Origin of the sequence: Streptomyces roseofulvus (assembly GCF_039534915.1) — a bacterium.
In the GTDB taxonomy this organism is placed as follows: domain Bacteria; phylum Actinomycetota; class Actinomycetes; order Streptomycetales; family Streptomycetaceae; genus Streptomyces; species Streptomyces roseofulvus.
In genome coordinates this window covers 1,809,603-2,710,068 of record NZ_BAAAWE010000001.1, presented here as the reverse complement: position 1 = coordinate 2,710,068, position 900,466 = coordinate 1,809,603, and the positions used below count along the sequence as shown (strand labels likewise).

830 protein-coding genes, 6 tRNA genes, 3 rRNA genes, 1 other RNA gene, 5 pseudogenes and 3 riboswitches (1 of these 848 running past the window's edge) are annotated in these 900,466 nt (G+C 73.3%); of the genes and pseudogenes, 462 read left to right on the top strand and 383 right to left on the bottom strand.

The window, feature by feature from the left end:
* Window positions 1-81: 81 nt before the first annotated feature.
* From ABFY03_RS12525 to ABFY03_RS12505, 5 genes are all read left to right on the top strand, one after another.
* Window positions 82-864, top strand: a complete 783-nt coding sequence (locus tag ABFY03_RS12525; RefSeq protein ID WP_346169922.1) for a sirohydrochlorin chelatase — start codon at window positions 82-84, stop codon at window positions 862-864.
* A gap of 35 nt (window positions 865-899) precedes the next feature.
* Entirely contained in the window at window positions 900-2,201 is a 1,302-nt protein-coding gene (locus ABFY03_RS12520; protein ID WP_319013959.1) for a deoxyguanosinetriphosphate triphosphohydrolase, read from the top strand.
* A 128-nt stretch (window positions 2,202-2,329) separates the two neighbouring features.
* A complete protein-coding gene (locus ABFY03_RS12515) occupies window positions 2,330-3,589 on the top strand; it encodes an NAD(P)/FAD-dependent oxidoreductase (protein ID WP_319013960.1) in 1,260 nt (419 codons plus the stop codon).
* Between the two features lie 29 nt (window positions 3,590-3,618).
* On the top strand, window positions 3,619-5,520 hold the full coding sequence (gene dnaG, locus ABFY03_RS12510; protein WP_346169921.1) for a DNA primase: 1,902 nt from the start codon (window positions 3,619-3,621) through the stop codon (window positions 5,518-5,520).
* Between the two features lie 60 nt (window positions 5,521-5,580).
* The gene (locus ABFY03_RS12505) at window positions 5,581-6,660 is read left to right on the top strand and encodes an RNA polymerase sigma factor (protein WP_386723572.1); all 1,080 of its coding nucleotides are present in this window, start codon (window positions 5,581-5,583) and stop codon (window positions 6,658-6,660) included.
* A 75-nt stretch (window positions 6,661-6,735) separates the two neighbouring features.
* Here ABFY03_RS12505 and ABFY03_RS12500 read toward each other — a convergent pair whose 3' ends face one another.
* Genes ABFY03_RS12500 through ABFY03_RS12485 form a run of 4 tightly spaced genes read right to left on the bottom strand, consistent with a single transcriptional unit; the run spans window position 6,736 to window position 12,241 of the window.
* Entirely contained in the window at window positions 6,736-8,664 is a 1,929-nt protein-coding gene (locus tag ABFY03_RS12500) for an ABC transporter ATP-binding protein (protein ID WP_346169920.1), read from the bottom strand.
* Entirely contained in the window at window positions 8,664-10,397 is a 1,734-nt protein-coding gene (locus ABFY03_RS12495) for an ABC transporter ATP-binding protein (RefSeq protein WP_319013963.1), read from the bottom strand. Before ABFY03_RS12495 ends, ABFY03_RS12500 begins: the two co-directional genes overlap by 1 nt.
* Before the next feature lie 53 nt (window positions 10,398-10,450).
* A complete protein-coding gene (locus tag ABFY03_RS12490; protein ID WP_346169919.1) occupies window positions 10,451-11,890 on the bottom strand; it encodes an FGGY family carbohydrate kinase in 1,440 nt (479 codons plus the stop codon).
* Window positions 11,891-11,926: 36 nt separating this feature from the next.
* Window positions 11,927-12,241 (bottom strand): YtxH domain-containing protein, encoded by a 315-nt coding sequence (locus ABFY03_RS12485; RefSeq protein WP_319013965.1) that lies wholly within the window; start codon window positions 12,239-12,241, stop codon window positions 11,927-11,929.
* A 146-nt stretch (window positions 12,242-12,387) separates the two neighbouring features.
* On the opposite strand from ABFY03_RS12485, the gene ABFY03_RS12480 reads away from it, so the two are divergent.
* From ABFY03_RS12480 to ABFY03_RS12470, 3 genes are all read left to right on the top strand, one after another.
* Window positions 12,388-12,460, top strand: a tRNA-Asn gene (locus ABFY03_RS12480).
* 5 nt (window positions 12,461-12,465) lie between these two features.
* A tRNA-Asn gene (locus ABFY03_RS12475) sits at window positions 12,466-12,538 on the top strand.
* Between the two features lie 176 nt (window positions 12,539-12,714).
* Window positions 12,715-12,791: transfer RNA gene (locus ABFY03_RS12470), tRNA-Ile, on the top strand.
* A 111-nt stretch (window positions 12,792-12,902) separates the two neighbouring features.
* On the opposite strand, the gene ABFY03_RS12465 is transcribed toward ABFY03_RS12470, so the two are convergent.
* Together ABFY03_RS12465 and ABFY03_RS12460 are read right to left on the bottom strand one after the other, a co-directional pair.
* Window positions 12,903-13,832, bottom strand: a complete 930-nt coding sequence (locus ABFY03_RS12465) for a hypothetical protein (RefSeq protein ID WP_346169918.1) — start codon at window positions 13,830-13,832, stop codon at window positions 12,903-12,905.
* A gap of 23 nt (window positions 13,833-13,855) precedes the next feature.
* Window positions 13,856-14,683 carry a hypothetical protein gene (locus tag ABFY03_RS12460; RefSeq protein ID WP_346169917.1) on the bottom strand — a complete coding sequence of 276 codons (828 nt, stop codon included), beginning with the start codon at window positions 14,681-14,683 and terminating at the stop codon, window positions 13,856-13,858.
* Window positions 14,684-14,871: 188 nt separating this feature from the next.
* On the opposite strand from ABFY03_RS12460, the gene ABFY03_RS12455 reads away from it, so the two are divergent.
* Window positions 14,872-15,462 carry a TetR/AcrR family transcriptional regulator gene (locus tag ABFY03_RS12455; protein ID WP_346172244.1) on the top strand — a complete coding sequence of 197 codons (591 nt, stop codon included), beginning with the start codon at window positions 14,872-14,874 and terminating at the stop codon, window positions 15,460-15,462.
* Window positions 15,462-16,304, top strand: a complete 843-nt coding sequence (locus tag ABFY03_RS12450) for an alpha/beta fold hydrolase (protein WP_346169916.1) — start codon at window positions 15,462-15,464, stop codon at window positions 16,302-16,304. Before ABFY03_RS12455 ends, ABFY03_RS12450 begins: the two co-directional genes overlap by 1 nt.
* Before the next feature lie 25 nt (window positions 16,305-16,329).
* Here the strand turns inward: ABFY03_RS12450 and ABFY03_RS12445 are convergent, their stop codons facing one another.
* The 4 genes from ABFY03_RS12445 to ABFY03_RS12430 form a co-directional block, all read right to left on the bottom strand.
* Window positions 16,330-18,108, bottom strand: coding sequence for an HEXXH motif domain-containing protein (locus tag ABFY03_RS12445; RefSeq protein WP_319013969.1), 1,779 nt, complete (start codon window positions 18,106-18,108; stop codon window positions 16,330-16,332).
* Window positions 18,109-18,129: 21 nt separating this feature from the next.
* Window positions 18,130-18,417, bottom strand: a complete 288-nt coding sequence (locus tag ABFY03_RS12440) for a hypothetical protein (RefSeq protein WP_346169915.1) — start codon at window positions 18,415-18,417, stop codon at window positions 18,130-18,132.
* Window positions 18,418-18,495: 78 nt separating this feature from the next.
* On the bottom strand, window positions 18,496-19,635 hold the full coding sequence (locus ABFY03_RS12435; protein WP_346169914.1) for an effector-associated domain 2-containing protein: 1,140 nt from the start codon (window positions 19,633-19,635) through the stop codon (window positions 18,496-18,498).
* Entirely contained in the window at window positions 19,632-20,813 is a 1,182-nt protein-coding gene (locus ABFY03_RS12430) for an RBBP9/YdeN family alpha/beta hydrolase (RefSeq protein ID WP_346169913.1), read from the bottom strand. Before ABFY03_RS12430 ends, ABFY03_RS12435 begins: the two co-directional genes overlap by 4 nt.
* Window positions 20,814-20,971: 158 nt before the next feature.
* Between ABFY03_RS12430 and ABFY03_RS12425 the strand changes: the two genes are divergently transcribed.
* Entirely contained in the window at window positions 20,972-22,297 is a 1,326-nt protein-coding gene (locus ABFY03_RS12425; RefSeq protein ID WP_346169912.1) for a cation:proton antiporter, read from the top strand.
* A 62-nt stretch (window positions 22,298-22,359) separates the two neighbouring features.
* Here the strand turns inward: ABFY03_RS12425 and fxsT are convergent, their stop codons facing one another.
* From fxsT to ABFY03_RS12405, 4 genes are all read right to left on the bottom strand, one after another.
* Window positions 22,360-26,778, bottom strand: coding sequence for an FxSxx-COOH system tetratricopeptide repeat protein (gene fxsT, locus ABFY03_RS12420; protein ID WP_346169911.1), 4,419 nt, complete (start codon window positions 26,776-26,778; stop codon window positions 22,360-22,362).
* A complete protein-coding gene (locus ABFY03_RS12415; RefSeq protein ID WP_319013975.1) occupies window positions 26,778-27,896 on the bottom strand; it encodes an AAA family ATPase in 1,119 nt (372 codons plus the stop codon). Before ABFY03_RS12415 ends, fxsT begins: the two co-directional genes overlap by 1 nt.
* A complete protein-coding gene (locus ABFY03_RS12410; protein WP_346169910.1) occupies window positions 27,893-29,440 on the bottom strand; it encodes a VMAP-C domain-containing protein in 1,548 nt (515 codons plus the stop codon). Before ABFY03_RS12410 ends, ABFY03_RS12415 begins: the two co-directional genes overlap by 4 nt.
* A 219-nt stretch (window positions 29,441-29,659) precedes the next feature.
* Window positions 29,660-30,076, bottom strand: a complete 417-nt coding sequence (locus ABFY03_RS12405) for an organic hydroperoxide resistance protein (RefSeq protein ID WP_346169909.1) — start codon at window positions 30,074-30,076, stop codon at window positions 29,660-29,662.
* Between the two features lie 124 nt (window positions 30,077-30,200).
* Between ABFY03_RS12405 and ABFY03_RS12400 the strand changes: the two genes are divergently transcribed.
* The 3 genes from ABFY03_RS12400 (at window position 30,201) to ABFY03_RS12390 (ending at window position 32,490) form a co-directional block, all read left to right on the top strand.
* Window positions 30,201-30,686: a MarR family winged helix-turn-helix transcriptional regulator gene (locus ABFY03_RS12400; protein ID WP_319013978.1), complete on the top strand. Its 486-nt coding sequence runs from the start codon at window positions 30,201-30,203 to the stop codon at window positions 30,684-30,686.
* A 74-nt stretch (window positions 30,687-30,760) separates the two neighbouring features.
* Entirely contained in the window at window positions 30,761-31,219 is a 459-nt protein-coding gene (locus ABFY03_RS12395) for a GNAT family N-acetyltransferase (protein ID WP_319013979.1), read from the top strand.
* Window positions 31,216-32,490, top strand: coding sequence for an MFS transporter (locus ABFY03_RS12390; protein WP_346169908.1), 1,275 nt, complete (start codon window positions 31,216-31,218; stop codon window positions 32,488-32,490). Before ABFY03_RS12395 ends, ABFY03_RS12390 begins: the two co-directional genes overlap by 4 nt.
* An 80-nt stretch (window positions 32,491-32,570) precedes the next feature.
* On the opposite strand, the gene ABFY03_RS12385 is transcribed toward ABFY03_RS12390, so the two are convergent.
* The 4 genes from ABFY03_RS12385 to mreB all read right to left on the bottom strand — a co-directional run bounded on the left by ABFY03_RS12385 (window position 32,571) and on the right by mreB (window position 37,972).
* Window positions 32,571-34,040, bottom strand: a complete 1,470-nt coding sequence (locus ABFY03_RS12385; RefSeq protein WP_346169907.1) for an acyl-CoA synthetase — start codon at window positions 34,038-34,040, stop codon at window positions 32,571-32,573.
* A 58-nt stretch (window positions 34,041-34,098) separates the two neighbouring features.
* Entirely contained in the window at window positions 34,099-35,283 is a 1,185-nt protein-coding gene (locus ABFY03_RS12380; RefSeq protein WP_346172243.1) for an MFS transporter, read from the bottom strand.
* 112 nt (window positions 35,284-35,395) lie between these two features.
* Window positions 35,396-36,817, bottom strand: a complete 1,422-nt coding sequence (locus tag ABFY03_RS12375; protein WP_346169906.1) for a sensor histidine kinase — start codon at window positions 36,815-36,817, stop codon at window positions 35,396-35,398.
* A 39-nt stretch (window positions 36,818-36,856) separates the two neighbouring features.
* Window positions 36,857-37,972, bottom strand: coding sequence for a rod shape-determining protein (gene mreB / locus ABFY03_RS12370; RefSeq protein WP_319013983.1), 1,116 nt, complete (start codon window positions 37,970-37,972; stop codon window positions 36,857-36,859).
* 295 nt (window positions 37,973-38,267) lie between these two features.
* Here mreB and ABFY03_RS12365 point away from each other — a divergent pair, with 295 nt between their 5' ends.
* Complete coding sequence (locus ABFY03_RS12365; RefSeq protein ID WP_346169905.1) at window positions 38,268-39,338, top strand: SCO2400 family protein; 1,071 nt, start codon at window positions 38,268-38,270, stop codon at window positions 39,336-39,338.
* Between the two features lie 16 nt (window positions 39,339-39,354).
* Here the strand turns inward: ABFY03_RS12365 and ABFY03_RS12360 are convergent, their stop codons facing one another.
* Window positions 39,355-39,789 carry a MarR family winged helix-turn-helix transcriptional regulator gene (locus ABFY03_RS12360; RefSeq protein ID WP_319013985.1) on the bottom strand — a complete coding sequence of 145 codons (435 nt, stop codon included), beginning with the start codon at window positions 39,787-39,789 and terminating at the stop codon, window positions 39,355-39,357.
* Window positions 39,790-39,880: 91 nt separating this feature from the next.
* On the opposite strand from ABFY03_RS12360, the gene ABFY03_RS12355 reads away from it, so the two are divergent.
* From ABFY03_RS12355 to ABFY03_RS12340, 4 genes are all read left to right on the top strand, one after another.
* Window positions 39,881-40,903, top strand: coding sequence for an NADP-dependent oxidoreductase (locus ABFY03_RS12355; RefSeq protein WP_319013986.1), 1,023 nt, complete (start codon window positions 39,881-39,883; stop codon window positions 40,901-40,903).
* Window positions 40,904-40,966: 63 nt separating this feature from the next.
* On the top strand, window positions 40,967-41,389 hold the full coding sequence (locus tag ABFY03_RS12350; protein WP_030495356.1) for an organic hydroperoxide resistance protein: 423 nt from the start codon (window positions 40,967-40,969) through the stop codon (window positions 41,387-41,389).
* Window positions 41,390-41,490: 101 nt separating this feature from the next.
* Window positions 41,491-42,339, top strand: a complete 849-nt coding sequence (locus tag ABFY03_RS12345) for an EI24 domain-containing protein (protein ID WP_319013987.1) — start codon at window positions 41,491-41,493, stop codon at window positions 42,337-42,339.
* Complete coding sequence (locus ABFY03_RS12340; RefSeq protein ID WP_346169904.1) at window positions 42,336-43,157, top strand: pectate lyase; 822 nt, start codon at window positions 42,336-42,338, stop codon at window positions 43,155-43,157. Before ABFY03_RS12345 ends, ABFY03_RS12340 begins: the two co-directional genes overlap by 4 nt.
* 97 nt (window positions 43,158-43,254) lie before the next feature.
* On the opposite strand, the gene ABFY03_RS12335 is transcribed toward ABFY03_RS12340, so the two are convergent.
* Entirely contained in the window at window positions 43,255-44,220 is a 966-nt protein-coding gene (locus ABFY03_RS12335) for a LysR family transcriptional regulator (RefSeq protein WP_346169903.1), read from the bottom strand.
* Window positions 44,221-44,356: 136 nt separating this feature from the next.
* Between ABFY03_RS12335 and ABFY03_RS12330 the strand changes: the two genes are divergently transcribed.
* Window positions 44,357-46,546 (top strand): M4 family metallopeptidase, encoded by a 2,190-nt coding sequence (locus ABFY03_RS12330; RefSeq protein WP_346169902.1) that lies wholly within the window; start codon window positions 44,357-44,359, stop codon window positions 46,544-46,546.
* A 241-nt stretch (window positions 46,547-46,787) separates the two neighbouring features.
* Here the strand turns inward: ABFY03_RS12330 and ABFY03_RS12325 are convergent, their stop codons facing one another.
* Together ABFY03_RS12325 and ABFY03_RS12320 are read right to left on the bottom strand one after the other, a co-directional pair.
* The gene (locus ABFY03_RS12325) at window positions 46,788-47,513 is read right to left on the bottom strand and encodes a carbon-nitrogen hydrolase family protein (protein ID WP_346169901.1); all 726 of its coding nucleotides are present in this window, start codon (window positions 47,511-47,513) and stop codon (window positions 46,788-46,790) included.
* Window positions 47,501-48,502: a LysR family transcriptional regulator gene (locus tag ABFY03_RS12320; RefSeq protein ID WP_346169900.1), complete on the bottom strand. Its 1,002-nt coding sequence runs from the start codon at window positions 48,500-48,502 to the stop codon at window positions 47,501-47,503. The genes ABFY03_RS12325 and ABFY03_RS12320 overlap by 13 nt, the downstream gene beginning before the upstream one ends.
* 58 nt (window positions 48,503-48,560) lie before the next feature.
* Here ABFY03_RS12320 and ABFY03_RS12315 point away from each other — a divergent pair, with 58 nt between their 5' ends.
* Window positions 48,561-49,370, top strand: coding sequence for an NAD(P)-dependent oxidoreductase (locus ABFY03_RS12315; protein WP_346169899.1), 810 nt, complete (start codon window positions 48,561-48,563; stop codon window positions 49,368-49,370).
* Between the two features lie 217 nt (window positions 49,371-49,587).
* Here the strand turns inward: ABFY03_RS12315 and ABFY03_RS12310 are convergent, their stop codons facing one another.
* Entirely contained in the window at window positions 49,588-50,160 is a 573-nt protein-coding gene (locus ABFY03_RS12310; protein ID WP_319013994.1) for a TetR/AcrR family transcriptional regulator, read from the bottom strand.
* Between the two features lie 114 nt (window positions 50,161-50,274).
* Here ABFY03_RS12310 and ABFY03_RS12305 point away from each other — a divergent pair, with 114 nt between their 5' ends.
* On the top strand, window positions 50,275-52,740 hold the full coding sequence (locus tag ABFY03_RS12305; RefSeq protein WP_346169898.1) for a beta-glucosidase family protein: 2,466 nt from the start codon (window positions 50,275-50,277) through the stop codon (window positions 52,738-52,740).
* Window positions 52,741-52,788: 48 nt separating this feature from the next.
* Here ABFY03_RS12305 and ABFY03_RS12300 read toward each other — a convergent pair whose 3' ends face one another.
* Entirely contained in the window at window positions 52,789-53,679 is an 891-nt protein-coding gene (locus ABFY03_RS12300; RefSeq protein ID WP_346169897.1) for an SGNH/GDSL hydrolase family protein, read from the bottom strand.
* Window positions 53,680-53,945: 266 nt separating this feature from the next.
* On the opposite strand from ABFY03_RS12300, the gene ABFY03_RS12295 reads away from it, so the two are divergent.
* Together ABFY03_RS12295 and ABFY03_RS12290 are read left to right on the top strand one after the other, a co-directional pair.
* On the top strand, window positions 53,946-54,440 hold the full coding sequence (locus tag ABFY03_RS12295) for a DUF3145 domain-containing protein (RefSeq protein WP_319013997.1): 495 nt from the start codon (window positions 53,946-53,948) through the stop codon (window positions 54,438-54,440).
* Between the two features lie 70 nt (window positions 54,441-54,510).
* Window positions 54,511-56,118 (top strand): outer membrane protein assembly factor BamB family protein, encoded by a 1,608-nt coding sequence (locus ABFY03_RS12290; protein ID WP_346169896.1) that lies wholly within the window; start codon window positions 54,511-54,513, stop codon window positions 56,116-56,118.
* Window positions 56,119-56,466: 348 nt separating this feature from the next.
* On the opposite strand, the gene fabF is transcribed toward ABFY03_RS12290, so the two are convergent.
* The 5 genes from fabF to fasR form a co-directional block, all read right to left on the bottom strand.
* Window positions 56,467-57,729, bottom strand: coding sequence for a beta-ketoacyl-ACP synthase II (gene fabF / locus ABFY03_RS12285; protein ID WP_319013999.1), 1,263 nt, complete (start codon window positions 57,727-57,729; stop codon window positions 56,467-56,469).
* 78 nt (window positions 57,730-57,807) lie between these two features.
* Window positions 57,808-58,074: an acyl carrier protein gene (locus ABFY03_RS12280; RefSeq protein WP_319014000.1), complete on the bottom strand. Its 267-nt coding sequence runs from the start codon at window positions 58,072-58,074 to the stop codon at window positions 57,808-57,810.
* A gap of 59 nt (window positions 58,075-58,133) precedes the next feature.
* Window positions 58,134-59,165 (bottom strand): ketoacyl-ACP synthase III, encoded by a 1,032-nt coding sequence (locus ABFY03_RS12275; protein ID WP_319014001.1) that lies wholly within the window; start codon window positions 59,163-59,165, stop codon window positions 58,134-58,136.
* Window positions 59,166-59,183: 18 nt separating this feature from the next.
* A complete protein-coding gene (locus tag ABFY03_RS12270; protein ID WP_319014002.1) occupies window positions 59,184-60,101 on the bottom strand; it encodes an ACP S-malonyltransferase in 918 nt (305 codons plus the stop codon).
* Window positions 60,102-60,190: 89 nt separating this feature from the next.
* A complete protein-coding gene (fasR, locus tag ABFY03_RS12265) occupies window positions 60,191-61,372 on the bottom strand; it encodes a fatty acid biosynthesis transcriptional regulator FasR (protein WP_319014003.1) in 1,182 nt (393 codons plus the stop codon).
* Between the two features lie 81 nt (window positions 61,373-61,453).
* Between fasR and ABFY03_RS12260 the strand changes: the two genes are divergently transcribed.
* On the top strand, window positions 61,454-62,104 hold the full coding sequence (locus ABFY03_RS12260; protein ID WP_346169895.1) for a pirin family protein: 651 nt from the start codon (window positions 61,454-61,456) through the stop codon (window positions 62,102-62,104).
* Between the two features lie 6 nt (window positions 62,105-62,110).
* Here the strand turns inward: ABFY03_RS12260 and ABFY03_RS12255 are convergent, their stop codons facing one another.
* Window positions 62,111-63,292: a L,D-transpeptidase gene (locus tag ABFY03_RS12255; protein WP_319014005.1), complete on the bottom strand. Its 1,182-nt coding sequence runs from the start codon at window positions 63,290-63,292 to the stop codon at window positions 62,111-62,113.
* A 211-nt stretch (window positions 63,293-63,503) separates the two neighbouring features.
* Here ABFY03_RS12255 and ABFY03_RS12250 point away from each other — a divergent pair, with 211 nt between their 5' ends.
* Genes ABFY03_RS12250 through ABFY03_RS12230 form a run of 5 tightly spaced genes read left to right on the top strand, consistent with a single transcriptional unit; the run spans window position 63,504 to window position 69,306 of the window.
* Window positions 63,504-64,706 carry a lipid II:glycine glycyltransferase FemX gene (locus ABFY03_RS12250; protein ID WP_386723570.1) on the top strand — a complete coding sequence of 401 codons (1,203 nt, stop codon included), beginning with the start codon at window positions 63,504-63,506 and terminating at the stop codon, window positions 64,704-64,706.
* On the top strand, window positions 64,703-66,331 hold the full coding sequence (gene murJ / locus ABFY03_RS12245) for a murein biosynthesis integral membrane protein MurJ (protein WP_346169894.1): 1,629 nt from the start codon (window positions 64,703-64,705) through the stop codon (window positions 66,329-66,331). The genes ABFY03_RS12250 and murJ overlap by 4 nt, the downstream gene beginning before the upstream one ends.
* A gap of 49 nt (window positions 66,332-66,380) precedes the next feature.
* On the top strand, window positions 66,381-67,064 hold the full coding sequence (locus ABFY03_RS12240) for a response regulator transcription factor (protein WP_319014007.1): 684 nt from the start codon (window positions 66,381-66,383) through the stop codon (window positions 67,062-67,064).
* A complete protein-coding gene (locus tag ABFY03_RS12235; RefSeq protein ID WP_386723569.1) occupies window positions 67,061-68,695 on the top strand; it encodes an ATP-binding protein in 1,635 nt (544 codons plus the stop codon). The genes ABFY03_RS12240 and ABFY03_RS12235 overlap by 4 nt, the downstream gene beginning before the upstream one ends.
* A complete protein-coding gene (locus ABFY03_RS12230) occupies window positions 68,692-69,306 on the top strand; it encodes a hypothetical protein (protein ID WP_346169893.1) in 615 nt (204 codons plus the stop codon). Before ABFY03_RS12235 ends, ABFY03_RS12230 begins: the two co-directional genes overlap by 4 nt.
* A gap of 28 nt (window positions 69,307-69,334) precedes the next feature.
* Here ABFY03_RS12230 and ABFY03_RS12225 read toward each other — a convergent pair whose 3' ends face one another.
* Complete coding sequence (locus ABFY03_RS12225) at window positions 69,335-70,150, bottom strand: serine hydrolase domain-containing protein (RefSeq protein ID WP_319014048.1); 816 nt, start codon at window positions 70,148-70,150, stop codon at window positions 69,335-69,337.
* A 66-nt stretch (window positions 70,151-70,216) separates the two neighbouring features.
* Here ABFY03_RS12225 and ABFY03_RS12220 point away from each other — a divergent pair, with 66 nt between their 5' ends.
* Together ABFY03_RS12220 and ABFY03_RS12215 are read left to right on the top strand one after the other, a co-directional pair.
* On the top strand, window positions 70,217-70,636 hold the full coding sequence (locus ABFY03_RS12220; RefSeq protein ID WP_319014009.1) for a MerR family transcriptional regulator: 420 nt from the start codon (window positions 70,217-70,219) through the stop codon (window positions 70,634-70,636).
* Entirely contained in the window at window positions 70,633-71,655 is a 1,023-nt protein-coding gene (locus ABFY03_RS12215; protein ID WP_319014010.1) for an aldo/keto reductase, read from the top strand. Before ABFY03_RS12220 ends, ABFY03_RS12215 begins: the two co-directional genes overlap by 4 nt.
* A gap of 29 nt (window positions 71,656-71,684) precedes the next feature.
* Here ABFY03_RS12215 and ABFY03_RS12210 read toward each other — a convergent pair whose 3' ends face one another.
* The 7 genes from ABFY03_RS12210 to ABFY03_RS12180 form a co-directional block, all read right to left on the bottom strand.
* A complete protein-coding gene (locus tag ABFY03_RS12210; RefSeq protein WP_319014011.1) occupies window positions 71,685-72,881 on the bottom strand; it encodes an acyltransferase family protein in 1,197 nt (398 codons plus the stop codon).
* A complete protein-coding gene (locus ABFY03_RS12205; RefSeq protein ID WP_346169892.1) occupies window positions 72,878-73,861 on the bottom strand; it encodes an alpha/beta hydrolase in 984 nt (327 codons plus the stop codon). The genes ABFY03_RS12210 and ABFY03_RS12205 overlap by 4 nt, the downstream gene beginning before the upstream one ends.
* A gap of 138 nt (window positions 73,862-73,999) precedes the next feature.
* Window positions 74,000-74,677: a response regulator transcription factor gene (locus ABFY03_RS12200; RefSeq protein WP_319014013.1), complete on the bottom strand. Its 678-nt coding sequence runs from the start codon at window positions 74,675-74,677 to the stop codon at window positions 74,000-74,002.
* 61 nt (window positions 74,678-74,738) lie between these two features.
* The gene (locus ABFY03_RS12195; RefSeq protein ID WP_319014014.1) at window positions 74,739-76,058 is read right to left on the bottom strand and encodes a sensor histidine kinase; all 1,320 of its coding nucleotides are present in this window, start codon (window positions 76,056-76,058) and stop codon (window positions 74,739-74,741) included.
* A 423-nt stretch (window positions 76,059-76,481) separates the two neighbouring features.
* Window positions 76,482-77,351 (bottom strand): DUF4429 domain-containing protein, encoded by an 870-nt coding sequence (locus ABFY03_RS12190; RefSeq protein ID WP_319014015.1) that lies wholly within the window; start codon window positions 77,349-77,351, stop codon window positions 76,482-76,484.
* 74 nt (window positions 77,352-77,425) lie between these two features.
* The gene (locus ABFY03_RS12185) at window positions 77,426-78,640 is read right to left on the bottom strand and encodes an alpha/beta hydrolase (protein ID WP_319014016.1); all 1,215 of its coding nucleotides are present in this window, start codon (window positions 78,638-78,640) and stop codon (window positions 77,426-77,428) included.
* A 370-nt stretch (window positions 78,641-79,010) separates the two neighbouring features.
* Entirely contained in the window at window positions 79,011-79,655 is a 645-nt protein-coding gene (locus ABFY03_RS12180; RefSeq protein ID WP_319014049.1) for a TetR family transcriptional regulator, read from the bottom strand.
* A gap of 130 nt (window positions 79,656-79,785) precedes the next feature.
* Between ABFY03_RS12180 and ABFY03_RS12175 the strand changes: the two genes are divergently transcribed.
* Both ABFY03_RS12175 and ABFY03_RS12170 read left to right on the top strand, forming a co-directional pair.
* Window positions 79,786-81,408 (top strand): MFS transporter, encoded by a 1,623-nt coding sequence (locus ABFY03_RS12175; protein ID WP_319014017.1) that lies wholly within the window; start codon window positions 79,786-79,788, stop codon window positions 81,406-81,408.
* 157 nt (window positions 81,409-81,565) lie between these two features.
* Window positions 81,566-82,021, top strand: coding sequence for a peptidase inhibitor family I36 protein (locus ABFY03_RS12170; RefSeq protein ID WP_346169891.1), 456 nt, complete (start codon window positions 81,566-81,568; stop codon window positions 82,019-82,021).
* On the opposite strand, the gene ABFY03_RS12165 is transcribed toward ABFY03_RS12170, so the two are convergent.
* Both ABFY03_RS12165 and aceE (ABFY03_RS12160) read right to left on the bottom strand, forming a co-directional pair.
* Entirely contained in the window at window positions 82,002-82,841 is an 840-nt protein-coding gene (locus ABFY03_RS12165; protein ID WP_386723568.1) for a potassium channel family protein, read from the bottom strand. The two genes, ABFY03_RS12170 and ABFY03_RS12165, sit on opposite strands and share 20 nt — an antisense overlap.
* Before the next feature lie 85 nt (window positions 82,842-82,926).
* Window positions 82,927-85,659, bottom strand: a complete 2,733-nt coding sequence (aceE, locus tag ABFY03_RS12160; protein WP_346169890.1) for a pyruvate dehydrogenase (acetyl-transferring), homodimeric type — start codon at window positions 85,657-85,659, stop codon at window positions 82,927-82,929.
* A gap of 444 nt (window positions 85,660-86,103) precedes the next feature.
* Here aceE (ABFY03_RS12160) and ABFY03_RS12155 point away from each other — a divergent pair, with 444 nt between their 5' ends.
* From ABFY03_RS12155 to ABFY03_RS12130, 6 genes are all read left to right on the top strand, one after another.
* Window positions 86,104-86,526 carry a DUF3052 domain-containing protein gene (locus tag ABFY03_RS12155; RefSeq protein WP_031004804.1) on the top strand — a complete coding sequence of 141 codons (423 nt, stop codon included), beginning with the start codon at window positions 86,104-86,106 and terminating at the stop codon, window positions 86,524-86,526.
* Window positions 86,527-86,688: 162 nt separating this feature from the next.
* Complete coding sequence (locus ABFY03_RS12150; RefSeq protein WP_319014020.1) at window positions 86,689-87,147, top strand: peroxiredoxin; 459 nt, start codon at window positions 86,689-86,691, stop codon at window positions 87,145-87,147.
* A gap of 164 nt (window positions 87,148-87,311) precedes the next feature.
* Window positions 87,312-87,887 carry a TerD family protein gene (locus tag ABFY03_RS12145; protein WP_030495317.1) on the top strand — a complete coding sequence of 192 codons (576 nt, stop codon included), beginning with the start codon at window positions 87,312-87,314 and terminating at the stop codon, window positions 87,885-87,887.
* Window positions 87,888-88,029: 142 nt separating this feature from the next.
* Window positions 88,030-88,605, top strand: a complete 576-nt coding sequence (locus ABFY03_RS12140) for a TerD family protein (protein ID WP_030495316.1) — start codon at window positions 88,030-88,032, stop codon at window positions 88,603-88,605.
* 29 nt (window positions 88,606-88,634) lie between these two features.
* Window positions 88,635-89,783, top strand: a complete 1,149-nt coding sequence (locus ABFY03_RS12135) for a DUF475 domain-containing protein (RefSeq protein WP_346169889.1) — start codon at window positions 88,635-88,637, stop codon at window positions 89,781-89,783.
* A 147-nt stretch (window positions 89,784-89,930) separates the two neighbouring features.
* On the top strand, window positions 89,931-90,668 hold the full coding sequence (locus ABFY03_RS12130) for a TerD family protein (RefSeq protein WP_319014022.1): 738 nt from the start codon (window positions 89,931-89,933) through the stop codon (window positions 90,666-90,668).
* A 47-nt stretch (window positions 90,669-90,715) separates the two neighbouring features.
* Here the strand turns inward: ABFY03_RS12130 and ABFY03_RS12125 are convergent, their stop codons facing one another.
* Window positions 90,716-91,612 (bottom strand): TerD family protein, encoded by an 897-nt coding sequence (locus ABFY03_RS12125; RefSeq protein WP_319014023.1) that lies wholly within the window; start codon window positions 91,610-91,612, stop codon window positions 90,716-90,718.
* Between the two features lie 222 nt (window positions 91,613-91,834).
* Between ABFY03_RS12125 and ABFY03_RS12120 the strand changes: the two genes are divergently transcribed.
* Genes ABFY03_RS12120 through ABFY03_RS12110 form a run of 3 tightly spaced genes read left to right on the top strand, consistent with a single transcriptional unit; the run spans window position 91,835 to window position 96,357 of the window.
* Entirely contained in the window at window positions 91,835-93,007 is a 1,173-nt protein-coding gene (locus tag ABFY03_RS12120; RefSeq protein WP_346169888.1) for an HpcH/HpaI aldolase/citrate lyase family protein, read from the top strand.
* 18 nt (window positions 93,008-93,025) lie between these two features.
* Complete coding sequence (locus ABFY03_RS12115) at window positions 93,026-95,539, top strand: phosphoribosyltransferase (RefSeq protein WP_346169887.1); 2,514 nt, start codon at window positions 93,026-93,028, stop codon at window positions 95,537-95,539.
* Window positions 95,536-96,357, top strand: a complete 822-nt coding sequence (locus ABFY03_RS12110) for an HAD family hydrolase (protein WP_319014026.1) — start codon at window positions 95,536-95,538, stop codon at window positions 96,355-96,357. The genes ABFY03_RS12115 and ABFY03_RS12110 overlap by 4 nt, the downstream gene beginning before the upstream one ends.
* A 10-nt stretch (window positions 96,358-96,367) precedes the next feature.
* Here the strand turns inward: ABFY03_RS12110 and ABFY03_RS12105 are convergent, their stop codons facing one another.
* Together ABFY03_RS12105 and ABFY03_RS12100 are read right to left on the bottom strand one after the other, a co-directional pair.
* On the bottom strand, window positions 96,368-96,583 hold the full coding sequence (locus tag ABFY03_RS12105; RefSeq protein ID WP_319014027.1) for an FmdB family zinc ribbon protein: 216 nt from the start codon (window positions 96,581-96,583) through the stop codon (window positions 96,368-96,370).
* 86 nt (window positions 96,584-96,669) lie between these two features.
* Entirely contained in the window at window positions 96,670-97,983 is a 1,314-nt protein-coding gene (locus ABFY03_RS12100) for a coiled-coil domain-containing protein (RefSeq protein ID WP_386723567.1), read from the bottom strand.
* A 206-nt stretch (window positions 97,984-98,189) separates the two neighbouring features.
* Between ABFY03_RS12100 and ABFY03_RS12095 the strand changes: the two genes are divergently transcribed.
* Window positions 98,190-98,264: transfer RNA gene (locus tag ABFY03_RS12095), tRNA-Val, on the top strand.
* Between the two features lie 101 nt (window positions 98,265-98,365).
* Here the strand turns inward: ABFY03_RS12095 and ABFY03_RS12090 are convergent.
* Window positions 98,366-98,641 (bottom strand): annotated as a pseudogene (locus ABFY03_RS12090) (tyrosine-type recombinase/integrase); the annotation flags it as partial.
* A gap of 211 nt (window positions 98,642-98,852) precedes the next feature.
* Here ABFY03_RS12090 and ABFY03_RS12085 point away from each other — a divergent pair.
* Window positions 98,853-99,272 carry a DUF6578 domain-containing protein gene (locus ABFY03_RS12085; RefSeq protein ID WP_346169885.1) on the top strand — a complete coding sequence of 140 codons (420 nt, stop codon included), beginning with the start codon at window positions 98,853-98,855 and terminating at the stop codon, window positions 99,270-99,272.
* 249 nt (window positions 99,273-99,521) lie between these two features.
* Here ABFY03_RS12085 and ABFY03_RS12080 read toward each other — a convergent pair whose 3' ends face one another.
* Window positions 99,522-99,704 (bottom strand): hypothetical protein, encoded by a 183-nt coding sequence (locus tag ABFY03_RS12080; RefSeq protein ID WP_386723566.1) that lies wholly within the window; start codon window positions 99,702-99,704, stop codon window positions 99,522-99,524.
* A gap of 42 nt (window positions 99,705-99,746) precedes the next feature.
* On the opposite strand from ABFY03_RS12080, the gene ABFY03_RS12075 reads away from it, so the two are divergent.
* Window positions 99,747-100,037, top strand: a complete 291-nt coding sequence (locus ABFY03_RS12075; RefSeq protein WP_346169884.1) for an Imm32 family immunity protein — start codon at window positions 99,747-99,749, stop codon at window positions 100,035-100,037.
* Between the two features lie 124 nt (window positions 100,038-100,161).
* Here the strand turns inward: ABFY03_RS12075 and ABFY03_RS12070 are convergent, their stop codons facing one another.
* Complete coding sequence (locus ABFY03_RS12070) at window positions 100,162-100,656, bottom strand: hypothetical protein (RefSeq protein WP_346169883.1); 495 nt, start codon at window positions 100,654-100,656, stop codon at window positions 100,162-100,164.
* Window positions 100,657-100,952: 296 nt separating this feature from the next.
* Between ABFY03_RS12070 and ABFY03_RS12065 the strand changes: the two genes are divergently transcribed.
* Both ABFY03_RS12065 and ABFY03_RS12060 read left to right on the top strand, forming a co-directional pair.
* Window positions 100,953-102,014: an HNH endonuclease gene (locus ABFY03_RS12065; protein ID WP_346169882.1), complete on the top strand. Its 1,062-nt coding sequence runs from the start codon at window positions 100,953-100,955 to the stop codon at window positions 102,012-102,014.
* A 271-nt stretch (window positions 102,015-102,285) separates the two neighbouring features.
* On the top strand, window positions 102,286-102,456 hold the full coding sequence (locus tag ABFY03_RS12060) for a hypothetical protein (protein WP_346169881.1): 171 nt from the start codon (window positions 102,286-102,288) through the stop codon (window positions 102,454-102,456).
* Between the two features lie 31 nt (window positions 102,457-102,487).
* On the opposite strand, the gene ABFY03_RS12055 is transcribed toward ABFY03_RS12060, so the two are convergent.
* Window positions 102,488-102,754 carry a DUF6959 family protein gene (locus ABFY03_RS12055; RefSeq protein WP_319013729.1) on the bottom strand — a complete coding sequence of 89 codons (267 nt, stop codon included), beginning with the start codon at window positions 102,752-102,754 and terminating at the stop codon, window positions 102,488-102,490.
* A gap of 157 nt (window positions 102,755-102,911) precedes the next feature.
* On the opposite strand from ABFY03_RS12055, the gene ABFY03_RS12050 reads away from it, so the two are divergent.
* Window positions 102,912-103,436, top strand: coding sequence for a DUF4231 domain-containing protein (locus ABFY03_RS12050; RefSeq protein WP_346169880.1), 525 nt, complete (start codon window positions 102,912-102,914; stop codon window positions 103,434-103,436).
* Window position 103,437: 1 nt separating this feature from the next.
* On the opposite strand, the gene ABFY03_RS12045 is transcribed toward ABFY03_RS12050, so the two are convergent.
* Complete coding sequence (locus tag ABFY03_RS12045) at window positions 103,438-104,196, bottom strand: GntR family transcriptional regulator (RefSeq protein ID WP_319013727.1); 759 nt, start codon at window positions 104,194-104,196, stop codon at window positions 103,438-103,440.
* A gap of 189 nt (window positions 104,197-104,385) precedes the next feature.
* Between ABFY03_RS12045 and ABFY03_RS12040 the strand changes: the two genes are divergently transcribed.
* Both ABFY03_RS12040 and ABFY03_RS12035 read left to right on the top strand, forming a co-directional pair.
* Window positions 104,386-104,607: a hypothetical protein gene (locus tag ABFY03_RS12040; protein ID WP_319013726.1), complete on the top strand. Its 222-nt coding sequence runs from the start codon at window positions 104,386-104,388 to the stop codon at window positions 104,605-104,607.
* Between the two features lie 93 nt (window positions 104,608-104,700).
* The gene (locus ABFY03_RS12035) at window positions 104,701-104,925 is read left to right on the top strand and encodes a DUF2277 domain-containing protein (RefSeq protein WP_319013725.1); all 225 of its coding nucleotides are present in this window, start codon (window positions 104,701-104,703) and stop codon (window positions 104,923-104,925) included.
* A gap of 28 nt (window positions 104,926-104,953) precedes the next feature.
* Here ABFY03_RS12035 and ABFY03_RS12030 read toward each other — a convergent pair whose 3' ends face one another.
* From ABFY03_RS12030 to ABFY03_RS12010, 5 genes are all read right to left on the bottom strand, one after another.
* Window positions 104,954-105,586 (bottom strand): DedA family protein, encoded by a 633-nt coding sequence (locus tag ABFY03_RS12030; protein WP_346172240.1) that lies wholly within the window; start codon window positions 105,584-105,586, stop codon window positions 104,954-104,956.
* Window positions 105,587-106,171: 585 nt separating this feature from the next.
* Window positions 106,172-106,642, bottom strand: coding sequence for a DoxX family protein (locus ABFY03_RS12025; protein ID WP_386723565.1), 471 nt, complete (start codon window positions 106,640-106,642; stop codon window positions 106,172-106,174).
* Window positions 106,643-106,896: 254 nt separating this feature from the next.
* Window positions 106,897-107,547, bottom strand: a complete 651-nt coding sequence (locus ABFY03_RS12020) for an HNH endonuclease family protein (protein WP_346169879.1) — start codon at window positions 107,545-107,547, stop codon at window positions 106,897-106,899.
* A 629-nt stretch (window positions 107,548-108,176) separates the two neighbouring features.
* Window positions 108,177-108,845 carry an HAD-IA family hydrolase gene (locus tag ABFY03_RS12015; protein ID WP_319013723.1) on the bottom strand — a complete coding sequence of 223 codons (669 nt, stop codon included), beginning with the start codon at window positions 108,843-108,845 and terminating at the stop codon, window positions 108,177-108,179.
* A 171-nt stretch (window positions 108,846-109,016) separates the two neighbouring features.
* Window positions 109,017-110,243 (bottom strand): peptidoglycan-binding domain-containing protein, encoded by a 1,227-nt coding sequence (locus ABFY03_RS12010; RefSeq protein ID WP_346169878.1) that lies wholly within the window; start codon window positions 110,241-110,243, stop codon window positions 109,017-109,019.
* 148 nt (window positions 110,244-110,391) lie between these two features.
* Here ABFY03_RS12010 and ABFY03_RS12005 point away from each other — a divergent pair, with 148 nt between their 5' ends.
* Together ABFY03_RS12005 and ABFY03_RS12000 are read left to right on the top strand one after the other, a co-directional pair.
* Window positions 110,392-112,473, top strand: coding sequence for an MDR family MFS transporter (locus ABFY03_RS12005; RefSeq protein ID WP_319013721.1), 2,082 nt, complete (start codon window positions 110,392-110,394; stop codon window positions 112,471-112,473).
* A gap of 69 nt (window positions 112,474-112,542) precedes the next feature.
* Complete coding sequence (locus ABFY03_RS12000; protein WP_346169877.1) at window positions 112,543-113,340, top strand: hypothetical protein; 798 nt, start codon at window positions 112,543-112,545, stop codon at window positions 113,338-113,340.
* 17 nt (window positions 113,341-113,357) lie between these two features.
* Here ABFY03_RS12000 and ABFY03_RS11995 read toward each other — a convergent pair whose 3' ends face one another.
* Both ABFY03_RS11995 and ABFY03_RS11990 read right to left on the bottom strand, forming a co-directional pair.
* On the bottom strand, window positions 113,358-113,843 hold the full coding sequence (locus ABFY03_RS11995; RefSeq protein ID WP_386723564.1) for a GNAT family N-acetyltransferase: 486 nt from the start codon (window positions 113,841-113,843) through the stop codon (window positions 113,358-113,360).
* A gap of 52 nt (window positions 113,844-113,895) precedes the next feature.
* Window positions 113,896-114,222, bottom strand: coding sequence for an antibiotic biosynthesis monooxygenase family protein (locus tag ABFY03_RS11990; RefSeq protein ID WP_319013742.1), 327 nt, complete (start codon window positions 114,220-114,222; stop codon window positions 113,896-113,898).
* A 12-nt stretch (window positions 114,223-114,234) separates the two neighbouring features.
* Between ABFY03_RS11990 and ABFY03_RS11985 the strand changes: the two genes are divergently transcribed.
* Window positions 114,235-115,440: a serpin family protein gene (locus ABFY03_RS11985; RefSeq protein ID WP_346169875.1), complete on the top strand. Its 1,206-nt coding sequence runs from the start codon at window positions 114,235-114,237 to the stop codon at window positions 115,438-115,440.
* Here ABFY03_RS11985 and ABFY03_RS11980 read toward each other — a convergent pair.
* The 3 genes from ABFY03_RS11980 to ABFY03_RS11970 all read right to left on the bottom strand — a co-directional run bounded on the left by ABFY03_RS11980 (window position 115,409) and on the right by ABFY03_RS11970 (window position 118,516).
* Window positions 115,409-116,137: an O-methyltransferase gene (locus ABFY03_RS11980; RefSeq protein WP_346169874.1), complete on the bottom strand. Its 729-nt coding sequence runs from the start codon at window positions 116,135-116,137 to the stop codon at window positions 115,409-115,411. The two genes, ABFY03_RS11985 and ABFY03_RS11980, sit on opposite strands and share 32 nt — an antisense overlap.
* On the bottom strand, window positions 116,134-117,201 hold the full coding sequence (locus ABFY03_RS11975; RefSeq protein WP_346169873.1) for a DUF2330 domain-containing protein: 1,068 nt from the start codon (window positions 117,199-117,201) through the stop codon (window positions 116,134-116,136). Before ABFY03_RS11975 ends, ABFY03_RS11980 begins: the two co-directional genes overlap by 4 nt.
* Before the next feature lie 61 nt (window positions 117,202-117,262).
* Window positions 117,263-118,516 carry a cytochrome P450 gene (locus ABFY03_RS11970; RefSeq protein WP_319013716.1) on the bottom strand — a complete coding sequence of 418 codons (1,254 nt, stop codon included), beginning with the start codon at window positions 118,514-118,516 and terminating at the stop codon, window positions 117,263-117,265.
* 441 nt (window positions 118,517-118,957) lie between these two features.
* On the opposite strand from ABFY03_RS11970, the gene ABFY03_RS11965 reads away from it, so the two are divergent.
* Together ABFY03_RS11965 and ABFY03_RS11960 are read left to right on the top strand one after the other, a co-directional pair.
* Window positions 118,958-120,136 carry a steroid 3-ketoacyl-CoA thiolase gene (locus ABFY03_RS11965; protein ID WP_319013715.1) on the top strand — a complete coding sequence of 393 codons (1,179 nt, stop codon included), beginning with the start codon at window positions 118,958-118,960 and terminating at the stop codon, window positions 120,134-120,136.
* A gap of 133 nt (window positions 120,137-120,269) precedes the next feature.
* Window positions 120,270-120,704 carry a hypothetical protein gene (locus tag ABFY03_RS11960; protein WP_319013714.1) on the top strand — a complete coding sequence of 145 codons (435 nt, stop codon included), beginning with the start codon at window positions 120,270-120,272 and terminating at the stop codon, window positions 120,702-120,704.
* Window positions 120,705-120,813: 109 nt separating this feature from the next.
* Here ABFY03_RS11960 and ABFY03_RS11955 read toward each other — a convergent pair whose 3' ends face one another.
* The 7 genes from ABFY03_RS11955 to ABFY03_RS11925 all read right to left on the bottom strand — a co-directional run bounded on the left by ABFY03_RS11955 (window position 120,814) and on the right by ABFY03_RS11925 (window position 128,474).
* Window positions 120,814-121,215, bottom strand: a complete 402-nt coding sequence (locus tag ABFY03_RS11955) for an aggregation-promoting factor C-terminal-like domain-containing protein (protein WP_319013713.1) — start codon at window positions 121,213-121,215, stop codon at window positions 120,814-120,816.
* A 304-nt stretch (window positions 121,216-121,519) separates the two neighbouring features.
* Entirely contained in the window at window positions 121,520-122,380 is an 861-nt protein-coding gene (locus ABFY03_RS11950) for an ECF transporter S component (RefSeq protein WP_319013712.1), read from the bottom strand.
* Window positions 122,377-124,137 (bottom strand): ABC transporter ATP-binding protein, encoded by a 1,761-nt coding sequence (locus ABFY03_RS11945; protein WP_346169872.1) that lies wholly within the window; start codon window positions 124,135-124,137, stop codon window positions 122,377-122,379. Before ABFY03_RS11945 ends, ABFY03_RS11950 begins: the two co-directional genes overlap by 4 nt.
* On the bottom strand, window positions 124,134-125,276 hold the full coding sequence (locus ABFY03_RS11940) for an energy-coupling factor transporter transmembrane component T (protein ID WP_319013710.1): 1,143 nt from the start codon (window positions 125,274-125,276) through the stop codon (window positions 124,134-124,136). The genes ABFY03_RS11945 and ABFY03_RS11940 overlap by 4 nt, the downstream gene beginning before the upstream one ends.
* A complete protein-coding gene (locus ABFY03_RS11935; RefSeq protein ID WP_346169871.1) occupies window positions 125,273-125,938 on the bottom strand; it encodes an SCO2322 family protein in 666 nt (221 codons plus the stop codon). The genes ABFY03_RS11940 and ABFY03_RS11935 overlap by 4 nt, the downstream gene beginning before the upstream one ends.
* The gene (locus tag ABFY03_RS11930; protein ID WP_319013708.1) at window positions 125,935-127,194 is read right to left on the bottom strand and encodes an SCO2321 family membrane protein; all 1,260 of its coding nucleotides are present in this window, start codon (window positions 127,192-127,194) and stop codon (window positions 125,935-125,937) included. Before ABFY03_RS11930 ends, ABFY03_RS11935 begins: the two co-directional genes overlap by 4 nt.
* 242 nt (window positions 127,195-127,436) lie before the next feature.
* Window positions 127,437-128,474 (bottom strand): Strvi_7410 family MBL fold metallo-hydrolase, encoded by a 1,038-nt coding sequence (locus ABFY03_RS11925; protein ID WP_319013707.1) that lies wholly within the window; start codon window positions 128,472-128,474, stop codon window positions 127,437-127,439.
* A gap of 101 nt (window positions 128,475-128,575) precedes the next feature.
* Here ABFY03_RS11925 and ABFY03_RS11920 point away from each other — a divergent pair, with 101 nt between their 5' ends.
* The 3 genes from ABFY03_RS11920 (at window position 128,576) to ABFY03_RS11910 (ending at window position 130,908) form a co-directional block, all read left to right on the top strand.
* The gene (locus ABFY03_RS11920; RefSeq protein ID WP_319013706.1) at window positions 128,576-130,036 is read left to right on the top strand and encodes an aldehyde dehydrogenase; all 1,461 of its coding nucleotides are present in this window, start codon (window positions 128,576-128,578) and stop codon (window positions 130,034-130,036) included.
* Window positions 130,036-130,269, top strand: coding sequence for a ferredoxin (locus ABFY03_RS11915; protein WP_319013705.1), 234 nt, complete (start codon window positions 130,036-130,038; stop codon window positions 130,267-130,269). The genes ABFY03_RS11920 and ABFY03_RS11915 overlap by 1 nt, the downstream gene beginning before the upstream one ends.
* A 72-nt stretch (window positions 130,270-130,341) precedes the next feature.
* Complete coding sequence (locus tag ABFY03_RS11910; protein WP_346169870.1) at window positions 130,342-130,908, top strand: hypothetical protein; 567 nt, start codon at window positions 130,342-130,344, stop codon at window positions 130,906-130,908.
* On the opposite strand, the gene ABFY03_RS11905 is transcribed toward ABFY03_RS11910, so the two are convergent.
* Window positions 130,902-131,537 (bottom strand): TetR family transcriptional regulator, encoded by a 636-nt coding sequence (locus ABFY03_RS11905; protein WP_319013703.1) that lies wholly within the window; start codon window positions 131,535-131,537, stop codon window positions 130,902-130,904. The genes ABFY03_RS11910 and ABFY03_RS11905 overlap by 7 nt on opposite strands.
* Before the next feature lie 240 nt (window positions 131,538-131,777).
* Here ABFY03_RS11905 and ABFY03_RS11900 point away from each other — a divergent pair, with 240 nt between their 5' ends.
* The 4 genes from ABFY03_RS11900 to ABFY03_RS11885 all read left to right on the top strand — a co-directional run bounded on the left by ABFY03_RS11900 (window position 131,778) and on the right by ABFY03_RS11885 (window position 135,747).
* A complete protein-coding gene (locus ABFY03_RS11900) occupies window positions 131,778-133,091 on the top strand; it encodes a glycosyltransferase family 4 protein (protein ID WP_346169869.1) in 1,314 nt (437 codons plus the stop codon).
* 172 nt (window positions 133,092-133,263) lie between these two features.
* Window positions 133,264-133,998: a class I SAM-dependent methyltransferase gene (locus tag ABFY03_RS11895; protein WP_319013701.1), complete on the top strand. Its 735-nt coding sequence runs from the start codon at window positions 133,264-133,266 to the stop codon at window positions 133,996-133,998.
* The gene (locus ABFY03_RS11890; protein WP_319013700.1) at window positions 133,995-135,086 is read left to right on the top strand and encodes a prenyltransferase/squalene oxidase repeat-containing protein; all 1,092 of its coding nucleotides are present in this window, start codon (window positions 133,995-133,997) and stop codon (window positions 135,084-135,086) included. Before ABFY03_RS11895 ends, ABFY03_RS11890 begins: the two co-directional genes overlap by 4 nt.
* Before the next feature lie 106 nt (window positions 135,087-135,192).
* Window positions 135,193-135,747, top strand: coding sequence for a hypothetical protein (locus tag ABFY03_RS11885; RefSeq protein WP_319013699.1), 555 nt, complete (start codon window positions 135,193-135,195; stop codon window positions 135,745-135,747).
* A gap of 4 nt (window positions 135,748-135,751) precedes the next feature.
* Here ABFY03_RS11885 and ABFY03_RS11880 read toward each other — a convergent pair whose 3' ends face one another.
* Complete coding sequence (locus tag ABFY03_RS11880; RefSeq protein WP_319013698.1) at window positions 135,752-136,882, bottom strand: oxidoreductase; 1,131 nt, start codon at window positions 136,880-136,882, stop codon at window positions 135,752-135,754.
* Between the two features lie 66 nt (window positions 136,883-136,948).
* Between ABFY03_RS11880 and ABFY03_RS11875 the strand changes: the two genes are divergently transcribed.
* Entirely contained in the window at window positions 136,949-137,314 is a 366-nt protein-coding gene (locus tag ABFY03_RS11875; RefSeq protein ID WP_319013697.1) for a MerR family transcriptional regulator, read from the top strand.
* A gap of 132 nt (window positions 137,315-137,446) precedes the next feature.
* Here ABFY03_RS11875 and ABFY03_RS11870 read toward each other — a convergent pair whose 3' ends face one another.
* From ABFY03_RS11870 to ABFY03_RS11860, 3 genes are all read right to left on the bottom strand, one after another.
* On the bottom strand, window positions 137,447-138,457 hold the full coding sequence (locus ABFY03_RS11870) for an LLM class F420-dependent oxidoreductase (protein ID WP_319013696.1): 1,011 nt from the start codon (window positions 138,455-138,457) through the stop codon (window positions 137,447-137,449).
* A 119-nt stretch (window positions 138,458-138,576) separates the two neighbouring features.
* Window positions 138,577-139,407 carry a hypothetical protein gene (locus ABFY03_RS11865; RefSeq protein WP_346169868.1) on the bottom strand — a complete coding sequence of 277 codons (831 nt, stop codon included), beginning with the start codon at window positions 139,405-139,407 and terminating at the stop codon, window positions 138,577-138,579.
* Window positions 139,408-139,507: 100 nt separating this feature from the next.
* A complete protein-coding gene (locus ABFY03_RS11860; RefSeq protein WP_386723563.1) occupies window positions 139,508-140,395 on the bottom strand; it encodes an N-acetylmuramoyl-L-alanine amidase in 888 nt (295 codons plus the stop codon).
* A 160-nt stretch (window positions 140,396-140,555) separates the two neighbouring features.
* Here ABFY03_RS11860 and ABFY03_RS11855 point away from each other — a divergent pair, with 160 nt between their 5' ends.
* Window positions 140,556-142,856 carry a hypothetical protein gene (locus tag ABFY03_RS11855; protein ID WP_346169866.1) on the top strand — a complete coding sequence of 767 codons (2,301 nt, stop codon included), beginning with the start codon at window positions 140,556-140,558 and terminating at the stop codon, window positions 142,854-142,856.
* Between the two features lie 10 nt (window positions 142,857-142,866).
* Here the strand turns inward: ABFY03_RS11855 and ABFY03_RS11850 are convergent, their stop codons facing one another.
* Entirely contained in the window at window positions 142,867-143,445 is a 579-nt protein-coding gene (locus ABFY03_RS11850) for a TetR/AcrR family transcriptional regulator (RefSeq protein ID WP_319013692.1), read from the bottom strand.
* A 120-nt stretch (window positions 143,446-143,565) separates the two neighbouring features.
* On the opposite strand from ABFY03_RS11850, the gene ABFY03_RS11845 reads away from it, so the two are divergent.
* Entirely contained in the window at window positions 143,566-144,210 is a 645-nt protein-coding gene (locus tag ABFY03_RS11845; protein WP_319013691.1) for a dihydrofolate reductase family protein, read from the top strand.
* Between the two features lie 79 nt (window positions 144,211-144,289).
* Here ABFY03_RS11845 and ABFY03_RS11840 read toward each other — a convergent pair whose 3' ends face one another.
* The gene (locus tag ABFY03_RS11840) at window positions 144,290-144,922 is read right to left on the bottom strand and encodes a class I SAM-dependent methyltransferase (protein WP_346169865.1); all 633 of its coding nucleotides are present in this window, start codon (window positions 144,920-144,922) and stop codon (window positions 144,290-144,292) included.
* 50 nt (window positions 144,923-144,972) lie between these two features.
* The gene (locus tag ABFY03_RS11835) at window positions 144,973-145,380 is read right to left on the bottom strand and encodes an ATP-binding protein (protein WP_346169864.1); all 408 of its coding nucleotides are present in this window, start codon (window positions 145,378-145,380) and stop codon (window positions 144,973-144,975) included.
* 86 nt (window positions 145,381-145,466) lie between these two features.
* Between ABFY03_RS11835 and ABFY03_RS11830 the strand changes: the two genes are divergently transcribed.
* Genes ABFY03_RS11830 through ABFY03_RS11820 form a run of 3 tightly spaced genes read left to right on the top strand, consistent with a single transcriptional unit; the run spans window position 145,467 to window position 146,913 of the window.
* The gene (locus tag ABFY03_RS11830; RefSeq protein WP_346169863.1) at window positions 145,467-146,315 is read left to right on the top strand and encodes a helix-turn-helix domain-containing protein; all 849 of its coding nucleotides are present in this window, start codon (window positions 145,467-145,469) and stop codon (window positions 146,313-146,315) included.
* Window positions 146,275-146,484: a DUF397 domain-containing protein gene (locus ABFY03_RS11825; RefSeq protein WP_346169862.1), complete on the top strand. Its 210-nt coding sequence runs from the start codon at window positions 146,275-146,277 to the stop codon at window positions 146,482-146,484. Before ABFY03_RS11830 ends, ABFY03_RS11825 begins: the two co-directional genes overlap by 41 nt.
* Before the next feature lie 21 nt (window positions 146,485-146,505).
* Window positions 146,506-146,913: a hypothetical protein gene (locus tag ABFY03_RS11820; protein WP_319013685.1), complete on the top strand. Its 408-nt coding sequence runs from the start codon at window positions 146,506-146,508 to the stop codon at window positions 146,911-146,913.
* Here the strand turns inward: ABFY03_RS11820 and ABFY03_RS11815 are convergent.
* Together ABFY03_RS11815 and ABFY03_RS11810 are read right to left on the bottom strand one after the other, a co-directional pair.
* A complete protein-coding gene (locus ABFY03_RS11815; RefSeq protein ID WP_319013684.1) occupies window positions 146,870-147,730 on the bottom strand; it encodes a hypothetical protein in 861 nt (286 codons plus the stop codon). The genes ABFY03_RS11820 and ABFY03_RS11815 overlap by 44 nt on opposite strands.
* Window positions 147,731-147,756: 26 nt before the next feature.
* Complete coding sequence (locus ABFY03_RS11810) at window positions 147,757-148,365, bottom strand: DUF1349 domain-containing protein (RefSeq protein WP_346169861.1); 609 nt, start codon at window positions 148,363-148,365, stop codon at window positions 147,757-147,759.
* A gap of 275 nt (window positions 148,366-148,640) precedes the next feature.
* On the opposite strand from ABFY03_RS11810, the gene ABFY03_RS11805 reads away from it, so the two are divergent.
* Complete coding sequence (locus ABFY03_RS11805; protein WP_319013682.1) at window positions 148,641-149,729, top strand: endonuclease/exonuclease/phosphatase family protein; 1,089 nt, start codon at window positions 148,641-148,643, stop codon at window positions 149,727-149,729.
* A gap of 92 nt (window positions 149,730-149,821) precedes the next feature.
* Here ABFY03_RS11805 and ABFY03_RS11800 read toward each other — a convergent pair whose 3' ends face one another.
* The 3 genes from ABFY03_RS11800 to ABFY03_RS11790 all read right to left on the bottom strand — a co-directional run bounded on the left by ABFY03_RS11800 (window position 149,822) and on the right by ABFY03_RS11790 (window position 151,331).
* Window positions 149,822-150,223, bottom strand: coding sequence for a DUF4259 domain-containing protein (locus ABFY03_RS11800; RefSeq protein ID WP_319013741.1), 402 nt, complete (start codon window positions 150,221-150,223; stop codon window positions 149,822-149,824).
* Window positions 150,224-150,339: 116 nt separating this feature from the next.
* Window positions 150,340-150,924, bottom strand: coding sequence for a GNAT family N-acetyltransferase (locus tag ABFY03_RS11795; RefSeq protein WP_319013681.1), 585 nt, complete (start codon window positions 150,922-150,924; stop codon window positions 150,340-150,342).
* Window positions 150,925-150,935: 11 nt separating this feature from the next.
* A complete protein-coding gene (locus ABFY03_RS11790) occupies window positions 150,936-151,331 on the bottom strand; it encodes a cupin domain-containing protein (protein ID WP_346169860.1) in 396 nt (131 codons plus the stop codon).
* A 52-nt stretch (window positions 151,332-151,383) separates the two neighbouring features.
* Between ABFY03_RS11790 and ABFY03_RS11785 the strand changes: the two genes are divergently transcribed.
* On the top strand, window positions 151,384-152,397 hold the full coding sequence (locus ABFY03_RS11785) for a GlxA family transcriptional regulator (protein ID WP_319013679.1): 1,014 nt from the start codon (window positions 151,384-151,386) through the stop codon (window positions 152,395-152,397).
* A 91-nt stretch (window positions 152,398-152,488) separates the two neighbouring features.
* Here the strand turns inward: ABFY03_RS11785 and ABFY03_RS11780 are convergent, their stop codons facing one another.
* The 3 genes from ABFY03_RS11780 to ABFY03_RS11770 are packed head-to-tail and all read right to left on the bottom strand — an operon-like array spanning window position 152,489 to window position 154,937.
* A complete protein-coding gene (locus ABFY03_RS11780) occupies window positions 152,489-153,274 on the bottom strand; it encodes an ABC transporter permease (protein WP_346169859.1) in 786 nt (261 codons plus the stop codon).
* Window positions 153,271-154,224, bottom strand: coding sequence for an ATP-binding cassette domain-containing protein (locus ABFY03_RS11775; RefSeq protein WP_346169858.1), 954 nt, complete (start codon window positions 154,222-154,224; stop codon window positions 153,271-153,273). Before ABFY03_RS11775 ends, ABFY03_RS11780 begins: the two co-directional genes overlap by 4 nt.
* A gap of 41 nt (window positions 154,225-154,265) precedes the next feature.
* Complete coding sequence (locus ABFY03_RS11770; protein WP_346169857.1) at window positions 154,266-154,937, bottom strand: DUF4097 family beta strand repeat-containing protein; 672 nt, start codon at window positions 154,935-154,937, stop codon at window positions 154,266-154,268.
* A 236-nt stretch (window positions 154,938-155,173) separates the two neighbouring features.
* Between ABFY03_RS11770 and ABFY03_RS11765 the strand changes: the two genes are divergently transcribed.
* The 8 genes from ABFY03_RS11765 to ABFY03_RS11730 all read left to right on the top strand — a co-directional run bounded on the left by ABFY03_RS11765 (window position 155,174) and on the right by ABFY03_RS11730 (window position 164,798).
* Window positions 155,174-155,920: a GbsR/MarR family transcriptional regulator gene (locus ABFY03_RS11765; RefSeq protein WP_319007568.1), complete on the top strand. Its 747-nt coding sequence runs from the start codon at window positions 155,174-155,176 to the stop codon at window positions 155,918-155,920.
* A 209-nt stretch (window positions 155,921-156,129) separates the two neighbouring features.
* A complete protein-coding gene (locus ABFY03_RS11760; protein WP_346169856.1) occupies window positions 156,130-158,310 on the top strand; it encodes an acyl-CoA dehydrogenase family protein in 2,181 nt (726 codons plus the stop codon).
* A gap of 10 nt (window positions 158,311-158,320) precedes the next feature.
* Window positions 158,321-159,511 carry a lipid-transfer protein gene (locus tag ABFY03_RS11755; RefSeq protein WP_346169855.1) on the top strand — a complete coding sequence of 397 codons (1,191 nt, stop codon included), beginning with the start codon at window positions 158,321-158,323 and terminating at the stop codon, window positions 159,509-159,511.
* Window positions 159,512-159,593: 82 nt separating this feature from the next.
* On the top strand, window positions 159,594-161,054 hold the full coding sequence (locus tag ABFY03_RS11750; protein WP_386723647.1) for an MFS transporter: 1,461 nt from the start codon (window positions 159,594-159,596) through the stop codon (window positions 161,052-161,054).
* 115 nt (window positions 161,055-161,169) lie between these two features.
* Window positions 161,170-161,814, top strand: a complete 645-nt coding sequence (locus tag ABFY03_RS11745; protein WP_346169853.1) for a DUF998 domain-containing protein — start codon at window positions 161,170-161,172, stop codon at window positions 161,812-161,814.
* Window positions 161,815-161,821: 7 nt separating this feature from the next.
* On the top strand, window positions 161,822-163,030 hold the full coding sequence (locus tag ABFY03_RS11740; RefSeq protein ID WP_346169852.1) for a sensor histidine kinase: 1,209 nt from the start codon (window positions 161,822-161,824) through the stop codon (window positions 163,028-163,030).
* Window positions 163,027-163,710, top strand: a complete 684-nt coding sequence (locus ABFY03_RS11735) for a response regulator (protein WP_346169851.1) — start codon at window positions 163,027-163,029, stop codon at window positions 163,708-163,710. Before ABFY03_RS11740 ends, ABFY03_RS11735 begins: the two co-directional genes overlap by 4 nt.
* On the top strand, window positions 163,707-164,798 hold the full coding sequence (locus ABFY03_RS11730; protein WP_346169304.1) for an IS630 family transposase: 1,092 nt from the start codon (window positions 163,707-163,709) through the stop codon (window positions 164,796-164,798). Before ABFY03_RS11735 ends, ABFY03_RS11730 begins: the two co-directional genes overlap by 4 nt.
* Here ABFY03_RS11730 and ABFY03_RS11725 read toward each other — a convergent pair.
* Complete coding sequence (locus ABFY03_RS11725; protein WP_346172239.1) at window positions 164,795-165,427, bottom strand: response regulator; 633 nt, start codon at window positions 165,425-165,427, stop codon at window positions 164,795-164,797. The genes ABFY03_RS11730 and ABFY03_RS11725 overlap by 4 nt on opposite strands.
* A 252-nt stretch (window positions 165,428-165,679) precedes the next feature.
* Between ABFY03_RS11725 and ABFY03_RS11720 the strand changes: the two genes are divergently transcribed.
* Genes ABFY03_RS11720 through ABFY03_RS11710 form a run of 3 tightly spaced genes read left to right on the top strand, consistent with a single transcriptional unit; the run spans window position 165,680 to window position 168,591 of the window.
* Complete coding sequence (locus ABFY03_RS11720; RefSeq protein ID WP_319008254.1) at window positions 165,680-166,534, top strand: MaoC/PaaZ C-terminal domain-containing protein; 855 nt, start codon at window positions 165,680-165,682, stop codon at window positions 166,532-166,534.
* A gap of 22 nt (window positions 166,535-166,556) precedes the next feature.
* Window positions 166,557-167,633 carry a Zn-dependent alcohol dehydrogenase gene (locus tag ABFY03_RS11715; RefSeq protein WP_319008253.1) on the top strand — a complete coding sequence of 359 codons (1,077 nt, stop codon included), beginning with the start codon at window positions 166,557-166,559 and terminating at the stop codon, window positions 167,631-167,633.
* A gap of 13 nt (window positions 167,634-167,646) precedes the next feature.
* On the top strand, window positions 167,647-168,591 hold the full coding sequence (locus ABFY03_RS11710) for a 3-oxoacyl-ACP reductase (protein ID WP_319008252.1): 945 nt from the start codon (window positions 167,647-167,649) through the stop codon (window positions 168,589-168,591).
* A gap of 281 nt (window positions 168,592-168,872) precedes the next feature.
* Here the strand turns inward: ABFY03_RS11710 and ABFY03_RS11705 are convergent, their stop codons facing one another.
* On the bottom strand, window positions 168,873-169,010 hold the full coding sequence (locus ABFY03_RS11705; protein WP_319007384.1) for a hypothetical protein: 138 nt from the start codon (window positions 169,008-169,010) through the stop codon (window positions 168,873-168,875).
* Between the two features lie 56 nt (window positions 169,011-169,066).
* Complete coding sequence (locus tag ABFY03_RS11700) at window positions 169,067-170,266, bottom strand: hypothetical protein (protein WP_319007383.1); 1,200 nt, start codon at window positions 170,264-170,266, stop codon at window positions 169,067-169,069.
* Window positions 170,267-170,508: 242 nt separating this feature from the next.
* Between ABFY03_RS11700 and ABFY03_RS11695 the strand changes: the two genes are divergently transcribed.
* The 5 genes from ABFY03_RS11695 to ABFY03_RS11675 all read left to right on the top strand — a co-directional run bounded on the left by ABFY03_RS11695 (window position 170,509) and on the right by ABFY03_RS11675 (window position 175,391).
* Window positions 170,509-171,549: an ABC transporter substrate-binding protein gene (locus ABFY03_RS11695; RefSeq protein WP_319007382.1), complete on the top strand. Its 1,041-nt coding sequence runs from the start codon at window positions 170,509-170,511 to the stop codon at window positions 171,547-171,549.
* 66 nt (window positions 171,550-171,615) lie between these two features.
* Window positions 171,616-172,446: a Nif3-like dinuclear metal center hexameric protein gene (locus ABFY03_RS11690; protein ID WP_346169850.1), complete on the top strand. Its 831-nt coding sequence runs from the start codon at window positions 171,616-171,618 to the stop codon at window positions 172,444-172,446.
* On the top strand, window positions 172,443-173,186 hold the full coding sequence (locus tag ABFY03_RS11685; protein WP_319007388.1) for a zinc ribbon domain-containing protein: 744 nt from the start codon (window positions 172,443-172,445) through the stop codon (window positions 173,184-173,186). The genes ABFY03_RS11690 and ABFY03_RS11685 overlap by 4 nt, the downstream gene beginning before the upstream one ends.
* Complete coding sequence (locus tag ABFY03_RS11680; protein WP_346169849.1) at window positions 173,186-174,586, top strand: bifunctional RNase H/acid phosphatase; 1,401 nt, start codon at window positions 173,186-173,188, stop codon at window positions 174,584-174,586. Before ABFY03_RS11685 ends, ABFY03_RS11680 begins: the two co-directional genes overlap by 1 nt.
* Window position 174,587: 1 nt before the next feature.
* Complete coding sequence (locus ABFY03_RS11675) at window positions 174,588-175,391, top strand: GNAT family N-acetyltransferase (protein ID WP_346169848.1); 804 nt, start codon at window positions 174,588-174,590, stop codon at window positions 175,389-175,391.
* On the opposite strand, the gene eda is transcribed toward ABFY03_RS11675, so the two are convergent.
* The gene (gene eda, locus ABFY03_RS11670) at window positions 175,378-176,016 is read right to left on the bottom strand and encodes a bifunctional 4-hydroxy-2-oxoglutarate aldolase/2-dehydro-3-deoxy-phosphogluconate aldolase (protein WP_319007378.1); all 639 of its coding nucleotides are present in this window, start codon (window positions 176,014-176,016) and stop codon (window positions 175,378-175,380) included. The genes ABFY03_RS11675 and eda overlap by 14 nt on opposite strands.
* 63 nt (window positions 176,017-176,079) lie before the next feature.
* On the bottom strand, window positions 176,080-176,847 hold the full coding sequence (gene yaaA / locus ABFY03_RS11665) for a peroxide stress protein YaaA (protein WP_319007377.1): 768 nt from the start codon (window positions 176,845-176,847) through the stop codon (window positions 176,080-176,082).
* Between the two features lie 120 nt (window positions 176,848-176,967).
* Here yaaA and ABFY03_RS11660 point away from each other — a divergent pair, with 120 nt between their 5' ends.
* The gene (locus ABFY03_RS11660; RefSeq protein WP_319007376.1) at window positions 176,968-178,416 is read left to right on the top strand and encodes an RNB domain-containing ribonuclease; all 1,449 of its coding nucleotides are present in this window, start codon (window positions 176,968-176,970) and stop codon (window positions 178,414-178,416) included.
* Here ABFY03_RS11660 and ABFY03_RS11655 read toward each other — a convergent pair.
* Together ABFY03_RS11655 and ABFY03_RS11650 are read right to left on the bottom strand one after the other, a co-directional pair.
* Window positions 178,361-179,218, bottom strand: coding sequence for a hypothetical protein (locus tag ABFY03_RS11655; RefSeq protein WP_319007375.1), 858 nt, complete (start codon window positions 179,216-179,218; stop codon window positions 178,361-178,363). The genes ABFY03_RS11660 and ABFY03_RS11655 overlap by 56 nt on opposite strands.
* Complete coding sequence (locus tag ABFY03_RS11650) at window positions 179,205-179,972, bottom strand: MerR family transcriptional regulator (protein ID WP_346169847.1); 768 nt, start codon at window positions 179,970-179,972, stop codon at window positions 179,205-179,207. Before ABFY03_RS11650 ends, ABFY03_RS11655 begins: the two co-directional genes overlap by 14 nt.
* Window positions 179,973-180,050: 78 nt before the next feature.
* Between ABFY03_RS11650 and rnpB the strand changes: the two genes are divergently transcribed.
* Window positions 180,051-180,449, top strand: an RNA gene (rnpB, locus tag ABFY03_RS11645) — RNase P RNA component class A.
* 54 nt (window positions 180,450-180,503) lie between these two features.
* Here rnpB and ABFY03_RS11640 read toward each other — a convergent pair.
* Window positions 180,504-180,938 (bottom strand): hypothetical protein, encoded by a 435-nt coding sequence (locus ABFY03_RS11640; protein WP_319007373.1) that lies wholly within the window; start codon window positions 180,936-180,938, stop codon window positions 180,504-180,506.
* Between the two features lie 149 nt (window positions 180,939-181,087).
* On the opposite strand from ABFY03_RS11640, the gene ABFY03_RS11635 reads away from it, so the two are divergent.
* The gene (locus ABFY03_RS11635) at window positions 181,088-181,420 is read left to right on the top strand and encodes a nuclear transport factor 2 family protein (RefSeq protein ID WP_319007372.1); all 333 of its coding nucleotides are present in this window, start codon (window positions 181,088-181,090) and stop codon (window positions 181,418-181,420) included.
* A 4-nt stretch (window positions 181,421-181,424) separates the two neighbouring features.
* On the opposite strand, the gene ABFY03_RS11630 is transcribed toward ABFY03_RS11635, so the two are convergent.
* The gene (locus ABFY03_RS11630) at window positions 181,425-182,168 is read right to left on the bottom strand and encodes an SDR family oxidoreductase (protein ID WP_319007371.1); all 744 of its coding nucleotides are present in this window, start codon (window positions 182,166-182,168) and stop codon (window positions 181,425-181,427) included.
* A 167-nt stretch (window positions 182,169-182,335) separates the two neighbouring features.
* Between ABFY03_RS11630 and ABFY03_RS11625 the strand changes: the two genes are divergently transcribed.
* Entirely contained in the window at window positions 182,336-183,979 is a 1,644-nt protein-coding gene (locus tag ABFY03_RS11625; RefSeq protein WP_319007370.1) for an alkaline phosphatase D family protein, read from the top strand.
* On the opposite strand, the gene ABFY03_RS11620 is transcribed toward ABFY03_RS11625, so the two are convergent.
* Window positions 183,966-184,970 carry a Gfo/Idh/MocA family protein gene (locus ABFY03_RS11620; RefSeq protein ID WP_346172238.1) on the bottom strand — a complete coding sequence of 335 codons (1,005 nt, stop codon included), beginning with the start codon at window positions 184,968-184,970 and terminating at the stop codon, window positions 183,966-183,968. The genes ABFY03_RS11625 and ABFY03_RS11620 overlap by 14 nt on opposite strands.
* 87 nt (window positions 184,971-185,057) lie before the next feature.
* On the opposite strand from ABFY03_RS11620, the gene ABFY03_RS11615 reads away from it, so the two are divergent.
* The gene (locus ABFY03_RS11615) at window positions 185,058-186,323 is read left to right on the top strand and encodes a Bcr/CflA family multidrug efflux MFS transporter (protein WP_319007386.1); all 1,266 of its coding nucleotides are present in this window, start codon (window positions 185,058-185,060) and stop codon (window positions 186,321-186,323) included.
* A gap of 89 nt (window positions 186,324-186,412) precedes the next feature.
* Window positions 186,413-187,399: a small ribosomal subunit Rsm22 family protein gene (locus ABFY03_RS11610; RefSeq protein WP_319007369.1), complete on the top strand. Its 987-nt coding sequence runs from the start codon at window positions 186,413-186,415 to the stop codon at window positions 187,397-187,399.
* Here the strand turns inward: ABFY03_RS11610 and ddaH are convergent.
* Complete coding sequence (gene ddaH, locus ABFY03_RS11605; protein WP_336624877.1) at window positions 187,396-188,226, bottom strand: dimethylargininase; 831 nt, start codon at window positions 188,224-188,226, stop codon at window positions 187,396-187,398. The two genes, ABFY03_RS11610 and ddaH, sit on opposite strands and share 4 nt — an antisense overlap.
* A 740-nt stretch (window positions 188,227-188,966) precedes the next feature.
* On the opposite strand from ddaH, the gene ABFY03_RS11600 reads away from it, so the two are divergent.
* Both ABFY03_RS11600 and ABFY03_RS11595 read left to right on the top strand, forming a co-directional pair.
* On the top strand, window positions 188,967-189,590 hold the full coding sequence (locus ABFY03_RS11600) for a TetR/AcrR family transcriptional regulator (protein WP_319007368.1): 624 nt from the start codon (window positions 188,967-188,969) through the stop codon (window positions 189,588-189,590).
* Between the two features lie 111 nt (window positions 189,591-189,701).
* The gene (locus tag ABFY03_RS11595; protein WP_319007367.1) at window positions 189,702-190,475 is read left to right on the top strand and encodes a bifunctional DNA primase/polymerase; all 774 of its coding nucleotides are present in this window, start codon (window positions 189,702-189,704) and stop codon (window positions 190,473-190,475) included.
* 74 nt (window positions 190,476-190,549) lie between these two features.
* Here ABFY03_RS11595 and ABFY03_RS11590 read toward each other — a convergent pair whose 3' ends face one another.
* Genes ABFY03_RS11590 through efeO form a run of 4 tightly spaced genes read right to left on the bottom strand, consistent with a single transcriptional unit; the run spans window position 190,550 to window position 194,831 of the window.
* Entirely contained in the window at window positions 190,550-191,587 is a 1,038-nt protein-coding gene (locus tag ABFY03_RS11590; RefSeq protein ID WP_487222184.1) for an SCO2278 family lipoprotein, read from the bottom strand.
* Window positions 191,547-192,425, bottom strand: coding sequence for an iron uptake transporter permease EfeU (efeU, locus tag ABFY03_RS11585; protein WP_319007365.1), 879 nt, complete (start codon window positions 192,423-192,425; stop codon window positions 191,547-191,549). The genes ABFY03_RS11590 and efeU overlap by 41 nt, the downstream gene beginning before the upstream one ends.
* A gap of 19 nt (window positions 192,426-192,444) precedes the next feature.
* Window positions 192,445-193,680: an iron uptake transporter deferrochelatase/peroxidase subunit gene (efeB, locus tag ABFY03_RS11580; protein WP_346169846.1), complete on the bottom strand. Its 1,236-nt coding sequence runs from the start codon at window positions 193,678-193,680 to the stop codon at window positions 192,445-192,447.
* Window positions 193,677-194,831, bottom strand: a complete 1,155-nt coding sequence (efeO, locus tag ABFY03_RS11575; protein ID WP_319007363.1) for an iron uptake system protein EfeO — start codon at window positions 194,829-194,831, stop codon at window positions 193,677-193,679. Before efeO ends, efeB begins: the two co-directional genes overlap by 4 nt.
* A gap of 333 nt (window positions 194,832-195,164) precedes the next feature.
* Between efeO and ABFY03_RS11570 the strand changes: the two genes are divergently transcribed.
* Window positions 195,165-195,842 carry a PhzF family phenazine biosynthesis protein gene (locus ABFY03_RS11570; RefSeq protein ID WP_319007362.1) on the top strand — a complete coding sequence of 226 codons (678 nt, stop codon included), beginning with the start codon at window positions 195,165-195,167 and terminating at the stop codon, window positions 195,840-195,842.
* Here the strand turns inward: ABFY03_RS11570 and ABFY03_RS11565 are convergent.
* A complete protein-coding gene (locus ABFY03_RS11565; RefSeq protein WP_346169845.1) occupies window positions 195,832-196,482 on the bottom strand; it encodes a biliverdin-producing heme oxygenase in 651 nt (216 codons plus the stop codon). The genes ABFY03_RS11570 and ABFY03_RS11565 overlap by 11 nt on opposite strands.
* 129 nt (window positions 196,483-196,611) lie before the next feature.
* Entirely contained in the window at window positions 196,612-197,469 is an 858-nt protein-coding gene (gene map / locus ABFY03_RS11560; protein ID WP_319007360.1) for a type I methionyl aminopeptidase, read from the bottom strand.
* 61 nt (window positions 197,470-197,530) lie between these two features.
* On the opposite strand from map, the gene ABFY03_RS11555 reads away from it, so the two are divergent.
* Window positions 197,531-197,761 carry a hypothetical protein gene (locus tag ABFY03_RS11555; RefSeq protein WP_319007359.1) on the top strand — a complete coding sequence of 77 codons (231 nt, stop codon included), beginning with the start codon at window positions 197,531-197,533 and terminating at the stop codon, window positions 197,759-197,761.
* 34 nt (window positions 197,762-197,795) lie between these two features.
* On the opposite strand, the gene ABFY03_RS11550 is transcribed toward ABFY03_RS11555, so the two are convergent.
* Both ABFY03_RS11550 and ABFY03_RS11545 read right to left on the bottom strand, forming a co-directional pair.
* Entirely contained in the window at window positions 197,796-199,082 is a 1,287-nt protein-coding gene (locus tag ABFY03_RS11550; protein ID WP_386723763.1) for an MFS transporter, read from the bottom strand.
* 166 nt (window positions 199,083-199,248) lie between these two features.
* On the bottom strand, window positions 199,249-199,854 hold the full coding sequence (locus tag ABFY03_RS11545) for a hypothetical protein (RefSeq protein ID WP_346169843.1): 606 nt from the start codon (window positions 199,852-199,854) through the stop codon (window positions 199,249-199,251).
* Between the two features lie 92 nt (window positions 199,855-199,946).
* Here ABFY03_RS11545 and npdG point away from each other — a divergent pair, with 92 nt between their 5' ends.
* On the top strand, window positions 199,947-200,672 hold the full coding sequence (gene npdG / locus ABFY03_RS11540) for an NADPH-dependent F420 reductase (protein WP_319007356.1): 726 nt from the start codon (window positions 199,947-199,949) through the stop codon (window positions 200,670-200,672).
* 119 nt (window positions 200,673-200,791) lie between these two features.
* Complete coding sequence (locus tag ABFY03_RS11535; RefSeq protein ID WP_319007355.1) at window positions 200,792-200,977, top strand: hypothetical protein; 186 nt, start codon at window positions 200,792-200,794, stop codon at window positions 200,975-200,977.
* A 19-nt stretch (window positions 200,978-200,996) separates the two neighbouring features.
* On the opposite strand, the gene ABFY03_RS11530 is transcribed toward ABFY03_RS11535, so the two are convergent.
* The gene (locus ABFY03_RS11530) at window positions 200,997-201,791 is read right to left on the bottom strand and encodes a site-2 protease family protein (RefSeq protein WP_346169842.1); all 795 of its coding nucleotides are present in this window, start codon (window positions 201,789-201,791) and stop codon (window positions 200,997-200,999) included.
* Between the two features lie 106 nt (window positions 201,792-201,897).
* Here ABFY03_RS11530 and ABFY03_RS11525 point away from each other — a divergent pair, with 106 nt between their 5' ends.
* Window positions 201,898-205,218, top strand: a complete 3,321-nt coding sequence (locus tag ABFY03_RS11525; protein WP_346169841.1) for an AfsR/SARP family transcriptional regulator — start codon at window positions 201,898-201,900, stop codon at window positions 205,216-205,218.
* A 22-nt stretch (window positions 205,219-205,240) separates the two neighbouring features.
* Here the strand turns inward: ABFY03_RS11525 and ABFY03_RS11520 are convergent, their stop codons facing one another.
* From ABFY03_RS11520 to panB, 3 genes are all read right to left on the bottom strand, one after another.
* Window positions 205,241-206,107, bottom strand: coding sequence for an ABC transporter permease (locus tag ABFY03_RS11520; protein WP_319011846.1), 867 nt, complete (start codon window positions 206,105-206,107; stop codon window positions 205,241-205,243).
* Window positions 206,104-207,105, bottom strand: coding sequence for an ATP-binding cassette domain-containing protein (locus ABFY03_RS11515; protein WP_319011847.1), 1,002 nt, complete (start codon window positions 207,103-207,105; stop codon window positions 206,104-206,106). Before ABFY03_RS11515 ends, ABFY03_RS11520 begins: the two co-directional genes overlap by 4 nt.
* Window positions 207,106-207,215: 110 nt before the next feature.
* Window positions 207,216-208,079 (bottom strand): 3-methyl-2-oxobutanoate hydroxymethyltransferase, encoded by an 864-nt coding sequence (gene panB, locus ABFY03_RS11510; RefSeq protein ID WP_319011848.1) that lies wholly within the window; start codon window positions 208,077-208,079, stop codon window positions 207,216-207,218.
* 228 nt (window positions 208,080-208,307) lie between these two features.
* Here panB and ABFY03_RS11505 point away from each other — a divergent pair, with 228 nt between their 5' ends.
* The 4 genes from ABFY03_RS11505 to ABFY03_RS11490 all read left to right on the top strand — a co-directional run bounded on the left by ABFY03_RS11505 (window position 208,308) and on the right by ABFY03_RS11490 (window position 213,874).
* Entirely contained in the window at window positions 208,308-209,921 is a 1,614-nt protein-coding gene (locus tag ABFY03_RS11505; RefSeq protein ID WP_319011849.1) for an MFS transporter, read from the top strand.
* Window positions 209,922-210,553: 632 nt separating this feature from the next.
* Complete coding sequence (locus ABFY03_RS11500; RefSeq protein WP_346169840.1) at window positions 210,554-211,291, top strand: TetR/AcrR family transcriptional regulator; 738 nt, start codon at window positions 210,554-210,556, stop codon at window positions 211,289-211,291.
* A gap of 202 nt (window positions 211,292-211,493) precedes the next feature.
* Entirely contained in the window at window positions 211,494-212,507 is a 1,014-nt protein-coding gene (locus ABFY03_RS11495; protein WP_386723541.1) for an endonuclease/exonuclease/phosphatase family protein, read from the top strand.
* Window positions 212,508-212,626: 119 nt separating this feature from the next.
* The gene (locus ABFY03_RS11490; RefSeq protein WP_346169839.1) at window positions 212,627-213,874 is read left to right on the top strand and encodes an MFS transporter; all 1,248 of its coding nucleotides are present in this window, start codon (window positions 212,627-212,629) and stop codon (window positions 213,872-213,874) included.
* Here ABFY03_RS11490 and ABFY03_RS11485 read toward each other — a convergent pair.
* Window positions 213,840-215,615: an NAD+ synthase gene (locus ABFY03_RS11485; RefSeq protein WP_346169838.1), complete on the bottom strand. Its 1,776-nt coding sequence runs from the start codon at window positions 215,613-215,615 to the stop codon at window positions 213,840-213,842. The genes ABFY03_RS11490 and ABFY03_RS11485 overlap by 35 nt on opposite strands.
* Before the next feature lie 117 nt (window positions 215,616-215,732).
* Between ABFY03_RS11485 and gadC the strand changes: the two genes are divergently transcribed.
* Genes gadC through ABFY03_RS11470 form a run of 3 tightly spaced genes read left to right on the top strand, consistent with a single transcriptional unit; the run spans window position 215,733 to window position 218,810 of the window.
* On the top strand, window positions 215,733-217,214 hold the full coding sequence (gene gadC / locus ABFY03_RS11480; protein ID WP_319011855.1) for a glutamate/gamma-aminobutyrate antiporter GadC: 1,482 nt from the start codon (window positions 215,733-215,735) through the stop codon (window positions 217,212-217,214).
* Window positions 217,215-217,227: 13 nt separating this feature from the next.
* Window positions 217,228-217,965: a DUF998 domain-containing protein gene (locus ABFY03_RS11475; RefSeq protein WP_346169837.1), complete on the top strand. Its 738-nt coding sequence runs from the start codon at window positions 217,228-217,230 to the stop codon at window positions 217,963-217,965.
* The gene (locus ABFY03_RS11470) at window positions 217,962-218,810 is read left to right on the top strand and encodes an alpha/beta fold hydrolase (protein WP_346169836.1); all 849 of its coding nucleotides are present in this window, start codon (window positions 217,962-217,964) and stop codon (window positions 218,808-218,810) included. The genes ABFY03_RS11475 and ABFY03_RS11470 overlap by 4 nt, the downstream gene beginning before the upstream one ends.
* Here ABFY03_RS11470 and ABFY03_RS11465 read toward each other — a convergent pair.
* From ABFY03_RS11465 to ABFY03_RS11450, 4 genes are all read right to left on the bottom strand, one after another.
* On the bottom strand, window positions 218,795-219,214 hold the full coding sequence (locus tag ABFY03_RS11465) for a CBS domain-containing protein (protein ID WP_319011858.1): 420 nt from the start codon (window positions 219,212-219,214) through the stop codon (window positions 218,795-218,797). The two genes, ABFY03_RS11470 and ABFY03_RS11465, sit on opposite strands and share 16 nt — an antisense overlap.
* A gap of 120 nt (window positions 219,215-219,334) precedes the next feature.
* Window positions 219,335-219,970, bottom strand: coding sequence for a DUF305 domain-containing protein (locus ABFY03_RS11460; RefSeq protein WP_319011859.1), 636 nt, complete (start codon window positions 219,968-219,970; stop codon window positions 219,335-219,337).
* Entirely contained in the window at window positions 219,967-220,644 is a 678-nt protein-coding gene (locus tag ABFY03_RS11455) for a thioredoxin-like domain-containing protein (RefSeq protein WP_319011860.1), read from the bottom strand. The genes ABFY03_RS11460 and ABFY03_RS11455 overlap by 4 nt, the downstream gene beginning before the upstream one ends.
* Before the next feature lie 231 nt (window positions 220,645-220,875).
* Window positions 220,876-221,298, bottom strand: a complete 423-nt coding sequence (locus ABFY03_RS11450) for a hypothetical protein (protein ID WP_346169835.1) — start codon at window positions 221,296-221,298, stop codon at window positions 220,876-220,878.
* 203 nt (window positions 221,299-221,501) lie between these two features.
* Here ABFY03_RS11450 and ABFY03_RS11445 point away from each other — a divergent pair, with 203 nt between their 5' ends.
* Complete coding sequence (locus ABFY03_RS11445) at window positions 221,502-222,863, top strand: glutamine synthetase family protein (protein WP_030755173.1); 1,362 nt, start codon at window positions 221,502-221,504, stop codon at window positions 222,861-222,863.
* A gap of 75 nt (window positions 222,864-222,938) precedes the next feature.
* On the opposite strand, the gene ABFY03_RS11440 is transcribed toward ABFY03_RS11445, so the two are convergent.
* The 4 genes from ABFY03_RS11440 to ABFY03_RS11425 form a co-directional block, all read right to left on the bottom strand.
* On the bottom strand, window positions 222,939-224,204 hold the full coding sequence (locus ABFY03_RS11440; RefSeq protein WP_346169834.1) for a tyrosine-type recombinase/integrase: 1,266 nt from the start codon (window positions 224,202-224,204) through the stop codon (window positions 222,939-222,941).
* 82 nt (window positions 224,205-224,286) lie between these two features.
* Entirely contained in the window at window positions 224,287-224,508 is a 222-nt protein-coding gene (locus ABFY03_RS11435; protein WP_346169833.1) for a helix-turn-helix transcriptional regulator, read from the bottom strand.
* Window positions 224,509-224,686: 178 nt separating this feature from the next.
* Window positions 224,687-225,877 carry a DUF3631 domain-containing protein gene (locus ABFY03_RS11430; protein WP_346169832.1) on the bottom strand — a complete coding sequence of 397 codons (1,191 nt, stop codon included), beginning with the start codon at window positions 225,875-225,877 and terminating at the stop codon, window positions 224,687-224,689.
* 197 nt (window positions 225,878-226,074) lie between these two features.
* A complete protein-coding gene (locus ABFY03_RS11425) occupies window positions 226,075-227,034 on the bottom strand; it encodes a bifunctional DNA primase/polymerase (protein WP_346169831.1) in 960 nt (319 codons plus the stop codon).
* A gap of 136 nt (window positions 227,035-227,170) precedes the next feature.
* Between ABFY03_RS11425 and ABFY03_RS11420 the strand changes: the two genes are divergently transcribed.
* Window positions 227,171-228,181, top strand: coding sequence for an SRA domain-containing endonuclease (locus ABFY03_RS11420; protein WP_346169830.1), 1,011 nt, complete (start codon window positions 227,171-227,173; stop codon window positions 228,179-228,181).
* 19 nt (window positions 228,182-228,200) lie between these two features.
* Here ABFY03_RS11420 and ABFY03_RS11415 read toward each other — a convergent pair whose 3' ends face one another.
* From ABFY03_RS11415 to ABFY03_RS11365, 11 genes are all read right to left on the bottom strand, one after another.
* The gene (locus ABFY03_RS11415; RefSeq protein ID WP_346169829.1) at window positions 228,201-228,479 is read right to left on the bottom strand and encodes a hypothetical protein; all 279 of its coding nucleotides are present in this window, start codon (window positions 228,477-228,479) and stop codon (window positions 228,201-228,203) included.
* Window positions 228,480-228,487: 8 nt separating this feature from the next.
* Window positions 228,488-228,988 (bottom strand): hypothetical protein, encoded by a 501-nt coding sequence (locus ABFY03_RS11410; protein ID WP_346169828.1) that lies wholly within the window; start codon window positions 228,986-228,988, stop codon window positions 228,488-228,490.
* A 181-nt stretch (window positions 228,989-229,169) separates the two neighbouring features.
* Window positions 229,170-231,233, bottom strand: coding sequence for a plasmid transfer protein TraB (gene traB / locus ABFY03_RS11405; protein WP_346169827.1), 2,064 nt, complete (start codon window positions 231,231-231,233; stop codon window positions 229,170-229,172).
* A 25-nt stretch (window positions 231,234-231,258) separates the two neighbouring features.
* Window positions 231,259-231,840 carry a plasmid transfer protein TraA gene (traA, locus tag ABFY03_RS11400; RefSeq protein ID WP_346169826.1) on the bottom strand — a complete coding sequence of 194 codons (582 nt, stop codon included), beginning with the start codon at window positions 231,838-231,840 and terminating at the stop codon, window positions 231,259-231,261.
* 17 nt (window positions 231,841-231,857) lie between these two features.
* Window positions 231,858-232,364 (bottom strand): hypothetical protein, encoded by a 507-nt coding sequence (locus tag ABFY03_RS11395; RefSeq protein ID WP_346169825.1) that lies wholly within the window; start codon window positions 232,362-232,364, stop codon window positions 231,858-231,860.
* A gap of 75 nt (window positions 232,365-232,439) precedes the next feature.
* The gene (locus tag ABFY03_RS11390) at window positions 232,440-232,652 is read right to left on the bottom strand and encodes a hypothetical protein (protein ID WP_346169824.1); all 213 of its coding nucleotides are present in this window, start codon (window positions 232,650-232,652) and stop codon (window positions 232,440-232,442) included.
* A gap of 13 nt (window positions 232,653-232,665) precedes the next feature.
* On the bottom strand, window positions 232,666-233,004 hold the full coding sequence (locus ABFY03_RS11385; protein WP_346169823.1) for an RRQRL motif-containing zinc-binding protein: 339 nt from the start codon (window positions 233,002-233,004) through the stop codon (window positions 232,666-232,668).
* On the bottom strand, window positions 233,004-233,234 hold the full coding sequence (locus ABFY03_RS11380; protein ID WP_346169822.1) for a hypothetical protein: 231 nt from the start codon (window positions 233,232-233,234) through the stop codon (window positions 233,004-233,006). The genes ABFY03_RS11385 and ABFY03_RS11380 overlap by 1 nt, the downstream gene beginning before the upstream one ends.
* A complete protein-coding gene (locus tag ABFY03_RS11375; protein WP_346169821.1) occupies window positions 233,231-234,262 on the bottom strand; it encodes a DUF2637 domain-containing protein in 1,032 nt (343 codons plus the stop codon). Before ABFY03_RS11375 ends, ABFY03_RS11380 begins: the two co-directional genes overlap by 4 nt.
* On the bottom strand, window positions 234,259-234,597 hold the full coding sequence (locus ABFY03_RS11370; protein WP_346169820.1) for a hypothetical protein: 339 nt from the start codon (window positions 234,595-234,597) through the stop codon (window positions 234,259-234,261). Before ABFY03_RS11370 ends, ABFY03_RS11375 begins: the two co-directional genes overlap by 4 nt.
* Window positions 234,594-234,857, bottom strand: a complete 264-nt coding sequence (locus ABFY03_RS11365; RefSeq protein WP_346169819.1) for a DUF6284 family protein — start codon at window positions 234,855-234,857, stop codon at window positions 234,594-234,596. The genes ABFY03_RS11370 and ABFY03_RS11365 overlap by 4 nt, the downstream gene beginning before the upstream one ends.
* 625 nt (window positions 234,858-235,482) lie before the next feature.
* On the opposite strand from ABFY03_RS11365, the gene ABFY03_RS11360 reads away from it, so the two are divergent.
* Window positions 235,483-236,619: an NsdA family TPR-like regulatory protein gene (locus ABFY03_RS11360; protein ID WP_346169818.1), complete on the top strand. Its 1,137-nt coding sequence runs from the start codon at window positions 235,483-235,485 to the stop codon at window positions 236,617-236,619.
* Here ABFY03_RS11360 and ABFY03_RS11355 read toward each other — a convergent pair.
* Window positions 236,603-237,379 carry an NUDIX domain-containing protein gene (locus tag ABFY03_RS11355; protein WP_346169817.1) on the bottom strand — a complete coding sequence of 259 codons (777 nt, stop codon included), beginning with the start codon at window positions 237,377-237,379 and terminating at the stop codon, window positions 236,603-236,605. The genes ABFY03_RS11360 and ABFY03_RS11355 overlap by 17 nt on opposite strands.
* A gap of 386 nt (window positions 237,380-237,765) precedes the next feature.
* Between ABFY03_RS11355 and ABFY03_RS11350 the strand changes: the two genes are divergently transcribed.
* The 3 genes and pseudogenes from ABFY03_RS11350 (at window position 237,766) to ABFY03_RS11345 (ending at window position 240,263) form a co-directional block, all read left to right on the top strand.
* Complete coding sequence (locus ABFY03_RS11350) at window positions 237,766-239,148, top strand: hypothetical protein (RefSeq protein WP_346169816.1); 1,383 nt, start codon at window positions 237,766-237,768, stop codon at window positions 239,146-239,148.
* 465 nt (window positions 239,149-239,613) lie between these two features.
* Window positions 239,614-239,700: pseudogene (locus ABFY03_RS37915) on the top strand (glutamine synthetase); the annotation flags it as partial.
* A gap of 59 nt (window positions 239,701-239,759) precedes the next feature.
* The gene (locus tag ABFY03_RS11345) at window positions 239,760-240,263 is read left to right on the top strand and encodes a GNAT family N-acetyltransferase (RefSeq protein ID WP_319011862.1); all 504 of its coding nucleotides are present in this window, start codon (window positions 239,760-239,762) and stop codon (window positions 240,261-240,263) included.
* A 3-nt stretch (window positions 240,264-240,266) separates the two neighbouring features.
* Here ABFY03_RS11345 and ABFY03_RS11340 read toward each other — a convergent pair whose 3' ends face one another.
* Window positions 240,267-240,698, bottom strand: coding sequence for a VOC family protein (locus tag ABFY03_RS11340; RefSeq protein ID WP_319011863.1), 432 nt, complete (start codon window positions 240,696-240,698; stop codon window positions 240,267-240,269).
* Between the two features lie 220 nt (window positions 240,699-240,918).
* On the opposite strand from ABFY03_RS11340, the gene ABFY03_RS11335 reads away from it, so the two are divergent.
* Window positions 240,919-242,202 carry a cytochrome P450 family protein gene (locus ABFY03_RS11335; protein ID WP_386723540.1) on the top strand — a complete coding sequence of 428 codons (1,284 nt, stop codon included), beginning with the start codon at window positions 240,919-240,921 and terminating at the stop codon, window positions 242,200-242,202.
* Window positions 242,199-243,452: a cytochrome P450 family protein gene (locus ABFY03_RS11330; protein ID WP_319011864.1), complete on the top strand. Its 1,254-nt coding sequence runs from the start codon at window positions 242,199-242,201 to the stop codon at window positions 243,450-243,452. The genes ABFY03_RS11335 and ABFY03_RS11330 overlap by 4 nt, the downstream gene beginning before the upstream one ends.
* Window positions 243,453-243,475: 23 nt before the next feature.
* Here the strand turns inward: ABFY03_RS11330 and ABFY03_RS11325 are convergent, their stop codons facing one another.
* Complete coding sequence (locus tag ABFY03_RS11325) at window positions 243,476-245,527, bottom strand: PIG-L family deacetylase (protein ID WP_346169815.1); 2,052 nt, start codon at window positions 245,525-245,527, stop codon at window positions 243,476-243,478.
* 812 nt (window positions 245,528-246,339) lie between these two features.
* Between ABFY03_RS11325 and ABFY03_RS11320 the strand changes: the two genes are divergently transcribed.
* The 3 genes from ABFY03_RS11320 to ABFY03_RS11310 all read left to right on the top strand — a co-directional run bounded on the left by ABFY03_RS11320 (window position 246,340) and on the right by ABFY03_RS11310 (window position 251,653).
* On the top strand, window positions 246,340-249,327 hold the full coding sequence (locus ABFY03_RS11320; RefSeq protein ID WP_346169814.1) for a bifunctional [glutamine synthetase] adenylyltransferase/[glutamine synthetase]-adenylyl-L-tyrosine phosphorylase: 2,988 nt from the start codon (window positions 246,340-246,342) through the stop codon (window positions 249,325-249,327).
* A 60-nt stretch (window positions 249,328-249,387) separates the two neighbouring features.
* Complete coding sequence (sigJ, locus tag ABFY03_RS11315; protein WP_346169813.1) at window positions 249,388-250,329, top strand: RNA polymerase sigma factor SigJ; 942 nt, start codon at window positions 249,388-249,390, stop codon at window positions 250,327-250,329.
* Between the two features lie 127 nt (window positions 250,330-250,456).
* On the top strand, window positions 250,457-251,653 hold the full coding sequence (locus ABFY03_RS11310) for an NAD(P)/FAD-dependent oxidoreductase (RefSeq protein ID WP_319011868.1): 1,197 nt from the start codon (window positions 250,457-250,459) through the stop codon (window positions 251,651-251,653).
* 117 nt (window positions 251,654-251,770) lie between these two features.
* Here the strand turns inward: ABFY03_RS11310 and ABFY03_RS11305 are convergent, their stop codons facing one another.
* Both ABFY03_RS11305 and ABFY03_RS11300 read right to left on the bottom strand, forming a co-directional pair.
* Window positions 251,771-252,682: a phosphatase PAP2 family protein gene (locus ABFY03_RS11305; RefSeq protein WP_346169812.1), complete on the bottom strand. Its 912-nt coding sequence runs from the start codon at window positions 252,680-252,682 to the stop codon at window positions 251,771-251,773.
* Between the two features lie 97 nt (window positions 252,683-252,779).
* Complete coding sequence (locus tag ABFY03_RS11300; RefSeq protein WP_319011870.1) at window positions 252,780-253,802, bottom strand: LacI family DNA-binding transcriptional regulator; 1,023 nt, start codon at window positions 253,800-253,802, stop codon at window positions 252,780-252,782.
* A 424-nt stretch (window positions 253,803-254,226) separates the two neighbouring features.
* Here ABFY03_RS11300 and ABFY03_RS11295 point away from each other — a divergent pair, with 424 nt between their 5' ends.
* The 8 genes from ABFY03_RS11295 (at window position 254,227) to ABFY03_RS11260 (ending at window position 267,810) form a co-directional block, all read left to right on the top strand.
* A complete protein-coding gene (locus tag ABFY03_RS11295; RefSeq protein WP_319011871.1) occupies window positions 254,227-255,504 on the top strand; it encodes an extracellular solute-binding protein in 1,278 nt (425 codons plus the stop codon).
* Between the two features lie 19 nt (window positions 255,505-255,523).
* The gene (locus ABFY03_RS11290; protein WP_319011872.1) at window positions 255,524-256,537 is read left to right on the top strand and encodes a carbohydrate ABC transporter permease; all 1,014 of its coding nucleotides are present in this window, start codon (window positions 255,524-255,526) and stop codon (window positions 256,535-256,537) included.
* A gap of 26 nt (window positions 256,538-256,563) precedes the next feature.
* The gene (locus ABFY03_RS11285) at window positions 256,564-257,403 is read left to right on the top strand and encodes a sugar ABC transporter permease (protein WP_319011895.1); all 840 of its coding nucleotides are present in this window, start codon (window positions 256,564-256,566) and stop codon (window positions 257,401-257,403) included.
* Window positions 257,404-257,451: 48 nt separating this feature from the next.
* The gene (locus ABFY03_RS11280) at window positions 257,452-259,101 is read left to right on the top strand and encodes a glycoside hydrolase family 13 protein (RefSeq protein ID WP_319011873.1); all 1,650 of its coding nucleotides are present in this window, start codon (window positions 257,452-257,454) and stop codon (window positions 259,099-259,101) included.
* The gene (locus tag ABFY03_RS11275) at window positions 259,089-260,156 is read left to right on the top strand and encodes a LacI family DNA-binding transcriptional regulator (protein WP_319011874.1); all 1,068 of its coding nucleotides are present in this window, start codon (window positions 259,089-259,091) and stop codon (window positions 260,154-260,156) included. Before ABFY03_RS11280 ends, ABFY03_RS11275 begins: the two co-directional genes overlap by 13 nt.
* A gap of 140 nt (window positions 260,157-260,296) precedes the next feature.
* The gene (locus tag ABFY03_RS11270; protein ID WP_319011875.1) at window positions 260,297-262,012 is read left to right on the top strand and encodes a carbohydrate-binding module family 20 domain-containing protein; all 1,716 of its coding nucleotides are present in this window, start codon (window positions 260,297-260,299) and stop codon (window positions 262,010-262,012) included.
* Window positions 262,013-262,082: 70 nt separating this feature from the next.
* The gene (pulA, locus tag ABFY03_RS11265; RefSeq protein WP_346169811.1) at window positions 262,083-267,377 is read left to right on the top strand and encodes a pullulanase-type alpha-1,6-glucosidase; all 5,295 of its coding nucleotides are present in this window, start codon (window positions 262,083-262,085) and stop codon (window positions 267,375-267,377) included.
* A 100-nt stretch (window positions 267,378-267,477) separates the two neighbouring features.
* Window positions 267,478-267,810, top strand: coding sequence for an isomerase (locus ABFY03_RS11260; RefSeq protein WP_319011877.1), 333 nt, complete (start codon window positions 267,478-267,480; stop codon window positions 267,808-267,810).
* Here ABFY03_RS11260 and ABFY03_RS11255 read toward each other — a convergent pair.
* Window positions 267,795-268,514, bottom strand: coding sequence for a TetR/AcrR family transcriptional regulator (locus tag ABFY03_RS11255; protein ID WP_346169810.1), 720 nt, complete (start codon window positions 268,512-268,514; stop codon window positions 267,795-267,797). The genes ABFY03_RS11260 and ABFY03_RS11255 overlap by 16 nt on opposite strands.
* A 37-nt stretch (window positions 268,515-268,551) precedes the next feature.
* Here ABFY03_RS11255 and ABFY03_RS11250 point away from each other — a divergent pair, with 37 nt between their 5' ends.
* Window positions 268,552-269,028: a hypothetical protein gene (locus tag ABFY03_RS11250; RefSeq protein ID WP_346169809.1), complete on the top strand. Its 477-nt coding sequence runs from the start codon at window positions 268,552-268,554 to the stop codon at window positions 269,026-269,028.
* Between the two features lie 3 nt (window positions 269,029-269,031).
* On the opposite strand, the gene ABFY03_RS11245 is transcribed toward ABFY03_RS11250, so the two are convergent.
* The 4 genes from ABFY03_RS11245 to ABFY03_RS11230 form a co-directional block, all read right to left on the bottom strand.
* A complete protein-coding gene (locus ABFY03_RS11245; protein WP_346169808.1) occupies window positions 269,032-270,093 on the bottom strand; it encodes a PDR/VanB family oxidoreductase in 1,062 nt (353 codons plus the stop codon).
* Entirely contained in the window at window positions 270,093-270,977 is an 885-nt protein-coding gene (locus ABFY03_RS11240; protein WP_319011881.1) for a metal-dependent hydrolase, read from the bottom strand. Before ABFY03_RS11240 ends, ABFY03_RS11245 begins: the two co-directional genes overlap by 1 nt.
* 192 nt (window positions 270,978-271,169) lie before the next feature.
* On the bottom strand, window positions 271,170-273,155 hold the full coding sequence (locus ABFY03_RS11235) for a hypothetical protein (protein WP_319011882.1): 1,986 nt from the start codon (window positions 273,153-273,155) through the stop codon (window positions 271,170-271,172).
* Window positions 273,156-273,264: 109 nt separating this feature from the next.
* Window positions 273,265-274,065 carry a tyrosine-protein phosphatase gene (locus ABFY03_RS11230; protein ID WP_346169807.1) on the bottom strand — a complete coding sequence of 267 codons (801 nt, stop codon included), beginning with the start codon at window positions 274,063-274,065 and terminating at the stop codon, window positions 273,265-273,267.
* 276 nt (window positions 274,066-274,341) lie between these two features.
* Between ABFY03_RS11230 and ABFY03_RS11225 the strand changes: the two genes are divergently transcribed.
* The gene (locus ABFY03_RS11225) at window positions 274,342-274,905 is read left to right on the top strand and encodes a hypothetical protein (RefSeq protein WP_346169806.1); all 564 of its coding nucleotides are present in this window, start codon (window positions 274,342-274,344) and stop codon (window positions 274,903-274,905) included.
* Window positions 274,906-274,965: 60 nt separating this feature from the next.
* Window positions 274,966-276,432 (top strand): PepSY-associated TM helix domain-containing protein, encoded by a 1,467-nt coding sequence (locus ABFY03_RS11220; RefSeq protein ID WP_346169805.1) that lies wholly within the window; start codon window positions 274,966-274,968, stop codon window positions 276,430-276,432.
* On the opposite strand, the gene ABFY03_RS11215 is transcribed toward ABFY03_RS11220, so the two are convergent.
* The 5 genes and pseudogenes from ABFY03_RS11215 to ABFY03_RS11195 all read right to left on the bottom strand — a co-directional run bounded on the left by ABFY03_RS11215 (window position 276,429) and on the right by ABFY03_RS11195 (window position 281,461).
* Window positions 276,429-276,950: a winged helix-turn-helix domain-containing protein gene (locus tag ABFY03_RS11215; protein ID WP_319011886.1), complete on the bottom strand. Its 522-nt coding sequence runs from the start codon at window positions 276,948-276,950 to the stop codon at window positions 276,429-276,431. The genes ABFY03_RS11220 and ABFY03_RS11215 overlap by 4 nt on opposite strands.
* Window positions 276,951-277,256: 306 nt before the next feature.
* A pseudogene (locus ABFY03_RS11210) lies at window positions 277,257-277,610 on the bottom strand (DUF6891 domain-containing protein); the annotation flags it as partial.
* A 69-nt stretch (window positions 277,611-277,679) separates the two neighbouring features.
* Window positions 277,680-278,711 (bottom strand): glutamine synthetase, encoded by a 1,032-nt coding sequence (glnII, locus tag ABFY03_RS11205; RefSeq protein ID WP_319011887.1) that lies wholly within the window; start codon window positions 278,709-278,711, stop codon window positions 277,680-277,682.
* A gap of 189 nt (window positions 278,712-278,900) precedes the next feature.
* A complete protein-coding gene (locus tag ABFY03_RS11200; protein ID WP_319011888.1) occupies window positions 278,901-280,049 on the bottom strand; it encodes an ARPP-2 domain-containing protein in 1,149 nt (382 codons plus the stop codon).
* A complete protein-coding gene (locus ABFY03_RS11195) occupies window positions 280,046-281,461 on the bottom strand; it encodes a hypothetical protein (protein ID WP_319011889.1) in 1,416 nt (471 codons plus the stop codon). Before ABFY03_RS11195 ends, ABFY03_RS11200 begins: the two co-directional genes overlap by 4 nt.
* Before the next feature lie 199 nt (window positions 281,462-281,660).
* Here ABFY03_RS11195 and ABFY03_RS11190 point away from each other — a divergent pair, with 199 nt between their 5' ends.
* Window positions 281,661-282,569: a Gfo/Idh/MocA family protein gene (locus ABFY03_RS11190; protein WP_346169804.1), complete on the top strand. Its 909-nt coding sequence runs from the start codon at window positions 281,661-281,663 to the stop codon at window positions 282,567-282,569.
* 32 nt (window positions 282,570-282,601) lie between these two features.
* On the opposite strand, the gene ABFY03_RS11185 is transcribed toward ABFY03_RS11190, so the two are convergent.
* Window positions 282,602-282,964: an arsenate reductase family protein gene (locus ABFY03_RS11185; protein ID WP_346169803.1), complete on the bottom strand. Its 363-nt coding sequence runs from the start codon at window positions 282,962-282,964 to the stop codon at window positions 282,602-282,604.
* Between the two features lie 123 nt (window positions 282,965-283,087).
* Between ABFY03_RS11185 and ABFY03_RS11180 the strand changes: the two genes are divergently transcribed.
* Window positions 283,088-283,363: a hypothetical protein gene (locus ABFY03_RS11180; RefSeq protein WP_346169802.1), complete on the top strand. Its 276-nt coding sequence runs from the start codon at window positions 283,088-283,090 to the stop codon at window positions 283,361-283,363.
* Between the two features lie 88 nt (window positions 283,364-283,451).
* On the opposite strand, the gene glnA is transcribed toward ABFY03_RS11180, so the two are convergent.
* Entirely contained in the window at window positions 283,452-284,873 is a 1,422-nt protein-coding gene (gene glnA, locus ABFY03_RS11175) for a type I glutamate--ammonia ligase (protein WP_319011892.1), read from the bottom strand.
* 221 nt (window positions 284,874-285,094) lie between these two features.
* Between glnA and ABFY03_RS11170 the strand changes: the two genes are divergently transcribed.
* A complete protein-coding gene (locus ABFY03_RS11170; RefSeq protein ID WP_346169801.1) occupies window positions 285,095-285,562 on the top strand; it encodes an RDD family protein in 468 nt (155 codons plus the stop codon).
* Between the two features lie 81 nt (window positions 285,563-285,643).
* On the opposite strand, the gene ABFY03_RS11165 is transcribed toward ABFY03_RS11170, so the two are convergent.
* The 4 genes from ABFY03_RS11165 to lipB form a co-directional block, all read right to left on the bottom strand.
* The gene (locus ABFY03_RS11165) at window positions 285,644-286,354 is read right to left on the bottom strand and encodes a DUF4191 domain-containing protein (RefSeq protein ID WP_030496770.1); all 711 of its coding nucleotides are present in this window, start codon (window positions 286,352-286,354) and stop codon (window positions 285,644-285,646) included.
* 10 nt (window positions 286,355-286,364) lie between these two features.
* Window positions 286,365-286,580 carry an SCO2195 family GlnR-regulated protein gene (locus ABFY03_RS11160; protein ID WP_031014074.1) on the bottom strand — a complete coding sequence of 72 codons (216 nt, stop codon included), beginning with the start codon at window positions 286,578-286,580 and terminating at the stop codon, window positions 286,365-286,367.
* Between the two features lie 240 nt (window positions 286,581-286,820).
* Window positions 286,821-287,789: a lipoyl synthase gene (gene lipA / locus ABFY03_RS11155; protein WP_319008023.1), complete on the bottom strand. Its 969-nt coding sequence runs from the start codon at window positions 287,787-287,789 to the stop codon at window positions 286,821-286,823.
* A gap of 102 nt (window positions 287,790-287,891) precedes the next feature.
* Entirely contained in the window at window positions 287,892-288,701 is an 810-nt protein-coding gene (gene lipB / locus ABFY03_RS11150) for a lipoyl(octanoyl) transferase LipB (protein WP_319008024.1), read from the bottom strand.
* Window positions 288,702-289,019: 318 nt separating this feature from the next.
* On the opposite strand from lipB, the gene ABFY03_RS11145 reads away from it, so the two are divergent.
* Entirely contained in the window at window positions 289,020-290,519 is a 1,500-nt protein-coding gene (locus tag ABFY03_RS11145; protein WP_319008025.1) for an NsdA family TPR-like regulatory protein, read from the top strand.
* Window positions 290,520-290,525: 6 nt separating this feature from the next.
* Here the strand turns inward: ABFY03_RS11145 and ABFY03_RS11140 are convergent, their stop codons facing one another.
* Window positions 290,526-291,848, bottom strand: a complete 1,323-nt coding sequence (locus tag ABFY03_RS11140; RefSeq protein ID WP_346172237.1) for an NAD(P)/FAD-dependent oxidoreductase — start codon at window positions 291,846-291,848, stop codon at window positions 290,526-290,528.
* Between the two features lie 227 nt (window positions 291,849-292,075).
* Window positions 292,076-292,990, bottom strand: coding sequence for a TIGR01777 family oxidoreductase (locus tag ABFY03_RS11135; protein WP_319008026.1), 915 nt, complete (start codon window positions 292,988-292,990; stop codon window positions 292,076-292,078).
* Window positions 292,991-293,036: 46 nt separating this feature from the next.
* On the opposite strand from ABFY03_RS11135, the gene ABFY03_RS11130 reads away from it, so the two are divergent.
* Entirely contained in the window at window positions 293,037-293,537 is a 501-nt protein-coding gene (locus ABFY03_RS11130) for a GNAT family N-acetyltransferase (RefSeq protein WP_346169800.1), read from the top strand.
* Here ABFY03_RS11130 and ABFY03_RS11125 read toward each other — a convergent pair.
* Window positions 293,526-294,185, bottom strand: a complete 660-nt coding sequence (locus ABFY03_RS11125) for a TetR/AcrR family transcriptional regulator (RefSeq protein WP_319008028.1) — start codon at window positions 294,183-294,185, stop codon at window positions 293,526-293,528. The two genes, ABFY03_RS11130 and ABFY03_RS11125, sit on opposite strands and share 12 nt — an antisense overlap.
* Before the next feature lie 117 nt (window positions 294,186-294,302).
* Between ABFY03_RS11125 and ABFY03_RS11120 the strand changes: the two genes are divergently transcribed.
* Entirely contained in the window at window positions 294,303-295,097 is a 795-nt protein-coding gene (locus ABFY03_RS11120; RefSeq protein WP_346169799.1) for an SDR family NAD(P)-dependent oxidoreductase, read from the top strand.
* A gap of 27 nt (window positions 295,098-295,124) precedes the next feature.
* On the opposite strand, the gene ABFY03_RS11115 is transcribed toward ABFY03_RS11120, so the two are convergent.
* Entirely contained in the window at window positions 295,125-295,649 is a 525-nt protein-coding gene (locus ABFY03_RS11115) for a DUF4240 domain-containing protein (protein ID WP_346172236.1), read from the bottom strand.
* A 97-nt stretch (window positions 295,650-295,746) separates the two neighbouring features.
* Here ABFY03_RS11115 and ABFY03_RS11110 point away from each other — a divergent pair, with 97 nt between their 5' ends.
* Window positions 295,747-296,676, top strand: coding sequence for an SDR family oxidoreductase (locus ABFY03_RS11110; protein ID WP_346169798.1), 930 nt, complete (start codon window positions 295,747-295,749; stop codon window positions 296,674-296,676).
* Here ABFY03_RS11110 and ABFY03_RS11105 read toward each other — a convergent pair.
* The 6 genes from ABFY03_RS11105 to ABFY03_RS11080 form a co-directional block, all read right to left on the bottom strand.
* Complete coding sequence (locus ABFY03_RS11105) at window positions 296,667-297,632, bottom strand: helix-turn-helix transcriptional regulator (RefSeq protein ID WP_319008031.1); 966 nt, start codon at window positions 297,630-297,632, stop codon at window positions 296,667-296,669. The two genes, ABFY03_RS11110 and ABFY03_RS11105, sit on opposite strands and share 10 nt — an antisense overlap.
* Before the next feature lie 37 nt (window positions 297,633-297,669).
* Window positions 297,670-300,372: a pyruvate dehydrogenase (acetyl-transferring), homodimeric type gene (gene aceE / locus ABFY03_RS11100; protein ID WP_319008032.1), complete on the bottom strand. Its 2,703-nt coding sequence runs from the start codon at window positions 300,370-300,372 to the stop codon at window positions 297,670-297,672.
* 272 nt (window positions 300,373-300,644) lie between these two features.
* Entirely contained in the window at window positions 300,645-301,268 is a 624-nt protein-coding gene (locus ABFY03_RS11095) for a GntR family transcriptional regulator (protein WP_031014059.1), read from the bottom strand.
* Window positions 301,269-301,402: 134 nt separating this feature from the next.
* Window positions 301,403-303,196 carry a 2-oxoglutarate dehydrogenase, E2 component, dihydrolipoamide succinyltransferase gene (gene sucB, locus ABFY03_RS11090; RefSeq protein ID WP_346169797.1) on the bottom strand — a complete coding sequence of 598 codons (1,794 nt, stop codon included), beginning with the start codon at window positions 303,194-303,196 and terminating at the stop codon, window positions 301,403-301,405.
* A 62-nt stretch (window positions 303,197-303,258) separates the two neighbouring features.
* Window positions 303,259-304,647 carry a dihydrolipoyl dehydrogenase gene (gene lpdA / locus ABFY03_RS11085; RefSeq protein WP_030496788.1) on the bottom strand — a complete coding sequence of 463 codons (1,389 nt, stop codon included), beginning with the start codon at window positions 304,645-304,647 and terminating at the stop codon, window positions 303,259-303,261.
* 294 nt (window positions 304,648-304,941) lie between these two features.
* The gene (locus ABFY03_RS11080; protein WP_319008034.1) at window positions 304,942-306,450 is read right to left on the bottom strand and encodes a leucyl aminopeptidase; all 1,509 of its coding nucleotides are present in this window, start codon (window positions 306,448-306,450) and stop codon (window positions 304,942-304,944) included.
* Between the two features lie 294 nt (window positions 306,451-306,744).
* On the opposite strand from ABFY03_RS11080, the gene ABFY03_RS11075 reads away from it, so the two are divergent.
* The 5 genes from ABFY03_RS11075 to ABFY03_RS11055 are packed head-to-tail and all read left to right on the top strand — an operon-like array spanning window position 306,745 to window position 313,282.
* The gene (locus ABFY03_RS11075) at window positions 306,745-308,838 is read left to right on the top strand and encodes a hypothetical protein (protein ID WP_346169796.1); all 2,094 of its coding nucleotides are present in this window, start codon (window positions 306,745-306,747) and stop codon (window positions 308,836-308,838) included.
* Window positions 308,839-308,866: 28 nt separating this feature from the next.
* Window positions 308,867-310,405 carry a GT4 family glycosyltransferase PelF gene (pelF, locus tag ABFY03_RS11070; protein ID WP_346169795.1) on the top strand — a complete coding sequence of 513 codons (1,539 nt, stop codon included), beginning with the start codon at window positions 308,867-308,869 and terminating at the stop codon, window positions 310,403-310,405.
* Window positions 310,402-311,853: a hypothetical protein gene (locus ABFY03_RS11065; RefSeq protein WP_346169794.1), complete on the top strand. Its 1,452-nt coding sequence runs from the start codon at window positions 310,402-310,404 to the stop codon at window positions 311,851-311,853. The genes pelF and ABFY03_RS11065 overlap by 4 nt, the downstream gene beginning before the upstream one ends.
* Before the next feature lie 20 nt (window positions 311,854-311,873).
* Window positions 311,874-312,494, top strand: a complete 621-nt coding sequence (locus ABFY03_RS11060; protein ID WP_319008038.1) for a spherulation-specific family 4 protein — start codon at window positions 311,874-311,876, stop codon at window positions 312,492-312,494.
* Window positions 312,491-313,282, top strand: coding sequence for an endo alpha-1,4 polygalactosaminidase (locus tag ABFY03_RS11055; protein ID WP_319008039.1), 792 nt, complete (start codon window positions 312,491-312,493; stop codon window positions 313,280-313,282). The genes ABFY03_RS11060 and ABFY03_RS11055 overlap by 4 nt, the downstream gene beginning before the upstream one ends.
* 99 nt (window positions 313,283-313,381) lie before the next feature.
* Here ABFY03_RS11055 and ABFY03_RS11050 read toward each other — a convergent pair whose 3' ends face one another.
* On the bottom strand, window positions 313,382-314,146 hold the full coding sequence (locus ABFY03_RS11050; RefSeq protein ID WP_346169793.1) for an adenosylcobinamide-GDP ribazoletransferase: 765 nt from the start codon (window positions 314,144-314,146) through the stop codon (window positions 313,382-313,384).
* Between the two features lie 77 nt (window positions 314,147-314,223).
* On the opposite strand from ABFY03_RS11050, the gene ABFY03_RS11045 reads away from it, so the two are divergent.
* Window positions 314,224-314,988, top strand: coding sequence for a hypothetical protein (locus ABFY03_RS11045; RefSeq protein ID WP_319008041.1), 765 nt, complete (start codon window positions 314,224-314,226; stop codon window positions 314,986-314,988).
* Here ABFY03_RS11045 and ABFY03_RS11040 read toward each other — a convergent pair.
* The 4 genes from ABFY03_RS11040 to ABFY03_RS11025 form a co-directional block, all read right to left on the bottom strand.
* On the bottom strand, window positions 314,928-315,638 hold the full coding sequence (locus ABFY03_RS11040; RefSeq protein WP_346169792.1) for a hypothetical protein: 711 nt from the start codon (window positions 315,636-315,638) through the stop codon (window positions 314,928-314,930). The two genes, ABFY03_RS11045 and ABFY03_RS11040, sit on opposite strands and share 61 nt — an antisense overlap.
* Window positions 315,635-317,395, bottom strand: a complete 1,761-nt coding sequence (locus tag ABFY03_RS11035) for a phosphatidylglycerol lysyltransferase domain-containing protein (RefSeq protein ID WP_346169791.1) — start codon at window positions 317,393-317,395, stop codon at window positions 315,635-315,637. Before ABFY03_RS11035 ends, ABFY03_RS11040 begins: the two co-directional genes overlap by 4 nt.
* A 111-nt stretch (window positions 317,396-317,506) precedes the next feature.
* Window positions 317,507-318,586: a nicotinate-nucleotide--dimethylbenzimidazole phosphoribosyltransferase gene (gene cobT, locus ABFY03_RS11030; protein WP_319008134.1), complete on the bottom strand. Its 1,080-nt coding sequence runs from the start codon at window positions 318,584-318,586 to the stop codon at window positions 317,507-317,509.
* A gap of 143 nt (window positions 318,587-318,729) precedes the next feature.
* A complete protein-coding gene (locus tag ABFY03_RS11025) occupies window positions 318,730-319,935 on the bottom strand; it encodes a bifunctional adenosylcobinamide kinase/adenosylcobinamide-phosphate guanylyltransferase (RefSeq protein ID WP_319008044.1) in 1,206 nt (401 codons plus the stop codon).
* Between the two features lie 91 nt (window positions 319,936-320,026).
* Here ABFY03_RS11025 and ABFY03_RS11020 point away from each other — a divergent pair, with 91 nt between their 5' ends.
* Window positions 320,027-320,236, top strand: a complete 210-nt coding sequence (locus tag ABFY03_RS11020; protein ID WP_319008045.1) for a hypothetical protein — start codon at window positions 320,027-320,029, stop codon at window positions 320,234-320,236.
* A gap of 127 nt (window positions 320,237-320,363) precedes the next feature.
* Here the strand turns inward: ABFY03_RS11020 and ABFY03_RS11015 are convergent, their stop codons facing one another.
* The 3 genes from ABFY03_RS11015 to ABFY03_RS11005 form a co-directional block, all read right to left on the bottom strand.
* Complete coding sequence (locus ABFY03_RS11015) at window positions 320,364-321,449, bottom strand: S1C family serine protease (RefSeq protein WP_319008046.1); 1,086 nt, start codon at window positions 321,447-321,449, stop codon at window positions 320,364-320,366.
* Between the two features lie 170 nt (window positions 321,450-321,619).
* Window positions 321,620-322,396 carry a class I SAM-dependent methyltransferase gene (locus tag ABFY03_RS11010; protein WP_234338223.1) on the bottom strand — a complete coding sequence of 259 codons (777 nt, stop codon included), beginning with the start codon at window positions 322,394-322,396 and terminating at the stop codon, window positions 321,620-321,622.
* Window positions 322,397-322,461: 65 nt separating this feature from the next.
* Window positions 322,462-323,064, bottom strand: coding sequence for a DUF3043 domain-containing protein (locus ABFY03_RS11005; RefSeq protein WP_319008047.1), 603 nt, complete (start codon window positions 323,062-323,064; stop codon window positions 322,462-322,464).
* A gap of 284 nt (window positions 323,065-323,348) precedes the next feature.
* Here ABFY03_RS11005 and ABFY03_RS11000 point away from each other — a divergent pair, with 284 nt between their 5' ends.
* The 5 genes from ABFY03_RS11000 to ABFY03_RS10980 all read left to right on the top strand — a co-directional run bounded on the left by ABFY03_RS11000 (window position 323,349) and on the right by ABFY03_RS10980 (window position 329,793).
* Entirely contained in the window at window positions 323,349-324,140 is a 792-nt protein-coding gene (locus ABFY03_RS11000) for a PspA/IM30 family protein (protein WP_031006955.1), read from the top strand.
* A 14-nt stretch (window positions 324,141-324,154) separates the two neighbouring features.
* Entirely contained in the window at window positions 324,155-324,433 is a 279-nt protein-coding gene (gene pspAA, locus ABFY03_RS10995) for a PspA-associated protein PspAA (protein WP_319008048.1), read from the top strand.
* 201 nt (window positions 324,434-324,634) lie between these two features.
* The gene (locus tag ABFY03_RS10990; protein WP_346172235.1) at window positions 324,635-325,846 is read left to right on the top strand and encodes a sensor histidine kinase; all 1,212 of its coding nucleotides are present in this window, start codon (window positions 324,635-324,637) and stop codon (window positions 325,844-325,846) included.
* Window positions 325,843-326,523 (top strand): response regulator transcription factor, encoded by a 681-nt coding sequence (locus ABFY03_RS10985; protein WP_319008049.1) that lies wholly within the window; start codon window positions 325,843-325,845, stop codon window positions 326,521-326,523. Before ABFY03_RS10990 ends, ABFY03_RS10985 begins: the two co-directional genes overlap by 4 nt.
* A gap of 156 nt (window positions 326,524-326,679) precedes the next feature.
* Window positions 326,680-329,793 carry an efflux RND transporter permease subunit gene (locus ABFY03_RS10980; RefSeq protein WP_346169790.1) on the top strand — a complete coding sequence of 1,038 codons (3,114 nt, stop codon included), beginning with the start codon at window positions 326,680-326,682 and terminating at the stop codon, window positions 329,791-329,793.
* A 95-nt stretch (window positions 329,794-329,888) separates the two neighbouring features.
* Here ABFY03_RS10980 and nadA read toward each other — a convergent pair whose 3' ends face one another.
* Entirely contained in the window at window positions 329,889-331,070 is a 1,182-nt protein-coding gene (gene nadA / locus ABFY03_RS10975) for a quinolinate synthase NadA (protein ID WP_346169789.1), read from the bottom strand.
* Window positions 331,071-331,305: 235 nt separating this feature from the next.
* Here nadA and ABFY03_RS10970 point away from each other — a divergent pair, with 235 nt between their 5' ends.
* Entirely contained in the window at window positions 331,306-331,662 is a 357-nt protein-coding gene (locus ABFY03_RS10970; protein WP_031006968.1) for a HesB/IscA family protein, read from the top strand.
* An 82-nt stretch (window positions 331,663-331,744) separates the two neighbouring features.
* Here the strand turns inward: ABFY03_RS10970 and ABFY03_RS10965 are convergent, their stop codons facing one another.
* The gene (locus tag ABFY03_RS10965) at window positions 331,745-333,193 is read right to left on the bottom strand and encodes a hypothetical protein (protein ID WP_319008052.1); all 1,449 of its coding nucleotides are present in this window, start codon (window positions 333,191-333,193) and stop codon (window positions 331,745-331,747) included.
* A gap of 66 nt (window positions 333,194-333,259) precedes the next feature.
* Window positions 333,260-333,466 carry a hypothetical protein gene (locus ABFY03_RS10960; protein WP_346169788.1) on the bottom strand — a complete coding sequence of 69 codons (207 nt, stop codon included), beginning with the start codon at window positions 333,464-333,466 and terminating at the stop codon, window positions 333,260-333,262.
* Window positions 333,467-333,596: 130 nt separating this feature from the next.
* Between ABFY03_RS10960 and ABFY03_RS10955 the strand changes: the two genes are divergently transcribed.
* Window positions 333,597-334,571: a carbohydrate kinase family protein gene (locus ABFY03_RS10955; protein WP_346169787.1), complete on the top strand. Its 975-nt coding sequence runs from the start codon at window positions 333,597-333,599 to the stop codon at window positions 334,569-334,571.
* A gap of 251 nt (window positions 334,572-334,822) precedes the next feature.
* On the opposite strand, the gene ABFY03_RS10950 is transcribed toward ABFY03_RS10955, so the two are convergent.
* Entirely contained in the window at window positions 334,823-336,205 is a 1,383-nt protein-coding gene (locus ABFY03_RS10950) for a cysteine desulfurase/sulfurtransferase TusA family protein (RefSeq protein WP_346169786.1), read from the bottom strand.
* Window positions 336,206-336,528: 323 nt separating this feature from the next.
* Here ABFY03_RS10950 and ctaC point away from each other — a divergent pair, with 323 nt between their 5' ends.
* From ctaC to ABFY03_RS10930, 4 genes are all read left to right on the top strand, one after another.
* On the top strand, window positions 336,529-337,494 hold the full coding sequence (gene ctaC / locus ABFY03_RS10945; protein ID WP_319008056.1) for an aa3-type cytochrome oxidase subunit II: 966 nt from the start codon (window positions 336,529-336,531) through the stop codon (window positions 337,492-337,494).
* On the top strand, window positions 337,491-339,224 hold the full coding sequence (gene ctaD / locus ABFY03_RS10940) for an aa3-type cytochrome oxidase subunit I (RefSeq protein ID WP_030497553.1): 1,734 nt from the start codon (window positions 337,491-337,493) through the stop codon (window positions 339,222-339,224). The genes ctaC and ctaD (ABFY03_RS10940) overlap by 4 nt, the downstream gene beginning before the upstream one ends.
* Window positions 339,221-339,619, top strand: coding sequence for a cytochrome c oxidase subunit 4 (locus tag ABFY03_RS10935; RefSeq protein ID WP_319008057.1), 399 nt, complete (start codon window positions 339,221-339,223; stop codon window positions 339,617-339,619). The genes ctaD (ABFY03_RS10940) and ABFY03_RS10935 overlap by 4 nt, the downstream gene beginning before the upstream one ends.
* Before the next feature lie 107 nt (window positions 339,620-339,726).
* Complete coding sequence (locus tag ABFY03_RS10930) at window positions 339,727-340,980, top strand: L,D-transpeptidase (protein ID WP_319008058.1); 1,254 nt, start codon at window positions 339,727-339,729, stop codon at window positions 340,978-340,980.
* A 241-nt stretch (window positions 340,981-341,221) separates the two neighbouring features.
* Here ABFY03_RS10930 and ABFY03_RS10925 read toward each other — a convergent pair whose 3' ends face one another.
* Entirely contained in the window at window positions 341,222-341,623 is a 402-nt protein-coding gene (locus ABFY03_RS10925) for a DNA-binding transcriptional response regulator (RefSeq protein WP_319008059.1), read from the bottom strand.
* A 202-nt stretch (window positions 341,624-341,825) separates the two neighbouring features.
* Here ABFY03_RS10925 and ctaE point away from each other — a divergent pair, with 202 nt between their 5' ends.
* From ctaE to ABFY03_RS10895, 6 genes are all read left to right on the top strand, one after another.
* Window positions 341,826-342,446: an aa3-type cytochrome oxidase subunit III gene (gene ctaE, locus ABFY03_RS10920; protein ID WP_319008060.1), complete on the top strand. Its 621-nt coding sequence runs from the start codon at window positions 341,826-341,828 to the stop codon at window positions 342,444-342,446.
* 74 nt (window positions 342,447-342,520) lie between these two features.
* Window positions 342,521-343,330, top strand: a complete 810-nt coding sequence (qcrC, locus tag ABFY03_RS10915) for a cytochrome bc1 complex diheme cytochrome c subunit (protein WP_319008061.1) — start codon at window positions 342,521-342,523, stop codon at window positions 343,328-343,330.
* Complete coding sequence (qcrA, locus tag ABFY03_RS10910; protein WP_319008062.1) at window positions 343,327-344,379, top strand: cytochrome bc1 complex Rieske iron-sulfur subunit; 1,053 nt, start codon at window positions 343,327-343,329, stop codon at window positions 344,377-344,379. The genes qcrC and qcrA overlap by 4 nt, the downstream gene beginning before the upstream one ends.
* On the top strand, window positions 344,376-346,001 hold the full coding sequence (gene qcrB / locus ABFY03_RS10905; RefSeq protein ID WP_319008063.1) for a cytochrome bc1 complex cytochrome b subunit: 1,626 nt from the start codon (window positions 344,376-344,378) through the stop codon (window positions 345,999-346,001). Before qcrA ends, qcrB begins: the two co-directional genes overlap by 4 nt.
* 130 nt (window positions 346,002-346,131) lie before the next feature.
* The gene (trpD, locus tag ABFY03_RS10900; RefSeq protein ID WP_319008064.1) at window positions 346,132-347,196 is read left to right on the top strand and encodes an anthranilate phosphoribosyltransferase; all 1,065 of its coding nucleotides are present in this window, start codon (window positions 346,132-346,134) and stop codon (window positions 347,194-347,196) included.
* An 85-nt stretch (window positions 347,197-347,281) separates the two neighbouring features.
* Window positions 347,282-347,398: riboswitch (SAM riboswitch) on the top strand.
* A 205-nt stretch (window positions 347,399-347,603) separates the two neighbouring features.
* Window positions 347,604-349,007 (top strand): aminotransferase class V-fold PLP-dependent enzyme, encoded by a 1,404-nt coding sequence (locus tag ABFY03_RS10895; RefSeq protein ID WP_346169785.1) that lies wholly within the window; start codon window positions 347,604-347,606, stop codon window positions 349,005-349,007.
* Between the two features lie 69 nt (window positions 349,008-349,076).
* On the opposite strand, the gene ABFY03_RS10890 is transcribed toward ABFY03_RS10895, so the two are convergent.
* Together ABFY03_RS10890 and ABFY03_RS10885 are read right to left on the bottom strand one after the other, a co-directional pair.
* The gene (locus tag ABFY03_RS10890) at window positions 349,077-349,358 is read right to left on the bottom strand and encodes an Lrp/AsnC family transcriptional regulator (protein WP_031006995.1); all 282 of its coding nucleotides are present in this window, start codon (window positions 349,356-349,358) and stop codon (window positions 349,077-349,079) included.
* Entirely contained in the window at window positions 349,355-350,089 is a 735-nt protein-coding gene (locus ABFY03_RS10885; protein ID WP_319008066.1) for a rhomboid family intramembrane serine protease, read from the bottom strand. The genes ABFY03_RS10890 and ABFY03_RS10885 overlap by 4 nt, the downstream gene beginning before the upstream one ends.
* Window positions 350,090-350,249: 160 nt before the next feature.
* On the opposite strand from ABFY03_RS10885, the gene ABFY03_RS10880 reads away from it, so the two are divergent.
* From ABFY03_RS10880 to ABFY03_RS10860, 5 genes are all read left to right on the top strand, one after another.
* A complete protein-coding gene (locus ABFY03_RS10880; protein WP_031006997.1) occupies window positions 350,250-350,492 on the top strand; it encodes a hypothetical protein in 243 nt (80 codons plus the stop codon).
* A gap of 34 nt (window positions 350,493-350,526) precedes the next feature.
* Window positions 350,527-351,891 carry an NYN domain-containing protein gene (locus ABFY03_RS10875; protein WP_346169784.1) on the top strand — a complete coding sequence of 455 codons (1,365 nt, stop codon included), beginning with the start codon at window positions 350,527-350,529 and terminating at the stop codon, window positions 351,889-351,891.
* Window positions 351,892-352,156: 265 nt separating this feature from the next.
* Window positions 352,157-353,203: a C40 family peptidase gene (locus ABFY03_RS10870; RefSeq protein WP_319008068.1), complete on the top strand. Its 1,047-nt coding sequence runs from the start codon at window positions 352,157-352,159 to the stop codon at window positions 353,201-353,203.
* A 187-nt stretch (window positions 353,204-353,390) separates the two neighbouring features.
* On the top strand, window positions 353,391-354,416 hold the full coding sequence (locus tag ABFY03_RS10865) for a C40 family peptidase (protein WP_346169783.1): 1,026 nt from the start codon (window positions 353,391-353,393) through the stop codon (window positions 354,414-354,416).
* A 60-nt stretch (window positions 354,417-354,476) separates the two neighbouring features.
* A complete protein-coding gene (locus ABFY03_RS10860; RefSeq protein ID WP_346169782.1) occupies window positions 354,477-355,700 on the top strand; it encodes a hypothetical protein in 1,224 nt (407 codons plus the stop codon).
* Here the strand turns inward: ABFY03_RS10860 and ABFY03_RS10855 are convergent.
* Window positions 355,688-356,236 (bottom strand): PadR family transcriptional regulator, encoded by a 549-nt coding sequence (locus ABFY03_RS10855; protein WP_346169781.1) that lies wholly within the window; start codon window positions 356,234-356,236, stop codon window positions 355,688-355,690. The genes ABFY03_RS10860 and ABFY03_RS10855 overlap by 13 nt on opposite strands.
* A gap of 98 nt (window positions 356,237-356,334) precedes the next feature.
* Here ABFY03_RS10855 and ABFY03_RS10850 point away from each other — a divergent pair, with 98 nt between their 5' ends.
* Window positions 356,335-357,672, top strand: a complete 1,338-nt coding sequence (locus ABFY03_RS10850) for an MATE family efflux transporter (protein ID WP_319008072.1) — start codon at window positions 356,335-356,337, stop codon at window positions 357,670-357,672.
* On the opposite strand, the gene ABFY03_RS10845 is transcribed toward ABFY03_RS10850, so the two are convergent.
* Window positions 357,633-358,910 carry a glycosyltransferase 87 family protein gene (locus tag ABFY03_RS10845; RefSeq protein ID WP_346169780.1) on the bottom strand — a complete coding sequence of 426 codons (1,278 nt, stop codon included), beginning with the start codon at window positions 358,908-358,910 and terminating at the stop codon, window positions 357,633-357,635. The genes ABFY03_RS10850 and ABFY03_RS10845 overlap by 40 nt on opposite strands.
* A 96-nt stretch (window positions 358,911-359,006) precedes the next feature.
* Between ABFY03_RS10845 and ABFY03_RS10840 the strand changes: the two genes are divergently transcribed.
* Entirely contained in the window at window positions 359,007-360,149 is a 1,143-nt protein-coding gene (locus ABFY03_RS10840; protein ID WP_319008074.1) for a glycosyltransferase family 4 protein, read from the top strand.
* 64 nt (window positions 360,150-360,213) lie between these two features.
* On the opposite strand, the gene ABFY03_RS10835 is transcribed toward ABFY03_RS10840, so the two are convergent.
* Complete coding sequence (locus tag ABFY03_RS10835; protein WP_319008075.1) at window positions 360,214-362,010, bottom strand: AMP-dependent synthetase/ligase; 1,797 nt, start codon at window positions 362,008-362,010, stop codon at window positions 360,214-360,216.
* A 258-nt stretch (window positions 362,011-362,268) separates the two neighbouring features.
* Between ABFY03_RS10835 and ABFY03_RS10830 the strand changes: the two genes are divergently transcribed.
* The 6 genes from ABFY03_RS10830 to ABFY03_RS10805 all read left to right on the top strand — a co-directional run bounded on the left by ABFY03_RS10830 (window position 362,269) and on the right by ABFY03_RS10805 (window position 367,152).
* Window positions 362,269-363,036, top strand: a complete 768-nt coding sequence (locus ABFY03_RS10830) for a metallophosphoesterase family protein (protein ID WP_319008076.1) — start codon at window positions 362,269-362,271, stop codon at window positions 363,034-363,036.
* 92 nt (window positions 363,037-363,128) lie between these two features.
* Window positions 363,129-363,569 (top strand): SRPBCC family protein, encoded by a 441-nt coding sequence (locus tag ABFY03_RS10825; RefSeq protein ID WP_319008077.1) that lies wholly within the window; start codon window positions 363,129-363,131, stop codon window positions 363,567-363,569.
* A gap of 31 nt (window positions 363,570-363,600) precedes the next feature.
* Window positions 363,601-364,767 carry an ArsA family ATPase gene (locus tag ABFY03_RS10820; protein ID WP_346169779.1) on the top strand — a complete coding sequence of 389 codons (1,167 nt, stop codon included), beginning with the start codon at window positions 363,601-363,603 and terminating at the stop codon, window positions 364,765-364,767.
* Window positions 364,768-364,821: 54 nt separating this feature from the next.
* On the top strand, window positions 364,822-365,316 hold the full coding sequence (locus tag ABFY03_RS10815) for a DUF5304 domain-containing protein (protein ID WP_319008079.1): 495 nt from the start codon (window positions 364,822-364,824) through the stop codon (window positions 365,314-365,316).
* Window positions 365,317-365,383: 67 nt separating this feature from the next.
* Entirely contained in the window at window positions 365,384-366,325 is a 942-nt protein-coding gene (locus tag ABFY03_RS10810) for an ROK family glucokinase (RefSeq protein ID WP_319008080.1), read from the top strand.
* Between the two features lie 71 nt (window positions 366,326-366,396).
* The gene (locus ABFY03_RS10805; RefSeq protein WP_346169778.1) at window positions 366,397-367,152 is read left to right on the top strand and encodes an endonuclease/exonuclease/phosphatase family protein; all 756 of its coding nucleotides are present in this window, start codon (window positions 366,397-366,399) and stop codon (window positions 367,150-367,152) included.
* Between the two features lie 157 nt (window positions 367,153-367,309).
* Here ABFY03_RS10805 and ABFY03_RS10800 read toward each other — a convergent pair whose 3' ends face one another.
* The gene (locus tag ABFY03_RS10800) at window positions 367,310-367,963 is read right to left on the bottom strand and encodes a hypothetical protein (RefSeq protein ID WP_319008082.1); all 654 of its coding nucleotides are present in this window, start codon (window positions 367,961-367,963) and stop codon (window positions 367,310-367,312) included.
* Window positions 367,956-368,738: an alpha/beta hydrolase gene (locus tag ABFY03_RS10795; RefSeq protein ID WP_346169777.1), complete on the bottom strand. Its 783-nt coding sequence runs from the start codon at window positions 368,736-368,738 to the stop codon at window positions 367,956-367,958. Before ABFY03_RS10795 ends, ABFY03_RS10800 begins: the two co-directional genes overlap by 8 nt.
* Between ABFY03_RS10795 and ABFY03_RS10790 the strand changes: the two genes are divergently transcribed.
* The 5 genes from ABFY03_RS10790 to ABFY03_RS10770 all read left to right on the top strand — a co-directional run bounded on the left by ABFY03_RS10790 (window position 368,670) and on the right by ABFY03_RS10770 (window position 372,727).
* Complete coding sequence (locus ABFY03_RS10790) at window positions 368,670-368,879, top strand: hypothetical protein (RefSeq protein ID WP_319008142.1); 210 nt, start codon at window positions 368,670-368,672, stop codon at window positions 368,877-368,879. The two genes, ABFY03_RS10795 and ABFY03_RS10790, sit on opposite strands and share 69 nt — an antisense overlap.
* Before the next feature lie 49 nt (window positions 368,880-368,928).
* Window positions 368,929-369,660, top strand: a complete 732-nt coding sequence (locus tag ABFY03_RS10785) for a lysophospholipid acyltransferase family protein (RefSeq protein ID WP_319008084.1) — start codon at window positions 368,929-368,931, stop codon at window positions 369,658-369,660.
* Between the two features lie 37 nt (window positions 369,661-369,697).
* Window positions 369,698-370,927, top strand: a complete 1,230-nt coding sequence (gene macS, locus ABFY03_RS10780; RefSeq protein ID WP_319008085.1) for a MacS family sensor histidine kinase — start codon at window positions 369,698-369,700, stop codon at window positions 370,925-370,927.
* A 41-nt stretch (window positions 370,928-370,968) separates the two neighbouring features.
* Window positions 370,969-371,616 (top strand): response regulator transcription factor, encoded by a 648-nt coding sequence (locus ABFY03_RS10775; protein ID WP_319008136.1) that lies wholly within the window; start codon window positions 370,969-370,971, stop codon window positions 371,614-371,616.
* Window positions 371,617-371,725: 109 nt separating this feature from the next.
* Window positions 371,726-372,727 carry a 2-hydroxyacid dehydrogenase gene (locus ABFY03_RS10770; protein ID WP_319008086.1) on the top strand — a complete coding sequence of 334 codons (1,002 nt, stop codon included), beginning with the start codon at window positions 371,726-371,728 and terminating at the stop codon, window positions 372,725-372,727.
* Between the two features lie 8 nt (window positions 372,728-372,735).
* On the opposite strand, the gene ABFY03_RS10765 is transcribed toward ABFY03_RS10770, so the two are convergent.
* The 3 genes from ABFY03_RS10765 to ABFY03_RS10760 all read right to left on the bottom strand — a co-directional run bounded on the left by ABFY03_RS10765 (window position 372,736) and on the right by ABFY03_RS10760 (window position 377,626).
* Complete coding sequence (locus ABFY03_RS10765; protein WP_346169776.1) at window positions 372,736-374,610, bottom strand: anthranilate synthase family protein; 1,875 nt, start codon at window positions 374,608-374,610, stop codon at window positions 372,736-372,738.
* 100 nt (window positions 374,611-374,710) lie between these two features.
* A complete protein-coding gene (locus ABFY03_RS37910) occupies window positions 374,711-374,767 on the bottom strand; it encodes a trp operon leader peptide (protein ID WP_369293331.1) in 57 nt (18 codons plus the stop codon).
* A gap of 90 nt (window positions 374,768-374,857) precedes the next feature.
* Window positions 374,858-377,626 carry an N-acetylmuramoyl-L-alanine amidase gene (locus ABFY03_RS10760; RefSeq protein WP_346169775.1) on the bottom strand — a complete coding sequence of 923 codons (2,769 nt, stop codon included), beginning with the start codon at window positions 377,624-377,626 and terminating at the stop codon, window positions 374,858-374,860.
* A 228-nt stretch (window positions 377,627-377,854) separates the two neighbouring features.
* On the opposite strand from ABFY03_RS10760, the gene ABFY03_RS10755 reads away from it, so the two are divergent.
* Both ABFY03_RS10755 and ABFY03_RS10750 read left to right on the top strand, forming a co-directional pair.
* Window positions 377,855-379,207, top strand: a complete 1,353-nt coding sequence (locus ABFY03_RS10755) for a class II 3-deoxy-7-phosphoheptulonate synthase (protein WP_386723539.1) — start codon at window positions 377,855-377,857, stop codon at window positions 379,205-379,207.
* Between the two features lie 122 nt (window positions 379,208-379,329).
* Entirely contained in the window at window positions 379,330-379,575 is a 246-nt protein-coding gene (locus ABFY03_RS10750) for a (2Fe-2S)-binding protein (RefSeq protein ID WP_319008089.1), read from the top strand.
* A 16-nt stretch (window positions 379,576-379,591) separates the two neighbouring features.
* Here the strand turns inward: ABFY03_RS10750 and bfr are convergent, their stop codons facing one another.
* Window positions 379,592-380,068, bottom strand: a complete 477-nt coding sequence (gene bfr, locus ABFY03_RS10745) for a bacterioferritin (protein ID WP_015032978.1) — start codon at window positions 380,066-380,068, stop codon at window positions 379,592-379,594.
* A gap of 181 nt (window positions 380,069-380,249) precedes the next feature.
* Here bfr and ABFY03_RS10740 point away from each other — a divergent pair, with 181 nt between their 5' ends.
* Window positions 380,250-380,894 carry a sulfite oxidase-like oxidoreductase gene (locus tag ABFY03_RS10740; protein WP_319008090.1) on the top strand — a complete coding sequence of 215 codons (645 nt, stop codon included), beginning with the start codon at window positions 380,250-380,252 and terminating at the stop codon, window positions 380,892-380,894.
* Window positions 380,895-380,898: 4 nt separating this feature from the next.
* Here the strand turns inward: ABFY03_RS10740 and ABFY03_RS10735 are convergent, their stop codons facing one another.
* The 6 genes from ABFY03_RS10735 to thiO form a co-directional block, all read right to left on the bottom strand.
* Entirely contained in the window at window positions 380,899-381,444 is a 546-nt protein-coding gene (locus ABFY03_RS10735) for a DUF4396 domain-containing protein (protein WP_346169774.1), read from the bottom strand.
* Window positions 381,445-381,517: 73 nt separating this feature from the next.
* The gene (locus ABFY03_RS10730) at window positions 381,518-382,369 is read right to left on the bottom strand and encodes a deoxyribonuclease IV (RefSeq protein ID WP_319008092.1); all 852 of its coding nucleotides are present in this window, start codon (window positions 382,367-382,369) and stop codon (window positions 381,518-381,520) included.
* A gap of 7 nt (window positions 382,370-382,376) precedes the next feature.
* Window positions 382,377-384,296 carry a Stk1 family PASTA domain-containing Ser/Thr kinase gene (gene pknB, locus ABFY03_RS10725; RefSeq protein WP_346169773.1) on the bottom strand — a complete coding sequence of 640 codons (1,920 nt, stop codon included), beginning with the start codon at window positions 384,294-384,296 and terminating at the stop codon, window positions 382,377-382,379.
* A 99-nt stretch (window positions 384,297-384,395) separates the two neighbouring features.
* Window positions 384,396-385,190: a thiazole synthase gene (locus ABFY03_RS10720; RefSeq protein WP_319008094.1), complete on the bottom strand. Its 795-nt coding sequence runs from the start codon at window positions 385,188-385,190 to the stop codon at window positions 384,396-384,398.
* Between the two features lie 5 nt (window positions 385,191-385,195).
* Window positions 385,196-385,396, bottom strand: coding sequence for a sulfur carrier protein ThiS (gene thiS / locus ABFY03_RS10715; protein ID WP_319008095.1), 201 nt, complete (start codon window positions 385,394-385,396; stop codon window positions 385,196-385,198).
* Window positions 385,393-386,577: a glycine oxidase ThiO gene (gene thiO, locus ABFY03_RS10710; protein WP_346169772.1), complete on the bottom strand. Its 1,185-nt coding sequence runs from the start codon at window positions 386,575-386,577 to the stop codon at window positions 385,393-385,395. Before thiO ends, thiS begins: the two co-directional genes overlap by 4 nt.
* Window positions 386,575-386,688, bottom strand: a riboswitch (TPP riboswitch). Its footprint overlaps the gene before it by 3 nt.
* A gap of 84 nt (window positions 386,689-386,772) precedes the next feature.
* On the opposite strand from thiO, the gene ABFY03_RS10705 reads away from it, so the two are divergent.
* The 5 genes from ABFY03_RS10705 to ABFY03_RS10685 all read left to right on the top strand — a co-directional run bounded on the left by ABFY03_RS10705 (window position 386,773) and on the right by ABFY03_RS10685 (window position 391,297).
* Window positions 386,773-387,996, top strand: coding sequence for an NAD(P)/FAD-dependent oxidoreductase (locus tag ABFY03_RS10705; protein ID WP_319008097.1), 1,224 nt, complete (start codon window positions 386,773-386,775; stop codon window positions 387,994-387,996).
* A 138-nt stretch (window positions 387,997-388,134) separates the two neighbouring features.
* Entirely contained in the window at window positions 388,135-388,500 is a 366-nt protein-coding gene (locus ABFY03_RS10700) for an Rv2175c family DNA-binding protein (RefSeq protein WP_031007073.1), read from the top strand.
* Between the two features lie 72 nt (window positions 388,501-388,572).
* Window positions 388,573-389,226 carry a thiamine phosphate synthase gene (gene thiE, locus ABFY03_RS10695; protein WP_346169771.1) on the top strand — a complete coding sequence of 218 codons (654 nt, stop codon included), beginning with the start codon at window positions 388,573-388,575 and terminating at the stop codon, window positions 389,224-389,226.
* Between the two features lie 210 nt (window positions 389,227-389,436).
* A complete protein-coding gene (gene metF / locus ABFY03_RS10690) occupies window positions 389,437-390,351 on the top strand; it encodes a methylenetetrahydrofolate reductase [NAD(P)H] (protein ID WP_319008098.1) in 915 nt (304 codons plus the stop codon).
* Window positions 390,352-390,406: 55 nt separating this feature from the next.
* A complete protein-coding gene (locus ABFY03_RS10685) occupies window positions 390,407-391,297 on the top strand; it encodes a hypothetical protein (RefSeq protein ID WP_346169770.1) in 891 nt (296 codons plus the stop codon).
* A 19-nt stretch (window positions 391,298-391,316) separates the two neighbouring features.
* On the opposite strand, the gene ABFY03_RS10680 is transcribed toward ABFY03_RS10685, so the two are convergent.
* The 4 genes from ABFY03_RS10680 to ABFY03_RS10665 form a co-directional block, all read right to left on the bottom strand.
* Window positions 391,317-392,726, bottom strand: coding sequence for a phytoene desaturase family protein (locus ABFY03_RS10680; protein ID WP_319008100.1), 1,410 nt, complete (start codon window positions 392,724-392,726; stop codon window positions 391,317-391,319).
* Between the two features lie 10 nt (window positions 392,727-392,736).
* Complete coding sequence (locus tag ABFY03_RS10675; RefSeq protein WP_319008101.1) at window positions 392,737-393,375, bottom strand: DUF4126 domain-containing protein; 639 nt, start codon at window positions 393,373-393,375, stop codon at window positions 392,737-392,739.
* Window positions 393,376-393,444: 69 nt separating this feature from the next.
* Window positions 393,445-394,572 (bottom strand): tyrosine-type recombinase/integrase, encoded by a 1,128-nt coding sequence (locus ABFY03_RS10670; protein WP_346169769.1) that lies wholly within the window; start codon window positions 394,570-394,572, stop codon window positions 393,445-393,447.
* 12 nt (window positions 394,573-394,584) lie between these two features.
* The gene (locus tag ABFY03_RS10665) at window positions 394,585-395,208 is read right to left on the bottom strand and encodes a hypothetical protein (protein ID WP_346169768.1); all 624 of its coding nucleotides are present in this window, start codon (window positions 395,206-395,208) and stop codon (window positions 394,585-394,587) included.
* 1,068 nt (window positions 395,209-396,276) lie between these two features.
* On the opposite strand from ABFY03_RS10665, the gene ABFY03_RS10660 reads away from it, so the two are divergent.
* The 3 genes from ABFY03_RS10660 to ABFY03_RS10650 all read left to right on the top strand — a co-directional run bounded on the left by ABFY03_RS10660 (window position 396,277) and on the right by ABFY03_RS10650 (window position 398,420).
* Complete coding sequence (locus ABFY03_RS10660) at window positions 396,277-396,894, top strand: hypothetical protein (protein WP_346169767.1); 618 nt, start codon at window positions 396,277-396,279, stop codon at window positions 396,892-396,894.
* A 146-nt stretch (window positions 396,895-397,040) separates the two neighbouring features.
* The gene (locus ABFY03_RS10655; RefSeq protein WP_346169766.1) at window positions 397,041-397,403 is read left to right on the top strand and encodes a helix-turn-helix domain-containing protein; all 363 of its coding nucleotides are present in this window, start codon (window positions 397,041-397,043) and stop codon (window positions 397,401-397,403) included.
* A 42-nt stretch (window positions 397,404-397,445) separates the two neighbouring features.
* The gene (locus tag ABFY03_RS10650) at window positions 397,446-398,420 is read left to right on the top strand and encodes a major capsid protein (protein WP_346169765.1); all 975 of its coding nucleotides are present in this window, start codon (window positions 397,446-397,448) and stop codon (window positions 398,418-398,420) included.
* 572 nt (window positions 398,421-398,992) lie between these two features.
* On the opposite strand, the gene ABFY03_RS10645 is transcribed toward ABFY03_RS10650, so the two are convergent.
* The 11 genes from ABFY03_RS10645 to ABFY03_RS10595 form a co-directional block, all read right to left on the bottom strand.
* Window positions 398,993-399,604, bottom strand: a complete 612-nt coding sequence (locus ABFY03_RS10645; protein WP_346169764.1) for a hypothetical protein — start codon at window positions 399,602-399,604, stop codon at window positions 398,993-398,995.
* Window positions 399,605-399,691: 87 nt separating this feature from the next.
* Window positions 399,692-400,381 carry a class I SAM-dependent methyltransferase gene (locus ABFY03_RS10640; RefSeq protein WP_346169763.1) on the bottom strand — a complete coding sequence of 230 codons (690 nt, stop codon included), beginning with the start codon at window positions 400,379-400,381 and terminating at the stop codon, window positions 399,692-399,694.
* A gap of 86 nt (window positions 400,382-400,467) precedes the next feature.
* Window positions 400,468-400,923 carry a glycine-rich domain-containing protein gene (locus tag ABFY03_RS10635; RefSeq protein WP_346169762.1) on the bottom strand — a complete coding sequence of 152 codons (456 nt, stop codon included), beginning with the start codon at window positions 400,921-400,923 and terminating at the stop codon, window positions 400,468-400,470.
* A 65-nt stretch (window positions 400,924-400,988) separates the two neighbouring features.
* Window positions 400,989-401,189, bottom strand: coding sequence for a hypothetical protein (locus ABFY03_RS10630; RefSeq protein ID WP_346169761.1), 201 nt, complete (start codon window positions 401,187-401,189; stop codon window positions 400,989-400,991).
* Window positions 401,189-401,383 carry a hypothetical protein gene (locus ABFY03_RS10625; protein WP_346169760.1) on the bottom strand — a complete coding sequence of 65 codons (195 nt, stop codon included), beginning with the start codon at window positions 401,381-401,383 and terminating at the stop codon, window positions 401,189-401,191. Before ABFY03_RS10625 ends, ABFY03_RS10630 begins: the two co-directional genes overlap by 1 nt.
* Window positions 401,384-401,476: 93 nt before the next feature.
* Window positions 401,477-402,307 carry a helix-turn-helix domain-containing protein gene (locus tag ABFY03_RS10620; RefSeq protein WP_346169759.1) on the bottom strand — a complete coding sequence of 277 codons (831 nt, stop codon included), beginning with the start codon at window positions 402,305-402,307 and terminating at the stop codon, window positions 401,477-401,479.
* Window positions 402,304-402,801 (bottom strand): DUF6879 family protein, encoded by a 498-nt coding sequence (locus tag ABFY03_RS10615; RefSeq protein ID WP_346169758.1) that lies wholly within the window; start codon window positions 402,799-402,801, stop codon window positions 402,304-402,306. The genes ABFY03_RS10620 and ABFY03_RS10615 overlap by 4 nt, the downstream gene beginning before the upstream one ends.
* Window positions 402,785-402,994, bottom strand: coding sequence for a hypothetical protein (locus tag ABFY03_RS10610; RefSeq protein WP_346169757.1), 210 nt, complete (start codon window positions 402,992-402,994; stop codon window positions 402,785-402,787). Before ABFY03_RS10610 ends, ABFY03_RS10615 begins: the two co-directional genes overlap by 17 nt.
* A gap of 735 nt (window positions 402,995-403,729) precedes the next feature.
* Window positions 403,730-404,341, bottom strand: a complete 612-nt coding sequence (locus ABFY03_RS10605) for a TetR/AcrR family transcriptional regulator (RefSeq protein ID WP_319008102.1) — start codon at window positions 404,339-404,341, stop codon at window positions 403,730-403,732.
* Between the two features lie 34 nt (window positions 404,342-404,375).
* Window positions 404,376-406,526, bottom strand: a complete 2,151-nt coding sequence (locus ABFY03_RS10600; RefSeq protein WP_319008103.1) for a YhgE/Pip domain-containing protein — start codon at window positions 406,524-406,526, stop codon at window positions 404,376-404,378.
* The gene (locus ABFY03_RS10595) at window positions 406,498-407,370 is read right to left on the bottom strand and encodes an ATP-binding cassette domain-containing protein (protein WP_346172234.1); all 873 of its coding nucleotides are present in this window, start codon (window positions 407,368-407,370) and stop codon (window positions 406,498-406,500) included. The genes ABFY03_RS10600 and ABFY03_RS10595 overlap by 29 nt, the downstream gene beginning before the upstream one ends.
* Window positions 407,371-407,630: 260 nt before the next feature.
* On the opposite strand from ABFY03_RS10595, the gene ABFY03_RS10590 reads away from it, so the two are divergent.
* The 3 genes from ABFY03_RS10590 to ABFY03_RS10580 all read left to right on the top strand — a co-directional run bounded on the left by ABFY03_RS10590 (window position 407,631) and on the right by ABFY03_RS10580 (window position 409,625).
* On the top strand, window positions 407,631-408,104 hold the full coding sequence (locus ABFY03_RS10590; protein WP_319008104.1) for an SAV_6107 family HEPN domain-containing protein: 474 nt from the start codon (window positions 407,631-407,633) through the stop codon (window positions 408,102-408,104).
* A 66-nt stretch (window positions 408,105-408,170) separates the two neighbouring features.
* Window positions 408,171-408,959, top strand: a complete 789-nt coding sequence (locus ABFY03_RS10585; RefSeq protein ID WP_346169756.1) for a class I SAM-dependent methyltransferase — start codon at window positions 408,171-408,173, stop codon at window positions 408,957-408,959.
* Between the two features lie 273 nt (window positions 408,960-409,232).
* On the top strand, window positions 409,233-409,625 hold the full coding sequence (locus ABFY03_RS10580; RefSeq protein ID WP_031007097.1) for a DUF3040 domain-containing protein: 393 nt from the start codon (window positions 409,233-409,235) through the stop codon (window positions 409,623-409,625).
* Window positions 409,626-409,840: 215 nt separating this feature from the next.
* Here ABFY03_RS10580 and ABFY03_RS10575 read toward each other — a convergent pair whose 3' ends face one another.
* The 4 genes from ABFY03_RS10575 to ABFY03_RS10560 form a co-directional block, all read right to left on the bottom strand.
* Window positions 409,841-412,189, bottom strand: a complete 2,349-nt coding sequence (locus ABFY03_RS10575) for a transglutaminase TgpA family protein (protein WP_346169755.1) — start codon at window positions 412,187-412,189, stop codon at window positions 409,841-409,843.
* The gene (locus ABFY03_RS10570; protein ID WP_346169754.1) at window positions 412,186-413,565 is read right to left on the bottom strand and encodes a DUF58 domain-containing protein; all 1,380 of its coding nucleotides are present in this window, start codon (window positions 413,563-413,565) and stop codon (window positions 412,186-412,188) included. The genes ABFY03_RS10575 and ABFY03_RS10570 overlap by 4 nt, the downstream gene beginning before the upstream one ends.
* Window positions 413,565-414,581, bottom strand: coding sequence for an AAA family ATPase (locus tag ABFY03_RS10565; protein ID WP_346169753.1), 1,017 nt, complete (start codon window positions 414,579-414,581; stop codon window positions 413,565-413,567). The genes ABFY03_RS10570 and ABFY03_RS10565 overlap by 1 nt, the downstream gene beginning before the upstream one ends.
* 146 nt (window positions 414,582-414,727) lie before the next feature.
* Window positions 414,728-415,321 carry a beta-class carbonic anhydrase gene (locus ABFY03_RS10560; protein WP_051716736.1) on the bottom strand — a complete coding sequence of 198 codons (594 nt, stop codon included), beginning with the start codon at window positions 415,319-415,321 and terminating at the stop codon, window positions 414,728-414,730.
* 319 nt (window positions 415,322-415,640) lie between these two features.
* Here ABFY03_RS10560 and rsmH point away from each other — a divergent pair, with 319 nt between their 5' ends.
* The 16 genes from rsmH (at window position 415,641) to ABFY03_RS10480 (ending at window position 433,299) form a co-directional block, all read left to right on the top strand.
* Entirely contained in the window at window positions 415,641-416,597 is a 957-nt protein-coding gene (gene rsmH, locus ABFY03_RS10555) for a 16S rRNA (cytosine(1402)-N(4))-methyltransferase RsmH (protein ID WP_319008109.1), read from the top strand.
* On the top strand, window positions 416,594-417,115 hold the full coding sequence (ftsL, locus tag ABFY03_RS10550) for a cell division protein FtsL (protein WP_386723538.1): 522 nt from the start codon (window positions 416,594-416,596) through the stop codon (window positions 417,113-417,115). Before rsmH ends, ftsL begins: the two co-directional genes overlap by 4 nt.
* A 7-nt stretch (window positions 417,116-417,122) precedes the next feature.
* Window positions 417,123-419,156: a peptidoglycan D,D-transpeptidase FtsI family protein gene (locus ABFY03_RS10545; protein WP_319008110.1), complete on the top strand. Its 2,034-nt coding sequence runs from the start codon at window positions 417,123-417,125 to the stop codon at window positions 419,154-419,156.
* A gap of 18 nt (window positions 419,157-419,174) precedes the next feature.
* On the top strand, window positions 419,175-420,869 hold the full coding sequence (locus ABFY03_RS10540; RefSeq protein WP_386723536.1) for a UDP-N-acetylmuramoyl-L-alanyl-D-glutamate--2,6-diaminopimelate ligase: 1,695 nt from the start codon (window positions 419,175-419,177) through the stop codon (window positions 420,867-420,869).
* A gap of 4 nt (window positions 420,870-420,873) precedes the next feature.
* Window positions 420,874-422,298: a UDP-N-acetylmuramoyl-tripeptide--D-alanyl-D-alanine ligase gene (locus ABFY03_RS10535; protein WP_319008112.1), complete on the top strand. Its 1,425-nt coding sequence runs from the start codon at window positions 420,874-420,876 to the stop codon at window positions 422,296-422,298.
* Window positions 422,295-423,365, top strand: a complete 1,071-nt coding sequence (gene mraY / locus ABFY03_RS10530; RefSeq protein WP_031007111.1) for a phospho-N-acetylmuramoyl-pentapeptide-transferase — start codon at window positions 422,295-422,297, stop codon at window positions 423,363-423,365. The genes ABFY03_RS10535 and mraY overlap by 4 nt, the downstream gene beginning before the upstream one ends.
* Window positions 423,347-424,786: a UDP-N-acetylmuramoyl-L-alanine--D-glutamate ligase gene (gene murD / locus ABFY03_RS10525; RefSeq protein ID WP_319008113.1), complete on the top strand. Its 1,440-nt coding sequence runs from the start codon at window positions 423,347-423,349 to the stop codon at window positions 424,784-424,786. The genes mraY and murD overlap by 19 nt, the downstream gene beginning before the upstream one ends.
* A gap of 55 nt (window positions 424,787-424,841) precedes the next feature.
* Complete coding sequence (gene ftsW, locus ABFY03_RS10520) at window positions 424,842-426,182, top strand: putative lipid II flippase FtsW (protein WP_319008114.1); 1,341 nt, start codon at window positions 424,842-424,844, stop codon at window positions 426,180-426,182.
* A gap of 6 nt (window positions 426,183-426,188) precedes the next feature.
* Window positions 426,189-427,283 carry an undecaprenyldiphospho-muramoylpentapeptide beta-N-acetylglucosaminyltransferase gene (gene murG / locus ABFY03_RS10515; RefSeq protein WP_030492988.1) on the top strand — a complete coding sequence of 365 codons (1,095 nt, stop codon included), beginning with the start codon at window positions 426,189-426,191 and terminating at the stop codon, window positions 427,281-427,283.
* 26 nt (window positions 427,284-427,309) lie between these two features.
* On the top strand, window positions 427,310-428,113 hold the full coding sequence (locus tag ABFY03_RS10510) for a cell division protein FtsQ/DivIB (RefSeq protein ID WP_346169751.1): 804 nt from the start codon (window positions 427,310-427,312) through the stop codon (window positions 428,111-428,113).
* 278 nt (window positions 428,114-428,391) lie between these two features.
* On the top strand, window positions 428,392-429,606 hold the full coding sequence (gene ftsZ, locus ABFY03_RS10505) for a cell division protein FtsZ (RefSeq protein WP_346169750.1): 1,215 nt from the start codon (window positions 428,392-428,394) through the stop codon (window positions 429,604-429,606).
* Window positions 429,603-430,337 (top strand): peptidoglycan editing factor PgeF, encoded by a 735-nt coding sequence (gene pgeF / locus ABFY03_RS10500; RefSeq protein WP_346169749.1) that lies wholly within the window; start codon window positions 429,603-429,605, stop codon window positions 430,335-430,337. Before ftsZ ends, pgeF begins: the two co-directional genes overlap by 4 nt.
* A gap of 5 nt (window positions 430,338-430,342) precedes the next feature.
* Window positions 430,343-431,062, top strand: coding sequence for a YggS family pyridoxal phosphate-dependent enzyme (locus ABFY03_RS10495; RefSeq protein ID WP_319008118.1), 720 nt, complete (start codon window positions 430,343-430,345; stop codon window positions 431,060-431,062).
* A 122-nt stretch (window positions 431,063-431,184) separates the two neighbouring features.
* The gene (locus tag ABFY03_RS10490; protein WP_031007130.1) at window positions 431,185-431,805 is read left to right on the top strand and encodes a cell division protein SepF; all 621 of its coding nucleotides are present in this window, start codon (window positions 431,185-431,187) and stop codon (window positions 431,803-431,805) included.
* Window positions 431,806-431,885: 80 nt separating this feature from the next.
* The gene (locus ABFY03_RS10485; protein ID WP_189945168.1) at window positions 431,886-432,176 is read left to right on the top strand and encodes a YggT family protein; all 291 of its coding nucleotides are present in this window, start codon (window positions 431,886-431,888) and stop codon (window positions 432,174-432,176) included.
* A gap of 55 nt (window positions 432,177-432,231) precedes the next feature.
* Window positions 432,232-433,299: a DivIVA domain-containing protein gene (locus tag ABFY03_RS10480; RefSeq protein WP_031007135.1), complete on the top strand. Its 1,068-nt coding sequence runs from the start codon at window positions 432,232-432,234 to the stop codon at window positions 433,297-433,299.
* Between the two features lie 170 nt (window positions 433,300-433,469).
* Here the strand turns inward: ABFY03_RS10480 and ileS are convergent, their stop codons facing one another.
* Window positions 433,470-436,613, bottom strand: coding sequence for an isoleucine--tRNA ligase (gene ileS, locus ABFY03_RS10475; protein ID WP_319008119.1), 3,144 nt, complete (start codon window positions 436,611-436,613; stop codon window positions 433,470-433,472).
* A gap of 560 nt (window positions 436,614-437,173) precedes the next feature.
* On the opposite strand from ileS, the gene ABFY03_RS10470 reads away from it, so the two are divergent.
* The 4 genes from ABFY03_RS10470 (at window position 437,174) to ABFY03_RS10455 (ending at window position 440,442) form a co-directional block, all read left to right on the top strand.
* Window positions 437,174-438,226: a TraR/DksA family transcriptional regulator gene (locus tag ABFY03_RS10470; RefSeq protein ID WP_346169748.1), complete on the top strand. Its 1,053-nt coding sequence runs from the start codon at window positions 437,174-437,176 to the stop codon at window positions 438,224-438,226.
* Window positions 438,227-438,414: 188 nt separating this feature from the next.
* The gene (gene lspA, locus ABFY03_RS10465; RefSeq protein ID WP_346169747.1) at window positions 438,415-438,993 is read left to right on the top strand and encodes a signal peptidase II; all 579 of its coding nucleotides are present in this window, start codon (window positions 438,415-438,417) and stop codon (window positions 438,991-438,993) included.
* A gap of 43 nt (window positions 438,994-439,036) precedes the next feature.
* Window positions 439,037-439,978, top strand: a complete 942-nt coding sequence (locus ABFY03_RS10460; RefSeq protein WP_031007143.1) for an RluA family pseudouridine synthase — start codon at window positions 439,037-439,039, stop codon at window positions 439,976-439,978.
* Window positions 439,975-440,442 (top strand): GNAT family N-acetyltransferase, encoded by a 468-nt coding sequence (locus ABFY03_RS10455; RefSeq protein ID WP_319008123.1) that lies wholly within the window; start codon window positions 439,975-439,977, stop codon window positions 440,440-440,442. Before ABFY03_RS10460 ends, ABFY03_RS10455 begins: the two co-directional genes overlap by 4 nt.
* A 116-nt stretch (window positions 440,443-440,558) precedes the next feature.
* Here the strand turns inward: ABFY03_RS10455 and ABFY03_RS10450 are convergent, their stop codons facing one another.
* Complete coding sequence (locus tag ABFY03_RS10450; protein WP_319008124.1) at window positions 440,559-440,747, bottom strand: hypothetical protein; 189 nt, start codon at window positions 440,745-440,747, stop codon at window positions 440,559-440,561.
* Window positions 440,748-440,823: 76 nt separating this feature from the next.
* Here ABFY03_RS10450 and ABFY03_RS10445 point away from each other — a divergent pair, with 76 nt between their 5' ends.
* Window positions 440,824-442,410, top strand: a complete 1,587-nt coding sequence (locus ABFY03_RS10445) for a Na+/H+ antiporter (RefSeq protein ID WP_319008125.1) — start codon at window positions 440,824-440,826, stop codon at window positions 442,408-442,410.
* Between the two features lie 47 nt (window positions 442,411-442,457).
* Complete coding sequence (locus ABFY03_RS10440; RefSeq protein WP_319008126.1) at window positions 442,458-443,039, top strand: dienelactone hydrolase family protein; 582 nt, start codon at window positions 442,458-442,460, stop codon at window positions 443,037-443,039.
* A gap of 53 nt (window positions 443,040-443,092) precedes the next feature.
* Here ABFY03_RS10440 and ABFY03_RS10435 read toward each other — a convergent pair whose 3' ends face one another.
* The 5 genes from ABFY03_RS10435 to ABFY03_RS10415 form a co-directional block, all read right to left on the bottom strand.
* Window positions 443,093-444,091: a zinc metalloprotease gene (locus ABFY03_RS10435; protein ID WP_319008127.1), complete on the bottom strand. Its 999-nt coding sequence runs from the start codon at window positions 444,089-444,091 to the stop codon at window positions 443,093-443,095.
* 297 nt (window positions 444,092-444,388) lie between these two features.
* Window positions 444,389-446,038: an alkaline phosphatase D family protein gene (locus ABFY03_RS10430; protein ID WP_319008128.1), complete on the bottom strand. Its 1,650-nt coding sequence runs from the start codon at window positions 446,036-446,038 to the stop codon at window positions 444,389-444,391.
* Between the two features lie 199 nt (window positions 446,039-446,237).
* Window positions 446,238-447,053: a DsbA family protein gene (locus tag ABFY03_RS10425; RefSeq protein ID WP_319008129.1), complete on the bottom strand. Its 816-nt coding sequence runs from the start codon at window positions 447,051-447,053 to the stop codon at window positions 446,238-446,240.
* Between the two features lie 49 nt (window positions 447,054-447,102).
* On the bottom strand, window positions 447,103-447,786 hold the full coding sequence (locus ABFY03_RS10420) for a hypothetical protein (protein WP_346169746.1): 684 nt from the start codon (window positions 447,784-447,786) through the stop codon (window positions 447,103-447,105).
* A 60-nt stretch (window positions 447,787-447,846) separates the two neighbouring features.
* Window positions 447,847-449,172 (bottom strand): DUF2252 domain-containing protein, encoded by a 1,326-nt coding sequence (locus tag ABFY03_RS10415; protein WP_319008141.1) that lies wholly within the window; start codon window positions 449,170-449,172, stop codon window positions 447,847-447,849.
* Between the two features lie 158 nt (window positions 449,173-449,330).
* Between ABFY03_RS10415 and dnaE the strand changes: the two genes are divergently transcribed.
* Window positions 449,331-452,870, top strand: coding sequence for a DNA polymerase III subunit alpha (gene dnaE / locus ABFY03_RS10410; RefSeq protein ID WP_346169745.1), 3,540 nt, complete (start codon window positions 449,331-449,333; stop codon window positions 452,868-452,870).
* A 67-nt stretch (window positions 452,871-452,937) separates the two neighbouring features.
* On the opposite strand, the gene ABFY03_RS10405 is transcribed toward dnaE, so the two are convergent.
* Window positions 452,938-453,111, bottom strand: a complete 174-nt coding sequence (locus ABFY03_RS10405) for a hypothetical protein (protein WP_189945183.1) — start codon at window positions 453,109-453,111, stop codon at window positions 452,938-452,940.
* Window positions 453,112-453,346: 235 nt separating this feature from the next.
* Between ABFY03_RS10405 and ABFY03_RS10400 the strand changes: the two genes are divergently transcribed.
* Genes ABFY03_RS10400 through ABFY03_RS10385 form a run of 4 tightly spaced genes read left to right on the top strand, consistent with a single transcriptional unit; the run spans window position 453,347 to window position 457,152 of the window.
* Window positions 453,347-454,636, top strand: a complete 1,290-nt coding sequence (locus ABFY03_RS10400; protein ID WP_319013749.1) for an NYN domain-containing protein — start codon at window positions 453,347-453,349, stop codon at window positions 454,634-454,636.
* An 11-nt stretch (window positions 454,637-454,647) separates the two neighbouring features.
* Window positions 454,648-455,631 (top strand): ABC transporter ATP-binding protein, encoded by a 984-nt coding sequence (locus ABFY03_RS10395; RefSeq protein ID WP_319013750.1) that lies wholly within the window; start codon window positions 454,648-454,650, stop codon window positions 455,629-455,631.
* A 50-nt stretch (window positions 455,632-455,681) separates the two neighbouring features.
* The gene (locus ABFY03_RS10390; RefSeq protein WP_386723533.1) at window positions 455,682-456,506 is read left to right on the top strand and encodes an ABC transporter permease; all 825 of its coding nucleotides are present in this window, start codon (window positions 455,682-455,684) and stop codon (window positions 456,504-456,506) included.
* A 34-nt stretch (window positions 456,507-456,540) separates the two neighbouring features.
* On the top strand, window positions 456,541-457,152 hold the full coding sequence (locus ABFY03_RS10385; RefSeq protein ID WP_319013751.1) for a DUF2567 domain-containing protein: 612 nt from the start codon (window positions 456,541-456,543) through the stop codon (window positions 457,150-457,152).
* A 9-nt stretch (window positions 457,153-457,161) separates the two neighbouring features.
* Here the strand turns inward: ABFY03_RS10385 and ybaK are convergent, their stop codons facing one another.
* The 4 genes from ybaK to ABFY03_RS10365 all read right to left on the bottom strand — a co-directional run bounded on the left by ybaK (window position 457,162) and on the right by ABFY03_RS10365 (window position 461,201).
* Window positions 457,162-457,659 carry a Cys-tRNA(Pro) deacylase gene (gene ybaK / locus ABFY03_RS10380; protein ID WP_319013752.1) on the bottom strand — a complete coding sequence of 166 codons (498 nt, stop codon included), beginning with the start codon at window positions 457,657-457,659 and terminating at the stop codon, window positions 457,162-457,164.
* A gap of 27 nt (window positions 457,660-457,686) precedes the next feature.
* Window positions 457,687-458,424 carry an LON peptidase substrate-binding domain-containing protein gene (locus ABFY03_RS10375; protein WP_319013753.1) on the bottom strand — a complete coding sequence of 246 codons (738 nt, stop codon included), beginning with the start codon at window positions 458,422-458,424 and terminating at the stop codon, window positions 457,687-457,689.
* Between the two features lie 11 nt (window positions 458,425-458,435).
* Window positions 458,436-459,482: a hypothetical protein gene (locus ABFY03_RS10370; protein WP_346169744.1), complete on the bottom strand. Its 1,047-nt coding sequence runs from the start codon at window positions 459,480-459,482 to the stop codon at window positions 458,436-458,438.
* A 123-nt stretch (window positions 459,483-459,605) separates the two neighbouring features.
* Window positions 459,606-461,201, bottom strand: coding sequence for an oxidoreductase (locus tag ABFY03_RS10365; protein ID WP_319013755.1), 1,596 nt, complete (start codon window positions 461,199-461,201; stop codon window positions 459,606-459,608).
* A 217-nt stretch (window positions 461,202-461,418) separates the two neighbouring features.
* On the opposite strand from ABFY03_RS10365, the gene hisD reads away from it, so the two are divergent.
* The 11 genes from hisD to ABFY03_RS10310 all read left to right on the top strand — a co-directional run bounded on the left by hisD (window position 461,419) and on the right by ABFY03_RS10310 (window position 469,123).
* Window positions 461,419-462,762: a histidinol dehydrogenase gene (gene hisD / locus ABFY03_RS10360; protein WP_346169743.1), complete on the top strand. Its 1,344-nt coding sequence runs from the start codon at window positions 461,419-461,421 to the stop codon at window positions 462,760-462,762.
* The gene (locus ABFY03_RS10355; protein ID WP_346169742.1) at window positions 462,759-463,892 is read left to right on the top strand and encodes a histidinol-phosphate transaminase; all 1,134 of its coding nucleotides are present in this window, start codon (window positions 462,759-462,761) and stop codon (window positions 463,890-463,892) included. The genes hisD and ABFY03_RS10355 overlap by 4 nt, the downstream gene beginning before the upstream one ends.
* Window positions 463,889-464,482, top strand: coding sequence for an imidazoleglycerol-phosphate dehydratase HisB (hisB, locus tag ABFY03_RS10350; RefSeq protein WP_030492957.1), 594 nt, complete (start codon window positions 463,889-463,891; stop codon window positions 464,480-464,482). Before ABFY03_RS10355 ends, hisB begins: the two co-directional genes overlap by 4 nt.
* 2 nt (window positions 464,483-464,484) lie before the next feature.
* Entirely contained in the window at window positions 464,485-464,649 is a 165-nt protein-coding gene (locus ABFY03_RS10345; protein ID WP_030748301.1) for a hypothetical protein, read from the top strand.
* The gene (hisH, locus tag ABFY03_RS10340; RefSeq protein WP_319013758.1) at window positions 464,646-465,293 is read left to right on the top strand and encodes an imidazole glycerol phosphate synthase subunit HisH; all 648 of its coding nucleotides are present in this window, start codon (window positions 464,646-464,648) and stop codon (window positions 465,291-465,293) included. The genes ABFY03_RS10345 and hisH overlap by 4 nt, the downstream gene beginning before the upstream one ends.
* Window positions 465,294-465,295: 2 nt before the next feature.
* Window positions 465,296-466,033: a bifunctional 1-(5-phosphoribosyl)-5-((5-phosphoribosylamino)methylideneamino)imidazole-4-carboxamide isomerase/phosphoribosylanthranilate isomerase PriA gene (priA, locus tag ABFY03_RS10335; RefSeq protein ID WP_319013759.1), complete on the top strand. Its 738-nt coding sequence runs from the start codon at window positions 465,296-465,298 to the stop codon at window positions 466,031-466,033.
* A complete protein-coding gene (locus tag ABFY03_RS10330) occupies window positions 466,030-466,428 on the top strand; it encodes a RidA family protein (protein WP_319013760.1) in 399 nt (132 codons plus the stop codon). Before priA ends, ABFY03_RS10330 begins: the two co-directional genes overlap by 4 nt.
* Complete coding sequence (gene hisF / locus ABFY03_RS10325; protein WP_319013761.1) at window positions 466,425-467,180, top strand: imidazole glycerol phosphate synthase subunit HisF; 756 nt, start codon at window positions 466,425-466,427, stop codon at window positions 467,178-467,180. The genes ABFY03_RS10330 and hisF overlap by 4 nt, the downstream gene beginning before the upstream one ends.
* A gap of 76 nt (window positions 467,181-467,256) precedes the next feature.
* Window positions 467,257-467,475: a type II toxin-antitoxin system VapB family antitoxin gene (locus ABFY03_RS10320; RefSeq protein WP_319013762.1), complete on the top strand. Its 219-nt coding sequence runs from the start codon at window positions 467,257-467,259 to the stop codon at window positions 467,473-467,475.
* The gene (locus ABFY03_RS10315) at window positions 467,472-467,882 is read left to right on the top strand and encodes a PIN domain-containing protein (RefSeq protein ID WP_319013763.1); all 411 of its coding nucleotides are present in this window, start codon (window positions 467,472-467,474) and stop codon (window positions 467,880-467,882) included. Before ABFY03_RS10320 ends, ABFY03_RS10315 begins: the two co-directional genes overlap by 4 nt.
* Window positions 467,879-469,123: an MFS transporter gene (locus ABFY03_RS10310; RefSeq protein WP_346169741.1), complete on the top strand. Its 1,245-nt coding sequence runs from the start codon at window positions 467,879-467,881 to the stop codon at window positions 469,121-469,123. The genes ABFY03_RS10315 and ABFY03_RS10310 overlap by 4 nt, the downstream gene beginning before the upstream one ends.
* On the opposite strand, the gene ABFY03_RS10305 is transcribed toward ABFY03_RS10310, so the two are convergent.
* Window positions 469,124-469,759 (bottom strand): TIGR03085 family metal-binding protein, encoded by a 636-nt coding sequence (locus ABFY03_RS10305; RefSeq protein ID WP_346169740.1) that lies wholly within the window; start codon window positions 469,757-469,759, stop codon window positions 469,124-469,126. It lies immediately after the preceding gene.
* An 84-nt stretch (window positions 469,760-469,843) separates the two neighbouring features.
* On the opposite strand from ABFY03_RS10305, the gene hisI reads away from it, so the two are divergent.
* The 11 genes from hisI to lgt all read left to right on the top strand — a co-directional run bounded on the left by hisI (window position 469,844) and on the right by lgt (window position 478,878).
* The gene (gene hisI / locus ABFY03_RS10300; protein WP_319013766.1) at window positions 469,844-470,215 is read left to right on the top strand and encodes a phosphoribosyl-AMP cyclohydrolase; all 372 of its coding nucleotides are present in this window, start codon (window positions 469,844-469,846) and stop codon (window positions 470,213-470,215) included.
* A gap of 11 nt (window positions 470,216-470,226) precedes the next feature.
* Window positions 470,227-471,726, top strand: a complete 1,500-nt coding sequence (locus ABFY03_RS10295; RefSeq protein ID WP_319013767.1) for an anthranilate synthase component I — start codon at window positions 470,227-470,229, stop codon at window positions 471,724-471,726.
* Between the two features lie 6 nt (window positions 471,727-471,732).
* The gene (locus tag ABFY03_RS10290) at window positions 471,733-472,383 is read left to right on the top strand and encodes a TIGR02234 family membrane protein (RefSeq protein ID WP_319013768.1); all 651 of its coding nucleotides are present in this window, start codon (window positions 471,733-471,735) and stop codon (window positions 472,381-472,383) included.
* Window positions 472,384-472,501: 118 nt separating this feature from the next.
* A complete protein-coding gene (locus ABFY03_RS10285) occupies window positions 472,502-472,756 on the top strand; it encodes an HGxxPAAW family protein (RefSeq protein ID WP_319013769.1) in 255 nt (84 codons plus the stop codon).
* 109 nt (window positions 472,757-472,865) lie between these two features.
* Window positions 472,866-473,342, top strand: a complete 477-nt coding sequence (locus ABFY03_RS10280) for a DUF2752 domain-containing protein (RefSeq protein WP_428838190.1) — start codon at window positions 472,866-472,868, stop codon at window positions 473,340-473,342.
* Between the two features lie 131 nt (window positions 473,343-473,473).
* The gene (gene trpC, locus ABFY03_RS10275) at window positions 473,474-474,283 is read left to right on the top strand and encodes an indole-3-glycerol phosphate synthase TrpC (RefSeq protein ID WP_319013771.1); all 810 of its coding nucleotides are present in this window, start codon (window positions 473,474-473,476) and stop codon (window positions 474,281-474,283) included.
* A gap of 10 nt (window positions 474,284-474,293) precedes the next feature.
* Complete coding sequence (gene trpM / locus ABFY03_RS10270) at window positions 474,294-474,533, top strand: tryptophan biosynthesis modulator TrpM (protein ID WP_319013772.1); 240 nt, start codon at window positions 474,294-474,296, stop codon at window positions 474,531-474,533.
* Window positions 474,534-474,870: 337 nt separating this feature from the next.
* Entirely contained in the window at window positions 474,871-476,109 is a 1,239-nt protein-coding gene (gene trpB / locus ABFY03_RS10265) for a tryptophan synthase subunit beta (RefSeq protein ID WP_319013773.1), read from the top strand.
* Window positions 476,106-476,927: a tryptophan synthase subunit alpha gene (gene trpA / locus ABFY03_RS10260; protein ID WP_319013774.1), complete on the top strand. Its 822-nt coding sequence runs from the start codon at window positions 476,106-476,108 to the stop codon at window positions 476,925-476,927. The genes trpB and trpA overlap by 4 nt, the downstream gene beginning before the upstream one ends.
* Window positions 476,928-477,000: 73 nt before the next feature.
* The gene (locus tag ABFY03_RS10255; protein WP_319013775.1) at window positions 477,001-477,822 is read left to right on the top strand and encodes a DsbA family protein; all 822 of its coding nucleotides are present in this window, start codon (window positions 477,001-477,003) and stop codon (window positions 477,820-477,822) included.
* Between the two features lie 78 nt (window positions 477,823-477,900).
* The gene (lgt, locus tag ABFY03_RS10250) at window positions 477,901-478,878 is read left to right on the top strand and encodes a prolipoprotein diacylglyceryl transferase (protein WP_319013776.1); all 978 of its coding nucleotides are present in this window, start codon (window positions 477,901-477,903) and stop codon (window positions 478,876-478,878) included.
* Window positions 478,879-478,954: 76 nt separating this feature from the next.
* Here lgt and ABFY03_RS10245 read toward each other — a convergent pair whose 3' ends face one another.
* The 7 genes from ABFY03_RS10245 to ABFY03_RS10215 are packed head-to-tail and all read right to left on the bottom strand — an operon-like array spanning window position 478,955 to window position 486,957.
* Window positions 478,955-479,791: an HpcH/HpaI aldolase/citrate lyase family protein gene (locus tag ABFY03_RS10245; protein WP_346169739.1), complete on the bottom strand. Its 837-nt coding sequence runs from the start codon at window positions 479,789-479,791 to the stop codon at window positions 478,955-478,957.
* Window positions 479,788-481,005: a CaiB/BaiF CoA transferase family protein gene (locus ABFY03_RS10240; RefSeq protein WP_346169738.1), complete on the bottom strand. Its 1,218-nt coding sequence runs from the start codon at window positions 481,003-481,005 to the stop codon at window positions 479,788-479,790. Before ABFY03_RS10240 ends, ABFY03_RS10245 begins: the two co-directional genes overlap by 4 nt.
* A complete protein-coding gene (gene rbsK, locus ABFY03_RS10235; RefSeq protein ID WP_346169737.1) occupies window positions 481,002-481,922 on the bottom strand; it encodes a ribokinase in 921 nt (306 codons plus the stop codon). The genes ABFY03_RS10240 and rbsK overlap by 4 nt, the downstream gene beginning before the upstream one ends.
* Entirely contained in the window at window positions 481,919-483,298 is a 1,380-nt protein-coding gene (locus tag ABFY03_RS10230) for an ADP-ribosylglycohydrolase family protein (protein WP_346169736.1), read from the bottom strand. The genes rbsK and ABFY03_RS10230 overlap by 4 nt, the downstream gene beginning before the upstream one ends.
* Complete coding sequence (locus ABFY03_RS10225; RefSeq protein WP_319013781.1) at window positions 483,295-484,446, bottom strand: ADP-ribosylglycohydrolase family protein; 1,152 nt, start codon at window positions 484,444-484,446, stop codon at window positions 483,295-483,297. The genes ABFY03_RS10230 and ABFY03_RS10225 overlap by 4 nt, the downstream gene beginning before the upstream one ends.
* A complete protein-coding gene (locus tag ABFY03_RS10220) occupies window positions 484,427-485,968 on the bottom strand; it encodes an ADP-ribosylglycohydrolase family protein (RefSeq protein ID WP_428838189.1) in 1,542 nt (513 codons plus the stop codon). Before ABFY03_RS10220 ends, ABFY03_RS10225 begins: the two co-directional genes overlap by 20 nt.
* The gene (locus ABFY03_RS10215) at window positions 485,965-486,957 is read right to left on the bottom strand and encodes an ADP-ribosylglycohydrolase family protein (protein WP_319013783.1); all 993 of its coding nucleotides are present in this window, start codon (window positions 486,955-486,957) and stop codon (window positions 485,965-485,967) included. The genes ABFY03_RS10220 and ABFY03_RS10215 overlap by 4 nt, the downstream gene beginning before the upstream one ends.
* Window positions 486,958-487,233: 276 nt before the next feature.
* On the opposite strand from ABFY03_RS10215, the gene ABFY03_RS10210 reads away from it, so the two are divergent.
* The 4 genes from ABFY03_RS10210 (at window position 487,234) to ABFY03_RS10195 (ending at window position 495,606) form a co-directional block, all read left to right on the top strand.
* Complete coding sequence (locus ABFY03_RS10210; protein ID WP_319013784.1) at window positions 487,234-487,962, top strand: VIT1/CCC1 transporter family protein; 729 nt, start codon at window positions 487,234-487,236, stop codon at window positions 487,960-487,962.
* Window positions 487,963-488,497: 535 nt separating this feature from the next.
* Window positions 488,498-493,072 carry a glutamate synthase large subunit gene (gltB, locus tag ABFY03_RS10205; protein ID WP_319013785.1) on the top strand — a complete coding sequence of 1,525 codons (4,575 nt, stop codon included), beginning with the start codon at window positions 488,498-488,500 and terminating at the stop codon, window positions 493,070-493,072.
* Complete coding sequence (locus tag ABFY03_RS10200) at window positions 493,065-494,525, top strand: glutamate synthase subunit beta (protein ID WP_346169734.1); 1,461 nt, start codon at window positions 493,065-493,067, stop codon at window positions 494,523-494,525. Before gltB ends, ABFY03_RS10200 begins: the two co-directional genes overlap by 8 nt.
* Window positions 494,526-494,886: 361 nt before the next feature.
* Complete coding sequence (locus ABFY03_RS10195; protein WP_031002614.1) at window positions 494,887-495,606, top strand: VWA domain-containing protein; 720 nt, start codon at window positions 494,887-494,889, stop codon at window positions 495,604-495,606.
* Here ABFY03_RS10195 and ABFY03_RS10190 read toward each other — a convergent pair.
* Complete coding sequence (locus ABFY03_RS10190) at window positions 495,601-496,545, bottom strand: aldo/keto reductase (RefSeq protein WP_346169733.1); 945 nt, start codon at window positions 496,543-496,545, stop codon at window positions 495,601-495,603. The two genes, ABFY03_RS10195 and ABFY03_RS10190, sit on opposite strands and share 6 nt — an antisense overlap.
* Window positions 496,546-496,614: 69 nt before the next feature.
* Between ABFY03_RS10190 and ABFY03_RS10185 the strand changes: the two genes are divergently transcribed.
* From ABFY03_RS10185 to ABFY03_RS10170, 4 genes are all read left to right on the top strand, one after another.
* Window positions 496,615-496,983 carry a MerR family transcriptional regulator gene (locus tag ABFY03_RS10185; protein ID WP_319013788.1) on the top strand — a complete coding sequence of 123 codons (369 nt, stop codon included), beginning with the start codon at window positions 496,615-496,617 and terminating at the stop codon, window positions 496,981-496,983.
* A gap of 54 nt (window positions 496,984-497,037) precedes the next feature.
* Window positions 497,038-497,415, top strand: a complete 378-nt coding sequence (locus ABFY03_RS10180) for a VOC family protein (RefSeq protein ID WP_319013789.1) — start codon at window positions 497,038-497,040, stop codon at window positions 497,413-497,415.
* An 80-nt stretch (window positions 497,416-497,495) separates the two neighbouring features.
* Complete coding sequence (locus ABFY03_RS10175) at window positions 497,496-498,008, top strand: pyridoxamine 5'-phosphate oxidase family protein (protein ID WP_319013790.1); 513 nt, start codon at window positions 497,496-497,498, stop codon at window positions 498,006-498,008.
* A gap of 39 nt (window positions 498,009-498,047) precedes the next feature.
* Entirely contained in the window at window positions 498,048-498,665 is a 618-nt protein-coding gene (locus ABFY03_RS10170; RefSeq protein ID WP_346169732.1) for a TetR/AcrR family transcriptional regulator, read from the top strand.
* Window positions 498,666-498,786: 121 nt separating this feature from the next.
* On the opposite strand, the gene ABFY03_RS10165 is transcribed toward ABFY03_RS10170, so the two are convergent.
* The gene (locus ABFY03_RS10165) at window positions 498,787-499,683 is read right to left on the bottom strand and encodes a tyrosine-protein phosphatase (protein ID WP_346169731.1); all 897 of its coding nucleotides are present in this window, start codon (window positions 499,681-499,683) and stop codon (window positions 498,787-498,789) included.
* 444 nt (window positions 499,684-500,127) lie between these two features.
* On the bottom strand, window positions 500,128-500,643 hold the full coding sequence (locus ABFY03_RS10160) for a MarR family winged helix-turn-helix transcriptional regulator (protein WP_319013793.1): 516 nt from the start codon (window positions 500,641-500,643) through the stop codon (window positions 500,128-500,130).
* Window positions 500,644-500,688: 45 nt separating this feature from the next.
* Here ABFY03_RS10160 and ABFY03_RS10155 point away from each other — a divergent pair, with 45 nt between their 5' ends.
* Window positions 500,689-501,027, top strand: a complete 339-nt coding sequence (locus tag ABFY03_RS10155) for an MFS transporter (protein WP_346169730.1) — start codon at window positions 500,689-500,691, stop codon at window positions 501,025-501,027.
* Between the two features lie 22 nt (window positions 501,028-501,049).
* Here the strand turns inward: ABFY03_RS10155 and ABFY03_RS10150 are convergent, their stop codons facing one another.
* Genes ABFY03_RS10150 through ABFY03_RS10140 form a run of 3 tightly spaced genes read right to left on the bottom strand, consistent with a single transcriptional unit; the run spans window position 501,050 to window position 504,295 of the window.
* Window positions 501,050-502,519: an ankyrin repeat domain-containing protein gene (locus ABFY03_RS10150; RefSeq protein WP_319013795.1), complete on the bottom strand. Its 1,470-nt coding sequence runs from the start codon at window positions 502,517-502,519 to the stop codon at window positions 501,050-501,052.
* Between the two features lie 53 nt (window positions 502,520-502,572).
* Window positions 502,573-503,331, bottom strand: coding sequence for a class I SAM-dependent methyltransferase (locus tag ABFY03_RS10145; RefSeq protein WP_319013796.1), 759 nt, complete (start codon window positions 503,329-503,331; stop codon window positions 502,573-502,575).
* Between the two features lie 58 nt (window positions 503,332-503,389).
* Complete coding sequence (locus ABFY03_RS10140) at window positions 503,390-504,295, bottom strand: hypothetical protein (protein ID WP_319013797.1); 906 nt, start codon at window positions 504,293-504,295, stop codon at window positions 503,390-503,392.
* A 217-nt stretch (window positions 504,296-504,512) separates the two neighbouring features.
* Here ABFY03_RS10140 and ABFY03_RS10135 point away from each other — a divergent pair, with 217 nt between their 5' ends.
* Window positions 504,513-505,298: a S1 family peptidase gene (locus ABFY03_RS10135; RefSeq protein WP_346169729.1), complete on the top strand. Its 786-nt coding sequence runs from the start codon at window positions 504,513-504,515 to the stop codon at window positions 505,296-505,298.
* Window positions 505,299-505,494: 196 nt separating this feature from the next.
* Here the strand turns inward: ABFY03_RS10135 and ABFY03_RS10130 are convergent, their stop codons facing one another.
* The gene (locus ABFY03_RS10130; RefSeq protein WP_346169728.1) at window positions 505,495-507,249 is read right to left on the bottom strand and encodes a glycoside hydrolase family 35 protein; all 1,755 of its coding nucleotides are present in this window, start codon (window positions 507,247-507,249) and stop codon (window positions 505,495-505,497) included.
* A gap of 92 nt (window positions 507,250-507,341) precedes the next feature.
* Here ABFY03_RS10130 and ABFY03_RS10125 point away from each other — a divergent pair, with 92 nt between their 5' ends.
* From ABFY03_RS10125 to ABFY03_RS10100, 6 genes are all read left to right on the top strand, one after another.
* On the top strand, window positions 507,342-508,229 hold the full coding sequence (locus tag ABFY03_RS10125) for a helix-turn-helix domain-containing protein (RefSeq protein ID WP_319013800.1): 888 nt from the start codon (window positions 507,342-507,344) through the stop codon (window positions 508,227-508,229).
* 11 nt (window positions 508,230-508,240) lie between these two features.
* Window positions 508,241-508,567, top strand: coding sequence for a chorismate mutase (locus tag ABFY03_RS10120; RefSeq protein ID WP_319013801.1), 327 nt, complete (start codon window positions 508,241-508,243; stop codon window positions 508,565-508,567).
* On the top strand, window positions 508,567-509,556 hold the full coding sequence (locus tag ABFY03_RS10115) for an asparaginase domain-containing protein (RefSeq protein ID WP_346169727.1): 990 nt from the start codon (window positions 508,567-508,569) through the stop codon (window positions 509,554-509,556). Before ABFY03_RS10120 ends, ABFY03_RS10115 begins: the two co-directional genes overlap by 1 nt.
* A 64-nt stretch (window positions 509,557-509,620) precedes the next feature.
* Window positions 509,621-512,113: an aminopeptidase N gene (pepN, locus tag ABFY03_RS10110; protein WP_346169726.1), complete on the top strand. Its 2,493-nt coding sequence runs from the start codon at window positions 509,621-509,623 to the stop codon at window positions 512,111-512,113.
* Window positions 512,114-512,287: 174 nt separating this feature from the next.
* A complete protein-coding gene (locus tag ABFY03_RS10105; protein ID WP_346169725.1) occupies window positions 512,288-513,673 on the top strand; it encodes a pyridoxal phosphate-dependent decarboxylase family protein in 1,386 nt (461 codons plus the stop codon).
* Window positions 513,670-515,082, top strand: a complete 1,413-nt coding sequence (locus ABFY03_RS10100; protein WP_346169724.1) for a lysine N(6)-hydroxylase/L-ornithine N(5)-oxygenase family protein — start codon at window positions 513,670-513,672, stop codon at window positions 515,080-515,082. Before ABFY03_RS10105 ends, ABFY03_RS10100 begins: the two co-directional genes overlap by 4 nt.
* A 3-nt stretch (window positions 515,083-515,085) precedes the next feature.
* Here the strand turns inward: ABFY03_RS10100 and ABFY03_RS10095 are convergent, their stop codons facing one another.
* Entirely contained in the window at window positions 515,086-516,885 is a 1,800-nt protein-coding gene (locus ABFY03_RS10095) for a bifunctional metallophosphatase/5'-nucleotidase (protein WP_346169723.1), read from the bottom strand.
* 113 nt (window positions 516,886-516,998) lie between these two features.
* Here ABFY03_RS10095 and ABFY03_RS10090 point away from each other — a divergent pair, with 113 nt between their 5' ends.
* Both ABFY03_RS10090 and pyk read left to right on the top strand, forming a co-directional pair.
* Window positions 516,999-517,715 (top strand): SIMPL domain-containing protein, encoded by a 717-nt coding sequence (locus tag ABFY03_RS10090; protein WP_386723531.1) that lies wholly within the window; start codon window positions 516,999-517,001, stop codon window positions 517,713-517,715.
* Between the two features lie 147 nt (window positions 517,716-517,862).
* Window positions 517,863-519,290, top strand: a complete 1,428-nt coding sequence (pyk, locus tag ABFY03_RS10085; RefSeq protein WP_346169721.1) for a pyruvate kinase — start codon at window positions 517,863-517,865, stop codon at window positions 519,288-519,290.
* Here the strand turns inward: pyk and ABFY03_RS10080 are convergent, their stop codons facing one another.
* Window positions 519,291-520,079, bottom strand: a complete 789-nt coding sequence (locus tag ABFY03_RS10080; RefSeq protein ID WP_346169720.1) for a helix-turn-helix domain-containing protein — start codon at window positions 520,077-520,079, stop codon at window positions 519,291-519,293.
* 82 nt (window positions 520,080-520,161) lie between these two features.
* Window positions 520,162-520,247: transfer RNA gene (locus tag ABFY03_RS10075), tRNA-Leu, on the bottom strand.
* 94 nt (window positions 520,248-520,341) lie between these two features.
* Between ABFY03_RS10075 and ABFY03_RS10070 the strand changes: the two genes are divergently transcribed.
* Window positions 520,342-520,998, top strand: coding sequence for an ANTAR domain-containing response regulator (locus ABFY03_RS10070; RefSeq protein ID WP_346169719.1), 657 nt, complete (start codon window positions 520,342-520,344; stop codon window positions 520,996-520,998).
* Between the two features lie 71 nt (window positions 520,999-521,069).
* On the opposite strand, the gene ABFY03_RS10065 is transcribed toward ABFY03_RS10070, so the two are convergent.
* The 7 genes from ABFY03_RS10065 to ABFY03_RS10035 form a co-directional block, all read right to left on the bottom strand.
* Window positions 521,070-521,786 carry an ABC transporter ATP-binding protein gene (locus ABFY03_RS10065; RefSeq protein WP_030492904.1) on the bottom strand — a complete coding sequence of 239 codons (717 nt, stop codon included), beginning with the start codon at window positions 521,784-521,786 and terminating at the stop codon, window positions 521,070-521,072.
* The gene (locus tag ABFY03_RS10060; RefSeq protein WP_319013811.1) at window positions 521,783-522,838 is read right to left on the bottom strand and encodes an ABC transporter ATP-binding protein; all 1,056 of its coding nucleotides are present in this window, start codon (window positions 522,836-522,838) and stop codon (window positions 521,783-521,785) included. The genes ABFY03_RS10065 and ABFY03_RS10060 overlap by 4 nt, the downstream gene beginning before the upstream one ends.
* Window positions 522,839-522,841: 3 nt before the next feature.
* Window positions 522,842-524,683: a branched-chain amino acid ABC transporter permease gene (locus tag ABFY03_RS10055; RefSeq protein WP_346169718.1), complete on the bottom strand. Its 1,842-nt coding sequence runs from the start codon at window positions 524,681-524,683 to the stop codon at window positions 522,842-522,844.
* 5 nt (window positions 524,684-524,688) lie between these two features.
* Window positions 524,689-525,618 (bottom strand): branched-chain amino acid ABC transporter permease, encoded by a 930-nt coding sequence (locus ABFY03_RS10050; RefSeq protein WP_031002668.1) that lies wholly within the window; start codon window positions 525,616-525,618, stop codon window positions 524,689-524,691.
* A gap of 123 nt (window positions 525,619-525,741) precedes the next feature.
* A complete protein-coding gene (locus ABFY03_RS10045) occupies window positions 525,742-526,986 on the bottom strand; it encodes a branched-chain amino acid ABC transporter substrate-binding protein (RefSeq protein WP_319013813.1) in 1,245 nt (414 codons plus the stop codon).
* A gap of 719 nt (window positions 526,987-527,705) precedes the next feature.
* Window positions 527,706-528,209 (bottom strand): PaaI family thioesterase, encoded by a 504-nt coding sequence (locus ABFY03_RS10040; RefSeq protein ID WP_319013814.1) that lies wholly within the window; start codon window positions 528,207-528,209, stop codon window positions 527,706-527,708.
* 63 nt (window positions 528,210-528,272) lie between these two features.
* Entirely contained in the window at window positions 528,273-530,561 is a 2,289-nt protein-coding gene (locus tag ABFY03_RS10035) for an FdhF/YdeP family oxidoreductase (protein ID WP_346169717.1), read from the bottom strand.
* 134 nt (window positions 530,562-530,695) lie between these two features.
* On the opposite strand from ABFY03_RS10035, the gene polA reads away from it, so the two are divergent.
* Together polA and ABFY03_RS10025 are read left to right on the top strand one after the other, a co-directional pair.
* Complete coding sequence (gene polA, locus ABFY03_RS10030) at window positions 530,696-533,407, top strand: DNA polymerase I (protein ID WP_346169716.1); 2,712 nt, start codon at window positions 530,696-530,698, stop codon at window positions 533,405-533,407.
* Between the two features lie 475 nt (window positions 533,408-533,882).
* A pseudogene (locus ABFY03_RS10025) lies at window positions 533,883-534,212 on the top strand (serine hydrolase); the annotation flags it as partial.
* A 175-nt stretch (window positions 534,213-534,387) separates the two neighbouring features.
* Here the strand turns inward: ABFY03_RS10025 and ABFY03_RS10020 are convergent.
* Window positions 534,388-535,272 (bottom strand): DUF4184 family protein, encoded by an 885-nt coding sequence (locus ABFY03_RS10020; RefSeq protein ID WP_346169715.1) that lies wholly within the window; start codon window positions 535,270-535,272, stop codon window positions 534,388-534,390.
* A gap of 254 nt (window positions 535,273-535,526) precedes the next feature.
* Here ABFY03_RS10020 and ABFY03_RS10015 point away from each other — a divergent pair, with 254 nt between their 5' ends.
* From ABFY03_RS10015 to pgfA, 3 genes are all read left to right on the top strand, one after another.
* Window positions 535,527-537,395: a lytic murein transglycosylase gene (locus ABFY03_RS10015; RefSeq protein ID WP_319011146.1), complete on the top strand. Its 1,869-nt coding sequence runs from the start codon at window positions 535,527-535,529 to the stop codon at window positions 537,393-537,395.
* 165 nt (window positions 537,396-537,560) lie between these two features.
* Window positions 537,561-537,701, top strand: coding sequence for an SPW_0924 family protein (locus ABFY03_RS10010; protein WP_107049178.1), 141 nt, complete (start codon window positions 537,561-537,563; stop codon window positions 537,699-537,701).
* 9 nt (window positions 537,702-537,710) lie between these two features.
* Window positions 537,711-538,706 carry a cell envelope lipid trafficking protein PgfA gene (gene pgfA, locus ABFY03_RS10005; protein WP_346169714.1) on the top strand — a complete coding sequence of 332 codons (996 nt, stop codon included), beginning with the start codon at window positions 537,711-537,713 and terminating at the stop codon, window positions 538,704-538,706.
* On the opposite strand, the gene hrpB is transcribed toward pgfA, so the two are convergent.
* Both hrpB and ABFY03_RS09995 read right to left on the bottom strand, forming a co-directional pair.
* Entirely contained in the window at window positions 538,690-541,257 is a 2,568-nt protein-coding gene (gene hrpB / locus ABFY03_RS10000; protein ID WP_346169713.1) for an ATP-dependent helicase HrpB, read from the bottom strand. The two genes, pgfA and hrpB, sit on opposite strands and share 17 nt — an antisense overlap.
* Window positions 541,258-541,372: 115 nt before the next feature.
* Complete coding sequence (locus ABFY03_RS09995; RefSeq protein WP_319011143.1) at window positions 541,373-542,212, bottom strand: class I SAM-dependent methyltransferase; 840 nt, start codon at window positions 542,210-542,212, stop codon at window positions 541,373-541,375.
* Window positions 542,213-542,566: 354 nt separating this feature from the next.
* Between ABFY03_RS09995 and rpsA the strand changes: the two genes are divergently transcribed.
* The 4 genes from rpsA (at window position 542,567) to ABFY03_RS09975 (ending at window position 546,241) form a co-directional block, all read left to right on the top strand.
* Complete coding sequence (gene rpsA, locus ABFY03_RS09990) at window positions 542,567-544,072, top strand: 30S ribosomal protein S1 (protein ID WP_031002689.1); 1,506 nt, start codon at window positions 542,567-542,569, stop codon at window positions 544,070-544,072.
* A 167-nt stretch (window positions 544,073-544,239) separates the two neighbouring features.
* Window positions 544,240-545,178, top strand: a complete 939-nt coding sequence (locus ABFY03_RS09985; protein ID WP_319011142.1) for a PAC2 family protein — start codon at window positions 544,240-544,242, stop codon at window positions 545,176-545,178.
* A gap of 31 nt (window positions 545,179-545,209) precedes the next feature.
* Window positions 545,210-545,815, top strand: a complete 606-nt coding sequence (coaE, locus tag ABFY03_RS09980) for a dephospho-CoA kinase (RefSeq protein WP_346169712.1) — start codon at window positions 545,210-545,212, stop codon at window positions 545,813-545,815.
* A 57-nt stretch (window positions 545,816-545,872) separates the two neighbouring features.
* On the top strand, window positions 545,873-546,241 hold the full coding sequence (locus tag ABFY03_RS09975) for a tetratricopeptide repeat protein (protein ID WP_031002694.1): 369 nt from the start codon (window positions 545,873-545,875) through the stop codon (window positions 546,239-546,241).
* Between the two features lie 11 nt (window positions 546,242-546,252).
* Here the strand turns inward: ABFY03_RS09975 and ABFY03_RS09970 are convergent, their stop codons facing one another.
* Together ABFY03_RS09970 and ABFY03_RS09965 are read right to left on the bottom strand one after the other, a co-directional pair.
* Window positions 546,253-546,531: a DUF6343 family protein gene (locus ABFY03_RS09970; protein ID WP_346169711.1), complete on the bottom strand. Its 279-nt coding sequence runs from the start codon at window positions 546,529-546,531 to the stop codon at window positions 546,253-546,255.
* Between the two features lie 86 nt (window positions 546,532-546,617).
* Window positions 546,618-546,950, bottom strand: a complete 333-nt coding sequence (locus ABFY03_RS09965) for a hypothetical protein (protein ID WP_319011139.1) — start codon at window positions 546,948-546,950, stop codon at window positions 546,618-546,620.
* 225 nt (window positions 546,951-547,175) lie between these two features.
* On the opposite strand from ABFY03_RS09965, the gene ABFY03_RS09960 reads away from it, so the two are divergent.
* The 3 genes from ABFY03_RS09960 (at window position 547,176) to ABFY03_RS09950 (ending at window position 552,246) form a co-directional block, all read left to right on the top strand.
* Complete coding sequence (locus ABFY03_RS09960) at window positions 547,176-550,019, top strand: SNF2-related protein (protein WP_346169710.1); 2,844 nt, start codon at window positions 547,176-547,178, stop codon at window positions 550,017-550,019.
* On the top strand, window positions 550,016-551,296 hold the full coding sequence (locus ABFY03_RS09955) for an SWIM zinc finger family protein (RefSeq protein WP_346169709.1): 1,281 nt from the start codon (window positions 550,016-550,018) through the stop codon (window positions 551,294-551,296). Before ABFY03_RS09960 ends, ABFY03_RS09955 begins: the two co-directional genes overlap by 4 nt.
* A 137-nt stretch (window positions 551,297-551,433) precedes the next feature.
* Window positions 551,434-552,246: a chaplin gene (locus ABFY03_RS09950; protein WP_346169708.1), complete on the top strand. Its 813-nt coding sequence runs from the start codon at window positions 551,434-551,436 to the stop codon at window positions 552,244-552,246.
* 45 nt (window positions 552,247-552,291) lie between these two features.
* Here the strand turns inward: ABFY03_RS09950 and ABFY03_RS09945 are convergent, their stop codons facing one another.
* The 4 genes from ABFY03_RS09945 to ABFY03_RS09930 are packed head-to-tail and all read right to left on the bottom strand — an operon-like array spanning window position 552,292 to window position 554,718.
* Window positions 552,292-553,035, bottom strand: coding sequence for a DUF2293 domain-containing protein (locus ABFY03_RS09945; RefSeq protein WP_319011135.1), 744 nt, complete (start codon window positions 553,033-553,035; stop codon window positions 552,292-552,294).
* Window positions 553,036-553,046: 11 nt separating this feature from the next.
* A complete protein-coding gene (locus ABFY03_RS09940; RefSeq protein ID WP_346169707.1) occupies window positions 553,047-553,505 on the bottom strand; it encodes a hypothetical protein in 459 nt (152 codons plus the stop codon).
* Window positions 553,506-553,562: 57 nt separating this feature from the next.
* Window positions 553,563-553,940 carry a MerR family transcriptional regulator gene (locus ABFY03_RS09935; protein ID WP_319011134.1) on the bottom strand — a complete coding sequence of 126 codons (378 nt, stop codon included), beginning with the start codon at window positions 553,938-553,940 and terminating at the stop codon, window positions 553,563-553,565.
* Window positions 553,941-553,953: 13 nt separating this feature from the next.
* Window positions 553,954-554,718, bottom strand: a complete 765-nt coding sequence (locus tag ABFY03_RS09930) for an SDR family NAD(P)-dependent oxidoreductase (RefSeq protein ID WP_346169706.1) — start codon at window positions 554,716-554,718, stop codon at window positions 553,954-553,956.
* Between the two features lie 44 nt (window positions 554,719-554,762).
* Here ABFY03_RS09930 and ABFY03_RS09925 point away from each other — a divergent pair, with 44 nt between their 5' ends.
* Together ABFY03_RS09925 and ABFY03_RS09920 are read left to right on the top strand one after the other, a co-directional pair.
* On the top strand, window positions 554,763-555,242 hold the full coding sequence (locus ABFY03_RS09925; RefSeq protein WP_346169705.1) for a hypothetical protein: 480 nt from the start codon (window positions 554,763-554,765) through the stop codon (window positions 555,240-555,242).
* A 28-nt stretch (window positions 555,243-555,270) separates the two neighbouring features.
* Window positions 555,271-555,918 (top strand): nucleoside/nucleotide kinase family protein, encoded by a 648-nt coding sequence (locus ABFY03_RS09920; RefSeq protein ID WP_346169704.1) that lies wholly within the window; start codon window positions 555,271-555,273, stop codon window positions 555,916-555,918.
* On the opposite strand, the gene ABFY03_RS09915 is transcribed toward ABFY03_RS09920, so the two are convergent.
* The gene (locus tag ABFY03_RS09915; RefSeq protein WP_346169703.1) at window positions 555,910-556,836 is read right to left on the bottom strand and encodes a carbohydrate kinase family protein; all 927 of its coding nucleotides are present in this window, start codon (window positions 556,834-556,836) and stop codon (window positions 555,910-555,912) included. The genes ABFY03_RS09920 and ABFY03_RS09915 overlap by 9 nt on opposite strands.
* Window positions 556,833-557,753: a pseudouridine-5'-phosphate glycosidase gene (locus ABFY03_RS09910; RefSeq protein WP_346169702.1), complete on the bottom strand. Its 921-nt coding sequence runs from the start codon at window positions 557,751-557,753 to the stop codon at window positions 556,833-556,835. Before ABFY03_RS09910 ends, ABFY03_RS09915 begins: the two co-directional genes overlap by 4 nt.
* A gap of 287 nt (window positions 557,754-558,040) precedes the next feature.
* Between ABFY03_RS09910 and ABFY03_RS09905 the strand changes: the two genes are divergently transcribed.
* Complete coding sequence (locus ABFY03_RS09905; protein WP_346169701.1) at window positions 558,041-558,400, top strand: cupin domain-containing protein; 360 nt, start codon at window positions 558,041-558,043, stop codon at window positions 558,398-558,400.
* Window positions 558,401-558,415: 15 nt separating this feature from the next.
* Here ABFY03_RS09905 and ABFY03_RS09900 read toward each other — a convergent pair whose 3' ends face one another.
* Window positions 558,416-559,717 carry an MFS transporter gene (locus tag ABFY03_RS09900; RefSeq protein ID WP_386723530.1) on the bottom strand — a complete coding sequence of 434 codons (1,302 nt, stop codon included), beginning with the start codon at window positions 559,715-559,717 and terminating at the stop codon, window positions 558,416-558,418.
* A 45-nt stretch (window positions 559,718-559,762) separates the two neighbouring features.
* Window positions 559,763-560,317: a methylated-DNA--[protein]-cysteine S-methyltransferase gene (locus tag ABFY03_RS09895; protein WP_319011127.1), complete on the bottom strand. Its 555-nt coding sequence runs from the start codon at window positions 560,315-560,317 to the stop codon at window positions 559,763-559,765.
* 293 nt (window positions 560,318-560,610) lie between these two features.
* Here ABFY03_RS09895 and ABFY03_RS09890 point away from each other — a divergent pair, with 293 nt between their 5' ends.
* The 5 genes from ABFY03_RS09890 to ABFY03_RS09870 all read left to right on the top strand — a co-directional run bounded on the left by ABFY03_RS09890 (window position 560,611) and on the right by ABFY03_RS09870 (window position 567,676).
* A complete protein-coding gene (locus ABFY03_RS09890; protein ID WP_319011126.1) occupies window positions 560,611-561,507 on the top strand; it encodes an MHYT domain-containing protein in 897 nt (298 codons plus the stop codon).
* A gap of 61 nt (window positions 561,508-561,568) precedes the next feature.
* Entirely contained in the window at window positions 561,569-563,707 is a 2,139-nt protein-coding gene (gene uvrB, locus ABFY03_RS09885) for an excinuclease ABC subunit UvrB (protein ID WP_319011125.1), read from the top strand.
* Window positions 563,708-563,855: 148 nt separating this feature from the next.
* Window positions 563,856-564,434: a TerD family protein gene (locus ABFY03_RS09880; RefSeq protein WP_030492869.1), complete on the top strand. Its 579-nt coding sequence runs from the start codon at window positions 563,856-563,858 to the stop codon at window positions 564,432-564,434.
* Between the two features lie 119 nt (window positions 564,435-564,553).
* Window positions 564,554-566,428, top strand: a complete 1,875-nt coding sequence (locus ABFY03_RS09875) for a TerD family protein (RefSeq protein WP_346169700.1) — start codon at window positions 564,554-564,556, stop codon at window positions 566,426-566,428.
* 231 nt (window positions 566,429-566,659) lie between these two features.
* Complete coding sequence (locus tag ABFY03_RS09870; protein WP_319011123.1) at window positions 566,660-567,676, top strand: TerC/Alx family metal homeostasis membrane protein; 1,017 nt, start codon at window positions 566,660-566,662, stop codon at window positions 567,674-567,676.
* A gap of 85 nt (window positions 567,677-567,761) precedes the next feature.
* Here the strand turns inward: ABFY03_RS09870 and ABFY03_RS09865 are convergent, their stop codons facing one another.
* From ABFY03_RS09865 to ABFY03_RS09855, 3 genes are all read right to left on the bottom strand, one after another.
* Window positions 567,762-569,060, bottom strand: coding sequence for an MFS transporter (locus ABFY03_RS09865; RefSeq protein ID WP_319011156.1), 1,299 nt, complete (start codon window positions 569,058-569,060; stop codon window positions 567,762-567,764).
* A gap of 162 nt (window positions 569,061-569,222) precedes the next feature.
* On the bottom strand, window positions 569,223-569,879 hold the full coding sequence (locus ABFY03_RS09860; protein ID WP_319011122.1) for an MBL fold metallo-hydrolase: 657 nt from the start codon (window positions 569,877-569,879) through the stop codon (window positions 569,223-569,225).
* Between the two features lie 48 nt (window positions 569,880-569,927).
* Complete coding sequence (locus ABFY03_RS09855; RefSeq protein WP_319011121.1) at window positions 569,928-570,617, bottom strand: maleylpyruvate isomerase family mycothiol-dependent enzyme; 690 nt, start codon at window positions 570,615-570,617, stop codon at window positions 569,928-569,930.
* Between the two features lie 173 nt (window positions 570,618-570,790).
* Here ABFY03_RS09855 and uvrA point away from each other — a divergent pair, with 173 nt between their 5' ends.
* Both uvrA and ABFY03_RS09845 read left to right on the top strand, forming a co-directional pair.
* Window positions 570,791-573,808, top strand: coding sequence for an excinuclease ABC subunit UvrA (uvrA, locus tag ABFY03_RS09850; protein WP_319011120.1), 3,018 nt, complete (start codon window positions 570,791-570,793; stop codon window positions 573,806-573,808).
* 407 nt (window positions 573,809-574,215) lie between these two features.
* Entirely contained in the window at window positions 574,216-574,653 is a 438-nt protein-coding gene (locus tag ABFY03_RS09845) for a Rieske (2Fe-2S) protein (RefSeq protein ID WP_319011119.1), read from the top strand.
* A gap of 4 nt (window positions 574,654-574,657) precedes the next feature.
* On the opposite strand, the gene ABFY03_RS09840 is transcribed toward ABFY03_RS09845, so the two are convergent.
* Complete coding sequence (locus ABFY03_RS09840) at window positions 574,658-575,587, bottom strand: hypothetical protein (protein WP_319011118.1); 930 nt, start codon at window positions 575,585-575,587, stop codon at window positions 574,658-574,660.
* A gap of 232 nt (window positions 575,588-575,819) precedes the next feature.
* Between ABFY03_RS09840 and ABFY03_RS09835 the strand changes: the two genes are divergently transcribed.
* From ABFY03_RS09835 to ABFY03_RS09765, 15 genes are all read left to right on the top strand, one after another.
* On the top strand, window positions 575,820-576,443 hold the full coding sequence (locus ABFY03_RS09835) for a papain-like cysteine protease family protein (RefSeq protein ID WP_319011117.1): 624 nt from the start codon (window positions 575,820-575,822) through the stop codon (window positions 576,441-576,443).
* A 5-nt stretch (window positions 576,444-576,448) separates the two neighbouring features.
* A complete protein-coding gene (locus ABFY03_RS09830; RefSeq protein WP_319011155.1) occupies window positions 576,449-577,297 on the top strand; it encodes a hypothetical protein in 849 nt (282 codons plus the stop codon).
* 200 nt (window positions 577,298-577,497) lie between these two features.
* A complete protein-coding gene (uvrC, locus tag ABFY03_RS09825; RefSeq protein WP_319011116.1) occupies window positions 577,498-579,480 on the top strand; it encodes an excinuclease ABC subunit UvrC in 1,983 nt (660 codons plus the stop codon).
* On the top strand, window positions 579,477-580,457 hold the full coding sequence (rapZ, locus tag ABFY03_RS09820) for an RNase adapter RapZ (RefSeq protein WP_319011115.1): 981 nt from the start codon (window positions 579,477-579,479) through the stop codon (window positions 580,455-580,457). Before uvrC ends, rapZ begins: the two co-directional genes overlap by 4 nt.
* A complete protein-coding gene (locus ABFY03_RS09815; protein WP_319011114.1) occupies window positions 580,454-581,494 on the top strand; it encodes a gluconeogenesis factor YvcK family protein in 1,041 nt (346 codons plus the stop codon). Before rapZ ends, ABFY03_RS09815 begins: the two co-directional genes overlap by 4 nt.
* Window positions 581,485-582,474, top strand: a complete 990-nt coding sequence (gene whiA, locus ABFY03_RS09810) for a DNA-binding protein WhiA (protein ID WP_031002759.1) — start codon at window positions 581,485-581,487, stop codon at window positions 582,472-582,474. Before ABFY03_RS09815 ends, whiA begins: the two co-directional genes overlap by 10 nt.
* 219 nt (window positions 582,475-582,693) lie before the next feature.
* Window positions 582,694-585,645 (top strand): M14 family metallopeptidase, encoded by a 2,952-nt coding sequence (locus ABFY03_RS09805; RefSeq protein WP_346169699.1) that lies wholly within the window; start codon window positions 582,694-582,696, stop codon window positions 585,643-585,645.
* A gap of 222 nt (window positions 585,646-585,867) precedes the next feature.
* Entirely contained in the window at window positions 585,868-586,878 is a 1,011-nt protein-coding gene (gap, locus tag ABFY03_RS09800; protein WP_031002762.1) for a type I glyceraldehyde-3-phosphate dehydrogenase, read from the top strand.
* A 118-nt stretch (window positions 586,879-586,996) separates the two neighbouring features.
* Window positions 586,997-588,208, top strand: coding sequence for a phosphoglycerate kinase (locus ABFY03_RS09795; protein WP_319011112.1), 1,212 nt, complete (start codon window positions 586,997-586,999; stop codon window positions 588,206-588,208).
* Between the two features lie 34 nt (window positions 588,209-588,242).
* Window positions 588,243-588,998 (top strand): triose-phosphate isomerase, encoded by a 756-nt coding sequence (tpiA, locus tag ABFY03_RS09790; protein WP_319011154.1) that lies wholly within the window; start codon window positions 588,243-588,245, stop codon window positions 588,996-588,998.
* A gap of 105 nt (window positions 588,999-589,103) precedes the next feature.
* Window positions 589,104-589,334: a preprotein translocase subunit SecG gene (gene secG / locus ABFY03_RS09785; RefSeq protein WP_030205174.1), complete on the top strand. Its 231-nt coding sequence runs from the start codon at window positions 589,104-589,106 to the stop codon at window positions 589,332-589,334.
* A 77-nt stretch (window positions 589,335-589,411) separates the two neighbouring features.
* The gene (locus ABFY03_RS09780; protein ID WP_003957010.1) at window positions 589,412-589,747 is read left to right on the top strand and encodes an RNA polymerase-binding protein RbpA; all 336 of its coding nucleotides are present in this window, start codon (window positions 589,412-589,414) and stop codon (window positions 589,745-589,747) included.
* 154 nt (window positions 589,748-589,901) lie between these two features.
* Window positions 589,902-591,566, top strand: a complete 1,665-nt coding sequence (gene pgi, locus ABFY03_RS09775; protein ID WP_386723529.1) for a glucose-6-phosphate isomerase — start codon at window positions 589,902-589,904, stop codon at window positions 591,564-591,566.
* Between the two features lie 3 nt (window positions 591,567-591,569).
* Window positions 591,570-592,070 carry a PH domain-containing protein gene (locus tag ABFY03_RS09770; protein ID WP_346169698.1) on the top strand — a complete coding sequence of 167 codons (501 nt, stop codon included), beginning with the start codon at window positions 591,570-591,572 and terminating at the stop codon, window positions 592,068-592,070.
* Window positions 592,067-593,602: a PH domain-containing protein gene (locus tag ABFY03_RS09765; RefSeq protein ID WP_346169697.1), complete on the top strand. Its 1,536-nt coding sequence runs from the start codon at window positions 592,067-592,069 to the stop codon at window positions 593,600-593,602. The genes ABFY03_RS09770 and ABFY03_RS09765 overlap by 4 nt, the downstream gene beginning before the upstream one ends.
* 32 nt (window positions 593,603-593,634) lie before the next feature.
* On the opposite strand, the gene pgl is transcribed toward ABFY03_RS09765, so the two are convergent.
* From pgl to tkt, 5 genes are read right to left on the bottom strand one after another with little or no spacing between them, the layout of a single operon-like run.
* Window positions 593,635-594,417: a 6-phosphogluconolactonase gene (gene pgl, locus ABFY03_RS09760; protein ID WP_319011109.1), complete on the bottom strand. Its 783-nt coding sequence runs from the start codon at window positions 594,415-594,417 to the stop codon at window positions 593,635-593,637.
* On the bottom strand, window positions 594,414-595,481 hold the full coding sequence (gene opcA, locus ABFY03_RS09755; RefSeq protein WP_319011108.1) for a glucose-6-phosphate dehydrogenase assembly protein OpcA: 1,068 nt from the start codon (window positions 595,479-595,481) through the stop codon (window positions 594,414-594,416). The genes pgl and opcA overlap by 4 nt, the downstream gene beginning before the upstream one ends.
* On the bottom strand, window positions 595,478-597,010 hold the full coding sequence (gene zwf, locus ABFY03_RS09750) for a glucose-6-phosphate dehydrogenase (RefSeq protein ID WP_319011107.1): 1,533 nt from the start codon (window positions 597,008-597,010) through the stop codon (window positions 595,478-595,480). The genes opcA and zwf overlap by 4 nt, the downstream gene beginning before the upstream one ends.
* A gap of 5 nt (window positions 597,011-597,015) precedes the next feature.
* Window positions 597,016-598,140, bottom strand: a complete 1,125-nt coding sequence (gene tal / locus ABFY03_RS09745; protein ID WP_346169696.1) for a transaldolase — start codon at window positions 598,138-598,140, stop codon at window positions 597,016-597,018.
* Between the two features lie 36 nt (window positions 598,141-598,176).
* Window positions 598,177-600,264, bottom strand: a complete 2,088-nt coding sequence (tkt, locus tag ABFY03_RS09740) for a transketolase (RefSeq protein WP_346169695.1) — start codon at window positions 600,262-600,264, stop codon at window positions 598,177-598,179.
* A 343-nt stretch (window positions 600,265-600,607) separates the two neighbouring features.
* Between tkt and ABFY03_RS09735 the strand changes: the two genes are divergently transcribed.
* The 3 genes from ABFY03_RS09735 to ABFY03_RS09725 all read left to right on the top strand — a co-directional run bounded on the left by ABFY03_RS09735 (window position 600,608) and on the right by ABFY03_RS09725 (window position 603,521).
* Window positions 600,608-601,561 (top strand): heme o synthase, encoded by a 954-nt coding sequence (locus ABFY03_RS09735; protein ID WP_346172229.1) that lies wholly within the window; start codon window positions 600,608-600,610, stop codon window positions 601,559-601,561.
* A 91-nt stretch (window positions 601,562-601,652) separates the two neighbouring features.
* Window positions 601,653-601,997: a hypothetical protein gene (locus tag ABFY03_RS09730; protein WP_319011104.1), complete on the top strand. Its 345-nt coding sequence runs from the start codon at window positions 601,653-601,655 to the stop codon at window positions 601,995-601,997.
* 444 nt (window positions 601,998-602,441) lie between these two features.
* Complete coding sequence (locus ABFY03_RS09725; protein WP_346169694.1) at window positions 602,442-603,521, top strand: amidohydrolase family protein; 1,080 nt, start codon at window positions 602,442-602,444, stop codon at window positions 603,519-603,521.
* Between the two features lie 10 nt (window positions 603,522-603,531).
* Here ABFY03_RS09725 and ABFY03_RS09720 read toward each other — a convergent pair whose 3' ends face one another.
* From ABFY03_RS09720 to ABFY03_RS09710, 3 genes are all read right to left on the bottom strand, one after another.
* Window positions 603,532-604,491, bottom strand: coding sequence for a COX15/CtaA family protein (locus tag ABFY03_RS09720; protein ID WP_319011102.1), 960 nt, complete (start codon window positions 604,489-604,491; stop codon window positions 603,532-603,534).
* Between the two features lie 82 nt (window positions 604,492-604,573).
* Window positions 604,574-605,338 carry an ABC transporter permease gene (locus ABFY03_RS09715; protein WP_319011101.1) on the bottom strand — a complete coding sequence of 255 codons (765 nt, stop codon included), beginning with the start codon at window positions 605,336-605,338 and terminating at the stop codon, window positions 604,574-604,576.
* 89 nt (window positions 605,339-605,427) lie between these two features.
* Window positions 605,428-606,372, bottom strand: a complete 945-nt coding sequence (locus ABFY03_RS09710) for an ABC transporter ATP-binding protein (protein WP_346169693.1) — start codon at window positions 606,370-606,372, stop codon at window positions 605,428-605,430.
* Between the two features lie 170 nt (window positions 606,373-606,542).
* Between ABFY03_RS09710 and ABFY03_RS09705 the strand changes: the two genes are divergently transcribed.
* The 8 genes from ABFY03_RS09705 (at window position 606,543) to ABFY03_RS09670 (ending at window position 613,115) form a co-directional block, all read left to right on the top strand.
* Window positions 606,543-607,268 carry a helix-turn-helix transcriptional regulator gene (locus ABFY03_RS09705; protein WP_319011099.1) on the top strand — a complete coding sequence of 242 codons (726 nt, stop codon included), beginning with the start codon at window positions 606,543-606,545 and terminating at the stop codon, window positions 607,266-607,268.
* Entirely contained in the window at window positions 607,265-608,680 is a 1,416-nt protein-coding gene (sufB, locus tag ABFY03_RS09700) for a Fe-S cluster assembly protein SufB (protein WP_031002804.1), read from the top strand. Before ABFY03_RS09705 ends, sufB begins: the two co-directional genes overlap by 4 nt.
* Before the next feature lie 61 nt (window positions 608,681-608,741).
* A complete protein-coding gene (sufD, locus tag ABFY03_RS09695; RefSeq protein ID WP_346169692.1) occupies window positions 608,742-609,923 on the top strand; it encodes a Fe-S cluster assembly protein SufD in 1,182 nt (393 codons plus the stop codon).
* Complete coding sequence (locus tag ABFY03_RS09690) at window positions 609,923-610,240, top strand: bifunctional 3-phenylpropionate/cinnamic acid dioxygenase ferredoxin subunit (RefSeq protein ID WP_030692512.1); 318 nt, start codon at window positions 609,923-609,925, stop codon at window positions 610,238-610,240. The genes sufD and ABFY03_RS09690 overlap by 1 nt, the downstream gene beginning before the upstream one ends.
* 7 nt (window positions 610,241-610,247) lie before the next feature.
* A complete protein-coding gene (gene sufC / locus ABFY03_RS09685; RefSeq protein WP_319011097.1) occupies window positions 610,248-611,012 on the top strand; it encodes a Fe-S cluster assembly ATPase SufC in 765 nt (254 codons plus the stop codon).
* Entirely contained in the window at window positions 611,009-612,277 is a 1,269-nt protein-coding gene (locus ABFY03_RS09680; RefSeq protein ID WP_319011096.1) for a cysteine desulfurase, read from the top strand. Before sufC ends, ABFY03_RS09680 begins: the two co-directional genes overlap by 4 nt.
* 14 nt (window positions 612,278-612,291) lie before the next feature.
* Window positions 612,292-612,765, top strand: coding sequence for a Fe-S cluster assembly sulfur transfer protein SufU (gene sufU / locus ABFY03_RS09675; RefSeq protein WP_282691652.1), 474 nt, complete (start codon window positions 612,292-612,294; stop codon window positions 612,763-612,765).
* Window positions 612,762-613,115 (top strand): metal-sulfur cluster assembly factor, encoded by a 354-nt coding sequence (locus tag ABFY03_RS09670; protein WP_319011095.1) that lies wholly within the window; start codon window positions 612,762-612,764, stop codon window positions 613,113-613,115. The genes sufU and ABFY03_RS09670 overlap by 4 nt, the downstream gene beginning before the upstream one ends.
* Before the next feature lie 62 nt (window positions 613,116-613,177).
* On the opposite strand, the gene ABFY03_RS09665 is transcribed toward ABFY03_RS09670, so the two are convergent.
* Window positions 613,178-614,245: a DUF7847 domain-containing protein gene (locus ABFY03_RS09665; RefSeq protein ID WP_319011094.1), complete on the bottom strand. Its 1,068-nt coding sequence runs from the start codon at window positions 614,243-614,245 to the stop codon at window positions 613,178-613,180.
* Between the two features lie 62 nt (window positions 614,246-614,307).
* On the opposite strand from ABFY03_RS09665, the gene ABFY03_RS09660 reads away from it, so the two are divergent.
* The 4 genes from ABFY03_RS09660 (at window position 614,308) to ABFY03_RS09645 (ending at window position 616,711) form a co-directional block, all read left to right on the top strand.
* On the top strand, window positions 614,308-614,628 hold the full coding sequence (locus ABFY03_RS09660; RefSeq protein ID WP_319011093.1) for a DMT family transporter: 321 nt from the start codon (window positions 614,308-614,310) through the stop codon (window positions 614,626-614,628).
* 44 nt (window positions 614,629-614,672) lie between these two features.
* Window positions 614,673-615,224: a TetR/AcrR family transcriptional regulator gene (locus ABFY03_RS09655; RefSeq protein WP_346169691.1), complete on the top strand. Its 552-nt coding sequence runs from the start codon at window positions 614,673-614,675 to the stop codon at window positions 615,222-615,224.
* A gap of 44 nt (window positions 615,225-615,268) precedes the next feature.
* A complete protein-coding gene (dapD, locus tag ABFY03_RS09650) occupies window positions 615,269-616,255 on the top strand; it encodes a 2,3,4,5-tetrahydropyridine-2,6-dicarboxylate N-succinyltransferase (protein ID WP_319011091.1) in 987 nt (328 codons plus the stop codon).
* A gap of 237 nt (window positions 616,256-616,492) precedes the next feature.
* Complete coding sequence (locus ABFY03_RS09645; protein WP_319011090.1) at window positions 616,493-616,711, top strand: hypothetical protein; 219 nt, start codon at window positions 616,493-616,495, stop codon at window positions 616,709-616,711.
* Here ABFY03_RS09645 and dapA read toward each other — a convergent pair.
* A complete protein-coding gene (dapA, locus tag ABFY03_RS09640; protein WP_346169690.1) occupies window positions 616,690-617,574 on the bottom strand; it encodes a 4-hydroxy-tetrahydrodipicolinate synthase in 885 nt (294 codons plus the stop codon). The genes ABFY03_RS09645 and dapA overlap by 22 nt on opposite strands.
* Window positions 617,575-617,659: 85 nt before the next feature.
* Complete coding sequence (locus ABFY03_RS09635; protein ID WP_319011088.1) at window positions 617,660-618,106, bottom strand: GNAT family N-acetyltransferase; 447 nt, start codon at window positions 618,104-618,106, stop codon at window positions 617,660-617,662.
* 93 nt (window positions 618,107-618,199) lie between these two features.
* Here ABFY03_RS09635 and ABFY03_RS09630 point away from each other — a divergent pair, with 93 nt between their 5' ends.
* A complete protein-coding gene (locus ABFY03_RS09630; protein WP_319011087.1) occupies window positions 618,200-618,913 on the top strand; it encodes an antibiotic biosynthesis monooxygenase family protein in 714 nt (237 codons plus the stop codon).
* A gap of 13 nt (window positions 618,914-618,926) precedes the next feature.
* Here ABFY03_RS09630 and ABFY03_RS09625 read toward each other — a convergent pair whose 3' ends face one another.
* The gene (locus ABFY03_RS09625; protein ID WP_319011086.1) at window positions 618,927-620,765 is read right to left on the bottom strand and encodes an endonuclease/exonuclease/phosphatase family protein; all 1,839 of its coding nucleotides are present in this window, start codon (window positions 620,763-620,765) and stop codon (window positions 618,927-618,929) included.
* Window positions 620,766-620,996: 231 nt separating this feature from the next.
* Between ABFY03_RS09625 and ABFY03_RS09620 the strand changes: the two genes are divergently transcribed.
* The 4 genes from ABFY03_RS09620 (at window position 620,997) to ABFY03_RS09605 (ending at window position 625,913) form a co-directional block, all read left to right on the top strand.
* The gene (locus tag ABFY03_RS09620; protein WP_319011085.1) at window positions 620,997-622,445 is read left to right on the top strand and encodes a hypothetical protein; all 1,449 of its coding nucleotides are present in this window, start codon (window positions 620,997-620,999) and stop codon (window positions 622,443-622,445) included.
* 140 nt (window positions 622,446-622,585) lie between these two features.
* The gene (locus tag ABFY03_RS09615; protein WP_346169689.1) at window positions 622,586-624,028 is read left to right on the top strand and encodes an alkaline phosphatase PhoX; all 1,443 of its coding nucleotides are present in this window, start codon (window positions 622,586-622,588) and stop codon (window positions 624,026-624,028) included.
* A gap of 132 nt (window positions 624,029-624,160) precedes the next feature.
* Window positions 624,161-624,862, top strand: a complete 702-nt coding sequence (locus tag ABFY03_RS09610) for a GntR family transcriptional regulator (protein ID WP_346169688.1) — start codon at window positions 624,161-624,163, stop codon at window positions 624,860-624,862.
* 31 nt (window positions 624,863-624,893) lie between these two features.
* Window positions 624,894-625,913, top strand: a complete 1,020-nt coding sequence (locus ABFY03_RS09605; protein WP_346169687.1) for a 1-aminocyclopropane-1-carboxylate deaminase — start codon at window positions 624,894-624,896, stop codon at window positions 625,911-625,913.
* Window positions 625,914-625,931: 18 nt separating this feature from the next.
* Here ABFY03_RS09605 and ABFY03_RS09600 read toward each other — a convergent pair whose 3' ends face one another.
* Together ABFY03_RS09600 and ABFY03_RS09595 are read right to left on the bottom strand one after the other, a co-directional pair.
* Window positions 625,932-627,185, bottom strand: coding sequence for a TerD family protein (locus tag ABFY03_RS09600; RefSeq protein ID WP_346172228.1), 1,254 nt, complete (start codon window positions 627,183-627,185; stop codon window positions 625,932-625,934).
* 45 nt (window positions 627,186-627,230) lie between these two features.
* Window positions 627,231-627,470 carry a hypothetical protein gene (locus tag ABFY03_RS09595; RefSeq protein WP_319011081.1) on the bottom strand — a complete coding sequence of 80 codons (240 nt, stop codon included), beginning with the start codon at window positions 627,468-627,470 and terminating at the stop codon, window positions 627,231-627,233.
* 65 nt (window positions 627,471-627,535) lie between these two features.
* On the opposite strand from ABFY03_RS09595, the gene ABFY03_RS09590 reads away from it, so the two are divergent.
* Window positions 627,536-628,504, top strand: coding sequence for an AraC family transcriptional regulator (locus ABFY03_RS09590; RefSeq protein WP_319011080.1), 969 nt, complete (start codon window positions 627,536-627,538; stop codon window positions 628,502-628,504).
* A 255-nt stretch (window positions 628,505-628,759) separates the two neighbouring features.
* Here the strand turns inward: ABFY03_RS09590 and ABFY03_RS09585 are convergent, their stop codons facing one another.
* Window positions 628,760-629,575, bottom strand: a complete 816-nt coding sequence (locus ABFY03_RS09585) for an NAD-dependent epimerase/dehydratase family protein (RefSeq protein ID WP_319011079.1) — start codon at window positions 629,573-629,575, stop codon at window positions 628,760-628,762.
* 228 nt (window positions 629,576-629,803) lie between these two features.
* On the opposite strand from ABFY03_RS09585, the gene ABFY03_RS09580 reads away from it, so the two are divergent.
* The gene (locus ABFY03_RS09580; RefSeq protein ID WP_346169686.1) at window positions 629,804-630,955 is read left to right on the top strand and encodes a hypothetical protein; all 1,152 of its coding nucleotides are present in this window, start codon (window positions 629,804-629,806) and stop codon (window positions 630,953-630,955) included.
* Here the strand turns inward: ABFY03_RS09580 and ABFY03_RS09575 are convergent.
* From ABFY03_RS09575 to ABFY03_RS09545, 7 genes are all read right to left on the bottom strand, one after another.
* A complete protein-coding gene (locus ABFY03_RS09575) occupies window positions 630,952-632,157 on the bottom strand; it encodes an amidohydrolase (RefSeq protein WP_346169685.1) in 1,206 nt (401 codons plus the stop codon). The genes ABFY03_RS09580 and ABFY03_RS09575 overlap by 4 nt on opposite strands.
* 71 nt (window positions 632,158-632,228) lie before the next feature.
* Window positions 632,229-635,006, bottom strand: a complete 2,778-nt coding sequence (locus tag ABFY03_RS09570; protein ID WP_319011076.1) for a SpoIIE family protein phosphatase — start codon at window positions 635,004-635,006, stop codon at window positions 632,229-632,231.
* Window positions 635,003-637,165: a SpoIIE family protein phosphatase gene (locus tag ABFY03_RS09565; protein WP_386723528.1), complete on the bottom strand. Its 2,163-nt coding sequence runs from the start codon at window positions 637,163-637,165 to the stop codon at window positions 635,003-635,005. The genes ABFY03_RS09570 and ABFY03_RS09565 overlap by 4 nt, the downstream gene beginning before the upstream one ends.
* Window positions 637,166-637,258: 93 nt before the next feature.
* Window positions 637,259-638,446: an MFS transporter gene (locus tag ABFY03_RS09560; RefSeq protein WP_346169684.1), complete on the bottom strand. Its 1,188-nt coding sequence runs from the start codon at window positions 638,444-638,446 to the stop codon at window positions 637,259-637,261.
* A 48-nt stretch (window positions 638,447-638,494) separates the two neighbouring features.
* A complete protein-coding gene (locus tag ABFY03_RS09555) occupies window positions 638,495-638,881 on the bottom strand; it encodes a hypothetical protein (protein ID WP_346172226.1) in 387 nt (128 codons plus the stop codon).
* A gap of 180 nt (window positions 638,882-639,061) precedes the next feature.
* Window positions 639,062-640,510, bottom strand: a complete 1,449-nt coding sequence (locus ABFY03_RS09550) for a peptidoglycan D,D-transpeptidase FtsI family protein (protein ID WP_346169683.1) — start codon at window positions 640,508-640,510, stop codon at window positions 639,062-639,064.
* A gap of 98 nt (window positions 640,511-640,608) precedes the next feature.
* Complete coding sequence (locus ABFY03_RS09545) at window positions 640,609-641,379, bottom strand: IclR family transcriptional regulator (RefSeq protein WP_319011073.1); 771 nt, start codon at window positions 641,377-641,379, stop codon at window positions 640,609-640,611.
* 142 nt (window positions 641,380-641,521) lie between these two features.
* On the opposite strand from ABFY03_RS09545, the gene ABFY03_RS09540 reads away from it, so the two are divergent.
* From ABFY03_RS09540 to ABFY03_RS09530, 3 genes are all read left to right on the top strand, one after another.
* Window positions 641,522-643,015, top strand: a complete 1,494-nt coding sequence (locus tag ABFY03_RS09540; protein WP_346169682.1) for an aldehyde dehydrogenase (NADP(+)) — start codon at window positions 641,522-641,524, stop codon at window positions 643,013-643,015.
* 208 nt (window positions 643,016-643,223) lie between these two features.
* A complete protein-coding gene (locus ABFY03_RS09535; RefSeq protein ID WP_319011071.1) occupies window positions 643,224-643,943 on the top strand; it encodes a DsbA family oxidoreductase in 720 nt (239 codons plus the stop codon).
* A gap of 91 nt (window positions 643,944-644,034) precedes the next feature.
* The gene (locus tag ABFY03_RS09530; protein WP_346169681.1) at window positions 644,035-645,093 is read left to right on the top strand and encodes an aminotransferase class V-fold PLP-dependent enzyme; all 1,059 of its coding nucleotides are present in this window, start codon (window positions 644,035-644,037) and stop codon (window positions 645,091-645,093) included.
* Window positions 645,094-645,124: 31 nt separating this feature from the next.
* Here ABFY03_RS09530 and ABFY03_RS09525 read toward each other — a convergent pair whose 3' ends face one another.
* Complete coding sequence (locus ABFY03_RS09525) at window positions 645,125-645,628, bottom strand: MarR family winged helix-turn-helix transcriptional regulator (protein ID WP_319011069.1); 504 nt, start codon at window positions 645,626-645,628, stop codon at window positions 645,125-645,127.
* Between the two features lie 134 nt (window positions 645,629-645,762).
* Here ABFY03_RS09525 and ABFY03_RS09520 point away from each other — a divergent pair, with 134 nt between their 5' ends.
* Window positions 645,763-646,833 (top strand): alkene reductase, encoded by a 1,071-nt coding sequence (locus ABFY03_RS09520; RefSeq protein ID WP_319011068.1) that lies wholly within the window; start codon window positions 645,763-645,765, stop codon window positions 646,831-646,833.
* Window positions 646,834-646,898: 65 nt separating this feature from the next.
* Here the strand turns inward: ABFY03_RS09520 and ABFY03_RS09515 are convergent, their stop codons facing one another.
* The gene (locus ABFY03_RS09515; protein ID WP_346172225.1) at window positions 646,899-647,999 is read right to left on the bottom strand and encodes a pyridoxal-phosphate-dependent aminotransferase family protein; all 1,101 of its coding nucleotides are present in this window, start codon (window positions 647,997-647,999) and stop codon (window positions 646,899-646,901) included.
* An 86-nt stretch (window positions 648,000-648,085) separates the two neighbouring features.
* Here ABFY03_RS09515 and ABFY03_RS09510 point away from each other — a divergent pair, with 86 nt between their 5' ends.
* On the top strand, window positions 648,086-649,171 hold the full coding sequence (locus tag ABFY03_RS09510; protein WP_346169680.1) for an amidohydrolase family protein: 1,086 nt from the start codon (window positions 648,086-648,088) through the stop codon (window positions 649,169-649,171).
* Between the two features lie 13 nt (window positions 649,172-649,184).
* Here ABFY03_RS09510 and ABFY03_RS09505 read toward each other — a convergent pair whose 3' ends face one another.
* A complete protein-coding gene (locus ABFY03_RS09505; RefSeq protein WP_346169679.1) occupies window positions 649,185-649,751 on the bottom strand; it encodes a GNAT family N-acetyltransferase in 567 nt (188 codons plus the stop codon).
* Window positions 649,748-651,856 (bottom strand): penicillin acylase family protein, encoded by a 2,109-nt coding sequence (locus ABFY03_RS09500; RefSeq protein ID WP_346169678.1) that lies wholly within the window; start codon window positions 651,854-651,856, stop codon window positions 649,748-649,750. Before ABFY03_RS09500 ends, ABFY03_RS09505 begins: the two co-directional genes overlap by 4 nt.
* Window positions 651,857-651,959: 103 nt before the next feature.
* Here ABFY03_RS09500 and ABFY03_RS09495 point away from each other — a divergent pair, with 103 nt between their 5' ends.
* Window positions 651,960-652,679 carry a siderophore-interacting protein gene (locus tag ABFY03_RS09495; RefSeq protein ID WP_346169677.1) on the top strand — a complete coding sequence of 240 codons (720 nt, stop codon included), beginning with the start codon at window positions 651,960-651,962 and terminating at the stop codon, window positions 652,677-652,679.
* Between the two features lie 337 nt (window positions 652,680-653,016).
* Window positions 653,017-654,039: an SCO1860 family LAETG-anchored protein gene (locus tag ABFY03_RS09490; protein WP_319011063.1), complete on the top strand. Its 1,023-nt coding sequence runs from the start codon at window positions 653,017-653,019 to the stop codon at window positions 654,037-654,039.
* A gap of 126 nt (window positions 654,040-654,165) precedes the next feature.
* On the opposite strand, the gene cobC is transcribed toward ABFY03_RS09490, so the two are convergent.
* Entirely contained in the window at window positions 654,166-655,713 is a 1,548-nt protein-coding gene (gene cobC / locus ABFY03_RS09485) for an Rv2231c family histidinol phosphate aminotransferase CobC (RefSeq protein ID WP_386723543.1), read from the bottom strand.
* 324 nt (window positions 655,714-656,037) lie between these two features.
* On the opposite strand from cobC, the gene ABFY03_RS09480 reads away from it, so the two are divergent.
* The gene (locus ABFY03_RS09480) at window positions 656,038-656,796 is read left to right on the top strand and encodes a ZIP family metal transporter (RefSeq protein ID WP_319011061.1); all 759 of its coding nucleotides are present in this window, start codon (window positions 656,038-656,040) and stop codon (window positions 656,794-656,796) included.
* A 2-nt stretch (window positions 656,797-656,798) separates the two neighbouring features.
* Here the strand turns inward: ABFY03_RS09480 and ABFY03_RS09475 are convergent, their stop codons facing one another.
* The 7 genes from ABFY03_RS09475 to ABFY03_RS09445 form a co-directional block, all read right to left on the bottom strand.
* Complete coding sequence (locus ABFY03_RS09475) at window positions 656,799-658,139, bottom strand: cobyrinic acid a,c-diamide synthase CobB (RefSeq protein ID WP_319011060.1); 1,341 nt, start codon at window positions 658,137-658,139, stop codon at window positions 656,799-656,801.
* Window positions 658,133-658,741, bottom strand: a complete 609-nt coding sequence (gene cobO / locus ABFY03_RS09470; RefSeq protein WP_319011059.1) for a cob(I)yrinic acid a,c-diamide adenosyltransferase — start codon at window positions 658,739-658,741, stop codon at window positions 658,133-658,135. The genes ABFY03_RS09475 and cobO overlap by 7 nt, the downstream gene beginning before the upstream one ends.
* Entirely contained in the window at window positions 658,741-660,789 is a 2,049-nt protein-coding gene (locus ABFY03_RS09465) for a putative cobaltochelatase (protein WP_346169676.1), read from the bottom strand. The genes cobO and ABFY03_RS09465 overlap by 1 nt, the downstream gene beginning before the upstream one ends.
* A gap of 211 nt (window positions 660,790-661,000) precedes the next feature.
* Window positions 661,001-662,509 carry a cobyric acid synthase gene (locus ABFY03_RS09460; RefSeq protein WP_346169675.1) on the bottom strand — a complete coding sequence of 503 codons (1,509 nt, stop codon included), beginning with the start codon at window positions 662,507-662,509 and terminating at the stop codon, window positions 661,001-661,003.
* Window positions 662,506-663,495, bottom strand: coding sequence for a cobalamin biosynthesis protein (locus tag ABFY03_RS09455; RefSeq protein WP_346169674.1), 990 nt, complete (start codon window positions 663,493-663,495; stop codon window positions 662,506-662,508). The genes ABFY03_RS09460 and ABFY03_RS09455 overlap by 4 nt, the downstream gene beginning before the upstream one ends.
* Window positions 663,496-663,549: 54 nt before the next feature.
* Window positions 663,550-663,630, bottom strand: a riboswitch (cobalamin riboswitch).
* Window positions 663,631-663,789: 159 nt separating this feature from the next.
* Window positions 663,790-664,011, bottom strand: coding sequence for a hypothetical protein (locus ABFY03_RS09450; protein WP_030492788.1), 222 nt, complete (start codon window positions 664,009-664,011; stop codon window positions 663,790-663,792).
* Window positions 664,012-664,051: 40 nt separating this feature from the next.
* Window positions 664,052-665,320 carry an inorganic phosphate transporter gene (locus tag ABFY03_RS09445; protein WP_319011055.1) on the bottom strand — a complete coding sequence of 423 codons (1,269 nt, stop codon included), beginning with the start codon at window positions 665,318-665,320 and terminating at the stop codon, window positions 664,052-664,054.
* A gap of 352 nt (window positions 665,321-665,672) precedes the next feature.
* On the opposite strand from ABFY03_RS09445, the gene ABFY03_RS09440 reads away from it, so the two are divergent.
* Both ABFY03_RS09440 and ABFY03_RS09435 read left to right on the top strand, forming a co-directional pair.
* Window positions 665,673-666,782 carry an alpha/beta hydrolase gene (locus ABFY03_RS09440; RefSeq protein WP_346169673.1) on the top strand — a complete coding sequence of 370 codons (1,110 nt, stop codon included), beginning with the start codon at window positions 665,673-665,675 and terminating at the stop codon, window positions 666,780-666,782.
* Between the two features lie 200 nt (window positions 666,783-666,982).
* Complete coding sequence (locus tag ABFY03_RS09435; RefSeq protein ID WP_386723527.1) at window positions 666,983-668,416, top strand: hypothetical protein; 1,434 nt, start codon at window positions 666,983-666,985, stop codon at window positions 668,414-668,416.
* 27 nt (window positions 668,417-668,443) lie between these two features.
* Here ABFY03_RS09435 and ABFY03_RS09430 read toward each other — a convergent pair whose 3' ends face one another.
* Together ABFY03_RS09430 and ypfJ are read right to left on the bottom strand one after the other, a co-directional pair.
* Window positions 668,444-668,842 (bottom strand): VOC family protein, encoded by a 399-nt coding sequence (locus tag ABFY03_RS09430; RefSeq protein ID WP_319011052.1) that lies wholly within the window; start codon window positions 668,840-668,842, stop codon window positions 668,444-668,446.
* 82 nt (window positions 668,843-668,924) lie between these two features.
* Complete coding sequence (gene ypfJ, locus ABFY03_RS09425; RefSeq protein ID WP_319011051.1) at window positions 668,925-669,818, bottom strand: KPN_02809 family neutral zinc metallopeptidase; 894 nt, start codon at window positions 669,816-669,818, stop codon at window positions 668,925-668,927.
* Window positions 669,819-670,094: 276 nt separating this feature from the next.
* On the opposite strand from ypfJ, the gene abc-f reads away from it, so the two are divergent.
* The 3 genes from abc-f (at window position 670,095) to ABFY03_RS09410 (ending at window position 673,169) form a co-directional block, all read left to right on the top strand.
* Window positions 670,095-671,693 carry a ribosomal protection-like ABC-F family protein gene (gene abc-f / locus ABFY03_RS09420; RefSeq protein ID WP_031002896.1) on the top strand — a complete coding sequence of 533 codons (1,599 nt, stop codon included), beginning with the start codon at window positions 670,095-670,097 and terminating at the stop codon, window positions 671,691-671,693.
* A gap of 321 nt (window positions 671,694-672,014) precedes the next feature.
* Complete coding sequence (locus tag ABFY03_RS09415) at window positions 672,015-672,236, top strand: helix-turn-helix domain-containing protein (RefSeq protein WP_006123601.1); 222 nt, start codon at window positions 672,015-672,017, stop codon at window positions 672,234-672,236.
* A gap of 132 nt (window positions 672,237-672,368) precedes the next feature.
* Window positions 672,369-673,169 (top strand): enoyl-CoA hydratase/isomerase family protein, encoded by an 801-nt coding sequence (locus tag ABFY03_RS09410; protein ID WP_319011050.1) that lies wholly within the window; start codon window positions 672,369-672,371, stop codon window positions 673,167-673,169.
* Window positions 673,170-673,213: 44 nt separating this feature from the next.
* Here ABFY03_RS09410 and ABFY03_RS09405 read toward each other — a convergent pair whose 3' ends face one another.
* Window positions 673,214-673,885, bottom strand: a complete 672-nt coding sequence (locus ABFY03_RS09405; RefSeq protein WP_346169671.1) for a hypothetical protein — start codon at window positions 673,883-673,885, stop codon at window positions 673,214-673,216.
* A 92-nt stretch (window positions 673,886-673,977) separates the two neighbouring features.
* Between ABFY03_RS09405 and ABFY03_RS09400 the strand changes: the two genes are divergently transcribed.
* From ABFY03_RS09400 to amaP, 5 genes are read left to right on the top strand one after another with little or no spacing between them, the layout of a single operon-like run.
* Window positions 673,978-674,433 carry an Asp23/Gls24 family envelope stress response protein gene (locus ABFY03_RS09400; RefSeq protein ID WP_319011048.1) on the top strand — a complete coding sequence of 152 codons (456 nt, stop codon included), beginning with the start codon at window positions 673,978-673,980 and terminating at the stop codon, window positions 674,431-674,433.
* A gap of 47 nt (window positions 674,434-674,480) precedes the next feature.
* Window positions 674,481-674,672, top strand: coding sequence for a hypothetical protein (locus tag ABFY03_RS09395; protein WP_319011047.1), 192 nt, complete (start codon window positions 674,481-674,483; stop codon window positions 674,670-674,672).
* Between the two features lie 18 nt (window positions 674,673-674,690).
* A complete protein-coding gene (locus tag ABFY03_RS09390; protein ID WP_319011046.1) occupies window positions 674,691-675,038 on the top strand; it encodes an Asp23/Gls24 family envelope stress response protein in 348 nt (115 codons plus the stop codon).
* Entirely contained in the window at window positions 675,035-675,655 is a 621-nt protein-coding gene (locus ABFY03_RS09385; RefSeq protein ID WP_346169670.1) for a DUF6286 domain-containing protein, read from the top strand. The genes ABFY03_RS09390 and ABFY03_RS09385 overlap by 4 nt, the downstream gene beginning before the upstream one ends.
* Before the next feature lie 6 nt (window positions 675,656-675,661).
* Complete coding sequence (gene amaP / locus ABFY03_RS09380) at window positions 675,662-676,261, top strand: alkaline shock response membrane anchor protein AmaP (RefSeq protein ID WP_319011044.1); 600 nt, start codon at window positions 675,662-675,664, stop codon at window positions 676,259-676,261.
* 18 nt (window positions 676,262-676,279) lie between these two features.
* On the opposite strand, the gene ABFY03_RS09375 is transcribed toward amaP, so the two are convergent.
* The 6 genes from ABFY03_RS09375 to ABFY03_RS09350 form a co-directional block, all read right to left on the bottom strand.
* Window positions 676,280-677,035, bottom strand: a complete 756-nt coding sequence (locus tag ABFY03_RS09375) for an SDR family oxidoreductase (protein WP_346169669.1) — start codon at window positions 677,033-677,035, stop codon at window positions 676,280-676,282.
* A 4-nt stretch (window positions 677,036-677,039) separates the two neighbouring features.
* Window positions 677,040-678,824: a glycoside hydrolase family 15 protein gene (locus ABFY03_RS09370; protein WP_346169668.1), complete on the bottom strand. Its 1,785-nt coding sequence runs from the start codon at window positions 678,822-678,824 to the stop codon at window positions 677,040-677,042.
* Window positions 678,825-678,858: 34 nt separating this feature from the next.
* On the bottom strand, window positions 678,859-679,740 hold the full coding sequence (locus ABFY03_RS09365) for an SURF1 family cytochrome oxidase biogenesis protein (RefSeq protein WP_346169667.1): 882 nt from the start codon (window positions 679,738-679,740) through the stop codon (window positions 678,859-678,861).
* Window positions 679,741-679,841: 101 nt separating this feature from the next.
* Window positions 679,842-680,075, bottom strand: a complete 234-nt coding sequence (locus ABFY03_RS09360; protein ID WP_319011040.1) for a hypothetical protein — start codon at window positions 680,073-680,075, stop codon at window positions 679,842-679,844.
* Window positions 680,076-680,138: 63 nt separating this feature from the next.
* Complete coding sequence (locus tag ABFY03_RS09355) at window positions 680,139-681,113, bottom strand: DEDDh family exonuclease (protein ID WP_346169666.1); 975 nt, start codon at window positions 681,111-681,113, stop codon at window positions 680,139-680,141.
* Window positions 681,110-681,808 (bottom strand): TetR/AcrR family transcriptional regulator, encoded by a 699-nt coding sequence (locus ABFY03_RS09350; RefSeq protein ID WP_346169665.1) that lies wholly within the window; start codon window positions 681,806-681,808, stop codon window positions 681,110-681,112. Before ABFY03_RS09350 ends, ABFY03_RS09355 begins: the two co-directional genes overlap by 4 nt.
* 141 nt (window positions 681,809-681,949) lie before the next feature.
* On the opposite strand from ABFY03_RS09350, the gene ABFY03_RS09345 reads away from it, so the two are divergent.
* From ABFY03_RS09345 to ABFY03_RS09310, 8 genes and pseudogenes are all read left to right on the top strand, one after another.
* Window positions 681,950-682,747, top strand: a complete 798-nt coding sequence (locus ABFY03_RS09345; protein ID WP_319011037.1) for an acetoacetate decarboxylase family protein — start codon at window positions 681,950-681,952, stop codon at window positions 682,745-682,747.
* On the top strand, window positions 682,747-683,631 hold the full coding sequence (locus ABFY03_RS09340) for an SDR family NAD(P)-dependent oxidoreductase (protein ID WP_319011036.1): 885 nt from the start codon (window positions 682,747-682,749) through the stop codon (window positions 683,629-683,631). Before ABFY03_RS09345 ends, ABFY03_RS09340 begins: the two co-directional genes overlap by 1 nt.
* A gap of 11 nt (window positions 683,632-683,642) precedes the next feature.
* Window positions 683,643-684,926, top strand: coding sequence for an amidohydrolase family protein (locus ABFY03_RS09335; RefSeq protein ID WP_319011035.1), 1,284 nt, complete (start codon window positions 683,643-683,645; stop codon window positions 684,924-684,926).
* Window positions 684,923-686,149: an amidohydrolase family protein gene (locus tag ABFY03_RS09330; RefSeq protein WP_319011034.1), complete on the top strand. Its 1,227-nt coding sequence runs from the start codon at window positions 684,923-684,925 to the stop codon at window positions 686,147-686,149. Before ABFY03_RS09335 ends, ABFY03_RS09330 begins: the two co-directional genes overlap by 4 nt.
* Window positions 686,150-686,248: 99 nt before the next feature.
* Window positions 686,249-686,962 carry a VIT1/CCC1 transporter family protein gene (locus ABFY03_RS09325; protein ID WP_346169664.1) on the top strand — a complete coding sequence of 238 codons (714 nt, stop codon included), beginning with the start codon at window positions 686,249-686,251 and terminating at the stop codon, window positions 686,960-686,962.
* A 120-nt stretch (window positions 686,963-687,082) separates the two neighbouring features.
* Window positions 687,083-687,190, top strand: a pseudogene (locus ABFY03_RS09320) (sterol desaturase family protein); the annotation flags it as partial.
* Window positions 687,191-687,296: 106 nt separating this feature from the next.
* Complete coding sequence (locus ABFY03_RS09315; protein ID WP_319011032.1) at window positions 687,297-687,971, top strand: lysoplasmalogenase; 675 nt, start codon at window positions 687,297-687,299, stop codon at window positions 687,969-687,971.
* A gap of 12 nt (window positions 687,972-687,983) precedes the next feature.
* Window positions 687,984-689,027 (top strand): zinc-dependent alcohol dehydrogenase family protein, encoded by a 1,044-nt coding sequence (locus tag ABFY03_RS09310; protein ID WP_346169663.1) that lies wholly within the window; start codon window positions 687,984-687,986, stop codon window positions 689,025-689,027.
* Here the strand turns inward: ABFY03_RS09310 and ABFY03_RS09305 are convergent.
* A complete protein-coding gene (locus ABFY03_RS09305) occupies window positions 689,017-690,315 on the bottom strand; it encodes a CoA transferase (RefSeq protein ID WP_346169662.1) in 1,299 nt (432 codons plus the stop codon). The two genes, ABFY03_RS09310 and ABFY03_RS09305, sit on opposite strands and share 11 nt — an antisense overlap.
* 82 nt (window positions 690,316-690,397) lie before the next feature.
* Window positions 690,398-691,942, bottom strand: a complete 1,545-nt coding sequence (locus ABFY03_RS09300) for a S8 family peptidase (protein ID WP_319011029.1) — start codon at window positions 691,940-691,942, stop codon at window positions 690,398-690,400.
* Window positions 691,943-692,219: 277 nt separating this feature from the next.
* Here ABFY03_RS09300 and ABFY03_RS09295 point away from each other — a divergent pair, with 277 nt between their 5' ends.
* The 3 genes from ABFY03_RS09295 to moaA all read left to right on the top strand — a co-directional run bounded on the left by ABFY03_RS09295 (window position 692,220) and on the right by moaA (window position 695,403).
* Window positions 692,220-692,594, top strand: a complete 375-nt coding sequence (locus ABFY03_RS09295; RefSeq protein WP_346169661.1) for a DUF485 domain-containing protein — start codon at window positions 692,220-692,222, stop codon at window positions 692,592-692,594.
* The gene (locus ABFY03_RS09290; RefSeq protein ID WP_319011027.1) at window positions 692,591-694,246 is read left to right on the top strand and encodes a solute symporter family protein; all 1,656 of its coding nucleotides are present in this window, start codon (window positions 692,591-692,593) and stop codon (window positions 694,244-694,246) included. The genes ABFY03_RS09295 and ABFY03_RS09290 overlap by 4 nt, the downstream gene beginning before the upstream one ends.
* 167 nt (window positions 694,247-694,413) lie before the next feature.
* Window positions 694,414-695,403, top strand: coding sequence for a GTP 3',8-cyclase MoaA (gene moaA, locus ABFY03_RS09285; protein ID WP_319011026.1), 990 nt, complete (start codon window positions 694,414-694,416; stop codon window positions 695,401-695,403).
* On the opposite strand, the gene ABFY03_RS09280 is transcribed toward moaA, so the two are convergent.
* Together ABFY03_RS09280 and ABFY03_RS09275 are read right to left on the bottom strand one after the other, a co-directional pair.
* Window positions 695,386-695,619 (bottom strand): hypothetical protein, encoded by a 234-nt coding sequence (locus ABFY03_RS09280; protein WP_319011025.1) that lies wholly within the window; start codon window positions 695,617-695,619, stop codon window positions 695,386-695,388. The two genes, moaA and ABFY03_RS09280, sit on opposite strands and share 18 nt — an antisense overlap.
* Window positions 695,620-695,832: 213 nt before the next feature.
* Window positions 695,833-696,177, bottom strand: coding sequence for a DUF3099 domain-containing protein (locus ABFY03_RS09275; RefSeq protein WP_346169660.1), 345 nt, complete (start codon window positions 696,175-696,177; stop codon window positions 695,833-695,835).
* A 169-nt stretch (window positions 696,178-696,346) separates the two neighbouring features.
* Here ABFY03_RS09275 and ABFY03_RS09270 point away from each other — a divergent pair, with 169 nt between their 5' ends.
* The gene (locus ABFY03_RS09270; RefSeq protein WP_319011023.1) at window positions 696,347-696,622 is read left to right on the top strand and encodes a GlsB/YeaQ/YmgE family stress response membrane protein; all 276 of its coding nucleotides are present in this window, start codon (window positions 696,347-696,349) and stop codon (window positions 696,620-696,622) included.
* Window positions 696,623-696,697: 75 nt separating this feature from the next.
* Here ABFY03_RS09270 and tyrS read toward each other — a convergent pair whose 3' ends face one another.
* The 3 genes from tyrS to ABFY03_RS09255 all read right to left on the bottom strand — a co-directional run bounded on the left by tyrS (window position 696,698) and on the right by ABFY03_RS09255 (window position 701,009).
* Window positions 696,698-697,963, bottom strand: a complete 1,266-nt coding sequence (gene tyrS / locus ABFY03_RS09265; protein WP_319011022.1) for a tyrosine--tRNA ligase — start codon at window positions 697,961-697,963, stop codon at window positions 696,698-696,700.
* Between the two features lie 51 nt (window positions 697,964-698,014).
* On the bottom strand, window positions 698,015-699,406 hold the full coding sequence (locus ABFY03_RS09260; RefSeq protein ID WP_319011021.1) for a metallopeptidase TldD-related protein: 1,392 nt from the start codon (window positions 699,404-699,406) through the stop codon (window positions 698,015-698,017).
* Between the two features lie 91 nt (window positions 699,407-699,497).
* Window positions 699,498-701,009, bottom strand: a complete 1,512-nt coding sequence (locus ABFY03_RS09255) for a TldD/PmbA family protein (RefSeq protein WP_386723542.1) — start codon at window positions 701,007-701,009, stop codon at window positions 699,498-699,500.
* 207 nt (window positions 701,010-701,216) lie between these two features.
* On the opposite strand from ABFY03_RS09255, the gene fabG reads away from it, so the two are divergent.
* The 3 genes from fabG (at window position 701,217) to ABFY03_RS09240 (ending at window position 703,293) form a co-directional block, all read left to right on the top strand.
* Window positions 701,217-701,936 carry a 3-oxoacyl-[acyl-carrier-protein] reductase gene (fabG, locus tag ABFY03_RS09250; protein WP_031002960.1) on the top strand — a complete coding sequence of 240 codons (720 nt, stop codon included), beginning with the start codon at window positions 701,217-701,219 and terminating at the stop codon, window positions 701,934-701,936.
* A 2-nt stretch (window positions 701,937-701,938) separates the two neighbouring features.
* Window positions 701,939-702,715: an enoyl-ACP reductase FabI gene (fabI, locus tag ABFY03_RS09245; protein WP_030492754.1), complete on the top strand. Its 777-nt coding sequence runs from the start codon at window positions 701,939-701,941 to the stop codon at window positions 702,713-702,715.
* Between the two features lie 170 nt (window positions 702,716-702,885).
* On the top strand, window positions 702,886-703,293 hold the full coding sequence (locus tag ABFY03_RS09240) for a hypothetical protein (RefSeq protein ID WP_319011019.1): 408 nt from the start codon (window positions 702,886-702,888) through the stop codon (window positions 703,291-703,293).
* On the opposite strand, the gene ABFY03_RS09235 is transcribed toward ABFY03_RS09240, so the two are convergent.
* The gene (locus ABFY03_RS09235) at window positions 703,241-703,942 is read right to left on the bottom strand and encodes a FadR/GntR family transcriptional regulator (protein WP_319011018.1); all 702 of its coding nucleotides are present in this window, start codon (window positions 703,940-703,942) and stop codon (window positions 703,241-703,243) included. The two genes, ABFY03_RS09240 and ABFY03_RS09235, sit on opposite strands and share 53 nt — an antisense overlap.
* Window positions 703,943-704,135: 193 nt before the next feature.
* Here ABFY03_RS09235 and ABFY03_RS09230 point away from each other — a divergent pair, with 193 nt between their 5' ends.
* The 4 genes from ABFY03_RS09230 to ABFY03_RS09215 all read left to right on the top strand — a co-directional run bounded on the left by ABFY03_RS09230 (window position 704,136) and on the right by ABFY03_RS09215 (window position 706,527).
* Window positions 704,136-705,446: a CynX/NimT family MFS transporter gene (locus ABFY03_RS09230; protein WP_346169659.1), complete on the top strand. Its 1,311-nt coding sequence runs from the start codon at window positions 704,136-704,138 to the stop codon at window positions 705,444-705,446.
* Window positions 705,447-705,463: 17 nt separating this feature from the next.
* A complete protein-coding gene (locus ABFY03_RS09225) occupies window positions 705,464-705,580 on the top strand; it encodes an SGM_5486 family transporter-associated protein (protein ID WP_268983046.1) in 117 nt (38 codons plus the stop codon).
* A gap of 189 nt (window positions 705,581-705,769) precedes the next feature.
* On the top strand, window positions 705,770-705,973 hold the full coding sequence (locus ABFY03_RS09220; protein WP_319011016.1) for a hypothetical protein: 204 nt from the start codon (window positions 705,770-705,772) through the stop codon (window positions 705,971-705,973).
* A gap of 35 nt (window positions 705,974-706,008) precedes the next feature.
* Window positions 706,009-706,527, top strand: a complete 519-nt coding sequence (locus ABFY03_RS09215; RefSeq protein WP_319011015.1) for a SixA phosphatase family protein — start codon at window positions 706,009-706,011, stop codon at window positions 706,525-706,527.
* 276 nt (window positions 706,528-706,803) lie between these two features.
* Here ABFY03_RS09215 and serB read toward each other — a convergent pair whose 3' ends face one another.
* Complete coding sequence (gene serB / locus ABFY03_RS09210; RefSeq protein ID WP_346169658.1) at window positions 706,804-708,045, bottom strand: phosphoserine phosphatase SerB; 1,242 nt, start codon at window positions 708,043-708,045, stop codon at window positions 706,804-706,806.
* Between the two features lie 219 nt (window positions 708,046-708,264).
* On the opposite strand from serB, the gene ABFY03_RS09205 reads away from it, so the two are divergent.
* The gene (locus tag ABFY03_RS09205) at window positions 708,265-710,865 is read left to right on the top strand and encodes an FHA domain-containing protein (protein ID WP_319011013.1); all 2,601 of its coding nucleotides are present in this window, start codon (window positions 708,265-708,267) and stop codon (window positions 710,863-710,865) included.
* A 72-nt stretch (window positions 710,866-710,937) separates the two neighbouring features.
* Here ABFY03_RS09205 and ABFY03_RS09200 read toward each other — a convergent pair whose 3' ends face one another.
* The 3 genes from ABFY03_RS09200 to ABFY03_RS09190 form a co-directional block, all read right to left on the bottom strand.
* Window positions 710,938-711,726: a transglycosylase SLT domain-containing protein gene (locus ABFY03_RS09200; protein ID WP_319011012.1), complete on the bottom strand. Its 789-nt coding sequence runs from the start codon at window positions 711,724-711,726 to the stop codon at window positions 710,938-710,940.
* 519 nt (window positions 711,727-712,245) lie between these two features.
* Complete coding sequence (locus tag ABFY03_RS09195) at window positions 712,246-713,304, bottom strand: IS630 family transposase (RefSeq protein ID WP_346169657.1); 1,059 nt, start codon at window positions 713,302-713,304, stop codon at window positions 712,246-712,248.
* Between the two features lie 2 nt (window positions 713,305-713,306).
* The gene (locus ABFY03_RS09190) at window positions 713,307-714,056 is read right to left on the bottom strand and encodes a transposase family protein (RefSeq protein ID WP_346169656.1); all 750 of its coding nucleotides are present in this window, start codon (window positions 714,054-714,056) and stop codon (window positions 713,307-713,309) included.
* A gap of 277 nt (window positions 714,057-714,333) precedes the next feature.
* On the opposite strand from ABFY03_RS09190, the gene ABFY03_RS09185 reads away from it, so the two are divergent.
* From ABFY03_RS09185 to ABFY03_RS09175, 3 genes are all read left to right on the top strand, one after another.
* On the top strand, window positions 714,334-715,479 hold the full coding sequence (locus ABFY03_RS09185) for a GAF domain-containing sensor histidine kinase (RefSeq protein WP_319011011.1): 1,146 nt from the start codon (window positions 714,334-714,336) through the stop codon (window positions 715,477-715,479).
* Entirely contained in the window at window positions 715,472-716,116 is a 645-nt protein-coding gene (locus ABFY03_RS09180) for a response regulator transcription factor (protein ID WP_319011010.1), read from the top strand. The genes ABFY03_RS09185 and ABFY03_RS09180 overlap by 8 nt, the downstream gene beginning before the upstream one ends.
* Window positions 716,117-716,270: 154 nt before the next feature.
* Complete coding sequence (locus ABFY03_RS09175) at window positions 716,271-716,513, top strand: chaplin (protein ID WP_031015607.1); 243 nt, start codon at window positions 716,271-716,273, stop codon at window positions 716,511-716,513.
* A 105-nt stretch (window positions 716,514-716,618) separates the two neighbouring features.
* Here ABFY03_RS09175 and ABFY03_RS09170 read toward each other — a convergent pair whose 3' ends face one another.
* On the bottom strand, window positions 716,619-717,407 hold the full coding sequence (locus ABFY03_RS09170) for a hypothetical protein (RefSeq protein ID WP_319011009.1): 789 nt from the start codon (window positions 717,405-717,407) through the stop codon (window positions 716,619-716,621).
* Between the two features lie 144 nt (window positions 717,408-717,551).
* On the opposite strand from ABFY03_RS09170, the gene ABFY03_RS09165 reads away from it, so the two are divergent.
* From ABFY03_RS09165 to ABFY03_RS09150, 4 genes are all read left to right on the top strand, one after another.
* Window positions 717,552-718,343, top strand: coding sequence for an ABC transporter ATP-binding protein (locus ABFY03_RS09165; RefSeq protein ID WP_319011008.1), 792 nt, complete (start codon window positions 717,552-717,554; stop codon window positions 718,341-718,343).
* A gap of 97 nt (window positions 718,344-718,440) precedes the next feature.
* On the top strand, window positions 718,441-718,869 hold the full coding sequence (locus tag ABFY03_RS09160; RefSeq protein WP_319011007.1) for an NfeD family protein: 429 nt from the start codon (window positions 718,441-718,443) through the stop codon (window positions 718,867-718,869).
* Window positions 718,870-718,974: 105 nt separating this feature from the next.
* Window positions 718,975-719,910, top strand: a complete 936-nt coding sequence (locus ABFY03_RS09155; RefSeq protein ID WP_031015614.1) for an SPFH domain-containing protein — start codon at window positions 718,975-718,977, stop codon at window positions 719,908-719,910.
* Between the two features lie 109 nt (window positions 719,911-720,019).
* Window positions 720,020-720,787 (top strand): sulfite exporter TauE/SafE family protein, encoded by a 768-nt coding sequence (locus ABFY03_RS09150; RefSeq protein ID WP_319011006.1) that lies wholly within the window; start codon window positions 720,020-720,022, stop codon window positions 720,785-720,787.
* A gap of 49 nt (window positions 720,788-720,836) precedes the next feature.
* Here ABFY03_RS09150 and ABFY03_RS09145 read toward each other — a convergent pair whose 3' ends face one another.
* The 3 genes from ABFY03_RS09145 to ABFY03_RS09135 form a co-directional block, all read right to left on the bottom strand.
* The gene (locus ABFY03_RS09145) at window positions 720,837-721,343 is read right to left on the bottom strand and encodes an HNH endonuclease (protein ID WP_031015619.1); all 507 of its coding nucleotides are present in this window, start codon (window positions 721,341-721,343) and stop codon (window positions 720,837-720,839) included.
* Between the two features lie 167 nt (window positions 721,344-721,510).
* Window positions 721,511-722,050 carry a YbhB/YbcL family Raf kinase inhibitor-like protein gene (locus ABFY03_RS09140; RefSeq protein ID WP_319011005.1) on the bottom strand — a complete coding sequence of 180 codons (540 nt, stop codon included), beginning with the start codon at window positions 722,048-722,050 and terminating at the stop codon, window positions 721,511-721,513.
* Window positions 722,051-722,076: 26 nt separating this feature from the next.
* Window positions 722,077-722,859: a sporulation protein gene (locus ABFY03_RS09135; protein ID WP_346169655.1), complete on the bottom strand. Its 783-nt coding sequence runs from the start codon at window positions 722,857-722,859 to the stop codon at window positions 722,077-722,079.
* A gap of 87 nt (window positions 722,860-722,946) precedes the next feature.
* Between ABFY03_RS09135 and ABFY03_RS09130 the strand changes: the two genes are divergently transcribed.
* The 6 genes from ABFY03_RS09130 (at window position 722,947) to ABFY03_RS09105 (ending at window position 731,329) form a co-directional block, all read left to right on the top strand.
* Window positions 722,947-723,609, top strand: coding sequence for a DNA-3-methyladenine glycosylase (locus tag ABFY03_RS09130; RefSeq protein WP_346169654.1), 663 nt, complete (start codon window positions 722,947-722,949; stop codon window positions 723,607-723,609).
* Between the two features lie 478 nt (window positions 723,610-724,087).
* Window positions 724,088-725,613, top strand: a 16S ribosomal RNA gene (locus ABFY03_RS09125).
* 284 nt (window positions 725,614-725,897) lie between these two features.
* A 23S ribosomal RNA gene (locus tag ABFY03_RS09120) occupies window positions 725,898-729,019 on the top strand.
* Between the two features lie 106 nt (window positions 729,020-729,125).
* A 5S ribosomal RNA gene (gene rrf / locus ABFY03_RS09115) occupies window positions 729,126-729,242 on the top strand.
* Together the 16S, 23S and 5S rRNA genes form the textbook arrangement of a ribosomal RNA operon.
* Before the next feature lie 231 nt (window positions 729,243-729,473).
* Window positions 729,474-730,604, top strand: a complete 1,131-nt coding sequence (locus ABFY03_RS09110; RefSeq protein ID WP_346172376.1) for a hypothetical protein — start codon at window positions 729,474-729,476, stop codon at window positions 730,602-730,604.
* Window positions 730,541-731,329, top strand: a complete 789-nt coding sequence (locus ABFY03_RS09105) for a tetratricopeptide repeat protein (RefSeq protein ID WP_346172223.1) — start codon at window positions 730,541-730,543, stop codon at window positions 731,327-731,329. The genes ABFY03_RS09110 and ABFY03_RS09105 overlap by 64 nt, the downstream gene beginning before the upstream one ends.
* 72 nt (window positions 731,330-731,401) lie before the next feature.
* On the opposite strand, the gene ABFY03_RS09100 is transcribed toward ABFY03_RS09105, so the two are convergent.
* Window positions 731,402-732,694, bottom strand: a complete 1,293-nt coding sequence (locus ABFY03_RS09100; RefSeq protein WP_346169653.1) for a DUF1015 domain-containing protein — start codon at window positions 732,692-732,694, stop codon at window positions 731,402-731,404.
* An 84-nt stretch (window positions 732,695-732,778) separates the two neighbouring features.
* Here ABFY03_RS09100 and ABFY03_RS09095 point away from each other — a divergent pair, with 84 nt between their 5' ends.
* From ABFY03_RS09095 to ABFY03_RS09080, 4 genes are all read left to right on the top strand, one after another.
* Complete coding sequence (locus ABFY03_RS09095) at window positions 732,779-733,843, top strand: HAD hydrolase-like protein (RefSeq protein ID WP_346169652.1); 1,065 nt, start codon at window positions 732,779-732,781, stop codon at window positions 733,841-733,843.
* A 133-nt stretch (window positions 733,844-733,976) separates the two neighbouring features.
* Window positions 733,977-735,032: an iron chelate uptake ABC transporter family permease subunit gene (locus ABFY03_RS09090; protein ID WP_386723699.1), complete on the top strand. Its 1,056-nt coding sequence runs from the start codon at window positions 733,977-733,979 to the stop codon at window positions 735,030-735,032.
* Window positions 735,029-736,063: a FecCD family ABC transporter permease gene (locus ABFY03_RS09085; protein WP_319010892.1), complete on the top strand. Its 1,035-nt coding sequence runs from the start codon at window positions 735,029-735,031 to the stop codon at window positions 736,061-736,063. Before ABFY03_RS09090 ends, ABFY03_RS09085 begins: the two co-directional genes overlap by 4 nt.
* A 44-nt stretch (window positions 736,064-736,107) precedes the next feature.
* The gene (locus tag ABFY03_RS09080) at window positions 736,108-736,965 is read left to right on the top strand and encodes an ABC transporter ATP-binding protein (protein WP_346172222.1); all 858 of its coding nucleotides are present in this window, start codon (window positions 736,108-736,110) and stop codon (window positions 736,963-736,965) included.
* Here ABFY03_RS09080 and ABFY03_RS09075 read toward each other — a convergent pair.
* Window positions 736,954-737,301 (bottom strand): SCP2 sterol-binding domain-containing protein, encoded by a 348-nt coding sequence (locus ABFY03_RS09075; protein WP_346169651.1) that lies wholly within the window; start codon window positions 737,299-737,301, stop codon window positions 736,954-736,956. The genes ABFY03_RS09080 and ABFY03_RS09075 overlap by 12 nt on opposite strands.
* 42 nt (window positions 737,302-737,343) lie before the next feature.
* On the opposite strand from ABFY03_RS09075, the gene ABFY03_RS09070 reads away from it, so the two are divergent.
* The 5 genes from ABFY03_RS09070 to ABFY03_RS09050 all read left to right on the top strand — a co-directional run bounded on the left by ABFY03_RS09070 (window position 737,344) and on the right by ABFY03_RS09050 (window position 742,433).
* Entirely contained in the window at window positions 737,344-737,616 is a 273-nt protein-coding gene (locus tag ABFY03_RS09070; protein ID WP_386723698.1) for a hypothetical protein, read from the top strand.
* A 7-nt stretch (window positions 737,617-737,623) separates the two neighbouring features.
* Window positions 737,624-738,439, top strand: coding sequence for a TlyA family RNA methyltransferase (locus tag ABFY03_RS09065; protein WP_319010894.1), 816 nt, complete (start codon window positions 737,624-737,626; stop codon window positions 738,437-738,439).
* Window positions 738,436-739,353 (top strand): NAD kinase, encoded by a 918-nt coding sequence (locus tag ABFY03_RS09060; RefSeq protein ID WP_319010895.1) that lies wholly within the window; start codon window positions 738,436-738,438, stop codon window positions 739,351-739,353. Before ABFY03_RS09065 ends, ABFY03_RS09060 begins: the two co-directional genes overlap by 4 nt.
* 46 nt (window positions 739,354-739,399) lie before the next feature.
* Complete coding sequence (gene recN, locus ABFY03_RS09055) at window positions 739,400-741,151, top strand: DNA repair protein RecN (protein WP_346169650.1); 1,752 nt, start codon at window positions 739,400-739,402, stop codon at window positions 741,149-741,151.
* 193 nt (window positions 741,152-741,344) lie between these two features.
* Window positions 741,345-742,433 (top strand): glycosyltransferase family 4 protein, encoded by a 1,089-nt coding sequence (locus ABFY03_RS09050; protein ID WP_319010897.1) that lies wholly within the window; start codon window positions 741,345-741,347, stop codon window positions 742,431-742,433.
* Window positions 742,434-742,471: 38 nt separating this feature from the next.
* On the opposite strand, the gene ABFY03_RS09045 is transcribed toward ABFY03_RS09050, so the two are convergent.
* Window positions 742,472-744,094: a PucR family transcriptional regulator gene (locus ABFY03_RS09045; protein ID WP_319010898.1), complete on the bottom strand. Its 1,623-nt coding sequence runs from the start codon at window positions 744,092-744,094 to the stop codon at window positions 742,472-742,474.
* A 159-nt stretch (window positions 744,095-744,253) separates the two neighbouring features.
* Here ABFY03_RS09045 and ABFY03_RS09040 point away from each other — a divergent pair, with 159 nt between their 5' ends.
* Together ABFY03_RS09040 and ABFY03_RS09035 are read left to right on the top strand one after the other, a co-directional pair.
* Window positions 744,254-745,777 (top strand): APC family permease, encoded by a 1,524-nt coding sequence (locus ABFY03_RS09040; protein ID WP_319010899.1) that lies wholly within the window; start codon window positions 744,254-744,256, stop codon window positions 745,775-745,777.
* A 61-nt stretch (window positions 745,778-745,838) separates the two neighbouring features.
* Window positions 745,839-747,470, top strand: a complete 1,632-nt coding sequence (locus tag ABFY03_RS09035; RefSeq protein WP_319010900.1) for a flavin monoamine oxidase family protein — start codon at window positions 745,839-745,841, stop codon at window positions 747,468-747,470.
* Window positions 747,471-747,473: 3 nt separating this feature from the next.
* Here the strand turns inward: ABFY03_RS09035 and ABFY03_RS09030 are convergent, their stop codons facing one another.
* Both ABFY03_RS09030 and ABFY03_RS09025 read right to left on the bottom strand, forming a co-directional pair.
* Window positions 747,474-748,868, bottom strand: coding sequence for an FAD-binding oxidoreductase (locus ABFY03_RS09030; protein WP_319010901.1), 1,395 nt, complete (start codon window positions 748,866-748,868; stop codon window positions 747,474-747,476).
* 68 nt (window positions 748,869-748,936) lie between these two features.
* Entirely contained in the window at window positions 748,937-750,739 is a 1,803-nt protein-coding gene (locus ABFY03_RS09025) for a glycoside hydrolase family 15 protein (RefSeq protein ID WP_319010902.1), read from the bottom strand.
* Between the two features lie 532 nt (window positions 750,740-751,271).
* Here ABFY03_RS09025 and pyrG point away from each other — a divergent pair.
* The 13 genes from pyrG (at window position 751,272) to ABFY03_RS08960 (ending at window position 765,830) form a co-directional block, all read left to right on the top strand.
* The gene (gene pyrG / locus ABFY03_RS09020) at window positions 751,272-752,921 is read left to right on the top strand and encodes a CTP synthase (RefSeq protein ID WP_319010903.1); all 1,650 of its coding nucleotides are present in this window, start codon (window positions 751,272-751,274) and stop codon (window positions 752,919-752,921) included.
* Window positions 752,922-753,001: 80 nt separating this feature from the next.
* On the top strand, window positions 753,002-753,628 hold the full coding sequence (locus tag ABFY03_RS09015; RefSeq protein ID WP_319010904.1) for an NUDIX hydrolase: 627 nt from the start codon (window positions 753,002-753,004) through the stop codon (window positions 753,626-753,628).
* 278 nt (window positions 753,629-753,906) lie between these two features.
* Window positions 753,907-755,892, top strand: coding sequence for an AAA family ATPase (locus ABFY03_RS09010; protein ID WP_346169649.1), 1,986 nt, complete (start codon window positions 753,907-753,909; stop codon window positions 755,890-755,892).
* A 146-nt stretch (window positions 755,893-756,038) separates the two neighbouring features.
* On the top strand, window positions 756,039-757,154 hold the full coding sequence (ald, locus tag ABFY03_RS09005) for an alanine dehydrogenase (RefSeq protein WP_319010906.1): 1,116 nt from the start codon (window positions 756,039-756,041) through the stop codon (window positions 757,152-757,154).
* A gap of 453 nt (window positions 757,155-757,607) precedes the next feature.
* Window positions 757,608-758,651, top strand: coding sequence for a ParA family protein (locus tag ABFY03_RS09000; RefSeq protein ID WP_226651714.1), 1,044 nt, complete (start codon window positions 757,608-757,610; stop codon window positions 758,649-758,651).
* Window positions 758,648-759,154 (top strand): hypothetical protein, encoded by a 507-nt coding sequence (locus tag ABFY03_RS08995; protein ID WP_319010907.1) that lies wholly within the window; start codon window positions 758,648-758,650, stop codon window positions 759,152-759,154. The genes ABFY03_RS09000 and ABFY03_RS08995 overlap by 4 nt, the downstream gene beginning before the upstream one ends.
* Window positions 759,155-759,201: 47 nt before the next feature.
* Window positions 759,202-760,248 (top strand): segregation and condensation protein A, encoded by a 1,047-nt coding sequence (locus ABFY03_RS08990; protein WP_346169648.1) that lies wholly within the window; start codon window positions 759,202-759,204, stop codon window positions 760,246-760,248.
* Window positions 760,245-760,847 carry an SMC-Scp complex subunit ScpB gene (scpB, locus tag ABFY03_RS08985; protein ID WP_031007747.1) on the top strand — a complete coding sequence of 201 codons (603 nt, stop codon included), beginning with the start codon at window positions 760,245-760,247 and terminating at the stop codon, window positions 760,845-760,847. Before ABFY03_RS08990 ends, scpB begins: the two co-directional genes overlap by 4 nt.
* Entirely contained in the window at window positions 760,847-761,974 is a 1,128-nt protein-coding gene (locus tag ABFY03_RS08980) for a pseudouridine synthase (RefSeq protein ID WP_319010909.1), read from the top strand. The genes scpB and ABFY03_RS08980 overlap by 1 nt, the downstream gene beginning before the upstream one ends.
* A gap of 308 nt (window positions 761,975-762,282) precedes the next feature.
* Window positions 762,283-763,314: an AAA family ATPase gene (locus ABFY03_RS08975; protein ID WP_346169647.1), complete on the top strand. Its 1,032-nt coding sequence runs from the start codon at window positions 762,283-762,285 to the stop codon at window positions 763,312-763,314.
* Complete coding sequence (locus ABFY03_RS08970) at window positions 763,311-764,039, top strand: NUDIX hydrolase (RefSeq protein ID WP_319010911.1); 729 nt, start codon at window positions 763,311-763,313, stop codon at window positions 764,037-764,039. The genes ABFY03_RS08975 and ABFY03_RS08970 overlap by 4 nt, the downstream gene beginning before the upstream one ends.
* Complete coding sequence (locus tag ABFY03_RS08965) at window positions 764,036-765,040, top strand: ADP-ribosylglycohydrolase family protein (RefSeq protein WP_319010912.1); 1,005 nt, start codon at window positions 764,036-764,038, stop codon at window positions 765,038-765,040. Before ABFY03_RS08970 ends, ABFY03_RS08965 begins: the two co-directional genes overlap by 4 nt.
* Window positions 765,041-765,065: 25 nt before the next feature.
* Window positions 765,066-765,830, top strand: coding sequence for a nucleotidyltransferase domain-containing protein (locus ABFY03_RS08960; protein ID WP_319010913.1), 765 nt, complete (start codon window positions 765,066-765,068; stop codon window positions 765,828-765,830).
* Here the strand turns inward: ABFY03_RS08960 and ABFY03_RS08955 are convergent.
* From ABFY03_RS08955 to ABFY03_RS08945, 3 genes are read right to left on the bottom strand one after another with little or no spacing between them, the layout of a single operon-like run.
* Window positions 765,827-766,534, bottom strand: coding sequence for a nucleotidyltransferase domain-containing protein (locus tag ABFY03_RS08955; protein ID WP_346172221.1), 708 nt, complete (start codon window positions 766,532-766,534; stop codon window positions 765,827-765,829). The genes ABFY03_RS08960 and ABFY03_RS08955 overlap by 4 nt on opposite strands.
* A gap of 25 nt (window positions 766,535-766,559) precedes the next feature.
* Complete coding sequence (locus ABFY03_RS08950; protein ID WP_319010914.1) at window positions 766,560-767,018, bottom strand: Rieske (2Fe-2S) protein; 459 nt, start codon at window positions 767,016-767,018, stop codon at window positions 766,560-766,562.
* Window positions 767,019-767,073: 55 nt separating this feature from the next.
* Window positions 767,074-767,409 carry a DUF952 domain-containing protein gene (locus ABFY03_RS08945; RefSeq protein ID WP_319010915.1) on the bottom strand — a complete coding sequence of 112 codons (336 nt, stop codon included), beginning with the start codon at window positions 767,407-767,409 and terminating at the stop codon, window positions 767,074-767,076.
* A 123-nt stretch (window positions 767,410-767,532) separates the two neighbouring features.
* On the opposite strand from ABFY03_RS08945, the gene ABFY03_RS08940 reads away from it, so the two are divergent.
* The 5 genes from ABFY03_RS08940 (at window position 767,533) to der (ending at window position 772,212) form a co-directional block, all read left to right on the top strand.
* Window positions 767,533-767,976 carry a YidB family protein gene (locus ABFY03_RS08940; RefSeq protein ID WP_346169646.1) on the top strand — a complete coding sequence of 148 codons (444 nt, stop codon included), beginning with the start codon at window positions 767,533-767,535 and terminating at the stop codon, window positions 767,974-767,976.
* A gap of 155 nt (window positions 767,977-768,131) precedes the next feature.
* A complete protein-coding gene (locus tag ABFY03_RS08935) occupies window positions 768,132-769,220 on the top strand; it encodes a prephenate dehydrogenase (protein ID WP_346169645.1) in 1,089 nt (362 codons plus the stop codon).
* 159 nt (window positions 769,221-769,379) lie between these two features.
* Window positions 769,380-770,045, top strand: coding sequence for a (d)CMP kinase (gene cmk, locus ABFY03_RS08930; RefSeq protein ID WP_428838188.1), 666 nt, complete (start codon window positions 769,380-769,382; stop codon window positions 770,043-770,045).
* A complete protein-coding gene (locus ABFY03_RS08925) occupies window positions 770,042-770,686 on the top strand; it encodes a lysophospholipid acyltransferase family protein (protein ID WP_346169644.1) in 645 nt (214 codons plus the stop codon). Before cmk ends, ABFY03_RS08925 begins: the two co-directional genes overlap by 4 nt.
* 77 nt (window positions 770,687-770,763) lie before the next feature.
* Complete coding sequence (der, locus tag ABFY03_RS08920; protein ID WP_319010920.1) at window positions 770,764-772,212, top strand: ribosome biogenesis GTPase Der; 1,449 nt, start codon at window positions 770,764-770,766, stop codon at window positions 772,210-772,212.
* A 67-nt stretch (window positions 772,213-772,279) separates the two neighbouring features.
* Here der and ABFY03_RS08915 read toward each other — a convergent pair whose 3' ends face one another.
* Both ABFY03_RS08915 and ABFY03_RS08910 read right to left on the bottom strand, forming a co-directional pair.
* A complete protein-coding gene (locus tag ABFY03_RS08915; RefSeq protein WP_319010921.1) occupies window positions 772,280-772,564 on the bottom strand; it encodes a hypothetical protein in 285 nt (94 codons plus the stop codon).
* 179 nt (window positions 772,565-772,743) lie between these two features.
* A complete protein-coding gene (locus tag ABFY03_RS08910) occupies window positions 772,744-773,526 on the bottom strand; it encodes a hypothetical protein (protein WP_319010922.1) in 783 nt (260 codons plus the stop codon).
* A 526-nt stretch (window positions 773,527-774,052) separates the two neighbouring features.
* Here ABFY03_RS08910 and ABFY03_RS37905 point away from each other — a divergent pair.
* The gene (locus tag ABFY03_RS37905; RefSeq protein ID WP_386723701.1) at window positions 774,053-774,520 is read left to right on the top strand and encodes a transglycosylase family protein; all 468 of its coding nucleotides are present in this window, start codon (window positions 774,053-774,055) and stop codon (window positions 774,518-774,520) included.
* 3 nt (window positions 774,521-774,523) lie between these two features.
* Here the strand turns inward: ABFY03_RS37905 and ABFY03_RS08900 are convergent, their stop codons facing one another.
* Genes ABFY03_RS08900 through ABFY03_RS08890 form a run of 3 tightly spaced genes read right to left on the bottom strand, consistent with a single transcriptional unit; the run spans window position 774,524 to window position 778,217 of the window.
* Window positions 774,524-775,186 (bottom strand): ATP-binding cassette domain-containing protein, encoded by a 663-nt coding sequence (locus ABFY03_RS08900; RefSeq protein WP_346169642.1) that lies wholly within the window; start codon window positions 775,184-775,186, stop codon window positions 774,524-774,526.
* Window positions 775,183-777,819: an ABC transporter permease subunit gene (locus tag ABFY03_RS08895; RefSeq protein WP_346169641.1), complete on the bottom strand. Its 2,637-nt coding sequence runs from the start codon at window positions 777,817-777,819 to the stop codon at window positions 775,183-775,185. The genes ABFY03_RS08900 and ABFY03_RS08895 overlap by 4 nt, the downstream gene beginning before the upstream one ends.
* On the bottom strand, window positions 777,807-778,217 hold the full coding sequence (locus ABFY03_RS08890; protein ID WP_346169640.1) for a hypothetical protein: 411 nt from the start codon (window positions 778,215-778,217) through the stop codon (window positions 777,807-777,809). Before ABFY03_RS08890 ends, ABFY03_RS08895 begins: the two co-directional genes overlap by 13 nt.
* A 133-nt stretch (window positions 778,218-778,350) precedes the next feature.
* Here ABFY03_RS08890 and ABFY03_RS08885 point away from each other — a divergent pair, with 133 nt between their 5' ends.
* From ABFY03_RS08885 to ABFY03_RS08875, 3 genes are all read left to right on the top strand, one after another.
* Window positions 778,351-778,866 (top strand): MTB12 C-terminal domain-containing protein, encoded by a 516-nt coding sequence (locus tag ABFY03_RS08885; RefSeq protein WP_319010927.1) that lies wholly within the window; start codon window positions 778,351-778,353, stop codon window positions 778,864-778,866.
* On the top strand, window positions 778,844-780,157 hold the full coding sequence (locus tag ABFY03_RS08880) for an ABC transporter substrate-binding protein (RefSeq protein ID WP_346169639.1): 1,314 nt from the start codon (window positions 778,844-778,846) through the stop codon (window positions 780,155-780,157). Before ABFY03_RS08885 ends, ABFY03_RS08880 begins: the two co-directional genes overlap by 23 nt.
* Before the next feature lie 64 nt (window positions 780,158-780,221).
* On the top strand, window positions 780,222-781,505 hold the full coding sequence (locus tag ABFY03_RS08875; RefSeq protein ID WP_346169638.1) for a glycosyltransferase: 1,284 nt from the start codon (window positions 780,222-780,224) through the stop codon (window positions 781,503-781,505).
* Window positions 781,506-781,514: 9 nt separating this feature from the next.
* Here ABFY03_RS08875 and ctaD (ABFY03_RS08870) read toward each other — a convergent pair whose 3' ends face one another.
* Entirely contained in the window at window positions 781,515-783,203 is a 1,689-nt protein-coding gene (ctaD, locus tag ABFY03_RS08870) for an aa3-type cytochrome oxidase subunit I (RefSeq protein WP_346169637.1), read from the bottom strand.
* A 258-nt stretch (window positions 783,204-783,461) separates the two neighbouring features.
* On the opposite strand from ctaD (ABFY03_RS08870), the gene ABFY03_RS08865 reads away from it, so the two are divergent.
* Window positions 783,462-783,677 (top strand): I78 family peptidase inhibitor, encoded by a 216-nt coding sequence (locus ABFY03_RS08865; RefSeq protein ID WP_346169636.1) that lies wholly within the window; start codon window positions 783,462-783,464, stop codon window positions 783,675-783,677.
* 67 nt (window positions 783,678-783,744) lie between these two features.
* On the opposite strand, the gene ABFY03_RS08860 is transcribed toward ABFY03_RS08865, so the two are convergent.
* Complete coding sequence (locus ABFY03_RS08860) at window positions 783,745-784,644, bottom strand: phosphatase PAP2 family protein (RefSeq protein WP_346169635.1); 900 nt, start codon at window positions 784,642-784,644, stop codon at window positions 783,745-783,747.
* Between the two features lie 410 nt (window positions 784,645-785,054).
* Between ABFY03_RS08860 and ABFY03_RS08855 the strand changes: the two genes are divergently transcribed.
* Window positions 785,055-786,824, top strand: a complete 1,770-nt coding sequence (locus ABFY03_RS08855; RefSeq protein WP_319010932.1) for an MFS transporter — start codon at window positions 785,055-785,057, stop codon at window positions 786,822-786,824.
* 108 nt (window positions 786,825-786,932) lie between these two features.
* Here the strand turns inward: ABFY03_RS08855 and ABFY03_RS08850 are convergent, their stop codons facing one another.
* Window positions 786,933-787,367, bottom strand: a complete 435-nt coding sequence (locus tag ABFY03_RS08850; RefSeq protein WP_031007691.1) for a cell division protein SepF — start codon at window positions 787,365-787,367, stop codon at window positions 786,933-786,935.
* Window positions 787,368-787,772: 405 nt separating this feature from the next.
* Here ABFY03_RS08850 and ABFY03_RS08845 point away from each other — a divergent pair, with 405 nt between their 5' ends.
* Entirely contained in the window at window positions 787,773-789,077 is a 1,305-nt protein-coding gene (locus ABFY03_RS08845) for a DUF5685 family protein (protein WP_346169634.1), read from the top strand.
* Window positions 789,078-789,093: 16 nt separating this feature from the next.
* Here ABFY03_RS08845 and ABFY03_RS08840 read toward each other — a convergent pair whose 3' ends face one another.
* Together ABFY03_RS08840 and ABFY03_RS08835 are read right to left on the bottom strand one after the other, a co-directional pair.
* Window positions 789,094-790,047 (bottom strand): ABC transporter substrate-binding protein, encoded by a 954-nt coding sequence (locus tag ABFY03_RS08840; RefSeq protein ID WP_346169633.1) that lies wholly within the window; start codon window positions 790,045-790,047, stop codon window positions 789,094-789,096.
* Window positions 790,044-790,535: a GNAT family N-acetyltransferase gene (locus ABFY03_RS08835; RefSeq protein ID WP_319010935.1), complete on the bottom strand. Its 492-nt coding sequence runs from the start codon at window positions 790,533-790,535 to the stop codon at window positions 790,044-790,046. Before ABFY03_RS08835 ends, ABFY03_RS08840 begins: the two co-directional genes overlap by 4 nt.
* A 421-nt stretch (window positions 790,536-790,956) precedes the next feature.
* Here ABFY03_RS08835 and ABFY03_RS08830 point away from each other — a divergent pair, with 421 nt between their 5' ends.
* The 10 genes from ABFY03_RS08830 to adhE all read left to right on the top strand — a co-directional run bounded on the left by ABFY03_RS08830 (window position 790,957) and on the right by adhE (window position 803,417).
* Window positions 790,957-791,832 (top strand): amino acid ABC transporter permease, encoded by an 876-nt coding sequence (locus ABFY03_RS08830; RefSeq protein ID WP_319010936.1) that lies wholly within the window; start codon window positions 790,957-790,959, stop codon window positions 791,830-791,832.
* Window positions 791,829-793,634, top strand: coding sequence for an FAD/NAD(P)-binding protein (locus tag ABFY03_RS08825; RefSeq protein ID WP_346169632.1), 1,806 nt, complete (start codon window positions 791,829-791,831; stop codon window positions 793,632-793,634). The genes ABFY03_RS08830 and ABFY03_RS08825 overlap by 4 nt, the downstream gene beginning before the upstream one ends.
* An 82-nt stretch (window positions 793,635-793,716) precedes the next feature.
* Window positions 793,717-794,616, top strand: a complete 900-nt coding sequence (locus ABFY03_RS08820; protein WP_346169631.1) for an amino acid ABC transporter permease — start codon at window positions 793,717-793,719, stop codon at window positions 794,614-794,616.
* On the top strand, window positions 794,613-795,407 hold the full coding sequence (locus tag ABFY03_RS08815) for an amino acid ABC transporter ATP-binding protein (RefSeq protein ID WP_346169630.1): 795 nt from the start codon (window positions 794,613-794,615) through the stop codon (window positions 795,405-795,407). The genes ABFY03_RS08820 and ABFY03_RS08815 overlap by 4 nt, the downstream gene beginning before the upstream one ends.
* Before the next feature lie 29 nt (window positions 795,408-795,436).
* Window positions 795,437-796,405 (top strand): ABC transporter substrate-binding protein, encoded by a 969-nt coding sequence (locus ABFY03_RS08810; RefSeq protein WP_346169629.1) that lies wholly within the window; start codon window positions 795,437-795,439, stop codon window positions 796,403-796,405.
* Window positions 796,406-796,445: 40 nt separating this feature from the next.
* A complete protein-coding gene (locus ABFY03_RS08805; RefSeq protein ID WP_346169628.1) occupies window positions 796,446-797,462 on the top strand; it encodes an LLM class flavin-dependent oxidoreductase in 1,017 nt (338 codons plus the stop codon).
* Window positions 797,459-798,778 carry an NtaA/DmoA family FMN-dependent monooxygenase gene (locus ABFY03_RS08800; RefSeq protein WP_319010942.1) on the top strand — a complete coding sequence of 440 codons (1,320 nt, stop codon included), beginning with the start codon at window positions 797,459-797,461 and terminating at the stop codon, window positions 798,776-798,778. Before ABFY03_RS08805 ends, ABFY03_RS08800 begins: the two co-directional genes overlap by 4 nt.
* Window positions 798,775-799,584 carry a DUF1684 domain-containing protein gene (locus ABFY03_RS08795; RefSeq protein WP_346169627.1) on the top strand — a complete coding sequence of 270 codons (810 nt, stop codon included), beginning with the start codon at window positions 798,775-798,777 and terminating at the stop codon, window positions 799,582-799,584. The genes ABFY03_RS08800 and ABFY03_RS08795 overlap by 4 nt, the downstream gene beginning before the upstream one ends.
* Before the next feature lie 204 nt (window positions 799,585-799,788).
* Window positions 799,789-800,643 (top strand): S1 family peptidase, encoded by an 855-nt coding sequence (locus ABFY03_RS08790; protein WP_319010944.1) that lies wholly within the window; start codon window positions 799,789-799,791, stop codon window positions 800,641-800,643.
* 179 nt (window positions 800,644-800,822) lie between these two features.
* Window positions 800,823-803,417 (top strand): bifunctional acetaldehyde-CoA/alcohol dehydrogenase, encoded by a 2,595-nt coding sequence (gene adhE, locus ABFY03_RS08785; RefSeq protein WP_346169626.1) that lies wholly within the window; start codon window positions 800,823-800,825, stop codon window positions 803,415-803,417.
* Window positions 803,418-803,478: 61 nt separating this feature from the next.
* On the opposite strand, the gene ABFY03_RS08780 is transcribed toward adhE, so the two are convergent.
* Complete coding sequence (locus ABFY03_RS08780; RefSeq protein ID WP_346169625.1) at window positions 803,479-804,516, bottom strand: ABC transporter permease; 1,038 nt, start codon at window positions 804,514-804,516, stop codon at window positions 803,479-803,481.
* Between the two features lie 188 nt (window positions 804,517-804,704).
* On the opposite strand from ABFY03_RS08780, the gene ABFY03_RS08775 reads away from it, so the two are divergent.
* From ABFY03_RS08775 to ABFY03_RS08765, 3 genes are all read left to right on the top strand, one after another.
* Window positions 804,705-808,148: a DNA polymerase III subunit alpha gene (locus ABFY03_RS08775; protein WP_319010947.1), complete on the top strand. Its 3,444-nt coding sequence runs from the start codon at window positions 804,705-804,707 to the stop codon at window positions 808,146-808,148.
* Entirely contained in the window at window positions 808,145-809,101 is a 957-nt protein-coding gene (locus ABFY03_RS08770) for a DNA polymerase Y family protein (protein WP_319010948.1), read from the top strand. The genes ABFY03_RS08775 and ABFY03_RS08770 overlap by 4 nt, the downstream gene beginning before the upstream one ends.
* Before the next feature lie 167 nt (window positions 809,102-809,268).
* Window positions 809,269-810,126, top strand: a complete 858-nt coding sequence (locus tag ABFY03_RS08765) for an esterase/lipase family protein (RefSeq protein ID WP_319010949.1) — start codon at window positions 809,269-809,271, stop codon at window positions 810,124-810,126.
* A gap of 11 nt (window positions 810,127-810,137) precedes the next feature.
* Here the strand turns inward: ABFY03_RS08765 and ABFY03_RS08760 are convergent, their stop codons facing one another.
* Both ABFY03_RS08760 and ABFY03_RS08755 read right to left on the bottom strand, forming a co-directional pair.
* Complete coding sequence (locus tag ABFY03_RS08760; RefSeq protein ID WP_346169624.1) at window positions 810,138-811,154, bottom strand: lytic polysaccharide monooxygenase auxiliary activity family 9 protein; 1,017 nt, start codon at window positions 811,152-811,154, stop codon at window positions 810,138-810,140.
* Window positions 811,155-811,322: 168 nt separating this feature from the next.
* Entirely contained in the window at window positions 811,323-811,991 is a 669-nt protein-coding gene (locus tag ABFY03_RS08755) for a response regulator (protein ID WP_346169623.1), read from the bottom strand.
* Between the two features lie 151 nt (window positions 811,992-812,142).
* On the opposite strand from ABFY03_RS08755, the gene ABFY03_RS08750 reads away from it, so the two are divergent.
* The 4 genes from ABFY03_RS08750 (at window position 812,143) to ABFY03_RS08735 (ending at window position 815,718) form a co-directional block, all read left to right on the top strand.
* Window positions 812,143-813,126: a Bug family tripartite tricarboxylate transporter substrate binding protein gene (locus ABFY03_RS08750; RefSeq protein WP_319010952.1), complete on the top strand. Its 984-nt coding sequence runs from the start codon at window positions 812,143-812,145 to the stop codon at window positions 813,124-813,126.
* Entirely contained in the window at window positions 813,123-813,629 is a 507-nt protein-coding gene (locus ABFY03_RS08745) for a tripartite tricarboxylate transporter TctB family protein (RefSeq protein ID WP_319010953.1), read from the top strand. Before ABFY03_RS08750 ends, ABFY03_RS08745 begins: the two co-directional genes overlap by 4 nt.
* Before the next feature lie 3 nt (window positions 813,630-813,632).
* Window positions 813,633-815,126: a tripartite tricarboxylate transporter permease gene (locus tag ABFY03_RS08740; protein WP_319010954.1), complete on the top strand. Its 1,494-nt coding sequence runs from the start codon at window positions 813,633-813,635 to the stop codon at window positions 815,124-815,126.
* A gap of 142 nt (window positions 815,127-815,268) precedes the next feature.
* On the top strand, window positions 815,269-815,718 hold the full coding sequence (locus ABFY03_RS08735) for a DUF6299 family protein (protein WP_319010955.1): 450 nt from the start codon (window positions 815,269-815,271) through the stop codon (window positions 815,716-815,718).
* 158 nt (window positions 815,719-815,876) lie between these two features.
* On the opposite strand, the gene ABFY03_RS08730 is transcribed toward ABFY03_RS08735, so the two are convergent.
* Together ABFY03_RS08730 and ABFY03_RS08725 are read right to left on the bottom strand one after the other, a co-directional pair.
* Complete coding sequence (locus ABFY03_RS08730) at window positions 815,877-816,359, bottom strand: ribonuclease FAU-1 family protein (RefSeq protein ID WP_319007941.1); 483 nt, start codon at window positions 816,357-816,359, stop codon at window positions 815,877-815,879.
* Window positions 816,340-817,260 carry a GNAT family N-acetyltransferase gene (locus ABFY03_RS08725; protein ID WP_346169622.1) on the bottom strand — a complete coding sequence of 307 codons (921 nt, stop codon included), beginning with the start codon at window positions 817,258-817,260 and terminating at the stop codon, window positions 816,340-816,342. The genes ABFY03_RS08730 and ABFY03_RS08725 overlap by 20 nt, the downstream gene beginning before the upstream one ends.
* Window positions 817,261-817,332: 72 nt before the next feature.
* Between ABFY03_RS08725 and ABFY03_RS08720 the strand changes: the two genes are divergently transcribed.
* A complete protein-coding gene (locus ABFY03_RS08720) occupies window positions 817,333-817,710 on the top strand; it encodes a GntR family transcriptional regulator (RefSeq protein WP_319007943.1) in 378 nt (125 codons plus the stop codon).
* Window positions 817,711-817,758: 48 nt separating this feature from the next.
* On the opposite strand, the gene ABFY03_RS08715 is transcribed toward ABFY03_RS08720, so the two are convergent.
* From ABFY03_RS08715 to ABFY03_RS08700, 4 genes are all read right to left on the bottom strand, one after another.
* Complete coding sequence (locus ABFY03_RS08715) at window positions 817,759-818,868, bottom strand: DUF5925 domain-containing protein (RefSeq protein ID WP_319007944.1); 1,110 nt, start codon at window positions 818,866-818,868, stop codon at window positions 817,759-817,761.
* Window positions 818,869-818,918: 50 nt separating this feature from the next.
* Window positions 818,919-819,683 carry a polysaccharide deacetylase family protein gene (locus ABFY03_RS08710; protein ID WP_346172220.1) on the bottom strand — a complete coding sequence of 255 codons (765 nt, stop codon included), beginning with the start codon at window positions 819,681-819,683 and terminating at the stop codon, window positions 818,919-818,921.
* 89 nt (window positions 819,684-819,772) lie between these two features.
* Entirely contained in the window at window positions 819,773-820,825 is a 1,053-nt protein-coding gene (locus ABFY03_RS08705) for a glycosyltransferase family 2 protein (protein WP_319007945.1), read from the bottom strand.
* Complete coding sequence (locus ABFY03_RS08700; protein WP_346169621.1) at window positions 820,822-821,658, bottom strand: glycosyltransferase family 2 protein; 837 nt, start codon at window positions 821,656-821,658, stop codon at window positions 820,822-820,824. Before ABFY03_RS08700 ends, ABFY03_RS08705 begins: the two co-directional genes overlap by 4 nt.
* Window positions 821,659-822,294: 636 nt before the next feature.
* On the opposite strand from ABFY03_RS08700, the gene ABFY03_RS08695 reads away from it, so the two are divergent.
* The gene (locus ABFY03_RS08695; RefSeq protein WP_319007947.1) at window positions 822,295-823,101 is read left to right on the top strand and encodes an SGNH/GDSL hydrolase family protein; all 807 of its coding nucleotides are present in this window, start codon (window positions 822,295-822,297) and stop codon (window positions 823,099-823,101) included.
* On the opposite strand, the gene ABFY03_RS08690 is transcribed toward ABFY03_RS08695, so the two are convergent.
* Window positions 823,085-824,104 carry a protein kinase domain-containing protein gene (locus ABFY03_RS08690; protein WP_346169620.1) on the bottom strand — a complete coding sequence of 340 codons (1,020 nt, stop codon included), beginning with the start codon at window positions 824,102-824,104 and terminating at the stop codon, window positions 823,085-823,087. The two genes, ABFY03_RS08695 and ABFY03_RS08690, sit on opposite strands and share 17 nt — an antisense overlap.
* A 297-nt stretch (window positions 824,105-824,401) precedes the next feature.
* On the opposite strand from ABFY03_RS08690, the gene ABFY03_RS08685 reads away from it, so the two are divergent.
* Window positions 824,402-824,674, top strand: a complete 273-nt coding sequence (locus tag ABFY03_RS08685) for a hypothetical protein (protein WP_319007949.1) — start codon at window positions 824,402-824,404, stop codon at window positions 824,672-824,674.
* Window positions 824,675-824,985: 311 nt separating this feature from the next.
* Here ABFY03_RS08685 and ABFY03_RS08680 read toward each other — a convergent pair whose 3' ends face one another.
* The 3 genes from ABFY03_RS08680 to ABFY03_RS08670 form a co-directional block, all read right to left on the bottom strand.
* On the bottom strand, window positions 824,986-826,182 hold the full coding sequence (locus ABFY03_RS08680; RefSeq protein WP_319007950.1) for a CaiB/BaiF CoA transferase family protein: 1,197 nt from the start codon (window positions 826,180-826,182) through the stop codon (window positions 824,986-824,988).
* A 61-nt stretch (window positions 826,183-826,243) separates the two neighbouring features.
* Window positions 826,244-827,020, bottom strand: a complete 777-nt coding sequence (locus tag ABFY03_RS08675; protein ID WP_346169619.1) for an ABC transporter permease — start codon at window positions 827,018-827,020, stop codon at window positions 826,244-826,246.
* The gene (locus ABFY03_RS08670; protein WP_319007952.1) at window positions 827,017-827,955 is read right to left on the bottom strand and encodes an ATP-binding cassette domain-containing protein; all 939 of its coding nucleotides are present in this window, start codon (window positions 827,953-827,955) and stop codon (window positions 827,017-827,019) included. Before ABFY03_RS08670 ends, ABFY03_RS08675 begins: the two co-directional genes overlap by 4 nt.
* 61 nt (window positions 827,956-828,016) lie before the next feature.
* Here ABFY03_RS08670 and ABFY03_RS08665 point away from each other — a divergent pair, with 61 nt between their 5' ends.
* Window positions 828,017-828,760, top strand: coding sequence for a TetR/AcrR family transcriptional regulator (locus ABFY03_RS08665; protein ID WP_319007953.1), 744 nt, complete (start codon window positions 828,017-828,019; stop codon window positions 828,758-828,760).
* On the opposite strand, the gene ABFY03_RS08660 is transcribed toward ABFY03_RS08665, so the two are convergent.
* The 3 genes from ABFY03_RS08660 to hmgA are packed head-to-tail and all read right to left on the bottom strand — an operon-like array spanning window position 828,747 to window position 832,106.
* On the bottom strand, window positions 828,747-829,973 hold the full coding sequence (locus ABFY03_RS08660) for a type ISP restriction/modification enzyme (RefSeq protein ID WP_386723697.1): 1,227 nt from the start codon (window positions 829,971-829,973) through the stop codon (window positions 828,747-828,749). The two genes, ABFY03_RS08665 and ABFY03_RS08660, sit on opposite strands and share 14 nt — an antisense overlap.
* Before the next feature lie 24 nt (window positions 829,974-829,997).
* Window positions 829,998-830,747: a GntR family transcriptional regulator gene (locus tag ABFY03_RS08655; protein WP_346169618.1), complete on the bottom strand. Its 750-nt coding sequence runs from the start codon at window positions 830,745-830,747 to the stop codon at window positions 829,998-830,000.
* 45 nt (window positions 830,748-830,792) lie between these two features.
* A complete protein-coding gene (gene hmgA, locus ABFY03_RS08650) occupies window positions 830,793-832,106 on the bottom strand; it encodes a homogentisate 1,2-dioxygenase (protein ID WP_319007955.1) in 1,314 nt (437 codons plus the stop codon).
* Window positions 832,107-832,272: 166 nt separating this feature from the next.
* Between hmgA and ABFY03_RS08645 the strand changes: the two genes are divergently transcribed.
* From ABFY03_RS08645 to ABFY03_RS08600, 10 genes are all read left to right on the top strand, one after another.
* Window positions 832,273-834,372, top strand: coding sequence for a right-handed parallel beta-helix repeat-containing protein (locus tag ABFY03_RS08645; RefSeq protein ID WP_346169617.1), 2,100 nt, complete (start codon window positions 832,273-832,275; stop codon window positions 834,370-834,372).
* Window positions 834,369-835,400 (top strand): cupredoxin domain-containing protein, encoded by a 1,032-nt coding sequence (locus tag ABFY03_RS08640; RefSeq protein WP_346169616.1) that lies wholly within the window; start codon window positions 834,369-834,371, stop codon window positions 835,398-835,400. Before ABFY03_RS08645 ends, ABFY03_RS08640 begins: the two co-directional genes overlap by 4 nt.
* Window positions 835,397-836,680: a hypothetical protein gene (locus tag ABFY03_RS08635; RefSeq protein WP_346169615.1), complete on the top strand. Its 1,284-nt coding sequence runs from the start codon at window positions 835,397-835,399 to the stop codon at window positions 836,678-836,680. Before ABFY03_RS08640 ends, ABFY03_RS08635 begins: the two co-directional genes overlap by 4 nt.
* Window positions 836,681-836,699: 19 nt before the next feature.
* Window positions 836,700-837,347, top strand: a complete 648-nt coding sequence (locus ABFY03_RS08630) for a TetR/AcrR family transcriptional regulator (protein WP_319007959.1) — start codon at window positions 836,700-836,702, stop codon at window positions 837,345-837,347.
* Window positions 837,348-837,454: 107 nt separating this feature from the next.
* Window positions 837,455-839,671 (top strand): molybdopterin oxidoreductase family protein, encoded by a 2,217-nt coding sequence (locus ABFY03_RS08625; protein WP_319007960.1) that lies wholly within the window; start codon window positions 837,455-837,457, stop codon window positions 839,669-839,671.
* A 118-nt stretch (window positions 839,672-839,789) separates the two neighbouring features.
* Window positions 839,790-841,241, top strand: a complete 1,452-nt coding sequence (locus ABFY03_RS08620) for a CitMHS family transporter (RefSeq protein ID WP_346169614.1) — start codon at window positions 839,790-839,792, stop codon at window positions 841,239-841,241.
* Between the two features lie 125 nt (window positions 841,242-841,366).
* Window positions 841,367-841,984, top strand: a complete 618-nt coding sequence (locus ABFY03_RS08615; protein ID WP_346169613.1) for a hypothetical protein — start codon at window positions 841,367-841,369, stop codon at window positions 841,982-841,984.
* The gene (locus ABFY03_RS08610; RefSeq protein WP_346169612.1) at window positions 841,971-842,777 is read left to right on the top strand and encodes a class F sortase; all 807 of its coding nucleotides are present in this window, start codon (window positions 841,971-841,973) and stop codon (window positions 842,775-842,777) included. Before ABFY03_RS08615 ends, ABFY03_RS08610 begins: the two co-directional genes overlap by 14 nt.
* 270 nt (window positions 842,778-843,047) lie before the next feature.
* The gene (locus ABFY03_RS08605; protein WP_346172218.1) at window positions 843,048-844,439 is read left to right on the top strand and encodes an aldehyde dehydrogenase family protein; all 1,392 of its coding nucleotides are present in this window, start codon (window positions 843,048-843,050) and stop codon (window positions 844,437-844,439) included.
* 31 nt (window positions 844,440-844,470) lie between these two features.
* On the top strand, window positions 844,471-845,550 hold the full coding sequence (locus ABFY03_RS08600; RefSeq protein WP_346169611.1) for a Zn-dependent alcohol dehydrogenase: 1,080 nt from the start codon (window positions 844,471-844,473) through the stop codon (window positions 845,548-845,550).
* A gap of 55 nt (window positions 845,551-845,605) precedes the next feature.
* Here the strand turns inward: ABFY03_RS08600 and ABFY03_RS08595 are convergent, their stop codons facing one another.
* Both ABFY03_RS08595 and ABFY03_RS08590 read right to left on the bottom strand, forming a co-directional pair.
* Window positions 845,606-846,343, bottom strand: coding sequence for a DsbA family oxidoreductase (locus tag ABFY03_RS08595; RefSeq protein WP_346169610.1), 738 nt, complete (start codon window positions 846,341-846,343; stop codon window positions 845,606-845,608).
* A gap of 141 nt (window positions 846,344-846,484) precedes the next feature.
* Window positions 846,485-847,423: a DMT family transporter gene (locus tag ABFY03_RS08590; protein WP_346169609.1), complete on the bottom strand. Its 939-nt coding sequence runs from the start codon at window positions 847,421-847,423 to the stop codon at window positions 846,485-846,487.
* Window positions 847,424-847,562: 139 nt separating this feature from the next.
* Between ABFY03_RS08590 and ABFY03_RS08585 the strand changes: the two genes are divergently transcribed.
* Window positions 847,563-848,330, top strand: a complete 768-nt coding sequence (locus tag ABFY03_RS08585) for a TetR/AcrR family transcriptional regulator (protein ID WP_386723694.1) — start codon at window positions 847,563-847,565, stop codon at window positions 848,328-848,330.
* Here ABFY03_RS08585 and ABFY03_RS08580 read toward each other — a convergent pair.
* From ABFY03_RS08580 to ABFY03_RS08570, 3 genes are all read right to left on the bottom strand, one after another.
* Window positions 848,280-849,227, bottom strand: a complete 948-nt coding sequence (locus tag ABFY03_RS08580) for a DMT family transporter (RefSeq protein WP_319007968.1) — start codon at window positions 849,225-849,227, stop codon at window positions 848,280-848,282. The genes ABFY03_RS08585 and ABFY03_RS08580 overlap by 51 nt on opposite strands.
* Window positions 849,228-849,316: 89 nt before the next feature.
* Entirely contained in the window at window positions 849,317-850,012 is a 696-nt protein-coding gene (locus ABFY03_RS08575; protein ID WP_346169608.1) for an ArsR/SmtB family transcription factor, read from the bottom strand.
* An 18-nt stretch (window positions 850,013-850,030) separates the two neighbouring features.
* Window positions 850,031-850,693 (bottom strand): TetR/AcrR family transcriptional regulator, encoded by a 663-nt coding sequence (locus tag ABFY03_RS08570; RefSeq protein ID WP_319007970.1) that lies wholly within the window; start codon window positions 850,691-850,693, stop codon window positions 850,031-850,033.
* Window positions 850,694-850,761: 68 nt separating this feature from the next.
* Between ABFY03_RS08570 and ABFY03_RS08565 the strand changes: the two genes are divergently transcribed.
* The 3 genes from ABFY03_RS08565 to ABFY03_RS08555 all read left to right on the top strand — a co-directional run bounded on the left by ABFY03_RS08565 (window position 850,762) and on the right by ABFY03_RS08555 (window position 853,172).
* Window positions 850,762-851,913, top strand: a complete 1,152-nt coding sequence (locus ABFY03_RS08565) for an acyl-CoA dehydrogenase family protein (protein WP_319007971.1) — start codon at window positions 850,762-850,764, stop codon at window positions 851,911-851,913.
* 87 nt (window positions 851,914-852,000) lie between these two features.
* Complete coding sequence (locus ABFY03_RS08560; protein WP_319007972.1) at window positions 852,001-852,291, top strand: YiaA/YiaB family inner membrane protein; 291 nt, start codon at window positions 852,001-852,003, stop codon at window positions 852,289-852,291.
* A gap of 248 nt (window positions 852,292-852,539) precedes the next feature.
* Window positions 852,540-853,172, top strand: a complete 633-nt coding sequence (locus ABFY03_RS08555; protein WP_319007973.1) for a TetR/AcrR family transcriptional regulator — start codon at window positions 852,540-852,542, stop codon at window positions 853,170-853,172.
* Here the strand turns inward: ABFY03_RS08555 and ABFY03_RS08550 are convergent.
* Window positions 853,163-853,624, bottom strand: coding sequence for a MaoC family dehydratase (locus ABFY03_RS08550; RefSeq protein WP_031011190.1), 462 nt, complete (start codon window positions 853,622-853,624; stop codon window positions 853,163-853,165). The two genes, ABFY03_RS08555 and ABFY03_RS08550, sit on opposite strands and share 10 nt — an antisense overlap.
* 106 nt (window positions 853,625-853,730) lie before the next feature.
* Between ABFY03_RS08550 and soxR the strand changes: the two genes are divergently transcribed.
* Window positions 853,731-854,204: a redox-sensitive transcriptional activator SoxR gene (gene soxR / locus ABFY03_RS08545; RefSeq protein ID WP_319007974.1), complete on the top strand. Its 474-nt coding sequence runs from the start codon at window positions 853,731-853,733 to the stop codon at window positions 854,202-854,204.
* Window positions 854,205-854,385: 181 nt separating this feature from the next.
* Here the strand turns inward: soxR and ABFY03_RS08540 are convergent, their stop codons facing one another.
* From ABFY03_RS08540 to ABFY03_RS08525, 4 genes are all read right to left on the bottom strand, one after another.
* Window positions 854,386-855,261 (bottom strand): 3-keto-5-aminohexanoate cleavage protein, encoded by an 876-nt coding sequence (locus ABFY03_RS08540; protein ID WP_346169607.1) that lies wholly within the window; start codon window positions 855,259-855,261, stop codon window positions 854,386-854,388.
* Window positions 855,258-855,869 (bottom strand): hypothetical protein, encoded by a 612-nt coding sequence (locus ABFY03_RS08535; RefSeq protein ID WP_346169606.1) that lies wholly within the window; start codon window positions 855,867-855,869, stop codon window positions 855,258-855,260. The genes ABFY03_RS08540 and ABFY03_RS08535 overlap by 4 nt, the downstream gene beginning before the upstream one ends.
* A 137-nt stretch (window positions 855,870-856,006) precedes the next feature.
* Window positions 856,007-857,203: a lipase family protein gene (locus ABFY03_RS08530; protein WP_346172217.1), complete on the bottom strand. Its 1,197-nt coding sequence runs from the start codon at window positions 857,201-857,203 to the stop codon at window positions 856,007-856,009.
* 139 nt (window positions 857,204-857,342) lie between these two features.
* Window positions 857,343-858,599, bottom strand: a complete 1,257-nt coding sequence (locus ABFY03_RS08525; RefSeq protein ID WP_319013176.1) for an exo-beta-N-acetylmuramidase NamZ family protein — start codon at window positions 858,597-858,599, stop codon at window positions 857,343-857,345.
* 172 nt (window positions 858,600-858,771) lie between these two features.
* Between ABFY03_RS08525 and ABFY03_RS08520 the strand changes: the two genes are divergently transcribed.
* Together ABFY03_RS08520 and ABFY03_RS08515 are read left to right on the top strand one after the other, a co-directional pair.
* The gene (locus ABFY03_RS08520; protein WP_346169605.1) at window positions 858,772-859,548 is read left to right on the top strand and encodes an SDR family oxidoreductase; all 777 of its coding nucleotides are present in this window, start codon (window positions 858,772-858,774) and stop codon (window positions 859,546-859,548) included.
* An 84-nt stretch (window positions 859,549-859,632) separates the two neighbouring features.
* Complete coding sequence (locus tag ABFY03_RS08515) at window positions 859,633-860,226, top strand: TetR/AcrR family transcriptional regulator (protein ID WP_319013139.1); 594 nt, start codon at window positions 859,633-859,635, stop codon at window positions 860,224-860,226.
* 4 nt (window positions 860,227-860,230) lie between these two features.
* Here the strand turns inward: ABFY03_RS08515 and ABFY03_RS08510 are convergent, their stop codons facing one another.
* The 3 genes from ABFY03_RS08510 to ABFY03_RS08500 form a co-directional block, all read right to left on the bottom strand.
* A complete protein-coding gene (locus ABFY03_RS08510) occupies window positions 860,231-861,445 on the bottom strand; it encodes an acyl-CoA dehydrogenase family protein (protein WP_319013140.1) in 1,215 nt (404 codons plus the stop codon).
* A 6-nt stretch (window positions 861,446-861,451) separates the two neighbouring features.
* A complete protein-coding gene (locus tag ABFY03_RS08505; RefSeq protein WP_346169604.1) occupies window positions 861,452-862,477 on the bottom strand; it encodes a phosphotransferase family protein in 1,026 nt (341 codons plus the stop codon).
* A gap of 144 nt (window positions 862,478-862,621) precedes the next feature.
* Window positions 862,622-863,533, bottom strand: coding sequence for an MBL fold metallo-hydrolase (locus ABFY03_RS08500; RefSeq protein WP_346169603.1), 912 nt, complete (start codon window positions 863,531-863,533; stop codon window positions 862,622-862,624).
* Between the two features lie 150 nt (window positions 863,534-863,683).
* Between ABFY03_RS08500 and ABFY03_RS08495 the strand changes: the two genes are divergently transcribed.
* Window positions 863,684-864,613 (top strand): NADP-dependent oxidoreductase, encoded by a 930-nt coding sequence (locus ABFY03_RS08495; RefSeq protein ID WP_346169602.1) that lies wholly within the window; start codon window positions 863,684-863,686, stop codon window positions 864,611-864,613.
* Window positions 864,614-864,766: 153 nt separating this feature from the next.
* On the opposite strand, the gene ABFY03_RS08490 is transcribed toward ABFY03_RS08495, so the two are convergent.
* From ABFY03_RS08490 to ABFY03_RS08470, 5 genes are read right to left on the bottom strand one after another with little or no spacing between them, the layout of a single operon-like run.
* Window positions 864,767-865,096 carry a DUF202 domain-containing protein gene (locus tag ABFY03_RS08490; protein ID WP_346169601.1) on the bottom strand — a complete coding sequence of 110 codons (330 nt, stop codon included), beginning with the start codon at window positions 865,094-865,096 and terminating at the stop codon, window positions 864,767-864,769.
* Window positions 865,096-865,488, bottom strand: coding sequence for a YidH family protein (locus ABFY03_RS08485; RefSeq protein WP_346169600.1), 393 nt, complete (start codon window positions 865,486-865,488; stop codon window positions 865,096-865,098). The genes ABFY03_RS08490 and ABFY03_RS08485 overlap by 1 nt, the downstream gene beginning before the upstream one ends.
* A 22-nt stretch (window positions 865,489-865,510) precedes the next feature.
* Window positions 865,511-866,038: an NUDIX hydrolase gene (locus tag ABFY03_RS08480; protein ID WP_346169599.1), complete on the bottom strand. Its 528-nt coding sequence runs from the start codon at window positions 866,036-866,038 to the stop codon at window positions 865,511-865,513.
* A gap of 30 nt (window positions 866,039-866,068) precedes the next feature.
* On the bottom strand, window positions 866,069-866,833 hold the full coding sequence (locus ABFY03_RS08475; RefSeq protein ID WP_319013177.1) for a glucose 1-dehydrogenase: 765 nt from the start codon (window positions 866,831-866,833) through the stop codon (window positions 866,069-866,071).
* Window positions 866,834-866,862: 29 nt separating this feature from the next.
* Complete coding sequence (locus ABFY03_RS08470) at window positions 866,863-867,492, bottom strand: TetR/AcrR family transcriptional regulator (protein ID WP_346169598.1); 630 nt, start codon at window positions 867,490-867,492, stop codon at window positions 866,863-866,865.
* A gap of 95 nt (window positions 867,493-867,587) precedes the next feature.
* Between ABFY03_RS08470 and ABFY03_RS08465 the strand changes: the two genes are divergently transcribed.
* Window positions 867,588-869,243 carry an FAD-binding dehydrogenase gene (locus tag ABFY03_RS08465; RefSeq protein WP_346169597.1) on the top strand — a complete coding sequence of 552 codons (1,656 nt, stop codon included), beginning with the start codon at window positions 867,588-867,590 and terminating at the stop codon, window positions 869,241-869,243.
* A 226-nt stretch (window positions 869,244-869,469) separates the two neighbouring features.
* Complete coding sequence (locus tag ABFY03_RS08460; protein WP_346169596.1) at window positions 869,470-870,354, top strand: TIGR03619 family F420-dependent LLM class oxidoreductase; 885 nt, start codon at window positions 869,470-869,472, stop codon at window positions 870,352-870,354.
* A 62-nt stretch (window positions 870,355-870,416) separates the two neighbouring features.
* Here the strand turns inward: ABFY03_RS08460 and ABFY03_RS08455 are convergent, their stop codons facing one another.
* Both ABFY03_RS08455 and ABFY03_RS08450 read right to left on the bottom strand, forming a co-directional pair.
* Window positions 870,417-871,829 (bottom strand): GntP family permease, encoded by a 1,413-nt coding sequence (locus ABFY03_RS08455; RefSeq protein ID WP_319013150.1) that lies wholly within the window; start codon window positions 871,827-871,829, stop codon window positions 870,417-870,419.
* A gap of 38 nt (window positions 871,830-871,867) precedes the next feature.
* Window positions 871,868-872,395: a gluconokinase gene (locus ABFY03_RS08450; RefSeq protein WP_319013151.1), complete on the bottom strand. Its 528-nt coding sequence runs from the start codon at window positions 872,393-872,395 to the stop codon at window positions 871,868-871,870.
* A 171-nt stretch (window positions 872,396-872,566) separates the two neighbouring features.
* Here ABFY03_RS08450 and ABFY03_RS08445 point away from each other — a divergent pair, with 171 nt between their 5' ends.
* The 4 genes from ABFY03_RS08445 (at window position 872,567) to ABFY03_RS08430 (ending at window position 876,745) form a co-directional block, all read left to right on the top strand.
* On the top strand, window positions 872,567-873,268 hold the full coding sequence (locus tag ABFY03_RS08445) for a FadR/GntR family transcriptional regulator (RefSeq protein WP_319013152.1): 702 nt from the start codon (window positions 872,567-872,569) through the stop codon (window positions 873,266-873,268).
* Between the two features lie 181 nt (window positions 873,269-873,449).
* A complete protein-coding gene (locus ABFY03_RS08440) occupies window positions 873,450-874,901 on the top strand; it encodes an amino acid permease (RefSeq protein ID WP_346169595.1) in 1,452 nt (483 codons plus the stop codon).
* 129 nt (window positions 874,902-875,030) lie between these two features.
* Window positions 875,031-876,116: an S-(hydroxymethyl)mycothiol dehydrogenase gene (locus ABFY03_RS08435; protein ID WP_319013154.1), complete on the top strand. Its 1,086-nt coding sequence runs from the start codon at window positions 875,031-875,033 to the stop codon at window positions 876,114-876,116.
* Window positions 876,116-876,745 (top strand): MBL fold metallo-hydrolase, encoded by a 630-nt coding sequence (locus tag ABFY03_RS08430; RefSeq protein ID WP_346169594.1) that lies wholly within the window; start codon window positions 876,116-876,118, stop codon window positions 876,743-876,745. Before ABFY03_RS08435 ends, ABFY03_RS08430 begins: the two co-directional genes overlap by 1 nt.
* Here ABFY03_RS08430 and ABFY03_RS08425 read toward each other — a convergent pair.
* Window positions 876,732-877,655, bottom strand: coding sequence for an RluA family pseudouridine synthase (locus ABFY03_RS08425; protein WP_319013156.1), 924 nt, complete (start codon window positions 877,653-877,655; stop codon window positions 876,732-876,734). The two genes, ABFY03_RS08430 and ABFY03_RS08425, sit on opposite strands and share 14 nt — an antisense overlap.
* 72 nt (window positions 877,656-877,727) lie before the next feature.
* Window positions 877,728-877,815, bottom strand: a tRNA-Leu gene (locus tag ABFY03_RS08420).
* Between the two features lie 241 nt (window positions 877,816-878,056).
* On the opposite strand from ABFY03_RS08420, the gene ABFY03_RS08415 reads away from it, so the two are divergent.
* The 3 genes from ABFY03_RS08415 to ABFY03_RS08405 all read left to right on the top strand — a co-directional run bounded on the left by ABFY03_RS08415 (window position 878,057) and on the right by ABFY03_RS08405 (window position 880,769).
* The gene (locus tag ABFY03_RS08415; RefSeq protein ID WP_319013157.1) at window positions 878,057-879,382 is read left to right on the top strand and encodes a M20/M25/M40 family metallo-hydrolase; all 1,326 of its coding nucleotides are present in this window, start codon (window positions 878,057-878,059) and stop codon (window positions 879,380-879,382) included.
* 150 nt (window positions 879,383-879,532) lie between these two features.
* Complete coding sequence (chpH, locus tag ABFY03_RS08410) at window positions 879,533-879,766, top strand: chaplin ChpH (RefSeq protein ID WP_015032475.1); 234 nt, start codon at window positions 879,533-879,535, stop codon at window positions 879,764-879,766.
* A gap of 154 nt (window positions 879,767-879,920) precedes the next feature.
* Entirely contained in the window at window positions 879,921-880,769 is an 849-nt protein-coding gene (locus ABFY03_RS08405) for a chaplin (RefSeq protein WP_319013158.1), read from the top strand.
* Window positions 880,770-880,827: 58 nt separating this feature from the next.
* Here the strand turns inward: ABFY03_RS08405 and ABFY03_RS08400 are convergent, their stop codons facing one another.
* Window positions 880,828-881,016, bottom strand: a complete 189-nt coding sequence (locus ABFY03_RS08400) for a DUF5703 family protein (protein WP_319013159.1) — start codon at window positions 881,014-881,016, stop codon at window positions 880,828-880,830.
* A gap of 48 nt (window positions 881,017-881,064) precedes the next feature.
* Here ABFY03_RS08400 and ABFY03_RS08395 point away from each other — a divergent pair, with 48 nt between their 5' ends.
* A complete protein-coding gene (locus ABFY03_RS08395) occupies window positions 881,065-881,742 on the top strand; it encodes a hypothetical protein (RefSeq protein WP_346169593.1) in 678 nt (225 codons plus the stop codon).
* Between the two features lie 79 nt (window positions 881,743-881,821).
* Here ABFY03_RS08395 and ABFY03_RS08390 read toward each other — a convergent pair whose 3' ends face one another.
* Together ABFY03_RS08390 and ABFY03_RS08385 are read right to left on the bottom strand one after the other, a co-directional pair.
* The gene (locus ABFY03_RS08390; RefSeq protein WP_346169592.1) at window positions 881,822-883,978 is read right to left on the bottom strand and encodes a helix-hairpin-helix domain-containing protein; all 2,157 of its coding nucleotides are present in this window, start codon (window positions 883,976-883,978) and stop codon (window positions 881,822-881,824) included.
* Entirely contained in the window at window positions 883,975-884,952 is a 978-nt protein-coding gene (locus ABFY03_RS08385) for an aldo/keto reductase (protein WP_319013162.1), read from the bottom strand. The genes ABFY03_RS08390 and ABFY03_RS08385 overlap by 4 nt, the downstream gene beginning before the upstream one ends.
* 153 nt (window positions 884,953-885,105) lie before the next feature.
* Between ABFY03_RS08385 and ABFY03_RS08380 the strand changes: the two genes are divergently transcribed.
* Entirely contained in the window at window positions 885,106-886,155 is a 1,050-nt protein-coding gene (locus ABFY03_RS08380) for an LLM class F420-dependent oxidoreductase (protein ID WP_319013163.1), read from the top strand.
* A 263-nt stretch (window positions 886,156-886,418) separates the two neighbouring features.
* Window positions 886,419-887,204, top strand: coding sequence for a ferritin-like domain-containing protein (locus ABFY03_RS08375; RefSeq protein WP_319013164.1), 786 nt, complete (start codon window positions 886,419-886,421; stop codon window positions 887,202-887,204).
* Window positions 887,205-887,253: 49 nt separating this feature from the next.
* Here ABFY03_RS08375 and corA read toward each other — a convergent pair whose 3' ends face one another.
* Window positions 887,254-888,246, bottom strand: a complete 993-nt coding sequence (corA, locus tag ABFY03_RS08370) for a magnesium/cobalt transporter CorA (RefSeq protein ID WP_346172216.1) — start codon at window positions 888,244-888,246, stop codon at window positions 887,254-887,256.
* 94 nt (window positions 888,247-888,340) lie between these two features.
* Between corA and ABFY03_RS08365 the strand changes: the two genes are divergently transcribed.
* From ABFY03_RS08365 to mshC, 4 genes are all read left to right on the top strand, one after another.
* Window positions 888,341-889,030 (top strand): histidine phosphatase family protein, encoded by a 690-nt coding sequence (locus ABFY03_RS08365; protein WP_319013165.1) that lies wholly within the window; start codon window positions 888,341-888,343, stop codon window positions 889,028-889,030.
* Window positions 889,031-889,097: 67 nt separating this feature from the next.
* On the top strand, window positions 889,098-889,688 hold the full coding sequence (locus ABFY03_RS08360; protein WP_319013166.1) for a DUF3090 domain-containing protein: 591 nt from the start codon (window positions 889,098-889,100) through the stop codon (window positions 889,686-889,688).
* A complete protein-coding gene (locus ABFY03_RS08355; protein WP_386723700.1) occupies window positions 889,652-890,491 on the top strand; it encodes an SCO1664 family protein in 840 nt (279 codons plus the stop codon). Before ABFY03_RS08360 ends, ABFY03_RS08355 begins: the two co-directional genes overlap by 37 nt.
* A 147-nt stretch (window positions 890,492-890,638) precedes the next feature.
* Window positions 890,639-891,868 carry a cysteine--1-D-myo-inosityl 2-amino-2-deoxy-alpha-D-glucopyranoside ligase gene (mshC, locus tag ABFY03_RS08350; protein ID WP_346169591.1) on the top strand — a complete coding sequence of 410 codons (1,230 nt, stop codon included), beginning with the start codon at window positions 890,639-890,641 and terminating at the stop codon, window positions 891,866-891,868.
* A 45-nt stretch (window positions 891,869-891,913) separates the two neighbouring features.
* On the opposite strand, the gene ABFY03_RS08345 is transcribed toward mshC, so the two are convergent.
* From ABFY03_RS08345 to ABFY03_RS08320, 6 genes are all read right to left on the bottom strand, one after another.
* Complete coding sequence (locus ABFY03_RS08345; RefSeq protein WP_319013169.1) at window positions 891,914-892,927, bottom strand: PAC2 family protein; 1,014 nt, start codon at window positions 892,925-892,927, stop codon at window positions 891,914-891,916.
* 142 nt (window positions 892,928-893,069) lie between these two features.
* Window positions 893,070-894,131 carry an LLM class flavin-dependent oxidoreductase gene (locus ABFY03_RS08340; RefSeq protein WP_346169590.1) on the bottom strand — a complete coding sequence of 354 codons (1,062 nt, stop codon included), beginning with the start codon at window positions 894,129-894,131 and terminating at the stop codon, window positions 893,070-893,072.
* A gap of 108 nt (window positions 894,132-894,239) precedes the next feature.
* The gene (locus tag ABFY03_RS08335; protein ID WP_319013171.1) at window positions 894,240-895,847 is read right to left on the bottom strand and encodes a glycerol-3-phosphate dehydrogenase/oxidase; all 1,608 of its coding nucleotides are present in this window, start codon (window positions 895,845-895,847) and stop codon (window positions 894,240-894,242) included.
* A gap of 16 nt (window positions 895,848-895,863) precedes the next feature.
* Window positions 895,864-897,390 carry a glycerol kinase GlpK gene (gene glpK / locus ABFY03_RS08330; protein WP_319013179.1) on the bottom strand — a complete coding sequence of 509 codons (1,527 nt, stop codon included), beginning with the start codon at window positions 897,388-897,390 and terminating at the stop codon, window positions 895,864-895,866.
* 62 nt (window positions 897,391-897,452) lie between these two features.
* Window positions 897,453-898,211, bottom strand: coding sequence for an MIP/aquaporin family protein (locus ABFY03_RS08325; RefSeq protein ID WP_319013172.1), 759 nt, complete (start codon window positions 898,209-898,211; stop codon window positions 897,453-897,455).
* 277 nt (window positions 898,212-898,488) lie between these two features.
* Entirely contained in the window at window positions 898,489-899,253 is a 765-nt protein-coding gene (locus tag ABFY03_RS08320) for an IclR family transcriptional regulator (RefSeq protein WP_319013173.1), read from the bottom strand.
* 251 nt (window positions 899,254-899,504) lie between these two features.
* On the opposite strand from ABFY03_RS08320, the gene metH reads away from it, so the two are divergent.
* A protein-coding gene (metH, locus tag ABFY03_RS08315) for a methionine synthase (protein ID WP_346169589.1) crosses the window boundary here: on the top strand, window positions 899,505-900,466 show its 5' portion. Its footprint extends 2,554 nt past the window's final position; 962 of the gene's 3,516 nt are visible here — the first part of the coding sequence; it begins with the start codon at window positions 899,505-899,507; its stop codon lies off the right edge, out of view.

Genomic DNA, 900,466 nt, shown 5'->3' with positions numbered 1-900,466 from the left:
GGATCAGCTCGGACTCCAGCTCCGCCGGGTGCGTCCGTACGAGGCCCCGGCGGGGAAGACCGAGCAGGAGGTACGCCGCCCATGCAGCCGTTCGCACAGCACCCCGGCCACCGCCCCGCCCTCGTGGCCGTCGGGCACGGCAGCCGCGACCCCCGCGCGCGTGCCACCCTCACCCGGCTCCTCGACCGGGTGCGCGAACTGCGACCCGGCCTCGACGTCCGCCTCGCCCACATCGAGCTGAACACGCCGCTCCTCGACGACACCCTCGCGGCCCTCGCCGCCGAAGGACGCGAGGCCGTACTCGTCCCCCTCCTCCTCGCACCCGGCCACCACGTCACCCACGACCTGCCCGCCGCCCTCGCCGCGGCCCCCCGGCTCCGCGCCCGCGTGGCCGAACCCCTCGGCCCGCACCCCCTGCTCGTCGAGGCCCTCGCCGACCGGCTCGCCGAGGCCGGCTGGACGCCCGCCGACTCCGCCTCCGCCGCCACCGGCGTCGTCCTCGCCTCCGCCGGCTCCCGCGACCCCCGCTCCGCCGCCACCCTCCGCCGGATCGCCGCCGACCTCGGCGAACGCCTCGGCGGCACCCCCGTCGTCGCCGCCTACGCCTCCGCCGCCGCACCCACCGTCCCCGAGGCCGTCGCCGCCCTCACCGCCCGCGGCCGCCACCGGATCGCCGTCGCCTCCTGCTTCACCGCCCCCGGCCTCTTCGCCGCCCGCTCCGCCGCCCATGCCCCCTGGACCGCCGCCGAACCGCTCGGCGCCCACCCGGCCCTCGCCCGGCTCGTCCTGCATCGCTACGACGGTGCCGCCCGGGCCCGCACCGCCCTCCCCGCCACCCCCGCGCGGGAACTCGCGTCCATCTGAACCCTTTTGTCGGCCCCTCCGGTTACCGTCGAGACATGGCAGGCTACGACGGCACCAGCGAGACCCCCGGGTACGACCCGACCGCCACCGAGCGCTGGGCGGCCGAGCCCGACAAGCGCCCCGGCCGCACCGCCTTCCAGCGCGACCGCGCCCGCGTGCTGCACTCCGCGGCGCTGCGCCGGCTCGCCGGGAAGACCCAGGTCGTCACCCCCGGCACCCGGGGACACGCCTGGGACGCCAGCCCCCGCACCCGGCTCACCCACTCCCTCGAATGCGCCCAGGTCGGCCGCGAGCTCGGCGCCGCCCTCGGCTGCGACCCCGACCTCGTCGAAGCCGCCTGCCTCTCCCACGACATGGGCCACCCGCCCTTCGGGCACAACGGCGAACAGGCGCTCAACGACGTCGCCAAGGACTGCGGCGGCTTCGAGGGCAACGCCCAGTCGCTCCGCCTCCTCACCCGCATCGAGCCCAAGCGCTTCGTCACCGGCCCCGACGGCGAACCGGCCAGCGTCGGCCTCAACCTCACCCGCGCCGCGCTCGACGCCGCCACCAAGTACCCCTGGCCGCGCGGCGGCCACCCCACCGACCCCGGCTCCTCCAAGTTCGGCGTGTACGAGGACGACCTGCCCGTCTTCGAGTGGATCCGGCGCGGCGCCCCCGAGCAGCGCAAGTGCTTCGAGGCCGAGGTCATGGACTGGTCCGACGACGTCGCCTACTCCGTCCACGACTTCGAGGACGGCCTGCACGCCGGCCACATCGACCCCAACCTCCTCTACGCCGAACCCGAGCGCGCCGACGTCTTCGCCGTCGCCATCGGCCGCTACGTCCCCGACGACACCGACCCCGCCGAACTCGCCGAAGCCCTCGACCGGCTCATCGACCAGAAGTGGTGGCCGCACGGCTACGACGGCTCCGCCGCCGCCCAGGCCCGCCTCAAGGACGCCACCAGCCAGCTCATCGGCCGCTTCTGCCTCGCCGCCGAGGGCGCCACCCGCCAGGCGTACGGCTCCGGCCGCCTCACCCGCTACGGCGCCGAACTCGTCGTCCCCCGCGCCACCCGCAACGAGTGCGCCGTCCTCAAGGCCGTCGCCGACCGGTACGTGATGCAGCGCGCCGAACAGGAGGCGCTCCGCGCCGACCAGCGGATCGTCGTCGCCGAACTCGCCGAGGCGCTCGTCGCCCGCGCCCCCGACGGCCTCGAACCGCAGTTCCGCGCCCTGTTCGTCGCCGCGCCCGACGACCGTTCCCGCAAGCGGGTGATCGTCGACCAGATCGCCAACCTCACCGACGCCTCCGCCCGAGCCCTCCACCACCGCCTCCGCACCCCACGCGGGTAGGGGCCGTTCGCCCCCTTTCGCCTTCCCGCGCCGTGCGGGACCCTCGCATGCACGTCCTGGGGCGCTGCCGCCCGGGCCCGGCCCGGGGGCGTAGCGTAGAGAACCGGTCGCAACGAGGAGGAATCAACGTGGTCGACGCAGATCAGACCTTTGTCATCGTCGGCGGGGGCCTGGCCGGCGCCAAGGCGGCGGAGACGCTCCGCGCCGAGGGCTTCAACGGCCGGGTGATCCTCATCGGCGACGAACGCGACCACCCCTACGAACGGCCGCCGCTCTCCAAGGACTACCTCCTCGGCAAGAAGGACCGGGACTCCGCCCTCGTCCACGAGCCCGCCTGGTACGCGGCCCACGACGTCGAGCTCCGCCTCGGCCAGACCGTCACCGCGGTCGACCGGGACGCCCACACCGTCCGCCTCGGCGACGGCACCGTCATCCACTACGACAAGCTGCTCCTCGCCACCGGCTCCGAGCCTCGCCGCCTCGACATCCCCGGCACCGGCCTCGCCGGCGTCCACCACCTGCGCCGCCTCTCCCACTCCGAGCGGCTCCGCGACGAGCTCAAGGCCCTCGGCCGGGACAACGGCCACCTCGTCATCGCCGGCGCCGGCTGGATCGGCCTGGAGGTCGCCGCCGCCGCCCGCACCTACGGCGCCGAGGTCACCGTCGTCGAGGCCGACCCCACCCCCCTCCACCGCGTCCTCGGCCCCGAGCTCGGCCAGCTCTTCGCCGACCTCCACACCGAGCACGGCGTCCGCTTCCACTTCGGCGCCCGCATCACCGAGATCACCGGCCAGGACGGCATGGTCCTCGCCGTCCGCACCGACGACGGAGAGGAGCACCCCGCCCACGCCGTCCTCATCGCCATCGGCGCCGCCCCCCGCGCCGCCCTCGCCGAGAACGCCGGCCTCGCCCTCGTCGACCGCGCCGACGGCGGCGGCGTCGCCGTCGACGCCTCCCTGCGCACCTCCGACCCCGACATCTACGCGGCCGGCGACGTCGCCGCCTTCGACCACCCCTTCCTCCACCACCGCATCCGCGTCGAGCACTGGGCCAACGCCCTCAACGGCGGCCCCGCCGCCGCCCGCGCCATGCTCGGCCAGGAGGTCTCCTACGACCGGATCCCGTACTTCTTCACCGACCAGTACGACCTCGGCATGGAGTACTCCGGCTGGGCGCCCCCGGGCTCGTACGACCAGGTCGTGGTCCGCGGCGACACCGGCAAGCGCGAGTTCATCGCCTTCTGGCTGCGCGAGGGCCGGGTGACCGCCGGGATGAACGTGAACGTGTGGGACGTCACAGAGCCGATCCAGAAGCTCATCCGTTCCCGCGCCACCGTGGACCCGGACGCCCTCTGCGACCCCTCCGTCGCCCTGGAGAGCCTGCTCTGATCCGTACGGGTGAGCCGTAGACTCTACGCGTGGCAGGCAGGATCAACGATGACGACGTGAAGGCGGTCCGGGACGCGGTCCCGATCGACTCCGTGGTGTCCGAGTACCTCCAGCTCCGCAACGCCGGCGGCGGGAACCTCAAGGGACTCTGCCCCTTCCACGACGAGAAGTCGCCCTCCTTCCAGGTCAGCCCCAGCAAGGGACTCTTCCACTGCTTCGGCTGCCAGGAGGGCGGCGACACCATCGCCTTCGTGATGAAGATCGACCACCTCTCCTTCTCGGAGACGGTCGAGCGCCTCGCCGCCAAGGCCGGCATCACCCTCCGCTACGAGGAGGGCGGCTACAACCCCGGCCACCAGCGCGGCGAGCGCATCCGCCTGATCGAGGCCCACAAGATCGCCGCCGAGTACTACGCCGGCCAACTCGCCTCCCCCGAGGCCGAGATCGGCCGCCGGTTCCTCGCCGAGCGCGGCTTCGACCAGGCCGCCGCAGAACACTTCGGCGTCGGCTACTCCCCGGCCGGCTGGGACCACCTCACCCGCTTCCTGCGCGGCAAGGGCTTCTCCGACCGGGAACTGATCGTCTCCGGCCTCTCCCAGGAGGGCCGCCGCGGCCCCATCGACCGCTTCCGCGGCCGCCTGATGTGGCCGATCCGGGACGTCGGCGGCGAGATCGTCGGCTTCGGCGCCCGCCGCCTCCGCGACGACGACACCGGCCCCAAGTACCTCAACACCCCCGAGACCCCGGTCTACAAGAAGTCCCAGGTCCTCTACGGCATCGACCTCGCCAAGAAGGAGATCGCCAAGACCAGCCGGGCCGTCGTCGTCGAGGGCTACACCGACGTCATGGCCTGCCACCTGGCCGGCGTCACCACCGCCATCGCCACCTGCGGCACCGCCTTCGGCGGCGAGCACATCAAGATCCTCCGCCGGCTCCTCATGGACAACGGCTCGGCCCGCGTCATCTTCACCTTCGACGGCGACGCCGCCGGCCAGAAGGCCGCCCTGCGCGCCTTCGAGGACGACCAGAAGTTCGCCGCCGAGACGTACATCGCCATCGCCCCCGACGGCATGGACCCCTGCGAGCTGCGCCTCGCCAAGGGCGACGACGCCGTCGCCGACCTCGTCGAGCCCCGCACCCCGCTCTTCGAGTTCGCCCTCCGCCAGATCGTGAACCGCTACGACCTGGACACCCCGGCCGGCCGGGCCGCCGCCCTCGACGAGGCCGCCCCCGTCGTCGCCAAGATCAAGAACGTCGCCTCCCAGCACGAGGTCGCCGTCCAGCTCGCCGGACTCGTCGGCATCCTCGACACCCAGTTCGTCGTCCGCCGGGTCGCCCAGATCGCCCGCTGGCAGCGCGGCGGCGGCAAGGAGCAGGGCGGCCCCCAGCGCGGCGACGGCCGGGCGCAGCGCTCGTACGGCGAGGTCCAGGCCCCCCGCGGCCCCGCCGGGCCCGCGCTCAACCTGCGCAGCCCCGCCCACCGCACCGAGCGCGAACTCCTCAAGCTCGCCCTCCAGTACCCGGCGCTGGTCTCCCCGGCCTTCGACGCCTACGGCATCGACGAGTTCACCGCCCCGCCCTACGCCGCCGTCCGCCAGTGCATCCAGGACGCCGGCGGCGCCGACGGAGCCCCCGCCGACTACCTCGACGCCGTCCGCGAGGCCGCGCCCGACGACACCGTCCGCGCCCTCGTCACCGAACTCGCCGTCGAGACGATCTTCGCCAAGACCATCGACGAGGTGTACGCCGGCGCCCAGCTGGTCCAGGTCCGCCTCCGCGCCGTCGACCGGCGCATCCGCGACGTGCAGGGCAGCCTCGCCCGGCTCGGCGCCCACGGCGACCCGGAGCGGCTGGCCGCCGTCCAGAACGAGCTGTGGGTCCTCACCCAGTACGGCCAGTCCCTCCGCAACCACGGCGCCGCCGCCCTGTAAGGGCACGGTCGGTCACCGCACGGAACCAAAAAGTCACCGCACGCCCCTCGTGGCGGCGATGTGTCGTACCCCACACTGGGCGGGGTGACGGAGCCGTTCCGCCCTTCCTGGAGGTCGCCCACCGTGCAGACCGAGATCCAGACCACCGACCCGGACGAACTCCCCCCGCTCCCCGAACTCCCGGAGGTCCCGGCCCAGCGGCGCCGCGCCGCCGACACCGGCGGCAACGGCCCCTCCGCCGACCTCTTCCGCCAGTACCTCCGCGAGATCGGCCGCATCCCCCTCCTCACCGCCGAGGAGGAGGTCGAACTGGCCCGCCGGGTCGAGGCCGGCCTCTTCGCGGAGGAGAAGCTCGCCCGCACCCCCGACCTCGACTCCCAGCTCGCCTACGACCTCGACCGGCTCGTCGTCCTCGGCCGGATCGCCAAGCGGAAGCTGATCGAGGCCAACCTCCGGCTCGTCGTCTCCGTCGCCAAGCGGTACGTCGGCCGCGGCCTGACCATGCTCGACCTCGTCCAGGAGGGCAACCTGGGCCTCATCCGGGCCGTCGAGAAGTTCGACTACGCCCGCGGCTACAAGTTCTCCACCTACGCCACCTGGTGGATCCGCCAGGCGATGTCCCGGGCCCTCGCCGACCAGGCCCGGACCATCCGCGTCCCCGTCCACGTCGTCGAACTCATCAACCGGGTCATCCGCGTCCAGCGCCACCTCCTCCAGGAGCGCGGCGCCGAGCCCACCGCGGAGGAGGTCGCCGCCCACCTCGACCTCACCCCCGAACGGGTCCTCGACGTCCTCCGCCTCGCCCAGGAGCCCGTCTCCCTGCACACCCCCGTCGGCGAGGAGGAGGACGTCGACCTCGGCGACCTCATCGAGGACGGCGACGCCGCCTCGCCCGTCGAGTCCGCCGCCTTCCTGCTGCTCCGCCGCCACCTGGAGGACGTCCTCTCCACCCTCGGCGAGCGGGAGCGCAAGGTCGTCCAGCTCCGCTACGGCCTCGACGACGGCCGCCCCCGCACCCTGGAGGAGATCGGCCGCCTCTTCGGCGTCACCCGCGAACGCATCCGCCAGATCGAGTCCAAGACCCTCTCCAAACTCCGCGACCACGCCTACGCGGACCAGCTGCGCGGCTATCTGGACTGAGCCGCCGCCCGGGGACGCGGAAGGGGCCCGCGCCGCTCCCGGCACGGGCCCCTCCGCACGACGGACCGACGCCCGTCAGTCGACCTCGGCGACCGCCTCCGCGAACTGCGCCGCGTACAGGCGGGCGTAGGCGCCGCCCGCGACGAGCAGCTCCTCGTGCGTGCCCTGCTCCACGATCGAGCCGTTCTCCATCACCAGGATCACGTCCGCGTCCCGGATGGTGGAGAGCCGGTGCGCGATCACGAAGGAGGTGCGGCCCTGGGCCAGCCGGGCCATCGCCTTCTGGATCAGGACCTCGGTCCGGGTGTCCACCGAGCTCGTCGCCTCGTCGAGGACCAGGATCACCGGGTCCGACAGGAACGCCCGGGCGATGGTGATCAGCTGCTTCTCGCCCGCGCTGACCGCCGCCCCGTCGTCGTCCACCACCGTGTCGTACCCGTCCGGCAGGGTGCGGACGAACCGGTCGGCGTGGGCCGCCCGCGCGGCCTCCTCGACCTCCGCCCGGGTCACCTCGCGGGTGGCGCCGTACGCGATGTTGTCGGCGATCGTCCCGCCGAACAGCCAGGTGTCCTGGAGCACCATGCCGATCCCGGCCCGCAGCTCCTCCCGGGACATCGACGCGATGTCCGTGCCGTCCAGCGTGATCCGGCCGCCGGTCACCTCGTAGAACCGCATGAGGAGGTTGACCAGCGTCGTCTTGCCCGCGCCCGTCGGGCCGACGATCGCGACCGTCTGGCCCGGCTCCACGGTGAGCGACAGGTCCTCGATGAGCGGCTTGTCGGCCTCGTAGCGGAAGGACACGTGCTCCAGGGTCACCTTGCCCTTGAAGTCGCGCGGCTTCTCGGAGACCGGCGCGTCCGGCTCCTGCTCCTCCGCGTCGAGCAGCTCGAAGATCCGCTCCGCCGAGGCGACGCCCGACTGCACCAGGTTCGCCATCGACGCCACCTGCGTCAGCGGCATCGAGAACTGGCGCGAGTACTGGATGAACGCCTGCACGTCACCGATGGAGAGCGTGCCGCTCGCCACCCGCAGACCGCCGACCACCGCCACCAGCACGTAGTTGATGTTCGAGACGAAGAACATCACCGGCTGCATCATGCCGCTGTTGAACTGCGCCCGGAAACCGGCCTCGTACAGCGCCTCGTTCTGCTCCCGGAAGCCCTTCGCCGCCTCGTCCTGCCGGCCGAAGACCTTCACCAGCGTGTGCCCGGTGTACATCTCCTCCACGTGCGCGTTGAGCGCGCCCGTGGACTTCCACTGCTGCACGAAGTGCGGCTGCGAGCGCTTGCCGATCCGCGCCGCGACCACCACCGACACCGGCACCGTCACCAGGGCGACGAGCGCGAGCAGCGGCGAGATCCAGAACATCATCGCCAGCACGCCGACGATCGTCAGCAGCGAGTTGATGAGCTGGCCCATCGACTGCTGGAGCGTCTGCGAGATGTTGTCGATGTCGTTGGTCGCCCGGGACAGCACCTCGCCGCGCTTCGCCCGGTCGAAGTAGGACAGCGGCAGCCGCGCCAGCTTCGTCTGGACGTCCTCGCGCATCCGGTACACGGTCCGGTTGATCACCTTGATCGACATCCGGGTGGAGACGAGCATCAGCAGCCCCGCCGCCACGTACACCGCCAGCGCGAGCAGCAGCACCTCGCCGACCGCGCCGAAGTCGATGCCCTGCCCGGGCGTGAAGTCGACCCCGGACAGCATGTCGGCCATCCCGCCGTCGCCGTCCGCCCGCAGCTTCTCCAGGGCCTGTGCCTTCGTCACGCCCTCGGGCATCTGCCGCCCGACCACGCCGGCGAAGACCAGGTCGGTCGCCCGGCCGAGGATCTTGGGGCCGACCACCGCGCCCGCCACCGACAGCACGCCCGCGAGCAGCATCAGCCACAGCGCGGTCCGCTCCGGCGCCAGCTGCCGCAGCAGCCGCCTCGACGACCCCTTGAAGTCCATCGACCGCTCACCCGGGGCGCCCCCGGCCATCATGCGTCCGCCAGGACCGGCCATCAGGCTGCCTCCGCCTCGGTCAGCTGGGAGAGCACGATCTCCCGGTACGTCTCGTTCCCCGCCATCAGCTCGTGGTGCCGCCCGGTGCCGACGACCCGGCCCTCGTCGAGGACCACGATCCGGTCGGCGTCCCGGATGGTCGACACCCGCTGGGCGACGATCACCACGGTCGCGTCCGAGGTCTCCTCCGCGAGCGCCGCCCGCAGCCGGGCGTCCGTCTCGTAGTCGAGCGCGGAGAACGAGTCGTCGAAGAGGTAGATCTCCGGCCGCTGGACCAGCGTCCGCGCGATCGCGAGCCGCTGCCGCTGACCACCGGACACATTGGTGCCGCCCTGCGCCACCGGCGCCTCCAGGCCGCGCTCCAGCTTCCGTACGAAGTCGGCCGCCTGCGCCACCTCCAGGGCGTGCCACAACTCCTCGTCGGTCGCGTCCGGGTTGCCGTACCGCAGGTTCGACGCCACCGTCCCCGAGAACAGGTACGGCTTCTGCGGGACGAGCCCGACGGTCCGCGCCATCAGCGACGGGTCCAGCTTCCGCACGTCGACCCCGTCGACCAGGACCTCGCCGCCGGTCACGTCGAACAGCCGCGGCACCAGACCCAGCAGGGTCGACTTGCCGGAGCCGGTCGAGCCGATGATCGCGGTGGTCTCGCCGGGGCGGGCCACCAGCTCCACGTCCCGGAGCACGGACTCCTCGGCGCCCGGGTAGCGGAAGTCCGCCGCCCTGACCTCCAGGTGGCCGCGCCGGTCGAGCGCCGTCACCGGCTCGGCCGGCGGCACCACGCTCGTCGAGGTCGCCAGGACCTCCTCGATCCGCTCGGCGCAGACCTCGGCGCGCGGCACCATCATGAACATGAAGGTGGCCATCATGACCGCCATCACGATCTGCATCAGATAGGCGAGGAAGGCGGTCAGCGCGCCGATCTCCATCCCGCCGCTGTCGATGCGGTGCGCGCCGAACCAGACCACGGCCACGCTGGACACGTTCACGACCGTCATCACGGTCGGGAACATCAGCGCCATCAGCCGGCCCGTCGCCATCGAGACGTCGGTCAGTTCGGCGTTGGAGCCCCGGAAGCGCTCCTCCTCGTACCCGTCCTTCACGAAGGCGCGGATCACCCGGTTGCCGGTGATCTGCTCGCGCAGCACCCGGTTCACCGTGTCGAGGCGCTCCTGCATGGTCCGGAAGAGCGGCCGCATCCGCTTCACGATCAGCGAGACGGAGACGCCGAGCACCGGCACCACGGCGAGCAGCACCCCGGAGAGCGGCACGTCCTGGCCGAGGGCCATCACGATGCCGCCGACGCACATGATGGGCGCGGAGACCATCAGGGTGAAGCCCATCAGCACCAGCATCTGGACCTGCTGGACGTCGTTGGTCGTCCGGGTGATCAGCGACGGCGCGCCGAACTGGCCCAGCTCGCGCGCCGAGAAGGACTGGACCCGGTCGTAGACGGCGCCGCGCACGTCGCGGCCGACCGCGGAGGCGGTCCGCGCGCCGTAGTACACGGCACCGATGTTGCACAGCACCTGGATCACGGACACGCCGATCATCAGCGCGCCGAACCGCAGGATGTAGCCGGTGTCCCCGTTGACGACGCCCTCGTCGATGATGTCGGCGTTCAGGGTGGGCAGATAGAGGCTCGCGCAGGTCGCCAGGAACTGGAGCAGGACGAGCAGGGCGATGGGTTTTCGATAGGGCCGCAGGTGGGTTCGGAGAAGTCTTATGAGCACGGTTCCCACTATCGCCCTCGGGCCCGGACCGTTACGACCCGGTTTTGCGCGTGTCAGGCGTCGAACGCCCCCGGGTGGATCTGTTCCCGCGCCGCCACGTACTGCTGGCGCACCGCCTGGCCCACCGCCAGCTCCTCGCCCGGCTCCAGGATCTGCGCGGCGGCGCCCTGCCAGGCCGGCGGGGCGGACGGGGCGAGCGTCCCGCGGGCCACGCCCAGCGCCCAGGCGGCCTGCCGGGCCGCGCCCAGCGCCGCGTAGTCGGCCGGCTGGGGGACGACGACCTGCGCGCCGAACAGCGCGGGCGCCAGGGCCTGGACGGCGGGCAGCGCGGCCGCCGCGCCGAGCAGGAAGATCCGCCGGACCTCGACGCCCCGGCCGCGCACCACGTCCAGGGCGTCGCCGAGGCCGCACAGCATGCCCTCGAAGGCGGACCGCGCCAGGTGCTCGGGCTTCATCGCCTCGCGGCGCAGCCCGGTGAGGGTGCCGGCGGTGTGCGGCAGGTGCGGGGTCCGCTCGCCCTCCAGGTAGGGGAGGAGCACGAGACCGGAGGAGCCGGGGGTGGACTTCAGGGCGAGCGCGGACAGCTCGTCCAGCGACTCCAGGCCCAGCATCTCGGCGGTGCCGCGCAGGGTCCGGACCGCGTTGGTGACGGAGACGACCGGCAGGTGCATGCCGGTGGCGTCGGCGTACGAGGTGACGGCGGCGCCGGGCCGGTCGACGGCCTGGTGGTGGACGGCCATGACGGAGCCGGAGGCGCCGAGCGAGACGACGGCGTCGCCGGCGCCGAGCCCGAGCCCGAAGGCGGCGGCCATGGTCTCACCGGTGCCGGCGGAGATCAGCAGCCCCTCGGGGGTGGTGCCGGCGGGCTCGGCGGGGCCGAGCACCTCGGGCAGCGCGACGGCCTGCCCGAGGGCCAGCTCGACGAGGTCGGGGCGGTAGGCGCCGGTGCGGGCCGACCAGTAGCCGGTGCCGGAGGCGGCGCCGCGGTCGGTGGTGCGGCGGGCGGGGCGGCCGAGGAGCTGCCAGACCAGCCAGTCGTGCGGCTGGAGCACGGCGGCGACCCTGGCCGCGTGCTCGGGTTCGGTACGGGCCAGCCAGCGCAGCTTGGCGATCGGCAGCCCGGACTGGGGGACGGTGCCGACGGCCTCGGCCCACGCGTCGCGCCCGCCGAGCGCGTCGACGAGGTCGGCGGCGGCGACCTGGGCCCGCTTGTCGTTGCCGACCAGCGCCGGCCGCACCAGGCCGCCCTGGGCGTCGAGCGGCACGACGCCGTGCGCCTGCGCGCACACGCCGATGGCCTCCACGCCTTCGAGGAGACCGCCGGTCGCGGCCTCCCCGAGCGAGAGCAGCCATGCCTGCGGGTCGACGTCGGTGGCCTTGGCGTCGACCGGGTGCGGGGCATGCCCCTGCCTCAGTACGGCTCCCGTGTCGGTGTCACAGACGACGATGCGCGTGGCGTCCGAAGAACTGTCCAGTCCGGCGACTATCCCCATGACACCCGATTCTGCCGCACGCGGGGCCGGTACGGGTCAGGTGTTGCTGGTGCCCCAGTCGTCGTCCTCGGCGACCTGCCCGTTGGCGTGGGCGCGTCCGCGCAGGGCGGCCACCCGGTCGGTGACGGAGGACGGCAGGTGGTCGCCCACCTTGTCGCCGACCACGTGCGCCGCCTTCCCCGCGTACTGCCGGCCGGTCTGCGCGGCGGACTCGGCCGCGTTCCGCACGGCCGGGTTCTGCGCGAAGTCCTGGGCGGCCTTCTTCATCCGCTCGTACCGCTCGCGCCCGGCGCGCGTTCCGATCACGTAACCGAGCGCGAGACCCGCGGCGAACGTCAGCTTGTACCGCACGCTGCGATCCTTCCCTGGTGGGCCCTGGGGATGTCCTCGGGATACCGATTGGCGGAGCACCCCCCTGCTTGCGCTAATGTATGTCTCGCAGCGAGCGCCCGCCGCCCGGGACAACCCGGGCAGGACCGTTCGGTGCACCGCAGCAATCCCCTGTAGCTCAATTGGCAGAGCAGCCGGCTGTTAACCGGCAGGTTACTGGTTCGAGTCCAGTCGGGGGAGCGCGATCCCCTGTAGCTCAATTGGCAGAGCATTCGGCTGTTAACCGGAGGGTTACTGGTTCGAGTCCAGTCGGGGGAGCAGATCGGAAAAGGACCCTCAGGGGTCCTTTTTCGCGTTCCCGGGAACCATCCGTTCCCCACCGCGGTCTTCATGGTCGAGCAGACCCGGTCATGCCGATCATCCGGAGCAGGAGATCGTATGAGCGGCTATGCTGCGGCAGGACGGCGCGCACACTTGTACGCGCGTCGACGCGAGGGGCGGTAGCTCAGCCGGTTAGAGCAGCGGACTCATAATCCGTCGGCCGTGGGTTCGAGTCCCACCCGCCCCACCACCGCCCGTGGCCGAAGGAAGGTTTCTCCGCGGCCACGGGCTTCTTGCTTCCACGGTGCACCCGCGGTGACCCGCATCACGGCAGCGAAACGCCCGGAGTCACCCGGACGCCTCAGTCCGCGCGGAAGGCGACGCGGACCGCGTCGCCCGTCGGGACCACGAGCACGCTGCCGCCCGTCTCGGACCAGTGCTCCGGGATCAGGAACATCCGGCCGTTCACCTCCGCGAGGAGGCGCAGGCCCTCGTACCGGTACCGGTACCGCTGCGGGTGGTCGGCGACGGGCAGGACCGTCTCGCGCGCCTGCCGGGGCGGGAAGTGGAGCCGTTCCGCCGTGTCGACGGTCACCGCCGGGCGCAGCCACAGATGGCGCGCCAGATACCGGGCGTCGTCGTCGCCGTGCCGCTTCGCGTACGCGTGGACCGCCCAGAAGGACGACAGGCCGACCAGCGCGGCGACGAGCGCCAGCGCCAGCCGCTCGCGCGCCACGGGGTAGTCGGCGCCCCTCAGCTTGAAGAACAGCGCCCTGCCGTACACGACCAGCACCAGTCCGCCGCCCAGCAGCAGCGGCGTGTCCATCGCCCCGGCGTCCCACACGCCGAGCCCGCCGAGCATGCCGAGAGCGAAGAGAACCAGACCGCAGACCGAGAGCAGGTACGGCGCGAACCGGCCGCCGGGCGGCAGGGGGCCGCTCCTGGCTCCCAGCGCGCGTGCCGCGTAGTAGACCAGGACGGCGGCCAGCGCGACGGTGAGCGCGGCGCCGGCGGGTACGTAGAGGGCGCCCGCGCTGCGCAGCGCGTAGTCCTGGGTGGAGAAGCCGAGGGTCGCCGCGTCGACGCCGAAGTGCCCGTAGAGGGCGTCGGTGTAGGCGAAGCCGAAGTACAGCAGCAGGGCGCCGATGAAGGTGGTCGGGGCGAGCAGCGTGGCGAGCGTGACGGCCCAGTTGCTCCAGGTGTGCCCGCCGCCGTCGGAACCCCCCTCGGTCGTGGGGGGTGCCTCGGCCGTGGGGTTCTCGTCGTTCCGCCCGTTCCCTTCGGCCGCCATACGACCCCCTTCGCTCGGGCGGCTCAGCCGAGCCCGCCGGAGTCGCCGGACTCACCGGACTCGCCGGTGCCCCCGTCGGTGGTCTCACCGGTGGTGGTCTCGCCTGTGGTCGTTTCCCCGGTGGTGGTCTCGCCGGTGGTCGTTTCGCCGGTGGTCGTCTCGCCGGTGGTCGTTTCCCCAGTCGTCGTTTCCCCGGTCGTCGTCTCGCCCGTGGTCGTTTCCCCGGTCGTCGTCTCCCCGGTGGTCGTCTCCCCGGTCTCTTCGCCGGTGGGGCTCAGTTGGACGGAGAGCGGGTCCTTGTCCTCGCCCCTGACCCCGCCCTCGTCCCGGAGGGTCACGCAGATGATGCGCGACGTGTTGGAGGTCACGTCGCCCTGGCCCTGAGGGAAGTCGAAGGACACCCGGAAGACGTTCCCCTCCGTGTTCGGCGGGACGGTGACGGTCTGGCTCGACGGGGCCATGGGCTGGGGGTTCCCGTCCGGCGAGCAGTCCACGGCCGTGACCGTGCCCACATAGGGTTCGGACGAGGGGTTCTCCACGAACTTCTCGTAGATCTCCGGAAAGAAGCCGTCGAAGTCGTCGGAGAGCCGGCCCGCGCGGCTGAAGCTTCCGCTGTCCTTCTCCTGCCTCCGCCGCTCCCGCGCGTCCTCGTCCGTGTCGCCTCCCCCCGTCGTCCCGCCGGTCGTCGAGGCGTCGGTGGGGTCCGGGGAGGTGTCGGTCCCGGAGGTCCGGTCCGCCTCCTCCGACCCGGAGGAGCAGCCGGTCAGCGGGGCGGCCCCGGTGCAGAGGAGGACGAGCGCGAGGAGCGCCCCCCTGGTCCTGCTCCGACGACGCGTCGTCCGGCCGCGCATGGCGCCTCCCGATCCGGGGCTGTCGGAACGGACCGCATCCGTTCCGTGTTCCGGCAGCCTAAAACGCCGTCATATCGGGTGAAACCGCCGTTCGGGTAGCCGCACCCGCGGGGCCCGCGCGGGTGCGGGGTTGACGAAACTAGGAGCCCTAGTTTTAGCCTAGGGGTCCTAGGAATGGGGTGAGGTCGATGGTGCGGGCCGGGTTGACGGCGGATCGGGTGACGGTCGCGGGGGCCGAGGTGGCGGACGAGGTCGGGTTCGACCGGGTGTCCATGTCGCGGGTGGCGCGGCGGCTCGGGGTGAAGGACGCGAGCCTCTACGCGCACGTGCGGAGCCTGGAGGACCTGCGCGGCCGGATCGCGCTGCTGGCGGCGGACGAGAAGACCGTCCGCATCGCCGAGGCGACGGCGGGGCTGTCGGGCCGGGACGCGCTGGTGGCGTTCGCCGACGCATGGCGGGCGTACGCCCACGAGCACCCGGGGCGTTACGCGGCGACGCAGGCCGCGATCGAGATCGACCCACGACTGGCGGCCGACGCGCCCGGACCGCGCCGCGCGGTGGAGCTGACGTACGGGATGCTGCGCGGCTACCGGCTGTCCGAGCCCGATCTGACCGACGCGGTCCGGCTGCTGCGCAGCACCTTCCACGGCTTCGTCGCCCTGGAGGCGGCGGGCGGCTTCGCCCACGCGCGCACGCCGCAGCGGTCCTGGGAGCGCGCCCTCGACGCCCTGCACACCCTCCTGGAGCACTGGCCGACCGCCCGAGAAGGAGACTCCTGATGACCGAGCCCACCGTCGGAAGCCTGCGCGTGCCCGGCGCGGCCCTGCGCTACGAGGTCCGCGGCCGGGGCCCGCTCCTGCTGCTGATCCCCGGCGGCGCGGGCGGCGCGGCCGCCGTCGAGGAGATCGCCGACGCCTTCGCCGCCGACCACACCGTCGTCTCCTACGACCCGCGCGGCATGGGCGGCAGCCCCCTGGACGACCCCGAGGCCGAGCAGCGGGTGTCCGAGCACGCCGACGACGCCCTGCGCCTGCTGGACGAGGTGTCGCCCGGCGAGCCCGCCCGGGTGTTCGGCGCCAGCTCGGGGGCGATCGCCGCCCTCCACCTGCTCGCCACCCGCCCCGACCGGGTCGAGCGCGTCGTCGCGCACGAGCCGCCGGTGGTGGAGGTCCTGCCGGACGCCGCCGTGCACCGCGCGCTCGTCGCACGCGTCCAGGAGACGCTGAGGACCCGGGGGCTCATGCCGGCGATGAGCGTGTTCGCCGAGGGGCTGCGGAAGGAGGGCGGGGGCGACACCGCCGGGCCGCGGGGCGTCACCGAACTGCCGCCGCGGGCGGCCGCGCGGCGGGAGCGCACCATGGCCGACCTGCCGTACTTCGTCGGGCGCATCGTGCCGAGCTTCATGGCCTACACCCCGGATGCAGACCGCCTGGCGGGACTCTCCGGCCGGCTCGTCCTCGCCGGCGGCGAGGACTCGCGCGGCGAACTCCCGTACCGTGCGGCCGCCTTCCTGGCCGACCGCCTCGGCTCGGAGCTCCGGCACTTCCCCGGCGGGCACACCGGCCTCACCACCCACCCCGCCGCGTTCGGCGCGCACCTCCGCGAGGCCCTCGGCGCCTGACGGCGCCCCACCGCGGATTGCTCCCTCACCGGGCGGCCGCGAGCCAGCGGGCGAGGGCGTGGGGGGAGGTCGTGCGGAGCTCGCGGTGGAGGGGGCGGAGGAGTTCCGGGCGGTCGAGGAGGCCGCGGGGCGGCGGGGCGGCCCTGGTGACGGCGAGGACCAGGCCCGTCCACGCCTCCGGGGAGTCCGGGTCCTCGGCCAGCAGGCCGGTGTAGGCCGCGGCGGCCGCGGGGTCGCCGGCGAGCAGGGCGTGGTCGGCGGCCGGGGCGGCGGGGCGGGCGGTGGCCGACGGGGTGAGGAGGTGGCGGATCAGACGGACGCGGGTGTGGGACCAGCGCGGGGTCGGGTCGGGAGTGAGGACGGGCGGCGGGAGGTCGGGGGGCGGGGCCCCGGCGACGAAGGACTCGGCCAGGGCGCGGACGTCGGCGGGCGCCGGGGCCAGATGGCGGATCCGCCACTCGGTGCGGTGGTCGTCGGCGGCCAGCGCCGCCCACGCGTCCACCTCCGGGCCCACCCGGCCGTCGGACTCCCAGGTGTCGAGGCGGGCGCTCATGCCGGCCACGAAACGGCGCCCGTGGGCCGTGAGCGCGGGGTCGGCGGCGAGGGTCCGGACGGCCTCCCGGGTCTGCCGGCGGGCGAACGCGAACTCGAAGGCGGCCGAAGCCCGTTCGGCCGCGGGGGCGCGGTCCAGGTGCCGGGCCCAGAAGTCGGTGATGCCCAGGAAGGCGTACGCCCCCTGGAGCAGGCCGCTCAGCGGGCGGGGGTCGTCCCGCCAGGGGGCGTGGTGCCGTTCCTCGCCGCCGTCCCGCTCCAGCGTCAGCAGGTGCAGCAGCGCGCCCAGTTTGGTGTGCTGGAACTCGTGGACCAGGGTGACCGCGAAGGTCACCGGGTCCGGCGGCAGCGAGGTCAGCAGACCGCCGAAGGCGTCGCCGGACGAGGCGCTGAGCACCACCCCGGTCGGCGACGGGTCCACCGGCGTCAGGCTCCGTAACCCCACCGCCAGCGCCTCCGCCGCCTCCGGGTCGCACGCCTCCAGGACCTCGAACGCCCCCCGGAACCCGTCCTGCCAGCCGGCCGCCGCCGCCGGGGCGAGCCGGGCCGGCGGCAGCGGGTCCCCCAGGTCACGGTAGGGATCGACGTCATCCAGGAGGCAGCCCACCGGCCGCCCCGCCACGCGCGCGTGCAGCCCGCGCAGCGCCAGCCAGCCGGGGGCGTCGCCCCCCGGCGCGGCGGGCGGGCCCACGGCCTCCCGGTGCGGCTCGACCGTCAGCCGGCCCGCCGCCACCGCCACCTCCGCCGTCCCCAGGGCCGGGCGCCCCGGCAGCACCGCGAGCCCGAGGCCCGGGAACATCACGGTGCCGTCCCGCAGCGGCACGGTGGTGGACAGCGGCAGCCCGGCGCGCAGCGCGGCGACGGCGCAGAGCGCGTACACCTGCCCGAGGTCGGTCCAGAGCGGCCCGTCGCCCCAGGCGGTGTGCCGCAGCCGGCGCAGCCCGTGGCCGAGCCAGCTGCCCACCTGCGGATGGAGCAGCAGCTCCCGGAACTCCTCCGGGGCCCGCTCCTGGGCGGCCGCCAGCGCCGCCCACGCGCTGTCCACGGACGGCAGCGGCCCCAGCGCGCCGGGGGTCCGCGCCGCCGTGTCGAGCAGCGCCCGGAGCAGCAGGAGCCGCCTGCTGTACTCGGTCGTCCGCAGGAAGCGGACGGTGTCCGGGCCGCCCCGGCCGGCGGCCAGGGCGTCGAAGTCCGCCGAGGGGACGAGATGGTGCGCGGCACGGGCCGGCGGGTGACCTGCGTCGGTCTGCACGGATCTCCTCCCGGCGGACCGTCAGTCGAACCGCTTGGGCGGCTCGGACCCGCCGGCGAAGTTCACCCGCGGCCGCTCGACCTGGCGGAGCAGCCGCTCCAGCGACCCCGCGTGCAGCCGCGGATGCCGCGACCGGAGGGCGGACAGCGGGACGTCGCTGAGATCGACCAGCTCCGATCCCAGGTACGCCGGTGCCGCGTGCTCCGCTTCCGGGCGTTCGTGTGCCGTGTGGTGGTACGTCGGGCCGTCGTGGCCCGTGTGCTCGTGTGCCGTGCGCTCCGGCCCCGTGTAGGCGTCGGACGTGTGCATCGACATCCCCCTTGCCCTGCCCTGAACCCCGTTGGCCTTTCATGATGGCGCAGCCCGTGGGGTTCCGGAAGGGCGTGATCAGCCGGGTGCGCCCCCTGGTGCGGGCCCCAGCCAGCACTCCGCCCACTCCGCGAGCAGGAGCTGCTCCCGCGAGCCCGGTTCGAGCAGGGTGAGGGCGTCGACCAGGGCGCGGAGGCCGCCGGGATGGCGTCGGCAGGTCCGGACGATGCTGATGATGTCGGGCCGGGCGGCCCCGTGCCGGGGGATGGACCCGGCCAGGTCGCCGGGGAGCATCCCGAGGACGAGCTGCCGCTGGTTCTGGTCGGTGACGCCGGGCCAGTCGGCGAGCAGGCCGATCAGCGCGGCCAGGGCCGCGTCCGGCACCGGCTCCTCCACGGCCCGCCGCGGGGCGGGCACGGTCGGCGCGGGCGCGGGGGAGCCGTCGAAGCGGTGCTCGTCGCCCGCCCAGGAGCGGTGCCAGAGCGAGGTCGGCCGCTGGCCGCCGCCGGTGAACTCCCGCAGCACGGTGTCCGCGAGCGCCGCCATGTCCGGCGGCCAGGCGCCCGTGCCGTCCGCAGCGGCCAGCGCCGCGAGCACGGCGCGGGAGAACGCCCCGGTCTGCCGCACCGGATCGTTGGCCGCCCGCTGCCCCCGCCCGGAGGCCAGCAGCACGAACTGCTCCCGGCCCGGCAACCGGTCGCCGCCCGGCGGGAGTTCCTGGGGCAGCGAGCGCGCGAGCATCAGGTCCTCGACGAAGGTCTGGCAGGAGTCCACCAGCCAGATCTGCCGCCGGAAGCCGGGCACGAGGTCGGTGGAGAAGGCGGTCAGCCACGCGTCCAGGTCGAGGTTGCGCCGGTCGTCCGGGCCGGCGTCGGCGTAGAAGAGCCGCCGGTGCCCCTGCGGGTCGGTGACCCCGTGCCCGCCCCAGAACACCCACAGCAGGTCGCCCTCCAGCCCCGGCAGCCGCCGGGTGAGCACCTCCTGCACGGCCTCCCGCCCGGCGGCCCCCTCCGGTACGTCGACCTCCGGCCCGCCCGCCCCCGGCAGCGGCGCCAGCAGCAGCGCGATGTGCGACGCGGGCACCCCGCGCCCGCGCAGCCAGGCGGTGAAGCGGCGGGCGTCGGCGGCGGGCCCCGGCAGGTCCCAGGACGGGCCGGCCGCGTACCGCTCCGCGCCGACGACGACCGCGTACGTCCGCTCCGGGCGGGCCCCGGTCACGGCAGCTCCGCCGCGAGGAGCCGGTACAGCTCCGGATTGCCCCAGTAGGCGCTGTGCGCGAGCGGGAACGGCTGCCGGCCGTCCACGGCGACGTCCTCGACCCGGCCGGGGAAGACCCCGGCGCCGATGTAGCCGAGCAGGTCCCGGGGGTCGTACACGTTGATCCAGCGCGGTACGTGGGCGGGCAGCGGCCGGCCGTGCTCCAGGCTCGGCAGCGCCCCCAGCTCGTACAGGAACGGTGCCTGCGAGCCGACCGTCACCAGCAGGGCGACCTCCGGCAGCGCCCGTTCGACCAGCAGGTCCAGGCAGGCGATGCCGCCGAGGCTGTGCGCGAGGAGCACCACCGGCGGTTCGGCGGCCCGCACCGCCTCCGCCACGATCTCGCGGATCGCGCCGCCCCGGGCCAGATAGAGCAGGACGTCCCCGGCCGCCGGATGCGCGGCGTCGGTGAGGGCGGACCGCCGCTTCACCGCCTGCGCGGAGGCCAGGCCGAGCGCCAGCCGCCCGGCGAGCCGCTTCACCCCCCGGGTCACCGGCCCCCGGTGGGTCCCGGCCCCGTCCGTGAGGGCGGCGGCGAGCAGGGCGGCGATCCGCTCGACGGCCTCGTCGCGGGCGGTCCCGTCGAAGGCCGCGGCCGATCCGCTCCGCTCGGCCCGGCGGCGTACCGCCTCGGCGGCGAACGCCCGGGCCAGGACGTCCGGTCCGTCGGCGGCGGCGGGGGAGCGCAGGAAGCCCCGGCCGTCCGGCGAGGTGACGACGGAGGCCACCGCGGCGGCGAACTCCCCGCCGATCCCCGCGGAGTCGAGCAGTCCCCGCAGCCGCTCGTCCGCGCCGAGCGCCAGGGCGGCCGCGGAGAGCGCCTCGCCCGGCGGCACGGCGCCCGGGGGCAGCTCCCGGCGGCCGCCGGACTCCGCGGCGAGCAGCCGCAGTTCGAGCAGCGGATCGAGATAGAGCAGCCCCCACAGCTCGACGTCCTCGTCGCCGCCGTCCGTCCCCCGGGCACCCCGGTCCGCCACGTCGCGCCCGGTCCCGTACCCCGGCACCGACAGGCCCCCGGAGCGCAGCGCGGAGCCCGCCCGTCCGCCCCAGTAACAGGGAGTGACGGTGACGTCGGGCCGTGACGGCCGCAGCCCGGCCCGCACCCGCTCCAGCCCCTCGGAGTACCCGGGCTCGCGCACCCCCGTCCCGTGTACGAAGAGCACCGTCGTCACTGCTGACCCCCGTCCGCGGTGGCATACCCCAAATGGCTCTCACGATAAGGCACTTGCCGCTCCGACGGCTACACTGTGTAGGGGGCCGGGCGCAAGGTCGCGCATGCCTCGGAAGGGGTGTGCCGGTGAGCACGGACTCTGTCGTCACGCATGTCGTCGCCGCTCTCGCCGTGGTGATCGCCGCGTCGCACGCCGCCGGCGCGCTGGCCCGGAGACTCGGCCAACCCCCCGTCATCGGACAGCTGTTCGCGGGCATCGCGCTCGGTCCGAGTCTGCTCGGCCTGCTGCCCGGCGGGGTGTACGAGAAGCTGTTCCCGGAGCAGATCCAGCCCGTCCTCACCTCGCTGGCCCAAGTCGCCCTGGTCTTCTTCCTCTTCGCCGTCGGATACGAGCTCGACCTCGGGCTGCTCCGCCACCAGAAGGCCGTCACCGCCGTCTCGGTGACCGGATTCGTCCTCCCCATGCTGCTCGGCGCGGGCATCGTCCTGGCCCTCCCGGACGCCTTCGCCGAGGTCAACGACGGCCGCCCGGTCGACGCCACCTTCGTGCTCTACATGGCGGTCGCGCTCTCCATCACGGCCGTGCCCGTCCTCGCCAGCATCATCAAGGACCAGGGGATCGCCCGGACCGGACCCGGCACGATCGCCATGGCCGCGGCGGGCATCATCGACGCCCTGAGCTGGCCGGTGCTCGCGGTCGTCCTGGTCGGCGGCGCGCACGGCTCGGCGCGCGAGTGGGCGCTCAAGGCCGTCCTGCTCGCCGGCTACGTGCTGGTCATGCTCTTCGCCGTACGGCCCCTGCTGGCCCGGTGGTTCCGGCGGACGGGCGGCACGGCGGCCCGCGTCCCGCTCGCGGTCACCCTCGCCCTCGCCTCCGCGGGGGCGACCAGCGCCCTCGGCCTGCACGTCATCTTCGGCGCGCTGCTCGCCGGGCTGGTGATGCCCCGGCTGCCCGACGGCTCCCCGGACGCCCGGATCCTCGGCCCGCTCCAGGACATCGGCGGGCTGTTGCTGCCGATGTTCTTCGCGATCTCCGGGACGGCCGTCGTGCTCGGCCGACTGCGCGCCTCCGACCTGCTCGTCCTCGCGGTGATATGCGCCGCGGCGGTGGCGGGCAAGGTGGGGGCAGGGACGGTCTCGGCCCGGGGCGCCCGCCGGTCGTGGCGGGACGCGCTGCTGATCGGCGTCCTGCTCAACACCCGCGGCCTGACCGAGCTGATCGTGCTCAACGTCGGCCTCCAGGCCGGCGTGATCGGCCCCCGGCTCTACGCGCTGCTCGTCGTGATGGCGCTCCTCACCACGGCCGCCACCGGGCCGCTGATCCGGGTGCTGCACCGCCCGGACGGGACGCCGCCCCGGCCGCCGGTCGAGCGGAGGGTGCCGGAAGGGCGGTCGGGGGCGGGCGCCGCCTCGCCGGTCGCCGCCGACGCGGAGGCCGCCCCCAGCCCCTGACGGGCGCACGGCGGAGCCGGCCGGTCCCCCGGGACCGGCCGGCTCGCGCGTACCCGCCCCGCCTAGAAGGGGACGGGCGCGATGTCGACGTCGGCCCGCCGACCGGCGGCGGAGGCCGCGGTCGCCGGGTGGTCCTCGCCGAGCCGGCGGCGGAAGCCGGCCAGGGTGTCGGTGTGCAGGGCGGTGGCCTCGGTGGCGCGGTCCAGCGCCCGCAGGTCCAGGACCACGTTGGTCGCGCAGGCCAGCGCGGTCGGGTGGTCCTCGCCGAAGTCGCGGACCAGCGCCTCCAGCGTCCGCCGGTCCAGCTCCAGGGCCTCCTCGTGCCGCCCGTCGGCGGCGTACTGGCTGGCGGCGCCGATCGCGGCCGTCAGGGTGAGCACGTGGTCGTCGCCCAGCGACTCGCGCAGCCCCGGCCACGCCACCTCGATGTGGGTCCGGGCGGCGTCCAGGTCGCCCAGGTGGCGCAGGGTGATCGCCAGGTTGACCCGGGCCGAGAGGGTGTACGGGTGGCCGGCGCCGAGCTGCGCCGCGTACCGCGCCAGCGTCGCCTCGCCCAGCTCCCGGGAGCGGCGCAGCTGCCCGTCCTGGCGCAGGTCCACCACCAGGTTGGCGGCGCAGGCCACCGCGTCCGGGTGGTCGGGGCCGTACCGGCCCTCGAACGTCGACCAGGCCGTCTCGCAGAGCGCCAGCGCCCCCGCGTGGTCGCCGGCGCGGCGCCGGGAGACGGAGAGGACGCGGGCGCAGCCGAGGGTGCGGTGGTTGTCCTCGCCGAAGGTGGTGAGGTAGCGGCCGTAGACGTCCTCCAGGTGGGCGACGGCCTCCAGGTAGTCACCGGTCTCGCGGATGTCGATGGCCAGGCCGACGAGGGTGTTCAGGGTCTCGACGTGGTCGTCGCCGAGGGCGAGCGCGCGCAGCCGGGCGGTCTCCGTGTCGTACTCCCGCGCCTCCCGGTAGAGGCCCATGAGCCGCAGGCCGACGCCGAGGCTGTGGGCGGCGCGGAGGGTGGCCGGGTCGTCCTCGCCGAAGGCCCGCAGCGCGCGGTCGTACACCTGCCGGTTGATCTCCAGGCCCTTGGCCATCTCGGCCCGCAGCCGCAGCCCGCTGGTGTGCTGGATCAGGGCGTCGAGGGTGCCCTCGTCGTCCTCGCCCGCGGTCCGCAGGTAGACCTCGGCGGTGTGCTCCATCATCGCCGCCGCCTCCTCGTACTGGCCGAGCACCCGGAGGATGAAGGCCAGCCACTTCGCCATCTCCAGCGTGAGCTGGTCCTCGGCGCCGAACTTCTCCGTCCAGATCTCCAGCGCCTCGCGGGCCATCCGGGCGGAGCCCGCGTGGTCGCCCCAGGCGTACAGGAACTCGGCCATCTCGCGGATGAGGCGGCGCGCCCACGGGGACTCGCACTCGACGGTCCGGGAGACCACCACGTGCGGCAGCAGCTCCTGGTAGCGCGGCCAGAGCGCGCGGGTGCTGGGGCTGCCGGGGTTGGCGTCGGCGAGCAGCAGGTGGGCGCCGTGCCGCATGTCGGCCTGCTGCTGCGGGGACATGCGGTTGACCAGCACGGCCTGGACCAGGCGGTGGAGCTGGATGGTGTCGTGCCGGTGCTCGATCCGGGCCAGGGCGTAGATGTTGATCTCGCGGATGGCGCGGCCGAGTTTGATCGGGTGCCGCAGGGCCTCGTCGAGTTCGGGGGCGATGGTGGTGGAGCGCGCGTTGTTGAAGAGCGAGCGGGAGATCGGCTCGGGGGCGAAGAACGAGCAGACCTGGAGGAGTTGGAGCGCGGCCGGGTTGCGCTGCTCCAGCTGGCGCAGCGAGACGTCCCAGGCGGCGGCGACCGACATGGGGTAGTCGGGGGAGGGGACGAGTTCGAGCATCAGCTCGGCGATCTTCTCGTTGATCAGCCGCAGGTAGTCGGGGACGGTCATGCCGGTGACGGCCTGCCAGGCCGCCGCCTGCTCGATGGCGAGCGGCAGGTCGCCGAGCGCCTCGGCCAGCCGGTCGGCGTCGGAGTCGCTGAGGTCGCGGGCGCGGCGGCGGAGCAGCGCCTTGCTCTCCTCGCGGGTGAAGACGTCGACGGAGAGGGTGCGGGCGACCCGGTCCCACTCCTGGTTCCGGGAGGTGATGAGGATCTTCCCGGTGCCGCCGGTGGGGAAGTAGGGGCGGACGGCCTCCACGTTCTCCGCGTTGTCGAAGACCAGCAGCCAGCGGTCGTACGGTTCGCCGCGGCGCAGCGCCTCGCGGACGGCGGGGACGGCCCGGTTGGCCTCGTCGCTCACGTTCAGGCCCATCCGCTGGGCGAGTTCGGTGAGGGCGGTGAGGATCATCGTCGGCTGCTCGGCGGGGATCCACCAGACGATGTCGTAGTCGGCGGCGTACCGGTAGACGTACTCGATGGCGATCTGCGACTTCCCGACGCCGCCCATGCCGTGCAGGGTGTGCGGGAGTACGGCCGAGGTGTCGCCGGTCAGCAGCTGGTCCCGGATCTGCGCGAGCAGGTCCTCCCGGCCCACGAAGTTGGGGTTGTTCGGGGGGACGTTGCCCCAGATGGCGGGTACGGAGGGACGCGGCCGGGCGGGGACCGGGACCGACCCGGTGGCGGAGCCGGGAATCGGGGTGCCGGAGGCCGGGGTCGGCGCGGTGGAGGGGTGCGGGACCGGGGTGCGCCGGGCGGTCCCCTCCTCGCGCGCGGGCTGACGGATGGTGGTGTCCTCGGTCATGGAAGAGCCGTCCGTGTCGGGATGTACGGGGGTATCGCGGATATCGTGGACCAAACGCACGGTGCCGGGCATGAGCGACTCTCCCGGCGAACCGCCCGACAGGGCGGTGCTGATCCGGTGCGCGCGGCGCAGGTAGGGCCCGGACAGGGCGCGGAGGATCGCCAGTTCGACGCGGACGAACGGCAGGCTCTCCTCCGTCAGCGGCGGATCGGGTACGTCCTCCGGGGCGAGGAGGGCGCCGTGCAGCCGGCGGGCCGCCTCGGAGCGGTCGCCGAAGAAGTCCGAGACCGAGTGCGCGACGCGTGCGGTGTCCGCCCGCAGGGCGCCGGCCAGCAGGGCCTCGCGGGCTCCGTCGACGAACTCCAGGGGGGTGCCGGGCGCCCCGGCCGAGGGGGCGTCGGCCGGGGGCTGTTCGACCAGTCCGCTGAGGAACAGCTCGGCCACGTGCACCGGTTGGGCCTCCGGGACGAGCCGGTGCCGGACGTCCCTGACCAGCCGGGGGTCGAGGACGGCGGCGGCCAGATGGGTGGCGAGGCGGAAGGCGGTGGGGGTGGCGTGGCTGCGGAAGCGGCGGAGGCGTTCCTGCACGGTCGGGGCCGGGGGGTCGTCGGGCGGTCCGGGATCCTCCGGCGGCTCCGGGGCGGGCGCGCCGAGCAGCAGGGCGGAGGCGTCCGTCCAGTCGCCGGCCTCGCCGGCCACCAGGGCGGCCCAGCGGCCGAGCCAGTCGGCGTCGAGTTCCAGGACGGGGACGGGCGCGGTCCAGGTGGGGGGCGGCGGGTCGAAGGGGTCGTACTCCTCCGGCGGGAAGGAGACGGCGAGTTCGGTGTTGGGGGCGCCGGAGCGGGGACTGCCGAGCCGCACCCGCCGGGGGGTGAGGGCGGTGCGGTGCCAGTCCCGCTGGGAGAGGAGGTGGACCACGGCGGTCGGCCCGGCCGACGCCCACAGCTCCAGCGCCCCGGTGCCGGCGCCGGCGCGCCAGAGCGGTCCGAGGGCGTCGGTGAGGACGAGGACGATGCGGCGGCCGGTCCGGTCGAGGAGTTCGGCGGGCGTGCCGGCCGGGCCGTGTCCGGCGACCGGGCCGTGGAGCACGGCCTCGTCGCCGTGAGGGGTCGCGCGGACTCCCATCCGGCGGAGCCGGACGTCCCGGAAGGCGCCCAGCTGTTCGAGCACGGCGGTGAACTCGGCGATCGTCTGGTCCCAGATCGCCATGGTGGCGTGGTCGTCGACGACGAGGACCAGGTCGAAGCGGCGTTCGTCCGCGGCTCGGGTGTAGGGCAGCCAGAGGCCGTCCTCCGCGGCGTGCTCGGCGGTGGCCTCCTCGTCGAGTTCGACGTCGAACGGGGAGGGGACGACCTGCTTGAGGGGCCGCAGCCGGCGGGCGATGCCGGGGGCGTCGCGCAGGTCCGGCAGCGGTTCGGCCCGCACGGGCGTCCGGTGGAGCTCCCGGGCCAGCGCGAACTCCCGGGCGAACAGGCCCGGTGGTCCGGCCGGGTGGGCCGCGCCGGGCGGCGCGCCGTCGGCAGTGCCGTCGGGCCGGGGACCGCCCGCCGCGGGCTCGCCGGGGGTTCCGGGTGTGCGGGGGAGGTCGAGGGGCGGGGCGGGCGGGTCCTGGCCGAGCACGGGGAGCCCGGGCAGGTTCACCGGTCTGGGGCGCGGCGGATCGGAGGACGGGAGGCGGGCCGCGAGCGTCTGGTACGCGTGCAGCCACAGCGCCTCCGCGACCTCGAACGGCTCGGGGAGCGGGCGGGCGTCGTCGGCGTCGTCGTCCATCAGGGTGCCCCCGACAGCCGCCGCCAGAGCGCGTCGAGCAGCTCGCCCCAGGTCTCGTCGTCGTCCCGGACGCCCGCCGACCGCAGGTAGACGGCGTTCAGCAGCTGGTCGGCGGCGAGCCCGCCGTTCTCCCGGCTGCGCTCCATGAAGGTCTGGATCATGGCGTCGTGCCGGCCGCCCTGGTCCCGGAAGTGGGCGGCGATCATGGCGGCGAGCTGGTCCTCGCGCGGCGGGGAGACGTCGAGGCGGACGCAGCGGCGCAGGAAGGCGGCGGGGAACTGCCGCTCGCCGTTGCTGGTGATGACGACGAACGGGAAGGCGCGGCAGCGCACGAGCCCGTCGGTGACGGGCGCCGTGCCGTCGGGGTCGTCGGTGAACACCCGGGCCGTGCCCTCCTGGTGACGGGCGCGGACCAGCTCGGGGATGTCGTAGGAGCCGTTCTCCAGGACGTGCAGGAGGTCGTTGGGCAGGTCGATGTCGCTCTTGTCGAGCTCGTCGATGAGCAGGACGCGGGGCAGTTCGTACGGCAGCAGCGCGGTGCCCAGCGGGCCGAGCCGGACGAAGTCGCCGATGCGGGGGCCGGCGACGGCGTCGGGGGCCGCCGCCGTCGGGTCGGCCGGCTGGGCGGGGACGGGCACGGCGGCGGCCCGGGCGCGGGCGCCGAGGGACGCCTGGGCGCGGCCGATGGCGTCGTACTCGTACAGGCCGGAGCGCAGGGTGCTGCGGGAGGTGATGCCCCAGTGCAGCACGCGGCCGAGGCCCAGCTCGCGGGCGACGAGGTAGGCGAGGGTGGACTTGCCGATGCCGGGGCGGCCGGTGACGAGCAGCGGCCGGCGGAGCAGCAGGGCGGTGTTGATCAGGTCGATGTCGTGCGCGTCCTGCCGGGGGGTGGCGCGGCCGACGGCGCCGAGGCGGCGGTCGGTCTCGGCGCTCTCGGCCGGGACGGGCGGCAGGACGGGGCCGCCGTCGAAGTTCCGCCAGCCGGGCGGCGGCGGCAGGACGTCGCCGAGGCGGATGTCGGTCAGCGGCCGGCCGGTGCCCCGGTAGATCCACCAGCTGCGGCTGCTGACGTGCCCTCCGTTCCGGCTGTTGTCGACCGGGTGACGGACACCGCTCATGTTTCCCCCTCGTCGTCGTGTCCGCCGCGTGCGCTCTCGGCGGCCGGCCCCGGCGATCCGGGCCAGTCGACGAGCCGGTTCGGGTCGTCGAAGAGGACGGCGAGGTGCCGCCCCACGTGGACGTCCCGCTGGCCGGCGGCGGCGGTGGCGGCCTCGCTCCGCAACTTCTTGACCCGTTGCGGGAGTTCGATCGCCTTTCCCTTCAGGAGGCGCTTGGCGCGCCTGCGGAACTCGGGGGGCGGCTCGGGCCGCCGGTCCCAGACCGCCAGCGGTACCCCGGCGCGCAGCGCGGTCTCCAGGGAGGAGGGCCGGCCGGCCGGGCCCCGCAGCGGGGGCGCGCCGAGCGCGACGGAGACGAGCCGCTCGTCGGCGATGAGCGTGCTGCTCCACCGGACGGCGTCGTGGCCGCGCCGGCCGGCCGTGTCCCAGTGGCAGACGGTGTCCGGGCTGTCGAGCATCTGCTGCCAGCGGTTGTGCCACTTGCGGTGGTGCTCCCTGGCCCGCATCCGCTCCAGACTGCGCAGGACCACCGGGTAGGTGAGGCAGAGGGCGGTGGTGAGGTCCGATCCGGACGTCAGCCACTCCATCGGATGGTTGAGCAGGTGGAAGGGGAGGACGAACTCCAGGACGGGGCGGCCGGGGCGGCCGGCCCACTCCTTCTCCGCCCGGTCGACCAGCTCGCCCACGGCGGCCGGGACCTCGGCCAGGGTCACGAGCCGGTCCTCGCCGCGCTCGGGCCGCCAGGGGCCGGGGCGGATCTGGCGCCAGTGGGAGAGCAGATACCGGTCCGGGTCCATTCCGCTTCTGCACAACTGGACAACGAGACAGGCGGGTGCGGGTTGTGCGGCGGCCTCGCGGGCGAGCTCCGCGCGGAGGGCGGCCAGTCGCGGGGCGAGGTGGAGCGCGGCGGCCCGGTCGTCGTTCCAGGCGCGCAGTTCGTCCGCGGCGCTCCGGTGGGTGTCGGAGCCGCCGAGCGCGGTGATCACGTGCTCGATCAGGACGTTCACCGGGAGGAGTCCGTCGGGCCGGGCGTTGGCCCGGGCGAGGAGGTCGAACGCCTCGCCGAGTCCGGTCACCGGGGCCGGGGGAAGGGGGAGTTCGCCGGCGGCGGCGTGCAGCAGTCCGTGCGCGTCGAGGTGCCGGAGCGAGGCCAGCCGCGCGCGGACGGCGCGTAACTCGGCCTCGGGCAGCACCGGGAGGACGTCCGGGCCGGGGGAGGGGGCGGGGACGGAGTCGGCGAGCTCCCGGATCCTGAGGACGGGGGTGGCGCCGGGGGCGTAGAGGGTGAGGGCGTCGGCGAGTTCGCGCAGGCCGTGCGGTTCGCGCAGACAGCTGCGGACGATCTCCAGGATGTCCAGCCGGGTGCGCCCGTGCCGCGGGACGTCGCCCACCTCGGGCAGCCGTTCCGCGAGCATGCTGATCAGGAGGTCGCGGCTGCCCGGGACGTCGAGCCCCGGCACCGCGCACAGCTGATCGACCAGCTCACGCCGGAACTCGGGTGCGTGAGCGCCATGGCCCTCGTCGAACAAAAGCCCCCCCGTCACGGCTCCTGTGGTCCCGACTCCCGAGCGGGAACCGGCAGTTCGGGCGCCGCCGCCCTGTCGTCCAGGGTATGGCGCGGGCCGGAGCCGTCGCCACCCCGTGGGCCGATCCTTCCCCCCCGGAGACGGGCGGGCGCCCGGGCGTGATCGGCGGACGGGGCGGACCGGGCGGGGTGGAGACGGCGGACGGGGCGGCGATCGGCGGAGGGGCTGCGCGGAGGACTACTCGACGACGAGGTCCACGGTGATGTTGCCGCGGGTGGCCTTGGAGTAGGGGCAGAAGGCGTGGGTCTTCTCCAGCAGGGCCAGACCGGCCTCGCCCTGGAGGTGGTCGGGGAACTCGGCGCGCATGACGACCGCGAGGTCGAAGCCGCCGTCGGCGGCGTCCTTGCCGATGGAGACCTCGGCGGTGACGGACGCCTCGGAGATGTCGATCTTCTCCTGGCGGGCGACGACGCCCATGGCGCTGGCGAAGCAGGCCGCGTAACCGGCGGCGAAGAGCTGCTCGGGGTTGGTGCCCTCGCCGTTGCCGCCGAGGGCCTTGGGGTGGGCGAGGGGGAGGTCGATCCGGCCGTCGGAGCTGACGGCGCGGCCCTCGCGCCCGTTGGCGGTGGCGACGGCGGTGTAGAGGGCGTCCATGGGGGTCTCCAGTCTCGGAAGAGGGGTCCTCGGGAGGCGAGGGGCGGTGGCGTGCCGCCCCTCTATTGATAGCGCACCATTGAGTTGTGCACAACTGAATCGGGGGCTCGCGTACCCTGGAGGCATGGAGACGCCCGACACACTCCCCGACGAAGAGTTCCTCCGGCTCGACCGGCAGATCTGCTTCTCGCTCCACGCCGCCGCCCGCGCCTTCAACGGCGTCTACCGCGAGGCGCTCAAGGAGCTCGGGCTCACCTACCCCCAGTACCTCGTCATGCTCGTCCTCTGGGAGCACGGCGAGCTGCCCGTGAAGGGCATCGGGGAGCGGCTGCGGCTCGACTCCGGCACCCTGTCGCCGCTGCTCAAGCGGCTGGAGGCGGCCGGATACGTGGAGCGCCGCCGCAGCCCGGAGGACGAGCGGTCCGTCACCGTCCGGGTCACCGCGACCGGCACCGCCCTCCGCGAGCAGGCGCTCGGCGTGCCCCGCCGGATCGCCGCCGCCACCGGACTCGACCTCGCGGACATCGGCGAGCTGCGCGAACGGCTCGGCGTCCTCGCCGCCCGCCTCGACGCCGCCGACCCCGCCGCGCTCCGCCCCGCCTGCGGCTGAGCCGGCGGTCAGGCGGCCGCCCACCCGGCCACAATGTAAGGGCCGAGTATGAAAAGCATTCCTATACTCGCCCCATGTCCGAGATCACCGTCCGCCGCGCCACGGCCGCCGACTCCGCACGTCTGACCCAGCTGGTCCGCCGCTCCGCCGCCTACCGGGGCGCGTACGCCGTCATGGTCGACGGCTACCAGGTCGGCGGCGCCTACATCGAGCACCACCCGGTCTACGCCGCCGTCGACGCCGACGACCGCGTCCTCGGCTTCTACGCCCTCCTCCTCGACGAGGCCGAACTCGACCTGGCCTTCGTCGCCGACTCCGCCCAGGGCCTCGGCATCGGACGCCTGCTGATGGCCCACATGACCGCCGAGGCCCGCGCCGCCGGGCTCGACGCCGTCCGGGTCGTCGCCCACCCGCCGGCCGAGGAGTTCTACCTCCGCACCGGCGCCCGCCGCACCGGCACCGTCGCCGCCGCCGGACGCGTCCACTGGGACCGCCCCGAGCTCAGCTACGACCTCGCCGCGGCCGCCGCGTGACCGCCGTCGAGCCGCCGCGGGAGGAGGAGAAGCGGCGCATCTTCGCCGACCTCACCCCGCTGCGCACCTCCGCCGACTACCGCCGCCTCTGGTTCGGCAGCAGCGTCTCCTGGGTCGGCCAGGGCATGACCACCCTCGCGATCTCGCTCCAGGTGTACGAGATCACCGGCTCGGCGTTCTCCGTCGGCCTCGTCGGCCTCTTCTCCCTCGTGCCGCTCGTCGTCTTCGGCCTGTACGGCGGCGCGATCGCCGACACCGTCGACCGGCGCACCCTCGGCCTCGTCGGCGCGGCCGGCGCCGCCGCGCTCTCCGCCGCGCTGGCCGCCGCCGCCTTCGCCGGCTTCCACCGCGTCTGGTTCCTCTACGCGATCGTCGCCCTCCAGGCGGTCTGCGGCGCCCTCAACTCGCCCGCCCGCAGCGCGATGATCCCCCGCCTCCTCCCGCCCGAGCAGCTGCGCGCCGCCAACGCGCTGAACTCGATGGTCATGACCTTCGGCACGCTGGTCGGCCCCAGCCTCGGCGGCGTGATCGTGGGCTTCGCCGGCTACCAGACCGCGTACACCATCGACGCCCTCGCCTTCTTCGCGAGCCTCTACGCGATGTGGCGGCTGCCCTCCATGCCGCCGGAGCGCACGGGGGCGGTGGGGGTCGCTCAGGGGAGGGCCTCCGTCCTCGACGGGCTCCGGTTCCTCGGCACCCGCCCCAATCTGCGCGCCACCTTCGTCTCGGACCTGTTCGCGATGATCCTCGCCCAGCCGAAGGCGCTCTTCCCGGCCGTCGCCGTCCTCTGGTTCGACGGCGACGCCAAGACCACCGGGCTCCTCGTCGCCGCGCCCGCCTTCGGCGCGCTGATGGGCGGGGTGGTCTCGGGCTGGCAGAGCCGGATCCGCCGGCACGGGCAGGCCATCCTGATCTCCGTCGCGGCCTGGGGCCTCGCCATCGCCGCCTTCGGCCTCAGCCGGAACCTCTGGATCGGCCTGCTCTGCCTCGCCGCCGCCGGCTACGCCGACACCTCGTCGATGATCTTCCGGAACACGATGATGCAGGTCGCCGCACCGGACGAGATGCGCGGCCGGCTCCAGGGCGTCTTCATCGTGGTCGTCGCGGGCGGCCCCCGGCTCGGCGACTTCGTGTCCGGCTCGGTCGCCGACCTCACCTCGCCGCTCGTCGCCATCACCGGCGGCGGGCTCCTCTGCGTCCTCGCCGTCGGCGTCTTCGCCGTCTTCGCCCGCGGCTTCCGGCGCTACGACGCCGAGAACCCGACCCCGTGACGCGCCGCCAGGTCCTGTCGTCAAACTCCCGCCGTTGCCCGCACGGCGTCGCGGGGCAGGCGGGAGTTCGACGACAGGGCCTACCCCCGCGGCAGCCGCTTCTTCAGCACCTTGCCCAGGTCGTTGCGGGGGAGGGCGTCGAGCAGCCGGACCGTCCTGGGCCGCTTGTGCGGGGCGAGCAGCCGGGCCACGTGGTCCGCCAGCTCCGCGTCCGCCGGCGGCCGGGCCGGGTCGGCCGGCACCACCCAGGCCACGATCCGCTCGCCCAGATCCGGGTCGGGCTCCCCGGTGACGGCGGCCTCCCGCACCTCCGGGTGGTCGAGCAGCGCGTTCTCGATCTCGCCCGCGCCGATCTTGTAGCCGCCGCTCTTGATCAGGTCGGTGGCCTTGCGGCCCACCAGCCGGATCGTCCCGTCGGACTCCCGGACGGCCATGTCGCCGGTGCGGAACCAGTCGCCGTCGTACGCCGCCGCGGTCGCGTCCGGGCGGTTCAGATAGCCGGAGAAGAGGTTCGGGCCGCGCACCTGCACCTCGCCGACGGTCTCCCCGTCGGACCCGGCGAGCACCGTGCCGTCCTCCTCCACCAGCCGCACCGCCACGCCCGGCAGCGGCAGCCCCACCGTCCCGGGCCGCGGCGGGCCGCCCGGCAGCACGCTGGTGTTCATCAGCGTCTCGCTCATGCCGTACCGCTCCACCACCGTCCGGCCCGTCGCCGCCGCGATCCGCTCGTGGTCGTGGACCGGCAGCGCCGCCGACCCCGACACCAGCAGCCGCGCTCCGGACAGGGCCTCGACCAGCGCCGGGTCGTCGGGCAGGGCGTCGGCGAGCCGGTGGTACATGGTGGGGACGCCGAACAGCATCGTGCCGCCGCCGGCCAGTTCGCGGGCGACGCCCTCGGCCGAGAAGGCGCCCAGGTGCCGGACCTCGCCGCCGCGCCGCAGCGGCCCCAGGATCCCGAGGACGAGACCGTGGACGTGGAACAGCGGCAGCCCGTGCACCAGGACGTCGTCCGCCGTCCAGGACCACGCCTCCGCGAGCGCGTCGAGCGAGGCGGCGACCGCCCGGCGGGAGAGCAGCACGCCCTTCGGGGGGCCGGTGGTGCCGGAGGTGTAGACGACCAGGGCGGTCGCCTCGGGATCGACGTCCCGCGACAGCGGCGGTCCGGCCGGCCCGTCGAGCGGCACGTCGACGCGGGGGAGGCCGCCGAGCGCGGCCGGCAGCTCGTCGTCCGGTCCCGCCAGCACCAGGTCCGGCGCGCTGTCGCCGAGGATGTGCGCCAGCTCCCGCTCCCCGGAGCGCGGGTTCAGCGGGACGGCGGCGACGCCCGCGAGCAGCGCCGTCACCGTGGCCACCGCCGTCCGCGCGGTCGGCACGGCCCACACGGCGACCCGCCGGGCCCCGGCGAGCCGGGCGGCGAGCGCACCGGCGGCCCGGGCCAGCTCCTCGTACGAGAGCGCGTCCGGGCCGCAGCGCAGGGCGGGCCGGGCGGTCGGCGCGGCGAGGGCCGGGAACAGCGGCGGGACGGACGGGCGGGAGAGCGGCGCGTTCACCGGTCGTACTCCTCGGGTCGGGGGCGAGGGGTGCTGCCGGGAGCATTCTGCCGGGGCGTCAGCGGCCGCCGGCGGTCACCTTCGCCGCTCCGGCGTCCGCCGCCTCGCCGTCCGGCCGCAGCCCGCGCATCCGCCCGTACGCGTACACACAGCCGGCGAGCGCCAGGTCGGACAGGAGCATGAAGCCGATCGAGTACGAGTCCTTGGCGCTGTAGATCGCGCCCATGACCAGCGGCGGGACGAAGCCGCCGAGGCCGCCCATCGCGCCGACGATGCCGGTCACCGAGCCCACCTTGGCCTGCGGGGTGACCTGCGAGACCAGCGCGAAGACCGAGCCGCTCGCGGTGCCCAGACCGGCCGCCATCACCAGCAGGGCGATCGTGCCGCCCGGGTTCAGCTTCGGGTCGAACGCCTGGACGATCGCGAAGAGGGCGACGACGCCGAGCGCCCACGCGGTGACGACCGCCGGGTGCACGCGGTCCGAGAGCCAGCCGCCGATCGGCCGGAAGACCACCGTGACCAGCGCGAACCCGGCCGCCTTGGTGCCCGCGTCGGTCGGGTCCAGCTCGTACCAGGTCTTCAGGTACGTCGGCAGGTACACGCCGAAGGCCACGATGCCGCCGAAACCGATCGCGTACAGCGCCGACAGCTCCCACGTCACCCGCAGCCGGCCGGCCGAGCCCAGCCGGCTCGCCAGCGAGGCCGTCGGCACGGGCCGGTCGGGCCGGTCCGTGATGAGGACGGCGGCGAGCACCGCGTAGACGGCGAGCGCGATCGCCACCACGACGAACGGCAGGTTCTCGCCGTGCTTCGCGATCCGCGGCGTGAAGTAGCCGGAGAGCGCCACACCGCCCATGCCCATGCCGAAGACGCCGAGCGCCAGACCCCGCTTCTCCGGCGGGAACCAGGAGTTGACCAGCGGGATGCCGATCGCGAAGGTCGTGCCGCCGAGCCCCAGGAGGAAACCGACCACGATCATCAGGCCGTACGAGTCCTTCACCACGATCAGCAGCAGCACCGGGATGATCGTCAGCGCGGAGACCAGGGGGAACATCAGCTTCGCGCCGTACTTGTCGGTCAGCGCGCCGGCCGGGATGCGGCCCAGCGAGCCGACGAGCACCGGCACGGCGACGAGGAAGGACTGCTGGAACGAGCTGAGGCCCAGGCGCTCGCCGTACCAGCTGCCGAGGGGGGCGATCAGGTCCCACGCCCAGAAGGTGAGCGTGAAGCCGATGGTGGCCATCACCAGGTTGCGGTAGGCCGCAGCGGTCGGGGGCTTGGCGTCGGAGTTCACCCCCTCAGTCAAGATCCGGTGCCGCGGCCCGGCGCGCCGGACTGCTCCGTCCGGGGCACCGCTACGGGAAGGTCACCGTCGTCGGCGGGGTGCCGTCGTCCTCGACGCGCAGCCAGGCGCCCTCCTCGCCGACGCCCACGTCCACCTGGATCCGACCGACCCCCGGCCGCCGGTGCGCCGCCGCGAGCGCCCCGCGCAGCGCGGCCAGCAGCTTGCCCGCCTCCGGCTCGTCCACCAGCGTGTCCACCGCGCCGGTGAACCGCACCGACGGCTGGAAGCCCAGCAGCACCCCCGCCCCGCCGGTCTCGCGCAGCACCCGCCCCCGGAAGGTCGTCGGGGCCTCCGCCGGCGGCTGCTGGAGGGCGAAGATCGTCGTCCGCACCTCCTGGATCGTCGAGTCCAGCTCGTCCACCGCCCTCCCGAGCAGCTCGTCCTCCTCGGACCCCTCGCCGGCGCGGCGGCGGGTCGACTCCAGCATCATCTCGGTGGCGAACAGCCGCTGGACGACGAGGTCGTGCAGGTCACGGGCGATCCGGTCGCGGTCCTCGAAGACCGCGAGCCGCTCCCGGTCGTGCTGCGCGTCCGCCAGGACCAGCGCCAGCGCCGCCTGCGAGGCGAACTGCGAGGCGAGCAGCCGGTCCACCGCCGAGTACGGCTCGTCGCCCCGGCGCCGGGGGAGGGCCAGGGTGCCGATCAGCTTCCCGCCGCTGCGCAGCGGCAGCATCATCGACGGCCCGAACCGCGACCGGACCGGCGTCGTCATGCGCGGGTCGGTCGACGAGTCCTCGACGAACACCGGCTCCCCGCCCAGGAGCTGCACGAGCACCGCGGAGCCGGGCCGGATCGTGGTGCCGACCAGATCGCCGGGGTCCTCCGAGGTGGAGGCCGTGACGATCTCCATCCCGCCCTCGGGGGTGGGCTGGAGGATCACCCCGGCGGCCGCCCCGGCGAGGATCCGGGCCTGCTCGGCGACGGTCATCAGGGCGTCCTCGGCGGACTCGCCGGTGAGCAGCGCCGTCGTAACGGCCGCCGCGCCCTCGATCCACCGCTCGCGCTGCCGGGCCGTCTCGTAGAGCCGGGCGTTGCCGATCGCGATGCCTGCCTGGGCGGCGAGGACCCGCAGCAGGGCCAGGTCCTCCTCGGTGAAGCCGCCCGGCTTCCCGGAGAGGTGGAGATGGCCGAAGACCTGGTCGTACACCCGGATCGGCACGCCGAGCTCCCCGGACGGCCCGCCGGGGAGCCGTCCCGCGCGGGCCCGCTCCTCGTCGGTCATCCCGGTGGTGAACAGCCCGGTGAGCCGGGGGCGCTCGGGGTCCACGACCCGCAGCGCCCCCTGGTGGGCCCCGACCAGCTCCGTCGCCGAGTCCACCAGGTGCTGGAGGGTGGCGCGGAGTTCGAGGTCCGTGCCGACGCCGAGGACGGCTTCGAGCAGCATGGGCAGGCGGGCCTGCTCCCGCTCCACGTCCTCGTCCATGATCACCATGGTCTCATCGGCATACGAATCGGGCGATGTCGGGATTGGTCACTCCGTCAGATCGTCCGCGAAGGCGCGGTCCCGGTCCCGGCCACGGTCCCGGCCGTCGTCGTCGGCCAGGCCGCGGTGGTCGCCCAGCGGGTCGAGGACCATCGGCTGGACCTTGCCCTCCAGCATCGCGCCGAGACCCAGCACGGCGCACACGTCCGGCCGTTCGGCGATGTGCACCGGCATGCCGGTGGCGTCCCGCAGCATCTGGTCCAGACCCGGCAGCAGCGCGCTGCCGCCGACCATCATGATCCCGCGGTCGGCGAGGTCGGCCACCAGGTCCGGCGGGCAGTCCCGCAGCACCTTCCCGATGCCGTCGAGCACCGCCGTCAGCGGGGTGTGGATCGCCTCCCGCACGGCCGCCGTGTCGACGGTCACCGAGCGGGCCAGCCCGGTGGCCACGTCCCGGCCGTGGATCTCGGTGGACGCCGGGCCGTGCGGCGTCAGGCCGTTGCCGCTCAGCGCGAGCTGGAGCGGGCGCACCGACTGGCTCGGCAGCATCAGCTCGTGGTGGTGGCGCAGGTGCTGGATGATCGCGTGGTCGATGGCGTCACCGCCGACCGGGATCCGCTCGGCCGTCACGATCGCGCCGAGCGAGAGCACCGCCACCTGGGTCGTCGCCGCCCCGCACACCATGATCATGGTCGCGGTGGGCTGCTCCACCGGCAGACCGCAGCCGACGGCCGCCGCGATCAGCGTGTCGACCAGCTCGACCCGGCGCGCCCCGAGCCCCACCAGGGTCTCCACGGCCGCCCGCTGGGCGAGCGGGTCGCTGTCGTGCGGGGTGCAGGCGGCGGCGCGCAGCCGGGGCTTGCGGCGGAGCTGGCGGCGCAGCTTCTCGCCGAGGAGGTGACGGAGCATCCGCTGCGCCATCTCGATGTCGACGACCGTGCCGCCGGAGACCGGGCGCACGACCCGGATGTAGTCCGGGGTGCGGCCGGTCATCTTCTCGGCGAGCGCGCCGACCGCGATCAGCGCTCCGGTACGGGTGTTGACGGCGGCGACGCTCGGCTCGTCGACGACGAGCCCGGCCCCCTTGACGAAGACCCGGGTGCGGGCGGCGCCCAGGTCGACGGCGACATGGCAACGGCGCAGCTGATCGAGGCTGACGGTCACGGCGGATCCTCCGGGGTGCGGTGCTGACACGGGCGAGGTGTCGCGGGCGGTGTCCTGTTCGCATCGTGCGACCGCAGGGCCCGCCGCGCGCGCTGGGCTGCGCCGCCCGGGGCCGGGGGCGGGGCGGCGGTACGGCGGCCGGGCCGGCGGGGGGAGGGGTTCCGGAGCGGCGTGGGGGAAGGGGTGGCGAACCGGGAGAATCGCGGCGCCACGGGCTTCACCTGCGGTTTCCTCACAGGATCCTCACACCCTCGACTCCCCGGGGTCGGGCCGCTCGTCCTAGCGTGCGAGCCCCATGGACTACTGCCACGCGTGCCGGCGGTATCTCAACGGGGCCCTCGCCTGTGCCGGGTGCGGGACCTCTGTCGAGCGGCTGCGGTACGACACCCCCCACGCCCTGCCTCACTCCGCGCCTCACGAGGGCGTCGAGGCGCCCGAGCCGTATCCGACCGGTCGGCCGTACGCACCCGAGCCGTACCCGCGGCAGCCTCATGTCGCCCCGGCGTACGAGGCCGAGCCGTACGGGCACGCCGTCGTTCCGGAGTACGCGCCGGAGTACGCGCCGGAGCCCGGGCCGGACACCGGGCCGGAGGTCGGGCCGGAAGCAGGCGCGGAAGCCGGCGCGGGCGTCGGCGCGCCGCTCGCGCCCGAGCACGTCTACGAGCTGGACGTGGTGGTGCCGCCGAGGAGCGAGGGGCGCGCGGCGGGCCGGTCCGGGGCGCGGCGCCGGAAGCGGGGGAGGTTCGGCCGGGGCCGGACGGTCGCGGTGAGCACGCTGGGGCTGGTGCTCGCGGCGGGGTCGCTGGGCCTGGCGAAGGCGGCGCTGGAGGAGCCGGACGACACGGGGCCCGCGCTGTCCGTGGAGGAGCTGGAGGTCACCGAGACCCCGCCGGCGCCCGCGCTGCCGACCCGTGATCCGGGCGAGCGCGCGGACGGGGACGGCGAGGGCGGCGACCGGGCGGCCGAGAGCACCGCGGGCCCGGCCACGCCGACCGGGCGCCCGCGCCGGATCAGCACGGGCTCCGGCGGCGGGTCCGGCACGGGCGTCACGCCCGCGCCGGGCTCCGGCGAGGGATCCGGTACGGGAGTGGGTGCGGGCTCCGGTACGGGTACGGGCGGCGCGACCGCGGGTCCGGCCGCCACCTCCGCCGCGCCCTCCTCCCCGGCGCCGTCCGCGCCGGAGGTCACCCCGGAGCCGCAGGGCGACGGGTCGGGTGCGACGCCGAGCGCCTCGGGCTCGCCCACCGCCCCCGCCTCGGGCGACGCGACCCCCTCCCCGTCCGCGAGCGCCACGACGCCGCCCGCGACGACCCCGGCCCCGGAACCCTCCGAGACCTGCACCCCGTTCCTGTGGTGGTGCGTCTAGGGAGTCGCGGAAGCCGTCAGGCCGGGTCCTCGCCGAGCATCCGGCGCAGCAGGTCCCGCAGCAGGGTGCGCTCCACGACGGTCAGCTCGCCGAGCGGCTCGCGCGCGAAGTGCAGGGACTCGCGCAGCCGGCGGGCGGTGTCCCGGCCCTCGTCCGTGGGGGCGGCCAGCTTGACCCGGCGGTCGGCCGGGTCGGGGCGCCGCTCGACCAGGCCCCGGGACTCCAGGCGGTCGATGATCCCCGTGACGTTGGACGGCTCGCACTTGAGCTTCTCGGCGATCTTCCGCATCGGTGTGGGCTCCAGGGTGAGCAGCCCGAGGACGCGGGCCTGCGCGCCGGTGAGGGAGTGGGCGGCGGCCGCCTCCTCGTACTCCTGGTGGTAGCGCGCCACGACCGTGCCGATCAGCTCGACGACTTCGAGGGTCACGGGGTCGGTGTGTGAGGTGGGCATGGGCCCCATCCTACTCCGATGCTTGACAACATGAAATATCAAGGCGCATGGTTGTTTCATCAGGTGAAGCTTTTTTCTGGAGGTCCCCCCCATGACCGCTCTGCCCGCCACCAGCCGTGAATGGCACCTCGTCGCCCGCCCGCACGGCTGGCCCGTCCCCGCCGACTTCGCCCTGCGCGAGGTCCCGGTCGAGGCCCCCGCCGAGGGCCGGATCCTGGTCCGGAACCTCCACTTCTCGGTCGACCCGTACATGCGCGGCCGGATGAACGACGTGAAGTCCTACATCCCGCCGTTCAAGCTGGACCACCCGATGGACGGCGGCGCGGTGGGCGTGGTCGTGGCGTCGAACGCGGCGGGCTTCGCCGAGGGCGACCACGTCCTGCACGGCCTCGGCTGGCGTGAGTACGCCGGCGTCCCGGCCGAGCACGCCACCAAGGTGGACCCGGAGCTCGCCCCGCTCTCCACGTACCTCGGCGTGCTCGGCATGACCGGCCTGACCGCCTACGCGGGCCTCTTCGAGACCGCCTCCTTCAAGGCGGGCGACGCCGTCTTCGTCTCCGGCGCGGCCGGCGCGGTCGGCAGCCAGGTCGGCCAGCTCGCCAAGCTCAACGGCGCCTCCCGGGTCATCGGCTCGGCCGGCTCCGACGAGAAGGTGAAGTGGCTGGTCGAGGAGCTCGGCTTCGACGCCGCCTTCAACTACAAGAGCGGGCGCTCCGTCCGGGACCAGCTGCGCGAGGCCGCCCCGGACGGCATCGACGTCTACTTCGACAACGTGGGCGGCGAGCACCTGGAGGCCGCGATCTCCTCGCTCAACGTGCACGGCCGCGCCGCCATCTGCGGCATGATCGCGCAGTACAACGACACGGAGCCGGTCCCCGGCCCGCGCAACATGGCGATGATCATCGGCAAGCGGCTCCGCCTCCAGGGCGTCCTGGTCGGCGACCACTACGGCCTCCAGCAGCAGTTCGTCGAGGAGGTCGGCGGCCGGCTGCGCGCCGGCGAGCTGAAGTACCGCGAGACCTTCGCCACCGGGATCGAGAACGGCGTGGACGCCTTCCTCGGCATGCTCCGCGGCGACAACACCGGAAAGATGATCGTCTCGCTGGACCGGTAGTCTGCCCTCAGCCGCCGCGATCGTGGGCGCGAGTCGCGGCGGGGAGAAGAAAGCGGAACCAGCATGTCCATCCAGCACTCCGACGTTCTCTACACCGCCGTCGCCACCGCGGAGAACGGCCGTGACGGCCGTGTCGCCACCGACGACGGCAAGCTCGACGTCGTCGTCAACCCGCCCAAGGCCATGGGCGGCTCCGGCGAGGGCACCAACCCCGAGCAGCTCTTCGCGGCCGGCTACAGCGCCTGCTTCCAGGGCGCCCTCGGCGTCGTCGCGCGGAACGAGAACGCGGACATCTCCGGCTCGACGGTCACCGCCGAGGTCGGCATCGGCAAGAACGACGACGGCTTCGGCCTCATCGTCAAGATCTCGGCCTCCCTTCCGAACGTGGACGCCGAGACCGCCAAGAGCCTGATCGAGAAGGCCCACCAGGTCTGCCCGTACTCCAAGGCGACCCGCGGCAACATCACGGTCGAGCTCGCCGTCTGATCCGGATCCCGATCCGGCCGGACACACCGCACGTAGCGGGCCGCACCCCGACCGACCGGGGTGCGGCCCGCACGCGTGACCGGCGCCGTTAGGCTGCGCGCATGCGCGATTTCGGGGTGGGTTTCGGTTATCTGGTCCAGGGCCAGAAGTGGGTGGCACGGCACGGCCGGCAGTTCGGCTTCGGACTGCTGCCGGGGCTCGTCACCCTCGTCCTCTACGCCGGGGCCCTGGTCGGCCTCGGGTTCGGCGCGGACGACCTGGTGGCCTGGGCGACGCCGTTCGCCGACGACTGGTCCTCCCCGTGGCTCGGCCTCTTCCGCAACGCGCTGACGGCGCTCGTCTTCGTCTTCGGCCTCTTCCTCGCCGTCATCACCTTCACCGCCGTCACCCTCCTCATCGGCCAGCCCTTCTACGAGTCGCTCTCCGAGGACGTCGACCGCAGCGAGGGCGGCGACGTCCCCGAGTCCGGCCACCCGCTCTGGCGCGAGCTGTGGATCTCGGCCCGCGACAGCCTGCGGGTGGTGCTCCGGGTCGCCCTCTACGGCGTGCTGCTCTTCGCCTGCGGCTTCATCCCGGTCGTCGGCCAGACCGTCGTGCCCGCCCTCGGCTTCTGCGTCTCCGGCTTCTTCCTCGCCGAGGAACTGACCGCGGTCGCCCTCCAGCGCCGGGGCGTCGAGCTCAGGGAGCGCCTGACGCTGCTGCGCGGCCGGCGCGGCGTCGCCCTCGGCTTCGGCGTCCCGCTCACCCTCGCCTTCCTCGTCCCCTTCGTGGCGGTCTTCCTGATGCCCGGCGCGGTGGCCGGCGCCACGCTGATGGTCCGCGACCTGCGCGGCGAGCAGGGCGACCGGGCCGAGGACGCCGAGGAGAACGATCAGGAAGGCGGCAACCTTTCCTCCCCGGGCGGCGACCAGGGGGTGTACCGCATCCCCCTCAGGAAAGACCACTCATGACGTCACACAAGCGCAGGACGGGCCGCCGCAGGGCGCTCGCCGGCGGTCTGGCCGCGGTCGGCATCACCGGCGCGGCCCTCGTCACCACCAGCCTGCTCGCCCAGGCGGGCGCGGCCCCCGCCGCCGTCCCCGCCTGGCCGGCCGCCAAGGGCGACAAGCCGGTCGCCGCGACCATCGAGGTCTCCGGCACCTACGACGGCAAGCTGAAGCGCTTCTCCGGCACCGGGGCCCTCGGCTCCGACGGCCAGGACGAGAGCCAGCGGCCGCTGTTCGTCATCGAGGACGGCGCCACCCTCAAGAACGTCGTCCTCGGCACCCCCGCCGCCGACGGCGTCCACTGCCTCGGCAGCTGCACCCTCCAGAACGTCTGGTGGGAGGACGTCGGCGAGGACGCCGCCACCTTCAAGGGCACCTCCGCCAACGCCGTCTACGCGGTGTACGGCGGCGGGGCGCGGGGCGCCTCCGACAAGGTCTTCCAGTTCAACGGCGCCGGCAAGCTCGTGGTGACCAGGTTCCAGGTCTCCGACTTCGGCAAGCTGGTCCGCTCCTGCGGCAACTGCAGGAAGCAGTACAAGCGCACGATCATCGTCAACGACGTCGACGTCACCGCCCCCGGCACGTCGATCGTCGGCGTCAACGCCAACTACGGCGACACCGCGTCGCTCCGGAACGTCCGCGTGCACGGCGACACCAAGAAGAAGATCAAGCCCTGCACCCGCTTCACCGGCAACGACACCGGCAAGGAGCCCACCCGGCTCGGCACCGGCCCCGACGCCACCGCCTGCCGCTACACCGCTTCCGACCTCACCTACGACTGACCCCCGGCCTTCCCGTTCACGGGCCGTCCCGACCCGGTGCGGCACGGTCGGTGCCACGGCCGCCACGCGCGGCACCGGTCCCGGGTCGGGGCGGGGGTCATTCGGGTGTCAGGATCGGGTGGAGTTCCGGGCGGGCGGACCACCACTCCTGGTGGAAGGGGTTGTTGGCGACGTTCGCCAGGTACGCCTCGGCCGCCGCCCGGTACAGGAGTTCCGCGTGCCGGGCGGCGACCGTCGAGCGGTTCCAGGCGAGGCGGATGCGCCCGGTCACCGGGTCGCCCTCCAGGGGGCGGAGCACGGTGCCCTCGGCGGCCGGGGCGGTCGGCTGGCTCAGCGAGATCGCCCGGCCGGAGGCGATCAGGCCGTAGTGGATCTTCCGGTCGGCGACCCGGTGCCGCAGCGACGGGGTGAAGCCGGCCCGCTCGCAGGCCGCGACCAGCGCCTCCGGGCCGCCGTCGTCGTCCTCCACCAGCGTCATCCAGGACTCGCCCGCCAGCTCGGCCAGCGCGATCCGCTCCTTCTCGGCCAGCGGGTGCTCCGCCGAGAGCCGGACGCAGAACGGCTCCCTGGGGATCAGCGTCCGGGCCGTCGTCCCCTCCGGCAGCGGCACCTCGTGGTCGTTGACCTCCCCGTACAGCACCGCGTCGTAGCGGCCCGCGCCGAGCTGCCGGGTCAGGGTGGTCGCCGAGTGCTCCACCGAGACCGCGATCTCCCGCCCGGCCAGCACCTGTTCGAGCCGCCCGAGCAGCGTGTCGACCAGGACCAGCAGGATGCAGCCGAGCCGCAGCGGGGTGTCGGGGGCGACGGCCCGCGCCCCGGCCGCGATCGCGTCCATCTCGCCGAGCACCAGCCGGGCCTTGGAGAGCACGAACTCGCCGAGCGGGGTGGGCTCCACGCCGTGCCGCCCGCGCAGGAACAGCTCCCCGCCCGCGACCCGCTCGATCCGGCGCAACTGGGCCGAGAGCGCCGGCTGCGAGATGCCGAGCCGGAGCGCCGCGCGGCCCAGACTTCCCGCCTCCGCAATCCGGCAGACGGCTTCGAGATGCCTCAACTCCAGCTGCATTTCAGCAGCGTACGCAGCGCCGCGCGGGCGCACCATAACCCGCGTCTTATGCCCGGTGAGATGTACCTGACTCGCCATGCTCACGCCCATACTCGGCGCGACGATCCGTCTCCCCCACCCTGAACGGAGCACGACGTTGCACCCCACCAGACTCACGGCGGCCGTGGCCGCCCTGGCCCTCTCGGCGAGCCTCGCCACCGTCCTCGCCGGGACCGCCTCCGCCGCTCCCCAGGCGCAGCCGGTCCCGCCGGGCCACGGCAGGTCCCTGGCGCTCGCCGCCGCGGACACCGCCGCCGCCAGCGGCCTCGACGAGCTGCGGCACGGCGCCGACGAGGACCTCGTCAGGACCGCCGTCACCCCGTGGGCGAACGGCCTCTACTACACCGCCTACCAGCGGACGTACAAAGGTCTCCCGGTCCACGGCGGCGGCGACGCCGTCGTCCTCTCCGACTCCACCGGCAAGGTCCGCGACGTCACCGGCGCCGCCGCCCCCGCCCTGAAGCTGTCGACCAGCGCCAGGGTGACCGCCGAGGCCGCCCTCGCCACCGCCCGCGGACAGCTGACCGCCGTGGAGAGCGCGAGCGCCCCCGAACTGACCGTGCTCCTCAAGGCCGGCAAGCCCGTCCTCGCCTGGCACACCCTGGTCGTCGGCACCACCGCCAAGGGCCTGCCCAGCTCGCTCGACACCTACGTCGACGCCCGCACCGGCACGGTCGCGCAGGCCACCGACAAGGTCCGGCACGCCGAGGGCCGCGGCTACCACAACGGCAACGTCACCATCGACACCGCCGCGACCTCCATGACCGACACCAGCCGCGGCGCCTTCAAGTGCGGCGGCCAGAACGGCAGCGCGTACACCGGCTCCTCCCCGTGGGGCAACGGCGGCGCCAACGACCTCGTGACCGCCTGCGTCGACATCATGTACGCCGCCCAGCGCGAGTCCGACATGCTCAAGGAGTGGTTCGGCTACAACGGCATCAACGGCCAGGGCGGCATGGTCCCGGCCCGCGCCGGACTCACCCAGGTCAACGCCTACTACGACGGCACGAAGACCACCTACGGGCGCAACCAGAACGGCACCAACCAGCTCACCGGCATCGACGTCGTGGCCCACGAGTACGGCCACGAGATCTTCGACCGCACCCCGGGCTCGGCCGGCTCGTCCAACGAGAACGGCGGCATGAACGAGTCCACCGGCGACATCTTCGGCGCGCTCACCGAGCACTACGCGAACAACCCGAACGACACCCCGGACTACACGGTCGGCGAGGAGCTCAACTTCACCGGCAACAACCAGCCGATCCGTAACATGTACCACCCGTCCCTCATCAACAACGACCCCAACTGCTACACCCAGCTGACCTCCGGCACCGAGGTGCACGCCGCGGCCGGCCCGCAGAACCACTGGTTCTACCTGCTCGCCGAGGGCTCCAACCCGGGCGGCGGCAAGCCGAACAGCCCCATATGTTCCGGCGGTCCGTCCTCCGTCACCGGCATCGGCATCCAGAAGGCCGGCAAGATCTTCATGGGCGCGCTGCTGATGAAGACGTCCTCCTGGAACCACCCCGCGGCCCGCCGCGCCACCCTCACCACTGCCAAGAACACCTACGGCGCCACCGAGTGCAACGCGGTGAAGGCGGCCTGGAACGCGATCGGCGTGCCCGCCCAGTCCGGCGAGACCGACTGCGGCGGCACCTCGACCCCCGACTTCTCGCTCTCCCTGAACCCGTCCTCGGGCTCGGCCCAGCCGGACACCCAGGTCACCTCGACCGTGAACACCACCACCACCGGCGGCTCCGCGCAGACCGTCCAGCTCTCGGCGAGCGGCGCCCCCAGCGGGGTCACGGTCTCCTTCAGCCCCTCCTCGGTGACCTCCGGCGGCTCCAGCACGATGACCGTCAAGGTCGGCGCCGGCACCCCGAACGGCACCTACCCGATCACCGTCACCGGCACGGGCTCCGCCACCCACACCGTCACCTACCAGCTGACGGTCGGCTCCACGACGCCGCCGACCGGCTGCGACGGCGCCGAGCACACCTACCGGGGCACGCTGGCCTCCGGCCAGGCGGCCGCCCAGCCGGACGGCTCGTACTACTACGCGGCGAGCGCCGGCACCCACGTCGGCTGCCTGCGCGGCCCGGCCGGCACCGACTTCGACCTCTACCTGCAGAAGTGGAACGGCTCGGGCTGGGCGGACGTGGCCGTCGGCGGCACCGCCGGCGCCGACGAGGACACCAGCTACTACGGCACCGCGGGCTACTACCGCTACGTCGTGCACGCCTACAGCGGCTCCGGCGCCTACACGCTGGGCCTGAGCGCTCCGTAACGGGCGACGAGCGCCCCGGGGCGGGGACCTGACATCCCGCCCCGGGGACGGAGGACCGTACGGCGGACCGGGGGTTCCGTCGTACCGCCCTCCCGGGCCGGGCCACCGCAGTCCCACGGCGGCCCGGCCCTCCGCGCGTCTCGGCCGATACGGCGCCGGGCTCTCCGCGCGTCTCGGCCGACGGCCGCTGCGACCCGCGGTGCGGCCGCAGCCGGAGGAGCGCCCCGGCCCCTCGTCCGGCTCAGCCCACCTCGGCGAGCACGAACCCCGGCTTCTCCGGCCCCGCGTCGGCGAGCCGGCCGCCGTCCGGCCCCCAGATCCCGGCCATGCCGCCGCCCTCGCCGACCTCGCTCGGCCCCAGCGCGTTGCCGAGCGCCACGTACAGGCCGAACTCCCGGGCCCGCACCGGGTAGACGGTCTCGAAGGAGTCGTTCCCGGTCTCCAGCATCGAACTCGCCAGGTAGACCCGGCAGCCGTCGGCGGCGGCCCGCTCGGCCAGCTCCGCGAACCGGTTGTCGTAGCAGGTGGCGAGCGCGAACCGGAGCCCGTCGAGCTCGAACCGCCCGTCGGCCGTGCCCGCCGTGAAGGTGGCCTGCTCGGGCCCGTGGAAGAGGTGCCGCTTGTCGTAGCGGGTGAGCAGCGAGCCGTCCGGACCGATCACCAGCGTGGTCAGCCCGGGGCGCGAACCTCCGCTCCGCACCGGCCCGTTGACCACCGCGGCCGCCCCCGCCGTCCGGCACGCCTCGCGCACCGGTTCGAGGCGCGGGTCGTCCTCGGTCAGGACCAGGGCGGGGTCCTCGCGGATCAGGGCGGTGTCGTACCCCGTGAGCGACAGCTCCGCGAAGACGACCACCCGGGCGCCGGCGGCCCCGGCCTCCCGGACCAGACCGGCGATCGTACGGACGTTGGCCTCGATGTCCCCGGCGAGCGGGGCGAACTGGGCGGCGGCGAGCATCATGGGGTCCATGCTCGCAGCTCCTCCGCGGTGGCCCGCAGCCGCTCCAGGAAGGCCGTCGCCGCCGCTGTCGGCGCCCCCGGCGAGGCCGCGCAGATCCGCCGGTACGGCACGTCGTCCGGATGGATCGTGACGAGCGCGACGTCCGGGCGCACCGACGACGCCGCGAGCGCCGGGACGAGCGTGACGCCGAGACCGGCGGCCACCGCGCCCAGCTTGGCGATCCAGTCGTGCGCGAGCAGCCCCGTCCGGGGCCGCAGTCCGGCGGCCAGGGCGGGCCGGAGGAGGGTGTCCTCCAGGCGTTCGTTCCCGACGATCCACTCCTCCCCGGACAGCTCCGCCAGCCGCACGTCCCGCCGCCCGGCGTACCGGTGACCCCGCTCCAGCGCCACCAGCAACGGCTCGTCCAGGAGGTGATGGAGCGTCACCCCGGTCGGCGGGGGCGCGTCGACGGCCGGGCTCACCACCGCCAGGTCCTCCTCCCCGGCCGCGACCAGCGCCAGGTGCTTCACCGACGGCCCCTCCACCCGGGTCACCACCACCCCCGGGTGCCGCTCCCGGAAGGCCGCCTGCGCCCGCGGTACGAGGGCGGCGGTGGCGCTGGAGAAGGAGCCGAGCCGCAGCAGCCCGCCCTCCAGGGTGCGCAGCGCGGTCAGTTCGGCACGGGCCGCCGCCAGCCGGTCCCGCACCGCCTCGGCGTGCGGCAGCAGCGCCCGCCCCGCCTCGGTGAGCCGCACCCCGCGCGGCAGCCGCTCGAACAGCTCCGCAGCCCACTCCTCCTCCAGGGACCGGACCTGGCGCGAGACGGCGGACTGGGTGTAGCCGAGGGCGCGGGCGGCGGCGGTGAAGGACCCGGACCGGGCGACGGCGAGGAAGGCGTCGTACAACCCGTGCGGCAATCCGTGCGCCACCGAACCGGCCGCCGAACCGTGCGCCTCCGAACCGTGCGCCTCCGAACCGTGCGCCCCCGAACCGTGGGGCGAGCCATGCGTGTCCTGCATGGCTGCCATGCTAGACATTCGCTTGTCGCATGGCTGCGCCGGTCCTAGCGTCGACGGCATGGACACCACCACCCCGCAGCCGATCGCCTTCCTCGGTCTGGGCTCCATGGGACTGCCCATGGCCCGCCGCCTCCTCGACGCCGGCCACCCGCTCACCGTCTGGAACCGCACCGCCGCCAAGGCCGCGCCGCTGGTCGAGGCCGGCGCCGTCCTCGCCGCGAGCCCCGCCGACGCGGTCCGCGAGGCCGAGGTCGTCCTCACCATGCTGGCCGACCCGGCCGCCGCCGACGCCGTCGCCGCCGAGCTGCTCCCGGCCCTGCGCCCGGGCACCCACTGGATCGACACCTCGACCATCGGCCCCGACGCCACCCGCGCGCTCGCCGCCCGGCTCCCGGCGGGCGTGACCCTGATCGACGCGCCCGTCATGGGCAGCGTCGACCGGGCCGCCTCGGGCGAGCTGCTGATCCTCGCGGGCGGCGACACCGCCCCGGTCGCGGACGTCCTCGCCCGGCTCGGCTCGGTCACCGCCTGCGGCGGTCCCGGCGACGGCGCCGCGCTCAAGCTGGTCCTCATCAACGCGGCCATCGGGGGAGTGGCGCTGGTCGCCGAGAGCCTGCGGCTCGCCGAGGCGCTCGGCCTGCCCCGCGAGCTCGCCCTGCGCACCCTGGGCGCGGGCCCGATCGGCGGGGCCGTCGGCCGGGCCACCGCCACCGGCTCGTACTTCCCGGTGGCGCTCGCCGCCAAGGACGTGGCGCTCGCCGCCGGGGTGACGAAGCTGCCGCTCCTCGAAGCCGTCCACGAGCTGCTGGTCGCCGACCCGGCGCTGCGCGCGGAGGACCTGGCGGCGGTGGCGATCCCGCCCCGCTGAAAAACCCCGAGCGCCGTGCGGACGCCGGGACTTAGGCTGCGGGCAGCGGCCCCGCGCGCGGGGTCGCAGGGTGCGGGGCCGTGGCAGAGTGGGCGATCGCCTACCGGGCCGAGGAGGTCCCCGGAGCCTGGGCAGCAGGGAGTGGCCGCCGGACCTGGCGGTGAGCTCGCGCGGGTTCGAATCCCGTCGGCCCCGCACCCGTCCCGGACGACCCGGCTCAGTGCTCGGCGGGCCCCGCGAGCAGCCGCAGGAAGTCCCGGAAGGCGCTCGGCATGTCGACGGCGGCCGGGTCCAGGAGCCACTGGTACTGGAGGCCGTCCATCACCGCGGTCAGCAGCGGCGCCGCCCGCTCGGGGGTGAGCCCGCCCGGCAGCCGCTCGCCGAACTCCAGCCGCAGCACGTCCGCCATGCTGGCCCGCACGTGCGCGTACCGCTCGGTGAAGAACTCCCGCGCCGGATGCCCGTCGGTGACGCTCTCGCCGAGCAGCGCGGAGAAGGTCTGCACGATCCCCGGCCGCATCGCGTTGTACTCCACCAGCGAGTCCAGCAGATCGAGCCGCCAGCCCTCGCGGTCCCGGCCGCCGCTGGTGTCCCAGCGGTCGCGCTCCTCCAGGACGGCGACGAGCAGGGCCTCCTTGGTGGGGAAGTAGTGCAGCAGGCCCTGCTGGGTCAGGCCGACGCGCTCGGCGACGGAGCCGAGCGTGGCGCCCCGGTAGCCGCGCTCCGCGATCACCTCCAGGGCGGCGCGCAGGATCTCCGCGCGGCGCTCCTCGCTCCTGGTCCGTGCCATCGCCGGGCCCCTTTCCGCAGGTCCTGTCGACAGGGACCGTACGCCATGGCGTCCCCACCGCACGAAGATAACGGAATCATCACATCGCCTACCGATCTACAGGTAGGTGGGTTCATGATGGCCGCACCAGCACTTCAACGCGGAGGTACGGACGTGAACGACGACGCCGTGCGCGAGGCAGCCGTCGAGGCCGCGCTCGCCCAGCTCGACCTGGACGCCAAGACCCGGCTGCTCGCCGGCCGGGACATGTGGTCCCTGCCCGCCCTGCCGGAGATCGGCCTCGGCTCGCTCGTGATGTCCGACGGCCCCATCGGCGTCCGCGGCGTCCGCTGGACCGCCGACGACCCGTCCGTGGCGCTGCCGTCGCCGACCGCGCTCGCCGCCACCTGGGACCCCGCGCTCGCCCGCCGGGCCGGCCGGCTCCTCGCCCAGGAGGCCCGCCGCAAGGGCGTCCACGTCCTCCTCGCCCCCACCGTCAACCTGCACCGCACCCCGCTCGGCGGCCGCCACTTCGAGGCGTACAGCGAGGACCCGTACCTCACCGGCGCGATCGGCACCGGCTACGTCCAGGGCGTCCAGGACGGCGGCGTCGGCACCACCGTCAAGCACTTCGTCGGCAACGACGCCGAGACCGACCGCTTCACCGTCGACAACCGGATCGCCCCGCGCCCGCTCCGCGAGCTCTACCTCGCCCCCTTCGAGGCGATCGTCACCAACGCCCACCCCTGGGGCATCATGACCGCCTACAACCAGGTCAACGGCGTGACGATGACCGAGCACCGCTACCTCGTCAACGAGGTCCTGCGCGGCGAGTGGGGCTTCGACGGCTCCAACGTCTCCGACTGGATGGCCGCCCGCTCCACCGTCGGCGACATCACCGGCGGCCTCGACGTCGCCATGCCCGGCCCCGGCACCGTCTACGGCGAGGCGCTCGCCGCCGCCGTCCGCTCCGGCGAGGCCGCGGAGGCGGACGTCGACACCGCCGTACGCAACGTGCTGCGGCTCGCCGCCCGCGTCGGCGCCCTCGAAGGCGCCCCCGCCGCCGTCACCGAGCCCCCCGCCCCGATCGACGGCGACGCCCTCGCCCGCGAGATCGCCCGCCGCGGCTTCGTCCTCGTCCGCAACGAGAACGGCGCGCTCCCCCTGAAGCCCGGCACCGTCGCCCTCTCCGGCGCCGCCGCGCGCGACGCCCGCGTCCTCGGCGGCGGCTCCGCGCAGGTCTTCCCCGAGCACGTCGTCTCGCCGCTCGACGGCCTCACCGCCGCCCTTCCCGAGGGCAGCGTCTCGTACGTGATCGGCGCCGACCCCAGCGACGAACTCGCCCCCGCCGACCAGGGCTTCACCCTCCACGCGGTCTGCCGCGACGCCGCCGGGAACGTCCTCGGCGAGGGCACCCTCCCGAACGGCCAGGTCCAGTGGATCGGCGACGACCTGCCGGCCGGCGTCACCCACGACGCCCTCGCCTCCATCGAGGTCACCGGCAGCTTCACGCCCCGCGAGACCGGCGCCCACGCCTTCGGCACCCGCGGCCTCGGCGCCTTCACCCTCACCGTCGCCGACCGCGAACTCTTCGACGGCGTCCAGGAGATGGGCCCCGAGACCGACCCCTTCGAAGCCTTCTTCGGCTCCCCCGTCGAGCGCGGCACCGTCGAACTCACCGCGGGCGAGACCGTCGAGGTCTCCCTCCGGCACACCCTCGCCAAGGAGTTCGCCGCCCCGCTCCCGGCCGTCATGTTCTCCTTCGTCCACCTCGGTCCCCGCCGCGACCCCGACGAACTGATCGCCGAAGCCGTCGAGGCCGCCCGCGCCGCCGACACCGCCGTCGTGGTCGTCGCCACCACCGAACGCGTCGAGTCCGAGGGGTTCGACCGCAAGGACCTCGCCCTCCCCGGCCGCCAGGACGACCTGGTCCGCGCCGTCGCCGCCGCCAACCCGAACACGGTCGTCGTCGTCAACGCCGGCTCCCCGGTCGAACTCCCGTGGCGCGACGACGTCGCCGCCGTCCTGCTCAGCTGGTTCCCCGGCCAGGAGGGCGGCGCCGCCCTCGCCGACGTCCTCACCGGCGCCGAGGAGCCCGGCGGCCGCCTCCCCACCACCTGGCCCGTCGCCCTCGCCGACGCGCCCGTCACCGAGGTCACCCCCACCGACGGCGTCCTCGCCTACGCCGAGGGCCTGTTCATCGGCTACCGCGCCTGGGACAAGGCCGGCGCCGTCCCCGCGTACCCCTTCGGCCACGGCCTCGGCTACACCACCTGGTCGTACGACTCCGTCATCGCCGGCCCCGAGAGCGTCACCGTCCGCCTCACCAACACCGGCGACCGCCCCGGCCGCGAGACCGTCCAGCTCTACCTCGCCCCGCTCCACGACACCGTGGAGCGCCCGGCCCGCTGGCTCGCCGCCTTCGCCGGCGTCGAGGCCGCGCCCGGCGAGACCGTCGAGACGACGATCCCGCTCCCGCGCCGCGCCTTCGAGATCTGGGACGAGGAGAAGAACGCCTGGACCCTCGTCCCCGGCCGCTACGCGCTGCACGCCGCCCACTCACTGGCCGACACCCGCCTCACCGCCACGGTCGAGGTGTAGGCCCGGGACCGCCCCGGGGCGGCGGACCTGACGCCCGCCGCCCCGGGGCTACTTCGCCGTGATCCTCCGGTACGCCAGCTCCGCGAGCCGCGCCTGACCGGTGCGGCTCGGATGGAACCAGTCCCAGGTGCTCAGCAGCGACTCGTCGAAGCGGAAACCGAACACCGCCCCGCCGTCGTACCGGCAGAGCTCGTCCGCCGCGCACACCTCGGCGAGGACCCGGTTGTACGCCACCACCCGGTCGCGCACCGCCGTGCGCCGCGCCTCGGCCGCCGCCCCCAGGTCCTCCGGGTCCGCCAGCATCGAGCCGCAGACCCCCAGCTCCCAGACCCGCCGCACCAGCGGGCTCGCCCGGCCGGTGTCCCACAGCCGCCGCAGGTCCGGCACGCTCGCCACGTACACCTGCGCCTCGGGGGCGCCCCTCCGCAGCCGGGCCATCGCCGCCTCGAACGACCGGCGGAAGTCGGCCACCGGCGTCATCCCCGCCGGGGTCGGCCGGCAGGCGTCGTTGGCGCCGATCATCACCGTGACCAGCTCGGGCCGTTCGGCCGCCGCCCGCGCCATCTGCTCCGGCAGGGCCGCCATCCGGGCCCCGCTGCGGGCCAGGTTCCAGCTGTTCCCGGCCACCCGCCCGGCGCCGAGCAGCCGCACCGCGAGGCTGTTCACCGCCGGGTCGGTGCCGGTCGCCCAGGACGCCTCCGGGCAGTCCGCGAGGAGCGAGCAGGCGTCGAAGGCGCGGGTGAGGGAGTCGCCGACGGCGGCGACCGACGCGGGGGAGGCGTCCCACCGCGACGTGGGCGTCGGGGAGGGGGCGGCGGTGCGGGCGGGGACGGAGGCGGCGGGAGCGGGCTCCGGGCCGCCGGTGCACCCCGCGAGCGCGGCCACCGCGAGCGCGGCGCCCACGACGGCGGTACGGAATCGGCGTCGGCCGTGCGGCACCGGCCCCCTCCTTCGTACGACTGGCCTCCTGGCGAGTGAAAGCTTCGTGTCCACCCGCCCCCTGACCGACCGTACGTCACCCTGATGACGGTGCGGCACGGTAGCTTTTCCCCCGTCGAACCAGCGGCGCGCCCGCGCCGACCGGCTCCGGTAAATTACATCACGTCACATGCTGTCCCTTTTCAGAAGGTTTGCGGAGTTCTTCACCTGATGCTGTTTACTGAGGCCGCTGGGAAGGCGAACCTCGTCCCACACTGGAGGTCCCGGTGACGACACGTGGAGTCCTGTACGTACACTCCGCACCGCGCGCGCTCTGCCCGCACGTCGAATGGGCGGTGGCGGGTGTCCTCGGTGCACGGGTCCAGCTGGACTGGATCCGCCAGCCGGCGGCGCCCGGCACCTGGAGAGCCGAGTTCTCCTGGCAGGGCGCGACCGGCACGGCCTCCCAGCTCGCCTCCGCCCTGCGCGGCTGGCAGATGCTCCGCTTCGAGGTGACCGCCGAGCCCTGTCCGACCGCCGAGGGCGAGCGCTACAGCGCCACCCCCGACCTGGGCATCTTCCACGCCGTCACCGGCATGCACGGCGACATCCTCGTCCCCGAGGACCGCCTGCGCGCCGCCCTCGCCCGCGCGGCGCAGGGCGAGACGGTGCTGGAGGCGGAGATCGCCAAGCTCCTCGGCAAGCCCTGGGACGACGAACTGGAGCCCTTCCGGTACGCCGGCGAGGGCGCCCCGGTGCGCTGGCTTCACCAGGTCGTCTGAGCCCGTTCACCCGGGCCCGCTAGCTTCCCGCCCCTAGGCGCGCAGAGGGCGCGAGGGTCGGGGGGACGGCATGAGGGGTCTGCGCAGGACGGCCGGGGCGGTCGCCGCCGCGCTGGGAGCGCTCGCACTGGGCGCGGCCCTGGCGCTGCTGGCGGGGTTCCTCTACGCGTGGGTCCGGGGCGAGCCGACGGGCGCCACGGTGGCGTGGATCCTCGGCCTGTTCTTCCTGGCGGCCCTCCTCCTCGGCGCGTTCGGGGCGACGCTGCCGAACGAGGAGCCGGCGGCGGAGGCGTCCGCCGCCGAACCGGCGCCCGCGCCGACGGACGGCGTGCGCAGCGTGGACGGCGGGGACGAGGGAGACAAGGGGGAGGAGGGGGACTGGTACGACCCGCTCGTCTTCGGGCTCATCCTGGTCGGGCTCGTCGCCGGAGGCCCCTTCGGCATCGCGGGGTACGAGGCGCTGAAGCCGACGACCGGGACGACCGCGCCGGCGGCCCCGGCCCCGGGCACGACGCCCTCCGCCTCCGCGTCCCCCTCGCCCTCCGCCGCGCCCTCCGCCACCCCCGGTGACGCGGCCGTCGCCTGGACGGTGCCGGCCACCGGTGGCCCGTACGACACGGCGCCGGATGCCTGGGGGGTCGGAGAGGCCGTCGTGCAGATCCGGTCGGACGGGCTCTCGGCCTACGCCGTCCGGGACGGGGCCGTCCGGTGGAACGTTGCGGCGCCCCGGCGCGAGGCCGTGTGCGCGACGGGCCGGGAAGCCGTGGGGAACATCGGGATCGTCGCGTTCGGGCGGCACCGGAAGCCCTGCGCGCACCTCCTCGCGGTCCACACCTCGACCGGTCAGGTGCTGTGGCGGCAGCGGGCGGAGGGCGCGGGGATCCCCGCGTACGGCCTCGCGGTCGGCGGGGCGACGGTCGTCGTCGCGGAGGACCGGGTGGTGCGGGGCCGCGCCGCGGAGACGGGCGAGCCGCGCTGGCAGCGGCCGCGGGACCGGGGCTGCGCGGTCCGGGCGCTCGACGCCGACGAGGAGCGCGTGCTTCTCGTGGAGCAGTGCGGGGCCGGCGCGCGGCTGGTCGCGCTGGAGACCCGTACCGGCGAGGAGTCCTGGACCAGGGCGCTGCCGGTCGAGTCGGTGGTGGCGGCGGCGGTGGTGTCGGTGACGCCAGCGGTCGTCGTCCTGAACGAGGACGACCCGCGCGGCACCCACGCGGTGCTCGCCTTCGACGACCGCGGCACGCCCCGGGCGACGATCCCGGGCCACGGGCCGGCCGGGACGCTCGTCCTCCCCGACCAGGTGTCGGAGACCGGCCGCGGCGGCCGCGCCGTCGTGGTCGGCGACCGGCTGATCGCGCTCGCCGGGCAGGGCTCGTCCGCGCCCCACAAGGTGGTCGCCCTCGGCCTCAACGACGGCCGTCCGGCCTGGGAGCACGCGCCCGAGGGCGGATCCGTCGAGGCGCTGGCCCCGGCCCCCGACGGCCGGATCGCCGTCCTCACCGGGGGGCCGGGAGTCGTCCTGCTCGACGCGACGACGGGGGCCCCGCGCGGCGGAACGGCCACGAAGGACCCCCGCGCGGTCGTCTCGCTCGACCCCCTCCTCCTCCCGACCACCGGCGCCCACGTCGTCCTCAACCGCACCCCCGCACCCCCCGCCCCCGCCCTCTTCGCCCTCCGCTGACACGAAGAGACCCGCCCCCGGAACCGGGAACGGGCCTTTCGCGGCCCCTTTCCCGTGCGCCCCTCGCGACGCTTCGCGGGCTTCGGGGCGCTGTGCCGGACTTCGTCCGGCGGACGTGGCGGAGGCCCGTCCCGGGTTCGGGACGGGCCTCGTGCGTGGCGTCGTGCGTCAGACGGTCCGGAAGGCCAGGACCACGTTGTGGCCGCCGAAGCCGAAGGAGTTGGCCCCTTTCTCGTGCGCCCCTCGCGACGCTTCGCGGGCTTCGGGGCGCTGTGCCGGACTCCGTCCGGCGGACGCGGCGGAGGCCCGTCCCGGGTTCGGGACGGGCCTCGTGCGTGGCGTCGTGCGTCAGACGGTCCGGAAGGCCAGGACCACGTTGTGGCCGCCGAAGCCGAAGGAGTTGTTCACCGCGGCGATCGTGCCCTCGGGGAGGGGGCGGGGCTCGCCGCGGACGATGTCGGCCTCGACCTCGGGGTCCAGGTCGTCCACGTTGATGGTCGGCGGGGCCGTGCGGTGGTGGAGCGCCAGGACCGTCGCGACGGTCTCGATGCCGCCGGCGCCGCCGAGCAGGTGACCGGTCATCGACTTGGTCGCGGAGACCGCGACGTGGTCGAGGTCGTCACCGAAGACCTGCCGCAGCGCCTTGATCTCGGCGACGTCGCCCTGCGGGGTCGACGTGGCGTGCGCGTTGAGGTGCACGACCTCGGACGGCTTCAGGTCCGTGGTGTCCAGCAGGTGCCGGAGCGCCGCGGCGATGCCCCGGCCGGACGGCTCGGGCTGCGCGATGTGGTGGCTGTCGGCCGACAGGCCCTGGCCGAGCGCCTCGCAGTAGATCTTCGCGCCGCGGGCCTTGGCGTGCTCCTCGGACTCCAGGATCACGACGCCGGCGCCCTCGCCGAGCACGAAGCCGTCGCGCGCGGTGTCGTAGGGGCGCGAGGCCTTCGTCGGCTCGTCGTTGTTCTTGGACATCGCCATCATGTTGGCGAAGGCGGCGATCGGCAGCGGGTGGATCGCGGCCTCGGTGCCACCGGCGACGACCACGTCGGCACGGCCGCTGCGGATCATCTCGATGGCGTAGCCGATCGCCTCGGCGCCCGACGCGCAGGCGGAGACCGGGGTGTGGACGCCGGCGCGGGCGTTCACCTCCAGACCCACGTTGGCGGAGGGGCTGTTCGGCATCAGCATGGGAACGGTGTGCGGGGAGACGCGGCGGACGCCCTTCTCCTTCAGCACGTCGTACTGGTCGAGCAGCGTGGTGACACCGCCGATGCCGGAGGCGATGACGGCACCGAGCCGCTCGGGCGCGATGGCCTCGTCCTCGCCGGCCGGGGCGGTGTAGCCCGCGTCGGCCCACGCCTCGCGGGCCGCGATCAGCGCGAACTGCGCCGAGCGGTCCAGCTTGCGCGCGAGCGGGCGGGGCAGCACGTCGCCCGGGTCCACCGCGGCGGACGCGGCGATCTGGACGGGCAGGTCGGCGAAGCGCTCGCCCTCCAGGGGCTTGACGCCGGAGCGTCCCGCAAGAAGACCTTCCCAGGTCGATGCGGAGTCGCCACCCAGCGGTGTGGTTGCGCCGATACCGGTGACGACCACGGTGCGATTGGTCGAGCTCACAGGAATTCGTTCTCCATGTGTGTGATGGTCGAAAGACGGCGCCACCGCCGGGTGGCGGACCGGGTCAGCGGGGCCGGGTCAGCCCTTCGAGATCCCGCCGTCCTGGTGGGACTGGATGTAGGAGACGGCGTCGCCCACGGTCTTGAGGTTCTTGACGTCCTCGTCGGGGATCTTGACGTCGAAGCGCTCCTCGGCGGCGACGACGACCTCGACCATGGACAGGGAGTCGACGTCCAGGTCGTCGGTGAAGGACTTCTCCAGCTGGACGTCCTCGACCGGGATGCCGGCGATCTCGTTCACGATCTCCGCGAGACCTTCGACGAGCTCTTCCTGGGTGAAGGCCATGGTGGCGCTCCTTCTGTGGTTGCTTCGGTGATGGGTGGCTTCCGGGAGATCCCGAGCGCCTAGGGGAGAGTAACGACCGTCGCGGCGAACACGAGACCCGCCCCGAAGCCGATGACGAGCGCGGTGTCGCCGCTCTTCGCCTGTCCGGTCGCCAGGAGCCGCTCCATCGCGAGCGGGATCGAGGCGGCCGAGGTGTTGCCGGTGGTCTCGACGTCACGGGCGACCGTGACGTGCTCCGGCAGCTTCAGGGTCTTCACCATCGAGTCGATGATCCGCATGTTGGCCTGGTGCGGGATGAAGACGTCCAGGTCGTCCGCCGAGATGCCGGCGGCGTCGAGCGCCTGCTGGGCGACCTTCGCCATCTCGAAGACGGCCCAGCGGAACACCGCCTGGCCCTCCTGCGTGATGGCGGGGAACTTGATCTCGCCGGCCTCGTTGAGCGGCAGCTTCGAGACGTCGCCCAGCTGGTACTCGTTCCACGGCACGGTCTGCTTGATCGTCTCCGACTTGTCGCCCTCGGAACCCCAGACGGTGGGGCCGATGTGCGGCACGTCGGAGGGGCCGACCACGACCGCGCCGGCGCCGTCGCCGAAGAGGAAGGCCGTCGCGCGGTCCTCCAGGTCGGTCAGGTCGCTGAGCCGCTCCACGCCGATGACGAGGACATACTCCGCCGAGCCCTCGACGATCATGCCCTTGGCGAGCGTCAGGCCGTAGCCGAAGCCCGCGCAGCCGGCGGAGATGTCGAACGCGGCCGGCTTCCCGGCGCCGATCTTGTCGGCGATCTCGGTGGCGACGGCCGGGGTCTGCTTGAAGTGCGAGACGGTGGAGACGACGACGGCGCCGATCTGCTCCGGGGTGATCCCGGCCGCGGCGATCGCCTTGCCCGACGCCTCCACCGACATGGCGGTGACGGTCTCCTCGGGGGACGCCCAGTGACGGGTGGCGATGCCCGAGCGCGAACGGATCCACTCGTCGGACGAGTCGATCTTCTCGAGGATCACCTCGTTGGGCACGACCCGCGCCGGGCGGTAGCCGCCGACGCCCAGGATCCGTGCGTACGGGGCGCCCTTGCTGGGCTTGATCTTCGACATGCTTCTCGACACTCCTCGTCAGACGGCCGTGTGCTCGGCGACGAGCGTACGGGCCGCGTCCAGGTCGTCGGGAGTCTTGAGGGCCACGGTGGCCACGCCCGGCAGCGCGCGCTTGGCGATGCCGGTCAGGGTGCCGCCGGGGCAGACCTCGATCAGCGCGGTCGCGCCGAGCGCCTGGAAGGTCTCCATGCACAGGTCCCAGCGGACCGGGTTGGCGACCTGGCCGACCAGGCGCGCGAGGACCTCGGCGCCGGTGGCGACGGTCCGCCCGTCCTTGTTGGAGACGTACGGCACGGTCGGGTCGGCCGGGGACAGCTCCTGGGCGGCCTGCTCCAGGGTGGCGACCGCGGGGGCCATGTGGTGCGTGTGGAAGGCGCCGGCCACCTTGAGCGGGACGACCCGGCGGACGCCCTCGGGCTTGTCCGCCTCCAGGGCGGCCAGCTGCTCCAGCGTGCCGGCGGCCACGATCTGGCCCGCGCCGTTCACGTTGGCCGGGGTCAGGCCGAGCTTCTCCAGGTGCGGGACGGTCACCTCGGGGTCGCCGCCGAGCAGCGCCGACATGCCGGTCGGGGCGATCGCGGCGGCCTCGGCCATCGCCAGACCCCGGGTCCGCACGAGACGGAGGGCGGCGGTGTCGTCGAGGACGCCCGCGAAGGCGGCCGCGGTGAACTCGCCGACGCTGTGACCGGCGACGGCGCCGGGGGCTGCGTCGCCGAGGGCGGCGGCGGAGAGCAGGCCGGCCGCGACGAGCAGCGGCTGGGCCACGGCGGTGTCACGGATCTCGTCCGCGTCCGCCTTCGTGCCGTAGTGGACGAGGTCGAGCCCGATGGCGTCCGACCAGGCCGCCAGGCGGTCGGCGGTGCCGGGCAGTTCGAGCCAGGGAGTCAGGAAGCCGGGCGTCTGAGCGCCTTGGCCGGGAGCGACGAGTACGAGCACCCTCACACTCTCTCTTGGGGACGGTGTCCGGCGCCCGTGGGGACTAGGACGAAGAACCGTCGGGGTAATTGTTGGTGTCCGACAAAAGTCTAGGACTGGCCGTCCGCGTCGGCCAAGCGCCCGAGGATCAGGGCGATCCGCAGGGTGAACGCGGATCGGACGTCGGAGGGTGACCAGCCGGTGACGTCGGTCACACGTCGAAGCCGGTAGCGCACGGTGTTCGGGTGGACGAAGAGCATCCTCGCCGCGCCTTCGAGACTGCTGGCCTGCTCCAGGTAGACACTCAGAGTTTCCAGCAGCGCCGAGCCCGCTTCCTCCAGCGGTCTGTAGATCTCCTCCACCAGCTGCTCGCGGGCCGACGGGTCCGAGGCGATCGCCCGCTCCGGAAGCAGATCGTCCGCGAGGACCGGCCGGGGCGCGTCCTGCCACGCCGTGCACGCCTTGAGTCCGGCGGCGGCGGCCTGCGCGGACCGGGTCGCCGCGAGCAGGTCCGGCACCACGGGACCGGCCACGACCGGGCCCGCGGCGTACGGCCCGATCAGCGCCTTCGCCACGGCCAGCGGATTGTCGGAGCCGCCCGCGATGACCACCAGCCGGTCGCCGAGCACCCCGGTGAGCACCTGGAGCTTGGCGTGCCGGGCCGCCCGCCGGATCGCCTCCACGGTCAGTTCGCTGTCCCCGTCCGGGGCGGTGCCGAGGATCACGCACACGTGGTCCGGCGAGTTCCAGCCGAGCGCGGCGGCCCGGGACACGGCGCCCTCGTCGGCCTCGCCGGACAGCACCGCGTTCACCACCAGCGACTCCAGGCGCGCGTCCCAGGCGCCGCGCGCCTCCGCCGCCTGCGCGTACACCTGGGCGGTCGCGAAGGCGATCTCCCGGGCGTACACGAGCAGCGCCTCGCGCAGCACCGACTCGTCGCCGGGCGCCGCGACCTCCTCGATCGCGACCTCCATGACCTCGATCGTCGTCCGGACCATCTCCACGGTCTGCCGGAGCGTGATCGCCCGGGTCAGCTCGCGCGGCGCCGTGCCGAAGACGTCGGTGGAGATCGCCTGCGGAGTCTCCGGATGCCGGAACCACTCCGTGAACGCGGCGATGCCGGCCTGCGCGACCAGTCCGATCCACGAGCGGTTCTCGGGCGGCATCGCCCGGTACCACGGCAGCGTCTCGTCCATGCGGGCGATGGCGTTCGCGGCGAGCCGCCCGGAGGACTGTTCGAGGCGCTTCAGGGTCGCGGCGTGCGGATGAGCGGCGTTCGTGGGTTCAGACACGGGGACAAGACTGCCTCATCCGGGCGCCGACGTGCGGGGTCGGGGCGGTTTCGCGCCCGGCCGCCCCGCTACCGTACGGGGGTGATCCGCATCCAGCGCGCCGGCGACCGGTACCCGGGCGGCGACCCCGAGGCCGGCGTCGAGACCCGCCACGCCCTCTCCTTCGGGCCGTACTACGACCCCGACAACCTCCGCTTCGGCCCGCTCCTCGCCGTCAACGAGGAGCGGCTGGCCCCCGGCGCGGGCTTCGACGAGCACCCGCACTCCCACACGGAGATCGTGACGTGGGTGGTCGAGGGCGAGCTCACCCACCGCGACACGGCGGGCCACGAGACGCGGGTCCGCCCCGGCGACCTCCAGCACCTCAGCGCCGCGGCCGGCGTCCGCCACGTCGAGCGCAACGCGGGCGACACCCCGCTGACCTTCGTGCAGATGTGGCTGGCCCCGCGCGAGACCGGCGGGGAGCCCGCGTACACCCTGGTCCCGGCCCTCCCGGACACGTACGCCCTCCCGGCGGCGGACGCGACCCTCCACGTCCACCGCCCGTCACCGGGCGACGAGGTGCCCCTCCCCGACGCGGACACCCTCTACGTCCACGTGGTCAGGGGTGCGGTCCGGCTGGCCGGCGAGACCCTCACGGCGGGCGACGCCGCGCGGATCACGGCGGAGCGGCCCCCGGCCGTGGAGGCCGCGGAGGCCGCGGAGCTGCTGGTGTGGGCGTTCCGCGGCTGAGCGCCTTCAGCCCAGCGCGCTCTTCGCCTTCCAGTCCGCCCAGGACAGGTTCCACGCCCCGTACCCGTTCCCCTCCGCGACCACGCCCTTCGTGTCCCCGCCGCGGATCTCGAACGGGTCCCCGACGTGGACGCTCGCGTAGAAGGACTTCGCGTCTTCGGTGCTCATGCCGATGCAGCCGGAGCTGCGGTTGGCGACCCCGAAGTTCCCCGCGTTCCACGGTGCCGCGTGCGCGTACATCCCCGACCAGGTCAGCCGCATCGAGTAGTCGACCATCTTGTCGTAGGCGTCCCCGAGCCCGACCGTCTCGGAGTTCATCCGGATCGTGCCCTCCTTCGCCATCAGGACGGCCGTGCCCCGCCAGGACCGCTTGTCGCCGCCGGGGGTGCCGCCGGAGACGGGGATCGTACGGACCGTCCGGCCGTCCTTCACCAGGCTCAGCCGCTTCGCGTCCAGGTCCACCTTCACGACCTGCGCCGCGCCGATGGTGAACCCGGTCCGGTAGTCGCGCACGAACCAGCCGTCGCCCGAGTCCGTGCCGTTCAGGTCCGCCTCCAGCGTGACCTTCGTCCCCGGCTTCCAGTACTCCCGGGGCCGCCAGTCCACCCGGTCCCGGCCCGAGTAGTCGGTCACCCAGCCCCACGACCCCTCGGTGCCGTTCGAGGTGGTGACCTTCAACTGCCGCTCCACGTCGGCCTTCCGCGTCACCGGCCGGTCGAAGACGATCGACAGCGGCTGCCCGACGCCGACCGTGGTGTTCTTCCCCGGCGCCAGCGTCAGCTTGTTCACCCGGTCCGCCGCCTCCGTCGTGAAGGTCGACCGGGTCGTGGTCTCCTTCCCGCCGGGGGTACGGGTCACGGCCACGACCGTGTACGAGGCGCCCGGCACCGCCTTGCGCGCCGAGGTCCAGCGCTCCCCGCCCGCGGCGGGCCGGCCGTCGAGCCGCCCGCCGTCCGCGTCCGTGACCGTCACCGACGAGAACGTCCCGCCCGCCGCCGTCACCGTCACCGGCTTCCCGGCGGCCGGGTCGACGACGGTCACCTTCGCGGGCGGCCCGTCCTGCGCGGCGCCCTTCGCCGGATCGGCCGAGGAGCCGGGACCGCTCGCGGCCTGGGCCGTACACGCGGTGAGGGAGACGGCCAGGGCGACGGCGGCGAGAGCGGGCCGGGACGTGCGTATCGGCGGCACGGAGCACCTCCTGGAGAGGGGAGAGAAGGGTGGGATGTCCGGACTCTAGGCCGCCGCCACCGGCCTCCGCCCGGCCCGGGGCCCATGTGACGGGGGCTGGTGAAGAACGGTCATCGTCCCGTCACACACGCCGCGCGGACCGGTCTCATCCGGCTGTGAGCCTGCTGTGCGCCGCGCCACCCGGAGCGGCCGAACCAAGGAGGCTCCCGTTGTGTCAGCGCTGCTCGTGACGCCCGCACCCGCGAAGCGCCGCCCCGCCGCCGCGCCGCCCGCAGGCCCGGTCCGGCTCGGACCCGTGACCCCCGAGGTGTACCGCGCCTTCCTCGCGTCCCGCGCCACGGGACCGGACGGCCCCAGCTTCCTCCAGCTCCCCGCCTGGGCCCAGGTGAAGGACGGCTGGAGCCACCAACTCCTCGGCTGGGGAACCGAGTCGGGGGAACTGACCGGCGTCGCCCTGGTCCTGCTGCGCGCCTTCCCCGGCACCCGCAAGCACTTCGCCTACCTCCCCGAGGGGCCGGTCGCCGACTGGGCCGACCCCGGCCTCGACCGCTGGCTCGACCCGCTCCTCGCCCACCTCAAGGCCTCCGGCGCCTTCGCCGTACGCATCGGGCCCGGGCCCGCCCACCGCCGCTGGACCGCCGCCACCGTCAAGGCCGCCACCGGGCCCGGCCGCCGGCTCGGCGACGTCCTCGCCGACGAGGTCGACCCGCTCGGCACCGCCGTCGCCGAACGGCTCCGCGCCCGCGGCTGGAAGCGCTGCGGCGGCGACTCCGAGGACGGCGCCGACGCCCAGCCCCGCCACGTCTTCCAGGTCCCGCTCACCGGCCGCACCCCCGACGACCTGTGGTCCGGACTCAACCAGGAGTGGCGGCGCAACGTCCGCAAGGCCCGCAAGTCCGGCGTCGAGATCACCGTCGGCTCCGCCGCCGACCTGCCCGAGTTCCACCGCCTCCTGAGGATCACCGAGGAACGCGACGGCTTCCGGCTCGGCCGCTCCCTCGCCTACTACGAGCGCCAGTACGCCGTCCTCAACGCCGAACACCCCGGCCGGATGAAGCTCTACCTCGCCCGCCACGAGGGCGAGATCCTCGCCGCCCACACCATGATCACCGTCGGCCGTCGGGTCTGGTACCAGACCGGTGCCTCCGCCGACCACCGCCGCGAGGTCCGCCCCTCCAACGCCCTCCAGTGGCGGATGCTGCTCGACGCCCACGCCCTCGGGGCCGATGTCTACGACCTGCGCGGGGTACCCTCCACCCTCGATCCGGACGACCGCGGCCACGGGCTGCTGCGCTGGAAGCTCGGCACGGGCGGACAGGTCGTCGAGACGCTGGGGGAGTGGGAGACACCGATGCACGGCACGACCAACCAGGCGCTGTACCGCGCCTTCCAGGCCTACCTGGCCCGCCGATGACGACCACGCTCACCGCAGGCCCGACCGGTCCCGAAGCACCGGAGAAGAAGCCGTCCGCGCTGCGCAGCGGCGCCGTCATGGCGGCCGGCTCGATCGTCTCCCGGGCCACCGGCTTCGTCCGCGCCGCCGTCGTCGCCGCCGCCCTCGGCGCGGGCCTGGCCGCCGACGGCTACGCGGTGGGCAACTCCGTCCCCACCATCGTCTACATGCTCCTCCTCGGCGGCGCCCTCAACGCCGTCTTCGTCCCCGAACTGGTCAAGGCCGCCAAGGAGCACGAGGACGGCGGCGCCGCCTACACCGACCGCCTCCTCACCCTCTGCGCCCTCGCCCTCACCGTCCTCACGGCCGGTGCGGTCCTCGCCGCGCCCGCCCTCGTCGACGCGTACACCGACTACGAGGGCGGCCAGCGGGACCTCACGATCGCGTTCACGCGCGCGTGCCTCCCGCAGATCCTCTTCCTCGGCCTCTTCACCCTCCTCGGGCAGGTCCTCAACGCCCGCGGCCGGTTCGGCGCCATGATGTGGACGCCGGTCCTCAACAACGTCGTGGTCGTCGCCGTCTTCGGCCTCTTCCTCGCCGTGAGCGACGGCGGCGAGCTCACCGCCGGCGAGACCGCGCTCCTCGGCTGGGGCACCACCGCCGGCATCGCCGCCCAGGCCCTCGCCCTGCTGCCCTCGCTGCGCGCCGCCCGCTTCCGCTTCCGGCCCCGCTTCGACTGGCGCGGCAGCGGCCTCACCGCCCCGCTGCGCGCCGCCGGCTGGCTCGTCCTGCTCGTCCTCACCAACCAGGCCGCCTACTGGGTCACCACCTGGGTCGCCACCTCCGCCGGCACGGACGCGGACACCGGCGGCGCCGGCCTCGCCGCGTACAACAACGCCTACCTGCTGTGGGCCGTCCCGCACGGCATCGTCACCGTCTCCCTGGTCACCGCCCTCATGCCGCGCATGAGCGGCGCCGCCGCCGACGGCGACCTCGCCGCCGTCCGCCGCGACGTCGGCTACGCCCAGCGCACCACCGCGGCCGCCGTCGTCCCCGCCGCCTGCGCCCTCCTCGCCCTCGCCGTCCCGCTGATGTCGCTGGTCTTCGGGTACGGCGCGACCGACGCCGCCGACGTCCGCGCCATGGCCTGGACCCTGACGGCCCTCGCCCCCGGCCTCGTCGCCCTCTCCGGCCAGTACGTCTGCACCCGCGCCTTCTACGCGCTCCGCGACACCCGCACCCCCTTCCTGCTCAACCTGGTGATCGCCGGCCTCAACGCGCTGCTCTCCCTCGCCGCGTACCACTGGCTGCCCACCCGCTGGATCGTCACCGGCATGGCCGCCGGCTACTCGCTCGCCCTCTGGGCGGGCTGGGCACTCACCGCCCACGTCCTCCGGCGCCGCCTGCCCGCCGCCGACGGCGAGGACGGCAGGGGCCTCGGCCGGCTGCTGATCGCCGCCGTCCCCGCCGCCGGCTACGGCCTCTTCGTCGCCGACGGAACCGCCCCCGCCGGCGCCGTCGTCTCCGCTCTCGCCGGCGCGGTCACCGTCCTCGGCGCCTTCGCCGCCCTCGCCCGGCCGCTGCGCCTCACCGAGGTCTCCGCCCTCCTCACCGGCGCCGCGGCCCGGCTCACCCGCCGGGCCTGACCACCGGGGGCCCCGCGGGGCCCGCCACCGACCTTGGGATACTCCACGAATGCCTCGCGTGCTCCTCATCGAAGACGACCCCTCGGTCCGCGAAGGCGTCGAGCTCGGGCTCCGGCGCCGCGGGCACGAGGTCCGCACGGCCGCCACCGGGGAGGCCGGGCTCGCCGCCCTCGGCGAGTTCCGCCCCGACCTGCTGCTGCTCGACCTCATGCTGCCCGGCATGAACGGCGTGCAGGTCTGCAACCGGGTCCGCGAGAACAGCCAGCTCCCGATCATCATGCTCACCGCCCGCGGCGACGACTTCGACGTCGTCATCGGCCTGGAGGCGGGCGCCGACGACTACATCGTCAAACCCGCCCGCACCGAGGTCATCGAGGCCCGCATCCGGGCCGTGCTGCGCCGCATCGAGGAGCCCGGCGGCGGCCGCCCCGCCGTCGAGCACCACGGCGCCCTCGCCGTCGACCGGGTCGGCCTCACCGTCGCCAAGAACGGCGAACGGCTCGCCCTCGCCCCCTCCGAGCTCAAGCTGCTGCTCCACCTCACCGCCGCCCCCGAGCAGGTCTTCAGCCGCCAGCAGCTCCTGGAGCACGTCTGGGAGCACAACTACCACGGGGACGCGCGGCTGGTGGACGCCTGTGTGCGACGCCTCCGCGCCAAGATCGAGGACACCCCCGGCGACCCCCGCTACATCCAGACCCTGCGGGGCTTCGGCTACCGCTTCGGCCCGCTGTGAAGACCTGCGTACCCGGTGAGGAGCCGGGCACGGAGCGCGAGCCCGGACCGGCCGCCGCCGCCCCCGGGCCGTCGGCGCGCACATCCGGGCCGTCGGCGTCCGCACCCGCCGCCAGGCCCGCGTACGACACGGCCCCGGAGACCGGCCGCCGGCCGGAGCACGGCCCCTCGCGCGGCCGCCGGGCCCGGATGCGGGGGCGCAGGCCCCGGCCGTTCGGGCTGCGGACGCGGCTGGTGTTCGCGTTCCTGCTCGTCGCTGCCGTCGGCTGCGGCACCACCGCCGCCCTCACCTACCGGGCCGCCCGCAGCGCCATCCTGGAGCAGACGCAGAACACCGCCGTCTCCGCCTTCCGCCAGCAGGTCGACGCCCTCAACATCGAGCTGCCTCCCGACGAGGACATGCTCCGCGACACCCTGCAGAGCATCGCCCGCCAGGGCAAACCCCGCACCTGGCGGGTCTACGCCGAGTACGGCGCCCTCCGCGTCTCCTCCACCGACCGCCCCGAGTCCTCCGTCCTCACCCCGGAGCTGAGGGCCCGCGCCCACAGCCGGGAGGGCACCCCGCACACAGCCTTCCAGCGGGTGGTCAAGGGAGGCACCACCTATCTGACGATGGCCGTCCCCGCCGTCTTCCTCAGCGCGAAGGACGAGACCCCCCAGCCCACCGGCCTCGTCGTCTACGCCGTCATGGAACTGGACGAGGAGGAGGCCAACGTCGAGGCCATGGTCACCGCCGCCCGGGACGGCGCCCTGCCCGCCCTCGCCATCGCCCTGATCCCGGCGCTGCTCGCCGCCCGGGGCGTCCTCCGCCCGGTCCGCGAACTGCGCCACGCCGCCCACAGCATGGGCCGCGGCCGCCTCGACACCCGCATCCACGCCAAGGGCAGCGACGAACTCGCCGACCTGGCCCGCACCTTCAACGAGTCCGCCGCCGAACTGGAGCGCTCTGTCACCGAGCTGCGCCGCGCCGAGGCCCGCGCCCGCCGCTTCGCCTCCGACGTCTCGCACGAACTGCGCACCCCGCTCGCCGGGATGCTCGCCGTCACCGAGGTCCTCGACGAGGACGCCGAGGCCCTGGACAGCGACACGGCCCGCGCCGTCCGGCTGATCAGCGCCGAGACCGTCAAACTCGCCGTGCTCGTCGAGGACCTGATGGAGATCTCCCGCTTCGACGCCCGCGCCGCCGAGCTCCACACCGACGAGGTCGACGTCGCCGACTGCGTCCGCAAGACCCTCGGCAGCCGGCACTGGAGAGACCCCGAGCAGGTCCACGCGCTCCTCGACGAGGGGATCAGGGCCCGGCTCGACCCCCGCCGCTTCGACGTCGTCGTCGCCAACCTGGTCGGGAACGCGCTGCGGCACGGCCGCGCGCCCGTCACCGTCCGGGTGTACGCCGACGGCGGGTCCATGCTCGTCGTCCAGGTCTCCGACCGGGGCCCCGGCATCCACCCGGACGTCCTGCCGCACGTCTTCGAGCGCTTCTACAAGGCCGACCCGGCCCGCGCCCGCTCCGCCGGCAGCGGCCTCGGCCTGGCGATCACCCAGGAGAACGTCCGTCTGCACGGCGGCACCGTCGAGGCCGCCAACCACCCGGCCGGCGGCGCCGTCTTCACGGTCAGGATCCCGCTGTGAGGCGCCGGCCCGCATGGGGCGCGCTGCTCGCCGCGCTGCCGCTGGTCGCCGGCTGCGGCATCCAGGGCAGCGAGGTCGTGGAGGCGGGCGAGGCGCCGACCGTCGTCGTCCGGCCGGACCCCGAGAGCCGGAGACTGCTCTACTTCCTCGGCCCCGACGGGATGCCGATGCCGGTGTCACGGGACCCCGACATCACCTCGTTCCCCCGCCCCCAGCGGACCTGGCCGGAGGTCGGCCATGAGGCGGGCGAGATGTCCTCCGCCACGGGCGGATCCGGCTCGGGGTCCGACGCCGAGCCCCCGTACGGTTCCTCTCCCGCCGTCATGAAGGTGCTCGCCGAGCTGCTCGCCGGACCCGGCGGCGGCGAGGTCCGGGCCGGCCTCACCACCGAGCTGCCCGAGAGCGGCGAGCCGATCCGCGTCGAGTCCGAGCCCGCGGGCGGGATCCGGGTCCGGACCCCCTTCGCGGCGCGGGAGCTGTCGCCGGGCGCGGTCGTCCAGCTGGTGTGCACGGCCGCCCACGCCGTGGACCGCTCCGGCGCGGCCCCGGTGACCGTCGAAGGCCCCGACGGCACCCGTCCGGCCACGACCTGCGAGGACGCGGCCCGCTGAGGCCGGAGACCCGGGGGAAGGCGTCGCGTCAGCGGCGCAGGTCGGCGAGGACGGCGTCCGTGAAGGGGGTCCACGCCTCGACGGCCCACGGCCCGAAGGCCCGGTCCGTGAGCGCCACACAGGCGGCCCGCGCGTCCGGGTCGATCCACAGGAAGGTGCCGGACTGGCCGAAGTGGCCGAAGGTGCGCGGCGAGGACGTGGTGCCGGTCCAGTGCGGGGCCTTGGCGCCCCGGATCTCGAAGCCGAGCCCCCAGTCGTTGGGCCGCTGGTGCCCGTAACCGGGCAGGATGCCGGTCAGGCCGGGGTACGTCACCGTCATCGCGTCCAGCACCGTGCGGGCGTCGAGCAGCCGGGGCGCCTGCACCTCGGCCGCGAACCGCACCAGGTCGTCCACGGTCGACACCGCGTCCTTGGCGGGCGAGCCGTCGAGCGTCGTGCTCGTCATGCCCAGCGGCTCCAGGACCGCCTGGTGGAGGTAGTCCGCGAAGGGGATGTCGGTGGCCTTGGCGACCAGGTCGCCGAGGACCTCGAAGCCGGTGTTGGAGTAGATCCGGCGGGTGCCCGGCGCGGCCTGGACCCGGTTCTCGTCGAAGGCGAGCCCGGAGGTGTGGGCGAGCAGGTGCCGCACGGTCGAGCCCTCGGGCCCGGCCGGCTCGTCGAGGTCGATCGCCCCCTCCTCGTACGCGACGAGCACCGCGTACGCCGCCAGCGGCTTGGTCACCGAGGCGAGCGGGAAGCGGTGCCCGGTCGGCCCGTGGCTCCCGGCCACCGTGCCGTCCGCACGGACCACGGCCGCCGCCGCGGTGGGGACGGGCCAGTTCTCGATCGCCGCCAGACTCGGCACGCTGCTGCTCTGCATGGCTCCGAGCCTACTTGCTTGGAGTGCACTCCAACCTCTTAGCGTGGGGGCATGAGCGTGATCGAGAGCGTCGAGAGCACGACCGGGTCCCGACGGAAGGACCGCTACACGATCAGCGAGGTCGCCGCCCTGACCGGGCTCACCGCGCACACCCTGCGCTGGTACGAGCGGATCGGCCTGATGCCGCACGTCGACCGGTCGCACACCGGGCAGCGCCGCTTCACCGAACGGGACCTGGACTGGCTGGAGTTCGTCGGCAAGCTGAGGCTCACCGGGATGCCGGTCGCGGACATGGTCCGGTACGCGGAGCTGGTCCGCGAGGGCGCCCACACCCACGCGGAGCGCCGGGCCCTCCTGGAGGCCACCCGCCGGGACGTGCGGTCCCGGATCGCCGAGCTCCAGTCCACGCTCGCCGTGCTCGACCTCAAGATCGACCACTACGGCACCATCTGCGGAGGCACTTCCTCATGACCGACAGGATCGACACCGTACGCCTCGGCCCCGGCCAGGACGGCCCCGAGGTCGGCGTCCAGGGCTTCGGCGCCATGGGCATCAGCGAGTTCTACGGCGACACCGACGAGGCCGCCGCCCGGGACACCCTCGACGCGGCCCTGGAGGCCGGCGTCACCCTGATCGACACCGCCGACATCTACGGCAACGGGGCCAACGAGGAGTTCCTCGCCCCCTTCGTCGCCGCCCACCGGGACGAGATCGTCCTCGCCACCAAGTTCGCCATCGAGCGCGACCCCGAGCGGCCCGCCCACCGCGGCGTCCGCAACGACCGCGCCTACATCCGGAAGTCCGTCGAGGGCAGCCTGCGCCGCCTCGGCACCGACACCATCGACCTCTACTACATGCACCGGCGCGACCCGTCCGTGCCGTTCGCCGAGTCCGTCGGCGCGATGGCCGAGCTGGTCGCCGAGGGCAAGGTGCGCCACCTCGGGCTGAGCGAGGTCACCGGACCGGAGCTGCGCGAGGCGCACGCCGTCCACCCGATCACCGCCCTCCAGTCGGAGTGGTCGCTCTTCTCCCGGGACGTGGAGCGCTCCGCCGTGGCCGCCGCCGCCGAGTTGGGCGTCACCTTCGTGCCGTACTCGCCGCTCGGCCGCGGCTTCCTCACCGGCGCCTTCGCCGACGCCGGCAAGGACCTGTCGCCGAGCGACTTCCGCCGCTTCCAGCCCCGCTTCACCGGCGAGAACGCCGAGCGGAACGCGGCCCTCCTCGACCCGGTCCGGAAGATCGCCGCCGCGCACGGGGCGACGCCCGCGCAGATCGCCCTCGCCTGGGTGCAGCAGCGCGCCGCCGTCCACGGGCTGACGGTCGTCCCCATCCCCGGCACCCGCAAGCGGTCCCGGCTGGCGGAGAACGCCGCCGCCACCCGCATCACCCTCACCGACGCCGAGCTCGCCGCCCTCGAACCCCTCGCGGGCCTGGTGGCGGGCGACCGCTACCCCGACATGAGCTCCACGTCGGCCGCCCGCGAGGTCTGACCGCCCGCTCCCGGCCGCCCCGGGCCTCCTCACGCGAGGCCCAGGGCGAAGACCGCGAAGCCGGCCGCGAGCAGGCCCGCGAGGGTGCGGCGGGCCGGGCCGGTGCGCGCCCACGGCGACTCGAAGCCGCGCGCGTACCGCCCGATCAGCACCAGCAGCCCGGCGAAGACCGGCATCCAGGCCAGCCGGGCCAGGATCCAGCCGACCGAGTCGGGCGCCCCGACGAGACCGGGCACCTCGCCCAGGTACGAGGCGGGGACGGCCGCCGCGAGCATCGCGGTCTGGTGCCAGCACAGGATCGTCATCGCCGACAGGTTGATCACCACGACCGGCGCCCACAGCGCGGGCCGCTTCAGCAGTCGGCCGAGCCGGTCCCGCAGCAGGATCGCGGCCCCGCTCTGCGCGGCGGCGAGCGCCGGCACCAGCAGCGACGGCGGGTGCGAGTTGGTGCGGGCCTCCCCGGGGACGCCGACCATCGACGCCGGGTAGCCGAAGACCAGCAGCAGCGCCGCGAAGAGCGCCGCCCCTCCGGCCAGCAGCCCCCACGCGTGCCGGCGGTCCACCCGGCCCTCGCCCCAGCCCACCCCGAGCTGGTACGCGAAGAGCCAGCCCGGCAGGATGTTCAGCAGGCTCAGCCAGGACGGCACGGCGTCCGCGTACGGTCCGTACCGCAGGAAGTCCACGACGGCGACCGAGCCGAGGAGCGGCGCCGCCGCCCACACCCCGAGCCGGCGCGCGGCCCGCACGCACAGCGGGGTCAGCGCCGTCACCACCGTGTACACCCCGACGAACCACAGCGGCTGGATCACCAGCGTCGACGCCGTCCGCAGGGTGTCCACCGGGACGCCGAGGCCGTGGTGGAGCAGCGGCAGCAGCGCCGCCCACACGGCGGTCACCCCGAGCACCGGCCGGCCGAGCCGGGCGAGCCGCCCGCCGAGCCAGGCCCGGGCGGAGCCGGTCCGGCGCCGGTAGGACAGGACGGAGGCGTAGCCGCCGACAAGGAAGAAGATCCCCAGCATCTGGAGGACCCAGCTCGCCGGGGCGAGCGCGCCGAAGGCCGCGAGCGGGGAGGCGTTGTGGAGCGCGCCGTCGGCGGAGAGCGTGAACCCGCCGAGCAGCCAGTGCCCGGTGGGCACGGCGAGCAGCGCCAGGGCCCGCAGGCCGTCCACGGCCCGGTCGCGGTGGGCGGGGGTGCCGGCCTCGATCTTCCGGACGAGGGTCTTCATCGGGCGGCCCCCTCGGCGATCGCGGCGAAGGCGCGCAGCGAGGAGGTGCCGGGCGCGAAGTAGCCGTCGTGGCCGTCCGCGTCCTGGGCCGGCACGGCCCGGGCGCCGAACTCCGGCGCGGTCGGGTCGGTGCCGTGCCCGTAGCCTCCGACGGCCACGTTCGGCACCCGGTCGATCCAGTCCGTCGGGTCCTTCGCGGCCCACACCCGGGCCGGGGTCCGCAGCTCCGCCACGTTCTCCGCCCGCATGCCGGGGGAGCCGAACACCACCAGGTCCTTCGCCTTCAGCCGGTGCGCGGCGAGCCCGCAGACGACGGAGCCGTAGCTGTGGCAGAAGACGGACGGCTCGGGACGCACCCCGGCGGCCCGCAGCCCCTCCGCGAAGCGGGTCAGCCGCTCGGCGCCCGCCTCCGCCAACTCACCCGAGGCGGCGTCGAGTCCGACGCCGAGCGGGGTGGTGTAGCCGGCCCAGGCGACGACGGCGGTGCGCCCGCCGGTCGCCTCCCGCAGGGCGGTGGCCTTCCGGGTGAGGGAGCCCATCCGGCCGGCGTCGACGTCGGAGCCCGGCACCAGCACCGCGACCCGCTCGGCCGTCGCCAGATCCCCGTAGACCAGGACCGTCTGTCCCCGCCCGCGGGAGTCGTGCGCCAGGACCCGCGCCCCCGGGTGACGGTCCCGGACGGACCGGGCGTTGGCCGCGTACCGCAGCTCCAGCGGCGCCCCGTCCAGGTTCCCGACCACCGTCGGGTGGTCCCGTACGAGCCTTTGCCGCTCCTCGGGGCCGAGTCCGGCGAAGAAGCGGGCGACCCCGGCCGGGTCCGTCCGCTCCGGGTCCGGCAGGCCCGCCGCCCGCCACTCGGCGGTGCCGGCCGGCGGACCGGTGACCGGCTCCTGCGCCGTCCCGGACGCCCAGCCCGCCGTCCCCGCCACGACCGCCGTCACCATGACGGCGGTCACCAGGCTCCTCGTGATGCGGCCCATGCCGTCCTCCCTCTCTCGTCGTCGGCGAGAGGAAGGTAGGAAGACGACGGGTGACGGCACGTCACACCAGGGAGCCAACTCCCGTGCCATACCCGGGTAGGGGGTGGACGAGGAGGCCGCCCCCGGCCCGGGGTGGGGCTAACCCCCGGGGGTCACCAGGCCCGACTCGTAGGCGAAGACCACCGCCTGCGCGCGATCCCGCAGGTCCAGCTTGGCGAGCACCCGCCCGATGTGGGTCTTCACCGTCTGCTCGGCGAGCACGAGCCGCTCCGCGATCTCCTGGTTGGACAGACCGCGGGCGATCAGCTCCAGCACCTCGGTCTCACGCGGCGTCAGACCGTTGAGCCGGAGCGCCGTCACGTCCTTGCGGGCGGCGGGGCGGTTCGCGGCGAAGTCGGCGATCAGCCGGCGGGTCACGGACGGCGCGAGCAGCGCGTCGCCCGCCGCCACGACCCGTACGGCGGCGATGAGATCGGCCGGCGGCGCGTCCTTCAGCAGGAAGCCGGACGCCCCGGCCCGCAGCGCCTCGTACACGTAGTCGTCGACGTCGAAGGTGGTCAGCATCAGCACCTTGGGCCGGTGGGTCACCCCGGCCGGCGGGTGCAGGATCTCCCGGGCCGCCGCCAGCCCGTCCAGCTCCGGCATCCGCACGTCCATCAGCACCACGTCCGGGTGGACGGCCCGCGCCACCTCGACGCCCCGCCGCCCGTCCGGCGCCTCGCCGACCACGTCGATGTCGGTCTGCGCGGCCAGCAGCGCGGCGAACCCCGCCCGCACCATGGCCTGGTCGTCCACGATGATCACCCGAATGGTCACACGACATCCTCGCTCGTCGGTCGTCCCCCCGCACCGGCCACCCTAGGCCGTGTCCTCCGGATCACGCCGGGCCCAGCGGCAGCGTGGCCGCGATGCGGAAGCCGCCGTCCGGCAGGGGGCCGGTGTCCAGCGTGCCGCCGGTCAGCCGGACGCGCTCGCGCATCCCGACCAGGCCGTGCCCGGTGCCCGCGCTCTCCAGCGGCGCCACCGGCTCCGCGGCCGGGCCGTTGACCACCAGCACCGTCAGCCGGCCGGACCCGTCCTCCCGCACCGACACCCGGGTCGGGGCGCCCGGCGCGTGCCGCACGACGTTGGCCAGCGCCTCCTGCACGATCCGGTACGCGGAGAGCCCCACCGCCTGCGGCACCTCGGTCCGTCCGTCCGCGAGTTCCGCCGCGAGCGACAGCTCGGCCGGCACCCCCGCCCGTACGGTCGCCTCCACCAGCTGCTGCAGCCGGTCGAGGCCCGGCTGCGGGGCCCGCTCGCCCTCGCCGCCGTCGCTGCGGAGCACCGCGAGCAGCCGCCGCATCTCGGCCAGCGACTCCCGCGCGCTGCCCGCGATCGACGCGAACTCCTCCCGGGCCGCCTCCGGCAGCTCCGGGATCCGGTACGGGGCGGAGTCCGCCTGCACGGTGATCACCGACATGTGGTGGGCGACCACGTCGTGCAGCTCCCGGGCGATCCGGGCCCGCTCCTCCAGGAGCGTGCGGCGGGCCCGCTCGGCCTCGCTGATCGTCTCCTGCTCGGCGAGGCGTCGCTGCGCCTCGCCGCGCGCCCGGATCGCGGAGGTGAGCAGCAGCAGCACCCCGCTGAGCACGAAGAGGAGCGTGGTGAGGCCCGTGCCGCCGTACGGCCGCAGGGTCTCCAGCAGATAGCCGACCGCGCCGGTGGCCAGCCACACGCCGACGAGGGTGCGGCGCGGCTCGCGCAGCCCGAGCGCCAGCATCAGCGCGCAGTACCCGACGACGACCGGCGGGGTCCACGGCCACAGCTGGGCGCGCGGCCCGTCGGAGGCCATCAGGACGAGCGCCCCGGCGATGTCGGCGGGGAACACGATCCACCAGGCCTGCAGCGGCCGGGTGGTGGCGAGCAGCAGCGGCGCGGTCTGCGCGGTGGCGAGCGCCCCGGCCAGCGCGCCGGGCACGTCGTAGTCGTGCGTGAGGAGATGGACGGTGACCGGGAGCAGGGAGGCGACGAGCGCGACCCCGAACGCGTAGGGCAGCAGCCTCGTCCACCGGGACGAGGCACCCGCGAAGGGCGGCGAGCCCGACGCGGCGGGCGTGGCGAAGGTGGCCTCCAGGGCCTGCGCGGCCACCCGCGACCACCCCTGGATCCGCACCGTGACCCGCCGGGCCCCCGATCGCTTCTCGAACGCTTCCATGACGAGCCAGCCTAGATTCGCGCCCGCCGCCCGTCGTCGTACCAGGGAGGTCGATCCGGGATCAGACCCTGGTATGACAGCGCGTCCGTGCGGGGCGCGCGCCCCGTCGGCGCCCGTTCCCGCGGCGTCCGTCGTCTGCCCCGTGCCGTGCCCGGCGTTACGCGCCCGGTCCCGCGGCGTCCGTCGCCTGCCCCGCGCCGCGCACTGCGTCAAGCGCCCGGTCCCGCGGCGTCCGTCGTCTGCCCCGTGCCGTGCCCGGCGTTACGCGCCCGTTCCCGCGGCGTCCGTCGCCTGCCCCGTGCCGCGCGCTGCGTCAAGCGCCCGGCCCCCGCCGTGTCCACCGCGCGCCCCGCGCCGGCGCACGGCGTTACGCGCCCGGCGCTACAGCTCGGCGTCACCGCGCGCCCCGTGCCGCCCACGGCGCTACAGCTCGGCGAGGAGTTCCGTCTTCTTCGCGGCGAATTCCTCGTCCGTCACCAGGCCCGCCTGATGCAGTTCGCCCAAGTGGCGAATCCTTTCAGCGATGACGCCGGGATCGCCGTGGGCCGCGCCGACGACCGCACCCGCGGGAACGGGCGCGCGGTCCTTGGCACGGATCGCCGAGAGGACGGCCGCCGCGAACGGGAGGGAGTCGTGCACCGGTCCGTAGCCGAGGCCGAAGACGACCGACGCCGGGTCGTGGTCGGGCCGGTCCGTCCGGGGCGCGCCGCCCCGGGGGAGCAGCCGCAGGAACCCGCCGGGGGAGTCCGGCGAACGCCATTCGACCCCGCTCAGCTCCCGGACCCGGAAGGACTGGTCGCCCGTCTTCCACTTCTCCGACGTCGCCATCGTCGAGGACCAGCGGAACGAGACCTCCGACGACCCGTCGAACGTGGCCTTCCCGTCGTACGCCTTGAAGGAGCGCGGCCCCTGCGGCGCCTCGACGAGGAACCCGGAGTCGAGCCGGTCCACCGGGTCCGCGGGGATCACCGCCGCCAGCTCGTCGCGCCAGCGCGCGGCGAGGTCCTCCCGGTCGGCGGGCAGCGCCAGCCGGTAGGGGTCGCAGGTCTCCTTGAGCTGCCCCGCCGCCGCTTCCATCAGCGGATCGGCGCCCGGCCGCGGCACGGCGTGCAGGACGACCGTCCCCCGCCGGCCCGGCGCGAGCGTCGCCGACACCAGCGCCTCGTACGGCACACGTCGCTCCCGCAGCGCCTGGAACAGCCTCGGCGTACGGATCCCCCGTTCGAAGCGGATGACAAGTGCGTCGCTCTCCAGCTCCCAGGTGGCATGATTTCCGGCCAGCACATCACCCATACGCCTCATCGTAAGCGGCGCGTGGCCGTGCGTCGCCCCTCGGAACTATCCCGAAATTCCGTGATCTACGCGCGTCAGAGGCCGGTGCCGCCGGAGATTCCTCCGTGGCACGCGCGGTCGGCACGTGCGCAGACGATCCGCCCGAAGGCCCCGGCGCCTATCGCGGCGAAGTTGCCGAGGCTCTCCGTGCCCGGCTCGAAATAGCCGCTGTGCCCGGCCGCACCGGCCGCCGAGACCAGCCGCGCACCGAACTCCGGCGCCACCGGATCGGCCCCGTGCCCGACCCCGCCGAGCTCCAGGTGGGGCACGTCCGCGATCCAGTCGCCGGCGTCCCGCATCGCCCAGATCCGGGCCCGGGTGCCCAGCTCGGCGGCCGTCTCCACCCGCATCCCGGGGCTGCCGGCCACCGCCAGGTCGGTCACCCGCTCCGGCAGCCGGGGCGCGGCGATCCCGCAGAGCACGGAGCCGTAGCTGTGGCAGAAGAGCGCCACCCTCGCCTTCCCCGGCAGGCCCTCGGTCAGCCGGACGAGCCGCGCGGCGCCGGACGCGGCGAGCCGGCCGGTCGCCGCGTCCACCCCCACCCGGGCGGGCGCGGTGTACCCGGCCCAGGCGATGACCGCGACCCGGGCGCCGGGCGCGGTGCGCCGCTCGGCCTCGTACAGCGCCTGCGCCATGCCGACGGGAGCGGTGTACCGCCCGCGGGTCTTCTGGAAGGTGAGGAGGTGGGTGTCGACGCCGGGCACGATCACCGACACCCGCCGGGCCCGCTCCAGATCGCCGAGCACCTCGGCGGCCCGCCCCGTCCCGGTGGGGTCGAAGGCGAGGATGCGGCGGCCGGGCTCCAGCAGGGAGACGAAGCGGTCCACCCGCCGGCGGGCCTCGTGCCGGCCCTCGGCGGAGAGCCGGGTGTCCCGGAGGCGGGGCCGCTCGGCCGCCAGCGCCCGGGTGAGGGCGATCCGGTTGGCGCGGTAGCGCAGGGCCGGCGGGGCCCCGTCGAGATTGCCGACGACCAGCGGGTGCCGCTCGGCGAGGCCCTCGGCGCGGGCCGGACCGAGCGCGGCGAACCAGGCCGCGACCGTACGGGGCGGGGCGGTGCCCGGGTCGGGCGGCGGCACGTCGCCGATCCGCTCCCGTGCCCAGGAGGCCAGCGCCGCCTCCATGGAGAGCCCGGACACCGGCCGCTGCCGGATGGTGGTCCAGCCCGTGGTGGCCAGCAGCACGAGGACGACACCCAGCACGAGCAGGGTGCGCAGGACGGCGAGGGACGGAGGGGCGTCGACGGAGGTCACGGGCGAGAACCCTAGACGGCGAAGATGACAGGCCCACCGCCCGGCCCGGACCGACCCGGACCCGTGACGACGTTCCGGAGGCTACGCGGGACGGAAGCCCGGGGCGCTCGGGGTGCTCGGGCCAGGGACGGCGGGGCGCTCGGGAGGGGAAGGAACGCCCGGCCGCGCGGGGCGGCAAAGCCGGGGCGCTCGGGACGGGAAGGAACGCCCGGCCGCGCGGGGCGGCAAAGCCGGGGCGCTCAGGGCGGGAACGCCCGGCCGCTGAGGGCAGGAACGCCCGGTACTCCGGGACAGAACGCCGAGGCGCACAGAGCGGGACCGCCCAGGCCCGAGCCGCCCCCCGAGGACCCGGCCCCGCCAACGCGTCCGCTCAGCCGCGTCCGCCCGGTTCCCGCCAGTGCTGGGAGAGTGCCGGGCCCAGGTGGTCCAGGTACCACTCGGTGAGCGCCCGGATCGCCTCCAGGCTGAGGTCCGGCCCCTTGCCCCACATCTGCGCCGTGACCCGCATCACCCCGCTGAAGGCGGCGACCGCGATCCGCGGCCGGGGATCGGCGTCCACGTCGAGCCCCTCGCGGCGGGCGACGAGCCGCGCGATGGTCTCCTCCATCTCGCTGGACCGCCGCAGATGCGCGGCGAGCAGCGCCGGCGTCGACTCGATCATGCCGAAGGTCCGCAGGTACAGCTCGACGGGGACGACCTCGTCGATCGCGTCGCCCACCCCGTCCCACGAGGCGAGCACCGCGTTCCGCATCGCGTCGAAGGGGCCCTCCTCCGGCGGGCGCAGCGCCAGCGCCCGGACGAACTCCTCCTCGACCATCCGCTGGACGGCGAAGGCGACCTCCTCCTTGGAGGAGAAGTAGCGGAAGAAGGTGCGCTGGGAGACCTCGACCGCGTCGACGATCTCGTCGACGGTGGTCCGCTCGTACCCCCGCGTGGTGAAGAGCTCCAGGGCGACCCGGATCAGCGCGTCGCGGGTGCGCTGCTTCTTCCGCTCGCGCAGGCCGGGCGCGGGCATGGTCACGGAGGTCTCTTTTCGGTCGATTATGGGGCCTTCTCCCTGCTCAGCGTACCTGTGAGCTACATGACAGTTACCGACGTGTGAATCACTTTGTCAATTGTCAGTGACTGTCACTAGCCTCGTTCCCATGACTAGTCAGACCAGTGTGGAAAAGGCCCCGCAGGGCCAGGGGGGCGTACGGGAGCCGGCTCCGGTCCCGGCGAAGGGCCTGCGCGGCCACCCCTGGCTGACCCTGTTCGCCGTCGCCGCCGGCGTGATGATGGTGGCGCTCGACGGCACGATCGTCGCCATCGCCAACCCCGCCATCCAGGCCGACCTCGGCGCCTCCCTGGACCAGCTCCAGTGGATCACCAACGGCTATCTGCTCGCGCTCGCCGTCGCCCTGATCACCGCCGGCAAGCTCGGCGACCGCTTCGGCCACCGTCAGACCTTCCTCATCGGCATCGCGGGCTTCGCCGCCGCGTCCGGCGCGATCGGCCTCTCCGACTCGATCGCCTTCGTGATCGCCTTCCGGGTGCTCCAGGGCCTGTTCGGCGCCCTGCTGATGCCGGCCGCGCTCGGCCTGCTGCGCGCCACCTTCCCCGCCGAGAAGCTGAACATGGCCATCGGCATCTGGGGCATGGTCATCGGCGCCTCCACCGCGGGCGGCCCGATCCTCGGCGGCTTCCTCGTCGAGCACGTGAGCTGGCAGTCCGTCTTCTTCATCAACGTGCCCGTCGGCGTGGTCGCGCTCGCGCTCGGCCTGATCATCCTGAAGGACCACCGCGCCGAGAACGCGCCGCGCTCGTTCGACGTCCTCGGCATCGTGCTGCTCTCCGGCGCGATGGGCCTGCTCGTCTGGAGCCTCATCAAGGCGGGCGCGGACTGGGGCTGGACCAGCGCCAACACCTGGGGCTGCCTGATCGGCTCGATCGTCCTCTTCGCGGTCTTCGCGGTCTGGGAGACGAAGGTCAGGGAGCCGCTCATCCCGCTCACCATGTTCCGCTCCGTGCCGCTCTCGGCCGGTGTGGTGCTGATGGTCCTGATGGCCTTCGCCTTCATGGGCGGCCTCTTCTTCGTGACCTTCTACCTCCAGGGCGTGAAGGGGCTCGGCCCGATCGACGCGGGCCTGCGGCTGCTTCCGCTGACCGCGATGATGATCGTCTCCTCGCCGCTGGCCGGCGCGCTCATCACCAAGTTCGGTCCGCGGGTGCCGCTCGTCGGTGGCATGGTCTTCACGGCCGTGGCGATGTTCGGCATGATCACGCTCTCGGCCGGGACGAGCACGCTGGCGATGTCCCTCTGGTTCGCCCTCCTCGGCCTGGGCCTCGCCCCGGTCATGGTCGGCGCCACCGAGGTCATCGTCGGCAACGCGCCGCTGGAGCTCTCCGGCGTCGCCGGCGGCCTCCAGCAGGCCGCGATGCAGGTCGGCGGCGCGCTCGGCACGGCGGTGCTCGGCGCCGTCATGTCCTCCAAGGTGTCCGGTGCCTTCGCGGAGAACTGGAAGGAGGCCGGGATCCCGGTCCCGGTGGACCCGCGCTTGGAGGAGGCCGCCGAGTTCGGCATGGCCCCGGAGGCGATGGCGCAGGCGCCGGGCATGACGCCGGAGCTCTTCGCCAAGATCTCCGACGTCATCCACGACACCTTCCTGCAGGGCATGGGCCTGGCCTTCACCGTCGCCGGCGTCGTGGCCGTGGTCGCGGCGCTGGTCGCCACGCTGACCAAGCGCGGCGAGAACGCGCAGGCCGGCATGGGCGGCGGGCACATCTGAGCCACCGGCCCGGCCGCCGGCCCGACGGCCGGCACCCGGAACTCCCCTAGGGGGCCGTCACCCGTTCGATGGAACGGGGGCGGCCCCCCTTCCGTTCGGAGGGTCACCTCGTCCATGCTCGTGATTACAGAGAGTGACGACATGGGGGTTGATCTGTATGAACTGTCCGAAGGGAAAGGCGTCCGCCGCGCTCGCGGCGATGACCGTCCTGCTCCTGACCGCCCTCCCGGCCACGGCCGCGCCGACCGCGCCGACCGCTCCGGCAGGGGCGATGGCGCAGACCGCTCCGACCGCGCAGACCGCGCCGGCCGCCGCGGCGGCCGGGACCACGCAGGGGGCCTGCGGGCCCGGGCGGCTCTGCCTCTGGCCGAAGCCCGACTTCAAGGGCAGGCCGTGGACGTACGAACTGGCGACGACGGACCTCGACAGCTGCGTCGCCCTCCCGGCCGGGGCCTCGGCCCAGTCCCTGGCCGTCCGCACGGGCCGGCCGGTCACCGCGTACCAGTCGGCGGAGTGCGCGGAGACGGGCGAGTTCGAGACCTACCCGGGCCGGGGCACCTGGGTCCCGCAGACCCCGTACGAGGTCAGAGCCTTCAAGCTCTGGGAGCGATAGCCGCTCCCGGCTCCGGCGCGGCCGCGTCCGGCGCGGGCTCCGGTACGGCCTGCGGTACGGCCTCCGGCGCCGTGGTCTGCGGGGGCACCGGGCCCGCGAGGCGGGCGACCTCGGCGCGGAGTTCGCGGACCTCCCGGGTCAGCGCCTCCAGAAGCTCCGTCTGGCGCCGCTCCACCGCGTCGTCCCGCTCGAAGCGGGCGATGAACCAGGCCGCGATGTTGGCGGTGACGACACCCAGCAGGGCGATGCCCGACAGCATCAGCCCGACCGCCAGCACCCGCCCGAGCCCCGTCGTCGGCGCGTGGTCGCCGTACCCGACCGTCGTCATCGTGGTGAACGACCACCAGACGGCGTCGCCCAGCGTCTTGATGTTGCCGTCCGGGGCGTCCCGCTCCACGTGCAGCACCGCCAGCGAGCCGAACATCATCAGTCCGACCACCGCGCCCGCCACATAGGTGGTCAGCGTTATCTGCGGGGCCATCCGGGCCCGCCGGCCCACGAGGAGGAGGGTGGAGACCACCCGCAGCAGCCGCAGCGGCTGCACCAGCGGCAGCAGGACCGCGAGCAGATCGAGGGGGTGGGAGCGGACGAAGGCCCAGCGGGAGGAGGCCAGCAGGAGCCGGACCAGATAGTCCAGCGCGAAGGCGCCCCACACCGCCCACTCCACGTAGTGGCACAGCCGGAGCACCCACGGCTCGGCGCCCGGCGCGACGATCGGCACCGCGTAGGCGATGCCGAAGGCCACCGCCAGCACCAGCAGCGGGGTCTGGGTGCGCTCTTCCCAGCGGACCTTCGGGGGGCGCTCCTTCTTCACGGACATGCGGGGCATCGTAAGGAATGCCGAAGGGCGGCGGGACCGCCGGTCCCACCGCCCCTCACCAGGCACTGCCGCCCCGCGGGCTCCGTCAGGCGTCGCCGCCCGCCGGACCCGGGTCGGCGGCCGCCACGTCGAGCAGCTGGTAGCGGTCCACCGCCTGCTTCAGGACCGCGCGGTCCACCTTGCCGTCACGGGCCAGCTCGGTCAGCACCGCCAGGACCACCGACGGGGCGTCGATGTGGAAGTACCGGCGGGCGGCACCGCGGGTGTCCGCGAAACCGAAACCGTCCGCACCGAGGGAGGTGTACGAGCCGGGCACCCAGCGGGCGATCTGGTCCGGCACCGAACGCATCCAGTCCGACACCGCCACGAAGGGGCCCTCGGCGGCCTGGAGCTTGCGGGTGACGTAGGGGACGCGCTGCTCCTCGTCCGGGTGGAGCAGGTTGTGCTCCTCGACCGCCACCGCCTCGCGGCGCAGCTCGTTCCAGGAGGTCGCGGACCAGACGTCGGCCTTGACGTTCCACTCATCGGCGAGGATCCGCTGCGCCTCGATCGCCCACGGGACGGCGACGCCGGAGGCCATGATCTGCGCCGGGATCGTGCCGGCCTCGGCACGCCTGAAGAGGTGGATGCCCTGGAGGATGCCCTCCACGTCCACGTCCTCCGGCTCGGCCGGGTGCTGGATCGGCTCGTTGTAGACCGTCAGGTAGTAGAAGACGTCCTCCGCCTGGGGGCCGTACATCCGGCGCAGACCGTCCTTGACGATGTGCGCGATCTCGAAACCGAACGCCGGGTCGTAGGAGATGCAGGCCGGGTTCGTCGAAGCGAGGAGGTGCGAGTGACCGTCCGCGTGCTGGAGGCCCTCGCCGGTCAGCGTGGTGCGGCCGGCGGTGGCGCCCAGGACGAAACCGCGCGCGAGCTGGTCGGCCATCTGCCAGAACTGGTCGCCGGTCCGCTGGAAACCGAACATCGAGTAGAAGACGTAGACCGGGATCAGCGGCTCGCCGTGGGTGGCGTAGGCCGAGCCGGCGGCGATCAGCGAGGCCGTGCAGCCGGCCTCGGAGATGCCGTCGTGCAGCATCTGGCCGGTCGGGGACTCCTTGTAGGCGAGCAGGAGTTCGCGGTCCACCGCCTCGTACTGCTGCCCCAGCGGGTTGTAGATCTTGGCGCTCGGGAAGAAGGAGTCCATGCCGAAGGTGCGGTACTCGTCCGGCGCGATCAGCACGAAGCGCTTGCCGATCTCCTTGTCCCGCATCAGGTCCTTCAGCAGCCGGACGAAGGCCATGGTGGTGGCGATCGACTGCTGGCCCGAGCCCTTGCGGACCGCCGCGTAGGTCTTGTCGTCCGGCAGCGCCAGCGGCCGGGAGCGCACCACCCGGGTGGGCACGTAGCCGCCCAGCGCGCTGCGCCGGTCGTGCATGTACTGGATCTCCTCGGAGTCCCGGCCCGGGTGGTAGTACGGCGGCAGGCCGGACTCCAGCTCCTTGTCGGTCACCGGGATGTGCAGCCGGTCGCGGAAGCGCTTGAGGTCGTCGACCGTCAGCTTCTTCATCTGGTGGGTGGCGTTGCGGCCCTCGAAGTTCGGGCCGAGGGTCCAGCCCTTGACGGTCTGGGCCAGGATCACCGTCGGCTGGCCCTTGTGGGCCTTGGCCGCCGCGTAGGCCGCGTAGATCTTCTTGTGGTCGTGGCCGCCGCGGCCCAGGTGCAGGATCTGCTGGTCCGACATCGACTCGACCATCGCCCGCAGCCGGTGGTCGTCGCCGAAGAAGTGCTCGCGGATGTACGCGCCGGTCTCCGTCGCGTACGTCTGGAACTGCCCGTCCGGCGTGGTGTTCAGCTTGTTCACCAGGATGCCGTCCCGGTCCTGCGCGAGCAGCGGGTCCCAGGAGCGGTCCCAGATGAGCTTGATGACGTTCCAGCCGTTGCCCCGGAAGATCGACTCCAGCTCCTGGATGATCTTGCCGTTGCCGCGTACCGGGCCGTCGAGCCGCTGCAGGTTGCAGTTGACGACGAAGGTGAGGTTGTCCAGGCCCTCGCGCGCCGCGATGGAGAGCTGGCCCAGCGACTCGACCTCGTCCATCTCGCCGTCGCCGAGGAACGCCCACACGTGCGACTTCGAGGTGTCGGCGATCCCGCGCGCCTCCATGTACCGGTTCATCCGGGCCTGGTAGATCGCGCCGAGCGGGCCGAGGCCCATCGACACCGTCGGGAACTCCCAGAAGTCCGGCATCAGCCGCGGGTGCGGGTAGGACGACAGGCCGTTCGGGTACTTCGACTTCTCCTGGCGGAAGCCGTCGAGCTGGGTCGCCGTCAGCCGGTCCAGCAGGAAGGCGCGGGCGTAGATGCCGGGGGAGGCGTGGCCCTGGAAGAAGATCTGGTCGCCGCCGTCGCCCTCGTCCTTGCCCCGGAAGAAGTGGTTGAAGCCCACGTCGTAGAGGGAGGCCGAAGAGGCGAAGGTCGCGATGTGGCCGCCGACGCCGATGCCCGGGCGCTGGGCGCGCGAGACCATCACGGCCGCGTTCCACCGGGTGGCGTTGAGGACCTTGCGCTCGATCTCCTCGTTGCCGGGGAAGAAGGGCTCGTCCCTGGTCGCGATGGTGTTGACGTAGTCCGAGCTGCGCATCTCGGGCACGGCCACCCGCTTCTCGCGGGCGCGCTCGATCAGCCGGAGCATCAGATAGCGGGCCCGCTCCCGGCCCCGCTCGTCGACCGCCGCGTCGAGGGAGTCGAGCCACTCCTGGGTCTCTTCGGGGTCGAAATCCGGGACCTGGCTGGGAAGGCCGCCAATGATGATCGGGTTGCGATCGGATCCGGGAGCCACGCTGTTCCTTCGCTGGTCGGGGGGAGCCCCACGAGAAGGGGGAGCCCCTTTGAGGCCGGGATGTCCGAGGCCGGGAACGTCCATCGTGTACCCGGCTCGCGGCACACGTCATCTTTACCGAGAGGTAACCCTCTCCGCGCCCTTCCTGCCCTCCGGGTGCGGTCAAATCGCAACCTTACGCCCAATCCGCGCATGCGTTTCGGCAGAGCGTTCGGCAGACTGAAACCGCAGAACCCCGCGAAGCGGGACGAATCGTGTACGCCCGATCACGGAGCGCTGTCGAAAGCCGTCGGAAGTTGCGGTGAGACGGCCCCAAACGTCACCGTTTCGGCGGTCTCCACGGCCGGGTACTTGCGCGATCCGCCCCGTCACGTGTGGACTACGGCCAGCGCCGCGCACATGCGCGGCCCGAGCATTTTCCGTTACATGATCAGGAGGCAAGCCGTGAGCGCGACCGCGGACCACGCGGAGGAGCGGACCAACCCGGCGGCGAGGCTGGGGTTCGAGCCCGGACAGGTGGTCCAGGAGATCGGCTACGACGACGACGTCGACCAGGATCTCCGTGAAGGCATCGAGTCCATCATCGGCCAGGAGCTCATGGACGAGGAGTACGACGACGTCGCCGACGCCGTCGTCCTCTGGTTCCGTGACGAGGACGGTGATCTCACCGACGCACTGGTGGACAGCATCGGTCTGCTGGAGGACGGCGGCAACATCTGGCTGCTGACTCCGAAGACCGGCCGCGACGGCTACATCGAGCCGAGCGACATCAACGATGCCGCGCAGACCGCTGGGCTCTCCCAGTCCAAGAGCATCAGCGTCGCCAAGGATTGGACGGGCACCCGCCTGGTCGCTCCCAAGCGCTGATCCCCCTGCTGCGCGAAAGCCCCCGCCGGTGCGCCGGCGGGGGCTTTCGCGCTTCCGGACCGTCCGCCCCCGGGCTCGCGCGGGGGCCCGCCGGCCAGGCCGTAGGGTGGGGTTCACCGGTTCGGCCCAGAGGCCGGGCCCCGTCGAAGGGATGCGTACGCGATGGCGATCGAGGTCGGCACCAAGGCCCCCGATTTCGAGCTCAAGGACAACCACGGCCGCACGGTGAAGCTCTCCGACTACCGCGGCGAGAAGAACGTGGTCCTGCTCTTCTACCCGTTCGCCTTCACCGGCGTGTGCACCGGCGAGCTGTGCGAGCTCCGGGACAACCTGCCGAAGTTCGTCAACGACGACACCCAGCTGCTCGCCGTCTCCAACGACTCCATCCACACCCTGCGCGTCTTCGCCGAGCAGGAGGGCCTGGACTACCCGCTGCTCTCCGACTTCTGGAAGCACGGCGAGGCCTCCCGCGCCTACGGCGTCTTCGACGAGGACAAGGGCTGCGCCGTCCGGGGCACCTTCATCATCGACAAGGAGGGCGTCGTCCGCTGGACGGTCGTCAACGCCCTGCCGGACGCCCGTGACCTCGACGCCTACGTCAAGGCGCTCGAAACCCTCTGACGCGGCCGCGCGGGACCCGGAATCGGTGGTCCGCACCGACATCCCCCGATTCCCCGGGCGAATCGCCTGTTTCGACTGGGAACCCGTCACTAGGATCCAGTCGTTGATCCGATGCCAACGCACGACCGGGGGCGCTGCCCCTGAAAACAATGATGGAGGGACTCGTGGGAGTCAGCCTCAGCAAGGGCGGCAACGTCTCGCTGACCAAGGAGGCCCCTGGCCTCACCGCCGTGACCGTCGGTCTGGGCTGGGACGTCCGCACCACGACCGGTACGGACTTCGACCTCGACGCCAGCGCCATCCTGGTGAGCGAGGCCGGCAAGGTGCGCAACGACCAGGACTTCGTCTTCTTCAACAACCTCAAGAGCGCCGACGGTTCCGTCGAGCACACCGGTGACAACCTCACCGGTGAGGGCGAGGGCGACGACGAGCAGGTCAAGGTCAACCTGGCCGGCGTCCCGGCCGACGTGGCCAAGATCGTCTTCCCGGTGTCCATCTACGACGCCGAGAACCGCCAGCAGTCCTTCGGCCAGGTGCGCAACGCGTTCATCCGCGTCGTGAACCAGGCCGGCGGCGCCGAGATCGCGCGGTACGACCTCTCCGAGGACGCCTCGACCGAGACCGCCATGGTCTTCGGCGAGCTGTACCGCCACGGCGCGGAGTGGAAGTTCCGCGCCGTCGGCCAGGGTTACGCCTCGGGCCTGCGCGGCATCGCGCAGGACTTCGGCGTCAACGTCTGAGCCGCACACCTTCAGGGCCGTCCGGGGCCGGGCCGTCGAGGCCCGGGGCCGGACCCGCTCGACGACGTCCGGCGCCGCACCTCTCGTGCGGCGCCGGACGTGCCTCATGGCAGCAGCATCCACCGGGGAGGAACCGAACACCATGGGCGTCACGCTCGCCAAGGGAGGCAACGTCTCCCTCTCCAAGGCCGCACCCAACCTCACCAAGGTCCTCGTGGGCCTCGGCTGGGACGCGCGGTCCACCACCGGAGCCCCCTTCGACCTCGACGCCAGCGCCCTGATGTGCCAGGCCGGCCGGGTCCTCGGCGACGAGTACTTCGTCTTCTACAACCAGCTGCGCAGCCCCGAGGGTTCGGTCGAGCACACCGGTGACAACCTGACCGGCGAGGGCGACGGGGACGACGAGTCGCTCATCGTCGACCTCACCCGGGTGCCGCCCCAGTGCGACAAGATCGTCTTCCCGGTCTCCATCCACGACGCCGACAACCGCGGCCAGACCTTCGGTCAGGTCAGCAACGCCTTCATCCGGGTGGTGAACCAGGCGGACGGGCAGGAACTGGCCCGCTACGACCTCTCGGAGGACGCCTCCACCGAGACGGCGATGATCTTCGGCGAGCTCTACCGCTACAACGGCGAATGGAAGTTCCGCGCGGTCGGCCAGGGGTACGCGTCCGGACTGCGGGGCATCGCTCTAGACTTCGGGGTCAACGTTTCGTAAAGCCGCGTTATCACACAATGGGGTAGGCAGTGCTTCTGAAAACCTTCGGCTGGTCGTTCGCGATCACCGCGCTCGGCCTGGTCGCAGCGGTGCTCTACGGGGGGTGGGAGGCGTTCGGGATCGTCGCGATCCTGTGCATCCTCGAGATCTCGCTCTCCTTCGACAACGCGGTGGTCAACGCCGGCATCCTGAAGAAGATGAATGCCTTCTGGCAGAAGATCTTCCTCACCATCGGCATTCTGATCGCCGTGTTCGGAATGCGACTGGTCTTCCCCGTCGTGATCGTCGCGATCAGCGCCAAGATCGGCCCGATCGACGCGGTCGACCTGGCGTTCAACGAACCGGACCGCTACCAGGAACTGGTCACCGACGCGCACCCGTCGATCGCCGCCTTCGGTGGCATGTTCCTGCTGATGATCTTCCTCGACTTCATCTTCGAGGACCGTGACATCCAGTGGCTGCGCTGGATCGAGCGCCCGCTGGCCAAGCTCGGCAAGGTCGACATGCTGTCGGTCTGCATCGCGCTGATCGTCCTGCTCGTCACCTCGATGACCTTCGCGACCCACGCCCACCAGCACGGCGGCGCCCACGTCGACAAGGCGCAGACGGTCCTCATCTCCGGCATCGCCGGCCTCATCACGTACCTCGTCGTCGGCGGTCTCTCCGGCTTCTTCGAGAACAAGCTGGAGGAGGAAGAGGAGCGCGAGCACGAGGCCGAGGAAGAGGCCAAGCGCAGCGGCAAGAAGGTCTCCGCCGTCCAGCTCGCCGGCAAGGCCGCCTTCTTCATGTTCCTCTACCTGGAGGTCCTCGACGCCTCCTTCTCCTTCGACGGCGTGATCGGCGCCTTCGCCATCACCAACGACATCGTGCTGATGGCGCTCGGCCTCGGCGTCGGCGCCATGTACGTCCGGTCGCTCACGGTCTACCTGGTCAAGCAGGGCACCCTGGACGACTACGTGTACCTGGAGCACGGCGCGCACTACGCCATCGGCGCCCTCGCGGTGCTGCTCCTCATCACCATCCAGTACGAGATCAACGAGGTCATCACCGGCCTCATCGGCGTCGTCCTGATCGCCTGGTCCTTCTGGTCCTCCGTCCGCCGCAACCGCGCGCTGGCGGCGGCAGAGGGCGGCTCCGGCTCCTCGGACGACAAGGCCGAGGTGAGCTCCGGGGTGTGACACCCTGCACCCCGGTGTGCGCCCCGCCACGGGGTGTGACACCGGGGACAATGAGGAACGCTTCCCTGCGGGGCGACCGGCCCGTCCGGTCGCCCCGCAGGCGCGTGACGGCCGGGCAAGGCGACCGATGTGGGGGGTGGGGGCCCGATGGCCTTCTGGGACAACCTGATTCCGGGGCGGACGACGTCCTTCGACACGGGGGTGGGCGCGTCCCACACCATCGACCTGACCAGGCGCCGGCCCACGGTCTCGCTCGCCAAGCAGGGCGGCGCCACCGGCAACCTCCGCGTCAACCTCTCCTGGCGGATGCGGACCTCCGACATCGAGGGCCGCTCCCGGCAGAGCGGCCGGCTGCTGCGCAACCCGGCCCAGTACTTCAAGCCCGAGGTCGTCCAGGCGCACACCCAGGGCATGGTCAACGTCGACCTCGACCTGGGCTGCCTCTACGAGCTCAAGGACGGCAGCAAGGGCGTCGTCCAGCCGCTGGGCGGCTTCTTCGGCGACCTCAACGCCGCCCCGTACGTGAAGCTCAGCGGCGACGACCGGTTCGGCGCCCCCTCAGGGGAGACGATCTTCGTCAACCTCGACCACAAGGACGAGATCAAGCGGCTGCTCTTCTTCGCGTACATCTACGACCAGACGCCGGCCTTCGACCGGACCCACGCCAAGATCACGCTCTACCCCAGCAACGGCCCCCGGATCGAGATCGAGCTCGACGAGCGCGCCCCGCAGGCCCGCTCCTGCGCCGTCTTCTCCGTCGACAACAGCAAGGACGAGCTGCTGGTCCGGCGCGAGGTGCGGTTCGTCTACGGCTTCCAGGCGGAGCTGGACCGGCTCTACGGCTGGGGCCTGCAGTGGGGCCGCGGCTACAAGTCGAAGGCATGACCGCGACGCCCGGCGGCTTATCGGACCGCCCGGCGCCGCCGGCTCCGTCACGGACGCTGGAACTGCGGCCCCATCGGCGGCATCCGGAACTCCTGGACGGGCTCCGCGCCGTGCCCGGCGGTCACCGGCTGCGGATAGCCGTACGCGGGCGCCGGGCCCGGCACCGGGGCCTGCGGGTAGCCGTAGGCCGGCGCCCGGTCGGGCATCGGCGGCACGGGCGGCGACGGGGGCCGGGGGGTGTGGACGACGGTCGCGTCCGGGTCCGGGTGCGGCGCGGAGCCCGTACCCGCCTCTCCGGCGTCGACGAGCGCGGTCTCGGCCTGCGGGTCCACGGACGCCCCCGCGGCCGTCTCGCCGGGCGTCTCGGCGCCCGCGGGCGCCCCGTCGGGCTCCTCGTCCACCGAGATGCCGAAGTCCGTCGCCAGGCCCACCAGGCCGGTCGGATAGCCCTGCCCGACCGCGCGGAACTTCCACCCCTCGCCCCGGCGGTACAGCTCGCCGCAGATGACCGCGGTCTCCTCGCCGGTCTCCGCCGTCACGTCGAAGAGCGCCAGCGGCTCCCGCCCGTCCGCGGCCGTGGCGTCGTACAGGACGATCCGCAGGTCCGTCACCGAGCGGAAGGTGCCGCCGTCCGAGGACGCGGCGAGCACCACCCGGTCGATGGACGGGTCGAGCGCGCCGAGGTCCGCCTCGACCGTGTCCGTCAGCGCCTCCGCGACCCGCTTCTTCGGCAGCCGCCGCACCAGCCCCGAGGGGTGGCGCGGCTGGTTGTAGAAGACGAAGTCCTCGTCCGACCGGACCCGCCCGTCGGGCCCGAGGACCAGGGCCGAGGCGTCCACGTCGGGGACCCCGGGGCCCGGGGTCCAGCGGAGCACGGCCCGTACGGCCGCGGTGTCGAGAGGGACGTTGGAGCCCTTCAGCATCGCGTGCGTCATGACGGCCATCCTGCCCTCCTGCCCGTCCGGGGGACAACGCGGGGGCACCGGGCGAAGCGGAGCGGCGCCGTACACCTGACGGAATCGGGGCGGGCACGGAGGGAGGGGAGGACACCCGACGGGGACGAGTTACCTGGATTTCATGCGGGGTGGGAACTACGGACACCCGCACCTACGTACTATTACCGGCCACATGTCATCAGGGCCCAGGCAAGCAGACGGGGGACTTACATGCGTCATTTCGGGCACATCCCCTCCACGGTGCGGAGCGGGCTGTTCCACCGCGAGCCGGCCGAGTTCACCGCCGACTCGCCCGCCCGCACGCTCGCGGTCGCCCTCGGCGCCACCCTCTACAGCCCCGCCACCCGGCCCCGCCTCGCCGACGACATCCGCAAACAGGCCGCCCGCGGCGTCGTCTCCATGGTCCTCTGCCTGGAGGACTCGATCAGCGACGCCGACGTCGAGGCCGGCGAGGCCAACCTCGTCCACCAGTTCCGCGACCTCGCCGACGGCCGCGCCGACGGCCCTGACGTCCCCCTCCTCTTCATCCGGGTCCGCGAACCGCGCCAGATCACCGACCTCGTCAGCCGCCTCGGCGACACCGTCGGCCTGCTGGCCGGATTCGTACTCCCCAAGTTCACCGAGGCCCGCGGCAGCGCCTTCCTCGACGCCCTCACCCAGGCCGAGCGCACCGCCGGACGCCGCCTCTACGCCATGCCCGTCCTGGAGTCCCCCGAACTCCTCCACCTGGAGACCCGGGCCGAGACCCTCGCCGGCATCGCCGCCGTCACCGAGAAGCACCGCGACCGCGTCCTCGCCCTCCGCCTCGGCGTCACCGACTTCTGCTCCGCCTACGGACTCCGCCGCTCGCCCGACATGACCGCCTACGACGTCAAGGTCGTCGCCCACGTCATCGCCGACGTCGTCAACGTCCTCGGCCGCGCCGACGGCACCGGCTTCACCATCACCGGACCCGTCTGGGAGTACTTCCGCCCCGGCGAGCGCATCTTCAAGCCCCAGCTGCGCCGCAGCCCCTTCCTGGAGGGCCGCGCCGAGGACCTGCGCACCGCCCTCATCGAACACGACATGGACGGCCTGCTCCGCGAGATCGAGCTCGACCGCGCCAACGGCCTCCTCGGCAAGACCTGCATCCACCCCACCCACGTGCTGCCCGTCCACGCCCTGTCCGTGGTCAGCCACGAGGAGTGGAGCGACGCCCAGGACATCCTCCGGCCCGAACAGGACGGCGGCGGAGTGCTCCGCTCCGCCTACACCAACAAGATGAACGAAGTGAAGCCGCACCGCGCCTGGGCCGAGCGCACCCTCGTCCGCGCCGAGGTCTTCGGCGTCGCCCGCGAGGACGTCGGTTTCGTGGAACTGCTCACCGCCGGCCTCGCCGGCTGACGAAAGGACTGCGGCGACGTGGTGTGGACCGGAACCTGGGTCGCGGAGCGACTCGGCGTCGAGCTGACCGGCGACGAGGAGCTGACGGCCCTCCTGGGCCTCGCCCTGCGCCGCAACCCCAAGCGGGCCCACCTGCTCGTCTCCAGCGTGCTCGGCAAGCACGTGCCGCAGCACCCCTCCGTCGTCTACGGCTCCGGCCTCGGCCTCGGCCTGCGCGTCCGCGAGCTCCTCGGCGCCGACGAGGCCGCACGGGCCGTCGTCCTCGGCTACGCCGAGACCGCCACCGCCCTCGGCCACGCCGTCGCCGACGGCCTCGGCACCGCCCCCTACCTCCACTCCACCCGCCGCCCCGTCGCCGGCGTCGCCACCGCCGGCGGCTTCGAGGAGTCCCACTCGCACGCCACCTCCCACCTGCTCCTCCCCGAGGACCCGGAGCTGCTGGCCGGCAACGGACCGCTGGTCCTCGTCGACGACGAGTTCTCCACCGGCAACACCGTCCTCAACACGATCCGCGGCCTCCACGAGCGCTACCCCCGCGACCGGTACGTCGTCGTCGCCCTGGTCGACATGCGCGACCCCGCCGACCGCGACCGCCTCACCCGCTTCGCCGAGGAGATCGGCGCCCGCGTCGACCTCCTCAGCCTCGCCGCCGGCACCGTCGCCCTCCCCGCCGGCGTCCTGGAGAAGGGCCGCGAACTGGTCGCCCGGCACGAGCCCGCGCCCGGCGCCGCCCCCACCCCGCGCTCCCGCGGCGGGTACGCCGCCGTCGCCACCCCCGTACGCGTCGACCTCGACTGGCCCGCGGACCTCCCCGACGGCGGCCGGCACGGCTTCACCCCCGCCCACCGCGCCCGCCTGGAGAAGGTCCTGCCGGCCATGACCGCCGCCCTCACCGAGGCGCTGGACGTGAGCGCGGCCGACACCCCCGGCGGCGAGGCCCCCCGCGTGCTCGTCCTCGGCTTCGAGGAGCTGATGTACGCGCCGCTGCGGCTCGCCGGCGCCCTGGAGGACGCCGGACTCGACGTCCGCTACTCCACCACCACCCGCTCACCCGTCCTCGCCGTCGACGACCCCGGCTACGCCATCCGCACCCGGCTCGTCTTCCCCGCCCACGACGACCCCGCCGACGGCCCCGGCGAGCGCTACGCCTACAACGTGGCCGGCGGCGGCTACGACGCCGTCGTCGCCGTCGTCGACTCCACCGCCGACACCCCCGAGCTGCACGCCCCCGAGGGCCTGCTCGCGCAGCTCGCCGCCCACATCCCGCACGTCGTCCTGGCGGTCGTCCCCTCGTACGCACCGCAACCGCGGGCGGCCGTGGAACCGGTCGCCGCCACCGAATCCGAAGCGATCGGATCCGAAGCTCCCGAAAGGAGCTCCATGCTGCCCGAGCCCCTCCGCGGCCCCGCCTTCTCCTCGTACGCCCCCGAGGAGGTCGGCTGGCTGCTCCAGGACCTCTCGGACGTCGAACTGGAGGCGCCCACCGAGGAACGCGAGGAAGCCATCCAGCGCGGCGGCGCCCACTACGCCGAGTCGCTGCCCGTCGAGTACCAGCCCAGCGCCCGCTACCAGGAGCTCTTCCACGCCGCCCTGGAGACCTCCGCCGCCCGCATCGCCCACGCCGTCGGCACCGTCACCGAGACCGTCCTCGCCGAGCGGACCGGCCGCCCGGTCCTCGTCTCCCTCGCCCGCGCCGGCACCCCCGTCGGCGTCCTCATGCGCCGCTGGGCGCACCACCGCCACGGCCTCGACCTGCCCCACTACGCCGTCTCCATCGTCCGCGGCCGCGGCATCGACGCCAACGCCCTGCGCTGGCTCGCCGCCCACCACGACCCGGCCGACGTCGTCTTCGTCGACGGCTGGACCGGCAAGGGCGCCATCACCCGCGAACTCGCCGCCGCCCTGCGGGAGTCCGAGGAGTTCGCCGCCTTCGACCCGGATATCGCGGTCCTCGCCGACCCCGGCTCCTGCGTCCGCACCTACGGCACCCGCGAGGACTTCCTCATCCCCTCCGCCTGCCTCAACTCCACCGTCTCCGGCCTGATATCGCGCACGGTGCTCCGCTCCGACCTGGTCGGCCCGGCCGACTTCCACGGCGCCAAGTTCTACCGCGACCTGGCCGGCGCCGACGTCTCGAACGCCTTCCTCGACGCCGTCGAGGACCGCTTCGACGAGGTCGCCGACACCGTCGACACCGACGTCAAGGACCTCCTCGCCGCCGACCGCACCCCCACCTGGGAGGGCTGGGCCGCCGTCGAGCGGATCAGCGAGGAGTACGGCATCCACGACGTCAACCTCGTCAAGCCCGGCGTCGGCGAGACCACCCGCGTCCTCCTCCGGCGCGTCCCCTGGAAGATCCTCGCCCAGCGCGGCGCCGGCGCCGACCTCGCCCACGTCCGCCTCCTCGCCGAACAGCGAGGCGTCCCGGTGGAGGAGGTCGACGACCTCCCCTACACCTGCGTCGGCCTGATCCACCCCCAGTACACCAGGGGTGCGACAGGCGCCGACGGCAAGGCGGTGGTGTCCCGATGAGCGCGCCCTCGACCGCCACCCTGGTGGCCAGCGACCTCGACCGCACCCTCATCTACTCGACCGCGGCCCTCGCCCTCGGCATGCCCGACGCCCAGGCGCCCCGGCTGCTGTGCGTCGAGGTCCACGAGTCCAAGCCGCTCTCGTACATGACGGAGGAGGCCGCCGAACTCCTCGCGCGACTCACCGCCGAGACCGTCTTCGTGCCCACCACCACCCGGACGCGCAAGCAGTACCAGCGCATCCAACTCCCGGGCAGCACACCGAAGTACGCGATCTGCGCCAACGGCGGGCACATCCTCGTCGACGGCGTCACCGACGCCGACTGGCACGCCTCCGTCGTCCGCCGGCTCGCCGACGAGTGCGCACCGCTCTCCGAGATCCGCGCCTACCTCACCGCGACCACGGACCTCTCGTGGGTGCGCAAGCACCGCGTCGCCGAGGACCTCTTCGCCTATCTGGTCGTCGAGCGGGAGCGCCTCCCGGAGGACTGGCTGGACCGCTTCGGCGCCTGGGCGGGCGACCGCGGCTGGACCGTCTCGCTCCAGGGCCGCAAGGTGTACGCGGTGCCCAAGCCGCTGACGAAGAGCGCCGCCGTCCGCGAGGTCGCCCGGCGCACCGGCGCCGCGCTCACCCTCGCCGCCGGCGACTCGCTCCTCGACGCCGACCTGCTGCTCGCCGCGGACCGGGCCTGGCGCCCGGGCCACGGCGAACTCGCCGACACCGACTGGACCGCCCCCCACCTCGACGTCCTCGCGGAGCGGGGCGTCGCGGCGGGCGAGGAGATCCTCCGCCGCTTCAGGGCGGCGGCGCTGTCCTGACCCTCCGGCGTCAGCCGCAGCATCCCCCGCCGCAGCAGCCGCCACCGCCGCCGGCGGGGGCCGCGGGCCCACCCGTGGCCGTCCCGCCGACGGCCACGGCCGACAGCAGCTTCACGGTGTCGTCGTGCCCGGCGGGACAGGAGGCGGGCGCCGAGGACTCGGCCATGGGCCGGCTCAGCTCGAAGGTGTCACCACAGGTGCGGCAGCGGTATTCGTAACGAGGCATGGGACCAGGCTAATGGGCCCTGGCACCGTGGTCAGCGGGCCGACGGGCGCGTAGTCCACGACACCGGCCTGATCCGAAAGAAGCGCCTAGTGGGCCCCCGCGCCGCGCTCCTCACGGATGGCGGCGACGACGCGGGCGGCCTCGGCCCGTACGGCCTCCAGCTCCATCAGGAAGTGCCAGTAGTCGGGGTGGCGCCCTTCGAGCCCGTCCACGGCCCGCCCGATCCGCGCGACGGCCTCGTCGAGGGGCCGGGCGTGCCGCGGGTCGGGCCGGGTGCGGCCCTCCATGGCGAGCCGCTGCGCGTCCCGTACGGCGAACCTGGCCCGGTCCGTCTCGGCCTTCGGGTCCTTGGCGACCGCGTCCAGCCGCCGCAGCCGGTCACCGGCCGCGGACACGGCCTCCCCGGTCGTGTCGAGCAGCGCGCGCACGGTCGACAGCAGCGCGGTCGCGTCCGGCCACCGCTGCTCGGCCCGGGCGGCGGCGGCCTCCGCGAGCCGCTCCTCGGCCTGCCGTACGGCCCCGGCGGCCTGCTCCGGCACGTGCTGGAGGTCCTGCCAGCAGGCGGCGGAGTACCGCCGCCGCAGCTCGGACAGGACCGGCTCGACGGCCTCGGCGCGGGTCGTCAGCGCCTCCGCCCGGGTCCGCAGCGACACCAGCCGCTTGTCGATCTCCGCGGCCCGCTCCGGCAGCCGCTCGGCCTCGGCCCGCACCCCCTCGGCGTCCCGCAGCACCCGGTCGGCGCGCTCCAGCGTCTCGGCGACCCCGTGCCGTCCCGCCCCCTCGTTGAGCCGGGTCAGCTCGGGCCCGAGCGCCGCGAGCCGCGCGGCCAGGTCGTCCGCCCGCAGCCCCGTCCCCCGTACCGAATCGAGCGCCTCGCTCGCCGCGCGCAGCGCCTGCCGGGCCCGCTCCACGGCGGGCGCGAGCCGCGCCAGCTGGGTCTCCGCCCGCCCGAGCAGCGGCGCCAGCCCGCTCTCGAACCCGTCGAGCTCCCCCTTGACCCGCTCCAGCTCCTCCCGCGCGCGCACGAGCTCCTGCCGGGCCCGCTGGGCGGTGCCGGCGTCGAGCTCGTCGCGATCGAGGTCATGGGCGTCGACCGCGGAGATGTACGCGTGCGACACCTCGTCGATCCGCCGCCCCAGCGCCTCGAACCGCTCGACGGCCCGCACGGCCTCGGGGGACCCGTCGACGGCGGTGATCGTCTCTATGGTGATCCGCAACCCGCGCTGGGCGGTGTCCAGCTCGTAGAACGCGGCGGCGGCGGCATCCTTCGCGGCCTGCGCCTCCACCCGCTGCCCCTCCTGGCGCCCCCCACCGAACCACCGCCGTCCGCCCCCACCGGCGAACGACTGCGGCAACAGCGCCCCGACGAGCACCGGCAGCACCAGCGCGAGCCCCACCACAGACCCGCCCCTGGACGCCGCCCCACCCCTCACATCGCTCGCCACGTCCCACTCCCGCGCTGTCTCCGAAGTGCCCGGCCGTCCGGACGCCCATTCTCCCACCCCCTGAGGACGAACACACGACCTGATCAGTTCGCACCCCACCCCCTCCGATACGCGTTTGCGATCCGCCCATCCCCTCCGTGTACGCTGTTGCCTTCTCCCAAGGGTGCGTAGCTCAGGGGTAGAGCGCTGCTCTTACAAAGCAGATGTCGGCGGTTCGAAACCGTCCGCGCCCACCAGCAGGTAGCACGACGAAGGCCCAGGTCACCGGTACTGAACCGGGAGCCTGGGCCTTGTTCGTTCCCCGGGACGGGGAGGCGGGGGAGAGGCGTCGTGCCAGTTACGTGCCAGATGCGTCGCCGGGCCCGTCCGGCCGGACCTTCTTGATCTGCTCGTCGACGTGGGCGGCGATGGCGTGGTCGCGTCCGTTCACCAGGTACTGATAGATCAGCGCGGCCCGCACCGACGAGTGCCCCATCCGCTGCATCAGCTCCCGCGTCGTGGCGCCTCCGGTGGCGGCGAGGGTGTTCCCGGTGTGGCGCAGATCGTGGAAGTGGACGTCGCGGAGGCCGGTGTCCTTCAGGGCCCGCAGCCACAGCCGGCGGAAGTGCGACCGACCCATGGAGTGGAAGGGATACGTCCTCTGCCTGCGCGAGGAGGACGAGGAGCGCGTCTGTCGTTCCCTGTGGCGTTGCCCGGACCGAGTTCTCTGGTGGCACTGGGTCGACCGCCAGGGCGAACCGCTGGAACGCTGCCCCATCCCCCAGCTGGTTCGCTGAGGCCCACCGTCGATGACGAAGGGCCGTGGGGCAGCAGACAATGGCGTCATGACGTTGACGATCTGGGTCGATGACTGGCAGATGCAGTGCTGTGGAGAGAACTTCAAGCCGGGGGACGTTGTCTCGTGGACGCTGCTGGAGGTCGATCCGGAGGATTACGTCGACATCGTAGGTGTCGAACACGCGGATGAGATCGACTTCTGCGAAGAGCATCACGGCCAGGACGGGGGACGCGCGCCCACCTCGGTGGAGGTGGTGTCGATCGTCGAGGTGCACTGCCGTTACGGGGTACCGCCGGGTGCCACGGACAAGGTGAACTGCCCCGTTCCGGGCACGACCGTACTGGTACCGGTGGAGAAGGCGGATGGGTGGGCGAAGGCCAGGCCGGACGTGAGCTTTGCGGGCTACCTGGTGACCGCCCGGCGGGTTACCGATCTGCCGGAAGGCGCGGCTGCTCGGGGCCGATGAAGGAGTCGGCGGACGCGTGCCAGATGTGTGCCAGAACGAGCGGTCAACCGCGGTTACTGGAGGATCGCTACGGCGTTCACAGCTGGTGACAGCCGTTGTAGCGCATAGAGGGGGTGAACTGCGATGACGGGTCAGCTGCGGGCGCCAGGCTTACAAAGCAGATGTCGGCGGTTCGAAACCGTCCGCGCCCACCAGCACGAAGGCCCCGGACCGATCATGGTCCGGGGCCTTTGACATCCACATCTGATATCAACGGGGACGGTCGACCACGACCGGGGACGGCTCCTGAGCAGCTGATCCGTGGCTCACAGCCTCTCGCTGCGTGTCCTGGACGACGTGGCTGTCCGCGTTCGTCGCCGCGGCGATCTGGCTGTGGCCGAGGATCTTCACCGCGACGCGGGGCGGGACGTTGGCGGCAGTGAGGAGTGGCACAGCGCCTTCGCAGCCGTGTGAGCCCAGCGTCATGATGCTGGCATGAACTCTGAGCACCGCAGTGCCCCGACGGAGAACACCCACGTCACAGTCGTGGCGGACGGTGCTGGGCTGGTCTTTGCATGGGATGAGGGCGCGCGCATCGAGGTACGTGGCCTCGGGGGTGAGGTTGTGATCGAGGCGAACGCGGCCGGCCTCAGGACGCTGGCGGGCCACCTGCTGGTGCTGGCCGGGGATGGCGTGCCCGATGGGGCCCATCTGCACCTCGAAGACAGCAACGGACTTGAGGAGGGGTCCGTGGGTCTGGTGTTGGAGCGCAGCGACGAGGAGTAAGCAGGAGGGGCTGGGTTGACGCGCGGTTTGCCGGCGGTCATGGCTGGGTCGATCGTGGGCCGTGCGAGGAAGGTTCAGGGAAGGTACTGGTCAGGAGGCAGGGCCTACTGGGTCGCTTGGGGGATCAGGCAAGAGGGGGTGTTGCTCGCCGTGGCGGTAGGTGAAGTGGCTCGTGGTGGTGCCAGACGAGGTAACGGTCCTCGCGACGCAGTTCGGCGGAACCCCATTCGATGCGCATGACGCCTTGAGTCATGGAGCAGGCATAGGCGACGAGTACGAGCTTGACGTCCTCTGGCAACAGCGCGAGGTCGGGATGGGGCTCTGGCGCGTCCGGCTCGTCGAGGCCCAGGTCAAAGGCCTGCTGCATGGGCTCGGGGCCGTGTCGGCGTATCAGGTCGGCTCGGAGGCCCGTAGCGCGTCGCAGTCGTGCCGCCGTGACGGGCACGTCTTTCTTCGCATAGCGGAGCGGATAGATCACGTGATCGCCGAGGATCATGAGCGTTCGTCCTTGTAAGCGGACGGGCGTGGCCGTAGGAAGTGAGGTTAGGCCCACTTCCAGTTCCTCGTACTGCGCGGCGTACAAGCCGTGCCCGTATGCCTCCAGGGTCTGGGTCTGCACGCCCTCGTGTCCGCTACGGGCCCGGGTGTGGGCTCGAACCAAGCTGGCGGGGATTAACTCGGCCAAGCGCCCTGCGGCGCCGCCGAAGGTCTTCTCGGCCCACCCTGTCACGGTTGCCACGGCCTACCGCCCTTCCCCCTTGTGGCACCCAAGTGCCGAGCAGCATTCAACGAAACCGTGCAGGCTGCGTGCGAGCCGCGCAAGTGGGCATACGGCGCATGGCTCGGCGCACGTGTGACGCATCGGGTTGCGTGGGGTTGCAGGTGGCCGTCAGAAGCGGGCCGTACGCTGCGGCCATGCACAGAGGAGCGATCACACGGGAAGCCGTACTCAAGGCCATGGCGGAGTACGACGAGTTGGGGCGGGATGCATTCCTGGCAAAGTACGGCTTTGGCGAGGCTCGCTCGTACGTTGTGCTGCACGACGGGCGGGAGTACGACTCCAAAGCTATAGCGGGCGTGGCGCATCAGTGGGATCAGGGGCGAGCCCTCAGGCCTGATGAGTTCAGCGGAGGCAAGGAGCATGCCGCGGCGTGGCTGAAGCGGGCAGGTTTCGAAGTCAAGGCCATCAAGAATCCTGACTGGGCCCGAGACGAGATCATCCTTGCCTGTCAGCTCGTGATGGAGAACGGCTGGAAGGGGCTGGATGCTCAGGATGCCAGGGTGGTTGAGCTGTCCGGCCTGCTCCAGCTGCTTCCCCTCCACGCCGAGGCGGAGCGCAACGAGAAGTTCCGCAACCCGAACGGAGTGGCGCGCAAGACGTCCGACATCGCCACGCGGCATCCGGAATACCAGGGCAAGCCCACGAACGGCGGTGCCCTCGACGTCGCGGTGCTGCTGGAGTTCCTTGCCCGGCCCGGAGAGATGACCGAGGCTGCGCGACTCATTCGGCAGGGCATCGTGACCGGCGAGCTGCAGAGCCTCGCGCCGACCGAGGAAGAGGAGTTCGGTGACTACAGCGCTCCTGAGGGACGGCTTCTCATGCGTCGGCACCAGGCCCGTGAGCGGAACAAGAGTCTGCGGAAGAAGAAGATCGCTTCTGTGATTCAGCGCGGTGGGCGACTGGCGTGCGAGGCGTGTGGGTTCGACTTCGAGCAGGTCTACGGCGACCGTGGTGCGGGGTACATCGAGTGCCATCACGTCGTGCCGTTGCATGAAGCTGGCGAGGGACGGACCAAGCTCAGCGATCTCGCTCTCATATGCGCCAACTGTCATCGCATGATCCACCGGCGTGCGCCATGGCCGACCCCTGATGAGCTGCGGGCTTCCATCGAGCAAAGGCATGCGGCTGATAGGGGTGCTGCGAGGACCATCGCACAGCCCCGCAGGACGGCTGACACGCAGATGCCGCAGCCGTGATCAGCATGCGCTGTTGCATCAACGGCCCCCCAGACGCAGGTTCGCGGCCGGGGACGACGTTCAACACCAGGGCTGCCGGAGTCTCAGCCGCAGTTGCGCGAGGTGTCCCAAAGACCTCTCGCCGATGACGGCGAGGGGCCTTTGACTGCATCTTCTGCCGCAGGCGGAGCCACGAGCACGGTCGGAACCGGTGATGCCGTGCTGGTGAGCGCGTCGGCAGGCTGCTGGGGTTTCCCAGACTTCTTGTACGGTGCCTGCCAAGGGGGTCGGTATGCGTGATCTGGACTGGGACGACGACAGCGGATACAGGTCGGCTGTGAGGCGCACGCGGATCACCATGGCGCTCGCGTTGATCGTGACCCTGTTGGTGGCCGGGCTCGTAGCCGTCGCCGTTTTCGGCGTATCGCTCTTCATTGACCTCGCCGAGGATCTCGGCGGGTAGCCCCGCTGTTCTCGTGCCCGCAAGTTGCCGGTTAGAAGGGGGTGCGGATTCCGTGCGCCTCTAGGGCTGCCGTGTAGCGCTGGAGTTTCGCGGTCAGGTCTGACTGGAGGAGGCCGGCCACGTAGGTCGCCTCCTCCAGGTCGCCGGCCGCGCACAGGGCGACCAGTTCGGCGACGTCGTCGCGGAGGACGCTGAGTGTGTCCCCCTGGATCAGGATGCCGGGGAAGGCGCGGCCCGGGAGGCGGACCACGGCGTCGTTGCCGGCGTCGGTGAGGAGTTCGGCTTCCACTCGTTCCATCGGGGCCTCCGTCTCGGTGTGGGGCTGCGGTGTTCCGTTCGTCGGGGTCAAGGTAGGTGACGTCGTCGGTGAGTTGACGTGGGGGGTGGGGGGTCGGTGTACTGCGGGGATGGTTGAGGTGGGGGATGCGCCTGAAGTCGGGGTTGCTGCGGGGGACATGACGGCGCAGCGGTATGTCGAGGGGCGGCTGGCGCAGTATCAGGAGTGGTACGACGTCAAGGCGACGCGGATGAAGGCGATGCATCTGCGGATGCGGACCGTTTCCGTCGTCGGCGGGGCGCTCGTGCCGGTGTTCGTGAACCTGGACGCCGGGTTCGCGCGGGTGACCGCGACCGTGCTGAGCGTGGTCGTCGTCGCTGCGGTGTCGCTGGAGAGCGTCTACCGGTACCGGGAGCAGTGGAAGAACTACCGGTCCACCGAGCAGCTGCTCGGGCACGAGCGGATCTACTTCGAGACGCGGGTCGGGCCGTACCGGGAGTTGTCGAAGCGGGAGGCGTTCGGTCTGCTCGTCGCCCGGGTCGAGAAGGCCATCGCCAACGAGAACGCCGCCACCCTGAACGTGATGACCCTCGGTGGGCAGGTCAGTGCCGATCTCCAGGGCGGTGGCGGGCAGGCGAAGCCGGCCGCGGTTCAGGAGGCCGGGGTCCAGGAGGTCGGGGTGCCCGCGCCCCGGCAGGGGTGAGTCACGCGTCGAAGTCGTACTCCAGGATGTAGGACGACGCGTCCAGGGTCATCTCGTTGAGTTCGACCGGTCTGCCCGGCTCCGTGAAGGCCGTGCGGCCGATGAGGACCACCGGGGTCCCCGGCGGGAGGGTCAGGCGGCCGGTCTCGTCGGCCGTCGGCATCCGGCAGCGCAGCTCCTCGCGGAAGCGCACCGGACGGTGCCCCAGCTCGGCGAGGCGGGCGTACGTGCCTCCCGGGCCGGTGTCCGGCCGGGTGATCGCGGTGCCGCGGACCAGGTCGGCGGCGAGGTACGAGACCGAGAGCAGCACCGGCCGGTCGTCCAGGACGAAGCGGCGGCTGCGGACACACACGGTGTCGTGCGGTGCCAGGTTCAGGGCCTGCGCGATCCGGGGACCCGCCTCCTCCTCCGCCACCGTCACCTGGTCCACCACCAGCGCCCGGTCCTCGATCTCCGCCGCCCAGACCGAACGTCCGCCGCCCCAGCCCTCGCCCGCCAGGCGAGGGACGCCGCGGCGGCGCAGCGGACGGAAGGCGCGGACGAAGACGCCGGCGCCCTTCCGGGCCTCCGTGAGGCCCTCCCCGCGGAGCACCGCGAGCGCCTGGCGGGCGGTCATCCGGGCCACCTCGTAGGTGGACATGAGGTCGTTCTCGCCGGGGAGCCGGTCGCCCGGCGCGAAGTCGCCGGACTGGATCGCCGTCCTCAACTCATCGGCGATGCGCTGGTACTTGGGCCGACGGGTGCCCTCCTGGTCAGTCACGGGTGGACCACTCCCTTCGTCTGCGGGACACCCTAAGGGGCTCCCCGCGGCCAGGGTGCACAGGTGTGCGCCGTCCCGCCCTCGTGATCCATCCATCGGGGGACATCTCTAGAGATACGTTGACAGGGCGGGGTCTCCGCGTTTCCCTGGACCTCCCCATGCAGCATGAGGAACGGGACGGAGGGTTGCGTGCAGCCAGTGCCCGAGGTCGGCGACCTCGTCCGCGACACCGCCACGGGGCGGGTCGGATTCTTCGTACGGAGCGCCTCCGGGCGCTTCCTCATCCGCGCCGTTCACGGTGGGGCCGAGTGGGAGGCCGAGCCCGGCGACGTCCAGCTCGCCACCCCCCTGCGCGAGCTCCGCGCCCGCGCCGCCGAGATCAACGCGCGCAGCCGGCGTGGGCTGAACTGAGTAGGAGGCGGAGGAGGGGGAGGGGAGGGGGTGTGAGGGCGGGGGGAGCTGTGCCGTTCCCGCGTTGTCAGTGGTGCGGGTCACACTGGAGGCATGTGCCGCAGCATCAAGACACTCCGCCCGCCCGTTCTGCCCCATGAGGCGACCCAGGACGACATCCGCGCCGCCGCGCTCCAGTACGTCCGCAAGGTCTCCGGCTTCCGCGCGCCCGCCGCGCACAACCGGGAGGTCTTCGACCGGGCCGTCGACGAGATCGCCGACGCCACCGCCCGGCTTCTCGACACCCTGGAGGTGAGAGGGGCGTCGCACCAGCACTAGGCGGTCTGCCGGGCCCCGGCCGGTTCGGTCAGGACGCCGCCGCCGGAGCCGCACCCGGACGCCGTATGAGATAGCCGGCCAGGCCGCCCGCCAGCAGCAGCGCCAGGGTCGAGACCCCCGCGCTGAACCAGGTCGCGCCCAGCCACGCCCCGCCGAGCCAGCCCAGCCCCACGCTGTACGAGGCCCAGGTCACCGCCGCCAGGGCCGACCAGGGCAGGAACTCCTCCGGGCGCCGCCGTGCCGCGCCCGCCCCCAGGGAGACCACCGAGCGGCCCGCCGGGGCGAACCGGGCCAGGACCACGATCAGGCCGCCGCCGCGGGCCAGGGCGGTGCCGAGACGTTCCCGCGCCACGGTGAGGCGGCGGGAGCGGGCTATCGCCCGGTCCAGACGCCGGCCGCCGCGGAGCGCCAGCCGGTACGCGAGGAAGTCGCCGAGCATCGAGGCCGCCGCCGCGGTCAGGAGCAGCGGGAGGAGGGAGGGGACGTCCGCCGGGGCCGTGGCCGCGCCGAGGGATGCGGAGGCGGCCGTGGCGGCGGAGATCACGAGGAAGCCGCTCGGCAGCACGGGCAGAAAGACGTCGAGCAGGATCGACGTCGCCACCACCGGATAGATCCACGGGCCCGCGGTCAGCGACCTCAGCGAGCCCATGCTGTCGAGCAGATTCACAGGGGCAGAGCCTACGCGGCGATGCCGGGGCCCCCACCGGGTGGGTCTCGGTGGGGGCCCGGGGTGGGGACGGGGGCGCGGGGGTGGGGACGGGTGCGGGGGTGGGGCGGCGTGCGGGCGGAGAGCGGAGGGGATCCGGGGCGAGAGAGAGCGGAGAGAGGGGAGCGGGGGAGGGGGCGGCCGAGGAGGGGAAGCGGCCGAGGAGGGGAAGCGGGCGAGGAAGGGAAGCGGGCGAGGAGGGGAAGCGGGCGAGGAAGGGGGGCGGGGGAGGGGGAGAGGGGCCTGGATCCGGATGGGGAGCGGTTCAGGGTCCCCGGCTGAGCGGGACCGGATCCGGGTGGAGAGGGGGTGAGGGGCCGGGCCGGGGAGAGGTTGAGGGGTCGGGCCGGAGCCGGCCCGGACCCGGATGGGAGCGGTGGTGGTCCGGGCTGGAGCCGGCCCGGATCCGGACCTCGACGGTTGTGGGTCCCGGCTACAGCGGGCCAGGGCCAGGTCCACAGGGCCACGGCCCGGGCTCGGTTCCGGATCGGGAGCGGGCCGGGATCCGGGGGTGGAGCGGCCCCGGATCCCTTGGTGGTGTCAGGCGGCGACCGGCGTGCCCTGCTGCTCGGCGTCCTGTGCCTTTCGGTTGCCCTGCGGGTCCCTGCGGCCGAAGAGGGCGTCGAGCGCGAGGCCGCCCGGGCCCGTGAAGATCAGGAGGGCGAAGGCCCAGCAGAAGAGGGCCGCGGTCTCGCCGCCGTTCTGGAGCGGGAAGAGCGCCTCCGGCTGGTGGGCCCAGAAGTACGCGTACGCCATCGAGCCCGAGGCTATGAAGGCCGCGGCGCGGGTGCCGAGGCCGACGAGGACGAGGGCGCCGCAGACGAGCTGGATCACCGCCGCGTACCAGCCGGGCCAGGTGCCGGCGGGGACGGTGCCGCCGCCCATCGCGCCGCCGAGGACGCCGAAGAGCGAGGCGGCGCCGTGGCAGGCGAAGAGCAGGCCGACGACGATCCGGAACAGGCCGAGCGCGTACGGCTGCGCCTGATGCAGGCGCTGGTTCAGGGTGCTCATGGTGGGGGGCTCCTTCGGCCGGCCCGTCCCGGGAGGGACGGGCGTGGGGGACTGGTACCGAACGGCCGCCAGGTTAGGCTTCCCTGAGTAGTACTTGCAAGTTCAACATCTCATAAGGAGAAGGCGCGCCTGTGGGGAGGGCCGCTCTGGTTCGGACCAGGGTGGCTCAGGTCTGGACCACAGGCGCGTCGATTTCACGCCGTTTCCGGGTGGAACGCGGACATCGTTCTCACGGTGTGTCAGGGGGGTTGGTGTCAGCAGCCGTTGAGGACGGACTGGAGCGCGCTCTTCTCCGCCGCGTCGACGCTGAGGTTGTAGTGGTACTTCGTGTGGACCCAGGCGCGGGCGTAGGTGCAGTGGTACGCGGTGCGCGGGGGCAGCCACTCGGCCGGGTCGAGGTCGCTCTTGGCCTGGTTCACGTTGTCGGTGACGGCTATGAGCTGCGGGCGGGTGAGATCGTTGGCGAATGCCTGGCGCTGGCTGGTGGTCCAGGAGTTGGCGCCGGAGCGCCACGCCTCGGCGAGCGCGACGACGTGGTCGATGTCGAGGTCGGAGGCGACGGTCCAGGTGGCGCCGTCGTACGGCGAGTACCAACTGCCGCTGACGGAGGCGCAGCTGGAGTCGGTGACGACGTTCGAGCCGTCCCGCTTGAGGACGGTCTCGCGGGTGTTGCAGGTGCCGGACTGGGTGATCCAGTGCGGGAAGAGGTCCCGGCTGTAGCCGGTGAGGGAACCTTCCGCCTTGACCGTCAGGGCGGCGAGGTAGGTGCGGGCGGTGGCGGCGCTGACCGGGGTCGGCATCGCGGCCTGCGCGGAGGGCGCGGTGGTGACGAGGCCGGTGAGGGCGAGGGCGGCGGTGGAGGCGAGCACGGCGGCTCGACGCGCGTAGACCTTGCCGACGGGCATGGGGGACTCCCTTGATTCGGTGGGACCTTGGCGATTCGGCCGGCCCCGTGCGGTACCGGGCGGCGCCCGGTCATCGTGGCGGCGCCAGGTTTCGCTGGGGGATGCGCCAGGTAACAGAGTGGCGACATGGACACGTCACATCAAGGGGTGTGACGTGTCCTGACGGAGCGTCGGATTCCGCCGGGGGGAGACGCGTTCGCGCGGGGAGCGGTGGGTGGCGCGGGCCGGTGGAGCGGCGCGGCCGGCGCCGTGGCCCGTGCCGAGTGCTTCGGTACGACTCCGAGGGCGGGGGCGGCGTCGTGAGGGGCGCCGCACGGCGGCCGGGCGTTCCGGATCCGCCCGCGCGTCAGGGCGGCGGGGGCGCGGGTGCGCCGCGCGGCCGCGGGGCGGGTGGGGTGTCGTACCGGCTCTGAGTCCGGCCCTGGCGGGGGGTGTGGGGCGTGGGTGGTCGCTGTGCCGACCCAGGCATGGCCGGTATGGGTCTTGGCCGCCCGGTGCGCGTGGGTGGGGGCGCCCGTGGGCCCGCGCGGCGGCGGTGGGTGTTGGGGGGGGGCGGCCGGACCCGGCCCCCCGCACGCGTGGAGTCCGTACCGCCGCCGGCCGTCGTGGCCGCGTGCCCCCCGGGGTCGTCAGCCCCGCGTGGTCGTCAGGGTGATCGTGCCGGCCGGGGTGGTGGAGAGCTGGAGGGCGGTCAGGTCCTGGACGTGGAGGTCGGGGGCGAAGGCCGCCGCGCGGGGGCCCACGCCGACGACGCGCATGCCGGCCGCCTTCGCGGCCTGGATGCCGGCCTCGGAGTCCTCGAAGGCCACGCACTCGGCCGGGTCGACGCCCAGCTCGGCGGCGCCCTTGAGGAAGCCCTCCGGGTCCGGCTTGCTCGCGCCGACCTGCTCGGCGGTCACCCGGGTCGCCGGCATCCGCAGGCCCGCCGCGCCCATCCGGGCCTGGGCGAGGGGCTCGTCCGCCGAGGTCACCAGGGCGTGCGGGAGGCCGGCGATCGCGTCCATGAAGGCGGGGGCGCCGGGCACCGGCACGACGCCGTCGAGGTCCGCGGTCTCCTCGGCCAGCATCACCGCGTTGTCGGCGTGGTTCTCGGCCATCGGGCGGTCCGGGAGGAGGATCGCCATCGTCGCGTAGCCCTGGCGGCCGTGCACCACCTTCAGCACCTCGTCGGAGTCCAGCCCCTGGCGGTCCGCCCAGCGGCGCCAGCAGCGCTCCACGACGGCGTCCGAGTTGACCAGGGTGCCGTCCATGTCGAGCAGGAGAGCGCGGGCGGTGAGCGTTGCCGGGGTGGCGGCCATGGGGGTCTCCAGGGGGGTGGTGCGGAGAACGAAGCGGTCCCGCCCGCCGGTCAGGGAGTACGGGCGGGGCCACTTTGTTTTTTCACGATACAAAACCGGGGGCGGTCTTCGCCACCCGCCCCCGCCCCCCGGGCCGCACCCGCCCCCGGCGCCCCGCTCACGCTCCCGCCGTCAGCGGTAGAGATTCTTGGTCTGCTGCTCCAGCTTGCGCCGCGTGTCCGGGCCGTACACGCCCTCCGGGTCCTCCAGCTGCCAGAACCGGCCCTGGTACTGGATCAGCGCCGCCTGCAGCCCCTCGTCGAACACCCCGTCGGCCTCCTCCAGGTAGACCCACAGCAGCCGCAGGCGCGTCTGGAGCTCCTCCACCTCCGGGCCCGTGTCCCCGAGGCTCAGCGTCGCGCCCTCGGGCGCGTCCGTCGTCGAGGGCGTCGCGGAGGCGGTCGTCGGGGCCACCGGCGGCGCGGGCGCCGACGTCGCCGGGCGGGACGGGGTCGTGCCGCCGGTCGCGGTCGGCGCGGCGGTCGCCGTCGGCCGTGCCGTCGGCTCCGCCGACGCGGACGGGGAGGCCGTCGAGGGCGCCGCGCTCGGGGAGGGCGTGTCCGGGGACGGCGTCCGCGACGGGGTGCGGGTCGGCGTCGGGGTCGCGGAGGACGGGGACGGCTCCTCCGAGACGGCGATGTTCAGGGACGCGCTCGTGGTCACCTCGGGCACCGTCGCACGGTCCTCGGGCTCCTCGCCGCCGAGCACCGCCGCGGCCAGCGCGGCCGTGCCGACCACGGCCGCCGCCGCGATGCCCGCGACCAGCCCGCCGCGCCGTCCGCGCGACCGTCCGCGCCGCGTCCCGGCCGCCGCGTCGCCGGCCCCGACCCCGCCCAGCAGCAGCGGCATCGTCTCGTGGGCCCCGCCCTCGGAGCCGTACGGCGCGAAGCCGTCCGGGGCGTGGGAGTCGTGGCCGTCCCAACCCGGACCGTCGAAGCCCTGACCGTCGAGACTCTGACCGCCGAAGCCCTGGCCTTCGAAACTCTGACCGCCGAAGCCCTGACCACTCAAGGTCTCACCGGTCGGACCCGGGGCGTGGGCGTCGTGGCCGTCGTGGCCGTACGGGACAGGACCACCCGCCCCGGACGCGTCATGAGACGGGGCGGCGCCGTACGGGGGCCGTATCGCCATCAGCTGGGCCGTCGGCGGATCGCCCGCCTCGTCCGCCGCCGCCTCCCCTGCCGCGCTCCCCGGCCGGCCCGGCGTCCCGCCCTCCGCCGCGGCCCCCTCCTGCGCGTCGAGCGTCACGTACGGCCTGATGCGGAGCGGGTCGAAGTCCTCGGCCGCCGCCCTCTCCGCGCGGGCGCAGGCGCAGCCCGGTCTCCGGCCACCGCATTCAGGACATGCCTGTCCGGTCATGATCTGTCCCCTCCCCGATACAACTGGGGGTGATTATGCAGGCCAGCCCCTGCCGCCGGGTGAACACACGTACCCCTCCGCAGGCCATATCCGGACATTCGCCTCAGGATGGAGAACACGCTCGGCAGAGACGCGCAGGGAGACGCCCATGGCCCAGGAGACCAGCCCGCCGCGACCCGGCGGGGAGCCGGAGCCCGTCCCGGCGCCGGGCGAGGGGCAGAGCCGTCGTACCGTGCTCGTCGCGATCGGCGCACTGCTCCTCGGCATGCTGCTCGCCGCCCTCGACCAGACGATCGTCTCCACCGCCCTCCCCACCATCGTCAGCGAGCTCGGCGGCATGGAGCACCTCTCCTGGGTGGTCACCGCCTACATGCTCGCCTCCACGGCCGCGACGCCGCTGTGGGGCAAGCTGGGCGACCAGTACGGGCGGAAGAAGCTCTTCCAGGGAGCCATCGTCCTCTTCCTCATCGGCTCCGCCCTCTGCGGCATCGCCCAGAACATGCCCCAGCTCATCGCCTTCCGGGCGGTCCAGGGCCTCGGCGGCGGCGGGCTCATGGTGCTGTCGATGGCGATCGTCGGGGACCTCGTGCCACCCCGGGAACGCGGCAGGTACCAGGGGCTCTTCGGTGCCGTCTTCGGCGCCACCAGCGTCCTCGGCCCCCTGCTCGGCGGGTTCTTCACCGAACAGCTCTCCTGGCGCTGGGTCTTCTACATCAACCTCCCCATCGGCGTCGTCGCCCTCTTCGTCATCGCCGCCGTCCTGCACATCCCGGTCCGCGCCACCCGCCACACCATCGACTACCTCGGCACCTTCCTCATCGCCTCCGTCGCCACCTGCCTGGTCCTCGTCGCCTCCCTCGGCGGCACCACCTGGGCGTGGGGGTCGCCGCAGATCATCGGGCTCGCGCTGCTCGGCGCCGTCCTGCTCGTCTGCTTCGTGGCCGTCGAGCGGCGGGCCGCCGAACCCGTCCTGCCGCTCAAACTCTTCCGGATCCGCACCTTCACCCTCGTCTCGGTCATCAGCTTCGTCATCGGCTTCGCCATGTTCGGCGCGATGACCTACCTGCCGACCTTCCTCCAGGTCGTCCAAGGCGTCAGCCCCACCATGTCCGGCGTGCACATGCTGCCGATGGTCGTCGGCATGCTGCTCACCTCCACCGCCTCCGGCCAGATCGTGTCGCGGACCGGCCGCTGGAAGGTCTTCCCGATCGCCGGCACCGCCGTCACCGCACTCGGCCTGCTGCTCCTCAACGAGCTGACCGAGACGACGCCCACCTGGCAGATGAGCCTGTACTTCTTCGTCTTCGGCGCCGGACTCGGCCTGGTCATGCAGGTGCTCGTCCTCGTCGTGCAGAACGCCGTCGGATACGAGGACCTGGGCGTCGCCACCTCCGGCGCGACCTTCTTCCGCTCCATCGGCGCCTCCTTCGGCGTCGCCGTCTTCGGCACGATCTTCACCAACCGGCTCACCCACAAGCTGGAGGACGTCTTCGCCCGCGCCGCCGACGCCGGCACGCCGCTCCCGCCGGGCACCGGGGCCGGCCAGGTCGCCGCCGACCCGCGCGCCGTCGACCGGCTCCCGCCCGAGCTGCGCCCCGAGGTGCTGCACGCGTACGCCACCTCCATCACGGACGTCTTCCTGTACGCGGCGCCGGTCGTCCTCGTCGCCTTCGTCGTCGCCTGGTTCCTCCGGGAGGACCCGCTCCGCGCCTCCGTCACCGCGCCGGACACCAGCCAGACCCTCGCCTCCAACCCGGTCGAGCGCACCTCGTACGAGGAGGCCGCCCGCGCCCTGTCCGTGCTCGGCTCCCGCGAGGGCCGCAAGGAGATCTACGAGAGGATCACCGCCCGCGCGGGGCTCGACCTGGCCCCCGCCTCCAGCTGGCTGCTGCTGCGCATCCGCCGCCACGGCGGCGTCGAACCCGCCCGGCTCGCCGAGACCGTCCCCGTACCGCTCCGGGTGATCACCGACGCGGCCCGGGAGGTCGAGGAGCGGCGGCTCGCCCGGCGCGAGGGGCTCCGGCTGGTCCTCACCGACACCGGTGCCGCGACCGCCGCCCGCCTCGCCGAGGCCCGCGAGGAGTCCCTCGCCGCGCTCCTCGGCGACTGGTGGGGCCCCGACCGCCCCACCGACCTCGTACAGCTGGTCACGGAGCTCAACGCGGAACTCTGCGGCTCCGACGCGGAGCACCCCCGCGCCCCGGAACCGCCCCGGGACCACCGGGCCTGACGGGGGCTCAGGGGTGATCGGTACGCTGTCCTGCCGAAGATCGACTCCAGTCACAGGGGGATGGACAGGATGAGCAGCCACGAGCCGGGCCAGGGCTGGCCGCCGCCGCCACAGGGGCCGCCACAGGGACCGCCGCAGGCGGGGCCGGCGTACGGGGCCTACGGTGCTCCGCAACCGCCGACGGCCCCGCCGCCGAGCGTCCCGCCGGGCCGGACACACACGAACCGGGGCGCCTGGATCGGCGCGGCGGCGACCCTGGTGGCCGCCGTGATCGGCGTCGTCGGCACGTTCCTGGTGAACCAGGACGACGACGACCGGCAGGCCGCCCCGGCGCCCGTGACGACCTCGGCGGGGCCCACCCCGGCGGCGGACGACAAGCCGACCACGGACACACCGCCCTCACCGGCCACCCCGGACACGGACGCGACCGGGGACACCGCCGCGCCCGCCGCCGAGGAGACGACGGCGGAGGCCTCCCCGAGCGGGCCCGCGCCCGGCACGGTCCGGTGGCAGGGGCCGCTGGTCATCTCGTACACGGACGACAAGGATTTCGACGCCGCGCCGCCCGTGGAGTCCGAGAGCGGCCGCGACAACGACTTCGCCGTCTACCCGTTCGGCGACCACATGCTGCGGCCCGACAACAACGCCAAGGCCCTCGTCTGGGAGGGGCCGAAGGCTCCGACGCACGCCGACTGCGCGGGCGTCGTCGAGACCCTCGGCACCTCGAACGACATCCGGCTGAAGACCGGTCTGGCCGTCTGCGGCCGCACCGGCGACGGCCGGCTCGTCCGGCTGACCGTCAAGAAGCTCGACGGCCTCGGCAGCGAGACCAACGCCACCTTCGACGTCGTCGTCTGGAACAGCTGACCCGGAGGGCCGGAGCATCAGAGCTCCTTGCCGTACCAGACCTCCATGTACGGCCCCGAGCAGTACGCCGGGATCTCCCGGTACCCGTGCCGCGCGTACAGCGCCCGCGCCTCGACCAGGTCGAGCCGGGTGTTGAGCACGGTCCGGCGGGCGCCGAGCGCGCGGGCGGCCTGCTCCAGGCCGTCCACGAGGAGGTCGGCGCCGCCGCGGCCGCGGAAGGCGTGGCGGACGAACACCCGGGTCAGCTCGGCCCGTTCGGCGTCGAGCAGCACGAGGCCGCCGCACGCGGCGGCCTCCCCGTCGTACCGCCCGACCAGGAACTCCCCGGCGGGCGGTGCGAGCAGCTCAAGACCCTCGGCGATCATCTCGTCGTCGTACTCGTCCTCGCTCAGCACGCGTCCGTAGTAGCGGCCCGCGACATCGCCGAAGTAGTCGCGGCGCAGTGCGGTGGCGTCCGGGGTGTCGACGCGCTCGGGAGAGAAGATCCAGGTCATGCGGGCCATTGTGCGGCCCGCACACCCGGGTGCGCCGCCGGATTTCCGTCGGCCCGGCGGCCTACTTCGGCGCCGCCTGCTGCACGACCTCGAACGACCACAGCGTGGAACCGGACGCCGCGGGCTTCGGCCGCTCGCCGCCCTCACCGGCCGCGGTGCCCTGGTGGGCGGCCTTCATGGAACCGCTCATCCACTTCTGGAAGTCCTCCTCGCTGCGCCACCGGGTGTACACCAGGTACTGGTCGGTGCCCTCCAGCGGCCGCAGCAGCTCGAACCACTCGAACCCGTCGGAGCCCTCCACGGAGCCGGCCCGCGAGGCGAACCGCTGCTCCAGCACCTCCCGCTGCTCGGCCGGCACGGTCAGGACGTTGATCTTCACGATGCTCATGGGAGGCAGGATATGACCCACGACTCCGGAGTCCCCGAAGCGGAGGCGGTGCGGGAGCTGGCCGCCCGGTGGTTGCCCCGGCTCGGGGGCGGGGACTTCGTCGTGTCGCCCGTCGGGCTGTGGCTGGCGCTCGGGGCCGTGGCCTCCGGGGCGCGGGGGCGGACCGGGGAGGAGCTGCGGGGGCTGCTCGGGGTCGGGGGGAAGGCGGCGGCGGAGGCCGTGACCTCGCTCGGGCGGCGGCTCGCGGGCGGGGACGGGCTCGCGGTGGCGACCGGGGTGTGGAGCAGGGTGCGGGTGGGGGACGTCTTCCGCAGCAGGCTGCCGGACGTGCGGTTCGAGGTGTTCCCCCGGGCGGACTGGTACGAGCTGCCGGACGAGGCCTTCGGGGCCACGGACGACGTCTCGCTCGGGGAGGTGCCCGTGGACGCGCGGCCCGTGTTCGACGCCTGGGTGCGGGAGGCCACCGGCGGGCGGATCACGCGGCTGCCGCTCGACCTCGACGGCTCCGAGGACCTGGTCCTGCTCAACGCGCTCGCCCTGAAGGCCTCCTGGCTGTCCGCCTTCCCGGGCCGTCTGACCCGCGACGAGCCGTTCACCGACGCGCGCGGTGCGACCCGGCCCGTACCGACCATGCGGAGCCGGATCCCGGCCCGGTGGGTCTGGTACGTGGACGGGGTCACCGTCGTCGAGCTGCCCTGCCGGGAGGGGCTCCGGGTGCGGTTCGTCCTCGGCCCCGAAGTGCCCGGAGGCCCTGGAGGTTCCGGAGGTCCCGGAGCCGCCCATGGCCCCGGAGCCGCCGGGCCCGCCGGGGTGCTGGCCGCCGGCTGGGCGGGGCCCGGGGAGCGCCGGGCGCTCGGGGCAGGGGCGGCCGACCTGTCCCTGCCGCGGTTCACGCTCCGTACGACGGGGGCCGACGTGACGGGACACCTGGCGGCGCTCGGCGTCAGCCGGGCGCTGGGCCCCGGCGCCGACTTCTCGGGGCTCTCCGCGGACGGCCTGTACCTCTCCAGGGTCGGGCAGTCGGCGCTGGTCGAGGTCGCCGAGGAGGGGGTCGAGGCGGCCGCCGTCACCCAGCTGGCGATGCCCCGGGGCGCCGCCTCGCCCCGCCCCGAGGCGGTGGAGCGGATCGCCTTCGACCGGCCCTTCGGGATCGTCGTCCTCGACGCCTCCGGCGAGCTGCCGCTCTTCACCGGCTGGCGGTCCGGGGTCTCCCCCTGACGGCGGCGGTCCAGTCGACGTCGACGTCGGCATCGACGACGCGGGCCAGGAGCAGTCCGTCGTAGCCCTTGGTGCCGACGGTCTGGAGGGCGGTCGCGTCCAGGCGGGGTTCGTTCGCGACGAGGTCGAACATCGCGCGCGTGCCGGTGATCGCCGGGTCGTCGGGGTGTTCCGTGGCGACCCTGCCGTCGCGGACCACGTTGTCGACGACGATCAGCGTGCCCGGGCGCGAGAGCTTCAGGGCCCACTCGGCGTAATGCCGGTTGTTGGCCTTGTCGGCGTCGACGAAGACCAGGTCGAAGGGGCCGGCGCCCTCCTTCGCGAGCAGCGGGAGGGTGTCCAGGGCCGGGCCGGTGCGGACCTCGACGCGGTCGGCGAGGCCGGCCCGGGCGAGGTTGCCGCGGGCCACCTCGGCGTGCCGGGGCTCGTACTCCAGGGTGATCAGGCGGCCGTCGTCGGGCAGGGCGCGGGCCAGCCAGATGGTGCTGTACCCGCCGAGGGTGCCGATCTCCAGGATGCGCCGGGCCCCCTGGATCCGGGCGAGGAGGTGGAGGAGCTTGCCCTGGTTGGGGGAGACGGCGATGTCGGGGAGGCCCGCGGCCCGGGAGGCGGCGAGGGCGGCGGTGAGCGCCTCGTCGGCGGGGACGAGCAGGTCGGTGACGTAGGCGTCGACGTCGGTCCACTGAGGGTTCGTCATGCCGTCGACGGTACGCGGCGGCGCCTGGCCCGTACGGTGAACAGGGCCGTCGCGGCGAGGGCCGTGGCGCCCAGGACCACGGTCAGCAGCCAGACGGGGACCTCGCCGAGGGTGAGCAGGCGGTCCCGGTAGATCACCTGGCGGTACGGGGTGTCGGCGACGGCGCGCAGGACGTGGTCGTCGTCGATCCGGGACGGGTCGGGGAAGCGCTGTTCCAGGACGGTGAGATGGGCGGGGGCGCCGCCGGTGAGCGCGGCGACGGGGCCGGCGGGGTGGTCGATCCGGCCGGAGAAGGTGACCTCGGGGCGTTCGCCGCCGATCGTGTCGCGGGGTTCCATGCGGTGGTCGGCGAGGATGGACAGGCCGAGGGTCTGCGAGGAGCCGGCGAGCCGGGAGAGCCGCATGGGGTAGACGAGTTCGGTGGAGGCGAAGGTGATGCGCAGCGGGGTCAGTTCGCCGTAGAGGCGTTCGCCCTGCTTCTCGGGGGCGAGGCGGATGGCGACGTACTCCCACTTTCGGTCGACGTACGGCCGGAGTTCGGGGGTCAGGCGGTCGGGCAGCTCGAAGCCGTTGGCGCGCAGCCAGGTGCCGAGGGCGTCGGGGTCGGTGGCGGTCAGCCGGGCGACGTCGAAGGGGCCGAGCCGTTCGCGGCCGACGACGCCGACGGAGCCGCCGGGGGCCGCTCCGGCCACGGCCCCGTCGCCGTAGCCGCCGTCGAAGGGCCAGTCGTCGCCGCGCGGCCAGAAGTAGAAGCGTTCGCGCCGTTCGGGGGCGGCGAGGTCCTCGAGCCGGTCGAAGAGCTCCGGGTCGCCGAGGGTGACGTCCGCGCGGTGGGGCACGGGCATGATCCAGGCGGCCTGCCGGGCGTCGCCGTGGACCCGGAAGCGCATGACGACGGTCTCGGTCCGTCCGTCCCAGCGGACGGCGGACTCCTCCCGGTCGACGCCGATGCGCTCGGACTTGTGCGTGATCATGGCGCCGCAGCCGCAGGCCCAGGCGGGCGCGACGAGCGAGCCGATCTGGAGCGCGAGCAGCGCGACGAGCGTGGTCAGGATCCTGGCCATGGTGGTGTGTGTCCCCCGCATGCCCGATCGGACGTGCGGGGGAGGGCTCCGGTTCCGGTGGTCAGCCGGTGGCGCGGACCCGGAGTTCCTTGACGCCGTTGAGCCAGGCGGCCCGCAGCCGGCGCGGTTCGCCGACGAGGGCGAGGTCGGGCAGGACGTCGGCGAGCGCGTCGAAGATCAGCTCGATCTCCTTCACCGCGAGGGCCTTGCCGAGGCAGAAGTGGGGTCCGCCGCCGCCGAAGCCGAGGTGCGGGTTGGGGTCGCGGGTGATGTCGAAGGCGTCCGGGTTCTCGAAGACCTCGGGGTCGCGGTTGGCGGAGGAGTAGAAGAGGCCGACCCGGTCGCCCCGTTTGATCTTCTGGCCGCCGAGTTCGGTGTCCTGGGTGGCGGTGCGCTGGAAGGAGACGACGGGGGTGGCCCAGCGGACGATCTCCTCGGCCGTGCCGGCCGGGCGCTCCCGCTTGTAGAGCTCCCACTGGTCGGGGTGGGTGAGGAAGGCGTGCATGCCGTGGCTGATCGCGTTGCGGGTGGTCTCGTTGCCGGCGACGGCGAGCAGCAGGACGAAGAAGCCGAACTCGTCGGAGGAGAGGTTGCCCTGGCCCTCGGCGGCGACGAGCTGCGACACGATGTCCTGGGCGGGGCACTCCTTGCGCGCGGCGGCCATGTTCATCGCGTAGCCGATGATCTCCATGGCGGCCTCGACGCCGACCTCCTCGGTGATGGCGTACTCGGGATCGTCGTACGCCACCATCTTGTTGGACCAGTCGAAGATGCGGGCGCGGTCCTCCTGGGGGACGCCGATGAGTTCGGCGATGGCCTGGAGGGGCAGTTCGACGGCGACGCGGGTGACGAAGTCGAAGGTGCTGTCAGGGTCTTCGGCCGCGGCGGCCCGGGCCTCCTCGGCGATCGCGCGGGCGCGGTCGCGCAGGGCGGTCTCCAGGCCGCGGATGGCGCGCGGGGTGAAGCCGCGCTGGATGATCTGGCGGACCCGGGTGTGCTCGGGAGGGTCCATGTTGAGCATGATCAGCTTCTGGACGTCGATCTGTTCGCGTCCGATGTGCTCGTTGAAGCGGATCACGGCGGTGTTCTCGTTCGAGGAGAACAACTCGGGGTGGGTGGAGACGTACTTGACGTCGGCGTGGCGGGTGACGGCCCAGTAGCCCTCGTCGTCGAAGCCGGTGATGCCGCGCGGCTGGGGGCACCACCAGACCGGGGCGGTCCGCCGCAGCTCCGCGAACTCGGGGAGCGGGACCCGGCTGCGCAGCAGATCGGGGTCGGTGGCGTCGAATCCTTCGGGGAGGTGGGGGCAGGTCATCGGCAACACGCTCCAATATCTGATGCTCCATCAGAAGTTGCCGGGAAAGTTAGTAACGAGTTCTACAAGTCGCAAGGGGCGCGGGCGGAATACGCCCCCAGCCGGCTCCGGAACCGCTCCCCGCCGCCTCCAGAGTCGCCCCCGGCCGCTCCCCGCCGCCTCCAGAGTCGCCCCCGGCCGCCCCCAGCCGCCTCCGGAGCCGCCCCCGGCCGCCCCCAGCCGCCTCCGGAGCCGCCCCCAGCCGCCTCCGGTGCCGCCCCGGCGAGCCCTCGACCGCGCCCGCGGGCCCGGGCCTTCACCGAACTCCTGCCTTCCGGGCCCTTGCGTACCGGCGGTAGCAGTCATCAGACTTCATCCGGAACTAGAACGCGTACTAGTTCTCCCATGACGCCGACCGGCGGGTGCCGGGACACCCCGCCCGGTCGAGGAGAGGACCAGCTCATGGCCGCGGAACCCGTCATCGTCGAAGCCGTACGCACCCCCATCGGCAAGCGCGGAGGCGCGCTCGCCAACCTCCACCCCGCCTACCTCCTGGGCGAGACCTACCGCGAACTCCTCGGCCGCACCGGCATCCCCGCCGACTGCGTCGAGCAGATCGTCGGCGGCACCGTCACCCACGCCGGCGAGCAGTCCATGAACCCCGCGCGCACCGCCTGGCTCACCATGGGCCTGCCCTACGAGACCGCCGCCACCACGGTCGACGCCCAGTGCGGCTCCTCCCAGCAGGCGAGCCACATGGTCGCGAACATGATCGCGGCCGGCGTCATCGACGTCGGCATCTCCTGCGGCGTCGAGGCCATGTCCCGGGTCCCGCTCGGCTCCGGCTCCAAGCACGGCCCCGGCAAGCCCTTCCCCGACGAGTGGAACGTCGACCTGCCCAACCAGTTCGAGGCCGCCGAGCGGATCGCCCGCCGCCGCGGCCTGACCCGCGAGCGGGTCGACTCCCTCGGCGTCCTCTCCCAGGAGCGGGCGGCCGTCGCCTGGGCCGAGGAGCGGTTCAAGCGCGAGACCTTCGCCGTCCAGGTCCCGACCACCGAGGAGGAGCAGCACGCCGGGCAGGGCATGTGGCGGCTGGTCGACCGCGACGAGGGGCTGCGCGACACCAGCATGGAGGGGCTCGCCCGGCTCAAGCCGGTCATGCCCACCGCCGTGCACACCGCGGGGAACTCCTCCCAGATCTCCGACGGCGCCTCCGCCGTGATGTGGGCCTCCAAGCGGATGGCCCGCGCGCTGAAGCTGCGCCCCCGGGCCCGGATCGTCGCCCAGGCGCTGGTCGGCGCGGACCCGCACTACCACCTCGACGGACCCGTCGACGCGACCCGCGCGGTGCTCGGCAAGGCCGGCATGTCGCTGCGGGACATCGACGTGGTGGAGATCAACGAGGCGTTCGCCTCGGTGGTGCTGAGCTGGGCGCAGGAGTTCGACAAGGACCTCGACGGCCTGGAGAAGGTCAACGTCAACGGTGGCGCCATCGCCCTCGGTCATCCGGTCGGCGCGACCGGGGCCCGGCTGATCGCCACGGCGCTGCACGAGCTGGAGCGGTCCGACAAGGAGTTCGCGCTGGTCACGATGTGTGCGGGTGGCGCGCTCGCCACCGGGACGATCATCCAGCGCCTCTAGACCTGGCAGGGGTGCCCGGAAAGCGCGGGGCCGCGTCCCTCCGGAGTGGGAGGGGCGGGGCCCCGCGCCCTGCGCTGGAACCCGGGAGGGGGGCCGGCGCGTCCCTCGGGAGGACCGGTCACGAGGGGGGCGCATGACCAGACGGGGCGCGGCGGCACTGGCCGTCGTGGGCTGTGTGCTGCTGGCGGGGTGCACCCAGGGGCCGGATCCCGAGGGGCGTACGGAACGGCAGACCGCCGAGGCGTACGTCCGGGCCCTGAACGACCGGGACGCGGCCGCGCTCGCGGAGCTGGCGCCGCCCGGGTACGAGGGGGTCGAGGCGGACGCGCGGGCGGCGGTCGCCGCGGACGGGGGGAAGGGGATCGCGGTCGCGGACGTCGAGGTGTCGCACGAGTTCGGCGACGACGTGGCGAGCACGCGGATCATCGGTACGGACCGGGACGGCAGCCCCTTCCGTACGTACGTGTCGATGGCCCGGGAGGACGGCACCTGGGTCGTTGTGCTGGGGCACGCGCCCGGGGCGGGGACGAAGGGCGGCGCGAGCCCGGCGAGCACCGAGCGGCCGTGAGGTGGCGGGGGCCCCTTGAAACGCCCGGCGCCCCGGACATGCCGCAGGCCCCGCCCCTCCGAGTGGAGGGCGGGGCCTTGCGGTGGGGCGCTGGGCGGCGTGGTGACTCTTAGTACCAGCCGTTGGCCTGCCAGAACGCCCAGGCGGCGTTCGGGGAGCCGTAGCGCTCGTTCATGTAGTTCAGGCCCCACTTGATCTGGGTGGCCGGGTTGGTCTTCCAGTCGGCGCCGGCCGAGGCCATCTTCGAGCCGGGCAGGGCCTGGACCAGGCCGTAGGCGCCGGAGGAGGAGTTGGTGGCCTTGAAGTTCCAGCCGGACTCGTGCGAGACGATCTTGCTGAAGGCGGCGAACTGCGAAGCGGGGACGATGTCGCGGGCGAGCTCCTGCGGGCTGGCGGCCGAGGCCGTGCCCGTCGTGCCGAGCACCGCACCGGAGGCGCCGACCAGGACGGCGGCGGTGGCGGCGAAGGTCTTCTTGCGGGCGGCGGCACGAGTGGCGATGGAGCGGAACAAAACATCTACCTAACGTCGGGGACTGGGTCCGCGCCGGGCGTCACGGCCGTTTCCGACCGTTTTCGGCATGCCGGAACCAGGGCCCGGGGATTCCGGGAACTGGGGGAACCGGCCTGCCGCGGTGCTTCGCTGAGCACCTGCTGCCTGGCGACGTCCACTACAGAAACAAATCCCCGAGGGCGGCGCAACGGTCCCCTGTACGAGGGAGGTTCGGACTCGGCGGGGTGCGCGGGCCGGTCGACCGGTGGGCGTTTTCGCAGGTCACGCCCAACGATGGGCGTTTTGCGCGACTCGTCCGGTTCTACTATTTCCGGTCGTACGTGACGTGGGTCCTATGAGGCGCCTCACCCGCAGGCCCCTCCGCGGGCCCCTCGAATGTGACCTGGGCCTCGAAGTTCGCCCGCCGCGTGGCCCTCCGCAGCGCCCGCAGCAGCGGCCCGCCGACCGTGAGCGTCAGGACCACCGTGAGCGCGGCCCGGCCCAGGTCCCAGCCGAGCGAGGTGGCCAGCACGTACGCCGCGAACCGCACCAGGTTCTCGCCCGCCGGGGCCCCCGGCACGAAGGACAGCCCCGGCGCGAGCCCGATCGTCACCCAGCCGTACAGGTTGGTGACCGTGCCGTACGCGAACGCCGCCAGGAAGCCGTACGCCGAGAGCATCAGCAGCTCCCGCCGCCCCCGCACCCCCGCCGGCAGCAGCCCCGCACCCATCGCGAACCAGCCCATCGCCAGCATCTGCGTCGGCATCCACGGCCCCACGCCGCCCGTGAGCAGCGCCGACGCGAACATCGTCACCGCCCCCAGCACGAAGCCGAAGCCCGGCCCGAGGACCCGGCCGCTCAGCACCATCAGGAAGAACATCGGCTCCAGGCCGGCCGTGCCCGCGCCCAGCGGGCGCAGCGCCGCGCCCACGGCGGCCAGCACCCCCAGCATCGCCACCGCCTTCGCGTCCATCCCGCAGTCCGCGATCGTCGCCACCACGACGGCGATGAGGAGGGGGAGGATCAGCGCGAAGAGCCAGGGCGCGTCGGCGGCGTGGTCGGTGACGGCGGCGCCGGCGTCCGCGAAGAGGGGCCAGCCGATGCCCGCCAGCCCGACGAGGGAGACGAGGACGAGGGCGGCGACCGAGCGGGGCCCGAGCCGGATGGGGTGGCTTCGCCTGTTCATGGGCGCAGGGCCTCCTCCACCTGCTCGACCGTGAGCCACGGCTCCGGCGCCAGGATCTTCGCGACCTGCGGGGCGAAGGCCGGGGAGGAGACGACGACCTCGGCCGTCGGCCCGTCCGCGACCAGCTCGCCGCCCGCGACGATCACCACCCGGTCCGCCAGCTCCGCCGCGAGCTCCACGTCGTGCGTGGCCAGCACGATCGCGTGCCCGGCGGCGGCGAGGGCCCGCAGCCGGGCGACCAGCCGGGCCTTCGCCGCGTAGTCCAGACCGCGGGTCGGCTCGTCCAGGAGGACCAGTGGCGGCGCGGCCGTCAGCACGACGGCCAGCGCGAGCGCCAGCCGCTGCCCCTCGGACAGGTCGCGGGGGTGCGTCGTGTCCGTCACGCCCGGTACGAGCTCCGTCACCAGCGCCCGGCAGGTCCCGGGCGGCGCGCCCGCGTCCGCGTCGGCGGCGGCGCACTCGTCGGCGACGGTCTCCGCGTACAGGAGGTCCCGCGGCTCCTGCGGGACCAGGCCGACCTGGCGGATGAGGGTGCGGGGGGCGGTGGTGTGCGGGGTCAGCCCCGCGACCCGCACCGAGCCGGTCGTCGGCGCGATCATGCCCACGAGGGTGGAGAGCAGGGTGGACTTCCCGGCGCCGTTGCGTCCCATGAGCGCGACGGTCTCGCCCCGGACGACCCGCAGGTCCACGCGCCGGAGCGCCTCGACGCGGCCGCGGCGGACGGCGAGGCGGTGGATGTGGAGGAGGGGGGCGGTGGGGTCGGGTGCGGGGGCGGGGCCGGTGGCGGGGGTGGCGGTGCGGGTGCGGCGCCACGGGAGCAGGGGCCTTCCCTCACCCCGCCCCTTCCCGTGACCGGGGGCTCCGCCCCCGTACTCCCGCGCCTCACAAGCCGGCGGGGCTGGAGATGCAGCCCGTCCGGGGTCCGGGGCGGAGCCCCGGCCGGGGGAAGGGGCGCCTTCCAGCCGCGCCTTCAGCCCGCCCGACCGCCTCCGCGCGTCCCGCACGGTCAGGGGCAGCGGGTCCCAGCCCGCCACCCGGCCCAGGCCGACCACCGGGGGGTGCACCGGGGAGACGGCCATGATCTCGGCGGGCGGGCCGAGGACCGCTTCCGGCAGCAGCAGGACGCGGTCGGCGTACTGGACGACCCGCTCCAGGCGGTGCTCCGCCAGGAGGACGGTCGTGCCGAGGTCGTGGACGAGCCGCTGGAGCACCGCCAGGACGTCCTCCGCCGCCGACGGGTCGAGCGCGGAGGTCGGTTCGTCGAGGACGAGGACCTTGGGGTGGGTGGTCAGGACGGAGCCGATCGCCACCCGCTGCTGCTGGCCGCCGGAGAGGGTCGCGAGGGGCCGGTCGCGCAGGTCGGCGAGGCCCAGCAGGTCCAGGGTCTCCTCGACGCGCCGCCGCATCACGGCCGGGGCGAGGCCCAGGGACTCCATGCCGTAGGCGAGCTCGTCCTCGACGGTGTCGGTGACGAAGTGGGCGAGCGGGTCCTGCCCGACCGTGCCGACGAGGTCGGCCAGCTCGCGCGGGTGGTGGGTCCGGGTGTCCCGGCCGTCCACGGTGACCCGGCCCCGCAGCGTCCCGCCGGTGAAGTGGGGGACGAGCCCGGAGACCGCGCCGAGCAGGGTGGACTTGCCGACGCCGGACGGGCCGACGAGGAGGACCAGCTCGCCCTCGGGGACGGTGAGGTCGACGTCCCGGAGGGTGGGGGCGGCGGCGTCCTCGTACGTCACGGAGACGTGCTCGAAGCGGATCACGCGGACGACCCTTCGGCAGCGGGCGGTACGGGGGCGATGACGGCCGGCAGCAGGCCGGGCAGGACCGACAGGGCCGGCCACAGCGGCAGCTCCGGCGCGGTGAGCGGTACGACCCCCGGGTGCAGGGCCTCGGGCGCGTACGCGGTGGCCCGGATCATGAGGACGGCCACGGCGACGCCGGACGCGGCGACCAGCCAGGAGCGGGGGCCGAAGCGGTCCGGCCGGTAGCGGGTGCGGACGCTCCGCCGGCCGCCGAGCCGCAGGCCCGCGACGGCCGCGAGGAGCCCTGCGGCGAGCAGCGGCAGCCCGTATCCGGCGCCCTGGGCGGCGAGCAGCCCGTACGAGCCGGCGCAGACGCCGAGCAGCCCGCCGAGGGTGAGGACGTTCGTGGTGCGGCGGACGGCCGGCGGGACCTGGGCGGTGCGCCCGTACCCGCGCGCGTCCATCGACGCGGCGACGGCCACCGACCGTTCCAGGGCGCCCTCCAGGACGGGCAGTCCGATCTGGAGGACCGCCCGCACCCCGCCGGTGGGCCGGCCGCGCAGCCGCCGGGCGGTGCGGAGCCGGACGACGTCGGCGACCAGGTTCGGCGCGAAGGTCATCGCCACGACGACCGCGACGCCGGCCTCGTACAGCGCCCCCGGCAGCGACTTCAGCAGCCGCGCCGGGTTGGCGAGCGCGTTGGCCGCGCCGACGCAGATCAGCAGCGCGGCCAGCTTCAGCCCGTCGTACAGGGCGAAGACCACCTGCTCGGCGGTGACGCGGCCGCCGATCCTGATGCCCTGCGCCCATTCCGGCAGCGGCAGCTCGGGCAGGACGAACAGCTCGTGGGCGCCGGGGATCGGGGAGCCCAGCACCACCGAGAAGGCGATCCGCAGGGCGACGACGAACAGGCCGAGCTTGACGAAGGCCCCGTACGACCGGGCCCAGGGCGCGTCGGTACGGCGCGCGGCGACCACGTAGCCGGCGACGCCGACGATCAGCCCGAGCAGCAGCGGGTTGGTGGTCCGGGAGGCGGCGACGGCGAGCCCGAGGGCCCACAGCCACCAGGCGCCCGGGTGCAGCGCGTTGCCCCGGTCCGCCACGGGCGCGAGGAGGCGCCCCGGCAGGCCGGGGGTGACGGACGGGGCCTGGCTCATGCGCGGCGGCGGGACTTCCAGACGGCCGCGGCGCCGAGGGCGAGGACGGCCCCGCCGCCGACGAGGAGGCCGGCCGACGGGCCGCCGTCGGAGGGTTCGGCGGCCTTCGGGGCGGCGGTGGCCCCGGTGGCGGACGAGGAGTCGGCGACCGCCTCGCCGCAGCCGTGCCGCGGATAGCCCGCGATGCCGCAGAGCATCGCGGAGCTGTCGTAGCGGAGCGGCTTCGCGACGGCCGCGAGGGCGTCCGCGGCGGTGGCGTTCTCGGCGACGCGGGCGCAGCCGGTCGTCGGCGCGTCCTGCGGCGGGGTCTCGCCGGCGGGCGCGTCCTGCGGGGTGCCGAAGTCGACGACGACCGCGATCCGCTTCGTCCCGGCGCTCCGCTCCACCCCGCCGCAGACCGTGGCGAAGTCGGGTGCGGCGGTCGGCCTGGTCGCGTCGGCGGAGTCCTCGCTCAGCGCGAAGCGGAAGCCGACGGCGTCGCCGTCGGCGGGCCGGGCGGTCGCCGGGCCCTGGTTGGCGTAGCTCCACTTCCCGCCGTCGGCCTCCCAGTACGACCAGTAGCGGTACCCCGCCGCCTGGGCGGGGGCCGCCGCGCCGAGGGCGAGCAGCAGCCCGGCGGCGCCGCACGCCAGCGCGCCGGAAGCCTTCGTCCGGAGGGTCACTTCTTGCGGCCGCTCAGGAGGAAGCCGATGCCGACGCCGGCGACCATGCCGATGCCGATGATCCACCAGACGTCGAAGCCGAGGAACGAGTCGTCCTCCTCGTCCTCGGTGGAGGCGGCGGAGGTGTCGGGGGTCTTGGGCGTCGGGCCGGTCGCGTTCAGCGCCTCCACCAGGTCGACCTTGCCGAACTCGCGCGGGTCGGCCTCCATCGCGCGCGCGGCCAGGATCAGCTGCGCGTAGGCGGCGGGGCCGGACTGCTTCGCCCACGGGCCGGCGTTCTGCTCCAGCCACTGGAGGGCGGGCTCGGCGAGCCGGGCGGTGCCGGAGGCGGCGAGGGCGACGACCGCGTCGGCGGTGTTGCCGAAGTCCGGCTTCTCCTCGGCGTCGGTGGCGCCCGGCAGCGGCGGGGTGGTCAGGTGACCGGTCTGTCCGATCGCCTTGGCGAGGTAGGAGGCGCCGTTGAGGGCGGCCCGCTCGACGGTCGGCTCGGAGAGGTCGACGCAGGTCGGGGCCTGCGGCGGGGTGGCCTTCACGGCCGTGATGCCCTTGCCGAGCCCGGCGAGGGTGGCGGCGGCGGTCGCGTCCGCGTTGGCGAGCAGCTTGCCCGCCTTGTCGGGCTGGTACGCGAAGGCGCCCGGGCCCTCCTCGTCGGAGCAGGGCAGCGCCAGCGCGAGCAGCGCGTCGTAGGGGGTGCGGCCCTGGGCCGAGGTGTACGAGCCGGGCTTGACGCCCGAGGCGGCGAGGGCGCTGACGACGATCGAGGTCGAGTTGGCGTCGCTGGGGCCGCCGGGGGTGTAGCTCCAGCCGCCGTCCTTGTTCTGCACGCCGCGCAGCCAGCCGTAGCCGGACTTGACCGCGGTGTCGATCTTCGTCGGGTCGGCGGCCTCGCGGCGGACCGCGCCGAGCGCCTGGAGCGCGACGGCGGTGGCGTTGGAGTCCCGCATCGTCTTGTCGTCGCAGGGCTTGGTGGTGTCGGCGCGGTAGGAGGCGAAGGAGCCGTCGGCGCACTGCTGGCCGAGCAGCCAGTCCACCGCCTGGTCGGCCGGCTGGTAGCCGGTGGCGCGCTGGGCGAGGAAGGCGAGCGACTGGCGCCAGACACCGTCGTAGGTGGGGTCGGCCTTGCCGTACAGACCGGGCGGGAGCGCGGCGGCGGAAGCGCTCGGCGAGGGGGCGGCGGCTGCCGTGCCGGTCGCGGCGGTGCTGAGCACGGCTGCCGCTGCGGTGAGCGCGGCGGCGGCGCGGCGGACGCTGATCATGGTTGCCTCTCGTGCGGGCACGGGACACCGGCACCCCGCGGGGCCCGCGTCCGGCGCCGTATTCCTCGACGGTGCCGGCGCTCACGTCCCGGGGCAGGGCGTTCCGGCTCGCCGCTCCGAGGAGTGGCTCACGGTTGCGGGTCAGCGCCGGAGTCGCACCGGCTTTCCCCTGCTTCGGGCATGAAGACGACCGGGCCACTGTACCGGCCCGCCCAGGCCGCTCCCCGGGCGTGCGAGCCGCGTCACACCGCCACGTACGCCACCGGCTCCGTGCCGGTCACGGCCTCCGCGCGGCCCAGCTTCACCAGACGGCGGATGTGGGCCTCGGCCTCGCTGACGGCGATGTTGCGGGAGCCGTACGGGATGCGGTCCCAGGGCCGGTTCCACTCCATGCGCTCGGCGAGCTGCCACGGCGTGAGCGGGGTGGTGAGGAGGGCGAGGAGGCCGCCGAGCCGCTCCTCGTGGTGGTCGAGGAGGGCACGGACGCGTCCGGCGGCGTCGGGGAAGGCGTGCTGGTGGGCGGGGAGGACCTCGGCGACGCCGAGCCGCCCGATCCGCTCCAGCGAGTCGAGGTAGTCGCCGAGGGGGTCGGTGACGGTGGCATCGTCGGGGTCCTCGTACAGGCCGATGTGCGGGGAGATGCCGGGGAGGAGGTGGTCGCCGGAGAAGAGCCGGCCGTGGCCGGGGAGCCCGGCGGGGTGCTCCTCCTCCAGGTGGAGGCAGACGTGGCCGGGTGTGTGGCCGGGCGTCCAGACGGCGCGGAGCCGGCGTCCGGCGAGGTCGAGGAGTTCGCCGGGGACGATCTCCCGGTCGGGGAGGGCCGCGCCGAGCCCGGGCAGGGTGCGCGTCCGGCCCTCGGAGCGGGCGGCGCGCAGCGGCGCGAGATGGTCCTCGGGCGCGCCGGCGGCGGCCAGTTTGCGGGAGAGGTAGTCGAGCCAGGTGCCGGGGTCGGACGCGCGGGTGCGGCGGACGACGGCGGTGTCGGCGGCGTGCATGGCGATCCAGGCGCCGGACTCCTCCCGGACGCGGCCGGACAGTCCGTGGTGGTCGGGGTGGTGGTGGGTGATGACGACCCCGTGGACCTCGCCGACGCCGATCCCCAACGCTGCGAGTCCGGCGGTGAGTTCGGCCCAGGAGGCGGGGTCGTCCCATCCGGTGTCGACGAGGACCGGGCCGCGGTCGGTGTCGAGGACGTGGACGAGGGTGTGCCCCAGCGGGTTGTCCGGGATGGGAACCCGCAGCGACCAGACGCCGCCGCCGTGCTCGGTCACCTGCGTCATGAGCGTCCTCATCTCTGCGTGCCGCTACGACCATTGCCCACTATAAGTAGAACTGATATCAGTTCTGAGACACCGTCAGATAGTCCCGGGAGGCGACCGGCATGACCGAGCTTGTGGAGCACGGAAAGCTGTTCATCGGCGGGGAGTGGACCGATCCTCTCGGTGACGGCTCCATCGAGGTGATCTCGCCGCACACCGAGGAGGTCATCGGCCGCGTCCCGCACGCCTCGCGCGCCGACGTCGACCGGGCCGTCGCGGCCGCCCGGCGGGCCTTCGACGAGGGGCCCTGGCCGCGGGCGAGCCTGGAGGAGCGGATCGAGGTCGTCTCCCGGATCAAGGACGCCGTCGCCGTCCGGCACGAGGAGCTGGCCCGCTCGATCAGCTCCCAGAACGGCTCCCCGTACTCCTGGTCCGTCCTCGCCCAGGCGCTCGGCGCGATGATGGTGTGGGACTCGGCGATCACCGTCGCCCGCGACTTCGTCTTCGAGGAGCGGCGCGGCGGCGTCCTCGGCCCGCTGCTCGTGCGGCGCGAGCCGGTCGGCGTGGTCGCCGCGGTGGTGCCGTGGAACGTGCCGCAGTTCACCGCCGCCGCCAAGCTGGGCCCGGCGCTGCTCGCCGGCTGCACCGCGATCCTCAAGCCCTCGCCGGAGACGCCGCTCGACGCGTACCTCCTCGGCGAGATCGCCGCCGAGGCCGGGCTGCCGGAGGGCGTCCTCTCGATCCTGCCCGCCGACCGGGAGGTCAGCGAGTACCTGGTCGGGCACCCGGGCGTCGACAAGGTCTCCTTCACCGGCTCGGTCGCGGCCGGCAAGCGGGTGATGGAGGTCGCCTCCCGCAACCTCACCCGCGTCACCCTCGAACTCGGCGGCAAGTCCGCGGCGGTGATCCTCCCGGACGCCGACGTGGCGACCGCCGTCGCCGGCATCGTCCCCGCCGCGTGGATGAACAACGGGCAGGCGTGCGTCGCCCAGACCCGGATCCTCGCCCCGCGCTCCCGGTACGAGGAGATCGCCGAGGCGCTGGCCGCCGCGGCCTCCGCGCTGGTCGTCGGCGACCCGCTCGACCCGGCCACCCAGGTCGGCCCGCTCGTCGCCCGCCGCCAGCGGCAGCGCTCCCTCGACTACATCGGCATCGGGCAGCAGGAGGGGGCCAAGCTCCTCGCGGGCGGCGGCCGCCCGGACGGACTCGACCGGGGCTGGTACGTCGAACCGACCCTCTTCGGCGACGTCGACAACGCGATGCGGATCGCCCGCGAGGAGATCTTCGGCCCGGTCATCTGCCTGCTGCCGTACGGGGACGAGGCCGAGGCCCTGCGGGTCGCCAACGACTCCGAGTACGGCCTCAGCGGCAGCGTCTGGACCGGCGACGTCGAGCACGGCATCGACTTCGCCCGCCAGGTCCGCACCGGCACCTTCAACGTCAACACCTTCAGCCTCGACATGCTCGGCCCCTTCGGCGGCTACAAGAACTCCGGCCTGGGCCGCGAGTTCGGCCCCGAGGGCCTGGGCGAGTACCTGGAGCACAAGATGATCCACCTGCCGGCCGGCCACGGGGGCAACTGATGGGCGACCGCTGGCACCTGGAGGTCGACCGGGGCGTCTGCATCGGCTCCGGCCTGTGCGTCACCCACGCCCCCCACGGCTTCCGCCTCGACGCCGCCCGCCAGTCCCACCCGGTGGCCCCGGAGACCGACGCGGGCGAACGGATCCTCGCGGCGGCGGAGGGCTGCCCGGTGGAGGCCATCCTCATCACCCTCGCGGACGGCGGCGAGCCGGTCTACCCCCCGGAGGAGTAGCCCCGGGCCCGTGCTGCCACACTCCTCCCCTGATCACGGGCGAACGGCCCGTGACCTGGGGAGGGAACGCACGTGCAGGGGAAGGGACGGGCCGCCTCGGCGGCCCTGGCGGTGGTGCTGGCGCTCGGTGCCGCGGGGTGCGGGGCGGGGGACGGGGCCGCCTACGGCCGGGAGGCCGCGCAGGCCGAGATCCGGACCGTCGTCGCCGGTGCCGGGCTGCCGGAGTCGAAGCTGCCCGAGCCGGGGGAGGCGACCGGCACGGCGGTCCCGGCGACGGAGCGGGAGCGGGTGGCGCGGCGCGCCGAGGCCTGCGCCGCCGCCTGGCAGTACGCCGGCCCGGTGCTGGACGGAGGCCGGGAGAAGTACGAGAAGGCCCTGGACGCCTTCGTCGCGGCGGGCTGGACCGAGTCCGGGAAGCGGTGGGAGGACGAGCTGGGCGAGGGCGCCGGTACGGCCGGCGGCGCCCTGCTCAAGAAGGCGGGGTGGAGCCTGTCCGCCCGGCACCACGCGTCCCGGCAGGGCCTGTCGATGGACGTGATGGCCTTCACCGCCACGGAGGACGCGTGCATGGAGCAGTTCACCGAGCAGGAGCTGGACCTCCTGTCCGGCGACCGGCCCGGCGGGGAGCCCGGTCACTGACGGGCGGCGGGCCGCTCCGGGGCCGTGAGGTCGATCAGGCGGCAGACCGTCTCGATGTCGATCTTCACCTGGGCGATCGAGGCGCGCCCCGACAGCCAGGTGATGAGCGCCGAGTGCCAGGTGTGCTCGATGACCCGGACCGCCGACAGCTGCTCCGGCGTCGGCTGCTCCGCGCCCATCGCGTCCAGGATGATCGCCGTGGTGAGCCGCGAGACCGTGTCCACCTCGGGGCTCACGCTGCGGTCGGCGAAGGTCAGCGCCCGGACCATCGCGTCGGCGAGCTGCGGCTCGCGCTGGAGCGCGCGGAAGGTCCGCATCAGGGTCTCCGCGACCCGCTCCGCCGGGGCCGCGCCCGCCGGCGGCCGCTTCCGGAGGGTGGTGTGCAGGTGCTGGAGCTGGTCCTGCATGGTCGCGACGAGCAGGTGGATCTTGGACGGGAAGTAGCGGTACAGCGTGCCGAGGGCGACCCCCGCCGCCTCCGCGACCTCCCGCATCTGCACCGCGTCGAAGCCGCCCCGGGCGGCGAGCTGGGCGCTGGCGTCCAGGATGCGGCGCCGCCGGGCCTCCTGGCGCTCCGTCAGGGGCGGGGTGGCGGAGGGGCGGTGGTCCGCCCTGCTCTCTGCGGTCATCGGGGTCCCGTTCCGTGCGGTGGGGAGCGCCAGTATGACGGAGGACGGGCGTGGCGCGAACCTCCGCGACCGGGTGGTGCGAATCACCTGTTCCGGTGCTCACACGGGAGCTACCTGCCGGTAGATTCGGTGCCTCCCGGAGGTCCGGGACGCGCCGAGAACGATCAAGTCTGTAACTTGTTCTACCTTAGCGCGAGCGGTTACGCTCGCGCGAAAACGCACGCTCGAAGGGGGTCGCGCATGACCGCTGAGGCCATAGAGGCAGGCCCCCGACAGGGCGCCGCCCCGTCCGGTGACCGTCCGTTGCGGATCGCTCTCCTCACGTACAAGGGCAACCCGTTCTGCGGCGGCCAGGGCGTCTACGTCCGCCACCTCTCCCGCGAACTGGCCCGGCTCGGCCACACCGTCGAGGTCTTCGGCTCGCAGCCCTACCCGGTCCTCGACGAGGGCGTCACGCTCAGCGAGATCGCCAGCCTCGACCTCTACCGCCAGCCCGACCCGTTCCGGACGCCCAGGCGCGAGGAGTACCGGGACTGGATCGACGCGCTGGAGGTCGCCACCATGTGGACCGGCGGCTTCCCCGAGCCGCTGACCTTCTCGCTGCGCGCCCGCCGCACCCTCGCCGCCCGCCGCGGCGACTTCGACGTCGTCCACGACAACCAGACCCTCGGGTACGGGCTCCTCGGCGGCCCCCGCGCCCTCGGCGCCCCGCTGGTCACCACGATCCACCACCCCATCACCGTCGACCGGCAGCTCGAACTCGACGCCGCCGCCGACTGGAAGCGCCGCGCCTCCGTCCGCCGCTGGTACGGCTTCACCCGCATGCAGAAGCGGGTCGCCCGCCGGCTGCCGTCCGTCCTCACCGTCTCCGGCACCTCCCGGGACGAGATCGTCGAGCACCTCGGCGTCCGTGAGGACCGCGTCCGGGTCGTGCACATCGGCGCCGACACCGACCTGTGGTCCCCGGACCCGTCGGTCGCCGAGGTCCCCGGCCGGATCGTCACCACCTCCAGCGCCGACGTCCCCCTCAAGGGCCTGGTCTTCCTCGTCGAGGCGCTCGCCAAGCTGCGCACCGAGCGGCCCGACGCGCACCTCGTCGTCGTCGGCAAGCGCGCCGAGGACGGGCCGGTCGCCCAGGCGATCGAGCGGTACGGGCTCGAAGGCGCCGTCCGGTTCGTCAAGGGCATCAGCGACGCGGAGCTCGTCGACCTGTACCGGTCCGCCGAAGTGGCCTGCGTGCCGTCGCTGTACGAGGGGTTCTCGCTGCCGGCCGCGGAGGGGATGGCCACCGGGACGCCGCTGGTCGCCACGACGGGCGGCGCGATCCCGGAGGTCGCCGGGGCTGACGGCGAGACGTGCCTCGCGGTGCCGACCGGCGACGCGGGCGCGCTGGCCGGGGCGCTCGGGCGGGTGCTGGGCGACGCGGAGCTGCGGGCGCGGCTGGGCGCCGCCGGGCGCGAGCGGGTGCTGGCCAACTTCACCTGGGCCAGGGCCGCGCAGGGGACGGCGGAGCTGTACCGCGAGGCGGTGGCCCGAGCCGGGGCCCGCCGGTGACACTCAGCTCCGAGCGCCGGGTGCGGCCCGGCGGGTGGGGTGTGCCCACCCTCCTCCGGGCACTCGGCCTCGCCCGAGCAGGGGGGACCCCCACCGCCCCAGCGGAATACTGCCCACAACGGGGCGGCAAAGCCTGCCCACAACCAACTCCGATCGCGAAAGCAGGCAGCCCGTGCTGACCGTCGACTTCACCCGCTTCCCGCTCGCTCCCGGCGACCGCGTGCTCGATCTGGGCTGTGGTGCGGGGCGGCACGCCTTCGAGTGCTACCGGCGCGGCGCGCAGGTCGTGGCGCTCGACCAGAACGGCGAGGAGATCCGCGAGGTCGCCAAGTGGTTCGCCGCCATGAAGGAGGCCGGCGAGGCCCCCGCCGGGGCGACCGCCACCGCGATGGAGGGCGACGCGCTCAACCTGCCGTTCCCCGACGAGTCCTTCGACGTCGTCATCATCTCCGAGGTCATGGAGCACATCCCGGACGACAAGGGCGTGCTCGCCGAGATGGTCCGCGTCCTCAAGCCCGGCGGGCGGATCGCGATCACCGTGCCCCGGTACGGCCCCGAGAAGATCTGCTGGGCGCTCTCGGACGAGTACCACGAGGTCGAGGGCGGCCACATCCGGATCTACAAGGCGGACGAGCTGCTCGCCAAGATCCGCCAGGCCGGCCTCAAGCCGTACGGCACCCACCACGCGCACGCCCTGCACTCGCCGTACTGGTGGCTGAAGTGCGCCTTCGGCGTCGACAACGACAAGGCGCTGCCGGTCCGCGCGTACCACAAGCTCCTGGTCTGGGACATCATGAAGAAGCCCGCCCTGACCCGGGTCGCCGAGCAGCTGCTCAACCCGGTCGTCGGCAAGAGCTTCGTCGCGTACGCCACCAAGCCCCACCTCCCGAAGGCCGACGCCAAGTGACGTCCCCCGAGCGGATAGCGGAGCACCTGGTCCTGCCCGGCGTCCTGACCGCCGAGCAGGCCGCCGGCACCGTCGCCGGGATCCTCGCCGGGCAGTGCGAGGACGGCGCCATCCCGTGGTTCCGCGGCCACCACCTCGACCCGTGGGACCACACCGAGGCCGCCATGGCCCTGGACGCGGCCGGCGAGCACGAGGCCGCCGCCCGCGCCTACGCCTGGCTCGCCCGGCACCAGAACCCCGACGGCTCCTGGTACGCGGCCTACCGGGACGGCGACCCGGAGGACGTCACCGACCGCGGCAAGGAGTCCAACTTCACCGCGTACGTCGCCGTCGGCGTCTGGCACCACTACCTGTCGACCGGCGACGACGCCTTCCTCGACCGGATGTGGCCGGTCGTCTACGCGGCGGTCGAGTTCGTCCTCCGGCTCCAGCAGCCCGGCGGCCAGATCGGCTGGAAGCGCGAGCCCGACGGCACCCCCGTCACCGACGCCCTCCTCACCGGCTCCGCCTCGATCCACCACGCCCTGCGCTGCGCCCTCGCGCTGGCCGAGGCCCGCGAGGAGCCGCAGCCGGACTGGGAGCTGGCGGCCGGCGCCCTCGCCCACGCGATCCGGCGCCACCCGGAGCGCTTCCTCGACAAGTCCCGCTACTCGATGGACTGGTACTACCCGGTCCTCGGCGGCGCCGTCACCGGCGCCGAGGCGAAGGCCCGTCTCGACGCGCGCTGGGACGACTTCGTGGTACCCGGCCTCGGCGTCCGCTGCGTCGTCCCCAACCCGTGGGTGACCGGCGGCGAGAGCTGCGAACTCGCCCTCGCCCTCTGGGCGACGGGGGAGTCCGACCGGGCCCTCGCGATCCTCCAGGACATCGGCCACCTGCGGGCGCCGAACGGCCTGTACTGGACGGGGTACGTGTACGAGGGCGCGGACGGCGGCGAGCCGGCCGTCTGGCCCGAGGAGCAGACCACCTGGACGGCGGGCTCCCTCCTCCTCGCGGTCGCGGCCCTCGGCGGCGAACAGGCCACCGTCGCCGTCTTCGGCGGCGAGACCCTGCCGACCGGTCTCGCCCCGGACTGCTGCGCGGACTGACCGCGGCCCCCGTCCGGGCGGCGGCGCACCCGGACGGGTCGCCCGGATGGCGGCCCGCCGGGGGCCGGGTGAGGCTGGCGGGACCAGTCCCCAGGGAGGTTCCGCTGTGCCCAGAAGCCTGTCCCGCGGCGTCGCCGCGCTGCTGATGTCCTGCGCGCTGCTGTTCACCACCGCCGCGTGCGGGAGCGACACCACGCAGAGTCTGTCGACGGGGTCGGTCGCGTCCCCGTCCGCGTCGAGCACCTTCGAGCAGCAGAAGCTGGCGAAGACCCGGTTCGTCGCGAACGCCGGGCTCGCCGCCGGCGCCGCGTACCAGTGGATCGTGAAGCCGTACAGGGCGGGCAAGTTCAAGAAGGGCGCCGACGGGCGCACCTTCGCCCTCGTCAAGGCGGGTCTCGCGGGCGCGTTCACCTACAACCGGCTCAAGGCGGCGGTGAACAACGCCAAGGGCGACCCGCTGCTCTCCAAGGCGGTGGCCCCGCTCTCCGCGGGCATCGAGTCCCTGAAGGAGCTGGGCACCAAGCTCCGCAAGGGCGAGGTCGACGCGGCCGACGTCGGCGGCCTGGAGGGCGTCATCAACGGCATCAAGGACGCGGGCAAGTCCGCCGGGGCCGAGGTCGTCGACAAGGTCCCCTCGGCCTCCCAGCTCAGCGGCGGCTGACCGGTCAGACGGCGGCCAGGGCGGCGGTCCCGGCCAGCGTCGGGTAGTCGTTGTAGCCGGCCTCGTCGCCCGAGTACATCCAGTTCGCCTCCCGGAGCGGGTTGAGCGGCGCGCCGACGCGCAGCCGCTCGACCAGGTCCGGGTTGGCCAGGAAGGCGCGGCCCAGCGAGATCAGGTCCGCCCCGGCGTCGAGCAGCCGCTCGCCCGCGGCCTTCCCGCCGTCGGCCGGGAGGGGGCCGCCGAAGCCGAGCACCGGGTTGGCGATCAGCGTGTGCGGCCAGGCCGCGCGGATCCACCGGAACAGCGGCTGCCCGGGGTCCGCGAAGATCACGTGCAGATAGACCGGGTCGAGCGCGGCGAGGGCGGGGACGAGCGCGTGGTACAGCTCGGCGGTGTCCTCCGCGGTGCCCTCGTCGATGCCGTTCACCGTGACCCCGGGCGAGACGCGGACGCCGACCCGGTCGGCGCCGATCGCGTCGGCGACGGCCCGGACGACCTCCACCACGAACCGGACCCGGTGCGCCACGGACCCGCCGTAGGCGTCGGTGCGCCGGTTGGTGTTCTTCGCCAGGAACTGGTGGAGCAGGTGCCCGTTGGCGGCGTGCACCTCGACCCCCTCGAAGCCGGCGTCGACGGCGCGGCGCGCGGCGGCGGCGAAGTCGGCGACGGTCTGCCGGATGTCGTCCGCCGTCATCGCGCGGGGCACCACGGCCTCCTGCCGGCCGCTCGGGGTGTGGATCGTCTCCGGCAGGGCGATCGGCGAGGGCGCGACCGGCAGGTGCCCGCTGGTGTCGGGGTGCCCGACCCGGCCGCCGTGCTGGAGCTGGAGGAACATCCGCCCGCCCCCGGCCCGTACCGCGTCGGTGACCGCGCGCCAGCCGGTCACATGGGCGTCGCTGTGCATGGCCGGGATGTTCGGGTACGTCTGGCCGACCGCGTTCGGGGTGGTCCCCTCGGCGATGATCAGGCCCGCGCCGGCCCGCTGGGCGTAGTGGGTGGCCATGAGGGGCCGGGGGACGCCGTCGGCGCCGGCCCGGTTGCGGGTCAGCGGCGGCATCACCAGCCGGTTGGGCAGGGTGAGGGAGCCGAGGGCGGTGGACTCGAAGAGGCGGGAGGACGCCGGTGCGTTCGTCATGCGGGTACCGTAGGAGTTGACACCAGTGTCAGGTTCAAGTCCCTTCTCCCGGAGGCGAGACGACGGATGCGCATCGGTGAACTGGCCCGGCGCAGTGGCGTCAGCGAGCGGTCGCTGCGCTACTACGAGACGCAGGACCTGCTGCGGTCCGAGCGCACGCCGGGCGGCCAGCGGCAGTACGGCGAGTGGGCGGTGGACCGGGTCATCCGCATCCAGGCGCTGTACGCGGCGGGCCTGAACAGCCGCAAGATCGCCCACCTGCTGCCCTGCATGCGCGACGCGGACGGCGCGCCCAGCGAGATCGCCACCTCCCAGCTGGTCGACGAGCTGTCCGCCGAGCGGACCCGCATCGACGCGCTCATCGCCGACCTGGTCCGCTCCCGCGACATCCTGGACGAGGTCATCGAGACGGCCTCCGCCGTCCGCGACTAGGCCGTCTCTTCCGGATCACGCCGGGCTCGCGACGCCTGGCACGCACCCTCGCCGCGTTGTCTCCCTCCTCCGCCTCGCGGGCGCACGCACCGGACGCCGCTCCCTGATCCGGCCCGATCCGGAAGAAGCGACCTAGCCGTTCAGCTCCGCCAGCGTCCGCAGGGTCTCCGGGTCGGGGGCCGTGACCAGCAGGTCCGTGACCGGGCCGGTGCGCCACTCCCGGAGCCGTTCCGCGATCCGCTCGCGCGGGCCGACCAGGGAGATCTCGTCGGCGAAGGCGTCCGGGACGGCGAGCACGGCCTCCTCCCTGCGGCCCTCGGCGAAGAGGCCCTGGATGTGCCGGGCCTCCTTCTCGTACCCCATGCGGGCCATGAGGTCGGCGTGGAAGTTGCGGGTCGCGTGTCCCATGCCGCCGATGTAGAAGCCCAGCATCGCCTTGACCGGCAGCAGGCCCTTCGGCACGTCGTCGCAGACCTGGGCGCGGACCATCGGCGCGACCCGGAAGCCGTCGGGGAGCCGGTCGGGGAGGGCGTAGGCCGCCCGGAAGCGGGCGGGGGACCAGTAGAGCGGCAGCCAGCCGTCGGCGATCTCCAGCGTCTGCGCGATGTTCCGCGGGCCCTCGGCGCCCAGCAGGATCGGGAGGTCGGGGCGGAGCGGGTGGGTGATCGGCTTCAGGGGCTTGCCGAGGCCGGTGCCGTCCTCGCCGGCGTACGGGAGGGAGTGGTGCCGTCCGTCGAGCCGCACCGGCGCCTCGCGGCGGAGCACCTGCCGGATCACGTCCACGTACTCGCGGGTGGCGGTCAGCGGGGAGCGGGGGAAGGGGCGCCCGTACCAGCCCTCCACCACCTGGGGGCCGGAGAGGCCCAGGCCGAGCCGCATCCGGCCGCCCGACAGGTGGTCCAGGGTGAGCGCGTGCATCGCCGTCGCGGTCGGCGTGCGGGCCGCCATCTGCGCCACCGCGGTGCCGAGGCCGATCCGGCTGGTGTGGGCGGCGATCCAGGTGAGGGCGGTGAAGGCGTCCGAGCCCCACGCCTCCGCCGTCCACACCGAGTCGTAGCCGAGGCGCTCCGCCTCGCGCGCGAGCTCCAGATGGGCGGGGGAGGGGCCGCGGCCCCAGTAGCCGAGCGCGAGTCCCAGGCGCATGACCGGACTCCCTTCTGTTTCTGACTGGCCGTCAGATGGGGTTCCGGGGACTGTACGACAGCGGCCCCCCGGCCGGAAGTCCTTCCGGTCGGGGGGCCGCTGTGACGGGGCTCGGGGAATCAGCCGCGCTGGATGCCCGTGGCGTCCTGGAGGACACCGCGGCGCCCGTCCTGCGTCTGCGCGATCAGCGCCTGGCCGCGCTGCTCCACGGCCAGGTACCAGGTGCCGGGGGCCAGTTCGGCGATCTGCGAACCGGAGCCGTCCTCCGCGTACAGCGGGCGGGCGACCGGCACGGCGAACCAGAACGGCGTGAAGTCCGCACCGCCCTGCGAGGCGGCCTGCGGCTCCGGCTGCTGCGCGGCGGCCGGCTGCGGCTGGCCGAAGGGCGAGCCGCCCTGCGAGGCGTCGTGCGGCGCCGGGTAGGGCTGCTGCTGGCCCTGCGGGGCGCCCGGGTAGCCGTAGCCGCCGGGAACGCCCTGCTGGGGCTGGCCGCCGTAGGTCTGCGGGGCGGCCGGACGCGGGGCGCCGACGAGCGGGGCCTTCAGGGCCGGGACCATCGGGGCGGCGACCGCGGCGGCGGCACCGACGAGGGCGGCGATCACGCCGAGGATCAGGCCGGCGCCCGCGTTCTCGGACTCGAAGACCCACATGAGGATGTTCCACGCGGCGGCGATGGTGAAGGCGGCGCCGACCTGGCCGAGCTCCAGGCCGAGGACCTTGCGCGGCTGCGGCAGGCCGTGGGAGAGGACGACGAGGGCCGCGCCGGCGATGCCGAGGAAGAAGGCGCCCCAGCCGAGCGGCGAGGCCTCCCAGGAGTTCGCGAAGTCGATCTGGTCGCAGATCGCGGCCGGGCCGTCGCAGCCGGCGGTGTCGAGGAACGAGGCGATGAACAGCACCACCGCAGCACCGATCAGCACGCCATCGCCTCGGGTGAGGGAGCGGATATTCACGTAAGAAGTCCTTCGTCGGGTCGTCGTCGCGTCGGGCAGGCGCCGGTTCTTGGCACGGGGGCGGCCCCATCGTACGGAGCGAATCTATCGCTCGCCGGTTCTACCCCTGGAGGTAGGTCACGATGCCGTCGGCGATGCCCTGCGCCGCCTTCTGCCGCCACGCCCCGGACGTCAGCAGTGCGGCGTCCTTCGGATCACGCATATTGCCGCATTCGACGAAGACCTTGGGCACCGTTGACAGATTGAGACCTCCGAGATCCGAACGGACGTCCAAACCGGTGCCGTCGGCGAGGTAGTTGGCGGGCGCGGTGCCGGTCGCACGGCGGAATCCGGCCACGATCCCCTCGCCGAGCGCGCGCGAAGGGGCCACGATCGGGCCGGTGTCGGCGGCCCCCTCCTTCACCTTCGCGGGCACGATCACATGGAAGCCGCGGTGGCCGGCCGCCGAGCCGTCCGCGTGCACGGAGACGACGGCGTCGGCCTCTGCCGCGTTCCCGATCCGGGCCCGCTCGTCGATGCACGGCCCGAACGGCCGGTCCGCGTCGTGCGTCAGGACCACCGTGGCGCCCCGCTCCTCAAGGAGCTTCCGCAGCCGGTGCGAGACGTCGAGGGTGAACGCCGCCTCCGTGTACGCGGCCTTGCCGGCGGAGGCGTTCGTCGAGGTCCCGGTGGTGTCGCACTCCTTGCGGGCGGTCCCGATGTCCACCTTCGCGTTGATCTCCCGGGCGTGCCGGAAGTTCCCGGGGTTGTGCCCGGGGTCGACGACCACGGTCCGGCCGGCCAGCGCACGGGCGGGGGCCGCGGTGGCGGTCTGGGTACGGGTCGCGGCGGCGGACGTCGTGGCCGCCGCGCCCGGCCCCTGGGTGCCCTGCGCGGCCTCGGAGGCGGCCCCGCACCCGGCGAGGGCGGCGGAGCAGACGAGGACCGCGAGGGCGGTGCGGGCGGTGGGAGCGGAGCGGGTCACGGGGTTCCTGTGGTCGTACGGCACCCCGCGACTCTAGGCCCTCCGGTGGCCGGAAATATGGACCGCATGTACCGGCTCGGTCACTGCGGCGGCAATCCGCTGGACGCGTGTGCGGGTCCGGTGAAGGGTAGGTGGAAGAAGCGGCGGTGGCGGGGTCACCGCGCCTGGACCACGAGGGGGAACCGTGGCGGGGGAAGAACCGAACGACGCGCGTCCGCGCCAGGACGCGGAAGCACCGCAGGACGCCCGACCGGACCGGGGCCCGCAGGACGCACCACCGCCGGGCCCGGACCTCGCGAAGCCGCCGTCCGGCGGCACCGGCGAGACGATCATGATGCGCCCGCGCCGGGCCGGCGACGGCGGTACGAACGCCGCGGGCTCCGGCGCCGGCGGAGCCGCGGGCGCCTTCGGCCCGCCCGCTCCCGGCGACGGCGGTACGGGCTCCGCCCCGGCGGGCGCCTCCGGGTCGCCCGCCACGGGCGGGCCCACGCCCGGCCGAGGCGCGGCCGGCGCCTTCGGCCCGCCCGCTCCGGGCGGTGGGGGCACGGGCCAGGTCCCTGCGGGTGGCTTCGGGCCGCCGCCGGGGGCCGGCGACGGCCCCGGCGCCACGGTCGGTGACGCGGGCGGCTTCGGCGCGCCCGCTGGAAGCGGTACGGGCTCCGCGCCCGGCGTCGGCGCGCCCGCTGCCGCTGGTACCGACGCCTCCGCCACCGGCTCCTTCCGGCTGCCCGCGCCGGGGCCCGCGCAGGGGCCCGCGCCCTGGGAGGCGCCGCAGAACGGCGGGTCCCACGGCGCGACGGCCGCCGCCGGCCCCGGAGCCACCTCCGGCGGCGGCTTCGGCCCGCCGACCGAGGGGTACGGCGGAGGCTACGGCGGCTACGGGCCCGCGCCCGGCCAGGCGCCCGCCGTCGCGCCCGGATGGGCCGGTGCCGGGACGCTGCCGCCGCCGCCCACCGCCCCGCCGGGAGGGGGAGGCGGCGAGGCCCGGCCCCTCCAGGCCGCGCTGATCGCCCTGCTGAACCTCTCCTGCCTCGGCCTCGGCTACGTCGTGCTGCGCCAGTGGCTGTTCGCGGCCCTCTGCTGGGCCGCCACCGCCGGACTGCTCGTGACCGCGCTCCCGGCGGACGCCGACGGCGTGCCGCAGGGCGTGCTCGTCGGGTACGTCGCCTTCCTGCTGGCCGCCGCGGCCGACGGCGCCCGGCGCGGCCTGCGCGCCCGGATCGCCTTCGGCGCCACCGTCCGCCGCCTGGCGCTGCCGCTCGCGGTCCTGCTGCTCGCCGCGCCCGTCGGCGGCGCCGTCGCCTGGGCGGGCGCCCACGAGGACGCCCGGGAGGAGGCCCGCCAGCAGGCCCTCCTGGCCCGGCTCGCCGACGCGGACGCGCTGGTGAAGAGCGGGGCGGGGACGGACTTCGCGACCGCCGAGCCCAGCTACCGCAGGGCCCTCACCACGTACCAGGAGCTGGCCCGGGACCACGCCGGCTCGCGCGCCGCGAAGCTCGTACCGGCCAGCCTCGACGCGTACTACCAGGCGGTCTCCGCCCCGTACGACGAGAAGAAGTACTGCGCGGCGATCCTCCCGCTCAAGCACCTGCGGTCGCTGCCCGGCACCGTCGACAAGGCGCTGCTCGGCGACCGCCCCGCCGGGACGGACGAGCCGCTGGCGCACTCGCTGTACGAGTGCGGCGCGGGCGCCCTCAGCGGCACGGCGACCGCGGCCGCCACGGACCACTTCAACGACCTGACCGCCACCTTCCCGCAGTCGCCGTACGTCGGGAAGGCGACGACCGCCGTCCGGGACGCGATCCGGGCCAAGGCCGCCGCCGTCGCCGACACCTCGGTCGACCGGTGCGCCACCACCGAGGAGCTGCGCGCCCTTCGGACGGTCGCGACCGGTGCCACGGGCCTCTCGCTGGCGGGCGCGCGGGCGGACGCGGACCGGGGCGTGCGGAAGGGCGTGTTCGCCTGCGGCACCGACCAGTTCGGGGACGAGGAGTTCACCAAGGCCGTCGAGACCATGAACCAGTACGTCAAGGACTACCCGGACGGCGAGTCGGTGGACCACGCCCGCTCGATCGCGATCGCCGCGCAGATCGCCGCCGAGGAGCCGGAGGCCGGCAAGAAGCTCCCGCCGGCGACGGTGCCGGGCGGCGCCCGGATGACCATGGTGGTCAGCAACGACGCCGACGACGAGGTCGAACTGCTCTACACCGGCCCGGTCACCGGCAAGATCACCCTGAAGGCGTGCGGGGGCTGCCGCAGCTACGAGCGGCTGGACACGCTCCGGCCCGGCTTCAAGCCGTGCTCCGGCCCGTCCTCGAAGTACCCGAAGGTGACGATCCAGCTGCCCGCGGGCAAGTACCACCTGCTCCAGAAGCGGGCCGGGACGGGCTTCTCCACGGCCGGCGACACCAAGAGCAGCAAGGCGACCATCGAGCCCGGCTACTCGTACACCAACTGCCTCTACGTGACGAAGGGGCTGTACTGACGGGCCCGCGCTAGCCGGCGAAGACGATCCGGTCCACGGCGGCCGCCACCAGCGCGTCGCGCTCCTCCTCCGAGAAGACGTCGGGGAGGGTCAGCTGCTCCACGATCAGCCAGTTCAGGGTGAGGATCAGCAGCTTGACGGCGGTGGCGTCGCCGGGCAGCCCGGACGCCTCGTGGAAGGTCACGTTCTGCTCGACGTCGGCCCGTACCCGCTCGGTGAGGATCGAGCGGAGCGCGGGCCGGCGGGTGGCCTCCAGGCGCAGTTCGAGCAGGGCGAGGTAGCCGGTGCGGAAGGCGGAGATCCGCCCGACCAGCTCCCGCATCAGCCGGGTGTACGTCTCCTTGTCGTGGGGCGCGGTCCTGGTGCCCTCCAGGGTCGCCTCGTCCGGCTGGAGCCGTTCGTAGACGCGCGCCCCGGCCTGGGTGAGCAGGTCGTCCCGGTTGGCGAAGTAGTTGGACGCGGTCCCGGTGGGCACCCCCGCCTCGGTGTCCACCGCCCGGAAGGTCAGCCCCCGGGCGCCTTCGCGGGCCAGCACCTCGATCGCGGCGTCCACCAGCGCCGTGCGCCGCTCCGGGTTCCGTCGGGCCATGGGGACCACTCCATTCGTAGTACTACATCTGAACCCCTTCGCCAGGTTACGCGCCCCTGCGATGAGTTCGCGCCGCCCGGGCAGTCATCACTGCGGAACGACCGAACGAGGAGGAGCCCCATGCCCCAGTTGTTGAAGGTCCAGAACTTCTTCGTCTCCGCCGACGGGATCGCCGCCGGCGAGGACCAGTCCCTGGAGCGGCCCTTCGGGAACGTCGACCCCACCGGGCTCTTCTCCTGGGCCGGGGCCACCGCGAGCTGGCCCACCCGCACCGACCCCGGCGGCACCCGCGGCCTCGACGACTACATGGTCCGGGACTTCCACCACAACATCGGCGCCGAGATCATGGGCCGCAACAAGTTCGGCCCCCTGCGCGGCCCCTGGCGGGACGAGGAGTGGAAGGGCTGGTGGGGCGAGGAGCCGCCGTTCCACACCCCGGTCTTCGTCCTCACCCACCACGAGCGCCCGTCCTTCACGCTCTCCGACACCACCTTCCACTTCCTCGACGCCGACCCGGCGACCGCGCTGGAGCGGGCGAAGGAGGCGGCGGACGGGAAGGACGTCCGCCTCGGCGGCGGGGTGACGACGATCCGCGAGTTCCTGGACGCCGACCTCGTCGACACCCTCCACGTCGCCGTCGCGCCCGTGAAGCTCGGCAGCGGCCTCAAGCTCTGGGACACGCCCGAGGAGCTGACCGACCGCTACCACCTGGACGTCGTCCCCAGCCCGAGCGGGGTCACCCACCACCTCTTCTGGCGCAAGTGACCCGCTCGACGGCACTCGGGAGACGCGGTGCTCAGGAGACGCGGCAGTCAGGTGACGCGGCAGTCAGGTGACGCGGCAGTCAGGAGACCCGGCGCAGCACCCGCAGCGAGTCCGTGACCGAGACCTCCTCGAACTCCCCGGACTCCAGCGCCCGCAGATAGATCCGGTACGGCGCCTGACCGCCGTCCGCCGGGTCCGGGAAGACGTCGTGGATCACCAGCAGGCCCCCGGGGGCGACCCGGGGGGCCCAGCCCTCGTAGTCGTTCGTGGCGTGCTCGTCCGTGTGCCCGCCGTCGATGAAGACGAGCCCCAGCTCGCCGCCCCACACCCTCGCCACCTGCGGGCTGCGCCCGACCACCGCGATCACGTGGTCCTCCAGGCCCGCCTTCCGCAGCGTCCGCCGGAAGGTCGGCAGGGTGTCCATGACGCCCACCTCCGGGTCCACCACCGTCGGGTCGTGGTACTCCCACCCCGGCTGCTGCTCCTCGCTGCCCCGGTGGTGGTCCACGGTCACCGCGACCGTCCCCGCCGCCCGCGCCGCGTCCGCGAGCAGGATCGTCGAGCGCCCGCAGTACGTGCCGACCTCCAGGAGCGGCAGCCCCAGCTTCCCGGCCTCGGCCGCCGCCGCGTAGAGGGCCAGGCCCTCCCCGACGGGCATGAACCCCTTCGCGGCCTCGAAGGCGGCGAGGATCTCGGCACTGGGCTCGGACATGGCGGTCTCCTACTGGCGAGTAGTACGTCGTTACGGGCGCCCATCGTGCCCTACCCGTCGCACTCGAACCACACCGTCTTCCCGTCCCTCCGCTCCTCCACCCCCCACCGGTCCGTCACGCCCTCCACGAGCACCAGCCCCCGCCCGCTCTCCGCCGTCGCCTCCGGCGCCTTCGCGTGCAGCGCCCCGGGCACCCGGTCGGCCACCTCCACGCGCAGCCCGTACGGCTCCCGCAGGATCAGCACCGCGCAGTGGCGCCCCGGCACGTGCCGCACGACGTTCGCGACGAGCTCGGTCAGCGCGACCGTCGCCGGATCGCCCAGGTGGTCGAGTCCCCACCGCGTGAGGAACATGCGCAGGATGGTGCGCATGTGGCGCGCCGAGTGCTCACCCACGGTGAAGCCCATCCGGTAGCTGGCCTCAAGTGCCGCAGGATGCAAGTCGGTTGGTTCATTCATGCCTCCAGAGTGAACGCATGTCGTTACGCTCGGCTACGGACTGAACGCAACGCCACGGCGCGTACGCAATGGGGGGTGACCTCGTCTTGGTCAACATCCGCAGCCTCGATCCCAGCGCCTCCCCGCTGGACTACTACGGCTACGAACTCCGCCGGCTGAGAGAAGGCGCGGGCCTCAGCCAGTCGAAGCTCGGCGGAATCCTCTTCTGCACGGGCTCGCTGATCGGCCAGATCGAGACGGCGAGAAAGGTCCCGACGAGGGAGTTCTCGGAGCGCCTGGACGCGGCGCTGATGACGGGCGGGTTCTTCACGCGGCTGGTGGGGCTGGTGCTGAAGAGTCAACTGCCGGCCTGGTTCAGGCCGTACGCGGAGATGGAGGCAAAGGCGACGTATCTGTGCTCGTTCCAGGCGCAGGTGGTCGATGGTCTGCTTCAGACGGAGGAGTACGCCCGGGCGATCTTGAGCGTGAGGTTCGAGAGTGACCTCGACGGACTGGTCGCCGCCCGTATCGAGCGCCAGCGGATCCTGGAGCGCGAGCACCCCCCGCTGCTCTGGGTGGTCATGAGCGAGGCCGTGTTGCGTCAGGAGACCGGTGGGCGGCAGGTAATGCGAAAGCAACTCACCCATCTGTTGGAGATGCAGGAACGTGAGTGGGTGAAGATCCAGATCCTGCCGTTCGAGGTCGGGGCGCACGCGGGTCAGCCGGGCTCCTTCAACCTCCTCCGATTTTCTGACGACCCTGACCTCGTCTACACGGAGGACTTCGTTCAAGGCCATATGACCGTGGATTCAGCCGCGTTCAAGCAAGGGTCCCTCCGTTACGATCACCTGCGAGCGGCCGCTCTCTCGGTGGAAGACTCGTCCGCGCTGATCACCCGCGTTATAGAGGAGCACTATGGAGACCAACTGGAGCCTGGCGGGAGCGAGCTGGCGTAAGTCTTCGTACAGCTCCGACACCGGCGGGCAGTGCATCGAGGTCGCCGACCTCTCCGCCCACATCGCCGTCCGCGACTCCAAGAACCCCGAAGGCCCCGCCTTCCTCGCGTCGCCCGCCGCCTTCGCGGCGTTCGTGAGCGCCGCCGCCGAGGGGCGCATCGGCCGCTGACCGGTGGCGACCCTCATCGGCATGGTGATCCTCGCCGTCGTCCTTCCGACGTGGGCGGGGATCACCTGCGTGGGGCTGGTCCGCGCCCGCCGCGAGAACGCCGGCCTGCCGCCCCCGCCCCGCCCCCGCCGTACACCCGCCAAGAAGGCCGCCTGGATCGCCGCCCTGGCCTACCTCCTCGGCGGGGCGCTGCACGTGTACGGGCTCTCGTACATGCCCTTCCTTCAGCCCGAGGACGCCTGCTGGTTCAACGCGGGCCACATGGCCAGTCCGGACTCCAGCAGCGCGCTGCCGGTGAGCCTGGTGTGCGCGGGGGAGGAGATCGTCCCGGCGTGGGTGAACCCGGGGCTGCTCGTCCTGGCGGTGACCGCCGTCGGATCGACCGTCACGTCCGTGGTGCTGGCGGTCGGGAGTCGCCGTCGCCGGTAGCGGAGAGGCGGAAGGTCCAGGTGTCGACCGTGTACCGGGCCGGGTCGGCCGGGTGCGGTTCCGCGACGGTCGCGGTGAGTGCGGCGCCGTCCCATCGCAGGGACCGAATCGTGCGGGTGTCCGTGAGCGGCTTCAGCTCGGCGAGGACGGTCGTACCGAGGTCCCGGCCGAACGCGCGGATCGCCCCGCCGTCCAGGACGAGGAGGGTCCCGTCCGGCAGGACGACCGGTCGGGGCGGCTGCGGGTCGTTGAGGCGGGGGCCGGGGACGACGGTGCCGCCGGGCCGGAGCCGTACGACGCGGCCCCGGGTGGGGATGCGCCGGTCCGCCTCCACGACGCGGACGCCGCTGCCGACGACGTAGTGGCCGTAGGACGGCCAGCGGTCCGTCTCGGCGCCGTCGCGGTCGTAGGCGCGGGTCTCGAAGATGCCGTAGCCCTCCAGGCCCAGCAGGAAGCGGCCGTCGCCGAGGGCCGCGCCGCGTTCGCCGCGCAGTTCGGCGACGAGGCGGCCGTCGGCCAGGTCGAGGAGGTAGGCGGGGCCGAGGAAGCCCCACGGGGTGTACTCCAGGGAGTCCGTCGTCACGAGGACCCGATCGCCGGAGACATGGGCCGCGTTGGGGCGGCCGGCGAACGTGCGGGTCCAGAGGGTACGGCCTTCGGTGCCGGTCGCCCGGATCTCGCCGTCGGCGCCGTGGACGGCGAACTCCCCGCGGCGAGCGAGCGGTTCACCCCGGCGGCGGACCCACTCGTACGGCGGCGAACCCTCGGCCTGCCGATGCCCGACGGCCTCCGCGCGCCACACCTCGATGCCCGTCATGGCGGGAGCGTACGCCCGCCGGGCTCTCACCGTCCGTCGAACAGGTGGGCCAGGGGCGTCGGGGTGAGCCGGAGGCCGTCGAACTCGGCCCGGCAGCCCTCCCCGACGGGCGACTGCGCGACGACTCCGACCCGCACCGGCCCGTCCGCGCCGAGCGCGAACTGGCGTACCAGCCGCCACTGTTCGCCCTCCTCGGACGAGTGGAAGGCGTAGCGGTCGCCGGTCCGGCTGATCCGCAGCCACAGCGCGTCCACGGTCACCGGTGCGGCGACGGCGTCGTCCGACCGCCCCCGGGTGACGACGGAGAAGACCCCGGCCGTCCCGTCGGGGGCCTGCTCGAAGGTGAGCTTGGCCCAGTGCTCGTCGTCGGCGAGGACGACGAGCGCCCCGGCGTCCCACGCGCCGGCGAACCCGACCCGTACCCGCGCGGCGAGCTGCCATTCGCCGTCCGGCGGCGCGGTCAGCGCGAGCGCGGCGTCGTTCCGCCGGGTGCCGTCCAGCGGATCGGTGAACAGGTCGGTGCGGGCTGCGGCGGTGACGGCCAGGACGTCACCGTCGAGGGACCAGGCAGCGGGCGCGGTCACCCACGCCAGGCCGAGCGGAAGCGGGGAACCGGAAGAGGCTGCGGCGTTCATCCCGCCATGATCGCGCCGGGCCGCGCCCGGAGCCGTACCACCGCCCGAAGATCCAACAACCCGCGCGGAAGTCCATGGGGACGATCGCGAGCCACCGTGGCGTCGGGTCGCCGCCGCCAGGCGGTGTCCGCACGCGAAAACCCACGTCAGGACGTCTCATGACCATTCGTCAAAAAATACATCGAACGAGTGTGCGTTAAGACACAAGTTCGAGAGGATGGTTGATTTCAAGATCATTCCAGCGTGAGGATGCGCCGTTCCCAAGTGAAAGGCGCGTGAACGTGCGCACAATATTTCGGGTATTCCTGGCTCTGATCTTCATGCTGGGGATACCCTCCGCCGTCAACTCGGCCCAGGCCAGTGCCACCGGCCTCCCCACCACCCTCTCCGCCGAGGTGACGCCGAACCCGGCCAATCCTCGCTTTCTCTCCTACAACGTCTGTGGTGGGAAGTGCCCGGTCTACCAGGGCAACGTGACCACGTGGCGTGACACGATGATCAGCGCCATCGACAACTGGGACGCTGACGTCGTCATGCTCCAGGAGGTCTGCTACGGGCAGTGGATCCATCTCCGCAACGCCCTCCAGAGCCGGGTCGGGGGTGACCAGTACGACTCCATCTGGCATGCGACGAGGACGTACGAAGGCTGCGGCAACCAGGACAATCACAAGTGGGGCACGTGGGCGGGCTCCAGTGAGACCGAGAACCTGTTCGGCCTGGTGATCCTCGTCAAGGGCAGCGAGCCGACCATCACCGACCGTCAGGTGCACTGGCTGCCGAACCCCGCCGCTGGTGAAGAGCGGGCCCTGCTGTGCGGCCTCGCACCGGTCAAGGGGCGCATGACCCGCGTGTGCAACACGCACATCGACTTCAAGACCGCCTCCTTCATGGGTGGGAAGTGGTCTTACAGCAATCCCCGCACTCAGGTCGAAGCCGTCGACTACAAGATGGACGAGTACGCGGCCGCCGGCGAGCCGATCATTCTCGGCGGGGACTTCAACCCCCCTGTCAGCCAGGCCGCTGACGAGAGCGCCACGAAGTACACCCCCAACTTGTCTCCGCTCTACCACACCGGCCACCAGGGTGGCACCGGCATCTTCCAGGAGGTGGACGAGACGGACACCAACTACTTCATCAAGAACAACGCCGCGGACCAGCCTGTCTGTGCCGGCATGTCCGTGTGCCGTAGCGGTGAGGCGACCGCAGACACGTGCAGTACCGGGAACAGCGCCTTCGTTCCCATCAAGCTCGACTTCATCTTCGTGAGCCCGAAGTTCACCTCGGTCTACGGCGATTCCGCCGCGTGTACGCCGGGCATGTCGGACCACCGTCTCCTGCGAGGCGAAGCCGCCTGGGCAAGCTGACGCACATGGAGCTGCTCCCGAACCTGATACCGGGAGCAGCTCCCTCCATCACCCGCATCAACCATGCTGCGGTCCGTACACCTGGCGGCGGCTCAGGCCCCCGTCAGCACCCCCCGCAGCTTCAGCACCCCCGCCTTCCACTCCTCACCGTCCGACTCCTCCCACAGCTCCAGGAGTTCGGACGGCTCGGCGAGCACCCGGTCGAGCGCGGCGACGGCCTCCGCCCGCAGCTCCACCGGCAGGTCACCCAGCGGCTTCTTCGGCCCGTAGGAGGTCACCGCCTCTCCGCCCGGGCACTGCGCCGCCACCAGCGCGGCGGCCGCGATCGCCTCCGCGCCGAAGTCCGCGTCCAGATACTCCTCCCCGGCCCCGGTCACCTCCCGGAACGCCGCGAGCAGCACGTCCGCCTTCTTCCCGTCGGCGGCCTCGTCCACCCGGTACGAGAAGTCGGCGGCGGTGTCGTTGTCGAACGGTCCGATGTCCCAGGTCCCCATGGCGCGCACGCCCTTTCACGATCGTTGTCCGGTCTGATCGCCATCGTGACAGGGCCCACTGACAACGCGAGGAGAGCGGCCCGCTGCGGATCCGAGGCGGCGCGGAGGGCTGAGGCTCAGTCGCCCCGCACGCGCGCGTGCAGGTGCATGTCGTGGGGGCCGTCGTCGTGGACGGCGGCCCTGCGCTTGGTGCCCTCCAGGGCGAAGCCGGCCTTCCCGGCGACGCCGCAGGAGGCCGCGTTGTGGACCGAGTGCTCCAGCTCCACGCGGTGGAAGCCCGCCTCGTCCAGCGCCCAGGCGGCGACCGCCGTCAGGGCGCGGGTGGCCACCCCGGCGCCCCGGGCGGCCGGCAGCACCCAGTAGCCGGCCCAGGCGACGCCGTCGTCGAAGTCGAAGCCGCGCAGGGCTATCCGGCCGAGGACCTCCCCGGTCGCGCCGGTGACCGCCCAGTGGGCGCCCTTCTCCCGCGCCCAGTCCTCGCGGTAGCCGTCGAACCAGCCGACGATCTGCTCCTCGGAGGTGGGGCGGCGGGTGTGCCAGCGCCGCAGGGCCTCGTCCGCGTACGCGGAGAGGAAGACGGGGGCGTCGGGCTCCGCCCAGGGGCGCAGCAGCAGCCCTCCGGCGGCGGGGAGGACGGGCTGGGGGCGGACGGACAGCGCGCCGGCCTCGATGACGGGCGGCGTCGACAGGGTGCGGGTCATGCGGCCCATGATCACAGTTGCAGCGCGTGGCCCGTCGTCGCGTCCACGTGGGACGGGACCTCGTCGTGGCGGTCGCCGACCGTGGAGGTGCCGGTGGGCTCGAAGAGGAGGAGGGACGCGCCGGCGGGGGCGTACGGCTTGTGCTCGGTGCCCCGGGGGACGGTGAAGACCGAGCCCGTCGGGAGGCGGACCGTGCGCTCGCCGGCCGGTTCGCGCAGGGAGATGTGCAGCTCGCCGTCGAGGACGAGGAAGAACTCGTCGGTGTCGTCGTGCGCGTGCCACAGGTGCTCGCCGGCGACCTTGGCGACACGCACGTCGTAGTCGTTGACGCGGGTCACGATCCTGGGGCTCCACAGCGCGTCGAACGAGGCGAGGGCGGCGGAGAGGGAGAGGGGTTCGTTGCTCATGGGGCGATCCTCGCCGTGGCGGGCGGCGCGGGGTGAGTGCTAGGAATCGCATATGGCGCAAGAATCCTCGCAGGCCGCCCGGCGGCGGTCGCTCCACCGGGTCGTCGTGATCGTCGACGCCAACTCCAACCCGTTCGAGCTCGGCTGTGCCAGCGAGGTCTTCGGACTGCGGCGGCCCGAGCTGGGGGAGGGGCGCGAGCTGCTCTACGACTTCCGGCTCTGCTCGCCGGAGCCGGAGACGGTCATGCGGGACGGCTTCTTCACGCTGTCCGGGGTCCGGGGGCTCGACGCCGCCGACACGGCCGACACCGTCATCGTGCCCAACCGGCCCGACATCGCCGTGCCGCGCCGGCCCGCCGTCCTCGACGCGATCCGGCGGGCGCACGCGCGCGGGGCGCGGCTGATCGGCTTCTGCAGCGGGGCGTTCACGCTGGCCGAGGCGGGGGTGCTGGACGGGCGGCGGGCCACCGCGCACTGGCAGTGGGCGGACGCCTTCCGCGCGCGCTTCCCGGCCGTACGGTTCGAGGAGGACGTCCTCTTCGTCGACGACGGCGACATCCTCACGGCGGCGGGGAGCGCGGCCGCCCTGGACCTCGGGCTGTACGTGGTCCGGCGCGACCACGGCGCCGAGATCGCCACCGCCGTCAGCCGGCGGCTCGTCTTCGCCGCCCACCGCGACGGCGGACAACGGCAGTTCATCGAGCGGCCGGTCCCGCCGGTCCCCGACGAGTCCCTGGCGCCCCTGCTCGCCTGGGCGCAGGAACGCCTCGACCGCCCGCTGACCGTGACCGACCTGGCGGCCCGCGCCGCCGTGAGCCCGGCGACGCTGCACCGGCGGTTCCGGGCGGAGCTGGGGACGACCCCGCTCGCCTGGCTGACGGGGGAGCGGGTGACGCTGGCCCGGCGGCTCCTGGAGCGCGGCGAGGCACGCCTGGACGTGGTGGCCCGGCGTACCGGACTCGGCACGGCGGCGAACCTGCGGGCGCTGGTGCGCCGGGAGACGGGCCTGTCGCCGTCCGCGTACCGGCGGCGGTTCGGGCCGGACGCCGCCGGAGCGTCCCGCTGAGACGCCGACGGGGCGGCGTGCTCCGGCGTGGTGCCGGAACAGGCCGCCCCGGGAGGGGGGACGCGGGTGCCGGGGGTGGCCGGCACGGCGGTTACTTCGGGTCCTTGGCGAAGGTCCTCGTCGACCAGACGTAGCCGAGGACGGCCAGGCCGGCGCACCAGGCGATCGCGATCCAGCCGTTGTGGCCGATCTCGGTGCCGAGGAGGAGGCCGCGGAGGGTCTCGATGGCGGGGGTGAAGGGCTGGTACTCGGCGATCGGCTGGAACCAGCCCGGCATCTGCGCGACCGGGACGAAGGTGCTGGAGATCAGCGGCAGGAAGATCAGCGGCAGGGCGTTGTTGGACGCGGCCTCCGCGTTGGGGGAGACCAGGCCCATGCCGACCGCGATCCAGGTGAGCGCCGTGGCGAACAGCACCAGCAGGCCGAAGGCGGCCAGCCACTCCAGGGCCGTGGCGTCCGTCGAGCGGAAGCCGATCGCCACGCCCACCGCGCCGACGAGGACCACGCTCGCCACCGACTGGAGGACGCTGCCGACGACGTGTCCGACGAGGACCGACGGGCGGTGGATCGCCATGGTGCGGAAGCGGGCGATGATGCCCTCGCTCATGTCGTTCGAGACGGAGACCGCCGTGCCGATCACGGTGGAGCCGATCGTCATGAGCAGCAGGCCCGGCACCAGGTAGGCGACGTACGCGGCGCGGTCCGCGCCGCCCATGCCGGCGCTCATCACGTCGCCGAAGATGTACACGAAGAGCAGGAGCAGCATCACGGGCGTGAGCAGCAGGTTCAGGGTGAGGGAGGGGTAGCGCCGGGCGTGCAGGAGGTTGCGGCGGAGCATCGTGGACGAGTCGCGGACGGCGAGGGACAGGGTGCTCATCGGGCGGTCTCCTTCGGCTGGGCGGGGACGGTGGTGGCGGTGAGGGCGAAGAAGACGTCGTCGAGGTCCGGGGTGTGGACGGTGAGTTCGTCCGCCTCGATGCCGGCCGTGTCGAGCCGGTCGAGGAGCGCCCGGAGCGCCCGCTGGCTGCCGTCGTTCGCGATCTGGAGGGTCAGGGCCTCGTCGTCCCCCGTCGCCTCGCGCAGCGCGTCGGAGGCGCTGCGATAGGCGTCGGGGTCGGTGAAGCGGAGGCGGACGTGGCCGCCGGGGATCTGGCGTTTGAGCTGGTCGGCGGTGCCTTCGGCGACGATGCGGCCGCCGTTGAGGACGGCGATGCGGTCGGCGAGTTGGTCGGCTTCTTCGAGGTACTGGGTGGTGAGGAAGACGGTGACGCCGTCGGCGACGAGTGCGCGGATGATCTGCCACATGGTGTGGCGGGAGCGGGGGTCGAGGCCGGTGGTGGGTTCGTCGAGGAAGATGATCCTGGGGTCGCCGACGAGGGTCATGGCGATGTCGAGGCGGCGTTTCATGCCGCCGGAGTAGGTGGAGGCGGGCTTCTTCGCGGCGTCCAGGAGGTCGAAGCGGGCGAGGAGTTCGGCGGTGACCCTGCGTCCCTCGGCCTTGGGCAGGTGGTGCAGGTCGGCCATGAGGAGCATGTTCTCCTCGCCGGTGATCAGGCCGTCGACCGCGGAGAACTGGCCGGTGACGCCGATGGCGGCTCGGACGGCCTGCGGGGAGCGGCTCAGGTCGTGGCCGGCGACGGACGCCTGGCCGGAGTCGGCGGAGACGAGTGTGGAGAGGATCTTCACGGCGGTCGTCTTGCCGGCGCCGTTCGGACCGAGCAGGGCGAAGACCGTGCCCTGGGGGACGGTCAGGTCGACTCCGTCGAGGACGACCTTGTCGCCGTACGACTTGCGCAGACCGTTCGCCGCGATCGCGGGGTGCGTCATGACGGGTGTGCTCCTCGTTCTCTGGAAGGCGGTGGGGGCGGTCAGTTGGCGTGGGCGGTGATGTCGCCGTACGACGTGGTGGCGCGGATGGTGAGGTCGGCGCCGGTGCCCTTGGCGTTCTGCAGGGTGTTGTGGATGCGGCCGTAGGAGGTGCCGGCGTCGAGGGTGGCGGCGGTGCCGCGGGCGGCGCCGACGGTGATGGAGCCGGACTGGGTGGCGAGGACGACGGTGCCGGTGGTGGCCTCGGTGATGCGGAGGTCGCCGCGGGCGGTGGTGAGGTCGGCGGGGCCGTTGAGGCGGCCGATGGTGATGTCGCCGTCCTGGAGGGCGAGGCGGACGGTGGCGGCCTCGTCGAGCTTGACCGGGCCCTGGGCGCTTTCGTAGCTGACGTCGCCGAGGCGTCCGACGCCGCGGAGTTCGGCGCCGGCGGCCCTGGCCTGGACGCGGGAGCCGGCGGGGAGCTGGACGGTGACCTCGACGGCGCCGGAGGGGCCGAAGAGCTGGTTCTTCGCCTCGGGGGCGGTGATGGTGAGGACGCCGTCGGCGTAGGTGACGGTGGTGTCCTCGGCGGCCTTGACGTCGCGGCTCTTGCCGGGGCGGGCGGGGCGGATGTCGACGGTGGCGTCGGCCCGGTCGGCGGCGATGAAGCGGAGGTGGCCGGCGGGGATGTCGACGACGGTGGTGATCGGGGCGGTGGTGGCGAAGGTCTGCATGGTGTGGCTTCTCCCGTGGAGTCGTGGTCGGCGTTTCCGACATGGGAAAAGCTACGTTGCTTTCCGGGGTGTGGCAACAAGTGCGTTGCACTGGAATGGCATCAGTGCTGGTCAACGTGGTAATTTCATTGCAATGACGGCTGGATTGATGCAACGGCATATGCCACGGCGTTGCAATGGTGAGACGGTGAACGCTATGCTGGCCCCGATGTCGGCACGGACGAAGGGAGATCGCGATGCCGGGAGGCAGGCTCACCCAGCAGGAACGTCAGCAGATCGCGCTGGGACTGGGCGACGGGCTCGCCTATGCGGAGATCGCCAGGCGCCTCGACCGCCCCACCTCCACCGTCACGCGCGAGGTCATGCGCAACGGCGGCCCCACCGCCTACCGCCCCGACCTGGCCCACCGCGCCACCGAGAGCCGCGCCCGCCGGCGCCGGACCGCCGGCGGCGACGCCCGGCCCGTCGCGCGGGGCGACGGGCGCGACGCCACGGCCGTGCGCGACTACGAGGAGGCGTTCGCCACCGTCTTCATGCAGAGCGGTCTGCCCCGCATGACGGCCCGCGTCCTCGCCGCCCTCTACGCCACCGACGCGGGCAGTCTCACCGCCGGCGAACTCGGCGAGCGGCTCCAGGTCAGCGCCGGGTCCATCTCCAAGGCCGTCGCCTTCCTGGAGAGCCAGAGCCTGATCCGCCGCGAGCGCGACGACCGCCGCCGCGAGCGGTACATCGTCGACGACGAGCTCTGGTACCAGTCGATGATCGCCGCCGCCAAGGCCAACGAGCAGATGGTCGAGATCGCCCGGCAGGGCGTCGCCGTCCTCGGTCCCGGCACCCCGGCCGCCGCCCGCCTGGAGAACGTCGCCCGCTTCATGGACTTCGTGAGCGAAGGGATCGTCCGCGCCGCCGAACAGGCCCGGGAGATCCTGCTGACGAAGCCCGCGGAGCCCGAGCCGGAGTCGCCGGGGTCGGACGCGGACTAGGCCGTCTCTTCCGGATCATGCCGGGCTCGCGACGCCTGGCCCCACCCTCCGCCGCTCCCTGATCCGGCCTGATCCGAAAGAAACGACCTGGCGCCCGTCCCGCCCTGGGGCGCCGGAATCCGCTCCGTGTCCGACTTCCCGGCGAAGTCCTCCACGAGACCGCGTATCTGACCTTCCGTCAGAATGTAACGTGTTCTAGTCTGCGCGCCATGGGTATCGCCATCACGCACGAACAGCGGGACCTCGCCCGGTCCGTCCGCGCCTGGCTCACCCGCGCCGCACCCCCCGAGGAGCTCCGCCGGTGGCTCGACGCGCCCGAGCCGCCGGCCGGCCGGCCCGGACACTGGGACGCCGCCGCCGCGCAGGGCCTCCTGGGGATCCACGTACCCGAGGAGTACGGAGGCGGGGGCGGCGGCCTCGACGACCTCGCCGTCGTGGTGGAGGAGACCGCCCGCGCCCTCCTCCCCGGCCCCTACCTGTCGTCCGTCCTCGCCACCGAACTCCTGCACCGGGCAGGAGAGTTCGGCGGCCTCGTCGCGGACCTCGCCGAGGGCCGCCGGATCGGCGCCGTCGCGCTCGGCGGCACCGGTACGCTCACCGCCGTCCGGACCGGCACCGGGTACGTCCTCGACGGCACCGCGCCCCCCGTCCTCGGCGCCACCCACGCCGACCTGCTCCTCCTCCAGGCCGCCACCGCCGACGGCACCGTCTGGCTCGCCGTCGACACCCACCCCTCCGGCGGACCGGGGCCCACCGTCCGCCCCCACGCCTCCGCCGACCCCACCCGGCCCACCGCCGAGGTCACCGCCGCCGCCCTCCCCGTGCCCGCCGACCGGACGCTCGGCCTCGACACCGGGCTCGCGCACGACCTCGCCGCCGTCCTCTTCGCCGCCGACGCCTGCGGCACCGCCGCCCGCGCCGTCGAGACCGCCGCCGAACACGCCCGCACCCGCGAACAGTTCGGCCGGCCCATCGGGCGCTTTCAGGGCGTCAAACACCTCTGTGCCGACATGCTCGTCCGGCTCGAACAGGCCCGCGCCCTCGCCTGGGACGCCGCCCGCGCCGTCCACGACCCCGCGCGGCCCCTCGTCGCCGCCCTCGCCGCCGCCACCGCCCTCGACGCCGCGTACGGCTGCGCCAAGGACTGCATCCAGATCCTCGGCGGCATCGGCTTCACCTGGGAACACGACGCCCACATCCTGCTCCGCCGCGCCCTCGTCGCCCGCCAGCTCCTCGGCACCGGCGACCGGTTCCGGCTCGACGCCCTCCGGCACGCCGCCACCGGCCTCCGCCGCGGCCTCCGCCTCGACCTGCCGCCCGCCGCCGAGCCGTACCGCGCCGCCGCCCGGGCGGCGCTCGCCCCCGCCGCCGGACTCGACCCGGCCGCCGCCCGCCGCGCCCTCGCACCCACCGGCTACGCCGCCCCGCACCTCCCGGAGCCGTACGGCCTCGGCGCGGGCCCGCTCCAGCAGCTCGCCGTCCAGCGCGAACTCGACGAGGCCGGCATCACCGTCGCCGGACTCGGCATCGCCACCTGGGTCGTCCCCTCCCTCCTCGCCCACGGCACCCCGGAACAGCAGGAACGCCACCTCGGCCCCACCCTCCGCGGCGAACAGCGCTGGTGCCAGCTCTTCTCCGAACCCGAGGCCGGCTCCGACCTGGCCTCCCTCCGCACCCGCGCCGAACGCACCGAGGACGGCCGCTGGCGGATCACCGGCCAGAAGGTGTGGACGAGCGCCGCCCAAGGGGCCGACCACGGCATCCTGCTCGCCCGCACCGACCCCGACGCCCCCAAGCACCGGGGGCTCACCTACTTCCTCGTCGACATGAAGAACACCCCCGGCATCGACATCCGCCCCCTCAAGGAGATCACCGGGGACTCCCTCTTCAACGAGGTCTGGTTCGACGGCGCCGTCCTCCCCGCCGACGCCGTCGTCGGCGAGGTGAACGACGGCTGGCGGGTCGCCCGCACCACCCTCGGCAACGAACGCGTCCACATGGCCGACCAGGTCGTCTTCGACACCGGCCTCGAAGCGCTCATCAAGGCGTCCGCCGAGGCCGACGGCTCCGTCCGGGCCCGCACCGGCGCCCTCCTCGCCGAGGCCCACGCCCTCGCCTGCATCGGCCTGCGCACCACCCTCCTGCAGGTCTCCGGACTCGAACCCGGCGCCGGCGCCAGCGTCCGCAAGCTCGTCCAGACCCTCCATCAGCAGAAGACCGCCGAACTCGCCCTCGAACTCCTCGGCCCCGACGGCGCCGTGTGCGAGGGACCCGGCGCGGCGGCCGTCCACGGGCTCCTCATGTCCCGCTGCCTGACCATCGCCGGGGGCACCACCCAGGTCCAGCTCAACGTCGTCGCCGAGCGCCTGCTCGGCCTCCCCAGGGACTGAGAGGCACGCCATGAAGTCGTACATCGCCGGGGTCGGCATGACGAAGTTCGAGAAGCCCGAGACCCGCGACTGGCAGTACTGGGACATGGCCCGCGAGGCCGGCACCGCCGCCCTCGCCGACGCCGGCATCCCGTACGAGAAGGTCGAACAGGCCGCCGTCGGCTACTGCTTCCAGGCGTCCACCGCCGGCCAGCGGGCCGTCTACGAACTCGGCCTCACCGGCCTCCCCGTCTACAACCTCAACAACAACTGCGCCACCGGCTCCACCGCCCTCATGACCGCCCGCCAGTTCGTCGAGGGCGGCATCGCCGACTGCGTCCTCGCCCTGGGCTTCGAGAAGATGAGCAGGGGGTCCCTGGGGGGTGGTGCCGGCGCCGGGGACTTCTCCACCTCGCCCGTCGCCCGGCACTACGGCATCATGGCCGCCGCCCACGGCTTCGAGGCGTCCCCGCCCACCGCGCAGATCTTCGGCAACGCCGCCCGCGAGCACATGGAGCGGTACGGCACCACCGAGGCGCAGCTCGCGGCCGTCGCCGCCAAGAACCACCTCCACTCCTCCCGGAACCCCCTCGCCCAGTTCCAGGACGTCCACACGGTCGACGAGATCCTCGCCGCCCGGACCGTCCACCGGCCCCTCACCAAGCTCCAGTGCTCGCCCACCTCCGACGGCGCCGCCGCCGCCCTCGTCGTCTCCGAGCGCTTCGTCGCCGCCCACGGCCTGGCGGCGCGGGCCGTGGAGATCGCCGGCCAGGCCATGACCACCGACACCGGCGAGTCCTTCGCCTCCGGTTCGTGCATCGACGCCGTCGGCCGCCCCCTGTCCCGGGAGGCCGCCCGGCAGGCGTACGAACGCTCCGGACTCGGCATCGAGGACGTCGACGTCGTCGAACTCCACGACTGCTTCTCCGTCAACGAACTCCTCACCTACGAAGCCCTCGGCATGTGCGCGGAAGGCGCCTCCGGCAAGCTCGTCGAGTCCGGCGCCACCACCTACGGCGGCCGCTGGGTCGTCAACCCCTCCGGCGGCCTCATCTCCAAGGGCCACCCGCTCGGCGCCACCGGACTCGCCCAGGCCGCCGAACTCGTCGGGCAGCTCCGCGGCGAGGCCGGCGCCCGGCAGGTCCCCGGCGCCCGCGTCGGCCTCGCCCACAACATCGGCCTCGGCGGCGCGGCCGTCGTCACCCTCCTGCGCAAGGCGTGACCCTCCTGCGCAAGACGTAGGACTTTCTTCCCCCGAGGACCGGTTCCTCCGCTCATGTACGGGTCGGAGCCGTTCTGCGACCATGACACGCATGCCGCAGACCGACTCCGCCACCGGAACCGCCACGACCCGATCCCCGATACGCGTCCCCCGCCCCTGGCTCGTCGTCCTCGTCGCCTGCGCCGGGCAGTTCCTCGTCGTCCTCGACGTCTCGGTCATGAACGTGGCCCTGCCCTCCATGAAGGCCGACCTCGGACTCGGCACCCTCGGCCTCCAGTGGGTGCTCAACGCGTACTCCATCGCCTTCGCCGGCTTCATGCTCCTCGGCGGCAGGGCGGCCGACCTGTACGGGCGCAAGACCATGTTCCTGGCGGGCCTCGGGCTCTTCACCGCCGCCTCCGTCGTCGGCGGCCTCGCCCCCGAGGGCGCCCACCTCATCGCGGCCCGGGCCGCCCAGGGCCTCGGCGCGGCCGCGCTCTCCCCGGCCACCCTCACCCTCGTCACCGCCGCCGTCCCCGCCGGCGCCGCCCGCACCCGGGCCATCGGCACCTGGACGGCGGTCGGCGCGGCCGGCGGCGCCGCGGGCGGCTTCGTCGGCGGCGTCCTCGTCGACCTGCTGAACTGGCGCTGGGTCCTGCTCGTCAACGTCCCCCTCGGCGTCCTCATCCTGGCCGCCGCCGCTCTCGGGCTCCGCGAGGGCCGCGCCGACGCCGGCCGCCGCCCGGACCTGCCCGGCGCGGTCCTCGTCACCGCCGGGCTCGCCACCCTCGCGTACGGCATCGTCCGGACCGAGCTGTCCGGCTGGACCTCCGCCGCCACCCTCCTCCCGCTCCTCGGCGGCCTCGCCCTCCTCGCCGTCTTCGTCGCCGTCGAGCGGCGCACCAAGGAACCCCTCGTCCCGCTCGGCATCTTCCGCAACCGGGCCGTGTCCGCCGCCAACGCCGGGATGATGCTCGGCGGGGCCAGTTCCTTCGCCATGTGGTTCTTCATGACGGTCTACGCCCAGAACGTCCTCGGCTACACCCCGCTCCAGGCCGGCCTCGCCCTCGTCCCCAGCTCCCTCGCCGTCCTCGTCGGCTCCAAGACCGCGCCTCGCCTGATGGCCGTCACCGGCGCCAGGAACCTCGCCGTCGCCGGTCTCCTCGTCGCCGCCGCCGGCTTCGTCTGGCAGTCGACGATGACCGCCGACGGCACCTTCCTCACCACCATCCTCGGCCCCGGCCTCCTGATGATGGGCGGCATCGGCCTCGCCACCACCCCCCTCGCGACCCTCGCCACCTCCGGCGCCGCCCCCGGCGACGCGGGCCTCGTCTCCGGCCTGGTCAACACCTCCCGCACGATGGGCGGCGCCCTCGGCCTCGCCGTCCTCACGACGGTCGCGGCCTCCGTCCCCGCCGGCGCCCTCGGGACGCCGGACGGCGACCGGCTCGTCCCCGGCTACGCCATGGCCTTCCGCGTCTCCGCCGCCCTCCTCGTCACCGCGGCCGCCCTGATGGCCGTCTGGCTGCCCCGCCCCGTACACCGAACGGTGCAGAAGCCCTAGCCGCCGTCACCGTCCGGTGTACGCCGGGGTGTCCGCGCCGGGAGGACGCGACCACCCCTGCCCCCTCCGTACCTTCCGGAACACCACCGGAAGCCACGACGACGAGGAGGACGGCATGACGACGATGACGAGAACGACGACCGCGGGGGTGCGGGCCCCGCTCGCCCTGATCGGCGGCGGCGTCCTGGCCCTGACGGCCGTGGAGCTGCTGAACCCCCGCCACGACCCGCTGAGCGAGGCCCTCAGCCGGTACGTGCACGGCACCGCCGGCCTCCTCCTGCCCGCCGGCCTCCTGGCGGTCGCCGCGGCCTCCGCCGTCCTCGCGGCCCGGATCGAGGCCGGGGCCGGCCGGATCGCCGTCGCGGCGTGGACCGTGGGGATCCTGATCGCCGGGATCTTCCCCGCCGACCCGCCCGGCCGGCACCACCGCCCGTCCCTCTCCGAACTCGTCCACGGCAACGCCGCCTTCCTCGCCTTCGCCGCCCTCCCCGCCGCCGCGCTCCTCCTCCGCCGCGGGCTCACCGCGACCCGGCCCCGGATGCGGACCGCGCTCGACGCCCTCACCCTCGTCTCGCTCCTCGGCACGGCCGCGCTCGCCGTCCTCCTCGCCGACGTCATGGACGGCGGCCCGTCCCTCGGCCTGTTCGGCGCCCCCACCCTCCTCGGGCTCGTCGAACGGATCGTGCTCGCCGCCGACTTCGGCTGGGTCGCCGCCGCCCTCCTCGCGACCGCCGCCGGGAAGCGGGGCCGTCGTGCATGATCGGCGCATGGACCGCGCACTCGCCCGCACGACCGCCGCCCTGCGCGCGATACGCCCCGTGGACGGGCTGCTCGCGGCCGTCACCTTCGTCGCGGTGCTCGCCGGCACCGCCCGCTTCGGCGGCCGGCTGGACGCGGCGGGCGCGCTGCCGCTCGCCCTCTGGCTGGGCCTGCTGCTCCTGGTCCGCCGCCGGTGGCCGCTCGCCGTCCTGCTCCTCTCCGTCCAGGCCGTCGTCGTCTTCCGCACCTCCGGCCTCACCGACATCGGCTGGGTGTGGCCGGTCTCCGCCGCGTACGCCTGCCTGGCCGCCGACGACCGCCCCGGCCGGCCCGGCCTGCTCCGGGCCGCCGCCGTCGGCGTCACCGCACTCCTCCTCGCCGCCGGCTGGGAGCTGCCCACGGCCGGCAGCCCCCGCGAGGCCCTCGGCTCCCTGGGCGCCGAGGCCCTGTGGCTGGCCCTGCTCCTGGCCACCGCCACCGCCTACCGCAACCGCCTCCGCTGGCGCGCCGAACTCGACGCCCGCCTCCTCCGGGCCGCCCGCGAGCGCGACCTGGAGGCCGGCCGGCGCATCGCCGAGGCCCGGCTGGAGATCGCCCGCGAACTCCACGACGTCGTCGGCCACACCCTCACCGTCGTCGGCCTCCAGCTCCGCGTCGCCACCGAGTCCCTGGACGACTCCCCGGCCGAGGCCCGGGCCGCCCTCACCACCGCCCAGGAGGTCCGCACCGCCGCCGTCCGCGACCTCCGCGCCCTCGTCCACGTCCTGCGCGCACCGGGGGAGCCCGCGCACCCGTCCCCGTCCCCGTCCCCGGAAGAGCCCGCCGCCGGCGTCCCGGAACTCGCCGCGCTCGTCGCCCGCACGCGCACGCCCTCGCTCGCCGTCCGCCTGGAGACCACCGGCGATCCCGCCGCCGTCCCCGCCCCGGTCTCCCTCGCCGTCCACCGCCTCGTCCAGGAGGCCCTCACCAACACGGCCCGCCACTCCGGCGCCGCCCGCGCCGACGTCACCGTCCACTGCGCCGCCGACCGGGTGGAGGTCACCGTCTCCGACGACGGCCCGACCCCGCAGGGCCCGGCGGCCGCCCCCGGACACGGCATCCGGGGCATGACCGAACGCGTCCACGCCCTCGGCGGCGAACTCACCGCCGGGAGGCCCGGCGACGGCGGCGGATGGCTGGTCCGGGCCGTCATCCCTGTGCCAGGCTTCCGGCCATGACGATCACGGTGCTCCTCGCCGACGACCAGGCCCTGGTGCGGGCCGGCTTCCGCAGCCTCCTCGGCCGGGCCAAGGACATCGAGGTCGTCGGCGAGGCCGGCACCGGCGACGAGGCCGCCCGCGCCGTCCGCCCCGACATCGTCCTCATGGACATCCGCATGCCCGGCACCGACGGCCTCACCGCCACCCGCACCCTCGTCGGGGACCCCGGCCTGACGGGGTGCCGGGTCATCGTCCTCACCACCTTCGAGACCGACGAGTACGTCTTCGCCGCCCTCCGCGCCGGCGCCAGCGGCTTCCTCACCAAGGAGATCGAGCCGGACGACCTGCGGCAGGCCGTCCGCGCGGTCGCCGCCGGCGACGCGCTCCTCTCGCCGAGCGCGACCCGCCGGGTGATCGAGCAGTTCGCCCACCGCCCGGCCGCCCCCACCGAAACCCCGGAACGCCTCGACGTCCTCACCGCCCGCGAACGCGAGGTCACCCGCCTGATCGCCACCGGCCTCTCCAACGACCAGATCGCGGAACGCCTCGTGATCAGCCCCCTCACCGCCAAGACCCACGTCACCCGCGCCCTCGCCAAACTCGGCGCCCGCGACCGTGCCAGACGCCGCGAGCCCGGCATGATCCGGAAGAGACGGCCTAGTGACCTGAGTCGGAGATTCGTCGTTGGTTGGGCATGAGTCGTCCTGGTCCGAAGATTCCGCCGTTGTCGGTCACTGACGCCCAGCGGGCGGTGCTGGAAGGCTGGTTGCGTCGCCGGACGACGGCCCAGGCTCTGGCCCAGAGGTCGCGGATCGTGCTGGAGTGCGCCGAAGGCCACTCGATCATGGAGGTGTCCCGCCGGCTGCGGGTCACTCCGGACACGGTCCGCACCTGGCGGCGCCGGTTCATCGAACGCGGCTTGGACGGTTTGTGCGACGACCCGAGGCCCGGCGTCCCGAGGAAGATCACCGATGCCGACGTCGAGCGGGTGATCGTCAAGACGCTCGAGGAGACCCCGAAGAACGCGACCCACTGGTCGACGAGGTCGATGGCCGCGGCGACAGGCATGTCCCAGTCGACGGTCTCGCGGATCTGGCGGGCGTTCGCGCTGGCGCCGCACCGGTCGCAGACGTTCAAGCTGTCGACCGATCCGTTGTTCATCGACAAGGTCCGCGACGTCGTCGGTCTGTATCTCGATCCGCCGGAGAAGGCTCTGGTGCTCTGCGTGGACGAGAAGTCGCAGATCCAGGCCCTGGACCGGTCCCAGCCGGTGCTGCCGATGGTGCCTGGTGTTCCTGAACGCCGCAGCCACGACTATGTCCGGGCCGGCACCACGACCCTGTTCGCCGCGCTCGAAGTAGCCACCGGCAAGGTCATCGGCTCCCTCCACCGGCGCCACCGGGCAGCGGAGTTCAAGAAGTTCCTGACCAAGCTGGACAAGGAAGTCCCGGCTGATCTGCAGGTTCACCTGATCCTGGACAACTACGCGACGCACAAGACACCCGACATCAAGAAGTGGCTGCTGGCCCATCCGCGGTTCCACCTGCATTTCACGCCGACCAGCGCGTCCTGGCTGAACCTGGTCGAGCGGTGGTTCGCCGAACTCACGCAGAAGAAGCTCAAGCGCGGCGTCCACCGCTCCGTCCAGGCCCTCGAACGCGACATCCGGGCCTGGCTCGCCGACTGGAACGAGCACCCCAGGCCCTTCGTCTGGACGAAAACCGCCGACGAGATTCTCGACAAGGTCGCCGCCTACTGCCGACGAATCTCTGACTCAGATCACTAGAGCCACCCCCGCCGGCGGGCGGCCCGGGCGGCCTCCCTCCGGTCGCGCGCGCCGGTCTTGCCGGCCGCCGACGCCAGGAGGTCCCGTACGGCCGGCTCCGGCAGCCGGAGCCGGGCCGCCAGGTCCGCGACCGTCGCCCCGTCCGCCGTCGCCGAGAGGGCCTCCCGCTCGGGCGCCGTCAGCGGGTTCGGCTCCGCGGCCCGCGCCGCCGCCGCGAGCGCCGGGTCGACGACGGTCTCGCCCCGCAGCACCTTCCGGACCGCCTCCGCCAGCTCCTCCACCGGCCCGTCCTTCACCAGGAAGCCGGCCGCGCCCGCCTCCCTCGCGCGCCGCAGAGCGCCGGGCCGGGCGAAGGGCGTCAGGATCAGCACCCGGCAGTCCGGCACCTCGTCCCGCAGCTCCGCCGCCGCGTCCAGCCCCGACCGCCCCGGCAGCTCGATGTCGAGCAGCGCCACGTCCGGCCGCGCCACCAGCGCCCGGTCCACGATCTCGTCCCCCCGCCCGACCCGGGCGACGACCTCGATGTCCGGCTCCATCCCCAGCTGCAGCGCGAGCGCCCCGCGCGTCATCTCCGGGTCCTCGGCGAGGAGGACCCGGACGGACTTCGACGGCCGGTGTTCCCGCGGCATCTCGTTCACAACCGAAAGCCTAGGACGGACCGCGGGGTGCCGCGCGGCGGGCGGTCTGACGTACCGTCAGGAGAGTGGCGTCCGAGGGTTCCCAAGCCGTCGGCCCTCCGCTATACATGGGGGACACCGAACTGGAACGCGTTCTAGTCAGCCGCGTACGGGGCGGTTCCCGCACGGCCTCGGCGTGACCGACGGTGCGGACGGTCGCGCCGAGGTCTTCCACTCCAGGGACCTCCAAGGAGCAGCAAGTCGATGCCCATTGACCCCGCCAAGGCCCTCGCCGCCGAACCCCGCAGCGCCGAGATCGCCTGGGACCACAAGGACGTCCAGCTCTACCACCTCGGGCTCGGCGCCGGCACCCCCGCCACCGACCCGGCCGAGCTGCGCTACACGCTCGAGTCCCGGCTCCACGTGCTGCCCAGCTTCGCCACCGTCGCCGGCGCCGGCATGGGGGTCGTCGGCGGGCTCTCCGCCCCCGGCATCGACATCGACCTCGCCGCCGTCCTGCACGGCGGCCAGTCGATCACCCTGCACCGTCCGCTGCCCACCGGCGGCCGGGCCGTCTCCACCTCCCGCGTCGCCGCCGTCCACGACAAGGGCAAGGCCGCCGTCCTCGTGCTGCGCTCCGAGGCCGCCGACGACGAGGGCCCGCTGTGGACCTCCGACGCCCAGATCTTCGTCCGCGGCGAGGGCGGCTGGGGCGGCGATCGCGGCCCCTCCGAGCGCCTGGAGGTCCCGGACCGCGAGCCCGACAAGACCGTCGAGCGCCCGATCCGCGAGGAGCAGGCCCTCCTCTACCGGCTCTCAGGCGACTGGAACCCGCTCCACGCGGACCCCGACTTCGCCGCCCTGGCCGGCTTCGACCGCCCGATCCTGCACGGCCTCTGTACGTACGGCATGACCCTCAAGGCCGTCGTCGACACGGTGCTGGGCGGCGACGTCACCCGCGTCCGCGCCTACCGCACCCGCTTCGCCGGGATCGTCTTCCCCGGCGAGACCCTGCGCATCCGGATGTGGACCGGGGACGGCCGCGTCCAGGTGACGGTGACGGCCGTGGAGCGCGACGACGCCCCCGTCCTCGCCGACACCCTCGTCGAACACGCCTGATCTGATGATGGGAGCCCGCACCATGCGCGCAGCCGTACTGCACGAGATCGGCCAGGACAAACTGGAGGTCCTCGACGACGTCGAGGCGGTGGGCTTCGGCCCGGGCAGGGTGCGGATCCGGGTGCGGGCCACCGGCCTGTGCCACTCCGACGTCTCCGCCATGAGCGGCGTCCTGCCGCAGCCCGCGCCGTTCATCCCCGGGCACGAGGGCGCCGGCGAGATCCTCGACGTCGGCGACGGCGTCACCGGGCTCGCCCCCGGCCAGCGGGTCCTGCTCTGCTGGCTGCCCGCCTGCGGCGCCTGCGCCGCCTGCCGGCGCGGCCAGACCCAGCTCTGCCTCGCCGGCTTCATGAACGCCGGCACCCCCAACTTCCGGCGCCCCGGCGGCGACGTCTTCGGCTTCGCCGGCACCGGGACCTTCACCGAGGAGGTCGTCGTCGACGCCGGCTGCGCCGTCCCCATCCCGGACGACGTGCCCTTCGACATCGCCGCCCTGATCGGCTGCGGGGTGACCACCGGCCTCGGCGCCGCCATCAACACCGCCAAGGTGGAGGCCGGTTCCTCGGTCGCCGTGATCGGCTGCGGCGGCGTCGGCATCTCCGCCATCCAGGGCGCCCGGCTCCAGGGCGCCGCCCAGATCGTCGCCGTCGACCCCGTCGAGTCCCGCCGCGAGGCCGCGCTCCGCTTCGGCGCCACCGAGGCCGTCGCCCCCGAGGCCCTCGGCGACGCCAAGCAGCGGATCACCGCCGGCGAGGGCTTCGACTACGTCTTCGAGGTCGTCGGCAAGTCCGCCACCGCGCGGACCGCGTACGAGACCACCCGGCGCGGCGGCACCCTCTGCGTGGTCGGCGCCGGCGCCATGGACGACCACCTCCAGCTCAACATGTTCGAGCTGTTCTTCGACGAGAAGCGGATCCTGCCCTCCATGTACGGCGGCGGCGACGTGCTCCGGTCGTACGAGCGGGCCATCGCGCTCTGGCGGGCCGGCCGCATCGACCTGGAGTCGCTGATCACCCACCGGGTCCCGCTGGCGGGCATCAACGAGGCCCTGGAGCAGATGCGGACCGGCACCTCCCTCCGTACCTGCATCGAGATCTGAGAGGACACGGGACATGTCACTGCCTCTGGAGGGGCTGAGCGCGATCGTCACCGGCGCCGGGCGCGGGCTCGGCCGCGCCGAGGCGCTCGAACTGGCCCGGCTCGGCGCGGCCGTGGTCGTCAACGACTACGGGCAGCCCGGCCGGGACGGCTCCGGGGAGGCGTCGGCCACCCCCGCCGAGGAGGTGGCCGCCGAGATCACCGCGGCCGGCGGCCGGGCCGTCGCCCACCTCGGCGACATCGCCGACTTCGAGACCGCGCGCGGTCTGGTCGACCTCGCCGTGACCGAGTTCGGCAAGCTGGACGTCCTGGTCAACAACGCGGGCATCCTGCGCGACCGGATGGTCTTCTCGATGAGCGAGGACGAGTGGGACTCGGTGATCCGCGTCCACCTCAAGGGCCACTTCAACACCACCCACTTCGCGGCCGTCCACTGGCGCGGGCGCGCGAAGGCGGGGGAGACCGGCGTCTACGGCCGGATCGTCAACACCTCCTCCGAGGCGTTCCTGGCCGGTTCGGCCGGACAGCCCAACTACGCGGCGGCCAAGGGCGGCATCGTCGGCCTCACCACCTCGACCGCGCTCGCCCTGGCCCGGTACGGGGTCACCGCCAACGCGATCTGCCCGCGCGCCCGCACCCGCATGACCGAGGACGTCTTCGCCGGCTTCGCCGAACCGGCCGCCGCGGACGAGCTCGACCCGCTGTCGCCGGAGCACGTGGCCCCCCTCGTCGGCTACCTCGCCTCGCCGGCGGCGGCCAGGGTCAACGGACAGCTGCTCGTCGTCCACGGCGGGATGGTCGCCGTCGTCGAACGGCCCCGGGTGGCGGCCAAGTTCGACACCGCCAAGGAGGTCTTCGGCTTCGAGGAGCTGGACGGGCTGCTCACCCCGTACTTCGCGGAGCGCCCGCCGAACGAGACCTTCGCGGCCTCCGAGGTCCTGGGGCTGAAGAAGGGCTGAACCACCACCGGCGGGTGGGGGGCCGGTGGCGACGGCGAAGGGCCCCGGGGATCCGCTCCCCGGGGCCCTTCGCCACGCGCGCGTGCCGAGCCCTAGGCCGTCTCTTCCGGATCATGCCGGGCTCGCGGCGTCTGGCACGCACGCTCGCGGCGTTGTCGTCGGTCGCCGACTCCCCCAGCTACCGCTGGGAGGTGCCCCCACCGCGTCGACTCCCTCCTCCGCCTTGCGAGCGCACGCACCAGACGCCGCTCCCTGATCCGGCCTGATCCGAAAGAAACGACCTAGCGCTCGTCCGCCTCGCGCCGGTGCCGGCCGTGCGGGGCGGCGGAGGGCTCCTCCGCCGCCGCGGCCGAACCGCGGTGCCGTCCGGCACCGGTGTCCCGCGACTCCTGCGTCGTCTCCGTGCTGTTCTCCGTCATGGTCGTACTCACCCCGTTGGACATGCTGGTGCTGTGCTGTTGTTGCGGCGGTGAGTCTAACCAGCGGGTTTACGGTCCGTCAGAGGCGCCTGCTGGAGCGGGACCGGCCGGCACGCGCGCGGGCGCCCGTCCTCCGCGTCCGGCGCCCGGCCCGCCGCCCCTGCGGACACCGGAACCCCCTCCGCCGGCCCCTCCGGCTCCGGCTCCGGGTCCCGCTCCGGCGGCACCGTGAGACCCGCGAGCGCGCACGGCAGCTCGTCCGTCGAGCACGGCAGCCGCAGGACGCCCGCCGGCGACCACGTCCCGGCCCCCGCCAGCCACCCGGGCGGCGCCGCCACCTGGTGCATCCGCCGCCCCGACGGCCGCCACAGGCCGACCCAGCTGCCGCCCGCCGCGTCGATCCGCAGCGCCACCCCGCAGCTCTCCGGCATCAGCACCTGCCCCGGCTGGACCGCGAACGGCGTCACCGCCGCGTCGTCCAGCCGCAGGCACTCCGGGAACCGCACCGGCAGCAGACTGCCCAGCACCCCCCAGCCCAGCCGCTCGTGCCCCGGCGACGGCGCGTCCGAACGGATCAGGAGCAGCCCGCTGTCCGGATCCGCGAGCAGCAGCCGGTCGTCGCTCTCCTCGGTGATCTGGAGCAGCGGCGACACCTCGCCGCCCCGCTCCAGGTCCACCGCCACCGTCTTCACCGGCCCGTCGCCGAGCCGCCGGTCGAGCGCCAGGATCCGGCCCGTGCGGTCCAGCCAGACCCCGCCCGCGCAGTGGCCGGGCAGCTCCGCGACCCGCTCCGGGCCGAACGCCCCGCCCGCCACCAGCCAGAGCGTGGTCGACTCCGGGCCGGCGTGCATCGCGTACGCGCAGATGCCGTCCGGGGACGGCGGCAGCAGCTCCACCCGCCCCGGGCCCGGGGCCTCCACCGAGCCGAGCCGCAGCTCACCGGTGCCGGGGCCGGTCGGGTACAGCAGCGAGAAGGTGTGGCGCCGCCCGTCGACCCGGCGGCACACCAGGACCCGGCCGTCGGCCAGCGGCAGCAGCCGGGCGTCCGGCTCCTCGGGCTGGTCCGTCGGGAGCGGGACGGCGTACGGCTCCGGGCCGTCGAGCGTCCACCGCTCCGCGTACAGGGCGTCCCCGGAACCGGCGAGCCTGGCCCCGTACGCGCCGTTCGCCGTGATCGCGAACCCCGCCGGGGGGTGGACGGCCGTCCCCTCGTGGTCGCCGTCCTCGGCCGTGGTCTCGATGGCACACGCTGTCATCGACTCGTCACCTCCGGCCACGAAGCTAGTTTTCGCACTTCCAGCCGAACAACACGAGCCCCCGCACTTCACACATAAGGATGGCGGTCGGCCCGTTCGATTGAGCGCGGGGGCCGGTTGTGCTGGCGGAGCACCTGCGCTTGTAAGGTAAGGCGAGCCTAAGCGGAGCCAGTGGGTCCGCCGTGGAACAGCCCTGCGTCGTCCCCACCTCGACGTTCCGCCATCGAAGAGGAGCCCTCCCGATGTCCCTCCGCCGCCGCGGCACCGCCGCCGCCGTCGCCCTCGCCGCCGCGCTCTCCCTCGCGGCCTGCGGAGGGGGCGACGGCTCGTCCGACGCCTCCGCCAAGAAGGAGGACACGGCGAAGAAGAAGGACGTCGCCACCGGCGGCAAGGACTTCGGCGACGCCGCCGCCAAGACCGCCGCCATGGGCACCGACGCCAAGCCGGGCCAGTTCCCCCGCACCCTCACCCACGCCATGGGCACCACCGAGGTCGAGGCCGCCCCGAAGCGCGTCGTCGTCCTCGACGTCGGCGAGCTCGACAACGTCGTCTCCCTCGGCGTCAAGCCCGTCGGCTACGCCCCCTCCGAGGGCGACGACGGCATCCCCGGCTACCTCGCCGAGGACGCCGGCAGCCCCCGGTCCGTCGGCACCATCAACAACCTCAACCTGGAGGCGATCGCCAACCTCCAGCCCGACCTCATCCTCGGCAGCCAGCTCCGCGCCGCCGACAAGTACGACGAGCTGTCGAAGATCGCGCCGACCGTCTTCTCCATCCGCCCGGGCTTCACCTGGAAGGAGAACTACCTCCTCAACGCCGCCGCGCTCGACAAGACCGCCGAGGCGAAGGAGAAGCTCGCCGCGTACGAGACCAAGGCGAAGCAGCTCGGCACGGACATCGGCCCGAACAAGCCGACCGTCTCGATGGTCCGCTACCTCCCCGGCAAGATCCGCCTCTACGCGAAGGCGTCGTTCATCGGCACCATCCTGGAGGACGCCGGCCTGCCCCGCCCGAAGAACCAGCAGGTGAACGACCTCGCCGTCGAGGTCAGCCCGGAGAAGATCGACCAGGCCGACGCCGACTGGATCTTCACCGGCGTCTACGGCGACGCCAAGGCGACCAAGAAGGACGCCGCCCAGGGCAACCCGCTGTGGAAGAACCTCAAGGCCGTCAAGGGCGGCCAGGCCAAGGACGTCGCCGACGAGACCTGGTACCTCGGCCTCGGCGTCACGGCGGCGAACAGCGTCCTGGACGACCTGCGCGCCGACCTCGTGAAGAAGTAGGCCGGGGTTCCGGAGTCGTCCACAGGCCAGGACGGCGGGGCACGGAGGGCAGGTAGCCTTTCCTCCGTGCCCCGTCTGTCTGAAGTCATCGCCGAACTCGACGCCCTCTGGCCTCCCCAGCGGGCCGAGCAGTGGGACGCCGTCGGCACCGTCTGCGGCGACCCCGACGCCGAGGTGCGCCGCGTCCTCTTCGCCGTCGATCCCGTCCAGGAGATCGCGGACGAGGCCGTCGCCCTCGGCGCCGACCTGATCGTCACCCACCACCCGCTCTACCTGCGCGGGACGACGACGGTCGCGGCGGGCCACTTCAAGGGCCGGGTCGTGCACACCCTGATCAAGCACGACATCGCCCTGCACGTCGCGCACACCAACGCCGACACCGCCGACCCCGGCGTCTCCGACGCCCTCGCCGGCGCCCTCGACCTGCGCGTCACCGGCCCGCTCGTCCCCGAGAACAACCTCGGCCGGATCTGCGAGCTCGACCACCCCGAGACCCTCGCCGAGTTCGCCGCCCGCGCCGCGAAGCGGCTGCCCGCCACCGCGCAGGGCATCCGGGTCGCCGGCGACCCCGCCATGACCGTCCGCCGCGTCGCCGTCAGCGGCGGCTCCGGCGACAGCCTCTTCGACGCCGTGCGGGCCGCCGGGGCGGACGCCTTCCTCACCGCGGACCTGCGCCACCACCCCGTCTCCGAGGCCACCCAGGCCGCGTCCTCCTCGGGCCCGCTGGGCCTCGTCGACGCCGCCCACTGGGCCACCGAGTGGCCCTGGTGCGAACAGGCCGCCGCCCAGCTCGACGAGATCTCCGACCGCCACGGCTGGGACCTCCGCGTCCACGTCTCGAAGACGGTCACCGACCCCTGGTCCTCCCACCACACTTCCTCTGGAGCCCCCAACTGAACGCCGCGCCCGCCGACCAGATCCGCCTCCTCGACGTCCAGGCCCTGGACGTCCGCCTCCAGCAGCTCGCCCACAAGCGCAAGGCGCTGCCCGAGCACGCGGAGATCGAGGCGCTGACCAAGGACCTCACCCAGCTGCGCGACCTGCTCGTCGCCGCGCAGACCGAGGAGAGCGACTGCGCCCGCGAGCAGACCAAGGCCGAGCAGGACGTCGACCAGGTCCGCCAGCGCGCCGCCCGCGACCAGCAGCGGCTCGACTCCGGCGCCGTCTCCTCCCCGAAGGACCTGGAGAGCCTCCAGCGCGAGATCACCTCGCTCGCCAAGCGCCAGGGCGACCTGGAGGAGATCGTCCTGGAGGTGATGGAGCGCCGCGAGTCCGCCCAGGAGCGCGTCGCCGAGCTCACCGAGCGCGTCGCCGCCGTCCAGGCCAAGGTGGACGACGCCACCGCCCGCCGCGACACCGCCCAGGCCGGCCTGGACGAGGAGGCCGCCGGCGTCGCCAAGGAGCGCGAGGTCGTCGCCGGCACCGTCCCCGCCGACCTGCTGAAGCTCTACGACAAGCTCCGCGAGCAGCAGGGCGGCGTCGGCGCGGCCCGCCTCTACCAGCGCAAGTGCGAGGGCTGCCACATCGAGCTCAACATCACCGAGCTGAACGAGGTCCGGGCCGCCGCGAAGGACGCGGTCGTCCGCTGCGAGAACTGCCGCCGCATCCTCGTCCGCACGGCGGAGTCCGGCCTGTAATGCGCGAGCTCGTGGTCGAGGCGGACGGCGGCTCCCGGGGCAATCCCGGCCCCGCCGGCTACGGCGCCGTCGTCCTCGACCCGGCCACGGGCGAGACGCTCGCGGAGGCCGCCGAGTACATCGGCGTCGCCACCAACAACGTCGCCGAGTACAAGGGCCTCATCGCGGGCCTCCGCGCCGCCCTGGACCTGGCGCCCGACGCCGTGGTCCGGGTCAGGATGGACTCCAAGCTCGTCGTCGAGCAGATGTCGGGCCGCTGGAAGATCAAGCACCCCGACATGAAGCCGCTGGCGGCGGAGGCGGCCCGCGCCTTCCCCGCCGACCGGGTCCGCTACGAGTGGATCCCGCGCGAGCGCAACAAGCACGCCGACCGCCTGGCCAACGAGGCCATGGACGCGGGCGCCCGCGGCGAACAGTGGTCCCCCCGCGACACCTCGGCGGCCCAGGTCGCGGCGGCCTTGCCGCCGGCGGGCCCGCCCGGCGACGCCGCAGCGGGCGCCGCCAAGGCCCGAGCGGCCCTCGCCGGCACGAACTCGCCTGCGGCGGGCAGCGCCGGCGCGGCCGCGGCCACCGCCGCCCCCGCTGTGGGCGATCGTTCCGCAGGGCGTGGGGGTACCCCCTCCGGGGGAGGGTGGGCACAGCCCCCGGTGCCGGGCACCGCTTCTCAGGACCCGTCTGCCGCCGAGCCCGCGCCCGCACCGGCCGCGCCCGCCGCCGTACCTGCCGACGCGGCAGCGGGTGCCGCTACGGGCCCCACGGCCGGACCGGACCTCTCCACCCCCGCCACCTTCGTCCTGCTCCGCCACGGCGAGACCGCCCTCACCCCCGAGAAGCGTTTCTCGGGAAGCGGCGGCTCCGACCCCGAGCTGTCCGAGGCCGGGCGCCGCCAGGCCGCCGCCGTCGCCGAGGCGCTCGCCGCCCGCGGCACGATCCAGCACATCGTCAGCTCGCCGCTCGTCCGCTGCCGCCAGACCGCCGAGACCGTCGCCGCCCGCCTCGGACTCGACGTCGTCGTCGACCAGGGGCTGCGCGAGACCGACTTCGGCGCCTGGGAGGGGCTCACCTTCGCCGAGGTCCGCGAGCGCCACCCCGAGGACCTCGACGCCTGGCTCGCCTCCCCGAAGGCCGCCCCGACCGGCGGCGGCGAGAGCTTCGCCGCCGTCGCCCGCCGCGTCGCCGCCGCCCGCGACCGGCTGGCCGCCGCCCACGCGGGCCGTACGGTCCTCCTCGTCAGCCACGTCACGCCCATCAAGACCCTGGTGCGACTGGCGCTCGGCGCCCCGCCGGAGTCCCTGTTCAAGATGGAACTGTCCGCCGCCTCGCTCTCCGCCGTCGCCTACTACGCCGACGGCAACGCCTCCGTGCGCCTCCTCAACGACACCTCGCACCTCAGGCGCTGACGTGGGCCGCTGGCACTTCACCGCCGACCCCGCCGTCTTCCGGGCCGCCGCCGGCGCCCACCTCGCCGCCGACCCGGCCCGCAACACCTCCGTGCTGACGCTCACGGAGAAGGCGGACCGGCTCGGCTGGTGGACGGAGCCCGACGGCCGGGTGACCGGCGTCGTCGCGGTCCCGCGCTCCGGGCTCCCGTCCCTCGGTGTGACCACCACCGAGGCGGCCCGGGCGCTCGCGCTGCCGGACGGCGACCAGCCGGTGGAGCTGCGCGGCGAGACGGCGGCGGTGGAGGCGTACCTCGACGCCGCCGGCCGCCCCTGGACCCCGCTCCTGCGGATGCGGCTCTACCGGCTGGGCGCGCTCACGCCGCCCGACCCGGCCCCGGCCGGCCGCGCCCGGCATGCGACCGAGGCGGACCTCCCCCTCCTCGCCGAGTGGACCACGGCCTTCGTCCGTGCCATCGGCGAGGAGCCCGCCGACGACTACACCGGCATGCTCACCGAACGCCTCACCGAGGGCCGCCTCCACGTGTGGGAGGCCCCGGCCGGACGGCCGGCGTCGATGGCCGCCGTCTCCCGCACGGTCGAGGGCCAGGCCCGGGTGCACCTCGTCTACACCCCGCCCGCCGACCGCGGCCGGGGGTACGCCGCGGGCGTCACCGCCGCCGTCAGCGGGGCCGCCCTCGCCGCCGGCGCCGCGCAGGTCCTGCTCTTCACCGACCTCGCCAACCCCACCAGCAACGCCCTCTACCGGCGCCTCGGCTACCGCCCGGTGACCGACCACCTCGGGGTGCGCTTCACCGACGGCTGAGCCCCGCCGCCTCCCGCGCCAGCGCCTCCACCCGCCGCCAGTCGCGGGCGGCGAGCGCGTCCGGCGGCAGCATCCAGCTGCCGCCCACGCAGGCGACGTTCGGCAGCGCGAGATAGCCGGGGGCCGAGGCGGCCGAGACGCCGCCCGTCGGGCAGAACCGGGCCTGCGGCAGCGGACCCGCCAGGGACCGCAGATAAGGGACGCCGCCGGCCGCCTCCGCCGGGAAGAACTTCATCTCCGTGACGCCCTCCTCCAGCAGGGCCAGCACCTCGGAGGCGGTCGAGACGCCCGGCAGGAACGGCACGCCCGACTCCCGCAGCGCCCCGAGCAGCCGCCCCGAACACCCCGGGCTCACCAGGAACCGCGCCCCCGCCCGTACGGCGTCCGCCGCCCCGGCCGCCGAGACCACCGTCCCCGCGCCGACCACCGCCTCCGGCACCTCGGCCGCGACCGCCCGCACCGCGTCGAGCGCGGCCGGGGTGCGCAGCGTGACCTCGATCAGCGGCAGCCCGCCCGCCACCAGCGCCCGGGCCAGCGGCACGGCGTCGGCGGCGTCCTCGATCACCACGACCGGGACGACGGGGGCGTGCGGGGCGAGCGCGAACAGGCCGGGGGTGCTGGACATGGCCTCATCCTGCCCAGCACCCCCGGCTTGTGCAACGCCCGTTGCGCACCGCGCAACGGCGGCTCAGTGGATCTCGTCCACCAGCACGTCGAGCGCCCCCGCCTTCGCGCCCGTCTCCACGACGTACCCGAGGTCCCGCAGCGCCTCCACCAGCTCCTCCGGCGTGCCCGGCGCCGCGTCCGACTCCAGCAGGCTCCGCACGATCCGGCCCTTGGTCGCCTTGTTGAAGTGGCTGACCACCTTCCGGGTCGGCGCGTGCAGCACCCGTACCGTCGCGGTCCGCGCCGCCACCTCGCCCTTCGGCTTCCACGCCGCCGCGTACGCCGACGAGCGCAGGTCCAGCACGAGGCCGTCCCCGGCCGCCTCCGGCAGCACCGAGGCCATCGCCCCCCGCCAGTGCGCGCCCAGCGCGCCGAGCCCCGGCAGCTTGACCCCCATCGAGCAGCGGTACGACGGGATCCGGTCGGTCACCTTCACCGCGCCCCACAGCCCGGAGAAGACCAGCAGCGAGGCCCCCGCGCGCTTCCGGGCCGCCGCGTCCAGCGTCGCCAGGCCCAGCGCGTCGTACAGCACGCCGGTGTAGATCTCGCCGGCCGGACGCGCGCCCGCCGTCCGCAGCCCGGTGTTCTTCGCGACCTCGCCGCGCAGCCCCTCGCTCAGGCCCAGCACCTCGCGCGCCTTCTCCTCGTCGGCGGCGCACAGCTCGACCAGCTCGTCGAGGACCGCCGCCCGCGCCGCCGCGAGCCCCGGCAGCGACAGCGACTCCGGCTTGAGCGGCGCCCCGGACCCGGAGGGCGCCTTGCCTTCGGAGGGCGGCAGCAGCACGAGCACGGTGGTTCTCCTTCATACGTACGGGAACGGGGATGCGGCCCCGGCATGCCAGCGTACAAACCACCGCCACCCCCTCCCCACGACATGCCGCCCCCCGCACCCCGCCCTACGCTCGGTTCCATGCCCCGCCGCCACCTCCACGTGACCGGCGCAGCCGAGGCTCCGCTGCGGGCCGCCCTGCGCGCACTCCGTACCGAGCTCGCCGTCCCCGAGGGCTTCCCGCCGGACGTGCTCGCCGAGGCCGAGGCCGCCGCGAAGAACCCCCGGCTCCCCGCCTACGACGCCACCGACCTGCCGTTCCTCACCATCGACCCGCCCACCTCCACCGACCTCGACCAGGCCATGCACCTGGCCCGGCGGGCCGACGGCGGCTACCGCGTCCACTACGCCATCGCCGACGTCGCCGCCTTCGTCGCCCCCGGCGGGGCGATCGACGCCGAGGCCCACCGGCGGGTCCTCACCCTCTACTTCCCCGACGGCAAGGCCCCCCTCCACCCGCCGGCGCTCTCCGAGGGCGCCGCCAGCCTGCTGCCCGGCGAGCCCCGCCCCGCCCTGCTCTGGCGGATCGACCTCGACGCCGAGGGCCGCCGGGTCGCCACCGACCTGCGCCGCGCCCTCGTCCGCAGCCGCGCCAGGCTCGACTACGCCTCCGTCCAGCGGCAGATCGACTCCGGCACCGCAGAGGAACCCCTCGCCCTCCTCCGCGCCATCGGCCGGCTCCGCGAGGAGCGCGAGATCGAACGCGGCGGGATCTCCCTCGACGTCCCCGAACAGGAGATCGTCGAGGTCCCCGGCGACCACACCTACACGCTCGCCTACCGCGCGCCCCTGCCCGCCGAGAGCTGGAACGCGCAGATCTCCCTGCTCACCGGCATGGCCGCCGCCGACCTCATGACCGCCGCGGGCACCGGCATCCTGCGCACCCTGCCGGTCGCCCCCGACGGGGCCGTCGCCCGGCTGCGCCGCTCCGCCGAGGCGCTCGGCGTCGCCTGGCCGCACCACGTGCCGTACGCGGAGGTGGTCAGGAACGCCGACCCCACCGACCCGCGCCAGGCCGCCTTCCTCCAGGAGTGCACCACCCTGCTGCGCGGCGCCGGCTACACCGTCTTCACCGACGGCCGGCTGCCCGACCCGGCCGTGCACGCGGCCGTCGCCGACGAGTACACCCACTGCACCGCCCCGCTGCGCCGGCTCGTCGACCGGTACGCCGCCGAACTGTGCGTGGCGGCGGTCGCCGGGACCGAGCCGCCGGAGTGGGTGCGGGCCGCGCTGCCCGGCCTGCCCGACACCATGGGCGCCGGCTCGCGGCGCGCCAACGCGGTGGAGCGGGAGAGCGTCGACGTCGTCGAGGCGGCGCTGCTCAGCGGCCGGGTGGGCGAGCTCTTCGACGCGTACGTGATCGACGTGAAGGAGCGGGAGCCGTCCGTCGGCACCGTCCACCTCGACGACCCGGCGGTCGTCGCCCGGGTCGAGGGCGGTACGGCCCCGCTGCCGCTGGGGGAGTGGCTGCGGGTCAGGCTCGCGGCAGCGGATCCCGGCCGGGCGAAGGTGCTGTTCGCGCCCGCGTGACCGCGTCGCGGACGGCCGCGTACAGCGCCCCGGGGTCGTCCGCGTGCAGCCGTACGGTGGTCACCGGCCGCACCGAGCCGAGCAGCCCGACGACCTCCACCGGCCCGTCCAGCTCCAGCGTCACGGAGGTCCGCGAGCCGACGGCCAGGTTCAGCTCGCCGTCCTTCCGCTCGTGGGTGAAACGGTTCTCCCGACGGACGGACGCGATCCGGTCCAGCGGCACCGGCACGTCCACATGAGCGGCCCGGCGGACCCGCAGGCACCCGCCTGCCAGCACGTGCGGCCGGGTGACGGAGGCCGCGTGCAGCCCCAGGACGAAGAGGACCGTGTAGACGTCGAGGACCAGGACGACCTCGTGCACCACGGGCACGTCCGCGAGCAGCCACGTCATGCCGACCGTCTCGACCAGGCAGACGAACGCGAAGCCGTACATGAGGGCGGCCTGGTCCCGCGCGTGCGGGAAGACGCCCTCGGCGCCCGCCGTCCCGTGCGGCCGCCGCGCCACCCACCGCCCCAGGCCCGCCATCAGCCGCAGCTCGTGCCCGATCAGCCGCAGCACCCGCTCCGGTACGAGCTCCGCCAGCGCCTCCCGCCGCGAGAGCCCCCGCCGCCGCAGCCGCAGCCACACCACGGCCTCGGCCCCGAGCAGCGCGACCATCACCAGCTCCGCGCCGGCCAGGACGGACCCGGGCATCCGCACCCCGCCGAGCAGCAGCGCGCACACCACCACCTCCGCCGGGAGCGCCGCGTACGCCACCCCGCGCAACGCCCGCAGCACGGGCCCCCGCTCACGCCCCGCCACGACGCTCCCCTCCCTCGACGCGCTCCGCCACCAGATCGAGGGCTCGCCTGACGGCGGCCGCCTGGGCCGGCGCCAGATCCGCGAAGAACACGTCCGCGAGCCCGCCCGACCCCTCGGCGGGCAGCGCGAAGCCGCCGATCCCGTCCGGCAGCGCCCCGGCGAGCGCCCGCGCGGCCTCCTCGACCCGCGGATCGTCCGCCGGCGCGTCGGCCAGCGCGTCCAGGAGCCCGTACACCGCCCCGGCGCTCCCGGCGACCTCGTGCATCAGGCCCATCAGCCGGGCCCGCTCCTCGGCCGGCACGACGGTGTCGAGCAGCGCGAGGATCTCCCGGTCCTTCACCGCCATCGGCGAGTCCGGCAGCTCGCCGACCCCGGCGAGCAGCGCCGCCAGCTCCGGCGAGACCGGCCCCTCGGCGGTGAGCCGCCCGGCCCGGGCCTCGCCGAGCAGCCCGGCGAGCCGCGCCCGCCGCTCCCGGACGACGGCTTCCTGGCGCGCGAGGTCCGCGTCCAGCTCCTCCAGGACCTCCACCAGCTCCCGCCCCTCGTCGTCCGCGAGCACGTCGCGCACCTCGTCGAGCCCGAGCCCCAGCTCGGTCAGCCGGCGCACCCGGGCGAGCAGCACCGCGTCCCGGATGCCGTACTCCCGGTAGCCGTTGGGCAGCCGCTCGGGCTCGGGCAGCAGCCCCAGGTGGTGGTAGTGCCGCACGGCGCGGGGGGTGACCCCGACGAGCGCGGCGATCTCGCCGATACGCATGACCTCAGTAGAAACCCTGACGCTGCGGCAAGGTCAAGCGTCGTCGCTCCCGGCAGGTAGCATGGTCGGCACGGCAGACGAGCCGGGCGGGCGGCCGCGTGGAGGTCTTCGGATCTCCCCGAGGAACGTCCGGGCTCCACAGAGCAGGGTGGTGGCTAACGGCCACCCGGGGTGACCCGCGGGACAGTGCCACAGAAAACAGACCGCCGGGGGCCTCGGCCCACGGTAAGGGTGAAACGGTGGTGTAAGAGACCACCAGCGCCTGAGGTGACTCAGGCGGCTAGGTAAACCCCACCCGGAGCAAGGTCAAGAGGGGACACCCCGGTGTCCCTGCGCGAATGATCGAGGGCTGCTCGCCCGAGTTCGCGGGTAGACCGCACGAGGCCGGCGGCAACGCCGGCCCTAGATGGATGGCCGTCACCCCGACGACCGCGAGGTCCCGGGGTACAGAACCCGGCGTACAGCCCGACTCGTCTGCCCCTTCCCAGGGCCCCTCGCGGGGCCCTTTCGCATGCGGCGGGACGGTCGTTCTCAGGCCAGCACCTCCACCGTCCAGTGGGGCGTGCGGTCGTCCGTGCGGGTCACCACCGGCTTCGGGGCGAGCGAGCGGTCCTCGAAGAGGTCCCGGCCCAGGGGGAGGCCGTGCTGGGTGATCACGTACGTGCCGGTGCCGAGGGCGTCGAGGCCGCTGATCGTGGCGACGCCCTCCGGGGTGACCCGCTGGAGGCGCCAGACCGAGGCCGCGGTGTCGTCGGGACGGACCAGGACCGGGGCGCGGTCGGTGCCGGAGGCGGTGAGCGTGTCCTCGGTGCCCTTCACGGTCAGGCGGAAGCCGCCGTCCGCCTCGGCGACCGCCCACTCGGCGGTGCGGTGCTCGTCGACCAGGAAGCCGACCAGCCTCCCCTCGTGGACCCCGACCGGGGCCCCCTTCGCGTACAGCCTGACGATCCGGTCCTGCTCCGACATCGCTCCTCCAGCGGCGGACGGGGGCTTGGCCCCTCGATACTGCCCGCGGCGGCCGCCGGGCCCCGGGAGGCTGCCGTGGGGCTCGCCCGACTGGCCCATCCCGGGCGCCGGAGCGGGGCGCGGAGCCGTCCGGCGGGTACGGCTGGAGCATGACGCTTCCCGTGGACCGGCTCCGTGAGCCCGCCGTGCGCGCCTTCGTCGCCGCGCTGAACGCCAACGACCGCGACGCCTTCTCCGCCGCCCTCGCGCCGGGGGCGACCATGTCCGACGACGGGTCGGAGCGGGACCTCGCGGAGTGGACCGAGCGGGAGGTGTTCGCCTCGAACGGGCGGATGGAGGTGGAGAGCGAGGACGAGGACGGGCTCGCCCTCGTCGCCACCTACAGCAACGACACCTGGGGGGCCATGCGGACGGTCTGGCGGTTCACCGTGGAGGGCGGGAGGGTGGCCCGCTTCGAGACCGGTCAGGCCCCCGCGGAGTGAGCCGTCAGCCGCGGCCGATGTAGGGCATCGCCGTGGCCATCACCGTGGCGAACTGCACGTTCGCCTCCAGCGGCAGGGCCGCCATGTGGACGACGGTCGCCGCCACGTCCGCCGCGTCCATCACCGGCTCGGCGGCCAGCTCGCCGTTGGCCTGGAGGATGCCGGTCCCCATGCGGGCCGTCATCTCGGTGGCCGCGTTGCCGATGTCGATCTGGCCGCAGGCGATCCGGTACGGGCGGCCGTCCAGCGACAGCGACCTGGTCAGGCCCGTCATCGCGTGCTTGGTCGCCGTGTACGCGATCGAGTGCGGGCGCGGCACGTGCGCGGAGATCGAGCCGTTGTTGATGATCCGGCCGCCCTGCGGGGACTGCTCCTTCATCGCCCGGAAGGCCGCCTGGGCGCAGAGGAAGGCGCCCGTCAGATTGACGTCGACGACCGCGCGCCAGGTGTCGTAGGCCAGCTCCTCGACCGGGGTGCCGCCGCCCGCGAACGTCCCCGCGTTGTTGAACAGCAGGTCGACGCGGCCGAAGCGGTCCCGTACCGCGTCGAACAGGGCCGCCACCTCCTCCGGTGACGTCACGTCCGTCGGGACGCAGAGGGTGCGGCCGTCCGCCAGGCCCTCCGCCGTCTCCTCCAGGGGCCCGCGCCGGCGGCCCGCGAGCGCCACCGACCAGCCCGCCTCCGCGAGCGCCCGCGCCACCTCCCGGCCGATGCCCGAACCCGCTCCCGTCACCACCGCGACGCCCATGCCGAACCGCCTTTCCAGCCTCGTGTCGCTCCCGGCCGCGCAGCGTACGCCAGACGCGTGCCCCATGAACTCATCCGTCCGACACGTGGATGACCTGTCCCCGACAATGCGTGGTCGCCCCGCGCCCCTCGAATACCGACGGACACCAACCGTCAGGGGAGGGGCACATGACACCCGCACCGAGCAGCACACCGGCCCACAGCGCGGAACTCCGCGCCGCCGCGCGCCACTTCGGCCGCCGCCGGTTCCTCACCACCGCCGGAGCCGCCGCCGCGCTCGCCTTCGCCACCCAGCTGCCCGCCGCCGGCGCGGCCGCCGCCGCCGAGCTGGACGGGCGCCGCATCACCGAGGAGCCGTTCACCCTCGGCGTCGCCTCCGGCGACCCCCGGCCCGGCTCCGTCCTGCTGTGGACCCGGCTCGCCCCGCGTCCCTTCGAGCCCGGCGGCGGCCTGCCCGCCGAGAGGGTCTCCGTCCACTGGGAGCTCGCCCGCGACGAGCGCTTCACCCGGCCCGTCCGGCGCGGTCGCGCCACCGCCCACCCGGAGTTCAGCCACACCGTGCACGTGGAGGTCGAACACCTGGAGCCCGGGAGGGAGTTCTTCTACCGGTTCCGCGCGGGGGCCTGGGTCAGCCCGGTCGGCCGGACCCGCACCGCGCCCGCGCCCTGGGCCCGGCCGGCCGAGCTCCGCCTCGGCGCCGTCTCCTGCCAGGCGTACCACGACGGCTACTTCACCGCCTACCGGCACCTCGCCGACGAGGACCTCGACGTCGTGTTCCACCTCGGCGACTACCTCTACGAGTACGCCGTCAACGCCACCGGCGGCGCCCGCGCCTACACCGACCGCACCCTCCCGGCCGTCTTCAACCGCGAGACGGTCACCCTGGAGGACTACCGGCTCCGGTACGGCCTCTACAAGTCGGACCCCGACCTGCGGGCCGCGCACGCCGCGCACCCCTTCGTCGTCACCTGGGACGACCACGAGACCGAGAACAACTACGCGGGCGGCATCCCCGAGAACTCCGTCCCGCCCGAGGAGTTCCTGCTCCGCCGAGCCGCCGCCTACCGCGCCTACTGGGAGCACCAGCCGCTGCGCGCGCCCCAGCTTCCCGAGGGCCCGGACATGCGGCTGTACCGGCGGCTGACCTTCGGCCGGCTCGCCCAGTTCGACATCCTCGACACCCGTCAGTACCGCTCCGACCAGGCGTACGGCGACGGCTGGCAGGTCCCGGGCCCGCTCTCCGAGGACCCGGCCCGCACCATGACCGGCGCCGCGCAGGAACGGTGGCTGCTCGACGGGTGGCGCGCCTCGGACGCCCGCTGGAACGTCCTGCCCCAGCAGGTGGTCTTCGCCGAGCGCCGGGACCGCCCCACCGCCGACTTCAAGCTCTCCATGGACTCCTGGGACGGCTACCCGGCGTCCCGCGCGCGGATCCTCGCGGGCGCCGAGTCCGCGGGGGTGGCGAACCTGATGGTGCTGACGGGCGATGTCCACGTCTCGTACGGCCTCGACATCAAGGCCGACTTCCGCGACCCGGGCTCCCGGACCGTCGGCACCGAGATCGTCGCCACCTCGATCTCCAGCGGCAAGGACGGCGCCGACCGCCCGTCCAGCTACGACCGGCTGACCCAGGCCAACCCGCACCTGAGGTTCTTCCACGGCCGGCGCGGCTACGTCACCGTGTCCCTCGGGGAGGAGAGCGCCCGGGCCGACTTCCGTACGGTCCCGTACGTGACGACGCCGGGCGCCCCGGTCACCACCGCCGCGTCCTTCGTGACGGAGGCCGGCCGTCCGGGCCTCACACCCGCGTGAGCTCGGCCTCCTGCGGATAGCGGACGCCGACGCGGTCCCGTACCGCGTCGAGCGTCCGCATCACCGCGAGCGAGCCGTCCAGCGGCACCAGCGGCGACTCCGTCTCCCCGGCCCGCAGGCACCGCATCACCTCGGCGGCCTCGTGCCGCAGCGAGTGCGGGTCATCGGAGTCGGTGAACTCCTTCGGCTCGGCCCCGTGCCGCAGCAGCGTGAACCGCTCCGGGAAGAAGAAGCCGCGCGGCACGTCGATCCGGCCCTTCGTGCCCGTCACCGAGGCGGTCAGCGGGGTGTCCGCCTCCAGCGAGCAGGACAGCAGCGCCGAGGCGCCCGAGTCCGACCAGCCGAGCAGCATGCCGGTGTTCAGGTCGACGCCCTCCGGGGAGAGCCGCGCGTACGCCTGCACCGAGTCCGGCTCGCCGAGCAGCAGCTGCGCGAACGACACCGGGTAGACGCCCAGGTCGAGCAGGGCGCCGCCGCCGACGGCGGGGTCCCGCAGCCGGTGCCCGGGATCGGCCGGCCCGACCAGCCCGAAGTCGGCCTGCACGGTCCGCACCTCCCCGATCGCGCCGTCCCGGACCAGCTCGGCGATCCGCCGGATCAGCGGGTTGCAGTACATCCACATGGCCTCCATGAGGAAGAGGCCCCGCTCCCGGGCGAGCGCGACCAGCTCCTCCGCCTCCCGCGCGTTCAGCGTCAGCGCCTTCTCGCAGAGGACCGCCTTGCCCGCCTCCAGGGCGCGGCCGGCCGCCTCCCGGTGGGCGTGGTGCGGGGTCGCCACGTAGACCACGTCCACCTCGGGGTCGGCGAAGAGGCCGTCCCAGCCGCCGTACGCCCGCGCGATCCCGAACCGGTCCGCGAAGGCCCGCGCCGACGCCTCCGTCCGGGACGCCACCGCCACCACCTCGGCGCCGTCCAGTTCCGCCAGATCCGTCACGAACCGCTCGGCTATCCCGCCCGTCGCGAGCACGCCCCACCGCACCGTCTCGGCCATGTCGTTCACGTCCGTCCACCCCAAGGGTCTCGATCCGCCCCGCCGAGCTGAGAGCATAGGCAAGGATTCAACGAAATGGAGCGGTCGATGCCGGAGAGCGGCCAGAAAACAACACAAGGACACATAACCGGAACTCAGGCGGCCGTTCCCGCCGCCCGGCGGGCCGGACTGCTCGTCACCCTCGTGCTCGGCGGGCTCACCGCCCTTCCGCCGCTGTCCATGGACATGTACCTGCCGGCCCTGCCGGAGGTCACCCGCTCGTTGACCGCCCCCGCCGCCACCGTCCAGCTCACCCTCACCGCCTGCCTCGCCGGCATGGCGCTCGGCCAGCTCGTCGTCGGGCCCATGAGCGACAAGTGGGGCCGCCGCCGGCCGCTGCTCGCCGGCATGGTCGTCTACGTCCTCGCCACCGCCGTCTGCGCCTTCGCGCCCAGCGCCGAACTCCTCATCGCCTTCCGGCTCCTCCAGGGCCTCGCCGGAGCCGCCGGCATCGTGATCGCCCGGGCCGTCGTCCGCGACCTCTACGACGGCGTCGAGATGGCCCGCTTCTTCTCCACCCTGATGCTGATCTCCGGCGTCGCGCCGATCGTCGCGCCGCTCATCGGCGGGCAGATCCTGCGGATCACCGACTGGCGGGGCGTCTTCCACGTCCTCGCCGTCATCGGCGTCCTGCTCACCCTGGTCGTCTGGCGCTTCCTGCACGAGACGCTGCCTCCCGAGCGGCGCCAGGAGGGCGGCGTCGGCCAGGCCCTGCGCACCATGCGCGGGCTGCTCGCCGACCGCGTCTTCACCGGCTACATGCTGGCCGGCGGCCTCGCCTTCGCGGCCCTCTTCGCCTACATCTCGGCGTCGCCGTTCGTCGTCCAGGAGATCTACGGCGCCTCGCCGCAGACCTTCAGCCTCCTCTTCGGGCTCAACTCGATCGGCCTCGTGGCCGTCGGCCAGATCAACGGCAAGCTGCTCGTCGGCCGGGTCAGCCTCGACAAGGCGCTCGGCTGGGGCCTCTCCGTCATCCTGCTCGCCTCGGCGGCGCTGCTCCTGATGACCGCCGGCGTCTTCGGCGACGTCGGGCTGGTCCCGATCGCGGCGGGGCTGTTCGTCCTGATGTCGGCGATGGGTCTGGCGATGCCGAACACGAACGCGCAGGCGCTGATGCGGACGCCGCACGCGGCGGGGTCGGCGTCGGCCCTCCTCGGCACGTCCTCCTTCCTGATCGGCGCGGTCGCGTCGCCGCTGGTCGGCATCGCGGGCGAGCGGACGGCGGTCCCGATGGCGGTCGTCCAGCTCACCTGCGCGACCGCCGCCCTGACCAGCTACCTCCTCCTCTGCCGCCCCTGGCACCGCACCCCCTGACCCGGCCCCGCCGCGAGACGGCGGCGCCGGGGCGGGGGCCGGTATCGTCCGCGACGGGGCCGGAGGCGGGGGCACCTAGACTGGGGACGGTGAATGGAATCGTCGCCTCTGCCGATGCGCTGCGCACCGCCCTCGCCCGCGTCCTCGACGGCCTCCCCGCCTCGCAGGCCGCGAAGGCCGTGGACCGCCTGATCACGCACTACCGAGGCGCGACCCCGACCGACGCCCCCGTGCTCCGCGACCGGTCCGACGTCGTCGCTTACGCCGCCTACCGGATGCCCGCCACCTTCGAGGCCGCCCGCGGCGCCCTGGACGCGCTGCGGGCCGCCGCGCCGGAGTGGGTGCCGGGCAGCCACACGGACGTCGGCGGCGGGACCGGTGCCGCGAGCTGGGCCGTCGCCGAGGCGTGGGACGGGGCCCCGCCGCGTACCACCGTCCTCGACTGGGCCGAGCCCGCGCTCGCCCTCGGCCGCGAACTGGCCGCCGGGGCCCTGGACGCCGAGTGGCGGCGCGAGCGGATCGGCACCGCGCTGCGGCTCGCCGACACCGACCTGGTCACCGTCTCGTACGTGCTCAAGGAGCTCACCGAGGCCGACCGGACCGCGCTGGTGACCGAGGCGGCCCGGGCCGCCCGCGGCGCCGTCGTGATCGTCGAGCCCGGCACCCCGGACGGCTACGAGCGGATCATCGCCGCCCGGTCCGTCCTCGTCGACGCCGGCTTCACCGTCGCCGCGCCGTGCCCGCACAGCGGCGCCTGCCCGATCGAGCCGGGCACCGACTGGTGCCACTTCTCGGCCCGGGTCAGCCGTTCCTCGCTGCACCGCCAGGTGAAGGGCGGCTCGCTGCCGTACGAGGACGAGAAGTTCGCGTACGTGGCCGCCACCAGGTTCCCCGTGACGCCGGCGCCCGCCCGCGTCATCCGCAGGCCGCAGATCCGCAAGGGCCTCGTCCTCCTCGACCTCTGCGCCCCGGAAGGGCTCGGCCGCGAGACCGTCACCAAGCGCCACGGGCCCCTGTACAAGCAGGCCCGTGACGCCGAGTGGGGCGACGCCTGGCCGCCCGCCGAGGACGTCTAGGGCCGCAGCTCCTGGGTGCAGCACTTCACGCTGCCGCCGCCCTTGAGGAGTTCGCCGAGGTCCATGCCGATCGGCTCGAAGCCGCGGGCCCGGAGCGGGCCGAACAGGCCGGTGGCCGTCTGGGGGAGCAGCACGTGCCGGCCGTCGCTGACCGCGTTGAGCCCGAGGGCCGCGGCGTCCTCGGCGGTGGCCTTCAGGGCGTCGGGGAAGAGCCGGTCGAGGACGGCCCGGCTGCCGGGGGAGAAGGCGTCGGGGAAGTACATGACCTCGTCGGCGGCCTCGTCGAGGACGCAGAGGGCCGTGTCCAGGTGGTAGTAGCGCGGGTCCACCAGCTCCAGGCCGATCACCGGCCGGCCGAAGAACTCCTGCGCCTCGCCGTGCGAGAGCGGGCTGGAGCGGAAGCCGGTGCCGGCCAGGATCCAGGAGTCGGTGACGGCGAAGTCGCCCTCGCCCTCGTTGACGTGCTGCGGCACCCGCAGGTCCTCCTCGGCCCAGCCGTTGCGGCGGAACCAGTCGAGGTGCGCGTCGGCCTCCGCGGTCCGCTCGGGGTAGGCGAAGCGTGCGCCGAGGACCCGTCCGCCGACGACGGTCGCGCCGTTCGCGGCGAACACCATGTCGGGCAGGGCCGGGTCGGGGGTGAGGAGTTCGACGGTGTGCCCGAGGGACCGGTAGCGGTCGCGCAGGTCCTCCCACTGGGCGACGGCGAGCGGCAGGTCGACGGGCTTGGTCGGGTCCATCCACGGGTTGATGGAGTACGTCACCGTGAAGTGCGCGGGTGGGCACATCAGGTAGCGGCGGGGCGAGGACTCGCGCGGAGTGGAGCGCAATCGGGCCTCCTCACGGACGGGCGGCCCGCGACGCGGGCCGTGGATCGGTGGAGCCATGGTCCGCTCTCAGCGGCCCGCGCGCAGTGGACCGTTCGGGTGGTTCGCCCCCCGTACACACACTCGACCCCACCGCGCCACCGGCCCGCCCCCCACCCGACCCGAGCCGACCCGGGACCCGCCTCGGGCCGAGGCCGACGCACCCGCCCCCGGCCGAGGCCGGGACACCGGCGCCCACCCGCCGCCGGCTCAGGCCGCGTAACCGCTGCCGGGCACCAGCCCCCGGCCGAGGCCAGAGACATGGCCGAGCGGCCAAGGCCGGACACCGGCCCCTGGCCGAGGCCGGACCTCCGGCGCCTGGCCGAGGCCGGACCTCCGGCGCCTGGCCGAGGCCGGACCTCCGGCGCCTGGCCGAGGCCGGACCTCCGGCGCCTGGCCGAGGCCGGACCTCCGGCGCCTGGCCGAGGCCGGACCTCCGGCGCCTGGCCGAGGCCGGACCTCCGGCGCCTGGTCCAGCCGGACCCCCGCCCAGGCCGTCGCCGGCTACGGGCGCATGGCCGAGGTCGGCACCGGCGCCCGCCCGGGTCGAGGTCGGCACCGGCGCCCGCCCGGGCCGAGGTCGGGACACCGGCGCCCGCCCCGGTCCGAGGTCGGGACACGGCGCCCGCCGTCGCCGGCACGGCGTCCGCCCCACCCCCCACCGGGCGAGACGGTGCGTCTCGTCAGGTGGTAGCGTGGGGATCATGTCCGAGCCCAGAATTCCCGATGCCTCGCGGCGCAGTGAGCGGTCTCGTCGTGCCATCTTCGACGCCGCGCTCGGTCTCGTCTCCGAGGTGGGGTACGCGAAGACCACCGTCGAGGGGATCGCCTCGCGCGCGGGTGTCGGCAAGCAGACCATCTACCGGTGGTGGCCTTCCAAGGCGGCCGTGCTGCTCGACGCCTACCTCGACCTCGCCGCCCGCGCCGCCGAGGAGGCCGGGGCCGCGCCCGGGCAGGCCGGGCTGCCCGACAGCGGGGACCTCGCCGCCGACCTGCGGGTCGTGCTGCGGGCCACCGTGGACGAGCTGAACGACCCCCGCTACGACGCCCCCACCCGGGCGCTCGCCGCCGAGGGCTGCACCGATCCCGAGCTCGGGGCCCGCTTCACCGCCGCCCTCCTCACGCCGCAACTGGAGCTGTTCGCCCGGCGCATCGAGGCCGCCCAGGCCGCCGGGCAGGCGGACCCGGACGCCGACGCCCGGCTCGCCACCGAACTCCTGGTCGGACCGCTGCACCACCGGTGGATGCACCGCACCGGACCGCTGACCCACGCCTACGCCGACGCCCTCGTCGACCTCGCCCTGCGCGGCCTCACGCCCCGGCCGTGACGAGCGTGAGCGTCGTCACCGGCCCGGGTTCCCCACTCCGGTCACCCGGGGAGCAGGATGGTGGGACCATGGGCAGAGCCGACCGGGCGAGCATGAGCTGTGAGGGGATAGATGGGCGACGGCATCGGCCGCTACCGCGGCACGGAGAGCAAACTCGCACAGTGGCTGCGCAGGCGCCCGAAACGGGCCGCGGCCGACGACGGGAACACCCGCGAGACGCTGCTCCTGGCCATCGCCGCCGCCGGCCTGCCCCTGGCCCCCGCCGCCTACCCCGTCGGCTACAGCTGTTCCTGTGAGCGGATCGGCTGTCCCACCCCGGCCCGGCACCCGGTCTCCTTCGCCTGGCAGACCCAGTCGACCACCGACCGCGCGCAGATCGAGCGCTGGGCGCGGAACGAGCCCCGCGCGAACTTCGTCACCGCCACCGGCATGGTCCACGACGTCCTCGACGTGCCGCTGCCGGCCGGCCGGGCCGCCCTGGAGCGGCTGCTCGCCGACGGCGTCGAGGTCGGACCGGTCGCCGAGTCCCCGGACAGCACCGGCGACGGCGGCCGGATGCTCTTCTTCACCGCCACCCGCGGCACCCCCGAGGACGAGGACGAGTGGTGGCCCTGCGAGCTGGACTGCCATCCCGAGACCATGGACGAGCATCCCGGCCTGCGCTGGCACTGCCGCGGCAGCTACGTCCTGGTCCCGCCCGCCCGGCTGCCCGGCGACGAGGACGACCACCCGGTCGTCGGCTGGGTCCGCGGCCCCGAGCACGCCCTGCCCGACCCGCTGAACCTGCTGGAGACCCTCACCGACGCCTGCGCCCGGCACGCCGCCGAGCAGGAGACCGGGGACGGGCACGGGGCCCACGAGATCGCCTGGCCCCTCACCCGCTGAGCCTGTCGAGCCCCGTGAGCCTCCTGGCCACCGGAGCCCGCTGGGCCCGCTGCCCCCGGGCCTCCGGCACGCCGCTACGAGCCCTCGACGGCCACCACGCCCTGGAGCCGGCCCGCGAAGGTGACCGCGTCCCGCTCGGTGCCCGCCGGCTTCACCAGGACGGCCTGGCTGGACACCCACTCCTTGGTCACCGTGTTCTTGATCTCGCCCTTCATCAGGGCCCGCAGCTCCGGGCCCAGCTTCGGCCGGTAGCCCGGCGAGGTGGTCTGCCGCTCGAAGTGGCGGCTGGCGAAGAAGACCAGCGCCCCGCCGTCCGCCGTCCCGAGGGCCAGCGGCGCGAAGTCGCCCGTGTCGGCGGCCCGGTCGAGGAACTGGGTGGCCAGGCCGGGCCGCTGGGCGACACGGGCCCGCTTCTCGCGCCACTCGGTGGTGTGCGCGCCGGCGGCGAACGGACTCGTCCCGCCGTCCTTCAGGTACGCGGCGTACCGCTCGCTCAGCTCGCCGGGGGCGACCGCGAGCGCGTCCGAGCCGGCCGCGACCGGCACCAGGCCCCCGTCCGCCTCGGCGAACTCGGGCACCTCGTCCCGGCCGAGGATCACCAGGTGCGCGGCCTTCCAGTCCTGGTCGGGGCCGTTGCGGACGAACGCGACCAGCCAGCGGTTGTCCGCCCCGGGCGTGCCGTCGTCCCGGTTGGCGTCGGTGTCCGCGACGAACCAGCGCGGCCAGCCCGCCTTCCTGGGGACCAGGAAGCGGGCGTCGCGCAGCTCCAGCGGCTTGTGCTCCGGATTGCCCTCCGGCTGGGTCACCGACTTCGACTTCAGTCCGGCCTGGTTGATCGCCCCCAGCGGGCCGGTGACCTGCTGGGCGTCGAGCTTCGGGTCGTTGGCCTTGTCGGCCCGGTTGAACGCGGTGACGAAGCCGGTCAGCGCCGCCGTCGCCTCCTCCGCCGTCGCGCCCGGCACGACCGCGGTCTCGCCGTGGACGGTCACACAGCCGCTCGCCGTCAGCGCCACGACGGTCGCCGCGGCCACGTACGCCAGGGCCCTCGCGGGACGCCGTCCCCGCCGTCCCTCAGACCGCCGGGTCTGCCGCTCCAGCCTCAGCCTTCTCATCGGTCGCCTTCTGCTTCTCCACGCGCACGGACGGACCCGACCCTATCGGGGCGAGGAAGAACGCGAGCGTCGGGATCAGATACAGCGCCCACACCGTGACCTGAAGGACCGTCGGGTCGGGCTGGAAGTTGAACACGCCCTTGAGGAGGGTGCCGTACCAGCTGTCCGGCGGGACCGTCGCCGAGACGTCGAACGCCTTGTCCGCGAGGCCGCCGAGGAAGCGCGCCTCCTGGAGGTCGTGCACGCCGTACGCGAGGACGCCCGCCGCCACCACGACCAGCAGCCCGCCGGTCCAGGTGAAGAACTTCGCCAGGTTGATCCTCAGCGCGCCCCGGTAGAACAGCCAGCCGAGGAGCACCGCCGTCAGCAGGCCGAGCACCACGCCGATCAGCGGCGCGTGGCTGCCGTCGGAGGAGGCCCGCACCGACGCCCACACGAAGAGCGCGGTCTCCAGGCCCTCCCGGCCGACGGCCAGGAAGGCGGTGGCGACCAGCGCGCCGGTGCCCATCGCGAGGGCCGCGTCCAGCTTGCCGTGCAGCTCCGCCCGCAGGTGCCGGGCGGTCTTCTTCATCCAGAAGACCATCCAGGTCACCAGGACCACGGCGAGGACGGACAGCGAGCCGCCGAGCAGCTCCTGCGCCTCGAAGGTCAGCTCCTGTGAGCCGAACTCCAGGCCGGCGCCGAAGGCGAGCGCGATGCCGACCGCCACGCCGATGCCGGTCCAGATCGGCTTCAGCGCGTCCCGGCGGCCGGTCTTCACCAGATAGGCGATGAGGATGCAGACGACGAGGCTGGCCTCCAGGCCCTCGCGGAGGCCGATCAGATAGTTGCCGAACACGGCGGGTACCTCCCAGGGTTTACGAGAAAAGGCCGCGGCCCCACCAGTCGTCCGCGTCGCGGACGCCCGGCGGGACGGCGAAGACCGCCGAACCGACGTGCTGGATGTACTCGTTGAGGGCGTCCGACTTCGCGAGCGCGGTCTGCACGCGGACGAAGCCGGCCCGCACGTCCTTCTGGTACGCGAGGAAGAACAGGCCCGCGTCCAGCCGGCCCAGGCCGTCCGTGCCGTCGGTGAAGGAGTAGCCGCGGCGCAGCAGGGTCGCCCCGCCGTTGGCGTCCGGGTGGGCGAGCCGGACGTGCGCGTCCGGCTTCATCGCCTTCAGGAACGGCTCGTCGTGCTCGCCGGCCTTGCCGACCGGCGCGCCCTCCTTCTTGTCCCGGCCGAAGATGTCCTCCTGCTCGGCGAGCGGGGTGCGGTCCCAGGTCTCGACGTTCATCCGGATCCGGCGGGCGACCAGGTACGAGCCGCCGGCCATCCAGGCGCCGCCGCCGGTGGCGTCCTTCGGGCCGACCCAGACGTGCCGGTCGAGGGCGGCGGCGTCGGTGCCGGCGATGTTCCGGGTGCCGTCCTTGAAGCCGAAGAGGTTGCGCGGGGTCTGCGCGTCCGGGGTCGTCGAGGACGTCTTGCCGAAGCCCAGCTGGGACCAGCGGACCGCGACCGTGCCGAAGCCGATCCGGGCGAGGTTGCGGATGGCGTGCACGGCGACCTGCGGGTCGTCGGCGCACGCCTGCACGCACAGGTCGCCGCCGCTGCGCGCCGGATCGAGGTTGTCGCCCGGGAACCTGGGCAGCTCCACCAGGTCGCCGGGCCGCCTGTCCTTCAGGCCGAAGCGCCCGTCGAAGAGGGAGGGGCCGAAGCCGAGGGTGAGGGTGAGCCGGGACGGCTTGAGGCCGAGCGCCTCGCCGGTGTCGTCCGGCGGCGCCTCCGGCAGCCCGCCGTAGGCGCCCTCGCCGACCTCGCGCCCGGCGGTCATCCGCTCGGCGGCCCGTGTCCACTCCTTGAGGAGCCTCACCAGCTTCTCGCGGTCGTCGGTGGTGACGTCGAAGGCGGCGAAGTGCAGCCGGTCCTGGACGGGGGTGGCGATGCCGGCCTGGTGGGCGCCGTGGAAGGGGACGGCGGCGCCGCTGTCGGCGACGGGCGCCGTGGCGTCCCCGTCACGGGTCAGCGCCACGGTGCCGCCGGCGACGGCGGCACCGAGGGCGAGGCCCCCGCCGGCGGCGAGGACGGTGCGGCGGGCGGGCGCGGGGGTCACTTCACGACCGCCGCGGCGAGCTTGGAGAGCGGCTCGGCCAGCGCGTTGACGCCGTCCGACAGCTCCTTGCGCTGGGCCTTGCCGACCTTGTCGTAGGAGGTGAAGTCGTAACCGGTCTTGTCGGCGCGGTACCTGTCGAGCAGCGTGTTCAGCGCGGCGAACTGCTTGTCCAGTTCGGCGACGAGCGCCGCGTCGTTCTTGGCGGCGACGGGCTTGAGCAGTTCGAAGGACTTCTGGGCACCCTCGACGTTGGCCTTGAAGTCGACCAGGTCGGTGTGGGAGTAGCGCTCCTCCTCGCCGGTGACCTTGCCGGTGGCGACCTCGTCGAGGAGCTCCTTGGCGCCGTTGGCCATGGAGGTGGGGGTGATCTCGGCCTTGCCGACCCGCTTCACCCAGTCCGCGAGGTCCTTGTCGAGCAGGTCGGCGAGCTGCTTCTCGCGGGTGGTGATCTTCTTGTCCTGCCAGAGCGCCTTCTCCAGGCGGTGCCAGCCGGTCCAGTCCTTCGCCGGGTCCTGGCCCTCCTCCAGGCCGTCCTCGCGGACGTCGACCTTCGGGTCGATGTCGCCGAAGGACTCGGCCACGGGCTCGGTGCGCTCCCAGCCGATGCGGGAGGCGGCGTACGCCTTCTTCGCGGCCTCCAGGTCACCGGCGCGGACGGCGTCGGTGAAGACCTTCACCTTGGGCAGCGTCTCGTCGGCCTGGGCCTGGACGTACTGACGGTACGCGGCGACGGCGGCGTCCATCTCGGCGGAGCGCTTCGGGGCGGAGGCGCCGCCGGTGAGGGTGACGGTCTGGCGGATGCCGGCGCCGGTCATGCCGGGCTTGCAGACGATCGCGTACGAGCCGGCCTTGATCTCGGCGGTGAGCGCGGCCTTCGTGCCGGGGCCGATGTTCTCGCGCTCGGTGACGATCCGGTCGTCCGGGTAGAGGACGTAGACCTCGGTGACCTTGGAGCCGCGGTTCTCCACGTTCAGGGTGACGTGGCCGGCCGGGAACTCCTTCTTCGACACCTCGCACGAGTCGTCCTTGGCGGTGACGGTGATGCCGTCGGCGTCGCCCTTGGCGTCGCTCTTCGCCGTGCAGCCGGTGACGGCGGCGAGGACGGCGGCGCCCGCCAGGGCGGTGACGGCGGTGGTGCGGACGGCTCGCATGGGGGCTCCAGGACGGGGCGACGGGACGGGGATTGCCGCTGAGGCGGACCTAACTTAACCGAGGCTTACCTCAGTCAAACCCACACGTCCAGTGATGTGACTCTCACGTCCGGAGGATCGGACACGGGGTGGTCACGGGCCCGCCATGACCGCCCCATCACCCGGTCAAGGCCCGGTCAAGCGGGACGGTTTGTGCGGATTTCACCCATGGGCATCCCGTCGCGGACGACCTGGGGGGCGACCTGGGGGACGACCCGCGGGACACCGGACGGGCCGCGCCCCGGAAACGGCGGTGCGGCCCTGCCGTCCGTCTCTGGATGGTTCAATTCCGCCATGAACACGACTGGCGAGACCGGCACCGAGATCGACGTCCTGCGGGTCTTCTGCGCGGGCGACGGCCGCCACGGCAACGCCCTCGGAGTCGTACGGGACGGGCGCACCCACCCCGACGAGTCCTCCCGGCAGGCGCTCGCGAAGGAACTCGGCTTCAGCGAGACCGTGTTCGTCGACGACCCCGAGCGCGGCGTCGTCGACATCTACACCCCCGGACTCCGGCTCCCCTTCGCCGGGCACCCGCTCGTCGGCACCGCCTGGCTGCTCGACCTGGAGGTGATCTGCCCGCCCGCCGGCGAGGTGTGGGTGCGCGGCGACGGCGAGTTCACCTGGATCGAGGCCCGCGCCGAATGGGCGCCGCCGCGCACCCTGCGCCAGTACGGCACCGCCGCCGAGGTGGAGGCCCTGGAGGTGCCGCCGCCGGGGGAGTGGATCTACGCCTGGGCGTGGGAGGAGGAGGCCGCCGGACGGATCCGGGCGCGCGCCTTCCCCGGCCGGGGCGACGGCATCGACGAGGACGAGGCCACCGGCGCGGCCGCCCTGCTGCTCACCGCCGAACTCGGCCGGGCCCTGAACATCACGCAGGGCCGGGGTTCGCAGCTGCTGACCGCGCCCGGACCCGACGGCATCGTGGAGCTGGGCGGACGGGTCCGCCTGGAGGGAACGCTCACGCGCTGAGCGGGAACTCGCCGCCCAGCTCGCGGAAGACGGCCGTGTTGAAGGCGAAGGCCCGCTTGCACTCGTCGACGATCCGCTGCTTCTCCAGGTCGTCCGCGTTCACCCCGTCGAGGAGTTCGCGGTAGGCCCGCTTGAACGCCGCCGGATTGCCGATCGCGTCGAAGACGTAGAACCGCACCCCGTCGCCCTTGCGGTCGAAGCCCCAGGTCCGCTCGGCCTTGTCGCGGATGATCTGACCGCCCGACAGATCGCCCAGGTAGCGCGTGTAGTGGTGGGCGACGTAGCCGGCGGGCCACTCGCGGGCGCACTCGGCGACCCGCGCCGCGTACGCCTCGGTGGCCGGCAGCGCCGTGGCGCCGGCGCGCCACCCGGGACCGCGCAGATGGGCGAGGTCCGCCTCCAGGGCGGCCGTGCGGAACAGCTCGGGCTGTATGAACGGGCCGGCGACCGGGTCCTCGCGCAGCGCCTCCGCACCCTCCTCCAGCGCCCGGTACACGAACCACAGCTGTTCGGTGTAGCGGGCGTAGGCGTCCACCCCGAGCCGCCCGCCGAGGAGGTCGCCCATGAAGGACGACGTCTCCGCCTCCGTGTGCTGCTCGTGCGAGGCCGTGCGGATGACGGTGGAGAAGGGCGTGTCCAAGGCGTGCCTCCGGGACCGATGGGGCGGGAACCAGTGACGATGGTGCCGACTTAGGCTTACCTAAGTCAACTGGTTCCCGACGACCTGTCGGTAAAGATGTACCCCGTGGACGGTCGGGGGAACGTAAGGTCAGGGAAGCGTCAGGATGTCCGCTCCCGTCTCGGTCACCACCAGGGTGTGCTCGAACTGCGCCGTCCGCTTGCGGTCCTTCGTCACCACGGTCCAGCCGTCGTCCCACATGTCGTACTCGTGGGTGCCGAGGGTCAGCATCGGCTCGATCGTGAAGGTCATGCCGGGCTGGATGACGGTGGTGTGGTGGGGCGAGTCGTAGTGCGGGACGATCAGGCCGGAGTGGAAGGACGAGTTGATGCCGTGCCCGGTGAAGTCGCGGACGACGCCGTAGCCGAAGCGCTTGGCGTACGACTCGATGACCCGGCCGATGATGTTGATCTGCCGGCCCGGCTTCACCGCCTTGATGGCGCGGTTCAGCGACTCCCGGGTGCGCTCCACGAGCAGCCGCGACTCCTCGTCGACGTCGCCGCAGAGGTAGGTGGCGTTGTTGTCGCCGTGCACGCCGCCGATGTACGCGGTGACGTCCAGGTTCACGATGTCGCCGTCCCGCAGGACGGTGGAGTCCGGGATGCCGTGGCAGATGACCTCGTTGACCGAGGCGCACAGCGACTTGGGGAAGCCGCGGTAGCCCAGCGTGGACGGGTAGGCGCCGTGGTCGCACATGAACTCGTGCGCGACCCGGTCGAGCTCGTCGGTGGTGACGCCCGGGGCGATGTGCTTGGCGGCCTCCTCCATCGCCTGAGCGGCGATGCGGCCGGCGATCCGCATCCGTTCGATCGTGTCGGAATCCTGCACCTCGGGCCCCGTGTACGGGGTGGGTGCGGGCTTCCCGACGTACTCGGGGCGGCGGATCGAGCCCGGGACGGAGCGGGTGGGGGAGAGCTCCCCCGGAACGAGAAGCGACTGGCCAGACATGCCAGCGAGTCTAACGACCGCGTCTGGGGCAGCATGGTCCCGAAGGAAGGAGCCGACGACCATGGCCCTGTTCAAGAAGCGCCCGACCGCCAAGCCGGGCGAGTGGTACTACTGCCTGGAACACAAGAAGGTCGAGGAAGGGCCCGAATGCCCCGCGAAGAACCGATTCGGCCCCTACGCCACGCGTGAGGAGGCGTCCCACGCCATGGAGACCGCGCGCGAGCGCAACCTGGAGTGGGAGACCGACCCCCGCTGGCACGACGCGCCCCGCCCGGACGAGAGCCAGGACTGACGGCAGGGCCGGCGGCGCCCGGCCGGGACCCGTGTCACGCGGGCCCGGCCGCCGTCGCCTCCTGCCGGGCCTTCCGGCGCAGGGCGTCCTCGTCCGTGCCGGAGTCGTACCGCAGCAGCTTCGGCAGCGCCAGGCACAGCAGGCCCACCGAGGCCACGCAGGCGACGCCGCCCGCCCACACGGCGGTACGGGTACCGGTCCAGCCGGCCATCACCCCCGCCCGCACCTGGCCGAGCTGCGGGCCCACGCTGTACGAGAGCACCTCGATGCCCGCCAGCCGGCCGCGCAGCTCCTCCGGGATCGTCTGGTTCCAGATCGTCGACCGCCCGAGCCCGCTCAGCATGTCCCCGGCGCCCGCGAACGCCAGGCACAGCAGCACCAGCCACACGTTCCCGAACCAGCCCGCGCCCGCGATCGCCAGTCCCCAGCCCGCCGCGCCGCCCGCCACCAGGAGTCCGTGCCGCCGCACCCGTGACGTCCAGCCGCTGGTCAGCCCGAGCACCAGGGACCCGACCGACCCGGCCGCGTACATCAGCCCCAGCGACCACTCCGCGTCCAGGTCGTCCGCGAGGAACGGGAAGATCGCGTTCGGGAAGGCGAAGACCATCGCCGCCAGGTCGATCGCGTACGTGCCCAGCAGCACCGGCCGCGACCAGGCGTACCGCGCGCCCTCCGCGATCGACCGCAGCGACGGCTTCTCCGCGTCGTGCGCCGGCGGCGCGGGGGAGAGACGGCGGCACATCAGCACCGACACCGCGAAGCCCGCCAGCGTCACCGCGTACGCCGTCGCGTGCCCCGCGTACGCCACGACCAGGCCCGCCACCGCCGGCCCCGCGATCGCCCCCAGCTGCCAGCGCAGCGAGTTCAGCGCGGCCGCCGCGGTCTGCTGCTCGTGCGGCACGATCCGGGCCAGCAGCGAGTCGAGCGCCGGCCGCTGGAGCCCCGCCAGCGCGGACACGCCCGCGGCGACCACGTACAGCGGCCACAGCAGCGGTTTGCCGAGCAGCGAGTTCAGCAGCAACAGCAGCGCGAGCAGCCCGAGCCCGGCCTCCGTCCCGACGATCACCCGCCGCCGGTCCACCGCGTCCGCCAGCGCCCCGCCGTACAGCCCGAAGACCACCAGCGGCACCAGCTCCACCGCGCCCATCGCGCCCACGGCGAGCGGCGAGTCCGTCAGCTCCTTGATCTGCAGCGGCAGCGCCACCATCGCCATGGCGCTGGCGAAGTAGGTGACGAGCCCCTGGCCCCACAGCAGCCGGAAGTCCCGGGAGGAGCGCCAGGGGGAGGTGTCGGGGAGCACGGCGGCGAGCCGCGAACGCAAGGAAGAAGCCACGACCCCCCATGCTCCGCACCCCCCACCCCCACAGCAACCGCATTTCCACCCCGGCTTCCGCGCCGGGGCCGGCTGCGGAACGGCGCCGTCTGCGGGACCTCCGTGGGGGCAGGCGTTCCGCGGGGCGGAACGATCGCCCACAACGGAGCGGCGGCTACCAGCGGGCGGGGGGCGGGGACGTGAGGCGGTCGGCCAGGAGGGTGAGGCGGTCGCGGAGGCGCCGCCCCCGCGGCCCCGGCAGCCGGTTCTCGCCCACCGCCGCGCTGACCAGGTGCTGGACCGTGTCGAAGTCCACCCCCGCCCCCGCCCCCTCCGCGACCGTCAGCGCCTCGTGCGCGAGCCCCCGCACCTCCGCGTCGCCGCCGTCCAGGGAGAGGACCGTCGCGCCCGCGCGCCGCGCGTCGTGGACCCGCTGGAGCAGCCCCGCCTCCGGCCGCTCCGGCGCGACGACCAGCAGCGTCGCGCCGCGGCCGGCCGCCTCCAGCCGCCCCAGGCCCACCGCCAGGTGCGCCGGGTCGTCCGGCCGCGCCCGGTGCCGCACCAGCGTCGGCACCAGCTCCGGCAGCCCGGACCAGGCCGCCTCGTCCACCAGGTGCGCCGCCAGGTGCCAGGGCTCGTACGCCTCCGTGCCGACCAGCAGCAGCCCGCCCCGCTGCGGCACCACCGACGCCCGCAGCGCCCCGGCGAAGCGACGGGCGGCCGCCGGCCACTCCGTCCCGGCGAGCACTTCCCGCAGCAACGCGACCCGTACGGCATCCATGGCGCCGCATCCTGCCCCAGCGGACGCCCGCGCGCGGCCGGTTGCCCCCGATCCACCCGAACGGGGTCCGAACCGGTGGGTAGGGTCGCTCCATGACTGACTCGACTCCGACTCCGACCCCCACTCCTTCCCCCGCGCCCCGCGCCGCCAAGGACCCCTGGGACCTCCCCGACGTCTCCGGACTCGTCGTCGGCGTCCTCGGCGGCACCGGCGACCAGGGCCGCGGCCTCGCCTACCGCCTCGCCGCCGCCGGCCAGCAGGTGATCATCGGCTCCCGCGCCGCCGACCGCGCCCAGGCCGTCGCCGCGGAGATCGGCCACGGCGTCCAGGGCGCCGACAACGCCGAGTGCGCCCGCCGCAGCGACGTCGTCATCGTCGCCGTGCCGTGGGACGGCCACGCCAAGACCCTGGAGTCGCTCCGCGAGGAGCTCGCCGGCAAGCTCGTCGTCGACTGCGTCAACCCGCTCGGCTTCGACAAGAAGGGCGCCTACGCCCTCAAGCCCGAGGAGGGCTCCGCCGCAGAGCAGGCCGCCGCGCTGCTCCCGGACTCCCGGGTCGCCGCCGCCTTCCACCACCTCTCCGCCGTGCTCCTCAAGGACACGTCGATCGCCGAGATCGACACCGACGTGATGGTCCTCGGCGAGGAGCGCGCCGACGTCGAGATCGTCCAGGCGCTGGCCGGCCGCATCCCCGGCATGCGCGGCGTCTTCGCAGGCCGGCTGCGCAACGCCCACCAGGTCGAGTCGCTGGTCGCCAACCTGATCTCGGTGAACCGCCGCTACAAGGCGCACGCCGGCCTGCGCGTCACCGACGTCTGAGCACGACGTCCGAGCCCCACCTCCGAGCCCGACGTCCGAGCCGGAGAACGGACGCTTCGGGGCATGGGGGACACTGGTCGGGCACCGACAGCCGTACCGCCCGACAGGAGCCGACCCCCATGCCCCGTCTCGCCCTCTACGCCCTCGTGGTCTGCGCCCTGGCCGTCGCCGCGGCCGTGATCTCCTTCGTCAACGGCAGCTTCGTCGGCGTCGTCTGGATCCTCCTCGCCGGCCTCTCCTCCAACATGGCCTGGTACTACGTCCGCCGCGCCAAGGCCGAGAAGACCGCCGCCGCCCAGGGCTAGACAGGGCTGGACACGGCGCCTAGACCGGGCAGCCGCCCGGAGCGCCCTCCCAGAAGCGGTACAGGGCCGAGCCGCAGCCGAGGGCCCGGCCGTCGACCCCCAGGGACCGCATCAGGGCGTCGACCGTGTCGAAGAAGGCGGCGTTGACCGCCGGCACGAAGAGCAGGGCGATCACCACGAAGAAGCCGTACGGCGCGTACGGCGCGATCCGCCGCTTCGCCCGGTACGACAGCCAGGGCTCCAGGATCCCGTAGCCGTCCAGGCCCGGCACCGGCAGCAGGTTCAGCAGCGCCGCCGTCACCTGCAGGAACGCCAGGAAGGCCAGCGCGTACCGGAACGCGTCCGGCACCCCGTCGAGCGCGCCCAGCCAGAACGGGGCCGTGCACACCACCGCGAACAGCACGTTCGCCAGCGGCCCCGCCGCCGACACCAGGCTGTGCTTCCAGCGGCCCCGGATCCGGTCCCGCTCGACGAAGACGGCCCCGCCCGGCAGACCGATCCCGCCCATGATCACGAAGAGCACCGGCAGGATCACGCTCAGGACGGCATGGGTGTACGCGAACGGGTTCAGGGTCAGATAGCCCTTGGCGCCCACCGTGACGTCCCCGCTGTGCAGCGCCGTGCGGGCGTGCGCGTACTCGTGCAGACAGAGCGAGACGATCCACGCCGAGGTGACGAAGAGGAAGACCGCCACCCCGGGCAGCGCGGCGAAGTCCGTCCACACCGCCCAGCCGGTGACGCCCATGACGGCGGACACCGCCAGGAAGACGGGACTGATCCGGCGCTCCTGGCGGCGGACGGCGGCCGAACTCATCTGGACTCCCCCGGTGCGGGACTGGGTGTGGAGCGAGAACGTACCGGTTCCGCCGGGGGTTCCCCCGCCGCCCGGCGCGCGCGGGGCCCTCACGGAGAATGGGGGTGTGCGCTACTGCCTCCTGGGACCGACCCGTGTGCTGACCGCCGACGGCGACGAACTGCCCGTCGGCGGCCCCCGCGTCCGCGCCCTGCTCACCACGCTCGCCCTGCGGCCCGGCCGGGCGCTGCCGGTCTCCGTGCTCGTCGACGAGGTCTGGTTCGGCGACGAGCCGCCCGCCGACGCGGGAGGCGCCCTCCAGGCGCTGGTCGGGCGGCTGCGGAAGGCGCTCGGCCGGGACCGGATCCACTCCGCGGACGGCGGGTACCGGCTGGGGGCGGAGCGGGAGGACGTCGACCTGTTCCGGTTCGAGCGGCTGGCGGCGGACGGGTCGGCGGCGCTGGCCGCCGGGGACGCCGGGCGGGCGGCGGCGCTGCTCGACGAGGCCCTGGGGCTGTGGGCCGGGCCGGCCCTCGCCGACCTGCCCGACCGGCACGCCGAGGCCGCCCGCTGGGAGGCCCGCCGGCGGGACGCCCGGCGCGGCCGGCTGGCCGCCGACCTCGCCCTCGGCCGGGCCGCCGACGCCCTGCCCGAACTCACCGCCCTGTGTGCCGGACGGCCGCTGGACGAGCCGTTGCAGGCCCTGCGGATCCGGGCGCTGCGGGACACCGGCCGGGCCGCCGAGGCGCTGGCCGCGTACGAGGAGGTCCGCCGGACCCTCGCCGACCGGCTCGGCGCCGACCCCGGCCCCGAACTGCGCGCCCTGCACGAGCGGCTGCTCACGGCCGAGGCGCCGGCGTCGGCCCCCGCGCGCGCAACGGCCCCCGCCCCCGCTCCCGCCCTCGCACCCGCTCCCGGACCCGGCAATCTGCGGGCCCGGCTCACCTCCTTCGTCGGACGCGAGGAGGAGATCGCCGCCCTGCGCCAGGACCTGGGGGCCGCCCGCCTGGTGACCCTGCTCGGACCCGGCGGCGCCGGCAAGACCCGGCTCTCCCAGGAGGCCGCCGAACGGGCCGCCGACGCCTGGCCCGACGGCGTCTGGGTCGCCGAACTCGCCCCCGTCCGCGACCCGGAGACCGTCCCCGAGGCCGTCCTCGCCGCCCTCGGCGCCCGCGAGACCGTGCTCCGCGGCGCCGGAGCCGAGGAACTGCGCACCGCGGGCGACCCCTTGTCCCGGCTGGTGGAGTTCTGCGCGGGGCGGCGGATGCTGTTGCTTCTGGACAACTGTGAGCATGTGGTGGGGGCGGCGGCGCGGTTGGCGGAGTCGGTGCTGGCGCGGTGTGCGGGGGTGCGGATCCTGGCGACGAGCCGGGAGCCGTTGGGGGTGCCGGGGGAGCGGTTGCGGCCGTTGGGGCCGTTGCCGGAGGGGACGGCGTTGCGGTTGCTGGGGGAGCGGGGTGCGGCGGCGCGGCCGGGGTTCGTGGTGGGGGAGGACCTGGGGGCGGCGCGGGAGGTGGTGCGGCGGCTGGACGGGTTGCCGCTGGCGATCGAGCTGGCGGCGGCGCGGTTGCGGGTGTTGTCGGTGGGGCAGATCGCGGCGCGGCTGGACGACCGGTTCCGGTTGTTGTCGTCGGGGGCGCGGACGGTGTTGCCGCGGCAGCAGACGCTGCGGGCGGTGGTGGACTGGTCGTGGGAGTTGCTGGAGGGGCCGGAGCGGGCGGTGCTGCGGCGGCTGGCGGTGTTCACGGGCGGGTGTGATCTGGAGGCGGCGGAGGCGGTGTGCGCGGGTGCGGAGGGGGTGGATGTCCTGGACGTGCTGGGTGCGCTGGTGGACAAGTCGCTGGTGGTGTCGGCGCCGGAGGAGTCGGGGATGCGGTTCCGGTTGCTGGAGACGGTGGCGGAGTACGCGGGGGAGCGGCTGGACGAGGCGGGGGAGCGGGCGGCCGTCGAACGGGCCCACCTGACGTACTACCGCGAACTCGCCCGCACCACCGACCCCGAACTCCGCGGGGCCGGCCAGCTCGCCGCCATGGTCCGGCTCGACGCCGAGTACGGCAACGTCCGCACCGCGCTCGCCCGGGCCGTCGCCGCCCGCGACGAGGACGAGGCCCTCGTCCTCGTCCACGCCCTGCTCTGGTACTGGCAGCTGCGCGATCTGCGCTCCGACGCCCTCCAGGGGGTCCGGGCCGTCGCCGACCTGGGACCCGACCCGTTCACCCCGCCCGCCGCGCCCCTCGTGCCGCTCCACGAGCCGTGCACGGCGGCCCCGCCGCCGCTCTCCGAGGAGCAGCGCTGGGAGGCCCGGCGCGGCGTGCGGCTCGTCGAGCTGATCAACATGGACCACGAGACCGCCCGCTGGACGAGCCCCGAGGGCCAGGAACGGCTGCGCGAGATCACCGCCGTCTACCGGCCCGGGCTGCCGCAGACCTGCCGGCTCCCCGGCTCCTTCGGCGTCTTCGCCGTCCTCATCATGGGCGAGCCCGAGCGGCTGCACGCGCTCCTGGACGTCACCGTGGAGGCGTGCCGCCGGTACGGGTACGCCTGGGAGCTCGCCCACATCCTGCACATGCGCGCCAACATGCGGGCCAACCGCGGCCAGTGGGCCGACCTCGCGATCGCGGACGCCGACGAGAGCCTGGCGCTCTTCGAACGGCTCGGGGACGCCTGGGGCGCCGCCGAGGCGCTCTCCGCCCGCGCCGAGGCCCACGAGCGGCAGCTCGCCTACGACGCGGCCGCCCGCGACTTCCTCGCCGCGATCGGTTACGCGGAGAAGATCGGCGCCCCCTCCCAGCAGGAACTGCTGCGGGCCCGGTACGCCGACACCCTCATCGAGGCGGGCCGGATCGAGGAGGGCGAGGTGATCCTGCGGCAGATTCTGGACGGCCACGCCACCGGCCACGAGCCGCAGCTCGGCGCGCGTCTCTTCCTCGCGCTCGCCCTGGGCAGGACCGGCAGGACCGGCGAGGCCCGGGCGCATCTGACGGCCCTCCTGGAGGAGTTCAGCAGCGAGACCCTCGCCGTCTTCGAGGGCTTCACGCTCGGCAGCCTGGCCTGGATCGACGTCCTGGAGGAGCGGTACGCCGACGCGCTGGCGCGGGTCGCCCGGGCGTACGAGCGGTCCCTCGGCCCGCTGTCGATGATGGTGGTGCCGCAGATGCCCGGGGTCCACCTGGTCGTCGGGGCCTGGGCGCTCGCCGGGCTCGGCGGCGAGTCGGCGCGGACGGCGGCCCTGCTCCTCGGTGCGCGGGACGCCCTCCTGCCCGAGGGGCACCGGGAGCCGGGGCTGGAGCGGGAGAACCTGGCGCGGGCGACGGAGCTGGCCCGCGCGGCGCTCGGCGAGGACGCCTTCGCGGCGGCGCACGCCGAGGGCGGCGGCCTCTCCGCTGAGGAGGCCGCCGCCCTGCTCGGTCGCGCCGCCGACGCGATCAGTGAGCGCGCCGAGTCCTGATCCCCCGTCACGGGGCACCGGGTCAGGTCTTCTTGCGGAACTTGGCCACCGCGAGCGGTGCCGTGACGACGGTGATGACCAGCGACCAGCCCAGCGTCATCCACACGGAGTGGGCGACCGCGCCGCCGTTGATCAGGTTCCGGGCGGCGTCGGCGAGGTTGGAGAGCGGGTTGTAGTCCGTGAAGGTCTCCAGCCAGCCGGGCATCGTCGTCGTCGGCGCGAAGATCGAGGAGCCGAACTGGAGCGGCATCAGGACCAGCATCGCCATGCCCTGGACCGCCTGGGCGGTCTTCAGGCTGAGGCCGAGCAGGATGAAGATCCACATCAGGGAGGCGCCGAAGACCATCGACAGGCCGATGGCGGCGAGCAGATGGAGCACCGAGGTGTGGATCGTCAGGCCGAGCAGGAAGCTCATGCCGAGCAGGATCGCCGTGGCGATCAGCATCCGGCCGATCTCGACGACGATCTTGGCGATGAGGACCGAGGAGCGGGCGATCGGCATCGTCCGGAACCGGTCCATCACCCCCTTCTTGAAGTCGTCGTTGATGCCCACGCCGACGGCCATGGCGATGTTCATGCCCATCATCGCCATCAGGCCGGGCGCCACGTAATTCACGTAGGCGTCGTTGTTGCCCTTGCCGGCGATGGCGCCGCCGAAGACGTACACGAAGAGCAGGATGAAGATGATCGGCATGAGCACGGCGTCGAACATCGACTCCGGGTCCTGCTTGATCTGGAGCGCGTTGCGCCGGGCCAGCGCGCCGATGTGGCGCAGGTTGGCGCGCAGGCCGATCCGGCCGTCGGCGTCGGTGCGGACCGGCCGGGCCGCACCGGGTGCCGGGGCGCCGGAGGTGCCGGCGGACGTCTTGGTGACCGTGGTCGTGCTCATGCGGCGACCTCCTCGCTGATCGTGTCGGACGGGTCGGACCCGGTGGTCTTCTGGCCGGTGATGGCCAGGAACACCTCGTCCAGGCTGGGCAGATGGGTGCCGATGTGGGCGATGCCGAAGCCGCGCGCGCCGAGCAGCGAGACGACGGCGGTCAGCTGCTGGTCGGTGAGGATCGGCACGTACAGCGCGCCCTCGTCGGGCACCACGGTCGCGCCGGCGACGCCGTCGAGACCGGTCTCGCGGAGCGCGGAGGCCATCGCGGGCAGCTGGGCCGGGTCGACCGGGCGGACCTTGAGCGTCCGGCCGCCGACCTTCGCCTTGAGCTCGTCGACCTCGCCCTGGGCGATGACCTTGCCCCGGTCGATGACGGTCAGCTCACTCGCCAGCTGCTCGGCCTCCTCCATGTACTGGGTGGTGAGGAGGACGGTGACGCCCTCGGAGACCATCCGCTTCACCTCGTCCCACACCTCGTTGCGGGTGCGGGGGTCGAGGCCGGTGGTCGGCTCGTCCAGGTAGAGCACGGCCGGCTGCCCGATCATCGAGGCGGCGAGGTCGAGGCGGCGCCGCATGCCGCCGGAGTAGTTCATCGCCGGGCGCTTGGCGGCCTCGGTGAGGGAGAAGCGCTCCAGCATCTCGTCCGCGCGGCGGCGGGCGTCCGTACGGGACAGGTCGAGCAGCCGGCCGATCATGTACAGGTTCTCGAAGCCGGAGAGCTTCTCGTCGACGGAGGCGTACTGGCCGGTGAGGCCGATGGTGCGGCGCAGCTGGCGGGGCTGGCGCACCACGTCGTAGCCGGCGACGGTGGCGGTCCCGGCGTCCGGGACGAGGAGGGTGGAGAGGCAGCGGACGAGGGTGGTCTTCCCGGCGCCGTTCGGGCCGAGGACGCCGAGGACGGTCCCCTCCCGCACGTCGAGGTCGACCCCGTCGAGGGCCCTGGTCTCGCCGAAGTGCTTCACGAGGCCCCGGACCTCGACGGCGTTGGTCTGTGATCGCGTCATGGCACCCATGGAACAGGGCGTCACTGACAGCCCGCCGACAAACGGCCGACAGCCCGCCGACGGGCTGTCGGCGGGCTGTCGGTGGGGCTGCCGGCGGTGCGGCGCGGTGCCTAGTGGAAGGTGTGCTCCTCGGCGGGGAAGGCCCCGCCGGCCACGTCCTCGGCGAAGGCGCGGGCGGCGTCGCCGAGCGTCTCGCGGAGGTTGGCGTACTGCTTGCTGAAGCGCGGCACCTTGCCGCCGGTCAGGCCGGCCATGTCGGTCCAGACGAGGACCTGGGCGTCGGTGTCGGGGCCGGCGCCGATGCCGATGACCGGGATGTGCAGCGAGCGGGTGACCTCGGCGGCCAGCTCGGCCGGGACCAGCTCCAGGACGAGCGCGAAGGCGCCCGCGTCCTGGGCGGCCTTGGCGTCGCGCAGCAGCCGGTGCGCGCCCTCGTCGGAGCGGCCCTGCACCCGGTAGCCCATGGTGTTCACGGACTGCGGGGTGAGGCCGAGGTGGGACATGACGGGGATGCCGGCCTGGACCAGCATCTCGGTCTGCGGCAGCGAGCGCTCGCCGCCCTCCAGCTTGACCGCCTGCACGCCGGCCTCCTTGACGAGGCGGGTCGCGCTGCGCAGGGCCTGGACGGGCCCTTCCTGGTACGAGCCGAAGGGGAGGTCGCCGACGACGAGGGCGCGCCTGGTGCCCCGGACGACGGCGGCGGAGAGCAGCGTCATCTCGTCCATCGTGACGGGGACGGTGGTGTCGTAGCCGAGGTGGCAGTTGCCCATGGAGTCGCCGACGAGGATCACCGGGATGCCGGCCTCGTCGAAGACGGAGGCGGTCATGGCGTCGTAGGCGGTGAGCATGGGCCACTTCTCGCCGCGGACCTTGGCGGCGGCGATGTCGTGGACGGTGAGACGGCGCGAGCCCTTGCCCCCGTACAGCGTCTTCGTGCTGTCGGCGGACTGTTTCGAGGCAGCCTGAAGCGTCATGGTGAACGGCTCCTTGTGTCATCTCGAGGCGCCCTGACGGCGTCCCCGGACCACGTCCATGGTGGCACTTCGCCGGGCGGGCGGGGAAGTGGGGCGGAGTGGCGCTCTTCACAGGCGAACGTCTGTTCGCATCACGCCCGCGCGTGCTCCTTCACGGTGCGGCAAAGCCCTGGTCACGTTTTTCAATACGAGACGGGCCCGTTTCGAAATAGTCGTACAGTGGTGCGCATGCCAGAGTCGTCCGCCACCCCCGCCCCCGCGCCGCCGCGCGTCCCCGAGGCCGTCCACCGCCGCCGCTGGGCCGTCCTCGGCGTGCTGATGCTCAGCCTGCTGATCGTCGTCCTCGACAACTCGATCCTGAACGTGGCGGTCAGGACGATCTCGTCCCCGGCCCCCACCGGGCTCGGCGCCACCCAGAGCGAGCTGGAGTGGGCCATCAACTCCTACACGCTCGTCTTCGCCGGCCTCCTCTTCGCCTCCGGCCTCCTCGGCGACCGGCTCGGCCGCAAGCGGTCCCTCCTCTTCGGCCTGACCGTCTTCGGGCTGGGCTCCGCCCTGGCCGCCTTCTCCGGCTCCCCGGGCGAGCTCATCGCCTACCGGGCCGTGATGGGCCTCGGCGCCGCCTTCGTCATGCCCGCCACCCTCGCCGTCCTCATGAACGTCTTCGAGCGCGACGAGCAGCCGAAGGCCATCGGCATCTGGGCCGGCAGCGTCGGCCTCGCCATCGCGGTCGGCCCGATCACCGGCGGCGTCCTCCTGGAGCACTTCTGGTGGGGCTCGATCTTCCTGATCAACGTGCCGGTGGTGCTCCTCGCGCTGGGTCTGATGAGCTGGCTCGTCCCCGAGTCGAAGGACCCCGCGCCCGGCCGGATCGACCTGGTCGGCGTCCTCCTCTCGGTCCTCGGCCTGGTCCTCCTCGTGTACGGGATCATCCGCGGCGGCGAGCGGGCGTCCTTCACCGAGGCGGGCGTCCTCGTCCCGGTCCTCGCCGGTCTCGCCGTCCTCACCGCCTTCGTGCTGTACGAGAAGCGCACCGACCACCCGGCCCTGGACGTCTCGTACTTCCGCAAGCCGGTCTTCTCCGCCGCCGTCGCCGCCATCGCCCTGGTCTTCTTCGCCCTGATGGGCGTGACCTTCTTCTCCGCCTTCTACCTGCAGAGCGTGCGCGGCTACAGCGCCCTCGACTCCGGCCTGCTCCTGCTGCCGCTCGCCCTCGCCCAGATGGTCTTCGCGCCGCGGGCCCGGCTCGCCGTCGCACGCTTCGGCGCGCGGGCGGTCTGCGCGACCGGCATGGCCGCCGTCGCCCTCGGCCTCGGCGCCTTCGCCTTCTTCGACGCGGACACCCCGGTGTGGGTGCTGGCCCTGGTCTTCCTGGTGCAGGGCGCGGGCATGGCGCACATCATGCCGCCGGTCACCGTCGCGATCATGCAGACGCTGCCGCGGGAGAAGGCGGGCTCCGGCTCCGCGATCAACAACACCTTCCGCCAGGTCGGCGGCGCGCTCGGCGTGGCCGTCCTCGGCTCCGTCCTCTCCTCGGTCTACCGCGGCGAGATCGAGGGCCACCTCGGCGCCCTGCCGCCGGCCGTGCGCACCACGGCCGGCGAGTCCCTGGAGGCGACGCTCGCGGTGGCCGAGAAGCTGGGCGCGGAGAGCCTCGTCGCCCCCGCCCACCAGGCGTTCCTCGACGCGATGCACGTCACCGCCTACGCCTCCGCGGGGATCGCCGCCGTCGGCGCGGTGGTGGTGGCCGCCTTCCTCCCGGGCCGCACCCCGCCCGCCGCCGTCCCGCCCCAGGCCACCGCCCCGGAGACCCAGCAGCCCGCAGAACCGGCCCGCCCCTGACACCCGGCCCCCCGACCGGGACCGGAGGCCGCCGCCCAGCCAGCCAACGGAGGCCGCCGCCCGACCAGGCCACTGCCCCCCGGCCGGGCCTCCGGGCCACCGGCCCCGGCCTCCGGGCCGGCCTCCGGGCCCCGGCCTCCGGGCCTCCGGGCCACGAGCCTTCGGCCACGGGCCTCCGGCTACCGTCCACGGCCACCGGCCGTGGGCCACCGGCCGCGGGTCCCGGCCTCCGGGTCACGGGCCTCCGGGTCACGGGCCTTCGGCCACGGGCCCCGGCCTCCGGCCTTCGGCCACGGGCCACGGCCTTCGGCCACGGGCCACCGACCACAGGCCACCGACCACAGGCCACCGACCGCCGGCCACAGGCCACGGGCCCCGGCCTCCAGCCACCGACCACAGGCCACGGGCCCCGGCCTCCAGCCACCGGCTGCCGGCCACGGGCCTTCGGCTACCGGCCACGGCCACGGCCTCCGGTCACGGGCCACCGGCCACGGGCCACGGCCTCCGGCTCCGGCATCCGGGCCCCCGCGTCGGCACTGGGCCGGCCGCAGGGCTCGCGCCCGCCGGTTCCGGTGGCAGGCCGGGCGAGAATGGCGGAGGCAGCTTGCCCACCACGACGAGAGGCGACACGCGTGTCCTTGGCGGACGGCCAGAATCCCGGCGAGCCGACCGAGCCCGGCCCGCGCCCCCGCGCCGCCGGGCCGCAGGCCCCCGGGCCCGGCGAGGCCCCGGGGGCGGCCGCCCCCGCCGACGGGCTCCCGGCGTCGGCGTCCTGCCCCGGCGAGGGGCCCCGGCGGGGGCGGCCGCGGAGCGAGGGGGTGGAGCGGGCGGTCTTCGACGCCGTGATCGGGCTGCTGGAGGGCGGGGTCCCGCTCGGGGACATCTCCATCGAGCGGATCGCCCGGACCGCCGGCGTCGGCAAGGCCACGATCTACCGCCGCTGGGCCGGCAAGGAGGACCTCCTGGTCGAGCTGATCCGCTCCGTCGAGCCCCCGGACCCGGAGCTGCCCGGGACCTCGGTCCGCGACGACCTCGTGATGCTCCTGGAGTTCATGCGGCGGCGCGGGCTCGCCAAGCGGACCTCCGCGCTGCTGCGGAACATGTTCGCCCAGATGCAGAGCCACCCCCGGCTCTGGGACCAGTACCACCGCACCGCCATCGAACCCCGCCGCCGCCGCGGCATCGAGGTCCTGGAGCGCGGCGTCGCGACCGGCGAGGTCCGGGCCGACCTCGACCTGGAGCTGGTCAACGACCTCTTCGTCGGCCCGCTGCTGCTCCGTACCGTCCTCCAGCCCGACGCCGACCTGTCGCCGGACTTCCCGGCCCGCGTCGCCGACGCCATCCTCGACGGGGTCCGGCCGAGAAACTGACCCCGCCGCGACCCGCACGAATGTGCGCGTTCTGTCACAGCCCGCCCGTACCGGTCCGCAAGCGGAACCCCGTCACACGCCGTGGCCGTCCTTGGGGGAGTGCGCGGGGCCCCGCATCGCCTAGGGTCGGGACCGGGTCTCGGAGCACGGACGGCACGACGGCACGGCAAGGCGAGCGAGGGCAGCGATGGCGCGGGTGGACATGACGGGGACGGAGCACGGCGGAGCGGGAGGCGGGCGTCCCGGAACCTCCGACCGGTTCCGCTCCGCGCTCGGCCGCCTCCGCCGCGACCCCGGCATCTGGCGGCGCGGCATCCTGCTGGCCGCCGTGGCCGTCGCCCTCACCCTCCTCATGGCCCTGCACGCGCAGATCCCCAACCGGGTCGGCAACCTCGGCAGCCTCACCGAGACCTTCCTGCCCTGGCTCGGCCTCTTCGTCCCGGTCCTGCTCCTCCTCGCGCTGCTGCGCCGCTCCGCCACCGCGCTGATCGCGCTGCTGCTCCCGGCGGTCGTCTGGCTCAACCTCTTCGGCGGGCTCGTGGCCGACAAGTCGGCGTCCGGCGGCGACCTCACCGTCGCCACCCACAACGTCAACGCCGACAACCCCGACCCCGCGGGCACCGCCCGCCAGCTCGCCGCCTCCGGCGCCGACGTGCTCGCCCTGGAGGAGCTGAAGGCCGACATGGTGCCGGTGTACGAGCGCGAGCTCGCGGAGAAGTACCCGTACCACTCCGTCCAGGGCACCGTCGGCCTGTGGAGCCGGCTGCCGCTGCGGGACCCGCGCCCGGTCGACATCCACATGGGCTGGACCCGCGCCATGCAGGCCACCGTCGTCGCCCCCCAGGGCGAACTGCGCGTGTACGTCGCCCACCTGCCCTCCGTGCGGGTCAACCTCGACGCCGGCTTCACCGCCAACCAGCGCGACCTGAGCGCCGACGCCCTCGGCGAGGCCATCGCGAGCGACCGGGCCCAGCGGATCGTCCTCCTCGGCGACCTCAACGGCACCATGAACGACCGTGCCCTCAACGCCGTCACCGCGCAGCTCCGCTCCACCCAGGGCGCGGCCGGCGACGGCTTCGGCTTCTCGTGGCCGGCCTCCTTCCCGATGGCCCGGATCGACCAGATCCTGGTCCGCGGCGTCGAGCCGGTCTCGTCGTGGGCGCTGCCGGAGACGCGGAGCGACCACCTGCCGCTCGCGGCCCGCATCACGCTCTGACCCGGTGAAAGGCAGGCGAAACCTGCTCTTCATCCCCCCGAAGCCGGGAAGGACCGGCCGTCTGCGAGAATTTGTTTCGTAAGAAAACAATCCCTCGCACCCGGAAGGGTCTCCCACCCATGCCCGTGGCCCTGCTCGCCCTGGCCATCTCCGCTTTCGGCATCGGCACCACCGAGTTCGTGATGATGGGCCTGCTGCCCAACGTCGCCGGCGACCTCGGCACCACCGTCCCCACCGCGGGCCACCTCGTCTCCGCCTACGCCCTCGGCGTCGTCGTCGGCGCCCCGCTGCTCACCGCCCTCGGCTCCCGCGTCCCCCGCAAGCGGATGCTGCTCCTGCTGATGGCCCTCTTCACCGTCGGCAACCTCGCCTCCGCCCTCGCCCCCGGCTACGGCTGGCTGCTCGCCGGCCGGGTCCTCGCCGGCCTGCCGCACGGCGCCTTCTTCGGCGTCGGCGCCGTCGTCGCCGCCCGGCTCGTCCGCCCCGACCGGCAGGCCCGCGCCGTCGCCACCATGTTCCTGGGCCTCACCGTCGCCAACATCCTCGGCGTGCCCGCGGCCACCCTCCTCGGCCAGCACCTCGGCTGGCGGGCCACCTTCCTGGTCGTCGCCGTCATCGGCCTGGCCTCGCTCGCCGCCCTCGCCCGCCTGGTCCCCGAACTCCCCGTCGACGAGCGCCAGGGCCTGGGCCGCGAGCTGCGCGCGCTGGGCCGCCCGCAGGTGCTGCTCGGCCTGCTCACCGCCGTCTTCGGCTTCGCCGGCGTCTTCGCCGTCTACTCCTACCTGGCCTCCATGACCACCGAGGTGATGGGCTTCGGCGAGTCCACCGTCACGATCGTGCTCGCCCTCTTCGGCATCGGCATGACCGCCGGCGCGCTCGCCGCCGGACCGCTCACGGACCGGGCCCCGCGCCCCACCCTGTACGGCTCGCTGGCCGCGCTCGCCGTCACCCTGGTCGCCTTCCGCTTCACCGTCCACGTGCCCTGGCTCGCCCTGGTCACCGTGGTGGTGCTCGGCGCGGTCGGCTTCATGACCACCACCCCGCTGCAGATGCTCGTCATGGAGAAGGCGAAGGACGCCCCGACCCTCGCCTCCGCCTCCAACCACTCCGCCTTCAACCTCGCCAACGCGGGCGGCGCCTGGGCCGGCGGCGCCGCCATCGCCGCCGGCTGGGGCTGGACCTCCCCGGCCCTGGTCGGCGCGGCCCTCGCCGCCGCGGGCCTGGCGATCGCCGCCCTCGCCGGCCTCCTCGACCGCCGGGAGGACCGTACGGGCAACGCGAAGGGGGCCTCGCACGTCGTCGCGCGAAGCCCCCTCGCCGGCGAAGCCCCGGTCAGGACGCCGGTGTCTCCCGCCAGCGGTTCGTGATCGGGAGCCGCCGGTCCTTGCCGAAGCCCTTCGCCGAGATCTTGGTGCCCGGCGGGTACTGGCGCCGCTTGTACTCCGCCGCGTCCACCATCCGCAGCGTCCGGGCCACCAGTTCCGCGTCGAAACCGGCCGCCACGATCGCGTCCCGGCCCTCGTCCCCGTCCACGTACAGGGCGAGGATCCGGTCGAGCACCTCGTAGTCCGGCAGCGAGTCGGTGTCCACCTGGCCCGGGCGCAGCTCGGCGCTGGGGGGCTTCACGAGGGAGTTCTCCGGGATCGGCGGGGTCTGCCCGCGCTCCTCGGCGGCCCGGTTGCGCCAGCGGGCCAGCCGGAAGACGTCCGACTTGTAGACGTCCTTGATCGGCCCGTAGGCGCCGACGGAGTCGCCGTAGAGGGTCGAGTAGCCCACCGCCAGCTCGGACTTGTTGCCCGGGGCGAGGACGAGGTGGCCCTCCTGGTTGGAGATCGCCATCAGGGTGGTGCCGCGCAGCCGCGACTGGAGGTTCTCCTCGGCGAGGCCGGTGAGCTGCAGGGAGGCCATGTACGCGTCGAACATCGGCCCGATCGGCACCGTGCGGAAGTGCAGGCCGGTCCTGCGGGCCAGCTCGGCCGCGTCGCCCTTCGAGTGCTCGGACGAGTACTTCGACGGCATCGACACCCCGTGCACCCGGTCCGCGCCGAGCGCGTCGCAGGCGATCGCGGCGACCAGGGCCGAGTCGATGCCGCCGGAGAGGCCGATCACCACCGAGCTGAAACCGTTCTTCGCGACGTACGCCCGGAGGCCGATGACGAGCGCCGAGTAGACCTCCTCGTCGTCGTCGAGCCGCTGCGCGTAACCGCCCGTCAGCTCCGCCTCGTACGGCGCGACCGGCTCGCCGGCCTCCCCGGCGAGCACCGCCCGGTCGATCCGCAGCCCGTCGTCCACCACCGTCCCCGGCGCCGGGGCGTCCGGGTCGGCGGCCGGCAGGTCCAGGTCGAGGATCACGCTGCCCTCGGTGAACTGCGGGGCCCGCGCGATCACCTCGCCCGCCGCGTCCACCACGATCGAGTCCCCGTCGAAGACCAGCTCGTCCTGCCCGCCGGTCGACGCCAGATAGGCGGTCGTGCAGCCGGCCTCCTGGGCCCGTTTGCGGACCAGCTCCAGCCGGGTGTCGTCCTTGTTCCGCTCGTACGGCGAGGCGTTGACCGACAGCAGCAGTCCGGCCCGGGCGGAGCGGGCCGCCGGCACCCGGCCGCCCTCCTGCCACAGGTCCTCGCAGATCGCGAGCGCCACGTCGACGCCGCGCACCCGCAGCACCGGCAGGGTGTCGCCCTGCACGAAGTAGCGGAACTCGTCGAAGACGCCGTAGTTCGGCAGGTGGTGCTTGGCGAAGCGGAGCACGGCCCGGCCCCGGTGCAGCACCGCCGCCGCGTTCTCCGGCGAGCCGGCCGGGCGGCCGAGCCGGGGCACCGCCCGCTCGGTGCGGTCGAGATAGCCGACGACGACCGGCACCTCGCCGAAGCCCTCGTCGGCGAGCCGCTCCGCGAGCGCGGTCAGCGCCGCCCGGGAGGCTTCGACGAAGGACGGCCGCAGGGCCAGGTCCTCGACGGGGTAGCCGGTCAGCGCCATCTCGGGGAACGCGACGAGGTGCGCGCCCTGTCCGACGGCGTGCCGGGTCCAGTGGACGATCGCCTCGGAGTTCCCGGCGACGTCCCCGACGGTCGAGTCGATCTGATTCAGCGCGAGGCGTAGTCGATGCACGCCTCCCACTCTAATCGTCAAACCGACGCTATGTCCTGGGAACCGCGCCCGACCGTGAGTGGAGGAACCGTTTCACCCCGACATGCGAAGTACGTCCGCGCCCATGATCATGGGCCCATGACGACCACTGACGATCCGGCGGAGTCGGGCCGGCCCGCCACGACCGAGGACGCGGCGGTCCTCCAGGACGACGGCACCAAGCGGCAGTTCATCTCCTGGCTGACGCTCGCCTTCATGACCACGGCCTCCGTCGCCTCCCTCCGGCCCGCGCCGACCATGGCCATCTACGGACTCGCCGCGGTCTTCCTCTACCTGCTCCCGGCCCTCGTCTTCCTGCTGCCCACCGCCCTCGTCGGCGCCGAACTCGCCTCCGGCTGGTCCGGCGGCATCTACCGCTGGGTCAGCGAGGCCCTCGGCAAACCGCTCGGCTTCCTCGCCGTCTGGTGCCAGTTCGCCATGACGATCGCCTACTACCCGAGCCTGCTCGCCTACGTCGCCTCCACCTTCGCGTACGTCATCGACCCCTCGCTCGCCGAGAACGGCCTCTACGTCGCGATCGTCATCGTCACCGTCTACTGGTCCGGCGTCTGGATCTCCTCGCGCGGCACCAGGGCCATCGCCGGCCTCTCCTCCTTCGGCCTGATCGTCGGCACCCTCGTCCCCGGCGTGCTCCTCGTCCTCCTCGGCCTGGTCTTCCTCGGCCAGGGCAACCCCTCCGCCCAGCCGATGAGCGCCGACCACTGGCTGCCGCCGTGGACCGGCCTCGCCAGCCTCGTCCTCATCGTCAACAACTTCCTGTCCTACGCGGGCATGGAGATGAACGGCGTCCACGTCTCCTCGCTGCGCGAACCCAAGCGCGAGTACCCCAAGGCGATGTTCCTGGCCACCGGACTCGTCCTGCTGATCTTCATCCTCCCTGCCCTCGCCATCGCCTGGGTCATGCCGTCCGAGCAGCTCAGCCTCACCGCCGGCCTGATGCAGGCGTTCCAGGCGTTCTTCGAGCACTTCTCCATCGGCTGGATGACCCGCGTCGTCGGCGTCATGCTGGTCTGCGCCGCCCTCGGCGGCATGCTCACCTGGCTCTCCGGACCCGCCAAGGGCCTGGTCCTGCTCTCCCGCCAGGAGGGCTACCTCCCGCCCGCCTTCCAGAAGTTCAACAAGGCCGGCTCCCCGACCGGCATCATGGTCGCCCAGGGCGTCATCACCACCCTGATCGGCATCCTGTACGCCTTCAGCGACTCCGTCTCCAGCTCGTACTGGATGTTCTCCGTCATCACCGTGCAGATCTACCTGATCGCCTACCTGCTGATGTTCGTCGCCGTCGTCAGGCTCCGCCGCACCCGGCCGGAGGTGGAGCGCGGCTTCCGCGTCCCTGCCGTCACCTGGGTCGCCTCCGTCGGCTTCGTCGCCTCCGTCCTCGCCCTCGTTATCGGCTTCGTCCCGCCCGACCAGTTCGACGGCGAACCCCTCTGGCGCTACCTGCTGATCGTCGGCGGCGGCCTCTTCGTCCTCGGCATCCTCATCCCGGTCCTGCTCCTCAGGTACCGCAAGCCCTCGTGGGTCCACCCCGACCACCGGGAACCTTCCGGCACTCCCTGACGTCTGACCCCGTATGCCCGGAAAGGTCACGCGCGCGTCCGCCGTCCTGCTGCTCCTGGGGGCGCTCGCGTACACCGCCTGGGCCCTCGAAGCCGTCGTACGGACCGGTCTCGACCCGGTCCGTGCGTACGTCTCCGAACTCGCCGCCGCCGACCAGCCCTTCGGCGTCCTGTTCCGCGCCGCCGACCTCGCCGCCGGACTCCTCGTCCTCGCCGGCGCCGCCCTCGGCCTCCGCGCCGCCCGCGTCCGCGCGGTCCCCGAACCCGGCGTCCCCCGCTGGGCCCGCACCGACCCCGCACCCGCCGGCCGCCGCCCCTGGCTCCTGGCCGGCTGGTCCGCCCTCGCCCTCTTCGGCGCCGCCACCGCCGCCGACTCCCGCCTCCCGCTCAGCTGCGCCGCCACCGCCGACCCCGGCTGCGCCGCCCGCGAGGCCGCCGGACTCGTCCCCGCCACCCACACGGCCCACGCCGTCAGCTCCGGCCTCGCCATGACCGGCGCGCTCGTCGCCATGATCGCCCTCACCGTCGCCGCCCGCCGGTACGGCCTCTGGCCGCCGCTGGCCCGCACCGGACCCGCCCTGCTCGCCCTCGCGCTCACCGCCACCGTCTGGACCCTCGCCGCCGTCGCCGCCTTCGAGTCCGGCCACGGCGGGTGGGCCCTCGGCGCCGCCCAGCGCCTGCAGGTGCTGCTCGTTGCCGTCTGGACCGGCCTCCTTGCCGTCTCGGTCGCCAGGGAAGAGGCACGCACGTGACGTTCGTACGGATCGGAGGCCTCGCCCACCACGTGGCCGTCGACGGACACGGCCCGGTCTGCGTGCTCTCCGCCGGACTCGGCCTCGGCTGGTTCGACTGGGACCCGGTCGTCCCGCTGCTCGCCCCGCACCGCACCGTCGTCCGCTTCGACCGGCCCGGCCACGGCCTCTCCCAGGGCACCACCACGCCCCCCAGCCCGGCCGGCGAGGCCGACCGGATCGCCGCCCTCCTCGACGCCCTGCGGCTGCCCGGGCCCGTCACCGTCGTCGGCCACTCGATCGCCGGCTTCCACGCCGAGGCCTTCGCCCGCCTCCACCCCGACCGCACCGCCGCCCTCGTCCTCGTCGACTCCTCCGTCGAGGAACACCCCCGCCCCGGCCGGCTGGGCTGGACCGTCCCCGCCGGGACCGCCCTCACCGCCCTCGGCCTGCCCGCCGCCCTCGGCCCCGCCCTCCGCCGCCTCGCCGTCCGCCCGTCGCCCGCCACCGCCCTCGACCGGGACGCCTCGCGCCGGCCCTTCCCGCCCACCCCGCCCGCCGAGGTCCGCCGCGTCTACCGCACCTCACGGGTCTGGCGCGGCGCCCTGCGCGAGAACGCCTCCTACGGCTCCGTCGCCACCGCGCTCGCCGCCCTCCGCCACACCCGCCCGCTGCCCCCCGGCCTCCCCGTCACCGTCCTCGCCGCCCCCGACGGCTCCGCCCGCTGGGAAGCGCGCCAGCGCGCACTGGCCCGGCGGCTCGGCGCCCGCTACGAGGCGGCCGAGCCGTCGGGCCATCTGGTCATGCGGGACGACCCGGGCACGCTCGCCCGGGTCGTCCTGGAGACGGGTCAGGAACCGGCGTAGACGCTCGCGCAGAACGCCTTCAGCTGCTCGTCCGAGAGCTGCTGGGCCAGGTCGGCCTCACTGATCATGCCGACCAGCCGCTTGTTCTCGATCACCGGCAGCCGCCGGATCTGGTGGCTCTGCATCTCCTCCAGGACCGCGCCCACGTCGGCGCCCGCGTCGATCCACCGCGGAGTGCCCTGGGCGAGCGAGCCGCAGGTCACCTTCGCCGGGTCGTGGCCCATCGCCACACAGCGGACCACGATGTCGCGGTCGGTCACGATGCCGCACAGGCGTTCGTTCTCGTCGGCGACGGGAAGCGCCCCCACGTTCAGGTCGCGCATCAGCTGCGCCGCGCGGTCGAGCGTCTCGTGTTCCGGGATCCACCGGGCTCCCGGGTGCATGATGTCCTTCGCCGTGGTCATGGGGTGCGTACCTTTCGTCGAGCGTCGTTGCGCGTACGTCCCCGAGCGCCTTCATTCTGCGGGCACGCGTCGGCCCCCGCGACCGCGGCGGGTCACGGGGGCCGGGGGAGCGTGCCGGGCTCAGGCGGTCGCGCCGCGCTTGCGGAGCATGTCCGCCATCAGCGCGATCTCCGACTCCTGGGCGTCGACCATGCCCTGCGCGAGGTCCCGCTCGATGTCCACCGAGCACTTCTGCACACAGCCCTGCGCCATGTGCACCCCGCCCTTGTGGTGGGCGGTCATCAGCCGCAGGTAGAGGATCTCGGCCTCCTTGCCGGAGGCCTTGCGCAGCGCGTCCAGCTGGGTCCGCGTCGCCATGCCGGGCATCAGCGCGCCGTCCCGGGACGCGGCGTCGCCGGTGACCGGCATGCCCATCCAGGTCATCGGCGCGGTGCCCGACTCGACCTTCGGCAGGCCCCACACGTCGAGCCAGCCCAGCATCATCCCGCGCTGGTTGGCCTGGGTGTTGGCGATGTCGTACGCGAGCCGGCGCACCGACTCGTCCTCCGTCCGGTCGCGGACGATGAAGGACATCTCGACGGCCTGCTGGTGGTGGACCGCCATGTCCCGGGCGAAGCCGGCGTCCGCCGAGGCGGAGTCCGGGGTCCGGGGCGCCTCCTCGCGCTCGGCCGAGGCGACCGTGACCGCGCCCGCGGCGAACAGCACCGAGAGGGCGACCGCGGTCACCGCCGCGTACCGGGTGCGGCGGGCGCTCACTGGCCCATCCCCGCGCCGCCCGCGCCGTCGGCGCCGACGCCGCCGGTGCAGGCCGCGCCCGGCTCGGGGGTCTGCGCGCCCTGCACGTACTTGGTGAAGAAGGCGTCGACGCGCGGGTCGCTCGCGCTGTCCACGGTGACCTGCTTGCCCCAGGCGGAGAGCATGATCGCGCCGGACTGGTCGTCGACCGGGCTCATCAGCGTGTAGGGGGTGTCGGAGACCTTGTCCTTCAGCGCCTTCACGTCGGCCTCGGCGGCCTTCTTGGTGTACGTCACCCAGACGGCGCCGTGCTCCAGCGAGTGGACGGCGTTCACCTCGGGGACGGCCTTGTCGTAGACGTCGCCGTCGCAGTTCAGCCAGACCGGGTGGTGGTCGCCGCCGACCGGCGGCTTCATGTCGTACTTCACGGCCGTCTCGACGTGGTTGCGGCCGAGCTTCTTCGCGTCCCAGGTCTTCTCGCCGGCGATCGGGGCCTTGGCGGCGGCCTCCTTGGCCTCCTCCTCGTCGGCCTTCTTCATCAGCACGAAGGTGCCGAAGCCGACGAGGCTCAGCACGACGACGGCGGAGACGCCGATGGTGAGGAAGCGGTTGCGGCGCTCGCGGGCCTGCTCGGCCCGGCGCATCTCCTCTATTCGGGCGCGGCGGTCGGCGTTGGCGGAACGGTTGGCGGCCATGGTGATGTCGTCCTTCTGGGAAAGAGAAAACAGGGGGGTGTCGTCGTTCGGGGGGAGGCCGGGACCGGCCCAGGCCGTTTCTTTCGGATCAGGCCGGATCAGGGAGCGGCGTCTGGTGCGTGCGCTCGCAAGGCGGAGGAGGGAGTCAACGCGGAGCGTTGGCGACCGACGACAACGCCGCGAGGGTGCGTGCCAGGCGTCGCGAGCCCGGCGTGATCCGGAAGAGACGGCCTAGGTCCGGAGAACCTGAAGGACGTGCAGGTCCGGGGCGCGCGGCCGGACCCCCGGGCCGCCCGCCGCACCGTCGCCGGCGCGCGCGTCCACGCGCGGCAGCCGGTCCTCCGCGTGCAGCGGCGGATCGAGGGGCGGGGCGCTCAGCACCGCGGGGGAGAGCGACGGGAAGAGGGAGCAGTCGCCCCGGTCGTACGGGCACACGTACGCGGCCCGGCCGGGCCCGGGGACGGGGGTGGCGGCGGGGCCCGGGGAGGCCGCGGCGGCCGTGCCGGCGGCCCGGTCGTGCCCCGGATGGCCGCCCGGTCCGCCCGGACCGCTCCCCAGACAGACGAAGAGCGCGGCGAGGAGCGTCGCCACGGCACTCACCAGTGCCATGGGACGCGCGTGCCGGTACGGGCGTTCGAGCCGCAGGGCTCCCATGGGCGCAGATCGTAGTGGGCGGGAGGGCTCCGTGGGCCGAACGGGGTACGACTTCCGGAGGTCCTCGGTTACCTGTGTCACACCCGGACAGGCAGTATGGGTGTGCAACGTGCGCGAAACCATGTGGTGGGATGCTCAGGTGCCCCCCGATGTACCCGAGGCGGTGGGAGCAGGCGGCCTGACCAGCGAGGATGGGTGTGGAAATGGACAAGCAGCAGGAATTCGTGCTCCGTACGCTCGAAGAGCGCGACATCCGCTTCGTGCGCCTCTGGTTCACCGATGTGCTCGGCTTCCTGAAGTCGGTCGCCGTCGCCCCCGCCGAGCTTGAGCAGGCGTTCGACGAGGGCATCGGCTTCGACGGCTCCGCGATCGAGGGCTTCGCACGCGTCTACGAGTCCGACATGATCGCCAAGCCGGACCCGGGCACCTTCCAGATCCTGCCCTGGCGGGCCGAGGCGCCGGGCACCGCCCGGATGTTCTGCGACATCCTCATGCCGGACGGCTCCCCGTCCTTCGCCGACCCGCGCTTCGTCCTCAAGCGGGCCCTCGCGAAGGCGTCCGACCTGGGCTTCACCTTCTACACCCACCCCGAGATCGAGTTCTTCCTGCTGAAGGACAAGCCGCTGGACGGCTCCCGGCCCACCCCGGCCGACAACTCGGGCTACTTCGACCACACCCCGCAGAACGTGGGCATGGACTTCCGCCGCCAGGCCATCACCATGCTGGAGTCGATGGGCATCTCGGTCGAGTTCTCCCACCACGAGGGCGCCCCGGGCCAGCAGGAGATCGACCTCCGCTACGCCGACGCGCTCTCCACCGCCGACAACATCATGACCTTCCGCCTGGTCATGAAGCAGGTGGCGCTGGAGCAGGGCGTCCAGGCGACCTTCATGCCGAAGCCGTTCTCGGACTACCCGGGCTCGGGCATGCACACCCACCTCTCCCTCTTCGAGGGCGACCGGAACGCCTTCTACGAGTCCGGCGCCGAGTACCAGCTCTCCAAGGTGGGCCGCTCCTTCATCGCGGGCCTCCTCAAGCACGCGGGCGAGATCTCCGCCGTCACGAACCAGTGGGTCAACTCGTACAAGCGCATCTGGGGCGGCTCCTCCCGCACGGCCGGCTCCGGCGGCGAGGCCCCCTCGTACATCTGCTGGGGCCACAACAACCGCTCCGCGCTCATCCGGGTCCCCATGTACAAGCCGGGCAAGACCGGCTCCTCCCGCGTCGAGGTCCGCTCCATCGACTCGGGCGCCAACCCGTACCTGACCTACGCCGTCCTCCTCGCCGCCGGCCTCAAGGGCATCGAGGAGGGCTACGAGCTCCCCGCCGGCGCCGACGACGACGTCTGGGCGCTCTCCGACTCCGAGCGCCGCGCGATGGGCATCGAGCCGCTGCCGCAGAACCTCGGCGAGGCGATCGCCCTCATGGAGAAGTCCGAGCTGGTCGCCGAGACCCTCGGCGAGCACGTCTTCGACTTCTTCCTCCGCAACAAGAAGCAGGAGTGGGAGGAGTACCGCTCCGAGGTCACCGCCTTCGAGCTGCGCAAGAACCTGCCGGTGCTGTAAGTGCAGTTCAGGGCGGGTAGCCCCTGGAACTGAGGCTGAGGGCCGACGGTCGTGAACCGTCGGCCCTCAGCCGTCCTACTCGGCCGGGGCCGTCCCTGGGCCGTCAGACGTCGAACCGGGGCCCTCGTAGAGGCCGTCCACGGCCCGGCGGGCCCGTCCGTCGCTGCTCGGCATCAGGTGCGTGTAGACCCGGAGCGTGAACCCGGGGTCGCCGTGACCGAGGTACGAGCTGAGCGCCTTGATGTTCTCGCCGGCGTCGAGGAGGACGGACGCGTAGAAGTGCCGCAGCGCGTGCATTCCGTGCTCGCGGGCCGCCTGGTGACGCGCGCCCTCCTCGGGCTCCGGAATCACGCCGGCCTGGACGAGGGCGAGTTTCCACACGCGGGTGTTGAAATCGGTCCGGCGCACGGCGCCGCCGCCGGTGAGCGAGAAGTACAGCCGCTTCGTGACGAGCGGCCCGTCCGGCTTCAACCACGGCAGGGAGACGTCGACGGGCGGGAATTCCTCGGCGTGCTCGCGGAGAACGCGGGCGACCTGGCGGGGGAGCGGGACGTCCCGCTCCTTTCCACGCTTCGGCGGGCCGAAGACGAGATGCCCGTTGACGACCTTCACCTGATTCGCGATGTGGAGCCATCCGGTGTCGAACCTGACATGTTCCTCCGCCAGTCCGAAGATCTCGCCCTGACGGAGACCGCAGCCGCCGCCGATGTCGACCATTGCCTGATAGCGCTTGGGGAGCGCCGAACGGATGGCGAACACCCGCTCCGCCGTCCACGGCCTCACCCGCGGCTCGACCGGGGCCGGCGGCCGGACCGAACGCGACTTGCACGGGTTCTTGGCCAGCAGTTCGTCGTCCACGGCCGCAGCGAGCACGGCGGAGACGCTGGCGAAGATGACCCGGCGATACGAGGACACGGGAAGGGCCTTCTCCAACGCCGCGAGCCACTCGCGGATGTGCTCGGGCCGGAACGAGTCAATCGGCCGCGTCCCGAGGTACGGGAACGCGTGCAGCCGGAGGTGGACGTCCACCGTCGTGCGCGTCGTGGGGTCCGTCGTCTGGGAGGCGAGCCACTTCTCGCCGTACTGCCGGAACGTGATCCGTCCGGCGGAGGGATCGATGTACTGCCCGCGGCTCATGTCGGCCTCGATGTTGGAGAGCCACTTGTCCGCGAGGCGCTTCTGCTTGTCCGGGAAGCTCTTGGACTTCTCGGTGCCGTCGGGACCGATGTAGCGGGCCCGGTAACGGAGTCCGAGGCCATAGCGGTCGGTCCTGACCCGGCGCTCCTTGCCGTCGGCGTCGATCTCGGTTTTGTACCAGCGGTCCTGGACATGGCCGGCCATGGGTGGGTGCGGTTCCTTTCGGCGTACGGGAAAGGCCCGTGCCGCCCCGCGAAGGGAGAGGCACGGGCCGGTGAGGGACGGTTCAAGCGGCGGCGTCGAGCTCGCTCTGCTCAGCGACCCACGCCTGGACGGCGACGGGGTCGTAGCGGACGTGGCGGCCGACGCGGAATCCGGGCGGGCCGGTGCGCTGCTTGCGCCAGTGGTAGACGGTCTCGATGGGCACCGAGAACATCGAGGAGATGTCCTCGGGGGTGAGGTAGCGGTCGGGGAGTCCGGACCGCAGGGTGGATACGGCGGATGCCACGTTGGCTCTCCTCTGGCTTCGGGCTTCGGCCCCATACCTGTCAGGTCCGCTACTTCTGCTACCTCCGCTACCGCCCTGGTCAGGGGCATGATCAGGGGTAGCGGATGGGGTAGCGGTAGCGGATGGATGCGCTACCGGCCCCGGCGCGGGCGGCCGGGGCGGGTAGCGGGGTAGCGGATCAGGTAGCGGACGTGAAGAGGTTTTCCGCTACCGTTTCCGGCTCGCTGACCTGCGGGGTAGCGGTGGTAGCGGAAGTAGCGGCCCTCAGGAGGACAGGGGGGCAGTAGCGCTCCCAGGCGTCGTACAGATCGGCCGAGTAGTACCCCTTCAGCACGGCGCCGGCGGTCTTGATGTTCCGGGCCTTGATGGGGGTGTTGTCGGTGGTCATGTACTCCCCGAGCATCTTGGCCAGTCCCCGGGAGTCGAGGGGGCGGCCGGCCATGTCAGCCCAGGGGGCCTCCTCCAGCGCGCAGAGCCGGTCGAGGATGGCGACGGTGGGGAGGCGGTCGATGCCGACCATGACGTGGTCGCGGAGGTCGGTCAGCAGCCGGATGCCGATGGAGCCCTTGTCGTCGGCGCGGGCGGCGTTGACGAGCTCAACGCATGCCTCACGGGCCCGCTTGGGCCAGTCGCCGCCGGCGGCGTCCGCGACGGCGAGGAGGGGCTCCCACACGTCGGCGGCCCGGTCGGTGACGCCGTCGGGCATCTCGGGCCAACGTCCGGCGATGTCCTTGTGGACCTGATCGGCCCACTGGGCGAGCCGATCGCGCAGCTTGTTGCCCTCGGCCTCGTGGAGGCGGGCGCGGAAGGGCTCGACCTTCTCGTTCCGGGCTCGGCGGCGCATGCGGATGATGACGGAGCGGGTCGTGATCGTGTCCGGGAGACCACCAAGTCCGGCGACGGCGACGGCGCTGTAGGAGGGGAACTCGACCACGGTCTGGTTGCCGCCGTCCCCGACGCAGCGGTAGGTGACGCCGGAGCGGCGGTGTCCAGCGTTGAGGAAGCCGCGTAGCTCCTCGTTGTCGCCGGCCTTGGGGCCGAACACGGTGTCGATCTCGTCGTAGAGGATCGTCGGCCGTCCGGCAGGGTCGGACACGGACCGGAACAGGGCGGCGGCCCGCGCGTTCACCGCGAGCATCGGCCGCGGCACGAGGGTCTCGACGACCTCCAGGGCGCGGGATTTGCCCGAGCCGGGCTCCGGGGAAAGGAACGCGATCCTGGGGGTGGAGTCGAACGCGTCGAGGAGATGGGCGTGGGCGTCCCAGAGCGCGACGGCGACGTAAGCGCCCTCCCGGGGGAAGACGTTGAACCGGCGGTGGAACGCCTCCACCTCGTTGAGCAGGGCGGCGCCGTCGATGGGCTCGGGCATGCGGGTGTCCCTCCGTGTGAGTTCGGGGGCGGGGCTGTGGTCGGGGTGGTCGGCCGGTTGCGGGTCAGGGCTAGAAGGGACGCCTTCGGCGACGACCTTCTCGGCGCCCACCGCGTCGGTCGGCGGCGCCGGTGCGGCGACCGCGGGCCGGTGCGTGGTGGCGGTAGGGCTTTTCAGGGCAGGGGATTCGGGGTGGCTCATGCGGCGGCCGGCCGCGGGCGAGCGGTGCGGATGGACCAGTCGAGCGCGCTGCGGATCGTGGCGCGGCACTCGGACGCGGACAGTCCGGCCGCCTCCCCCACCGCCTGAAAAGCCTCCTCGGCCACGTGCCGGGGGATGTCGCCCCACGCGACGAACCGCCCCACCGCGCGGGCGGACGCCAGCAACTGCGCGTTCCGGCGCCCCTTCTCGGCCGCCCGGACGGCGGCGGTCTCGCGCTCCAGCGCCACCTCGGCGGCACGGGACCCGCCGCCGAGGACGACGACCGGAGCCGGGTTCGCCGTACGGACGGGCCCGCGCGGGGCGGTGAGGGCGCTGTGGAGCCAGTCGGGCAGCGGGACCGGCGGGCGGCCGTCGAGGATCTCGTACGTGCCGTTCGGGGTGCTGCTGCCAGGGGCGACGACGTACCCGCCCCACCCGCGGGTGTCGACGTGCTTGGCGAGCCGCCCGGCGGTGTTGCCGAGCCGGGCTCCGTCGGGCTGGGTGAAGTACAGGTGCATGCCGCCGCGAGCGGTCCGGACGCGGTGGGTGAGAGGGACGGCGTGTCCGGCGCGCTCGCAGAGCGCTTCGAAGTTGGCGACGCCGTCAGGCGTTCCCTCCTCGTCGTCCGCCTTGAGCGTGTCGAGGTCGACGACGAGGAGACCGGACGGGCCGGTGGCGATGCCGACGTTGTAGGGGGCGTGGGTCCACGCCGCGACGAGGAGGTCGGGGTCGGTGGTGGCCCGCTGTTCCGGGGTGCGGTGCCCGGTGGCGCACCGGCCGGTGCGGGGGCAGTCGCGTTCGGGGTGGCCGGCGGGGCGCTTGTCGCGGGGGCGGAGCGGGAAGACGTGCCAGCCGCGTTCGGCGGCGGCGATCGCGTGGGCGAGCAGGCCCAGGCCGGGGATGTCGATGGGCGGCAGATCGCCGCCCGCTGGCCCGCTGCGGTGCGGTTGAGTCATGCTGGATTCCTCCAGTTCGGTGTAAGCGGGCTGGTTCACGAGGGCGGCCCCAGGCTTTGGCGAGACGGGGGCCGCCCTTCGTGCTGCGACTGAAAGCTGTGAGAGGTGTCAGAGGGGGCGCGTAGGGTCTTCGGCTATGAAGACGACCTTTGAGCTTGTGCCGGGGATGTTGACCACGCGCGAGGAGATCGCAGCGGCGTTCGGCTGCGGGACCTTCCAGGGCATCGAGCCGGCCGTGGCAGCGAAGAAGGTGATCGTCTACTCCGATCCGGCCGCGGGCGAGGCGTTTGGCTACACCTTCGACGGGCGAGCCGAGGACGACGAGTACGGGCCGCTGTACCTGTACACCGGCTATGGAAAGTCGGGACACCAGGAGCTGAAGAGCAGGAACAGGTCCCTGCACGACCACGCCGCAGCCGGCCGTGACGTGCACCTCTTCGTGGCTCATGGCAAGGTGCCGGGCTCTGGACAGACGCAGCAGCGGTATATCGGGCAGATGGTCGTCGACCCGATCACCCCGTACGTCACCCGGACCGGCATTGGCGAGGACAAGAAGAAGCGGACCGTCCTGGTCTTCCGCCTGCGTCCGGCCCCTGGTACGACGCCGGTGTGGCAGGAGCAGGACTGGCTGCACGCGGCCGCGGACACGACTCTCGAAGAGATCGACGTGCCTTCGCCGCCGGCCATCCCGAGCCAGACGAGCGTCAAGACGAAGAACTCTGAGCAGTTCACGGTCTCTCAGACGGTCGCCAATGTGGCTGGGGGGCCGAAAACGGTGAACCTCCGCGAAGGGCTGCTGGTCGAGGCGTTCAAGAAGCACCTCGTTGCGGCCGGCCACCAGCACAAGACGTTCCAGATCACGATCGCGGGAGAGCCGGGCGCGTTGACGCCGGATCTCTACGACGTCACCGACCACGTGCTGTATGAGGGCAAGGGGCTCACCACCCGGCACAACATTCGGCTCGCACTCGGCCAGTTGATGGACTACCGGCGCCACGTGGAAAAGTTCGAGGGCGATGGGCTTCGCGTGGCTGTACTTCTGCCGAGCGAACCGAGCTCCGACCTGAAGGACTTGCTGGCCTCGCAGGGAGTCCACCTCGTCTACCAGTCGGAGACCGGCTTCGTCGGCTTCCCCCTGGCGTCCTAGGAACCACGCCTAACTCGGGCTAGAACGGCGGTTCGTCGCTGTAGTCGTTGCTCCACGGATCGACGTGGGGCTGTCGGCGGCGGGGAAGGCGCGGGATCGGGAGGAGGGCCCAGCGGCGGTCCTCGTCCCAGCACGGGCAGGGGTCCCACTCCGTTCCGGCGTACTCGCCGGTCTCATAGTCGCCGTAGTCCCGGTTGTGTCCACCCTCGCCGTCGCAGTTGGGGCAGTTGGGGCGTGGGGTGTCGGTCAGGATGAGGGTGCGGCGAGGCCAGTGGGCGACGCGGATGCGTAGGCGCACGAGACTCCTCAGTGGTGGTTGATGGTGCCGTTGGCGCGGCCGAAGAGGCCGGTGGAGGTGATGTTCTGGGTGATGTGGGTGGTCGTCCGGACCGATCCCCCACCCCCGCTGTTGCCGGTGAGGGTGCGGCGGGCGGTGCGCAGGGCGAGGGGGACGGCGATGACGGCGGCGACGACGAGGGCGGCGGCGGACCACAGGGCTTGGCTCATGGCGATGAGTCCCGGGGCGGCGTAGGAGAGTCCGATGCCGGCGGCGGCGGTGCCGCCGCCGACGGTCGGCGCGAGGAGCGCGGTGGTCTTGGCCCACGCCGGAACCGACCCGACCGGACGGGCGGGGGTGGCCGGGGTGGGGGTGAGGGTGTAGCCGGTGACGATCCGGCCGTCGGGGAGCTGAACGGACGTGACCGCGGGGAGCCCGGCCGGCGCCGTGGGGACGACGGCGTGGGTGGGCGTGGGGATCGGGATGGGGTGGTGGATGAGGGGTGCCGGGGTGTGGGTGTGGTCGGGCATGGCGGGGCCCTTCTCGGGGTGTGGGGCGGGCCCGCGACTCGGGTGTCACGGGCCCGCGTGCCGGGGTGTCACGGCGGTGTCAGGGGGATGTCAGGCTGGGGTGTCAGGGCGCGTGACACCCGCTCCCGCCTAAGGGTTTGGGTGTCACGGGCCCTGACGGTGTCAGGGCGTCACGCGGGTGTCAGGCGGCGGCGAGGGCGGGGACGATCCGCCAGCGGCCGGTCTGGTTGGTGGGTTCCAGGCGGCCGTCGAGGGCGGCGTCCTTGAGGCGGGCGGAGATCCACGGGCGGCTGTAGCCGTGGGTCTCGCACCAGTCGGAGAAGTCCTTCGGGCCGACGATCATCCGGCCCGCCGTCTCGAACTCCTCCAGCGCCTCCTCGAAGAGCACCCGGGCCTCCTCCGGGGTGGGCTTGTAGCCCTTCTCCTGTCCGAAGAGGGGGGCGTCGTCGCCCGCTTCGTCGCCGGGCAGGTCGGCGTCGGGGTCGATGGCGTCGTCCTCCGCGTCGAGCCACGTGCCCTCGGTCATCTCCTCGCCTTCCTCGACGGTGTCCACCGCCGTCAGGTGCGGGGCGGTGGTGGAGGCGACCGCCAGGCCGTTGTGGGTGTGGTGGGTGCGGTGGGTGTAGGCGTTGCCGACGGTCGCCTCAGCAGCCTTCACGGTGACCGGGTCGACGGGGGCGCCGTGGGCGGCGGCCCAGTCCGCCAACTCCTCCATCACGTCCATCGAGCGAGTCGTGAACTGCCGGGTCCGCCCCGGGGCGGGGTAACGGTCCTCCGGGATACCGGCGGAGACCAGGTAGCAGTAACCGGGGCGCCGGTTCCCCCACGCGCCCGGATGGGCGCCGGCGTCCAGGACCGATTCCGGCAGGGCGAACCCTTCGTCGCGGGGGTCGCAGCCGAACGCGAGGACGGAGGGCAGGGAGGCGCGGGTGCTGGTGCTCATCTGGTCGTAGCTCGGGCGCTGGAGGGAGACGACCAGGGAGACGCCGGCCGCTCGGGCCTCCTGGGCGATGCCGGTGAACGCGTCGTCCCCGAGCGCGCGGAGGGTGTTGGCGGCCTCCTCGAACCAGGCGACCAGGAACGCCATGCCCTCGCAGCCGCACGCGCTGCCGTCGGGGCGGCAGGAGTGCGCCGGGTCGGTCTGCCGGCCTGCGGCCTGGACGGTCCACTGCCGGTAGCGGTGGGCGCCCAGCCAGCGGGTCCGGGCGGGGATGACGGCCTGGAGCGCCTCCACCATCGCCTCCGTGCCCGCGCCGCCCTCCTCGGCCCAATCGAACGCGGGCAGGAGCGGCCGGAAGTCCTGGAAGGACTTGGGGTCGGACAGCCACACGTTGACGTCGGTGCGGGAAACGATCTCCGTGAGGACGTTGAGGGCGCCGTCGCCCTTGCCGGACCCGGTGCCGCCGGCGATGAGGAGGTGGGTGGCGTTGCGGCCCTGCTCGGGGTCTCCGGGCAGCCACAGCATGAGCGGGGAGCCGTCGTCGTACCGGCCGATAACCAGCGGATCCGCGATCGACCCGCCCAGGTTGGACGGGCCGTCGTACTCGACGACCTCGCCGAGCATGTCCTCGGGGACGATGACGAGCTCGCCGCGGCGGGCGGAGTCGGCGTTGGGCATGAACCGCAGCGCCGTCGTCGGCAGGTCCAGCGCGGACGCGAGCCGCGGCAGGACCTTGGACACGTCCTCGGTGGTCTGCTCTCCGGGCTCCAGCGCGATCTGCGCGGTGACCCGGTTCGGCTCGATCTTGGTCGCCCCGATCGCCGCGCGGGCCAGACCCACCTTCTCCAGCAGGCCCTTGTCCCCGCCACCGGCGGCCGGGGAGTCGTCGGTGCGGCGCATGGCCAGGCGCACGTTCCACGACAGCGCCAGCACCGGCCCGCCCATCAGGAACAGGTCGTCCAGCGGCCCGGCGGTCGGCCCGGCCAGGCAGGCGGCGGTCAGCCACGCCGACCCCGCCGCCACCGTGATCGCGGAGTGCAGGCGGCGCTGCTGTGAGGTGTTGCGGCCGATCCACCACGTCGCCCCCGTCAGGGCAACGGAGGCGAGCGTGAGCCCGGCGCCGGCAGCGGCGCTGTCGGCCCACCGCAGATTGCCGAGGACTCCGGCCAGGCCGGTTCCGGCGACCCCGAGCCACGGCGGCAGGTGCGGCTTCGCCCGGTGGAGCAGGTAAGCCGTGATCGTCCCGCCGGTGGAGCCGCCGTGGTCGTCGAGTACGTCTATGGTCGTGTGCTTGCGTCCGGCCATGACCGGACCTCCCTTCCGACTCGGATTACTGCTGAACCCAGTTCATGCGCTGCTGAGCGCGGGGGCGGGCGTGGTGGCGGACGCGGTTGATCTCCTCGCGGTACTCCTGCTGGAACGTGGAGTAGGTGGCGGCGGCGAGCTTGGCGGCGTTGCGCAGCTCGTCGGCGGACTTCTGGAGCTTGCGGGCCACCTTCGCGGCCCGGATCCGGGAGCCGCCGATCCGGCCCTCCGGGTCCGGCACCGCCGCCAGCACGCTCTTCAGGATCTCCGCGCCCATGGCGACCTCGATCGACAGCGCGACGGCGGTGGCGCGCAGGTGGTTGCAGTAGGCGCGGACCTGCGCCGGGGAGCTGAAGTCGGGCTCAGGCATGAGGGCCTGCGGGTGCGGCCGGCGCCCACCGCCGCCTCCGTTGCCGTTGACGGTGGTGCGGTTGACGTTGACGTTGACCGGCGGGATGAACGAGCCGCCCATCGCGCCGACGAACCCGCCCACGGCGGCGCCGGCGTTGGCGAACTTGTCGGACTTGTTGCCGCCGCCGTTGCCGTTGGCGCGGTTGGTGTTGGTGCGGGTGGTGCGGCGGGCGTTGGGGTTCGGGATCTGGGCCATGACGGGGTCTCCTCAGGTCATTTCGAGCGGCGGACGACGAGCCAGAACACCTGCACCGCGAGGGTCAGCCCCGCCCACGTCCAGGCGAGCGGGACGGTGAGCGGGCCGTAGTGGACCGTCGCGGCCGCCCAGCCGAGGGCGAGCGCGGTAAGGACGGCGGCGGTCAGGAGACGGCCGGGACGCTCCCCGACCCGCGCCGGGTGCTTGGCCCGCACCCACGCCAGGGCCAGCAGCGGGACCAGGGCGGCCGGGGCGAGGACGTAGACCATCCACGGCGCGACCGCGTGAACCACGGCCGTCAGGACGTAGGCGAGGACGGCATAGCCGGTCGGCGCCCACGCGGCGCGGTGCTTCCACGCCCAGCCGCCGGCCGCTCGGGCGAGGCGGAACGACAGTGACGGGCGGGGCTCGGAGACGAGAACGACGACCGGCGGGGCGTTCTTGGCGCCACGCTGGGTGGGGATGCGGACGGTGGTGGCACCCGGGGGCACCTGCACCGTGCGGGGACGAGAACGACGAGACACGGGATGCACTCCCTTGCACGAGCGGACGAAGGAGGCCGCCCCAGAGAAGGTGGGGCGGCCAGGGAAAGGTGCAGGTCAGAGCGTGTTGGGCTCCAGGGAGAAGAACACGACGGTCGCGTCCTGCAGGTGCGGGTAGATGGTCAGGGCGTGCCGGCGGATCGAGCCGTAGGCGTCGAGGCGGGTCTCCCCGACGGCCGGGTTGTACGTGCCGGTTACCGTGCCCTGACCACGGCTGGTGGACAGGGTCAGCACGTACATCAGCGAGCCCTGCGACTGGGCGTTCTGCACGGGAACCTCCAGGTCAGGCAGCGAGAGCGGCGGGGGCGTCCGCGCACGGGACGCACATGCCGAGGGAGGGCGGGATGCGGTATCCGGCGTCCCGCCCGCAGGCCGGGCAGATGCGGCGGGCGGCGTTCGCCCGGGCCAGTGCGGCCCGTTTGGCCGGGGTCATCGGGCGGACGGGGCGGGCGAGGTCGATGCGGTAGAGGTAGGCGACGAGCGGGCCGCGTCGGCGGCGGGGGCGTTCGAGCTGGGCCACGACCGGCTGACCACCGGGCCGCAGCCCCATCGCCCGGAGCTGCCGGAACGTCGCCAGCCCCTCCGGCGCCAGACGCCACCGGTAGACGGGCAGGCCGGCCATCAGCTGAGCCGGTGGTGCGAGGCTCGGCAGGTGGCGGCGTGGTCGTTCGCCTCGTCGCGGGCGAACGCGAGGCCGTGCTCGCTGGAGTGGTCGCCGCAGCCGTGGCAGTGCCATCGCGAGGAGTGCCCGTGCTTGTTGCCGGTGACGTCGACGGCGGCGCCGGTCTGGTTGTGGAACCGGATGAGGAGGTTGTCGGGCTCGGGCGGGTTGGTGTGCGGGGAGAGCTTCACCGGGACGCTCCTTCCAAGGCCGGGGTGGTGTCGCGGAGTTCCTGGTAGCGGGTGGAGACCCAGCCGACGGACCAGCCGCACAGCTCGGCCGCCTGCCGCACCGGCACCCCGGCGGCGAACGCTGCGGCCACGGTCCGGCGGGCCTGCTCCTCGGGCTGCTTGCCGTTCACGGGCCCGGCGGCGAGGAGCGCGGCGCGTTCACGCTCGGCCCGCTCCTGCCGTTCACGCTGTTCACGGGCGGCCTGCTCGGCGGCCTGCCGGCGGTCCTGTTCGGCGCGCTGGGCGGCCTCGCGTTCACGGCGTTCACGGTCCAAGCGCTGCTGTTCACGCTCGCGTTCAGCGCGTTCACGCGCCTCCCGCTCCGCCCGCTCGACGGCCGCGAGCCGATCCCGCTCCACCTGCGCCGCACGCTCCTCGCGCTCGGCCTGTTCACGGGCCAGCGCCGCCTCATGCTCGCGCTGTTCACGGGCCATCCGGGCGTCGAACTCGCGGCGCTCGCGCTCCCGCCGCTCCTCCTCGTCCGCCCGCCGCCGATCGGCCTGCTCGGCCTCCTCGGCCCGCTCGCGGGCCTCCTGCTCACGGCGCCGGCGCTCGGCCCGCTCGCGCTCTTCCAGGCCGTTCACGGCGGCCGTGATGGCGCGGCGGTAGGCGAGGCCGGTCTCGGAGGTGACGATGAGGAGGAGGGGTGCGACCGCGTGCACGGCCACTCCGACCAGGTCCTTCCTCAACGCCGAGTCCGCCGTGTTCAGGGCGAGGGGCATGATGCCGGTCATCCACCGCAGCACCACCGGCCACCGCCCGCCCTCCCCGCCCAGGCGGGCCAGGACGGAGTCGAGACGCACGACGATGACGACGGCGGCGTCCACGACGATGGGGAGGATGGGGGCCGTCCAGTCCCACTCGTCGACGGTGTGGGCCCGCATCAAAGGGGTGACGGTGAGGACCGAGTACAGCATCGCCCCGCACACGATCAGCCACGTGCCCACGTTCAGCGCCTGCTCGGCTGAACGGATCTGAACAGCGTTCACGACACCGTCCCCAAGCCCAGCTCGGCCGCCTCCAGCTCCGGGACGGGGGTGAAGCCGACCAGCTCGATGTCGGCGCCGGCGAAGTGGCCGTGAACCTTCAGCACCCGTGTCCCGCCGCCGCCCTGAACGCGGTGAACAACCGCTGCCGGGTCGATGTTCAGGGCCTCGCGCCACGCCTCGAACGCGCCGAGACCGTCGTGCAGCGACAGGCGCAGACGGTCCGGGTAGACCGGGCACAGGTCCACGTTCGGCGCCGGCAGGTGCGAGAACCTCGCGTCCATCGCGACCAGCGCCGTCAACGGCGCCGCCAGGTCCGAGAGCGTCCGGGCGTTCACGCCGCACCGCCCGACTCCGCGGCGAACCGGTTGGTCAGGTTCCGGCGCTCGACCAGGACCCGGTGGCGGGCCCGGCGCACGCGCCGCTCGTCCAGCTCGGTCGCCGGACGGTCCAGCGTCATGATCTCCACGTCGAGGAGGTCGACCTCCGCCGCGATCAGCGGCAGCTCCAGCTCGATCGCGTCCAGCTCCGCGGCCGACGGCTCACCGTCGAACGCCAGCGCCTGGGAGGTGGCGGGGAGTGTGATGATGGACTTCATGGGTCGTGCTCCCTTCACAGCAAGGGGTGGAAACGGCCCGTACCGAACCCCCGGTGCTCGAACACCGGGGGTTCACGCCGTTGAAGCTCGGGGGTTCGTCTCCGGCTCCCCTCGACCCCGCCCGTACGGCAACCCCGCGGAGGGGCCCGGACGGGCGGAGGAGGCAACCGGCCGCAGCGAGCGGCTGCGGTGGTCAGGCGACGCGGTGGGCGCGGCCGGCCTGCCGGTCCAGCAGGGGCGGCGCCTGGGTTCTTCGTCGGAACGTCGGGACCTCCTCGGCGTCGGGCAACAGGGATGGAGCACTGCAAGGGGGACCGTGTCCCCACTCTCCGGCCGTTGCTCGCGGTCACCGGGCCACCTCGCCAGTCGGGCCGAAGCCCTGTCCCCTGGCCTTCAGCGGGATTGCAGCGTCCCCGCCTTGAGCACACGCCGTCTGGGCCTTTGCGGCCCATCTGGTGCGCACCAATAGATTGGCATCTGGTGCGCACCAGATGCAACCCCTTGGTTCGGGGTGCGTGTCGGTGTGCTCTTCCAGAGAACGGCTCAAGTGGGGCGCCTCGGTAGCCAACTGCGGTTAACCTCAGGGGTGTTAACCAGCTCTCACCTGCGGCTTTGCGGAGGCGGCGTGGCTAAGGGGTTAAAGGCGATCCGGACCGCGCGAGGGTGGTCGCAGGACCGGCTGATTCACGAGATGCGGCGGTTCGCGGAGCAGCGGTTGCTCGACATCGCCTCGGCGGCGAGCCTCAAGACCTACGTGTCGGAGTGGGAGAACGGGCGACGCACCATCACGGACCGCTACGCCGCGATCCTGCGACCGCTCCTGGGCGCCACGGACGCCGAGCTACGGGGTGAGGATGAGACCCCCGAGCCTCAGGCGGACGGCTACGCGGACCTGCTGAGCCGGATCGATGCGGCCGGCAGCCTGAGTCAGTCCATGGTCCCGGCGTTCCTGGCCCAGACGGAGCTACTGCGCACCATGGACCGACAGATGGGCGCGACCGGCCTCGTCGACCAGATGAACGGTCACTTGGCGGCGATGGAGGAAGCGTTGACCTTCGCCGTGCTGCCGGGGACGCGGCGGCCCATCGCGACTGCCCTCGCGGGAGCATCCACCCTCGCCGCCTGGCAGGCGTTGGACGCGGGCGCAGTGGATCGGGCATGGCGGCGGTACGAGCTCGCCAAGAAGGCGGCCCAGGACGCCGAGTCTCCGCTGTACCTGGCGCACGCCATGGGCGAGCAGGCGTACGTACTCGCGGACGCAGGACGGCCTCAACTGGCGGTCGAGCTGGTCCGAGACGCACAGCGTACCCACCCCGAACGCCAGTCACCCCGCCTGCGGGCGTGGCTGGCGGCGGCCGAGGCGGAGCTGTGCGCCGCCGCCGGCGGTCCGGAGATGGAGTCGGCAGCGAGGGCGGCGCTTGACCGGGCGACCGCGCTCCTACCGGACGACGGCGAGGTCCGCGACGCCGACATGCTGAGCATCTTCCTCAATACCGGCCACCTGTCGAGGTGGCGGGGAAACGTCCTGGCCAAGCTCGGGGATGCCTCAGCGATGGAGGCGCTGTACACGTCGCTCCGAAGCGCCGACGAGACTTTCGTACGCGCGAACTCCGGCATCCACTGTGACCTCACCCAGGCGCACCTCGCCCGCGGCGAGCTGGAGGAAGCGCGGACCCACCTCCAGAAGGCCAGGTTGCTGGCGAACCGCACGGGTTCCGTGCGGTACCGCCGGCGGGTGGAGCTGCTTACCGGTCGCCTCTAGCCCGGGAGGCGAGGATGTGGAGCAGGGCCACGAGCGTGCCCGAGCCCATGAGCTTGCCCTCGGACATGAGGCGCGGGATGTCGCCGAGGGGGATCCAGGCGATTTCGCCGGCCTCCTCGGCGTCGGTCGGCTCGCCGACCTTCTCGGCCCCACGGGCCACGAAGATCTCGTGCGGCGAGTCGACCATGCCGATCATCGGCTGGTAGCTGACGACGTGCTCGACGGGGCCGGGGCGCCAACCTGTCTCTTCCTCGGTCTCGCGGGCCGCCGTGGTGGCGGCGTCCTCGCCGGCGTCCACGATTCCGCCGGGCAGTTCCCAACCCCACTGCTGTGGCACGAAGCGGTAGCGCCACAGCATGAGGACGCGGTCTTGGTCATCGATCACGGCGGTGATCGCTACGCGGAAGAGCCGGACAACGTGGTGCTCGAAGCGGTCTACCCCGGGAGGCTCGACGTCGACCAGCTCCAGGTTCACCCACCGGTTCTCGTAGACGTGGCGAGAGCCGTGGATCTTCCACGGCTCCATCTCCGCCGGCGTCGGGACGCTCTCGCCGCCGAGGACGCGGTAGGAGCTGCGGTCGTGAGCCTTAATGAAGTGCTCATTCGCCAAACGGGCGAGCACCTGACGCAGCGCCGTACGGCCGATCTCAAGCTCAGCGCTCAGCGTCCGCTCGGAGGGCAGCTTGTCGCCAGGGCCGTACCGGCCGGCCTCGATCCAGGATCGGATCGTCTCGTAGACCCTCTGCGTCTTGGGTCCCATCCTCGGCCCACACTCCCAGATCGTCGGCTGCTGATGGCCAGCGTAACGGGGGGCGAGCGCAGATGACTTAGCCATGTGACTCTCTCGCTTCCGTGACTGCTCGCCCAATGTCTGCCGAGAGCGAGCGAGGCGGCGCCCGGAGAAGGGGCGGTTTTGTGCCGCTATGGGCCATGCGTCTACCGGGATCTGACGGCAGTGCCATGGTCCTGAGGAACATGCAGGTCAGAGCAATGATGGCTGCTGCACGCCAATCAGCCTTGAGAATTGACACAAGGGTACGGCCCCTTGCTCATGCTGGACCCTAGACCGGGCAGGACACCGGCCAAACCTGCTTCGCTGCCCGCAGGCTCCGGCTACCCTTCACTTAGTCAACAGATGGGGGATCCATGACCACTCCGGATCACGAAGAAGACTGGGGCGACGTAGAGTCGCCGGAAGACAATGAACTAGAAGAGAGTCCGCAGACGGTGTCGGCGGAAACGGCCTCAGAGCACCGAATGATTCGGGCGCTGGCGGAACACAAGATCGGCCTGGTAAATAAAAGACCCAGCTCCTTTGAGTTCTCTGCGCACCCAAAATGGAATGCACCGGTACGTCGCGAAGTGCATCTCCCCAAAATTCACCATGCTACGCTTCTCAGTCAACTTGAAAAGAAGGTCGAGCATACAAAAAAGTGGGCTGGCATTGCGATCCCGTCCGACGGCTATCTAGAAGTGCTCCTGGGGCCTAATCAAACACAGATGCCCTCTCCTTATGTCGCAAGGAGGCTGTCAACACTGGTCGCCGACAGGGCCGATAGCGACTGCACTCGAAGCCACGACTCCGACAACTCCTCCTCTCTGTATTTCGAGGGATTCCGAGAGGGGCGCCGGCCGTTCAAAATTCATCTGACCGGTAATGACGCTTGCATCGAGATCTCCGGCCCTTCTCCGGCCTGCCACGCCCTAGCCAATTACGGATTCAGTGCGAGGCCCCGGTATACGGCCTCACTGCGCATATTCTTTGACAGGCCTATGAAGGCAGAGGAGATTGAGACCGCAGCGGAGCCGCTCGTCGCATCGCTTTTGTATGAACTCGACGTTCGTAACCACCTGAATATGCGACCGCCCAAGTGGCCCAGTCAAGCAGATCGACGGCGCCCCGCGAACGCCGAACAGCCGGAGCAGATCGTGCGCTTTCCGGAAGTTGCGATCGAACCCGAGATTTCTGTGCTATTCCGCTTCGCCGGAAGCGCCACAGAGAACCCTCCGCTCGCATTTTTGTCGTACTATCAGGTCCTGGAAAGTTTCTTCCCGGCTGCGGGAAGGAGGAGCGCGCTCAAGAAAATTGAACGCGAACTGACCAACCCGCTTTTCAACCGACACAATGACAAGCATTTGATGCGGCTGCTCAATGTCGGTGAGAGCGCCGCAACAGCATCGGAAGCAGCCCACCTTAAGATGCTTCTCGATGAATTTGTGAGGGGTGACATCCTTGCAGATTTCTTCAAGGAGAATCAGTGGGGTAAGCACTTCACGAAGCAAGGGCCAATTAAGGGAATCGAAGAGAATATTAATCTAGATAATCGACAAACGCCACTGACTCACCAGGTTGCAGAGCGCGTATACAGAATCAGGAACCGAATCGTACACGCAAAAGATGATCCGAAATACCAGGAAACTCCGGCTCTTCTGCCTCAAAGTGATGAAGCTGAATCGCTTTGGCCTGACATTGACCTTGTGAGGCTGCTGGTTTGTGAGGTAATTCTTAGTGATCAGGTACGCATGTAAGGGTCTGCAATGCCTCTGCGTGCCCAGATCTGCCAGCAGTTCAGCGTGGGCGGGAATGTAGGTGCCGGAGTCGCTCATCCCCTAGGGTGGCGTGCCGATGGCGTTCGATATTCACGGCTGACATCAACGAAAATGAACAGCGACGCACGATCGTGTCCCCACGTAGTCACCACACCCATCGGCAAATACGGGGTGGCGGGCGCGGATCGAACTCATAAAGCCGTGGCAGTCAACGATCAGCCAACGCAGGCAAAAGAGGCAGTGCGTTCAGCAGAGCGGTGCGTGCCCACTCGGCGAGGAAGAGCGCTGCTGGTGGCGAGACTTGCGTGCAGTGGAGATTTGGGCCGTCTCTGGGCCGTCCGAGGGTGGCCCAGAGGCACCAACGCCCACCAGTAGTCACCAGTCCTTGGCCGCTGCGACCGGGATCAGCAGCAGGAGCCCGAGGTCGGCGGAGAGGCTCGCCACTTCCTCCGCAACAAGAAGCAGGAGTGGGAGGAGTACCGCTCCGAGGTCACCGCCTTCGAGCTGCGCAAGAACCTGCCGGTGCTCTGACGGGCCGTGCCGTCGGGAATCCCCTTGCCCCGGGCGGGGGGATTCCTCAGACTGCCCGGATGAAGATCGAATCCGTCGCCACCGAGCGGCTGTTGCTGTGTCCCCTGACCGTTCCCGAGGGGGAGCGGATCGCCGCGCGGGCGCCGTTGCCGGGGGAGCGGTGGGCGGAGGGGTATCCGGGGGTGGGGGACCTCGCCTCCGTGCGCGCGTTTCTGCGGCGGTGCGCCGAGGACGGGGATCCGGGGGTCTTCCGGACGTACCAGGTGCGGGTGCGGGACGGCGGGCTCGTCGTCGGGGGGATCGGCTTCCACGGGCCGCCGGGCCCCGACGGGGGCGTGACCGTGGGGTACGGGATCGTGCCGGGGGAGCGGGGGAAGGGGTACGCCTCCGAGGCGCTCGCGGCGGTGGTCGGCATCGCCCGGGAGGCCGGGGCGACCGTGCTGCGGGGCGACGCCGATCCCGCCAACGTCCCCTCCCACCGGGTGATGGAGCGGGCCGGGATGCGGCGCGTGGGGGAGGGGGACGGCGGTCCGGTGCGGTTCCTGGTGGAGCTGGGGCCGTAGGGCTCAGCGCTCGGCGAGCTCCGAGGGTGCCTCCTGGACGACCCAGCCGTTGCCGTCCGGGTCCTCGAAGGAGAGGAAGGAGTTCCAGGTCTCGCCCTTGCCCTCCTCCCAGCCGTTCGGGCCGACGTGCATCACCGGGGAGACGTCGACGCCCGTCTCGACGAGCGCGGCCCGGGCCGCCTCGATGTCGGTGACGCACAGCTGGAGGCCGTGCAGGCCGCCCGGGGCCGTGGTCTTCGTGCCGGGCATCGGCGGCATGCCGGAGAGCAGGGCGATCGAGCAGCGGGAGCCCGGCGGGGTCAGCTGGACGATGCGCATTCCGGGCGCGACCTCGTCGTCCAGGTCGACGGCGAAGCCGCACCGCTCGGCGTAGAACTCCTTGGCCCGGTCCAGGTCGGTGACGGGGACGGGGACGACTTCCAGTGTCCAGTTCATGGGACCACCGTCCCGCATTCCCCCGCCGCCGTGCCGCGTCGACACCCGTCGACCTGACGGAAAATCGTCTTCCCTCCGCCCAAATGACCTGATCTTGCCGTTCGGAGAACGAGATAGATCGGCATCGACCGTTCCGGCGTCACACAACCTCCCTATAGTGACCACGCGTTGGCCGCATCGGCCGTGCCACCCCACAGGTACGCCACAGGAGACAGGACTGATGACGCGCACCTCCACCGCCGGATCCGCACCCGATCCGGCCCTTCCGTCCGGGTGCCCCGCCGCCGTCCCGCTCTCCGGACCCGGCTTCCAGACCGACCCGCAGGCCGTCTACCGGGCCATGCGCCGCGACCACGGCTCCGTCGTCCCGGTCGAACTCCCGGGCGGCTTCCCCGCCTGGCTGGTCGTCGGCTACCGCGAGATCCACCAGGTCACCAGCGACCCCGAACTCTTCCCCCGGGACGTCTCGCTGTGGAACCAGTGGCCGCACATCCCCGCCGACTGGCCGCTGCTCCCCATGGTCGGCCAGCCCGTGCCCTCCATCTACTTCACGGCCGGCGAGGAACACCGGCGCCACGTCCGGATGGTGGTGCCGGCCCTGGAGGCCGTCGACCCCTTCGAGATCCGCGGCCACTGCGAGCAGCTGGCCGACCGGCTGATCGACGAGTTCTGCGGCCGCGGCACCGCCGACCTCGTCGCCGCCTTCTGCGAACCCTTCCCGGTCCTCGTCCTCGCCCGGCTCGTCGGCTTCCCCGACGACGAAGGCGCCGCCATCGCCCGGGTGTTGAAGGACCTCGCCGACGGCGGCCCGGAGGCGCAGAGCGCGCACCGGAAGTTCGGCGAGCACATGGCCCGGCTGGTCGCCGCCAAGCGCGCCGAGCCCGGCGACGACGTCACGAGCCGGATGCTCGCCCACCCCGAGGAGTTCACCGACGAGGAGTACATGCTCGACCTGATGGCCATCACGGCCGCCGGTCACCTCACCACCGCCGACTGGATCGGCAGCTCCGTCCGGCTGATGCTCACCGAGGACGAGTTCGCCGACTCCATGGCCCGCGGCCGCCGCAGCGTCCCCGACGCGATGACCGAGGTGCTGTGGGAGGAGGGCCCCACCCAGATCCTGGCCGGCCGCTGGCCCGTCCGGGACACCCGCCTCGGCGACCGCCTGGTCAAGGCCGGCGACCTGCTGCTGCTCGGCCTCGGCGCCGCCAACACCGACCCGCTGATCCGCCAGGGCGCCCCCGGCGGCGACCCCTCCCGGCGCGGCGGCAGCGGCGCCCACCTGGCCTTCAGCCACGGCGAGTACCGCTGCCCCTTCCCCGCCCAGGAGATCGCCGAGATCATCGCCAGGACCGGCATCGAGGTGCTGCTCGACCGGCTGCCCGACCTCGAACTCGCCGTCCCCGAGGAGGAACTGGTCCGCCGCCCGTCCGCCTTCCTGCGCGGCACCACCGCCCTGCCCGTCCGGTTCACCCCCGTCCCCACCACAGGAGACCTCTCGTGACCTGCCCGCACGCCGCCGCCCAGGCCGCAGCCGCCGGTGCCCCCGTCGTCATCGACCCGATGGTCCAGGACCTCGACGGCGAGACCGAGCGGATCCGCGCGGCGGGACCGCTGGCCCGCATCGACCTGCTCGGCGTGCCCGCCTGGGCCGTCACCCGCCACGCCGACGCCCGGCGCCTCCTGGTCGACACCCGGCTGGTCAAGGACCTCGACGCCTGGAGCCTGTGGACGAACGGGACCGTCACCCACGCCTGGCCGCTCATCGGCATGATCGACGCCGGCCGGTCCATGTTCACCGTCGACGGCGAGGAACACCGCCGGCTGCGCACCAAGACCTCCCAGGCGCTCACCCCGCGCCGCCTGGAGGCGATCCGCCCCGACATCGAGAAGTTCACCGCCGAGCTCCTCGACGCCCTGGAGGAGGCCGGCCGGGACGGCGCCGTCGTCGACCTCAAGTCCGTCTTCGCGCAGCCGCTGCCCATGCGGGTCGTCGGCATGCTGATGGGCGTCGACCCGCAGGCGAACGCCATGCTCACCCGGCAGTACAAGAAGTTCTTCTCGATGCTCACCCCGCAGGACGAGCGGCTCGCCCTCCTCGCGGACCTCGACGTCTTCTACACGGACCTCGTCCGCGCCAAGACCGCCCGGCCCACCGACGACCTCACCTCCGCGCTGATCCTCGCCGACGAGGGCGGCGAGCCGCTCACCGAGGAGGAGGTCGTCGGCAACCTCAAGGCGATGGTCGCCGCCGGCCACGAGACCACCATCGGCCTCGTCCTCAACGCCGTGCGCGCCCTCCTCGCCCACCCCGAGCAGCTGCGCATGGTGCTCGCCGGCGAGGTCTCCTGGGAGGCGGTGATCGAGGAGACCCTCCGCTTCGACACCCCCACCACCCACCTGCTGATGCGCTTCGCCACCGAGGACGTCCAGGTCGGCGACGCGGTGATCCCGAAGGGCGACGGCGTGGTGATCTCGTACCGGGCGATCGGCCGCGACCCCGAGCAGCACGGCCCGGACGCCGACACCTTCGACATCACCCGCCCGGCGCCCATCCGGCACATGACCTTCGGCCACGGCCCGCACATCTGCCCGGGCGCGGCGCTCTCCCGCGTGGAGGCGGGCATCGCCCTCCCCGCGCTCTTCGCCCGCTTCCCGCGCCTGCGGCTCGCCGTCCCGGACGAGGAACTGCGCAAGCTCCCGGTGATGACCCAGAACGACCTGGAGTCCTTCCCGGTCCTCCTCGACGCCTGAGCCCCGGGGGCCAGGCGCGGGGCTCAGGCGCGCGGGCTCGGCGCCGGCCCGGTCGTCCAGTGCAGCCGGCCGTCCTGGCCGAGCGCGGCCACCCCGCCCGGGCCCGCCGCCGGCGCGCCCGCCAGCGGGAAGTCGGAGAGGCGCCAGGTGCCGCCGCCCGGGATCGGGGCCACCGCGAGCCGGCCCGTACGGGACCGGACCGCGACGAGCCCGTCCGCCGCGCTCACCGGGCCGAAGCCCGCTATGCCGCCGGACGGCGGGGCGACCGGCGCCAGCCGGGCGGTGCCCGAGAAGTCCGCGGCCCGCGGCTCGCCGGTGGCGGGCACCCGGGACCACAGCCGGATGCCGTCGCCGGTCGGCGCCGGGCCCGCGCTCAGCGCGAGCGTCGTCGCCGCCAGGCCGGTCGGCAGCGGGCCGGCCACCGGGCCGCCGTCCGACGCGCCGGTCCACATCAGGACCGAGTGCGGAGTGCCCGCGAAGACGTACGTGCGTCCCCGGGCGTCGGTCGCCGCCACCGGGTCGCCGTGCAGATCCGCCCCGCCCAGGGCCCGCCACGGACTCCAGGCGCCGCCGGGCGTCCGCTCGCGGCCGACCAGCCGGTGGTCGCCGTCGCGCAGGAAGAGCGAGACCCGCCCGGTGCCGTCCACGGTCACCGCGGGCGCGCTGATGTCCGGCGTCCGGTCGGCCTCGTCCCGCTGCCCGGGCGTGCCCAGCGACCTCCACGGCCCGAACGGGCCGCCCGGCGCCGTCTGCTCGACCGTGACGACCTCGCGCCGGTAGCCGGCCGGGCCCTCGAAGGACGTCCGGGTGGAGAAGACCGCGATCCGCCCGTCCGGCAGCCGCACCGAACCGACCCCGCCGTCCAGGCCGCCGCCCGGCAGCAGCTCCGGCCCCCGCCAGGCGCCGCCGGGCGCCCGGTGCCAGGTCGCGAGCCGCCCGTCCTGGACGCCGAAGGCCACCAGACCGCCGTCCGCGGACGGCTGCAGCCAGCCGGTCGACGAGCCGCGCGCGTACCGCACGGTCCCCGTCCAGCCGCGCCCGCTCGGCCGCCCCGACGCCTTCAGGTCGCCGCACCCCGCCGGGCTGCCGCAGTCCTCCCCGTCGAGCCAGGCGTACGTCTTCAGGCTGCGCAGCTTCTCCTCGGCGGTCCGGCTGTCCAGCGCGCGGGGCAGATCCGTGTTCGGGTAGCCCATGTAGCTCTGCACGCCGACCCGCGGGTGCCCGGGCCGCTCCGCGTACCGGGCCAGCGCCGCCTGCACGAACCGCGCCCCGTAGGCGTGGTCCTGGTGGTCCCGCAGCCGGCCGGTGTGCGCGTCGGTGCCCGGCGTCGGGTCCAGGGTGCGCACGAAGGTCGGCCGGAAGCGTTCGAGGAGCCCCGTCAGCGTCGCGACGACCTGCTCCTTGGAGTACGCGAAGTCCGCGGCGACCGGCGTGCCCGAGGAGAGCTGCGAGCCGAGCGCCGGGATCCGCCCGTGCCACAGGCCCCGCAGGCTCACCGGGCGGTCCGCGGAGGTCGAGCCGGCCTCGCGCAGCTGGAGCCAGACGAGCCGCACCTCGGGCCGGGCCCGCAGGACGTCCAGCTCGGCCGCGCCGCCGCCGGCCGTGGGGATGACGGTCCGGTCCCAGGCGGCGGCGCGGTCGCCGGTGGCCATCTCGGCGTACGCGGCGCGGATGCCGTTCTGCCGGGCCTCGGCGAAGGCCGGCTTGTCCGGCGCGGTCACGGCCGCGGCCCGGCCGGCGCGGGCGTTGACGCCGTTCGACTCGCCCGCCGTCAGGTACACCGTGGTCACCGGCACCCGGTCGGCGAGCGACTGCGCGGTGTCCGGGTTCATGAAGTACAGGTCGTCGTCCGGGTGGGAGACGAACTGCACCACCGACAGCGGTGCGGCGGTACGGGCCTCCCGGGCGGTGCCCCGGACCGGCTCGGCGGAGGGCTTCCGCACCGGCGGGGCGACCGGGGTCCGCGCCTCCGGCGGGGCGGCGGCCGCGTGGGCCGGCGCCTGCTCGCCGGAGGTCGCCGTCAGCACGCCCGCGAGGGTGCCGCCGGTCAGCACGGCGACCGTGGCCGCGGTCACGACGGACCGGCGGTGACGGAAGGGGCGTATGAGGCGGGAGGGGCGGCGGACGGGCATGGCGAGGGGGTGCTTTCTACCTGGGCGACGGGGGCGCGTCGGAGGAGCGACGGCGGGTTCGCGACGGCGGCGGCGACGGGACGAACGACTCACATGGGTACAGGGCCGGAGCAGCCGACGGGTTCCGAAAACGGCCCGATGTGCCCGACGTCACGTGTGATCCGTACCGGATCCGGGCAGGTGAACACCCTTTTCAGCCACCCTCCGCGACGGCCGTCCAAGGCCGCCGTGACGGCCCGCCGATGCCCCCCCGCCGCTCTCCGGATGCCCGCCACCACCCAGGGAGACCTCGCCACACTCCGGGACGGCCAGCCCCGCCCCTCCGGACGGCCCGCTTCCGGCGGTCCGCCGCGGCTCGGCTCCGGCGCCGCTCCGGACGGCTCGCCCCGCCCCTCCGGGCGGCGCACGCCCCTCCGGGCGGCTTGTCCCGCCCCTCCGGCGGTCCGCCGCCCCTCCGGCGGTCCGCCGCCCCTCCGGCGGTCTGCCGCCGCTCCGGGCGGCGCACGCCCCTCCGGCGGTCTGCCGCCGCTCCGGGCGGCGCACGCCCCTCCGGCGGTCTGCCGCCGCTCCGGGCGGCGCACGCCCCTCCGGCGGCCCGCCACCGCTCCGGGCGGTCCGCCGCCCCTCCGGGCGGGCCAGGGGCTCGCGCGCCTCGCCTTCCTCCGGGGGGCTCCGTACCCGTCCCGCACGCTCCGTGGCCGTGCTGCGGATAGGCTCGATGCCGTCGGGCGTGCGGCGGAGAGGGAGCGGCGGAGATGACGGTGCCGGGGCGCAGGAGCAGTACGTTCACACGGCTGCTGCGGCACGGGTTCACCGATCCGTCCGGGGCCGAGCGGCTCCTCGACCTGCCCGAGCTCGCCGCGCTCCGCGGCGACTCCGTCCTCCTCGACGCGCTCGGCGCCACCGCCGACCCCGACCTCGCCCTGCGCGGCCTGGTCCGGCTGGTCGAGGCCCAGCCCGAGAGCGAGCGGCAGACGCTCACCACCACCCTGCTCTCCGCCAAGCCGTTCCGGGACCGGCTGCTCGGCGTCCTCGGCGCCTCCGAGGCGCTCGCCGACCACCTCGCCCGGCACCCGAGGGACTGGGAGACCCTGGTCACCTACGAGGCGGCCGACCTGCACCCGGGGGTCGCCGACTTCGAGCGCGGACTCGCCGGGGCCACCGACCCGGTGGCGCTCCGGATCGCCTACCGCCGCTGCCTCCTCGGGATAGCGGCCCGGGACGTCTGCGGCACCACCGACGTCGCCCAGGCCGCCGCCGAGCTCGCCGACCTGGCCACCGCCACCCTGCGGGCCGCCCTCGCCATCGCCAAGGCGGCCGAACCCACCGACGCCGCCCAGTGCCGACTCGCCGTGATCGCCATGGGCAAGTGCGGCGGCCACGAGCTGAACTACGTCTCCGACGTGGACGTGATCTTCGTCGGCGAGCCGGCGGAGGGCGCCGATGAGGCCAAGGCGCTCCAGGCCGCCACCCGGCTCGCCTCCCACCTCATGCGGATCTGCTCCGAGACCACCGTCGAGGGCACCATCTGGCCGGTCGACGCCAACCTGCGCCCCGAGGGCCGCAACGGCCCGCTCGTCCGCACCCTCTCCTCCCACCTGGCCTACTACCAGCGCTGGGCCAAGACCTGGGAGTTCCAGGCCCTCCTCAAGGCGCGGCCGGTGGCCGGCGACCCCGAGCTGGGCAGCGCCTACGTCGACGCCGTCTCCCCGCTGGTGTGGCAGGCCGCCGAGCGCGAGAACTTCGTCACCGACGTGCAGGCCATGCGCCGCCGGGTCGTCGACAACATCCCCGTCGCCCAGGTCGACCGGGAGCTGAAGCTCGGCCCCGGCGGCCTGCGGGACGTCGAGTTCGCCGTCCAGCTCCTCCAGCTGGTGCACGGCCGCAGCGACGCCACCCTGCACAGCGGCTCCACCCTGGACGCGCTCGCCGCCCTCGCCGCCGGCGGCTACGTCGGCCGCGCCGACGCGGCCCAGCTCGACGAGGCGTACCGCTTCCTGCGGGCCATGGAGCACCGCATCCAGCTGTACCGGCTGCGCCGCACCCACCTCGTCCCCGAGGGCGACGAGGACCTGCGCCGCCTCGGCCGCTCGCTCGGACTGCGCACCGACCCCGTCGCCGAACTGAACAAGGAGTGGCGGCGGCACGCCTCCGTCGTCCGCCGGCTGCACGAGAAGATCTTCTACCGGCCGCTGCTCGACGCCGTCGCCCAGCTCGCCCCCGGCGAGATCCGGCTCAGCCCCAAGGCGGCCGGCCAGCGCCTCGAAGCCCTCGGGTACGCCGATCCCGCCGCCGCCCTGCGCCACCTGGAGGCGCTGGCCTCCGGCGTCAGCCGCAAGGCCGCCATCCAGCGGACCCTGCTGCCGGTGCTGCTCGGCTGGTTCGCCGACTCCGCCGACCCGGACGCCGGCCTCCTCGGCTTCCGGAAGGTATCCGACGCCCTCGGCAAGACCCCCTGGTACCTGCGGCTGCTGCGCGACGAGGGCGCCGCCGCCGAGAACCTCGCCCGGGTCCTCTCGGCCGGCCGGCTCGCCCCCGACCTGCTGCTCCGCGCCCCCGAGGCGGTCGCCATACTCGGCGACCCCGAGGGGCTGAGGCCGCGCGGCCGCGACCACCTGGAGCAGGAGGTCCTCGCCGCCGTGGGCCGGGCGGACGACGCCGAGCAGGCCGTCGCCGCCGCCCGCGGGGTGCGCCGCCGCGAGCTGTTCCGCACCGCCGCCGCCGACCTCATCGACGCGTACGGCACCGAGGACAGCCCCCGCACCTCCGACCCGGGCGTCCTCGTCGACCGGGTCGGCCAGGCGGTCACCGACCTCAACGCCGCCACCCTCGCCGGCGCCCTGCGGGCCGCCGTCCGCGCCGAGTGGGGCGACGAACTCCCCACCCGGTTCGCGGTCATCGGCATGGGCCGCTTCGGCGGCCATGAACTCGGCTACGGCTCCGACGCCGACGTCCTCTTCGTGCACGAGCCGCGCCCCGGCGTCGACGACCAGGAGGCCGCCAGGGCCGCCAACCGGGTCGTCACCGAGATGCGCCGGCTCCTCCAGCTCCCCACCACCGACCCGCCGCTGCTGATCGACGCGGACCTGCGGCCGGAGGGCAGGAGCGGCCCCATGGTCCGCACCCTCGCCTCCTACCAGGCGTACTACCGCCGCTGGTCGCTCGTCTGGGAGTCGCAGGCCCTGCTCCGCGCCGCCCCCATGGCCGGCGACCCCGAGCTGGGGCAGCGGTTCATCGAGCTGATCGACCCGCTCCGCTACCCCGCCGAGGGACTCGGCGAGGACGCGGTCCGCGAGATCCGCCGCCTCAAGGCCCGCATGGAGTCCGAGCGGCTGCCGCGCGGCGCCGACCCCACCCTCCACGCCAAGCTCGGCCGCGGCGGCCTCAGCGACGTCGAATGGACCGTCCAGCTGCTCCAGATGCGGCACGGCTGGGCCGAACCGGGCCTGCGCACCACCCGCACCCGGGCCGCGCTCTCCGCCGCGCACGCCGCCGGGCTGATCCCGACCGAGGAGGCGCAGACCCTCGACGAGGCATGGGTCCTCGCCACCCGGGTGCGGAACGCGGTCATGCTCGTCCGCGGCCGCCCCGGTGACACCTTCCCCTCCGAGCCGCGCGAACTGGCCGCCGTCGGACGCTACTTGGGCTACGGCCCCGGCCATGTCGGCGAGATGGTCGACGACTACCGCCGGATCACCCGGCGCGCCCGCGCGGTCGTCGACGAACTCTTCTACGGGGCCTGACGGTTGGGCCGGCCGGGCACCGGGGCCGCCCGGTCCCGGCCGGCCCGATACGATCGCGGCATGGCCCTGCTGATGAGTGACGTGGACCGGTTCGAGAAGGCGCGGCCCCGCCTGGAGGCCATCGCCTACCGGCTGCTCGGCTCGTCGGCCGAGGCCGAGGACGCCGTGCAGGAGACCTACCTCCGCTGGCAGGCCGCCGACACCGGGCGCATCGAGGTGCCCGAGGCGTGGCTCACCAAGGTCCTCACCAACTACTGCCTCAACCAGCTCACCTCGGCCCGCGCCCGCCGCGAGACCTATGTGGGCCAGTGGCTCCCCGAACCGCTGCTCGCCGGCGACCCGATGCTCGGCCCCGCCGACACCGCCGAACAGCGCGAGTCCGTGTCGTACGCCGTCCTCGTCCTGCTGGAGCGCCTCGCGCCGGCCGAGCGGGCGGTGTACGTGCTCCGCGAGGCCTTCGGCTACCCGCACCGGGAGATCGCCGAGATCCTCGACATCAGCGAGGCCGCCAGCCAGCAGATCCTGCACCGCGCCAAGAAGCACGTCGCCGACGGCAGGGCCCGCACCGAGATCGACGGGGCCGCCGCCCGCAGGATCGTCGAGGAGTTCCTGGCCGCCGCCACCAGCGGCCGTACGGAACCCCTCATCCAGCTGCTCACCCAGGACGCCGTCGCCGCGGGCGACGGCGGCGGCAAGGTCCCCGCGCGGGCCAGCGCCTTCGAGGGCGCGAAGGCGGTCGCGACCTTCCTGCGCGGCCTGTTCAAGCCGGCCCCGGCCAAGCGGGCGCTGGTCGGCGGCGTCCCGGACCTCTACGCCGGCACCGCCAACGGCGAGCCCGCGATCATCGTGGTCGTGGAGGGCCGGGTCGTCGGGATCTCCTGCCTGGAGGTCACCCCGGACGGCATCGTCGCCGTCCGCAGCCAGGTGAACCCGGACAAGCTGCACCGGGCCGCCGAGCGCTGGGCCGCCGAGGAGCACGGCGCCCCGCTCTACAGCCTCTGACCCTCCCCCGGGGGGGGTGTGACGCAGGTCACATCCAATTCCTGTCAGGGAACGCGGGGCCGTCCGGTTCAAGGTGCGAAACCACGCCGGAGAACGGCGCGGACCCCGCGCAGACAGGAGCACGGTCATGCAGCACCGCATCGTCGTCCTCGGAGCCGGCTACACCGGAGCCGTCGCCGCCGGCCGCCTCGCCAAGCGGCTGCACCGCGAGGACGTGCGCATCACCCTCGTCAACCCCGAGCCCGACTTCGTCGAGCGCGTCCGCCTGCACCAGCTCGCGGCCGGCCAGGACCTCACCCCCCGCCCCTTCGGCGAGATCTTCGACGGCACCGGCGTCGAGCTGAAGCTCGCCCGGGTCGCCGCCGTCGACGCCGACCGCAAGGCCGTCACCCTCGACACCGGCGACGGACGCGAGGAGCTGGCGTACGACTCCCTGGTCTACGCCCTCGGCAGCGGCTGGAACCACGGAGGGGTCCCCGGCGTCGCCGCCCACGCCCACGAGCTGGCGAGCCGCCCCGGAGCCCTCCGGCTCCGCGCCCGCCTGGCCGAGCTGCGGGCGGGCGGGACCGTGGTGGTGGTCGGCGGCGGGCTGACCGGCCTGGAGGCCGTGACCGAGATCGCCGAGAGCCGCCCCGACCTCGACGTGGCCCTGGTCGCGCGCGGCGCCCTCGGCGACTGGCTCTCCGCGAAGGGCGGCGCCCACCTGCGGAAGGTCACGGCCGGGCTCGGCATCACCGTCCACGAGCACCAGGCGGTCGCCGAGGTGGCCGCGGACCGGCTGACCACCGCCGACGGGACGGTCGTCCCGGCCGACGTCACCGTCTGGACCACCGGCTTCGCCGTCCACCCGCTCGCCGAGGGCACCGGCCTGGAGCTCGCCGCCGACGGCCGGATCGTCGTCGACGCCACCATGCGCTCGGTCTCCCACCCCGACGTCTACGCCATCGGCGACGCGGCCACGGCCGTCGGCCCGGGCGGCAAGCCGCTCCGGATGTCCTGCGCCTCCGGCGTCCCCATGGCCTGGCAGGCCGCCGACGCCCTCGCCGCCCGGCTCACCGGCGCCAGGGTGCCCGAGATCTCCATCCGCTACGCCCAGCAGTGCGTCTCGCTCGGCCGCGGGGAGGCCCTGATCCAGTTCGTCACCGCGGACGACCGGGCCAAGGAGAAGGCCCTCACCGGTCGCCTCGCCGCCCGCTACAAGGAGCTCATCTGCAAGGGCGCCGCCTGGGGCGTCGCCCACCCGACCCTCGGCCTCCCCACCCGCCGCCGGCGCGTGGTCCGGCAGGCGGCCGCGGCCCCGGTCCGCGAAGAGGCCGCCGCCTGAGACGGATCGTCGACCTCGGCGACCCGACCGGCGCCCGCGCCACCGAGCAGCCGATGCCGCTCTGGCCGCGCCTCTGCGGTGCGCTGGGCACCGGCGACTTCGACGTCGCCGTCTGCGTCACCGGCCGGAGCCGACCGGCTCCTCCTGGTCGGCGGCCTCCGGCGTGGCCGGCCCCTTCGCGGGGGCGGACGCAGCCGGTTCGGCGACCGTCAGGGGCTCGATCTGCTTCGACAGGCGGTGCGGCCAGGTGCCGTACCAGCAGTAGGCGACGAGGAAGCCGAAGCCGAGGCAGATCATCCCGCCCACGGCGTCCAGCCAGAAGTGGTTGGCGGTCGCGACGATCACGACCAGGGTGGCCGCCGGGTAGAGCATGCCGAGGATCCGGGCCCACGGCGCCCTGGCGAGGAAGAAGATGGTCAGCCCGCACCAGAGCGACCAGCCGATGTGCATCGACGGCATCGCCGCGTACTGGTTCGACATGTGCTTGAGGTCGCCGGAGGCCATCGAGCCCCAGGTGTGGTGCACCAGGACGGTGTCGACGAAGTCCTTGCTCTCCATCAGCCGGGGCGGCGCGAGCGGATACAGGTAGTAGCCGACCAGGGCCACGGCGGTGGTGGCGAAGAGGACGGTGCGGAACGCCGCGTAACGGCCCGGCTGCCATCGGTACAGCCACACGAGCACACCGATGGTGACGATGAAGTGCAGCGTCGCGTAGTAGTAGTTCATCGTCACGATGAGCCATGTCACCGAGTTCACGGCGTGGTTGACCGCGTGCTCGAAGGCGAGGCCGAGGGACTCCTCGGTCCGCCAGATCCAGTCCGCGTTCTTCAGCGCCTCGGCCTTCTGCTCCGGCACCGCGTTGCGGATGAGCGAGTACACCCAGTAACTGACGGCGATCAGCAGCAGTTCGAACCAGATGCGGGGGCGCCGGGGGCTGCGCGCACGCAGCCACGCCCACCGGCCGTCGGCCACGATGGGTGACGACGGGGTCGTCCGGTCGTCCAAACTCTTCACGGTCGTTTCACCCATAGGCAGAGAGTTTGCCAGATCCACGCCCCCCGACCGATCATCCCTCGGTCGGGTGTGCGGCGCACCCTGTCCGCCTGAGGGACGACATACCCCGGTACTACGGGGCGGGCGGCGCCGAGGCCGTGGAGCCGCGGACCACCAGCTCCGGCATGAAGACGAACTCCGAGTGCGGGGCCGGGGTGCCGCCGACCTCCTCCAGGAGGGCGCGGACCGCCGCCTGCCCCATCGCCTGCACGGGCTGCCGGATGGTGGTGAGCGGCGGATCGGTGAAGGCTATGAGGGGCGAGTCGTCGAAGCCGACGACGGAGACGTCCCGGGGCACCTCGAGCCCCTGCTGCCGGGCCGCCCGGATCGCGCCGAGCGCCATCATGTCGGAGGCGCAGACCACCGCCGTGCAACCCCGGGAGATCAGGGCCGAGGCCGCCGCCTGGCCGCCCTCCAGGGTGTAGAGGGAGTGCTGGATCAGCTCCTCCGACTCCTCCGGGGTGAGACCGAGGCGGTCCCGCATCCCCTTCTGGAAGCCCTCGATCTTGCGGAGCACCGGCACGAACCGCTTCGGTCCGACGGCCAGTCCGATCCGGGTGTGGCCGAGGGCGGCGAGGTGGGTGACGGCCAGCTGCATCGCGGCCCGGTCGTCGGGGGAGACGAAGGGCGCCTGCACCTTGGGGGAGAAGCCGTTGATGAGGACGTACGGGACGCCCTTGCCGCGCAGCTGGTCGTAGCGGGAGGTGTCCGCCGTGGTGTCCGCGTGCAGACCGGAGACGAAGATGATGCCGGAGACCCCGCGCTCCACCAGCATGTCGGTGAGCTCGTCCTCGGTGGACCCGCCGGGGGTCTGGGTGGCGAGCACCGGGGTGTAGCCCTGGCGGGTCAGGGCCTGCCCGATGACCTGCGCGAGCGCCGGGAAGATGGGGTTGTCCAGTTCGGGGGTGATGAGCCCGACCAGGCCGGCGCTGCGCTGGCGCAGCCGTACCGGTCGCTCGTAGCCGAGCACGTCGAGGGCGGCAAGGACGGATTCACGGGTGGCCGTGGCCACACCGGGCTTGCCGTTGAGCACGCGGCTGACTGTGGCTTCACTGACCCCCGCCTGGGCTGCGATGTCGGCGAGCCGCGCGGTCATGACAGTGGACTGTACCGGTCACAGCGCGTATTGCCCACCAGTCGGGCGGCCGCCCTTCGGGCCGCGGGGGACCGCAAGGCAACCGCAAGGTCTTGCAGGTCTTGCGGTGGGAGGCGTGAGGCGGCCGTTCCGGAAGAAACGATTCCGCTCACCGGAAGGAGTGCCTCCGGGGTCACGTACGGCGGGAGATACCGGACGAAGGGGCGGAAGAAGCCCTTCCGCGCCGCTGTCAAGCGGCCCGACGGCAACCTTCGGGACACGTGGATGTAACGATCCCCGGTCCTTGCAGAAATTTCACGCAAGGTCTTTCGGCTCGTTTTCATCCCTGTTACGTTCCTGGCAACCCGGAGCGCCGCGAGGGAGCGGTCGCAATGAGGAAGGTTCCAGCCCCTCGTCTCCCCGGGATCATGTTGAAGGAGTTCACATGCGGCGTGGCATAGCGGCCACCGCGCTGGTCGCGGCCCTGGGCGTCACCCTGGCGGCGTGCGGCGGGAGCGACAGCGGTTCCACCGGCGGCTCGAAGAGCTCGGGCGAGCTCTCCGGCACCGTGACCTGGTGGGACACCTCCACGGTCGGCTCCGAGGACAAGGTCTTCAAGAAGCTTGCCGAGGGCTTCACCAAGAAGCACCCCAAGGTCACGGTCAAGTACGTGAACGTGCCCTTCGGTGAGGCGCAGAACAAGTTCAAGAACGCCGCGCAGTCCGGCTCCGGCGCCCCCGACGTGATCCGCTCCGAGGTGGCCTGGACCCCCGAGTTCGCCGACCTCGGCTACCTCGCCCCGCTGGACGGCACCCCGGCGCTGAAGAACCAGGACGACTTCCTGGCCCAGGCCGCCGCCTCCACCAAGTACAACGGCAAGACCTACGCCGTCCCGCAGGTCATCGACTCCATGGGGCTCTTCTACAACAAGAAGATCTTCAAGGAGGCGGGCGTCGAGGCTCCGAAGAACATCGCCGAGCTGAAGACCGCCGCCGCCAAGATCAAGGAGAAGACCGGCAAGACCGGCCTGTACCTCCGCGGCGACGACGCCTACTGGTTCCTCTCGTTCCTGTACGGCGAGGGCGGCGACATGGTCGACGCCGAGAACAAGAAGATCACCATCGACAACGAGGCCGGCGTCAAGGCCTTCAAGACGGTCAAGGACCTCGTCGACTCGAAGGCCGCGATCACCGACGCGACCAACGGCTGGGACAACATGCAGGCCGCCTTCAAGGACGGCAAGGTCGCGATGATGATCAACGGCCCGTGGGCGCTGGCCGACACCTACGCCGGCAAGGAGTTCGCCGACAAGGCGAACCTCGGCATCGCCCCGGTCCCGGCCGGTTCCGCCGGCCAGGGTGCCCCGCAGGGCGGCCACAACCTCGCCGTCTACGCCGGCTCCAAGAACCTGGACGCCTCCTACGCCTTCGCCGAGTACATGTCCTCGGCCGAGTCCCAGGCCCAGGTCACCAAGGAGCTGAGCCTCCTCCCGACCCGCCAGTCCGTCTACCTGCAGTCGGAGGTCGCGGGCAACGAGAAGGTCGGCTTCTTCAAGCCGGCCGTCGACAAGGCCGTCGAGCGCCCCTGGATCCCGGAGGGCGGCAGCCTCTTCGCGCCGCTGGTCACCGAGTACACCAAGGTCCTGACCGGCCAGACCACCCCCGAGCAGGGCGCGAAGACGGTCGGCGACGGCTACCGCAAGCTCCTGAAGGACTGGAAGTAAGAGGAAGGCTGACCGGCTGATGGCTGTGGACACCCCCAGCCAGTCGGTGGCGAAGGCCGCGGGCGACCACGTCGCCCGCGGCCGGAGCCGCGGGACTGGACCGAAGCGGCGGGCACCGAAGCGCTCCCTCGCCACCCACTGGTACGCCTGGGCGATGGTCGCCCCGGTGGTGATCGTGATCGCCGTGATCATCGGTTACCCGCTGGGCCGCGGCATCTACCTGTCGCTGACCGACGCCAACGAGCGCAACGTCGCGCGCAGCATCGGCGTCAACGAGATCCCGGCCACCTACGAGTTCGTCGGCCTGGACAACTACGCCGACGCGATCACCGGCAGCCAGTTCCTCGCCACCCTGGGCTGGACGGTCGTCTGGACCGTCTCCTGCGTGGCGATCACGTTCGCCCTCGGTCTGACCCTGGCGAACATCCTCAACCGGAAGATCGCCGGCCGTTCCTTCTACCGGATGATGCTCATCCTGCCCTGGGCGGTCCCGGGCTTCGTCTCGGTCTTCGCCTGGCGCTTCCTCTACGACGAGCGCCGCGGCATGCTCAACCAGATCCTCTCCGGCGTCGGCCTCGACGCCGTCCCGTGGCTGAACGACCCGCTGATCGCCAAGGTCTCCGTCATCGCGGTCAACGTCTGGCTCGGCGTCCCCTTCATGATGGTGGCCCTCCTCGGCGGGCTCCAGTCCATCCCCGGCGAGCTCTACGAGGCCGCCGAGATGGACGGCGCCAACGCCTGGCAGCGCTTCCGGCACATCACCATGCCGGGGCTGCGGTCCGTCTCCACGACGGTGGTCCTCCTCTCCACCATCTGGACCTTCAACATGTTCCCGGTGATCTTCCTGCTCACCCGGGGCGGACCGGGCGAGGCGACGCAGATCCTCGTCACCCAGGCGTACAAGTTCTCCTTCGAGATCAGCCCGCGCGACTTCGCCCAGTCGTCCACGTGGGGCGTCCTGATCCTGGTGATCCTGATGATCTTCGCCGCGTTCTACCGGCGCGTCCTCCGCAAGCAGGGAGAAGTCTGGTGACCGCCACGACCCCCACCGCCCGGCCCATGAACACCCCGGTCCGCGGCCGCCGCTCGCCGCTCTCCTCCGTGGCGCTGCACCTCACCCTGATCGTCGCCTCCGTCATCGCCGTCTTCCCGGTGCTGTGGGTCCTGCTGACCTCGCTCAAGCCGGCGAAGTACGCGAGCACCACGGACTTCTTCAAGGAGACGACGTTCGAGAACTACACGAACCTGCTGAGGGACACCCCGTTCCTCACCTGGTTCGGGAACTCGCTCCTCGTCGCCGCGCTCACCACCGTCGTGGGCGTGTTCATCTCCGCCACCACCGGCTACGCGGTCAGCCGCTTCCGCTTCCCCGGCAAGCGCGGGATCATGTGGACCCTGCTCGTCACGCAGATGTTCCCGGTCGCCGTCCTCATCGTGCCGATCTACAACATCATGTCGTCGATGGGGCTGCTCAACGAGCCGGCCGGCCTGGTCATCACCTACCTGACCATCGCCGTCCCGTTCTGCGCCTGGATGATGAAGGGCTTCTTCGACGGCATCCCGCGCGAGATCGACGAGTCGGGCTACGTCGACGGGCTCACCCCCTTCGGCACCTTCTGGCGGCTGATCCTGCCGCTCGCCAAGCCGGGCATCGCGGTGACCGCCTTCTACTCCTTCATCACCGCCTGGGGCGAGGTCGCCTACGCGTCCGCCTTCATGGTCGGCGACGAGAACCTGACGCTCGCCGGCGGTCTGCAGAAGTTCGTCAACCAGTACGGGGCCCAGTGGGGTCCGATGACGGCGGCCTCCGTCCTCATCGCCATCCCCGCGGCCCTGGTGTTCCTCTTCGCCCAGCGCCACCTCGTCACCGGCATGTCCGCCGGTGCCGTCAAGGGCTGACGGTTGAGCGACCCACTTGTACGCCACTCCTTACCTCCCAGGGAAGACATGACCCAGCATCTCGCCGCCCCCGCCGCCTCCACCACCGGCACCGACACGGGCTGGTGGAGAGAAGCGGTGATCTACCAGGTCTACCCGCGCAGCTTCGCCGACGGCAACGGCGACGGCATGGGCGACCTGGTGGGCATCCGCAGCCGGCTGCCGTACCTCAAGGAGCTCGGCGTCGACGCCGTCTGGCTCTCCCCCTTCTACGCCTCCCCGCAGGCCGACGCCGGGTACGACGTCGCCGACTACCGGGCCATCGACCCGATGTTCGGCTCGCTGCTCGACGCCGACGCCCTGATCCGCGAGGCCCACGACCTGGGCCTGCGCATCATCGTCGACCTGGTCCCCAACCACTCCTCCGACCAGCACGAGTGGTTCCAGCGCGCCCTGCGCGAGGGCCCCGGCTCCCCGCTGCGCGAGCGCTACCACTTCCGCCCCGGCAAGGGCGAGAACGGCGAGCTGCCGCCCAACGACTGGGAGTCCATCTTCGGCGGTCCCGCCTGGACCCGCGTCGAGGACGGGGAGTGGTACCTGCACCTCTTCGCGCCCGAGCAGCCCGACTTCAACTGGGAACACCCGGCCGTCCGCGACGAGTTCCGCTCGATCCTGCGCTTCTGGCTCGACATGGGCGTCGACGGCTTCCGCGTCGACGTCGCCCACGGCCTGGTCAAGGCCGCGGGCCTGCCCGACATCGGTGCCCACGACCAGCTGAAGCTGCTCGGCAACGACGTCATGCCCTTCTTCGACCAGGACGGCGTCCACGAGATCTACCGCTCCTGGCGGCAGATCCTCGCCGAGTACGACGGGGAGCGCATCCTCGTCGCCGAGGCGTGGACCCCGACCGTCGACCGCACCGCCCACTACGTGCGCCCCGACGAGATGCACCAGGCGTTCAACTTCCAGTACCTCGGCACCCACTGGGACGCCGCGGAGCTCCGCACCGTGATCGACGCCTCGCTGGAGGCGATGCGCACCGTCGGCGCCCCCACCACCTGGGTGCTCTCCAACCACGACGTCACCCGGCACGCCACCCGCTTCGCCAACCCGGCGGGCCTCGGCACCCAGCTGCGCACCCCCGGCGACCGCGAACTCGGTCTGCGCCGCGCCCGCGCCGCGACCCTGCTGATGCTGGCGCTGCCCGGCTCCGCCTACCTCTACCAGGGCGAGGAGCTGGGCCTCCCGGACGTCACCGACCTGCCCGACGAGGTCCGCCAGGACCCGTCCTTCTGGCGGGCCAGCGGCCAGGACGGCTACCGCGACGGCTGCCGGGTGCCGATCCCGTGGACCACCGAGGGCTCCTCGTACGGCTTCGGCGACGGCGGCTCCTGGCTGCCGCAGCCGGCCACCTGGGGCGGGCTGAGCGTCGAGGCCCAGACCGGCGACCCCGGTTCCACCCTGGAGCTGTACCGCAGCGCGCTCGCCGTCCGGCGCGAGCGCCCCGAACTCGGTGCGGGCGTGGCCGTGGAGTGGCTGGAGGCACCCGAGGGTGTGCTCTCCTTCCGCCGCGACGGCTTCGTCTGCACCGCCAACACCACCGGCCGGGCCATCACCGTCCCGCTGCCCGGCCGGTATCTGCTCGGCAACGACGAGGTCCGCGTCGTCGACGATCAGGCGGAGATCCCCGCCGACACCACCGTCTGGTGGGCGGTGTGACGATCCCCCCGCCGCGGGGCACCGGCAACGGTGCCCCGCGGCTCGCGGACATCGCGGCCCAGTCCGGGGTGAGCGAGGCCACCGTCAGCCGCGTCCTCAACGGCAAGGCGGGGGTGGCCGGCGCGACCCGGCACAAGGTGCTCGCCGCGCTGGACGTGCTCGGCTACGAACGGCCTGTACGGCTCCGGCGCCGCAGCGCCGGCCTGGTCGGACTCGTGGTGCCCGAGCTGACCAACCCGATCTTCCCGGCCTTCGCGCAGGTCGTCGAACAGGTCCTGGCCGGGCACGGCTACACGCCGGTGCTCTGCACCCAGATGCCCGGCGGCGCCACCGAGGACGAGCTGGTCGACCAGCTGGTCGAGCGCGGCGTGGCCGGCATCGTCTTCCTCTCCGGGCTGCACGCGGACGCCTCCGCCGACCCGGCGCGGTACGCCCGGCTGACCGAGCGGGGGGTGCCGTACGTCCTCATCAACGGCTACCACGAGCGGATCGACGCCACCTTCGTCTCCCCGGACGACCGGGCCGCGGCCCGGATGGCCGTGCGCCACCTGGCCGAGCTCGGGCACGAGCGGATCGGCCTCGCCATCGGCCCCACCCGGTACGTGCCCTCGCGCCGCAAGGCGGAGGGCTTCGCCGCCGAGCTGTACGAGATGCTGGGCGTCGAGCGGGCGGACGCCGAACGCTTCGTGCGGCCCACCCTGTTCGGCGTCGAGGGCGGGCACGCGGCCGCCGAGATCCTGCTCGACGAGGGCTGCACCGGCATCGTCTGCGGCTCCGACCTGATGGCGCTCGGCGTCGTGCGGGCGGCCCGCGCCCGCGGCCTCGACGTGCCCCGGGACGTCTCCGTCGTCGGCTTCGACGACTCCCCGCTGATCGCCTTCACCGACCCGCCGCTGACCACCGTGCGTCAGCCCGTGCAGGCCATGGCGACGGCGGCCGTCGGCGCGCTCCTGGAGGAGATCGAGGGCAGTCCGGTGCAGCGCACCGAGTTCGTCTTCCAGCCGGAGCTGGTCGTGCGCGGGTCCACCGCGCAGCCCCCGCAACGTCTTGCGTAATCCCTTGCGATGGGCGTGCGCGAAGTATTGACCGCACGCCTGTACGCCCCTACGGTCGCGGCTGAAAACAGTTGCTGAGAATTTCGGCAACTTCTTGCGAACAGCTCTCGACACGACAGGGACGTCGTCCAGGAGGAAGCATGGCAAGAAAGACCGTGGCCGCTGCACTCGCCCTCGTGGCGGGAGCCGCTGCGGCCGTCACGGTGAACGCCCCGGCGCAGGCCACCCCGCCGGGGACCAAGGACGTCACCGCGGTGATGTTCGAGTGGAAGTTCGCCTCCGTGGCCCGCGAGTGCACCGACCGCCTCGGCCCCGCCGGCTACGGCTACGTACAGGTCTCCCCGCCCCAGGAGCACCTCCAGGGCGCGCAGTGGTGGACCTCGTACCAGCCCGTCAGCTACAAGATCGCCGGCCGGCTCGGGGACCGCACCGCCTTCAAGAACATGATCGACACCTGCCACGCGGCCGGTGTGAAGGTCGTCGCGGACTCCGTCATCAACCACATGGCGAACGGCTCCGGCACGGGAACGGGCGGGACCCCGTTCTCCAAGTACGACTACCCGGGCCTCTACTCCGGCGCCGACATGGACGACTGCCGGTCCGCGATCTCCAACTACCAGGACCGGGCGAACGTCCAGAACTGCGAACTGGTCCAGCTCCCCGACCTCGACACCGGCGAGGAGTACGTCCGCGGGAAGATCGCCGGCTACCTCAACGACCTCCTCTCGCTGGGCGTCGACGGCTTCCGCGTCGACGCCGCCAAGCACATGCCGGCCGCCGACCTCGCCGCCATCAAGGCCAAGCTGACCAACCCGAACGCCTACTGGAAGCTGGAGGCCATCCACGGCGCCGGCGAGGCCGTCTCCCCGAGCGAGTACCTCGGCAGCGGCGACGTCCAGGAGTTCCGCTACGCCCGCGACCTCAAGCGGGTCCTCCAGAACGAGAAGCTCGCCTACCTCAAGAACTTCGGCGAGGCATGGGGGTACATGCCCTCCGGCCAGTCCGGCGTCTTCGTCGACAACCACGACACCGAGCGCGGCGGCGACACCCTGAACTACAAGGACGGCGCGAACTACACCCTCGCCTCCGTCTTCATGCTCGCCTGGCCCTACGGCTCCCCGGACGTCCACTCCGGCTACGAGTGGACCGACAAGGACGCCGGCCCGCCGAACGGCGGCCAGGTGAACGCCTGCTACACCGACGGCTGGAAGTGCCAGCACGCCTGGCGCGAGATCTCCTCCATGGTCGCCTTCCGCAACACCGCCCGCGGCGAGGCCGTCTCCCACTGGTGGGACAACGGCAACAACGCGATCGCGTTCGGCCGCGGCGGCAAGGCGTACGTGGTCATCAACCACGAGTCGTCCGCCCTCTCCCGCACCTTCCAGACCTCCCTCCCGGCCGGCACCTACTGCGACGTGCAGTCGAACACCCCCGTGACGGTCAACGCCGCCGGCCAGTTCACCGCCACCCTCGGTGCCAACACCGCCCTCGCCCTGCACACCGGGGCCACGGGCTGCGGCGGCGGAACCACCCCCACCACCCCGCCGACCACGGCCCCCGCCACCACCGGCGCCTCCTTCAACGTCACCGCCACCACCGTGGTCGGCCAGAACATCTACGTCGTCGGCAACCGCGCCGAACTCGGCAACTGGGCCCCCGCCTCCGCCCTCAAGCTCGACCCGGCCGCCTACCCCGTGTGGAAGCTGGCCGTGAACCTGCCCGCCGGAACGGCCTTCGAGTACAAGTACCTCCGCAAGGACGCCGCCGGGAACGTCACCTGGGAGTCCGGCGCCAACCGCACCGCGACCGTCCCCGCCTCCGGCCAGGTCGTCCTGAACGACACCTTCCGCAGCTGAGCACCCTCCCTCCGCAGGGCCGCCCCGACCGGGGCGGCCCCCTCTTCCCGTACCTCCAGGGAGCACCCTCGTGATACCCAAGAGAACGGCGGTGGCGCTCGCCGCCGCCCTGTGCGCCGCCCTCGTGCCCGCCCTCCCCGCCACCGCCGCGCCCCGCCCGCCCGCCCCGCCGTCCGACCGGGCGCTCGCCGCCGAACCGGCCCGCCAGGACCTCACCCGCGAGCAGTTCTACTTCGTGCTCCCCGACCGGTTCGCCAACGGCGACACCTCCAACGACCGGGGCGGTCTCACCGGCAGCCGTACCGCCACCGGCTTCGACCCCGCCGACAAGGGCTTCTACCAGGGCGGCGACCTCAAGGGCCTCACCCAGCGCCTGGACTACATCAAGGGCCTCGGCACCACCGCCATCTGGATGGCGCCGATCTTCAAGAACCGGCCCGTGCAGGGCGAGGGCAAGGACGCCTCGGCCGGCTACCACGGCTACTGGATCACCGACTTCACCCAGGTCGACCCGCACTTCGGCACCAACGACGACCTGAAGAAGCTGATCGCCGCCGCCCACGCCAAGGGCATGAAGGTCTTCTTCGACGTCATCACCAACCACACCGCCGACACCGTCGACTACGCCGAGAAGAAGTACGGCTACCGCCCCAAGGGCGCCTACCCGTACCTCGACAAGGACGGCCGGCCCTTCGACGACCGGACCGCGATCGGGAAGGTCGACGCCGACTCCTTCCCGTACACCCCCGTCGAGCGGACCGGCGACAAGGTCCCCGCCTGGCTCAACGACCCCACGATGTACCACAACCGGGGCGACTCGACCTGGCAGGGCGAGTCCGCCGAGTACGGCGACTTCGTCGGCCTCGACGACCTGTGGACCGAGCGTCCCGAGGTCGTCGAGGGCATGAAGAGGATCTACGAGACCTGGGTCCGCGACTTCGACATCGACGGCTTCCGCATCGACACCGTCAAGCACGTGAACCTCGACTTCTGGACCCAGTGGGCCACCGCGCTCGACGCCTACGCGAAGAAGCGGGGCCGCGAGGACTTCTTCATGTTCGGCGAGGTCTACTCCGCCGACACCACCGTCACCGCCCCCTACGTCACCCGCGGCCGGCTCGACGCCACCCTCGACTTCCCCTTCCAGGACGCCGCCCGCGCCTTCGCCTCCCAGAGCGCCGGCGCCGACCGCCTCGCCAGGGTCTTCGCCGAGGACTTCCGCTACACCACCGACAAGGCCAACGCCTACGAGCAGGTCACCTTCCTCGGCAACCACGACATGGGCCGCTTCGGGACCTTCCTCAAGCAGGACAACCCGGACGCGAGCGACGCCGAACTCGTCCAGCGCGCCCGGCTCGCCAACGAGCTGATGTTCCTCTCCCGCGGCAACCCGGTGATCTACTCCGGCGACGAGCAGGGCTTCACCGGCGCCGGCGGCGACAAGGACGCCCGCCAGACCCTCTTCGGCTCCCAGGTCGCCGACTACCTCGACGACGACCAGCTCGGCACCGACCGCACGCACGCCTCCGACGCGTACGACACCGGCCACCCCGTCTACCGGTCGATCGCCGCCCTGTCGAAGCTCACCCGCGAGCACCCCGCCCTGCGCGACGGCATCCAGCGGGAGCGCCACGCCGAGGGCTCCGTCTACGCCGCCACCCGCACCGACGCGAAGCAGCGCGTCGAGTACCTGGTCGCCGCCAACAGCGCCACCGAACCGAGGACCGTCGACATCCCCGTCGACTCCACCGCCTTCCACACCCTGTACGGGGGCCAGGGCGCCGTCACCGCGAAGGACGGCAAGGTCACCGTCACCGTCCCCGCCCTCTCCACCCTGGTCCTCAGGGCCGACGCGCCCCTCCCGGCCGCCGGCGCCCGGCCCGCCGTCACCCTCCGGGCCCCCGCCGCCGGCTCCACCGGCACCGTCGAGCTCAGCGCCGACGTCACCGGCGGCGCCCTCAACCGGGTCGTCTTCGCCGCCCAGGTCGGCAACGGGCGCTGGCAGACCCTCGGCACCGCCGACCACGCCCCCTACAAGGTCACCCAGCACGTCACCGCGCCCGCCGGCACCCCGCTCCGCTACAAGGCCGTCGTCGTCGACGCCGCCGGACGCACCGCGAGCGCCACCGCCGCCACCACCGCCGGCGCGCCCCCGGCCCCCGAGAAGCCGGTCGCCGTCGAGCGCCCGTACGCGATCGTCCACTACCGGCGCGAGGACGGGAACTACGACGGCTGGACCCTGAACGCCGCCGGACAGCGCGCCGCCTTCACCGGCCGCGACGCCTTCGGCGCCTTCGCCTGGGTCAAGCTCCCCGAGGGCGCCTCCTCCGTCGCGTACACCGTCGAGAAGGACGGCACCGCCGACGGCCCCCAGCGGACCGTCGACCTCGGCCGCACCGGCGAGGTCTGGGTCACCCAGGGCCAGGACGGCCAGTCCGACACCAACCCGGCCCCCACCACCCCCGACAAGACCAAGGCCGTCCTCCACTACCAGCGCGAGGACGGGAACTACGACGGCTGGGGCCTCCACCTGTGGACCGGCGCCGCCCAGCCCACCGACTGGTCCAAGCCCCTCCTGCCCACCCGGATCGACGCCTACGGCGCCGTCTACGAGGTCCCGCTGGCCGAGGGCGCCACCTCGCTCTCGTACATCCTCCACAAGGGCGACCAGAAGGACCTCCCCACCGACCAGTCCCTCGACCTCGCCGCCACCGGCCACGAGGTCTGGCTGCTCGCCGGACAGCCCAAGCACCTCCTGCCGACCTCCGGCGGCGCCCCCGCCCTCGACCTCGGCAAGGCCGAGGCGCAGTGGATCGACCGGAACACCGTCGTCTGGAAGGTGAAGGCGAACGACTCCACCAGCCAGCAGCTCGTCTACGCCCCCGAGGGCGGCATCACCGTCGCCGACGGCGCCCTCAGCGGCGAGGGCCGGTGGCTGCGGCTGAACGCGGGCAGCCTCACGGACGCGCAGAAGGCGAGGTTCCCGCACCTCAAGGACTACCCGGCCTTCACCGTCGACCCGCGCGACGCCGACCGGATCCGCGCCTCGCTGCGCGGCCAGCTGATCGCCACCCAGCGCGCCGCCAACGGCGCCCTGCTCGCCGCCACCGGCGTCCAGACCGCCGGAGTCCTCGACGACCTGTACGCCGCCGAGGCCACGTCCCAGGCCCTCGGCCCGGTCTTCCGGGGCGGCCGGCCGACCCTCTCCGTGTGGGCCCCGACCGCCCAGTCCGTCGCCCTCGAACTCGACGGCCGGACCGTCCGCATGCGGCGCGACGACACCACCGGCGTCTGGTCCGTCACCGGCGACCGCTCCTGGAACGGCAAGCCGTACCGGTACGTCGTCAAGGTCTGGGCGCCCACCGTCCAGAAGCTCGTCGAGAACCGGGTCACCGACCCCTACTCCACCGCGCTCACCGCCGACTCCGCCCGCAGCCTCGTCGTCGACCTCGCCGACCCGAAGCTCGCCCCCGCCGGCTGGAAGACCCTGCGGAAGCCGGCCGCCGTGCCGCTCCGCGACGCCCAGATCCAGGAACTCCACGTCCGCGACTTCTCGATCGCCGACCCCACCGCGGAGGCCGGCCACCAGGGCACCTTCCTCGCCTTCACCGACCGGGACAGCAAGGGCTCGCGGCACCTCAAGGCCCTCGCCGACTCCGGCACCTCCTACGTCCACCTGCTCCCGGCCTTCGACATCGGCACCATCCCCGAGAAGAAGTCCGACCAGACCGCCCCCGCCTGCGACCTGAAGGTCTACGCCCCCGACTCCGAGGAGCAGCAGGCCTGCGTCACCGCCGCCGCCGCGAAGGACGCCTACAACTGGGGCTACGACCCGCTGCACTACACCGTCCCGGAGGGCTCCTACTCCACCGACCCGAACGGCACCCGCCGCACGGTCGAGTTCCGGCAGATGGTCCAGGCCCTCAACGGGCAGGGCCTGCGCACCGTCATGGACGTCGTCTACAACCACACCGTCGCCGCCGGACAGTCCGACAAGTCCGTCCTCGACCGGATCGTGCCCGGCTACTACCAGCGCCTCCAGGCCGACGGCACCGTCGCCACCTCCACCTGCTGCGCCAACACCGCGCCCGAGAACGCCATGATGGGCAAGCTCGTCGTCGACTCGGTCGTCACCTGGGCGAAGCAGTACAAGGTCGACGGCTTCCGCTTCGACCTCATGGGCCACCACCCGAAGGAGAACATCCTCGCCGTCCGCAGGGCGCTCGACGCCCTGACCGTCGAGAAGGACGGCGTCGACGGCAAGGCGATCGTCCTCTACGGCGAGGGCTGGAACTTCGGCGAGATCGCCGACGACGCCCGCTTCGTCCAGGCCACCCAGAAGAACATGGCCGGCACCGGCGTCGCCACCTTCTCCGACCGGGCCCGGGACGCCGTCCGCGGCGGCGGCCCCTTCGACGAGGACCCCGGCATCCAGGGCTTCGCCTCCGGCCTCTACACCGACCCCAACACCTCCGCCGCCAACGGCACCCCCGAGCAGCAGAAGGCCCGCCTCCTGCACTACCAGGACCTCATCAAGGTCGGCCTCACCGGCAACCTCGCCGGCTACACCTTCACCGACACCTCGGGCCGCACCGTCAGGGGATCCGAGGTCGACTACAACGGCGCCCCGGCCGGCTACGCCGCCGCCCCCGGCGACGCCCTCGCCTACGCCGACGCCCACGACAACGAGACCCTCTACGACGCCCTGGCGTTCAAGCTGCCGGCCGGCACCTCCGCCGCCGACCGGGCCCGCATGCAGGTCCTCGCCATGGCCACCGCCACCCTCTCCCAGGGCCCGGCGCTCTCCCAGGCCGGCTCCGACCTGCTCCGCTCCAAGTCCCTCGACCGCAACTCCTACGACAGCGGCGACTGGTTCAACGCGATCCACTGGGACTGCCGCGACGGCAACGGCTTCGGCATCGGCCTCCCGCCGGCCGCCGACAACAAGGCCAAGTGGGGCTACGGCAAGCCGCTCCTCGCCCTCCCGAACCTGACGCCCGGCTGCGCCGACATCGACGGCGCCTCCGCCGCCTACCGGGACCTCCAGAAGATCCGCTCCACCGAGCCGGCCTTCTCGCTCGCCACGGCCGGCCAGGTGCAGTCCGCCCTCTCCTTCCCGCTCTCCGGCACCGGCGAGACCCCGGGCGTGATCACCATGCGCCTCGGCGACCTCGTGGTGGTGTTCAACGCGACCCCGGGCGAGCGGAAGCAGACGGTCCCGGGCCTGGCCGGCACGGCCTACGCCCTCCACCCCGTCCAGGCAAACGGCTCCGACGCCGTCACCAGGACCGCCTCCTACGAGACCGGTTCGGGCACCTTCACCGTCCCGGCCCGCACGGTCGCGGTCTTCAAGACCACCGGCTGACGCCCCTCCCCGGAACACGGGCCCCGGCCGCCCCTTGTGCGGCCGGGGCCCGCGCCGTAAAGCTGTGGCCCGACATCCCGCACCACCAGGAGAAACCGTCATGCCGCAGATCACCGTCGACTACTCCGCGCCGCTGGACCGGCGCGGCCTCGCGCTCGCCCTGCACGCGCTCGTGGCGGAGGTCACCGGCGCCCCGCTCGCCGCCTGCGCGACCCGCTTCCGGGAGGTCGAGGAGACCGTCGTCGGCGACGGCGCCGTCGAGCGGGCCGTGGTGCACGCCCACATCGCCCTGCCCTGGGGCCAGTACGACGAGACCAAGCTCCGCCTCTCGAAGGCCGCGCTGCCCCTGCTGTCCCGTCACCTCAAGACCACCGACCGGGTGCGCCTCTCGGTCGAGATCCGCGACCTCGACGCGTCCTACCGCGCGGGCTGAGCCGGCACGCCCGGGGCCGGCGCCAGTGCGAGCAGCCGGCCCACCAGCTCCGCGAACGGTCCGTCCGCCGACTCCTCCGCCAGGATCGCGGTCAGCACCCGCGCCGCCTGCTCGTCGTAGACCGCGCTCACCGCCGTGAGCGCCGCGAAGTCGTGCACCAGCTTCTGCTCCAGCTCCGCGCGCGGCACCCGCCGCCCGTCCAGCCACAGCAGCGCCGTCGACTCCGCCAGCGACACCCAGGACCGCACGACCAGTTCGAGTCGCGGCGACGGCTCCGCCACCCCGAGATGGGCGACGATCTGCTCGTAGGCCGCCTGCCGCACCTCGTCGATCATCGCGTTGGTCGTCGACGAACCCACCGCGGGACCACCCCGCATCAGCGCCGCGAAACCCGGCCCGTGGTCGTCGACGAAGTCGAAGAACCGGCCCATCACCCGCAGCAGCCGCGCCCCCAGCGGGCCCTGCGGCGGCTCCAGGAAACGGGCCGCGAGCTCGTCGGCCGCGCGCCGCAGCGCCGCCTCGTACAGGCTCTGCTTGCCGGGGAAGTAGTGGTAGACCAGCGGCCGGGAGATGCCCGCGGCGGCGGCGATCTCGTCGATGGACACCTCGTCGGGGGAGCGGCTGCTGAAGAGTTCGAGGGCCACCCCGATCAGCTGCTGCTTGCGCTCCTCGACGCCCATCCTGCGCCGCACACCGGTCGTCATACGAACAGCCTATCGGGGTCCGTTACGCTCCTCGTTCATGAGCGCTTCCGACCAGTCCACGCCGGCCGCCGAGAGCCCCGTGACCGACGAGCCCGACGAACTCGACGAGGCGACGGAGGACCCGGCCGAGGACGAGGCCGAGGACGTCGACGAGGGCGACGACCACGCCGCCGACGAGGACATCGACGAGGACATCGACGAGGCCGAGGGCGAGAGCGACGAGGACGACGAGGGCGAGGAGGCCGCGGACCCCGCCGACGGCATGACGCCCACGCAGGCGAGGCGGCTGCGCGTGGCGGCCGCCTCGGTCCTGCTCGTGGTGATGGGCGTGGTCCTGGTGATCCGCCTCGCCAGCCGGACCTCCGTGCTGGTCGTCGGCGTCTACGGACTCGCGATGATCCTCTGCGGCATCGTCATCGAGCTCTCCCGCAACGGCCGCACCCGGCTCGGCACCTGGCTCCTGGTGAGCGGCCTCGCGGCCGCCCTCGCCTTCGACTGGCTGATCCTGCCCTGACGTTCAGAGGTCCAGGACGAGCTTCTTCCCGGCACAGCGCGAGACGCAGATCAGCATCGAGTCCGCCCGCTCCGCGTCGGTGAGGAGCTCGTCCCGGTGGTCGACCTCCCCGTCCAGGACGGTCTGCCGGCAGGTGCCGCAGAAGCCCTGCGTGCAGGAGTACATGAGGCCCGGCACCTCCTCCCGTACCGCCGCGAGCACCGACTGGTCGGCGGCGACTGCCACCGTCCGCCCGGAGCGCCGGAGTTCGACCTCGAAGGGGGTGCCGTCGGCGGGCGCGACCGCCGAGAAGCGCTCCAGGCGCGGCGCCCGGCCCTCCGGCATCGCGGCGGCGACGGCGTCCATCAGCCCGTCGGGTCCGCAGCAGTAGACCTGCGCCTCGGCCGGCACCTGCGCCAGGAAGGACAGGTCCGGATACCCGTCCTCGTCCTCCGCCACCACGGTCACGCGGTCCCCGCCGATCCGGACCAGATGGGCCAGGTACGGCATCGAGGCGCGGGTCCGGCCGCAGTAGACCAGCCGCCAGTCCGCGCCCGCCGCCTCCGCGGCCCGCACCATCGGCAGGACCGGGGTGATCCCGATGCCGCCGGCGACGAAGACGTACGCGGGGGAGGAGACCAGCGGGAAGCGGTTCCGGGGACCCCGGACCTCGATCTCGACGCCCTCGTGGAGCTGTTCGTGCACCTCGCGGGAGCCGCCCCGGCCGCCCTGCTCCTCCGCGATGAGCCGGGCCGCGATCCGGTAGACGTCCGGCTGCGCCGGATCGCCGCAGAGCGAGTACTGCCGGATCTGCCCCGAGGGGAGGACGAGGTCGAGGTGGGCGCCCGGCTCCCAGGACGGCAGCCGCTCGCCCTCCAGGCGCAGTTCGACGACGCCCGCGGCGGGGACGGCCCGGCCGGTGACGAGCACCCGGCGCGGGACGGTCGCCCCGCGCCCGTACCCGGAGACCGGCGTCTCCAGGGAGGGCAGCGGCCAGAGCGGCGCGCTCGTCATGCGGGAGCGGACCGCCCGGCGGACGAGGAGCGCGGCGCCGGCGGCGAGCGCGACGGTGGTGAACCGGGGCATCAGCGGCCTCCGTTGGCGCCGGGGGAGGCGGCGAGGTAGGCCACGGCCTGCGCGGTGTCGCCCTCCTGGGAGGGGTGGTAGGCGCGGCTCAGATAGCGGGGTATCGAGCGCAGCATCGCCGGGGTGGACGGCAGCACGCCCTCGCGGCCCCTGCGGTAGAAGTCCGCCCAGGACGCCTTGGGGTCGAGCAGGGTGGGGTCGTTCTCCAGGAAGAAGCGGACCCCGCGCTGCCAGAGGAAGACCAGCGCGGAGAAGGCGAGCGCCCAGGTGCGGGCGCGCCGCCGGTAGCCCCCGTCGAGATGCATGAACAGCTCGAACGCCACGGCCCGGTGCTCCACCTCCTCGGCGCCGTGCCAGCGCAGCAGATCCATCATCATCGGGTCGGCGCCGCGCCGGTCCAGCTCGTCGGCGTTGAGCACCCAGTCGCCGAGGAAGGCGGTGTAGTGCTCGATCGCGGCGATCAGCGCGACCCGCTCCATGAGCCACCAGCGGCGGGCCCGTCCCGGCGGCAGCGTCCGGTCGCCGAGCAGCTTCTCGAAGAACCAGTCGACCTGCGCCGTGTACGGCGTCGGGTCGAGCCCCTGCTTCCGCAGGTGCGGCAGCACGTCGTCGTGCGCCTGCGAGTGCACGGCCTCCTGGCCGATGAAACCGATGACGTCCTCGCGCAGCCGGTCGTCGGTGATGTACGGCAGCGCCTGCTGGTAGACGTGCACGAACCACCGCTCACCGGCCGGGAGCAGCAGGTGCAGCACGTTGATCGTGTGCGTGGTGAAGGGATCGCCGGGAACCCAGTGGAGCGGGGTCTCCTGCCAGTCGAAGGCGACCTTGCGGGCCTTGAGCTCCACGTGTTCGGACGCCACCGGTGCAGGCTGCGTATTAGACATGCCGTCAATGTACTGAGGAGTAAGCAGCGGGAACAGTGCCGTGCACGGCCTTTTTCGGCCCTCCGCCCCCGTGCGGGCAGGCGCCCCGCAGGGCCGCGTCCAGGCTTCCGCGCCTGAACCCGCACCCGCGGTACGCCGCGCCACCGCCGCACGTCCGGGCGCAGCGACCGAACGCCCCGCAAACGGCACCGGTCACCGCAACGCCGGCATCCGCCGCCCGTCCTCCAGCGTCGCCGACACCTCCGCCCGCACCCCCGCCCCCGCCTTCGCCGCGAGCACCGCCCCCTCCGCACGCGCGGTGACCCCGCCCTTCACCTCGACCGAGGCCACGTCCGGGCCGCCCGCCGCCAGCACGTACCAGCCGCCGCCCGGCGCCTGCCACAGCGCGCCGGCCAGCACCCTGGGCTCCCGCGGCCCGCACGCCGGGGCGTCCTGCGCGCGGGAGGCGAGCGCGGCCGGCGCCTTCCGGTCCGGCGGCAGGAACTGCGCCAGCACCCGGCTGCCGGTGCCCCGCCAGGTCTCCGCCCGGGTGCACACCCACGTCGCCCGCCCCGCGCCCTCCGGCAGCGTCTGCCGGGCGAACCGCCACGCCTGCACCGACCGGACGCCCTGCCCGACGACCGTCGTCAGCTGGCACGCCGTCCGCGCCCAGGCCGCCCGCGCCTCCCGGCCGGTCGCGTCCACGGGCGCGTCGGGGGTGCCCCACAGCAGCCGGGCGGGCAGCAGTTCGCCGAGGTCGCCGAGGAGCCGGCCGCCGGCATCGTCCGTCAGCTCCAGGGTGTTCCACCGGGCACACTCCTCGGCGAGCGCGGGGCTCGGCACGGCGTCGGTCACCCCGTGCGCGTCCCGCCCGAGCCGCCACGGCTCCTTGGCGGGCATCAGCAGGTCCCGCACGGAGGCACCGGTCACCCAGGGCGCGGTCAGGTAGCGCACGTTCCCGGCCGCCCGCGTCACCACGACGGCGGCGGCGCCGGGCCCCTCGGCGGCATCGGCGCGTGCGAAGTCGAGCCCGGCGCCGGCGCTGCCCTCCACCGGCTCGGCGTACCGCACGATCCGCAGGCCGTCGTGGAAGAGCACCACCCGGGCCGCGTCCACCCGCCCCGCGAAGAGGAGTTGCGGCGGCCCCATCGGCGGCCCGACCGGCGTCCCCGGTGTCGCCGACGACTCCACGGCCCCGCCGGGCCGCGCCCACACGGCGAGCGCCCGACGCAACAGCGCGGTGTCCCCGGTGAGTTCGCCGCGCGCGGGCCACACCGAGAAGTCCCGGCGTACGGCCCCGGGCCAGACGGCCGGCGGGACCCGCTTCACCTTCGCCGGATCGAGCGCGGCCTCGGCGGCGGGGTTACGGGCGTAACTGGGCGCAGCAGCACCGTTTCTGCCCCATCCGTCGCCGGGCAGCCCGAGCAGCGCGCCGCACACCAGCAGCGCGACCACCCCCACGAGCGCGGCCCGCCCGTGCTGCCGGCGCCGGAGCAGGTCCCCGGGCCGCGCCTGCAGGGTGCAGGGATCGAACTCCGCCGATTCGAGCAGCGAGGCCCCGCTGAGCCGAGGCCCGGCGCCGCGCTCGTCCGCCGGTTCGCCCTCCAGGCCGCCCTCCGGCCCGCCTTCCGGTTCGTCCTCCAGGGCGGCCAGCTCGGCGAGGGCCGACTCGGGGTCCCCGGCCCCCACGGAGGCCAGGACCCGGAGGACCTCGGCGTCCCCCTGGCGCTCCAGACCGCGCAGCACGTACGCGGCGCGGGCGGGCGCGGAGAGCCGGGAGAGCAGCTGGTCCAGGGCCAGTTCGTCGGCCCCGCCGGCCCGCGGGAACAGCCGCAGCCCCCACACCTGCGGCAGCAGCGGCGGCAACTGCGCCCGGCGCGGCAGCGCCCACCGCCGCAACGGCAGCCCGGCCACCAGCGCCTGCCGCAGCACCTCGCCGCGCACGTACGCGTACCCGGGGTCCACCGCGTCCTCCGGCCGCCGGGCCCCGGGCACGGCCGGCCCCGGCACCCGCCGCCGAGGCAGCGCCCGCTGGACGAGCGCGTGCGCGGTCAGCACCCGCCGGTTCCGCCCCAGCGTCGGCGGCAGGACCAGATAGGCGATGCGTACGAGACGCGGATAGCGCTCGACGAGGGCGGCCTCGGCCTGCTCGACGTCGACGGGCCCCACGGGCGACGGAACGAGATCCTGGGTGCTCACCTTCAGCAGAACGAGCGATTCTTCCGATGGTCACCCCGGCCCCCGCCCCCAACCCCGCCGAACCGCCGTAGCCCTCGCCGAACGCGCCCGCCCGCCGACGGCGGCGCTCCTACGCCGCGTACACCGTCAGGCGTTCCCGGAGCAGGGCGGTCAGGTCGTCGGGGACGCCCAGGCCGTCGCGTACGTAGGCCTCCAGGGAGCCGTGACGGGTCGCCACCTCCTCCAGCGCGGCGTCCAGGTACTCCGGTCGTACGCCGATCAGCGCCAGGACCAGCTCGGGGTCGCCGCCCTGGGTGACGAAGCCCTCGATCAGGGGCGCGAACGCCTGCCGCACCGCCGGGTTGACCGCCAGGTACTCCTCCCGGACGGTCGCCTCGTCCGCGCCGAGCAGGCCGAGCACCACCGTCGCCGCCCAGCCCGTCCGGTCCTTGCCCGCCGTGCAGTGGAAGAGCAGCGGGCCCGCGCCGGGCGTGGCCAGCTCGGTGAGGAGGGCCCGGTAGGAGGCGCGGGCCGAGTCGCTGGTGACGAAGGCCCGGTAGGTGCCCCGCATCGCGTCGACGATCCGCCCGCCGCCGAGGTGCCGCTCCGCGAGCGCCGGATCGCCGAGCAGCGTCTTGAGCCGCGCGGCCGGCGGCAGCCCGCTCGCCGCCAGCTGGTCCGCGAGCACGTCCGCGACGACCGCCCGCGCCCCGTCCGGCAGCCGGTCGGGCCGGTCGACCCGCTCCGCCTCGGTCCGCAGGTCGACGACGGTGCGGATCTTGAGCCCGGCCACGGCCTCCTCGTCCGGCTCCAGCCGGTCGAGCTGCGCCGACCGCAGCACGAGCCCGGACCGTACGGAACGCCCGTCGCCCAGCGGGAGACCGCCGAGGTCCCGCAGATTGGCGACGGAGGTGGCGGGTATCGCGGGCATGGGGTCGGGCTCCTCCCGTCGCGCGGTTCTCCTCCGACCGTAAGCGCCCCGGCCCGACTCGGCACCACAAGCCCGTCCCCTCCCGCCGGGAGCGCCGAGGGCGCCGGGACCGCCCGTGGACAGTCCGGTCCGTACCATCCACAGGCGGTCTGCCCCGTCCTCCGGGCGGGTGACACGATGTCCCCGATGACGCATCCCCGGTCGCCGCTGCGCGCCCTGCGAGCCGCCCTGTTCGCGGTCGTATGCGCTGTACTGGCAGCCGTGGGGCATTCGTCCATGTCTGCGCACTCCCTCGACCCGCTCACCCTCCTCACCGCCCTGGCCGCGACGGGCGCGGTCGCCTGGTGCGCGGCCGGCCGTCGCCGGGGCCCCGTCGCCTGCGCGGGCGCCACCCTCGCCGCCCAGGGCGTCCTCCACCTCGCCTTCTCCCTGACCGGAGCCCACACCCCGGCCGCCACCCCGCCGCACACGGGCCACCTGGCCCACATGCCGCAGCCGGCCGGCGCGGCCCCCGCCCCCGACGGCCTCGCCGCCCTCACCGACGGCGGCGCCGGCATGCTCGCCGCCCACCTCCTCGCCGCGCTGCTCTGCGGGCTGTGGCTGGCCCGCGGCGAGGCCGCCTTCTTCGCGCTCGCGGAGGCCGCGCTCACCCCGCTCCGGCACCTCCTCGCCGTGCCGCTCGGCCCCGCCGGCGCCCCCGCCGACCCGCGCCGCCCGGTCCGGCGGCCCCGCCGCGACGCCCGGCGTCCGCACGTCGTCGTCCTCGCGCACGTCCTCTCCCGGCGCGGCCCGCCCCGGCCGTCCGTCCCCCGCGCCACGGTCCTCGGTCCGCTCGTCTGACGCCGGGGGCCGCTTCCCCCTGCCCGACGGCAGACCCCTCACGAGACACCGAGGACAGTCATGACCATCGACGATCCCGCACGCCCCGACACGACCGAGGCACCCCCGGGAACCCCCGCAACACCCACCCCCGCCCCCACACCCGTCACCCCGCGCCGCCCCGGCGCCTGGCGCGCCCTGCGCCCGCTCCTCCTCCGCCTCCACTTCACCGCCGGCCTGCTCACCGCCCCCTTCCTCCTCGTCGCCGCGCTCAGCGGACTGCTGTACGCGCTCTCCTTCCAGGCCGAGAAGGTGGTGTACGCGCACGAGCTCGAGGTTCCCGTCGGGGACGCCGTCCTCCCGCTGGAGCGCCAGGTCGGCGTCGCCCGCGAGGCGAACCCGGACGGCACCGTCACCGCCGTCTGGCCCGCCGCCGAACCGGGCGCGACCACCCGCGTCCTGATGGCCGACCCCGACGCGCCCGAGGGCACCTCGCTGGCCGTCTTCGTCGACCCGTACACCGGTGAGGTGCGCGGACAGCTGCCCAGCTACGGCAGCAGCGGCGCCCTGCCGCTGCGCACCTGGATCGACGGGCTCCACCGCGACCTGCACCTCGGCGAACCCGGCCGGATCTACAGCGAACTGGCCGCGAGCTGGCTGTGGGTGCTGGTCCTCGGCGGTCTGGTCCTCTGGGTCGCCCGGCGCCGCACACGGCGGCGGGCGCTCCTGCTGCCCGAGGGCGGCCCGAAGTCCCGCCGCCGCACTCTCTCCTGGCACGGCGCGGTCGGCCTCTGGGCGGCGCTCGGGCTGCTGCTGCTCTCCGCGACCGGCCTGACCTGGTCGCGGTACGCCGGCGAGAACATCGGCACCCTTCAGGACGGCCTGGGCGGCGCGACCCCGGCCCTGTCGGCGGGCGCCGCCCCCGGCGCGGGCTCCGAGCACGCCGGCCACGGCACCGGCCATCAGCACGGAACGGACCCCGCCCCGGCGACCGCCGACATCGGCGTCGACCGGGCGGTGGCGGCCGCCCGCGCCGCCGGTCTCGACAGCGCCTCGATAGCGGTGACGCTGCCCGTCGAGGGCAGCGGCTACGTCGTCAAGGAGACCGACAAGCAGTTCCCGGTCGAGCTGGACTCGGTCGCCCTGGACCCGGCCGACGGCACCGTCCTCGACCGGCTCCGGTTCGCGGACTACCCGCTCCTCGCCCAGCTGACCCGGATCGGCATCGACGCCCACACCGGCGTCTTCCTGGGTCTGTTCAACCAGGTGGCGCTCGCCGCCCTCGCCCTCGCGCTGGTCCTGATGATCCTCTGGGGCTACCGCATGTGGTGGCTGCGCCGCCCGCGCCGGCCGGTGGGCCGGGGCGCCTGGCGGAAGGTGCCGGCGACGCTGATGCTGCCCCTCGCGGCGGCGACCGCCCTCGTCGGCTGGTTCGTCCCGCTGCTCGGCCTCAGCCTGCTGGTGCTGCTCGCCGCGGAGGTCGTCCTCACCCTGGTGACCAGGGCGAGGACGAGGAAGGAGACCCTGGCCCCCCAGGTCCGGGGCTAGGGCAGGTACTTGTAGCCGACCCGCCGCACGGTCTGGATCGTGTGGCGGTGCTCGGCGCCCAGCTTCCGCCGCAGCCGCGCCACATGGACGTCGACGGTGCGCCCGTCGCCCACGTGCCCGTACCCCCACACCGTCTGCACCAGCTGGTCGCGGGTGTGCACCCGGTGCGGGTGGGCGACGAGATGGGCGAGCAGCTCGAACTCCAGATAGGTCAGATCGAGCGCCCGCCCGTCGACGGTGGCGATCCGCCGCTCGCCGTCGATGGAGACGGGCCCCTCGGGGAGACCCCCGGGTTCGGGCTCCGGCTGCCGGTCGGCCGGCAGCAGCACCAGGTACCCGACCATCGGCGGTCGGCCCGGCAGCACGGGCAGGGCGTGCGGCGGCGCCGGCAACAGCGTGGCACCCGGCGGCAGGAAGTCCGCGACCCGGGCCATCCCGGCGGCCTCGTCGGGCGCGACGGCACGCAGACGGGGACGGGAGGCGGCGAGCGGGGCGGCGGCGGTCTGGGTGTGGGCCATGGAAGTCTCGGCTTTCTCGCGCGAAGAAACGGACGGACAGACGTCGTACGTCACTGCGCGTCGGCCGAAGGCCGGACCGGACACGTCTCCGGTCGCGGCTTTAGAGGGCCGACGCGTTCCTCACGCGCCGACAGCACCGGTCGAAGTCGTGGTGCTGCCGGGAAGGCCAGAACGGCTCGAGGTCATGCCGACCCCGCGCGCTGTCGTTCTGGATGCTGGCCATATCCCTATTAAACCAGCAGGGAACCTCTTCGGGCAGCCACCCGCCACCCATCGGCCGTTCCGTCCCACCCACCGGACACCGCCTCAGCCCACCAGCCGTCTGCGCCAGTTCAACCCCGTCACCAGGATCGCCGCCTGCGGATCGCCGTCCGCCGCGGTCTCCGTGCACTGGCGGTGGAAGTAGACGAAGCCGCGCGCCTCGTCGGCGCCCTCCTCCGCCCCGATCTCCGCCGTCCCGCACGTGCGGCAGCAGGTGAAGTGCTCACGGGCGACGATTCCGGCCCGCTCCAGCCCCGCGAAGGCCGCCGTCAGCCGCTCCGGGTCCGTGACGCCCTCCCAGCCGGCCGACTCCGCGACCCGCTCCAGCCACAGCCGGTCCACCAGCGCCTCGGCCTGCTCCCGGCCCACCGGCCGGTCGTCCCCCGAGACCAGGTACTGCGCGGGCCCGGGAACGCGACAGTGCCCGCCGGTGGAACCGGCGGGCACTGTCGGGGAGCTGGTGGGGGATCAGACCTGGCCGGCCTTGGCGAGGGCCTCGCAGCAGGTGTCCACCAGGAGGCGGGTCACCACGTACGGGTCGACGTTCGCGTTCGGACGGCGGTCCTCGATGTAGCCCTTCTGGTCCTGCTCGACCTGCCACGGGATGCGGACCGAGGCGCCGCGGTCGGAGACGCCGTAGGAGTACTTGTCCCACGGGGCGGTCTCGTGCAGACCGGTCAGGCGGTCGTCGATGCCGGCGCCGTAGTTCTTGACGTGGTCGAGCGGCTTCGAGCCCTCGCCCAGCGACTCGCACGCGGTGATGATCGCGTCGTAGCCCTCGCGCATCGCCTTCGTGGAGAAGTTGGTGTGCGCGCCGGCGCCGTTCCAGTCGCCCTTCACCGGCTTCGGGTCGAGCGTCGCGGAGACGTTGAAGTCCTCGGCCGTGCGGTAGAGCAGCCAGCGGGCGACCCACAGCTGGTCGGAGACCTCGAGCGGCGCCAGCGGGCCGACCTGGAACTCCCACTGGCCGGGCATGACCTCGGCGTTGATGCCGGAGATGCCCAGACCCGCCTTGAGGCAGTTCTCCAGGTGGGCCTCGACGATCGGACGGCCGTGGATCTCGTCCACGCCGACGCCGCAGTAGTAGCCGCCCTGCGGGGCCGGGAAGCCGTTGACCGGGAAGCCGAGCGGACGGGTGCCCTCGAAGAAGGTGTACTCCTGCTCGATGCCGAAGATCGGCTCCTGGGAGGCGTACTTCGCGGCGACCTCGGCCAGCGCGGCACGGGTGTTGGACTCGTGCGGCGTCATGTCCGTGTTGAGGACCTCGCACAGCACCAGGACGTCGTTGCCGCCGCGGATCGGGTCCGGGCACGAGAAGACCGGCTTGAGCACGCGGTCCGAGGCGTGGCCCTTGGCCTGGTTGGTGCTGGAACCGTCGAAGCCCCAGATCGGCAGCTCCGCCAGCGGCAGCCCCTCGCCCGCGAGGATCTTCGTCTTCGAGCGAAGCTTCGCGGTCGGCTCGGTGCCGTCGATCCAGATGTACTCAGCCTTGAAGGTCACGGGGTCATCCTTAGGGCGTGGCGTGCTGCTGCGGGGATCCGCGGCGGCTCGCGGCGCTGCGAGAAGCTGCGGTGGCGGCGCCGAACGCCCGGCCGGGACCCGGCCTGCCGTCTGGAGCGCCTTTCGTGTGACCGCAGCTTCGCAACACGGGATTTCCCTTCGGTTGCCCGTTTGTGAACCCCGTGTTACTCAGCCTTCCCGCGCATTCCGGGCCGCCTGTGCGAGCCCGTGCGCGTCGAGCAGCGCTCCGAACCCGGCCGCCCGGATCCGCCGGACCAGCTCCTCCCGCGCGATCCCCAGCGCCTCCGCCGTCCGCCCCGGGTGCCAGTCGCAGGACGCCAGCCGGCGGAGCAGGTAACCCCGCCTGACCTGCGCGTCCGAGAGCCGGAAGGTCTTCAGATAGGCCGTCCGCCCCTTGTGGTCGGTGATCAGCTCGCCGATGTGCTGCCCCCGCCCGTCCCGCGCGAACGGCGGCAGGAACCGGTACAGCGCGAAGGACCCCATCCGGTACGCCCGCTCGAAGGCGTACGGGGTGTCGAGGAGGTCCCGCGCCATCAGCCCGTCGTGCGCGACCGCCCAGCGCCGCTCCTGCTCCCGGGCCGCCGCCCGCAGGTCCGCGAGGTCCCGGATACCGCCGGCGCCGTCCCGGATCCGGGCGGTGAACTCGGGCACCGGACCCCCGTAGTACGCGTACTGGTGCACCAGCTCCCCGTACAGGTCCTCCACCAGCGTCGGGTGCAGCAGCCGGTAGTCCTCCGGGTGCGGGACGACGAAGGCCGCGGCCAGGGCGTCCGCCGTGTACACGAGCACCCCGCACTGCCCCGGGTGCAGCTCGAACACCCGCAGCGCCTCCGCGAGCCCCGGCACCTCCCACCCCGCGTAGGCCGCCTCCGCGCGCGGCGACAGGCCCCGCCGCAGCGCGGCCCGCGACCACTCCTCCCACAGCACGCTCGGCCCGCCGAAGTGCAGCGACAGATACCCCTCCAGCGCGAGGTGGAGCGGCAGGAACCGCAGCCGCCGCTCGCCGCGCACCCGCCGGGCGAGCCGGCGGTGCGGGGCGCGGACGGGCACGCCGGCCGGCGGCGCGTCGCCCAGCCGGGTCCCGTACGCCGCCTCCTCGCGTCCCGCCCCCGACCAGTCCGCGACGAAGCCGTGCGGGACGTACGACGTGTACACCGTGCCGTCCCCGACGTCCACGCGGCCGTCCGCCGCCTCGTACACCTCCCGGCTCAGCCGCAGCCCCGGCACCGGCTCGGCCCGCACCAGCGGCACGAGCCGCACCCCGCCCCACACCTGCGCGGGCCGGGTGTCGAGCCCGGTCAGATCGATCCGCGTCACGCCGTCCGTCCCTTCTCGTGCGCAGCGAGCAGGTCCGCCACCCGCCGGTCCAGATAGGCGCGCAGCTCGGTCAGCCCGGTCCGCCCCTCCGCGAACCCGGCGATCTCCACCAGCGCCGGCAGGTCCTCCGCGTCCCGGATCCCGACGGCGGGCACCGAGGGCCCCAGCCGGCGCACGTCGAAGACCCCCGCGTCGTATACGGGGTTCACATGGACCGCGGCCGTCCGCCGCCCCGGATCGAGCCGCGACCGCCAGACCCGCAGCACCTCGCCCGCGAGACCCGGCGGCGCGTTGTCCCAGCCGTCCGAGACGATCACCAGCCGGTCGGGGCCGCCGTCGAGCGCGTCCAGGATCCGCAGGCCGAGCGGGGTCGGCCCGTACGGTCGGACGAGCAGCGGATCCGTACCCCCCGACGTCCACAGACCGGTGTACGCCCCCGGTGCCGCCAGCGCCTCCAGGAGGAAGTGGCAGCCGAGCGCCACGGCCAGCGGCCGGCGCCGCTTCACCGCCGAACCCGACGAGGAGAAGCTGTCGTCGAGCACGGCCGCGACCCGCCCCCAGCCGCCCGCGTGCGGCCCCGCCGCCCGCCGCGCCGCCGCCCGCAGCGCCCCGGTCAGCTCCTCCCGCCGCGCCGCCCGTTCCGCGAACGGCAGCGCCAGCACGGAGAGCGCCAGCCTCGTCAGCGGCATCCCGGCCAGGTCGCCGGCGGTCCTGGCGGTTCCGGCGGCCCGGTCGGTCCGCAGCCGTTCGAGCCGCGTCATCCGGGGCGCGATCCGCTCCAGGAACGCCTCCCGGCCCACCCCGTGCCTCGCAGCGAACCCCTCCGCGACGCTGAACGGCAGCCCGTAGAGCGCGCTCTCCTCGTAGTGCGCCCGCCGGTACGCCTCCAGCGTCGGGTGCGCGTACCGCACCCGGCGCCCCGGCGCGAAGAGGAAGTCGCCGGTCTCGGCGTCGGCGGCCGGCACGTGCGCGTGCCGGAGCGCGGCCTTCACCCCGGGCCGGTACTTCACCGCGTCGAGCGCCGGGTCCGGCCGGGCGGCCAGCCACTCCCGCACGATCGCGCGGGTGCGCCGGTTGTTCACGCCCGCCTGCCGCAGCCGCCGGAACAGCCGGTACACCCGCTGCGGCGCCATCCGCGCCAGCCGGGCCGCGACGAGCCGCCCCTCCCCGTCCCCGGCCTCGCCGGGCGTGCGCAGCAGCTGCTCGACGACGAGGGCGGCGTTGTGGTCGTTGATGTCGAGCGCCAGGCAGGCGGCGTACAGCGGGCGGTAGTTGACCCGTACGTACTCGTGGAGGAAGGCCAGTGACAGCTGCTGCTCGGCGGCGGACGACCGGAACTCCCGCTGGCCGGTCGCGGTCACGGCCGCGTTGACGAACAGCAGCACGTCCTCCGCGGCGACGAGCTCGGACACGGCGTCCCCCTCCTCGCGTGTCGGCGTGCCGGCCGGGGAGAGGAGGCACGATCAGCGAAGACGTTGCTTTACCAGGCAGGTTCCGGAAGTCGTACCGAAGTCCCGCGGCCGGCACGGACGCACGCTAACCGGGCCCGGGGGAGCGGCGCCAGCCGATATCGGGTGGGAGCGGGCCGCCCCGGCCGGGCAGACTGGGCGCATGGCGATCCTCTCCGCACACCAGCGTCCCCGTATCGGACTCGTCGGCACCGGCCCCTGGGCGGCCAGGACCCACGCGCCGGCGCTCGCCGCGCACGAGGGGATCGAGTTCGCCGGGGTGTGGGGGCGGCGCCCGGAGGCGGCCGCCGAACTCGCCGCGGCCTCCGGCACGCGCGCGTACGAGGACCTGGACGTGCTGCTCGCCGAGTGCGACGCCGTGGCGGTGGCGCTCCCGCCGGACGTCCAGGCCACCGTCGCCGCCCGCGCGGCCCGGGCGGGCTGCCACCTCCTCCTCGACAAGCCGCTGGCGACCACGGTCACCGCGGCCCGCGAGGTCGCGGAGGCGGCCGACAAGGCGGACGTGACCTCGGTCGTCTTCTGCACCCTCCGCTTCGCCCCGGAGACCGCCCGCTGGATCGAGGAGCAGCGGGCGGCGGGCGGCTGGTACGTCGCCGAGGCCCGCTGGCTGGGCTCGCTCTACGCCCCCGGCTCCGAGAGCCCGTACGCGGCCTCCCCCTGGCGCCGCGACAAGGGCGGCCTCTGGGACGTCGGCCCGCACGTCCTCTCCGTCCTGCTGCCGGTCCTCGGCGACGTGACGTCCCTGACCGCGGCGAGGGGCCCGGAGGACACCCACCACCTGGTCCTCCGTCACACCTCGGGCGCGAGCAGCACCGCCACCCTCACGCTGAGCGCCCCGCCGGCGGCGGCGGGCGCGTCGATCACACTGCACGGCGCGGCGGGCCGCGCGGACCTCCCCGGCTGGAACGGCGCGGCGGAGGCGTACGGCCACGCCGTCGACGCCCTGCTGGCGGCGGCCCGCACCGGCACCCCCCACCCCTGCGACGCCCGCTTCGGCCTCCGCCTCACCGAACTCCTCACGGAGGCGGAGGTCCGCGCGGCGGCCGGCTGACCCCGCCGGCCGGCTCACCCCCGCCCGGCCGGTCAACCGCGCCCGAGCGCGTCCCGTACGGCCTCCTCCGAGCGGCCGACGACGGCCGTGCCGTCCTCGGCGGTGATGAGGGGCCGCTGGATGAGCTTCGGGTGCGCCGACAGCGCCTCGATCCACCGCTCCCGGTCCGCCGGCTCCCGCCCCCACTCCTTCAGACCGAGCTCCTTGGCGACGGCCTCGCCGGTGCGGGTGATGTCCCACGGTTCGAGCCCGAGCCGGCCGAGCACGTCCCGGATCTCCGCCGCGGAGGGCACGTCCTCCAGGTACTTCCGGACGGTGTACTCGGCGCCCTCCGCGTCGAGCAGGGTGAGGGCGCTGCGGCACTTGGAACAGGCGGGGTTGATCCAGATCTCCATCCCCTCAAACTACCGCCAAACCCCGTCCGACCAGGCCCGATTGTCAGTGGTGGCACCTAAAATAGAAGCAGAAGGCAGGGGCCCCGGGGAGGGTCCCCGCCCCCGTTCGCCAGGAGGTAGCCCGTGGCAACAGCCGTGATCCGCAGGCCGTCCATCGAACCCTTCACGCCGCTCCTGAAGAAGCCCCTCCCGGCCGGCCGCCCGCGCGAGTGGTACGTCACCCACAACCGCCGCCTGAAGGCGATGCGCCTCGCGATCGCCCTCCTCGACGCCGGCGTCTACATCCCGTCCAAGGCCACCAACGCCACCATCCGCACCACGGCCCACCGCATAGGCATCCACCCGCCCTCGGACACCACCTGCCGCCTGGTCCGCACCTTCATCCGCCAGAACCACTGACGCGGACGACGACACACGGCGAGGGCCGCCGTCCCCGGGGATTCCGGGGGCGGCGGCCCTCAGCGGTGCGTCTGGTGCGCCCTGCGGTCTAGAGGTCGTAGTAGAGCTCGAACTCGTGCGGGTGCGGGCGGAGCTGGATCGGGGCGATCTCGCTGGTGCGCTTGTAGTCGATCCAGGTCTCGATCAGGTCGGAGGTGAAGACACCGCCGGCCTGGAGGTACTCGTTGTCCTCCTCCAGGGCCTTGAGCACGGCCTCCAGGTTGGTCGGGACCTGCGGGACGCTCGCGTGCTCCTCGGGGGCGAGCTCGTACAGGTCCTTGTCGATCGGCTCCATGGGCTCGATCTTGTTCTTGACGCCGTCGAGGCCCGCGAGGAGGAGGGCGGAGAAGGCGAGGTACGGGTTCGAGGACGGGTCCGGCGCGCGGAACTCGACGCGCTTGGCCTTCGGGTTCGAGCCCGTGATCGGGATGCGCATGGCGGCGGAGCGGTTGCGCTGCGAGTAGACCAGGTTGACCGGCGCCTCGAAGCCCGGGACCAGGCGGTGGTAGGAGTTCACCGTCGGGTTGGTGAAGGCGAGCAGCGACGGGGCGTGCTTGAGGATGCCGCCGATGTAGTAGCGCGCGGTGTCCGACAGGCCCGCGTAGCCGGCCTCGTCGTAGAACAGCGGGTCGCCGTTGGACCACAGCGACTGGTGGACGTGCATGCCCGAGCCGTTGTCGCCGAAGATCGGCTTCGGCATGAAGGTCGCGGACTTGCCGTTCCGCCAGGCGACGTTCTTGATGATGTACTTGAACAGCATCAGGTCGTCGGCCGCGGCGAGCAGCGTGTTGAACTTGTAGTTGATCTCGGCCTGGCCGGCGGTGCCCACCTCGTGGTGCTGGCGCTCGACCTGGAGGCCGACCTTCTCCAGCTCCAGGGACATCTCGGCGCGCAGGTCGGCGAAGTGGTCGACCGGCGGGGCCGGGAAGTAGCCGCCCTTGTAGCGGACCTTGTAACCGCGGTTGTTCTCCTCAGCACCGGTGTTCCAGGCGCCGGCCTCGGAGTCGATGTGGTAGAAGCCCTGGTTCGCGGAGGTCTCGAAGCGGACCGAGTCGAAGACGTAGAACTCGGCCTCGGGACCGAAGTACGCGGTGTCGGCGATGCCGGTGGAGGCCAGGTACGCCTCCGCCTTCTTCGCGATGTTCCGCGGGTCACGGCTGTACTGCTCGCCCGTGATCGGGTCGTGGATGAAGAAGTTGATGTTGAGCGTCTTGTCGCGGCGGAACGGGTCCAGGCGGGCCGTCGAGAGGTCCGCGCGCAGCGCCATGTCGGACTCGTGGATGGCCTGGAAGCCGCGGATCGACGAGCCGTCGAAGGCCAGCTCCTCGGACGGGTCGAAGGCCGTCGCCGGGATCGAGAAGTGCTGCATCACGCCGGGAAGGTCACAGAAGCGGACGTCGACCATCTTGACGTCCTCGTCCCTGATGAACTTCGCGACCTCTTCGGCGTTCTGGAACCCGTGCTTGGACATCCAACTCCTCCTACTCCCGGCCCGGGGAGGGGCGGGGTTGCAGCTCGGTGATGCACCAGTGCGGTGGCGCACGCTCGGACCCGACCCTAGGCAGCCGGGATTTCTCAAGCATGACCCATTTGTTTCGTCGAAGTTAACCGGTGCGGGTGGCGGCCCTCCGTGTCGCGCCCCATCCGCACCCGGACCGAAGTGATCGAAAACGGGCGCAGTACGGTGGTCGGGTGGACAACAGGCAAGCACTCGGATCGTGGCTCTCCGGCCCCCGCGCCGCGGCGGAGCAAGCAGGCGTGGACTTCGGCTACCGGGGGCAGCAGCTGGGCCTCCCCGAGGAGGGGCCCGGCTCGATCGCCCGTCCCGGGGCGCGGCTCGGCGCGCTCGCGGTGGACTGGGGCCTGTGCAGCGTGATCGCATACGGACTCATCACCCAGAGCTATGGCCAGACCAGCCAGAACTGGGCCCTCCTCATCCTGTTCGTCATGCTCGCCCTGACTGTCGGCACCGTCGGTGCCACCCCTGGGAAGCTCCTCTTCCGCCTGCGGGTCGTCTCCGTCGCGGGCGGTCGCCTCTCGCTGCCCCGCGCCGTGCTCCGCGCCGCCCTGACCTGCCTGGCGATGCCCGCGCTCATCTGGGACCGCGACGGGCGCGGCCTCCACGACCGCCTCTCCGGCGCCGTCCAGATTCGCGCCTGAGCCCGTCCGGGCCATGACGAAGGGCGGCGCCCCGGACCTCACGGGTCCGGGGCGCCGCCCTTCGCGCGCCTTCCGTGCGCGTCAACGCATCTTTCCGCCGCGCGGCATCTTCATGCCCTTGGGCATCGGGCCCTTCGGCAGCGGCATGTTGCTCATGAGGTCGCCCATCGCCCGCAGCCGGTCGTTGGCGGCCGTCACCTGGGGACCGCTGAGCAACCGGGGCAGCTTCAGCATCTTGGTGCGGACCTTCTTGAGCGGGACCTGGCCCTGCTCCTCGTCGTTGCCGACGACGATGTCCGTCACCGGCACGTCGACCAGGATGCGGGCCATCTTCTTCTTCTCGGCCGCGAGGAGGGGCTTCAGCCGGTTCGGGTTGCCCTCGCCGACCAGGACGATGCCCTGGCGGCCGACCGCCCGGTGCACGACGTCCTGGCTGCGGTTCATCGCGACCGCGGGGGTCACGGTCCAGCCGCGCCCGATGTTCTGCAGCACCGCCGCGGCGGCGCCCGGCTGTCCCTCCATCTGCCCGAAGGCCGCCCGCTCGGCGCGCCGCCCGAAGACGATCGCCATCGCCAGGAGCGCCAGGACGAAGCCCAGGATGCCCAGGTAGACCGGGTGTCCGATCAGGAAGCCGATACCGAGGAGGACACCGAGTACGACGATGCCCACGCCGGCCACGACGAGCCCGACCTTGGGGTCGGCCTTCCGGGTCATCTTGTACGTGAGGGCGATCTGCTTCAGTCGCCCGGGGTTCGCGGCGTCAGCGCCGCCCGTGTTTGCCTTCCTCGCCATGCCTTGAAGTCTACGTGGCCCGCGACGTCCGGCCAGACGCGGCCTCCAGGACGTGCTGGGCCTCGATGCGGTCCTTGGCGCGGCGGCGGTCCTCCAGGACGGAGGTCCAGGCGTTGCGCCGGGCGGTGCGCTGTCCCGCGCCCAGGAGCAGGGACTCGACGGCGCGCAGGGCGCCGGTGACGGACGGGAGGGCACTGACGCGGACATGCGTCGACGCGGCCGGCATGAGGGGTCCTCTCTCGGGGGCGGGTGAGACGAGGTGGGGGAGCGAGCTGATGGTGGCGTTGCGTGGAACCATGCTCACAGAACGGTGTTACCAGGGCATGACCCGACGGTCAAACCCTGATGAAACGCTGATGTGGGACCCCCGGACGGCGGAGCGGCCCGTACCGCCCCGCTGAACTGCGGGGTCGTACGGGCCGCTCTCCCCGGCCGGATACCGGCGGGTAACCACGTGTGCGGCGACTCACACCGCCTGCACGGCCTCCACGTTCGCGCCCCGCTTCTCGATCGCCTGCTGGTACAGGCGCCCGGCGCGGTACGAGGAACGGACCAGCGGGCCCGACATCACGCCGGAGAAGCCGATCTGGTCGGCCTCCTCCTTCAGCTCCACGAACTCCTGCGGCTTCACCCAGCGCTCGACGGGGTGGTGACGGACCGAGGGGCGCAGGTACTGGGTGATGGTGATGAGCTCGCAGCCGGCGTCGTGCAGCTGCTTCAGCGCCTCGCTGACCTCCTCGCGGGTCTCGCCCATGCCGAGGATCAGGTTGGACTTCGTGACCAGACCGTAGTCACGGGCCTGGGTGATGACGTCCAGCGAGCGCTCGTAGCGGAAACCGGGGCGGATCCGCTTGAAGATCCGCGGGACCGTCTCGACGTTGTGCGCGAAGACCTCGGGGCGGGAGTCGAAGACCTCCTTGAGGAGCTCCGGCACCGCGTTGAAGTCGGGGGCGAGCAGCTCGACCTTGGTGCGGCCGGCGGCACGCTCCGCGGTCTGCCGGTGGATCTGGCGCACGGTCTCGGCGTAGAGCCAGGCGCCGCCGTCCTCCAGGTCGTCGCGGGCGACGCCGGTGATGGTGGCGTAGTTCAGGTCCATCGTGACGACGGACTCGCCCACGCGGCGCGGCTCGTCGCGGTCGAGGGCCTCCGGCTTGCCGGTGTCGATCTGGCAGAAGTCGCAGCGCCGGGTGCACTGGTCACCGCCGATGAGGAAGGTCGCCTCGCGGTCCTCCCAGCACTCGAAGATGTTGGGACAGCCCGCCTCCTGGCAGACCGTGTGCAGGCCCTCGCTCTTCACGAGGCTCTGCATCTTCGTGTACTCCGGACCCATCTTCGCGCGGGTCTTGATCCACTCGGGCTTGCGCTCGATGGGGGTCTGGGCGTTCCGGACCTCCAGGCGCAGCATCTTGCGTCCGTCGGGGGCGACTGCGGACACATCGGCTCCTGTAGCTTCGATTCTTCGGCGCACACCAGGGTACGCCCGTTGCTTCCATGCCTTGCTACGTCTGGCCAACCCGTGGCCAGAGCCCGGCATTCCTCAGGCGGACGCGGTCTCCACCGGCCGCTCGATCTCCCGCGGCCTGAGCTCCGCGTTCTCCAGGACGTCCCGCAGGTGCCTCTCCACCACCGGGAGGACCTCCTCGATGGTGAGGTCGCGGCCCAGCTCGTTGGCGAGCGAGGTGACCCCCGCGTCGCGGATGCCGCACGGGATGATCCGGTCGAACCAGGCGTTGTCCGGGTTCACGTTGAGCGCGAAGCCGTGCATGGTGACGCCCTTGGCGACCCGGATGCCGATGGCGGCGAGCTTGCGGTCCTCGCGGCGCTGGCCGGCGTTGGACGGGGCGTACTCGGGGCCGTTCAGGCGCGGGTCGAACTCCTCGTCCGTCAGCCGCGGGTCGAAGTCCAGCGAGAGCCCGCCCAGCGAGGGCCGCTGCTCCACCGGGTCGCCCAGCACCCAGACGCCGCTGCGGCCCTCGACCCGGGTGGTCTCCACCCCGAACTCGGCGGCGGTGCGGATCAGGGCCTCCTCCAGGCGGCGCACATGGGCGACGACGTCCACCGGGCGGGGCAGCTTGAGGATCGGGTAGCCGACGAGCTGGCCGGGGCCGTGCCAGGTGATCTTCCCGCCGCGGTCCACGTCGACGACCGGGGTCCCGTCGAGCGGCCGCTCGCTCTCCGCCGTGCGGCGGCCGGCGGTGTAGACCGGCGGGTGCTCCAGGAGCAGACAGGTGTCGCCGGTCTCGTCGGCGAACCGCGCGGCGTGCACCTCGCGCTGCTTGTCCCAGGCCACCTGGTACTCGACGGCGTCCTCGCCGAAGCCCAGGCGGACGAATTGCAGCTCACTCACGGCCATGCCTCCTCCTGGGTGCCCGCGGCCGGGTTCCGGGGATCGTCCCGGGGCGGGAGCCGGCCCGGCACCCTGCGTCTTACGCGCCCCTGCCACTGTACGGCGACCCCGCGCGAACGTTCGGGGCAGGTGGAGGCGTATCCGGAGAGGGACCCGGGTCAGCGGAGGTTGGCAACGGGGGTTCCGGTTCCTCACACGATCGGATGAATGTGGGGCGAAGCTGGCGGTACGGGCCGGGATGACCGCTACATTCACGCCGTTCCAGCAGGGTCGAAACGGGCTGCCACCTGCGCCCGAAGGCAGGAGACCGCACAGCCGATGACGGAACGACCACCGCAGCGCGTCCCGAACCGCCAGCTCGCCGCGCTCATCGCCGAAGCCGGGTTCTCCAACGCGGGGCTCGCCAGAAGGGTGGACCAGCTGGGCCTGGAGCACGGGCTCGACCTGCGGTACGACAAGACGTCCGTGACCCGGTGGCTGCGCGGGCAGCAGCCGCGGGGCACCACGCCCGCGCTCATCGCCGAGGTCTTCACCCGCCGCCTCGGCCGCCGGCTCTCCGCCCAGGACCTCGGCCTCGACGCCTGCGCGCCCGTCTACGCGGGCCTGGAGTTCGCCGCCACCCCCGAGGAGGCCGTGGACATCGTCAGCGGGCTCTGGCGCAAGGACTCCGGCAGCCACGCCGAACTCCGCAAGATCGCCTTCACCCCCGCCGGACTCGTGGTGCCCAGCCGCGACTGGCTGATCGGCCGCGCCGACGACCGGGTCGCCCGCGGCGAGCCCGCCCCGCCCGTGCCGGTGGTCCGCCCCGGCGGGACCGGCGGCGGGCCGGTCCGGGCGATCGGCACCGACCCCCGGGTGCCCGCGCAGGGCCGCTTCTCCGTGCCCCGCCAGCGCGGCACCGAGCGCGGCCCCGGCCAGCGCGTCACCGGCGGCGACGTCGCCGCCCTCCGCTCCGTCGGCGACCTCTTCCGCACCCTCGACCACGCCTACGGCGGCGGCCACGCCCGCCAGGCCCTCGTCCGCTACCTGGAGCACGAGGCCGAGCCCATGCTCCGCGGCACCTACGGCGAGGCCACCGGAAGGCGCCTCTTCGCCGCCGCCGCCGACCTCACCCGGCTCGCCGGCTGGACCTCGTACGACATCGCCGCCCACGGCCTCGCCCAGCGCTACTTCGTGCAGGCGCTGCGCCTCGCCCAGGCCGCCGGCGACCGCGCCTACGGCTCCTACGTGCTCCTCACCATGAGCTGCCAGGCCGTCTACCTCGGCCACGGGCGGGAGGCCGTGCAGCTCGCCCGGGTCGCCCAGCAGGGCGTCGGCTCCGCCGCGCCCCCCGTCGTCCAGGCGATGCTGCACGCCGTCGAGGCCCGCGGCCACGCCGTCCTCTCCGAGGCCCGCGCGTGCAGCGCCTCCCTGGTCCGCGCCGAGCGGGCCCTGGAGGCCGCCCGGCCCGGCGACGACGTGCCCTCCTGGGCCCGCTCCTTCGACGAGGCCCAGCTCGCCGACGAGCTCGGCCACTGCCACCGCGACCTCCAGCAGTACCGCCCCGCCGCCCAGCACGCCGAACGGGCCCTCCAGCTCCGGGCCCCGGGCTACGCCCGCAGCAGGCTCTTCTGCCGGGTCGTCCTCGCCACCGCCCGGCTCGCCCTCGGCGAGCTGGACCAGGCGTGCGCGCTGGGCGCCGAGGCCGCCCAGCAGGCCGCCGAGATGCGCTCGGCCCGTGCGATCGAGTACGTCCGCGACTTCGAGCGCCGCCTGGAGCCGTACCGGGACGCCCCGCCCGTCCGCACCTACCGCGACCGGGTGGCCGCCCTCGGCTAGCCCCGGCTAGGCGGCCTCCTCCTCCGCCTCCTCCAGGACCGGCGGGCGCAGCCCCAGGTCCGCGAGGACGGCGCCGGCGGCGCGCCCCCCGGTGGCCAGCGTGGACCGCAGGGTGCCCGCCCCGCGGTGGTCGCCGCACACGTACAGGCCCGCGAGCAGCCGCACCGAACGGCACGGGTCGTGCGCCGGCGGAGTGGCGAGCACCGCGTCCCGGGTGTGGTGCAGGGCCAGCAGCTCCCACTCGTCCGTGGAGGTGCCGTACAGGGCCGCCAGGTGCTTGCGGACCCGCCGCTCGGCGTCGTCCGGCGGCGTCCCGAGGACCGTCGAGGTGATCAGCGGCCGGCCCGCCGGCGCCCGCGTCGGGTCCACCGCGCTCATCACCGCCGTGTGCGCCACCGGCCCGCCCGGATCCGACTCCACGAGCAGCGCCGGCTCCGTCGTGGGCGCCACCGGCGCCGTGTGGTGCAGCACCGTCACCGGGTGGTACGCGGGCACCCGCAGGCCCGGCAGCAGCGCGGCCGCCGTCCGCGCGCCCGTCGCGAGGACCACCGCCCGGCAGCGGACCGTGCCGTGCTCCGCCGTGCCGACCCGGGCCGCCGACACCTCGGTGACCCGGACCCCGGTCCGTACCGTGCCCGGCGGCAGCAGCGCCGCGAGCCGCTCCGGCACGACCGCGGACCCGCCCTCCGGCACCGACACCCGGCCCCGGGCGAAGGCCCGCAGCGCCAGATCGGCCCGCCGGCTCGACACCGCCAGGTCCGGATCGGCGAGGAGGGCCGCGAGCAGCGGCCGCAGCACCGTCTGCACGGTCCTGGCCGGCAGCCGGCCCGACAGCGCCTCCCGCGCGGTCCGGTCCGGCCGGGCGAGCAGCCGCTGCGTCGGCGTCGCCGCCAGCCGCACCAGCGAGGCGCCGAGCCGCGCCTGGTCCAGCGAGGCGGCCGGATGCCGGGGGGCGCTCGCGAGGGCGCGCGCCACGGTCAGCGCGCCCCTGCGGTTCCGGGGGTGCGGGGCGCCCCAGCGGGCGTACCGCCCGTCGGAGTGGATCAGCACCCCGGGCGCGAAGGGGCGCGGCACCACGCCGTCGAGGCCCGGGAGGGCCCGCAGCTCCTCCGGCGAGAGGGTGAGCAGCCGCCCCACCCGGTCGAGCCGGAAGCCGTCGGTCCGGCCGGTGGCGTGCCGGCCGCCGACGAACGGCTCGGCCTCCAGGACGGCGACCGAGAGCCCGGCCCCGGTCAGCCGCCGGGCCGCCGTCAGCCCGGCGATCCCGGCGCCGACGACGACCACGTCGACCTCGTCGAGTTCGTCCGTGTGCTGTGTCTGTCGTGCCAGCTGTGCGCTGCGTGCGGTACTGAGCACGTGCCCCTCCCCAGGTCTGCGCCGCCTGTTGGGGGCCTATGCCCCCAACCGGCCCCCGGAATGCCCGAGTTCGCGATCCGTGTCGACTGGTGGGCACCGAGGGTAGGCAGCGCTCCCACGGCACGGGGCCCGCGCGCGGCGGGCTTGCCGGAGCACGGGGGAGCGCAGGGAGCGCAGGGCCCCGGCGGGGGAGGGGCGGTTCAGCGGGCGGCGGCGGCCCGGATCGAGTCGTCGATGGTGGGGAAGGCGAAGGTGAAACCGGAGGAGAGCAGCCGCCCCGGCACCACCCGCTGGCTGCCGAGGACGTCCGCGGCGAAGTCGCCGAGGACGAGCTTCAGCGCGGCCGCGGGGACCGGGAAGGGGGTCGGGCGGCGCAGCACCCGGCCCATGGCGGCGGTCACCTCGCGGTTGGTGACCGGCTCGGGCGCGGTGAGGTTCACCGGCCCGGAGAGCTCCGGAGTGTCCATCAGGTGCCGCAGCGCGGCGACCTCGTCGTGGAGCGAGATGAAGGACCAGTACTGGCCGCCGTCGCCCATCCGTCCGCCGAGTCCGGCCCGGAAGAGGGGGAACAGCCGTCCCCAGGCCCCGCCCTGACGGGCCACCACCAGTCCGGTGCGGGCGTACGTCACCCGGATCCCGGCCTCCTCGGCGGGGGCCGCGGCGGCCTCCCACTCCACGCACACCGAGGGCAGGAAGCCGGTGCCGGCCGGGGCGCTCTCGTCCACCGCGCGGCTGCCGGTGTCGCCGTACCAGCCGAGGGCCGTGCCGCAGACCAGCGTCTCCGGCGGCTCGGCGAGCCCGGCGAGCGCCTGTGCGATCGCGGCGGTGCCGAGCACCCGGCTGTCCCGGATCTCCTTCTTGTACGCCTCGTTCCACCGGCGCTCGCCGACGCCGGCGCCCGCCAGGTGCACCACGGCGTCCACGCCGACGAGCCCGGCCGAGTCCACGTACAGCCGCTTCGGGTCCCACTCGACCTCGTCGGCGGTCCTGGCGGGCCGGCGGACGAGCCGGAGGACGTCGTGCCCGTCGGCGCGCAGGGAGCGGACGAGGGCGGCCCCGATGAGACCGGAGGCCCCGGTGACGGCGACGCGCTTGCGGTGGGCGGAAGGCTGCATGCGCCCATCCTGCCCGGTGCGGTCCCGGCGTGGCAGAGTGGCTCGCATGACCGCGCCGGAGACCTTCGTGATCCGAGCCGCCCAGCCGGGCGACGCCGAGCCGCTGGGCGCCCTGGACCGGGCCGTCTGGTCGCCGCTGCACGCGGTGCTGCCGCCACCCTCGGAGCCGCACCCGCCCTTCTTCGACGAGCGCCACCGGCCCGCGGACTACCTGGTCGCCGAACGGTCCGGCGTCCTCCTCGGGTACGTGCGGGTGGCGCGGCCGACGCCGCTCGACTCGAACGCCCACGTCCGCCAGGTCCAGGGCCTGGCCGTCGCCGGCGAGGCGCGCGGCCAGGGGGTGGGGCGCGCCCTGCTGCGGGCCGCCCTGGCGAAGGCCCGGGCCGACGGCGCCACCCGGATCACCCTGCGGGTCCTCGGGCACAACGTCCCCGCCCGCGCGCTCTACGAGGCCGAGGGCTTCGCGGTGGAGGGCGTCCTGCCGGGCGAGTTCATCGTCGGGGGCGCGCCCGTCGACGACGTCCTGATGGGCCGGTCACTCCGCTAGGGCCTGGTTCCACAGCCGTACGCCGCCCATCAGCTCGCGCAGGCAGCGCAGGGCGAGGGCGGCGGGGGAGCCGGGGCCGTCGACGGGCGCGTCGGACTCCGCCCAGCTCTCCAGGGCGAGGCGGATCGCGTCGGTGGCGGCCGCCGCGGCGAGCCGTACCTCCAGCGGGTCGGCCGTCGGTCCGGCCAGCTCCGCCAGGACCTCCCGCAGCCGCTCCTCCGACTCCTGGTTGACCCGGTACCAGACCGCCCGCAGCGCCGGGTCCTCGGCGGAGGCGCGCAGCAGCCCCCGGGTCCAGCGCAGCGCCTCCGCCGCCTCCTCGTCCTCGGGGGTCAGGGAGGCGGCGATCGAGCCCTCCAGGGCGGCCGGCAGGGGCGTCCCGGGGCCGGTGGCGGCGAGCGACTCCCGCCAGCGGTCGGCGCCGCCCGCGAGGAGCGGGGCGACGGCGTCCTGCTTGGAGCGGAAGTAGCGGTAGAAGGTGCGCAGCGCGACCCCGGACCGCAGGGCGATGGACTCGGCGGTGGTGCCGTCCGGCCCGTGCTCGGTGAAGAGCTCGGCCGCCGCGCGGGCGATGTCCAGCTGGGTGGCGGCCTTGCGGCGCTGGGTCAGGGAGGGCGTCGAGGGGGCCGGCCCGGGTCGCTTGGTCACCGTACGAGGGTACGCCTCCACCCAGCGGAACTGCGCGTTGTGCACATGTGGCAAAACGTGCCACGTAGGCGTACGGTGTCAGCGATTCGAGAAGTCCTGCACCGAGAGGTCCCCGCCATGAACCAGCTCACCCGCTACGAAGGACGCCGCGCCCTGGTCACCGGCGGCGGCTCCGGCATCGGCCAGGCCACCGTCCTGCGCATGCTCGCCGAGGGCGGCCGCGTCGTCGCCGCCGACATCAGCGAGGACGGCCTGAAGGACACCGTCGCCAAGGCCGGGGACGCCGCCGACCGGCTGAGCACCCTCCTTGTGAACGTCGCCGACGAGGAGTCCGTACGGGCCGGTGTCGCCGCCGCCGTCACCGCCCTCGGCGGCCTGGACGTGCTGGTCAACGCCGCCGGCGTGCTCCGCTCCTCGCACACCCACGAGACCGGCCTCGACGCCTTCGAGCAGGTGATCCGGATCAACCTGACCGGCACCTTCCTCATGATCCGCGAGGCGATCCCGGCGCTCCTGGAGGGCGACGGCGCCGCCGTCGTGAACTTCTCCTCCACCTCGGCGATGTTCGCCCACCCCTACATGGCGGCCTACGCGGCCAGCAAGGGCGGCATCCAGTCCATGACCCACGCCCTCGCCGCCGAGTACGCCAAGCAGGGCATCCGCTTCACCGCCGTCCAGCCCGGCTCCATCTCCTCCGGCATGACCGACGGCTCCGGCGCCAGCCGGCAGTCCGTGGGCCCCGGCCTCCCCGCCGACGCCGACATGGCGCTCTTCACGAAGCTCGCCCCCGCCCTCGGCCAGGGCTTCGCCGGCCCCGAGACCGTCGCCGGCGTCGTCGCGATGCTCGCCTCCGAGGACGGCCGCTTCATCACCGGCACCGAGGTCCGCGTCGACGGCGGCACCCACTTCTGAGCACCCCGGTTCGGGCCCCGGCGCTCGTCAGGGCCTGAACCGCTCCCACAGCCGCGGCAGCCGGGCCGCCAGGGCCTCCTCGTCGGCCAGGTCCAGCGGCACGCCCTCCGGCTCGCCGTCCGGCATCGCGATCCCCAGGTCCGGCGTCTCCGTCCCGGTCAGCGTCTCGTACGCCTCGTCCGCCGCGAAACCGATCTCCTCGCCGTCCCCGTCCAGCTCCGGATCGAAGGCGTCGAGCAGCTCCGCGAGCTCGTCCGGATCGGCGACCCCGCCCTCGTACACCTCCCGGCCCTGGCCGATCAGCCAGCAGCGGAACGCGTCGAAACCCTCCTCGACCGCCCCGGCGCCGTCCAGCAGCACCGCCGCCGCCCCCCACACGTCCCAGTGGTACGCGCGGTTGAACCGGGCCTCGAAGTGGCGCGCGTAGTCGAGCACCGTGTCCGGATCCAGCCGGGTCAGCCGCTCCACGAGCAGATCCGCCTGCTCCTCGGGGTCGCCCTCGGCCTCCTCGCGGGTGGCGTCGATGATCTCCCAGAACTCGGTCTCGTCCATCACGGCACCAGCATCGGGTCTCGCCGCCCGCGACGCACCCGGAAAGTCCGTTTCCATCCAGACAGAAGATGTCCGGTATTCCTGCCAGCCTGACCGCATGACCAACGAAACGAAGCCGCTGCACGGACGGATCTGCCTGGTCGCCGGGGCCACCCGGGGCGCCGGACGGGCCATCGCCGTCCAGCTCGGCACCGCCGGCGCCACCGTCTACGTCACCGGCCGCACCACCCGGGAGAAGCTCAGCGAGGTCGGCCGCGCCACCGAGACCATCGAGGAGACCGCCGAACTGGTCACCGCCGCCGGCGGCGAGGGCGTCGCCGTCCCCACCGACCACCTCGACCCCGCCCAGGTCCGCGCCCTCGTCGACCGGATCGACCGCGAGCGCGGCCGGCTCGACGTCCTCGTCAACGACGTCTGGGGCGGCGAACACCTCCTCGTCGACACCTTCGGCAAGCACACCTGGGACATCGACCTCGCCGACGGCCTGCGCATGCTCGAACTCGGCGTGCGCACCCACCTCGTCACCTCGCACACCGCGCTGCCGCTGCTCAACCGCCACCCCGGCGGCCTCGTCGTCGAGGTCACCGACGGCACCGACGCCTACAACGGCACCCACTACCGCGAGAACCTCTTCTACGACCTCGCCAAGAACGCGCCCATCCGGATGGCCTTCGGCCTCGCGAAGGAACTCGCCGACACCGGCGGCACCGCCGTCTCCGTCAGCCCCGGCTGGCTCCGCTCCGAGCAGATGCTCGCCCACTTCGGCGTCACCGAGGAGAACTGGCGCGACGCGACGAAGCAGCTCGCCGACTTCGCCGTCTCCGAGTCCCCGGTCTACGTCGGCCGGGGCGTCGCCGCCCTCGCCGCCGACCCCGACCGCGCCCGCTGGAACGGCCAGTCGCTCGACAGCGGCCGGCTCGCCCGGGAGTACGGCTTCACCGACGAGGACGGCTCCCGGCCCGACTCCTGGGGCTTCATCGTGGCCAAGGAGACCGACCCGGACACCCGGGTCGAGGACTACCGGTAACGCTCGGCCGCCGCCCGCGCCGCCTCGGCGAACCGCGCGCGCAGGGAGGCGGGGGCCACCACCTCCGCCTCCGGGCCGAGCCCGAAGAGCTGCCCGAAGGCGACCTCCTCGTTCTCCACCCGGAGCGTCGCCGTCACCCGCCCGTCGCCGTCCGGCACGGCACCCGCCAGGGCCTCCTCCGCCGCCGCCCGGTCCGTCACGTACGGCAGCCGGCGCGCCCCCGCCTCCGTCAGCCGCAGCACCACCTCGCCCCGCAGCAGCGAGCGCGCGAACTCCGCCGCACGCTCCGCCCAGAACGCGTCCAGCGCGAACCCCGGGTCGCGGTCGAACCGCTCCTCGCCCACCGCCACCGCCGTGAACCGGTCCACCCGGTAAGTGCGGTACGAACTCCCCGCGCGGGCGCACACGTACCAGACGCCCGCCTTCAGGACGAGCCCGTACGGCTCCAGCTCCCGCTCGACCTCCTCGCCGCCCCGCCGCCGGTAGCGCGCCGACAGCCGGCGGTCGTCCCAGACCGCCTCCGCCACCGCGGGCAGCAGCTCCGGCGTCTCCGGCTCCTGGTACCAGCCGGGCGCGTCCAGATGGAAACGGCGGGCCGCCGATCCCGGCGCGTCCGCCAGCGACGGCAGCAGCGCCGCCGACACCTTCAGCCGGGCCGCCGAGGCCGCGTCCTGGAGCCCCATGTCCCGCAGCGCGCCCGGCAGTCCGGAGAGGAACAGCGCCTCCGCCTCGTCCTTGGCGAGCCCGGTCAGCCGCGTGCGGTACCCGCCGACCAGCCGGTACCCACCGGCCCTGCCCCGGTCCGCATACACGGGAACCCCCGCCTCCGAGAGGGCGAGGGCATCACGCGTGACGGTCCGCTCCGACACCTCCAGCTCGGCGGCGAGCTCGGCCGCCGTCATGGAGGCGCGGTTCTGGAGCAGCAGGACCATCTTGATGAGTCGGGCGGCGCGCATACGTCACATCATGCGCGCCGCCACTGACACACCGGCCTTACAGGCCGTAGCGCTCGCGCGCCTCCTTCACCGCGGTGGCCGGGACCTCGCCGCGGCGGGCGAGCTGGGCCAGCGAGGCGGCGACGATCGACTGGGCGTCGACGCCGAAGTGGCGGCGGGCCGCGGCGCGGGTGTCCGAGAGGCCGAAGCCGTCGGCGCCCAGCGACGAGTAGTCCTGCTCGACCCACTGCGCGATCTGGTCCGGGACCTGGCGCATGTAGTCGGAGACCGCCAGGACCGGCGACTCGACGCCCGCGAGGGCCTGGCGCAGGTACGGGACGCGCTCCTCGCCGCGCAGCAGGGCGGCGTCCGCCTCCAGGGCGTCGCGGCGCAGCTCGGTCCAGGAGGTGGCGGACCACACGTCGGCGGCCACGCCCCACTCCTCGGCGAGCAGCTTCTGCGCCTCCAGGGCCCAGTGGATCGCGGTGCCCGAGCCGAGCAGCTGGATCCGCGGCGCGTTGGCGGGCACGGTGAGACCGGCCGACTCGGCGGTGTTGAAGCGGTACAGGCCCTTGACGATGCCCTCGTCGACGCCCGCGTGGCCCGGCTTGGCCGGCTGCGGCATCGGCTCGTTGTAGACCGTCAGGTAGTAGAAGACGTCCTGGTCCTCGCCCGGCGCGGCCTCGCCGTACATCCGGCGCAGACCCTCCTTGACGATGGCCGCGACCTCGTAGGCGAAGGCCGGGTCGTAGGTCAGCGCCGCCGGGTTGGTGGCCGCGATGACGGGGGAGTGGCCGTCGGCGTGCTGGAGGCCCTCACCGGTCAGGGTGGTGCGGCCGGCGGTGGCGCCGACGAGGAAGCCGCGGCCGAGCTGGTCGCCGAGCTGCCACATCTGGTCGGCGGTCCGCTGCCAGCCGAACATCGAGTAGAAGATGTAGAACGGGATCATCGTCTCGCCGTGCGTGGAGTACGCGGTCGACGCGGCGATGAAGTCGGCCATCGAGCCGGCCTCGGTGATGCCCTCGTTCAGGATCTGGCCGTTGACGGCCTCCTTGTAGTACATCAGCTGGTCGCGGTCGACCGGCTCGTACGTCTGGCCCTTCGGCGAGTAGATGCCGAGCGAGGGGAAGAGGGACTCCATGCCGAAGGTGCGGGCCTCGTCCGGGACGATCGGGACCCAGCGCTTGCCGGTCTCCTTGTCGCGGACCAGGTCCTTCACCAGGCGCACGAAGGCCATCGTGGTGGCGACCGACTGCGAGCCGGAGCCCTTGTCGAAGGAGGCGAACGCCTTCTCGGCCGGGGCCGGGAGCGGCGCGACCGGGTGGACGCGGCGGGCCGGGGCGGGGCCGCCGAGGGCAGCGCGGCGCTCCTTGAGGTAGCGGACCTCGGGGGAGTCGGCGCCGGGGTGGCCGTAGGGCACCACACCGTCGACGAACTGCGCGTCGGAGATCGGCAGCTCCAGAAGGTCACGCATGTTCTTGAACTCGTCCGTCGTGAGCTTCTTCATCTGGTGGTTCGCGTTCTTCGACGCGAAGCCCTCACCCAGGGTGAAGCCCTTGACGGTCTGCGCCAGGATCACGGTCGGGGCGCCCTTGAACTCCAGGGCGGCCTTGTACGCGGCGTACACCTTGCGCGGCTCGTGGCCACCGCGCGAGAGGTGGAAGCACTCCAGGATCTTGTCGTCGGAGAGCAGCTGCGCCATGGCGGCGAGCTCGGGGTCCTTGCCGAAGAAGTCCTGGCGGATGTAGGCGGCGTCGCGGGTCTGGTACGTCTGGACCTGCGCGTCCGGCACCTCGCGGAGGCGGCGGACCAGGGCGCCGGTGGTGTCGAGCGCGAACAGCTCGTCCCAGGCGTTGCCCCAGAGGGTCTTGACGACGTTCCAGCCGGCGCCGCGGAACTGGGCCTCCAGCTCCTGCACGATCTTGAAGTTGGCGCGGACCGGGCCGTCGAGGCGCTGCAGGTTGCAGTTGATGACGAAGGTCAGGTTGTCCAGGCCCTCGCGGGCGGCGAGCGCGAGGGCCGCCGTCGACTCGGGCTCGTCCATCTCGCCGTCGCCCAGGAAGGCCCAGACGTGCGAGGCGGAGACGTCCTTGATGCCGCGGTTGGTCAGGTAGCGGTTGAAGCGCGCCTGGTAGATCGCGGAGAGCGGGCCGAGGCCCATGGAGACGGTGGGGAACTCCCACAGCCAGGGGAGGCGGCGCGGGTGCGGGTAGGAGGGCAGGCCGTTGCCGCCCGACTCCTGCCGGAAGTTGTCGAGGTGCGACTCGTCCAGGCGGCCGTCGAGGAAGGCGCGGGCGTAGATGCCGGGGGAGGCGTGGCCCTGGATGTAGAGCTGGTCGCCGGAGCCGTCCCCCTCCTTGCCCTTGAAGAAGTGGTTGAAGCCCGTCTCGTAGAGCCAGGCCGCGGAGGCGAAGGTGGCGATGTGGCCGCCGACGCCGTGCTTCGAGCCGCGGGTGACCATCGCGGCCGCGTTCCAGCGGTTCCACGCGGTGATCTTCCGCTCCATCTCCTCGTCGCCGTCGATGACGGGCTCGGCGGAGGTGGGGATGGTGTTGAGGTAGTCCGTCTCCAGCAGCTTGGGCAGGGCCAGGCCCGCGCCCTCGGCGTGCTGGAGCGTGCGGCGCATCAGGTAGGCGGCCCGGTGGGGGCCGGCGGCCTTGGTGACGGCGTCCAGGGAGGCCGCCCACTCGGCGGTCTCCTCGGTGTCACGGTCCGGGAGCTGGTCGAGCTCGCTCGGAATCTTGCCTACGGGATCGGTCATGATCGCCGCCTTCCGGACAGATGGGGGTGGAGATAAAAACGGTGCCTTGTCTGGCAGGACAGGGCGGAGGGCCGGGTGACGGCCCGCCGAAGACTGTAAACCGCCGATCGATGATCGATCAAAGGGTTGAAGGAGGAAACCTCTTCAGATCGAGAAAGTCGGCACAGGGTGCCGCGAAAGCGGGCACCCGGTGCCTCTTTTTCGAACGGCCGGAAAACGCCCGGAGCCCCGCCGAAGCGAGGCTCTGACCTGCGAAAACCCGGGTCCGCCGGTCACGCCCTGGGGGCGCAGCCCAGCACGTGCGCCTTTACCAGGGCCCCGATGTTCGGATCGCCCCGGCGGAACGCCTCCACCAGCTCCTGGTGCTCCTCCGCGTACGACTTCTGCACCGTCCCCAGCCAGCGGATCGACAGCGCGGTGAAGACCTCGATGCCCAGGCCCTCCCAGGTGTGCAGCAGCACGCTGTTCCCGGCCGCCTTCACCAGCTCGCGGTGGAAGGCCACCGTGTGCCGCACCTGCGCCGTGCCGTCGGAGGTGGCGTCCGCCTCGTACAGCGCCGCCACGTGCGGCTCCAGCGTCGAGCAGTCGGCGGAGAGCCGGGGCGCGGCCAGCTCGGCCGCGATCTGCTCCAGGCCGGCCCGGACCGGGTAGCTCTCCTCCAGGTCGGCGGCGGTGAGGTTGCGGACCCGGACGCCCTTGTTCGGCGCCGACTCGATCAGCCGCAGCGACTCCAGCTCCCGCAGCGCCTCGCGGACCGGGGTCTGGGAGACCTCCAGCTCGGTCGCGATCCGGCGCTCCACGATCCGCTCGCCCGGCTTCCAGCGGCCGCTGACGATCCCCTCCACGATGTGCTCGCGGATCTGCTCGCGCAGCGAGTGGACGACGGGGACGGTCATGGAGCGGCTCCTCCGGGAGTTTCGTGACCCTTAGACAATACGGCGGTGTCCCCGCCCGGACACACATCCGGACGGGGACACCGCTGGTGAGGCTCGTTACGTTGCCTCCTGGGCGCGCAGCGCCCTCTGGAGCCTTACAGGCCGAGGTCCACCTCGAACTCGCCGGCCTCCAGGATCGCCTTGACGGCCGTCAGGTAGCGGGCGGCGTCGGCGCCGTCCACCAGACGGTGGTCGTAGGACAGCGACAGGTAGGTCATGTCGCGGATGCCGATGACCGTGCCCTCGGCGGTCTCGATGACGGCCGGACGCTTCACCGTGGCGCCGATGCCCAGGATGGCGACCTGGTTCGGCGGGACGATGACGGTGTCGAACAGCGCACCGCGCGAACCGGTGTTGGAGATGGTGAAGGTCGCGCCGGCCAGGTCGTCCGGGGTGATCTTGGAGGCGCGCACGGCGGCCGCCAGCTCCGCGGTCTTCTTGGAGATGCCGGCGATGTTGAGGTCGCCCGCACCCTTGATGACCGGGGTCATCAGACCCTTCTCGGAGTCCACCGCGATCCCGATGTTCTCGGAGTCGAAGTAGGTGATCGTGCCCTCGTCCTCGTTGATCCGGGCGTTGATGACCGGGTGGGCCTTCAGCGCCTGGGCCGCCGCCTTCACGAAGAACGGCATCGGGGAGAGCTTGACGCCCTCACGGGCGGCGAAGGCGTCCTTGGCGCGGGCGCGCAGCTGCATCAGCTTGGTGATGTCCACCTCGACGACCGAGGTCAGCTGGGCCTGCGAGTGCAGCGCCTTCATCATGTTGTCGCCGATGACCTTGCGCATGCGGGTCATCTTGACGGTCTGGCCGCGGAGCGGGGAGACCTCCAGGGCCGGAGCGGCCTTCGACGCGGCGGCCGGGGCGGCAGCGGCGGCGGGGGCCGGGGCGGCCTTCTTGGCCTCGGCGGCCGCGAGGACGTCCTGCTTGCGGATCCGGCCGCCGACGCCGGAACCCTTGACGGACGCCAGGTCGACACCGTTCTCGGTGGCGAGCTTGCGGACCAGCGGGGTCACGTAGGCGCCGTCCTCCGCCGGGGCGGCGGGGGCGGCCGGGGCCGGAGCGGCCGGGACCGGGGTGACGACCGCCGGGGCGATCGACGGAGCGACCGGGGCCGCCGGAGCCGGGGCGGCGGCGGGCGCGGCCGGGGCGGCCGGAGCGGGAGCCGCAGCCGGGGCGGCCGGAGCAGCCGGGGCCGGGGCAGGGGCCGGAGCGGCGGCGGGGGCGGCCGGAGCCGGGGCCGGGGCGGCGGCCGGAGCGGCACCCGCGGCACCGATGACGGCGAGCTTGGCGCCGACCTCGGCGGTCTCGTCCTCACCGACGACGATCTCCAGGAGAACGCCGGAGGCGGGGGCGGGGATCTCGGTGTCGACCTTGTCGGTCGAGACCTCGAGCAGCGGCTCGTCGGCCTCGACGGTCTCGCCGACCGACTTCAGCCAGCGGGTGACGGTGCCCTCGGTGACGGACTCGCCCAGCGCGGGCAGCACGACGTCCGTACCGGAGGCGCCACCGGCCGGCGCGGCGGCGGGAGCCTCGGCGGCCGGAGCCGGAGCCGGGGCGGCGGGGGCCTCGGCCACGGGGGCCGGAGCCGGCTCGGCGGCCGGAGCCGGGGCGGCCTCGGCGGCGGGGGCCGGGGCGGCCGCGGGGGCGCCGGAGCCGTCGTCGATGATGGCGAGCTCGGCGCCGACCTCGACGGTCTCGTCCTCGGCGACCTTGATGGAGGCGAGGATGCCGGAGGCGGGGGCCGGGATCTCGGTGTCGACCTTGTCGGTCGAGACCTCGAGCAGCGGCTCGTCCGCCTCGACGCGCTCGCCCTCGGCCTTGAGCCAGCGGGTGACGGTGCCCTCGGTGACGCTCTCGCCGAGCGCCGGCAGGGTTACGGAAACCGACATGGTTTCAGTTGCTCCTAACGAATTGCGGAAGTTGGTCGTCGCGCCCTGTGATGACGTGAGCGTCAGTCGTGGGAGTGCAGCGGCTTGCCGGCCAGGGCCAGGTGGGCCTCGCCGAGCGCCTCGTTCTGCGTCGGGTGGGCGTGGATGAGCTGCGCGACCTCGGCCGGCAGCGCCTCCCAGTTGTAGATCAGCTGCGCTTCGCCGACCTGCTCGCCCATGCGGTCACCGACCATGTGGACGCCGACCACGGCACCGTCCTTGACCTGGACGAGCTTGATCTCGCCCGCGGTCTTCAGGATCTTGCTCTTGCCGTTGCCCGCCAGGTTGTACTTGAGGGCGACGACCTTGTCCGCGCCGTAGATCTCCTTGGCCTTGGCCTCGGTGATGCCGACGGAGGCGACCTCGGGGTGGCAGTACGTCACCCGGGGCACGCCGTCGTAGTCGATCGGGACGGTCTTCAGACCGGCCAGCCGCTCCGCGACGAGGATGCCCTCGGCGAAGCCGACGTGCGCGAGCTGGAGCGTCGGGACCAGGTCGCCGACCGCGGAGATCGTGGGCACGTTGGTCCGCATGTACTCGTCCACCAGGACGTAGCCGCGGTCCATCGCGATGCCCTGCTCCTCGTAGCCGAGGCCGGCCGAGACCGGGCCGCGGCCGATGGCGACGAGCAGCACCTCGGCCTCGAAGGTCTTGCCGTCGGCGAGGGTGACCTTCACACCGTTCTCGGTGTACTCGGCGCTCTGGAAGAAGGTGCCGAGGTTGAACTTGATGCCGCGCTTGCGGAAGGCGCGCTCGAGGAGCTTGGAGCTGTTCTCGTCCTCGACCGGGACGAGGTGCTTCATGCCCTCGATCACCGTGACGTCGGTGCCGAAGGACTTCCACGCGGAGGCGAACTCGACGCCGATCACACCGCCGCCGAGGATGATGGCGGACTCCGGCACACGGTCCAGGGTGAGGGCGTGGTCCGAGGTGATGATCCGGTTGCCGTCGATCTCCAGGCCGGGCAGGGACTTCGGCACGGAACCGGTGGCGAGGAGGACGTGGCGGCCCTCGACCCGGCGCCCGTCGACGTCGACGGAGGTCGGGGAGGACAGGCGGCCGGTGCCCTCGATGTAGGTGACCTTGCGGGAGGCGACCAGACCCTGCAGACCCTTGTAGAGGCCCGAGATCACGTCGTCCTTGTACTTGTGCACGGCCTTGATGTCGATGCCCTCGAAGGAGGCCCTGACACCGAACTGCTCCGCCTCGCGCGCCTGGTCGGCGACCTCGCCGGCGTGGAGCAGGGCCTTCGTCGGGATGCAGCCGTTGTGCAGGCAGGTGCCGCCGAGCTTGTTCTTCTCGATCAGTGCGACGTCCAGGCCCAGCTGCGCTCCGCGCAGCGCCGCGGCGTAACCGCCGCTACCGCCGCCGAGGATCACTAGGTCGAAAACGGTGCTGGCGTCGTTCGCCACGTCACGTCCTCCATGCATGTGCGCTCGTCGCCGGTCGTCGATGACCAGGCGGCGGCTCCGGTGTCCGGCCGCATTATTTCGGCCCTGTGGTGGGGGCCCTGTCCTGCCGAGAACCCATCTTCGCACTTGTTGACGGAAGGCGGGACGCGGGGCCGGTGGATGAGACCGGGCGATCGTCCGTACGGGCGTCCACCAGGGCGTACGAAGCTACGGATTTCGTCGGCAGCGAACAGCGGCGGCCGGAGACGGGCGAGGGCCCCGGGCGGGAAGCCCGGGGCCCTCGCCGCCGGCGGATCAGAGCTCGCCGGCCGCCGTCAGCTCGGCGAGGCGCACCAGGGTGCGGACCGAGGAGCCGGTGCCGCCCTTGGGGGTGTAGCCGTACGGGGCGCCCTCGTGGAAGGCCGGGCCCGCGATGTCCAGGTGGGCCCAGGTGATGCCCTCGCCCACGAACTCCTGCAGGAAGAGACCGGCGACCAGGCCGCCGCCCATCCGCTCGCCCATGTTGGCGATGTCGGCGGTGGGGGAGTCCATGCCCTTGCGCAGGTCGGACGGGAGCGGCATCGGCCAGGACTGCTCGCCGACCTCCTCCGCGATCTCGTGCACCAGGGTGCGGAACTCGTCGTCGTTCGCCATCACGCCGAAAGTGCGGTTGCCCAGCGCCAGCATCATCGCGCCGGTCAGGGTCGCCACGTCGACGATCGCGTCGGGGTGCTCCTCGGACGCCTTGGTCAGCGCGTCGGCGAGGACGAGCCGGCCCTCGGCGTCGGTGTTGAGGACCTCGACGGTCTTGCCGCTGTACATGCGCAGCACGTCACCCGGGCGGGTGGCGGAGCCGGACGGCATGTTCTCGGCGAGGGCCAGCCACGCCGTGACGTTGACCTCCAGGCCGAGGCGGGCCGCGGAGACGACGGCGGCGAAGACGGCGGCGGCGCCGGCCATGTCGCACTTCATCGTCTCGTTGTGGCCGGCCGGCTTCAGGGAGATGCCGCCCGAGTCGTAGGTGATGCCCTTGCCGACCAGGGCCAGGGACTTCTCCGCCTTCGGGTGGGTGTAGGCGACCTTGACCAGGCGCGGCGGGTTCTCCGAGCCGGAGCCGACGCCGAGGATGCCGCCGTAGCCGCCCTTGGCGAGCGCCTTCTCGTCGAGCACCTGGACCTTGAGGCCGTGCTCCTTGCCGGCGGCCTGGGCGATCGCGGCGAAGGAGGCCGGGGTGAGGTCGTTCGGCGGGGTGTTGACGAGGTCGCGGGCGCGGTTGATCTCCTCGGCCACGGCCAGGGCGCGGTCCGCGGCGGCCTTGTGGGCCTTGTCGCGCGGCTTGGCGCCGAGCAGCGCCACCTCGGCCAGCGGCTTCTTCGCGTCCTTCGCCTGCTCCTTGAAGGCGTCGAAGGAGTACGCGCCGAGCAGCGCGCCCTCGGCGATCGCGCCGGCGTCCTCGGCCGAGGCGATCGGCAGCGCGAACGCGGCCTTCTTCGAGCCGAACAGGACGCGGGCGGCGGTGCCGGCGGCGCGGCGCAGGGTCTCGGAGTCGTACGCCTCGCCGTCCTCGGGGGCGGAGCCGAGGCCGACGGCGAGCACGACGGGGGCCTTCAGGCCGGCGGGCGCGGGCAGCTTGGTGGCCTCACCCTCTCCACCCGAGGCGCCCAGGGTCTCCAGGACGGCGGCGAGCCGGCCGTCGAACGCCTTGTCGACGGCCTCCGCGCCCGGGGCGACGACCAGCGTCTTCCCGGCCTTCGCGACGCCGACGACGAGGGCGTCGGCACGCAGCGTCGCCGCTCCGGCAGTGCTGAGAGTGAGAGCAGTCACGGTGGTGAATTCTCGCTTCCATTGAGTTCTGTGGCGGTCGAGGGATGGGCCGACCGAGCCCGCCGCATCGTATTTCGGCCCGATGAGCGCCGAGAACGAGCCTACGCTCGCTCACCCGGTTCGCTCACCGCGGCTTCGATTCACTCATCCGAGGTGTCTCTTTCATGTTTGTCCTTCCGGCTCCCGCGCCGGCGCCACACTCGCCTCATTCACGCAAGGGCGGCACTCGCGCCTTCGCTTCATCTCCACAGGTCCTCCCGCGTCCGGGGGCCTGCCGAGGGGGGACACCACACCATGCACGCGAACAGATCCCGCATGCCCGCGGCCGCGCCGAGGAAGTCCGGAAAGCAGGGGGTGCCGCGCCGCGCCGGCCGCACCGCGGGGGCGCTCGCCGCCGCCGCGCTCCTCGCCACCGTGGTGCCGTCCGCGCAGGCCGCGGCCGACCCCGCGCCCCGGATCGACCTCACCGTCCTGGTCGTCGACGACGGCGGCAGCGCGATCGGGGCGATCACCGCCGAGCTGAAGGGCTCCGGCGTCCCGTACCGGGTCCTCGACCTGAACGACCCGAACCGGCCGGTCCTCACCCCCGCCTTCCTCAGCGACACCGTCGACGGCCGGCCCCGCGCCAAGTACCAGGGCGTGGTCCTGCCGCACGAGTCCGCCTTCGGCCCCGACTCCGCCGAGCACACCGCCCTCCAGACGTACGAGCGCACCTTCGGCATCCCGCAGGTCGACGCCTACACCTGGTCCCACCCCGGCGTCGGCCTCGACTACACCACCGACGGCGGCTGGTCCGGCGTCCTCGACGGCGTCACCGCGGCCGTCACCCCCGCCGGGAAGTCCGGCCCCTTCGGCTACCTCGCCGGCGCCCTGACCTTCGAGGACAACGACCCGGCGGTCTCCGAGAGCTACGGCTACGCGGGCCGCCCCCGGGCCGGCTTCACCAGCTACGTCGACATGCCGGTCGGCGGCACCGACGGCGGCCGCGCCAGCCTGGTCGGCGAGTACGCCGCCGACGGGCGCCGCGAACTCGTCGTCACCTTCGCCTACAACCAGCACCAGCGGCAGTTCCGCGCCCTCTCCCGCGGCATCGTCGAATGGCTCACCCAGGGCGTCCACCTCGGCCGCTCCCGGAACTACCTCTCCGTCCACGTCGACGACGTCCTCGCCCCCGACGCCCGCTGGGACACCGTCCGCAACTGCACCCCCGGCGACCTCGACTGCGTCGGCGGTGACCCGGAGGCCGAGAACCCCATCCGGATGACCGCCGCCGACGCCACCTACGCCGCCGCCTGGCAGAAGGCGTCCGGCTTCACCCTCGACATGGTCTACAACGGCGGCCAGGGCGAGCAGTGGAAGACCGAGCACGGCGGCACCGACCCGCTCGCCGCCCGGCTGATCGCCGACCGCGCCCAGTACCGCTGGATCAACCACACCTACACCCACCCCTACCTCGGCTGCGTCCAGGACAACAGCACCGTCCCCTGGCGGTGCGCCACCGACGCCTCCGGCAACACCCTCTGGGTGAGCCGCGCCGAGATCTCCGCGCAGATCCGGAACAACCTCAACTGGGCTGCGGGCAAGGGCATCTCCGTCGACCGCACCGAACTCGTCACCGGCGAGCACTCCGGCCTGAAGACCCTGCCCCAGCAGCCGGCCGACAACCCCCACCTGGCCGGCGCCCTCGCCGACAACGGCGTGAAGTGGACGGCCAGCGACAACTCCCGCGAGCCCCGCCAGCGGGCGGTCGGCGCCGCCAGGACCGTGCCCCGGCACCCGATGAACGTCTACTACAACGTCGGCACCGCCGCCGAGATGACCGACGAGTACAACTGGGTCTACACCTCCCGCGCCGACGGCGGCAGCGGCGTCTGCGAGTCCAACCCGGCCTCGACCTGCCTGCCCGCCCCGCTCGACCCGGCCACCGGCTACGCGGAGCACATCGTCCCGCAGGAAGCCCGGATCGCCCTCGGCCACGTCGTCGCCAACGACCCCCGCCCGCACTACGTCCACCAGTCGAACCTGGCCGAGGAGCGCCTCCTCTACCCGGTCCTCGACCGGATCCTCGCCGACTACAGGGCGCTCTTCGCCGCCGACACGCCCCTGGTGAACCCCCGTCAGAAGGACGTCGGCACCGAGCTGGGCCGCCGGGACGCCTGGGACGCCGCCCTCGCCGCCGGCAAGGTCACCGCGTACCGCATCGGCGGCACGGTCACCGTCAAGGCGCCCGCCGGCGTCCAGATCCCCGTCACCGCGCCCGAGGGCACCCGCAAGCAACTCGTCCTCGGCACCGCCGCCTTCGGCACCGCCTACGCCGGCAGCCGCTCCGCCTGGACCGCGCCCGAACTGCTCCAGACCGCCGTCACGCTCCAGCTCCCGACCGCCTGACCAGCACGCTCTGGGGGGAACACACACCATGCCGAGCAGTGGCCGTCACGTCACCATGCTCACCGAAGGCACCTACCCGCACGTCCACGGCGGCGTCAGCACCTGGTGCGACCAGCTCATCCGGGGCATGCCCGAGGTCACCTTCGAGATCCTCGCCCTCACCGGCAGCGGCCGCGAACCCGTCACCTGGGAGCTGCCGCCCAACGTCACCCGGCACACCGCGTTCCCCCTCTGGGGCCATCCGCGGGGACCGGCCGCGCCCACCCGCGCGCGCCGGCCCCCGCGGGGGCACGCACGCCGCCGCTTCCTCGCCACGTACGAGCACTTCCTGCTCGCCCTCCTCGACCCGGGCGCCGGCCACGACCTCGCCGGCAGCCTCTACGAGCTGGCCGCCCTCGCCCGCGACGGCCGGCTCACCCCCGCCCTCCGCTCCGAACAGGCCCTCCGCACCCTCATGTGGATCTGGACCATGCCGCACCTGCCGACGCGTGCGGCCGGGCCCACCGTCCACGACGCCCTCACCGCCACCGACCTGCTCGAACACGCCCTGCGGCCGCTCGGCGCCCGGATAGCCGACGGCAGCGTGGCGCACGCCGTCTCCAGCGGCCTCGCCACCCTGCCCGCGCTCGCCGCGCAGCACTTCGAAGGGGTGCCCTTCCTGCTCACCGAACACGGCATCTACCTCCGCGAGCGCTACCTCGGCTACCGCACCGAGGCCCAGCGCTGGCCGGTCAAGGCCCTCATGCTCGGCTTCTACCGCGAGCTCAACTCCCTCGGCTACCGCCAGGCCGACCTCATCACCCCCTGCAACCAGTACAACCGGCGCTGGGAGGAGCGCGGCGGCGCCCCCGCCGACCGCATCCGCACCGTCTACAACGGCGTCGACCCCGCCCTCTTCCCCGAGGCCGGACCCGAACCGGAGACCCCGACGCTCAGCTGGTGCGGCCGGGTCGACCCGATCAAGGACCTGGAGACCCTGATCCGGGCGTACGCGATCTCCCGCGCCGAACTCCCCGAGCTGAGGCTCCGCCTCTTCGGCCCGGTCCCCGCCGGCAACGAGGACTACCGCACCCGCCTGGAGAAGCTCGCCGCCGAACTCGGCGTCGCCGACGGCGTCTCCTTCGAGGGCCGCGTCTCCGACGTCCCCTCCGCCTACGCGGCCGGCAGCGTCGTGATGCTCTCCTCCATCAGCGAGGGCTTCCCCTTCTCCCTCATCGAGGCCATGTCCTGCGGCCGGGCCACCGTCTCCACCGACGTCGGAGGGGTACGGGAGGCGGTCGGCGACACCGGGATCGTCGTCCCGCCGCGCGAACCGGCCGTCATGGCCGCCGCCGTCTCCGCCCTGCTCCGGGACGGCGCCCGCCGCGCCGAACTCGGCCGGCGGGCGCGGCAGCGGGTCATCGACGAGTTCACCCTGCACCGCTCGGTCGACGGCTTCCGCCGCATCTACCGCGAACTCGCCGCGCCCCGCACCCCCGGGCCCGCGCCCGCCCCGGCGCCGCTGCGCGTCAGCATCCCGGCCCCGCGCCGTTCCGCGCCCCGCGTCCCGGAAGGCACCCCGGCATGAGCGGCTCCCTCTGGCTGAAGCCCCCGACCACCACCCCGGCCCTGCCGGCCGTGCCCCGCCCCCGGACCCCCGAACCGGGGCCAGGGGCCGGGGCCGGCACCGGCCCCGCGACCGGGATCGCCGACGACCCGCTCGACGAACTCGCCGTCCGCCTGGACGCCTTCGTCGCCGCCGCCGTCCACCCGGACGAGATCGCCGCGCTCCTCGAGTCCGACGGCATGACCGACGACCACATCCGGCTCACCTACGGGCGGAACGATTCCTTCGCGCTCGCCGAGGACCTGTACGCGCGCGTGCGCAGGCGCCACCCGGACCCTCCCCGGAAGGCCCCGGGCGCCCCCGGCTGGGCCGAAGGGCTCGGCGGCTGCCTGCTGCGCGGGCTCGTCTTCGCCCTCCCGGGTCTCGCCTACGTCCTGGCCGGACCCCTGCTCGCCGGAGCCCACGGGCGGTACGGGCTCCCCGCCGGCACCGTCCCGCTGCTCGCCGGCGCCGTCACCGGCTGGGTGTGGAACCAGGCCCTCTCCCACCGCGCCTACACCTGGCTCGGCCTCGGCGACCGGCCCGCCGCCGCCCGCGCCCTCCTCACCGGCGCCCCGGCCGGCGCGCTCGCCGGCACCGCCGTCGCCCTCGCCGCCGCCCGCGACGGCGAACTGCCCGCCGCCGTCTTCGCCGCCGGACAGTCCCTCTATCTCGCCGCCGCCACCGTCCTCCTCGTCCTCGGCCGCGAACGGGCCCTGCTCGTCGCCCTGCTGCCGCTCCTCGGCGCCCTCCCCGCCCTGCGCTGGGACCTGCCCGACCCGCTGCGCGCCGCCCTGCCCGCCGTCTCGCTCGCCGCCGCCTGCCTGATCGCCGCCCGGGCGCTGCGCCCCGGCACCGCGCGCGGCGCCGCCGGGCGGGGCGGACCGCCGCTCGCGGCCTCCGTCCCGTACGGCCTCTTCGGCCTCGGCAGCGGGGTCCTCGTGCTCCACGCGGGGCTCGGCGACTCGCTGGCCACCGGCACCGGCGCCGTCATCGCGCTCACCCTCTCCATGGGGCCCGCCGAATGGCTGCTGCACCGCTTCCGCGGCGGCAGCCTCGCCCGGCTGCGGACCCTCACCACCGCCCGCGCCTTCCGCCGCGCGGTCACCGGCACCCTCGTCCTCTGCCTCGGCGGCTACCTGACCGCGCTGCTCGCGCTCACCCTCGCCGCGACCCTGCTCTGGCCCGGCACCCCCTGGCCGGACCCGGACCGGCTGCTCGCCCTCCTGCTCATCGGCGCCGTCCTCTGGCTGGGCCTGCTCCTCCAGGCGTTCGGCGCCGTGCTCGGCGCGGCGGCCGTCTGCCTGCTCGCCGCCGCCGCGCAGACCCTCGAACCGGCGGCGGGCCCGCTCGCCGCCGGGGGAGCGGCGGCCGTGCTGGCCGTCCTCAGCCATGTTCTGCTGGTACGACCGACCGCCCACCGTCCCTGAAGACCCAGGAAGCACCGCACGTGAAACGTTCCCTCCTGGTGCCGTTCTACGAGCACCCCACCGACCGTCCCGAGGGCTGGGCGGCCCTGGTCGCGGCCGCGCCGGCGCTGTACGGCGTGGTCCTCAACCCGGCGAACGGCGCCGGCGAGGCCCCCGACCCGGCCTTCGCCGAGGCCGCCGAGCGGCTGCGCGCCGCCGGGGTGCGGATCCTCGGCTACGCGGACACCGCCTACGGCCGCCGCCCGCACGCGAAGGTCGTCGCCGACCTGCTCCGCCACCGCGACTGGTACGGCGCCGACGGCGCCTTCCTCGACCAGGTGACGACCGCGCCCGAGGCGCTGCCGCACTACCGGCGGCTCGCCGTCGCCGCCCGCGCCGCCGGGGCCGCCACCCTCGTCCTCAACCACGGCACCCACCCCGACGAGGGGTACGCCGAACTCGCCGACCTGCTGGTCACCTTCGAGGGCCCCTGGGACACCTACCGCACCCTCGACCTGCCGGCCGCCCCGCACCACTGCCACCTGGTCTACGCGGCGCCGCCCGGCTTCCGCCCCGCGACCGAGGTGCACTGCGCGGTCCCCGGGACCGGCGCCCACCCCTGGGGCACCCTGCCGCACGACCTCCCGGAGCCCGCCCGATGAGACGCCTCCTCCCGCTCCTGGCCGCCCTGCTCCTCCTGGCCACGGCCTGCACCACGACCTCCGCCCCCGACCCCAAGCAGGAGGAGGGCGACCGCTGGCGGCCGACGGCCGGCCTCGCCTGGCAGTGGCAGCTCAGCGGGAAGCTGGACCCGACCGTCGACGTGCCCGTGTACGACATCGACGGCTTCGACCACCCGGCCGCGACCGTCGCCGACCTGCACCGCCGCGGCCGGAAGGTGATCTGCTACCTGTCCACCGGCGCCTGGGAGGACTTCCGCCCCGACGCGGACCGCTTCCCGAAGTCCGTCCTCGGACGGAGCAACGGCTGGGCCGGCGAACGCTGGCTGGACATCCGCCGCACCGACGTCCTCGAACCGCTCATGACGGAGCGGATCGACATGTGCCGCGCCAAGGGCTTCGACGCCGTCGAGCCCGACAACATGGACGGCTACCGCAACCGCACCGGCTTCCCCCTCACCGCCGCCGACCAGCTCGCGTACAACCGCCTGATCGCCCGCCTCGCCCACGAACGCGGCCTCGCCGTCGGCCTCAAGAACGACCTCGACCAGATCCCCCAGCTGCTCGCCGACTTCGACTTCGCGGTCAACGAGCAGTGCGCCGAGTACGACGAGTGCCACCGCCTGTCCCCCTTCATCGCGGCGGACAAACCGGTCTTCCACGCCGAGTACGAGCTCCCCCTGGCCGACTTCTGCCCCGAGTCCCGCGAGCTCGGTCTCAGCTCCCTGCGCAAGCGCTACGAGCTCGACGCCTGGCGCCGGGCCTGCTAGGCCGTCTCTTCCGGATCATGCCGGGCTCGCGACGCCTGGCACGCACCAGACGCCGCTCCCTGATCCGGCGTGATCCGAAAGAGACGACCCAGGCGCGCCTCAGCCCAGCGTCAGCGCCGCCAGCGTCACCGTCGCCGCCGTCTCCTCGACCGCGCCGAAGACGTCGCCGGTCACGCCGCCGAAGCGGCGGACGCAGCGGCGCAGCAGCAGGGCGGCGGCGGCCAGGCCGGCGCCCGCGGCGAGGACGCCCCGGACGGCGTCCGAGGGCGAGAGGAGCAGGCCGGTGCCGGCCGCGAGGAGGAGGACGGCGGCGGTGCAGAGGGTCGCCGCGCGGACCGGCACCGTGGCGGCGACGATCGCGCCGAGCCCCTCCGGCCGGGCCGCCGGGACGCCCTGCCGGGAGGCGTGGGTGAGGGCCAGCCGGGCGACCGTGGCGGCCAGGACGACGGCGACCGCGCCGTGCGCCCAGCCCTCCCCGTACAGCTCGTACACGGCCGCGACCTGGGCGAGCAGCGCGAGGACCAGGGTGATGACGCCGAACGGGCCGATGTCGGACTGCTTCATGATGCGCAGCGCGTCCTCGGCCGGCTTGGCGCTGCCGAGCCCGTCGGCGGTGTCGGCGAGGCCGTCGAGGTGGAGGCCCCGGGTGAGCAGCGCGGGGACGGCGACGGTGACGACGGCGGCGAGCAGCGGACCGGAGCCGAGCGGCAGGAGCACCCCGCCGGCCGCGGCGGCGACGAGGCCGACGACGAGTCCCGCGGCCGGGGCGCAGAGCATGCCGGCGCGCGCCGCGTCCCGGTCCCAGCGGGTGATGCGGGCGGGGAACACGGTGAGGGTCCCGAAGGCGAAACGCAGGCCGTCCATCCGGGCAGGGTAATCGCCGGGACCGGACGGTAGATTTCCCGTATCCGTACCTATCGGGCATAGCGGAACGGGGTGGCATGGGTCACTGGTTCTCCCGCAACATCCTGGAGCCGGGCAAGCTCCCGATGCTCCTGGCGTTGACCTCGTTCGTCCTGACCTTCCTGGTCACCCGCACCGTCACCCGGCTCATCCGGGCCGGCCGGGGACCGTTCCGGAACGTCTCCTCCGGCGGGCTGCACATCCATCACGTCGTGCCCGGCGTGGTCCTCACCGTGCTCGGCGGCTTCGGCGCGGTCGCCAGCGGGCGGCACGGCTTCGGCGCGTCCGCCTTCGCCGTCGTCTTCGGGATCGGCGCGGGACTCGTCCTCGACGAGTTCGCGCTCATCCTCCACCTCGACGACGTGTACTGGTCGGAGGAGGGCCGGCAGAGCGTCGAGGTCGTCGTCCTCACCGCCGCCCTCATGCTGCTGCCCCTCAGCGGCTTCTCCCCGCTCGGCGTGAACGACGTCACGGAGGAGGAGCGGCAGAACCGGTGGGGCTTCCTCCTCACCCTGGCGCTCAACTTCCTCCTCATCCTGGTCACCCTGGTCAAGGGCAAGCTGAGGATGGCGCTGATCGGCGTCTTCGTGCCCTTCGTGGCGATCGTCGGCGCCACCCGGCTGGCCCGCCCCGGCTCCTGGTGGTGGCGCCGCTGCTACGGCCGCCGGCCGCGCGCACGCGCGCGGGGCACGGTCCGCGCCTACCGGCACGACAAGCGGTGGACCCGGGTGCGGCGCCGGGTTCAGGACCTGATCGGCGGCTTCCAGGAGCGCGTCCCCGGCCGGGGCTCCACCCCGTCCTGACCGCGCTCCCGCCACATCAGGAGACCGATCAGCACCAGCACGCCGGCGATGGCCGCCAGATGCTCCTTGCCCGCGAGGTTCGGCTTGACGATCACCTCGACCACCATCGCCACGACGACGGCCGCGCCCGTCCAGTACGCCCGCTGCCGCCAGCAGACGTAGACGGCGAGGCCGACCACCGCCGCCGACGGCCCGGTGTCCACCACCTGTGCGTCCGAGGCGGGCAGGCCGAAGGGCGTGCCGGGGCCGATCGCGATGCCGACGCGCGCGTACAGGGTGCCGCAGAGGGTCGCCAGATAGGCGATCCCGAGCGTCCGCCACCGCCCCAGGCAGAGCTCGGCGATCCCGAAGACCAGCAGGACCTGGGCGAGCGCGCCCCAGACCGGCAGGTCGAGCGCGGGCACGAACAGCGACAGCGGGGTACGCAGCAGGGACAGCCACAGCGGGTCCTCGGCGCGCACCGCGCCGATCGCCTGCACCGGCCCGTAGCCCCACTCCTGGTTCTGGACGAACTGGAAGAACGCGGTGAGGCCGACCGCCGTCAGCGTCAGCGGCACCGCCTTCCACCGGCGCGCCGCCGGCTCCCGCCGCAGCGTGCCGGCGAGCGGACCCCACTCGCGCCGGGCGAAGCGGCGGACCGCCCCGCTCAACGCCCGCCCGCCAGATGCCTGCGGTGCAGCCACTTCGGCAGGCCCGGCGCCTCCAGGAAGCCCTCGGCGCGGCCGGCGGCGATGCCGATGCGCGGCAGGTCGGCGCTCTTCTCGAAGAGCATGAAGCGGGGCTCCCAGATCGGTCGGTACTTGGCGTTGGCGCGGTACAGCGACTCGATCTGCCACCAGCGGGAGAAGAAGCTGAGCAGCGAGCGCCACATCCTCAGCACCGGTCCGGCGCCGAGCTTCGAGCCGCGTTCGAAGACGGACCGGAACATCGCGAAGTTCAGCGAGACCTGAGTGATCCCGATCTCCTTCGCCCGCTGCAGGAGCTCGATCACCATGAACTCCATCAGCCCGTTCTCGGAGTCCCGGTCCCGTCGCATCAGGTCGAGCGAGAGCCCCTTCGGCCCCCACGGCACGAAGGAGAGCACCGCCCGCAGCTCGCCCGTGCCGTCGGTGCACTCCAGCATCACGCACTGTCCGTCGCGCGGGTCCCCGAGCCGTCCGAGCGCCATCGAGAAGCCGCGCTCGGTGGCCCCGTCCCGCCAGTCGTCCGCCTTCCGCAGCAGCTCGGCCATCTCCTCCGCGGGGATCGACTCGTGCCGCCGGATCCGCACCTCGTACCCGGCCCGCTTGACCCGGTTGAACGCCTGGCGGACCGTCCGCATGGCCCGCCCGTCGAGCGTGAACTCGTCGGTCTCCACGATCGCCTCGTCGCCCAGCTCCAGGGCGTCCAGGCCGTGTCGGGCGTAGATCACCCCGGCCTCCTCGCTCGCGCCCATGACGGCCGGGATCCAGCCGTGCTCCCGCGCCTCGGCGAGCCACGGCTCGATCGCCCCCGGCCACGCCTCGGGGTCGCCGATCGGGTCGCCGGAGGCGAGCGAGACCCCGCCCACCACCCGGTAGGCGACGGCGGCCTTCTCGCTCGGCGACCAGACGACGCTCTTCTCGCGGCGCAGCGCGAAGTAGCCCAGCGAGTCGCGCTCCCCGTGCTTGTCGAGCAGCGCCCGCAGCCGCTCCTCGTCCTCCTCGGTCAGCGGGTCCACCGCCCGGCGGGAGCGGAAGGCGGCGAAGAGCACCGCGAAGAGCAGCAGCGTGGACATCACGTTGATGACCACGTCGACCCAGCCCGGGGTGGTGATGGTGGGGAAGCGCGAGTCGTCGGTGGCCAGCGTGACCAGCCGCATCACGCCGTACCGCCACCGCTCCAGGAAGGTGGAGTGCCCGGTGGCCGTGTTGGTGACGGTGACCAGGAGCGCGGCGAGCAGCGAGGTGACCAGCAGGCCGCCGACCGCGACCAGCGCGGCCAGCAGCGGGTTGGAGCGGTCGCCCTTCGCGTAGAACTCCTTGCGGCCGAGCAGCAGGGCGGCGAAGAAGGCGGCGGTCAGCACCAGCGAGACCCAGTTCTGGGCGTGCTCACGGATCTCGGGGAAGAGCATCACCAGCGCGAAGAGCAGCAGGAAGAGGCCGCTCAGCACGGTGTTGAGGATCCAGGCGGCCCGCTTGCGGCGGCGCATCGTGATCGCCAGGAAGAGAGTGAAGACCCCGGAGGCGAAGCCCGCCGTGAGCATGTACGGCGTGAAGTAGTCGTCCTCGTTGTGCCGCCGCAGGTCCTGCCCGAAGGAGACCCAGACGGCACCCAGGAAGTTGATGAACGTGACGACGCGGAGGTACCAGACGGCGAACGCGGCGCTCCGCCGCGAGCGGACGGTGCCCCGGGGCGTTCCTTCGGCGGACAAACGGACCTCTCCCATGAAAAGCGATCATATGGGGCACCGCTTCCCGTGCGGCGACGCCGGAGGCGGCCACCCGCGCGTCGCGGGCGGCCGCCTCCGGGTCACTCACCGATGGAGTGCGCCGTCCCCTCAGACCGCCTCGGCCGAGACGGGCTCGTCCGGAGTGGTCGGCTCCGGACGCTCGGGCAGCTCGGCGGCGAGGGCCGCCGCTGCCCGGACGAGGGGAAGCGCGAGCAGTGCCCCGGTTCCCTCACCCACCAGGACGCCCTGGTCGAGCAGGGGGTTGAGCGCCATCCGGTCCAGCGCCTTCGCCTGCCCCGGCTCCCCGGACACCTGACCCGCCAGCCACCAGTCCGGCGCCCGGAACGCCGCCCGCTGCGCCACCAGCGCACAGGCCGCCCCCACCACGCCGTCCAGGATCACCGGCATCCGCCGCACCGCCGCCTGGAGCAGGAAGCCGGTCGTCGCCGCCAGATCCGCCCCGCCGACCGCGCCGAGCAGCGCCAGCTGGTCGCCCAGGACCGGCCGCGCCCGCCGCAGCGCGTCCCGGATCGCCGCGCACTTGCGCATCCACGCCAGGTCGTCGATCCCCGCGCCGCCGCGCCCGGTCACCACCGAGGCGTCCGTCCCGCACAGCGCCGCGATCAGCGTCGCCGCCGGGGTCGTACCGCCCACGCTCAGATCGCCGAGGACCACCAGATCGGTGCCCGAGTCGGCCTCCTCGTCGGCGATCGCCATCCCGAGCCGCACCGCCGCCTCGGTCTCCTCCGGCGTCAGCGCGTCCTCGACGTCGATCCGGCCGCTGCCGCGCCGCACCCGGTGCCGGGTCACCGCCTCCGGCAGCAGCTCCGGGTCGCAGTCCAGGCCCGCGTCCACCACCCGCACCGGCACGTCCATCGACCGGGCCAGCACGGCGAGCGGGCTCGCCCCGTCGAGGAGCTCGCGCACCAGCACGTGGGCGGTGCCGGCCGGGCGGCCCGACACGTCCTGCCCGGCGATGCCGTGGTCACCGGCGAAGACGACCACCTTCGGCTGCTCGATCGCCCGCACCCGCACCGCCGACTGGGCCGCGGACAGCCACTCGCCCAGCTCGTCGAGGCGGCCGAGCGCGCCCGGGCGGACGGCGAGCCGCTCCCGGCGCTCCTCGGCGTCACGCCGGATCCCGCCGTCGGGGCGCTCGATCAGATCGGAGAAGTCGTCGAGGTTCAGGGGCTGCAGAGGGTCCATCGGGGGTTTTCCGCCTTGTGACATCAGCGAGGTTCGGCACGGGCTGGTCGCCTCGGGGCCCGGGGATCTCCGCGGGTGCCCCAAGCACCCTCGGGCACCCCCAGGGACCCTCAAGGATCAGCACCCTACCCGCGCAGTACCAGCGCCTGACCGGCGACCACGAGCACCACCTGCTCGCACTCGTCCGCGAAGGCCGCGTTGAGCCGCCCCAGCTCGTCCCGGAACCGCCGCCCCGCCGCCGTCGCCGGCACCACGCCCGAGCCGGTCTCGTTGGTCACCGCCACCACCGTCCTGCGGGTCGCCCGCACCGCCGCCACCAGCTCCGCCGTCCGCTCCCGCAGCGCCGTCTGCCCGCCGTCCGCCCAGGTGCCGTCGTCCCAGGCGCCCACCCGGTCCATGGCGTCGGTCAGCCACAGCGACAGGCAGTCGACCAGCAGCGCGGGCCCGTCGTCCTCGGCGAGCAGCGGCACCAGGTCGGTCGTCTCGACCGTCCGCCAGGTGCCGGGCCGCCGCTCCCGGTGCAGGGTCACCCGCTCCGCCCACTCCGGGTCGCCCTCGCGGGTCCCGCCGGTCGCCACGTACACCACCTCGGGGAAGGTCTCCAGCCGCCGCTCGGCCTCCACCGACTTCCCCGACCGCGCGCCGCCGGTCACCAGCGTCCGCCGCGGCACCTCCGGCAGTTCGTGGTACTCGCCCAGGTACAGCACCGTGCCGTCCGGCACCGCCCGCGCCCCGGCCGCCGCGAGCCGCCGGTCCAGCTCCGCCCCGGCCGGCGCGTCGTGGTCCAGATGGACGGCGATCACCTCCGTGCCCGGCCCCACCGCCCCGGCCGCCCGCAGCCGCGCCAGCGCGTCGGGCCGCCCCGTCACGTCCGCCGCCACCAGGTCGTACGGCTCCTGGTGGTTCTCCGGCAGCCCCGCGGGCGCCGCCCCCGGCGGCAGGTACAGCAGCCGCTGCCCGTCGGCCGACACCACCTCGTACCCGGTGCCGGGGGAGTCCATCGGCACCGCCCGCACCCGGTGCCCGCTGATCAGCGTCAGCTCCCGCCCGTCGGGCACCCGCCCGGCCGTCGGCAGCCCGGCCGGCACCTCCACCGCCGGACCGTCGTGCGGGTGCGTCAGGAGCACCTGCCGCACCCCCACCAGCGAACGCCCCGCGCGGGCCGCGGCGAGCGCCGCCCCCGGGGTCAGGTCGAGCAGCAGCGCCCCGTCCACGAGCAGCGCGGTCGCGGCACGCGCGCGCGTGCCGCGGGAGCGCGCGCACACCGCGCAGGGGCAGTCGGGGCGGGGCAGGCCGAGCGGGGAGCCGGTGCCGAGCAGAGTCAGTTCCACGCACTGATCCTCCCGCGCCCCCGCGCGCGGTGCGCGCCCGGCTACTCTGCGGGCAGGAAACCGATCATCCGGTGAGCCCCAGGAGGCGGACATGGCATGGACGTGGCGGTTCGAGAAGTCCGACGGCACGGAGGTCGCCCCGGTGGTGACCCCGGAGGAGTTCAGCACCCAGGGCGACGCCGAGAGCTGGCTCGGGGAGCACTGGCGCGACCTCCTCGCGGGCGGCGCCGACCAGGTGACCCTCTCCGAGGACACCACCAAGATCTACGGCCCGATGCCGCTGGACGCCGAAGGCGCCTGACGGCGTAGGCGAAGGGGCGGGATCCACCGGATCCCGCCCCTTCCCGCACCCGTCCCGGGCGTCTTCCCGCACCCGTCCCGGGCGTCTTCCCGCACCTGTCCCGGGCCCCTTCCCGCACCCGTCGCCGTCACATCTCGCCGAGCGTGACCTCCGCCTTGCGGGTCCCGCCGTCCCGCACGTACGTCACCGACACCACGTCGCCCGGCTTGCGCTCCGCCAGGGACTCCGCGAGCGAGGTGATCGTCGTGATGTCGTCGTCCGCGAGCCGGGTGATCACATCGCCCGCCCGCAGCCCCGCGTCCGCCGCCGCGCCGCCCGCCTCGGCCTCGACCACGGCCACGCCGGCCGGCTCGTAGTCGTCGTTCAGGACCGTGCGCCCGGTGATGTCGAGGGCGGCCCGGCCCGAGTCGGTGACCTTCCCGTCCTTGATGATCTGGTCGGCGACGGTCCTGACCATCGAGGCGGGGATCGCGAAGCCGATGCCGGGCGCGGCGCCGCCGCCCATCGCCGGGTCGCTGGCGGCGAGCGTCGGGATGCCGATGACCTGGCTGTCCAGGTCGACCAGCGCGCCCCCGCTGTTGCCGGGGTTGATCGCGGCCGAGGTCTGCACCATGTTGCCGATCGTGGCGCCGGTGCCGCCGCCCGTGCGGCCCTCGCTGACGGTCCGGCCGGTGGCGGAGACGATGCCCTGGGTGACGCTGCCGGAGAGGCCCAGCGGGGAGCCCATGGCCAGCACGATCTGCCCCATCTCGACCGCCGCCGAGTCGCCGAACCGGGCCGGCTTCAGACCGTCGGGCACCGTCTCCAGGCGGATCACCGCGAGGTCCTGCTCCGGATAGGCGGCCACCAGCCGGGCCGCCACCGGCTCCCCGCCGGTGGCGGCGGTGACCCGGAAGCTCCGCTCCTCGCCGACCACGTGCGCGTTGGTGACGATGTGCCCCTTGTCGTCGTAGACCACCCCGGAGCCGAGGCTCTCCGCCGCGTCGATCTGCACCACGGACGGCAGGACGTCCTTGATCACGGCCTGGTAGTCGTCCTGCAGCTCGTTGGCGGCGAGCGGTGCCGCGGCCTGCGCGGTGGACGGCTCGCGCGCGGCGGACGTCCCGGAGTCCGCGGAGCAGCCGGCGGCCAGCGCGGCGGCGCAGACCCCGGCGGCGAGGGAGAGGGCGGTACGGCGGACTCGGGTACGCGTGCGGGCGCGGGAGACATCCATGTCCGGAGTATCCGTTCCGCACCTTTCGCCCGTCCCGGTGGGCGCCGCCGAACAGGCGTACCCCGCGCAGGACGGGGCAGGGGTACGGGCCGGGGACAGGCGACACGCGAAGGGGCCGGCGCGCCGCGTCGGCGCACCGGCCCCTCGGCCGTGTCACATCGGGCGGGGTCTCAGCCCCGCACCCCGCACAGGTGCAGCAGCGCCGCCACCCGGCGGTACGGATCGGTCCGGCCCGCCCGCTCCTCGGCGGCGAGCAGGCGCTCCAGCTCCTCGGCGGCCGGCAGCCCCGCCTCCGCGGGGACGCCGTCGGTGAAGACCCGCACCCCGTACCAGGCGTGCAGCGGCGCCGCGATCCCCGCGAGCGTCGCCGTCAGCGCCTCCAGCCGGTCGGCCCGCACCTTCACGCCGTCGTCGTCCTGGTAGACGTCCGTGTCGAAGCCGGCCAGCGCGCCCGCCCAGTCCCCGGCGAGCCCCGGCCGCATGGCGAGGGCGTCCGCGTTCCGTACCACCAGGGAGAGCAGGCCGCCGGGGGCCAGCATCCGGGCCAGCCCCGCGAGCAGCGCGTCCGGCTCGTCGGCGTACATGAGCACCCCGTGGCACAGGACCACGTCGAAGCTGCCCGGCAGGAAGTGGACGCCGGTCTCGCGGCCGTCGCCCTCGATCAGCCGGACCCGCTCGCGGATCCCGGCCGGCTCGGTCGCCAGCGACTCCCGGGCCGTCTTCAGCAGCTCGGGATCGGCCTCCAGGCCCGTGACGGTGTGCCCGGCCCGGGCCAGCCGCAGCGCCTGCGTACCGGCCCCCATGCCCGCGTCGAGGATCCTCAGCCGCTGCCCCACCGGGTAGCGGCCGGTTATCTGCTCGTCGACCTGGCGGGCGACGATCTCCTGCCGGATGGTGTCCCTGAGCCCGCCATGACCGGCGGGCCAGTGGACCACGGCGGGCAGCACGGGACCGCCCGTCCCGGAGGCGGTCACGCCGAAGACGTGCCCGCCGGAGGCCGAGCCGTCCGCGCTCAGGGCCGCTCTCCGCGCTTGACCTGCGGCTTCGGCAGCCGCAGTCGGCGCATCTGGAGCGTGCGCATCAGGCCGTACGCGATCGCGCCGCGCTTCGGCGTGTCCGGGAAGCGCTCGTTGAGCTGCTTCCGCAGACGGATCCAGATGCCGATGGAGTCGATGATGATCAGGACGATCACGCCGAGCCAGAGCAGCAGCGAGATGTTCTGGAGCGAGCGGTTCGCGTTGCCGAACAGCGACAGCACCAGGATGACCACGGCCATCGGCAGGAAGAACTCGGCGATCGCGAACCGCGAGTCGACGAAGTCGCGCACGAAACGGCGCACCGGACCCTTGTCACGGGCCGGCAGATAACGCTCGTCACCGCTGTTCAGCGCCTCGCGCTGACGCGTCAGGTCGGCCCGCCGCGCCTCACGCTGGCGCTTGGCGGCCTCCTTGCGGTCGAGCGGGACGGACTGCGCACGACGACGCTGCGTCTGGGCCTCACTCCGCTTCGGGGTCGGGCGGCCCTTGGGGGCCTCGGGGTCGCGGGGCTGCTTGGAGAGGTCCGCCGTCACCTTCTCGGTGGGGGCCTTCTCATCCTTCGAACGGCTACGGAACACAAAACCCAAGGGTACGGGGTGGGAGGCATGGAACCCCAGTCCGGGAGGGAACGATCCGCTCACAGCCGGCGTCGTAGCCGGTACGCACACGAGGACGCACGGCGCGTCAGGGGGTTCTCCCGGAGATCCCCCTACTCCTCCCGCCGGAGACGGGAGGAGCCGCAGTCGTCCTTGGGGAGGAGCGCATCCGGCTCCGAACAGTGCGGTAATGGAGGCAGGAACCGTAGTGTGGATCCTGACGAAGAGCCGGTGCCAAGTCCGTCAGAAGGGGGCGCGCGAAGCCCATGAGCGGTGTCATGAAGCGTATGGGGATGATCTTCCGCGCGAAGGCGAACAAGGCCCTTGACCGGGCCGAGGACCCGCGCGAGACCCTCGACTACTCCTACCAGAAGCAGCTGGAGCTGCTGCAGAAGGTGCGCCGGGGCGTCGCCGACGTCGCGACCTCCCGCAAGCGGCTCGAACTCCAGCTGAACCAGCTGCAGGGCCAGTCCGCCAAGCTGGAGGACCAGGGCCGCAAGGCGCTGGCGCTCGGCCGCGAGGACCTCGCCCGCGAGGCGCTGTCCCGCAGGGCCGCGCTCCAGCAGCAGGTCAGCGACCTGGAGGTGCAGCACCAGACCCTCCAGGGCGAGGAGGAGAAGCTGACCCTCGCGGCGCAGCGCCTCCAGGCCAAGGTCGACGCCTTCCGCACCCGGAAGGAGACCATCAAGGCCACGTACACGGCCGCCCAGGCCCAGACCCGGATCGCCGAGTCCTTCTCCGGCATCTCCGAGGAGATGAGCGACGTCGGCCTCGCCATCCAGCGGGCCGAGGACAAGACCGCCCAGCTCCAGGCCCGGGCCGGCGCCATCGACGAGCTCCTCGCCTCCGGGGCGCTCGACGACCAGTCGGGCCTCGCCAAGGACGACATCCAGGCCGAGCTGGACCGCCTGTCCGGCGGCACGGACGTCGAGCTGGAGCTCCAGCGGATGAAGGCCGAGCTGGCCGGCGGCCCCTCCCAGCAGGCGATCGAGGGCGGCGCGGCGGGCACCCCGCAGCAGAACCAGCAGCAGTCCCACCCCCGCTTCGACAAGCAGTAGGCAAGGACGGCGTCATGATCGTACGGATCATGGGGGAGGGCCAGCGCGAGCTGGCCGACAGCCACTTCGCCGAGCTGAACAGGCTCGACGACGAGCTGCTGAGCGAGATGCAGTCCGGCGACGAGGAAGGCTTCCGGCGCACGCTGGCGGCCCTCCTCGACGCCGTGCGGCGCCTGGGCACCCCCCTCCCGGACGACGCCCTGGAACCGTCCGAACTCATCCTCCCGTCCCCCGACGCCTCCCTGGACGAGGTGCGGAAGATGCTCTCCGGCGACGGCCTGATCCCCGGCTAGCCGAGGTGGGGGCAATCGTCCCGCCGGGGCCGGGGGGAGGGTGGGCACACCGCCGGATCGGCGGCTCCTGCGGCGCCCGAGCACCCGCCCCGCCCCGCAGGACGGCGCCGTTCCCAGCACCGTCGAGCACCACGTACCGTCTTGGACGTGACCCGCACAGGAGAAGCGCCCCCCACCCCCAGGCCCGGCCTCGCCACCCGCCTGTGCGAACGCTTCCGCGACCACCCCCTGGCCTTCGACAGCGTCCTCGCCTTCGGCGTCCTCGTCACGATGATCGCCGCCTCCTTCACCGACCCCCACGGCAGCCCCACCGGCCCCACCTTCGGCGACCGCGCCCCCACCCTCCCCGGCGTCGCCATGATGACCGCCGCCGCCGTCGCCCTGGTGTTCCGCCGCCGCCGGCCCTTCGCCGTCCTCGTCTTCACCGCCTCCCTCAGCCTGGTCGACCTGCTCGGCGACACCCGCCCCGCCCCGGTCGCCATCAGCGCCGTCGTCGCCCTCTACACGGTCGCCTCCCGCACCGACCGCCCCACCACCTGGCGGGTGGGCCTCGTCACCATGACCGTGCTCGCCGTCGCCGCCATGGCCTTCGGCCCGACCCCCTGGTACGCCCAGGAGAACCTCGGGGTCTTCGCCTGGACCGGCATGGCCGCCGCCGGGGGCGACGCCGTCCGCAGCCGCCGCGCCTTCGTCGACGCGATGCGGGAGCGCGCCGAGCGCGCCGAGCGGACCCGGGAGGAGGAGGCCCGCCGCCGGGTCGCGGAGGAACGGCTCCGGATCGCCCGCGACCTCCACGACGTCGTCGCCCACCACATCGCCCTGGTCAACGTGCAGGCCGGGGTCGCCGCCCACGTCATGGACAGGCGCCCCGACCAGGCGAAGGAGGCCCTCGCCCACGTCCGCGAGGCCAGCCGCTCCGCCCTCGACGAGCTGCGCGCCACCGTCGGCCTGCTCCGCCAGTCCGGCGACCCCGAGGCCCCCACCGAGCCGGTCTCCGGCCTCGCCGTCCTCGACGGGCTCCTCGACAGCTTCCGCAAGGCCGGCCTGCCCGTCTCGCTGGCCCGTGCCGACGGCGGCCGGCAGCTCCCGGCGCCCGTCGACCTGGCCGCGTACCGGATCGTCCAGGAGGCCCTCACCAACGTCCGCAAGCACGCCGGACCGGACGCCGCCGCCGAGGTGAGCATCGTCGTCGTGGGCCGTACGGTCGAGGTCACCGTCCTCGACGACGGCACCCCGCCCGACGGACCGGCCGCCGAGCCCTCCGGCGGCCACGGGCTGCTCGGCATGCGCGAGCGGGTCACCGCCCTCGGCGGCACCCTCACCGCGGCACCCCGCTACGGCGGCGGCTTCCGCGTCCAGGCGATACTGCCCCTGTGCCCGGGGACGCCCCGGGAGGCGGGGGAGGAAGAATGACGATCCGGGTACTGCTCGCCGACGACCAGGCCCTGCTGCGCAGCGCCTTCCGGGTGCTCGTCGACTCCGAGCCCGACATGGAGGTCGTCGGGGAGGCCGCCGACGGTGCCCAGGCCGCCGCCCTCGCCCGCGCCGAACGGCCCGACGTCGTCCTCATGGACATCCGGATGCCCGGCACCGACGGCCTCGCCGCCACCCGCATGATCACCACCGACCCCGAGCTCGCCGGGGTCCGGATCGTCATGCTGACCACCTTCGAGATCGACGAGTACGTGGTCGAGTCGCTGCGCGCCGGCGCCTCCGGCTTCCTCGGCAAGGGCGCCGAACCGGACGAGCTGCTCGGCGCGATCCGGATCGCGCACGCCGGCGAGGCGCTGCTCTCCCCGGCCGCCACCAAGGGCCTGATCGCCACCTTCCTCGCCCAGAGCGCCGCCGCCCCGGTCGGCACCAGGGTGGAGGCCGAGCGGCTCTCCGCCCTCACCGCCCGGGAGCGCGAGGTCCTCGTCCTGGTCGGCGGCGGCCTCTCCAACGACGAGATCGCCGAACGGCTCGACGTCAGCCCGCTCACCGTGAAGACCCACGTCAACCGCACCATGGCCAAGCTCGGCGCCCGCGACCGCGCCCAGCTGGTGGTCACCGCCTACGAGACCGGACTGGTCCGCCCGCGGTCGGAGTGACCGGGCCCGCCGGCGTACTGCGGACGTGGTACGCGGCGGGCGGGAAGTGCGTCCGGAGGCCGAGGACTTCCGGCCGGACGTGGCGCAAGGTGGGGGGAGGGGGGCGCTCTGGCTGCCCGCCGCCTGCCGACGAGTACGCCACAGAAGAGAGACCCCATGTCCTGGCTGTCCAGATTCAGCCTCGCGCAACGGGCCCTGATCGGGCTGATGTCCATCGTCGCCGTCGTCTTCGGACTGATCGCGATCCCCCAGCTGAAGCAGCAGCTGTTCCCCTCGATCGAGCTCCCGATGGTCTCGATCATCGCCCCCTACCAGGGCGCCTCTCCCGACGTGGTGGAACAGCAGGTCGTCGAGCCCCTGGAGAACAACCTCAAGGCCGTCGACGGCCTCAAGGGCATCACGTCCACCGCCTCCGAGGGCAGCGCCGTCATCATGGCCTCCTTCGACTACGGCGACGAGTCCACCAAGCAGCTGGTCGCCGACGTCCAGCAGGCCGTCAACCGGGCCCGGGCGATGCTGCCCGACACGGTCGACCCGCAGGTCGTGGCCGGCTCCACCGACGACATCCCGACCGTCGTCCTCGCCGCCACCTCCGACAAGGACCAACAGGCCCTCGCCGACCAGCTGGAGCGGACCGTCGTCCCCGCCCTGGAGGACATCGACGGCGTCGGCCAGGTCAGCGTCGACGGCGTCCAGGACCTCCAGGTCTCCGTCACCCCCGACCCGCGCAAGCTCGCCGCGGCCGGCCTGACCTCGATGAACCTCGTTCAGGCCCTCCAGAACGGCGGTGCCGCCCTGCCCGCCGGCTCCTTCTCCGAGGCCGGCAAGAGCCGTACCGTCCAGGTCGGCGGCGGCTTCACCTCGCTCCAGCAGATCCAGGACCTGCGCGTCAAGCCCGCCCAGGGCAAGGCGGTCCGGCTGGGCGACATCGCCACCGTGAAGCAGGAGGAGTCCGCGCGGGTCTCGCTGACCCGCACCAACGGCAAGCCCAGCCTCGCCGTCATGGCCACCATGGACAAGGACGGCAGCGCCGTCGCCATCTCCGAGGCCGTCGAGGAGAAGCTGCCCGAGCTGCGGAAGCAGCTGGGCGCGGGCGCCGAGCTGACCGTCGTCTCCGACCAGGGCCCGGCCGTCGCCAAGTCGATCTCCGGCCTCACCACCGAGGGCGCCCTCGGCCTCGTCATGGCCGTCCTGGTGATCCTGGTCTTCCTCGCCTCGATCCGCTCGACCCTGGTCACCGCGGTCTCCATCCCGCTCTCGGTGGTCCTCGCCCTGATCGTGCTGTGGACCCGCGACCTCTCCCTCAACGTGCTGACGCTCGGCGCGCTCACCATCGCCATCGGCCGGGTCGTCGACGACTCGATCGTGGTCCTGGAGAACATCAAGCGCCACCTCGGCTACGGCGAGGACCGCCAGTCCGCGATCATCACGGCGGTCAAGGAGGTGGCCGGCGCGGTCACCTCCTCCACCCTCACCACCGTCGCCGTCTTCCTGCCGATCGGCCTGGTCGGCGGCATGGTCGGCGAGCTGTTCGGCTCCTTCAGCCTCACCGTGACGGCCGCCCTGCTGGCCTCGCTGCTGGTCTCGCTGACGGTCGTCCCGGTGCTCTCGTACTGGTTCCTCCGCGCCCCCAAGGGCACCTCGGAGGACCCGGACGAGGCCCGCAGGGTCGCCGAGGAGAAGGAGGCGAAGAGCCGCCTCCAGCGCGCCTACGTGCCGGTGCTGCGGTTCGCCACCCGCCGCCGCCTCACCAGCGTCGCCCTCGCCCTCGTCGTCCTGGTCGTCACCTTCGGCATGGCGCCGCTGTTGAAGACCAACTTCTTCGACCAGGGTGACCAGCCGGTCCTGACGGTCAAGCAGAAGCTGGCCGCCGGCACCAGCCTGGACGCCTCCGACGAGGCCGCGAAGAAGATCGAGAAGGTCCTCGCGGAGACCGAGGGCGTCAAGGACTACCAGGTCACCGTCGGCTCCTCCGGCTTCATGGCGGCCTTCGGCGGCGGCACCGGCGCCAACCAGGCGTCCTTCCAGGTCACCCTGGAGGAGTCCGCCTCGTACGAGAAGACCCGCGACGCCATCGAGTCGGGCCTCGGCAAGCTGGACGGCGTCGGCGACACCTCCATCTCCGCCGGTGACGGCTTCGCCGCCCAGGACCTCAGCGTCGTGGTGAAGGCCGGCGACCGCGAGCTGCTCCAGAAGGCATCCGAGCAGGTCCAGAAGGCGGTCGCGGAGCTGAAGGACGTCACCGACGTCCAGAGCGACCTCTCCCAGTCGGTCCCGCGGGTCTCCGTGAAGGCCAACGCGAAGGCGGCCGACGCCGGCTTCGACGCCACCACCCTCGGCATGGTCGTCGCCCAGGCCGTCCGCGGCACCCCGGCCGGCAAGGCCACCCTCGACGACGCCGAGCGCGACATCCTCATCACCTCGGCGGCCCCGGCCACCACGCTCGCCCAGCTGAAGGCGCTGCCGCTCGGCCCGGTGAAGCTCGGTGACATCGCCACCGTGGAGCTCGTCCCCGGCCCGGTCTCGATGACCCGGATCGACGGCGCCCGCGCGGCGACGATCACGGCCAAGCCGACCACGGACAACACCGGCGCCGTCGGCACCGCGCTCCAGTCGAAGATCGACGCGCTCGACCTGCCCGAGGGCGCCTCCGCCTCCATCGGCGGCGTCTCCGAGGACCAGACCGAGGCGTTCGCCAACCTCTTCCTGGCGATGCTCGCGGCCGTCGCGATCGTCTTCATGCTGCTGGTCGCGACCTTCAAGTCGCTGGTCCAGCCGCTGATCCTGCTGGTCTCCATCCCGTTCGCCGCCACCGGCGCCATCGGCCTGCTGGTCGTCACCGGCACCGCGATGGGCGTCCCGGCGATGATCGGCATGCTGATGCTCATCGGCATCGTGGTGACCAACGCGATCGTCCTGATCGACCTGATCAACCAGTACCGGGCCCAGGGGTACGGGGTCGTCGACGCGGTGATCGAGGGCGGCCGGCACCGGCTCCGCCCGATCCTGATGACCGCCCTGGCGACCATCTTCGCCCTGCTGCCGATGGCCCTCGGCATCACCGGCGAGGGCGGCTTCATCGCCCAGCCGCTCGCCGTGGTGGTGATCGGCGGTCTGATCACGTCGACCCTGCTGACCCTCCTTCTCGTCCCGACGCTCTACGCGATGGTGGAGCTCCGCAAGGAGCGCCGTGCGGCGAAGAAGGCGGCGAAGGCGGCGGGCGGCGACGCCCAGGTCCCGCCGCAGCAGAAGGAGCCGGTGAACGCGTAGCACGGACGAAGGGGCGCCCCCACGGTGTGGGGGCGCCCCTTCGGCGTACGTACCGGAGTACGGCGCGGTACCGGGGGAGGTGCCCCGGAGAACCGCTACGGCAGCGCCAGCATCCGCTCCAGCGCCAGCTTCGCGAACGCCTCCGTCTCCTTGTCGACCTCGATCCGGTTGACCAGGTTGCCCTCGGCCAGCGACTCCAGCGCCCACACCAGGTGCGGCAGGTCGATCCGGTTCATGGTCGAGCAGAAGCAGACCGTCTTGTCGAGGAAGACGATCTCCTTGCCCTGGTCGGCGTAACGATTCGCCAGTCGGCGGACCAGGTTCAGCTCCGTGCCGATGGCCCACTTGGAGCCGGCCGGGGCCGCCTCCAGGGTGTTGATGATGTACTCGGTCGAGCCCACGTAGTCCGCGGCGGCCACGACCTCGTGCTTGCACTCCGGGTGGACCAGCACGTTCACGCCGGGGATCCGGGCGCGCACGTCCTCGACCGACTCCAGCGAGAAGCGGCCGTGCACCGAGCAGTGACCCCGCCACAGGATCATCTTCGCGGCGCGCAGCTGCTCGGTGGTGAGCCCGCCGTTCGGCTTGTGCGGGTTGTAGACCACGCAGTCGTCGAGGGACATGCCCATGTCGCGGACGGCGGTGTTGCGGCCCAGGTGCTGGTCGGGCAGGAACAGCACCTTCTCGCCCTGCTCGAAGGCCCAGTTCAGGGCCCGCTCGGCGTTGGACGAGGTGCAGATCGTGCCGCCGTGCTTGCCGGTGAACGCCTTGATGTCGGCCGAGGAGTTCATGTACGAGACGGGCACCACCTGCTCGGCGATCCCGGCCTCGGTCAGCACGTCCCAGCACTCGGCGACCTGCTCGCCGGTGGCCATGTCGGCCATCGAGCAGCCGGCCGCGAGGTCCGGCAGGACGACCTTCTGGTCGTCGCCGGTGAGGATGTCGGCCGACTCGGCCATGAAGTGCACACCGCAGAAGACGATGTACTCGGCCTCCGGCTTGGCGGCGGCGTCACGCGCGAGCTTGAAGGAGTCGCCGGTGACGTCGGCGAACTGGATGACCTCGTCGCGCTGGTAGTGGTGGCCGAGGACGAAGACCTTGTCCCCGAGCTTCTCCTTGGCCGCGCGCGCACGCTCCACCAGGTCGGGGTCGGAGGGCGACGGCAGATCGCCGGGACACTCCACGCCGCGCTCGCTCTTGGGGTCGGCCTCGCGGCCGAGCAGCAGCAGGGCGAGCGGCGTCGGCTGGACGTCCAGGGGGGTCTGGGCGGTGGTCACGTCACGCACCCTTTCTTCGGGGAACCTTTTCGTCTAAATGACGCTATCTATCATAACCCCTTCACGTCATTCTGACGATGGCCATAGTGTCGATGTGACGAATTCGCCCTCCGCGTCTCGGCGCGCGGTGTGCGAGCATGAAGGAGGGAAATCCCACCCGACCCGGAATGAATCCGGGACACCGTCGGTTGCAACCGTCGGCAAGCAGTCTCCGTACAACCCGGGAGAGATGTAGATGTCCGTATCGGACGAGACCGGCACCGTCACCGACGGCATCATCGTCACCGACGCCGCCGCGGCCAAGGTCAGGGCTCTGCTGGAGCAGGAGGGTCGCGACGACCTGGCGCTGCGCGTCGCCGTCCAGCCCGGTGGCTGCTCCGGCCTGCGCTACCAGCTGTTCTTCGACGAGCGCTCGCTCGACGGTGACGTCGTCAAGGACTTCGACGGTGTCAAGGTCGTCACCGACCGCATGAGCGCCCCCTACCTGGGCGGCGCCTCCATCGACTTCGTCGACACCATCGAGAAGCAGGGCTTCACGATCGACAACCCGAACGCGACCGGCTCCTGCGCCTGCGGCGACTCGTTCAGCTAAAGAGCGGCGCCCGCCACAGACCAGGGCGGTGGCCCGGGAGACCGACCTCCCGGACCACCGCCCTGCCGCGTTCCCCCGGCCTCTACCGCCGCGGCACGGCCTCACCGCTCGCCGCGTCGACCACCGGCCGGTCGCCCAGCGGCGCCTGAAGCGTCACCTTCACGGTGATCTCCTTGGCGACGAGGATGCAGGCCTGACCGCCCTTGGACTTCTCCTCGATCCGCACCCGCACCTGCCGCGGGTCCTCCACGGCGTGCGGCGTGTACGTGTGGCACACCCCGCCCCAGAAGGTCAGCGCCAGCGTCCGCCCGTCCGGCTCGACCGTGAACGACTCGATCCGCCGCACCGGCGCCGTACCCTCGGAGGGATCCGGCGTGGGCTCCGGGGACGGCTTCGCCGGCGGCACCAGATACTCCGGCGCCACCGCCGTCGAGGTCACCGTGTACGGCGCCGAGTCCGCCGGATCGGCCGTGAACAGCCAGGTCGGCACGAGCGCCCGCCCGTCCGCCGTCTCCGTGGCGGCGAGGCCGAGCACCCCACTCGTCACCGGCACCTCGCGCGGCGGGGCCATGTCCACGATGGTCTGGCAGGGCGCGTCCTTCCCGGACCCGCCGTCCGGCTCCGTGGCCGGCGGATCCGTGGCGCAGCCGCCGATCCCGATGGGGCCCGTGCCCTTCGACTCCTCGTTCAGCCGCGCCAGCGCCCGCTCCGCCGACACCACCGGGTACGTCTCGCCCCGCGCCGGCTCCTTCAGCGTCCCGCTGCCCGCGACCGGCCGCCCGTCCGGACCGATGTGCAGCCCCGTCGACCAGCCGTACGTCGGCAGCCCGCCGACCACCGGATCGGCGTTCACCACCCGCACCGAGCCGTTCATCACCTGCGTCGCCGACACCTTGGCGTCGTCCTGGCCCAGCACCTTCAGCACCGGGGCCGCCGCCGCCCGCGCCGCCGCCTCGCTCACCGGGCCGCCCCCGGACGGCGGCTTCGGCTCGCCCGGCAGCGGGCACTCCTTGCCCTTCAGGCAGGTGTCGCCCACCGGGCCGCCGTCGTACCAGGAGTACGTCCAGTTCCCCGGCGCCTGCCGCGCGACGTCGAGGCGCGGCCCCCGGCCGTCCTTCTCGGGCCGGATCGTCCACACGTCGCCGACCAGCACCGGACGCCCCTCGACCCCGAGCACCGCGGCCAGCCTGGCCACCTCCTCCGAGGTGACCAGGCCCTCCGGCCGGTGGACCGCGGCCGACGAGGGCCCCTGGGGGAGTGGGCCCTCGGCTCTGTAGACCGTCCCGCTCGGGCCGCCGCCCGGGTCGGGTTCACCCGGCGCGATCCCCGCGTCCGGGCCCGTACCGCCGCTCCCGCCCCCGAGCCGCAGGGGCGGCGGTGCGGGCGCGCCCGCGGCCCGCGAGGCGGCCTCCGCCCCCTCGTCGCCCGAGGCGGTCAGATACAACCCGCCGCCACCGGCCAGCAGCACACCCGCCGCCACCGTGGCGACGAGCGCGGCCCGCCGGCCGTGTCCGCTCTCCGTACCGCTCACCGCAACGCTCCCTCGTGTCGATCGGACACCGGTGGGACGGGGCGGGGGCGCGGTCGGTTCCGTCCGTCAGCCGCCGTACTCGGCGGTGGCGGCGATCAGCCGCGCCGAGGCGTCCGGGACGACCACCCCGAGGATCGAGGACGGGGAGACCGGGGCGGGTGCCGGACCGGCCGGCGTCACCCAGTGCGGGACCATCCGGGCACTGGCGCCGCGCAGCTCGGCGAGGCTCAGTTCGGACTCGTGTCGCTCGCGCGGAGCGGGGTACGTGGTCATGGGCGCACCGTATGCACCACCAGCCTCCGGAGAAAAGCCCTACTCTGGGGTAGTTTCCACTGTTCGGCAGCGGTCCCGCCACCGGATACCGTGGATAGTCATCACCCTTCACCCGCAGGAGCGCCCAGCCGTGCGTATCGCAGTCACCGGCTCCATCGCCACCGACCACCTCATGACCTTCCCCGGCCGGTTCGCCGACCAGCTGGTGGCCGACCAGCTCCACACGGTGTCCCTCTCCTTCCTGGTCGACAACCTCGACGTCCGCCGCGGCGGCGTCGGCCCGAACATCTGCTTCGGCATGGGCCAGCTCGGCGGCAACCCGATCCTCGTCGGCGCGGCCGGCTACGACTTCGACGAGTACCGCGCCTGGCTCGACCGCCACGGCGTCGACACCGGCTCGGTCCGCATCTCCGAGGTCCTGCACACCGCGCGCTTCGTCTGCACCACGGACAAGGACCACAACCAGATCGGGTCCTTCTACACCGGCGCCATGAGCGAGGCCCGCCTCATCGAGCTCAAGGCCGTCGCCGACCGCGTCGGCGGGCTCGACCTCGTCCTCATCGGCGCCGACGACCCCGAGGCGATGCTGCGCCACACCGAGGAGTGCAAGGCCCGGGAGATCCCCTTCGCCGCCGACTTCTCCCAGCAGATCGCCCGCATGGACGGCGAGGAGATCCGTCTCCTCCTCGACGGCGCCACCTACCTCTTCTCCAACGAGTACGAGAAGGGCCTCATCGAGTCGAAGACCGGCTGGACCGACGAGGAGATCCTGTCCCGCGTCGGCCACCGCGTCACCACCCTCGGCTCGCGCGGCGTCCGCATCGAGCGCGCGGGGGAGCCGGCGATCGAGGTCGCCTGCCCCGAGGAGGAGGCCAAGGTCGACCCCACCGGCGTCGGCGACGCCTTCCGCGCGGGCTTCCTCACGGGCCTGTCGTGGGGCGTCGGCCTGGAGCGGGCGGCGCAGGTCGGCTGCATGCTGGCGACGCTGGTCATCGAGACGCTGGGCACGCAGGAGTACACGCTGCGGCGCGCGCACTTCATGGACCGCTTCACCAAGGCGTACGGCGAAGAAGCCGCCACCCAGGTCCACACCCACCTCACCTGACCCCCCCGGCTCCCGCCCGGCCCCAGCCCCTGGGCGGCGCCTTCCGCGGGCCTCCGTGTGGGCACACGGAACGGCGCCCTTCCGCCGGGCCCAGGCTTCTGCGCCTGAACCCGCACCCCGTGCACGGCGCACATGTGGTGCGGGTCCGGGCTCGGGGCGCGGAGGCACCGCGGAACGATCGCCCACAACGGAGCGGCGCCGGCGCCGGGCCCAGGGGAGGGCACCGCCCCAGCGGAACGATGGCCCGGGGGTCAGGAGGTGCGGCGGACGACGTAGGCGTGGCCGCCGTCGGTCGCGGGGGACTCGCCCACGTACTCCTGGCCCCGCATCTCGCACCACGCCGGAATGTCCAGCCGCGCCGCCTCGTCGTCCGAGAGCACCGTCACCGTCCCCCCCACCCGCACCGACCCGAACACCTTCGCCAGCTCGATGACCGGGATCGGGCACCGCTTCCCCCGCGCGTCCACCACCAGGTCGCCGCCCCCCGGCGCGGGCGCCGCCGCGGCGGGCGCGCCCAGCCGGTCCCGTACCGACGCCACGACCCCGGGCAGCACCGCCAGGAAGCGGTCGACGTCCGCCGCCTCCGTGCCGGCCGGCAGCGAGACCCGGACGTTCCCCTCGCTCAGCACCCCCATCGCGCGGAGCACATGGCTGGGCGTCAGCGTCGAGCTGGTGCACGACGAACCGGACGAAACGGAGAATCCCTCCCGGTCCAGTTCCGACAGCAGGGTCTCCCCGTCGACGTACAGGCAGGAGAAGGTGACGACGTGGGGGAGCCGCCGCACCGGATCGCCCACCACCTCCACGTCCGGCACCAGCTCCGGCACCCGCGCCCGGATCCGGTCCACGAGGCCCCGCAGCCGGGCGTCCTCCGCCGCCGCCTCGGCCCGTACCGCCCGCAGCGAGGCCGCCGCCGCGACGATCGCCGGCAGGTTCTCGAAGCCGGGAGCGCGGCCCGACTCCCGCTCGTCGGACGGGCCTTGCGGCGCGAACCGCACGCCCTTCCGGACCGCGAGCAGCCCGACCCCCGCCGGCCCGCCCCACTTGTGCGCGCTCGCCGTCAGCAGCGACCAGCCCTCCGGCACCGGCCCCCAGCCCAGCGACTGCGCCGCGTCCACCAGCAGCGGCACCCCGGCCGCCCGGCAGGCGGCCGCGACCTCGGCCACCGGCTGCTCCGTGCCGACCTCGTGGTTGGCGGACTGGAGGCACGCGAGCGCGACCCCCTCGCCGAGCTCGGCCGCGAAGACCTCCGGGTCCACCGCGCCGGTCCGGCCGACCGGAACCTCCGTCACCGTCCCGCCGGCCGCCGCGTGCGCCTCGCCGGCGTGCAGCACCGAGGAGTGCTCGACGGCCGAGACGACCAGCCGGCCGCCCACCCGCCGGCGCCCGGCGAGCGCCCCCGACACGCCCGAGTGCACCGCGCGCGTCCCCGAAGGGGTGAAGACGAGTTCGTCGGGGCGACAGCCCACCGCCTCCGCCGCCGCCTCCCGCGCCGCGTCGAGCAGCCGCCGGGCCCGCCGTCCCTCCCGGTACAGCCGGGCCGGGTCGGCCCACCCCTCGTCGAGGGCGGCGAGCAGCGCCTGACGGGCGACGGGGTGGAGGGGAGCGGCGGACGCGGCGTCGAAGTACGGCATCCGACCACGGTAGGCCCCTGCCGGGACCGCGCCGCGCCCGGCGCCCCGCGCCGCGGGTGAGCGCGCGTCAGATCGCCGCCGCCCCCGGCCGCCAGACCCCCGAACGGGCGCTTCCGGCGGCTCCCCGGAACCCCTGGGTCCACCCCTTCGGGGACTCGGACGGCGCGTTGGGCACCCTCCCCGCGCGACCCCAAATAGCGTCCAGTAGGGTTTGGTCCGCATAAACATCCAAACCCCTGCCCGCGGCCGGGGCGGCGACCGACCAGCGAGACGGACGGCCGTGGCCGACCAAACGCGGGCCGAGACTCTCGGGAAGGCGCTACGTGAGTCCCAACGGCTCCGACCGCTCGTCGCGGCGCCCGATGCGGCGGAAGCTGCCGCAGGTGCTGACTGCGGGCCTGATCCTGGCGACAGCCACCGGCTGCTCGTACAACTGGGAAGACTTCCCCCGCCTTGGCATGCCCACCCCCGTCACGGAAGAGGCGCCTCGGATCCTCTCCCTGTGGCAGGGCTCCTGGGCCGCCGCGCTCCTCACCGGCATCCTGGTGTGGGGCCTCATCCTGTGGGCGACCATCTTCCACCGGCGCAGCAGGACCAAGGTCGAGGTACCTCCGCAGACCCGCTACAACATGCCCATCGAGGCGCTGTACACGGTCACCCCCCTCATCATCGTCTCGGTGCTCTTCTACTTCACCGCGCGCGACGAGTCGAAGCTCCTGGAGCTCTCCCCGAAGCCGGCCCACACCATCAACGTGGTCGGCTACCAGTGGAGCTGGGGCTTCAACTACATCGAGGACGTCCCCGGCGTCGAGGGTGACGCGAAGAAGGACGAGAACCTCGCGGCGATCCCGGACAAGTACCTGGACGCGTTCCCGGCCAACGCGGGCGGCGTCTACGACGCCGGCATCCCCGGCGACCGGAACCCGCAGACCGGCAACCCGGGCCCGACCCTGTGGCTGCCGAAGGGCGAGAAGGTCCGCTTCGTCCTGACCTCGCGCGACGTCATCCACTCCTTCTGGGTGGTGCCGTTCCTCTTCAAGCAGGACGTCATCCCGGGCCACACCAACGTCTTCGAGGTGACCCCGACCCAGGAGGGCACCTTCCTCGGCAAGTGCGCCGAGCTGTGCGGTGTCGACCACTCCCGGATGCTCTTCAACGTCAAGGTGGTCTCCCCGGAGCGCTACCAGGCGCACCTGAAGGAGCTGGCTGAGAAGGGCCAGACCGGCTACATTCCGTCCGGCATCGAGCAGACGGACCCGGCCAGGAACGCGGAGAAGAACCAACTGTGAGCATCCCCAACGAAACCAAGGGTGCCGCGGCTGAGGACTCGTACGAGAACGAGCTGCCCGTCCGCCGCAAGCAGCCCGGCAATGTGGTGGTGAAGTGGCTGACCACCACCGACCACAAGACCATCGGTACGATGTACCTGGTCACCTCGTTCGTGTTCTTCATCATCGGCGGCCTGATGGCGCTCTTCATGCGCGCCGAGCTGGCCCGTCCGGGCACGCAGATCATGTCGAACGAGCAGTTCAACCAGGCGTTCACGATGCACGGCACGATCATGCTGCTGATGTTCGCGACGCCGCTGTTCGCCGGTTTCGCCAACTGGATCATGCCGCTGCAGATCGGCGCGCCCGACGTGGCGTTCCCGCGGCTGAACATGTTCGCGTACTGGCTGTACCTCTTCGGCTCGATCATCGCGGTGGCCGGCTTCCTCACCCCCCAGGGTGCGGCCGACTTCGGCTGGTTCGCCTACTCCCCGCTGTCGGACGCCGTCCGCTCGCCGGGTGTCGGCGCCGACATGTGGATCATGGGTCTGGCCTTCTCCGGCTTCGGCACGATCCTCGGTTCGGTGAACTTCATCACCACGATCATCTGCATGCGCGCTCCGGGCATGACGATGTTCCGCATGCCGATCTTCACCTGGAACGTGCTGCTGACCGGTGTCCTGGTCCTGCTCGCCTTCCCGGTCCTGGCGGCGGCGCTCTTCGCCCTTGAGGCGGACCGCAAGTTCGGTGCCCACGTCTTCGACGCGGCCAACGGCGGCGCACTGCTCTGGCAGCACCTCTTCTGGTTCTTCGGACACCCAGAGGTGTACATCATCGCCCTGCCGTTCTTCGGCATCATCTCCGAGGTCATCCCGGTCTTCAGCCGCAAGCCGATGTTCGGCTACATCGGTCTGGTGGCCGCGACCATCGCGATCGCCGGTCTGTCCGTGACCGTGTGGGCGCACCACATGTACGTCACCGGTGGCGTGCTCCTCCCGTTCTTCTCCTTCATGACGTTCCTCATCGCCGTACCGACCGGCGTGAAGTTCTTCAACTGGATCGGAACGATGTGGAAGGGCTCGCTGTCCTTCGAGACCCCGATGCTGTGGGCTGTCGGCTTCCTGATCACCTTCACCTTCGGTGGTCTGACCGGCGTCATCCTGGCCTCGCCCCCGATGGACTTCCACGTCTCCGACTCGTACTTCGTCGTGGCGCACTTCCACTACGTCATCTTCGGCACCGTCGTCTTCGCGATGTTCTCCGGCTTCCACTTCTGGTGGCCGAAGTTCACGGGCAAGATGCTCGACGAGCGCCTCGGCAAGATCACGTTCTGGACGCTGTTCGTGGGCTTCCACGGCACCTTCCTGGTGCAGCACTGGCTCGGTGCCGAGGGCATGCCGCGTCGTTACGCGGACTACCTGGACGCCGACGGCTTCACCGCGCTGAACACGATCTCGACGATCTCGTCGTTCCTCCTCGGCCTGTCGATGCTGCCGTTCTTCTACAACGTGTGGAAGACCGCCAAGTACGGCAAGAAGATCGAGGTCGACGACCCGTGGGGCTATGGCCGTTCGCTCGAGTGGGCGACGTCCTGCCCGCCGCCGCGGCACAACTTCCTCACCCTGCCGCGGATCCGTTCCGAATCCCCGGCGTTCGACCTGCACCACCCTGAGATCGCGGCTGTCGACCAGCTGGAGAACAAGCCGCACGAGGCCGCGGCCCTCACGGGCAGCAAGGAGGCCGGCAAGTGAAGATCCAGGGCAAGATGTTCATCTGGCTGAGCGTCTTCATCCTTGCCATGGCGATCCTGTACGGCGTCTGGTCCAAGGAGCCGGTCGGCACGACGGCGCTCTTCCTGGCCTTCGGCCTGGCCATCATGATCGGCTACTACCTGGCCTTCACGGCCAAGCGGGTCGACGCGATGGCGCAGGACGACAAGGAGGCCGACGTCGCGGACGAGGCCGGCGAGGTGGGCTTCTTCGCCCCCCACAGCTGGCAGCCGCTCTCGCTGGCCATCGGCGGTGCCCTCGCGTTCCTCGCGGTCGCGATGGGCTGGTGGATCATGTACTTCTCCGCCCCGCTGATCCTCGTCGGCATCTGGGGCTGGGTCTTCGAGTTCTACCGCGGTGAGAACCAGAACCAGTAGGGCTGCAACACCCCGAGGGGCCCGGTCACTTCGTACGCGAAGCGGCCGGGCCCCTCTTTTGCCGCGCTCGGCGCGCCCGCGCGCGGAACTGTCCTTAGCGTGAGGTCATGAACGACACGCCGCGCATTCGGACTGTTCTGAGCTGCACCCTCCTGGCCCTCACCGTCACCGCGGGCGCGGCGGCGTGCGCGGGCCCGGACGGGCACCCGCTGTCGGCGAGCCCGTACGACGCGGCCGACCAGATCGCCTTCGCGGCCGCCGACGGCACCCGGCTGGACCCGACGAAGCCGCTGGAGATCACCTCCAAGGGCGACGACGGGCGGATCACCGACGTCACCGCCACGGACGCGGCGGGCCGGCACCTGGCGGGCGAACTGACCGCGGACGGGCGCACCTGGCGCTCCACGGGCTCCCTGGCCGCCGGGACCCGTTACACCGTCAGAGTGGCCACGGAGGACGAGGACGGGGCCCCTGGCGGCCGTACGTACACGTTCGAGACGGCCCCGGCCAAAAGGGCCCTGACCGTCACCTTCGGGCCGGAGGCGGGCACGTACGGCGTCGGGCAGCCGATCACCGCCGACCTCAGCCTGCCCGTCAAGGACCGGGCCGCGCGCGCCGTCGTCGAGCGGGCCCTCAAGGTCCGCTCCACGCCCGCCGTCGAGGGCTCCTGGTACTGGGTGGACGACAAGAAGCTGCACTTCCGGCCCAAGGAGTACTGGCCGGCCGGCACGCTCGTCTCCGTCACCGGCAACCTCGACGGCCTCCGCGTCGGCGACAAGCTGTACGGCGGCCCGTCCAAGCCGCTCCGGCTGAAGATCGGCGACCGGATCGAGGCCGTGGCGGACGCGGAGTCGCACTACATGACGGTGCGGCGGAACGGAGAAGTGATCAACACCATTCCGGTGACCACCGGAAAACCGGGCTTCTCCACCCGTAACGGGATCAAGGTGGTGCTCGGCAAGGAGTACTACGTCCGGATGCGCGGCACCAGCATCGGCATCTCCGAGGGCAGTTCGGAGTCGTACGACCTGCCCGTGTACTACGCCACCCGGGTCACCTGGAGCGGCGAGTACGTCCACGCCGCCCCCTGGTCCGTGGGCTCCCAGGGCGTCGCCAACGTCAGCCACGGCTGCGTGGGCATGTCCACCGGCAACGCCGCCTGGTTCTACGAGACCGTCCGCCCCGGCGACATCGTGAAGACCGTCAACAGCTACGGGGACATGATGGACCCCTTCGGCAACGGCTTCGGCGACTGGAACCTGTCCTGGGACAAGTGGCGCCGGGGCAGCGCCCTGGTGGCCGAGAAGGGCGACCCCACGGCCACCGAGGACGCCAAAGCCCGCCTCCGGCCCAGTCTTTAGGGCTCGGTTCGCCTCCGGGCGCTGTGAGCCGGGCTCACACCCCCGACCGTGCTCGGCCCGCTCGTTCCTCACGGGCCTGCGCGCGCTCGGGGGTGTTCCCCCGGCGCGCCCTTCGGCTCACTCGCCAGGCGCTACGACCCCGCTGCCACGCCCCTGACGCCCCGCTCCTGCCGCTACGCCTGTCACGGCCTGGCGCCACGGTCCCGCCGCTACGACCCCGGCGCCCGGCCCCCCGCGGGGGTCACGCGTCGATCGAGAGGCGGGTGCGGAGCAGGGTCGCCAGGGACGCCGCGAACTCGACCGGTTCCACCGGAAGGGTGACCGCCGCGTCCGCGCGGCTCCAGGTGGCCAGCCAGGCGTCCTGCGGGCGGCCGATCAGCAGCAGCACCGGCGGGCAGTGGAAGATCTCGTCCTTGATCTGCCGGCAGACGCCCATGCCGCCCGCCGGGACGGCCTCGCCGTCCAGCACGCAGACGTCGATCCCGCCCTCGTCGAGCCGCTTCAGCACGGCCGGGAGCGTGGCGCACTCCACGAACTCCACCGGGGGCACGTCCGCCGCGGGCCGCCGCCCGGCGGCGAGCCGGACCTGCTCCCGGGTGTTCGCGTCGTCGCTGTAGACCAGGACCGTGGCACTCGACTGCATCGTTCCTCCGTCCGGAAGGCGGGCCGGCCGTCCTCGACCGGTGCGCGGGATGCTACTCCGCTCCACACCCCGTCAACACCCGTTCAACACCTGTTCGAAGGGTGTCGGGAGGGCCTCCGGATGGGCCGTTCGGGCAGGACACACCCCTCTGACACTCCGAACGGCACCCCCCGGAGTGAGGGCGGGATAAGCGACCGACATAATGTCGGTCGTGGCGACAGTAACGACAGTAGAAACCGGGCACGCGCACCCGTCGGTCAATCGACCGAACCTCACCAGCGTCGGAACCATCATCTGGCTGAGTTCCGAGCTGATGTTCTTCGCGGCCCTCTTCGCGATGTACTTCACCCTGCGATCGGTGACCGGTCCCGAGTTCTGGGCGGAAAAGGCCGCGGCCTTGAACTTCCCGTTCTCGGCGACCAACACCACGATCCTGGTGCTCTCCTCCCTGACCTGCCAGCTCGGCGTCTTCGCCGCCGAGCGGGGCGACGTGAAGAAGCTCCGGACGTGGTTCATCATCACGTTCGTGATGGGTGCGATCTTCATCGGCGGCCAGGTCCTGGAGTACACCGAGCTGGTCAAGCACGAGGGCCTCTCGCTCTCGTCGGACCCGTACGGCACGGTGTTCTACCTGACCACCGGCTTCCACGGCCTGCACGTGACGGGCGGTCTCATCGCCTTCCTGCTGGTCCTCGGCCGGACCTACGCCGCCAAGAGGTTCACTCACGAGCAGGCAACCGCCGCCATCGTCGTGTCCTACTACTGGCACTTCGTCGATGTCGTCTGGATCGGCCTCTTCGCCACGATCTACATGATCAAGTAGTCGGTCACCGCCCGACGCGGCGGACCGACATCCAGCAAGCATCGACGCAGAAGATCCTGACACCGGGGTAATCCGTGAAAAAGCTCTCCGCACGACGACGCCATCCGCTGGCGGCGGTCGTCGTCCTACTTCTCGCGCTGGCGGCCACGGGGGGGCTGTACGCCGCGTTCGCGCCCGCGGGCACGGCGAAGGCCGATGAAACCGCCCAGTCCCTCGCCATCGAGGAGGGCAAGAAGCTCTACTCCGTCGGCTGCGCCAGCTGCCACGGAACCGGCGGTCAGGGCACCACTGACGGCCCGTCCCTGGTCGGCGTCGGCTCCGCGGCCGTCGACTTCCAGGTCGGCACCGGCCGTATGCCGGCGCAGCAGCCGGGTGCCCAGGTCCCGAAGAAGAAGGTCATCTACACGCAGGCTGAGATCGATCAGCTCGCGGCGTACGTCGCCTCCCTCGGTGCCGGCCCCATCACGCCCAAGGAGGGCGAGTACAGCCCCGAGGGCGCCGACATCGCCAAGGGTGGCGAGCTGTTCCGCACCAACTGCGCGCAGTGCCACAACTTCACCGGTGAGGGTGGCGCGCTGACCCACGGCAAGTACGCCCCGTCCCTCGAGGGCGTCAGCCCGAAGCACCTCTACGAGGCCATGCAGACCGGCCCGCAGAACATGCCGTCCTTCCCTGACACGACCATGCCGGAGAAGGAGAAGAAGGACATCATCGCGTACGTGCAGGCCGTCAACGGCGACGAGACCCCCAGCCCGGGCGGCCTCTCGCTCGGTGGCCTCGGTCCCGTCTCCGAGGGCCTGTTCGCCTGGATCTTCGGTCTGGGTGCGCTGATCGCAGTTGCCATCTGGGTCGCGGCCCACACCGCTAAGGCCAAGAAGTCATGAGTACCCAAGAGATTCCTGAAGAGAACCTGCCGGCAGGGCAGGACACCGCGCACGGCGCGGTGAAGGTCGCGGACAACCCGTTCGCCGACCCGGGCCTTCCGCCCCACAAGCCGCGTGTCCAGGACATCGACGAGAAGGCCGCCCGGCGCTCCGAGCGCGCCGTCGCCTTCATGTTCGTGCTGTCGATGCTGGCCACCATCGGCTTCATCGCCTCGTACGTGATCTTCCCGGTCGACAAGAACGTGTACATCTGGCCCTTCGGCCACGTGTCCGCGCTCAACTTCGCGCTCGGCTGGACCCTCGGTCTCGCGCTCTTCTTCATCGGCGCGGGCGCGGTCCACTGGGCCCGCACCCTGATGTCCGACGTCGAGATCGCGGACGAGCGCCACCCGATGGAGGCGTCGCCCGAGGTCAAGGCGAAGGTCATGGCGGACTTCGCGGCCGGTGCCGCCGAGTCCGGCTTCGGCCGCCGCAAGCTCATCCGCAACACCCTCTTCGGCGCGCTGGCCCTGGTGCCGCTCTCCGGCGTGGTGCTGCTGCGTGACATGGGCCCGCTGCCCGAGAAGAAGCTCCGCAGCACGCTGTGGGCCAAGGGCAAGCTGCTCATCAACATGAACACGCACGAGCCGCTGCGTCCCGAGGACGTCGCCGTCGGTTCGCTGACCTTCGCGATGCCCGAGGGCCTCTCGGAGCACGACCACAACTTCCAGACCGAGATCGCCAAGGCCGCCCTGATGATCGTCCGGATCCAGCCGGAGGACATCAAGGACAAGCGCGAGCTCGAGTGGTCGCACGAGGGCATCGTCGCCTTCTCGAAGATCTGCACCCACGTCGGCTGCCCGATCTCGCTGTACGAGCAGCAGACGCACCACGTGCTCTGCCCGTGCCACCAGTCCACCTTCGACCTGTCCGACGGCGCCCGAGTCATCTTCGGCCCGGCCGGTCACGCCCTCCCGCAGCTGCGGATCGGCGTGAACGACAAGGGCTTCCTCGAAGCGCACGGCGACTTCGACGAGCCCGTCGGTCCCGCCTTCTGGGAGCGCGGATGAGCACTGTGACCAACACGCAGAAGAAGGCCCCCGCCGGTGAGCGGGTGGCCGACTGGGCCGACGGCCGCCTGGGGATCTACACGCTGGCCAAGGCCAACATGCGGAAGATCTTCCCGGACCACTGGTCCTTCATGCTGGGCGAGATCTGCCTCTACAGCTTCCTCATCATCATCCTGACGGGCGTCTACCTGACGATGTTCTTCCACCCGTCGATGAACGAGGTGGAGTACGCCGGCTCGTACGTCCCGCTCCAGGGACAGCTGATGTCCGAGGCGTTCAACTCGACCATGCACATCTCCTTCGAGGTGCGCGGTGGTCTGCTGATCCGGCAGATCCACCACTGGGCGGCGCTGATCTTCCTCGCCGGCATGTTCGTGCACATGATGCGCGTCTTCTTCACCGGCGCGTTCCGCAAGCCGCGTGAGATCAACTGGCTGTTCGGCTTCCTGCTGTTCTTCCTGGGCATGTTCACCGGCTTCACCGGTTACTCGCTCCCGGACGACCTGCTCTCCGGCACCGGTGTCCGCTTCATGCAGGGCGCGATCCTGTCCGTGCCGATCGTCGGCACCTACCTGTCGATGTTCCTCTTCGGCGGCGAGTTCCCCGGCGGCGACTTCGTGGCCCGGTTCTACTCGGCGCACGTGCTGCTGCTCCCCGGCATCATGCTGGGCCTGGTGGTCGCGCACCTCATCCTGGTGTTCGTCCACAAGCACACGCACTTCGAGGGCCCCGGCCGGACGAACAAGAACGTCGTCGGCATGCCGCTGCTGCCCGTGTACATGGCGAAGGCCGGAGGCTTCTTCTTCCTGGTCTTCGGTGTCATCGCGATCATCGCGGCGATCGCCTCGATCAACCCGATCTGGGCGCTCGGCCCGTACCGGCCGGACCAGGTGTCCACCGGCGCCCAGCCCGACTGGTACATGGGCTTCGCCGAGGGTCTGATCCGTGTCATGCCGGGCTGGGAGATCAACCTGTGGGGCCACACGCTGGTCCTGGGCGTGTTCATCCCGCTGGTGATCTTCCCGGTGGTCCTCGCGGCCATCGCGGTCTACCCGTTCATCGAGTCCTGGATCACCGGCGACAAGCGCGAGCACCACATCGCGCAGCGCCCGCGCAACGCTCCGACGCGCACCGCCTTCGGTGTCGCCTGGATCACCGCGTACATGATCATGCTCGTCGGTGGTGGAAACGACCTCTGGGCGACCCACTTCCACCTGTCGATCAACTCGATCACCTGGTTCGTGCGGATCTTCTTCTTCGTCGGCCCGGTCATCGCGTTCATCGTCACCAAGCGGATCTGCCTCGGCCTCCAGCGCCGGGACAAGGACAAGGTGCTGCACGGGCGCGAGTCCGGCATCATCAAGCGCCTGCCGCACGGTGAGTTCGTCGAGGTCCACGAGCCGCTCAGCCAGGGCGAGCTGTACAAGCTCACCGCGCACGAGCAGTACGCGCCCGCCGAGCTGCCGCCGGCCGTCGACGAGAACGGCGTCCAGCGGAAGATCGGCGCGATGGAGAAGCTCCGGGTCAAGCTCAACAAGGGCTACTACGGCGACGACAACCAGGTCGCCAAGCCCACCCAGGAGGAGTACAAGGAGATCCAGAGCGGCCACGGCCACCACTGATCCCCTCCTGACCTCCTGACGCAGGTCGCCACGGCGAGAGCCCCGTCCATTCGATGGACGGGGCTCTTTGCCGTACCCGGGGATCGCTAGGCTGGACCCGGTATCCGACCCACGATCATCAGGAGCTGCCATGAGCGCTGCGACCCCCGCTGGAGGACCTCCCACGGCGGGCCGCTCCTGGCCCGCCCTCCTGAACGGCCTCCTGGACGGGCGGGACCTGTCCGCCGACGACACGGCCTGGGCGATGGACCTGATCATGAGCGGCGAGGCGACCGACGCCCAGATCGCCGGCTTCATGGTGGCGCTGCGCGCCAAGGGCGAGACCGTGGAGGAGATCAGCGGCCTCGTCCGGACGATGTACGCGCACGCCAACACGATCGAGGTGCCGGGCCCGGCCGTCGACATCGTCGGCACCGGCGGCGACGGCGCCAAGACCGTCAACATCTCCACGATGGCCTCGATCGTCGTCGCCGGCACCGGCACCAAGGTCGTCAAGCACGGCAACCGGGCAGCCTCCTCCGCCTCCGGCTCCTCCGACGTCCTGGAGAAGCTCGGCATCAACCTCGGCCTCACCCCGCAGCGGGTCGCCGAGGTCGCCGAGGAGGCCGGCATCACCATCTGCTTCGCGGTGAGGTTCCACCCGTCGCTGCGGCACGTCGCGCCCGCCCGCGGCCAGCTCGGCATCCGCACCACCTTCAACGTGCTCGGCCCGCTCACCAACCCGGCCCGGGTGAAGGCGCAGGCCGTCGGCGTCGCCGACCCGAGGATGGCGCCGATCGTCGCCGGGGTGTTCGCCGAGCGCGGCAACTCCGCCCTGGTCTTCCGCGGCGACGACGGCCTGGACGAGCTGACGATCACCGGCACCTCCCGGGTCTGGGTGGTCCGCGACGGCTCCGTCCGCGAGGAGGTCTTCGACCCGAAGGACGTCGGGATCGCCTACGCCCCCCTGGAGGCGCTGCGCGGCGACGACGCCTCGTACAACGCCGACGTCGCCCGCCGGCTGCTGGCCGGCGAGACCGGTCCGGTACGGGACGCGGTGCTGCTCAACGCGGCGGCGGCGCTCACCGCCCTGGAGCCCGGCGAGGGCACCCTCGCGGAGCAGCTGCGGGCCGGGATGGCGCGGGCCGCCGCGTCGATCGACTCCGGCGCCGCCCGCGCGGCCCTCGACCGCTGGATCGCCGCCAGCAACGCCTGAGTTCCGCCGCGCGGTCCGCGCGACCCCGTTCCGGAATGCGGACGGGGTTGCGCGGACCGCGAGCGGTGGCATACGTTCGGCGACAGGTCATGAGTGACAGCCCTCAAGCCCCGGCTGGCTGTCCGGCAACCCTCCGTCCGTGGCGGGGTGCCCCGGGTGAAGACCAGGCCGTGGACAGCAAGGTCCTCGGCAAGCGCGGACCCCTGCGCCATCCCTGGGGTCCTGGTCCTCGAGGGAGCGGTCTCGTGAGCAAGCGAATGCGCTAGGGCCTCCGGCCCCTTTCCCACCTCCGTACGCCCCTTCCGTCGCGTACGTCGAGGTCGACACCCGTACGCGGTACGCCGTCTCGCGCTGCCCCCTGCGGGTCCTTCACGCCACTCGCGCCCGTCCCCCTGGGAGAAACCGCCATGCCCGCACGCCCGAACGCCGCCGCCACCGCCGTCGAGACCGCCCCCGCCGCCGAGTCCGACGCCTGCTGCACCGGCCCGCTGCCCGTCCTCGGCCGCGACGTCACCGTCCCGCTCGTCACCGGCGGCGAAGTCACCTACGCGGCCCTCGACTACGCGGCCAGCGCCCCCGCCCTCCAGCGGGTCTGGGACGACGTGGCCGCCTACGCCCCGTACTACGGCAGCGTCCACCGCGGCGCCGGCTACCTCTCCCAGCTCTCCACCGACCTCTTCGAGCAGAGCCGCGCCACCGTCGCCGACTTCCTCGACTGCCGCGACGGCGACCAGGTCGTCTTCACCCGCTCCACCACCGACTCGCTCAACCTGCTCGCCCAGGTGGTCCCCGCCGACTGCCAGGTCTTCGTCTTCGAGACCGAGCACCACGCCTCCCTGCTGCCCTGGCGGGACGCCCAGGTCACCTACCTCAACGCGCCCCGCACCCCCGCCCAGGCCGTCGAGACGCTGGAGCGGGCGCTCGCCGACCGTGACCCTCACGGTCCGGCCCTCGTCTGCGTCACCGGCGCCTCCAACGTGACCGGCGAGCTGTGGCCGGTGCGCGAGCTGGCCGCCGCCGCCCACGCGCACGGCGCCCGGATCGTCCTCGACGCCGCCCAGCTCGCCCCCCACCACCCGGTGTCCGTGAAGGACCTGGACGTCGACTGGGTCGCCTTCTCCGGGCACAAGCTGTACGCGCCCTTCGGCTCCGGCGTGCTCGCCGGCCGCGCCGACTGGCTCCAGGCCGCCGAGCCCTACCTGGCGGGCGGCGGCGCCTCCCGCACGGTGGCCCGCCGGGCCGACGGCGGCGTGGACGTCGAGTGGCACACCACCGCGGCCCGCCACGAGGCCGGCTCCCCGAACGTCATCGGCGTCTACTCCATCGCCTCCGCCTGCCGGGCGCTCACCGAGGCCGGCTTCGACACCCTCGTGGCCCGCGAGCGGTACCTCATCGAGAAGGTCCGCGAGGGGCTCGCCGCCGTGCCGGAGGTGAGGGTGCTCTCCCTGTTCGGGGACGACGCCCCGCGGGTCGGCGTCATCTCCTTCGTCGTCGACGGCTGGAACAGCTCGCACTTCGCCGCCGCCCTCTCCGCCGAGTACGGCATCGGCGTCCGCGACGGCCTCTTCTGCGCCCACCCGCTGGTCCGCACCCTGCTCGGCTCCGACGCCCAGGACCCGGGCGAGTGCGGCGCGCCCGAGCCGGCCGCCCCCGGTGAGCGGTCCCTCAACGCCATCCGGGTCAGCTTCGGCGCGGGTACGCCGGACGAGCACGTCGAGCGGTTCGTCGGCGCCGTGAAGGAGCTCGTCCGCGACGGCGCCCAGTGGAAGTACCGCACCGAGGACGGCCGCTGCGTCCCCGACCGCGGCTGATCGCTCACTCGTACGGGTGAAGGGGCCTCCCGACCGGGAGGCCCCTTCACCCATGTCACGCGTCCGGTGTCAGGACTCCAGACCGATGGCGAAGGCCGCCTCCAGGTCGTGCTGCGAGTAGGTGCGGAAGGCGACGTGCGTGTCGGTGGCCTCGACGCCCGGGATCTTGCTGATCCGGCCGGGGATGACCTCCGCCAGGTCGTCGTGGCGCGGCACCCGGACCATCGCGATGAGGTCGTACGTACCGGTCACCGAGAAGACCTCGCTGACGTTGTCGAGCGCGGCGATCGACTCCGCGATCTCGGGGATGCGGTCCACGCTGGTCTTGATGAGGACGATCGCGGTGATCACGGCTGGCTGTCTCCCTCGGTCGCCGCTGCTGGGGTTTTCACTCTATCCCCACCCCGGAACCGCACCCAGGCGTAGAGGAAGCCGACCGAGAAGCCCACGACGTGGGCCAGATAGGCGACCCCGGGGCCCGAGCCCGCGGTCCGCGCGGCCAGCCACTGGAGGGTGAACCAGAAGACCAGCACCGCCCAGGCCGGGAAGCGCAGCGGCAGGAAGAAGAGGAAGGGGAAGAGGCTGGTCACCCGGGAGCGGGGGAAGAGGAAGAGGAAGGCCCCGAGCACCGCGGAGATCGCGCCCGAGGCGCCGACCAGGGTCTGCTCGCTGTCCGCGTGCGCCATGGCGTACCCGAGCAGGGCCACGTAGCCGGTGCCCAGGTAGAAGAGGGCGAACTCGACGTGCCCCATCCGCTCCTCGGCCATCGCCCCGAAGACCCACAGGAAGAGCATGTTGCCGAGCAGATGGAGCCAGCCGCCGTGCACGAAGAGGGCGGTGAAGGGGGTGAGCAGGGCGTCCGGATCGCCCCGCATGAGCTCGGCCGGCACCACCCCCCACCGCCGGAAGTACGCGCTCTGCGCCGCGAGCACCTCGTCCCCGGTGCCGTGCGCCGGGTTCAGTCCGGAGACCGGGCTGACAATGAAGAGGAGACAGCAGGCGGCGATCAGTCCGTAGGTCACCGCGGGTCCGGTACGGATGCCCCGGAGGACGCCCAGGGCCGTGCCTCGCCAGTCGATCATGGACAGATCATGGCCCAGAAGGGACGAAGTGGACAGAGTGCCTCGCCGGGCCGGGCGCCCTCCGGTGAGGCCGTAGGGTTACGGGATCGAGCACCGCAGTCCGACGGCGCACCGCGGCTCCCGTACCTGGTACACCACGACAGGAAGAAGGACGGCAACCATGACGACGGTTCCCCTGCCGACGGACGAGACCCGCTGGCGCTGCACCCTCTGCGGCAACCTGACCCGCTTCGACGTGACCCGGTCCTCCAAGGTCGTCGAGTACGTCCATCTGGACCTGGCCGGGGAGCCCAAGGTCGAGGAGCGCGAGGTGCTCAGTGAGACCATCGAGTCGGTCCGCTGCCGCTGGTGCAACGCGGTGGACCAGATCGAACTGGTGGACAAGCCGGGCGTCGAGTCCTGACGGACGGCGCCGACGACAGTAGGGGTGACGGATCGTGGAGCAGTCCGCGCACGGTGACGAACCGGCCGGCGCGGCGGGTGACGCTGCCGAGACGCTCGACCATCCCCTGCCGGAGGGGGTACGGCGGCGGGTGATCGCGCTGGTCGCCGACGCCTTCGGCGGCCTGACCGTCGCCGAGCTGCCCGCCCCCCTGCGTCAGTACGCCCGCTTCACCGCCAGCCGGCGCGCCAAGTTCGCGGGCAACGCGATGGCGGCCGCGCTGGAGGGCGATCCGCTCTTCCGGCAGCGGATCGGCGAGCGGTTCCGGCAGACCCGGCCCGAGCTGGCGGGGGCCGTCGAGACCGGCACCCCGCCCGCCGCCGCCGACCCCGTCGACGTGGCCGCGGCGGCGTACGTGCTCCGCCCGCCGGGCTGGGCCAAGCTGGTGGCCGCCGCCGGCGAGGAGGTCCAGCGGGCCGACGCCGAACGCGCCGACGAGGCGGGCCGGCGCGAGCTGGAGCGGCTCCGCGAGGAGCTGGCCGCCGCCCGCGAACGGACCCGCGGCGAGACCGAGCAGCTCCGGCACGACCTGGAGGCCGCCCGCAAGGAAGCCGAATCGCTTCACCGCAAGCTGCGCAGCGCGCAGAGCGACGTGAAGCGGGGCGAGGCCGCGCTGCGCCGCGTGCAGGCCGAGAGCGAGGCCGCCCGTGCGGAGTCGGCGGCCCAGGTGTCCGCCGCGGAGAGCGAGTCGCGGCGGCTGAAGGCCCGGCTCGGCGAGGTCGAGGCGGCGCTGGAGGCGAGCCGCCGGGCGGCCCGCGAGGGGCGTTCGGTGGAGGACATGCGACTGCGGCTGCTGCTCGACACGGTGCTCGACGCGGCCCAGGGGCTGCGGCGCGAACTCGCCCTGCCGCCGGTGTCGGTGCACCCGGCGGACACCGTGGACGCGGTGGAGCCGGGGCGGATGTCGCCGAAGGACATCGCGACCCGCGCGCTGTCGGAGACCGATCCGGCCCTGCTGGACCAGCTGTTGACGCTGCCGCAGACGCATCTCGTCGTCGACGGCTACAACGTCACCAAGACCGGCTACCCGACGATGCCGCTGGAGAAGCAGCGGCTGCGGCTGCTCGGCGGGCTCTCCGCGCTGGCGGCCCGCTCGGGCGCCGAGGTCACCTGCGTCTTCGACGGGGCCGAGCTGGCCGCCCCGGTGCTGCTCGCGCCGCCGCGCGGGGTGCGGGTGCTCTTCTCCAAGCCCGGTGTCACGGCGGACGAGTTGATCCGTCAGCTGGTGCGGGCGGAGCCGCCGGGCCGGCCGGTCGTCGTGGTCTCCACCGACCGCGAGGTCGCGGACGGCGTCGCGAAGGCCGGTGCGCGGCCGGTGGCGTCGGCACTGCTCCTCAAGCGCCTTTCGCGGCTCTCGTAACGACTCGCCCGGGTCGCAACTCTTGGGTTCTATGCCCGATTTATGGACGGCGCACCGTCAAGTGCCCGTCACCGCCCGTGTGATGCGTGTAAATAAAGTGGTGCGTGGGCGAGATTTTTGCCATCGGGATTTGAACTGATCACAACTTGGTCACTAGGGTCGGGCCTCGAACCTTCGCGCGGTTGATCACCCACCCGGGCGATCCGTGGAGGAACCGCCTGCCCCTGACCGGCCGGGCGGCTCGAGGAAGAAGGAGCTCGCCTTCGTGGCGTCCCACCGTCGACCCAAGCAGCCGAGCCGCACCCGTGTGACCGTGCTCACCGCGACCGCGGCCGCCGCCGTCGCGCTCTCCGCCCAGACCGGAGCCCAGGCGGCCCCCAAGCCGAAGATCGACGAGGTCAAGTCGAAGGTCGACAAGCTCTACCACGAGGCCGAGGAGGCCACGGAGCAGCACAGCCTGGCCGAGGAGCGCCGCGGCAAGCTGCAGAAGGAGATCGGCCAGATCCAGGACCGGGTGGCGCGTGGTCAGCAGGAGCTGAACACCCTCCGGGACCAGATCGGTTCGGTCGCCAGCGCCCAGTACCGCTCCGGCGGCATCGACCCGGCGCTCCAGCTCTTCCTCTCCTCGAACCCGGACGACTACCTCGACAAGGCGTCCGCGATCGGCCGGGTCACCGACCAGCAGGCCGACGTTCTCGCCACCATCCAGGACAAGCAGCGCGCCCTCGCCCAGGAGCGTGCCGAGGCGACCGCGAAGCTCGCCGACCTGGAGGACGTGCGCAAGACCCTCGGCGAGAAGAAGAAGAAGATCCAGGGCAAGCTCGCGGAGGCCCGCAAGCTGCTCAACACGCTCACCGCCGAGGAGCGCGCCCGCATCCAGCAGCAGGAGCGGGCCGAGGCCGAGCGCGCCTCCCGCGCCGCCGCCCCCCGCCTCGACCTCGGCAACGAGGCCCCGGCCAGCGGCCTCGGCGCCGCCGCCCTCTCCGCCGCCGCCACCCAGCTCGGCAAGCCGTACGTCTCCGGCGCCGAGGGCCCCAACGCGTACGACTGCTCCGGTCTGACCATGTGGGCCTACCGCCAGGCCGGCGCCACGCTGACCCGCACCACGTACACCCAGCAGAACGACGGCGTGAAGATCGGCCGCAGCCAGCTCCGCCCGGGCGACCTGGTCTTCTTCAACGGCCTGTCGCACGTGGGCCTGTACGCGGGCAACAACACGATCCTGCACGCCCCGAAGCCGGGCGCCGTGGTCCGCTACGAGTCGATGAACTACATGGGAACGTTCCAGTTCGGCGTCCGCATCGGCGGCTGACCCGCCCGGCCGTGCCGCCCGAACGGGTGGTTCGCCGCACCCCGAGCTGACCTGACGCCCCGCCGGTGACCTTGTGATCTCCGGCGGGGCGTCATTTTGTGTGCCCGGCGCCTTCGTTGGACGCGGCCGGGGGAGCGGCTACTGTCTGCGGCGCCAGTCCGCACGAGCCGAACGGAGAGCGCGAGCCGTGGCCTCCCACCGCCGACCCGCCCGGGTCACCGTCCTGACCGCAGCCGCCGCGGCCACCGCGGCGGCCTCCCTCGGCGCGGTCCCCGCGACCGCCGACCCGGGCGCCGGCACCGAGGCCACCCGCGCCAAGGTCGACCGCCTGTACGAGGAGGCCGAGCGCGCCGCCGAGGGCTACAACCGGGCGGACGAGAAGGCCGACGCCCTGCGCCGCAAGGTCCGCCAGGCCCAGGACAGCCTCGCCCGGGGCCAGGAGCGCATCAACCGGATGCGGGGCGCGCTCGGCGCGCTCGCCGGCGCCCAGTACCGCTCCGGCGGCCTCGACCCCACCCTGGTCCTGCTGCTCTCCTCCGACCCGGACAGCTACCTCGCCCGGGCGTCCGCCCTCGACCGGGTCACCGCCCGGCAGAGCGCCGCCCTCACCGAGCTCCAGCGGGAGCGGCGCCGGCTCGACCAGGAGCGCGCCGAGGCCCGTACCGCCCTCGGCGAACTGGAGCGCAGCCGCGCCGAGGTGGCCCGCCACAAGCGGTCGGTGGAGCGGAAGCTCGCCGAGGCCCGCCGGCTCCTCGCCTCCCTCACCGCCGCCGAGCGCGCCGACTACGAGCGGGCCTCCCGCTCCGGCGGACGCGCCGGGGCCCCCGGTGAGGAGCTGCCGCCGCCCGCCGACCTCGGTCCGGCCGACTCGCGCGGCGCCGCCGCCGTGCTGGCCGCGCGCAGCGCCGTCGGCAAGCCGTACGTCTGGGGCGCGACCGGCCCCTCGGCCTTCGACTGCTCGGGGCTGATGGTCTGGTCGTACCGCCAGGCCGGGATCAGCCTGCCGCGCACCTCGGCCGCCCAGCGGTACGCCGGCCGGCAGGTGCCGCTCTCCCAGGCGCAACCCGGCGACCTCGTCACCTACCGGGGCGACGCCAGCCACGTCGGCATCTACGCCGGGAACGGGCAGGTCATCCACGCCCCCTACCCGGGCGCCCGGGTCCGCTACGACCCGGTGAACATGATGTCCCACGTGACGGTGACCCGGCTCTGAGCCGGCCGCCCCGCCGCTCCGGGAGGCGTGACCCCGTCACCCTTCCGTACGATCGGGGGCGTGGTGGAACAGGGGTGCGGCGCGCGACGGCCGGGGGGAGCGCTGCTCGCCCTGCTCCTCGCCCTCGCCGCCCTCGTCGGCTGCTCCACCGCCCCCCGGCCCGCCGACCCCGCCCTCCGCGAGGTCCAGGCCCTTCTCGACCGGCACGCCGAGGCCCTCCTCGACCGCGACGAGACCGCCTGGCTCGCCGCCGCCGACCCCGCCCACCGGGCGGCCGCCCTGACCGAGTTCCGCCGGCTCGCCGAGGTGCCGCTGGCCGGCTGGAGCTACCGGGTCACCGAGGTCGACCGGACCGGCGAGGGCCGGCTCACCGCCCGGGTGGAGCGCGGCCACCGCATCGAGGGGTACGACCGGGGGCCGCTGGACGCCGAGACGGTCATGGAGCTCGCGGAACGGGACGGGCGCTGGTACGTGACCGGGGAGCGGCCCGCGGAGGGCGCCCCGGTGCGGCTGTGGGAGCAGGGCGCGGTGGCCGCGGTGCGCGGAGACCGTTCGCTGGTGCTCGGCGTCGGCCAGGACCGGGAGCGACTGGCCGAGATCGCCCGGCTCGCCGACCGGGCGGTGCCGGCCGTCGACGCGGTGTGGAGCGAGGAGTGGCCGGGCCGGGTGCTCGTCCTCGTCCCCGCCTCGCTGGACGCGATGGGCGGACTGCTCGCGGTGGACGGTTCCCAGTACCGGGGGATAGCGGCCGTCACCACCGGCGAGACGGAGCGCCGGGCCACCTCGCCGGCGGACCGGGTGATCGTCAATCCGGAGGCGTACGGGGTGCTGGGCGCCTTCGGCCGGGAGCTGATCCTCACCCACGAGACCGTCCACGTCGCCACCCGCGCCCACACCACGCCGTCCACCCCGGTCTGGCTCTCCGAGGGCTTCGCCGACTGGGCCGCCTACCGGGGCTCCGGCCGGACGCCCGCCCAGGGCGCCCCGGAGCTGCGGCGGGCCGTGCGGGCCGGGGAGCTGCCCGCCGCCCTCCCCGAGGACGGCGACTTCGGCTTCGCCGGCGACTCCGAGGCGCTGGCCCGGGCCTACGAGACCGGCTGGCTGGTCTGCGCGATGATCGCCGACCGCTGGGGCGAGGAGCGGCTGACCGCCTTCTACCGGGAGGTGGGCGCCCATCCGGGCCGGGACGGCGCGGTGGAGAGCGCCCTGCGGAAGGTGCTGGACACGAGCCCGGAGGAGTTCACCGCCGCCTGGCGGGCCCACCTGCGGGATCAGCTCGGCTGACGCTCCGCCGCGCGGGCGTCGAGCTCGGCGAGGGCCTCGGCGAGCCAGGTCTTCTCCTCGGTGCCGGTCGCGCGGGCGATGCGGAGCATGCCGCGGCGGAAGAGGTCGGGCTCCCGCTCCACGGTGGCCGGGGCGCCGTCCTCGTAGAAGAAGCTGGCCGGGGTCAGCAGGAAGCTCTGCCGGCGGCGCAGGACGGCGGCCTGCTCGGCCGGGTCGGGCAGCAGGCCCAGGAAGGTCAGCACGGTGAAGAAGCGCTGGCCGTCGGTGATCTCGGCGTCCTTGGGGGAGCGGAGGCGGGCGAGCAGCGCGGCGCGGCCGTCGGGGGTGAGCGAGAGGGTGCGGCGGGGCGCGGCGCTGGTGCCGGGCTCGGTGCGGCTCTCCACCAGGCCCTGGTCGACGAGGCGGTTGATGGCCGGGTAGAGGGCGCCGTCGCTGACCGGGCGGACGTGGCCGCTGAGCGCCTGGATGCGCTCCTTCAGCTCGTAGCCGTGCAGCGGCCGCCCGTACAGGAAGCCCAGGATCGACAGTTCCAGCACCGGCCGTCCCCTCCTCGCGCTTGTCCTCGCTCCTCGCCGTATGCTACCTCTTTTCGAGGTGCCTCGAATCGAGGTACATCGTTTCGAGGGGGGTGGGTATGGAGGCTCAGCGGAGCCCTCACCGGGTGCTCGTCCGGCTCGGCGGGCCGGTCTATCTGGAGCTGCTCTCCGGGGTCGCCGCCGGGATCGTCAACATGGTCTGGGTCGCCCGGCTCGGCGGGGACGCGGTCGCCGCCGTCGCCCTCGCCGGCAACGTCGAGAACCTGCTGCTCGGCGTCGTCCTCATGGCCGGCTCCGGCACCACGGTGCTCGTCGCCCGGGCCCGCGGCGCCGCCGACCCCGGCGCCGTCCGCACCGCCGTCCGGGGCGGGGCCGCCCTGTGCGCCCTGCTCGTCCCGCCCGTCGCCCTCGGCGGCTGGCTGCTGCGCGAGCCCCTGGCCGCGCTCCTCCTCGGCGGCGCGGGCGGGGACGCGTACCGCCTCACCGTCGCCTATCTCGCCGTCTCGCTCCCCGGCACCGCCGTCTTCTTCGCCGGGCACGTCGTCGACGGCGTCCTCAAGGGCGCCGGCGACACCCGCACCCCCATGCGGCTCGCCCTCCTCGCCAACGGCCTGATCCTGGTCCTGGACCCGCTCCTCATCCACGCGTACGGGGTGCCGGGCGCCGCCCTCGCCACCCTCCTCGGCCGCTCGGCCGCCCTCGCCGCCGCACTGGCCGCGGTCCGCCGGAACCCGCTGCTCCGCGCCGCCCGGGCCACCGCGCCCGCCGGGAGCACCGCCGCCGCCCTGCGCCGGACCGCCGCCACCGGACTGCCGATGGCGGCCGACTTCACCGTCCGGATGGCCGGAGCGCTCGCGCTCGTCGCCGTCGTCGCCCGGCTCGGCGTGGCCGAGACCGCCGCCTACGGCATCGCCACCAAGGGCATGTACGTCGCCACCATGGCCTTCTACGCGGTCCGGCAGGCCGCCGCCATCCACACCGCGCACCTGCTCGGCGCCGCGGCGGGCGGACCAGGGCCCGTCGCCCGCGCCGCCGCCCTGCTCGGGGCGGCACTCGGCGCGGGCTTCGCCGCGGCGCTCTGGGCCGGCGCGGACGGGGTGATGCGGCTCTTCGGGGCCGGGCCCGAGGTGGCCGCGGCGGGCGCGCTCTTCCTGCGCTGCCTCGCCGGATACCTGCCGCTCCTGGGCGCGTACATCGCCGCCGCGGGGGTCTTCGAAGGCGCGGGGGCGAGCCCGTACCTGGCCAGGATCACCGTCGCAGGCGTCCTCCTCCAGCTGCCGCTCGCCCTCGCCCTCTCAGGGCTCGGGCTGCCCGGCGTCTGCCTGGCCATGACGCTCGCCATGGCCGCGCAGTGCGGGGCGCTGGCGGTGCTGCACCGCCGTACCGCCCGCGCCGCTCAGGCCGAGCCGGTCAGCACCTTCTCGCGCTCCGGCTGACCCTGCGGGACCGGGATGACCGTGCCGGCCTCGGTGACCGTGTGCTTCCACAGGATGCGGCAGGCCATCAGGGTCGCCGCGATCAGCAGGCCGTTGCGCAGGAACAGCACGCCGACGCCCAGCCAGTCGCTCTGCGTCACGTGCGAGAACCAGACCGGGAACTCGAACTGCGTCACCGCGGTCGCCCACAGGATCAGATACGCGGGCGTCCGCATCCGGCTCGACCGGTACACCAGGCAGACCGCCGCGAGACCGACCAGCCAGATCATGTACTGGGGAGAGATCACCCGGCTCGTCGCGGTGAAGAGCAGCACCGCGACGAAGGCCGCGTCCGCCACCGTCGAGGAGGTGAAGCGGCGCGCCCTGAACCGCCACAGCAGCAGCCAGCCGAAGGCGGCCACCGTCAGCGCCATCGCGCCCTTCGACACCCAGGAGACGCCCGGGCCGAGGAACTCGATCGAGCCGTAGTTCATCCGCGCCTCGCCGTCCCAGCCGAAGTGCCGGGCCACGTGGAAGACCATCGCGCCCAGCGACTCCACCTCCGTGCCCCGCTCGCTCTGGAACGAGAGGAAGGCCAGCGAGCCCGGCATCCAGGCCATGCACAGCACCAGCACGCCCACCGCGGTACCGGCCGCCGTCGGCCAGGAGCGCCAGGTCGCCCGGCCCTTCGGGGTGCCCGCGAGGAGCAGCGCCGGCCACACCTTCAGCGCCGCGCCGAAACCGGCGAGCGCGCCGAGCACGCGCGGGCTGCGGATGGCCGCGAGCAGCCCCGCCACGGCGACGGCGGTGACCATGATGTCGTAGCGGGCGTACGCGGTCGGGCCCATCAGCGGCACCGCCGCCAGCCACAGCCAGGCGCCCCGCATCGACCGTCCCGGCCGGCCGCCCGTGTGCACCAGGAGCCCGAAGACCACGGCGTCGCAGAGGAAGGCCAGCACGAAGAAGGCGGCCGAGTAGTTCAGGAACGGCAGCAGGACGGGGGAGAGGATCGCGAGGGCGGCGGCCGGCGGGTACTGCCAGGTGACGTCGTCCTGCGGGTACGTGCCGGTCTTCAGGACCTCGTACCAGCTCTGGTAGATCTGCTCCACGTCGCTGGTGACGTCCGGGCCCGGCACCACCACGATCTTGAAGACGCACACCAGGAGGATGATCCTGGTCAGTGCCCACAGGCCGAGCGGGAGACGCAACTCCCGCAGCCGCCCAGCCGTGCGCGAGCCGATCCCCACTGCGCCCGTCATACCTGTCCTGTTCCTGTCCTGTCGGTCCGCTCGCGCGGAGGGGGGTGGTGCCGGGCGTAGGGTGCGATCGCGTGCCATCACGTACTGTCTGTCACGATGCACAAGACCCTGATCGTAACGAACGACTTCCCGCCGCGTCCCGGCGGAATCCAGGCGTTCCTGCACAACATGGCGTTGCGACTGGACCCCGACCGGCTCGTGGTCTACGCCTCCACGTGGAAGCGAGGCCGCGAAGGGGCGGAGGCCACCGCTCTGTTCGACGCCGAACAGCCTTTCACGGTTGTCCGGGACCGCACCACCATGCTGTTGCCCACACCACGCGTCACCGCCCGGGCGACCGCGCTGCTGCGGGAACACGGCTGTGAGTCGGTCTGGTTCGGCGCCGCGGCGCCGCTCGGGCTGATGGCCCCCGCGCTCCGCCGGGCCGGTGCGAAGCGGCTGGTCGCCACCACCCACGGGCACGAGGCCGGCTGGGCGCAGCTGCCCGCCGCCCGGCAGCTGCTGCGGCGGATCGGCGAGGGCACGGACACGATCACCTACCTCGGCGAGTACACCCGCACCCGGATCGCGTCCGCCCTCACCCCGGCCGCCGCCGCCCGCATGGTGCAGCTGCCGCCGGGCGTCGACGAGAAGACCTTCCACCCCGGCTCCGGCGGCGACGAGGTCCGCGCCCGGCTCGGCCTCACCGACCGCCCGGTCGTGGTCTGCGTCTCCCGGCTCGTCCCCCGCAAGGGCCAGGACACCCTGATCCGGGCGCTGCCCCGGATCCTGCGGGAGGTGCCGGACGCGGTCCTGCTGATCGTCGGCGGCGGCCCGTACGAGAAGGACCTGCGGCGTCTCGCCGCCGAGACCGGCGTCGCCGGCTCGGTCCGCTTCACCGGCGCCGTCCCCTGGTCGGAGCTCCCGGCCCACTACGGCGCCGGCGACGTCTTCGCCATGCCCTGCCGCACCCGCCGCGGCGGCCTCGACGTCGAGGGGCTCGGGATCGTCTACCTGGAGGCGTCCGCGACCGGCCTGCCGGTCGTCGCCGGCGACTCCGGCGGCGCCCCCGACGCCGTCCTCGACGGCGAGACCGGCTGGGTCGTGCGCGGCGAGTCCGCCGAGGACACCGCCGACCGCGTCACCACCCTCCTCCTCGACCCGGACCTGCGCGCCCGCATGGGCGAGCGAGGCCGGTCCTGGGTGGAGGAGAAGTGGCGCTGGGACCTGCTCGCGGAGAAGCTCAGGGAGCTGCTGTAGGGACTCCCCGCGGGGACGGGAAGGGGGCCCGGCGCACCGGCGCCGGGCCCCCTTCCACTGCCCGCTACTTGGCGTAGATCGCCTCGATCTCGTCCGCGAAGTCCTTCGCCACCACGTTCCGCTTCAGCTTCAGCGACGGGGTGATGTGGCCCGCCTCCTCGGTGAACTGGGAGGCGAGGACGCGGAACTTGCGGACCGACTCCGCCTTCGAGACGGCCGCGTTGCCGTCGTCGACCGCCCGCTGCACCTCGGCCAGCAGCTCCGGGTCCTCTCGGAGCGTCGCCGCGGTGGTGCCGGCCGGCTTGCCGTGCTCGGAGGCCCAGCGGCCCAGGAACTCCTCGTCGAGGGTGACCAGCGCGCCGACGAACGGGCGCCCGTCGCCGACCACCATGCACTCCGCCACCAGGGCGTGGGCGCGGATCCGGTCCTCGATGACCGCCGGCGCGACGTTCTTGCCGCCCGCCGTCACCAGGATCTCCTTCTTCCGGCCGGTGATCGCCAGGTAGCCGTCCTCGTCGAGGGTGCCGATGTCGCCGGTGTGGAACCAGCCGTCCGCCAGCGCCTCGGCGGTCGCCGCCTCGTTGTTCCAGTACCCGGTGAAGACGTGCTCGCCGTGCAGCAGCACCTCGCCGTCGTCCGCGATCCGCACCACCGAGCCCGGCAGCGGCTGGCCGACCGTGCCGATCTTCGGGCGGTCCCACGGGTTGAAGGCGGTGGCCGCGCACGACTCCGTCAGGCCGTAGCCCTCCAGGACGGTGAAGCCGATGCCGCGGAAGAAGTGGCCGAGCCGCTCGCCCAGCGGCGCGCCGCCGGAGATCGCGTACTCGCCCCGGCCGCCGAGCACCGCCCGCAGCTTCGAGAAGACCAGCTTGTCGAAGAGCCTGTGCTTGAGCCGCAGGCCGAAGGAGGGGCCCTGGGGGGTGGCGAGCGCGCGGCTGTAGGCGATGGCCGTGTGCGCGGCCTTGTCGAAGATCTTGCCCTTGCCGTCGGCCTGCGCCTTGGCCCGCGCCGAGTTGTAGACCTTCTCGAAGACGCGCGGCACGCCCAGGATCAGCGTCGGCCGGAAGGAGGCCAGCTCGTCCGTGAGGGTCTTGATGTCCGGGAGACAGCCCAGCCGGATCGGGGCCATCACCGAGGCCACCTCGATGAGCCGGCCGAAGACGTGCGCCGCCGGGAGGAAGAGCAGCACCGACGACTCGCCGGTGCGGAAGAGCGGCTTCAAACGCTCCACCACGTTGCCGCACTCGGCGAAGAACGCCCGGTGGGTCAGCACGCAGCCCTTGGGGCGGCCCGTCGTGCCCGAGGTGTAGACGATGGTCGCCGGGTCGTCCGCGTTCGCCGCCGACATCCGGGCGTCCAGGGTCTCGTCGGAGACCTCCGCGCCGGAGGCGGTCAGGGCGGCGATCGCGCCGTCCTCGATCTGGTACAGGCCCCGGAGCGCGGGCAGCTCGCCGCGGACGGACTCCAGGGACGCCTGGTGCGCCGCGGACTCCACGACCGCGAGGGAGGCGCCCGAGTCGCCGAGGATCCACTGGATCTGCTCCGGCGAGCTGGTCTCGTACACCGGCACGGTCACCGCGCCGGCGCTCCAGATCGCGAAGTCCAGGAGCACCCACTCGTAGCGGGTACGGGAGAGCAGCGCGACGCGGTCGCCCACCCCGACCCCGGCCGCGATCAGACCCTTGGCGACCCCGCGCACCTCGGCGAGGAACTCCACGGCGGTGACGTCGGTCCACCCGCCGTCGGTCTTGCGGGCCATCACGGCGACATCTGGGTGCTGGGAGGCGTTGCGGCGGATGAGATCCGTCAGGTTGCCGTCCGAAGGGACCTCGTACAGGGCCGGAAGGCTGAACTCGCGCAAGACTGCTGCTCCTCATCGGGCTCCGGTGCCACGGCTCTGTGTGATGCACCGGTGCGGTCCATGATCGGGCAGGTGCTCGGTGGGGGTGAGCACGACTGTGGACTGCCCGGACGTTACCCACCAGTACGTGGTTCCCGATAGGGGGTCCCGGTCAGATGTTCCGTGCGTCACACCAGCGTGACGCTCGTCTCCGCACAGTAATCCACAGCTTTCCCGACTCCCAAGTAACCGCAGGTCCGACGCCCTAAGGTGGGGCCCATGCGAGTCCACGTGGTCAGCGACGTGCACGGCAACTCCGGCGCCCTCGCCAGGGCGGGGGACGGCGCCGACGCCCTCATATGCCTCGGCGACCTGGTCCTCTTCCTCGACTACGCCGACCACAGCCGGGGCATCTTCCCCGACCTCTTCGGCGTGGCGAACGCCGACCGGATCGTCGAGCTGCGCACCGCCCGCCGCTTCGACGAGGCCCGCGACTTCGGCCGCAGCCTCTGGGCCGGCCTCGCCGTCGACCGCGCGACCGCCATCGAGGCCGCCGTGCGCCGCCAGTACGCCGAACTCTTCGCCGCCTTCCCCACCCCCACCTACGCCACCTACGGCAACGTCGACATCCCCACCCTCTGGCCCGAGTACGCGGCCCCCGGCACCACCGTCCTCGACGGCGAGCGGATCGAGCTCGGCGGCCTCGTCCTCGGCTTCGTCGGCGGCGGCCTGCACTCGCCGATGAGGACCCCGTACGAGATCTCCGAGGAGGAGTACGCCGCCAAGGTCGAGGCCCTCGGCGAGGTCGACATCCTCTGCTCCCACATCCCGCCCGAGGTCCCCGAGCTGACCTACGACACCGTCGCCCGCCGCTTCGAGCGCGGCAGCACCGCCCTCCTCGACGCCATCCGACGCACCCGCCCCCGCTACGCCCTCTTCGGCCACGTCCACCAGCCGCTGGCCCGCCGGATGCGGATCGGCGCCACCGAATGCGTCAACGTCGGGCACTTCGCGTCCACCGGCCGCCCCTTCGCCCTGGAGTGGTGACGGGCCCGGCACGGGGGCGCGATAGCCTTCCACCGGCACGTGTCCGTGCCCTCACGACTTCCGCCGGACCGCACAGTGGAGGAGCCACCGCGATGGCCGAACACACCAGCTCGAGCATCACCATCGAGGCGGCACCGGCCGACGTCATGGGTGTGATCGCCGACTTCGCCCGCTACCCCGACTGGACCGGCGAGGTCACCCAGGCCGAGGTCCTCTCCACCGACGAGGCCGGCCGCGCCGAGAAGGTCCGCCTCGTCCTCGACGCCGGCGCCATCAAGGACGACCACACCCTCGCCTACACCTGGACCGGCGCCCACGAGGTCAGCTGGACCCTGGTCAAGTCCCAGATGCTCCGCTCCCTCGACGGCTCCTACCGGCTCACCCCGCTCGCCGGCGACCGCACCGAGGTCACCTACCAGCTCACCGTCGACGTCAAGATCCCCATGCTGGGCATGATCAAGCGCAAGGCCGAGAAGGTCATCATCGACCGCGCCCTCGCCGGCCTGAAGAAGCGCGTGGAATCCGGCGCCTGAGCCATGGCGGGGCCGCGATAGCGTCACCCGCATGCGGATCATCCTCGTCACCGGAACCGGCGGCGCCGGGCGCACCACGGTCGCCACGGCGACCGCCCTCGCCGAGGCCCACGCGGGCCGCCGCGTGCTGCTCGTGCCCGGCGACACCGACCCGGCGTCCACCGGACCCGCCGCGGACGCGGCCGCCGCCGCGGGCCCCGGGACCCTCACCGTCCTGCGGCCCGACCCCGCCGGGGACTTCCGGCGCGAGTTCCTCGCCCTCCAGGCCCGCTCGCAGACCGCCCTCGACCTCCTCGGCGCCGCGCCGTTCGAGGACGCCGAACTCACCGAACTGCCCGGCAGCCGCCCGTTCGCCCTGCTCCGCGCGGTACGCGAGGCCGCCACCGGCGACCACGACCTCGCCGTCGTCGACCTGCCGCCGCTCCACGAGGCCCTGAGCGTCCTCGCCCTCCCCGGACAGCTCCGCCGCTATCTGCGCAGGCTGCTGCCGCCCGAGCGGCAGGCCGCCCGCGCGCTCCGCCCCATGCTCGCCCAGCTCGCCGGCGTCCCCATGCCCGCCCAGTGGCTGTACGAGACCACCGCCCGCTGGGAGCACGAGCTCGCCGCCGTCCAGGCCGCCGTCGAGGCCCCCGGCACCACCGTCCGGCTCGTCGTCGAACCCGGCCCGGCCGCCGCCACCGCCCTCCGCGACGCCCGCCTCGGCCTCGCCCTGCACGGCCTCGCCCTCGACGCCGTGATCGCCAACCGGCTGCTCCCCGCCGCCTCCGAGGACCCCTGGCTGGCCGCCCTCACCACCCAGCAGCACCGGCACCTGGAGACCCTCCGCGCCGACGCCGGCGACCTGCTGCACGAGCTGCCGCACCTCGGCCGCGACCCGCGCGGCCCCGAGGACCTCGCCCTGCTCGCCGCCGTACGCCCCGGCCTCCCGCCCGTCCCCGCGCCCGCGCCGACCGTCGAGGACCGGCGCGCGGAGGACGGCGTGCTCGTCTGGCACCTGCCGCTGCCCGGCGCGGTCAAGGCGGAGCTCTCCCTCGTCCGCAGGGGTGACGAACTGCTGCTCGGCGTGGGCCCCTTCCGCCGCGCCCTGCCCCTCCCGCCCGCCCTGCGCCGCTGCACCGTCACCGGCGCGGGCCTCGTCGACGGCGATCTCGCGATCCGCTTCGCCCCCGACCCCGCACTCTGGCCCAAGCCCTCCTGACCGGCGCCCCCGGCGTGTACCGTCGAAGGGAGGGAAGCGACGGAGGAGTACGCCATGAGCAGCGATTCGGACGCCTGGGCCAAGGCGTGCGCCGAGGACCTGGAGGCGGAGAAGGCCCGCCGCCGTGCGGAGCACGGTGCGGAGCCCGGCTCGCCCGCCGAGGAGTTCCGCAAGCTCTTCGAGGCCGTCGCCGAGAAGCTGACCGGCGGACTCGGCGCCGCGGCCCCGCTGTTCGGCGGGCAGGCCGCCGGTGCCGCCGCCCAGGCCGCCGAGACCGTCAAGGGCCTCGTCAACCAGGCGAAGGCGGCCGTCGAGCCGGTCATCGAGCGCAACCCGGAGGTCTTCGACCACCTCGCCGCCGCGGGCAGCGAACTCCTCGCCGCCTACCGCTCGGCCGTCGAGGGACACGAGACCCGCTGGACCCGCGGCCCGGACCTCGACGAGGACGACCCCCGCCGGGCCGCCGAGACCCCCCGCGAGCCCGACGCGGAGGACCGCGAGGACGGCGGCGACGGCCCCGTCACCGGCCGCCCCATCGACCTGGACTGATCGGTACGGCCCCTCCCCTCGGGTACGGTGGGCCCTAGCGGGGCTCGACCGAAAACTGAGGGACTTCATGGGACTCACCATCGGCGTCGACATCGGCGGCACGAAGATCGCGGCCGGTGTGGTCGACGAGGAGGGCAGCATCCTCGACACCCACACGGTGCCCACGCCGCCGACCCCCGAAGGCATCGTCGACGCCATCTGCGCGGCCGTCTCCGAGGCCGGCAAGGGCCACCAGATCGAGGCCGTCGGCATCGGCGCGGCCGGATACGTCGACGACAAGCGCGCCACCGTCCTCTTCGCGCCGAACATCGACTGGCGGCACGAGCCGCTCAAGGACAAGGTCGAGCAGCGCGTCGGCCTGCCCGTCGTCGTCGAGAACGACGCCAACGCCGCGGCCTGGGGCGAGTACCGCTTCGGCGCCGGCCAGGGCCACGAGGACGTCATCTGCATCACCCTCGGCACCGGCCTCGGCGGCGGCATCATCATCGGCAACAAGCTGCGCCGCGGACGCTTCGGCGTCGCCGCCGAGTTCGGGCACATCCGGGTCGTCCCCGACGGCCTGCTGTGCGGCTGCGGCAGCCAGGGCTGCTGGGAGCAGTACGCCTCCGGCCGCGCCCTCGTCCGGTACGCCCGGCAGCGCGCCGCCGCCACCCCCGAGAACGCCGAGGTCCTCCTGTCGCTCGGCGACGGCACCCCCGAGGGCGTCCAGGGCAAGCACGTCAGCGAGGCCGCCCGCGCGGGCGACCCGGTCGCCATCGACTCCTTCCGCGAACTGGCCCGCTGGGCCGGCGCCGGCCTGGCCGACCTCGCCTCGCTCTTCGACCCGTCCGCCTTCATCGTCGGCGGCGGCGTCTCGGACGAGGGCGAGCTCGTCCTCGACCCCATCCGGAAGTCCTTCCGGCGCTGGCTGATCGGCGGCAGCTACCGCCCGCACGCCCAGGTCCTCGCCGCCCAGCTGGGCAACAAGGCCGGCCTGGTCGGCGCCGCGGACCTGGCCCGCCAGGGCTGACCCCCGCGCCATCCGGTCGATGCCCGCCGCGCCCTCTGGGGCGGGGCGGGCATCCGGCCTATGTTGGGCCCATGGCCCTCGACGCGACCGGCGCGCTGCCCGCCTCCCGTACCGAGCCGGACGGCTCGGCCGTGGTCCGGATCCTCAGCTACAACATCCGCTCGATGCGCGACGACGAGGACGCCCTCGCCCGGGTCATCAGGGCCTGCGCGCCCGACGTCGTCCTCGTCCAGGAGGCGCCGCGCTTCTTCCGCTGGCGCAAGCACGCGGCCCGGCTCGCCGCCAAGAGCGAACTGGTCATGCTCTCCGGCGGCGCCACCGCGGCCGGGCCGCTGCTGCTCTGCTCCCTGCGGGCCACCGTCGAGCGGACCGAGGACGTGCTCCTGCCGCTCACCCCCGGCCTGCACCGGCGCGGCCTCGCCACCGCCGTCGTCCGCTTCGGCGCGGTCCGGCTGGGCCTGGTCAGCTGCCATCTGAGCCTGCGCGAGGACGAGCGGTACGCCCAGGCCGGCCTGGTCCTCGACCGGGTCGCCGCGCTGGACACCCCGTACACGGTCGTCGCCGGCGACCTCAACGAGCGCCCCGGCGGCCCGGCCTTCACCCGGCTCACCCGGACGCTCCGCGACGGCTGGGAGACCCGCCCCTGGGGCACGGAGCACACCTTCCCGGCCACCGCCCCGGGCGCCCGCGTCGACGCGATCCTGGCGACGGACGCCGTCGAGTTCCTCGGCTGCGGCGTCCCCCCGGCCCTCACCCCCACCGACCTGACCGCCGCCACCGATCACCTCCCGGTGCTGGCGGCGGTCCGCCTCCCGGCCCCGGCCTGACGGCCGGCCGGACCACGGTCCCGGCGGACGGGGTCCGCCGCAGCCGCCCGAAGCCCGGGAGGCGCCCCGGCGCCGAGCGGCGCGAGAGCGGCGTCGGGAGGATCAGCTCACCTCCCGGTGCCGGCGGCGATCCGCCTCCCGGCCCCGGCCCGAGCGGTCACACCACCGCGCCGCGGCCCGGGTCGTCGTAGCCGTCGTCGTCCTCGTCGTCGCCCTTCATGCGGGCCACCAGGGTCACGAAACCGCCCAGGAAGCCGCCGATGCACAGGGTGGTGAGCCACCAGGTCATGTCCCACTGGAGGAGGACGGCGACCAGCATCAGGACCGGGCCGCCGACCACGGCGAGCCAGGCGAACTTGGTCGTGGTGTCCGCCTCCGGCAGCGGCGGCGGCTCCGGCGGCACGAAGTGACCCTCGTCCGAGGCGCCCCCGGACTCCGGCTCCGCCAGGCTGTAGTCGCGCGGGCCGCCCGGGCGCACCCCGGGCGCGAAGACGACCGAGCTGCCGAGGGCCGGCTTCTCGTCGCCCTCGTCGCCCGAGTCGGGGCCCGGCTCCGGCTCCGGAGCGAGCGGCGACGGCGTCTCCCGCTTCGTCTTGTCCGGCTTCGGCACGTCGCCGCCCGAGGCCGCCCGGGCCTCACGGGCCTCCAGCTCCTCCGGGTCCGGCAGCCTCAGGTTCTCGATCGGCCGGAACGGCCGCGTCCCCGGCGGGTCCGCGGGCTCCTCGCCGTACCCGGCGACGATCGCGGCCCACGCCGCCTCCTCGTCGATGGGCTGCGGCTCCCGCTCGCCGCCGTCCTGCTGGTCAGCCACCGCTCCTGCTCCCCTTCCCGCCCACGAGTCCCGGGGCGAGACGCTCGACGAACGCCAGACTCTCCTCGAAGATCCTCTCCGCGTCATGGTCCAACGTCGCCACGTGGTAGCTCTGTTCCAGCAGGACCTCCTTCACGTCGGTGGAGGAGACCCGGCTGAGGATCCGGGCCGAGTCGGCCGGCGGCACCACGTGGTCCTGCGGGCTGTGCAGCAGCAGCAGCGGCTGCGTGACCTGCGGCAGCTCGCCGTCGACCAGCCGGAAGAAGCGCCGCAGCGAGTGCGCGGCGTGCAGCGGCACCCGGGTGTAGCCGACCTCGGTCATGCCCTCCTTCGCGATGTCGCTGGAGATGCCCTTCGTCGTCGGGACGAGGTGCCGCACGACCGGCAGCGCCTGCGCGGCGAGACCGTGCACCTTGTTCCCCGGGTTGACGAGGACGATGCCCCGGACCGCGTCCCCGTGCCGCGCGGCGAGCCGCAGGGTCAGCGCCCCGCCCATGGAGAGACCGAAGACGAAGACGGTCGAGCAGCGGGCGGTCAGCTCGCGCAGCGCCCGGTCCACCTCCGCGTACCAGTCGTGCCAGGTGGTGAGCTGCATGTCCTGCCAGCGGGTGCCGTGGCCGGGCAGCAGGGGCACCGACACCGTCAGGCCGCGGTCCGCGAGGTACTCGGCCCACGGACGCATCGACTGCGGGGAACCGGTGAATCCGTGACAGAGAAGGACGCCGACCTCTCCGCCCTCATGGCGGTACGGCTCGGCTCCGGGAAGGACCGGCACCGGGGTCTCCTGTTCGGTTGCGGCTCCGGCCCGTCGGGGGCGCCGGAGGCGTACGGCGGTGGGGGAAGGACCTTCACGGTACGCGACCGGACCGACACCCGACCAGGGCCGCAGCGGGGGCGGCACGCCGGTACGGGATAAAGTCGTCACGACGGCACACGGAAGGCATGGCGAGTTGATCTACGGCGCGATGAAGTTCTCCATCGGAGGCTCCCTGAAGCTGGCCTTCCGGCCCTGGGTGGAGGGCTTGGAGAACATTCCCGCCGAGGGTCCCGCGATCCTCGCCAGCAACCACCTGTCCTTCTCGGACTCCTTCTTCCTGCCCGCGGTGCTCGACCGCAAGGTCACCTTCATCGCCAAGGCCGAGTACTTCACCACGCCCGGCGTGAAGGGCCGGCTGACCGCCGCCTTCTTCAAGGGCGTCGGCCAGCTCCCGGTGGACCGCTCCGGCGCCCGCGGCGCAGGCGAGGCGGCCATCAAGGCCGGCATCGAGGTCATCGAGGGCGGCGGCCTCTTCGGCATCTACCCCGAGGGCACCCGCTCGCCCGACGGCCGCCTCTACCGCGGCAAGCCCGGCGGCCTCGCCCGGGTCGCGCTGGCCACCGGCGCCCCGGTGATCCCCGTCGCCATGATCGACACCGAGAAGATCCAGCCGCCCGGCAAGATCGTCCCGAAGCTGATGCGCCCCGGGATCCGGATCGGCAAGCCGCTGGACTTCTCCCGCTACCACGGCATGGACGGCGACCGCTTCATCCTGCGCTCGGTGACCGACGAGGTCATGTACGAGATCATGAAGCTCTCCGGGCAGGAGTACGTGGACATCTACGCGACGGCCGCGAAGCGGCAGATCGCGGAGGCCGAGAAGGCCGCCAAGGAGGCCGTGAAGGCGGAGATCGCCGCACGGGAAGAGTCCGGCGCCTGACGCTCCCGTCCGGGGGCGCCTGCGGGGGGTGGGGGAGATGGCCAAGCGCGAGCGTGTCGTGCGCATGTCGGTCGAGCAGCCGTTGTGGCGGGCGCTGACCGGATACCGCGTCCTGACGATGGTCTACGCGGTACTGATCTTCGTCACCGGCCGGGACGCCTACGAGCGGCCCTGGATCGCCGTCGGCTATCTGGCGGTGCTCTGCGTCTGGACCCTCGCCACCCTCCCCAGGGTGGCGAACGCGGCCAGCTGCACCAAGCGGTTCCTCACCGCCGACCTGACCGTCGCCCTCACCGGCATCCTCCTCACCCCGCTCGCCGACGCCCACGCCCAGTCCGTCGACGGGCCCACGCTGCCGACGATATGGACCGCCGGCTCCGTCCTCGCCTACGCCATCAAGGGCGGCTGGCGCTGGGCCGGCCTCGCCTCCTCCCTCGTCGCCGTCGCCAACATCATCGAGCGCGGCCACCCCACCCGGGACACCGTCCACAACGTGATCCTGGTCTGGGTGGCCTCCATCGCCATCGGCTACGTCGTCGAGGTCGCCCGCGCCTCCGAGCGCACCCTCGCCCGCGCCCTGGAGATCGAGGCCGCCACCCGGGAGCGCGAGCGGCTCGCCCGCGACATCCACGACAGCGTCCTCCAGGTCCTCGCCATGGTGCAGCGGCGCGGCACCGCGCTCGGCGGGGAGGCCGCCGAGCTGGGCCGGATGGCCGGCGAGCAGGAGGTCGCCCTGCGCACCCTGGTCGCCGGCGGCCTCACCCGCACCAGCCACGTCTCCGAGGACGAGTCCGAGGGGGCGGTGGTCCGGGTCGTCGAGGTCGACGACGAGCCCGACGACGGCACCCCCGTCGACCTGCGCACCCTGCTCGCCCCGCGGGCCGGTGCCCGGGTCACCCTCTCCGACCCCGGCGTGCCCGTCCCGCTGCCCTCCTCCGCCGCACGGGAGCTGGCCGCCGCCGTCGGCGCCGCCCTGGACAATGTGCGGGTGCACGCGGGCGCGGACGCGCGCGCGTGGATCCTGGTCGAGGACTGGGACGACGAGGTCATCGTCACCGTCCGGGACGACGGGCCCGGCATCCCGGAGGGGCGGCTCTCCGAGGCGGAGGGCGAGGGCCGGATGGGCGTCGCCCTCTCGATCCGGGGGCGGCTGCGCGATCTGGGCGGCACGGCCGAGCTGATCTCGGTCCCCGGCCAGGGCACCGAAGTCGAACTGAAGGTCCCGCGACCGGCGCGGGGCGCACGGGGGAAGGCAGGAGAGCAGTGAACGAGGTCCAGAACCAGGCGGAGCAGCGGCCGATCAGGGTGATGGTCGTCGACGACCACCCCATGTGGCGGGACGCCGTCGCCCGCGACCTGGCCGAGGCCGGCTTCGACGTGACCGCCACCGCCGGCGACGGCGAGCAGGCCGTCCGCCGCGCCCCGGCCGCCGCCCCCGACGTCCTCGTCCTGGACCTGAACCTGCCGGCCAAGCCGGGCGTCCAGGTCTGCAAGGAACTCGTCGGCACGCTGCCCGGGCTGCGGGTCCTGGTCCTCTCCGCGAGCGGCGAGCACGCCGACGTCCTGGAGGCCGTGAAGTCCGGCGCCACCGGCTACCTGCTGAAGTCGGCCAGCACCGAGGAGCTGATCGACGCGGTCCGCCGCACCGCCGCCGGCGACCCGGTCTTCACCCCGGGCCTGGCCGGCCTGGTCCTCGGCGAGTACCGCCGCCTCGCCTCCGAGCCCGCCCCCGCCGCGGGCGCCGGCGAGCCCGAGGCGCCGCGCCTCACCGACCGCGAGACCGAGGTGCTGCGGCTCGTCGCCAAGGGCCTCAGCTACAAGCAGATCGCCGAGCGGCTGGTCATCTCGCACCGGACCGTGCAGAACCACGTCCAGAACACCCTGGGCAAGCTCCAGCTGCACAACCGCGTCGAGCTGGTCCGGTACGCGATCGAGCGCGGGCTCGACGAGGGCTGACCGGCCGCGCGCCGGGCGGACGGAGAGCGGACGCCGGGACGGAGCCGTATATTCGGGCGCGTATGCGGCTCTTTGGCGCTCTCTGGCGCTCTCTGGCGGGAGGACTGGCGTGGAGATCCTGGCGTTCGGCGTGCAGGCGGACGAGAAGCCGATGATCGAGCGGGCCTTCGCCGGCCACCACGACGTCCGCTGCCTCGACGTCTTCCTCACCGAGGACACCGCCCCCATCGCGGCCGGCTACGAGATCATCTCCACCAGCGTCAACGCCATCCTCGACCACCGGGTCCTGCAGACCCTCGCTGCCGGCGGCACCCAGATGATCGCCCAGCGCTCCACCGGCTTCAACAACATCGACCTGGAGGTCGCCGAGCGTCTCGGCCTCACCGTGGCCCGGGTCTCGTCCTACTCGCCGTACTCCGTCGCCGAGTTCGCCTGGACGCTCGCCCTGGCCGTCAACCGGCGGATCGTCCGCGCCTCCAACCGCACCCGGGACTTCGACTTCCGCCTCGACGGGCTGATGGGCCGCGACCTGCGCGGCCGCACGGCCGGCGTCGTCGGCACCGGCAAGATCGGCGAGGCGTTCGCCCGGATCGCCCACGGCTTCGGCATGCGGCTCCTCGGCTGGGACGTCGTCGAGAACCCCGCCTGCGCCGAACTGGGCATGGAGTACGTGGACAAGGACCGGCTGCTCGCCGAGGCCGACCTCGTCAGCCTCCACGTACCGCTGCTGCCCGCCACCCACCACCTCCTCGACGCCGCCGCCCTCAAGGCCATGAAGGACGACGCGATCCTGGTCAACTCCAGCCGCGGCGGCCTGGTCGACACCGAGGCCCTCGTCACCGAACTCCGCGCCGGCCGCTTCGCCGGCGTCGGCCTCGACGTCTACGAGGCCGAGGCAGGCCTCTTCTTCCTCGACAAGTCCCTCGCGGGCATCGAGGACGACACCCTGGCCCGCCTGGTGACCTTCCCCCACGTCGTGGTGACCAGCCACCAGGCGTACTACACCGAGGACGCGGTCGGCCAGATCATCGACACCACGGTCCAGAACGTCCTCGACTACACCGCCGGCCGGCGCGGCGAGAACGTCCTGGTCCCGAGGGCCGCCGCCTAGGACACTTCCTAGACCAGCACGCCGGCCAGCAGCGAGGCCGTCACCGCCGCGCCCTCCAGCGTCAGCACCGACTCCGGGTGGAACTGCACGCCCGCGAAGCCCGGCCCGCGCAGCGCGTGCACCTCGTCCGTCGCCGTGTCCCGGCTCACCTCGATCCGGTGCAGCGCCAGCTCCGTCGCCTCCCGCTCGTCACAGCGCGCCGTGAAGCTGTTGTAGAAGCCGACCGTGCGCTCCTGACCGAACAGGTCGATCCGGACCTGGGCGCCCTGGAACGGGGTCCGCTTGCGCACGATGTCCAGGCCCAGCTCCGCCGCGATCAGCTCGTGCCCGAGGCACACGCCGAGCAGCCCGTGCCGGTGGCCGCGCAGCAGCTCGGCGGTGAGCCCGCGCAGGAACCGCATCTTCGGGTCGGCCGCGTCCGTCGGATCGCCCGGCCCGGGGCCCAGCACCACGGGCCCCTCATGGGCGAGCACCAGCTCCCGCAGCCCCGGCTCGTCGTACCGCAGCACCGACACCTCCAGGCCCGAGGAACGCAGCAGGTGCGCCAGCATCGCGGTGAAGGTGTCCTCCGCGTCGACCACCAGCGCGTGGCCGGAGAGCTCCGCGGACCGGGTCTGCATCCGCAGCCAGAACGGCGCCAGATCCGCCCGCCGGGCGTCCAGCGCCGCCCGCACCCGCGGATCGTCCGCCAGCCGCGGCCGGGCGGGGGAGTCGCCCGCCGGGCGCCCGTCCCGCACCCCGAGCGCCGCCAGCACCGCCGCCGCCTTCGCGTGGGTCTCGGCGACCTCGCCCGCCGGGTCCGAGTGCCGCACCAGGGTCGCCCCCACCGGCACCCGCAGCCGCCCGTCGGCGGTGATGTCGGCGGTCCGGATGAGGATGGGGGAGTCCAGCGTCTGCGCCCCGTTCTCGTCCGTGCCGAGCAGCGCCAGCGCCCCCGCGTAGTAGCCGCGCCCGCCGGCCTCGTGACGCTCGATCACCCGGCAGGCGTTCTGCACCGGCGAGCCCGTCACGGTCGCCGCGAACATCGTCTCCCGCAGCACCTCCCGCACGTCCAGCGAGGACCGCCCGCGCAGCTCGTACTCGGTGTGCGCGAGGTGCGCCATCTCCTTCAGCCGCGGCCCGATCACCACCCCGCCCATGTCGCCGACCGTGCACATCATCTTCAGCTCCTCGTCGACCACCATGGAGAGCTCCTCGGTCTCCTTGCGGTCGGCGAGGAAGCCGAGCAGCCCCTCGGCGGTCGGCGCGGCCCCGTCCGGGTACCGGTACGTGCCGCTGATCGGGTTCATGACGACGGTCCCGCCCGCCATCCGCACGTGCACCTCGGGGCTGGCACCGACCAGGCACCGCTTCCCGGTGTGGACCACGAAGGTCCAGTACGCGCCCCGCTCGCCGGCGAGCAGCCGCCGGAAGAGCGCGAGCGCGTCGGCCCGCCCGAAGCCGGGGATCTCACCGGTGTACGTCCGCCGGATGACGAAGTTGGCGCCCTCGCCGGCCCCGATCTCGTCCTCGATCACCCGCCGCACGGTCCCCGCGTACTCCTCGTCGGAGACGTCGAACGCCCCGCCGGTGACCTCGACCCGGTGGGCGGGCAGCGCGTCGAGCACCTCGCCGAGCGGCAGCTCGTACGCCTCCTCGGCGACCAGCACGGAGAGCGGGGTGCCGTCGTCCCGCACGTCGAAGCCCCGCTCCCGGATCTGCCGGAACGGCACCAGCGCGAGCGCCGGCCGCTCGCCCACCGGCAGCTCGGCCAGCCGCTCCGCCTCGTGGACGGCGCCGACCAGCACCTCGACGGTGTCGTGGTCACGGCCGGGGGTGCGGCGGCGCAGCAGCGCGAAGGGCGGTGCGGAGTCGTCGAGGAGACGGGAGAGGTCGAAGTCCATGGGTGTTCCTTCCGGTCGGAGTACGGAGAGGAACGGCCTCGCGGGTACGAGAAAGGCCGCCCCTCGGGCGGCCTTCGCGTGGTCTTCGGAGTACGCGCAGTCAGTGGGCCGCCGGAGGGACGGTCCACCACCAGTTCTGGGTCGTCAGCGCGTACATGCGAGCACTGTAACCCAGCGGGAGACGGGAACGGGGCCCGTTCCGCACCGCGGACGGTACGGAACGGGCCCCGCGCGGGGTGCGACCCGATCAGACGATCAGGTCGTAGATCCCCCAGCCACCGCCAACCGAGACGCGCGGGGCGTACGGGTTCGGGTAGCTGTTGGTGTTCTTGTAGAACCAGAGGTTGCCGGTCGTGTCGCGGGCGATCAGGTCCGGCTTGCCGTCCTTGTCGAGGTCGCTCGGGCCGACCATGACGTTGTAGACGCCCCAGCCGCCGCCGACCTTGGCCCGGGTGGCGTACGGGTTCGGCGAACCGCCCGTGTTCTTGTACAGCCACAGGTAGCCGGTCGTGTCGCGGGCGATCAGGTCCGGCCGGCCGTCACCGGTCATGTCGCCGGTGCTGATGAGCTCGTTGTAGACGTTCCAGCCGCCGCCGACCTTCACGCGGGTCGCGAAGGGGTTCGGGGTGGCGCCGGTGTTCGTGTACAGCCACAGCACGCCGGACGCGTCCCGGGCGATCAGGTCGGGCCGGCCGTCGCCGTTCATGTCCCGGGCGCCGAGGAGCTTGTTGTAGACGCCCCAGCCGCCGCCGACCTTCAGCCGGGTGGCGAAGGGCTTGGACGGGTTGCCGGTGGCCTTGTAGTACCAGAGCACGCCGTCCTTGTCCCGGGCGACGATGTCCCCGGTCCCGTCGGCCCGCAGCGCGGTCATCGGCGTGATCGCGTTGTACACGCCCCACCCGCTGCCGACCCGGTACCGCGTCAGGAACGGCGCGGTCCCGGACCCGGTGCCCTGGTACTGCCAGAGGACGCCGGACTTGTCGCGGGCGATGACGTTGTAGCGGTCGGTGGTGGCGACGGGCGCGGCGCCGGGCGCCTCGACGATGTCGCTCTGCTTCACCCACACGATCTTGTGGTGGAAGCGGATCGGCACGAACATCGTGGAGCCGATGACGTTCTTCTGGGCGGAGCCGAACCAGTCGTCGCCCTTCACCGCGGGACCGGCCTTGACATAGGCCTCCTGGCCCGCGTCGAAGGCGTACGCATCCTGGAACTTCGTGAGGTAGGCGTTCTCGTCACCGGGGGCGGCGAGGCCGGCCGCGGTGTAGGCGGCGGTCTCCGGGAAGGCGCGGCCGTAGATCTTGGCCGTGGCCAGGCCGGACTTGACCTTCACCGTGGTGGCGTTCACCGGCACGGTGTACTGGCCGCCGGGGTTGTAGAACCAGGCCTTCTGACCCGCGTACCAGATCGCCGTCCAGTTGGGACGGACGTCGGCGACGACGTACAGGCCGCCCGCGCGGACCTTGTTGGCATAGTTCGAGCCCTGGGTCGCCAGCGCCGAGAAGTACGGGTCCTTGAGGGCCGCGGCGCTCGTCGACGAGTCGCTGTAGAGGTAGCCGAAGTTGACGGGGCGGACAGAGGCCGTCTTGTTCGTCTTGGTGACGTCGTCGAAGTACGTCATCGCCGTCTGGTTCGCCGTGGTGAACGGAGGCACCACGCGGACCGTCTGCCCGGCGCGGAGCAGACCGCCCGCACCCTGGTCGCCCTGCGGGGCGCCGAGCAGGGACATGTAGTAGTTCCAGTCCCAGTACGGGCCCGCGTCCCAGTGCAGGTTGCCGGTCTTGTTGTCGAGCGACAGCGCGACCTCGTCGTGACCGATGATGTGTTCGCGATCGATGGGGACGTTGTACTTCGTGGCCAGGTGCTTCACCAGCTCGGCGGAGGTGCGGTAGAGCTGCGGGTCGAACCAGTAGCCCTCCTTGATGGCCCAGCCCTCGTGCTCCACGCCGATGGAGTGCATGTTGTGGGTCCAGTTGCCCGCGTGCCAGGCCAGGTCCTTGTTCTCCACCATCTGGGCGATCTTGTCGCCCGCCTGGCTCACCATGTAGTGGGCGCTGGCGCCGCCGGTGGGGGTGGTGAGGACCCGGAGGGACCCGTCCCAGGGACCCTCGGTGTCGTGGATGACGATCTGCCGGATGTCCACGCCCGAGGCGGGGCGGCTCGCCGTCGTGTAGTTCTTCTGACCCGTGGAGGTCGGCACGATGAACTTCGCCAGACAGTTCACGGTCGTCGGGCAGTCCACGGTGGCCGCCGTGGTGCTCGCGAAAGTGGCGGCCAGCGGAACGTTCGACGGCTTGACCGGGTCGACCGACGGGTCCGCGGGCAGGCTGACCTGCTCGCCGTCGAGGGTGGTCGCCCGTTCGCCCGTCTCGATCGACTCGAAGACGCGCTTCGCGAAGACGTCCGCGCCCTTCCGTTCGGAGGATTCGCTGTAGCGGGCCACCGCCGGGTACCAGTCGCCCGGCTCCTCGGACAGCTCGGCACCTGCCTGCTTCTGGTACTCGGCGAGCAGTGCGGCGCCGGCCCGGATGGAGGCGGCGGTGTCGTTCTGGACGGCCGTCGTGGAGGCGCCGATCAGCTCTGCGGCCTTGTCCAGGGTGTGGAGCTTCGGATCGTCGGTGTCGACCACCGACTTCTCCAGGGCACGACGGACCGCCTCCGGGTCGAACTTCTTCTCGATCTCCGGGCGGCCGCTGCCGTTGAAGTGCCGGATCTGCTCGTCGGTGATCTCGACCTCGACGTCCTCCGGGTCGACCTTGGTCAGCCCCATGACGTTGTAGCTGCCCGTGGTGCTGGGAGCGCCGTCGTGCGACTCCCAGAGCGACTTCTGGTACGACACCGCCATCAGCACGCTCTGCGGCACGTCGAACTCCGCCGCCGCCGACGCGAACTGTTCCTGGAGGGTGGCCGTGGAGCCGGGCTTCGGGTCGTCGGCCGTGCCGAGGAGGCCCGGCGAGGCGACCGCGATGGTGCCGATGGTGGCCGTGGCGACGACCGCGGCCGCCGCTCCGTACAAGAGTCGTTTCTTCTTGCGATCCCTGCGGTGCCTCTGGGTCACACCCACCCCTGTGTCGTCGCTATGTATGTGTGGCTCAGCCCCCGAGCCGGTTTGCTCGTTTGCTGAAACGGGCCTGAGGGTAACATCACTCGATGGCGTGAAGATCCCGTCCAGGTGTCACGGGCGCGCGTCTCAGTCACTGGGCAGGGGACAGGACCGGACGAAGAACCCCGTAGTGTTGTCCGCGTGACCGTGAACGCTGAATCCCACGCCGTCGCCAAGGCGACCTGGCGAGACCTGCCCGCGGCGCAGCAGCCCGAGTACCCCGATGCCGAGGCTCTGCGCGATGTGATCGCGGACCTCGAGTCGTATCCTCCGCTCGTCTTCGCCGGCGAGTGCGACCAGCTGCGCGCCCGGATGGGAGCCGTCGCCCGTGGCGAGGCGTTCCTGCTCCAGGGCGGCGACTGCGCCGAGGCGTTCGACGCGGTGTCGGCCGACCACATCCGGGCCAAGCTGAAGACGCTGCTCCAGATGAGCGCCGTCCTGACGTACGCGGCCTCCGTGCCCGTCGTGAAGGTCGGCCGGATCGCCGGGCAGTACTCCAAGCCCCGCTCCAAGGGCACCGAGACCCGTGACGGTGTGACGCTCCCCACGTACCGGGGCGACTCCGTCAACGGCTTCGACTTCAACGAGAAGGCCCGCGTCCCGGACCCCGAGCGCCTGAAGCGGATGTACCACGCCTCCGCCTCCACGCTCAACCTGGTCCGCGCCTTCACCACCGGTGGTTACGCCGACCTGCGCCAGGTGCACGCCTGGAACCAGGACTTCGTGAGGTCGTCCCCGTCCGGCCAGCGCTACGAGGCGCTCGCCCGCGAGATCGACAACGCGCTGAACTTCATGAAGGCGTGCGGCACCGACCCGGCCGAGTTCAAGGCCGTCGAGTTCTACGCCTCGCACGAGGCGCTGCTGCTCGACTACGAGGGCGCCCTGACCCGTACGGACTCGCGCACCGGCAAGCTGTACGACACCTCCGGCCACATGGTCTGGATCGGTGAGCGCACTCGCCAGCTGGACCACGCGCACATCGAGTTCGCCTCGAAGATCGCGAACCCGATCGGCATCAAGCTGGGCCCGACGACCACCGCGGAGGAGGCGCTGCAGTACATCGAGCGCCTCGACCCGGACCGCGAGCCGGGCCGGCTGACCTTCATCGTCCGCATGGGCGCCGACAAGGTCCGGGACCGCCTGCCGGAGCTGGTCGAGAAGGTCACCGCCTCGGGCGCCACCGTCGCCTGGGTGACCGACCCGATGCACGGCAACACCTTCGAGGCGGCCTCGGGCCACAAGACCCGCCGCTTCGACGACGTGCTCGACGAGGTCAAGGGCTTCTTCGAGGTCCACAAGGCGCTGGGCACCCACCCGGGCGGCATCCACGTCGAGCTCACCGGTGACGACGTCACGGAGTGCGTGGGCGGCGGCGACGAGATCTTCGTCGACGACCTGCACCAGCGCTACGAGACGGCCTGCGACCCGCGCCTCAACCGGAGCCAGTCGCTCGACCTCGCGTTCCTCGTGGCGGAGATGTACCGCGATCAGTAAGTAGGTACCTACGACGATGGGGCGCGGATCCTTGTGATCCGCGCCCCATCGTCGTATCGAAGGCTTTTACGCCCCCCACCCGCCGGGTAAGGTTAGGTTAGCCTAATCGATCTCGGCGGGAGGTGAACCGCGTGTACGTCTGCTCATGCTTCGGTGTCACGGAGAAGCAGGTCAAGGAGCACGCGGAGGCCGGCGCCTGCACGCCCCGCCAGATCGCCTCCGCCAGCAAGGCGGGCACGGACTGCGGTTCGTGCGTACGGCACATCCAGGCGCTCCTCGGGCGGGGGAACTGCCCGCGCCGCGAGCTCCTGAACCAGGGCATGCCCGCCCTCGAGGCGGAGACGGGCGACCTGTCCGAGGCCGCGTAGCCCGGCCCGGCCGGCGCTAGCTCGGCTGCTCGATGAGCGTCGAGATGTAGAGCGCCTCGCCCAGCGACTCGATCAGCTCCAGCTGGGTGTCCAGGTAGTCGATGTGGTGCTCCTCGTCCGCGAGGATCTCCTCGAAGAGGTTGGCCGAGGTGATGTCGCCCTTGGCGCGCATGACCTCGATGCCCCGCTTGAGGCGGTCGATCGCCTCGACCTCGACCTGGCGGTCCGCCTGGAACATCTCGGTGATGGTCTGGCCGACGCGCACGTGGAAGAGCCGCTGGTAGTTGGGCAGGCCGTCGAGCATCAGGATGCGCTCGGTCAGCTTGTCCGCGTGCTTCATCTCGTCGATGGACTCTTCGCGGGTGTACTTCGCGAGCTTCGTCCAGCCCTTGTTGTCCTGGATGCGGTAGTGCAGCCAGTACTGGTTGATGGCCGTCAGCTCGCCGGTCAGCTGCTCGTTCAGAAACTCCAGGACCTCGGGGTCGCCCTGCATCGCTCCAGGTTCCTTCCATCACGGGACGTGTCCGGCCCCTCACAGGGCGGGATGGCCGCATCCTCGCACTCCGAATGGGGGGCGTCCAGTAAGTGCAGGCTTAGTAGGAGTTGCCCGAATGGGTGCGTCCGGGTGGGTGGCTGGTCATGACCACCCCTCGCGGTCTGTCACCATGGATGACATGGGTCAGCCGGACAGCGGAGTACACCGGGAAGCGGGGATGCCGGACATTTCGCCCGAGCTGCCGCCGGGGCAGCGGCTCCAGCGCGGCTGGCCGGTCACCCACTACGGGCCGGTGCCGAAGTTCAAGCCCGAGCGCTGGGAGTTCCGGGTCTTCGGGGCGACCGCCGACGGCGAGAAGCGCTGCTGGAACCACGAGGAGTTCTCGGCCCTGCCGTTCTCCACCGTGGTGGCCGATCTGCACTGCGTGACGAAGTTCAGCATGCTCGGGGCCGAATGGGGCGGCGTCACCGCCCGGACGGTCCTGGAGCTCGCGCCGCCGGCGCCGCACGTCACGCACGTGATGGTCTGGGCCGAGTACGGCTACAGCGCCAACATGCGGCTCTCCGACTTCGCCGACGAGCGCACGATCTTCGCCACCCACAAGGACGGCGAGCTGCTCACCGCCGAGCACGGCTTCCCGCTGCGGCTCGTCGTGCCGCACCTGTACGCCTGGAAGGGCCCGAAGTGGGTCCGAGGCGTGGAGTACATGACCGCCGACCGCCGGGGCTTCTGGGAGGAGCGCGGCTACCACAACGTCGGCGACCCGTGGACCGAGCAGCGCTACTCCTACCAGGAGGAACCGGGCGACGGCCCGGAGCTCTGACCCGTCAGTGGTGGTACCGGTGCACCACCGCGTGCCCCTTGCCGCGCCCGATCATCCACTTGTTGACCGGCGTGGTGACCAGGAAGGCGACGAGGAACGCGAACGCCAGGGCGCCCCAGAAGAGCGCGTCCGACAGATGGGCGTCCATGGCGCCCGGGACCACCAGCAGGACGGCGTTGTCCACGATCTCCATCACGGTGATGGAGATCGTGTCGGCGGCGAGCGCGACGCCGACGGCGGCCTTCAGGGTCAGGCCGGCCCGCTTCACGGCCCACAGCGTGAGCGAGTAGCCGAAGAAGAACGCCAGGACGATCGCCAGCACCATGGTGGGGGCGTTGCCCCAGCCCAGCGCGGTGCCGATGATCATGCCGAGGACCTCGCCGATGGCGCAGCCGGTGAGGCAGTGCAGCGTGGCCTTCACGGCCATGCCCCAGGAGGCCGCGCCCCCGCCGTGGTCCGCGTGGCCCGCATGGTCCGCGTGGCCGCCATGAGCCGTGTGGCCCGTGTGGCCCGTGTGGCCCGTGGGGTGGTCGTGCGTCTCGTGCTCCATGGGGGTGCCCCCAACCTCGGGTAGCGGTCGACCTGCTTCTCGTCAGGAGACCGTATACCCCCTCGGGGTACTTCTAGTCGCGCAGCTTCTTGAGCAGCTCGATGTCGGCGACGTGGCCTTCCCTGCCGCCCGGGGTCTCGATGACCAGCGGCACCCCGTCGGTGGCCGGATGGCGCAGGAGCTGCCGGAAAGCCTCCTCGCCGATGTGACCGACGCCGATGTTGGCGTGCCGGTCCTTGTGCGCGCCGACGACGTCCTTGGAGTCGTTGGCATGGATCAGCCGCAGCCGGCCCTCGCCGACCGTGGCGACCAGCTCGTCCAGGGTCCGCACCGCCCCGCCCGGCTCCGCCAGGTCGTGGCCGGCCGCGAAGACGTGGCAGGTGTCGAGGCAGATCCCCAGCTTGGGGTGGTGGTCGAGCGCGTCGAAGTACGGGCCGAAGTCCTCCGCCCTGGAGCAGAGCGAGAAGCCCTGCCCGGCCGTGGACTCCAGGAGCAGGTACGGGTCGTCCTCGTGGGTCAGCTCGTCGAGGAGCGGCCGCATCCGCTCGCGTACCTGCGCCAGCGCCTCCTCGCGGGGGCGGCCGCCGGTCGCCGAGCCGGTGTGCACGACCACGCCCTTGGCGCCGATCTCCCGGCCGCGCCGCAGCGAGTGGCGCAGCGACTCCACCGACCTCTCGACGGTGGCCTCCGTGTGGGAGCCGAAGTTGATCAGGTACGGGGCGTGCACCCAGGCCGACAGGGACTCCGCCGCGCACTCCTCCCGGAACCGCTCGTCCTGGGCGGGGTTGCCGGTGGGGGTGGCCCAGCCGCGCGGGTTGGCGACGAAGACCTGGACGGTCTCGGCGCCGAGCTCGCGGGCGTAGCCGAGGCCGGTCGTGGCGAGTCCGCCGGCCACGGGGACGTGGCCGCCGACGGGGTTGCGCATGGGTGTCTCAGATTCCCTTGATGGTGATGGCGACGGTGGAGCCCTCGGGGGCGGTCTCGCCGCCCTCGACGGACTGGCCCGAGACCTCGTCGCCGAGGAAGGGGAAGCTCTTCTCGACCTTCACCTCGAAGCCGGCGGCCTCCAGTTCCTCGCGGGCCTCGTCGGTCGTCATGCCGACGACGTCCGGGACCTCGACCTGGCGCGGGCCCTTGGAGACGGTCAGGGTGATCGCGTCGCCCTTCGCGGCCCGGCTGCCCTCGGCGAGGGACTGGGCGGCGACCGCGCCGGCGTCCTCGGGGGAGTGGACCCGCTCCGGGGCGACGGACACCTTGAGCCCGGCGTCCTGGAGGAGGGCGGTGGCGTCGGCGACGGTCTCGCCGGTCACGTCCGGGACGTCGACGGGGGCGCCCTTGCTGACCACCAGCGCGACGGCCGAGTCCGGGGCGCGCTCGGTGCCCGGCTCCGGGTCCGAGGAGATCACCGCGCCCTGGGTGACGGTCGTGCTGAACTCGCTGGTGACGACGCCGGGCGCGAGGCCCTGCTCGGTGAGGGTCCGCTTGGCCTCGTCGAGCGGCTTGTTCCGCAGGTTGGGCACCTTCACGATCTCCGGGCCCCGGGAGAGGGTGAGGGTGACGGTGGCGTGGCTGCGGACCCGCTCGCCGGGCGCCGGGTCGACGCCCATCACGGTGCCGCGCTCGTACACGTCGCTGAAGGCGCGCTTCGTCGTGCCCAGCTCCAGGCCGGCGTCGGCGAGCCGCTTCGCCGCCACCTCCTCGGTCTGGCCGAGGACGGCGGGGACGCGGGTGAACTGGCCGGCGTTGATGTACCAGACGCCGGCACCGAGGCCCAGCGCGAGCAGCACGCCGACGACGATCAGGAGCGGGCCGTTCGGGGGCCGGCGGAGGCCGCGGCGCGGGCCGGCCGGCGGAGGCTCGGGGGTGGCGAGCCGGCTGGTGTGCTGCACCGGCTGCGGGTCGGCCGCCTCGGCCGCCGGGACGGCGCGGGCGATCACGCTGGTGCGGTCCTCGCCGGTGTCCCGCTGCTCGGCCTTGGCCCGCGGCGGGAGCGCGTCCAGCTGGGCGTCGGTGAGCGCGGCCCGCGCCTCCCGGACCAGGGCCAGCAGCGCCACCGCGTCGTGCGGGCGGACGTCGGGGTTGCGGGCGGTCGCGGCGGCGACCAGCTCGTCGAGTTCCAGCGGCAGCCCCGGCACGGCGGCGGACGGGGCCGGCACGTCGGTGTTCAGGTGCTGGTAGAGGACCTGGGCGGGGGTGTCGCCGGCGTGCGGCTTGGCGCCCGTCAGCATCTCGTACAGGACGACACCGCAGGCGTACACGTCGGCGCGGGTGTCGGCGGTGCCGTGCTCGATCTGCTCGGGGGCGAGGTACGAGACGGTGCCGAGGACCGCGCCGGTGGTGGCGGTCGCCGAGCCGACCGAGCGGACCAGCCCGAAGTCGGCGACCTTGACCCGGCCGTCGTCCCCTATCAGCACGTTCTCCGGCTTCATGTCCCGGTGCACGAACCCGGCCCGGTGCGCGGCGCCGAGCGCGGCGAGCACCGGCTCCAGGATGTCCAGGGCGGCGCGGGGCTGGAGGGCGCCGCGCTCGCGGAGCACGTCGCGCAGGGTGCAGCCGGAGACGTACTCCATCGCCAGGTAGACGTACGCGCCCTCGGCGCCCTGGTCGAAGACGGCGACCACGTTCGGGTGCGCGAGGCGGGCGACGGACTTCGCCTCGCGGATGAACCGCTCGACGAAGACGGCGTCGGCCGCCAGGGCGGGGTGCATCACCTTGAGCGCGAGGACGCGGTCGAGGCGGGTGTCGACGGCCCGGTAGACCGTGGCCATCCCGCCGACGGCGATGCGCGCGTCGACGCGGTAGCGGCCGTCGAGCAGCCGCCCGACGAGGGGGTCCTGAAGGGTCGTGTCCACGGCGTCGAGTCTACGAGCCGGTACGCGCTCCCCCCGCCCCACGGGCCCCGACCGCAGCACGCTTGTGACGTACCCCGCGCTCCCCGCCCCGGCCCGGGGTCAGAACGCGGGGCGTTCCGGGTCCAGCCGGGCGCGGCCCTCCACGGGGGACGACGCCTCCGCGAAGTGACGGCGGGGGATCCGGCCCGCGCGGCGGGCCAGCCGGCCGGCCTCGACCGCGTGCCGCATCGCGGAGGCCATCAGGACCGGCTCCTGCGCGCGGGTCACCGCCGAGGCGAGCATCACCGCCGCGCAGCCCAGCTCCATCGCGAGCGCCGCGTCCGAGGCGGTGCCCGCGCCGGCGTCGAGGATCACCGGGACGCCGGCCCGCTCCACGATCAGCTCGAAGTTGTGCGGGTTGCGGATGCCGAGGCCCGAGCCGATGGGGGAGCCGAGCGGCATGATCGCCGCGCAGCCCACGTCCTCCAGCTTCCGGGCCAGCACCGGGTCGTCGTTGGTGTACGGCAGGACGGTGAAGCCGTCGTCCACCAGCGTCTCCGCGGCGTCGAGGAGCTCCACGCCGTCCGGGAGGAGGGTCCGCTCGTCGGCGACCACCTCCAGCTTGATCCAGTCCGTGCCGAGGGCCTCCCGGGCCAGCCGGGCGGTGAGGACGGCCTCGCCCGCCGTGTAGCAGCCGGCCGTGTTCGGCAGCACGCGGATGCCGAGCCGGTCCAGGACGGAGAGGACCGAGCCCTGCACGGTCGGGTCGAGGCGGCGCATGGCGACCGTGGTGAGCTCGGTGCCGCTGGCCACCAGGGAGCGCTCCAGGACGTCCAGGCTGGGCGCGCCGCCGGTGCCCATGATGAGCCGGGAGGAGAACTCCGTACCGCCGAGGACGAACACGTCGTCGGACATCGCGCTCAGCCCCCCTGCACCGCGGTCAGGACCTCGACCCGGTCGCCGTCGACGAGCAGCGTCGTCGCCCACTCGCCGCGCGGCACCACCGCCTCGTTGACGGCGGCGGCCACCCCGGCGGGGGCGGTGGTGAGGGTGGCGACCAGAGAGGCCAGGGAGACGGGGGCGGCGAGCGCGCGCGGCTCGCCGTTCACGGACACGTTCATGCGGGCTGCTCCTGACGTACGGGGAGAGCGGTCGGGAAACGGCGGGGGGAGAAGGGGCGCGCCTCCTCGGGGAGGACGCCGGTGGCGAGCGCCTCCGCCATGACGTCGCCGGTGACGGGGGTGAGGAGGACCCCGTTGCGGTAGTGGCCGGTGGCCAGGTGGAGGCCCGGGAGGGCGCTCGGCCCGAGCAGCGGCGCGTTGTCGGGGGAGCCGGGGCGCAGCCCGGCCAGGGTCTCGGTGAGCGGCAGCTCGGTGAGGCCGGGGACGAGCTCGTGGGCGTCGCGGAGCAGCTCGTACACCCCGCCGGCGGTCACCGTGGTGTCCCAGCCCAGCTCCTCGCTGGTGGCGCCGACGACCAGCTCGCCGTTCTCGCGCGGCACCAGGTAGACGTGGCTGCCGCGGACCACGGCCCGGACGGTGCGGGAGAGGAAGGGGGCGTACGGGGCGGGGATCCGCAGCCGCAGGACCTGGCCCTTCACCGGGCGGACCGGCGGCAGGACCGCCTCGGGCACGCCGGCGAGCCGGCCGCTGAGGCTGCCCGCCGCGAGGACGGTCTGCCCGGCGGACAGCTCGGTGCCGTCACCGAGGACGACCCCGCGGGCCCGGTCGCGGACCACCGTGAGCCGGTCCGCGAGCGCCCGGTGGAAGACCACCCCGGCCCGCTCGCAGGCGGTGAGCAGCGCGGCGGCCAGCCGGCGCGGGTCCACCTGGTGGTCGCCGTCCACCCGGAGCCCGCCGCGCACCCCCGGCGCCAGCAGGGGTTCCAGCCGGCGGCACTCGCGGCCGCTCAGCCACTCGGAGGCCAGTCCGCAGCGGGTCTGGAGGGCGTGGAGCTCGCGCAGGTGGGCCCGGTCGTCGGCGTCGAGGGCGACGGCGAGGGTGCCGCAGGCGCGGTAGCCCACGTCGAGACCGGTGGCCTCCTCCAGCTCCGCCACGAAGGCGGGGTAGCGGGCGGCGGAGGCGAGGTTGAGCGCCAGCAGGGTCTCCTCGCCGTAGTGCAGTTCGGTGACGGCGGCGAGCATGCCGGCCGCGACCCGCGCGGCGCCGCCGCCGGGCTCGGGGTCGACGAGCGCGACGCCCAGCCCGCGCCGGGCCGCCCGCCACGCCGTGACCAGGCCGATGATGCCGCCGCCGACCACGAGGACGTCGGTGGCGCGTTCGATGCTGTCGGAAGAACGCATGGGCGTTCCCGCCCCTCCCTTCGCCGGCATGACCCGGATCAGGTTCGTACGGTCGGAGGCCGGCCAGCCTCCCTCTCAGCCCGGTGCGTCCGGGCTCCCGCGAGTGGTGTCGTGCCCGCCACCCTAGCCCCCGACGGCGGAGCGCCACAGGGGACCTCTCTTTCTGACGTATCGTCAGGTGCGTAAGGTGGACGGGTGAGCGAGCAGAAGCAGACCCAGCGGCACGTCGTGATCGTCGGCGCGGGCATGGCGGGCGTGCAGACCGCCGTCGCCCTGCGCGAACAGGGCTTCGAGGGCCCCGTCACCCTCATCGGCGCCGAACCCCACCAGCCCTACGACCGGCCCCCGCTCTCCAAGGCCGTCCTCCTCGGCAAGGCCGAGCACTCCGCCTTCGACGTCGACTTCGAGTCCCTCGGCGTCGACCTCCGCCTCGGCCTCGACGTCACCGGGCTGCGCCCCGCCGACCGCGAGCTCGTCACCGAGGCCGGCCGCTTCCCGTACGACGTCCTCGTCCTCGCCACCGGCGCCCACCCCCTCACCCTCCCCGGCACCGAGGGCGTCCCCGGCGTCCACCTGCTCCGCACCCTCGACGACGCCGTCCGCCTCGGCCCGGTCCTCGCCGGCGGCGGCCCGGTCGTCGTGGTCGGCGCCGGCTGGATCGGCGCCGAGTTCGCCACCGCCGCCCGCGAGGCCGGGTGCGCCGTCACCGTCGTCGAGGCCGCCCCGCTGCCGCTCGCCGGCGCCCTGCCCGACGAGGTCACCACCGCCATGGCCGGCTGGTACGCCGAGAGCGGCGCGGAACTCCTCACGCACGCGCGCGTGGAGACCGTCCGGCCCGGCGCCGTCGTCCTCGCCGACGGCCGCGAACTGCCCGCCGACGCCGTCGTCGTCGGCATCGGCGCCCGCCCCGCCACCGGCTGGCTCGCCGGCTCCGGCATCGCCCTCGACCCGAGCGGAGCCGTCACCGCCGACGACCGGCTGCGCACCTCCCTGCCCGACGTGTACGCGGTCGGCGACTGCGCCTCCTTCCCCTCCGCGCGCTACGGCGAGCGGCTCCTCGTCCACCACTGGGACAACGCGCTCCAGGGCCCCCGCACGGTCGCCGCCGACATCACCGGCGCCGACGGCGCCGAGCCGGCCCCGTACGACCCCGTCCCGTACTTCTGGTCCGAGCAGTTCGGCCGCTTCGTCCAGTACGCCGGCCACCACGCCGGCGCCGACACCCTCGTCCGGCGCGGGGACGCGTCCGGCGGCTCCTGGTCGGTGCTCTGGCTGCGCGAGGGCGTGCCGGTCGCGCTCCTGGCCGTCGGCCGGCCCCGCGACCTCGCCCAGGGCCGCAAGCTCATCGAGGCGGGCACCCCCGTCGACCCGGCGCGCGCCGCCGACCCGGCCGTGCCGCTGAAGTCCGCCGCCTGGTGAGGCCCGCCGCCCGGTGAGGTCCGCCGTCCGGTGAGGCCCGCTGTCCGGTGAGGTCCGCCGTCCTGGCGACAACCCGGACGGAGGCCGTCGCGGCGGGCCCGACTACCGGCTGTCGGTCCCGGATGGCAGGCTTGTCCCGTGACCGAGATTGACGCAAACATCGATGCTCTCGTCCCCGCCTGGCTCTACCTCCCCGACATCGCCGAGATGCTCGACGTCGAGGTGACGCGGGTCCGGCAGCTGGTGAAGGAGGGTCAGCTGATCGCCGTGCGCCGCGGGGAGAACAACGCGCTCCAGGTGCCCGCCGCCTTCATCCAGGGCGACAAGGTCGTCAAGGGCCTCGCCGGCACCCTGACGCTCCTGCGGGACGACGGCTTCTCCGACGAGGAGATGCTGGAGTGGCTCTTCACCGCGGACCCGACCCTGCCCGGCACCCCCGCGCAGGCCCTCGGCGAGAATCGCGGCACGGAGGTGAAGCGCCGCGCCCAGGCGCTCGCCCTCTGACGCACCGGACCACCACCGCCGGCGCCGCGGCCCTCGCCGCGGCGCCGGCACCACCCGACGGGGGGAACCACCATGCCCACGCCTCGTGAGCGGCTCGCCGACGCCCGGCTCTACCTGTGCACCGACGCCCGGAAGCGCCAGGGCGACCTGCCCGCCTTCCTCGACGCCGTGCTCTCCTCCGGGGTCGACGTCGTCCAGCTCCGCGACAAGGGCATGGAGGCCGCCGAGGAGCTGGAGCACCTCGCCGTCCTCGCCGACGCCTGCCGCCGGCACGGCAAGCTCCTCGCCGTGAACGACCGGGCCGACGTCGCCCACGCCATCGGCTCCGACGTCCTCCACCTCGGCCAGGGCGACCTGCCCGTCCCCGCCGCCCGCGCCGTCCTCGGCGACGAGGTGCTGATCGGCCGCTCCTGCCACGCCGAGTCCGAGGTGGCCGCGGCCGCCGCCGAGCCCGGCGTCGACTACTTCTGCACCGGCCCCTGCTGGCCCACCCCCACCAAGCCCGGGCGGTACGCCCCCGGCCTCGGCCTGGTGCGGTACGCGGCCGGACTCGCCCAGGACCGCCCCTGGTTCGCCATCGGCGGCATCGACGCGGACAACCTGGACGAGGTGCTGGACGCGGGCGCCCGCCGGATCGTCGTCGTCCGCGCGATCACCGAGGCCGACGACCCGGCCGAGGCCGCGGCCTCCCTCGCGAAGCGCGTCCGCGAGCGGGCCGGCGCCTGACGGCGGCGGCGAGGGGCCGGCGACGGCCCGGTGCCGCGCCCGCTCCGTACCGGTGCCGCGGCCACCTCGTACCGGCGCCGCCCCCGTCCCGTACCGGCGACGCCCCCGTCCTGTACCCCCGCCGCACCCGTGTCGCACCGGTGTCCGAAAAGGTGTCCAGTCCTCGGACGCGGTTTCCGCGCCTGCCTGGACCCCGTCTAACCTGCCCGTATGGCCCTTGGAACCGCTTCCGTCCGTACGGACCGAGCCCGCACGGTCCGCGAGATCCTCGCCTCCGGCACGTCGTACTCCTTCGAGTTCTACGCGCCGCGGACGGCGAAGGGCGAGCAGGTCCTCTGGAACGCCATGCGCCGCGTCGAGGCCGTGGGCCCCAGCTTCGTCTCCGTGACCTACGGTGCCGGCGGCACCACCCGCGGCGGCACCGTCAAGGCGACCCAGAAGATCGCCTCGGACACCACCCTCACCCCGGTCGCCCACCTCACCGCCGTCGACCACTCGGTCGCCGAGCTGCGGAACGTCCTCGGCCAGTACGCCGACGCCGGCATCCGCAACATGCTCGCTCTGCGCGGCGACCCGCCGGGCGACCCGCTGGGCGACTGGGTCGAGCACCCCGAGGGCGTCCGGTACGCCGCCGACCTGGTCCGGCTCATCAAGGAGTCCGGCGACTTCTGCGTCGGCGTCGCGGCCTTCCCCGAGATGCACCCCCGTTCCGCCGACTGGGACACCGACATCCGGCACTTCGTCGACAAGTGCCGGGCCGGCGCCGACTACGCGATCACCCAGATGTTCTTCGACCCGGAGAACTACCTGCGGCTCCGCGACAGCGTCGAGAAGGCCGGGTGCGAGACCCCGATCATCCCCGAGGTCATGCCCGTCGTGACCGCGAAGACCCTCGACCGGCTGCCCCAGCTCAGCAACGCCGTCTTCCCCGCCGATGTGAAAGAACGCATCCTCTCGGTCAAGGACGACGCCGCCGCTGTACGCTCCATCGGTATCGAGTTCGCGACGGAGTTCTGCGCGCGCCTGCTGGACGAGGGCGTCCCCGGACTGCACTTCATCACGCTCAACAGCTCCACCGCGACACTCGAGATCTACGAGAATCTCGGACTGCACCAGCAGTCCTGACCGGTCGTACCCGCCCCTGACCCGCGGCGGTGGCCGTAGAGAGGGGCGGCGGGGCATGGGGTGGACGGTCCTCTACATCGCGTTCGGCCTGGTGGCGCTCTGGCTGCTGGGCGAGGTGCTCCTCCAGTACAAGGCGCGGCTGCGGTGGCGGATCCTCGCCTTCTGCGGCTTCCTCGGCGTGGTCGCCGGCGTGCTGCTGCCCTCGGTCGCGGTGATCATCGCCGGCGCGGTCGCCTTCGCCGTCGGCCAGACCTTCGTGACCCTCTCCTTCCGCCGCGGCTTCTCCACCGGCTGGGCGCTCGGCGGCAACCCCGGCGCCAGCCGCCGCCGCAAGGCGGGCCCCGCCGCCGACGCCGGCCCCACCCTGGAGGTCTCCGGCCTCTCGTACGAGGACCCCGCCGCGGCCCACGCCCCCGGCCCCGACGCCGAGGAGCTGCACGCCGGCGGTGAGCCGGCCTCCGTCTACGAGCCGCAGCCGATGCCGGAGGACACCGGCCAGTACGGCGTCTACGGCGGCGGGCAGCACGACCAGGCCCCGCAGACCCCCGCGTACGGCGGCTACGAGACCGGCGGCTACGACCCGGCGGCCTACGGCACGGCGACCTATGACACCGCGGGCTACGGCGCCGGCGGCTACGCGCCCGCCGACGGCGGCACGCCCGCGTACGACACCTACGCCGCCGGCTACGAGCAGCAGCAGCCGGCCTACGACTACGGCGCCACCGGCGGTCAGCAGCAGTACGCCGCCTACTCCGACCCGTACATCGGCCCCGGCACCGACGGCCAGCAGTACACCTCGTACTACGGCGACCCCTACGCCCCCTCGTACAGCTACGACACCCCGCCCGGCGGCGTCTGGGTCCCGCAGCAGCGCGACACCGACGAGCCGCCGGCGCCGTACGGCCAGGGCCAGCACCCCGACGAGCAGTCCCAGTACCGCTACTGACCGGACGGCGCGGAGCGGCTCACCGCGAGCCGCGGAACTCCGCGCCCTCCACGATCAGCCCGGCCACCAGCGCGCCCGACATGCCCGCGTGGGCGAGCCCGCCGCCCGGGTGCGACCAGCCGCCGGCGAGGAAGAGGCCGGGGACGGGGGAGAGGTTGGGCGCCGGCAGCCAGCCCCCGTCGGCGTCCGCCAGCGCGGGCCCCGGGACCTCGGCCGACCCCGTCGCCCCCCGTACGTCCTCCGGGGTGCGGACGTGCCGCCACAGCAGCCGGTCGGCGAGCCCCGGCACGGCCCGCTCGGCCGCCTCGACCATCCGGTCGGCGAAGGGCTCCCAGTCGGTCCCCGGGGAGGTGCGCACGGTCGCCGTGACCGTCACCGACTCGTGGTCGCCGTCCGGGCGCAGCTCCGGATCGTCCGGCCGCAGCACGGTCACGGTCGGCCGCCCGCCCTCCGCGTGCACCACGGTCCGGTGGACCGCCCCCGCTTCCCGCGAGCCGCGCAGGGCGAGACAGACCGTCACCCGGCTCGTCCCGCCCCCCGGGTGCCGACGCGCCGGCCGACCGTGGGGAAGCGCCGGCACCGGGGCCCCGGACACCACGTGGTCGGCCTCGACGGTCCCGCCACCGGACAGCCGGACCCCCACCGCGCGACCGTCCTCCTCCAGGACGCCCTCCACCTCCGCGCCGAACACGAACTCCACCCGCCGCTCCCGGCAGCGCTCGTACACCGCGTCCGCGAGCGCCCGCATGCCGCCGGCCACGTACCAGCTGCCGAAGGTCTGCTCCATGTACGGCAGGACGGCGGCGGACGCCGGGGCGGCGGAGGCCGGGAAGCCGTACGCCTCCGCGTACGAGTCGAGGAGCGCGACCAGCCGGGGGTCCCGCAGCTCCCGCTCGCCGACCTGGGCGAGCGTCCGCGTCGGGCGGCGCAGCAGCCCCGGCTTGAGCGCCGGGTACGGCTCCTGGGCGAGCGCCTTCGGATCGGCGGGCTGCGGCTCCTCCAGGAGCGGGCGGCGGGTGCGGTCCCACGCCTCGCGGGCCCGCACCAGGAAGTCGCCCCAGCGCTCGCCCGCGCCCGCGCCGAGCGCCGCGTCCAGGGCGGCGAGCGTGCCGGCCCGGGAGGCGTTCGGCAGGTCCACGCGCGTGCCGTCGGCGAACACGTGCCGGGCGGCCGGATCCACCTGGCTCAGCCCGACGCACTCCTCCAGCGGCTTCTTCCCCGTCTTCACGAACAGGTCGCGGTAGACCGCCGGCAGGTGCAGCAGCCCGGGACCGGTGTCGAAGGCGAAGCCGTCCCGCTCGAAGCGGCCCACCGCCCCGCCGTACGTCGACGTCCGCTCGTACACCGTCACCGCGTGTCCGGCGATCGCCAGCCGCGCCGCCGCCGCCATGGCGCCGAGACCCGCGCCGATCACCACAATCCGTCCCATGTCAGGGACCCTATCGGCCCCCACCGACAGAGCGGTCCACCGGTGGGCCGCCCCCGGCCGCCGCCAGTCTGCGCTCCTCGCGGCGCTGCGCCCGGCGGCGCCGGAAGCGCCGGATCCGGGAGGCCAGGAAGACCACCAGCCAGATGCCGAGCGCCAGCAGCACCGCGGCGATCACCGCGGCCGCCACCGGATGGAAGATCGCGAAGGTGATGACGCCGGCGACCGCGAGGTCCTCGCCGGTGCTGATCACGATGTTGGAGAACGGCTCGGGCGAGGTGTTCACCGCCATCCGTGTCCCGGCCTTGACCAGATGGCTCATCAGCGCCGTCGTGCCGCCGACCGCGCCCGCCGCCAGCTCCGGCAGCGAACCGCTCTCACCGGCCAGCAGGGCGGCCACCACGGCCCCCGCGACCGGCCGGATCACCGTGTGGACGGAGTCCCACACGTTGTCCACGTACGGCACCTTGTCCGCGACCGCCTCGATGAGGAACAGCACGCCGGCCGCGATCAGGACGTCGGTGCGCTGGAGCGCCTCGGGCACCTCGTCGGTGAGCCCGGTCGCGCCGAAGAGGCCGAGGAGCAGGACCACCGCGTAGGCGTTGATCCCGCTCGCCCAGCCGCTGGTGAAGACCAGGGGAAGAACACTCATTGCGCCCCCTACCTGCATAGATGTGCTCTCGTGCCGCGCTGAGTCAGCACATCTCAGCACGGGTGGGGCTCAAGCCGCCAGAGCAACATCCAACACGGACACCGCCGTGTCTACGGCATCCGGCGTCAGATGCCCGTACGTGTCCGCCGTCTCTGTGATGGAGCCGTGTCCCAGCCACCTGGACACGGACAGCAGAGGGAGGCCGTTCAACAGGCACGTGGATGCGTAGAAGTGCCTCAGGTCGTGCGGCGTCCATCGAGGCTTCCCGCCGACCCGAGGGACAGCCTTGTACCAGTCCTCCCGGTACCAGTCCGGGTGGACCAGCGCCCCGAGCTGAGTACGGAACAGACGCCCGTCGTCGGCCGTCCCGAACCGCTTGATGTGCCACTGCACGTGGTCCCAGACGAGACCCGGCACAGGCACGTCACGCCACTCTCCCTCTTGCCGGTGCTTCAACGGCACCAGGGCGGCCGTCAGCTTGCCCTCAGCGTTCCGCACCTTCTGCACCTGCCTACGGACGCGGAGCACGCGGGTACCGGCGACGATCCGGAAGTCCGTCTCACGCACTCCCATGGCCTCTCCGATGCGCAGCCCGCAACCGGCCATGAGCCAGATACCGACCGCGTTCTGTGGCTTCATGCCACGGGCGATCTTGTCTACGTCAGCGAACTCGGGAAGCTCGGTCTCGTCGACAGCCTTCGGCGGCTGCTTCGGGAGCACTGCGGACAGGAACGGAGACTCGGCAAGCGCCTTGTCTCGTACTGCCTGCCGGAACATGCCCCGGAGAGGGTTGGCGACGGCCCAGAAGGTGGCCGTGGAGAGGCCGCCTGCCTGCATGGTGTTCGCGATCTTCTCCAGGTCTGCCGCGCTCACGTGGCGCAGCGCCTTGTGCCCGATCGCAGGGCGTATGTGACGGTCGAAGCTCTTCCCGTTCCGGTAGGCAGTCGTCTGCTTCACCTGACGGCGCCCCGTGAACTCTGCCCAGTACGCGGAGACGGTGACCGCTCCCTTGTCAGGGTCGATGTAGGAGCCGTCCCGGACCGTGTGCTCCACGGAGGCTTTGAAGTCCAGAGCTTCCTTCTTGAGCTTGAACGACTTCTCTCGCTGCCGCCCGGACCGGCCACCGGCTTCCCGGTAGCGGACCATCCATCGCTTGCCCTTGGTGTAATCGGCCCCCCGGTCGATAAGCGTTGCCACGTTTGCTGTGCCCTACTTCTCTTCGTCTTGCAATGTTGCTTTTGCCTTGCTGGTAGCCATGCCGCCCGCCTTAGTCCCTACCGCTTCGAGGAATTCCTTCTTGCGGGCGAGCTGAACATGGCTCTTGACGGTCCCATGGCTCTTACCGGTGATTTCGATCAGACGGTTTACGGGAGAGCGTTCCCCCGCTGTGGTTAGTGCCTCGTATCGGATTGCGAGAGCCGATAGGTAGCGGTCTGTTGGTCCCTTCTCTGTGGTGAGGATTTCGTCTAGATGGTGGCGGGTCTTCCTTTCGTCGCTGCGTTCCTTGGCCTTGTCGAGTTGTTCCCGCATCCGTGCCGTGGACTGGAACGCCTCTTCCGCGTGTCGAGCCGCCGAATTCGGGTTCACCTCCCTGAGTACGGTCGTGGTGATTCCTCGTGCCTGTGCGGCTGCGTCTCCGCCTTCGACGGGGCGAATGAAGACGTGCGTGGGGGCGCCTCCGGTGGAACCGAGACGGAAGAAGTGCCACGCCTCAAAGTTGCCGTGCGAGACGACCTGTCGGATCCATACGCCCTGTTCGTTTACGGCGTCGCGAAGTTCCTGGGGCGGCTGCGGCCCCGAGGGGTCTCCCTGTGGGATCACGTGTTCTCTCATGGCATCGACAGTACGTGATCCATCTAGGTTTTGCACGTCTGGACGTGTCCGTGGTGGCTTGCGTCACGGACCATAGTCCCGTGCCTGTGGCGGGGCGGTCGGGACTTTCAGCCTGCCGGCCGCGACGGGAAGTCGTCCGCGCCAAGGGGGACGGGACCCTTCGTGCCCCAACCGTGGAGGGACCTTGGTCCCGTTCCGGACATCCATCCAGGCTTGACGGGTCCGGATGGGGTGGGCACGGTGGAGCCCGCCCCGACATCCGAGAGCGGAAAGGAAGCGCGCTCGTGAATCGCGTAGTCCCTATAGGCAATACCGGCGACTGGCTCATCCGATGTCACCGAGACGACGTTGCCCGACTCAAGGTCAACAACAACATCTGGCATGACGGCCCCATGGACGACGACAACAAAGAGGGCCCGGAGTGGTTCGTGATCACGGAAGGAAAGCCGAAGCCGTGAAGGTCCCAGTGTCCGCTGAAACTCGCCTGCCTACCGGGCAGGCGGGCGGGTGGTATCGGGACGCCATCCAATGCGTCTCTCTGCCCGCCATGCACGTGGCCAAGCAGGTAGCGCGGCTCTGTGGAGACGACTCCCAGGTAACCGTTCCATGGCGGTCCCTGACCGACGCGGTAGGCGTATCCGGAACCCAGCACATGCAGCGCGCCTACACGCAGCGCGGCGCGGAACTCCTCGCACAGGCCGGATGGCTGACGTGGGAGACGGTCGGAGAGAAGCGAGGCGCTGAAACGACCTTCTACCTCCTCCCTGGCCACGGAGAGTGACAGAGAACTTATGGCAGTAAGTAAGAGCGCCCCTTTCGTGGCTCTCCGTAGTAAGCGGCTAGCGACCGTACAGGGAGCTAGGCAAGAGCTAGGTAACAGCCTCCCCAAGAGGCTGCTTCCGGGTTGAGGTGTTCTGGAGGCCCACCGGAAGAACACCGGTCTACTCCGCTTGGGGCTACGTAGACCACCACCTAGCGGCCCCTCTTCGCGACGGGGCCTCACCCCACAAGACCACCCCACCACGGCTGACTTCGGGTCAGCCGGCCACCCCGAAGGGAACCCCGACCATGACAACTGACCTTGACCGCCTCATCGCCGCTCAGCAAGCCGACAAGGCTGCCGACGGTGCACCCACCCCCGAGGGGTGGAACTACTCGAACAGTGATGACCCTGTACGCGCCACGTTGGCCGATGTTCCCGACCCAGACGTAGTAGACCCGCCTCCGGCCGGTCCGGGCGGTCTGGTGGCCGACCAGGGCGGCTACGGGCAGGAGAAGGTGTCCAACCAGGACACGCCCATCGTGTGCAAGGCGTGTGCCGGGCTTCTCCCCGGCCTGTACTGCCTCTGTGAGTTCGACGGGGTGCAGCGGGAGGTGAGGGCCGTCCGCGTGGGCCGTGGCGGTGCTGTGCGGTTCGTGTTCGCCGATGGGCATGCCTGCGGCTGTGGCGGCTGCTCAACGCCTCTGAGGGGCCGTGGGCGGCCTCGAACGTACTGCTCGGATGACTGCAAGACGGCCGGGGCGACGCACCGTAAGCGGCGTGAGCGTGGGCAGACCAGCGGCTTCAAGGGCCGTGAGGGCGTGGTCCCTCCGCCTAAGCCGAACCGCTGGACGGAGGAAGACAAGAGGCGCATCCAGCAGTACCCCGAGATCTTCGCCCGCTCGTACCCTCATCTGTTCCTCTGATCGGTGTCACGACTATTCCCTATAGGTGAGAGGACGCCTCTCTTCTCTCTGAGATAGCCCCGGTTGGCTTCGGCTGGCCGGGGCTCTCTCTTTTGCCCGTCAATCTGCACCCCTGCAAGAAGGGGGCTTCTCGGAAGGAATCAACCATGCACACCAAGCTCGCCGACTGGCGCAAGTCCCACGGCCTCACCCAGGAAGTCATTGCCGAGCGCGCCGGTGTCAACGCCTGCACCGTGTCCCGCTGGGAGGCCGGGGAGACCGCCCCAAGCCCCGAGTACCTGCTCAAGTGGGCCGCTGCCGTGCGCATGCCTGTCGCGAAGGTCATCCCCGGCATGGACGCCCCGACGTTCCCGACCAACAAGAAGGACGCTCGCCGTCTCGCAGAGGTGGACACCCGGCTTCTCGTGGCTCACGTCCTGCTCCAGAAGCACGACGCGGACTACATGCCGGTCGAGTCGGACGCCCACGCTGACGCTGCGCTTCTGGCTGACGTCGTCCTCGCGCGCTGACCCAACACACTTTTCCTGCCCCACCACTTAAGGAGATTCACCATGGCTAAGTTTGAGACCTCCGCTTCCGGCGGCAACGTTGGCGTCATCGACATGATCTCGCAGGTTTCGGTGTCGGTACTCAAGAACCGCTCGGTTCTTGGCCGCCTGGTCTACCGAGACATCGAGCAGCGCTTCACTGCGGGCGTTGGCGCCACGGTCAACGTCCGTAAGCCCACCGTGTTCGGAGCCAAGAACCTTGCCAAGGATTCGGCCGTAGACAACTCAAAGCTTGACGAGAAGCTGATCCCTGTTGTCATCGATACGCATTCCTACGTGTCGACCCTGACGAACACGTGGGACACCACCCTCAACATTGAGAGCATCGCCCAGCAGATCACCGCACCGCAGGCCGAAGCCGTTGCCGTCGGCGATGAGAACTCGGTCGAGTCTCGTATTGCCGCTGAGCTGAACAAGGCTATTGCCGCCAAGGGTAATGACCTCAAGGACGCTGAGGGTAAGTTCCTCTCCAAGGCTATCGAGCACAAGGAAGGCGACTCCCTCCGTGACACTCTCGTGAAGCTGGACCTGCACATGACGGAGAAGAAGGTTCCTCTGGAGGGCCGCAACCTCGTCGTGTCTCCGAAGTTCCGCGCGGAGATCCTTTCTGATGATCTGTTCGTTAGGGCTGACTCCTACGGGAAGGCCAGTCTCATCCAGGACGGCGCGGACAAGCTTGAAGAGAACTACATGGGTTCGTTCCTGGGCTTCCGCGTGTTCGTGTCGACCATGATTGAGGGCATGGTCGCCTTCACCGGCGAGGCGTTCACCCTCGTGCTTCGGGTACCTCGTCCGATGGACGGCGCCCAGTCGGGCGCCTCTGTCGACCACGATTCGAAGTACGGCGTCCGGGTCACCCGTGCCGCCGTTCCGGAACGTCTTTCCGTGCAGGTCTCTACCGATGTCCTGTGCGGTGCTGCGATCCTTGACGCCGACCGCTGCATCGGCGTCCAGCTCACCCCGAAGACGACTCGCTAACGCGTCCGAGCCCCGCTCTCTCACCTATCGAGGGGGCGGGGCCCTTTCTTGTACCCAGAGGGCAGCACGCATCAGCCGGCCTAGGCGCCACCCTGGAGCACTCCCCTAGTGCACACACCCCCGTGACTACACCACCACACCACAACAGTGTGACTAAGCAGAAACAGTGAAACAAACACTTTCACTAAACGCTGAGCCACTACACACCACTGCAATAGGCCACCCCGAAAGGTGGCCTTAGTCATTACTACAGCAGTGCACACACAGACTCTCACTCACTCAATCACTAACGCAACGAGTGAATGACAAGCAAGCAAAAGCAAAGCTTGAACTAAAGCACAAAGACTAAACGAATTCACTAAGCGACTCACTCACACGCTTGACAACCCGCAAGCAAGCACACTCACGAATTCAAACGAGCAAGACCCTACGGCAGGGGTGGGGGGTGACCCCCGACTCGCTCACACGAAAAGCCGAACGTGGATAGCAAGCGGGATCGGCCCGGGGTTCCCAACATTCTAAGACCCTTGAAGCGCGTGTTCGCCGGGGTTTCCGAGGGTGGGTGATCCGGGTCACTTCTGGGGGGTGTGCGTCAGTCTCATCACGTCTGCGGCGGTCAGTGTCCGCTTAACGGCAAGTTCCTCGGCCACCGCCACAACGTTGTCCCAGAGGCTAGCGAGGAGGACCTGAGCCCTTACCTGTTGGTTCGGGTAGTTGTAGGGGTCCATGGTGCTCGGCACGGTGTAGTCGAGTTCATGGCCGTAGTACTGGGCGACATCCTGAGCATCTTTCTGATCGCCGATCCCCCCGGCCTCGGTCACCCAGCCGACGGCATCGGTCAGAAGCCCGTTGAGCGTCAGCCAGATCAACTCTGCCTGTACTCCAGCGGCGAGCATCATCACCACGTCGGGCCCCGGAGCGGAGAGCAAGAGCACGCCCTTGTTCTCTCCACCGGCCTTCACAGCTCCACACCGACCACAAGCGTCAGTTCTGATGGAGATGTCCCGGGCGGTCATGCCTGCCGCCATCCCGGCGATGGCATGGCCAGCCTCGTGGTACGCGCAGGCCAGGGCAGCCTGCTTCTCATCGAAGGGACGGTTCTCGTAGATGCAGCACGAGTAGGAGGGAGCCTCATAGAGGGTCTGCCCCTGGAGGGGACTGCCTTCAATCCATATCGGATACATCGGCACAGCATGCCAGAGGGCACGGCAACCTAGAGTTGGCGCAGCCGGCTCAGGCTAGGACCAGGGGTTTTCGGGCACTGGCAGCGCTCAACTCGACATAGCGGTGTGGTCCCGTGGCGGCTTGTCGCCGGTCACGAGGAGAGTGCCTGTCCGGCGTCCCGGCGGCGGGGTGATGACTTGGGCCTTGACGTTCACGAACCCTGCTTCCTTAAGCCGGGACTCCCACTCGTCGGGCTCGTAGTCCCAGCGCTTCACGTACAGAGGCTCGCCCGGCGTGGGCGGCTTCATCTGCGTTGCCTGTGGGCCGACGCACCCCGGTAGCGCGGGCGGGTTCTGAGAGAACGCATACCGGCCGTCAGGGGCGAGTGCGGCGAGGACGAGCGGCAACAGGTCGTCAGGGTCGGTGAACCACGATGCCCCGTAGACGCTGTAGACCGCGTGGTACCGGTCCGGGGCCGTGGCGAGGAAGCGGGACGCGGTGCCGGTCTGCACGGTCAGGTGCGGGTACCTGTCTTTCGCGGCCTGTACCTGGACCGGGGACAGGTCGATGCCGGTCGCGTCGGCTCCGAGGGCGGCGACGTGGGCAAGGTTGCCACCGGACCCGCAGCCCAGTTCGAGCACGCGGGTGCCGGGGCCGATGTCCCCGAGGACTTCCGCACCGGGCCCGTGGTCGGGGTGGATCGTCCAGTTGAACCACGTGGTTTCCCCGGCCGCGTTGGTGTCGCGCCGTCCGGGCCGGTCGGTGGCCCACTGGTCCCATGCCTGCGTGTCCTGCACGTCTCTCCCTGAGATGCGGGGCGCCCCCAGGGCCGGGTGGACCCTGGGGGCTGTGTGGCTCGGGCGGTCATTGTCCGCCCGCCGGCCTACTTCTTGGGGCTGTTGTGGCAGCCCGCGTGACACTGCGTGCACTCGGCCGCGCCCTCGTACGGCCAGAACTCGGCATCGACCGTGTGCCCGGCGGCGAGGATGGCGTCCTTCGTGCGGGCGAGGGCTTCCCGCCCGGCCTCGGGGTCGGTGCCGGTCTCGTCGTCGTCCTCCGGGACGTGGTGGATGTAGTCGACGCCGAGGGCCTTGCAGAAGTCGACGTAGGCGACGGTCCGCGTGATGAACGCGTGCCAGAACAGATCCACGCGGAGCGACGGCGACAGGGGCACGGTGGAGTGCGCGGCGGTGGCGAGGAAGGCCACCATCTGCCGGATGCCGCGCGCGCCGAGGTCGTCGGTCATCTCGGGCCAGGTCTTGCGGACGTCCGCGATGAGGCGGGCGGACAGTTCCGGGCTGATCAGTTCGGCCGTGGTCGGCTTGATGGTCGTGCTCACGGTGGTGCCTCCGTTCAGGCAGCGCGCACGCTGCCGGTAGGTGACTGTGTGAGTGGTGATCGCGTTCAGACGCGGGTGACGGTGTCCGGGGGTGCCAGCCACTCGCGGCCCCCTCCCTCGGGGCGCAGGAACGCCGTGGGCACACGCCGGGGGTAGGGGCGCTGAAACCTGGCCGGGTCCTCGTAGTCGTCGATCACGTCCCGGAGGATGCCGACGCGTCCCCAGTTGTCCTCTACGAGGTGTCCGATGTCGTCAGGGGTGACCATCAGACCGGGGGGCACTTCTGCGCGTGGTGATAGACCGGATTCATGTCGCCACGCTTCCCACCACCCTCGGGGGTGAGGTAGCCGCGCCTGGCGCGCTCGGTCGGCTTGATCTCTCGCTGGCACAGCAGGCACGCGGCGCCCTTCGGGGCGTACGTCCCGTACTCATCCGTGACGTCGTGCAGTTCGCTAGTCATGTCCGCGCCCTTCGCTCTTGCTTGGCGTTCGGTGCGGAATCCTGCACGGGCTGGTGGCCCGGTAGGCGGATCATGCGCGTCCTGGACTAAAGATCACCGGAGGGCGTTGGCGCACTCTCCGAGGAAGTCCCTCGCGTCGTGGCCGAACAAGGCCCGCTCCTCCAGGCTGCCGAACTCTTCAAGGTGGCCCATGACGTCGCGGGGGTCGCGAAACACCATCACGCCCGAGGACAGCTCAACGGTTGCTATGCGGTCGTCGTAGATGGTGAAGGTGTTCAGCGGTGCGGGCCCCGTCGGGACGCTCAGGGGGATGATGCCGAGTCTCACGTTCGGAAGGTGCGTGAGGGAGGCGATGTGGTCGACCTGGACCGCGAGGGCGTCAGGGCCTACGAGGGGCCAGCGGACAGCCATCTCGGTGAGGATGAACGTGAACCGCTTGGAGCGGTCGTAGAGGACCTGTTGCCGTTCCAGCTTCTTGGCGATCGTCTTGGAGTGGTCGCCGGGGATGTGGGCGAGGCTGGCGCGAATGTACTCGGGTGTCGACAGCAGCCCTGTGATCATCGAGAGCAGGAAGTAGCGGAGTTCCGTCGAGGTCGCTTCGAGGCCGGCGAGCTCCAGTTGCTTCTTGTCCAAGCCCTTCCGCCGCATGCCTCGGGCGCCCTGCCACTCGGTGTTCGCGAGTCGGGCCAGGGCCATGACCTGGGAGACGATGGCCGGGGGTGCGTCACAGGCTCGAAGGAACTGTTCGACGTCCACGAGGGACGGACGAACCTTGCCGTTCTCGATACGGCTGACCTTGGACTGAGACATGGTGCAGCGTGCGGCGATCCGGGTCCCGGTGAGCCCGGACCGCTTGCGCACTTCCTTCAAGAGGGCCGCCAGTTCCTCGCCTGACTGGCCCAGCTCTTCCGGTTCGAAGCTCACGTACGGACGTACTCCAGGAACGGCACAGACGCCTCTACGGCGATCCGCTGGTACTCGATGAAGGGGGCGGGGTCGCCCTCGTACAGTTCGCGGCCGGTCTGCCTGCCGTCCGGTTCGTAGTGCATGAGCACGACCGTGGAGCGGTCGAACATCCAGAAGTCCTGGACGTCGGGGAGTGGGTTCGGCTGGTCGGTGACGTCGAGGATGCGGATGTCTTCCCCTGCCGGGGCTTGGTGCTGGTAGTACCGCTCGAACTCGAACCGCAGATAGTCCGTGAGAGGCCGGGTGACGATGTGGACGCGGCCCACGCTGCGGGTGCGGACCATCTCTGTCCACGCGTCCTCGTACGGGCCCGGGAAGCTGGCACCCGCCTTGAATGCGGCGAACTCTTCCGCTTCCTGCGGTACGAGGTACTGAGGCAGGGTCTCAAGCCGCCATGCTTCGGTCTGGAACGTCTTGAACTTGTCGGACCAGGCTTCACCATCCAAGAGCACGGACGGCCTCCCTCAGGACTTCCTCGGGGATCTCCACGAGCCCTTCCCCGGCGGGCGGCGTGAAGGCCGTGGACATGTCGCCCTGGACGATGAACGAGCCGGACGGGGTGCGGTAGACGTTGGGGCAGTCGCCCTGTCCGCAGTTCCCTCCGGTGGTGTTGCCAGTGAGCCGGGTCAGTTCCTCGCGTGCCACGGGTTTCCCCCTCCGTAACGGGCCCGGTCGGGCCTGATGACCATGACCGTACGGGCAGCCCTGAGGGGCGTCTATGCGGGAACGCGACTATGCGCGAGTTGGCATAAAGAGAGACCCCCGATGAGCCGCTATGGCCTGTCGGGGGTCCTCTGTTGCGTGCTGGGAAGCCAGCACCAAACCAGCACCGCTACGCCTGTCTAGATCTGACACGTCTAGATGGGGCGTTTGAGTGTCTTGGGTGTGTGCTGGTCAGGTGGGGTGTCCTCCCCCTGGTAGTGAGAACCAGGGGGAGTACGGACACGCTCGTGATCGTAACGAGACGGGCCCCGTCCGTCACCAGGCCGGCCCCATCCGTCCGGCGCGCGCGGCGACTGAGTATCCGTACCTAGACGCCGAGATGAGTACCCGCGCGGATGGGGGAAGGGCCGTCCGGAGGAGAGAGTGGAGCCACGGAAGGGGCACGGCTCCGGAACCGCCGACACGGGGCGGCGGAGACGGGGCCGTGCGCCTGCCGGCACGGGGGACGTGCACGGGGGTGTACGAAGAAGGCGCCGGTCCGGCGTGGCTCGGGGGGATCGAGCCTCGCGGGACCGGCGCCTTTCGTCCTCCGGGATCCGGGGTCCCGGGATCCGGGGTCCCGAGATCCGGGCGCCCGAGCTCCGGGGACCCGCGATGCCGGGATCCGATATCCGGGATGGGGATCTCGGATATTGGATCCCGCATGGGGGGTCCGGCTCAGCGGCCCCCGCCCACCCGCCCGTGCAGCAGCAGGGACAGCGCCGCGTGGACGTCGTCGAGGGAGCGCTCGCTCTGGAACGCCTTCCAGTCGAGGGCGGCCACCAGGACCATCCCGACCAGCGCCGCCGCCGTCAGCTGGACGTCGATCTCGTCGCTCAGCTCACCCGCCTCGACGCCCTCGCGGAGGACCCCCTCCACGACGGCGACGGCTTCCTGGCGGACGACCAGGAGGGTGGAGTTCCACGCCCGGTTGGTGCGCCAGAGCTCGGCCACGTACAGCTGGGTGAAGGCCGGGTAGCGGTCGATGAAGACGAGGCCCGCGCGGATCATCGCGTCCAGCGCGTCGACCCGGCTGCCGCCCCGCGCCGCCGTCTCCTCCGCGGCCGTCCGCAGCGAGGCGGTGAGCAGGGAGACCCCGTGGCGCAGCAGCTCCTCGAAGAGCTCGGTCTTGCTCTTGAAGTTGTAGTAGACCGTGCCCTTGGCCACCCCCGCCCGCTCGGCGATCTCGTCGACCGTGGTGGCCGAGAAGCCCTGCTCGGCGATGAGGGTGACGGCCGCCTCGTAGAGCTTGGCGCGGGTCGCCTGGCGGCGGGTGCTGCTGCTGTCCATGGGATCGATTCTCACAGAGCCGGTACGGGTCGGGTCACAGGGACAGGTCGGGGTGGAGCCGGTCCAGCGTCCACACCTGCTTGCGCCGCGCGGTGACCGCGGTCAGGGCGAGCGCGCCCAGGGTGAAGGCGGTCAGGACCGCGACGGCCTCCCAGACCGGGCCGACGCCGCCGCCGGAGATGAGCCGGCGCAGCGCCTCGACCACGTAGGTCATCGGCAGGAAGGGGTGGACGGCGTTGAAGAAGCCCGGGCTGGTCTGCACGGGGTAGGTGCCGCCCGCCGAGGTCAGCTGGACCATGAGCAACGCCAGGACCAGGATCCGGCCGGCCGCGCCGAAGCGGGCGTTCAGCCACTGGATGATCGAGGCGAAGCAGCAGGTCACCAGGGCGAGGAAGCCGATCGTGCCGGCCGCCCTGGCCATCTCGAGGCCGAGCCCCCAGTGCAGGACGGACAGCAGCGCGCCGACCTGGAGGACGCCGATCGCGGCCACCGGGAGCCAGCCGGCCAGCGCGATCCGCCAGGCGGAGGCGCCCGCGGCGAGGGCCCGCCGGTTCATCGGCTGGATGATCATGTACGCGACCATGGCGCCGACCCAGAGGGAGAGCGGGATGAAGTACGGGGCGAAGCCCGTGCCGTAGTTGGGCGCCTTGTGGAGCGACTGGGCGGCCAGCCGCACCGGGTCGGCCATGACCTCCGTACGCCGGTCGCGCTCGTCCTTGTCGTAGTCCGGGATCTTGTCGACGCCGTCCTTGAGGCCGGTGGCGAGCGAGCCGGAGCCGTCGGCCAGCTTGAACAGGCCGCCGTCGAGGTCGCCGGCGCCCTTCTTCAGCTTGCCGACGCCGCTGTCCAGGCTGACCGAGCCCGCGCGGGCGCCGGTGATGCCGGTGTGCAGCTGCGCGGCGCCGTCGGCGACCTTCTTCGCGCCCCGGTTGAGCTCGTTGATCTTCCGGATGGCGCCCTCGACGTCCTCGTCGAGGTGAGGGGCGCGCGCGGCCAGCTCGTCGGCCTCCTTCTTGAGTTTCTTCAGGCGCTCGTCGAGCGTCTTCAGGTCGCCCTTGTTGTCCTTGGTCAGCTGGTGCACGTCGTCCGCGACGGTGGCGACGTCGCCGGCGGTGGTCGACGCCTCCTTCAGGGCGGAGCAGTACTCCTTCGTGTCCGGGAGGACGAAGCCCTCGGGCAGGGTGACGCCCTCCGGCAGCTCGATCTGCGGGGCGGCGGTGGCACCGGGCTTCTCGCACGACTCGCGGTGCAGCCGGCCGAGCGTGTCGTCCGCCTTGTGGGCGGCGGCGCGCAGCACCGGGGCGCGGCGGACCAGGTCCGCCAGGTCGTTGCGGGCGGCGGTGGTCGAGTCGGAGACCAGCTTCGCGGTGTCGCGGATCGACGTGCCGTTGTTCGCCAGGTACGGGCGGACCTTGTCGGCGGTGCCGTTCACCTTGTCGGCGAGGGCCTGGGTGCCGTCGGCGACCTGGCGGGTGCCGGTCTGGACGTCCTTGGAGCCCTTGTCCAGCTTCTTCAGGCCGGCGGCCAGGTCGCTGCTGCCGGTCTTGGCGTCGGTCAGGCCGGCGGCGAGGTCCTTGGACCCCTTCTTGGCCTTGTCCACGCCCTTCTTCAGGTCGGCGGCGCCCTTGGCGGCCTCGGCGGTGGCCTCGTGGATGTCCGAGAAGGAGATGAAGATCTTGTCGAGGAAGGTCCGGGAGGACTTGGTGGAGGCGGCGGTGCGCACCTCGGAGAAGACCGTCCGCGAGATCTGGCCGACGATGTAGTTGTTGGAGTCGTTCGTACGGACCTTCAGGGCGCCGGTCTCGGGGGAGTCCCCGGAGCTGGACGCGATCCGCTCGCTGAAGTCGCCCGGCACGGTCAGGGACAGGTAGTACCTGCCGTCCTCGACGCCCTCGCGCGCCTCGGCGTCGCTGACCTCGTGCCACTCGAAGGTCCTGCTGTCCAGCAGCCCCTCGGTGATGTCCTCGCCCGCGGTGATCCGCTTGCCGTCGGCGATGGCGCCGCGGTCCTCGTTGACCAGGGCCACGGGCAGCTTGTCGAGCCTGCCGTACGGGTCCCAGAACGAGTACAGGTACAGGGCGCCGTACAGCAGCGGCAGCAGCAGGACCGCGACGAGCGCGGCGCGCGGCAGCTTGCCCCTGCCGAAGCGCCTCAGCTCAAGCGCGGCCAGTTTCGGCGAGCGCATCGTCCGCCCCCTCCTCGGTGATGTCGTCTTCGGTGGCCGGGTCCGGGGTGGCCGGGCCCGCGGCGGCCGTGTCCGCGTCCGTGCCGGCCGCGGCGGTGCCGTCCGCGGGGGTACGGTCCGCGGCCTCCGGCTCCGGGTCGTCGTGGTCCGGCGCGGCCTGCTCCGTCTTCGGGGTGGTGCCGGTCGTGGTGATCCGCAGGGCGTCGGCGGGCGCCTCGCTGCAGACGGCGAGGACGGTGGTGCCGGCGGCGGCCACGGAGCGCAGCAGCGCCCAGGCGTCGGCCCGGTCGGCGTCCGACAGCTTCAGGTCGGTGTCGTCCACGCCCAGCAGCCGGGGGCGGCCCATCAGGGCCAGCGCGATCGACAGCCGCAGGGCCTCCAGCCGCTCCAGATCGCGCACGGAGGTCCGCTCGCCCTTCGGCAGGGCGGCGAGGTCGAGGCCGGCGGCCGCCAGGGCCTCGTCGATGCGGGCCCTGGCCTCGGCGGCCCGGGTGCCGGGACGCCGCAGCAGCGCGCGGACCGAGCCGTCGAAGCGGCGCTGGAGCAGCGCCCGCTCACGCAGGTGCTCGGCGACCGTGAGCGACGGGTCGAGCTCGCTGACGCCGGGCACCTGGCCGAGCGCGGCGGCCCGGCGCACGGCGGCCATCCGGCGCGGCAGCGGGAGGCCGCCGACCTCGGCGTGGCCCTCGGCGGTCTTCATCCGGCCGGTGAGCGCGAGCAGCAGGCAGGTGCGGCCGGTGCCGGACGGGCCTTCGAGCGCGACCAGCGAACCGGCGCCGGCGCGGAAGGACACGTCCCGGAAGGCCCAGCCGCGAGGGCCCTTGAGCCCCAGCCCCTCGACCACGAGCCCGGCGCCGTGCGCCGCCGGGCCGCCGCTCGCGCCGGATGTTCCGCCGGCCCCCTTCGGAGCCGGTCGTGTGGTCAGGTCCTCGGATCCCACGGATCCACCCCCCGCTTCCCCACTTTTGAACTGACTGGTCAGTCCAAAAGTTACCCGGGAGTCGCCTTGCTGGCAAAACCCCAGGTCAGGGCGATTGTCAGTGGGGGGTTGCACGATGGGCACAGACGGCGACAAGGCCGTCACCCGACGACAGGAGGCTCGTCATGGCCAGTCCTTTCGCAGCAGCCGACGTCCACCCCGTGTCCCGCCGGACCACCGCCCCGCCCGCCGCCCTCGACCTGCTCGCCAAGGCCCGGGCCGGGCTCGACGAGGCCGCCGCCCTCGACCGGCCCCACGAGAGGTACGCCACGGCGCACCTCGCCGCCCTGCGAGCCGCAGCCGCCGTCCTCGCCGCCCGCGCCCGCCCCGTCCCCCGCACCCGTCGGCGGCAGGCCATAAGGAGCGCCTGGGAGCTGCTGCCGCAGCTCGCCCCCGAGCTCACCGAATGGAGCGCCCTCTTCGCCTCCGGAGCCCCGCGCCGGGCCCTCGCCGAAGCGGGCGTCGCCGCCGCCGCGACCCCGCGCGAGGCCGACGACCTGGTCCGGGACGCTGCCCACTTCCTGCGCCTGGTCGAGCGGCTGCTCGTGCTCCAGCCGGTACTGCCCCGACAGCCCCCGGCGGACGGGGCCGCCGGTTGATCCGCACGGCGCCGCGGAGGCCATAGGGTGGGGAGGTCCGTACCCGTCACCGAGGAGTCAAGAGCCGTGCCGGACCCTTCCCCCGCCTTCGGCCGCGAGGCGTCGTCGCGCCCGTCGCGCGCCTCTCTGCGAACCGCCGTCGTCTGGGACGTCCTCAAGGACGCCCTCGACCGCCGCGTCGGGACCACCGGCGAGGGCAGCCTGGACGTCCTCGACACCGGCGGCGGCTCCGGCAACTTCGCGGTGCCGGTGGCTCGCCTCGGCCACCGCGTCACCGTCGTCGACCCCAGCCCCAACGCGCTCTTCGCCCTGGAGCGCCGCGCCGCCGAGGCCGGCGTCGCCGACCTGGTGACCGGCGTCCAGGGCGACGTCCGCGGCCTCTTCGACGTGGTCGAGCGCGGTGCCTACGACGCGGTGCTCTGCCACGGCGTCCTGGAGTACGTGGACGACCCGGCCGAGGGCGTACGCAACACGGTGGCCGCGCTCCGCCCCGGCGGCGCGCTCAGCCTGCTCGGCGCCGGACTCGGCGGCGCGGTCCTCGCCCGCGCCCTCGCCGGACACTTCACCGAGGCACGGACCGCGCTCGGCGACCCCGACGGGCGCTGGGGCGCCGGCGACCCGGTGCCCCGGCGCTTCACCGCCGAGCAGCTCACCGGACTGGCCGAGGAGGCCGGCCTCTCCGTGAGCGCCGTCCACGGCGTACGGATCTTCGCCGACCTGGTGCCCGGCGTCCTCGTCGACACCGAGCCCGGCGCCGCCGAAGCCCTGCTCAAGCTGGAGGCGGCCGCCGCCGAACTGGCCGCCTTCCACGCCGTCGCCACCCAGCTCCACGTGCTCGCCGAGAAGCCCGCCTGATCCGGTGGAACTCCGGGGCCGCGCCACCCGTTCGGAGGTGCGGGCCCGACTGTGCCACAGGCCGCCCCATATGCGGCTTCGCGCCGTATGATCGAGGGAACCCATCCGGCATGACGGACGGGCGGCTGGGGAATCAACGCCTCACCAACCGAACCGCGTGGCGGCCCGGATGGGCTGATCGGCATTGAGGGCGGGTTTCACGGGGGCGATTCCCTGCCTATCCTGAAAGGGCCGCAACCGGTCGCCCCCGCGACCGACGACTAGGAGGACTCCGTGCCGCTCTCGGAGCACGAGCAGCGAATGCTCGAGCAGATGGAGCGAGCGCTGTACGCCGAAGACCCCAAGTTCGCGACAGCGCTCGAGGGAAGCGGGCTGCGCACGTACACCCGGCGACGGGTCTACCAGGCAGTCGCCGGCTTTCTGGTGGGTATCGCGCTCCTCATGGCCGGAATGGTCGCACAGCAGATCTGGATCAGCGTGGTGGGATTCCTCGTCATGCTGGGCTGCGCGGTCCTGGCGGTCACCGGCTGGCGCAAGGCGCCCAAGCCGGGCGAGCGGGCGCAGCAGGCCCGGGGCCATCAGGTCCGGGCGCGACGCTCGATGATGGACCGGATCGAGGCGCGGTGGCAGCGACGCCGCGACGAGCAGCAGGGTGGCGGCCACTGACGCCCCCCTAGCGGAGACCCCGCCCCCCAGTGCCCCGCGCCCCGCCGGCCCCGAGCCCAGGCGGGGCGCCGCCATATCCGCACCCCGCCCTGCCCCCGGACGAGGCACCGCTGGCGCCCGCCGCCGTTTCGTTGTGGGCAGGCGTTCCGCAGGGCGGAACGCCTGTCCACACGGGGGACTGGTCGGCGGCGCCGCCCCGCGGAACGCTGCTCGCGTCAGCGGAGGGGTTTCAGGGTGGGGGTTCGGGATTTGAGGGTGGTCCAGTGGGCCGAGGCGGCCCAGCGGAGGCGGACCGCGGAGCGAGGGGCCAGAAGGGCCCGCAGGCGGACCCCGCGCGAGGCGGCCGCGTGGAACCCGGCCCGTACCCGCTCGGCGTCCCGCCCCAGCCCCGCCACCGCCCGCGGCGACGGCGCGTAGAGGGCCTCCTCCACCGCCCCCGCCACCCGGTGCACCGCTTCCGCGGCCTCGCCGCGCAGCTCACCCGCCCGGACGATCCGCTCCGCCGTTCTCCGTGGCGTCTGCGCCTCGTCCGGTTCGACCCCGTAGTCCCAGGCCGTGTCGCCGATCTCCCGCCACACGGCCAGCGGACCGGCCGCCGGGGCGAGCCGGCGGGCCCGCACCCGGGTCCGCCACAGCAGCGGGACGAGCGGGAGCGCCAGCACGAGCAGTGCGGCCAGCGACCATCCGGCCGCCTTCAGCACGTCGGTACCACCGCCGGAGGACGCGTCCGCGGCCGCAGCCGGGTCCTGGCCGCACTCACGGAGGCGGCGCATCTCCGGCGGGCAGCTCTCCGAGGCGCTCGGCGCCGCCGAGGGCTGCGCCGAGGCCGACTGCGAGGGCTGCGCGGGACCGGTCGGCCCCGCGGTCGGGGCCGCCTCCCGGGCGTACGACGGGGTGAAGCCCCGGGACGGCGTCGGCTCGAAACGGGTCCAGCCGGCGCCCTCGAAGTACAGCTCGGGCCAGGCGTGGGCGTCCCGGATGCCGACCGAGACCGAACCGTCGGACTGGTTGGTGCCGGGCATGAAGCCGACCGCGACCCGCGCCGGGATGCCCAGCGTGCGGGCCATCGCCGCCATCGAGAAGGAGAAGTGGATGCAGAACCCCTTCTTGTCCCGCAGGAAGCGGGAGATCGCCTCGGCGCCCGTCCCGGACGTCGCGTCGACGTCGTAGCGGAAGCCGCCGTCCTCGGCGAACCAGTCCTGGAGCCGGACCGCCCGCTCGTAGTCGTTCCGCGCGCCCTCGGTGACCTCCAGCGCCGTCGACTTCACGTCGTCGGGAAGGCTGCCGGGCACCTTGGTGTACTCCTCGCGCAACCGATCGGGCGCCGGGCCCGCCTGGGCGAGCTGCTCCCCGGTCGGCTGCACGTCGAGGCTGGTCACCTGGTAGCGGACGCCCTTGGTGGACTGCTTGTCGTCGCCGACGAGCATCCGGCCGGCCGGCTCGAACCGCCAGCGGCCCTCGACGTCCACCCGGGCGGCCGGGAACGGCATCGGCAGCCACTTCTGGTCGTACCCCTCGGAGGCGACGAAGTTGCTGGTCACCTCGGAGGTGCGGACGGACTGCGCGAGACCGTCGGGCCACGGCAGCGACTTCGGCACCGCCTCGATCGGGCGGACCGAGGACTTCCACGAGGTGCCGTCGAACTGGTCGAGGGCGACCAGCCGCAGGTACAGGCCGCTGTTGTCCAGGGCGTTGGTCCGGTAGCGGAGGACCTCGAAGTCCTCCGGCTGCCGCAGGTTGTCCTGGAGGGACACCAGCGGGTTCACGGCCGCGATGGTGCCGCCGCCCCCGGTGCCCTGGCCGGGGCCCCCGCCACCGTCGCCCAGCAGCCCGCCGGAGAAGCCCGGCAGGACGAGCGGCACCACCAGGGCGGTGCCCATGGCGACCGCGCCGATCCGCCGGCCGGTGCGCACCGGCGCGAAGGACGAGCCGCTGCCCACCAGCGAGCCGGGCCGGCCGGAGCGCTGGGAGCCGCCGAAGACCCGGCCCCAGGCGGAGAGCCGGTCGCGGCCCTCGGCGAGGAGCAGCAGCAGGTAGCCGGTGGCGGCGAGCACGAACCAGAGCCGGCCGGCGCCGCCGCCGGACAGCCCGGCCGCCACCGAGTACAGCGCGAGCAGCGGCAGACCGGCCGGGGCGGCGCGGCGGAAGGTGACCGCCAGGACGTCCACGAGCAGCCCGATCGCCAGCACGCCGGAGACCAGCATCAGCCGGATGCCCTCGGTGTCCGGTGCGGGGATCGCGTACGTGGAGACGTCCTGGGCGCCGAGGCGGAACAGCTCGGCCACCCGCTGGACCGCGAGCGGCCCCGGCAGGAAGCCGAGGAGCGCCTGCTCCCGGGCGAAGACCACGGTCAGCGCGACCACCCCGACCAGCAGCTGGGCGGCGACCGTCAGCGGCCGGGCCAGCGGCACCCGCCGGCACAGCATTCCGGTGCCGCTCTGCAGCGCCAGCAGGAGGGCGGCGGTGAAGATCCAGGTGGCCGGCTTGACCAGCGGCAGCAGTGCCCCGGCGGCCATCAGGGAGGCCGCCCAGGCGGCCAGTGTCAGGCGGGTGCGCCCGCTCATGCCCATCCTCCGTAGCTGTCTGCGGCGGCGGTCTCCCGCAGCACTCCGGCGGCCTGCTGCCAGAGGTCGGCCATGCGGGCGCCGGGCGGGACGGAGACGACGGTCCAGCCGGCCTCGCGCAGCTGCCGGACCCGGGCCTCGACGGCCCCGGCCACGGCGCCGCCGGTGAGCCAGGTGCCGGAGTCCAGGACGAAGGCGACGGCCGCGCCGGCCCGTCCGCGCATCCGGGCGGCCAGGGCGGCCTGCTCCTCGTCCAGGTCGCCGAGGAAGGCGACGAGCAGCCCGTCGCTCCCGGCGCGCAGCACGTCGGAGGCGCGGGAGAGCCCGGCGCCGTCCGAGTGGTCGACGATCGCGAGGGTGTCCATCATCAGCCCGGCCGTCTCCGTGGAGTCGACGGAGGACGCGCCGGCGTAGCCGTCGGAGCCCTCGCCGGGGACCGCGGTGCCGGTGTCGGTGAGCAGCCGGACCGCGTAGCCGCGCTCCAGCATGTGGGTGAGGACGGAGGCGGCGCCGGAGACGGCCCACTCGAAGGCCGAGTCGGGGCCCGCGCCCTGGTAGCCGGACCGGCGGGTGTCGAGCAGGACCGTGCAGTGGGAGCGCTGGGGCTGCTCCTCGCGGCGGACCATCAGCTCGCCGTACCGGGCGGTGGAGCGCCAGTGGACCCGGCGCAGGTCGTCGCCGTGCCGGTAGGCGCGCGGGATGACGTCGTCGTCGCCGGCCAGGGCCAGCGTGCGCTGCTGCCCGTCCCCGTACCCGGACGCCTCGCCGCCGAGCCGGACCGGCGGCAGCGCCGTGGTCCGCGGGACGACGGTCAGGGTGTCGTACGCGCTGAAGGAGCGGGTGAGCTCGCACATCCCGAAGGGGTCGCTCAGCCGGAGCTGGAGCGGCCCGAGCGGGAAGCGTCCGCGCAGGTCGGAGCGGACCCGGTAGGAGACCTCGCGCCGGCCGCCGGCCTCGACCCGGTCGAGGACGAAGCGGGGCCGGGGGCCGAGCATGTACGGCACGTGGTCCTGGAGCATCAGCAGCCCGGTGGGGAGCTTGGAGACGTTCTCCATGCGGAGCTGGACGCGGGCCTCGGTGCCCGCCTCCACCCGCTGCGGGGTGAGCAGGCGGGAGGTGGCCACCCGGTAGCGGGTGCGGTGCAGGACGAGGGCGCAGATCAGCGGCAGGCTGGCGAGCAGCAGGCCGACCCGGAGCAGGTCGGCCTGGCCGAGCACGTAGGCGCAGACGGCGGCGGCCGCCCCGGCGGCCAGGAAGGACCGGCCCCGGGTGGTGAGACCGCCGAGGGCGGCCCGCAGGCCGCCCCGGCCGTCCTCGGCCCGGGGGCCGTCGCGGTCGTCGGCCCGCTGCCCCCGGGACGCGGCGGGGGTCGCCATCACAGCTGCCGGCCGCCGGTCTGCCGGCCGTAGGTCGGGCCGGCGGGCGGGGTCGAGGACGGGACGGGGGTCCGCTGGAGGATGTCGAGGACGACCTGCTCGGCGTTCCGCCGGTTGAGCTGGGCCTGCGCGGTGGGCAGCAGCCGGTGCGCGAGCACCGGCACGGCCAGCGCCTGGAGGTCGTCCGGCAGCACGTACTCGCGGCCGGCGAGGGCGGCGGAGGCCTTGGCGGCCCGCAGCAGGTGGAGCGTGGCGCGCGGGGAGGCGCCGAGCCGCAGGTCCGGGTGGGTGCGGGTGGCGGCGACGACGTCGACCGCGTACCGCCGGACGGCGTCGGCGACGTGCACCGCGCGGACCGCCTCGATCAGCTTGAGGATCTCGTGGGCGTGGGCGACCGGCTGGAGGTCGTCCAGCGGGCTGACCGCCCCGTGCACGTCGAGCATCTGGAACTCGGCCTCGGGGCTCGGGTAGCCGATGGAGACGCGGGCCATGAAGCGGTCGCGCTGGGCCTCGGGCAGCGGGTAGGTGCCCTCCATCTCGACCGGGTTCTGGGTGGCCACGACCATGAACGGGCTGGGCAGCTCGTAGGTGTGCCCGTCGATGGTGACCTGGCGCTCCTCCATGGACTCCAGAAGCGCCGACTGCGTCTTGGGCGAGGCCCGGTTGATCTCGTCGCCGATGACGATCTGGGCGAAGATCGCGCCCGGCTTGAACTCGAACTCCCGCCTCTGCTGGTCGAAGATCGACACGCCGGTGACGTCCGACGGCAGCAGGTCGGGCGTGAACTGGATGCGGCGCACCGAGCAGTCGATCGACCGCGCGAGCGTCTTGGCGAGCATGGTCTTGCCGACTCCGGGCACGTCCTCGATGAGGAGGTGGCCCTCCGCGAGCAGCACCGTCAGCGCGAGACGTACGACCTCGGGCTTGCCCTCGATCACGCTCTCCACCGAGCCGCGGACCCGCTCCGCGGTGGTGGTCAAGTCTGTGAGGCTCGCTCGGTCGTCATAGGTCGTCACCCCGGCCCTCCTCGGCCTTGCAGGAACACGGACACCTGCCCCCGTTGGGATGTACGGGGGGTGTCACCCGAGCATTCTTGTTGGGATTGCCGGGCCCTGTCACTCGCCTCTGGACAACTGCGGGGGATATGCCGGGGTTTGTCGTCTTACGCGGCGGCGGAGGGTGTGCTCGGGCCGGTGCCGGAACCATTCTCCACAGGGTCGATCTCGCGCAGCAGGCCGGTCGTGACGTCGAAGACGAAGCCCCGCACGTCGTCGGTGTGCGGCAGGAAAGGGGAGGTCCGGACCCGCTGCATCGACTGCCGGACGTCCTGGTCGACGTCCCGGAACGCCTCGACCGCCCAGGCCGGCCGCTGGCCCACCTCGTCCTCCAGCTCGTGCCGGAAGTCCTCGGTGAGCGACTCCAGACCACAGCCGGTGTGGTGCACCAGCATCACGGCGCGGGTGCCGAGCGCCCGCTGGCTGATGGTGAGGGAGCGGATCACGTCGTCGGTGACGACGCCGCCCGCGTTGCGGATGGTGTGGCAGTCGCCGAGCTCCAGGCCCAGCGCGGCGTGCAGGTCGAGCCGGGCGTCCATGCAGGCCACGACGGCGACGTGGAGCACCGGCCGGGCGTCCATGCCCGGGTCGGTGAAGTCGGCGGCGTACCGCGCGTTCGCCTCGACGAGCCGCTCGGTGACCGAGCCGCCGGCGGGCCGCGCGCCGGGGGAGCCGGGGGAGGGGTGTGCGGAGGTCGTCATGGCTCCGACGGTAGTGGGCACCACTCCGGCGGGCCCGCTGTGAGAAGAGGACAAAGAACCCCAATGGACTCGCATGTGAGCTAACCCACAGCGACCGCCGGGCGCCGCCGATCGGGTGAGCGGCCCGGAATCCCCGCCCCCGCCCGCGGCGCCGCGCGGCGCGCCAGCCGGTTGATTGACCGGCCCCCTCCGTGGACTAGAGTGACGCGGAGTTCCTGGAGACAATCGAGCGATTTGCAGCGGTTTCTCCCCCGTGTGCGCGGCGGCACCCACGGCTCGCCCCTGTACCCGCTCGCCGTGCCCGTTCTGAGAGGGTGCGTTGAGCAACGACCGCCACGTCCCGGTGATGCTCCAGCGGTGCCTGGACATGTTGGCCCCGGCCCTCCAGCACCCCGGCGCTGTCGTCGTCGACTGCACCCTGGGCCTCGGCGGACACAGCGAGGCCCTGCTCCGCGCCTTCCCCGAGGCCCGGCTCGTCGCCCTCGACCGCGACAAGGAGGCCCTGCGCCTCTCCGGCGAGCGGCTCGCCCCCTACGGGGACCGCGCCACCCTCGTCCACGCGGTCTACGACGAGCTGCCCGAGGTCCTCGACCGGCTCGGCATCGACAAGGTCGACGGCGTCCTCTTCGACCTCGGCGTCTCCTCCATGCAGCTGGACGAGGCCGACCGCGGCTTCGCCTACGCCCAGGACGCCCCGCTCGACATGCGCATGGACCAGACGACCGGCATGAGCGCCGCCGAGGTCCTCAACACCTACCCGGCCGGCGAACTCGTCCGCATCCTGCGCGCCTACGGCGAGGAGAAGCAGGCCAAGCGGATCGTCTCCGCCATCGTCCGCGAGCGCGAGAAGGAACCCTTCACCAACAGCGCCCGGCTCGTCGAGCTCATCCGCGACGCCCTCCCGCAGGCCGCCAAGCGCACCGGCGGCAACCCCGCCAAGCGCACCTTCCAGGCCCTGCGCATCGAGGTCAACGGCGAGCTGAGCGTCCTGGAGCGGGCCATCCCGGCCGCCGTGAAGGCCCTCGCCGTCGGCGGCCGCGTCGCGGTCCTCTCGTACCACTCCCTGGAGGACCGGCTGGTCAAGCAGGTCTTCGCGGCCGGCGCGGCCACCACCGCCCCGCCCGGCCTCCCGGTCGTCCCCGAGAAGTACCAGCCCCGCCTCAAGCTCCTCACCCGAGGCGCCGAACTCCCCACCGAGGAGGAGGTGGCCGAGAACCGCAGGGCCGCCCCCGCCCGGCTCCGGGGCGTCGAGCGCATCCGGGAGGACGTGCTGTGAGCGCGGCGAGGGGGCCGCTCAAAGGCCGGGCCGCGCGGCTCGGACGGCTGATGCCGTCCGGACCCAGCTCGGCCGCCCGCACCCCCTTCGTCCTCCTCGTCGTCCTCCTCCTCGGCGGCGGCCTCATCACCCTGCTGCTGCTGAACTCCGCCCTCAACCAGGGCTCCTTCAAACTGCGCGAGCTCAAGGACCGCACCACCGAGCTCACCGACGAGGAGCAGGCCCTCCAGCGCGACGTCGACGCCTACGCCGCGCCCGACGCCCTGGAGCGCCGCGCCCGCGAGCTCGGCATGGTCCCCGGCGGCAGCCCGGCTTTCCTCGGCCCCGACGGCACGGTGCTCGGCGAGCCCACCGTCGCCGCCTCCCCGAGGCCCTCCCGCACGGCGTCCCGCGCCCCGGCCCGTACGGCCGACCCCGCCGCCACCCGCCCGCGGCAGGCCGCCCCCGGCGCGACGGCCACCCCGGAGCCGACCGCCACCGGAACCACCCCGACCGTCCCCACGACCTCCGGCAGGTGACCGAGCAGTGCCCTCCAAGGAGCCCCCGCGCCGCCGCGTCCCCGGCCCCGCCCGGCCCTCCCGCCCCCGACCCGCGGGCTCCGGAGCGGGCCCGGCGGCCGGCGCCCGGGCGGGATCCGGAGCGGGCGCCCGCGCCCCCCGGCCCGCGTCCCGCCCCGCCGCGCGCCCGGCCGCCCGCCGCCCCGCGCCCCGGCCGCAGGCCCGCAAGCCGCGCACCATCAAGCTCGGCAGCCCCCGGCCCCGGCTGCGCCTGATCTCCGTCGGCCTGACCCTCGTCATGCTCGTCTTCGTGGTGCGGCTGCTCCAGGTCCAGGCCGTCGACGCCAGCGCGTACGCGGCCAAGGCCGACAAGTACCGCTTCCAGGAGTACACGCTCTCCGCCGAACGCGGCGAGATCACCGACCGCAACGGCATCGCCCTCGCCACCAGCGTCGACGCCTACGACATCACCGCCGACCCCAAGCTCTTCACCCCCGAGGAGTCCAAGGTCCGCGACGCGCCCGAGCAGGCCGCCGCCCTCCTCGCCCCGATCCTGGGCAAGGAACCGGCGGAGCTCGCCAAGAAGCTCCGTACCCCCAAGTCCCGCTACACCCTGCTCGCCCGCAAGCAGACCCCGCAGGTCTGGAACCAGATCAAGGACCTCAAGAAGGTCTACGCCGAGAAGGCCACCGACCCCGGCGGCACCGGCGTCAACCTGCTCGGCGGCGTCCTCAGCGAGCCCAGCACCAAGCGGGTCTACCCGAACGGCGAACTCGGCGCCGGGATACTGGGATACGTCAACGCCGAGGGCCGCGGCGCCGGCGGGATCGAGTCCATGCTCGACACCGAACTCGCCGGCCGGGACGGCAAGATCCGCTTCACCGCCTCCGGCGGCCGGCAGGTCCCCACCGCCGGCTCCCAGGGCACGCCCGCCGTCCCCGGCTCCGACATCGAGCTCACCATCGACCGGGACATCCAGTGGGCCGCCCAGCAGGCCATCAGCGAACAGGTCCGCAAGTCCCGGGCCGACCGCGGCTACGTCATCGTCCAGGACACCCGCACCGGCGAGATCCTGGCCATGGCCAACGCCCCCGGCTTCGACCCCAACGACCTCTCCGCCGCCAACGCCGCCGCCATGGGCAACGCCGCCCTCCAGGACGCCTACGAACCCGGCTCCACCAGCAAGGTCATGTCCATGGCCGCCGTCCTGGAGGAGGGCAAGGCCACCGCCGACACCCACGTCACCGTCCCCAACCGGCTGCACCGCGGCGACCGGCTCTTCAAGGACGACATCGACCACAAGACCTGGTACCTGACGCTCAACGGCGTCCTCGCCAAGTCCAGCAACATCGGCACCATCCTCGCCACCGGCCAGCTCGGCAAGGACCAGGCCGAGTCCAACCGGATCCTCGACGGCTACCTCCGCCGCTTCGGCATCGGCAGCCCCACCGGCCTCGGCTTCCCCGGCGAGACCCCCGGCATCCTCGCCAAGCCCGAGGACTGGTCCACCTCCCAGCAGTACACGATCCCCTTCGGCCAGGGCCTCTCCGTCAATGCCCTCCAGGCCGCCTCCGTCTTCTCCACCGTCGCCAACGGCGGCGTACGGATCGAACCCAGCCTGGTCCGCGGCACCAAGGGCCCCGACGGCCGCTTCACCCCCGCCCCCAAGCCCGCCGAGCACCGGGTCGTCAGCGAACAGACCGCCAAGACCCTCGCCCAGATGCTGGAATCCGTCGTCGAGGACCGGGAGGGCACCGGCACCCGGGCCGCCATCCCCGGCTACCGCGTCGCCGGCAAGACCGGCACCGCCAACCGCGTCGACCCCGAACTCGGCCGCTACAAGGGCTACACCGCCTCCTTCGCCGGCTTCGCCCCCGCCGACCAGCCCCGCGTCACCGTCTACTGCGCCATCCAGAACCCCACCAAGGGCAGCTACTTCGGCGGCCAGATCTGCGGCCCCATCTACAAGAAGGTCATGGAGTTCGCGCTCAAGACCCTCCACGTGGCACCCACCGGCAGCGCGTCACCCCGCCTGCCGGTCACCTTCGAACCCACCCCGTGACCCCCGGGAGCACCACCAGTGACGACGATCACCCCCCACTCCGGGAACCGGAAATCGAACTCCGGCGACGCCCCCGGCTCGTTTGGTCCCCCGCAGGGTGCGCCCGGTACGCTCACCGCCGTGCCACACGCTGATCAGTCCCGACCCACCCCGCCCCGCCCGGAGCGGGCCCGCCCGACACCCCTGGGCGAGCTCGCGGCACGGCTGGGCACCGAGCTCCCCGACGCCGCACGGGCCGTCGCCGTCTCGGGCATCACCCACGACTCCCGGGCGGTACGCCCCGGGGACGTGTACGCGGCCCTCGCCGGCGCCCGCCTGCACGGCGCCGACTTCGCCGCCCAGGCCGCAGGCCTCGGCGCCGCCGCGGTCCTGACCGACCCGGCCGGAGCCGACCGCGCCGCCGCCACCGGCCTGCCCGTCCTCGTCGTCGAGGACCCGCGGGGCCGGATGGGCGAACTCGCCGCCGAGATCTACGGCCGCCCCGGCGCGGACCTCCTCCAGATCGGCATCACCGGCACCTCCGGCAAGACCACCACCGCCTACCTCGTCGAGGGCGGCCTGCGCGGCGCCGGGAAGCACACCGGGCTCGTCGGCACCGTCGAGATGCGCATCGGCGACGAGCGCATCAAGTCGGAGCGCACCACCCCCGAGGCCACCGACCTCCAGGCCCTCTTCGCCGTCATGCGCGAGCGGGACGTCGAGGCCGTCGCCATGGAGGTCTCCAGCCACGCCCTGGTGCTCGGCCGGGTCGACGGCTGCGTCTTCGACGTCGCCGTCTTCAACAACCTCAGCCCGGAGCACATGGAGTTCCACTCCGACATGGAGGACTACTTCCGGGCCAAGGCGACCCTCTTCACCCCCGAGCGCAGCCGGATCGGCGTGGTGAACGCCGACGACGAGTACGGCCGCCGGCTCGCCAAGGAGGCGACCGTCCCGGTCGTCACCTTCTCCGCCGAGGGCCGCGCCGACGCCGACTGGCGCGCCGAGGACGTCGTCCTGGGCGCCGCCGACTCCACCTTCACGGCCGTCGGCCCCGAGGGCGTGCGGATCCCCGCCACCGCCCCGCTGCCCGGCCCCTTCAACGTCGCCAACACCCTCGCCGCCATCGCGACCCTCGCGACCGCCGGGCTCGACCCGCGGACCGCCGCCGACGGCGTCGCGGCCGTCCCCGGCGTCCCCGGCCGCCTGGAGCGCGTCGACGCCGGCCAGCCGTACCTCGCCGTCGTCGACTACGCCCACAAGACCGACGCCGTCGAGTCGGTCCTGCGCTCGCTGCGCGAGGTCACCGAGGGCCGGCTGCACGTGGTCATCGGCTGCGGCGGCGACCGGGACACCACCAAGCGCGGCCCCATGGGCGCCGCCGCGGCCCGGCTCGCCGACACCGCCGTACTGACCTCCGACAACCCCCGCTCCGAGGACCCGCTCGCGATCCTCACCGCGATGCTCGCGGGCGCCGCCGAGGTGCCCGCCGCGGAGCGCGGAGACGTCCTGGTCGAACCCGACCGGGCCGCCGCCGTCGCCGCCGCCGTCGCCCGCGCCCGGCCGGGCGACACCGTCCTGGTCGCCGGCAAGGGCCACGAGCAGGGCCAGGAGATCGCCGGGCAGGTCCGTCCCTTCGACGACCGCCGGGTCCTCCGCGAAGCGATCGAGGCGGCGACCGGGGCACCGGCCGCCGCGGCGACCGAACACCGTCACCAGAACAGTCAGGGATGAAGCAGTGATCGCCCTCTCCCTCGCCGAGATCGCCGAAATCGTCGGCGGGCAGGCGCACGACATACCGGATCCGGGCGCCCGGATCACCGGGCCCGTCGTCATCGACTCCCGCGAGGTGAAGCCCGGCAGCCTGTTCGCCGCCTTCGCCGGCGAACGCGTCGACGGCCACGACTACGCGGAGCGCGCCGTCGAGGCGGGCGCGACGGCGGTGCTCGCCGTCCGCCCCCTCGGGGTCCCCGCGATCGTCGTGGACGACGTGCAGGGCGCCCTCGGCGCCCTCGCCCGCGCGGTCGTCGAGCGGCTCGGCACCGATGTCGTCGCCCTCACCGGCTCGGCCGGCAAGACCTCCACCAAGGACCTGATCGCCCAGGTCCTCGACCACCACGCGCCCACCGTCTGGACGCCCGGCTCCCTCAACAACGAGATCGGCCTGCCGCTTACCGCGCTCAGGGCGACCGAGGAGACCCGGCACCTCGTCCTGGAGATGGGCGCCCGCGGCATCGGCCACATCCGCTACCTGACCGGGCTCACCCCACCCCGGATCGGGCTCGTCCTCAACGTGGGCTCCGCCCACATCGGCGAGTTCGGCGGACGCGAGCAGATCGCGCAGGCCAAGGGCGAGTTGGTCGAGTCGCTGCCGTCCGCGGAAGAGGGGGGCGTGGCGGTCCTCAACGCCGACGACCCGCTCGTCCGCGCCATGGCGAGCCGCACCAAGGCCCGCGTGACCCTCTTCGGCGAAGCGGACGAAGCGGCCGTACGGGGCGAGAACGTCCGTCTCACGGAGACCGGACGGCCTTCTTTCACGCTCCACACACCCACCGGGTGCAGCGACGTGACCTTGCGCCTGTACGGTGAGCACCACGTGTCGAACGCGCTCGCAGCGGCCGCCGTCGCGCACGAGCTGGGCATGCCTGTCGAGGAGATCGCCACCGCGCTCTCCGAGGCCGGCTCCCTGTCGCGCTGGCGCATGGAGGTCACCGAGCGTCCGGACGGCGTGACGATCGTCAACGACGCCTACAACGCGAACCCCGAGTCCATGCGAGCCGCCCTGCGCGCGCTCGCGGCCATGGGCCGGGCCGGACAGGCCCGCGGGGCCCGCACGTGGGCGGTGCTCGGCAAGATGGCCGAGCTCGGTGACGCGTCGCTCGCCGAGCACGACGCGGTCGGACGGCTCGCCGTCCGGCTCAACGTCAGCAAGCTCGTCGCGGTCGGGGACAGGGAAGCGTCCTGGCTGCAACTGGGCGCCTATAACGAGGGTTCGTGGGGTGAGGAGTCGGTGCACGTGTCCGACGCGCAGGCGGCTGTCGACCTGTTGCGCAGGGAGCTGCGCCCGGGGGACGTGGTCCTGGTGAAGGCGTCCCGGTCGGTCGGTCTCGAGCAGGTCGCGCTCGCGCTGCTCGACGCTGAGGGCGAGGTATCCGGCCGATGAGGCAGATCCTCTTCGCGGGGGCCATCGGCCTCTTCCTGACCCTGATCGGCACCCCGCTGCTCATCAAGCTGCTCGCCCGCAAGGGCTACGGGCAGTTCATCCGGGACGACGGCCCCCGCGGCCACCTCGGGAAGAAGGGCACGCCCACCATGGGCGGCATCTCCTTCATCCTGGCCACGCTTATCGCGTACGCGCTCGCCAAGGTCATCACCGGCGAGGACCCGACGTACTCCGGCGTCCTGGTGCTGTTCCTGATGGCCGGCATGGGCCTGGTCGGCTTCCTCGACGACTACATCAAGATCGTCAAGCAGCGTTCGCTGGGCCTGCGGGCCAAGGCGAAGATGGCCGGCCAGCTGATCGTCGGCATCGCCTTCGCCGTGCTCTCGCTGCAGTTCGCGGACGCCCGCGGCCAGACCCCGGCCTCCGACAAGCTCTCGTTCATCACGGACTTCGGCTGGTCCATCGGCCCGGTGCTCTTCGTGGTCTGGGCGCTCTTCATGATCCTGGCCATGTCCAACGGCGTGAACCTGACGGACGGTCTGGACGGCCTGGCCACCGGCGCCTCCGTGATGGTCTTCGGCGCCTACACCTTCATCGGGCTGTGGCAGTTCCAGGAGTCCTGCGCCAACGCGCTGACCCTGACCAACCCGAACGCCTGCTTCGAGGTCCGCGACCCGCTGGACCTCGCGGTCGTGGCCTCCGCGCTCATGGGCGCCTGCTTCGGCTTCCTGTGGTGGAACACCTCGCCCGCCAAGATCTTCATGGGTGACACCGGCTCCCTCGCCCTCGGCGGCGCGCTCGCCGGTCTCGCCATCTGCTCCCGTACGGAGCTGCTGCTGGCCCTGCTCGGCGGCCTGTTCGTGCTGATCACGATGTCCGTGATCATCCAGGTCGGCTCGTTCAAGATGACCGGCAAGCGCGTCTTCCGGATGGCCCCCCTCCAGCACCACTTCGAACTCAAGGGGTGGTCCGAGGTCCTGGTCGTCGTCCGGTTCTGGATCATCCAGGGCATGTGCGTCATCGTGGGCCTGGGCCTCTTCTACGCGGGATGGGCAGCCGACAAGTGAGCGAAGAGCTGGACTGGCAGGGCAAGCGGGTCACGGTCGCGGGTCTCGGGGTGTCCGGCATCCCGGCCGCCCGGGCCCTGGCCGCCCGCGGCGCCGTGGTGACCGTCGTCAACGACGGGGACGACGAGCGCTCCCGGACGCAGGCCGCCGACCTGGAGGCGGAGGGGATCACCGTCCGCCTCGGCGACGGCGCGACCCTGCCGGCCGGCACCGAACTGGTCGTCACCACCCCCGGCTGGCAGCCGGACAAGCCGCTCTTCACGGCCGCCGCCGAGGCGGGCGTGGAGATCTGGGGCGACGTCGAGCTGGCCTGGCGCCTGCGGGGTCCCGACGCGGCCCCGTGGCTGGCGATCACCGGCACCAACGGCAAGACCACCACGACCCGGATGCTCGCCTCCATCCTGGAGGCGGCCGGGCTGCGGACCGCCGCCGTCGGCAACATCGGCGTCTCGCTCCTCGACGCCGTCCTCGGCGAGGAGAAGTACGACGTCCTCGCCGTCGAGCTCTCCAGCTACCAGCTGCACTGGGCGCCCTCCGTGCGCGCCCACTCGGCCGCCGTGCTCAACCTGGCGCCCGACCACCTCGACTGGCACGGCTCCATGGAGGCGTACGCCGCCGACAAGGGCCGTATCTACGAGGGCAACCGGATCGCCTGCGTCTACAACGTGGCCGACCAGGTCACCGAGGACCTGGTCCGCGAGGCCGACGTCGAGGAGGGCTGCCGGGCCATCGGCTTCACCCTCGGCACCCCCGGCCCCTCCCAGCTCGGCGTCGTCGAGGGCATCCTCGTCGACCGCGCCTTCGTCGAGAACCGGCAGAAGAACGCCCAGGAGCTGGCCGAGGTCGCCGACGTGCAGCCGCCGGCCCCGCACAACATCGCCAACGCGCTCGCCGCGGCCGCCCTCGCCCGCGCCTTCGGCGTGGAGCCGAAGGCCGTACGGGACGGGCTGCGGGCCTTCCGCCCCGACCCGCACCGGATCGAACTGGTCGAGGAGGTCGAGGGCGTGACCTACGTCGACGACTCCAAGGCCACCAACACCCACGCCGCCGAAGCCTCGTTGGCCGCCTACGACCCGATCGTCTGGATCGCCGGCGGGCTCGCCAAGGGCGCCACCTTCGACGAGTTGGTGCAGAAGTCCGCGAAGCGGCTGCGCGGGGCCGTCCTGATCGGCGCGGACCGCGCGCTGATCCGCGAAGCGCTGGCACGACACGCCCCGGAGGTCCCGGTGGTGGACCTCGACCGGACCGACACTGGGGCGATGTCCGAGGCGGTCCGCGAGGCGGCCCGGCTCGCCCGGCCGGGGGACACCGTCCTGCTGGCCCCGGCCTGCGCCTCGATGGACATGTTCACCAACTACAACAAGCGGGGCGAGGCGTTCGCGGACGCGGTCCGCGCCCTCGCCGCCACCGGGGACGCCTGACCCGACCACTGCGAGGGTCCGGCCTACCGGGCCTGACCGGAGGGGGCAGCGAACCATGCCGAGCAAGATCGCCGGGACGCGCCGGCCCTCCGCCCGACCGGGCGGAGGGCGGGTCCCAGCGACCCCGAGGGGGGCGCGCGGCGGAGGCGTACGCGGGCTCTACACGCGGGCGCAGCGGGCCTGGGACCGGCCGCTCACGGCGTATTACGTGATCATCGGCGCGGGACTGCTCATCACCACGCTCGGCCTGGTGATGGTCTACTCGGCCTCGATGATCACGGCACTCCGCTACGAGCTGGTGCCGTCCTACTTCTTCCGGAAGCAGTTCTTCGCCGCCCTCCTGGGCACCGGACTGCTCCTCGTCGCCTCCCGGATGCCGGTGAAGCTGCACCGGGCGCTCGCCTACCCGATCCTGGTCGGCGCGGTCTTCCTCATGGTGCTCGTGCAGATCCCGGGGATAGGGCATTCCGTCGGCGGCAACCAGAACTGGATCTCGCTGGGCGGCCCGTTCATGCTCCAGCCCAGCGAGTTCGGCAAGCTGGGCCTGATCCTGTGGGGCGCCGACCTGCTCGCCCGCAAGCAGGACACGAAGCTGCTCGCCCAGTGGAAGCACATGCTCGTGCCGCTGGTGCCGGGGGCCTTCATGCTGCTCGGGCTGATCATGCTCGGCGGCGACATGGGCACCGCGATCATCCTCACCGCGATCCTCTTCGGCCTGCTCTGGACGGCCGGCGCCCCCACCCGCCTCTTCGTCGGGGTGCTGGTGGTGGCCACCACGATCGGCGTGCTGCTGATCAAGACCAACGCCAACCGGATGCGGCGCTTCCAGTGCATCGGCGCCACCGATCCGGGCGGCGAGGGGGCCCCGTGCCTCCAGGCCGCGCACGGAATCTATGCTCTGGCGTCGGGCGGATGGTTCGGTTCCGGACTCGGTGCGAGTGTGGAAAAATGGGGCCAACTGCCCGAAGCGCACACCGACTTCATCTTCGCGGTCACCGGTGAGGAACTGGGCCTCGCGGGGACGCTGTCGGTCGTCGCCCTGTTCGCGGCCCTAGGCTATGCGGGTATCCGCGTGGCCGGACGCACGGAGGACCCCTTCGTTCGATTCGCCGCGGGAGGCGTGACCACCTGGATCACGGCCCAGGCCGTGATCAACATCGGTGCGGTGCTCGGCCTGCTGCCGATCGCCGGCGTCCCGCTCCCGCTGTTCTCGTACGGGGGGTCGGCCCTGCTGCCGACCATGTTCGCCGTCGGGCTCCTGATCGCCTTCGCGCGACAGGAACCCGCCGCGAAAGCGGCCCTGGCCATGCGCCGCCCCGGCTGGGGCAAGCGGGCCGGGGTGAGATGGAAGTCGATGCGACGGCGCGTCAAGAAGCGCCCGTCCGGAGAGCGGTGAATTTCGGTGCATGTCGTACTCGCCGGCGGGGGGACCGCCGGTCACATCGAGCCGGCGCTCGCCCTCGCGGACGCCCTGCGCAGGCAGGACCCGAGCGTGGGCATCACGGCGCTGGGCACGGAGAAGGGCCTGGAGACCCGGCTCGTCCCCGAGCGGGGCTACGAGTTGGCGCTCATCCCCGCCGTACCGCTGCCCCGCAAGCCCACCCCCGAGCTGATCACCGTCCCCGGACGCCTGCGCGGCACCATCAAGGCCGCCGAGCAGGTCCTGGAGCGGACCAAGGCGGACTGCGTGGTCGGCTTCGGCGGTTACGTGGCGCTGCCCGGCTACCTCGCCGCCAAGCGCCTCGGCGTGCCGATCGTGGTCCACGAGGCCAACGCCCGGCCCGGACTGGCCAACAAGATCGGCTCCCGGTACGCGGCCGGGGTCGCCGTCGCCACCCCGGACTCCAAGCTGCGCAACGCCCGTTACATCGGCATCCCGCTGCGGCACACCATCGCCACCCTCGACCGGGCCCGGGTCCGGCCCGAGGCGCGCGCCGCCTTCGGCCTCGACCCCAACCTGCCCACGCTCCTGGTCTCCGGCGGCTCCCAGGGCGCGCGCCGGCTCAACGAGGTCGTGCAGCAGGTCGCCCCGGTGCTCCAGCGCTCCGGCATCCAGATCCTGCACGCGGTCGGCCCGAAGAACGAACTGCCGCGGGTCGACAACATGCCCGGGATGCCGCCGTACGTGCCGGTACCGTACGTGGACCGGATGGATCTCGCGTACGCCGCGGCCGACATGATGCTCTGCCGCGCCGGCGCCATGACCGTCGCCGAGCTCTCCGCCGTCGGACTGCCCGCCGCCTACGTCCCGCTGCCCATCGGCAACGGCGAACAGCGGCTCAACGCGCAGCCGGTGGTCAAGGCCGGCGGCGGACTCCTCGTCGACGACGCGGAGCTGTCGCCGCAGTGGGTGCAGGCCAACGTCCTGCCCGTGCTCGCCGATCCGCACCGGCTGTACGAGATGTCCCGCGCCGCCTCCGAGTTCGGCCGCCGGGACGCCGACGACCTGCTCGTCGGCATGGTGTACGAGGCGATCGCCGCCCGCCGGCAGGCGTAGCGGAGGACCGAGGGAAGAGGGCGCGCGTGGCAGCCGGACCGACGACCGCGGAGCAGAGCGGCACCGGGAAGCGACCAGCACCGTCGGACCGGCAGCCCCGGCCGGAGGGCGCGCGCGGCCGCTTCCGCCCGACCGGACTGCGGCTCGCCCTGATCGCCGTCGGCGTGCTCCTGCTCGCCGGCGGCACGGTCTGGGCCCTCTACGGATCGACCTGGTTCCGTGTGGAACGTGTGAAGACTTCGGGCACGGAGGTGCTGACCCCGGCCCAGGTCGAGGCCGTCGCCGCCGTCCCGGTCGGCGCGCCGCTGGTCACCGTCGACACCGAGGCCATCGAGGCGCAACTCAGGGAGAAACTGCCCCGGATCGGCTCGGTCGACGTATTCCGGTCCTGGCCGCACGGAATCGGACTGAAAGTGACCGAACGGAAACCGGTGCTCCTTCTGGAGAAGCGCGGATCATTCACCGAAGTGGACTCCGCGGCCGTGCCGTTCGCGACCGTCACCACTCCGCCCCGCGGCGTGCCCCGGCTCGTCCTCGACGCGGCCGCTTCGCCCAGCCTGCGGCGCTTCGACGCGGACCGCCTGCTGGCCGAGGCGGTGCGCGTTCGGAGTGAACTCCCGGACGCGATCGCGAAGGACACTCGTGTCGTACGCCTCTCCTCGTACGATTCCGTCACTCTGGAGCTGACCCGGGATCGCACCGTCTTCTGGGGCAGTGCCGAACACGGGCCCGCCAAGGCCCGAGTGCTCACCGCCCTCATGAAGGCGACCCCCAAAGCGGGGCACTTCGACGTAAGTGCCCCCAGCGCGCCCGCCTCGTCGGGGAGTTGACGCGCATCGGCGCTGGCCAGCACCCTGGTTGGCCAGCGCTACGGGTGATCACATAGGGTGAAAAGAAAAACGGGAGGTTCGGCGTGTTCGTTGAACGCGCGCCGCTTGTCGACTTAGTGTCCTGTTCGGAAGAGTCCAGCGAACAGCGACACCAGTAACCCTAAACTTCAACGTTAGGGTTGGGGTCGGCGCACGGACCACCCCATCGGCATCCGTCGTCGCGGCGCGCCAACCACCGCGCAATGACGACACGTAACTCGAGGCGAGAGGCCTTCGACGTGGCAGCACCGCAGAACTACCTCGCAGTCATCAAGGTCATCGGTGTCGGCGGCGGTGGTGTCAATGCCATCAACCGAATGATCGAGGTCGGTCTCAAGGGCGTCGAGTTCATCGCCATCAACACCGACGCACAGGCGCTGTTGATGAGCGACGCCGACGTCAAGCTCGACGTCGGCCGTGAACTCACCCGCGGCCTCGGGGCCGGGGCCAACCCCGCCGTCGGCCGCAAGGCCGCCGAGGACCACCGCGAGGAGATCGAGGAGGTCCTCAAGGGGGCCGACATGGTCTTCGTCACCGCCGGCGAGGGCGGCGGCACCGGCACCGGCGGCGCGCCCGTCGTCGCCAACATCGCGCGCTCGCTCGGCGCCCTGACGATCGGCGTGGTCACCCGCCCGTTCACCTTCGAGGGCCGCCGGCGCGCCAACCAGGCGGAGGACGGCATCGCCGAGCTCCGCGAAGAGGTCGACACCCTCATCGTCATCCCGAACGACCGCCTGCTGTCCATCTCGGACCGCCAGGTCTCGGTCCTCGACGCCTTCAAGTCGGCCGACCAGGTCCTGCTCAGCGGCGTCCAGGGCATCACCGACCTCATCACCACGCCGGGTCTGATCAACCTCGACTTCGCCGACGTCAAGTCGGTCATGTCCGAGGCGGGTTCCGCCCTCATGGGCATCGGTTCCGCCCGCGGCGACGACCGCGCGGTGGCCGCCGCGGAGATGGCGATCTCCTCGCCGCTCCTGGAGGCGTCCATCGACGGCGCCCGCGGTGTCCTGCTCTCCATCTCCGGCGGCAGCGACCTCGGTCTCTTCGAGATCAACGAAGCCGCCCAGCTGGTCAGCGAGGCCGCGCACCCGGAGGCCAACATCATCTTCGGCGCCGTCATCGACGACGCCCTCGGCGACGAGGTCCGGGTCACCGTCATCGCGGCCGGCTTCGACGGCGGCCAGCCGCCGGCCCGCCGCGACAACATCATCGGATCGGTCTCCGCCAAGCGCGAGGAGCCGGCCCCGGCCCCCCGCGTCACCGAGACCCCCCGCCCGCTCGGCGGCCTCGGCACGGTGACCCCCCGCGAGGAGCCCGCCGCGGCTCCGGCCGAGCCGGCCCCGGCCGTCGGCGAGACCCCGCTGCCGCCCGTCCCGCCGGTGGTCCCGCCGGCCCGCCCGTACACGGACAGCCCCGCCGAGGAGCTGGACGTGCCGGACTTCCTGAAGTGATAGGGCACCGCTTCACCACGAACGGCGCGCACTTCGCCTTCACCGACAGGTGGGGCGGGGTGAGCGCCGTTCCGTACGAGGAGCTCAACCTCGGCGGCGCCGTCGGCGACGACCCGGCGGCCGTCCGGGCCAACCGGGCCCGCGCCGCCGGGGAGCTGGGGCTCGACCCGTCGCTCGTCGTCTGGATGAACCAGGTCCACGGCGCCGGCGTCGCCGTGGTCGACGGACCCTGGGAGGGCGGCGAGTCCGTCCCCGCCGTCGACGCGATCGTCACCACCCGCCGCGGACTCGGCCTCGCCGTCCTCACCGCGGACTGCGTCCCCGTCCTCCTCGCCGACCCGGTCGCCGGGGTCGTCGCCGCCGCCCACGCCGGGCGGCCCGGCATGATCGCCGGGGTCGTCCCCGCCGCCGTCGCCGCGATGACCGGGCTGGGCGCCGAGCCCGGCCGGATCGCCGCCCGCACCGGACCCGCCGTCTGCGGCCGCTGCTACGAGGTCCCCGAGGCGATGCGCGCCGAGGTCGCCGCCGTCGAACCCGCCGCGTACGCCGAGACCTCCTGGGGCACCCCCGCCGTCGACGTCGCCGCCGGGGTCCGCGCCCAGCTGGCCCGGCTCGGGGTCACCGACGTGGAGGACGCCGGGGTCTGCACCCTGGAGTCCGCGGACCACTACTCGTACCGACGCGATCGCACCACGGGGCGACTCGCGGGATATGTCTGGTTGGGCAGGTAAGAGGCATGACGGACCGTAAGACCGAACTCGCGGAGAATCTCGCGCGGGTGGAGGAGCGGATCGCCGCCGCGTGCGCCGCCGCCGGCCGCCCCCGCGAGGAGGTGACCCTCATCGTGGTCACCAAGACCTACCCGGCGAGCGACGTGCGGATCCTGCACGGACTCGGGGTCCGGAACGTCGCGGAGAACCGCGACCAGGACGCCGCCCCCAAGGCGGCCGCCTGCGCCGACCTCGATCTCACCTGGCACTTCGTCGGTCAGTTGCAGACCAACAAGGTCAGATCCGTGGTGGGTTATGCCGATGTGGTGCAGTCCGTCGACCGGCTCAAGCTGGTCTCCTCCCTCTCGGCGGCCGCGGAGAGGGCCGGACGCGAGCTCGGCTGTCTGATCCAGGTCGCCCTCGACGCCGAGGCCGGCGGGCGCGGCGACCGCGGCGGCGTGTCGCCGGACGGGATCGAGGAGTTGGCGTCCGCCGTCGACGCGGCGCCCGGACTGCGGCTCGGCGGCCTGATGACCGTCGCCCCGCTCGTCGGCGCGTACGCGGGCAGGCAACGCGCCGCCTTCGACCGGCTGATGGATTTGTCGACTGCCCTGCGCGCGACCCGTCCGGCTGCGAACATGGTCTCAGCGGGCATGAGCGCGGACCTCGAGGACGCCATCGCTGCCGGGGCGACACACGTACGCGTCGGTACGGCGGTACTCGGAGTCCGCCCGAAGCTCGGGTAACGTCGCGAAGCAGGTCGGACCACAGCAGAAAATATGGTCATTCCGCGAACGGCGGGGTGACCCCGTGGATCGCGGGCACTTGGTGACGAGGCCGATCCACCACAGAGCGGAGGAATCGGAGCATGGCCGGCGCGATGCGCAAGATGGCGGTCTACCTCGGTCTCGTGGAGGACGATGGGTACGACGGGCGGGGCTTCGACCCCGACGACGACTTCGAGCCCGAGCTGGAGCCGGAGCCCGAGCGGGAGCGGCGTCACACTCCGCCGCGCCAGATCGAGCGCGAGGAACCGGTGCGCGTGGTCCAGCCCCCCGCGCCCCGGGAGCCGGTCGCCCACTCTGCCCCGGTACTCGCCGAAAGCGGTCGTCCGGCCCGAATTGCCCCCGTGGCATCCATCACACCCGAACGCCCGAGCCTGGAGAAGAACGCACCGGTGATCATGCCCAAGGTCGTGTCCGAGCGGGAGCCCTACCGCATCACCACGCTGCACCCCCGGACCTACAACGAAGCCCGTACCATCGGGGAACACTTCCGCGAGGGCACCCCGGTGATCATGAACCTCACGGAGATGGACGACACGGACGCGAAGCGACTTGTCGACTTTGCCGCCGGACTCGTCTTCGGGCTCCATGGCAGCATTGAGCGCGTGACGCAGAAGGTGTTCCTGTTGTCGCCTGCTAACGTCGATGTCACGGCGGAGGACAAGGCCCGGATCGCAGAGGGCGGATTCTTCAACCAGAGCTGAGAACGAAACCGGACGGACCGGTCGCGGAAGCGGCCGGAGCAAGCTGAGAGCACGAGAGCCAGGGGAGAGGGAACCGCGGGATGGGTGTCGCACTGCAGGTGGTCTACATCGCGCTGATGTGCTTCCTCGTCTTCCTGATCTTCCGGCTGGTCATGGACTACGTCTTCCAGTTCGCCCGTTCATGGGAACCCGGCAAGGCGATGGTGGTCGTTCTGGAGGCCACCTACACTGTCACCGATCCACCGCTCAAGCTTCTGCGGCGGCTCATCCCGCCGCTTCGTCTCGGGGGCGTGGCACTCGACCTGTCCTTCTTCGTTCTGATGATCATCGTCTACATCCTCATCTCCGTCGTGAACTCCCTCGCGAGGTGAGTGTGGACGATACGGTCCTGCCGACTGCCGACGACTACGTAGAGGTGAAGAAGAGATGCCGCTGACCCCCGAGGACGTGCGGAACAAGCAGTTCACGACCGTCCGCCTTCGAGAAGGCTATGACGAGGACGAGGTCGATGCCTTTCTCGACGAGGTCGAGGCCGAGCTGACCCGCCTGCTCCGCGAGAACGAGGACCTGCGCGCCAAGCTGGCCGCCGCGACGCGCGCCGCCGCGCAGAACCAGCAGCAGGCCATGCGCAAGCCGCCGGAGCCGCAGGACCGTCCCGTCGGTCCCGGCGCCCCCGTGCCCGCTGCCATATCCGGTCCGCCGGTCCAGCAGCAGCCGCCGCAGATGGGCCCGCCGCAGCTGCCTTCCGGCGCTCCTCAGCTTCCCGCCGGCCCCATGCAGGGCGGACCCATGGGTCCCGGCCCGATGCAGGGCGGTCCGATGGGTCCCGGCCCGATGCAGGGCGGCCCCATGGGTCACCCGCAGCAGCAGATGCAGCCGCAGCCTCCGCAGCAGCCCGGCGGCGACAGCGCCGCGCGTGTGCTCTCGCTGGCCCAGCAGACCGCCGACCAGGCGATCGCCGAGGCCCGCTCCGAGGCGAACAAGATCGTCGGCGAGGCGCGCTCCCGCGCCGAGGGCCTGGAGCGGGACGCCCGCGCCAAGGCGGACGCTCTTGAGCGGGACGCGCAGGAGAAGCACCGCGTCGCGATGGGCTCCCTGGAGTCCGCCCGCGCCACGCTGGAGCGCAAGGTCGAGGACCTGCGCGGCTTCGAGCGCGAGTACCGGACCCGTCTGAAGTCCTACCTGGAGTCGCAGCTGCGTCAGCTGGAGACCCAGGCGGACGACTCGCTGGCCCCGCCGCGGACCCCGGCCACGGCCTCGCTGCCGCCGGCCCCGTCCATGGCGTCCGCCGGTGCCGGTGCGCCGTCCTACGGTGGCAACGGTCCGATGGGCGGCGGCCCGTCCATGGGCGGTGCCCCGTCCTACGGCGGCCAGCAGCAGATGTCCCCGGCGATGACCCAGCCGATGGCACCGGTGCGGCCGCAGGCGCCGCAGCCGATGCAGCAGGCGCCGGCGCCGATGCGGGGCTTCCTGATCGACGAGGACGACAACTGAGGCCGCGTCTGGGCGTGCGCTGAGCACGTAGCCGTCGGCAGCCGAAGGGCCAGGACCTGGAGCCACGCTCCAGCCCCTGGCCCTTCGCCGTGTCCGGGCCGGGCGCACGGCCCGCGGCATGCGGAAGGGCCCCGCACTCCCCAGGGAGTGCGGGGCCCTTCGCGTGCGGGTCAGGCCTTGCGGAGGTGGAAGGTGAGCGCGAGGGGCTCGTCCGTGAAGGCGGGGCCGTAGCCGTCGGAGGGGGCGCCCTCCGCGTAGTCCGTGGACAGGACCTCGTCCGCGATCAGGTCCGCGTGGGCCTGGAGCGCCTCCGTCGTCTCCGGGGAGGTCGAGACCCAGCGCAGCGCGATCCGGTCGGCGACGTCGAGGCCGCTGTTCTTGCGGGCCTCCTGGATCAGGCGGATCGCGTCCCGGGCCAGGCCGGCGCGGCGCAGCTCGGGGGTGATCTCCAGGTCCAGGGCGACCGTCGCGCCGGCGTCGGAGGCGACCGACCAGCCCTCGCGCGGGGTCTCCGTGATGATGATCTCCTCGGGGGTGACGGTGATCGTCTCGCCGTTCACCTCCAGGGGAGCCTCGCCGTCGCGCAGGGCCAGCGCCAGCGCCGCGGCGTCGGCCGCGGCCACGGCCTTGGCGACGTCCTGGACGCCCTTGCCGAAGCGCTTGCCGAGGGCGCGGAAGTTCGCCTTGGCGGTGGTGTCGACCAGGCTGCCGCCGACGTCGGAGAGGGATGCGAGGGAGGAGACGTTCAGCTCCTCCGTGATCTGCGCCTGGAGCTCCGGGGAGAGCGCCGCGAAGCCGTTCGCCGCGACCAGCGCGCGGGAGAGCGGCTGGCGGGTCTTCACGCCGGACTCGGCGCGGGTGGCGCGGCCGAGCTCGACGAGCCGGCGGACGAGGGTCATCTGCTCGGAGAGGGTGCCGTCGATGAGGGCGGCGTCGGCCTCCGGCCAGCTGGACAGGTGGACCGACTCGGGGGCGTCCGGGGTGACCGGGACGACCAGGTCCTGCCAGACCCGCTCGGTGATGAAAGGGGTCAGCGGGGCCATCAGCCGGGTGACCGTCTCGACGACCTCGTGGAGGGTCCGCAGCGCGCCCTTGTCGCCCTGCCAGAAGCGGCGGCGGGAGCGGCGCACGTACCAGTTGGAGAGGTCGTCGACGAAGGCGGAGAGGAGCTTGCCGGTGCGCTGGGTGTCGTACGCCTCCATCGCCTCGGTGGCCTCGGCGACGAGCGTGTTCAGCTCGGAGAGCAGCCACCTGTCGAGGACGGACCGGTCGGCCGGGGCCGGGTCGGCGGCGGACGGCGCCCAGCCGGACGTACGGGCGTACAGGGCCTGGAAGGCGACCGTGTTCCAGTACGTGAGGAGGGTCTTGCGGACGACCTCCTGGATGGTGCCGTGGCCGACGCGGCGGGCCGCCCAGGGGGAGCCGCCGGCCGCCATGAACCAGCGGACGGCGTCGGCGCCGTGCTGGTCCATCAGCGGGATCGGCTGGAGGATGTTGCCGAGGTGCTTGGACATCTTGCGGCCGTCCTCGGCGAGGATGTGGCCGAGGCAGACCACGTTCTCGTACGAGGACTTGTCGAAGACCAGGGTGCCGACGGCCATCAGCGTGTAGAACCAGCCACGGGTCTGGTCGATGGCCTCGGAGATGAACTGGGCCGGGTAGCGGCTCTCGAACAGCTCCTTGTTCTGGTACGGGTAGCCGTACTGGGCGAAGGGCATGGAGCCCGAGTCGTACCAGGCGTCGATGACCTCGGGGACGCGGACGGCTTCGAGGGAGCAGCCCTCGGCCGGGCACGCGAAGGTGACGTCGTCGATGTACGGGCGGTGCGGGTCGAGCGCGGACTGGTCGGTGCCGGTCAGCTCGGTCAGCTCGGCGCGGGAGCCGACGCAGGTGAGGTGGCCCTCCTCGCAGCGCCAGATCGGCAGCGGGGTGCCCCAGTAGCGGTTGCGGGAGAGCGCCCAGTCGATGTTGTTGTTCAGCCAGTCGCCGAAGCGGCCGTGCTTGACGGAGTCCGGGAACCAGTTGGTGTTCTCGTTCTCCTCGAGCAGGCGGTCCTTGACGGCGGTCGTCCGGATGTACCAGGACGGCTGCGCGTAGTAGAGCAGGGCCGTGTGGCAGCGCCAGCAGTGCGGGTAGCTGTGCTCGTAGGGCACGTGCCTGTAGAGCAGGCCGCGCGCGTCGAGGTCGGCGGTGAGCGCCTCGTCGGCCTTCTTGAAGAAGACGCCGCCGACCAGCGGCAGGTCCTCCTCGAAGGTGCCGTCGGGCCGGACCGGGTTCACGACCGGCAGGCCGTAGGCGCGGCAGACCTTGAGGTCGTCCTCGCCGAAGGCGGGGGACTGGTGGACGAGGCCGGTGCCGTCCTCGGTGGTGACGTAGTCGGCGTTGACGACGTAGTGGGCCTCGGAGGGGAACTCGACGAGCTCGAAGGGCCGGTCGTACGTCCAGCGCTCCATGTCCTTGCCGGTGAAGGACTCGCCGGTGGTGACCCAGCCCTCGCCGAGGGCCTTGTCGAGCAGCGGCTCGGCGACGACCAGGCGCTCGTCGCCGTCGGTGGCGACGACGTAGGTGACCTCGGGGTGGGCGGCGACGGCCGTGTTGGACACCAGGGTCCACGGGGTGGTCGTCCAGACGAGGAGCGCGGCCTTGCCGGCGAGCGGGCCGGAGGTCAGCGGGAAGCGGACGAAGACGGAGGGGTCGACGACCGTCTCGTAGCCCTGGGCGAGCTCGTGGTCGGAGAGGCCGGTGCCGCAGCGGGGGCACCAGGGGGCGACGCGGTGGTCCTGGACGAGCAGGCCCTTGTCGAAGATCTGCTTGAGCGACCACCAGACCGACTCGATGTACGAGGGGTCCATGGTGCGGTAGGCGTCGTCCAGGTCGACCCAGTAGCCCATGCGGGTCGTGAGCTCGGCGAAGGCGTCGGTGTGGCGGGTCACCGACTCGCGGCACTTCGCGTTGAACTCCGCGATGCCGTATTCCTCGATGTCCTTCTTGCCGGAGAAGCCGAGCTCCTTCTCGACGGCGAGCTCCACCGGGAGGCCGTGGCAGTCCCAGCCGGCCTTGCGGGCCACGTGGTAGCCGCGCATGGTGCGGAAGCGCGGGAAGACGTCCTTGAAGACGCGGGCCTCGATGTGGTGGGCGCCGGGCATGCCGTTGGCGGTCGGCGGGCCCTCGTAGAAGACCCACTCGGGGCGGCCCTCGGACTGCTCCAGGGTCTTGGCGAAGACCTTGTTCTCCTGCCAGAAGTCGAGCACGGCGTGCTCGAGCGCGGACAGGTCGACCTGGGCGGGCACCTGGCGGTACTGCGGCGTGGTCATGCGGCGGACTCTCCTCCGGACGGACATTTCCTGCTTCCGTCGGAGGGACGAGAGCCGTGCTCCCGCGGTACCACCCTCCTTGGCCCCGGACGTGACCGTCCGAAGCCCCCTCATTGGGGTCGCGACACCGGGTCTAGTCACCGCGCTTCGTGGCACTCGTCCACGCGGCTTTCTTCCGGCAGCTCCGGGGTGATGCTTCGCATCGGGCTCGCCCCCGGGCTCTCACCGTCCCCGGGTCGCTCATGGCTCGCGTACGACGCTACTGGTCCCCATCGACGCCTCTCGCTGAGGCCAGTGTACGGGGCGCGGGGGCACCGGGCCGACCGGATTGCCGGTGACCCGAATGGCACAGGGGGCGGTCCGGGGTTCCCGGGGGCCATGTGGGGGAGCCGCCGGGCGGATAACCCGGCGGGGAGTTGGGCACCTCTTCCGACGGGTGCGCGCCGGGGGCCGCGGGGCGGGCGGAATGGGCGGCGTGCCCCGTTGCCGCGCGCCTTGGGCCGATTTATCGTCCCAGCACGATGCGCGAGCAAGATCACAAAATGTGAAGGGGCCGCGACATGGTGGCGAAGAAGACCGCCGCGAAGCAGTCCCCGGCCGCCGCCGGGGACCCCGGGTCCGCCGGTTCCCCGGGCGACCCCGGGGCCCCGGAGGGCGCGGCCGGCAAGCGGCGGACGGCGGCCCCGGCCCCGGCGCGCAAGGCGGCGCGGCGGACCTCCGCGCGGGAGGCGTCCGCGGACGAGGCGGCGGACGCCCCGGCCGCCGCGTCCGCCCCCGCGGCGGCGCCGACCGCGAAGAAGACGGCCGCCGAGAAGACCGCCGCGAAGAAGGCCGTCGCCAAGAAGGCGGCGGCGAAGAAGGCCGTCGCCAAGAAGGCGGCGGCGAAGAAGGCCGCCGTCGAGAAGTCCGCGGGGAGGAAGAACGCCGCAGAGGAGACGGCCGCCGCCGATGCCGGAGCCGAGAAGGCCCCGGCGAGGAAGGCGGCCGCGAGGAAGGCGGTGGCCGGGAAGGGGCCGGCCGGGGAGGCCGGAGGCGCCGACGGGGGCGGGGGCGGGGTCCAGGGGGCTCCGGAGGGGGAGAAGAAGTCCGTGAAGAAGGCCGTCGGCCGGAAGGCCGCCGCGAAGAAGCAGACAGGAGCCAGGACGGTGGCAGCGAAGAAGACCGCGGGTGGCGTCACGACCGCCGACGACGAGGCGGCCGTGCCCCCGGCACGGACCGGGGAGCTCGCGGTACGGCCCGGCGAGGACCCGTGGACGCCGGAGGAGGTCGCCGAGGCCCGCAGCGAGCTCCAGGCCGAGGTGCTGCGGCTGCGCAGCGAGCTGGCGCACTCCCAGGAGGAGCTGACCGGTCTGATGCGGGACTCCGGGGACGGCGCCGGCCAGGACGAGGCGGACACCGGCACCAAGAACATCACCCGCGAGCACGAGCTGGCCCTGGCGGCGAACGCCCGGGAGATGCTGGAGCAGTCCGAACACGCCCTGGAGCGGCTGGACGCGGGCACGTACGGCCTCTGCGAGGTCTGCGGCAAGCCCATCGGCAAGGCCCGCATGCAGGCCTTCCCGCGCGCCACCCTCTGCGTGGAGGACAAGCAGAAGCAGGAGCGTCGCGGCTAGTCCGTCTCCCGGGTGCGGTGGCGCCGCCGCGGCCGCACCCGGCGGACGACCCGGTCCGATCCGGCGCGAAGGGGCGGAAAGGCCCTGGCCCGGCGCGCGCGGGGCGGCGGTACGGACTGCCGGTCTCGCACGCCTGTGCCGTACCCTCGGTGCACGGTCAGGCAACGAGGTTCGAGGGACTCACTCACGTGGCAGAGGCGGAGAGCGTCATCGGTACGCCGGATTCAGCAGGGGCCGAGGACTCGGCCGCCCCGGAGGAGCGGCCCGAGGGGGCTCCGAGGGGCAGGCGGCGGATCGTCGCGCTCTTCGTGGTGGCCGTCCTCGCCTATCTGATCGACCTCGGCAGCAAGATCGTCGTGGTGGAGAAGCTGGAGGGCCGTGAGCCGATCAAGGTCATCGGCGATCTGCTCCGCTTCGAGGCGATCCGGAACCCGGGCGCGGCCTTCGGCATGGGCGAGGCGTTCACCATCGTCTTCACCTGCATCGCGGCGGCCGTCATCGTGGTGATCATCCGGCTGGCGCGCAAGCTCTACAGCCTGCCCTGGGCGATCGCGCTGGGCCTGCTGCTCGGCGGCGCGCTGGGCAATCTCACCGACCGGCTGTTCCGCTCGCCGGGGGCCTTCGAGGGCGCGGTGGTGGACTTCATCGCCCCGGCCCACTTCGCCGTGTTCAACCTCGCCGACTCGGCGATCGTCTGCGGCGGCATCCTGATCGTCATCCTGTCCTTCCGGGGCCTCGACCCGGACGGCACCGTCCACAAGGACTGAGCGGGCAGGACCGAGCACTCCCGGCACAAGGCATACTCGACGGGTGAGCACGAGTCCCGAGATCCGCACCCTGCCCGTTCCCGATGGCCTGGAGGGCGAGCGCGTCGACGCCGCCATCGCCCGTATGTTCGGGTTCTCCCGTACGAAGGCGGCCGAGCTCGCCGCGGCGGGGAAGGTCCAGGTCGACGGCGCCGTCGTCGGCAAGTCCGAGCGGGTGAGCGGCGGCGCGTGGCTGGAGGTCGAGATGCCGGGCGCCCCCGCGCCCGTGCAGATCGTCGCCGAGCCCGTGGAGGGTATGGAGATCGTCCACGACGACGACGACATCGTGGTGATCATGAAGCCGATCGGGGTCGCCGCGCACCCCAGCCCCGGCTGGACCGGCACCACCGTGATCGGCGGCCTCGCCGCCGCCGGCTACCGGATCTCCACCTCCGGCGCCGCCGAGCGCCAGGGCATCGTGCACCGCCTCGACGTCGGCACCTCCGGTCTGATGGTCGTCGCCAAGTCGGAGTACGCGTACACCTCGCTCAAGCGCCAGTTCAAGGAGCGCACGGTCGACAAGCGCTACCACGCGCTGGTCCAGGGCCACCCGGACCCGCTGAGCGGCACCATCGACGCGCCGATCGGCCGGCACCCGAACCACGACTACAAGTGGGCCGTGACCGCCGACGGCAAGCCGTCCGTCACCCACTACGACCTGATCGAGGCGTACCGGGCGGCCTCGCTGCTCGACATCAAGCTGGAGACCGGCCGCACCCACCAGATCCGGGTGCACATGTCGGCCCACCGCCACCCCTGCGTCGGCGACCTCACCTACGGCGCCGACCCGACCATGGCCAAGCGGCTCGGGCTGACCCGCCAGTGGCTGCACGCGGTCCGGCTCGGCTTCGAGCACCCGGGCGACGGGAAGTGGGTCGAGTTCGCCTCCACCTACCCGGCCGACCTCCAGACCGCGCTCGACCGCATCGAGGCGGAGAGCCGGTGAGCGAGGCCTACGCGGTCCGCGAGGCCGTCGGCGAGGCCGATCTGGAGGCGTGCTTCGCGGTCCGCCGCGCGGTCTTCGTCGAGGAGCAGGGCGTCCCGGCGGAGCTGGAGTACGACGCGTACGACGCCACCGCCGTGCACGTCCTCGCGGTCCGGGCGGACGGGCTGCCGCTGGGCACCGGCCGGCTCCTGCACGGGGCCGACGCCGCAGGGAAGACCGGCGGGGACGCCTCCGTGGGCTCGCTCGGCCGGCTCGCGGTCGCCGGGGCGGCGCGCGGCCTCGGGATCGGCGCGGCGCTGGTCCGGGCGATCGAGGACGCGGCCCGCGAGCGCGGCCTGACCGCCGTCGACCTGCACGCCCAGACCCGGGCCCTCGGCTTCTACGAGCGGCTGGGCTACGCGGCGTACGGCGGGGAGTTCCCCGACGCGGGGATCCCGCACCGGGCGATGCGTCGGGCGCTCTAGGAGCGGTGCCCCGGACGCGGTTCCGGACACGAGTGAGGGCCTGGTCCGGTGGGACAGGCCCTTGCCGTTTCCCGGGGCGGTTCGTGGCGCGCCCGGGCGTGGTGTCGAGGCGGCGGCTACTTCCAGGTGTGGCAGCCGTGCGGCCGCTCGGTGACGGGTCCGGTGCACTGGCCGCTCTGGCCTCCACCGTTTCCGCCGTCGGTGGGCGGGTGAGGTGCCGCCAGCGCGGCCGAACCGGCGCCCAGCACGCCCGCGACCGCGAGCACGAGGGCCGCGGCGCGGCGCCCGAGGGACTGCTTCAGCATGACTCCCTCCTCACGGCTGGTCGGAATGTCCCTTTTATGATAGGGCCTCGATCATCGACCGGCTCTAGGGGACTCCGTGGACCAGCTCGCCCTGCTGTTCTTGCTGCTGCTCGGGGCGGTGCTCACCGTGCCTCTCGGCGACCGGCTGGGACTGCCCGCGCCCGTCCTGATGACGCTCCTCGGGATCGTGCTGGCCCTCCTGCCGTTCGTGCCGAACGTCGACATCCCGCCCGAGTTCATCCTCCCGCTGGTGCTGCCGCCGCTCCTCTACGCCTCCGTGCAGCGCACCTCCTGGCGGCAGTTCGCGGCCAACCGGCGGCCGATCTTCCTGCTCGCCGTCGCCCTGGTCTTCGTCACCACGGCCGCCGTCGGCGCGGTCGCGGACGTGCTGGTCCCCGGCATCCCGCTGGCCGCCGCGCTCGCGCTCGGCGCCCTGGTCGCCCCGCCCGACCCGGTCGCGGCGACCGCCGTGGCCGGCTCGCTCGGGCTGCCCCGGCGGCTGGTGTCGATCCTGGAGGGGGAGGGGCTCTTCAACGACGTCACCGCGATCGTGCTCTACCACGTGGCGATCGCGGCGGTGGTGAGCGGCGAGTTCTCCTGGCCGGAGGCGCTCGGCGAGCTGGTCCTGTCGGCGGTCGTCGCGGTCGCCGTCGGCCTGCTGCTCGGCTGGGTCACCAACCGGCTGATGAGCTTCCTCGGCGACGCCACCCTCCAGACCGGCCTCACCCTCCTCGTCCCCTTCGTCTCCTACGTGGTCGCCGAGGAGCTGCACGGCTCCGGGGTGCTCGCGGTCCTCGTCACCGCGCTCTTCCTCGCCGAGTACGCGGTCGACGCCGACGACGTGATGGGGCGGCTCGCCGGGCAGACCTTCTGGGAGGTGGTCGACACCCTCGTCACCGGCATCGCCTTCGGCCTCATCGGCCTCGAACTGATCCATGTCTTCGGCGTCGCGGAGGGCCGGGCCGGCGAGATGCTCGGCTGGGGCGCCGTGATCGTCGCCGTGGTCGTCGGGGTCCGGCTGCTGTGGCTGCTGCCCGCCACCTGGCTGGCGAAGCGGCTGCACGACCGCGCGGACGTGGCCGAGGAGATCCCGATGAGCTGGCGGGAGACGGTCGTCATGTGGTGGTCCGGGATGCGCGGGGTGGCCTCGGTGGCGCTGGCCCTGGCCATCCCGCGGACCACCGAGGACGGTTCGCCCTTCCCCGGCCGGGACGAGCTGGTCTTCCTGGCCTTCTGCGTGATCATGGCGACGCTGGTCGTCCAGGGGCTCACCCTGCCCTGGCTGGTGCGCCGGCTCGGGGTGAGGGCCGACGCGGACGCCGAGCGGGCCTTCGAGCGGGAGCTGGCCGTGCGGGCCGCGAAGGCCGCCAAACGGCGCCTGAAGGAGATCGAGGAGGTCGAGGAACTGCCCGAGGAGCTCGCCGAACGGCTCCAGCGCGGGGCCTTCGACATCGGGGCGCGGATCAGCCCGGACATGGTGGACGACGAGCGGCGGGCCGCCTTCACGGAGCGGGCCGAGCGGGTGAGGAAGCTCCAGTCGATCCAGCGGGAGCTGATGTCCGCCGCCCGGCACGCCGTCCTCTCCGCGCGCAGCGAGCCGGGCGCCGACCCCGAGGTGGTGGACCGGGTGCTGCGCCGGCTGGACGTGCGCTCACTGCGCTGACCTGGGGGTTCCTGCGGCCTGACGGGGGCGGGTGGCAGGATGGCGGGATGGACATCATGCTTTTCCACTCGGTGTACGGGAAGCGCCCGGCCGTGGAGGCCGCCGCCGACCGGCTTCGGGCCGCCGGCCACCAGGTGTGGGTGCCGGACCTCTTCGACGGCTGGACCACCGACTCGGTGGAGGCGGCCACGGCGAAGAAGGACGAGATCGGCTCGGACGAGCTGCTGAAGCGCGCGGTGCTCGCCGCGGCCCCCTACTCGGAGCGCGGGCTCGTCTACGCCGGCTTCTCCTTCGGGGCCTCGGTGGCGCAGACCCTGGCGCTCGGCGACGAGAAGGCGCGCGGGCTGCTGCTCCTCCACGGCACCTCGGACCTGGCGCCGAACGCGTCGGTGGACGAGCTTCCGGTCCAGCTGCACGTGGCCGAGCCCGACCCGTTCGAGACGGACGACTGGCTGTCCGCCTGGTACCTCCAGATGCGGAAGGCCGGGGCGGACGTGGAGATCTACCGGTACCGGGGCGCCGGCCACGTGTACACGGACCCGGAGCTGCCGGACTGGGACGCCGAGGCCGCGGAGCGGACCTGGGCGATCGCGCTCGACTTCCTCGACGGGCTGGACGAGGAGCGCTGACGGGGACGGCCCCCGGGGGAGTCCCCCGGGGGCCGTTCGGGTGCGACGGGCCGTCAGGCGCGGTACGCGGTCCAGTGGTCGTTCATCCGGGTCACCTGGCCCGTGGTGAACTGGTACATGCACGCGTCGTACGTGTAGTCCATGAAGTTGTGGATCGGGTCCACGCCGGTCTTGGAGGCGCAGGAGTCGCGGCCGGTCGGGCACTCGTAGGCCGGGGACTTCTCGGCCGGGGTGTCGGCGACGTAGTCGCCGTTGCCGTTGCAGCCGCCCTGGAAGGTGTGGTACAGGCCCATCCAGTGGCCGACCTCGTGGGTGGCGGTGTCGCCCTGGTTGTAGTTGGCCGCCGAGCCGCCCGGCAGGGAGGCGTCGAGCAGGACCACGCCGTCCATGGACGGGTTGGACTGGTACGAGGACGGGAAGGTCGCCCAGCCGAGCAGGCCGCCGCTGAGGTTGGCGGTGTAGATGTTCAGCGCGTTGGCGCCGCCCTGACGGAGGGACGACTTCATGGCCTTCTCGGCGGTGGAGCCGGAGGCCAGGTTGTACCAGGAGGCGTTGTCCGTGTAGGTGGTGCCGGCCAGGGTGAACTGGAAGCCGGTGTTCACGTTGCCGGTGCCCTGGCCGCCGAAGGCCGCGTTGAGCACGTTCATCTGGTTGTTGATGTCCGTGGCGCTCAGCTTGCCCGTCGTGCCGCTGTGGACGACGTGGAAGTAGACCGGGATGGTGGCGCCGGCGGTGGCGGCCGTGGCGGAGAGGCGGCCGCTCGACTTCAGCGCCGAGAGCTTCTTGCTCAGGTCGGCGTCCATGGCCTTGGCCTGGGCGGCGGAGACCTCGTTGGGCTCGTGGGCGTGGGTGTCGGCGCCCTTCTCCTTGCGGGCGCCGGAGAGGGCCGCCGTGTCGTCGGCGCACTCCTCGGCGGAGGCGCCGGCCAGGGTCGGGGTGGCCTGGGCGACGACGGGGGCGGAGAGCGGCGTCAGGGCCAGGGTTCCGGCCAGGACGGCGGTGCCGAGTACACGACGTGAGGTACGCGGCGATATACGGACAAGAGCACGCACAGGTGACTCCTCGCGGGGGGTTGTGGGGAGGTACTTCCTCGCCACGGCGGGGAGATTACGCGTTCATGTCAGACACCGTTGAGCGGTGATCAGGCCCAATCAATCGGGGGACAATTGGGGGCATCGGGAAGAAAAAATGAGGCGGCTTCCGGAGTTTGAGACAGCGACGTAACGGAAGCTGCGCCGGAGGCGGGTGGTGTGTCCGGATTCGAGGCTTCGGGACCACCACCCGCCGTAGCCATGTGATCTTCCGTTAACACAAAGGATCATGGCTGAAAATCGACGGTGTAGCGGCGATCAGATGACCGGCTGGTACACCCGCTCGACGCGCTGCGTTCCGCTGAGCGTCCGGTAGGAGCGGGCCCAGGACGTGGTCGCGGCGGGATCCCGCTTGTCGGAGACCGTGTAGTAGTCCATCTGCGAGCGCTCGGCGGTCACGTCGAGGACGCCATACCCGTGGTGGTCCATGTCCACCCACTTCACATGCCGGTTGGCCGTCCGCACCGCGCCCGCGGCCACCACCGAGAGGGTGCCCGGAGCCACGTTCAGCAGGTCGTCGAGGTTGTCCGAGGTCACCGAGGTGACCACGAACTCGGTGGCCACCGAGGCGGAGAGCGGGTAGGTGGCCGCCTTCGCCGGCACGTCGTTGGCCCACGCCATGTGGATGTCGCCGGTCAGGAAGACGGTGTTCCTGATCCCCCGGGAGCTCAGGTGAGCCAGCAGCTCCTTGCGGTCGTCGGTGTAGCCGTCCCACTGGTCGACGTTGACCGCGATCCCCTCGGCCGGCAGCCCCATCAGCTCGGCCAGCGGCTCCAGGAGGTAGGCCGGCAGCGAGCCGAAGGCCACCGGCGAGATCATCACCGAGGTGCCGACCAGCTGCCAGGCGGCGTCCGAACCGGCCAGACCGGACTTCAGCCAGTCGAGCTGCGCGCGGCCGGTGATCGTGCGCTCGGGGTCGTCGACCGCGCCGGAGCCCGTCTTCGCCGGGGCGGAGCGGAACGAGCGCAGGTCGAGCAGGTGCAGGTCGGCCAGTCGACCGAAGCGGATCCGCCGGAAGACGGTGCCCTCCGTGGAGGCGCGGACCGGCATCCACTCGAAGTAGGCCCGCTTGGCGGCGGCGACCCGGGCGGCCCAGTCGCCCTCGGTGCCGGGCGTGTGGTTCTCGGCGCCGCCGGTCCAGGCGTCGTTGGCGAACTCGTGGTCGTCCCAGATCGCCACCATGGGGTGGGCCGCGTGCAGCGCCTGGAGGTCCGGGTCGGTCTTGTACCGGCCGTGCCGGGTGCGGTAATCGGCCAGCGAGACGATCTCGTGGCGCGGCTCGTGCGGCCGGACGGTGTCCCCGGCCTCCGGGTAGACCCCGCTCGCGTACTCGTAGATGTAGTCGCCCAGGTGCAGGACCGCGTCCAGGTCGGCGCGGTCGGCGAGGTGGCGGTACGCGGAGAAGTGGCCGGCCTCGAAGTTGGCGCAGGACACCACGCCGAAGCGGACGCCCGGCGCGGCGGCGTCGGCGGCCGGGGCGGTGCGGGTCCGGCCGGCCGCCGAGACCGCGGTGCCGGCGGTGAAGCGGAAGAAGTAGGCGGTGGCCGGGCGCAGTCCGCGGACGTCGGCCTTGACCGTGTGGTCGGCGGCGGCGGACGCGGTGGCCGAACCCGAGGCGACGACCCGGCTGAAGGAGCGGTCCTCGGCCACCTCCCAGTCGACGCGGACGTCCGCGCCGAGCCCGGAGCCGGGCACGGCCTCCGGGGAGGGGGTGACGCGCGTCCAGAGCAGGACGCCGTCGGGCAGCGGGTCGCCGGAGGCGACGCCGTGCAGGAAGGCGGGCGCCGGGGCGTCCGCGAGGGCCGGCGCGGCCGCGCCGAGCAGCGCGGGGGTGGCGACGGCGGTGACGGCGGCGGCCTTGACGACCGTGCGCCGCGTGGGGGCAGGAGATATGGAGTGACTGGTCACGGCCAGTCAGATTACTGACGGGTAGAAAAGGTTGACCCCGAAATCCGGAAAGTTCTCCCGGACTTCGCCCGCTGATCACGAGGTTTTCCGGAGTATCAGCCTCCGAATGCCCGGCTTCCCCGGAATCCGGCCCCCGGGCGGCTCCGGACGCCCGGCCTCCCCGGCCCGCGCGGGCCGGGGAGCGCACGAGGGGGGAGGGTCAGCCCGCGAGCAGCGGGGTGAGCGCGGCGTTGAACTCCTCGACCGTCAGCGGCGGGTTCTGCGAGCCCTGGGCGGTCAGCGTCTTGCCGTCCATCTTCAGCGTCGGGGTGCCGGTCACACCGCTCTCGTCGAAGGTCTTCGACATCTTCATCGCCCAGGCGTCGAAGGTGCCGTCCTCCACGTGCTTCTTGAAGGCGGCGTTGCCCTTCAGCGCCGGGACCGTGTCCGCGACCTCCAGCAGGTAGGAGTCCTTCGCGAACTTGTCCTCGCTCTCCTCCGGGTGCCACTTCGCGGAGTAGAGCGCCGCCTTGTAGTCGAGGAACGCCTCCGGGCTCACGTCGAGCGCCGCGCCCAGCGCCGACAGGGCGTTCTTCGAGCCCTCGCCCTTGTCCATGTTGTCGATGAAGGTCGCGCCGACGTACTTGACCTTGTACTTGCCGGCCTCGACGTCCTTCTCGACGGTGGAGCCGACCGACTGCTCGAAGGTCGCGCAGACCGGGCAGCGCGAGTCCTCGTACAGCTCCAGGGTCTTCTTCGCCGACGCCTTGCCGACGACGACGGTGGTGCCGTTCTCGCCCTCGGTGTTCTTCGGGGCCGTGATCGTCTTCGCGTCGGCGGCCGTCTCCCACGCGGTGGGCTGGTTGGCCTGGACGACCGCGTAGCCGATGCCGCCGGCCGCGGCGAGCACCGCCACGGCCGAGACGCCGACGATCAGCTGCCGGCGGGCCCGGTCCTTCTTCGCCTGCGCCTCGCGCTCGGCGCGCAGACGCTCGCGGGCGGCAGCCTTGTTGGCCTGGTTGTTGCGTGCACTCATGATCGTGAATCTCCGGAAGGGGAAAAGGGGGGAACGGGGGACCGAGCGCTCAGCCGAGAGCGAGGGATCCCCGCGGCGGCCCCCGCCGCCCCACGGAGTGCACGAGCAGCCGGGCCCGGGACGGGCGCGGCCGGAGCCGCGGGCGCGCAGGACCCGGCACGGCCGGACGGTCCGCGCCCGTCAGGGCCGCGAGGAGCTCCAGCGGCCGGAAGGCCGAGGCCGCCACCGCGCCGAGCAGCCGCGCCAGCGCCCGCTCCCCGCCGCGCAGCCAGCCGGCCGCCGAGAGGCCGACCAGCACATGGGCGCCGAGCAGCAGCCACGGCAGCGCCGGATCGGAGGAGGCGAGCACCGCGGCGGCCCCGCCGTCGGGCGCCACCACCCCGGGCAGCGGCGTGCCGACGGCCCCGCCGCACAGCACCTCGACGCCGAAGGAGCGCAGCGCGCCGGCGACCGGCCCGCCGGCGGGGCCGTAACAGACCGCCTGGCCGGAGGTGAAGAGCGTGTCGGCGGCCAGCTCCAGCGGCACGAGCAGCCCCGCGATCGGGCCGAAGCCGCGCTCCCGGCCGGCCAGCGCGTACGCCACGGCGAAGACGCCGACGGCGACCGGGACGACCGTGCCCAGCGGCAGCGGCACGCGCGAGAGCAGCACATGGGAGGCCACGGACAGCGTCACGACCAGTGCCGTGAAGACCGCCGCCCGCAGCGCCCTCAGCCGCGTCCCTGCCATGTCCATCGCCGACGAGTCTGCCACGCCGGGTCGTAAGGGGTCCCTAAGGAGGAGCTGTGGGCCCGGTCAGAAGCCCCGTATGCGCCCGTTCCTGAAGAGGTCCACGAAGATCTGGTGGTCGGCACGCGCGCGTGCCCCGTACGCGTGGGCGAACTCCACCAGCAGCTCCGTGAAGCCCTCCTCGTCGGCCGCGATCGCGCCGTCGATGGCCCGCTCGGTGGAGAACGGCACCAGCGAGTGGCCGCTGGACTCGTCCGCCGCCGCGTGCATGGTCGCGGTCGCCCGGCCCAGGTCGGCCACGGTCGCCGCGATGTCCTGCGGGTCGTCGATGTCCGACCAGTCCAGGTCCACCGCGTACGGCGACACCTCGGCGACCAGCTGCCCGGCGCCGTCCAGCTCCGTCCACCCCAGCCACGGGTCGGCGTGCGCCTGGAGCGCCCGCTGCGAGATCACCGTGCGGTGCCCCTCGTGCCGGAAGTAGCCCCGCACCGCCGGATCCGTGACGTGGCGCGAGACCGCCGGGGTCTGCGCCTGCTTGAGGTAGATCACGACGTCGTTCTCCAGGGCGTCGCTGTGCCCCTCCAGCAGGATGTTGTACGACGGGAGGCCGGCCGAGCCGATGCCGATCCCGCGCCGCCCGACCACGTCCTTCACCCGGTACGAGTCGGGCCGGACCAGGCTCGACTCCGGCAGGGTCTCCAGATAGCCGTCGAAGGCCGTCAGCACCTTGTAGCGGGTCGCCGCGTCCAGCTCGATCGCGCCCCCGCCGGCGGCGAAGCGGCGCTCGTACTCCCGTATCTCCGTCATCGAGTCGAGCAGCCCGAAGCGGGTCATCGCGCGGGCCTCGCGCAGCGCCCCGAGCAGCGCGCCGTCGGCGGTCTCCAGGGTGAAGCCGGGCACCTCGTCGCCCTTGGCGCCGGCGGCGAGGGCGTGGATCCGCTCCCGGTAGGCCGCCGCGTAGATCCGGACGAGGCGGGTGATCTGCTCGTCGCTGAGCGCCTTGGTGTACCCGAGCAGGGCGAGGGAGGCGGCGAGCCGCTTGAGGTCCCAGGTGAAGGGCCCCACGTACGCCTCGTCGAAGTCGTTCACGTTGAAGACCAGGCGCCCGTTGGCATCCATGTACGTGCCGAAGTTCTCCGCGTGGAGATCGCCGTGGATCCACACCCGGCCGGTCCGCTCGTCCAGGAACGGGCCGCCGTGCGCCTCCCGCTCCAGGTCCTGGTAGAAGAGGCAGGCGGTGCCCCGGTAGAAGGCGAAGGCGGATCCGGCCATCTTCCGGAACTTGACCTTGAAGGCCGCCGGGTCGGCGGCGAGCAGCTCGCCGAAGGCGGTGTCGAAGACGGCGAGGATCTGCTCACCGCGCTCGGCGGCGGCGGGCTGGGGGACCGGCATCGAGGGTGCCTCCTGTGCGGACTGGTCATGACAAATGGGGACAGGTGTTCCCTGACTCACAACGCGCGACGGTACCGCCCGGTGCCCGCCTCCTGTCACTCGTGCGACGTAGACTTCGACGCTGTCCCCCCAGAAGTTCATAGTCGGAGGCACCCCCTGTGACCAAGCCGCCCTTCACGCACCTCCACGTCCACACCCAGTACTCCCTGCTGGACGGTGCCGCGCGGCTGAAGGACATGTTCAACGCGTGCAACGAGATGGGCATGACCCATATCGCCATGTCCGACCACGGCAACCTGCACGGTGCCTACGACTTCTTCCACAGCGCCAAGAAGGCGGGCGTGACGCCGATCATCGGCATCGAGGCGTACGTCGCCCCCGAGTCCCGGCGGAACAAGCGCAAGATCCAGTGGGGCCAGCCGCACCAGAAGAAGGACGACGTCTCCGGCTCCGGCGGCTACACCCACAAGACGATCTGGGCGGCGAACGCCACGGGACTGCACAACCTCTTCAAGCTCTCCTCCGACGCCTACGCCGAGGGCTGGCTCCAGAAGTGGCCCCGGATGGACAAGGAGACCATCTCCCAGTGGTCGGAGGGCCTGATCGCCTCCACCGGCTGCCCCTCCGGCGAGCTCCAGACCCGGCTCCGCCTCGGCCAGTTCGACGAGGCCCTGAAGTCGGCCTCCGAGTACCAGGACATCTTCGGCAAGGACCGCTACTTCCTGGAGCTGATGGACCACGGCATCGAGATCGAGCGCCGGGTCCGCGACGGCCTCCTGGAGATCGGCAAGAAGCTCGGCATCCCGCCGCTGGTCACCAACGACTCGCACTACACCTACGCGCACGAGGCGACCGCCCACGACGCGCTGCTCTGCATCCAGACCGGCAAGAACCTCTCCGACCCGGACCGCTTCAAGTTCGACGGCACCGGCTACTACCTGAAGTCCACGGACGAGATGTACGCCATCGACTCCTCGGACGCCTGGCAGGAAGGGTGCGCCAACACGCTCCTGGTCGCCGAGCAGATCGACACCACCGGCATGTTCGAGGCCAAGAACCTCATGCCGAAGTTCGACATCCCGGAGGGCTACACCGAGGTCAGCTGGTTCCGCGAGGAGACCATGCGCGGCATGCACCGCCGGTTCCCGAACGGCATCCCGGAGGACCGCCTCAAGCAGGTCGAGTACGAGATGGACACCATCATCTCGATGGGCTTCCCCGGCTACTTCCTCGTCGTCGCCGACTTCATCATGTGGGCGAAGAAGCAGGGCATCGCCGTGGGCCCCGGCCGAGGCTCCGCGGCCGGCTCGATCGTCGCGTACGCCATGGGCATCACCGACCTCGACCCCATCCCGCACGGTCTGATCTTCGAGCGCTTCCTCAACCCCGAGCGCATCTCCATGCCCGACGTCGACATCGACTTCGACGAGCGCCGGCGCGTCGAGGTGATCCGGTACGTGACCGAGAAGTACGGCGCCGACAAGGTCGCCATGATCGGCACCTACGGCAAGATCAAGGCCAAGAACGCGATCAAGGACTCCGCGCGCGTCCTCGGCTACCCGTACGCCATGGGCGACCGGCTCACCAAGGCCATGCCCGCCGACGTCCTCGGCAAGGGCATCGACCTCGACGGCATCACCAACCCCTCCCACCCGCGCTACAGCGAGGCGGGCGAGATCCGGGCGATGTACGAGAACGAGCCGGACGTGAAGAAGGTCATCGACACCGCCAAGGGCGTCGAGGGCCTGGTCCGCCAGATGGGCGTGCACGCCGCCGGCGTGATCATGTCCAGCGAGCCGATCGTCGACCACGCCCCGATCTGGGTGCGGCACACCGACGGCGTCACCATCACGCAGTGGGACTACCCGCAGTGCGAGTCGCTCGGCCTGCTGAAGATGGACTTCCTCGGCCTGCGCAACCTCACGATCATGGACGACGCCGTCAAGATGGTGAAGGCCAACAAGGGGATCGAGCTCGACCTCCTGGCCCTGCCGCTCGACGACCCCAAGACCTTCGAACTGCTCCAGCGCGGCGACACCCTCGGCGTCTTCCAGTTCGACGGCGGCCCCATGCGGTCCCTGCTGCGGCTGATGAAGCCCGACAACTTCGAAGACATCTCCGCCGTGTCCGCGCTCTACCGCCCGGGCCCGATGGGCATGAACTCGCACACCAACTACGCCCTGCGCAAGAACGGCCAGCAGGAGATCACCCCGATCCACCCCGAGCTGGAGAAGCCGCTCGAAGAGGTGCTCGCGGTCACCTACGGCCTCATCGTCTACCAGGAGCAGGTGCAGAAGGCCGCCCAGATCATCGCCGGCTACTCGCTCGGCGAGGCCGACATCCTCCGCCGCGTCATGGGCAAGAAGAAGCCCGACGAGCTGGCGAAGAACTTCACGATCTTCCAGGCCGGCGCCCAGAAGAACGGCTACAGCGACGAGGCTATCCAGGCCCTCTGGGACGTGCTGGTCCCCTTCGCCGGCTACGCCTTCAACAAGGCGCACTCCGCCGCGTACGGCCTGGTCTCCTACTGGACCGCCTACCTCAAGGCGAACTACCCCGCCGAGTACATGGCGGGCCTGCTGACCTCGGTCAAGGACGACAAGGACAAGTCCGCGGTCTACCTCAACGAGTGCCGCCGCATGGGCATCAAGGTCCTCCCGCCGAACGTGAACGAGTCGGAGGCGAACTTCGCCGCCCAGGGCGACGACGTCATCCTCTTCGGCCTCACCGCCGTCCGGAACGTCGGCGCCAACGTCGTCGAGTCGATCATCAAGACCCGCAAGGCCAAGGGGAAGTACTCCTCCTTCCCCGACTTCCTCGACAAGGTCGAGGCCGTCGTCTGCAACAAGCGCACCATCGAGTCGCTGATCAAGGCCGGCGCCTTCGACACCATGGGCCACACCCGCAAGGGCCTGGTCGCCCAGCACGAGCCCATGATCGACAACGTGGTGGCGGTCAAGCGCAAGGAGGCCGAGGGGCAGTTCGACCTCTTCGGCGGCATGGGCGAGGAGGACAGCAGCGAGCCCGGCTTCGGCCTCGACGTCACCTTCACCGAGGACGAGTGGGACAAGACCTACCTGCTCGCGCAGGAGCGCGAGATGCTCGGTCTGTACGTCTCCGACCACCCGCTCTTCGGCCTGGAGCACGTCCTCTCCGACAAGACCGACGCCGGCATCTCCCAGCTCACCGGCGGCGAGCACGCCGACGGCGCGGTCGTCACCATCGGCGGCATCATCTCCGGCCTTCAGCGGAAGATGACCAAGCAGGGCAACGCCTGGGCGATCGCCACCGTCGAGGACCTGGCCGGCTCCATCGAGTGCATGTTCTTCCCGGCCACCTACCAGCTGGTCTCCACCCAGCTCGTCGAGGACGCCGTCGTCTTCGTCAAGGGCCGGCTCGACAAGCGCGAGGACGTCCCCCGGCTGGTCGCCATGGAGCTGATGGTCCCCGACCTCTCCAACGCCGGGACCAACGCCCCCGTGATCCTCACCATCCCGGCCCTCAAGGTCACCCCGCCGATGGTGAGCCGGCTGGACGAGATCCTCCGCCACCACAAGGGCAACACCGAGGTGCGGATCAAGCTCCAGGGCCCCCGCTCCACCACCGTGCTCCGGCTCGACCGGCACCGGGTCCAGCCCGACCCCGCCCTCTTCGGCGACCTGAAGGTGCTGCTCGGCCCGTCCTGCCTGGCCGGCTGACCGGTCCGCACACGCGCAAGGGGCGCGCCCGTCGTCACGGGCGCGCCCCTTTGCCGTCTTCCGGGCGTCAGTTGTGGCCGAAGCGCTTCTGACGGCCCTTCCGCGCCATGTCACCGGGGGTGACCTGGGAGGCGCGGCTCTCGGCCTGGGACTCCATCGACGACTGCTGCGCCTGCTGGGCACCGCGCTCGGCCGGCGACTGCTGCTGCTTCTGACGGTTCTGGTTGCGGTTCTTGGCCATGGGGATGATGCCTCCTCGAAGGGATCTAGGGGCCAGGGCCGCTGTCAGACTCACATACGGGAGAAACCACCGCATGTTGGATCATTACGGTGCGTGAGGAGGTCCCGCGCGGCCCCGGGTGCCGGCTCCGCCACGCCGATGATCGAGTTCCGGCCGTCAACCCCCGGGCCGTCGGGCAGACTCGATGGAACCCGGAGCACCTGAGATCCCGAGTCCGGCCGAGATCCGAAAGAAGGTGGAGCACGTGGACCGATGCGTCGTCCTGGTGGACGCCGGCTATCTGCTGGGGGCCGCCGCCAGCCTGCTCGCCGGGGACTCGGCGCGGTCCCGCATCAGCGTGGACCACGCCGGGCTCATCCAGCAGCTGCGGGAGCGGGCCGAGACCGAGACCGGCCTCCCGCTGCTGCGGATCTACTGGTTCGACGGCGCCCCCGACCGGGTGCCCCAGCCCGAACACCGCCGGCTCCGCGTCATGCCCCGGGTCACCGTCCGGCTGGGCGCCCTGACCCGCAGCGACGGCCGCTGGGCGCAGAAGGGCGTCGACGCGGCCATGCACACCGAGCTCACCGAACTGGCCCGCAACCGCGCCTGCTCCGACATCGTCCTCGTCACCGGCGACGGCGACCTGCTCCCCGGCCTGATGTCCGCCAAGGAGCACGGCGTCGCCGTGCACCTCTGGGCCGTCCAGGCCGCCGACGGAGACTACAACCAGTCCGAGGACCTGGTCGCCGAGGCCGACGAGCGCCGGGTCCTCGACCGGACCTGGATCACCCGGGCCGTCCGCGCCAAGGACCTCACCGGTGTCTGCGCCCCGCCGCCGGTGCCCCGCCCCGAGATCGCCGCCATCCTCTCCGCGCCGCTCCCCGAGTCCGCCCTCGCCTCCGCCGAGCGGGCCGCGGAGGCCGCCGCCCGGAACGGGCGCCCGGCCCCCGACGGCGCCCCCGCCCCCGCCGCCGACGGGCACGGACCCGCCGCCGTCCCCGCCCCCGCCGCCGGCCGGACCGTCCCCACCCCCAAGGACCTCGCCGGGCTGCGCCCCGCCGCCCCCACGCCCGCCGCGCACCCCACCGCCCCCCAGGCGGCCAGCGCCCTGCGCTGGTCCTCCGACCGGGGCTGGGTCGAGCGGCCCCCGACCGCCCTCGGCGAGCCGCCCGAGACCGCCTCGCTGCCCACCCTCGCCCAGCTCACCAGCGCCGAGCAGCGCTGGGCCGACCGCGAGGAGGACATCACCACCGTCGGCGGCGACCCCTTCGAGGTCGGGCAGGTGTTCGCCCGCCGGTGGCTGGAACGGCTCCCCGAGCAGAGCCACGTCCAGCGGCTCTCCGTCCTCTACCCCCGCATCCCGCACCGCATCGACGGCGAACTCCTCCGCTACGCCGCCCGCTTCGGCCTCCTCGCCCACAAGGACGACCAGATCGACGAGCACGACCGGTACGCCATCCGGGCCGGCTTCTGGCGCGAGATCGACGTCCGCGCCGCCGCCGAACACGCCCCCGCGCCCGGACCCGGACCGGCGACCCCGTAGGCTCTTCCCCCGTGAGTACGGTGTGCGCGGTGCGGGATCTGGTCAAGACGTACCCCGCCACGCGCGGCGGGCGCGGAGCGCCCGCGACCCCCGAGGTGCGGGCCACCGACGGGATCAGCCTCGACGTGCGCGGCGGCGAGATCTTCGGCCTGCTCGGCCCCAACGGAGCCGGCAAGTCCACCCTGGTCCGTCAGCTCACCGGGCTGATGCGCCCCGACTCCGGCTCCGTCACGCTCCTGGGCCACGACCTCGTCCGCCACCCCGAGCGCGCCGCCCGCCTCCTCGCCTACCTGGGCCAGGAGTCCACCGCCCTCGACGAGCTGACCGTCGCCCTCGCCGCCGAGACCACCGGCCGGCTGCGCGGCCTCACCGCCGCTGAGGCCCGCGCCGAGCGGGACGCCGTCCTCGACGAGCTGGGCCTCGCCGGGCTGGCCGGCCGCCCCCTCAAGAAGCTCTCCGGCGGCCAGCGCCGGCTCGCCTGCTTCGCCACCGCCCTCGTCGGCCACCGGCCCGTCCTCGTCCTCGACGAGCCCACCACCGGCATGGACCCGGTCGCCCGCCGCGCCGTCTGGGCGGCCGTCGACCGCCGCCGCGCCGAGCACGGCACCACCGTCCTCCTCGTCACCCACAACGTCATCGAGGCCGAGACCGTCCTCGACCGGGTCGCCGTCCTCGACCGCGGCCGGGTGATCGCCTGCGACACGCCCGCCGGACTGAAGGAACGCGTCGCCGGCGAGGTCCGCGTCGAGCTGCTGTGGCGCGAGTCCGCCCCGCTCGCCCTCCCCGAGGTCGCCGCCCTGCGCGACCGCGCCCAGGAGACCGGCCGCCGCTGGGTCCTCCGCCTCGCCCCCGACGAGGCCCGGGCCGCCGTCGCCGCCGTCACCGGCGGCGCCGCCTTCGCCGCCCTCGACGACTTCACCCTCGCCACGCCCAGCCTGGAGGACGTCTACCTCGCCCTCGGCGGCGCCGCCCGCGAAGGACTGGTGAAGGCGTGAGCGCCACCCCTCCAGCCCCCACCGCACGTCATCCCCAGGAGCTGTCCGCGTTGAGCACCCTGCCCGCCGAGGCCCTGACGGCCGGCGTGCCGGCCGTCCCGGCCCGGGACGCCGACGAGGCGGCGCCCCTCGCCCCGTCCGCCCGGCTGCTGCCCTCCCTCGCGGCCGTCTACCGGGCGCAGCTCAGCCGCGCCCGGGTCGCCCGCATCCCGCTGCTCTTCGTCGCCACCTTCCAGTCCATCGGGATCATGATCCTGATGCGCGGGGTCGTCGACGGCGGCTCCGAGGCCCGCGCCGTCGTGGCCGGCTCCACCGTCCTCGTCGTCGCCTTCGTCGCCCTCAACCTGCTCGCCCAGTACTTCGGCCAGCTCCGCGCCTCCGGCGGCCTCGACCACTACGCGACCCTGCCGGTGCCGCCCGCCGCCGTGGTGCTCGGCGCCGCCGGCGCGTACGCCTCCTTCACCGTCCCCGGCACGCTCGTCACCGCCGTCACCGGAGCCGTCCTCTTCGGCCTGCCGCTCGGCCACCTGTGGCTGCTCGCCGCCGTGGTGCCGCTCTCCGGCGCCGCCCTCGCCGGACTCGGCGCGGCCCTCGGGCTGCTGGCCCCCCGCCAGGAGCTGGCCACCCTCCTCGGCCAGCTCGGCATGTCCGCCGCGCTGCTCCTCGGCGTCCTGCCGGCCGAGCGGATGCCCGCCCCGATCGGCTGGGCCCGCGACCTGCTGCCGTCCACCTACGGCGTCGAGGCGCTGGCCCGCGCCTTCGACCCGCACCCCGACTGGGCGGCCGTCGCCGTCGACCTGTCCGTCTGCGGCGCCGTCGGCGTCCTCTCGCTGGCCGTCGCCACCTGGGCGTACCGCAGGGCCGCGGTCCGCTGAGGCGGGCCACGGGCACACCTGGCACGATGGCGGGGTGACCGCACCCCTGACGCCTCCCCAGCAGCCGCCGAACGATCCCGCCTGGCCCCCGCCGCCGCCCCAGCAGGGCCCGGCCGGTGACCCGATCACCGGGGCCGAGGTCGTCCAGGGCCTCGTGGTGACGGCGGCCTCGGCGATCGCCGGCGCCGTGCTCGGGGCGCTCTGGGTGTGGCTCGCGCCCACGGTCCAGCTGATCTCCGACGGCAAGGGCGTCTACCTGCGCAACTCCGAGGGGGAGGCCGCGATCGGCGCCGACGGCACCTTCGTCCTCCTCGCGCTCGCCTTCGGCGCGGTCGCCGGGCTCGTCGTCTTCCTCGCCCGCCGCAAGGGCGGCGTCCCGCTCGTCCTGGGGCTCGCCGTCGGCGGCGTCCTCGGCTCACTGCTCGCCTGGTGGCTGGGGACGACGCTGGGGCCGACCTCCGACGTGGTCGCCCACGCCAAGGCCGTCGGCCCCGGGGTCGTCTTCGACGCCCCCCTGAAGCTCCAGATGGGCGCCGCCGCGATGCTGGCCTGGCCGCTCGCCGCCACGATCGTCCACCTGGTCCTGACCGGGATCTTCGGCCCCCGCGACCCCGAGCCCGGCCCCTGGGAGCCGTACAAGCGCTGAGCGCCCGGCTCAGCCGCGGCCGATGGGCGCCAGCACCGCCGAGGTGAGCGCGGCCAGGTCGGCGGGGGAGAGCTCGACCTCCAGGCCCCGCCGGCCGGCCGAGACGCAGATCGTGCCGTGCTCCGCCGCCGAGGAGTCGAGCACGGTACGCAGCCGCTTCCGCTGGCCCAGCGGGGAGATCCCGCCCCGGACGTAGCCGGTCGTCCGCTCGGCCGCGGCCGGGTCCGCCATCGCCGCCCGCTTGCCGCCGACCGCCGAGGCCAGCGCCTTCAGGTCCAGCTGTCCGGCGACCGGCACCACCGCCACCGTCAGCTCCCCGTCGACGTCCGCCACCAGCGTCTTGAAGACCCGGTCGGGCGTGACGCCGAGCGCCTCCGCCGCCTCCTCGCCGTACGACGGGGTGGCCGGGTCGTGCTCGTAGGCGTGCAGCGTGTACGCCGTGCCGGCCGCGGCCAGCGCCACCGTCGCCGGGGTGCCCCCGCCGTTCTTCTGCTTCTTCTTCGCCACCGGGACCTCCGCGGTTCCCTCGGTCCGTCAGTTCGGGTAGGTGGGCGCCTGGGTCAGCTCCACCGCCGGCAGCGACGGCAGGTGCCGCAGCACCGCCGTCTCCGCGCGCAGCAGCGCCAGCTCCTCGCGCAGCCGGACCGTGGTGTCCGGCGCCTCCAGGAGCCGCTGCTTCGTCGGCACGTCCACCTGGGCCGCCGCCGCGACCAGGTACGACACCACCGACGGGTCGTCGGGCAGCTCCGAGGTCGTCAGCGACCGCTCCCGTGCCCCCGCCAGCCGCTTCTGGTACGCCCGGAAGGCCCGCAGCACCCCCTCGGCGAGCGCCTCGGCCTCCTCGCCCGGCTCCTCCGGAAGCTCCTCGGTCTCGGCCGTCAGAAACGGACCGCTCGCGTCCACCGAGCGCAGCCGCACCCGGGTGGTGCCCGTGACCATCACCTCGTACGAGCCGTCCCCGCGCTGCCGGATGCTCGCCGCGTCCGCGACGCACCCCACCGGGTGGAAGCTCCGCAGCGGGTCGGGGCCGAAGCCCGCGGCCGGGCCCTTCTCGGGCAGCGCCGTCGGGTCCGGCATGCCGGGCGCGGTCGGTGCGACCTCGTACCCGTCCCGGATCGCGACCACGGCGAAGCGCCGCGGCTCGGAGGCGTCGATGTCGAGCAGGGCGCGCATCATGGCGCGATACCGCTCCTCGAAGACGTTGAGCGGCAGCACGAGGCCCGGGAACAGCACCGCGTTGAGCGGGAAGAGGGGCAGGCGAGCGGTGGTCACAGCGGCCAAGCCTAATGGCCGCGCGGACCGCTCCGTCCGGGGATTCCGCGCGCGGGCCCCCACAGCGGAGTCCGGAGCGCCAGCTCGGCCCGCGTCCGGTCCCGGGTGGCCAGGAACCGCCGCAGCGGATCGTGGCCGCCGACCGCCCACGGGAAGGAGGTGGCGTACGGCCCCGTCCGGCCGAACTCGGCCAGCGCCTCCTCCCATCGCCCCCGCTCCACCAGGACGTACGCCAGCAGGTTGCGCACCTCGGCCGGCCACGGGTCGCCCGCCGCGAACTCCGCCGACAGTGCCCGGCCCCGGTCCGCCGCCCGGTCGACCCGCTCCTCGTCCACCGCCGGCCCGGCCGCCGGGGCACGCCCCGAGCCGGGCAGCGGGCGCAGCCCCTCGTAGGCCGCGCGCACCGGCAGCGCCCGCACCAGCGAGCCCGGCGCCGCGTCGTCGGCGGCCTGCTCCGCGAAGTCGAAGGCCGCCCGGTGCGAGCCGTACCACTGCGCCGACAGGTACTTCAGCGCGGCGACATGGCAGCCGTAGTGGTGCGGAGAGCGGAGCAGGGCCTGCTCCCACAGCCGCTCGAAGACCGCGTGCCCGGCGTGCGCCCCGCGCGCGTGGTCCAGCGCGAGCCGCCACGGCACCGGGTCGCGCCCGGCCTCCTCGGCGAGCGGCCCCAGCAGCGGGTCCAGTTCGCGCAGCCGCTCGGCGCGGGCCGGCGACTCCCAGGCCCGGCGGACCGCGAGCTGCGCCGACACCAGCAGGGCGTCGGGGTCTCGCGGCGCGACCGCCCGCCAGCGGTCCAGCCACTCGCCCCGGCTGTACGCGAACGTGGCGAGCCGCCCCACATAGCGGTCCCGGTCCTCCCAGTCGCCGGCGTCCCGGGTGGTGGCGAGCAGCTTCGCGGCGGGCTCCGGATCGCCGAGCGCGGCCGCCACCAGCGCCGGCGCGAGCCGGTCGTCCGGGGCGTCCAGCAACACGTCGTCGTCCGGCGTCAGCCCGACGGCGAGACGCGGGGCGTGCCGGGCCGAGCGGACGGCGCCGACCAGGGCGCGGAGGAAGGACATGGCAGGACGCATCTTCCCATCGGGGGACCGTCCGGGCGCGCCGAGCCGGTCTCCCTTCACCCGGATCTCACCCGGTCTCCCCCCGGCCGTCACGCGCCCCGCCCCGGAACCGGCGCCCGTCCGTCAGCCGCGCCGCAGCAGCCGGGTCGCGCCCGCCGCCACCGTCGTCGCCAGGATCCAGCCGAGCAGGATCAGCACCGCCGCGGCCCACTGCCAGCCGCCCTCCAGGCGCCAGTAGCCGTCCTGGCCGAGCGTGATCACCGGCAGCAGCAGGTCCAGGGCGTACAGCGTGCCGTTCCACGCCGGGCCCTCGCCCTCCTTGATCGGCACCGGGTCGTACCGGGAGAAGGCCAGCGTGCCCGCCGCCCACAGCACCGCCATCCACAGCGCCGCCCGGCCCGGCCGGTAGCCGTACGCCACCGTCCAGTCCTGCACGTACCCCCACAGCTTCCCGGCGAGCGGCAGCGTCTCCCGTCTGCGCCGCTGCTTGGCGAGCAGCACCTCCCGGGCGTCCGCGTCCTCCCCGCTGTTGCGCAGCACGGTCGCGAGCCGCTCGTACGGCTCCGGCGCGTACTCCGGGGTCGCCGCCGCCACCCACTCGATCCGCCGGGCCAGCGGGAAGTGCCCGTACGGCACCAGGTTCTCGTAGACGAAGCCGCTCAGCGCCAGGCCGCCGGGGCCCGGCCAGCTGGTCGACAGGTCGATCAGCGTCACCACCTTCGCGCCGTTCAGCACCACCCGGCCCTCCTCCGGCCGCTCCCCGTTGAACCGCAGCTCCGGGGTGACGATCCGGCGCAGCGACAGCTCCTCCCGGCGCGCCCCGCTGAGCAGGAAGCGGGCGTGGTTCAGGTCCACCGCGTCGCCGAAGCGGCCGTCGTCCAGCCGGACCCCGCCGTGGAACTCGGCCGGCTTCCGCTGGGCGTCCCGGACCGGCGCCACCCCGTACGGCGGGGTGGCCGTGGACTGCCCGCCGCCCTCGTACACCCAGGCCGCGTTCAGGTACAGGGTCCGCTCGACGGTCAGCTGCGGCGCGTTCAGCGCGCGGCGGCCCCGGTCCGAGCGGAGCACGCTGCCCCGCAGGCTGAGGGAGACCCCGACCTTCGCGCCGCGCAGACTGAACTCGCCGTGCGTCTCGACCAGCTCGGCCTGGAGGTCCTGCGCCACCACCATGCCGTCCGCCGTGATCGCCCGGCCGCGCCCGTCCGGCCACACCTGGATCTGGTTGATCAGCAGGTCCGTGCCGATCTGGGCGTCGGTCAGCCGGATGCCCCGGCGCACCCGGCAGCGCGGCAGGTGCAGATCGCCCTCGGTGTGCAGCCGGGCGGCCTCCAGGCGGGGCAGCGCGCAGCCGACCATCCGGAGCGTGCCGAACCGGGCCTCGGGCAGCACCACCTCGTTGTCGAAGCGGCAGCCGTGCAGCTCCACGTACGGCGCTATGGACCCGCCGGCCAGGTCCAGCACGCCGGTGATCCGCACCCCGCGCAGCTTCAGCGCGGCCACCCGGCCCGACCGGGCCGTCGGCCCGTCGAGCAGCAGCGCCGCCACCACGTCGGCGCGCACGCTCCGCTCCGGCCCCCAGGCCGCCGCCCCGAACGGGTCGTCCCGCTCCGCCACCCCCTCCGTCAGATCGCAGGTCCTGCCGATCCGGAACGCCTGCCACACGGCCCGCTCCGGGTCCGTGAGACCGTCCGGCATCCCGTCGTCGTGCGGCTCGGTCACTGCCGCCCCCTCGCTCTCCCCGATGCGCTCCCACCACTCCGCTTCCCGGGAGTGGTGGATTCGTACAGTCGTTCTTCCCGGACTGTGACGGGCTGAACGCTAACGGTCAGGAGTGGCGAGGAGACGCCACTGAGGCGCGTATCGACCTGCGGCAAGCCGAGTATCAGCCAGTGATACGGGAAGCCCGGGCCGGAAGGCCGTCTGAGAGAATTGACCCGTGATCTCTCGAATCGATCTGCGCGGCGACGCCCTCCCCGAGGGTTCCGCCCTGCGCGACCTGCTGCCCCGTGCCGAGTTCGACGTGGAAGCCGCCCTGGAGAAGGTGCGGCCGATCTGCGAGGACGTACGGCATCATGGCGCGGCCGCGGTGATCGACTACGGGGAGAAATTCGACGGCGTTCGCCTGGAGCGCCTGCGGGTCCCCGCCGAGGCGATCGCCCGCGCCCTCGCGGAGCTCGACCCGGCCGTCCGCGCCGCCCTGGAGGAGTCCATCCGGCGCGCCCGGCTGGTCCACCGCGACCAGCGCCGCACCACCCACACCACCCAGGTGGTGCCCGGCGGCACCGTCACCGAGAAGTGGATCCCCGTCGACCGCGTCGGCCTGTACGTGCCGGGCGGCCGCGCCGTCTACCCGTCCTCCGTCGTGATGAACGTGGTCCCGGCCCAGGAGGCGGGCGTCGAGGGCATCGCCGTCTCCTCCCCGCCGCAGAAGGAGTTCGGCGGACTGCCGCACCCGACCATCCTCGCCGCCTGCGCCCTGCTCGGCGTCGACGAGGTCTACGCGGCCGGCGGCGCCCAGGCGATCGCCATGTTCGCGTACGGCACCGCCTCCACCGCCGACGAGCCCGGCTGCGAGCCCGTCAACCTCGTCACCGGCCCCGGCAACATCTTCGTCGCCGCCGCCAAGCGCCTCCTCAAGGGCCGCATCGGCATCGACGCCGAGGCCGGACCGACCGAGATCGCCGTCCTCGCGGACTCCACGGCCGACCCGGTGCACGTCGCCGCCGACCTGATCAGCCAGGCCGAGCACGACCCGATGGCCGCGTCCGTCCTCGTCACCGACTCCCCGGAGCTCGCCGAGGCCGTCGAGGCCGAGCTGAAGGCCCAGGTCGCCGTCGCCCGGCACGTCGAGGACCGGATCGCCCCGGCCCTGGCCGGAAAGCAGTCCGCGATCGTCCTCGTCACCGACCTGGAGGACGGCCTCAAGGTCGTCGACGCCTACGGCGCCGAGCACCTGGAGATCCAGACCGCCGACGCCGCCGCCCTCGCCGACCGGGTCCGCAACGCGGGCGCGGTCTTCGTCGGCCCCTGGTCGCCGGTCTCCCTCGGCGACTACTGCGCCGGCTCCAACCACGTCCTGCCCACCGGCGGCTGCGCCTGCCACTCCTCGGGCCTCTCCGTGCAGTCCTTCCTGCGCGGCGTGCACATCGTGGACTACACGCGCGACGCGCTGGCCGACGTGGCCCACCACGTGGTCACCCTGGCCGAGGCCGAGGACCTCCCGGCCCACGGCGCCGCGATCAAGGCAAGGTTCGGCTGGAAGGTGCCCGAGAGCAAGTGAGCGACACCCGCGACACGAACGACACCATCGGCATCGACGACCTGCCGATCCGCGAGGAGCTGAAGGGCCAGTCGCCCTACGGCGCCCCCCAGCTCGACGTGCCCGTCCAGCTGAACACCAACGAGAACCCCTACCCGCTGCCCGAGCCCCTGGTGGCCCGGATCGCGGAGCGGGTCGCCGAGGCCGCCCGCGGCCTCAACCGCTACCCCGACCGGGACGCGTTGGAGCTCCGCACCGAGCTGGCCCGCTACCTCACCCGTACCGGGAAGCACCCGGTGTCCCGGGACAACGTGTGGGCCGCCAACGGCTCCAACGAGGTTCTCCAGCAGCTGCTGCAGACCTTCGGCGGACCCGGCCGCACCGCGATCGGCTTCGAGCCCTCGTACTCGATGCACGCCCTGATCGCCCGCGGCACCGGCACCGGCTGGATCTCCGGCCCGCGCAACGAGGACTTCACCATCGACGTCGCCGCCGCCGAGGCGGCCGTCGCCGAGCACGCGCCCGACGTCGTCTTCGTCACCTCGCCCAACAACCCCACCGGCACCGCCGTCGAGGCCGAGGTCGTGACACGGCTGTACGACGCCGCCCAGGCCGCCAAGCCCTCGCTGGTCGTGGTGGACGAGGCGTACGTGGAGTTCAGCCACCGGGACTCGCTGCTGCCCCTCCTGGAGGGCCGGCCGCACCTGGTGGTCTCCCGGACCATGTCCAAGGCGTTCGGCGCCGCCGGACTCCGCCTCGGCTACCTGGCCGCCCACCCGGCGGTGGTCGACGCCGTCCAGCTGGTCCGCCTGCCGTACCACCTCTCCGCCGTCACCCAGGCGACCGCGCTCGCCGCCCTGGAGCACACCGACACCCTCCTCGGGTACGTCGAGCAGCTCAAGGCCGAGCGCGACCGCCTCGTCGCCGAACTGCGGGCCATCGGCTACGAGGTCACCGAGTCCGACGCCAACTTCGTCCAGTTCGGACGCTTCCCCGACGCGCACGAGGCGTGGCGGAAGATCCTCGACCGGGGCGTCCTGGTCCGGGACAACGGCGTCCCCGGCTGGCTGCGGGTCACCGCCGGCACCCCCGAAGAGAACGACGCGTTCCTCGACGCGGTTCGTGAGCTGAAGAAGGAGCAGAACGCATGAGCCGCGTAGGCCGCGTGGAGCGCACCACCAAGGAGACCTCCGTCGTCGTCGAGATCGACCTCGACGGCACCGGGAAGGTCGACGTGTCGACCGGGGTCGGCTTCTACGACCACATGCTCGACCAGCTCGGCCGCCACGGTCTGTTCGACCTCACCGTGAAGACCGACGGCGACCTCCACATCGACTCCCACCACACCATCGAGGACACCGCCCTCGCCCTCGGCGCCGCCTTCAAGCAGGCCCTCGGCGACAAGGTCGGCATCTACCGCTTCGGCAACTGCACGGTCCCGCTGGACGAGTCCCTCGCCCAGGTCACCGTCGACCTCTCCGGCCGCCCCTACCTGGTGCACACCGAGCCCGAGAACATGGCGCCGATGATCGGCTCGTACGACACCACCATGACGCGCCACATCCTGGAGTCCTTCGTGGCCCAGGCGCAGATCGCGCTCCACGTGCACGTGCCGTACGGGCGCAACGCCCACCACATCGTCGAGTGCCAGTTCAAGGCGCTCGCCCGCGCCCTCCGCTACGCCTCCGAGCGCGACCCGCGCGCCGCAGGAATCCTCCCGTCCACGAAGGGCGCGCTGTAACCGTGACCGGTCTCTCCACGATCCTGATCGTCGTCGGGCTCTTCCTGCTCGGCGGCATCTACTCCTTCGTCAAGCAGCAGATGCCGAAGGGCCTCATCGTGCTGCTCTCCATCGGCGCGGCCATGTGCCTCACCGCCGGCGTGCTGCGACTGGACGTGTGGTCATGACGGTGAACACCCCCAAGAAGGTCGTCGTCTTCGACTACGGCTTCGGCAACGTGCGCTCCGCCGAGCGCGCCCTCGCCCGGGTCGGCGCGGACGTCGAGATCACCCGCGACTACGAGAAGGCGATGAACGCCGACGGACTCCTCGTCCCCGGCGTCGGCGCCTTCTCCGCCTGCATGCAGGGGCTCAAGGAGGCCCGCGGCGACTGGATCGTCGGCCGCCGGCTCTCCGGCGGCCGCCCCGTCATGGGCATCTGCGTCGGCATGCAGATCCTCTTCGAGCGCGGCATCGAGCACGGCGTCGAGACCGAGGGCCTCGACGAGTGGCCCGGCACGGTCGAGCCGCTCAACGCCCCCGTCGTGCCCCACATGGGCTGGAACACGGTCGACGCGCCCGAGGACACCGAGCTCTTCGCCGGCCTCGACGCCGACGCCCGCTTCTACTTCGTGCACTCCTACGCGGTGCGCGAGTGGAGCCTGGAGGTCGGCAACCCCAACATCCGCGCCCCCAAGGTCACCTGGGCCACCCACGGCGAGCCCTTCGTCGCCGCCGTGGAGAACGGGGCCCTGTGGGCCACCCAGTTCCACCCCGAGAAGTCCGGCGACGCCGGAGCCCAGCTCCTCACCAACTGGATCGGAACCCTGTGACTGTGCCGTCTAGAAGCGTGCTCGAACTCCTCCCCGCCGTCGACGTCCGCGACGGCCAGGCCGTCCGGCTCGTCCACGGCGAGTCCGGCAGCGAGACCTCCTACGGCTCCCCGCTGGAGGCCGCCCTCTCCTGGCAGCGCTCCGGCGCCGAGTGGCTCCACCTCGTCGACCTGGACGCCGCCTTCGGCACCGGCGACAACCGCGAGCTGGTCCGCCAGATCACCGAGGCCATGGACATCAAGGTGGAGCTGTCCGGCGGCATCCGCGACGACGCCTCGCTCGCCGCCGCCCTCGCCACCGGCTGCACCCGCGTCAACCTCGGCACCGCCGCCCTGGAGACCCCCGAGTGGGTCGCCAAGGTGATCGCCGAGCACGGCGACAAGATCGCCGTCGGCCTCGACGTGCGCGGCACCACCCTCAAGGGCCGCGGCTGGACCAGCGAGGGCGGCGACCTCTACGAGACGCTGGCCCGCCTCGACTCCGAGGGCTGCGCCCGCTACGTCGTCACCGACATCGGCCGCGACGGCACCCTGACCGGCCCCAACGTCGAGCTGCTCAAGAACGTCTGCGCGGCCACCGACAAGCCCGTCGTCGCCTCCGGCGGCGTCTCCTCCCTGGACGACCTGCGGGCCCTCGCGGGGCTCACGCACCTGGGCGTCGAGGGAGCGATCGTCGGCAAGGCGCTCTACGCCAAGGCGTTCACCCTGGAGGAGGCCCTGCAGGCGGTGGCGTCCGCATGACCGACTCCGTGCGCAAGGTCGTCACCGGCGCCCCCTGGGAGGAGCAGTTCGGCTACTCCCGCGCCGTCGAGCTGCCCAACGGCACGGTCCTCGTCTCCGGCTGCACGTCGGTGATCGACGGGGCCGTCGCCGACGGCGGCCCGTACGAGCAGGCCGTCAACTCCTTCAACGTCGCCTTCGCCGCGCTGAAGCAGCTCGGCCTCGGCGCCGAGCACGTCGTCCGCACCCGCATGTACATCACGCACGCGCGGGACGTGGACGAGGTGGGCCGCGCCCACAAGGAGCTGTTCGACGAGGTCCGTCCGGCCGCGTCGATGATCATCGTCTCCGGCTTCGTCGACCCCCGCCTGGTCGTCGAGGTCGAGGTCGAGGCGTACAGGAGTGATGCGGCATGAGCCTCGCCGTACGAGTGATCCCCTGCCTGGACGTGGACAACGGCCGGGTCGTCAAGGGCGTCAACTTCCAGAACCTGCGGGACGCCGGCGACCCCGTCGAGATGGCCAAGCTGTACGACGCCGAGGGCGCCGACGAGCTGACCTTCCTCGACATCACCGCCTCCTCGGGCAACCGGGAGACCACCTACGACGTGGTGCGCCGCACCGCCGAGCAGGTCTTCATCCCGCTCACCGTCGGCGGCGGCGTCCGCTCGGCGGAGGACGTCGACAAGCTGCTGCGCGCCGGGGCCGACAAGGTGGGCGTCAACACCGCCGCGATCGCCCGCCCCGAGCTGATCCAGGAGATCGCCGAGCGCTTCGGCCGCCAGGTCCTCGTCCTGTCGGTCGACGCCCGGCGCACCGCCACCGGCTCCTTCGAGGTCACCACCCACGGCGGCCGCAAGGGCACCGGCATCGACGCCGTCGAGTGGGCGCACCGGGCCGCCGAGCTGGGTGCGGGGGAGATCCTGCTCAACTCGATGGACGCGGACGGCACCAAGGACGGCTACGACACCGAGATGATCGCGGCCGTGCGCAAGCACGTGACCGTGCCGGTGATCGCCTCCGGCGGCGCCGGCAAGCTCGGCGACTTCGCCCCGGCCGTGGCGGCCGGCGCGGACGCGGTGCTCGCCGCCTCCGTCTTCCACTTCGGCGATCTGCGGATCGGCGAGGTCAAGGGCGCGCTGCGGGAGGCGGGGCACGAGGTCCGCTGAAACCCGGACACCGATGTGTGCGGTTCGATATCCTGATACCAGGTCGTATATCGAGCCGCACGCACCGGGAGGTCGCATGGCCAGGACCGTGATCGACGTGGACGACCGCATGCTGGCGTTCGCGCAGCAGCAGCTCGGTACGACGACGAAGCGGGACACCGTCAACCGCGCGCTGACCATAGCGGCCGCTCTCAGCGCGGACGACCGGGCGCGTGCTCTGCGCTGGCTCCAGGACAACGCCGACGACTTCCTCGACTTCGAGGTCCTGGAGGAGCGGGAGCGCTCGGGGCAGTGACGTACCTCGCCGACACGTCCGCGGTGTGGCGGCTGCTGCGCCGCCAGATCGGCGGCCCGTGGCCGCGCCACGTCGCCCAAGGGCTCGTGGCCATCTGCCCGCCCGTCGAATCCGAGCTGATGCCCGGCCTGCGGGCCGACCGGGACTACGAGCCGTTCTTCAGCATGCTCGGCCAGACCTTCGGGTGGGTGCCGTCGGTCGACGACCCCTGGCCGAAGATCATCGCGGTACAGCGGGACCTCGTCGCCATCGGCCACCATCGCGGCCCTTCCCCGATGGACATCCTCATCGCACTCACGGCTCAGCAGCACCGGCTGACCCTGCTGCACGTGGACGACGACTTCGCCTCGATCGCCAAGGTGCGCCCCGGCATCGCGATGATCCGACTCCAGCCGGCCGACCATTGACCAGCACCTTCGACCGCACCGTCACGCCGACCCGCCCCGCCCACCGCAGCCCGCAGGTCCTGCGCTGGCTCGGCGCCTACACCGCCTCCACCCTCGGCGACAGCGTCTTCTACCTGGCCCTCTCCTGGGCCGCCGTCAGCGGCGGCACCCCCGCCCAGGCGGGCCTCGTCATGGCCGTCGCGGCCGTGCCCCGCGCGCTGCTCATGCTCTTCGGCGGCGTGATCGCCGACCGGCTCGGCCCGCGCCGGGTCGTCATCGCCTCCGACGCCGTCCGCTGCCTGGTCACCCTCGGCCTCGCCGCCACCCTCTTCCTCGCCTCGCCCGGCCTGTGGGCGCTCGCCGCCGTCGCCCTCGTCTTCGGCACCGTCGACGCCCTCTTCCTGCCGGCCGTCGGCGCCCTGCCGCCCCGCGTCGCCGACCGCGACCAGCTCGCCCGCGTCCAGGGCATGCGCGGCCTCGCGTACCGGATGGGCGCCGTCGTCGGCGCCCCGCTCGGCGGCCTCGCCGTCGCCGTCGGCGGCACCGCCACCGCCTTCGGCGTCGCCGGCCTCCTCTTCGCGTTCTCCCTGCCGCTGCTCTCCGCGCTCCGGCTCCGCCCGCTGCCCCGGGAGGAGGAGGCGCGTGACGGAACCGCCCTGCGCGGCCTGGCCGACGGGCTGCGCTACCTCCGCGGCCACCCGGTGCTCGGCCCGCTGATGATCGTCGTCCTCCTCAGCGACCTCGGCTTCGTGGGCCCCCTCAACGTCGGCCTCGCCGTCCTCTCCGAGCAGCGCGGCTGGGGCGCCTCCGGCATCGGCTGGGTCCTCGCCGGCTTCGGCGTCGGCGCGGGCGCCGCCTCCCTGCTGCTGACCGTCAAGGGGCACGTCCCCCGGACCGGTCTCGTCATGGGCTGGACCATGGTGGTCGGCGCCGTGTCGGTCGGCGCGCTCGCCCACCTGCCCCAGCTCCCCCTCGCCGTCCTCGCCGGCCTCTCCATCGGCCTGCTCGCCGGCCTCTCCGGAGCCCTGTGCAACGCCCTGATCCAGACCGAGTGCGACCCCGCCTACCTCGGCCGGGTCAGCGCCGTCGCGAGCCTCGGCAGCCTCGGCATCGCCCCGCTGAGCTTCCCGGTCACCGGGGCCGCCATCGGCGCCTGGGGCCCCGGCCCGGTCTTCGTCGTCAGCGCCGCCGTCTGCGCCCTCTCCGGCGTCTACGGCCTCGCGGTCCGCGCCGTCCGCCGCGCCGAACTCCCGAAAAGCTAGCTACAGCCCCAGCTGCTTCGTCGTGTTCAGCAGCTCGATGGCGTCCGGCTCGCCTTCCAGGCCCACCTTCGCGACCTCCGTACGTCCGTACAGGTACATCGTCAGTTCGCCCGGCTCCCCGGAGACCGTCACCACCGGGGTGCCGCGGTGGGCGACCACCGTCTGGCCGTTCGGGCGGCGCAGCACCAGGCCGACCGGGGCCTTCCGGCCGAGCAGCCGGGCGCCCTTCTCCAGGCGGGACCACAGGACGTCCGCGAAGACCGGGTCCAGCTCCCGCGCCGACCAGCCGGACTGGGCCCGCCGGACGTCCTCCGCGTGGACGTAGAACTCGACGACGTTCGCGCCCTCGTCCACCTGCTTGACCGCGAACGGCGAGAACCGCGGCGGCCCCGTCCGGACCAGCTGGACCAGCTCCTCGTACGGCTTCGCGGCGAACTCGTCCTGCACCCGCCGGAGCCGCTCCTTCAGCGCCGGCACCAGCGTCCCGGCCGCCGCGTCCGGGCGCCGCTCCCGCACCACCACGTGCGCCGCGAGGTCCCGGGTCCGCCAGCCCTCGCACAGCGTCGGGGCGTCCGGACCGGCGGCCTCCAACAGATCAGCGAGCAGGAGCCGTTCACGTTTGGCATGGGTCGACATGTCCGCCAGCGTACGACCGCGCCACGCCGTCCGCCCAGTGGACACCGCGCCGGACACCCCCACGGCCCACGGCACAATGGGCTCATGCCCAGCACGCCCCGGACCCCCAGCGACCTCGACCCGGCCATCGCCGCCCGCCTCAAGCGCAGCGCCGACGGCCTGCTCCCGGCCATCGCCCAGCAGTACGACACCGGCGAGGTGCTCATGCTCGGCTGGATGGACGACGAGGCCCTGCACCGCACCCTCACCACCGGCCGCTGCACCTACTGGTCCCGCAGCCGGAACGAGTACTGGGTCAAGGGCGACACCTCCGGGCACGTCCAGCACGTCAAGTCGGTCGCCCTCGACTGCGACGCCGACACCCTCCTCGTCAAGGTCGACCAGGTCGGCGCCGCCTGCCACACCGGCACCCGCACCTGCTTCGACACCGACGTGCTGCTCCCCGCGGCCGAGTAGGGTCTGGCGCCATGGATCTCGAGACCTTCCGCAAGCTGGCGGCGGACCGCCGCGTCATCCCCGTCAGCCGCAGGCTCCTCGCGGACGGCGACACCCCGGTCGGGCTCTACCGCAAGCTCGCCGCCGAACGCCCCGGCACCTTCCTCCTCGAATCCGCGGAGAACGGCCGCAGCTGGTCCCGCTACTCCTTCGTCGGCGTCCGCAGCGACGCCACCCTGACCGTGAGGGACGGCGAAGCCCACTGGCTCGGCACCCCGCCCGTCGGCGTCCCCGTCGACGGCGACCCGCTCGCCGCCCTCCGCGCCACCGTCGAGACCCTGCACACCCCGCGCGACCTCGCCGGCGACCTCCCGCCCTTCACCGGCGGCATGGTCGGTTACCTCGGCTACGACATCGTCCGGCGCCTGGAGAAGATCGGCGACTCCACCCGCGACGACCTGGAGCTCCCCGAGCTCACCATGCTGCTCACCAGCGACCTCGCCGTCCTCGACCACTGGGACGGCTCGGTCCTGCTGATCGCCAACGCGATCAACCACAACGACCTGGAGACCGGCGTCGACGAGGCGTACGCGCACGCCGTCGCCCGGCTCGACGCGATGGAGGCCGACCTGGCCCGCCCCGTCGCCGGCACGCCCGTCGCCCTCCCGGCCTCCGAGCTCCCCGAGTACTCCGCGCTCTGGGGCGGCCCGGCCTACCAGGACGCCGTCGACGACATCAAGGAGCGCATCCGGGCCGGCGAGGCCTTCCAGGTCGTCCCCTCGCAGCGCTTCGAGACCCCCTGTACCGCCTCCGCCCTCGACGTCTACCGGGTCCTGCGGGCCACCAACCCGTCCCCGTACATGTACCTCTTCCGGTTCGAGAACGGCTTCGACGTCGTCGGCTCCAGCCCCGAGGCCCTCGTCAAGGTCGAGGACGGGCAGGCGATGCTCCACCCCATCGCCGGCACCCGGCACCGCGGCGCCACCCCGCAGGAGGACCACGACCTCGCCGAGGAGCTGCTCGCCGACCCCAAGGAGCGCGCCGAGCACCTGATGCTCGTCGACCTCGGCCGCAACGACCTCGGCCGGGTCTGCGCCCCCGGCTCCGTCGAGGTCGTCGACTTCATGTCGATCGAGCGGTACTCCCACGTCATGCACATCGTCTCCACCGTCACCGGCCGGGTCGCCGAGGGGAAGACCGCCTTCGACGTCCTCACCGCCTGCTTCCCCGCCGGCACCCTCTCCGGCGCGCCCAAGCCGCGCGCGATGCAGATCATCGAGGAGCTGGAGCCCTCCCGGCGCGGCCTGTACGGCGGCTGTGTCGGCTACCTCGACTTCGCCGGCGACTCCGACACCGCCATCGCCATCCGCACCGCCCTGCTCCGCGACGGCACCGCGTACGTCCAGGCCGGAGCGGGCGTCGTCGCCGACTCCGACCCCGCCGCCGAGGACGCCGAGTGCCGCAACAAGGCCGCCGCCGTGCTCCGCGCCGTCCACACCGCCAACCGGATGAAAGGTTCATCGCAGCCGTAGGGGATAGTGGGGTACGTGAGTGCCGTACCCGTACCCCAGCCCCGCGCCGCCCGCGCGGCCGTCACCTCCGGCGGCCGGCGGAGCCTCGCCGTCGCCCTGCTCCTCGGTGCCCTCGGGGCCACCGTCGTACTGCTCTCCGCCGGCCAGATCTGGGCCGAGGGCACCGCGTCGGTCGCCGGGGGCACCGTCCCCGTCGAGGCCGACGGCGGCACCGTCACCGGCGTCCCCACCGCCCTCGCGATCGTCGGCCTCGCCGCCCTCGTCGCCGTCTTCGCCGTCCGCCGGGCGGGCCGCACCCTCGTCGCCGCGCTCCTCGCGCTCAGCGGCGCCGGCGCCGCCGTCGCCGCCCTCCTCGGCGCCTCCGACAGCGCCGCCCTCGACGCCGAGGCCGCCCGGATCAGCGGCGACACCGCCGCCGCCGTCGCCGGCCTCAGCCACACGGCCTGGCCCTACGTCGCCGCCGCCGGCGCCCTCCTCATTCTCGTCGCCGGCCTCTTCGCCCTCCGCTACGGCAAGAGCTGGCCGGCGATGGGCGGCCGCTACGAGCGCTCCGGCGCGCCCCGCGCCCCGCGCCGCCCCGCCGCCGGCGACCCCGACCGGCCCGAGGACCTGTGGAAGGCGCTCGACCGCGGCGAGGACCCGACGCACGACGCGTGATCGTCCGGGACCCCCCGAGTCACCTCCGCGGGGTCATGTGCGGAAGAATGACGCCGTCATCACATGACAGCCGTCATCTTCGACGTCACCACCGAGCAACATCTACGAGGAGCAACTCATGGCGGGCAGCGCCCACGGACACACCCCGGCCGCCTGGACCGGTGTCATCATCTCCTTCATCGGCTTCTGCATCGCCGGAGTCTTCATGGTGGCGGCGAACGTGCCCGGCTTCTGGGCCGGTGTCGGCGTCATCCTGCTCGGCGGTGTCGTCGGCGGCGCGATGAAGATCGCCGGCCTCGGCATGCCGAAGGAGTCCCAGGCCGTCGTCGACGCCCGCGAGAGCGCGACCGCCGCGGCCAAGGCCCGCGTCTGACCCCGGGCCCCAGGGCCCACGGGACGCGCGCACCACACGAACGGCGCAGTCCGGCACCGCCGGACTGCGCCGTCGTGCGTCCCGGCGCCTCCCGGGCGACAATCACCGCGTGACCGCCGAGCCAGCCCCCCAGACGACCCCGCCCGCCCCGCCGACCCCGCTCACCGAGGCCGAGGAGTTCCGGCGCCGCCCGCTCGGCCGGCGGCTGCTCGCCCCGCTCGCCACCCTCGCCGGCACCGCCGCCGCCTTCACCTACGTCGGCCTCGTCGACCCCAACGAACCCGGCCACTACCCGGTCTGCCCGCTGCTCCGCTTCACCGGCCTGTACTGCCCCGGCTGCGGCGGCCTGCGCAGCGCCCACGCCGCCGCCCACGGCGACCTCGCCGCCGCCCTCGGCGCCAACGCGCTCGCCGTCGCCGGGTACGCCGTCTGCGCGGTCCTCATGGCCGTGTGGCTGGTTCACGCCGTCCGCGGCACGCCGACCCGGATCACCGTGCGGCCCGCCTGGTGGTGGGCGCTCGGCGCGCTGACCGCGCTGTTCGCGGTGGTACGGAACCTTCCGGTCGGCTCCGCGCTGGCCCCCTGAAGTCCCAGGGATTGGGACACCGCGCCGCTCGATGCGGATCAGACGGCCTCCTGCGGATACCATCGGACATGGCTGAACCCTGTTCATCAGGTTCCGTGGAACCGTCACCGTCCCGGAAGGGGGCCTCTCGCGTGAGTGTGCTCGACGAGATCATCGAAGGCGTGCGCGCCGACCTCGCAGAGCGGCAGGCGCGGGTCTCCCTCGACGAGCTCAAGGAGCGGGCCGCCAAGGCCCCGCAGGCCAAGGACGGGGTCGCCGCGCTGCGCGGCGACGGCGTCACCGTGATCTGCGAGGTCAAGCGCTCCAGCCCGTCCAAGGGAGCACTCGCGGCCATCGCCGACCCGGCGGGACTCGCCGCCGACTACGAGGCGGGCGGCGCCGCCGTCATCTCCGTCCTCACCGAGCAGCGCCGCTTCGGCGGCTCGCTCGCCGACCTGGAGGCCGTGCGCGCCCGGGTCGACATCCCGGTCCTGCGCAAGGACTTCATCGTCACCGCCTACCAGCTCTGGGAGGCCCGGGCGTACGGAGCCGACCTCGCGCTCCTGATCGTCGCGGCCCTGGAGCAGGAGGCCCTCGTCTCCCTCATCGAGCGCGCCGAGTCCATCGGGCTCACCCCGCTCGTCGAGGTCCACGACGAGGAGGAGGTCGAGCGCGCGGTCGCCGCCGGCGCCCGGATCATCGGCGTCAACGCCCGCAACCTCAAGACCCTCCAGGTCGACCGCTCCACCTTCGAGCGCGTCGCCCCCGAGATCCCGGCCGGCATCGTCAAGGTCGCCGAGTCCGGCGTCCGCGGCCCGCACGACCTCATCGCGTACGCCAACGCCGGCGCCGACGCGGTCCTGGTCGGCGAGTCCCTGGTCACCGGCCGCGACCCGAAGACCGCCGTCGCCGACCTCGTCGCCGCCGGCGCGCACCCGGCCCTGCGGCACGGCCGGAGCTGACGGCCGCGCCATGACCCCTCGCCGCGCCGCCGTGCCGACCGCCCCGGGCTCCCTGGCCCAGGGGCCCGTCGGCCTGCGCGCGGTCGCCGTCCCGGCCCACGCGCGGCTCGCCCGCGGCTGCCGGCCGCGGGGCTGCCGGGCGCCGGCCCGCCGGGTCCACGGACGCCGGGTCCGCCACTGCATCGGCGCGGAGCCGGGCACGGTCCCGGGCCTCCGATGGCGCGCCCGCCTCACACGCGCGTCCCTCTGACGCACCTCCCTCTGCGGGCTGCGCCCCGCCGTCCCTGTGGGCATACGTCCCGCAAGGGCGGGACGGGTGGGCACAGGGACGGCGCCCCCTGCCGGGCCAAGGCTTCCCGCGCCTGAACCCGCACCTGCTGTACGGCTCCGTACGGGTGCGGGCCCAGGCTCGGGGCGCGGAGGCACCGCCAGAGGTGCCGTTCCGTTGTGCCCACCCGTTCCGCCCCGGCGGAACGATTGCCCACAACGAAACGGCGGCGGCAGCCGTAGCCGCAGGCGCACGCGCGTGTACGAAGCGAGTCACGTCCTTTTCACGACCGCATCGCCCCGCGAGGAGCAGCATCCGCATGACCAGCGAGTTCTTCATCCCGGACCCGGAGGGTCAGGTCCCGTCGCCCGAGGGCTACTTCGGCGCCTTCGGCGGCAAGTTCATCCCCGAGGCCCTCGTCGCCGCCGTCGACGAGGTCGCCGTCGAGTACGAGAAGGCCAAGAACGACCCCGAGTTCGCCCGCGAGCTCGGCGACCTCATGGCGAACTACACCGGCCGCCCCAGCGCCCTCACCGAGGTGCCCCGGTTCGCCGAGCACGCCGGCGGCGCCCGGATCTTCCTCAAGCGCGAGGACCTCAACCACACCGGCTCGCACAAGATCAACAACGTGCTCGGCCAGGCCCTGCTCACCAAGCGCATGGGCAAGACCCGGGTGATCGCCGAGACCGGCGCCGGCCAGCACGGCGTCGCCACCGCCACCGCCTGCGCCCTCTTCGGCCTCGACTGCACCATCTACATGGGCGAGGTCGACACCCAGCGCCAGGCCCTCAACGTGGCCCGGATGCGGATGCTCGGCGCCGAGGTCATCGCGGTGAAGTCCGGCAGCCGCACCCTCAAGGACGCCATCAACGAGGCGTTCCGCGACTGGGTCGCCAACGTCGACCGCACCCACTACCTCTTCGGCACCGTCGCCGGACCGCACCCCTTCCCCGCGATGGTCCGCGACTTCCACCGGGTCATCGGCGTCGAGGCCCGCCGCCAGCTCCTGGAGCGCGCCGGCCGCCTCCCCGACGCGGCCATCGCCTGCGTCGGCGGCGGGTCGAACGCGATCGGCCTGTTCCACGCCTTCCTGCCCGACGCCTCCGTCCGGCTCATCGGCTGCGAGCCGGCCGGCCACGGCGTCGAGACCGGCGAGCACGCGGCCACCCTCACCGCCGGCGAGCCCGGCATCCTGCACGGCTCCCGGTCGTACGTCCTCCAGGACGACGAGGGCCAGATCACCGAGCCGTACTCGATCTCGGCCGGCCTCGACTACCCCGGCATCGGCCCCGAGCACGCCTACCTCAAGGACAGCGGCCGCGGCGAGTACCGGGCCGTCACCGACGACGCCGCCATGCAGGCCCTGCGGCTGCTCTCCCGTACCGAGGGCATCATCCCGGCCATCGAGTCGGCCCACGCCCTCGCCGGGGCCCTGGAGGTCGGCAAGGAGCTCGGCAAGGACGCGCTCCTCGTCGTGAACCTCTCCGGCCGCGGCGACAAGGACATGGACACGGCCGCCCGCTACTTCGGCCTGTACGACGAGGAGGGTTCGAAGTGACGACCGGGAACATCCAGCTGCTCGCCGACACCCTGGAGCGCGCGAAGTCCGAGGACCGGGCCGCGCTCATCGCCTACCTCCCGGCCGGCTTCCCGACCGTGGACGGCGGCATCAAGGCGATCAAGGCCGCCTTCGACGGCGGCGCCGACATCGTCGAGGTCGGCCTCCCGCACAGCGACCCGGTCCTGGACGGCCCCGTCATCCAGACCGCCGACGACATCGCCCTGCGCGGCGGCGTCCGGATCGCCGACGTCATGCGGACCGTGAAGGAGGCCCACGAGGCCACCGGCAAGCCGGTCCTCGTGATGACCTACTGGAACCCGATCGACCGGTACGGCGTCGAGCGCTTCACCGAGGAGCTCGCGGCGGCCGGCGGCGCCGGCTGCATCCTGCCCGACCTGCCGGTCCAGGAGTCCGCCCTGTGGCGGGAGCACGCGGAGCGGCACGGCCTCGCCACCGTCTTCGTCGTCGCCCCCAGCAGCAAGGACGAGCGGCTCGCCACCATCACCGCCGCCGGATCCGGCTTCGTCTACGCCGCCTCCCTGATGGGCGTCACCGGCACCCGCGCCTCGGTCGGCGAGCAGGCCGCCGAGCTGGTCCGCCGCACCCGCGTGACCGCGAAGATCCCGGTCTGCGTCGGCCTCGGCGTCTCCAACGCCGACCAGGCCCGCGAGGTCGCCGCCTTCGCCGACGGCGTCATCGTCGGCTCGGCCTTCGTCCAGCGGATCCTCGACGCCGACGGCGACGAGGCCGCCGGACTCGCCGCCGTAAAGGAACTGGCGGCCGAACTCGCCGAGGGCGTGCGCCGCACCCCGTAGCGGACGTAGCCCATTCGGGTGGATATCGGACCGGGGAGGCGCGGACGCGCCTCCCCGGTTCGTTGCTGTGGGCGTGAGCGAGAAGAACCGTGACGGTAGCAACAAGAGCGCGCGGGAGCGCCTGCAGCAGCAGCGTGAGCGCGAGAAGGCCCGCGAGAAGCAGCGCCGGGTCCTGATCGTGACGGCGGGAGTGGTCGGTGTCCTCGGCCTCGCCGCCGTCGTCGGCGTGATCGCCGCCAACAGCGGCAAGGACAGCGACTCGGCCAAGGCCGGGCCCGTCGTCGCCCCCACCGGCGCGATCGAGGGCGACAAGCCGGCCATCCCCACCGGCGCGGCGGACGCCCCGTCCACCCTCCAGATCTGGGAGGACTTCCGCTGCCCCGCGTGCGCCCAGTTCGAGAACGTCATGCGGGACACCATCCACGAGCTGGAGGCCGGCGGCGCGCTCAAGGCCGAGTACCACCTCGCCACCCTCATCGACGGCAACATGGGCGGCAGCGGCTCGCTGCGCGCGGCGAACGCGGCCGCCTGCGCCCAGGACGCCGGCAAGTTCACCGCGTACCACGACACGCTCTACATCAACCAGCCGCAGGAGACCGACGACGCCTTCGGCAAGAACGACAAGCTGATCGAGCTGGCCGCCAAGGTCCCCGGCCTCGACACCCCGGCGTTCCGCTCCTGCGTCGAGGACGGCACGCACGACAGCTGGGTCGAGAAGTCCAACGACGCCTTCCAGGCCGGCGGCTTCCGCGGCACCCCCTCCGTGCTGCTCAACGGAGAATCGATCTTCCCGACCAAGGGCGGCGAGCAGATCTCGCCGGAGAACCTGAAGAAGTGGGTCGCCGAGGCCAACAAGGGCAAGAAGCCGGGCACGGCCTCCCCCTCGGCGGGGTAGTGCCGGCGGGTTAGTTATTCAGACGTTGCCGGGTGGGCTGCCGGTCCGCCCGCCCGGCAGGGTAGCGTCGGACCTGCCATGGACCTTGCCTACATTCCCAGCCCGTCGACCGGTGTCCTCCACCTCGGACCGATCCCGCTGCGCGGCTACGCCTTCTGCATCATCCTCGGTGTCTTCGTCGCCGTCTGGCTCGGCAACAAGCGCTGGATCGCCCGGGGCGGCACCGCCGGCACCGTGGCCGACATCGCCGTCTGGGCGGTGCCCTTCGGCCTCGTCGGCGGACGCCTCTACCACGTGATCACCGACTACCAGCTGTACTTCAGCGAGGGTGAGAACTGGGTCGACGCCTTCAAGATCTGGGAGGGCGGCCTCGGCATCTGGGGCGCCATCGCCTTCGGCGCCGTCGGCGCCTGGATCGGCTGCCGCCGCCGGGGCATCCCGCTGCCCGCCTACGCGGACGCCATCGCCCCCGGCATCGCCCTCGCCCAGGCCATCGGCCGCTGGGGCAACTGGTTCAACCAGGAGCTGTACGGCAAGCCGACCGACCTGCCGTGGGCGCTGAAGATCACCGAGAGCGCCAACCGCGAGGCCGGGCTCTACCACCCGACCTTCCTCTACGAGTCGCTCTGGTGCGTGGGCGTCGCCCTCCTCGTCATCTGGGCCGACCGCCGCTTCACGCTCGGCCACGGCCGCGCCTTCGCCCTGTACGTGGCCGCCTACTGCGCCGGCCGCGGCTGGATCGAGTACATGCGGGTCGACGAGGCGCACCACATCCTCGGCCTCCGCCTCAACGTGTGGACCGCGATCGTCGTCTTCCTGCTCGCCGTCCTCTACATGGTCCTCTCGGCGCGGATGCGCCCGGGCCGCGAGGAGATCGTGGAGCCGCGCTCCCGCAAGCCGGTGGACACGGAGAAGACGGACGACGCCGACGGCGCCGGGGAGGCGGAGGCCGCTCCGGAGGCCGCCGAGGACTCCGGCGACTCCGACACGGCGGAGACCGCGGAGAACGCGGAGAACGGGGCCGGGAACGGCGCCGGGTCGGCCGCCAAGGGCTGACACCCCCTTCCGTACCGCGACGAGGGCCGCCGGGACCGAGAGGTTCCGGCGGCCCTCGCGCGTGCCCGGGCGCGGATCAGCCGATGCTCTCCGCGAGGGCGAGGACCCGGTGGGCGCCCGCCACCACCGCCGCGTCCACGAACCGGCCGTCCGCCAGCGCCAGCGCGCCCCGGTCGGCCGTGGCGGCCGCCACCACCTCGCGGGCCGCGTCGACCTCCTGCGGGGTCGGCAGATAGGCCCGCTCGATGACCGGCAGCTGCCGGGGGTGGATCGCGGCCCGGCCGAGGAAGCCCAGCGCCCGGCCCCGGGCGCAGCCGGCGGCGAGCGCGTCGAGGTCGGCGACGTCCGCGTGGACCGACTGGACCGGCGGCGGCAGCGCGGCCGCCCGGGCGGCGACCACGATCCGGCTGCGCGGCCAGTCGAGACCGCTGTCGTCCCGCACCCCCAGGTCGGCCCGGAGGTCGGCCTCGCCGAGGGACAGGCCGCGGACGGCCGGGTGGGCGGTGGCGATGGCGTACGCGTGCTCCACGGCCAGCGCGCTCTCCAGGAGCGGGTAGAGCGGGAGGCCGGGGGCGAGCTCGCTGATCCGGTGGATGTCAGTGGCGTGTGTCACCTTGGGGACACGGAGACCGCCGAGGCCGGGGAGGGAGGCCAGGACGGGGATGTCGCGCGGGGTGTGGATGCGGACGTGCACCGGGACCGGGTGGGCGTCGGAGAGCAGATCGACGGTGGCGGCGAGGGCGTACGCCTTGCGGTCCGGGGCGACCGCGTCCTCCAGGTCCACGATGACCACGTCGGCGCCGGAGCCGAGCGCCTTGCGGACCACCTCCGGGCGGTCGCCGGGGGCGTACAGCCAGGTGAGCGGGGGCCGGCCGCGGGGCCGACGGCCGTTCACGGCGCCGGGGGCGCTCATACCGCCCCCTGCGCGCGCAGGGCGCCGATCTCGGCGGGGGTGAGGCCGGCCGCCGTCAGGACCTCGTCGGTGTCGGCGCCGTGCGGGCGGCCGGCCCAGCGGATGCCGCCAGGGGTCTCGGAGAGCCGGAAGAGCACGTTCTGCATCCGGATCGGGCCCAGCTCCGGATCGGGGACCTCGGTGACCGTGCCGAGCGCCTGGTACTGGGGGTCGGCGAGGACGTCCCGGACGTCGTAGACGGGGGCGATCGCCGCCTCCGCCTTCTCGAAGGCGGCCATGGCCTCGTCGCGGGTGTGGCGGGCGATCCACGAGCCGACCGCCTCGTCGAGGACGTCGGCGTGGGCGGCCCGGCCCGTGCCGTCGGCGAACCACGGCTCGTCGATCAGCTCGGCGCGGTCCACCAGGCGCATCACGCGCTCGGCGATGGACTGCGCCGAGGTGGAGACGGCCACCCAGGAGCCGTCGGAGGTCCGGTAGGTGTTGCGGGGGGCGTTGTTGCGGGAGCGGTTGCCGGTGCGCGGCTGGACGTAGCCGAGCTGGTCGTACCAGAGGGGGTGGGGTCCGATGACGGAGAGCATCGGTTCGATGATGGCCATGTCCACGACCTGGCCGTGGCCGGTGGTCGTCCTCGCGGCGAGCGCGGTCATCACCGCGTACGCGGTGGCGAGGGCGGCTACCGAGTCGGCGAGGCCGAAGGGGGGCAGGGTCGGCGGTCCGTCCGGCTCGCCGGTGATCGCGGCGAAGCCGCTCATGGCCTCGGCGAGGGTGCCGAAGCCGGGGCGGTGGGCGTACGGGCCGAACTGGCCGAAGCCGGTGACCCGGGCGAGGACGAGCCGCGGGTTGACCGTGGACAGCTCCTCCCAGCCGAGACCCCAGCGCTCCAGGGTGCCCGGGCGGAAGTTCTCCACGATCACGTCGGCGTCGGCGGCCAGCCGGAGCAGGGCGTCCCGGCCGCCGGGGGTGGACAGGTCGAGGGTGACGTTCCGCTTGTTGCGGCCCAGGACCTTCCACCACAGGCCCACCCCGTCCTTGGCGGGGCCGTGGCCCCGGGACGGGTCGGGCTTGCGGGGGTGCTCGACCTTCACGACGTCGGCACCGAAGTCGCCGAGCATCATGGCGGCCAGCGGCCCGGCGAAGAGCGTCGCCAGATCGAGGACCCGCAGCCCCTGGAGCGGCGGGGTCTTCGCGGCGGGGGGCGCGGTGGGAGTGGTCATACGGGATCGTTCTCCAGGGACTCGGGGGTGGCGAGGGCCGCGTCGATCTCGGTGCGGTACGGCATCGAGATCGAGGCGCCCTCGCGCCGGACGGAGAGCGCGGCGGCCGTGCCCGCCCGGCTGAGGGCGTCGGGCATCGGCAGGCCCTCGGCGAGCGCGACGGCCAGCGCGCCGACGAAGGTGTCGCCGGCGGCGGTGGTGTCGACGGCCCGCACCCGGGGCGCGGGCACGGTGAGCGGTTCCGCGCCGCGCGCCACGTAGAGGCAGCCGGCCGCGCCGAGGGTCACGACCACCTCGGGGACCGCGTCGAGGAGGGCGAGCGCGGCGGCGTGCGGGTCGGTGCGGCCGGTGAGCGCGACGGCCTCGTGCTCGTTGGGCACCAACAGGTCGGTGACGTCGAAGAGTTCGGGCGGCAGCGGCTGGGCCGGCGCCGGGGTGAGGACGGTCCGGACGCCGCGGGCGTGGGCGTGGGCGGCGCCCTCGACGACGACGGAGAGGGGGAGTTCCAGCTGGAGGAGGAGCAGGCGGGCGGTGGCGATCAGGGCCTCGTCGCCGGCGGTGAGGGAGGTGACGGTGGCGTTGGCGCCGGGGACGACGACGATCGCGTTGCCGCCCTCGTCGTCGACGACGATGTGGGCGGTGCCGGAGGGGCCCTCGACGGTGCGGAGCAGGTCGGTGTCGACGGAGGAGTGCTCCAGGACGTCCCGGAGCCGGTAGCCGAAGTCGTCGGCGCCGACCGCGCCGATCATGGCGACCTCGCCGCCCGCGCGGGCGGCGGCGACGGCCTGGTTGGCGCCCTTGCCGCCGGGGATCGTGCGGAACGCGCGGCCGGTGACGGTCTCGCCGCGCGCCGGTGCCTTCGTCACGTAGGCGACGAGGTCCATGTTGGTGCTCCCGAGCACCACGATGCTGGTCATGGGCGTACTGCCTCCAGGTGGGTCAGGTCGGCGAGGGTGTCGAAGCCGGTGCCGTCGAAGCCCGGCACCGAGGTGGCGAGCCGGTTCTTCAGCGGGGAGGTCCAGCGATCCGGCAGCCGGTCCGGGTGGCCGGCGAGGAGGCCGGCGACCGAGCCGGCGGTGGCGCCGTTGGAGTCGGTGTCCCAGCCGCCGGAGACGGCCGCGCAGATCGAGCGGGTGAAGTCGCCGTCGGCACGGGTGAGGGCGGCGGCGAGGAGCGCGGTGTTCGGCACGGCATGGACCCAGTGGTACCCGCCGTACCGGGTGTGCAGGCGGTCCACGACGGTCTCGAAGGGGGAGGGGGTGCGGGCGGTGGCGATGCCGTACCGGACGGCCTCGGCGAGCCGGGAGCGGGGCGGGACGACCGAGAGCCCGGCGGCGAGCGCTCCGTGGACGTCGGTGGTGCCGCCCGCGGCGGCGGCCACGGTGGCGGCCACGAAGAGGGCGCCGTGGACGCCGGCGCCGGTGTGGCTGAGGACCGCGTCCCGGTGGGCCTGGGCGGCGGCCGCGGCGGGGTCGCCGGGGTGGGTCCAGCCGTGGACGTCGGCCCGGATCTGGGCGCCGATCCACTCCCGGAACGGGTTGCGGCGGGCGGCGGTCAGCGGCGGCTCGACGCCGTCGAGGAGGTTGCGGTAGGCGATCCGCTCGGCGGTGAAGGTGCGGCCGGCGGGGAGTTCGTCGAGCCAGAGGCGGGCCACGTCGGCGGTGGTGAAGCCGCGGCCGTGGCGGCGGAGGAGGAGCAGGGCGAGGAGGGGGTAGTTGAGGTCGTCGTCCTCGGGCATGCCGTCGATGGTCTCGGCGAGCGAGGTGGCGGCGGAGCGCCGGTTCCACGGGTGGGCCGCGAGCAGCTCCGGCGGGACGCCGCGGGCGGTGAACCAGTCGTCGAGCGGCCAGTTCCCGGCCGCCCGGGCGAGCGCGCGGATCGCGTCGAGCGGCAGCTTCTCGACGGGCTTCCCGAGCAGGCACCCGGCGGCCCGCCCGAGCCAGGCGGCGTGCAGGCGGTCGCGGAGCGCGGGGTCCTCGGCGGCCCGTGGGACCGGGGCCGGCCAGTCGGGGCAGGCGGTGACGATCGCGTCGAGGGCGGTGGGCTCGTCGGCGGCGAGCGGGGAGGGGAGGGCGGCCAGCTCGTCGAGCAGCTCCTCGGCGAGCGGCCGCAGCTGCGGCCGGGGGACGGGCGAGGCCCCGGCGGCGGGCGGTGCGGGGTCCCCGCCGGCCGCGTACCAGCGCGCCGCGATCTCCCGCGCGTCCCGCCCGTCCTCGCCCGCCAGCCGCAGCTCGTGCCCGACGAGGTCCTCGGGCTGCACCCAGGTGAGGCGGACGGCGGCGGTGTCCGTCACCGGGCCGGGTCCGTCAGGGCGGCGCGGGCGGACTCGACGGCGCGGCGGCGGGCGGTGTCGCGGGCGAAGACCTCGTGGGCCACGGCGGTCAGGGACCGCGCCGGGGCGTGCAGGTCGAGGCGGCTGGCCTCCGCCACCTGCTTCGCCCAGTCCGTGGGGACGGCCGCCTCGCCGTGCAGGGCGCCGGCGATCGCGCCCGCCATGGTGGCGATGGAGTCGCAGTCGCGTCCGTAGTTGACCGCGCCGAGCACCGTACGGCGGTAGTCGCCCTCGCCGACCAGCAGCATGCCGAGCGCGATCGGCAGCTCCTCGATGGAGTGGAGGCGGGAGGGGCGGCGGGCCCCGAGGCCGGGGGCGCGGTAGTCGGGGCCGACGGAGTCGTACGGGGCGACCGCCTTGCGGAGCGGTACGAGCGCGGACTCGAAGTCGCGGTGCCGGTCGGCTGCTTCGGCGACCGCCTCGATCGCGGCGCGGGTGCCGTCCTTGGCGAGGCCGAGGACGGTGTCGACGACCGTGCGCGGGGTGGCGCCGGGGACGCAGGCCGCCGCGACCGCCGCCGCGAAGACGCCCGCCGCCTCGCGGCCGTACGAGGACTGGTGGGCGCCGGCGACGTCGATCGCCTCGGCGTAGGCGCCGTGCGGGTCGGCCGCGTTGACCAGGCCGACCGGGGCCATGTACATCGCGGCGCCGCAGTTGACGATGTTGCCGGCGCCGGCCTCGCGCGGGTCGTGGTGCCCGTAGTGGAGGCGGGCGACGATCCACTTCTCGGCGAGGAAGATCCGCTGGAGGGGGAGGGCCTCCGCCTCCAGTTCGGGGATCCACACCGGGGTGCCCATGAGTTCGGGGACGAGGTGGTCCGCGACGGCGTACGCGTCGAGGTGGTCGCGGACCTTCTCGTACACCCGGATCAGCGCGTGGGTCATCAGGGTGTCGTCGGTGACGTGTCCGTCGCCCTTGTGGTACGGGGCGATGGGGCGGGCGGTGCGCCAGGAGTCGCCGTTCCAGGGGCCGACGACGCCGGTGACGCGGCCGCCGTGGCGTTCGGCGATCTGCTCGGGGGTGTACCCCTCCACGGGGCCGCCGAGGGCGTCGCCCACCGCGGCACCGAGGAGACTTCCGCTGATCCGGTCATCCAGTGTGGGTGTCATGTCGGAATTGTCCACCGGGGGGCGCCGGTTCCGTGGTTCCCAGCAGCCCGGCGAGTTCCACGAGGTCGGTGCCGGCGAGCCGGGGGAGCGCGCAGCCGGAGAGCGTCCGGCAGGCGTCCCGCCAGCTCGCCGGGACCGAACGGCCGCCGCCCAGCGCGCCGGTGAGCGCGCCGGCCAGGGCGGGCGCGGAGTCGGCGACCCGGGAGAGGCAGGCCGCGGCCGGGACCGCGGCCGTCATCGCGCCGCGCGCGGCGACGGTCAGCGCGAGCGCGACGGGGACGGTCTCGGCGGCGGCGATGCCGTAGCTGTAGACGTGGTCGACGATCTGGTGCTCCAGGAGCGGGACCAGTTCGAAGGCGGAGTCGGCGGTACGGGCCAGCTTCACGGCGTGCCGGGCGTTGCGGCCGATCTCGGTGACGGGCGGGAGTTCGGCGAGCGCGGCGGCCACGGCGGTCTCGGCGTCCGCGCCGCCGAGGGCCGCGGCGACGGCCGCCGCGGTGGCGCGGGCGCCGTGCACGCCGTCGCCGTCCTGGGTGTACCGGGCGTCGAACTCGGCGAGTTCGGCGGCGGCGCGCGGGTCGCCGGGGTGGACGACGGCGAGGACGGCGGCCCGGACGCAGGCGGCGTCGTCGAAGTAGTGCGGGTTGTCGTGGCCGGTGGCGGGTGGCCGCAGACCGGTGGCCAGATTGCCGAGGCCGGCCCGCACCGAGATGCGGGCGCGCAGCGGGAGGACGGCGGACTCGATCTCGGGGGCGCGGTCGGCGGCGGCCGCGACCTGGCCCGCGAGGTGGTTCCAGGCGAGGTCCACGGCGGCGCGGAGGCGGCGCTCGCGGGGGAGGGCGGCGAACAGGGGGCCGGCGGCGGCCAGGACCGCCTCCGCCGTGAAGGCCGCCCACTCGGCGTCGTCGGAGGGGCCGAGGCGGAGGGGCTCGGGGGGCTGGTTCAGGGCGATGGGGACGGGGAGGGTGGTCGTCGCGTTCTGCTCCGCGAAGGTGTCGAGTTCGCGGGTGAGGCGGCGGGTCCACTCGGGCATGCGGGCGGCGCGGTGCCGGGCGGCGGGCCAGCCGGCGGCGTCGCCTGCGGCGAGGCCGAGGAGGAGGCCCTCGATCTTCTCGCGGTCCGCCCCGCGCGGCGGCGCGGACCGCGGGGCCTCCTGGGGGGCGCCCCAGGTGCCGGTGCCGGTGCCGGTGCCGGTGCCGCCCGTCGCGGTGGTCCGTTCGGCGGTGCCCGGCACCGGGGCGAGGTCCAGAAGGGCAGCGCTCGCCGGAGCGGTGCCCGGCACGGGGGGCTGTGCCCACCCTCCCCCGGAGGGGGCACCTCCACGCCCTGTGGAACGCCTGCCCACAGCCGGTGCGGGGTCGCCGGACACGGCCGGTGCGGGGTCGCCGGACACGGTGGGAGGGAGAGCACCGCCCACGGCCGGGGCGGGAGCGTCGCCCGTGGTCGGTGTGGGGCCGGCAGGCGCGGCGGGTGCGGGAGCGCCGGCCGTGGTCGGGGTGGTCGTGGTGAGGTCGGCGCTCATCGGGGGTCCTCTTCGGTCAGGAGGTCGGCTACGTCCAGGACGTGGTAGCCGCGCATGGTGGGGAGGCAGCTGCCGGTCACGGGGGTGATGGCGGTGGCCCATTCCTCGGGGATGGCGGCGAGGCCGCCCGCCGCGCCGGCCAGCGCGCCGGCCACCGCCGCCGTGGTGTCGGCGTCGCGGCCCATGTTCACGGCCGTCAGGACCGCCGTGCGGAAGTCGCCGCGGGCCGCCGCGAAGGCGCCGAAGGCGAGGCCGACGGCCTCCGGGGCCAGGTCGGTCCACGGGTAGCCGCCGATGACGACCGCCGAGCGGACCTGGCGTTCGCGGGTGAGCGGGTCCGGCTGGACGCGCTGCGCCGCGACCACCGCGCGGCGCAGCGAGCGGGCCGTCCAGGAGTCCATGGGGATCACCGACAGGGCCGCCGCGATCACGGAGGTGACGCCGGCGCCGGACATCGCCGCGGCGACGCCCGCCGCCACCGCCTGGCCGCCGTAGATGCCCTCGCCCTCGTGGCTGACGCTGCCGTCGATGGCGACGAGTCGGGCCGCCTCCGCCGGTCGGCCGGCCGCGAAGACGCCGAAGGGCGCGGCCCGCATGGCCAGTCCGTCCGACCAGGCGTGCCGGTGCTGGGCGGAGATGGGGGCGGCCAGGCCCCGGCGGAGGTTCTCCAGGGTGCCGCGCTCGGAGAAGCCCGCCCCGCGGAAGGGGCCCTCGTCGAGGTCGGCGATCCAGCGGTGCCACGCGCGCTCGACGTGGGCGACGGTGAGCGCCGAGCCGTGCCGGGCGAGCAGCAGCGCGGAGAAGATCGCGTACTCGGTGTCGTCGGTGCCCGCCGGACGGTCCGTCAGGAAGCCCTCGATCCGCCCCCACCTGCGGCGGATCTCGGAGGGCTTCATGTTCTCGGCGGGGGCGCCGAGCGCGTCGCCGACGGCGAGGCCGAGCAGCGCCCCCCTCGCCCGTTCCCTGGTGTCGCATGTCGTGGTCACCATCTCCGGGCCCCTTCCTCGGTGCGGGCACCTCTTCGGCGGTACCCGTTCGCCTGGATCTGTGCCACGGCGGGCGGACGACTCGCCGGTGGACGCCTTCTGTCACCCGTCTGTCAGTGGGGTGAGGGGGCGTGACGGGAGGTCAGGGAAGGGTCACCACACTGAGGCGGGCCTTACTAAGTACGGCCTGCCTTGCTGGCGGGCCCCTTACATCGCGCGTATTTTCGAGGGTGTTGGGGGTGGCGGACCGACCCGGCCCGCCGGAACGAGGGGAGAGGCATGTCCATCATCGAAGCCCAGGCACCGCTGCACGAGGCCCACCGGGACAACCACACCCACCGTGACGTGAACGGCGGTTGGCTGCGGCCCGCCGTCTTCGGCGCGATGGACGGCCTGGTCTCGAACCTCGCACTCATGACCGGTGTCGCCGGCGGTGCGGTCTCCTCGCAGACGATCGTCATCACCGGACTCGCCGGACTGGCGGCGGGAGCCTTCTCCATGGCGGCCGGCGAGTACACCTCCGTCGCCTCGCAGCGCGAGCTCGTCCAGGCGGAACTGGACGTGGAGCGCGTGCAGTTGAGCAAGCACCCGATCGACGAGATGGAGGAGCTGGCCGCCCTCTACGTGTCCCGCGGCGTCGAGCCCGCGCTCGCCCGCGAGGTCGCGATGCAGCTCTCCCGGGACCCCGAGCAGGCGCTGGAGATCCACGCCCGCGAGGAGCTGGGCATCGACCCCGACGACCTGCCGTCGCCGCTCGTCGCCGCCGTCTCGTCCTTCGGCTCCTTCGCGCTCGGCGCGCTGCTGCCGCTGCTGCCGTACCTGCTCGGCGCGACCGCGCTCTGGCCGGCCGTGCTGCTCGCGCTCCTCGGCCTCTTCGCCTGCGGTGCGCTGGTCGCCCGGGTCACCGCGCGCGGCTGGTGGTTCAGCGGCCTGCGCCAGCTGGTGCTCGGCGGCGCCGCGGCGGCCGTCACGTACGGGCTCGGCATGCTCATCGGCGCGGCCGTCTAGCCCCTCCCGAGGGGGTGCCGGCGACGCCCGTGACCTCCGGTTCTCCGGTGCGCCCGGCGGAACGGAATCCGTACCACCGCAGAAGCCCGAGAGGCCCCCGCACGGGGCCTTTCGGGCTTTTCGGGGTGACATCACGGGGTAAAGGGCGCATCCTCGCTGTGACGAATATCCCTGGTCGCAACCCGTCCGGCGGTGAGACACTATGCAGGACGCCACATATGTAGCCGGTTACCCGGCGGTTTCGAACCCGTGACCAACGGGAAAGAGGCTGAAGCGTCGCGGGGCAATGAAGCCCTGCCCGGACGAGCCGGTACGGCTCCGTCCCCCGCGGAACAGTCACGGTGCAGTCACTGTCCCCGCACCCCGAGAGAACAGGTGACCGCGCACCACCGCTCCGTGGCGGAGGTGTCCGCATGCTGGAACGGGCTATCCGCTAGGCGAGAAGCACGCCATCATGTAACCTGCACGAAATTTCGCGGAGGGCCAACGTCGTCCCTCGGCATCTGCATATGCCACGACGACGACGGGAGAGCCGATGCGTTCCGACGCCTGGTCGCCCATGGACGGTCGCCCCGCCCCCCAGGGCATGTACGACCCCCGTAACGAACACGACGCCTGCGGTGTCGGGTTCGTGGCCACCCTCACCGGTGTGGCCAGCCACGCGCTGGTCGAGCAGGCGCTGACCGTACTGCGCAACCTCGAGCACCGCGGCGCCACCGGCTCCGAGCCCGACTCCGGTGACGGCGCCGGCATCCTGCTCCAGGTCCCGGACGCCTTCTTCCGCGAGGTCACCGGCTTCGAGCTGCCCGAGGCCGGCGCGTACGCGGTGGGCACCGCCTTCCTCCCCGTCGACGGCGCCGACGAGACCGCCGCCGCGATCGAGGCGATCGCCGCCGACGAGGGCCTCACCGTCCTCGGCTGGCGCGAGGTGCCCGTGGCCCCCGGTCTGCTCGGCGCCACCGCCCGCTCCACCATGCCGGCCTTCCGCCAGGTCTTCGTGACCGACGGCGAGTCCACCGGCATCGCGCTGGACCGCAAGGCGTTCGCGCTCCGCAAGCGCGCCGAGCGCGAGGCCGCGACGTACTTCCCGTCGCTCTCCGCCCGCACCCTCGTCTACAAGGGCATGCTCACCACCGGGCAGCTGGAGCCCTTCTTCCCGGACCTGTCGGACCGGCGCCTGGCCTCCGCCGTCGCCCTCGTCCACTCCCGGTTCTCCACCAACACCTTCCCGAGCTGGCCGCTCGCCCACCCGTACCGCTTCGTCGCCCACAACGGCGAGATCAACACGGTCAAGGGCAACCGCAACTGGATGACCGCCCGCGAGGCCCAGCTCGCCACGGACGTCTTCGGCGAGAGCAAGAGCGGCAAGGGCCTGGACCGGATCTTCCCGATCTGCACCCCGGACGCCTCCGACACCGCCTCCTTCGACGAGGTCCTGGAGCTGCTCCACCTCGGCGGCCGCTCGCTGCCGCACGCCGTCCTCATGATGGTCCCCGAGGCGTGGGAGAACCACGACTCCATGGACCCCGCGCGGCACGCCTTCTACCAGTACCACTCCACGATGATGGAGCCCTGGGACGGCCCCGCCTGCGTCACCTTCACCGACGGCGTCCAGGTCGGCGCGGTCCTCGACCGCAACGGCCTGCGCCCCGGCCGCTACTGGGTCACCGACGAGGGCCTCGTCGTCCTCTCCTCCGAGGTCGGCGTCCTCGACATCGACCCCGCCAAGGTCGTCCGCAAGGGCCGCCTCCAGCCCGGCAAGATGTTCCTCGTCGACACCGTCGAGCACCGCATCATCGAGGACGACGAGATCAAGGCCGGCCTCGCCGCCGAGCAGCCGTACGCCGAGTGGCTGGAGACCGGGGAGATCGAACTCTCCGACCTCCCCGAGCGCGAGCACATCGTGCACACCCACGCCTCGGTCACCCGCCGCCAGCAGACCTTCGGCTACACCGAGGAAGAGCTCCGCGTCATCCTCGCCCCGATGGCCCGCACCGGCGCCGAGCCGATCGGCTCCATGGGCACCGACTCGCCGATCGCGGCCCTCTCCGAGCGCCCCCGGCTCCTCTTCGACTACTTCACCCAGCTGTTCGCGCAGGTCACCAACCCGCCGCTGGACGCCATCCGCGAAGAGCTCGTGACGAGCCTCCGCTCCTCCCTCGGCCCCCAGGGCAACCTGCTCGACCCGACCGCGGCCTCCTGTCGCTCGGTCACCCTGCCCTTCCCGGTGATCGACAACGACGAGCTCGCCAAGCTCATCCACATCAACCACGACGGCGACATGCCGGGCATGAAGGCCGCCACGCTCTCCGGCCTCTACCGGGTCTCCGGCGGCGGCGAGGCGCTCGCCGCCCGCATCGACGCCATCTGCGCCGAGGCCGACGCGGCGATCGAGGGCGGCGCCCGCCTGATCGTCCTCTCCGACCGGCACTCCGACGCCGAGCACGCGCCGATCCCGTCGCTGCTGCTCACCGCGGCCGTCCACCACCACCTCATCCGCACCAAGCAGCGCACCATGGTGGGCCTGCTGGTCGAGGCCGGCGACGTCCGCGAGGTCCACCACGTCGCCCTGCTCATCGGCTACGGCGCCGCGGCGGTCAACCCGTACCTCGCCATGGAGTCCGTCGAGGACCTGCTCCGCGCCGGCACCTTCCTGTCGGACATCGAGCCCGAGCAGGCCATCCGCAACCTGATCTACGCCCTCGGCAAGGGCGTCCTCAAGGTCATGTCGAAGATGGGCATCTCCACGGTCGCCTCCTACCGCGGCGCCCAGGTCTTCGAGGCCGTCGGCCTCGACGAGGAGTTCGTCGCCCGCTACTTCAACGGCACCGCCACCAAGATCGGCGGCGCCGGCCTGGACGTCATCGCGAAGGAGGTCGCCGCCCGGCACGCCAAGGCGTACCCGGCCACCGGCATCGCCTCCGCGCACCGCGCCCTGGAGATCGGCGGCGAGTACCAGTGGCGCCGCGAGGGCGAGCCGCACCTCTTCGACCCGGAGACCGTCTTCCGCCTCCAGCACGCCACGCGGAACAAGCGGTACGACATCTTCAAGAAGTACACGGACCGGGTGAACGAGCAGTCCGAGCGCCTGATGACGCTCCGCGGCCTCTTCGGCTTCGCCACCGAGGGCCGTACCCCGATCTCCGTCGACGAGGTCGAGCCGGTCTCCGAGATCGTCAAGCGCTTCTCCACCGGCGCCATGTCGTACGGCTCCATCTCCCAGGAGGCGCACGAGACCCTCGCCATCGCCATGAACCAGCTCGGCGGCAAGTCGAACACCGGTGAGGGCGGCGAGGACCCGGAGCGCCTGTACGACCCGGCGCGCCGCTCCGCGATCAAGCAGGTCGCCTCCGGCCGCTTCGGCGTCACCTCCGAGTACCTGGTCAACGCCGACGACATCCAGATCAAGATGGCCCAGGGCGCCAAGCCCGGCGAGGGCGGTCAGCTGCCCGGCCACAAGGTCTACCCGTGGGTCGCCAAGACGCGTCACTCGACGCCCGGCGTCGGCCTCATCTCGCCGCCGCCGCACCACGACATCTACTCCATCGAGGATCTGGCCCAGCTGATCCACGACCTGAAGAACGCCAACCCCTCGGCCCGCATCCACGTGAAGCTGGTCTCCGAGGTCGGCGTCGGCACGGTCGCGGCCGGCGTGTCCAAGGCCCATGCGGACGTCGTCCTGATCTCCGGCCACGACGGCGGTACGGGCGCCTCCCCGCTGACCTCGCTGAAGCACGCGGGCGGCCCCTGGGAGCTCGGCCTCGCCGAGACCCAGCAGACGCTGCTGCTCAACGGCCTGCGCGACCGGATCGTCGTGCAGACCGACGGCCAGCTGAAGACCGGCCGCGACGTCGTCATCGCCGCGCTGCTCGGCGCCGAGGAGTTCGGTTTCGCGACCGCGCCGCTCGTCGTCTCCGGCTGCGTCATGATGCGCGTCTGCCACCTCGACACCTGCCCGGTCGGCATCGCCACCCAGAACCCGGTCCTCCGCGACCGCTTCTCCGGCAAGGCCGAGTACGTCGTCAACTTCTTCGAGTTCATCGCGCAGGAGGTCCGCGAGCTCCTCGCCGAGCTGGGCTTCCGCTCCATCGAGGAGGCCGTCGGCCACGCCGAGCTGCTCGACACCAGCCGCGCCGTCTCGCACTGGAAGGCGCAGGGCCTCGACCTGGAGCCGCTCTTCTACGTGCCGGAGCTGCCCGAGGGCGCGGTCCGCCACGCCCTGGTCGAGCAGGACCACGGCCTGGAGAAGGCGCTCGACAACCAGCTGATCCAGCTCGCCGCCGAGGCGCTGAACGCCGCCTCCGCCGAGGAGGCCCAGCCGGTCCGCGCCCAGGTCGCGATCCGCAACATCAACCGCACGGTCGGCACCATGCTCGGCCACGAGGTGACGAAGAAGTTCGGCGGCGCCGGCCTCCCGGCCGACACCATCGACATCACCTTCACGGGCTCCGCCGGCCAGTCCTTCGGCGCCTTCCTGCCGGCCGGTGTCACCCTCCGCCTGGAGGGCGACGCCAACGACTTCGTCGGCAAGGGCCTCTCCGGCGGCCGCGTGATCGTCCGCCCGGACCGGGGCGCCGACCACCTGGCCGAGTACTCCACCATCGCGGGCAACACCATCGCGTACGGCGCCACCGGCGGCGAGCTCTTCCTGCGCGGCCGCACCGGCGAGCGGTTCTGCGTCCGCAACTCCGGCGCCCTGGTGGTCTCGGAGGGCGTGGGCGACCATGGCTGCGAGTACATGACCGGCGGCACGGCGGTCGTCCTCGGCGAGACCGGCCGCAACTTCGCGGCGGGCATGTCCGGCGGCGTCGCCTACGTCATCGACCTCGACCGGTCGAACGTCAACTCCGGCAACCACGGGGCGATCGAGACCCCGTCGGACGCCGACAAGGCGTGGCTGCACGACGTCGTGCGCCGCCACCATGAGGAGACCGGCTCCACCGTCGCCGAGAAGCTCCTGGCCGACTGGGACGCGGCGGTGAGCCGCTTCAGCAAGATCATCCCGACCACGTACAAGGCAGTGCTCGCCGCCAAGGACGCCGCTGAGCTCGCCGGTCTCTCCGAGCAGGAGACCACCGAGAAGATGATGGAGGCGGCGACCCATGGCTGACCCGAAGGGCTTTCTCACCACCGGCCGCGAGGTCGCCGAGACCCGTCCCGTCGCGGAGCGCGTCCGCGACTGGAACGAGGTCTACGTCCCCGGTTCCCTGCTGCCGATCATCAGCAAGCAGGCCGGCCGCTGCATGGACTGCGGCATCCCGTTCTGCCACAACGGCTGCCCGCTCGGGAACCTGATCCCCGAGTGGAACGACTACGCCTACCGCGAGGACTGGTCGGCCGCGCAGGAGCGCCTGCACGCCACCAACAACTTCCCGGAGTTCACCGGCCGCCTGTGCCCGGCTCCGTGCGAGTCGGCGTGCGTCCTCGGCATCAACCAGCCCGCCGTCACCATCAAGAACGTCGAAGTCTCCATCATCGACAAGGCGTGGGACGCCAACGACGTCAAGCCGCAGGCGCCCGAGCGCCTCTCCGGCAAGACCGTCGCCGTCATCGGCTCCGGCCCGGCCGGCCTCGCCGCCGCCCAGCAGCTGACCCGGGCCGGCCACACCGTGGTCGTGTACGAGCGCGCCGACCGCATCGGCGGCCTGCTGCGCTACGGCATCCCCGAGTTCAAGATGGAGAAGCGGCACATCAACCGCCGCATCGAGCAGATGCGCGCGGAAGGCACCAAGTTCCGCACCGGCATCGAGGTCGGCCGCGACATCACCGCCACCGACCTGCGCAAGCGGTTCGACGCGGTCGTGGTCGCCGCCGGCGCCACCACCGCCCGCGACCTGCCCGTGCCGGGCCGCGAGCTCAAGGGCATCCACCAGGCGATGGAGTACCTGCCGCTCGCCAACAAGGTGGTCGAGGGCGACTTCGTGGCCTCGCCGATCACCGCCGAGGGCAAGCACGTCGTCGTCATCGGCGGCGGCGACACCGGCGCCGACTGCGTCGGCACCGCCCACCGCCAGGGCGCGGCCTCCGTCACCCAGCTGGAGATCATGCCGAAGCCGGGCGAGGAGCGGAACGCCAACCAGCCCTGGCCGACCTTCCCCATGCTCTACAAGGTCACCTCGGCGCACGAGGAGGGCGGCGAGCGGGTCTACTCCGTCTCCACCACCCACTTCGAGGGCGACGAGGACGGCAACGTCCAGTACCTCCACCTGGTCGAGGTCGAGTTCGTCGACGGCAAGCTGACCCAGAAGCCGGGCACCGAGCGGAAGATCCCCGCCCAGCTGGTCACCCTCGCCATGGGCTTCACCGGCACCGACGTCCAGAACGGCCTGGTCGCGCAGTTCGGCGTCGAGCTCGACGAGCGGGGCAACATCGCCCGCGACGCCGACTTCGCCACCAACGTCGACGGCGTGTACGTCGCCGGCGACGCCGGCCGCGGCCAGTCGCTGATCGTCTGGGCCATCGCCGAGGGCCGCTCGGCCGCCCGCGGCGTCGACCGCTACCTCACCGGCGCCAGCTCCCTGCCGGCCCCGATCCGCCCGACGGACCGCTCCCTGCTGGTCTGACGCACCCCCGAACGTCCCGTACAACGGCGTACGGAACTGCACGACGCCCGCCCCACCGTCCCCGACCAAGGACGGGGCGGGCGTCGTGGCGCGTTCCCGCTGACCCGCCCCGGAGGCGATCGCCGCGCCGGTCGCGCCGCCCGGAGACCGCCGGACACACGACCGACCGCCCGGGCCGGAACCGCCCCGTCGATCCGCCCGTCCTCAAGCACGGGCCGCCGCCGCGGCTCTGGCCCGGCCACCTCCTGGAGCCCGTCCGCGTCCGCGAGGTCCCCGGCCGGCCACCGCGACCACGCCGATGCCATGCTCGCGGACACCGAGAGGGCCGAGAAGGCCGAGAGAGCCGAGGGGGAGCGCCGACATGGCACTGAGCCTGCGCAAGGTCGAGGAGACCGCGCCCGCGTTGGTCAGTCTGTACAAGACGGCCGGGGAGTCGCTGCGGCGGCACGGCGTCGACGGGCAGCGGGTGGCGGTGTACCTCGTCGTCGACTACTCCGGCTCGATGAAGCCGTACTACAACGACGGCAGCGTCCAGGCGCTCGCCGACCGGGTCCTCGGGCTCTCCGCCCAGCTCGACGACGACGGCCGGGTGCCGGTCGTCTTCTTCTCCACCGACGTCGACGCCGAGACCGAGATCCGGCTCGACGACCACCAGGGCCGGGTCGACCGGATCGTCGCCGGGCTCGGCCACATGGGCAAGACCAGCTACCACCTCGCCATGGACGCGGTCATCGACCACTACCTCGACAGCGGGGCCACCGCGCCCGCCCTCGTCGTCTTCCAGACCGACGGCGGCCCCATCAACCGGCTGGCCGCCGAGCGGTACGTCTGCAAGGCGGCCCGGCTGCCGCTCTTCTGGCAGTTCGTCGGCTTCGGCGACCCCGGCAGCAAGCAGTTCGACTTCCTGCGCCGGCTCGACGAACTCGCCGTCCCCGAGCGGCGGTGCGTCGACAACTCCGGCTTCTTCCACGCCGGGAAGGACCCCGGCCGGATCGCGGACGCGGAGCTGTACGACCGGCTGGTCGCCGAGTTCCCCCGCTGGCTCACCGCCGCCCGCGCCCAGGGCATCGTCCGCTCATGACGCCGGCACGGCCGACAGGCGGGCGAACTGCTCGTCCGTGAGCCGTACGTCCAGCGCGCCCAGGTTCTCCTTCAGATGGTGCTCGGAGGAGGTGCCCGGGATCGGCAGGACGTGCGGCGCCCGGTGCAGCAGCCAGGCCAGCGCCGTCTGCGACGGGATGGCCCCGACCTCGCGGGCCACCGCCGCCACCGGCCCCTCCGGATCCGTGTGCCCGCCCATCGCGATCGGGAAGAAGGGCACGAACGCGATCCCGCGCCCGGCGGTGTGCTCCAGGACCGCCTCGTGGTCGCGGGCCGCCAGGTTGTACAGGTTCTGCACTGCCGCGACCGGCGCCACCGCCTCGGCCTCGGTCAGCTGCGCCACCGTCACCTCGGAGAGGCCGATGTGCCGGACCTTCCCCTCCTCCTGGAGCCGCCGCAGGGCCCCGACCTGCTCGGCCACCGGCACGTTCTCGTCCAGCCGGTGCAGGTACAGCAGGTCGATCCGCTCGGTGCGGAGCCGGCGCAGGCTCAGCTCGGCCTGCTGGCGCAGATAGGCGGGGTGGCCCAGCGGCACCCACTCGGTGGGGGAGGGCCGCACCACGCCCACCTTGGTCGCGACGGCGACCTCGTCCCGGTACGGGGCGAGCGCCTCGGCGAGCAGCTCCTCGCCCGCGCCCAGCGCGTACGCGTCCGCCGTGTCGAAGAGCGTCACGCCCGCCTCTGCGGCGGTCCGCAGCAGCCGGACCGCCGCCGCACGGTCGGCCGGCGCCGTCCAGATCCGCGCCTCGGGGCCGGTCGGGTCGCCGGGGCCGTCGGCGAGCCGCATGGAGCCGTAGCCGATGCGGCGGACCGGAAGGTCGCCGCCGATCCGGAAGGTCTCGGAGAGGACGGGCAGCTCGGGGAGGACGGAAGTCCCGGAGAGGATGGAGGCGTTCGAGTCGTTCGTGTTCGTCGTCATGGAGGAGACGCTAGGAGCTCACACGGATGTGAGCTTCAAGTCCCGCCAGGGCGTTGTGAGGGGGATCACATGAAGATCGGTGAGCTGTCGAAGGAGACCGGCGTCGCGATCCGGCTGCTCCGCTACTACGAGGAGCAGGGCCTGCTCGTCCCGGACCGCACCCCGGGCGGCCAGCGCCGCTACGGCTCCGACGCCCCGGCCGTGGTCCGCCGCATCCGCGCCCTCCTGGGCGCCGGCCTCCCCACCCGGGTCATCGCCGAGGTGCTGGACTGCGTCTGCGGCAGCGAGGCGGAGATCGAGCCCTGCCTCAGCCCCCTCCTGGTGGCCCGCCTCGACGAGATCGACGCCCGGATCCACGACCTCCAGGGCGCCCGCTCCTCGCTGGCCGCCCTGGTCGCCGCCACCGAGGGCAAGAGCCTGGCGGACGCCACCGGGTGACGGGCGGTCGGAATGCGCTGGCCGCCGCCCGGACGGCCGGGGGATCATGACGCCATGAGCTCTCTCGTACGCCACGTGACCATCGACTGCGCCGACGCCTATGCCCTCGCCACGTTCTGGGCGAAGGTGCTCGGCAGCAAGGTCTCCGACGACGACCGGCCCGGCGACCCCGAGGCCCTGGTGGAGTCGGAGGGCGCCGGCCTCCTCTTCATCCAGGTCCCGGAGCCGAAGGTCGTCAAGAACCGGGTCCACCTCGACATCCAGCCGCAGGACCGCACCCGCGACGAGGAGGTCGAGCGGCTGCTCGCGCTCGGGGCGAAGCTGGTCGGCGACCACCGGAAGCCGGACGGCACCGGATGGGCGACGCTGGCCGACCCGGAGGGCAACGAGTTCTGCGTGGAGCGCAGCAAGGCGGAGCGGGCCGGTTCCTGACCGTTCCGGCGGGGGCGGACTTTGAAACGCCCGGAGCAATCCGGACGGAAGATGTCGGGTATCCGGTGTTGGCTGGGACCATGAGCGACACCGGAACCCTCACCTGGGCGGCCTTCGAGGCCGCCGAACCCGTTCTCGCCGCCACCGTGCGGGAGCGCTTCGGGCAGTACACCCACCACGCCCTCGCCACCCTCCGGAAGGACGGCTCGCCGCGGCTCAGCGGCATCGAGGCCGACTTCCGGGGCGGCGAGCTGTGGCTCGGCATGATGCCGAACTCCCGGAAGGCGCTCGACCTGCGGCGCGACCCGCGGTTCTCGCTGCTCGCCAACCCGGGCGCCGGCACGGGCATGGGCGGCGGGGACGTACGGATCTCCGGCCGGGCCGTCGAGGTCACCGACCCCGCCGAGGTCGCCCGGTACGCCGAGGAGGCCGGGGCGCCGCTGCCCTTCCACCTCTTTCGGGTGGAGCCCGCCGAGGTCGTACGGACCTGGGTGGAGGGTGACGAGATCTGCTTCACCACCTGGCGCCCGGGACGCGCGCCCCGCACCCTGCGGCGCGGCAACGACGACGCCCCGCCGCGCGAGGACGGCTGAGCCCGCCGCCGGCCGCCCCGGACCGACGACAATGGGCGGGTGTCAGCGACCAAGAAGAAGAACCAGGTGAACGCCGCCGCGCCCGAGCGGCGCCGCGAACTCCTCGACACCGCCGCCGAGGTGTTCGCCGCCCAGGGTTACAACGCCACCACCGTCCGCAAGATCGCGGACGCCGCCGGCATGCTCGCCGGCAGCCTCTACTACCACTTCGACTCCAAGGAGTCGATGCTGGACGAGATCCTCTCCACCTTCCTCACCGAGCTGTGGGAGGGGTACGACGCCGTCCTCGCCGCCGGTCTCGGCCCCCGGGAGACGGTCGAGGCGCTCGTCACCGAGTCCTTCCGCGAGATCGACCGGCACCGCGCCGCCGTCGCCATCTACCAGAAGGAGTCCCGGCACCTCACCGACCTGCCCCGGTTCGCCTATCTCGCGGACTCGCAGAGCCGGTTCGAGAAGGCGTGGCTCGGCACGCTGGAGCGGGGGGTGGCGGACGGCGTGTTCCGGGCCGACCTCGACGTCCGGCTGACCTACCGCTTCCTCCGCGACACCGTCTGGGTCGCGGCCTCCTGGTACCGGCCGGGCGGGCACCACGGGCCCGAGGAGATCGCCCGCCAGTACCTGTCGATGGTCCTGGACGGGATCGCCGTACGCGCCTGACGCCCGGCCGGCCGGTCCGCCGGGCGGGCGGGGGCGTCGTACGCGGGCGGGGGCGTCGTACGCGGGCGGGGGCGTCGTACGCGGGCGGGCGCGGCCCCCGCACGGGCCGCGCCCGCCCGCGTCAGCCGGCCAGCCGTTCCCGCAGCCCGGTCAGGGCGCGCAGGTCCAGGCCCAGGCCGGCCGTCACATAGCGGTACAGGCCGCCGTAGCCGGAGCGGACCTCGGCGAGGGCCGCGTCCAGGTACTCCGGGCGGACCTCCTGGAGCGGCACGATCAGCTCCGGGTTCTGCATCAGGCCCGCCGCCTTCAGGCCCTCGCGGACCCGGGCGTCGTGCGCGGCGCGGATCGCGGTGGAGGCCAGGTAGTCCTCGGTGGCGAGCTGCTCGGGCACCCCGACGAGCCGCAGGGCCAGCCAACTCGTCCAGCCGGTGCGGTCCTTGCCCGCGGTGCAGTGGTAGAGCACCGGGCCCGTGCCGGGCGCGGCCAGTTCGCGCAGGGTCCGCCCGAAGGCGTCCCGGTTCGCGGCGTCGGTGACGAAGGTGCGGTACACGTCCGTCATGAAGGCCGCCGCGCGGCCGCCGCCCAGCATCTCCTCCTGCCGCACCGGGTCGCGCGAGCCGATCGCGGCGAGCAGCTGCCCGAAGAGGCCGTGGTCGGTGACCGGCCGGGAGACGGCGGTCACCCCGGCGGGCAGCCGGTCGGCCCCGTCGTACCCGACCTCCAGCGGGATCCGGAAGTCGATCGCCCGGGACAGCCCGAGCCCGCCGAGCGTGGTCACGTCGGCGTCGGTCAGCTTGCCGAGGTGGTCGGCCCGGTAGACGAGGCCGTGCCGGACCCGAGCGCCGTCGTAGGTGGGGTACCCGCCCAGGTCGCGGACGTTCACCGCGCCCTGGAGCGGGATCTGGCGGATCGGGGTGGTGAGCCCGGGGCGGGCGGCGGCGGAGGCGGACGGCGCGAGGGCCGCCCCGAGGGCGGCGGCCCCGGCGGTGGTCAGCAGTGCGCGTCTCGACAGGGACATGCGGACTCCCTTGCTGAGGGGGAAAGGGGTGCGGTCGGGCGCGGGGTGCGGACATGCGGGGCGCGTCGGCCATGTCCGACCAAACGTTTGTTAGGCGGCTTCCGGTGAGGAAGGTAGCAGCCGACGGGCCGGACGGGGAGAGGCGAGCCCGCCCCCGTCGGAACGGCAGCCGGGCCCACGGAGCGCCGCCGCCGGTCCGTACCGGAGCGACCGCGACGTCACGACAGCCGTGAGGGAGGGATCGGATGGGGATCTGCCAAGACCGGCCGGTCGTCGTCACCGGAGCGGGCCGCGTCCTCGGGCGGGCGCTCACGCTCGCCGGCCGGCAGGGCCCCGGCGGGGACGGGGAGACCGCCCGCATGCTCCTGGCCCTCGCGGAGCCGCCGCAGCCGGTCCATGGGGCAGGTCGTGTCTCTCGGGTCGGGCCGGACCAAAGGGTGCGCCCTAGTCCTCCGCGTCCGAGAGGCGGCGGGTGGCGGCGCGCTGGCGCTCGGTGGCGCCGGTCAGGAAGCGCAGCACCGTCCGCAGTTCGGCGGTGCTGAACTCCTCGTACAGCTCGTGCACTTCGCGGGCCCAGTCGTCGAAGAGGGGGGCCAGCTCGGCCAGCTTCTCGGGGCGGGGCTCGATCAGCACCCGGCGCTTGTCCGTCGGGTGCTTCACCCTGCGCACGTACCCCTTGCGCTCCAGGCGGTCGACGAGGCCGGTGACGGAGGCGGGGGCGAGGCCGGAGTGCCCGGCCAGCTCCTTCGCGGTGAGCGGGCCGTGCCGCTCCAGCAGGTCGAGCGTCTTGGTCTCGGTGGCGCCGAGGTCCTGCCGGGCGGCGATGGCCGAGTGGAAGGCGACCGAGGCCGCGCTGGAGTCGCGGCCGGCGGTGGTCAGCGCGGCGACGACCTCCGCCCGCTCCCGCCTGTCCTGACCCTGTCTGTCCTGGGCCCGCCCGTCCGGGGTCTGCTCGCTCATGGCGGCAGCCTAGCAAAATTCATTTCGTTCGCTCGAACGAAAGACTTGCCGTCCGGGGGCGCGGAGCACGCCTCCCCGCACGCCACCGCCGCCTGGCCGCTCGTCCCCGGCCTCGTGATCGCGGGCGCCGGGCTCGGACTCCTCGTCGTCCCGCTGGTGAACATCGTCCTCTCCGCCGCCCCCGCCGAACTCGCCGGCGGTGCCTCCGGAGTCTTCTCCACCGCCCAGCAGTTCGGCGGTGCCCTCGGCGCGGCCGTCGTCGGCACCGCCTGCTTCGCCGGCCTCTCCCTCGCGGCGGCCCTCCCCTGGGTCCTCGGCGCCTACGCGGTCACGGCCCTGCTGAGCCCGGGCCTGCCGCGTACGGCGGTGACGGAGGGCGCGTGACCGGGCGCGACCCCGCGCCGGCCTAGCGTCGGCGCGGCGGGATCCACTCCAGCCGGGTCCTGACCCGGGCGTCGCGCACGAACTCCAGGGCGGCCAGCGCCGTCTCGCGGGGCGCGCCGTCCGGGGCGCCGTCCGCCAGGACCGCCGCCAGGGCGTCCACCGCCCGCGGGTCCTGGCGGATCGCGAGCCCGCGGGCCGCCTCCGCCGCCGTCTCCGGATCGGGGTCGGCGAGCCGCTCCGCCAGCGCCTCCCGCACCAGCGGCGTGTCGTCCGGCAGTTCGGCGAGCGCCAGCACCGCCCAGTCCCGCACCCGCGCGTCCCCGTCCCGGCTGAGCGCGAGCAGCACCCCCAGCGCGTCCATGTCGCCGGCCGGCACGAGCCCCGCCAGCGCTCCCGCCGCCGCCCGCCGCACCTCCGGGTCCGGATGGGCCGCGGCGGCCAGCAGTTCCGGCACCGCGTCCGGTCGCGCGCAGGTCCCGAGCGCGGTCACCGCCGACAGGAGCGGTTCCCGCGCCGGGCCCGCCGCCCCGGCCGCCAGCCGCCGCAGCACCGGCACCGCGCTCGCCGCGAACCCGGGCAGCGCGCCGAGGACCCGGGCGCCGAGCGCCCGCCGCAGCGGATCGCGGTCGGCGCACCAGCCGGCCGCGGCCACGAAGGTCTCCTCGTCGGCCCGCCCGGCGAGTTCGTCCACCGCCGTCGTCCAGTCGTCGAGCTCCGGGTCCCCGCGGCGCAGCGCCCGCGTGGCCAGCTCCTCGGCCGGGGTACGCCGCCCGAGCGCCGCCTCCAGGAGGGTCGCGACGGCCGCGTGCCCGGTCTGCCGCTCGTCCCCGCGCCCGGGCCGGCCGTCCTCCCGCAGCAGTTCGACGACGACGGTGATCCCGCCGTCCTCCCGGACCCGCCGCACCGCCGCCTCGTACGTCTCCCCACCGCCGTTCCCGGCGACCAGGCCGCGCCGCAGCTCGGCCGCCATGTCGACGCCGATCCACCGCCGCGCCTCCCGCAGCGCCGCCTCGGCGTCCCGCGCGCCGTGGTCGAGCAGCGCCCGTACGCAGGCGGTCGAGCCGCGCCGGGCGGCGGCGGTCAGCGGGGCGAGCCCGTCGGGGCCGACCCGATCGGCGTCGGCCCCCGCCGCGAGCAGCACCCGGACGACCTCGGCATGCCCGAGCCGCACCGCCCAGGCGAGCGCGGTGAAGCCGAACTCCTCCTCCTGGTCGGGCCCGGCGCCCGCCGCGAGCAGCGCCCGCACGGTCTCCGCGTGCCCGCCGCAGGCCGCCCCGCAGAGCGGCAGGTCGCCGCCGTCCGGCCCGCTCGGCCGGCCCGGGTCGGCGCCGGCGGCGAGCAGCAGCCGGACGATCCCCGGCTCGTCGGCGACGGCGGCGCGGTAGAGGACGGTCTCCCCGTCCTCGGCGGCCTCGGGATCGGCCCCCGCCCGCAGGGCCCGGACGACCGCGTCCTCGTCCCCGTCCGCGATGGCGTCGAACAGCGTGCTCATCCCCCCATCCTGACCCCCCGTCCGCTCCCGCCGCACCTTCCTTCCACCGCCGGTCAGGGCTTGCGGGCCTCGATGAGGAAGCGGGTGGTGCGGGCGACGAAGGGACCCTCCTCGGTGATCCGCCCGTGCAGTTCGCGGAGCCGCTCGCGGTACGCGTCCACGGTGAAGCCCGGCACCATCCAGATCACCTTCCGCAGGAACCAGACCACCGCGCCCACGTCCCGGAACTCGGTCCGCAGCGACTCCGCCCGCAGGTCCACCACCTCCAGGCCGGCCGCCTCGGCGGCCCGCCGCGCGTCCTCGGGATGCCGGGCGCGTCGGATCTCCGCCGGCTGCGGTCCGAGGAAGTACTCCACCAGCTCGAAGACGCTGGCCGGGCCCACCTGCTGGGAGAGGTAGGTGCCGCCGGGGCGCAGCACCCGCGCGATCTCCTCCCACCACACCGTCACCGGATGGCGGCTGACGACCAGGTCGAAGGCCGCGTCGCCGAAGGGCAGCGGCGGCTCGTCCTCGTCGTGGACGACGACGGCGCCGAGCGGGTGCAGCAGCCGGGTCGCCTTCGCCACGTTCGGCGGCCAGGACTCGGTGGCGGCCGTCAGCGCCGGCAGCCTTCCCGCCCCGGCGAGCACCTCGCCGCCACCGGTCTGGATGTCGAGCGCGGCCGAGGCCCGCGCCAACCGCTCGCCCAGCAGCCGCTGATAGCCCCACGAGGGACGCTCCTCGGTGGCCCGCCCGTCGAGCCAGGAGAAGTCCCAGCCCTCCATCGGGGCCGCCTCGGCCTCCGCCACCAGGTCTTCGAAGCTCCGCGTCATGTCCGTATTGTCGCCGCAGGTGACGGGGGAGTCGCGGCATTTTCCACCGGTGGCGCGGTCAGCCCGCGCAGTCCAGGAGCGTCCCGCACAGGCGGCAGCGGGCGCGCAGGGGGCGGTCGGCGGGGACGCGGAGGCGTTGGCGGCAGACCGGGCAGGGGAAGGCCACGGCCGTGGCCGGCGCGCCGCCGTCGAAGGCGTACGGGGCGCCGGGCGCGGCCCGGCCGAGGCGCCGGTCCCGGGCGTAGCGGCGGCGGGCGGTCCAGGTCGCGCCGGCCAGCGGCGGCAGCCGCCGCTCCCGCTCCGCCTCGGCCCGGCCGCGCCGCCACGCCTCGTACGCGGCCGCGCTGGTGAACCAGGGGGACGGGTCCTCGCCGAAGAGCGCGGCCCGCTGGGCGAGGACCCAGCCGAACTCCTCCGGCGTGAGGTAGCCGAGCTTCTGGCTCTCGGCGCCGTCCTGCCGGAAGGCGTCGAGAAGCAGCCATCCGGCGCCGAGGTACGCGGCCGTCACGTCCGTGAGGATCTCGTTCCGCCCGGTGTCGGGGAAGCCCAGGTCGAGGCGGTGCAGCAGGACGTGGGTCAGCTCGTGCGCGAGGGCGGCGCCGATGTCCCGGGGACGGGCCCGGAAGCGCGCGTTGAGCTCGACCGCGTACGCGGGTCCGGCCGCCGGCTCGACGGTGGCGGCGTGCTCCATCGTCCGGAAGGTCACCACCGTCGGCGCCTCGGGGAGGCGCAGGTGGCGCACCAGGACCCGGGCCACCCGGACGGCGCCGAGCAGCGGGTCCTCGCCGGGGGAGAGGGCCACGTCCGCGGCGGCCACGCTGGCCGGGTAGCGGCCGACGCCGGTGGGCCCGAGGCGCCGGTAGAGCGCGGTGAGCGAGGCCCGGACCGCCTCCCGATGGGGGAAGCCGTGCTCCACCCCGTGGGTGTCGCGGCCGACCCGGTCGGCCCTGTGTCGGTCCGTCATGGGCGTTCCCCCTCCCTCTCCACTGTACGGTCCGGCCATGGCGTCTGGCCGAAAAGGCTTCCTTGTGGCGGCAGTTGAGGACTGTCCATAATCCGGACATGCCTTGACGGGCGCATGTCACTCCGGCCGGGGTCGACACCGTCCGCGATCCGTGCGCACCCCACCGCCAGGGCCGCGAACCCCCCATGCACGAACCCCCCACGAGAGAAGGCAGACCGTGCAGAAGAACCGACTCGTCCGCACCCTGCAGAAACTCGCCGCCGCCGGCGCCGTCGCGCTCGCCGCGCTCAGCCTCCAGCCCGTCTCCACCGCCACCGCCGCCCCCACGCCGGTCGTCGGCGGCACCCGCGCCGCCCAGGGCGAGTTCCCCTGGATGGTCCGGCTCTCCATGGGCTGCGGCGGCTCCCTGATCACCCCGCAGATCGTCCTCACCGCCGCCCACTGCGTCAGCGGCTCCGGCACCAACACCTCCATCACCGCCACCGCCGGCGTCGTGGACCTCTACTCCAGCAGCGCCATCAAGGTCCGCTCCACCAAGGTCCTCCAGGCCCCCGGCTACAACGGCAAGGGCAAGGACTGGGCGCTCATCAAGCTCGCCAGCCCCATCACCTCGCTGCCCACCCTGAAGATCGCCGAGACCACCGCGTACAACAGCGGCACCTTCACCGTGGCCGGCTGGGGCGCGGCCCGCGAGGGCGGCTCCCAGCAGCGGTACCTCCTCAAGGCGAACGTCCCCTTCGTCTCGGACGCCTCCTGCCAGGCCGCGTACGGCAGCGACCTCGTCCCGTCCGAGGAGATCTGCGCCGGCTACGACCAGGGCGGCGTCGACACCTGCCAGGGCGACTCCGGCGGCCCGATGTTCCGCAAGGACAACGCCGGCGCCTGGATCCAGGTCGGCATCGTGAGCTGGGGCGAGGGCTGCGCGCGGGCCGGCTACCCCGGCGTCTACACGGAGGTCTCGACCTTCGCCGCCGCGATCAAGTCCGCCGCGGCCACGCTGTAACCACGACCGCGGCCACGCTGTCACCACGAGACGCGGCCACGCCGTCACCACGACCGCGGCCACGCTGTCACCACGAGACGCGGCCACGCCGTCACCACGACCGCGGCCCCGCTGTCACCACGACCGCGGCCCCGCTGTCACCCACGAACCGGGCCCCGGGGCGGCACAGCGCCCCGGGGCCCTCCCCGCGCACGGCTCAGCCCAGTTCCACCGTGGCCGGACCCTCGCCCTCCACCTCCAGCACCCACACCTCGTTCGTGCCCTCCCGCAGCACCGGCCCCGGCACGAACAGGCCCTCCTGCGGGCCCGCCGCCGGCCAGTACCGGCCCAGGCAGAAGCCGTTCACCCAGACGAAGCCCCGCCCCGCGCCCGCCAGCCGCAGCTCCGCGTCCCCCGCGCCCGCGACCTCCACCGAAGCCCGGTACAGGCCCCGCCCGTCACCCCGCTCCGCCGCCTTCCGGAACGGCACCCGGCCGCCGACCGCCTCCGCCGTGAACGCGTCCAGGCGCAGGCCCCGGGCCCGTACCCCGTGCACGTACTGCCGCTCGTGCAGCAGCCCGCCGGTGACCCCCTTCGGCTCCGCCAGCCGCGGCCCGTAGTTCACCCGGCCCAGCGACTCCACCCACAGATCCACCGCGGCCGGACCCGCCACCGGCTCCGGCAGCGCCGCGTCCTCCTCCGTGAGCACCCCGGCGAAGACCCCGTCCACCCACACCTGCGCGCGGTCCCGCAGCCCCGCCACCGCGAGCGGATACGGCTGCCGGGGACCCGGCACGGCGAAGCGGTACCGCACCAGACCCCGGTCCACGTCCAGCTCCTCGAAGGCCGGCGGCACCCCCGCCTCGACCTCCGCGCCGCCCAGCGCCTCCAGGACCGCGTCCAGCGACGCCCACTCCGCGAGGTCCGCCCGCACCGGCGCCGCCAGCCGGGCCGGCGGCTCCGGCACCTCCGGCAGCGGCCCCGCCGCGTACTCCGCCAGCACCTCCCGGAAGCGGTGGAACTTCTCCGTCGGCCGCCCCCACTCGTCCACCGGCGCGTCGTAGTCGTACGAGGTCACCGTCGGCAGCAGCCGCCCCCCGTGCAACGCGCCGGCGCGGTTCGCCCCCGCCCACCCGCCGAAGTTCGAACCCCCGTGCGCCATGTAGACGTTCACCGACGCCCCGCACCCCAGGATCTCCCGCAGCGCCTCCGCCGCGTCCTCCGCACCCCGCACCGTGTGCTCCGTGCCCCAGTGGTCGAACCAGCCGCACCAGAACTCCATGCACATCAGCGGCCCCGACGGCCGGTGCCGGCGGAGCACCGCGAAGCCCTCCGCCGCGCCCGAGCCGAAGTTCGCCGTCGCCAGCACCCCCGGCACCGAACCGCCCGTCAGCATGTGGTCCTCGGGCCCGTCCGAGGTGAAGAGCGGCACCGACACCCCGCACTCCCGCAGCAGCCCCGCCAGCCACTCCAGATAGCGGGCATCACTCCCGTAACTCCCGTACTCGTTCTCCACCTGGACCATCACCACCGGCCCGCCCCGGTCCACCTGCCGCGCCACCACCTGCGGCAGCAGCCGCCGGAACCAGCGCTCCACCGGCCCCAGGAACTCCGGGTCCCGGGTCCGCACCCGCCGCCCCAGCGGCCCGGTCAGCCAGTGCGGCAGCCCGCCGTTCTCCCACTCGGCGCAGATGTACGGCCCCGGCCGCACGATCGCCCGCATCCCGGCCGCCGCCACCACGTCCAGGAAACGGCCCAGCGCCTCCGGATCCGCGTACCGGCCCGGCCCCGGCTCGTGCAGGTTCCACGGCACGTACGTCTCCACGCAGTCCAGGCCCATCGCCCGCAGCATCCCCAGCCGGTGCGCCCAGTGCCCCTCGTGCACCCGGAAGTAGTGCAGCGCCCCCGACAGCAGCCGCACCGGCCGCCCGTCGAGCAGAAAGTCCTCGTCACCCACAGCGAACGTGCTCATGGCCTCACCCTCGCCCCCTGGCGGCGGGCCGGTCCATGGACAAAGATCGTCGCAGTTTGGACGTTAGGGCGGGAGAAAGGGCAGGCCGGCGGATGTACCACACCTGGATGCGCTACTTCACGCCCGGACCCGTCCACCACCGCCTCGGCCTGGTCTGCCTCGGCGTCGGACTCCAGCACGGCCGGCTCCCCGCCGTCGGCCCCCGCACCCTCGACCACCACGTCGCCGTCGTCGTCTCCGCCGGCGGCGGCTGGTACCGCACCGCCGACGGCCGCACCACCCCCGTCGCCGCCCCCGCCCTCCTCTGGCTCACCCCCGGCGTCCCCCACCACTACGGCGCCGACCCCACCACCGGCTGGGACGAGTCCTTCGTCGACTTCACCGGCCCCGCCGCCGCCACCTACACCGAACTCGGCTACATCGAACCCGACCGGCCCGTCGTCCCGCTCGCCGACGCCGCCCCCGCCCGCGCCGCCATCGGCCGCGTCGCCCGCGCCGCCCGCCCCGGCAACCCGCTCCTGGAGGTCGAGACCGCCGCCGCCGTCCACGAGCTCCTCGTCGCCCTGCGCCGCGGCCGCGCCGACACCGACGCCGACGGCGACCCGGTCCTCACCGGCCTCGCCCGCGACGCCTTCCAGCCGTACTCCGTCGCCGAGCACGCCGCCCGGCACGGCATGACCGCCGCCGAGCTGCGCACCGCCGTCCGCCGCGCCGCCGGCTGCAGCCCCAAGGACTACCTGCTCACCGTCCGGCTCGGCCGCGCCAAGGAACTCCTCGCCGCCACCGAGCTGCCCGTCGCCGCCGTCGCCCGGCGCGTCGGCTACGACGACCCCGCCTACTTCTCCCGCCTCTTCACCCGAAGGGTCGGTCTCGCCCCCGTCCGCTTCCGCGAGCAGCAGGGCCGCGCCGTCCACGGCGGCTGGAGCGACCGGATCCCGGATCCCGAACACCCGCCGACCATCGGCGGGGACTCCGTCTAAGCTCGCTGACCATGAGCGACACCAGGAACGACTCCAGCGACATCGACCCGTCCGTCCGCGCCGAGCTGACCCGGCTGCGCGAGTCGATCGACAACATCGACGCCGCCGTCGTCCACATGCTCGCCGAGCGCTTCAAGTGCACCCAGCAGGTCGGCGTCCTCAAGGCCGAGCACCAGCTGCCGCCCGCCGACCCGGCCCGCGAGGCCCGCCAGATCGCCCGGCTGCGCGAGCTCGCCGAGAGCGCCAAACTGGACCCCGCCTTCGCCGAGAAGCTGCTCAACTTCATCATCGCCGAGGTCATCCGGCACCACGAGACGATCGCGGACGGGACGCGCTGATGGCCCGGGTCACGGTCTTCACCCTCGGCGGCACCATCTCCGCCCGCGGCGGCGAACTGGGCCGGATGACCGGCCCCGAGGTCCTCGCCGCGCTCGGCGCGCCCGACGACGTCGACCTCCGCGACTTCCGCCGGCTCCCCTCCTCCTCGCTCACCCCCGAGGACCTCGCCGCCCTCGCCGCCGAGGTGAACGAGGCCGTCGCCGCCGGCTCCGGCGTCGTCGTCGTCCAGGGCACCGACACCCTGGAGGAGACCGCCTTCCTCCTCGACCTGCTCTGCCCCACCGAGCGGGCCCCCATCGCCGTCACCGGCGCCATGCGCCGCCCCGACCTGCCCGGCGCCGACGGCCCCGCCAACCTCGCCGCCGCGCTCGCCGTCGCCGCCGACCCCGCCTGCCGCGGCCTCGGCGTCCTCGTCGTCCTCGCCGACGAGATCCACGCCGCCCGGCACGCCCGCAAGACCCACACCACCTCCGTCGCCACCTTCGCCTCGCCCGGCGCCGGCCCCCTCGGCACCGTCGTCGAGGGCACCCCGCGGATCCTGCTCCGCCCCACCGTGCCCACCGCGCCCTGCCGGCTCTCCTACGACCCCACGGTCCGGATCGCCCTGCTCACCCTGACCCTCGGCGACCGCGGCGAACTCCTCTCCGCCGTCGACGACCGCTTCCAGGGCCTCGTCGTCGCCGCCTTCGGCGCCGGCCACGCCCCCTCCTGGCTCGTCGAACCCCTCGCCGAGCTCGCCCGCCGCATCCCGGTCGTCCTCGCCTCCCGCACCGGAGCGGGCGCCGGCCTCAGCGACACCTACCGCGGCCCCGGCTCCGAGCACGACCTCCTCCACCACGGCCTGATCCCCGCCGGACCGCTCGCCCCCGCCAAGGCCCGGCTGCTGCTCGCCGCCCTCGTCTCCAGCGGCGCCGCGGGCCCCGCCGGCTACGACCGGCCCCGGATCACCGCCGCCTTCGCCCACCTCGACGGCACCGGACTCGCCTGACCTCCCGAGCCCGGTTCGGAATCCCCCCTGCCCGCCGACCGGACGATCGGGCAGCATAGGGCCCATGTCCGTACTGACGCGCGACGAAGCGCAGACCCGTGCCCAGCTGCTCGACGTCCACCACTACGCGGTGGACCTCGACCTCACCGGCGGCGACGAGACCTTCGGGTCCACCAGCCGCATCCGCTTCACCGCCCGCACCGCCGGGGACACCTTCGTCGAACTCAAGCCGGACGCCCTGCACTCCGTCACCCTCGACGGCGCGCCCCTCGACCCCGCCGCCCTCACCGAGAACCGCCTCCCGCTCGCCCTCACCGAGGGCGAGCACGAGCTGACCGTCACCGCCACCATGCGCTACTCGCACACCGGCGAGGGCATGCACCGCTTCCTCGACCCCACCGACGGCGAGTCCTACGTCTACACCCAGCTCTTCATGGAGGACGTGCAGCGCGTCTTCGCCGCCTTCGACCAGCCCGACCTGAAGGCCGTCTTCGACATCGCCGTCACCGCCCCCGAGGGCTGGACCGTCCTCTCCAACGGCATCACCGAGCAGGGCGAGGACGGCCGCTGGACCGCCGCCACCACCCCGCCGCTCTCCACCTACTTCGTCTGCGTCGCCGCCGGACCCTGGCACTCGATCCGCACCGAGCACGCCGGACTGCCCTTCGGCATCCACTGCCGCCGCTCCCTCGCGCCGTACCTCGACGCCGACGCCGACGAGATCCTCGCCGTCACCAAGGCGTGCTACGACCGCTACCACGAGAAGTTCGACGAGCCCTACCCCTTCGACTCCTACGACCAGGCGTTCGTCCCCGAGTTCAACCCCGGCGCCATGGAGAACCCCGGCCTCGTCACCTTCCGCGACGAGTTCGTCTTCCGCTCCGCCGTCACCGCCACCGAGCGGATGACCCGCGCCATGGTCATCGCCCACGAGATGGCCCACATGTGGTTCGGCGACCTCGTCACCCTCCGCTGGTGGGACGACATCTGGCTGAACGAGTCCTTCGCCGAGTACATGGGCTACCAGACCGTCAACGAGGCCTGCTCCGACCTCTTCGCCGACACCTGGATCGACTTCGGCGTCACCCGCAAGTCCTGGGGATACGACGCCGACCAGCGGCCCTCCACCCACCCCGTCGCCCCGGACCCCGAGGCCGTCCCCGACACCGCCTCCGCCCTCCTCAACTTCGACGGCATCTCCTACGCCAAGGGCGCCTCCGCCCTGCGCCAGCTCGTCGCCTGGCTCGGCGAGACCGACTTCCTCGCCGGCCTCAACATCCACTTCAAGCGGCACAAGTTCGGCAACGCGACCCTCGCCGACTTCATCGACAACCTCGCCGCCGCCACCGACCGCGACGTCCACGCCTGGGCCGAACAGTGGCTGCGCACCACCGGCGTCGACACCCTCACCCCCCGCCTCACCGGCGAGGGCAACCGCTGGGACCTCGCCGTCGACCGCGCCGGCAGCCGCCCCCACCGCATCCAGGCCGGCCTCTACGACCGCCGCCCCGACGGCGAACTCGCCCTGCGCGAGCGCCTCCTCCTCGACGTCCCGCAGCAGGAGCCCGCCCGCCTCACCGGCCCCCGCCCCGACCTCGTCGTCCTCAACGACGGCGACCTCGGCTACGCCAAGCTCCGCTTCGACGAGGTCTCCGAGGAGTCCGCCCTCCGCGGCCTCTCCCGCATCCCCGACCCGCTCACCCGGGCCGTGGTGTGGAACGCCGTGCGCGACATGGTCCGCGACGGCGAACTGGCCCCCGCCGACTACCTGGAGATCGCCCGCGCCCACCTCCCCGAGGAGACCGAACTCGCCATCGTCCAGGGCGTCCTGGCCTTCGCCCGGCAGGAGATCGCCGACCGGTACGTCTCCGCCGACGACCGGCCCGCCGCCCTCGCCGCCCTCCGCGAGATCGCCCGCTGCCTGCTGCGCCGCACCGAGGACGGCGAAGAGCCCGACCTGCGCCTCACCGCCGTCCGCGCCCTCGTCGACAGCGCCACCACCCCCGACCAGATCGCCTCCTGGCTCGACGAGGGCACCGTCCACGGCGGCCCCGAACTCGACCCGGAGCTGCGCTGGCGCATCCTCGCCCGGCTCGCCGTCCTCGGCGCCACCGACGAGGCCGCCATCGCCGCCGAGCTGGAGCGCGACCCCAGCGCCACCGGCCAGGAGGGCGCGGCCCGCTGCCGCGCCGGGCTCCCGGACCCGGCGGCCAAGGCCGCCGCCTGGGCCGCCATGTTCGACTCCGACGACCTGTCGAACTACCTGTTCACCGCCACCGCCCTCGGCTTCTGGCAGCCCGAACAGGCCGACCTGGTCCAGGAGTACGTGGAGCGCTTCTACGACGCGGCCATCGCCCTCGGCGACCGCCGCGGCCCCGCCATGGCCGAGGCCGCCGGCCGCCACGCCTTCCCCGCGTACGCGGTCGACGCCGACTCCCTCGCCCTCGGCGAGCGCCGGCTCGCCGACGGCACCATGATCCCGGCCCTCCACCGCAAGCTGGTCGACCAGCTCGACGACCTCGCCCGCGCCCTGCGCGTCCGCGAGGCCCTGGGCTAGACCGACCCGGCGGCCCAGTCCCAGCCGGTGACCGCGGCGCGCATCGGAGGACAGGGGCATGACGGCCGACCTCGAAGTGGTCTGAGCGGGCGGACGCAAGCCCGCGTCCCTCGTTCGGGTCACGTGACCGCGGTCGCCGGACACGGTCCGGCGGCCCCCGGCACGCTGTCGTCCATGCGTGCCGCACCTCCGCCACCCCTCGCCGCCCAGCCCTTCCCGCTCAGCCGGCTCCTCGGCATCGCCCTGGACGCCCTGCGCACCGGCGCGGACGAACGGGGCGGGCCGCTGCCGGCCGGCGGGCCCGCCGCGGTCACCGCACGCGTCCGCGCCACCCTCGGGGACGTCCTCCCCGAGACCGGCACCGGACAGGAAGAGGCCCTGCGCACCCTGGTCCACCTGGTCGCCGCCGGCGCCGCCGACCCCGCCCACCCGCTGTGCGCCGCCCACCTCCACACCCCGCCGCTCGCCCTCGCCGCCGCCGCCGACCTGGCCGCCGCCGCGCTCAACCCGTCCCTGGACTCCTGGGACCAGGCGCCCTCCGCCTCCGCCCTGGAGGCGGAGGTCACCGCGGCCCTCGCCGCCGAGGTCTTCCCCCGGGCGAGCCGCCCCGACGCGCTCGTCACCACCGGCGGCACCGAGTCCAACCAGCTCGCCCTGCTCCTCGCCCGCGAACGCCACGGCCCCGCCCTCACCACCGTCGTCGGCGCCAACGCCCACCACTCCTTCCGCCGCGCCGCCTGGCTCCTCGGCCTCCCCGCACCGGTCACCGTCCCCACCCCCCGGGGCGTCCTCGACCCGCCGACCGTCGCCCGCACCCTCGACGGCCTCGACGGACCCGTCCTCCTCGCCGCCACGGCCGGCACCACCGAGGAGGGCCTGATCGACCCGCTGCCGGAGCTCGCCGACCTCTGCGCCGAGCACGGCGCCGAACTCCACGCCGACGCGGCCTACGGCGGCCCGCTCCTCCTCAGCCGCACCCACCGGCACCTCCTGGCAGGCCTGGACCGGGCCCGCACCGTCACCCTCGACCTGCACAAACTCGGCTGGCAGCCGGTTGCCGCCGGCCTCCTCGCCGTCCGCGACCCCGCCGACCTCGCCGCCCTCGGCCACACCGCCGCGTACCTCAACGCCGGCGACGACACCGAGGCCGGCCTCCCCGACCTCCTCGGCCGCTCCCTGCGCACCACCCGCCGCCCCGACGCCCTCAAGGCCGCCGTCACCCTGCGCGCCCTCGGCCGCTCCGGGCTCGGCGCCCTGGTGGACCTCTGCATGGAACGCGCCCAGGACCTGGCCGACCTGGTGGAGAAGGCCCCCGGCCTGGAGCTGCGCGACCGGCCCGTCCTCACCACCGTCCTGCTCCGCCCCGCCGGCGCCGACGACGCCCGGGTGGCCCGGGTCCGGCGCACCCTCCTCGCCGGCGGCCGGGCCGTCCTCGGCCGCGCCGAGGCGGACGGCCGGCTGTGGCTGAAGGCCACCCTGCTCAACCCCCACACCACCCCCGACGACCTGGCCCAGCTCATCTCCCTCGTGGAACTCGCGGAAGGCGACACCGACCGATGACCGGCAGCACCCCCCAGCAGGACCTCGACCGCCCGCACGATCTGGTGGGCGTCGGCATCGGCCCGTTCAACCTCTCGCTCGCCGCCCTCGCCGACGGCGTCCCCGGCGGGCTCGCCGCGACCTTCTTCGAGCAGCGCCCCGCCTTCCACTGGCACCCCGGCCTCCTCATCGACGGCGCCACCCTCCAAGTCCCCTTCCTGGCCGACCTGGTGACCCTCGCCGACCCCGCCAGCCCCTGGTCCTTCCTCAGCTACCTGCGGAGCCGCGAGCGGCTCTTCCCCTTCTACTTCGCCGAGAAGTTCCACATCCAGCGCGCCGAGTACGACGCCTACTGCCGCTGGGTCAGCGAGCGGCTGCCCGGCCTGCACTTCGGCCACCAGGTCGACTCGGTCCGCTGGAACCCCGAACGCAAGCTGTTCGAGGTCGACTTCACCCAGCTCGACCAGGACGGCGAGGCGGCCGCCCTCGGCCGCGCCTACACCCGGAACGTGGTCCTCGGCGTCGGCACCGAGCCCTACGTCCCCGAGCCGCTCCGCCCGCTCGCCGACGCCCCCGGCGTCCCCGTCTTCCACTCCGCCGACTACCTCACCCACCGCGAGACGCTGCTGCGCGCCGGGCACGTCACCGTCATCGGCTCCGGCCAGTCCGGCGCCGAGGTCTTCCTCGACCTGCTCCGGGCCCGCCCGGCCGGCGCCGAGCGGATCAGCTGGCTCGCCCGCACCGAGGCGTTCGCGCCCATGGAGTACTCGAAGCTGGGCCTGGAGCACTTCACGCCCGACTACACCCGCTACTTCCACGCCCTGCCGGAGCCCGTCCGCGGCGAACTGATGCCCCGCCAGTGGCAGTTGCACAAGGGCATCGACGCGGACACCATCGCCGCCATTCACGACGAGCTCTACCGCCGCACCCTGCACGGCGGCTGGCCGGACGCCGTCCTCACCCCCGGCGTCCGGGTCCGCACGGCGGGCCGGGTCGCCACCACCCAGGTCGAGCTGCACCTGGAGCACGTCCAGCAGGGCAGCCGCTCCCGGCTCACCACCGACGCCGTGGTGCTCGCCACCGGCTACCGGGAGCGCCCGGTCGGCCGGATGCTGGCCGGCCTCGACCCGTATCTGCGGCACGACTCGGCGGGCCGGGCGAAGATCGACGAGCGGTACCGGCTGGTCCTCGACCCGTCGGTGACCGGCTCGGTGTACGTACAGAACGCCGAGCGCCACACCCACGGCGTGGGCGCCCCCGACCTGGGTCTCGCCGCCTGGCGCAGCGCGGTCATCCTCAACGCGGTGACCGGGAAGGAGCCGTACCCGCTGCCGCGCCGGACCGCCTTCACCAGCTTCGGCCTGGACGCGCGAGAGGCGCCGAGCATCCCGTCCCAGGACCGGAAGCTGACGCCTCTCGTGGAGCACTGAGGTCTAGAAGACCGGGACGCCGTCCCGGGTCAGCTTCCAGTCCACCGACGCGAACCGCGCGGGGTCGACCGTGCCCTTGGCCTGCACCCACTGGATGATCGTGTTGCGGATCTCGTCCGAGTTCGCCCACAGCTGCTCGGCCTTGGCGACGTGCGGGAAGGCCCCGCCGCCGCTGGCGCGGTAGTTGTTGACGGCGAGGACGAACTTCGCGGCCGGGTCGAGCGGCTTGCCCTCGAAGGTCAGGCCGGTGATCCGCTGCCCCGCCGGCCTGGCGATGTCGATCTCGTAGGCGAGCCCGTACACGGCGTCGTAGTTGTAGTCCGGGGTGTTGTCCGCGTTGGTGAGCTTCGCGGTGTCGACGGGGGCGCCCGCCGGGGTCTGGACGTAGTACTTCGCCGAGTACTCCAGGTAGTCCTTGAGCTGGGCGCCCGTCATCAGACGGGCCTCCAGGGTGTTCTCGAAGGGGTAGAGGCCGGCGGCGTCCTTGATGGTGATCCGGCCGGCCGGGATGCGGGCGGTCCGGGAGAAGCAGGACGCCTGCGACAGCACCGGCAGCGCGGCGTACGCGCCGCCGGCCAGCGCGGCCTTCACGGTCTCGGCCTGGACGACGTTGATCAGGTCGATGATCGGCTCGTCCTTCCACGGCGCGTCGGCCGTGGTCATGGCGGCGGTCGAGGTGCCGATCACCGTGTTGACGTACTCCACGACCTTCTTGTGCTCGTCGGCGAGGAGCCCGGTGATCTCCGGGTCCTCCTCGACGGTGTTGGAGTTGAGGACCTGGGCGGCGACCTTCTCCACCGTCCAGCGGCCCTTCTCCCACACCAGGTCGAAGTCGAAGAGGGTGAGGCGCTGGCCCCACTTCAGCGGCTCGGAGAGCACGACCTCCCGGCCGGTCTCCTTGTTGGCGATCCGGTACTCGGGGATCTCGGTGTGGGCGTGCCCGACGAGGATCGCGTCGATGCCGGGGACCTGCTCGGCGACGAGCCCGGCCGCGTTCTCGATGTGGGGGAGCTGGTCACCGTACGAGGAGGTGCCGCTGGAGCCGGAGTGGGCGGAGACGATCACGACGTCGGCGCCCATCGAGCGCAGCTTCGGCACCCACTTCGCCGCCTGCTCCTCCAGGCCGGGGAAGACCATCTTGCCGTTGACGTTGGCCTTGTCCCAGATGGCGATGCCGGGGTTGGTCAGGCCGAGCACCGCGACCCGGACGTCCTTGCCGTGCGGGGTGCGCAGCCGGTGGATGCTGTACGGGGGGAAGGCCGGGAGCAGCGTCTTCGCGTCGAGCGCGTTGGCGCCGAGCAGCGGGAAGTCGCACTGCTCCTCGAACTTCCGCAGCACCGGGATGCCGTAGTTGAACTCGTGGTTGCCGAGCGCGGCGGCGTCGTAGCCGATGGCGTTCATGGCCTGCGCCATCGGGTGGACCGGGCCGCCGGCCTTCGTGATGGGGTCGATCTTGGCGTAGTAGTACGAGAGCTGGGTGCCCTGGATGGTGTCGCCGGCGTCGATGAGGAGGGTGTTGCCGCGGCCCTTGGCGGCGCGGACCTGGTTGACGAGGGTGGAGATCTTGGCGAGGCCGACGTCGTTGTGGGCCTTGTCGTCGAACTCCTTGTCCGTGAAGTAGTCCCAGTTGAGGACGTTCCCGTGCAGGTCGGTGGTGCCCATGACGGTGAACGAGTACCGCTTGGCCGGCCTGGGGCGGCGCTCCTGGGCCGCCGCGGCGGGGGCGACGGCCCCGGCGGTGAGGGCGGCCCCGGCTCCGATGGCTGCGGAGCTCTCCAGGAAGGTCCGGCGGTTGAGCGGCATGTGTACTCCTCGGTGTTCGTGGCGCTGTCTCAGGTGCACAACGCGCGTAGATTCTGGCTCAGACGCCTCTTGCGCAACACCCCTTTCGGGTTACGGAGTGGGAAAGTGTTCGCATGCCACCGATCCCCGGCCCGGAGGAGCACGCCGTGACACACGCCCACCCCACCCCCCAGGCACCGCAGGTGACGGTCCGCGGCGAAGGCCGCCTGGAGGTCGATCCGGAGCTGGCCCGCCTCTGGATCGCCGTCTCCGCGCGGGGTGCCGACCGGTCCGCCGTGCTCGCGGACCTCACCCGCCGCAACGCCGAGGTCCTCGATCTGCTCAGGGCACGCGGGACGGCGGTGGGCGCACTGGAGACGGGCAGCTTCTCGATCGCGCCCGAGCAGTCCCGCCGGCCGCGCGGCGAGCAGGTGCGGGCCTATCGGGGGCGGGTGCGGATCGGCGTCGAACTGACCGACCTCACGCTCCTCGGCGAGCTCGTGCCGCAGCTCGCCGACCGCGACCAGACGGAGGTGGAGGGGCCCTGGTGGGAGCTGCGCCCGGACTCGCAGGCGTACGCCGAGGCCCGCCGGCTCGCGGTGACGGAGGCGGTCCGGCGGGCGCGCGCCTACGCGGAGGCGCTGGGCACCTCGCTGGGCTCACTCCTCGAACTGTCGGACGCCGGGCTGCCGGAGGCGGGGGTGCCGAGGGCCGGCGGCTTCGCCCCGATGCTCGCCTCCTTCGCGGAGGAGGGCGCCGGCGGGGCCCCGCCGCTCGACCTCGAACCGCAGCGCCGGACGGTGACCGCCGAGGTCATCGCGCGCTTCACCATGCTGCCGCCCGCACTCTGAGACGACCGGCCCGGAGGCGCGGAAAACGCTCATCGGAGCACTCCGGCGCACAGATTCAAGTCTTGTCAACAACGTTTCACGGAAAGGTTGTTGAGTAGTCATGCCGGACCCACCGGCTACTGATGGGTAAGGCCCTAGGCTCGGCTCATGCGCCGAGCGAAAATCGTTTGTACCCTTGGGCCCGCCACCGAAACATACGACCAGATCAAGGCGTTGATCGAGGCCGGAATGGACGTGGCCCGCCTCAACCTCAGCCACGGCACCTACGCCGAGCACGAGGAGCGTTACCAGCGGGTCCGCAAGGCGGCCGACGAGACCGGCCGCAGCGTCGGGGTGCTCGCCGACCTTCAAGGCCCGAAGATCCGGCTCGGCCGCTTCCGTGAGGGTCCGGTACTCCTTGAACGCGGCGACGCGTTCACCATCACCGTGGAGCCGACGGAGGGCGACCGCCACCGCTGCGGCACCACCTACGCCGGCCTCGCCGGCGACGTCGCCGCCGGCGAGCGGATCCTCGTCGACGACGGCCGGGTCACCCTGGAGGTCACCTCCGTCGACGGCCCCCGGGTCAACACCCGGGTCGTCGAGGGCGGCATGGTCTCCGACCACAAGGGGCTCAACCTGCCGGGCGTCGCCGTCTCCGTCCCCGCGCTCTCCGAGAAGGACGTCGAGGACCTCCGCTGGGCGCTGCGCACCGGCGCCGACGTGATCGCCCTCTCCTTCGTCCGCTCCGCCCGGGACATCGAGGACGTCCACCGGATCATGGACGAGGAGGGCCGCCGCCTCCCCGTCATCGCCAAGATCGAGAAGCCCCAGGCGGTCGACAACATCGAGGAGATCGTCGCCGCCTTCGACGGCATCATGGTCGCCCGCGGCGACCTCGGCGTCGAGATGCCGCTGGAGCAGGTCCCGATCGTCCAGAAGCGCGCGGTGAAGCTGGCGAAGCGCAACGCCAAGCCGGTCATCGTCGCCACCCAGATGCTCGACTCGATGATCGACAACTCCCGGCCCACCCGCGCCGAGGCGTCCGACGTGGCCAACGCCGTCATCGACGGCACCGACGCCGTGATGCTCTCCGGCGAGACCAGCGTCGGCCGCTTCCCGGTCGAGACGGTCCGCACCATGAGCCGCATCGTCGAGGCCGCCGAGGAGGACGTCCTCGCCAAGGGCCTCCCGCCGCTGACCGAGCGGAACAAGCCGCGCACCCAGGGCGGCGCGGTGGCCCGGGCCGCCGCCGAGATGGGCGACTTCCTCGGCGCCAAGTTCCTGGTCGCCTTCACCCAGTCCGGCGACACCGTGCGGCGGCTCTCCCGCTACCGCTCGCCGATCCCGCTGCTGGCCTTCACCCCGGACCCGGAGACCCGCTCGCAGCTCAACCTCACCTGGGGCGTCGAGACCTTCCTCGGCCCGCACGTCGACTCCACGGACGCGATGGTCGCCCAGGTCGACGAGGAACTGCTCCGCATCGGCCGCTGCAAGAAGGGCGACGTCGTGATCATCACCGCCGGCTCTCCGCCGGGCGTCTCCGGCACCACCAACCTGGTCCACGTCCACCACATCGGAGACCCGCTGGCGTAGTCAGTGCTTGGGCCCGACGTGAAGGTCCATGAGCGCGACGGAGGCCTTCCGGGAGACGGAGATGTTCCGCGCGACGCGCGACTGGTGCGCGGACTTCCACTCGACCCCGACACGGTCGAGGGCGTCAGTGAAGAGCGCAATGATGTCGGCGGACGAGTTGGTGAAGAAGTAGCGGGGGTACTCGTACCGCTTGCGCTGTCCGCCGATCATCTTCTCGGTCCAATTGGTGATCCGGCTGCCGTCGGAGTGGACGAGCCCCCGAATGAACTCCCAGGGGTGCGCGTCGACGATCTCCTGCTGCCAGGCTTCGAGGGCGATAGGGCGCTCGTGCTTCCTGCCTGGCCCGTGCTGAGGGAAGAGGCATCTGAGGTGCATAGAGGTGATCTTGACGTCCACGCACCCCTGCTTCTGTACCTTCGACGCACGATTGCCGGGCAGGACGGACTGCATGGCCTCCACGCATGCGTCGATGAGCCCCGGCCAGGTGTCGGCACAGGTGACGGAAAGACTCGGAACCCGCATGGCGCGGCTCTGGGCGATGTGGCCGTCGCCGAGATAGAGGCCGAGCAGGTACGCGTACGCGATGTTGTCGAGCTCGCGTCCATCACATCGGGGGCACAGCGGCGAGTGCCTGCCCGGACACTCGCCGCGTTTGGCGCGGTCCACGTGCTTCCAGTAGCCGATGGTGCCCATGGGAACGTTGAGGGTGCGCGCCACTTCCGCGTTCTTGGCGCCTCCCCGCAGCATCGTGAGCGCCCGCTGTCGCACGGTTGTCCCGTGAAAGTTCATGTGATCACTCTGTGCGACGGGGCATCGCCGTGTACGGCAGAAAGCGGACATTCACGCGAAGGTGAACATCCGCTTCAGGAACTGGTGCCGGGTGCGGGACTCGAACCCGCAAGCCCTCACGGGCAGATGTGTTTGAGACATCCGTGTATGCCATTCCACCAACCCGGCAGGTTGCCAGTCGGAGTGTACCCGGTCACTGGTCTGGCCAGCAGCTAGGTAGGCTTCTTCGTGCAGCGCACTGCCCCGCAACGAGGAGCCCCCCGTGACCGCCGCCCCCGAGTCGCCCCAGCCCGCCGAGGACGCCGAGGCGTCCCACGTCCCGCCGCTGACGACCCGTGTCGTCATCGCCGAGGACGAGGCTCTCATCCGCCTCGATCTCAAGGAGATGCTGGAGGAGGAGGGCTACACGGTCGTCGGCGAGGCGGGTGACGGCGAGGCCGCCATCGAGCTGGCCCGCGAGCACCGGCCCGACCTGGTCATCCTCGACGTGAAGATGCCCAAGCTCGACGGCATCTCCGCCGCCGAGAAGATCGCCGGCGAGTCGATCGCCCCGGTCCTCATGCTCACCGCCTTCTCCCAGCGCGACCTCGTCGAGCGCGCCCGGGACGCCGGCGCCATGGCGTACCTGGTCAAGCCCTTCAGCAAGAGCGACGTCGTCCCCGCCATCGAGATGGCCGTCTCCCGCTTCGCCGAGCTGCGCGCCCTGGAGCAGGAGGTCGCCGACCTCACCCAGCGTCTGGAGACCCGCAAGCTGGTCGACCGCGCCAAGTCGATCCTCCAGACGCAGTACGGCCTCTCCGAGCCCGCGGCCTTCCGCTGGATCCAGAAGACGTCCATGGACCGCCGCATGTCCATGCAGCAGGTCGCCGAGGCCGTCATCGAGGACGCCGAGGAGAAGAAGGCCGCGAAGGGGCAGTAGCCCGTACCGGTACACGGCAGGAGGCCCGCCCCGCGCGACGCGGGGCGGGCCTCCTCTCGTATGCCCGAGGCTCAGTCCTCGCCGAGGTACGCCTTGCGGACGGACTCGTCGTGCAGGAGGTCGCCGCCCGTGCCCGAGAGCACGATCTTGCCGATCTCCATCACGTGGCCGTGGTCCGCGAGCGCCAGCGCGGCCTGGGCGTTCTGCTCGACGAGCAGGATCGTGGTGCCCTGGGCCTTCAGCTCGGCGATGGTCGCCATGATCTTCTGCATCATGATCGGCGAGAGACCCATGGAGGGCTCGTCGAGCATGAGCAGCTTGGGCTGGGACATCAGCGCCCGGCCCATGGCGAGCATCTGCTGCTCACCGCCGGAGAGCGTGCCGGCGGCCTGCTTGCGACGCTCGCCCAGGATCGGGAACAGGTCGTAGGCGCGCTGGACGTCCTTGGCGATGCCGGCGCTGTCCTTGCGGAGGAAGGCGCCGAGGAGCAGGTTCTCCTCGATGGTCATGCGCGGGAAGATGTGCCGGCCCTCGGGGGAGTGGGCCAGACCCAGCGAGACGATCTTGTGCGCGGGGATCTTGCGGAGGGACTTGCCCTCGAACTTGATCTGGCCGCCGACCGGCTTGAGGAGCCCGGAGAGGGTCCGCAGGGTGGTGGTCTTGCCGGCGCCGTTGGTGCCGATGAGGGTGACGACCTCGCCCGCGTCCACGGAGAAGGAGATGCCCTTGACGGCCTCGATCTTTCCGTAGGCGACGCGCAGGTCCTCGACTTCGAGCAGTGCGGTCATGCGTCGTTCTCCTTGCCCGGAGCGGCGTCCTTCGCGGCGTCCGCCGCGTCCGCCGGGGTGTCGTCCTCGGCCGGGGTCTCCTCCGCCGGGGCCTCGTCGTCCGCCGGGGCGTCGTCCTCGGCGTCCTCGTCCTCGGCCTCCTCGGCGGCTTCCGCCGGAGCGGCGGTCTCCGCCTCGGGAGCCTCCGCCTCGGGAGCCTCCGCCTCGGCGGCCTCCGCGTCGGCCTTGGGCGCCGGGGTGTCCTCGATCGGCTCGCCGAGGTAGGCGGCGATGACCCGCTCGTCGCTCTGGACGGTCTGGCTGTCGCCCTCGATCAGCTTCTGGCCCTGCACGAGCACGGCGACCCGGTCGCACAGGTTGAAGATGAAGCGCATGTCGTGCTCGATGACGAGCACGGCGATGCCCATGTCCCGGATGGCGAAGATCAGTTCCTCCGCCGCACGGGTCTCCTGCGGGTTCATGCCCGCCGTCGGCTCGTCCAGCAGGATCAGCCCCGGGTCGCTCGCCAGCGCGCGGGCGATCTCCAGCTTGCGCTGCTCGCCGTACGGCAGGTTCTTCGACAGGAGCTGCGCCTTGTGGGCGAGGCCGACGAACTCCAGGAGCTCCATCGCGCGCTTCTCGGAGGCCGCCTCGGCCTTCTTGAAGCCCGGGCCGCGCAGCAGGGCGGACCATAGGCCCTCCTTGGTGCGGGTGTGCCGGCCGACGAGCACGTTCTCCAGGACCGTCATGTTGTTGAAGAGACGGATGTTCTGGAAGGTACGGGCGATGCCGGCCGCGGTGACCTTGAAGGACTTCGGCGGCAGCACCTGGCCCTTGTAGCGGACCTCGCCCTCGGTGGGCACGTACAGACCGGTCAGGCAGTTGAAGAAGGTGGTCTTGCCGGCGCCGTTCGGGCCGATCAGACCGACGATCTCGCCGCTGTTGACGGTGAGGTTCACGTCGCGGACGGCGGTCAGGCCGCCGAAGCGCATGGTGACCCCGCGCGCGTCGAGCACGGTCTCGCGGGCGGCCGGCTCCGTGGTGGCGGCGGCCTTGGTGGTGGTGGTCGTCATGGTTCAGGCACCTGCCTTGGCGGGCTCAGCGGCCGGCTGCTCGTCGTGCTCGTGGAACTCCAGCTGACGGCGCTTGTCGGCCACGATGCCCTCCGGACGGAAGCGCATGATCAGGATGAGCGCCACGCCGAAGGCGAAGAGCTGGTACTCGCCCATGAACTGGAGCTTGTTCGGGATGAGGAAGAGCAGGGCCGCGCCGACCAGCGGGCCGCTCATCGTGCCCATGCCGCCGAGGACGACGGCCGCGAGCAGGAAGGCGGAGTTGGGCGGGATCGGACCGGCGAAGAGGTACTGCTCCGGCGTCACGGTGTACGTGACGTGGGCCTGCACCGTGCCGGCGAGGCCGGCCAGGCCGGCGCCGAGCGCGAAGGCGATCAGCTTCACCCGGAAGCCGTTGATGCCCATCGCGAGCGCGGCGGTCTCGTCCTCGCGGATCGCCACCCAGGCGCGGCCGATGCGGGAGTCGCCCGAGCGCCGGAAGACCAGCACGACGACCGCCATGATCAGCAGCATCAGGAAGAAGTAGTTGGCGAAGCGGCCGATGGTGAAGCCGGCGATGGTGTGCGTCTGGCCGAAGTCGAATCCGAAGAAGTTCAGGTTCGGGATGGACGCGATGCCGTTGGAGCCGTTGGTGATGTCCGGGCCCGAGGTGCCGTCGGTGTTCATCACCGCGATGCGGAAGATCTCACCGAAGCCGAGGGTCACGATGGCGAGGTAGTCGCCGCGCAGCCGCAGGGTGGGGGCGCCGATCAGGACGCCGAAGACCACGGAGGCCGCGGCGCCGACCAGGATGGCCGCCCAGAAGGGGAAGTGCACGCCGAAGGGCGAGGTCGGGGCGCCCGAGACGAGGGCCGCCGCGTAGGCGCCGACGCCGAGGAAGGCCACGTATCCGAGGTCGAGCAGACCGGCGAGGCCGACGACGATGTTCAGGCCCAGGGCGACCGTGGCGAAGATCAGGATGTAGACGCCGAGCGTCGCGTACTGGTCGTCGGTCTGGGTGAAGGGGAACAGCGCCGCGGCGATGAACGCGCCCGCGATCGACAGGTTCTGGTGCTTCGAGGTGAGCTGCGTGGCCTGCTTCAGCAGACCGGAGGCGCTGATGGCGGCGAAGCCGAGGCCGGCCGTGATCAGGAAGCCGAGGAACAGCTCGTCGTACTCGGTGCCGATGCCGTAGGTGAAGACGCCGAGCGCCAGGCCGAGGACCACCGCGATGATCAGGATCTCGACGGCGGACGGCAGCGGCGGGAGCTTCCGCACCGGGTGGGGGGCGGAGAAGGCGGCCTTGACGGCGGCCCAGTGGTTGCGCCGCTGCTGCTTGTGCTGGTCCCAGCGGGTGTCCTCCGGGTCGACCGGCAGCACGGAGGGGCGCGTGAAGGGCAGGTCGAGGGCGGCGAGCAGGGTGGCGAGGGTGGCCACGGCGAGCACGATGCCGCCGGGCTCCAGGTTGACCAGGCCGCCGAGGTCGACGCTGATGGCGCCGAGGGTGAACCAGGCGGTGGCGAAGGAGGCCAGCGCGCCGAACTTGATGGCGGCGTCGGCGCCGGCCGGCGTCAGCCAGCCGAGTCCCTTGATCCCGTACGAGGAGAGGGTGAAGAGGGCGGTCAGGGCACCGAGCAGCAGGACCTGGAGCTGGAGGCCCGCCGGGTAGCCGTAGACGGTGAGGTCGCCCGGGAAGCCGGGGTCCCAGGTCCAGGCGAGGAAGCAGCTCACGATGGTGAGCAGGGAGCCGCCGAGCGCGACGGCGCGGGCGATCGGCTCCGGCATGAGGCCGACGAGGCCGCGGTCGGCGGTCTTGGCGGCCTCCGCGGCGGCGGGGGCCTGGGGGTTCTCGGAGATGGTGGTCATGGTGCTCACGCCCTGTCCGCGACGCGCTCGCCGAGCAGGCCCTGGGGCCTGGCGAGGAGGACGACGATGAGGAGTACGAAGGCCCAGACGTTGGCCCAGGACTGGCCGCCGAGCTGCTCCATACCGGGGATCTGGTCGACGTAGGCGGTCGCCATCGTCTCGGCGACGCCGAGGACGAGGCCGCCGATCATGGCGCCGTAGATGTTGCCGATGCCGCCGAGGACGGCGGCGGTGAACGCCTTCAGTCCGAGGAGGAAGCCCATCTTGTAGTCGACGACGCCGTACTTGAGGCCGTAGGCGACGGCGCCGACGGCGGCGAACACGGCGCCGAGGGCGAACGCGATCACGATGATGCGGTCGGTGTTGACGCCCATGAGCTTCGCGGTGTCCGGGTCCTGCGCCGTGGCCTGCATGCCGCGCCCGGTGCGGGTGCGCATGACGAAGAAGGCGAGGAAGGCCATGCAGATCGGGGCCGCGATCACGAGGAAGATGTCACCGGTCTGGATGGTGACCGAGCCCAGCTCGATCGGGCCGCCGGGGATCTGCGGGAAGGTCCGGGCGGACTTGGCCTCCGGGTACCAGACCCAGACGGCGTACTGCAGGGCGAGCGAGAGACCGATGGCCGTGATGAGCGGCGCGAGGCGCGGGCCGCCACGGAGCGGACGGTAGGCGAACCGTTCCGCTCCGACGGCTATCGCCGTCGCGACGATCACGGCACCGATGATCATGAGGGGCAGCGCGACCCACATGCTGGTGCCGCCGGGCAGGATGAGCCAGACCGTCAGGGCCCCGAAGCCGCCGGTCATGAAGATCTCGCCGTGGGCGAAGTTGATGAGCTGGACGATGCCGTAGACCATCGTGTAGCCGACGGCGACCAGCCCGTACATGGATCCCAGTAGCAGGCCGTTGACCAGCTGCTGCGGCAGTTCGTTCACCGCATTGTCCTCCGAGACTTTCGACGGATATGACACCGCGCGGGGTGCCTGTGGTGTGCGGCCCCCCGCGCGGTGAAAGGTGGTGCTGAGTGGTGCAGAGTGGTGCTGGGGTGGAGCTGAGGATCAGCCGCCGAAGGTGCCGGACTTGACCGGCTTGAAGGCGCCGCCCTGGACCTGGTAGACGGTGAGCTGCTTGTTGGTGGTGTCACCGAACTCGTCGAAGGAGACCGAGCCGGTCACGCCCTCGAAGGAGACGCCCTGGACGGCCTCGACGACCTTGGCGCGGGCGTCGTCCGGGAGCTTGCCGCCGTTGCCCTCGACGACCTTCTTGACGGCCTCGATGATGGCCCAGGTCGAGTCGTAGGAGTAGCCGCCGTAGGCCTCGAAGGCCTCCTTGTAGTTCGCGGCCTTGTAGTTGGCCAGGAACTCCTTGGCGGAGTTGAGGGACTCGATCGGGGCGCCGACCGAGGTGGCGATGTCGCCCTCGGCCGCGGCGGCACCGGCGAGCTTGACGTACTCGGGGGAGAAGAGCGCGTCACCGCCGACGACGGTGACCTTGGCGCCGGCCTCCTTGATCTGCTTGGCCAGCGGGCCGGCGGCCGGGTACTCGCCACCGTAGTAGACGACGTCCGCGCCGGAGCTCTTGACCTGGGTGGCGACCGCGGAGAAGTCCTTGGTGTCCGGGTCGATGTGCTGGGTGCCGACGACCTTGCCGCCGAGCTTCTCGAACTCGCCCTTGAAGGTGCCCGCGAGGCCGGCGCCGTAGGTCTTCTTGTCGTCGATGATGAACGCCTTGGTCTTCTTGGCGTCCTTGAAGACGTACTGGGCGGCGAACGGGCCCTGGATGGCGTCCGTGGTGGCGGTGCGGAAGTACGACTTGTAGCCGCGCTTCTTGTCGCCGGAGGCCCAGTTCGGGCCCTGGGACAGCGCCGGGTTGGTGTTGGCCGGGGAGACCTGGACCAGCTTCGCGTCGTCGAAGACCTTCTGCATGGACTCGGCGACGCCGGAGTTCAGCGGGCCGACCACGCCGAGGACGGACTTGTCGGCGACCAGCTTGGTGGCGTTCTGCTGGCCGGACGACGGCTGGGCCTGGTCGTCGAGGGCGACCAGCTTGAAGGTGACGCCCTTGACGTACTCCTTCTTGTTGGCCGTGTTGACCGCGAGGTCGGCCGAGTTCTTGATGCCCAGGCCGAGGGCGGTCAGCTCGCCGGTGAGCGGGGCGTCCAGGCCGATGGTGACGGTGATGCCGCCGCCCTCGCCGGAGCCGTCGCCGCCCTTGCCCTTGTCGTCGCGCGAACCGCAGGCGGTGAGGGTGAGCGCTCCCGCGGTGACCGCGGTGGTGAGTATGAGCAACGAACGGTTTCGCACGAAGGGTCCTTTCCCTGGCGCGGCCCCCTCTGCCGAGGCGGTGCCGTGGAGCTGCGGAGCAAGAGGTGCCGTTGGTGATTGCCGGGCCGTACTGAGTGCTGATACGAGGCCGTGCAGTAGGTCGCGCCCAGTGGCGCGGTGACTGGCGGTGACTCTAGGCGCAGGTGGGGAGGGTCTGGGAGCGGCGGGTGAAGGATGTGACTGTCTTGTTATGCCGACGGGGGGAGCGGGGCTGAGAGGTCCATGCAAATCCGGGCATAGCGACGTGTAACAAGGTGTTCACATACTGAGAACGCGCAGTTCCGCTAAGGGGCTTGAGTGAATCTTGGTACTGACGGGCGAGTTCGTCGACTCTCCGGATATCGGACAGGGCGCCCGAACTGAGCGGACGGATGTCAAGCCTCGGGCCCTCTGTGGCACCTCCCGTCCATGGTCACGGAGTGTGACGGAGGCGGGGGTCGGCGGGACGGGCGGCCGCCCCCGCGATCGGCCGGAACCACTCGCTTTCGAACGTACCTCCGAGGCCCGTGAGTTGGGAGGGCCTGGCGTGAAAACGCCCTGGAGGGACGGGAATTGGTGAGCGCACGGTGACCGGACGCGTTCCTGTCGCCGGCGGGGCGCGACCGGACGCCGCCGGCGATCCGGCGCCGGGGACGCCGAAGGGGGCGGTACGCCTCCGCGTACCGCCCCCTTCGTGAAACCGGCCGACCGGCCGCGGCTCAGGCGCCGTTGAGCCGCGCCTCCTGCGGCAGGTTGCCCGCGTCCAGCGGGCCGACCTCCCGCAGCATGCAGGTCAGACGGGCCGAGCAGACCCGGCGGCCCTCCTCGTCGCTGATGACGATCTCGTACGTCGCCGTCGACCGCCCGCGGTGCACCGGAGTCGCCACACCGGTCACCAGACCGCTCCGCGCGCCCCGGTGGTGCGTGCAGTTCAGGTCCACGCCCACCGCGATCTTCGACGATCCGCCGTGCAGCATCGAACCCACCGAACCGAGCGTCTCCGCGAGCACCGCCGAGGCGCCGCCGTGCAGCAGCCCGTACGGCTGGGTGTTCCCCTCCACCGGCATGGTGCCGACGACCCGCTCCGCCGACGCCTCCAGGATCTGCACGCCCATCCGGTTCCCCAGGTGTCCCGCCGAGAAGAGCGCCGGCAGATCCACGCCGAGCGCGGCGTACTCGTCGATGACCTCCTGCGGGAACTTCACGTGCTGCTGCTCACCCATGACCCGGCTCCGTTCGTCTTCGTACGGCTGATCCTCCCCGCCCTCCGCTGGCTGAGCAAGCGCTTAGGCGGACGGTTGCGGTGATTCTTCCAGACGCACGATCACGGACTTGCTCGCGGGGGTGTTGCTGATGTCGGCCGTCGACTCCAGCGGCACCAGCACGTTCGTCTCCGGGTAGTACGCCGCCGCGCACCCCCGCGCGGTCGGATAGTGCACCACCCGGAAACCGGGCGCGCGCCGCTCGCTGCCGTCCGACCACTCGCTCACCAGATCCGCGTACGCCCCGTCGGCGAAGCCCAGCGCCGCCGCGTCCTCCGGGTGCACCAGCACCACCCGGCGGCCGCCCCGGATCCCCCGGTAGCGGTCGTCGAGGCCGTAGATCGTGGTGTTGTACTGATCGTGCGAACGGAGCGTCTGCAGCAGCAGCCGGCCCTCCGGCACCCTCGGGTACTCCACCGGCGCCGCCGTGAAATTGGCCTTCCCGGTCTTCGTCGGGAAACGCCGCTCGTCCCGCGGCGCGTGCGGCAGCGCGAACCCGCCCGGGTTCGCCGCGAGACGCGCGTTGAAGTCCTCGAAGCCCGGCACCACGCGCGCGATCCGGTCCCGCACCGCCGCGTAGTCCGCCTCGAACGCCTCCCACGGCGTCCTCGACGCCTCGCCGAGCACCGCCCGCGCCAGCCGCGCCACGATCGCCGGCTCGGAGAGCAGATGCGGACTCGCCGGCGGCAGGTTGCCGCGCGAGGCGTGCACCAGCCCCATCGAGTCCTCGACCGTCACGAACTGGCGCCCGCTCTTCTGCACGTCCTTGTCCGTGCGCCCCAGCGTCGGCAGGATCAGCGCCCGCCGGCCGGTCACCGCGTGCGAACGGTTCAGCTTCGTCGACACGTGCACGGTCAGCCGGGCGTTGCGCATCGCCGCCTCGGTCACCTCGGTGTCCGGGGTCGCGCCGACGAAGTTCCCGCCCATCGCGAAGAAGACCTTCGCCTCGCCGTCCCGCAGTGCCTGGATGGACCGCACCACGTCGAAGCCGTGGTGACGCGGCGAGACGATCCCGAACTCCTTGTCCAGCGCGTCCAGGAAGGCCGGCGCCGGACGCTCGAAGATGCCCATCGTCCGGTCGCCCTGCACGTTCGAATGCCCGCGCACCGGGCACACGCCCGCGCCGGGCCGCCCGATGTTCCCCCGGAGCAGCAGCAGGTTGACCACCTCGCGGATGGTCGGCACGGAGTGCTTGTGCTGGGTCAGGCCCATCGCCCAGCACACGATCGTCCGCTCCGAGGCCAGCACCATCTCCAGGGCCCGCTCGATCTCCGCGCGGGACAGCCCCGTCGCGGCGAGGGTCTCCTCCCAGCCGGCCTCCCCGGCCGCCGCCGCGAACTCCTCGAAGCCGTGGGTGTGGTCCCGTACGAACTCCTCGTCGACCGCCCCGGGCGTCTCCAGGACCAGCCTGTTGAGCAGCCGGAAGAGGGCCTGGTCGCCGCCGATCCGGATCTGCAGGAAGAGATCGGTCAGCGCCGCCCCGCGCAGCATGCCCTGCGGGGTCTGCGGGTTCTTGAACCGCTCCAGGCCCGCCTCCGGCAGCGGGTTCACCGAGATGATCCGCGCGCCCCCGGCCTTCGCCTTCTCCAGCGCCGACAGCATCCGCGGATGGTTCGTGCCCGGGTTCTGCCCCGCCACGATGATCAGGTCCGCCCGGTGCAGGTCCTCCAGGGAGACGCTGCCCTTGCCGATGCCGATCGTCTCGGTCAGCGCCGAGCCCGAGGACTCGTGGCACATGTTCGAGCAGTCCGGGAGGTTGTTGGTGCCGAACTCGCGCGCGAAGAGCTGGAGCAGGAACGCCGCCTCGTTGCTGGTCCGACCCGAGGTGTAGAAGAGCGCCTCGTCGGGGGAGGACAGCGCGGTCAGCTCCTCCGCGATGATCGCGAAGGCCCGCTCCCAGGTCACCGGCTCGTAGCGGTCGCCGCCCTCCGGGAGGAGCATCGGACTCGTGATCCGGCCCTGCTGCCCGAGCCAGTAACCGCTCCGCCCCGCCAGCTCCGCCACCGGGTGCGCGGCGAAGAACTCCGGCGTCACCCGCCGCAGCGTCGCCTCCTCGGCGACCGCCTTCGCCCCGTTCTCGCAGAACTCCGCGAGGTGCCGCTTGTCGCCCTCCGGCCAGGCACAGCCCGGACAGTCGAAGCCGTCCTTCTGGTTGACCTTGAGCAGCGTCCGCGCCGTGCGCACGGCCCCCATCTGCTCCTGCGCGATCCGCAGGGTGTGCCCGATGGCGGGCAGGCCGGCCGCGGCGTGCTGCGGCGGCGTGACCTGCGGTGCGTCCTGGACCGGGTCACCGGCGGGCGGCTTGCTGACCATCGCGCTCTCCCTTGAGCGATCACCTGGGCGATCAACGTGCGGCGTACGTCTCCGATCCTGTCACGGACCGCCGACAGCCCGGCACCCCGACCGGTGTGGACGGGATTGTCGGCGGTCCGTGGCAGGATCGTCGTGTGGCCGAGACAGCATCGAAGAACCCCGCAGACACCCGCCCCCGCCTGCTCCTCATGGACGGGCACTCGCTCGCGTACCGGGCGTTCTTCGCGCTGCCCGCGGAGAACTTCACCACCGCGACCGGGCAGCCGACCAACGCGATCTACGGCTTCGCGTCGATGCTGGCGAACACCTTGCGCGACGAGGCGCCCACGCACTTCGCGGTCGCCTTCGACGTGTCCCGCAAGACCTGGCGGTCCGAGGAGTTCCCCGAGTACAAGGCGAACCGCTCCAAGACCCCCGACGAGTTCAAGGGCCAGGTCGAGCTGATCGGCGAACTCCTCGACGCGATGCGCGCGCCGCGGTTCGCCGTCGACGGCTTCGAGGCCGACGACGTCATCGCCACCCTCGCCACCCAGGCCGAGGCCGAGGGCTTCGAGGTCCTCATCGTCACCGGCGACCGGGACTCCTTCCAGCTGGTCACCGACCACACCACCGTGCTCTACCCCACCAAGGGCGTCTCCGAGCTGACCCGCTTCACCCCGGAGAAGGTCCAGGAGAAGTACGGCCTCACCCCCTCCCAGTACCCCGACTTCGCCGCCCTGCGCGGCGACCCGTCCGACAACCTCCCGGGCATCCCCGGCGTCGGCGAGAAGACCGCCGCCAAGTGGATCAACCAGTTCGGCTCCTTCGCCGAGCTGGTCGAGCGCGCCGAGGAGGTCAAGGGCAAGGCCGGGCAGAACTTCCGGGACCACCTGGAGTCGGTCAAGCTCAACCGCGTCCTCACCGAGATGGTCCGGGACGTCGAGCTGCCGAAGACCGTCGCCGACCTGGCCCGCGAGCCGTACGACCGCAAGGCCGTCGCCCTCGTCCTCGACACCCTGGAGATCCGCAACCCCTCGCTGCGCGAGCGGCTGCTCGCCGTCGACCCGGGTGCCGCCGAGGCCGCCGAGCCGGCCCCCGCCCCCGGCGTCGAGCTCGACTTCACCGTCCTCGGCTCCGGCGAGCTCGCCCCCTGGCTGGCCGCCCACGGCGAGCAGCCGCTCGGCGTCGCCACCGTCGACGCCTGGGCGCTCGGCACCGGCAGCGTCTCCGAGGTCGCCCTGGCCGGCGCCGGCGGCGAGGCCGCCTGGTTCGACCCGAGCGAGCTGGACGAGGCCGACGAGCGGGCCTGGGCCGCCTGGATCTCCGACCCGGAGCGCCCCAAGGTCCTGCACAACGCCAAGGGCGCCCTGCGGGTCTTCCCCGAGCACGGCTGGAGCCTGGCCGGCGTCACCATGGACACCGCGCTCGCCGCGTACCTGGTCAAGCCCGGCCGCCGCTCCTTCGCGCTGGACGCCCTCTCCCTGGAGTACCTCGGCCGCGAGCTCGCCCCCCCCGCCGCCTCCGAGGGCCAGCTCGCCTTCGGCGCCGAGGACCACGCCGAGGCCGAGGCCCTGATGACCCAGGCCCGCGCCGTCCTCGACCTCGGCACCGCGTTCGAGACCAAGCTCGACGAGGTCGGCGCCCGCGGCCTGCTGTACGACGTGGAGCTGCCCACCTCCGTCCTCCTCGCCCGCCTGGAGCGGCACGGCATCGCCGCCGACCGCGACCACCTGGAGGCCATGGAGCAGCAGTTCGCCGGGGCCGTGCAGCAGGCCGTCAAGGAGGCCCACGCCTCCGTCGGCCACGAGTTCAACCTCGGCTCGCCCAAGCAGCTCCAGGAGGTCTTCTTCGGCGAGCTCAACCTCCCGAAGACCAAGAAGACCAAGACCGGCTACACCACCGACGCCGACGCCCTCGCCTGGCTGGCCGCCCAGACCGAGCACGAGCTGCCGGTCATCATGCTGCGCCACCGCGAGCAGGCCCGGCTCCGCTCCACCGTCGAGGGCCTGATCAAGACCGTCGCCGCCGACGGCCGGATCCACACCACCTTCAGCCAGACCGTCGCCGCCACCGGCCGCCTCTCCTCGACCGACCCCAACCTGCAGAACGTGCCGGTGCGGACGGACGAGGGCCGCGCCATCCGGCACGGCTTCGTCGTCGGCGAGGGCTTCGAGTCCCTCATGACCGCCGACTACAGCCAGATCGAGCTGCGGGTCATGGCCCACCTCTCCGAGGACGAGGGCCTGATCGAGGCGTTCACCTCCGGCGAGGACCTGCACACCACCGTCGCCTCCCAGGTCTTCGGCGTCGAGCGGTCCGCCGTCGACGCCGAGATGCGCCGCAAGATCAAGGCCATGTCGTACGGCCTCGCCTACGGCCTCTCCGCCTTCGGCCTCTCGCAGCAGCTGAACATCGACCCGGGCGAGGCCCGCGGTCTGATGGACACCTACTTCGAGCGCTTCGGCGGCGTGCGGGACTACCTGCGCCGGGTCGTCGACGAGGCCCGCGCCACCGGCTACACCGAGACCATGCTCGGACGCCGCCGCTACCTGCCCGACCTCAACAGCGACAACCGCCAGCGCCGCGAGGCCGCCGAGCGGATGGCGCTCAACGCCCCGATCCAGGGCACCGCCGCCGACATCGTCAAGGTCGCCATGCTCAAGGTCGACCAGGCCCTCACCGAGGCCGGCCTCGCCTCCCGGATGCTCCTCCAGGTCCACGACGAAATCGTGCTGGAGATCGCCCCCGGCGAGCGCGAGCGGGTCGAGGCCCTGGTCCGCGAGCAGATGTCGGCCGCCGCCGACCTCCGCGCCCCGCTCGACGTCTCCGTCGGCGTCGGCCCGGACTGGGACTCCGCCGCGCACTGACCCACGGCGCTCCACCGGTGGCCGCACCGCCGCGCGGGGGTGCGGCCACCGGCGTGTGCGCCAGGTGGCGCACTCCGGGGGCGGCCGGGCGGCAGCGCTCCCGAGACTGGGGAGCGTGATCACGATCCGCCGCTCCCGGCTGCGCGGCTGGGCCCTGCTCGGCGCCCTGCTGGCGGCCGCCGGCACCGCCCCGCCCGCCGAGGCCCAGCGGCCGCCCGCCGCCTGCGCCTCGGCCCGCGAGCCGGACCTCGCCGCCCGGCTCTCCCGGGACATCACCGCCGCGCTCGCCGGCCGCGCCGGCACGGTCGCCGTCGCCGTCCACGCCCCCGCGCGCGGACTGCGCTGCCGGCTCGACGACACCCGGCGCTACGACTCCGCCAGCGTCGCCAAGGTCCTGATCCTGCACGCCGTCCTCGGCCGCGCGGCGGAACTCGGCCGGCGGCCCACCACCCTGGAGACCCGGCGCCTCAAGGCGATGATCACCCGCTCCGACAACGCCGCGGCCGCCGCGCTCTGGCAGGGCCTCTCCCGCGCCCGCCTCGACCGCGTCCTGCGCGCGGCCGGCGCCCGCGACACCGTCCCCGGCCACGACCGCTACTGGGGCCTCACCCGCACCACCGCCCGCGACCAGCTCGCCCTCCTCGCCGCCGTCTCCCGGCACCCCCGGGCCCTCGCCCTCATGGGCCAGGTCGTGGCGAGCCAGGCGTGGGGCGTCACCGCGGGCGCGCCCCGCACGGTCAAGGTCCACCTCAAGAACGGCTGGCTGCCCCGCGCCACCCACGGCTGGCGCGTCCACAGCGTCGGCATCGTCCGGGGTACGGGCTCCGCCGCCGGGGCCGCCGACTACCGGATGGCCCTGCTCAGCCACGACAACGCCGTCATGAGCCACGGCGTCCGCACCCTGGAGCGGGTCTCCGCCGCCGTCCACCGCCGGCTCTCCGGCGCCCCCGCCGCCCGCGGCTTCACCCCGGAGTCCCGGATCAGCGAACGCCCGGACGGGAGCGCGCCGCCCGGTCGGCCGGGACTTCTTCCCCTGCCGGAGCGGGGGCCTGGGCCGCTCCCCGCCCTCGCAGCCGGGCGGCCGTCCCGTACAGCAGCAGCCCCGCGACGAGCCCCGCGCCCGCCCCGAAACAGGCGGTCGGGATGATGTCGAGCGGGGTCTCGATCCGGCCCCAGCCCCAGTACGCCGCCCAGCGCAGCACCCGGTGCGCGACCCCGGCGAGCACACAGCCCCCGATCAGCAGCAGCGCCGCCCGCCGCCCCCGCCGGCCCGGCACCGGCACCGCGGCGGACGGCTCCGTCCCGGCCGGCACCGACCGCAGCGCCCGGGCGGTGAACCAGCCGAGCAGACCGAGCGCCAGCGCCGAACCCCCGTACTGCGCGTACAGGTAGACCGGGAACCCGGCCACGACCTCCGCCAGGAACGGGATCGTCCGCGTCCCCCACCGGTCGATGTGGGTGAAGGTGTCCCAGACGACGTGCGTGGCCGCGCCGAGCGCCGCCGACCCGGCGAACGCGAGGGCGAGCCCGGCCGGTCGGCGCCCCCGCCACGGCCGCCCGCGCACCACCGTGTGCACCGGTCCGCGCCACCGCCCCGGCAACAGCCCCACCAGCGGCTCACGCACCGTCAGCCAGAGCCCCACCAGGACGGCCGCGAGGAGCACGTCGACGGTGACGATCCCGGCGGGGGAGTGGGTCACCTCCCCGAACTCCATCGCCCCGGGCACCACCGTCGCCGCGAAGTAGGTGAGGTCGGGGGCGAAACTGCCGGCGACCAGGGCGGAGGCGACGAGCGGTCCGCGCGCGGTCCCGTCCCGCCGCAAGGCCGGCAGGACCGCGGCGGCGTGACTCAGGGTGAAGGGCACGGAAGGAACCTCCTGGTCGTACGGATGATCGGTCCGCCCGGCAAGAGGCGCCGCACCGTCCGGACGGTTCCCGCGACGCCTCCGGGACACCGGAGTCCGGACCTCCGTGTCCGGCCGACGGGAGGCCAAGGGGTGACGAAAGCGTGAAACCCGGTCAGGTGCTGGTGTCCCGTGATACGGACATCGCATAGGGTCGCCTGAGGCCACACGCGGGGAGCGTGCGGTTCCAGTCGATTTGGGGAGGGGTGCACGGTATGGCAGCGCAATTCGGCCGCCGCCTGCGCAGGGGCGCCACGAGTGGAGCGATCGTGGCGGCCGCGGTCGCGGCGCTGGCCGCCTCGCAGGGGCCGGGAGCGATCCCGCCGCCCACCGACAACCTCAACGGCGACCGTGCCATCGGCGCCGGCGACGCCACCAGCCCCGCCGGCGGCATCGACGGCGGCTCGGCCACCGGCGACTCGCCGTACTACACCGACCTGCCGCCGCTGAACTCGCCGAACCGGCCCGGCGCGCTGCCGACCTCGCCCACGGTGCCGATCGTCACCGGCCCGGCCGCGGCCGGCATACCCTCGACCGTCCTCGCCGCCTACCGCCGCGCCGAGGCGTCGGTCCGCGCCACCGACCCCTCCTGCAACCTGCCCTGGCAACTCCTCGCCGGCATAGGCAAGGTCGAGTCCGGCCAGGCCCGCGGCGGCCGCGTGGACGCCAACGGCACCACCCTCGCCCCGATCCTCGGACCGGTCCTCGACGGGGTCGGCTTCGCCAACATCTCGGACACCGACGACGGCGCCTTCGACGGCGACACCACCCACGACCGGGCCGTCGGCCCCATGCAGTTCATCCCGTCCACCTGGGCCACCTGGGGCCAGGACGCCAACGGCGACGGGAAGAAGGACCCCAACAACATCTACGACGCCGCCCAGGCCGCGGGCATGTACCTGTGCGCCGGCGGCCGGAACCTGGCCATCAAGGCCGACCTCGACCGGGCGATCCTCAGCTACAACCGCTCCACGGAGTACCTGAACACCGTCCTCTCCTGGTTCGAGTACTACGGGCGCGGCGCCCACACCGTCCCGGACGGCACCGGTGTGCTCCCGGTCGACCGCAGCGACCGGCCCGTCACCGGCCGGACGGTCCGCCCGTCCGGATCCGCCTCGCCGGACTCGCCCGCCCCGAGCACAAGCCCCTCGCCGCACAAGCCGGCGCCGAAGCCCAGCGAGACCACCCCGCCCTCGCCCGCGCCCAAGCCGACCGAGCCGACGAAGCCGCCGACCACCGACCCCACCCGGCCGCCCGTCGCCACGCCCGTCGAGGTCCCGCCGACGCTCCGGGTCGCCCGCCTCAGGCCCGGCACGGCGGTGCTGACCGCGGTCACCGAGAGCACCTTCGCCCAGGCGGCGACCGTCACCGCCGTGGACGCCTCGGGCCGCCCGGTCGCCGGTGTCAGCGTCCGCTTCGAGCTGCCCGCCACCACCGACGCCCGCTTCCCCGCCGGCGCCACCACGGTCACCGTCACCTCGGACGCGCGGGGCGTCGCCAAGGCCCCCGCCCTCCGCGCCGGCGCGAAGGCCGAGCCCTTCACCATCCGGGCCACCGTCCCCGGCCGCTCCCTGCCGGCCGCCGAACTGAAGGCGACCGTCGAGGTCCGCAAGGCCGACGCCCTCGCCCGGATCGGCGACACCGCCCTGACCGCCCAGACCGGCGCCGGCTACGCCGGCGTCACGGTCGAGGCCCGCCTCGGCGGCGCGCTCGCCGCCGGGGTGAGCGTCACCGCGGTGGTCGCCGACTCGACGGACGCGCCGACGCAGAGCGCCGACGGCCCCTCCTTCGGCAAGGACGCCGCGGGCAACCCGATCCGCACCAGGGTCCTGAAGACCGATGCCCAGGGCCGGCTGTCCATCGGCGACCTCGTGGCGGGCGAGAAGGCCGGCGACTACGTCCTCTGGCTCACCGCGCCCGGCGGCGGCACGGTGAAGCTGACGCTCACCGTCACCGCCCCGGCCACCACGCCGCCGCCCACGACCGAGCCGACCCCGGACCCGGCGCCGACCACCGAGCCCGCGCCCACCGCGTCCGGCTCCACGTCGTCCTCGCCGTCCACCAGCCCGTCGCCCACCGGCTGATCCGCGCCACCCCTCCTCCGCGCCGCCCCCGCCGCGTCCCTCCCGGGACGCCGGGGGCGGCGCGCGTTTCCGTCCGTCCCGCCACGGGCTGTTCTCATCTCACGGTCGCGTTGCTACGGTGCCCCCGCCCTGACGACCCATCAGATCACCTGCCGGGAGGCCGACATGCGCGCCCTCGTCGCCGCAGCCATCGGACTCGTACCCGTCCTGCTCTTCGTCCTGCTCGTCTCCGTGGTCGATCTGCCGCCCGACGGACCCACCTCGCCCAGACCCCTGCTCACCGCCGACCCCGGCCCGAAGAAGTAGGGAGCCCCCGTGCGCCGCCGAGCCAGCCTCGTCCTCCTCTCCCTCGCGGTCTTCCTCGCCGCCATGGCCCCCACCCTGCGCTGGTACGCCTTCCCCCGGCTGGCCAAGATCCCGCCGAACCAGTACCAGGAGATGGTCCTGGAGGCCCGCCCCGCGACCCTCCTCGACTACGGCACCCTCAAGGCCCGCGAGGTCGAGAAGATCACGATCGTCCAGACCCTCAAGGGCAACGTGGAGGAGTCGAAGCGGATCGAGCGCGGCACCGACCGCGACGTCGTCGTCTGGGACGGCCTCTCCTACGTCATGGGGCCCGACGGCGCGATGGTGTCCAAGATCCCCGAGCGGTACGTGTTCGACGCGCACACCCAGGAACCCGTGAACGTCCCCGGCGAGATGGTCGACGGCGACCCGGTCACCCGCGAGGGCATCGAGTTCAAATGGCCCTTCCTCACCGAGAAGCGCGACTACCTCTACTTCGACGCCCAGACCCGCACCTCGTCCCCCATCCACTACGTGGGCACCCGCACCTTCCGTGGCCTGGAGGTCTACTACTACGAGCAGACCATCCCCTGGACCCGGGTCCCCATGCCCAAGACCATGCCGGTCGAGGGCATCACCCCCGACGTCATCGCGAGCATGGGCCTCACCCGCTGGTACACCACCAAGCGCATGTTCTGGGTCGAGCCCGTCACCGGAGCCCCCGTCAACGGCGAGGAGATCCACAAGGAGGAGCTCCGCGGCGCCAAGGCCCTCACGGGCAAGGACACCGTCACCGTCTTCGCCGGCCACGTGAAGATCAGGGAGGACTACGTCGCCGACACCGTCGAGCTGGTCTCCTCCAACCGCACCACCGTCCTCCTCCTCGTCTCCTGGCTGCCGTGGACCTTCACCGTCCTCGCCCTCCTCCTGCTCGCCCTCGCCCTCTGGCTGGAGGCCCGCTCCCGCCGCCCCGCCCCCGGAACCGCCCCGGGGCCGGCACGCGAGCCCGTCAGCCCTCCCGTCTGAGCCGCGCGCTCGTGTGCCGGGTCGGCTCCGCCGAGGACGGGTCCTCCGGCCACGGATGCTTCGGGTACCGCCCCCGCAGCTCCGCCCGCACCGCCCGGTAGCCCTCCCGCCAGAACGAGGCCAGATCCGCCGTGACCGCCGCCGGCCGGCCGGCGGGGGAGAGCAGGTGCACCAGCACCGGCACCCCCGCCACCGTCGGCGTCCCGTCCAGCCCGAACATCTCCTGCAGCTTCACCGCCAGCACCGGCCGCCCCTCCCCGTACGCCACCCGGATCCGCGAACCGCTCGGCACCTCGATCCGCTCCGGGGCCAGCTCGTCGAGCCGCCCCGCCTCGCCCGAGGCCCACGGCAGCAGCCGCCGCAACGCCTCCCCGGCGTCGATCCGCCCCAGATCCGCCCGCCGCGCCGCCCGCGACAGCTCCGGCTCCAGCCACTCCTCGGCCCGCTCCACCAGCGCCTCCTCCGACACGTCCGGCCACGCTCCGCCGACCGCCTCGCGCAGGAACGCCAGCCGCTCCCGCAGCTCCACCGCCTCCCGACTCCACCGCAGCAGCCCCGTCCCCTCCCGCCGCAACCCGTCGAGCAGCGCCTCCCGCACCAGCACCGGATCGGCCGCCGCCCCCAGCGGGCGCACCGTCAGCTCCACCGCGCCCAGCCGCTCCACCGACCGCGCGACCACATCGCCGTCCTCCCAGCGCACCTCCTCGCCCGACCGGAACAGCCGGCCCGCCGCCCGCCGCGCCACGGCCTCGTCCACCACCGCCGCCAGCCGCACCCGCGCCGTCGCGTCGCGGGCCGTCCGGTCCGCCACCGCCACCGCCAGCCACGGCGCCGACCGCAGCCCGGAGCCCTCCGCGAGCCGCGCCCCGCTGCCGGACACCATCAGATGCCCGCCCCGCTCCCGCGCCCGCGCCACCCGCTCCGGGAACGCCAGCGCCGTCACCACCCCCGCCACCGAGTCCTCCCCGGCCGCACCACCGGCTGCCGCCCCTTCCCCGGCTCCCCTCTCCCCGGCACCGCCCTCCGCGGCCGCCGCCCGCTCCAGCCGCCGCACCTCCGCCCGCCAGCGCACCCCGTACCCGTCCCCGCCCCGCCGGGCCGCGCGCCAGGCGGCCGTCAGATCGTCCCCGTACTCCCGCGGCGGCTCCTCGCTCAGCAGCGCCACCACCTCGGCCGCCCGCCGCACCCCCACCTCGGCCGCCCCGTCCAGCAGCGCCCGCCCGAGCCGTGGATGCAGACCCAGCCGGGCCATCCGCTCGCCCCGCCCGGTCGCCTTCCCCGCCGCGTCCACCGCCCCGATCGCCTCCAGCACCGAGCGCGCCGCCGCCAGCGCCCCGGCCGACGGCGCGTCGAGCAGCGCCAGCCCCTCCGCCGTCGGATCGCCCCAGCAGGCGACCCGCAGCGCGAAGTCGGCCAGATCCGCGATCCGGATCTCCGGCGCCGGGAACCGCGCCCGGCCGCTCTCCTCCGCCTCCGCCCAGCACCGGTAGACCGTGCCCGGCGCCTCCCGCCCCGCACGCCCGGCCCGCTGCGTCGCCGCCGCGGCCGACACCGGAACCGTCGCCAGCGACCCCAGCCCCCGGGCGTGATCCATCCGCGGCTCCCGGGCCAGCCCCGCGTCCACCACGACGCGCACCCCCGGCACCGTGAGGCTCGACTCCGCCACCGACGTCGACAGCACCACCCGCCGCCGCCCGTCCGGCCCCGCGCCCCGCAGCACCGCGTCCTGGACCGCCGCCGGAGCCCGCCCGTGCAGCTGGAGCACCTCCGCGTCCACCCCGTCGAGCAGCCCCGCCGTCCGCGCGATCTCGCCCGTGCCGGGCAGGAAGCAGAGGACGTCGCCCTCGTGCCGGGCCAGCGCCTCCCGCACCGTCGCCGCCACATGCCGCAACAGCGCGGGATCCACCCAGGTGCCGTGCGCAGGCCGGATCGCCGCCGGCGGCGGCACATGACGCACCGCGAACCCGTGCCCCTCGCCCTCGCTGCGCACCACCGGCGCCGGCCCGCCGCCCTCCTGGGCGGTCAGCAGCCGCGCCCACGCCTCCGCGTCGCTGGTCGCCGAGGCCGCGACGAGCCCCAGCTCCGGTCGCAGCGCGGCCCGCACGTCCACCAGGAACGCCAGGGCCGTGTCGGCGTCCAGATGCCGCTCGTGACACTCGTCGAGCAGCACCACGTCCACCCCCGCGAGCTCCGGGTCCCGCTGGAGCCGCTGGAGGAGGATGCCCGTCGTCACCACCTCGACCCGGGTCGCCGGTCCGGCCCGCCGCTCCCCGCGCACGGAGAAGCCGACCGCCCCGCCGACCTCCTGGCCCAGCAGCCACGCCATCCGCGCGGCCGCCGCCCGCACCGCCATCCGGCGCGGCTCGGCCACCAGCACCCGCCGCTCCGGCCCGTCCCCTATGAGCCCCGCGAGCGCGAGCGGCACCAGCGTGGTCTTGCCGGTGCCGGGCGGCGCGTGCAGCACCGCCGTGCCGCGCTCGGCGAGCGCGGCCAGCAGCTCGGGAACGGCATGGCGGACGGGAAGCAGATCGAGTACGTCGTGTCGGATCACGCACTCAGTCTCGTACGGGAAGGAAAAAAGGCGGGCCCGGTTGTCCACAGGCCCGCCTACAAGTACGACTGTCTGACTTCCAGGTGTGGCGGTCCGACGTCGAACGGCTCCGGTCTCAGTCCTCGCGCTCGCACACGAAGATCGCCGTGCCCGGGATCAGATTCCCCCGCAGCGGCGACCAGCCTCCCCACTCCTGGCTGTTCCACGCCGGCCACTCCGGCTCGACCAGGTCCACCAGCCGGAAGCCCCCGGCCACCACGTCCCGCACCCGGTCGCCGAGCGTCCGGTGGTGCTCCACGTACACCGCCCGCCCCGTCTCGTCCTGCTCGACGTACGGCGTCCGGTCGAAATAGGAGGCGGCGACCGACAGGCCCTCCGGCCCCGGCTCGTCCGGGAACGCCCAGCGGATCGGATGCGTCACCGAGAACACCCAGCGGCCGCCCGGCCGCAGCACCCGCCGCACCTCGCGGAAGACCCGCACCGGATCGGCGACGAACGGCACCGCCCCGTACGCCGAGCACGCCAGGTCGAAGGAACCGTCGCGGAACGGCAGCGCCCCCGCGTCCGCCTCCACCAGCGGCACCTCCCCGCCGATCCGCAGGGCGTGCTGGAGCTGCCGGTGCGACAGGTCGAGCGCCACCGGCCGGGCGCCCCGCGCCGCCAGCCACCGCGAGCACTGCGCCGCGCCCGCGCCGATCTCCAGGACGTCGAGCCCCTTCAGTCCCTCCGCCGGCCCGAGCAGCCCGGCCTCGGCCTCGTCCAGCCCCTCCGGACCCCACACGAACCGGTCGTCGCCGAGGAAGGCGCCGTGCTCGCTCTGGTACTCGTCGGCGTTCCGGTCCCACCAGCCCCGGCTGGCCCGGCTGCTCTCCGCGTCCCCGGCGTCACGCCGGGTGGCCTCCGCCTCCTCCTCGTCCGAGGAGAGGGGCACTTCGTGTTCGTACTCTTGGTTCATCTCGCCCGTCGATGTAGTTTGCGCTCAGTGCCGCCTGCCGGCCGACCCCGCCGATGAGGCACGGGTGGACACGAACCGGCATCAGTAGTGCCGGGTTTGCGTGGTTCTGTCCCGGGTGCGCGCTTCGCGCATTGACCCTGTCCGGCCGCCCCCGTATGCTAAAGGTTGCGCTGCGGGCCTGCGCGCCTCAGACGGAGCAGGCCGCGCTCGCACCTGTTGCGGTCCCCTCGGTTTACGAGGCGCCCCCGTTCTCCGGGAGGCGCTTCATCGGCTGTCCGGCTTCTTCAGTGCGATACGGGCTCTCGGCGTAGCAGTACCTACGACTTTCTGTCCGTAACCGGAGCCCTTTCCCACATGACGAGCAGCACCGAGACCACCGCCACCACCCCGCAGGTTGCGGTCAACGACATCGGTAACGAGGAAGCCTTCCTCGCCGCGATCGACGAGACGATCAAGTACTTCAACGACGGCGACATCGTCGACGGCGTCATCGTGAAGGTCGACCGGGACGAGGTCCTGCTCGACATCGGTTACAAGACCGAAGGTGTCATCCCGAGCCGCGAGCTCTCGATCAAGCACGACGTCGACCCCAACGAGGTCGTCAAGGTCGGCGACGAGATCGAGGCCCTGGTTCTCCAGAAGGAGGACAAGGAAGGCCGCCTGATCCTCTCGAAGAAGCGCGCCCAGTACGAGCGTGCCTGGGGCACCATCGAGAAGATCAAGGAAGAGGACGGCATCGTCACCGGTACCGTCATCGAGGTCGTCAAGGGTGGTCTCATCCTCGACATCGGCCTCCGCGGCTTCCTCCCGGCCTCCCTGGTCGAGATGCGTCGCGTCCGCGACCTCCAGCCCTACGTGGGCAAGGAGCTCGAGGCGAAGATCATCGAGCTGGACAAGAACCGCAACAACGTGGTCCTGTCCCGCCGTGCCTGGCTGGAGCAGACCCAGTCCGAGGTCCGCCAGACCTTCCTCACGACCCTCCAGAAGGGTCAGGTCCGCTCCGGCGTCGTGTCCTCGATCGTCAACTTCGGTGCCTTCGTGGACCTGGGCGGCGTCGACGGTCTCGTCCACGTCTCCGAGCTGTCCTGGAAGCACATCGACCACCCGTCCGAGGTCGTCGAGGTCGGCCAGGAGGTCACCGTCGAGGTTCTCGACGTGGACATGGACCGCGAGCGTGTCTCCCTGTCGCTGAAGGCGACGCAGGAGGACCCGTGGCAGCAGTTCGCCCGCACGCACCAGATCGGCCAGGTCGTCCCCGGCAAGGTCACCAAGCTGGTTCCGTTCGGTGCGTTCGTCCGCGTGGACGAGGGCATCGAGGGTCTGGTCCACATCTCCGAGCTGGCCGAGCGCCACGTGGAGATCCCGGAGCAGGTCGTCCAGGTCAACGACGAGATCTTCGTCAAGGTCATCGACATCGACCTCGAGCGTCGCCGGATCTCGCTGTCCCTGAAGCAGGCCAACGAGTCCTTCGGTGCCGACCCGGCGTCGGTCGAGTTCGACCCGACCCTGTACGGCATGGCCGCGTCCTACGACGACCAGGGCAACTACATCTACCCCGAGGGCTTCGACCCCGAGACCAACGACTGGCTCGAGGGCTACGAGACCCAGCGCGAGGCGTGGGAGGCCCAGTACGCCGAGGCGCAGGCTCGCTTCGAGCAGCACCAGGCGCAGGTCATCAAGTCCCGCGAGGCCGACGAGGCCGCCGCTGCCGAGGGCGCTGCCGCCCCGGCCGCCGGCAACGCCGGTGCGGGCATCTCGGGTGGCTCCTACTCCTCCGAGTCGGACGACTCCGCCGGCGCCCTGGCGTCGGACGAGGCCCTCGCCGCCCTCCGCGAGAAGCTCGCCGGCGGCCAGAGCTGAACAGGCTCACCGCTGAGCGGCGCTAGTCGCTAGCAGCACACCGGGGCCCGCTCCCTTCCGGGGGAGCGGGCCCCGGTTCGCGTTTCCGGCCCCGTCCCCGGCCGCCGCCGGGAATGACCTTGGCCTCCGTGGCGTTCTTCCCGAAGACGCGAGGAGGAGCGGTAACCGTGCTTGATCCCCAGGATTTGTACGAGTGGGACGCCAAGGGCCTGGCCGTGGTCGATCTGGCCCTGGCACAGGAGTCGACCGGACTGGTCATGCTGTACCACTTCGACGGCTACATCGACGCGGGAGAGACCGGCGAGCAGATCGTCGAGGGCGTCCTCGACGCCCTGCCGAACCAGGTCGTCGCGCGCTTCGACCACGACCGGCTGGTGGACTACCGCGCCCGCCGCCCCCTGCTGACCTTCCGGCGCGACCGGTGGACCGCGTACGAGACGCCCACCATCGAGGTCCGCCTCGTCCAGGACGCCACCGGCGCCCCCTTCCTCGTCCTCTCCGGCCCCGAGCCGGACGTCGAGTGGGAGCGCTTCGCCGCCGCCGTCGCCCAGATCGTCGAACGGCTCGGCGTCCGGCTCGCGGTCAACTTCCACGGCATCCCCATGGGCGTCCCGCACACCCGGCCCGTCGGCCTCACCCCGCACGGCAACCGCACCGACCTCATGCCCGGCCACCGCAGCCCCTTCGACGAGGCCCAGGTGCCCGGCAGCGCCGAGTCCCTCATCGAGTACCGGCTCACCGAGGCCGGCTTCGACACGCTCGGCGTCGCCGCCCACGTCCCGCACTACGTGGCCCGCTCCCCGTACCCGGACGCGGCGCTCACCGCCCTGGAGGCCGTCACCGCCGCCACCGGGCTCGTCCTCCCGGGCGTCGCCCACGCGCTGCGCACCGAGGCCCGGCGCACCCAGACCGAGATCGACCGCCAGATCGGCGCCGGCGACGAGGAGCTGGTCGCCCTGGTCCAGGGCCTTGAGCACCAGTACGACGCCATGGCCGGAGCGGAGACCCGCGGCAGCCTCGTCGCCGAACCCGTCGACCTGCCCTCGGCCGACGAGCTGGGCCGCGAGTTCGAGCGCTTCCTCGCCGAACGCGAGGGCGACGCCTGACGGCGCGAGGTCAGGGCCTAAGCTGCCGCCCATGCTGAAGGTGGGCCTGACCGGCGGAATCGGCGCCGGCAAGAGTGAGGTGTCGCGGCTTCTCGTCTCGTACGGGGCCGTGCTGATCGACGCGGACCGGATCGCCCGGGAGGTCGTCGAACCGGGCACCCCCGGGCTCGCGGCCGTCGTGGCCGCCTTCGGGGAGGACGTCCTCACCGCCGAGGGCGCCCTGGACCGGCCCAAGCTCGGCTCCATCGTCTTCGCCGACCCCGAGCGGCTGGCCACGCTCAACGCGATCGTGCACCCGCTCGTGGGGGCCCGGTCGGCCGAGCTGGAGGGCGCGGCGCGCCCCGGGGACGTGGTGATCCACGACGTACCGCTCCTCACGGAGAACGGCCTCGCGCCCCTCTACGACCTCGTCGTCGTCGTGGACGCCTCGCCCGAGACCCGGCTCGACCGGCTGGTACGGCTCCGGGGCATGGCCGCGGACGAGGCCAGGGCCCGCATGGCCGCCCAGGCCGACCGCGCGGCCCGGCTGGAGATCGCGGACCTGGTGATCGACAACGACGGCCCGCTCGACGCGCTGGAACCGCGGGTGCGGAAGGTGTGGGAGGAGCTGGCCCGCCGGGCGGCGGAGAACGCCTAGCCGCCGGGAACGCCGCGCCCGGTGTTCCCGGCCCGGAACGTGGGAAGGATGCAGTTCATGGCCGAGAGAAATCCGGAGACGCACGTCATCGACTTCCGTGCCGCGGAGCAGCTGCTCGCCGCGCGGGACCCGCGGGGTGCCGTGAAGCTGCTGGACTCGGTCATCGCCGAGCATCCGGAGAACACCGCCGCCCGCCTGCTGCGGGCCCGGGCCTTCTTCGCCGCCGCCCAGCTGCGTCCCGCGCAGCTGGAATTCGAGCTGGTGCTGGAGCGCGAGCCGGACAACGCCTTCGCCCACTTCGCCCTCGCCCGCACCCTCCAGCGGTCCGGGCAGGACGCCCGGGCCACCCGGCACTTCCGGCTGGCCGCCGCGCTCGACCCCAGGCCCGAGTACGTGCGGGCCGCCGGCTTCGGCACCGAGGACTGACCGGTCGGGCCTCAGCGGTCCTTGCCGTCACGGCCGCCGTGGTCCGGCTCGTACGGGGGGACGTCCCGGCCCGGCTGCCAGTGCGGGCCCTGGCGCAGATGACGCAGGACCATCGACATGTCGACGGCGACCACCAGGAACAGCACCCCGCAGGCCACCGCCCAGCCGGGGCGGTCCACCAGCACGAAGACCACCGTGCCGAAGACCGCCCACACCATCCCCCAGGCACTCAGCCAGAACCGCAGCCGCAGCGTGCTGCGGGCGGTGGCCGGCTCGCTTCCGGTACGCATGACGGCGCCCCGTTCCGTCGGATCCCTGTGGGCACTTCCAGCATCTACCCACCGGAAGGCGAAGGGAACGGCGGCGGGGCCCCGGTTCAGTGCACGATCGTGTAGCTGCGCCAGGGCAGGGTGCCCGGCGCGATCGAGTCGGCGCTGTTGGTCGGCAGGTAGATCGGCTCCTCGCCCCGGCAGTGCGGGGTCCGGTACAGGATCAGGTCCACCAGCGTGCCGTTCTCGACCCGCGTCGCGCCGAGCGGCAGCCGGTGGCAGCCCTTGACCGGCGGGCTCATCACCCGCACCACCTTCTCCCCGCGCGTCTCGTACGTGACGGGGCCGACGGCGGTGCGGCCGAGGCCCGAGCAGCCCGCGACCGTGAGCGTGAGCAGCACGGCCCCGGTGGCGGTCGTGAGACGCCGGCGAACGGACATGGCGGAACCCCTTCGATCGGGCGAGCGAGGCGGTCGGCGGCAGCCCCGGAGGCGAAAAGCCCTGGTCGACGCCACCCTCCCGCCCCCGGACGCGGCTGTCATCCGGGGTTGGGCCGGTCGGGGGACACGCGCCGGCGACCGTTGTCAGACCCCGCCCGTAAGGTCGGGGGTATCGACGCGGAAGCTCCGCGCCGGACGGGGGACCCCGGGGAAGGAGGGCGGCACATGACGGAGCGCTGGACGGCCCGTGCCGCCGTCTTCCTGCCGGCCGCGCTGCCCCGGGACGGCCGGATCGCCCTCTGGTCCCCGGACGGGACGGCCCTGCCCGAGCCCGTCGGCCTGGCCGGGGCGGAGACCACCCGGATCACGGTCGCCCGCCGGCACGGCGCCGGCGCCCGCGGCCGGGAGGTGCCCGCCGTCACCCTGCCCGTGGCGACCGCCCTGCCGCTGCTCGTCGCCGCCCGGCACAGCCCCGCCGCCCACCCCGCCACCGCCTGCTGGGGCGCGGCCGCCCTGCACGCCCTGCACCTCGTCGCCCGGGGCCGGCTGCTGCCCGGGCTCACCGCCGACGACCTGGACGCCTGGCGGGCCGGACCGCTCGACGCCGAGGACATCGCCCATCTGCGGGCCGTCGCCGCCGCGATGCCGTACGAGGCGCACGCCGTGCCCGTCGCCGGTTCGGGTCCGCTCGGGCTGCCCGATCCGGAGGCGCTGGTGCGGGCCTTCCTGGACGCGGTCGCCGACACCCTGCCGCGTACCCCCGCGGCCGTGCACGCGGTCGGGGCGCCCTTCGCCGCCGCCGAGCCGCAGCACCTGCCCGGGGCCCGGGCCTGGGCCGCCGAGGCCGCCGCCGGCATGGACGCCGGGGTGCGGATCTCGCTCCGCCTCGACCTCTCCGCCGCCGAACTCTTCGACACCGCCGACGAGGCCGAGGGAGGCGCCGAGCGGCAGGCGGCGGCCGCGATCCTCCAGGTGCACAGCCTCGCCGACCCGACCCTCGTCATCGACGCCGCCGCGCTGTGGGCGGGGGAGGGCGAGCACTTCGGCCCCCGCGCCCGCATCGACGCCCTGCTCGCCCTGCGCCGCGCCGCCCGGATCTGGGCCCCGCTCGGCCGCCTCCTGGAGCGGGACGCGCCCGATGTCCTGGCCCTCTCCGAGGGCGAGCTGTACGAGCTGCTCGGCCCCGCCGCGGCCCGGCTCGCCGACGCCGGGGTCGCGCTGCACTGGCCGCGCGACCTGGCCCGCTCGCTCAGCGCCTCCGCCGTCGTCCGCCCCGCCCGTTCGGCGCCCGGCTCCGCCACCGACGGCACCAGCTTCTTCGACTCCACGGAGCTCCTCCGCTTCGACTGGCAGCTCGCGCTCGACGGGGATCCGCTCACCCAGGGCGAGATGGACCTGCTCGCCGAGGCCCACCGCCCCGTCGTCCGGCTCCGCGACCGCTGGGTCGTCGTCGATCCCGACCTCGTCCGCAAGGCCCGCAAGCGCGAACTGGGTCTGCTGGAACCGGTCGACGCCCTCGCTGCCGCGCTCACCGGCAGCGCCGAGGTGGACGGCGAGACCGTCCCCGCCGTACCGGTCGGCGCGCTCGCGGTCCTCCGCGACCGGCTCCTCGCCGGCCCCGAGGCCGCCGCGCCCCCGCCCGGGCTCACCGCCACCCTGCGCGACTACCAGCTCCGCGGCCTCGCCTGGCTCGACCTGATGACCTCGCTCGGCCTCGGCGGCTGCCTCGCCGACGACATGGGCCTGGGGAAGACCGTGACCGTCCTCGCCCTCCACCTCCGCCGGGCCCGCCGCGAGCCCACCCTCGTCGTCTGCCCCGCCTCGCTCCTCGGCAACTGGCAGCGGGAGGCGGCGAGGTTCGCGCCCGGCGTGCCCGTCCGCCGCTTCCACGGCACCGCGCGGGACCTCGGCGACCTCGACGGCGGGATCGTCCTCACCACCTACGGCACCCTGCGCACCCGCGCCGCGCAGCTCGCCGAGCGGTCCTGGGGGATGGTCGTCGCCGACGAGGCCCAGCACGTGAAGAACCCGTTCTCCGCGACCGCCAAGGCGCTCCGCACCGTCCCCGCGCCCGCCCGGGTCGCCCTCACCGGCACCCCGGTGGAGAACAACCTCTCCGAACTGTGGGCCATCCTCGACTGGACCACTCCCGGACTCCTCGGCCCGCTCAAGGCGTTCCGCTCCCGCCACGCCCGCGCCGCGGAGAACCACGAGGAGCTGGAGAACGAGGAGGCGGTGGAGCGGCTCGCCCGGCTCGTCCGCCCCTTCCTGCTCCGCCGCCGCAAGTCCGACCCCGGCATCGTCCCCGAACTGCCGCCCAAGACCGAGTCCGACCATCCGGTGCCGCTCACCCGCGAACAGGCGTCGCTGTACGAGGCGGTGGTCCGCGAGACGCTGGGCCAGATCGAGGCGGCGGAGGGCATGGCCCGCCGCGGCCTGGTGATGAAGCTGCTGACCTCGCTCAAGCAGATCTGCAACCATCCCGCCCAGTACCTCAAGGAGGACGTCCCGCGCGGCGGTGGCTCCGCCCGTCTCGCCGGCCGCTCCGGCAAGCTGGCCCTCCTCGACGAACTCCTCGACACCATCCTCGCCGAGGACGGCTCCGTGCTCGTCTTCACCCAGTACGTGACGATGGCGCGGCTCCTCGCCGACCACCTCAGCGCCCGCGGCGTCACCAGCCAACTCCTGCACGGAGGGACGCCGGTGGCCGAGCGGGAGCGGATGGTCGACCGCTTCCAGGCCGGCGAGGTGCCCGTCTTCCTGCTCTCCCTCAAGGCGGCCGGCACCGGCCTCAACCTCACCCGCGCCGGCCATGTCGTCCACTACGACCGCTGGTGGAACCCGGCGGTCGAGGACCAGGCCACCGACCGCGCCTACCGGATCGGCCAGACCCAGCCCGTGCAGGTCCACCGGCTCGTCACCGAGGGCACCGTCGAGGACCGCATCGCCGAACTGCTCCGTGCCAAGAGGGCCCTGGCCGAGGCCGTCCTGGGCTCCGGCGAGGCCGCCTTCACCGAACTCAGCGACCGCGAGCTGGCCGACCTGGTCTCCCTGAGGAGGTCCGCGTGAACCGCCCCGCCTCCCGGGCCGCCCGCCCCGCCCGCGCGGCCGGCCCCCGCCACGACGACCGCCGCCGCACCTTCCCGGCCGTCCCGCCCCGCGAAGCCGCCGACGGGCGCTTCGCCGCCACCTGGTGGGGCAACGCCTGGGTGGCCGCCCTGGAGCGCACCGCGCTCGACCAGGCCCGCCTGGGCCGCGGCCGGGCCTACGCGGAGCGCGGTCACGTCGACGCCATCACCGTCACCCCGGGCCGGGTCGTCGCCTATGTGCACGGCAGCCGGATCCGCCCGTACCGCACGGAGATCCGGATGCGGACCCTCGGCGACGACGGCTGGGAGCTCTTCCTCGACGAGGCCGCCGCCCGGCCCGAGCACATGGCCGCCCTCCTCGACAAGGAGGTCCCGCACGCGCTGGAGGCCGTCGAGGGACTGCTGCCCGCCCCCGGCGACCTGTTGCCCGACTGCTCCTGCCCCGACGACGGCTTCCCCTGCAAGCACGCCGCCGCCCTCTGCTACCAGGCCGCCCGGCTCCTCGACGAGGACCCGTTCGTCCTCTTCCTGATGCGCGGCCGCGGCGAGGGCGAGCTCCTCGCCGAGCTCTCCCGGCGCAACGCGGTCCGGTCCGCCGCCGAATCCGCTCCCGCCGCGCCCGTCCTGCCCGCCGTGCCCGCCCGGGACGTGCTTGCCGCCACCGTGCCCGCGCTGCCGCTGCCCCCGCCGCTGCCGCTCCCCGACCGGCCCGGCCGCCCCGCCGTCTTCCCGCCGGACCCGCACGCCCCGGACCCCCTCGCGCTGGACCTGCTGGCCGGGGAGGCCGCCGCCCGTGCCCACGCCTTCCTCGCCACCGGGCACGACCCGGTCGCCGGCCTCACCCCGTGGCAGGACGCGGTCCGGCTGGCCGCCGCCCACCCCGGCTCCGGGCTCACCGCCTCGACCCGCGCGCTCTACCGGGACCTGGCCGACGCCCTCGACCGGACCCCGACCGACCTCGCCCGCGCCGTCGCCGCCTGGCGCCAGGGCGGCGCGGCGGGGCTCACGGTCCTGGAGGAGCCCTGGGACCCGCCCGCCGGACCGTTCGACCGGGCGAGACCCGCGCTCCTCGCCGCCGACTTCCCGACCTTCCGCCCCTGGCGCAACCGGCTCTCCACCGCCTCGCTCCAACTGCGGCTCGGCAAGGACGGCCTGTGGTACCCGTACGAATCGGACCGCGGCCGCGAGGACTGGTGGCCGCGCGGCATCCCCGACGCCGACCCGGTCGGAGCCCTCACCGAACTCCTGGGCGGCTAGCGGACACCGGCGGCACCACTCGAACGGAGCCTCCCTCGAACGAGTGAAACCCGCCAACGGCCGGATCCGGCATACGTGTGCGTCGCGTTTATTCCGGTACGGGCAATCGCCCGTGCAACTCCGGAAGGCAGGAAGCCATGAGGCAGATGCGCCGAAGTGGTCTGGCCACACTGTTGGTCACGGGTGGCGCGCTCGCGCTGTCGGCGGGCGCCGCCCACGCGGACTCGGGAGCCGAGGGGGCCGCGGTCGGCTCGCCCGGCGTCGGCTCCGGCAACACGATCCAGCTGCCGGTCCACGTACCGGTCAACCTCTGTGGGAACACGGTCAACGTGGTCGGGCTGCTCAACCCGGCGGCGGGCAACGCGTGCGCCAACACCTCGGCCCCGGCCGGGGAGTCCACGGACTCGGGCCCCGGGCGGACCCACAAGGACGAGGCCATGACCCCGCGCGGCGGCGAGCAGACCGGCACCGGCACCGGCGGCGGCTCCTCGGACGGCGGCGCGGTCAACGGCGGCGGCGCCACCGCCGAGAGCCACGCCGAGGGCTCCCCGGGCGTGCTGTCCGGGAACGGCCTCCAGCTCCCGATCGACCTGCCGGTCAACGTCGTCGGCAACTCGGTCAACGTGGTGGGCATCGGCAACCCGGCCGTCGGGAACACCGGCGTCAACGGCCCGAGCACCCCCGAGGAGCCCGAGGTCGAGATCCCGACCCCGCGCCCGCAGACCCCGGTGCGCAACGTGCCGCCGAAGCCGGTCGCCGAGCAGGAGAAGCCCGAGGCGCCCGCCCCGGTGCCCGCTCCCGCTCCCGCCCCGCAGGGCGAGACCAGCACCTCGTCGCTCGCCGCCACCGGCAGCGAGAGCGTCGGCTTCGCCGCCGCGGGCAGCGCCGCGCTCCTCCTCGGTGGCGCGCTGATGTACCGCCGCGCCCGTCGCGCGGCCGACCAGGTCTGACCCGGACCTCCCACGCCGAGGCCGGCCCCGCTGACGTCCGAGCCGTCAGCGGTCCGCCCGGCCCGGCGTCCCCTTCGCGCCCGTCGTGTCCGTCACGCCGGGCGCGTCCGCGTCTCCGCGCCCTCGTGACTCCGGTGCGCGCCAGGCCCGGAGCACCGTCTCGATGGCCGGGGCGACCGTGGTGCGGGCCCGGTGGCGGGGGACACCGCTCATCAGCAGCGTGTCGTAGGGCGTGTCCAGGTGCCGTACCGAGGCGCGGACCGCGGCCGTCACGGCGCCCCGGTCGAGGGCTCGCCCGGCGGCCGTCCGGCCCACCCGGCCGCTGCCCTTCGCCGAGGCGTGGGCGGCGATCTCGGCCGCCCGGTCGAGCGGCATCGTGGGGAAGAGCCGCAGGATCTCGGCCCGCAGCGCCTCGGTGATCCCGGCGTCCCGCGCCGCCCGCCGCTCCGCGTCCCGGGCCCGCCGCCGGGCCCGGGCCTCCGCGTCGGCGAGGCAGGCCGCCTCCGCCAGCGCGAGGGCCGCCTCCTCGACGAGCAGCCCCTGCCGCTCGTACCGGGTGCGGCGCCGGTTGTGGCGGACGACCACCGCCCACAGCGTGCTGCGCTCCCGGGCGCGCCGGGTGAGGGCGGTGTCGCCGCGGCGCAGGAAGACCAGGTGGCCGAGGTCGGCGCAGTCCAGGCAGACCGGCCGGCCGTACTCGACGATCATCCGTTCCAGCGGGCCCTGCCGGCACTCCGAGCAGCGGCGGCGGCGCAGCGGTTCGACGACGACGGGCGCGACGAGGTCCATGCCCGCCGTCCTCAGCGCAGTCCGGGCGCGGCGGCGGCGATGAACCGGGAGAGGGCCTCCTTGGCCTCGTCGGAGCGGCGGGCCCGGTCCGCCGTGCCCACCGCCTCGTGCATGCAGTGGGTCTGCTGGAAGGCGGCCTCGGCGAGCCGCCGGACGCCGGCGTCGTCGCAGACCAGCTGGACGCGGAAGAGGGCCTGGCGGGCGGCGGTCCGCTGCCGGTAGGAGGCGTGCCGGGACTCCTCGGCCTCGTCGGAGCCGGGCTCCTCGACGGCCCGGAACCAGCGGTCGTTCTGGCTGTGGCGGTACTCGACGACGGCGCCGGCGAAGGCGCTGTACGTGGCGATCCGTTCCTGGCGGAGCTGCTCGTTCCGGGCGAGTGCCGCCGTGCGCAGGGTCATCCGCCCCTGGAACCAGTGGGTGGCGATCACGCCGAGGAGCGTGCCCGCCACCGCTATCAGCGCCGCTTCCATGACCGGTCGTCCTCCCGTAGCCGCTCCTGCGGTCCGAAGATCCTCCGGACCGTCAGATCATGACAGTCCGGGGGCCGTCGCGTCACTGCCGGACCGGTCGGCGAGTGCCGCCGCCAGCCGGTCGCGGGCCGCCGTCTGGGCCGCGATCCGTGCGTCGAGCACCGCCAGCCGTTCCCGGGCGATCTCCAGGCCGCGGGCGGAGGGCCGCACCGACGGCAGGTCCCCGTCGAGGCAGGAGCGGAAGGCCGACACGTCGTCGAGGGTGAGCCCGGCGTCGAGGAGGTAGCGGATGTTGGCGACGCGGACGACCGCGCCCTCCTCGTAGACGCGGTAGCCGTTGGCCGCGCGGGCGGAGGCGATGAGCCCGGCCTGCTCGTAGTGGCGCAGGGCCCGCGCCGACACGCCCGTCCTGCGGGCCAGTTCACCGATGCGCACCCCCGCAGTCGTATCACGCGACGAGCGCGCCCCCGTCGACGGGGAGGACGGTCCCGGTGAGGTAGGCGGCCTCGGGCGCGGCGAGCGCGGTGACCGCCCAGGCGACCTCCTCGGGCCGGCCGATCCGCCCGAGCGGGGTGTGCGCCACCTGCCACGCGCGGGTCCGCCGCCGCTGTTCCGGCGTCAGGCCCATGTGATCGGCGATGGGAGTCTCGACGGCGCCGGGCGCGACCGCCACCACCCGGATCCCGGCGGGCGCGAGTTCCACCGCCCAGCAGCGGGTCAGCGTCTCCAGGGCGCTCTTGGTCGCCGGGTAGACGGAACTGGCGGGCCAGCCGCGCTGTCCGATCGTCGTCGTCACGTTGACGACCACGCCCCGGGAGGCGGTCAGCGCCGGCACCGCGGCCTGGGTGAGCAGCACGGGCGCGATCAGGTTCGTCTCCAGGAGGGGGCCGATCACCGTCCGGTCGAGGGTGCCGAGCGGGCCGCCGCCCGCGATGCCCGCGTTGTTGACGAGGACGTCGAGGCGGCCGTGGGCGGCGAGGACGTCCCGGACCAGTTCCTCGGGGGCGCCCTCGGCGGTGATGTCGGCGGGGTACGGGTGGATCGCGGCGGGCGCCTCGGCGGCGGTCTCCCGCAGCGGCCCGGGCCTGCGGCCCACCGCGACGACGGTGGCGCCCTGTCGGGCGAAGGCCCGCGCGGTGGCCCGGCCGATGCCGGTCCCGGCGCCGGTGACGAGGACGACGCGGGCGGTGGAGGCGGTCTCGTGGGTGTCCATGAATCCGATGGTGGAACCGTGACGCCAGTGACAAGGTCAAGTCCATGACCCACGAGGACCGTTCGCCCGCGCCGCACGTGCTGTGGGCCGCCCTGCCGCAGGCCGTGCGGGAACGGCTGGACGCCCATGTCCTGCGGCGGTCCCGGCTGATGGCGGCCCGGCAGGTCCTGGACGCCGGGCTGCACCCGCGTCCCGGCCTGTACACGTGCCTCGACCTCGTCCACGTGCGGGAGGAGATCCTGGCCGACCGGCTGGTGCCGCCGCCGGCCCGGGACGCGGACACGCTCACCGCGCGGGCGGAGGCGCTCGGGTGGCCGGTCGCCGCGCTGGAGTCGGCGTGGGACGGGGACAGCCGGGGCTGGATCCTGGTGCTGGACGCCGTGGGCGGGGCGGGGGAGCGGGCGGCTCTCGCCCAGTGGCAGGAGGTCGTGTGGGACGGGCCGCGCGCCATCGCGGCGGAGGTCGCCCGGCGGCTCGGGGTGCCGGTGCGGGGGCCGGGGGAGGGCGGGCCGGACCGGCCGTGAGGAGCGGGCGCAGGGCAGAATGGGCGGGATGCGATACGAGGCGATCACCTGGGGCCGGATGGCCGGGCGGCTGGCCAGGCACCTGGACCGGCTCGCGCCCGCCGACGGCGGCGACCGGCTGAAGGTCGCCGTCGACGGTGCCCCCGCCGCGGGCGGCGAGGAACTGGCCGGGCTGCTCGCGGAACAGCTGCGGGACCGCGGGCGCCCGGTGTGCGTCGTGGGGACCGCGGGATTCCTGCGGCCCGCGTCGCTGCGGTTCGAGCACGGCAGGCAGGACCCCGACGCCTACTACGACGGCTGGACCGACACCGGCGCCCTGTGGCGGGAGGTGTTCACCCCGCTGGAGCCCGGCGGCGACGGACGGATCCTGCCCGACCTGTGGGACCCGGTGAAGGACCGGGCGACCCGCAGCCCCTATGTGACGCTGCCGCCCGGCGGTGTGCTGCTGCTCCACGGCCCCTTCCTCCTCGGGCACTGGTTCCCCTTCGACCTGAGCGTCCATCTGCGCCTGTCGCCCGCCGCCCTCGCCCGGCGCGCCGAGGAGTCATGGACGCTGCCCGCCTTCGCCCGGTACGAGGCGGAGACCGACCCCGCCGGGACCGCCGACGTCGTGGTCCGGGCCGACGATCCGCGGCACCCGGCCTGGACCGGGCTCGGGGCGCTCGGCTCAGACTGACGGCGGCCGGCCGCCGACCAGCGTCACCGCCTCGGCGCCCGCCGCGCACCCCGCCCGGGCCGCCTCCGCCGGGTCCGCGCCCGCGAGCCGGGCGGCGAGGAACGCGCCGGTGAACGCGTCGCCCGCGCCCGTCGAGTCCACCCGCCGCTCCGGCGGCACGGCCGGGGCCGTCACCCGGGCCGTGACCGCCCCGGCCTCGGCGACCAGCGCGCCCGCCGCGCCCAGCGTCACCACGACCAGCGGCACCCGGCGGCTGAGCTCCCGGGCCGCCGCCTCCGCGTCCGGCGCGCCGGTGAGCAGCCGGGCCTCGTCGGCGTTGGGCAGCAGGACGGAGGCGCCCGCCACGGCCGCGAGGAACCGCTCCGGCCCGAGCCGGGCCAGGAAGCCGGCCGACGCCGGGTCCACGCTCACGGGAGTCCCGGCGGCCCGGGCGTCCCGCAGGGCGAGGAGCGCCGCCGCCCGGCTCGTGGGGGCGAAGAAGAGGTAGCCGGAGAGGTGAAGCGCCGCGACCCCGTCCAGCAGTCCGGCCGACCAGTCGTCGGGGCAGAGGCGCAGCATGGCCCCGCCGTCCGTCAGGAAGGTCCGCTCGGCGGATTCGTCGACCAGGGCGATGACCGTGCCCGTCGGAGCGTCGGGGTCGGGCACGAGCAGCGGACGGACGCCCGCCGCGACCAGCGCCCGCTCGTGCCAGCCGGCCGACTCCGTGCCGACCCGGCCGAGGAGCCGTACCTCCCGGTCGCCCGAACGGGCCGCCCAGCAGGCCGCGTTGGCCCCGGCGCCGCCCGGCAGGGTGCGGATCGCGGCCGCCGTGTCCGTCGCCGGCGCGAGCGGGGTACGGTGCCGGGCCACCACGTCCGTGACGACGTCCCCGACGACCAGCAGCGCCCCGGCCCGCCCCGCCTCCCCGGCCTCCGTCACCGCTCGCCCGCGGCGTACGCCCCCGCGATCTCGGCCGCGAGGCGGACGTTGCCCCGCACCGCCGCCAGGTTGGCCTCCAGGGACGCGCCGTCCGTGTGGGTGGTCAGGTACTCCAGGAGGAACGGCGTCACCGCCTGCCCGGTGATCCCCTTCTCCTTCAGCTCGGCGAGGCCCCGGGCGAGCACCCGGTCGTGCAGCGCCGGGTCCAGCTGCTCCGCCTGCGGCACCGGATTGGCCACGATCAGCGCCGACCAGGGGCGGCCCAGCGCCTCCTGTGCCCGTATGACGGCGGCGACCTCCGCCGGGCTGCGCAGGGTCCAGTCGACCGGCTCCCCGGAGGAGGAGAGGTAGAAACCGGGGAAGGTCTCCGTGCCGTATCCGGCGACCGTGACGCCCAGGGTCTCCAGGCGCTGGAGCGTCGCCGGCACGTCGAGGATGGACTTCACGCCCGCGCACACCACGGTGACGCCGACCTCGGCGAGCAGCCGCAGGTCGGCGGACTCGTCCTGGGTCTCGCGCCACTCGCGGTGCACGCCGCCGAGACCGCCGGTGGCGAAGACCCGTATGCCCGCGGCGTCCGCGAGCCGGGCCGTCGCCGACACCGTGGTCGCCCCGGTCGCGCCGGTGGCGAGCGCGGGCGCCAGGTCCCGGTGGCCGAGCTTGCGCACCGACGGGTCCTCGGCGATCCGGGTCAGCCCCGCCCGGTCGAGGCCGATCCGGGCCACCCCGTCGACGACGGCGATGGTGGCGGGCACGGCGCCGCGGTCCCGTACCGACTCCTCCAGCTCCACGGCGACCGCCAGGTTCCGCGGCCGCGGCAGGCCGTGGGCGATGATCGTCGATTCGAGGGCGACGACGGGACGGCCCTCGTGGAGCGCCTCCCGTACCTCTTCGGACACCAGTGTGGTCGTGGTCATGGTCCATGTCTCGGCCGCCCGGACGCCCCGCAAACACCTCTGGCGATCTCCCGCCACCCCCCTTTCGCACGGGGGTGCGAGTGGGGTACGGATTCGGTTCCCGGGCGTCCGGCCGACGGGGCCGATCCGCCCCGGGCCCCGCCGGAGCGACGGGCAGGGCCCCGCTGCGGAATCCGTCGCCGACCGCACGGGTTCGCAACGTGCCTGGTCAGAGCCATGAGCGGAGGGATTTGTTCCGCGGTCCCGGTGTCAGGTGCGGGCCGGGAGCCCGGCTACAGTCACCGGCCATGACGACACACGACCTCCCCTCCTTCGCCGTCCACATCCCCGACGCCGCGCTCGAGCCCGAGCCGCTCGACCCCGGCCAGATCGTCTCCGGCGCCCCCGAGGTGACCGGCAAGGTGCTGTGGGAGTCCGCCGACGGCAAGCAGCTGCGCGGCATCTGGCAGATCACCCCCGGCGTCGTCACCGACACCGAGGCGAACGAGCTCTTCGTCGTCGTCAGCGGCCGCGCCACCGTCGCCGTCGAGGGCGGCGCCACGATGGAGATCGGGCCCGGCGACGCCTGCGTCCTGCGCGAGGGCGACCGGACCACCTGGACCGTCCACGAGACGCTGCGCAAGGCGTACCACATCACCCTGCCCTGACCCGGGCCGTACCGCTCAGGCCCTGCGGAGCGCACCCCGCAGGGCCAGCGCGCCCATCGGCAGCAGCAGACAGGCCGCGAGCGCGTTGAGCGGCCCGTAGCCGGCCTGGGAGACGATCACGCCGGCCGCCAGGCCGCCGAGGCCCGCCGCCGTGTTCATCACGGTGTCCGACAGGCCCTGGACGGCCGCGCGCGCCGCCTGCGGCACCGAGTCCGTCAGCAGCGCCGAGCCCGACACCAGACCGGCCGACCAGCCCAGCCCCAGGACGAACAGGCCGGCCGCCACCCGGGTGTGGCTCGCCCCCGCCGTCCCCGCGAGCAGCGCCGCCAGCCCCAGCAGCCCGACCGCGAGGCCGATCACCGCCAGCCGGCCGAGCCGGTCCGCGAGCCAGCCCATGACCGGCGAGAACGCGTACATGCCCGCGATGTGCACGCTGATGACGAGCCCGATCAGCTCGATCCCGGCCCCGTGGTGGGTGAGCGCCACCGGCGTCATCGACATGATCGACACCATCACGGTCTGCGAGGCGGCCACGGTCACCAGGGCGATCCGCGCCTGCGGCGACGCGCGGACCGCGCGCAGCCCGGCCCGCAGCGACCGGTTCTCCGGCAGGTCCGCCGCCGCGCCCTCGTCCGCCGCGGCCAGCGCCCGCGCCGTCAGCAGCGGATCGGGCCGCAGCAGCACCGCCACCACCAGCGCCGAGACCACGAACACCACCGCGGCCCACACGAAGGGGCCCGCCGCCACCGGGATGCCGAGACCGGAGACGCTCCGCCCGGCCGGAGCCGCGATGTTCGGGCCGAGGACGGCGCCGATCGTGGTCGCCCACACCACCGTCGAGATGGCCCGCGCCCGCCGGTCCGGCTCCGCCAGGTCGGCGGCGGCGAACCGGGCCGCGAGATTGGCCGAGGACCCCGCCCCGAAGCCCACCAGTCCCACCAGCAGCACCGCGAAACTGCCCACGACCGCGCCGAGCACCGCGACCCCGGCGCCCAGCGCGCCCAGCAGATAGGCCAGCACCAGACCGGCCCGCCGGCCCCGGCGGGCCATCAGCGCCGCCAGCGGCATCGCGAGCAGCGCGGGCCCGGCCACCGTGGCCGTCGAGGCGAGCCCGGCCAGCGCGTCCGTACCGCTCACCTCTGTGGCGAGGACGGCGGCGAGCGCCACCCCCGTGGCGATCCCCAGGCCGCCGAGGATCTGGGTGGCGACGAGCACCGCCTGGACGCGGCGGCGCAGTTCCGGCAGGGCGACGGCGCCCACGGGGGCGGCTGTCTCGCCGAGCGCGGCGGTGTCAGGGGCGTCGGGCGTTTTGGTCACGACCGGAGTGTGCCAGTCGCCCCCGGCCGAGGGGAACGCCCGGTCTCAGAACAGCGGCTCCGGCAGCACGCCCTCCAGCGCCAGGAGTCTCCGCTTCGTCTCCAGCCCGCCGCCGAAGCCCCCGAGGCCGCCGTCGCTCTCCACCACGCGGTGGCACGGCACCACCACCGGCAGCGGATTGGCGCCCATGGCCGCGCCCACCGCCTGCGCCGCCCCCGGCTGCCCGACGCGCCGCGCCAGCTCCCCGTACCCGACGACCGCCCCGTACGGGACCCCCGCGGCCAGCTCGCGCAGCACCTGGCGGTTGAAGCCGGTCGCCAGCGACCAGTCCAGCGGCAGGTCGAAGACGCGCAGCGCGCCCGCGAAGTACCGGTCCAGCTGCCGCACCGGCTCCGCGAGCAGCCCGGTCGCGCTCTCGACGACCGTGGCGCCCAGCTGCTCGGCGAGCCGCTCCGGCATCCGCTCCCGGCGCCCCTCGCGCGCGTGGAACTCGACCCGCACGAGCCCCCGCCCGGTGGCCGCCAGGAAGAGCGGGCCGATGCCGCTGCCCACGACCGCCCACTCGGCGGTGACGCCCCGCGCTCCGTCCTCGATGTCCATGCCCTCACCGTACGACCCGGCACCGACAGCCCCACCGGAGACGGCCGGCACCCCCGGCGGCCGCCGGCACGCCACCGACGCCCTCCGGCCAGAACGCCGGATCGGCGGCGAACCGGCGGCGGGAGCCTCCCCGCAGGTCACGGACCGGTCTCGCTCCGGTCTCGCGACCGGAAAATCCCCGGTCAGGTGCTCACCGCACCCCGGACGGGCCATAATCTCGCCCCGGTAGTACTACCCAGCGGTACCGACTGTTTTCGGACGTCCATGCGCCAGGGGTGGGAGGGCACACGCTCATGCAGGGCACGGTCGACGGATTCAGCTACGGCATCGTCACACCGGTGGCGGCCTTCCTCATGGCCTGCCTCGGCGGTGCCCTGGGGCTGAGATGCACGACCCGCTCGCTGCGCCACCAGGACTCCTTCAAGGCGGGCTGGCTCGCGCTCGGCTCCACCTCGATCGGCACCGGCATCTGGACCATGCACTTCATCGCCATGATGGGCTTCTCGGTCCGGCAGGCGCCGATCGACTACGACCGGCCGATCACCTTCGCCAGCCTCGGCGTCGCCGTCGTCATGGTCGGCGTCGGGATCTTCATCGTCGGCTACCGGGGCGCCACCGCGCTCACCCTCGTCACCGGCGGCACCATCACCGGCCTCGGCGTCGCCACCATGCACTACCTCGGCATGGCCGGGATGCGGCTGCCGGGTCGGATCGAGTACGACACCCTCACCGTCGCCCTCTCCGTGGTCATCGCCGTCGTCGCCGCCACCACCGCCCTCTGGGCGGCGGTCTCCGTGCACGGCTTCCTCGCCAGCCTCGGGGCCAGCCTCGTCATGGGCGTCGCCGTCAGCGGCATGCACTACACCGCCATGGCGGCCGTCAGCGTCCACCTGCACGCCGCCCCTGCCGCCGCCGCGGGCGCCTCCGCCGGCTCGCTGCTGCTGCCCATGCTGATCGGCCCCGCCGTCTTCCTCATCCTGGCCGCCGTCGTCGTCATGTTCGACCCGCTGCTCGTCATGGGCGACCCCGACTGGCAGCGCGCCCCGGCCCGCTCCCCGTACCGCCCCGGCGTCCCCGCGCCCCGCCACGTCCCCAGCTACGGCGAGCCCGCGAACTGGACCGCCCGCCCCGCCGGCCGCGGCTCCCGCCGCTCCGCCCCGCGCGGCGGACACCGCTCCCAGGACTGGTGACGGAGGGCCGCCGCGCGGCGATCACCCCCCGACTGTCGGTGGCGAGTCGTACGGTGGTGGCATGCGGCCCGTTTCCAAGATCGAACGTTCGGTGGCGCCCTTCGAGGTCGTCTCCTCCTACCAGCCGAGCGGTGACCAGCCGACGGCCATCGCCGAGCTGGACCGGCGCATCCGCGCCGGCGAGAAGGACGTCGTCCTGCTCGGCGCCACCGGCACCGGCAAGTCGGCCACCACGGCCTGGATGATCGAGAAGCTCCAGCGCCCCACCCTGGTGATGGCGCCGAACAAGACCCTGGCCGCCCAGCTGGCGAACGAGTTCCGCGAGCTCCTGCCGAACAACGCCGTCGAGTACTTCGTCTCGTACTACGACTACTACCAGCCCGAGGCGTACGTCCCCCAGTCGGACACCTACATCGAGAAGGACTCCTCGATCAACGAGGAGGTCGAGCGGCTGCGCCACTCCGCCACCAACTCGCTGCTCACCCGCAGGGACGTGGTCGTCGTCGCCTCCGTCTCCTGCATCTACGGCCTCGGCACCCCGCAGGAGTACGTGGACCGCATGGTCCCGCTCAAGGTCGGCGAGGAGATCGACCGCGACCAGCTGCTCCGCCGCTTCGTCGACATCCAGTACACGCGCAACGACCTCGCCTTCACGCGCGGCACCTTCCGGGTCCGCGGCGACACCATCGAGATCTTCCCCGTGTACGAGGAGCTCGCCGTCCGCATCGAGATGTTCGGCGACGAGATCGAGGCGCTCTCCACCCTCCACCCGCTGACCGGCGAGATCATCAGCGAGGACCAGCAGCTGTACGTCTTCCCCGCCAGCCACTACGTCGCCGGCCCCGAGCGCATGGAGCGGGCCGTCAACGACATCGAGCGCGAGCTCGAAGGACGCCTGGCGGAGCTGGAGAAGCAGGGCAAGATGCTGGAGGCCCAGCGGCTCCGGATGCGCACCACCTACGACATCGAGATGATGCGCCAGATCGGCTCCTGCTCCGGCATCGAGAACTACTCGATGCACTTCGACGGCCGCCTGCCCGGCTCCCCGCCCAACACCCTCCTCGACTACTTCCCCGAGGACTTCCTCCTCGTCATCGACGAGTCGCACGTCACCGTGCCGCAGATCGGCGCCATGTACGAGGGCGACGCCTCCCGCAAGCGGACCCTCGTCGACCACGGCTTCCGGCTCCCCTCCGCCCTCGACAACCGCCCGCTGAAGTGGGAGGAGTTCCAGGAGCGGATCGGCCAGACCGTCTACCTCTCCGCCACCCCCGGCACCTACGAGCTGTCCCGCTCCGACGGCTTCGTCGAGCAGATCATCCGCCCCACCGGCCTCGTCGACCCCGAGGTCGTCGTCAAGCCCACCGAGGGCCAGATCGACGACCTGGTCCACGAGATCCGGGTGCGCACCGAGCGGGACGAGCGCGTCCTCGTCACCACCCTCACCAAGAAGATGGCCGAGGACCTCACCGACTACTTCCTGGAGCTCGGCATCCAGGTCCGCTACCTGCACAGCGACGTGGACACCCTGCGCCGCATCGAGCTGCTCCGCGAGCTGCGCTCCGGCGAGTACGACGTCCTCGTCGGCATCAACCTGCTCCGCGAGGGCCTCGACCTCCCCGAGGTCTCCCTCGTCGCCATCCTCGACGCGGACAAGCAGGGCTTCCTGCGCTCCGGGACCTCCCTCATCCAGACCATCGGCCGCGCCGCGCGGAACGTCTCGGGCCAGGTCCACATGTACGCCGACACCATCACCCCGGCCATGGCGCAGGCCATCGACGAGACGAACCGGCGCCGCGAGAAGCAGGTCGCCTACAACAAGGAGCACGGGATCGACCCCCAGCCGCTCCGCAAGAAGATCAACGACATCGTCGCCACCATCGCGCGCGAGGAGGTCGACACCGAGCAGCTCCTCGGCACCGGCTACCGGCAGGCCAAGGACGGCAAGGGCGCCAAGTCCCCGGTGCCCTCGCTCGCCGCGCACGCCCCGAAGGCGGGCAAGGCCGGCGCCAAGGGCGGCTCGACGCTGGAGCTCGGCGACCGTCCCGCCGCCGAACTGGCCGGCGTCATCGAGGAGATGACGGAGCGGATGCGCGCCGCCGCCGCCGAGCTGCAGTTCGAGGTGGCCGCCCGGCTGCGCGACGAGGTCGCCGAACTCAAGAAGGAGCTGCGCCAGATGAAGGAGGCGGGCCTGGCGTGACGGCGGCGGCCCCGGCACGGACGACCGGGGCCTGAGGGGCCGGTGACGGCCCGGTGTGTTGCAAGACCGACACAAAACCGGGCCGCGCCCGGCACGTTGTCAGTGGGCCTGCGTAGGGTGCTGCCACAACGAACGAGAGGGGCAGCGCGTGACGGTCAACATGACCAAGGGGCAGGCCATCAGCCTGGAGAAGCAGGGCGGGGGCAGCCTCACCCAGGTGCGGATGGGGCTCGGCTGGCAGGCCGCGCCGCGCCGGGGACTCTTCGGCTCGCGCACCCGCGAGATCGACCTGGACGCCTCCGCGGTGCTCTTCGCCGAGAAGCAGCCGGTGGACGTGGTCTTCTTCCGCCACCTGGTCAGTGACGACGGCTCCGTCCGCCACACCGGGGACAACCTCGTGGGCGGCGTGGGCCAGGGCGGCGACGACGAGGCCATCCTCGTCGACCTCCAGCGGGTGCCCGTCCACATCGACCAGATCGTCTTCACGGTGAACTCCTTCACCGGGCAGACGTTCCAGGAGGTGCAGAACGCCTTCTGCCGTCTCGTCGACGAGACGAACGGCCAGGAGCTCGCGCGCTACACCCTGGACGGCGGCGGCCAGTACACCGCGCAGATCATGGCGAAGGTGCACCGGGCCGGCTCCGGCTGGCAGATGACGGCCCTGGGCAACCCGGCCAACGGCCGCACCTTCCAGGACCTGATGCCGGCGATCCTGCCGCACCTGTAGACCGACCGGCGGGGCCCCACGGCCCCGCCGCCGCGGCACCGCAGCTCCCGACGGGCACCGGCCCGCCGGGAGCTGCCCCGCATGACCGACCGAACAGCGCCGAGGGGAACAGAGTCCAGATGACGGCCGAGCTGGTCCGGGGGCAGAACCACCCCCTGCCCGACACCCGACTCGAACTCCGGGTGTCCGCCGGACACCCGGTCGTCGCCGGGGCCACCCTCGGCGACGAGCGGGGCCACGTGGCCGGCCCCGAGGCGATCGCCCACCCCGGCGCCCCCGTACGGCCCGGGGTCGAGGTGTCCGGGGAGGCCGCGGCCGAGCACCGCATCGCGGTGGACCTCGCCGCCCTCCCGGACTCCGTCCACCGCCTCTCCCTCCTCCTCGCCCTGCCTCCGGGCGCGGGCGGCCCGGCCCGCTTCGGCACCGCCGCCGCCCCCTTCGTGTCCGTCGCCGACCCCGCGGGCGCCGCCGTCGTGACGTACACCATCACCGGCCTCGACCGGGAGTCCGCCGTCGTCGCGCTGGAGCTCTACCGGCGCCAGGGCGCCTGGAAGGTCCGCGCCGTCGGGCAGGGGTACGAGGGCGGGCTCGCCGACCTCCTCGCCGACCAGGGCGCCCCCGCCGCCGCCGAGCTCGCCGCCGCCGTCCTGGACGCGGTCGCCCCCGCCGCGGCCCCGGTGCCGCCGCCCCTGGTCCCCGAGACCGCGACCGCCCCGGCCGACGCCACCACCACCATCAGCTACACCCACCCGAGCCGCCGCCCGGCCCCCCGGCCCGCTGCCGCGGAGCCCGGTCCGGGCCCGGCCGCCGGCACCGGAGCCGTACCGCCGCAGCCGGCCGCGCCGCCGGCCGAGTCGCGCCCGGCGCCCGTCGCCGGGGACGCCACCGGCTGGACCATGGACGAGCGGCTCTACAACCAGGTCTGGGGCATGTTCGAGGACCTGGCCCGGACCGTCGCCGCCTACCGCAGCGCCCGCGACTTCGCCGACCACCGTCTCGACCGCGCCATCGACCAGGTGCTCGCCGACCCCGGCACCCGCGTCGGGGGCGCCGGCGACGCCGCCCGGGCCGAAGCCCGCGCCACCCACGAGGAGCTGATGAGCCGCGCCCAGGAGGTCCTCGACCGGGACCTCGCGCAGCTCACCGCCGAGTCCGAGGTCGTCGAGCCCGCCCTGCCGGTCGCCTACGCCCGCTGGGACAATCCCGTCTGGCACGCCTACCGGACCCCGGAGGAGCCGCCGATGGCGATCCGCCTCGGCGACCTCCACCTCCCCGAGCGGACCGGCCTGAGGATCCCCTTCCTGGTCCGCCTGCCGCTGGAGCGCGGGATCTGGATCGACTCGGGGCCCGGCCGGACCTCGGCGGCCGGCCTGCTCGACGAGACCGAGCTGCGCCGGCTCGCCCTGGACAGCGCGGTGGCGCACACCGCCCGGCTGCTCGCCGCGTACCCCGCCGGCGCCCTCACCGTCCATGTGCTCGACCCGGCGGGCAGCGGGGCCCCCGCCTTCGGGCCGCTGGTCGAGACCGGCGTCCTGGCCGCCCCGCCGGCCCGGGGCGCGGCCGGGGTCACCGCGGTCCTCGCCCAGCTCACCGAGCGGGTCGACCTGCTCCAGATGGCGGTGCGCGGCGACGCCTCGGAGGACCTGCCGCCCGGCTTCGACGGCTCGCGCCAGCTGCTCGTCGTCCACGACTTCCCGCACGGCTTCGACGACCGGGCCGTCACCCGGCTGCGCTACCTCGCCGACGAGGGCCCCTCCGTCGGCGTGCACCTGCTGATGGTCGCGGACCGGGCGGACGCCGCCGCGTACGGACCGGTGCTCGACCCGCTCTGGCGCTCGCTGCTCCGGCTCACCCCGGTGCCCGACGACCACCTCGCCGACCCCTGGGTCGGCCACGCCTGGACGTACGAGCCGCCGACGGTGCCGCCGGGCAGCGCGGTGCTCTGGCAGGTCCTCGGACAGGTCGCGGAGGGCCGTCGACGACACCTGGGCTGACCTGGGCTTTTGGGTCCTCCTTACCCTCTCCTTTACCTTCTCTTGGTTCTTCGGGTACTCTTTTCTGAGCGGAGGGGAGTACTCCCCATGTGCGGCGTACCCGTCAATACGGACGGATCAAGGACATCCGGTCCCGGGGCGCCGGCCCGGCGGTCGCGCGAGCGACCGCGGGTGGAAGAGACCTCCGGCAGCGACGACGCTGATCAGTAGCCGTACGAAGCCGGAGGCGCAATGGACGTTTCGATGACCATCTGGGTGCTGACCGTTCTCGGTCTGTCCGCCCTCATCGCGATCGACTTCTTCATCGGGCGCAAGCCCCATGACGTGTCGATCAAGGAAGCCGGGATCTGGACGGTCGTCTGGATCGCCCTCGCCGTGCTCTTCGGCGTCGGCGTCACGATCTGGGGCGGCGGCCAGGCGGGCGGCGAGTTCTTCGCCGGCTTCATCACGGAGAAGTCGCTCAGCGTCGACAACCTCTTCGTCTTCATCCTGATCATGGCGAAGTTCTCCGTGCCGACCCACCTCCAGCAGCGGGTGCTGCTGGTCGGCGTGCTCATCGCCCTCGTCCTGCGGGCGATCTTCATCGCGGCCGGCGCCGCGATCATCGCGAGCTTCTCGTGGGTCTTCTACCTCTTCGGCGCCTTCCTCATCTACACCGCCTGGAAGCTCGTCAAGGAGGCCATGGCGGACGAGGAGGAGGACGACTGGGACGAGAACCGCCTCCTGAAGTCCATCGAGAAGAAGTTCGGCGTCGCGGACCGCTACCACGGCACCAAGCTCTTCATCGTGCAGTCCGGCAAGAAGGTCATGACGCCGCTCCTGGTCGTCATGCTGGCCATCGGCATGACCGACGTGCTGTTCGCGATGGACTCGATCCCCGCGATCTTCGGCCTGACCCAGGACCCGTACATCGTCTTCACCGCCAACGCGTTCGCCCTGATGGGTCTCCGCCAGCTGTACTTCCTCCTCGGCGGCCTGCTCAAGAAGCTGGTCCACCTCAGCTACGGCCTGTCGGTGATCCTCGGCTTCATCGGCGTGAAGCTGGTCCTGCACGCGATGCACGAGTCGGGCCTGCACGTGCCGGAGATCTCCATCCCGCTCTCCCTCTCCGTCATCTGCGGCGTGCTGGTCGTCACCACCATCACCAGCCTGATCGCCTCCCGGAAGCAGTCCGAGAAGGCCGCTCTGGAAGCCGCCGAGCACGACGGCACGGGCAGCAAGGACAGCAAGGACAGCGTCGAGGCGTGACCCCCCGCGCCCTCCACGCGTGACGGCGACGGCCGGCCCGGGCATCCCCGCCCGGGCCGGCCGCCGCCGTTCCCGCACCGCCCCGCTACGCGGGCGCCGACTCGACCGAATCCTCGACCGCCTCCTCGACGCGCCGCTCCGGCAGCGTCTCCGGCAGCAGCGCGAAGCAGCCGAGGCTCACCAGCGCCACCACCGTCAGATAGGCCGCCACCCCCCACGGCGGGCCCGAACCGCCCTCCGACAGCGTGGTCGCCACGATCGGCGTCAGCGCCCCGCCGAGCACCCCCGCCAGGTTGTAGCCCACCGCCGCGCCCGTGCAGCGCACCCGGGGCTCGTACAGCTCCGGGAGGTACGCGGCGACCACCGCGAACATGGTGATGAAGGCGAGCAGCGCCCCCAGGAAGCCCAGGAACATCAGCAGCGGCTGCCGGGTGTGCAGCAGTGCCACCAACGGGAACATCCACAGCGCCGCCCCCGCGCACCCCGCCAGGCAGAGCGGCCTGCGCCCCCAGCGGTCGCCCAGCAGGGCCAGGAACGGCGTCGCCGCGCCCTTCACGGCCACCGCCGCCATCACGCAGATGAGCATCACCGTGCTGCTCACCCCGAGCTTCTCGGTGCCGTAGGCCAGCGCCCAGGTGGAGACCGTGTAGAAGATCGCGTACCCCACGGCGAGGGCGCCGGCGGTCAGCAGGACGAGCCGCCAGTGGTCGCGTGCCACCTCGGCGAGCGGGGCGTTCGCCCGCCGCCCGGACGCGGACAGCTCCTCGAACTGCGGGGTCTCCGCGAGCGAGGAGCGCAGCAGCAGCCCGGCGGCGGCGAGCAGCCCCGCCGCCCAGAACGGCACCCGCCATCCCCACGACCGGAAGTCGGCGTCGCTCAGCCCGGCGGTGAGCGCGAGCATCACGCCGTTCGCGAGCAGGAAGCCGACCGCCGGGCCGATCTGCGGGAAGCTCGCCCACAGGGCCCGCCGGTGCGGCGGCGCGTGTTCGGCGGTGAGCAGGACGGCCCCGCCCCACTCGCCGCCGAGCCCGAGCCCCTGGAGGAAGCGGAGCACCAGCAGGAGCAGGGGAGCGGCGACGCCGATCGACTCGTACGTGGGGACGCAGCCGACCGCGACGGTGGCGCAGCCGGTGAGCAGCAGGGAGGCGAAGAGCACGGGCCGGCGCCCGTGCCGGTCCCCGATGTGCCCGAAGAGGACGGAGCCCATGGGGCGGGAGAGGAAGCCGATGGCGAAGGTGCCGAAGGCGGCGAGGGTCCCGGCGAGCGGGGAGAAGGTCGGGAAGAAGAGCGGCCCGAGGACGAGGGCGGCGGCCGTCCCGTAGACGAAGAAGTCGAAGAACTCGATGGCGGTGCCGACGAGCGAGGCGGCGGCGAGCCGGGGCATCGAGGGGCCGGGACGGGCCGCCGGTGGCGACGGAGCGTGACTGGGGTGCATGTGCCGCCAACTACCCGGCCGCCGTCCGGGTTACGGGGGCGTACGGGAGCGGCACCGGCGCCCCGCGGGGGCGCCCCCGGTGTCACCGGGGGCGCTTCGGCACCGGTCGGCTCACCAGCCGCGCTCGCGCCACTCCGGGAGGTGGGGGCGCTCGTCACCGAGCGTGGTGTCCTTGCCGTGGCCGGGGTAGACCCAGGTCTCGTCCGGCAGGGCGGCGAAGAGCTTGGTCTCGACGTCCCGGAGGAGGCTCGCGAAGGCCTCCGGGTCCTTCCAGGTGTTGCCGACGCCGCCGGGGAAGAGGCAGTCACCGGTGAAGACGTGCGGGTGCCCGTGCGGGTCGTCGTAGACCAGCGCGATCGAGCCGGGGGTGTGGCCGACGAGGTGCCGGGCGGTGAGCTCCACCTCGCCCACCCGGATCGTGTCGCCGTCCTCGACGAGGACGTCGGTGGCGACCGGGATGCCCTCCGCGTCGTACGCGCCCGCGTACGTGGTGGCGCCGGTGGCGGCGACCACCTGGGCCAGCGCCTGCCAGTGGTCGCCGTGCCGGTGGGTGGTGACGACGGCGGTGATGCCGTCGTCACCGATCAGCGTGAGCAGGGTCTCCGCGTCGTTGGCCGCGTCGACGAGCAGCTGGGCGCCGGTGGCCCGGCAGCGCAGCAGGTACGCGTTGTTGTCCATCGGGCCGACCGCGACCTTGGAGATCATCAGGTCCTTCAGCTCGTGGACGTCGGCCGGACCGCCCACCCTCACCGCTCCGCTGTACGTCATGGCCTCAGACTAGCCCCGCCCGCCGACAGCGGTCCCGGGAACAGCCGTCTAGAGCGGGGGCAGCTTCGGGAGCGGGCCGCCCTCGGTCTTCAGGGCGGAGCCGTCGCGGCGGCCGGCCAGCCAGCCGAGCAGCTCGGGGGCGGGGCCGGAGACGGTCACCGGGCCGCCCTCGGCGCCGCCGCCGGTGGTCCACGTCCGGCCGTCGTCGGCGCGCAGGCCGGTGGCGGGGACGTCCGGGTGCCCGGCGAACCGCTCGGCGAGGAAGTCGATCTCGCGCCCGACGAACTCCTCGGGGAGGTCCTCCAGCTCGTAGCCGCAGCCGAGGTCCACGTGGTGCAGGGCCACCTCGACCCAGCGGCGGAAGGGGAGCCGTGAGGCGCTGTCGGTGACGCCGTTGCGCAGCTCGACGGTGCGGCTCCAGTCGGCCGGGACGGCGGCCGCGGCCCGGAGGACCTCGGCCGTCGCGCGGACGTCGGCGAGCTGGACGTCGAGGGGGCGGGCGGCGCCGCGCTCGATGTCCGCGTCGCGGGCCTCGGCGCTCGCGTACATGGGGCGGCCTTCGAGGACGTTCACCAGAGCCTCGGCGTTCCGGGCCAGGTGGGTGAGGACGTGGCCGCGCGTCCAGCCGGGAAGCCGTGACGGCAGGGCGACGGCGGCGTTGTCCCAGGAGGCGGCGTCGGTCAGCAGCCGCTCGGTCGCTTCGTGGAGGGAGGCGAGGTCGCGCTCGTGGTCGATCATGGCGCCGACCCTAGTGCCGACCACTCGTTCGGGTGAAGCAGGCAAGCGAGCTCCGGAAATCGAATGTACGTGCTATAGGCTCGATGGTGGCAGCCGCCGACCACGGAAGCATCCGGCATCCTTGGTTGTTGGGTGTTCTGTCATCCGCTCTCTCAAGAAAGGTGCGGACCGGCGTGGCCGACCGTCTCATCGTCCGTGGCGCGCGCGAGCACAACCTCAAGAACGTCTCGCTCGATCTCCCCCGTGACTCCCTCATCGTCTTCACCGGGCTCTCGGGGTCGGGCAAGTCCTCCCTCGCGTTCGACACGATCTTCGCCGAGGGGCAGCGCCGGTACGTCGAGTCGCTCTCCTCGTACGCGCGGCAGTTCCTCGGCCAGATGGACAAGCCGGACGTGGACTTCATCGAGGGTCTCTCGCCCGCCGTCTCCATCGACCAGAAGTCGACCTCGCGCAACCCGCGCTCCACGGTCGGCACCATCACCGAGGTCTACGACTACCTCCGCCTGCTCTTCGCCCGTATCGGCAAGCCGCACTGTCCCGAGTGCCGCCGGCCGATCTCCCGCCAGTCGCCGCAGGCCATCGTCGACAAGGTCCTGGAGCTGCCCGAGGGCAGCCGCTTCCAGGTGCTCTCCCCGCTCGTGCGCGAGCGCAAGGGCGAGTTCGTCGACCTCTTCGCCGACCTCCAGACCAAGGGCTACAGCCGCGCCCGGGTCGACGGGCGGACCGTCCAGCTCAGCGAGCCGCCGACGCTCAAGAAGCAGGAGAAGCACACCATCGAGGTGGTCGTCGACCGCCTCACCGTGAAGGACAGCGCCAAGCGCCGCCTCACCGACTCCGTCGAGACCGCCCTCGGCCTCTCCGGCGGCATGGTCGTGCTCGACTTCGTCGACCTCCCCGAGGACGACCCCGAGCGCGAGAGGATGTACTCGGAGCACCTCTACTGCCCGTACGACGACCTCTCCTTCGAGGAGCTGGAGCCGCGCTCCTTCTCCTTCAACTCGCCGTTCGGCGCCTGCCCCGACTGCACCGGCATCGGCACCCGCATGGAGGTCGACCCCGAGCTGGTCGTCCCCGACGAGGAGAAGTCCCTCGACGAGGGCGCCATCCACCCGTGGTCGCACGGCCACACCAAGGAGTACTTCGGCCGGATGATCGACGGGCTGTCGCAGGCCCTCGGCTTCCGCACCGACATCCCCTACGCGGGGCTGCCGCAGCGGGCCAAGAAGGCCCTCATGTACGGCCACAAGACCCAGATCGAGGTCCGCTACCGCAACCGGTACGGGCGCGAGCGCGCCTGGACCAGCCCGGCCTTCGAAGGCGCCGTCTCCTTCGTGAAGCGGCGCCACAGCGAGGCCGAGAGCGACTCCAGCCGGGAGCGCTTCGAGGGGTACATGCGCGAGGTGCCCTGCCCCACCTGCGAGGGCTCCCGCCTGAAGCCGATCGTGCTCGCGGTCACCGTGATGGAGAAGTCCATCGCCGAGGTCTCCGCCATGTCGATCAGCGACTGCGCCGAGTTCCTGGGCCGCCTCACGCTCAACGCCCGCGACAAGAAGATCGCCGAGCGGGTCCTCAAGGAGGTCAACGAGCGGCTCCGCTTCCTCGTCGACGTCGGCCTCGACTACCTCTCGCTCAACCGCGCGGCCGGCACCCTCTCCGGCGGCGAGGCGCAGCGCATCCGGCTCGCCACCCAGATCGGCTCCGGCCTGGTCGGCGTCCTCTACGTGCTCGACGAGCCGTCCATCGGCCTCCACCAGCGCGACAACCACCGCCTGATCGAGACCCTGGTCCGCCTCCGCGACATGGGCAACACGCTCATCGTCGTCGAGCACGACGAGGACACCATCAAGGTCGCCGACTGGATCGTGGACATCGGCCCCGGCGCCGGCGAGCACGGCGGCAAGGTCGTCCACTCCGGCACCTTGAAGGAGCTCCTGGCCAACGAGGAGTCCATGACCGGGCAGTACCTGTCCGGCCGCCGCGCGATCACCACCCCCGACATCCGGCGCCCCGTCGACCCCGGCCGGCTGCTCACCGTGCACGGCGCCCGGGAGAACAACCTGCGGGACATCGACGTCTCGTTCCCGCTGGGCGTCCTCACCGCCGTCACCGGCGTCTCCGGCTCCGGCAAGTCGACGCTGGTCAACGACATCCTCTACACCCACCTGGCGCGCGAGCTGAACGGCGCGAAGACGGTGCCCGGGCGGCACACGCGCGTGGAGGGCGACGACCTCGTCGACAAGGTGGTGCACGTCGACCAGTCGCCGATCGGCCGCACCCCGCGCTCGAACCCGGCGACGTACACCGGCGTCTTCGACCACGTCCGCAGGCTCTTCGCGGAGACGATGGAGGCGAAGGTGCGGGGCTACCTGCCCGGCCGCTTCTCCTTCAACGTCAAGGGCGGGCGCTGCGAGAACTGCTCCGGCGACGGCACCATCAAGATCGAGATGAACTTCCTCCCGGACGTGTACGTGCCGTGCGAGGTCTGCCACGGGGCCCGGTACAACCGGGAGACCCTGGAGGTCCACTACAAGGGCAAGTCCATCGCCGAGGTGCTGGACATGCCGATCGAGGAGGCCCTCGACTTCTTCGAGGCCGTGCCCACGATCGCCCGCCACCTGCGGACGCTCAACGAGGTCGGGCTCGGCTACGTCCGGCTCGGCCAGTCGGCGCCGACGCTCTCCGGCGGCGAGGCGCAGCGCGTCAAGCTCGCGTCCGAGCTCCAGAAGCGCTCGACGGGACGGACGGTGTACGTCCTGGACGAGCCGACGACCGGTCTGCACTTCGAGGACATCTCGAAGCTGATCAAGGTGCTGTCGGGCCTGGTCGACAAGGGCAACTCGGTGATCGTCATCGAGCACAACCTCGATGTCATCAAGACCGCCGACTGGGTCATCGACATGGGCCCCGAGGGCGGCAGCGGCGGCGGCACGGTCGTCGCCGAGGGCACCCCGGAGGAGGTCGCCTCGGAGCCTGCCAGCCACACCGGCAAGTTCCTCCGCGAGATCCTCGGTGCCGAGCGGATCAGCGACGCGGGGGTGCCCGCGGCCCGCGGCTCGGCGAAGAAGGCGGGGGCCAGGAAGACGGCGGCGAAGAAGGCGCCGGCCGCGGCGAAGACGGCCGCGAAGAAGACGGCCGCGGCGAAGAAGGCCGCGCCGGCCAAGAAGACGGCGACCCGCGCCCGCAAGGCGTGACGCCGCCGCCGGACCGTCCGGGGCCCAGAGCCCCGGACGGTCCGGCGTGCGTCGGCACGGGCGGGCGCGGCCGTACGGCGTACGCCAGGCGTGTGGCCGCGGCCCGACGCCCGTGTGGCCGCGGTCCGACGCCCGCCCGTGGCCGCCGCGCCACGCCCGTGTGGCCGTGGTGCCGCGCCCCTGCGGCTGCCGCCCCACGCCCGTGTGCGCCGCCGCCCCACGCCCGTGTGGCCGCGGTCCGACGCCCGCCCGTGGCCGCCGTGCGGCACCCGGGTGACCGTGGTCCGGACTGCCCCGCCGACGAGAGGGGTACGGGGCTGGGGGCGTGTGAGCCCGGCCGAAACCGCATCAAAGGGCGCGGGTATCGTCGGGGCTGACCACCGTCCCCCCGCCTCCGTGGAGCGATCATGTCCGGCCAGTCCACCCGCCGCACCGTCCTGAAGGGTGCCGCTCTCGCCGGTGCCGCCGGGCTGGGAGTCGCCGCCTGCTCCACCGACTCCAAGCTGGGGCACGCCCAGGTGCCGACGCCGACCGCGCCGGTCGCCCTCGGCTCGCCGGACGAGGTCCCCGTCGGCGGCGCCAAGCTCTACCGCGAGCAGCGGGTGCTGGTCAGCTGCCCGGCCAAGGGCGAGTACAAGGCGTTCAGCGCCCAGTGCACCCACGCCGGCTGCGTCCTCGACAAGATCGAGGACAACGAGGGCAACTGCCCCTGCCACGGCAGCCGCTTCGACGTCACCACCGGCAAGGCCCTCAAGGGCCCCGCCACCGTCCCGCTGCCCGCCGTCGAGGTCCGCGTCGAGGACGGCAGGCTCGTCGCCGGACCGAAGGCCGCACCCTCCGCCTGAGGCTTCAGGACCAGTCCCAGTCGATCCCCAGGATCCCCGGGCGTACCCCCTGCTCCACCAGGTGCACCGTGCGGTGCCGGCCGCCGAGCGTCAGCTCCGTGCGGCCACCGCGCGGCGCGCCCGCCGACGCCTGGGCGAAGCGTCTGCACCGTACCGGCAGTGCCGCCTCGTCGAAGGCGACCTGCAGCACGTACTGCCCGCCCGCGAAGGTGAAGCCGCGCACGTACTCGCCGCTGGGGCCGGCCGTCCCGTCCTCGAAGCCGTACGTGAACAGGTGCGTGTCGCCGGCCCGCAGCCGCGCGTCGAAGAGCAGCTCGGCGACGAGCACCCCCGTCTCGGCGTGCCATCGCACCCGCCCCGTACGGCAGTTCTCCACCGCCCGCACCCGCACCCGCGCCGGATCGCAGCCCGGGTCGCCGTGGTGGATGGCCAGGTAGCGGTCGACGCCGTCCCGGTGCGCGCGCACCACGTGCTGCGACTCGCGCCCCACCAGCTCCCGGCCCGGTCCGATCCGCACCCGCTCGTGGTGGCCCACCGTGTGCAGCCCGCCGTCCGCCGGTGACTCCAGCTCCGCGAAGAGCTGCTCCACGGCGCCCGACGCCTCCACCAGCGAGCGGTACGAGCGGGCCGCCGGCCGCTCCACGCCCTCCCGGCCCGCCGTGTCCTCCGCCAGCAGCCGCAGCAGCGAGTTCCCCGGCAGCTGGAGCACCTCCTCCAGGGCCCTGACCGCCTTCAGCGACTCCGGCCGCTGGGGCCGCCGGGCACCCTGCTGCCAGTAGCTCAGCGAGGTGACCCCGACCTTCACGCCCCGGTGGGCGAGATGGTGCTGGACCCGCTGGAGCGGCAGACCGCGCACGGCCAGCGCGGTGCGCAGCGCCAGATGGAAGGGGCCGGTGTGCAGCAGCTGCACCAGATCGGCCTCGGTGTGGCTCACACGGGCTCCTCGGTGAACGTTCACGCCCGGGCACGGACCGCCGCGGCCCGGACGGTGGGCGGGCTGGTGGACAGCGGGCCCGCGTTCACACTCGCGCCACACCGTTCACAGCCCGATGTCACCCCGCATTGAAGCGTGTTGACCCGATCCGGACAACGACCGATGCTCCAAGCGGTGTCCGGACGCCGCCCCACCCCCCACTCATCCCCACCCCCCGCACTGGGAGGAACCCATGAGGAACCCCATGCGCAGACGACTCCGGCACAGGAGGAGCGGACTCGTGGCGTTCGCCGCCGCCGCGGTCCTGCTCGCCCCCGCCGCGGTCTCGGCGTCCGCCGCGCCGGCCCCGGCACCCGCCGGGACCACCGCCGCCTACGCCGCCAAGCGCCTGAACATCACCATGCAGGCCCAGCAGAAGACCAACTGGTGCTGGGCCGCCGCCGGCAACACCATCGCCACCTGGTACGGCCGCGGCTACAGCCAGAACCAGTTCTGCAACGCCGCCTTCCAGCGGCAGCAGGGCTACGACTGCCCCAACTGGCAGGCCACCCTCGGCAACGTCCAGACCGGCCTCTCCTGGGCGGGCATCAGCCCCGGCTCGTACGTCGACGGCTGGCTGCGCTACTCCACCGTCCAGACCGAGATCAACGCCGGCCGTCCGGTCGAGACCCGCATCCAGTGGTCGAGCGGTGGCGGCCACATGCACGTGCTGTACGGCTACGACGACGCGAACAGCTGGGTGTACTGGGGAGACCCGTGGCCTTCCAGCGATCGCTACAACTGGGCCTCGCACGCGTGGTACGTGAACAACGCCTCCTTCTCCTGGACCCACTCCCTCTACCGGATCGGGGCGTGACCACCATGACCACCACGGCACTCGCCACCGGAGCAGCCGCCGCGCTCCTCGTCCTCGGCGCCGCCGCCCCCGCGGCAGCCGCCCCGGGCGCCGAGCCCCTGCCGACCGCGCCGACCGCCGAGCGGGCCGCCGGCGCGCCGGAGACCCTCGCCACCCTGGGCCGCTTCTTCGCCCGCGACGGCGCGCTCGCCCCGGCCGCCGCGGCGCCCCGGATATCCGGCCCGTCGGTCCCGGTGCGGATCCTCTCCGCCGACTTCGTCGCCGGCACGGCGGGCGCGCCGGTGGCCCGCGAGGAGTACCGGGCCAGCCTCGCCGTCGCCGCCGACGGGCAGAAGGCGTCCCTGTGGACCGTGCGCCGCCCCGGCGGCTGGCAGGTGGTGAACATCGCCACCGGCGACGACGAGATCCGCTACGCGCGCGTGGGGGCCCGGAAACTCCCCGGGGGCCTCGTCTTCCGCGAACCGCAGATCGACGCCTGGTACGTCCAGAAGGGCACGAAGGTGCTGCCGCTGGACGAGGACGCGGTGACCGCCGTCGGCCCCGAGGGCACCACCCTCGCCGCCTACCGGGACCGGGTCACGCGCGCGTACGCCGACAAGCTCCCCAACTCCGGCTACGCCCGCAAGGGCGCGGCGGGCGGCTACGCCCCCGGGGCGGCGGGTTCCGCACCCGCGGCCGCCGCCGGGCCCGCCGCGCCCGCCGAGGGCACGGCGGCGGGCGGCCCCCGCCACCAGCCGGCCGCCGCCACCGCCGCCTCCACGGTCGCCGCCTTCGGCGCCGTGGCGGCCCTCGCCCTGATCGGCGCCACCGCGCTGCGCCGCCGCGCGGCGGCCCGCCGCATCCGGGAGTCCTGACCGCCCGGGACCCGACGGCCCGGCCCGGACCCCCGCGAGGCGGCCCGGGCCGGGCACGCACCCGCCCGACCCGTACGCCCCCGGCGGAGACGGCGCCCCGCGACCGCACCACCCCGGGCCCACGCGCCCGGGCCCCGGGGCCCCTTCCGGGGGCCGCGCGGGCGCCCGTCGTGTCGGTCCCCGCCAGTAGGGTGGGGGCCATGGCCGACCCCTCCAGCTACCGCCCCAAGCCGGGTCAGATCCCGGACACGCCGGGTGTCTACAAGTTCCGGGACGAGCACCGGCGGGTGATCTACGTCGGGAAGGCGAAGTCGCTGAAGCAGCGGCTGGCGAACTACTTCCAGCCGCTCGCGAGCCTGCACCCGCGGACCGCCACCATGGTGACCACGGCCGCCTCCGTGGAGTGGACGGTGGTCTCCACCGAGGTCGAGGCGCTCCAGCTGGAGTACTCCTGGATCAAGGAGTACGACCCCCGGTTCAACGTGAAGTACCGGGACGACAAGAGCTACCCCTACCTCGCGGTCACCCTGAACGAGGAGTTCCCGCGCGTCCAGGTCATGCGCGGCCACAAGAAGAAGGGCGTACGGTACTTCGGGCCGTACGCGCACGCGTGGGCGATCCGCGAGACCGTCGACCTCATGCTGCGGGTCTTCCCGGTGCGGACCTGCTCGGCCGGCGTGTTCCGGAACGCCGCCTCGGCCGGCCGGCCCTGCCTCCTCGGCTACATCGGCAAGTGCTCGGCGCCCTGCGTCGGCCGGGTATCGCCCGAGGAGCACCGCGAACTGGCCGACGAGTTCTGCGACTTCATGGCCGGCCGCACCGGCACCTACATCCGCCGCCTGGAGAAGCAGATGACGGCGGCGGCCGAGGAGATGGAGTACGAGAGGGCCGCCCGGCTCCGCGACGACATAGAGGCCCTGCGGCGGGCCATGGAGAAGAGCGCCGTCGTCCTCGCCGACGCCACCGACGCCGACCTCATCGCCCTCGCCGAGGACGAGCTGGAGGCCGCCGTCCAGATCTTCCACGTCCGCGGCGGACGCGTCCGCGGCCAGCGCGGCTGGGTCACGGACAAGGTCGAGGCCGTCTCCACCGGCGGGCTCGTCGAACACGCCCTCCAGCAGCTGTACGGCGAGGAGAGCGGCGACGCCGTGCCCAAGGAGGTCCTGGTCCCGGCGCTGCCGGAGGACGCCGAGGCGGTCACCCAGTGGCTCTCCGGCCGCCGCGGGTCCCAGGTCTCGCTGCGGATCCCGCAGCGCGGCGACAAGAAGGACCTGATGGCCACCGTCGCCCGCAACGCCCAGCAGGCCCTCGTCCTCCACAAGACCAAGCGCGCCAGCGACCTCACCACCCGCTCCCGGGCCCTGGAGGAGATCGCCGAGGCCCTGGACCTGGAGTCGGCGCCGCTGCGCATCGAGTGCTTCGACATCTCCCACCTGCAGGGCGAGGACGTCGTCGCGTCCATGGTCGTCTTCGAGGACGGGCTGCCCCGCAAGAGCGAGTACCGCCGCTTCCAGATCAAGGGCTTCGAGGGCCAGGACGACGTCCGCTCCATGCACGAGGTGATCGGCCGCCGCTTCCGCCGCTACCTCGCCGAGAAGGAGAAGACGGGGGAGTGGGGCGAGGACGGCGAGGTCGCCGTGGACGAGGCCGGCGACGACGGCCGGCCCAAGCGCTTCGCCTACCCGCCGCAGCTCGTCGTCGTCGACGGCGGACAGCCGCAGGTGGCCGCCGCCCGCCGGGCCCTGGACGAGCTCGGCATCGACGACGTCGCCGTCTGCGGCCTCGCCAAGCGCCTGGAGGAGGTCTGGCTGCCCGGCGAGGACGACCCGGTGGTGCTGCCCCGCTCCAGCGAGGGCCTCTACCTCCTCCAGCGGGTCCGTGACACGGCTCACGACTTCGCCATCCGCTACCAGCGGTCCAAGCGCACCAAACGGCTCCGCAGCAGCCCCCTCGACGCCGTCCCCGGCCTCGGCGACACGCGCAAACAGGCCCTGATCAAGCATTTCGGCTCGGTGAAGCGGCTGAGGCAGGCGACAATCGAGCAGATCTGTGAGGTCCCCGGCTTCGGCCGGAAGACCGCGGAGGCGGTCGCCGTGGCCCTGGCCCAGGCGGCCCCCGCCGCACCCGCCGTGAACACGGCCACAGGAGAGATCATGGAAGACGACGGGGGCACCACCGCATGACCGACCGCCACCCCGGCGACGGGCACCACACGCACGACGGGCACCACCGAGAAGACGGAGCAGGACACGTGAGTACGGGCACGAAGGAGACCGCGGGCGACAACGGCGCCGAGGCGGCCATCCCCGAGCTGGTGATCATCTCCGGCATGTCCGGAGCCGGCCGTTCCACCGCGGCGAAGTGTCTGGAGGACCTGGGCTGGTTCGTCGTCGACAACCTGCCGCCCGCGCTGATCCCCACCATGGTGGAGCTCGGCGCCCGCTCCCAGGGCAACGTCGCCCGCATCGCGGTCGTCGTCGACGTCCGCGGCCGGCAGTTCTTCGACGCCCTGCGCGAGTCCCTCGCCGACCTGGACGCCAAGCAGGTCACCCGCCGGATCGTCTTCCTGGAGTCCTCCGACGAGGCCCTGGTCCGCCGCTTCGAGTCGGTCCGCCGCCCCCACCCGCTCCAGGGCGACGGCCGCATCGTCGACGGCATCGCCGCCGAGCGCGACCTGCTGCGCGAGCTGCGCGGCGACGCCGACCTGGTGATCGACACCTCCAGCCTCAACGTGCACGAGCTGCGCGCCAAGATGGACGCCCAGTTCGCCGGCGAGGAGGAGCCCGAGCTGCGGGCCACCGTCATGTCCTTCGGGTTCAAGTACGGCCTGCCCGTCGACGCCGACCTCGTCGTGGACATGCGCTTCCTGCCCAACCCGCACTGGGTCCCCGAGCTGCGCCCCTACACCGGCCTCAACGAGGAGGTGGCGAACTACGTCTACAACCAGCCGGGCGCCAAGGAGTTCCTGGACCGCTACACCGAGCTGCTCCAGCTGATCGCCGCCGGCTACCGCCGCGAGGGCAAGCGGTACGTCACCATCGCCGTCGGCTGCACCGGCGGCAAGCACCGCTCCGTCGCCACCGCCGAGAAGCTCGCCGCCCGCATCGCCGCCGAGGGCGTGGAGACGGTGGTCGTCCACCGCGACATGGGGCGCGAGTGAAGCCGTACCGCCGGCGCTCCTCCTCCACCCTCTCGGTGAAGCGGACGCTCCGCAGGCGCGGCGCCCAGCCGAAGGTCGTCGCCCTCGGCGGCGGCATGGGCCTCTCCGCCTCCCTCGCCGCGCTGCGGCGGATCACCGGCGACCTCACCGCCGTCGTCACCGTCGCCGACGACGGGGGCTCCAGCGGCCGGCTCCGGGAGGAGCTGGGCGTGCTGCCCCCGGGCGACCTCCGCAAGGCGCTCGCCGCCCTCTGCGGCGACGACGACTGGGGCCAGACCTGGGCCCGGGTCATCCAGCACCGCTTCCAGTCCAAGGGCGAGATGGGCGGCCACGCCGTCGGCAACCTGCTGATCGTCGCCCTCTGGGAACAGCTCGGCGGCGACCCCGTGCAGGCCCTCGACCTGGTCGGCCGGCTGCTCGGCGCGCAGGGCCGGGTGCTGCCCATGTCCGCCGTGCCGCTGGAGCTCCAGGCCCTGGTCAGGGGCCACGACCCGGCGCGCCCGGACGACGTCGACACCGTACGCGGCCAGGCCACCGTGGCGCTCACCCCGGGCGAGGTGCAGTCCGTGCACCTGGTGCCGCACGACCCGCCGGCCGTGCCGGAGGCCGTCGCGGCGGTCCTCGACGCGGACTGGGTCGTCCTCGGCCCGGGCTCCTGGTTCTCCTCGGTGATCCCGCACCTCCTGGTGCCCGAACTGCTCGACGCGCTCGTCGAGACCAAGGCCCGCAAGGTGCTCTCGCTGAACCTCGCGCCCCAGCCGGGAGAAACAGAGGGCTTCTCCCCGCAGCGTCATTTGGAGGTTTTGGGACGACACGCCCCTAAACTCGCCCTGGACGTGGTGCTGGCCGACGAGGCCGCCGTGCCCGACGTGTCAGCCAGGGAACCCCTCGTCGACGCCGCCAAGCGGCTCGGCGCCGCGGTCGAGCTGGCGCCGGTGGCCCGCGCCGACGGTTCTCCGAAGCACGACCCGGAGCAGTTGGCCGCCGCGTACGACCGTATTTTTCGGATGCATGGAAGGATCGGCCCATGGCGATGACGGCAGCGGTGAAGGACGAGATCTCCCGGCTTCCCGTCACCCGGACCTGCTGCCGGAAGTCGGAGGTCTCGTCGATCCTCCGGTTCGCCGGCGGCCTGCACCTGGTCAGCGGCCGGATCGTGATCGAGGCGGAGCTCGACACGGCGATGGCGGCCCGGCGGCTGAAGCGGGACATCCTGGAGATCTTCGGGCACAGCTCGGAACTGATCGTGATGGCCCCCGGCGGACTGCGGCGCGGCTCCCGCTTCGTGGTGCGCGTGGTGGCCGGCGGCGACCAGCTGGCCCGCCAGACGGGCCTGGTCGACGGCCGCGGCCGCCCCATCCGGGGCCTCCCCCCGCAGGTCGTCTCCGGGGCCACCTGTGACGCCGAGGCGGCCTGGCGCGGCGCCTTCCTCGCCCACGGCTCGCTCACCGAGCCGGGCCGCTCCTCCTCCCTGGAGGTGACCTGCCCCGGCCCGGAGGCCGCGCTCGCCCTGGTCGGCGCCGCCCGCCGGCTCTCCATCGCCGCCAAGGCCCGCGAGGTCCGCGGGGTGGACCGGGTCGTGGTCCGCGACGGCGACGCGATCGGCGCCCTGCTCACCCGGCTCGGCGCGCACGAGTCGGTGCTGGCCTGGGAGGAGCGGCGGATGCGCCGCGAGGTCCGCGCCACCGCCAACCGGCTGGCCAACTTCGACGACGCCAACCTGCGCCGCTCGGCCCGTGCCGCCGTCGCCGCCGGCGCCCGGGTGCAGCGCGCCCTGGAGATCCTGGCGGACGAGGTGCCCGAGCACCTCGCGGCGGCCGGCCGGCTGCGCATGGAGCACAAGCAGGCGTCCCTGGAGGAGCTGGGCGCCCTCGCCGACCCGCCGCTCACCAAGGACGCGGTGGCCGGCCGGATCCGCCGGCTGCTCGCCATGGCCGACAAGCGGGCGCAGGACCTGGGCATCCCCGGCACCGAGTCGAACCTGACGGAGGAGCTGGACGAGAGCCTGGTCGGCTGAGCCCGGCCCCCGGCCCCGACGGCCCCCGCCCCACCCGGGCGGGGGCCGTCCCCGTGTCCGGGGAATCCCGAACTCCGGTGTGGAGGAACCCTTCTGAGGCCCCATCAGCATCCGGGTGTCACAGGGGCGTTGCCGCGAGGCGCCCTTGACAGGCCCATGGGCGCCCATGAGCCTGGCTCCGTTCTTCTTCGTGACGGATCACACCGAGGGGGGCTTTTGATGAGACGAAGGGCGCGCGCGGTTCTCGCCGCCGCCTCACTGCTGATCGCCGGGCTCGCGGCGGCACCCGCCGCCGGGGCGCGGCCGGCGGACCCGGAGGGCGACGCCCTCTCCGTATGGCGGGCCACGGTCACCAAGGAGCAGGTGCCCCTGCTCCTCGACGCCGGGGCCGACGGGCACGAACTGACCGAGCAGGTGCCCGAGCGCGGCACCGCCACCGTCGAGGTCTACCTCACTGAGGCGCAGGCCGGGGCGCTGCGCGACCGGGGCGTACCGGTCGCCGAGCACGACCCGGGCCCGGCCGCCGCCCGCCGCGCGGCCGCCGCCGGCGACGGCGTCTTCCGCCCGTACGGCGGCCCCGGCGGCCTCAAGGAGGAGCTCCTCGCCACCGCCGCCGCCCACCCCGGCCTCACCAAGGTCGTCTCGATCGGCAAGACCCTCAAGGGCCAGGACATCCTCGCGGTCAAGGTCACCAAGGGCGCCCGGCAGGCCAAGGACGGCAGCAGGCCGGCCACGCTGTACCTCTCCAACCAGCACGCCCGCGAGTGGATCACCCCGGAGATGACAAGGCGGCTGCTCCACCACTACCTCGACAACTACGGCACCGACGAGCGGATCACCCGGATCGTCGACTCCACCGAGCTGTGGTTCGTGCTCTCGGCCAACCCCGACGGGTACGACTTCACCCACGCCGACCCGGCCAACCGCCAGTGGCGCAAGAACCTCCGCGACAACGACGGCGACGGCGTGATCGCCCCCGGCGACGGCGTCGACCTCAACCGGAACTTCGCCTACAAGTGGGGCTACGACGACGAGGGCTCGTCCCCCGACCCCGCCGACGAGACCTTCCGCGGCAAGGGCCCCATGTCCGAGCCGGAGACCCGGGCCCTGGACGCCTTCCAGAAGCGCATCGGCTTCTCGTACGGCATCAACTACCACTCCGCCGCCCAGCTGATCCTCTACGGCGTCGGCTGGCAGGTCGCCACCGACACCCCCGACGACATCCCCCTCAAGGCGCTCGCCGGCACCCCGCAGAACTCCGCGGTCCCCGGCTACCGGCCGCAGGTCTCCTCCGAGCTGTACATCACCAACGGCGAGGCGGACGGACACGCCGCCAACGTCAACGGCATGCAGATGTTCACCCCCGAGATGTCCACCTGCGCCACCGCCTCCCGGGTCGACCCGAACGACGCCTGGGAGCCCGCCGACTGCGCCTCCGTCTTCACCTTCCCCGACGACGAGAGGCTGATCCAGGCCGAGTTCGCCAAGAACATCCCCTTCGCGCTCGCCGTCGCCGAGTCGGCCGCCCGCCCCGACGACCCGGTCTCCCCGGTCGGCGCCGAGGCCCCGGCCCTCACCCCCGACGCCTTCACCACCTCCTACGCCCCCGCCGGCGAGGAGCAGCCGGTCGCCGTCACCGCCCGGAAGTCGCTGCGCGCCAAGACCCTCCACTACCGGATCAACGGCGGCCGCACCCACCGCGCCGGCGTCGAGGCCTGGGAGGGCGGGGAGACCTACGGCGGCGACGACAACCTGTACTACGACCAGTACCGCGGCGAGGTGCGGGGCGCCCGGCCCGGCGACTCCGTCGAGGTCTGGTTCACCGCCCGCGACCGCGCCGGGAAGACCACCGCCACCACCCCCTTCACGTACCGGGTCGCCGAGCGCGCCCGCGGCGACGTCCTCGTCCTCGCCGAGGAGGGCGGTACGAGCCCGGCCGCGCACGCCGACACCTACGTGCGGGCGCTCGCCGCGACCGGCCGGAAGGCCGCCGTCTGGGACGTCGCGGGGCAGGGCGCCCCGCACGCCCTCGGCGTCCTCTCCCACTTCCGCACCGTCGTCTGGTACACCGGCGCCGAGCGCCCCTCCGGGGCCGTCCAGCTCGCCGTCCGCGCGTACCTCAACGAGGGCGGCAAGCTGGTCAACGCCGGCGAGAAGAGCGGCGGGCTCACCCGGATCGGCCGGGCCGAGTCCAACGACTTCGCCCAGTACTGGCTCGGCGCCTACCACCGGGCCGGACTGAACGGCCCGGCCTCCTTCGCCGGCGCCGGCCGCCTCACCGGCGCGGGCACCGGGCTCGGCGCCGCCGACGGCAACCCGCTCGACAACGCGGGCGCCTACACCGTCACCTCCGACAGCCTCGACCCGGAGCGGTTCCCGCAGTTCGCCTCCAGCGCCGCGGCCGGCGACTACCCGGGCCTGCGGACCCCCTTCGAACCGGCCGAGGGCAGCACCTTCGCCGCCGTCCGGCACGCCGACGACACCTGGGCCCGGCTCACCCGGACCGTCGACCTCACCGGCACCGCCGCGGCCGCCGGCCCCCGGCTCGACTTCCAGATCAGCTACGACACCGAGCCCGGCTACGACAACCTCGTCGTCGAGGCCCGGACCGTCGGACAGGACGACTGGACCACCCTGCCGGACCGGAACGGCGGCACCTCCACGGAGCCGCCCGCCGACTGCGGCGAGGGCTACTACCTGAGGCTCCACCCCGCCCTCGGCCGCTACCTCACCCTCGGCGCGGACGGCTGCGCGCCGACCGGCACCACCGGCGCCTGGAACGCCTTCACCGGCCCGTCCAACGGCTGGCGGCAGGCCTCCGTCGACCTCTCCGCCTACGCGGGCAAGCAGGTCGAGCTCTCCCTCTCGTACGTCTCCGACCCCGGCACCGGCGAGACCGGCGCCTTCGTCGACGACGTCCGGCTGGTCACCGCGGCCGGCACCGAGCACGAGGGCTTCGAGAGCTCGCCGGGCGCCTGGACCGTCCCCGGCGCCCCGGCCGGCAGCCCCGGCAACACCGCCGACTGGACCCGCTCGCCGGCCCTGTTCCACTCCGTCGCCGCCGTCACCACCCGCGACACCGTCCTCCTCGGCTTCGGCCTGGAGCACGTCGCCACCGCGGCCGAACGGCAGCGGCTCCTCGACCGCGCCCTCACCGCGCTCCGCCGCTGACGGAGAGTAGTGGGGACGAAGGTCCCAAGACGGCCCGTACCCGGTGGCGGGTACGGGCCGTCGGCCATTTTCCGGTGACTTTCCGGGCTCGTACGGCTGCGCTCGATGTCACTCGGGGGCGTCCGGAGAGGTAGGGTCGGAAGCGGTCGGGGACATCCCAAAAAAATCAAGATCTCGCCGGTGTGACATTTCACCCGGCGTTCCTAACGAGGAGATCGGTTCGTGACGATCCGCGTAGGCATCAACGGCTTTGGCCGTATCGGTCGCAACTACTTCCGCGCGCTCCTTGAGCAGGGTGCCGACATCGAGGTCGTGGCCGTCAACGACCTGGGCGACACCGCGACCACGGCTCACCTGCTGAAGTACGACACCATCCTGGGCCGCCTCAAGGCCGAGGTCTCCCACACCGCCGACACCATCACCGTCGACGGCCACACCATCAAGGTGCTGTCCGAGCGCGACCCCGCCGACATCCCGTGGGGAGAGCTGGGCGTCGACGTCGTCATCGAGTCCACCGGCATCTTCACCAAGCGCGAGGACGCCGCCAAGCACCTCGCCGGCGGCGCCAAGAAGGTCCTCATCTCGGCTCCGGCCAAGGACGAGGACATCACCATCGTCATGGGCGTCAACCAGGACAAGTACGACCCGGCGAACCACCACGTCATCTCGAACGCGTCCTGCACCACCAACTGCGTCGCCCCGATGGCCAAGGTCCTCGACGAGAACTTCGGCATCGTCCGCGGTCTCATGACCACGGTGCACGCGTACACCAACGACCAGCGCATCCTGGACTTCCCGCACAAGGACCTGCGCCGCGCCCGCGCCGCCGCGGAGAACATCATCCCGACCACAACCGGTGCCGCCAAGGCCACCGCCCTGGTCCTCCCGCAGCTCAAGGGCAAGCTGGACGGCATCGCCATGCGCGTCCCGGTCCCCACCGGTTCCGCCACCGACCTGGTCGTCACCCTGGACCGCGAGGTCACCAAGGACGAGGTCAACGCCGCCTTCAAGAAGGCGGCCGAGGACGGCCCGCTCAAGGGCATCCTCTTCTACACCGAGGACCCGATCGTCTCCTCGGACATCGTCAGCGACCCGGCGTCGTGCACCTTCGACTCCTCGCTGACCATGGTCCAGGACGGCAACAGCGTCAAGGTCCTCGGCTGGTACGACAACGAGTGGGGCTACTCCAACCGTCTCGTCGACCTCACCACCTTCGTCGGCGGCCGGCTCTGACGTACTAGGGTTCAACAGGGCAGGGCTTTCGATGTGAGCAGGGCTCGGGCAGCGCGACGAAGCGCTGCGCGGGCCCTGTCTCGTGTGCTCCACCGCGTACCAAGGAGTCAGTGAACAGATGAAGACGATCGACGAGCTTCTCGGCGAGGGCGTCGAGGGCAAGCGGGTGTTCGTCCGCGCCGATCTCAACGTGCCGCTCGAAGGCACCACCATCACCGACGACGGCCGCATCCGCGCCGTCGTCCCCACGGTCAAGGCGCTCGCCGAGGCCGGCGCCCGGGTCGTGGTCGCCTCCCACCTGGGCCGCCCCAAGGGTGCCCCGGACCCGGCGTTCTCCCTCGCCCCCGCCGCCGCGCGGCTCGGCGAACTGCTCGGCGCCGAGGTGGCCTTCGCCACCGACACCGTCGGCGAGTCCGCCCGGGCCACCGTGGCGGGCCTGGCCGACGGCGGTGTCGCCGTCATCGAGAACCTGCGCTTCAACGCCGGCGAGACCTCGAAGGACGACGCCGAGCGCGCCGCCTTCGCCGACCAGCTGGCCGCCCTCGCCGACCTCTACGTCGGCGACGGCTTCGGCGCCGTCCACCGCAAGCACGCCTCGGTCTACGACCTCCCGGGCAAGCTGCCGCACGCCGCCGGCTACCTCATCGCCACCGAGGTCGGCGTCCTCAAGAAGCTGACGGAGGACGTCCGGCGGCCGTACGCGGTCGTCCTCGGCGGCGCCAAGGTCTCCGACAAGCTCGGCGTGATCGACCACCTCCTGGAGAAGGCCGACCGCATCCTCGTCGGCGGCGGCATGGCCTACACCTTCCTCAAGGCCCAGGGCCACGAGGTCGGCATCTCCCTCCTGCAGGAGGACCAGATCCCGGCCGTCCTCGACTACCTCAAGCGGGCCGAGGAGAAGGGCGTCGAGTTCGTCCTCCCCGTCGACGTCCTGGTCTCGCCCAGCTTCCCGGACCTCAAGACCAAGGCCCCCTCGAACCCCACCACGGTCGCCGCGGACGCCATCCCGGCCGACCAGGAGGGCCTGGACATCGGTCCGGAGACCCGCAAGCTGTACGCCTCGAAGCTCGCCGACGCGGCCACCGTCTTCTGGAACGGTCCGATGGGCGTCTTCGAGCACCCCGACTACGCCGAGGGCACCCGGGCCGTCGCCCAGGCGCTCGTCGACTCCCCGGCCTTCACCGTGGTCGGCGGCGGCGACTCCGCCGCCGCGGTCCGCATCCTGGGCTTCGACGAGAACGCGTTCGGCCACATCTCGACCGGTGGCGGCGCCTCCCTCGAATACCTCGAGGGCAAGAAGCTCCCCGGCCTCGTCGCACTGGAGAAGTGATCACCCCATGACCGAGACCACCCGCACCCCGCTGATGGCGGGCAACTGGAAGATGAACCTCAACCACCTGGAGGCCATCGCCCACGTCCAGAAGCTCGCCTTCTCGCTCACCGACAAGGACTACGCCGGCTGCGAGGTCGCCGTCCTCGTCCCCTTCACCGACCTGCGCTCCGTGCAGACCCTGATCGAGGGCGACAAGCTCAAGATCAAGTACGGCGCCCAGGACCTGTCGGCCCACGAGTCCGGCGCGTACACCGGTGAGATCTCCGGCGCCATGCTCGCCAAGCTGAACACCGGCTTCGTCGCCGTCGGCCACTCCGAGCGCCGCCAGTACCACGGCGAGTCCGACGAGCTGTGCAACGCCAAGGTGAAGGCCGCCTTCGCCCACGGCATCACCCCGATCCTCTGCGTCGGCGAGGAGCTGGACGTGCGCGAGGCCGGGAACGCCGTCGCGCACACCCTCGCCCAGGTCGAGGGCGGCCTGAAGGACGTCCCGGCCGAGCAGGCCGAGACCGTCGTCGTCGCGTACGAGCCGGTCTGGGCCATCGGCACCGGCAAGGTCTGCGGCGCCGCCGACGCCCAGGAGGTCTGCGGGGCGATCCGCGGCAAGCTCGCCGAGCTCTACACGCAGGACGTCGCCGACAAGATCCGCATCCAGTACGGCGGCTCCGTCAAGAGCGGCAACGTCGCCGAGATCATGGCGCAGCCCGACATCGACGGCGCCCTGGTGGGCGGTGCGTCGCTGGACGCGGACGAGTTCGTCAAGATCGTCCGCTTCCGCGACCAGTGACGATGTAGAGCGGCGGAGGAGATCCGTCGTACCCTGTCGGGGGTCGGGCCCGTGCCCGGCCCCCGTCCGTTATCAAGCTCCGAGGAAGTTGGTCCAGCCGTGGTTATGGGGTTCTCGATCGCCCTGATCGTCTTCAGCGCGCTGCTGATGCTGCTGGTGCTGATGCACAAGGGGAAGGGCGGCGGCCTCTCCGACATGTTCGGCGGCGGCATGCAGTCCTCCGTCGGCGGCTCCTCGGTCGCCGAGCGCAACCTCGACCGCATCACGGTCGTGGTCGGGCTGCTCTGGTTCGCCTGCATTGTCGTACTTGGTCTGCTCATGAAGCTGGACGGGTAACTCCGCACACTGGACGCGCGTTGGGCCTTCCGTAGACTGGGGCATCTTCGAGCACCATCACGCAGGGAGTTACGACCGTGGCAAGTGGCAACGCGATCCGGGGAAGCCGGGTCGGAGCGGGGCCGATGGGGGAGGCCGAGCGAGGCGAGTCGGCGCCGCGCCTCCGCATCTCCTTCTGGTGCTCGAACGGGCACGAGACCCAGCCGAGTTTCGCGAGCGACGCGCAGGTCCCGGACACCTGGGACTGCCCCCGCTGCGGGTTCCCGGCCGGCCAGGACCGGGACAACCCGCCGGACCCCCCGCGCACCGAGCCGTACAAGACCCACCTCGCCTACGTGCGCGAGCGGCGCAGCGACGCCGACGGCGAGGCGATCCTCGCCGAGGCGCTCGCCAAGCTCCGGGGCGAGATCTGAACGACCGCTGAACAGCAGGCCAAGGGCCCTGCCCGCGAACTCGGTTCGCGGGCCGGGCCCTTCGTCGTGTCCGGCGCCGGTGGCACGGAATGCCCCGGCCGATCAACTAGGTTGGAGAGGCAGCGGGGCAGACACGTACGAGAAGAAGTGGGCGATGTCCGAAATGACCACTGAAGGACGCATCAGGCTCAACCGGCTGCCCGAGTGGGCGGCCCTCGGCAAGCACCGGGAGCAGCTGGGCGCCACCCATCTGCGCGAGCTGTTCGCGGCCGACCCGGAGCGCGGCACCGGCTACACCCTGCGGGTCGGTGACCTCCACCTGGACTACTCCAAGCAGCTCGTCACCGACGAGACCCTGGAGCTGCTGCGCGAGCTGGCCGCCGCCACCGGCGTGGCGGAGCTGCGCGACGCCATGTTCCGCGGCGAGAAGATCAACACCACCGAGGACCGGGCCGTCCTCCACACCGCGCTGCGCGCCCCCCGCGACGCCGTGATCGAGGTGGACGGAGAGAACGTCGTCCCCAAGGTGCACGCCGTCCTCGACAAGATGGCCGGCTTCGCCGACACGGTGCGCTCCGGCGCCTGGACCGGCCACACCGGCAGGCCGATCAAGAACATCGTCAACATCGGCATCGGCGGCTCCGACCTCGGCCCCGCCATGGCCTACGAGGTCCTGCGCGCCTACACCCGGCGCGATCTGACGTTCCGTTTCGTCTCCAACGTCGACGGCGCCGACCTCCACGAGGCCGTCCGCGACCTCGACCCGGCCGAGACGCTCTTCATCGTCGCCTCGAAGACCTTCACCACCATCGAGACCGTCACCAACGCGACCTCCGCCCGCGACTGGCTCCTCACCGGTCTCGGGGCCGGCCAGGAGGCCGTCGCCAAGCACTTCGTGGCGCTCTCCACCAACGCCGAGAAGGTCCAGGACTTCGGCATCGACACGGCCAACATGTTCGAGTTCTGGGACTGGGTCGGCGGCCGCTACTCCTACGACTCCGCCATCGGCCTCTCCCTGATGATCGCCATCGGGCCGGACCACTTCCGCGAGATGCTCGACGGCTTCCACCTCGTCGACGAGCACTTCCGCACCGCCCCCGCGGAGGAGAACGCGCCGCTGCTGCTCGGCCTCCTCGGCGTCTGGTACGGCGGCTTCTTCGACGCCCAGTCGCACGCCGTCCTGCCGTACTCGCACTACCTGTCCAAGTTCACCGCCTACCTTCAGCAGCTCGACATGGAGTCCAACGGCAAGTCCGTGGACCGCCAGGGCGAGCCCGTCGACTGGCAGACCGGCCCGGTCGTCTGGGGCACCCCCGGCACCAACGGGCAGCACGCCTACTACCAGTTGATCCACCAGGGCACCAAGGTCATCCCCGCCGACTTCATCGGGTTCGCGCGGCCCGTCGCCGACCTGCTGCCCGGGCTCGTCGCCCAGCACGACCTGCTGATGGCGAACTTCTTCGCCCAGACCCAGGCCCTCGCCTTCGGCAAGACGCCGGAGGAGGTGCGCGCCGAAGGCGTGCCCGAGGAGCTCGTCCCGCACAAGACCTTCCAGGGCAACCACCCCACCACCACCATCCTCGCCGACGCCCTCACCCCCTCGGTCCTCGGCCAGCTGGTGGCGCTCTACGAGCACAAGGTCTTCGTCCAGGGCGCGATCTGGAACATCGACTCCTTCGACCAGTGGGGCGTCGAGCTCGGCAAGGTCCTCGCCAAGAAGATCGAGCCCGTCCTCACCGGCGACGCGAGCGCCGAGGGCCTCGACAGCTCCACCGCGGCCCTCGTCTCCGCCTACCGTGCGCTGCGCGGCCGGAGCTGAGTGATGGCGGGGGAGGAGGCGGTACGGCTCCGGCCGCCCAGGAACGCCGTGGACCGCAGGGCCCTCGGCTGGTGGCGCGCCCGCTGCCTCCTCTCCGCCGCCGTCCCGGTCGCCGTCCTGGCCGTGCTCGGTCTGCTGATCGAGCCGGCCAGGGGCTGGCTGCTCACCGCGGCGGCCGTCCTCGGGGCGACCGGACTGGCCGCCACCGCGTTCCTCCCCGTCTGGTGGTACCGGGTGCACCGCTGGGAGGTCACCGACGAGGCCGTGTACGTGCGCACGGGCGCCCTGTGGCAGGAGTGGCGGATCGCCCCGATGTCGCGGATCCAGACCGTGGACACCGTACGCGGTCCGCTGGAGCAGCTCTTCGGGCTCGCCACCGTCACCGTGACCACCGCCTCCTCCAAGGGCGCCCTGCGCGCCGAGGGGCTCGACCACGAGCTCGCCGCGGAGCTCGCCGAACGGCTCACCGCGCTCACCCGGGCGACCCCCGGGGACGCCACGTGACCCCCGCCGGCGAGGGGGAGTGGCGGGGCCTCGACCGGCGCACCCTCCTCGTCACCGCCGCCGTCCTCTGCGGGGTCGCGGCCGGTGCGGGGGTCCCGGTCGCTGCCGGGCTCGCCGGCTCCCGGCCGCTCTGGCAGGCCGTCGGCTGGGTCCTCGCCGGCGCCGCCCTGCTGGTCGGCGGCGGCACCGCCGCCGACTACGTGCGCTGGCGCCGCACCCGCTACCGGATCGGCCCCGACCGGGTCGACCTGCACACCGGGCTGCTCCTGCTCAAGCGCCGCTCGCTGGCCCGCGACCGGATCCGCAGCGTCGACCTCACCGCCAACCCGCTCCAGCGCGTCCTCGGCCTCGTCAAGGTCCGCATCGGCACCGGCGAGTCCACCGGCGGCGGCGAGTCCACCCTCGCACTCGAACTCGTCACCCGCGCCGAGGGCGAACGGCTCCGCCGCGCCCTCCTCGCCCGCCCGGCCGCCCCCGAGGCCGACCCGGCCCACGACGGCACGCTCGCCGTCCTCGACCCCCGCTGGATCCGCTACGCGCCCGTCTCCTTCGTCGCCCCGGCCCTCGGCGGGGCCGCCGCCGGGGCGGTGATGCAGGTCAGCGAGTGGTTCGGCGCCCAGGCCGAGGTCATCGACTGGATAGGGGACCGCTTCGCCTCCGTCTCGCTGCCCTGGATGATCGTCGACCTGGTCGTCCTCGCCACCCTCGCCGGCGCCGTCGGCGCCCTCGGCCTCTGGGTCGAGATGTGGTGGAACCACCGGCTGGAGCGCGAACCGGGCGGCACCCTCCGGGTCCGCCGCGGCCTCCTCACCGCCCGCTCGGTCTCCCTGGAGGAGCGCCGGCTGCGCGGGGTGGAGCTCGTCGAACCGCTCGGCGTACGGCTCCTCGGCGCCGCCCGGGTCGACGCCGTCGCCACCGGCCTCACCGAGGACGACGACGAGAAGCACACCGACCTCAAGGCGCTGCTGCCCGCCGTGCCCCGGGCCGTCGCCGACCGGGTCGCCGCCGAGGTGCTGCGCGCGCCCGTGCCGCCCACCGCCGTCCCGCTCACCGCCCACCCCCGCGCCGCCCGGACCCGGCGGCTGCGGTGGGCCCTGCTCGCCGTCCTGCTCCCCGCCGCCGTCCTCGCCCTCCTCGGGGCGCTCCTCACGCCGGTGCTGCTGTACGTGGCGGCGGGCTGGACCGTCGTGCTCGCGCCGCCCGCCGTGCTGCTCGCCCGGGACGCGTACCGCTCGCTCGGACACGCCCTGGGCGGCGCCTATCTGGTCACCCGGTCCGGCGCGGTACGGCGGAGCACGGTCGCCCTCCAGCGCTCCGGGATCATCGGCTGGACGGTCAAGCAGTCCTTCTTCCAGCGGCGCGCCGGGATCCTCACCCTCACCGCCACCACGGCCGCCGGAGAGGGCGCCTACGACGTCCTGGACACCGGCGAGACCGAGGGCCTGGCCTTCGCCGCCGAGGCCGTACCGGGGCTGCTCACGCCGTTCCTGGAGCCCGCGCGGACGACGGAGGCCCGGTCCACCGAGGGGTGAACCGGGCCTCCGGGGCCGTGCGCGAGCCTCCGTCAGGCGGAGACCGGCGGGTGCAGACCGGCGGGCAGCTTCGAGGCCGCCGCCGCGTCCATCAGCCACAGCGTGTGCTCGCGGCCGCGGGCGCCGGCCGCCGGTGCCTCGACGGGGTCCGGGCCGGACAGCGCGAAGGCCGCGGCCTCCGCCTTGTCCTCGCCGGCCGCCAGCAGCCAGACCTCCCGCGCCGCCCCGATCGCCGGGAGGGTCAGGGAGATCCGGGTCGGCGGCGGCTTCGGCGCCTGCCGCACCCCGACGACCGTCCGTCCGGTCTCCCGGACCGCAGGCAGCCCGGGGAAGAGCGAGGCCACGTGGGTGTCCGGGCCGACGCCCAGCATCAGCACGTCGAAGGACGGCACGCGCCCCTCGTCGCCGGGGCCGGCCGCGGCGGCCAGCTCGGCCGCGTAGGCCGCCGCGGCGGCGTCGGCGTCGTCCCCGTGCGGGCCGTCCGAGGCCGGCATGGCGTGCACCCGGGCCGGGTCCAGCGGGACCCGGTCGAGCAGCGCCTCGCGGGCCTGGGTGACGTTCCGCTCGGGGTCGCCCTCGGGCAGGAACCGCTCGTCGCCCCACCACAGGTCGAGCCGCGACCAGTCGATCGCGTCCCGGGCCGGCGCGGTGCCGAGCGCGGCGAGCAGCCCGTTGCCGTTGCGGCCGCCGGTCAGCACGACCGAGGCCGTGCCGCGGGCGGACTGGGCGTCCACGATCCGGGTGATCAGCCGGGCCGCAGCGGCCTCGGCCATCAGCTCCTTGTCCCGGTGGACCACCAGCCGGGGGGCGCTCACTTGGCCGCCGCCTTCTTGGCCGGGGCCTTCTTGGCGGGAGCCTTCCTCGCCGGCTCGTCGGCCGGTTCGGTCTCGGCCGCGGCGGCGGGCGCCGTGACGTCGGCGGGCTCCTCGGGCGCGGGGGCGGTGATCGCCGCCTCCTCGTCGAGTCGCTCCAGGCCGTACTTGAGCGCCGCCGCGTAGGTGTCGTCCGGGTCGAGCCGGCGCAGCTCCTCCGCGATCAGCTCGGACGTCTCGCGCCGCTTGAGCGCCACGGCACGGTCCGGCTGGCCCTGTATGGAGAGCGTGGCGAGCGAGCCGTCGGGCCGGTCGAGGACGATCGGTCCGGCGTCGGTCTCCAGGCGTACGGAGGTGAGGCCGGGCCCGCCCGAGCGGGAGCGCCGCACCGGCACCTTCAGCCGCTCGGCCAGCCACATCGCGAGCAGTTCGACGCTCGGGTTGAACTCCTCGCCCTCCACGTCGGCCGAGGTCACCTTGCAGTGGACCTGGTCGAGCGCGGCGGCCAGCATCGAGCGCCACGGGGTGATCCGGGTCCACGACAGGTCCGTGTCGCCGGGGGTGTAGGTGTCCGCGCGCGCGGTCAGCTCCTCGATGGGCTGCTCGGCGGCGTACGTGTCGGTCACCCGGCGCTGGGCGAGGGCGCCCAGCGGGTCGTTCGCCGGGTCGGTCGGCGCGTTCACCGGCCACCAGACGACGACGGGGGCGTCCGGGAGGAGCAGCGGCAGCACCACCGACTGCGCCTGGTCGACGACCTCGCCGTACAGCCGGAGGACGACCGTCTCCCCGGAGCCGGCGTCGGCGCCGAGGCGGACCTCGGCGTCGAGCCGGGTGTTGGCGCGGTCCCGCGGCGAGCGCGAGACCCGCTTGATCACCACGAGGGTCCGCGAGGGGTGCTCGCGCGACGCCTCGTTGGCCGCCTTCAGCGCGTCGTAGGCGTTCTCCTCGTCGGTGACGATGACGAGGGTGAGCACCATGCCGACGGCCGGGGTGCCGATCGCCCGCCGCCCGAGCACCAGCGCCTTGTTGATCTTGGAGGACGTGGTGTCCGTCAGGTCGGTCTTCATGGCCGGCGCCAGCTCCTGCCGTCTCGTGCGAGCATCTCGTCCGCCTCGACCGGTCCCCAGGTGCCGGACTCGTACTGGGCGGGCTTGCCGTGCGTGTCCCAGAACCGCTCGATCGGGTCGAGGATCTTCCAGGACAGCTCGACCTCCTCCACGCGCGGGAAGAGGTTGGAGTCGCCGAGCAGGACGTCCAGGATGAGCCGCTCGTACGCCTCGGGGCTGGACTCGGTGAAGGACTCGCCGTAGGCGAAGTCCATCGACACGTCCCGGATCTCCATCTGGGTGCCGGGCACCTTGGAGCCGAAGCGGACGGTGACGCCCTCGTCCGGCTGGACCCGGATGACGATGGCGTTGCGGCCCAGCTCCTCCGTCGACGTGTGGTCGAAGGGGGAGTGCGGGGCGCGCTGGAAGACCACCGCGATCTCGGTGACCCGGCGGCCGAGCCGCTTGCCGGTCCGCAGGTAGAAGGGGACGCCCGCCCAGCGGCGGTTGTCGATCTCCAGCTTGATCGCCGCGTAGGTGTCGGTCGTCGACTGGGGGTCGATGCCCTCTTCCTGGAGGTAGCCGACGGCCTTCGCGCCGCCCTGCCAGCCGGCCGCGTACTGACCGCGGACGGTGGACTTCGCCAGGTCCTTCGGGAGCCGGACGGCGCCCAGGACCTTGGTCTTCTCCGCGGCGAGCGCGTCGGCGTCGAAGGAGGCGGGCTCCTCCATCGCGGTCAGCGCGAGCAGCTGGAGCAGGTGGTTCTGGATGACGTCACGGGCGGCGCCGATGCCGTCGTAGTAGCCCGCGCGGCCGCCGATGCCGATGTCCTCGGCCATGGTGATCTGCACGTGGTCGACGTACGACCGGTTCCAGGTCGGCTCGAAGAGCGTGTTGGCGAAGCGGAGCGCCAGGATGTTCTGGACGGTCTCCTTGCCGAGGTAGTGGTCGATGCGGAAGACCGCCTCGGGCGGGAAGACCTCGTGGACGACCTCGTTGAGCTCCTTGGCGGAGGCGAGGTCGTGGCCGAAGGGCTTCTCGATGACGGCGCGGCGCCAGGAGCCGTTCTTCTGGTCGGCCAGGCCGTGCTTCTTCAGCTGCTGGACGACGAGCGGGAAGAACTTCGGCGGCACGGACAGGTAGAAGGCGAAGTTGCCCCCGGTGCCCTGCGCCTTGTCCAGCTCCTCGATGGTGTCCTTGAGCTGCTCGAACGCCTCGTCGCTGTCGAAGTCGCCCTGGACGAACCGCATGCCCTGGATGAGCTGCTGCCAGACCTCCTCGCGGAAGGGCGTGCGGGCGTGCTGCTTGACCGCGTCGTGGACCTCCTGGGCGAAGTCCTCGTCCTGCCACTCCCGGCGGGCGAAGCCGATGAGCGAGAAGCCCGGCGGCAGCAGGCCGCGGTTGGCCAGGTCGTAGACGGCGGGCATCAGCTTCTTACGGGACAAATCGCCCGTGACGCCGAAGATGACCAGGCCCGACGGCCCCGCGATGCGCGGGAGCCGTCGGTCTGCGGCGTCACGGAGCGGGTTGGCTCCGTCGACGGTGCTCACTGTGGTCAGCCCTCCGAAGGGGCGAGGCGCTTGAGCTCCGCCTCGGTCGAGCCGAGCAGGTCGTTCCAGGCCGCCTCGAACTTCTCGACGCCCTCGTCCTCCAGGAGCTGGACCACGTCGTCGTAGCTGATGCCCAGCTTGGCGACGGCCTCCAGGACCTCGCGGGAGGAGTCGTACGTGCCGCGCACGGTGTCGCCGGCGACCTCGCCGTGGTCGGCGGTGGCCTCCAGGGTCGCCTCCGGCATGGTGTTGACGGTGCCCGGGGCGACCAGGTCCACCACGTACAGCGTGTCCTTGTACGCCGGGTCCTTGACGCCGGTCGAGGCCCACAGCGGACGCTGCTTGTTGGCCTGCGCCTTGTCCAGGGCCGCCCAGCGCTCCGAGGAGTCCGAGAAGACCTCCTCGTACGCCTCGTAGGCGAGGCGCGCGTTGGCCAGGGCCGACTTGCCCTTGAGCGCCGTGGCCTCGTCGGTGCCGATGCCGTCCAGGCGCTTGTCGATCTCGGTGTCCACGCGGGACACGAAGAAGGACGCCACCGAGTGGATCTTCGACAGGTCGAGGCCGCGCTCGCGGGCCTTCTCCAGACCCGCCAGGTAGGCGTCCATGACCGCGCGGTAGCGCTCCAGCGAGAAGATCAGGGTCACGTTGACGCTGATGCCGAGGCCGATGACCTCGGTGATCGCCGGCAGGCCGGCCTTCGTCGCGGGGATCTTGATCAGGGTGTTCGGGCGGTCCACCAGCCAGGCCAGCTGCTTCGCCTCGGCGATCGTGGCGACCGTGTCGTGGGCGAGCCGCGGGTCGACCTCGATGGAGACCCGGCCGTCCTGGCCGTCGGTCGCGTCGAAGACCGGGCGCAGGATGTCGGCGGCGTCGCGGACGTCCGCCGTCGTGATCATGCGGATGGCCTCGTCCACGGTGACCTTGCGGGCGGCGAGGTCGGCCAGCTGCTGGTCGTAGCCGTGCCCCTCGGAGATCGCCTTCTGGAAGATCGACGGGTTGGTCGTCACGCCGACCACGTGGGACTGGTCGATGAGCTCGGCCAGGTTGCCGGACGTGATCCGCTGACGCGAGAGGTCGTCCAGCCAGATCGCGACGCCTTCGTCGGAGAGGCGCTTGAGAGCGTCTGTCATGAGAATTGCATCTCCAATAAGTCGTACGTATCCGCGTCAGCGCGCGGCGGCTGCGATCGATTCCCGGGCGGCGGAGGCGACGGCCTCCGGCGTGAAACCGAACTCACGGAAGAGGACCTTGGCGTCGGCCGAGGCACCGAAGTGCTCCAGGGAGACGATCCGGCCGGCGTCGCCGACGTACTTGTGCCAGGTCAGGCCGACACCGGCCTCGACGGCGACGCGCGCCTTGACGGCCGGCGGCAGGACCGAGTCCTTGTACGCCTGGTCCTGCTCCTCGAACCACTCGACGGACGGCATCGAGACCACCCGGGTCGGGACGCCGTCGGCCTGGAGCTGCTCACGGGCCTCGACGGCCAGGTGCACCTCGGAACCGGTCGCGATGATCACGACCTGCGGCTCGCCGCCTTCGGCGTCGAAGAGCACGTAGCCGCCCTTGGCCGCGTCCTCGTTCGGCGCGTACGTCGGCACGCCCTGACGGGTCAGCGCCAGACCGTGCGGGGCGCCCTTCAGGTACTCGCGGGTGTGCCGCTTCATGATCTCGCGCCAGGCGATCGCCGTCTCGTTGGCGTCGGCCGGGCGGACCACGTTCAGACCCGGGATCGCGCGCAGCGCGGCCAGGTGCTCCACCGGCTGGTGGGTCGGGCCGTCCTCGCCGAGACCGATCGAGTCGTGCGTCCACACGTAGGTCACCGGCAGGTGCATCAGGGCCGACAGGCGCACCGCGTTGCGCATGTAGTCCGAGAAGACCAGGAAGGTGCCGCCGTAGATGCGGGTGTTGCCGTGCAGCGCGATGCCGTTCATCTCCGCGGCCATGGCGTGCTCGCGGATGCCGAAGTGGATCGTGCGGCCGTACGGGTTCGCCTCCGGCAGCGGGTTGCCCTCGGGGAGGAAGGACGACGCCTTGTCGATCGTCGTGTTGTTCGAGCCCGCGAGGTCGGCGGAGCCGCCCCACAGCTCGGGGAGGACCTCGCCCAGCGCCTGGAGGACCTTGCCCGAGGCGGCACGGGTGGCGACGCTCTTGCCCGCCTCGAAGACCGGGAGCTTCTCCTCCCAGCCGGCCGGCAGCTCGTTCGCCTGGATCCGGTCGAACTCGGCGGCCCGCTCCGGGTTGGCCGTCCGCCACTCGGCGAGCTGCTTGTCCCAGGCGGCGCGGGCCTCGCGGCCGCGCTCGCCGAGCGCGCGGGTGTGGCGGATGACGTCGTCGCCGACCTCGAAGCTCTGCTCCGGGTCGAAGCCCAGCACGCGCTTGGTGGCCGCGACCTCCTCGGCGCCGAGCGCCGAGCCGTGCGCGGCCTCGGTGTTCTGCGCGTTCGGCGCCGGCCAGGCGATGATCGAGCGCATCGCGATGAACGACGGACGCTCGGTCTCGGCCTCGGCCGCGCGGATCGCCGCGTACAGGCCGGCCGGGTCCAGGTCGCCGTTCTCCTGCGGCTCGACGCGCTGCACGTGCCAGCCGTACGCCTCGTACCGCTTCATCGTGTCCTCGGACACGGCGGTCTCGGTGTCGCCCTCGATCGAGATGTGGTTGTCGTCCCACAGCAGGATCAGGTTGCCCAGCTTCTGGTGGCCCGCGAGCGAGGACGCCTCGGCGGAGATGCCCTCCTGGAGGCAGCCGTCGCCGGCGATCACGTAGACGCGGTGGTCGAACGGCGAGGTGCCCGGGGCGGCCTCGGGGTCGAACAGGCCGCGCTCGTAGCGGGCGGCCATCGCCATGCCCACGGCGTTCGCGACGCCCTGGCCCAGCGGGCCCGTGGTCGTCTCGACGCCGGCCGTGTGACCGTACTCGGGGTGGCCCGGGGTCTTCGAGCCCCAGGTGCGGAACGCCTTGAGGTCGTCCAGCTCCAGACCGAAGCCACCCAGGTACAGCTGGGTGTACAGGGTCAGCGAGGAGTGGCCCGCGGACAGCACGAACCGGTCGCGGCCCACCCACTCGGGGTCGGACGGGTCGTGGCGCATCACCTTCTGGAAGAGGGTGTACGCGGCCGGCGCGAGGCTCATCGCCGTACCCGGATGGCCGTTGCCGACCTTCTGTACGGCGTCCGCGGCCAGGATGCGGGCGGTGTCGACGGCCCGCTGGTCCAATTCGGTCCACTGGAGGTCTGTGGTGGTCGGCTTAGTGCTCACCCTGGGTCAGGGCTCCTCTCCACATGTCTGTAGCCGGTGACTGAGGGTGTACCGGCGCTGTCGAGCCTACCCCCGAAAAAGCCCCCTCTTTTCGTGTCCATGCCCCTCAAATGAGCGCTCAGAGCAAGAGTGCCGGTGGGCGTGGCGCTCCGCCTCCCGAACGGCTCGCCGAACCGTGTCCACCCCTTGATACGGGGCCGGACGCGCACGCAGGAGTGAGCCCCGCCAACACGACCCCACCCCCGCGAAGATCGGTGTCTGGGCAACGTCTACAGTGGCGTGGTACGCGCAAGTTTCACCCCGCCTTTATCCGGGGAACTTGCTGGGAATTTCTCTGTCAGGGGTGTGCGTGACGGCCGTCGAGTCCCGACCCGCAGGGGTCGTCTTGGCTACCGGCCCGGGGGGCCATCGGCCGTTCGGGGACCGCGTCAAGGCATTCGTGGCGCTGACCAAGCCGCGGATCATCGAACTGCTGCTCATCACCACCGTTCCGGTGATGTTCCTCGCCGAACAGGGCGTGCCCGACCTCTGGCTGGTGCTCGCCACCTGCTTCGGCGGCTACCTCTCGGCCGGCGGCGCCAACGCGCTGAACATGTACATCGACCGCGACATCGACGCGCTGATGGACCGCACCTCGCAGCGCCCGCTGGTCACCGGCATGGTCTCGCCGCGCGAGGGCCTGGTCTTCGGCCTCACCCTGGCCGTCGTCTCCACCCTCTGGTTCGGCCTGCTCGTCAACTGGCTCTCCGCCTGGCTCTCGCTCGGCGCCCTGCTCTTCTACGTCGTCGTCTACACGATGCTGCTGAAGCGGCGCACCGCGCAGAACATCGTCTGGGGCGGCATCGCCGGCTGCATGCCGGTCCTCATCGGCTGGTCCTCGGTCACGAACTCGATGTCCTGGGCCGCCGTCATCCTCTTCATGGTCATCTTCTTCTGGACGCCGCCGCACTACTGGCCGCTGTCGATGAAGGTGAAGGAGGACTACGCGCGCGTGGGCGTGCCGATGCTGCCGGTGATCGCCTCCAACAAGGTCGTCGCCAAGCAGATCGTCCTCTACAGCTGGGTCATGGTCGCGGTCTCGCTGCTGCTCACCCCGCTGGGCTACACCGGCTGGTTCTACACCGCCGTCGCCCTGGCCACCGGCGGCTGGTGGCTGTGGGAGGCGCACGCCCTGCTGAACCGCGCCAAGGCCGAGGTCACCGGCGCGAAGCTCAAGGAGATGCGCCTCTTCCACTGGTCCATCACCTATGTGTCGCTGCTCTTCGTGGCGGTCGCGGTGGACCCCTTCCTCCGCTAGCGGTTCTCCGGCTCCGACGGCCGGGTCGTGTGGGCTGAACCACGCGGCCCGGCCGTCGTCAGTCGATCTACCCCTCGGTAGCATCCTTGACATGGCAGACACCAAGGAAGAGACCACGGCCGTCTCCCCGCGTGCCGGGCGCAAGGCGGCCAAGCTGGCCAAGGAGATCCGCGCCTTCGGCAAGGAGCACGGCGGCGTCGAGGGCCAGATCGCCCACATCGGCCAGGCCGGCACCCGGATCGTCCTCGTCGGCGAGGACGGCGGCTGGGGCGACCTGGTGGCCCCCACCCACGCGATCGCCCAGCAGGCCGCCGAGCAGGCCGGCCTCACCCTGCACGACGAGTTCGACGGCGAGTTCGCCGCGAAGGTCGTCACCGGCCCCTACGAGTGGACCCGTATGGCCGGCATCCAGCTCGGCGGCCCCTCCAACGCGTGACCCGGCGACGGCCGGACCACCGCTGACGGCGGCGGCCCGACCCGCCGACCGGTGCCCACGGCCGGGACGGCCCGAGACCTCCGGCCGACCCGGCGACGCCCGCACCGTCCACCGCGACGGCGGGGCCGGGCGGCGGCCGGCGCCAAAGCCGGCCCGCGGCCGGATCGGGTGCGGCCGGCAGGGCCGAGGCGCCTGCGGCCGAACCGGCGGGGGCGAACCGTCCACGGCGGCGGCGACGGCTCGGGGCGGCCTGTGACCTCGTGCGGCGAGCGCGGCCGAGGCGGCCGGCGGCCCGTGCCGAGCCGCCCGTGGGGCGGGCGTGGCCACGGCTGGGCCGGCCTGCGGTGGCTGCGGCGGGTGACGTCGCGGGCGTCAGGCAACAACCTCGTGCGGGGGTCACCCGTTAGGACGTGTGGAGACACGTCTACGCGGGGAGCCCCCGAGATGATCGACACGCCGCGCCTGGTGGACCAGTACTGCCACGGGGTGCTCCGGACGGAGCTGGGCCTGGGCACCTTCGAGGCCCACCTCGGCCCGGCCGCCGTCCTGCCCGCCTCCGGGACCACCTTCTTCGACACCCAGACGGGCTTCGCCGTACGCCGCTGGTGCCCGCCGCTCCTCGGCCTCGAACCGCACTGCCCGCCCGCCCGCTACCTCGCCCGCCGCCGGGAGCTCGGGGTCGCGGAGACCGGCCGCCGGCTGCTGCGGGGCGCCGGCATCGCCACGTACCTCGTCGACACCGGCCTCCCGGGCGACCTCACGGGCCCCGCCGAACTCGCCGCCGCAGGCCGCGCCCGCGCCCACGAGATCGTCCGTCTCGAACCCCTCGCCGAGCAGGTCGCCGACACCTCGGGGACCGTCGACGCCTTCCTCGCCAACCTCACCGAGGCCGTCCAGGACGCCGCCGTGCACTCGGTCGCCTTCTCCTCGGTCTCCGCCGCGCGCTGCGGCCTCGCCGCCGTCGCGGAGCCCCCCGGGCGCGGCGAGGCCCGCCGGGCCGCCGGCCGCTGGCTCGCGGACCGCCCCGCGAAGGGGCCCCTCGACTCGCCGGTGCTGCTGCGCCACCTGCTGTGGATCGCGGTGGGCGCGGGACGGCCGCTCCAGCTGCACACCGGGTACCGTGACCCGGCCGGTCTGGCCGGCTTCGCCGCCGCCACCGCCGGGCTCGGCGCCGACCTCGTCCTGCTGCACGGCTCGCCGCACCACCGGACCGCCGCCCGGATGGCGGGTGCCTTCCCGCACGTCTACGCGGACCTGGGCGCCGCCCTGGCCCACACCGGGGCCCGGGCGGCGGACGTCCTCGCCGAGGTCCTGGAGCTGGCCCCGTTCGGCAAGCTGCTGTACTCCAGCGGCGCCCGCGCCCTGCCCGAGCTGCACGTGGTCGCCGCCAGCGCCTTCCGGGCCGCCCTGGGCCGGGTGCTGGGCGCCTGGGTCCTGGACGGTGCCTGGTCGCGTACGGACGCGCAGCGGGTCGCCGCGATGCTCGCCGCGGACAACGCGACGCGGGTCTACCGGCTGGGGTGAGCGGCCGGGCTCACGCCGTGGCGAGCTCCGGGTCCGCCTGGGCCGGGATGTCGGCCGTGGGCAGCGGGCGCTCGCGCAGGCTCAGGGCCAGCCGCAGCACCGCGATCCACATCAGCGAGGAGCCGAGCATGTGGGCCGCGACCAGCAGCTCCGGGACGCCGGTGAAGTACTGGACGTAGCCGATCCCGCCCTGGAGCAGCAGCACGATCAGCAGGTCGCGGGCGCGGGCCCGGGTGTCGTCCGGGGCGTCGACCACGCGGAGGACCAGCCACATCGCGACGGCGAGGGCGCAGACCGCCCAGGCGGCGACGGCGTGCAGGTGGGCGGCGTCCGTCCAGTCCCACGGCATCCGGGGCACGTCGCTGCTGTCGCCCGCGTGCTTGCCCGCGCCGGTCACCGTGGTGCCGAGCACGATCAGCAGGGCCGAGACCCCCGTGATCGCCCAGGACAGCTTCCGCACCGGCTTGGGCACGCGCGGGCGCGCGGGCGTGTCGCCCTCGCCGGCCCGGTGCCAGGTGATCACCGTGACGGTGAGCAGCGCGTTGGCGGCCAGGAAGTGGCCGGCCACGGTCCACGGGTTGAGGCCCATCCAGACGGTGATGCCGCCGATGACGGCGTTGCTCATCACGATCCAGAACTGCGCCCAGCCCCAGCGGGTGAGGCCGCGGCGCCACGGCTTGGTGGAGCGGGCGGCGATGATCGCCCAGCCGACGGCCGCCGACAGGACGTACGTCAGCATCCGGTTGCCGAACTCGACGAAGCCGTGGAAGCCCTGCTCGGCGGTGACGATGAGGCTGTCGTCCGTGCACTTCGGCCAGGTGTCGCAGCCGAGTCCGGAACCGGTCAGCCGGACCGCGCCACCCGTGACGATGATGAGCACGCTCATCACGACGGCGGAGAGCGCGGCGCGCCGGAGGATCCGGGGGGACGGGGTCCAGCGCTGGGCGATGAAGGCGAGGGGGGTCTGCACGGGCCCTATCGTAGGCAAGGGCTTGTGCACGCTTTCACGAGGGGTGGCTTGTCGGGAAACGTCACCCCCTGGTCCCGTTCCGCTACTCCCAGCGGAAGAACCTCGCCGCCGCGCCGAGCCCCAGGACGGCCCAGACGGCGAGGATCAGGGCGTCGCCCCACGGCATCCCGGCGCCGTGCTGGAGGACGTCCCTGAGGCCGTCCGAGAGGGCGGAGATGGGCAGCAGCGCCAGCACGTCCCCGGCCGCGCCGAACTTCTCCAGCGGGACGATCACCCCGCCGCCGACGAGCAGCAGCAGGAAGACCAGGTTGGCCGCGGCGAGGGTGGCCTCGGCCTTGAGCGTGCCGGCCATCAGCAGCCCCAGCCCGGAGAAGGCCGCGGTGCCGAGGACCAGCAGGAGCAGCACGGCGAGCGGGTTGCCGTGCGGGGACCAGCCGAGGCCGAGCGCGATGGCGGTCAGCAGCGCGATCTGGAGGACCTCGGTGACCAGGACGGAGAGCGTCTTGGCGGTCATCAGGGCCCAGCGGGGGAGCGGGGAGGCGCCGAGCCGCTTCAGGACGCCGTAGCGGCGCTCGAAGCCGGTGGCGATGGCCTGGCCGGTGAAGGCGGTGGACATCACGGCGAGCGCGAGGACGCCCGGGGCGAGGAAGTCGACGGCCTTCCCGTCGCCCGTGTCGACGACGTCCACGGTCGAGAAGAGCACCAGCAGCAGGGACGGGATGATCACCGTGAGGAGGAGCTGCTCGCCGTTGCGGAGCAGCATCCGGGTCTCCAGGGCCGTCTGGGCCGCGATCATCCGCCCGACGGGGGCGGCCCCCGGCTTCGGCGCGTACGTGCCGACGCTCATGCGCGCAGCTCCTTGCCGGTCGGTTCCAGGCTGTGCTTTCCCGGGGGGGCGACCCCCGGACCCCCGGCGGATCTCGGGCTTGCCCGCCTTCATGACCTCAGCTCCTTGCCGGTCAGCTCCAGGAAAACGTCTTCGAGGGTGTGGCGCTCGACCGCGATGCCGTCGGGCATGACGCCGTGCTGGGCGCACCAGGTGGTGACGGTGGCGAGCAGCTGGGGGTCGACGGAGCCGGAGATCCGGTACGTGCCGGGGAGCGGCTCGGCGGCCTGGGTGCCGTCCGGGAGCGCCTTGAGCAGGGAGCCGAGGTCGAGGCCGGGGCGGCCGGTGAAGCGGAGGGTGTTCTCGGCGCCGCCGCGGCAGAGCTGCTCGGGGCTGCCCTGGGCGGCGACCCGGCCGCCGTCGACGATGGCGACGTCGTCGGCCAGCTCCTCGGCCTCCTGCATGAAGTGGGTGGTGAGGACGGTCGTGACGCCGTCGGCGCGGAGCTCGCGGACGAGGTCCCAGGTGGCGCGGCGGGCCTGCGGGTCGAGACCGGCGGTGGGTTCGTCGAGGAAGACCAGTTCGGGGCGGCCGACGACGGCCATGGCGAGGGTGAGCCGCTGCTGCTGGCCGCCGGAGAGCCGCCGGTAGGTCGTCCGGCCGCAGGAGCCGAGGCCGAGGCGCTCGATCAGGGCGTCGACGTCCAGGGGGTGGGCGTGCAGCTTCGCCATGTGGCGGAGCATCTCGTCGGCGCGGGCCCCGGAGTAGACGCCGCCGGACTGGAGCATCACGCCGATGCGGGGGCGCAGGGCGGCGGCGTCGGCGACCGGGTCGAGGCCGAGGACGCGGACGGTGCCGGCGTCCGGCCTCCGATAGCCCTCGCAGGTCTCGACGGTGGTGGTCTTGCCGGCGCCGTTGGGGCCGAGCACGGCGGTGACCGTGCCGGTGCGCACGTCGAGGTCGAGGCCGTCGACGGCGGTCTTGGTGCCGTACCGCTTGACCAGACCGCGGACGCGGACGGCGGTGTCGGCCCTGTCGGCGGACTCGTTTCGCATGCCGGGAAGTCTAGGAGAGAGCCGGACGCGCCCGTCCGTCCGGGTCCCGGATTCATCCCATGAATGATCGTTTCCGCAGGTCAGGTAAGCCTTACCTGAGTGACGCACGCCATCGCCACCGCGTCCGGCGCGGCTTGTCACTGCCTGATTAATTACGCAACAATGGCGTTGTGAAAAACCTTGGCGCGGCTCCGGTGGAGGAACTCGCGACCCGAGAGCGGTCCACACGCAACCGGGTCGCGCGGTCGATCCTGGACCACGGCCCCTCCACCGTCGCCGACCTCGCGGAGCGGCTGGGCCTCACCCAGGCCGCCGTCCGCCGGCACCTCGACGCGCTCGTCGCCGAGCAGGTCGTCGAGGCCCGCGAGAAGCGCGTCTACGGGACCCGTACCCGAGGCCGCCCCGCCAAGGTCTTCGCCCTCACCGACTGCGGCCGGGACGCCTTCGACCAGTCGTACGACTCCCTCGCCGTGGAGGCGCTCCGCTGGATCGAGCGGAACGCCGGTGGAGAGGCCGCCGTCGCCGCCTTCGCCCGCGACCGGATCGAGGCCCAGGCCGAGTCCTACCGCGAGGCCGTCGAGTCGGTCGAGCCCGAGCGCCGGGCCGAGGCGCTGGCCAAGGCCCTCACGGCGGACGGGTACGCTGCCACTGCGCGCAACGCGCCGGTCGGCGAGCAGCTCTGCCAGCACCACTGCCCGGTCGCCCACGTCGCCGAGCAGTACCCCCAGCTGTGCGAGGCGGAAACGGAGATCTTCTCCCGCCTCCTGGGAACGCACGTCCAGCGCCTGGCCACCATCGCCCACGGCGACGGCGTCTGCACCACGTTCATCCCGCACGGCGCCCCACAGACCACCGAATCAGCATCCGCAAGCACGGCCGGGAGGAACCCCGCATGACCACCGAGATCAGCCACCCCGAGCTCGAGGGCCTGGGTCGGTACGAGTACGGCTGGGCCGACTCCGACGCGGCCGGCGCCGCGGCCAAGCGCGGACTGAACGAGGACGTCGTCCGCGACATCTCCGCGAAGAAGAACGAGCCCGAGTGGATGCTGAAGCTGCGTCTCAAGGGTCTGCGCCTCTTCGACAAGAAGCCCATGCCGACCTGGGGCTCCGACCTCGGCGGCATCGACTTCGACAACATCAAGTACTTCGTGCGGTCCACCGAGAAGCAGGCCGAGTCCTGGGAGGACCTGCCGGAGGACATCAAGAACACGTACGACAAGCTCGGCATCCCGGAGGCGGAGAAGCAGCGCCTCGTCGCCGGTGTCGCGGCCCAGTACGAGTCCGAGGTCGTCTACCACCAGATCCGCGAGGACCTGGAGGAGCAGGGCGTCATCTTCGTCGACACCGACACCGCGCTGAAGGAGCACGAGGAGCTCTTCAAGGAGTACTTCGGCACCGTCATCCCGGTCGGCGACAACAAGTTCGCCTCCCTGAACACGGCCGTGTGGTCCGGCGGATCGTTCATCTACGTGCCGAAGGGCGTGCACGTCGAGATCCCGCTCCAGGCCTACTTCCGCATCAACACGGAGAACATGGGCCAGTTCGAGCGGACGCTGATCATCGTCGACGAGGACGCCTACGTCCACTACGTCGAGGGTTGCACCGCCCCGATCTACTCCTCCGACTCGCTGCACTCCGCGGTCGTCGAGATCATCGTGAAGAAGGGCGGCCGCTGCCGCTACACGACCATCCAGAACTGGTCGAACAACGTCTACAACCTGGTGACCAAGCGCGCCGTCGCCTACGAGGGCGCCACCATGGAGTGGGTCGACGGCAACATCGGCTCCAAGGTCACCATGAAGTACCCGGCCGTCTACCTGATGGGCGAGCACGCCAAGGGCGAGACCCTGTCCATCGCCTTCGCGGGCGAGGGCCAGCACCAGGACGCCGGCGCCAAGATGGTCCACATGGCCCCGAACACCTCGTCGTCCATCGTCTCCAAGTCGGTGGCGCGCGGCGGCGGCCGCACCTCCTACCGCGGCCTCATCGAGATCGGCGAGGGCGCCCCCGGCGCCAAGTCCAACGTGCTCTGCGACGCCCTGCTCGTCGACACGATCTCCCGCTCCGACACGTACCCCTACGTGGACGTGCGCGAGGACGACGTCACCATGGGCCACGAGGCCACCGTCTCCAAGGTCTCCGAGGACCAGCTCTTCTACCTGATGCAGCGCGGTCTCACCGAGCAGGAGGCCATGGCGATGATCGTCCGCGGCTTCGTCGAGCCGATCGCCAAGGAGCTGCCGATGGAGTACGCGTTGGAGCTGAACCGGCTGATCGAGCTGCAGATGGAAGGCGCGGTCGGCTAACCGCCACCGCCCCCGCAGCGACCGACTCACACGTACGCAGGAAGAGAGCAAGACGACAGCCATGGCTGAGGCTCAGAACATCCCGGCCGGTTCCACGACCGCCGGCTCGATCGCGGTGGCCGCCGAGTCCACCGTCGCCACGCGCATGAGCGCCCCGCCGTCCTTCGACGTCGCGGACTTCCCCGTCCCGCACGGCCGCGAGGAGGAGTGGCGCTTCACCCCGCTGGCCCGCCTCCGCGGTCTGCACGACGGCACCGCCGTCGCCACCGGCGAGGGCGTCCGGGTCGAGATCGAGGCCCCCGAGGGCGTCACCGTGGAGACCGTCGGCCGCGACGACGAGCGGCTGCGCAAGGCCGGCAAGCCGGTCGACCGCGTCGCCGCCCAGGCGTACTCCTCCTTCGAGAAGGCGTCGGTCGTCACCGTCGCCAAGGAGGCCGTCCTCGCCGAGCCGATCCGCGTCGCCGTGCACGGCCAGGGCGGCGTCGCCTTCGGCCACCAGGTGATCGAGCTCGGCGCCTTCGCCGAGGCCGTCGTCGTCATCGACCACACCGGTGACGCGGTGCTCGCCGCCAACGTGGACTTCGTCCTCGGCGACGGCGCCAAGCTCACCGTCGTCTCCGTGCAGGACTGGGACAAGGACGCCGTCCACGTCGCCCAGCACAACGCGCTGCTCGGCCGGGACGCCTCCTTCAAGTCGGTCGTCGTCACCTTCGGCGGTGACCTCGTCCGCCTCCACCCGCGCGTCAGCTACGCCGCCCCCGGCGGCTCCGCCGAGCTCTTCGGCCTGTACTTCACCGACGCCGGCCAGCACCAGGAGCACCGCCTCCTCGTCGACCACAACACCCCGCACTGCACCTCGAACGTCGCCTACAAGGGCGCGCTCCAGGGCCAGGACGCGCACGCGGTGTGGATCGGCGACGTCCTCATCCAGGCCGCCGCCGAGGGCACCGACACCTACGAGCTCAACCGGAACCTCGTCCTCACCGACGGCGCCCGGGTCGACTCCGTGCCGAACCTGGAGATCGAGACCGGCGAGATCGCCGGCGCCGGCCACGCCTCCGCCACCGGCCGCTTCGACGACGAGCAGCTCTTCTACCTGATGTCCCGCGGCATCCCGGAGACCGAGGCCCGCCGCCTCGTCGTCCGCGGCTTCTTCGCCGAGCTGGTCCAGCAGATCGGTCTGCCGGACGTCGAGGAGCGCCTGATCGCCAAGGTCGAGGCCGAGCTGGAGGCTTCCGTCTGATGGCCTTCGTCCGAGTCTGCGCGCTGAGCGAGCTGGAGGCCGACACCCCCAAGCGGGTCGAGGTCGACGGCACGCCGGTGTCGGTCGTCCACACCGAGGGCGAGGTGTACGCGATCAACGACATCTGCTCGCACGCGAACGTCTCCCTCTCGGAGGGCGAGGTCGAGGACTGCGCCATCGAGTGCTGGCTGCACGGTTCCAGCTTCGACCTCCGTACCGGCAAGCCGTCGGGCCTTCCCGCGACGCGCCCCGTCCCCGTGTACCCCGTAAAGATCGAAGGGGACGATGTGCTCGTCTCCGTCACCCAGGAGTCCTGAGTCACCCATGGCAACGCTCGAAATCCACGACCTGCACGTCTCCGTCGAGGCGGAGAACGGCCCCCGCGAGATCCTCAAGGGCGTCGACCTGACCATCAAGCAGGGTGAGACCCACGCGGTCATGGGCCCCAACGGCTCCGGCAAGTCGACCCTGGCGTACTCCCTGGCGGGTCACCCCAAGTACACGGTCACCGGCGGCACCGTCACCCTCGACGGCGAGGACGTCCTGGAGATGTCCGTCGACGAGCGCGCCCGCGCCGGCGTCTTCCTCGCCATGCAGTACCCGGTCGAGGTCCCCGGCGTCTCGGTCTCCAACTTCCTGCGCACCTCCGCCACCGCCATCCGCGGCGAGGCCCCCAAGCTGCGCACCTGGGTCAAGGAGGTCCGCGAGGCCATGGACCAGCTGTCCATGGACCCGGCCTTCGCCGAGCGCAACGTGAACGAGGGCTTCTCCGGCGGTGAGAAGAAGCGCCACGAGATCCTCCAGCTGGAGCTCCTCAAGCCGAAGATCGCGATCCTCGACGAGACCGACTCCGGCCTCGACGTCGACGCCCTCCGCATCGTCTCCGAGGGCGTCAACCGCGTCCGCGAGACCGGCGAGGTCGGCACCCTGCTGATCACGCACTACACGCGCATCCTGCGCTACATCAAGCCCGACTTCGTGCACGTCTTCGCGAACGGCCGCATCGTCGAGTCCGGCGGCGCCGAGCTCGCCGACCAGCTCGAGAACGAGGGCTACGACAAGTACGTGAAGGGTGGCGCATCCGCGTGACTTCCGCCCATCAGGGGCTGACCGGCCTCCTCGACACCGAGGCGATCCGCAAGGACTTCCCGCTCCTGGACCGCACGGTCCACGACGGCAAGAAGATCGTGTACCTGGACTCCGCGGCCACCTCGCAGAAGCCGCGCCAGGTCCTCGACGCGCTCAACGCCTACTACGAGCGGCACAACGCCAACGTGCACCGCGGCGTCTACACGGTCGCCGAGGAGGCCACCGAGCTGTACGAGGGCGCCCGCGACAAGGTCGCCGCCTTCATCAACGCGCCGAGCCGCAACGAGGTGATCTTCACCAAGAACGCCTCCGAGTCGCTCAACCTCGTGGCCAACATGCTCGGCTGGGCCGAGGACCCCTACCGGGTCGACCACGAGACCGAGATCGCCATCACGGAGATGGAGCACCACTCCAACATCGTCCCGTGGCAGCTGCTCTCGCAGCGCACCGGCGCGAAGCTGAAGTGGTTCGGCCTCACCGACGACGGCCGCCTCGACCTGTCGAACATCGAAGAGGTCATCACGGAGAAGACGAAGATCGTCTCCTTCACGCTGGTCTCCAACCTGCTCGGCACCCAGAACCCGGTCGAGACCATCGTCCGGCGCGCCCAGGAGGTCGGTGCGCTCGTCTGCATCGACGCCTCGCAGGCGGCCCCGCACCAGGTCCTGGACGTGCAGGCGCTCCAGGCCGACTTCGTGGCCTTCACCGGCCACAAGATGTGCGGCCCGACCGGCATCGGCGTGCTGTGGGGACGGCAGGAGCTCCTGGAGGACCTGCCGCCCTTCCTCGGCGGCGGCGAGATGATCGAGACCGTCTCGATGCACTCCTCCACCTACGCGCCGGCCCCGCACAAGTTCGAGGCGGGTACGCCCCCGATCGCCCAGGCCGTCGGCCTCGGCGCGGCCGTGGATTACCTGTCGGCGATCGGCATGGACAACATCGCGCGCCACGAGCACGCGATCACCGAGTACGCCGTCCGCCGCCTCCAGGAGGTGCCGGACCTGCGGATCATCGGCCCCACCACGGCCGAGGACCGCGGCGCGGCGATCTCCTTCACGCTCGGGGACATCCACCCGCACGACGTGGGGCAGGTGCTGGACGAGCAGGGCATCGCGGTCCGGGTCGGCCACCACTGCGCGCGGCCGGTCTGCCTGCGGTACGGAATTCCTGCGACCACGCGGGCGTCGTTCTACCTGTACTCCACTCCGGCCGAGGTCGACGCCCTGGTCGAGGGGCTGGAGCACGTCCGTAACTTCTTCGGATAGGGCGGCTGAGCGCTGTGAAGCTGGATTCGATGTACCAGGACGTCATCCTGGACCACTACAAGCACCCGCACGGGCGGGGCTTGCGGGACGGCGACGCCGAGGTGCACCACGTCAACCCGACCTGTGGTGACGAGATCACGCTCCGCGTGAAGTACGACGGCGACCGCGTCGAGGACGTCTCGTACGAGGGCCAGGGCTGCTCCATCAGCCAGGCGTCGGCCTCCGTCCTCAACGAGCTCCTCGTCGGCAAGGAGCTGGCCGAGGCGCAGAAGATCCAGGAGACCTTCCTGGAGCTGATGCAGTCCAAGGGCCAGGTCGAGCCGGACGACGCCATGGAGGAGGTGCTGGAGGACGCGGTCGCGTTCGCCGGCGTCTCCAAGTACCCGGCCCGGGTGAAGTGCGCGCTGCTCAGCTGGATGGCGTGGAAGGACGCGACCGCCCAGGCCCTGGGCGGAGACGACCAGAAGTCTGTGAGGAAGTCGGCATGACCGAGAACGCGACCGAGAACGCCGAGGCGGCCACGATGAAGCCGGCCTCCGAAGAGGAGATCCGCGAGGCGCTGTACGACGTCGTCGACCCCGAGCTGGGCATCGACGTCGTCAACCTCGGCCTGATCTACGGGATCCACATCGACGACTCCAACGTCGCGACGCTGGACATGACGCTGACCTCGGCGGCCTGTCCGCTGACCGACGTCATCGAGGACCAGGCCCGCGCGGCCACCGACGGCATCGTCAACGAGCTGCGGATCAACTGGGTCTGGATGCCCCCGTGGGGTCCGGACAAGATCACCGACGACGGCCGCGAGCAGCTGCGCGCGCTCGGCTTCAACGTCTGATCACCGCTCGACCGCACGAGAAGGGGCCCCCGGCACACCGCCGGGGGCCCCTTCTCGTGCCGTCACGCCGCCGACCGGGCGGCCAGGGCCGGGCCCAGGTTCTCCCGGCGGATGCGCTGGTCGACGTAGAGGAGACCGGAGGCCAGCGGCTGGAGCGGGGCGAGCAGCGCCTGGACGAGCAGCTGGACCAGTCCGACGACGGCCACCAGTCCGCCGACGGCGAGGAACACCGTGCCGGGGGTGGGGGTGAGGTTCGTCTCGGCCTGGAGGGTGAACATCGAGAACTGGGCCACCAGGGAGACGCCCATCTGCACCACGAACGAGATGCCGCCGACGATCAGCAGCATCACCAGGGTGCACCCGAAGATCCGCCACCAGGAGCCGCGCACCAGCTCCGCGGAGCGGCGCAGCGCGGCCGGCGGGCCGGCGGACTCGATCACCGCGGCGGTCGGGGCGAGGCTGTACCTGATCCAGATCCAGAGGGCGACCGGCAGGGTGGCGGCGCTCAGCAGGAGCACCAGCAGGCCGGTGATCAGCAGCCCGGCGCCGTTGTCGGTGTGGTGCCCCTCGTTCGAGGCGATGTTCGCGATCATCCCGCCCAGCATCAGGCAGAAGCCGACCAGCGAGAGCAGCACCGGGACGAGCGCGGCCAGCGCCGGCAGGACGAGCGCGCCGAGCGTCGCGCCGAGCCGGGACCAGGACCGCCGCCACACCGCCCCGAAGCCGGTCCTCCGCCCGAGCACCGCCTCCTGGACCACGGTCGCGACGGCGGCGTGCAGCAGACCGGTGGCGAGCAGCAGCCCCAGCGCGCAGGCCAGCCAGATGATGCCGACCCCGACGAAGAGCGGCGCCAGCTCCGGCTGGTCGCCGTCCGGGCCGGGGGCGGCCGCCCAGCGGTCGTACCGGTCGGCGAGCGCGGCCCAGGCGACCGTGCCCACCCCGAAGATGAGCGCGGCGGCCGCCGCGTAGGAGGCCAGGGAGACGCCGAGGAGCACCTTCCAGTGGCGGCGGTACGCCTCGAAGGAGCCGGCCAGGACGTCGCCGAGGTCCAGCGGGGCCAGCGGTATCACACCCGGCTTCGGCGGCGGAGCGGCGTAGCCGTAGCTGTACGGCCCACGGGCGAAAGTCATGCGCCATACCGTAGCGGGCAGCGTTGCGTACGCCCGTACACAACGGCGGTACCCTCCTGCCCATGGGTTACGGACTGCTCGCCGGGGCCATAGCGGCCGAGATCATCGCCACCACCTCCATGAAGTACAGCGAGGGGTTCACCAGGTTCTGGCCCTCGCTCGTCACCGGCACCGGGTACGTCATCGCCTTCGCGCTGCTCGCCCAGGCCCTCAAGACCCTTCAGGTCGGCACCGCCTACGCGATCTGGTCGGGCGTCGGCACCGCCGCCGTCGCCGGGATCGGGATCCTCTTCCTCGGCGAGACCCTGAGCCTCGCCAAGATCGCCGGGATCGTCCTCATCATCGCCGGCGTCGCCGTGCTCAACCTGGGCGGGGCGCACTGACGGCACGGACCCGGCGGTACGACCCCGGGCGGCGCGAGCGGATCGTGGACGCCGCCCTGCGGGTGGTCCGCCGGGACGGGATCGGCGGGCTGAGCCACCGCACGGTCGCCGCCGAGGCGGACGTGCCGCTCGGCTCCACCACCTACCACTTCGGCTCCCTCGACGACCTCCTCGTCGCCGCCCTCCGGAAGGCCGACGCCGGCCTCGCCGAGGAGCTGCGGAGCCGGCCCGCCCGCCCCGGCGACACCCTCGCCGAGGGGCTCGCCCGGCTGCTCGCAGCGCGGCTCGGCGCCGGGCGGAGCCAGGTGCAGCTGGAGTACGAACTCCGCCTCGCCGCCCTGCGCCGCCCCGCGCTCCGGCCCGTCGCCGCCGAACGGGCCGAGGAGGTCGTCACCGCCCTCGCCCGGCACACCGGGCGGAGCGCCGCCCGCGCCCTGGCCGCCCTCATGGACGGGATCGCCCTCCAGGTCCTGCTCGGCGGCGCGCCGTACGACGAGGCGCACGCCCGCGAGATGATCGCCCGGATCCTGAACGAAGAGCCGAAAGACCAGGCCGGAGCCTTGTCGGAAGCTCCGGCCGGCCCGACCGGCACCTGAGACCGGTTGGCCCGCGCGGGGGCGGGACCGTTAGGTTTTCCGTCATGACCACCACTGCTCCCCGCACCACCGGCGCCGTCGCCGCCGGCCTCGCCACCATCGCCGGCGACGGCACCGTCCTCGACACCTGGTTCCCCGCCCCCGAGCTCACCGAGGAGCCCGGCCCGGCCGGCACCACGCGGCTCTCCCCGGACGAGGCCGTGAACGCCCTCGGCGAGGGCGCCGCCAAGGCGCTCGGCGTGGACGCCCGCCGCGGCGTCGAGGTGGTCGCCGTCCGCACCGTCATCGGCTCGCTCGACGACAAGCCGCTCGACGCCCACGACGCCTACCTCCGCCTCCACCTGCTCAGCCACCGCCTGGTGAAGCCGCACGGCCAGAGCCTGGACGGCGTCTTCGGCCTGCTCGCCAACGTCGCCTGGACCTCGCTCGGCCCGGTCGCCGTGGACGACATCGAGAAGGTGCGGCTCAACGCCCGCGCCGAGGGCCTGCACCTCCAGGTCACCTCGATCGACAAGTTCCCCCGCATGACCGACTACGTCGTGCCCGCCGGCGTCCGGATCGCCGACGCCGACCGCGTCCGCCTCGGCGCCCACCTCGCCGCCGGCACCACCGTCATGCACGAGGGCTTCGTCAACTTCAACGCCGGCACCCTCGGCACCTCCATGGTCGAGGGCCGCATCTCCGCCGGCGTCGTCGTCGGCGACGGCTCCGACATCGGCGGCGGCGCCTCCACCATGGGCACCCTCTCCGGCGGCGGCAACGTCGTCATCTCCATCGGCGAGCGCTGCCTGATCGGCGCCGAGGCGGGCGTCGGCATCGCCCTCGGCGACGAGTGCGTCGTCGAGGCCGGCCTGTACGTCACCGCCGGCACCCGGGTCACCATGCCCGACGGCGAGATCGTCAAGGCCCGCGACCTCTCCGGGCAGTCGAACATCCTCTTCCGCCGCAACTCGGTCACCGGCGCCGTCGAGGCCCGCCCGAACAACGCGGTCTGGGGCGGCCTCAACGACATCCTGCACAGCCACAACTGACGGCCCGACCGGCCCTCCCGGCCCCGCTCAGACGGCCGGGAGGGCGGTCGGCCGCTCTCCGTGCAGCGCCCTCAGAGGCTTGCCCGGGTCCTCCACCGGGCCGCAGCCCCAGGCGCCCGCCCCCAGCGACGGGGACAGGACCGCGAAGCTCGTGACGGGACGGCAACCGAACCCGATCACGGAGCGTTAGGGATGCGGAGCGCCGTGCTCCACCGAGAGACGAGGCGAGGAGTCGACATGAGGACGAAGCCCATGGTCGCCGGGGTGCTGGCCGCGGCGGCGGTGCTGCTGCCGGCGGGGGCCGCCCGGGCGGACGAGACGCACACGCACAACGGGCCGGCGGTGACCAACGGCCCCAGTCTCAGCCTGCACACCGGGCAGATCGACGACCCGCTGGAGGACGTCCTGGAGCACGCGGCGATCCTCGGCCGGACCTACACGACCGACGCCGCCTGATCCAGCTCCGCGAGGAGGGCGCGCAGCCCGTCGGCCGTCTCCCGGCCGGCGGGCCGCAGCGGCTCCCGGAGCGGGCCGCCGAGCAGCGCCTTCACGGTGACCGTGCCGGGCAGGCCGGCGGCCATCATCCGCTCGACCAGCGGCAGCGTGCGGGCGTGCAGCCGGGCGGCCAGGGCGGTGTCGCCGGCGTCGTACGCGTCGAGGACGGCGGCGAGCGGGCGCGGCGCCACGTTCGCGACCGTGCTCACGTAGCCGGCGCCGCCCACCGCGTACAGCGGCAGGTTCAGCTCCTCGCTGCCGGAGTAGTACGCGAGCCCGGTCTCGGCGATCAGCCGGGCCGCGGTCAGCAGGTCGTACGAGCAGTCCTTGACGGCGGTGATCCGCGGGTGCGCGGCGAGCCGGCGCATGGTGTCGGGCTCGACGCGGGTGCCGGTGCGGCCGGGGATGTCGTAGACCATCACGGGGAGCCCGGTGGAGTCCGCGACCTTCAGGAAGTGCGCGGCGACCGCGTCCTGCGGCGGGCGGCTGTAGTACGGGGTGACGACGAGCAGCCCGTCGGCCCCGGCGGCCTCCGCCTGGCGGGCCAGCTCCACGGTGTGCCGGGTGTCGGCCGTGCCCACGCCCGCGAGCAGTGCGGGGGCCGGGCCGATCGCTTCCCGCACGGCCCGGATCAGCGCCGCCTTCTCGGCGTCCGTGGTGGTGGGGGACTCGCCGGTGGTGCCGTTGAGGACCAGGCCGTCGCAGCCCTCGCCGACCAGCCGGGCGGCCAGCTTCCCGGCCGCGTCGAGGTCGAGGGCACCGGAGCCGGTGAAGGGGGTGATCATCGCGCAGAGGGCGCGGCCGAAGGGCCGATGAGTGCTCATACGGGAAGTCTGGGCGCCGACGACCGTGAAGGTCCACGTAGATCTGCTTGGCCGGAACGTTCAGCCCGGCTGAACGAAGGCGGGGTCAGAGGGTCAGCTTGAAGCCCTCGTGGCTCCGGGCGTACCCCAGCGAGGCGTAGAAGCGGTGGGCCTCGGCGCGCTTCTTGTCGCTGGTCAGCTGGACGAGGGCGCAGCCGCGCGCGCGGGCCCGGTCCGCCGCCAGCTCCATCAGCCGTCGGCCCAGGCCCGCGCCCCGGTGGTCGGCCCGGATCCGGACCGCCTCGATCAGCGCCCGCTCGGCGCCGCCCTTGCCGAGGCCCGGGATGTAGGTGGCCTGGAGGCAGCCGAGGACCGTGCCGTCCGGGTCGGTCAGCACCAGCATCTCGTTGCGGGGATCGGCCTCGATGGCCGCGAAGGCCCGCTCGTACGCCTCGGTGACCCGGACGGTCGCGGGGTCGACGACCCGCCGCTCGTCGGCCAGGAGGGCGAGGACGGCGGGAAGTTCGGCGCGGGTGGCGGGGCGAAGGATCACGACCGGAAGTCTCCCATGCCGAACCCCCTTGACCTCGACCAAGGTTGAGGGAGGAGGGTCGAACCGTCCGCACCGAGCAGGAGGAGACACCCCATGAACGCCGTCGCACGCCCCGACGCCCGTCCCGACCTCGACCGCCCCGGGGTCGGCGCCGTCCTCGTCAGCACCTGGCGGGTCGGCACCCCCGAGCGTCAGCGCGCCGCCGTCGAGGCGATCCGGAAGGCCTGGGAGAGCCGCGCGTGGCCGGACCTCGGCCTGCTCTCGTACAGCGTCCTCGCCGGGACCGACGGCGAGACGCTGCTGCACTACTCGCAGTGGACGGAACAGCAGGCGTACGAGGACTTCGTCCGCGCCTACCGCGACGACCGGAACGCCGAGATCGACGCGGCCGTGCCCGGGGTCGAGCGGGTGGAGCTCCGCCGCTACGGGGCGATCCACCGCTCCACCGTCCGCGGCGCGACGGGCACGGGGGAGCCGCCCGCGGTCGTCGTCATCGTCGAGGCCGACTTCGACCCGTCCGGCGCGGGCCACCGGGAGGAGTGGGTGGACCGCGTGTTCGACGCCCTGGACGAGGACGCGGCGACGCGGCCCGGGTCCGGCGGGATCAGCGGCCGCTTCCACCTCTCCACCGACGGCGGCCGGGTCCTCAACTACGCCGAGTGGGAGAGCGAGCGGGCCCATGAGGAGTGGCTGGCGGACGACGGCCGGCTGAGCGAGGCGTGGGCGCGGGTGCACCACCACCCGGCCCTCACCGGCAGCCGCGTCCGCAGGTACGCGCCCGCGCTCAGCCTGAGCGCGGGCGCGTAGCGCGGGATCCGGGTTACGGGCGGAAGCGCAGGACCTGCGGGTCGTGGTCGCTGTTCTGGTCCGCGAACTCGGCGTTGATGTGCACGCTGTCGTACTCGAAGTGGTGCACGCCGGGGCTGGTCAGGATCTGGTCGAGGACCTGGCTGTTGCCCTGGTAGACGTACGAGTAGCGCTCGGAGGCCGGGAGCGCCTTCACGGCCGGGTAGAGGGCGTCGCCGTCGGTCAGCGCCTCGGTCGTGCCGGAGAACTCGAAGTCGTTGATGTCGCCGACGACGAGGACGTCCGCCTGCTTGTCGACGGCGATGATCTCCTTGACGAAGGCGTTCACGGCCTGCGCCTGGAGGTGGCGCTTGGCCTCGGAGGAACGGTTCGGCGGCTGGTGGTGGGAGACGATCGACTCGTCGCCGCCCTTCGAACCGAAGTGGTTGGCGATCACGAAGACCGTGCGGCCGCGGAAGCTGAACTCGCCCGCGAGCGGCTTGCGGCTGGCCTCCCAGGCGGCGTTCGCCGGGTCGATCCGGCCGGGGGAGAGGGTGAGGGCGGCGCGGCCCTTCGAGCCGGTGACACCGGTCGCGGTGGTCGCGTCGCCGCCCGGGCGGTCCACGAAGGAGACCCGCTCGGGGTTGAAGAGGAAGACCTGGCGGATGTTGCCGCCGGGCTCGCCGCCGTCCTTGTTGTTCTCCGGGGCGATCGAGCGCCACTCGTACGCCGGGCCGCCGGCCGCGACGATCGCGTCCGTGAACTTCTTCAGCGTCTGCTCGGCCGAGACCGTGCCGTCGTTCTTGGCGCCGTTGTCGTCCTGGATCTCCTCCAGGGCGACGATGTCCGGGGTGGCGAGGTTCTCGACGACCGCCTTCGCGAGCGCGTCGAACTTCTCCTGCGGGTCGCTCGGGTCGAGGTTCTCCACGTTGTACGTGGCCACGGCCAGCTCGTTCTTGTGCTGCCGCTCCGTGACCTCGCGCTCCAGGCCCATGTCCTGGAGGGTGCCGAGGGTGCGGGCGGTCAGGGTGTAGCCGCCGAACTGGTTGAAGTCGAGCGGGCCCTCGGTCGAACCGGTCAGCCAGTCGCCGACGTTCGCCTTCGGGAAGGGCTGCTGGGCGAGCGGGATCAGCGACTGGATCTGGAGCCGGCCGGTGTTCTGGGACTCGTACGAGCCGTAGACCGTGCCGCCGCGCTCGTTGTCGTTCTCCCACGGCTTCACCGTGACCCACAGCTCGGAGTACGGGTCGGTGGCGCCGACCACCCGGGAGGAGCCGACGCGGACGTTGGTGCCCTCCAGGGACTCGTAGTAGTCCAGGGCGTACGTCTCCGGGTCGAGCGTCAGGCCGTTGATGGAGCCGCCGTTCGCCGGGTCGCCCGCGGGGGCGTACGCGTCCGGCACCGACCACGGGGCGATGGTGACCGGCTCGGGCAGCGCGTTGCCCTTCGAGACCACGGTGACCTTGGGGCGGGACAGCTGGGTCAGCGACTGGTTGCCGGAGTTCAGGCCGCCGGGGACGTACTCGGTGACCGTGCCGTCGACGCTGACCGCGTCGCCGACCGCGACCGTCGGGGCGGAGCTCGTGAAGACGAACAGGCCCTCGCTGGTGGCCGGGTTCTCGTCGCCCTGCGGGTCCTGCATCCAGAAGCCGCGCGAGGAGCCGTAGCCGCGGACGCCGGTGACGATGCCCGTCACCCCGGTGACCTGCTTGCCGGCCAGCGGCGAGACCCGGGTGGTGCCCTGCACGTCGTGGATGCGGACGGCGGCGGTGTCCTCGGCCGCGGCGCTCTGCGAGCCGGCGAGCAGACCGGCCGCGAGCGCGGCCGCGACCACCGCGGAGACGGCGGCGGTTCTCGGTATGGAGGAAGACATCAGGAGGCTCCGAGGGTGCTTGGAGGAACGGCAGAGAGATCTACGCGCGTCAATCTCCGGTGAGAGCGCCCCACTTGTCAAGGGTCGACGGGTGTACGAAGGCTGACAGGCCCGTGAACCGGCGGGCGGCCCCCCGGATGCGTCTACGCTGAGACGCCGGCCCCACCCCGGTGCCGGCCGGTCCCCACCGGCACCCCACCGATCCACGCACGCGTCGAGGAGATCCCCCACATGGCTGCGGAGCACCCCACCCTTCCCCCCGTTCGGCTGCCCTCGGACGCGGAGCTGGCCCGGGAAGCCCTGTCCGCCCCCCTCCTCGCCCACGCCGTCCGCCTCGCCCGCTGGGCCGGGCCCGACACCCGGGTCGGCGCGGGCGGCGAACTCGTCGACGAGCAGCTGCCGGACGCCGCCGGCGTCCTCGGCCTGGCCGACGACGAGGACGCCGAGTACTGGGCGGGCGACGCCTGGCGGCTCGCCGTCGACACCGGCCTGGTCGACGTCGAGGACGGCGCCGACGACGACACCCCCGGCACCGCGGCCGCCGGCGAGAACCTCGCCGTCGTCACCGGCGGCGCGCCCCGGGACGTGCTCGCCCTCTGGCTCGACGCCTTCGAGGCCGTCTTCGCCGACGCCGTCGCCCCCGTCCTCGACGACCTGGAGCCGCTGCTCGACGAGGACGGCGGACTCGACCTCGACACCCTCGACTGGGACCCGGAGGCGGAGGCCGACTTCCTGGAGGGCGTGCTCGGCAACCTCTACCTGCTGACGGTCAGCGAGGGCGGCCCGGGCGACGGGCCCGTGCCGCTGCCCGCCCTCGCCGCCTCCATGGTCGTCCCCGACGACATGGGCGAGCCCACCGACGACGTCCTGGAGCAGGTCTCCGACGCGATGATGCGGCTCGACGAGCAGTTCCGCCTCCTGGAGCCGATCGGCCTCGTCGAGTACCAGCCCGTCGACGAGGCCCTGATGGCCGAGGAGGGCGAGGAGCCCGCGCCGCCCGTCGACGACGAGGACGTCACCCGCTACGGCATGGTCCGGCTCACCCCGCTCGGCCTCTTCGGCGTCCGGACCCGCATGGTGGAGGCCGGCGTCGACGCCCCCGCCGTCGGCGACCTCGCGGAGAAGGACGCCGACACCCTCCTCGCCGGCCTCGTCGGCTACCCCGAGTCCGCCGCCCGCGCCGAGACCGAGGCGTGGCTGGCCGGCCGCGAACCGGTGCCCGCCGCCGCCGACCTCCTCGCCGCCGCCCGCGGTGCCGACCCCGACTCCCCGCTCCGCCGCCTCCACTGCCAGCAGGCCCTCGCCCTCGTCGGCCCCGAGGCCGAGCCGGTGGTCCGCGCCGTCCTCGACGACCCGGAGCTCGGCGGCCTCGCCCGCGTCTGGCTCGCCGAGCGCGGCGCCTCCGACGTGCCCCCGCCGCCGGAGTCCATGATCTTCTGGCTCGCGGTCGACACCATCGCCGCCCAGCTCGACGCCTCCGGCGAGCCCGCCGAGCTCCAGGAGCTCATCGAGGGCCTGACCAGCCGGCACACCGGCTTCCTGGAGACCGCCTGGCGGGTCGAGCACCCGGCCACCGCCGACGTCCTCGACGCGATGGGCCGGCTCCACCCGGACAAGGCGGCCGCCAAGGAGGCCCGCAAGGCCGCCTTCAAGGCCCGCTCTCGCACCGGCTCCGCCTGAACCCCGCGCCGCCGGAGCGCCTTTCCCCGGATCGGGGGAGGCGCTCCGCGGCCGTTCCCACGGCGTTCAGCCGCCGTTCCCGCGGGCGCGCGAGGGTGTGCGCGACAACCGGCACCCAGCTTGGGGAGAGACCGCACACCATGGCGCTCAACCGCAGAGAGTTCACCCAGAAGTCCGCGCTCGCCGGCTTCGCCCTCACCGGCGCCGTCGGTGTGCTCGCCACCGCCCCCGAGGCCCTCGCGAGCGACGAGGCCGCCCACGGCGTCCCCGGCCACGCCGACGACCACGCCGACGGCGGCCACGGCCACCACCGCCTCGGCTACGGCCCGCTGGTCGCCGACCCCGACGGTCTCCTCGCCCTGCCCGAGGGCTTCTCCTACCGCGTCATCACCCGCACCGGCGTCACCCGCCTGGAGAGCGGCGAGTTCACCCCGGCCAAGCACGACGGCACCGCCGCCTTCGCCGGCCCGCGCGGCACCACGTACCTGGTGAACAACCACGAGATCAAGGGCGACCGGGCCAAGGTGGAGTTCCCCGTCCCGCTCGCCGAGGGCCTCGTCTACGACCCGAAGGCGGCCGGCGGCTGCACCGTCGTCGAGGTGCACCGCGACGGCACCGTCGCCGAGTGGGTCGGCATCGCCGGCACCTCCACCAACTGCGCCGGCGGCCGCACCGCCTGGGGCACCTGGCTGACCTGCGAGGAGAACTCCGACCTCGCCGGCACCAACGGCATGACCAAGGACCACGGGTACGTCTTCGAGGTCGACCCCCGCGACCGCCGGGCCAACCTCGACCCCAAGCCCCTCAAGTTCTTCGGCCGTTACGACCACGAGGCCGTCGTCATCGACCCCCGGCGCGGCCACGCCTACCTCACCGAGGACGCCTCCAAGCCCAACGGCCTCCTCTTCCGCTGGGTCCCGCCGCAGGACTTCGAGCACGGCCGGGGCAGGCTGCGCACCCTCGCCGACGACGCCGGCGTCCTCCAGGCCGCCCGGTGCATCGACTCCGCCGGGCAGTTCGTCGACGACCTCTCCCGCGCCACCCGCATCGGCACCGTCTACGGCGTCGACTGGGTGGACGTCCCCGACCGCGACGCCCGCACCACGCCCGTGCGCAAGCAGTTCGCCGACGACCAGGTCACCCGCGGCCGGAAGCTGGAGGGCATGTGGTGGGCCGACGGCGGCGCCTACGTCGTCTCCTCGTACGCCCGCGAGGAGAGCCCCGGCGCGGCCCACGACGGCCAGGTCTGGTTCTACGACCCCAAGCGCCGCACCCTCACGCTCAAGGTGTTGTTCGGCGTGAACCCCGCGCCCGAGCAGGACGGCGCCTACGACTCCCCGGACAACATCACCGTCTCCCCGTACGGCGGGATCGTCATCGCCGAGGACGGCGAGGGCGTCCAGCACCTCATCGGCGCCACCGACTCGGGCCGCACCTACCCGATCGCCCGCAACGACCTCAACGACAGCGAGTTCGCCGGCGTCGTCTTCTCGCCCGACGGCGACACCCTGTACGCCTGCATCCAGAACCCTGGGATCATGGTCGCGATCACCGGCCCCTGGCGCCGCCAGCCCCGCCGCTGACGCGCCGCCGGCCCTCCCGGCCCCGCCGGAACCGGGGGAGCTGTGAGGATTCGCGTCGGGTTCCCGTCGGGTTCCCGCCAGGTTCCAAGATCCTCTGTCGGCTCCATGGACTGACATCTAACCTGTCAGTCCATGGACGACGTTCTGCGGCCCGTGGGCCGGACCCTGTTGCGCGACCGGGCCTACGAGTCGCTGCGGGAGGCGATCGTGCGCGGCGACCTCGCCCCCGGCGCCCTCCTCAAGGACGCCGACCTCGCCGACCGGCTCGGACTCTCCCGCGCGCCCGTCCGCGACGCCCTCGCCCGGCTCACCGTCGAGGGCCTCGTCGAGACCAAGCCGCAGAGCTACACCCGGGTCACCCGGCCGGTCAGCCGGATCGTCCGCGACGCCGCCTCCGTGGTCCGGGTGATGCACGAACTCGCCGCCCGCACCGCCGTCCCGCTGCTCGGCCCCGAGGCCATCCGCGCCATGCGCGAGGCCAACGAGCGCTTCGCCGCCGCCGTCCGCGCCTCCGACGTCGAGGCCGCCCTGGACGCCGACGACGAGCTGCACCAGATCCTCGTCGGCGCCAGCGGCAACCACGCCGCCGCCGCCACCATCGACCGCTACACCCCGCTGCTCCGCCGCGTCGAGCGCCGGCTGTTCGGGGACGCCGACAGCTGCGCCTCCGCCGAGCTCCACACCCACCTCATCGACGCCTGCGCCGCCGGGGACGCGGAGGAGGCCGTCCGGATCACCAGCGAGATCTGGGCCGCCCTGGAGCAGTTGGCCGACGACGCCATCGAGGTCGCCGAGGTCACCGGCATCCCCGCGCCCGCGCCGTCGATGGCGTGACCCCGCCCCGCCACCCCAGGGAGAGCCGCCCGTGCCGATCACCGACTTCGACCGCTACCCGCTCCTCTTCGGACCCTCCCCGGTCCATCCCCTCGAACGGCTCGGGCACCACCTCGGCGGCGCCACCCTGTGGGCCAAGCGCGAGGACTGCAACTCCGGTGTCGCGTACGGCGGGAACAAGACCCGCAAGCTGGAGTACCTGGTCGCGGACGCCCTCGCGCAGGGCTGCGACACCCTCGTCTCCATCGGCGGTGTGCAGTCCAACCACACCCGCCAGGTCGCGGCGGTCGCCGCCCGTGCCGGACTGCGGTGCGTGCTGGTGCAGGAGAGCTGGGTCGAGTGGCCCGACGCCGTCTACGACAAGGTCGGCAACATCCTGATCAGCCGGCTCGCCGGCGCCGACGTGCGGCTGGTCCGGGCCGGCTTCGGGATCGGCTTCAAGGAGAGCTGGGAGCGGGCGCTGCGCGAGGTCGAGGAGGGCGGCGGGAAGCCGTACGCGATCCCGGCCGGCGCCTCCGACCACCCGCTCGGCGGCCTCGGCTTCGCGAACTGGGCCTACGAGGTGGCCGAGCAGGAGCGGGAGCTCGGCGTCTTCTTCGACACCGTGGTGGTCTGCTCGGTGACCGGCTCCACCCAGGCCGGCATGGTGGCCGGCTTCGCCGCGCTCGCCGAGGAGGGCGGCCGGCCGCGCCGGGTCATCGGGATCGACGCCTCCGCGAAGCCCGCCGAGACCCATGAGCAGATCACCCGGATCGCCCGCTCCACCGGCGCCCTCATCGGCGTCGAGCGGGAACTCTCCGGCGCCGACGTGGAGCTGGACGAGCGCTACCACGCCGGCGTCTACGGCGTCCCGGACGAGGCCACCCTCGACGCGATGCGGCTGGCCGCCCGCACCGAGGGCATGGTCACCGACCCCGTCTACGAGGGGAAGTCGATGGCCGGGCTGATCGACCTGGTGGACCGGGGCGAGATCGGCCGCTCCTCGACCGTGCTCTACGCCCACCTCGGCGGCCAGCCCGCCCTCAACGCCTACAGCGCGCTCTTCGCGTAGCGCGCCCGGGCCGGCCGCTCAGAGCGCCTGGGCGGCCGGCTTCACCATGCCCCGGACCGTCCGGGACTTCACGAACTCGCCCATCGCGGTCATCTCCCACTCGCCGGAGAACTGCTTGATGAGCTTGGCCATCATCACGCCGGTCTGCGGCTCGGCGGAGGTCAGGTCGAAGCGGACCAGCTCCTCGCCGGTGGCCGCGTCCATCAGCCGGCAGTACGCCTTGGCGACCTCGGTGAACTTCTGCCCGGAGAACGAGTTCACCGTGAAGACCAGGCCGGTGGCGTCGGCCGGCAGCCGGCCCAGGTCGACGGTGATGACCTCGTCGTCGCCCGCGCCCTCGCCCGTCAGGTTGTCACCGGAGTGCCGGACGGCCCCGCCCAGGATGGTCAGCTTGCCGAAGTAGCAGCTGTCCAGGTGGTTGCGCTGGGGGCCGTAGGCGATGACCGAGGCGTCCAGGTCGATGTCCTTGCCGCGGTACGCGGGCTCCCAGCCGAGGCCCATCTTCACCTGGGAGAGCAGCGGGCGGCCGCCCTTGACCAGCGACACCGTCTGGTTCTTCTGGAGGCTGACGCGGCCCTTGTCGAGGTTGATCTTGCCGGTGGGGGCCGGGGCGGCCGGGGCGCCGGCCGCGAGCCGCGGGTCCACCGGCGGAGCGGGCGGCATCGGCGGGGGAGTGAACGAGGGCAGGGTCTGCCCCGCGTGCGGCGGCGGGGTGTGCGCCGGCGGCGGGGTGTACGCCGGCGGGGCGACGGGCGCCGGGGCGGCGGGGGCGGCCGGCTCCTCGTCGACGGAGACGCCGAAGTCGGTCGCGATGCCGGCCAGGCCGTTCGCGTACCCCTGGCCGACGGCGCGGACCTTCCAGGCGCCGTTGCGCTGGTAGATCTCGACGACCACCAGGGCCGTCTCGGTGGCGAGCTGCGGCGGGGTGAAGGTGGCGATGACCGCGCCGCTGTCGGCGTCGCGGACGGTCGCGGTGGGCTCGATGCCCTGGAAGGTCTGTCCTGCGGCGTCCGGACTGGCCGTGACCACGATCCTCTCGATGCCGGCGGGCAGGCCGCCGGTGTCCACCAGGATCGCGTCCGGCGCGGTGCCGCCGCCGGAGCGGTAGGTGACACCGGGCCCGGCGGGCTGGTTGTAGAAGATGAAGTCGTCGTCCGAGCGCACCTTGCCGTTGGCGCCGAGCAGCAGGCCCGAGACGTCGAGCCGCACCGGGGCGGCGACGTCCACCGCGACACGGGGGGCGGTGAGCGGGAGGTTCGAGCCGGGGGTCATTGCGGTCATGACAGGCTCAACGATCCGGGTCGCTTTGCCGTTCCCTTACCCACGACGGGTTCGGCCACCTTGGTTACGCGGATGGTTCCGCGCCTGCCGCTCGTTGCCGAAACGGTACGCCCCCGTCCAGCGGGCCATCAGCAGCTGGACGTCGCCGGACGCGGCCTCGGCCAGGAACGTCGCGGCCCGGGCGCCGCGCAGCACCCCGGCGGGCCGGCCGTGGTGGGTGAGGACGACGGAGCCGTCCTTGCGCTCCTCGTACGAGAAGCCCTGAGGTCGTGGCATGCCGGGCATCCTGCCCGGTCCCGGACGGGTCCGTCATATGAATTATCTTTCGCATCGTGGGTGCTGTGGGTGGGAGCTCTTTCAAGACCGGGGACGTCGACGAGGCGCGTGAGGAACTCGCCGCGCGCTACTACACGAACCGGATGGACGTCGTCGACGAGCACCGGTCCTTCGCGGCCCGCTTCGACATCGTCGAGCTCGGGCCGCTCGTCATCGGCGACCTGAGCTGCGGGGCCGACGTCCGGATGAGCTTCGGCGAGCTGGGCGCGTACCACGTCAACGCCCCGATGAGCGGCACCATGGAGATGCGCCAGGGCCGCGGCGGCGGCACCGTCGTCGCCTCCGCCCGCGAGGCGCTGCTCCTCGACCCCGCCGGGGACACCTTCCTCGACCGCTGGAGCGGCGACGGGCGGATCCTCTCCGTCAAGGTCGGCGCCGCCGAACTGCGCGACCGGCTGGAGAGCCTGCTCGGCCGGCCGCCGTCGGGCGGTCTCGTCTTCCGGCCCGGGCTCGACATCTCGCGCGGCCCCGGCCTCGCCTGGGTGCGGTTCGCCCGCCGGATCGCCGCGGAGGCGCTCGCCGGGGAGGGTCTCGCCCACCACGAACTCGTCGCCCGCCCGCTCCAGGAGGCGCTGCTCAACGGCCTGCTGCTGGCCGCCGAGCACCCCTGGCGGGACGAGCTGGCCCACCCCGGCGGGCCGCGCCGCCCGGCACCGGTGAAGCGCGCGATGGACGCCGTCCGGGAGCGCCCCGAGCACCCCTTCACCACCGCCGAACTCGCCGCCCACGCGCGGGTGAGCGTCCGCCGGCTCCAGGAGTCCTTCCGGGAGTACGTCGGGATGTCGCCGATGGCGTACGTCCGCGAGGTCCGGCTCGAACGGGTCCGGGAGGAGCTGCGGGCGGCGGAGCCGGACGAGGTGAGCGTCAGCGAGGTCGCCTGGCGCTGGGGCTTCGCGCACCAGGGGCGGTTCGCCGCCCGCTACCGCGAGAGGTTCGGCGAGTCCCCGTCGCGGACCCTGCGGACGGCGCCCTGAGCAGGGCCGCGTCCTGACCGGGACGGCGCCCTGAGCAGGGCCGCCCTCCTGGGCGGGCCGCGCGACCCCGTGCTTCGGCCGGTCGCGCATTCCGGACAGAGGCCGCGTTCCGCGGCTCGCGGTGATCTTGGTAGCGGCCTACCGTGGTCGCGTCCGGCGCTGCCAGCGCGCGCCGTCGAACCGGGCCCGGCCGGCTCCCCCGTATCACCGGCCGGGCCCGAGGACGGCGGCCGCCCTGTCCCAGGCGGCGCCGGATCACCCCGCGTGCGGCCACCGGGGGGCGTTCCCGGTGAAGCCGCCGCCCAGGTAGAGGTCGTCCGGGCTGCCCTCCGGCGGGAGGCCCTGCTCGGCGATCAGCTTCTCGGCGTACGCCTCCGAGTCGTCCCGCGGCGCGTAGCCGAGGGCGCGGGCGGTCGACAGGTCCCACCACGCACGGGTGTTGGCTGAGGAGCCGTACACCACGGTGTGGCCGACGTCCGGCGCGGTGAGCGCGGCGTGCAGCAGCCGGGCGCAGTCGCCGGGGCTCAGCCAGAGCGAGAGCATCCGCACCGAGGTGGGCTCGGGGAAGCAGGAGCCGATGCGGACCGAGACCGTCTCGATGCCGTGCCGGTCCCAGTAGAGCTGCGCCAGGTCCTCGCCGAAGCACTTGGAGAGGCCGTAGAAGGTGTCGGGCCGGTGCGGGGTGGTGACCGGCACCGGCGGTTCGCCGTCGCGCGGGCGGGGGGTGAAGCCGACGGCGTGGTTGCTGGAGGCGAAGACGACCCGGCCGACGCCCTCCTCGCGGGCCGCCTCGTAGAGGTGGTGGAGGCCGGTGACGTTGGCGGCGACGATCGCGTCGAAGTCCGCCTCCAGGGAGATGCCCGCGAGGTGCACGATCGCGTCCACCCCGCGGGCCGCCTCGCGCAGCGCCGCGCGGTCGGCGAGGTCGGCGACGATCGCGTCGGGGGCGCCGGGGACGGGGGCGACGTCGAGGAGGCGGAGCGCGTACCCGTGGGCCGGGAGCAGCTCCCGCATGAGGGTGCCGACGCCGCCGGCGGCACCGGTGAGCAGGAGCGTGCGGGGTGCGGGCATCGGGGTGCTTCTCCTCGGCTGGGACGCGGGTCGGCCGGGGTCACGGCCGGTCGCGGATGAGCTGCATTCACGGACGTGGACACGCTAGGGAGGGGTCGAGGGGTCGTCAAGGCACTGTGCGGCCAGGGGTGTTCCTCTTGACCCGGGTGGCGAGGCGGGCTAGCGTGCCAGCGTCGTTCATGGATGTGAACGACGTCGGATTCTGTGCCGCGTACTCCGGGAGCGCCCGTGACCACCCCCGCCCGTCCCCGCGCGGGAGCCTTCCTCTACCCCTGGGACGTCGACGGCGACCCCGCCGCGCCCGCGCTCCTCGCCGGCCTCGGCGTCCAGCAGGTCACCCTGGCCGCGGCCTACCACTCCACCCGGGCGCTCACCCCCCGTCACCCGGCCCACCGGGTCGTCACCGCCGAACACGCCGCCGTGCTCCACCCCGTGGACCCGGACCGCTGGGCCGGCCGCCGACTCGCCCCGTACCCGGCGGGCGACTGGGCCCCCGGCGACGCCTGGGCGCGCGCCGCCGAGGCCCTCGACGGCACCGGCCTCGCCGTGCACAGCTGGGTCGTCCTCGCCCACAACTCCCGGCTCGGCGCGGACCATCCGGACACCTCGGTCGTCAACGCGCACGGCGACCGCTACCCCTGGGCCCCCTGCGTCGCCCACCCCGAGGTCCGCGCCCTCCTGGTGGACCTCGCCGCGGAGGCCGCCGTCCGCCCCGGCGCGGCCGGCACCGAACTGGAGTCCTGCGGCTGGTACGGCTACGCCCATCTGCACGCCCACGACAAGACCGGCGGCGTCCCGCTCGGCAACCGCGCCCGACTGCTGCTCTCGCTCTGCTTCTGCCCCCACTGCCGGCAGGGGTACGCGGACGGGGGCGCCGACCCCGACGCGCTGGCCGCCGCCGTCCGCGCCGCCCTCGCCCCCGTCTGGGCCGGCACCGGACCCGCCGGGGAGCTCGGCGAGCTCGCCGAGCCCGTCCTCGGCTGGCGCGCCCGGACCGCCCGCGCCTTCCAGGAGGCGGCCGTCGCCGCCGTCCGGGCCGCCGCCCCGCCCGGCTTCCGGGTCCTGCTGCACGCCGACCCGGACCCGTACGCCTGCGGCGCCGACGCCGGCACGGACCCCGCGCACGTCCTCGGCCTCGCCGACGGCGTGGTCGCCCGCCCCGGCCGGCTCGCCCCCTTCGCCGCCCACCTGCCGGCCGGCTCGACCCTCGCCGCCAACCTCTCCGTCGTCAGCGGCATGGGCGGCGCCCCCGGCCGGCTCGCCGAGGACGCCGCGCGCGCCCTCGCCGAGGGCGCCACCGAACTCCGGCTCTACCACGCGGGCCTGGCCTCCGACGCCGACCTGGCGGCGGTCCGCGCCGCCCTGGCGCGGCTCGGCTAGCCGACCAGGCGCCCGTCCCTGGCCACCACCCGGCCCGCCCGGACCACCAGGTCCCGGCGCGGCAGGTCCACCACGACCTGCGGCAGGCACTCGCCCTCCACCAGCATGAAGTCGGCCGGGGAGCCCGGGCGCAGGTCGGCGGCGGGCAGGCCCATCAGCGCCGCGCCGCCGTGCGCGGCGATCCCGAAGCACGCCTCCAGCTCCTCGTCGAGCCGGGCGTCCAGGGCCCAGCCGGCCAGCCAGGCGCGGTGCAGCATGTCGGCGTCGCCGTACGGGCTCCAGCTGTCACGGACGCCGTCCGAACCGAGGCCGACCGTCACCCCGCGCTCGGCGAGCCGCCGGAACGGCAGCACCGTCGTCTCGCCCAGGGCCACCGTGGTCAGCGCCACCCCCGACTCCGCCAGCAGGTCCGCCATCGCGTCCAGCTCCCGGCCGGCCAGACCCGCGACGGCGAAGGCGTGCGCCACCGCCACCCTGCCGTGGAGACCGGCGGCGCGGGTGCGGGCGGCGATGTCCCGGATCACGGCCAGACCCGGCTCGCCCCGGTCGTGCAGGTGGATGTCGAGGCCCAGGCCGTGCTTCTCGGCCAGTCCGAAGACCAGCCCCAGCTGGTCGCCCTCCCCGCCGCCGGAGGCGTCGAAGCCGGTCGGGTCGATGCCGCCGAGATGGCTGACCAGACCGCTCGCCGCCGCCTCCGCCAGCAGCTCCGCCGCCCCCGGCTCGCGGACCACGCCGTGCTGCGGGAAGGCGACCAGTTCGACGTCGACGATCCCGGCCAGCCGCGCGGCGGCCTCCGCGACACCCTCGATCCCGGCCAGGCCGAAGGCGGGGGCCACGTCCGCGTGGGCCCGCATCGCGCGGGTGCCCCGGGCCGCCGCGTGGGACATCAGGCGCAGCGCCCGCTCGCCCACCGGGGTGGGCAGGGCGCGGGCCAGCTCGACGTCCCCCGCCACGTAGTCGGCGATGCCCGCGGCGGGGCGGCGGCGGTGCCAGGGCTCGCCCCAGGAGGTCTTGTCCGGGTGGATGTGCGCGTCGACCAGGGTCGGCAGCGCGAGGCGTCCGCCGCCGTCGACCCGCTCCACGGCCACGCCCTCGGGAAGCTCCGCGACGAGCACCCCGTCGACGGCGATCAGGTCGCCGGCGGGCCCGCCGAGGGGCCGTACGTCGTGGAAGAGGGTCGCGGTGCGGAGGCTGGGGCTCACGGAGCTCTCCTTCGGAGTCTGACGGGAACCCTTTTGGTATACCATGTGGGCCGGTGATCGCGGCCCGCCGCTCACCAGGCCAACTTCTCCAGCGTGTCCAGGTCGAGCGCCGGCGCCGGACCCCCGCCCTCCGGAGCACCGTCCCCGCCGTCCGTCCCCACCCGCAGCTCCGCCCAGATCGTCTTCCCCCGCCGCCCGTACCGCGTCCCCCACCGCTCCGCGAACCGCGCCACCAGATACAGGCCCCGCCCGCCCTCGTCGGTCTCCGCCGCGTGCCGCAGATGCGGCGAGGTGCTGCTCCCGTCCGACACCTCGCACACCAGCCGCCGGTCGTACAGCAGCCGCACCCGCACCGGGTCCGCCCCGTACCGCACCGCGTTGGTGACCAGCTCGCTCAGGATCAGCTCCACCGCGAAGACCGCCTCGTCGAGCCCCCACTCGCCGAGCTTGGCCGCCGCCGCGTTCCGCACCGGCGACACCGCCGCCGGGTCCCGCGCCACCTCCCACTCGGCGATCCGGTCGGCCGGCAGCCGTCGGGTCCGCGCCACCAGCAGCGCGATGTCGTCCCGGGGCGCCGGCGACAGCAGGCTCGCCAGCACGTCCGCGCAGATCTGCTCGGGGCTCCGCTCCGGCCGCTCCAGCGTCCGGCGCAGCAGCCGCAGCCCCGTCCCCACGTCCCGCCCCTGGTCCTCCAGGAGCCCGTCCGTGAACAGCACCAGCTTGCTGCCCTCCGGCAGCCGCAGCTCCGTCGACTCGAACGGCACGTCCCCGAGCCCCAGGCCCAGCGGCAGCCCCGGCGGCAGCGGCGGGAACTCCACCCGCCCGTCCGCGTGCACCACCGCGGGACCCGGATGCCCGGCGCTCGCCACCGAGCACACCCCGGACGCCGGGTCGTAGATCGCGTACAGGCAGGTCGCGCCGGTGATGGTCTCCTCCGGCCGGCCCCGGCCGCCGTCGCCCGCCGCGGCCGCCGGCTCCGCCTCCTCGTCGATCCGCCCGGTCAGCTCGTCCAGATGCCCCAGGATCTCGTCCGGCGGCACGTCCAGCGTCGAGAAGTTGTGCACCGCCGTCCGCAGCCGCCCCATCGTCGCCGCCGCGTGCAGCCCGTGCCCCACCACGTCGCCCACCACCAGCGCCACCCGCGCCCCCGGCAGCGGGATCACGTCGAACCAGTCGCCGCCGACCCCCGCCTTCGCCGGCAGATAGCGGTACGCCACCTCCACCGCGTCCTGCTCGGGCAGCACCCGGGGCAGCAGGCTCCGCTGGAGCGTCACCGCCATCGCGTGCTCCCGGGTGAACCGGCGGGCGTTGTCGATCGCCACCGCCGCCCGTGCCGCCAGCTCCTCGGCGAACTCCAGGTCGTCCTCCCCGAACGGCTCCGGCGTGTCCGCCCGCCAGAAGTTCGCCATCCCCAGCACCACGCCCCGGGCCAGCAGCGGCACCGTGACCAGCGAGTGCATCCCGTACGCCAGCGCCCGCGCCGCCCCCTCCGGGTCCTGCGCCCGCCAGCCGTCCGCCGCCGCCAGCTCCTCCTGCACCACCGCGTGCCCGCCGGCCAGCGCCGTGGACATCGGCGTGCTCGGCACGTGGAAGCGGATCACCTCGCCGACCGGCTGGAGCGGCTGCTCCGCCCGCACCCCGGTCAGCGCCGTCCGCCGCATCTCCGCCAGCGTCGCGTCCTGCGGCGGCTCCTCGCCGCGCAGCACCGGTTCGAGCAGCTCCACGGTCGCGAAGTCGGCGAACCGCGGCACCGCCACCTCCGCCAGCTCCTCCGCCGTCCGGACCACCTCCAGGGTCGTCCCGATCCGCACCCCCGCCTCGTACAGCAGCTGGAGCCGGCCCCGCGCCACCTCCGCCCGCCCGGACAGCGCGGCCAGCTCGGTGGTGTCCCGCATCGTCATCACGCTGCCCGACCCGGAGCCGTCCGCCAGGGTCGGCCGCACGCTCACCGCGAGGAGCCGGTCGCCCGCCCGGTGCACCTCGTCCGTCGCGGTCCGCCCGGACTGCAGCAGTTCGACCGTCCGCGGATCGAGCCCGAGCTCTGCGACCGGACGCCGCTCGGCGTCCGCCGGCAGCGCCAGCAGCCGCCGCGCCTCGTCGTTGGCGAGCAGCAGCCGCCCGTCGGCGCCGACGATCAGCACCCCCTCGCGGACGGCGTGCAGCACCGCCTCGTGGTGCTCCTTCATCCGGGTCATCTCGGCCGGGCCCAGGCCGTGCGTCTGCCGCCGCAGCCGCCGCGACACCAGCGCCGCCCCGCCCACCGCGAGCAGCAGCGCCCCGCCGCCCGCGGCGAGCAGCACCACCAGCCGGCCCTGCACCACCTCGCTGATCGACTGCACCTCGATGCCGCTCGTCACCATGCCGACGATCCGGCCCTCGTCGTCCACCACCGGCACGACGGCCCGCACCGCGTCGTTCGGCGCCCCGTGGAAGGTCTCCGTGTACGACTCGCCGTCCACCACCGCCCGGGACAGGTCCCCGGTCGCCTTCTGGCCGATCAGCCCGCGCTCGGCGTCCGTGTACCGCGTCCCGTCCGGGGCGAGCACGGCGACGAAGTCGACCCCGGTCGCCACCCGGGTCTGCTCCGCCCGCGCCTGGAGCGCGGCCGTCGGGTCCGGCGCGGCCAGCGCCTCGTCCACGCCGGGCGCCTTCGCGAAGGCCTCCGCCACCGCGAGCGACCGCACCCGGGCGTCCCGCAGCACGTCCTGCCGGGCCTGCTGGAAGGTGACGAGCACGGCCGCCACGATCACCAGGACCGCGATCAGCGCCTCCAGGGCGAGCACCTGTCCGGCGAGGCTCCGCAGACCGGAGCCGTGCGCCGACGGCGGCCCGTCCCGGCGGCCCGTCATCCCGTGCTCCGGGCGATGAGCAGGGCCACGTCGTCCTGGGCGCCGGGCCGGCGCAGCTCCCGCAGCAGCAGGTCGCAGCTCTCCTCCAGGGAGAGCTCGCGGGTGGCCTCGACGAGGCCGACGAGCAGTGCGAGACGTTCGTCGATGGCGGTGTCCCGGGTCTCGATCAGCCCGTCGGTGTAGAGCACCAGCCGGTCGCCGGGCAGGAAGGGCACCCGCGCGGTGCGGAAGGCGCCGCCGCCGACGCCGAGCGGCAGGCCGGTGGAGAGTCCGACCAGCTCGGCCGGGCCGTCCGCCGGGAGGCGCACCGGCGGCAGGTGGCCGGCGTTGGCGATCCGGCAGCGGCCCGGGCGGGGCTCGTACACCGCGAAGAGGCAGGTGGCGATGGGGTGCTCCAGGCCGACCGTGATCCGGTCCAGGTGCCGCAGCACCTGGGTGGGGGAGAGGTCGAGGTCGGCGAAGGCGCGGGTGGCGGTCCGCAGCCGTCCCATGGTCGCCGCCGCGTCGATGCCGCTGCCCATCACGTCCCCGACCACCAGGGCGGTCTTCTCGCCGGACAGCGCGATGACGTCGTACCAGTCGCCGCCGACCTCGACGGACTCCTGGGCGGGCTGGTAGCGGGCGGCCGCCTCCAGGCCGGGGCGCTCGGGCGGGTCGCCGGGCAGCAGACTGCGCTGGAGGGTCACCGCCGAGTTCCGCACGCTCTGGTACCAGCGGGCGTTGTCGATGCTCACCGCCGCCCGGGCGGCCAGCTCCAGGGCGAGCAGCACGTCGTCGGCGTCGAAGGGGAGCGGGTTGTGCCGGTCCCGCTTGAGGTCGAGCGCCCCCAGCACCTCGCCGCGCGCGATCAGCGGCACCGCCAGGTACGAGTGGACCCCGGCCCGCGCCAGCAGCCGGGCCGCCTCGGGGTCGCGCGCGATCCGGGGCAGGTCCGCCGCGCCGACCCGGGCCACCAGGACCGGCTGCCCGGTGTGCACGCACCGGGTGACCAGCCGGTCGGCGCCGTACAGCGCGACCGAACCGGGCGGGTCGGCCGCCGCGAGCGCCTCCGTCTCGTGCCCGGCCTTCACCGCGAGCGCCCGGAAGAGCGCCGGGCCCTGCTCGGGGGCGCCCGGCCGGCGCAGCGAGAGCACCGAGTCGAGGACGTCGACGGCCGCCACGTCGGCGAGCGCGGGCACCACCACCGACGCCAGCTCGTCGGCGGTCCGCTCGACCTCCAGGGTGGTGCCGACCCGGGCCGAGGCGTCCGCGATCAGCGCGAGCCGCCGCCGGGACCGGTCGGCCGCCGCGTCCGCCCGGTACCGCTCGGTCACGTCGACGACCCAGGCCGCCACGCCGAGGACCCGGCCGCCGACCGCCTCCAGCCGGTAGAACGACACCGACCAGGCGTGCTCGCCGCCCCCCGGGTCGGACGGGGTCGAGCCCAGCACCTGGAGGTCGAGGAGCGGCTTCCCGGTCTCCAGCACCCGCCGGGCCGCCTCCTCCAGCGGCGCCGCGTCCACGCCCGGCAGCACCTCGGAGGGGCGCCGGCCCAGGTGCCGGTCGGCCGGCAGCCCGTTGAACCGTTCGAGCGCCGGGTTGACCAGCGCGTACCGCAGCTCCGTGTCGAGGACCGCCAGGCCGATCGGGGACTGGTCGACCAGCCGGTCGGAGAGGGCCAGTTCGGTCTCCACCCGGGCCACGGCGGTCCGGTCGGCGCAGATGCCGAGCGCGTACAGGTCGCCCAGGTCGTCGGTGAGCCGCATGTTGCGGAACTCGACCTGGCGGGTCGATCCGTCCTTGTGCCGTACGGGGAAGGTGCCCGCCCAGGTGGTGCCGCGGCCCAGCACCTCGCCGAAGAGCCGCATCGCCTCGGACCGGTGCTCCTCGCCGACGATCAGCCGGGCCACGTACCGGCCGAGGGCCTCGTCGGCCCGGTAGCCGAAGAGCGTCTCCGCCTGCGGGCTCCACAGCACGATCCGGCCGGCCGAATCCACCACCACGGCGGCCACCCCGAGCACGTCGAGCAGCCCCCGCGCGTCGAAGGACGACCGGGACACCGGGCCGCCGGGCGGCCCGGCCGCGCCACCGCCCGGGCCCGGACCTCCGGGGCCGCGGGGCACGCCGCCGCGACCCTCCTCCGTCCCCGTGCCCGTCTCCGGGAAGGAACCGGCCGTCACCCTGCCCTCCTCCCGCCGAGCCCGCCGCCCCTTCCATGCTCCCCGGCCCCTCGCGGCGACGCACCACGAAGGGGGCCGACCAGGATCCGGGCGCTACGGGGAACCGGCCGCGGCCCCGGTCCGCGCGCGTGCCGGGGCGGCCGCCGTGACCGCCGCCCAGGCCAGCCCCGCCACCGCGAGCACCGGCAGCAGCAGCCGCGCGTCCACGGCCGTGACCAGGGCCGCGCCCAGGGCCAGGGCCACCGCGTTCGGCACGAAGAGGACCGTGTTCGCGGTCGCCGCGATCCGTCCCGCCGCCCCCGCCGGGGCCTCCTTCTGCACCCCCGTCATCGCCGCCACCAGCACCCACGGCAGGCCCACCCCGATCACCGCGCTCGCGGCCAGGGCCGTCGCGTCGAAGGGCAGCGCCCGCAGCCCGGCCGCCGCCGCGAAGAGGGCGAGCCCGGCGGCGGCGAGCAGCTGCTCCGGCACCCGGCGCAGCAGCGGCCCGGCGGTCAGGCCCGCGAGGACCGAACCGGCGCCCTGCACCGCGTACAGCACCCCGGCGTACGCGGGCGGCCGGCCGAGCCCCTGGTCCACCACCGCGTACACCGCCGCCCCGTTCACCCCGGCGAGCAGCATCGTGAACGCCCCGGTGGCGACCAGCGGCCGCAGGACCGGGGAGGCGGCGAGCAGCCGGACGCCCTCGGCGGTCTCCCGCCGCCAGGCGCCCCGGGCGCGGGGGACGGCGGACACCGGCCGCTCCTCCCGGACCCGCATCGCGGCGAAGGCGGCGGCGGCCAGGACGAAGGTCGCTGCGTCCAGGAGGGCGACGGGACCGCCCCCGTACCGGGCGAAGAGCCCCGCCGCGGCCAGCGGGGCGATCAGCTTCACGGACTCGCCGGCGGTCATGCGCCAGCCGTTGACGGAGCCGAGCCGCTCCTTGCCGACGCCGGCCGAGAGCAGCGCCTGCTCGGCCGCGTCGTGGACGGCGCCCTGCGCCCCGTACAGCACGAGGACGGCGAAGAGCAGCCACACCCGGTCGGCCGAGGTCACCCAGAGCAGCAGCGGGAGGACGGCGGCCATCGCCAGGTCGAGCGCGACCAGCAGCGGACGGCGGCGCACCCGGTCCGCGAGCGTGCCGAGCAGCGGCCCGAGCAGGGCCGGGGCCCAGAGGGCGAAGGCGGTGAGGGCCGCGAGACCGTCCGAACCCGTCAGCGACTTGACCCAGATCCCGGAGACCAGCCACATCGCCGTCGTCCCGAACCCGGACACCACCACACCTGTCAGATACCAGCGCATGGACGGAGCGTGGCGTCTGAGGCGGCCCCGGGGGATCGGGCACCTGCCCTATTCCCGGCGCGCGGCGCCCTTCCGCTCGTACCACAGCGCCGCACCCGTGACCACGGCACCGAGCCCCTCCCACAGGCCCACCCCGAGGAAACCGGACGGGGCCCGCTCCGTGACGACCGCGAGGGTGAAGACCGCGCAGGTGAGCAGCCGGAAGGGGACCGTCCAGCGGAAGAACGCCCGCCAGTCGGAGAGCGCGGCGAGCACGTAGTAGACGCCCATGTTGAGCGCGGCCATCGAGGAGGCGGTGAGGAAGACCAGCGTGTGGTCGCCCTCGGCCCGCGCCCCGTCCGGCACCGGCTCGAAGCCCATCACCGTGAGCAGGGCGTCCGGGGCGACCAGGCCCACCACCCCGAGGACGGCGGCGAGGAGGCCGAAGACCGCCATGGTCCAGCCGGACAGCGAACGGGGCAGGCGACGCACGACGGTCCTCCGCGGAGCAAGATCGACAGTTCGGGAACGCATCTTCTGTTCGAGCGTGTCCCTGCCTATCGCACGAGGGCCCGCGGGGGCCAATCCGGCCCCCGCGGGCCCCACTTCGGGACGCGCCCCGGCGTCAGCCCGGCGTCACCTCAGCGCCGCCGCCATCATCTTCTGCGCCACCGGCGCCGCCAGGCCGTTGCCGCTGACCTCCGAGCGGGCCGCGCCCGAGTCCTCGATCATCACGGCCACCGCCACCTGCTTCCCCGTCGACGGGTCCTTCGCGTAGGAGGTGAACCAGGCGTACGGCGTCTTGCTGTTGTTCTCGCCGTGCTGCGCCGTGCCCGTCTTGCCGCCGACCTCGGCGCCCGCGACCGCCGCGTTGCTGCCGGTGCCCTCCTCCACCACCGTCACCATCGCGCTGCGCAGCTGCTCCGCGGTGGCCGAGGAGACGATCCGGGTGGTGTCGCCGTCGTCGAAGGACTCCAGCGCGTCGCCGTCGGAGTCGACCACCTCGGAGACCATGTGCGGGGAGGCCAGCTGCCCGTCGTTGGCGATCACCGCCGAGACCATCGCCATCTGGAGCGGGGTCGCGGTGACGTCGAACTGCCCGATGCCGGTGAGCGCGGTCTGCGCCCGGTCCATCCCGGACGGGTAGACGCTCGCGTACGCCCGGACCGGCACGTCCCGCTCGTCGTCGTCGAAGCCGAACTTCTCCGCCATCGCCCGCACCTTGTCCTGCCCCAGGTCGGCGGCCATCTTGGCGAAGACGTTGTTGCAGGAGTACTGGAGCGCGGTGCGGATCGTGGCGTTCTCGCAGGGCGCGGAGGCGTTCTCGTTCCTCAGGACCGTGCGGGTGCCCGGCAGGGTGTACGGGTCCGGGCTCTCCGTCCGCACGTCCACCGAGGAGTACAGGCCGTCCTCCAGGGCGGCGGCCGCGACCACCAGCTTGAAGGTGGAGCCGGGCGGCAGCGGCTGCCGCAGCGCCCGGTTCACCAGCGGCTTGTCCGGATCCTCCGTCAGCTTCTTCCACGCGTCGCCGTCGGTCGTGCCGGCGATGGCCGAGGGGTCGTAGGAGGGCGTGGAGACCATGGCGAGGATCCGTCCGCTCGCCGGGTCGATCGCGACCGCCGCGCCCTTCTTGCTCCCCAGCGCCCGGTAGCCGGCCTTCTGCACCTCCGGGTCGATCGTGGTGACGACCGTGCCCGGCTCCTGCTGCTTGCGGGTGACCACGTCCACGGGGTTCTTCAGCCGGTCGTCGGTGCCGTCCAGGATCCCGGAGTAGATGCCCTCCAGCTGGGTGGCGCCGTACGCCTGCGAGCTGTAGCCCGTGACCGCCGCGTACAGCTCGCCGTCCGGGTAGCTGCGCTCGTACGCGAGATCACCGCTCTCGGTGCGCTTCGAGCCGGTGACCGGCGAGCCGGCCACGACGATGTTCCCGAGCGGCTGCGCGTACTGCGCGATCGTCTTCCGCCGGTTCTTGCTGTCGTTCGCGAGCGCCTTGTTCTCGTACGCCTGCACCCAGGTGGCCCGCCCGAGGAGGGCGAGCACGAGGAGCAGCACGAAGACCGAGGTGCGCCTGATCGTCTTGTTCATGGCACCAGGGGGACGAACGGGGCGGCGCGTGACGTTCCGGATGTGGCCCGATTCTCAGGAAACGTTCATGTGGCACGCATCCGGCGCCGACGCGGGTCTCACAGCCGCCGGGTCGCCAGCGTCAGTCGGTCCCGCGCGTCGAAGAGGGCGTCCTTGATCAGCTGCTCGTGGCCCGGGGTCAGCCGCGCGGCCGGCACCGAGCAGCTCAGCGCGTCCCGGGCCGGGGTCCGGTAGGGGATCGCCACCGCGAAGCAGCGCAGCCCGAGGGTGTTCTCCTCGCGGTCCACCGCGAAGCCCTGCTCGCGCACGCCGGCCAGCTCCTCGATCAGCCGCTCCCGGTCGGTGATCGTGTGCTCGGTCACCGCCGGCAGGCTCTTCGGCAGCAGCTCCCGCACCTGCTCGTCGTCGTGGGTGGCGAGCAGCGCCTTGCCCAGCGCGGTCGAGTGGGCGGGGAGCCGGCGGCCGACCCGGGTGAAGGGCCGCAGATGGTGCTGGGACTGGCGGGTCGCCAGATAGACCACGCTGGTGCCGTCCAGCCGGGCCAGGTGGACGGTCTCCGTGGTGTCGTCCGAGAGCCGGTCCAGGGTGACCCGGGAGGCCGCCACCACCTCGTCGCCGTCGATGTACGAGGTCCCCACGAGCAGCGCCCGCACCCCGATGCCGTACCGGGTGCCGGTGGCGTCGGTCTCCACCCAGCCCAGCTCGACCAGGGTGCGCAGCAGCATGTACAGGCTCGACTTGGGATAGCCGACGGCCTCCTGGACGGCGGCCAGCGTGTGCATCCCGGGCCGGCCGGCGAAGAACTCCAGCAGCTCCACCGTCCGCACCGCGGACTTCACCTGCGCACCGTTCGCGTCGGCACCCGCCATGACCCCGCCCTTCTCCCTGACATCCGGAGGACCTTGTGGCTCCAGGACGACCTTGTGGGAACGCCCGTGGCGTCAATAGAGTCCACCCCGAAGCGTTCATGCACAAGAACGACGTTCATCATAGTGAACAGGGGTGTGGGCCGTGTCGGCAGCAGCAGTGTGGAGTGTGGACCCCCGCTCGGGGAAGCGGCGCGAGCAGGTCGCGACGGAGGCCACGGCCGACAGGGTCGACCGCGCGGTCCGCGCCGCGCACGCCGTCCGCGCGTCCCTCGCCGACCGCACGGTCCGCGCGGCCTTCCTGCGGACCGCCGCCGACCTCCTGGACGCCGCCGCCGACGAGGTCGTCACCACCGCCGACGCCGAGACCGCCCTCGGCGCCCCCCGGCTCACCGGCGAACTCGCCCGCACCACCGCCCAGCTGCGCGCCTTCGCCGACGTCGTCGACGAGGGCGCCTTCCTCGACGTACGGATCGACCTGCCCGACCCGTCGGCCGTGCCGCCCCGCCCCGACCTGCGCCGCTGGAAGATCCCGCTCGGCGTGGTCGCCGTCTACGCCGCCAGCAACTTCCCGCTCGCCTTCTCCGTCCCCGGCGGCGACACCGCCAGCGCCCTCGCCGCCGGCTGCCCCGTCGTCGTCAAGGCCCACCCCGACCACCCGGCCACCTCCGAACTGACCGCCGGACTGCTGCGCCGGGCCGCCGCCAAGGCCGGCCTCCCCGAGGACGTCGTCGTCCTGCTGCACGGCTTCGAGGCGGGCGTCGCGCTGGTCCGCCACCCGCTGGTCGCGGCGGCCGGCTTCACCGGCTCCGTACGCGGCGGCCGGGCGCTCTTCGACGCCGCCGCCGCCCGCCCCGCTCCGATCCCCTTCCACGGCGAGCTCGGCTCCCTCAACCCGGTCGTCGTCACCGTCGGCGCCGCAGCCGAGCGCGCCGAGGAGCTGGGGGCCGGCCTGGCCGGCTCGATGACCCTGGGCGCCGGCCAGTTCTGCACCAAGCCCGGCTTCGTCCTCGCCCCGGCCGGCGCCGACGGCGACCGCTTCCTCGCCGCCCTCGCCGAGGGCGTCGGCCAGGCCGGCCCCGCCGTCCTGCTCGACCACCGGATGCGGGCCGCCTTCGTCGACGGCGTCACCGAGCGGGCCGCCCTCGACGGCGTGGCGGCGCCCGTCGCCCCCGGCGCCGCCGACGAGCACACCGTCACCGCAGGCGTCCTCACCGTCGACGCGGCCCGGCTCGCCGACGGCGACCACGGCCTCCTCCTGGAGGAGTGCTTCGGCCCGGTCACCGTCGTCGCCCGCTACACCGACGAGGCCGAGATCACCGCCGTCCTCGGCCGGCTGCCCGGCAACCTCACGGCCACCCTGCACTGCGCCGACGAGGACCCGGCCGCCCCCGGCCTGCTCGCCGCCCTCACCCCGCTCGCCGGCCGGATCCTGGTCGGCGGCTGGCCCACCGGCGTGGCCGTGGCCGGAGCCCAGCACCACGGCGGCCCCTACCCGGCCACCACCTCCACCTCCACCTCGGTCGGCGCCACCGCCATCGAGCGCTGGCTCCGCCCGGTCACCTACCAGTCGACCCCGCAGCACCTCCTCCCGCCGGAGCTGCGCGACGGCAACCCGCTGGGCGTCCCCCGGCACTGAGTCCCTCCGGCGCCGGGTCCCGCGCCGGGGCCCGGCCCGGGGGCGAAGCGGAACGGGCGGGGAGACCGCCGCGGACGGCCCTCCCGGCGCGTCCGCCGCGTGCTCCGGCTCACATCCCGGGCGGAAACGGAATGAAATCCGGGTCGGTCGGCGTTCGGACGAGGACTGACCCCCGTCCGCCCCGTACGACCCCCGGAGAAGAAGAACCATGCGCGTAGAGATCTGGTCGGACATCGCCTGTCCCTGGTGCTACATCGGCAAGGCCCGGTTCGAGAAGGGTCTCGCCGCCTTCGCCCACCGGGACGACGTCGAGGTCGTGCACCGGTCCTTCGAGCTGGACCCGCACCGCGCCAAGGGCGACACCGGGCCCGTCCTGGAGATGCTGGCGAAGAAGTACGGGCGGACGCTCGACGAGGCGCGGGCCATGGAGGCGCACGTGGCGTCCAACGCGCACGCCGAGGGCCTGGAGTACCGGACCGACGGCCGCGACCACGGCAACACCTTCGACATCCACCGGCTGCTGCACCTCGCCCGCGAGCGCGGCCGGCAGAACGAGCTCCTGGACCTCGCCTACCGGGCCAACTTCGCCGAGGAGCGGTCCGTCTTCGACGGGGAGACGCTGATCGCCCTCGCCGTGGAGGCCGGGCTCGACGAGGCCGAGGCGCGCGCCGTCCTCGCCGACGAGACCGCCTACGCCGACGCGGTGCGGGACGACGAGCGCGAGGCCGCCGAACTCGGCGCCACCGGCGTCCCCTTCTTCGTCCTCGACCGCCGCTACGGCGTCTCCGGCGGGCAGCCCGCCGAGGTCTTCACCCAGGCCCTGGAGCAGGCGTGGCAGGGCCGCGTCCTGCAGCCGGTCGCCGTCGTCGCCGACGACGGCGCGGAGGCGTGCGGACCGGACGGCTGCGCGGTCCCGCCGCGCGGCTGACCCCTCTGACCTGCGCGGATAAGGGCCGCTTGGGGGCGCTCCATGATCCACGGGCATTGACGGGTGGTCGCGCTGAGCCCAGGCTGGGGCCATGGACTCCCTCGATCAGCCGCTCGGCGGCGCCGAGTTCGCCCCCACGCGGACCTATCTGAACACCTCCGCCTGCGGCCTGCTGCCGCGCCGTTCCGTCGACGCGGTCACGCTCCTCGCGCGGGAGACCGCGGACGGGCGGGCCGGCGGCGCCGGCAGCTTCGACGTCGTCGACGAGGCCCGCGCCGCCTACGCCCGGCTCGCCGGGGTCGCGTCCGAGCGGGTCGCGGTCGGCAGCTCGGTCGCCGTGCACTCCGGGATGATCGCCCAGTCGATGCCCGCCGGAGCCGAGATCCTCTTCCCCGAGGGCGACTTCTCCTCCCTCATCACGCCCTTCACGATCCGCGGCGACCTCAAGGTCCGCTTCGTGCCGTTGGAGCGGCTCGCCGAGTCCGTCCGCCCGGAGACCGCCCTGGTCGGCCTCTCCGCCGTGCAGTCGGCGGACGGGCGGACCGCGGACCTCGCCGCCGTCCGGGCCGCCGCGGCGGCCCACGGGGCCCGCACCCTGCTCGACGCCACCCAGTCCGCGGGCTGGCTGCCGCTGGCGGCGGGGGAGTGGGACTACACGGTCGCCGGCGCCTACAAGTACCTGCTCTGCCCGCGCGGCACCTCCTTCCTCACCGTCACCGAGGAGGCGCAGGACAGCCTGCTCGCCATCCACGCGGGCTGGGTCACCGGCGAGGAGCGGTGGGTCAACAGCTACGGCCCGGTGCGCGAACTCGCGCGCTCCGCCCGCCGGTTCGACGAGCCCGCCGCCTTCCTCTCGTACCACGGCGCGGCCGCCTCGCTGGCGCTCCTGGAGGAGATCGGCATCGGGCGGATCGAGGCGCACGACAAGGGGCTCGCCGCCCGCTTCCGTGCCGGGCTGCTCTCCCTCGGGCACCGGCCGGTCATGGACGACTCCACGGTCGTCGCGGTGCCGGGCCTCGGCCACCGGGCGGACGCCCTGGAGGCCGCGGGCGTCCTGCTGTCGGCGCGGGCCGGCAACCTGCGGGCCTCGTTCCACCTGTACAACACGGCGGCGGACGTCGACCGGACCCTGGACGTCCTCGCGGGCTGAGGCGTTCCCCTCCCCTGCGGGGGCCGGCCCCTCAGCAGGTGATCGGCGGGCAGTCGCCCGCGTCGCCCGCCTCCGCGCGCAGGTTCTCCGCCAGGACGCCGAGGAGGCGGGCCAGTTCGGCCCGCTCCGCCGGGCCGAGCCCGGCCAGCGAGCTCTCCTCCAGGTCGGCCCAGGCGCCCTCGACGCCGGCCCGCAGCGCCTGCCCCCGCTCCGTGGCCTCGACCAGGACCGCCCGCCGGTCGGCGGGGTCGGGGGAGCGGCGCACGTATCCGCACTGCTCGAGCCGCTGGAGCATCTTCGTCACGGTCGACGGGTCGAGCCCGAGCGACTGGATCAGCTCCGACTGGCGGACCGCCCCGCAGTCCCACAGCCGCATCATCATCAGCTCCTGGCCCGGGTAGAGGCCCAGCTCGCGCAGGCGGCGCCCCATCGCTATCCGGTGGGTCCGGGAGACCCGGGCGAGGGTGTGCCCGACGGGCCCACCGCGCGCGGCGGACGGGAGTTCCTCGGTACAGGCGGGCTCTGCTGTGGTCATCGGGGCTCCTCGGGGCGGCTCTTCACCCCCCAGGTTACCGGTGGCCCACTTTTTTGCTTGGCTGGCCAATGAATGGGTTACAGTGGCGGCGGGCCAAATAGTTGGCCGACCACATATTGTTCCGGGAGACCGCCATGACCACCGCATTCGACCCCGTGGACCTCGCAGGCATCCGCCTCGCCAACCGGATCGCCATGGCCCCCATGACCCGCAGCCGGGCCGACGGCCGGGACCGCACCCCCACCGCGATCGTCGCCGAGTACTACGCCCAGCGCGCCTCCGCCGGCCTGATCATCAGCGAGGGCATCCAGCCGGTCGCCGAGGGCCAGGGCTACCCCGACACCCCCGGCCTCCACAGCCGCGAGCAGATCGCCGCCTGGCGCCGGGTCACCGACGCCGTCCACGAGCGCGGCGGCCGGATCTTCGCCCAGCTCATGCACACCGGCCGGATCGGCCACCCCGACCTCCTCGACGGCGACCTCCACCCGGTCGGCCCCTCGCCCGTCGCCGCCGCCGGCCAGGTCTACACCCACGAGGGCCCCAAGGACTTCGTCACCCCGCGCGAGCTCACCGCCGACCAGGTCCACGAGGCGGTCGCCGGCTTCGCCTCCGCCGCCCGCAACGCCGTCGAGGCCGGCTTCGACGGCGTCGAGATCCACGGCGCCAACGGCTACCTGATCCAGCAGTTCCTCGCCTCCGGCTCCAACCACCGCACCGACGAGTGGGGCGGCCCGGTCGAGAACCGCATCCGCTTCGCCGTCGAGGTCGTCAAGGCCGTCGCCGCCGAGATCGGCCCCGGCCGCACCGGCCTGCGCATCTCCCCGGCCAACACGCTCAACGACATCAGCGAGACCGACACCGACGAGCTCTACACGCGGCTCCTCACCGCGATCGAGCCCGTCGGCATCGCCTACCTTCACGTCCTGGAGACCGGCCCGGAGCGCCGCCCGCTCGTCCTCGACCTGCGCAAGCGCTTCGCCGGCACCTTCATCCTCAACCCGGCCACCGGCGCCGAACCCACCGGCGCCGAGTCCCTCGCCCTCATCGAGGACGGCACCACCGACCTCGTCGCCTACGGCAGGCTCTTCATCGCCAACCCCGACCTGCCCGCCCGCCTCAGGGCCGACGGCCCCTACGCCACCCCGGACCCCGCCACCATGTACGCCGGCGGCCCCCAGGGCTACATCGACTACCCCGCGCTGTAGGCGGCGGATACGCGGAGGGGGCGGGGGTCACGACGACCCCCGCCCCCTCCGCGTACCGGACCTGCCTACCGCCAGGCCGCCGTGACCGCCCGGCGCGCGCCCTCCAGGTCCACCGTCCGGCCCGCCTCGCCGAGCACGGCGCCCAGCGCGGCCAGCGACGACTGCACCGCGTTCGGGGTCGCGTCGGCCCCGTAGTGGTTGACCCGGACCATCTCCCGCGCCAGCGCCCCGCCGCCCGCGATCAGCGGCAGCGACGGGTCCGCCGCCAGCGCCTTCGACACCAGCTCCGAGGCGTCGAGGTCGGCCGGGACCCGCAGCGTCGTCGCCACCGGGGCCGCGTCCGCCGCCTCGTACACGTACGGCTCCAGGCCGCCGCCCAGCGCCACCGCGCCCGCGCGGGTCGCCGCCGCGGCCGAGGCGTGCCGGGCCATCAGCCGGTCCAGGCCCTCCGCCTCGATCCGCTCCACGCACGCCTCCAGGGCCAGCATCTCCAGCTGCGCCGGGGCGTGCAGCAGCGCCTTGCGGCCGCCGTCGATCCACCGCTCCTTCCAGTCCAGGAGGGAGAGGTACGAGCGGCGCGGCGCGGCCGGGTTGGCGGCGAACCGCTCCCACGCCCGCTCGCTCACCGACACCGCCGAGACGCCCGCCGGGCCGCCCATCGCCTTCTGCGCGCCGATGATGCACATGTCGACGCCCCAGGCGTCCGGCAGCACCGGCTCGGCGCCGATCGAGGCGACCGCGTCCAGGTAGAAGAGGGCGCCGTGAGCGCGGACGACCTCGCCGATCTCCGCGACCGGGTTGGTGTTGCCGGTGGCGGCCTCCGCGTGCACCAGCGAGACGAAGTCGATCTCCGGGTGCTCGGCGAGCGCCCGCTCCACCTGCTCGGCGGTGACCGCCGTGTGGAAGGGCACCGCCAGGTCGACCACGGTGGCGCCGCAGTCGCGCAGCCAGTTCCCGAAGGTCTGCCCGTACGGACCGGTGACCACGTTCAGCGCGGTCGAACCGGCCCGCGCCCCGCTGCGGATGCACCCCTCCAGGGGCAGCAGCGCCTCGCCCTGGGTGATCACCACGTCCTGCTCGGTGGAGAGCAGCGCGGCGACCCGCCGCTCGATGGACGCGAAGTGCGCGGCGGTCATCGGGGCCAGGTCGAGCAGCGGGTGTGTCACGGTCACGGTGGTGCCTTCTCGGGTCGGTGGTACGGCCGTGGCCAGCGTACGCCCACCGGTTCCGCCGCCCCTCGTACAGTGCAGGCATGAGCGATCACGAGGTGTTGCACGTGAAGGGGCGGGTGCTCGTCGGCCCGGAGGACGTACGGGACGAACTCTGGTGCGTGGGCGGGCGGATCACCTTCGAGCGGCCCGCCGGGGAGTCCGTGTCCGTCGCCGGCTGGGCGCTGCCCGGCCTGGTCGACGCCCACTGCCACGTCGGGCTCGACCGGCACGGCCCCGTCGACGAGGCCACCGCCGAGAAGCAGGCCCTCACCGACCGGGACGCCGGCACCCTGCTGATCCGGGACGCCGGCTCGCCCTCCGACACCCGGTGGATCGACGAGCGCGAGGACCTGCCGAAGATCATCAGGGCCGGCCGGCACATCGCCCGCACCCGCCGCTACATCCGCAACTACGCCCACGAGATCGAGCCCGCCGACCTGGTGGAGTACGTGGGCCGGGAGGCCCGCCGCGGCGACGGCTGGGTCAAGCTGGTCGGCGACTGGATCGACCGCGAGGTCGGCGACCTGGCCCCGTCCTGGCCGCGCCCCGAGGTCGAGGCGGCCATCGCGGAGGCCCACCGGCTCGGCGCCCGGGTCACCGCCCACTGCTTCGCCGAGGACTCGCTGCGCGACCTGGTCGAGGCGGGCATCGACTGCGTCGAGCACGCCACCGGGCTCACCGAGGAGACCATCCCGCTCTTCGCGGAGCGCGGGGTCGCGATCGTCCCGACCCTGGTGAACATCGCGACCTTCCCGCACCTCGCCGACGGCGGCGAGGCCAAGTTCCCCCGCTGGTCCGCCCATATGCGCCGGCTGCACGAGCGCCGGTACGACACCGTCCGCGCCGCCTGGGACGCCGGTGTGCCGGTCTTCGTCGGCACCGACGCGGGCGGCTCCCTCCCCCACGGCCTGGTCGCCGAGGAGGTCGAGGAGCTGACGAAGGCCGGCATCCCGCCGCTCGACGCCCTCTCGGCCACCACCTGGCGGGCCAGGGCCTGGCTCGGCCGCCCCGCCCTGGAGGAGGGCGCCCCCGCCGACCTCGTGGTCTACGACCAGGACCCGCGCGCGGACGTCCGCGTCCTCGCGGCGCCGCGCCGGGTCGTGGTCGGCGGCCGGATCATCGGCTGAGTCCGGCCGGGGCTCAGACCGCCCGGCGGAGGAAGGCCAGCCGGGCCCTCTTCTCCGGGATGAAGACCTCCGGCAGGTCCACCTCCGGCAGGACGACCTCCGGCCCGAGCTCGAAGCCCGCCCGCGCCAGGCGGGCGATCGCCTTCTCGTTCGCCGCGTCCGGCTCCACCACGATCCGCAGGTGGTCGCGGTGGCAGAAGGCGATCAGCGCGGAGAGCAGCCCGGCGGTGAAGCCGGGGGAGGGGGTGGCGGTCGGGGCGATGAAGAGGTGGCAGCCGATGTCGCCCTCCTCGACCTCGTAGCACTCGCTCACCCGGTCCGCCGCGGGCTCGTACGTCTGGAAGAGCGAGACCGGCTCGCCGTCGATCTCCACCAGGAAGCCGTGGTGGGTGGTGAGCGAGTCCAGGTGCGCGTAGACGTCCCTGACCTGCTCGACGGTGGTGCCGTTCATGCCCCAGAAGCGGGCCCGCTCCTCGTTGACCCAGGCGTGGATCAGGGCGGCGTCCGCGTCCGGGGCGATGGGCCGGACGCTGACGGTGCCGAGGCCCTCGACGGTCTGGACGTGTACGGGGGTGGTCATCCCTGCTCCTTGGTGAGGCGGTTCCAGTCGGTGGTGACGGGGGCGAGCTCGCCCCGCAGCCACAGGGGGAGTTGGTCTTCGTGGTGCGGGTCCCCGGCCACCCCGGAGGCGCCGAACGGCACGATCCAGCCGCTGCGCTCGCGGTCGGCGAGGTCCCACACGTACCGGGCGGCCGAGGCGCGGGCGCTGCGGTCGGTGTAGCCGGGGGCGCTGGAGGTCGAGAGCACGCAGTCGTGGTCGCCGGCCAGCCCGGGCCACCGCTCGTCGTCCGGGTCGGGCAGCGCCTGCCAGGGCGCCAGCCGGTGGGTGGTGCCCCAGGCGGCGGGCGGCTCGCCCGCGCCGACCTCCTCCAGCGCCTCGCGGACGATCCGGGCGACGTCCCCGGCCGGCACCGGCCCGGAGACCAGCAGCGTCTCCAGGGCGAGCCCGACCCGCGGGCCGAGGTACAGCCAGGGCCGGAACAGCTCCGGGTACGGGGCCGGTTCGCGCAGTCCCGCGAAGACCTCGTGCGCGGCCAGCCGGCGCACCACCGCGCCCCGCACGGCCGCGAAGAGCCCGGCGTCGGTGCTGTCGGCGGCCATCCGCCGGTCCCAGCCGAGGAGCCGCTTCCGGACGCCCGCGGCGGCGGGGGAGAGGCCGCCGGAGCCGTCTCCGGCGCCGGCCGCGTCCCCGCCCGCGGCCTCGACCGCGGCGAGCAGCCGGGCCGCCGCGCGGTTGTCGGTGTCGCGGTGGACGGCGGCGGTGGCCTCGGCGGTCCAGGCGTCGGAGGCGCCGAGGAGCTCGGCGATCCGGTCGGCCCGGTGCGGCGGCGCGAACTCGACGCCGAGCGGCGCGGCGATCCCCCGGGCGTTGGCCATCACCGCGTGGCCGTCCGTCACCTCGGCGCGCGGCAGCGGCGCGGGCTCCGGCCCCCAGGCGTGCGCCGGCTCCCAGGCGGGCACCGGCCGCAGGGAGTTGGAGCGGTCGCGGACCGGGACGTGCCCGGCGACCCGGTGCAGCAGCCCGCCCGCCGTGTCGGCCGCGAGCACCACGTTCACCGGCTCCACCCAGCCGTCGAGCGCGGTGTCCACCTCGCCGACGGTCCGGGCGGCGAGCAGCCGCGGCAGCACCTCAAAGCCCAGCCGGCCGGTGACCCGGGGCACGTACCGCAGGCTCAGCCCCTCCCACTCGGCGCCGGGCCCGTCCGGCGCGTCACCGGTGATCACCGGGCCACGCCCGGTCTCGACCACCTCGACGAGGACCGGCTCGCCGCCGGAGACCTCGACCGTCTCGGTGTGGACGGCGGCCGGCCGCCAGCCCTCGGGGCCGTACGCCTCCACCCCGCCGTCGGCGGTGCGCCGCAGCCGCTCCCGGTAGAGGTCCTGGTAGTCGGCCATCGCGTTGGTGATCGCCCAGGCGACCGGCCCGGTGTGGCCGAAGTGGGCGAGCCCGGGCACGCCCGGCACGGCGAGCCCGACGACGTCGTACGCGGGGCAGGCGAGCCGGATCTGCTGGTAGACGCCCGGCGCCTCGATGAAGCGGTGCGGGTCACCGGCCACCAGGGCCGCCCCGCTCGCGGTCCGTTCGCCGGCCACCAGCCAGCCGTTGGAGCCGGTCGTGGCCGGCCCGTCGGCGGCGAACAGCTCGGTCCACTCCTCGCCCAGGCCGGTCGCCACCTGCTCGCGCCACAGCTTGGTCGGGAAGCCGGCGAAGAGGATGTGGGTGGAGAGCCAGACGGCCAGCGGCGTCCACGCCTCCCAGCGCCCGGGGACCAGGCCGGTCGCGGCGAACTCGGGGGCGCGGCGGGCCCCTTCGGCGAGCCCGTCGTTGACGCCGTCCGCGTAGGCCCGCACCCACTCCGCGGTCTCCGGGTCGGTCTCCGCCAGCCGGGCCAGGCAGCGGCGCGCGGTGTCGGCGAGGCGGGCGCGCCGCACGAAGACGTCCCAGCCGGCCTCGGCCGCGCCCAGGAAGGCGGCCGTGGTGCCCTGGGCGCGGTGCCGCTCGACCTCCAGCTGCCAGGCGCGGTCGTGGGCGGTGACCCGGCCCTGCGCGAAGGCGAGTTCCGCGGGGTCCGCGGCGCGCAGATGGGGGACGCCGTACGCGTCCCGGTAGACCTCGATGCTCACCCGTTCCGATCCCGTCCGTGTGCTTCCAGATGCCGTTAGGTTAGGCTGACCTAAATTGATCGCCGACCCAAAGTAACCCATGGGTCAGGGGGAGGAGCACGCGGTGGGGCACGGGTGGCAGGGCGCGGTCCTGAAGCTGATGGGCGCCAAGGACTTCACGTTCACCGTCACGGGGGCCGAGCAGGTCACCGAGGACTACCGGAGGGTCCACTTCACCGACGGCGGGCTGCTCGCCGCCGCCGGGGTCCACCCGACGATGTGGGTGCGGATCTGGTTCGAGAACGCCGGCAAGCCGCACCAGCGCGGCTACACCCTGGTCGACCCCGACCCGGAGGCCGGCACCTTCAGCCTGGAGTTCGCCCTCCACGACGGTCCCGCCAGCCACTGGGCGCGCGGCTGCGCCCCCGGCGACACCGTGGAGGCCACCCTCCAGGGCACCGGCTTCGAGACCCCCGAGCCCCGGCCCGAGCGGCTCCTCGTGATCGGCGACCCGGCCTCGCTGCCGGCCGTGAACTCGCTGCTCGACGCGCACCCGGACATCCCGGCCACCATCTGGTTCGAGACCCAGCACGCCTCCGACGAGGAGCTGCCCTTCCGCGTCGACCCGGACCGCCACGAACTGCGCCGGGTGCCCCGGCAGCGGGCCGGCGCCGCCCTCGTCGAGCGGGTCAGGGCCGAACTGCCCGCGCTGGCCGGGCCGGAGGCGTACGTCTGGATCGCCTGCGACACCGCGACCACCCGCGCGCTCGCCGGGTACGCCCGCAAGGAGCTGGCGCTGCCCAGGGACCGGGTGCACGCGCTGGGCTACTGGCGGGCGAGCTGAACCGTTCCGCCCGAACCGTTCCGCCGCCCCGGCGTGATGTTGACGATCCGTGACCCCGCCGGGGCGCGGATCGTTTCTCTTTCCCGTGTGCAGCCCTTCCGTCCCCCGGACGGAGTCCCCCGTACGAAACACGCGGGACGACCGGGAACGGTTGTGTCGTAATGAATCGAAAATGAACACGGAAACCCCCCTTTGGAGTGAACTCACGTCAGGCGACTGCCGGTTCACTCTCCGTGCGTAAAGATTCCGGTGTCTCAAGTCGCCGCCGCCGCGCTGACCCACCGTCCCCGTGGCGAGCGGCCGGCGACGCCATGTCTTCTGTGGGGGTTCCACCATCTTGAACAGCAACACCTTCCGCACGCCCGTCCGCCGTGCCGCCGGCGCCGCGACCGTCGTCGCCCTCGCCGTCGGCCCCGTGCTCCTCGCCGCCCCGGCGCAGGCCACGGACGGCGAGCGCCGCGAGGGCAAGGCCGGCGCCGTCGTGCTCCGCACCGGACTCGACGTCGGCCTCCTCGGCGAGGCCGTGAAGATCCCGGTCCGCGCCTCCCTCAACGAGGTCCAGGCGCCGGAGAGCGAGAACAAGACCGCGTTGAGCGTGAAGGTGCAGGGCGCGGAGGGCGGACAGCCGATCGACATCCTCACCGCCGACGTCGCCACCTCGACCGCCACCGTCGACGAGCGCAAGGCCGAGGGGTACGTCAACCTCGCCAAGGCCCGCGTCCACGTCCCCGGCCTGCCGTCGCTCGCCATCGTCGAGGTCGAGAAGGTCACCTCCAAGGCGGTCTGCGAGGCCGGGAAGAAGCCGGTCGCCGAGTCCAACGTCCTCGGCCACGTCCAGGCCCTCGGCAAGAAGGTCACCCTCACCGCCGGCGGCCGCACCGAGCTCGTCGTGCCCGCCGTCGGCCGGATCACCCTGGACCTCTCCCGCACCAGCACCACCACCCGCACCGCGGCCGCCACCGCGCTGGAGCTCGACGTCGAGGTCAACCCGCTCAACCTGGGCGTCGCCAAGGTCAAGGGCACGGTGACCCTCGCCGAGGCCACCTGCGAGACCCCCGACGGACCCGCCCCGACCGAGCGGCCCACGGAGCGGCCGACCCAGGAGCCCACCGAGCAGCCGAGCGAGCGGCCCACCGAGAAGCCGACCGAGAAGCCGAGCGAGCAGCCCTCGCCGCAGCCCTCCGAGTCGAAGGACGGCGGCATCACCACCAACAACGGCGGCTCCACGCCGACCCAGAACCTCGCCGAGACCGGCGGCAGCTCCGCCACCCCGTACATCGCGGGCGGCGCCCTCGCACTCGTCCTCGCCGGCGGCACCGCCCTCGCCCTGACCCGCTCCCGCGCCCGCGCCCGGGGCTGACGGCCCGAGGGGGACGACAGACGGGGGACGCGTCAGGGGGACGCAGGGGGAACCGGCCCGGCGCGGGCGGTGTGACGACACCGCCCGCGCCGGGCCGACCCCTCTCCACGGGGGTACGCCGACGGCTCAGCCGCCCAGCAGCAGTGCCTGGTCCAGCGCCTGGAGGAAACGATTCGTCGTCGCCCGGTCCCGGACCGCGAGCCGCAGCCAGTGCCGGTCGAGACCCGGGAACGTGTCCCCGCGCCGGGCCGCGAACCCCAGCAGCCGCAGCCGCTCCCGTACCGCGTCCGCCCCCTCGATCCGGATCAGCACGAACGGCGCCTCGGCCTCCGCCACCGTCCGCACCTCGTCGAACTCCGCGAGCCCCGCCAGCAGGTGCGCCCGCTCCGTCCCGATCCGGTGCGCCGCGTGCTCCGCCTCCGCCAGCGCCGCCCGCGACATGCACGCCTCCGCCGCCACCAGCGCCGGCGTCGACACCGGCCACAGCGGCTGCGCCTGCTCGAGCAGCCCGATCGTGTCCGGCTCCGCGAGCACGTACCCGATCCGCAGCCCCGCGAGGCCCCAGGTCTTCGTCAGGCTCCGCAGCACCACCAGGCCCGGCACGTCCGTGCGCCCGGCCAGCGCCTCCCGCTCGCCCGGCACCGCGTCCATGAACGCCTCGTCCACGACCAGGTACCGGCCCGGCCGCGCCAGCGCCGCGATCGTCTCCGCCGGATGCAGCACCGACGTCGGGTTGGTGGGATTGCCGATCACCACCAGGTCCGCGTCCTCCGGCACCGCCGCCGGATCCAGCCGGAAGCCGTCCTCCTCGCGCAGCAGCACCCGGCCCACCTCGTGCCCGGCGTCCCGCAGGGCCGCCTCCGGCTCGGTGAACTGCGGATGCACCACCACCGGCCGGCGCACCGGCAGCGCCCGCGCGAGCAGCACGAACGCCTCGGCCGCGCCCGAGGTCAGCAGCACCCGCCCGGTCGGCAGACCGTGCCGCTCGGCCACCGCCGCGCGCGCCGAGCGCCCGTCCGGATAGGCGGCCAGGGTGACCAGCGAATGGGCGATCCGCTCCCGCAGCCAGTCCGGCGGGGTCGCCGTGCGGACGTTGACCGCGAGGTCGATGAGTTTCTCGTCCCGGACCTCGGCGTCACCGTGATGACGCAGGTCGTGGATGTGGCTCCCCGCGTGGGGGCTGTCCGTGTGGGTGTCCATGTCCGCCGTCGTGTGGGGGGTGGGGATGTGGGGTGTGCCAGGCTCGCCAGCGATGTACCCGCACGTCAAGGGCAACAACCGTGCGACGGTTGTCACTTCGTGCGGGCGAAAAGGGGCGAAACCGGCGATCGCGCACGTCACGCGCCGCGACTTCCGCTTCGGCACCAGCAGCACCGCCCCCGGTCCCGCCGCCCGCAGCGCCGCCGCCTCCGCCACCGACGCCGTCCCCGTCGCCGCCAGCGGCACCTCCGACGGATGCGGCACGACCACCCGGGCCAGCTCCCCGGCCGGGAACCCCGTCACCGGCACCCCGAACCGCCCGGCCGCCGCCACGATCCCCGGCTCCGCCCCCCGCACGTCCAACGTCGCGAACCCCACCACGCGCACGTCCCCGGCCCACCCCGGCCCGTCCCCGACACCGCACGCGCGCCCGGACCCTTCCGCCCCGGCCCGCTCCGCTCCCGCCCTGCGCACCCGCCCGGGCTCCTCGGGCCCCGCCGGCCCGCCCGCCGACCCGTGCGCTCCCGCCGCGCCCGCGCCCGCGTGTCCCGTCCGGCCCGGCCCCACCGGCCCGTCCCCGGCGTCGCGCACGAGACCGGTTCCCTCGGGTCCCGTCGCCCCGGCCGCCGGCCCGCCCGCCGACCCGTGCGCTCCCGCCCCGCCCGCGCCCGCGTGTCCCGCCCCGGTCAGCTCCGCCAGGGCGGCCCGGACCAGCGTCAGGATCTCCGCCTCCGTCGCGCCCGAGCGGGCGCCGACGCCGATGTGCACACCGGGCGTCCCATCCGCTACCAAGGGGCCATGGCTGTGCTCGTCGCGCTCGGCGCGTTCCTCATGACGCTCTTCGGCGGCTGGGTCGCGCAGCGCGTCACCGACCGCCGGCACCTCGTCCTCGGCCTCGCCGGCGGCCTCATGCTCGGCGTCGTCGGGCTCGACCTGCTGCCCGAGGCCCTGGAGGCCGCCGGCGAGGAGGTCTTCGGCGTCCCGCAGGCCCTGCTGCTCTTCGTGGGCGGCTTCCTCTTCGCCCACGTCGTGGAACGCCTCCTCGCCACCCGCCGCGCCGCCCACGGCGCCGAGACGGGGGCGGGGGAGCCGGCCGGCGGGAAGGCCGCCGAACGGACCCCGCAGGTCGGCCTTGTGGCCGCCGCCGCCATGGTGCTGCACAGCCTCATGGACGGCATCGCCCTCGGCGCCGCCTTCCAGGTCGGCGGCGGCATGGGCGCCACCGTCGCCCTCGCCGTCGTCACCCACGACTTCGCCGACGGCTTCAACACGTACACGCTCACCCGCGTCTACGGGAACGAGCGCCGCAAGGCCCTCGCCATGCTCCTCGCCGACGCGATCGCCCCGATCGCCGGCGCCGGCCTCGCCACGCTGATCACTCTTCCGGAGGAACTGCTCGGCAGCTATCTCGGGTTCTTCGGCGGCGCCCTGCTCTACCTCGCGGCCGCCGAGATCCTGCCCGAGGCCCACCACACCCATCCCGCCCGCACCACCCTGCTCTGCACGGTCGCGGGCGTCGGCTTCATCTGGCTCGTGGTGGGCCTCTCCGGCGGCTGATCTCACCCGCAGCGCCCCACGAACCGCGCGGCGACCTCGGGCGTGCCCGCCCAGTGCGTGTGCACGTAGCTCGCGTGCACCCCGCCCTGCACGAAGCCCTCCACCCGGGTCTCCGGCTGCCGCAGCCCCCAGGCCGCGAGCGCGCCGGCACCCGGCTCGATCACCGTCCGGTGGAACTCGTGCCCGCGCAGCCGTGCCCCGGCGGGCGCGAGGACGCTGTCGCTCACGGCCACGGCGTCCCGGTAGCCGAGCGTCAGCCGCGTCGACATCCGCGCGTCCGCGTCGAGCACCCCGCACATCGGCGTCCCGTCCAGCGACCGCGCCAGGTACAGCAGCCCGGCGCACTCGGCGGCGACCGGCGCCCCGGTGGCGGCGAACGCGGCCACCGCCTTCCGCAGCGGCTCGTTGGCGGCCAGCTCGGCGGCGTACATCTCCGGGAACCCGCCGCCGACGACGAGACCGCGCGTCCCCTCGGGCAGCGCCTCGTCCCGCAGCGGGTCGAAGGCCACCACCTCCGCGCCGGCGGCCGTCAGCAGCTCCGCGTGCTCGGCGTACGAGAACGTGAACGCGGCCCCGCCGGCCACGGCGACGACCGGCCGGCGCCCGGCCCGGGGCGCCACGACCGGCGGCGCCCACGCCTCCGCGTCCAGCGGCGGCGCCGACCGCGCCAGCGCCAGCAGCGCCTCCAGGTCGCACCCGGCCCGCACCTGCTCCGCCTGCGCGGCCACCGCCTCCACGGCCTGGGCCTGCCGCTCGGCGACCGGGATCAGCCCGAGGTGCCGCGACGGCGTCGCCACGGCGGGCGCCCGCCGCAGCACGCCGAGGACCGGCACCCCCGACTCCCCGAGCGCCTCCCGCAGCAGGTGCTCGTGCCGGTCGGTCGCGACCTTGTTCAGGATCACGCCGCCGATCCGCACCTCCGGGTCCCAGGACGCGAAGCCGTGCACCAGCGCCGCCACCGACCGCGACTGCGAGGACGCGTCCACGACCAGCACCACCGGCGCCTTCAGCAGCTTCGCCACCTGCGCGGTGGACGCCAGCTCGCCCTGGTCGGCGGCCCCGTCGTACAGGCCCATGACCCCCTCGACCACCGCCAGGTCGCAGCCGCGCGACCCGTGCGCGAAGAGCGGCGCGACCAGCCCCGTCCCGCACATGAACGCGTCGAGGTTGCGGCCCGGGCGGCCGGTGGCGAGCGCGTGGTAGCCCGGGTCGATGTAGTCGGGGCCCACCTTGTGCGGGGAGACGGCCAGACCACGGCCGGCGAACGCGGCCATCAGGCCGGTCGCCACCGTGGTCTTGCCCGCCCCCGACGAGGGGGCCGCGATGACGAGACGTGCTACCACTCGATGCCCCGCTGGCCCTTCTGACCGGCGTCCATCGGGTGCTTCACCTTGGACATGTCGGTGACGAGGTCGGCGAAGTCGACCAGCTCCTGCGGCGCGTTGCGCCCGGTGATGACGACGTGCTGCTGCCCGGGACGGTCCCGCAGCACCTCGACGACCTCCTCGACGTCGATCCAGCCCCAGTGGAGCAGGTACGCGAACTCGTCCAGGACGTAGAACTTGTACCGCTCCTCGGCCAGGTCCCGCTTGACCTGCTCCCAGCCCTCGCGCGCCTTGTCCTCGTGCGACTGCTCGCCCTCGGCGACCTCGCGCTGGATCCAGGACCAGCCCTCGCCCATCTTGTTCCAGGTGACCGTGCCGCCCTTGCCGGTCTCGCCGAGCGCCTTGAGGGCGTTCTCCTCGCCGACCTTCCACTTGGCGGACTTCACGAACTGGAACACCCCGATCGGCCAGCCCTGGTTCCAGGCGCGCAGCGCCATCCCGAAGGCGGCCGTCGACTTCCCCTTGCCGACGCCGGTGTGCACCATCACCAGTGCCCGGTTGCGGCGCTGGCGGGTCGTGAGACCGTCGTCGGGCACGACGGTCGGCTGTCCCTGCGGCATTAAGCGGCCCTCCTGACAGAGCGGTTGACTTGTGCTTCTCGTACGAGCCCGGCGATCGCGTCGGCGCGCAGTTCGTCCAGGGTGACGGCGGTGCCGCCCAGTTCGCGGGCGAGGTTCCCGGCGAGACCGAGCCGCACCGGGCCCGCCTCGCAGTCCACGACGACGCTCGCGGTGCCGTCGGCGGCGTGCAGCCGCGCGGCCCGCGCGGCCGTCCCCACCGGGTCGGGACCGCCGCCGGTCGCCCGCCCGTCGGTCACCACCACGAGCAGCGGCCGGCGCGAGGGGTCCCGCAGCCGTTCCACCCGCAGCGCGTCATGGGCCTTCAGCAGCCCGGCGGAGAGCGGCGTACGCCCTCCGGTCGGCAGCTCCTCCAGACGGGCGGCGGCGGCGTCCACGGACGACGTCGGGGGCAGCGCCAGTTCGGCGCCGCGCCCCCGGAAGGTCACCAGGCCCACCTTGTCGCGCCGCTGGTACGCGTCGAGGAGCAGCGACAGGACGGCGCCCTTCACGGCGCCCATCCGCTTCCGCGCCGCCATCGACCCGGAGGCGTCCACGACGAACAGCACCAGGTTGCCCTCGCGACCCTCCCGCACCGCCTGCCGCAGATCGTCCCGGCGCACCACCAGCCCGGGCCCGGACCGCCCGCGTGCCTTCTGGTGCGGGGCGGCGGCCCGGACGGTGGCGGCCAGGTGCAGCTTGGTCAGCGCGCCGTCGGGGCGGGTCGCCCCGGTGGTCCGCCCGTTCTGCGTCCGGGCCCGGGAGCGCCGCCCGGCGGCCCCGTCCCCGAGCCCGGGCACGGAGAGCATCCGCGTGCGGAACGGCTCACCGGCCGAAACGGCGGCCCGCTCACCGGCCGCGCCCCGGGGAGCGGGCGCGTGCTCGGGCGCCGTCCCGGGCGCCTGTTCCGGTACGGAGTCGGTCTCGGTCTCGGGCGCAGGCCCCTCACCGCCCTGCGGCGGCACCCCGCCACCGCCCCCGCCGGGGCCGCCGTCCCCCGGCCCGTCCGGCCCCGGGTCCGGATCGTCGTCCGGCTCCTCGCCCTTGAACCGCTCCAGGGTCTCGTCGAGCTTCTCCTCGTCCATCCCCGGCGCGTCGAAGGGGTTGCGGCGCCGCCGGTGGGGGAGCGCGAGCAGCGCGGCCTGGCGCACGTCCTCGCTCGTCACCTCCTCCCGTCCCGCCCACGCGGCGAGCGCGGTCGCGGTCCGGGCCATCACGATGTCGGCGCGCATGCCGTCGACCTCGAACGCGGCGCAGGTGGCGGCGATCTGGAGCAGCACGGCGTCCCCGAGCACCACCCGGGGCAGCACCTCCCGCGCGGCCACGATCCGTTCGCGCAGCGCGGCCTCCTCGCCGGCCCAGCGGGCGGCGAACCCGGCCGGATCGTCCTCGAACGCGAGCCTGCGCCGCACCACCTCCACCCGCTGCTGCGGGTCGCGCGAGGCGGCCACCTCCACGGTCAGCCCGAACCGGTCGAGCAGCTGCGGCCGCAGCTCGCCCTCCTCGGGGTTCATCGTCCCGACGAGCAGGAACCGTGCGGCGTGCCGGACGGACACCCCTTCACGCTCGACGTGCGAGGCGCCCATGGCGGCGGCGTCGAGCAGGTGGTCGATGAGGTGATCGGACAGCAGGTTGACCTCGTCGACGTAGAGGATCCCCCGGTGGGCGGCGGCGAGCAGCCCCGGCTCGAACGCCTTCACGCCCTCGGCGAGCGCCCGCTCGATGTCGAGCGCCCCCACGAGCCGGTCCTCGGAGGCCCCGACGGGCAGCTCGACCATCCGCGCGGGACGCGCGTCCGGCCCCCCGTCCAGGTGGGGTCCGTCCGGGCACCCCGGATCGGGCGAGCCCGGATCGCAGCTGAACCGGCACCCGGCGACGACGGCCACCTCGGGCAGCAGCTCGGCGAGCGCGCGCACGGCGGTGGACTTCGCGGTCCCCTTCTCCCCGCGCACCAGCACACCGCCCACGGCCGGCGAGACGGCATTGAGCAGCAGCGCGAGCCGCAGATCGTCCATCCCGACGACGGCGGTGAACGGAAAACGGATGCTCATCGAGCGTTCCTCTCCAGAAGATGACTGTCAGCCGCCGACGCCCCCGCCACCGGCCCGGCGGCCGCCGACGGCGAGCAACCGCCCACGGGGGCCACCCGCAGGTGACTCCCCGAGCCGCACGGGTCGTGCGGGTGGGAACGCCGGCCCGGCCGGAGGCCGGGCGCGGCCCGGCGCGCGGCGAGCCCGCGCAGCGGCCCCGCGCCGTGCCCCCTCACGGCGCACCCGGCGGTACGAACGGGAGTCCCTCGGGCGCGCCCTCCTCGATGAGCCGCAGCAGCGCGTCCGTGTCGGCGTGTTCCTCGATCAGGTCGCCGAGCCGGTCCAGCTGCTCCTCGCGCAGCGCGCCGAACGACGTGTCGGGGGCGGGGACGAAGGCCCGGCCCGCCGCCGCCGCGACCTCCCGCAGGAAGGCACGCCGGAAGCCGTCGCTCTCCAGCGAGCCGTGCCAGTGGGTGCCCCAGACCGCGCCGACCCGGCACCCGTGGAGGAACGGCTCCCCGCCGCGTACGTCCGCGACGCCGTGGTGGATCTCGTACCCGTCGACCCGCTCGCCGAGCGCCTCGCCGACCGGCCGCGCGAGGGTCTTCTCGCGCGCGAACCGGACCCGTACGGGCAGCAGTCCGAGCCCGTCGACGGCGCCCGCCTTCGACTCGACCTCGTCCTCGATGTGCTCGCCGAGCGCCTGGAAGCCGCCGCAGATCCCCAGCACGGGACGGCCCTCCGCGGCCCGCCGGGCCAGCGCGTCGGCCAGCCCCCGCTCGCGCAGCCACGCCAGCGCCTTGACGGTCCCGCGCGTGCCGGGCACGACCACCAGGTCCGCGTCGGCCAGCTCCTCCGGCCGGTCGACGAACCGCACGATCACGCCCGGCTCGGCGGCCAGCGCGTCCACGTCCGTGAAGTTCGACATCAGCGGTACGGCGCAGACCGCGACCCGCAGCACGTCCGCGCCGAGCGGCGGCGCGACCACGGACTCCCGCACCGTGCCCCGCAGGGACACCCGCAGCCCGTCCTCCTCGTCGATGCCGAGGCCGTGCGCGTACGGCAGCACACCGAGGGTCCGGCGCCCGGTGAGGCCGTGCAGCATGTCCAGGCCCGGCTCCAGCAGGGTCACGTCACCGCGGAACTTGTTCACCAGGTACCCGGCGACCAGCTCCTGGTCCTCGGGCGCGAGCAGCGCCGTCGTGCCGAAGAACTGCGCGAAGACCCCGCCCCGGTCGATGTCGCCGACCACCACCACCGGCAGCCGGGCGGCCCGCGCGATGCCCATGTTGACGATGTCGGTGCGCCGGAGGTTGATCTCGGCCGGGCTGCCGGCCCCCTCGCAGATCACCGCGTCGTGGGTGGCCCGCAGCTCCTCCAGGCAGGCGAGCACCGGCTCGAAGAGGGTCTGCTGCCGCCCGCCGTGGTAGCCGCGCGCGCTCATCTCGCCGACCGGCTTGCCCATGAGGACGACCTGGCTGGACCGGTCGCCGCCGGGCTTGAGCAGCACCGGGTTCATCAGCGCGGTCGGCTCGACGCGGGCGGCCTGCGCCTGCATCGCCTGGGCGCGTCCGATCTCGGCGCCCTCCCGCGTCACGAAGGAGTTGAGGGACATGTTCTGTCCCTTGAACGGCGCCACCTTGACGCCCTGCCGGACCAGCCAGCGGCAGATGCCCGCCGTGACGACGCTCTTGCCCGCGTCGGAGGTCGTCCCGGCGACGAGCAGCCCCCCACCCCTCACTTCGTCCTCCGCTTCACCGTGCCGTCGAAAACCCTGTCGGTCAGGATCCGGCCGCCCACACAGGCGGCCAGGGTCAGCCAGGTCACCCGGCGGGAGAGCCGGACGGCCCGGTCGATGTCGGCGACCTCGACGGGCCGCCCCGCCCCGTTGAGGACGGGCCGGTGCTCGACCCGCCCGCCGTACGAGAGCGTTCCCCCGAGCCGTACCCCGAGGGCGCCCGCGAACGCCGCCTCGACCGGTCCCGCGTTGGGGCTCGGGTGCTTCCCGGCGTCCGCCCGCCAGGCCCGTACGGCGCCGCGCCGGTCACCGCCCGCGAGGACGGCGAGCGCGGCGGTCAGCCGGGCGCCGGGCCAGCCGGCCAGGTCGTCGAGGCGGGCCGAGGCCCAGCCGTACCGGCGGTACCGGGGCGACCGGTGGCCGACCATCGCGTCCAGGGTGTTGACGGCCCGGAAGCCGAGCAGGCCGGGCACGCCGGCGACCGCGCCCCAGACGAGGGCGCCGACGACGGCGTCGGAGGTGTTCTCGGCGACGGACTCGACGACCGCGCGGGCCATCGCGGGGCCGTCCAGGGCCTGCGGGTCGCGCCCGACCAGATGCGGCATCCGCTCCCGGGCGACCTCCAGGTCGCCGGCGGCGAGCGCCCCGCCGATGGCCCGGGCCTCCCGGCCGAGCGTCGTGCCGCCGACGACGGCCCACACGGCGGCGGCGGTCAGCGCGGCGGAGCCGGTACGACTGCCCCGCACGGCCCGGGCGGCCAGCGCCCCGGCGGCGGCGGCGCCACCGGCGCAGACGGCGGTGTGCAGGGCGCCCCGGCCGCGGTGGTCGCGGTACAGGCGGCGTTCGACGGCGGCGGCGGCCCGGCCGAAGGCGGCGACGGGGTGGCCGCGGCGGGGGTCGCCGAGGACCAGGTCGACGGCGAGGCCGGCGGCCGCTCCGTACGCGAAGACTGCGGTGGCTCGGGAAGCCACGGGGGTGCGGCCGGGCATGGCGGCGTGTCCTCACTCAGGGTCCGCGCCCTGGGTCGACGTGACCGGCGGCGAGAGTTCCTGACTCCCGGTCCCGCCGTTCGCTGGGGCCGGTCACAGTGGCGGGACCGCGCCGGAATCGCACCGGGCTTCCTCTCCATTGCCGCCGTATTGGCCCCGGCAGTCCACCACGCCCCGCGAAGGGCCGTCAACTCACCCTTGACCTGCGACGGGTCACTGTGCGAAGCGCCACAGACACGAGGGCCGGGCCCGCCCTCGGAAGAGGTGCGGGCCCGGCCCTCGGCGTGGGGTGGGTCAGGCGACGATCAGGTAGATGCCGTACGCGACGGCCGCCGCGCACAGGGCGAAGCAGGCGTAGGCGCCGGTGCGGGCCAGGACGGCGGAGCCGCCCGCGGCCGCGGCCTTCTCCTGCTTGCCGAGGCCGACGATCCCGAGGGTGAAGAGGCCCACGAGGGCGACGGTCGCCACGAGGCTGACTCCGAAGACGGAGCCGAGAGCTGCCCAGTCGATCTTCATGGCTGGTTCCGGTTTCCTTAGGGGGTTCTCGGGAGGGGGCTCAGACCGCGGCGGCGGGGGCCGGGGGAGCGGCGGGGTCGTTCGGCCCCGGCGCGTGGATGGTGGTCTTGAGGCCCTCGTCCGCGACGGCGGCGACGGAGCCGGCCGGCGGCGGGGTGACGGCGGCGATGGCCGTGGTCACGACGCCCGCGGGCTCGCCCGGGGTGTCGTCGTCGTCGTTCACGTTGGTGTGGTCGACCACCTGGCGGCGGGAGTAGAGCCAGATGCCGAGGCAGGAGGCGACCAGGAAGCCGGCGACGAGGTAGACGCCCCAGTCGCCCTGACGGGCCACGAACTCGGCCCCGGCCGCGACCACACCGGCGGCCGGCAGGGTCAGGCCCCAGGCGGCGAACATGCGGGTGGCGGTCGACCAGCGGACGACGCCGCCCTTGCGGCCCAGGCCCGCGCCCATCACACCGCCGGAGCAGACGTGCGTGGTGGAGAGGGAGTAGCCCAGGTTGGAGGAGGCCAGGATGACGGTGGCCGCGCTGGTCTGGGCGGCGAAGCCCTGCTGCGGCTGGAGGTCGGTGAGGCCCTTGCCCATGGTGCGGATGATGCGCCAGCCGCCGAGGTAGGTGCCGAGGGCGATCGCCAGACCGGCGGAGACGATGACCCACACCGGCGGGTTCGAGCCGGGGGCGAGCGCGCCGCCGGCGACCAGGGCGAGGGTGATGATGCCCATGGTCTTCTGGGCGTCGTTGGTGCCGTGCGCGAGGGAGACGAGACCGGCGGAGGCGATCTGCCCGGCGCGGTAGCCCTTCTCCGTGGTCTTGGCGTCCGCGTTCCGGTCGAGCCGGTACGTCAGCCGCGCGGCGAGCATCGAGGCCACGCCGGCGACGATCGGGGCGGCGACGGCCGGGATGAGGACCTTGGTGACGACGACGTCGCCGTTGACACCGCTGAAGCCGATCGAGGCGACGGTCGCGCCGATGAGGCCGCCCATGAGGGCGTGCGAGGAACTGGAGGGGAGTCCGACCAGCCAGGTCAGCAGGTTCCAGAGGATCGCGCCGACGAGCGCGGCGAGGATGACTTCGGGCTGGATGCCCTCCTCGTTCACCAGTCCCTTGGAGATCGTGTTGGCGACCTCGACGGACAGGAACGCGCCGACCAGGTTCAGCACGGCGGACATGGCCACCGCCGTCTTGGGCTTGAGAGCACCGGTCGAGATGGTCGTGGCCATCGCGTTCGCGGTGTCGTGGAAACCGTTCGTGAAATCGAACACGAGAGCTGTCACGACCACAATGGCGAGCAGCAGCGTGATGTGTTCCATTTACCCAGGCAATCGTTTGACGTCAGTGGCTGGTCGAACGTAAGCAACCTGAGTGAACGGAAGGTGAACTGGGTGGGGCATCACGGTGTCCCGAACCGGGGTTGTGAGATTCCGTTTCGCCTCCGGGGCGCCTCCGTGTCCACCATCCGGTCACCCCGCAACCCCGGGTAATCCCGGACCGCACGGGACACACCCGCCCCAAGCCGACGTCGGGCGTGAACCGCGCGTTCCACCCCCTGGACGCGCTCACCCGCACGAGGCACCCGCCGGCGAGACCCATGTCACTCTCCCGGGGCACCCGCCCGGCCCCGCCCCGGTGGCAGCCCCCCGCCCCCGTGCCGAGACTGGGAGCGTGCGCCCGGCTACAGCGACGGCAGCGGCCGTCACCACCCTGATCGGTGTCGGCGCGGCCGCGGTGGCGGCCGGCCGGTACGCCAGCGACGTCGCCCTCAAGGCCGCCTCCGGACGGCCCCTCCCCGGCGACCCCAAGCTCACCGTGCACGCCACGGGACCCGAACGGGTCACCCTCACCCGCAGCCTCGCCTCGCTGCGCCCCGGTACGTACGGGATGACGGCGCCCGGCCTGCACGCGGTCACGGGACCGGTCCTCGACCGCGTCCCGCACACCGCCGACTCCGTCGTCCGCCGCCTCGAACGCGTCGAGCTCGGCGCGCTGAGCCCCGGCAGCCGCGTCCGGCTCACCCCGCAGCTGCACATCGGCACCCCCGAGACGGCGCTCGGCCTGCCGCACGAGGACGTCGAGATCCCCGGCGAGCTCGGCCCCCTCCCCGCCTGGCTCGTCACCGGCCCCCGCGCCACCTGGGTCGTCGCCCTGCACGGCATCGGCGCGGGCCGGGAGCACGCGCTGAACCTCGTCTCCTTCTACGCGCGCCGCCGCGTCCCCGTCCTCGTCCCCGCCTACCGCGGCGACGAGGGCGCCCCGCGGCCGGCGGACGGCATCGCCCAGCTCGGCGACACCGAGTGGCGGGACGTCGACGCGGTCCTGCGGTACGCGGTCCGGCGCGGCGCCCGGAAGATCGTCGTGCACGGCTGGGGCACCGGCGCCTCCATGGCGCTGCGGGCCGCCGCCGAGTCGGGGGTGCGCGACCGGATCGCCGGCCTCGTCCTCGACTCGCCGGTCCTCGACTGGGAGGCCACCGTCCGCAACCTCGCGGTGGCCCGCGGCGTCCCCGCCCCGCTGGTCCCGCTCGCGGTCCGCGCCGCGCTCGGCCGGACCGGCCCGCACCCCGACCACACGGAGGGGCTCCGCGTCCCGGTCCTCCTCGCCCACGGCCCCGACGACACGATCGCCCCCTGGGAGCCCTCGGTCGACCTGGCCGCGGCCCGCCCCGACCTGGTCACCCTCCTCCCGGTCCGCCAGGCCCCCCACGCGGCCATGTGGAACGCGGACCCTCTCCGCTACGAGGAAGCCCTCCGCCGCTACCTCACCCCCCTCATGTAACGGGGCGCCGTTTCGTCGTGGGCAATCGTTCCGCTGGGGTGGAACGCCTGCCCACACGGACGACCCGTCGGCGCGGGAGCCGGACGTACGGGGTGGGTGCCGGGCCGAGGGCGGCTGGACGGTCACCGTCGGGGGCCGTGGCGTCACGGGGTGGTGGATTCCGATTGGGCTTTCGGGCCGTCAGCGGGAAGACTGCCCCCGTGACGTCTCGAAAGCCCGATGAACCATTGGCGCGCAACTCCAGACTCCGACTCGTCCGTCCGCGGTCCCTGGCCACCGCCCGACGGGCCGCGACGACGCGGCGCACCCGGCCTGCCCCGAGGCCGCCCGAGGGCACCCCGCCCCGCGCGGAGCTGGCCCGGCAGGCCCGGCTCGTCCTCGCCGACGCCGTACGGATCGCCCGCTGGGCCGCCGCGCCGCGCGGCCCGCAGGCAGGCCCTCGTACGGTCGCCGACGCCTCCTCCGCTTCCGGCCCGCTCGACGGCCCGGCCGCCGTCGAACGGGCCGCCGCCGACCTCGACCTGACACCGGATCGGGTCCGGGCCGGCTGGGACCGGGCCCGGCTCGCCGGTCTCGTCGAGCTGCACGGCGCCACCGCCCGCCCCGGCTGGCGGCTCCAGGCGTGGGACCGGGACGACTCCGCGGTGCTCCGCGGCTGGGTCGCGCTCCTCGACGCCTGGTCGCTGGTCCACCCCTCCCCGGAGGGCGTCGCGCCGGGCGCGGTCGCCGAGGTCGTGGAGGCCGTGCCGCAGGTCCTGTCGCTGCTGCAGCTCTCCCAGGGCCCCGTCCCGGTGCCGACCCTGCTCGACCTGCTGGGCCAGCGCGTGGACGAGCTCCGCGAGGAGCGCTGCGAGGTCCCGGGCGACGACGTCCCCGCCCCGCCGGCCCCCGCCGAACGCCTGCCCGCCCTCCTCGACTGGGCCCTGGAGGGCCTCGCGGAGGTCGGCGCGCTCACCCTGGACCCGGCGGCCGGCCCGGAGGGACGTCACGCGACCCTGACCCCGCTCGGCAACTGGGCGGTCTGGGTCAAGCTGGAGCAGATCTGCGTGGCCGCCCAGAGCCCCGCGGGCAACATCGAGCAGTCCGCCGCCGACATGCTCCGCGGCTGCGCCCGGCTCACCCCGGGCCCGGCCCGCGACGAGTACCGCGCCTGGCTCGCGGCCCGCACCCTGTCCAGCGCGGTCGCCGAGCTCCTCGCCGCGGCCCGCGGCGAGGACGCCCTGCTGCGCGGGCTCGCCTTCGAGGCGCTGCGGGTCGTCGGCGCGCCCGCCGAGGCGGAGGTCCGCGCCGCGGTCACCGAGCCCTCGCTGCGCCCCTACGCGCTGCTGTGGCTCGCCGAGTACGACGGCACCGACCCCGACGACGCCCCCGAGGTCCTCACCCGCGAGGAGGCGACCTGGCTCTGGGTGGACACCGCGGCCGCCGTCGCCGACCACGGCGAGAGCGAGCTGCTGGTGCGCCACCTGGACTCGGCCGTGCAGGGCACGGTGCCGGCGCTGCTCGACGAGATCAGGGCCGTCGGGCATCCGCGGACCGTGCAGGTGCTGGTGGCGCTGGCCGCCGCCCACCCCGACCCGGCCCTGGCGAAGGCGGTCCGCCGGGCCGCCTTCCAGGTCCACACCGGGGGCGCCTGACGAGGGGCCGGGGGCGGCGCGGCGGGGTCAGTCGCCGCCGGGGGTGTACGTGCCGAACCCCCACACGTTGCCCTCGGCGTCCTTCGCGATGTAGTCCCGGGAGCCGTACTCCTGGTCGGTGGGCGGCATCACGATCTCCACGCCGTGCTCCACGGCCCGGGCGTGGTGCTCGTCCACGTCCCGGACGCGGACGTAGACGCCCACCGGCCCGCCCGCGCCCATCGCCTTGTCGAAGGCGCTGTCGGTGCCGCTGCTGCCGAGCATCACCGTGCCGTTCCCGTAGCTCAGCTCGGCGTGCGCGACCAGGCCGTCCTCGCCCTCGTACACGGCCGTCGCGGTGAACCCGAACGCCTCCGTGAGCAGCGTGATCGCCGCCTTGGCGTCCCGGTACCTCAGCGTCGGACAGATGTCGGGTGCCTCGGACATCCCGCTCACTCCCTTTCGGCCGGCCGGATGTGACCTGGGACACAGTCTCGCAGGCGGCGCCGACGATCGGCGGTACCGACCGTCAGCGGAACGTGTTGCACCGGGCCATGTCGCCGGTCCGGTAGCCCGTGTAGAACCACTGCTGCCGCTGCTCGGCCGAGCCGTGCGTCCAGCTCTCCGGGGTGACCCGGCCCTGGAAGCGCTCCTGGATCCGGTCGTCGCCCACGGCGGCCGCCGCGTCCAGTCCGTCCCGGATGTCGGCGTCGTCGAGCCGGGCGATCAGCGGCCGGCCGGTGGACTCGTCCGGGGTGCTCGTCGCGTGCCGGGCCCACACGCCCGCGTAGCAGTCCGCCTGGAGCTCGACCCGGACGGCGTTGGAGTCCGCCCCGGTCCGCCCGTCCTGGGCCCGGCCGAGCGTCCCCATCAGGTTCTGCACGTGGTGCCCGTACTCGTGGGCCACCACGTACGCCTGGGCGAAGGGGCCGCCGCTGGAGCCGAACTTCGTCCGCAGCTCGTCGAAGAACCCCAGGTCCAGGTAGACCTTCCGGTCGCCGGGGCAGTAGAAGGGGCCGACGGCGGAGCTCGCCGCGCCACAGGCGGTGTTCACCCGCTGGGTGAAGAGCACGGTGGAGGCGTCGGCGTAGGCGCCGCCCCGGCGCGCGTACTCCCCGCGCCAGTAGTCCTGGAGGCTGTTGACGACGGCCACGGTCCGGCAGTCCGGGCGGCTGTTGGCGTCCGCGCCGGTGCGGCAGGACCGGTTCACCTCGGCCGCGGAGGAGACGCCCGGGGCGGGCTGCTCCTCGCCGCCGGAGGAGAGCCCCAGCTGGTCGGGGCCGACCCCGAAGAGGATGCCGAGGATCAGTGCGATGAAGCCGATGACGCCGCCGCCGACGGTCGCCTTCCCGCCGGGGATGCGGCTGCCGCGGACGTCCTTCACCTCGGAGGTGTCCAGACGGGCGTCGTCGTCGAACTGCACGGTCCACCTCCGCGTCACCGCGGCGGCCCGACCGCCGCCCTCCGCCGAGTATCGGCCGCCCCTCCGCGCCCCGCCCCTTTTGTTCGCCCTGGTGAGCGATGGGAGGAAGGTCCCGAACACCGGCCCGTCGCCCGCGTGGCCGAAAACCAGTTGCATGCGCCCGATAGAATGGCCGCATGGACATTCTTCACTGGGTCATCCTCCCCTGGGTGCACTAGCGGGGTCGCAGCCCGTCACCCGCCGTCGTCCGCCGCATTCCCCCACTGGAGTCTGTCCGTGATCACCGCTTCCGGCATCGAGCTGCGCGCCGGTGCCCGCATCCTCATCGAGAACGCCTCGTTCCGCGTCGCCAAGGGCGACCGCATCGGCCTCGTCGGCCGCAACGGGGCCGGCAAGACCACCCTCACCAAGTGCCTGGCCGGCGAGGGCCAGCCCGCCGCCGGCACCATCACCCGCTCCGGCGAGGTCGGCTACCTCCCGCAGGACCCGCGCACCGGCGACCTCGACGTCCTCGCCCGCGACCGGGTCCTCTCCGCCCGCGGCCTCGACGTCCTCATCCGCAAGATGCGGCAGAACGAGGAGCGGATCGCGAACGGCTCCGGCGCCACCCGCGAGAAGGCCCTCAAGCAGTACGAGCGCCAGGAGACCGAGTTCCTCACCAAGGGCGGGTACGCCGCCGAGGCCGAGGCGTCCACCATCGCCGCCGCCCTCGGTCTGCCCGACCGGGTCCTCGGCCAGCCGCTGCACACCCTCTCCGGCGGTCAGCGCCGCCGGATCGAGCTGGCCCGGATCCTCTTCTCGGACGCGGACACCCTGCTCCTCGACGAGCCGACGAACCACCTCGACGCCGACTCGATCACCTGGCTGCGCGACTACCTCAAGACGTACCGCGGCGGCTTCATCGTGATCTCCCACGACGTCGACCTGGTCGAGACCGTCGTCAACAAGGTCTTCTACCTGGACGCCAACCGCTCCGTCATCGACGTCTACAACATGGGCTGGAAGCTCTACCAGCAGCAGCGCGAGGCCGACGAGAAGCGCCGCAAGCGCGAGCGCCAGAACGCCGAGAAGAAGGCCGCCGCACTCAACTCGCAGGCCGACAAGATGCGCGCCAAGGCGACCAAGACCGTCGCCGCGCAGAACATGGCCAAGCGCGCCGAGCGCCTGCTCTCCGGCCTGGAGGCGGTCCGCGTCTCCGACAAGGTCGCCAAGCTGCGCTTCCCGGAGCCCGCCCCCTGCGGCAAGACCCCGCTGACCGCGGAGGGTCTGTCCAAGTCGTACGGCTCGCTGGAGATCTTCACCGACGTCGACCTGGCCATCGACAAGGGCTCCCGGGTCGTCATCCTCGGCCTCAACGGCGCCGGCAAGACGACCCTGCTCCGCCTCCTCGGCGGGGTCGAGCAGCCCGACACCGGCGAGGTCACCCCCGGCCACGGCCTCAAGCTCGGCTACTACGCCCAGGAGCACGAGACCCTGGACCCGGAGCGCACGGTCCTGGAGAACATGCGCTCGGCCGCCCCCGACCTCGACCTGGTCGAGGTCCGCAAGGTGCTCGGCTCCTTCCTCTTCTCCGGCGACGACGTCGACAAGCCGGCCGGGGTGCTCTCCGGCGGCGAGAAGACCCGGCTCGCGCTGGCGACCCTGGTCGTCTCCTCGGCCAACGTGCTCCTGCTCGACGAGCCCACCAACAACCTCGACCCGGCCAGCCGCGAGGAGATCCTCGGCGCGCTGCGCACCTACAAGGGCGCGGTCGTCCTGGTCACCCACGACGAGGGCGCCGTCGAGGCGCTCGACCCGGAGCGGATCATCCTGCTTCCGGACGGCGTCGAGGACCTCTGGGGTCCGGACTACGCGGACCTGGTCGCCCTGGCCTGAGCCCGGACTGGATCATTCGGCTCATCGCCGGATCCGTCATCTGAGTGAGAAGGTCTCGTACCCGCGGCGCGGGCCTCTGCCGAATCCTTCCGGCAGGGCCCGCGCCGTACGTGTGTTCGCGCGAGGTCGCTGACCTGCCGGTCCCTTGATCCATTCGTTCGACGGTCGGGTTCGAGTCGCGCGGAATGACGGCTTCCGATCGTGAGGACGCCGTACTCGTCCGCAAACCCGGCAGGACGGACCTTGTCGAATGGGTGGCCAGGACGACGGGGAGGGGTGATCATGAGAAGTCCAGAGCGCACTTCCCATGAGGAGGCACGGGTGGCCGAGACTCTGAAGAAGGGCAGCCGGGTGACCGGCGCCGCGCGCGACAAGCTCGCGGCAGACCTGAAGAAGAAGTACGACTCCGGTGCGAGCATCCGGGCGCTGGCCGAGGAAACCGGCCGCTCCTACGGATTCGTCCACCGGATGCTCAGCGAATCCGGAGTCACGCTGCGTGGTCGCGGCGGAGCGACACGGGGCAAGAAGGCAGCCTCGGCCTGACGCCGGGGGCGGCTCGACCGGTCCACCGGGACCCTCCCGGTGGGCACCCGGTCGGTCTCGCGACCGACCCGGTGGTTACTGTGCAGTCACTTAGCATCGGATGCAGTGCTGCACCGGAACCGGAGGCGCCCCATGACCACGCCCGACGACTCCCAGCTCGTCTTCGACAAGGACGGTGTACGGCTCACCGTCGAGGACGCCGTTGCCACGGTGACCCTGACCAACCCGGCGAAGCGCAACGCCCAGTCTCCCGCTCTGTGGCGGGCGTTGACGGAAGCCGGCCGGTCACTTCCGGGCAGCGTGCGGATCGTCGTCCTGCGCGGTGAGGGCCAGTCCTTCTCCGCCGGACTCGACCGACAGGCGTTCACGCCCGAGGGCTTCGACGGGGAGCCGTCCTTCCTCGACCTCGCACGGGGTTCCGACGCGGACCTCGACGCGGTCATCGCCGAGTACCAGGAGGCGTTCACCTGGTGGCGCCGCAGCGACCTCGTGTCGATCGCGGCCGTCCAGGGGCACGCCATCGGTGCGGGCTTCCAGCTCGCCCTCGCCTGCGACCTGCGGGTCGTCGCCGAGGACGTGCAGTTCGCGATGCGCGAGACCAGCCTGGGCCTCGTCCCGGACCTCACCGGGACGCATCCGCTCGTCTCCCTCGTGGGCTACGCCCGCGCGCTGGAGATCTGCGCCACCGGCCGGTTCGTCCACGCGGACGAGGCCGAGCGCATCGGCCTGGCCAACATCGCCGTGCCCGCCGCCGAACTCGACGCCGCGGTACGGGACCTGAGCGCCGCCCTGCTCGCCGCGCCGCGCGACGCGGTCGTCGAGACCAAGGCGCTGCTCCAGGGCGTCGCCGGCCGCTCCTACGAGGACCAGCGGGTCGCCGAGCGCGCCGCCCAGGCCCGCCGTCTGCGCGACCTCGCGGGCCTCGGCGACTGACGCCCACCCCGGGCCGGACCGCGCCGGCCCGGAGCCCCGACGCGTCAGCGCAGCTCCGTCACCACCACCGTGACCGCGGCGCCCTCAGGGGCGGCCGCGGCCGCCGCGGCGCGGGCCGCCCGGGCCACCTCGGCCGGCGGGCGGTCCGCCGCCACCACGCACTCCACCCGGACCGCCTCCGCGGTCCGGTGCACCGGCGCGCCCAGGGCGTCCGTCACCGCCACCACGCCCGGCACCCCCAGGACCGCCAGCGCCACCGGATCGTCCGCCGCCGGCGCGGTCCGGCTCGGCGGCGGGGGAGCGGGTTCCGTCGCGGGCGCCTCCTCCAGCAGCTCCGTCACCCGCAGATCGACCTCCGTCACCGCCAGGCCCAGCCGCTCCGCCGCCGCGAGGAGCGCCGTCCGCACCTCCTCCGCCGTCTCCGGCAGCGGCCGCCCGGTCGCCACCACCGCCAGCTCCGCCCCGATCCGCAGCGGCCCCGCCGGCACCCCGCCCGGCGGCACCGGCAGGGGCCCGGCCTTCGCCGCGTCCGCCGCCGCGCCGATCCGCAGCGGGCCCGGCACCGCGCCCCGTACGGCCGAGACCTCCCGGTCCAGCACCTCCCGGGCCGCGCGCTCCGCGAGCCACGTCCCGTCCGCCGCCGTGCCGAGCGGCAGCAGCCTGCCCGGCGCCAGGCGGTCGCGCACCGCCGCCGTCCAACCGTCACCCGTCGTCATTGCCCCAGCCTGCCGTATCCCCGGAGCGGTGTCGGGTAACCGCCCTTAGTGTGAGCGAAGAAGCCCGAAATATCCCAGAAGGGGCTGATCTTATGACGGACAGCGAACGCAGTGGCGAGACCACCCCGGTCACGCGCAAGGGCGGCGGGACCGCCGCCACCCGGGGCCGTACGACCATCGCCGACGGCGTGGTCGAGAAGATCGCGGGAATGGCCGCCCGGGACGTCGTCGGCGTCCACGCCATGGGCAGCGGGCTCTCCCGCACCTTCGGCGCCGTCCGGGACCGCGTCCCCGGCGGAGGCGGCGGCAAGGCGAGCGTCACCCGCGGTGTGAAGGCCGAGGTCGGCGAGGTGCAGACCGCGCTCGACCTGGAGATCGTCGTCGACTACGGCGTCTCCATCGGCGACGTCGCCGGGGCCGTCCGCGAGAACGTGATCGCGGCCGTCGAGCGGATGACCGGCCTGGAGGTCGTCGAGGTCAACATCGCGGTCAGCGACGTGAAGCTGCCCGACGACGAGGAAGAGGAGCCCGAGTCGCGGCTCCAGTAGCCGACCGGCACGGACAACGGGCCGCAGGGCTCGGAAAGGGGTTCAGCATGAGCATGGCGGTGGTCGGCCTGCTGGCCGGCATGGGTCTCGGCTTCGCCGGATACTTCGGCGGCTTCGGGGCGTTTCTGCTGGTCGCGGCCCTGGGCGCGATCGGCTTCGTGGTCGGCCGCTTCCTCGACGGCGATCTCGAACCCGGCGATCTGTTCCGGGGCCGCGACCGCGGCGACCGGCGGCGGTGACGCCGGGTGCCCACGGACGTGACGGAACGGCCCCCGGTGCGCGAGCGGGGCGCGACCACGATCGCCGACCGGGTGGTCGCCAAGATCTCCGCGCAGGCCGCCCGGGAAGCCCTGGGCGGCGTGCCGGAGGGCGGCCACAAGCCGCACGCCTCGGTGGTCGTCCACCGGGACGCCGCCCGCATCTCGGTCAGCCTCGAACTCGGCTATCCCACGGACATCGGCCGCCGCTGCGGCGCCGTCCGCGCCCGGGTCCGCGGCCGGGTCGAGGAGCTCGTCGGCATGGAGGTCCACGAGGTCTCCGTCCACGTCGAGCGCCTCCACTCCCCGCACACCGCCCCCACCGCCAGGAAGGGCCGGCTGGCATGACGACACCCGAACGGCCCAACCGCGCGGCGGAACCGGAGGACGTCCCCGTCCTCGGCGACGGCCCGGACACCGAACGGGTCCGGCGCTTCTGGTCCGTCCGGCGGATCCCCGCCGCGCTGCTCGCCGCCGCCGTCCTCGGCGGCGCCGGACTGCTGCTCTACGACGTCGCCGCCGTCCGGGCCGACCACAGCGCCATGAGCTGGCGGCGCGAACTCGCCGACGAGCTCGCGACCCGGCCCCTCGACAGCGCCACCATCCTCGCGGTCGCCGGCGCCGTCGTCCTGCTCGGCGTCTGGCTGCTGGTCCTGGCGGCCACCCCCGGCCTGCGGGCCGTGCTGCCGATGCGCCGCGCCCACCCCGACCTGCGGGCCGGGCTCGACCGGGACGCCGCCGCCCTCACCCTGCGCGACCGGGCCATGGAGGTCTCCGGCGTGCAGTCCGTCAAGGTCCGGGTCGGCCGCGCCAAGGTCGACGCCCGGGCCGTCTCCCACTTCCGTCCGCTCGACGACGTCCGCGCCGACGTGCAGACCGCCCTCACCGCCGGCGTCGAGGAGCTCGGGCTCGCCCGCACCCCCGCGCTGACCGTCCGGGTGGCCCGCCCGTCCAAGAAGGGGTGACCCGCCGTGCACGCACCCGTCACCGCCGTCCTGCGGCGCGTCAACCGCGTCCTGCTCGGCCTCGCCGGACTGCTCCTGGTCCTCGCCGGGGGCGCCGTCCTCGCGGCCGGTCTCGACCTGCCCGTCCCGTCCTGGTGGCCCTGGTCGGGCCCCGACGACGTCCTCCTGACCACCGCCGACCGGCGCCGGTGGCGCGAGGAGAGCTGGTGGTGGCCGACCGTCATCGCCGTCCTCGGTGTCGTCGTCCTGCTCGCCCTCTGGTGGCTGATCGCCCAGTTCCGCCGGGCCCGGCTCGCCGAGGTCCTGGTCGACACCGGCGACGGCGACGCCGCCGTGCTGCGCGGCCGGGCCCTGGAGGACGTCCTGGCGGCGGACGCCACCGCCCAGGAGGGCGTGGCCCAGGCCAAGGTCGCCCTCACCGGCCGCCGCGCCGCCCCCCGCACCCGGATCGCGCTCCTCCTGGAGCCGTACGCCTCCCCGGGCGAGGCGCTGGCCGGCCTCAGCGGCGAGGCGCTGGCCCGGGCCCGTACGGCGGCGGGACTGGCCGCCCTCCCGACCGAGGCCCGGCTCCGCGCGGTCAAGCACCGGGCCCGCCGGGTGAGCTGACGCCGCCGCCCGTCCCGGTCAGAAGCCGTGGCGGGCGCCGCCGTCCACCGGCAGCATCAGCCCCGTCAGATAGGAGGCGGCGGGGGAGAGGACGAAGGCCGCCGTGCGGCCGAACTCCTCCGGGGTCCCGTAGCGGCGCAGCGGGATCGCCAGTTCGTTGGCCGAGCGGGCGGCCTCCGCGTCGCCCGAGAGGGCGTCGAGCTGCCGCACCCGGTCGGTGTCGATCCGGCTCGGCAGCAGGCCGACCACCCGGATCCCGCGCGGGCCGAGGTCGTTGGCGAGGGACTTGGCGAAGCCGGCGAGCCCGGGACGGAGCCCGTTCGAGATCGTCAGGCCCGTGATCGGCTCGTGCACCGACCCCGACAGGACGAAGCCGATCACCCCGCCCTCGCCCAGCGTCTCGGCCGCCGCCCGGGCCAGCCGCACCGCGCCGAGGAAGACGGTGCCGAAGGCCGCCGCCCACTCCTCGTCCGTGTTGTCGGCGGCGAAGCCCGGCGCCGGGCCGCCGACGCTGATCAGGATGCCGTCGAAGCCGCCGAACCGGGCGCGGGCCTCCGCGATCAGCCGGGCCGGGGTCGCCGGATCGTCGTTGTCGGCGGCGAGACCCGCCGCACCCTCGCCCAGCTCGGCGACCGCCTCGGCGACGGTCGCCTCCTCGCGCCCGGTGATCAGCACCCGCGCGCCTTCGGCGAGCAGCGCCTCCGCGGAGGCCCGGCCGAGCCCCCGGGTCGCGCCGGTGACGACGTACACGCGGTCCTTCAGTCCAAGATCCATGGACCTATCCTGCCGTCTCGTCGCCGGGCAGCGCGAGCGCCGTCCCCACCAGCCCGATGTGGCTGAACGCCTGCGGGAAGTTGCCGAGGTGCCGGCCGCTCGCCGGGTCGTACTCCTCCGCGAGCAGCCCCACGTCGTTGGTCAGCCCCACGAGCCGTTCGAACAGCTCCCGGGCCTCGTCCTCCCGCCCGGTCATCCGCAGCGCGTCGGCGAGCCAGAAGGAGCAGACGAGGAAGGTGCCCTCCCGCCCGGGCAGCCCGTCGACCGCCCCCGAGTCGGGGCTGTAGCGCCGCAGGAAGCCCCGGTGGGTCAGCCCGGCCCGGACCGCGTCCACCGTGCCGACCACCCGGGGGTCGTCCGGCGGCAGGAAGCCGACCCGGGGGATGAGCAGGGTGGCGGCGTCGAGCTCGGCGGAGCCGTACGACTGGGTGAAGGTGTTGCGCACGGGGTCGTACGCCCTGGCGCACACCTCCGCGTGGATCTCGTCCCGCAGCGCCCGCCAGCGGTCCGGCTCGCCGGGCAGCGAGGGGTCCGCCTCCAGGGTGCGCACCGCCCGGTCGGCCGCGACCCAGGCCATCACCTTGGAGTGGGTGAAGTGGCGGCGCGGTCCGCGGACCTCCCACAGCCCCTCGTCGGGGTCGCGCCAGTGCGACTCCAGGAAGCCGAGCAGGCTCAGCTGGAGGTTCCAGGCGTGCCGCTCGGGCGGGATGCCGGCCTCGCGCGCGAGGTACAGGGAGTCCATGACCTCGCCGTACACGTCGAGCTGGAACTGGTCGACGGCCGCGTTCCCGGTCCGTACCGGGGCGGAGTCGGCGTAGCCGCGCAGCCAGGGCAGCGAGGTCTCCGGGAGCCGCCGCTCGCCGGCCGGCCCGTACATGATCTGGAGGTCGGCGGGGTCGCCGGCGACCGAGCGCAGCAGCCAGTCGCGCCAGGCGGCGGCCTCGTCGGCGTATCCGGCGGCGAGCAGCGCGCCCAGGGTGAGGGAGGAGTCGCGCAGCCAGCAGGCCCGGTAGTCCCAGTTCCGCACCCCGCCGATCTCCTCCGGCAGGGAGGTGGTGGGGGCGGCGACGATCCCGCCGGTGGGGGCGTAGGTGAGCGCCTTCAGGGTGATGAGGGAGCGGACCACGGCGGAGCGGTACGGGCCCCGGTAGGCGCAGCGGGCCGTCCACGCCCGCCAGTCGGCGAGCGAGTGCTCCAGGGCCTCGAAGGGGTCCACGAGCGGGGGCCGGCGCTCGTGCGAGGGGTGCCAGGTGAGGACGAAGGCGACCCGCTCCCCGGCGGTCACGGTGAACGCGGAGCAGGTGGCGTACTGCTGGCCCCAGGTCTTGACGGCCGGTTCGCTGCGCAGCCAGACGGCGTCGGGCCCGGCGACGGCGACCCGGTGGCCGTCGGAGCGCCGCACCCACGGCACGATCGAGCCGTAGTCGAAGCGGAGGCGGAGCACGGCGCTCATCTCGACCCGGCCGCTGACGCCCTCGACGATCCGGACGAGGTCCGGGGCGCGGTCCCGCTGGGGCATGAAGTCGGTGACCCTGACGGTGCCGGTACGGGTCTCCCAGAGGGTCTCCAGGACGAGGGAGTCCTCGGCGTAGCGGCGGGAGGCGCAGGTGCCGGCGCCCGTGGGGGCGATCCGCCAGTGGCCGTTGTCCTCGTCGCCGAGGAGGGCGGCGAAGCAGGCGGCGGAGTCGAAGCGGGGCAGGCACAGCCAGTCGATGGACCCGTCGCGGCCGACGAGCGCGGCGGTCTGGAGATCACCGATCAGGGCGTAGTCGTCGATACGTCGGGTCACGCTCTGGGCTGTTCCCGGAAGCGGCGACGGTCAATCAGCGGGGCGAGGTGGCCTGAATCGCGCTGTCGTCCCCTTGCGGGGCGGCGGGGGTCTCCTCCGCGCTCTCCTCGGGAGTCGCCTCGGGGGCCTCCTCGGGAGTCGCCCCGGGGGCGTCGCCGCCGGCCGCCGCGGCGGCCTCCCGGTCGCGCTTCTCGCGGCGTGCGAGGACGAACCAGCCGACCGGAACGCCGGCGGCGAAGAGCCACCACTGGACCGCGTACGCCATGTGGGCGCCGATCGAGTCGTGGTCCGGCTCGGGGATCTGCTCGGGGGAGTCGCCGGGCGCCGCCGGCGCGGTCTGCTCGATGTAGCCGCCCAGCACCTCGCGGCCGATCAGCTCGGACTGCTGGCGGCTGCTGATGAGCATCACCTGACGGTCCGGCAGGCCCTTGAGGTCCTTGATGCCGCTGGCGCCGGTGGTCTCGTCGGCCTTGAGGCGGCCGGTGACGGTGACCTCGCCACGGGGGGCGGGCGGGACGTCGGGGTAGGCGCGCTGGTCGGCGGCGCCGGGCACCCAGCCCCGGTTGACGAGGACGACCGTGCCGTCCTTGAGCACCAGCGGGGTGAGGACGTGCGCGCCGACCCGGTCGTCGGAGGAGGTGCGGCGGCGGACGACCACCTCGTGGGCGGTGTCGAAGGTGCCGGTGGCGGTGACCTGGCGCCAGTAGTCGGCGCGGGGGACGACGTGGCCGGGAGAGGTGAGCTCCTCGACCGGGACCGGGCGCGCCTTCAGGTTGTCCGCGATCAGGGTGTTCTGGGCGACCCGGCGTTCGTGCCGGTGGAACTGCCAGAAGCCCAGCTCGATCATCACGGGGATGAGGACGAGGGCGACGAGGGTGAGGATCACCCACTGCCGGGACAACAGGAAGCGGTACACCCCATGACCGTACCCTCGGGTCGACGGGGCGTCCGCACAGGGGGTCGGGTGACCGGCGTCACCCGACCAGGATCGTTTCTTCCTCGGGGTACGGGGGCGGTTCACACCCGGTCGACGATGCCCGCCTTCCCCTCCGCGCGGGCGCAGTGGGCGCCGCAGTACCAGGTCCCCTCGACCTCGACGCCCTGTCCGATGATCTGGACCCGGCAGTGCTCGCAGATGGGCGCCATGCGGTGGATGGCGCACGCGAAGCAGTCGAAGACATGGACCGCACCCTGCGCATGAACCTCGAAGGACATGCCGTAATCGTTTCCGCAGACCTCACAACGTGCCATGCGCCACAGGGTGGGGCCCCGGGGCCTTACGCGCCGCGCGGCACGCCCGCCGGGGGCGGGGTGTCACCCGTCTGCCGGGGCGACGTCCCGCAGCAGTTGGGCGTAGGCGGCCTCGTCGAGGATCGGGGTGCCGAAGCTCTTCGCCTTGACCGTCTTGGAGGTGCCGGCGTCGGGGTCGTTGGTCACCAGCAGGCTGGTGAGCCGGGAGACCGAGGTCGCGACGTGCAGTCCGGCCTCGACCGTGCGGTCCTCCAGGAGTTCGCGGTCGACGGAGGTGTCGCCGGAGAAGGCCACCCGCATGCCCTGCTTGAGCGGCTTGTCGCTCTCGTACCGGCCGGGGTTGGGGTACGGGCAGGCCGGCCGCTTCCGGGAGGGGCGCCAGCCGCCCGCCCCGTACGAGGACTGCCGGCCGATCAGCGGGCGGGCCGGCGAGGCCGCCCACTCGGTGAGCGGGCGGCACTCCAGGAGCGGCAGCCGGACGCCGCGCTCCGCCGCCGCGTGCAGGCTCGGCCGGAACGCCTCGGCGAGCACGCGCGCGTCGTCGAGGGCGTCGTGCGCGCGCTGCTGCACCACGCCGAAGTGGGCGGCGAGCGAGGACAGCTTGTGGTTCGGCAGCGGCAGCGCCAGCTCCTTGGCGAGCGCGATGGTGCACAGCCGCTGCTTCACGGGCGCGGTCCGCTCGGCGCGCGCGTACTCCCGGGCGATCATCTGCCAGTCGAACATCGCGTTGTGCGCGACGAGGACGCGGCCGTCGAGGCGGGCCGAGAACTCCTCGGCGATCTGCGCGAAGAGCGGGGCGCCGTCGAGGACGTCGCTGGTGAGGCCGTGGATCCAGACCGGTCCCGGATCGCGCTCCGGGTTCACCAGCGTGTACCAGTGGTCCTCCACGTGTCCCTGCGCGTCGAGGCGGTAGACGGCGGCGGACACGATCCGGTCGTCGCGGGCGAGACCGGTGGTCTCCACGTCGACGACCGCGTAACCCTGGGGGTACGCGGCCGGCCATGTCGCTGCTGTCGTGCGGTCGTCGAGCATGGTCACTGAGAATACGGCCCGCGACCGACACTCCCGTCCCCGGTGTCCGGCTTGTCCCCGATGTCCCCCGCGGCGGGTGCCGTCGCGCCGGCCAGGAGGCCCGTCACCAGCGCGCGTACCGAGGCCGCGAAGAGCCGGTCCGCCTCCACGGGGGCGGCCAGCGCGCGGGCGAGCGGCGGGTCGGCGTCGGCGGTCTCGGCGTCCCACAGCTCCTGGTCGGCGGGCGACTGGACCGGCGCCCGCTCGCGGTTGCGCTCCACCAGGACGTACCCGACGACCTGGAAGGCGACCGCCCGGACCAGCTCCGCCGCCCGCTCGCCGCGCAGCCCGGCCGCGTGCGCCTCCCGGGCCAGGGCCCGGTGGGCGGGGAGGAACATCCGCTCCGTCAGGCCCCGCTCGTGGACCATCGCCACCAGGTGCGGGCGCTCGCGCAGCGCCCGCCGCAGCGCGTGCGCCACCGAGGCGATGCGCTCCGCGGGGTCCTCGCCGTGCGGCCGGATCGCGCCGAGGTCGGTCACCGTCCGCTCGGCCAGCGCGTCGAGCAGCGACTCGCGGTTGCCCACGTGCCAGTAGATCGAGGTGACCGCCGTGCCGAGCGCGGCGGCGAGGCCGCGCATGGTGAGCCCGTCCGGCCCGTGCGCCCGCACCAGGGCCGCCGCCGTGTCCAGGACCTCCTCGCGGCTGAGCGCCGGGCGTGCCATCCGAACCCCCCTGATGGTCCGTCAATTCCCTCCGCGCACACGTCTTTACCCTTCCCGGATGGCGGTGTAACAGTGTTACAGGCCGAGGGTCCTGGAGCCGTGGCGCCGAAGGACCGTATCCGTCCGGAAGGGTGGTACGACATGGCACGAGTACGGTACGGGGCGCGCACCGCGGCGGAGAGCGCGGCCGCCCGCGCCGCCGCCGCGAAGCTTCCCGACATCTGGTCCACCGGGGTGGTCGCCCTCTGGGAGACCGACCCCGACGCGGTCGCGGCCGTCCTGCCGCCCCCGCTGAAACCCACCGGACGGCCCCTCGTCCGGGTCACCATCAGCCAGGTGGACCTGCCCGGCTATCCCCTCGGCGCCGGTTCGGTCTCGGTGGCCGCCGCCCACGGCGCCACCGAGGGCTGGTATCCGCTGGTCATGCCGATGACCCACGAGCGGGCCCTGATCGGCGGCCGGGAGGTCTTCGGCGAGCCGAAGAAGCTCGGCGAGGTCGTCGTCGAGCGCGACGGGCTGGTGGTGGGCGCCCGGCTCGCCCGGCACGGCATCGCCTTCGTCGAGGTGCGCGGCGCCGTCTCCGGCCCGCTGCCGCTGCCCGAGCCGGCCGAGAAGACCGACTTCTACTTCAAGTTCCTGCCCGGCGTCGAGGGCTCCGGCTTCGACGCCGATCCGGTCCTCGTGCACTGCGTCCGCAACGAGAGGGTCCGCAGGCTGGAGCGGATCACCGGTGACGTCGTGCTGCGCGAGTCCATGTACGACCCGGTCGCCGACCTCCCGGTCCGCCGGCTCGTCGAGATCACCCTCGGCGAGAAGACCTCCGACCAGCGCGGCCGGGTCGCCGAGCGGGTCTCCGCGGAGGCCCTGCTGCCCTACGTCCACCAGCGCTACGACGACCCCGCGCAGATCCTCGACGGCCCCCCGGAAGGGAGCGTCTGATGGAACTGCGGGAAGGACAGGTCGCCGTCGTCACCGGCGCCGCGAGCGGCATCGGCCGGGCGATGGCCCGCCGCTTCGCCGCCGAGGGACTCGCCGTCGTCCTCGGCGACGTCGAGCCCGGACCGCTCGCCGAGGCCGCCGACGAGCTGATGGCCGAGGGGGCGCAGGTGCTCGCCCGGACCGTGGACGTCTCCGACCCGGAGGCGGTACGGGCGTTCGCCGACGCCGCCTACGACACCTTCGGCGCCGTCCACGTCCTCTGCAACAACGCCGGCGTCGGCTCCGGCGCCGAGGGCCGCATGTGGGAGCACGAGCCCAACGACTGGAAGTGGGCCTTCGCCGTCAACGTCTGGGGCGTCTTCCACGGCATCCAGGCGTTCGTCCCCCGCATGCTGGCGGGCGGCGAACCCGGCCACGTCGTCAACACCTCGTCCGGCGACGGCGGCATCGCCCCGCTGCCCACCGCCTCCGTCTACGCGGTCACCAAGGCGGCCGTCGTCACCATGACGGAGTCCCTCTACGCCCATCTGAAGGCCGAGCACGCGCGCGTGGGCGCCTCCGTGCTCTTCCCCGGACCGCACATGCTCCGCACCGGCCTGTGGGAGTCGCACCGCAACCGTCCCGAGCGGTACGCCAAGGAGCGCCCGCGCCGGACCCCGTACCGCACCCTCGACCAGTGGGAGGCCGCCATGAAGGAGGCCGGCCACGAGATCGCCTTCACCCCGGTCGAGGAGGTCGCCGAGCACGTCGTCGACGGGATCAGGGCCGGCCGGTTCTGGATGCTCCCCGCGAGCGAGCACAGCGACCGGCAGATCAGGGCGCGCTCGCAGTCGATGCTCGACCGCGCCGACCCGACCTATCTGGAGAGCTTCATCCTCGACTGAGGGGGGTGGCCATGAGCCACGAGGACCCGTATCTGATCATCTCCTCCGACTGCCACGCCGGGCTGCCCACCGAGGAGTACCGGCCCTACCTGGAGTCCCGCTTCCACCGGGCCTTCGACGACTTCCTCGCCGGCCGGCAGGCCCGCCGCGAGGCCATGACCCGCCTCGGGGTCCGCAACGAGGACTTCGCGGCCAAGTGGTTCAGCGACCACGAGGAGGGGCTGCGCGGCGGCTGGGACCACGCGCAGCGGATCAAGGAACTGGACGGGGACGGCGTCGCCGCCGAGGTCGTCTTCCCCGACGCGGACGCCGTCGACAGCCAGACCGCCGCCCCCTTCGGCGTCGGCCTCGGCCTCTCCGGCGACCAGGACCCCGAGCTCGGCATGGCGGGTGCCAAGGCGCACAACCGCTGGCTCGCCGAGTTCGTCGCCCACGACCCGGCCCGGCACTGCGGCGTCGCCCTGCTGCCGGTCACCGCGGACCCGCGCGAGGTCGTCGCCGAGATCCACCGGGCCAGGGAGTCCGGCCTCGGCGCCCTGATGATCCCCTCCATGTGGGTCGACAAGGCGCCCTACCACGACCGGCGGTACGACCCGGTGTGGGCGGCCGCCGCCGAGACCGGGATGCCGGTCGTCACCCACTCCGGCGCCGCGCCCCGCGAGGAGTACGGCGACCACCTCGGCATCTACGTCTCCGAGGTCACCTGGTGGCCGGCCCGGCCGCTGTGGTTCCTGCTCTGGTCCGGGGTCTTCGAACGCCACCCGGGGCTGCGGTTCGGCGTCGCCGAGTCCGGCTGCTGGTGGCTGCCGAACCTGCTGTGGTTCATGGACCGGCTCTACCTCGGCGCGCACGGCGGCAAGAAGCTCTCGCCCTTCGCCGAGCTGCGGCGCCCGCCGAGCGAGTACCTGGACCGGCAGGTCTTCGTCTGCGCCACCAACACCAAGCGGCGCGAGCTGGCGCAGCGGTACGAGATCGGCGTCGACAACATCCTGTGGGGCTCGGACTTCCCGCACCCGGAGGGCACCTGGCCGAACACCCGGACCTGGCTGCGGAACACGTTCCACGACATCCCGGTGGGGGAGACCCGGCGGATGCTGGGCCTGGCCGCCGCCGAGGTGTTCGGATTCGACGTCCCGGCCCTGGACCCGATCGCCCGGCGGATCGGGCCCACCCCCGCCGACCTCGGGCAGCCCGCGGACCAGACCGCCGTCGAGGCGTCCTGGGCCCGCTCCCGCGAGACCGGCCGCCACTGGCTCACCGGCGGCGACTTCCCGGTGATCGGAGCCACGCCGTGACCGACCGCCACACCGTGATCTCCGCCGACTGCCACGCCGGCGCCGACCTCCTCGACTACAGGCCGTACCTGGAGAAGCGCCACCACGACGACTTCGACGCCTGGGCCGCCACGTACGTCAACCCGTACGAGGACCTGCTGGCCGACACCGCCGACCGCAACTGGAACTCCGACCGGCGGCTGCGCGAGCTGGAGGCCGACGGGATCGTGGCCGAGGTCGTCTTCCCCAACACCATCCCGCCCTTCTTCCCCTCCGCCTCCCTGATGGCCCCGGCCCCCACCCGGGCGGAGTTCGAGCGGCGCTGGGCGGGGCTGCGCGCCCACAACCGCTGGCTCGCCGACTTCTGCGCGCAGGCCCCCGGCCGGCGCGCGGGCGTCGCCCAGATCCTCCTCAACGACGTCGACGAGGCCGTCCGGGAGATCCGCCGCACCCACGCGGCCGGTCTCACCGGCGGCGTCCTGCTGCCCGGCACCCCGCCGGGCAGCGGACTGCCGGAGCTGTACTCGGAGACGTACGACCCGATCTGGGCCGTCTGCGACGAGCTGGGCGTCCCCGTGAACCACCACGGCGGCTCCGCCTCCCCGCCGCTCGGCGACGAACCGGCCGCCCGGGCCGTCTTCATGGTGGAGACCACCTGGTTCTCCCACCGGGCCCTGTGGCACCTGGTGTTCGGCGGCGCCTTCCGCCGCCACCCCGGGCTCCGGCTGGTTCTCACCGAGCAGGGCTCCGGGTGGATCCCGGGGGTGCTGGAGATGCTGGACTACTACCACGGGCGGCTGGTCGCGGCGGTGGGCCGGGCGGCCACCGCCGAGTCCAGGTTCGGCGCGGGCCTGGCGGACTCCATGGGGCGCAGCCCCGGCGAGGTGTGGCGGGAGAACTGCTTCGTCGGCGCCAGCTTCATGCGCCCGCACGAGGTGCCGCTGCGGGACCGGATCGGCCTCGACAAGATCATGTGGGGCAGCGACTACCCGCACGACGAGGGCACCACCCCGTACTCCCGGGAAGGGCTCCGGCTCGCCTACGCGGGCCTGCCGCGCGAGGAGGTGGCGGCGATGGTCGGCGGCAACGCGGCCCGCGTCTACGGCTTCGACCTCGCCCTCCTCGACCGGCTCGCGGCCGTCCACGGCCCCACCGTCGAGGAGATCGCCACCCCCCTGGAGAAGATCCCGGCCGACGCCACCAGCCCCGCCTTCGCCCCGGGCGGCTCCGTCCGGGTCTGGTGACGCCGCGGCCCGCTCCCGGGCGCGCCGGCCGGGGCCCGGCGCGCGTACGGGGGCGGGTCGGTCCCGGTGCGGGGGCCCGGCGGGTGCGACCCTCCAGGGGTGAGCGCATCCACCGTTCCCGACCCGGCCCACGGCGGTGGCCTCGGTTCCCGGCTCAACTGGCTCCGGGCCGCCGTGCTCGGAGCCAACGACGGCATCGTCTCCACCGCCGGCCTCGTCGTGGGCGTCGCCGGCGCCACCGAGTCCCAGGCCGCCCTCCTCACCGCCGGACTCTCCGGGCTGCTGGCCGGCTCCCTCTCCATGGCGGCGGGGGAGTACGTCTCCGTCTCCGTCCAGCGCGACTCGGAGGACGCCGCCCTCGCCACCGAGAAGCGGGAGCTGCGCGAGAGCCCGGCGGCCGAACTCGACGAGCTGACCGCGCTCCTGACCGCCCGCGGCCTCAGTCCCGCCGTGGCCCGCGAGGCCGCCGAACAGCTCACCGCGCGCGACGCCTTCAGGGCGCACGCGCGCGTGGAACTGGGCATCGACCCCGACGACCTCACCAACCCCTGGCACGCGGCCTGGGCCAGCTTCCTCGCCTTCACCGCGGGCGCCCTGCTCCCGCTGCTCGCGATCGTCCTCCCGCCCGCCTCCGTCCGCCTCTGGATCACCGTCGCCTCGGTCCTCGCCGCCCTCACCCTCACCGGCTGGTGGGCCGCCCGGCTGGCCGCCGCCCCGGCCCCGAGGGCCACCCTCCGCACCGTCGCCGGCGGGGCGCTCGCCATGGCCGTCACCTACGCGGCGGGCTCCCTCCTGGACGTGGCGGGGGTCTGAGGACCGCCCGTACGGGGACCTCCTTGTCGGAAGCGGCCAAACGCTGCTGACAACTCGTCTCGCATACTTGTCGGTAACGACGTCTGGCCGTCCCCGCGGCCGAGCCCTAGCGTCGACGCCATGCCCCACCTGCCCGACGTCGTGCTCCGGTCCGTACCGGCGTTCGTCCTGCTCACCGCCGTCGAGATGGTGGGCTCCCGGCTGCACCCCGACGAGGACGCCGCCGGATAGGAGACCGGCGCGAGCGCGTCGGCCGCGTCCTGCGCGGGCCCGGCCGGCAGCCGGCGCCCCGCCCCGCCCCGCACCACGACCCGACCGCCCCGGAGCCCGCCGCGTGACCACCCCGCCCGCCCTCGCCCGCACCGCCCCCGCCGGCCGCGCCACCCTCACCCGGGCCCTGCTCGGCGCCTTCCTCCTCGCCGCCGCCGTCGACCTCGGCTCGCTGCTCGCCGGCGCCGACACCGGCCACCTGGTCGCCAAGCCCCTCCTGATGCCGCTCCTCGCCGCGTACGCCGCCGGCCGCGGCGCCCCGGCCCCCCTCCTCGCCGCGCTCCTCCTCGGCTGGGGCGGCGACGTCCTCCTGCTGCTCGACGCCGACGCGGCCTTCCTCGCCGGCATGGGCTCCTTCGCCCTCGGCCACGTCTGCTACCTGGTGCTCTTCGGCCGCCGCCGCACCCCGCCCGCCCTCGGCGCCGTCTACGCCCTCGCCCTCACCGGCACCCTCGTCGCCCTCTGGCCCGACCTCCCCGCCGACCTGCGGATCCCCGTCGCCGGCTACTCGCTGCTGCTCGCCGCGACGGCGTACCGGGCCGGCTCGCTCGGCGTCCTCGCCGGCACCGGCGGCGCGCTCTTCCTGCTCTCCGACACCCTCATCGCCACCGGCATCGCGGAGTGGCCGCAGCTGCCGGTCCCCGACTTCTGGGTCATGCTGACCTACATCGCCGCCCAGTACCTGCTGACCGCGGGTGTCCTGCGCGCGATGTACGGTGAATGTCGTACGACCAGCTGACAGCGAGGAACCATGCGCGCCACCACCATCCATGCCCCGTTCGACATGCGCGTGGAGGAGGTGCCCGACCCGGTCGTCCAGGAGCCCACGGACGTCGTCGTCCGGGTCCTGCGCGCCTGCATCTGCGGCAGCGACCTCTGGGCCTACCGCGGCGAGTCCGCCCGGCAGCCCGGCCAGCGCATCGGCCACGAGTTCCTCGGCGTCGTCGAGGAGACCGGCTCCGAGGTCCGCGGCTTCAAGGCCGGCGACCTCGTCGTCGCCCCCTTCGTCTGGTCCGACGGCACCTGCGAGTACTGCGCCGAGGGCCTCCAGACCTCCTGCCCCCGCGGCGGCTTCTGGGGCTCCGTGGGCTCCGACGGCGGCCAGGGCGAGGCCGTCCGCGTCCCCTTCGGCGACGGCACCCTCGTCAAGCTCCCGTCCGGCGCCGCCTCCGACGACCGGCTGCTCACCGCCCTGCTCGCCCTCTCCGACGTCATGGGCACCGGCCACCACGCCGCCCTCGGCGCCGGCGTCCGCCCCGGCTCCACCGTCGCCGTCGTCGGCGACGGCGCCGTCGGCCTCTGCGGCGTCCTCGCCGCCAGGCGGCTCGGCGCCGAGCGGATCATCGCCCTCGGCCGCCACACCGCCCGCACCGACATCGCCCGCGCCTTCGGCGCCACCGACGTCGTCGCCGAGCGCGGCGAGGCCGCCGAGGCCGCCGTCCGCGAACTCACCGGAGGCCAGGGCGCCCACGGCGTGATCGAGGCCGTCGGCACCGAGCAGTCCATGCGCACCGCCGTGAACATCACCCGCGACGGCGGCTCCATCGGCTACGTCGGCGTCCCGCACGGCTCCGGCACCGGCCTCGACCTTTCCGTCATGTTCGACCGGAACATCGCCCTGCGCGGCGGCGTCGCCCCCGTCCGCGCCTACATTCCCGAACTGCTCGCCGACGTCCTCGACGGCACCATCGACCCCTCCCCGGTCTTCGACCTCACCGTGGCCCTCGACGGCGTCCCCGGCGGCTACAAGGCCATGGACGAGCGCACCGCCCTCAAGGTCCTCGTCACGCCGTAGCCCACACCGGGGCGTCCGCCCCCGCGACGCCCGGCGGGCGCGACCAGCCCGCCGGGCCGCCCTCGTACGCCACCGGCGACCGCGCGTGCCACAGCCGCCCGAGCGGGCCCTCCGACTCCGTGAGGTACCGCGCCGGGTCGTACCGGGGCAGCCCGTGCGTCAGCCAGTGCCCGGTCTGCGCCAGCGCCAGCCGGACCAGCCGGCCGCCGCCGTCCCGCTCCCGCTCCGTCAGCGACCGCAGCACCGCCGCCGCCAGCAGATACCCCGTCCCGTGGTCCAGCGCCTGGGCCGGCAGCGCCCCCGGCTCCCCGGCCGACCCCTCCTCGACGGCGATCCCGGTCGCCACCTGCACCAGGCTGTCGAAGCCCCGCCGGCCGCCCCACGGCCCGTAGTCGCCCCACGCCGACAGCCGGGCCGTCACCAGCCCCGGCCGCTCCAGGCCGTACCGCTCGAGCGCCCCCGGCCGGTAGCCGGTCACCAGCACGTCCGCCGCGTCCAGCAGCTCGTCGAAGGTCCGCCGGTCCGCGCGCCGGTCCAGGTCCAGGACCGCCGTCCGCTTCCCGACGTCCGCGTCCGCGTGCTGGTCCGGCAGCTCCGGGTTCCCCGGCGGATCGATCCGCAGCACGTCCGCGCCGAGCAGGGCCAGCGTCCGCGTCGCCACCGGCCCCGCGATCACCCGGGTCAGATCGAGCACCCGCGGCGGACCCGTCCGCCGCCGCGGCGGGGCCTCGTCGAGCCGCTCCCGGCTCAGCACCGGCCGCGCCGCCACCGCCCGCCCCTGCTCGTGGGCGGCCCACTCGCCGGGCGTCCGCAGCGCCACCGCGAGGCCCCCGGCGGCGTACACCGCCGACTCCACGTCCACGGCCTTCCGTCCGCCGATCGCCTCCGCGACCGCCTCCACCGAGTCCGCCGCGCCCAGCGCCGCCAGCAGCGCGGCCTTGTGGTGCGGGTAGTTGGCGTGGGTGCGGACCCAGCCGTCGGCCGCCCGCCAGAACCGGGACAGCGGCGCGAAGCTCACCGGCGCGCGCCCGTCCACCCGCAGGTGACGCTCGCTCACGAAGGCGGTCGCCACGGCCCCGTCGTCCACCCGCACCGGTCCCGGCACGCGCGCGTGCTCCACGGCCGCGAGCCCGCAGACCGCAACCGTCGCCCGGGCCAGGTCCAGCACCGGCAGCCGGGCCGGCAACAGCCCTCCCACCCCGCCGTACTCCACCCGGTCGACCAGGGCGGGATCGCCGCCCAGGACCGCCCACAGCGCTTCCGTACCACTCCGAACCGTGCTGTCCATGCCCGCACTATGGCACCCGGTGCCACCCCCGGGCACGCGAAGGGCCCCGGTGTGGCAGACCACACCGGGGCCCCTCGGAGCGTCAGTGCTTGCGGACGGCGTCCAGCGCGTCCACCAGGCCGGCCCCGTAGAAGCCGTTCTTCTCCTTGCCACCCTCGCAGACCGCGTCGACGGTGCCGTCGCCGTTGATGTCGTACGGGTTGGTGCAGGCGCGCTCGTCGGCCTGCGCGTACAGCAGCGCCTTCAGCGCGGCCGGGCTCGCCTTCGGGTGCGTCGACTTCAGCAGCGCGAGCACACCGGCGGCGTGCGGCGACGCCATCGACGTACCGGCCTTGTAGTTGTAGCCGCCGTTGACCGTGGTCGACAGGATGCGGCCGTTGACCGCCGGGGCGTCCGGGGTCTGGTACTCGGTGCGGTCACCGCCGGGGGCGGCGATGTCGATGACGCCGTGACCGTAGTTCGAGTACGACGCCTTCAGGTCCTTCGCGCCGGTCGCGGAGACCGTCACGACGCCCGGCAGCTGGGCCGGGTAGTCGAAGCACTCGCTCGGGTCGATGATCCGGTCGCCCGGCACCGTGTCGTTCGGGCTGGAGTTGTCCAGGATCTCGTCGGCGGCGAGGTCGAACTTGGAGTTGCCGGCCGCGGCCACGTTGACCGTGCCCTTCTTCTCCGCGTACCGGGTCGCCCGGGTGACCGCCTCGACGAGGGCCTTCTGGTCCTCGTCCGTCTTGCAGGCGAACATCCACGGGTCGGTGTAGTAGCTGTTGTTCGTGATGTCGACGCCGTGCTCGGCCGCCCACACGAAGCCGCAGACCACGGCCTCGGTGTAGAAGAAGCCGTCCGGGGTCGACACCTTGATGCCGGAGACCTTGACGCCCGGGGCGACACCGGTGACGCCGACACCGTTCTTCGCGGCGGCGATGGTGCCGGCCACGTGGGTGCCGTGGTCGGACTCGCCCGGGTTGGGACGCCACGAACCGGGGGTCGTGTCCGGCTTGCCGGAGACGCAGTTCGCGGAGGCCGCGGTGTCGAAGTTCGGCGCCAGGTCCGGGTGGGTGTCGTCCACACCGGTGTCGATGACGCCGACCGTCACCTTGCTGCTGCCCAGGGTCTTCTCGTGCGCCTTGTCGGCCTTGATGGCCGGCAGGTCCCACTGCAGGGGCTCCAGCGGGTCCTGACCGTCCGTGGCGGTCGCCGCGGCGGCCGTGGCCTCGGCCGCGGTCAGCTCCTCCGTGGCACCGCCGACGGAGTCGTCGCCCTGGACGGAGAGCGGGGCGGTCCGGGTCGCACCGGCCGAGACCACACCGCGGGCCTGGCGGATCGTCTTCGCGAACTCGGGGTTCTGCGAGTGGACGACGATGACGCCTATCTGGTCGTACGCGATGACGACCTCGCCGCCGGCGGCGGCTATCGCCTTCTTCACCGACTCGGCGGTCCAGCGACCACCCTCGATGTTGACGACGTACGAGAGCTTCTCGCCCGTCGCCGCGACGGTGGCGGCCGCCGGGGCATCGCTCAGTTCCGCGGCGGAGGCGGCGCCGGAGGGAAGGAAGCCGAGCGAAGCGGTGAGCGCGAGACCAGCAGGCAGAGCGAGTACTCGGCCGCGCCTCGATCCCAGATGAGCCATGGGTTCTCCACATCATCCGTATGTACTGCTGCCCGCGCGCGGGGTTGCGCATGGGCAGGTGCATGACGAGTGAAGCTATCGCTGATCTTCCCTGCTCATCAATGCGTTGAGAAGACTTCATGAAGATTCCGCAAGAGAAATCCACTCCGCTGAACCACTTCGCATCGGGCTCCGTGCCGTTGAGCAGGGGAGGGGCTCCAGCAGGCGCCCCCGTCCCGCACCCCCAGGTGAGGCCCCCTTGACCATGCCGTCCGTCCCCGCGTCACGAGGAGATTCCGTGGCTACCGAAGCACCTCCGCCGCCGAGAAAGGGCACCGCGACCGACCCCGGTCCCGCCCGGCCCACCACGGAGCAGTTCGTCGAGGTCCAGGAGAGCGAGGAGTTCGGCGAACTCCGCCGCACCTACCGCTCCTTCGCCTTCCCCCTCACGATCGCGTTCATCACCTGGTACCTGCTCTACGTCCTGCTCTCCAACTACGCGGGCGGCTTCATGGGCACCCGCCTCTTCGGCAACATCAACGTGGCACTCGTCCTCGGCCTCGGCCAGTTCGCCACCACCTTCCTCATCGCCTGGCTGTACTCCCGCCACGCCGCCCGCAGCCTCGACCCCAAGGGCGAGGCCATCAAGGCCCGTTTGGAGGGCGACGCATGAGCAGCACCCTCATCACCGCCCCCGCCCTGCTCGCCGCCGACAGCGCCACCACCGAGCACCGGCCGCTGATCATCGCCCTCTTCGGCGCCTTCGTCGTCGCCACCCTGGCCATCACCGTCTGGGCCGGCCGGCAGACCCGCAGCGCCGCCGACTTCTACGCCGGCGGCGGCCAGTTCACCGGCTTCCAGAACGGCCTGGCGATCTCCGGCGACTACATGTCCGCCGCGTCCTTCCTCGGCATCTCCGGCGCCATCGCCCTCTACGGCTACGACGGCTTCCTCTACTCCATCGGCTTCCTCGTCGCCTGGCTCGTCGCCCTGCTCCTGGTCGCCGAACCGCTCCGCAACTCCGGCCGCTTCACCATGGGCGACGTCCTCGCCTACCGGATGCGCCAGCGCCCGGTCCGCACCGCCGCCGGCACCTCCACCATCGTCGTCTCGATCTTCTACCTGCTCGCCCAGATGGCCGGCGCCGGCGTCCTCGTCTCGCTGCTCCTCGGCATCACCAGCGACGGCGGCAAGATCGCGATCGTCGCCCTGGTCGGCGTCCTGATGATCGTCTACGTGACCATCGGCGGCATGAAGGGCACCACCTGGGTGCAGATGGTGAAGGCGGTGCTGCTCATCGCCGGCACCCTCCTCATCACCTTCCTCATCCTGCTGAAGTTCGACTTCAACCTCTCGGACCTGCTCGGCGCCGCCGCGACCAACAGCGGCAAGGGCGACTCCTTCCTGGAGCCCGGCCTCAAGTACGGCCTCACCGAGACGTCGAAGCTCGACTTCCTCTCCCTCGGCATCGCCCTCGTCCTCGGCACCGCCGGCCTGCCGCACATCCTGATCCGCTTCTACACGGTGCCGACCGCCAAGGCCGCCCGTAAGTCGGTCAACTGGGCCATCGGCATCATCGGCGCCTTCTACCTGATGACGATCGTCCTCGGCTTCGGCGCCGCCGCCCTGCTGAGCCCCGAGACCATCACCTCCTCCAACAAGGCGGGCAACACGGCGGCCCCGCTCACCGCCCTGGAGGTCGGCGGCGGCGCCGACTCCACCGCCGGCGCCATCCTCCTCGCCGTCATCTCCGCCGTCGCCTTCGCCACCATCCTCGCCGTCGTCGCCGGACTGACCCTCGCCTCCTCCTCGTCCTTCGCGCACGACATCTACGCCAACGTGATCAAGCGCGGACAGGCGACCGAGAAGCAGGAGATGCGGGCCGCCCGCTGGTCCACCGTCTTCATCGGCATCGTGTCGATCGCCCTCGGCGCCCTCGCCCGCGACCTCAACGTCGCCGGCCTGGTCGCCCTCGCCTTCGCGGTCGCCGCCTCGGCCAACCTGCCGACGATCCTCTACTCGCTCTTCTGGAAGCGGTTCACCACCCAGGGCGCGCTCTGGTCGATCTACGGCGGCCTGGTCTCCTCCGTCGTCCTCGTCCTCTTCTCGCCGGTCGTCTCGGGCGGACCGAGCTCCATGTTCAAGGGCGTCGACTTCCACTGGTTCCCGCTGGAGAACCCGGGGCTGGTCTCCATCCCGCTCGGCTTCCTCCTCGGCTGGCTCGGCTCCCTCCTCTCGAAGGAGGAGCCGGACAAGGGCAAGTACGCCGAACTGGAGGTCAAGTCCCTCACCGGCGTCGGCACCGCCGCCGCCGTCGAGCACTGATCCGCGCCGCACCCGGTCGTATACAAGGCAGACGCTCCGCGCCGGCCGCGTCGTAGAGTTCTACGACGCGGCCGGTGCCGTCCTCGTGACAATCGGCCCGTGCCCACGGTCCGCGCCGTCACGTAGGCTCGAAAGAGAAGCGAACCTGGAGAAGGGGAGGGGGCCCGGTGCTCCTCGACACGTACGGCCGAATCGCCACTGACCTGCGCGTTTCCCTCACGGACCGGTGCAATCTGCGCTGCACCTACTGCATGCCGGAAGAGGGCCTGCAGTGGCTGGCCAAGCCCGACCTCCTCACCGACGACGAGATCGTCCGGCTGATCCGCATCGCGGTCACCGACCTCGGCGTCACCGAGGTCCGCTTCACCGGCGGCGAGCCGCTGCTCCGCCCCGGCCTCGTCGGGATCGTCGAGCGCTGCGCCGCCCTGGAGCCCCGCCCCCGGATGTCCCTGACCACCAACGGCATCGGCCTCAAGCGCACCGCCGCCGCCCTGAAGGCGGCCGGCCTGGACCGGGTCAACGTCTCCCTCGACACCCTGCGGCCCGAGGTCTTCAAGACCCTCACCCGCCGCGACCGCCACCACGACGTCCTCGACGGCATGGCCGCCGCCCGCGAGGCGGGCCTCACCCCGGTGAAGGTCAACGCGGTCCTGATGCCGGGGCTCAACGAGGACGAGGCCCCCGACCTGCTCGCCTGGGCGATGGAGGAGGGGTACGAGCTCCGCTTCATCGAGCAGATGCCGCTCGACGCCCAGCACGGGTGGAAGCGCGACGGCATGATCACCGCCGGCGACATCCTGGAGTCCCTCCGCACCCGCTTCACCCTCACCCCCGAGGGCGCCGACGAGCGCGGCTCCGCCCCGGCCGAGCGGTGGGTCGTCGACGGCGGCCCGCACACGGTCGGCGTCATCGCCTCCGTCACCCGCCCGTTCTGCCGGGCCTGCGACCGGACCCGACTCACCGCCGACGGGCAGATCCGCACCTGCCTCTTCGCCACCGAGGAGACCGACCTGCGGGCCGCGCTCCGCTCGGACGCGCCGGACGCGGCCGTCGCGGAGCTGTGGAAGAAGGCGATGTGGGGCAAGAAGGCCGGCTCCGGCCTGGACGACCCGAGCTTCCTCCAGCCCGACCGCCCGATGTCAGCGATCGGCGGCTGAACCGGGCTCCGCGGACTCCCACTCGGCGAAGGGCACGACGTCCTTCAGGAAACCGCGCACGCCCAGGAACTGGGAGAGGTGCTCGCGGTGCTCCTCGCAGGCGAGCCACGTCTTGCGCCGCTCGGGCGTGTGCACCTTGGGGTTGTTCCACGCGAGGACCCAGACGGCGTCGGCGCGGCAGCCCTTGGCGGAACAGATCGGCTTCTCTTCACTCACCTGATCATTGTCCAGCAAGGGCGATGCCGAGCAGCCACGGGGGGAGCTGCCCGGCATCGGTCCGTCGCTCCGACGGGGGATGCGGAGCGCGTACGAAGTATGTCACGGCACACCCGGTACGGTGCACCGGAACTTCATGATTGATCTGAGCTTTTCTTGAGGTTCCCGGCCGCTTCCCCGCCACGTTCCGTGACCGGGGAACAGGAGGCCGGTTCAGGCGCGCCCGTACGGCCGTTCCGCTCCGGATTCCGCCGCGCCCTCGGCCGGGCCGAGGGCCGGCCGCACCGGCGAGGACAGATACGCGGACGGGAGCGAGGGTGCGGACTCGCGCCCCGCGTTCGCGATCACCACCGCGACGTACGGCAGCAGCACGCCCAGCGCCAGCGCCACGATCGCCACGTGCCGCTCGACGTTCCACAGCACCGCCGCCGCGATCACGGAGAGCGTCCGGACCGACATGGAGATGACGTACCGCCGCTGCCTGCACCGGACGTCGTCCGCCAGCCCCTGCCGGGCCCCGGTGATCCGGAAGACCTCGGGTCCGCCTCGCTTCCGCATCGCGTTCCACCACCCGCCGCTCGCGCCGGACCCTCCCCGGTCCGGACTTCACTCCACCGTACGCCCGGCGTCCCGGCCGGACGAGACCGGGGCACGTACGGCGGCGTCCGACATGCGCCGTATGGCCGAGAGGTCGAGACTGGGGCCACCTGCATACAAGGAGGCGGCTATGAGTTGGTTGTGGGCGATCATCGTCGGTTTCGTCCTCGGTCTGATCGCGAAGGCGATCCTGCCGGGCAAGCAGCAGATCCCGCTGTGGCTGACGACGATCTTCGGCATTCTGGGCAGCATCCTGGGCAACGCGGTCGCCGGCTGGATCGGCGTCGAGGACACCAAGGGCATCGACTGGACCCGCCACCTGCTCCAGCTCATCGGCGCCGTGGCCGTGGTCGGCGTCGGCGACATGCTCTGGGCCTCGATCAAGGGCAACCGGCAGCGCGCCTGACACCGGCGGGAAACCGGGAGGCCCGGCACGGCGACTGCCGTACCGGGCCTCCGGTGTGTCCCGCGGTGACGCCGCTCAGCCGGCGTACTCGATCGCCGCCAGGTTCTTCTTGCCGCGCCGCAGCACCAGCCAGCGGCCGTGCAGCAGCTCGCCGGCCTCGACGACGGCGTCCTCGGCGGTCACCTTCACGTTGTTCACGTAGGCGCCGCCCTCCTTCACCGTGCGCCGCGCGGCCGACTTGCTCGCCACCAGACCGACCTCGGCGAACAGGTCCACGACCTGGCCCAGCTCGGTCACCCGGGCGTGCGGCAGCTCGGAGAGCGCGGCGGCCAGCGTCGGCTCGTCCAGCTCGGCCAGGTCGCCCTGCCCGAACAGCGCCTTGGAGGCGTTCATGACGGCCGCGCACTGCTCGGCGCCGTGCACCAGCGTGGTGAGCTCCTCGGCGAGCGCCCGCTGGGCCGCCCGCGCCTGCGGCCGCTCGGCGGTCTGCGCCTCCAGCTCCTCCAGCTCCGCGCGGGACCTGAAGGAGAGAATCCGCATGTAGGTGGAGATGTCCCGGTCGTCCACGTTCAGCCAGAACTGGTAGAACGCGTACGGCGTGGTCATCTCCGGGTCGAGCCAGACGGCGCCGCTCTCGGTCTTGCCGAACTTGGTTCCGTCCGCCTTGACCATCAGCGGCGTCGCCAGCGCGTGGACCTCCGCGCCCGGCTCGAGGCGGTGGATCAGGTCGAGGCCGGCCACCAGGTTGCCCCACTGGTCCGAGCCGCCCTGCTGGAGCGTGCAGCCGTAGCGCCGGTACAGCTCCAGGAAGTCCATGCCCTGGAGCAGCTGGTAGCTGAACTCGGTGTAGCTGATGCCCTGCTCGGACTCCAGCCGGCGGGCGACGGAGTCCTTGGTCAGCATCTTGTTGACCCGGAAGTGCTTGCCGATGTCCCGCAGGAACTCGATCGCCGACAGCCCGGCGGTCCAGTCCAGGTTGTTCACCATGACCGCCGCGTTCTCCCCCTCGAAGGAGAGGAAGGGCTCGATCTGGGAACGCAGCCGGTTCACCCAGTTCGCGACCGTCTCGGGGTCGTTCAGGGTGCGCTCGGCGGTCGGCCGCGGGTCACCGATCTGACCGGTGGCCCCGCCGACCAGCGCCAGCGGCCGGTGACCGGCCTGCTGGAGCCGACGGACGGTGAGCACCTGGACCAGGTGGCCGACGTGGAGACTGGCCGCGGTCGGGTCGAAACCGCAATAGAACGTGACGGGACCGTCCGCGAGAGCCTTGCGCAGGGCGTCCTCGTCGGTGGACTGGGCGAAGAGCCCACGCCACTTCAGCTCGTCGACGATGTCCGTCACGGTCGTCAGTCTCCTTGGCTAGTTACGGGGTGACAGCCCAGTCTAGGCGGGTCAGACGCCCTTGCTGACCGAGCTCATGTTGAAGTCGGGCACCCGCAGGGCGGGCATCGCGGCCCGGGTGAACCAGTCGCTCCACTCGCGCGGCAGCGTCCGCTCCGTCCGGCCCGCCTCGGTGGCCCGCGACAGCAGGTCCACCGGCGACTCGTTGAACCGGAAGTTGTTGACCTCGCCGACCACCTCGCCGTTCTCGACGAGGTAGACGCCGTCCCGGGTCAGCCCGGTGAGCAGCAGCGTCGCCGGATCCACCTCGCGGATGTACCAGAGGCAGGTCAGCAGCAGCCCGCGCTCGGTGGCGGCCACCATCTCCTCCAGGGAGCGCTCGCCGCCGCCGTCCAGGATCAGGTTCCCCACCCCGGCGGCCACCGGCAGGCCGGTGAGGGCCGCGGTGTGCCGGGTGGTGATCAGACGGTCGAGCGCGCCGGCCCGGATCCACTCCACCGGGCCGACCGGCAGACCGTTGTCGAAGACCGACTCGTCGTCGCCGGAGGCGTGCGCGATCACGAAGGGCGCCGACTCCAGGCCCGGCTCGTTCGGGTCGCTGCGCAGGGTCAGCGGCAGCGGCGAGAGGGTCTCGCCGAGCCGGGTGCCGCCACCGGGCCGGGAGAAGACCGTACGGCCCTCCACCGCGTCCCGGGCGGTCGAGGACCACATCTGGTAGATCAGCAGGTCGGCCACGGCGGTCGGCGGCAGCAGCGTCTCGTACCGCCCGGCCGGCAGCTCGATCCGCCGCTCGGCCCAGCCCAGCCGGACGGCCAGCTCGGCGTCGAGCGCCGCCGGGTCCACGTCCTTGAAGTCCCGGGTGGAGCGGCCCGCCCAGGCGGAGCGGGACCTGTCGGGGGACTTGGCGTTGAGCTCCAGGGTGCCGTTGGGCTGGTCGTGCCGCAGCCGCAGCCCGGTCGACGTGCCCAGGTAGGTGGAGGTCAGCTCGTGGTTGGCGAAGCCGTACAGCTCCCGGCCGCCGGCCCGCGCGCGGGCGAACGCCTCGCCGAGCGCCGGCGCGAAGTCGGCGAAGACGGCGGAGGAGGTCTCGGCGGGCGCGTCGGTGAAGTCGGGGGAGGAGGGCACGCCCGTGACCAGCGGCTGCGCGTCCTCGGCGGGCCCGGCCGCCCGCGCCGCCGCCTCGGCGGCCCGCACCAGCGGCTCCAGGTCCTCCGCGGTCACCGCGGACCGGGAGACGACCCCGGAGGCGGTGCCCTCGGAGCCGTCGACGGTCGCGATGACCGTGAGGGTACGGCCCCGGGTCACGCCGTTGGTGGTGAGCGCGTTGCCCGCCCAGCGCAGGTTGGCCGAGGACTCCTCGTCCGCGATGACGACACACCCGTCCGCGCGGGACAGCTCCAGCGCCCGCTCGACGATCTCGTACGGCTTGCTGACGCGGCTCATCGACCGGCCTCCTGCGTCGTGTTCAGACTGTGCTTTCCCGGGGGACGACCCCCGGACCCCCAGCAGAGGGTCCCGTGCGTCACGGACGTGCTCATCGACCGGCCTCCTGCGTCGTGTTCAGAATGTTGACGCCCCGGAAGAGGGCGGAGGGGCAGCCGTGCGAGACGGCGGCGACCTGGCCCGGCTGGGCCTTGCCGCAGTTGAAGGCGCCGCCGAGGACGTACGTCTGCGGGCCGCCGACCTGCTCCATCGAGCCCCAGAACTCGGTGGTGGTGGCCTGGTACGCCACGTCCCGCAGCTGCCCGGCCAGCCGGCCGTTCTCGATGCGGAAGAAGCGCTGCCCGGTGAACTGGAAGTTGTACCGCTGCATGTCGATCGACCAGGACCGGTCGCCGACCACGTAGATGCCGCGCTCCACGCCGCCGATCAGGTCCTCCGTCGACAGGCCGCCCGGATCGGGCCGGAGCGACACGTTCGCCATCCGCTGCACCGGCACGTGCGCGGGGGAGTCCGCGAACGCGCAGCCGTTGGACCGCCCCAGGTCGGTGAGCTTCGCGATCCGCCGGTCCGTCTGGTAGCCGACGAGCGTGCCGTCCTTCACCAGGTCCCAGGACTGCGCCTCGACGCCCTCGTCGTCGTACCCGATCGTCGCCAGCCCGTGCTCGGCCGTGCGGTCACCGGTCACGTTCATCACCGAGGAGCCGTACGCCAGCTTGCCCAGCTGGTCGAAGGTGGCGAAGGAGGTGCCCGCGTAGGCCGCCTCGTACCCCAGCGCCCGGTCCAGCTCGGTGGCGTGGCCGATCGACTCGTGGATCGTCAGCCACAGGTTGGACGGGTCGACGACCAGGTCGTACCGGCCCGCCTCGACGCTCGGCGCCCGCATCTTCTCGGCGAGCAGCTCCGGGATCTCCTCCAGCTCCCCGTCCCAGTCCCAGCCGGTGCCGGTCAGGTACTCCCAGCCCCGCCCGACCGGCGGCGCGATCGTCCGCATCGAGTCGAACTCGCCGGTCGTGCCGTCCACCGCGGTCGCGGTGAGCTGCGGGTGGAGCCGCACCCGCTGCTGGGTGGTGACGGTGCCCGCCGTGTCCGCGTAGAACTTGTTCTCGAAGACCGTGAGCAGCGAGGCGTCCACGTGCGCCACCCCGTCGGCCCGCAGCAGCCGCGCCGACCAGTCGGCGAGCAGCGCGCTCTTCTCCTCGGCCGGCACCGAGAACGGGTCGATCTCGTACGAGGAGATCCACACCTTGTCCGCGTGCACCGGCTCCGGCGCCAGCTCCACCCTCTCGTCCGACCCGGCCGCCGCGATCACCCGGGCCGACAGCTGCGCCATGGCCACGGCCTGCGAGGCGACCCGCGCCGCCCCGTCCATGGTCAGGTCGACCCCGGAGGCGAAGCCCCAGGCGCCGCCGTGCACCACCCGCACCGCGTATCCGAGGTCGGTGGTGTCCGAGGATCCGGCCGGCTTGGCGTCCCGCAGCCGCCAGGCGGCGGACCGCACCCGTTCGAGCCGGAAGTCGGCATGCTCGGCGCCGAGCGCCCGCGCCCGCGCGAGCGCCGCGTCGGCGAGCGCCCTCAGCGGCAGGGCCGTGAAGGCCGGATCGATGGAATGGGCCTCAGTTGGCACAGCTGTCTCCTGTCGTGTGCGACCGGTCGTCCCGATCATGTCGCGCTTTGGGTCGGGATGCCCAGGGATTTCTGTAGGGACCCGACAGTGACATCCGTACGCCACTGTCAGGGCCCGATTCCGCGGATCGATGGACGGACCGATAGGTTTTCGAGGTACCAGACCGCTGATCGAAAGGGTGATCCGTTGAGCCGCTCGGTTCTCGTCACCGGAGGAAACCGGGGCATCGGCCTCGCCATCGCCCGCGCGTTCGCCGAGGCGGGCGACAAGGTCGCGTACACCTACCGGTCGGGCGAGCCGCCGGCCGAGCTCGCCGAACTGGGCTGCCTGGCCGTCCGGTGCGACATCACCGACGGCGAGCAGGTGGAGCAGGCGTACAAGGAGATCGAGGAGAAGCACGGCCCGGTCGAGGTCCTCGTGGCCAACGCCGGCGTGACGAAGGACCAGCTCCTCATGCGCATGTCCGAGGAGGACTTCACGTCCGTCCTCGACACCAACCTCACCGGCACCTTCCGGGTCGTGAAGCGCGCCAACCGCGGCATGCTGCGCGCCAAGAAGGGCCGCGTCGTCCTGATCTCCTCGGTCGTCGGTCTGCTCGGCTCCGCGGGCCAGGCCAACTACGCCGCCTCCAAGGCCGGCCTGGTGGGCTTCGCCCGCTCGCTCGCCCGTGAGCTCGGCTCGCGGAACATCACCTTCAACGTCGTCGCGCCCGGCTTCGTCGACACCGACATGACCGCCGTGCTCACCGACGAGCAGCGCGCGGGCATCGTGTCGCAGGTCCCGCTCGGCCGCTACGCGCAGCCGGCGGAGATCGCCGCGACCGTGCGGTTCCTCGCCTCCGACGACGCCTCGTACATCACTGGAGCCGTCATCCCGGTTGACGGCGGACTGGGAATGGGTCACTGATCATGGCTGGAATCCTCGAGGGCAAGAAGATCCTCATCACCGGTGTGCTGATGGAGTCCTCCATCGCCTTCCACGCCGCGAAGCTGGCCCAGGAGCAGGGCGCGGAGATCATCCTCACCGCCTGGCCCCGGCCGACGCTGACCGAGCGCATCGCCAAGAAGCTGCCCCAGCCCGAGAAGGTCAAGGTCCTGGAGCTCGACGTCTCCAACGACGAGCACCTCGCCCGGCTGGAGGGCCAGGTCCGCGAGCACCTCGGCGACCGCATCGACGGCGTCGTGCACTCCATCGGCTTCGCCCCGCAGGACGCGCTCGGCGGCAACTTCCTCAACACGCCGTTCGAGTCCGTCTCCACCGCCATGCACGTCTCGGCCTTCTCCCTGAAGTCCCTGACCATGGCGCTGCTGCCGCTGATGAGCGAGGGCGGCTCGGTCGTCGGCCTCACCTTCGACGCCAAGTTCGCCTGGCCGCAGTACGACTGGATGGGCCCGGCCAAGGCCGCCCTGGAGGCCACCAGCCGCTACATGGCCCGTGACCTGGGCAAGCAGAACATCCGCTGCAACCTGGTCTCCGCCGGCCCGCTCGGCTCCATGGCCGCGAAGTCCATCCCGGGCTTCGGCGAGCTGGCGAAGGTCTGGGACAGCCGCTCCCCGCTGGAGTGGGACCTCTCCGACCCGGAGCCGGCCGGCCGCGCCATCGTCGCGCTGCTCTCCGACTGGTTCCCGAAGACCACCGGCGAGATCGTCCACGTCGACGGCGGTCTGCACGCGATCGGCGCCTGACCGCCCGCGTACCGTTCCGGCCGGGGCCGGGCCCGCGTCCTCCAGGGGACCGCGGGCCCGGCCCCGGCCGTTTTCCGGGGTCCCGGGCCCCCGACTCGAAAAGTCCGGCGGATCACCGCAGACTGGTCGGAGCGTGTCGTTCCGGCTACTCACGGGGAGGAGGTACGGGTATGCGCGCGCTCCACCGCGGCTTCGCCGCCTATGCCTCGGTCGCCGCCCTGCTTCTCGGCACCGCCGTCGCCGCGGAGGTCCACGCGGCCCCCGCCCCCGCCGAGGAACCCGCCGCGGCCGCTCCGGCCGACGACGGCCCGGAGAGCTTCGAGGCCTCCTGCCACACGGTCGTCGAGGGCAGCCGCGTCGCCGCCCACTGCCGGAACCCCTATCCGCGGACCGACCGGATACGGCTGCACGTCGAGTGCGACCGCTGGTGGGACCTGGACACCGACAGCGCGCCCGTGGACGTCGCCCCCGCCGACCACGCGACCCTCACGGCCCGCTGCTGGAAGGAGGTCCGCTCCGCGTGGGTCACCCACGAACCGGCGGCGGATCCTGCTCCTTCCGGCCGCCCAGGCACATGAACGGATAGCCGGCCGCCTCCTCCGCCGCCCGTTCCGCGTCCCCGCTCCGGATCGCGTCCACCAGACGCGCGTGGTCCATGTGGTTCTCCGGGCGCAGCACCTGCCCCACGTCGTCGCGCAGCCACTCCCGCAGGAGATCGCCCAGGTCCGCGTAGAGCTCGGTCAGCACCTCGTTGCCGGACGCCGCCACCACCGCGTGGTGGAAGGCCGAGTCCACCGTCACGAACCGCTCCGCGTCGCCCGACTCCCACGCCTCCTCGCGCCGGACCAGCAGCGCGTCCAGCTGCTTGAGGTCCCGCTCCGAGCGGCGCAGCGCCGCGAACCGCGCGGCGGCCGACTCCAGCGTGGAACGCAGCTCCGCCACGTGCCGCGGATCGGAGCCCGCGAACCGCCGGTGCATGACGCCGGCCAGCTCGCTCGTCGCGGCCACATAGGTGCCGGAGCCCTGCCGGATGTCGAGCAGCCCGTTGTGGGCGAGGGCGCGGACCGCCTCGCGGACCGTGTTGCGGGCCACGCCCAGCTGCTCGACCAGCTCGGGCTCGGTCGGGATCCGGGAGCCGACCGGCCACTCGCCGGAGGTGATCTGGTTCCGCAGCTCGGCGATCACCTGGTCGGTCAGACCGGTGCGCCGGGGGTGCCCGAGGGCCATGGAGACTCGCCTTCCGATGGGGGAGCGGGGGTGGGGTGCGCGGCGGGGGCCGGGATGCGCGGGTGGGTGGAGGGTGGAGCGGGCTTGGGTCGAGACTGGACGGTTCGAAATCGGACGGTTCGAGACCGGACGGTTCGAGACTGGACGGTTCGAGATTGGACAACCAATCATCCCATGATTCTATGATGGTTCCATGTCAGACGAGCCGAAGACCCTCGACCCCGCGTCCGCCACCCGGCCGGCCCCCGCCCCCGCACACCCCCTGCCGGCCCCGGACGGCGCCCGCGCCGGCCGCTGGACCCTCGGCCTCGTCTCCGTCGGACTCGTCCTCGCCGCGCTCAACCTGCGCCCCGCGATCACCAGCCTCGGCGCCCTCCTCGAAGAGGTCAGCGCGGGACTCCACATGAGCGGCACCGTGGCCGGCGTCCTCACCTCCGTACCGCCGCTCTGCTTCGCGATCTTCGGCATCACCGCACCGCGCCTGGCCCGACGCTTCGGCCCCGCCGCCGTCGTCTGCGCCGGCATGGCCGCCATCCTCACCGGCCTGCTGCTCCGCCCCCTCGCGGGCGGCACCGCCGTCTTCCTCGCCGCCAGCGCCCTCGCCCTCATGGGCATCGCCGTCAGCAACGTCCTCATGCCGGTGATCGTCAAGCGGTACTTCCCCGACCGCATCGGCAGCATGACCGGGCTGTACTCGATGGCCCTGGCGCTCGGCACCTCGCTCGCCGCCGCCCTGACCGTGCCCATGACCGACGCCCTCGACGGCGACTGGCGCCTCGGCCTCGGCGTCTGGGCGGTCCTCGCCGCCCTCGCCGTCCTGCCCTGGCTGCCGCTCGTCAAGGACCGCACCGGCACCCCGCGCACGGAGCCGGCCGCCCCGGCCGCCACCCGGGAGGCCCCGTCCGCCGCCGGGACCGCCGCCCCGCGCCCGATGTACCGCAGCCGCACCGCCTGGGCCCTCGCCTGCTTCTTCGGTCTCCAGGCCACCGGCGCGTACATCACCATGGGCTGGATGCCGCAGATCTTCCGCGACGCCGGCGTCCCCGCCTCCACCGCGGGCGTCCTGCTCGCGGTCACCATGGTCATGGGCGTCCCGCTCGCCTTCGTCATCCCGCGCCTCGCCACCCGCCTGCGCCACCAGGGCCCGATCGTCGTCGCCCTCGGCACCTGCGGCCTCGCCGGCTACACTGGCCTCCTCCTCGCCCCCGCCGCCGGCGCCTGGGTCTGGGCGGTGCTCCTCGGCATCTCCAACTGCGCCTTCCCGCTCGCCCTCACCATGATCGGCCTGCGCTCGCGCACCGGCGCCGGAGTCGTCCGCCTCTCCGCCTTCGCCCAGTGCGTCGGCTATCTGATCTCCATCCCGGGTCCCCTCCTCGTCGGCGTGCTCTACCAGCACAGCGGCGGCTGGGGCCTGCCGATCGCCCTCATGGGCGGGCTCATGGTTCCCCAGATGATCGTGGGCACCCTCGCCGGACGGGACCGGACGGTCGAGGACGAGTCCTGAGATGCGAGACTGGGCCCATGCCCGTTCTCGAACCCAATCCCCAGGGCGGCCAGAAGAAGCTGCTCGTCGTGCTCGGCGCGATGCTCGGCATCACGGTCGTCATCGCCGTCATCGCCTCGTTCGCCTCCCCCTGACCGGGCCCCGCCCCGGCCGGGGCTAGGGACAACCCCCGGCGTCCCCTAGGGGAAAGGCCAGGGGCGAGTGGGTGGATCACCGGATGGGCCACGGCCCCCGCGCTCCCTACGGTGGAGACACACCGCGGTTCCGCGGCACCCACCTCCCCCGAGGACCACGTCCCGGGGGTACCCACCACGGAGGCGGCCATGGCGGCCCTCACCCGCACCTGCGACCGGACCACGCCCACCGGCGTCGACACCCGGCTGCCCTGGTGGGCCCTCGCCCTCCCGGTCGCCGCCTTCACCGTCCTCCTGCTGCTCGTCACCGGGCCCGCCGAGGCCGCCGCGGCGGGCGGGGACGACGGGATCGGGAGGTTCCTCCAGCTGATCGGGCAAACCCTCGCTCTCTGAGTCAGGACGGGCGGATCCGTGCCAAGCTGTGGACCATGAGCGTCGAATCAACCCGCAGGATCGTGCTGCTCCGGCACGCGAAGGCAGACTGGGGCCAGGAGACCGACCACGAGCGCCCGCTCGCCGAGCGCGGCCGCAAGGACGCCCCCGTGGCCGGCCGCAGACTCGCCCGGTCCGGCATCCGCTTCGACCTGGCCCTCTGCTCGACCGCCGCCCGCACCCGCGAGACGTGGAAGCTCGCCGTCCACGAGCTGCCCGAGCGCCCGAGGACGGTCTACGAGGAGCGGATCTACGAGGCGTCGCTCGGCGAGCTCATCGCCCTGCTCAACGAGATCCCGGAAGACGTGTCCGACGTCATCGTCATCGGCCACAACCCCGGTATGCACGCCCTGGCCGACGCCCTCGCCGGCGACGCCGAGGGCGATGCCCACGCCCGCATGAACCGCAGCGGCTACCCGACCGCCGCCTACGCCGTCCTCACCTTCACGGGCACCTGGAAATCCGTCGAGCACGGCGTGGCCCGCCTCGAAGACTTCTGGACCCCCCACGACTGACCCCCGTCCCGCCGCCGCGCCCCCCGCGCGGCGGCCCGTACGCCGCGCCCGCGGACCCGTACGCCGCCGGACCCCGTAAGAGATCAGGCGCGGGGCCCGATCGACCGCCTCACCCGCGTCGGCACGCCCACGCGGCCATCGCCCGCCCGGGAAGGGCACCCCGGGCCCGGGTACCTCGTACGACCCCACCGCCCCGCACCGCGCGCACGCCAAAGGGGCCCGGCCGTCACGAGGACGGCCGGGCCCCTGTGCGTACCGACGGCGGCGGACCGGGCGTCAGTGCTCCCGCGGGTCCTCGCCGACGTCCGCCGCCTCGACCTCCTCGCGGGTGATCCCCAGCAGGTACAGCACCGTGTCCAGGAACGGCACGTTCACCGCCGTGTGGGCCGCCTCGCGCACCACCGGCTTGGCGTTGAACGCCACCCCGAGCCCCGCCGCGTTCAGCATGTCCAGGTCGTTGGCGCCGTCGCCGATCGCCACCGTCTGCGCCAGCGGCACCCCCGCCTCCGCCGCGAACCGGCGCAGCAGCCGCGCCTTGCCCGCCCGGTCCACGATCTCGCCCGTCACCCGGCCGGTCAGCTTCCCGTCCACGATCTCCAGGGTGTTGGCCTGGGCGAAGTCCAGCCCGAGCCGCTCCTTCAGATCGTCGGTGACCTGCGTGAAGCCACCCGAGACCACGCCCACCTGGTAGCCGAGCCGCTTCAGCGTACGGATCAGGGTCCGCGCGCCCGGCGTGAGCCGCACCTCGGACCGCACCTTGTCCACCACCGACGCGTCCAGGCCCTCCAGCAGCGCCACGCGCGCGTGGAGCGACTGCTCGAAGTCCAGCTCGCCCCGCATCGCCGCCGCCGTCACCTCGGCGACCTGCTCCTCGCACCCCGCGTGCGCCGCGAAGAGCTCGATGACCTCGTCCTGGATCAGCGTCGAGTCCACGTCCATGACGACCAGCCGCTGTGCCCGCCGGTGCAGCCCGGCCGAGACCACGGCCACGTCCACGCCGATCGTGTGCGCCTCGGTGGCCAGCGCCGTCCGCAGCGTCTCCGTCGCACAGCCCGAGACCGCGAACTCGACCGCCGTCACCGGGTACTTCGCCAGCCGGAAGATACGGTCGATGTTGCCGCCCGAACCGGCGATCCTGGCCGTTATGGCCGCCGTCTGCTCGGCCGTCAGCGGGTGCCCCAGCACCGTCACGTGCGAGCGGCCCTCACCGCGCGGCCGGTTGTCACCGGTGCCCGAGATGATCTCGGCCTGGAGCTTCAGGGACTCGGCCCAGCTGTGCACGGTGGCGCGCAGCTCGCCCTGGGTGGCGACGGTCGGCTCGGTGACCAGCGCGCACAGCACGAGCCGGCCGCGCGAGACGACCTGCTCGATGTCGACGACGTCCACGGAGAAGGCGGCCAGGGTGTCGAAGAGACCGGCGGTGATACCGGGCCGGTCCTTTCCGAAGATCTTGACGAGAAGGGTGGGCACGTCCGCGGCGGGAACGGCGGGAACGTCCGGTGTCTGCGATGCGCTCATGGTGCTTCCACCGTATCGGGCACCCGGTGCCACCCGACGCCCCGTCCCGCGTACCGGACACCCGACCGGACCAGCCCCGCACGGACGGCCCCGACCGCCCTCCCCGGGGTCTTCACGCCGCCCGACTTTCGGATCGGGGACCCGGCCTGAAATAGTTCCCCAGGATGATTCGCCATCCCTAGGGCCCCCGCGCGACGGGGGTGCATCGGGGGACACACAGTGGGGCATGGAGTGCCAGAACTCGTACTCGAACTCAACGGCAGGACCTGGACGCTGGAGCCGTCCCGGTCGTACACCCTGGGCCGGGACCCCCAGGGGGACCTGGTCATCGACGACGCCAGGGTCTCGTGGCGGCACGCCACGATCAGCTGGAACGGCCGGAGCTGGGCCATCGAGGACCACGGCTCCACCAACGGCACCTTCGTCGCCGGGCAGCGGCTCCAGCAGCTGGAGATCGGCCCCGGCACCGCCGTCCACCTCGGCAACCCGACGGACGGCCCGCGCCTGAACCTCTCCGCCGCGCACGCCGGACAGGCCGCGCACGCCGGACAGCAGGCCCACGCCGGATACCAGGCCGACGCCGGACAGCAGGGCGTCGCCCCGGCCCACCACGTGCAGCAGCAGGCCGGACCGCAGGCCGAGTGGGCCACCCACGACGCCGCGCCGCCCCAGCACGGCGGCTGGCAGCAGCCCGCCCCGCAGCACGGCGGCCACGTCCCGCCGCAGGTGCCCCACCAGGGCGGCGGCCCGGTCGAGCAGCTCGCCCAGAAGACCAACGGCGCCGCGGGGGCGTCGTCGGCCTACTCCGACCGCAGCCCGACCACCTTCCACCAGCTCGCCCTCGGGCACGTGATGCGCATCGGCCGTGCGCTCGAGAACGAACTGGTCGTCTCCGACCTCCAGGTCTCGCGCCACCACGCCGAGTTCCACGCCACGCCCGACGGCCGCATGGAGATCCGAGACCTCGGCTCGCACAACGGCACCTACGTCAACGGCCAGCCGATCCCCAAGGGCGGCAGCGCGCTCCTCGGCCCGCAGGACATCGTCGGCGTCGGCCACTCCACCTTCCGGATCGTCGGCGGCCAGCTCGAGGAGTTCGTCGACACCGGCTCGGTCTCCTTCTCGGCCCGCCACCTCACCGTCACCGTCGACGGCGGCAAGCAGATCCTCAAGGACGTCTCCTTCGGCGTCCCCGAGAAGTCGCTCATCGGCGTCATCGGCCCCTCCGGCTCCGGCAAGTCGACCCTCCTCAAGGCGCTCACCGGCTACCGGCCCGCCAACGAGGGCGACGTCCTCTACGACAACCGCAGCCTCTACAAGCAGTTCGCCGAGCTGCGCCAGCGCATCGGCCTGGTCCCGCAGGACGACATCCTGCACAAGGAGCTGACCGTCCAGAAGGCGCTCCGGTACGCCGCCAAGCTCCGCTTCCCCGGCGACACCGCGACCGCCGAGCGCGAGGCCCGCATCGACGAGGTGCTGCGCGAGCTCAAGCTCGACATCCACAAGGAGAAGAAGGTCACCTCCCTCTCCGGCGGCCAGCGCAAGCGCGTCTCGGTCGCCCTGGAGCTGCTGACCAAGCCGTCGCTGATCTTCCTGGACGAGCCGACCTCCGGCCTCGACCCGGGCATGGACCGCGACGTCATGCAGCTGCTCCGCGGCCTCGCCGACGACGGCCGCACGGTCCTCGTCGTCACCCACTCCGTCGCCGAGCTGGCCCTCTGCGACAAGCTCCTGGTGATGGCGCCCGGCGGCTCCGTGGCGTACTTCGGCCCGCCGGACGAGGCGCTGAACTTCTTCGGCTACTCCTCGTGGGCCGACGTCTTCTCCGCCTTCGAGAACTACCGCGACTACGACTGGGCCGGCCGCTGGAAGGGCTCGCAGCACTACCAGCTGTACGCCGCCGACATCGACGCCGTCGCCGCCCAGCCCGTCCACATGCCGCAGCAGGCGATGTCCCGCCCGCCCAAGCCGCAGGGCTGGGGCTCCCAGCTGTGGACCCTGATCCGCCGCTACACCTCGGTCATCGCCTCCGACAAGGGCTTCCTCGCCCTGATGGTGATCCTCCCGGCGGTCATCGGCTCGGTCTCCGTCGTCATCCCCGCCGACTTCGGCCTCGCGCCGCCCACGCCGCCGGCCCGGTTCAACGGCGACGCCGGCATCATCATGCTGATCCTCACGGTCGGCATGTGCTTCTCCGGCGCGGCCAACTCGGTCCGAGAGCTGATCAAGGAACGGGTCATCTACGAACGGGAGCGCGCCACCGGCCTCTCCCGCTCCGCCTACCTGATGTCCAAGGTGATCGTCCTCGGCGTGATCACGGCCTTCCAGGGCGTCATCCTCTGCGCCATCGGCTTCGCGATCCGCGACCTGCCCGCCGAGGGCCTGCTCATGCCGCCCGCCGTCGAGCTGTGCCTCGTCGTCATCGCGCTCGGCCTCACCTCGATGATGGTCGGCCTGGTCATCTCCGCGCTCGTGAAGACCGCCGAGAAGACCATGCCGCTGCTGGTCATGTTCGCGATCGTCCAGGTCGTGTTCACCGGCATCCTCTTCAAGGTCTTCGGCTCGCCCGGCCTGGAGCAGTTCGCCTGGCTCATGCCGTCCCGCTGGGCCATCGCCGGCGCCGGCACCACGCTGGACCTCGCGCACCTCATGGCGCCGTGGGACCCGAAGAACCCCACCGACCTGGACCCCCTGTGGGAGCACAGCGTCGGCCAGTGGAGCGTCAACATCGGCGTCCTGCTCGTCATGACCACCGTCCTCGGCGTCCTGGTCGCGCGCCTGCTGCGCCGCCACGAGCCCGAGGTCATGCGCAGCAAGTAGCGGACCCGGAGCCCGACGCCCGGAGGGCGGCACCCCGCACGGGGTGCCGCCCTCCGGCGTCGCCGGGGCGACTCAGTACGCGCTGTTGACGTTGTCGATCGAGCCGTAACGGTCGGCCGCGTAGTTGGCGGCGGCGACGATGTTGGCGACCGGGTCGTACTGGTCGAACTTGGTGCCCGGCACGTGGTACGCCTTGAAGGTCGGGTAGATCACCTGGAGCAGACCCTTGGACGGGACGCCGTTGCGGGCGTTGATGTCCCAGTTGTTGATCGCGTACGGGTTGCCGCTGGACTCGCGCATGATGTTCTTGTGCAGGCCGTGGTACGAGCCCGGGATGTTGTGCTTGTCCATGATGTACAGCGCCTCGCGGATCCAGCCGTCGAGGTTGTTCGCGAAGACCGGCGTCCGGGTGACGGAGCGGCTCGCGGCCGTCTTCTGGGCGGCGCGCTTCTTCGCGGCGGCCTTCGCCTTGGCCTCGGCGGCCCGCTTCTTCGCGGCGGCCTCGGCCTTCGCCTTCGCGGCGGCCTTGGCCTTGGCGGCGGCCTTGGCCTTCGCGGCCTTCGCCTTGGCGGCGGCCTGCGCCTCGGCCTTCGCCTCGGCGTCCAGCTTGGCCTTCAGGCCGATGGCGGTGTGCTGGTCGGTCACGCTCGCGGCCAGCGCCTTCGCCTGCGGGCTGCTCGCGTCATAGGACCACGCGACCCGCTGGGTCGTGTTCAGGGCCTGGGGCTCGGTCTCCGTGGAGCCGTTGCCCGGCACGAGGGAGAGGGTGAGCGCGGCAGCGCCCAGGGCGGCGACGCCGGCGATCGTGGCCTTGTGGGTCTTCTTCAGACCACGACTGTGGCCAGGGGTGTTCTGAGACATGCAGGACTACCTCTTCGAATCGCTGGGGGTCGCTGGGCCGGGGCGGCGCTGCGCCTGCTCGGCGGCGACGGGGGCAATTCTTAGCGGCAGCAAAATCGCGTGGCAAAGGTGTGACGTACGATCCCGGGTAGTGGATCAGGGACCGGTGTACGCGCCCGGAACAAGCCCCCTGCCCCGATTCGCCCCGCCCCGAACCACCCCGAAACCCACCACTAGGCAGCTTCGTAAGTGACCTGCGTCCTATGCGCGGGCTCACACGGCCCGGCCGATAACCTCACTCCTGGTTGCGTCAGCAACGCACACGGTGACCCCCCTCCACCCCAGGGAGGACTCCCACCCCCTCGCCCCTCCTCCCCAAGTCCCCTCCACCCGCCCCGCGCCCCGCCCGAGCCCTCCGCCTCGCCCCGAGCGACCGCCCCGCGCCCCTCGCGTACGCGCGCGCGTGCTCCCTACACTCCGACGCTCCGCGGCCCGCGCCCCTCCGTGCGCCGTACCGACCCCAGGGACGGGTCCGACGACCTAGTGATCTGAGTCAGAGATTCGTCGGCAGTAGGCGGCGACCTTGTCGAGAATCTCGTCGGCGGTTTTCGTCCAGACGAAGGGCCTGGGGTGCTCGTTCCAGTCGGCGAGCCAGGCCCGGATGTCGCGTTCGAGGGCCTGGACGGAGCGGTGGACGCCGCGCTTGAGCTTCTTCTGCGTGAGTTCGGCGAACCACCGCTCGACCAGGTTCAGCCAGGACGCGCTGGTCGGCGTGAAATGCAGGTGGAACCGCGGATGGGCCAGCAGCCACTTCTTGATGTCGGGTGTCTTGTGCGTCGCGTAGTTGTCCAGGATCAGGTGAACCTGCAGATCAGCCGGGACTTCCTTGTCCAGCTTGGTCAGGAACTTCTTGAACTCCGCTGCCCGGTGGCGCCGGTGGAGGGAGCCGATGACCTTGCCGGTGGCTACTTCGAGCGCGGCGAACAGGGTCGTGGTGCCGGCCCGGACATAGTCGTGGCTGCGGCGTTCAGGAACACCAGGCACCATCGGCAGCACCGGCTGGGACCGGTCCAGGGCCTGGATCTGCGACTTCTCGTCCACGCAGAGCACCAGAGCCTTCTCCGGCGGATCGAGATACAGACCGACGACGTCGCGGACCTTGTCGATGAACAACGGATCGGTCGACAGCTTGAACGTCTGCGACCGGTGCGGCGCCAGCGCGAACGCCCGCCAGATCCGCGAGACCGTCGACTGGGACATGCCTGTCGCCGCGGCCATCGACCTCGTCGACCAGTGGGTCGCGTTCTTCGGGGTCTCCTCGAGCGTCTTGACGATCACCCGCTCGACGTCGGCATCGGTGATCTTCCTCGGGACGCCGGGCCTCGGGTCGTCGCACAAACCGTCCAAGCCGCGTTCGATGAACCGGCGCCGCCAGGTGCGGACCGTGTCCGGAGTGACCCGCAGCCGGCGGGACACCTCCATGATCGAGTGGCCTTCGGCGCACTCCAGCACGATCCGCGACCTCTGGGCCAGAGCCTGGGCCGTCGTCCGGCGACGCAACCAGCCTTCCAGCACCGCCCGCTGGGCGTCAGTGAGCATTTTCAGCGCTGACGTTCCAGGGTGAGGATGGCTGCGGCGATGGCGGTCATGCGGTTGGGACTGCAGCGGGCTTTGCGGAAGATTCGCCAGGACTTCAGTCTTGCGATGCTCCGTTCGACCGGTGCCCGCGCCGCGGACAGAGCCCGGTTGATCGTCCGCTGGGTCGTGGTCAGGTCCCGTTTCGGGAGCCGTCTGATCGGTGTGGTCACCCAGGGGCCGGCGCCGATGTAGGCGCGGTCGGCGAGGACGGGGATGCCCTGGCGTTCGCAGATCCGGATGATGCGGTGGGTGCGGGCGGCGGTCAGGTCGTGGGTGCGGCCGGGCAGTGCGGGTGAGATCCACAGCAGGTTGCCCGCGGGGTCGGCGACGACCTGCACGTTCACGCCGTGGCGGCGGTGCTTCTGGGAGAAGTCGGCCCGGCTGTCGCCGACCCGGTCGCACTCGGCGAGTGTCCCGTCGAGCAGGACGTGATCAGGATCGGCCTCCCGCAGAACCCGCAGCAGTCCGGGCGCCCGACCGGATAGGTGTTGGACGACGGCTTTGACGTAGGCGTGGGCGGTGCCGACGGATATGCCGAAGCCGGCCGCGATCTGCGCGAGCGTGTCGTGCCGCCGAAGATAGACCAGCCCCACGAGGGCACGCTGGTGGGGCGGCAGTTTGCAGCGGCGGTCACCCTCACGGGTGACGATGAGCATGGATACCCACTCGACCAGGGCGTGCGGCAGGTCGAGTGCGGCAGGATGGGGAACCAACAGGGCTCCTGTGCCGATGGGTTGAGACTTCGAACACCTCCCTCAACGGCGCGGGAGCCTTGTGCGTTGCGGTTCTCATCCTGACTCGGTCTGGGTCACTCGATCAGTGGCCCCTCTGAAAGAGCTCAGTGACCGACAACGGCGGAATCTTCGGACCAGGACGACTCATGCCCAACCAACGACGAATCTCCGACTCAGGTCACTAGGTCCCGCGACCCGGTCCGCCGCCGTCCACAGGCCCATACGGACCGTCACACCGCGCCGGTACGGTGAAGCCATGAGTCACCGATCGAGTTCCGGCCTCGCCGCCGTGAGCACCGCGCTGCTGGCGATGAGCCGGCAGATGGAGGTCCGCGACGTCCTCAAGACGATCGTGGCCTCCGCGCGCGAGCTGCTCGACGCCGAGTACGCGGCGCTCGGCGTCCCGGACGACCACGGCGGCTTCGCCCAGTTCGTCGTCGACGGCGTGAGCGACGAGCAGTGGAAGGCCATCGGCCCCCTGCCCCGGCAGCACGGCGTCCTCGCCGCGATGCTCCACAAGGCCGAGCCCGAGCGGCTCGCCGACGTCCGCGAGGACCCCCGCTTCGGCGGCTGGCCCGACGCCCATCCCGACCTCTCCGACTTCCTCGGCCTCCCCATCCGGGACGGCGACGAGACCCTGGGCGCCCTCTTCCTCGCCAACAAGCGCTGCCCCAAGCCCGAGGGCAGCTGCGGCTTCACCGCGGCGGACGAGGAGCTGCTCGGCATCCTGGCCCAGCACGCCGCCATCGCCCTCACCAACGCCCGCCTCTACGAGCGCAGCCGCGAGCTCACCATCGCCGAGGAGCGCTCCCGGCTCGCCCACGAGCTGCACGACGCCGTCAGCCAGAAGCTCTTCTCGCTCCGGCTCACCGCCCAGGCCGCCGCCGCCCTCGTCGACCGCGACCCGGTCCGCGCCAAGGGCGAGCTCCAGCAGGTCGCCGCGCTCGCCGCCGAGGCCGCCGACGAGCTGCGCGCCGCCGTCGTCGAGCTCCGCCCGGCGGCCCTCGACGAGGACGGCCTCGTCCACACCCTCCGTACCCAGGTCCAGGTCCTCGACCGCGCCCACACCGCCACGGTCGTCTTCGACAGCTCCGGCATCCGCGCCCTGCCCGCCGCCCAGGAGGAGGCCGTCCTCCGGGTGGCCCAGGAGGCCCTGCACAACGCACTGCGGCACGCCGAGGCGGCCCAGGTCGCCGTCACCCTCGCCCGCAGCGGCCAGGGCGCGCGGCTCACCGTCGCCGACGACGGCCGGGGCTTCGACCCGAGGGCGGTCCGCCGCGCCGGCCGTCACCTCGGCCTGGTGTCCATGCGCGACCGCGCCGCCGGAGTCGGCGGCGCCCTCACCGTGACCTCCGCCCCCGGCGAGGGCACCACGATCGAGATGGAGGTCCCCGGTGGCTGACAAGCCCATCCGCGTGCTCCTGGTCGACGACCACCAGGTCGTCCGCCGCGGCCTGCGCACCTTCCTGGAGGTCCAGGACGACATAGAGGTCGTCGGCGAGGCGGCCGACGGCGCCGAGGGCGTCGCCCGCGCCGAGGAGCTCCGCCCCGACGTCGTCCTCATGGACGTCAAGATGCCCGGTACCGACGGCATCGAGGCCCTCAAGCGGCTCCGTGCCCTCGCCAACCCGGCGAAGGTGCTCATCGTGACCAGCTTCACCGAGCAGCGCACCGTCGTCCCCGCCCTGCGGGCCGGCGCCTCCGGATACGTCTACAAGGACGTCGACCCCGACGCCCTCGCCGGCGCGATCCGCTCCGTCCACGCCGGCCACGTCCTGCTCCAGCCCGAGGTCGCCGGCGCGCTCCTCGCCCAGGATGAGCCCCAGGGCGGCACGGGCCGCGGCACCACGCTCACGGAGCGCGAGCGCGAGGTCCTCGGTCTGATCGCCGACGGCCGCTCCAACCGGGAGATCGCCCGCGCCCTGGTCCTCTCCGAGAAGACGGTGAAGACCCACGTCTCGAACATCCTGATGAAACTGGACCTGGCGGACCGCACCCAGGCGGCGCTCTGGGCGGTCCGCCACGGCCTCACCTCCTGAAACGCTCCGTTCACGCGCCGGGGCGCACGCCCGTTCAGAAGGTCATACCGTCGGGTGGACATCCCCCGTTCGGCGCAACCAGGCGGGCCGGGCGGCGTTCTCCAAGGCGTGCTGCGGCGGATCGGCCGCAGCGATGACCAGGAGGAAATACCAAGTGAAGAACCTCAAGAAGGCCGCTGCCCTCACCATGGTCGCCGGCGGCATCGTCGCCGCCGGTGCCGGTGTCGCCTCCGCCCACGGCGCCGAGGCCGACGGCAAGGCCCTCAACTCCCCGGGTGTCGCCTCCGGCAACCTGGTGCAGGTCCCGGTCCACGTCCCCGTGAACGTCTCCGGCAACACGGTCAACGTGATCGGCCTGCTCAACCCCGCCTTCGGCAACGGCGCCTTCAACGGCTGACCAGCCACCCCCGACGGCCCCCGGAACCCTCCCTCCGGGGGCCGTCGCCATGCCCGCACGCCAAGCCCCGCCCGCACCGCCGCCCGAGCGCCCCCGCCGGACCCGTCAGCCCCGCTCCCGCTCCCGTTCCTCCACCCACGCGTTGTACGCCGCGACCTGCGCCCGCCGCGCCACCCGCTCCACCGGCCGCAGCACCGCCCCCCGCGCCGCCATCTCGGAGGCGCTCACCGCGCCGCCGTGGCCGTTGCCGTACGCCAGGTCGACCATCAGGCCGATGCGCTGGGCCAGCTCCAGGACGCGGACCGCGCGCGGCGGGTACCCGGGGGCCAGCAGCTCGCGGCCCGCCTCCGCACGCGCCCGGTACGCGTCCCGGGCCGCCTCCGCCGCCGGACCCGACGCCGCCACGTCCAGCCGCGTCAGCGCCGCCGTCGCGTCCCGGAGCGCCTCCGCCAGCTCGCGCTCCGCCTCGCTCAGCGACGGCACGTCGGCCGGCGGCGCCTCCCGCACCGCCAGGCAGTGCCAGACCACCTCCACGTGCACGTCGCCCCGGGGCCCCGCCTCGGAGACCTCCGGCACCAGCCCGTACGGCGCCCCGTACCCGACGACCGCCTCCTCCGCCTCCAACGCGCGCGCGTTGAAGTCCGGCGGACCGCTCAGCCCCAGCGGGTGCCCCGGCGCCGGCAGCGCCACCCGCCAGCCGGTCACCCCGAGCCGCCGCAGCCGCCCCAGCGCCAGCGTCAGCCCCACCGGACCCGCCTCACCCGGCAGCCCCGCCACGCGGTGCACCGCGTCCTCCCCGACAATCGCCAGCGCCGCGTCGTCCGGCGACACCGCCCCGGCCAGCAGGGCATTGCCCCAGGCGGCCAGGCGTCCTGAACGTGGTTCCGAAAGCATCCCCCCAGAGTAGGGACCCGAACGACGCCCTAGGGACCGGCCCGCCTCGCCGATGACGTAGGTTTTCCCGTGGACGCCGCACCCGCGGCCCAAGGCGACGACACGAGCCGACACGACTCGACGGCAAGGGGAGACAACGCGCTCATGAGCGATGTACTGGAGCTGGTGGACGTATCCGTGGTCCGCGACGGACGCGCTCTGGTGGACGGGGTCTCCTGGTCGGTCAAGGAAGGAGAGCGCTGGGTCATCCTCGGCCCCAACGGAGCCGGCAAGACCACCCTCCTCAACGTCGCCTCCAGCTACCTCTACCCCACCACCGGCACCGCCACCATCCTCGGCGAGCGCCTCGGCGGCGTCGACGTCTTCGAGCTGCGCCCCCGCATCGGCATGGCCGGCATCGCGATGGCGGAGAAGCTGCCCAAGCGCCAGACCGTCCTCCAGACCGTCCTCACCGCCGCGTACGGCATGACCGCCACCTGGCACGAGGACTACGACCCGGTCGACGAGGAGCGCGCCCGCGCCTTCCTCGACCGCCTCGGCATGAACGACTACCTGGACCGGAAGTTCGGCACCCTCTCCGAGGGCGAGCGCAAGCGCACCCTGATCGCCCGCGCGATGATGACCGACCCCGAGCTCCTCCTCCTCGACGAGCCCGCCGCCGGCCTCGACCTCGGCGGCCGCGAGGACCTGGTCCGCCGCCTCGGCCGCCTCGCCCGGGACCCGTACGCCCCCTCCATGATCATGGTCACCCACCACGTCGAGGAGATCGCCCCCGGCTTCACCCACGTCCTGATGATCCGTCAGGGCAAGGTGCTGGCCGCCGGTCCCATGGAGACCGAGCTCAACTCCCGCAACCTGTCCCGCTGTTTCGGCCTCCCGCTCGTCGTCGAGCGCGTCGGCGACCGCTGGACCGCCCAGGGCCTGCCTCTCAAGTAGCCCCGCCCGACAGGGATGTGACCCGCCGTGACCCGCACAGCCACGGCACCGCACCGCGCCCTGTCCCACGAGGCCCCACCCGCCCTACCATGACCGTGTGGACATCGACGCATGGACCTGGTGGCTGATCGGCGCGGTGGGGCTCGGCATTCCCCTGGTCCTCACCGCCATGCCGGAGTTCGGCATGTTCGCCGTCGGAGCCGTCGCCGGCGCGGTCACCGCCGCCCTCGGCTTCGGCGTCGTCGCGCAGGTGATCGTCTTCGTGGCCGTCTCCGTCGCGCTCATCGCCGTCGTACGCCCGATCGCCGCCCGCCACCGCGCCGGCACCGCCGCCCTCGCCACCGGCATCGACGCCCTGAAAGGCCGTCAGGCCCGCGTCGTGGAACGGGTCGACGCCGAAGGCGGCCGCATCAAGCTCGCCGGCGAGATCTGGTCCGCCCGCTCCCTCGACACCACCCGCGTCTACGAACCGGGCGAGGAGGTCGACGTCGTCGAGATCGAAGGGGCGACCGCCGTCGTCATCTGACCGAAGGACACCCATGACGTCCAGGCGTCTGGGAAACTCGATCTTCGGAAGCGAAACCCGAGAGACAACCGGCACACAACCGGCAGCGAAGGGCACGGGAACACGATGTCAGCAGTCATCATCGTCCTGATCATTCTGGTGGTGCTCGTCTTCATCGCCCTGATCAAGACGATCCAGGTCATCCCGCAGGCCAGCGCCGCGATCGTGGAGCGCTTCGGCCGCTACACCCGCACCCTCAACGCCGGCCTCAACATCGTCGTCCCGTTCATCGACACGATCCGCAACCGCATCGACCTCCGCGAGCAGGTCGTCCCCTTCCCGCCCCAGCCGGTCATCACCCAGGACAACCTGGTCGTCAACATCGACACCGTCATCTACTACCAGGTGACCGACGCCCGGGCCGCGACCTACGAGGTCGCCAGCTACATCCAGGCCATCGAGCAGCTCACCGTCACCACCCTCCGCAACATCATCGGCGGCATGGACCTGGAGCGGACCCTCACCTCCCGCGAGGACATCAACGCCGCCCTCCGCGGCGTCCTCGACGAGGCCACCGGCAAGTGGGGCATCCGCGTCAACCGCGTCGAGCTCAAGGCCATCGAGCCCCCGACCTCCATCCAGGACTCGATGGAGAAGCAGATGCGCGCCGACCGCGACAAGCGCGCCGCCATCCTCCAGGCCGAGGGCGTCCGCCAGTCCGAGATCCTCCGCGCCGAGGGCGAGAAGCAGTCCGCGATCCTCCGCGCCGAGGGCGAGGCCAAGGCCGCCGCCCTCAAGGCCGAGGGCGAGGCCCAGGCCGTCCGCACCGTCTTCGAGGCCATCCACGCCGGCGACCCGGACCAGAAGCTCCTCTCGTACCAGTACCTCCAGATGCTCCCGAAGATCGCCGAGGGCGACGCCAACAAGCTCTGGATCGTGCCCAGCGAGATCGGCGACGCCCTCAAGGGACTCTCCGGCGCCCTCGGGAACATGGGCCCGGGCGCCCCGTCGTTCACCAAGGACGTCCCGTCCGCGAGGCGTGAAGAACCCACGGTCGACTGATCAACGGCTGACACGTACACGTAATCCCGGGCATGATCGGTGCGAGCCCCTCGACCCTCGCCGCACGCGGGGCGGGGAGGCGAGCCACTGACCATGTGAGGAAACGGCCTTGTCCATCTGGGAAATGCTGGCGGTCTTCGCCGCCGGCATCGGCGCCGGCGCCATCAACACCATCGTGGGTTCGGGAACGCTCATCACGTTCCCGGTCCTGCTCGCGACCGGACTGCCCCCGATCACCGCGAACGTCTCCAACGCCCTCGGCCTCGTCCCCGGTTCCATCAGCGGAGCCATCGGCTACCGCCGCGAACTCAAGGGCCAGACCCGCCGGGTGCTCCGCCTCGGCGCCGCCGCCCTCGTCGGCGGACTCATCGGCGCGATCCTGCTCCTCGCCCTGCCCTCCAAGGCGTTCGACGCGATCGTCCCCGTCCTCATCGGACTGGCCCTGATCCTCGTCCTCTTCCAGCCCCGCATCGCCGCCGCCGTCCAGCGCCGCCGAGAGGAGACCGGCAGCGAGGCCCACCCCGACGGCGGCCCCGTCCTCCTCGTCGGCCTCACCCTCGCCAGCATGTACGGCGGCTACTTCGGCGCCGCCCAGGGCGTCCTCTACCTCTCCCTCATGGGCCTGCTCCTCCACGACGACCTCCAGCGGATCAACGCGGTCAAGAACATCCTCGGCGCCCTCGTCAACGGCGTCGCCGCCGTCTTCTTCCTCTTCGTCGCCGAGTTCGACTGGACCGCCGTCCTCCTCATCGCCGTCGGCTCCACCGTCGGCGGCCAGATCGGCGCCAAGGTCGGCCGCCGCCTCAAGCCCGCCGTCCTCCGCGGCGTCATCATCGCCGTCGGCCTCGTCGCCATCCTCCAGCTCACCCTGAAATGACGGAGGGGCCCGCCCCCGGCCGGGGGCGGGCCCTCACCCTTCGTACGGATCAGGCGGCCGTACGCGCCAGCCACTCCGGCAGCTCCGACCGCTCACCGGCCCGCATCGCCAGCAGCATCGCGTCCGCCGGCGTCGGCACGAACGGCTCGAAGAGCAGCGGCATCCCGGCCTGCTCCGGAGTCCGGTCCGCCTTGCGGTGGTTGTCCTCCGCACAGGAGGCGACCGTGTTCAGCCAACTGTCCCCACCACCCTGCGCCCGCGGCACCACATGGTCCACGGTCGTCGCGCGCCTCCCGCAGTACGCGCACCGGTGCTGGTCCCTGACCAGCACCCCCCTCCTCGACCACGGGGCCTGTCTTCGGAACGGCACCCGGACGAACCGGCAGAGCCTGATCACCCGGGGCACCGGAAGGTCGACGGCCGCGGCACGCACCCGCAGATCGGGGTGGGACTGCTCCACGACGGCCTTGTCCTGCAGGACGAGCACCACCGCACGGTTGAGCGTCACCGTCGACAGCGGCTCGAAGCTCGCGTTCAGTACCAGCGTGTCCCGCATGGTGCCCACCTCCCGTTGTGCCGGCCCAGCCCCCACCTGAGGCTTCCGGGCTTGGATCAAACGATGGCCGGGCCGGCCGGGGTCGGACAACGCAATTTCGTGCGCAACAAAAGATGCCCGCTTCTGATCTCTCCAAGACCAGAAGCGGGCAAACAACAAACGAACGATCAGCCTGCGGCGGGCGCCGCGTACTCACCGATCAACTGGGCCCGGCCCAGCGTGTGGAACCGCAGGTTGAACCCGACGGCGGCCGGCGAGGTGTCCGCGTCCGGCCCCAGCTTCTCGGTGTCCACCGCGTACACGGTGAACACATAACGGTGGGCCGGGTCACCGGCCGGCGGGGCCGCCCCGCCGAACTCCTTCGCCCCGTAGTCGTTCCGCGCGTGCACCGCACCGGCCGGCAGCCCCTCGAAGGAGCCCGAACCGGCCCCGGCGGGCAGCTCCGTCACCGACGCCGGGATGTCGAACAGCACCCAGTGCCAGAACCCGCTGCCCGTCGGCGCGTCCGGATCGAAGCAGGTCACGGCGAAGCTCTTGGTCTCCGGCGGGAACCCCTCCCAGCTCAGCTGGGGGGAGACGTTCCCCGCCGCGTACACCTGAGCGTCCTTCAGCACCCCGCCGGGCGCCACGTCGTCGCTCGTCACGACGAACTCCGCCACCGGCGGGTGGAAGGCGTGGGGGAGCGGCGCCCGCTGTCCCTCGGACATGTCGAAACCTCCGGATCGTCCCTCTGCTACATCCAGTTGCGACGGCCGCCGACCTCGGCGAGCCACTGGTTGAGGTAAGCGTTCCAGTCGGTGCCCTGGAAGTCGTTCAGACCCACCTTGAACGCCCGGAAGGAGTCGCTGCCCTCGGTGAACAGGCCCGGCTTCTTGTCCATCTCCAGGACGACGTCCATCTCGCGGTCGTCCGCGACGAAGCTGACCTCGACCTGGTTCAGACCGCGGTACTGCTGCGGCGCGAAGAACTCGATCTCCTGGTAGAAGGGCAGCCGCTGACGGGTGCCGCGGATGTGACCGCGCTCCATGTCCGCGCTCTTGAAACGGAAGCCCAGCTGGATGAAGGCGTCGAGGATCGCCTGCTGCGCCGGCAGCGGGTGCACGTTGATCGGGTCGAGGTCGCCCGAGTCGACCGCGCGCGCGATCTCCAGCTCGGTCGACACGCCGATCTCCATGCCGCGCAGACGCTGCCCGCCGATGGTGTTGATCGGCGTCTCCCACGGGATCTCCAGCCCGAACGGCACCGTGTGCACCGCCCCGGCCTTCACCTCGAAGGCACCGCCGAGCCGCACCTTCACGAACTCGACGTCCTGCTTGTGCTCCTGGTCACCGCCCTCGACCTCGACGCGCGCCTGGAGACCGACGGACAGGCCCTCGATCTGCTGGTCGACGCTGCCGCCCTGGATCCGGACCTCGCCCTGGACGACCCCTCCCGGGACCACGTTCTCCTCGGTGAGCACCGTCTCCACGGTCGCCCCACCGGCACCAAGACTGGCCAGCAGCTTCTTGAATCCCATGTCACTCTCTCCTTCTCGGTCCTGTCCCCTACATACGCGCGACGACCGTAGCCGGTTCCGGAGCCGTCCCCGTTACGCTCGGACGCCATGAGCGAGAGCCCCGACCGTACGCCGCTCCCGCGGAGCTTCTTCGACCGACCCGTCCTGGAGGTCGCCCCGGACCTCCTCGGCCGCACCCTCGTGCGTACCACCGACGAGGGACGCATCGAGCTGCGCCTCACCGAGGTGGAGGCGTACGCCGGCGCGATCGACCCCGGCTCGCACGCCTTCCGCGGCCGCACGGCCCGGAACGCCGTCATGTTCGGCCCGCCCGGTCACGCGTACGTCTACTTCACCTACGGCATGTGGCACTGCCTGAACCTGGTGTGCGGCCCCGAGGGCGAGGCGAGCGGGGTACTCCTCCGAGCGGGCGAGATCCGGCACGGCGCGGACCTGGCCCGCCCCCGCCGCCTCTCGGCCCGCAAGGACGCCGAACTGGCGAAGGGCCCGGCCCGCCTGGCCACCGCCCTGGACGTCCCCGGCTCCCTCAACGGCACCGACGTGTGCGCCGGCCCGGACGCCCCCCTCGCCGTCCTCACCGGCACCCCGCCGGCCCCGTCCCTCATCCGCACGGGCCCGCGCACCGGCGTCGGCGGCGACGGCGCCCCGCACCCCTGGCGCTTCTGGATCGCCGAGGACCCCACGGTGAGTCCGTACCGTCCCCACACGCCCCGGAAGCGACGACTTGACCCGGCCCGAGCAGACGCGTAACGTGGCCCGAGCCGCAAGAGACGGTGGTGCTTCTCCAAGCACCCCGGGAGCGGCCACCCACTTCAATGCGACGAATCCCGACGGGGCTCATTTCGGCATGCCGAAATCTGTTTCGAAAGGCTCGATTATGAGCCGCCAGGGAAATCGGCTAAAGTAGTGGACACGCCGGAAGGCCCCGAGAAAAACAATTCGGGACCGGAAAGCACCGAGGAAATCGGATCGGAAAGATCTGATAGAGTCGGAAACGAAGGAAGCGCCCGGAGGGCCTGGAAACAGGAACGAAGGAAGCGTCCGCACCTTGAGAACTCAACAGCGTGCCAAAAATCAACGCCAGATTAGTTGATACCCCGTCCAGCCGGTTTCGGTTGGTCGAGGTTCCTTTGAAACAAAACACAGCGAGGACGCTGTGGACGGTCGGTCTTATTCCGACCTGACCGTCCCGCTCAACGCGAGTGTTGAACCCGATCACGGGTACACATTCACGGAGAGTTTGATCCTGGCTCAGGACGAACGCTGGCGGCGTGCTTAACACATGCAAGTCGAACGATGAAGCCCTTCGGGGTGGATTAGTGGCGAACGGGTGAGTAACACGTGGGCAATCTGCCCTTCACTCTGGGACAAGCCCTGGAAACGGGGTCTAATACCGGATACGAGACGGGGAGGCATCTCCTCGTCTGGAAAGCTCCGGCGGTGAAGGATGAGCCCGCGGCCTATCAGCTTGTTGGTGGGGTAATGGCCTACCAAGGCGACGACGGGTAGCCGGCCTGAGAGGGCGACCGGCCACACTGGGACTGAGACACGGCCCAGACTCCTACGGGAGGCAGCAGTGGGGAATATTGCACAATGGGCGAAAGCCTGATGCAGCGACGCCGCGTGAGGGATGACGGCCTTCGGGTTGTAAACCTCTTTCAGCAGGGAAGAAGCGAAAGTGACGGTACCTGCAGAAGAAGCGCCGGCTAACTACGTGCCAGCAGCCGCGGTAATACGTAGGGCGCAAGCGTTGTCCGGAATTATTGGGCGTAAAGAGCTCGTAGGCGGCTTGTCACGTCGGGTGTGAAAGCCCGGGGCTTAACCCCGGGTCTGCATCCGATACGGGCAGGCTAGAGTGTGGTAGGGGAGATCGGAATTCCTGGTGTAGCGGTGAAATGCGCAGATATCAGGAGGAACACCGGTGGCGAAGGCGGATCTCTGGGCCATTACTGACGCTGAGGAGCGAAAGCGTGGGGAGCGAACAGGATTAGATACCCTGGTAGTCCACGCCGTAAACGTTGGGAACTAGGTGTTGGCGACATTCCACGTCGTCGGTGCCGCAGCTAACGCATTAAGTTCCCCGCCTGGGGAGTACGGCCGCAAGGCTAAAACTCAAAGGAATTGACGGGGGCCCGCACAAGCAGCGGAGCATGTGGCTTAATTCGACGCAACGCGAAGAACCTTACCAAGGCTTGACATATACCGGAAACATCCAGAGATGGGTGCCCCCTTGTGGTCGGTATACAGGTGGTGCATGGCTGTCGTCAGCTCGTGTCGTGAGATGTTGGGTTAAGTCCCGCAACGAGCGCAACCCTTGTCCTGTGTTGCCAGCATGCCCTTCGGGGTGATGGGGACTCACAGGAGACCGCCGGGGTCAACTCGGAGGAAGGTGGGGACGACGTCAAGTCATCATGCCCCTTATGTCTTGGGCTGCACACGTGCTACAATGGCCGGTACAAAGAGCTGCGATGCCGTGAGGCGGAGCGAATCTCAAAAAGCCGGTCTCAGTTCGGATTGGGGTCTGCAACTCGACCCCATGAAGTCGGAGTTGCTAGTAATCGCAGATCAGCATTGCTGCGGTGAATACGTTCCCGGGCCTTGTACACACCGCCCGTCACGTCACGAAAGTCGGTAACACCCGAAGCCGGTGGCCCAACCCCTTGTGGGAGGGAGCTGTCGAAGGTGGGACCAGCGATTGGGACGAAGTCGTAACAAGGTAGCCGTACCGGAAGGTGCGGCTGGATCACCTCCTTTCTAAGGAGCACAGTACCGATTGCAGGCAAACGTTCTGCACGGTCAGCTCATGGGTGGAACGTTGATTATTGGATGCGAGTGACCTGAAGGTCTCCAAGTACTGCTTCGGCGTGGAACGGATGACACGGACGGCGCTCGCATCTGGCACGTTGTTGGGTATCTGAGGGTACGGCCGCAAGGTTGTATCTTCGCGATGCCGGCCCCAGTGAACCTGGTCCTTAGTGGTCAGGGTGATGGGTGGCTGGTCGTTGCTTGAGAACTACACAGTGGACGCGAGCATCTGTGGCCAAGTTTTTAAGGGCGCACGGTGGATGCCTTGGCACCAGGAACCGATGAAGGACGTGGGAGGCCGCGATAGTCCCCGGGGAGTCGTCAACCAGGCTTTGATCCGGGGGTTTCCGAATGGGGAAACCCGGCAGTCGTCATGGGCTGTCACCCACTGCTGAACACATAGGCAGTGTGGAGGGAACGAGGGGAAGTGAAACATCTCAGTACCCTCAGGAAGAGAAAACAACCGTGATTCCGGGAGTAGTGGCGAGCGAAACCGGATGAGGCCAAACCGTATGCGTGTGATACCCGGCAGGGGTTGCGCATGCGGGGTTGTGGGATCTCTCTTCTGTCGTCTGCCGGCGACAGGACGAGTCAGAAACCGTTGATGTAGTCGAAGGACATGCGAAAGGTCCGGCGTAGAGGGTAAGACCCCCGTAGACGAAACGTCAGCGGCTCGTTTGAGAGACACCCAAGTAGCACGGGGCCCGAGAAATCCCGTGTGAATCTGGCGGGACCACCCGCTAAGCCTAAATATTCCCTGGTGACCGATAGCGGATAGTACCGTGAGGGAATGGTGAAAAGTACCGCGGGAGCGGAGTGAAATAGTACCTGAAACCGTGTGCCTACAAGCCGTGGGAGCGTCGGACACAAGCTTGCTTGTGTCTCGTGACTGCGTGCCTTTTGAAGAATGAGCCTGCGAGTTTGCGGTGTGTTGCGAGGTTAACCCGTGTGGGGAAGCCGTAGCGAAAGCGAGTCCGAATAGGGCGTTTCAGTAGCACGCTCAAGACCCGAAGCGGAGTGATCTAGCCATGGGCAGGTTGAAGCGGAGGTAAGACTTCGTGGAGGACCGAACCCACCAGGGTTGAAAACCTGGGGGATGACCTGTGGTTAGGGGTGAAAGGCCAATCAAACTCCGTGATAGCTGGTTCTCCCCGAAATGCATTTAGGTGCAGCGTCGTGTGTTTCTTGCCGGAGGTAGAGCACTGGATAGGCGATGGGCCCTACCGGGTTACTGACCTTAGCCAAACTCCGAATGCCGGTAAGTGAGAGCACGGCAGTGAGACTGTGGGGGATAAGCTCCATGGTCGAGAGGGAAACAGCCCAGAGCATCGACTAAGGCCCCTAAGCGTACGCTAAGTGGGAAAGGATGTGGAGTCGCAGAGACAACCAGGAGGTTGGCTTAGAAGCAGCCACCCTTGAAAGAGTGCGTAATAGCTCACTGGTCAAGTGATTCCGCGCCGACAATGTAGCGGGGCTCAAGCGTACCGCCGAATTCGTGTCATTGCAGTACATACCCCCAACGGGGACTGTGATGGGTAGGGGAGCGTCGTGTGCCGGGTGAAGCAGCCGCGGAAGCGAGTTGTGGACGGTTCACGAGTGAGAATGCAGGCATGAGTAGCGATACACACGTGAGAAACGTGTGCGCCGATTGACTAAGGGTTCCTGGGTCAAGCTGATCTGCCCAGGGTAAGTCGGGACCTAAGGCGAGGCCGACAGGCGTAGTCGATGGACAACCGGTTGATATTCCGGTACCCGCTTTGAAACGCCCAATATCGAGCCCATTAATGCTAAGCCCGTGAAGCCGTTCCGGACCCTTCGGGGAAAGGAAAGTGGTGGAGCCGGCGAACCAAGGTGGTAGTAGGTAAGCGATGGGGTGACGCAGGAAGGTAGTCCAGCCCGGGCGGTGGTTGTCCCGGGGTAAGGGTGTAGGGCGTGTGATAGGCAAATCCGTCACACATTAAGCCTGAGACCTGATGCCGAGCCGATTGTGGTGAAGTGGATGATCCTATGCTGTCGAGAAAAGCCTCTAGCGAGTTTCATGGCGGCCCGTACCCTAAACCGACTCAGGTGGTCAGGTAGAGAATACCGAGGCGTTCGGGTGAACTATGGTTAAGGAACTCGGCAAAATGCCCCCGTAACTTCGGGAGAAGGGGGGCCACGCCTGGTGATGAGTCTTGCACTCTGAGCTGGGGGTGGCCGCAGAGACCAGCGAGAAGCGACTGTTTACTAAAAACACAGGTCCGTGCGAAGCCGTAAGGCGATGTATACGGACTGACGCCTGCCCGGTGCTGGAACGTTAAGGGGACCGGTTAGTGACCTTTCGGGGTTGCGAAGCTGAGAACTTAAGCGCCAGTAAACGGCGGTGGTAACTATAACCATCCTAAGGTAGCGAAATTCCTTGTCGGGTAAGTTCCGACCTGCACGAATGGCGTAACGACTTCTCGACTGTCTCAACCATAGGCCCGGTGAAATTGCACTACGAGTAAAGATGCTCGTTTCGCGCAGCAGGACGGAAAGACCCCGGGACCTTTACTACAGTTTGATATTGGTGTTCGGTTCGGCTTGTGTAGGATAGGTGGGAGACTTTGAAGCAGCCACGCCAGTGGTTGTGGAGTCGCCGTTGAAATACCACTCTGGTCGTGCTGGATGTCTAACCTGGGTCCGTGATCCGGATCAGGGACAGTGTCTGATGGGTAGTTTAACTGGGGCGGTTGCCTCCCAAAGGGTAACGGAGGCGCCCAAAGGTTCCCTCAGCCTGGTTGGCAATCAGGTGTTGAGTGTAAGTGCACAAGGGAGCTTGACTGTGAGACCGACGGGTCGAGCAGGGACGAAAGTCGGGACTAGTGATCCGGCGGTGGCTTGTGGAAGCGCCGTCGCTCAACGGATAAAAGGTACCCCGGGGATAACAGGCTGATCTTCCCCAAGAGTCCATATCGACGGGATGGTTTGGCACCTCGATGTCGGCTCGTCGCATCCTGGGGCTGGAGTCGGTCCCAAGGGTTGGGCTGTTCGCCCATTAAAGCGGTACGCGAGCTGGGTTTAGAACGTCGTGAGACAGTTCGGTCCCTATCCGCTGTGCGCGTAGGAATATTGAGAAGGGCTGTCCCTAGTACGAGAGGACCGGGACGGACGAACCTCTGGTGTGCCAGTTGTCCTGCCAAGGGCATGGCTGGTTGGCTACGTTCGGGAGGGATAACCGCTGAAAGCATCTAAGCGGGAAGCCTGCTTCGAGATGAGTATTCCCACCTCCTTGAGAGGGTAAGGCTCCCAGTAGACGACTGGGTTGATAGGCCGGATGTGGAAGCCCAGTAATGGGTGGAGCTGACCGGTACTAATAGGCCGAGGGCTTGTCCTCAGTTGCTCGCGTCCACTGTGTTAGTTCTGAAGCAACGAACAGTTGCTGGTTTCTGGAGCTAGAACACAACTACAGAGTGTGCTTGTTCGCTCGAAACCGATAGGGTTTCGGTGGTCATAGCGTTAGGGAAACGCCCGGTTACATTCCGAACCCGGAAGCTAAGCCTTTCAGCGCCGATGGTACTGCAGGGGGGACCCTGTGGGAGAGTAGGACGCCGCCGAACAAATCTTCAGGACCCCTGGTCCCAGCGTTCACGCTGGGACCAGGGGTCCTTTTGTTTTTTGCTTGACTTTTCCGAGGCGCGGCCGGGTGCCGGCTGCGCGAGAATGACTGCAGTACCCGAAGACAGGAGTCACGCCGATGTCCACCAACTCTCCCGACGACCGTCCGGAGCGCGAGCCGCGTCGCAGGGACGGTGCCGGTGGCGACCGGGGCGGCTACCGTGGGCCGCGCCGTGACGACAGCCGTGGTGACAACCGTGGTGGGGGCGGCTTCCGTCGCGACGACAACCGCGGTGGCGGCTTCCGTCGCGATGACCGTGGTGGCGACCAGCGCGGTGGCGGCTTCCGGCGCGACGACCGCGGTGGCGACCAGCGTGGCGGTGGCTTCCGCCGTGACGACAATCGTGGTGGTGGTTACCGGGGTCGTGACGACCGTGGTGGCGACCAGCGCGGTGGCGGTTTCCGTCGTGACGACAGCCGTGGCGGTGGCGGTTTCCGCCGGGATGACCGGCGTGACGAGCGTCCGTCGTCGTTCCGTCGGGACGACCGCCCCTCCTTCCCGCGCGACGACCGGCGCGACGAGCGCCGTGACGACCAGCGCGGTGGCGGCTTCCGCCGTGACGACAATCGTGGTGGTGGTTACCGGGGTCGTGACGACCGTGGTGGCGACCAGCGCGGTGGCGGTTTCCGTCGTGACGACAGCCGTGGCGGTGGCGGTTTCCGCCGGGATGACCGGCGTGACGAGCGTCCGTCGTCGTTCCGTCGGGACGACCGCCCCTCCTTCCCGCGCGACGACCGGCGCGACGAGCGCCGTGACGACCAGCGCGGTGGCGGCTTCCGCCGTGACGACAATCGTGGTGGTGGTTACCGGGGTCGTGACGACCGTGGTGGCGACCAGCGCGGTGGCGGTTTCCGTCGTGACGACAGCCGTGGCGGTGGCGGTTTCCGCCGGGATGACCGGCGTGACGAGCGTCCGTCGTCGTTCCGTCGGGACGACCGCCCCTCCTTCCCGCGCGACGACCGGCGCGACGACCGCCGTGACGACCGTCCCTCCTTCCCGCGTGACGACCGCCGTGACGACAGCCGTGGTGGCGGGTTCCGGCGGGACGACCGGGGTGGGTTCCGTCGGGACGACAACCGTGGCGGTGGCTTCCGCCGCGACGACAGCCGCGGTGGCGGTTACCGGGGCCGTGACGACCGTGGTGGCGACCGCGGTGGGTACCGGGGCCGGGACGACCGGGGTGGCTACGGGCGTCGTGACGACCGGAGCGAGCGCAGCGACCGCGCGCCGATCAAGCGGCTGCCGATCCCGCCGGAGGTCACCGGTGAGGAGATCGACGCCGATGTGCGTCAGGAGCTCATGAGCCTGCCCAAGGGGCTCGCCGACGACGTCGCCCGCAACCTCGTCATGGTCGCGCAGCTGATCGACGAGGACCCGGAGAAGGCGTACGGCTACTCCAGGGTCGCGCTGCGGCTCGCCTCGCGCGTCGCCGCCGTCCGCGAGGCCGCCGGCTTCGCCGCGTACGCCAACCAGAAGTACTCCGAGGCGCTGGCCGAGTTCCGGGCCGCGCGGCGGATGAGCGGTGGCGTCGACCTGTGGCCCGTGATGGCCGACTGCGAGCGCGGCCTCGGCCGGCCCGAGCGGGCGCTGGCCATGGCCGGCGAGCCCGAGGTGCAGAAGCTCGACAAGGCCGGGCAGGTCGAGATGCGGCTCGTCGCCGCCGGTGCCCGCCGGGACATGGGGCAGCTCGACGCCGCCATCGTGACCCTGCAGAGCCCCGAGCTCGCGTCCAGCGCCAACCACCCGTGGACCGCGCGCCTGCGGTACGCCTACGCCGACGCCCTGCTCGCCGCCGGGCGGGAGCAGGAGGCCCGTGAGTGGTTCGCCAAGGCCCTGGAGGCCGACAAGGACGGCGCCACGGACGCCTCCGACCGGCTCGCCGAGCTGGACGGCGTCGAGTTCGTCGACGCCTTCGACGACGAGTCGGAGGCCGAGAACGAGGCCGACGACGCCGATGACGCCGATGACGTGGACGCGCGCGAGGACATCGACGCCGACGACGTGGACGACGAGAGTGACGAGCGCTGAGGCTCGCTGACATGAGAAGGGGCGGCACCCGCCGGGTGCCGCCCCTTCGGCGTTCCGTACGCCCTCGTCCCCTCAGTCCAGGGCGAGGCTGCGGAGGACCAGGCCCGTCGCCGGCTTGGGGCCGAACGAGGTCGACTTGCGGGGCATCGTGACGCCCTGGCGGGCCAGGTCGCGGACGACCTCCTCGCGGACCGGGTGCATCAGGACCGCCGTGCCGCCGCGGCGCTCGGCCTGCTCGACCGCCGCCGCCGTGTCGTGAATGTAGGCGATGTCCTCGGGGGCGTCGGGGACGCCCCAGACGTGCTCCAGGAGCGTGGCGTGGAGGACCGTCGCGTCCAGGGTCCGCCACGCCTCCGGGCGGTCGGATCGGACCGTGCGGGCCAGCAGGGCCGGGTCCGGGCGGTCCAGGAGGTGGAAGGCGCCGTCGCCGGCCAGGAGGAAGGCGTTGCCCTCCGCCGTGGCCTCGGCCAGGGCCTCCAGGGCCTCCGGCAGGGCGTGCTCGACGCGGCGGACCCGGAAGGAGTCGCCGACGGCCGCCAGGGCGTCCGCCACCGGCAGCCGGCTCAGCAGCCGGTGGATCGCGCGGACCCGCAGCGGATAGCGGACGGTGTCGATGAGCAGCACCAGGCCCTGGTTCCAGGGGCCCGGCGAGGGCCGCTCGTCGCGGAGCCGCAGATAGGTGGCCCAGCGGTGGTGCCCGTCGGCGATCAGCGCCTGGTGGCGGGCGAGTTCCGTGGTGACCGCCGCCTGCTCGGCCGGGTCCGTGACCGCCCACAGGCGGTGGTGGAAACCGTCCTCGGTCGTCGTCGCGAGCAGCGGCTCGCGCAGGATCGTCCGCTCCACGACCTCGTCCGCGCCGTCGCCGGTGCCGGGGTAGGTCAGGAGCAGCGGCTCCAGGTTGGCGGCGGTCGTGCGCATCAGGGCGGCGCGGTCCTCCACCACGTGCGGCATGACGTCCTCGTGCGGGAGGACGACGCCCTCGTCGGGCGTGGTGAGTTCGAGGGCGCCGATGATGCCGCGCTGGAGGATGCCGTCGCCGCGCTGCTCGTACACGTACAGCGCGGGGCTCGGGTCGGGGGCGAGGACGCCCTCGGCCAGCCAGCGGTCCATGGTCACCGCCGCCTTGCGGTGCCGGGTGCCGGCCGTGACCGCCTGCGGCAGGATCAGCCGGACGATGTTGTGCGGGTCCGCCGACTCCAGGTGCAGAAGTCCGTCAGGTCGTACGACGACGTCGTAGGGCGGGGACGTGACGGCCGCCAGGCTGCCGACCCGATCGGGGACGTACCGGATGCCCCGGAACGGGTGCAGCCGCAGCCCCGGGGTGTCGTCGCGGACGTCGCTGGCCGCGTGACCTGAGGTGTTCATCTCGTCATCGTAGGCGTGCAGTGGCGATGAGCGATGATCGGGGGAGCGGGGGATGTCGGAACGGTGAGTGAGGAGCGGGTGGTCATGGCGCGAGACGGCCAGGAGCGGCGGACGGAACGGAGCCGGCCCGGCGGCAGCGCGGCCGCGCTGAGCGCGGCGTACGACACGGCGCTGCTCGACCTCGACGGGGTCGTGTACTTCGCGGGCGGGGCGGCGATCCCGTACGCCGTGGAGGCGCTGGGCGCGGCCCGGGACGGCGGGATGCGGCTGGCGTACGTGACGAACAACGCGCTGCGGACGCCGGACGCGGTGGCGGCGCACCTCACCGAGCTGGGCGTGCCGGCCGCGCCGGGGGACGTCGTCACCTCGGCGCAGGCCGTGGCCCGGCTCATCGCCGAGGACGTGCCGGAGGGCTCCCGGGTGCTCGTCGTCGGCGGCGAGGGCCTGCGGGTCGCCCTGCGGGAGCGGGGGCTCGTCCCGGTGGAGTCGGCCGACGACGAGCCGGTGGCCGTCGTGCAGGGGTACGGCGGGCCGGACATGGCCTGGGGGCGGTTCGCGGAGGCGGCGTACGCGGTCGGGCGGGGCGTGCCGTGGTACGCGTCCAACACCGACCTGACGATCCCGGGCGCGCGGGGGATCGGGCCGGGGAACGGGGCGGCCGTCGAGGTCGTGCGGATCGCCACCGGCGGGCGGGTCGAGCCCAGGGTGGCGGGGAAGCCGCAGCCGCCGATGCACCGGGAGACCGTGCTGCGGACCGGGGCCGAGCGGCCGCTGGTCGTCGGGGACCGGCTGGACACCGACATCGAGGGCGCGTTCAACGGGGGCGTCGACTCGCTGCTCGTGCTGACCGGGGTCACCGACGTGGCGACGCTGCTCGCGGCCGTGCCGGAGCACCGGCCGACGTATGTGGCGGCCGATCTGCGGGGGCTGCTCGCCGGCCAGCCGGAGGTCGAGGAGGACGGCGACGGCGGGTTCCGCTGCGGTGGCTGGCGGGCCTCGGTGAGCGGCGACGCGCTCGTCCTGGACGGGGCGGCGGATGCGGACGTGCTCGACGGGGTCCGGGCACTGTGCGGTGCCGCGTGGACGTGGGCCGGTTCGGGCTCGTGCGGACTCGACGCGGGGAAGGCCCTGGCGCGGCTCGGGCTGTAGCCGCCGGAGGCGGGCGTGAGGGACCCCGGGCGTGCTCGATCCGGGCCCGGGGCGTCCGGGGGCAGGGGTCGTCTCACGGGGCGGTTCGGTCGGGGCACTGTCTGCGCAAAGTTGGGTAGGCTAACCTAACTCCGTGTTGGTTGAGAGTCCCTCCCGTACGAGCGCGGAGCCGACAGGTCCCGGGCAGTCGCCGAAGCGCCGGAACTCCGTGCGCGCCGTCGGGCTGCTCGCGGCGGTCGGTGCCCTGCTGCTGGTCTGTGTCCTCAGCGTCATGGTCGGCGCCAAGCCGGTGCCGATCGGCGACGTCTGGCACGGGCTGTTCCAGAACAGCGGCGTCGGCAACGACGTCGTCATCCACGACGTGCGCGTGCCGCGCACCCTGCTCGGCCTGCTCGTCGGCCTGGCGCTCGGCCTGGCCGGCGCGGTGATGCAGGGGCTGACCCGCAACCCGCTGGCGGAGCCCGGACTGCTCGGGGTCAACGCCGGCGCGGCCGCCGCCGTGGTGTCCGCGATCGCCTTCCTCGGCGTCGACGACGTCCGGGACTACGTGTGGTTCGCCTTCGTCGGCGCCGCCGTCGTCTCCGTCGTCGTGTACGTGCTCGGCGGCAGCCGCAGCGCCACCCCGGTGCGGCTCGCGCTCGCCGGGACGGCCGCCACCGCCGCCCTGTACGGCTACGTCAACGCCGTCCAGCTGCTCGACTCGGCCGCCCTCGACCGGCTCCGCTTCTGGACGGTCGGCTCGCTGGCCTCCGCCGACATGCAGACCGTCGGCCGGATCGCGCCGTTCATCCTGGTCGGCGCCGTCCTGGCGCTGGCGATCGCCCGGCCGCTCAACGCCATGGAGATGGGCGACGACTCCGCCCGCGCGCTGGGCGTGAGCATCAACCGGACCCGGACCGTCGCCATGGTCGCCGTCACCCTGCTGTGCGGGGCCGCGACCGCCGCCTGCGGGCCGATCATCTTCCTCGGCCTGATGGTGCCGTACATGGTCCGCGCGATCACCGGGCCCGACATGCGGTGGATCCTGCCGTACGCGGCCGTGCTCGCGCCGGTGCTGCTGCTCGGCTCCGACGTCCTCGGCCGGGTCGTCGTCCGGCCCGCCGAACTCCAGGTCGGCATCGTGACGGCCCTCGTCGGCGGGCCCGTCTTCATCCGACTCGTACGCCGCAAGAGGATGGCCCAGCTGTGACCACCAAGACCCTGCGGACCGGCGGCGGACTCTCGCTGCGGTACGCGCCGCGGGCCGCGCTCTCCGGCCTCGGGCTGATCCTGCTCACCCTCGGCGTCGGCACCGTCCTCGTCTGCACCGGCGACTTCCCGATGACGCCGTCCGAGGTCCTCGACACCCTCCTCGGCCGGGGGACGGTCGTCCAGGAGTTCGCCGTCATGGAGCTGCGGCTGCCGCGGGTCCTCGTCGCGATCCTGGTCGGCGCCGCGCTCGCCCTCGGCGGGGCGGTCTTCCAGTCGATCTCCCGCAACCCGCTCGGCAGCCCCGACGTCATCGGCTTCGGCCAGGGCGCCACCGTCGGCGCGCTCGTCGTCATCGTGCTCTTTCAGGGCAGCGCCGTCGCCACCGCCCTCGGCGCCGTCGTCGGCGGCGTCCTCACCGGCGCCGTGATCTACCTGCTCGCCTGGAAGCGGGGCGTGCACGGCTACCGGCTGGTGCTCGTCGGCATCGGTGCCGCCGCCATGCTGACCTCCGTCATCCACTACCTCATCACCAAGGCCGACCTGGTCGACGCCACCCGCGCCACCGTGTGGATGACCGGCAGCCTCGACGGCCGCGACTGGACCCAGTTCTGGCCGCTGCTCGCCGTCTGCTGCGTGCTCGTGCCGCTGGTCCTCGGCCACGGCCGGGCGCTGCGGATGCTGGAGATGGGCGACGACGCCGCGTACGCCCTCGGCGTGAAGGTCGAGCGCACCCGGATCGTCCTGATGGCCTCCGCCGTGCTGCTCGTCGCCGTCGCCACCTCGGCGGCCGGCCCCATCGTCTTCGTCTCCCTCAGCGCCCCGCAGCTGGCCCGCCGGCTCACCCGCGCGCCCGGCCCCAACCTGGCGGTCTCCGCCGTCATGGGCTCCGCGCTGCTGCTGTGCGCCGACTGGATCGCCGGCAACGCCTTCGGCGACCGCCGGCTGCCCGTCGGTGTCATCACCGGCATCCTCGGCGGCTGCTACCTCCTCTGGCTGCTCGTCAGCGAACGCAAGGCGGGCCGGATATGACCACGAACAAGAGCACCATGGACCAGGACACCAGGAGCACGCCCATGAGCGGTCGGCAGCAGCAGCGCCTCGGGGCCGAGTCGGTCACCCTCGCGTACGAGCAGCGGGTCATCGCCCGCGACCTGTCCGTCGAGATCCCGGACAACTCCTTCACCGTCATCGTCGGACCCAACGCCTGCGGCAAGTCCACCCTTCTGCGCGCCCTCTCCCGGATGCTGAAGCCGACGCAGGGCCGGGTGCTGCTCGACGGGCAGTCGATCCACTCGCTGCCGGCGAAGAAGGTCGCCCGGACCCTCGGCCTGCTGCCGCAGTCGTCCATCGCGCCCGACGGCATCACCGTCGCAGACCTCGTCGCCCGCGGCCGCTACCCGCACCAGGGCCTGCTGCGCCAGTGGTCGCCCGAGGACGAGCGGATCGTGCGGGAGTCGATGGAGTCGACCGGCGTCGCCGAGCTCGCCGACCGGTTCGTCGACGAGCTCTCCGGCGGCCAGCGCCAGCGGGTGTGGATCGCCATGGCCCTCGCCCAGCAGACGCCGCTGCTGCTGCTCGACGAGCCGACCACGTACCTCGACATCCAGCACCAGATCGACGTCCTCGACCTCTGCGCCGAGCTGCACGAGACGCAGGGGCGGACGCTCGTCGCCGTCCTGCACGACCTCAACCACGCGGCCCGGTACGCCACCCACCTCATCGCCGTGCGCGGCGGCGAGGTCGTCGCCCAGGGGCCGCCGTCCGAGGTGGTCACCGCCGAACTGGTCGAGCTGGTCTTCGGGCTGCGCTGCCAGGTCATCGACGACCCGGAGACGGGCACCCCGCTGGTCGTCCCGGCCGGGCGGCAGGCGCGGGCCAGGCGGACCGCCCGGGCGGCCGAGGCCGTGCCGGAGCCCGCCCTACAGAAGTGAGCGGAGCCGCAGCAGGTCGCGGAAGCCGGCCTCCAGCCTGACCCGGCCGGAGGCCCACGCCTTCGCGAAGTTCAGCCCGCCGTTCACCATCGCCACCAGGTCGTCGCCGGTCATCGCCAGCCTGATCTGCGCCTTGTGGGGCGGCGGGCCCTCCACCGTGGACTCCACGACCATCCGGCCGCCGGTGAGCCGGCCGGTGAAGGTCGTGTCGAGGTCCGTCAGGTGGCAGCTCAGGGTGCGGTCGAGCGCCGCGGCGCCCCGGACGGAGCCGTCCGCCCCCGCGAGGTTCTCCGCCAGCTTGTCGAGTGCGTCGTGGCACTCCGTGATCGTCGCCATCGCCGTCGACCGTACCCCAGGGCTTCGCGGTAGCGTCGGGGCATGGACGAAGCGATGACGGGCACCCGTACGGACACCGGTACGGATCCGGCGGCGGACGGGCCCGCGGCCGCCGCCCCCCTGGGGGTGGACCGGGAGCCCACCGGGCTGCCGGCCGTCGACGCGCTCGTCGAGCGGCTGGGCGAGGCCGACCACCTCACGGCGGACGGACACCTCGCGGTGTACGAGGATGTACACCGAGGACTGCGCGCCGAGCTGACCTCGCTCGACGCGCACCCCGCCTCCGCACCCCGTCCGCACGACCCCAGGAGCTGAACCCACCGTGGCAGGAGTGGCACGCCGCCGCCTCGACGCCGAGCTGGTCCGGCGCAAACTCGCCCGCTCGCGCGAGCACGCCAGCCAGCTGATCGCCGCGGGCCGGGTGACCGTCGGCAAGACCGTCGCCACCAAGCCCGCCACCCAGGTCGAGACCGCCGCGGCGATCGTCGTCACCCAGGACGACTCCGACCCCGACTACGTCTCGCGCGGCGGCCACAAGCTCGCCGGCGCCCTCGCCGCCTTCGTGCCGAAGGGGCTCAAGGTCGAGGGCCGGCGGGCGCTCGACGCCGGTGCCTCCACCGGCGGCTTCACCGACGTGCTGCTGCGCGCCGGCGCCGGCCACGTCGTCGCCGTCGACGTCGGCTACGGCCAGCTCGCCTGGTCGCTCCAGAGCGACGAGCGGGTCACCGTCAAGGACCGCACCAACGTGCGCGAGATGACCCTCGACTCGATCGACGGCGTCCCCGCCGACCTCGTCGTCGGCGACCTCTCCTTCATCCCGCTCGGTCTCGTGCTGCCCGCCCTGGTCGCCTGCACCGCGCCCGACGCCGACCTCGTCCTGATGGTCAAGCCGCAGTTCGAGGTGGGCAAGGACCGGCTCGGCTCCGGCGGAGTGGTCCGCAGCGCCGAGCTGCGCGCCGACGCCGTGAAGAACGTCGCCCGGCAGGCGGCCGACCTCGGCCTCGGGGTGGCCGGCGTCACCGCCAGCCCGCTGCCCGGCCCGTCCGGGAACGTCGAGTACTTTCTGTGGCTGCGGGCGGGGGCGCCCGCACTCGATCCCGCGGACGTCGACCGCGCCGTGGCGGAGGGACCTCGTTGACAGCGACAGCGGCACCACAGGCACCACGCACCGTCTTCCTGCTCGCGCACACCGGCCGGCCGGCCGCCGTGCGCAGCGCCGAACTCGTCGTCCTGGGGCTGCTGCGCAGCGGCATCGGCGTCCGGGTCCTGGAGGCGGAGGCGGCCGACCTGCCGCTGCCGCCGTCCGTGGAGAAGATCCCGGACGACTGCCCGGAGGCGCTCGACGGCTGCGAACTGATCATCGTCCTCGGCGGTGACGGCACGCTGCTGCGCGGCGCCGAGTTCTCCCGCGCCTCCGGCGTGCCGATGCTCGGCGTCAACCTCGGTCGCGTCGGCTTCCTCGCCGAGGCCGAGCGCGACGACCTCGACAAGGTCGTCGACCGGGTCGTCACCCGGGCGTACGAGGTCGAGGAGCGGATGACCCTCGACGTCGCCGTCTACCAGAACGGCGACACCCTGCACCGCGACTGGGCGCTCAACGAGGCCGCCGTGCAGAAGGTGTCCCCGGAGCGGATGCTGGAGGTCGTCCTCGCCATCGACGGCCGGCCGGTCACCGGCTTCGGCTGCGACGGGGTGATCTGCGCGACGCCGACCGGCTCGACCGCGTACGCCTTCTCGGCCGGCGGCCCGGTCGTCTGGCCCGAGGTGGAGGCGCTGCTCATGGTGCCGATCGGGGCGCACGCGCTGTTCGCCAAGCCGCTCGTCACCACCCCCGACTCCGTCCTCGCCGTCGAGGTCGAGCCGCACACCCCGCACGGGGTGCTGTGGTGCGACGGGCGGCGGACCGTCGAGCTGCCCGCCGGCGCCCGCGTCGAGGTCCGGCGCGGCGCCGTCCCCGTCCGGCTCGCCCGGCTCCACCACGCGTCCTTCACCGACCGGCTGGTCGCGAAGTTCGCGCTGCCGGTCTCGGGGTGGCGCGGCGCGCCGCACTGACCGTCCGGGGTGGGGGCGATGTCGCGTCCCGGTGCGGAAACCTCGTATGGTCTGGGGCGTGCTGGAGGAGATGCGGATACGGTCGCTCGGGGTCATCGACGACGCGGTGGTCGAGCTGTCGCCCGGCTTCACCGCGGTGACGGGTGAGACCGGCGCGGGCAAGACCATGGTCGTCACGAGTCTCGGGCTGCTGCTCGGCGGACGGGCCGACCCGGCCCTGGTACGGATCGGAGCGGGCTCGGCGGTCGTCGAGGGGCGGATCAGCCTGCCCCCCGGCGCGCCCGCCGCGCTGCGGGCCGAGGAGGCCGGGGCGGAGCTCGACGAGGGCGCCCTGCTGGTGACCCGTACCGTCTCCGCGGAGGGGCGCTCGCGGGCGCACCTCGGCGGTCGGTCGGTGCCCGTCGGGCTGCTCGCCGAGCTCGCCGACGAACTCGTCGCCGTGCACGGCCAGACCGACCAGCAGGGCCTGCTGAAGCCCGCCCGGCAGCGCGGTGCGCTCGACCGGTACGCGGGCGAGGCCGTGTCCGTGCCGCTCGCCGCCTACGGCGAGGTGTACCGGCGGCTGCGCGCCGTCACCGCCGAGCTGGACGAGATCACCACCCGGGCACGTGAGCGAGCCCAGGAGGCCGATCTGCTGCGCTTCGGGCTCGGCGAGATCGAGGCCGTCGCGCCGCTGCCCGGCGAGGACGCGGAGCTGGCCGCCGAGGCCGAGCGGCTCGGGCACGCCGAGGCGCTGGCCTCCGCCGCCGCGCTCGCGCACGCCGCGCTCGCCGGGAACCCGGAGGACCCCGAGTCCGTCGACGCCACCACGCTGGTGGCCGGCGCGGGCCGGGCCCTGGAGGCCGTGCGGACGCACGACCCGGCGCTCGCCGCGCTGGCCGACCGGATGGGGGAGATCTCCATCCTGCTGGCCGACGTGGCGCAGGAGCTGGCGGGGTACGCCGACGACCTGGACGCCGATCCGCTGCGGCTCGCCGCGGTCGAGGAGCGGCGGGCGGCGCTCACCCAGCTCACCCGGAAGTACGGCGACTCCGTCGGGGCCGTCCTGCTCTGGGCGGAGGAGAGCGCGGCACGGCTCCTGGAGCTGGACGGCGACGACGACCGGATCGGGGAGCTGTCCGCCGAGCGGGACCGGCTCCGCGACGAGCTGTCCGTCCTCGCGCAGCGGCTCACCGACGCCCGGGTGGAGGCCGCGGACCGGTTCGCCCAGGCGGTCACCGCCGAGCTGGCCTCGCTGGCCATGCCGCACGCGCGCGTGTCCTTCGACATCCGGCAGACCGAGGCGCTCGACGAGGCCGCGGGCGTCGAGGTCGGCGGGCGGCGGGTGGTGTACGGGCCGGCCGGCGCCGACGAGGTCGAGCTGCTGCTCGCCCCGCACCCCGGTGCCCCGCCGCGGCCCATCGCCAAGGGCGCGTCCGGTGGTGAGCTGTCCCGGGTGATGCTCGCCGTCGAGGTCGTCTTCGCCGGGGTCGACCCGGTGCCGACGTACCTCTTCGACGAGGTCGACGCGGGCGTCGGCGGCAAGGCGGCCGTGGAGATCGGCCGGCGGCTCGCCAAGCTCGCCAAGTCGGCGCAGGTCGTGGTCGTCACCCACCTGCCGCAGGTCGCGGCGTTCGCCGACCGGCAGCTGCTCGTCGAGAAGACCAACGACGGGTCCGTCACCCGGTCCGGCGTCACCGTCCTGGAGGGCGAGGAGCGGGTCCGCGAGCTCTCCCGGATGCTCGCCGGCCAGGAGGACTCCGAGACCGCCCGCGCCCACGCGGAGGAGCTGCTGGCCACGGCCAGGGCGGACGGCTGAGCCGGGGCCGCGGGGACGTCCTCCGGCGCCGCCGCAGGCGCTCCGACGCCCGAGGGGGCGCGCACCGTGAGGGTGCGCGCTCGCTCGGACGGGTGAAGTCGGGTGACGGGGCGGCGCTCGGACACGGGAACGATGCGGTGTCGGTGCCGGAACGTGCGTACGGTCGGCTGCCCGGGCTGGCATCCTTGGGCGCGTGACACAGCTCCGTACGGTCCAGGTGCTGGGCGGCGGCAGCGCGGGCAGCAGCGCGCACGTCCGATCACTCGCCTCGGGGCTGGTGGCCAGGGGCGTCCGGGTGACCGTGTGCGCTCCGGCCGAACTCGACCGTCTCTACGACTACTCGGGGGCCGGCGCGCACGTCGTGCCGCTGCCCCGCCGCAACGACCCCGCGACCGTCGCCGTGCTCCGCAACGCCTGCATCGGCGCCGACGTCGTCCACGCGCACGGCCTGCACGCCTCCGTCCGGGCCGCGCTCGCCGTCTCCGGCGGCGTCGGGCTCGCCCGCACCCCGCTCGTCACCACCTGGCACGGCCGCCCGCACACCGACGGGCCCATGGGCGGGCTCGTACGGCTCCTGGAACGCCGGACCGCGCGGGCGGCCGCCGTCGTCCTCGGGACCTCCTCCGAACTCGTCGACCGGGCCCGGCGGCGCGGCGCCCGCGACGCGCGGCTCGCCCCGGTCACCGTGCCCGCCGCCGGCGGGCCCGTCTGCCTCCAGGACGGCAAGGCCAGGGCCGAACTCGGCGCCGTCGACCGGCCGCTGCTCATGGCCGTCGGCGCGCTCGAACCCGGACGCGGGTACGGGACGCTGCTCGACGCGGCGCGCGTCTGGCGGGAGCTCGACCCGCAGCCGCTGCTCGTCATCGCCGGCGAGGGACGCGAACGGGCCGCGCTCCAGCGGCGGATCGTCGCCGAGGGGCTTCCCGTCCGGATCGTCGGCCGCCGTGACGACGTCGCCGAACTGCTGGCCGCCGCGGACGTCGCGGTGCTGCCGTCCCGCTGGGAGTCGCGCTCCCTGCTCGCCCAGGAGGCGCTCCGGCTCGGCGTCCCGCTGGTCGCCACGGCCGTCGGCGGCGTCCCCGAACTCGTCGGCGACGCCGCGGAACTCGTGCCGTACGGGGACGCCGACGCCCTCGCGGCGGCCGTCCGGGGCCTGCTGGACGACGCGGAGCGGCGGATGGACCTCGCGGCGGCGGGGCGGGTGCAGGCGGGGACGTGGCCGACGGAGGACGACACCATCGCGCACGTCCTGAGCGTCTACGACGAGCTGGCGGCGCGGTAGCCCTTCCGTGTGTGGACGGGTGCCCGCACCGGGGGCGGTCAGAGCGTGTGGCGGCGGGCTCGGAGGGCCAGGGAGAGGGCCAGGACCGTCTGGGGGTCGTCCAGGTCCGTGCCGAGGAGCTCGGAGATCCGGGCCAGCCGGTTGTAGAGCGTCTGCCGGTTGAGGTGCAGCTCGCGCGCCGTCTCCGCCTTGCGGCCCGCGTGCGCCAGATACGTCTCCAGCGTGGGCAGCAGCGGTGGCCGCGAGGCGCGGTCGTGGTCCCGGAGCGGACCGATCGCGCGGTCGACGAAGGCCGCCAGGTCCGGGTGGTCGCGCAGCCGCCACAGCAGCAGGTCGATGTCCAGCCGCCGGGCGTCGTACCAGGGGCGGTCCGTGAGGCCCTGCGCCGCCGTGGCCGTCTCCGCCGCGTGCCGCAGCCCCGCCGACGCCGCCGCCCAGCCGCCGGCCATGCCGACCACCACGACCGGCGGGTGCGCCCCGGCGCCCTCCAGGCCGGCGCGCTCCACCCCGGCCCGCAGCGCCGCCGCGACCCGGTCGGCGACCGCCGTCCGCTCCGACTCGGAGCGCAGGCCGAGCAGCAGCGGCACCCGGCCCTCGACCGGGCGGACGCCCAGGAGCGCGGGCACGCCGACGGCGGACAGCTCCTCGTGGACGGCGCGGGCCAGCAGCGCCCAGCTGCCGGACGGGGACAGCTCGGGGGCCAGGCGCATCACGACCGGCAGCAGCGGACCCTCGCCCGGTCGGAAGCCGAGGACCCGGGCCTGCGCCGGTGCGTCCTCCGCCGAGATCCGGCCCTCCGCCAGGTCCGTCAGGAAGTCGCCGCGGCCGCGCGCCGCCAGCTCCTCCTCCTGCCGGGCCTGCATGAGGACGACCGCGAGGAGGCCCGCGGCCCGCTCGGCGGCCATCCGGTGGACGGGGGAGAGGGCGCCGGAGACCGCGAGCAGCACCAGCCGGGCCCGCACCGAGCCCGTGCCGGGACCTCCGCCGGGCACGTCGACCAGGACCGTGCCGGTCGGCGGGCCCGACTCGCGGGCCGCGCGCTGGCCGCGGAGCCCGTCCCACACCTGGAGCGGGTCGGCCGGGCCGGACTCGGTGCCCGCCGCGTACAGCAGCTGCCCGTCGGCGGTCTCCAGGAAGACCGGGTTCGCGGCGAAGTCCGAGAGGATCCGCAGCACCTGGGGAACCCCGCCGCCGCCGAGCAGCGCCTCCGTGCACTGCCGGTGGATCTCCTCGGCCCGCCGCTGGAGCGCGTAGTGGCCGTTGACGATCTCGGTGTGGATCTCCTCCGTGACCGCGACGAACGGCACCTCGCGGTGGAGCTGGACCAGTGGCAGCCCGGCGGCCCGGGCGGTCTCCACTATCGTCGCCGGAAGCCGGGCGAAGCGCGGGCCGAGCTCCACGACGAGCGCCGCGATGCCCCGGTCGGCGAGGCGCCGCACGAAGGCCCGCTGCTCGGCCGGGCGGGTGCCCAGGCCCAGACCGGTGGTCAGCAGCAGCTCGCCGCCCTTCAGCAGCGACGCGATGTTGGGCACCTCGCCCGCGTGCACCCACCGCACGGTCCGCTGGAGCCGGTCGGCGCCGGCGACGACCTCCGGGAGGCCGCTGCGGAGCCCCGGGAGTTCGAGTGCCCGTTGTACGGTGATGCCGCCCTGCGTGTCCATGGGCGGACGCTATCGCCGATGGTGTTTCCTGGACATCTCACCACGGTCACGGGGCCGGTCCGATCGCACACAGGGGCGACAACTCGTCGCGGCGCGGCGGGATTTGTACGACCGAATGTCGCTTGTGGCCTACGTCACTCCGGTGGATGCTCTCCCGCCATGGCAGACACCTCCACCCCGAAGCCGGCCCCGCGCGTCGACCGGCTCAAGGCGAACTCCGTCGGGCTCGTCGGCGTCGTCTTCATGGCCGTGGCCACCGCCGCGCCGATCACGGCCATGACCGGCAACCTCCCGATCGCCGTCGGCTTCGGCAACGGCACGGGCGCCCCCGCCGGCTACCTCTTCGCCACCCTCGTCCTGACCGTCTTCTCCGTCGGCTACGTGGCCATGGCCAAGCGGATCACCGCCGCCGGCGCCTTCTACGGCTACATCTCGCACGGCCTCGGCCGGATCGCCGGCATGGCCTCCGGCATGCTCGCCGTCCTCGCGTACATCGTCTTCGAGGCGTCGATCGTCGGCGTCTTCGCCTACTTCGCGAAGACCACCGTCGCCGACCAGCTCGGCGTCGACCTGCCGTGGATCCTGTACGCGGCCGTCATGCTGGCCGTCACCGCCGTCCTGTCGTACTTCGACATCAACCTGACCGCCAAGGCGCTCGGCGTCATGCTGATCGCGGAGATCGCCGTCCTCTTCGCGGTCGCCACCGCCGTCCTGATCCACGGCGGCGGCCCGGACGGCATCCCCGTCGAGCCGGTCAACCCGAAGAACGCCTTCACCGGCGCCTCCGCCGGCCTCGGCCTCTTCTTCGCCTTCTGGTCCTGGGTCGGCTTCGAGTCGACCGCCATGTACGGCGAGGAGTCCCGCGACCCCAAGCGCGTCATCCCCCGCGCCACCCTCATCTCCGTCATCGGCGTCGGCCTCTTCTACATCTACGTCTCCTGGATGACGATCGCCGGGAACGGCCTGACCGGCTCGGTGAAGCTGTCCTCCTCCGCCAGCCCCCTCGACCTCTTCTTCGCCCCCACCCAGACCTTCATCGGCGCCTGGGCCGTCGACGCCTTCCAGTGGCTGCTGCTCACCGGCTCCTTCGCCTGCGGCATGGCCTTCCACCAGTGCGCCTCCCGCTACCTCTACGCCATCGGCCGCGAGGGCTTCCTCCACCCGGCGCTGGGCCGCACCCACCCCAGGCACGGCTCCCCGTACCTCGCCTCCTTCGTGCAGAGCGCCATCGCCGTCCTCCTCGTCGGCGCCTTCTGGCTCACCGGCCAGGACCCCTACATCCACCTCTACACCCTGCTCGCGATCCTCGGCACGATGGCCATCCTCATCGTGCAGACCCTCTGCTCCTTCGCCGTCATCGGCTACTTCCGCAAGAACCACCCCGAGGACCGGCACTGGTTCAGGACCCTCACGGCGCCGCTCCTCGGCGGCATCGGCATGACCGCCGTCGTCGTCCTCCTCGTCGTCAACATGGAGACCGCGGCCGGACTCGCCGCCGACTCGCTCTTCTTCAAGGCGATCCCGTGGATCGTCGGCGCCGTCTTCTTCGGCGGTCTCGGCCTCGGCCTCTACCTCAAGGCCAGGCAGCCCGCGCGCTACGAGATCATCGGCCGGATCGTCCTGGAGGACGCCGCCGAGCGCGACGACGAGCAGTCGGAACCCGTCACCGCAGCACACGGCTGACCCCACGGCCGTACGGCCGGCATCGCCACCGGCCGAACCCCCACCACTCCAGGAGCGCCCCATGGCACGCACCAACCCGATGCACCTCCTGAACCGCCTCGCCGCCGACCACGCCGACGCCCGCCGGCTCGGCCTCCCCGTCGACGAACTCCGCGGCCTGCGGAACGACCCGCTGGGCCGCCGTACCCTCCTCAAGGCGGCCGCCGCGGCCGGGATCGCGGTCTCCGCCGCGGCCGCCCCCGCCGTCGCCGCCGTCCCCGACCCCCCGGTCCGGTCCGACGCCCGGATCGCCGTCGTCGGCGCCGGCATCGCCGGACTCACCGCCGCCCTCACCCTCCAGGACGCCGGCCTCGCCCCCGTCCTCTACGAGGCCGACCCGGCCCGCGTCGGCGGCCGGATGTGGACCCAGCGGAACCACTGGGCCTACGGGCAGACCTCCGAGATCGGCGGCGAGCTCATCGACACCAGCCACAAGAAGATGCTGGAACTCTGCCGCCGCTTCGGACTCCCCACCGAGGACTTCCTCGGCGGCGGACCCAACGGCGCCGAGGAGGTCCTCTGGTTCGACGGCGGCTACTACCCGCGCCACCAGGCCGACGAGGACTTCAACGGCGTCTACCAGGCGCTGCGCCGCGACCTGTCCGAGGCGGGGGAGGTCCTCTGGAACCGGACGACCCCCACCGGCACCGCCCTCGACAACATGTCGATACACGAGTGGATCGAGAGCCGCGTCCCCGGCGGGCACTCCTCGCCGCTCGGACAGTTCATCGACGTCGCCTACAACGTCGAGTACGGCGCCGACACCACCGAACAGTCCTCGCTCGCCCTCGTCCTGCTCATGGGCTACCAGACCAATCCCGGCAACTTCAACATCTGGGGCCTGTCCAACGAGCGCTACCACATCACCGGAGGCAACGACCGGCTCCCGAACGCCATCGCCGGGGCCCTGAACCCCGGCACCCTCCGGATGGGCTGGACCCTCCAGGCCGTGCGGGCCAACGCCGACGGCACCCAGACCCTCACCTTCGCCGAGGGCGGCACCACCCGGACCGTCACCGCCGACCACACCGTCCTCTGCGTCCCGCTGCCGATCCTCAAGCAGCTGGACCTCACCCGCGCCGGCTTCGACCCGCTCATGACGAACCTGCTGCGCGACGCCCGCATGGGCTACTGCACCAAGCTCAACATGCAGTTCGGCACCCGTCCCTGGCGCGGCACCGGCGCCTGGCCCGGGGTCTCGGCCGGCGACTGCTTCACCGACCTGGAGGTGCAGCAGACCTGGGACACCACCAAGATCCAGGGCGGCACCGGCGGCATCCTCATCCAGTACAACGGCGGCAGCCTCGCCCGGAACCTGAACCCCGCCGGCCCCTTCTCCACCGAATCCGACCCGTACGTACGGAACCTGGTGAGCCGCTACCTCGCCGGGATCGACAGCTTCTTCCCCGGCACCGCACGGGCGTGGAACGGCCGCGCCCAGCTCTCCGCCTGGCACAAGAACCCGAACGCGCTGGGCGCGTACTCCTGCTGGCCGGTGGGCTACCTCCACCGGTACGCCGGGTACGAGGGCACCGCCCAGGGCAACGTCCACATCGGCGGCGAGCACTGCTCCTACGACTTCCAGGGCTTCATGGAGGGCGGCGCCACCGAGGGCGAGCGGGCCGCGAGGGAGGTGATCGACGCCCTCCGGTAGCGGTCAGGCCGCCTCGGCCGGCGCGATGTTGTGGTTGAGGCGGAAGACGTTGTCGGGGTCGTACGCGGCCTTCACGGCGGCGAGCCGCGGGTACATGTCGGCACCGAAGCCGGCGACCACCCGCCGCTCGCCCTCCGTGCCGATGAAGTTCAGGTACACCGCGTCCGTCGACCACGGCCGCATGTCCGTCCGCACGTCGTGCACCCACTGGACCGCCGCCCCGTCCAGGTCCGGGTCCTCCCAGGTCGCGAACGGGTGCACGGCCCATGCCGCGGTGCGCCACGGCAGCGGGTACGCGGCGGGGCCACGGGCCACCGCCCCGCCCAGCGGGAACAGCACGTGCTGGCAGGCGGTGCCGGCCGGGATCCGCTCGCCGCGGGCGCAGTACACGTCCACCGCCTCGTCCGGGAGGCCGTCCAGATACTCCGCCGACCAGTAGTTCCGCAGCCCCGGCGGGTCGTCGATCATGCACTGCAGATCGGCGTACGGGATCTCCTGCACGAGCTCCACCACCGGCCGCAGCGCGGACAGCGGACCGGCCAGCTCCCGCACCCCCGCCACCGGCCCGGCGAAGGTCACCAGCGCCATCGTCACCAGCTCGCCGACCAGGTGCGCCGGCACGAACGGCTCGGGCGGGGCGGGGCAGTACAGCACCCCGCCGCTCGCCTCGTCCGGCATGGTCTCCGCGAGCGCGCGGTACGCCGCCACCACATCGGGCCCCGAGCGCGGCGGGAAGAGCATCATCGCGAAGCTCATCACCGGCAGCTCGTGGAGCCGCAGCGTCAGCGAGGTCACCACGCCGAAGTTGCCGCCGCCGCCGTGCAGCGCCCAGAACAGCTCCGGGTTCTCCTCGGCGCTCGCGACGACGTGCCTGCCCTCGGCCGTGATCAGGTCGGCGGAGAGCAGGTTGTCGCACGCGAGCCCGAACTTCCGCTCCAGCCAGCCGGAACCGCCGCCCAGGGTGAAGCCGCCGACGCCGGTCGTGGAGACCCGGCCGCCGGTCGTCGCCAGGCGGAAGGGCTGGGTGGCGCGGTCGAGGTGCCCGATCGTGGCGCCTCCCTCGACCCGTACCGTCATGTGCTCGGGGTCCGCGACCACCGCGTGCATCCCGCGCAGGTCGACCACCAGACCGCCGTCGACGACGGAGGTCCCGGCGACGCTGTGGCCGCCGCCGCGCACGGCGATCGGCAGCTCCGTCTCGCGCCCGAAGAGGATCGCGTTGGAGACGTCCGCCGGGGTCGCGCACTGCGCGATGACGGCCGGCCGGCGGTCGATCATGCCGTTGTGCACGGCCCTCGCCGCGTCGTAGCCCGGATCCCCGGGCACGAGGACCGCGCCGGCCAGATCCTCGCGGAGCCCGGCCAGGGCGGTGTCCGGAACGGTGAACTGGGGAGCCATCGGGTGCCCCCCTTTCGTGCGGGGGCCAGGACATCTTCATCGTAGGTCCGGCCCCCGCGGGGCGCTCCTCAGCCGCCGTAGGCGCCGCTCGCGGTCAGCCGCAGCGCGGTGTCGATCAGCGGCACGTGGCTGAACGCCTGCGGGAAGTTCCCCACCTGCCGCTGGAGCCGCGGGTCCCACTCCTCGGCGAGCAGCCCCAGGTCGTTGCGGAGCGACAGCAGCTTCTCGAAGAGGGTGCGGGCCTCGTCGACCCGGCCGATCATCGCCAGGTCGTCGGCGAGCCAGAAGGAACAGGCGAGGAACGCGCCCTCGTCGCCCTCCAGACCGTCGACGCCGGCCTCCTCGCCGGCCGTCGGATAGCGCAGCACGAAGCCGTCCTCGGTGGACAGCTCCCGCTGGATCGCCTCGATCGTGCCGATCACCCGCTTGTCGTCCGGCGGCAGGAAGCCCATCTGCGGGATCAGCAGCAGCGAGGCGTCCAGCTCCTTGGAGCCGTACGACTGGGTGAAGGTGTTCCGCTCCTTGTCGTAGCCCCGCTCGCAGACGTCCCGGTGGATCTCGTCGCGCAGCTCGCGCCAGCGCTCCAGCGGCCCCTCCGCGTCACCCGACTCGATCAGCTTGATGGTGCGGTCCACCGCCACCCAGGCCATCACCTTGGAGTGGGTGAAGTGCCGGCGCGGGCCGCGGACCTCCCAGATGCCCTCGTCGGGCTGGTTCCAGTTCTTCTCCAGGTACTGGATCAGCTTGATCTGGAGCAGGGAGGCGTAGTCGTTGCGGGACAGGCCCGTCATGTGGGCCAGGTGCAGGGCCTCGGTGACCTCGCCGTACACGTCGAGCTGGAGCTGGCTCGCGGCGCCGTTGCCGACTCGGACCGGGCCGGAGTTCTCGTACCCCGGCAGCCAGTCCAGCTCCGCCTCGCCGAGCTCCCGCTCGCCCGCGATGCCGTACATGATCTGGAGGTTCTCCGGGTCGCCCGCGACGGCGCGGAGCAGCCAGTCCCGCCAGGCGCGGGCCTCCTCGCGGTAGCCGGTGCGCAGCATCGAGGAGAGGGTGATGGCGGCGTCCCGCAGCCAGGTGTAGCGGTAGTCCCAGTTCCGCACGCCGCCGATCTCCTCCGGCAGCGAGGTCGTCGGCGCGGCGACGATCCCGCCGGTCGGCGCGTACGTCAGCGCCTTCAGGGTGATCAGGGAGCGGACCACGGCCTCCCGGTAGGGGCCGTGGTACGTGCAGTGCCCCACCCACTCGCGCCAGAAGCCGGCGGTCGCCTCCAGGGATCCCTCGGGGTCCGGCAGGGCCGGCGGCTCCTTGTGCGAGGGCTGCCAGGACAGGGTGAAGGCGATCCGGTCGCCGGCGGTGACGGTGAACTCGGAGTAGGTGGTCAGGTGCTCGCCGTGGGTCTCGGCCTCGGTGTCGAACCAGACGGAGTCGGGGCCGGCCACCGCGACCGTGCGGTCGCCGACCTTGTGCACCCAGGGCACGATCCGGCCGTAGCTGAACCGCATCCGCAGCGCCGAGCGCATCGGCACCCGGCCGCTGATCCCCTCCACGATCCGGATCAGCTGGGGCGCGCCGTCGCGCGGGGGCATGAAGTCGGTCACCCGGACCGTGCCGCGCGGGGTGTCCCACTCCGATTCCAGGATCAGCGAGTCCCCCCGGTAGCGGCGGCGGTCGGCGGGGGCCGGTTCGGCGTCGGCCGGGCCGGCCGGGCCGACCCGCCAGAAGCCGTGCTCCTCGGTGCCGAGCAGCCCCGCGAAGACCGCGTGCGAGTCGAAGCGCGGCAGGCAGAGCCAGTCGACGCTCCCGTCCCGGCAGACCAGCGCCGCGGTCTGCATGTCTCCGATGAGTGCGTAATCCTCGATACGCCCGGCCACGTGCTTCACTCCAGTCGAACGGCCTGTCCGCCCCTCGGGGCGCGTGCTGCGGGATTGCGTGCGAGTCGCGAGAGATGCCCGCGGTGCCAGTGTGCGGGATGGCCGGCTCCGGCAGCGGGTCGAGGGAGGCGACACGGGCTCCCGGTCCGGTTCCACGGGCGGGGGTGGTGCCGTCGGCCGGCCGCCCGGGGACGAGGCCGGGCGCGATGGTCCGCACCCTAATGACCGTGGTGATCACCCGCGTAACGCGCTGCTCCATACGGGTGAACAGGTGTCGTCGGCCGGCCCCCGCGGCCCCGTGGGCACGGGCCCGCACGGCCTCTCCACCCCCCTTCCCACCCGGTCGGCCGGTATGCCGACCGTGTGGCCGGAAGCGGTCTCCTGCTGTCACTGATACCCTGGTACCCCGTGGACCGGTGGGAAACGGCGCCAGCCGAGACCCCCGAAACCGCAGCGACGGCACCCCCGATTCTTCCGGAGGACCAGCCGCTTCGCACCTCCAGAACGCGACCACGGGAGCCCCCTCTTGGCGATGCCGCCCAAATCCACGACGACCAAGCACATCTTCGTCACCGGGGGTGTCGCCTCCTCGCTCGGCAAGGGCCTCACCGCCTCCAGCCTGGGTGCGCTCCTCAAGGCCCGTGGCCTGCGGGTCACGATGCAGAAGCTCGACCCGTACCTCAACGTCGACCCGGGCACGATGAACCCCTTCCAGCACGGTGAGGTGTTCGTCACCAACGACGGCGCCGAGACCGACCTGGACATCGGCCACTACGAGCGCTTCCTCGACGTCGACCTCGACGGTTCGGCCAACGTCACCACCGGCCAGGTCTACTCGCAGGTCATCGCCAAGGAGCGGCGCGGCGAGTACCTCGGCGACACCGTGCAGGTCATCCCGCACATCACCAACGAGATCAAGTCCCGGATCCGCCGCATGGCGACCGACGACGTCGACGTGGTCATCACCGAGGTCGGCGGCACGGTCGGCGACATCGAGTCGCTGCCCTTCCTGGAGACCGTCCGCCAGGTCCGCCACGAGGTCGGCCGCGACAACGTCTTCGTCGTGCACATCTCGCTGCTGCCCTACATCGGCCCCTCCGGCGAGCTGAAGACCAAGCCGACCCAGCACTCGGTCGCCGCCCTGCGCAACATCGGCATCCAGCCCGACGCCATCGTGCTGCGCGCCGACCGCGAGGTCCCGACCGCCATCAAGCGCAAGATCTCGCTGATGTGCGACGTCGACGAGGCCGCCGTGGTCGCCGCCATCGACGCCAAGTCGATCTACGACATCCCGAAGGTGCTGCACTCCGAGGGCCTCGACGCCTACGTGGTGCGCAAGCTCGACCTGCCCTTCCGCGACGTGGACTGGACCGTCTGGGAGGACCTCCTGGACCGGGTCCACAACCCGGAGCACGAGGTCACCGTCGCGCTGGTCGGCAAGTACATCGACCTGCCCGACGCCTACCTCTCGGTCACCGAGGCCATGCGCGCCGGCGGCTTCGCCAACAAGGCGCGGGTCAAGGTCAAGTGGGTCACCTCCGACGACTGCAAGACCCCGGCCGGCGCCGAGAAGCAGCTCGGCGACTGCGACGCCATCCTCATCCCCGGCGGCTTCGGCGACCGCGGTGTGTCCGGCAAGGTCGGCGCCATCCAGTACGCCCGCGAGAAGAAGGTGCCGCTGCTCGGCATCTGCCTCGGCCTCCAGTGCATCGTCATCGAGGCGGCCCGGAACCTGGCCGGCATCCCCGAGGCGAACTCCACCGAGTTCGACCCGGCCACCGCGCACCCCGTCGTCTCCACGATGGAGGAGCAGCTCGCGTACGTGGAGGGCGCCGGCGACCTGGGCGGAACGATGCGCCTGGGCCTCTACCCGGCGAAGCTCGCCGAGGGCTCGGTCGTCCGCGAGACCTACGACGGCGAGCCGTACGTCGAGGAGCGCCACCGTCACCGCTACGAGGTGAACAACGCGTACCGCGCCGAGCTGGAGAAGAAGGCCGGTCTGGTCTTCTCCGGCACCTCCCCGGACAACAAGCTCGTCGAGTTCGTCGAGTACCCGAAGGAGATTCACCCCTACCTGGTCGCCACCCAGGCGCACCCGGAGCTGAAGTCCCGCCCGACCCGCCCGCACCCGCTCTTCGCGGGCCTGGTCAAGGCGGCCGTCGAGCGCAAGACGGCCAAGTAGCACGGCGCGTTAACGTAGCCGGGGTACGGGTTCTCGCACGAGGACGCGTACCCCGGCTTTCGTATGTGGGAGGACTACCGATGCAGGTGCAGGACACCCCGGAGGAGTGGCGGGTCGTCACCACCGCCACCCCCTTCAAGGGCAACAAGACGAGTGTCCGCACGGACGACGTGGTCATGCCGGACGGCTCGGTCGTCCGCCGTGACTACCAGGTCCACCCGGGCTCCGTGGCCGTGCTGGCCGTGGACGACCAGGACCGGGTGCTGGTGCTGCGGCAGTACCGCCACCCGGTGCGGCAGAAGCTGTGGGAGATCCCGGCCGGGCTCCTCGACGTGCCCGGCGAGAACCCGCTGCACGCCGCCCAGCGCGAGCTGTACGAGGAGGCGCACGCCAAGGCGGGGGAGTGGCGGGTCCTGACGGACGTGTACACCACCCCGGGCGGCTGCGACGAGGCGGTACGCATCTTCCTGGCGCGCGACCTCGCCGAGGCGGAGGGGGAGCGGTTCGAGGTCGCCGAGGAGGAGGCCGACATGGAGGTGGCGCGGGTCCCGCTGGACGAGCTGGTGCGCGGGGTCCTCGCCGGCGAGCTGCACAACAACTGCCTGGTGGTGGGCGTGCTGTCACTGGTCGCCGCGCGGGCCGGCGACGGTCTGGACGCGCTGCGCCCGGCCGACGCGCCCTGGCCGGCCCGGCCCTTCGAGGCGTAACGCCGTCCGGTGTCCGCGCCGCGGGTCCTCCGTGTGGGCAGGCGTTCCGCGGGGCGATGGGGGTCCCCCTGCGGAACGTTCGCCCACAACGAAACGGCGGGGGCGGAGCTCGCAACGGAGCGGCGGGACGGCCGGTGTGACTGTCGGCTGATCCGATCGGGGGATGTGCCCGTCGCGCTCCGCCGGGGACGCGCGGGGGGCTGAACTACGCTCGTACACGCCCGTGCGGAGTCCCCCGCGGGGATCGGCTCGTGCGCAGGTGGACGGGAGCGTGGCCCGTGACGGATCAGGCGGTGGCAGCGGCCGGCAGCCGGCAGTTCTACGGCCGGCAGCGGGAGTTGAAGGCCCTCCGCGCCGACATCGAGCGGACCGGTCTGGACACCCTGACCGGGCGCAAGGAGCCCCGTGCCCGCGTCCTCCTCGTCGCCGGGCGGCCCGGCTCCGGCCGGACCGCCCTCGCCGAGGAGCTGATCGCCTCGGTCGCCGACCGCTATCCCGACGGCGTCTACCGGGCCCGGCTCAGCGAGCCCGGCGGGGAGCCCGTCCCCACCGCCCGGGCCGCCCGCGAACTCCTCCGCGACCTCGGGGTCGCGGAACCGCCCGGCGCCGCCGAGGACGAGCTCACCGAGCTGGTCCGCGAGGCGCTCGGCACCCGCCGGGCGGTGCTGCTGCTCGACGACGCCGTCGACGCCGAGCAGGCCGACCCGCTGCTCCCGGACAACCCCGACGCCCTCGTCGTCGCGGTGGCCCGGGGGCCGCTCACCGGCATCCCGGACGTACGGCCCTGCACCCTCGGCGGGCTCGACCCGAAGTCGGCCATCGAGCTGCTGACCTCCGCCACCGGCTCGGTCCGCATCACCGTCGACCCGCAGGCCGCCGAGGCGCTGGTCGAGGAGTGCGGCGGGCTGCCCGGTGCGGTGGTGCTCGCCGGCGGCTGGCTGGCCGGCCGGCCCGAGACCTCCGTCGCCGACCTCGCCAAGCGGCTCCGCGGCCTGAACGGCGACCCCCTCACCCGGGCCTTCCTCCTCGCCCACCAGGCGCTGCCCCAGCCGGCCGCCCGGATACTGCGTTATCTGGCGCTCGCCCCGCTCGGCCGGGCCGACGCCCACACCGCCTCCGCCCTGGCCGGCTGCTCGGTCCAGGCGGCGGCGACCACCCTCGCCGACTTCGCCCGCCTGGGCCTGGTCGCCGAGGCCGCCGACGGGGAGTACGAGGCCCCCGGGCATCTCGTCCCCCTGCTCCGCGCCCAGCTGGAGGAGCGCGACCGGCCCGCCGAGGTGCAGCTCGCCCGGGCCCGGATGCTGGAGCGGACCGTACGGCTCCTCCAGTCCTGCCGTGCGGTCACCGAACCCGAGGGCTCCCCGGCCCGGCGCAAGCTCGCCGGACTGCCGCGCGCCCTGCGCTTCCCCACCGCCGAGGACGCCGCCCGGTGGCTCGCCTCGCGCCGCCCGGCCCTGCTCGCCTGCGCCCGGATGGCCGTCGCCGACGGGGAGCTGGACACCCTGGCCCGCCGGCTCATCGCCTCCCTGGTCCGGGCGCTCACCGCGCACGGCGGCGCCGAGGCCGCGGCGCCCGACCTGTACGGGCTGCACCGGCTCGTCCTCGACGTCGCCGAGCGGCGCGGACTGCACCGCGAGCGCGCCGCGGCCCTGCTCAACCTCGGCGACCTCGATGCCAGGACCGGCCGCACCAAGGACGCTCTGCTGCGATATCGGTTGGCATGGGAGGCAGGAAGGCAGGCAAATGATCCGTACGCCACGGGTCGCGCAATGGAATCCGTAGGCGGCAGCTACCAGGAGCTCGGTGACTGGCAGCGGGCCGGCGACTGGTACGGCCGCGCCCTCGCCCAGCGCCTCGCCCACGACGAGCGGGCCGACCAGGCGCGGCTGTACGCCCGCCTCGGCGCCGTACAGACCTATGCCGGGCGGTACGGGGAGGCGCTGCGGCACTGGCGGGCGGCCGCCTCCGGCTACCGCAGGCTGGGCGATCTCCCGGGCCACGCGCGGGCGTTGAGCGAGGCGGCCCGGGTGCAGGAGTACGCCGGGCGGCCCGAGGAGTCGCTGCGGACCTGCGAGGAGGCGGTCGAGTGGGCCCGCCGGGCCCGGGACACCCGGCTCCAGGCGGCGCTCCAGCTGCGGCTCGCCGACACCCTCGACCGGCTCGGGGACCCCGCCGCGGCGCGACTGCACCGGGCCGCCGCGGACCGTCTGCTGGAAACGGAAGGTTCTGCCTACGAAATCCGCAGTGGGTCTGCTGAAGATTAGTACTTTGAAAGGCTAGACAGCGGGAACTCCTTCATTAGACTGGTTCTGCCGCGTTCGAACGTGGTCTGCCCCGGTGTGCCGCAGTGCATCCGGGTATGTATCGCAGTGCACCAGTTATCCCCCTGATTCAAGGACCGTGATCGACGATGAAGGTCGGCATCCCCCGCGAGGTCAAGAACAACGAGTTCCGCGTGGCCATCACCCCTGCCGGTGTCCACGAGCTCGTCCGCAACGGCCACCAGGTCTTCATCGAGCAGAACGCCGGCGTCGGCTCCTCGATCACGGACGAGGAGTACGTCGCCGCGGGCGCCGAGATCCTCGCCACCGCCGACGAGGTCTGGGCCACCGCCGACCTGCTCCTCAAGGTCAAGGAGCCGATCGCGGAGGAGTACCACCGCCTCCGCAAGGACCAGACGCTCTTCACCTACCTGCACCTCGCCGCCTCCAAGGAGTGCACGGACGCCCTCCTGGAGTCCGGCACCACCGCCATCGCGTACGAGACGGTCGAGACCGCGAACCGCGCGCTCCCGCTGCTCGCCCCGATGTCCGAGGTCGCGGGCCGGCTGGCCCCGCAGGTCGGCGCCTACCACCTGATGCGCTCGGCCGGCGGCCGCGGCGTCCTCCCCGGCGGCGTCCCCGGCACCCACGCCGGCAAGGCCGTCGTCATCGGCGGTGGCGTCTCCGGCTGGAACGCCGTGCAGATCGCCGTCGGCATGGGCTTCCACGTGACCCTGCTCGACCGCGACATCAACAAGCTCCGCGAGGCCGACAAGATCTTCGGCACCAAGGTGCAGACCGTCGTCTCCAACGCCTTCGAGCTGGAGAAGGCCGTCGTCGAGGCCGACCTCGTCATCGGCGCCGTCCTCATCCCGGGCGCCAAGGCCCCGAAGCTGGTCACCAACGAGCTCGTCGCCAAGATGAAGCCCGGAAGTGTCCTTGTCGACATCGCGATCGACCAGGGCGGCTGCTTCGAGGACTCGCACCCGACCACCCACGCCGAGCCGACCTTCCAGGTCCACGACTCGGTCTTCTACTGCGTCGCCAACATGCCCGGCGCGGTCCCGAACACCTCCACCTACGCCCTCACCAACGCCACGCTGCCCTACATCGTGTCGCTGGCGAACAACGGCTGGGTCGAGGCGCTGCGCCGCGACTCCGCGCTCGCCCTGGGCCTCAACACCCATGACGGCAAGGTCGTTTACAAGGAGGTCGCCGAGGCGCACGGCTACGAGCACGTCGAGCTGAGCACCCTCATCGGCTGACCCCGAAGCACCTCCCGGCGGCCCCGGCGGCGCACCCCGTCAACGCCCGCCGTCAATGTCACGCACCCGGCCGGACCTTGTTCGACAAGGTCCGGCCGGCTGTGTCTCCGGCCACGCCAAAACGTTCGGTCAACTCGCCTCGAACGTAACCCTTTAACCGTTTCGCACACCCCTGAAACGTGTGGATGCGTGGCTGCGCGCCCTTGACAGAGGCGTGTTCGGTTGCCGACACAACGGGCCGGGTCCGGGCGATTGTGTTGCTGCGGACCGGTGACACGCCATAGAGTCGCCAACCGTCGGCATGGTGCCACGCTGACCTATCGATAAATGTTCCTGGTCACATCCAAGGAGGTAAGACGACTTGTGAATGAGTCGACATTTACTCCCGGGAGCGGTGCGCCAGGTGCCCCGGTCGGCTCCGTCGCGGTGCGGACCTTCGCGACGCACCAGCCCATGACGACAACCCACACGCTGAAGACGATGGACGGCCTACACGTGAACGCCACGGCCGGCAACGAGATGGGCCGAGAGTCCACCCACTTCGCCGCCTACGACGAGCTGCCCGAGGGGCACTTCTACGACCCCGACGCCGAGTACGAGCCCGACCCCGAGTACGCGGCCACCCTCGCGCCCGACGCTGCCCGCCAGCGCCGCGAGCGGATCGGCCCGACCGGACGGCCGCTGCCGTACTTCCCGATCCCGGGCCCGCTGACCGACCACGGACCCGCCAAGATCATCGCGATGTGCAACCAGAAGGGCGGCGTCGGCAAGACCACGTCGACCATCAACCTGGGCGCCGCGCTCGCCGAGTACGGACGGCGGGTGCTGCTCGTCGACTTCGACCCGCAGGGCGCCCTGTCGGTCGGCCTCGGCGTGAACCCGATGGAGCTCGACCTCACCGTCTACAACCTGCTCATGGAGCGGGGCATGTCGGCGGACGAGGTGCTGCTCAAGACGGCGGTCCCCAACATGGACCTGCTGCCGAGCAACATCGACCTCTCCGCCGCCGAGGTGCAGCTGGTCTCCGAGGTCGCCCGCGAGTCGACGCTCCAGCGCGCCCTCAAGCCGCTGATGAACGACTACGACTACATCGTGATCGACTGTCAGCCCTCGCTCGGCCTGCTGACCGTGAACGCCCTGACGGCGGCTCACAAGGTCATCGTGCCGCTGGAATGCGAGTTCTTCGCGCTGCGCGGTGTCGCCCTGCTGACCGAGACCATCGAGAAGGTTCAGGAGCGGCTCAACCCCGAGCTGGAGCTCGACGGCATCCTCGCCACCATGTACGACTCCCGGACCGTGCACTCCCGTGAGGTGCTCGCGCGCGTCGTCGAGGCCTTCGACGACCACGTCTACCACACGGTGATCGGCCGGACGGTGCGCTTCCCGGAGACCACGGTCGCCGGCGAGCCCATCACCACGTACGCCTCCAACTCCGTGGGCGCCGCCGCCTACCGCCAGCTCGCCAGGGAGGTGCTCGCCCGGTGTCACGCCGAGTGAGTCTGCCCGGAGCCGACGAACTCTTCCGTACGACCGGGGGGATGGCGCTGCAGTCGTCGTCGCCCCGCCGAACCGTTCCCGCTCCGGCGGGTGAGAGCGACACGGCCGCCGGAGCGGACAGCGGTGCCGCCGCCGGTTCCGCCGAGCACGCGGCGGCCGGTGCGGAGGCGGCCGAGCCGCGCGCCCGGGAGAACGACACGGTCCCCGCGCAGCAGCCCGCCGCCGCGAAGCCGGCCGCGCAGGCGGCCGCCCCCGCGCGGCGCCGGGGCCGGACCACCAACCGGCGGCCCAGCGGGCGGGAGCGTCACGACGAGAAGATCACGGTCTACGTCTCCGCCGAGGAGCTGATGGACCTGGAGCACGCGCGGCTCGTGCTGCGCGGCGAGCACGGCCTCGCCGTCGACCGCGGGCGGATCGTCCGCGAGGCGGTCGCCGTGGTCCTGGCGGACCTGGAGTCGCGCGGCGACGCGAGCATCCTCGTCCGCCGTCTGCGCGGCCGCTGACGGTAGCCTGCGGGCGGCCCCGCCCCCGCACTCCTGGAACCGCCCCGATGCACCCGCACGCCGACGAAACGTCCCGCCCACCGCGCCGCCGCGCGCTGGGACGGGGCGGCGGGCTGCCGTCCGGCGGCGACGGGACCGCCCCGACCCCGGGACCCGCGACCGGCCCGGCCGGCGCCCCCGACCCCGTACCGACACCGCAGACCCCCGCCCTCCCGCGCGAGCCGTCCGCCGAAGCCGAGCCCGAGGCCACGCCCGAGCACGGCCCCGCGCGCGAGGAGGCCGCCGACGGTGGGGCGGATGCCGGGGACGGGCGGTTCACCGTGCGGCTGGCCAACTTCGAGGGGCCGTTCGATCTGCTGCTGCAGCTGATCACCAAGCACAAGCTGGACGTCACCGAGGTCGCCCTCTCGCAGGTCACGGACGAGTTCATGGCCCACATCAGGGCGCTGGGGCCGGACGGGGACCTCGACCAGACCACCGAGTTCCTGGTCGTCGCCGCCACCCTGCTCGACCTCAAGGCCGCCCGGCTGCTGCCCGCCGCCGAGGTGGAGGACGAGGCCGACCTCGCCCTCCTGGAGGCCCGCGACCTGCTCTTCGCCCGGCTCCTCCAGTACCGCGCGTACAAGCGGATCGCCGAGATCTTCGCCGACCGCTGGGAGTCGGAGGGGCGGCGCCGCCCCCGGACCGTCGGCCTGGAGCCGCACCACGCCGAGCTGCTGCCCGAGGTCGTCATCTCGATCGGCGCCGAGGGCTTCGCGCGGCTCGCCGTGAAGGCCCTGCAGCCGAAGGCCGCGCCGCAGGTGTACGTGGACCACATCCACGCCCCGCTGGTCAGCGTCCAGGAACAGGCCCGCCTCGTCGCCGCCCTGCTGCGCGAGCGCGGCACCGCCCAGTTCCGGGAGCTGGTCGAGGACGCCGGGGACACCCTCACCGTCGTCGCCCGCTTCCTCGCCCTCCTGGAGCTGTACCGGGAGAAGGCCGTCGCCCTCGACCAGCAGGACCCGCTCGGCGACCTCACCGTCTCCTGGACCGGCGGGGACGGCGAGACCCGCGTCACGGCAGAGTTCGACCAGGAAGCACCGGAGCCCGCATGAGCGACCTCAAGCCCGCCCTCGAAGCCGTCCTCATGGTGGTCGACGAACCCGCCACCGAGGCCCACCTCGCCAAGGTCCTCGACCGCACCCCGCGCGAGGTCGCCGACGCCCTCCACGAGCTGGCCGACGAGTACACCGCCGACGGCCGCGGCTTCGAGCTGCGCCGGGTCGCCGGCGGCTGGCGCTACTACACCCGCCCCGCCCATGCCGCCGCCGTCGAGGCGTTCGTCCTGGACGGCCAGCAGGCCCGGCTGACCCAGGCCGCGCTGGAGACCCTGGCGGTCGTCGCGTACCGCCAGCCGGTCAGCCGTTCCCGGGTCTCCGCGGTCCGCGGGGTCAACTGCGACGGCGTGATGCGGACGCTCCTCCAGCGGGGTCTGGTGGAGGAGGCGGGCGCGGAACCCGAAACAGGTGCGATCCTGTACAGGACGACGAACTACTTCCTGGAGCGGATGGGCCTGCGCGGCCTGGACGAGCTCCCGGAGCTCGCGCCCTTCCTCCCCGAGGCGGACGCGGTCGAACCGGACTCCCTGGAAGGCGTTCCGTCGTTCGATCCCGACAGGGACGGACCAGCGGACGAAGAGACGACGGAAGTTTGATGCGAAGCAGCAGCGGCAGGAACAGCGGAAACAACGGCGGGAGCCGTGGTGCCAAGAGCGGCGGCCGCGGCAACAACTACCGGGGCGCGGGCAACAACCGCGACGAGCGCGGCCAGAGCGCCGGCCGCCCCCGGAAGACCCGCCCCGAGGAGCGCTCGTACGACGTGAGCATGCCCTCCGACGGCGCCAAGGGCAGCCCCCGCAAGGGCCGTGGCGACGCCGCCCGCGGTGGCGCCAAGGGCGGACCCAAGCAGTCCCCGAAGCAGTCCTCCGGGCAGCGGTGGGGCGGCGGCCGCACGGCCCCGGCGCGCTCGCGCGAGTACGAGGCCAGGGCCGAGGAGCGCAACCGCGAGCGGTACGCGAACAAGCCCGAGGTCAAGACCCCCAAGACCTTCCCGGGCGCCGAGCAGGAGGGCGAGCGGCTGCAGAAGGTGCTGGCCCGGGCCGGCTACGGCTCGCGCCGAGCCTGCGAGGAGCTGATCGAGCAGGCCCGCGTCGAGGTCAACGGCGAGATCGTCCTGGAGCAGGGCCTCCGGGTGAAGGACAGCGACGAGATCCGGGTCGACGGCCTGACCGTCGCCACCCAGTCGTACCAGTTCTTCGCCCTGAACAAGCCGGCCGGCGTCGTCTCCACCATGGAGGACCCGGACGGCCGCCAGTGCCTGGGCGACTACGTCACCAACCGCGAGACCCGGCTCTTCCACGTCGGCCGGCTCGACACCGAGACCGAGGGCATCATCCTGCTCACCAACCACGGCGAGCTGGCCCACCGTCTCACCCACCCCAAGTACGGCGTGAAGAAGACCTACCTGGCCGCCATCACCGGCCCGCTGCCCCGCGAGGTCGGCAAGCGGCTCAAGGACGGCATCCAGCTGGAGGACGGCTACGCCCGCGCCGACCACTTCCGCGTGGTCGAGCAGACCGGCAAGAACTACCTGGTCGAGGTCGTGCTGCACGAGGGCCGCAAGCACATCGTGCGCCGGATGCTCGCCGAGGCGGGCTTCCCGGTGGAGAAGCTGGTCCGCACCGCCTTCGGCCCGATCACCCTGGGCGACCAGAAGTCGGGCTGGCTGCGCCGGCTGTCCAACACCGAGGTCGGCATGCTGATGAAGGAAGTCGGCCTGTAGGCCCCTCCTTCCGGCAGCCAGAGGCCCGTGCCCCGCGCATCCGCGCGGGGCACGGGCCTCTTCGCGTGTCCGGCCCGGTGTTCCGGCGCCCGTCAGGCCGCGTCAGGCCGCGTCAGGCCTCGTCCGGCCTTGTGTGCGGAGCCGCCGTCTTTTATAGTCATAGTGACTCTTAAGGAGCCGGGCATGCACAGCCTCTTCACCGTCCTCGCCGCACACGGCACACGGACCTGGACCCACGGGGGTGGACCAGGGACGCCGTCGGCGGCGGGGGCGGTGGGGACCCTCCCGCGCACCCGGGAGGCGACCGCATGAGCACGCGCCACGGCCACGGCCTCGTCCCCGGCCGGTTCTGCCCGCCGCACGCCGGCCACCACGACCTCGTCCGCACCGCCCTCGGCCGCTGCGCGCGCGTCACCGTCCTCGTCACCGGCACCGCCGCCGACCCGCTGCCCCTCGCGGACCGGGTCGACTGGCTGCGCGAGGTCCACCCCGAGGCCCTCGTCGTCGGCGCCGACGCGGAGGACGGCCTCCCGGCAGCCGTCGAGGCCGCCGTCCGCGAACCCGTCGACGCCGTCTTCACGTCGGCGCCGTACGGGGACGAGCTCGCCCGCCGCCTCGGCGCCGCCTCGGTGCGCGTCGACCCCGGGCGCCGTACCCACCCCGTCACCGGCGCCGCCGTCCGCGCCGACCCGGCCGCCCACTGGGAGCTGCTGGCCGCGCCCGTCCGGGCCGCGCTCACCCGCCGGGTCGTCGTCCTCGGCGCCGAGCGCAGCGGCGTCACCACCCTCGCCCGCGCCCTCGCCGCCCACTACCGGCGGCGCGGCGGCGTCTGGGCGCGCACCCGGTACGTCCCCGACGCGGGGAGCGCGTACGCGGCGCGCAGACTCGCCGAGCTGCGGGCCGACCGCCCCAACGCCGGCCCGGCCGACGCCCTCCTCCGCTCCGCCGACTTCCCCGTCATCGCCCAGGACCAGGCCGAGCGCGAGGAGGAGGCCGCCCGTGCCGGGTCCCCGCTGCTCGTCTGCGACACCGACGCCTTCGCCGCCACGATCCGGCACGAGCGGCTTCTCGGCACCGCCAGCCCCGGCACCGGCGCCGTCGCCGCCCGCGGCCGGCACCACCTCTGGCTGCTCACCGACCACCGGGGCGTCGACCCCGTCGACCCCGCCGGCTCCGGCGACGACGGCCTGCGGGCCTGGACCACCGCACGGCTCCTCGCGCAGCTGACCCACAGCGGGCGCCGCACCGTCGTCGTCACCGGCCCCCACGAGGAACGCCTCGCCACCGCCGTCGCCGCCGTCGACGCACTCCTCGCCGAACCCCTCCTGGAGCGCCGATGAACATTCCCGAGGGGTACGACCCCCGGGCCTTCGAGCCCTTCGCCGTCACCGTCGACCTCGCCGTCCTCACGGTCCGGTCCGGCCGGCTGCACGTCCTCCTCGTCCAGCGCGGCCAGGAGCCGTACGCCGGCACCTGGGCGCTCCCCGGCGGCTTCGTGCTGCCCCGCGAGTCCGCCGGCGCCGCCGCCCGCCGCGAACTCGCCGAGGAGACCGGACTCTCCGACGCCACCGTCGCCGGACTCCACCTCGAACAGCTCCGCACCTACACCGAACCCGACCGCGACCCCCGGATGCGGGTCGTCTCGGTCGCCTACACGGCGCTCGTCCCCGACCCGCCCGAACCGCGCGGCGGCGGCGACGCGGCGGAGGCCCGGTGGTTGCCCTACGACGAGGTCCCGGCGCTCGCCTTCGACCACGACCGCATCCTCGCCGACGCCCGCGAACGCGTCGGCGCCAAGCTGGAGTACACCTGCCTCGCCACCGCCTTCTGCCCGCCCGAGTTCACCCTCGGCGAGCTGCGGCAGGTGTACGAGACGGTCTGGGGCGTCCCGCTGGACCGCCCCAACTTCCGGCGCAAGGTCCTCACCACGCCCGGCTTCGTCGAGGCCGTGGAAGGACCGCCGCGCCGCACCGGCGGACGGGGGAAACCGGCCGCGCTCTACCGGGCGGGAGAGGCCACGGCCCTCCACCCGCCACTGCTCCGACCGGAAGGACGATCCGCATGAACAAGCAGGCCGCGACGGGGACGCTGATGGGGCTGGCGCTCGGTGACGCGCTGGGCCGCCGCACGGAGTTCATCGACACGCCGATGATCACCACTTACTACGGGCCCTGGCGCGAGCTGGCGCTCCCCGACGACGGGAAGATCACCGACGACACCCAGATGACGCTCGCGTTCGCCCGGGGCATCCGGACCGCCATGGAACGCGGGCCGCTCGCCCCGCTCCGGCTCGCCCGGCCGGTCCGGGACGAGTACGTCGACTGGTACCACTCCCCGGAGAACAACCGCGCCCCCGGCAACACCTGCCTGCGCGCCTGCATGCTCCTCGACAGCGACCGGGCCTGGCAGGACGCCAGCCAGATCCACTCCAAGGGCTGCGGCGCCAACATGCGGGTCGCGCCCATCGGGCTCGTCCCCGGGCTGAGCGAGGAGCAGCGGGCCGGCGCCGCCCAGCTCCAGGCCGCGCTCACCCACGGGCATCCGACCGGGCTGGCCGCCTCCGACCTCACCGCGCGGGCCGTGTGGCTGCTCGCCCAGGGGGTCGACCCCGCCGGACTCGTCGGGCAGCTGCGCTCGTACGCCTACGAGAACCGCGACCGGTACCAGGAGCGCTGGCTCGGCGACCTGTGGACCCGCTCCCAGGACCCCAGCGCCCTGCACTTCGTCCGGCGCGGCTGGGACGAGTGCCTCGCCGTCCTGGAGCGCCTCGACGCCGTGCAGCGCACCGCCGACCCGGAGCTCGACCCCTGTACGTACACGGGCGACGGCTGGATCGCGGAGGAGGCGCTCGCCACCGGGCTGCTCTGCTTCCTGCTCTTCCCCGGCGAGCCGCTGACCGCCCTGCGCCGGGCCGCCTGCACCCGCGGCGACTCCGACTCGATCGCCGCCCTCGCCGGGGCCTTCGCCGGGGCGCACCTCGGTGCGGACGCCTGGCCGGCGGAGTGGACCGCGCGGATCGAGCACCGGGACGAGCTGCTGGAACTCGGTGCCCTCTGGGACGCGTGATCGAATTCTGGGAGGCTTCGGTCCCATGACGCTGACCCTCGAGGCCCACGAGGCCGACCTGACCGCCGTCGTCGCGGACGAGCCGGACCCGCTGCTCTTCGCCACCGTCTCCGGCGCCCACCTGTACGGCTTCCCCTCCCACGACTCCGACGTGGACCTGCGGGGCGTCCACCTGCTCCCGGCGGCGGCGCTGGTCGGGCTGCGCGAGCCCGAGGAGACCCGGGACCGGACGTGGGACCGGGACGGCGTCGAGATGGACCTCGTCACGCACGACCTGCGGAAGTTCGCCCGGCTGATGCTGCGCCGCAACGGCTACGTCCTGGAGCAGCTCACGTCGCCCCTGGTCGTGCACACCACCCCGGTCCACGCCGAGCTGACCGCCCTCGTGCCCGGCGTCCTCACCAGCCACCACGCCCACCACTACCGGGGCTTCGCCGCGACCCAGTGGCGGCTCTTCGAGAAGAGCGGTGAGCTGAAGCCGCTGCTCTACACCTACCGGGCGCTGCTCACCGGCATCCACCTGATGCGCTCCGGCGAGGTGCAGGCCCATCTGCCGACGCTGACCGGAGAGGTGCCGGAGGCCCCGGCGCGGATCGCCGGACTGGTCGCCGCGAAGTCGGCAGCCGAGCACGGCGCCGCCGACGTCGTGAGGGAGGAGGTGCGGGCCGAGGTGGAGGCCCTGCACGGCGTCCTCGACGCGGCCCAGGCGGCCTCGGACCTCCCGGACGCGGTGCGGGCCGGGGACGCCCTCCACGACCTCGTCGTCCGGGCCCGGCTGGCCGCCCTCTAGAACTCCGGGGGCTCCGGGAACTCCTGGAGGGCCGAGGCGCGGCGGGCCCGCACCAGGAAGTCCTGCACGCGCGCGTGGTCCGGGGCCGGCGGGAGCGGGGACGCGGCGAGCGCGTCGTCGGCCTCGTCCTGGAGGCGGTTCATCCAGGACTCGACCTCCGGCCAGCCGAGCTCGCCGCGCTTGACCGCGAGCAGCCGCTCGCGGTCCCCGCCCACGTCGATCCGCAGCTCGCCGGTGCGGAGCAGGTCACGGCAGCTGATCAGCAGCCGCAGCAGGTGCGTCGCGTGCTTCCAGCGCGGATGCCCGTACTGGCGGACGTCCGCCTCCAGCTTGCGGCGCTGGCCGCCGGCGTACCGCACGAAGGTGCCGTGGGCCTGGCGGGAGAGGAAGGCTCCGCGCAGCCCGAGCAGCTCGGTGCCCACCTCGGTGGTGTGGGTGACGAGCGGGGAGTGGAGGCACTCCAGGACGTTGGGGTTGTTGCGCAGGGCCAGCTCGCAGAAGCGTTCCAGCTCCCAGCTGAACTGTTCCGGGGCGGGGCCCTCCACATGCGCCGGGGGCTTGTCGAAGCGCCAGAAGAGCGGCGTCGGGGCGAGGTAGACGCCCCGCAGGTCGGTGTCGCTGTCCTCGGTCGCCAGGCCGAAGGCGCGCGAGCCCATCACGCACGCGTAGACGGTGTGCTCGCGCACCAGCGCCTCGGGGGTCATGTCCATGGCGGTCATGGCGGTCAGGCTACGCGAGGGTGATCGTCTCCCCGGAGACGGTGATCCGCTCGGCGGGCAGCGGCCGCGGGGCCGGCCCGGCGGTCACCGCCCCGTCGGCGATGGCGTACTTCGAACCGTGGCAGGGGCAGTCGATCGTGCCGTCGGCCACCTTGTTCACCAGACAGCCCTGGTGGGTGCAGACGGCCGAGAACGCCCTGAACTCGCCCTCCGTGGGCTGTGTCACGACCACCTTGCGGTCCGCGAAGACCGTGCCGCCGCCCACCGGGATCTCGGAGGTGCTCGCCAGCGGGGTGCCGGCCGGGGCGCTGCCCGTCCCGGCCGGAGTCGTGGCGGGCGCGCCGGACTCCGTGCCGCCGTCGCCCCCTTCACCGCCGTCCGAGCCGCAGGCCGTGGCCGCCGCCGCGGTCGCCGTCGTCAGAGCGGCGGCCATCAGGACCGCGCGGCGGGGTGTCGTCCGTGAAGTCATACGGCCCAGCTTCGCCCGGTGCGCCGCGTCGCCCCCGCAACACGCCGGGCCCCGCCTACGCCCAGGGCACCAACTCCCTCGCACGGCCGTCCGCGTCCCGCAGCACCTCCAGGACCGCGGTCACGGCGGCGCGCTCGACCGGCCCGTACACATGGGGGAAGAGCCGGTCCTCCGAACCCTCCCAGCGGACCTCCCCGGAGAGCAGGGACTCGTCGATCACCAGCACGAGGAGCGGGCCCGGCACGTCCCGGTAGTGGGCGTCGGCGATCGCCAGCGCCGCCTGCCCGTCCGGCGAGCAGTGCACGAAGCCCTCGGCGGCGAGCGACGGCGGGGCGTAGGGGAGGCCCGGGTCCGCGGACCACTCGTCCAGGGGCACCACATGGAGCAGCATCCGCCCTTTCTACCCGGTCGCCGGTCCGCGCCCACTCCCGGTGGCGGAATGTGCCCCTATGGGTGAGATTGAGGACGATTCCAGCGGGTCCTCACCCGGACCACCCGGACGAAAGGCAGAACCATGGCGGGCAACGATCTCGGCGGTCTCCTCGGCTCCCTGCTCGGCGGGGGAGGCGGCCAGGGCGGCGGGGGCGCCGGCGGCATCCTGGGCTCCCTCCTCGGAGCCCTCGCGGGCGGCCAGGGCGGCGCGCCCGGCGCCGGCGGAGCCGGGGGCCAGAACCCGCTCGGCGGGCTCCTCGACCTGCTCACCAGGTCCGGCCTCGCCGAACAGGCCCAGTCCTGGATCGGCACCGGCGAGAACAAGCCCGTCGACGGCACCCAGATCGCCGAGGCGCTCCCCGACGAGACCCTCCGGAAGGTCGCCCAGGAGTCCGGGGTCACCCCCCAGCAGGCCGCCGACGAGATCGCGCGGTCGCTGCCGGAGGCCGTCGACAAACTGACGCCGGGCGGATCGCTGCCGCAGGGCGGCTCCCTGGAGGACATCATCCGGGCCCAGAAGCTCTGAGCGGTGTACGCGGCTCCCGCCGCCGTACGCGCGCGTGCGCCCGCCCCGCGTCATGACGACCCGTGTCATGTCTCGCTGGGCGGGCGCACGCGCGGGTGCCGACGGCGGCTGACTAGGCTGGGCCCTTACCGCCCCGCGCCCCAAGGACATCCCCCGTGAGAACTGCCCTCGTCATCGGAACCGGACTGATCGGCACCTCCGCCGCACTCGCCCTCGCCGGCCGGGGCGTCACGGTCCACCTGCGCGACCACGACCCGGCGAGCGCCCGGACCGCCGCCTCGCTCGGCGCGGGCACCGACACGGAACCCGAGGGCCGGGTGGACCTCGCGATCGTCGCCGTACCCCCGGCGCACGTCGCCGCCACCCTCGCCGAGGCCATGCGCGCCGGGGCCGCCCGCGGCTACCTCGACGTCGCCAGCGTCAAGGGCGGACCGCAGCGCGAGCTGGCGGCGATGGGCCTCGACCTCACCGCGTACATCGGCAGCCACCCGATGTCCGGCAAGGAGCGCTCGGGCCCGCTCGCCGCCACCGCCGACCTCTTCGAGGGCCGGCCCTGGGTGCTCACCCCGACCCGCGACACCGACACCGAGGTCCTCAACCTGGCCCTCGAACTCGTCGCGCTCTGCCGGGCCGTGCCCGTCGTCATGGACGCCGACGCGCACGACCGCGCGGTCGCGCTCGTCTCCCACACCCCCCAGCTGGTCTCCTCGATGGTCGCGGCCCGCCTGGAGGAGGCGGAGGAGTCGGCCGTACGGCTCTGCGGGCAGGGCATCCGGGACGTCACGCGGATCGCCGCGTCCGACCCGCGCATGTGGATCGAGATCCTCTCCGCCAACCCCGGACCGGTCGCCGACGTCCTCTCCGGCGTCGCCGCCGACCTCGACGAGACCGTCCGCGCCCTGCGCGCGCTCCAGTCCGCGGACGAGGAGAAGCGGCGCGACGGCGCGACCGGCGTCGAGGACGTGCTGCGGCGCGGCAACGCGGGCCGGGCCCGGGTTCCCGGCAAGCACGGCGCCGCGCCCACGGCGTACGAGACGGTCGCGGTGCTCATCAGCGACCGGCCGGGGGAGCTGGCCCGCATCTTCGCGGACGCGGGGCGGGCCGGGGTCAACATCGAGGACGTGCGCATCGAGCACGCGACCGGGCAGCAGGCGGGCCTGGTCCAGCTGATGGTCGACCCCCAGGCGGCCCCGGCCCTCGCCCAGTCCCTCCAGTCCCAGGGCTGGTCCCTCCGCACCGCCTGACCCCGTCGGCGCGCGGCGGGGCGCCGGGCCGCCCCGCCGGGGGAGGGGTCGGGGGACGTTGGGCCGGACGGGTGTGGGGGACTCGGTAACCTTAGAGGAGTCCCGGACTGCCGCCGGGGCCGCCGCCCACCCAGGAAGGTCCCCCTCACCGTGGAATCCGTGATCGTCGCCATCGACGGCCCCTCCGGCACGGGCAAGTCGAGCACCTCGAAGGCGGTCGCCGCCAAGCTGGGGCTGAGCTACCTGGACACCGGTGCCCAGTACCGGGCGATCACCTGGTGGATGATCAGCAACGGTGTGGACGTGACCGACGCCGACGCCGTCGCCTCCGCCGCCGGCAAGCCCGTCATCGTCTCCGGCACCGACCCGTCCCGCCCGACCATCACGGTCGACGGCGCCGACGCCTCCGGCCCGATCCGGACCGAGGAGGTCACCTCCAAGGTCAGCGCGGTCAGCGCCGTCCCCGAGGTCCGCGCGCTCATCACCGAGCTGCAGCGGACCATCGCCCGCACGGCCGAGCAGGGCATCGTCGTCGAGGGCCGGGACATCGGCACCACCGTCCTCCCCGACGCCGACCTCAAGATCTTCCTCACCGCCTCGCCCGAGGCCCGTGCCGCCCGCCGCTCCGGCGAGCTCAAGGGCGCCGACGTGCGGGCCACCCAGGAGGCCCTGGTCAAGCGGGACGCGGCGGACTCCAGCCGCAAGACCTCCCCGCTCGCCAAGGCCGGCGACGCCGTCGAGGTCGACACCACCGAGCTCACCCTCGACCAGGTCATCGAGTGCGTCGTCACCCTGGTGGAGGAGAAGCGGGCGGGCGCCAAGTGACCCAGCCCTCCGCGCAGGGGGCCGCCGTCGGCCGGCGCATCGGCATCGGGCTGATGTACGGCTTCTGGAAGCCGCGCGTGCTCGGCGCCTGGCGGGTGCCGGCCTCCGGTCCCGTCATCCTCGCCGTCAACCACGCGCACAACATCGACGGCCCCATGCTCATGGGCACCGCCCCGCGCCCCGTGCACTTCCTCATCAAGAAGGAGGCGTTCGTCGGGCCGCTGGGCGGCTTCCTGGAGGGCATCGGGCAGCTCAAGGTCGACCGCGACTCCACCGACCGGAAGGCGATCGGCGACGCGCTCGGCGTGCTGGAGCGGGGCGGGGTCCTCGGGATCTTCCCGGAGGGCACCCGCGGCGAGGGCGACTTCGCCTCGCTCCGCGCCGGTCTCGCCTACTTCGCCGTCCGCTCCGGCGCCCCGATCGTGCCGGTCGCGGTGCTGGGCAGCACCGAGCGGCCCGGACGGCTCGTGAAGGGGCTGCCGGCCCTCCGCAGCCGGGTGGACGTCGTCTTCGGGGAGCCCTTCGAGGCGGGCGACGGCAGCGGGCGGCGTACCCGCAAGGCGCTGGACGAGGCCACGCTCCGGATCCAGGAGCACCTCACCGACCACCTGAAAAACGCCAGGCGCCTCACCGGGCGCTGAGCGACACTCTCAGTAGTGGGCCCCACGGCTCCCGCCGCCGGATCCCACCGACCACGAATGATCAAGGAACGGACTTCATGAACGACCAGCACGACCACGGGGCACTTGGCGACGCCGAGTACGCGGAGTTCATGGAGCTCGCCGCGGAAGAAGGCTTCGACATCGAGGACGTCGAGGAGGCGATCGAGGAGGCCGGCCACGGCCCGCTCCCCGTCCTCGCCGTCGTCGGCCGTCCGAACGTCGGCAAGTCGACCCTGGTGAACCGCATCATCGGCCGCCGCGAGGCCGTCGTCGAGGACCGGCCGGGCGTCACCCGCGACCGCGTCACCTACGAGGCCGAGTGGGCCGGCCGCCGCTTCAAGGTCGTCGACACCGGCGGCTGGGAGCAGGACGTCCTCGGCATCGACGCCTCCGTCGCCACCCAGGCCGAGTACGCCATCGAGGCCGCCGACGCCTGCCTCTTCGTCGTGGACGCCACCGTGGGCGCCACCGACACCGACGAGGCCGTCGTCAAACTGCTCCGCCGCGCCGGCAAGCCGGTCGTGCTGGCCGCCAACAAGGTCGACGGCCAGTCCGGCGAGGCCGACGCGGCCATGCTCTGGTCGCTGGGCCTCGGCGAGCCGTTCCCGGTCTCCTCACTGCACGGCCGGGGCACCGGCGACCTCCTCGACGAGGTGCTGCGGAAGCTGCCCGAGGCCCCCGAGCAGACCTTCGGCAAGGCCGTCGGCGGCCCCCGCCGCATCGCCCTCATCGGCCGCCCCAACGTCGGCAAGTCCTCCCTGCTCAACAAGGTCGCCGGCGAGGACCGCGTGGTCGTCAACGAGCTGGCCGGCACCACCCGCGACCCGGTCGACGAGCTGATCGAGCTGGGTGGCCGGACCTGGAAGTTCGTCGACACCGCCGGCATCCGCAAGAAGGTGCACCTCCAGGCCGGCGCCGACTACTACGCCTCCCTCCGCACGGCCGCCGCCGTCGAGAAGGCCGAGGTCGCGGTCATCCTCATCGACACCACCGACCAGATCTCGGTCCAGGACCAGCGGATCATCACGATGGCCGTCGAGTCCGGCCGCGCCATCGTCATCGCCTACAACAAGTGGGACGAGCTCGACGAGGAGCGCCGCTACTACCTGGAGCGCGAGATCGAGACCGAGATGCAGCAGGTCTCCTGGGCGCCGCGGGTCAACGTCTCCGCGAAGACCGGCCGCCACATGGAGAAGCTGGTCCCGGCGATCGAGACCGCCCTCGCCGGCTGGGAGACCCGCGTCCCCACCGGCCGCCTCAACGCCTTCCTCGGCGAGCTCGTCGCCGCCCACCCGCACCCGATCCGCGGCGGCAAGCAGCCCCGCATCCTCTTCGGCACCCAGGCCGGCACCAAGCCCCCGCGCTTCGTGCTCTTCGCCTCGGGCTTCCTGGAGGCCGGCTACCGCCGCTTCATCGAGCGCCGGCTGCGCGAGGAGTTCGGCTTCGAGGGCACCCCGATCCACATCTCGGTGCGCGTCCGCGAGAAGCGCGGCAAGAAGAAGTAGGCGCGCCCCGCACACGGCCGAGGGCCGGAGTCGTACCGTACGACTCCGGCCCTCGGCCGTTTCCCGTTCAGACGCCTCTGCGCGGCCCCGGCGGCAGCGCCGCCTGCGGGGGATGGTGCTGCGCCGACCAGGCCGGCGGATACGCCGTGTGCTGGTGGGCGTGGAGCCCCGAGAAGCCCGAGAAGCCCGAGAGCCCCGTGCTCAGCGCCGTGCCGAAGGCCCGGAACGCCAGCTCCTCCTCGCCGCTGCGGTCACCCGGAAGCGTGCGGAACGACCGGCGGTACTCCGAGTACAGGGCATCGAAGATCGGCGTCGCCGAGTATCCGGCCGGGACGTCCTGCGCCGGGCGCATGCCGGGGATCGGACTCGGATACGGCTGGGGGAATGGGTCGTATGCGTGCACGTAGGTGCCAACGACCCCGCCGACCGTCGGATGCGGGCGGCTCTCCGAAAGAGGGGCCCGCCGCGGACGCGGCACGGTCGGGACCCCTCGCGGACGCACCGGCCCTATCCCCGGACGCCCGTCGTCCATCAGGTACCGGCCAGCGGCATCGCGGCGGCGACCAGGCGCCCGTTCACCGCGGCCTTCTCCAGGGCGTCCCGCAGCAGGTCCTCGCGCGGCTGCTGGCCGATCGAGCCGACCGGCGCCGCGAAGACCAGCACCGTGTGCGACTTGTTGGCCGCCGCGCGCCAGCCCTCGGTGACCTGGAGCGGCTGGTGGGCCTGCCACCAGGCGGTCTGGCCCGCGCCGCCGGGGCCGGGCTGGAGCACCGAGTGCAGCTGGCCCATGGCGACCAGGACCGACCAGCCGGGCAGCGCGGCCGGCGTGGTGTTCAGGTCGGCGACCGGGTGGAAGCCCTGCTCGGTGAGGAGCGACAGGAACTCGTCGGTGAGCCGGTCGGAACCGGGCCGGGCGACCGGCGCGGTCGGTTCCACGACCAGCGCCGGGTGCAGTTCGCCGTCGATCAGGACCAGACCGCTGGTGACGCCGAGCACGGCCTGCTCGGGGTGGGCGGCCGTGAGCGCGTCGGCGGCGTCGGCGGCCGTGATGGAGGCGACGGCGCCCTGGAGCTGGTCCTCGGCGACCCGGACGACCTGCGACGGGATGCAGCTGGCGTGGGCGAACGCGAGGACGGCGGTCTCCTCGCCGACGAACAGCACCGTGCTGGTGCGCTCCTGCTCGGAGTCGCCCGGCGTGCGGCAGGAGGTGCAGTCGTAGTTGCCCGGGGCGTTGTCGCCGGCGAGCAGCCGGTCGGCTTCTTCGTCGCCGATCTCGGCGCGTACGTCCTCGCTGACGTCGAGCATGCGCGGCACGGGGGGCTCCCTGGAGTCGGTACGGACGGACCCCGGGCCTTTCCCGGGCGTCTCATGCCGAGTTCAACGGGTCAGGCGCGGGCGGGGTCACGCGCGGAAGGCGGGCAACTTGCCAGTGGCGCGTGCGGAGGGGCGGCCGGGCGGCGGACGGCGCCGCGTGACTCCGACCGGGTGGCAAGTGAACAGTGTTCCGCGCGGCACGGGCCCGGACCGCCGGAGCCCGACCTAGCCTGCGGCGATGTCGATGATCCGATTTTGGACAGCCGGCTCGCTCGCGGCGGCCTCCGCCGCGGCGCTGCTCGCGCTCCACCAGGCGCCCGCCGCCACGGCCGCGCCCGGCGACGACGGGCCCGGCAGCGCCGGGGCGCCCGGGGCCCCCGCCGTACCGGCGCTGCCGGACGCGGCCGGGACCGCCGCCGAGTCCGGTCTCACGGCCGCCGCCGACGCGCTCGCCGCCGCCGCGGCGGCCGTGGAGGCGGCGAAGGGCGGCACGCCCGGCGCGGCCCCCGGCGGCGGCACCGGCGCCATGCCCCCGCCGCCGGTGGCGGGACCGGCGGGCGTGCCCGCGTACGCCTGCGCCAAGGACCAGTGGCCGTGGGGCTGCGTCGCCGAGTGCGAGAGCAGCGGGCGCTGGGACGTCAACACCGGCAACGGCTACTACGGCGGGCTCCAGTTCTGGCAGCCCACCTGGATCGAGTTCGGCGGCCTGAAGTTCGCCCGCCGCGCCGACCTGGCCACCCGCCAGCAGCAGATCACCGTCGCCGAGGACGTCCTGCGCGTGCAGGGCTGGGGCGCCTGGCCCGTCTGCTCCAAGCGGTACGGGCTCAGCGGCCGCGTCCACACCGTGCAGGCCGGCGACACCCTCGGCTCCATCGCCCGCCGCTTCGGCGTCAAGGGCGGCTGGCAGCGCCTGTACGAGGCCAACAAGGACGTCATCGGCCCGGACCCGAACCGGCTGTACATCGGCACCATGCTGCGGATCGCGCCGCTCTGAGCCTCAGCGGGCGCGCCGCTCCGCCGCCTCGCCGCTGAACACGCGGGCGCCGCGGCGGAGCTCGTGCACCAGGGTGCCGGGCGGCAGGCCGTCCGGCACCCGCTGCTCGGCCAGCACCACGGCGGCGCCGTCCCGCACGGCGAGCGCCGCGAGCAGCCCGTACGTGTCGGCCGCGACCTCCGGAGCCATGCCCAGGACCGGCTCGTCCACCAGCACCACCCGGGCCGGCCGCAGCAGCGCCCGGGAGACCGCCAGCATCCGGCGCTCCCCGCCGGACAGCGTCCCCGCCGTCCGGGACAGCAGCGGAACGAGCGCGGGATACGGGGGCGGGGCGCCGTCCGGGGCGCCGTCCGGCCGCGCCAGGGCCAGGTTCTCGGCGACCGTCAGGCCCTCGTAGACCGCGCCCCGGTCCGGTACGAAGCAGAGGCCGCGGCGGGAGCGGTCGTGCGGCGGCAGCGCGGTCACGTCCTCGCCGCGCCACAGGACCCGGCCCGCCGCGAGCCGCACCGTGCCGGCGAGCGCGCGCAGCGCCGTGCTGCGGCCGGCGCCGTTCCGGCCCGTCAGAACGGTCACCGTGCCCGCCGGGACCGGCAGGTCCAGGCCGTGCAGGGCCTCCAGGGGGCCGTAGCGGACCCGGGCGCCGCGCAGCTCCATCTCCACGCTCATGGACCGAGCCGCCCGCCCTCCATCGTGCGGACGGTGCGGGCCACGGCCGCGACGAGGTCCCGGTCGTGCTCCACCACCAGGACGGTCAGGCCGTCGGCGGCGAGCGCGGCCAGCAGCCGGGACAGCGCCTCCGTCTCGCCCGCGTCCAGGCCGGCGGCCGGCTCGTCCAGGAGCAGCGTGTGCGGGCGGCCCGCCAGCGCCCGGGCCAGCTCGACCCGGCGCAGCACGCCGGTCGGCAGGTCGGCGGCGGGCAGCGCCCGCACGGGGCCGGCCAGGCCGGTCAGGAGCAGGGCTCGCTCGGTCGCGGCGGCGGGGCGGGGGGCGTGGTCGGCGCCCACGCGGACGTTCTCCTCCACGGAGAGGGACGGGAAGACGGCCGGCCGCTGGAACGTCCGGGCGACGCCGCGCCGGGCCCGGGCGTGCGCGGGCCGGCCGGTGATGTCCTCGCCGTCCAGCAGGACCCGGCCGCGGCGGGGGCGCCGCGCGCCGGCCAGGCAGTCGAAGAGGGTGCTCTTCCCGGCCCCGTTCGGCCCGACCACGGCGGTGACCTGGGCGGCCGGCAGCACGATCCCGACCCCGCGGAGGGCCGTCACCCCACCGCGGTGCGCGAACCACAGCCCCTCGGCACGGAGCCGCGCGGGCGCGTGGGCGCGCGGGCCGGGCGCGGTTCCTCCGGTGGGGGGTGGGGCGCCGCCGGCGGCAGAGGGGCCGCGGGGGGTGTCCCGGCCTTCGGCCGGGGTGATGAGCCCACCCGCTCCACCCGTGACGGCGGGTGGGCCGGGTGCGGGTCTCCTCGTGGGTGGTGTCGCACCGTCGACGGTCGGCGGGCCGTGGGGGGCTCCCCGGCCTTCGGTCGGGCGGGGAGGTGCGGGCGGCGGCGTGAGGAGGGTCGTCAGGGGTGGGAGGCGGGGGGTCCGGGTGGCCAGGAGGCCGATGAGGACGGCCGCGGCGCCTGCCGGGCCCGCGGTGTCCAGGGCGAGGAGGAGGGGGGCCGCCAGGAGGGGGGTGAGGAGGCGGTCCGCGCCCAGGGTCACCACCGCGGCGAACCAGAGGAGGCCGCGGAGCGGGTCGTATGCCGTCGGGTCGAAGGCCTCGGTGGCCATGGCGAGGAGGCCGCCGCCCAGCGCCGCCAGGGCCGCGGCCAGCGTGAAGGCGAGGAGCTTCAGGCGGGTCGCCGCGACCCCCGCCGCCTCCGCGGCCGGCTCGTGGTCGCGGAGGGCCGCCAGCGCGCGGCCGGTGCGGCCCCGGCGGAGGCCCGCGACCAGGAGCAGGGCGGCCGTGAGGAGGAGGAGTTCCAGGACGTAGTAGGCGCGGTCCGTCGTGAAGGGCGCCGGGCGGGCCGGGGGCGGGAGGCCCGCCGTGGCGTACGGCTGGGCGAGGACGAAACGGCTCACCGCCACGCCGACCGCGAGGGTGGCCAGCGCCAGGGCGAGGCCGTGGCGGCGGATCGCCGGGCCGGCGGTCAGCAGCCCCGCCGCGCCGGTCAGCGGCACCGCGAGGGCCAGCGCCGCCAGGGGCGGCAGCCCGGCCGCCGACAGCAGGGCGGTGAAGAGGGCGCCGAGGCCCGCGTACGCCGCCTGGCCCAGGGCGATCTGGCCCGCCCGGCCGGTGACCACGACCAGCGAGAGGAGGACGATCGCCAGGGCCGGGACCCGTACCGCCGTGCGCAGGTCGGGGCCGGCGACGGCCAGGGGGAGGAGCAGACAGCCGGCGGCGAGCGCCCACACGGCCGGCGGGGTGCGGCCCGCGCGCGGCGCCGGCGGCAGCACGTCGTGCCCCCGGCCGCCGATGCCCGGCAGCACCAGCGCGGCGACCAGCAGCGCGATCACGAACAGGTTCGCTCCCACCGCCCGGACCAGCGGCTCCGCCCAGCCCTCGGGGTGGAAGCGGGTCAGCTGGGCCTGGGTCACCCCGATGAGCAGCGCCGCCCCGACCGCGACCGGCAGCGACCGCATCCGGGCGATGACCGCGACCGCCATCACCTCCACCACCAGCAGCGGCAGCCCGTACGGGTCGAGCCGGACGTACGGGGCGAGGAGCACGCCCGTGAGACCGGCGGTGCACGCGCCGAACGCCCAGCCGGCCGCCGCGATCCGGTCCGCGTCCACCCCGGCGAGGACCGCGAGCCGCCGGTTGTCGACCACGGCCCGCAGCTCCCGCCCGAAGCGGGTCCACCGGGTCACCGCCGTCACCAGGCAGGCCACCGCCGCCACCGCGGCGAGCTGGAGCCACGGGTCGTCGCCGAGCAGCACCGGCGCGTCGTCGCGGGCCCCCGGCCCCCAGAGCAGGACCGCCGCGCCGACCAGGAGGACGAAGACGCCGGTCGAGGCGACCAGGGCGCGGGCCGGGTCGGTGCCCGAGCGGGCCAGCGGGCGGAACACGGCCCGGTCGAGGAGGAGGCCGAGGGCGGGGGCGACGGCCAGGAGGGTGACCAGGGCGGCCGGCCACAGCGGCCACCCCCACACGACCACCAGCTGACGGAAGACGTACGCGCAGACCATGGCCTCCGCGCCGTGCGCCAGGTTCAGCACCCCGGTCGCCCGGTGGGTGACGATCAGGCCGATGCCGGTGAGCGCCGCCGCGCTGCCGACCGCGAGGCCGGCCAGCGTCAGCTCGTACGTCAGCGAGGCCACGGCTCACACACCGGGCAGGGGGCGAGTCCGGGGTCCCCGGCGGCGGGCACCGCGTCCGGCCGGTCCGCCACCAGCGGGCAGTCCGGGCGGTGCGCCAGCGTGCCGCCGGGGACGCGCAGCGGCGGGCCGCCGGAGGAGGGCGGGGGAGGGAGCGCCGTGTCCGGGACCGGCTCCGGACCGCCCTCGGCGGGCGGAGGTCCGGCCAGGACCGCCGCCGCGACCAGCACCGCGCCCGCCACGAGGAGCGCCGCGCCCGGCACCGTGCAGGAGGCCAGATAGGGCAGCTGGCGTTCGGCGAAGCGCTCGCCCGAGATCCCGTACCAGCCGAGGACGCACAGCACCGCGCCCCCGGCGGCGGCCGCCAGACCGCCCCACAGCAGGAACCGCGCCGTCGGCACGAGGGGCCTCCCTCGCCACGCTCCTTCGGTCCTTTCCTCGACTATGCCCCGTATTCTTGCGCTCCGCCCCGTATCGTCCGACCCTGGAACCAGCAGGCCGTACGGCCCGCGCGCACATCCGGTGGTGAGCCCGATGGTTCTCAGGCGACGAGCGGCCGCCCTCGCGGCCGCGGCGGTGCTCCTCCTCACCCCGGCCGTCGCGGCCTGCTCGGACGACGAACCCGCGACCGGCAACCAGGTCACCTCCACCGCGCCGCCCGGCATGACGGCCCGGCCGTCCGACGCCGGGGAACCGGACGACCCGGCCGCCGCCAGGGCGGAGATCACCCGGAACTGGACGGCCTTCTTCGACGCCGACACCCCGGCCGCCGAGCGGGTGAAGCTCCTGGAGAACGGCGAGGAGATGAAGGACGTCCTCGCCGCCTTCGCCGGCAACCCGCAGGCCGCCGCGACCACCGCGAAGGTCACCGGCGTCGCGTTCACCTCCGCGAGCGGCGCCGACGTCACCTACGACCTGCTCGTCGGCGGCAACCCGCTGCTCCCCGACTCCCGGGGCACCTCGGTGCTCCAGGACGACACCTGGAAGGTCTCCGTGAAGACCCTGTGCGGCCTGGTGAAGCTCAGCGGTGTCACCGTCGACGGCTGCTGAGGCGGTCGCGGCGCGGCTCCCGGCCCTGCTGCTCGTCCTCCTCCTCGCCCTCCTCGCGGGCTGCGGCAGCCGGCTCCCGGAACGCGCCTTCGAGACGCGGCCCACCGCCCACCCCTCCGGCGGTGAGCCGCTCCGCGTCGGCATCATCACCAGCGCCACCAGCCCCGTCGGCGGCGCGGCCCTCACCGGCCCGCGCGACGGCGCCCTCGCCTGGTTCGACGCCCTGAACGCCGCCGGCGGCCTCGACGGGCGCCGGATCGAGGTCGAGACCTGCGACGACGGCGGCAGCGGCGTCGGCAACACCGCCTGCGTCCACGAACTCGTCGACGAGCGGAAGGTCTTCGCCCTCGTCGCCACCACCGCCCTCGACTACGCCGGCGCCCCGCTCGTCGCCCGCGCCGGGGTGCCCGACATCGGCGGCCAGCCCCTCACCCCCGCCTACGAGACCCACCCCCACCTCTACTCCCTGTACGGCAGCTCCGCCCCACGCACCGGCGCCGCGCCCGGCTGGGACGGCACCCTGTACGGCGGGACCGAGGTCTACCGGTGGTTCGCGCGCGAACGCGGGGCGCGGACCGCAGCCGTCGTCGCGTACGACCAGCCCGCCTCCGCCGCCTACGCCCGGCTCGTCGAGCGCGGGCTGCGGGCCGAGGGGTACCGGGTGGTGACCGAACGCGTCGACTTCGTCCTGCCCGACTTCCGGGCCGTCGCCGCCGATCTGCGCGAGCGCCGGGTGGACCTGGTGTTCGACGCGCTGGACGGGCACGGCAACACCCGGCTGTGCGAGGCGATGGAGGCGCTCGGCGTCCGGGTCGACGCCAAGGTGACGAACGTCCAGAACTGGTCCTCCGCCGTGCCCCGCGCCTACGCCCGCGCGCCCGGCTGCCGCGCATCCCTCTGGGTGACCGGGTCCAGCCGCAACTACGACGACACCGGGCACCCGGCGGTCCGCGCCTTCCGGGACGCCATGGGGGAGCGGGAGCTGTCCCAGTGGCAGCTGGAGGGCTGGGCGGCCGCCATGTGGTTCACCGACGCGGCCCGCTCCTGTCTGGCCCGCACCGACCGGGGCGGACTCACCCGGACGTGCGTCGAGGCGTATCTGGAACGCCCCGAGCCGTACACCGCCCGGGGGCTGCTGCTGCCCGTCCGCTTGGAGCACCTGGAGCGGCCGCCCGCCCTGCGCGAGACCTGCCTCTCGGTGGCCCGCTGGCGGGACGGGCGCGGCTGGGAGAGCCAGGGCGAGATGACCCGGAACTGCGCCACCGTCCCCCAGCTCGGTTACCGGCCGTGAGGAGAGGGGCCGCCGGAGCAGTACAGTCGCCACGACCGACCAACTGACCGGGGGGAACCGGCAGATGCGCATCTCCTTCCTGCTCCACAACGGCTACCACTACGGCGGCACGATCCGGACCACCTTCACCCTCGCCGAACAACTGGCGGAACGTCACGAGGTGGAGATCGTCTCGGTGTTCCGCCACCGCGACCGCCCCCGCCTCGGCCTCCCGGCTGGAGTGACCCTCCGTCACCTCGTCGACCTGCGGGCGGACGGGCCGGACTACGACGGCGACCACCCCGACTTCCACCGCCCCGCCCGGGTCTTCCCGCGCGGCGACGGACGCTGGAAGCAGTACAGCGCGCTGACCGACGCGCGGATCGGGGAGCACCTGCGCGGGGTGGAGGCCGACGTCCTCGTCGGCACCCGGCCGGGGCTCAACGTCCACCTGGCCCGGCAGGCCGGACCCGGGCCCGTGCTGGTCGCCCAGGAGCACCTGATCCTCGACGGGCACAGCCGCCGGCTGCGCCGGGACATCGCCCACGAGTACGCGCTGCTCGACCTCGTCACCACCGTCACCGAGGCCGACGCCCGCGCCTACCGGCGGCTCCGGCTGCCGGCCTCCGTCCGGGTCGAGGCCGTGCCCAACAGCGTGCCCGCGCCCGCCGTCCCGCCCGCCGACCCGTCCGCCCGGGTGGTCGTCGCGGCCGGCCGGCTCACCCGGGTGAAGCGGTACGACGTCCTCGTCGACGCCTTCGCCGAGGTCGCCGCCGACCACCCGGACTGGAGCCTGCGGATCTACGGCAGCGGGGACGCCGTGCAGGACCTGCGGGGCCCGCTGGCCCGGCAGATCGAGGCCCGCGGGCTCGGCGGGCAGGTCCGGCTGATGGGCCAGGTCCATCCCATGGAGCCGGAGTGGGCGAAGGGCTCCATCGCGGCCGTGACCTCCGAACGGGAGGCGTTCGGCATGACGATCGTGGAGGCCATGCGGTGCGGGCTGCCGGTGGTCGCCGCCGACTGTCCGCACGGGCCGCGCGAGATCGTCGAGGACGGGGTGGACGGGCGGCTCGTCCCCGTAGGGGACCCCGGCGCGGTCGCCCGGGCGCTGCGCGAGCTGATGGACGACGAGGAGCTGCGGGCCAAGGCCGGCCGGGCGGCCCTCGCGGCGGCGGAGCGCTTCGACCCCGCGCGGATCGCCGCACGCCACGAGGAGCTGTGGACCGGGCTGCTGGCCCGTGGCGCGACCCGCCGCGGCCACTCCCCGGCGGCCGTCGCCCGGCACGCCTGGACGGGCCGCGCGATCGACGCCGCGTACACCGCCAAGGCCGCGGCGGGCCGCACCCTGCGCCGCCTCGGCCTGCGCTGACGACAGGGGCTACGGGAGTTCCCGCCGGGCCGGCCGCGGGCCGGTGAGGCGGATCCGCTCGTAGTCGGCGAACTCCGGGTGGTGCAGGTCGAAGGCCGGGGACTCGGAGCGGATCCGGGGCACCTCCAGGAAGTTGTGCCGCGGCGGCGGGCAGGAGGTCGCCCACTCCAGGGAGCGTCCGTAGCCCCACGGGTCCGCCACGTCCACCCGCGGCGCGTGCCGCCAGGTCCGCCACACGTTGTACAGGAACGGCAGGGTGGAGATCCCCAGCAGGAAGGCGCCGACCGACGAGAGGCTGTTGAGCGCGCTGAAGCCGTCGGCGGCCAGGTAGTCGGCGTACCGCCGGGGCATGCCCTCCGCGCCGAGCCAGTGCTGGACGAGGAAGGTCAGGTGGAAGCCCGTGAAGAGGGTCCAGAAGTGGATCTTGCCGAGCCGTTCGTCGAGCAGCTTGCCGGTGAACTTCGGCCACCAGAAGTGGAAGCCGGCGAAGGTCGCGAAGACGACCGTGCCGAAGACCGTGTAGTGGAAGTGGGCGACGACGAAGTACGAGTCGGTGACGTGGAAGTCCATCGGCGGCGAGGCCAGGATCACCCCGGTCAGCCCGCCGAAGAGGAAGGACACCAGGAAGCCGGTCGCCCACAGCATCGGGGTCTCGAAGGAGAGCGAGCCCCGCAGCATGGTCCCCGTCCAGTTGAAGAACTTCACCCCGGTCGGCACCGCGATCAGGAACGAGAGGAAGGAGAAGAACGGCAGCAGCACCGCCCCGGTCGCGAACATGTGGTGCGCCCAGACCACCACCGACAGCCCGGTGATCGTCATGGTGGCGGCGACCAGGCTCAGGTATCCGAAGATCGGCTTGCGGGCGAAGACCGGGATGATCTCGCTGATGATGCCGAAGAACGGCAGGGCGATGATGTAGACCTCGGGGTGCCCGAAGAACCAGAAGAGGTGCTGCCAGAGCAGCGCCCCGCCGTTGCCGGGGGCGAAGACCAGCGCCCCGAAGCGCCGGTCGCCCTCCAGGCAGAGCAGCGCCGCCGCGAGCACGGGGAAGGCGACGAGCACCAGGATCGTGGTGAAGAGGACGTTCCAGGTGAAGATCGGCATCCGGAACATGGTCATGCCGGGGGCCCGCATCCCGATGATGGTGGCGAGGAGGTTCACCGAGGCGAGGATCGTGCCGAAGCCGGAGAGGGCCAGCCCCATGATCCACAGGTCGGGGCCGATCCCGGGGGAGCGTTCGGCGCTGTTGAGCGGCGCGTAGGCGGTCCAGCCGAAGTCGGGCGGGCCCTCCGGGGTGAGGAAGGATCCCACCACCATCAGCCCGCCGAGCAGGAACAGCCAGTACGAGAACATGTTGAGGCGCGGGAAGGCGACGTCGGGCGCGCCGATCTGGAGGGGCACCAGCTCGTTGGCGAAGCCCGCGAAGGTCGGGGTGGCGAAGAGCAGCAGCATGATCGTGCCGTGCTGGGTGAACGCCTGGTTGAACTGCTCGTTCGAGAGGAACTGGAGGCCCGGGCGGGCCAGCTCCGCCCGCATCGCCATCGCCAGCAGCCCGCCGAAGAGGAAGAAGACGAACGACGTCGCCAGATAGAGGTGACCGATCTTCTTGTGGTCGGTGGTGGTCAGCCAGTCGACCAGGATCCGGCCATGCCGCTGCCGTGCCGATTCGGCCGTGGTGGTCGCCGTCCCGGTGCTCATCGGCCCAGAGTAAGCAGTTTGTAAGGGAACCGTGAGGGAGCCGCGCGCGAGCCTCCGCATATTTCGCCGGTGGGCCCCCGCCCGGAATTCGGCCGGGCGGGGAAAACCTCCCGAACGGTTCGTACGAAGCACCGGCCGCCTTTTCGAATTACCGGAGAAACGGCCGGGGACATGGCCTGCGTCACGGCCCCGGTGCCCGCCGCGGCTGTCGGGAAGTTGTGACGCAAGCGTGACCGCGAGGGGACTAACGTGAACCCCATGGCACCCATACCGCGCATCCCCGAACCGCCCCGAGACGCGCCCGAGTCCTATGTGGGCCTCGACGCGGACGGCGCCGCCCGGCTCGCCAGGACCCGTGGCTGGCGCACCGTCCGGACCCTCCCGCCCGGCGCGATCGTCACCATGGAGTACGTCGCAGGACGCCTCAACTTCGAGGTCGCGGACGACACCGTCACCCGCTGCTGGATCGGCTGACGCCGGACGCGCGAGAGGGCCCCGGCCGGTCGGCCGGGGCCCTCTCGCGTACGGACGGGGCGGGGTGTCAGGCGGTGAGGCGGTCCGACGACGGACGGCTCCGGGCCGCCCGGGCGTGGCTCGCCGCCACCCCCACGGTCTCCCGTGACGGCTCCTCGGCGGCCGCCGGGGCCGGGAAGAGCCGCGGCCCGCCGGAGGCCACCGGCAGCGAGGGCACCAGCCGGCTCCGGGCCCGCAGCCGCTCCCTGAGCCGGTCGCGCCGGTCCAGGATCCACGCCTCCACCACGGCGATGACCGGCTCGCACCAGGGCAGCGCGAGCAGGATCAGCAGGCCGGCGGCCCAGCCCAGCAGCACGTCGCTCAGCCAGTGCGTGCCGAGGTAGACCGTCGTGAGGCCGACGCCGAGCGCGACCACGGCGGAGAGCGCGGACAGATAGCGCCGGGCCCGCGGGGTGGTGGCGAGGTAGGCCAGGATGCCCCAGGTCACCACCGCGTTCGCGGTGTGACCGGAGGGGAATATGTCGCCGCCCGCGAACAGCTCGGCCGAGCCGATCTGCGTCGCGTAGTGGGGGCCGAGCCGGCCGAGTCCGAGCTTCACGGCGCCGACGGTGACGTTGAGGAGCAGCAGCGCCGCGCCGAGCGAGAGGAGCGGCCGCAGGGTGTGCTGGCGCCACGAGCGCCAGCCCAGCCAGGCCGCCACCATCACCGCCGTCGGACCGCGCTGGCCGAGGACGACGTAGTAGTCCAGGAAGGCGTGCAGCTCCGGCCACTGCTGGTAGGGACGGAAGAGCATGATCTTCCAGTCGAGGGTCACCAGCCAGGTGGACAGCAGCACCGCCACCACGACGGCGAGATAGAACGCCGACGTCCCGCCGAAGAGGGCGAGACGCGTCCGGGTCATCCGCGGGACCTCTATCTTCGGCGGGACCGGCTCCCGGTCCAGCCGGGCAAAGATGTCGGTACGCACCCAATCGACGTTACAGGGGGTGAGCAGACGACCCGGTCGATCCGCTCCCTTCGTGATGACGATGTGATGTGGAGTGGGTCTCAGCGGCCCGGTTATTCCGGACTCCCGTCGGAAAATCCGATGACCTTCAGCCCTATTGCCGCCGGTGCTGATTCCGGAAGCCTGTTTGTACGGCACGGAATTACTTCAAACACCCGTCCGTGCGGAATTCCATGCGACGCGCGGGCCGTGCCCTGTGGCGTACGCCACACCGGGAGCCTCGCCGGGGTGAGAGGTGCGCCACCCTCCCGGGGCCAGTCCTCGCGTACGCTGACGGCTCACTCGCCCCTCATCACCGTGCCGCCGCGGGCCCATCGGCCCTGGTCGGCGGCGCCATGCCGAGCGCGAGAGCGTCACTTGGAGGTACGTACATGTCGCGGACGATCACGGCCCGAGCAGGACGGCGTGCCGCCGGCGGCGACGCGAACCGCTGGGCCGTCCTCGTCGTCCTCTGCGTCAGCCTGCTCCTGGTCGCGCTCGACGCGACCATCCTCCACGTCGCCGTCCCCTCGCTGACCGAGAACCTGCGCCCCGGCTCCACCGAGCTGCTCTGGATCGTCGACGCCTACCCGCTGGTCTGCGCCTCGCTGCTGATCCTCTTCGGCACCCTCGGCGACCGGATCGGCCGGCGGCGGGTCCTCCTCCTCGGCTACGGCCTCTTCGGCGTCGCCTCGGCCCTCGCCGCCCTCGCCACCGAGCCCTGGGTCCTCATCGCGGCCCGCGCCCTCCTCGGCGTCGGCGGCGCCATGATCATGCCGGCGACCCTCTCCATCATCCGGACGGTCTTCCCCGACCGCCGCGAGCGCGCCACCGCCATCGGCATCTGGACGGCGGTCGCCGCGATCGGCGCCGCCGCCGGCCCGGTGCTCGGCGGCTTCCTCGTCGAGCACTACTGGTGGGGCTCCGTCTTCCTCATCAACATCCCGCTGATGGCGCTCATCCTGCCGCTCGCCCGCCGCCTCCTGCCCGAGTCGCGGGGGAGCGCCGAGGGGCCCTGGGACGTCCTCGGCGCGCTGATGGCCGCGGCCGGCGTCCTGGGCTGCGTCCTCGGCGTGAAACGCGCCGGCGCCGGAGAGCCGCTGCTCTCCCCGCTCACCGCCGGACCCCTGCTGGCCGGCCTGCTGCTCCTCGTCCTCTTCGTCCGGCGCCAGCGCCGCAGGCCGCACCCGCTCATCGACATGCGGCTCTTCGCCCGGCCCGCCTTCACCACCTCCGTCGGCTGCATCGTCCTCGCCATGCTGGCCCTGGTCGGCCTGGAGCTCATCGCCGTCCAGTACCTCCAGCTGGTTCTCGGACTCAGCCCCCTGGAGACCGGGCTGCGGCTCCTCCCGCTCACCTTCGCCGCCATGGCGGCCGGCGCCACCGGCTCGTACACCCTGCGCCGGCTCGGACCCCGGCGGATGGTCGGCTGGGGCTTCCTGCTCACCGCCGGAGCGGTGCTGCTGCTCACGCTCATGGGCCAGCACGACCGCCCGCTGCTGCTCACCGCCGGTTTCGTCCTGCTCGGCTTCGGCCTCCAGACGACCCTCTTCTCGGCCTACGAGTCGATGCTCAGCGAGGCGCCGCCGCGCAGCGCCGGCGGGGCCGCGGCGATCGGCGAGACCTCCTACCAGCTCGGCGCGGGCATGGGCATCGCCCTGCTCGGCAGCGTCATGAACGCGGCGTACGCCCCCGGCCTCACCGGCGTCCCCGGGGTGCCGGCGGAGGCGAGCGCCGCCGCGGCGAACTCGCTCGGCGAGGCGTACCAGGTCGCCGACCGGCTCGGCGGAGCGGCCGGCGACGCCCTGCACGCCGCCGCGCGCCACGCCTTCGTCGACGGACTGCACCTCACCCTCCTCGTGAGCGCGGGCCTGCTCCTCGCCGGTGCCGTGATGGCCGTCCGGCTGCCCCGGGTGATGGAGTGCCCGGTGGACGTCGAGGCGGCGGTGGAGGAGGCGGCGGCCGAGGCCGCGCGGGCGGAGGCCGCGAGGGCCGCGGGCGCCGGGCCGGCGGGGGAGCGGGACGGGTGTGCCGGGCCGGCCCTGGTGCCCGGCCAGCCGGTGGCCTCGCCGGGCGACACGGGGACGGCCGCCGAGCCCCGGCCGCTGCCGGGCTCCGGCCCCGCGGAGACCATGAGCGGCGCGGTCGGCCGGGCCCGCTGACGCGACCGGCCCGGACCCGCGGGGCGGGTCCGGGCCGGGGTGGCGTCGGTCGGGATCGCGGGGCGATCCGGGGGCGGCGCGGTGCGGCGCCGGGGCGGTCGGGGCGCGTCAGCTCTGGTTGAAGAAACCGTCCTGCTGGCGGCGGCCGGACTCGCCGCTGACGATCTCGGTGTCGGCCGGGGTGAGCAGGAAGACCCGGGTCGCCACGCGCTCGATCGAGCCGCGCAGGCCGAAGGCGAGGCCGGCGGCGAAGTCGACGACCCGCTTGGCGTCGTTCGGCTCCATGGCGGTCAGGTTCACGATCACCGGCACACCGTCCCGGAAGAGCTCGCCGATGGCCCGGGCGTCCCGGAAGCTGTCGGGCGAGACGGTGGCGATCCGGCGGCCCCGGTCCTCGGCGGTGTCCGAGGCGACCCGGACCCGGGGGTCCGTCACCCAGGCGTCGCCGCTCTCGGCACCGTCGGCGTACTCGTCGTCGTAGTAGCGCTCGTCGTTGTCCTCGACGAGTCCCAGCCAGGCGCTCGCCTTGCGCACCGATCCCATGGACGCCTCCTTTCACGCGGTCACTGCGGTCACTTGTGGTTCCGCATTCCCTATCGTCGTCCATGATGCGGATCGCGCGCCAAGTGGATAGGCGCCGCGCAGGGGATTCGTGACGGTACTGGTGCAGAACGTGAGGCCCGTTTTCTGGCGATTCGTCAGGAAACTTGGGGTATGCGGGGTCTGACGGAGGGCCATGCTGCTGAAAATATGAAAGTCGGTCCGGAAGGGTGACGCCGGGCGCGTACGGGTGAACGCCACCCCTCGCTACGATGCCGCGAGGCCGTCCGGCGGTTCTCCGGCACACGCCCCGGGAGCCCGCCGGGGAGACCCCCGGAGGGTGCCCTGAGCGGCCCGTCGCGCGCTCCGCGCCCGGCACGCTCTCGCACCGCACCACGGGGGATGGAAATGTTCGGAATCGTCAGACCCTGCACCCATCGGCTCACCGACCACCTGAAGACCCAGTGGATGGCCCACCTCTGCGGGCTGTGCCTGGCCCTCCGCGCCGACCACGGCCAGTTCGCCCGGGTCGTCACCAACTACGACGGGCTCATCGTCTCGGTTCTGACGGAGGCTCAGACCGGCGTCACCGAGGCCGGCCGGCGCACCGCGGGCCCCTGCCCGCTGCGCGCGATGCGCACCGCGCCGGTCGCCCGCGGCGAGGGCGCCCGGCTCGCCGCCGCCGTCTCGCTCGTCCTCGCCTCGGCCAAGGTCCGCGACCATGTCGCCGACCGGGACGGCCTGCTGGCCCGCCGGCCGGTCGCCGCCGCGGCCCGCCGGGTCGCCCGCTCCTGGGACAGGGCCGGCGCCCGCGCGGGCCACGCCGTCGGCTTCGACACCGCCGTCCTCGTCGACGCCGTGGACCGCCAGACCGGCATCGAGTCCCTCGCCGGCCCGGGCACCCCGCTCCTCGTCGTCACCGAACCCACCGAGACCGCCACCGCCGCCGCCTTCGCCCACACCGCGCTCCTCGCCGGCCGGCCGGGGAACGCCGAACCGCTCGCCGAGGCGGGTCGGCTCTTCGGCCGCCTCGCCCATCTCCTCGACGCCGTCGAGGACCAGGCCGCCGACGCCGAGGCCGGCGCCTGGAACCCGCTCACCGCCACCGGCACCTCCCGCGAGGAGGCCCGCCGGCTCGCCGACGACGCCCTGCACGGCATCCGGCTGGCGCTGCGCGACGCCGAGTTCACCGACCGGAAGCTCGTCCACCAGCTCCTCGCGCACGAACTGCGGGTCTCGGTCGACCGCGCCTTCGGCACCACGACCTGCTCCCACGTCGGCGGCGGCGCCCCGGCGCACGGCCACGGCCCGGTGCCCGGCAACCCCTACGCGCCGAACGGCCCCGGGACCGGCAGCCCTTACGGCCCCGGCCCCGGCAACCCGTACGCCCCCGGCCCCGGCGGACCCGCCGGACCGGGCGGGCCCTGGAACCCCGGCCCGGGCGGCGGCGGGGGCGGCGGCTTCCCGCCCGGCCCGCCGCACCGCGACCGGCGCGGCCTGATCGCCGGCTGCGCGGTCTGGGTCGGCCTCGCCTGCACCTGCCAGATGTGCTGCGGCAGCTACGAGGACCCGTGGAGCCGCGAGCGCAAGGACGGCCTGTGCCAGCAGTGCGACTGCGACTGCTCCAGCTGCTGCGACGGCTGCGAGTGCTGCTCCAACTGCTGCGGCGACGGCGGCTGCTGCGACGGCTGCGGCTGCGACTGCAGCTGCTGACGGGCGGCCGGGCGGGTCACCTCGCCGGGGCGGGCAGCTCCGGCGGGGAGATCCGCGACTCGGCGATGCCCGACGCGGTCACGCCCCACTTCCGCAGGATGCGGTCGTAGGTGCCGTCCTTCTTCAGGCCGTTCACCGCGGCCCGGAAGGCGGGCGCCAGCGCGGACCCCTTCCGGAACGCGAAGCCGACGTCGAGGCGCCGGTACTCGTTGAGGAAGCGGGTGCCGGGCTGCCGGCCCACCGCGTACCGGATGCCGTTGATGGTGCTCATCACCACGTCGCTGCGGCCCTGCCGCAGCGCCAGCCAGGGCGCCCCGCTCTCGCTGAAGACGTTCACCTCGTACGGCTCCTTGCCCGCCGCCGCGCAGCGCCCCCGGTTCTTCTCCAGGGTCTGCTCGAAGGTGGTGCCGGCGCCCGTCGCCACCTTCAGTCCGCACAGCTGCGTCAGATCGGTGACCGCCTTCAGCGGACTGTCCTCGCGGACCGCGAAGCCCTGCCCGTCGTTGATGTAGGTCACGAAGTCGATCGTCTTCCGGCGCTCCTCGGTGACCCCGAAGTTGCCGGTGCCGACGTCGTACTTCCCGCTGCCCAGCGCCGGCAGGATCACCTCGAACCCGGCCGCCTCACGCTTCAGTTCCAGACCGAGCGCCCGCGCGACGGCCGCCGCGAAGTCCGCGTCCAGGCCGACGACGGTCTTCCCGTCGGGGAGGTACGCCGAGCTGGGCGGGGTGCCGACCGAGGCGGCGAGCGTCAGCGTGCCCCGCTCGCGCACCTCCGCGGGCAGCAGCCGCGCCGCCGCCTCGTTCCGGCCGACCGCCGCCACCACGTCCTGGGTGGGCAGCGCGTCCCGCGCCGCGCCGGCCGGGTCGGTCGCCGCGGGACCGCCGCCGGAGCAGGCGGTGAGCGCGAGCGCCGTGGCGGCGGTCAGGACGAGGGCGGCGGTGCTCGTACGTCTGCGGGGACTGCTCATGACTGCTCCAGGTGTTTCTCGAACGGCAGCGGACCGATCGACTCGGGATCGGCGGTGACGTCGAAGAGCGGACGGTAACCGGTCGCCAGATAGAGGCCCCTGGCCTCCGGCTGGCGCGGACCGGTGGTGAGGTACACGCGGGTGTAGCCGCGGGCGGCGGCGTCCGCCTCCAGCGCGGCGAGCACCCGGCGGGCCAGACCGCGCCGGCGGTGCGCCGAGTGGGTCCAGATCCGCTTCAGCTCGGCGGTGCCGGGGGCGTGGCGGCGGTACGCGCCGCCGGCGACGGCCGCGTCCCCGTCGAGGAGGAGCAGGAACGTGCCGTGCGGCGGGGCGAACTCCGCGGCCGGGAAACGCGTCAGGTCGGAGGAGTCGCCGTAGCGGGTGAGGTACTCGTGCGCCAGCTCGTCGAGGAGCGGGCGCGCCAGGGGATCGTCGGGCGTCGTCGCGCGCAGCGAGAGCGCGGACACCCGGCCGGGCGGGAAGGACATGGCGTCGGCCTCGGGCGGGAGGGGGACAGGGCGGGGCGAGGGGAGGGGTGCGTGAAGGCGCGGGGGGACGGCGTCAGCGGGGACGCCGGAGGACAGGTGCGACGACCTGGGGAAACGCAGCGGGACGGCTCAACAGGAAGAGGACCACACACGACCGAGGTCGATGTGGGAGCGCGTGACGAGCTGCTGCGGATGCATGGCCTCAGTGGAACAGGCATCCGTTCCCCAGTCAACCGGTAGGAGACGTACGCCTCACTCAACCGCCCGCATCGCGGACGGACTTGACAGCCGCGCGCCATCGCCCCGTAGCCTCACAGGGCGGACACCGGGCTGAGGGGCCCGGCCCGCGCTCCGCACCGCCGTGCGTGTGAAGGCGCACTCCCGTCCGACCCGCCGCCTCTGGCAGTCACGGAGCCTTCGCATGTCTTCCGTACCCCTCGACACCCTCGCCGCCCCCGGACCGAAACCGGCCGCCGCCCCGGCGAAGACCGATCCGGCCGCCCCCGTCGTCGTCCCCGCCCGCCGGACCGGCCAGTGGACCGCCGCCGGCGTCGTCCTCGTCCTGCTCGGCCTCGGCCTCGTCTCGGTCGTCCGCAACGACGCCTTCCAATGGGACGTCGTCGCCCGCTACTTCACCTCGGCGTCCGTGCTGCGCGGCCTCGGCCTCACCCTGTGGCTGACCGCCGCCGTCATGGTCCTCGGCTTCGCCCTCGGCACCCTGCTCGCCGCCCTGCGGCTCTCCGCCAACCCGGTGCTGCGCGCCGTCGCCTGGGGCTACGTGTGGTTCTTCCGCTCCACACCGATCCTGGTCCAGCTGCTCTTCTGGTTCAACATCGGGATGCTCTACCCGAGGATCCTCGGGGTCTCCACCGTCGACCTGCTCGGCCCGGTCGCCGTCGCCGTCCTCGGCCTCACCCTCCACGAGGCCGCCTACGCCGCCGAGGTGGTGCGCGGCGGCGTCCTCTCCGTCGACCGCGGCCAGATCGAGGCCGCCCAGGCGCTCGGCCTCGGCCGCCGCCGGCGCTTCACCCGGATCGTGCTCCCGCAGGCCATGCGCGCCATCGTCCCGCCCGCCGGGAACATGCTCATCGGCACCCTCAAGGGCACCTCGATCGTCTCCGTCATCGCCGTGCAGGACCTGCTCTACTCCACCCAGCTCGTCTACCACCGCACCTACGAGGTCATCCCGCTCCTCCTGGTCGCCACCCTCTGGTACGTCGCCGTCACCTCCGTCCTCGGCATCGGCCAGCACTACGTCGAGAAGCGGTACGCGCGCGGCACCGGGGCCGGCCGATGAGCGCCGCCTCGCTGGTGATCGTCGGCGCCGGACCGCGCGGCACCGGCTTCCTGGAACGGCTCGCCGCAGCCCTGCCCGAGCTGTACGGCGACCGGCCGCTCGACCTCCACCTGGTCGACCCGTACCCGCCCGGCCCCGGCCGGATCTGGCGCACCGCCCAGTCGCCGCTGCTCTGGATGAACTCGCTCGCCGAGGACGTCACCGTCTTCACCGACGACACCGTCCGCCTCGAAGGGCCGGTCCGCCCCGGGCCCACGCTCGCCGAATGGTCCGGCACCGACGGCCGGCGCTTCGTCCCCCGCCCCGAGCAGGGCGCCTATCTGCGCTGGGCGTACGAGCGGGCCAGGGACGCGCTGCCCGCCACCGTCACCCTCCACGAACACCGCACCACCGCCCTGCGGGTGGACGGCCCCCGCGAGGGCCGGCAGCGGGTGTGGCTCGCCGACCGCGCCACCCCGCTCCCCGCCGACCTGGTCGTCCTCACCCTCGGCCACCTCGACGCCGAACCCGACGCCGAGCAGCGGGAACTGGCCGGCTTCGCCGCCCGCCACGGCCTCGTCCACGTGCCGCCCGGCCACACCGCCGACCTCGACCTGTCCGCCCTCCGGGCCGGCGAACCCGTCCTCGTCCGGGGCTTCGGCCTCGCCTTCGTCGACCTGATGGTGCTCCTCACCGAGGGCCGCGGCGGCCGCTACGAGGGGACCGAGGAGGCGCCCGTCTACGTGCCCTCCGGGAACGAGCCGGTCCTGTACGTCGGCTCCCGCCGGGGCGTCCCGTACCACTCCAAGCTCGGCTACGCCCTCGACGGCGAACGGCCTCCGCTGCCCCGCTTCTTCGGGCCCGACCGGGTCGACGCCCTGCTCGGCCGGGACAGGCCGCTCGACTTCCGGCGCGACGTCTGGCCGCACGTCTCCCACGAGCTCGGCTGGGCCCACTACCACCGCCTCTTCACCGCCCACCCCGAACGCACCACCGGCACCTGGGGCGCCTTCGCCGCCGCCTGGGCCGCCGCCGGTCCGGGCGGCCCCGGCCTCGGCGGACTCGTCGCCGCCGCCGTCCCCGACCCGGCCGACCGCTTCGACCCCGACGCCCTCGACCGGCCCCTCGACGGCCTCCGCGTCCCCGACGCCGACGCCCTGCAGGGCGCGCTGCGCGCCCACGTCACCGCCGACCTGCGCCGCCGCCACGACCCCGCCCACAGCCCCGACGCCGCCGTCTTCGCCGCCGCCCTCTCCGTCTACGGGCAGCTGGTGCGGCTCGGCGAGCGGATCGACACCGACGGCTGGTGGCACGGCTTCTTCAGCTTCCTCGCCTCCGGCCCGCCCGGCCCCCGGCTGCGCCGGCTGCTCGCCCTCTCCGAGGCCGGCACCGTCCGCTTCCTCGGCCCGCGCCTCACCGTCGAGGCCGACGAACGGCACGGCGTCTTCCGGGCCTCCTCGCCCGCCGTGCCCGGCGCGGTCACCGAGGCCCGCGCCCTCGTCGAGGCCCGGCTGCCCGCCCCGACCGTCACCGGCACCGCCAGCCCGCTGCTGCGCGGCCTGTACGAGGACGGCGCCCGGGCCACCCCCGGCGGACTGCTCGCCGTCGACCCCTCCGACGGGCGGATCGCCCAGCGGGACGGCCGCCCGCACCCGCGCCGGATCGCCCTCGGCCCGCACACCACCGCCCGCGCCGGCGGCGGCTTCACCCGGCCCGGGACCGGCGGGCTCGCCCTCGCGCAGAACGACGCCGCCGCCCGCGCCGCGCTCGCCTTCCTGCGGGACGGCGCCCGCCGGCCGGCCGCCGCCGCGCCGGCCGCCTGAACCCGCCGCCCCCACCCGTACCCGTACCCGTACCCGTACCCGTATCCGTACCCGCCCTCCCGCCCAGGACCGAGGAACCGTCATGACCCTCACCAGCGACCCACCCGTCGATCCGGTCGCCGAGCAGACCCCGCCCCGGCCGCCCGGCGACGACGGCACCGCCCCGACCGTCGTCCCCGTCCGCCGCCCCTGGCGCTGGGTCGCCGTCGCGGCCACCGCCGTCGTGCTCGTCCAGTTCGCCCACGGCCTCGTCACCAACCCCGGCTGGGAATGGGACGTCTTCGCCCGCTACTTCGCCACCGACGCGATCCTCCGCGCCGTCTGGGTCACCCTCCAGCTGACCCTCTACGGCACCGTGCTCGGCTTCGCCCTCGGCGTCGTGCTCGCCTTCATGCGCCTCTCGGAGAGCCCCTTCCTGCGGGCCGTCGCCTTCGGCTACGTCTGGGCCTTCCGCTCCATCCCGCTCATCGTCCAGCTCCTCTTCTGGTTCAACCTCGCCTACCTGTACAAGGAGCTGAGCGTCGGCATCCCGTTCGGGCCCGGCCTCTACTCCTTCGACACCGTGGGCCTGGTCGGCGCCATGAGCGCGGCCGTCCTCGGCCTCGCCCTCCACCAGGCCGCCTACGCCGCCGAGATCGTCCGCGGCGGGATCCTCGCCGTCGACGCCGGACAGCTGGAGGCCGCCGCCTCCCTCGGCATCCCGCGGCTGCGCCGGCTGCGCCGGATCGTGCTGCCGCAGGCCATGCGGTCCATCCTGCCGAACGCCGCCAACGAGATCGTCTCGCTCTTCAAGGGCACCTCGATCGTCTCCGTCATGGCCATCGGCGAGCTCTTCTACCAGGTCCAGGTCGTCTACGGCCGCACCGGCCGGGTGGTGCCCCTGCTGATGGTCGCCACCGTCTGGTACGTGCTGCTGACCACCGCGCTCTCCGTCGTCCAGCACTACGTCGAACGCCACTACGCCAAGGGGAGCACCCGATGAGCACCCGCACCGCCCCGCCCGCCGCCACCGCCGGCCCCAAGGTCGAACTCCGCGGCGTCCGCAAGAGCTTCGGCGCCACCGAGGTGCTGCGCGGCGTGGACCTCGACGTCGCCCACGGCGAGGTCACCGTCGTCCTCGGCCCGTCCGGCTCGGGCAAGTCCACGCTGCTGCGCACCATCAACCACCTGGAGAAGGTCGACGGCGGCTCGGTCAGCGTCGACGGCGTCCTCGTCGGCTACCGCCGCTCCGGGAACAAGCTGTACGAGCTGCGCGAGCGGGAGATCCTGCGGCAGCGCACCCGGATCGGCTTCGTCTTCCAGAACTTCCACCTCTTCCCGCACCTCACCGTGGTGGAGAACATCACCGAGGCGCCGGTCTCCGCGCTCGGCCGTCCCCGCAAGGAGGCCGAGGAGGCGGCCCGGAAGCTGCTCGCCCGGGTCGGGCTCGCCGACAAGGCGGAGGCGTACCCCCGGCAGCTCTCCGGCGGACAGCAGCAGCGGGTCGCCATCGCCCGCGCGCTCGCCCTCGAAACGGGCCTGCTCCTCTTCGACGAGCCGACCTCGGCGCTCGACCCCGAGCTGGTCGGGGAGGTCCTCGACGTCATCCGGGACCTCGCCGCCGCCGGCACCACCATGATCGTCGTCACCCACGAGATCGGCTTCGCCCGCGAGGTCGCCGACACCGTCGTCTTCATGGACGGGGGCCGGATCGTCGAGCGGGGCACCCCCGCCGAGGTCCTCGACGCCCCCACGCACGAGCGCACCCGCGCCTTCCTCTCCAAGGTCCTCTGACCCTTCCGCCCCACCCACAGGAGTCCGTCATGCGTACCCGCCGTACCCTCCTCGCCGCCGTCGCGCTCACCGCCCTCGGGGCCCTCACCGCCTGCGGCACCGGCGACCCCGCCACCGAGATCAAGCCGGACGGCAAGCCGGGTCGGGGCGTGAACCTCGGCCCGGACCAGAACCGGATCCGTACCGGCAAGGCCGACGCCGTCGCCGCCAAGGTGCCCGAGGCCGTCCGGGCGAGAGGCACCCTCGTCATCGGGGTGAGCGCCGGCGGGCAGCCGCCGCTGAACTTCTACGCCACCGACGACAAGACCCTCATCGGCGTCGAGACCGACCTCGCCACCCTGGTCGCCGACGCCCTCGGACTGAAGCCGGACTTCCAGGCGGTCTCCTGGGAGAACCTCTTCGTCGGCCTCGACAGCGGCAAGTTCGACGCCGTCTTCTCCAACGTCACGGTGACCGAGGAGCGCAAGGACAAGTACGACTTCGCCACCTACCGCCGCGACGACCTCGCCTTCGAGGCGAAGAAGGGCTCGGGCTGGACCGTGAAGGGCCCGGCGGACGTGGCGGGGAAGAAGATCGCGGTCGGCTCCGGCACCAACCAGGAGAAGATCCTCGTCGACTGGTCCGCGGAGAACGAGAAGGCCGGCCGTCCGGGCGTCGAGATCGTGTACTTCCAGAACCCCACCGACTACTACCTGGCCCTCCAGTCCGGCCGCATCGACGCCTATCTGGGCCCCAACCCGTCCGTCGCCCACCACGTGGCCGCCGCCGGACAGACCGAGGTGGCCGGGACGTTCTCCGGGGCGGGCGCCGGGCTCCAGGGCAAGATCGCCGCCACCACGAAGAAGGGCAGCGGGCTCGTCGAGGCGTACGCCGCCGCGCTCGACCACGTCATCGCGAACGGCAGCTACGCGAAGGTCCTGGAGCGCTGGGGCCTGTCCTCCGAGGCCGTCACGGAGTCCGAGATCAACCCGCCGGGCCTGCCCCGGACCACGAACTGACGCCCCGTCATCGCCGCCACCACCGCATCGAGGACCCCGCATGACCGGAGTACGACCGCTCCATCTGGCCGCCGAGCTCGCCCCCGCGCCCCCCGACGGGGGGTCGCGGACCGTCGCCGGCACCGTGGCGCTCGCCCGCCTGGCCGAGGACGCCGGGCTCGACTTCCTCACCCACGACGACTCCTTCGCCCGGCCCGGGCTCGACGCGCTCGCCGTGCTCGCCCGGATCGCGCCCGAGACCCGCTCCGTCGGCCTGGTGCCGACCGTCACCACCACCCACACCGAGCCCTTCCACGTCCAGGCCGCGGTCGCCACCCTCGACTGGGTGAGCCGCGGCCGGGCCGGCTGGCGGATCGCCGTCTCGCCCGGCGCGGCCGAGGCCCGGCTCTTCGGCCGCCGGCCGGCCCCGCCCACCGCGGCGCTCTGGCAGGAGGCGGGCGAGACCGCCGAGGTGTCCCGGCGGCTGTGGGACAGCTGGGAGGACGACGCCGAGATACGGGACGTGGCCACCGGCCGCTTCGTCGACCGCCGCAAACTGCACCACGTCGACTTCGAGGGCGCCGCCTTCTCCGTCAAGGGCCCCTCGATCGTGCCCCGGCCGCCGCAGGGCAACCCGGTCGTGGTGGTCGACGCCACCCGCCCGGCCGCCCGGGAGACCGCCGCCCGCCACGCCGACGTGGCGCTGATCCGGGCCTCCTCGCCGGAGGAGGCGGCCGGACTCCGCGCCGAACTCCACCGCGCCGCCCGGGCGCACGGCCGCGACCCCGGGCTGCTGCGGGTGCTGCTGACCCTCAGCGCCGACCTCGACGCCCACCCGGGCGGGCCCGCCGCGCTGGCCGGGCTGGCCGCCGACTGGCACGGCGGCGGCGCCGTCGACGGCCTGCACTTCGTCCCCGCCGTGCCCGGACGCGACCTGCCCCGGTTCGCCGCCGAGGTGGCCGGCGCCCTGCGGGCCCGGGGCCTGTTCCGTACCGCCTACGAGGGCACCACCCTCCGCGACCGCCTCGGGCTGCCGCGGCCCGCCAGCCAGTACGCACCGAAGGGAGCCGACGCGTGACCGAGTCCCGGCCGGCCAGGAAGCAGATCCACCTCGCCGCGCACTTCCCCGGCGTCAACTCCACCACCGTGTGGTCCGATCCGCGCTCGGGCTCGCAGATCGACTTCTCCTCCTTCGAGCACCTCGCGCGGACCGCCGAGCGCGGGCTCTTCGACTTCTTCTTCCTCGCCGAGGGACTGCGGCTGCGCGAGTACGGCGGCCGGATCCACGACCTCGACGTGGTCGGCCGCCCCGAGTCGATCACCGTCCTGAACGCGCTCGCCGCCGTCACCGACCGGCTCGGCCTCGCCGCCACGGTCAGCGCCACCTTCAACGAGCCCTACGAGCTGGCCCGCCGGCTCGCCTCCCTCGACCACCTGAGCGGCGGCCGGGCCGCCTGGAACGTGGTCACCTCCTCGGACGCCTTCACCGGCGCCAACTTCCGGCGCGGCGGCTTCCTGGACCGGGCCGACCGGTACACCCGGGCCGCCGAGGCGGTCGCCACCGCCCGCGAGCTGTGGGACTCCTGGCCCGCCGGCGGCGAGCGGCGCCGCTTCGCGCACGCGGGACCGCACTTCCGGATCGAGGGCGAGGTCACGGTGGAGCGGCCCCCGCAGGGGCATCCGGTCGTCATCCAGGCCGGCGACTCGGACGAGGGGCGGGAGTTCGCCGCCTCCGCCGCCGACGTGGTCTTCTCGCGGCACTCCACGCCGGAGGCCGGGCGGGCCTTCCACGCCGACGTCAAGCGGCGGCTCGCCCGGTACGGGCGGCGGCCCGAGGACCTGAAGATCATGCCGGGGGTCACCTACGTCCTCGGCGACACCGAGGCCGAGGCGAGGGAGCGGGCCGCGCTGATCAGCCGGCAGCAGATCTCCCCGCAGAACGCCCTGCTCGCCGCGGAGCAGGTCTGGGGCCGCGACCTGTCCGGCTACGACCCCGACGGGCCGCTCCCGGACGTCGACCCGGACCCGGAGTCGACGCTGGTCCAGGGCCGGGTGCGGATCGCCGACCCGTTCGCGGTGGCGGCCCGCTGGCGGGCGCTGTCCGAGGCCAAGGGCCTGTCGATCCGGGAGACGGTCATCGAGGCCACCGCCCGGCACTCCTTCGTCGGCACCCCGGAGTCGGTCGCCGCCGCCCTGGAGGAACACGTGGCGACGGACGCCGCCGACGGCTTCATCCTGATCCCGCACCTCACCCCGGGCGGCTTGGACGACTTCGTGGACCGGGTGGTGCCGCTGCTCCAGGAGCGCGGGGTCTTCCGCACGGAGTACGCGGGCACGACGCTCCGGTCGCACCTCGGGCTTCCGGCGCCGGTGTGGAAGGGTGGAACACCATGAGCGACACCACGAGCAGCGAGACCACCGACGCCGCCGGGGACTGGCGGCACTGGCACGAGCGGCGCGAGGCGGCGGTGGCCTCCTCGTACGGCCCGCTCTCCCTCACCGGCACGCACTGGTCGGCGGACTTCCCCGACGGCCGGCTGCCCGGTGTGCCGGGGGAGTGGCACGAGGACGGCGACGGGGTGGTCCTGACGGCGGTGGCCGAGGACGGACTGACCGTCGACGGCAAGCCCTTCGCGGGCAGCGTCCGGCTCGGCGCCGACCACGCGCCGATCCACGAGTCCCGGGTCGAGGCGGCGGGCCGCCGGCTCGTGGTGCTGCACCGCGAAGGGCTCTGGGCGGTACGGGACTTCGACCCCGGTTCGGCGGCACGGCGGGCCTTCCGGGGCATCGAGGCGACGCCGTACGACCCGCGCTGGGTGGTGCCGGGCTTCTACCGGCCGTACGAGGAGGCGCGCAGCGTCCGGGTGCGGAACGCGGACGGCAGGGAGCGCGGGCTCGGGCTTTCCGGCGAGCTGGTCTTCGAGCTCGACGGGCGGGCGCACGCGCTGCAGGTGGCGGTGGAGGACGACGGCACGCTGTGGGCGGTCTTCGCGGACGCCACCAGCGGGCGGTCCACCTTCCGCTTCCGCTTCCTGCGTCCGGCGGCGCCGGCGGAGGACGGCTCGGTGACGGTGGACCTCAACCGCGCGCTGCTGCCGCCGTGCGCCTTCGTGGATCACTTCATCTGCCCGTTCCCGCCGCCCGGGAACACGCTGGACGTCGCCGTGGAGGCGGGGGAGCGGCGGGTGCTGACCGCCTGACCTTCTGTCTTCCGGAATACGGACGACGGGTGCCCCGGACCGGTGTGTCCGGGGCACCGGTGGGTGCGGCGGTCTTGTGCACCGGGCCGGGAGGCGGCACCATCACTGGCGGTGCATGTCAGGGACACATCATCTGACGGCGCCTCACGGGCCTCTCACCCCCCGGGCCCCCTCCGCTTTTCCCAGAAGGATGTGAGGAGCACAGTGAGGATCAAGCGCACCCGTCTGCTCGCCGTCGCCGCCGGACTCGCGGCCGTCACCGCCCTCGGGCTCCCCGGAGCCCAGGCCGCGCCCGCCCCCGGCCCGGCCCCCGCCGCCCAACTGGCCCGCGCCGAGCGCGCGGTCGACGCCGCCGGCGTCGGCGGCACCGCCTGGTACGTCGACCAGGCCGCCGGCCGGGTCGTCGTCACCGCCGACTCGACCGTCACCGACGCGGGTCTCGCCAAGATCCGGTCGGCGGCCGGAAGCGACGCCGGCGCCCTGCGCGTCGAGCGCGACCCCGGCGTCTTCAAGCCCCTCCTCGGCGCGGGCGACGCCATCTACGGCAGCGGCTACCGCTGTTCGCTCGGCTTCAACGTCCGCAGCGGCAGCACGTACTACTTCCTCACCGCCGGCCACTGCGGCAACGTGGTGAACACCTGGTACACCTCGTCCGCCCAGTCCACCCTGATCGGCGCCACCGTCGGCTCCAGCTTCCCGGGCAACGACTACGCCCTGGTCCGCTACGACAACACCTCGCTCAGCCACACCGGCGGCTTCACCGCCGCCGACGCCTACGTCGGCGAGTCCGTCAAGCGGTCCGGCTCCACCACCGGCACCCGCAGCGGCACCGTCACCGGCCTCAACGTCACCGTCCGCTACTCCGGCGGCGGCACGGTGAAGGGCATGATCCAGACCAACGTCTGCGCCGAGCCCGGCGACTCCGGCGGCGCGCTGTACGACGGCACCAAGGCGCTCGGCCTCACCTCCGGCGGCAGCGGCAACTGCTCGACCGGCGGCACCACGTTCTACCAGCCGGTGCCGGAGGCGCTGGCCAAGTACGGGGTCAGCCTCTACTGACCCGCCCGGAGCGCCCCCGGCCGGTGCGGCCGGGGGCGCTCCTTTCCAAGATCTTGTGAACTCATTCACAAAAGGACTTCCGGCCCCCTCCCGAGGGCCTTTCCGCGCCCCCTTCCGCAGGCCGACAGGTGTCGAATGGAGGAGACGGAGAAACCAGGGACCGGCGAAGGAGGCCCGTCATGGAGGCCAAGGAGACGGTGGAAGGACTCGTGGGCCGGGCGCTCGGCGCGCTCGCGGAGTTCGAGACCCTCGACCAGGAGCAGGTCGACCACATCGTGAAGAAGGCGTCGCTCGCCGCGCTGGCCGCCCACGGCGAACTGGCCCGCCTCGCCGTCGAGGAGACCGGCCGCGGCCTCTTCGAGGACAAGGCCGTCAAGAACCTCTTCGCCTGCGAGCACGTCACCCACTCGATGGCCGGGCTGAAGACCGCCGGAGTGATCCGCCGCGACGAGCTGAACGGCATCACCGAGATCGCCGAACCCGTCGGCGTCGTCTGCGCGATGACCCCGGTCACCAACCCCACCTCGACGACCGTCTTCAAGGCGCTGATCGCCCTCAAGACCCGCAACCCGATCGTCTTCGCCTTCCACCCCTCCGCCCAGAACTGCTCGGCCGAGGCCGCCCGGATCGTCCGCGACGCGGCCGTCGCCGCCGGCGCCCCCGCCGACTGCGTCCAGTGGATCGAGGAGCCCTCCATGGAGGCCACCGGCCTCCTCATGCGCCACGAGGGCGTCTCCACCATCCTCGCCACCGGCGGCAACGCGATGGTCCGGGCCGCCTACTCCTGCGGCAAGCCCGCCCTCGGCGTCGGCGCCGGCAACGTCCCCGCCTATGTCGCCAAGGACGCGAAGCTCCGGCGGGCGGTCCACGACATCGTCCTCTCCAAGGCCTTCGACAACGGCATGATCTGCGCCTCCGAACAGGCCGTCGTCCTCGACGAGGAGATCTACGAGGAGGGCATCGCCGAGTTCCGGCGGCTCGGCGCCCATGTCGTCACCGCCGCCGAGAAGGCCAAGCTGGAGGAGTTCCTCTTCGGCGTCACCGCCCACGGCACGGACTGCGGCGGCGCGAAGCTCAACGCGGCCGTCGTCGGCAGGTCCCCGGTGTGGATCGCCGAACAGGCCGGCTTCGAGGTCCCCGAGGGCACCTCGATCCTGCTCGCCGAGTGCGCCGAGGTCGGCGAGAACGAACCGCTCACCCGCGAGAAGCTCTCCCCGGTCCTCGCCGCCCTCAGGGCCGGCTCCACCGAACAGGGCCTCGAACTGGCCGCCGCGATGGTCGAGTTCCACGGCCTCGGGCACAGTGCCGCCATCCACACCGAGGACGAGGCGCTCGCCGAGGAGTTCGGCCGGCGGGTCAAGGCGGTCCGGGTCATCGTCAACGCCCCCTCCACCTTCGGCGGCATCGGCGACGTCTACAACGCCTTCCTGCCCTCCCTCACCCTCGGCTGCGGCTCCTACGGGCACAACTCCGTCTCGGACAACGTCACCGCGGTGAACCTGGTCAACGTCAAGCGGATCGGACGGCGGAACACCAACATGCAGTGGTACAAGATCCCGCCGAAGATCTACTTCGAGCGGAACGCCATCCGCTACCTCGGTGAGATGGAGGGCCTGAAGCGGGTCACGATCGTGACCGACCGGACCATGGGCGAGATCGGCTTCGTCCGCAGGGTCACCGACATCCTGAACGGGCGGCCGGAGCCCGTCGAGATCCAGGTCATCGACGACGTCGAGCCCAACCCGGAGCTCGCCACCGTGCGGGCCGGCGCCGCCGCCATGCGGGAGTTCCGGCCGGACACCATCGTCGCCCTCGGCGGCGGCTCCCCGATGGACGCGGCGAAGATCATGTGGCTGATGTACGAGCGGCCCGAGGTCGAGTTCGCGGACACCAAGGAGAAGTTCTTCGACATCCGCAAGCGGGCCTACCGGTTCCCGAAGCTCGGCGAGAAGGCCAGGCTGGTCGCGGTCCCGACCACCTCCGGCACCGGCAGCGAGGTCACCCCCTTCGCCGTGATCTCCGACCCGGAGGCCGCCCAGAAGTACCCGCTCGCCGACTACGCCCTCACCCCGGACGTGGCCATCGTCGACCCGGTGCTCCCGCTCCACCTCCCGCCGACCGTCACCGCCGACTCCGGCTTCGACGCCCTGACCCACGCCACCGAGGCGTACGTCTCGGCCTACGCCAACGACTTCACCGACGGGCAGTGCCTCCAGGCCATCCGGCTGATCTTCGAGAACCTGGAGACCTGCGTGACGGAGGGCGCGAAGGCGCCCGAGGCCCGGGAGCGGATGCACAACGCCTCCACCATCGCCGGCATGGCCTTCGCCAACGCCTTCCTCGGCCTGGTGCACGCCATGGCCCACACCCTCGGCAACACCTTCCACGTCGCCCACGGGCGCACCAACGCGCTGCTCCTGCCGCACGTCGTCCGGCACAACGGCACCGTCACCCACAAGGCCGTGCCGTGGCCCAAGGCCGAGACCTACCGGGCCCCCGAGCGCTACCAGGAGATCGCCCGGATGCTCGGCCTGCCGGCCGCGACCCCGCAGGAGGGCGTGGAGTCCTACGCCCGGGCCGTCGAGGAGCTGCGCGCCCGCTGCGGCATCCCGGCCTCCTTCCGGGAGGAGGGCGTCGACGAGGCGGCCTTCCTGGCGGCCCTGCCGCAGCAGGCGATGAACGCCTACGCCGACCAGTGCGCCCCGGCCAACCCGCGGATGCCGATGATCGACGAGATGAAGGAGCTGATGACCCGGGCGTACTACGGCGCGTAGACCCGGACGGCACGCAGGAGGCCCCCGCCGCGGCGGGGGCCTCCTCCTGTGTTCCGGGGCGTCAGCCCTTGACCTCGTCCAGCTCCGTGGCGATCGGCTCGCCCGCCGGCTCCCGCTTCAGCGAGGCCAGCACCAGGGTGACCACCGAACCGACCACCGCCCAGGCGGAGAGCACCAGCATCGAGGCGGTCATGTCGTTGCCCTTGAAGTACGCGATCGAGCGCGCCGCCCAGGTGCCCGCGCCCGGCGGCAGGGCCGGACCGATCGCCTTCCAGAACGGCGGCAGCATCGGCGCGGGGAAGGCGCCGCCGGCGCTCGGATTGCCCAGCACCACCACCAGCAGGATCGCCAGGCCGATGCCGACGATCCCGAAGACCGACTGGAGCGCGAGGGTGGCGGCGCCGACGGCGAAGACGACCAGGGTGCCGAGCCCCCACAGGGCGGCGACGGAGCCCGGCAGGGCGCCCAGGACCGGGCCGACGATGACCGCGCCGCCGAGACCGCCGAGGACGGAGTAGACGGCGAGGACGCCGAGCCGGATGATCGCCCGCTCGCGGTTGGCCGGCCGGGAGCCGGCGCTGATGGCGAGGATCGCGGCGCAGATGTAGCCGCCGACGCACCAGCCGACCACCAGGTAGAAGGCGGAGAGCCCGTCGAAGTCCTGCGGCGAGGCGGGGGCCACGTCGACCGTCCGCACCTCCCGCCGCTGGGCCTCCTCCACCTGCGTGAAGATCTTCTCCAGGGCGGAGGAGAGCACGGTGCCTCCGCCGGAGGCGACGAGCAGGGTGTCGGTGCGGCCCGCCGGGTTCACGACCAGGGCCCCGTCGATCTCCCGGTTCAGGATCTGGTCCCGGGCCTCGTCGGCACCGGCGACCGCCCGCGGGTCGAGCGGGTCGCCGGGGAGTCTCTCCAGCTCGCCCATGAGGGTGGCGGACACCTGGGCGGGCGCGACCACGCCGAACGGCACGTCCGAGGGCTTCGGGTGGTGCAGGGCCCCGACGTACGAGGTGATGAAGAGGAGCTGGAGGGCGAAGACCCCGACGACGAGCAGGGCGGCTCGGGGGGTGACGGCGCTTTTCAGTTCGTCGACGAGACTCATGCCCCCCAGATTCCGGGGGAGGGGGCGTCGTCGCAGGTGGGAGGGGGCCGAACGGCTGACGGAGGTCGGCGTGCGCGGCTTATCGTACGCGCGTTCGAAATGAGCTAGGGTGGGATGTGGGGGTGGGAACGTCTGTACGAATACCGGTGCGGGAAGCACCGCCGGAGCAGGAACGCGGGAGGTGCGCCATGACGGGCTTCACCCATCTGCACACCGCCTCGGGCCACTCCCTGCGGTACGGCGCCTCCCACCCCGCGGACCTCGCCGCCCGCGCCGCCGAACGGGGCATGGACGCCCTCGCCCTCACCGACCGCGACGGCCTCGGCGGCGCCGTCCGCTTCGCCAAGGCGTGCGAGAAGCAGGGCGTCCGCCCGCTCTTCGGCGTGGACCTCGCCCACGAACCCCTGGCCGCCCCGGCCGGCCCCGCCGACGGGCCCACCTCCGCCCGCCGGGTCCCCGTGCGCGGCGGCGCCTTCGTCGACGAGTCCGCGCCCCGGGCCGTCTTCCTCGCCCGCTCCCGGGCCGGCTGGGCCTCCCTCTGCGCCCTCGTCACCGCCGCCCACGCCCGCGCCGGCGAGGGCCGGCCCGTGCTGCCCGCCTCCGCCGACCCCGGCACCGGCCTCTTCGTCCTGCTCGGCCCCGACTCCGACGTCGGCCGCGCCCTCGCCGCCGGCCGCCCCGACCGGGCCGCGCGGCTGCTCGCCCCCTGGCGGGAGCGGTACGGCGACGCGCTCCGCCTCGCCGCCGTCGACCACGGGCGCCCCGGCACCGGCCCCGGCTCCCTGCGGCTCGCCGCCCGGACCGTCGGCTTCGCCGCCGAACAGGGCGTGCCGCCCGTCCTCACCAACGCCGTCCGCTACGCCGACCCCGGCCAGGGCCCGGTCGCCGACGTCCTCGACGCCGCCCGCCGGCTCGTCCCGATCGACCCCCGCAAGGGCCTCGACAGCGGCGAGGCATGGCTCAAGGACGCCGCCGCGATGACCGCCGCCGCCGAGCGGATCGTCGAGGCCGCCGGCTTCCGCCCCGACGCCGCCCGCCGGCTGCTCGACCGGACCGCCGAGACCGCCGCCGCGTGCCTGGTCGACCCCGAGGACGACCTCGGCATCGGCTCCGCCCACTTCCCCGAGCCGCGCCTCGTCGGCGCCGCGCACCGCACCGCCCAGCGCGTCCTCGCCTCCCGGGCCGCCGCCGGCATGGTCCTCAAGGGGTACGAGCGGCGGGGCGCCTACTGGGACCGGATGCACCGCGAGCTCGACATCATCGCCCACCACGGCTTCGCCACCTACTTCCTGACGGTCGCCCAGGTCGTCGACGACGTGAAGGGGATGGGGATCCGGGTGGCCGCCCGCGGCTCCGGCGCCGGCTCCCTCGTCAACCACCTCCTCGGCATCGCCCACGCCGACCCCGTCGAGCACGGCCTGCTCATGGAGCGCTTCCTCTCCAAGCGCCGCACCGCCCTGCCCGACATCGACATCGACGTCGAGTCCGCCCGCCGCCTGGAGGTCTACCGGGCGATCATCGGCCGCTTCGGCGCCGAACGGGTCGCCACCGTCTCCATGCCCGAGACCTACCGGGTCCGCCACGCCGTCCGGGACGTCGGCGCCGCCCTCTCCCTGGACCCGGCCGAGACCGACCGGATCGCCAAGGCGTTCCCGCACATCCGCGCCCGGGACGCCCTCGCTGCCCTCGACGAACTCCCCGAACTGCGCGAACTCGCCGGCGAACGCGAGAGGTTCGGCCGCCTCTGGGAACTGGTCGAAGCGCTCGACGCGCTCCCGCGCGGCATCGCCATGCACCCCTGCGGCGTGCTCCTCTCGGACGCCTCGCTGCTCACCCGCACCCCCGTGATGCCCACCAGCGGCGAGGGCTTCCCCATGTCCCAGTTCGACAAGGACGACGTGGAGGAGCTCGGACTGCTCAAGCTCGACGTGCTCGGCGTGCGGATGCAGTCCGCGATGGCCCACGCCGTCGCGGAGGTCGAACGGGCCACCGGCACCCGGCCCGACATCGACGCGGTCCCGGAGGGCGACCCCGACACGTACGCGCTGATCCGCTCCACCGAGACCCTCGGCTGCTTCCAGATCGAGTCCCCGGGTCAGCGCGACCTGGTCGGCCGGCTCCAGCCCGCGACCTTCCACGACCTCGTCGTCGACATCTCGCTCTTCCGCCCGGGCCCGGTCGCCGCCGACATGGTCCGCCCCTTCATCGAGGCCCGGCACGGCCGCGCCCCCGTCCACTACCCCCACCCCGACCTGGAGGAGTCCCTGAAGGAGACGTACGGCGTGGTCGTCTTCCACGAGCAGATCATCGAGATCGTCCGGATCATGACCGGCTGCGACCGGGCCGAGGCCGACCAGGTGCGGCGCGGGCTCTCGCACCCCGAGTCGCAGGGCCGGATCAGGGCGTGGTTCGCCGAGCTGGCCAGGCGCCGGGGGTACGCCGACGAGGTCGTCGCCCGCACCTGGGAGATCGTCGAGGCGTTCGGCTCGTACGGCTTCTGCAAGGCGCACGCGGTGGCCTTCGCCGTGCCCACCTACCAGTCGGCCTGGCTCAAGGCCCACCACCCGGCCGCCTTCTACGCCGGGCTGCTCACCCACGACCCCGGCATGTACCCCAAGCGGCTGCTGCTCGCCGACGCCCGGCGGCGCGGGGTGCCGGTGCTGCCGCTGGACGTGAACCGGTCGGCGGTCGCCCACCGTATCGAACTGGTGTCCGATGAGCCTCCGGTGTGGGGGCTCCGCCTCGGCCTCACCGACGTCCACGGCATCAGCGAGGCCGAGTCCGCCCGCATCGAGGCCGGGCAGCCCTACGCCTCCCTCCTCGACTTCTGGGAACGGGCCCGCCCCGGCAAACCCGTCGCCGAACGCCTCGCCCAGGTCGGCGCCCTCGACGCCTTCGGCGCCAACCGCCGCGACCTCCTCCTGCACCTCACCGAACTCCACCGCACCCAGCGCGGCGCCGCCTCCTACGGCGGACAGCTCCCGCTCGCCCAGGGCCGCAAGACCGCGCCCATCGGCCTGCCGGACCTCGACGAGTCGGAGCGCCTCAGCGCCGAACTCGGCGTCCTCGGCATGGACGCCTCCCGCCACCTCATGGGCGACCACCACGCCTTCCTCCGCGAACTCGGCGCCGTCTCCGCCGAGCGGCTGCGCTCCGCCGTCCACGGCCAGACCGTCCTGGTCGCGGGCGCCAAGGCCGCCACCCAGACCCCGCCGATCCGCTCCGGGAAGCGCGTCATCTTCACCACCCTCGACGACGGCACCGGCCTGGTCGACCTCGCCTTCTTCGACGACGCCCACGAGCGCTGCGCCCACACCGTCTTCCACTCCTGGCTGCTCCTGGTCAGGGGCGTGGTGCAGCGGCGCGGCCCGCGCAGCGTCAGCGTCGTCGGCTCCGCCGCCTGGAACCTCGCCGACCTCGCCGAACTGCGGGCCGCCGGCGGCCTGGACGCGGTGGGGGAGCGGCTCGCGGAGGACGCGGCCGTCCCCGCGGAGAGCACCGACAGCGGCCGCCGCATCCGGATGGGGACCGGCTACGAGATGAACCCCTGGGCCGACCTCAAGCCCGCCGGGGAGGGCGCCGCCACCCCGGCGCGGAAGCTCTGGCACAGCAGCCCGGGGAGCGCCGGATGATCCTCTGCGTACGGTTCCGCCCGGAGACGCCGGAACCGCTCTTCCCCCGACTGGTCGACCTGCTCGGCGAGTTCACCCCCGTCGTGGAGGCCGCCCCGCCGCACGAGGCGCTCGCCGACGTGCGCGGCGCGCTGCGCTACTTCGGCCGCACCCCCGCCGAACTCGCCGCCGTGATCCGCGTCCGGGCCCTCGCCCTGTACGGCGCCGACTGCGTCATCGGCGCCGGGCCCAACCCGATGCTGGCCCGGATGGCCGCCCGCGAGGCCCGCCCCGGCCTCACCCTGACCGTCGACGACCCGGCGGCCTTCCTGCGCGACCGCCCCGTCGTCGCGCTCGACGGCGTCGGCCGCACCACCGCCCGCACCCTCTGCGGCTACGGGCTCGACTCCGTGGGCCGGGTCGCCGACGCCCCGCTCGCCGTGCTCCAGCGGCTCGTCGGCGCCAAGGCCGGCCGCGACCTGTGGGAACGGGCCCAGGGCATCGACCGCACCCCCGTCGTCCCGAACGCCGCCGCCCGGTCGCTGGCCGCCGAGCGCTCCTTCCCGTACGACGAACTCGACCGCGCCGCACAGCGCCGCGCCCTGCTCTCGCTCGCCACCGAACTGGGCACCCGGCTGCGGACCGGCTCCCAGGTCTGCCGGTCCCTCGCGCTCACCGTGCGGTACGCCGACCGGAGCACCACCAGCCGGAGCCGCACCCTGCCCGAACCGACCGCCCACGGCACGGCGCTCACCGCCCTCGCGTACGCGCTCCACGACTCCCTCGGCCTCCAGCGGGCCCGGGTGCGGGGCCTCGCGCTGCGCGCCGAGGGCCTGGGACCCGCCGAACGGGCCGCGCACCAGCTCACCTTCGACCCGGCGGACGAGAAGGCCCGGCGGATCGAGGCGGTGGCCGACCGGGCGCGCGCGAAGTTCGGGCCGCGGGCGATCCTGCCGGGCTCCCTGGCGGCCTGAACGCCCCTCGTGCGGAAGGCCGCTGACGACACGCCAGTTTTTACCGACGCGTAACTTCCCAGCGGGTAACACCCGTGCGTAACTTGGCTGAAGAGCATCCCCACTTGTGGTCCGGACCGCAGGGCACCCCCACCCCCACCTCCCTTGAGCCGCAAGGAGATCGCCCGATGCTGCCCTGGAAACACCTCACCAGAGCGCTGTCCGTCCTGCTCCTGACGGTCGCCGCCGTGCTCGCCCCCACCGCCGCCGCCCAGGCCGCCGAGCCCAGCCGCGGCTGGAACGACTGGAACTGCAAGCCCTCCGCCGCCCACCCGCGCCCGGTCGTCCTCGTCCACGGAACCCTCGGCAACTCGATCGACAACTGGCTGGCCCTCGCCCCCTACCTGGTCAACCGGGGCTACTGCGTCTACTCGCTCGACTACGGGCAGCTGCCGAACGTGCCCTTCTTCCACGGCCTCGGCCCCATCGAGCGGTCCGCCGGGCAGCTCGACGCCTTCGTCGACCGGGTCCTCGCCGCCACCGGCGCCCCCGAGGCCGACCTCGTCGGCCACTCGCAGGGCGGCATGATGCCCCGCTGGTACCTCAAGTTCCTCGGCGGGGCCGAGAAGGTGAACGCGCTCGTCGGCATCGCCCCCGACAACCACGGCACCACCCTGCTCGGCCTCACCAGGCTCCTGCCGTACTTCCCCGGCGCCGAGGACCTCATCACGGCGAACACCCCGGGCCTCACCGACCAGATCGCCGGCTCGGCCTTCCTCACCCGGCTCAACGAGGGCGGCGACACCGTGCCCGGCGTCCGCTACCACGTCATCGCGACCCAGTACGACGAGGTCGTCACCCCGTACCGCTCGCAGTTCCTCTCGGGGCCGAACGTCACCAACGTCCTCCTCCAGGACAAGTGCGCCCTCGACCTCTCCGAGCACGTGACCGTCGGCACGGTGGACCGGATCGCCTTCCACGAGGTGGCCAACGCCCTCGACCCGGCCCACGCCACCCCGACCACCTGCCTGTCGGTGATCGGCTGACCCGATCCTCCCTAGCGGGTACGCCGCCGGGTCACGCGGAACAGCACCGCCGCGCCGGCCGCCAGCACACCGGCACCGCCGAGCGCGAGGTACGGGGTGACGGAGGACCCGCCGGTCTCGGCCAGCTCCACCGACCCCCCGGCGGGGGCGGGGGCCGGGACCGGGGCGGCGGACGCGGTCACCGACGGCGTCGCGGCGGCGGGCTCCGCCGCCGCCGTGGCCGGCTCGGCGGACGGGGCCGTCTCCGCGGTCGGCTCGGGCGCCGCCGCGGTGGCCCCCGCGCCGGTCGACGCGTCGTGGTCCCCGTGCCCGCCGTGCTCGACCGAGGACTCCTCCGCGCCCTCCTCGACCTGCGTGTCCGTCGGCGCGGACGCGGACGGCGCGGCACCGCCGCCCGTCCCGCCCTCCCCGCCGAAGACCACGTCGGAGCAGGTGTAGAACGCCTCGGGGGAGTCGGACCGCTGCCAGATCGAGTAGATCAGGTGGCGGCCCGACTTCTCCGGCACCGTCCCCTCGAAGACGTAGTCGCCGCCCGACATCCCCGGGTCGGTCACCGTCAGGAACGGCCGCTCCTCCAGGTCCGACCACGTCAGCGGCGCGGACGGGTCGTAGCCGTCCTTCGTCACGTACAGCGCGAACGTGCCCTTGTGCGGCGCCGTCCCCTTGTAGCGGAAGGTGTGCTTCCCGGGTGCCAGCGGCGAGGCCGGCCAGTCCGCCCGGGCCAGGTCCAGGCCCCGGTACTTGTCGTTGCCCGCGCTGCACAGCTTCCCGTCCGGGATCAGCTCCCGGTGCCGGCCGGCCGCGTCCGCGATGTTCACCGCGTTCCAGTCGTAGAACGCCTGCGGCCCGCTCGCCGCCACCGCCGCCCGGCACGCCGCCGAATCCGGCGACTCGGGCCCCTCCGCGTAACAGGCCGCGACCCGGCTCACCGGGTCCGTCATCGAACCGTGCGCGAAGGCGGGCGCGCCGGAGAACCCGGCGAGGACCAGAACGGTGCCGGCGACCGCGGCCGTACGACGAGACGTCATGGGGGGACACTCCTGGGACGAGGGTGGTGTGGGGGGTGCTCCGCACGCTAGCCCCCGCAACCGCCGGACTCGCCCCGGAACAGCGGGGAACGGCGATTCTTAGGACCGCTTTAAGGCGTACGAAAGAACCACCTCAGGAACCCCGCCCAGGGCCCGGTGAGGTCCCGCTCACCCCGCCGGCCGGTACCGCCGCTCCGGCCGGCCCGTGCCCCCGTAGCGGAGGGTCACCTCGGCGCGGCCCGTGGCCGCGAAGTGCTCCAGATAGCGCCGGGCGCTGACCCGGGAGAGCGAGCCCGCCTCCGCGCACTCCGTCGCCGACAGACCCTCGGGATGGGCGCGCAGGATGCCCTCCACCAGCTCCGCCGTGTGCGCCGCCAGCCCCTTGGGCAGCTCGCGGGAGCCGCGCGGACGGGTGCCGAAGATCTGGTCCACGTCCTCCTGCCGCGCCTCGTCCAGACCGTCCAGCCGGCTGCGCAGCGCGGCCACGTGCCGCAGCTGCTCGTGCAGCGCCGCCTGGTTGAAGGGCTTGATCAGGTAGTGCAGGGCGCCGGCCCGCAGCGCCGCCCGGACCATGCCCGCGTCCCGGGCCGCCGTGATGAAGAGCGCGTCCGCCGCCAGACCGGCCCCCCGCAGCTCGCGCAGCACCCCGATGCCGTCCATGTCCGGCAGGAAGATGTCGAGCAGCAGCAGGTCGGGACGGAGCCGGTGCGCGGCGCGCAGCGCCTCCGCGCCGCTGTGCGCGACACCGACGACGGAGAAGCCCGGCACGGCCGACACATAGCGGCTGTGCAGCTTGGCCACCATGAAGTCGTCGTCGACCACCAGCACCTTCGTCACGCCGGACACGGTAGGTCGCGACCACAAGGACCACAACGTCCGTTGGTTGCGGAAGCGCGACAGCTTCCTCACGCGCGGGCAACATGTGGGCCACTTCACCCGTCCCGGGCCCCGCCCGGGAACCCACCCCCAACCACCGAGAGGCGGCCTCGTGCGTCTTCGCACCCCCTTCGCCCTGCTCGGGGCGGCGCTGCTGGTGCTCGTGGGGCCACCGCTGCTCACCCCCGGCAGCGGCTCCGGCACCGGCACCGACATACCCGGCCTGCGGTTCATGGTCCCCAACACGCCCGGCGGCGGCTACGACATCACCGCCCGCACGGCGGCGAAGAACGCCGAGGAAGCCGGCCTCACCGGCGACATCGAGGTCTTCAACCTGCCCGGCGCGGGCGGCACCGTCGGCCTCACCCGGCTCGTCGGCGAGCGCGGCGACGGCCGCATCGCCATGTCGATGGGGCTCGGCGTCGTCGGCGCCGTCCACACCAACAAGACCCCCCGCACCCTCGCCGACACCACCCCGATCGCCCGGCTCACCGAGGAGCAGGACATCGTCGTGGTCTCCAAGGACTCCCCGTACACCACCCTCCAGGAGCTGCTCGCGGACTGGCGGAAGGACCCCGGGAAGCTGCCCGTCGGCGGCGGCTCCTCGCCCGGCGGCCCCGACCACCTCGCGCCGATGCTGATGGCCCAGGCCGCCGGCATCCCGCCCAAGGACGTCAACTACATCCCCTTCGACGGCGGCGGCGAACTCCTCGCCTCCATCCTCGGCTCCAAGGTCGCCTTCGGCGTCTCCGGCGTCGGCGAGTACCTCGACCAGATCAAGGCCGGCGAACTGCGGCTGCTCGCCGTCACCGGCGCCGAGCGGGTCCCCGGCCTCGACGCCCCCACCCTCCGCGAGGCCGGCCTCGACACCGAGTTCACCAACTGGCGCGGCATCGTCGCCCCGCCCGGGCTCACCGACGCCGAGCGGGACCGGCTCGTCACCCTCGTCACGAAGCTGCACGACTCGCCCCAGTGGCGCGAGTCCCTGAAGACCCACGGCTGGACCGACGCCTTCCTGCCCGGCGAGGAGTTCGGCGCCTTCCTGACCGCGCAGAACACCCGCGTCGACACGGTGCTGAAGGAGCTCGGACTGTGACCACCCCCAAGCCCTCCCGGCTGCGCGACCGCTCCGAGCTCGGCGTCAGCGCCCTCCTGCTCCTCCTCGGCGTCCTCGTCCTCACCGACGCCCTCACCCTCGACGTCGACGTCACCGCCCGCGGTCCCGTCGGCCCCGCCACCGTCCCCCTCGTCGTCGGCTGCGGCCTCCTCGTCGTCGCCGTCCTGCTCGCCCTCGACGTGCTCCACGGCGGCCGCGGCGAGGCCGAGGGCGGCGAGGACATCGACCTCGACGCCCCCGCCGACTGGCGCACCGTCCTGCTGCTCACCGGCGTCTTCCTCGGCTTCGCCGTCCTCATCGGCCCGCTGGGCTTCCCGGTCTCCGGCGCCCTCCTCTTCTGGGGCGCGGCCTACGCCCTCGGCAGCCGCCACCCCGCCCGGGACCCGCTGATCGCGGCCGTCCTCTCCCTCCTCACCTACGGCGTCTTCGACCGCCTGCTGGGCGTCCCGCTGCCCGGCGGGCCGCTGATGGGAGTGCTCTGACCCATGGAATCCCTGACCTCCCTGATGGACGGCTTCGGGACCGCCCTCACCCCCGTCAACCTGCTGTGGGCCGCCGTCGGCGTGCTCCTCGGCACCGCGATCGGCGTGCTGCCCGGCATCGGCCCCGCCATGGCCGTCGCCCTGCTGCTCCCGGTGACCTACGGCCTCGAACCGACCGGCGCGTTCATCATGTTCGCCGGCATCTACTACGGCGCCATGTTCGGCGGCTCCACCACCTCGATCCTGCTGAACACCCCGGGTGAGAGCGCGGCCGTCGTCGCCGCCATGGAAGGCCATCCGATGGCCAAGGCGGGGCGTGGCGCGCAGGCGCTCGCCGCCGCCGCGATCGGCCACTTCACCGGCGGCATGATCGGCACGATCCTGCTGGTCGCGCTCGCCCCGGCGATCGCCGCCCTCGCCGTCGGCATCGGCGCGCCCGACTACTTCGCCCTGATGGTCCTCGCCTTCATCGCGGTGACCTCGGTCCTCGGCTCCTCCCGGATCCGCGGGATCGCCTCCCTGCTCATCGGCCTCACCCTCGGCCTGGTCGGCCTCGACCAGCTCACCGGCCAGCAGCGGCTCACCTTCGGCTCGCTCCAGCTCGCCGACGGCATCGACGTCGTCATCGTCGCGGTCGGCCTGTTCGCCATCGGCGAGGCCCTGTGGGTCGCCGCCCACCTGCGCCGCACGGCCGGCCGGCCCGTCCCGGTGGGCCGCCCGTGGCTGGGCCGGGAGGACGTGAGGCGCACCTGGAAGCCGTGGCTGCGCGGCCCGTTCATCGGCTTCCCGTTCGGCGCGATCCCGGCCGGCGGCGCCGAGATCCCGACCTTCCTGTCGTACGTCACGGAGAAGCGGCTCTCGCGGCACAAGGACCAGTTCGGCAAGGGCGCCATCGAGGGCGTCGCCGGACCCGAGTCGGCCGCCTCCGCCTCCGCCGCCGGCACCCTCGTCTCCATGCTGACGCTCGGACTGCCGACGACCGCGGTCGCCGCGGTGATGCTCGCCGCCTTCCAGCAGTACGGCATCCAGCCGGGCCCGCTGCTCTTCGAGCGGGAGCCCGAGCTGGTGTGGGGCCTGATCGCCTCGCTCTTCGTGGGCATGGTCCTGCTGCTCGCGCTCAACCTGCCGCTCGCGCCCGTCTGGGCGAAGCTGCTGCGCATCCCGCGCCCGTACCTCTACGCCGGCATCCTGTTCTTCGCCGCCGTCGGCGCGTACGCGGTCGGCGGCGAGGCCCTCGACCTGGTCGTCCTCCTGGTGGTCGGCCTCCTCGGCCTCGGCATGCGCCGCTACGGCCTGCCGGTGCTGCCCGCGGTCATCGGCGTCATCCTCGGCCCGGCCGCCGAACAGCAGCTCCGCCGCGCCCTCCAGATCAGCGACGGCTCCGTCACCGGCCTGGTGAACACCCCGTTCTCGGTGACCGTCTACGCGGTCGTGCTGCTCCTGCTGGGGTGGCCGCTGCTGCGGAAGGCGGTGACCCGCCGCCGTACCGCCGCCTGACCGGCCGGAGGCGTACGACGGTACGACGATCGGGGTGCCGTCCCGTTCAACGCGCCGATGAAGGAGTGAGTTTCGGACAACGGGCGACCGGATCCGGTATCCCTGGCGGGCGAAGTCTCCCCCCACCCCCGAAGGGACACCCATGCGCGTCCGACTCGCCCTCGCCGCCACCGCGCTCCTCGCCGCGGCCGCCGCCCCCCTCGCCCACGCGGGAGGGGCGGACGGCCGCACGGCCGACCCGGCCGCGCGCCACGCGGACTTCCTCACGGTCGACTCGGCCGGACTCCTCGGCGCCGACGGCTCGGTCACCCTCTCCGGCACCTACCGCTGCCTCGACGACAGCGCCGGCCCGGTCTTCGTCAGCTCCACCCTCCGCCAGCAGGACCGTTCCGTCGGCATCGGCGGCACCCGCGCCGTCTGCGACGGCCTGCTCCGCACCTGGACCAACAGCGCGGTGGTGAAGGACCCCGCCTACCAGCCGGGCGAGGCCCGCGTCGAGGCCACCCTGATGCAGCTCACCCCCCAGGGCGACCTCGGCCTCCCCACCCCCGGCTTCCTCGCCGTGAAGGACGCCGGCGTCACCCTGAACTAGGCCGTTTCTTTCGGATCAGGCCGGATCAGGGAGCGGCGTCTGGTGCGTGCGCTCGCAAGGCGGAGGAGGGAGTCGACGCGGAGCGTCGGCGACCGACGACAACGCCGCGAGCGTGCGTGCCAGACGCCGCGAGCCCGGCATGATCCGGAAGAGACGGCCTAGCCGTCCAGAAGGGCCACCAGGCCCCGGCGGCCCAGTCGTTCCAGCTCGTCGAGGGCGGCCACGGCCCGCTCGGCCGCCTCCGGATCGGAGACGGCCAGACCGCTCGCCGCGAACTCGTCCTCGTCGAGCCGGAGCACCTCGCTGCCGTCCGCCGACACCCACAGGTCCAGGTCCAGGTCCTCGACCGTCACCCCGGCCGCCCCGAACTCGGCCGGCCGGGTGATGTCGCAGTACCAGCCCTTGAGCACGCCCTCCGCCGACCACACCTCCTTCACGGTGAACCAGCGGTCGGACCAGTAGTGCTCGACGAAGACGTCACCCGGCTCGAAGCGCACGAAGCCGAAGTCCCGCACCCCCTCCGCCGCCCACGGCGCCCGCACCGAGCGCCGCGTCGCCGTCTCCACCAGCACCTCGGCGGGATAGCGGATCTTCAGCCGCCCCGCCTTCCACAGCGCCACCTCAACCGAGCGCCCGGACATACCGCACCTCCGTCGCCCCGATCGCGTACCCGAACCACTCGTTGATCGCCAGCATCGGCCCGTTCCCCGCGTCGTTCCCGGTGAACGCCTCCGTGCAGCCGGCCGCCCGCGCCCGGTGCAGCGACGCGTTCTTGGCGAGCTTGGCGAGCCCGCGGCCGCGGAAGGCCGGGGCCGTCCCCGTCATCCCCGTCGCGTACCGGCCGAGGCCGTCGGTCCGTGCCGCGCTGAACGCCGCCGGCTCCCCGTCCACCACCGCCACCATCGTCAGCGCCCGGTCGAACAGGGGATGGTTCCAGGTGGTGTCCAGCCAGTGGGCGTAGTCGTCCAGCTCCGCCCCCACGTCCCCCGGCTCGTCGGCGGTGGTCACCGCGTCCAGCTCGAAGAGCGGCCGCGGGTCGGCCGCGAACTCCTCGGCGGTCAGCAGCGCGACACCGGGCGGCGGCGCCTGGAGCGGCGGCAGCCCCGCCGTCAGGTCGAGCCGCAGGAAGTGCGCGGTACGGCTCGCCGTGTAGCCGCGCCGCTCGGCGTAGGCACGGTTCGACGGCTCGTCCATGGCCCAGCCGTACAGCACCGTCGCGCCCCGCTCGGCCAGGTGCTCCTCGGCCGTGCGCACCAGCAGCGTCCCCGCGCCGAGCCCCTGGTGGTCCGGGTGCACGTACACGTTGAGGTAGCCGACCCCGGGTCTCGGGGCGTCGTGGGCGAGGCCCACCTGGGCCGTACCGATCACCTCCCCGTCCTCCGTCACGGCGACGAGCGGCCGGGAGTGGGCCTCGGGATGGGCGTGCGCCCAGTCGAACGCCACCTGCTCGGCGGTGGCCAGCATGAACGGGACGGCCGCGCGCCGGACGCGGGCGAAGCCCTCGGCGTCCTCGGGCCGTACGTCACGGACGATGACAGTCATGGGCCCGCACGCTACGGCCGGGGCCGCGCCACCGCCTCCCATTTTCCGCCGGGGTCGGGGCAGAATCGGCGGGTGACACTGACACTCGCCGTGGACCACCAGTCCACCACCGCACCCTACGAACAGCTGCGTGCCCAGATCTCGGAGCGCGCCCGGTCGGGCAGACTCCCGGTCGGGTACAAGCTGCCGACGGTCCGGGGACTCGCGGAGCAGCTGGGGCTCGCCGCGAACACGGTCGCCAAGGCGTACAAGGCGCTGGAGTCCGACGGGGTCATCGAGACCCGGGGCCGGCACGGCACCTTCGTCGCCGCGGCCGGTGACGCCGCCAGCCGCAGGGCCGCCTCGGCCGCCGCGCAGTACGCCGAGGAGGCGTACCGCCTGGGACTCACCCGGGACGAGGCCGAGGGGGCCGTACGGGACGCGCTGAGGGCCGCGTACGACTCCGAGTGACCGCGGAACGGTTCGCCGGCGGCGGAAGCCGCCGGCGGACCGTCGCCCTCACAGATACAGCCCGGCGGCCGGGGTCCGCTGGTCCGGCAGCTCGGCGGGGGAGGCGCCGCGCCGCAGCGCGAAGAGCTCCGCCAGCGTGGCGCCGTCCGCCGGAACCCCGTCCTCGCGGCCCAGCCACGCCACCGACTCGGCCCGGCTGAGCGGTCCGACCTCGATCCGCGCCAGACAGCGGCCGGGACGCACGATGGCCGGGTGCAGCCGCTCCAGGTCCTCGTTGGTCGTCAGTCCCACCAGCACGTTGCGGCCCTGGCCGAGCAGACCGTCCGTCAGATTGAGCAGCCGGGAGAGCGCCTGGCCGGTGGCCTCCTTCGCTCCGCCCCGGATCAGCTCGTCGCAGTCCTCCAGGAGCAGCAGCCGCCACCGCTCCTTCTCCGTGCCGTCGTCCTCTCCGATGGCGATGTCCATCAGGTACCCGATGTCGTTGAAGAGCCGTTCGGGGTCGAGCACGCAGTCCACCTGGCACCACTCCTGCCAGGACCGGGCGAGGGTCCGCAGCGCGGAGGTCTTGCCGGTGCCGGGCGGGCCGTGCAGCAGCAGGAGCCGTCCGGTGACGTCCTCCGGCGTCAGCTTCATCAGCCGGTCCATCGCCTCGGCCACCGGTGCCGTGTAGTGGGGGCGCGCCTCCTCCCAGGTGTCGGCGCTGATACGGCGGGTCATCCGGCGCGGGCCGCGCTGCGGCGCCAGGTACCAGAACCCCATGGTGACGTCCTCGGGCTCCGGCTCGGGCTCGTCCTTGGCGCCGTCGGTGGCCTCGGCGAGGATCCGGGCGGCGAGTTCGGCGTCGGTCGCCGTCACGGTCACGTCGGCGCGGTGCTTCCAGCGGGAGGCAAGGATCGTCCAGCCCTCGCCCTCGGCCAGCACCGAGCTGCGGTCCTCCTCCTTGGACCCCCACAGCACCCGGGCGCCCGGCGGCAGCAGGGTCGCGTCGGGCCGGGCCCGGTCCAGGGTGAGGCCGTGCGCGTGGGGCTGCGCCCCGGTGGCGAACCGGTCGAGGAAGAGCGCGTCCATCACGTCGCTCGGCGAGTCGCTGTCGTCGAGGTTGACCACGACCGGCAGTGCCTCGCGCGGCCCGGACGGTACGGCGGGGGTCTCTGGCATGCCGCCATGATCCGCCAACCGGCCGGGCCGCGCACCGGGTTTTGCCGGGGTCAGATCCAGTGCCCGCGCACCGCGCCGCGGGCCCGGCGGGCGAGCGCGTACCCCTTCGTCAGGGCCCGGTCGACGGCGAAGTCCCGGGCGAGGGAGGTCCCTTCGAGGAGCCGGCCGAACTGCTCGACGGTGGTGGAGCGGCGTACGGTCACCCGTTCCAGGGCGTACGGCCCCTGGCGGCGGCGGGCGAGCGCGTTGCCGACCGCGAGCGCCTGGCCGAAGCCGGCCTCCCGGACGGCGGCGCGCACCCGCCGGCTGGAGTAGCCGTACGGGTAGGCGAAGGAGTCCGGCGCGGTGCCGAGTTCCTCGCCGACCAGCTCCCGGCAGCGCAGCGCCTCGAAGCGCAGCCGCCGCGCGTCGAGCTGGTCCAGCTGCGGGTGGCTGTGGCTGTGCCCGCCGATCTCGGTTCCGGCGGCGGCCAGTTCGCGCACCTGCCCCCAGGAGAGCATGGTGTCGAGGGCGCCGCCGGTGGCGTGCCGGCCGGGCAGCCAGCCGCTCGTGACGAAGACGGTGCTGGTGAAGGAGTGCCGGGCGAGCACCGGCAGGGCGTACCGGTGCACGCCCTCGTAGCCGTCGTCGAAGGTGACGAGCACGGGACGGGCGGGCAGCCCGGCGCCGGTCCGCCAGGCGGCGGCGAGCGCGGCGGTGGTGACCGGCGTGAAGCCCCGCCGCGCCACCTCCGCCATCTGCGCGGTGAATGCGTCGGGCGTCACGGAGAGCCCGAGCGTCGCGGGCGCCGGATCGGGCGCGACCGCGTGGTACATGAGGATCGGCACGGGCGCGGGCGGGCCGGCCTCGTCGGCGCCCGCGCGGCCGACCGCCCCCTCGCGGCCCGCGTGCGCGGCGTTCCCGCTCACGCGGCCGCTCCCTTCTTCTCCGGCGCGCCGGTCTCCCGGGGTACGCCCTCCGGGGTGATCGGGCCCCAGGAGAAGGCGGGGGAGCGGCCGCGGCGGGCGCGGAGGGTGCCGAGGGCGTAGCCGGCGGCGGCGAGCGCCACGCCCGTGACGATGGCCCCGGCCCGGCCGGCGCCGCCCGGCCTGCCGAGCAGGGCGTCCCGCACCCCGCGCAGCACTCCGGCGGGCAGCACCCGGCTGGTGTAGCGCCGTTCGGACTCCAGGCCCTTGCCCGCGCCGACGCTCTGGGCGACGAGCGCCTTGGAGAGGCCCTCGGCGTAGACGCGGGTGCGGAAGTAGGCGAAGCGCTCGCGGACGGCGGGGACCTTGTGGTGGATGACCGCGCGGTCGTCGATGAGCAGGACCGCGCCCGGCACCGCGTTCGCGAGCCGGATGCACAGCTCGGTCTCCTCGCAGCCGAGCGGCCGCCGGTCGCCGTCGCGGCCGATGCCGGTGGCGAAGCCGCCCGCCGCGTCGAAGGCGGAGCGGCGGAAGGAGGCGTTGCCGCCGAGCACGTTGCGGACCCGTACCCGGCCGGGCGGCAGCCCCCGGTAGGTGCAGCCGACGACCCAGTCGAACTCCTCGGGGAACCAGACGGGGCGGCGGCCGGAGGCCCAGGCGGGCAGGGTGCGCCCGCCGACGGCGACGACCGCCGGGTCCGTGTAGCCGGCGGCGAAGTGGTGGAGCCAGTCGTGCTCGGCCACGGCGTCGTCGTCGAGGAAGGCGACGACGTCGCCGCGGGCGGCGGCGATGCCGGTGTTGCGGCCGGCGGAGAGGCCGCGGGGGCCCGCGTTGGCGAGCACCCGCACCTCCCCGTCCCGGCGCGCGTCCGCGTACTCCTCGGTGAGCCGGTCCAGGAGCCGCTCGTTGTGGTCGACGACGAGCAGGGTCTCCAGCGGGGCCGGCGACTGTTTCCGGACGGAGTCGACGGCGGCGAGGATGTCCCCCCAGCGCTCCTCCGTGTAGACGCAGATCACCACCGAGAAGCGGGGCGGGGCCGGGCGGTCGCTCAAGAGACCTCTCCCCGGGGGACGTTGACCGAGAAGCCGGCGGGCCGGCGGAGCGCCCGGGCGGCCTTGGGGACGCGCTTCTCGCGGAGGATCACCTTGAGGACCCGGATGCCGTCGCGGACCGCGTTCAGGTTGCTGACGCCGTGGATCCGCAGGTACTCGTGGCTCGGGACCTCCTGCACCTTCAGGCCGGCCTTGACGACCCGGATGTTGATGAGGGTCTCGATCTCGAAGCCGGTGCAGTCGAGGACGATCTTGTCGAGGCAATGTCGCCAGAAGGCGTTGTAGCCGTAGCAGAGGTCGGTGTAGCGGGCGCCGAACTTCCGGTTGACGAGGGCGCAGAGGGCCCAGTTGCCCAGCCGGCGGATCCCGGTCATGTCGTCGGTGCCGCCGCCGTTGGCGAAGCGCGAGCCCTTGGCGAAGTCGGCGCCGCCGACGAGGGCGGAGACGTAGGAGACGATCTCCTGGCCGTCGGCCGAGCCGTCGGCGTCGACCATGACGATGATGTCGCCGGTGCAGGCGGCGAAGCCGCTGATCAGGGCGTCGCCCTTGCCCTTGCCGACCTGTTTGACGACCTTCACGTCGGGCCGCAGTTCCCGGGCCACTTCGACGGTGTTGTCCGTCGAATTTCCGTCGACGAGGACGACTTCGTGAATCCATTCCGGCAGCGACTTGAACACGTACGGAAGATTTTCCGCCTCATTCATCGCGGGAATGACGACGCTCACCGGTGGAGTGATCGCCAGGTGGGACGTGATGGCCCGGTACTGGGCCGCTATTCGACTCGGCTCGGTGAATTCTTGGCCCGTGACGGCCGGGCGCAGGAACGAGCTCATGGTCGGTTTCCCTCTCGTCCGGTGGGCGGCCCACCCCTGGGCAGCCCGGTCGTGTGTCCGGTTCGAAAGGGGGGTTCTCGTCCTCACCCGCACGGAGTCGATCTCCTTGCGGGATCGGCGAGTTGGCATGACTGGCCGCGCGGTACCCGCGACTCGGAGCGCATGGACACGCACCGAGCACGGCACCCCCCTACCGCGCCCCGCTCCGGTGTCGCCGACCCTTCCGCGCTCTCCCCTGAGCGCCTTGCCGATGAACCGATGCGGGTGAGATGTACGACGGTATTGATGAATGGGACTGTATGGCAAGTCCCGCTTGTACGGCCCGGTTTCTGGCACTTTGACGAACGATCCGTGGCCGGAAGCGCTGTCTTCTCGATCGGATTTGATCAATCCGTTTTCCTGGTGGGAAGGGTGGGGATCCGTCGCACTCCTGGGCAGCGGCGTGCGGCTGTGTGGTGATCCCCTGCGACCCGGAAGCGGGACAGGAACGTCCGATTCCTCAGATGGCCGAAAACCGCCGCCTTCTGAGGTGGCCTCAGCGGCGTCGGCGGAACGACTTTTGACATGAACACTTCCGGAGCGGCGGATCCGATGCTACTTCCTGGTAGCGCAGAGATCCTGCTCCAGGGAGGTTCCATGAAACTGTCGCGATTCGCGGCCTTCGCGTCCTCGCTCCTGCTCGGTTCCGTCCTCGCCCTGACCGGGGCGGGGGCCGCGCAGGCCGCAGAGAGCGCCGCACTCGACTACGTGGCCCTCGGCGACTCGTACTCCTCCGGCGTCGGTGCCGGCAGCTACGACAGCGCCAGCGGCGACTGCAAGCGCTCCACCAAGGCGTACCCGCGCCTCTGGGCCAACGCCAACGCCCCCTCCTCCTTCGCCTTCACCGCCTGCTCGGGCGCCGTCACCACCGACGTCACCACCAAGCAGCTCGCCCCGCTCTCCTCCGCGACCGACCTCGTCTCGCTCACCGTCGGCGGCAACGACGCCGGCTTCGCCGACGTCATGACGACCTGTGTGCTCCAGTCCGAGAGCACCTGTGTCAACCGGGTGAACCAGGCCAAGGCGTACGTGGACTCCACCCTGCCCGCCCGCCTCGACGCGACCTACAACGCCATCCGCGCCAAGGCCCCGGCCGCCCGCGTCGTCGTCCTCGGCTACCCGCGCTTCTACCAGCTGAACGGCGGCTGCGTCGCCGGCCTCAGCGAGACGGAGCGCGCCGCCATCAACGGCGCCTCCGACCACCTCAACGCCGCCCTCGCCAAGCGCGCCGCCGACCACGGCTTCGCCTTCGCCAGTGTCGTCCCCGCCTTCACCGGTCACGAGATCTGCTCGTCCTCCAGTTGGCTGCACAGCGTCAACTGGCTGAACATCGGCGAGTCCTACCACCCGACGGCCAACGGCCAGTCCGGCGGCTACCTGCCCACCTTCAGGAACGCGGCGTAGCGGCGGGTACCCCGTCCTCCGCACCCGTACCCGCGGCGCCGGGAACGGCAGGAGCGGTGCTCGACGCCCCGCCCCCGCCCGGACCGGCGCCCGGACCCCGGTCCCTGACGGCCTGCCAGGCCAGCGCGGCCACGATGACCAGCAGCCCGGCGATCCCGGCCGCGATCACCGCCCGCCTGCCGGGGCCCCGCCGCCGCGCACCGGCACCCCCGCGCTCCTCCGTACGCGCCCCGCGCACACCACCCGGCCCGTCGTGCTCCCGATCCTCCGGGTGCTCCGCTCCGCGCTCCGGCTCCCGGCCGGCCCGCACGTCGCCGCGCGGCCCTTCCCCGGCCCCGGCCACCCGCTCCAGCTCGCGCACGGCCCCGGCGCGCACCCCCGCGTCCCGGTCCGCGAGCCCCGCGGCCACCGCCGCCAGCGGCCCCGAGCGACGATCGGCGACCATCCCGCCGAGCAGCGCGCCCAGCGACCGCAGGTCCTCCTCGGGGCCGGGCGGCGGGGCGTCCGGCGCGGCGTCCGGAGCCGCCGAGGTCCCGGTGGCCACGCCCGTCACCACCACCCGCCCGTCGTTGGCCAGCAGCACCCGGTCCGGGCCCGGTTCGCGATAGGGGACACCGGCCGCCCGCGCCGCCCGCAGCGCCGCGAGCACGCCGAGCGCGACCCGCGCCGCCTCCCGGTCCGCCAGCGGCCCGCCGGCCTCCAGGGTCTCCGCCAGCGTCAGCCCGCGGACCAGCTCCATCACGATCCACGGCCGGCCGTGCTCCACGGCCACGTCGTACACCTCGGCCACGCCCGGGCCCGAGATCGCCCGCGCGGCCCGCGCCTCGCGCTCCACGCGCGCGTACAGCAGCCGCTCCGCCGCCTCCGGCGTCCCCGGCGGGGCGTGCACCTCCTTGACGGCCACCTCGCGGCCGAGCGTCTCGTCCCGGGCGCGCCAGACGATCCCCGCCGCGCCCTCCGCGAGGGCGTCCAGCAGCCGGTAACGGCCCGCGATCAGCGTCATGAGCCCACGGTAGCCGCGCCCCCGCCGGGTGGCGACCCACTCGAACGGCCCCCGGTGGCGTAGATCACACAACACGCCGGGGTCGCGGCCGGGCCGCCGGGGTGCAGGATGGTTCATGACGGTTCGGCAGGTGTTCGAACCCTGTCCAACTCGCCCTGGAATCAGATGGATTCGGAGAGTGACCGTCAACCCCCGTACGAGTGCAGTGAATCCCGTCGGCGGGATACACGCGTGTCACTGTGGGGCGATAGGGTTAACCTGCCCGGGCCGGGTGCCCTCGTACGGGTGGGGAGTGACATGGAACAGATAACGATGCGCAGCAGGCCGCGTGTGCCTGCCATCACCTGCGGGAGCAGCGCGACCAGTTCGCGTCTCGACCGCCATCTCGCGGTGCTCGGCGGTCCCGCCGTGCCCCAGCGCGAGGTGGCCGAGGCGACCCTGCTCATGCGGGAACTGACGACGCGTCGCCACGAGGCGCCGGCCCAGAGCCCGCACGTCGGCCGGACGCGGGTGTCGCTCTTCGCTCCGCTCCGCCGTCTGCGCCGCACCCTCTTCGGCGCCCACCACTAGGCCGTCTCTTCCGGATCATGCCGGGCTCGCGACGCCTGGCACGCACCCTCGCGGCGTTGTCGTCGGTCGCCGACGCGCCGCGTCGACTCCCTCCTCCGCCTTGCGAGCGCACGCACCAGACGCCGCTCCCCGATCCGGCCTGATCCGAAAGAAACGACCTAGCCGCCCGCGCGCCAGGGCACCCGGAGCCGCGTCCCCGACAGGCCCCGCCCGCCCCGGTCCGCAGCCCGCATCCACCCGCACGCCGAGAGCGCCGGACGCGTCCCCGCCCGTCCGGCGCTTCGTCGTACCCCCGCGGGGCCCGCTCCCGGTCAGGCGATCACCCCGGCCGCCCGCAGCTCCCTCACCTCCGCCGCCGGCACGCCCAGGCCCGCGAGGACCGTGTCCGTGTGCTCGCCGAGGGCCGGGACGCGGCCCATCGGCGCCTCCGGGGCGTCCGGGAAGCCGATCGGCGGCAGCAGCGACGGCAGGGGGCCGACGGGCGAGTCCACCGGGCGCCAGCGGTCCCGGGCGGCCAGCTGCGGGTGGCGTACCAGCTCCGCCACCGTGTTGAGCCGCGCGCAGGCGATGCCGGCCGCGTCCAGGCGCCGTACCGCCTCCTCCGCCGGCAGTGCCGCGAGCGCGGCCCCGACCGCGGCGTCGGTCGCCGCCCGCCCGGCGACCCGGGCCGCGTTGGTGGCGAAGGCCGGATCGCCGGCGAGTTCCGGCCGTTCCAGCACCCGTTCGGCGAGCCGCCGCCACTCGCGGTCGTTCTGCACCGAGAGCAGCACCAGGCCGCCGTCCGCCGTCGGATAGGCGTCGTAGGGCGCGATCACCGCATGCGCGAGCCCCGTGCGCGCCGGTGCCGTACCTCCGTGCGCCCCGTGGTGCAGCGGATGCCCCATCCACTCCGCGAGCGCGTCGAAGAGCGAGACCTCCACGGGCCCGCCGAGTCCGGTCGTGCCGCGCCGGACGAGGGCGGCGAGGACGCCCGCGTAGGCGTACATCCCGGCCGCGATGTCGGCCGCCGGGATGCCCGACTTGACGGGCTGTCCGGGGGTGCCGGTGACCGAGACCAGCCCGGTCTCGCACTGCACGAGCATGTCGTACGCCCTCCGGTGGGCGTACGGGCCGTCCGGTCCGTACCCGGAGACGTCCACGGCGACCAGCCGCGGGTGCGCGGCGCAGAGGGTGGCCGCGTCGAGGCCCAGCCGGGCCGCCGCACCGTGCGCGAGGTTCTGCACGAAGACGTCGGCGTCCGCCACCAGCCGCCCCACCAGCTCCCGGCCGCGCGGTTCCTTCAGGTCGACGGCGACCGACTCCTTGCCGCGGTTGCACCAGACGAAGTGCGAGGCCAGACCGCGGGCCGCGGTGTCGTAGCCGCGGGCGAAGTCGCCGCCGTCGGGGCGTTCGACCTTGACCACCCGGGCGCCGAGGTCGGCGAGCTGTCTCGTGGCGAAGGGCGCGGCGACGGCCTGCTCGACGGAGACGACCGTGATCCCGTCCAGGGGGAGTGGCTGAGTGCTCATGCCCGCCTGCCTACCGCGCCCGGCCGGGCCCTGTCATCAGGAGCCGGCTCACACCGCCGGCTCAGCGGCGCCCGTACCGGCGGACGGCGAGCGGCGCGAGGACCGCGATCAGGCCGAGCGACCACAGCAGCGAGCCGGCGACCGGGTGGGCCACCGGCCAGGCGGCGCCGTCCGGCACGGGGGCGTTGCCGAAGAGCGCGCGCACGGCGGTGGTGACGGCGGAGATCGGGTTCCACTCGGCGACCGTGCGCAGCCAGCCCGGCATGCCGTCGGTCGGGATGTACGCGTTCGAGAGCAGCGGCAGCATGAAGGCGGCGCTGCCGAGCTGGCCGGCCGCCTCCTCGCTCTCGGAGGCGAGGCCGAGCAGGATCCCCGCCCAGGTCGTCGCGAAGCGGAAGAGCAGCAGCAGCCCGAAGGCGCCCAGTGCCGCCGGCGCGCCTCCCTCGATACGCCAGCCCATGGCGAGCCCCACCAGCACCAGCGGGACCGTGCCGGCGGCGCAGACGATCAGGTCGGCGACGGCCTGCCCGAGCGGCACGGCGGCGCGCCCGACCGGGAGGGTCAGGAACCGGTCCGTGACGCCCCGGTGGGTGTCCTGGGCGGCCTGGAACATGCCGGTCATCAGCCCGCCGGCGGCGGTCGCGACGAGCAGGCCGGGGACGAGGAAGGAGCGGTACGCGGCGCCGGGCATGGCGAGGGCGCCGCCGAGGACGTACCCGAAGAAGAGCAGGAAGACGACCGGCATCGTCTGGGTCATCACGGTGAGGGCGGGGGCGTGCCGGATCCGCCGGAGGTTGCGGCCGACCAGGGCGGCGCCTTCGAGGGCGAGGGCGTTCACGCGGCGGTCTCCTTCCGTCCGGTGAGGCGCAGGAACACCTCGTCGAGGGTGGGCGGACGCAGCGAGGCGTCGACGATGCGGATCCCGGCCGCGTCGATCTCGCGGACCAGCCGGGGGAGGGTGAGGGCGGGGTCGGTGGTGACCGCGCCGACCGTGCGGCGCTCGGCGTCCAGGTCCGGCGCCGAGCCGGTCAGCCGGTCCAGGACCGCCGCGGCGGGCTCCAGCGGCCCGGTCCCGGCGAGGACGACCTCGGCCCGGCTTCCGACGAGCGCCTTCAGCTCGGCCGGGGTGCCGCGGTGGGCGGCCCGGCCCTCCTCGATCAGCACGATGTCGTCGGCGAGCCGGTCGGCCTCCTCCAGGTACTGGGTGGTGAGCAGCACGGTGGTGCCCTGCGCCGCGAGCCCCCGGACGGTGTCCCAGACGGCGCCCCGGCTGCGCGGGTCGAGACCGGTGGTCGGCTCGTCGAGGAAGAGGACCGAGGGGCGGGCCAGCAGGCTCGCCGCGAGGTCGAGGCGGCGCCGCATGCCGCCGGAGTAGGTGCGGGCGAGCCGGTCGCCGGCCGCGTCGAGCCCGAACTCCTCCAGGAGTTCGTCGGCGCGGGCGCGCGGGAGCCGCAGGAGCCGGGCGAAGAGGCGCAGGTTCTCCGCGCCGGTGAGGTCGCCGTCGACGGAGGCGTACTGGCCGGTGACGCCGATCCGCCGGCGCACCCCCGCCGGGTCGCGGACCAGGTCGTGCCCGGCGACGCGGGCGCTTCCGGCATCGGGGGCGAGGAGCGTGGTGAGGATCCGGACGGCGGTGGTCTTGCCGGCGCCGTTGGGCCCGAGGAGGCCGCAGACCGTGCCCTCGGGGACGGCGAGATCGAGCCCGCGCAGGGCGTGCACCTCGCCGTACCGCTTCTCCAGGCCCTCACTAAGTACAGCGTACGTAGTTGTCATGCGGAGACCGTACCGCACTACGTACGGTGTACGTAACTACGATGGGGAGCGAGGTGATGAGATGGCGGGCCGAGCGGCCGAACCCGAAGTGATCTGGGCGCGCCCCGAGCGCGCGGGCCGCGGCCCCAAACCCGCCTTCAGCAGGCAGGACGTGGTCGACGCCGCCGTCCGCATCGCCGACGCCGACGGCATCGACGCGGTCTCCATGCGGCGGATCGCCGCCGACCTCGGCTGCGGCACGATGTCGCTCTACAACTACGTCCCCCGCAAGGAGGACCTGTACGAGCTGATGGTCGACGCCGCGAGCGCCGAGTACGTCTTCCCGGAACGGCCCAGCGGCGACTGGCGGGCCGACATGACCGAGCTGGCCCGCCAGACCCGCGCGATCATGTACCGCCACCCCTGGCTCACCCGGGTCATGACCACCGCCTACGGCTTCAGCCCGAACGCGCTGCGCTATCTGGAGTGGTGCCTCGGCTGCCTCGCCCCGCTCGACGTGCCCGCCGGCCTCAAGATGCAGCTCATCGCGATGGTCAACGGCACCGTGATGGCGACCGTGCGGAACGAGCAGGCCATCGCCGAACGCGCCCGCGGCCTGCCCTGGTCCGAGGAGGAGGAACAGGCCGTGCGCGGCGCCTACCTGATGGGCCAGGTGGCGACCGGACGGTACCCGCACCTCGCCGCGCTGCTCGCGGAGCCCGCCGCCCCCGTCGACGCGGACGAGATCTTCGCGATGACCATCGCGCGGCTGCTCGACTCCTTCGCGACGGCCGGGCCCGCCGACGGGACCGTCACACCAGCGTGAACTGGCCCTCCGGGCCCTCCTCCTGATGGTCCAGGACCGAGGCCGGGCGGCGCGCCCGCTCGGGGACCGGCAGCACGCCCGCCGCCCGCAGCGCCGCCCGGCCCGGGCCGCCGGCCGCCGTGAACGGGGCGCGCTCCGCCTCCCGTTCACCGAGCAGCGCGAGCACCGTGATCAGGTCGAGCAGCTCGGAGGTCCACTCCTGCGGCCAGGCCGCCGGGCCGATCGCCTCCAGCGAGCCCGGGTCGGCCGGCGCGGTCCGGCGGGCGAACCACCGCTCCAGGACCCGCACCCCGCCGGTCCGGTACTCCCAGGCCACCGCCGGCACCGGGGAGATCCGGCCCCCGCCGACGCTCAGCACCTCGTCGACGGGGTCGTACGCCAGTGCCTCGGGGCGCGCCGGGACCGCCGCCCGCACATAGGGCCGGCGCCCGCCGGGCAGCCGCGGCCGCGTCCCGCTCAGCGCGCCCCGCAGCTGGACGTCGAGCAGCTCCCGCCCGAGCGCCACCCCCGCCGCCCACACCTCCGGGTCCGCCGGCAGCGGCACCCGGCACCCGGCGGGGGAGGGGACCGCGGCCGCGACGACCCAGGCGAGCCACCGGACCGGCTCCACCGCCCCGTACCGCTCCCGCAGGAAGCCGGCCAGACCGGGCGCCAGATTCGGCTCCGCGCCGCCCGGACGCCGGAAGAGCGGCCGGATCCGCCCCGGCCGGCCCGCCGGTGACCGCCCCTCCGGCAGCGCGCCGGTCACCACCAGCGGCGGCCCGGCCGCCCCCGGCACGTACCCCTGCTCCACCGCGAAGAGCTGCGGACCTCCCGCCACCCGCCACAGCTCGGGGCGGGCGGTGTCGATCAGCCGGTGGTCGGGCAGCAGCCACTCCTCGTCGAACGGCCCGGACAGCACCCGGACCGGCTCCGGACAGGGCCCGGTCTCGCGGGCGAACCGCCCGGTCCCGGTCCGCTGCCCCGGCAGCGCCGCCACCGCCGTACCCGTCGTCCGCGCCCGGCTCGGCCGGAACAACGCCTCCCGCTCCGCCCCCTCCGCCGCCACCAGCCGGTCCCACCGCCCGCGCAGCGTACGCACGTCGGGCGCCACGATCCACGCCCGCCCGAACCGCAGCGGCGCCACCGACCACGGCATCAGCTCGTCGAGCAGGGGCACGTCGTCACCCACCGCGGCCCCCTGCCACCCCGAACCCTCTGTCACGCCCGGCATGCTAACGAGCGCGGAGCGCAGGCGTCAGTGCGCCTCGACCGTCACCGTGAAGGAGAAGCGGTCGCCGCGGTAGCGGATGCGGGCGACGTCGACGACGCGGCCGCCGTCGTCGTAGGTGACGCCGGTGTAGTGGAGGATCGGGGAGAGCAGCGGGACCTGGAGGAGCTCCGCCGTCTCCGGGTCGGCCAGGCGCGCCTCGACCGTGTCGGTGATCCGGCTGATCCGTACCCCGACGACGTCCCGGAGCACCTTCGTCATCGGCCAGCGCTCCAGGTCCGCCGGGTCGATGGCGGCGGCGAACTCCGGCCGGACCGCGTTCTCCGCCCAGTTCGTCGGCTCGCCGCTCTCGCCGTCGCGGCGCAGCCGGCGGTAGGTGGCGACCTCGGCCAGGTCGGGGAAGTGCTCGGCGAGTTCGCCGGGCACCGGCTCCGGGCCGTGGCCGAGGACCGTGGTCCGCTCGCCGGACTGCTGGGCCACGATCGCGTCGATCGAGCCGAGCAGCCGGCGCGGGGTGGAGCGCCGGGCGCCCGGCTCGATGAAGGTGCCGCGCCGCCGGTGCCGGCTGATCAGCCCCTCCTCCTCCAGCTCCTTGAGCGCCTGCCGCATGGTCAGCACGCTGACGCCGTAGTGCGCGGCGAGCTGCTCCTCGGTGGGCAGCCGCAGCGAGGCGTCGGGCGTGCGGCCCAGTATGGAGGCGCGCAGGGACTGCGAGACCTGGTACCACAGCGGGAGCTTGCGGTTCAGGACCAGCGAGTCGGGAGCGAAGGCGGTCACGGCGTTCTCCGTACGACGACGGGGTGGGGCGGCTGAGGCAGGACTCTACGGCCGGAAATGACGCTCCAGACCCTGCCACACGTCGTCGTAACCCCGCTGCAGGTGGTCGGCGCCGGCCGCCTGCGCGGTCGCCGTCACCGGCCAGCGGGTCTCGAACATGAAGGCCAGGCCGTCGTCGATCTTCTGCGGCTTCAGCTCGGCCGCGCTCGCCTTGTCGAAGGTCTCCCGGTCGGGGCCGTGCGCGGACATCATGTTGTGCAGTGAGCCGCCGCCGGGCACGAAGCCCTCCGCCTTGGCGTCGTACGCGCCCTCGATCAGGCCCATGTACTCGCTCATCACGTTCCGGTGGAAGTACGGCGGCCGGAAGGTGTCCTCGCCGACCAGCCAGCGCGGGGCGAAGACGACGAAGTCGACGCCGGCCAGGCCGGGGGTGTCGGAAGGCGAGGTGAGGACGGTGAAGATGGACGGGTCGGGGTGGTCGTACGAGATCGTCCCGATGACGTTGAAGCGGCGCAGGTCGTAGACGTACGGGGTGTGGTTGCCGTGCCAGGCGACGACGTCGAGCGGCGAGTGGCCGTACGTCGCCGTCCAGAGGTTGCCGCAGAACTTGTTGACCACCTCGACCGGGCCCTCGACGTCCTCGTAGGCGGCGACGGGGGCACGGAAGTCCCGCGCGTTCGCGAGGCCGTTGGCGCCGATCGGGCCGAGGTCGGGGAGCTGGAACGGGGCGCCGTAGTTCTCGCACACGTAGCCGCGCGCGGTCTCGTCCAGCAGCTCGACGCGGAAGCGGACCCCGCGGGGGATCAGTGCCACCTCGCCGGGGCGGGCGGCGAGCAGACCCAGCTCGGTGCGGAGCAGGAGGCCGCCGCGCTCGGGGACGATCAGCAGCTCGCCGTCCGAGTTCCCGAAGACCCGCTCCATGGGGGCGTTGGCGTGGTAGAGGTGCACGGCCATGCCGGTCCGCTGCGTCGCGTCGCCGTTGCCGCCGAGGGTCCACAGGCCGGCCAGCCAGTCGGTGCCCGGCGCCGGTTCGGGCAGCGGGTTCCAGCGCAGCCGGTTGGGGTCGGCGACGGTCTCGGCGAAGGGCGCCGTGCGGACGGCGCCGTTGTCCGTCCGGACGAACGGCGGGTGGGCCGCCGACGGACGGATCCGGTAGAGCCACGAGCGCCGGTTGTGCGCCCGCGGCTCGGTGAACGCGCTGCCGCTGAGCTGTTCGGCGTAGAGCCCGAGCGGGGCGCGCTGCGGCGAGTTGCGGCCCTCCGGCAGGGCGCCGGGGAGCGCCTCCGAGCCGTGCTCGTTGCCGAATCCGGTGCTGTACGTGAGCGCCTCGGCCGTCTTCCTGGCCTGCTCGGTCGTCATCGCCCGCTCCTGTCCTGCGCTGGTCCTGAAAGGATTCCTATGGATGACCGTAGGATTCCGCGCCGCTCCCGTCAACGGGGCGGCCCGACGAGCTCGCGCGGCCCGGTCTCGATCCCTCCCCGCACGGTGGGGTCAAAAAGATGAACAATGCTCTACTCTCGCCGCCATGTCGTGGACCAGAAGGCTCGTCTCCGTGCTCTCGGTCGTGCTCGCGGTGCTCGCCGCGGCCCTGTTCACCGCCCCCGGCGCCCAGGCGCACGAGGAGCGGCCCGTCACCTTCCCCGACGGCTCCGGCAGCGTGCCGGAACTCCGCACGGGCGAGCCGGACCTCCTCGTCTGCAAGACGGACCGGGCCGACTTCGACCGCCGGATCGCCGCCTTCCCGGCCGCCCTCAAGGCCCGCAACCTGGAGCTCTTCGCCCGCTGCGGTCGCTCCGGCTTCCGCCACCTCCAGCAGGCCGTCGACGCCGTCGACCGGCCCGGCATGACCATCGCGATCCTGCCCGGCCTGTACGAGGAGGAGCCCTCGCTGCCCGCGCCCACCGGCGCCTGCGCCTCCCTGGACGCCCCGACCTCCTCGTTCGGCTACCAGATCCTGTCCTACGAGCAGCAGGCGCGCTGCCCGCACAACCAGAACCTCGTCGCCGTCCTCGGCAAGCGGGACCTCCAGATCGAGGGCACCGGCGCCTCCCGCCTCGACGTCGTCATCGACGCCAAGTACGCCAAGCTCAACGCGATCCGCGCCGACCGCTCCGACGGCGTCTACTTCCGCAACTTCACCGCCCAGCGCACCACCTTCAACTCGCTGTACGTCCTCGCCGCCGACGGCTTCGTCATCGACGACGTCCTGACCCGCTGGAACGACGAGTACGGCTTCCTCACCTTCGCCTCCGACCACGGCCTGTACAAGAACTGCGAGTCCTACGGCAACGGCGACTCAGGCATCTACCCCGGCTCGGCCTCGAACATCAACGACGGGCGCGGCTACGACGTCCCCCGCTACTCCATCGAGATCACCGGCTGCCGCAGCCACCACAACATGGTCGGCTACTCCGGCACCGCCGGGGACTCCGTCTGGGTCCACGACAACGAGTTCGACCACAACATGGGCGGCGCCTCGATGGACTCCGCCTTCCCCGGCCACCCCGGACTCCCGCAGAACCACGCGAAGTTCGAGCGGAACGTGATCCACGACAACAACGAGGACTACTACCGCCACGTCGCCGACGGCACCTGCGCCAAGCCGCCCGCCGAACGCGGCTACGAGAACGGCGTCGTCTGCCCCCAGATCTCCATGCCGCCCGGCTCCGGCATCATCACCGCCGGCGGCAACTGGAACCTGTACGAGGACAACTGGATCTACGGCCACGAACGCACCGCCTTCTACCTCAACGCCGTCCCCGCCTTCATCCGCGGCGAGTCCGCCTGGTCCAAGCAGACCGACACCTCCCACCACAACCGCTACGCGAACAACCGCCTCGGCACCGACAAGGCCGGCAACTCCCGCCCCAACCGCACCGACGTCTGGTGGGACGGCCAGGGCAGCGCGAACTGCTGGCAGTCCGACACCGGCGCCTCCAGCCCCCGCACCCTGCCGACCTGCGGCGCCGCCCGCGGCGAGGTCTCCGGCGCCACCGCCCGCCTCGCCGGCGAACCCGTCAAGCTCGCCCAGCTCCTCGTCTGCGCCGACTACAACGTCCAGGCCCGCCGCCTCCCCGCCGGCTGCGACTGGTACGGCGCCCGCGGCCTGGAGCGCGTCGAGACCCAGATCGCCCTCGCCGCCGCCCTCCTCCTCGCCCTCGTCGGCACCGCCCTCTGGTGGCGCCGCCTGCGCGGCCGCCGCCTCGCCGCCGCGGCCCTCCTCACCGGCCTCGCCGGCCTCGCCCTGGACGTCGCCGGCTCCACCCTCACCCTCGCCCCCACCCACGTCCCCGCCCTCGCCCTCCTCCTCACCGGCGCCTGGTGGACGGTCACCGGCCTCCTGCTGCGCCCCACCCGCCCCGTCTTCGCGTGGACCACGGTCGTCCTCGGCCTGCTCACCCTCCTCGACGCCTTCGACAAGGCCGTCCTGATGATCCCCGGCATCCCCCTCAGCCCCGCCTGGCTCCGCCTCCTCCTCGGCGTCGTCTGGGTCCTGTGGGCCGTCATCGCCGCCGGCACCCGCCCCACACCCCCGCCCACCACCCCCGAACCCCCGGCCCCGGAACCCGCAGCGCCCGCGAAGCCCGCGGCACCCGCCGCACCCGCGGAAGAGACCACGGCATGACCCGCCCCGACCACCCCCGGTCCGCCCCCGCCCCCCGGTCCTCCACCCCCCGGTCCGTCCCCGCCCCCCGGTCCTCCACCCCCCGGTCCGTCCCCGCCCCCCGACCCGCCTCCGCCCCCCGGTCCACGCCCGACCGCGTCCCCGCTTCCCGCTCCGTGTCCCGCCGCGCGCGGGCCCGTCTCCGTACGGCCCCGCTCACGGCGGCCGCGGTCGCCGCCGCCCTGCTCCTGGCCGCCGGCTGCGGCGGCCGCCCCACCACCCACCACAAGCCCGGCACCGGCCACGAGCAGGCCACCGGCACCGTCGGCACCCTGCTCGCGGCGCGCGACGAGTCCGGCCACCGCCTCCGCGAACTCCCCGCCGCCGACGCGCCCGCCGTCCGCGCCGAGGCCCGCCCGGACACCGAGGGCGGCTGGAACGTCCACCTCACCGTGGAGAGGTTCCGCTTCACCCCCGAGTCCACCGGCGGCGCCGCCCTCGCCGGCCGGGGCCACGCCCGTGTCCTCGCCGACGGGCGCGAGACCACCCGCGCCTACGGCCCCTGGTTCCACCTCCCGCCCGGCGCCCGCACCCTCACCGTCCGGCTCCACGCCGACGACCACACCGTCTGGGCCGTCTCCGGCCGGCCCGTCCAGGCCACCCTCTCCCTCACCTCCGGCCCGTCCCCGACCTCCACCCCTTCCCCCACCCCGCCCACCGGCCCCACCCCCACCCGAATCCCCACCCGAATCCCCACTCGAACCCCTGCCCCGCCCCCCACGCCCGCCGGCCGCACCCTCGACATCCGCGTCACCGGCACGACCGTCACCCCCGCGCCCTCCCGGGTCGAGGTGCGGAAGGGGGAGCGGATCACCCTCCGCGTCACCTCCGACCGGGCCGACACCGTCCACGTCCACGGCTACGACCGCGAGGCGGTCCTCGCCCCCGGCGCCCCGGCCACGCTGGACCTCACCGCCGACCGCACCGGTCTCTTCGAGGTGGAGACCCACGAGTCCGGACTCGTGCTCACCCAACTGGTGGTCCGGTGACCGTCGTCCCGCCCCCTCCTCTCCCGCTCGCCCATGGCGTCGGCGCCCAGCACGACCTGCCCCTCTCTCCCTTCTACGCCTACGCCGGCGCCTTCACCGCGCTCCTGGTCTCCTTCCTGGGCCTCGCCCTGCTCTGGTCCGCCTCCCGCTTCCGCGGCGACCACGCCGGCCGCGCCCTGCCCGCCTCCCTCCAGCGCCTCGCCGACGCCCCGGCCACCCGCACCGCCCTCCGTACCCTCGGCGCCGCCCTCGCCCTGTTCTTCCTCGCCCACCTCCTCCTCGGCCCCGACGACCCCGACCGCAACCCCGCCCCCGGCGCCCTCTACGTCCTCCTCTGGGTCGGACTCGTGCCCGCCTCCCTCCTCCTCGGCCCCGTCTGGCGGCTCCTCAACCCGCTGCGCGCCCTCCTCTCACTCCGCCCGGCCGCGCACCCCCGCCCGATCCCCGCCGCCGTCGGCATCCGTCCCGCCGCGGCAGGGCTCCTCCTCTTCGCCTGGCTGGAACTCGTCGCCCCCGACAACACCTCCCGCGCCGTCCTCCTCACCGCCCTCGCCGTCCATCTCGCCGTCCAGCTCCTCGGCGCCGCCCGCCACGGCGCGGCCTGGTTCGCCCACGCCGACCCCTTCGAGGTCTACTCCTCCCTCCTCGCCCGGCTCTCCCCGCTCGGCCGCCGCGCCGACGGCCGGCTCGTGCTCCGCTCTCCCTTCGACGGGCTCGACTCCACCCCCGAGACCCCCGGCCTCGTCGCCACCGTCTGCGTCCTCCTCGGCACCACCGCCTACGACGGCCTCTCCGACAACCCCCGCTGGATCACCGCCCTCCAGACCTCCTCCCTCGACCCCACCGTCCTCGCCACCCTCGGCCTCCTCGCCGCCGTCGCCCTCGCCGCCGCCTGCTACGCCCTCTGCGCCGGCGCTCTCCGTCTCCTGAACCGTGCCCTCACCACGCCCCTCACCTCCTTCGCGCACTCACTGCTGCCCATCGCCCTCGGCTATCTCACCGCCCACTACTTCTCACTCCTCGCGGTCGAAGGAACACGTACCGTCATGATGGCAGCGGGCACTGACAACGCCCCCTCGCCCGCTCCACCACTGGGCCCGGGGGGCCTCGCCCTCCTCCAGATCGCCGCGATCGTCACCGGCCACGTCCTCGGCGTCGTCGCCGCCCACGACCGGTCCGTCCGCCTCTTCCCGCCCGCCCGGGCCGTCGCCGGCCAACTCCCGCTGTTCGCGCTGATGATCGCGTACACCCTCGGTGGCATCGGACTGCTCATCGCCTGAAGAGGATCGGAGCGGCATCATGGACCCCGTGCCCCAGCCCCGCCCGTCGGGCCCGCCGCCCGCGCTCCGCCGCACCCCCGTCCAGCAGCGCAGCGCCGAGCGGCTCGCCCGCATCCTCGACGCCTGCGCCGGCCTCCTCGACGAGACCGGCTACGAACAGCTGAGCACCCGGGCCGTCGCCGTCCGCGCAGGCGTCCCGATCGGCTCCGTCTACCGCTTCTTCGGCAACAAGCGGGCCATGGTCGCCGCCCTCGCCCACCGCAACCTCGACCGGTACGCGGAGCTGATCGCCGCCCGCTTCGAGCGCACCCCCGTCCTCGACGCGCACTCCGCGATCGACGGCGTCCTCGACGAGTTCATCGCGATGAAGCGCAGCGTCCCCGGCTTCGCCCTCGTCGACTTCGGAGTCCCCGCCGCCGAGGAGCCCGGCGGAGCGGCCCCCGAGGACCCCAACGGCCTGGTCGCCGAGCGGATCTGCGGCCTGCTCGCCACCCACCTCGGCCGCGCCTCCGACGAGACGCTGCGCCGCAAGGTCCTCGTCGGCGTCGAGACCGCCGACACCCTCGTCCGCCTCGCCTTCCGTGCCGACCCCGACGGCGACGCCGCCCTCATCCACGAGACCCGCCAGCTCCTCCACGCCTATCTCGCCCCCTCCCTCTCCTCCTGACGGACCGAGCGGCGGCAGACCCGCCGGCGTCGCCCCCTCCCCGCCGTGCCTACCGGTCGGTATGCTCACGCCGAGCCGCCGCCCCGCCACCGCCCCCGGGAGACGTCATGACCACCGCCCCGCGCATCTGCCCGCTCTGCGAAGCAACCTGCGGACTCGTCCTGACCCTCGACGGCAGCCGGGTCACCGGCGCCCGCGGGGACCGCGACGACGTCTTCAGCCGAGGCTTCGTCTGCCCCAAGGGCGCCGCCTTCCCGCAGGTCGACACCGACCCCGACCGGCTGCGCACCCCGCTCGTCCGCGAGAACGGCAGCCTGCGCGAGGCGAGCTGGGAGGAGGCGTTCGACCTCATCGCGGCGAGAATCCGCCCCCTGATCGAGGATTACGGCCCCGACTCCCTGGGCATCGTCCTGGGCAACCCCAACGTCCACACGATGGCCGGAGCGCTCTACCCGCCGCTCCTCCTCCGCGCCACGGGCACGAGCAACCTCTTCACCGCCTCCACGCTCGACCAGATGCCCAAGCACGTCTCCAGCGGCCTCCTCTTCGGCGACCCCTTCGCCGTCCCCGTGCCCGACCTGGACCGCACCGACCACCTCCTGGTCATCGGCGCCAACCCGCTGGACTCCAACGGAAGTCTGTGCACCGCCCCCGACTTCCCGGGCCGACTCGCCGCGCTGCGCCGCCGCGGCGGCACACTCACCGTCGTCGACCCCCGTCGCACCCGCACCGCCCGCCTCGCCGACCGCCACCTCGCCCCCCGGCCCGGCACCGACGCCCTCCTCCTCGCCGCCCTCGTCCACACCCTCTTCGCCGAGGACCTCGCCGACCCCGGCCCGCTCGCCGACCGCACCGAGGGCATCGACCAGGTCCGGGACGCCGTACGGGAGTTCACCCCCGAGGCCGTCGCCCCCGTCTGCGAACTCGACCCCGGCACGATCCGTGCCGTCGCCCGGGAACTCGCCGCCGCGCCCACCGCCGCCGTCTACGGGCGGATGGGCAGCTCCACCGTGGCCCACGGCACCCTCGCCAACTGGCTCGTCGACGTCCTCAACGTCCTCACCGGCAACCTGGACCGGCCCGGCGGCGCCCTCTTCCCCCGCTCCGCCACCACGCCCGCGCCCCGCCCGGCCGGGCCCGGCCGCGGCTTCCTCCTCGGCCGCCGCCGCAGCCGCGTCTCCGGACACCCCGAGGTCAAGGGGGAGTTCCCGCTCGCCGCGCTTGCCGAGGAGATCGACACCCCGGGGGAGGGCCGCATCCGGGCGGTGATCACCATCGCCGCCAACCCCGTCCTCTCCGCCCCGGACGGACTCCGGCTCGACGCCGCCCTCGACACCCTCGACCTGATGGTCTGTGTCGACCCCTACCTCAACGAGACCACCCGCCACGCCGACGTGCTGCTGCCCCCGCCGCCGCCCTCCCAGAGCGCCCACTTCGACTTCGCCTTCAACGCGTTCGCCGTCCGCGACCAGGTCCGCTACACCCCCGCCGCCGTGCCCCTGGAGCCCGGGCGGATGGACGAGTGCGAGATCCATGCCCGGCTGGTCCTGGCGGCCTCCGGCATGCACGGGGCGCCGCCGTCCGCCGTCGACGACCTCGCCGTCGACACCGCCCTCGCCCGGGCCGTCACCCAGCCGCACTCACCCGCGTACGGCGCCGACCCCAAGGAGTTCGCCGCCGGGCTCACCGGCGACAGCGGCGCCGAGCGGCGGCTCGACCTGATGCTGCGGCTGGGCCCGTACGGCCTCACCCTCGACGAGCTCAAGGCCCACCCGCACGGCATCGACCTCGGCCCGCTCAAGCCCCGCCTGGACGAGGTCCTGCGGACCCGCAGCGGCCGGATCGAACTCCTCCCCGAGCCGATCGCCGCCGACCTGCCCCGGCTGCGGGCCGCCCTCGCCGTCGTACCCGAGCCGGGGACGCTCCAGCTGGTGGGCCGCCGCCATCTGCGCTCCAACAACAGCTGGCTGCACAACACCCCGGCCCTCACGGGAGGTTCGAACCGCTGCACCCTCCAGGTGCACCCGGACGACGCCGGCCGGCTGCGGCTCGCCGACGGCGCCCCCGCCCGGATCAAGGGCGCGGGCGGCGAGCTGACGGCGGAGATCGAGGTCACCGACGCGGTACGGCCCGGGGTCGTCAGCCTCCCGCACGGCTGGGGCCACGACCGCCCCGGCACCCGCCTCTCCGTGGCCGCCGCCCGCCCCGGCGTCAACGTCAACCAGCTCCTCGACGGCACCCTCCTCGACCCGCTCTCCGGCACCGCCGTCCTCAACGGCTTCCCCGTCGAGGTCACCCCGCTCGAACCGGCACCCCTCCTGTGACCTGGGGTTTTGCTCGTATTGCTCACGCGCCGACCCCTTGTTGAGGCCGGAAGGGGGCACCTACGGTCATCCGGACCGCCGCTCGGCGGCTGTTCAACGGTGAACGTGAGGTGCCTCCATGCTGACCGTCCTCGGCTTCGCCATGATCGCGACCTTCCTGGTCCTGATCATGCTGAAGAAGATGTCGCCGATCGCGGCGCTCGTCCTGATCCCCGCCCTGTTCTGCGTCGCCGTCGGGCAGGGCGCGCAGCTCGGCGACTACGTCATCGACGGCGTGAGCAAGCTGGCTCCCACCGCGGCGATGCTGATGTTCGCGATCGTCTACTTCGGCGTCATGATCGACGTCGGTCTCTTCGACCCGATCGTCCGGGCCATCCTGCGCTTCTGCAAGGCCGACCCGGTCCGCGTGGTCGTCGGCACGGCGGTGCTCGCGGCGATCGTCTCCCTCGACGGGGACGGCTCCACCACCTTCATGATCACGGTTTCGGCGATGTACCCGCTCTACAAGCGGCTCGGCATGAGCCTCGTCGTCCTCACCGGCGTGGCGGCCACGGCCAACGGCGTGATGAACACCCTGCCCTGGGGCGGTCCCACCGCCCGCGCCGCGACCGCGCTCAAGCTCGACGCCGGCGACATCTTCGTCCCGATGATCCCGGCCCTCGCGGTCGGCCTGGTCTTCGTGATCGCCCTCGCGTACGTCCTCGGCCGCCGCGAGCGGAAGCGGATCGGCTACCTCACCCTCGACCAGGCCCTCGCCACCGAGACCGACGGCGAGACCGTCCTGGTCGGCGCCGGCGGGGGAGCGGACGAGGCGACGGGCCGGGGCGCGGGCCGGCCGGCGAAGCGGGCGGGCGGCGCGGCCGGCGGCTCCGGCCCCGCCGCCCCGGGCGGCTCCGGTGCGCCGGACCAGGACCCGGCCGTCCCCGGCTTCCAGGGCCTCGACCCGCACCGCGCCACCCTCCGGCCCCGGCTGTACTGGTTCAACGCCGCCCTCACGGTCGCCCTGCTCACGGCGATGATCCTGGAGCTGCTGCCGATCCCGGTCCTCTTCCTCCTCGGCGCCGCGCTCGCGCTCACCGTGAACTACCCGCGCCCCGCCGAGCAGAAGGAGCGCCTGGCCGCCCACGCGGAGAACGTCCTCAACGTCGCCGGCATGGTCTTCGCCGCCGCCGTCTTCACCGGCGTCCTCACGGGCACCGGCATGGTCAAGCACATGGCCGACTGGCTGGTCGGCGCCATCCCGGACGCGATGGGCCCGCACATGGCGCTCGTGACCGGTCTGCTGAGCCTGCCGCTCACCTACTTCATGTCGAACGACGGCTTCTACTTCGGCGTCCTCCCCGTGCTCGCCGAGGCCGGTGCCGCGCACGGCGTCTCGCCGCTGGAGATCGCCCGCGCCTCGCTGGTCGGCCAGGCCCTGCACATGTCGAGCCCGCTGGTCCCGGCCGTGTACGTGCTGGTCGGCATGGCGAAGGTGGAGTTCGGCGACCACACCCGGTTCACCGTGAAGTGGGCGGCGCTCACCTCGCTGGTCGTCCTCGCGGCGGCGATCCTCTTCGGCATCGTCTGACGGCCTGGGCCGGACGGGGGACCGGCCGCGGGGCTTGCGCATGTCGCGACCGTGCGTGTCCCTCTCGTGACAGATAGTCGGATTATCGGTTGAAATGTCCGACGACAGTTCACGGAGGAACACGCATGCGTGCTCGCACCGCCCGCCCCCTCGCCGCCGCGTCCGGTCTCGCCCTGGCCGGTCTCGCCCTCCTCGGCGCCGGCCAGCCCGCCTACGCCGCTCCCGGCGACAACGGCGACGTGAAGATCCACAAGAGGTCCACCCCGGCGAACGACCAGCGCAACGACCCCAAGGTCTGCAAGTTCTACCTCGCCGCCTTCAACTTCGACGAGGACCAGGAGATCACCTGGAAGATCGAGCCCCAGCCAGCCAAGCCCGGCGGCGCCTCCCTGAGCGGCGGCTTCACGCTTCCGACCGGCACCGGCCGCACCGCCGACGACTACAGCCTGCCCGACGGCATGTACAAGCTCACCTGGAACTTCGCCGGCGAGCAGGGCGCCGGCAAGCACAAGGTCTTCCAGGTCGACTGCGACAACGGCAACGGCAACGGCAACGGCGGGCACGGGCACCACAAGCCCCCGCACGGCCCGGTCGGCGCAGGCGGCGGCGGCAGTGCCGAGATCGCGGCCGACGAGGACGCCTCCGCCTTCGGGGTCGGCGCGGCCGTCACCGCCGGCCTCGCGGGCACCGTCGGCCTGGTGCTGATCCGCCGTTCGCGCCGCCGCAACGATGGCGCGGCGTAAGGCCCGCCTCACGCGCCGGCAGCGACGCCTCCTCCGGCTCACCAGGACCGTGGCGCTGGCCACGGTCCTGGTGACCGGGGGCGTGTGGTGGACCGCGGACGGGGACCCCGCCGACCGGCAGCCCGTCGCCGGGGCCGACGCCAAGCCCGACGCCGGGGCGTCGGCCGCGGCGCCCGCCGCCGGCGCCCCGGCCGGCACCGACCGCGCGGAGGCGGCCCGGAGCCGGACGGGCGCGGCCGCGAAGGCCGCCGGGGCGACGTCGAGCCGGTCCGGCGCCACCGCCCGGGCCGAGGTCCGCGAGAAGCCGCCCGCACCTCCCGCCCCGCTCGGCCGCTCCCGGCCCACCCTCGTCGCCGTGCCCGCGATCACCATCGAGGCGCCCACCCTCGACCTCGGCCTCGACCGCGAGGGACGGCTGGGGGTGCCGCCGGTCGACGACCCGCAGAAGGTCGGCTGGTACGCCCGCGGCCCCGCGCCCGGCGAGCGCGGCACGGCCGTGCTGGTCGGCCACCGCGACACCCTGACCGGACCGGCCGTCTTCCTCGACCTCGACTCGCTCGGCCCCGGCAACACCGTCCGGGTCGCCCGCGCCGACGGGCGGGTCGCCGTCTTCACCGTGGACAAGGTGCGCACGTACCCGAAGTCCGCCTTCCCCGACAAGGAGGTGTACGGCTCCACCTCCCGGCCCGAGCTGCGCCTGCTGACCTGCGGCGGGGCATACGACCGGGGCTCCGGTTACGACGCCAACATCGTCGTCTTCGCCCACCTCACCGGTGTCGACAAGACGATCTGAACCGCACGGACGGCACCGGCCCCGTGTCGGGTACCGTCGCCCCGGCGGGGTCGGCCGGCCCCGGCGCGGGGTCGTTCCGCGTCCGTCCGTCCGGTCCGCCGCCGGCGCCCCGCCGAGCGACCCGCCCCACGTCCGCTCCGCGATGAGATCCGTCCCACGCCGAGAGCCCCTGGCGCCCTAAAACTAACAGCGCTAGTTTGGGGCGGCGGAGCCGTGCGGATCGGCCCCGCCGCAGGCGAGCGGTCGAGCGGACCGGGAATGGGGAAGCTGATGAAGGCCCACAACGCGATGTACATCGGTGGGGAGTGGCGGCCCGCGTCCACCTCCGGGACGATCCCCGTCACCGATCCGGTGACCGAGCAGGTCATCGCCCATGTGCCGGCCGGCACCGCCGAGGACGTCGACGCCGCCGTGCGCGCCGCCCGCGCCGCGCTGCCGGGCTGGGCCGCCACCCCGCCCGCCGAGCGGGCCGCCCGGATCGCCGCCCTGCGCGACGCGCTCGCCGCCCGCGCCGAGGAGATCGCCGCCACCGTCACCGCCGAGCTCGGCGCCCCGCCGAAGCTCGCCGCCGCCGTACACGCCGGACTGCCGGTCGCGGTCGCCGGCTCGTACGCCGAACTGGCCGCCACCCACCCGTTCGTGGAGAAGGTCGGCAACTCCACCGTCTACGCGGAGCCGGTCGGCGTCGTCGCCGCCATCACGCCCTGGAACTACCCGCTCCACCAGATCGTCGCCAAGGTCGCCCCGGCCCTCGCCGCCGGCTGCACCACGGTCCTCAAGCCGGCCGAGGACACCCCGCTCACCGCCCAGCTCTTCGCCGAGGCCGTCCACGACGCGGGTCTCCCGGCCGGCGTCTTCAACCTGGTCACCGGCCTCGGCACGGTCGCCGGGCAGGCCCTCGCCGAACACCCCGGCGTCGACCTCGTCTCCTTCACCGGCTCCACCGCCGTCGGCCGCCGCATCGGCGCCCTCGCCGGCGGCGCCGTGAAGCGGGTCGCCCTGGAACTCGGAGGCAAGTCCGCCAACGTGATCCTGCCCAGCGCCGACCTCGCCAGGGCCGTCGCCGCCGGCGTCGCCAACGTCATGTCCAACTCCGGCCAGACGTGCAGCGCCTGGACCCGGATGCTGGTCCCCGCCGAGCGGTACGAGGAGGCGGTGGCCCTCGCCGCCGAGGCCGCCGCCAAGTACGTCCCCGGCGAGCGCCTCGGCCCGCTGGTCAGCGCCCGCCAGCGCGACCGGGTCCGCGGCTACATCGAGAAGGGCGTCGAAGAGGGCGCCCGACTGGTCGCCGGCGGCACCGAGGCCCCCCTGGAGACCGGCTACTACGTCTCCCCGACGGTTTTTGCCGACGTCACCCCCGGGATGACCATCGCCCAGGAGGAGATCTTCGGACCGGTCGTCTCCCTCCTCCGGTACGAGGACGAGGAGGAGGCCCTCGCGATCGCCAACGGCACCGAGTACGGCCTCGGCGGCGCCGTCTGGGGCGAGGAGACCGAGGCGGTCGCCTTCGCCCGCCGCATGGAGACCGGCCAGGTCGACATCAACGGCGGCCGGTTCAACCCGCTCGCCCCCTTCGGCGGCTGGAAGCGCTCCGGTGTCGGCCGGGAACTCGGCGCACACGGCCTCGCCGAGTACCTCCAGACCAAGTCCCTCCAGTTCTGAGCCCCGACCCGCCCGCAGTAAGGAGACACCCGTGATCCGTGCCGCCGTCCTGCCCGCCGTCGGTGCCCCGCTGGAGATCACCGGCATCGAGCTGCCCGAGCCCGGCCCAGGCCGGGTCCGGATCCGGCTCGCCGCGGCCGGCGTCTGCCACTCCGACCTGTCACTGACCAACGGCACCATGCGCCTCCCCGTCCCGGCCGTCCTCGGCCACGAGGGCGCCGGCACCGTCGTCTCCGTCGGCGAGGGGGTGACCCATGTCGCCCCCGGCGACGGCGTGGTGCTCAACTGGGCGCCGTCCTGCGGCGCCTGTCACCCCTGCTCGCTCGGCGAGGTGTGGCTCTGCGTCAACGCCCTGAACGGCGCCGCGGAGGTGCACGCCCGCGCCGCCGACGGGCGCGACCTGCACCCGGGCCTCAACGTGGCGGCCTTCGCCGAGGAGACCGTCGTCTCCGCGAACTGCGTGCTGCCCCTCCCGGAGTGCATACCGCTCACCGACGCCGCCCTGCTCGGCTGCGCCGTCCTCACCGGCTGGGGCGCCGTCCACCACGCGGCCCGGGTCCGGGCGGGCGAGACCGTCGCCGTCTTCGGCGTCGGAGGCGTCGGCCTCGCCACCCTCCAGGCCGCCCGGATCGCCGGGGCCTCCACGATCGTCGCGGTGGACGTCTCCCCGGAGAAGGAGGAGCTGGCACGGGCCGCCGGGGCCACGGAGTACGTGGTGGCCTCGGAGACCACCGCCCGTGAGATCCGGAAGCTGACCGGCGGGAACGGCGTCGACGTGGCCGTGGAGTGCGTCGGCCGCGCCGTCACCATCCGGACCGCCTGGGAGTCCACCCGGCGCGGCGGCCGGACCACCGTCGTCGGCATCGGCGGCAAGGACCAGCAGGTCTCCTTCCACGCCCTGGAGATCTTCCACTGGGGCCGCACCCTGGCCGGCTGCGTGTACGGCAACTCGGACCCGGCCGCCGACCTGCCCGTCATCGCCGGGCACATCCGGGAGGGCCGCTTCGACCTGGGCGCCCTCGTCACCGAGCGGATCACCCTGGACGGCATCCCCGGCGCCTTCGACGCCATGCTCGCGGGCAAGGGCGGCCGCGCCCTCGTCGTCTTCTGACCCCGGGAGCACGTCCTCCGGAGCGCGGACCCGGAGGACGGCCCCGGAGTGGGGCTCAGGCGGCGGCCCGCAGCAGGATGTCCTCGTACACCCGCGGGTCGTCGCCGTGCACCACCGGCCAGCCGACGCCGTACGCGCCCTCCCAGCCCACGTCGACGCCGGGGTTGGCGACGTCGGTGCCGTCCGGCAGGAAGAGGTGCGGGCTGCACCGGACGGCGTCGGTCCGGGACAGGGCGGTCTGGTCGGCGAGCGCGCGGCGGGCCCGTCCGTCGTCCAGGGCCTCCTCCAGCGCGACCACGTCGACCGCCCCGGTCTCCTTGGCGACGTCCAGGATGACCCGCCGGTTGCTCACGCACCGGGACTCGGCCCAGAAGGCGCGGCGCAGCCCCAGGTCGAGGAGCTCCGAGGCCCGCAGGGACTGCTCCTTGGCGGCGAGCACCGCTTCGAGGGCGGGCAGGGTCGTGGACGGGTAGAGCCAGTCCTTCGCCTGCCACAGCTGCCATCCCGCCGCCGGCTCCAGCGAGGCCATCCGGGCCACCTCGCTGTCCGTGCCGGGGCGCGGGCTCGGCGCGTCGTTGAGCAGCTCCAGCGGGAAGGCGCGCAGGTCGAAGGCGACCCGGTCCTCCAGGCCGAGCCGGGCCCGGGTGGTGTGCAGCCGGTGGATCGCGAGGTGCGCGAACGAGCACCAGAGGTCGGAGTGGACGACGATCACCCCGGGCGGCGGAGTCTCGACCGCGGCGGGCGACGCGGCCGGCTCGGCTGCGGTGGTGTTCTCGATGCTGTTCTCGGACATGACCGGGTTCCCTTCGACGGGCGTGGTTGAGGCGTGCGTTCAGCCGTGGTCAGGCGTGCGTGGGGCGTGCGTTCAGCCTCGGTCAGGCGGGCGTGGGGCGTGCGTTCAGGCGCGGGTGGGGCGTTCGCCGAGGCGGGGTGCTCAGGCGAGCTGGATGGTGAGCGAGCCGGCGAGCAGCAGGGCGAGACCGAGCGCGCGCGGCCGGGTGAGGGGGCGCCCGGGCAGCCGGAAGAGCCCCTTGTGGTCGATGAGGGCCGAGGTGAGCTGCTGGCCCGTCACGGTGAGCGCGATGGTCACGGCGGCACCGATGGCCGGTATGAGCAGGAAGGTGCCGGTGACGTACGCGGCCGCGCACGCGCCCCCGAGCCAGCCCCACCAGGGCATCTTCTTCAGCGGGGCGACGCGCGGGGCCGGGGTGCGACGGGTGGCCCGCAGCACCAGCAGGACGACGGCGATGGTGAAGGTTGCGACGGCGAAGCTGATCACGGCGACGGTGAGCGGTGCGTCGAGCCGTTCCCGCAGCTGGGCGTTGACCGCGCCCTGCACCGGCAGCACCCCGCCCGCGACGATTCCGAGGGCGAGCCAGCCCGTCCGGGCGGCGGCCGAGAGTCCGGCGGCGCCCGCTGGGGCCGCGCCGCGTCCGCCCCGGATGATCACGACGATGCCGGCGAGGACGGCGGCCGCGCCGAGGACCGTCCCGGCGCCGAGCGGCTGCCGCTCCAGGCCGAGCAGGCCGAAGAGGTCGAGGGCGAGCGAGGCGAACATCTGGCCGGTGACGAAGAGACCGACGCTCGCCAGGGCGCCCAGCCGGGGGAAGAGCAGGATGCCGCTCGTGATGTAGAGCGGGCTGGCCAGCCCGCCGAGCAGTTGCCAGGGGGGTACGTCCGGAAGTCTGCCCAGCGCGCCGAGGGTCCCGGCGGCCAGCGCCAGGGCGGCCAGCAGGGTGGTGGCGACGCCCAGTTGGAGCGTCGAGGCGCCGTACGGGGTGCCGACGGCGGAGTTGAGCTGGAGGTTGGCCGACGCCTGGACGGCGAGGAGGCAGCCGACGAGGAGCGCGACGGCGAGCAGAGCGGTGTGCATCAGGGGTCTCCCTCGTGGAACGGCCGGGCAGGGCAGGACGACGAACCCCGCAAGCGGACGCCGTGTCCATTTAGGGTGCCACAGGGAAACCCAAGCGGACAAGGTGTCCGCTTGGGTGAAGGAGAAGTAGGGTCGGACCATGAGTGACCACGAGCGGCGCGGTCCCGCGGCGGACCCCGGGCAGAAGACGAAGGGGGCGGCCCGCCGTCCGGCGGACCGCCCCACCCCCGCCGAGCGGGATCTGATCGGCGTTCTCGGGCCGGCCGGCGACCCGCTGCCCACGGGCGACCTGCTGGCCGCGGGCGACCTCCAGATCGACGCGCGCCCGGCCACCGCCCCGCGTCGCCGCGCCGACGCCGAGCGCAACCGCGCCCAGATCCTCGCCGCGGCCGAACGGCTCTTCTCCGAGGGCGACCCGCGGACCGTCACCATGGACCGCATCGCCAAGGCCGCCGGCGTCGGCCGCGCCACCCTCTACCGCAGCTTCCCCGACCCGGCCTCGGTCGCGGTGGCGCTGCTCGACGAGCACGAGCGTCTGCTCCAGGGCCAACTCGTCTACGGCCCACCGCCGCTGGGGCCGGGGGCGCCCGCGGGGGAGCGGCTCGCCGCGTTCTACCTCGCGATGCTCGACCTCCTGGAGAAGCACCTCCCGCTGGCGCTCGGCGCGGAGACCGGCCCCGAACGCTTCCGCACCGGCGCGTACGGCTTCTGGCGGGTCCACGTCCGCACCCTGCTCGTCGCCCACGGCGCCGAGGACCCCGACGCCCTCGTCGACACCGTGCTCGCCCCGCTCTCGCCCGAGCTGTTCGCCTTCCAGCGGCACGAACTCGGGCTCTCCGTCGAGCGGATCGGCGCCTCACTCGCGACGTTCGCCCGCGGCCTCCTTCGGGCCGGCGCCCGCTCCTGACGCCGGGGCGGCGGACCCGCGCGGGCGGGACCGGGACACCGCCACCCCCGCCAGGCACAGCGCGCCGCCCAGCAGCGTCAGCGCCCCGGGCAGCTCGCCGAGCAGCGCCCAGGCCATCAGGACGACCAGGGCGGGCACGGCGTAGGTGGTCGCGCCCATCCGGCCCGCGGTCGTCCGCGCCAGCGCGTACGCCCAGGTCGTGAAGGCGAGCGCGGTCGGGAACACCCCGAGGTAGACCATGTTCGCGGTCGCCGACAGCGGCGCCCGCGCCGCCTCCGTCACCAGCTGCCCGGCGAACGGCAGACAGGCCGCCGCGCCGATCGCGCAGCCGAACGTCGTCACCTGGAGCGCGCTCGCGTGGGCCAGGGCGGGCTTCTGCGCCACGACCCCGCCCGCGTACGCCACCGCCGCCAGCAGGCAGAGCGCGACGCCCAGGACCGAGGCGTGGCCGTCCTCGCCGGACATCGAGAGCCCCACGGCCACCGCGCCGGCGAAGGACACCGCCATGCCGGCCAGCAGGCGCGGCGGCAGCCGTTCGCCCAGGAACCGGGCGCCGAGCAGTGCGATCAGGATCGGTCCGATGTTCACGAGCATCGCGGCCGTCCCGGCGTCCACCTCCTGCTCGCCCCAGTTCAGCACCACCATGTACACCCCGAACCACAGCAGCCCGGAGACCAGGATCCCCGGCCAGGCCGCCCTGGGCGGCAGCCCCTCGCGCCGGGCCAGCAGGACGGCCCCGAGGACCAGCGCCCCGGCGAGCAGCCGCCCGAGGGCGAGCGCGCCGGGGGAGTACGCCGCCCCGGCGCTGCGGATGGAGACGAAGGCGGAGGCCCACAGGACCACGGTGACCCCGGCGGCGGCGACCGCGAGCCGGGCGGAGGAGACGGAGTTCGGCATGCCCCCGACGGTAGGACCCCCACCCTTCGGCCCACACCGCAATATCGCCCGCCCTCACGCAGGCCGGAGCTCACACCGCGATGTCGCCGTCACCGCAGCGCCTCCGCCTCGATCCCCAGCTCCCGCCGCAGCGCCCGCTCCCCGGCCGGGGTGACCTTCACCGCTCGCGCGGTCCCGATCCGTACGCACCAGCCGCTGTCCAGCGCGTGCGCGCACAGCGCCGCTCCCGCGAGCCCCGCGAGGTGCGGGCGGCGCTCGGTCCAGTCCAGGCAGCCGCGCGCGAGCGGCCGCCGCCCCTTCGGCACGAGCGGGATGCCGAGCCCCGCGAACCACTCCAGACCGCCGTCCGTGAGGGCGAACCCGGTGTCCTGGCGGAGCAGCCCGCGTGCCGTGAGCGCGTCCGTGACGGCGGTCCCGAGCCGCCCGGCGAGGTGGTCGTAGCAGGTGCGGCCCCGGGCCATCGCCCGCCCGGCGCTCGCGGCGGCCAGCGACCGGGGCGGCTCGTCCGCGCCCGGCCCGGCGAGGGTGGCCAGCTCCTCGACGAGCTGCGCGATCCCGGGTCCGGCGAGCCGCACGTACCGGTGCCGGCCCTGCCGCTCCTCCGCGAGCACCCCGCCCGCGACGAGCTTCCCCAGGTGTTCGGTCGCGGTGGACGGCGCCACGCGCGCGTGGCGGGCGAGTTCCCCCGCCGTCCAGGCCCGCCCGTCGAGCAGGGCGAGCAGCATCGCGGCCCGGCTCTCCTCCGCGAAGAGCGCCGCGAACGCGGCGAGATCACTGGCTCCCATGGCCCCAGCATCCCGCGCTCACGCTTCGGCCCGCCCCGAAACGTGCGCCTCCCGCTCGTACTGCGCCCCCAGGCCGTCGAGCAGCGCGCGCAGGCCCGTCGTGAAGGCGCCCTCGTCGACCTTCTCGCGGTGCTCCGCGAGGCGGTGCGCCTGGCCGAGGTGCGGGTAGTCGGCGGGGTCGTACGCGGTCTCGTCGTCGACGAAGCCGCGCGCGAAGGAGCCGAGCGCCGAGCCGGTGACGAAGTACCGCATCAGGGCGCCGATGTGGGTGGCCTGGGCGGGCGACCAGCCGGCCCGGACCATCGCGCCGAAGACCGCGTCGGCGACCTTGAGGCCCGCCGGACGGCGGCCCGGGCCCTGGGCGAGGACGGGGACGATGTGCGGATGGTCGGCGAGGGCGGCCCGGTAGGACAGCGCCCAGTCGTGCAGGGCGGTGCGCCAGTCGCGCGGGTCGTCCGGCTCGAACATCGACAGGTCGATCTTGGCGCTCACCGCGTCCGCGACCGCGTCCAGGATCTCGTCCTTGGTGCGGAAGTGGTTGTAGAGGGAGGGCCCGCTCACCCCGAGCTCGGCCGCGAGCCGCCGGGTCGAGAGGGCGGCCAGCCCCTCCGCGTCGACGAGCGCGCCCGCCGTCTCGACGATGCGGTCTCGGCTGAGCAGGGGCTTGCGCGGTCGGGCCATGGCGCTCATAGTAGGCCCGCACCGATAAAACTAGCAGTGGTAATTAACGGGATGGGTGAGGTGGCACCGTGGATCTGGCGCTGAGCGAGGAGCAGCGGGACGTCCGCCGGCTCGCCGAGGACTTCGTCGCCCGCGAGGTCGCCCCGCACGTCGTCGCCTGGGACCGCGCCGAGGAGGTGGACCGGGGGATCGTGAAGAAGCTCGGCGCGGTCGGCTTCCTCGGGCTCACGATCCCGGAGGAGTACGGCGGTTCCGGCGGCGACCACCTCTCGTACTGCCTCGTCACCGAGGAGTTGGGGCGCGGCGACTCCTCCGTGCGCGGGATCGTCTCCGTCTCCCTCGGCCTGGTCGCCAAGACCATCGCCTCCTGGGGCAGCGAGGAGCAGAAGCGGTCCTGGCTGCCCCGGCTCGCCTCCGGCGACGCCCTCGGCTGCTTCGGCCTCACCGAGCCCGGCACCGGTTCCGACGCGGGCAACCTGAGCACCCGGGCCGTCCGCGACGGCGGCGACTACGTGATCGACGGCGCCAAGATGTTCATCACCAACGGCACCTGGGCCGACGTGGTGCTGCTCTTCGCGCGGACCGGTGACGCCCCCGGCCACAAGGGCGTCTCCGCCTTCCTCGTCCCCACCGACACCCCCGGCCTCACCCGCCGCACCATCCACGGCAAGCTCGGCCTGCGCGGCCAGGCCACCGCCGAACTGGCCCTGGAGGGCGTGCGGGTCCCGGCCTCCGCCCTGCTCGGCCCCGAGGGGAAGGGTTTCTCCGTCGCCATGTCCGCCCTCGCCAAGGGCCGGATGTCGGTCGCGGCGGGCTGCGTCGGCATCGCCCAGGCCGCCCTCGACGCCGCCGTGCGCTACGCGGGGGAGCGCGAGCAGTTCGGCAGGCCCATCGCCTCGTACCAGCTCGTCCAGGAACTCCTCAGCGACATCGCCGTCGACGTGGACGCGGCCCGGCTGCTGACCTGGCGGGTCGCCGACCTCGTCGACCGGGGAGAGGAGTTCGCCACCGCCGCCTCCCAGGCCAAGCTGTTCGCCTCCGAGGCCGCCGTCCGCTCCGCCAACAACGCCCTCCAGGTCTTCGGCGGATACGGGTACATCGACGAGTACCCCGTCGGCAAGCTGCTGCGGGACGCCCGCGTGATGACCCTCTACGAGGGCACCAGCCAGATTCAGAAGCTCATCATCGGCCGCGCGCTCACCGGCGTCTCGGCCTTCTGACCCGCCCGCGAGCGGGGGCGGGTCTGAGTACGGACCTGAGTATCCGGGCGGATGTGGCGCCGGCCACATCCGCCCGATCGTGTCCCCATGAGCGAGTCACAGGTCAAGCAGCAGAACACCAGCGCCTACCACGCGCAGGCCGTCATCTCCTTCGCGATCGCCCTCGCCGCCGTCGCGATCGGGATCTACCAGCTGGAGGCGAGCGCCTGGGTGCGGGCCTTCCTCGGGATCTCCGTCCTCTACCTCACCACCTCCGCCTTCACCCTCGCCAAGGTGGTCCGCGACCGGCAGGAGTCGGAGCGGATCGTCAGCCGCGTCGACCAGGCACGCCTGGAGAAGCTCCTCGCCGAACACGACCCCTTCCAGCAGAAGCTCTGAGCCCGCCCGCGCGACGATCCGGTGTCCCGCCCGGAAGCCGGACGTCCCGCCCGGAGCCCCGGACGTCCCGCCCGGAGCCCCGGACGTCCCGCCCGGAGCCCCGGACGTCCCGCCCGGAGCCCCGGACGTCCCGCCCGGAGACCCGGAGCCCCGGCGTCCCGTCGGGCGATCCGGCGCCGGGATCCCTAAGCGCTTGCTCAGCTTCGTTGTATGGTGTTCGTCCTGACCGGTCCGAGGAGGAGTGTGGGATGAGCACGGCGGAGCAGACGCCCGGCGGCGAGGACGTGGCCTGGGGCGAGGTCGCGCCCGAGGCCGCCCGGAGGCTGCTGGTCGCGGCCGTCGAGGCGTTCGCCGAACGCGGCTACCACGCCACCACCACCCGCGACATCGCCGGCCGGGCCGGGATGAGCCCGGCCGCGCTGTACATCCACTACAAGACCAAGGAAGAGCTGCTCCACCGGATCAGCCGCATCGGCCACGACCGGGCCCTGGAGATCCTCCGGGCCGCCGAGCTCCGCGACGGCGCCCCCTCCGACCGGCTCGCCGACGCCGTCCGCTCCTTCGTCCGCTGGCACGCCGAGCGCCACACCACCGCCCGGGTCGTCCAGTACGAGCTGGACGCGCTCGGCTCCGAGCACCGCGGCGAGATCGTGGAGCTGCGCCGGGAGACCGAGGCGACGGTGCGCCGGATCATCGAGGAGGGGGTGGCGGCCGGCGAGTTCGACGTGGCGGACCCGGCCGGCACCACCGTCGCGGTGCTGTCGCTCTGCATCGACGTGGCCCGATGGTTCAACGTGCAGGGCCGCCGGACGCCCGACGAGGTCGGCGCCTTCTACGCCGACCTCGTGCTCCGCATGGTGGGGTACCGGGCTCAGAAGTAGTAGCGGGAGACGGACTCGGCGACGCACACCGGCTTGTCGCCGCCCTCGCGCTCCACGGTCACCCGCGCGGTGACCTGCACCCCGCCGCCGGCCTCCTCCACCTTCGTGAGGACCGCCGTGGCGCGCAGCCGCGAGCCGACCGGCACGGGGGCGGGGAAACGCACCTTCTCCGTGCCGTAGTTGAGGCCCATCTTCATGCCCTCGACCCGCAGCACCTGCGGGACGAAGAGCGGCAGCAGGGAGAGGGTCAGATAGCCGTGCGCGATCGTCCTGCCGAAGGGGCCCGAGGCGGCGCGCTCGGGGTCCACGTGGATCCACTGGTGGTCGCCCGTGGCGTCGGCGAACAGGTCGATGCGCTTCTGGTCGATCTCCAGCCAGTCGCTGTGCCCCAGCTGCTCGCCGACCCCCGCGCGCAGCTCCTCGGCGGAGGTGAAGATCCTCGGCTCGGCCATGTCCCTGGTCCCTTCTCGTACGACATACCCAACGGTCTGTGTCTAAGCGCTTGCTCAGCATGTGGGGTGGGCGGCGCGCTGTCAACGGACCAGTAGGGTTCGAGGGGTGCCGCAGATTCCCGAGAAGATCCACGAGCTCACCGTCGGCCAGCTCTCCGCCCGCAGCGGGGCCGCCGTCTCCGCCCTTCACTTCTACGAGTCCAAGGGGCTCATCGTCAGCCGGCGCACCGCCGGCAACCAGCGCCGTTACGGGCGCGACGCGCTGCGCCGGGTCGCCTTCATCCGCGCCGCCCAGCGCGTCGGCATCCCGCTCGCCACGATCCGCGACGCCCTCTCCGAGCTGCCGGAGGAGCGCACGCCGACCCGCGAGGACTGGTCCCGGCTCTCCGCCACCTGGCGGGCCGAACTCGACGACCGCATCAAGCAGCTCGGCCGGCTCCGCGACCACCTGACGGACTGCATCGGCTGCGGCTGCCTCTCCCTGGAGACCTGTGTCCTCTCCAACCCCGACGACGTCTTCGGCGAGCGCATGGCCGGCTCCCGGCTGCTGCCGCTGCGCCGCGAGCCCGAGGGCGATTAGGTCGTTTCTATCGGATCAGGCCGGATCAGGGAGCGGCGTCCGGTGCGTGCGCACGCAAGGCGGAGGAGGGAGTCGACGCGGTGGCCCTCCCAGCGGTGGCCGGGGGAGTCGGCGACCGACGACAAGGCCGCGAGGGTGCGTGCCAGTCGCCGCGAGCCCGGCCTGATCCGAAAGAAGCGACCTAGACGGGTCCGGACAGCACGGCCCGCACCTGCTCCGCCGTGGAGCGGGCGCGGGTCCCGTCCGGCAGCAGGAGGGTGTCCTCCAGACCGATCCGGCCGCGCAGGCCCAGCCGCCGCGCCGCGCCCACCACCGGCCAGGCCGCCGCCCCGGTTCCGTACACAGTCACGGGCACCCCATCGCCCCAGGCCCGAGCCCGCCCCGGAGGAGCGCCCCCGGCCCCCGCCCCGCTCGGCCCCGTCACGAGCGGGAGAACCCACGCGGCGAAGTCACGGCCCGCCCCCTCCGGCCCGGCTTCGCCCCCGGCCATCGCTCCGGCCGCCCCGCTCGACCCGGCCACGAGCGCGCGACGCCACGCCGCCGGGGCACCGGCCGCCTCCTCCGGCGGCACCTCGACCGCGATGCGCCGCACCCGGGGCGCCAGGGGAGAGCGGGCGAACCGGGTCGGTCCCGGGGTGCCGGGGCGGAGGCCCGCCTCGACCGCCACCCCGCGCGCCAGCAGCGCCGCCGCCGTCTCCTCGGCGCCCGGCTCGTGCCAGGCCACCCAGGCCAGCTCCGGCAGCGTCTCCCAGGAGCGGATCCGCGCGACCCGCCGCTCCGGATCGGGCTCGGCCCACGCGTCCGCCGGCACCGTCACCGGGACGCGGACGAGCCGTCGCACCGCCGCCAGCGCGGGCCCCACGACCCGGGGCGAGAGCGAACCCGCGCCGCACGGCGTCCGGGGCCGCAGCCGCACCTCGTGGGCTCCCGCCGCCACCGCCTCCGTCGCGGCCTCGGCGAGCGCCGCCGGATCGCGCGGCACCGCCGCCGACTCCCCGGGCCCCCGCGTGCCGTTCAGCGCCGCCTGGAGCGGAGGGGCCGCTCCCGGCCGTGTCACGCCGCGGAGACCAGTGGCCGGCCGCGTACCTCCCGGGCCCGGGCCAGCGCCCCCGGTGTGAGGACCGCCCGGGGCACCTCGACCCCGCAGTCCCCGCACACCGGTCCGTACCAGGTCTCCTCACCCGGTTCGCCGGCCCACGCGATCCGCGCCCCCGCGCAGACCGGGCACGCCTCGCCCGGGTCGTCCTTCAGCGCCGTGACCAGCCGCCGCACCACCTCGGGCAGCGGATCCGTCGGATGGACCGCCGGATCGCCGCAGCGCACCACCCCGTTGCCGCCCCACACGGCCCGGTGCCAGTCGTCCGGCGCCCCCAGGGCGCGCAGGCCGCCGTGCTTCTCGCGCCGGCGCCGGGCGGCGAACTCCTTCTCGTACGCCAGCCAGACCGTCCGCGCCTCCTCCAGCTCCTCCAGGGCGGCCACCAGCCGCGCCGGATCGAGCTCCCGGTCGTCGGGTCCGAACCCGTGCCTGCGGCACAGGTGGTCCCAGGTCGCCCGGTGCCCGTAGGGGGCGAACCGCTCCAGGCACTTGCGCAGCGAGTATCTGCGCAGTGCCGTGTCGCACCCCTGGTCGCGCACCTGTCTCGCGAGACTCCGGAAACCGGCCATCGCTCGCCACCTCCGTCGCTGGTCCTTCGCGGTCCTTCGCGCATCCGCGGTACCAGAGGGACGAACGGCGGCCTCCCCGTGTTCCGCCCGGTGGCGGAACGGGCGCCTTCTGGCGAGAAGACGCCATCGGCCGCGCGCTACCGGCGGCCGATCCGAGCCGCCGAGACCACCACCCCGGCCAGCTCCGGACGCAGGATGTCGCTGTGCGAGCGGACCGCCTCCGCCACGTCCACGCTCACGCACCCCGAGGCCGGAACCCCGTCCCGCAGCACCGTGGCCAGCACCCGCCGCGCCGCCCCCGGCACGCCCTGGACGCCGTCCCAGCCGATCGCCCCCCACCGCGGGTCGCGCACCACCAGCCGCCCCAGCGGCCCCGCGAGCGACGCCGAGTCCCGGGCCGCCCGGGAGGCCAGCGGATACAGCAGCCCGAGCGCGGTGTCGTGCCGCGAGTGACAGGCCACCACCGGCCCCCGCACCCGCAGCTGCAGGTCCTTCAGCGCCCCCGCCCGCCCCGGATCGTGCGGCAGCCGGGCCGCGAACGCGTAGTGCGAGAAGGCGCCCTGGAGCAGTGTCATCGACCGGACCGGCCGCAGCGCCCCCGGCAGCCCGCGCAGCGCGTACGCGACGAGCCGGGCGCCCATGCTGTGCCCCACCAGGTGCACCCGCAGTCCCGGCGCCGCCCGCGCCACCTCGGCGAGCAGCGGCCCGAGCCCCCGCTCGCCGACGTGCCCCGCCCTCTTCTTCATCACGTAGTACGCGGCCTGCCGCAGCGCCTCGCGACCGCCCTTCCACAGCCGGCCGAGCCCGTCCCCGAGCAGCGTCTCCGGCACCTCCGCCGTCAGCGCGCCGGTGAACACGGCACAGGTCTCCACCGGGTCCGCGAGCAGGAAGTCCGGCACCGCGCCGTCCGCGGCGACCCCCTCCCCGCCGACGTCCGCCAGCTCCCGCAGCAGCGCCCCGAACTCCGCGAACGCCGCCTCCTCGGCCGGGGCCAGCGCCACCAGCTCGGTGAGCCGGACGATCGTCCGCTCCTTCTCCGGCAGCGTCGTCACCAGCGCCCGGAAGTCCGGCACCGGCTCGTCGCTGAACATCATCGAGGGCCACACCACGCCCGCGTACCCCGCCTCCACCCCCGGGGCCAGCAGCCCCGGGAACGGCGCGAAGAAGTCCGCGTACAACCGGGTGGCCCCGGACGGCGAGTTGTTCCAGCCGTGCGCGAACACCACCAGATCCGTCACCCCCCGCCGCGCCAGCGCGACCAGCTCGGCCGCCTGCCCGGCCGGACCGTCCCCGTCCTTGTCGAAGACGATCTCCCGGTACGGATCCACACTCATCCCGCTCACGGCCCGCCCGTCCCTCCCCGTCGAGGAAGCGCCCAGGGGTCCGCGTCCCGCAACCCCCCGGCAGCATGCCCGGATCCGGCCAGTCCCAGACCTCGGCGGCGCATTTCGGCCTGTGCGGGGGCGACCTCCGTCACCGGTACAGCAGATGCTCCCGCCGCACCGCCCGGAAGGCCGCCAGGTCGTCGGCCCAGGCGGCCACGACCTCGTCGGCGTCCGCGCCCGCGTCGATCAGGGTGCGGACCCGGGCGGAGCCGGTGAGCTTGTCGATCCAGTGGTCGGGGCGCCAGGCGAAGCCGGACCAGGAGGCGCGGGCGGTGACCAGGAGGGCGATGCCGGTGCGGACCGGGTCGAAGGTCCCGCGGTCGTGGACGTGGAGCTGGACGCCGCCGACCGTGCGGCCCTGGAACTTCGAGAAGGTCGGCGCGAAGTACGCCTCGCGGAAGCGGACTCCGGGCAGCTCCAGGGCGTTCGCGGCCTCCGCCCAGCGGCGGTCGACACCCTCCGCGCCGAGGAGTTCGAAGGGGCGGGTGGTGCCCCGGCCCTCGGAGAGGTTGGTGCCCTCGAAGAGGCAGGTGCCGGAGTAGACGAGCGCGGTCTCCGGGGTCGGCATGTTCGGGCTCGGCGGCACCCACGGCAGCCCCGTGGCGTCGAAGAAGTCCGCGCGCCGCCACCCCGTCATCCGTACCGTCTCCAGCTCCACCGGCCGGGCCAGGAACTCGGCGTTGAACAGCAGCGCCAGTTCCGCCACCGTCATCCCGTGCGCCTGCGCGATGGGCTCGCGTCCGACGAAGGTGGCGAAGGCCCGGTCCAGGACCGGGCCGAGGGCCGCCCGGCCGCTGACCGGGTTCGGCCGGTCCAGGACCACGAACCGCTTGCCGGCCAGCTCCGCCGCCACCATGCAGTCGTACAGCGTCCAGATGTACGTGTAGAAGCGGGCGCCCGCGTCCTGGATGTCGAAGACCACCGTGTCGACGCCGGACGCGGTGAAGACGTCCGCCAGCGGCTGCCCGCTCTTCAGATACGTGTCGTAGACCGGCAGTCCGGTCGCCGGGTCGTCGTACCGGCCCTCCGAACCGCCCGCCTGCGCGGTGCCCCGGAAGCCGTGCTCGGGGCCGAACACGGCCACCAGGTCCACCCGTTCGTCGGCGTGCATCACGTCCACCAGGTGCCGCGCGTCCGGCGTGATCCCGGTCGGGTTGGTGACGACGCCGACCCGCTCGCCGGCCAGGAGCGCGTACCCGTCCGCCGCGAGCCGCTCGAAACCGGTCCGTACGCGCGCGTGCCCCCGCCCGGGGGCCGCCGCCGCGGGGGAGGCCGTCCCGGCCAGCGCCCCTCCGGCGGTCAGGGCCCCTCCGGCCGCCAGCAGATCCCGACGCGACAGCTTCATCCGCCTCATGCGTGACATGGGCACGCAGGCTAGCGCTCCTGACGGCCCGGGGGAACGAGGCGTGCGGAAGCCGCGCGTCGCGGTCGCCGGGTCTTCCACCGCTCCATACCGACCGGTTAGTCTGCCCGAGTCATCCGAACCGTGAACCGAGCCGAACCACCTGGAGGGGTCCATGAACGCGACCACGCGCGAGCTCCGGGACGCCGCCGTCGTCGTCACCGGTGCGGGCGGCGGCATCGGTGCCGCCCTCGCCCGCCGCTTCGCCGCCGAGGGCGCCCGCGTCGTCGTCAACGACCTCGATCCCGGCCGCGCCGAGGCCGTCGCCGCCGAGCTCGGCGCCGTCGCCGTCCCCGGCGACGCGTCCGCGATCGTCGACGAGGCCCGCCACGCCCTCGGCGGCACCGTCGACATCTGGTGCGCCAACGCCGGGCTCGCCTCCGCCGGCGACGCCTTCGCCGACGAGGCCGTCTGGGCCGCCGCCTGGGACGTCAACGTCATGGCCCACGTCCGCGCCGCCCGCGCCCTGCTCCCCGACTGGCTGGAGCGCGGCACCGGCCGCTTCGTCTCCACCGTCTCGGCCGCCGGGCTGCTCACCATGATCGGCGCCGCCCCGTACTCCGTCTCCAAGCACGGCGCCTACGCCTTCGCCGAATGGCTCTCGCTCACCTACCGCCACCGCGGCCTCAAGGTGCACGCGATCTGCCCCCAGGGCGTCCGCACCGACATGCTCGCCGCCACCGGCTCGGCCGGCGACCTCGTGCTGGTCCCCACCGCCGTGGAGCCCGAGGCCGTCGCCGACGCCCTCCTCGACGCCATCGCCGAGGACCGTTTCCTCGTGCTGCCGCACCCCGAGGTCGCCGACTACTACCGGAACCGCGCGGACGACCCCGAGCGCTGGATCGGCGGAATGAACAAGCTCCAGCGGCACTGGGAGGCGGGCGCGCGATAGCGCACCCGGCGACGGATGGGAAGATCTACCGACGACAGACCCCGTACGCCAGGGACGGGGCAGCGAGCTGGAAGGCGGCGGAGCATGGCCAGGACGACGGACGGGGACGGTTCTCCCGTCCCCCAGAGGCTCCTCGCCGCCGCCACCCGGCTCTTCGCGGAGCAGGGCTACGACCGCACCTCCGTGCAGGAGATCGTCGAGGCGGCGGGCGTCACCAAGGGCGCCCTCTACCACTACTTCGGCTCCAAGGAGGACCTCCTCCAGGAGGTGTACGCGCGCGTGCTCCGCCTCCAGCAGGAGCGGCTGGACGACTTCGCGGGCTCCGACGCGCCCGTCGAGGAGCGGCTGCGCTCCGCCGCCGCCGACGTCGTCGTCACCACCATCGAGAACCTCGACGACGCCTCGATCTTCTTCCGCTCCATGCACCACCTGAGCCCGGAGAAGAACAAGCAGGTCCGCTCCGAGCGCCGCCGCTACCACGAGCGCTTCCGCGCCCTCGTGGAGGAAGGCCAGCGGGCGGGCGTCTTCTCCTCCGCCACGCCCGCCGACCTCGTCGTGGACTACCACTTCGGCTCCGTGCACCACCTGTCCACGTGGTACCGCCCGGACGGGCCGCTGACCCCGCAGCAGGTCGCCGACCACCTGGCCGACCTCCTGCTGCGGGCCCTGCGCCCGTGAGCCGTCAGAGGTAGCGCTTCAGCTCGCGGCGGGCCAGCGACCGCTGGTGGACCTCGTCGGGCCCGTCCGCGAGCCGCAGGGTCCGCGCCGCCGCCCACAGCTCGGCGAGCGGGAAGTCCTGCGAGACGCCGCCGGCGCCGTGCGCCTGCACCGCCCTGTCGATGATGTCCACCACCGCGCGCGGGGTGGCGATCTTGATGGCCTGGATCTCGGTGTGGGCGCCCTTGTTGCCGACCGTGTCCATCAGCCAGGCCGTCTTCAGGACGAGCAGCCGCAGCTGCTCGATCGTCACGCGCGCGTCCGCGATCCAGTTCTGCACCACGCCCTGCTGGGCGAGGGGCTTGCCGAAGGCGGTACGGGAGACGGCCCGCCGGCACATCAGCTCCACCGCCCGCTCGGCCATGCCGATCAGCCGCATGCAGTGGTGGATCCGGCCGGGACCGAGCCGGGCCTGGGCGATGGCGAAGCCGCCGCCCTCCTCGCCGATCAGGTTGGCGGCCGGGACCCGCACGCCGTCGAAGACCACCTCGGCGTGGCCGCCGTGGTAGTGGTCCTCGTAGCCGTACACCCGCATCGCCCGGCGCACCTCGACGCCCGGGGTGTCGCGCGGCACCAGGACCATCGACTGCTGGCGGCGCGGGTCGGGCCCGTCCGGGTCGGTCTTGCCCATCACGATGAAGACCCTGCAGTCCGGGTTCATCGCCCCGGAGATGTACCACTTGCGCCCGTCGATCACGTACGTGTCGCCGTCCCGCCGGATGCGGGTCTCGATGTTGGTCGCGTCGGAGGAGGCCACCTCGGGCTCGGTCATCGCGAACGCGGACCGGATCTCGCCCGCGAGCAGCGGCTCCAGCCACTGCTTGCGCTGCGCCTCGTCGCCGAACTGCGCGAGCAGCTCCATGTTCCCGGTGTCCGGGGCGGCGCAGTTGAGGGCGGTCGGCGCGAGCTGCGGGCTGCGGCCGGTGATCTCGGCGAGCGGCGCGTACTGGAGGTTGGTGAGGCCCGCCCCGTACTCCTCGTCCGGGAGGAAGAGGTTCCACAGCCCCTGCCGCTTGGCCTCGGCCTTCAGCTCCGCCACCACCGGCGGCTCGTCCCACGGCGAGGCGAGCCCGGCCCGCTGCTCCTCGGCGACGGCCTCGGCGGGGTACACGTGCTCGTCCATGAAGGCGAGCAGCCGGGCCCGCAGCTCCTCGGTGCGGGCGTCGTAGGAGAAGTCCATGGCGGTTCAGCCCTCCTGAAGGGTGGTCAGGCCGTGCTCGATGAAGACGGGGACGAGGTCGCCGATGCGGTCGAAGCCGGCGCCGACGGTCTGCCCGAGGGTGTAGCGGTAGTGGATGCCCTCCAGGATCACGGCGAGCTTGAACCAGGCGAAGGCCGTGTACCAGGAGAGGGCGGTGACGTCCCGGCCGGAGCGGGCGGCGTACCGCTCGACCAGCTCGGCGGCCGTGGGGTGGCCGGCGGCGCTCGCGGTGGTGGAGATCGGCGAGCCGGGCAGGTCCAGCGGGGTGCTGTACATGACGAGCAGGCCCAGGTCGGTCAGCGGGTCGCCGAGCGTGGACATCTCCCAGTCGAGGACGGCGGTGATCCGGTCGTCCGCGCCGACGAGGGCGTTGTCGAGCCGGTAGTCGCCGTGCACCACGGTCGGTGCGGGGGAGGAGGGCAGCGCGCGGCCGAGGGCGGCGTGCAGCTCCTCGATGCCGGGCAGGTCGCGGCCCCGGGAGGCGTCGAGCTGCTTGCCCCAGCGGCGCAGCTGCCGGTCGAGGAAGCCCTCGGGCCGGCCGAAGTCGCCGAGCCCGACGGCCTCCGGCTCCACCGCGTGCAGGTCGACCAGGGTGTCGACCAGGCCGAGGACGGCGGCGCGGGTGCGCTCCGGGCCCAGCGGCGCCAGCTGGGAGGCGGAGCGGTACGGGGTCCCCTCGACGAACTCCATGACGTAGAAGGGCGCGCCGAGCACCTCCTCGTCCTCGCAGAGCAGCACCGTGCCCGGCACCGGCACCGGGGTCCCGCCGAGGGCGCTGATCACCCGGTGCTCGCGCCGCATGTCGTGCGCGGTGGCCAGCACGTGCCCGAGCGGCGGACGGCGCACCACCCAGCGGCCGGTGCCGTCGGTGACGGCGTACGTGAGGTTGGAGCGGCCGCCCTCGATCAGCCGGGCTTCGAGGGGACCGGCGACCAGTCCCGGCCGCTCGCGGTCCAGGTGGCGGCGCAGGCGCTCGGGGTCGAGGCCGGGTGGCGGGGCGGTGTGGCTCATCGGGCGTACCTCCGGTCGGTCGGTCGGCGTTCATGATGACCGACCAGTCGGTATGTCGTCCAGAGGGCTCCCCGAAAGACCGGGGGCCCGGGCGCCACGTCACCCCGGGCCCCCGCCGTCCGCACGTGGCCGCGTGCGGACCGGTCAGGCGTGGCAGGCCACCGGCACCCCGCCGTTCATCGCCGCCATGTCGCCGAAGACCGCCACCGGGTCGAGCGGGTGCCCCTCCGGAAGCCCGTCCAGCTCGGCGTACGCCCGGTGCAGGTTCGCCACGAGCCGCTCGCTCTCCCGCCACGCGGCGAACTCGCCCGGCTCGGCCCGGCGGGCGGTCTCCAGCGGCGGGTCCCCCTTCGCGTGCCCCTCGGCCGCCAGCTCCGCCACCCACCGCAGATAGCGTTCGGTGGCGTCGTAGGCGGCCGGGTCCGTCACCGGGCCGTGCCCCGGCACCACCCGCTCCGCGTCCAGCGACCGCAGCACGTCCAGCGCGCGCAGCGAGCCGGCCAGCGAGCCCATCGGCAGGAACGGCGTCCCGCCCTGGAAGACCAGGTCACCCGTGAAGACCACGCCCTGCTCCGGCAGGTGCACGATCGAGTCGCCGGTGGTGTGCGCCGGGCCCGGGTGCACCACCCGCACCTCGATCCCGCCGGCGTACACCGTCAGCCGGTCCCGGTACGTCACGTCGGGCGGCGTGATCTCGACCCGGCCGAAGTCCGTCCGCGGCCACAGCAGGTGCAGCTGGTGCCCGGCGCCCAGCTGCTCGGACCGGCAGTTCTCGTGCCCGATGATCCGGGCCTCGGGGCGGAAGACCCCGTTGCCGTAGGTGTGGTCCCCGTGGTGGTGGGTGTTCACGACGGTGCGCGGCAGCGGCAGCCCCGCGGCGAGCACCGCGTCGCGCAGCAGCAGGGCGCGCCGCTCGGTGGCCGTGGTGTCGACGAGCAGCGACTCGCCCGCGTCGCCGAGGAAACCGGCGTTGTTCAGGCACCAGCCGCCGTCGGGCTGGACGTAGGCGTGGACGTGCGGCGCGAGCGTGACCACGTACGGGTCGGTGGCAGGCACAGGGCTCCCCCCGGGAAGAAGATCGACGAACTGGGGGAAGCCTGCCACCGGCGGGCTCGCCCGGAGGCCGGATCCGCCGGATCGCTCGCGTCTGCCCCGCCTGCCCCGTCCGGCTTGCGGGACGCCCCGCCCCGGCCGAGGGTCGGTTCCATGAAGGCGATCAGCTACCGCCGGTACGGCGGCCCCGAGGTCCTGGAGTACGGCGAGCTGCCCGACCCGAAGGTGGGGCCCGACGAGGTCCTGGTCGAGGTCCGGGCGGCGGCGGTCAACCCGGTCGACTGGAAGGCGCAGGCCGGCTACCTCGACGGCATGATCGACGCGGTCTTCCCCGTCGTGCCGGGCTGGGACGTCTCCGGCGTCGTCGTCCGGCCCGGCGTCTCCGTCACCGAGTGGGCGGCGGGCGACGAGGTCATGGGGTACGTCCGGGAGGACGTCCTCTCCCACGGGACCTTCGCCGAGTACGTCGCCGCGCCCGTCCGCACCCTCGGCCGCAAGCCCCGCCGCTACTCCTTCGAGGAGGCCGCCGGGCTGCCGCTGGCCGGCCTCACCGCCTACCAGGCGCTGCACACCGCGCTCGCGGTGCGGCCGGGGGAGACCGTGCTGGTGCTCGCCGCGGCCGGCGGGGTCGGGTCGATGGCCGTGCAGATCGCCCGGCACCTCGGCTGCCGGGTCCTCGGCGCCGCCCGCGCCTCCGGCCGGGACCGGGTGTCGGAACTCGGCGCGGAGCCGGTCCTCTTCGACGAGGAGACCTTCGCGGGCCAGGTCCGCGAGCTCGCCCCGGACGGCGTGGACGCGGTCCTCGACACCCTCGGCGGCCCCTTCCTCCAGCACGCGGCGAAGCTGCGCGCCCCCGGCGGCCGGCTCGCCTCCATCGCCGACGGCGAGGTCCTGGCCCTCGGCGGCCTCTACTACTGGGTCCGCCCCGACGCCGCCGACCTGAACGCGCTGGCCGACCTCGCCGACGAGGGCGTCCTGGACGTCCGGGTGGCGAAGACCTTCCCGCTCGAAAGGGCGGCCGACGCCCAGCGCGCCAACGCCGAGGGCGGCCTCCAGGGCAAGGTCGTGGTCACGGTCCCGTAGCGGCCGGCGGCCGCGGCCTGACTGGATTTTGGATCCAGGATCCGAGCTCCTGGATCCAGGGCCCGCGCTCCGGGAACCAGGATCCGAGCTCGTGGATCCAGGATCCAAGCCGCCGGATCCGGGATCCGCCATCCCAGCTCCACGACTCCACGATCACCAGATCAGCGCCGCCCCGCACACCGCCAGCGCCACCGTGCACCCCGCCGCCAGCAGCGCGCCCCGGGCCGACAGGACCCGCGGCCGGGCGGTGTCCAGGGCGCGGATGCGCCGGTGGGCGACGGCCAGGAAGCCGATCCACAGCAGCGCGGCGAGGGCCAGACCGGCCACCCCCGCCGCCGTGGCGTCGTCCATCAGGGCCAGCTTGACGCCGAGCACGGCCACGACCGTCCACGACAGCGTCGTCCGCCGCCAGGCGAGCCGGGTGCGCTCCGGCTGGAGCCCGGGATCGCGGGCGGTCCCGTCCCCGGGCGCGGGACCGGCCACTAGCCGGCCCGGCCGACGACCACGAGCACCACCATCGCGACCGCGACCACCGCCACGGTGAGGCTCAGGACGGCGGGGAAGCGGGAGACGGGCAGGTCCTCGCCGCGGCGCATGGCCCGCTCGCAGCGGATCCAGTGGTTCACCGCGCGCAGGGCGCACAGCACGCCGGCGGCGAGCAGCGCGAGCGCGAGCCCGACCCGGACCGCCCAGCGCAGGTCCGGCAGGAACTGGTCGACGGCGAAGCCGCCGCCGATGAGCGCGAGCGCCGTCCGGATCCAGGCGAGGAAGGTCCGCTCGTTGGCGAGGGAGAAGCGGTAGTCGGGGGTCTCGCCCTCGTCCCGGATCCGCCGCGGCGCGAACCACAGCCGCAGGCTCTGTACGAATCGGCTCACCCCGGCACCCTAACGGCCCCCGCTACCGGTCCCCGTCCGCCACCAGGCGTTCGTACGCGGCGAGCCCGTCCGGCACCCACTCCCAGGCGCCGGGCGCACCGGGCAGCCGCTCCCGCAGCTCCTCGGCGGTCAGGAAGGCGTGCCAGGCGACCTCCTCCGGCTGCGGCCGCACCGGCAGGTCGCAGCGGACGTCGTACACGGACGACCACCACTTCCCGGCGACGCCGCCGGAGTCGTACAGGAACGAGAAGAGGAACGCGGGCCGGGGGAGGCCGGAGACGCCCAGCTCCTCCTCGGCCTCGCGCAGCGCCGCGTCGTCGTAGGACTCGCCGGCGCCGACGACCCCGCCGACGAACAGGTCGTACATCGAGGGGAAGACCAGCTTCGTCGGGGTCCTGCGGTGGACGAAGACGCGTCCCTCGGCGTCCCGCACCCGGACGAAGACGCAGCGGTGGATCAGACCCCGCGCGTACACCTCGCCGCGCGGGGCCCGGCCGATCACCCGGTCCTGCTCGTCGACGACGTCCAGTACCTCATCGGAAGCGCTCATGCGCCCATCCAAGCACCGCGCCGCCGGGGTTCACTGCCCCATGACGTACTTGACCGTCGGGCCGGTGGTCCAGCCGCCGTCCACGGCGAGCTCGGCGCCCGTCACGTACGAGGCCGCGTCCGAGAGCAGGAAGACGACCGCGCCGGCGATCTCGTCGGCCTCGCCGACCCGGCCCATCGGCGTGTTCGGGTACATGCCCTCGCCCCGCTGGATGCCGACGGAGGCGGTCATCGGGGTGTAGGTCATGCCCGGGTGGACCGAGTTGACCCGGATCCGCGCGGTGCCGAGCTCCACCGCGCCGATCTTCGTCAGCCCGCGCACGCCCCACTTGGAGGCGCCGTAGCCCGCGGTCAGCGCGAGGCCCATCAGGCCCGCCGCCGAGGAGATGTTGACGATGGAGCCGCCGCCGGCCTCCCGCATCGCCGGGATCGCCGCCTTCATGCCGATGAAGACGCCGGTGAGGTTGATGTCGAGGACCTTGCGGAAGTGCTCGACGCTCTCGGTCTCCAGGAGGGCGCCGGTGGAGATGCCGGCGTTGTTCACCAGGCCGTGCAGTCCGCCGAACTCGGCGACGGCGTACGCCACGGCGGCCGCCCACTCCTCCTCGGAGGTCACGTCGTGGTGGAGGAAGCGGGCGCGCTCGCCCAGGCTCGCGGCGGTCGCCGCGCCGTCCTCGTCGAGGACGTCGGTGACGACCACGTTCGCGCCGGCGGCGACGGCCTGGCGGGCCGCCTCGGCGCCCAGGCCGCGGGCGCCGCCGGTGATGAGGACGGTCTTGCCGGTGAGGTCGTTCATGGAGGGTCCCTTCGGGGTGGTGCTTCGCATCAGAGGCTCCGGGGCCGTGCGGCCCGGAGCAGCGCGGTGGTGGTCTCGACGAGGTCGGCGAGGAAGAGCGCTTCGCCGGTGAGCGGCTCCGTCCCGTCGAGGTACTGCCGGGCCCGGTCGGCGAGCGCCGCGCCGACCACCGTGAGGGCCAGGTCGAGGCGCTCCAGGAGCAGCGGTTCGGGCAGCCCGTCGGCGGCCAGCCGGGCGGCGATCCGCTCGATCAGCGCCCAGTAGGCGGTGCCGGCCAGGGTGGGGTGCGGGGTGCGGGCGCGGACCCCGCTCTCGTGGCTGAGCTGCGCGGAGACGCGCAGGCAGCGGCGGCCGCGCTCGGTGCGCAGCTCGCTGGCCTCGGCCGTGACGAGGGCGGTGACCAGCCCGTGGACGTCAGCCTCGGGGTCGTACGCGAGGTCGACGAGCACCTGCTCGGTGCGGGCCAGCCGGCCGGCCATGACCGCGTCGAGGAGTCCGGCGCGGGAGCCGAAGTGGTACTGCACGGCGGAGGGGTTGGCCTGCCCGGCCAGCCTGGTGATGTCCCGCAGCTGGGCGTTGTCGACGCCCTGGGCGGCGAAGAGCTCCTCCGCCGCGTGGATCAGCTTCGCCCGGGTCTCGGGTCCTGACGTCCTTGCCATGCCCCCCATATTAATGCTCGACATTAGAAAACGGGAGGGCCTCCCTCCGGCCCGAGAGGTTGACTCGATACATCCGTGTATCCAAGATGCGGTCCATGTCCTACGACGCCGATGTGATCGTGATCGGGGCCGGCCTCGCCGGCCTCGTCGCCACCGCCGAACTGGTCGACGCCGGCCGGTCCGTGATCCTCCTGGACCAGGAGCCCGAACAGTCCCTCGGCGGCCAGGCCCACTGGTCCTTCGGCGGGCTCTTCCTCGTCGACTCGCCCGAACAGCGCCGGCTCCGCATCAAGGACAGCCACGCGCTCGCCCTCCAGGACTGGATGGGCACCGCGGGCTTCGACCGCCCCGAGGACGACTGGGCCCGCCGCTGGGCGGAGGCGTACGTGGACTTCGCCGCCGGCGAGAAGCGCTCCTGGCTGCACGCGCGCGGGGTCCGCTTCTTCCCCGTGGTCGGCTGGGCCGAGCGCGGCGGCTACGACGCCAACGGGCACGGCAACTCCGTCCCCCGCTTCCACATCACCTGGGGTACGGGACCCGGCCTCGTCGCCCCCTTCGAGCGCAGGGTCCGCGAGGGCGCCGCCCGGGGCCGCGTCACCTTCCGCTTCCGCCACCGCGTCACCGCCCTCGGCCGCACCGACGGCACCGTCGACACCGTCTCCGGCGAGATCCTGGAGCCCTCGGACGCCGCGCGCGGCACCGCCAGCACCCGGACCGCCACGGGCTCCTTCGAGCTGCGCGCCCAGGCGGTGATCGTCACCACCGGCGGCATCGGCGGCAACCACGACCTGGTCCGCGCCCAGTGGCCCGCCCGCCTCGGCACCCCGCCCGAGAAGCTGCTCTCCGGCGTCCCGGCCCACGTCGACGGCCTGATGCTCGGCATCGCGGAGAAGGCCGGCGCCCGGCACGTCAACCGCGACCGGATGTGGCACTACACGGAGGGCATCGAGAACTGGAACCCGATCTGGGCCCGGCACGGCATCCGCATCCTGCCCGGCCCCTCCTCGCTCTGGCTGGACGCCACCGGCAAGCGGCTCCCGGTGCCGCTCTTCCCCGGCTTCGACACCCTCGGCACCCTCGAACACATCATGCGGACCGGCCACGACCACACCTGGTTCGTCCTCGACAAGCGGATCATCGGCAAGGAGTTCGCCCTCTCCGGCTCCGAACAGAACCCCGACCTCACCGGCAAGTCCGTCCGCGACGTCCTCGGCCGGGCCCGCGCCGACGTCCCCGGCCCCGTCCAGGCGTTCATGGACAAGGGCGCCGACTTCGTCGTCGAGGACGACCTGCCGGCCCTCGTCCGCGGCATGAACCGGATCACCGGCGAGGACCTCGTGGACGAGGCCGTCCTGCGCCACGAAATCACCGCCCGCGACCGCGAGATCGCCAACCCCTTCACCAAGGACCTCCAGATCACCGCGATCCGCGGCGCCCGCAGCTACCTCGGCGACCGTCTGATCAGGACCGCCGCCCCGCACCGCATCCTCGACCCGAAGGCCGGCCCGCTGATCGCCGTCCGCCTCAACATCCTCACCCGCAAGTCCCTCGGCGGCCTGCAGACCGACCTCTCCTCCCGGGTCCTCACCGAGACCGGCGAACCCCTCCCCGGCCTGTACGCGGCGGGGGAGGCCGCCGGCTTCGGCGGCGGCGGCGTCCACGGCTACCGCTCCCTCGAAGGCACCTTCCTCGGCGGCTGCGTCTTCTCCGGCCGCGCGGCGGGCAGGGCGGCCGCCGCGGCGACGGCGTAGGCGTCCGGCCGGCAGCCCGGCCCCGCCACACGCGCGTACGACCGCCACCCCGCACGCGCGTACGACCCCCACCCCGCACGCGCGCGTACGACGGTCCCCGCGACGCACCCACGCACGCGCGCGTCCGCAGTCCCCGCCACGCGCCACCGCGCGCACGCGCGCGTGGCGGGGGTCACACGCCGAACCCTTCGTGTCGCGGGCCGCCGCGCCGCCCAGGATGAGGCCCATGGAGATAGGCATCGCACTGCCCCAGTACGGCACCCATGCCCGCGCCGACCGCATCGCGGACTTCGCGCGGGACGCCGAGGAGGCCGGCTTCGACTCGTTCTGGGTCGGCGACCGCGTCCTGACCCCGGTGGCCCCCGGCGACCTCTATCCGGGGCACACGCCGGAGAACCCGTACCCCCACCAGTACAAGACCTTCCTCGACCCGCTGACGGTGCTCACCGTCGCCGCCGGCGCGACCGTCCGCGCCCGGCTCGGCACGAGCACCCTCAACGGTCCCTGGTACCCGCCGGCCCTGCTCGCCCGCTCCCTCACCTCCCTCGACCAGGTCAGCGGCGGACGCCTCGACGTCGGCCTCGGCCTCGGCTGGCTGCGCGACGAGTACACGGCCGTCGGCGCCGACTTCGGCCGGCGCGGCGCCCTCCTCGACGAACTGCTCGACGTCCTGCACGCCGTCTGGACCCGGGAGGAGGTCGGCCACCAGGGGCCCCGCTGGACGATCCCCGCCGCGTACGTCGGCCTCCGCCCGGTCCAGCCCGCCGGACCGCCCGTGCTCCTCGGCGGCTTCAGCCCCGCCGCCCTGCGCCGGGTCGGCCGCCGGGCCGCCGGCTGGGCCGGCGCCGTCCTGCCGCCCGGAGCGGCCGAGGGCCTGTGGGACGTGGCGCGCCGCGCCGCCGACGAGGCCGGCCGCGACCCCGACGCGCTGCGTCGGCAGATCCGCTGCAACCCCGCCCCCGGCGCCACGGCGGACGGGATCGCCGCGGTCCTCCAGGGAGTGCGCGACACCGGCGCCGACGGCTGCTTCGTCGACCTCCAGCAGTCCGTCGACTCGCCGGACGAGGCCCTGGAGCTCGGGGCGAGGGTCCTGCGCCTGCTGCGCGGCTGAGCACGCCGGAGGGCCCCGGACCTCCACGAGGAGATCCGGGGCCCTCCGGCCCGCCACCAGTGCTACAACACCAGCGACAGCAGCAGCACGAACACCAGGCCGACCACCGAGATGATGGTCTCCATCACCGACCAGGTCTTGATCGTCTGGCCGACGTTCATGCCGAAGTACTCCTTCACCAGCCAGAAACCGGCGTCGTTGACGTGGCTGAAGAAGAGCGAACCGGCACCGATCGCCAGCACCAGGAGCGCCGTCTCGCTGGTGGACATGCCCGCGGCGAGCGGGGCCACCAGACCGGCCGCCGAGATCGTCGCGACCGTCGCGGAGCCCGTCGCGAGCCGGATCGCGACCGCGATCAGCCAGGCGAGGAGCAGGGCCGGGATCGACCAGTCCTTCGAGAAGTCCAGGATCATCTGGCCGACGCCCAGGTCGATCAGCGTCTGCTTGAAGCCGCCGCCGGCGCCGACGATCAGCAGCACGCCCGCGATCGGGGCGAGGGACTTGTCGACCGTCGAGGACAGCCGCTCCTTGGTGAAGCCGGCCGCCCGGCCCAGCGTGAACATGCCGACTATGACGGCGGCGAGCAGGGCGATCAGCGGCGAGCCGATGACGTCGGTGACCTTCTGCACGGCGTTCTCGGGGTCGTCGACCACGATGTCGACGAGCGCCTTCACCAGCATCAGGACGACCGGCAGCATCACCGTGGCGACCGTGACGCCGAAGCCGGGGCGCTTCTCCAGGTCCTCGGAGGGGCGCGTCGCCCCGTCAGAGGAGTTCAGCATGTGCTCGGGCGCCGGGACGTCCACCCAGCGGGCCGCGTACTTCGAGAAGACCGGGCCCGCGATGATCACGGTCGGGATCGCGACGACCAGGCCGAGGGCGAGGGTGACGCCCAGGTTGGCGCCCACCGCGTCGATCGCGACGAGCGGGCCGGGGTGCGGCGGGATCAGCCCGTGCATCACGGACAGGCCGGCCAGGGCGGGGATGCCGATCCGCATCAGGGAGTAGTTGCCGCGCTTGGCGACCATGAGCACCACCGGGATCAGCAGCACGATGCCGACCTCGAAGAAGAGCGGCAGGCCGATCACCGAGGCGATCAGGACCATCGCCCACGGCATGGACCGCTTGCTCGCCTTCGCGAGGATCGTGTCGACGATCTGGTCGGCGCCGCCCGAGTCGGCGAGCAGCTTGCCGAGGATGGCGCCGAGCGCGATGAGCACGCCCACGCCGGCCACGGTGTTGCCGAGCCCGGTGCTGAACGCCTTGATGGTGTCCGCGAGCGGGGCGCCGGCGAACGCGCCGAGCGCGAGCGACCCGATGGTCAGCGCGAGGAACGCGTGCAGCTTGAACTTGGTGATGAGCAGGACGATGACGGCGATGCCGGCGAGAACGGCGATGCCCAGCTGGGCGTTGCCGGCCGAGGTGATCGGCTCGACGGCATCCGCTGCCAGGGTCTCGACGCTGAGACTGGTCACGGTGGTGTCCTTCGTACGGGCAGGTGGGGGAGGGGAGGTCAGCCGGCGAGCCGCCGCAGCGCGGCGACGGCCCGGTCGGTGATCTCCTCGGGGGTGCCGGACACGTCGACGGCGACGCCGGCCTCGTCGTCCTGCAGCGGCTGCAGGGTGGCGAACTGGGAGTCGAGCAGCGCGGTGGGCATGAAATGGCCCCTGCGGGAGGCCATCCGCGCCTCGATCAGCTCCCGGTCGCCGGTCAGATGGAGGAAGACGACCCCGGGGGCGGCCGCACGCAGCCGGTCCCGGTAGATCCGCTTCAGCGCGGAGCTGCTCACCACGCCGCCGCGCCCGGCCCGGTCGTGCGCCCAGGCGCCGATGGCGTCGAGCCACGGCTCCCGGTCGGCGTCGTCGAGCGGGACGCCGGCCGACATCTTGGCCACGTTCGCCGCCGGGTGGAAGTCGTCCCCCTCCGCGTAGGGGAGGCCGAGGGCCCGGGCGACCAGCGGACCGATCGTCGTCTTGCCGGTCCCGGCGACGCCCATGACGACGACGACCGGGTGGGCGGCGGTGTGGGGGGTGGTGCTCATGAGGGGTGCCTCGCTGTCCTCTTCGACATCGGTGCCGTCTTCCGCGACATCGGTTCCGTCGCGCTGTCATGAAACCCATTGAGTACGACGTATTCAAGAGCCTGTGACATAAAAGTCGTACTTTTAATTCCCGATGTGATCACCGGACGGCGCCCGCATAGGCTGAGCCCCATGACGACATCGGCCCAGGGGCTCCACTCGCACGTGCTCGCCACCCTGGGTCTGGCCATCACCGCGGGGGAGTACCCGCCCGGCACCGTGCTGCGCACCGACGAGCTCGCCCAGGGCTTCGACGTCTCCCGCACCGTCGTCCGCGAGGTCGTCCGCGTCCTGGAGTCCATGCACCTGGTGGAGTCGCGCCGCCGGGTCGGCGTCACGGTGCTGCCCACCGAGAGCTGGAACGTCTACGACCCCCAGGTCATCCGCTGGCGGCTGGCCGGCGCCGACCGCCCCCGCCAGCTCCGCTCCCTCACCGTGCTGCGCTCCGCCGTCGAGCCCGTCGCGGCCGGCCTCGCCGCCCTCCACGCCACCCCGGCCCAGTGCCGCGAGCTCACCGAGCAGGCCCTCGGCATGGTCGCGACCTCGCGCGGCCGGCAGCTGGAGGCGTACCTCGTCCACGACATCGCCTTCCACCGGGTCGTCCTCAACGCCTCCGGCAACGAGATGTTCGCCCGCCTCGGCGACGTCGTCGCCGAGGTCCTCACCGGCCGCACCCACCACCACGTGATGTTCGAGGACCCCGACCCGGCCGCCGTCACCCTCCACGTTCAGGTCGCGGAGGCCGTGCGCGAGCGGGACGCGGCCCGCGCGGAGGCGCTGACCCGGGAGATCGCCGTCGGCGCGCTCAAGGAACTGGACGTCCTGGCTCCGTAGCGTCCGGTTAACCCGCACGTAACCTCTGAACTAGCTCAAATCCGGGCGTTCAGTGACAGCGGTCACAGTCAGCGAGCGGGTGTTGCCGTGAGGATGTGCGCTGGCCATGCCAGGGCGACCCCCACGAGGGCACGGCCGGGTACCGCACAGCCCCCTCCCCCTCACGAAGGCGAACAACTCCATGACTGACCGCGTCACCGCGGCCGAGCCGCTGTCCGCCGCCGGCTCCACGGCGTCCCCCCACATCGACGCCGGCGACGCCGGATACCGCAAGGACCTCAAGTCCCGGCACATCAACATGATCGCCATCGGCGGCGCCATCGGCACGGGGCTCTTCCTCGGCGCCGGCGGCCGGATGGCCAGCGCCGGCCCCTCGCTCTTCATCGCGTACGCGGTCTGCGGCGTCTTCGCCTTCTTCGTGGTCCGGGCCCTCGGCGAGCTGGTGCTCTACCGCCCGTCCTCCGGCGCGTTCGTCTCCTACGCCCGCGAGTTCATGGGCGAGAAGGGCGCCTACACGGCCGGCTGGCTCTACTTCCTCAACTGGTCGACCACCGCCGTCGCCGACATCACCGCCGCGGCCACCTACGCCCACTTCTGGTCGCTGTTCAGCGACATCCCGCAGTGGGTGCTCGCCCTGATCGCCCTCGCGGTCGTCCTCGCCGCCAACCTCATCTCGGTGAAGTACTTCGGCGAGATGGAGTTCTGGTTCGCGATCGTCAAGGTCGCCGCGCTCGTCGCCTTCATGCTCGTCGGCATCTTCCTCGTCGTGACCTCGCACGACGTCGGCGGCTCCACCCCGGGCCTGGCCAACATCACCGACAACGGCGGCATCTTCCCCAACGGCATGATGCCGATGCTCCTGCTCATCCAGGGCGTCGTCTTCGCCTACGCCTCCGTCGAGCTCTGCGGCGTCGCCGCCGGCGAGACCGAGAACCCCGAGAAGATCATGCCGAAGGCGATCAACTCGATCATGTGGCGCGTCGGCCTCTTCTACGTCGGCTCCGTCGTCCTGCTCGCACTGATCCTCCCGTACACCGCCTACTCGGGCGACCAGAGCCCCTTCGTCACCGTCTTCGACAAGCTGGGCATCCCCGGCGCCGCCGGCGTGATGAACCTCGTCGTCCTCACCGCGGCCCTCTCCAGCCTCAACTCGGGCCTGTACTCCACCGGCCGCATCCTGCGCTCGATGTCGATGGCCGGCTCCGCGCCGAAGTTCACCGGCGTCATGAACAAGGGCGGCGTCCCCTACGGCGGCATCCTGCTCACCGCCGGCTTCGGCGTCGTCGGCGTGCTCCTCAACGCCAAGATGCCCGAGGACGCCTTCGAGCTGGTCCTCAACTTCGCCTCCATCGGCATCATCGGCACCTGGGCCATGATCATGGTCTGCTCGCTGCTCTTCGTCCGCAGCGCCAGGCAGGGCAAGCTCAGCCGCCCCGCCTACCGGCTGCCCTGGGCCCCCTACACCCAGATCGTGACCCTGGTCTTCCTCGGCTCCGTCCTCGTCCTCATGTGGATGGACGGCGGCATCGGCCGCACCACCGTGAACTGCCTGCCGCTGATCGGCGCGGCCCTCGTCGGCGGCTGGTTCCTGGTCCGCCGCCGGGTCCGCGAGACCTCCGGCGCGCAGGACTGACCCCCCTCGACTCCCCCCACGGGAGCGGTGGACCCCCGCAGGCACGGCCTGCGGGGGTCTCGCCTTTTATCAGGAGATAGTGGTACGCAGGAGGCTTACAAGATCCTCTCGGCCGAAGGGAAGTCAGCGATGCCACAGCACGTGCGGGGGGTCATCGCCCCCGGTCGGAACGAGCCGGTGCGGATCGAGACGATCGTCGTCCCCGATCCGGGCCCCGGCGAGGCCGTCGTCCGGGTCCAGGCGTGCGGCGTCTGCCACACCGACCTCCACTACAAGCAGGGCGGGATCAACGACGACTTCCCCTTCCTGCTCGGCCACGAGGCCGCCGGCGTCGTCGAGTCGGTCGGCGAGGGCGTCACCGACGTCGCCCCCGGCGACTACGTGATCCTCAACTGGCGGGCCGTCTGCGGCCAGTGCCGCGCCTGCCGCCGCGGCCGCCCCTGGTACTGCTTCGACACCCACAACGCGCGGCAGAGGATGACCCTGCTCGACGGCACGGAGCTCTCCCCGGCCCTCGGCATCGGCGCCTTCGCCGAGAAGACCCTCGTCGCCGCGGGCCAGTGCACCAAGGTCGACCCGGCCGTCGCCCCCGAGATCGCCGGCCTCCTCGGCTGTGGCGTGATGGCCGGCATCGGCGCCGCGATCAACACCGGCAACGTCTCCCGCGGCGACACCGTCGCCGTCATCGGCTGCGGAGGCGTCGGCGACGCCGCGGTCGTCGGCGCCCGCCTCGCCGGCGCCGCGAAGATCATCGCCGTCGACATCGACGAGCGGAAACTGGCCAAGGCGAAGGAGATGGGCGCCACCCACACCGTCGACTCCCGCACCGCCGACCCCGTCGAGGCGATCCGCGAACTCACCGGCGGCTTCGGCGCCGACGTCGTGATCGAGGCCGTCGGCCGCCCGGAGACGTACCGGCAGGCGTTCTACGCCCGCGACCTGGCCGGCACCGTCGTCCTCGTCGGCGTCCCCACCCCCGAGATGAAGCTGGAACTGCCGCTCCTCGACGTCTTCGGCCGCGGCGGCTCCCTCAAGTCCTCCTGGTACGGCGACTGCCTGCCGTCCCGCGACTTCCCCATGCTCATCGACCTGCACCGGCAGGGCCGCATCGACCTCGGCGCCTTCGTCACCGAGACCATCGCCCTCGACGACGTCGAGAAGGCGTTCGCCCGCATGCACGAGGGCGACGTCCTCCGCTCGGTGGTGGTGCTGTGATGACCGCCCGCGTCGACCACCTGGTCACCTCCGGCACCTTCAGCCTCGACGGCGGCACCTGGGACGTCGACAACAACGTCTGGATCGTCGGCGACGACGACGAGGCCATCGTCATCGACGCCGCCCACGACGCCGACGCCGTGCTCGCCGCCCTCGACGGCCGCACCCTGCGCGCCATCGTCTGCACCCACGCCCACGACGACCACGTCGGCGCCGCCCCCGCGCTCGCCGCCGCCACCGGCGCCCGCATCCTGCTCCACCCCGCCGACCAGCCGCTGTGGAAGCTCACCCACCCCGACCACACCCCCGACGGCGAACTCGCCGACGGCCAGGTCCTCACCATCGCGGGCACCGACCTGAAGGTCCTCCACACCCCCGGCCACGCCCCCGGAGCGGTCTGCCTGTACGCCCCCGACCTGGGCACCGTCTTCACCGGCGACACCCTCTTCCAGGGCGGCCCCGGCGCCACCGGCCGGTCCTTCTCCGACTTCCCCACGATCATCGAGTCGATCCGGGAGAAGCTCCTCACCCTCCCGCCCGAGACGGTCGTCCGCACCGGCCACGGCGACTCGACCACCATCGGAGCCGAGGCCCCGCACCTGGGGGAGTGGCTCGTCAGGGGCCACTGAGCGAGAGGCGGCTCTCGAACCGCCTCTCCTCGCCCGTGACCGGGTCGGTGAACTCCAGCGACCGCGCCAGCAGCCGCAGCGGCCGCCGGTAGTCCTCCGGCCCGTCCTCACGCACCACCGGATAGAGCGGATCGTCCAGGATCGGCAGCCCCAGCGCGTTCATGTGCACCCGCAGCTGGTGCGTCTTCCCGGTCTCCGGCACCAGCCGGTACCGCCCGAGCCCGTCGCGGTGCGCCACCAGCTCGATCCGGCTCACCGCGTTCGGCTCGCCCGGCACCTCCCGCGCGGCGAGCACCCCCCGCTCCTTCTCGATCCGGCTCCGCACCGTCACCGGCAGCGCCACCCCCGGGTCGTACGGCGCCACCGCCTCGTACTCCTTGCGCACCCGCCGCTCCTTGAACAGCAGCTGGTACGCCCCCCGGTCCTCGGGCCGCACCACGAACAGCACGAGACCCGCCGTCAGCCGGTCGAGCCGGTGCGCCGGCTGGAGCGCGGGCAGCCCGAGCCCGGCCCGCAGCCGCGCCACCGCCGTCTCCGTCACATGGCGCCCGCGCGGCGTCGTCGCCAGGAAGTGCGGCTTGTCCGCGACCAGGATCCGGTCGTCCCGGTGGACCACCCCGATCTCGAACGGCACCCGCTCCTCGGCGGCGAGGTCCCGGTGGAACCACAGCCACCGCCCCGGCTCGTACGGCTCCGAGGCCGTGGCCGCCCGCCCGTCGGCCCCGACGAACCGCCCCGCGTCCAGCATCGCGCCGACCCGCTCCGCGCCGACCGCCGTCCCGTACCGCCCGAGCAGATACGCCCCGACGGTCGGCCAGGCGCCCTCCGGATCCTCCGGCAGCCGGAGCCGTACCGGATCGATCCCGTCCCGCTGCGGCAGCGGCGCGGCCGGCACCCTCTTCCTCCGCACCGCTCCGCCTCTCGTCCTCTGCGTCCGGAACACGAGAAAGTCCCGGTCGAGAGACTCGACCGGGACTTTCCTTGGTGTCCGAGGGGGGACTTGAACCCCCACGCCCGATAAAGGGCACTAGCACCTCAAGCTAGCGCGTCTGCCATTCCGCCACCCGGACAGGGTGTGTGTCTCGCGGCCCTGGGCCGTTCCGACGAGGAAAACCATAGCAAACATTCGGGGTGGCCGATCACCACCCCCTCACCCGCCCCACCGGCCCCGTCCGCCCCGCCGGAGACCCCGTCTCGGCATGTGTCGGGGGTGTGTCGGCCGGTGGACGCCTTGCGCCCCCGGGGCTGGGGCGCGGCAGGATGGGGGCGACCACCAGCAGACCTGTGGGGCACGTCGTGGGAGGAAGCAGCGTGAGCGAGTCGAACACCGGCCGGACCGTCTCGGGTGAGGACGAGGTCGTCGACCTCTGCCGGGACCTCATCCGCATCGACACCAGCAACTACGGCGACCACTCCGGCCCCGGCGAGCGGGCCGCCGCCGAGTACGTCGCCGAGAAGCTCGCCGAGGTGGGCCTCGACCCGAAGATCATCGAGTCGCACAAGGGCCGCGCCTCCACCGTCGCCCGCATCGAGGGCGAGGACCCCTCCCGGCCCGCCCTGCTCATCCACGGGCACACCGACGTCGTCCCGGCCAACGCCGAGGACTGGACCCACCACCCCTTCTCCGGCGAGGTCGCCGACGGCTGCGTCTGGGGCCGCGGCGCCGTCGACATGAAGGACATGGACGCGATGACCCTCGCGGTCGTCCGCGACCGGCTGCGCAGCGGCCGCAAGCCCCCGCGCGACATCGTCCTCGCCTTCCTGGCCGACGAGGAGGCCGGCGGTACCTACGGCGCCCGCCACCTGGTCGACAAGCACCGCGGTCTCTTCGACGGCGTCACCGAGGCGATCGGCGAGGTCGGCGGCTTCTCCTTCACCGTCAACGAGAACCTGCGCCTCTACCTGGTCGAGACCGCCCAGAAGGGCATGCACTGGATGCGGCTCACCGTCGAGGGCACGGCCGGCCACGGCTCCATGACCAACTCGGACAACGCGATCACCGAGCTGTGCGAGGCCGTCGGACGGCTCGGCCGCCACCAGTGGCCGGTCCGTGTCACCAAGACCGTCCGCAGCTTCCTCGACGAGCTGTCCGACGCCCTCGGCACCCCGCTCGACCCCGAGGACATGGACGGCACCCTGGCCAAGCTGGGCGGCATCGCCAAGATGGTCGGCGCCACCCTGCGCAACTCCGCCGCCCCCACCATGCTCGGCGCCGGCTACAAGGTGAACGTCATCCCCGGCCAGGCCACCGCCCACGTCGACGGCCGCTTCCTGCCCGGCTACGAGGAGGAGTTCCTGGCCGACCTCGACCGGATCCTCGGCCCCAAGGTGAAGCGCGAGGACGTGCACGGCGACAAGGCCCTGGAGACCAGCTTCGACGGCGCCCTCGTCGACGCCATGCAGCTGGCCCTGCGCGCCGAGGACCCGATCGCCCGTGCCGTCCCGTACATGCTCTCCGGCGGCACCGACGCCAAGTCCTTCGACGACCTCGGCATCCGCTGCTTCGGCTTCGCCCCGCTCCAGCTGCCGCCGGAGCTGGACTTCGCCGGCATGTTCCACGGCGTGGACGAGCGCGTCCCCGTCGACGGCCTGAAGTTCGGCGTCCGCGTCCTGGACCGGTTCATCGACGCCTGCTGACCCCGCCCCGCCGGGCGCGCGAATTCGGCCGCCCGTTTGAGTCTGCCCGGAAAGAGTGAATGCACCCGAGGGCTCGTAGCCCCCACCCTTCCCCCTCGTTACAGGTGATGCGGTCCGCGGCTGGGACCGCATTGTCAACTAGGAGGAATAATGATCAAGAAGGTCGTCGCTGCTGCGGCTGCCACCGGCGGTCTGGTTCTCGCAGGCGCGGGCATGGCCGTCGCCGACGCGGGTGCCCAGGGTGCGGCCATCGGCTCCCCCGGTGTCCTCTCGGGCAACGTCGTGCAGGTCCCGGTTCACGTTCCCGTGAACGTCTGCGGCAACACGGTCTCCGTGATCGGTCTGCTGAACCCCGCCTTCGGCAACACCTGCGTCAACGCCTGACGTTGTGCCCCGCCCCTTGAGGGCGTGAGCCGTCCGGCCCCGGAGTGCGTGCCATGCACTCCGGGGCCGGTGGCCATTCCGCCCCGGGCACGGGCCCGGCGGCCCCACTCCAAGCCGATCAGGCGGCATCGCCGAGAAGGCAGGTAAGCAAGCAATGCGACAGGTCACCCGCAAGACCCTCATCACCGTCGCGGCGGCCGGAGGCGTCTTCGCGCTCGGCGGCGGCATCGCGCAGGCGGACTCCGGCGCGAGCGGCACCGCCGCGAACTCGCCCGGCATCGCGTCCGGCAACTCCGTGCAGGTCCCGGTCCACGCCCCGGTCAACGCGTGCGGCAACACCGTGAACGTCGTCGGGGTGCTCAACCCGGCGATGGGCAACTCCTGCGCGAACATCCCCGCGCAGTCCGGTCCCGGTGCCTCCGGCGACGCGACCGCGAGCGACTCCCCGGGGGTGGCCTCCGGCAACACCGTCGTGGTGCCGGTGGACGTGCCGGTGAACGCGTGCGGCAACAGCGTCACGGGCATCGGCCTCGGCAACGCCGCCGCGGGCAACGACTGCGCCAACACCGAGAACCCCGACACCGGCTACGGCGAGGAGGAGCCCGGCGGCTACGGCGAGGAGCCGGGCGGTTACGGCGAGGAGCCCGAGACCCCCGGTACGCCGGGCACGCCGGGTACGCCCGGGACCCCGGGCACGCCGGGAACGCCGGGTACGCCCGGGACACCGGGCACCCCTGGTACGCCGGGTACGCCCGGGACACCGGGCACCCCCGGTACGCCGGGGACTCCCGGGACTCCGGGCACGCCCGGCACCCCCGGTGTGCCGCCGAGCTCCGACGGTGGCTCGAACCACCCCGGCCCGCAGCTCACCCCGCCCCCGGCCGCGCCGCACGAGCTTGCCGAGACCGGGTCCTCCGCGCCTCTCGGCGTGATCGTCCCGGCCGCGGCGGGCATGCTCCTCGCCGGCTCGCTGGTCTACCGCCGCTCCCGCCGCGGCGCCTGAGCCGCACCGGCCGGAACGCGAAGGGGCCCCGCATCGCACGGGGCCCCTTTCGCGTTCCTCACCAGGTGGCGCGGATCTGACGGATGATCCGCCTCTTCAGCCGCACTCTGCGGCTGCCGTCCCGGCGCAGGGTGAGTCGGTCCAACTCCCAGTGCCCGTACTCGGCATGGTCGGTCAGAAGCCGCGCGGTCTCCTTGCGGGAGACGCCACGCGGCACGTACACGTCGACAAATTCGTATTCCGGCATCGGTATCTATTGTGCGGGCACCGGCCCGGTACGGATAGCGTCTGTCCCATGTCTGATGCTGCGCAGCCCACCGCTGCCGAGGTACGTGCCGCCGCAGAGGCGGTCAAGACCGCACTGGACCGCCACCTCGCGGCGGTCGAACGCCGCACGGGGGACGACGACACCGGCGTGTACGAGGCGTTCAACGCCCTCGCCACGGCCGCCGAGGCCTATGACGAGCTCCTCTACGACCGCTACGACGAGGTGACCCCCTTCGAGATCCCCGGGGCCGACGACAAGCTGCCCCCGTACGCCGGACCCGACGAACCGCACGCCCTCAGCGTGCTGATCCGCCGCGACTACGCCGTGGCCGAGCCGCGCCGGCTCGTGGCCCAGGCACGGCGCGTCGCCGACCTCGACCACGACGAGGAGGGACCCCGCTCCACCGCCGCCGCGCTCGGCGTCCTCTTCGGGGAGTACGAACCCGACGAGATCGCCTCCCGGCACAAGGAGTTCGGCCTGGAGGAGGGCGACTCCACGCTCTGGGTCACCGCCGACGGAGAGCTCCCGGAGCCGGGGGAGTGGCTGGCCGCCCCCTTCGACCAGGCCGACCCGGAGCGGATCGTCTGCCGCTTCGACATCAGCTCCGTCTTCGACGACGAGGACGACGACGGCGAGGCCGCCGACGCCGACGAGGACGCGGAGGCGGAGGCGGCGGGCGCGGGGGAGGCCGGAGCCGCCCGCTGACACGCGCCGGGGAGGGCGCCGGAGGGCTGGGACATCGACGGTGACGTCCCAGCCCTCCGGCGTTCCGCCCCGGGGAGCCTCACTCCTCGCCGGGGACGGCGAGCAGGCCGGCCAGCAGCGGCCGCAGCCGGGTCGTCCGCGCCGGGGCGGGGACCTCGGCCACCGCCCGGGGCAGCGCCTGGTCCACGCCGTGCACCACCGACAGATGGCGCTCCGCCCGGCCGAAGGCCGTGTACACCCACGGCCGGCTCAGCCCCGGCGCCGCGTCGCCCGGCAGCACCACGACCACCGCGGGCCAGCGGCCGCCGGCCGCCTGGTGCGCGGTCAGCGCCCAGCCGTGCCGCAGCGCCGACTCCACCCGCTCCTTCGGCACGACGACCTCGCCCTCCGCGGTGCGCAGCCGCAGCCCGTCGGCGTCGGCCCCGAGGACCGTGCCCGACACCGTCCGCCCCGGCACCGGCGCGTACGCCACCCGGTCGCCCGGGTCGTAGCCGCCGAAGCGCCCGGGGCCCGGGTTCAGCCGCTGCTTCAGGGCCGCGTTCAGCGCGCGCGTGCCGGCCGAGCCGCCGTGGCCGACGGTGATCACCCGGGTCTGCTCGGGGCCAAGCCCGAAGGCGCGCGGCACCGATTCGGCGACCAGCTGGACCGTGCGGTGCACGGCCTCGCCGGCGTCCCGCACCGGGACGATGACGACCTCCTTGCCGGGGGCCTCGACCTGGTTCAGCTCGCCGATGCCGATGCCCGAGACCAGCTCGCCGATCGGCCCCGGGTCGGGGCGGCGGGAGACCACCCGGGGGCAGACCCGGGCCGCGAGTGCGTCCGCGAGGACCGCGCCGGGCCCGGCCGCCCCGAGGACGGCCGGGTCGCCGCTGAGGACCAGACGGCAGCCGTCCGGCAGGGCCTCGACGAGCATCGCGCCGGTCTCCACGTCCACCTGAGGGGCGTCCAGCACCACCAGCAGGTCCAGGGCGAGCAGGCCTTCCTCGTCGCGGCCCGGTCCGGCCGTCCCGGACAGCAGGGCGGCGAGCGGCACCGCCGTCCCGGCGGCCCGCTCCTCCTCGCTCAGCCGCTCCGCGTCGTGCACCGTGACCAGGACGCGCAGCCCGCGCTCCCGGGCCGCGGCGGCCAGTGCCAGCGGCTCGGCGCGGGAGGCCTCGCCGCCGGTGTGCAGCACCAGACCGTGGCCGCCGACGGCCCGCTCCAGCTCCTCGCCGTCCCACTCCTCGGCGGTGACGGTCCGCACCAGCCGGGCCAGGCCGTCCGCGAGGCTCTCCTCGGCCAGCGCGTACCGGTCGAGACCGAGCAGCGGGGGCTCCGACGGGCCCTCCTCCGGCCCCGCGGTGTCCTCGTCCTCCGCGGCCTCCTCCGGCGCGCCGTCCGCCGGGCCGTCCTCCTCCTGGAAGACCAGGACGGCGCCCTCGGAGATCGCGGTCTCGACGGCCTTCTCCGGGGCCGGGACCTGGTGCCGCGCGAGCCCTCCCCGCACCTCGTCCAGGGGGAGCGCGGTGTGGCCCTGGAGGGCGGCCCGGTCGAGCAGCCACACGGTCAGGGCGACGGCCCGGCGCGGATCGCCGGGCCCGCAGGCCCCGCCGAGCAGCGCCCGCGCGAAGCCGTCGGCCTGCTCCGGCCGCACACCGGCGACGGCCAGCAGCCGCCACGGGTCCTCGGTGAGCGCCTCGGCCGCCTGCTCGCCGAGCGCGGCGGCCACCGGGCCGGCCAGCGCCTCGGGCGCGCCGCCCCGGGCCAGCACCTCGCGGACCCCGGCCAGCGCCCCGGCCGTCGGGGCGGGCGGCGCCGCGGGGGCGGGCGGCCGGACGGTGGTCTCGGCCGGCCGGGCGGGGCGGGCCGGCTCGGGCGCCGGCTCGAAGAAGGCGCCGCCGGAGGCGGAACCGCCCTCCACGGCCCGCACGGCCGCCAGCAGGTCGGCGGCGGCCCCGCTCAGCTTGGCCCCGCTGGCCACGGGCCCGCCCTTCTCGGCCTTCCGCGCCTCGATCCGGGCCCGCAGCTCCCGCTGGGCCGCCAGCTCCGCCTGTGTCTCGCTCAGCTCCGGCGCCGCGCCCTCGGCACCCTCCGGGGTCCCCGCGGCAGCTGGGGTCTCGGGGGTCGTCTCCGGGGCCTCCGAGGGCTCGGACGTCTCGGCGTCCTCGGGGGTGCCGGGCGCGGCGGACGGCGCCACGTCCTCGTGGGCCAGGTCCTCGGACGCCTCGGGCGCGGTCTCGCCGGAAGGCTCGGTCACAAGGTGCTCCAGTCGTGATCCGGATAGCGGTGCACGGGCGCGGACACATCGTCCAAAGCCCGGCAGATCTCGTCAGGAAGACTAAGGCCCTCCACCGACAGCGCGGCCGTGAGCTGCCGTGCCGTGCGGGCGCCGACGATCGGGGCGGTCACCCCGGGCCGGTCCCTGACCCAGGCGAGCGCCACGTGCAGCGGGCTGGTCGCGAGCCCGTCGGCGGCGGTGCTGACCGCCTCCACGATCCGGCTCGCGGCCTCGTCCAGATACGGCTCCACGAACGGCGCCAGCGCCTCCGAGGCGCCCCGGGAGTCGGACGGGGTGCCGCCGCGGTACTTGCCGGTCAGTACGCCCCGGCCGAGCGGCGACGACGGCAGCAGGCCTATGCCGAGGTCGACCGCCGCGGGCAGCACCTCCCGCTCGACGCCCCGCTGGAGCAGCGAGTACTCCAGCTGGGCCCCGGCGAGCCGGGTCCGGTCGCCGGCCAGCTGCCACGTGCCGGCCTTGGCCAGCTGCCAGCCGCAGAAGTTCGCCACGCCCGCGTACCGCGCCCGCCCGCTGCGTACGGCGATGTCGAGCGCCTGGAGCGACTCCTCCAGCGGTGTGTACGGGTCGTAGGCGTGCAGCTGCCAGAGGTCCACGTGGTCCGTGCCGAGCCGGGCCAGGGAGGCGTCGAGCGCCGCGAGGAGGTGGCCGCGCGAGCCGTCGGTGCGCCGGTCCGGGTCGGGGACGCTGCCGGCCTTGGTGGACAGGACCAGGTCGCTCCGGGGGACGAGCCGCTCCATGAGCCGCCCGAGCAGATACTCCGCCTCGCCGCCGCCGTACACGTCGGCGGTGTCCACGAGCGTGCCGCCCGCGTCCCAGAACGCCTTCAGCTGCTCGCCGGCGTCGTGCTCGTCGGTGTCCCGCCCCCAGGTGAGCGTGCCGAGCCCGATGCGCGAGACGCGCAGGCCGGTACGTCCGAGATGCCTCTGCTCCATGGGCGGGACCTTACTGGCCGGGGCAGCGGGCGCAGAGACCCTGTGGACAGAACCTGTGGACGACGGCGTGGCGGCGGGCTCCTGACGGATGCGGGGGCGGCGCGCTAGAGTCCGGACCGAGAGACGTTACCGACGGGTAAGGGGTGCGTGGACATGCGGCTCGGCATCAACCTCGGCTACTGGGGCGCCGGCATGGACGGCGACAATCTGGCCGTGGCCCAGGAGGCCGACCGCCTCGGCTACGACGTGTGCTGGGCGGCGGAGGCGTACGGCTCGGACGCGCCGACCGTGCTCTCCTGGGTCGCCGCGAAGACGGAGCGGATCGACGTCGGGTCGGCGATCATGCAGATCCCGGCCCGCCAGCCCGCGATGACGGCGATGACCGCCGCCACCCTGGACTCGCTCTCCGGCGGCCGTTTCCGCCTCGGCCTCGGCGTCTCGGGGCCGCAGGTCTCCGAGGGCTGGTACGGCGTGAAGTTCGACAAGCCGCTCGCCCGCACCCGCGAGTACGTGGAGATCGTCCGCAAGGCGATGTCCCGCGAGCGCCTGACCCACGACGGCGAGCACTGGACGCTCCCGCTGCCCGGCGGCCCCGGCAAGCCGATCAAGCTGACCGTCCACCCGCAGCGCGAGCACATCCCGCTCTACATCGCCGCGATCGGCCCGAAGAACCTGGAGCAGACCGGCGAGATCGCCGACGGCGCCCTGCTGATCTTCCCCTCCGCCGAGCACCTGGAGGAGACCGCCCTGCGGCCGCTCCGGGCGGGCCGCGAGAAGGCCGGCCTGACCATGGACGGCTTCGACGTCTGCCCGACGCTGCCGCTCGCCCTCGGCGACGACGTCGACGCGCTGGCCGACGTCTTCCGCCCGTACACCGCCCTGTACGTGGGCGGCATGGGCAGCCGCAAGCAGAACTTCTACAACCAGCTCGCCCAGCGCATGGGGTACGAGAAGGAGGCCGCCGAGATCCAGGACAAGTACCTGGCCGGCGACAAGGCGGGCGCCGCGGCCGCCGTGCCCCGCACCCTGATCGACCAGACCGCCCTGCTCGGCACGGTCGACCGGATCGCGGACCGCATGACCGCCTACGCGGAGGCCGGTGTCACCACCCTGACCCTCGCTCCCGCCGGCTTCACCCTCGACGAGCGCCTCACCGCCCTGCGCGCCGGCGTCGACGCCCTGGAGCGCGCGGGTCTCGCCTAGCCGACGGCCGGAGAAGCGCACGCCGAGCGGTGCGGGCGTCGCCGTCGATGAAGAGGGATTCTGCGGCCGTGGTGGGGGCTCGGGGGTCTTCCCCGCCACGGCCGTCATGCCGTTCAACGCGCCACGGCGCCCCCGGTTACGGCCCCGCGGCTCACTCTTTCGGCGGATACCCCGGAGCCCTCCTGTTGCCCGCCGTCCCGGACCGCATTTGACTCGGTCTCCCGGACCCGCGGAGCGCGGACGTCCGCAGGGAGGTGGCAGCGATGCTCACGGCCAAGAGTGTGTTCCAGGAAATCATCGACGACGACGAGGCCTTCCGGCTCTTCTGCTCGATCGCCGCCAGCGGCGAGTCGCAGGGCGGCTGGGAGAACGCCCGGATCGCCGCACTCGTCGCGCCCGCCATGCGGGACCTCACCCCGAAGATCACCCGGCACGGCGCCGACGAGGACAAGCACGGCCGCATCTTCAACGCCCTCATGCGCAAACGCGGCCTCGAACCCGTCCCCGTCCCGCCGGACACCGACTACACGATGCTGCTGGAACAGCGCGGCATCGGCCTCGCCCACGACAAGCTCCGCCGCGACGAGCCGCTCACCGAGGAGGACGTCGTCGTCTACCTCGCCCACAGCCGGGTCACCGAGGAACGCGCCGCCGCCCAGATGCAGCTCCTGGTGAAGTACTTCGGCGACCACCCCGAACTCGGCAAGGCCATCCGCATGATCTGCAACGACGAGGACAACCACCTCGCCTACTGCCACGAGGAGCTGCTCCGGCTCGCCCGTGCCGGCCACGGCCGGCTGATCCAGCGCACCCTGCGCGAGTCGGCGCTCGCCGAGATCCAGGTCTACCGCGACGTCAGCCTCGCCGTCATGCGCCACATGGGCCGCATCCTGGAGTGGCCGAAGGCCAAGGGAGCGGTCCTCGCCGCCGGCATCCACGGCATGTACGCCTACGAGCGCGCGGCCGGCTGGCACCGCATGATCGGCCTGCGGATGCCCGAACGGCTCGACGCCCTCGGCGGCCCCGCCACCCCTGCCCCGGCCTTCTGACCGGGCCGGGCGGGCCCCAGGGACCCCGCAGGCGGCCGGCGCGGCCGGCTCACAGCCAGCCGCGCCGCTTGAACAGGCGGTACAGCAGCAGCTCGATCACGGCCATGACCGCGATCAGCGCCGGGTACGACCACGTCCAGTGCAGCTCCGGCATGTGGTCGAAGTTCATGCCGTAGATCCCCGCCACCATCGTCGGCACCGCCGCCATCGCCGCCCACGCCGAGATCTTCCGCATGTCGTCGTTCTGCCGCACGCCCATCTGCGCCAGGTGCGCCGACAGCACGTCCGACAGCAGCCGGTCCAACCCCTCCACCTGCTCGTTGGCCCGCAGCAGATGGTCGTTGACGTCCCGGAAGAACGGCTGCGACTCCTTGCTGACGAACGGCACCGCACCCGCCGTCAGCCGGGCCACCGGCCCCGCCAGCGGACCCGACGCCCGCCGGAACTCCAGCACCTGCCGCTTCGCCGTGTAGATCCGCTCCGCCATGTTCGCCGACCCCGTCCCGCCCGGCGCGAAGACGGCCGCCTCCAGCTCCTCCAGGTCCACCTGGAGCTCGCCCGCCACGTCCAGGTAGTGGTCCACCACCGCGTCGCTCACCGCGTACAGCACCGACGTCGGCCCGTGCCGCAGCACCTCCGGATGGGTCTCAAGCCGCCTGCGCACCGCCGCCAGGGGCGCGCCCTCGCCGTGCCGCACCGTCACCACGAACGAGTCGCCCAGGAACAGCATCAGCTCCCCGGACGACACCCGGTCGCTCTCCGGCTCGTAGAGGACCGGCTTCAGCACCACGAAGAGGGAGTCGTCGTAGACCTCCAGCTTGGGCCGCTGGTGCGCCTTGAGCGCGTCCTCGACCGCCAGCGGGTGCAGCGCGAACTCCGCGGTCACATGGTCGAACTCGGCCTCCGTGGGCTCGTACAGCCCCACCCAGAGGAAGGCGTCGCCGCCGGCCCGGGCCTCCGCCAGGGAGCGGGCGAGGTCGCCGCCGCACTCCCTCCGGCGGCCGTCGCGGTACAGGGCAGCATCGACGATCACGGGCCGTATTCTCCCCCGGACCCGCCCGTCCCGCACGCGCGCGGAGCGGCTCGCCCCGCCACAGCCCGCCCCGTACGCGCGCGTGCGCCGTAGGCTGGCCGGCATGGCCACGCTGATCCTCGTCCGGCACGGACGCTCCACCGCCAACACCTCCGGACTGCTCGCCGGGCGCACGCCGGGCGTGGCGCTCGACGAGCGCGGCGCCGCGCAGGCCGCCGCGCTGCCCGCCCGGCTCGCCGGGATCCCGCTCGCCGCGGCCGTCTCCAGCCCCCTCCAGCGCTGCCGGGAGACCCTCCAGCCGCTCCTGGACGCCCGCCCGGACCTCCCCTTCCACCTCGAGGACCGGATCAACGAGTGCGACTACGGCGACTGGTCGGGCCGCAAGCTCAGCGAACTCAACGACGAACCGCTGATGGAGGTCGTCCAGGCGCACGCCTCCGCCGCCGCCTTCCCCGGCGGCGAGTCCATGCGCGCCATGCAGACCCGGGCCGTCGAGGCGGTCCGCGACTGGAACGCCCGGATCGACGCCGAGCACGGCGAGGACGCCGTCTACGCCATGTGCTCCCACGGCGACATCATCAAGTCCCTCGTCGCCGACGCCCTCGGCCTCCACCTCGACCTCTTCCAGCGGATCCACGTCGACCCCTGCTCGCTCACCGTGATCCGCTACACCCGGCTCCGCCCCTTCCTGGTCCGCCTCGGTGACACCGGAGACCTCGCCGCCCTGGCCCCCCGGGAGGCCCCCGACACCAGCGGGACGGCCGAGGTGGGGGGCGGCGCGGGCGCACCGTGATCCTCCCGCGCAGTAGGGTGGACTCGCCGTTGCAGTACGACAGTCGACAGTCAAGGGAGCCGGGAGCGTGTCCCGTCAGGTGTTCCTCTACGACCCACCGGAGCGTTTCGTGGCCGGCACGGTCGGGCTGCCTGGCCGCCGGACGTTCTTCCTCCAGGCGTCCGCGGCCGGCCGGATCACCAGCGTCGCCCTGGAGAAGACCCAGGTGGCGGCGCTCGCCGAGCGCATCGACGAACTCCTCGACGAGGTGCTGCGCCGCACCGGGGGCAACGCCCCGGTGCCCGCCGTGGCCCCCGCCGACGCCGCCGACACCGCCCCCCTCGACACCCCCGTCGAGGAGGAGTTCCGCGTCGGCACCATGGCGCTCGCCTGGGACGGCGAGGAGCAGCGCATGATCGTCGAGGCCCAGGCCCTCGTCGAACTCGACGCGGAGTCCGAGGAGGACCTCGCCGCGGCCGAGGAGCGGCTGCTCCAGGACGAGGAGAACGGCCCGCCGATGCTCCGCGTCCGCCTCAGCGGCGCCCAGGCCCGCGCCTTCGCCAAGCGGGCCCTGGACGTGGTCAACGCCGGCCGCCCGCCGTGCCCGCTGTGCAGCCTCCCGCTCGACCCGGAGGGCCACGTCTGCCCCCGCCAGAACGGATACCGCCGCGGAGCATGAGCAGCAGCCCCGAGTACCCGCAGGACACCGAGCTGCTCGCGCGCGGTGAGCTGACCGTCCGGGGGCAGCTCCGCGAGGCATCCAACGCCGTGCTCTACTGCACGGTCGCCTACGAGGGCCGCGAGGCCGCCTGCGTCTACAAGCCGGTCGCGGGGGAGCGGCCCCTCTGGGACTTCCCCGACGGCACCCTCGCCGAGCGGGAGGTCGCCGCGTACGAGCTCTCCGAGGCCACCGGCTGGGGCCTGGTCCCGCCCACGGTGCTGCGGGACGGCCCGTACGGCGAGGGCATGGTCCAGCTCTGGATCGAGGCCGACCCGGAGGCACGGCTGCTCGCCCTCACCGAGGACGAGGAACCCGGCGAGGGCTGGCGCGCGATCGGACCCGCCGAGGTGGGGGAGGGCCGCACCGCGCTCCTCGTCCACGCCGACACCCCCGGACTGCGCCGGCTCGCCGTCCTCGACGCCGTGATGAACAACGGCGACCGCAAGGGCGGCCATCTGCTGCCCGCCCCCGGCGGCCGGCTCTACGGCATCGACCACGGCGTCTCCTTCCACGTCGAGGACAAGCTGCGCACCCTGCTGTGGGGCTGGGCGGGCCAGGAGCTGCCCGAGGAGGCCACCGCCGTCCTCGGGGCCCTCGACGCCGCCCTGGCGCCGGGAGCACCCCTCGCCACCCGCCTGGCGGAACTGCTCACGGCCGCCGAGGTGTCCGCCGTACGGGACCGGGTCGCGGCGCTGCTGGCCTCCGGGCGGCATCCGGAGCCCTCCGGTCAGTGGCCCGCGATCCCCTGGCCGCCGGTCTAGGGCCGTAGGGTTTCGGCCACTCTCCCGGGCGGGCCTCCTGACCCCTGGGGGGTATGCACAGACCGCGCTGACCCGCAAGAGCGCATGATCGGACAAGATTCCGGATCCGGTTCGTATCCGAAACACCTGTCCGGTTACGCTCGGGTCATGCATGCCTGGCCCGCTTCTGAGGTCCCCGCCCTTCCCGGCAAGGGCCGCGACCTCCGGATCCACGACACCGCGACCGGCGGACGAGTCACCCTCGCCCCCGGTCCCGTCGCCCGCATCTACGTCTGCGGCATCACGCCCTACGACGCGACCCACATGGGTCACGCGGCGACCTACAACGCGTTCGACCTCGTGCAGCGCGTGTGGCTCGACACCAAGCGGCAGGTGCACTACGTCCAGAACGTCACGGACGTCGACGACCCGCTCCTGGAGCGCGCCCTCCGCGACGACATCGACTGGGTCGCCCTCGCCGAGCGCGAGACCTCCCTCTTCCGCGAGGACATGACGGCCCTGCGGATGCTGCCCCCGCGCCACTACGTCGGCGCGGTCGAGTCGATACCCTCCATCGTCCCGCTGGTCGAGCGGCTCCGTGACTCCGGCGCGGCCTACGAGCTCGACGGCGACATCTACTTCTCCGTCGAGGCCGACCCGCACTTCGGCGAGGTCTCCCACTACGACACCGAGCTCATGCGGCACCTCTCCGCCGAGCGCGGCGGGGACCCGGACCGCCCGGGCAAGAAGAACCCGCTCGACCCGATGCTGTGGATGGCCGCCCGCGAGGGCGAGCCCAGCTGGGACGGCGGCAGCCTCGGCGCCGGCCGCCCCGGCTGGCACATCGAGTGCGTCGCCATCGCCCTCGACCACCTCGGCATGGGCTTCGACGTGCAGGGCGGCGGGTCCGACCTGATCTTCCCGCACCACGAGATGGGCGCCTCGCACGCCCAGTCCCTCACCGGCGAGTTCCCCATGGCCAAGGCGTACGTGCACGCCGGCATGGTCGCCCTGCACGGCGAGAAGATGTCCAAGTCCAAGGGCAACCTGGTCTTCGTCTCCGCGCTCCGGCGCGAGGGCGTCGACCCGGCCGCCATCCGGCTCGCCCTCCTCGCCCACCACTACCGCGCCGACTGGGAGTGGACCGACCAGGTCCTCCAGGACGCCGTCGACCGCCTGGACCGCTGGCGCGCCGCGGTCTCCCGGCCCGACGGCCCGTCCGCCGACGCCCTCGTCGAGGAGGTCCGCGAGGCCCTCGCGGACGACCTGGACGCCCCGGCCGCGCTCGCCGCGGTCGACCGCTGGGCCGCCCGCCAGGAGGCCGGCGGCGGCACCGACGAGTCCGCCCCCGGCCTCGTCTCCCGCACGGTCGACGCGCTCCTCGGCGTCGCGCTGTAAGCGGCGGTAAGGAAGAGGGGGACGGCTCCGGCCGTCCCCCTCTTCTCAGTTCTCCTCGCCGTCCTCGCCGGGCGCCTCCGGCGCCTCCGGCTGTTCCGACTGTTCCGGCCCGGGCTCCGGCTTCGGCGGGCGGGTCCGGCCGCTGCCCGGATCGCGCAGGTACGAGGTGTCCCCGCTCTCCGTCGCCACCCCGGGACCGCCCGGCCCCGGACCCTGCCCCGGGTCACGCCGCCGCAGATACCGCTCGAACTCGCGGGCGATCGCCTCGCCCGACGCCTCGGGGAGCTCCGCGGTGTCCCGGGCCTCCTCCAGCGTCTGCACGTACTCGGCGACCTCGCTGTCCTCCGCCGCCAGCTGGTCCACCCCCAGCTGCCACGCGCGCGCGTCCTCGGGCAGCTCGCCCAGCGGGATCCGCAGCCCGATCAGGTCCTCCAGCCGGTTCAGCAGCGCCAGCGTCGCCTTGGGGTTCGGCGGCTGCGACACGTAGTGCGGCACCGCCGCCCACAGGCTCACGGCCGGTACGCCCGCGTGGGTGCACGCCTCCTGGAGGATCCCGACGATGCCCGTCGGGCCCTCGTACCGGGTCTCCTCCAGCTCCATCGTCCGCGCCAGGTCGGGGTCGGAGGTGACCCCGCTGACCGGCACCGGACGGGTGTGCGGGGTGTCGCCGAGCAGCGCGCCGAGGATGACCACCATCTCGACGCCCAGCTCGTGCGCGAAGCCCAGCAGCTCGTTGCAGAAGGAGCGCCAGCGCATCGAGGGCTCGATGCCCCGGACCAGGACCAGGTCGCGCGGCTTGTCGCCGCCGATCCGGACCACGGAGAGCCGGGTCGTCGGCCAGGTGATCTTCCGGACGCCGTTCTCCAGGAACACCGTCGGCCGGTTGACCTGGAAGTCGTAGTAGTCCTCGGCGTCGAGCGCCGCGAAGACCTCGCCCTTCCATTCCCGGTCCAGATGAGCGACCGCGGTGGAGGCGGCGTCGCCGGCGTCGTTCCAGCCCTCGAACGCGGCCACCATGACCGGGTCGATCAGCTCGGGTACCCCCTCGAGCTCGATCACCCAGCGCCTCCTTCTTCGAAGTTCGTGTCGTACGGACCAACCTTACGGCTTCCCGGTCGTCCGGCCGCAGCCCCCGGACTCGCCCGGGAACCCGTGCGGCGTTGATCGACTACCCACGAACCGCGCCCCGCACACGGGACTCTCACACCTCCCAGAGCGTGCTCGGCGCCTCCTTCCTCAGCACCGGCGCGATCTCCTCGGCGAACCGCTCCAGGGTCTCGGTCTGTTCGGCCGTCGACTGCCCGAAGGCGTCCACCGTGACCGACTGCAGGTCGTGCCCGTAGTGGGCGTGGAAGCCGAGGATCTTCTCCGCGATCTGCTCGGGGGAGCCGATGAGCTGCGGACCGTCCGCGATCGCCTCCTCGACGGTGCGGAACGGGGTGTTGTACCCGACCCGGCCCTCCAGGTGCGGCCGGAAGCTCTGCGCCACCTTCGCCTCGTACAGCTCCTTGTAGCGCCGCACGGCCTGCTCGGGGGTGTCCGCGATGAGCAGCCCGCCCGAACCGGCCGCCACGCGCGCGTGCGCCGGGTCGTGCCCGTACGCCTCGAACCGCTCGCGGTAGTGGGCGACGAGCCGCGCGTACGCCTCGCGCGGCTGGATCGCGTTGGCGGTGAAGAGCGGGTCGCCGTGCCGGGCCGCGAGTTCGGGGGAGTGCAGGCTGGTGGCCGAGCCGTGCCAGATCCTCGGGAGACCCGCGTACGGCCGGGGGATCGTGGTGACCCCCTTCAGCGGCGGCCGGGAGGCGCCCTCCCAGTCGACGTCCTCCTCCGTCCAGAGCCGGCGCAGGAGTTCGTACTTCTCCTTCTGGAGCTCCCACTGGCGCGCCTCGTCCAGGCCGAAGAGGTCGAAGTGGCCGGCCTCCGCGCCCTTGCCGACGACGAGTTCGAGCCGGCCGCGGGAGAGCTGGTCGAGGGTGGCGTAGTCCTCGGCGACCCGGACCGGGTCGAGGACGGCGACGACGGTGACGCCGGTGAGGAGGCGGATCCGGGAGGTGCGGGCGGCGAGCGCGGCGAGCAGCACGGTCGGGGCCGAGGAGAGGAACGGACCGGCGTGCCGCTCGCCGATGGCGTAGGCGTCGAAGCCGAGCCGTTCGGCCGTCTCGCCGAGGGTCACGACCTGCTCCAACCGGTCCGCCGCGGAGGGCAGTTCGCCAGTGAGGGGGTGCGGGGAGTGGGGGACGATCGAGAGCACCTGAAACTTCATGCCCTCCACTCTGCGCGCCGGGTGTTGCGGCGGTGTGGCCGCCGTGTGGCACGCGAGAGGGGCGGCCGACTCCCTCCCCGGAGTCGACCGCCCCTCGGCTCGTGGCGCCTACTTCGCGCGCAGCATCGCGTCGACCCCGGCGCGGATCTCGTCGGTGGCGAGACCGCGGATGGTCAGGGTGGTGCGGCGGCGCAGCACGTCGTCGGCCGTCTCGGCCCACTCGTGGTCGCGGGCGTAGGCGACCTGCGCCCAGATCTCCGGCGCGTCCGGGTGGATCCGGCGGGCCAGCTCCGGGTTCTCGTTCGCCATCCGGGCGATGTCGAAGGAGAGCGAACCGTAGTGCGTGGCCAGGTGCTTGGCGGTGTCGGCGGCCATCCGCGGGCCGGGGGCCGGGCCGTCGACGAGCAGCCGGTGGGCGACCGCGTTCGGGTTGGCGATGCCGGGCAGCGGCAGCCGCTTCGGGAGCGTGGAGACCGACTCGTAGTCCTCGCCCAGCGGGTGGCCGGGGAGTGCCTCCAGCTTCTTCATGATGGTGCGGCCGATGTGGCGGAAGGTGGTCCACTTGCCGCCGGCGACCGACAGCATCCCGCCGCGGCCCTCGGTGACGACCGTCTCGCGCTTGGCCTTGGAGGTGTCGCCGGGGCCGCCCGGGAGCACCCGCAGGCCGGCGAAGGCGTAGGTGATGAGGGAGCGGTCGAGCTGCTGGTCGCGGATGGAGAAGGCGGCCTCGTCCAGGATCTGGGCGGTGTCCTTCTCGGTGACCGCGACCTCGCCCGGGTCGCCCTCGTACTCCTCGTCGGTGGTGCCGAGCAGGAGCATGTCCTCCCAGGGGAGGGCGAAGGTGATCCGGTACTTGTCGATCGGGGTGGCGAGGGCGGCCTTCCACGGCGCGGTCCGCTTGAGGACCAGGTGGGCGCCCTTGGAGAGGCGGATGGAGGGGGCCGCGTTGGGGTCCTCCATCCGGCGCAGGTGGTCTACCCAGGGGCCGGTGGCGTTGAGGACGAGCCGCGCGGTGACGCCGAACTCCTCGCCGGACATGCGGTCCCTCAGCTCGGCGCCGGTGACCCGGCCCTTGGTGAAGCGGAGCCCGGTGACCTCGGCGTGGTTGAGGACGACGGCGCCGGCGTCGACGGCCGCGCGGACCGTCATGAGCGCCATGCGGGCGTCGTTCATCTGGTCGTCGCCGTAGACGGCGACGGCCTTGAGGTTGTCGGTGCGCAGCTCGGGCACGTCCTGGGCCGCCTTGGCGGGGGAGAGGAGGTGGCCGACGCCGTCGCCGAAGGCGGACAGCGCGGAGTACGCGAAGACGCCGGCGCCCAGCTTGGCGGCACCGTGCGGGCCGCCCTTGTAGACGGGCAGGTAGAAGGTGAGCGGGTTGGACAGGTGGGGGGCGACCTGCCGGGAGACGGCGCGCCGCTCGAAGTGGTTCTCGGCGACGAGCTTCACGGCGCCGGTCTGCAGGTAGCGCAGGCCGCCGTGGAGGAGCTTGGAGGAGGCCGAGGAGGTGGCGCCGGCGAAGTCGCCGGCGTCCACCAGGGCCACCCGCAGACCGGCCTGCGCGGCGTGCCAGGCGGTGGAGATGCCCAGGATGCCGCCGCCGATCACCAGGAGGTCGTACGTCGCCTTGGCAAGCTGCTCTCTGGTCTCGGCACGGGTCGGAAGCGAGCCGGCGGCCGGGTGCGTTCCGAGGGCGGGAACGGTCTGCGGGGTGGTCATCTCGGTCTACTCCTCGTCACTTCTCTTCTTCGAGCCAGCCCATGGAGCGCTCCACGGCCTTGAGCCAGTTCTTGTACTCGCTGTCGCGCTTGTCGGCGTCCATGCGCGGGGTCCACTCCGCGGCACGGCGCCAGTTGGCGCGCAGCGCGTCGGTGTCCGGCCAGAAGCCGACGGCGAGGCCGGCGGCGTAGGCGGCACCGAGGCAGGTGGTCTCGGCGACCATCGGGCGCACCACGGGGGCGTCCAGGAAGTCCGAGAGGGTCTGCATCAGCAGGTTGTTGGAGGTCATGCCGCCGTCGACCTTGAGCGCGGTCAGCTCGACGCCGGAGTCCTTGGTCATGGCGTCGGTGATCTCGCGGGTCTGCCAGGCGGTGGCCTCCAGGACGGCACGGGCGATGTGCGCCTTGGTGACGTACCGGGTGAGGCCGGCGATCACACCGCGGGCGTCGGAGCGCCAGTACGGGGCGAAGAGGCCGGAGAACGCGGGCACGAAGTAGGCGCCGCCGTTGTCCTCGACGGAGGAGGCCAGGGTCTCGATCTCGGCGGCGGACTTGATCAGGCCCATCTGGTCGCGCATCCACTGCACGAGCGAGCCGGTGACGGCGATGGAGCCCTCCAGGGCGTAGACCGGCTTCTTGTCGCCGATCTGGTAGCCGACCGTGGTCAGCAGGCCGCTGTAGGAGTTGATGATCTTGTCACCGGTGTTCATCAGCATGAAGGTGCCGGTGCCGTACGTGGACTTGGCCTCGCCCTCGGCGAAACAGGTCTGGCCGAAGAGGGCGGCCTGCTGGTCGCCGAGCGCGGAGGCGACCGGGACGCCGTCGAGGATGCCGCCCTTGACCGTGCCGTACACCTCGGCGGAGGAGCGGATCTCGGGGAGGACGGCGGCCGGGATGTCGATGGACTGGAGGATGCGCTCGTCCCAGGCCATCTCGTGGAGGTTCATCAGGAGGGTGCGGGAGGCGTTGGTGACGTCGGTGACGTGGACGCCGCCCTGGGTGCCGCCGGTGAGGTTCCAGATGACCCAGGAGTCCATGGTGCCGAAGAGGATGTCGCCGCGCTCGGCGCGCTCGCGCAGGCCCTCGACGTTGTCGAGCAGCCAGCGGACCTTCGGGCCGGAGAAGTAGGAGGCGAGCGGGAGGCCGGTCTCGCGGCGGAAGCGGTCCTGGCCGACGTTGCGGCCGAGCTCCTTGCAGAGGGCGTCGGTGCGGGTGTCCTGCCAGACGAGCGCGTTGTGGACGGGCTCGCCGGTGTGCTTGTCCCACATCAGCGTGGTCTCGCGCTGGTTGGTGATGCCGATGGCCTTGACGTCGGCGGCGGTGATGCCGGCCTTGACGATGGCGCCGGCGACGACCTCCTGGACGTTGGTCCAGATCTCGGTGGCGTCGTGCTCGACCCAGCCCGGCTTCGGGAAGATCTGCTCGTGCTCCTTCTGGTCGACCGAGACGATCCGGCCGTCCTTGTCGAAGACGATGCAGCGGGACGAGGTGGTGCCCTGGTCGATGGCGGCGATGAACGGGCCGGCGGTGTGGGCGTCGGTCACGGTGTGCTCCATGGGAAGTCTGGGAAGGACGGCTCGGGGCTCTGTGGCTGTTCTCGTACGGATCAGGCGAACGCGAGCTTGTAGATACCCGCTGCGAGGGCTCCGCCGACCAGCGGTCCCACGACCGGGATCCACGCGTAGCTCCAGTCGGAGCCGCCCTTGTTCGGCAGCGGCAGCAGGGCGTGCACGATGCGGGGGCCGAGGTCGCGCGCCGGGTTGATCGCGTAGCCGGTCGGGCCGCCGAGCGAGAGGCCGATCGAGACCACGACGAAGGCGGTGATCAGGGCGCCGAGGACGCCGAGGCCCTTGCCGCTGTCGTTGAGGCCCTGGGTGAGCACGGCGAGGACGAGCACGACGGTGCCGATGATCTCGGTGGCGAGGTTCTGCCAGGTGTTCCGGATCTCGGGGCCGGTGGAGAAGATGCCGAGCACGGGGCCGGGGCCCTCGATCGGCTTGTCGCCGACCGTCTCCGGGTCGGTCAGGTGGGCGAGGAACTGCCCGTAGTAGGCGACCCAGACCAGGGCGGCGCCGATCATCGCGCCGAGCATCTGGCCGGCGACGTAGACCGGCACATCGCCCCACTCGCCGGTCTTGACGGCGATGCCGACCGTGACGGCCGGGTTCAGATGGGCTCCGGAGAGGGAAGCGGTCATGTAGACGGCGGTCATGACCGCGAAGCCCCACCCGAAGGTGATCGCGAGCCAGCCCGCCCCGCGGGCCTTGGAGCTCTTGAGCGTCACGGCGGCGCACACGCCGCCGCCGAGAAGAATGAGTACGGCGGTACCGATGGTCTCGCCGAGGAAGATGTCGGAGCTGGACACCCGCGACTCCTTTGTCCTTCGTCCAGGGGATGGCGGACCCCGGTTCGCCCCGGTGGTCCGCGCCCTCGTGTGAGGGCGTCCACGGCCCTTGGCACTGCCACACTCTAACGCGTATTGCCGGTAGGTGTTCGACAATGCCGACCGATGAACGGAAGTTTTGCCCCGGGGTTAACAACGCGTCAAGGGTCTGGGAAGCGAAAAACCCGCCGATAACGCGATCGTTACCGACGGGTTCGCTCTCCGTGCGGACCGGTTCACCGGCCGCCGTGGCGCGGGCTCAGAAGCGGCCCGCCCCCAGGTCCCGGGAGACCGCCCGGGCGCAGTCCCGCACCGCCGCCACCAGCTCCGGACGCAGCTCCCCGGCCGGGCAGACCCGCTCCACCGCCCCGGTCACCGCCACCGCGCCCACCGGCATCCGGCGCCGGTCGTGGATGGGCGCCGCCACCGACGCCACGCCCTCCCAGGTCTCCTCCACGTCCGCCGCCCAGCCGCGCGCCCGCGTCATGTCGAGCAGCGACTCGAAGTCCGCCAGCTCGGTGACCGTGCGCGGCGTGAACGGCTCGCGCGCGACCTCCACGGCCTGGCTGTGCGCCACCGGGTCGTACGCCGACAGCACCTTGCCCAGCGCCGTGGAGTGCAGCGGCTGCATCGCGCCCACCTCCAGGACCTGGCGGCTGTCGTCCGGCCGGAAGACGTGGTGCACGATCAGCACGCCCGACTGGTGCAGCACCCCCAGGTGCACGCTCTCCCCGCTGGACCGCGCCAGGTCGTCCGTCCACACCAGCGCCCGCGCCCGCAGCTCGTGCACGTCCAGATAGCTGTTGCCGAGTCGCAGCAGCTCGGCCCCCAGCTGGTACCGGCCCGACGGGCCGTCCTGCTCCACGAAGCCCTCCGCCTGGAGGGTGCGCAGGATGCCGTGGGCGGTGCCCTTGGCCAGCCCGAGCGAGGACGCGATGTCGGACAGTCCGAGCCGGCGCTCGCCGCCCGCGAGCAGTCGCAGCATGGCCGCCGCCCGTTCAAGCGACTGGATGTTCTTCGCCATCGCCCGGCCCTTCTCCCTCACGCACACATATCGAGTTCGACAATGCTGAACACTATCGGTCCATGCCGACCTTGCCTCGCACCTGACAGTGTCCTGGAAGAAGGGGCCGTACCGGGAGTCCTCGCACACAGGATGCCGTCCGCCACGTGGGACGCCGTGTCCGCCCCGGTCGAACCATGGTTACGCTGGGCCCGTGCACCCTGTGCCCAGGGTGCAAAGCCGACAGCCGTCGCAGCCCAGGGAGCCCCTTCATGGCCTCGTTGCCGAACCCTTCCATCTCCGCTGACAGCCGGAGCCGCGCCGCCGCCCTCCGCGAGGCGCTCGCCAGCCGCGTCGTCGTCGCCGACGGAGCCATGGGAACGATGCTCCAGGCCCAGGAGCCCTCGCTGGAGGACTTCCAGAACCTGGAGGGCTGCAACGAGATCCTCAGCCTCACCCGGCCCGACATCGTCGCCTCCGTCCACCGCGAGTACTTCGCCGCCGGCGTCGACTGCGTCGAGACCAACACCTTCGGCGCCAACCACGCGGCCCTGGGGGAGTACGACATCTCCCACCGGGTCCACGAGCTGTCCGAGGCCGGCGCCCGGGTCGCCCGCGAGGTCGCCGACGAGTTCACCGCCGCCGACGGCCGCCAGCGCTGGGTCCTCGGCTCCATCGGCCCCGGCACCAAGCTGCCCACCCTGGGCCACGCCCCCTACACGGTCCTGCGCGACGCCTACCAGCAGAACGCCGAGGGCCTGCTCGCCGGCGGTTCCGACGCGCTGATCGTCGAGACCACCCAGGACCTCCTCCAGACCAAGACGTCCGTCATCGGCGCCCGCCGCGCCCTCGAAGCGCTCGGCGCCGACGTGCCGCTCATCGTCTCCGTCACCGTCGAGACCACCGGCACCATGCTCCTAGGCTCGGAGATCGGCGCCGCCCTGACGGCCCTGGAGCCCCTCGGCATCGACATGATCGGCCTGAACTGCGCCACCGGCCCGGCCGAGATGAGCGAGCACCTGCGCTACCTCGCCCGCCACTCCCGCATCCCCCTCTCGGTGATGCCCAACGCGGGCCTGCCCGTCCTCACCTCCGACGGCGCCCACTACCCGCTCTCCCCGGCCGAGCTCGCCGACGCCCAGGAGAACTTCGTCCGCGACTACGGCCTCTCCCTCGTCGGCGGCTGCTGCGGTACGACCCCCGAGCACCTGCGCCAGGTCGTCGAGCGCGTCCG

What these genes read in the sequence shown, in the direction of transcription:
- ABFY03_RS12525 (WP_346169922.1), top strand. Translation starts at nt 82, where the DNA reads ATGCAGCCGTTCGCACAGCACCCCGGCCACCGCCCCGCCCTCGTGGCC.
- ABFY03_RS12520 (WP_319013959.1), top strand. Translation starts at nt 900, where the DNA reads ATGGCAGGCTACGACGGCACCAGCGAGACCCCCGGGTACGACCCGACC.
- ABFY03_RS12500 (WP_346169920.1), bottom strand. Translation starts at nt 8,664, where the DNA reads ATGGCCGGTCCTGGCGGACGCATGATGGCCGGGGGCGCCCCGGGTGAG.
- ABFY03_RS12490 (WP_346169919.1), bottom strand. Translation starts at nt 11,890, where the DNA reads ATGGGGATAGTCGCCGGACTGGACAGTTCTTCGGACGCCACGCGCATC.
- ABFY03_RS12465 (WP_346169918.1), bottom strand. Translation starts at nt 13,832, where the DNA reads ATGGCGGCCGAAGGGAACGGGCGGAACGACGAGAACCCCACGGCCGAG.
- ABFY03_RS12460 (WP_346169917.1), bottom strand. Translation starts at nt 14,683, where the DNA reads ATGCGCGGCCGGACGACGCGTCGTCGGAGCAGGACCAGGGGGGCGCTC.
- ABFY03_RS12455 (WP_346172244.1), top strand. Translation starts at nt 14,872, where the DNA reads ATGGTGCGGGCCGGGTTGACGGCGGATCGGGTGACGGTCGCGGGGGCC.
- ABFY03_RS12450 (WP_346169916.1), top strand. Translation starts at nt 15,462, where the DNA reads ATGACCGAGCCCACCGTCGGAAGCCTGCGCGTGCCCGGCGCGGCCCTG.
- ABFY03_RS12440 (WP_346169915.1), bottom strand. Translation starts at nt 18,417, where the DNA reads ATGCACACGTCCGACGCCTACACGGGGCCGGAGCGCACGGCACACGAG.
- fxsT (WP_346169911.1), bottom strand. Translation starts at nt 26,778, where the DNA reads ATGGACGACGACGCCGACGACGCCCGCCCGCTCCCCGAGCCGTTCGAG.
- ABFY03_RS12415 (WP_319013975.1), bottom strand. Translation starts at nt 27,896, where the DNA reads ATGAGCGGTGTCCGTCACCCGGTCGACAACAGCCGGAACGGAGGGCAC.
- ABFY03_RS12405 (WP_346169909.1), bottom strand. Translation starts at nt 30,076, where the DNA reads ATGGACGCCCTCTACACCGCCGTCGCCACCGCCAACGGGCGCGAGGGC.
- ABFY03_RS12400 (WP_319013978.1), top strand. Translation starts at nt 30,201, where the DNA reads ATGGAGACGCCCGACACACTCCCCGACGAAGAGTTCCTCCGGCTCGAC.
- ABFY03_RS12395 (WP_319013979.1), top strand. Translation starts at nt 30,761, where the DNA reads ATGTCCGAGATCACCGTCCGCCGCGCCACGGCCGCCGACTCCGCACGT.
- ABFY03_RS12380 (WP_346172243.1), bottom strand. Translation starts at nt 35,283, where the DNA reads ATGGCCACCATCGGCTTCACGCTCACCTTCTGGGCGTGGGACCTGATC.
- ABFY03_RS12375 (WP_346169906.1), bottom strand. Translation starts at nt 36,817, where the DNA reads ATGGTGATCATGGACGAGGACGTGGAGCGGGAGCAGGCCCGCCTGCCC.
- ABFY03_RS12365 (WP_346169905.1), top strand. Translation starts at nt 38,268, where the DNA reads ATGGACTACTGCCACGCGTGCCGGCGGTATCTCAACGGGGCCCTCGCC.
- ABFY03_RS12360 (WP_319013985.1), bottom strand. Translation starts at nt 39,789, where the DNA reads ATGCCCACCTCACACACCGACCCCGTGACCCTCGAAGTCGTCGAGCTG.
- ABFY03_RS12355 (WP_319013986.1), top strand. Translation starts at nt 39,881, where the DNA reads ATGACCGCTCTGCCCGCCACCAGCCGTGAATGGCACCTCGTCGCCCGC.
- ABFY03_RS12350 (WP_030495356.1), top strand. Translation starts at nt 40,967, where the DNA reads ATGTCCATCCAGCACTCCGACGTTCTCTACACCGCCGTCGCCACCGCG.
- ABFY03_RS12345 (WP_319013987.1), top strand. Translation starts at nt 41,491, where the DNA reads ATGCGCGATTTCGGGGTGGGTTTCGGTTATCTGGTCCAGGGCCAGAAG.
- ABFY03_RS12340 (WP_346169904.1), top strand. Translation starts at nt 42,336, where the DNA reads ATGACGTCACACAAGCGCAGGACGGGCCGCCGCAGGGCGCTCGCCGGC.
- ABFY03_RS12335 (WP_346169903.1), bottom strand. Translation starts at nt 44,220, where the DNA reads ATGCAGCTGGAGTTGAGGCATCTCGAAGCCGTCTGCCGGATTGCGGAG.
- ABFY03_RS12325 (WP_346169901.1), bottom strand. Translation starts at nt 47,513, where the DNA reads ATGGACCCCATGATGCTCGCCGCCGCCCAGTTCGCCCCGCTCGCCGGG.
- ABFY03_RS12320 (WP_346169900.1), bottom strand. Translation starts at nt 48,502, where the DNA reads ATGCAGGACACGCATGGCTCGCCCCACGGTTCGGGGGCGCACGGTTCG.
- ABFY03_RS12315 (WP_346169899.1), top strand. Translation starts at nt 48,561, where the DNA reads ATGGACACCACCACCCCGCAGCCGATCGCCTTCCTCGGTCTGGGCTCC.
- ABFY03_RS12310 (WP_319013994.1), bottom strand. Translation starts at nt 50,160, where the DNA reads ATGGCACGGACCAGGAGCGAGGAGCGCCGCGCGGAGATCCTGCGCGCC.
- ABFY03_RS12305 (WP_346169898.1), top strand. Translation starts at nt 50,275, where the DNA reads ATGATGGCCGCACCAGCACTTCAACGCGGAGGTACGGACGTGAACGAC.
- ABFY03_RS12290 (WP_346169896.1), top strand. Translation starts at nt 54,511, where the DNA reads ATGAGGGGTCTGCGCAGGACGGCCGGGGCGGTCGCCGCCGCGCTGGGA.
- ABFY03_RS12280 (WP_319014000.1), bottom strand. Translation starts at nt 58,074, where the DNA reads ATGGCCTTCACCCAGGAAGAGCTCGTCGAAGGTCTCGCGGAGATCGTG.
- ABFY03_RS12275 (WP_319014001.1), bottom strand. Translation starts at nt 59,165, where the DNA reads ATGTCGAAGATCAAGCCCAGCAAGGGCGCCCCGTACGCACGGATCCTG.
- murJ (WP_346169894.1), top strand. Translation starts at nt 64,703, where the DNA reads ATGACGACCACGCTCACCGCAGGCCCGACCGGTCCCGAAGCACCGGAG.
- ABFY03_RS12240 (WP_319014007.1), top strand. Translation starts at nt 66,381, where the DNA reads ATGCCTCGCGTGCTCCTCATCGAAGACGACCCCTCGGTCCGCGAAGGC.
- ABFY03_RS12220 (WP_319014009.1), top strand. Translation starts at nt 70,217, where the DNA reads ATGAGCGTGATCGAGAGCGTCGAGAGCACGACCGGGTCCCGACGGAAG.
- ABFY03_RS12215 (WP_319014010.1), top strand. Translation starts at nt 70,633, where the DNA reads ATGACCGACAGGATCGACACCGTACGCCTCGGCCCCGGCCAGGACGGC.
- ABFY03_RS12210 (WP_319014011.1), bottom strand. Translation starts at nt 72,881, where the DNA reads ATGAAGACCCTCGTCCGGAAGATCGAGGCCGGCACCCCCGCCCACCGC.
- ABFY03_RS12205 (WP_346169892.1), bottom strand. Translation starts at nt 73,861, where the DNA reads ATGGGCCGCATCACGAGGAGCCTGGTGACCGCCGTCATGGTGACGGCG.
- ABFY03_RS12195 (WP_319014014.1), bottom strand. Translation starts at nt 76,058, where the DNA reads ATGGAAGCGTTCGAGAAGCGATCGGGGGCCCGGCGGGTCACGGTGCGG.
- ABFY03_RS12190 (WP_319014015.1), bottom strand. Translation starts at nt 77,351, where the DNA reads ATGGGTGATGTGCTGGCCGGAAATCATGCCACCTGGGAGCTGGAGAGC.
- ABFY03_RS12180 (WP_319014049.1), bottom strand. Translation starts at nt 79,655, where the DNA reads ATGCCCGCGCCCGGCCTGCGCGAGCGGAAGAAGCAGCGCACCCGCGAC.
- ABFY03_RS12175 (WP_319014017.1), top strand. Translation starts at nt 79,786, where the DNA reads ATGACTAGTCAGACCAGTGTGGAAAAGGCCCCGCAGGGCCAGGGGGGC.
- ABFY03_RS12170 (WP_346169891.1), top strand. Translation starts at nt 81,566, where the DNA reads ATGAACTGTCCGAAGGGAAAGGCGTCCGCCGCGCTCGCGGCGATGACC.
- ABFY03_RS12165 (WP_386723568.1), bottom strand. Translation starts at nt 82,841, where the DNA reads ATGTCCGTGAAGAAGGAGCGCCCCCCGAAGGTCCGCTGGGAAGAGCGC.
- ABFY03_RS12150 (WP_319014020.1), top strand. Translation starts at nt 86,689, where the DNA reads ATGGCGATCGAGGTCGGCACCAAGGCCCCCGATTTCGAGCTCAAGGAC.
- ABFY03_RS12140 (WP_030495316.1), top strand. Translation starts at nt 88,030, where the DNA reads ATGGGCGTCACGCTCGCCAAGGGAGGCAACGTCTCCCTCTCCAAGGCC.
- ABFY03_RS12130 (WP_319014022.1), top strand. Translation starts at nt 89,931, where the DNA reads ATGGCCTTCTGGGACAACCTGATTCCGGGGCGGACGACGTCCTTCGAC.
- ABFY03_RS12125 (WP_319014023.1), bottom strand. Translation starts at nt 91,612, where the DNA reads ATGGCCGTCATGACGCACGCGATGCTGAAGGGCTCCAACGTCCCTCTC.
- ABFY03_RS12120 (WP_346169888.1), top strand. Translation starts at nt 91,835, where the DNA reads ATGCGTCATTTCGGGCACATCCCCTCCACGGTGCGGAGCGGGCTGTTC.
- ABFY03_RS12110 (WP_319014026.1), top strand. Translation starts at nt 95,536, where the DNA reads ATGAGCGCGCCCTCGACCGCCACCCTGGTGGCCAGCGACCTCGACCGC.
- ABFY03_RS12105 (WP_319014027.1), bottom strand. Translation starts at nt 96,583, where the DNA reads ATGCCTCGTTACGAATACCGCTGCCGCACCTGTGGTGACACCTTCGAG.
- ABFY03_RS12085 (WP_346169885.1), top strand. Translation starts at nt 98,853, where the DNA reads ATGACGTTGACGATCTGGGTCGATGACTGGCAGATGCAGTGCTGTGGA.
- ABFY03_RS12075 (WP_346169884.1), top strand. Translation starts at nt 99,747, where the DNA reads ATGAACTCTGAGCACCGCAGTGCCCCGACGGAGAACACCCACGTCACA.
- ABFY03_RS12065 (WP_346169882.1), top strand. Translation starts at nt 100,953, where the DNA reads ATGCACAGAGGAGCGATCACACGGGAAGCCGTACTCAAGGCCATGGCG.
- ABFY03_RS12060 (WP_346169881.1), top strand. Translation starts at nt 102,286, where the DNA reads ATGCGTGATCTGGACTGGGACGACGACAGCGGATACAGGTCGGCTGTG.
- ABFY03_RS12055 (WP_319013729.1), bottom strand. Translation starts at nt 102,754, where the DNA reads ATGGAACGAGTGGAAGCCGAACTCCTCACCGACGCCGGCAACGACGCC.
- ABFY03_RS12050 (WP_346169880.1), top strand. Translation starts at nt 102,912, where the DNA reads ATGACGGCGCAGCGGTATGTCGAGGGGCGGCTGGCGCAGTATCAGGAG.
- ABFY03_RS12035 (WP_319013725.1), top strand. Translation starts at nt 104,701, where the DNA reads ATGTGCCGCAGCATCAAGACACTCCGCCCGCCCGTTCTGCCCCATGAG.
- ABFY03_RS12025 (WP_386723565.1), bottom strand. Translation starts at nt 106,642, where the DNA reads ATGAGCACCCTGAACCAGCGCCTGCATCAGGCGCAGCCGTACGCGCTC.
- ABFY03_RS12020 (WP_346169879.1), bottom strand. Translation starts at nt 107,547, where the DNA reads ATGCCCGTCGGCAAGGTCTACGCGCGTCGAGCCGCCGTGCTCGCCTCC.
- ABFY03_RS12015 (WP_319013723.1), bottom strand. Translation starts at nt 108,845, where the DNA reads ATGGCCGCCACCCCGGCAACGCTCACCGCCCGCGCTCTCCTGCTCGAC.
- ABFY03_RS12010 (WP_346169878.1), bottom strand. Translation starts at nt 110,243, where the DNA reads ATGACCGGACAGGCATGTCCTGAATGCGGTGGCCGGAGACCGGGCTGC.
- ABFY03_RS12005 (WP_319013721.1), top strand. Translation starts at nt 110,392, where the DNA reads ATGGCCCAGGAGACCAGCCCGCCGCGACCCGGCGGGGAGCCGGAGCCC.
- ABFY03_RS12000 (WP_346169877.1), top strand. Translation starts at nt 112,543, where the DNA reads ATGAGCAGCCACGAGCCGGGCCAGGGCTGGCCGCCGCCGCCACAGGGG.
- ABFY03_RS11995 (WP_386723564.1), bottom strand. Translation starts at nt 113,843, where the DNA reads ATGGCCCGCATGACCTGGATCTTCTCTCCCGAGCGCGTCGACACCCCG.
- ABFY03_RS11990 (WP_319013742.1), bottom strand. Translation starts at nt 114,222, where the DNA reads ATGAGCATCGTGAAGATCAACGTCCTGACCGTGCCGGCCGAGCAGCGG.
- ABFY03_RS11985 (WP_346169875.1), top strand. Translation starts at nt 114,235, where the DNA reads ATGACCCACGACTCCGGAGTCCCCGAAGCGGAGGCGGTGCGGGAGCTG.
- ABFY03_RS11980 (WP_346169874.1), bottom strand. Translation starts at nt 116,137, where the DNA reads ATGACGAACCCTCAGTGGACCGACGTCGACGCCTACGTCACCGACCTG.
- ABFY03_RS11975 (WP_346169873.1), bottom strand. Translation starts at nt 117,201, where the DNA reads ATGGCCAGGATCCTGACCACGCTCGTCGCGCTGCTCGCGCTCCAGATC.
- ABFY03_RS11970 (WP_319013716.1), bottom strand. Translation starts at nt 118,516, where the DNA reads ATGACCTGCCCCCACCTCCCCGAAGGATTCGACGCCACCGACCCCGAT.
- ABFY03_RS11965 (WP_319013715.1), top strand. Translation starts at nt 118,958, where the DNA reads ATGGCCGCGGAACCCGTCATCGTCGAAGCCGTACGCACCCCCATCGGC.
- ABFY03_RS11960 (WP_319013714.1), top strand. Translation starts at nt 120,270, where the DNA reads ATGACCAGACGGGGCGCGGCGGCACTGGCCGTCGTGGGCTGTGTGCTG.
- ABFY03_RS11950 (WP_319013712.1), bottom strand. Translation starts at nt 122,380, where the DNA reads ATGAACAGGCGAAGCCACCCCATCCGGCTCGGGCCCCGCTCGGTCGCC.
- ABFY03_RS11940 (WP_319013710.1), bottom strand. Translation starts at nt 125,276, where the DNA reads ATGAGCCAGGCCCCGTCCGTCACCCCCGGCCTGCCGGGGCGCCTCCTC.
- ABFY03_RS11930 (WP_319013708.1), bottom strand. Translation starts at nt 127,194, where the DNA reads ATGATCAGCGTCCGCCGCGCCGCCGCCGCGCTCACCGCAGCGGCAGCC.
- ABFY03_RS11925 (WP_319013707.1), bottom strand. Translation starts at nt 128,474, where the DNA reads ATGACGCAGGTGACCGAGCACGGCGGCGGCGTCTGGTCGCTGCGGGTT.
- ABFY03_RS11920 (WP_319013706.1), top strand. Translation starts at nt 128,576, where the DNA reads ATGACCGAGCTTGTGGAGCACGGAAAGCTGTTCATCGGCGGGGAGTGG.
- ABFY03_RS11915 (WP_319013705.1), top strand. Translation starts at nt 130,036, where the DNA reads ATGGGCGACCGCTGGCACCTGGAGGTCGACCGGGGCGTCTGCATCGGC.
- ABFY03_RS11905 (WP_319013703.1), bottom strand. Translation starts at nt 131,537, where the DNA reads ATGACCGCAGAGAGCAGGGCGGACCACCGCCCCTCCGCCACCCCGCCC.
- ABFY03_RS11900 (WP_346169869.1), top strand. Translation starts at nt 131,778, where the DNA reads ATGACCGCTGAGGCCATAGAGGCAGGCCCCCGACAGGGCGCCGCCCCG.
- ABFY03_RS11880 (WP_319013698.1), bottom strand. Translation starts at nt 136,882, where the DNA reads ATGACGAACGCACCGGCGTCCTCCCGCCTCTTCGAGTCCACCGCCCTC.
- ABFY03_RS11875 (WP_319013697.1), top strand. Translation starts at nt 136,949, where the DNA reads ATGCGCATCGGTGAACTGGCCCGGCGCAGTGGCGTCAGCGAGCGGTCG.
- ABFY03_RS11870 (WP_319013696.1), bottom strand. Translation starts at nt 138,457, where the DNA reads ATGCGCCTGGGACTCGCGCTCGGCTACTGGGGCCGCGGCCCCTCCCCC.
- ABFY03_RS11850 (WP_319013692.1), bottom strand. Translation starts at nt 143,445, where the DNA reads ATGGCCCGACGGAACCCGGAGCGGCGCACGGCGCTGGTGGACGCCGCG.
- ABFY03_RS11845 (WP_319013691.1), top strand. Translation starts at nt 143,566, where the DNA reads ATGCCCCAGTTGTTGAAGGTCCAGAACTTCTTCGTCTCCGCCGACGGG.
- ABFY03_RS11840 (WP_346169865.1), bottom strand. Translation starts at nt 144,922, where the DNA reads ATGTCCGAGCCCAGTGCCGAGATCCTCGCCGCCTTCGAGGCCGCGAAG.
- ABFY03_RS11835 (WP_346169864.1), bottom strand. Translation starts at nt 145,380, where the DNA reads ATGAATGAACCAACCGACTTGCATCCTGCGGCACTTGAGGCCAGCTAC.
- ABFY03_RS11825 (WP_346169862.1), top strand. Translation starts at nt 146,275, where the DNA reads ATGGAGACCAACTGGAGCCTGGCGGGAGCGAGCTGGCGTAAGTCTTCG.
- ABFY03_RS11820 (WP_319013685.1), top strand. Translation starts at nt 146,506, where the DNA reads ATGGTGATCCTCGCCGTCGTCCTTCCGACGTGGGCGGGGATCACCTGC.
- ABFY03_RS11815 (WP_319013684.1), bottom strand. Translation starts at nt 147,730, where the DNA reads ATGACGGGCATCGAGGTGTGGCGCGCGGAGGCCGTCGGGCATCGGCAG.
- ABFY03_RS11810 (WP_346169861.1), bottom strand. Translation starts at nt 148,365, where the DNA reads ATGAACGCCGCAGCCTCTTCCGGTTCCCCGCTTCCGCTCGGCCTGGCG.
- ABFY03_RS11800 (WP_319013741.1), bottom strand. Translation starts at nt 150,223, where the DNA reads ATGGGGACCTGGGACATCGGACCGTTCGACAACGACACCGCCGCCGAC.
- ABFY03_RS11795 (WP_319013681.1), bottom strand. Translation starts at nt 150,924, where the DNA reads ATGACCCGCACCCTGTCGACGCCGCCCGTCATCGAGGCCGGCGCGCTG.
- ABFY03_RS11790 (WP_346169860.1), bottom strand. Translation starts at nt 151,331, where the DNA reads ATGAGCAACGAACCCCTCTCCCTCTCCGCCGCCCTCGCCTCGTTCGAC.
- ABFY03_RS11785 (WP_319013679.1), top strand. Translation starts at nt 151,384, where the DNA reads ATGGCGCAAGAATCCTCGCAGGCCGCCCGGCGGCGGTCGCTCCACCGG.
- ABFY03_RS11780 (WP_346169859.1), bottom strand. Translation starts at nt 153,274, where the DNA reads ATGAGCACCCTGTCCCTCGCCGTCCGCGACTCGTCCACGATGCTCCGC.
- ABFY03_RS11775 (WP_346169858.1), bottom strand. Translation starts at nt 154,224, where the DNA reads ATGACGCACCCCGCGATCGCGGCGAACGGTCTGCGCAAGTCGTACGGC.
- ABFY03_RS11770 (WP_346169857.1), bottom strand. Translation starts at nt 154,937, where the DNA reads ATGCAGACCTTCGCCACCACCGCCCCGATCACCACCGTCGTCGACATC.
- ABFY03_RS11765 (WP_319007568.1), top strand. Translation starts at nt 155,174, where the DNA reads ATGCCGGGAGGCAGGCTCACCCAGCAGGAACGTCAGCAGATCGCGCTG.
- ABFY03_RS11760 (WP_346169856.1), top strand. Translation starts at nt 156,130, where the DNA reads ATGGGTATCGCCATCACGCACGAACAGCGGGACCTCGCCCGGTCCGTC.
- ABFY03_RS11755 (WP_346169855.1), top strand. Translation starts at nt 158,321, where the DNA reads ATGAAGTCGTACATCGCCGGGGTCGGCATGACGAAGTTCGAGAAGCCC.
- ABFY03_RS11750 (WP_386723647.1), top strand. Translation starts at nt 159,594, where the DNA reads ATGACACGCATGCCGCAGACCGACTCCGCCACCGGAACCGCCACGACC.
- ABFY03_RS11745 (WP_346169853.1), top strand. Translation starts at nt 161,170, where the DNA reads ATGACGACGATGACGAGAACGACGACCGCGGGGGTGCGGGCCCCGCTC.
- ABFY03_RS11740 (WP_346169852.1), top strand. Translation starts at nt 161,822, where the DNA reads ATGGACCGCGCACTCGCCCGCACGACCGCCGCCCTGCGCGCGATACGC.
- ABFY03_RS11735 (WP_346169851.1), top strand. Translation starts at nt 163,027, where the DNA reads ATGACGATCACGGTGCTCCTCGCCGACGACCAGGCCCTGGTGCGGGCC.
- ABFY03_RS11730 (WP_346169304.1), top strand. Translation starts at nt 163,707, where the DNA reads ATGAGTCGTCCTGGTCCGAAGATTCCGCCGTTGTCGGTCACTGACGCC.
- ABFY03_RS11725 (WP_346172239.1), bottom strand. Translation starts at nt 165,427, where the DNA reads ATGCCGCGGGAACACCGGCCGTCGAAGTCCGTCCGGGTCCTCCTCGCC.
- ABFY03_RS11720 (WP_319008254.1), top strand. Translation starts at nt 165,680, where the DNA reads ATGCCCATTGACCCCGCCAAGGCCCTCGCCGCCGAACCCCGCAGCGCC.
- ABFY03_RS11715 (WP_319008253.1), top strand. Translation starts at nt 166,557, where the DNA reads ATGCGCGCAGCCGTACTGCACGAGATCGGCCAGGACAAACTGGAGGTC.
- ABFY03_RS11710 (WP_319008252.1), top strand. Translation starts at nt 167,647, where the DNA reads ATGTCACTGCCTCTGGAGGGGCTGAGCGCGATCGTCACCGGCGCCGGG.
- ABFY03_RS11705 (WP_319007384.1), bottom strand. Translation starts at nt 169,010, where the DNA reads ATGACGGAGAACAGCACGGAGACGACGCAGGAGTCGCGGGACACCGGT.
- ABFY03_RS11700 (WP_319007383.1), bottom strand. Translation starts at nt 170,266, where the DNA reads ATGACAGCGTGTGCCATCGAGACCACGGCCGAGGACGGCGACCACGAG.
- ABFY03_RS11695 (WP_319007382.1), top strand. Translation starts at nt 170,509, where the DNA reads ATGTCCCTCCGCCGCCGCGGCACCGCCGCCGCCGTCGCCCTCGCCGCC.
- ABFY03_RS11680 (WP_346169849.1), top strand. Translation starts at nt 173,186, where the DNA reads ATGCGCGAGCTCGTGGTCGAGGCGGACGGCGGCTCCCGGGGCAATCCC.
- eda (WP_319007378.1), bottom strand. Translation starts at nt 176,016, where the DNA reads ATGTCCAGCACCCCCGGCCTGTTCGCGCTCGCCCCGCACGCCCCCGTC.
- ABFY03_RS11660 (WP_319007376.1), top strand. Translation starts at nt 176,968, where the DNA reads ATGCCCCGCCGCCACCTCCACGTGACCGGCGCAGCCGAGGCTCCGCTG.
- ABFY03_RS11650 (WP_346169847.1), bottom strand. Translation starts at nt 179,972, where the DNA reads ATGCGTATCGGCGAGATCGCCGCGCTCGTCGGGGTCACCCCCCGCGCC.
- ABFY03_RS11640 (WP_319007373.1), bottom strand. Translation starts at nt 180,938, where the DNA reads ATGTCGGAGCAGGACCGGATCGTCAGGCTGTACGCGAAGGGGGCCCCG.
- ABFY03_RS11635 (WP_319007372.1), top strand. Translation starts at nt 181,088, where the DNA reads ATGACGCTTCCCGTGGACCGGCTCCGTGAGCCCGCCGTGCGCGCCTTC.
- ABFY03_RS11630 (WP_319007371.1), bottom strand. Translation starts at nt 182,168, where the DNA reads ATGGGCGTCGCGGTGGTGACGGGAGCGGGTTCGGGCATCGGCCGGGAG.
- ABFY03_RS11625 (WP_319007370.1), top strand. Translation starts at nt 182,336, where the DNA reads ATGACACCCGCACCGAGCAGCACACCGGCCCACAGCGCGGAACTCCGC.
- ABFY03_RS11620 (WP_346172238.1), bottom strand. Translation starts at nt 184,970, where the DNA reads ATGGCCGAGACGGTGCGGTGGGGCGTGCTCGCGACGGGCGGGATAGCC.
- ABFY03_RS11615 (WP_319007386.1), top strand. Translation starts at nt 185,058, where the DNA reads ATGCCGGAGAGCGGCCAGAAAACAACACAAGGACACATAACCGGAACT.
- ABFY03_RS11600 (WP_319007368.1), top strand. Translation starts at nt 188,967, where the DNA reads ATGTCCGAGCCCAGAATTCCCGATGCCTCGCGGCGCAGTGAGCGGTCT.
- ABFY03_RS11595 (WP_319007367.1), top strand. Translation starts at nt 189,702, where the DNA reads ATGGGCGACGGCATCGGCCGCTACCGCGGCACGGAGAGCAAACTCGCA.
- ABFY03_RS11590 (WP_487222184.1), bottom strand. Translation starts at nt 191,587, where the DNA reads ATGAGAAGGCTGAGGCTGGAGCGGCAGACCCGGCGGTCTGAGGGACGG.
- efeO (WP_319007363.1), bottom strand. Translation starts at nt 194,831, where the DNA reads ATGCGAGCCGTCCGCACCACCGCCGTCACCGCCCTGGCGGGCGCCGCC.
- ABFY03_RS11570 (WP_319007362.1), top strand. Translation starts at nt 195,165, where the DNA reads ATGAACACGACTGGCGAGACCGGCACCGAGATCGACGTCCTGCGGGTC.
- map (WP_319007360.1), bottom strand. Translation starts at nt 197,469, where the DNA reads ATGTCTGGCCAGTCGCTTCTCGTTCCGGGGGAGCTCTCCCCCACCCGC.
- ABFY03_RS11555 (WP_319007359.1), top strand. Translation starts at nt 197,531, where the DNA reads ATGGCCCTGTTCAAGAAGCGCCCGACCGCCAAGCCGGGCGAGTGGTAC.
- ABFY03_RS11545 (WP_346169843.1), bottom strand. Translation starts at nt 199,854, where the DNA reads ATGGATGCCGTACGGGTCGCGTTGCTGCGGGAAGTGCTCGCCGGGACG.
- npdG (WP_319007356.1), top strand. Translation starts at nt 199,947, where the DNA reads ATGACTGACTCGACTCCGACTCCGACCCCCACTCCTTCCCCCGCGCCC.
- ABFY03_RS11535 (WP_319007355.1), top strand. Translation starts at nt 200,792, where the DNA reads ATGCCCCGTCTCGCCCTCTACGCCCTCGTGGTCTGCGCCCTGGCCGTC.
- ABFY03_RS11530 (WP_346169842.1), bottom strand. Translation starts at nt 201,791, where the DNA reads ATGAGTTCGGCCGCCGTCCGCCGCCAGGAGCGCCGGATCAGTCCCGTC.
- ABFY03_RS11520 (WP_319011846.1), bottom strand. Translation starts at nt 206,107, where the DNA reads ATGAGCACGACCACGGTCACCAAGACGTCCGCCGGCACCTCCGGCGCC.
- ABFY03_RS11515 (WP_319011847.1), bottom strand. Translation starts at nt 207,105, where the DNA reads ATGACGCGATCACAGACCAACGCCGTCGAGGTCCGGGGCCTCGTGAAG.
- panB (WP_319011848.1), bottom strand. Translation starts at nt 208,079, where the DNA reads ATGACGCTTCAGGCTGCCTCGAAACAGTCCGCCGACAGCACGAAGACG.
- ABFY03_RS11505 (WP_319011849.1), top strand. Translation starts at nt 208,308, where the DNA reads ATGCCAGAGTCGTCCGCCACCCCCGCCCCCGCGCCGCCGCGCGTCCCC.
- ABFY03_RS11495 (WP_386723541.1), top strand. Translation starts at nt 211,494, where the DNA reads ATGACGGGGACGGAGCACGGCGGAGCGGGAGGCGGGCGTCCCGGAACC.
- ABFY03_RS11490 (WP_346169839.1), top strand. Translation starts at nt 212,627, where the DNA reads ATGCCCGTGGCCCTGCTCGCCCTGGCCATCTCCGCTTTCGGCATCGGC.
- gadC (WP_319011855.1), top strand. Translation starts at nt 215,733, where the DNA reads ATGACGACCACTGACGATCCGGCGGAGTCGGGCCGGCCCGCCACGACC.
- ABFY03_RS11475 (WP_346169837.1), top strand. Translation starts at nt 217,228, where the DNA reads ATGCCCGGAAAGGTCACGCGCGCGTCCGCCGTCCTGCTGCTCCTGGGG.
- ABFY03_RS11465 (WP_319011858.1), bottom strand. Translation starts at nt 219,214, where the DNA reads ATGACCACGGCGAAGGACATCATGCACCCGGGAGCCCGGTGGATCCCG.
- ABFY03_RS11455 (WP_319011860.1), bottom strand. Translation starts at nt 220,644, where the DNA reads ATGGCCGCCAACCGTTCCGCCAACGCCGACCGCCGCGCCCGAATAGAG.
- ABFY03_RS11450 (WP_346169835.1), bottom strand. Translation starts at nt 221,298, where the DNA reads ATGGGAGCCCTGCGGCTCGAACGCCCGTACCGGCACGCGCGTCCCATG.
- ABFY03_RS11445 (WP_030755173.1), top strand. Translation starts at nt 221,502, where the DNA reads ATGGACAAGCAGCAGGAATTCGTGCTCCGTACGCTCGAAGAGCGCGAC.
- ABFY03_RS11440 (WP_346169834.1), bottom strand. Translation starts at nt 224,204, where the DNA reads ATGGCCGGCCATGTCCAGGACCGCTGGTACAAAACCGAGATCGACGCC.
- ABFY03_RS11430 (WP_346169832.1), bottom strand. Translation starts at nt 225,877, where the DNA reads ATGCCCGAGCCCATCGACGGCGCCGCCCTGCTCAACGAGGTGGAGGCG.
- ABFY03_RS11425 (WP_346169831.1), bottom strand. Translation starts at nt 227,034, where the DNA reads ATGACTCAACCGCACCGCAGCGGGCCAGCGGGCGGCGATCTGCCGCCC.
- ABFY03_RS11420 (WP_346169830.1), top strand. Translation starts at nt 227,171, where the DNA reads ATGAAGACGACCTTTGAGCTTGTGCCGGGGATGTTGACCACGCGCGAG.
- ABFY03_RS11410 (WP_346169828.1), bottom strand. Translation starts at nt 228,988, where the DNA reads ATGCCCGACCACACCCACACCCCGGCACCCCTCATCCACCACCCCATC.
- traB (WP_346169827.1), bottom strand. Translation starts at nt 231,233, where the DNA reads ATGGCCGGACGCAAGCACACGACCATAGACGTACTCGACGACCACGGC.
- traA (WP_346169826.1), bottom strand. Translation starts at nt 231,840, where the DNA reads ATGGCCCAGATCCCGAACCCCAACGCCCGCCGCACCACCCGCACCAAC.
- ABFY03_RS11385 (WP_346169823.1), bottom strand. Translation starts at nt 233,004, where the DNA reads ATGGCCGGCCTGCCCGTCTACCGGTGGCGTCTGGCGCCGGAGGGGCTG.
- ABFY03_RS11365 (WP_346169819.1), bottom strand. Translation starts at nt 234,857, where the DNA reads ATGAAGTCCATCATCACACTCCCCGCCACCTCCCAGGCGCTGGCGTTC.
- ABFY03_RS11355 (WP_346169817.1), bottom strand. Translation starts at nt 237,379, where the DNA reads ATGGGACCCAAGACGCAGAGGGTCTACGAGACGATCCGATCCTGGATC.
- ABFY03_RS11350 (WP_346169816.1), top strand. Translation starts at nt 237,766, where the DNA reads ATGACCACTCCGGATCACGAAGAAGACTGGGGCGACGTAGAGTCGCCG.
- ABFY03_RS11345 (WP_319011862.1), top strand. Translation starts at nt 239,760, where the DNA reads ATGAAGATCGAATCCGTCGCCACCGAGCGGCTGTTGCTGTGTCCCCTG.
- ABFY03_RS11340 (WP_319011863.1), bottom strand. Translation starts at nt 240,698, where the DNA reads ATGAACTGGACACTGGAAGTCGTCCCCGTCCCCGTCACCGACCTGGAC.
- ABFY03_RS11335 (WP_386723540.1), top strand. Translation starts at nt 240,919, where the DNA reads ATGACGCGCACCTCCACCGCCGGATCCGCACCCGATCCGGCCCTTCCG.
- ABFY03_RS11320 (WP_346169814.1), top strand. Translation starts at nt 246,340, where the DNA reads ATGACGGTGCCGGGGCGCAGGAGCAGTACGTTCACACGGCTGCTGCGG.
- sigJ (WP_346169813.1), top strand. Translation starts at nt 249,388, where the DNA reads ATGGCCCTGCTGATGAGTGACGTGGACCGGTTCGAGAAGGCGCGGCCC.
- ABFY03_RS11310 (WP_319011868.1), top strand. Translation starts at nt 250,457, where the DNA reads ATGCAGCACCGCATCGTCGTCCTCGGAGCCGGCTACACCGGAGCCGTC.
- ABFY03_RS11305 (WP_346169812.1), bottom strand. Translation starts at nt 252,682, where the DNA reads ATGGGTGAAACGACCGTGAAGAGTTTGGACGACCGGACGACCCCGTCG.
- ABFY03_RS11300 (WP_319011870.1), bottom strand. Translation starts at nt 253,802, where the DNA reads ATGACCGCGCGGCTCGCCGACATCGCAGCCCAGGCGGGGGTCAGTGAA.
- ABFY03_RS11295 (WP_319011871.1), top strand. Translation starts at nt 254,227, where the DNA reads ATGCGGCGTGGCATAGCGGCCACCGCGCTGGTCGCGGCCCTGGGCGTC.
- ABFY03_RS11290 (WP_319011872.1), top strand. Translation starts at nt 255,524, where the DNA reads ATGGCTGTGGACACCCCCAGCCAGTCGGTGGCGAAGGCCGCGGGCGAC.
- ABFY03_RS11285 (WP_319011895.1), top strand. Translation starts at nt 256,564, where the DNA reads ATGAACACCCCGGTCCGCGGCCGCCGCTCGCCGCTCTCCTCCGTGGCG.
- ABFY03_RS11280 (WP_319011873.1), top strand. Translation starts at nt 257,452, where the DNA reads ATGACCCAGCATCTCGCCGCCCCCGCCGCCTCCACCACCGGCACCGAC.
- ABFY03_RS11270 (WP_319011875.1), top strand. Translation starts at nt 260,297, where the DNA reads ATGGCAAGAAAGACCGTGGCCGCTGCACTCGCCCTCGTGGCGGGAGCC.
- ABFY03_RS11260 (WP_319011877.1), top strand. Translation starts at nt 267,478, where the DNA reads ATGCCGCAGATCACCGTCGACTACTCCGCGCCGCTGGACCGGCGCGGC.
- ABFY03_RS11255 (WP_346169810.1), bottom strand. Translation starts at nt 268,514, where the DNA reads ATGACGACCGGTGTGCGGCGCAGGATGGGCGTCGAGGAGCGCAAGCAG.
- ABFY03_RS11250 (WP_346169809.1), top strand. Translation starts at nt 268,552, where the DNA reads ATGAGCGCTTCCGACCAGTCCACGCCGGCCGCCGAGAGCCCCGTGACC.
- ABFY03_RS11245 (WP_346169808.1), bottom strand. Translation starts at nt 270,093, where the DNA reads ATGCCCCGGTTCACCACCGTCGCGCTCGCCGCCGGCGCCGCGCTCCTC.
- ABFY03_RS11240 (WP_319011881.1), bottom strand. Translation starts at nt 270,977, where the DNA reads ATGTCTAATACGCAGCCTGCACCGGTGGCGTCCGAACACGTGGAGCTC.
- ABFY03_RS11230 (WP_346169807.1), bottom strand. Translation starts at nt 274,065, where the DNA reads ATGCCCGCGATACCCGCCACCTCCGTCGCCAATCTGCGGGACCTCGGC.
- ABFY03_RS11225 (WP_346169806.1), top strand. Translation starts at nt 274,342, where the DNA reads ATGTCTGCGCACTCCCTCGACCCGCTCACCCTCCTCACCGCCCTGGCC.
- ABFY03_RS11220 (WP_346169805.1), top strand. Translation starts at nt 274,966, where the DNA reads ATGACCATCGACGATCCCGCACGCCCCGACACGACCGAGGCACCCCCG.
- ABFY03_RS11215 (WP_319011886.1), bottom strand. Translation starts at nt 276,950, where the DNA reads ATGGCCCACACCCAGACCGCCGCCGCCCCGCTCGCCGCCTCCCGTCCC.
- ABFY03_RS11190 (WP_346169804.1), top strand. Translation starts at nt 281,661, where the DNA reads ATGGCGATCCTCTCCGCACACCAGCGTCCCCGTATCGGACTCGTCGGC.
- ABFY03_RS11185 (WP_346169803.1), bottom strand. Translation starts at nt 282,964, where the DNA reads ATGGAGATCTGGATCAACCCCGCCTGTTCCAAGTGCCGCAGCGCCCTC.
- glnA (WP_319011892.1), bottom strand. Translation starts at nt 284,873, where the DNA reads ATGTCCAAGCACGGGTTCCAGAACGCCGAAGAGGTCGCGAAGTTCATC.
- ABFY03_RS11165 (WP_030496770.1), bottom strand. Translation starts at nt 286,354, where the DNA reads ATGGCGAGGAAGGCAAACACGGGCGGCGCTGACGCCGCGAACCCCGGG.
- ABFY03_RS11160 (WP_031014074.1), bottom strand. Translation starts at nt 286,580, where the DNA reads ATGCCGGCCGCGTCGACGCATGTCCGCGTCAGTGCCCTCCCGTCCGTC.
- ABFY03_RS11145 (WP_319008025.1), top strand. Translation starts at nt 289,020, where the DNA reads ATGACGGAACGACCACCGCAGCGCGTCCCGAACCGCCAGCTCGCCGCG.
- ABFY03_RS11135 (WP_319008026.1), bottom strand. Translation starts at nt 292,990, where the DNA reads ATGCAGCCTTCCGCCCACCGCAAGCGCGTCGCCGTCACCGGGGCCTCC.
- ABFY03_RS11130 (WP_346169800.1), top strand. Translation starts at nt 293,037, where the DNA reads ATGACCGCGCCGGAGACCTTCGTGATCCGAGCCGCCCAGCCGGGCGAC.
- ABFY03_RS11120 (WP_346169799.1), top strand. Translation starts at nt 294,303, where the DNA reads ATGAACCAGCTCACCCGCTACGAAGGACGCCGCGCCCTGGTCACCGGC.
- ABFY03_RS11115 (WP_346172236.1), bottom strand. Translation starts at nt 295,649, where the DNA reads ATGGACGAGACCGAGTTCTGGGAGATCATCGACGCCACCCGCGAGGAG.
- ABFY03_RS11110 (WP_346169798.1), top strand. Translation starts at nt 295,747, where the DNA reads ATGACCAACGAAACGAAGCCGCTGCACGGACGGATCTGCCTGGTCGCC.
- ABFY03_RS11105 (WP_319008031.1), bottom strand. Translation starts at nt 297,632, where the DNA reads ATGCGCGCCGCCCGACTCATCAAGATGGTCCTGCTGCTCCAGAACCGC.
- aceE (WP_319008032.1), bottom strand. Translation starts at nt 300,372, where the DNA reads ATGACCGATCCCGTAGGCAAGATTCCGAGCGAGCTCGACCAGCTCCCG.
- ABFY03_RS11095 (WP_031014059.1), bottom strand. Translation starts at nt 301,268, where the DNA reads ATGACCGTCCCCGTCGTCCACTCGCTGCGCGAGCAGATCCGCGAGCAC.
- sucB (WP_346169797.1), bottom strand. Translation starts at nt 303,196, where the DNA reads ATGTCGGTTTCCGTAACCCTGCCGGCGCTCGGCGAGAGCGTCACCGAG.
- ABFY03_RS11075 (WP_346169796.1), top strand. Translation starts at nt 306,745, where the DNA reads ATGCACGCGAACAGATCCCGCATGCCCGCGGCCGCGCCGAGGAAGTCC.
- pelF (WP_346169795.1), top strand. Translation starts at nt 308,867, where the DNA reads ATGCCGAGCAGTGGCCGTCACGTCACCATGCTCACCGAAGGCACCTAC.
- ABFY03_RS11065 (WP_346169794.1), top strand. Translation starts at nt 310,402, where the DNA reads ATGAGCGGCTCCCTCTGGCTGAAGCCCCCGACCACCACCCCGGCCCTG.
- ABFY03_RS11055 (WP_319008039.1), top strand. Translation starts at nt 312,491, where the DNA reads ATGAGACGCCTCCTCCCGCTCCTGGCCGCCCTGCTCCTCCTGGCCACG.
- ABFY03_RS11050 (WP_346169793.1), bottom strand. Translation starts at nt 314,146, where the DNA reads ATGGACGGCCTGCGTTTCGCCTTCGGGACCCTCACCGTGTTCCCCGCC.
- ABFY03_RS11045 (WP_319008041.1), top strand. Translation starts at nt 314,224, where the DNA reads ATGGGTCACTGGTTCTCCCGCAACATCCTGGAGCCGGGCAAGCTCCCG.
- ABFY03_RS11035 (WP_346169791.1), bottom strand. Translation starts at nt 317,395, where the DNA reads ATGGGAGAGGTCCGTTTGTCCGCCGAAGGAACGCCCCGGGGCACCGTC.
- ABFY03_RS11020 (WP_319008045.1), top strand. Translation starts at nt 320,027, where the DNA reads ATGGCATGGACGTGGCGGTTCGAGAAGTCCGACGGCACGGAGGTCGCC.
- ABFY03_RS11015 (WP_319008046.1), bottom strand. Translation starts at nt 321,449, where the DNA reads ATGGATGTCTCCCGCGCCCGCACGCGTACCCGAGTCCGCCGTACCGCC.
- ABFY03_RS11000 (WP_031006955.1), top strand. Translation starts at nt 323,349, where the DNA reads ATGAGCGGTGTCATGAAGCGTATGGGGATGATCTTCCGCGCGAAGGCG.
- pspAA (WP_319008048.1), top strand. Translation starts at nt 324,155, where the DNA reads ATGATCGTACGGATCATGGGGGAGGGCCAGCGCGAGCTGGCCGACAGC.
- ABFY03_RS10985 (WP_319008049.1), top strand. Translation starts at nt 325,843, where the DNA reads ATGACGATCCGGGTACTGCTCGCCGACGACCAGGCCCTGCTGCGCAGC.
- ABFY03_RS10980 (WP_346169790.1), top strand. Translation starts at nt 326,680, where the DNA reads ATGTCCTGGCTGTCCAGATTCAGCCTCGCGCAACGGGCCCTGATCGGG.
- ABFY03_RS10970 (WP_031006968.1), top strand. Translation starts at nt 331,306, where the DNA reads ATGTCCGTATCGGACGAGACCGGCACCGTCACCGACGGCATCATCGTC.
- ABFY03_RS10960 (WP_346169788.1), bottom strand. Translation starts at nt 333,466, where the DNA reads ATGACCACGTACCCCGCTCCGCGCGAGCGACACGAGTCCGAACTGAGC.
- ABFY03_RS10950 (WP_346169786.1), bottom strand. Translation starts at nt 336,205, where the DNA reads ATGCCGTACTTCGACGCCGCGTCCGCCGCTCCCCTCCACCCCGTCGCC.
- ABFY03_RS10930 (WP_319008058.1), top strand. Translation starts at nt 339,727, where the DNA reads ATGAACGACACGCCGCGCATTCGGACTGTTCTGAGCTGCACCCTCCTG.
- ABFY03_RS10925 (WP_319008059.1), bottom strand. Translation starts at nt 341,623, where the DNA reads ATGCAGTCGAGTGCCACGGTCCTGGTCTACAGCGACGACGCGAACACC.
- ctaE (WP_319008060.1), top strand. Translation starts at nt 341,826, where the DNA reads ATGTCGGTCGTGGCGACAGTAACGACAGTAGAAACCGGGCACGCGCAC.
- qcrA (WP_319008062.1), top strand. Translation starts at nt 343,327, where the DNA reads ATGAGTACCCAAGAGATTCCTGAAGAGAACCTGCCGGCAGGGCAGGAC.
- qcrB (WP_319008063.1), top strand. Translation starts at nt 344,376, where the DNA reads ATGAGCACTGTGACCAACACGCAGAAGAAGGCCCCCGCCGGTGAGCGG.
- trpD (WP_319008064.1), top strand. Translation starts at nt 346,132, where the DNA reads ATGAGCGCTGCGACCCCCGCTGGAGGACCTCCCACGGCGGGCCGCTCC.
- ABFY03_RS10895 (WP_346169785.1), top strand. Translation starts at nt 347,604, where the DNA reads ATGCCCGCACGCCCGAACGCCGCCGCCACCGCCGTCGAGACCGCCCCC.
- ABFY03_RS10885 (WP_319008066.1), bottom strand. Translation starts at nt 350,089, where the DNA reads ATGATCGACTGGCGAGGCACGGCCCTGGGCGTCCTCCGGGGCATCCGT.
- ABFY03_RS10880 (WP_031006997.1), top strand. Translation starts at nt 350,250, where the DNA reads ATGACGACGGTTCCCCTGCCGACGGACGAGACCCGCTGGCGCTGCACC.
- ABFY03_RS10850 (WP_319008072.1), top strand. Translation starts at nt 356,335, where the DNA reads ATGGAGGCTCAGCGGAGCCCTCACCGGGTGCTCGTCCGGCTCGGCGGG.
- ABFY03_RS10845 (WP_346169780.1), bottom strand. Translation starts at nt 358,910, where the DNA reads ATGACGGGCGCAGTGGGGATCGGCTCGCGCACGGCTGGGCGGCTGCGG.
- ABFY03_RS10840 (WP_319008074.1), top strand. Translation starts at nt 359,007, where the DNA reads ATGCACAAGACCCTGATCGTAACGAACGACTTCCCGCCGCGTCCCGGC.
- ABFY03_RS10830 (WP_319008076.1), top strand. Translation starts at nt 362,269, where the DNA reads ATGCGAGTCCACGTGGTCAGCGACGTGCACGGCAACTCCGGCGCCCTC.
- ABFY03_RS10825 (WP_319008077.1), top strand. Translation starts at nt 363,129, where the DNA reads ATGGCCGAACACACCAGCTCGAGCATCACCATCGAGGCGGCACCGGCC.
- ABFY03_RS10820 (WP_346169779.1), top strand. Translation starts at nt 363,601, where the DNA reads ATGCGGATCATCCTCGTCACCGGAACCGGCGGCGCCGGGCGCACCACG.
- ABFY03_RS10815 (WP_319008079.1), top strand. Translation starts at nt 364,822, where the DNA reads ATGAGCAGCGATTCGGACGCCTGGGCCAAGGCGTGCGCCGAGGACCTG.
- ABFY03_RS10810 (WP_319008080.1), top strand. Translation starts at nt 365,384, where the DNA reads ATGGGACTCACCATCGGCGTCGACATCGGCGGCACGAAGATCGCGGCC.
- ABFY03_RS10805 (WP_346169778.1), top strand. Translation starts at nt 366,397, where the DNA reads ATGGCCCTCGACGCGACCGGCGCGCTGCCCGCCTCCCGTACCGAGCCG.
- ABFY03_RS10785 (WP_319008084.1), top strand. Translation starts at nt 368,929, where the DNA reads ATGAAGTTCTCCATCGGAGGCTCCCTGAAGCTGGCCTTCCGGCCCTGG.
- macS (WP_319008085.1), top strand. Translation starts at nt 369,698, where the DNA reads ATGGCCAAGCGCGAGCGTGTCGTGCGCATGTCGGTCGAGCAGCCGTTG.
- ABFY03_RS10775 (WP_319008136.1), top strand. Translation starts at nt 370,969, where the DNA reads ATGGTCGTCGACGACCACCCCATGTGGCGGGACGCCGTCGCCCGCGAC.
- ABFY03_RS10765 (WP_346169776.1), bottom strand. Translation starts at nt 374,610, where the DNA reads ATGGACTTCGACCTCTCCCGTCTCCTCGACGACTCCGCACCGCCCTTC.
- bfr (WP_015032978.1), bottom strand. Translation starts at nt 380,068, where the DNA reads ATGCAGGGCGACCCCGAGGTCCTGGAGTTTCTGAACGAGCAGCTGACC.
- ABFY03_RS10740 (WP_319008090.1), top strand. Translation starts at nt 380,250, where the DNA reads ATGGGTCAGCCGGACAGCGGAGTACACCGGGAAGCGGGGATGCCGGAC.
- ABFY03_RS10735 (WP_346169774.1), bottom strand. Translation starts at nt 381,444, where the DNA reads ATGGAGCACGAGACGCACGACCACCCCACGGGCCACACGGGCCACACG.
- ABFY03_RS10730 (WP_319008092.1), bottom strand. Translation starts at nt 382,369, where the DNA reads ATGCGCAACCCCGTCGGCGGCCACGTCCCCGTGGCCGGCGGACTCGCC.
- ABFY03_RS10720 (WP_319008094.1), bottom strand. Translation starts at nt 385,190, where the DNA reads ATGTCCGACGACGTGTTCGTCCTCGGCGGTACGGAGTTCTCCTCCCGG.
- thiS (WP_319008095.1), bottom strand. Translation starts at nt 385,396, where the DNA reads ATGAACGTGTCCGTGAACGGCGAGCCGCGCGCGCTCGCCGCCCCCGTC.
- thiO (WP_346169772.1), bottom strand. Translation starts at nt 386,577, where the DNA reads ATGCGTTCTTCCGACAGCATCGAACGCGCCACCGACGTCCTCGTGGTC.
- thiE (WP_346169771.1), top strand. Translation starts at nt 388,573, where the DNA reads ATGCCCACGCCTCGTGAGCGGCTCGCCGACGCCCGGCTCTACCTGTGC.
- metF (WP_319008098.1), top strand. Translation starts at nt 389,437, where the DNA reads ATGGCCCTTGGAACCGCTTCCGTCCGTACGGACCGAGCCCGCACGGTC.
- ABFY03_RS10685 (WP_346169770.1), top strand. Translation starts at nt 390,407, where the DNA reads ATGGGGTGGACGGTCCTCTACATCGCGTTCGGCCTGGTGGCGCTCTGG.
- ABFY03_RS10680 (WP_319008100.1), bottom strand. Translation starts at nt 392,726, where the DNA reads ATGGGACGGATTGTGGTGATCGGCGCGGGTCTCGGCGCCATGGCGGCG.
- ABFY03_RS10675 (WP_319008101.1), bottom strand. Translation starts at nt 393,375, where the DNA reads ATGAGTGTTCTTCCCCTGGTCTTCACCAGCGGCTGGGCGAGCGGGATC.
- ABFY03_RS10665 (WP_346169768.1), bottom strand. Translation starts at nt 395,208, where the DNA reads ATGAGAGAACACGTGATCCCACAGGGAGACCCCTCGGGGCCGCAGCCG.
- ABFY03_RS10660 (WP_346169767.1), top strand. Translation starts at nt 396,277, where the DNA reads ATGACAACTGACCTTGACCGCCTCATCGCCGCTCAGCAAGCCGACAAG.
- ABFY03_RS10655 (WP_346169766.1), top strand. Translation starts at nt 397,041, where the DNA reads ATGCACACCAAGCTCGCCGACTGGCGCAAGTCCCACGGCCTCACCCAG.
- ABFY03_RS10650 (WP_346169765.1), top strand. Translation starts at nt 397,446, where the DNA reads ATGGCTAAGTTTGAGACCTCCGCTTCCGGCGGCAACGTTGGCGTCATC.
- ABFY03_RS10645 (WP_346169764.1), bottom strand. Translation starts at nt 399,604, where the DNA reads ATGTATCCGATATGGATTGAAGGCAGTCCCCTCCAGGGGCAGACCCTC.
- ABFY03_RS10630 (WP_346169761.1), bottom strand. Translation starts at nt 401,189, where the DNA reads ATGGTCACCCCTGACGACATCGGACACCTCGTAGAGGACAACTGGGGA.
- ABFY03_RS10625 (WP_346169760.1), bottom strand. Translation starts at nt 401,383, where the DNA reads ATGACTAGCGAACTGCACGACGTCACGGATGAGTACGGGACGTACGCC.
- ABFY03_RS10605 (WP_319008102.1), bottom strand. Translation starts at nt 404,341, where the DNA reads ATGGACAGCAGCAGCACCCGCCGCCAGGCGACCCGCGCCAAGCTCTAC.
- ABFY03_RS10600 (WP_319008103.1), bottom strand. Translation starts at nt 406,526, where the DNA reads ATGCGCTCGCCGAAACTGGCCGCGCTTGAGCTGAGGCGCTTCGGCAGG.
- ABFY03_RS10590 (WP_319008104.1), top strand. Translation starts at nt 407,631, where the DNA reads ATGGCCAGTCCTTTCGCAGCAGCCGACGTCCACCCCGTGTCCCGCCGG.
- ABFY03_RS10575 (WP_346169755.1), bottom strand. Translation starts at nt 412,189, where the DNA reads ATGAGCGGGCGCACCCGCCTGACACTGGCCGCCTGGGCGGCCTCCCTG.
- ABFY03_RS10570 (WP_346169754.1), bottom strand. Translation starts at nt 413,565, where the DNA reads ATGGCGACCCCCGCCGCGTCCCGGGGGCAGCGGGCCGACGACCGCGAC.
- ABFY03_RS10560 (WP_051716736.1), bottom strand. Translation starts at nt 415,321, where the DNA reads ATGACGACCTCCGCACACCCCTCCCCCGGCTCCCCCGGCGCGCGGCCC.
- mraY (WP_031007111.1), top strand. Translation starts at nt 422,295, where the DNA reads ATGAGGCAGATCCTCTTCGCGGGGGCCATCGGCCTCTTCCTGACCCTG.
- murD (WP_319008113.1), top strand. Translation starts at nt 423,347, where the DNA reads ATGGGCAGCCGACAAGTGAGCGAAGAGCTGGACTGGCAGGGCAAGCGG.
- ftsW (WP_319008114.1), top strand. Translation starts at nt 424,842, where the DNA reads ATGCCGAGCAAGATCGCCGGGACGCGCCGGCCCTCCGCCCGACCGGGC.
- ABFY03_RS10495 (WP_319008118.1), top strand. Translation starts at nt 430,343, where the DNA reads ATGACGGACCGTAAGACCGAACTCGCGGAGAATCTCGCGCGGGTGGAG.
- ABFY03_RS10490 (WP_031007130.1), top strand. Translation starts at nt 431,185, where the DNA reads ATGGCCGGCGCGATGCGCAAGATGGCGGTCTACCTCGGTCTCGTGGAG.
- ABFY03_RS10485 (WP_189945168.1), top strand. Translation starts at nt 431,886, where the DNA reads ATGGGTGTCGCACTGCAGGTGGTCTACATCGCGCTGATGTGCTTCCTC.
- ABFY03_RS10480 (WP_031007135.1), top strand. Translation starts at nt 432,232, where the DNA reads ATGCCGCTGACCCCCGAGGACGTGCGGAACAAGCAGTTCACGACCGTC.
- ileS (WP_319008119.1), bottom strand. Translation starts at nt 436,613, where the DNA reads ATGACCACGCCGCAGTACCGCCAGGTGCCCGCCCAGGTCGACCTGTCC.
- ABFY03_RS10470 (WP_346169748.1), top strand. Translation starts at nt 437,174, where the DNA reads ATGGTGGCGAAGAAGACCGCCGCGAAGCAGTCCCCGGCCGCCGCCGGG.
- ABFY03_RS10450 (WP_319008124.1), bottom strand. Translation starts at nt 440,747, where the DNA reads ATGCTGAAGCAGTCCCTCGGGCGCCGCGCCGCGGCCCTCGTGCTCGCG.
- ABFY03_RS10440 (WP_319008126.1), top strand. Translation starts at nt 442,458, where the DNA reads ATGGACATCATGCTTTTCCACTCGGTGTACGGGAAGCGCCCGGCCGTG.
- ABFY03_RS10425 (WP_319008129.1), bottom strand. Translation starts at nt 447,053, where the DNA reads ATGAGTGCACGCAACAACCAGGCCAACAAGGCTGCCGCCCGCGAGCGT.
- ABFY03_RS10420 (WP_346169746.1), bottom strand. Translation starts at nt 447,786, where the DNA reads ATGGACATGGCAGGGACGCGGCTGAGGGCGCTGCGGGCGGCGGTCTTC.
- ABFY03_RS10415 (WP_319008141.1), bottom strand. Translation starts at nt 449,172, where the DNA reads ATGCCGGTCCCCCAGCCCGCCGCCGCCGAGCGCGGTGAGCAGATCCTC.
- ABFY03_RS10405 (WP_189945183.1), bottom strand. Translation starts at nt 453,111, where the DNA reads ATGGCCAAGAACCGCAACCAGAACCGTCAGAAGCAGCAGCAGTCGCCG.
- ABFY03_RS10370 (WP_346169744.1), bottom strand. Translation starts at nt 459,482, where the DNA reads ATGTCCTTCCTCCGCGCCCTGGTCGGCGCCGTCCGCTCGGCCCGGCAC.
- hisB (WP_030492957.1), top strand. Translation starts at nt 463,889, where the DNA reads ATGAGCCGCGTAGGCCGCGTGGAGCGCACCACCAAGGAGACCTCCGTC.
- hisH (WP_319013758.1), top strand. Translation starts at nt 464,646, where the DNA reads ATGACGGTGAACACCCCCAAGAAGGTCGTCGTCTTCGACTACGGCTTC.
- ABFY03_RS10330 (WP_319013760.1), top strand. Translation starts at nt 466,030, where the DNA reads ATGACCGACTCCGTGCGCAAGGTCGTCACCGGCGCCCCCTGGGAGGAG.
- hisF (WP_319013761.1), top strand. Translation starts at nt 466,425, where the DNA reads ATGAGCCTCGCCGTACGAGTGATCCCCTGCCTGGACGTGGACAACGGC.
- ABFY03_RS10320 (WP_319013762.1), top strand. Translation starts at nt 467,257, where the DNA reads ATGGCCAGGACCGTGATCGACGTGGACGACCGCATGCTGGCGTTCGCG.
- ABFY03_RS10305 (WP_346169740.1), bottom strand. Translation starts at nt 469,759, where the DNA reads ATGTCGACCCATGCCAAACGTGAACGGCTCCTGCTCGCTGATCTGTTG.
- hisI (WP_319013766.1), top strand. Translation starts at nt 469,844, where the DNA reads ATGCCCAGCACGCCCCGGACCCCCAGCGACCTCGACCCGGCCATCGCC.
- ABFY03_RS10295 (WP_319013767.1), top strand. Translation starts at nt 470,227, where the DNA reads ATGGATCTCGAGACCTTCCGCAAGCTGGCGGCGGACCGCCGCGTCATC.
- ABFY03_RS10285 (WP_319013769.1), top strand. Translation starts at nt 472,502, where the DNA reads ATGGCGGGCAGCGCCCACGGACACACCCCGGCCGCCTGGACCGGTGTC.
- trpM (WP_319013772.1), top strand. Translation starts at nt 474,294, where the DNA reads ATGACCCCTCGCCGCGCCGCCGTGCCGACCGCCCCGGGCTCCCTGGCC.
- trpB (WP_319013773.1), top strand. Translation starts at nt 474,871, where the DNA reads ATGACCAGCGAGTTCTTCATCCCGGACCCGGAGGGTCAGGTCCCGTCG.
- lgt (WP_319013776.1), top strand. Translation starts at nt 477,901, where the DNA reads ATGGACCTTGCCTACATTCCCAGCCCGTCGACCGGTGTCCTCCACCTC.
- ABFY03_RS10245 (WP_346169739.1), bottom strand. Translation starts at nt 479,791, where the DNA reads ATGAGCGCCCCCGGCGCCGTGAACGGCCGTCGGCCCCGCGGCCGGCCC.
- ABFY03_RS10240 (WP_346169738.1), bottom strand. Translation starts at nt 481,005, where the DNA reads ATGACCACTCCCACCGCGCCCCCCGCCGCGAAGACCCCGCCGCTCCAG.
- rbsK (WP_346169737.1), bottom strand. Translation starts at nt 481,922, where the DNA reads ATGACCAGCATCGTGGTGCTCGGGAGCACCAACATGGACCTCGTCGCC.
- ABFY03_RS10225 (WP_319013781.1), bottom strand. Translation starts at nt 484,446, where the DNA reads ATGACACCCACACTGGATGACCGGATCAGCGGAAGTCTCCTCGGTGCC.
- ABFY03_RS10220 (WP_428838189.1), bottom strand. Translation starts at nt 485,968, where the DNA reads ATGAGCGCCGACCTCACCACGACCACCCCGACCACGGCCGGCGCTCCC.
- ABFY03_RS10215 (WP_319013783.1), bottom strand. Translation starts at nt 486,957, where the DNA reads ATGGTGACCACGACATGCGACACCAGGGAACGGGCGAGGGGGGCGCTG.
- ABFY03_RS10210 (WP_319013784.1), top strand. Translation starts at nt 487,234, where the DNA reads ATGTCCATCATCGAAGCCCAGGCACCGCTGCACGAGGCCCACCGGGAC.
- gltB (WP_319013785.1), top strand. Translation starts at nt 488,498, where the DNA reads ATGCGTTCCGACGCCTGGTCGCCCATGGACGGTCGCCCCGCCCCCCAG.
- ABFY03_RS10200 (WP_346169734.1), top strand. Translation starts at nt 493,065, where the DNA reads ATGGCTGACCCGAAGGGCTTTCTCACCACCGGCCGCGAGGTCGCCGAG.
- ABFY03_RS10195 (WP_031002614.1), top strand. Translation starts at nt 494,887, where the DNA reads ATGGCACTGAGCCTGCGCAAGGTCGAGGAGACCGCGCCCGCGTTGGTC.
- ABFY03_RS10190 (WP_346169733.1), bottom strand. Translation starts at nt 496,545, where the DNA reads ATGACGACGAACACGAACGACTCGAACGCCTCCATCCTCTCCGGGACT.
- ABFY03_RS10185 (WP_319013788.1), top strand. Translation starts at nt 496,615, where the DNA reads ATGAAGATCGGTGAGCTGTCGAAGGAGACCGGCGTCGCGATCCGGCTG.
- ABFY03_RS10180 (WP_319013789.1), top strand. Translation starts at nt 497,038, where the DNA reads ATGAGCTCTCTCGTACGCCACGTGACCATCGACTGCGCCGACGCCTAT.
- ABFY03_RS10175 (WP_319013790.1), top strand. Translation starts at nt 497,496, where the DNA reads ATGAGCGACACCGGAACCCTCACCTGGGCGGCCTTCGAGGCCGCCGAA.
- ABFY03_RS10165 (WP_346169731.1), bottom strand. Translation starts at nt 499,683, where the DNA reads ATGTCCCTGTCGAGACGCGCACTGCTGACCACCGCCGGGGCCGCCGCC.
- ABFY03_RS10160 (WP_319013793.1), bottom strand. Translation starts at nt 500,643, where the DNA reads ATGAGCGAGCAGACCCCGGACGGGCGGGCCCAGGACAGACAGGGTCAG.
- ABFY03_RS10150 (WP_319013795.1), bottom strand. Translation starts at nt 502,519, where the DNA reads ATGAGCACGCTGTTCGACGCCATCGCGGACGGGGACGAGGACGCGGTC.
- ABFY03_RS10145 (WP_319013796.1), bottom strand. Translation starts at nt 503,331, where the DNA reads ATGACGCGGAGCTTCGAAGACCTGGTGGCGGAGGCCGAGGCGGCCCCG.
- ABFY03_RS10140 (WP_319013797.1), bottom strand. Translation starts at nt 504,295, where the DNA reads ATGACGGACCGACACAGGGCCGACCGGGTCGGCCGCGACACCCACGGG.
- ABFY03_RS10130 (WP_346169728.1), bottom strand. Translation starts at nt 507,249, where the DNA reads ATGAGCACGTTCGCTGTGGGTGACGAGGACTTTCTGCTCGACGGGCGG.
- ABFY03_RS10125 (WP_319013800.1), top strand. Translation starts at nt 507,342, where the DNA reads ATGTACCACACCTGGATGCGCTACTTCACGCCCGGACCCGTCCACCAC.
- ABFY03_RS10120 (WP_319013801.1), top strand. Translation starts at nt 508,241, where the DNA reads ATGAGCGACACCAGGAACGACTCCAGCGACATCGACCCGTCCGTCCGC.
- ABFY03_RS10115 (WP_346169727.1), top strand. Translation starts at nt 508,567, where the DNA reads ATGGCCCGGGTCACGGTCTTCACCCTCGGCGGCACCATCTCCGCCCGC.
- pepN (WP_346169726.1), top strand. Translation starts at nt 509,621, where the DNA reads ATGTCCGTACTGACGCGCGACGAAGCGCAGACCCGTGCCCAGCTGCTC.
- ABFY03_RS10105 (WP_346169725.1), top strand. Translation starts at nt 512,288, where the DNA reads ATGCGTGCCGCACCTCCGCCACCCCTCGCCGCCCAGCCCTTCCCGCTC.
- ABFY03_RS10100 (WP_346169724.1), top strand. Translation starts at nt 513,670, where the DNA reads ATGACCGGCAGCACCCCCCAGCAGGACCTCGACCGCCCGCACGATCTG.
- ABFY03_RS10095 (WP_346169723.1), bottom strand. Translation starts at nt 516,885, where the DNA reads ATGCCGCTCAACCGCCGGACCTTCCTGGAGAGCTCCGCAGCCATCGGA.
- ABFY03_RS10090 (WP_386723531.1), top strand. Translation starts at nt 516,999, where the DNA reads ATGCCACCGATCCCCGGCCCGGAGGAGCACGCCGTGACACACGCCCAC.
- pyk (WP_346169721.1), top strand. Translation starts at nt 517,863, where the DNA reads ATGCGCCGAGCGAAAATCGTTTGTACCCTTGGGCCCGCCACCGAAACA.
- ABFY03_RS10080 (WP_346169720.1), bottom strand. Translation starts at nt 520,079, where the DNA reads ATGAACTTTCACGGGACAACCGTGCGACAGCGGGCGCTCACGATGCTG.
- ABFY03_RS10065 (WP_030492904.1), bottom strand. Translation starts at nt 521,786, where the DNA reads ATGACCGCACTGCTCGAAGTCGAGGACCTGCGCGTCGCCTACGGAAAG.
- ABFY03_RS10060 (WP_319013811.1), bottom strand. Translation starts at nt 522,838, where the DNA reads ATGACGACCACCACCACCAAGGCCGCCGCCACCACGGAGCCGGCCGCC.
- ABFY03_RS10055 (WP_346169718.1), bottom strand. Translation starts at nt 524,683, where the DNA reads ATGACCACCATCTCCGAGAACCCCCAGGCCCCCGCCGCCGCGGAGGCC.
- ABFY03_RS10040 (WP_319013814.1), bottom strand. Translation starts at nt 528,209, where the DNA reads ATGGGTGAGCAGCAGCACGTGAAGTTCCCGCAGGAGGTCATCGACGAG.
- ABFY03_RS10035 (WP_346169717.1), bottom strand. Translation starts at nt 530,561, where the DNA reads ATGGTCAGCAAGCCGCCCGCCGGTGACCCGGTCCAGGACGCACCGCAG.
- ABFY03_RS10015 (WP_319011146.1), top strand. Translation starts at nt 535,527, where the DNA reads ATGGCAGCGCAATTCGGCCGCCGCCTGCGCAGGGGCGCCACGAGTGGA.
- ABFY03_RS10010 (WP_107049178.1), top strand. Translation starts at nt 537,561, where the DNA reads ATGCGCGCCCTCGTCGCCGCAGCCATCGGACTCGTACCCGTCCTGCTC.
- ABFY03_RS09995 (WP_319011143.1), bottom strand. Translation starts at nt 542,212, where the DNA reads ATGAACCAAGAGTACGAACACGAAGTGCCCCTCTCCTCGGACGAGGAG.
- rpsA (WP_031002689.1), top strand. Translation starts at nt 542,567, where the DNA reads ATGACGAGCAGCACCGAGACCACCGCCACCACCCCGCAGGTTGCGGTC.
- coaE (WP_346169712.1), top strand. Translation starts at nt 545,210, where the DNA reads ATGCTGAAGGTGGGCCTGACCGGCGGAATCGGCGCCGGCAAGAGTGAG.
- ABFY03_RS09975 (WP_031002694.1), top strand. Translation starts at nt 545,873, where the DNA reads ATGGCCGAGAGAAATCCGGAGACGCACGTCATCGACTTCCGTGCCGCG.
- ABFY03_RS09970 (WP_346169711.1), bottom strand. Translation starts at nt 546,531, where the DNA reads ATGCGTACCGGAAGCGAGCCGGCCACCGCCCGCAGCACGCTGCGGCTG.
- ABFY03_RS09965 (WP_319011139.1), bottom strand. Translation starts at nt 546,950, where the DNA reads ATGTCCGTTCGCCGGCGTCTCACGACCGCCACCGGGGCCGTGCTGCTC.
- ABFY03_RS09960 (WP_346169710.1), top strand. Translation starts at nt 547,176, where the DNA reads ATGACGGAGCGCTGGACGGCCCGTGCCGCCGTCTTCCTGCCGGCCGCG.
- ABFY03_RS09950 (WP_346169708.1), top strand. Translation starts at nt 551,434, where the DNA reads ATGAGGCAGATGCGCCGAAGTGGTCTGGCCACACTGTTGGTCACGGGT.
- ABFY03_RS09945 (WP_319011135.1), bottom strand. Translation starts at nt 553,035, where the DNA reads ATGGACCTCGTCGCGCCCGTCGTCGTCGAACCGCTGCGCCGCCGCCGC.
- ABFY03_RS09940 (WP_346169707.1), bottom strand. Translation starts at nt 553,505, where the DNA reads ATGGAAGCGGCGCTGATAGCGGTGGCGGGCACGCTCCTCGGCGTGATC.
- ABFY03_RS09930 (WP_346169706.1), bottom strand. Translation starts at nt 554,718, where the DNA reads ATGGACACCCACGAGACCGCCTCCACCGCCCGCGTCGTCCTCGTCACC.
- ABFY03_RS09925 (WP_346169705.1), top strand. Translation starts at nt 554,763, where the DNA reads ATGACCCACGAGGACCGTTCGCCCGCGCCGCACGTGCTGTGGGCCGCC.
- ABFY03_RS09920 (WP_346169704.1), top strand. Translation starts at nt 555,271, where the DNA reads ATGCGATACGAGGCGATCACCTGGGGCCGGATGGCCGGGCGGCTGGCC.
- ABFY03_RS09910 (WP_346169702.1), bottom strand. Translation starts at nt 557,753, where the DNA reads ATGACCACGACCACACTGGTGTCCGAAGAGGTACGGGAGGCGCTCCAC.
- ABFY03_RS09905 (WP_346169701.1), top strand. Translation starts at nt 558,041, where the DNA reads ATGACGACACACGACCTCCCCTCCTTCGCCGTCCACATCCCCGACGCC.
- ABFY03_RS09895 (WP_319011127.1), bottom strand. Translation starts at nt 560,317, where the DNA reads ATGGACATCGAGGACGGAGCGCGGGGCGTCACCGCCGAGTGGGCGGTC.
- ABFY03_RS09890 (WP_319011126.1), top strand. Translation starts at nt 560,611, where the DNA reads ATGCAGGGCACGGTCGACGGATTCAGCTACGGCATCGTCACACCGGTG.
- uvrB (WP_319011125.1), top strand. Translation starts at nt 561,569, where the DNA reads ATGCGGCCCGTTTCCAAGATCGAACGTTCGGTGGCGCCCTTCGAGGTC.
- ABFY03_RS09875 (WP_346169700.1), top strand. Translation starts at nt 564,554, where the DNA reads ATGACGGCCGAGCTGGTCCGGGGGCAGAACCACCCCCTGCCCGACACC.
- ABFY03_RS09870 (WP_319011123.1), top strand. Translation starts at nt 566,660, where the DNA reads ATGGACGTTTCGATGACCATCTGGGTGCTGACCGTTCTCGGTCTGTCC.
- ABFY03_RS09865 (WP_319011156.1), bottom strand. Translation starts at nt 569,060, where the DNA reads ATGCCCCGGCTCGCCGCCGCCTCGCTCGTCGGCACCGCCATCGAGTTC.
- ABFY03_RS09860 (WP_319011122.1), bottom strand. Translation starts at nt 569,879, where the DNA reads ATGACGTACAGCGGAGCGGTGAGGGTGGGCGGTCCGGCCGACGTCCAC.
- ABFY03_RS09855 (WP_319011121.1), bottom strand. Translation starts at nt 570,617, where the DNA reads ATGATCGACCACGAGCGCGACCTCGCCTCCCTCCACGAAGCGACCGAG.
- ABFY03_RS09845 (WP_319011119.1), top strand. Translation starts at nt 574,216, where the DNA reads ATGTCCGGCCAGTCCACCCGCCGCACCGTCCTGAAGGGTGCCGCTCTC.
- ABFY03_RS09835 (WP_319011117.1), top strand. Translation starts at nt 575,820, where the DNA reads ATGAGGAACCCCATGCGCAGACGACTCCGGCACAGGAGGAGCGGACTC.
- ABFY03_RS09830 (WP_319011155.1), top strand. Translation starts at nt 576,449, where the DNA reads ATGACCACCACGGCACTCGCCACCGGAGCAGCCGCCGCGCTCCTCGTC.
- uvrC (WP_319011116.1), top strand. Translation starts at nt 577,498, where the DNA reads ATGGCCGACCCCTCCAGCTACCGCCCCAAGCCGGGTCAGATCCCGGAC.
- rapZ (WP_319011115.1), top strand. Translation starts at nt 579,477, where the DNA reads ATGACCGACCGCCACCCCGGCGACGGGCACCACACGCACGACGGGCAC.
- whiA (WP_031002759.1), top strand. Translation starts at nt 581,485, where the DNA reads ATGGCGATGACGGCAGCGGTGAAGGACGAGATCTCCCGGCTTCCCGTC.
- ABFY03_RS09805 (WP_346169699.1), top strand. Translation starts at nt 582,694, where the DNA reads ATGAGACGAAGGGCGCGCGCGGTTCTCGCCGCCGCCTCACTGCTGATC.
- ABFY03_RS09795 (WP_319011112.1), top strand. Translation starts at nt 586,997, where the DNA reads ATGAAGACGATCGACGAGCTTCTCGGCGAGGGCGTCGAGGGCAAGCGG.
- tpiA (WP_319011154.1), top strand. Translation starts at nt 588,243, where the DNA reads ATGGCGGGCAACTGGAAGATGAACCTCAACCACCTGGAGGCCATCGCC.
- secG (WP_030205174.1), top strand. Translation starts at nt 589,104, where the DNA reads ATGGGGTTCTCGATCGCCCTGATCGTCTTCAGCGCGCTGCTGATGCTG.
- pgi (WP_386723529.1), top strand. Translation starts at nt 589,902, where the DNA reads ATGTCCGAAATGACCACTGAAGGACGCATCAGGCTCAACCGGCTGCCC.
- ABFY03_RS09770 (WP_346169698.1), top strand. Translation starts at nt 591,570, where the DNA reads ATGGCGGGGGAGGAGGCGGTACGGCTCCGGCCGCCCAGGAACGCCGTG.
- opcA (WP_319011108.1), bottom strand. Translation starts at nt 595,481, where the DNA reads ATGAAGACCGACCTGACGGACACCACGTCCTCCAAGATCAACAAGGCG.
- tal (WP_346169696.1), bottom strand. Translation starts at nt 598,140, where the DNA reads ATGACAGACGCTCTCAAGCGCCTCTCCGACGAAGGCGTCGCGATCTGG.
- ABFY03_RS09730 (WP_319011104.1), top strand. Translation starts at nt 601,653, where the DNA reads ATGGCAGACACCAAGGAAGAGACCACGGCCGTCTCCCCGCGTGCCGGG.
- ABFY03_RS09725 (WP_346169694.1), top strand. Translation starts at nt 602,442, where the DNA reads ATGATCGACACGCCGCGCCTGGTGGACCAGTACTGCCACGGGGTGCTC.
- ABFY03_RS09715 (WP_319011101.1), bottom strand. Translation starts at nt 605,338, where the DNA reads ATGAGCGTCGGCACGTACGCGCCGAAGCCGGGGGCCGCCCCCGTCGGG.
- ABFY03_RS09710 (WP_346169693.1), bottom strand. Translation starts at nt 606,372, where the DNA reads ATGCGAAACGAGTCCGCCGACAGGGCCGACACCGCCGTCCGCGTCCGC.
- sufB (WP_031002804.1), top strand. Translation starts at nt 607,265, where the DNA reads ATGACCACCGAGATCAGCCACCCCGAGCTCGAGGGCCTGGGTCGGTAC.
- sufD (WP_346169692.1), top strand. Translation starts at nt 608,742, where the DNA reads ATGGCTGAGGCTCAGAACATCCCGGCCGGTTCCACGACCGCCGGCTCG.
- ABFY03_RS09690 (WP_030692512.1), top strand. Translation starts at nt 609,923, where the DNA reads ATGGCCTTCGTCCGAGTCTGCGCGCTGAGCGAGCTGGAGGCCGACACC.
- sufC (WP_319011097.1), top strand. Translation starts at nt 610,248, where the DNA reads ATGGCAACGCTCGAAATCCACGACCTGCACGTCTCCGTCGAGGCGGAG.
- ABFY03_RS09670 (WP_319011095.1), top strand. Translation starts at nt 612,762, where the DNA reads ATGACCGAGAACGCGACCGAGAACGCCGAGGCGGCCACGATGAAGCCG.
- ABFY03_RS09665 (WP_319011094.1), bottom strand. Translation starts at nt 614,245, where the DNA reads ATGACTTTCGCCCGTGGGCCGTACAGCTACGGCTACGCCGCTCCGCCG.
- ABFY03_RS09660 (WP_319011093.1), top strand. Translation starts at nt 614,308, where the DNA reads ATGGGTTACGGACTGCTCGCCGGGGCCATAGCGGCCGAGATCATCGCC.
- dapD (WP_319011091.1), top strand. Translation starts at nt 615,269, where the DNA reads ATGACCACCACTGCTCCCCGCACCACCGGCGCCGTCGCCGCCGGCCTC.
- ABFY03_RS09645 (WP_319011090.1), top strand. Translation starts at nt 616,493, where the DNA reads ATGAGGACGAAGCCCATGGTCGCCGGGGTGCTGGCCGCGGCGGCGGTG.
- dapA (WP_346169690.1), bottom strand. Translation starts at nt 617,574, where the DNA reads ATGAGCACTCATCGGCCCTTCGGCCGCGCCCTCTGCGCGATGATCACC.
- ABFY03_RS09630 (WP_319011087.1), top strand. Translation starts at nt 618,200, where the DNA reads ATGAACGCCGTCGCACGCCCCGACGCCCGTCCCGACCTCGACCGCCCC.
- ABFY03_RS09625 (WP_319011086.1), bottom strand. Translation starts at nt 620,765, where the DNA reads ATGTCTTCCTCCATACCGAGAACCGCCGCCGTCTCCGCGGTGGTCGCG.
- ABFY03_RS09620 (WP_319011085.1), top strand. Translation starts at nt 620,997, where the DNA reads ATGGCTGCGGAGCACCCCACCCTTCCCCCCGTTCGGCTGCCCTCGGAC.
- ABFY03_RS09615 (WP_346169689.1), top strand. Translation starts at nt 622,586, where the DNA reads ATGGCGCTCAACCGCAGAGAGTTCACCCAGAAGTCCGCGCTCGCCGGC.
- ABFY03_RS09610 (WP_346169688.1), top strand. Translation starts at nt 624,161, where the DNA reads ATGGACGACGTTCTGCGGCCCGTGGGCCGGACCCTGTTGCGCGACCGG.
- ABFY03_RS09600 (WP_346172228.1), bottom strand. Translation starts at nt 627,185, where the DNA reads ATGACCCCCGGCTCGAACCTCCCGCTCACCGCCCCCCGTGTCGCGGTG.
- ABFY03_RS09595 (WP_319011081.1), bottom strand. Translation starts at nt 627,470, where the DNA reads ATGCCACGACCTCAGGGCTTCTCGTACGAGGAGCGCAAGGACGGCTCC.
- ABFY03_RS09585 (WP_319011079.1), bottom strand. Translation starts at nt 629,575, where the DNA reads ATGCCCGCACCCCGCACGCTCCTGCTCACCGGTGCCGCCGGCGGCGTC.
- ABFY03_RS09570 (WP_319011076.1), bottom strand. Translation starts at nt 635,006, where the DNA reads ATGACGGGCCGCCGGGACGGGCCGCCGTCGGCGCACGGCTCCGGTCTG.
- ABFY03_RS09560 (WP_346169684.1), bottom strand. Translation starts at nt 638,446, where the DNA reads ATGCGCTGGTATCTGACAGGTGTGGTGGTGTCCGGGTTCGGGACGACG.
- ABFY03_RS09555 (WP_346172226.1), bottom strand. Translation starts at nt 638,881, where the DNA reads ATGGCGGTCTTCGGCCTCCTCGCCGCCGTCCTCGGGGTGGTGGGCCTG.
- ABFY03_RS09550 (WP_346169683.1), bottom strand. Translation starts at nt 640,510, where the DNA reads ATGAACAAGACGATCAGGCGCACCTCGGTCTTCGTGCTGCTCCTCGTG.
- ABFY03_RS09545 (WP_319011073.1), bottom strand. Translation starts at nt 641,379, where the DNA reads ATGGCGGGTGCCGACGCGAACGGTGCGCAGGTGAAGTCCGCGGTGCGG.
- ABFY03_RS09535 (WP_319011071.1), top strand. Translation starts at nt 643,224, where the DNA reads ATGCGCGTAGAGATCTGGTCGGACATCGCCTGTCCCTGGTGCTACATC.
- ABFY03_RS09530 (WP_346169681.1), top strand. Translation starts at nt 644,035, where the DNA reads ATGGACTCCCTCGATCAGCCGCTCGGCGGCGCCGAGTTCGCCCCCACG.
- ABFY03_RS09525 (WP_319011069.1), bottom strand. Translation starts at nt 645,628, where the DNA reads ATGACCACAGCAGAGCCCGCCTGTACCGAGGAACTCCCGTCCGCCGCG.
- ABFY03_RS09520 (WP_319011068.1), top strand. Translation starts at nt 645,763, where the DNA reads ATGACCACCGCATTCGACCCCGTGGACCTCGCAGGCATCCGCCTCGCC.
- ABFY03_RS09510 (WP_346169680.1), top strand. Translation starts at nt 648,086, where the DNA reads ATGAGCGATCACGAGGTGTTGCACGTGAAGGGGCGGGTGCTCGTCGGC.
- ABFY03_RS09505 (WP_346169679.1), bottom strand. Translation starts at nt 649,751, where the DNA reads ATGACCACCCCCGTACACGTCCAGACCGTCGAGGGCCTCGGCACCGTC.
- ABFY03_RS09480 (WP_319011061.1), top strand. Translation starts at nt 656,038, where the DNA reads ATGGCTGTGCTCGTCGCGCTCGGCGCGTTCCTCATGACGCTCTTCGGC.
- cobO (WP_319011059.1), bottom strand. Translation starts at nt 658,741, where the DNA reads ATGCCGCAGGGACAGCCGACCGTCGTGCCCGACGACGGTCTCACGACC.
- ABFY03_RS09465 (WP_346169676.1), bottom strand. Translation starts at nt 660,789, where the DNA reads ATGAGCATCCGTTTTCCGTTCACCGCCGTCGTCGGGATGGACGATCTG.
- ABFY03_RS09455 (WP_346169674.1), bottom strand. Translation starts at nt 663,495, where the DNA reads ATGCCCGGCCGCACCCCCGTGGCTTCCCGAGCCACCGCAGTCTTCGCG.
- ABFY03_RS09450 (WP_030492788.1), bottom strand. Translation starts at nt 664,011, where the DNA reads ATGAAGATCGACTGGGCAGCTCTCGGCTCCGTCTTCGGAGTCAGCCTC.
- ABFY03_RS09445 (WP_319011055.1), bottom strand. Translation starts at nt 665,320, where the DNA reads ATGGAACACATCACGCTGCTGCTCGCCATTGTGGTCGTGACAGCTCTC.
- ABFY03_RS09430 (WP_319011052.1), bottom strand. Translation starts at nt 668,842, where the DNA reads ATGTCCGAGGCACCCGACATCTGTCCGACGCTGAGGTACCGGGACGCC.
- ABFY03_RS09410 (WP_319011050.1), top strand. Translation starts at nt 672,369, where the DNA reads ATGACCACGCCCGACGACTCCCAGCTCGTCTTCGACAAGGACGGTGTA.
- ABFY03_RS09405 (WP_346169671.1), bottom strand. Translation starts at nt 673,885, where the DNA reads ATGACGACGGGTGACGGTTGGACGGCGGCGGTGCGCGACCGCCTGGCG.
- ABFY03_RS09400 (WP_319011048.1), top strand. Translation starts at nt 673,978, where the DNA reads ATGACGGACAGCGAACGCAGTGGCGAGACCACCCCGGTCACGCGCAAG.
- ABFY03_RS09395 (WP_319011047.1), top strand. Translation starts at nt 674,481, where the DNA reads ATGAGCATGGCGGTGGTCGGCCTGCTGGCCGGCATGGGTCTCGGCTTC.
- ABFY03_RS09385 (WP_346169670.1), top strand. Translation starts at nt 675,035, where the DNA reads ATGACGACACCCGAACGGCCCAACCGCGCGGCGGAACCGGAGGACGTC.
- ABFY03_RS09375 (WP_346169669.1), bottom strand. Translation starts at nt 677,035, where the DNA reads ATGGATCTTGGACTGAAGGACCGCGTGTACGTCGTCACCGGCGCGACC.
- ABFY03_RS09360 (WP_319011040.1), bottom strand. Translation starts at nt 680,075, where the DNA reads ATGGCACGTTGTGAGGTCTGCGGAAACGATTACGGCATGTCCTTCGAG.
- ABFY03_RS09350 (WP_346169665.1), bottom strand. Translation starts at nt 681,808, where the DNA reads ATGGCACGCCCGGCGCTCAGCCGCGAGGAGGTCCTGGACACGGCGGCG.
- ABFY03_RS09345 (WP_319011037.1), top strand. Translation starts at nt 681,950, where the DNA reads ATGGCACGAGTACGGTACGGGGCGCGCACCGCGGCGGAGAGCGCGGCC.
- ABFY03_RS09340 (WP_319011036.1), top strand. Translation starts at nt 682,747, where the DNA reads ATGGAACTGCGGGAAGGACAGGTCGCCGTCGTCACCGGCGCCGCGAGC.
- ABFY03_RS09335 (WP_319011035.1), top strand. Translation starts at nt 683,643, where the DNA reads ATGAGCCACGAGGACCCGTATCTGATCATCTCCTCCGACTGCCACGCC.
- ABFY03_RS09310 (WP_346169663.1), top strand. Translation starts at nt 687,984, where the DNA reads ATGCGCGCCACCACCATCCATGCCCCGTTCGACATGCGCGTGGAGGAG.
- ABFY03_RS09305 (WP_346169662.1), bottom strand. Translation starts at nt 690,315, where the DNA reads ATGGACAGCACGGTTCGGAGTGGTACGGAAGCGCTGTGGGCGGTCCTG.
- ABFY03_RS09300 (WP_319011029.1), bottom strand. Translation starts at nt 691,942, where the DNA reads ATGGCTCATCTGGGATCGAGGCGCGGCCGAGTACTCGCTCTGCCTGCT.
- ABFY03_RS09290 (WP_319011027.1), top strand. Translation starts at nt 692,591, where the DNA reads ATGAGCAGCACCCTCATCACCGCCCCCGCCCTGCTCGCCGCCGACAGC.
- ABFY03_RS09275 (WP_346169660.1), bottom strand. Translation starts at nt 696,177, where the DNA reads ATGCGGAAGCGAGGCGGACCCGAGGTCTTCCGGATCACCGGGGCCCGG.
- ABFY03_RS09270 (WP_319011023.1), top strand. Translation starts at nt 696,347, where the DNA reads ATGAGTTGGTTGTGGGCGATCATCGTCGGTTTCGTCCTCGGTCTGATC.
- ABFY03_RS09260 (WP_319011021.1), bottom strand. Translation starts at nt 699,406, where the DNA reads ATGAGCCGCGTCAGCAAGCCGTACGAGATCGTCGAGCGGGCGCTGGAG.
- fabI (WP_030492754.1), top strand. Translation starts at nt 701,939, where the DNA reads ATGGCTGGAATCCTCGAGGGCAAGAAGATCCTCATCACCGGTGTGCTG.
- ABFY03_RS09240 (WP_319011019.1), top strand. Translation starts at nt 702,886, where the DNA reads ATGCGCGCGCTCCACCGCGGCTTCGCCGCCTATGCCTCGGTCGCCGCC.
- ABFY03_RS09235 (WP_319011018.1), bottom strand. Translation starts at nt 703,942, where the DNA reads ATGGCCCTCGGGCACCCCCGGCGCACCGGTCTGACCGACCAGGTGATC.
- ABFY03_RS09230 (WP_346169659.1), top strand. Translation starts at nt 704,136, where the DNA reads ATGTCAGACGAGCCGAAGACCCTCGACCCCGCGTCCGCCACCCGGCCG.
- ABFY03_RS09225 (WP_268983046.1), top strand. Translation starts at nt 705,464, where the DNA reads ATGCCCGTTCTCGAACCCAATCCCCAGGGCGGCCAGAAGAAGCTGCTC.
- ABFY03_RS09220 (WP_319011016.1), top strand. Translation starts at nt 705,770, where the DNA reads ATGGCGGCCCTCACCCGCACCTGCGACCGGACCACGCCCACCGGCGTC.
- ABFY03_RS09215 (WP_319011015.1), top strand. Translation starts at nt 706,009, where the DNA reads ATGAGCGTCGAATCAACCCGCAGGATCGTGCTGCTCCGGCACGCGAAG.
- serB (WP_346169658.1), bottom strand. Translation starts at nt 708,045, where the DNA reads ATGAGCGCATCGCAGACACCGGACGTTCCCGCCGTTCCCGCCGCGGAC.
- ABFY03_RS09200 (WP_319011012.1), bottom strand. Translation starts at nt 711,726, where the DNA reads ATGTCTCAGAACACCCCTGGCCACAGTCGTGGTCTGAAGAAGACCCAC.
- ABFY03_RS09195 (WP_346169657.1), bottom strand. Translation starts at nt 713,304, where the DNA reads ATGCTCACTGACGCCCAGCGGGCGGTGCTGGAAGGCTGGTTGCGTCGC.
- ABFY03_RS09185 (WP_319011011.1), top strand. Translation starts at nt 714,334, where the DNA reads ATGAGTCACCGATCGAGTTCCGGCCTCGCCGCCGTGAGCACCGCGCTG.
- ABFY03_RS09170 (WP_319011009.1), bottom strand. Translation starts at nt 717,407, where the DNA reads ATGCTTTCGGAACCACGTTCAGGACGCCTGGCCGCCTGGGGCAATGCC.
- ABFY03_RS09165 (WP_319011008.1), top strand. Translation starts at nt 717,552, where the DNA reads ATGAGCGATGTACTGGAGCTGGTGGACGTATCCGTGGTCCGCGACGGA.
- ABFY03_RS09155 (WP_031015614.1), top strand. Translation starts at nt 718,975, where the DNA reads ATGTCAGCAGTCATCATCGTCCTGATCATTCTGGTGGTGCTCGTCTTC.
- ABFY03_RS09145 (WP_031015619.1), bottom strand. Translation starts at nt 721,343, where the DNA reads ATGCGGGACACGCTGGTACTGAACGCGAGCTTCGAGCCGCTGTCGACG.
- ABFY03_RS09140 (WP_319011005.1), bottom strand. Translation starts at nt 722,050, where the DNA reads ATGTCCGAGGGACAGCGGGCGCCGCTCCCCCACGCCTTCCACCCGCCG.
- ABFY03_RS09135 (WP_346169655.1), bottom strand. Translation starts at nt 722,859, where the DNA reads ATGGGATTCAAGAAGCTGCTGGCCAGTCTTGGTGCCGGTGGGGCGACC.
- ABFY03_RS09130 (WP_346169654.1), top strand. Translation starts at nt 722,947, where the DNA reads ATGAGCGAGAGCCCCGACCGTACGCCGCTCCCGCGGAGCTTCTTCGAC.
- ABFY03_RS09100 (WP_346169653.1), bottom strand. Translation starts at nt 732,694, where the DNA reads ATGAACACCTCAGGTCACGCGGCCAGCGACGTCCGCGACGACACCCCG.
- ABFY03_RS09095 (WP_346169652.1), top strand. Translation starts at nt 732,779, where the DNA reads ATGGCGCGAGACGGCCAGGAGCGGCGGACGGAACGGAGCCGGCCCGGC.
- ABFY03_RS09080 (WP_346172222.1), top strand. Translation starts at nt 736,108, where the DNA reads ATGAGCGGTCGGCAGCAGCAGCGCCTCGGGGCCGAGTCGGTCACCCTC.
- ABFY03_RS09075 (WP_346169651.1), bottom strand. Translation starts at nt 737,301, where the DNA reads ATGGCGACGATCACGGAGTGCCACGACGCACTCGACAAGCTGGCGGAG.
- ABFY03_RS09070 (WP_386723698.1), top strand. Translation starts at nt 737,344, where the DNA reads ATGGACGAAGCGATGACGGGCACCCGTACGGACACCGGTACGGATCCG.
- recN (WP_346169650.1), top strand. Translation starts at nt 739,400, where the DNA reads ATGGTCTGGGGCGTGCTGGAGGAGATGCGGATACGGTCGCTCGGGGTC.
- ABFY03_RS09045 (WP_319010898.1), bottom strand. Translation starts at nt 744,094, where the DNA reads ATGGACACGCAGGGCGGCATCACCGTACAACGGGCACTCGAACTCCCG.
- ABFY03_RS09040 (WP_319010899.1), top strand. Translation starts at nt 744,254, where the DNA reads ATGGCAGACACCTCCACCCCGAAGCCGGCCCCGCGCGTCGACCGGCTC.
- ABFY03_RS09035 (WP_319010900.1), top strand. Translation starts at nt 745,839, where the DNA reads ATGGCACGCACCAACCCGATGCACCTCCTGAACCGCCTCGCCGCCGAC.
- ABFY03_RS09030 (WP_319010901.1), bottom strand. Translation starts at nt 748,868, where the DNA reads ATGGCTCCCCAGTTCACCGTTCCGGACACCGCCCTGGCCGGGCTCCGC.
- pyrG (WP_319010903.1), top strand. Translation starts at nt 751,272, where the DNA reads ATGCCGCCCAAATCCACGACGACCAAGCACATCTTCGTCACCGGGGGT.
- ABFY03_RS09015 (WP_319010904.1), top strand. Translation starts at nt 753,002, where the DNA reads ATGCAGGTGCAGGACACCCCGGAGGAGTGGCGGGTCGTCACCACCGCC.
- ald (WP_319010906.1), top strand. Translation starts at nt 756,039, where the DNA reads ATGAAGGTCGGCATCCCCCGCGAGGTCAAGAACAACGAGTTCCGCGTG.
- ABFY03_RS09000 (WP_226651714.1), top strand. Translation starts at nt 757,608, where the DNA reads ATGACGACAACCCACACGCTGAAGACGATGGACGGCCTACACGTGAAC.
- ABFY03_RS08990 (WP_346169648.1), top strand. Translation starts at nt 759,202, where the DNA reads ATGCACCCGCACGCCGACGAAACGTCCCGCCCACCGCGCCGCCGCGCG.
- scpB (WP_031007747.1), top strand. Translation starts at nt 760,245, where the DNA reads ATGAGCGACCTCAAGCCCGCCCTCGAAGCCGTCCTCATGGTGGTCGAC.
- ABFY03_RS08980 (WP_319010909.1), top strand. Translation starts at nt 760,847, where the DNA reads ATGCGAAGCAGCAGCGGCAGGAACAGCGGAAACAACGGCGGGAGCCGT.
- ABFY03_RS08975 (WP_346169647.1), top strand. Translation starts at nt 762,283, where the DNA reads ATGAGCACGCGCCACGGCCACGGCCTCGTCCCCGGCCGGTTCTGCCCG.
- ABFY03_RS08970 (WP_319010911.1), top strand. Translation starts at nt 763,311, where the DNA reads ATGAACATTCCCGAGGGGTACGACCCCCGGGCCTTCGAGCCCTTCGCC.
- ABFY03_RS08965 (WP_319010912.1), top strand. Translation starts at nt 764,036, where the DNA reads ATGAACAAGCAGGCCGCGACGGGGACGCTGATGGGGCTGGCGCTCGGT.
- ABFY03_RS08960 (WP_319010913.1), top strand. Translation starts at nt 765,066, where the DNA reads ATGACGCTGACCCTCGAGGCCCACGAGGCCGACCTGACCGCCGTCGTC.
- ABFY03_RS08955 (WP_346172221.1), bottom strand. Translation starts at nt 766,534, where the DNA reads ATGACCCCCGAGGCGCTGGTGCGCGAGCACACCGTCTACGCGTGCGTG.
- ABFY03_RS08950 (WP_319010914.1), bottom strand. Translation starts at nt 767,018, where the DNA reads ATGACTTCACGGACGACACCCCGCCGCGCGGTCCTGATGGCCGCCGCT.
- ABFY03_RS08945 (WP_319010915.1), bottom strand. Translation starts at nt 767,409, where the DNA reads ATGCTGCTCCATGTGGTGCCCCTGGACGAGTGGTCCGCGGACCCGGGC.
- ABFY03_RS08940 (WP_346169646.1), top strand. Translation starts at nt 767,533, where the DNA reads ATGGCGGGCAACGATCTCGGCGGTCTCCTCGGCTCCCTGCTCGGCGGG.
- der (WP_319010920.1), top strand. Translation starts at nt 770,764, where the DNA reads ATGAACGACCAGCACGACCACGGGGCACTTGGCGACGCCGAGTACGCG.
- ABFY03_RS08915 (WP_319010921.1), bottom strand. Translation starts at nt 772,564, where the DNA reads ATGCGCCCGGCGCAGGACGTCCCGGCCGGATACTCGGCGACGCCGATC.
- ABFY03_RS37905 (WP_386723701.1), top strand. Translation starts at nt 774,053, where the DNA reads ATGCCCCCGCCGCCGGTGGCGGGACCGGCGGGCGTGCCCGCGTACGCC.
- ABFY03_RS08900 (WP_346169642.1), bottom strand. Translation starts at nt 775,186, where the DNA reads ATGAGCGTGGAGATGGAGCTGCGCGGCGCCCGGGTCCGCTACGGCCCC.
- ABFY03_RS08885 (WP_319010927.1), top strand. Translation starts at nt 778,351, where the DNA reads ATGGTTCTCAGGCGACGAGCGGCCGCCCTCGCGGCCGCGGCGGTGCTC.
- ABFY03_RS08875 (WP_346169638.1), top strand. Translation starts at nt 780,222, where the DNA reads ATGCGCATCTCCTTCCTGCTCCACAACGGCTACCACTACGGCGGCACG.
- ctaD (WP_346169637.1), bottom strand. Translation starts at nt 783,203, where the DNA reads ATGAGCACCGGGACGGCGACCACCACGGCCGAATCGGCACGGCAGCGG.
- ABFY03_RS08865 (WP_346169636.1), top strand. Translation starts at nt 783,462, where the DNA reads ATGGCACCCATACCGCGCATCCCCGAACCGCCCCGAGACGCGCCCGAG.
- ABFY03_RS08855 (WP_319010932.1), top strand. Translation starts at nt 785,055, where the DNA reads ATGTCGCGGACGATCACGGCCCGAGCAGGACGGCGTGCCGCCGGCGGC.
- ABFY03_RS08850 (WP_031007691.1), bottom strand. Translation starts at nt 787,367, where the DNA reads ATGGGATCGGTGCGCAAGGCGAGCGCCTGGCTGGGACTCGTCGAGGAC.
- ABFY03_RS08845 (WP_346169634.1), top strand. Translation starts at nt 787,773, where the DNA reads ATGTTCGGAATCGTCAGACCCTGCACCCATCGGCTCACCGACCACCTG.
- ABFY03_RS08840 (WP_346169633.1), bottom strand. Translation starts at nt 790,047, where the DNA reads ATGAGCAGTCCCCGCAGACGTACGAGCACCGCCGCCCTCGTCCTGACC.
- ABFY03_RS08835 (WP_319010935.1), bottom strand. Translation starts at nt 790,535, where the DNA reads ATGTCCTTCCCGCCCGGCCGGGTGTCCGCGCTCTCGCTGCGCGCGACG.
- ABFY03_RS08830 (WP_319010936.1), top strand. Translation starts at nt 790,957, where the DNA reads ATGTCTTCCGTACCCCTCGACACCCTCGCCGCCCCCGGACCGAAACCG.
- ABFY03_RS08825 (WP_346169632.1), top strand. Translation starts at nt 791,829, where the DNA reads ATGAGCGCCGCCTCGCTGGTGATCGTCGGCGCCGGACCGCGCGGCACC.
- ABFY03_RS08820 (WP_346169631.1), top strand. Translation starts at nt 793,717, where the DNA reads ATGACCCTCACCAGCGACCCACCCGTCGATCCGGTCGCCGAGCAGACC.
- ABFY03_RS08815 (WP_346169630.1), top strand. Translation starts at nt 794,613, where the DNA reads ATGAGCACCCGCACCGCCCCGCCCGCCGCCACCGCCGGCCCCAAGGTC.
- ABFY03_RS08810 (WP_346169629.1), top strand. Translation starts at nt 795,437, where the DNA reads ATGCGTACCCGCCGTACCCTCCTCGCCGCCGTCGCGCTCACCGCCCTC.
- ABFY03_RS08805 (WP_346169628.1), top strand. Translation starts at nt 796,446, where the DNA reads ATGACCGGAGTACGACCGCTCCATCTGGCCGCCGAGCTCGCCCCCGCG.
- ABFY03_RS08795 (WP_346169627.1), top strand. Translation starts at nt 798,775, where the DNA reads ATGAGCGACACCACGAGCAGCGAGACCACCGACGCCGCCGGGGACTGG.
- adhE (WP_346169626.1), top strand. Translation starts at nt 800,823, where the DNA reads ATGGAGGCCAAGGAGACGGTGGAAGGACTCGTGGGCCGGGCGCTCGGC.
- ABFY03_RS08780 (WP_346169625.1), bottom strand. Translation starts at nt 804,516, where the DNA reads ATGAGTCTCGTCGACGAACTGAAAAGCGCCGTCACCCCCCGAGCCGCC.
- ABFY03_RS08775 (WP_319010947.1), top strand. Translation starts at nt 804,705, where the DNA reads ATGACGGGCTTCACCCATCTGCACACCGCCTCGGGCCACTCCCTGCGG.
- ABFY03_RS08770 (WP_319010948.1), top strand. Translation starts at nt 808,145, where the DNA reads ATGATCCTCTGCGTACGGTTCCGCCCGGAGACGCCGGAACCGCTCTTC.
- ABFY03_RS08765 (WP_319010949.1), top strand. Translation starts at nt 809,269, where the DNA reads ATGCTGCCCTGGAAACACCTCACCAGAGCGCTGTCCGTCCTGCTCCTG.
- ABFY03_RS08760 (WP_346169624.1), bottom strand. Translation starts at nt 811,154, where the DNA reads ATGACGTCTCGTCGTACGGCCGCGGTCGCCGGCACCGTTCTGGTCCTC.
- ABFY03_RS08740 (WP_319010954.1), top strand. Translation starts at nt 813,633, where the DNA reads ATGGAATCCCTGACCTCCCTGATGGACGGCTTCGGGACCGCCCTCACC.
- ABFY03_RS08735 (WP_319010955.1), top strand. Translation starts at nt 815,269, where the DNA reads ATGCGCGTCCGACTCGCCCTCGCCGCCACCGCGCTCCTCGCCGCGGCC.
- ABFY03_RS08730 (WP_319007941.1), bottom strand. Translation starts at nt 816,359, where the DNA reads ATGTCCGGGCGCTCGGTTGAGGTGGCGCTGTGGAAGGCGGGGCGGCTG.
- ABFY03_RS08725 (WP_346169622.1), bottom strand. Translation starts at nt 817,260, where the DNA reads ATGACTGTCATCGTCCGTGACGTACGGCCCGAGGACGCCGAGGGCTTC.
- ABFY03_RS08715 (WP_319007944.1), bottom strand. Translation starts at nt 818,868, where the DNA reads ATGCCAGAGACCCCCGCCGTACCGTCCGGGCCGCGCGAGGCACTGCCG.
- ABFY03_RS08710 (WP_346172220.1), bottom strand. Translation starts at nt 819,683, where the DNA reads ATGTACCACGCGGTCGCGCCCGATCCGGCGCCCGCGACGCTCGGGCTC.
- ABFY03_RS08700 (WP_346169621.1), bottom strand. Translation starts at nt 821,658, where the DNA reads ATGAGCTCGTTCCTGCGCCCGGCCGTCACGGGCCAAGAATTCACCGAG.
- ABFY03_RS08695 (WP_319007947.1), top strand. Translation starts at nt 822,295, where the DNA reads ATGAAACTGTCGCGATTCGCGGCCTTCGCGTCCTCGCTCCTGCTCGGT.
- ABFY03_RS08690 (WP_346169620.1), bottom strand. Translation starts at nt 824,104, where the DNA reads ATGACGCTGATCGCGGGCCGTTACCGGCTGCTGGACGCCCTCGCGGAG.
- ABFY03_RS08685 (WP_319007949.1), top strand. Translation starts at nt 824,402, where the DNA reads ATGGAACAGATAACGATGCGCAGCAGGCCGCGTGTGCCTGCCATCACC.
- ABFY03_RS08680 (WP_319007950.1), bottom strand. Translation starts at nt 826,182, where the DNA reads ATGAGCACTCAGCCACTCCCCCTGGACGGGATCACGGTCGTCTCCGTC.
- ABFY03_RS08670 (WP_319007952.1), bottom strand. Translation starts at nt 827,955, where the DNA reads ATGACAACTACGTACGCTGTACTTAGTGAGGGCCTGGAGAAGCGGTAC.
- ABFY03_RS08665 (WP_319007953.1), top strand. Translation starts at nt 828,017, where the DNA reads ATGGCGGGCCGAGCGGCCGAACCCGAAGTGATCTGGGCGCGCCCCGAG.
- ABFY03_RS08660 (WP_386723697.1), bottom strand. Translation starts at nt 829,973, where the DNA reads ATGCCGGGCGTGACAGAGGGTTCGGGGTGGCAGGGGGCCGCGGTGGGT.
- hmgA (WP_319007955.1), bottom strand. Translation starts at nt 832,106, where the DNA reads ATGACGACCGAGCAGGCCAGGAAGACGGCCGAGGCGCTCACGTACAGC.
- ABFY03_RS08645 (WP_346169617.1), top strand. Translation starts at nt 832,273, where the DNA reads ATGTCGTGGACCAGAAGGCTCGTCTCCGTGCTCTCGGTCGTGCTCGCG.
- ABFY03_RS08640 (WP_346169616.1), top strand. Translation starts at nt 834,369, where the DNA reads ATGACCCGCCCCGACCACCCCCGGTCCGCCCCCGCCCCCCGGTCCTCC.
- ABFY03_RS08630 (WP_319007959.1), top strand. Translation starts at nt 836,700, where the DNA reads ATGGACCCCGTGCCCCAGCCCCGCCCGTCGGGCCCGCCGCCCGCGCTC.
- ABFY03_RS08625 (WP_319007960.1), top strand. Translation starts at nt 837,455, where the DNA reads ATGACCACCGCCCCGCGCATCTGCCCGCTCTGCGAAGCAACCTGCGGA.
- ABFY03_RS08620 (WP_346169614.1), top strand. Translation starts at nt 839,790, where the DNA reads ATGCTGACCGTCCTCGGCTTCGCCATGATCGCGACCTTCCTGGTCCTG.
- ABFY03_RS08615 (WP_346169613.1), top strand. Translation starts at nt 841,367, where the DNA reads ATGCGTGCTCGCACCGCCCGCCCCCTCGCCGCCGCGTCCGGTCTCGCC.
- ABFY03_RS08610 (WP_346169612.1), top strand. Translation starts at nt 841,971, where the DNA reads ATGGCGCGGCGTAAGGCCCGCCTCACGCGCCGGCAGCGACGCCTCCTC.
- ABFY03_RS08605 (WP_346172218.1), top strand. Translation starts at nt 843,048, where the DNA reads ATGAAGGCCCACAACGCGATGTACATCGGTGGGGAGTGGCGGCCCGCG.
- ABFY03_RS08595 (WP_346169610.1), bottom strand. Translation starts at nt 846,343, where the DNA reads ATGTCCGAGAACAGCATCGAGAACACCACCGCAGCCGAGCCGGCCGCG.
- ABFY03_RS08590 (WP_346169609.1), bottom strand. Translation starts at nt 847,423, where the DNA reads ATGCACACCGCTCTGCTCGCCGTCGCGCTCCTCGTCGGCTGCCTCCTC.
- ABFY03_RS08585 (WP_386723694.1), top strand. Translation starts at nt 847,563, where the DNA reads ATGAGTGACCACGAGCGGCGCGGTCCCGCGGCGGACCCCGGGCAGAAG.
- ABFY03_RS08580 (WP_319007968.1), bottom strand. Translation starts at nt 849,227, where the DNA reads ATGCCGAACTCCGTCTCCTCCGCCCGGCTCGCGGTCGCCGCCGCCGGG.
- ABFY03_RS08575 (WP_346169608.1), bottom strand. Translation starts at nt 850,012, where the DNA reads ATGGGAGCCAGTGATCTCGCCGCGTTCGCGGCGCTCTTCGCGGAGGAG.
- ABFY03_RS08570 (WP_319007970.1), bottom strand. Translation starts at nt 850,693, where the DNA reads ATGGCCCGACCGCGCAAGCCCCTGCTCAGCCGAGACCGCATCGTCGAG.
- ABFY03_RS08560 (WP_319007972.1), top strand. Translation starts at nt 852,001, where the DNA reads ATGAGCGAGTCACAGGTCAAGCAGCAGAACACCAGCGCCTACCACGCG.
- ABFY03_RS08555 (WP_319007973.1), top strand. Translation starts at nt 852,540, where the DNA reads ATGAGCACGGCGGAGCAGACGCCCGGCGGCGAGGACGTGGCCTGGGGC.
- ABFY03_RS08550 (WP_031011190.1), bottom strand. Translation starts at nt 853,624, where the DNA reads ATGGCCGAGCCGAGGATCTTCACCTCCGCCGAGGAGCTGCGCGCGGGG.
- ABFY03_RS08535 (WP_346169606.1), bottom strand. Translation starts at nt 855,869, where the DNA reads ATGGCCGGTTTCCGGAGTCTCGCGAGACAGGTGCGCGACCAGGGGTGC.
- ABFY03_RS08530 (WP_346172217.1), bottom strand. Translation starts at nt 857,203, where the DNA reads ATGAGTGTGGATCCGTACCGGGAGATCGTCTTCGACAAGGACGGGGAC.
- ABFY03_RS08525 (WP_319013176.1), bottom strand. Translation starts at nt 858,599, where the DNA reads ATGAAGCTGTCGCGTCGGGATCTGCTGGCGGCCGGAGGGGCCCTGACC.
- ABFY03_RS08520 (WP_346169605.1), top strand. Translation starts at nt 858,772, where the DNA reads ATGAACGCGACCACGCGCGAGCTCCGGGACGCCGCCGTCGTCGTCACC.
- ABFY03_RS08515 (WP_319013139.1), top strand. Translation starts at nt 859,633, where the DNA reads ATGGCCAGGACGACGGACGGGGACGGTTCTCCCGTCCCCCAGAGGCTC.
- ABFY03_RS08510 (WP_319013140.1), bottom strand. Translation starts at nt 861,445, where the DNA reads ATGGACTTCTCCTACGACGCCCGCACCGAGGAGCTGCGGGCCCGGCTG.
- ABFY03_RS08505 (WP_346169604.1), bottom strand. Translation starts at nt 862,477, where the DNA reads ATGAGCCACACCGCCCCGCCACCCGGCCTCGACCCCGAGCGCCTGCGC.
- ABFY03_RS08495 (WP_346169602.1), top strand. Translation starts at nt 863,684, where the DNA reads ATGAAGGCGATCAGCTACCGCCGGTACGGCGGCCCCGAGGTCCTGGAG.
- ABFY03_RS08480 (WP_346169599.1), bottom strand. Translation starts at nt 866,038, where the DNA reads ATGAGCGCTTCCGATGAGGTACTGGACGTCGTCGACGAGCAGGACCGG.
- ABFY03_RS08475 (WP_319013177.1), bottom strand. Translation starts at nt 866,833, where the DNA reads ATGAACGACCTCACCGGCAAGACCGTCCTCATCACCGGCGGCGCCCGC.
- ABFY03_RS08470 (WP_346169598.1), bottom strand. Translation starts at nt 867,492, where the DNA reads ATGGCAAGGACGTCAGGACCCGAGACCCGGGCGAAGCTGATCCACGCG.
- ABFY03_RS08465 (WP_346169597.1), top strand. Translation starts at nt 867,588, where the DNA reads ATGTCCTACGACGCCGATGTGATCGTGATCGGGGCCGGCCTCGCCGGC.
- ABFY03_RS08460 (WP_346169596.1), top strand. Translation starts at nt 869,470, where the DNA reads ATGGAGATAGGCATCGCACTGCCCCAGTACGGCACCCATGCCCGCGCC.
- ABFY03_RS08450 (WP_319013151.1), bottom strand. Translation starts at nt 872,395, where the DNA reads ATGAGCACCACCCCCCACACCGCCGCCCACCCGGTCGTCGTCGTCATG.
- ABFY03_RS08445 (WP_319013152.1), top strand. Translation starts at nt 872,567, where the DNA reads ATGACGACATCGGCCCAGGGGCTCCACTCGCACGTGCTCGCCACCCTG.
- ABFY03_RS08440 (WP_346169595.1), top strand. Translation starts at nt 873,450, where the DNA reads ATGACTGACCGCGTCACCGCGGCCGAGCCGCTGTCCGCCGCCGGCTCC.
- ABFY03_RS08435 (WP_319013154.1), top strand. Translation starts at nt 875,031, where the DNA reads ATGCCACAGCACGTGCGGGGGGTCATCGCCCCCGGTCGGAACGAGCCG.
- ABFY03_RS08430 (WP_346169594.1), top strand. Translation starts at nt 876,116, where the DNA reads ATGACCGCCCGCGTCGACCACCTGGTCACCTCCGGCACCTTCAGCCTC.
- chpH (WP_015032475.1), top strand. Translation starts at nt 879,533, where the DNA reads ATGATCAAGAAGGTCGTCGCTGCTGCGGCTGCCACCGGCGGTCTGGTT.
- ABFY03_RS08405 (WP_319013158.1), top strand. Translation starts at nt 879,921, where the DNA reads ATGCGACAGGTCACCCGCAAGACCCTCATCACCGTCGCGGCGGCCGGA.
- ABFY03_RS08400 (WP_319013159.1), bottom strand. Translation starts at nt 881,016, where the DNA reads ATGCCGGAATACGAATTTGTCGACGTGTACGTGCCGCGTGGCGTCTCC.
- ABFY03_RS08395 (WP_346169593.1), top strand. Translation starts at nt 881,065, where the DNA reads ATGTCTGATGCTGCGCAGCCCACCGCTGCCGAGGTACGTGCCGCCGCA.
- ABFY03_RS08385 (WP_319013162.1), bottom strand. Translation starts at nt 884,952, where the DNA reads ATGGAGCAGAGGCATCTCGGACGTACCGGCCTGCGCGTCTCGCGCATC.
- ABFY03_RS08380 (WP_319013163.1), top strand. Translation starts at nt 885,106, where the DNA reads ATGCGGCTCGGCATCAACCTCGGCTACTGGGGCGCCGGCATGGACGGC.
- ABFY03_RS08375 (WP_319013164.1), top strand. Translation starts at nt 886,419, where the DNA reads ATGCTCACGGCCAAGAGTGTGTTCCAGGAAATCATCGACGACGACGAG.
- ABFY03_RS08365 (WP_319013165.1), top strand. Translation starts at nt 888,341, where the DNA reads ATGGCCACGCTGATCCTCGTCCGGCACGGACGCTCCACCGCCAACACC.
- mshC (WP_346169591.1), top strand. Translation starts at nt 890,639, where the DNA reads ATGCATGCCTGGCCCGCTTCTGAGGTCCCCGCCCTTCCCGGCAAGGGC.
- ABFY03_RS08340 (WP_346169590.1), bottom strand. Translation starts at nt 894,131, where the DNA reads ATGAAGTTTCAGGTGCTCTCGATCGTCCCCCACTCCCCGCACCCCCTC.
- ABFY03_RS08335 (WP_319013171.1), bottom strand. Translation starts at nt 895,847, where the DNA reads ATGACCACCCCGCAGACCGTTCCCGCCCTCGGAACGCACCCGGCCGCC.
- ABFY03_RS08320 (WP_319013173.1), bottom strand. Translation starts at nt 899,253, where the DNA reads ATGGCGAAGAACATCCAGTCGCTTGAACGGGCGGCGGCCATGCTGCGA.